A 919039-nucleotide genomic window follows, 5' to 3' on the forward strand; every position below is an offset into this window, starting at 1 on the left:
CGAGGTTGCAGACCCTCCTCGACGGCGCTTGGTATGAGGCCATGGCCGAGGTGTACGGAGGAAAGTTGAAGGCGAAGAAGGCGTACCAGGCTTTGCGAGAAACGGATCAGATCGTCATGACGGACTTCCGCAGATCGGATTTGATCGACGTCTTCGCCATCGAGGGGCTTTGCTACGAATACTGGTGGGCGTCGGCGGCGATGCGATCGATCGGCAAGGGGTCCATCGTTAAATGGGACGCTACGCTCGGTTCGCACCGCTATAAAGACAGCGATGTCAATCCGCTCTCGTTCGAACTGTACGACGAAAGGAACGCTGAGAACTTTGGCTTTCGCACTCGGCTCGGGACATGGCTTGACGAAGAGAATGCCGGCGAAGCCGAAGCCGAACGCGGCGATACGATCAAGTTTGCGCAGATGAAACCGAACCCTAAGACCGAGGAGTATCCGGCCTGGGACAGCGCCACTGGTCGATTCGCGCGCGGGTACGGCGCCACCAACTTTGAGATCGGAACGTTCTCATTGGCGCAATTCCGCAACGAAAACGCATTTATGGTCGAGCCGTTCAAGCTGAAGTACGGGATCGATTTCGACGCGGTACTGTTCGCCGTTTGGGCTGCGGCGTTCTTCGGTACGTACGTCGGCATCACGATGCATCATTCGACGTGGGCGCAAAGCCGCAACAGGACAATGAGCAACTTCACGAACTTGATGTTTCGCGGTTACACGATGGTCAACTTCGATTCTGACGAGCTCGCGAATGAAGCGGTTTGGTTCGCGAAGCAACTGGGGCACGAAAAGGCATTTGCCGTCGGAGAGGTGCGCAAAGCCGTCGAATTCATATCGTTGAGTGAAACGGCTCAAAAGAACATCGGTCTTTGGAGTGGCGGCAAGCGTCCAATCCTTATTCCCTCGATGGGCAAGCTCATGATCGATCTGGCGGCGATCCTTCCGGCACTTCAGACAATCTTCGTCGGCCTCCGCAAGGCGCCCGGCGGCGGCGTAAGCTTTGAGAATGCAGTCCGCAAGGCGATCCGAGCTCGCGGTCTCGACCTCTGCCTCGAAGGCGATCTCAAATGGAAGAGCGGGAATCCGCGCGAAGTCGATGCCGCGGTTCGGATCGGCGATCGACTCGTTTTGATCGAATGTTTCTCTTATGAAATGCCGCTCGACTTCGAAGTGGGAAAACCCAGCGTCTTCGACAAGAGAAAGAAGTTCATCGTCGAGAAGCTCGATCAGGCGCAGTCGCTTGCGGAACGGGTTGCAAAAGAACCCAAGGGCACGAACTTCGATGTGTCTTGGGCCAAATCGATCGAATGGCGGGTTGTGTCACCGTTCGTCGAATTCGCGTGGCAGATCGACGAACCGCTGTACGACGAAGCGGGAGTGCCGCGCATGCTTCAAGTTCATGAGCTTCTGGATCACCTGACTGACGGACGCGTGCCTACCGAAGCCTTGGTCCCCTTGATCAAGGAGATGCGGAAGCTCGAACTCCAGGGCATATGGTACTGAAGGGATCTCCGCCAGCGTTCGGCGCCGCTTAATCAGGTGCTAGACTAGCGACAGAATAATTTCATCGAATTGGCTGCCCCTAGGGGCATCAAAAGAAAATAAATCTCGCCGAGCGCCAACGCCCGGTAGCAGAAGGAGCCATGCACCTACCGCCCCGTTCTTAAACCGTCATCGCCCCGGTCTAAGTGTGTCGGCATATACGCGCCGGTAGCAATCCGTGGCGATCCGTCGCCACTATTCGTCGCGATAGACCTTCTCGCGCTTCTCGTGGCGTTCCTGCGCCTCCACCGACAGCGTTGCGATCGGGCGGGCTTCGAGCCGCTTCAGCGAGATCGGTTCACCGGTCTCTTCGCAATAGCCGTAGGTGTTGTCTTCGATGCGCTGGAGCGCCGCGTCGATCTTGGAGATCAGCTTGCGCTGACGGTCGCGGGCACGAAGTTCGATCGCGCGGTCGGTTTCCGAGGACGCTCGGTCCGCGAGGTCGGGATGATTGACGTTCTCTTCCTGCAACGTCTGCAACGTGACCTTCGATTCGCGGAGGATCTCATCCTTCCAGGCCAGCAGCTTGGCGCGGAAATAATCGCGCTGCCGCTCATTCATGAAAGGCTCTTTTTCAGTCGGCCGGTAGTTCTTCAGCTTTTCCAAAGGCAGCCATGTCCCTGTCAGGCGGAGGGAACACAACCCCTCCGCGCGGCGCCTTATATAGCCACGTCATGTGACAGACAATATCTGCCACCGCGAAAGGCGGGCCGCCCCCAAGGCCTTGCACAGGCAAACTTATCCGCCTTGCCCGGGGACGGCCCTGCCCCCTCAATAGCCGACCGTGAAACGCTGGCGGATATGGGCCGGGCGCTCGATTTCGTCGGCGAGTGCAACTGCGAAATCCTCGAACGAGATCGAGCTTTTGCCGTCGGCGGCGGTCAGCAGCTGGTCGGTTCCGAGGCGGAACTTGCCGGTCCGCTCGCCCGCCACGAACAGTGCCGAGGGCGACAAAAAGGTCCAGTTCAGGTCCTTTTCCTGGCGCAGCAGGTCGAGGAATTCAGCCCCCTTGGAGGCCTCGGCCTTGTATTGGGGCGGAAAATTGGGGGTGGTCACCAGGCGGACGCCCGGCGCCACCTCAAGGCTGCCGGCGCCGCCGACCACGAGATAGCGACCGATCCCGGATGCCTTGGCAGCCCCGATCAGCTTGGCGGGGTCGCTGACCAGGAAATGGATCGAACTGACCGCGGCATCGTGGCCGGCCCACAGCGCGGCCAGGGCGGCCTGGTCGTTCGCGTCACCCTTGCGGGCGGTGACATTGGGCAGGCTGGCGATCTTCTCCGGGTTGCGGGCGATGGCGGTGACGGCGTGGCCGCGGCCGGCGAGTTCCGCGGCGATGCGCGAGCCGGCCTGGCCGGACGCGCCGGCGATGGCGATCTTCATCTCAAGTCTCCGATTGATGGTTTCCAATGGTGACTAGATAGCGAAAAGGATGTAGGTGTGAAGAAGGCACTCTCGCCTCACCTGATCACGCCGGAGTAACCGCGATGAAAGCCACGAGCCTCAAGCCGGACGCCTATGCCGCCAATTGCCCGACGCGCCAGATCCTCGACCGGGTCGGCGATAAATGGGCGGTGCTGATCCTGCTGCTGCTGCGCAGCGAGCCGATGCGCTTCAACCAGCTTCGACGCGCGATCGAAGGCATCTCGCAGAAGATGCTGTCGCAGGTGCTGAAAAGCCTGGAGCGCGACGGGCTGCTGCGCCGCCGGGCGATCGCAACGGTGCCGGTGACGGTGGAGTATTCAATCACGCCGCTCGGATCGACGCTCGCCGAAGCCGTCGATCCGCTGCGCGACTGGGCCGAACGGAATCTGAAGGACGTGCTGGCCGCGCAGCGCCGCTACGACGCGCAGCGCAAGGCGCTGGCGGCCTGAGGCACTGCGGCCTGAAGGCACTGGCGGCGTGGGACAGGTGAGTTGATCGAGTGGAGCCTAGTATTGCCCGGCCTTGGCGAGCTCGACCTCGACGCGCAGTTCGATCTCGCCGAGCACGGCATCGAGGCCGGGGTCGCCGGAGGATTCCTTCAGGCTCGCCGCGGCGTCACGCAGCCGGTTCACTGTCGAGGAATCGAAATTGCCGGACAGCAGGCCGAGCTTGAGCGCATCGAGCACGTCGAGCGCGCCCTTGCCGCGGGCCACCGACCGCTTGCGGCGCTCGGTCGGGTCTTCGACGCCCTGCAGCGCGAGCAGCGCATCGAGGCTGGCGGCGGCCTTCGGCGCCGCGGTAGAGCGCACCTCCTCCTGCGCGGTCGTCGCATCCGGCAGCGAGAAGCCGCTCGACGAGGTGCGCCGCGTGGAGCTGGTGGACGTGCCAAGCGTGGTGCCGTTCGGTCCGTAGATGCGCATCGTCGTGATCCCGCAGGCCTGAATGGGCCGAGCATCGCTGTTTTATGGTTAACGGCGCGTAAACGACCCGGCAATTTCTGCCGCCGCGCGGCAGTTTCGCGCTCCCTGACGAACCGGAGCAAAATGACAGCCCGACAATTTCGATAAATATATCAACGCATTGCCCAAGCGAGGCGGAGTGGCACGCAGCTCGCATGGTTAATGGCGGATCGCCGTCATGGGAGTGTCGTGTGATCCGCGAGTTCAGTTCGAGGGGAGCATCGGGATGCCCGGCATCCGCATCGCAAATCTGTTCGGAGTGGCCTGCGCCGCGCTGCTGGCGCTGGCGGCCTCCGTCATGCCCGCGGCCGCGACGTCGCGGATCAAGGATCTCGCCAATATCGAGGGCGTGCGCCAGAACCAGCTGATCGGCTACGGCCTCGTGGTTGGCCTCAACGGCACCGGCGATACGCTCAACAACATCCCCTTCACCAAGCAATCGCTGCAAGCGATGCTCGAACGCATGGGTGTCAACATCCGCGGCGCCACCATCCGCACCGGCAACGTCGCTGCCGTGATGGTGACCGGCAATCTGCCGGCGTTCGGCACCCAGGGCACGCGCATGGACGTCACCGTCTCGGCGCTCGGCGATGCCAAGAACCTGCAGGGCGGCACCCTGCTCGTTACCCCCCTGCTCGGCGCCGACGGCAATGTCTATGCGGTGGCGCAGGGATCGGTGGCGGTCGCCGGCTTCGCGGCCGAGGGTGCCGCCGCCAGCGTCGTGCGCGGCGTGCCGACCGTCGGCCGGATCGCCAACGGCGCCATCATCGAGCGCGAGATCGAGTTCGCGCTCAACCGCCTGCCCAATGTGCGCCTCGCGCTGCGCAACGCCGACTTCACCACCGCCAAGCGGATCGCCGCCGCGGTCAACGACTATCTCGGCGTCAAGACCGCCGAGCCGATCGATCCCTCCACGGTGCAGCTTGCGATCCCGACGGAGTTCAAGGGCAACGTCGTCGCCTTCCTGACCGAGATCGAGCAGCTGCAGGTCGATCCCGATCTCGTGGCGAAGATCGTGATCGACGAGCGTTCCGGCATCATCGTGATGGGCCGCGACGTTCGCGTCGCCACCGTCGCCGTCGCGCAGGGAAATCTCACCGTATCGATCTCCGAGAGTCCGCAGGTCAGCCAGCCCAATCCGCTGTCGCGCGGCCGGACTGTCGTGACGCCGCGCACCAGCGTCGGCGTCAGCGAGGACGGCAAGAAGTTCGCCGTGGTCAAGGATGGCGTCTCGCTGCAACAGCTGGTCGACGGCCTCAACGGCCTCGGCATCGGACCGCGCGACCTCATCAGCATCCTGCAGGCGATCAAGGCCGCCGGCGCGATCGAAGCCGACATCGAGGTGATGTGATGGCGAGCCTGATCAACAGCACCACCGGCAGCATGCCGAACAAGGCGTTGATGCCGATGTTCAACGGCCGCCCCGATCCCGTGCTGCAGGACGCGCTGAAGAAGGTGACGCCGCAGCAGGCCGCCAAGGCGAAGGCGACTGCGACCGATTTCGAATCGATGTTTCTCAACTCGATGTTCTCGCAGATGACGACCGGCCTGAAGGGCGACGGCCCGTACGGCGACACCGTCGGCACCGGCGCATGGCGGTCGATGCTGACCGACGAATACTCGAAGAATTTCGCCAAGGCCGGCGGCGTCGGCATTTCCAACGAAGTGTTCCGCTCGCTGATCCTGCAGCAGGCGAACAAGAGCTAGGGTTTCAAGGAGCAGCGCGATGAACCAGCGTCCACAGCAGCCGCGGCCAGTAGCATCCGCCTCCGCCGCGCGGTCCGCGACGTCGACGCCGCCGGACGTCGCGCGTCTCGCCAACGAGCTGACCGAAGTGATGAGCGGCCTGCTTGCCGTCATCGAGCAGGAGACCGAGTTCGTCCGCGCCGGCAATATCCGCGAAGGCATGCGGCTCGAGCCGCAGAAGTCCGAGCTGTCGCGGCGCTACATGCTCGCGGTGGAGCATCTGAAATCGATGCAGAAGATGCTGTCGCAGACCGATCCCGAGCTGCTCGCGACACTGCGCCGTCATCACGAGACGTTCCGCGCCATGCTGCAGGTGAATTTGACCGTGCTTGCAACGGCGCATGCCGTCTCCGAAGGCATCGTGCGCGGCGTCAATGCCGAGGTGCAGCGCCGCAACATTCCGAACACCTATACCGCAAGCGGACAGCGCGCCACGCCGGGCCCGCGCAACATGACGCCGATCGCGATCAGCCGCACGCTCTGACGCCTACGCTTACAATTTAGCTCAATTCGACGCCGCCCCGGCAGCGCGGCATTCAGCGTGTTTTCTAACAGCCTATTGAGAGGTTCCCCGTAGAGTTGCGGATCGTGAGGGGTTGGGATTTGACTCAAGCGAACTAGTGCCTGTGCACTACGAGGCTGCCATGAGTACAGATTTCAACATCAAGCCGGTGGGGGCACCGGTCGCGGCGCCGATGGTCTCTCCCACGAGCGATACGGCGCAGAAGGCGGTGAAGACTGAACTGCCGGCGAGCCAGAGCGTCACCGCTCCGGAGCCGAGCGTGCGCGTCACCATCGATCCCAACGCCGTCAACGCATCGATTTCAAATCAGGCTCCGTCGGTCAGCGACCAGGTCATCATCGACCGCGACGCGCGCGCCGTGGTCTATCAGGTGGTCGATAATCGCACGAATTTGGTGGTGAGGCAGTTTCCCGAAGAAGCCGTGTTGCGCCGCCGCGCCTATTTCCACGCGCTCGATCTCAGCAAGGACGCGCCGACGCGGGTGCGCGCCACCGATCGCCGCGCCTAAAGCATGATCCGGAAAAGTGCGAAGCGGTTTTCCGAAAAGATCATGCTCAAACAAAGAGCTAAGGCGCGATGACGATTCAACCTAATCTCATCGCGCTCTAGGCGGAGCAACGACCGCTCAGGTCTTCTGCGTGGCATAGGCCTTGTCGAGATAGGTCGCCCCGGTGGCCGGATCGGTGACGACATTGGCGATCAACGCCGTCCCCTGCTGCACCAGCGCGAACTTGGTATCGCCGATCCGGAACCCGCCGTCCTTGATCAGCACGTCCTGATACTTGCTGGTGCCGTCGCTTTGATAGTGGACCTTGGCGCGGAAGCCATCGACGTTGGACACCGAGATGTTGAACGACTTGTTGTTGGCGTACTTGCCGCTCCAGCTTCCCTCATAGAGGTTCGGATCGACGGCCACATAGGGCGTCTTCGACGGGACCGTCAGGCCGGCGGCCTTGTAGTTGGCCGACAGGATGCTCAACACGTCGGCCATGCCGAGGGCTCCGTCAGGAATCGATCGATCAGCCGCGACCCGAAAGGCCGGCGGCGATATTGCAGTTGATATCGATCAGCGACTTCAGTTTCGCCGGATCCGGATTCATCTGGATGTCGACGGTCTGCTTCATCACGAACACGCCGATATTGGCGATGTTCTGGCGAATCTCGAGCGGCTGCGGATTGTCGTCGCCCTGCGCGGCGCTGAGAAAGATCGACCACAGCCGGCGGTTGAACAGCAACGCGTGATCGAGCGCCTTGTCGGGACCGTTCCAGTTCGTCTGGACTTCCTGCAGCTGCCGCGCGGCCTTCAACAGCGCCTGCGCTTCGATTTCACGTGGGGACGCCGTCGTCGTGGAGGTACGAGCGTAGGCCTGGGCTGCATTCGACATTCAATGACCTCGATGGGATGCGGATTTCTCGAGCCGCGAAGACGCAATTCTAGCGCCCGATATTTATGCATCCGGCGCCTTTAAATATGGTTAGCAGCCGTTACGAAATGCGTCGTTCTGACGGCATGGACAGACACCGTAATATCCCGTAGACAAAAGAAAACGGCGGGGTTTCCCCCGCCGTTCTCGAAGCACTTGCCGGCGCGCTTAGCGGAGCAGCTGCAGCACGCTCTGCTGGCTCTGGTTGGCGAGCGCCAGCGCGGAGACCGCGATCGACTGGCGGGTCGACAGCGCCTGGCTGTTGGCCGCTTCCTCGTTGGTGTCGGCCAGCGTCAGGTTGGACGAACCGGTCTGCAGCACGTTGATCAGGTTCTTCGAGAAGTCCTGACGGATCTGCACGATCGACAGGTTCGAACCGAGCGTCGAGGCTTCGCTGCGCAACGCGGAGCTCGCCGAGCTCAGCGACGAGATGACGCTGTTCGCCGAGTTGTTGTCGAGGAAGTCGGTGCCGGCGGTCAGCGCCTTCAGACCGAGGCCGCTGGCATTGAAGGTGACGCCGGTGATGCTGAGCGTCGACTTGCCGGTCTCGTTGAAAGTCAGCTTCAGGCTGTCGCCGTTCAACAGGTTGATGCCGTTGAACGAGGCGTCCTGCGCCGTGGTCGTGATCTGCGCGATGGTGTTGTTGTATTGCGTCACTAGAGCGGCGCGCGCCGACTGCGAGGCCTGGTCGGCGACCGGGGCCGTGCCGGCCGCGCTGAACGTCGCGGTGCCGCCGCCGGTGTTGGTGAAGGTCACCGCACCGATCGTCGAGGACGCCGCGTCATTGGTCGTGGTGATGACGAGCTTGTTGGAGCTGTCGAGGCTCGCCGTCAGGTTGCTGGCCGCCAGCGACGTGTTCAGCTGCGCCAGCGACGTGCTGGCCCCGAAGGTGAAGCTGAAGGCGGGTTGGCCGGCCGAAGCCGCGATCGCCAGCACGTCGCCGCTCTTGATCGTGGTGCCGTCGACGAGGTTGGCAGACGTACCGCCGAGCGCCGCGGTCGAGGTGACCTGCGACCTGGTGGTGTAGCCGGTCGGGCTCTGCAGCACCTGGTTGGCGATCGACTTCGCGGTATCGACCAGCTTCTGCAGCGAGGTGATGCCGGTGTTGGCGGCCTGCAGCACCTGCACACCGTTGCCGATGCCGTCGAGCAGGTTGTTGATGTCGCTGGCGCGGTTGTCGAGCGACTGCGCGGTGAAGAAGTTGGTCGGGTTGTCGAGCGCCGTGTTGACCTTCTTGCCGGTGGCAAGGCGGTTCTGCGTCGTGGAGAGCAGATCGGCGGTGGACTGGAGGGAGAGGAGGTTCTGACGAACGGAGGACGAGAGAATGATATCGGACATTTCATACCTTTCTGGTGTGAAACTGAGGAAAAAGCCGCTCCAATCCTTTCTGATCGGGCGGATGGCCGATCCTGCGGTCAAGCCGCGAAGGAAAAAGAAATCTCCAGCACGGCATTTGAGACAAAGGCCGAAGAATAAAATTGTCGCCATTGGGCGAGGTTCGTCCCGAAAACTACTGGGGCGACTGACAATTCCGGCCAGATAGCGACCCCTGCGCCGTCACCCCGTTCACCAAGCATTAACCATCATGGGAAAGGATCACTGTCGCATCGGCCCCGGGCCGCAACGGCGGCTGCTAAGCAGTGCCGAACAACGTCGTTCCGCGAGCGAAGACGTCGCGCGGCTGCCGGCAAAGGAGAACGGTCATGGCCCTGAAGGTCGAACTCAAACCGAACGAGCGCATCATCGTCGGCAATTGCGTGATCACCAACACCGACCAGCGCGCCCGCCTCCTGATCGACGGCGACCGGATCCCGATCCTGCGCGAGAAGGATATCCTGACGCCCGAGACCGCCGACACGCCGGCAAAGCTGATCTATCTCGCTGTGCAGCTGATGTATCTGTCGCCGGACCCGATGGCGCACCACCCGACCTATTTCAGTCTGGTGCGCGACATCATCACCGCGATGCCGAGCGCCTGGCCCTTCATCGAAAGCGTCAACAACTTCATCCTCAACGGCGACCTCTATCACGCGCTGAAGGAATCCAAGAAGCTGATCGCACACGAAGAGAAGTTGCTGGAAACCGCGCGCGACCAGCAGAACGCCGAGCGGGACGACACCCGCAAGAGCGCGTAGAGCTTCTTGTTTTGGCGCGTTTTCTTCGCGCGGCCCGGCGTCCACTTCGCTTGAAAACGCTCCAGCCCCACTCGCCTCAACGAAAAAGGCCTCCGCGCGGAGGCCTTTTTGCTGGCTGGAGATGAGGGGCGCGCGATCAGCCGATCGGCAGATATTTCAGCAGCGTCGTCTGATACAGCATCGACGTGGTCTGGTACGACGCCTGCAAGCTGGTTTGCAGCGCCAGGATCTTGGTAGCGACCTCGTCCTGATTGACGCCCTCGACCGAGTCGAGCATCGTTTCCGCCATCCCCTTGAGCTGGGTCTGCCGATCGGTGGCGGCCTTGGTCGCGGTCTGGGCACCGGCGAATTCGGCCTGCACGTCCTGGATCTGCTGCTGACCGTTTTGCGGGGCGAGGTTGGCGCTCACGCGCTGCGCGAGCGCCGTCACCTGCGCGCTCGCATTCGGGTTGCCGGCGTTGGTGGTGACGGCTGCGTACACCGCGACGTTCTGCAGCAAATAGCGGAAGGCCTGTTCGTTGGCGCGCGCGCCATACTGCACGGTGATGGACTGATCGACCTGCGCGACCGCGGTGCCGCGCGCCGACCCCGGGCCATTCTCGCCGGTGTACCAGTAGACGGTGTTATCGGGCGTGCCCGCGACCAGGTTGGTGGCGGTGTCGAACGGCGGTCCCCCTACCCTCAGCGGCGCCGGCGCGGCGGTGGTGTTGTTGGCGATGCCGAGCGCGCCAAGTGCGGCCGTGTTGGAGCTCGAGATCGACAGGCTCTCGCCATCGGCGCCGTGCAGGGCGATCGCGCCGTTGCTGATGGTCGACGGGTTCTTGGTGCCGCTGATCTGGTCGATCTTGGCCATCAGCGTCTGCACGCTGTCGGTGACGTTGACCTCGTTGCCGGTGGCGCCCGAGGCCACGAAGGTGATCGGCGTGCCGTTCACCGTGATGGTATCGCCGGCGGCAAAGCTCGTCGACAGCGAGTCGGTGCCCGCCGCCCCCGACAGCGCCGTGGCGCCGTTGATCGGCCCCGGCGGCGTGTTCCGGTTGTTGACCGCGGCGCCCGACACGGTCGCGACCGGATTGAAGAAATTGTTCGACGCCGCAACCGCGGACGCCGCGACCAGCGACGTGTCGCTCAACGTTTTGATCGACGAGGTCAGCGTCGATTGCAGGTTAGCCGTCGTCGCCGCGGTGTCGGCGCCGATCAGGAACGAGCCGGCGGGCGGCGGGTTCGTCGTGGTCGCCGTGAGTTCGATCGCTTCGGTGGTGCCGTCGGGCAGCGTGAAGTTGAACTTGATCTTGTCGCCGTCCTTCGGATTGATGGCGCCGAGATCGACCGAGGCCGATTTCGGCGTGCCGGTCGGCTGCGTCACCGTGGCGCCACCCGTCAACGACGACTGCACCGACAAAAGCTTCAGGCCGAACGGCGAGCCGTCCTCGGCGATACTCGTGACCGTCGTGGTCGCCGGCGGCGACGAGACGCTCAGGCGCCCCATCATGCCGGCGCCCTGATCGGCCTGCTTGCGCTCATTGATGAGCTGCGTGAGGCCGGCCTGGGTTGCCGTACCCTTGAGCATGGTATCGGCGGATACCGTGGCCGGCGTATCCATCGCGCGGCCGGAAAACAGATAGCGGTCGCCCGACTGGCTGTTCAGCATCGCGACCGCGTTAGCGAAGGCCGCCTGCGCCGTGATCTGGCCCGAGGTCTGGCCGCTGTCGTTGAGCGTCAGCGTCGCTGTCGTCGCGGCGTTCTTCACCTGGGCCCCGACGTCGGACAGGCCCTGCAAGGTGAGGTTCGCGACACTCAGGCGCGTGTTGAGGTTGGTGGCGGTATCGGAGAACGCGTTGATGCCGCTGATCTGCGCGCGCAGGCTGAGCGCGAAACCGCGATCGAGTCCCTGCCCCGCATAAGTTGTCGATACCTTGCCGGTCGCAAGCTGCGTGGTCAGGTCATTGAGCTGATTCCGCAGGTTGAGGATCGTGGTGCCGATATAGGAAGTTCTGCCGCTTACGCCGTCGATCGACATGTTACCCTCACGTGAGCTGCAGCAGCGCGTCGTACATCTGCTTGATCGACGACATCACGCGCGCATTGGCGGAATAGGCGTTCTGCAGCGAAAGCAGATGCGCCATCTCCTCGTCCATGTTGACGCCGGAGGTCGAGTCCATCTTGGTCTGCAGCGTGTTCAGCACGACGTCCTGGCCGTCAGCGAGTTGCTTGGCAGCGGTCGCCGACTCGCCCTGCTGGCTGATGAACTGCTTGGCAAAGTTGAGCAGCGTGCCGGTGAACGGCGCGCCGGTGGTGCCAAGGCCGGTCTGCGGCGAATAGCTGTATGAGGCATTCGACAGCTGGTTCAGAACGAGGTTGGCGCGCGTGGTGTCGCCGGCCGGCGTCTGCGGATTGGTCGAGTACACCACCATGCGCGAGGGATCGCCGATCAAGGCGGTGTTGACGCTGATGCGTGCGGCAAGGCCGGTGGTCTGCGAGCCGTTCGCGGTGATCGCGCCGGTGTAGAGCCCGCCATTGTCGGTGAACAGCGGAAGGTGCGGATCGCCCGAGGTCAGCGACGAAACCGTCGTGGTGACCGACGCCGCGGTCACATCGGCCTTGTTGGCGGCGCCGTCGTCGAGCACGCGCAGCGTCGACCCGGACGGATTGGAGAATTGCAGGCCGGTTCCACCGAGCGCGCCGTTGAGCTGCGACAGCACCGAGCTCATGCCGCCGGAGAAATCGATGCCCAGCACCTCGTCGTTGGGATCGACGGTCGCGGTATTGCTCAGCGGCAGCACGCTCGGATCGTCGACGCGGATGATCGACAGATTATGCGTGAGGCCGGTGGTGTTGTCCTTGTAGGAGACGTGGATGGTGTTGCCGTTCTGCAGCCCCGAGAGGTCGAGGTCGAAGCCGGACTGCGCTCCCGCCGTCGCCGCGGTGCCCGCGGTGGTCTTGTCCGACAGCGCGCTGGACATCGCGGCGGCGAACTGATCGATCTGGGTCTGGGCTTGCGCCAGCGTGTTGTCGCGCAACTCGAGATAGGCGGCGATCTTGCCGGAGCGAATCGAATTGGTCGACACCATGTCATAGGTGCCGCCATGCGGGAACGTGATGGTGATGGTCCCGACTGTGCTCTTGGTCGGGTCGGTATTGTACAACGTGTTGGGCGTCATCGTGCCCTGGGCGTTGAAGCTGAGCGTCGCGGCCTCGGTGCCGACCAGCTGCACGCCGGAATTGGTGAACACGCTCACCTGGTTCTGGCTGTTGGTGACGGTGCGGATGTCCATCAGCTGCGAGAGCTGCGTGACGTAGCGGTCGCGCTGATCGAGCAATGCCGCGGTCGAGGCATCGGTCGTGCCGCCATTGGCCGCCAGCTGGACATTGAGGCGCGCAATCTGCTGCAACGCATTGTTGGCGCTGTTGACGGAGTCGCTGATGCCGGCCTCGGCGTTGGCGCGCAGCGTCTGGATTCCCTGCGACGTCGCGTTGAGCTGCTGCGCCATCGATTGCGCGGCATTGATCACGCCGATGCGGGCCGACTGCGATTCCGGGCTGGTCGACAGCCCCTGCAGCGCGGTCAGGAACTTGTTGTAGGCGTCCTCGATCGTGCCGGTGGAGTCGGGATTGCCGTACACGCCCTGCAGATTGGCCATGAAATCCGAGCGGACATCGGCGTAGGCCGCGCCCGAGGTCTCGGTGCGGAGCTGGGTCTGCAGGAATTCGTCGAGCTGGCGGTTGACGCCGGTGATGAGGACGCTCGAACCGTACTGGCCGGTGGTGCCGGTGACCTGATTGAGCGTCTTCCTGACGTAGCCGGGCGTCTCTGCGTTGGCGACGTTCGACGACACGAGCGAGAGCGAGGCCTGCGTGGCGCGCAGGCCCGACATCGCGGTGGAAAGGGCTTGGCTCAAACCCATGATGTGTACTCGCCTTTACTTCTTCACACGTGCAGCAACGATGCGATCAGCGCACCACGTTCAGGAGATCCTGCACCATCGAATTGGTCGTGGTGATCACCTTGGTGTTCGCCGAATAGGCCTGCTGGGTCACGATCAGCTTGGTGAATTCGTCGGCAATATCGGTGTTCGAGCTCTCGAGCGAGGAACCGACGATGGTGCCGGCCTTGCCGAACAACGCCGCGCCGGACTCGTCGGTCGCCTCGAACGCACCGCCGTCGATGCGCTTGAGGAAGTTGGTGCCGTTGAAGGTCGCCACCGAGATTTCGGCGAGGTCGATGTTGCGGCCGTTGGTGTAGTTGCCGACGATGCGGCCGTTGGTGGAGACGCTGACCGACTGCAGCTGGCCGGCGGGGAAACCGTCCTGCTGGATCTGGTTGACCTGAACGTTGCCGTTGGCGTCGGCGAACTGGGTCACGCCACCGGAGCCGAAATTGATCACGGGGCTGCCGAGCGACACGCCGTTGACGACGGCATTGGTGAGCGCCACCGAGGAGATCGCCGGCGACATCTGGCCGTTCGAGGCGAAGGTGAAGTTGACGTTGACGTTCTGCCAGGAGACCTGCGTGCCAGTCGCATTGGGATTGACCTGATAGAACAGGTTCCAGGTGTCGGTATGTGGGCTGCCCAGCGAGGAGCTGTCGGTCTTGGCCCAGCGGAATTGCAGGTTCACCGGCGCGCCCGAGACGTCGTAGGCCGTGACGGCGCCGCCCGAGACGGATTCGTTCAGGAAGGTCGAGTTGTCGTTGCCGATAACCTGGCCGGTGCCGACCGTGCCGCCGCCGCCGCGAACCGCAACCGCCGAGCCGGTGAAGCCGAGCGCCGCGAAGGCGGTCGAGTTCGAGCTCGTCACGTTGAGATCGGCCAATTTGCCGGAGTGCAAGGTGATCTTGCCGCCGCTGATCGTCGATGGCGTCGTGGTGCCGGTAATCGCGTCGATCTTCGCGAGCAGCGTTCCGATGCTGTCGGTGACGTTGAGCTGGTTGCCGGTCGCCCCCGACGCCACGAAGGTGATGACGGTGCCGTTGACCGTGATCGTGTCAGCGGGCACGACGGGCGGGCCGGCCGAGCCGGCGCTGAAGCTGGCGTTGATCGAGTCGGTGCCTGTACCGCCCGAAAGCAAGGTCGCGATGGTATTGTCCACCGATGGCGTCGCCTTGTTCTTCTGCTCGGTGCCGGTGATAGCGGAATCGGTATACGGCGCAGCCGGCGTGCCCAGCACCAACGGATTGTTTCCACTGCTGAACGCGCCCGGCCTGATCAGCTCGGAACCGGGAACCGAAGTGTCGTGCGCGGTGGTCAAGGGATAGGACGCGAGGTTGGCGCGATAGTCTATCTTGGTGGTCTGCTGCGCCGGCAGGAAGTCGTTCTTGAATTGCAGCACCTGCGGCGATGAGCCTGCCGGGTTGCCGGTGGTCGGGTCGATCGGCACGCCCTCGAGATAGTAGCCGGCGCCGTTGACGAGATAGCCGTCCTTGTTGAGCTGGAAATCGCCGCGGCGGGTGTAGCGGTCGACGCCATCGAACACCGGCGCACCGTCGGTGAAGCTGCCGGGCTTCTGCACCGCGAAGAAACCGTTGCCGTTGATCGCCATGAAGGTCGCGACCGATGCCGACTGGACGTCGCCCTGTACCGAGTTGGTCGAACGGGACTGCGCGGTGACGCCGCCGGCAAGCTGCGCGGTCAGCGCGGTCTGCGGGACGAGGTCAAGGAACGAGGTATCGATGCGCTTGAAGGCGGTGGTCTGCGAGTTGGCGATGTTGCCGGAGATGTTTTCAAGCGCGTACGACCCCGCGCGCAAGCCACCGACAGCCGTCGTGAGAGCGCCGAAGATACCCATGACATGTTCTCCAATTCGATTCCCGGCGGCTGGCAATCACAGGAATGGCCGCATCGGCGGAGCATGTCGCAAAGGTCGTGCCACGAAACAAAACGTAACAAAATCATCCGCTTGAAAAAAATGCCCCGGTCGTTCGACCGGGGCACATTTGCCGGGAGCGGCAACAATTGCCGGGAAGGAATGTCAGGTCGCCGATGGCGCCGCCGGGTGAAACACTAGCGCGAAACCGTCCATGCAGTAGCGCAGCCCGGTCGGTTTCGGGCCGTCGTCGAAGACGTGGCCGAGATGGCCGCCGCAGCGACGGCAATGCACCTCGGTACGGACCATGCCGAAGGTGCGGTCCGACGTGGTGCCGACCGCGTTGTCCAGCGGCTTGTAGAAGCTCGGCCAGCCGGTGCCGCTCTCATACTTGGTCTCGGACGAGAACAGCGGCAGGTCGCAGCCGGCGCAGGCGAAGATGCCCTTGCGGTGCTCCTTGAGCAGCGGGCTGGATCCCGGCCGCTCGGTGCCCTGGTTGCGCAGGATCTCGTATTGCTGCGGCGTCAGCTGCGCGCGCCATTCGGCGTCGGTCTTCTCGATCTCGAATTTCTCGGCGGCCTGCGCCGGCGAGGCGCGCAGCCAGCGGAAGGCGGCGAAGCCGAACAGGCCGGCGACGGAAGCAAGCAGGATGCGGCGATCGATCATTAATCATCTCCGGTGCGGGCGGCTCGGGGGGCGTGCCCGAGGTTCGTCAACAAATACGAACCCCGCCGGCGGACGTTACATCCGTCCGTCGGAGATCCGCCCACTTTCTTGCGAGGCATCCGGATACGGCGCCTCGCCGTCCTCGATCTGCCTGGGCGCGGGCGGACGCGCCGGCCGCACTGGGGGCGGACGGCGGGGTGCCGGCCCCCTGGTTCCCGCCTTGAGATTGGCCTCGGCGAGCCGCGCCTCGCGCAGGCGCTCCTTCGCACGTGCACCCTCGCGGTAGCGCGCCAGAACACCCGCCACGGACGAGGCCCCCCTCGCCCACAGGCTGACGAAATGACCGGCGACGCGGCCGGTGGCGCCGCCGGCCCAGACCAGCTCGAACGGCGAAAACAGCCGCCAGCGATCGTCGCCCCACAGGATGCTGCGCGCGATCAGCTGCCCGGCGAGCGCCGAGGTGTTGAGTCCCTGCCGGCCGAAGCCGCTCGCCACCCACAGGCCCCGGCGCAACTGACCGATCTGCGGCATGCCATGCACGGTGACGCCGACCGCGCCGCCGAACATCTCGGCAATCGGAACCTTGCCGAGTTGCGGAAACACCGTGGCGATGCGGCGCTGCACCGCCCCGCCAAGCCGCTTCGGCCGTGCGTCCCAGGTGGTTTCGGGGCTCGCCCACAACAGCCGATCGCCATCGACGACACGGAAATGGTCGATGCCGTCGCTGTCGACGACCGAGCCGGGAAAGACGATGGTCTCGGCCAGCCGCTCCCCGAGCGGCTCGGTCAATGCCGCGTAGCGCCACACCGGCAGCAGCGTATCGGACAAGCGCTTCAGCGGCGAGCCGAGATGGATATTGCCGGCGAGGACAATATGGTTGGCGCGCAGCCGCGCCGTCGGCGTCACGATGCGTTTGCGGATGCCGGAGAAATCGATGCTGACGACCGGCGTCTCCTCGAAGATCCGCACGCCTGCCCGCATCGCCAGCGCGGCGAGGCCGTGCACATATTTGCGGCCATCGATCTGGAACGCCTTCGGATAATAGATGCCGTGGAAATAGCGGCTGGTCCTGAGCACGCTGCGCACACGATCGACCTGCCAGCCCTCGACCTCGGTCGCGAAATCCTCGCCGAGCGTCTGCAGGCGGCCGATCAGTGCCTCGCCGACATCGACATTGGAGACTTCCAGCGCGCCATCGCTCGGCTTGATGCCCGGGATCAAATCTTCGGTAGCGGTGGCGCGGACATAGTCGGCGCCCTCCTTCGACAGCGCCCACAATTCGCGGGCATCGTCGAGGCCGACGCGCTCGATCACATCTGTTATCGGCAGGCCGAATCCCGGCATTACGGTGCCGAGATGATGACCGGAGGCGTTCCAGCCGATCTGGCGGCCTTCGAGCACCGCGACGCTCGCACCGAGCCGCGCCGCCTCACGCGCCACGGTCAGGCCGGCCAGCCCGGCTCCGACCACGCAAATATCGACGTCGAGGTCGAACGCCAGACGGTCGCGGAACGGCGAGGCCGCCTGATCGGGGCCGTCTGCCGCACTTGTGGAACTCTCGCTCATGGCGTTTCTTACGAACCGCTGCGGCGCTTGTCACCTTGTCCAGGGCATGAGCCTGTAGAATTAATTCGACCTGACCGAATCGAGAATGGAAGTCCATGCGCCGTTTGCTGCTGCTGCGTCACGCCAAAACCGAACACGACGCGCCTTCGGGGCACGACCAGGACCGCCGTCTCGACGAGCGCGGCCACCGCGACGCAGCGGAGATCGGCGGCTGGATCGCCCGTCATCCGCCCCTGCCCAATCTGGCGCTGGTCTCGCCGGTGGTCCGCACCAGGCAGACCTGGGAGATCGTGCGCGAGGCGCTGAAGGGCGCCGGGCCTGCGCCGAAGGTCGAATTCGTGCCGGACCTCTACGGCGCCGACCCGGTGCAATTGCTGACCGCGATCCGGATGGCTTCGGTCAGCGATCCGAAGCGGCTGATGCTGGTCGGCCATAATCCCGGCATGCACGAGCTCGCGCTGACGCTGACCGGCAGCGGCGATGAGGCCGCGAAGCGCGCGCTCGGCGACAATCTGCCGACCTCGGGGCTCGCCGTCTTCGACTTCGCGACCGACGACTGGAACGACGTCTCGTTCCGGCGCGGCAAGCTCGTCCTGTTCGTCAGCCCTAAGCTGTTGAAGCAGGCCTCGCGCAGTTGACGCAAGCGGACAGCGCCGCGCCGCCATGCTATATTGGCCTCTGCGCGACAGGGGGACCGGTTCGCGTCGAGACCAGAACGACTTCAAGAAAAAGAAGGCGCGCGTCCCGGGCACAGGGACCAAACGGCTCCAGACCAATCGCGGACAGGAGGCGCAGATGTACAAATCCATTCTCGTTCCGATCGACCTCGCCGATACCGATCTGGCGAAGCCGGCGATCGCAACCGCTGCAACATTGTCGCAAACATGGAACGGGACGGTTCGTCTGCTCAACGTGCTGCCGATGACGCCGGTGATGCTCGCCGAATACGTGCCGGCGGATTTCGACAGCCAGCAGCGTGAAACGTCGGAAGAAGCGCTTGCGATCGTCGCGCGCGAATCCGGCATCGCGCCCTCCCGCATCTCGGGCGTGGTCCGCCAGGGCGGCATCTATCACGAGATCCTCGAGGAGGCCGCGACCATGAAGGCCGACCTGATCGTGATGACCTCGCACCGCCCGGCGATGCGCACCTACTTCCTCGGCTCAAATGCCGGACACGTGGTGCGCTACGCCAAATGCTCGGTGCTGGTGGTGCGGCACTAAAGCTGGGTGAGTCATGGGGCCGTCGCAGGCGGCGCTGCCAAAATATCGAAAACAACCCCATGCAAAGTAGCCGGCGGCGGCCGGCGTTCGACCAGGCGACTTGACACGTCGGGCAACTCAGGGATATTCTTCTAATATTCCGAAATTGCGCACGAAGATGCCGTTGAGGACGCGGCGGTCGTTCGCTCGTGGCACGCCGCGCGGCTTGTTGGGCAGCATCGGCTCGATGGCAGTCCATTCGTCGTCGGAGAGTTCGTCGCGCATGATTCGGCCCCTTCGGTCAGGCGCTGGAACCACGGCTCGGCAGTCAGCTCAATGAGGCACTGACAAACGGCGATTGGTCGCTATGCACCCGAAAGCGGACGCATTGTGCTCACGTTGAGCTCTTCACCTCTTGACCCGAAGCGGTCGTCGGCCATGCCGGACAGTGGCTCAACATACTGCTATAAGCGTTGAGCTTCCCAAGATGCTGTCAGAACGGGCAACTTGCCTGAGCGCAGCCGAGGCGCCCGCGGTCGATTGCCCGACGATGCTATCCGCGTATTCCCGTCCTTCGATGTGTTTGAGGGTTCTGGGAATTGACTTCACCAGCTCAGGATACGGAGCGACATTGACGAAGAGGGGCGGCGTTGTCGAATATTGTCAAGGAATTGCGGAAAGGTAACGCACGCAAGAGCGCCGGAAGATGCCCCTTTCCGTGCGTTCGGGATCTCCTCGCCGACCACGCGGAAACTGCGCCGGAGCGCTATGCCATTCTGGCCCCGGCGCGCCGCCCGATGACGTATGGCGCGCTATGGACGCAGGCAAATGAAGTGGTTTTCGGGTTGCGGAACGTCGGCGTGCGCCGGACTGACCGGGTCGCGGTCGTGTTGTCGGACGGACCAGAGGCTGCAGTAGCGGCGATCACGGTTGCGGCCGGCGCGGTTTGTGTACCTCTCAATCCGGGTTTCACCTGTGATGAATACCTGCGTTATTTCGGCGAATTGCAGCTGGCGGCGCTATTGACGCACGCTGACTTGAATTCGGCCAGCCGACGCGCCGCCCAAATCCAGGGCGTGCCCGTGATCCATGTGTCGATGCGGCCGAACGAGGGAGCCGGCGCGTTCAGTGTTGCCGGTCGGGCACCGCAGCTCCTGGTTGACGACGAGTTTGCGTCCAGCGCTGACGACGCGTTCATCCTGATGACATCTGGCAGCACGTCGCGGCCCAAAACGGTCCCTCTGACCCATGCGAGCGTCTGTCTGTCGGCCGACAACGTTGGCGCCGCCTTGGAGCTGGAGGCTCGCGACCGATTGCTAAGCGTACTGCCTCTCTTTCATGGGCATGGCTTGATCTCGGGACTTCTGGCTGCGCTTGCGGCAGGCTCCAGTACGGTCTGTCCGCCTGGCTTCGATGCAACAGCGTTCTTCGGCTGGCTGATGGAGTTCCGACCAACCTGGTACACGGCGGTACCAGCAATCCATCGTGCAGTATTGGCGGCGGCGGATCCCTACAGGCAGGCTGCGCAGCGGTCCTCCTTGCGGCTCGTTCGTTCGGCTTCGACGTCTCTGTCGTCGGAAGTGCTCGACGGACTAGAAGCGCTGTTTGGTGTTCCCGTCATAGACACCTACGGCATGACGGAGGCCGCGACCCAGATCGCTGCTAATCCCTTGCAGCGGCGAAAGCGCGGTTCCGTCGGCCGGCCGGCCGGCCCCGAGATCGGGATACTGGACAGGAGAGGCCGTCGCTTGCCATCCGGCAAACGTGGAGAGATCGCGCTGCGAGGTCCCACCATAACCAGAAGGTACGACAATGATGCCGCCGCTACAGCGTCCGCATTTCAGGACGGCTGGTTCCGGACCGGCGACCTCGGATACCTGGACGCCGACCGGTATCTCTTTATCGTCGGTCGCATCAAGGAGATCATCCATAAGGGCGGGCAGAAGATTGCCCCCGCCGAGGTAGAGAGCGCATTGCTGAGCCACCCGGCTGTGATCGAAGCCGCTGTTTTCCCTGTCCCCCATGAGCGACTGGGCGCGGACGTCGCCGCCGCTATTGTGCTGCGTCAGGACGCAAAGGTGAGCGTACAAAGTCTCCGAGACTTTGCCCGAGGACGCCTGGCCGGGTTTAAAGTCCCTGGCCTCATCGTGATTGTACCAGAGATTCCGAAAGGCCCCGGCGGGAAGATCAAGCGCAATGAACTTGCGGCCGGCCTTTCAAAGACTCGACCAATCCAGGACGACGGCAAAGGAGTTGCGCCCAGCTCGGAATTGGAGCGTCAACTGGCCGGTATCTGGAAGGACATCCTGGAAATTGATCGGATCAGCGTTGATCAGGATGTCTTCGCGCTCGGCGTGGATTCACTTGCCATGACCCAGTTGATCTTGCGTGTGGAAGAGTACTTCGGCGTCATGCTGTCGTTCGAGGATATCTTCAATTCGTCGACCGTTGCGGCGCTTGCGCTTCGCCTTGAATCATCAAAAGAGGGCGCCGGCTCGTTGGCGCGCCCGCACGATCCGCCATCGCAGATCTCGCGCGCTGATGCAGATGGCGCACAGTCAATCTCCATCGTGCAGGAGCGCATGCTACGCATCGAGCGAAAATTACCCGGGCTACCCCAGTTCAACCTGCCGTTCGCTTATCGATTGCAGGGCCGACTAAGCATTCCCGTGCTCGAGCGGAGCCTTGCCGAGGTCGTGCGTCGGCATGACATGCTGCGCACGGCGTTTATCTGGCAGGATGAGGTCCCCCTCGCTCGCGTCGTGCCGGACGTCGATGTCAGATCAATCCTGGCTGTGAAGGATTATGCAGTCCCGGTGCATACCGGAGATACCCGTGCCAAGGAACTTCTGCTGGTAAAGGCGAAGCTGGAAGCCGAACGGAGCTCCCTGGCGCCGATCGACATGAACAATGCGCCACTGTTCCGGGCCTATCTCTTCAGGCTCGATGCCAGGGACCATGTTTTGCTCCTGGTCATGCATGATATCATCATCGATGGCTGGTCGATGGCAATCTTCATGGAAGAACTTCTGGAGATCTATGCCGCTGCGATTTCCGGTGCGAAGGCGCAGCTGCCCAAACCATCGCTTCAGTTTTCCGATTTCGCTCGCTGGCAGCGTTTGTGGTCCAGCACCGAGGAAGCAAACAGGCAGTTCGCTTACTGGAAGCGGTGCCTCGACAAAGCCTCACCTCCATTTGCAGCCCCGAAAAGCAGCGTTGGAGGCGAATTGACTTCGCGCGCTCTCCAGGAATCATTTCAAATATCGAACAATCTGGTGACGCAGCTGAGCGCCATGAGCCGCGACCGGGGCGTAACTCTGTTCATGAGTTTACTCGCCGGTTTCAAGACCCTGCTGTTGCTCCGGAGCGAACGCAACGACATTTGTGTCGCGACTTTGATGGCCAATCGGCCTCAACTCAGGACAGAACGCGTGATCGGTCCGTTCGCGAACACAACGATCATCCGCACCCAACTTGATGCTGATCTGACCTTTAGCGAAGCGCTTGAACGCGTGCGCAGGGCTGTCTTGGAGGCTTACGCCAGACAAGAACTTCCCTTCGATATAATTGCCAGCCGACTGGCGGAAGAGACCGGCTTGTGCCCGGCATCACTCGTCCAAGTTTATTTCGTTCTCCAAGTTGCGTTCCGCCGAGCGCTCCAGCTGCCCGATCTGACGGTTCGCCCGTTCGGCTACCAGGAAGAACGGTCTGCCATGCCGATTGATCGCGCTTGGCTCTCGATTACCCTTAAGGACACCCCGTCGGGAATGACCGGCATATGCGGGCGCAAGGACGACTTGTTCGAGCCAAACACCGTCCAGAATTGGATTGCCGATTACACGGCAATCTTGGTCAATGCGGCCGCAAACCCCAACGAGCAGCTTGGCCGATTGATTGATCCCTGAAACGATCAGGTCAGTCGCACCAAGCCGGTGAAATAAAGTGCAACGCCTGTGCCGGTGTCCTGCCACGCGCAAGGTCGTCCAAAATTCGTCCGATCCGAGGTTCATCCAGCTTGATTATCCACTAGAAATTGTCGACAATTCAGGGGTGCATTGGACGAGGGATTGATCAAATCTAATTTTGCCACTTGGAGGCGGCGATGTGTAGATTTGCAGTGGATCTCATCGATTTTGAGGAATTGACCGCGGCGCAAAGGAAAGCACTGCTGAAGGACCTACAGAAGCGCAGGGATGCTCTGCAAGCGCAGCTGGAGGGGGTCAATGAATCGCTGAAGGGCGTCAATCAAGCGCTCAAGACGGTCCAGAAAGTATCAAAGCGCCGTTAGCGCCCGGGTCGTCAGCGCCCGAACAGGCTGTAGTCTGGTCTCCGCGCTTCAGCCGTGCAGGGGCTTCCGCCGAATGCGGAAAAGACAGCGGAGGGCCTGACCAAAGGGCACGTAAAATCGACGCGGCTCCGGACGGCGGGGTGTGAAGCCCCCGGTCACGTCATGGCCACCGTTGCGGCCGTGTCAGGGTTGAATTCCGAGCACCTTAAGTATCGGCGTCCACCGGGTGTAATCTTTCTCATGCATCGCTCGCGCCTCTGCACCGGATCGCCATACTTGCTTAAATCCGACATTCTGCAGTTTCTCCTGAGAACGTTGCGATGCTTGCCGAAAAATCTCGGAGAGTCGGGAGACTTCCTCCGCTGATGTTCCCGGCGGAGCGAAGATGCCGACCCATCCTTCCGTCTCAATCCCGCTGCCGGTTTGTGCAAGAACGTGAAGTGAATCTTGAAACGGGAGAAAGTCCGGAAAAGGAACAATCGCAACCGCGACATGCCCCCCAAGGACACTGAGGATCGCTGGCGCCGACCCTTGATAAGGTACGTGCACCATCGGCACTCCGTAGTCGTTGAAAAGCGTTGTACCTATGAGATGGGGAATGCTCCCGGCGCCTGCCGTGGCCACGGTGCGATATTTCTCCTCGCGCGAGGCCTCCCGCATGTATTCGGCAAGCTGCGCGGCAGCGTCTTTTCTCGCGACGGCAACGTATGAGAAGGTCGCCAAAATTCCGATGGGCACGAGCTCGCTTTGAGGAGACGTTCTGAGCGACGACGTGGAGGACATGAACAAGAGTGTCTGAGTCCCCTTTTGCCGAAGTACCCAATCTGCCGCTATTGCTCCTCCCGCGCCAGGTCGATTTTCCACGATCGTCGACGTTCGCGCGACCTGCTCTGCTGCTTCAGCAACGATTCTGGCTGCGGTTGAAGAGGTTCCCCCTGCCGCAAATCCCACAACCAATGTAATCTGTCCATCATTCGGAAGTGCGGGACTGGAGAGCATCACAAGCGCAGCAAGAAAAAGTGGCGTGAATCTCGTCATTCGCTGATGCCCTCTTCAACGAGTATCGCGATTTTCAAGGACAGCTGGACCACGTTCCCTTCGAGGGCGCAACCTCCGAAAGAACGTCATTTGGCCGGCTCGGCTCTCCGGCGCGCTGCGGGCGCGTCCATCCGTCCGTACCTCGCACGCGGTTCGCCATCGAAGCGGGCAGAATCCGATACTGAGGTCGATCTCCCCGAGCTCGTACGCGGGCTGGCACTATCTGAATGACAACGGTGTTCGGAGCCCGATAGACACCTCCTTCTTCTGACAATAGACTTTGACTAAAGATCGGATCGGATCAGGGCGAGCTTTTATGGCCGCAGACCGTGTGGAACGGCGACTGAGTGCTGTTTTCGTGGCCGATGTGGCTGGCTATAGCCGCCTAATGGGTGCTGATGAGGAGGGTACGCACGCCCGGCTGAACGAACATCTGTCTGCGCTCCTCCATCCCGAGATCGAAAAGCACGGCGGGCGGCTTATCAGGAGCGCCGGCGACGGAGTGTTGGTGGAGTTTGCCAGCGTGGTCAGCGCTATGCGATGCGCCGTTGCGATACAGCGCGGCATGATCACTCGAAACACCGATGTGCGAATTGAAAAGCGGATCGAGTTCCGCATCGGCATCAACGCCGGCGACATCATCACAGAAGGCGGCGATATCTTTGGGGACGGGGTAAATGTTGCGGCTCGGCTCGAGGCGCTTTGTGAGCCGGGCGGCATCTGTGTATCGCAACGCGTACGAGAAGATACGCAGGATAAGCTTGACATCGAATTCGAAGATAGTGGCGAGCATCAACTGAAGAACATTGCACGGCCGGTGCGGGTCTATCGCGTGTCGTTCGGCAACGCTCCGGCGCGACCGGCGCTTGCGCTTCCCGACAAGCCATCGGTCGCCGTCCTGGCTTTTGAGAATATGAGTCGCGACTCGGAACAGGAGTACTTTGCGGATGGAATTTCGGAAGACATCATCACCGAGTTGTCCCGCTTCTCGGACTTGTTCGTGATCGCACGCAATTCGAGTTTTCGATACAAGGGCAGAGCGGTTGATTTGCGTCAGGTGGGTCGAGAACTCGGCGTGCGCTATGTTCTGGAGGGTAGCGTTCGTCGGGGCAATGACCGAGTTCGGATCACGGCACAGCTGATTGATGCTGCAAGTGGCGTCCACCGCTGGGCCGAGCGCTATGACCAGAAGTTGAAGGATGTATTTGCGATCCAGGACGACGTGGCGCGTACGATCGCCGCAATTCTGGTCGCGCATGTGAACATGGCGGAAGCTGAACGCACCTTGCTCAAGCCGCCCGCGACTTGGCAGGCCTACGATCACTACATGCGCGCAGCTGCGGCGTGGATATCGTTCCAGTCCTCGTGGCAAATGGCGGAATTATTGAGGACACGAGGGCACCTCGCAGATTCGCTGGCCATCGATCCGAAATATGCCCGTTGCTATACAATGCTGGCCAGCACGCACCGGGTGGCTTGGCTCAATCCCCTGAATGATGAATATTTGAGCCCGACTATCCTTGACCTGGCCATCAAATTGGCGCGCACGGCAATTGCCCACAATCCGGGCCTGCCCGAAGCCTATGCCGAGTTGGGTTATAACATCATCCGGAAGCGTGACTTCGACGCAGCGACTGGCGCCGCCGAAAGAGCGCTGGCGCTAAACCCCAATTTCGCGGATTACCGCCTCGCGCAAATATTCTACTCGGTGGGAGACCCGACCAGAGCTATTGCCATCGCCAAGTTGCAAATGCGCCTAGATCCATTCCATCCGCATTTTGCGCCGTTGATGGTCGGCGTAGCTCACTACCACCTCAAAGAATACCACGATGCCCAACATTGGTTGACTGAAGCCATTGGCCGCGCGCCCAATCACCAGTATGGCCACGCCTTCTTGGCTGCGACGTACGCTCAGCTGGGACGAATGGAAGATGCTCGTGCAGAGGCAAACGAAGTTCTACGCTTGAATCCAAGATACAGCATCAGCGGCACCCAGCAGCAGGTATCCATTCTCAAACGCGCCGAAGATTTGGAGCACCTGGTTGACGGGCTGCGAAAGGCCGGCCTTCCAGCATAGTCTCGGCGAATGCGCGGGCAAGACAGCAGCTCGCCGTCCTGCGCGGTGGTGCTCGTCCGAAGTCCGCTTGTGGCCCTTCTCGAACCTCCGGCAAGGTCCGCTTTCTCGCGGCTGTCAGGGTGAGAACGGACATCAAGCGCCCCTCATCCAGCTCCGATTTGTGAGTACACGGTCCAGCTGATTGGTCAGCGGCCACCATCGAGGCAAAGCCGCGGGCAATGAATGCCACCAAAGCGGTGTTCGCCTAGCGCGCGCGATGAGTTTTGATAGAATCGGCTTGGCGCGATCTCGGTTCACCTCTCCCCGTTGGGGAGAGGTCGGATTGCGCCTGGCGATGCGAAGCATCGTCCAGCGCAATTCGGATGAGGGCTCTTGCTCTCTCGATAGACCGTGCCCCTCACCCGATTTGCTGCGCAAATCGACCTCTCCCAAGGGGGAGGTGAACTTTCGACGCCGTTCCAGTTCAACCTAACCTCATCAGACTCTAGAGGCGATTCCGTTGCGGCTGCATCCGGCGTGCCTCGCGCTCGATGCTGGCGGCCACCAGCGGCGCCTTGTCGGCGGCGATGGGCGGGGAAAACACGAAGCCCTGCACCAAATCGCAATCGAGCCCGCCGAGCACGTCCAGTTCGGCGGACAATTCGGCGCCCTCCGCCACGACCGTCATGCCCAACCCGTGCGACAGGGCGATGATGCCGCCCAGCAGCTTGCGCTTCTCCGGCGCGGTGGAAATGCCGTCCACGAAGGCGCGGTCCACTTTCAGGCAGTCGAAAGGCAGGCGCGTCAGGTAGCCGAGCGAGGAATAGCCCGAACCGAAATCGTCCAGCGCCAGCCGGGCGCCCAAGCCGGACAGCGCCGTCAGCGTGCGACTGATCCGCTGCTCGGTATGATCCACAAACAGGCTTTCGGTCAGCTCCAGGCAGAGCAGCTGCGCCGGAAAGCCGGTCTCGGCCAGGATGGCCGAGACCGCGGTCTCGAAATCCACGCTCCAGATCTGCGCCGGCGAGACATTGACCGAGATGGAGCGCGGCGGCAGCCCGGCATCCAGCCAGGCGCGGCCCTGCCGGCAGGCCTCGCGCAGCACCCACAGGCCGAGATCGACGATGAGGCCGGAGCTTTCGGCGATCGGGATGAACTCCGCCGGCGAGATCGGCCCGCGCTCGGGATGGGTCCAGCGCAGCAGCGCCTCGAAGCCGGTGACGCGGCCGGTCTTCAGATCCACCTGCGGCTGGTAATGCGCCTCGAGGGAACCGGCCTCCACGGCGTGGCGCAGATGGCGGCCGAGATCGAGCCTTTCATCGACCGCCTGCGCATAGACCGGCTCGAACAGTTGCGCCCGGCCGCGCCCGGCCTCCTTGGCCATGTAGAGCGCGAGGTCCGCGTTGCGCACGGCGGTCTCCGCCGTCGCGCCGTGCTCCGGCAGGCGGGCGATGCCGATGGTGGCGCCGACCGAGGCCTCGCCCTCGGCGAGATCGACGGGGCCGGACAGTTTGCCGACGAGCCGATCGGCAAGCCCGGTCAGCGCGGCGTCGGACGTGTCGCATCCATCCGCCAGCACGGCGAATTCGTCGCCGCCGAGCCGGGCGATGAAGGCGCGCGGCCCCAAGTCCTGCCGCAACGCAGTCGCCACCTTGATCAGCAATTCGTCACCGGCGGCATGGCCGAGGGAATCATTGACCTCCTTGAAGCGATCGAGGTCGATGAGCAGCAGCGCACCGGTCCGGCCTCCCCGGGAGCAGCCTTCGGTCAGGGCGGCGAGCTGGCGCGTGAACAGCGCGCGATTGGCAAGGCCGGTCAGCGGATCGCTGTAGGCGAGCTGCTCGAGCTGGCGCTCGGCCTCCTTGCGCTCGGTGACATCCTGCACGGTACCGATGATGCCGATGACCTTGTCGTGGGCAACCTCCGCCTTGCAGATCACGGCCAGATCGCGGGGCATGCCGTCCGCGTGCAGGATGCGTAGATCCGTGGCCTCGGTCCTGCGGGTGCGCAGCACCCGTTTCTGCACGTCCCGGAAGCGGTCGGCGTCGCCGTGCAGGAAATAGGGTCCCATGTTCTCATCGGTCGGCTCGAACGTGTCGGGCAAGCCGAGAAGCTGGTAGAGCTCGGGCGCCCAGATCGTGCGGCCGCTGTCCAGCCGAAAGCTCCAGGTGCCGATCTTGCCGAGGCGGTGGGCCTCCTCCAGCGCCCGCGTGCGCTGGTCGAGCAGCGCCTTGGCCGCCCTGAGCTGGGTGATGTCGCTGGAGGTGCCGCGATAGCCGAGAAAGCTGCCGTCATCGGCGAAGATCGGCTTGCCGCTGGTGCAGATACTGACGCGCGAGCCGTCCTTGCCGATCAGCGTGTAGGTGAAGTCGCGAAAAGGGCGATGGGCCTCCATATCGGCCCGGTGCCGCGCCATCGCCTCCCCGTCCTCGGGCGCATAAGTCAGTTCCCAGCGCGCCTTCCTGCCAGCGGCGACCGTCTGGAACGCAGCATTGCCGGCAAGCGATTTGGGATAGGGCAGCAGCCGATGTTCGGCGTCGCTCTCCCAGCACCAGTCCGAGGCGGTGCTGACAAAATCGGCCAGCCGTTGCTCGCTCTCCGCCAGGCGCCGCAGCGCGGAGGTCTCCTCCGTGACGTCGCGGACGATGCCGGACACGCGCCGGACCTGGCCGTCCGCGTCGAATTCCGGCTCGCCATGCACCACGCAGTCGAGCAGGCTGCCATCGGAACCGCGGAGTCTCGTCCGCACCGCATAGGGCCGCCCCTCCGCCCAGCAGGCCGCGTAATGCGCCTCCAGGAGCTTCCGGCTTTCGGGCAAATAGCGCTCGCGCACCGTGGCGATGGGGATGTAGCCGTCGGCGGTCTCGAATTCGTAGAATGCGGCGAGCTCGGGCGATATCCAGAGATCGGTCGCGCCGGCACTCTGCGACTCCCAGTAGCCCATGCGGGCCAACCGGATCGCACAGCGCAGCGATCGCTCCTCATGCCAGCGGCGACGCGCTTCCCGGGTCGGGGCCTGCCCTTGCGACAATTTGCGAGCGGCCATCGGTCCCCAACTCAACGCTAGCGTACGCAGCTAATACGCTAGCATAGAGCGTCACAACCTTGGAGCGACGACGGTGACGAGACGGGGCTCTTCCGCTTCTTTGGTGTAGTTTCGGTGAATTCTGCAACCGGCAGTCGGCGCCCGGCTCGAGCGCCGCACCGGCATCTTAACGGATCCGCACCAGCTCCAGGTCGAAGTCGCCGGTGACGGCGGTCTCGATCTGGCAGCGCGAGAGTCCGATATCACGCAGCGCCCGGTCATCGAGCTGGCGCAGCGTCTTGATCGCCTCGCGGCGCACCCAATAGGTCGCGAGCGCATCGCCCCACACTCGGAGCAATCGGAGCAATCCGCCTAATGTACCAGACCGCGCGGGCACTGCAGCGGCTGAAGATATTGCTGACATTGTCATCTCCTTCGCTGCCCATAGGCAAAGCTACGCCATTGACGCAAATACTGTTTCAGCGGCTGCGCCGTCGGGACCTCGGGTTGCTTGCGCGCTCCTCGGTGCAATCATGGGCTTGTTCCCTCTTAAATGATCCGGTACATTCCTCGGAGCAAGTAAAACATTGCTCTCGGTGCAATAATGTCGAGGTTCGAATATCTGAAGCTGGCGGATGCGGTGGCCGCCGAGATCGCCAGCGGCGCGCTGAAGGCAGGCGACCGGCTGCCGCCGCAGCGTCATTTCGCCTATGACCGCAACATCGCCGTCTCGACGGCGAGCCGGGTCTATACCGAGCTGTTGCGGCGCGGGCTGGTGGTCGGTGAAGTCGGCCGCGGCACTTTCGTGTCCGGCGAGGCACGCCGCGGCATCGCGGCCCCGACCGAGCCGCGCGGCGCCCGCATCGACCTCGAGTTCAACTATCCGCTGCTGCCGCACCAGGCGACGATGATCGCCAAGAGCCTCGAAGGACTGGAGCGGCCCGAGGTGCTCGAGGGCGCGCTGCGGCCGGCGACCAGTTTTGGCACGCGGGCGGCACGAACCATCTCCTCGGAATTTCTGGCGCGCAAGAGCTGGACGCCGAATCCCGACCAGATCGTGTTCACCGCCAACGGCCGGCAATGCATCGCCGCCGCGCTCGCCGCCGTGGTGCCGCCCGGCGGACGCTGCGGCGTCGAGGCGCTGACCTACCCGTTCGTCAAGGGCATCGCCGCGCGGCTCGGCATCTCGCTGGTGCCGCTCGCGATGGACGAACACGGCGTGCGACCGGATGCGGTGCAGAAGGCGCATCGCGAGGCGCATCTGTCCGCGATCTACGTCCAGCCGACGATCCAGAACCCGCTCAGCATCACCATGCCGCCCGAGCGCCGCGCCGAGCTGTTGCGCGTGGTGGAGAAGCTCGGCCTCGTCGTCATCGAGGACGGCGTCTACGGATTCCTCGACGATGAGGCGCCGCTCGCCGCGCTTGCGCCCGACAGCTGCATCGTGCTCGACAGCCTATCGAAGAAGGTCGCGCCCGGCCTCGCGCTCGGCTTCCTCGTGTCGCCGCCGCGGCTGCGCGAGAGCATCATGGCCGCGGTGCGCTCGGGCGGCTGGACCGCGTCGGGCTACGCCTTCGCCGCGGGGCAGCGGCTGATGGCCGACGGCACCGCTGCCGAATTGTCACGGCTGAAGCGGATCGATGCCGGCCGCCGCCAGCTGCTGGCGGCGAAGCATCTGGCCGATTTCGAAATCCAGACCAATCCGAAGTCCTATCATCTCTGGCTGACCTTGCCGCCGCATTGGCGCTCGCAGACCCTGGTCGCGGCCGCGTCGCGCCGCGACATCGCGCTGACACCGTCGACGACCTTTGCCGCCACGCCGGGGCACGCGCCCAATGCGGTGCGGCTCGCATTGGCCGCACCGCCGATGGAGCAGCTCGACCTCGGCCTGCGGACGCTGGCGGGAATGCTGAGCGCGACCGAAGAGGATTTTGACTCGACCGAGTGAGTGCGACGCCGTCGCACATCATCGGGCATGATTGCGAACCGCCTTCGGCAGCAGCGCATCGGGCAATTGATCGAAGCTGTAGCGCCGCGGCCGGTTGCGCGTGACGAAACCGCCGACCTGCCAGGTGAACAGCGCCGCAAAGCCGACCAGGAACAGCGCGCCCATCCAGTTCGACGTCAGCAGCGCCGTTAGCAGCAATCCGATCATTGCCACCGCAAGGCAGGCCAGCAGCGCCAGCGCGGCGGTGTACGTCTTCGGTCCGAGGCCTCCGACCAGCCTGGCGTTGCTGCCCGCCGCCTGCATCCGCCGATGCAGCTCGACGATGAAGTCGCGGTAGAGATGGCCCTGCGGCGCCACCAGCGTCGCGGTCTGCCAGGTGGTCGAGAGGATCGCGATCCGCCCGCCCTTGGCGTTGTCGATGTCGGCGCGAAATCGCTGCTGCTGCATCGAGACCGGGCGATAGGACAGCTTCACCGCGGAGATGTCGGCATAATCCCACACGCCGGACCGGCTGGCGATCCGCCACGACAGCCCGTCCTCGGTCAGCTCGAACTGGTGCGCCGAGCCGATCAAGGAGGCCTTGTAGGCGTAGCGCACCGCCGTGCCCTCGCCTGCCTCCGACCGGTCCTGCAACGTTGTTGGCAATTCGCCGGTCCACCTGTTCAAACGTACGCGCAAGCTTGCGCAGCCTGTCGCGCCTATCCTACAAGCGAGCCATGCCCGAGACGACCTATTTTCCGCGTTACCTCATCCTCGGCGGCGCGATGATATCCGGCGTGCTGCTGGCGCTTGCCGTGCACATGCTCGGCGCGCGTTACGGGCTCGACCTTGGCGGCCTGTGGCGCTCCGATAGCCACGAATTCATGCCGGCAGGCGCCGCGATCGCCTGGTGGCTGATCGCGACGGTCGGATTTTCGGGCGGCTACTTCACCGCCAATCTGATGCACAGCGCTGTGGCCGGCCAGATCCCGCAACGGATGCGTAACTTCCTGATCGTCGTCGGCGTGCTGATGCTGGCCGGCGCCGGCCAGGCCGCGTCGGCGCCGAGCACGGTCTCGACCATTTCCGCCGTGCTCGCGGGCCTTGCCGCCCTGTGCCTCGGCGCAGTGATGGCGTTCTGCGGTGCCTATTTTGCCCTGCGCAAGAGCTAGTGCGTTTTCGAGCGAAGTGGACGCGGTTCGCGTGAAGAAAACGCGTCCAAACCAGAATCCAGCTCGCCGGCCTTCCCTCAGGCGACCGACCGTTCCGGCACCCTGCGCAACATCTTGGCGACGTCGGCTGCCGGCCGCGGCGGACTGAACAAATAGCCCTGCGCCTGCGTGCAGCCCTCCCGACGCAGCAGGTCGAACTGGGTATCGGTCTCGACCCCTTCGGCTGTCGTGACGATGCCGAGGCTCTTGCCGAGGCCGGTGACCGCGCGCACGATCGCCATCGAGTCCTCGCGTGTCGCAAGGTCAGTGACGAAGGAACGGTCGATCTTGATCTTGTCGAACGGGAAGCTGCGCAGATAGCTCAGCGAGGAGTAGCCAGTGCCGAAATCGTCCAGCGAGATGCGGACGCCGAAGCCGCGCAGCTCATGCAGCACAGCGAGCGTCGCCTCGCTGTTCTGCAGCAGCACCGATTCGGTGATCTCGAGCTCGAGCCGGTCCGCCGACAGGCCGGATGCTTCCAGCGCCGCCTTCACCGACGACACCAGGTTGGGGTTCTTGAACTGCACCGGCGAGAGATTGACGGCAACCGCGACGGCCACGGGCCAGCCCGCGGCATCCGCGCAGGCCTTGCGCAACACGATGTCGCCAAGCGGAACGATCAGCCCGGTTTCCTCGGCGACAGGAATGAAATTGTTCGGCGCGATCAGGCCACGCAGCGAATGGTTCCAGCGCGCCAGCGCCTCGAAGGCGACGATCTGATCGCCCGCGACATCACGGATCGGCTGGTAGTAGACCTCGAACTCGTCATGCTCGAGCGCGAGCCGCAGGTCGCGCTCCAGCAGGCGGCGTGCCTGCGCACGCGCATCCATCCCGGTCTCGAAGAAGCGATAGGTGCCGCGGCCGTCGGCCTTGGCGCGGTACAGCGCGAGATCGGCCTTCTGCAGCAATTCGTCGGGATCCTTGCCATCCTCAGGCGCGAGCGAGATGCCGATGCTGACGCCGATCACGAGCTGATGGCCGCCGATCTCGTAGGGCGCGGCAATCCGCTCGACCACGAGACTTGCCAGCGACGACACCACCGACGGATCGCAGTTGCTGCAGAACTGCACGATGGCGAATTCGTCGCCGCCAAGCCGCGCCACGGTGTCGTGCTCGGTCACGCATTCGCCGAGCCGGCGCGCGACTTCGCGGAGCAGCGCGTCGCCGATCGGATGTCCGAGCGTGTCGTTGATTTCCTTGAAATGATCGAGATCGAGACAGAGCACGGCCAGCTGGTCGGAGCGCTTGGCCAGTCTCGAGGCCTTTTCGAGCTGCTCGCGGAACAGCGTCCGGTTCGGCAAATTGGTCAGCGCGTCATGCCGCGCCATGTGCGAAATCTGTTCCTGGGCCTGCTGCCATTCGGTGATGTCTTCGAAGGTCGCGACCCAGCCGCCGCCCTTCATCGGCTGGTCGACGACGCGGATCGCGCGCGCGTTGCGGCTGACGATCCGCGTCGCGCTGTGGCCGGCCTTTGCCTCGGCGACGAGAGCATTGCAGAACTCCTCGGGATCGCCGTCCCACTCGCCGATGGAATGGAGGTCCTGCAGGACGTCGATCAGCAGACGTCCCTGCAGCGGCACGCGACTGCGCCCCATCATCTCGCTGTAGCGCTCGTTGAACAGCATGATGCGGCCGTCGGCATCGAACATGCAAAGCCCCTGCGACATGTTCTCGAGCGCGGTATCGAGCACCAGCTTCTGCTTGTGAAGCTCGGTCTTGGCGCGACGGTCGAGGATCGAGGCGATCAGCGAGAGGCCGAGGATCGCGAAGGCGGCAACGGCGGTCATGAATGAGAGCACGCGCGGCGAGACCGTGAGTCCGCCGGAAACGATCGTCGGATCCGGAACCAGCGTCACCGCGCCCATTGCGGTGAAATGATGCGAGACGATCGCGACGGTCAGAAGGCCGGTCGCGGCGGCCGTGGTGCCGAAACGTTCGCCACGGGTGGCAACGACGAGCGCGAGCGCGCCGAACAGACTTCCGAACGCGATCGATGAGGCGACGATGCCGGGCGACCAGACGATGCGCGCGGGCAGCTCCAGCCCGAGCATGCCGGTGTAATGCATCGCCGCGACGCCGGCGCCGACGATCGCGCCACCGGCCGCAACCGTCCGCCAGCGTCCATCGAGCGTGGCGACGGCCAATCCGACGGCCAGGATCGCAACCGCGAGCACCAGCGACAGCAGCGTGATGGGAATGTTGTATCCGGCCTCGATGCCGGGATCGTACGCCAGCATGGCGACGAAATGGGTGGCCCAGATACCGCAACCGCCGACCGCCGCATCGAGGCCGATCCAGATCTCGCGGGCACGCCCCTGTGCGGCGCGGGCGCGGTGAAACAGGCTGATCGCGACGGCGCTGGCGAGCAGGCAGATCACCCCGCCAAGGACAACCAAACGCCAGTCATGTTCCAAAGTGAGACAGGTCAGAACGCGATACATATAGGCCCCCTTTATGGACCCATAAGAACAGACGCATTCGTGTACGAACGGTAACCGCGCTGCAGCAAGGTTCCACCCATGGTGAAGAAGCCTTGAATGCAAGCGATCGGGTCAGGGCGAGCGGAGATCCCTCGCTGCGGTTCGTCTCAACGCCGAGTCCGTGACCAAGCGCCGATCCAGATCAGCGCAGCGGCCGCAAGCAACGCGCCGGCGGAGATGACGAGGGCCGCATGCAGGCCGGCGATGAAGGCCGCGGACCGGCTGACCATCGAGCCGAACAGCGCGACACCAAGCACGCTGCCGGTCTGCCGGGTCGCGTTCAACACTCCGGCCCCGATGCCGGCATGCTGCGGCTCGGCACTGCCGAGCAACGCAGATGTCAGGGGCGGCACCAGCAGGCCGAGGCCGCCGCTCATGGCCAGCAATTGCAGGCAGATCGCGAGATAGCTCGTGCCGGGGCCGATGAACAGCAGCGCCAGACATCCGGCGGCCGAGAGCGCGGCGCCGAGCGCGATTGTCGCCGGCGCGCCGATCCGCTCCGCGACACGCGGCGCGATCAGGTTGGCGGGCAGCACGGCGCCGAGCATCGGCACGAACGCCAGGCCGGTGGCGAACGCCGACAGCCCGTTGACCTGCTGGAAGTAGAGGCTGAGCACGAAGATCAGGCCGTAGAACGCGACATTGACCAGGAGGCCGACCAGCGAGGTCAGGGCAAACATCCGGTGGCGGAACAGCGAGAGCGGCAGCATCGGCTGCGGCGCGCGCGCCTCACGCCAGACGAACAGCACGGAGAAGACGGCGGCGAGAACGAAGCCTGCGACCACGAACGGGCTGCTCCAGCCGAGCGCGCCGCCTTCGATCAGCGCGCCGGCCAGCGTGCCGAGCGCGGCGATCGCAGCGAGCTGCCCCGGCAGATCGAGCCGGTGTTGCTGATGACGCGTGGTTTCGCTGGCAAAGCGCCAGGCGAGCCACAGGCCGGCCAGGCCGATCGGCAGGTTGACCATAAAGATCGCGCGCCAGCCGACCAGCGCGATCAGTCCGCCGCCGACGAACGGACCGGCGGTGAGCGCAAGGCTCGCGCCCGCGGCCCAGACCCCGACCGCGCGTCCCCGCGCCTTCTCGTCTTCATAGGCATGGCGGAGCAGCGCCAGCGAGTTCGGCACCAGGATGGCCGCGGCCAGCCCCTGCACGCAGCGGGCGGCGATCAGCGTTGCCGCATCAGGCGCGACCGCGCAGCCAACCGATGCCGCGGTGAAGATCGCAAACTCGGCCATGAAGATGCGCTTGGCGCCGATCCGGTCGCCGAGCGCGCCCGCGGTCAGGATGAAGGCCGCAAAGGCAATCGTGTAGGCGCTGACCACCCATTGCAGTTCGGCAACGCCGCCGCCGAGCGAGGCGCCGATCGCGTTGAGCGCCGTGTTGACGATGGTGACGTCGAGCTGCACGACGCCATAGCCGAGACTCATCGCGGCGAGCGTCAACGTCGCCGCGAGCCCGCTCGTTTGCTGATGCGACGTTGCGCGGCGGTCCGGCATGTGCCGGACGTTCAGGGATGTCTGTTGCATGGTCTCGTCCTTGCTCTCGGCAACCAATGCGAGACATAGGCCTTCGTTTCGCCGCAACACTTCGGCACGGATCGAAGTGTGAAATCGCGTGCCTGGCCGATCTGTCCGACGGCGGCGCGCTTGCGCGGCGTTTTGCCTCAATAGACCTACGGACCGCCCTCGCGCGCCTCACCGGCCCGAGCGCAGGGCGGATCATGTGCACCCGCGCGTCGACTTCACACTTTGGTAAACGTCACAGCGGGCTCAGGCGTCCCCATGCTGATGCATATCGTCTATTCGCCCCGCGCCAACTAACCCGCATCGAGGCCGGGACCGCCGCAAAATCGGCAAAAAAGCCGACGAAACCGCTTGGAACGGCGGAACACGTAGCGGCCCCGTCGCGGTCGTGCGACTCACATTCCGCAGAGCGAGAACATATGTAGCCAATATGACAATGACGCTGGACGAGGGCCGAAGCTTGGCTTGTCAAGGGCTGCACAACGCATCGGTTTTGCCTTATGGGTCATCGCGTACGGTGCGTTTGCCCGTCACCCGTCGCCGTCCGTGACCGGGTCCCACTGAAATTTGCCGCCCCGCCGGGAGGATGAATGCTTCGGCTGCTGACCACGCTTGGGCGTGGTTTCAAGGAAAAGATCGGCTGGAAACGGCTCGGGATCGCCGCGAGTGTGTTGATCATCGCGTTCGCGATCACGTCGCTTGTTCACACCCTGAAGGGCGTCGATACCGGCATCATTCTCACCGCGCTCACCAACATCGCGCCGCACCGGATCGCGCTGGCGGCGCTCTGTGTGGTCGGGGCGTTCTGCACGCTGACCTTCTACGACTTCTTCGCGCTGCGCACGATCGGCAAGATCCATGTCCCCTACCGCATCGCAGCGCTGTCGAGCTTCACGAGCTACACGATCGGCCACAATATCGGCGCCACGGTTTTCACCGGCGGCGCGATCCGCTTCCGGATCTATTCCGATTATGGCCTCTCCGCGATCGACGTCGCCAAGATCTGCTTTCTGTCGGGCCTGACCTTCTGGCTCGGCAATTTGTTCGTGCTCGGCTTCGGCATGGCCTGGCACCCGGCGGCAGCGTCGGCGATGGACCTGCTGCCGCCGGCGATGAACCGGCTGATCGCGCTCGGCTGCCTTGCCGGCATCGGCGCCTATTTCGTCTGGCTCCTGACCGGCGAGAAGCGCCGCGAGCTCGGCCAGAACGGCTGGAAGGTGGTGCTGCCCTCGGCCAAGCTGACGCTGTTGCAGATCCTGATCGGCGTGGTCGATCTCGGCTTCTGCGCGCTCGCAATGTACCTGCTGATGCCGACCGAGCCGCATATCGACTTCGTCTCGCTGGCGGTCGTGTTCATCCTGGCGACGCTGCTCGGCTTCGCCAGCCACGCCCCCGGCTCGATCGGCGTGTTCGACGCCGCGATGCTGGTGGCGCTGCCGGAGTTCAGCAAGGAGCAATTGCTGGCGACGCTGGTCGTGTTCCGCATCCTCTACTTCCTGATCCCGTTCGGGATTTCGATCTCGATCATGGGCATGCGCGAGCTCTGGCTCAACGTGGTGCAGCCTTGGCAAGAGCGGAAACGACTAAGCCAAGCCTGCACGGCTTCGGCGACCGTGCGGCAACCGATCGAAAGCCGGCAGCAGCGGGTCAGGCAGCTGAAACGGTAACGGACAACGTTATCGGCCCCCGTGCGGGCCCCTCGATCCCGGATTTTCGATCCTCGCGGCCGCTTCTCTTATTTTCGCCGTACCGCTCGCGTCAAACCGCGCCATGATTGGCTTTTTGGTTCGATTTTCGTTTCGGGTGACGGTCTGCAGCGTGCTGCTCGGCAGCGCGCTTGCCGCGGTATTCGCATCGGCCGCGGACGCGCAGGACAACCAGTTGCAGATCTCCTGGGAGGTCCGCAACCGCTTTCGCCTGTTCCGCGAGGAACGGGACTTCCGCCTGCATGTCGAAAGCGGGCTTGGCCGCAGCGTGCTGGCCTCGGAACAGACGCTGGAACTGCAAAGCGACGGCCGCGGCTGGGCGCGCAACACCGTGAACCGGCTCTGCATCGACCTGCAGGGCCGCGTCAGCGAGCCCTGCACGCGCGACAACGTCAAGGAAAGCTATCTGACGCCGATCGATCATCCGATCGTCGTACGGCTCACCGGGCCGGTTCCGGTCGGCGCGACCTGTGCCTGGTCGTTCGACGACGGCGATGGGCCGCAATCCTCGACATTCGATTGCGCCGAGCCGATCAACCTGCGCGTCCGCTACGGCCGCACCACGGTCGCGACCGTCGACGTCGCAAGCGGCTCGGAGGCCAACCAGCGCGTGACGACGCAGATCGAGGTGCGCGACCTGCTGATCGCGGGCCTCGGTGACAGCATCGCATCCGGCGAGGGCAATCCCGACCGCGCGATTGCGCTCTCCGACGAGGGGTTCTGCTTCCGCTCCTATCTCGGCGGGGCGCAATATTACCGGCCGAGCCGCGCCGGCTACAAAGGCGGCCGCGCCTGCGAAGCGCCGGACACCCTGACCAACTGGCAACGCCAGAGCGCGCTCTGGCTCAACTCGGCCTGTCACCGGTCGCTGTACAGCTATCAGACCCGCACCGCGCTCGCGCTCGCCGTGCAATATCCGCACATCGCGGTGACCTATCTGCCGCTGGCCTGCACCGGCGCCACCATCGCCGACGGCCTGCTCGGCTCGCAGCAGGCGCGGGAATGCCTGCCGACGAAGACAGCCAACACCTGCTCGGGCACCGTCAACGGCCAGGTCGCGGAGCTGCGCACGGCACTCGCCGCCGCCAAGCGCCGTCAGCCCGACCGCACCCTCGACCTCGTGCTGCTCTCGATCGGCGCCAACGACATCTACTTCTCCGGCCTCGTCGCCAACGTGATCGTCGACACGCCGACCGAGCGCACGCTGTTCAGCCGCGGCGGCTCAATGGCCAGCGTCGACGATGCCCGTTCGGCGCTGGCGCGCGACCTGCCGGCCGATTTTGCCAAGCTGCGCGACGCGCTGAAGCCGCTGGTCGGCGGCGATCTCTCGCACGTGATCTACACGGCCTATGCCAATCCGGCGCTGGCCAATGGCGGCGCGCCCTGCCCCGGCGGCCGCGCCGGCTTCGAGATTCATCCCTCGTTCAACGCGGATCCCAGCCGCCTCGCGTCGGTCTCGAGCTTCGTGCAGAACGAGTTCCTGCCGCAGCTCAAGGCGATCGCGCAGTGCCAGTCCGGCATCATCTGCCGCAATCCGCAGGCCGACCGCATGACCTTCGTCGACGCGCATCAGGACGCGTTTGCGAGCCATGGCTTCTGCGCACGCGCCTCGACCGATCCGGAATTCGACCGCGACTGCTTTGCCGCCAATGGCGACAGCTTCGTGTCGGACATCGTCGCCGCCGCCAACCAGCCGCTCAAATGCGGCCGCAGCGCCGGCGAATACCGCGCCTATCTGCCGCGTGCGCGCTGGATCCGCGACGCCAATGACAGCTACTTCACCGCGATGACCTACCCGCAGGGCCTGCCGTCCTCGATGCAGCCAAGCGACATCCACGACGCGACATGGGGCATCCTGTCGGCGGTGTATGGCGGCGCGGTGCATCCGAGTGCCGAAGGCCACGCGGCGATGGCCGATGCCGCGGTCCCCGCGGCCGCCACCGTGCTGCAGCTGAACACCGCTGTGCCCGAGGTGATTACCGAGCCGGTCGCGCCACTGCCGATGCCGATTGCACCGACGGGACAGCGCTGAACGCTTACGCTGCCACGCAAGAGCGGAGCATGAGCGTGCGCAGATCGGAGCGTTAGCCGGAGAGAAGTGTTAGTGCCGCTTCGTCGCGGGCACTGGCGCCGCCGGCTTCGCCACCGCGGCTTGCGCCGGCAGATATTTGGCGACGATCGCGGGATCGAGCTGGGCCACCGCGGTGTCAGGCAGCCGGGTCCAGACCTCATCCTTGCCGAACAGCGAGATGCCGAGAAAGCCGCGCATCGTCAGCGTCTGACCATCGGCGCTCAACGTCATCTTGGCCTTGTAGACCTTGCCGTTGCGCGGATCGAGCACGTTGCCGCCTTCATAGGCGAGCCCGTTGCGCTTCATGTCGCGGATGAGGGGAATGCCGAGCCACGGCATGTCCTTGCGATCGTCGGTGCATTTCGAGCAGACCGGATTGGGCGGATCTCCGGGCGATGAGAACATCTTTGCGATCATGCCTTCGAACAGACCATTGCGCTCGATCACCAGGAACCAGCCCTCGGGCTTGCCGTCTTCGACCTTTTGCCACAGGCCGGCAGCCGACGGGTCGGCCGCCGAGGCCGCAAGCGGAGCAGCTAGCGCAAAGGCCGTGGCGATCGCGAGGATCAGCCGAAGTCTGGATAGCGTGTTCCGCATCATCATCACCTGATCAATCGACCAACTCGAGTACAAGCAGAAGACTACGGCCATTTGACGGAGTGTTCCAGTACCCGCGCCGCGCAGGCAATGGCCCATGCCCCCGGCATTGGTCGCTGCTCGAGTGGAATCAGTTCACCCCGAGCTTCTTCTGCAGACTCGATGACGAGGTTGTGTACTGGAACACCAGCCGCTTGTCCGGATACACGTAGCGGTGCGCCTTCTGCGCCATCAGCGCACCCTCGTGGAAGCCGGAGAGAATGAGCTTGAGCTTGCCCGGATAGGTGTTGATGTCGCCGATCGCGAAGATGCCTGAAACGTTGGTCTCAAACGCCGCGGTGTCGACTGGCACCAGATTGTTCTCCAGTGCCACGCCCCAGTTCGCGACCGGGCCGAGCTTCATGGTGAGTCCGAAGAACGGCAGCATCGTATCGCAGGCGATCGTCGAGACCGCATTGTCGTTGCCCTTGAGCGCGGCACCCGAGAGCTGGCCGTTGGCGCCTTCGAGCCCCGTGACCTGGCCGATCTTCAGATCCATCCTGCCGTCGGCAACGAGCGCACGCATCTGCTCGACGCTGTGCGGCGCCGCGCGGAAATCGTCTCGCCGGTGCAGCAGCGTGATGCGCTTGGCGATCGGATGCAGATTGAGCGTCCAGTCGAGCGCGGAGTCGCCGCCGCCGACGATCAGAATGTTCTTGTCGCGGAATTGCTCCATCTTGCGCACGGCATAAAACACCGACGTGCCTTCATAGGCCTCGATGCCCGGCACCGGCGGCCGCTTCGGCTGGAACGAGCCGCCGCCGGCCGAGATCACGACGACCTTGGCCTCGAACTCCTTGCCGGCATCGGTCTTCACCCGGAACAGGGGATCGCCGATCTTCTCGATGCTCTCGACCATCTCGTTGAGATGGAAGGTCGCGCCGAACGGCTTGATCTGCTCCAGCAGCTGGTCGGTGAGGCCCTGACCGGTGACCAGCGGAATGCCCGGAATGTCGTAGATCGGCTTCTCCGGATAAAGCTCGGCGCATTGCCCGCCGATCTTGTCGAGGATGTCGACCAGATGCACCTTCATGTCGAGCAGGCCCAGTTCGAACACGGCGAACAGTCCGCAGGGACCCGCGCCAATAATCAGCACATCGGTTTTGATCGCTTCGCTCATATCCGTTTCTTTTCAGTTGAAATCGACTGGACGGCTCTCGCCTGCCCAGCCAAGTATGGCCGGATCGGGACATGCATAATAGGGACAGCGGCTGGCGCGGCAACCCCTTGCCGAGCCTGCGCAACTCGGCTGTATGGGCGGGAAACCGACGGAGATCCCCCTCGTGAATGCCCCTGTTCGTGCTGACGATGCGCCGCGCCTGGAAGACTTTCCCTATCGCCTGTCCGACAATGTGCGCTTTGCCGATCTCGACCCCAACGGGCACGTCAACAACGCCGTCTATGCGAGCTATTTTGAAACCGGCCGCGTCACGCTGGTGAAGGACCTCAGCATGGGGCTGATGCCGGCAGGGCTCGGCTGGATCATGGTGCGCCTCGACATCCATTTCCGCGCCGAGCTGCACTGGCCGGGTCAGATCGAGCTCGGGCTCGGTCTCGTCAAGTTTGGACGCACATCGACCACCTTCGACCAGGTGGTGTTTTCGGAAGGCAGATGCGTGGCGTCGGCGAAGGCGGTCACGGTGATGATCGATGAGGCCACCCGCAGGCCGACGCCGCTGCCGGCGGAGGTCAAGCAGAACTTCCGCCGCTGGGTCCGTCGCGGAGTGAATCCGGACGGCGAATAAGAGATCCTAGGCCTGCCGCTCCGGCGTCGACACGACCAGTCCGTCGAGATCGTCGGTCACCTTGATCTGGCAGGACAGCCGCGAATTCGGACGCACGTCGAAGCCGAAATCCAGCATGTCCTCTTCCATCGGCGACGGCGCGCCGACCTTCTCGCGCCAGGCTTCATCGACATAGACATGGCAAGTCGCACAGGCGCAGGCGCCGCCGCATTCGGCTTCAATGCCGGGAATGGCGTTGCGGATCGCGCCTTCCATCACCGTCGCGCCGTTCTCGATGTCAACTGTGCGTTTCTCGCCGGAATGGTCGATAAAGTGGATTTTGGCCATGATTGCTCGTGCTGCCGGAATGCGCCGGACGATGGATGGAAAGGTCCCGGGCAGTCGTATAACGGGTCGATCCGCACAGCGCTAGCGCGGAGACCGAAAACCTGCCCGCCGGTTGGGAAGCCGCCCAAGCCTTCGCGGCGGGCCGCCGAGACGCCGGATGCCTAGGAGCGGCCCAGGATCAGCTCGATCGCGGTGCGCGCCTCGGCGATCGCGGCGCCGAGCGCGGCAAGCGGCTGGGCCGCATCGGAACCGCCGGTCAGCGCGGTCTCCAACTGGGCAGCAGCCTCGGCGACGCCGAACGCGCCGATCGCCCGCGCCGATCCTTTCAGGGTGTGGGCATGGGTCGCCGCCTCGGGCGGCAAGGCGGCCAGTTCACCGAGGATCCGGGCCGACTGGGTCGAGAACATGGCCAGCACTTCCCGCTCGAGGCCCGGATCGCCCAGCGTCATGCGCTGAAGATGATCGACGTCGATCGGCCCGGCGCCGGGCGCCAGCGGCGGCGATTGCGTCCATTCGACCCGTTCGAGGTGAAGCGGCATGGCCTGTCCCTGTCGTCTCCGCCGGGCCCTCGCCGGCGGATCGTTGCCCCAGCCAATCACGAAACTGGTTAACGGATTGTTGTTGGGATGATCGGCAAAACCGCCCGATTCTGGACAATTTCCGGACACAATCGACGCTCTACAGCGGGAATTTCGAGTACCCATAAGGCCTTATGGCGCAAAGCTGTTAACGATGATTAAGAAAGTATTAATCGCAAGCATTTCATTCGCGTCGCTCTCCCAATAGGATGTTTGCGGATGTAGCGGACAAGCCGCCGAGGGGGCCGGCTTGCGCTCCGCTTGTGGGCACCGGCTTCGAGCTTGCGTGGGGACGATCGCAGGCTCGCCGACGCGTAAAATAGTGAGAGGGCTCAGACTGAACATGGCGAACACTCCCAAGAAGGTCAAAGATCCCACCGAAGTCGCGCTTTCTGCCATCCAGGAAGCCCTCAACATCAGCGAACAGGGCGCGGAGAATCGCAGCCCCCTCAACGAAGGCGCCGCGCCGCCGAACCTGCCGCCCGCCGCCGATTTTTCGGCCACATCGTTCGAGTCCCGTCCGAGTAATTCCGATCGTTCGGCGTTCGAGCCGATCGAAGAACCGCGCGCGCCGCGCCGCGCCGCCAATGATGATCGCGAAACTATCGGCCAGATGCTGCAGACGCTGCAGGGAGGACGCGCGCGCAACGCCTTCACGCTGTTCTTTGTCTGCTCCGGCGCATGGCTGCTGGGCGGCGTCATCCTCACCATCGCGTTCTGGCCGGCCCTGCAGGCCTCGATGGCCCAGGGCACCGGCGTCCTGGTGCTCGCCGGCCTTGCCGCGCTGTTCGCCGTGCCGATCCTGCTGTTCTACTATCTCGCCAGCCTCGCCTCGCATGGTCAGCGCATGCAGATGATCGCGCAATCGATGGCGCAGGTCGCGATGCGATTCTCCGAGCCGGAAAACGCCGCCGCCGATTCCATGGTGACGGTCGGCCAGGCGATCCGCCGCGAGGTCGCGGCGATGGGCGACGGCGTCGAGCGCGCGATCGCGCGCGCCGGCGAACTCGAGACCCTCGTCGCCAACGAGGTCGCGGCGCTGGAACGCGCCTATTCCGACAACGAGGTGCGCATCCGCGCGCTGCTGCAGGACATCGCCCACCAGCGCGACAACCTGGTCGGCCAGGCCGAGCAGGTGCGCAGCGCGATCTCCGGCGTGCAGATCGACCTGCGCCACGACATCGCGCTGATCTCCGACGCGATCGCATCGCGCGTCGACGAGGTCGCCAAGAGCATCACCGGCGCGCTGGAAGAGCGCGGCCAGCACATCACGACCGCGCTGAGCCATGCCGGCGACAACATGATCCTCGCGCTCGGCGAGCGCGGCGGCGACCTGCTCGACCGTCTCGAGGAAGCCAGCGCCGAGACCACGCGCGCGGTGATGGACGCCTCAGAACGGCTGACCACCAGCCTCAACTTCAAGACCGGCCACGTCCATGACGAGTTCGTCGATCTGGCCGATCGCGTCCACGAGTTGCTGAACGAGCGCATCGACCGCATCACCGGCGAGTTCGAGCAGCGTTCGTCTGTCATCGTCGACGGCATCTCCGACCGCACCGAAGAGGTCCACGACTCCCTGAAGAACTCTGCGGACTCGCTGCTGCTCGAGCTCGAGCTGCGCAGCAACGACCTCGTCAGCAAGATCGACGACGCCGGCAACCGCCTCGCCGGCCAGATCATGACGTCCGGCGACAAGGCAAGCGAGGCGCTCGACGTCACCGTCAATTCGCTGGTCGCCAAGGTGGTGGGCCAGACCGAGACCGCGCACGATTCGCTGTCGCTGCAAATGAGCGCATTCGACGACCTGGTGAAGAACCATGGCAGCGAGCTCGCCGAGAAATTCGCCCGCGACTCCGGCACGCTCGGCGCGCTGATCACCCGCCACATCTCGGAATTCGACCGTACGGTGAAGACCTTCGGCGGCGACATCGTCGAACGCATGGGCCAGCGGACCCAGGACATCGCCGACAGCCTGAAGACCTATGTCGACACCTTCGACCATCGCGTCACCACCAACAGCGGCGAGATCACCGCCTCGCTCGACCAGCGCCTACTGCAGTTCGAGACCACGCTCGGCAGCCGCGTCACCAATCTCGACGCCTCGCTGACCGACAAGCTGTCGTCGTTCGATAGTTCGCTCGCCAGCAAGATCGGTTCGTTCGACGGCCGTCTGCAATCGCTCGATGACGCGATCGACGGCCGCATGAAGTCCCTCGAAGTCACCTTCGAGAGCCGCGCCAAGTCGGTCACCGAGACCATCGACGGCCATCTCGGCACGCTCGCGAGCCAGCTGACCGACGGCGCCTCCCAGGCGATCCAGTCGATCGACTCGCGGCTTGGCCTGCTCACCACCACCTTGACCGAAGGCACCGTGCAGGCGATCGCCGCGGTCGACCATCGCATCAACGGCGTCACCGAGACCATCGACGGTCACAGCATCCGCCTGGTCGACACCCTCAACGGCCACAGCACCCGTCTCGCCGACACCATCAATGGTCACAGCGCGAACCTGACCGACACCATCTCGGCACGCTTCGCCGACATCCAGCAGGGCATCGAGAGCCGCGTCGGCGTCATCGCCGGCGACATCGACACCCGCGTCGCGCAGTTCGAGGACCTGCTGGGCTCGCGCGTCGAGGCCGTCGCCGGCCGCATCGAGAGCAGCGGCCGCCAGGCAAGCGACGACCTGATGTCCCGCGCCGAGCTGCTGTCGTCGAGCATCAAGTCCCATGTCGAGGACGCCGAGCGTTCGCTGACCAACCTCGTGGTCAACACCAGCGAAACCATCCAGACCGGCGCGCGCACCGCGCAGCAGGCGCTGCTCACCGTGTCCGCGGACGTCGGCAACCAGCTCAAGCTGAGCTCGGCCGAGGTCGAGAGCGTGCTGACCGCCGTCGGCACCAGCGCCGCCAACTCGATCCTCACCAGTGCCCGCGACGCCCAGGTGTCGCTGGTCTCGGCCTCCGGCGACGTCGCCTCGCAGATCAAGGCGCTGTCCGAGGATGTCGAGCGCACGCTGCAGGCGGCCGGCAGCGCCACCGCAGCCTCCGTGCTGTCCGGCGCCCGCGACGCGCAGACCACGCTGGTCAGCGCCTCGGTCGAGGCCGCAAGCCAGGTCAAGTCGCTGGCCACCGATGTCGAGCAGTCGCTGTCGATGGCCGGCTCAGCCGCCGCAGAGGCGATCATGACCGGTGCCCGCGAGGCCCAGACCACGCTGATCTCGACGTCGACCGACGTCACCGGCCAGGTCAAGTCGCTCGCCAGCGACGTCGAGCGCTCGCTCACGATGGCCGGCACCGCGACCGCGGAAGCCGTCGTCGCCTCCGCTCGCGAGGCCCAGAGCACGCTTGCCGGTGCATCCACCGAAGCCGCCACCCTGGTCCGCACGCTCGCGGCCGACGTGCAGCACTCGCTCTCGACCGCCGGCACCGCCACCGCGGAATCCATCGTCGCCTCCGCTCGCGAGGCCCAGAGCACGCTGGCCGGCGCGTCGACCGACGCCACCAATCTGGTCCGGACACTGTCGGCCGACATCGAGCGCTCGCTGTCGATGGCGGGCTCCGCCACCGCGGAAGCCGTCGTCGCTTCGGCCCGCGAGGCCCAGAGCACGCTGGCCGGCGCATCGACCGAGGCCACCAATCTGGTCCGCACGCTGTCGGCAGACATCGAGCGCTCGCTGTCGATGGCGGGCTCCGCCACCGCGGAAGCCGTCGTCGCCTCCGCCCGCGAGGCCCAGAGCACGCTGGCCGGCGCATCCACCGAGGCCACCGATCTGGTCCGCTCGCTGGCGGCCGATATGGAGCGTTCGCTGTCGATGGCCGGCTCGGCCACCGCGGAATCGATCACATCAGGTGCGCGTGAGGCCCAGAGTACCCTGGTCAACGCGTCGACCGAGGCTGCAACCAAGGTGTCGGCGCTTGCCGCCGACATCCAGCGTGCGCTGTCGATGGCCGGCTCCGGTACCGTCGAGGTGCTGACGGCCGGCGCCCGCGAGGCGCAGAACACCCTCGTCACCGCGTCGACGGAAGCAGCCGACCACGTCAAGTCGTTGGCCGTCGATGTCGAGCGCACGCTGACCTCGGTCGGCACCAACACCGCGCAGGCGATCCTCGGCAGCGCCCGCGATGCCCAGAGCTCGTTCGTGGCGACCTCCAGCGAGGCGGCAAGCCAGATCCGCGAGATCTCCGCCGAGATCGAGCGCTCGCTGACCACGGCCAGCGCGGAGACTGCGCAAACCATCCTCGGCAGCGCCCGCGAGGCCCAGAGCTCGTTTGCGGCGACCTCCGCCGATGCCGCCGCCCAGATCCGCACGCTCTCGACCGATATCGAGCGCGCGCTGGGAGCGGTCACGGTCAAGACCACCGACAACATCCAGACCTCGGCGCAGAACGCGCAGGCCGCGCTGATCACCATGTCCAACGAGGTCTCGACCAAGGTCAAGACGACCTCCGCCGACATCGAACGTTCGGTGCTGTCGGCCTCCAGCGCCTTCGGCTCCGCGATGACCGGCAAGACCGACGAGATCGTCACCTATGTGCAGCAGCAGACCGAGCGTCTGTCGCAGATGGTCGACGGCCGCCGCGGCTCGCTGGTCGAGGCGCTGACCGCCAAGACCACGCAGCTGTCGAGCGACATGGATCGCGCCACCGCGGATGCGCTGAAGGCGATCGAAACCCGCGGCCTCGCCTTCTCGCAGTCGATGGCGGCCCATGGCAGCGATGTCGCGCGCAACATCACCTCGGCCGGCGATCAGGCGACCGGCGCGGTGGCGAAGTCGCTCAAGGAACTCGAGCAGGCCTCGCGCACGGCGATCGACCAGTCGCGCCAGGTCTCGATCTCGGCCGTCACGGAGATGCAGGAGACCAGCAAGATCCTGCGCACCGATACGGTCGCGCTGTTCGAGCGGCTGCGCGAAGGCAACATCCTCTTGCAGGAAGTGTTGACCGGCGCCCACGACAACCTCAACTCGCTGGAGCGCGCGCTGGTGACCCGAGTGGCCGACTTCGTGTCCGCCATGAACGACGTCACCTCGCGCAACGGCGTGGCAACCCAGACGCTGGAAGACCAGCTCACGGTGTTCAACAGCAAGACCGGCAAGGCGCTGGAAGATCTCGGCGCGCTGTCGAGCCAGTTCGAGACCCATGGCAAGGCGCTGATCGATGCGGCTGCCGTGGTCGAGCAGGCCAACCGCTCGACGACGGCCTCCGTCAGCGAGCGCAAGTCGGCGCTGGAAGCGCTGGTCACGACCATCGACCTGCGCACCACCGATCTCGACCAGCGGCTGTCGCGCTTCACCGGGCTGCTCGATGAATCGCTCGGAGCGGCCGAGGAACGCGCCCGCGACATCGCCCGCGTGGTGGCGGAGACCGCAGGCGCCGGTTCGGCTGCGATCAGCAAGCAGTTCGAGGCGGTGCGCCTGGCGGCCGAGAACGAGCGTCAGCAGACCGTCGACGCCATGAACGACCTCTACCAGCAGAGCAACGCCGAGACCGATGCGATGTTCAGGGAATCGACGGAGAAGTTCTCCGCGATGGTCACGGCGATGAAGCAGATGGCGAGCGAGATGCACAACGAGCTCGAGGCCACCCGCAACGAGCTGCGCCGCGGCGTGCTCGAGATGCCGCAGGAGGCCGCCGAGAACACCGCGCAGATGCGCAAGGTGATCGTCGACCAGATCGAGGCGCTGGCCGAGCTGAACCGCATCGTCGCTCATCACGGCCGCGGACTCGACGTGGTCTCGACCAGCCGCGCCAGCGTTCGCCACGAGGAGCCGGTGGTGGCTGCCGCCGGCGGCCGCGGCGATGTGCGCATGCGGGACAACGGCAACAGCGCCTCGACGCTGCCGCCGCCGGATCTCGGCATGACGAGCTCGCGCCGCACCGAGGCCCCGTCGGTCAGCCCGGCAGGCTCCGACAACAACGGCGACGGCTGGCTGTCCGACCTGCTCAACCGCAGCGACGCACCGCCGCCTGCCCCGCAGAGCCGCGACGCCCAGCAGCGCCCGCGTCCGCAGCAGCAGCCCGCCAATCCGCTGGAATCGCTGTCGCTCGACATCGGCCGGCTGATGGACCGCACACTTGCGGCCGAGATGTGGGATCGCTACCAGCGCGGCGAGAACAAGGCGTTCTCGAAGCGCCTCTACACACCGGCCGGCCAGAAGGCCTTCGACGAGGTCGCCCGCAAGTATCGCGCCGACCGCGGCTTCAAGCAGACGGTCGACCGCTACATCGCGGAGTTCGAGCGCCTGCTCGACGAAGTCGCCCGCGACGGCCGCGGCCAGCAGGAGCTGAGCAGCCACCTGACCTCGGAGACCGGGCTGGTCTACACCCTGCTCGCGCATGCCGCGGGACGGCTGGGATAAGCCGGCGAAGTAAGCGAGTAGCGAACAGCAAATGGAAACGGAGGCCGAAGGCCTCCGTTTTATTTTGGGCGGGATTGGCAAATTCGCGTCGACGAAGACTCGACAGCGTCATTCCGGGGCGATGCGAAGCATCGAACCCGGAATCTCGAGATTCCGGGTTCGGTCCTACGGACCGCCCCGGAATGACAGTGCGACCAGCGGGCAGCGAAACTGTTCGCCATTCGCCCTTTATTGCCGCCGCCGCGGCCCGGGTGCCGCTGGTGCCGGCGCGGGCTCGGGTGCGGCGTTGTTGCTGCCGCCGAAGATCACCCGGCTCGGGTTGCGGTCGAAATTGTTCACCGCGCGGCTGATGTCGGACAGCGTCCTGCGGCCGTCGTTGATCAGGAGATTGGAGCGCTTGTCGAGATCCTCGGCGAGCTCGCGGATCGACTTCACCATCAGGTTCAGCTCGCTGCCATTGTTGCCGCCCGCGATCGCATTGAGGCCCAGCATCAGGCTGTCGGCCTTGCCCATCACGCCGTCGACCTTGAGCATGACGTTGTCGATCTTCTCGGAATTGCGCGCCAGCGCCTGGGTGAAGACCTCGAGATTCTTCAGCGAATTCTTCACCGACTGCTGATTGTCGGCGACGATGCGGTTGACGTTTTGCAGGGTGGCGCGGATCGCCTCGGTGACGTCCTGCAGCGCATTCGGGTCGGCGGTCAGAACCGGGATGCCGTCCTCGTCCAGCGGCACCGGCGGGGCGGCCTCCTCGCCGCCCTTGAGCGAAATCGCGGCGACGCCGGTGAGGCCCTGGAACTCGAGACCGACCAGGGTGTCCTTGCGGAGTGGTGCGTTGTTCTCGATCATCGCCAGCGCAACCACGCGTCGCGGGTTGTCGAGCTTCACCGAGACCACCTCCCCTATCCGAATACCGTTAAAATTGACATTACCGCCGTTGCGCAGGCCTGACGCCGGCCCTTCGAAGATCACCCGCAGGGGACTGCGCTGCTTGGTGGTGTGCAGGCTCTGGAACCACAGCACGAAGCCGAATGCGGCGGCGATCACCGCCAGCGTGAAAGCCCCGATCAAGACGTAGTTCGCCCGCGTTTCCATCAATTACTCGCGTTGATCACTCTTGGGCCCTCGCGCAGCCAGCTGCGTTCGAGCCCGTCGAATTCCTGTTGGCGCATGATCTCGTCCGAAAATCGGCTCCAGGTTTCGGGATCATGGGCTAGGCCACAACGGCACGGGCGCGCTTGCCGTTGAAATATTGCTGCAGCCATGGATGCTGCGACGCCTTCATGTCGGCGATCGATCCTGCAGCAATGATCTTACCGTTCCCTAAAACGGCGATACGGTCGCACGCGGTGTAAAGACTGTCGAGATCGTGGGTTACCATGAAAACGGTCAGCCCCAAAGTGCGCTGCAGGGTGCGCACCAGCTCGTCAAACTCGCCGGCGCCGATCGGATCGAGACCCGAGGTCGGCTCGTCGAGAAACACGAGCTCGGGATCGAGCGCGAGTGCGCGCGCCAGCGCGACGCGCTTGATCATTCCGCCCGACAATTCCGACGGATAACGATCGGCGACTTCCGGCTTCAGCCCGACCATCACCAGTTTCGCCACCATGATCTCGTCGAGCAGCCGCTGCGAGACGCGCAGATACTCGCGCGCCGGAAACTGGATGTTCTGGCGCACCGTCAGCGAGGAGAACAGCGCGCCCTGCTGGAACAGGATGCCCCAGCGGCGCTCGACGGCACGGCGCTGCGAGGTGCTCGCGGCATCGAGATCGACACCGAACACCTCGATGCGGCCGGCGACTTTCGGCACGAGCCCGATGATTGTGCGCGTCAGCACCGACTTGCCGGCGCCCGAGGGCCCGACGAAGCCAAGGATCTCGCCGCGCCTGACGTCGAGGTTGAGGCCGTCGAGCACCCGCGTGTTGCCGAATTGAACCGTGATGTCGCGGACCCGGATGATGGCGTCGTTGTCCTCTTCCGCCATGATCACATCCCGATCGAGGCGAAGAAGATCGCGAACACGCCGTCCATCACGATCACGAAGAAGATCCCTTTCACCACCGACGCGGTGGTGTGCTGTCCGAGCGACTCCGCCGAACCCTGCACCGCCAGGCCTTCGACGCAGGCGACGATACCGATCACCGCCGCCATGACGGGCGCCTTGACCATGCCGACGATGAAATGGTCGATCGATATGGCGTCACGAAGGCGGAGCAGGAAGGCCTCCGGATCGACGCCGCCATAGAGCCAGGCCACCAGCCCGCCGCCATACAGCGCGGCCATCGCACCGAGGAAGGCCAGTATCGGCAGCGCCAGCACCAGCGCCAGCATGCGCGGCAGGATCAAGACCTCGATCGGATCGAAGCCCATGGTGCGCAGCGCGTCGATCTCCTCGCGCATCTTCATCGAGCCGAGCTCGGCGGTATAGGCCGAGCCGGAACGGCCCGCGACCATGATCGCGACCAGCAGCACGCCGATCTCGCGCAGCACCAAGACGCCCAGCATGTCGACCACGAAGATGTCGGCGCCGAACCTGCGGAAATGGAAGATGCCCTGCTGCGAGATGATGCAGCCGATCAGGAAGGTGATCAGCACCACGATCGGCACCGCGCGCCAGCACACCTGCTCGAGGTGATGCACGGTCGAGGTCAGACGGAAGCTGCGCGGATGGATCAGCACCTTGCCGGAGGCCACCAGCACCGCGCCGAGCATGTCGACGAGGCCGATGATGGTGCCGCCGATCCCGGCCACGGTGCGCCCGATCTGCTCGAGCATGCCTGATATCGACAACGGGTCGCTGACGACCCTGGGCGCAGGGCCGACGCGGCGGACCTCGTCGACCAAGCTGGAATAATTGGCCGAGAGGCCGGCGATCTCGGCTTCGGCGGAGGCGTCGCTGAGGCTGCGGCGCAGGCGCTCGATCAGCCAGGCGCCAAAGGTGTCGAGGCTCGCGACCTGCGAGACATCGATGAAGATGTGCGGCCGGCTGCCGCGCAGCTTCTCCGCGTCGGAGACGATCCGCTCGAGCGCAGGAGCAAAGCGGGCCGTCCAGTTGCCCGCCGCGCACAACGCCAGTCCTTCGCCTTGGGCTATCCGCTCCAGTGTCGGGTCGCCGCTCACCTCTAACTCACCCCTCAAGCCGGCTGGCTGCCGCTAACGCTGATCTCCGGCGCTGCCGGATCGGCTTGTCGAATCTGTCGCTAAACAGCCATAGTTGGTTGCGCGTCGCAAGCTACGGTTCAGGAAATAGTAGACTTTAAAATGACTTCCACCCCTCCCGGAGCGATTTCCCTGAGCAGCCGGATCGAGCGCTGGCCGATCGCGGGGACCTTCACGATCAGCCGCGGCACCAAGACCGAGGCCGTCGTCGTGGTCGCCGAGGTAAGCCAGGGCGGCCTCACCGGCCGCGGCGAATGCCTACCCTACCCGCGCTATGCCGAAACGCCCGAGGCGACGCTGCAGGCGATCCAGGCGATGCAGGCACCGCTCGCCGGCGGGATGGACCGCATCGCCTTGCAGGCCCGGATGCCCGCCGGCGCCGCCCGCAATGCGCTGGATTGCGCGCTGGCGGACCTTGAGGCCAAACGCGCCGGCAGGCGGATCTGGAACCTGCTCGGCCGACCCGCACCGGAGCCGCGCACCACCGCCTATACGATCTCGCTCGGGACGCCTGAGGCGATGTCGGAGGCCACCGCGAAGGCTGCGCATCGTCAGTTGCTCAAGATCAAGCTCGGCGGCGATGGCGACGGCGCACGGATCGCCGCCGTGCGCAAGGCGGCGCCTCGATCCGAGCTGATCGTCGACGCCAACGAAGCCTGGACCGAGGACAACCTCGCCGCCAATCTCGCGGCCTGCGCTGATGCCGGCGTCACCCTGATCGAACAGCCGCTGCCGGCGGGCAAGGACGAGGCGCTGGGCCGGATCAGGCGGCCGGTTGCGGTCTGCGCCGACGAGAGCGTGCACGACCGCGGCTCGCTTGCCGGCCTGCGCGGCCGCTATGACGCCGTCAACATCAAGCTCGACAAGACCGGCGGATTGACCGAAGCGCTGGCGATGGCGGACGCCGCTCGTGCGCTCGGCTTCGAGATCATGATCGGCTGCATGGTCGCGACCTCGCTCGCGATGGCGCCGGCGATGCTGATTGCGCAAGCCGCGCGCTTCGTCGATCTCGACGGCCCGCTGCTGCTGGCGAAGGACCGCGACCACGGCCTGCGCTACGAGGGCAGCCTGGTCTATCCGCCCGACGCCGGTCTCTGGGGCTAGTCGGTGAGACGCTTACGCGCCAGCCACATCACGAGCCCGCCCGTGGCCGCCATCGCGGCCATCATGTCGTAGACGCCGAGCCCGAAGCGCGCATAGACCATGCCGCTGACGATCGCCGTGGTGCTCGCGACAATGCCGCCGCAGGCGGTGAGATAGCCTTGCCCGCGCGCCATCACGTGAACCGGCACGTGATGCACCATCAGGCCCATGATGCCGACCTGCGTCAGGCCGAAGCTCAGCCCGTGTCCGAGTTGCACAATTGCAAGCACCGCAAGCGGCGGGTCCTGCGCGGTGATCGCCCAGCGCGCCGCGGCACTGGCGGCCGCGATCATCACCAGCACAGCCGACGGCAACGTGAAGCGAGGCGAGGCCGCAAACAGCACGATCTCGGCGATCACGCCGAGCACCCAGAGACAAGCGATCGTCAGGCCGCTGAATCCGGCCTGCTGCCAGGCAATCGATGCGAAGATGTAATAGGCGCCGTGGCTGCCCTGGATCAGCGCCGAGGAGACGATGATGGCAAGGAAGGTGGGATTGCGCAGCAGTTTTGGCGCGCCGGCTGCAGGTGTGGCGGCTGCCACCGGGCGGCCCAGCGGCCGCAGCGTCAGCCCGACCAGCGCGCCGAGCACCGTCACGGCCGTGATGATCCGGATCAGGTCGACCTCCGCGACATAGCGGAGCAGGAAGCCGCTCAGCAGCGCGCAAACCGCGAAGGCGGCCGAGCCCCAGAGCCGCAGCGGTCCGTAGCTGAGGCCGAATTGCCTGACGCCGCGCAGCGCATAGGCATCGGTCAGCGGCACTAGCGGCGTCCAGACGCAGCAGGTCAGCGCATAGATCGCGAGCAGCACGAACGGCTGGTGCTGGGTGCCGATCACGGCAAAGCCGAACGCCGTGGCGAATCCGGTGGCGATGATCGCCCCGCGTAGCATCTGACGCCGCTCCGCCGCCGCGGTGACCAGCGGCAGCACGGTGAAGCGCGTCACCGGTGGCACTGCGGTGATGATGCCGATCCAGGTGGCGTCGATGCCGACCGCCTTCAGCCACACCGTGAAAAACGGCAGGTGAACCCCGGTCATGCCGAACAGCGTGGCATAGAATGCCGCTAGGCTGCGCGCGAATCGCCGCGATGCAACCTTTGCTGCAATGGGGATTTGTGATTCGGAAGACATCAATTCAATTGCGATTCGCGCGATATCGTGGTGATCGTTAGCGTAACGCGCAGTGATTTGCGCGGAGAGATTGTGATGGCCGAAGAAGCATTCGCCCTGTCGCCGATATCCGCCCGCGCGGCCCTGCCGAGCGAGGAGGACTATGCCGCGATCAGCGCGGCCTTCATGGAGACCTCGCGGGGCCGCTGGTTCCTCGGCGAATACGCCAAGCGCAACCGCAATGCCGATACCCGCATGGTGCTCGATGCCGTGGCGCGGATCGAGGAAAGCCTCAGCGCGCAGCGGCAAGCCGCCGCAGCGGCGATCAGGGACGAGCAGCTGGCGCAGGCGCTGGCCGCCCTGCGCGGCGCGATCGAGGCCGCCCAGGCCTCCGCCATCGCCGCGCTCGACGGCATCAGCTTCGAGCAGAACCTCGCGCCGGTGCGCAAGGGCGTGCGGGTGATCAGGGAGATCTCCTGGCGGCTACGCGAGATCGGCAATGACGGCCGGATCTGCGACATCATCGATTCCCAGGTCAGCGCGATCGAGGCCGGTGCTGCCGAGGTCTCGATGGACGATGCCAAGGCCGTGCTGGATGCCGCCTTCGCTGCGCTGGCCCGCCGCCTCAGCGAGTTCGATCCGGACAAGATGGCGACGCCTGCGGCCGAGCCTGCTGTGGCCGAGGCGCCAGTTGCGGAGCCGCCGGCGGCGGCCTCCGCGCCGCCACCGATGGCCGAAAGTGCAGCCCCCGATATGGCCGCTACGCCGCCAGCGCCGCCTCAGGAGGCCGCTGCGGCGCCGAACGTCGAAGCCGCGATTCCCGCCGCTGTGCCCGGCGCTGAGGCCGCTACGGCCGTCATGCCGCAGCCGAGCGAGGCATGGCTCAAGGCTGAAGCCGCGCTGGCCGAAGCCGAAGCCGCGGAACTCGCCCGCGTCACCGACGAAGCGGCGGCCGACGCCCATGACGAAGCGGTACTCGACCTGATCGCGATGGAGATGGGCGCGCCCGATCCAATCGACGAAGAGGCGATCGCGGAGGAAATGCGCGCCGCCGAGGAGCTGCGCGTCGCCGAGGCGATGGCGGCCGAGCCAGAAATGGTTGCGCCGGCCATTCAGCACGAGCCTGCACCGGCGCCCACGCCGAAACTCGCGGTCAAGATCGCGCCGCCGCCGGTGGCTGCGGCGCCGATTGCCGAAACTCTGGTGATGCCACCGCCTCTCCCGCCCGCGGTTGAGCCTGCCCCTGCTCCCGCAGCAGAGATCTCACTCGGTTCGACCATCATCGCCAGCGGTCTGCTGAAACGGCCGAGTGTTGCGGCCAACGACCCGCTCGCGCCAATCCGCCGCATGAGCCAGGCCGAGAAGATGGCGTTCTTCTCGTAGGCGCCGGCGTTCGTACTTCGTCATTGCCGGGCATACCATCCGAAGGAAGGCGTCGCTTGAGCTCGCCTATGCCCCGGCAATCCATCGATCAAAGAGCTTTTGAGATGGATGCACAGTCCCGGCCAAGCCAAGGGCTTCGCCGAGGCTTTGTTGCGATGGCGTGCCGAAGCGTGAGTGGAGGCGGCAAGCCCGCGCGTGACGAGTGGCGCGAAGCATTCATGTCCCATGAACCGCACGCGCAACGCGAGCCAGCTCATGTACCGCGGCAGCATCTGCGCCTAACCCGATGTCAGGCGACGAGTTTCGCGAACAGGTCGGCGTCGACATTGCCGCCCGACAGCACGATGACGACGTTCTTGCCCTTGGCATCGATCCGCCCGGCCAGCAGCGCCGCGAGCCCGACCGCGCCGCCGGGCTCGACCACGAGCTTCAGCTCGCGATAGGCGAAGGCGACGGCGGCGCCGACCTCGTCGTCGGAGGCGCTGACGCCATTGGCGAGCAGCTTGCTGTTGATGGCGAAGGTCAGTTCGCCCGGCATCATCGCCATCAGCGCATCGCAGATGGTGCGCGCCGCGACCGGATGCGCCTCGCGATGCCCGACCTTGAGCGACAGGGCGTGATCGTCATAGCCCGCGGGCTCGGCGACGATCACCTGGGCCTGCGGGTATTTCGCCTTCACCGCGGTCGCAACACCCGCGATCAATCCGCCGCCCGAAGCGGGCGCGACCACGATGTCGGGCGTCAGTCCGAGCGCGGCCATGTCCTCGGCGATCTCGCGGCCGGCGGTGCCCTGGCCCGCGATCACGAAGGGATCGTCGTAGGGGCGCACCAAGGTCGCGCCGCGCTTGCCGGCAATGCCGTTGGCGATCGCCTCGCGGTCGTCGCGATCGCGGTCGTAGAGCACGACTTCGGCGCCATAGGATTTGGTGCGCTCGCGCTTGGTGATCGGCGAGTCCGCAGGCATCACGATGGTCGCCTGCATGTTGAGGATCTTGGCCGCAGCGGCGACGCCCTGGGCGTGATTGCCCGAGGAGAACGCGACGACGCCGCCGCTCCGCTTGTCCTGCGGGATCGAGGCGAGCTTGTTGAAGGCGCCGCGAAACTTGAACGATCCGGTCCGCTGCAGCATTTCGGGCTTGAGGAAAATCTGGCTGCCGACGCGTTCGTTGAGAACGGGGAAGGTCAGGAGCGGCGTGCGCACCGCGAACGGCGCGACCACCCTTGCGGCGGCATCGATGTCCGCGGCAGCGACGGGTGGATTGAGAACGGTGTCCGTCATTCGCGATTTGTATCGCGGCGCCGGGCTGGCGGGCAAGACGCTTTAGCGTGACCTGACTAGCGTGAGGTCGGCTGGGTCGCCGGCAGCGCCACAAAATGGTGCTCTTCGGCACCGAATTCGAGCGCCTCCCCCTCGCCGTCTGGCGGCGCGGGGCGGACGTTCATGCAGCGGTCGATGAACACCCGGGCTGAGGCTTGCCAGGTGTGAAGCGCGGCAAAATCGACGCAGGCCTGCCGCGGGATGCTGAGCGCCTCCAGGCAGGCATGGCGCAGATCCGCGTCGAGCACGCCGACCGGCGCCGCGCCGATCACGTCGCGGGGACCGGTGACCGGAAAAGCGGCAACCGGCAGGCCGCTGGCCAACGCTTCCAGCAGCACCAGACCAAACGTATCCGTACGGCTCGGGAAAACGAACACATCGGCCGCGGCGTAGATCTCAGCCAATTCTTCCCCATGGCGGGCGCCGAGGAACACAGCGTCCGGATATTTCCGCTCCAGCGCCGCCCGCGCCGGGCCGTCGCCGACCACGACCTTGGTTCCCGGCAAATCGAGATCGAGGAACGCCTCGAGATTCTTCTCCACCGCCACCCGGCCGACGCTGAGATAGACCGGCTGCGGCAGGCAGAGATCGACGTCGCGCGGATGGAACAATGCGGTATCGACGCCGCGCGACCACAGCACCACGTTGCGGAAGCCGCGCTGACGCAACTCGGCCGCCAGCGCCGGAGTCGCCGCCATCACCGCCCGGCTCGGCCTGTGGAACCAGCGCAGCGCCCGCCACACCCAGGCTTCCGGGACAGGCGTCCGCGCCGAGACGTATTCGGGGAAGCGGGTGTGGAAGCTCGTCGTGAACGGCAGGCCGCGCTTGCGGCAGTAGCGGCGCACCGCAAGCCCGATCGGGCCCTCGGTCGCGATATGGATGCTGTCGGGCCTCGCCGCCTCGATCAGACTTGCGACCTTGGCCCGGTACGGCAGCGCCAGCCTCAGATCGCGGTAGCTCGGCATCGCGAAGGTGCGGAATTCGTCCGGCGTCAGGAAGCTCACCTCGACGCCGAGCGATTTCGCCGCCTGTGCCATCATGGTCAGCGTGCGGACAACCCCGTTGACCTGGGGATGCCACGCATCGGTCGCGACCAGGATATGCGTCATGCAGCGCGTGCCGTCACTCGCGGAACCGGCGCGATCCGGCGCACCGGGTCGGTCCAGGTGATGATCTCGAAATGGCCGTCCTCGTGCTCGGCGAGCGCGGTGCAGCTCTCCACCCAGTCGCCGCAATTCATGTAGCGGATGCCCTGCTCGTCATGAATCGTCGCGTAGTGGATGTGGCCGCAGATCACGCCGTCGCAGCCGTGGCGCCGCGCCTCGCCGGCAAGCGTCGCCTCGAACGCGCCGATATAGTTCACCGCCTTCTTGACCTTCAGCTTGGCCCATTGCGACAGCGACCAGTACGGCACGCCGAACATCTTGCGGAAGAAGTTGACGAAGCGATTCATCTGGATCGCGAAATCGTAGGCCTTGTCGCCGAGATGGGCGAGCCAGCGCGCGTTCTGCACCACGAGATCGAAAATGTCGCCGTGGATCACGAGGTAGCGCTTGCCGTCGGCGCCGGTGTGAACGGTGTTCTCCACCACGTCGATGCCGCCGAAATGCGTGCCGTAATATTTGCGCAGGAACTCGTCGTGGTTGCCCGGGACGTAGATCACCTTGGCGCCCTTGCGCGCCTTGCGCAGCATCTTCTGCACGAAATCGTTATGGGTCTGCGGCCAGTACCAGTTTGACTTCAGCGCCCAGCCGTCGACGATATCACCAACGAGGTAGATCGTGTCGGCATCGTGAGAGCGGAGGAAGTCCAGCAGGCGGTCTGCTTGCGAACCGCGGGCTCCGAGATGGACATCGGAGATAAACAAAGTGCGAAAGTGCCGCTCGGGACTTTCTTCACTCAAGGAGTCGCTTCCCATGCCTGTGCACCTAACAGATTCCTGTGACAAGGCGATGACGATCCCCGCGACCCAAGGCCCCACAAACAGTTAACGAGAATCAGCAGTACGCCGCTTCCCTGCGGATAACAGCAGCGTGCGACAATCTGGCGACATCGGCGGTCGCGACTATGTGGAAGAGGCACTGAAATGCACAGGAACGCTGATCTACCGTCATTGCGAGCGACGCGAACCAATCCATTGCGCCGCAAGCGGGGAAATGGATTGCTTCGTCGCTATCGCTCCTCGCAATGACGGGCTCCATCTTCAGTGAACGAAGACGACGTAGCCCGGATGAAGCTAAGCGTAATCCGGGGTTCTGCGTCCGCGGATGATCTGTTCCCGGATTTCGCTGCGCTCCATCCGGGCTACGCAGCTCCGGGCTTCAATAATATTTGTGAAAGTGATGCACCGGCCCATGGCCGTGGCCGACGGCAAAACGATCGGCGGCGGCGATTGCTTCGGTGATCCAGGCCTTGGCGTTGCGCACGGAGGTCTCCATGCTCTCGCCCTTCGCGAGCCCTGCTGCGATTGCCGAGGACAGCGAGCAGCCGGTGCCATGCGTATTGGCGGTCGCAATCCGCGGCGCAGCCAGCGCGATGCTGCGCTCGGCGTCGATCAGATAGTCGATGCTGTCGGCGCCGTGGCCGTGGCCGCCTTTGACCAGCACCGCACGACACCCCATCGCCAGCAATCGCTTGCCTTGTCGCTCGACGTCGGCCTCGCTTGAGGCGACCGGCTCGTTCAAGAGCGCCGCCGCTTCCGGCAGGTTCGGCGTGATCAGCGAGGCCAGCGGAAACAGCAGGGTCTTCAGCGCATCGACCGCCTCGGCGGCAAGCAGCCGATCGCCGGAGGTAGCGACCATCACCGGATCGAGCACGACATGGCGCGGCGCCCAGCGCCTCAGCCCATCGGCGATCGCTGCAATTGTCTCGGCCTGCGCCACCATGCCGATCTTGACCGCGCCGACCTCGAGGTCAGAGAACACCGCATCGATCTGGGCGGCGACGAATGACGCGGGCACCGGATGGATGCCGCTGACCCCCGTGGTGTTCTGCGCGGTCAGCGCCGTGATCGCGGAGGCGCCATAGACCCCGAGCGCCGCAAAGCTCTTGAGGTCGGCCTGGATGCCCGCCCCGCCCGAGGAGTCCGAGCCGGCAATGGTGAGCGCGACCGGCGTCATCTTGCAGCACCAGCGGTTGATACGAATGAGACCATCACGAACAAGACCATGGCCTGTCCTAGCCCGGCCGCCGATCGGCAGCAAGTTCGCCTGACTTTACCGCAAGTTGGCCTCGCCTTGACCCCTCGCCTCGCCCCCTTGCCTTGGCCGCCCGTTTTGGGCCTATAGTCGCGGAAATCCCCGGAGACGACTTTGATGGTTCCTTTCTTCGTCCAGATCAAATGCAAGCTCGGCCAGTCCTACACCGTCGCCAATGCACTGGCGGAGGCCGAGATTGCGTCCGAGATCTATTCCACCGCGGGCAACTACGACCTCCTGGTCAAGTTCTACGTCGACCACGACACCGACATCGGCCACTTCATCAACGAGAAGGTTCAGGTGATCCCGGGCATCCAGGACACCCTCACGATCATCACCTTCAAGGCGTTCGGCGCGAAGTAGGACGCGCCCGCGAGAGCATGATGAGATCAGGTCGAGCTTGAACGGCGTCGAAAGTTCACCTCTCCCTTGGGAGAGGTGAACCGAAACCGCGGCGAGCCGATTCAACCAAAACCCATCCCGCTTTACGACTCCTTCTCCTTCTTCACCGGCTTCGGCGGCCCCTCGACCGGCAGCAGCGACTTGATGTACTCGGCGATCGCGTCGCGGTCGGACGACGACAGTTGCGAGGTGTTGCGGATCACACGCACCATCGACCCACCGGCGGAGTCGCCGTCCGGCGTCTGGCCGCTCTCGAGGAAATAGGCGATATCCTTCACACTCCAGTCCGAGATCCCCCTCGGCGTGATGTTGGGCACCCAGCCTTCGCCCTCCGGATTCGGACCACCCGCGAAGCGCTGCGCGGTGACGATGCCGCCGAGGACATTCCGCGGGCTGTGGCACTCGGCGCAATGGCCGAAGCTGTTGACGAGATAGGCGCCGCGATACCAATGCGCCGAGCGGCTTGCATCCGCGATGAACGGCTTGCCGTTCATGAACAGGAATTTCCAGACGCCGACATTGCGCCTGACGTTGAACGGAAACGGCAAATCGTGGTCGCGCACCTTGCCGGCGACCGGCGGCAAGGTCTTCAGATAGGCGAACAGGTCGCGCACATCGCTGACCTTGGCGTGCTGATAGGACGGATACGGAAACGCCGGGAAATAGTGCGCGCCCGACGGCGAGGTGCCCTTCATGACCGCGGTGACGAAATCGGCCTCGCTCCAGCGGCCGATGCCGTCGTTCGGGTCGGGCGAGATGTTCGGCGCATAGAAGGTGCCGAACGGCGAGGGGATCGCGAGCCCGCCGCCGAGCCGCGTGCGGTCGTCCTGCTTCGGCACGGCATGGCAGGAGGAACATCCCCCGGCATTGAACGTTGTGAGGCCGTTGGCCAGGTCAGGCTGATAGGCAGGCAGCGCGCCGGCGGCAACGGTCGCGGGGATCGTCAGCCACCAGAACACGCCAAAGCCGATTACGCCGGCCAGAATCGCCAGGAGGAAAATTCGTCGCAGCATTCACCGATCCGTCATTGGTCGCGTCAGTTCATGGACCAGTATGATGGCAACCAGTCGGACAAGCTCGCATCAAATTTGCCGCACCCACGATCATTTGGGGAATAAATCCGAAAAGCTGCTGTTTGCAACCATCATGTGACGTCAAAGGGGAGAGAACCATGTCGAACAAGACCTTGCTTGCCACGCTGACGCTCGGCGCCGCGATCGCCCTCGCCGGTCCGGCCTTTGCCGAGAAGTTCACGGCGAAGCTGGACAGCAAGAGCGAAGTGCCGCCGAATACCAGCACCGCCACCGGCACCGCCGACATCGACTACGATGCCGCCAGCAAGAAGCTGAGCTGGAAGCTGACCTATTCCGGCCTCTCGGGTCCGGCCACCGCCGCGCATTTCCACGGCCCCGCCGAGGCCGGCAAGAATTCCGGTGTCGCGGTCGCCATCCCGAACGCGACGTCGAGCCCGGTCGAAGGCAGCGCAACATTGACCGACGCGCAGGCCGCCGATCTGCTCGCAGGCAAGTACTATGTCAACGTCCACACCGCGGCCAATCCGGGCGGTGAGATCCGCGGCCAAGTGACCAAATAACAAGTGACGAAATAATCCGCCACCAAGCAATCCTGACCAAGCAATCGTCGCGAACGCGCTCCAACAAGAAACGGCCGACACAAAAAAGGGCGGACGCCTCAAAGCGTCCGCCCTTTTCATTGATCGAACGACGATGAGCCGAACGGCGATCAGCCCTTCTTGAGGCGATAGGTCTCGTGGCAGCCGCCGCACTGCTTGAACAGCGGCGGCATTTCCGCCTTCAGCGTGTCGAGGTCCTTGACCTTGCCTTTGGTATCGGCGACGGCCTTGGCGAAGCTCGCGATGTGCTGCTCGAAGCCGGCCTTGTCTTCCCAGATCTTCGGCGCGGCGGAATAGTCGCCATCCGGCTTGAGGCCCTTGCTGCTTGCCGGGAACAGCGTCGGCAGCTTCTTGGCGGTGTCTTCGAACTTCACCAGCGCAGCATCGACCGCCGCCTGGTCGTAGGGCTTCTCGCCCTTGATCATTGCCGCGATTGCGCCCGCGTTCTTGCCGGTCTCCTTCATCTGGGCCTGGGTCTGCTTGACCTGATTCTGGTCGGCCACGACAGCACCAGCACTCAACGCAAGCATTGCAGCAACGACGACAATCCGCTTCATCGGCAAAACCCCTCAATTCCGCTCTGTCCCGGTCCGCGATCTGCGGCCGGCCTGGTTTGCAAAACACCACAGGCGGAATCTTCATTCCGCCTGCGACAATTTATCAGAGATTATGGCGGCGCTGCGCCTCGCGGATCGCGATCCAGACCCGTTCAGGCGTGGCGGGCATGTCGATGTGGTCGATCTTGTACTCGCGATGCAGCCCCTCGACGATCGCGTTGACGACCGCCGGGCACGAGCCGATCGCGCCGGCCTCGCCCGCGCCCTTCACGCCCATTGGATTGGTCGTGCAGGGCACGTTGTGGGTCTCGAACACGAAGGACGGCCCGTCGGAGGCGCGCGGCAGCGCATAGTCCATGAAGGTGCCGGTGACGAGCTGACCGTCGGTCGGGCTGTACACCGCCTGCTCCATCAGCGCCTGCCCGATGCCCTGCATCGCGCCGCCATGAACCTGGCCCGCCAGCATCAGCGGATTGAGCGTGACGCCGAAATCGTCGACGATGAAGTAGCTGATGATCTTGATGATACCGGTGGCGGGATCGATCTCGACCTCGGCAAGATGGGTGCCGTTCGGATAGGTACCGTCGGCGCTGGCGAAGGTCGCGCTCGCATTCATCTTCGACGTATCGCCGCCGGGGCGTTTGGCGAGATCGGCAAAGCTGATCGAGCGGTCGGTGCCGGCGATGCGGATGCGGCCGTCGGCGATTTCGAGGTCGCCGGCGCCGGCCTCCAGCGCCTGCGCCGCGAGTTCCTTCAGCTTGTTGCCGAGATCATGCGTCGCCCGCTGCACGCTGACGCCGCCGGACGGAATCGATGCCGAGCCGCCGGTGCCGAGGCCGGTCGCGATCTTGTCGGTATCGCCCTGCAGCACATGGACGCGCTCGGGCGGCACGCCGAACTGCTCGGCGACGATCTGCGCATAGGCGGTCTGGTGGCCCTGCCCGCTCGACTGCGTGCCGATCAGGACCGCAATATCGCCATTGGAATCGAGCGCCACATTGGCGGTCTCCTCGCCCATCGTGCCGCAGACCTCGACATAGCTTGCCATGCCGATGCCCCGCACCAGGCCCTCTTTCCTGGCGGCCTTGGCGCGCTTCGGAAACTCCTTCCAGTTGGCAATCTCCATCGCGCGCTTCATATGCGCGACGAAGTCGCCGGAGTCGTAGACCTTGCCGGTCGCTGTCGTGTAGGGCAGCGACTTCAGAGGAATGAAGTTCTTCCGCCGGATGGCGTCCGGCGTCATGCCGAGTTTTCGCGCGGCGGCATCGACCAGGCGCTCGATGACATAGGCGGCCTCCGGGCGGCCGGCGCCGCGATAGGCGTCGACCGGCACCGTGTTGGTGAACACGGTGCGGACCCGGCAGTGGAAGGCCTGGATGTCGTAGAGGCCCGGCAGCATGCCGGCGCCGCCATGCGGGATGTAGGGCGCGAAGGTCGAGAGATAGGCGCCCATGTCGCCCATCAGGTCGACATCCATGCCGAGGAATTTGCCGTCCTCGGCGAGCGCCATCTTCGCGGTGGTGAGATTGTCGCGGCCCTGCGCGTCGCCCATGAAATGGTCGGAGCGCTCGGCCGTCCATTTGATGCTCTTCTTGAGCTTGCGCGCCGCGACCGAGATCAGCGCATATTCGCGATAGGGAAACAGCTTGGTGCCGAAGCCGCCGCCGACATCCGGGCAGATCACCCGCATGTTCTCCTTCGGCATCTTCAGGATCATGTCGCAGAGGATCTCGCGCAGGCGGTGGCTGCCCTGGCTGCCGATCGTCAGCGTCAGATGATCCTTCTTGGCGTCGTATTCGGCGACCGCGGCGCGTGTCTCCATGAAATTGGTGATGACGCGCGGGTTGACGATGGTGATCTCGGCCACCGCATGCGCCTTGGCGAACGCGGCCTCGGCGGCGCCCTTGTCGCCGATCGAGACGTCGAACAGCACGTTGCCGGGCTTGTCCGGCCAGACCTGCGGCGCGTCCTTCTTCACCGCATTGACGAGGCCGACCGCCGCCGGCAGCGGCGTCCATTTGACGTCGATCGCCTCGATCGCGTCACGGGCATGATCGACGGTATCGGCGACCACGAAGGCCACCGCGTCGCCGACATGGCGCACCTCGTCCTTGGCGAGGATCGGATAAGGCGGCGCGGTGAACGGATCGGTTTCGAGGTTGAACAGGCACGGCAGGCCGCCGAGCTCGGCGACGTCGGCGGCGGTCAGGATCAGCGCCACGCCGGGCATGCCGCGGGCCTTGCCGGCATCGATCGTGTAGGTCGCGTGCGCATGCGGCGAGCGCAGCATCAGCGCGTGCAATGCGGGAGACGGTGCGACGTCGTCGGTGTAGCGGCCCTTGCCGCGAATCAGGGCGTCGTCCTCCTTGCGCCGCACACTTTGTCCGACGCCGAATTTGATGGGAGCTGCCATCGTCTCTCCAATTGCCTTGGTGTGTTTTGCGCATATTGGCGTGGTTGTCGGCGAAGCGCAAACCGCTTTCCGCCGCTCGCGGCGCTATCACACAGCGGCCTCCTATGCTTTTGATTTGACAGGTAAAACTATACGCGCCGGAGCGCGAACAGCCAGCCGCGGCCGAACAGAGTGAGGATCGAGAGGGCATAGACGAAGACGCCGACCGCAATCAGCAGCAGCAGGATCAGCTCGTCGCGAAAGATCTGCATCGGCGCGAACCACACATAAGCGAAATGCGAGGTCAGCCACAGCGCGACCGCGAGCAGCACGCCGCATAGCGCGAAGGTGCCGAAGGAGCGGATCAGCGCGCGATCGAGCGCGAGGTAGCCGCGGCGCACGGCAAACATCAGCACCAGCAGCAGATTGACCCAGGCCCCGATTGCGGTCGCGAGCGCGAGCCCGACCTGCGCCAGCGAGCCGACCAGCGCGATCTTCAGCGCGACGTTGACCGCGACCCCGGTCAGCGCCGCTTTCACCGGCGTTGCGGTGTCCTTGCGGGCGTAGAAGGTCGCGACCGCGCTGCGGATCATCACGAAGGGAATGAGCCCCACCGCGTAGGCCGCGAGCGTGGCCCCGGCACTTGCCGCATCGGCCTTGGAGAACGCGCCGCGGGCGAACATCGCGCGCATGATCGGATCGGCCACGGTCAGGAACGCCGCCACGAACGGCACCGAGAACAGCAGCGTGAAATCGAAGGCGCGGCGCTGCGCGGCCATCGCGCCGGCGTGGTCGTCGGCGCTCAGCCGCCGCGACATCTCCGGCAGCAGCACGGTGCCGATCGCGATCCCGATCACGCCGATCGGCAATTGATTGAGGCGGTCGGCATAATACAGCGCCGACAGCGCGCCTGCGGGGAGGAAGGTCGCGATGATGGTATCGGCGAACAGCGCCACCTGCGTGCCCATCGAGCCCAACGTCGCCGGCCCCAGCGCGCGAAAGAAGCCGCGGACGTCCTCGTCGAGCTTCAGGGGCGCGAACCGCGGCAGGCCGCCATGGCGCGCGAGGTCGCCGGCGAGCAGGAAGAATTGCAGGAAGCCCGAGATCAGGACGCCCCAGGCCGCGGCGTGGCCCGCGCTCGGGAAGAACGCCGCGAGCGCCAGCGTCATCATCATGGCGAGGTTGAGGAAGATCGGCGCCGCGGCGGCGCTGGCGAAGCGATGCATCACGTTGAGCATGCCGCCGTAGAGCGTCACCAGCGTGATCAGCAGCAGATAGGGAAAGGTGATCCGCGTCAGCTCGATCGCGAGCTTGCGCTGCGCCGCGTCCTCGGTGAAGCCCGGCGCGAGGATGCTCATCGCCTGCGGCATGAACGCCATCGCCACCGCCAGCAGGATCACCTGCGAGGCGAACAGCAGCGTGAAGATGCGGTCGGCGAACAGCCGCGCCGACGCTTCGCCGCGCTCGCCATGGACGTGGGCATAGGCCGGCACGAAGGCGGCGTTGAAGGCGCCTTCGGCGAAGATCGCGCGGAAATGATTGGGCAGCCGCAGCGCCACGAAGAAGGCGTCGGCAACCGGCCCGGCACCGAGGATCGCCGCGAGCATGATGTCGCGCGCGAACCCGGTGACCCGCGATAGCAGGGTATAGCCGCCGACGGTGAAGATGCGCCCAAGCATGCGCTGCTTCTAGCGCATGATTGCGGTCTGAAAAAGTTTCCTATCAGGCCGAAAGCGCGCTGCGCACAGCCGCGATGACGCGGTCCTGCGTCGCCTCGTCGAGATAGGGGTGCATCGGCAGGGCGATGACGTCCTTCGACAGCCGCTCGCTGACCGGCAGGCCGCCGTCGGCAACCGGATAGTGGCTGTAGGCCGTCTGCTGGTGCACCGATTTGGGATAGTAGATCATGGTCGGGACGCCCTGCGCCTTCAGGGCAGCCGCGAAGGTGTCGCGATCGATGCCGTCGGACAGACGGATGGTGTATTGCGCCCACACCGAGGTACAGCCCGGGGCAAGGCGCGGCACCGCGACGAGGTTGCCGAGCGCGCGCGAATAGCGCTCCGCCACCCTGTTGCGCGCCGCGATCTCGTCGTCGAAAATCTTCAGCTTCTCGAGCAGGATCGCCGCCTGCATGGTGTCCAGCCGCGCCGTGAGGCCGAGCCGCACGTTGTCGTACTTGTCCGAGCCCTGGCCGTGCACGCGGATGCTGCGCAGCGTGCGTGCGAGCTCCTCGTCGTCGGTGAAGATCGCGCCGCCGTCGCCGAAGCAGCCGAGCGGCTTAGCCGGGAAGAAGCTGGTCCCGGTCGCGAGCCCGAAGGTGCCGAGCTTGCGGTTCTTGTAGGTTGCGCCGAAGCCCTGCGCGGCGTCATCGAGCACGAACAGGCCCTCGGCCTCGGCGACCGCGGCGATCGCATCGTGATCGGCGCTCTGGCCGAACAGGTCGACCGGGATCACGGCGACCGGCTTCAGCCCGCGCGCGCGCGCCGTCGCGATGCCGCGTTTCAGCGAATTGATGTCGATATTGAAGGTCTCCTCATCGACATCGACGAAAACCGGCGTCGCTCCGGTCAGCGTCACGACCTCGCCGGTCGCACAGAAGGTGAAGGTCGGGCACAATACCGCATCGCCCGGCCCGACATTCTTCGCCATCAGGACCATCAGCAGTGCGTCGGTGCCGCTCGCACAGCTGACCACGTGCTTTGCGCCGCTATAGTCCGCCAGCGCCTTCTCCAGCGCGGTCACTTCGGGACCGTTGATGAACTGGCAATGGTCGAGCACACGCGCGACCGCGTCATCGATCGACTTGCCGAGCCGCCGGCGCTGCGCGGCGATATCGATGAAGGGAATGGGCTCAAGCTGCATATGCTGGTTCATGGAAGCTCTTTGCACGTGTTAATGAATGACAATCAGCCGGCGATGCGGCGCGGTCCCTTGCGCATCGTCGAGGCGGCGGGCCGTGCGGGCGATTCCAGGCAGCGGATCGCGATCTCGAGGCTCGCCACACCCTCGTCGCCGGACACGGCCGGCAGCTTGCCGCCGCGTACGGCATCGAGGAAGGCAATCAGCTCGGCGCGCAGCGGCTCGTCGTGACCGACCGGCAGATGACGCATCGAATAGCTGCCGTCCGGCTTGAAGCCGAAACATTCGGTGACCTGACGCGTGAGCAGATCGCCCATCACATACTTGCCGCGGGTTGCGACCGTCACGTTGCGCGCCTTGAACGGCGTCAGCCAATTGGTGTTGATGTGGGCGAGCACGCCGGAAGCGGTACGGAATTGCAGCAGCGCGATATCCTCGCGCTCGGCGACGGCGCTCGAAAGCTGAGGCTGCACCTCGACGATGTCGGACTCAGTGAACCAGCGGATCAGGTCGATGTCGTGCACGGCAAGATCGATCACAACGCCGACATTGGACATTCGCGGCGGGAACGGGCCGACCCGGGTGATACCGATCGACAGGATGTCCTCGCCCGAGATCGCCTGCTTGATCGCGGCGACCGCAGGATTGAAGCGCTCGACATGGCCGACCATCAGCGTGACGCCGGCCCGCTCGGCGGCCGCGACGATATCGCGGCCCTCTTCGACCGTGGACGCGACCGGCTTCTCGACCAGGATGTGAATGTTGCGCGCGATGCAGGCGAGCGCGATCTCGTGATGCAGATGGGTGGGAGCTGCGATCGTCACCGCATCGATGCCCTCGGCGAACAGCTGATCGAGGCTTTCGAAGGCGCGGCAGCCGACCAGGTCGACGGCGCGCGTGCGATGTTCCGGCAGCGGATCGACGATGCCGATCAACAGCACCCCGGGCAGTCCGGCCAGCACGCGGGCATGGTTGCTGCCCATCACGCCGGCGCCGATCACGCCAACGCGCAATGCGCGGCCGATATCGGCCTTCGCGCCGGCTGCGGACACTTTTGCATTCATATCGTAGACCCCAAGTAACGTTCTGGCGGTTGTCCCGGCTTCTCAGGGAGCCATCCCGGCTCCGAGGGAATCAGCACCAAGGCCCCTCTGCCCGATCCGCGCCTTTGGCGCAAATCACGACCCGCTTCGTTGGCAGCCGCTATAGCACGGCGTCACAAATGTGGCGAATGCCAACGGCGAAATCCGGACACGTTTTGATTCAAAGAGTTACATCGCCCGCGACTCGACCTTGAGCGCGGGCCACGTTCGCCTCAGGTGCGCCGATAGTCATCCTCGATGCGGATGATGTCGTCCTCGCCGAGATAGCTGCCGGTCTGCACCTCGATCAGCTCGAGCTGGATCTTGCCCGGGTTCTCCAGCCGGTGCACGGCGCCGATCGGGATGTAGATCGATTCGTTCTCGTGCACCGTCTTGATCAGCTCGTTGACGGTGACCTGCGCGGTGCCGCGCACCACGATCCAGTGCTCGGAGCGGTGATGGTGCTTCTGCAGGGACAGCCGTCCGCCCGGCTTGACGACGATGCGCTTGACCTGGTGGCGATCGCCATTGTCGACCGACTGATAGGAGCCCCAGGGGCGATGCACCTTGATGTGGTTCTCGGTCACCTCCGGCGCCGCCACTTTCAATTTCGCGACCAGCCGCTTCAGCCCGTTTGCGTCCTTCTGGCGTGACACCAGCACGGCGTCCTGGGTCGCGACCACGACGAGATCGTCGACGCCTTCGAGCGCAACCAGCGCCCGGTCGGTCGAGACGTTGCAATTGCGAGAGTCCTCGAACACCGCCTTGCCGCGCGCCGCGTTGCCGAGGCTGTCCTTGTCGGCGAGCTCCCAGACCTGGCGCCACGAGCCGATGTCTGACCAGCCGCACGCCACCGGCACCACCGCAGCATGCGATGTCTTCTCCATCACTGCGTAATCGATCGAGATCGCCTTCGCCGCGCCGAAGGCCTGCGCATCGAGCTTGACGAAGCCGAGATCGCGTGCCGCCGACGCAACCGACAGCTCCACCGAGGCCACGCTGTCCGAATCGACATTGCGGTACTCGTCGAGCAGCACGCTTGCGCGGAACATGAAGTTGCCGCTGTTCCAGAGATAACCTGCATCGATATAGCCTGCCGCCGTCGCGGCATCCGGCTTCTCGACGAACTTCGCCACCGCGCGCACCTCGCCGGCGACCACCTCACCCGGATTGATGTAGCCGTATTCGGTGGCCGGCCGCTCGGGTTTGACGCCGAACGTCACGATGCGGCCGGCGTCCGCAGCCACCAATCCGCCGCGGCACGCGGCGACGAAGGCCGCGGTGTCCCGCACCAGATGGTCGGCGGCCAGCGCCAGCACGATCGCTTCGCTGTCGCGGCTCTGCGCGAACGCCGCACCGGCCGCAATCGCCGGCCCGGAGTCGCGGCGCATCGGCTCCAGCAGCACGTCGGCCTCGCGGCCGATTTCGGCCAGCTGCTCCAGCACCATGAAGCGATAGGCCTCGTTGGTGATCACGATCGGACGCTCGAACAGGCCGGTCTCGGAAACCCGCAGCAGCGTCTCCTGGAAGGTCGAGCGGGCCCCGAACAGCGACAGGAACTGTTTCGGATGCACCTCGCGTGACGCCGGCCACAATCGCGTGCCTGCACCGCCGCACATGATCAGGGGAATAATTCGTCGATCCATCGATGCCTCAAATCCTGTCGTGCAAGTCCTGTCGTATCCGCCTGCGGACGACACACCAAATCGGCCCGGGCCGTCGCGGCCGGCGGCCCTGTTGCCTCGGAAGCACTATCCAAGCAGTAGCACGCGCTCCCGCGCGTCTGGTCGGATTTTACCGGTAACGTAAACCCCCGGTGAGTGGCCGGCCGTCCCCCGTTCCGGCCTCTTTAGCCACCCCTTCGCGCCTGCCGCAATAGGGACCAGTACGGGTATTGCCAGATCGGCGCGGAAACCATACCAAGGCGACGAATTTGGGCGCGCGAAAGCGTTTTGCGCTGTTTTTGACACATTCTGAAACCTGGCAGCGCGAACGGAAATGCGCCGAATCCTGCTTTCGACCGTCAAGATCCTGATCTCGGCCGCGCTGCTGTATTTCTCGCTGCGCAAGGTCAATCTGTACGACCTTGCCTCCCGTATCCAGGTCGAGAGCCTGGGCTGGCTCGGCCTCGCGATCGCGGTCACGTTCCTGCAGATCTTCCTCGGGGTGTTGCGCTGGCGGGAGATCAGCGTGGAGTGCGGCGCCCCGCTGGAGACCGGCCAGGCCATGCGCTTCAACGTGATCGGCACCTTCTTCAACCAGACGCTGCCGTCTTCGATCGGTGGCGACGCAGTCCGGCTTTGGCTCGTCGCGCGCGCCGGTGCGGGCTGGCGAGCAGCCACCTATTCGATTTTCGTGGACCGCGCGATCGGACTGATCGCCCTCGCCGTCGTCATCGCCGCCACCCTGCCCTGGAGTTATCGGCTGATTTCCGATTCCCACGGCTGGATGGCGTTGCTGCTTCTCGACCTCGCCGCACTCGCGGCCGGATTTGGCTTCCTGCTGATCGGCGTGTTGCCATGGGCCTGGCTGAAGCAATGGTGGGCGACGCATCACATCCACGCCTGCGCCGTCATCGCGAACCGGGTGTTGTTCAGCCGCAAGCACGGATTGAGGGTCGCAATTCTCTCGATCGCCATTCATGTGGTGACCGTCGTGATCGCCTGGTGCGTGGTAAAGTCGATCACGGCCCCCGTCACCTTCGGCCAGATCTTCCAGTTGTTGCCGCCAGTGATGCTGATCACGATGATGCCGATCTCGATCGCGGGCTGGGGCGTGCGCGAGGCCACGATGGCGCTAGCCTTCGGCTACGCCGGATTGATCGCCAATGAGGGCGTCAACATCTCGCTGTTGTTCGGCGCGGTATCGTTCGTGGTTGGCGTGTTTGGCGGCCTGGTGTGGATCCTGAGCCCGGAAAAGGCCGCCAAGGGCACCGAACCGATCGAAGTCCCGGGATCGCAATCGCGAGTCCCGGGATCGCAATAGCCGGACCAGAATGAGCGCTTTCGAAATCCTCCTGTCATTGATCGCTGCGGTTCTGGCTGCGTCGATCTCGGCTGTCCTGATCCAGGCGACGCGGCCGCTGCTGCTGCGTGTGGCGCTGGCGAAGCCGAATGCGCGCTCGTCGCACCGTATTCCAACGCCGCAGGGTGCCGGCATCGCGGTCACGGCGGCGACGCTGCTGGCGGGCGGCATCGTCATCGTCCTGGCCGGATCGCAGGACCTGACAATTCCCTTCATCGTCTTCGCAGCCTGCCTGTTCATCGCAGTGGTGGGCTTTGCCGACGACATCCGCTCGCTGCCCGTCGTCCCGCGGCTGCTGCTGCAGGCCGCCGCCGTTGCGGCCGTGGTGTTTTCCGCGCCTGATGGTCTCAGGCTGGTTCCGGCCGGCCCGGTCTGGCTCGAACGCGGCCTGCTGCTGATCGCCGGCCTCTGGTTCGTGAACCTCGTCAACTTCATGGACGGGCTCGACCTGATGACCGCGGCCGAGGCCGTGCCGATCACCGTGGCGATCGCGCTGCTCGGCAGCTTCGGCTATCTCCCCGCAGCTCCCGCGCTGGTCGCGGCGGCGCTGTGCGGCGCGCTGCTCGGCTTCGCGCCGTTCAACCGACCGGTCGCAAGGATATTCCTGGGCGATGTCGGCAGCCTGCCGATCGGCCTGCTGCTCGGCTGGTGCCTGCTCGAGCTCGCCCTGCATCGACAGTTCGCCGCCGCGCTGCTGCTGCCGCTGTACTATTTGACGGACGCAACGGTCACGCTGTTTCGCCGCATGGCGCGGCGCGAGCCCTTCTGGGCCGCGCATCGCTCGCACTTCTACCAGCGCGCGACCGACAACGGATTCACGGTGTGGCGCGTCGTCGGCGAGGTGTTTGCGCTCAACGCAGTGCTGGCGCTGCTCGCATTCGCCTCGGTCGCGCTCAATTCGCTCACCGCAGACATCGCGCTGCTGCTGGCCGGCGCGCTCGCCGTCGCCTGGCAGCTGCGGCGGTTCTCCCGACCGCTCTGATCGCCTCAGCTGTCCGTTTGACGCAGCGCGCGCCGCAGCCCCTCGTCGAGGCTGATCGGCTGCTGCCATCCGGTGCCCGCGATCTTGGAAAGATCAAGCTCGAGCGAGGCGAACAGGCTGTCATAGGCTTCCCTGCGGCCGCTGATCCCGAGCGCCATCTTCAACAGCGGCGCCGGCAGCCAGAACAGACGCGGCGAGGTGTCCGCCGCCCGGGCCAGGCGCTCGACGAATTCACGCGTCGAGACCTGCTCGCGGTCAGCCACCAGGAACACGTCGAAATCATCTCCCGGGTGCGACAAGCGGTGCAAGATGAACGACGCGAGGTTTTCCGCCGACACGAACGCGCGGCGATTCTTCACATACGCGAGCGGTAGCGGCATGCGATTGATCACGGCGCGCTTGAGCAACGCGAAATTTCCTTTCGCGCCGGCGCCGTAGATCAGCGGCGGCCTGATGACGGTCACCCTCATGCCGCTGCCCGGCACAATTTCCTTCAAGCCAACCTCGGCGGCCGCCTTCGAGTTTCCGTAGAGGCCGCGCGGTGTCAGGACGTCGTCCTCGCGAAACGGAGGACGCCCGTAATTGCTGCGCCCATGCACCAGGATCGTGCTGACGAAAATGAAATCGCGCACGCCGGCAGCGGCCGCGGAACGCGCCAGATGCAGCGTGCCCTCGATATTGACGTTGCGGTAGAGCTCGATCGCCTGTTCGTCGGACTGCTGGTGAACGCGGGCCGCAAGATGAACAACCGCGTCCACGCCATCGAGCGCCGCGCCCCAATTGGTGACCGGGCTGAGCGAGCCGATCGTCACGTCGTTGGCATCTTGCGGCGCCGTTCGCACCGCGCGTCGCACCACCCAGCCGTTGCGCGCCAATACGGGCACCACATGGCGGCCGACAAAGCCGCTGGCGCCTGTGACCAGAACCGTCCGGCGACCATCATTCATACCGTCCGCTCCACATCACGATTGGGTAGCAGCTCCCGGGCCAGCGCAGCGTAGCTCGCCAGCGCCCGCTCGGGACTGAAGGTCCGCGCGGTCGCGACCGCGCGCTCGGCCATCGCGGCGTCCTGCGATCGCGACGCCTGGCGAATGGCATCGGCGAGTTGATCGGGCCTTCCCGGCGTGACGACCCAGCCGAGCCGGTTTTCGCTGACGGTGAGCGCGGCCTCGGCCTCGGGCTCGGAGACGAGAATGACGGGCCGGCCGGCCGCGAGCAGATTGTAGAACCGGCTCGGCACCGACACGCCGGCGACGTCCTTGCGATAGGGAATGAGCCAAACGTCCGCGCTGGAGAGCAGCGCATCGAGCTCGCTGTCCGCGACGCGCTCGACCAGCGTGACGTTGGCAAGCCGCGCGGCGGCCTGCAGCTCCTTGAGCCGCGCGAAGCCGATGCCCCATCCCGAGAGCAGGAAATGGATCTCGCCTTCGTCACGCAGCAGCCGCGCGGCCTGGAAGACGATGTCCGGATCGTGGGTGAAGCCGAGATTGCCGGACAGCCCGACGACGAAGCGGGCGGCGATGGCCTTGCGAAACGGATTGTCGGGGCTCACGGGACGGTTGCCGGGGGCGAGCGTGGCCCAGTTCGGGATGAACCTGATCTTGTCCTGTGTCATTCCGCCATATCGCAGCAGCAGCTTCTCGGCGTCGCGGCCGATCACGATGACAGCGTTCAGGGCCCGGAACATCAGCGCGTTGATCGCCCGCATCGCCCGCGCCACCAGCGAGGACGGCCGCAGCAGCCCGGCCATCACGAGCACGTCGGGAAACAGGTCGTGCAGGATCAGCGCCGACTTGGCCCCCTTCAACCTGGCCGCGGCGGCAACCGCATAGGGCAGCGCGAAGGGAGCGGTCACCGTCAGCGCCACGTCGCCCCGCTTCAGCCGCGACAACAGCGCAAAGAAGATCCGGCCGGTGAACAGCGCCTCGGCCAGCGCGCGCTTGATCAGCGCCGCCTTTCCCGGCAGCCAGTTCCTGATCTCGATGACGGCGGGCCGCCCGGGCGCCGGCGCCCGCGCCGAGCCCGGCATCCCGGAGATCACCATCACCTCCGACTCCTGCGCGATCCGTTCGGCGATCGCGGACATGATCGCGGCGGTCGTGCTGTGGTCCGGCGGATAGTGCTGGCTGACGACCACGACTTTTCGAGAACTACGCATCAATGGCTTTCGAAACGGTCCTGTCTCGGCGTCCGCAGAACGGCGCGGTCAGGCGGCATTCGATCCGAACTCGGGCACGGCGTCCTGAAGGACGGCGCGGATGGTCACACGGTCATCTCTCTCGATCGCATCCTCCAGCGCCGCGAGCCACTTGCGCAGCGTCGACATCGGAGGCTGGTTCGGCTTGGCCGCCATGACGCCGGCGACGCCGATTTCGAGCGTCGGCTCCTGGCTTGCGAACAGGATCTCGTTCAGCCGCTCGCCGGGACGGATGCCGCTGAACACGATCTCGACGTCGACGCCGGGTTGCAGGCCCGACAGACGGATCATCCGCTCGGCGAGATCGACGATCTTCACCGGTTGCCCCATTTCCAGCACATAGACCGAGACGTCGGGCCGCGCCGGCGTCACTGCGTGCGTCGCTGCGGTGATCACGAGATCGCAGGCCTCGCGGATCGTCATGAAGTAGCGAACCATGTCCGGATGGGTCACCGTGATCGGTCCGCCGGCCTCGATCTGCGCCTTGAATTTCGGCACCACCGATCCATTGGACGCCAGCACATTGCCGAACCGCACCGAGATCAGCCGCATGTGCGGCTTGCCCTTTGCCTCGGTCATCAGGTCATGGTCCAGCGCCTGGCAATACATCTCGGCGAAGCGCTTGGTCAGGCCCAGCATCGACACCGGCTCGATCGCCTTGTCGGTCGAGATCATCACCATTGCGCTCGCGCCCGCGGCATGCGCGGCGTCGGCCACGTTCACCGACCCGAAGATGTTGGTCTTGACCCCTTCGCTCCAGTCGCGCTCCAGGATCGGCACATGCTTGAGCGCCGCGGCATGGAACACGATGTCGGGCTTGAACTCGCTCATCAGCCGCGTGATGCGCTCGCGATCCCGGATATCGGCGATCCGGCCCTCGATCTCGGGCCCGGAGTCGCGCGCGGACAGCGCCTCGGTGACCGCATAGAGCGCCGGCTCCGAGTTCTCCACGACCAGGAGGCGCGCGGCGCCGAAGGTCGCGACCCGTTCGCAGATTTCGGCGCCGATCGAGCCGCCGCCGCCGGTGACGATGACGGACTTGCCCCTCACCAGCGTCTCGAGCCGCGCGTAGTCGATCTTCTGGCTTGGGCGCAGCAGCAGGTCCTCGACGGCGACATTGGTCAGTCGCGGCGCGTCGCCGCCCTCCAGCGACGGCAGGCGACTGACCATCACGCCGAGCCGCCGGGCGCGCATCAGCACGCTCTCCGGATGCGCTTCGGGTTCGAAGGCCGACGGTGTCATGACCACGCGCTTGATCGGCCGCTGGCGGGTCTCGAAATCCCGAATCACGGCCTCGATGTCGTCGACGCCGCCGACCACGGGAATGTTGCGGATCATCTGGCCGCGGTCCGCGTCCGACGGCGAGAGCACGCCGACCGGCCAGAGCCGCTTGATGGCGCCATTCTCGATGCCACGCAGCACGACTTCGGCATCGGCCGTACGTCCGACCAGCAGCGCCGGCGCGGCATTGTCGGATCGGGCATGCAGTCGCGTGCGTGAATAACGGAAATAGCGGTAGCCGAGGCGCAACGCGCTCAGCGCGAATACCTCGAGGAAGAAGAACAGGATGATCGTGACCCGGCCGAGGAACACCGGGCTTTGCGAATTCGTTCCGGTGAAGAAGTAGACGTAGTCCAGCACGACCAGTGCCAGCGTCAGCACCGCTGCGACCCGCAGGATATTCACCGCGTCCGGCAGCGAGGTGAAGCGCCATTTCGCCGTGGTCAGATTGGAGAAATAGCTGACGAAAACGCTGAACAGCACGAACCAGGGCAGGATGAGCAGCAGATGCGGGAGTCGATCGGTTAGAAGGCTGCCCTCGAAACGCAGATAGAAGCTCGCCAGCAACGCGAACGTCGTCGCGAGCGCGTCATGCACCAAAATCAGGAAATTGCGCAGGGTGAGTTGTGAAAGGCGCGTCATCTAACGGACGGGTTGCCGGCAACTGGGAGTTCGCGATGGGACATTGGCAGGCTGATAGCGTATCTGCAGAGCCCTTGCCAGCGATCATGGACGAGCAGGAGGTTCGGGTTCCATATCGGCCCGCAATTGCCCCTTCAACGCCATGCCGCCCGCAACGCCGACGCCCAGCACATACATCCAGCCCTCGTGAAAGTCGAAGATGTGTGAATTAAACAACGAACTAGAAATATTCTGTACCACGACGAGAAGCCCGATCCAGTTGACGAGACCGTCGCCGCGGAACAGCAAAAGGTGCAGGAGCCACATTGCGTACAGTATCGCTACACCCACAATGCCCCACTGCACGGCGACGTTCAACGTTTGATTGTGGGGGTTTCCGATCACTTCGCCGGAAGCCTGGGTCGCACCGCCCTTCGCGACGCGCTCGAACAGGCCCCGCGTCGCGCCGGTGCCATGGCCGATGACCGGCGCCTCGGCAAAGAAGCCAAGCGACTTGCGCCAGAATTCGAGCCGCAAGCCGAGCGAGGTCGGCTCGTTGCGCTGCATGTAGAGCTTGTAGTCGCGCTCGAACGACTCCGCCGTCGAGCGCAATTGCGGCGAGCCATACCACGCCACGACGGCTAACGCGGCGGCCGCGCAAAGGATCAGGACGATGCTGCGCCAGCGCAGATGGAGCAGCGCAAACACCGCGAACATAATCGGAACCGTCACCAATGCAGTCCGCGACACCACCACCATCGCCATGTTGGCGAACAGGCTGAGCGCAATCGCAATCAGCAACATGGCCGGCAGGATGCGTTTGGCCCGCAGCAGCGTCACGACCGGATAGGCCAGTGCGACCGCGCACAAGGTGAATTCCTGGCTCTGGTCAATGTAGTTCTTGACGAAGACTCCCTGCTCGCCCGGAGCGGGCGCCCGCAGCGCGAGGTGCGGATAGGCAAGCACCAGCCAGGACATCAGCATCAACAGCGTGCAGGAGACCAGGAAGGCGACGAACACCCAGGTCCCGCGGGCCGAGCGCTGAAAATGATAGAGCAGGACCGGCAGCACGAGAAGCTTTGCGGTCGGCCCGACCGCGTAGAATCGCAAGCCCCAGGCCGCGTCCGACCAGAGCGTGCCGACAAGCGCGAGGCAAAACAACGCGACCGGCGCCAGGCAGATCGGCCGCTTCAGCAACGCCCAGAACGCCTTCAGATCGACCGTCGGCGCAATCGCGATCAGCAGCACCACGCCGAAGATGCCGACCAGCGAGGTCGACCACGGCAGCGACAGCGCAATCAGGACCGCGACCACATCGGTCGCGGTCTGCCAGCGCGCCGGATCGCGCCAGGCCGGACACGCCGCGGCGCCTGCCGGGGATGCCATGCTGGCGCTCACGCCTTGCCCTCACGGGCCCGCGCAACGAGCGACGTCGTGCTGTGGCCGGGCAGGATCTCGACCAGCACCACCTCGCCGCCGGCGGCTTCGACGATCTCGTGGCCGACCACCTGCTCGCGGGTATAGTCGCCGCCCTTGACCAGCACGCTCGGCCGCACCTGCGTGATCAGATTGATCGGCGTGTCCTCCTCGAAGATCGCGACGAGGTCGACGGCTTCCAGCGCCGCCAGCACCTCGGCGCGGGCGCGCTCGTTCTGCACCGGACGTCCCTCGCCCTTCAGCCGCTTCACCGAGGCGTCGCTGTTCAGCCCGACGACGAGGCGATCACAGGCGCCGCGCGCGGCGGTCAGCACCTTGACGTGGCCGGGATGCAGGATGTCGAAGCAGCCATTGGTGAAGCCGATGCGCAGATCCTGCCTGCGCCACTCCTCGAGGCATGCATCGATGTCGCCGCCGGCCGGGACGATCTTCTCCTCGGCCGCCAGCGAAGCGTGCGGCAGGATCCTTCGGCGCAATTCGGCGGACTTGACGATCGCGGTACCGGTCTTGCCGACTGCTACCGCCGCCGCCGCGCTCGCGATCCGCAGCGCACCTTCCCAGTCGGCGCCGCCCGCCAGCGCCAGCGCCAGCGCCGCGGCAACGGTATCGCCGGCGCCGGAGACGTCGCGCACCTTGACCGGCAGCGCCGGCACATGGATCGACTCGCCGCCCCGCGTCACCAGCGTCATGCCGCGCTCGCCCTGCGTCACCAGCATCGCCTCGCAATCCGCGAGGTACATCGCATCGGGCGCGGCCTGCGCAATGCTGTCCTGGCTGTCGGCGCGGCTGCGGGTCGCCTCGGCGAATTCCTTTCGGTTCGGCGTCAGCACGGTCGCGCCGCGATAGATCGCGAGATTGGCGCTCTTGGGGTCGACGATGACGCGCTTTTTCGCCTGGCGCGCCGCGTCGATCACGTTGCGGATCACGCGCGCGGTGAGCACGCCCTTGGCGTAGTCCGACAGCAGCACGATGTCGGCCCGCGCAAGACGCGGCAGGATCGCATCGATCAGCTGCTGCTCGATGGCCGGTGCGGCCGGCGCGGCGAGCTCCCAGTCGGAGCGCAGCATGTGGGTCGAGAATTGCTCGGAGACGAAGCGCACCTTGCGCGTGGTCGGACGCGCGGCGTCGCGCAGCAGCACGGTCTCGATAGCGGGCTCCTTCGCCAGCGCTTCGGCCAGCACCGCGCCGGCAGCGTCCTCGCCGATCAGGCCGACGAAGATGCAGCGCCCGCCAAGCGCGGCGATGTTGCGCGCGACGTTGCCGGCGCCGCCGATATTGGTCTCGTTGCGCCTGACCGCGATCACCGGCGCCGGCGCCTCCGGCGAGATTCGCGACACCTCGCCATAGACGAACTCGTCGAGCATGAGGTCGCCGACGCAAAGCACCGTCTGGCCGGACATGGCACGCGAGATCGCTTCAAAATCGAACATCAGTCACCGTCATCCGCTCTAGCGATAGCGATCCGCGCGATCGAGAAAGCCCTTCACATAGGCCCCGACTGCGTCTTCCAGGCGAGTGAAACCGCCATTGTATCCGGCGCGTCCGAGACGATCGACGACGCTCTGGGTGAAGTACTGGTAACTGCCGCGAATCTGCTCGGGCATGTCGACATACTGGATGTTCGGCTCCAGCCCGAGCGCGCCATAGGCCGAGACGATCAGGTCCTTGAAGCTGCGCGCCTTGCCGGTACCGACATTGAACAGCCCGGAGACCCGCGGTGTCGCGATCAGCCACATCATCACCCGCACGACGTCGTCGACATAGATGAAGTCGCGGCGCTGATCCCCGTCGGCGATGCCCTCGCGATGCGACTTGAAGAGCTGCACGACGCGGCCCGCTTTGATGTCGTCGAAGCGCCGCGCGAGCACGCTCATCATCGGGCCCTTGTGATATTCATTGGGGCCGAACACGTTGAAGAATTTAAGCCCGGCCCATTGCGGCGGCAGAGGCGCGCCCTTCGCCGCGCGCTCGGCGACCGCAAGATCGAACAAGTTCTTGCTCCAGCCGTACAGGTTCATCGGCCGCAGCCGCTTCAGCGCCTCGACCGATGCGTCGTCGTCGAACCCCTGTTCGCCGTCGCCGTAGGTCGCGGCCGAGGAGGCATAGATGAACGGCGTGGCATTTACCGTGCACCAGTCGAGCAGCCGCATCGAGAGACGGAAATTGGTCTCGATCACCAGGTCGCCGTCGGTTGCCGTGGTCTCGGAAATGGCGCCGAGATGGATCACGGCGGTAAGCCGCCGCCCCTTCAGCCAGTCGCCAAGCTCGGCCGGCGGAACGACATCGGCAAGCTGGCGCTTGGCCAGGTTCCGCCACTTGCCGTCCTGCCCAAGCAGATCGCAGACCGCGACGTCGCTGCGCCCGGCGTCGTTCAACGCGGTCACGACGTTCGATCCGATAAAACCGGCGCCCCCGGTTACCAGAAACATGATGAAATCCCGCCAGATTCCTTTGCAGCCGTCAGCTTTGCCCCACTCCCGCGCCGCAGGCAACGACGGCTTTACCTCTCATCGCGAACCGGTTACCGACTTGGCCGCGCCCGATCGGCCTTGGCCTAGTTAGAAATGAATATTGATTCAATATCTGACATCGAAACACAGGATGCCGAGGATACCAGACCTATCCTCGTGGTGCCCTATGTTTGGATCGGCGATTTCGTGCGCGGCCACACCGTGGTCAGGGTGCTCCGCAAGCGTTGGCCGAACCGGCCGATCGACCTTCTGACATCCAGGCTTTGCGCCCCTTTGGTCGATTATATGCCCGATGTTCGCGCCGGGATCGTGTCCGACCTGCCGCGCAGCCGGCTGGCGCTGGCCCAGCAGCAGGCCCTCGCGGCCGAGCTTCGCCGACGGAACTACGCCACCGCGCTGGTGCTGCCGCGGACCTGGAAGGCCGCTCTCGCACCGGCGCTGGCGGGCATCCCGGAACGGGTCGGCTTCTTTGGCGAGGTGCGGTTCGGCCTCATCAACGCGATGCGATGGGGAGAAAAGCGGCAGCCCCGCTTCATCGACAAGAACGCGATCCTGGCGCTGCCAGACGGCGCCACCCGCCCGCCGGAATGGCCGGTGCCGCAGCTTCGGGTTCCCGCGGACGAAATCGAACGCTGGCGGCAAGCCAACGGCCTCGGCCGCGGTCCCGCCATCGCGCTCGGCCCCGGCTCGGTCGGCGCCTCGAAACGCTGGACCTATTATCCGGAGGCCGCGCGCCTGTTCGCCGAACGCGGCTTCGACGTCTGGGTGGTCGGCGGCCCCGGCGAGAAGGCGCTGGCGCGGGAGATCACGGCAGCCGGCGGCGCGCGGGTCCGTGACCTCACCGGCACCGATCTGCGCAACGGCATCGTTGCGATGGCCGCGGCCAGCGTCGCCGTGACCAACGACTCCGGCTTGATGCACATCGCCGCCGCAATCGGCACGCCGACCATGGGCATCTTCGGCCCGACCGATCCTTATCTCTGGGCGCCCCTCAACGGCCTCGCCGCGACCGTGCTGCAGACCAGGAGCAAGTTGTCGTGCCAGCCGTGCCAGCGCACGGTCTGCACCATGAACGATCATCGCTGCATGCGCGACATCGCCCCCGAAGAGGTCGTGGAGATTGCGCAGCGCGTGCTGGCTCAGGTCAGCGCGCGGTAGACCTTGGCGATCGCGTTCGCCTCGGCATCGAGGCTGAACTTATCCACAACTCGTTGGCGCGCCCGCGCGCCCATCGCCGCGGCCGCTGCCGGATCGCGCATCAAGGGCTCCAGCGCGGCCACCAGCGCGTCGGCGTCGCCAGGCGGCGTCAGCACGCCGGTGACGCCGTCCTCGACGACGAACTCGGCCGCGCCCGCGCGCGCCGCCACCAGCGCCGCGCCCGCCGACATCGCCTCGATCAGGGTCAGGCCGAAACCTTCATTGCGCGAGGTGAAGGCGTAGATCGTCAGCCGCTGGTACCAGCGCACGACGTCCTCGATCGGCAGTTCGCCCGTGATGATGATGCGCGATTGCAGGCCGGCGGCCTCGATCTTTCGCTTCAACTCGTTGGCAAAGGCGAGCTGCTCCGGCACCACGGCGCCGACGATGACGGCGGTGAAATCGGGATAGCGGGGCAGCAGCCTGCACATCGCCTCGACGAAGACGTCGCTGCCCTTCTGCGCGCGCACCCGCCCGAAGCAGCCGATCGCATAATGTCCCGGCAATCCGCTGTCAGCGAAGGCCGCAGTGCGATCGGCCGGCGGCGCATAACGATTGGTGTCGACGCCGTGCATCACCACGGTCGCGTCGTGCTTCAGATAGGAAGCCGACAGCGGACTGGTGGCGATGATCGCATCCATGTTGCGGATAAGCCAGCGCGTCAGCCAGGTGTGACGGCGCTGCGCGGCCGAGGTGAAGATCAGTTTCAGCGGCCAACCGAGCGCGCGCAGCACGAGCCCGACGATCATCTCGTCGTTGCGCCGCGCGTGCCAGATCAGCGGCGATGCGCGCCGCCACAGCCGCAGGAGATCGGCAAATCCCATCGCGTCGATGCCGTCGGGCCGATGCGAGCCGAGCCAGCCTGCGCGGAACATCTTTGCAAGTTTCGGCGCGACCATGCGGTTCGTCGCGGTGACACCCGAATAGCGTCGGTGCAGATTGGGCACGATGAGCTCGAGCTCGCCGGCAGGTGTGTTCTCGATCGGCACTCAAGTCTCCGTTTCGTGCCAGTTCCTATACGCAACATTAAGCATAGTGGCCAGTTCGGCCGCGGCGAAACCCCCTCTTCACCGCACTCCCGCTAGCATCACCGGTTAAAGAACATCGGGAGAGCTCTATCCATGACCGTGCTCGTGACCGGCGGCGCCGGCTATATCGGAAGTCACATGGTTCATGCGCTGGTCGATGCCGGCGAGAGCGTCGTCGTGATCGACAACCTTTCCACCGGCTTCTCCGCGTTCCTGCCCGAAGGCGTGCCGCTGTTCATCGGCGATGCCGGCGACGAGAACCTCGTCGAAGGCGTGATCGCCCAGCACGGCATCGACAGCATCATCCATTTCGCGGGCTCCGTCGTGGTGCCGGACTCGATGCGCGATCCGCTCGGCTACTACCGCAACAACACCATGACGACGCGCAGCCTGCTCAACGCGGCGGTGAAGGGCGGCGTCAGCCGCTTCATCTTCTCCTCGACCGCGGCCGTCTACGGCAATCCGGACCAGGTGCCGGTGCCGGAGATCGCACCGACCCGTCCGCTGTCGCCCTACGGCTCGTCGAAGCTGATGACCGAGATCATGCTGCACGACGTCGCGTCCGCTCATGGCATGAGCTACGTTGTGCTGCGCTACTTCAACGTCGCCGGCGCCGACCCGAAGGGCCGCGTCGGCCTTGCCACCATCGGCGCCACCCATCTGCTCAAGATCGCGGTCGAGGCCGCGACCGGCCAGCGCGCCAAGATCGACGTGTTCGGCACCGACTATCCGACCCAGGACGGCAGCTGTATCCGAGACTTCATCCATGTCAGCGACCTCGTCGAGGCGCATCGCTCGGCGCTGTCCTATCTGCGCGCCGGCGGGCAATCGGTGACGATGAATTGCGGTTATGGCCGCGGCTATTCCGTGCTCGAAACCATCGAGGCGGTGCGCCGGGTCTCGATGCGCAATTTCGCGGTCGCCTACGCCGCGCGCCGGCCCGGCGACATCATGACCATGGTGGCCGACACGACCCGGATCCGCTCGCTGCTCGACTGGACGCCGCGCTACGATGATCTCGAGACCATCGCGAGCCACGCACTGGCCTGGGAGGAGAAGCTGTTCCGGGAGCGCGCCGGCTCCGCGCGACAGGCGGAATCGGCCTAAAAAACAAACCGTTATCAAGCAGTTATTGTGCTTGAAAAAGCCCCGCCAAGCGGGCAAGGAGGTCCCGCAACCCTGACGGCCGGCGCTGCCCGCCGTCAATGGAACGCGGATGGCCCAGTTTCCAAAGAAAATTACCGACGATCCCTATGGCGCGGCGATCCTGATTCGCCGCCTGGTCATGGAACAAGGGGTTACCTATTGGCGGCGCTATCTGACCGCGTTCGCCCTGATGGCCGTGGCGGCCGGCTCGACGGCCGGCGCCACCTACGTGCTCGGCCAGGTGATCAACCAGGCCTATGTCGACAAGAACATCCCCGGCATCGCCATGTTCGCCGGGATCACGGTAGTGCTGCTGTTCATCAAAGGCGTGGCGACCTACGGCCACATGGTGATCCTGAACAAGATCTCCAACGCCATCCTCGCCAGCAACCAGCGGCAACTGTTCGCCAAGCTAATGAGCGAGAGCATCGGCTTCTTCTCGCAGCGGCACTCGTCGGAATTCCTGGCGCGGCTGACCGCCGGCGCCAAGTCGATCACCGACGTACTCAACATGCTGGTCAATGCGATCGGCCGCGACTTCCTGATGCTGATCAGCATGGTCGCCGTCATGGTCTGGCAGGACCCGCTGATGTCGTTCATCGGGCTTGTGGCGGTACCGCCGGCGATGCTGATGCTGCGCAGGTTGGTGAAGCGGATCAAGGGGCTCGCCTACAACCAGTTCACCGGCACCGCCGACATCATGGAGACGATGCAGGAATCGCTGCAGGGCATCCGCACCGTGAAGGCGTTCACGCTGGAAGGCACCATGCAGCAGCGGATCGACGAGCACATCGCAACCGTCGAGAGCAATGCCAACAAGATGGCGCGCGTCGCCAACCGCTCCAATCCGCTGATGGAAATGCTCGGCGGCTTCGCGGTCGCCGGCTGCCTGATGTATGGCGGCTACAGCGTGGTTGCGCTCGGTTCCACGCCGGGCCAGTTCTTCACGTTCCTGACCGCCTTCCTGATGGCGACCGAACCGGCCAAGCGGCTGGCGCGGCTCAACATCGACCTCAACAGCCAGCTGGTCGGCGCGCGGATGCTGCTCGAGGTCGTCGATAGCCCGGCGAGCGAGCAGACCGACGACGACAAGCCGGCCCTGAAACTCTCTGACGCGCGGATCGAACTGCGCGACGTCAGTTTCGCCTATCGGCCGGGCGAGCCGGTGCTGAACCGCATGAGCTTCGTGGCCGAGCCCGGCAAGGTGACCGCGCTGGTCGGCCCCTCCGGCGGCGGCAAATCGACCGTGCTGGCCTTGCTGCTTCGCTTCTACGAGACGCGCGAGGGCGACATCCTGATCGACGGACAGCCGATCTCGTCAGTGTCACGCAAATCGCTACGACGGCAGACCGCCTATGTCGGACAGGACGTCTATCTGTTCCGCGATACCATCCGCGCCAACATCGCCTTCGGCAAGCAGGGCGCCACCGAGCAAGAGATCGTCGACGCCGCCAAGGCCGCCTGCGCACACGACTTCATCATGAGCTTCCCGCTCGGCTACGACACGCCGGTCGGCGAGCACGGCACCCAGCTGTCCGGCGGGCAGCGCCAGCGCATCGCGGTCGCCCGCGCGCTGATCAAGAACGCGCCGATCATCCTGCTCGACGAGGCCACCGCCGCGCTCGACTCCGAGTCCGAGAAGCAGGTGCAGGAGGCGATCGAGCATCTCTGCCAGGGCCGCACCACGATCGTGATCGCGCACCGTCTGCACACCATCATGCATGCCGATGCGATCCTGGTGGTCGAGGGCGGCGAGATCGTCGAGCGCGGACGGCACGAGGAACTGCTGCGCCGCGGCGGCCGCTACGCCTCGTTCTTCCGCCTGCAGCACCACCACGACCCGTCGCCGCTGGCGCTGGCGCCGATCAGCGCCACCGGCTAGGGCCTGTCATCCCCTCGGGGCAATGCCTGCGCGCAGCACGTGCAGGACATTGCCGCCCATGACCTTGCGGATGTCGTCCTCCGAGAACCCGCGCGACATCAGCGCCTGGGTCACGGCGACGATCTCGCTGGCATCGAAGCCCGTCGTGGTCGAGCCGTCGAAATCGGAGCCGAGGCCGACATGGTCGATCCCGACCAGGTCGCGCACATGGGCGATCGCCCGCGCGACGTCCTTCGGATCGAGCGAGCAGACCGCGCCTTGCCAGAAACCGATGCCGACCACGCCGCCGGTCCGCGCGACACCCCGGACTTCGTCGTCGGTGAGGTTGCGGTTGACCTTGCACGTCGCCTGAACGCCGCCGTGGCTCGACACCACCGGGCGCGTCGCCATCGCCAGCACCTCGGCGACCGCCGCGTGGCTCGCATGCGCGAGGTCGACGATCATGCCCATCGCCTCCATCCGCTGCACCACCTGCCGGCCGAGCGGCGTCAGCCCGCCCTTTGCGACGCCGTGCATCGAGCCTGCGACATCATTGTCGAAGAAATGCGCGAGACCGGCCATTCTGAATCCGGCGGCGTAGAGCACGTCGAGATTGGCGATATTGCCCTCGATGTCCTGCAAACCCTCGATCGACAGCATGCCGCCAACCACCGTCGCACCGCTCTTGCGGTCGGCGAGCAGGCGGTCGAGGTCGGCCGGCGTTGCGATCAGGCGCAGCCGCCCGGCGGAGTGTTCGGCGAAGCTTCGCAGTTTCTCGGCATGCCACAGCGAGCGCTGCAGCAACGAGAACCACGTCCGCGGCGGCTGCAGATCGATGATGGCGAGGTTCGTGATGGTATCGGTGTCGGCACCGTTGGCATCATAGTTCTGGCCCTTGGGCGACTTGGTGACCGACGAGAACACCTGTAGCGCGTAGTGCCCCTCGATCAGGCGCGGCAGATCGATATGGCCGCGATCGGATCGCGCGATCAGGTCGCGCTTCCACAACAGGCTGTCCGCATGCATGTCCGCCACGTCGAGCGTCGCCTGCAAGTCCCTTGCGGCGGGCGTGATATCCAGCGCCACGTGCTGGACCCTGTTCTGCGCCCGGTCGATCCGCTCCGGGACGACCGTGAAAAACCAAACGGCGGCGGAGATCAGGGCCATAACGATCAGCCCCAGGCCGATCGAAAGCCATTTCCTCATGGGCAGCACCGCCTTTGTCGACCAAAGGCGGTCGCGCTCGGCGGAAAGCTGGCCTCACCTCTGCGCCGGATGCAGCCGCGGCCACTAGCCCTGAGCGGCGTAAGCGCGTAAATACCGCCCGCGCTCCCTCCTTCAACCCTCCGGGACCCGTTCATGAACGCCGCATCCACCGTCATTCCGCTTCCCCCGCAGCCCTCGCTTCCCGTCGTCGGCGAATCCGGCAGCTATCCGGTCCGCCGCATCTGGTGCGTTGGCCGCAACTACCTCGAGCATATCAGGGAGATGGGCAATGACGAGCGCGCGCCGCCGTTCTTCTTCGGCAAGCATGCCGACATGCTGGTGCCCGACGGCGCGACCATCCCTTATCCGCCGCTGACCAAGGACCTGCATCACGAGGTCGAGCTGGTGGTGGCGATGAAGAGCGGCGGGCTGAACATTCCCGCCGACAAGGCGCTCGAGCATGTCTACGGCTATGCCGTCGGCATCGACCTGACCCGCCGCGACCTGCAGATCGCCTCGCGCAAGAAGGAACGGCCCTGGGAGATCGGCAAGTCGTTCGACTATTCCGCGCCCTGCTCGGCGATCCAGCCGGCCGCGAAGATCGGCCACCCGACCGCGGGCAAGATCTGGCTCACCGTCAACGGCAAGGAAGCCCAGAAGGGCGACCTCACCGAGCTGATCTGGAACGTGCCTGAAATCATCTGGCAGCTCTCGCAGCAGGTGAAGCTCGCCGCCGGCGACATCATCATGACCGGCACGCCCGCCGGCGTCTCGCAGCTGCAGGTGGGCGACAAGCTCGAATGCGGTGTCGACGGCGTCGGCAAGCTCGCGGTGACGATCGGCAAGCCGGAATAACCGCCTCGGGACACGAGGCAAGGCCCAAAGCCCCGGATCCGGTCCGGGGCTTTTTGCTGTGCGCGGTCAGCGCATCGTGCCGGGCATGCAGGGCGGCTCGGTGAAGGGAGCGGTCGCGAACGATCCAACCTTCGGCGCGCGCACGCAATCGGTGGTCTTGCTGCTGACCGCCGTTGTCGTCATCGAAGCATTGGCGCGCCGCACCGCAGCGTTGTTGCCGGCGGCGGACACCTGGCCCGAATAGGCGGCTGCCGCAATCAGCGCAAGCGCTGCGAGGGTCAATTTGGTCATGGGATTTCTCCGTACGGTGGGTGAAGCCGACCTAGCTCGGCTCCTGTGATCAAGGACCGCGAGTGCCCGGAAATTATTTCATCACGCGCGATCACCGCGCCGCGAGCGCCCGATCACATCGGATGGAGCGAGGAATACCGGAACGACCGAGGCACTCCATGTCGTCAAGGCCGCGCGCAAACGCGGCGATGACGGCATGGAGACTTTCATGATCGATCTTCGACGACCCGGCGTACGACTGGGCTTGGCTGCGATTATGTCCGCGGCAATGGCGACCGCTTGCTTTGCACAGGCGGCGGCGGTCCAGCAGCCCCGCGCCTACGCGTCAAACGAAACCGCGAGCAGGCCGTGGTCGGCGCCGGTCGGCCATCGCCAGCCGCGCGCCGCCGATATTCCGGCGACGACATCGACATCGCAGCAGGTCATCGATCAGGAGGACGCGATCGTCGACCGCAAGATCAAGGGGATTTGCCGCGGCTGCTAGAGCATGATCCGGAAAGCGCGAAGCGGCTTTCCGGGAAGACCATGCTCAAAGACGAAGAGCCACACCTCGGTCTCTCCGGCGGCGGAGCTTACTGCCTTTCGGCGGCCTGCGGCGTGTCCGGGCCGAAATGCGTCTTCTCGTATTCGAGCCACAGCTCGAGCAGCGCCATGAACGCCACCACCGCGCCTGCGGCGATGGCAAAATGCATCGCGCGGGTATGCGCGAAGCCGAGCAGCCAGGGCGAGACGATCAGCCAGCACCCGACGACCAGGTTGATCCATTCTTCCCAGATCGAGAACGCGACGATCGCCGCCAGCGACATGATCGCGATCGCCGCGCCGCTGATCCTGAGATCGATCGCCGCGGTCGGATTGGCCTGCACGAACAGCCACGGCGCAGCAAGCAGGAAGATCGCGGCGACGAGATTATAGAGATCGAGCGCTGATTCTTTTCGCCATTTCATCATCTGCTGCTCCATTGCTGTCTCAAGCCCGACGTTCATGCGCGCCGGCCGCATTGATGTCCCTGCCGGTGTAGTCGGTCATCAGCGCAGTCGCGACCAGCGTGATGACGGCGCAGATGGCGATGTAGACCGCGATCGCGATCCACGAATGATAGGTGCCGAACAGCCACGCCGCGATCAACGGCGCCGGACCGCCGGCGATGACGGATGCGAGCTGATAGCCGAGCGAGGCGCCGCTGTAGCGCAAGCGCCCGGTAAAGCTTTCGGCGATCAGCGCGGCCTGCGGCCCGTACTGCATATCGTGCGGAATGAGCGAGAGAATGATCGCGAGGAAGATGATCGACTCCGATCCGGTATTGAGCATCGCGAAGTAGATGAAACCGAAGATGCCGGTCACCAACGCGCCGATCATGTACATGTTCTTGCGGCCGATCTGGTCCGACAGATGCCCGAACACCGGGATCGAGACAAACGACAGCACCGAGGCCGCGAGCACCGCAGTGAGCAGGAAATCGCGCGAAACGTGCAGCGTGCCGGTGCCGTAGGAGAACACGAAGGCGGTGAAGATGTAGAACGGCGCCTGCTCGGACATCCGCGCGAAGGCGGACAGCAGGATCTCCTTCGGATGGTCCCGGATCACCGTCAGCATCGGCGTGCGGTCGAGCTGACGCTCGGCCAGCAGCTTGCTGAACACAGGCGTTTCCAGAATGCCGAGCCGGATGTAGAGGCCGACGCCGACCAGGACGATGCTGAGCGCGAACGGAACGCGCCAGCCCCACGAAAGGAACTGGTCGCCCGACATCTGGCTGAAGGCCAGCACAGCGAGATTGGCGAGGAACAGCCCGCAGGGCACGCCGAATTGCGGCCATGACGCGATCAGGCCGCGGGAGCGATCGTTGCGCGCCCATTCCATCGACATCAGCACCGAGCCACCCCATTCGCCGCCGACGCCGACGCCCTGGATGAAGCGCAGCACGGTCAGGATCACCGCGCCCCAGATGCCGATGCTGGAATAGGTCGGCACCAATGCGACCGCAGCGGTGGCAAGGCCCATCAACAGCAGCGTCGCGATCAGCGTCGACTTGCGGCCGATGCGGTCGCCATAGTGCCCGAAGATCGCAGCCCCGATCGGCCGCGCGACGAAGCCGACCGCATAGATGGCGAAGGCTTCCAGCGTGCCGACCCAGGGATCGGAATGCGGAAAGAACAGTTTTGCGAAAACCAGGCCGGTGACGGTGCTGTAGAGAAAGAAGTCATACCACTCGATCGCGGTCCCGACCGTGGAGGCGATCACCGCACGGCGCATCTGCAGCTGATGCTCGGATGGTGTGAGCTGGTTGGCGTCGAGGCCGGGGGGTGGACGAAGCGTTGAACCAAATGTTGCCATGGGGGTGTCTCCCTCGCAGGCCCCCGGACGGATATTGACTGTGGTTCGTTTGAGTACGAACGATAACGCGCCCCGGAAAGTTCCACCGGAACGGACCGTCGAGGCTTGAACTTTAGTCGGCCTTCAGTCGGCCATGGCGAGCGACAGATCGCAACGCGTCGAGGGCGTCGTCCGCCACCGCTCGCCCACCGGGGGACCATGCTTCGCAGATGGCTGCCGGATGCGCCCGGCAGTCGCCGGGCGGCTCCGTCAATCTGCCGCGCTTCGTCTTATGACAACCCGAGCGCCCGTCCGTCGCTGCGCGGATCATGCGCCCCGGTGATGCTTCCGTCAGCGTCGATCCGGATCGCACCCGGATGTCCCGCGAGCGGGCTCTGGGCTGGTATCGGACTTATCTCGTGGCCGCGCTCGGCGAGCGCCTTGAAGACCGCTTCACCGGCATCCTTCTCCAGCTTCAGGCTGTCGCGCGCATCGGAGAACGTTTTGCCGAGCAGGAAGCGCGGCCGCGCCAGCGCGGTGAGCGGATCCATGTTGTAGTCGATCAGCCTGGTCAGCACCGCCGCGAGCGTCTGCGGCTGGCCGTCGGCTCCCTGCGTGCCGTACAGCAGATGCGGCCGTCCGCCCTTGAGATAGATCCCCGGATTGAGCGTGTGGAACGGCCGCTTGCCCGGCTTGAGGCAATTGGGGCTGGCCGGGTCGAGGTTGAACGACGCACCGCGGTTGTGCCAGATGATGCCGGTGTCGCCGGCCACCGTGCCGCTTCCCCAATCGTAGTAGACGGTTTGCAGCATGCTGACGCAATTGCCGTCCCGGTCGGTCGCGGCGAGATAAACCGTGTCGCCCTTCTGGAACACGTGCGGCCATGGCATCGCCTTCGCCACGTTAATCGCCTTCGCGCGCGCGTCGAGGTAGCTCGCCGAGAGCAGTTGATTGACCGGGACGTCGACGAATTCCGGATCGCCGATGTAGCGGCTGCGGTCGATGAAGGCCTGCTTCACCGCTTCGACCAGGAGGTGATAGTAGTCCACGCTTCCTTCCGGATATTTCGCGAGCTCGAAGCGGTCGAGGATGCCCATGATCTCGAGCGTCGTGAGACCTTGCGTCGGCGGCCGCAGCCCGAGCAGCTCGCCGCCGCGATAGCTGACGCGCAACGGCGTCTCGTCGCGAGCGCGGCAGCGCGCCAGATCGTCGGCGGTCAGCGGCGAGCCGATCTGCTTCAGTCCGGCCGCAATGCGCGCGGCGAGCTTTCCTTCATAGAAATCGCGCCCGCCATTCGCCGCCAGCATCTCCAGCGATTTCGCGAGCTCGGCCTGGACCAGCGGCTCGCCGATTTCAGGCATCCGGCCAGCGGGCATGAAGATGCGCTGGATGTCGGGCCAGTCCTTCAGGTTCTTCGCTTCCATGTCCTGCCAGAAGCGCTGCGACGGCGTGACCGGGAAGCCCTTGCTGGCGTATTCGATCGGGCGCTCGAACAGCGACGCCCAGCTCTGCTTTCCGGCCCAGGACTTGCGGCTGAAATCGAACGCCTGGTCCCAGACGTCGACGGTCGTGGCCGCGGTCAGCGCCGACCCCGGCCCCCGGATCGGGACCGAGCCGCTGTAGTTCGGCAGGTTGCGCGCGGCCTGACCTGCGCCGGACAGCGTCCGGACATTTCCCTTGCGGTCACTGATCACCATGAAGCTGTCGCCGCCGAGGCCGCTGAAATGCGGATAGGTCACGCACAGCGTGGCACCGATGGCGATGCCCGCCTCGATCGCATTGCCGCCCTTGCGCAGCACCTCGAGTCCCGCTTGCGTGGCGAGCTCGTGCGGGCTCGTCACCATGCCGGTCATCGATCGCGCCAGCGCGCTCGTATTGTCGAAAGCCCAGAGCGGTCGCGGCGCCGCCGCGGCGACCGCCGTGAGCATGGACCCGACCAGCAACTCCCTGCGCGACATGCCAAGATTGGCCATTCGACTTCCTCCCCGTTTCCTCGTTGTGTCGATGTTGTGCGATCGCGGGCTGCTGACACCGCGACGTCCAAATCCCCGAAGGACCGCCACTGGCATTTGGCATGCCAAGATTGAAGAAAATTCTTACTTCGGTCAAGCCTGTTGAGGAGGCGCAAGCGAGGTCGAGCCCACCCTGACCCGATCATGATGGCCATAAAAACGATGCGGGGCCGCGCGCGGCCCGGAGGATCGCGCCGCCCGACGCGCCGAGCTCTAGGCCCGATCGCTGCGGCGGTACGGCACGTAGCGCGGCGTCCAGACCTTGGCGTGAATCCGCGCCTCGACCTGGTCGATCGGAACGTCCCTCGCCAATCCCTCCTTGTGCGCCTGCAGCGCGACCGCAAGCGCCACCGTCTGCGAGACCTCGCGCAACGCGCTGACCGGCGGCAGCAGATTGTGCTTCGGGTTGTCGCGCGCCGGCGAGACGCTGGCCAGCGCCTTGGCGGCCGCCATGAACATGCCGTCGCTGACCCGGCTGGCACCGACCGCGAGCGCGCCGACGCCGACACCCGGGAAGATGTACGAGTTGTTGGTCTGGTCGACCTTGAAGCGCGCGCCGTCGCGCATGATCGGCGGGAACGGGCTGCCGACGCCGATCAGCGCCCGCCCCTCGGTCCACGCCTCGATATCGACCGGCGTCGCCTCCTCGCGCGAGGTCGGGTTGGACAGCGGGAAGATTACCGGCCGCTTGTTGCATTCGGCCATCGCGCGGACGATCGGCTCGGAGAACGCGCCGGCCTGGCCGGAAACGCCGATCAGCACGGTCGGCCTGGTATTGCGCACGACGTCGAGCAGCGCGATCTTGTCGGGATGGCTGAGCTGCCAGCCTGCGATCGCCTGCCTGTCCTGCACGAACGGAAGCTGGAACGGGGCGAGCCCGCTCATACCCTCGAGCAGCAGCCCGTCGCGGTCGACCATGAAGAAGCGCTTCGCCGCCTCGCTCTCCGACAGGCCAGCATCGACCATCGCGGCGCGGATCAGGCTGGCGATGCCGCAGCCGGCCGAGCCTGCGCCGAGCACGGCGACGCGCTGCTCGGTGAGCGGCACGCCGGTGACGTTGATCGCGGAGAGCAAGGCGCCGGTCGCCACCGCAGCGGTGCCCTGAATGTCGTCATTGAAGGTCAGGAGCCGGTCGCGATAGCGCTCGAGCATGCGCGTCGCGTTGTTCTTGGCGAAATCCTCCCACTGCAGCAGGACGCGCGGCCAGCGCTTCACCACCGCCGCGACGAAAGCCTCAATGAAGTCGTCATAGGCCTGGCCGCGGACGCGCTCGTTGCGCCAGCCGACATAGAGCGGATCGGCCAGGCAATCGGGATTGTCGGTGCCGACGTCGAGCATGATCGGCAGCGTCGTTGCCGGATGCAGGCCACCGCAGCCGGTATAGAGCGCGAGCTTGCCGATCGGGATGCCCATGCCGCCGGCGCCCTGGTCGCCGAGGCCGAGGATGCGCTCGCCGTCGGTCACCACGATCGCCTCGACGTGATCGAAGCGCGGATGGGCGAAAATGCGGTCGATCCGGTGCTGATGCGGGATGCTGAGGAATAGCCCGCGCGGCTTGCGGAACAGCCGACTGAATTTTTGGCAGCCCTCGCCGACAGTCGGCGTGTAGACGATCGGCAACAGCTCTTCCAGGTTGCCGACCAGGAGCGCGTAGAACAGCGTCTCGTTGGTGTCCTGCAGCTCGCGCAGAAAGGCATAGCGCTCGATGTCGGTCTCAAAGCCGCGCAGCGCCTCGAGGCGGCGCGAGACCTGCTCGTCCAGCGTCAGGATATTGGGCGGCAACAGGCCGTGCAGGTCGAACGCCTCGCGCTCGGCCTCGGAGAACGCCGTGCCCTTGTTCAGCTGCGGATCGGCCAGCAGCTCGTAGCCGCTCAGCGCAGTGGTCGCAAAAGCTCCTGATGACTCCGACATGGCAAGATCCCCTCAATGCGAAACGCCAGAAGGGACGTTATCACGCCCATGTAACGGATCGGAGCGCGAAGGCGCGCCGCCGCGCAAAGTTGAACGGCCCCGACGCTGCGGCTGCACCTGCGGACCGACACCAACATACCTTGGTATAGCCCGCCTGATTCCTTGTGATGGCCCGTGCTTACGCCCGTACAGTTGAGCGATGGCGAGAGATTTTTACACTCGCGTCTACTCCAATGTGATCAGGATCACTGCTCCGAGCCGTCAATCACAAGACTGTCACGCGTAGCAGGTGTCGACTGGAACGCGGGTTTCGAGGACCACTCAGATGATCGTCAACATTCAGAAGCTGAACGGCCTGTGGCACCTTATCGTCGGGTCGTGCAAGATCCGAACTCCGTTCCTGGAGACCCAGGACCGGGAGTGGGTCGTCGCCTACGCCAGGCGAATCTACCCCGGCGCCAAGGTTTTCGAGCGCGACTGACGCTGTTGCGCCTCACAGCTCTCGTCCCGGACAAAAAGCCCCGGAGCATGCTCCGGGGCTTTTGCTTTCAACGCAGCAACCCCGCTGCGATCAGTGCAGCGCCGACATCACGATCAGGCCGAGGATCAGCGCGGTCGCGGAATATTTGAGCGTGTAATACACGTTCCGATTCCACTCCTTGACTTTGCGGCTGGCGAGATGGACCTCGTAGAGCTTGCCGAACACCTTGTTCAGCGCGCCAACATGCTCGCCGTCGATGTTCTGGGTCGCCGACGCCTTGACGATGTTGTGGCTGACCCAGCGGTTCATCGCCGTCATGAAGCCGTACTTCATCGGGCGCTCGACGTCGCAGAACAGGATGATGCGGTTGACGTCGGTCTTGTTCTCGGCGCTGTGGATGAAGGTCTCGTCGAACATGAAGGCCTCGCCGTCGTGCCAGACGCATTCGACGCCGTCGACGAGGATGCGGCACTGGTTCGAGTTCGGCGTCACGAGGCCGAGGTGATAGCGCAGCGAGCCAGCGAAGGGATCGCGGTGCGCCCCGAGCTTGCCGCCCGGCGGCAGCATCGCGAACATCGCGCCATGCACGCTCGGGATCGAGTTGAGCAGCTCCACCGTCTTCGGACACAGCGTCCGCGCCGACGGCAGGAAGTCGTCGTACCATTTCAGATAGAAGCGCTTCCAGCCGCTTTTGAAGAAGGAGTAGAAGCCCCAGTCGTTGTTCTTGGCCGCGGCGCGGATGAAGCCTTCGTCGAACAGGCGCGTGGCCTCGTCGCGGATCGTCTCCCAATTGTCGGAGAGCTTCTTGAGTTCGGGAAACTGCTCAACCGGAATCACCGGCGTGTTGGGCACGGCGGAGCCGGCATACATCAGCACATTGTAGGGCGCGAGGTAGGTCGAGTGATCGCCGAGCTGGCGAGCGAAGCGCAACCGCTGCTTGCCGCGGAAGTGGATGTAGAGCGTAGAGGCCACCAGCACGTAGAGAATAGCGAGCTGCGGCGCGAAGAGCTGTCTCAACATGATCCGTCTATGATCGCTGTCCGCCGACGCTCTTCATGCCCCGCCCCGCAGGAGCCTTGCCCTTCACGGGTGGCCCAGTCCGGGCGGCGAAACGCGTCGCCGTCCGCGAAAATTCCCCTGTTTCATAGTGACTTGGCACTGCGGCGCGGTCTGGCAAATGAGCCGGAATCGTTGCCGCGGTGCCGTCCCGGACGAGCCATGTAAGCGTTCGCTCACCAAATGTGAAGCGCCGCGCCGCACGGGCGCCAACTTTGTGACACTATTCACACATCTAATTCGCCATTGACAAACTGATTATACAATTCCTAATGCTGAGTGACCCGCCGAAGAGCGCGGACGCCCAAAGGGAGGAATGATGAGACAGTTTCTGGCGGCAGCCATTGTCGCGGCGATGACCACGGCCGCTCACGCCCAGGTTTCCGATGATGTCGTGCGCATCGGCGTGCTGACCGACCTGTCGAGCTGGGGCCGCGACAATTCGGGCCCGGGCTCGGTCGAGGCGGCCAAGATGGCGGTCGAGGAATTCGGCCCCACCGTGCTCGGCAAGCCGATCGAGATCATCTCGGCCGACCACCAGATGAAGACCGACGTCGGAGTGCAGATCGTGCGCGGCTGGTTCGACAACGGCAAGGTCGACGCCGTCGTCGACATTCCGAATTCCGGCATCGCGATCGCCGTGCACAACATGGTGCGCGAGCGCAACAAGATCGCGCTCTTGTCCGGTCCTGGCGCGAGCTCGCTGACCGACGAACTGTGCAGCCCCAACACGGTGCATTTCGCCTACGACACCTACGCGCTGTCCAAGGTGACGGCCTCGGCCGTGATCAAGGAAGGCGGCAAGTCCTGGTTCTTCGTCACCGCGGATTACGCCTTCGGCCAGCAGCTCGAGAAGGACGCGACGCGCTTCATCAACGAGATGGGCGGCAAGGTGCTCGGCAGCGTCAAGCATCCGACCAACACCGCCGACTTCTCCTCCTTTGCGCTGCAGGCGCAGAGCTCGAAGGCCGACGTGGTGGCGTTCGCCAATGCCGGCCAGGACACCGACAATTCGATCAAGCAGTCCGGCGAGTTCGGCCTCGTGCAGGGCGGCCAGAAGCTGGTCGGCCTCTTGATGTTCGATACCGACGTGCATGCGATCGGCCTCAACGCCGCGCAGGGCACCTACATGACGACGGCATCGTACTGGAACATGGACGAGAAGACGCGCGCCTGGTCGAAGAAGTTCTACGCCCGCGCCAATGTGATGCCGACCATGATCCAGACCGGCGTCTACGGCTCGGTGCTGCATTATCTCAAGGCGATCCAGGCCGCCAGCACCGACGATCCGAAAGCGGTGATGGCCAAGATGCGCGAGCTGCCGATCGAGGACACCTTCGTGCATGGCGGCAAGCTGCGCGAGGACGGCCGCGTGATCCGCGACATGTATCTGGCGAAGGTGAAGAAGCCTTCGGAATCCAAGGAGCCGTGGGATTATCTCGACATCGTCAAGACGGTGAAGGGCGAGGACGCCTATCGTCCGGTCTCCGAGTCGAAGTGTCCGCTGCTCAAGAAATAGGATCGATCGCGTGGCCAACGAAGAAGCTTATGATTGCGACGCGCTGGTCGTCGGCTCCGGCTGCGCCGGGCTGTCGGCGGCGGTCACCGCCGGCCATCACGGCCTCAAGGTCCTGGTGGTCGAAAAGGAGCCGCGGTTCGGCGGCACCACCGCGCGCTCCGGCGGCTGGCTGTGGATCCCCGGCACCTCGCTGGCCAAAGCCTGGGGCATCGAGGAGAGCCCCGATCAGGCCAAGACCTATCTGCGCCACGAGGCCGGCAACAGCTTTGACGCCGCCCGCGTCGATGCGTTCCTGACCGAGGGGCCGAAGGCGGTCGACTTCTTCACCACCAGCACCGCGGTGCGCTTCGACATGCCGCTGACCTTCCCGGACTATCATGCGGAAGCGCCAGGCGGCGCGCAGGGCGGCCGCTCAATGGTGACGCGGCCGTTCGACGCCCACGAGCTCGGCGACGCCCTCAAGAATCTCGGCAATCCCCTGCCCGAGCTCACCGTGTTCGGCATGATGCTCGGCTCCGGCAAGGAGATCGTGCATTTCATGCGCGCGACCCGGTCGCTGACCTCGGCGGCCTACGTAGCCAAGCGGCTGTCGAAACACGCCATCGATGTGATCCGCAACGGCCGCGGCATGACGCTGACCAACGGCAACGCGCTCGCCGGCCGGCTGGCGAAATCCGCCTTCGACCTCGAGATCCCGCTCTGGCTCAACTCGCCGGTGCGCGAATTGATCGTCGAGAACGGCACGGTGCGCGGCGCGGTCGTCGTGCGTGAAGGGCGCACGATCCGCGTCAACGCCAAGCGTGGCGTGGTGCTCGCCTGCGGCGGTTTTCCGCATGACGTCGCGCGACGGCAGAAGATGTTCCCGCACGCCCCGACCGGAAAAGAGCATTATTCGCCGGGCCCGACCGGCAACACCGGCGACGGCTTGCGTCTTGCTGAATCCGCCGGCGGCCGCGTCGACGACTCGCTGCCGAATGCCGCGGCCTGGGTGCCGGTCTCGGTCACGACGCGCAAGGACGGCTCGAAAGGCGTGATGCCGCATTTCATCGATCGCGCCAAGCCGGGCGTGATCGCGGTGATGGCCGACGGCAGGCGCTTCGCCAACGAGGGCAATTCCTACCACGACTTCGTGCAGGCGATGATCAAGGCGGCGAAGCCCGGCGAGGAGATCGCGGCGCATCTCGTCTGCGATCACGAGACGCTGCGCAAATATGGCCTTGGCTGCGTGCCGCCGCGCCCGATGCCGCTCGGCCATCATCTGAAGACCGGCTATCTCAAGCGCGGCGCGACTCTGGCGGAGCTCGCCGCGCAGGCCGGCATCGACGCCAAGGCGCTCGAGGCGACCGTCGCGGAGTTCAACACCACCGCTGCGGAGGGCCGCGATCCCGCCTTCGGCAAGGGCTCGCGCGCCTATAACCGCTACCAGGGAGACGCGCTGCACGGACCCAATCCCTGCATCGCGCCGATCCAGCACGGGCCGTTTTACGCCATCAAGATGGTGATCGGCGACCTCGGCACCTATGCCGGCATCCGGACCGACGCCAATGCCCGCGCGCTCGACGCCGACGGCCAACCGATTGCCGGCCTCTATGCCGCCGGCAACGACATGGCGAGCATCATGGGCGGCAACTATCCCGGCGCCGGCATCACGCTCGGGCCCGCGCTGACCTTCGGCTACATCGCGGGCAAGCACATTGCCGGCGTGGCGGCGGAAAGAAGCGCGGCATGAGCGCGATGGCGAGCCTGCTCGCAGGCAAGCGCGCGCTGGTGACCGGCGCTGCCCACGGCAACGGACGCGCCATCGCGCTTGGCCTCGCGGCGCATGGCGCGGACGTTGTTGTGACCGACATCGATCGCGCCGGCGCCGAGCAGACCGCGGCCGACATTGGCCAGCGCGGCCGCGCGGCGTGGCCGTTCGAGCTCGATGTCACCGATGCGGCGGCGTGCTCCGCGCTGGCGCAGCGTGCGGCGCGCGAGGTCGGGCCGATCGCGATCCTGGTCAACAATGCCGGCATCATCATCCGTGAGGGCATCGACTCGCCCCGTGCAGGCGAGAATTGGCGGAGGGTGCTCGACGTCAACCTGACCGGCACGTTCAACGTCACCCACGCCTTCCTGCCGGCATTGCGCAAGACGCGCGGCGCGATCATCAATCTCGGCTCGATCGCGTCCTTCCTCGGCGTTGCCGATACGCTGGGCTATGCGCCGTCCAAGGGGGGCGTCAAGCTCCTCACCCAGGCGCTCGCCCGCGAGCTTGCCGCCGACGGCATTCGCGTCAATGCGATCGCGCCCGGCGTGATCGAAACGGCGATGACCGAAGCGACCCGCAACGACCCTGCCCGGCTCGCCGGATTTCTCGGCCGCACGCCGCTCGGCCGCGTCGGGCAGCCGGAGGAGCTGGTCGGCCCGGTGGTATTCCTCGCATCGGAGCTGGCATCTTATGTGAACGGCGTGACCATGCCGGTCGACGGAGGGTTTCTCGCCGTATAAGCACATTGTGGGAGCTGGCAGGGCCACATGACGAGAGAGAGCCGCGGCATACAGTCGATCGAGGTCGGCGGAGAATTGCTCCGCGCGCTGGCCCGCAGCGGCGAACCGATGATGCTGCGCGATCTCGCGCGCGAAGCCGGCATGCCGCCGGCCAAGGCGCATCCCTATCTCGTCAGCTTTTCCCGCATCGGCCTGATCGAGCAGGACGAGACCACCGGCCGTTACGAGATCGGGGCGCTGGCGCTCGAGCTCGGCCTCATCAGCCTGCGCCGGCAGTCGGCGGTACGGATCGCAACGCCGCGGATCGCAGCGCTCGCCGACAGCATCAATCACGCGGTGTCGCTGTCGGTCTGGGGCACCCACGGCGCGACGGTGGTGCGGCTCGAGGAGCCGAGCCATCCGGTGCATATCGCGATGCGCGTCGGATCGGTGGTGGCGCTGCTCGAGACCGCGACCGGCCGCGCCTTCGCCGCCTTCATGCCGCCGAACGCGATCAGGACCGCGCTCGAGAGCGGCCTCGACCGCCTCGGCGTCGGCTACAATCCGAAGCGTCCGCCGGCGGACGCGAAGACGGCCGAGATCCTCGCCGAGGTCCGCAGCCGCGGACTGGCACGGGCGATCGGCGATCCGCTGCCCGGCGTCAACGCCTTCGCCGCGCCGGTGTTCGATCACGCCGGCCACGTCGCGCTGGTCATCACCGCGATGGGGCCGGAAGGCACCTTCGACGCCGGCTGGGACAGTGCGATCGCCGCCGCGCTGCGCGATTGTGCGGGCGATATCTCACGGCAACTGGGGCACGGCACGGTGCGGGCGACCGAAAGACCGTGAGGTAAGCCCGCTCGTCCGGCTCCCTCCTCGCGCGCGCGTGCCACTGAGTTGCCCGACGGCGCAAGCCCGAAGCACAACTCGGTGGATGGTTTCCCCGTCTCACCCGATCGAGGGGCGCCTGCGCATCGTCACGGGTGTTGTGGTGAGATGCGGTGGACGCCGCGTGCGCGACCGACGAGTGCGCATGCAGCGGACGGCGAAATCGTGCAGGCTCCGTTCAGAGAGGGCGGAACGAAGAGCAAAGCTCGGACAAATCACGTCGCGAGAACGCGGATGTGTGGCTCAAGCGGCGCCACAAACTCAGTGTCGTCCCTGCGAAAGCAGGGACCCATAACCACAAATGCTGATTGTTGAACGATGCTGGGACGATGAGTCCCGCTCCCAACACCCGCTGCGGCGTATGGGTCCCTGCTTTCGCAGGGACGACGGCGGGGTATTTGGCGACGTCAGAGCGTCGTTCCGCCGGGACGACAGCCCTCTGTCACCCGCGTCACCCCAGCAAAAAGCCCCGGGCGATGCCGGGGCTCTTCACGTGATCGATCGCTGCGGGCCCGGATCAGTAGCGGTAGTGATCCGACTTGTACGGACCTTCCTGCTTGACGCCGATGTAGTCGGCCTGGTCCTTGCGCAGCTCGGTCAGCTTGACGCCGATCTTGGCGAGGTGCAGGCGGGCGACCTTCTCGTCCAGCGTCTTCGGCAACACGTAGACCTTCTTGGCGTACTTGCTGTCCTTGTTGTTGGCGAACAGCTCGATCTGCGCCAGCGTCTGGTTGGTGAAGGAGGCCGACATCACGAAGGACGGATGGCCCATCGCATTGCCGAGGTTCACCAGCCGGCCCTCCGACAGCATGATGATGCGGTGCTTGTCGGGGAATTCGATCTCGTCGACCTGCGGCTTGATGTTGGTCCACTTCAGATTGCGCAACGCGGCGATCTGAATCTCGTTGTCGAAGTGACCGATGTTGCAGACGATGGCGCGATCCTTCATCGCGCGCATGTGCTCGATGGTGATGATGTCCTTGTTGCCGGTGGCGGTGACGAAGATGTCGGCGCGCGGCGCCGCGTCTTCCATGGTCACGACCTCATAGCCTTCCATCGCCGCCTGCAGCGCGCAGATCGGATCGACCTCGGAGACCATGACGCGGCAGCCGGCCTGGCGCAGCGAGGCGGCCGAGCCCTTGCCGACATCGCCGAAGCCGGCAACCATCGCGACCTTGCCCGACAGCATCACGTCGGTGCCGCGGCGGATGCCGTCGACCAGCGACTCGCGGCAGCCATAAAGGTTGTCGAACTTCGACTTGGTGACGCTGTCGTTGACGTTGATCGCCGGGAACAGCAGCGTGCCCTTGTTGGCCATCTCGTACAGGCGATGCACGCCCGTGGTGGTCTCTTCCGAGACGCCCTTGATGTTCTTGGCGATCTCGGCGAACCAGCCCTTCGGCTTCTCCTTCAGGAGGCGCTTGACCAGCGCGTAGAAGATCTCCTCTTCCTCGGAGCCCGGCTTGTCGAGGAAGGCGGTGTCGCCCTGCTCGGCGCGGTAGCCGGCATGCACCAGCATGGTGGCGTCGCCGCCGTCATCGAGGATCATGTTCGGCGTGCCGCCGCCGTGCCAGTCGAACAGCTTTGCGGTGTAGTCCCAGTACTCGGTCAGCGTCTCGCCCTTGACGGCGAACACCGGAATGCCGGCGGCGGCGATCGCAGCCGCGGCGTGATCCTGGGTCGAATAGATGTTGCAGGAGACCCAGCGGATGTCGGCGCCGAGCGCGGCCAGCGTCTCGATCAGCACCGCGGTCTGGATCGTCATGTGCAGCGAGCCCGCGATGCGCGCGCCCTTCAGCGGCTGCTTGGGGCCGAACTCCTCGCGGGTGGCCATCAGGCCGGGCATCTCGGTCTCGGCCAGCGAGATCTCCTTGCGGCCGAAATCGGCGAGCGCAATGTCCTTGACGATGTAGTCGGTGAAGCCGGGCTTCGTGGGGGCGTTCATGTCTGTTTCCTAATCGATGAATCCAGTGTGTCAGTAACAAAGCGAGCCGAACGCCTGCGGCGCGGCCTTCTCCCTCTCCCCGTTCTTACGGGGAGAGGGTCGGGGTGAGGGGCTCCATCCGCGCGTTGAGTTCGCGGAGAGTCCCCCTCACCCGCCGCTTCGCGGCGACCTCTCCCCGCAAGCGGGGCGAGGTAAGAGTATCAGAGCGCGCGCTTCAGCTGCTCGACGAGATCGGTCTTCTCCCAGGAGAAGCCGCCCTCATTGTCGGGCGTGCGGCCGAAATGACCGTAGGCCGAGGTGCGCGCGTAGATCGGGCGGTTGAGATCGAGATGGCTGCGGATGCCGCGCGGCGTCAGATCCATCGCCTTGGCCGCCGCCTTCTCGAGCTGATCCTCCGACACCTTACCGGTGCCGTGGGTGTCGATGTAGATCGACAGCGGACGCGCCACGCCGATCGCGTAGGCGAGCTGCAGCGTGCAGCGGTCGGCGAGACCGGCTGCGACGATGTTCTTGGCGACATAGCGCGCGGCATAGGCGGCCGAGCGGTCGACCTTGGTCGGATCCTTGCCGGAGAACGCGCCGCCGCCATGCGGAGCCGCGCCGCCATAGGTGTCGACGATGATCTTGCGGCCGGTCAGGCCGGAGTCGCCGTCGGGACCGCCGATGAAGAACTTGCCGGTCGGATTGATGTGCCAGATCGTCTTGTCGCTGATCCACTCCTTCGGCAGCGCCTCGCGGACATAGGGCTCGACGACGTCGCGGATCTGCTTGGACGACAGGTCCTCGATCAGATGCTGGTGCGAGACCACGATCTCGCGGACGCCGACCGGCTTGCCGTTCTCGTACTGCACCGTGACCTGGCTCTTGGAGTCCGGACCCAGCACCTTCTCGCGGCCGGAGTGGCGCGCTTCGGAGATCAGCCGCAGGATCTTGTGGGCGTAGAAGATCGGCGCCGGCATCAGGTCCGGCGTCTCGTTGGTGGCGTAACCGAACATGATGCCCTGGTCGCCGGCACCCTCTTCCTTGACCTCGCCCGGTTGCAGCGCGTCGACGCCCTGCGCGATGTCGGCCGACTGCGGATGCAGCAGGATCTCGATGTCGCAGTTCTTCCAGTGGAAGCCGTCCTGCTCGTAACCGATGTCCTTGATTGCAGAGCGAACCACGCTCTCGATGTGGTCGTTGGTGACCGAGCTCGGGCCGCGCGTTTCGCCGGCGATCACCACCTTGTTGGTGGTCGCGAGCGTCTCGCACGCCGCGCGGATCTGCCACGGGTCGATGCCCGCTTTCGGTCCCTCGCGATAGAACAGATCGACGATCTCATCCGAGATACGATCACAGACCTTGTCCGGATGGCCTTCCGAGACCGACTCGCTGGTGAACAGGTAAGACGCGCGCATCAAGCAAACCCCTTGTTAAGTCGAAGTCCGACGTTGGTTGGTGAATATGTCCCCGGCATGTCAGTCTCGTCGCCGCGAGATGACGTAGGATTCGTCGTAGAACCACAGCCCGTTGTGTTTGCGGAGAACTTCGCGCGTGGCCTCGAGAGCTCGTCCGTTTTCGGTCGTTTCGGTCAACCGCTCATCTTCGATCTGCGCGACATACACCGCCGCATTCCACGCAGCAAAGGCCGTCGAGGTTCCGATCGAGCCGGTTACCTCATTGGGCAGCGCTTCCATATCATACCGGAAGATCGAACGGTTATCGGCGTAGGCGTTGAAGTTCAGCTCGCGGCCGGCGGAGCCCAACTCGTATTTCACCGCGCGCAGTATCTCATGACGGCTGACGGCGAAAGGATTTTCTCCGGGCCAGACCGCTTGAATCATTTCAAGCCCGGGGTCGCCGCCGTGGGAGTGGATTCCTATCAGCCGTCCGCCGCCGCGCAGTGCGCGGGCCAGCGGCGCGATGATCCGCTTGGCGCGGAAGTTCACTGAGGATTTGGCACGGTAGGGCTGCGAGGCGATCACAAGATCGAAATTGGCTTCGGTGCGGCCGGCCCGCGGAATGATGGAATCGAGCAGGAACCGGTGATCGTCCCGGTAGAGGACCAGCGCCACCGGCCGCTCATAGATCGGCATCGCATTGCCGGGGCTGAGATTGGCGCGCCAGTTCTGCTCCAGGAACGGACCGAGTTCGGCGATCTGGGCCTCGAACTCACCCGAGGACGCGCCCCGCAGCGCCACCTCGTGCCAGATCATGCTGGCGGCCGCCGCGGAGTTCTTGGGCGTCAGCCACGGCGCCTCGGCGTAATACATGTTGGTGAACACGAAGACGCTGGCCGGATGCTCGAACAGGCGGTCGGGGACCTTGTCGAGAGTCAGGCGGACGTCCTCGAGGCTCAGTTCCTTGCCGGCGACATAGAACGGCATATGTGGGAAGCGGCCATGCATGGCGCGCAAGACCCGCGCCAGCACCGTGCCGTCGCCCATCCCGGCATCGAACACCCGCAGCGCCGGCGGCCGCGGATGGATGGCGGCCAATTCCAGCGCAACCCGGTCGGCGATCACCCGCTTCTCGCTGCAGGTGTGGACGAACAGCAAATAGCGCTGGCGGTTCTCGAAGAACCGGAAATTGCCCCGTGGATCGCGCTTTTCCGGCGGCACCACGAGGCCGCGCGGCGGCGCCACGCCGCCCGGCGTCGAGGTCGCGATGAAGCCGTTGATGCGGTCGAGCGTATCGATGGTGATGCGCTTGCCCTCGCGCAGCCGGTACACCAGCTTGCCGTCATTGACGGCGCGGCGGCCGAACGTCGTCTCCGCCATGTCGGAGCGACGGCAGAAATCCGTGATCTGGCTGAGGATTTCGTCGTTCTTCATGGCGCCTTGGGTGGGCAACGGCGAGTGGGACAGGAGTGGGCAGAAATGATGACTGGCAGCGTCTTATCACCATTTTCCCACCAGTTGAACCCCCTCTGCTGCCCGATCACCAAACAGTCATGGACCACCCCCTGGACCGGTCTCTTGGACCGCCCCGCCGTCGTCGATCGCCATGACGGCCTTACCCCGGATGACCGATGCGCCGCCTGCTCCTGATCCCCGCCCTCCTTGCCGCTTTGCTCTGGTCGGCGCCCTGTTTCGCCGAGGCGCGCTCCCAGCTCGGTCCGCTCTGCACGACCGAGACCACGCCGGCCGACCAGATGATCGACGCCTGCACCAAGATCATCGCGCTGAAGGTGTTTTCCGGCGAGAAGCTCGCGACCATCTATTTCTGGCGCGCGGTCGGTTGGAACAAGAAGGGCGACTACGCCCAGGTGATATCCGACGCCACCGAGGCGCTGCGCCTCAAGCCCAGCACCGCCGTCTACAATTTGCGCGGCTCAGCCTATTTCGACAAAGGCGAGTACGACATCGCGATCACCGACTTCAACGATGCGCTGCGCATGGGGCCGCCGAGCGGCATCATCTTCCACAACCGCGGCAACGCCTATCGCAGCAAGGGCGACTATGCCAAGGCGATCGCCGACTATGACGCCGCGATCAAGGCCGGTCCGAAGTCAGCCTTCTCCTATCAGAACCGCGGCGCCTCGAAGCGGGCGCTCGGCGATCTCGACGGCGCGCTCGCCGACATCAACGAGGCGGTCAGGATCGACCCGTCGCTGCCGCAGCCGCTGATCAGCCGCGCGGTGATCTGGCGCGCCAAGGGCGAGATCGAGCGCGCGATTGCGGACACGTCGGAGGCAATCCGGCTCGCCAAGGCCAAGGCGCCCGTCAACATCATGACGCCGCCCGGCAGCGTGCTGATTTCGGCCTATACCCAGCGCGGCCTCAGCTATGAAGCGAAGGGTGATGCTGCGCATGCCAAGGAAGATTACGTCGCGGTGCTCGAAGGCGTGGCGTCCGATGCCGGCAGCAAGGCCAACCAGGCCACCGCGAAGGTGCGGCTCGCGCTGCTCAAGGAAGCCGACGCGGCACCGCGCAAGACCGTGGCGGCGCCGGCCGCCGAGAGCAGCCCGGCCGCGCCACCGGCCGCTTCCGTCAAGACACCGGCACCGGCGCCGCCCGCCGCGGCGGCCCCGGCGGCAGCAACCGGCCGGCGCCTCGCGCTGGTGATCGGCAACGGCGCCTATGCGCATGTCAAGGCGCTGCCCAATCCGTCCAACGATGCGCGCGCCATCGCCAGGAGCCTGCGCGACATCGGCTTCACCGTCTCCGAGGGGCTCGATCTCGATCGCGACACGATGCAGAAGACGATCCACGATTTCCTGCGCGAGGCGGCGCGATCGCAGATCGCCGTGGTCTACTATGCCGGTCACGGCGTGCAGGTCGATGGCCGCAACTATCTCGTGCCGGTCGACATCGAGTTCAGGGCGGGCGCGCGCATGACCGACGCGATGGTCGACATGGACACCATCATGGCCGGGCTCGACGACCAGATCCGCACCAACATCCTGATCCTCGATGCCTGCCGCAACAATCCGATGGCGCCGCAGCTGGCCTCCGCAGGTCCAAGCCGCGGCATCGAAGCGGGCTCCGGCCTTGCCGCGCCCGCCTCGCTCGGATCGGGCTCGACGCTCGGCGCCGGCACGCTGATCGCGTTTGCGACCGCGCCGGGCCAGGTCGCGCTCGACGGCGAAGGCGCCAACAGCCCGTTCTCGGCGGCGCTGTCGCGCCATGTCGGCACGCCCGGCCTCGAGGTGCAGCAGATGCTGACCCGGGTCCGCGCCGAGGTCGTCGCCGCGACCAAGGGCAAGCAGGTGCCGTGGTCGAATTCGTCGCTGCTCGGCGAGGTCTATCTGGCGGAGCGGTGATGGTGCGACGGGACAGCGTCATTCCGGGGCGACGCGCAGCGTCGAACCTCAGGGGCGCAATTGCGCCCCGGGGAATCTCGAGATCCCGGATTCGCGCTCCGGGATGACGCTAGCGCGTCACTTCCCCCACACCTCATTCGCGACCTCGACCGCGAGCCGCAGCTTGGCCCACTGCTCTTCCTCGGACAGGATGTTGCCTTCCTCGGTCGAGGCAAAGCCGCATTGCGGCGACACCGCGAGCTGCTCGATCGGGGCAAACTTGGATGCCTCTTCCAGCCGCCGCTTGATGTCGTCCTTCTTCTCGAGCTCGCCGAACTTCGAGGTGATGACGCCGACCACCACGACCTTGTTGCCCTTGGGCAGGAAGCGCAGCGGCTCGAAGCCGCCGGCACGGTCGGAATCATATTCGAGGAAATAGCCGTCGTAATTGGTGCCGGCGAGCAGAGTCTCGGCGACCGGCTCGTAGCCGCCGGAGGAGATCCAGGTCGAGCGGAAATTGCCGCGGCAGACATGGGTCGTGATCACCATGTCGGACGGACGATCGGCGATCGCGTAGTTGATGACCCGGGCGTAGATCTCCTGCAGACCGTCCGGATTGTCGCCGCGGTCGCGCGACTTCTGCAATTCCTCCTGCGAGCACAGATAGGCCCACACCGTGTCGTCGAACTGCAAATAGCGGCAGCCGGCATCGTAGAACGCCTTGACCGCCTTGCGATAGGTCTTGCCGAGGTCCTGATAGAATTCCTCGAGGTCCGGATAGACCTCCTTCGAGATCAGCTTGCGGCCGCCGCGGAAATGCAGCACCGCCGGCGAGGGAATCGTCATCTTCGGCGTGACATGCGCCTGGTCGGCGTACTTCTTCAGGAAACGAAAGTGATCGAGCATCGGGTGATGATCGGAGAAATCCAGCTTGCCGATCACCCTGATGGCGTCGTGCCGGGTCTGCACGCCCGCGAACTGGATGCCCATGTCGGGATGGAACAGCTCGCAACCGGTCAGATGGCTGAGGAAATCGAAGTGCCACCAGGAGCGGCGGAACTCGCCGTCGGTCGCAAGCTTCAGGCCGACCGAGGCCTGCTTGTGCACGACCTTCTCGATCTCCATGTCCTCGACCTTGCGCAGCTCGTCGGCCGAGATCTCGCCCTTCTCCAATCTGGCGCGGGCCTCCTTGATCTTCGGCGGCCGCAACAAGCTGCCGACCTCGTCGGCGCGGAACGGAGGCTTGGTTCGCTGCATGGTCAACTCCCGGACGTTTCTCATGTGCCTTCTAATGCGCCTTGGCCCCGGAGACGCCGAGGTGGCGCTCGAGGACGGAGGGATCGGCTTTCAGCGCGCTGCTTGCGGCATCGTGCACGATCGTGCCGCGTTCCAATATCACAACGCGGTCGGCCAGCCCCAGAATCTTTTGCGCGTTCTGCTCGACGATGATCGAGCAGATGCCGCCTGAGCGCGTGATGGTTCCGATCGCCTTTAACAATTCCTCAACGATGATCGGCGCGAGGCCTTCGGTCGGCTCGTCGAGCAGCAGCACTTTCGGATTCAGCGTCAGCGCGCGGCCGATCGCCAGCATCTGCTGCTCGCCACCGGACAGCTGGTTGCCGAAATTGCGCCGCCGCTCCTGCAACCGCGGAAACATCTCATAGACTCGCTCGACCGTCCACGGCCCGGGCTGCGCCACCGCGGTCATGTTCTCTTCCACCGTCAGCGAGCGGAAGATGTTGCGCTCCTGCGGCACCCAGCCGATCCCGGCGCGGGCGCGCTGGTCGGGCCGCATCGCCGTGATGTCGTGGCCTGCGAGCGCGACGCTGCCGCCGAAGCGCCTGACGATGCCGACGATCGAATTGATCAGCGTGGTCTTGCCGGTGCCGTTGCGGCCGAGCAGCGCGAGCACCTGGCCCTCGGCAAGCGCCAGCGACATATCGGGCAGCACCACCGCCTCGCCGTATCCGGCACGCAGGCCCTGGATGGAAAGAAGGTCAGGCATCGGCGGCCTCGCCGAGATAGACCGCCCTCACCTGCGGATCGCGCGCGACCTCGTCGGGTGCGCCCTCGGTGAGCAGGCCGCCATTGACCAGCACCGAGATGCGGTCGGCGAAGGAGAATACCAGGTCCATGTCGTGCTCGATCAGCAGCACGGTGACGTCGCGCGGCAATGCTGCGACCGCCGCGAGGATGTCGTGGCGCTCGCTCTCGGGCACGCCAGCCGCAGGCTCGTCGAGCAGCAGCACGCGCGGCTTGGCGGCGATCGCGACCGCGATCTCGAGCAGGCGCTGCTTGCCATAGGGCAAGGTCGAGGTGAACTCCGTCATCACGTCGAGCAAACGGAAGCGCGACAGGATCTCGGCGATCTCGGTGTTGACGTCGCTCCGCGTTCCCATCCGCCGCCACCAGTCGCCGCCGCGGCCCATCCGTTCGGAGACCGCAAGCCCGATGGTTTCGAGCGGGGTCAGGTCGGGATAGAGCTGATTGATCTGGAAGGTGCGCGACAACCCGCGCAGCACCCGCTTGTGGACGGAAAGGCCGGTGATGTCGCTGCCTTCGAGCAGGATGCGCCCGCTGTTCGGCGTCAGCACGCCGGTCAGCTGATTGATCACGGTGGTCTTGCCCGCCCCGTTCGGCCCGATCAGCGCGTGGCGGGCGCCCTGCATCACCTTGAGCGAAAGATCGCGGGTGACGCGAAGGGCGCCGAAGGATTTTTCGAGGCCACGTGTTTCCAGCGCGATCGTCATGACGCGTCGCTCTCCGGCACGGCAACGGCAGCCTTGCGGCCGGCGAACTGGCGGATGATCAGGTTGGGCACGAACAGCACCCAGCGATGGATGCGCGCGCGGCCGACCAGCACGATCACGACCAGCACGAGGCCGATCCAGAACAGCCAGTATTGCGGGGTGATGCTCTGAAACAGCTCCTGCAGCATCTTGAACACGACGGCGCCGATCAGGCCGCCATAGAGATAGCCGGTGCCGCCGATCACGAGCACCAGCATCAAGTCGGCGGAGCGCTCGAAGGAGAACACATCGAGCGACGCAAGCGCCGTGGTCTGGGTGAACAGCGCGCCGGCGATCCCGGCGTAGAATGCGGCCAGCGTATAGACCGCGATCAGGCGGCGGTTGACCGGCACGCCGATCGCGGCCGCGCGCAGCGGATTGTTCCGGATCGCGCGCAGCGACAGGCCGAACGGCGAATGCACAATGCGTCGGGCGAGCAGGAACAGGATGAACAGAACGATCAGCGAGTAGAAGAACCCGGTCTTGCCGAACATGTCGAACGTGAACAGACCGAGGATCGGCTGCATCTCGATGCCCTGCAGCCCATCGGTGCCGCCGGTGATGTTGGAGAAGCGCTCGGCGAGCGCTTCCAGCAGCAACGCGATGCCGAGCGTCACCATCAGCCGTGTCAGATCGACGCCGCGGATGACGAGAAAACTGGTCAGGAAGCCGAGCAGCGCCGCAACCAGACCGGCGGCGACTAGCGCGATCACAGGCTCGTTGATGATGCCGTGCAGCGCCAGCAAGCCGGCCGAATAGGCGCCGACGCCGAAGAAGGCCGCGTGGCCGAGCGAGACGATGCCGGCGTAGCCGAGGATCAAGTCGAGCGACAGCGCGAACAAACCGAGCCGGACGATGTCGGTCATGATCAAATAGCGCGACGGAAACAGGAAGGCGCAGGCGAGCGCCAGCGCCCAGAACGCGACCTCGCTGACCCGCCAGCGCGCGCCGGCCATCGCGTGAGTGGAAACGTCTGATAGCGCCGTCATGACCGCCTCACCGTGCCGCGGTACGGCCGAACAGGCCGTTCGGACGCCAGAGCAGGATCACGATCATGACAGTGTAGATCACGAACGGACCGAGCTTCGGCACGTAATACTTGCCGGCGACATCGGCGATGCCAAGCAGCAGCGATGCCAGGAACGGTCCGGTGATCGAGGAAGAGCCGCCGACGGTGACGACGATCAGGAAGTAGATCATGAACTTCAGCGGGAAATACGGATCGAGCCCGAGGATCTCCGCACTCAGCGCGCCGCCGAGGCCGGCGAGGCCGCAGCCGAACGCAAAGGTGAAGGCGAACACCTGCGGCACGTTGATGCCGAGCCCGATCGCGGCGCGCGGATCGTCGACCGCGGCGCGCAGCCGGCTGCCGAACCGCGTCTTCGCGAGGATCAGTTGCAGCGCCAGCGTGAGCAGGCCGCAGATCACCACGATCATCAGCCGGTAACGGCCGATGCCGACGCCGAACAGGTCGATCTGGCCTTCCAGCGCCGCCGGCAGCTTGATGAAGACCCGCGACGATCCCATGATGTAGTCGACCGCCGCGACCGACATGAACACCAGGCCGATCGAGAACAGCACCTGATCGAGATGGCTGCGGCTGTAGAGATGGCGGTACAGCGTGCGCTCCAGCGCGATGCCGATCACCGCGCTGCCGACAAAGGCGAGCGGCAGGCCTGCGAAGAACGACCAGCCGGAATTATTCACCAGCACGGCACAGATATAGCCGCCGGCCATCGCGAAGGCGCCATGCGCGAGGTTGACGAAATTCATCAGCCCGAGCGTCACCGCAAGCCCGCAGGCGAGCACGAACAGCAGCATGCCGTAGGCGACGCCGTCGAACAGGTTGGTGAGGATAGAGGCCATCGGGTCAGCCTAACCGAGAAGTCGCGACAGGTACCACCTCGACGGGATCGTCATGGCCGGGCTCGTCCCGGCCATCCACGTCTTCTTGCCCCCTCGCCAGCAGGAAAGACGCGGATGCCCGGCACAGGGCCGGGCATGACGGAGCGGTACGGCTCGCGCCGCGGGATGACGACAACAGCGTCACTTCTTGGTCTTGCCGGAATCCTTGACGGCCTCGAAGGTCGCGAATTCGACATTGTAGAGCTCGCCGTCGACCTTCTCGACCTTGCGGATATAGATGTTCTGCACGATGTCGCGGGTTTCCGGATCGATCGAGATCGGGCCGCGCGGGCTCTCCCACTTCATGCCCTTCATCGCCTCGATCAGCTTGTCGCCGTCGGTCGCACCATTGGTCTTCTTCAGCGCCTCGTAGATCAGATGGATGCCGTCATAGCCGCTGACCGCCATGAAGCCGGGGCGGTTGCCGAACGCCTTCTTGTAGGCGGCGACGAAGTCCTTGTTCATCGCGGACGGATGCGCGGCCGAATAGAGATGCGCCGTCACCGCGCCGAGCGCGGCATCGCCCATGTTGTTGAGCAGATCGTCGTCCATGACGTCGCCGGGTCCGATCACCCTGATGCCGCTCTTGTCGAGCCCGCGCTCGGCATATTGCTTCATGAAGTTGCCGCCCTGCCCGGCCGGCACGAACACGAACATCGCATCGGGCTTGGCATCCTTCATGCGCTGCAGGAACGGCGCGAAGTCCGGATTGGCGAGCGGGACCTTGACCTCTTCGACGATCTCGCCGCCGCCGGCGGTGAAGTGCTGCTTGAAGAAGGTCAGCGCGTCGTTGCCGGGCGCGTAGTCGGAGGTCAGCGTCGCGACCTTCTTGATGCCGTTCTTCACCGCCCAGTCGCCGATGATGGTGGAGGACTGCGCCAGCGTGAAGCTGGTACGCACGATGTAGGGCGAACGCTCGGTGATGATGGAGGTGCCGGCCGCCATCACGACTTCCGGGATTTTGGCCTGCGTCGCCAGTGGCGCCGCGGCGAGCGCCGCGGGCGTCACGCCGAAGCCGGCGATGAAATTGACCTTGTCGTTGACGATCAGTTCCTGCGCGAGCCGCTTGGTGTTGTCCGGCACCGCGGCGTCGTCCTTCAGGATGATCTCGATCTTCTTGCCGGCGACGGTGTCGCCCTTCTGCTGCATGTAGAGCTTGATGGCGTTATCGATCTGCTTGCCGGTCGACGCCTGACCGCCGGTCATCGGCAGGATCAGCCCGATCTTGACGGCGTCGTCCGCCCACGCCGGCATGCTGGTGCACAACCCGGGAAGCACGGCCGAAGCGGCGCCCCACAGCAACATTTTGCGACGATTGAACATCGACGTCCCTCCCCCTTCCGCTGTTCTGCATCGAGCCTTGGTCCCCGGCTCTTGCCTTGTTCTAACCCAAGCATGTCACGGCCAAGCCGCAACGCGACAAGGCGTCTCCCCGTGCCCTCTGTCAATCGGACGATGGACGCGTGCCGCGCGCGACGCGATCGGGATTGGCTGCAGAGACCAAGTATCAGGATACCAACATCGCTCCACAAGACTCAATCCGTGAGAAGCGGTCTCGCGCATTCAAGACCGCCGCCGGCCTCGATTCATTTGTACGATCGTACAAACGCAGCGGCAATGTCAACAAACAAGCACAATTGCAGCCGAACGGTCGCGCCCGAGATCATCATCCATAAAGACCAGGGCTGTATCCTGCTTCCCATGCCAATCGTCTCGCGTCCCATCGCTGTCCTGACTGCCCTCGCGCTCGCGGCCGGCGCGCTCGGGGGATGCAGCTCCATGAACCAGAAGCTCTCGGCCGGCATGGCCGATACCATTCCATCCTGGGCCGGCGGCCTGCCGGCGGATGCGCCGCCGCGGCCGGGCACCCCCGAATACGACAAGTTCATGCAGGATCGGGAACGCAAGCGGCTGATGCCTGCGGCCCAGCGCGGTGACGAAGCGAAGCCGGCAACCGCACCGCAGGACGCGGCCCGCTGAGCGCACGGTCGGCCGGCCGCAGAGCGCGCATCGCCTTGTGCGGGCCGAGTGAAGCGCGGATCAGTCCACGAACACCACGGTCTTGCATCCGTTGAGGATGACGCGATCGGCGAGATGGTAGCGGATCGCGCGCGCCAGCACCCGGCGCTCGATGTCGCGCCCCTTGCGCACAAGATCCTCAGGCGTGTCGCGATGGCTGATGCGCTCGACGTCCTGGTCGATGATCGGCCCCTCGTCGAGATCGCTGGTGACGTAATGCGCCGTGGCGCCGATCAGCTTGACGCCGCGCTCATGGGCCTGGTGGTAGGGCTTGGCGCCCTTGAAGCCCGGCAGGAAGGAATGATGGATGTTGATGCAGCGGCCCGACAGCCGCGCCGACATCTCGTCCGACAAGATCTGCATGTAGCGGGCCAGCACCACGAGATCGGTCCTGGTGTCCTGGGCGAGCTTCCACACCGCGTCTTCCTGTTGCCGCTTGGTCTCCTTGGTCACCGGCAGATGATGGAACGGGATATCGCCGAAATCGAGCGAGCCGTAGGTCTCGCGCGGATGATTGGAGACGATCGCGGTCGGGATCATTTCGAGCTCGCCGGTTCGCCAGCGGTAGAGGATGTCGACCAGGCAGTGATCGGACTTCGACACCAGCAGCATCACCCGGCGGCGGCTGGCGCGGTCGCGCATCTGCCAGTCCATGCCGAAACGTTCGGCGATCGCGGCAAAGCCGGTCTGCAGCGCCGCGAGCTCGACCGCGAGGTCGGCCGCGGTGAACACCACGCGCATGAAGAACTTGCCGGTCTCCACGTCATCGAACTGCTGGGCGTCCAGGATGTTCTGGCCGTTATGGGCGAGAAACGTCGAGACCGCCGAGACGATCCCCGGACGGTCCGGACAGGACAGGGTCAAAACGAATTGATGGTCGGGCATGCCAATTGACCAAAGCTTGAGCAGACTGGTGGAACGGTCATTTTCGGCCCCCGTCTACACCGCAGGCGGCCTTGCGCCAATCCCGGCGCGGGGGTCAAATCGAACAAATGACGACAATGTTTGTTAGGGACCATCATGGCTGAACGGCTGAACGGCTACCGCATCCTGATCCTCGAAACGCGCGAGGAAGCGCAGTTTTCCCGCCTGCTCGCCGAGCAGGGCGCCGACGTGCTGCAATGCCCAGCCTTCACCATCCACGATGCGCCCGATCCGGCGCCGATCGAGGCCTGGATTCGCCGCGCCATCGAGCGGCCGCTCGACGACCTCGTGCTGATGACCGGTGAAGGCCTGCGGCGGCTGATGAAGGTCGTGCGCCGGCTCGGGGTCGAGGCGGAGTTTGTCGGCAGCCTCGCCAAGGCGCGCAAATTCGCCCGCGGCCCCAAGCCCGGCCGCGCGCTGCGCGAGATCGGCCTGGAGCCGCAAATGACGACCGAGAAGCCGACGTCGGAAGGCGTCGCCGAAATGCTGTCGAAGCTCGACCTGACCGGCCATCGGCTCGGGCTGCAGCTCTATCCGGACAAAGATCACGCCACCCTGATCGGGGCGATCAAGGCACAGGGCGCCGAGGTCGATACGGTGCTGCCCTATGTCTATGATGCACAAGCCGCCGACGCCAACATCGTCACCGCGATCGAGGAAATGGCGCAGGGGCGCATCGATGCGATCGCGCTGACCAATCTCGGCCAGGTCCGCCGCCTCATCGAGGTGGCACGGGCGCGCGGTTGCGAGGACAGGTTACGCCAGGGATTCGAGCGTACACCGATCGCTTCCGTCGGACCGGCGGTGTCGGACGAGCTCAAGTCCCACGGCCTGCGCACCGACATCTACCCGGCCGAAGACGCCTTCTTCATGCGGCCGCTGATATCGGCGATGGCGGCGGCGCTTTCAAAAAATCCGCCACGAGCGGCAGCGCGAAGCTAATCAACCTTGGCGCCGGCGAACTTGACCACCTTGCCCCATTTCTCGGTCTCGTCGGCCACCAGTCTGCCGAAGTCGGCAGCCGAGCCCGGCAGCATGATCGCGCCGATCTCGGTAAAGCGCGCCTTGGCCTTGGGATCGGCGAGGATTTCATTGACGGCCTTGTTGAGCCTGTCGACGATTTCAGGCGGCGTATTCTTCGGCGCCGCAAGGCCGTACCAAGCGCTCGCCTCGTAACCCGGCAGGAAGTCGGCAACCGGCGGCAGGTCCGGAAGCACGTCCGAACGGGTCGTGCTGGTGATCGCAAGTCCGCGCAGCTTGCCGGATTTGACGTGCTCGGCGCAGGTCGGAAGATTGTCGAACATCACCTGCATCACGCCGGACAGCATGTCGGTGAGCGCCGGCGCCCCGCCCCGGTAGGGCACGTGCTGCATGTTGATGCCGGTCAGCATCTTGAACAGTTCGCCCGACATGTGGATCGTCGAGCCGTTGCCCGAGGACGCCATGTTGAGCTTGCCGGGATTGGCCTTTGCATAGGCGATCAATTCGGGAATCGACTTGATTGGCAGCGAGGGGTGCACCACCACGACGTTGGGAAAGCGAATGATGCCCGCGATCGGCTCCATCTCGCGCATGAAGTCGAACGGCAGCTTCTGGTAGAGCGTCGCGTTGATCGCATTGGCCGGCGCGACCAGCAGCAGCGTGTAGCCGTCGGGCGCCGCGCGCAGCGCCTGCTCCGTGGCGATGTTGGTCCCGCCGCCCGGCCGGTTCTCGACAATGAAGGATTGCCCGAGCTTTTCCGACAGCCACTGTCCCATCAGGCGCGCCGTCAGGTCCGCCGAACCGCCGGGCGTATAGCCGATCACGAGGCGAACCGGCCGCGCCGGATAGGTCTCGGCAATTGCATTTCCAAATGTGAGCGGAAGCGCAGCCGTAGCGGCTGCAAGTTGCAGGAACTGGCGGCGTAGAACCTTCATGATGTCTCCTCCGACGCACTGGCGGCTCTTGCGGCACGCTTGGGCACGGGCATCCTAGCCGCGTGGCGTCGCCAAGCCGACAGATATTCTCAGTCAGAGGGCGGGAGGTTCACCGCGTCACTTCGTCTCGCGCAGATAGGCCTGGTACGCGAGGGCGATGCCATCCTCGAGCGAGGTGGTGGCGCGCCAGCCGAGCCTCGCCAGCCGGCCGACGTCGAGCAGCTTGCGCGGCGTGCCGTCCGGACGCGACGTGTCGAAGCTGATCTCGCCGCCATAGCCGACGGCGGCCGCGACGACGCGCGCGAACTCGGCGATGGTGATGTCCTCGCCGGTGCCGATATTGACCAGTTCGGGCGAGGAATAGGTCTTCATCAGATAGACGCAGGCGTCGGCGAGATCGTCGACGTAGAGGAATTCGCGGCGCGGCGTGCCGGTGCCCCACACCGCGACGTTGCCGGCACCCGAAACCTTGGCCTCGTGGAAGCGGCGGATCAGCGCGGCGACGACGTGGCTGTATTCGGGGTGATAGTTGTCGCCGGGGCCGTAGAGATTGGTCGGCATCACGCTGATGAAATCGGCGCCGTACTGGCTGCGATAGGCCTCGGCCATCTTGATGCCGGCGATCTTGGCGATGGCATAGGGCTCGTTGGTCGGCTCCAGCGGGCCGGTCAGCATCGAATCCTCGCGCAGCGGCTGCGGCGCCAGGCGCGGATAGATGCAGGACGAGCCGAAGAACATCAGCTTCTCGCAGCCATTGGCGTGGGCTGCCTGGATCACGTTGCTCGAGATCGCCAGATTGTCGTAGAGAAATTCGGCCCGCAGCGTGTTGTTGGCGACGATGCCGCCGACCTTGGCGGCGGCGAGGAATACGGCCTGCGGCCGCTTCGCGGCAAACCAGGCGTTGACCGCGGTTTGGTCGCGCAAATCGACCTCGCTGCGCGACACCGTCAGGAGATCGGCCTCCTCGCGCGCCAGCCGGCGCATCAGCGCCGAGCCGACCATGCCGCGATGGCCGGCAACGAAGACCGTCTTGCCCTTCAGCTCAAACGCCGTGCTTGCCATTGGCCGCGTCCTGCCTGGCCTCGACGAGATCGCTGGCGACCATTTCCTTCACCAGCTGCGCGAACGGCGTCTTCGGCGTCCAGCCGAGCTTGGCGCGCGCCTTGCTGGCGTCGCCGATCAGAAGATCGACCTCGGTCGGGCGGAAATAGGTCGGATCGATCTGCACCAGGGTGTTGCCGGACACCTTGTCGACACCGACCTCCTCGACGCCCTTGCCGCGCCATTCGATGCTGCGGCCGACCTCGGCAAACGCCAGCTCGACGAACTCGCGGACCGACCGCGTCTCGCCGGTCGCGAGCACGAAGTCGCCGGGCTCGTCGACCTGCAGGATCCTGTGCATGCCCTCGACATAGTCGCGGGCGTGGCCCCAGTCGCGCTTGGCGTCGAGATTGCCGAGATAGAGCTTGTTCTCGAGGCCGACCTCGATGCGGGCGACGGCGCGGGTGATCTTGCGCGTCACGAAGGTCTCGCCGCGGATCGGGCTCTCATGGTTGAACAGGATGCCGTTGCTGGCGAACATGCCATAGGCCTCACGGTAGTTCACCGTGATCCAGTAGCCGTAGAGCTTGGCGACGCCATAGGGCGAGCGCGGATAGAACGGCGTGGTTTCCTTCTGCGGCACCTCCTGCACGAGCCCGTAAAGCTCCGAGGTCGAGGCCTGGTAGAACCGCGTCTCCTTTTCCATGCCGAGGATGCGGATTGCCTCCAGCAGCCGCAGCACGCCGATCGCATCGGCGTTGGCGGTGTATTCCGGGCTCTCGAAACTGACCTGGACGTGGCTCTGGGCCGCCAGGTTGTAGATCTCGGTCGGCCGGATCTGCTGCACCAGGCGGATCAGATTGGTCGAATCGGTCATGTCGCCATAGTGCATCAGGAACGGCACGTTGCCGGCGTGCGGATCCTGGTAGAGATGGTCGACGCGCGCGGTGTTGAACGAGGACGACCGGCGCTTGATCCCGTGCACGGTGTAGCCGAGACCGAGCAGATATTCGGCGAGATACGCGCCGTCCTGCCCGGTCACGCCGGTGATCAGCGCAACGCGCCGCTTTGAGTCCTGAGCCGCCGAATCCTTAACCGCCATGTCATCTCCAGAGAGCGCGAAAACCGCGCGATCCCGACGAGGCCGGTCTGTAGCATCCAGCCTGCCCCAAGTCTAATGGCTTAATCGTTTGAAATCAGGACTTTAGGTCTGCGAAAACGGCTCAATGCGCCCGGAACCCGTCACTCGCCATAGTGCCGCAGCCGGTCGAGGTTGAGGATGGTCACCCCGCCATATTCGAGCCGCAACAGCCCTTCCCGCTCGAGCCGCTTCAGGCACTGGTTGGCATTCTGCCGGGAGATTCCCGACAGCGCCCCGATCTCCTCCTGGGTGATCTCAAGGTGCAGCGTCAGGTCGGGATAGAGAATCGGATTGAACAGCGAGGCGATCGAGCGCGCCAGCCGCGCCGTGGCGTCCAGCGTGCGGCCATATTCGAGCAGCGCGATGAACTGGCCGAGCCGCTCATTGAGCGAGCCGACCAGGAATCGGTTGAAGCCGACACTGTTCTCGAACAGCCAGACGAAGGTCCGGCGATCCATCATCGCCAGTCGCGTGTCGCGCAGCGCAACCACATCGTAGCGCCGGGGCTCATTCTTGAGCACGGTCCCCTCGCCGAACCACGCGCCTGCGGTGAGGCCCGCGAAACTCGCCGCCTTGCCGCCGCGCGAGACGATGCCCATGCGCGCCAACCCGGTGACGATGCCGGTCCAATACTGGAAGTTGTCGCCGCGCATGAAGATGAATTCGTTGGCGCGATAGGATTTCTCGGAAATGCCGGCGCGCGCGATTTCGATTTCTTGCTCGCTCAGTTCGCGCGACCAGGCCGCGATGCGCCTCAGGTAATCAGCAGCAATCATTCTAGCGACGGCGTCCTACCCCAAGATACTGCAACGATATTGCACCGCAGCAACGCCGTGCGCGAAGCCAGGGACCCGAGGCCTGGAATGCCAGCGAAAATTCCTGACCAAATGTCGGGCACATGACAATTCAACCTATCGCTTTCTCGTATTCAGAGCCACCTCGCGTAACGTCGCGCAGCGCCTTGATGGATCGCTGAAGGCGGACGACGCGAGGGATGGGCTTGCAGGCGGGTGCGGCGTTACCGCGCATGACACAGGCGATCGGGTCAAGCGATGCTCCCGAACGCCGGCATCATTAGTCGGATGGTCTCCCTTCGGCGGCCCATGTAAGATCGAAGCAAGATCGAAGCGAAGATAAAGAGCGCGCCAAAGCGCCCGTATCTGGAGGGAACAGGGTGGCTAATAGTCTCGAGGTGCGCGGAGTCTCTTTGCGCTTTGGCGGCGTCCGCGCGCTGACCGAAGTGAGCTTCGGCGTCAACGAGGGCGAGCTGTTCTCCATCATCGGCCCGAACGGCGCCGGCAAGACCTCGATCGTCAACTGCATCTCCGGCCGCTACCGGCCAACCGAAGGCCAGCTGTTCTATCGCGGCCAGGACATTACCGGCCTCAACCCTAACGCGCGGCCCCGGCTCGGAATCGGCCGGACCTTCCAGAATCTCGCGCTGTTCCACCACATGAGCGTGCTCGACAACATCATGGTCGGCCGCCATCACCTCCTGAAGAACAACTTCATCACGGGATCGCTGTACTGGCTGACCGGCGCGCGCCGCGAGGAGCTGGAGCACCGCCGCAAGGTCGAGGAGATCATCGACTTCCTCGATCTGCAATCGGTGCGCAAGGCGACCGCCGGCACCCTGCCCTACGGCCTGCGCAAGCGCGTCGAGCTCGCCCGTGCGATGGCGCTCGAGCCGCAACTGATCCTGCTTGACGAGCCGATGGCCGGCATGAACTTCGAAGAGAAGGAAGACATGGCGCGCTACATCGTCGATCTCAACGAAGAGTTCGGCATGACGGTGATGATGATCGAGCATGACATGGGCGTCGTGATGGACATCTCCCACCGCGTCATGGTGCTCGACTTCGGCCGCAAGATCGCCGAGGGCGATCCGGCCACCGTGCTCGCCGATCCCCATGTCAAGCGCGCCTACCTCGGCGAAGAGGACGAGGCGCTGGTCGATCCCGACGACAAGCCGGCGGTGCGGGAGAGCGCCGCATGATGGACTATGCCGGTCGCGCCGCGCAGGCCGACACCTTTCCCAAGATGCTGCGCCTCAACGCGAAGGAGCACGGCCAGGAGATCGCGCTGCGCGAGAAGGATTTCGGGCTGTGGCGCGAATTCACCTGGAACGACTACCAGACCCGCACCCATGATTTCGCGCTCGGCATGGTCGAGCTCGGGCTTGGCCGCGGTGACGTGATCGGCATTATCGGCGACAACCGGCCGGACTGGGTCGCCGCCGAGATCGCTGCCCACGCGATCGGCGCGATGAGCCTCGGTCTTTATCGCGACGTGCTGGACGAGGAAGCCGCCTATCTCCTGACCTATGGCGAGGCCAAGCTGGTCTTCGCCGAGGACGAGGAACAGGTCGACAAGCTGCTCGGCCTTGCCGATCGCGTGCCCCGCCTCAAGCACATCGTCTATTCCGACCCGCGCGGCATGCGCAAATACGACGATCCGCGATTGATGGAGGCGAGCAAGCTCGTTGCGCTGGGCCGCGATCGCGCCGCGCGCGAGCCTGGGCTCTACGAGCGACTGGTCGATGCTACGAAGGGCGAGGACGTCGCGATCCTCTGCACCACCTCGGGCACGACGGCCAACCCGAAGCTTGCGATGCTCTCGGCCGGGCGCGTGCTGCGGCACTGCGCGACCTATCTCGCCTTCGATCCGAAGGGGCCCGACGACGAATATGTCTCGGTGCTGCCGCTGCCCTGGATCATGGAACAGATCTACGCGCTGGGCAAAGGGCTGCTCTCCCGGATGAAGGTCAACTTCGTCGAAGAGCCCGACACCATGATGCACGACTTCCGCGAGATCGCGCCGACCTTCGTGCTGTTCGCGCCGCGGGTCTGGGAATCGATCGCGGCCGACGTCCGTGCCGGGGTGATGGACGCCTCGCCGTTCAAGCAGCGGCTCTATGACCTCGGCATGAGGACCGGCCTTGCGGCGCTCGCCGAGGGCAAGCGTTCTGTGTTCGCCGACCAGCTCTTGTTCCGTGCGCTGCGCGACCGGCTCGGCTTCACGCGGCTGCGCTCGGCGGCGACCGGCGGCGCGGCGCTCGGGCCGGATACCTTCAAGTTCTTCCAGGCGATGGGCGTGCCGCTGCGCACGCTGTACGGCCAGACCGAGCTGCTCGGCGCCTACACGCTGCATCCCGAAGGCAAGGTCGATCCCGACACCACCGGCGTGCCGATGGCCGACAACATCGAGATCCGCATCGACAATGCCGACGTCAACGGCGTCGGCGAGATCGTGGTGCGGCATCCCAACATGTTCCACGGCTATTACAAGAACCCCGAAGCATCGGTCGCCGACATCAAGGACGGCTGGATGCATTCGGGCGATGCCGGCTTCTACAACGACAACCGGCAGCTTGTCGTGATCGACCGCATCAAGGATCTCGCCGAGACCTCGCGCGGCGAACGCTTCTCGCCGCAATATATCGAGAATAAGCTGAAGTTCTCGCCCTATGTCGCCGAGGCGGTGGTGCTCGGCGCCGGCCGCGACGCGCTCGCGGCGATGATCTGCATCCGCTACTCGATCATCTCGAAATGGGCGGAGAAGAACCGGATCTCGTTCACGACCTACACCGACCTGTCCTCGCGGCCCGAAGTCTATGCGCTGCTCAAGAAGGAGGTCGAGACCGTCAATGCCACCCTGCCGCCGGCGCAACGCATCTCGCGCTTCCTGCTGCTCTACAAGGAGCTCGATGCCGATGACGGCGAGCTGACCCGGACCCGAAAAGTCCGCCGCGGCGTCATCAACGAGAAATACGCCGACATCATCGATGCGATCTACCGCGGCAAGGCCAGCATCCCCGTCGACACCGTGATCCGCTTCCAGGACGGCTCGACCCAGCGCGTCCGCACCACGCTCGAGGTTGTCGATCTCGGCCGCGCCGTAATCGCGGAGGCCGCGGAATGACTGTGTTGCGCGACCAGAGCGCGGTGCTCATGAACGTGCCCTCTCCCCTTGTGGGAGAGGGCTACACCGCTAGTCGACTCGCTTGGGTGAGGGGTACCCTCTCCACGATCCCGTTGCGGAGACAACCCCTCACCCGGCTTCGCTTTGCGAAGCCACCCTCTCCCACAAGGGGAGAGGGTGCTGGCGCCGCAGTCCGGAGCGACCGCACCCCATGAACACTCAGTTCCTGATCCAGCTGATCGTCAACGGCCTCGTGGTCGGCACGCTGTATGGCGTGGTCGCGATGTCGTTCGTGCTGATCTACAAGGCGACACAGGTCGTGAACTTCGCGCAGGGCGAACTGCTGCTGGTCGGCGCCTGGGTGTGCTGGGCGCTGCTGACGAAGTATCAGGTGCCGTTCTGGGTCGGCATGCCGATCACGCTGGTCTTCATGTTCATCTTCGGCATCGCGATCCAGGTCGTGATCCTGCGTCCAATGATCGGCGAGCCGATCATCTCCGTGATCATGGTGACGATCGGCCTGTCGACGGTGTTCCAGGCCGCGCTGAAGTGGATCTTCGGCGTCAACCCGCAGCCGTTCCCGCGCGTGTTCCAGAGCCAGTCGGTCAGCCTGTTCGGGCTGCAGATCCAGACCGTCTATGTCATGAGCCTCGTGGTCTCGCTCGCCATGATGGTCGGCATGGCCTGGTTCTTCCGCGCCTCCAAATATGGCCTTGCGATGCGCGCCACCGCCTTCAACCAGCAGGTCGCGCAGTCGCTCGGCATTTCCGTCAAGAACGTGTTCGCGATGGCATGGGCGATCTCGGCCACGGTCTCGGCGGTCGCCGGTGTCGTGGTCGCCGTGGTCAACGGCGTGTCGTCCGGGCTCTCCGCCTACGGCATCAAGGTGTTTCCGGCCGCGATCCTGGGCGGGCTGGACTCGGTCGGCGGCGCCGTGCTCGGCGGCATCATCATCGGGCTGTTGGAAAACGTCGCCCAGTATGTCGACAGCCAGTACCTGCACTGGGGCAATCTCTACGAGATCGCGCCGTTCTACGTCCTGATCATCATCCTGATGATCAAGCCGTACGGCCTGTTCGGCACCAAGGATATTGAGCGGGTCTGATCAATGGCGACAAGCACACTCATCCCCTCGGGCGATTTCCGCACCAGCTATGCGGCCGACACCACGATCTTCCCGACCGCGACCAGCCGCAATTTCGCAATCATCGGCATCGTGCTCGCCTGCTTCGCGCCGATGCTGCTGTCCAACTACCTGCTCTCGATCGCGATTCAGATCGGCATCTTCGCGATTGCGGCCCTCGGCCTCAACGTCCTGGTCGGCTTCACCGGCCAAATCTCGATCGGCCACGCCGCGTTCTTCCTGTTCGGCGCGTTTACCTCGGCCTACATCTCCAACAACGCGCCGATCCCGGTGTTCTTCGCCATCCCCCTCGCCGGCGTCGTCACGGCACTGGTCGGCCTGGTCTTCGGCGTGCCGGCGGCGCGGCTGAAGGGACTCTATCTCGTGATCGCGACGCTCGCCGCGCAGTACATCCTGCTCGACTTCTTCTCGCGCGCCGAATGGTTCTCGGGCGGCTCGGTGCCGGCCAGCGCCAATCCATTCTCGATCTTCGGCTACACCCTGCGCGGCGACCGGCAGTATTTCTACGTCGTGCTCGCCTATATGGTGATCAGCTACCTGCTCGTCACCAACCTGATGCGCACCCGCGATGGCCGCGCGCTGGTCGCGATCCGCGATCACTATCTCTCCGCCGAGATCATGGGCATCAACCTCACCAAGTACCGGACGCTGTCGTTCGGGCTTGCCGCCTTCTTTGCCGGCATCGCCGGCGCGCTCTACGCGCACTATCAGCTCGTGGTCTCGCAGGAAGGTTTTGGCATCGAGCGCTCGGTGCTGTTCCTCGCCATGGTCATCATCGGCGGCACCGGCTCGGTGATGGGTACGCTGATGGGCACGGCCTTCGTGGTGCTGTTGCCGGAATCGATGGAATGGCTGAGCGCCTGGCTGAAGGGCGGCGCCATCGACAAGGCGCTGCAGCTCAACAACAACATCACCTTCCTGCGCGAGATCGCGATCGGCCTGATCATCATCGGCTTCTTGATGTTCGAGCCGGACGGCCTCGCGCATCGCTGGCGGCAGATCAAGGCTTACTGGAAGCTCTACCCGTTCTCGCATTGACGCAAGGCACGGAACGCAATTCAAAATTCGGTTCAACGAATAAGCAGGAGGAACGCAAAAATGACGATTAGATCCCTTTTGAGCTCGGTCTCCGTTGCGCTGCTGATCAGCAGCGCGGCCGCCACCGCGCAGGCGCAGATCGCCATCGGCCATCTGCAGGACCTCTCGGGCGGCACGTCCGACGTCGGCACCCCCTATGGCCAGGGCGTCGCGGACACCTTCGCCTGGGTCAACAAGAACGGCGGCATCGGCGGCAAGCAGCTCAATGTCGATAGCAACGACTATGGCTACCAGGTGCCGCGCGCCATCGCGCTGTACAAGAAGTGGTCGGCGCCCGACGGCAAGGTCGCTGCGATCATGGGCTGGGGCACGGCGGATACCGAGGCCCTCACCGGCTTCCTGGCGCAGGACAAGATCCCGGACATCTCCGGCTCCTACGCCGCCGCGCTGACCGATCCGGAAGGCACCAGCGGCAAGGCCAAGCCCGCGCCGTACAATTTCTTCTACGGCCCGAGCTATTCGGACTCGATGCGCGCGATGCTGACCTGGGCCGCCGAGGACTGGAAGGCCAAGGGCAAGCCCGGCAAGCCGAAATTCGTCCACATGGGCGCCAACCATCCGTATCCGAACGCGCCGAAGGCGGCCGGTGAAGCGCTGGCGACCGAGCTCGGCTTCGAGGTACTGCCGCCGCTGGTGTTCGCGCTCTCCCCCGGCGACTACTCGGCGCAGTGTCTCAGCCTGAAGAGCTCGGGCGCAAATTATGCCTATCTCGGCAACACGGCGGCCTCCAACATCTCGGTGCTGAAGGCCTGCAAAACCGCCGGCGTCGACGTCCAGTTCCTCGGCAATGTCTGGGGCATGGACGAGAACGCGGCCAAGACCGCCGGCGATGCAGCCGACGGCGTGATTTTCCCGCTCCGTACGGCGGTGAGCTGGGGCGGCAACGCCCCCGGCATGAAGACGGTGATGGAAATCTCCAAGATGTCCGACCCATCCGGCAAGGTCTATCGGCCCGTGCACTACATCGCCGCGGTCTGCAGCGCGCTCTATCTGAAGGAAGCGCTCGACTGGGCCGCCAAGAACGGCGGCGCCACCGGCGAGAACGTCGCCAAGGGCTTCTACCAGAAGAAGGATTGGGTGCCGGCCGGCATGGACGGCGTCTGCAATCCGTCGACCTGGACCGAGAAGGATCACCGCCCGACCACGAAGGTCGACCTGTATCGCTCGAAGGTCTCGGGCGCGACCGATGGCGACATCAACGACCTGATGGGCAAGGGCACGATCAAGCTCGAGAAGGTGAAGACCGTCGACCTGCCGCGCAAGCCGGAATGGTTTGGCTGGTGAGGCGGCAGCCGAACAGGTCCACACATCGTCATGCGCGGGCCCGGCCCGCGCATCCATCAAGCGAAGACGTATTCCGATCGATGGATTGCCGGCTCGAGCCCGGCAATGGCATCGAAGGGTAACACAGGCCATGAACGAAACCCTCGAAGCCACCCGCCCGGGGCCGACGGCAGTCCCGCCGCCGCCACTGCTCAGCATCAACAACATCGAGGTCGTCTATGACGACGTCATCCTGGTGCTGCGCGGCCTCAGCCTCGAGGTGTCGAAGGGCGCGATCGTGGCGCTGCTCGGCGCCAACGGCGCCGGCAAATCGACCACGCTGAAGGCGATCTCCGGCCTGCTCAAGACCGAGGACGGCGAAGTCACCCGCGGCGAGATCCTGTTCGAGGGCCAGCGCATCAACGGCATCGATCCGGACAAGATCGTCCGCCGCGGCATCTTCCAGGTGATGGAAGGCCGCCGTATCGTCGCCGACATGACGTCGCTTGAGAACCTGCGGCTCGGCGCCTTCACCCGGCGCGACGGCGAGGTCTCCGATGACATCGACATGGTGTTCAAGTATTTCCCGCGCCTGAAGGAGCGCACCGGCCTCGCCGGCTATCTCTCCGGCGGCGAGCAGCAGATGCTCGCGATCGGCCGCGCGCTCATGGCCCGTCCGAAGATGATCCTGATGGACGAGCCGTCGATGGGGCTGTCGCCTCTGCTCGTCAAGGAAGTGTTCGCGATCATCAAGGAGATCAACCGCGATCTCGGCGTCACGATCCTCCTGGTCGAGCAGAATGCGCGCGCCGCGCTCTCGGTTGCGAGCCATGGCTACATCATGGAACAGGGCAAGGTCGTGCTCGACGGCTCCGCCGACGAGCTGCGCGACAACGAGGACGTCAAGGAATTCTACCTCGGCGGCGCCGGCGACCAGCGCAAGAGCTTCAAGAACCTGAAGAGCTTCAAGCGGCGCAAGCGCTGGCTGTGAGGATATCGAGCGTTTTCGGGGCGGAGTTGCGTGTGCAGAAAACGCGTCAGACCAGGAAGGCGGTTCTATCCGAGCACCTGCTCGGCTTCAGTAACCGCGCAGAGCACATGATAGAACGACGACGCCGGGATCGTGTCGACCAGCGAATTGCCGTCGCGGTCGAACTGGTCGTACCAGCCGCCGGCCACGGCATGGCCGAGATAGTGCCGCTCGAGCAGCACCAGCGCCGCACGCGCCTCGTCCGCCGCGCCGGCTTCGCCCGACTCGGCCTGCGCGATCCAGGCCTTCGCCAGCTCGCTCTGCGGCCACAGCCGCCGTGTGTGGCGGCGGATGTTGCCCTCGGCGTCGCCCTCGTCGACCAGGCAGCCGGTGGCCGCGTCGCGATAGCGCAGCGCCGACGCCAGCAGCTCGCCGCGCGGGCGCCCGGTCGGGCAGCCGGTGATGCGCTCGAAGCCCTTCAGCAGCCAGACCCATTCCGCGAGGTGCCCGGGCTCGACGCTGACCGGCGGGATTTTCGACCAGTCTTCCTCGAAATATTCGCCGAGGGTGCGCGTCTGCTTGTCGTAGAGGTTGGCGAGGAACAGCGCGAAGAAATCGCCGGCACGGTTCTGGAACGACAAATCGTGGGTCGCGTCGAAGCAGGCGATCATCGCCTCGAACAGATGCATCTGCGGGTTCTGCCGGCGCGGCATCGAAGGCGGCAGGCCCTCGTGGAAGCCGCCATGGGGCGAGCGCAGCCGGGTATCGAGGAACGACAGCAGCGCGTCGATCTCGGCGCGGATCTGGGCGTCCTGGTCGAGGCCGTAGGCGGTCGCGAGCGCAAGCAACACGAAGGCGTGGCCGTAGGTGTCGCGCAGCGGGTCGTGCACGCCGCCCTCCGCGGTCAGGCTGTAGACGAAGCCCGGCCGGCCGTCCGGCGCCCTGGCCTTGGCCAGCAGGTAGTCCAGCCCCTTAAGCGCGACCGCGCGCCCCTCCGGATACCAGCCCAGCTGGGCCGCCTTGGCGTAGCAATAGATCTGGCGCGCCTGCACCATGATCCGGCGCGGGGCGGCGCGATCGGCTGTCCCATCCCGGTGCAACCGGTCGACAAAGCCGCCGGCGGTGCTGTCCCAGCCCGCGGTCGACCACAACGGCAGGGCCTGGTCGATGATGCGGCGCTTCAGCCTCGCGACGACGTCGGCGGCCCCGTCCGCCGCAACGCTCTCTGCCTCAGCCATCGTGCTCCCTGGAACCGTCCCAATGTCAGCGGTCACCGTCTGATAGCACGGGCGGACCGGCACGCAACCCGCGCACTTCCTCTCAAGGACCTGCCATGACCGACCATTACGACGCCCTTGAAACGCGCGATCCGGCCGAGCGCGAGGCCGCGTTGTTCGCCCGGCTGCCTGAGGTGCTGCGCAAGGCAATGGCGGCGCCCGCCTATGCCAACCTGTTGAGGGGCACCGATCCCGCCTCCATCACCGGCCGGGAGGCGCTGGCGGGGCTGCCAGTGCTGCGCAAGTCGGAACTGCCGGCCCTGCACAAGGCCGTCCCGCCGTTCGGCGGCTTCGTGGCCGACACGCCCGGCTCGTTCGCCCGGCTGTTCACCTCGCCCGGACCGATCTTCGAGCCCGAGGGCCGCCAGGCGGACCCCTGGCGCGGCGCCCGGGCGCTGTTTGCGGCGGGCTTTCGCGAGGGGGACGTGGTGCTGAACACCTTCAGCTATCATCTCACCCCCGGCGGCTTCATCTTCGATGCTTCCGCGCGGGCGCTCGGCTGTGCGGTGATCCCGGCAGGCCCCGGCAATACCGAGCAGCAATTCGAGCTGATCGAGGCCTATCGCCCGGTCGGCTATAGCGGCACCCCGGACTTCCTGAAGATCCTGCTCGACGCCGCCGCCACCGCCGGCCGCGACGTGTCCTCGATCAAGCGCGCGCTGGTATCAGGCGCGGCATTTCCGAAATCGCTGCAGGAGGAGATGAAGTCGCGCGGCGTCGAGGCTTACCAGGCCTTCGGCACCGCCGATCTCGGCCTGATCGCGTTCGAGACGGCGGCGCGCGAGGGGATGACGGTCAACGAGGACCTCATCCTGGAGATCGTCAAGCCCGGCACCGGCGATCCGGTTGCGCCGGGTGACGTCGGCGAGATCGTGGTGACCTCGCTCGATCCGCACCATCCCTGGATCCGCCTCGCGCTCGGCGATCTGACCGCCGCCCTGCCCGGCGCGAGCCGGTGCGGACGCACCAACATGCGAATCAAGGGCTGGATGGGCCGCGCCGACCAGACCACCAAGGTGAAGGGGATGTTCGTGCGCCCCGAGCAGATCGCGGAGATCGGCAGGCGGCATCCCGAGCTCGGACGGCTGCGCCTCGTGGTCACGCGCGCCGGCGAGGCCGACGCCATGACGCTGAGGGCCGAATGCGCCTCGGCGGCGGATGCCCTGCAGAGCGACGTCGCGGCAACGCTGCGTGCCGTGACAAAGCTCGGCGGCACCGTCGAGCTGGTCGGCACCGGCTCGCTGCCGAACGACGGCAAGGTGATTGCAGACGAGCGTTAGGCCTTGAGATCACCCGGCGTTTGATCAGTCCGCATTTGTCGCGCGCGGCGTTGTGAACTATTGAGCTAGCTCGCGCCCCGTGGAGACGGACGGATCATCACCTCATGAGCAGCGCTTCCGGAGATCAGCCGCGAAGGCCGGCCGTCTTCTTCGATCGGGACGGCGTCCTGAACCAGGACATCGGTTACCTGTTCGAAAGCCACAGGCTGGTCTGGATCGACGGCGCACGCGAGGCGGTCAAGGCCGTCAACGACAAGGGGTATTTTGCGTTCGTCGTGACCAACCAGTCAGGCGTCGCAAGGGGTCTCTACGAGGAGACACACGTCCGGCAGCTTCACGACTGGATGGCCGATGAGCTCGGCAGGATCGGCGCGCATATCGACGCCTTTGAATACTGCCCGTTCCATCCTAAAGGGACGGTTGAACGATATCGGCAGGTCAGCCACCGGCGCAAACCGTCGCCGGGCATGATCAATGATCTGCTGGAACGCTTTCCGGTCGACGTCGAACGCAGCTTTCTGGTCGGCGATCAGCCGACGGATCTCGAGGCGGCACGTGCGGCCGGGCTGAAGGGCTACCTGTTCTCAGGCTCCAATCTGGAAAAGTTCCTGAGGCCTCTGCTGCTCGGGAGCTGAAGACCCCAGCGTCAGGCGCGAGGCCGCGATCGCGATCGCGATCAGAACTTCCGGATCAGCTCGATGACCTCGTCCTGCTGCTGGCGCGTGATTTCGGCGAATATCGGCAGCGAGAGAATCCGGCCCTGATCGCGATGCGCATTGAGGAACTGCTCAGGCCGGTGATCGAACCGCGCATAGGCCGGCAGGAACGGCAGCGCGGTGGGATAGTTGATGGCGGTCTGCACGCCGTTGGCGTTGAGATGGGCGGCGAGCGCGTCACGGCGCGGATGCCTGATCGTGTAGAGGTGATAGACGTGGCTGCGCGCCGGCGCGACCTCGGGCACCACGACATCCTCGATCTGGTTGAGGCCGGCATCATAGACCTCGGCCGCCGCCTGCCGGGCCGCGGTCCAGGCGGCAAGATGCGGCAGCTTGGCGGAGAGGATCGCGGCCTGCATGCCGTCAAGCCGGCTGTTGATGCCTTCGATGTGGTGCTGGTGCTTCACCAGTCCACCGTGGCGCGCCAGCATGGCCATCTGCTCGGCGAGCGCCGCGTCGTTGGTGACGACCGCGCCGGCATCGCCCATCGCGCCGAGATTCTTGCCGGGATAGAATGAATAGGTCGCGGCCTCGCCGAAGGTGCCGACCATGCGGCCCTTGTAACGCGCGAGATGGGCCTGGGCGCAATCCTCGATCACCCACAGCTTGTGCTTCTGCGCGATCGCCATGATCGCGTCCATATCCGCGGGCTGGCCATAGAGATGCACCGGGATGATGCCGACCGTGCGCGGCGTGATCGCGGCCTCGATGGCCGCCGGATCGATCGTGAACGTCGCCTCGTCGGTGTCGCAGAAGACGACGGTGGCACCGGAATGAGTGATCATCGCCGCGGTCGAGATCCAGGAATGCGCCGTCGTGATCACCTCGTCGCCCGGCTCCACCTTCAGCGCCCGCATGGCAAGGTAAAGCGCGTCGGTGCCGTTGGCGCAGGACACGCAATGAGCGACCTCGGCCGCCGCCGCAAATTCGCGCTCGAAGGCGTCGACATAGCTGCCGCGAATGAAGGCGTTGTCGCCGATCACGCCGGCGATCGCAGCGTCGATCTCGCCCTTGATGGACTGGTATTGCAGTTGCAGGTCGGCATACGGCACCGCCATCGATATTCCCCTGTTGCCTATTGGCTCGTCAGCAGCCGGCGGGCCGGATTGCCGGCATAGGTGCCTGGCGTCGTGATGTCCTTGGTCACCACCGATCCGGCGCCGATGACGACGTCGTCGACGATCCTGACCGGCATGATCGTCGCATTGGAGCCGATCGACACCCGGTTGCCGATCACCGTCTCGCGCCACAGCTCCTTGCGTCCACGCGCCGGGCCGCCGGTGGAGAACGTGTCGTTGACGAACATCACACCGTGACCGATGAAACAGTCCTCGCCAATGGTGACGAGCTCGCAGACGAAGGCATGCGACTGCACGCGGGTGCGCGCCCCGACGATCACGCCCTTCTGGATTTCGGTGAAGGGGCCGACGAAGCAGTCGTCGCCGAGCTTGCAGCCATAGAGGTTGCAGGGCTCGACGATCTTGACGCGTTCGCCGAACGCGACATCGCGCACGCTGGCCTGATGCACCTCCGGCCGGTTCACGAAACGACGCCCAGCCGGCTCAGCCGTGGCGTGAAGCGCAGCGCGACTTCCTCGCCGGTCTCGATCGACTCATAGAGGGCCGAGATCAGTTCAAGGCTCTTGCGGCCCTCGAGCCCGTCGACCAGCGCGGCGCGCTGGTTTTCCAGGCAATCGACCACGTGGTGATAATAGGCCTGATGGCCGAAGCCGTAGACGTTGGGCGGGTTGACCGAGAACTTCTCCACGACGTCCTTGTCGGACGGCAGCTCGTCGACAAAGCGCCAGTGCCGGATCTGGTTGACCGCGAAGCCCGAAATCTCGACGGTGCCCTTTTCGCCCAGGATCGAGAGCGAACCCTCGAGATCGGTCGGGCGCGCCGCGGTGGTCGCCTCGATGATCCCGAGCGCGCCGTTGCGGAACTTCAGCGTTGCGACGGCCGTATCCTCGGTTTCGATATTGGCCAGCGCCGTTGCCGCGCGCGCATGCACGCTCACCACGTCGCCGAAGAACCACTCCAGCATGTCGACATGGTGGCTCGCCTGATTGGTCAGCACGCCGCCGTCATAGGCCCAGGTGCCGCGCCAATCGTCCTGGTCGTAATAGGCCTGGTCGCGGCACCAGCGCACCCGGACCGTCCCCAGGATGAGCTTACCGAAGCGGCCGGCGTCGAGCGCCTCGCGCGCCTTGACCACGGGCACGTTGAAGCGGTTCTGCTTGACGATGAACATCTTGACGCCGGCCTGGTCGCAGGCCCGGATCATGTCGTCGGCGTCCTGCAGCCGCAGCGCCATGGGCTTCTCGACCACGGTGTGCTTGCCGGCCTTGGCACAGGCGATCACATGCGCGGGATGCAGCCCGCTCGGCGTCAGCACGGCGACGGCATCGATGTCCTTCCGCGCCAGGAATTCGTCCATGTCGTAATGGGCAGCAACGCCGAACTTCCCGGCAACCGCATCGGCGCGTGCGCGGATCGGATCGCAGACCGCGACCAGGCTCGCTCCCTCGATGTGGTTGCCACCCAGGAGATCGGAGTGACGCTTGGCGATACGCCCGCATCCGAGCAGGCCAAATCTGATCATGCAACAGGCCCTGTCTTGTCTCGTGGCCGGCCATTGCAACCTGCCGAAGAGCCGAGGGAACAAGCGGCCTTGCGAGCCGCGCGACAACGTCCATTACCCAGAAAACTCGGGGTAAGGCAAGGCCATGCACCAGTCAGGCGGCCGCGGCCGCGGCACCACGATTTCACGCGGCCTCGGCGCGCTTGGCCTCTGTGAGCATGGCAAAAGTCCTTGCGACAAGCCTCGCCGGGTAACGGCGATCCGATCAGGGACAACCGCTCCCCAGCCCCCGGAGCAACAAGCGGCATTTGCGTTATTAACCAGGAATAATAGAATGAAGGATCAGCATAGTTCTTGTCGTCTTATCGGCGTCGTGCCATGCCCCTGGCTCAAAAGGCGGCATCGGTTGGCGATCGCGGGTTAGTCTGCCGAATACGATGACTATCCACGAGGCAGTCCAAAGGCGCAGCCCGAGACGGCGGTAGGTGAGAATGAACGATCGCGTTATTCAGCTGGAGCCGGGTTTCGGATGGCGCCAGGCCAAGCTTGCCCTGCTTGCCTATGCCCACGTCGTGGTTTGCTGCATCTCGCTGTATTGCATTACGATCATCGATTCCTTCCCGGGTGTCATCGCCTTCGACAAGGCACACCTGGCATCCGCGATCGTCAACGTATTGGCGTTCAGTCCCCTCGTCATCCTGTTCGCAATCAGTCGCTTCAGCTTTGGCTATCTCGTCGGCTTCTACTTCTACATTATGGTCCTGGGGTATCTCTGGCTGATCGAATTTTCGGTGCTCGATTACGATCATCGCCTGGCGCTCGCCTCGATCGTGCTTTCGGCGCTCGCATTCCTCGCCCCCGTGCTGTTCATCACCGCGCCGGTACGGCAGGCTATCGTCATGCCGGCACGCGCCTTTCACATGATGCCTTCCGTCATCCTGATTGCCTCAGTCGCGATCATCGGCATCGGGTCTCTCTACAACCTCAAGCTGGTCGATCTCGCCGAGATCTACAAATATCGCGCGGAGCTCGCGTTGCCGGGCGTCCTGCGATATGCGGTCTGGATCGTCTCGAACGCGCTGTTGCCTTTCGCTTTTGCCTGCTTCGTCGCCAGCAAGCGGATCTGGCAGGCAGGGGCCGCTCTGCTTCTCATGCTTATGTTCTACCCGATCATGCTGACCAAGATGGCGCTGTTTGCTCCGGTCTGGCTGCTGTTTCTAGCGCTGATCTGCAAGCTGGCTGAGGCCAGGGTCACGACGATCCTGTCGTTTTTCCTGCCGATCCTGATCGGCACTATCCTGTTCTTCCTGGTCAAGGCCGAGGTGCTGCCAATCAAGCCCGCATTGGTTTATTTCGGCACCGTCAACACCAGGATGGTTGCGATCCCGTCGCTCGCCCTTGAAGTCTACAACAACTACTTCTCGGCGCACCCGCTGACCCATTTCTGCCAGATCAACGCGTTGAAGCTCCTGGTTGCCTGCGCCTATGACGAGCCGATATGGGCCGTCATGGCCAAGGCCTACGATCTCGGCGCCTTCAACGCTTCGCTGTTCGCCACCGAAGGCGTCGCTTCGGTCGGCCTCGTGCTCGCCCCGGTATCCGCGCTGGGCTGCGGCTTGATCATTGCCCTCGGCAATCGCCTGTCGTCCGGCTTGCCGTCGCAATTCGTGCTGCTCTCCGCGGGGCTGCTCCCCCAGGTTCTCCTCAATGTGCCGCTTTCAACCGCCCTGCTGACGAACGGCACCGGTCTGCTGTTCCTGCTCTGGTACATTACGCCGCGGTCAGCGTTCGACCAGACGGCGTCGACGACTGCGGCAACCGAACGTCTGCGACATGCAAGCGCCGCCTAGCGTGCCGCTCCGAATTGTCAGCTGTCCTTTCTAGACAGGACGTACGGGCGGATGGATAGCCGGAGAGCTCTCGTGATCGCCTACGCGCGAATGATATTGTCTGCCGGCTGAGAATACTTTCCACGACAGTCGACAAGCAGCGGCGCATGCGCGCCTAGCAGCTGATAGTCGAACTTGTCGTGGTCAGTTGCAAGCAGAACGCAATCGAAGCGCTGCAGATTCTCCGCAGTGAGCGCAACGCTGGACAAGTCGAACGAATGCGCTCGCATCTTTGGGAACGCCGGAACGTGCGGATCACTATAGGCGACCTTGGCGCCGAGATCGCGGAGCCTCTCCATCAGCAGCACCGACGGCGATTCACGAACGTCGTCGACGTTCTTCTTGTAAGCGATGCCGAGAACCAAAATCGAGCTGCCGCTGATCGACTTGTGCCGCTGATTGAGGGCCAGCGAGATCTTCGATACGACGTAGTCCGGCATCGAGGAATTGATCTCTCCAGCGAGCTCGATGAAGCGCGTATGCATACCGTATTCCCGCGCCTTCCAGGTCAGATAGAACGGGTCGATCGGAATGCAGTGTCCGCCAATGCCGGGACCGGGGTAGTACGGAACAAACCCGAACGGCTTGGTTGCCGCAGCGCGGATCACCTCGTGAATGTCGATGCTCATTTTGTCGGCAACCATCTTCATCTCGTTGACGAGTCCGATGTTCACCGAGCGATGGATATTCTCGAGCAGCTTCGTCAGCTCGGCGGCCTGGGTCGAGCTTACCGGCACGACCTTGTCGATCACCTGGCGGTAGAGTGCGATGCCGGCCTCGAGACATGCCGGCGTGCAGCCACCGCAGACCTTCGGGATCGAACGCGTCGTGAAATTCTGATTGCCGGGATCTTCGCGTTCTGGCGAGAAAACAAGAAAGACGTCCTTGCCGACCGTGAAGCCGCACTTTTCGATGCGCGGCTTCAGCTCCTCCTCGGTCGTACCGGGATAGGTGGTACTTTCGAGCGACAGCACCATTCCCTGATGGAGATACGGCAGCAGCGACTCCGTCGTATTTAGCACGAAGCTGAGATCGGGTTCGCGGTACTTGTTGAGCGGCGTCGGGACGCAAAGGATCAGCGCATCGACTTCCTTCGCGCGAGAGAAATCCGTGGTCGGCTCAAACCCTAGTTCCATCGCATTTCTGATGCTGCCACTCGATATGTGCTCGATATACGAGCGGCCGGCGCGAAGTGCGTCGACCTTTGTCTGGTCAATATCAAAGCCGATCACCTTGTAACCGACCTCGCAATAGCGAAGCATCAAAGGCAGACCTACATAGCCCAAGCCGACGATGCCGATCTTGGCCGTTCTCTCGTTGAGTTTTGCGATCAATTCGGAATTCATTTCATCACTCGTACGGGGTTGTTACGGATAGTCGGCCTGAAAAGCGTCAAACTCAGCCTCTGATAGCGTCATAGCGGCAAAGCCACAACCCTGGAAGCCATGCTTGGGACCTCGTCAAGCGCCGAGGCACGAAACCAAGCGGGACTGTCATTAGCCCTCGCAACGCCCCAAACGAAGCGTCCTTGGCTACGCGCCGGACAGCCGGAACGCCCCATCTTCTGCGTCCACAGCTGGCGATAGCTTCAACGCATTGCTTGGTCAAATTCCCAAAGCAAGGCTATCGCGCGCCGCTCAACAAGCGAGCAACCTGGTAAGCAGCGCGGCCCGTCCCATACTCATCGATCTCGCGCCGCTCTGCGTGCGCCACCTGTTTCCAGAGCCGGTTCCACCCGTGGGTGATCGTCTCCGTCCACTCGGTCTCATCACGCAACGTGATGCACGGCACATGGTGGAAATACGCCTCCTTTTGCACCCCTCCCGAGTCCGTATAGACTTCAAGGGCGTTGTGCAGCAGCTTCGCCATATCGAGGTAACCCACTGGATCGATGACCTTCAGGCCGTCCAGATCGACCCCCATCGCCAGCGCAGCCTGTCGGGTGCGCGGGTGCAGCGGGAGGACAACGGGAAACTTTCGCGACTGATCCTGCAAGAACTGCACGACCGCGAGAAGCTGCTGCCGATCGCCGGTGTTCTCGGCGCGATGGATCGTCGCAAGCGCATATGCCTTGGGGGCCAGACCGAGATTGCTCAAAATCGCCGAGCTCTTCTCGGCCTTGTCGGCCACGAACAGAGTCGCATCATACATCACGTCCCCGACGTGATGTACGCCTGCCGTCACGCCTTCAGCAGCCAGATTGGTGACGGCGGTCGTCGTCGGACAAAGCTGCAGCGCGGAGAGATGGTCTGTCACGACCCGGTTGATCTCTTCCGGCATGCGGCGGTTGAACGATCGAAGGCCCGCCTCGACATGCGCGACCGGAATATGCAGCTTCGACGCCGCGAGAGCACCGGCCAGCGTCGAATTGGTGTCGCCGTAGACGACGACCCAGTCGGGCTTTTCCTCGAGCAGGATCGGCTCGATCGCCATCAGCATACGTCCCGTCATATCGCCATGGCCGCCGCCATGGATATCGAGATGATGTCGAGGCCTCGGAATGTCGAGCTCCTCGAAGAAGACGTCCGACATGTTCGGGTCGAAATGCTGACCGGTATGCACCATCACTTCCGAAAGCCCACTGGTCTCCCGGATCGCGCGGCTGACGGCCGCGGCTTTGATGAACTGCGGCCGGGCACCAACGATGGTCAGTATCTTCAGCGTCATGGACATTTACTAACGGTGTTGGGATTCAGCCAGACGACGCTCCGGTGCGTCGACAGGACCCACGGACATCGTCTTTTGAAGCCCTTCCTTGAACTGCACGAACCGCCGCAAGCTGAAACGAGATGCAAGGCGGCTAAGATCAGGAACAATGTCGACGGAAGGGGTGTTCGGGTTCACGATTTCGAACTTCGGTTCGACGCCGAGCTGCTGACCTATCGTGTTCGAGATCTGCCGGATCGAGAGCACCTCGGAGGCTGCCACGTTGAGCGTATCCGTCCATGACGAAGCAATACTCGCAAGGATGATCTCGACGATGTCGTCGATGAAGGTGGGCGCGAGGCGGATCCCCTCGGTGCCGCCGGAGAGCTGGATTGCCGCGCCGTCCTGGACCCTGCGGATCAGCAGCGGAATGAGTCGATCGCGCTGGCCCGGACCGTACGGAAAGAACAACCTCAGAATGCTCAAGGAGAAGATGCTGGAGAACGGCTTCGCAACAACTTCAGAGGCAAACTTGCTCGCGCCGAGGAAGCCGGGGGGCGCCAGACCAGCATCCTCTCTCAGCGTTCCCGCGAACGGTTCGTAGACCGCCCCCGACGAAAGCAGGCAAAAGTGTTTGACCGCCGCCCGAGCCGCCCAATCCAGCAGTCGCATTGTCATGCCGACGTTGACGTCAAACATCTCGCGCGAATCCGCAGGGAAATCGCGGTAGCGGCGCGACTGAGCGGCATGAACAACAACATCGATTGTCTTGGGGAAGCCGGACTCTTCGATCGAAGCCGCTCCATCCCAAATCACCTGCGTTCCGAAGGCGACCGACGTTCCCGGCCGGCAGACGCAGAAGAGCTCATGCCCCTCGGTCACCAACCGAGGGCCGAGAGCAGAGCCGACGAAACCGCTACAGCCCGTCAATAATATCCGCATGCCCGTATCAGACCGTTGGCTTCGTCAGCAAGACTGAAATTCCGTTCGGATTGGAGTCATTGAAGGTATAGCTCTTGACTCCGAGCTCCTTCATCCAGCCCGCAACCTCATCATCACTGTGCTGCCAGGCGTTGTGTGGATGATACCAATCGAAGTTGACCATGTTGTTTGTTTCATAGTCGAACGCCTCGTTCCAGAAGCATTTCAGGAAATTATAGTACAGCAATCGCTGAACGTTATGCGTTCCAGCGGGAATCCCCAGCACCGGAATCGACTTTTCAAGCGTGATCGAAGCGTTCAGCCGCGATAGCTCTCGGCCTAGCTCCGTGATCCCTTCGCATGCGGCGTAGCATTCCTCCGCGGAGAGCGGCATGAAATTCTGGCGGACATGATCGTCGGCGAAGACGCGCACGGCGCCCATCTTCCGGTAGACATAAAAGAAGAATTGGCCGCCAGGCCTGACCTTTCGGTACAGGGCCTCCACTGCCGATCTCGTGTTGGGCGTGTGATGCAGCACCCCGTCTGCAATGATGAAATCAAACGTGTCGTCGAGGAAAGGGGCTTCCATCAAATCGGCCTGGACGACCGAGCAGTTGTCGAGATCGCGGGTGTTCTCGAACGTCGTCAGCGCCGCATCCGACACGTCGAGCGCAAACACCTCGCCCGGACAGTTCTCGGCGATGAACCTCGTGTTAAAGCCTGAGCCTGGACCAACCTCGAGCACGCGTTGCTTGGACCGGTAGAAAGCTTTCAAGGCGTCCAGATCGGGCAACCCGAGCTTCTTGCAGTACCAACCGAACAGGAATTCCTTGTGCTCGGGCTGTAACCCATACTGCTTGAAGCGACGCCACTTGTCCGAGAAGGTCTGATTTGTCTTGGCCTGCTCATGGGCTTCCGGCCGGCTCTGCGCGGTCACCGGCTTCGGCAAGCCGTATCGTGAGCAGAAATCGGTCAAGTCAGGCTGCATCGGGCCGGTCAGGAAGCAGGGAACCCCGTGCAGAATCGGATACCATAGTGATGCATCGGGCGTCCGAAGGACTCCTTCGATGACTTGGCCATCTTGTTGCGCGAAAGCCTCAAGCTGAAGCTCCATTCCGTTCGGACGGAGACGTGAAGACGCAACGGTTCGCATAAAATTAGCTCCTACAACTGCAACTAAAGGAGAGCGCCGCCATAGGCACCATGTTGCTTGCACCAGGACTCGAAGCTGAGCATGCACCAGATCAACGCGACATGGTTTGCCTTTTGCTCGAAATGCTCGTCCAGAATCCGACGCACGAAGGCGTGTTGGAATACGGCTCGCTGCCTAATGCGAGATTCCGAAAGTTGCTCCTCGATCCATGAGCGCAGAATCCCTCTGTACCAAGACGCGTCCGGAGGGCCAAATCCCATCTTCGGCTTCCGGTAAATCGTGTCGGGGACCAGCGGCCGGACGGCTTCGCGAAACAGAATCTTGCCCGTGGTGCCGTCGGACAGCAGGCCCCAATCCACGCCAAGCAGATAGTCGACCAGCTCATTATCCAGAAGCGGCACCCTAGTCTCAAGGGAATGCGCCATGGACAGCTTGTCTTCCAGTGACAAAAGACCTGGAAGATAGGTGGTCATGTCGACGTGCATGACGGCGTCCCAGGGGTCCCGCGACGGAACCGTCTCGATCGCATCTCCGATCGCAGCTATCGGATCAAAACCTCCCGCGGCTCGCCGAAATTCCGGCGTAAAGGCATCGTCGATCCTCTCGGCCGATACCGGCACGTTAAGGCTTGCCCGGTAGAGGGCAAAGGCATCCCGTGAAGCCGCCTGATCTCCCGCCGCGGCACGAAAGCGCTTCGTGACACGCTGCATCAGGGAAGCCGGAGCCGCCCGCGGCACGATGGCGTATCTGCCGACATACCCTCCTGTGACTTCGTCACCGCCGGTACCCGACAGGACGACCTTGGCGTCCTGAGCGACGCGTTGTGCGATCAGATAGTTCACATAGGCCATTCCCATGCGAGGATATTCGATCGCTCCAACCGTCGCATCGAGATGACGGGCCAAGGCATCCTGCGGCACCATGAGCTCGACGCGTTCGATGTTGAGCTGCTTTGCAACCGCCCGGGAAAACTCGCGCTCGTCGACGAATCTGTCGACACCGACATTCTCGAGATCGAAGATGCATGAATAGGCGCGGACGACCGGATCGATCTGATGCGCACCTGCCGTGATCGCCGAACTGTCGATACCACCCGACAGATAGGCCATGACCGGCACATCCGCAGCCAACTGCCTGCGCAACGCCGCCTGCAATATTTCGCCGAATTCGCCCGAAGCCCGCGCCAGACCGGGCGAGTACTTGCGATTGTAAGAGGCACCCCAATAGGTATCGCACGAGCTCCCGCTCGCCGTCATGCGTTCGAAGGTGCCAGGCTTGAGAAGGCGGACGCCCCGGAACGGCGTGCGCCCTCCCCAATTGTTCATCAGCGTGAAGTACTCCAGCGTCGCTGACGCATCGAACTGCTTGTCCAGCAATCCGCTGGCGTACAGCGCACGCACCTCCGAACCGAAGACGAGACCCTTGCCGGGCAACTCCGCAACGTAGACCGGTTTGATCCCGTATCGGTCGCGGGCGATCACCAGCTCACGCTGGCTTTCGTCCCAGATGGCGCAGGCGAACATGCCGTTCAGCTTGTTGAACAACCTGTCCTTCCACTGTTCCCAGCCATGGACCAGAACCTCGGTGTCCGAGTGGTCTGTCGCAAAAACATGCCCAGCGGCCTCGAGCTCTTTCCTCAGCTCGCGGTGATTGTAGATCTCGCCATTGAAGACGACCCATACGGTTGCGTCCTCATTGCTCATTGGCTGGTTGCCCGTGGCCAGGTCGACGATCGCAAGCCTGCGGAAGCCCAATGCGACGTCTGCCGACACATGGAATCCACTGTCATCAGGGCCGCGGTGCTCGATACTGGCCGCCATATTCCGGATTCGGGCGTTCGCGTCCGGACAGGCGCCAAAATGCAGAATGCCAGCAATGCCACACATCTGAACTACTCGACCGCGGCGCCCGCCGGCGCCAGCACGAACTTGCTGTCGGGGCTGCGATAGGCAGCGATCATCGCCCCGGCAATATGATCAGGATCATGCCATCGCTCGACATAGCGACGAGCCCGCTTCCCGAGCTCTGTCCACTCGGCTCGACGCTCGAGAATGGCCGCAAGATCTTCCGTGAGCCGCCCGGGATCGACGTTCAGGATCGCAAGATCATCCCGCATGGCCGGCGGGACGAACTGCAAGTCGTTTTCCCTGACATAGCACACCACCGGCTTTCCCATCGCCATCATCTCGACGGCAAAGCCGCCGTACCAACCCGCAAGCACCTGGTCAATGGCAAGATCGGCGGACCGGTAAATGGCCATCGCCTCCTCATGCGTTTTCTTTTCGACAAGGATCAGCTCGAAGTCGAACCGGGACTTCAGGCGCTCCAGTGCATCAAGGATCATCTGAGTGCCCTTGATACTCGCATCGCTTGGCGCGTGGACAATTCTCGGCTTGCCTTCGGCGCGGGGATACTCGGGAGAGAAATGACTGATCTCCACATTGGCGTAAGGCAGGAACTGCCCTCCCGGAACGACGTGCCCCAGTTCCGGATTGAGATAGAACACGCGGTCAAACAGCGGAAGCACGCGATCGATCAGGCGGGACCGGCGCGCATCCAGCGACGTGACGCAGGCTTCATAGGCAGAGCAGCGCCCGCTGGCGCACATGGTCCACCCGTTTCGCCGGTTGCCCTCGCCCGCCAGCCTTGCGTCGCATCCCTGCAAGGTCATGAACCTCTTCTTGCCCAATCCCTTGGCCAGCTGGAGATCGATCGTCACGAGCCGATTGAGCAGCGGCCCCATCCGGCCTACGCCCTCGAACGCATAGCCTGGATACAGGAACGTCGTTCCAAAATAGTAGTGCAGCACGTCATAGCGCAGCAGCGCGGACAACCCGAACCACGCGCTTCGGGCCACCTTCTGAAAGTCGGTTGCCGTGTCGTCATATAAAACCTTGTCGGCCGGGTATCGAAACCAGGTTCCACTTCGAACGACCAGGTCGCTCTTGTTTCCGCGCCTGCGCTCGGCACGCGAGAGCGACCATGGCTGATTGCCGATATTGAAGGGGCCGTGAAGGATTTTCATCTTGCTGAGCGAATGTGACGATCTGTGCGCGCCGCTGTCATGCATCACTGTGGTGTATCAGGCCCGAACAGATTCGATCTGCCGTCGATACGCCGCCAACTGCAACTCGACGATTCTTTCCGCGGAGTGATATTGCCGGATCCAGGCTGCTCCAGCAGCACCGATCCCATGTCGGTCCTCCTGATCCGCGATGATCCTGCGAAGCGCGTCGGCAATCTCACTCTCGGTCGATGCCGACAAGATGGGAGGCGCTTCGGAAAAGAACTCCTTGGCCATACCTGAATCCACGTTCGTGATGACGCGCCTGCCAAGCGCCAGCGCTTCAAAGGTAATTCCACCGAATGATGGAAGAACGAACTGATCCAGCACAGCGTGGCTACGGAGATACGTCCTCCACAATTCCGGTTTGCGCATCGGCGCGAGCCACTGCACCCTATCGTCGAGACCCAGACTTCGTATGAGCTCTCGCGAGGCGTCAAGGTCGCGTCCCCAGGCGATCATGGCAAGCCGCAGCGCAGGCGCTTGCTGCGCAACACTCGCAAAGGCTCGGATCAGGCGGTCATTGCCCTTCACCAGGCTGGGGTCCGAGTCCCGCCAGTCGTGCCGGGTCGGATGGAAAACAACGACCTGGTCGTCGGGCGGCCTTATCGCGCTATTCCTGCCCCCGAATTCAACAAGCTTTGTATCGTCGAACGCATGCGGAAGCGGAGTGATCCTATCCGGCAGCACCCCAAGCCGCCGTGCAGCAGGTACGCAATCGATGTTCGTGACGAAGACGTGGTCGGCTCCGAGGAACACCGTGGCGGTAAGCCGCCCGAGGCCGTCGTCCTGAAACGGAATTGCTCGCAACGTTCCATGCTCATATCCAAAATAGGAGCGCCGAGCGAGCAGCGGCCAAGCCCCGTCGGTAGCGTAGGCCTGGATGACGTCAAACCGATCCAGCAGGTTCAAAAGCGGCGCGAGCCGCGCTCGGTAGCTGCCAAAGTCCGCGCCGCTTGGCGGAGAACCCGGCGCACTCCCTTGCCGCCAGACATCAACAAGCCGCTTCTGTTGCGGATCATCCCTTGCCAGAACGCGGTGCATGAAGACGTCGCGGGCCATTGCCGGGAATCGACGAATCCTCCGCTTTATTTTCTGGCCGAGACGGATCAGGCGGGCAGATGCACGCTGCGAACATACCGACTGCCGGGCTCGATCCAGCAAGCGACGAAATTCGTCGGCCCGATCCGGCTGACCGCCAACCTCAGCACCAATCATGGCGCAACACAAATTCAGCGGTCCAGAGGCAAACCACCTAGGTCGCTGGTAGCCTCCAAGATCGACCCTGGTCCAATCCGGAAAGAATGGATCTCCGAGGTCTCCCTCGAACGTTGCCTCCTCCCATTCCGGGGACGCCATGATGTGGTAGTTCTCGTAGGCAATGACATACGCGTCGATGCCGTGCTGGCGCTGGATCCTGGCATTATTGAACGCGTTGTTCGCGATGTTGCCGAGGTGCAGCACGCGCAGCGCGCGCCCATGCAGTTCCCGGAAACGCCGATGCCAATCAAGGCTCTGGGGCTGCGGCGAGCGCGCGATCACGCCGGACGTGTCGACCGATGTCATCGGAGCCCCCCTTGCGGTCCGATCATCAGGGCGTCGTCCCGGCGAGCGCACTGAGACCTTCCGAAGCAGGCTGCCTCGCGATCTGGAAAGGATGCTGCCAATTCCTCACGAGGGGAATGGAGTTGCGTCGGGCTTCCTCCTGCTCCTGCTGGCTCCGAATGCGATCGACGACATGAGGCGGAAAGTTTGCAGTGTCCCGATAAAGCTGTCCAAGCCGCGCCGCGATCGCCGATATGCCGTGCCAACGCTCGACATAGCGCCGGCCCTGCTCGCCGATCTTGCGAAGGCTATCCCGATTGCGGATGACCCACAGCACTGCCTGCTCAAGTTCATCCGGCGTTGCGTTGATGATTGGGCATTCCTCCGGCGCTTCGACCAGATCCGGACTTCTCACGAAGCTTAAGACCGGCTTGCCCAGCGCCATCGCCTCAAGCGCAGTGTATCCGTAAGCACCGCCGATGAACTGATCCGCCACGATGTCGGATTTGGCGAACAGCGCGAGGACCTCGCTGTTGGGAACGCCTTGTATCTTGCAGTATTCGATGTCGTATCCCTGCACCTTCAGCCTGTCTATCGTCCGCTCCAGGTATTTTGAGCCCTTGAAGTGCGTGTGATTTGGCGCGTGAGCGATGCGAAGCGGACCGGATGGCGTCTCCGGGAAAACTGCATTGAACCGATCCATATCCAACGGCCAATAGTTGATATGCTTTGCCGCAGGCATGTAGGCCAGCATGTCGCCGAGCGAGACCAGGGCCGTGACGGATTTGGACAATTCGGAAACATAGCGCTGCGCATCTGCGTCGTGACACGTGCAATATTTGGGCGGCTCCGTGCAGTCGACGCAGAAATTCCACCTGCCGAGGGCCAGGGTCGCAAGCCTGGTACGGACATCGGCACCATACGCATAAATATAAACCCGCTTGCGGGCCCGCCGCAGCGCGGCAAGCTCCTCGGAATTGATCTGCAAACGCTCCGTTGACTCAAGCAGCCCGCGGTCGGCGAAGAAGTGAAACACATCATACCGAACCAGGGCCCATGCGAGCACCAAACGCTGGAACGCGAGCCCGAGTCCAGACTTGAGCGCCAATACGTAAGGCTGTTGAAGATTTAGATCGAAGCGGGACGTTACAACGTAGGTGACGTAGACAAGAGAGATCGATCGAAAGCCAAGCGCCCGATCTGCCCTTGCCTTGAGCTGCAGGGTCAGGATCGGCGTTACGCCCCACAACGTCCTGGGCCGTCCGCACCGCAACCGCACGGCTCCAACTGCCGGAGCGATGCAAATCGCGAGCTTCAGAATGACAATCGAAAGTAACTTAGCGGCCAGGCTGAGAAGCTTTCGCGGCAGCGTCCGCAACTTGTGGCGGACGATTGCCCCTCGCCCCGGCGATCGCGCAATCGACCAGGTCGTGAGCATCCACTGTCGAACGCTCCGCGGCAACACGAGCCGCGCGAGCGATCTCAGTCGATGTCTCATTGCGTGGATCCGCGTTGCGGCGGCTGTCTTGGAGACAGGCTGTGGTAAAGCGAAACGACCTTCTGCCACTCCGACTTTGCATCCAGCCTTGCAAGAGTCTTCCGCGTGTTGGCGGTGAAACCCGCTCGGAGTTCCTTATCTCGGACCATTCGATTGATCGATTCCGCGATGGAACGCGGATCGTAAGGATCGAACGTCAACCCGACCTCGTTCTCGACGACAAGACGCTTCGCCTCGGCGTAGTGCGCAACGAGGACGGGAAGATCGGCGGCCAAATATTCAAAAATCTTGTTGGGGAGCGCAAAAGTGAAGTTGCGGCACAAGGCCGGCAACGTCCAGATCCCGGCATCCGCCCCTCGGGCGGCCGCGACAACGTCCTTCGACGGGACCGGCGGAGCAAGCACGACCCTGCCCTCCACGCCGGTGCGTCGCGCCAACGCCAGATAGTCGGGCCCGAACAGATCCAGGGAAGGACCGCGGATGACGAAAATACAATCAGGTGCGTAGGCAAGGGATTCAATGATCGGCTCGATCAGGCGCGTCGGGCCGGTCCCTCCCTGCCACAGCAGAACGAACGTCGATTCCGGCAGCCCCAGTTGCTGCCTCAGCGGCGGATACTCGCGCGACGGTGTGACCGCGATATCGGGAATGTTGCGGACCACGACGGGACGGCTACCGCCGAGTTCGGTCTCCATTGCATCGGCAATTGAGTCACATACGGTGATCGTGGCGGACGCCTCGTTTAGACAACGAACTTCCAGCTCCTGAAGCGCCCGTTTCCACTCCGCAGGATACGGCGCCCAGGCGGACTGCTTCGTGTTCCAATGAACATTTTCTGAAAACCACTCGTGGAAGTCGACCACAAGGTGCGCGCCTCGGTACTTTGCGGCCGCCATCGCAGCATAGGCCGTAGAGAGATCATGCGCATGGAACGCAAACGGCTTCCGCTTCACCGCTTCCAGGTAAAGCTGCTCCGCAAGATAGCCCGGCTGCTCGCCCATGAACGTCGCCGCCGTCCAGTCGGCGTGCTGAATATGAACGCGCGGTCCCCAATCAAGATTGAAGGTTGCCCCTGCACCCTTCGTGGGCTCGGGACAGATCACGGTCACATCATAGCCGGCGACGCCAAGCGCCCGAGCTTCTCTTTCAACTCTCGGGTCGACGCGCAGATCGGAGACGACAAGCATCACCACTTCGCGACCAGACGCAGATCTGCCAATCTGTCTATTTCGCGATGTAGCTTCACCCGCGGCGGACATCTTCGGGATTCGAGCCTGCACGAACTGCGTGCGACGGATTACAAGCTCCGAGGTGAACGCGTTCCACCGGCCGAAAGCGAAATAGAATACCGGCCGCAACGCGCGAAAAACAGGCGGATACTGCTTGATGAAAGATGAGATCTGCTTAAGCATCGTTTGTGACAACTCTAAGAAATCAGCATCGGCATCGCGGGAAACGTCGTCACCACTGCCCTTCCAGCAAATTGCTATACGCTTTGCACTGGAGAGCGACAATTCTTTCCGCGGAATGGAACGTCGACATCCATTGAGAAGCAGCCTGACCTCGGCCTCGGGTATCAAGAGGATCCTGGATGACTTCCCGCATTCGCGCAGCGCATTGAGCGACGTTACCGGCCGCGAGCAGCGGCGGCTCTCGACCGAAAAACAAGGCCGTCTGTTGCTCGTCGATGGCGGAAATCAACCGGACTCCCAACGCCATTGTCTCGAACCCGACACCGCCAAGAGCTGGGACAATGAATTGGTCAACCACTGCATGCGAGACGCAGTAGTGCCGCCACAGCTCGCGTTTGGACAGGGTCGGGATCCATTCAACCAGATCGGACAGGCCGAGTTCCTCGATCAAGTCCTTGCTGTCTGCGACCTCCTGGCCCCATTCAACGAATACGAGCTTGAAGTCTCTCGTCATGCGCGCGACTTCGGCCGCGGCGCGGATGATCACGTCGTTGCCCTTCAGCCAGGATGAATTTCCCCGCTTCCAGTGGTGACGCGAGGGGCTGAAGAAAATGACGGGCCCGCCTGTCGGGGGACTTAGTTCCGGATGCGCGTCGCGGAATGCGCGCAGCTTGTGATTATCAAACGCATGCGGGAGGTAGAACACCCTATCCTCCTTCAGTCCCAACCGCTCGACCGAGGGCAGCACGTCCGAATTGGTTACGAACACCGCGGGCGCGCGCTGAAACGAGATCCGGCAGATCAACCCCGTCAGATTGTTCTCGAACGGGATTTCACGCAGCGTTCCGTGCTCGTAGCAGCAGAAATTCTTGACGCCGTTCATCATCGGTATCAGACCGTCGATCGCATATCCCTGGATGACGTCATAGTACAGGAGGACATCTTCGAAGGGCCTTGGGTGCTTCGTTACATATTCCTCGCGATAGCTGAGCGACTGACCATCAAGCTCGGCAGGGTCGCTCCTGATCTCATCCAGCAACGTCTCGATTTCCTTTGCTCGCGTGACCGGATCGGACATCGACCGCGCCACGCAGCCGGTTTCCGAGACCGGAATGAACTTGAGCATGACGCGCTCCAGGAGCGTCAGGAAGCTGTGGGTCAGTGAACGAGCTAGCGAAGATGACCTTTCCCGAATGCCGCCGGTGCACAGCCCGCGAACATCCTCCCGTAACGCGCTGAGTGCGGAGCGAGCCTCCGCATCGGCTTGCGGACCCCGGCGCGCAATCTTCAACCATGCAGCAGCCGAGATTCTGTCCAGCCAATTCGTCTCGAACCGATCCGTGTTGGATTCACGTCCGAGCACGCCGTTTGCGACGAACGTTCCAAGCCATATTCTGTACAAGCTAAGCGGTTGCCTGTTGTCATACCATGACCGGCCCGGCCCGCTGAGCCAGAGCAGGAATCTCAGATGCCGGGGAACATATTTGGCAAGGGAGCCCTTACTGCCGCCGGAACGAGCGTCCTGAAGAGCGGTCAACTCCAGTTCTAACCATTTCAGATATGCCGTGCTTCTCCAACCGCCGTTCTTGGCGCGAAGGTATTCAATGCAAAGCACGGATGGCCCCTGAACGAACCAACGCGGCCGCTTCCATCCCTTCAGGCTTGTCGCCCACCAATCCGGCCTGAAATGATCCTGCCCAAGTGCCGAGGAGCCCTCCTGCAGCGCGCCATCCTCCCACTCGGGGCATCCCATGATGTGGTAGTAATTGTAGCATAACACGTCTGCCTGGATACCCAGCTTCCGCTGAATGCGGGCGTTATTGTAGGCGTTGTTGGCTATGTTGCCGATGTGAAGAACGCGAAGCGGTCGGCCCGTTCTTCGCTGAAAATCGTCGATCAAACGCAACGCGCGTGCGTTTTCCGCCTCGATCGCCCGCGTTGAGTCGCCCTGATTCAGGTGACTCTCGGGGCCAACTTCGACGTAGGAAATTGACACTGGCTCAGGCGTCCCGCGCACTGGTCACGAGTCCGCAAGACCGGTTCGAATTTTCGAGCAGCGATCGGTTTGACGACATCACGAATTCAGCGCCTTCGCGCGTTCGGCGAGTGTTGCTTTCAGCGGCCTCGGCAAGTCTGCGGTCGCCACGTATAGATCCGCCAAATGCGCGCCGAGCGCCTCTACCGAGTAGTTCTTCCGGACATATTCAGGGCCCGCGGCTCCGGCCTCGGAAAGCCGCGTGCGGTCCGAGATGAGCTGATGCAGGACTTCCCTGATCGTATCCGGATTTGCCTCAATGACCGGACATGCTTCGCGATCGGCGACCGCTACGCCGTCGTGCAGATAGCAGATGACAGGACAGCCCGATGCCATCGCTTCAACGGCAGTCAAGCCGAACGATCCGCTTATGAGCTGGTCGACAAGGACGTCAACCGTCTGCATCGCCTCCAGTATTTCATTGTGCGGCTTTCCGCTCAGTTGCAGGAGCTCGACTGCATGACCTTCAGCCTGCAAGGCCTGGATCGCGCTCTGGAGGTATTTCGTCCCCTTGAAGTAGCCGTGGTTCGGAAAGTGACCCACAACCAGCTTTCCATCCCTTTGAGACCAGGATCGTCGGGGGGAGAACTTTTGAACATCGACCGTCAGATACGGCACATTTCGAGCACCAGGGATCAGCTTCATAGCCAGTCCGTGCGCAACCACGGCCGTCGAGTACTCCCTGATGACGCTCAGCATGGCGGTGCCGCCGGCATCGTCGCAGACACAATAGACACCTGGATTAGGACATTCGGAGCAGAAGTTCCACTTTCCAAGCGCCAGGTTTTTCTCGCGCGTTCTGTGATCGGCACCGTATGCGTAGGTATAGAGCCGCTTCCCGGCCCGGCGATATATTTCCATCTCGCGCACCGCGATTCCAAACCGGGGACTGCCGTAGCCGCCTGCCGGTTCGATGATACCGCGATCATTGTAGAGATGAAAAAAATCGAAGTTGGCAACGGCCCAGATCAGCATGAGCCATCGAAACAGGAACCAATCCCCGCCACGTTCAGCGACGAGGCGCGCTTGAATTTCCGAGCACACGAAATCAAAGTTCGACGACGTGTGATAGGTCGTGAACACCAGCGAGCGGGCATTCACGCCCAAGGCACGATCTGCCGCAACCCACGCGCTCAGATTGACGATCGGCGTGACCCCCCAGAGCGAGTTCATCTCACCTCGCACCAATCGATCCTCAGCGATCGCGCGACAATCGGCCACCAGAGCATCCCAAAAGTCGCGCGCGTCGGCGGATTGATCGGGGTTCAGAAATGGTCGCAGCGTGTCCAGTAGAGAGGTGAGAAGTTCATAATCGCGCTCGGTAGCAACCCGGTTCACATTCTCGATAATCGCCTGATCGACGCGTCGTCGCTGCGGTACCGGAGAAAGCGCAGAGACAGCTGCGCCAAAATTATGGTTCTTTCGCGCGAACTCGGAGAGCCTGGGAAAGCGCGAGCCCCCCAGCATGGAGCGAACCGACCGAAACAGCTTCGAAGACACCGACTGCATTCCGCACTCGTCTCAAGCGCTGGCTCGATTGATGCAATCAACCACCCGGCGCTGATCCTCCTCTGTCATGTTCGGAAAAATAGGCAGCGTGATCGTCGTATCCTCTGCAAGTGTCGCGTTCGGAAACTGCTCGGGGCGCAGGCCATACTTGTTCCTGTAGTAGCCGAGCCGGTGCACCGCATGCGTGCCCGGCCGGGTCTGAATTCCCGCGGCGGCCAGCGCCGCCATCATCGCGTTGCGGCGGTCGCGATGCCCGTCGACGATACGAATGACGTACGATTGAAATGCATGCCCATCGACATCCCCGCCGAGCGGTCGCGCAATCGAATTGTTTCCAGCCAGCAACTCGGAATAGCGGCGCCCGAGACGCCTGCGTTCCGCCAGCAGCCGGTCGAGCTTGCCCATTTGCGCCACGCCGACCGCGGCCTGGATGTCGGACAGGCGCAAGTTGAAGCCGAGGTTGTCAAACGTCGCCATCGTCCACGGGCCATGAGGTTCGATCGACGCATCCGGAGCGCCGGTGGATCCGTGGTTGCGTTGCGATCGCACGCGCTCCGCAAGATCATCGCGGTTGGTGGTTACGGCGCCCCCCTCCCCCGTTGTGACAGCCTTCCGCGGGTGAAATGAGAAACAACCGATGTCGCCAATCGCGCCAACCGGTCGGCCTTTGTAGGTCGTGCCGATCGCGCATGCGGCGTCTTCTATCACCTGAATGCCTTGCGGCCGCGCAATGGCCAGGATCTCGTCCATCGGTGCGGCGAGACCGAACAGGTGAACCGCAATAATGGCCTTCGTACGTGGTGTGATCGCTGCTTCCAGCCGTTCCGGATCGATGTTGAAGGTCGACGGATCGACATCGACGAAGACAGGCTTCGCACCGACGTATTCAGCCGAGTGCGCGCTTGTTACCCACGTGAAAGCGGGAACAATCACCTCGTCTCCTGGCCCGAGTTTCAGAGCCATAGTCGCCAGATGCAGTGCGGCGGTGCAGGACGTGCATGCGAGGGCATGCTTGAGGTCATGCTTCTCTGCAATGAGCCGCTCGAATCGTTCCGTGAGCGGCCCCTGCGTAACCCATTTCGAGTCGAGGCACTCTCGCAGCAACGCAATTTCGGCTTCGTCGAAACTCGGTTCTGTGATGTTCATTGGATCGCTACTCTCGATGCCTAGAATCCGGCGGGGAGCTGAGGGACAGGTCTTTGACCTGACCTCAGGCCGAATACACTTCCACGCCGTACGGTGCCAGCTTCGCCTTCACTTGATCGAAATAGACCGGGCTAATCGCCAACGCCACGTGCCGAATCCCCAATTCCTTGATCTTGTCGAGACCGCCCACTGGACGTCCGTTCAAGCCGCTTCCCCACGTGGAACGATTTTCATCCAGATAAGCCGCGATCTTCCCGGCGTCGAAGCCAAGGTAGAACGGCGCAAACAAACCCGACGACCCCAGGCCGAAAATGGCGAACGGCTCGCCGGAAGCATCGGCTGCCTTGCGACACCGATCGATCGCATCCATCGCGCTCTTGGCCACCGTAGCATTCTGGTCGACTGTGTGCAGATTGAGCTCTGCCACGTTCACAGCATGCGGCTTCGGAGCACCAATCTTTCTCAGCAGAACAAAGATCGGCACCCCTGCCTCTTTCGAGGACACCACATCAAATCCAGCGGTGCGGGAGAGCGATTCCAATGAATGCAGGGTGAGCTTCGAAAGGTGGTCTGCGCAAAACAGATCGTTCGGATTCTTCGCAAAGTTGGGAACGCGAATGTAGAAGAGGCCCGCCTCCTTGAGGTGCCGGTGCGCCCACTTCAACATGTCGAGCGGATTCTCGACATGCTCCAGGACGCCCAAGGCGACGATCAGATCGAAGCTCGCCGCCTCGGCGTCGAAATCCTTGTAGTCGCAGCGTCGAAGCAAAGCGGATGGAAATCTCTGCTGCAGCACGTCGAATGCCGAGCTCGGCTCGAACGCCGCCGCGCGCCAGCCGTGAGATTCTTCGAGAAAATGTCCCAGGAAATCGCCCTTTCCGGCACCTATCTCCAGCACCGATCCATCGGTCGGCAGACTGGTCATTTCCCTCAGGATCTGGTGCGTGCGCTCCGCTTGAGAGATAGGAGCCGGACCCGAGAAGCTCTGGATTGCCGCGTCCGGGCTCTTCATCATCAGATTGTAGCTGTCCTTGTAGAAGGCTTCGGCCCGTCCCCTCGTCCCGCCAGCGTTGAATATGAGACCGCATTCCTTGCACAGCCGATTGTCCAAGGATGCCTCTCGAAGCACCATCATGTCGGATGTGATGCAGGTCCCGGAGAAGGACGGATAGATATCACCTAGCTGCGTCGATCCGCATACCGGACATTGCGCTTTCATAAGCCCTACTCCTTGTTGATCCGCTGCCGCCTGTCGATTTCAGAACGATACTTAGCCAACCGGATGCTCTTGCAAGCCCCGCAAGATCGTCAGTTCCCTATATGGAAACCGCACCGGGATGTTCTCGCCATAGACATCTCTTCGAATGAGAATGTCCGGCTCGTTGTATCCAGCCATTGCCCTCAGCGAGGTCGTTCCCGAAAATCGGGGATTGATCTCAAACGGAACGACGGCACCGTTCACGACACGACACTGCACGTTTATCGGAGCTCTTGGCGAAAGGGACCCGGCAATTTTCTCGCACGCGTTTCGCACGTCAGGCCAGTCGGCAACATGTCCCTGAGAAATGCCGGTCGATATCACAAGCCGCGATCCGAGATCGGCACGGCCGGACCGGTTGGGGACCTGGGTACGGATCGTCAGGGCGTTGTTGATGACCCGCCTGATGGCAATCGAATTGAGAAAGGCGCCATCCGTACCGAACAGCACGCCGACCGTATATTCATCGTCCGAGGTCCCGATGTATTCCTGGATGATGAAGGCTTCAGAGGTCGCAAGCAGGTAGCGCGAGAAGGCGAGCAGCTCTTCGCGCGATTGAACGATGAAAACATTCGCCGACCCGCCGCCGCCGACCGACGGCTTGAGGATTGCCGGCAACGTCTCCCATTGGTCGAGATCCGACAGCGCGCGCACTTCCATGAAGCTCGGCGCCGACAACCCGCACGAGGCCAGGTGAGCCATTGTCTTCGTCTTGTCCTGACAAATCTCAAGAACCTCCGGTGGATTGACAGGCACGTACAAGCCGTCAGCCTCGAGCGCGGCTCGCGCCCGGCTCAGAACGGCCATCTCGGGTTCGGAGCCGTGAAAGACGGCAACACATTTTTCCGACAGGGCCAGCGAACGAAGCTCATCCAGGTAAGCGGGGTGGCTCGCCCGCGGCAATTGCACGAATTTGTTGACGAGGTTCCGGTTGGCACACAGATCGCTCACGTCCGTGCCCACGATGTTGTACTCGAGCTCGCCCAACCGGAGAGCCTTGAGTATCTGTTCGCCGTGACCGCCTCCGCCGATTCCCGTCAGCAGAACTTTCGCACGTCTACTCTTCAAGATTGCACCTCATTCGCTTTGAAATCGGCGCACCTCTCAAGCAGGGACGCGACCGGGGGCGCAAGCGGGTAGCGCGACAAGACTCGACGGCAGGGTCCCGAGATATCGAACCGGACGATCTCTGCGGCCCGCTCGAGCGGATCGAAGACGCAGACCGATCCCCGAAGGTCACTTCCTCGCGGAAGGCCGCAACTCCCGACATTGACGAAGAGCTTGTCCGCATGCCGCCGGACGAAGGGATGATGCGTGTGTCCCATGAAGACGACATCAGCGTCGATCTCCGCTAGGTCCGACAAGCTGCTGTCCGGATATACGTAGCCTTCCAACGGGCTCTTTGGGCTGCCATGAACGAACAGGATCGTTCCACGCTCATCGCGGATGGTCAATTTCGACGGCCAGCTCCCGACAAAGTCGCGCTCCTCGTTGCTCAGCAGCGCATACGTCTCGCGATGACGATAGATCGCCTCGCGGTCCGCAGCCGTCGTCTGCCGGACGAGCATGTCATCGTGATTTCCCCTCACGACCGGGATGCCGGCGGCCTGAAGTGCGCTGACAACTCCCTTTTCCGGGATGTATCCAACTGCGTCCCCCAGGAAGTAGATCACTTCGGCTTTCGCGTCCGCCAAGATGGCCAGCGCCAGCTCGAAGGCCTCGATATTTCCGTGAGCGTCGGACAGAACGCCGAAGCGCATACTCAGCTGCTCCGTCGGCCCAAAAGCCGCGCCCAGGAGAAAGCCGGCCGCACGCCAGGTTGGCGCTGCTCGGGACGGTTCTCGAACCACGCGAGGCATTCGCTCATCGTCCATGGAACGAATCCGTCGTCGATGACCTTGCGAACGGCGTGATGCATCCCGCGGGTCTTGTCGATATTCTCCGGATGCAGATTGACGACGATCACCCCGGGGACGCCGCTCTTCCGAATATCGTCCGCAAGTCCGAAAATGCAATCCGCCGATTGATCATCATTCCAGCCGTGCACGAACACGATCCCGTCACCGATGGCGGTCAAGATACTCCAGTGATCAGTAAGCGCGTCGTCGAGCAGGAGCCTTGCGGGCAACAGCGAGCCGTTGAGCATGCGACCGTCAAGCCCTGGCAGGTTGGAGCTCCCCTTCACGCCATGCGCATTCCACGGCTTGGCATGCTCCCAATAGCCGTCGTTCAGAAATCCATGATTTCGTACGGTCCGCGTGTCCTCTCCCGTCAGCTGCTTGAACCAGGCCGCCTGTTCCGAGAAGAGCTCGGCATATTTTTGCGGCTCTTCGAGCGCATCGGGATGCAAGCCAAGTTCGACGCGCCCGCGCGACTTGAGTTGCGCCAACGTCTCCGCTGTATGCTTGGTCAGCGGATGAAGAAAATATGTAACCGGCAGCGGGCCGAGCGCTTCCAGTTGCTCAGCATACCGATCGAGCGCGGCTTGATCGTCATCGCCCGTGATGACGATCGCACCTGGCGCTCCATTCGGCAACATCGGAAGCCTGGCCTCACCACACTGGCGCGTCAGCGCGTCCGACAGGACTTCGCACCACCAGTCGGCATGCCGCTCACGCGGAGCCTCTCCGGCAAGCTGGCCTTCAAAGAGATAATTCGGCCGCTCACCAGCAAAGCCCCACATCGCATCCGTAGGCCGCTTGCTGGCGGCCACAGGATCGCCCTGGCGATACCGGACAAGGTCCGAAACGATATCGGTGCCGGCGAATATTATCGACCCGCCGGCGGAGGTGCGCAGGCCGAGCCAGGCCACCCGCCCCTCGTCATCGGTGACGACAGGTACGCCTCCCGCCGCCACAAACCGCATATACGAGTGAAGTGTCCGTAGCCTTTTCCACGGCTTCTGCCCCGCCATTTCGGCCTGCAGGACCCGCGGAGAATCAACGGCTCTTGCTTCCGACCTGACGGTGAATGCCTTCGCAAACCCAACAGCCGGCAAGACGGCAACGACGGACCCGCCGCGACCCAGAACGTCAGATGCTCGGCTCACGTCTTCGCTCTGAGGACGATACAGAACCAAGGGCCTGCCGTCCGGCGACGCCGAAGCACCAGCAAATCCGAAAATGCGCAGCAAGTGGGCAACAAATTCGCCGCCGGCACGCGCGGACACAGAAGACTCCGCGGCGCGATGGCCTACGCCTCTGAGGTTCTCTTCCAACGCCAGCAGGTCCCGACGGTATCTCTCCGGGCGACGAAACATGCTTCCCTGAATGATCGGCAGCGACGTCGAGCCGAACTTCGTCTTGAAGTACGATACTTTCGAAATCGGCCAGTCTCGCGGCACTTCCGGAAACCACGGCCCCAGACGGTACGTTCGAAATCCGGCACGCTTGGCCCACAACATCGCATTCCAATGCAGCAAATCGTTGGGACGAAGCTTCAGAGCATCAGATCGGGCAGCTCCGGCCATAAAATGCACGGCCATCTTGTCGCTGAGCACAATCAATCCGGCTAGCCGCGCAGCTCCTTCGCGTGCGAAGAGCAGATGCGCTCGGCCCTGCGCGAAAAAGCCGTCAAAGACCGCTTCGTAGTAAGACACCGGCGGCAGCGCCTCTCCCGTCCGGACGGCCGACTCTTCGGCTATTTCCAGGTAGTCCTTCAAAGACGATCGATCCGTGGCGACTTCGAACGCGAGGTCCGCCTTGAGCGCCTTCCGAACTGCCCTCCGGCACCCTTCGTCCAAATTCGAAAACAGATCGTCTTCGGACGGGTCGAGATCGACTAATTGATCGGCATTGACCGTCGACAGACCTGGGAAAGGGCTCATTCCATTTGGACCGAACGCAACTCCCAACTGGAATCCGAAATCTGTCACCCAAAAAGGAATTTCCTCACGCGAGGCCGCACGATTGCTCGGCGCGAGATTGTGCGAGTTGAGCTGGATCCGATCTACGTCGTACAGCTCGGCCAGTCGAAATATCTCGTCCATCGCCGCGGTGCGAAGCGCTTTCCTGATGCCGCGGTCGATCCGCCCGCTCGTTGCCAAGCCGGTATGACGATGGATTCCCGAATGCAGAAGGCGCTCACCAAACGGCGTACCGGTCCCATCGCTCAGGTACAACGGCTGAATACCGACGATCTCGTCGTTGTCGATCAGCGCAAACGACAGGTTCGCGTCGACAAAGAAACGCTCTTCGATCGAGACCCACGCGGTATCATGGTTCAACCAGGCCTCGGGCGAAGACGCCGCCAGCGAGTTCCAGCGACCACGATCGACGTCGCGAAATCCGACGATTTTCATTTGGCGACAAAAATCACGTTGAAGCGCGTGCCGAAATAGGGATTGCGCGGGTGGATGTCGACAATCTCTGTCTCGACCCGAAGTCGCTTTCCGAGATCGATGAAGTCTTCCTTGAGGAAGTCATACGATACGATTTCCGGTTTGACCTGCGCGGTGACCGCGTCTTTGGAAAATCCAAGATAGGTTGCAACCTTGGCCAGGGAATTGAGCTTCCGTTGCTTGACCATGGTTTCCAGCGGCGGCCGGGCCGCCAGCTGTGCGCCGAATCCAGCCGCCAGTTGAGCTGCGATCTGCTGAGACTGTTCAAGTTTGCTCCGATCAGGCACGGAGCCGACGAGAACGCGCCCGCCAGGGCGCACGATCCGAAGCATCTCTCGAATGATCCGTTCGCCGGTCCGGAACTTCGGAAAGTTCGAGAACACATCATAGCAAAAGGCGGCGTCAAACTCGCGGTCACCGAACTGCAAATTCTCCCCGGTGGCCTGGTGGAAGTCGGCATTATGGAGCTCGAGCCGTCGCGCAACGCCGAGCGGGGTCTCCGCCAGATCGACGCCGACATACTTGCCCACGTTCGGCGCAACGAGCAGCGCGAGAAGACCAGCTGCGCATCCCACCTCCAGAACCTTGCTGTTCTGGTCGAGCTGCATCAGACTCAAAATGTGCGATTTGAGATCGGAAAGCAGGTCCTCGTCGGTCCAGAGAAACGGATTTCTGCCGGCGACGTAACAGAGGTCATCCAGCGTTGGCTTCTCCGATATCTGCCGTGCACGAAGCTCGAAGAACGCCTCGAGCTTTTCCTGCCAATCACCATCTGTCATCGTCGTCATCAGCTTCGCTCGATACGGCAGGTGAATTTCGGATCATAAAGATAGTTGAAGTGCCATAGAGAGTTGCGCGACACCGAGAACTGCGCCGCCTTCTCCACATAGTGCAGGATGGCTTCCGCCCCCTTGGGCAACATGTGCCGGCATAGAGCGGCAGAAATGTAATATTGCCCTTCGCCAAGAGCGAGCTCGGGCACTTCGTAGATGACGCTTCCGCGTTCCGGCAGACCATCGTCCCCATCGAGGAACAGGCCACCGTCGTACCCCTCAATTCCGGTAACCGCCTGAAGGCGCGCGGTATCGATCCGCAAACTTGCGTAGATTTGCTTGTGCTCGGAGAAGCCCGCCCACGACACCCGGATACGGAGCGGCTGCCCATTCCTGACAACACCGATCGGCTTGCCTTCGATGTCGATCACCTCGACGGAACTGATTTGCAGGGTGCCGCCGCCGAGCTCGTATTTTCCGGTTTCGGCCGTGCTTTCGACCGACTGGCTCAGCTTCTTGGTTTCCCTGAGATTGCGCGCTTCCTCGATATCCCAAACGCTCTGCTCATAGGCCTTGCTGACGCGCTGGGCGTTTCCGTGCATCAGCACCCGCCCCTTATCGATCCAGATCGCCTCGTCGCACAGCTCACTGATCAACCCGCTCGAGTGCGAAACGAACAGGACGGTGGCACCGCTTTCGCAGATCTGACGAACTCGCTTCATGCACTTGTTGACAAATGCGGTATCGCCCGCCGCGAGCGCCTCATCGACGATGAATATCTCGGGATCGACGCTGATCGCCGTGGCAAACGTGAGCCGCGCCTGCATGCCGCTCGAGTAGGTCCGGAACGGCTGGTCGATCACCTCGGCAAGCTCGCTGAAATCAATGATCCAGGGAACCTTCGCCTCGATTTCCGCTCGCGTCATGCCCAAGCACATGCCGCCAAGGACGATGTTGTCGCGACCCGACACATCCGGATGAAAACCAGTCCCCAATTCCAGGATCGCGGACAACCGTCCCGCCACTTCGACCCGGCCGGTCGAGGCGTCCAGCAGTCCGGCGATGATCTTCAGGAGGGTGCTCTTGCCCGCTCCATTCGGCCCGATGATGCCGACCACGCGTCCGCGCAACACTTCGAAGGAAACATTTTGGATCGCCCAGTGCTCGTGGTGCCGAGGCTTTCCGGTGATGATCTCCTTCAGGAAATCCAACGGCTGCTGATAGAGCCGATAGGCCTTGCCCAGATCGGTGACCCGAATGGCGCACTGCGGCTCCGATGACCCGGCAAGCGGAATCAGTTCGCCGGCTTCCAGATCGTCAGAGAGCATTGCCATAGTACGGTTTCAGCTTTTCGAACATGCGGTATCCGAGCCCCAAACTGAGCAGCGCGAACAGGACGGTCACCGCCCAGGCGTAGGGATGTCTGAACGAACCGAAGAAGAGAACGTCCTGGTAGACCCAGACCACGTAACTGAAAGGATTCGAATAGATCAGCGGACGGAGGGCACGCGGCATCCAGTCGGGGAGGTATACTGTCGGCATCAAATACATCGCGATCGAGGTGAAGACCGTAACGATCTCGCGCAGATCGCGGAAGAACGGGGTGATTGCGGACAGGGCGAAGCTCAATCCGATCGCCAGGATTGCGTGGATGGCGAATACGACCGGCAGCAGCAGCAGCATCCAGCTGAGGCCACCCACATGAGCCTTATAGAGGATGACGAGCCCGAGGGCCGGCAGATGAGGAATCGTCGCGGCAATGGTTGCCGCGATTGGGAGCAGCTCGATCGGAAACACGACCTGCTTGACGAGGTTTGCACTCCCGATCAGCGCTCCGGGCCCGCGCACCAGCGCAGCCTGAAGCATCAGCCACGGAACCAGACTGGCGAGGATGTAGGCAGAGTAATCGCCAGGAAAATCCGCGGTGATTGACAGCTTGCTGCCTAGGACAAAGCCAAAGATGAGCAGGTACGTTCCAACGACAACGAGCGGGTGTATGAAAACCCACAAGGCGCCAAACCCGTGCCGGGCATGCGCAGCGCTCAGGTCACGATCGACCATCTCGCGCAACAGCTCGCGATATCGCGTGATCTGATTGATCGTAGTCCATAACGCCTGAGAGTTGCGGTATGGCGATAGGCCAACCCGAACCCACCTTGCCGCCGGGAAGAGACCGTTCATCTTCAGCGCGCTCCCATCTGTGCGTGCCTAAAAGCTGCTTTCCATGATCTGCTCGAGATTGAGCAAGGACCAGATCAGCAGCCGCCTGTTTTCCCGCCCTTCCAGATGTTCATCGACCAACGAGCGAACGGTCTTTCGGTCGACCAGGTCGTAGATGCGGGCAGTGTTGCTGAAGAGCCTCCGCTTGACGTACTCGATGCTCTCGCCCTTGAACCAGCTGGCATCCGGCGCGGAGAAGCCCTGCTTCTCGCGCTCCGCAACTTCGTCGGGAATATGCCGGCTCATCATCTTCCGCAAGATCAGCTTGCCGTCCTTCGTGCGCTCGTAATAGCGCTGCGCCTTTCCGCCAGGCTCGTTCTCATTCAGGCTGATGACCTCGGTCAGATTGCCGAGCTTCATCTTGGCAGGCAGCTTCATGGCGAAATCGACAAGATCATTGTCGAGAAACGGTACCCTGCTCTCGAGCCCATGCGCCATGGCCAGCTTGTCCTCGACGACAAGCAGGCCATTCAGAAACGTCTTGGCCTCGAAGTAGAGCGAGTGATTGACGTAGTCCTCGGGCCGCCGCAGCTCGGAGGCGTGCTCCTTGAACACGCCTCTGAAAATATCGATCGGCGAGGTCTGCCTGGCCTCATTCCATACAGGTCCGAGCAGGCTCGGCATCGTTCCGCTGGGAACCATGCGCTGCCAGAATCCAAAATACTTCTCGATATAATGATCAAAATCATCGTTCACGACGGCACGGTAGTAACGCCACGGGTATCCGGCGAAGAGCTCGTCTCCCCCGGTCCCGGTCAAGACCACCTTGCCAAATTTGGAAGCGAGTTTCGCCGCGTAGAAATTGGGATAGGACTGGCCGACGCGCGGTTCTTCCAGATGCCATGCAAGCCGGGGTAGTGCACGCTCCATGTCGCCGGCCTTCAGGACCATTTCGTAGTGCTCGGTCTTGAACAGGTACGACATATGCTCGGCCTTCGTCCGCTCGTCGTATCCAAGTTCGACACCCGAGGCCGAGTTGAGATCGAAGCCGACGGTAAACGTCCGCATGAACGGCAGTTGGCTCGACGCAAGCGCCGTGATTGAACCGGAATCCATGCCGCCGGAAAGATAGCTCCCTACCTCGACATCGCTCACAAGCTGCCGGTTGACCGCTTGCCTGAACAGACGATCGAGCTCGTCGGTCGCCTCATTCTCATCGACCGCGTACTCGGGTTCCTCGAAATGAAAATCCCAATATTGCACCGGCTCGACGGTCCTGCTTCCCTGCGAAATCTGCAAATAGCAGCCGGCCGGCAGCAGCTTCACGCCGGTAAAGAGTGTTCGCTCCGCGAAGAAGTTTTGAAAGCTCAGATATTCCGACAATCCGCTGATGTCGACCCGCGGCTTGTACTCCGAAAATGCCCGAAAAGCCTTGTGCTCGGAGGCGAAGACGAAGGTCTGCCCAAGTTCGGCATAGTAAAGCGGCTTTACGCCGAAGCGATCCCGGGCCAACGTGAGCTTCCGCTCATGATTGTCCCAAATCGCAAAAGCGAACATACCGTTGAACTTGAGAAGCGCTCCAAGGCCCCACTCGGCGAAGGCATGCAGCAACACCTCGCTGTCACCGGAAGAGTTGAAAACGTGGCCCCTGGCCGAAAGCTCGACCTTCAACTCCTTGAAGTTGTAGATCTCACCATTGTAGGTCAGCACAAATCGGCCGTCGCGCATCTCCATCGGCTGCCGCGATGCGTCTGTCAGATCGATGATCGACAGCCGACGATGACCGAGCCCAACGGGACCGTTGCAGTAATGGCCTTCGCCGTCGGGCCCGCGATGGGCAATGATGTCTGTCATTGCCGTCAACGTGGTGATTGAAGCGGGCCGCCCGTCGCGGTGCAGAATTCCGGCTATGCCACACATGTGATTTTGGCCGATCTATTCCATGATGTCGGATGCAAGCTCAGATCTGAACCTTTCAGATCTGAGCCTTGGCACGACGCTGATCGACCTGATCGATATGGCTTCTGCGCCAGTCGATCAGTCGCCGCAGCCCTTCGTCGAGGTCGATCGACGCGGTGAAGCCGATTTCCTCCTGCGCCCGCTTCGGCGATCCGATCCGGTTGCGCACGAGCGTGGCTTGGCTGCGCGGCGCATAGTTGATCGGCTGATTGGAGCCGGTGAGGTTCAGGAGCTTTTCGGCAATCTGCTTCAGCGAGGTCCGCTGCCCTGTACCGACATTGTAGAAGCGATCCGTCGCACTCGCACCCATTGCGCAAAGATTGGCTCGCGCGCAATCCTCCACCGCGACGAAATCGAAGGCTTCCGATCCATCGCCGAGAATCGTGGGCCCTTCTCCCTTATCGATGGCATCGAGCATCTTCATGATGACTGCGATGTAGGCGCCACGATAATCCTGACGCGGGCCGTACACGTTCATGTAGCGAAGCCCGACATAGTCGAGGCCATACCGGAAGTGGTAGGCGCGAGCCATCGCCTCGCCGCAGATCTTCGTGGCACCATAGAAATTCTTGTTGTTGAAAGGATGATCTTCCGTCATCGGCTCCTCAACGGCGTCGCCATACACCGACGCCGAAGATGACCAGACCAGCCGCTTGACACCGTTGCGCACACATCCGTCCAGGACGTTGAACATTCCGTTGACGTTGACGTCAAAGGCCGTTCGCGGGAATTCGTGACACTGTAGCAGCCAAAGCGCAGCGAACTGAAACACCCCCTCCGCTCCCTTCAGGGCCGCATCGAGGATATCGGTCTGCGTGATATCGCCGCCAGCCTCGAAAATCTTGACGCGGGGATCGCGCAGAGCGCCCGCAAGGTTTTCATGCGTGCCGCGTACAAAATTATCGTAGATGACGATCTCGCCGACATCAGTCTGCGTCAGTTGATCGACCGCATGCGACCCAATCAGCCCGGCCCCCCCGATAACGACAACCCTCTTTCCGCGAATGTCCATTTTCTTCAACCCTCGACTTCCACCAGCGCTTCATTATGAAGCTCATAACGACGATGAGTGCGTGGGCAGACCAGATCGCTGCCCAGCCGCTCGCCTGCTCTACTCATCCAGCCAATTCGTCGGGCAGGATTGCCCGCCATCAGCGCGAACGACGGAACGTCCTTCGTGACCACCGCACCGGCTCCGATGAAGCAATATTCGCCCAACGAATGCCCGCAGACGATGGTGGCATTGGCGCCGATGCTTACGCCGCGCCCGATCGGCGTCCTGCGAAACTCATCTTTCCGCGAAACGTCGGCGCGCGGATTGTTGACATTCGTGAAGACGCAGCTCGGACCGCAAAACACGTCGTCCGCAAGCTCGACGCCGTCATAGATCGAGACGTTGTTCTGGATCTTGCAGCCGTTTCCGATCCTGACATTGGGGCCGATCATCACGTTCTGGCCGATCGAGCAATTCTCGCCGATCACCGTGCGCGACAGAATATGGCAGAAATGCCAGACCTTGGTGCCGCGGCCGAGCACGGCGCCGTCGTCGACGTAGCTCGACTGATGGATCAGCGCGCCAGGAAAGCGCGGATCCTCGCGCATCTCGTTCATTTGTGCATCGCCTTCTGGGCAAAGGCGTGAACGCCATTGCTTCGAACAATCGGCGCGTTGCGAAACGTGGAAACGATATCGATCGAGGGGCGAACTTCGTCCAACCTGAATCCCCGGCCGGCGATGATTTCCTCATAGCTTCGCGTGTGCAGATCGGTGAAGCCTTCGGAAAATTCGACCTCCTCGCCGTCGACCGTGATGGAGCGATAAGTCGTCTTCTTGCCTTTCACACTTTCCGGCAGGTCGTTGCGGTCCAGAGACAGGAACCAACTGACATCGGCGCGCTCGCATTCCAGTGAGCCCGCCGCCCTCTCCGCCGCACGCAGGTGCGCCTCGTTGCGGCTGGCGGGCCCGAACACAAAGCTCAACATATCGAAGAAGTGCACGCCGATATTAGTAGCTACGCCACCAGATCTCTCCTCCGCGCCTTTCCAGGAGGTGTGATACCAGCGCCCGCGCGATGTGATGTAGGTGAGCTCGACCTTGTGACGCTTCTGTGAATTCGCGAAGCGATTCCGAAGGGCGATGATCGCCGGATGCAGGCGCAATTGCAGAATGGTGGAGATGCGCCGGCCGGTATCGCGCTCAATGGCCGCCAGCCCGTCGATGTCGCCGGGATTGAGAACCAGTGGCTTTTCGCAGATGGCATCGACCCCGGAACGAAGCGCAAATCGGCAATGCGCGTCGTGAAGGTAGTTCGGCGAGCAGATCGTCATGTAGTCGATCTTCTTGCCATCGCGCTGCAACGCACCGACGTGACGATCGAACAACTCGAATTCCGTAAAGAACTCCGCGTCGGGAAAATGGCTATCCATGATTCCCACGGAGTCATTGGGATCGTAGGCTAACGCAAGCTTTCCGCCAGTATCGGCCATCGCCCGCATATGCCGCGGCGCGATATAGCCGGCAGCGCCGATCAATGCGTAAGTCGTCATTGGGCCCTCTCGAACTTTTCGCTTGCTTCAGGCAAGCTACCGCACTCGGGGTGAATCGAATGTCACGCCCAAGCCAAACATGTCCATGACGCCTGCCGGCAGCAGACGCACTTACGCCGCAGCGATCAGTTCCGTCCCGACAAGAACACGAACCTCGCGTCCCAGTAGGTTCAAGAGAACCGCAACGCGGTGGTGATCGCTGGCGTCTTCAACGAGCGCCAGGCTGTCGACGAACGCACCTTCGACAATTCGCACCTTATCCCCTGGCGAGAAAGCCGGCCTGCGCGCAAGCGTGATGAAGCCGGCCTCGTCCTCGCGCGCCTTCAAGGCATCGACGGCGCCGTTTTGCACCACGGCGGGCCGATCTCCCACGCACACAAGATGTGACACGCCGAGCGTCGATTGAATGGCGCGCCACCGCTGAGCCGCGAGATCGATTCCGACAAAAAGATAACGCGGAAACAATGGGCGCGGCACAGTCTCCACCTTCCTGGCATGACTGCGGCGCTTCAGATACCGGGGGAAATAGATGGAAAACCCCTGTCGCCCGAGGTTGGCGGCCGCCTTTGCTTCAGCATTGACTTGCGTCTGGACGACGTACCAGCGGGTGCCGAGTTCCATGACCGTCACGTCCCTAGCGACTGCTTTGGATGCAAGCCCAGCAGATCAGGCGCAAGGACTTTCTCCGCCCCGAAGTTGCTGACTGCGTTGTCGAATACACTTCGCGCTGCGGTCAAATGCGTCACAACAACTGCATCAATCGGCTCGCCCACCAACGCATAGGACGAAACTACCTTGACCCCAACGAACCGGGTCGCGTTTGCATCAGGGTCGACAATCGCAAGGATCGAGACCGGCCCATCGACCGCGCACAGGATCGCGATTTCACAAAGGTCCGATTGTCCGGCAAGCACAACCCGCCTGAAGCCACGCGCCTGCGCACGCTCAAACAGCCTACCGTATTCCTCCTTCGCCTTGCGGAAGAGCGAAAAGGAGTCCGACAGAAATTGGACGGTTAGTCGCGATTTCTCGGAGAAGCCCTGCGGCGTGAGGTAGTAGGCATATCGCCGCGCGGGCGCCTGACCGACCTTGACGAAGCCCTTCTTGATCGCCCGCTTCAGGTAAGCGTTAACGAGGCCGAGGGCGACGCCCAATTCGGCTGCGATACGTCGCTGCGATTGCGCGCCGTCCGCCTCGAGGGACGTGAGCAGCCCAAGCACAAGCCGATCACTGTCATTCTCATCCGTCGGTAGAATGCCCGCCATTACGCCTATCCCCACTGGCGGCTGATTAGCGCGTTCACCCCATGAACGTCAAGCAAATTCGTTCACGCCATGAACACGGCAACCTACTGATTAGAAAAGGAATTCCTCTAATCGATGCGTCACGATGGTCACACTTCAAGCCCGATCATTTGGATTGTCTAGATATTGCGCCGCAAGGGCTGAATAGCTGTAGCGCCGCGCGACCGCCACCCGGTCGCCCCGCGGACGCGACGGACCGTCCAGGGCAGTGCGCAGGGACGCGGCAAGCGCATCCGGATCGTCCGGCGCGCATCGTGCGGTCACCAAATCCTCGAGTCCGGCGATCGCTCGCTCTTCGCAGGCCATGACGCTGCGCGGCGCGAAGAGGCAATAGTCGAACAGCTTGTTGGGGCTGATGCCATGGTGGTAGAGCGCGTTCTTGTGGAAGGCAACGACCGCGCAGTCGGCAGCGTGCAGCATGCCATGCACGACCGCTCGATCGACTTCATTACGAAACTCTACATTGGCAAGCGAGGCCGCGCGCTGTCTCAACGCGTCGCGCGAAGTGCCTGAACCGATCATTACGAAATAGATCTCGGAGTTTGTTTTGCCGAGAATGGCAGCCGCATCGAGAATGGCCTCCACGGCGTTCGGGGGACCCATGCCGCCAGCGTAAAGGACGACTCGCTTGCCCTGTTGCTTCAGCAGATTAATGCGGTCGATCAACGGGTGCTTCAAGTTCTCGATCGTCAACGCGCTCTGTATTTCGTCGTCGGACACTCCATTGGGAATCCACGAGAACTTGCCGGCCGGCAAGCCACGCGCCCGCATATGGGCTTCTGCCCCGGCCAGCAGACAAATCACGCGATCTGCCGCACGATAGGCGGAGCGCTCCTTCCAGCCGAGCACCTTCATCAGGGGATGCCAGGCTGGGGTCATTCCAAGCGCCACGATGCTCTCTGGCCAGAGGTCGCGAATCTCCACCCAGAACCTGGCATCGAACTGTCTCGCAATCTGATGCGCCGCCGAGATGAAGAACAGGTGTGGACTCGACGCAATCATCAGACCCGGTTTACCGAACTGCGCGGCGATTGCAGCCGCAGCTGAGCGGAAGGCAGGCCCAAAGCTCAGGTTGTTCCGAAGTCGCCCCAGGCTGCCATTGCTATAGCGCGGTGTGTCGAGAAACCAGTAGTCGACGTCATTGATCCGTTGCGGCCCAGGAACGCGCGGCTGCCTGTGCAGATGATGGAAGGCGGCGCTGACGACCACCACCTGATGCCCCATCTTTCCCCAGGCGTCCGCCAACCAGAACGGACGATAGTGGCGCCCCAAGCTCGGCCCTCCGGCAAAGGGATGCAGCAGCCAAATGTTCATAAGTCCGCCCGGAGAAAATCCGCCGACGGATCGACAACCGTCGGCAGCAACGATGACATCCAGGAACCATCAGGGCTCATGGAGCTTCGACCCGAAAGCGCTCACCCCAGAGCGCGACGCAATAAAGCCTCCAGCGCATTCCGAGGTCGAGCCGATGAAATTTCCTCTTGAGCTTCGGCATGTCGACATAGCGGGCCAAAAGCTCGCTTGCGATCACCTTGTCATACATTGTGGCCGAGTGTCGGGTGAGCCATATCTGGTCGGGGGCAGCAAAACCAATCTTGTCCCTCCGCCAGCTGATGCTGGCCGGCAGAAGATCGTTCATGGCTGCGCGGAGAGGCCATTTTGCCCAACCCTTGTTCAACTTGATGCGCGTTGGAAGAGCCAGAGCAAACTCGACGAAGCGATAGTCAATAAACGGAAGTCGCGTTTCGATACCGAACCTCATGGAGTTCTTGTCTTCGAAACGTAGCAGCATGGGTAGATTGGTTTCGGTAATCTCCAGCACTTGCATGCCCTGCGCATCCCTCGTCTTGGCCGCAAAGCGGTGAAGCGGTTCGGGCAAGTCGGGCTTCTTCAGGAAAGCATAGCGCAAGCGATAATAGGCAGCACGTATGCGCGCCGAACTGGCACCAAACAAATACATCAGCAATCGCGCACGTGAAATACCCGTGCGCGTGGCGGCGCCAAATGCGGATAAAAATCCACGGACGCCGCCGCTGCCAAGATGGTCGAGCAGCCAGGCAGCATAGTAGCGATGGTACCCCAACAAGGTTTCGTCACCGCCCTGGCCGTCGAGCAGCACGATGATACCATTCGATCGCGCGGTCTTCATTACCTCATACTGCATCATGATCGAAGGGCCTGCGAACGGCTCCTCCTGGACCTCGAGCAACGTCTCCGCCGTCGACGCGAAATCCTGGTAGGTTGGCTTGGCTCGCAGCCAGTTCAACTCCGCGCTTTCCGCGACCTCCGCCGCGTACGCCTCTTCGTTGTTGCTCGCCTGCTCACTCACGGCAGTGATGGCAAAGAAGCGCTCATTGGAGCCTGACGCATAGCGTCGCGCGGCCAGCGCCGCGACGCTCGAACTATCCAGCCCCCCCGACAAGCAGGTTCCGACACGAACATCCGAACGCAGACGCAGACGCGTCGCGTCGTCAAGCAGCTCCCGCAGCAATCTCGCTGCATTGCCCTCGTCCGCCACGGTCAAACCCGGAGCAAGCGAATAATAGCGCTCGATTTCGACTTGACCTGTCTTCACGTCGACGCGCATCCGATGCCCGGGAGCCAGCTTCTCGACGCCTTTGAAGAAAGTCCGATTGGTATGGTCGGTCATGCCGCAAACAAGGAAATCGTTGATCAGATCATCATCCGCGATCGGGCGTTCGATCAACGGAAGAAGCTGGCGGATCTCCGAGCCAAACGCGAACTGCGTCGCCGTGTTGACATAGTAGAACGGCTTTACGCCGAACCGGTCGCGGGCGCAAAATAACGTGTTGTCGCGTTCGTCGTGGATCGCAAACGACCACATGCCATTGAAATGTTCGAGGCACTCCGTGCCCCAGCAGATATAGGCTGTCAGCAGAACCTCGGTGTCCGAGGCCGAGTGGAAGTTGTATCCGAGAGCCTCGAGCTCAGTGCGGAGCTCTATATAGTTGTAGATCTCACCATTATACGTGATCCAGACGGGAAGCCGCTTGTCACGCATCGGCTGTGCGCCATCATCGGTCAGATCGATGATGGCCAGTCGCCGGTGTCCCAACCCGACATTCCCGTTGACCCTTACTCCCCGCCCATCCGGACCGCGGTGGGCAACGAGATCGGTCAGCTGGTCCACTTGGCGGGCATCGACGGGCCCGGTCTTATCTACGAGGCCAAATATGCCGCACACGAAATGCCTATCCAGATTGATTCGATGGCGGAGCCCGGTATAACCGCAGCGTCAGAATATGTGCGCATTTGGAACGAGTTGGCGCTGTCTTAGCCTGTTCATGTACTGAACGTCAACGTTCCCGGACCAACCGAAGGCTGTTTCCTGCGCTGCTGAAACTCGAGATAACGATGGTCGGCCGCCGCAGCTCCTCCATCGCCTGCGGGGGCTAGGCCGAACGGCACCCAGAATTCGTTTTCGCAGAGCGGCTGATAAGGTAAGCAGCGGGTTGGCCATGAAAATTGACCGGAAGTGCAAGCTGCATCGCACGACCAATTTCGAGTACAGCCCTCGCATAGCCGCTTCGAACTAGACCTGTGCTAAAAGCTCCTGGCTGGCGTTGAGTTGTCATCCATCGGATCCCGAGTGAACAAGATTGACCCAATCCGACCGACGTCCCTGAAGGAAGGCACCCTTCCCTCCAACGACGTCGAAGCTCTCCGGCCAAATCAATCTGCTATCGCAGGTCTCGCCACTCGCGCGCTCGTTGGCGCGGCTCGGCGCGCCACCGAGAAGCGTCTTGCGAAGGGAAAGGTGCGCACCTTGTGGGCTTCCACTCCGATCCTCACCTTGCCGCTTCTCGCGCGCTGCGATCGAATGTTGGGGTTTCGCTCGTCGTCGCTTGTATTCAACACGTACTATGTAACCAGGTCATTCGACATCAATCTCATCCTGATCGAGGGATTCCTTCGGCTGATGCGTAGCCGAAAAGGTCTTGGCCTGTTTCGCCGCCTAATTCTTGCGTGGGCTCTGCTACGCTTCGATATCTTCAATTACTTCTATGACCGTGGCCTGATGCTGAGCGACGGACGCTATGGCATCAACCCTGAAGAGCTCGATCTCCTCTTCCGGTCGGGAAAGCGATTGTATACCTATGCCTATGGTGCCGACGTCCGAGCAAGGGAATCAACGCTCGAACTCGGCCATCCAAACTTGTGCGAAGAATGCCCGGCCCCGGGCAAATTCTGCGTTTGCTCGACAGAGATGCATAGCTCGTCGATCGACCGGCTGAAGGGCCGTGCGACTGCGCAGATCGCCATGGGGGACATGGTGACGTATGTACCCGGCTGCCGAGATATGCACTACTGGCCGATTGACGCAAGCAAAATGGTCGCAAAGCCGCAAGTCTACAAACCCGGCGACGTGCTGAAAGTGGCACATGCGCCGAACCACGGGCACTTCAAGGGAACTCGGCTTCTGGTCGAGGCGATTGATCGGCTAGTGAAAGAAGGCCAGAAGATCGAGCTGATTTCCGTCCAGGGAGCTCCCAACAAGAAAGTCATCGAGCTTTTTGGTGCATCGCACATTGTTGCGGATCAGTTCGTCGCTGGCTTTCACGGCTATACAGCCCTGGAGGCGATGGCGATGGCCAAGCCGGTTCTGTGCTTTCTGCGTGGAGACCAAATGATGATCGATCCGGCAACCTGTCCGATCATCAACACGCGTCCTGACGAAATCTATGATGTGTTGAAGCGATGCTTGCGGGGTGAACTCGACTTGAATGCCATCGGCAAGGCGGGACGTCGCTATGTCGAAAGACATTACAGCTTGCAGGCGGTCGCGGCGAGGCTCGGAAGGCTCTATTGTGAAACCGCCGATCTTCCCGGGGATCTGCAGGCAAGCCTAACGAAGCAAGTCGGCGAGTTCGCTAAACATGATCATGACTCCTAGTCTCTGCAGCCGTCGCCCCCGCTCAGTTGGCCTGAATGCGCGCCTATGAAAATCCTGCACGGGCCAGTCAATGTTGGGAATCAGCCTTGGGTGTTGTCCCGCGCCGAACGGCAGCTGGGCGCGTCCAGCGACGTCGTCGTTCGAAACGACACGTGGCTCGGATACTCGGCGGATCGGGTGCTATCTGCAAAGAACACGGGATTTCTTCAGACGGCCATTCGCAGCACGTCGTTCGGTCTAACGAGCCAATGGCGCTACGATGTTCTTCATTTCTATTTTGGACAGACTTTTCTGTCGCCAGGCTTTCCGCTTTCTGCACCTGGATCGTTGCTTTCCGGGGCATCGCGACTAACGGACGTGGTCAACAGGCTGTCAGCTGTGGACCTGCATGTCGCGCGCCTGTTCAACAAGAAGCTGTTCATGACGCTGCAAGGTTGTGACGTCCGGCTGGCGGGCGAAGGCAACGTGCGGAACGAATGGACGATGTGTGCCCCGCAACATTGCGAGCTGTATCAGAGATGTACGGATGCGCTCGACCATCGACGCCACTTCCTGATCGAAAAGGTCCTGCCGCTATTCGATCGGGTCTTCTATCTTAACCCGGAGCTTGGACACATCGTACCGCATGGTCGGTTTCTGCCTTATTCGAATGTCGAGATCGAGAAGTTCGACGTTGCACTGCCTGCCAAGCAAGGGCGGCCGAAGATCGTTCATGCTCCAACTGCCGGACGGATCAAGGGAACACCGATGATCCTGAGCGCCCTCGAACAGTTGCGATCGCGGTACGACTTCGACCTCGTTCTTGTCGAAAAAACGAGTCATGAGCGAGCGCTCGAGATCTATCGGTCGGCAGATCTCGCAATCGACCAGGTGCTAGCTGGCTGGTACGGAGGATTCGCGGTCGAGATGATGGCGATGGGAAAGCCGGTCGCATGCTATATCAGAGAAGAAGACATGGCTTTCGTTCCAGACGCTATCAAGCGCGAATTGCCCGTCTACAGGTTGAACCCGGGAAACCTTGTAGAAGCCATTGCCTCCGTTCTTGATCGACGATCTGAGTGGCCGATCCGTGGCCAGGCATCGCGGCTCTATGTCGAGCGGTGGCACAACCCGAAGCTAATCGCCAAGGCTATGCTTAGTGCGTACGAAGATCCCAACAGCGCCTTCGAATTGATCTCGAACGCCAGTTAAGGCAGGCAGTTCAACTGCACCAGAACACTCCAATGGTGAAGGGCTCCTCGCCCGACACATCAGACAGCCGACATTGGCCGCGGCCGCTACCGCTCTTGCGCCAAAAGCTCCGGCATCGTTTCGCAAGCTTGTTCAGCGTTGGTGACGGTGTTGAATGGAGACAGCGACGATTTCTTCGAGAGGTGCTGGCTTTCCCCTAACTCAATGTCGAGCTCGGCCTCGTCCTTGCCGATCTCGATGCGGCGCCCCTGCCTTGGGAAGCACTGCCGCGAGCCCAGTTGAGCACGGATGCTCACGATCTTCCCATTCGGTTGACCCGGGAAGAAATAGTACCCGTCTTGATCGGTCGCGGTGGTGGTGGTGTGTCCGGATTCTGTCGCCACTCGAACTTCCACTCCCGGCGCCGGCATCCAGCCGTCCAGGGTGACGCGGCCCGCGATCAATTTGGTGCCATCCGGAGCCTGACCGTTTCCGGAGGGCCGCAAGGCCCTGAAATTTTGCACGTCGAGCATCGTGCCGGCAGGCGCGTTCGTCAGCGACACCCTCACCTCCTTGACCCTTCCGAGCGGGAGGCCTGGCCGACGCCAGTCGTCGCCCTCGTCGATGAACTTGGACCACGCCAGCTGTGTCACGTCGAGCGTATGCGATACCCACTCGTCGAGCTTCTTCAAACGCGGAACGGACCACGTGCTGGATGACATGCGCCGATCCGGCGCCTGACCTTCCAGAATGGAAACCGTGCCGCCGTCCTGCATCAGCAGTTCGATCTTGAAACGGGATTCAAGACAGCCCGCGCTATTCTTGCTCATACAATGCTTGCGCACGGCAAGCTGCAGGTGGCTCGTGTTCCAGAGGTCGAGCCTCCAGGGCTTGATAACGACGCCTGCGCCGCCGGCTTGATCGGTTCCAAGGCTGACGTGGGAATTGGCTTCCGATAGGTCAGTAAATTGACCGGATATGGCTTCGACGCGTGCGCGGTCCTTCAAAGAAACTCGGCCGATGATCGGGGTCGGCACCTGATCGTCGACCAATGTGATCGACGTCCTGCCGGTTTCATCCGGCGGGTTGCGAGTAAATGATTGCGTCTCCTTCCCACCGATCCTCACCGAGGCACGCTCGACGTCCGGAACGTAAACTGTGAGCCCGTGAAGGTCGCGCGTGCCGGCCCGCAGATCGGGCCAGGTTGTTTGCGTGACCGGATCTGTCCACGGCGTGATCGAGACCGTGGACCCGTCAACGACCAGGTGAGGGACGATGTTGGAATGCATCACCTGGTAACGAACCCATGTGCTCGCCGGAGGCGACCAGACGCGCCGGCCGGTACCGATCGAGCCATCGAAGTCATAGACATAGTTGGCGAACCGCCGCATCCATTTCCGAACGGCCGGCGTCACCGCCTCCTCCGGCGAGGCTCGAAAAACCGCGGTTCCGTCTTCGGAGCCGAAATGGGTGTAAATCAAGCCTTTCACTTTCTTGCCCCGGTTGATCGACTGAAGGTGAGAGGCAATCAGCATTGCGAGGGCATTGCCCTGCGACACGTTGCAGTTCGGCCCGCAATAGAGCTCCTTCCTCTCGCCCTCGGGGATATCCGAGAGCGAGACTCGCGCCGACGCATCAAACTTGTCTTCGCTACTGGTGTCCAATTGCGGCGGTGACGCGCGGGGCAGATTATAGAGCTGCTCGTAAGTCGACGAGAGCGGCAGGAGCCCGTGCTGGACTTCGGGTCCGTCAGGAAGAGCGAAAATGTCCTTCCCATCGGCAGGAAAATAGGACCAGACCGCGAGCACACCAAGCTTCCTCAAAAGGTCGGAATGGTAGGCATGGCTTTGCTTCTGGTCAGCCAGCGGGGCATGCGTATCGACGAGGGCGGGATTGTCGAACGCAACAAACTTCGCAACCTGTCCCGGAACGCCGAAGTCCTGAATAAGCGTGTTGCCGCCATGGGACGTCAGAATTGCAGGGCGAACGTTCCAAGCTTCCAGCCACGGCATTTCGGATAGTACCGTGTACCGGCTGAAGTGATCACGCTCTACTCTGGTGAGGGAAACGGCACATCCGGTCGCGCAGGACGGTGCGATAAACTCGATCCGGTCGATCGCCATCGGATCGACAGGCCGCGTCACGCTGTTGGATTGCAGCGGGACGATCACCTCGACGATCCAGCCGAGCGATCCGACTTCAAATTGAATCCTTTGTCCGCGAACGACGTCTCCTGGACCAAAAATGGTCGATCGACCTTGGCTGTCGTGCAACATGATCGAAAGGTCGGCGGGCGGAGCCGCGGAGAAGTAGAATCTCACGTTGCGGCTCGGCTGAGGCGGCAGGCCGGCAGAAGACATACTCAGGCTCGATCGTGCCGCGGACAGGGAAAGCGGCGGCTGGATCTCCGTTCGAAACGGTAACGGACTGTCCTCGTGCCAGCTGTGAAAATGGTCGATGTTTCCGCGATGCCACTCCCGCAGAAGCAGGGCAAAAGTGGGCTCTGAGCCGATGCCCGAGGGATATCGATTCAGCTGTCCCGGGCCGACAAAAAATGCCGAAATTTCCTCACGACCTTGCGGCCAAAGCGAATCCGATATCGTCAAACCGAGTTCTTCATTGAAGAAGCGGTGAATGGCAGCGCCGTGCCAGGGACGAAGCGCGTCGGTATCTGCGGCAAAGCTGACGATATGCGAGAACGGGTACGGCAACACGCGAACCGGAGTATCCGGTTTCCCGTCATCAGCAGCAAACGCCGATGCCGGGCCGAGCGCACCACATCCGAGCGCTACAATCAGGCGCAAGACAATCAGATAGGCGCCCGGCTTTATCATCTCGACGTATCGGAAAGGATCTTGGTCAATGGCGCCGTCAGCTCCTGTGCAAGCCACTGATGTCCGAGCTTCGAGTAATGCCCATCGTATTGGAACGTCAGCAGCCTCGGCACTTCCCCGTATTTCTCGGAGAAGTTGGGGTTCACGCAGGTGTATCCGTTCTTGGCGCAGTACTCTGTTACATTTCTGACAAAGCCCTTTGCGCCCGCGGCAACTTTGGTGCCGTCGGCCAAGGTCAGCGTGATCTCACAATTGTTTCGGCACTGCGCCTGATCAACGCCGGTATGGAATATGAAATTCTGACCGGGATGGTGCTTCTCGATATAGGAGACGATTTCAGTCCAGTACTGGAACGCCTCCTTGCCGGGTTGCGGCATGACATCGAAAGGCACGGTCAACGTCGTGCCGAATGGAATTCCCTTGACGTATTCCGGCAGCGTCGGCTTGACGGTGAAAACCGCAAAAACCGGTGAAGCGGTCCGGAAGGTCAATGCACCGCTCGCATCATGGAGAAAATTCGGAAGCGGGCTGTTCTCCGGATCGAATCCCAATCCATCGCGGAGCATCGTTGGGCTGACCTGGGAGACCAGTCCCGCAAGTACCGATACCAAAGTGCCCTGAACTCCGAACTTCGACGTATAGTCTCGAATTCTGGGATAGTTCGTACCGATGTCGCCATTGTCGGTCGCAGCGGAGATCACCTCGACACATCGATGCAAGGCGATGCCGAGACTTTCCTCGAGAAGAATATTGATCTTTTCGAAGGGGCGGACCTGAAGGGCAACCATATCGCTGCCGCCCGTGCTGGCAAGACGGACGCAGTTATCGGGATTGTCGAAAAAGCGGTCGCGATCGACGTAACCCTGATTGTTCACGAATGTGGTCGAATCGTACTCCTGGACCGTGCCGGCGCCTGGCCAGTATTGCCGGCTATGCGGTTCGTAGAATGCGGCATACGGAGACGGCTTGCGGGCGCCTATGAACTTCGCGCGCGCTGAATCAGGGGCATGGCCGTCCTCGTTGACGTAGATCGGACGCACGTCAATGACGAGATCGTTGCGATCGTAGGATGGAACAAACCATCGACCGAGTGTTGCGGAATGCTCGAACTCTTCGCGTCTTAGACGAAGGGATACCGGTTTCGTCGGATCCACCGCGGTGAAGGCGAAGGCACCGTCCGCCGCGAGCACTCCTTTTCTCGTGGCGCCGGATTCCTCCAACAATTCGATCGAAGTGTTCGGCGCAATGGCACCCCCGACGACCTTGCCCGCCAAGGCGACGCCGTTGCTGGTTGGCGCCGGCGCCGGCCGAACGAGAGCGAGCGTCTGAAAGCGCATGGTCGTTCCGGCCGCACCATCGACCTTCACGAACCATTGCGAGATCGCCTTCGTCTGACCGTTTCGGAGGTTCAGTAGCAGGTTGGGAGGTAACGGGACGGTCACCTGGCTCCCGGACAGCTTTATGTCTCCGACCACCTGCGCATTGTTGGCACGCGTGACGATGTCGTCGAGAAGAACCGGCGGAAGCAAACCTGCCGGCTCCGAGGTCTTGGCAGGCAGGTCCACCACCCAGGCAAGAGATTGTCCGTCATTGAGAATGAATCCGACCGTCAGCTTGCCTGTCGTCGGAGGGGCCGCGAACTTGATCTGTAAATGGGTAGCGTCCCTCGCCGGAGTGAAGTCGGGTGACCAGATCAGCCACGCCTGTCCATGGGTGATCTCGAAATCCGCCTCGGTGACGCTGATTGGGCCAGAGCGTCTTTCGCGAAAACTACCGCCGTATATCTCGAAGAGTCCGTTCTTGCGATAGGGCCCCACGGCATCAAGCATCGCAAAAACCGGTGCGCCTCGCCCGCGATACTCACTCGCATCCGGCGCATGCTCGACGAGCGTGCCTCCGGCGCCAGCCAGCAGCGACTCCAGCGTCGCGACGCGCGCGGACAATTGGTGAAGCTCAATCTCCGCCTTCTTGTCGAAGGCCGATTGCGTTGGAGCAGGCGGAGGGGGCGGCGGAGGCGGCGGAGGTGGGGGAATTTCCGGCTTGGGCGGGTTGCGTTCAGCCAACATGCGATCAACTCGCTGATTGATGTATCTGCGCGTCTTCTCGACTGTTGCCGCTATGCCGCCGCAAATCGCGACGACCAAGATGACACCAGCGACCGTTCTTCTAAGCTTCGAACTCGTCATGTTGAGCAGGTGATGTCCCAGGGAAAGACCTGAAGGCCTATGGGCTGAAGGAGAGCTTGTCTTCTGTTAGCACGACCTCGTCGCCCTTCTTCTCGAAGGCGATGGTGCCGTACCGCTTCATGCCGTCGAACTTGGCGCGGTTGTACTCATCCATGCTTTCGACCGAGATCAAATAAACCACGACTTTTGGGCTTGAGCTGAACTCGGGTTGCGCCAGATAATCCTTGGCGTAGCGAGCGGCGGTGGCCCTGATGAGATCCGAAGCCTCCGCACCGGATTTTTGCAGATCGCCGAGGTTCGGCTTCAAGTCCAACACGAGGATGAGGCGGGCGTCCTTAGCCGCCGCCACCCGGTGTTCTTTCTCTACTACAAGTGGCGCGGCGGCCGCGAAGGCGGAGGAAATTCCTGCCAACGACAGTGTCCCCATGATAACGGCCTGGTGCAGCAGACCAAATGCGCTTGGGAAGCGGCTTTTCATGTTGCGGCCCTTGACTTTGGGGCTATCTGGCTGAGCTTTTTGGCTCCGTCAAGCTATCAATTGGCCGACGGCATCCGAGATGCCCTCCGGCCCGGCCGTCGAGAAGAATTATCCCAATTCAAGGCCTTGCACGGACAAGCCCGGCTATGTCAGAAGGGCGATGTTTTCAACCAAAGGGTGGTCAAGTGACTGGTTCCACGGACATCGTGCGGCGGTCTAGAATCGCAGAGATCGATATTGCTGCGTATCCCTACCTTTCAGCACTGGTTGAGCGACAGATTGCCGCGTGGCCCCAGCACGAGGCCACCCTGGCGACCAGTCTCGGCAACAGGTCGGCCGAGGTCATGCGCGACACCGAGGCATCGTCGCAGCTCGTCACCAAGATCGCGCTGCATCACTTCGGGACCATCGACAAGATTTGCCACGACTACCGGTACTTCTGCGAGAACATGATCCTGGAAGCCGAATTGTTCTTCCGGCGCAATGGACGCTATGAGCGCTCCAAATTCAGCGAGGCCGTTCGCGACGTCTACTCGAAGCCCGACGTCATGGAAAAATACATGAACGGGCTGCTGCTGTCGGGCGTGTTCTGGCACAACCATGCCTGCGCGCTGACCTTCTATCGGAGCCAGTTCCTGCCGATGCTCCCGGAAGGATACCGTCATCTTGAGGTGGGGCCCGGCCATGGCGCGCTGCTCTATCTGACGGCAACGGACCCTCGGTCTGGCTCGATCGTGGGCTGGGACGTCAGCGAAGGCGCCATCGCGGCCACGCGGCGCACGCTGGAAGTGATCGGCGTCAGTGACGAGGTCGAGCTGGTCCGGCAGGACATGTTCGACGCCCCCGATCAACGCGACAGCTTCGACAGCATCGTCGTGAGCGAGTTGCTTGAGCACCTTGAGGACCCGCTCAAGGCCCTGCGGTCTCTCATCCGCTATCTGAAGCCCGGCGGAAGGATCCTCGTGAACATGCCCGCCAACAGCCCTGCTCCCGATCATCTCTACCTCATCGACAAGCCGTCGGAGATGATCGACCTCATGACGTCCGCGGGTTTTGAGATCGAGAAGAGCGAGTTGTTCCCGATGACCGGCTATCGCCTCGAGCGCTGCCTGAAGGACCGCCTGACGATCAATTGCGTGGCTGTTGGACGGCGGCCCCGCTAGGGACTCGTTGCGTCGAGAAGGGATGCCATGCTTTTCCAATCAGCGGCCGCCGTCGTTAGCGGGCCCTCCCTGAACAGCTTCGAGTTTCTGTACATATCGGCGGCCGCCATCATCATCTGCTGCGCCGTTAATCTGCAGATGGCGCGCAGTGTCGCCCTGCTGCTGCTGAGCTTCGCATTCTTCATCAGCTTCGGATTCGATCCGGCGTCGATCATCGTCCTGGCCGGCTTCCTTGCCGTTTCATACGGGATCGGCCTGTTTCGCAAGCAACGCGGCGCGCGCTTTACCATGGAAGCGCAGCTGCTCGCCGTAGCGTTGCTCTGGATCTTCCTGTTTCTCGCGCGAGACCCTCGGCTGTTGGGAGGGGCCAACCCGTTCCATTACATGCCGGTCCACATCATCGGCATTTCCTACATGGTGTTCCGTTGCGTGAGCTACCTGATGGAAGTGGAATTCATCGAAAGGCCGAGCTTCCTTCGGTTCTGCACCTACGTCCTGTTCTTTCCTGCATTGCTGGCCGGCCCGATCGAGCGTTATCGGAGCTTTGAGCAGCAGCTGGCATCTCCCGTCTTCGATTCCAAGGCAGTCATTCCTGCGCTTCATCGCATCGCCAACGGGATGATCAAGAAGTTCGTCATCGCCGACAATCTCTCGGCGTTCGGCATCTTTTCATTCGACAATGCCACGCAAATGTCGGGGCCGATGTTGTGGGTCGGGGCCCTGGCTCAGCTTGGCCTGATCTATCTCGATTTTAGCGGCTATTGCGACATCGTGATCGGCACGGCCTCGCTGATGGGCTTCCGGTTGATTGAAAACTTCAATCGTCCGTTCGATTCAACGACGATCCAGGAATTCTGGAATCGGTGGCATATTTCGCTCAGCACGCTCGTCAGGGACTATGTCTTCACGCCACTCAACTTCATTGTCATCAAGAAGGCGCCACGCCGCATTCAGTTTGCCCTGATTTCGGCCGTTTACTTCCTCTCGATGATCCTGATCGCGCTTTGGCATGGGGTGACGTGGGGCTTTCTGGCCTTCGGCACGGTTCACGGCGGAGCCCTGGTTGCGAGCCAGCTCGTCCGCAAATATGTCGGCGTCAAGAAGGGGCCGGTCGCCACCGGGCCTTCGATCTACCTCCGCCGCTTTCTCGTCTACGCATTCGTCTCGACAACGCTGATCCTTTGGCTCAAGTCCTACTCGGAGTGGGGCGCGATCTACGGCAAGATGCTGGGGCTATATCCATGACATTGGGACGCGACGACATTCTCAAGATCGTGTGGCTGGCCGCGAAGATCGCCATCATCGTGCTGCTATCGAACACCGGCCAGGCGCTGTTCGTCTACCAGAATTTCTGAGCGCTGATGGTTGAAGCTCCAAAAACAAAGGGATACCGAGGCAAAGACGTCCTCTCGCGTTTGGGAGTGACGGTTGCCGCGCTGGTCGCGATACTGGCCTGCCTGGATGTGGTCTTGCGCGTGGCCGCCCCAGCCAGCGGCATCTTTCAGACAACGATCGACGTCCAGTCACCGGCAGCTCTTTATGCCAAGCTCGAGGAGTTTCGGAAATTTGACGGAGTGAAGGTTGCCGTTCTGGGCGATTCCCTGATCTTCGGCCGGGCCATGCGGGACAAAGGCGATACCGCCTGGCAGGCGCACACCCTGTCGAGCCAGTTGCAGAATTGGCTTGCCGAAAAGCATCCCGGTCAAAAGGTACTCGTCGCCAACTTCGGCATGAACGGAACGCTTCCGACCGATCTTGAGAACCTTGTGCGCATCGTGCTGCCCTCGAAGCCGGATGCCATCGTGTTCGATCTGAGCCTGCGGTCCTTCTCCCGGGATTTCGATCGTGAAGGCGAAACCAGAACCCGTCTCTGGTTGGACACTCTGTCGGTGGATGCCAACGGTACCTATTCCACCGGCAAGGGGACTAGCGGAATTACCGGATGGAGCCACGACGCCCTCGTCAACTGGTGGTTTCTGTACCGGTCTCGCGACTTTCTCCAAGCCCTGTGGTTCGACGGCAGTCCCTTCAACTTCCTGATGGGCCTGCGCGATGCAGCGGACAAGCGACTGCAAGGCTCGACCGGGGCCACGGGCGACGAGCTTGGCGATGTCGTGCTCCTGATGCGCGCACGGGCGCGGTACGAGAAGATCGATCTGGCCCCCGATAACCCACAGCGACAAGCCCTGGATCGGATCCTGCGCCGCGTGTCGGAGGCAAAGCAGCCCACGCTGATCTTCTACGCGACCGAGAACCCCAAAGTATTGCCCGACCTGCTTCCGCAGCAAAAGTTCGCCGAACTCCAGGCTCAACTTGTGCAAATCATCTCGCCGCGTCCTCCGGATCGAGTTTACGTTGGGCCGCTCGCTACCCTTCCAGCGTCCGAATTCCTCGATCACGTCCATCTCGACAAGGCCGGCTACGCGCAACTGAGCGCGGAACTGGGCCCGCCCCTGGACGCCATGATCGGCAGGCGGTGAGGGAGCCTTGTGAATGCCGGTGCCATCTGCTAGTTCTCGCGCCGAAAAGGCGGATTTTACGGGGCTTGCTTTGCAATTTCGACGCCGCCGACTCACCCAAATCATGGGACGATTGTGATGACTGACGAGGAAATTTATTCCCGCCTTACGCCGATTTTCCGGGACGTTTTCGACGACGACACGCTAACGCCCCATCCGGAAATGACCGCGGCAGAAGTGCCGGCGTGGGACAGCCTCAGCAATATTCGGCTGGTCGTCGCTGTTGAGGTGGAGTTCAAGATCCAGTTCTCGACTGGCGAGGTTGCCGCCCTGAAGAACGTCGGCGAGTTCGTCAACGTCATTCGCCAGCGAGCCGCGCGTTGAGCGAAAAGCCACGAGTGCTGCTGTGGAACGAGCTTAAGGAAGGCATGACCGTCTCGCTTCCGTTCCGGATCGGTCAGAGCGAGATGGATACCTTCCGAAAGCTGTCGGGAGATTCGAGCCGCATTCATATCGATTCCGAATTCGCGCGGAGCCGCGGATTCGCGGGGCCCGTGGTGTACGGCGCGCTCACGGTCGCCAGACTTTCGCATCTGGTCGGAATGCACTTGCCGGGCGACCTCGGGCTGGCGACGAGCTGGCGGATCGACTTTAATCAGCCGCTCTACATTGACGAGGAAGCGACTTTCAACGGCGAGCTAACGCACGTGTCGCAATCCACCCATACCGTCAGCCTGAAGTTTCGGGTTTACGCGGGTGAGAGGTTGATAGCGAGCGGCACCGCCGGATCTAAACTGCTAGATGAATGACACCATCCCGGGGTCGACGCCATGACGCTTCAGCTTCAAGAACTGCCCTGGTTAGAGACGCCGCCGGCGGACTTCAAGTCGCTCTGTAACGCAGTTGATGCCTCCGACGACCCGAACGGAGCCGATATCGTCGCGCTCGCCACCAAGTGCCTCAATACCGATCAGCTCACCCGCCTTTCGAAGAGCATAGAGCGCGCGCGAACCAAGAAGAAGGCGCTTTCGCCGCTTCGCGAGTTTCATCTCGGATTGCTGGGTAACGGTACAACCTGTCTGTTCGCCCCTGCCCTCGCCGCAGGCGCCGCGCGTCACGGCGTCCTGCTCCGCGTGACTCAGGCTGATTACGATCAGGTTGTGCAGGAAGCGCTCGATCCATCCTCCGCGATCAACTCCTCCAAGCCCGACGCCGTTCTGCTAGCGCTCGATTTCCACGGATTGCCCCTCAGCAGCGGGGGCAACGGCCCGTCAGACCAGTCTGCCCTCGACTACGTGGGTATGATACGTGAAGGTCTCGAGCGCGGCGCCGGGGTGCCGGTCATTTTTCAGACCGTAGCCTGCCCTCCGCAACCGCTGTTCGGAAGCATGGACGCCCAAGTATCCATGTCGATGCGCCGCCAGATTCAGGATTTCAACGACGGGCTTCGCGAGCTCGCCGCGAAGCGAGGTGACTACATACTCGATGTCGCCGCGTTGGCGGAATCGATCGGAACCCAGAACTGGCACAATCCCGTCCAGTGGAATCTCTACAAGTTGCCATTCGCGCAAACGATGGTGCCGATCTACGTTGAGTATGTTGGACGCCTTCTTGGCGCGATCCGCGGCAACGCCCGCAAATGCCTCGTGCTCGACCTCGATAACACGGTCTGGGGTGGCACGATTGGCGACGACGGATTGGAAGGCATCGTTCTCGGACAGGGCGATGGGGTAGGAGAAGCCTTCTCCGAAATCCAGCGAACGGCGCTTCAGCTGCGCGATCGCGGTGTCATCCTGGCGGTATCCTCGAAGAACACGGATGAGGTCGCGCGACAGCCCTTCCTGGAGCATCCCGAGATGTTGCTGAAGCTGGACCACATTGCCGTCTTTCAGGCCAACTGGAGCGACAAGGCGACCAACATCGAGGCGATCGCCAAGACGCTGAATATCGGTCTGGATTCCCTGGTGCTGCTCGACGACAATCCCGCCGAGCGGAGCCAGGTGCGAAAGGCGTTGCCGATGGTAGCCGTGCCCGAACTGCCCGCCGATCCTTCGCTCTACGCGCGCACGCTGCTGAACGCGGGCTATTTCGAGGCCGTCACATTCTCCGAGGAGGATCGTCAGCGCGGCGCCCAATATCAGGCAAATGCCCAGCGCGCGGAGCTGTCGGCCAAGTCTCGCGACATGGAGGAATTTCTGGCGTCGCTCGGCATGACGATCGAATTCCACGCGTTCGATGCCGTCAATCTCGGGCGGATCGCACAGCTCATCAACAAGACCAATCAATTCAACCTGACGACGCGTCGCTATACGCATTCCGAAGTCGAGACGATGTCGCGTTCGCCGGATTGCTTGACTTTCCAGATCAGGCTTCGAGACCGCTTTGGCGACAACGGAGTTATCGGCGTCGTCATTGCGCGAAAGAAGGACACGACTTACGACATCGACACTTGGTTGATGAGCTGCCGGGTTCTCGGCAGACGGGTTGAGGAAGCCATCATTGCCGAGCTCGTCCGCCATTGCCGTTTGAACGGCGTCGACACGCTGGAGGGCAGCTACCTCCCCACCGCCAAGAACGGATTGGTGCGCGACCTGTACAAGAGGCTTGGATTTGCGCCGGCCGGCGGCACGGATGACCACCATATCTGGAAGCTGGACATCACCGAATATAACGTCCCCCCCCTGCCGTTCGAGGTTATTCGCAGCAGCACCGCGAATGCCTGAGAATCGGCATTCGCATTTCCGAGCGGCCAAGCCGGAACGGCGCCAAACGCGACTGAATTTTGCGCGAGCTTGCCGCACCGAGCTTTCTTAACCGAAGGCAGTCGACGCCGAACCGCGCGCGACCAAAACACAAGGCAAGTCTGGACCGCAAATTCAACAAGCTCGATCTTCATGGCAGGCCGACCTCGCTTCGTGGGTCCAGCAACAGAGTGATCTTGTCTTGCTCGATTGGAACTTCGACCGGTCGTGGCCAATTTCGATCGCCCCACATCTTGCGGTGCCTGCTGGCCTCCCTGAGCGGGATCAGAAGCGCATTTCCGCAGCAGTCAATGACCCAAGTCGGGCTCGATATCGTCGCTCCGCGATCGGATCGAGCCGCCAATCGAGGGCATTCTGCGTTCGGCCGACAAGCGTGCCATGTACTTGGTATACTTGCCCTTTTTAGTTTCTAAAATGACTACCCTTGTCTGCCGCTACAACCTTGGCATCAGCTATGCTACTGTTAGTCGTGCATACTAAACTAGGAAGAATCTGGCACCGATGCAGCCTAAGCTTTCGTTCGATACTCGGGTGTTGGTCGGTTCTACTCTGTTCGCTCTCGCATCAAGCGCATTTCTTTACTTGCTTCCCGTCTCGCCGATCGAGAGACATCTGCGCGGCGCGTTCCGCCAGTGGCATGGGAATGCATATTCTATCGTCGTCAAGTATCCGCTCAATCGACTGGACGATGCTCGCCTCTATGAAGACGGTAAGCCCTTGGGTCCACCCAATAGCGATCTTCAAGACATCTTGGCGAAAGGCCATGGGCTCTACAAACTCTACCGGATGTCCAACGAAACCTCTCCCGTCCTGATGTTTTCATCGAGTGACAATACCGATCCAAACACAAACGGCAGGAAGTATCGCCTCGAATAAAAAGGGCCCGGCGCCATTGGGCTACCGGCAAGCTGAGCGAGGCGCTGGATGGAGAAAGCTTTACGCACCACTACCGGCTGGGCCGGTCACGGACCAGCGAAGCTTGCAGCCTCGCCGAGCTTGCGAAATCATGTGAATACCCAGGCAACCAGATCTTTAGGAGTGCACCTTCGATCTGAGGCGACGTCCCAGTCCAGAACCATGAGAAGAAATGGCGCCACTTCCCGTCGATTGCCGCTCGACCTTGCCGTCTATCTTTCGATCGGTTCACCGACATCCTGACCTGCCGCCTGTCGCATTGTCGCCGCAAAACTCGCTGCGAACGCGCAAACATTGTCGTCCTGGTGCGGCACGACGTTCCGAATGATGGGCCCGTGAGCGTCCTGCGCGGCCTGCATCAGGTGGTCTGCCAACGCGACCGGATCGTCGACGCCGAAATAGCGGGCGCTACCCGCGGTCTGCTCCCGATGCACGTCGATGTCGGACAGGATCATCGGAACGCCAAACGATTTCGCCTCCTCGACGGTCGTGCTCCAGCCCTCGAAGCGCGATGGGTTGATCAGCGCCGTTGAAGCGCGCAGCAGCGCGTAGACATGCGGCAGCGGGATAACGCCTAGGTGGCGGAACTGCGCTTCAAGGCCGCGCTTCTGGATCTCGGAGTTGACCAGATCATAATAGCCCGGCTCGCGCCGGTCTTCCTTGCTGCCGGATGCACAGATCACCACGTCGATCGCCCGCCCCTTCAGGATCGTCAAGGCGTCGACGACGAGCTTGTGGTTCTTGTGGCGATAGAACTGATTGGGCAGATAGAAATAGTTCGCCGGCAGATGATATGCCCCGATCACTTCGGCCGGGTCCGTGTTCAGGAACGCGGCCGGCGGCTGGGTCGCGAAGCGAACGACGCAGACCTGGTTTCTTGCGCCTGGATAGTAGGCCCTGAAATCACGCAGCGCGCTCTCGCTGCTCAGCATGATGGTTCGGCCCGAGGCGATTTGCATGCGAAAGCCAAGCTCGCGGCGCCAGCGTGCCGTCGTTGGAAACAGTTGCGGCAGAGAGCGGTGCTGCAAATCCGGAATCCATGCCACTGCCGGATGCGCGAGCCGCCAACCAAAGAAACGTGCCGATTCGACGACGACATCGATCCCGGCGCCTCGAAACGCCGCCGCGGCTCCGCGATCCAGACCAAGCCCGAGTGCCGCGGCCAACCCTGGCTGTCCATCGAAAGTCTCCGATCGAACGACCTCGACACCCGGTATCGCGCCAAGCTCCGCGAGTTCATTCTCTTCGGCCTTATTCCCGGCAAAGACAATCGGAACAAATTCGCCGGGCAGAAACCTGGCAAGCGCCGCAAACAGATTGCGCTGATAATTATAGCCGCCGGCCCAAAGCCGTCGCGAAATGTGACTGAACGCGAACCGCAATGGGCGGGGCGTCACGAAGCCTGCCCCTTGAACCAGGCCACGTAATCGGCAAGACCCCGATCGAGCGGAATGCGCCAATCGAACCCGATCTGACGCAGCACGGCATCGTCGGCCAACAGGCTCAGGGGATCGCCGGGCCGGCTTACGCCCGAGTGCCGCACAACGGTATTGCCGCCCCACTGCCGGATGAGACCGGCTGCGATATCGGAAACGCTGGTCCCACGGCCCGACCCGCCATTGATGACCCGGAAGGCCGCCTGCGACGACGGTGTTGCGACGCTTGCGAGCAGCCTTGCGACATCACGCACGTCGGTCCAGTCGCGGATTTCGTTGCCCGTCCCGCCAAGCGTGAGCACCTGCTCCTTGGCCGCCAGCCGCGAGCAGATGTCCCAGAGCAGCTGCTTGCGCAAATTGGGTCCATAGACCGAGAACAGCCGCACGATCGTGCAGCGGATGCCAAACGACTGCGCGTAGCTCCCGCACAATTGCTCCATCATCAACTTGTGCTTCCCATAGGGCGACATCGGAGTTGCGATCGCGCTTTCAGCGATCGGGCCGACATGGTCGGCTCCATAGACGGCCGCACTTGACGCCGCGATCACGGCGCAGTTCGGCGCGGATCCGCGCAGCCATTCGAGCAGCCGCGCGGTGCTCGCCACGGTGCGCGAAAAGTCCTCGAACGGCCGCTCGATCGAGATGCCGACCGACGATCCGCCGGCCAAATGAAAGATCTGCGCCGGTAGCCCGTGCGCGGCCGCGAGCGCATTGAGATTGGCCGCGTCGATTTCACCGTTGATCCAGCTCTGCAAACCAAGCCGCCGGGATTCCGCTGCATCGAGTGCGCCGTGCCCGACGCCGTGCACCGCATGGCCCGCTCCCGCCAGCTCATGCACGAGATGACGGCCGATGAACCCATTCGCGCCTGTGACCCAGACGATCATCGATCAGGCCTTGTGACAGACAAAAGAGTAGAGCCGGCCCGGCCGATTGTCGAAACGTTCGGCCATCGACAGCAACGAGCCGAACACAAGGCGTGACGCAAACGCGGTTCGCCACAGCGGCGCCACCGGAACCTTTTGCGTCAACCTGGTCACGATCGCCGATTTCAGGGTCTCCAGCGTATAGGGAAACAGGTTGATCGGGCTTTGCAGCGGCGCCAGCGCGTCGATCGCGGAAAAGCCTGCGGCGGTCAGCGCGCCGGTGTAGCGATCGAGCAGGTAGGCATGCTCGCCCCCGTAAAGATGATGCAACGGATGCTGCGCGAGGAACTGGGGGAGGTCCGCCTCCTTGCTGATGACATGCTCGCGCGCAGCGATCAGCATGCCGCCGGGCCGCAGCACGCGAAACATCTCCCGGCATGCTCCCTCGAGATCGCGCGTGTGGTGCAGCACGGCGCGGGCAAAGACGACATCGAACGCCGCATCGGCGAACGGCAGCCGCTCGGAAAACTCTTCGACCACCCGGATCGGCTGTTGCGACTGCGCTGCCAGATCGCGGATCGCCGCCGCTCCCACGATCGCGCTGGGATCCGGCTCGAGCGCCGTCACGGCAAAGCCGGTTCGGGCGAGCGCGTAGCTCGCAATGCCGCGGCCGGCGCCGACATCGAGCGCGGCGCCGGACCGGCCGGCCAGCAGCGAAGCGACCGCCTGCCACTCGGAGCTCCGGAAATAGCGTTCGGCAGCGCCGGCCAGCGGATCGTCGTAGAATGCATCGAGCACAAGCTGGCGCTGATCCGGCTGATTGCGCAGCCAGACCACCGCGTCCTCCCAGGTGGTAAACTTGCGCTCACCGTTCATCGAGCCCAAGCTCCCTCACCAATACGGCCGGATTGCCCGCCACGATCGAAAACGCCGCGACATCCCTGGTTACGACCGCGCCGGCCGCGACGATAGCGCCCTGGCCCACCGTCACACCGCGCAAGACCATCGCGCCCGCGCCGATCCAGGCATCATCGCAGATTCTGACCGGACTCTCATCAAGCGAGATATCGTTCGGATGCCCGCGGGTAAAAATCTGCTGGACCTGTTTGTGCCGCTCGGCCGCCCGCAGCGGGTGCGTGAGATTGTCGAAGACATTCGCCGAATGCGAGATCAGGACGCGGTTGCCGATCTCGATCGATGCCGCCGACCAGATCCGGGTTCCTTCTCCGACGTAGCACCATTCGCCGATCTTGATCTCGCCACCATGCGCGAAGGTCAGGAGTTCACCCAGGATGCGGCTATTGCGGCCCACGACGATCTTGTCGGAATCGCCGCGGATGTTTCTGATCCTGGCATAGCGGCCGAGCGCCGCGTCCGGCTGCAGCCGGCAAGTCGCGCGACCGATCAGGCGCTGGATCAGGTAATCGACATTCATGCCGTCAACTGCAGGCAAGCGACGGCGCGCGACGACGCCGCAAGGTCATTGCCCTGCCCTTTGCCAGTGTGGACGTCGAAAACGGTCGCGCCGGCGAGCGCCTCGGCGCTCTGGCGTGACCAGCCCTGCCGCGAATAGCCGAAATAGTCGACATGGTGAGATGTCGCGCCGAATGCCTCGACGATCCGCTCGATCATGGCAAGATCGAACACCTGATACCAGCCGAGATTGTCGCGCTTGCCGAACGGCACTGAGATCAAGCAGGTCCCGCCGGGCTTGAGAATGCGCTTGAACTCCCGCACCGCCGGAACAAAGCCGTCGCGATCGGTCTCGGCGTCGCGCGGATCGCCCGTATACAGCATCTGATTGTCGAGGCCGATGTGCTCGATCGTCGAAATGCTGGCGACGGTGTCGAAAACCTGATCGCCGAACATCGTGTTGCGAAGATCGCCGAACACATAGGAGTAGCCGTCATGCCAATAGCATCGCTTCTCCGGCGCCAGCGTCATGATGGTGAGATCCGCGCCGCGCAGCGGCGGACGCTGCAGCAGGAAATCGTGGTTGAACGTCGATCCCGCGTCCAGCATCTTGCCGACATTGTTCAATCGGGCATAGACCCAGGGATATTCCACCACGCGCTCGTCCATGGCGACGCCGTAGCCGGGCGGAAGCTCCTTTCCTGCCTGTAGCAGGCCTGCGTCGATCGCCGCGGTGATGGTATCGCGCTTGACCGTCTGATAGCCCGGGCCGAACGGCCGCGGCCGCAGCCTGAACAGCGGCACGGCGAGCCCGTCGGCCACCCATTTCAGCTGATGGATCAAGTCACTTGCAGACATCATCTCGGCCCGATCGCCCGCCCGCTGGCCGGCCCTGTGCACCGTCTAGAGCCTTTTCCGTTCCGATGGAATCGGGACGGGGCTCCAGATTGTTGTTTTGACGCATTTTCCCTGCGCGAACCGGCGCCCACTTCGCTCGAAAACGCTCTATCACGGCTCAATCCGCGCGACGAGGTCGATAAACTGCGCCCATTGCGAGGCCTTGCTGTAGGTCTCCTGCACGCGGCTCCTGCCGGAGGCGGCGATCGCAGCCCATTGAGGCCAATCCCGCAGGCTGCGTGAGATCGCCTCGGCGGCCCGCTCGGGATCGTCGTAGGTGCGCATTGTGACGCCGTCCCGCATCGCCTCCGGATAGTTGCCGGCATCCGACACGAGCAGCGAGCCGCAACCCATCGCCTCGAAGCAGCGCATATTGCCGCGATCGTTGCCGGCCATGTCGATCGCGCCATTGAGCACGATCTTCGCCGATCCGAACAACTCGTAGAGGTCCCTGCCGAACAGCGGCAACCTCGCGATTCGCGCGATGGCGTCGGGGCGCCGGTGCTTGCGCAGCGGCAGCAATCGACCGACCGTGCTTTCGGCGAGCCGCGTCAGCCGCGACGCATCGAGGCAGAACACGATCTTGCGATCAGCTGCCAGCGCGGCGACCTGTTCGAGCGTCCTGCCCCGCGCGCTATGATGCCGCGAATACCCACCGACAAACGCCACGTCGATCGGCCGTTCGCCGTCGCCGTACTGCTCCATGACTGGATCGATCGCAGGAAAGAAGAGCTCCGCCCGGCATCCCTTGCTGCGCCACGCCTCGAGGATCGAGGGAAAGTTTCCAAGCACCGCGCCATAGGCGGTGAGATCGGCATTTCCGGAGGGCGCGGCGCGCCAGCACAGCGTCTTCTTCACGCAGCCGGGAAGCTTGGCGACGAACGCACTCGGATAGCGCACCGGATCGAGATTGTAGAACACCTCGGTTCTGTGATGCTCGATCTGCGCGAGCAGAATGGCCTCGAGCGTCGGCGCTTCCTTCATTCCCTGCTCACGTGCCCACTGGCGCTGCAGCACCTCATCGTCGCCATTCGTGAAGAAGGCTTCAGCTGCGCCGTCGAGCACGGGCTTGAGAAAATGCGCGGCGCCAAACCGATCATGCAGGAACACGTCGCGGCGCGCGTCGAAACTTGACGCCTTTGCCGCGAGCTGGTTCAGCCTCGGCAAATAGGACGGATAGAGACCGCTATTCTGGAACAGACGCATTGGTTACGCGGACCTTGCCAACATCCATTTCATGTTCAAATAAGGCCAGATCCGGCCGACACTCTTCCAATCCCAGCTCTGCGACGCCGTCAAGCGGCCGACCGCCTTTCGAAGGGGCGTTTCGTCGACGAACTCGGCGAATGCCGGAACATTCCGATCAAGCAGCTCTGCCGCCCAGCCCGCCAATGGCCCGTTCAGCCATTCCGGCATCGGCGAGTTGAAGCCTACCTTGCGGCGCGCGGTGCGGATGGTTTCGGGCATCAGGTTCGCCATCGCCTGCCGCGCCACCACCTTGGTCAGGCCATCCGCCGACTTGCTCGTTTCCGGCAGCGCCATCGTGTAGGTGACCAGCCGCCAATCCATGAACGGCATGCGGACCTCGATCCCGTGCGCCATCGAGAGTCGGTCGAAATTGCGCAGAATGGTAGGCAGCGTGGTCGAATGGAACATGCGGTAGAGGCGCCTGTTCAACGCACCCCATGTATCAGGCAATTCGTCGTCCTCGGCGACCAGCGGCAGCGGCGCAGGCGCGGCCGCAGCGCCTCCGCGCAGGAAGTAGTGCCCCTCGCGCCTGATCATCTGCGCGCGCAGGAAGTCGATGCCGCGCTGCGCCAGCTGCGATCGTGAGGTGAGCGCGGCTGCTGCGTTCCGGATCCGGAATGCGGCCGACTGTCCCTCCTGCAGGTAGGCGCCCATCAATTCGTCCGCGCCGTGGCCGTCGAGTGACACGGTGACGTTCTGGCGCCGGAGCTCGCGATAGATCAGCCAAGGCGCGCTCGGCAGCCCGATATAGACGTCGTCATTGTCGTCGAGAATGCGGTCAAGGTCGGTGAGCGCGGCGGAGCGGCCGATCTCGAGAAAGCTCGGTGCCACCTCGGCCCACGCGGCCGCTTCCTCCGCCATCGGCCGCTCGTCATTGCTGGCGCCGGGAAAGGTCGCGACAAAGGCGTGCCGCCAGGCGGTCGAGTCACGCGGCCCCATGCCGGCTTTCTCATGGGTCGCCATGGCGCAGATCACCGCGGACGAATCGAAGCCGCCGGACAGACAGGTCCCGATCGGAACGTCGCTGCGCATCCGCAGCGCGACGGAATCCTGAAACAGGTCACGAAAGCGCTCGACGCGTTCGCTCTCGGTATCCGGGATTGCCGGCAGATGGTCCACGGTTCGCCACCAGCGGCGCACCTGCACACGCCCCTGGCGCAACCACATGCAGTGGCCGCCCTGCAGGCGGCGCAGTTGCGCGAACAGCGTCCGCTCGCTGCCTTCGATCCCGAACGGGTCAAGCAACAGCCGCCGCGCCACGTCGACATCGAGCGACGCCTCAACCAGCCCGCTCCGCGCCAGCGCCCGCTGCTCGGACGCGAAAACGAACCGCTCGGACGACAGCGCATACAACATCGGTTTGATGCCGAAGCGATCGCGCGCCAGGAACAGATCATCGGTGGCCGTGTCGTAGATCGCCAGCGCCCACATGCCGTTGAAGCGCAGCAGCATGTCCTCGCCCCATGCCTGCCAGGCGGCAAGGATCACTTCGGTATCGGACTGGCTGCGGAAAACCGCGCCCTTCGCCTCGAGCTCGCGGCGCAATTCGAGGAAGTTGTAGATCTCGCCGTTGTAGACGATCACATGGCGGCCATCGCCCGATGCCATCGGCTGATAGCCGCCCTCGCCGGGGTCGATGATGGCGAGCCGACGATGGCCGAAGGCGACGTTTCGCTTGGCATTGAACCAGGTGCCCTCGCCGAACGGACCGCGATGCGCGATCAATTTGGTGAGCCGCGAGATGTCGGCCGGCTCCACGGGAGCGCCGCGCAGATTGACGATGCCTGCGATGCCGCACATGTCTAGATGGCCTTGAAGGGCAGGAAGCGACTGCTGATGACGCGGAGATCCCGCCAGCACACGGCGCGGTAGGGACCGAGCTGCGACGCGGCAACGGCGGCGACAAAGATGGCCGCCGCCGACACGCCGTAGAGCGACACCACATACCACCATGACGGCGCGTGGTCGAATGACGCGTGGCCGAGCTGCGAACGCAGCGCCAGCGCGATGGCTACTCCCGTGCCGAGCGGGATCAATACGAAATGCAACATCCGTGACCACATATCTGAAAGGCGGAAGGTTCGCTGCAGCAACAGCACGGTGATCACCATCTGGGCGGCCATCCCGACGCAAGAGCTCCAACCGGCCGCCGGCCAGCCGAAATACGGCAACGCGACGGCGCTGGTCGCCAGCGTGAAGATGCCCGTGACGAGCGAGATCAGCGCGTTGGAACTGGAGCGGCCCTGCGACAGCAGATAGAACGCAAACACATTGGCGCTGGACCCCAATATTCCGCTGATCGCGAGTACCACCAGCACCAGCTGGGCCTCGGCGGCGACCTCGGCGCCGGTCCATCGATGCAGCAACGCGCCTGCGACCGGGATCAGGCCGCCCAGCGCGCTCGCGGCAAGCACATTGAGAATCCAGGACGAGCGAAGCAGGAGGTCGACCTTGCGATCGTCATCCTCCCTCTGCAGGGTGCTGAAGAACGGGAACAAGATCTCGCCGATCTTCAGCACACCGATATAGACAGCCTCCTCCAGCCGCTGCGCGACGCTGTAGAAGCCGACGAATTGCGGCTGCAGCAGCGCGCCGAGCAGATAGCGGTCCGCCTGCCCGGCGAACAGCGCGCCGCTTTGCGCCGCGAACTGCCAACCGCCAAGCTTGACCAGCGCACGCAGCGCACCGCGATCGAGCGCCGGCCGTGCCAGCCAGTCACTGATGGCGTGGCGCGACCAGGCAAAGGCCATCACGAGATTTGTCGCAAAGCCCAAGGCCTGACAGCCGAGGAAGGTCGAGGCGCGCGGCGCGTAGGGGATCAGCAGCAGCATCGACATCGTCGTCACCACCGTGCCCGTGATGCTGATCGACGCGATCCGCCGATAGTCCTGACGCGCCGTGAACAACGAGAGGAAGACGGCGAACAGGCACTGGAACAGCCAACCGGCGCCGGCCAATGCGAAGGCGAGCCCGAGATCGTCGGCGGCCGGGCCGCCGAGGTGGAATCCCAGTCGTGCGAGCGGCGCGCCGGCAAAGGCAAGCAACGCAGCGATCAGGCCGCCAAGGACGATGGCAAGCGCGAGAGCGGTCGCGAAAAATCGCCGCGCCTGGTCGCGGTCGGACGATTCCAACCTTTGCGCGAGCTCGCGCGCCGTCGAAAGGCCGAGCGCATTGCTGAACATCAGCGCCGGCGCGACACAGGCCGTCACCAGACCCGCAACGCCGAACGCGGCGAGACCGAGCCGGAAAATCACGAACGGCAGGATCGCGAGATTGAGCAGCACCGCGACCGCGAAGGCGGTCGCGTTCCATGCCGAGTTACCGAGCAGATGGGATGGACCCTTTTTCACCGCCATGCCCGCTTTCGGTCCATCGCTCCGATACGCCTCAAGTGCCTCTTCCGTAAGGGCAAAACCCATTCGGCATGGCGACGGGCTAGCAGCCGGCGCGGTGATTGTCGAGAGTTGGCGGACGGCGGGGAGGTGTGGGGCCAGGCCAGGACCGCAAAATACAGGAGCCGATCTTCACGGAACCATGGCTGGTTGTTTCCGGCCCTGTTTGTGATCCGGGTAACAGTTGGAAAGGCCTGCCAAATTGTCTATGGCAGATGGGCTCAAGCCCCCCGGGCAGTCCGCCCAACAAGAGGTGTCTCAATGCCCTTTCCCCGCGCATCCCAAGCCTTGTCCCGTTTCACCGTGCTGGATTTGACCCGGGTCCGGTCTGGGCCGACCTGCGTGCGTCAGCTCGCCGATTGGGGCGCCAATGTCGTCAAGATCGATGCGCTTCTGGAGGATGGCGGTGGCGAGCAGCCGGGCGGCCCGCGCGGCGGCTCCGATTTCCAGAACCTGCATCGCAACAAGCGCGCCATGACGCTGAACCTCAAGGACCCCAAGGGGCTCGAGGTGTTCAAGCGGCTGGCCGAACAGGCCGATGTCGTGGTCGAAAACTTCCGGCCGGACGTCAAGGCCAAGCTCGGCATCGATTACGAGAGCATCCGCAAGATCAATCCGCGGATCGTCTATGGCAGCATCTCCGGGTTCGGCCAGGATGGCCCCTATCACAAGCGCCCGGGTTTCGATCAGATCGCCCAGGGCATGGGCGGGCTGATGTCGGTGACCGGCGCGCCCGGCGGCGGACCGATGCGGGTCGGCATTCCCGTCGCCGATCTGACCGCGGGCCTGTTCTGTGCGATCGGCATCCTCACGGCGCTGCTGGAACGCGACGTATCCGGCGAAGGCCAGTGGGTGCAGACCTCGCTGCTGCAGGCCCAGATCTTCATGCTGGATTTCCAGGCGGCGCGCTGGCTGATGGAAAAGGAAGTGGCCAAGCAGGCCGGCAACAACCATCCGACCTCGATCCCGACCGGCGTGTTCAAGACCTCCGACGGTTACATCAACATCGCCACGACAGGCGGGCGGATCTGGGAGCGTTGCGCACAGGCGATCGGCGCGCCCGAGCTGATCACCGACCCCGACTACGCGACCGCGCCGGCCCGCTCGAAGAACCGCGACGCGCTGAATGCGAGGATCGGCGCGCTGACCGAGAAGAAATCGACCGAGACCTGGGTGCAGGCGCTGAACGCCGCCGGCGTGCCGTGCGGGCCGATCTACTCGATCGACCAGATGTTCGAGGATGCCCAGGTCAAGCATCTCGGCATGGCCCAGCACGTGCCCAATGACGAGAACCGGCAGATCCAGCTGGTCAGCCAGCCGGTGACGCTGTCGCGAACGCCGAGCAGGATGGCCGCCCGCCCGCCGGAGTTCGGCGAGCAGACCGAGGAGCTGCTGGCCGAATTCGGCTTCGGCAAGGAGGAGATCGCCGAACTCCGTCAGCGCAAGGTGGTTTGACGGTATCAAACCGCCAATGCCTAGCGGTTCGAGGTCGCCAGATCCCGGACCGCGACTACGCCCGTGCAGGCCGCAACATTCGTCCGAGCCCGACGAACGCCTTGTCGATCACCGGCCAGAACAGCAGCACGATCGCCAGTGTCGTGATGGTTCCGACCAGGCCGTTTGACCAGAACACCTTCATGTCGCCGCCGGAGCCGATCATCGAGAGGCGGAACGCGTCCTCGGCGCGGTTGCCGAGCACCAATGCGAGGGTGAACGGCGCGAGCGGGATCCCGATCTTCTTGAAGACGTAGCCGACGACGCCGAAGCCCAGCATCAGCCAGATATCGAACATCGCGTTCTGGATCGCATAAGCGCCGATCGCGCAGGACACCACGATCATCGGGGCTACGGCCGCGAACGGCACGCGCAGGATCGAGGCGAAGATCGGCACCGTGGTCAGCACCAGCACGAGGCCGACGACATTGCCGAGATACATCGAGGCGATCAGGCCCCAGACGAAATCCTTGTGCTCGACGAACAGCAGCGGCCCCGGGTTGAGGCCCCACACCATCAAGCCGCCGAGCAGGATCGCAGCGGTCCCCGAGCCGGGAATGCCGAGCGCCAGCATCGGCAACAGCGCCGAGGTGCCCGAGGCATGCGCGGCGGTCTCGGGCGCGAACACGCCCTCGATCCGGCCCTTGCCAAAGCTCTCCTGATCCTTGGCGAAGCGCTTGGCGAGGTTGTAGCCCATGAAGGAGGCCGCGATCGCGCCGCCGGGCGTGATGCCGAGCCAGCAGCCGATCACCGACGAGCGCAGCAGCGTCACCCAGTATTTCGGCAGGTCCTTCCACACCGAGAGCACGACGCGCAGGCTGATGCCCGCGGCGTGTCCGCGCAGCGCAAGGCGCTCCTCCATCGTGAGCAGGATCTCGCTGATGCCGAACAGGCCGATGACCGCGACGAGGAAGTTGATGCCGCGCAAGAGCTCCGCGGAGCCGAACGTCATGCGCAGCTGCCCGGACACCGTATCCATGCCGACGCCGGCGAGCAGCAGCCCGAGCGACATCGAAATGACAGTCTTGTGCTTGGCCTCGCGGCCGAGGCCGACGAAGGAGCAGAAGGTCAGGAGATAGACGGCGAAGAATTCCGGCGGGCCGAACCTCAGCGCGAACGACGAGATCATCGGCGCCAGGAAGGTGATCAGCAGCACCGCGACCAGCGAACCGACGAAGGACGAGGTGAACGCCGCGGTGAGCGCTTCGGCCGCCCTGCCCTGCTGCGCCATCGGATAGCCGTCGAACGTGGTCGCGACCGACCAGGCTTCGCCCGGGATATTGAACAGGATCGAGGTGATGGCGCCGCCGAACAGCGCGCCCCAGTAGATGCACGAGAGCATCACGATGGCGGAGGTCGGATCCATCGTGAAGGTCAGCGGCAGCAGGATCGCGACGCCGTTGGGGCCGCCAAGCCCGGGCAGCACGCCGACGAAGATGCCGAGGACCAGCCCGACCATCATCAAGAGCAACGTCTTCCACGTCAGAAGGACGGCAAAGCCGTGCAGCAGGAGACCGAAGGCTTCCATGTTTCGAAATCCTGTCGGTTCGCTAGCGGCCGAGAGCCGCTTCGAGCGGCCCCTTCGGCATGATGACGTCGAAGACGATGTCGAAGGTCACGAACATCACGGCGGTGAAGACGAAGGCGGTGAGCAGCGACTTCCACAGCGCTATCTTGCCGACGAGGCGCATGAAGCCTGCGATCAGGAAGAAGCTCGCGACGTAGAGGCCGAGATATTGGGTGGCGAGGCAGAACAGCAATGTCGGCACGAACACCGCCATCACCCGGCGAAGCTGGGCCCGGGTGACAAAGGTCTCGGCAGCTTCCCGGCGCGAGACGAAGGCGGCTCCCAGGCCATAGAGGCTGGCGCCGCCGAGGATGACCGAGAGGTAGAACGGAAAATAGCCCGGCTGCGGCCCGGTCGAGTCCCACGACGCGCCGGTGCGCCAATTGTCCCAGCCGAGCACTACGGCGAGCGCAAGCAGAAGCAGCGACACGACGACGTCGACGACGCCGGTGCTGACGACCGCCGGCGAGTTATCTTCAGGTGCGGTCGGATCGTCGACGACGATCTCAAGTTCGGTATTGGACATGGATGAGACGGTCTGGGTTGCGAGGGCAACGATTGGGATAGCGTGCTGATGCAACCACCGTCAATGCAGCCTTCAGCTAAACGGTGGAACGTTCGGGAAAGGCGCTCGCAAGTGCAGCACGCTCCGGCTTGAGAACGCCGCGCTCAGTGATCAATCCGGTCACCAGCCGCGCCGGCGTCACGTCGAAGCCGAAATTGGCCACCGACGAGCCGTCCGGAACCACGCGCACGGTCTCGATCCGGCCATCGGCCGTGCGTCCCGTGAGGTGCGTCACCTCGGCGGCCGCCCGCTGCTCGATCGGAATCTGCCTGACGCCATCATCGATACTAAAGTCGATGGTCGGCGACGGCAGCGCCACATAGAACGGCACGCCGTTGTCGTGGGCCGCGAGCGCTTTCAGATAGGTGCCGATCTTGTTGCAGACGTCGCCGTTGGCGGCGACGCGATCGGTCCCGACGATCGCGAGATCGATCATGCGATGCTGCATCAGATGGCCGCCGGTGTTGTCGGGGATCACGGTGTGCGGCACGCCGTGGTGCCCGAGTTCCCAGGCGGTGAGCGAAGCGCCCTGATTGCGCGGGCGGGTCTCGTCGACCCAGACGTGGACCGGAATGCCGCGATCGTGCGCCTGGTAGATCGGCGATGTCGCCGTTCCCCAATCCACGGTTGCAAGCCAGCCGGCGTTGCAATGCGTCAGGACGTTCACCACCTCGCCCGGCTTCTTGGTCGCGGCAACCGTCTCGATCAGGCCGAGCCCGTGACGGCCGATCTCGCGGTTGATCTCGACATCCTCATCGGCGATCTCGCGGGCACGGGCATAGGCCGCCCCGGCCCGCGCCGAGGCCGCGAGCGGCACGAGCGCGCGCTGCATCTCGTCAACGGCCCATTTCAGATTGATCGCTGTCGGCCGGGTCGCCAGCAGCATCTTGCCGGCGCGCTCGAGTGCCGCGTCGGAGGCATCGGCGCGCATCGCGAGCGCCATGCCATAGGCCGCGGTGGCGCCGATCAGCGGCGCGCCGCGGACCAGCATCGAGCGGATCGCCTCGCCGGCCTCGTCCGCGGTGGTGAGTTTGGCGACGATGAATTCATGCGGCAGCCGGCGCTGATCGATCGCGCCGACCGACCAGCCGTCGGGCTCGAGCCAGATGCTGCGAAAATGTCGTCCATCGACTTTCATGTCCTACGCCCTTCGCGTCGCGCGCTCGCTAGAGGACTTCCTCACGACCGTAGCACCCGTCCGGCGACGGCATCGAGCTTGGCCAGCAGCCGCGGATCGCGGGCCGCGGGCGCCGTGATCAGCGCGGTATCAAGCGCCCGATCCGAACCGACCGGGCACGGCTCGTGCTCGCGCGGGAAATCCCGCGCCAGCCGCGCGACCAGCGCCTTTGCCTTCTCGGCATTCGAATTCAGCACGCGGATGATATCCTGCACCGTCACGGCATCATGGGCCGGATGCCAGCAATCGAAATCGGTCACCATCGCCACGCTGGCGTAGCAGATCTCGGCCTCGCGGGCGAGCTTGGCTTCCGGCATGTTGGTCATGCCGATCACCGAATAGCCCTGCGCCTTGTAGGTCAGGCTTTCGGCGAGCGAGGAGAACTGCGGCCCCTCCATGCAGAGGTAGGTGCCGCCGCGGGCGAACGCGATATCTTCAGCCTCGGCAGCAGCCGCCAGATGCCTCGCCAGCAACGGCGACACCGGATGCGCCATCGAGACGTGCGCGACGCAGCCCCTGCCGAAGAACGAGCTCTCGCGCTTGTGGGTGCGATCGACGAACTGGTCGACCAATACGAACGTGCCGGGCGGCAGCTCTTCCTTGAACGAGCCGCACGCGGACAGCGCGACGAGGTCGGTGACCCCCGCCCGCTTCAGCACATCGATATTGGCGCGATAGTTGATGTCGGACGGCGACAGCGCGTGTCCATGGCCGTGGCGCGGCAGGAACACGATCGGGAGTCCCGCCATCTCGCCGCGTCGGAGCGGCGCGGACGGCTCGCCCCAGGGGCTTGTGATCGCCTCCTCGCGGACATTTTCCAGGCCGGGCAGATCGTAGATGCCGGATCCGCGGATGATGCCGAGAACGGCTTTGGTCATGATCGCTCCTCACGGTCCCGCAACGGCGCCGGAGGGGTGACCCAGCCCGATCGGGCTCGCCGGACGTTCGGCCATACTGCGGCGCAGTAATCACTGCGCCGCTGCCGCTTGCAAGGCAATTCCAAGCTAACAGGCCAAGTCATTCCGGGGCACCCGAAGGGTGAACCCGGAATCTCGAGATTCCGGGTTCGATGCTTCGCATCGCCCCGGAATGACGGCGGATCCGCTATTTTGCGACGAACCCTGCCGCGTTCATCAGCGAGGCATTCTGCTTGTCGTCATCCTCGAGGAACTCGACCATGTCCTTGCCGGTGAGGAAGATCGGCTTCAGCGCCTGCTTCTCCATGTAGTCCTTGTATTCAGCCGTCTGCGTCACCTTCTGGAACAGGTCGACATAGAACGCCTGCTGCTCCTGCGTGACCTTGCCCGGCAGGAACATCGCGCGCAGCATCAGGTACTGCACGTCGAGCCCCTCTTCCTTGCAGGTCGGGATGTCGTTCCAGGATTGCGTGTCGGTGACCTTGGTCTTGTAGGAGATGCGCTCCTTGTCGAACACGCAGAGCGCGCGAACCTGTCCGGCGCGCCAGACCTCGAGGTTCTCGCTGGGATTGTTGACGTTGGACTCAGTGTGGCCGCCGACCAGCTGGGTCGCTGCCTCACCGCCGGACTTGTACGGCAGGTAGGAGAATTTTGCGCCGGTCTTCTGCTCCATGAACACGGTCAGCACGTGATCTTCGCGCTTGGAGCCGGTGCCGCCCATCTTGAACGGCGCGCTCGCCGCCTTGGCGGCCGCGATGAACTCCTTCACGGTCTTCGGACCGGAGGCATTGTCCCACAACACGAACTGATCGAGCGCGACCACCGACACCGGGGTGAGGTCGCGCCAGTTGAACGGAATCTTGGCCGACAGCGGCAGCATGTAGATCAGCGAATAGGCGATCAGCACCTTGTTGGGATCGCCCTCGCTGGACTTCATGTACATCAGCGCTTCCGCACCCGACGCGCCGCCCTTCAGCGACACCACCATCGGCTGCTTCATCAGATTGTTCTTCTGGATCGCCGCCTGCATCATGCGCGCCATCTGGTCGGAGGCGCCGCCGGCACCGGCCGCGACCACGATTTCAACCGGCTTGCTCGGCTCCCAGCCGGCGAAGGCCGGCGTGCTCAGCAAGAGGGCCGCGATTGCAGCCGTGGTTTTTACAATCTGTCCCACGTGTTTCTTCCCTATCTATTTGTTCGGCTTGACAAAACCTGCGAGGTGGCGGGCTCGCGTCATTGTGCCGAGAATGAAGGTGAGTTCAAGCCGCGAACTGCCGCATGGCCTATGACTTTGGAATGAGGTGGGCGTCGTTTGCGAGGGGAGCCAAAGGCGCGCCGCTTGTTCGCTGTCGTCCCTGCGAGAGCAGGGACCCATAACCACAGACGTTCGTTGTTGAAGCGAGCTGTGGCTCCAGCGTATGCGACAATGATCTTCGGTGGTTATGGGTCCCGGATGGCGCTTCGCTTGCCCGGGACGACACCTAGTTTGTGGAGTGATTTGCGAGTCACACATCCACGCTCTCGCGACATGATCTGTCCGAGCTTTGCATCTCATTCCGCCCTCCCTTCGAACAGAGGGCGCAGGGAAAGCCGGGTGCCGATCGCACCCATGGGCCCCGAGCAATGGGTAGAAAGCTCGGGGGTGGGACCACAGGTGTAACCGGAGCAATCCGGCTTTCCCTGCGCGATGGGTTACGGCTTATACGTGCTCTCCCCGGCGAGACTGGGCTTTTTTGTCACCGCCCTCGCAAAGACGCTTTCGGCTCTTGCAAGAGGACACCTGCCGCTAGGGCGTCAGGCCTGCACGATTTCGCCGTTCGCCTTGCGTGCTCTCGTCAGTACCACGCACAGCGTCCACCGCATCTCAACCCACGTTCGTGACGACCGCGAAGCGCCCCTCGATCGGGTGAGACGGGCAATTCATAACACTGAGTTGATCTTCCGGTAAACCGAAATATTTTTTCAAAGGGCGCTTGCGCCGTCGGGCAACTCAGTGGCACGCGCGCGAACCCCTAGCCCATCCGTCATTCCGGGGTTCGCCAACGGGTCGGCGCAGAGCGCCGCCCGATGACAGGCTCCGCGAGAGCCCGGAATGACGACGGAGACCTCGGTTCAGCGAGCCCGCGGCCTTCTGTCACCCAGCCGCCGCTACTTGCCCTTGAAGTTAGGCGCGCGCTTGTTGAGGAAGGCGTCCATGCCCTCGCGGAAATCCTCGCTCATATAGGCGCGCAGGATCAGGTCCTCGCCCTCCTCGCGCGACAGCGTGCGGCGGATGCGGCGGACCGCTTCCTTGGTCACTTCGAGCGTGATCGGCGCGTGGCCGGCGACGAGCTTTGCCGTCTCGGTGGCGCGGCGCTGCAACGTTTCCACATCGGGGACGACTTCGTTCAACAGCCCGAGCGCCAGCGCTTCCGGCGCCTCGACGAGGCGCGCCTTGAAGATCAGATCCTTGGTCCGCGCCGGACCGATCAGCGACACCAGCCGCGAGATGTTGGACATCGAGAGGCAGTTGCCGAGCGTGCGCGCGATCGGGAAGCCGATCCGCGTCGCCTCGGTGCCGATCCGGATATCGCAGCAGGCGGCGATGCCGGCGCCACCGCCGGTGCACGCGCCGGCGATCGCCGCGATCACAGGCACACGGCACTGCTCGAGCGTTCCCAGCACGCGATCGATCCGCGCCTCATAGTCGAGCGCATCCTGCGCCGTCTTGAACGCGCGGAACTGCGAGATGTCGGTGCCCGAGGCGAACGCCTTGTCGCCCGCGCCGGTCATGATCAGCGCCTTGACGGAGTGATCCTGATTGATGTTCTCGCAGATCGCGGCCATCTGCTCGTACATCGCAAAGGTCAGCGCATTGCGCGCCTGCGGCCGGTTGAACGTGATGCGCGCGATCCCGTCCTCGACGGAATAGATCAGGTCTTCGGTCGAAGTGACGGGCGCGTTCATGTCTCGCTCTTTCTGTTGTTTGCGATTCGATTTCAGGCGACAGCCTTTTTAAGCGACAGCCTTCGACTGTGCGGCGTCGCGGCCCTTCAGGACCTCCATCGCCGCCAGCACACCGCCGCCGCGATGCGGCACCTTGGCCAGATCAAGCCCCATCTCGACGCCGGACAGCGTGCCCATCAGCATCAGGTCGTTGAAGTGTCCGATATGCCCGATCCGGAACACCTTGCCCTTGACCTTGTTGAGGCCGGTGCCGAGCGACATGTCGAAATTCTCCAGCACGACCTTGCGGAAATGATCGGCATCGTGGCCGTCGGGTACCCGCACCGCGGTCAGCGCCGGCGAGTGTGCGCCCTGCTCCTGGCATTGTGTCTCGAGGCCCCAGACCTTGATCGCCGCGCGCGTCGCCTCGCTGTGGCGCTTGTGGCGGGCGAAGACGTTCTCGAGACCCTCTTCCTCCAGCATCTTCACGGCCTCGCGCAGGCCGAACAGCAGGTTGGTGGCGGGCGTATATGGCCAGGTGCCGGCCTTGTTGATGTTGATGACTTCCTGCCAATCCCAATAGGAGCGCATGCCCGGATTGGCCTTGGCCACGGCGAGCGCCTTCTCCGACACGGCGTTGAAGCCGAGGCCGGGCGGCAGCATCAGCCCCTTCTGGGAGCCGGCGATGGAGACATCGATGCCCCAGGCATCATGCTCATATTCCAGCGAGCCGAGGCCGGAGATGGTGTCGACCATCAAGAGCGCCGGATGCTTCAGCGTGTCGAGGATCTTGCGGACGTCGCGCGGATAGGTGACGCAGGCGGTCGAGGTCTCGTTGTGGACCACGCAGACCGCCTTGATCTTGTGCGCCTTGTCGGCGGACAGCCTGGCCTCGATCTGCTCGAGGTCGGCGCCGTGACGCCAGTCGCCCGCGATGAAATCAACGTCGAGCTTGAACTTGTCGGCAATGCCATGCCACAGCACGGCGAACTGCCCGGTCTCGCACATCAGGACCTTGTCGCCGGGCTGCAGCGTGTTGACGATCGCGGCCTCCCAGGCGCCGGTCCCCGACGACGGGTAGATGATCACGGGCTGCCTGGTCCGGAACACACGCTGCATCGCAGAAAGCACGGCAAAACCGATCTCGGCGAACTCGGGACCGCGATGGTCCATGGTCGGCATATCCATGGCCCGCAGCACCCGGTCCGGCACGTTGGTCGGTCCCGGAATCTGCAGAAAATGCCTTCCAGTATGCACGGTCATGAGCGTCTTTCCCGGTCTCGTCTTGGTCGTGGTGAGCCGCTCGCATATCACTATTCGCCGGGTTTGTCCTAGGCCCGGCGGGGGTCGGTCATGCATATCTGACGGCGCTCCGCCGGGCCGGCAGCGCCTCATTCGGCGGCCACCACCTTGCCCGGCACCACCGATTCGTTCGTCTCCTCGAACGGCCGCTCGGGATGCATCAGGAACGCCGAGAAGCCGCCGACCAGCAGCAGGCCCATCGACATCAGGAACGGCAGGTACCAGTTTCCGGTGGCGTCGATGACGAAGCCGGCGACCAGCGGCGAGACGATGGCCGCGAAAGCCGAGCCGGTGTTCATGATCCCCGCGGCGGTGCCGGAATATTTCGCCGCGATGTCCATCGGGATCGACCACATCGGCCCGATCACGAGTTCGGCGCAGAAGAAGCCGGCCGACAGGCAGAGCGCCACCACCGTGATGTCGTGGACGAACAGGATCGGCATCAGCGACAGCAGCGCGCCGGCGAAGCCCACGACCGTCACGCTGAGCCGCGCCAGCCGTACATTGCCGGTGCGCTCGAGAATGCGGTCGGAGATGACGCCACCGATGCTGTCGCCGACGACGCCGGCAAAGAACACGCCGGATGCGAACAGCGCCGAGTTCTTCAGATCGAGGCTGTAGTTGTTCTTGAAGAACAGCGGCAGCCAGTTGAGATAGAGCCACAGGCACCAGCCGTAGCAGAAATAGGTCAGCGTCACCGGCCACATCCGCTGCAGCAGCGGTCCCCACGGCACCTTCGGCCGCTCGCCCTGCGGACGCGGCGGCAATGTCGCAAGCTCGGCCGCCGTGATCGAGCCATGGTCCCGCGGCTCGTTGCGGAAGTACCAGACCCACGCGATGCCCCAGATCAGGCTGACGACGCCGAGCACGACGAACGCGCCGCGCCAGGTCAGCCAGAGGATCAGCAGCGCGACCACCGGCGGGGTGATGGCATTGCCGAGCCGCGCGAATGAATGCGTCAGGCCTTGCGCGAAGCCGCGGCGGTTCGCAGGCGTCCAGTACTGCATCGCGCGCGTCGCGGTCGGAAATGTCGCGCCTTCGCCGAACCCCAGCGCGAAACGCGCGACGAACAGCGCGGCAAGGCCATGGACAAAGCCGGTCATGATGGTCGCCGCGGCCCAGATCATGCCGCACCAGAACAAGGTCTGGCGCGGCCCGAAGCGATCGCCGACCCAGCCGCCGATCACCTGGAACAGCAGGTACGGATAGGCGAAGGCCGAGAACACCAGACCGAGCTCGGTGTTGGACAGGCCGAGCTCCTTCTGGATCTCGCCGGCCGCGGTGCCGATGTTCACCCGGTCCACATAGGTGATGAAGTACATCACGCAGAGCATGGCCAACACGACATGGGTGGCCTTGAACCGAAGCCTCATATCATCCCCTCCCCCGATCCGCGATTGTTCTGAGTTCGTTGCGCTGCGGATGCCGTGGCTGCTAGGTGCTGACCACCTTCAGATACGACGACGCGTTGCGCTGGTCGCGCTGCTCGAGAAGCCGCATTGCGGCCTCGACGCCGCCCGGGCGATGCGGCACGCCGGCGACCGACAGCCCCATCTCGACGCCGGTCAGTGCGCCAAGCAGCGTCAACTCGTTGCACTCGCCGAGATGCCCGATGCGGAACACCTTGCCCGCGACCTTCGACAGGCCGGCACCGAGCGACATGTTGAAATTGTCGAGCACGACCTTGCGGAACTGATCGGCATCATGGCCGGGCGGCATCATCACCGCGGTCAGCACCGGCGAGAATTCCGAGGGCTCCTGGCACAGCACCTCGAGCCCCCACTGATTGACGGCGGCGCGCGTGGCGGCGGCCAGCCGCTGATGGCGGGCGAACACGTTGTCGAGCCCCTCCTCCAGCAGCATCGCGATGGCCTCGCGCAGCCCGTAGAGCAGGTTCGTCGCCGGCGTATAGGGGAAGAAGCCCTTGGCGTTCGGCTTCAGCATTTCTTCCCAGTCGAAATAGGAGCGCGGCATCCGGTTGGTGCGCGACGCGGCGCGCGCCTTCTCCGAGATGGCGTTGAAGCCGAGGCCAGGCGGCAGCATGAAGCCCTTCTGCGAGCAGCTGACGCTGACGTCGACCTTCCACTCGTCGTGCCGGTAATCGACCGAGCCCAGCGAGGAAATGGTGTCGACCATCAGGAGCGCCGGATGCGAGGTGCGGTCGATCGCGGCACGGATGTCCGAGATCCGGCTGGTCGCGCCGGTCGAGGTCTCGTTGTGGACGACCATCACCGCCTTGATGCTGTGCGCGGTGTCGGCGGCAAGCCTGGCTTCAATCTGGATCGGGTCGGCGCCACGGCGCCAGTCGCCGGGCATGAAATCCACCTCTATGCCGAACCGGCCGGCCATCTGCCGCCACAGGGTGGCGAAGTGGCCGGTCTCGACCATCAGAACCTTGTCGCCCGGCGACAGGGTATTGACGATCGCGGCCTCCCAGGCGCCGGTCCCGGATGACGGGAAGATCACCACCGGACCCCTGGTCTGAAATACCTTCTGGCTGCCCTCGAGCACGGCGCGGCCGAGCGCGGCGAATTCGGCGCTGCGGTGGTCGATGACCGGCATGTCCATCGCCCGAAGAATGCGATCCGGGACCGGGCTCGGCCCTGGAATCTGCAGAAAATGGCGCCCTTGATGCATGAGAACCTCCCAATCGCCGGATTTCGGCTCCTCGGCGAGTTATTTTGCATTCATTTTTTGTCTTTTCAATCCAAATTTGGTATTCGATTGAAAGCATCGACGCGACCGCGCCGGCAAATTATTGTTCAGAATATGAAATCCGCGATTCCCGAAGCCGGGGTTCCGATCAGCCCGCCCGCCGCCGGCAACGGCGGCGACCGCCAGGAGGTCTCGCTTCACGGCGAGATCCTGCTGCGGCTCCGCGACTATGTGGTGGAAGGCAACATTCCCGAGGGCGCCCGCGTTCCAGAGCGGCAGCTCTGCGAGATGCTGGGCATCTCCAGGACGCCGCTGCGCGAGGCGCTCAAGGTGCTGGCCGCCGAGGGCCTGATCGAGCTCTTGCCCAACCGCGGCGCGCGGGTGCGCCGGCTCAGCCCGCGCGACCTCGAGGAATTGTTCGACGTCATGGCCGGGCTCGAGAGCCTCGCCGGACGGCTGGCATGCGAGATCATCACCGACGAGGAAATCGTCGCGATCGAGCGCCTGCACTACGAGATGTACGGCCATTATCTGCACCGCGACATGCACGGCTATTTCCAGACCAACCAGCAAATCCACGAGAGCATCGTTGCGGCCGCGCGCAACGAGGCGCTGAAGGCCACCTACGCCAACTTCGCCGGCCGGATCCGTCGCGTGCGCTATTCCGCCAATTTCGCCCGCAAGCGGCAGCGCTGGGCCGAGGCGATGCGCGAGCACGAGGCGATCCTCGATGCGCTGCGCCGGCGCGCGGCAAGCGAGCTCAGCGACATCCTGTTCCAGCACCTGCGCAACAAGCGGGCCGCCGCCATCGATCACCTCGCGGAGGGGCCGGACAGCGGCCTGGAGACGACGCCCCAGAACGACTAAAGGGGCCGGCACAAGGATGGCTGGAGGGCAACCATCCTTGCCCATTATGAATTCATAATGTAATTCTCACGTCGAAAGAATGCATAATTCATGAGCAACCCTTTGTTGCGTCATGGATCACATCGGATCTGGGATGAAGAACGCCACCTCGCTCGAACAGCGCCTGCGGTCCGAACTGGCCGGCGACGTGTTTTTCGACGCCTTCAACCGCGGCCGCTACGCGACCGACGCCTCGTTCTACCAGATCATGCCCGCCGGCGTGGTGGTGCCGCGAACCGTCGACGAGGCGCTGCGGACGCTCGCGATCGTCCGCGACGCCGGGCGGATCGTCACCCCGCGCGGCGGCGGCACCTCGCAATGCGGCCAGACCGTCAATAACGGCATCGTGGTCGACCTGTCCAAGCATCTGAACCGGATCCTCTCGCTCGACGTCGATAATCGGACCTGCGTGGTCGAGCCCGGCATCGTGCTCGACGATCTCAACCGCCAGCTCAGGAAACACGGGCTGTGGTTTCCGGTCGACGTCTCGACCGCATCGCGCGCCACGATCGGCGGTATGGCCGGCAACAACTCCTGCGGCGGCCGCTCGCTGCGCTACGGCACGATGCGCGACAACACGCTGTCGATGGATGCTGCGCTCGCCGACGGCACGCTGCTGCATTTCGGCGAGGTGCCGCGCGACCTGACGCGGGTCAATTCGTCCGATAGCGGACTGAAGCTGTTTCGCGACATGCTCGATCTCGGCGAGCGCGAGGCGCTCGAGATCGCCGACAAATTCCCCAAGGTGCAGCGCCGCGTCGGCGGCTATAACCTCGACGCGCTGGTGCCGCGCAACGCGCCGAACAACCTGGCGCATCTTCTGGTCGGCTCGGAGGGCACCCTCGCCTTCACGACGCAGGTCGAACTCAAGCTGTGGCCTGTGATCCGCAACAAGGCGCTCGGCGTCTGCCATTTCGGCAGCTTCTACGAGGCGATGGACGCGGCCCAGCATCTGGTCAAGCTGCGGCCCATTGCCGTGGAGCTGGTCGACCGCACCATGATCGCGCTCGGCCGCGAGATCGCGATGTTCCAGCCGATCATCTCGGCTGCGGTGCGCGGCGATCCGGACGCCATCCTGGTGGTCGAGTTCGCCGAAGAGGACCAGGCCGACAACCTCGCCCGTCTCAAGCAGCTCGGCGAACTGATGGCCGACCTCGGCTTCGGCTGGGACAAGCCGCAGCGCAAATGGGGCGGCGTAGTCGAGATCGTCGAGCCCGCGCTGCAGACCGGCATCGCCGATTTCCGCGCCGCCGGCCTCAACGTCATGATGTCGATGAAGCAGGAGGGCAAGCCCGTCTCGTTCGTCGAGGATTGCGCGGTGCCGCTGCCGCATCTCGCCGACTACACCGAGCGGCTCAATGCCGTGTTCGCCAGGCACGGCACCCGCGGCACGATGTATGCGCATGCCTCCGAGGGCTGCCTGCATGTGCGCCCGGTGCTCAATCTCAAGCTCGAGAAGGACGTCAAGGCAATGCGCGCCATTGCCGAGGAAGCCTTCGCGATGGTGCGCGAATACAAGGGCTCGCATTCCGGCGAGCACGGCGACGGACTGGTGCGTTCGGAATTCCACGAAGCGATGTTCGGGCAGCGCATCGTGGCCGATTTCCGCGAGGTCAAGCAGCGCTTCGACCCCGGCAACACGCTCAACCCGGGCAAGATCGTCGATCCGCCCAGGATGGACGACCGTTCGCTGTTTCGTTTTTCGCCGGATTATCGCGTCGGCGACTTGAAGACGGTGCTCGACTGGTCGGCCTATCCCGGCGCCGGCGGCGGCTTCCAGGGCGCCGTCGAGATGTGCAACAACAACGGCGCCTGCCGGAAGCTCGAAGGCGGCGTGATGTGCCCGTCCTATCGTGCCACGCGCAACGAGAAGGACGTCACCCGCGGCCGCGCCAATACGCTGCGGCTCGCGATCTCTGGCCAGTTGGGTGCGGACGCGCTCGCCTCCGACGAGATGATGGAGACGCTGAAGCTCTGCGTCTCCTGCAAGGCGTGCCGCCATGAATGCCCGACCGGCGTCGACATGGCCAAGATGAAGATCGAGGTGCTGGCCGCGCGCGCGGCGACGCACGGCCTGTCGCTGCGCGACCGCCTGGTCGGCTATCTGCCGCGCTATGTCGATCTCGCCTCGCGCTTTGCCCCGATCGCGAACTGGCGTAACCGGAGCCCGCTGCTGCGCGCGCTGTTCGAGAAACTCGCAGGGATCAGCGCCAAGCGCGCATTGCCGGAATTTCGCAGCGACACGTTCCGGCCCGACGCCACGGTGCTGGGTCCGGCGGATGGCCGCGAAGTGGTGCTGTTCTCCGATACGTTCAACCGCGGCTACGAGCGCGAGAATCTCGACGCCGCGATCGAGGTGCTTGTCGCCGGCGGCTATCGCGTGCATCTGCCGAGGCCATCGGACGGCGGACGGCCGCCGTGCTGCGGGCGGACCTTCCTGTCGGCCGGACTGGTTGAGCAGGCCCGTGCCGAGCTCGACCGGCTGGTTGCGACCTACGTCCCGTTCGCGGCCCGCGGCGTGCCGATCATCGGCTTGGAGCCGAGCTGCCTGCTGACCCTGCGCGACGAGCTGCTGTCGCTGCGTTCGGATGAGGCCGCCAAGACCGTCAGCGCGCACGCGCTGCTGTTCGAGGAATTTCTGGTGCGCGAGGCCGAGGCCGGGCGGCTCGCTTTGCCACTCGGCGCGGTCGCCGGCAAGGCCGTGGTGCATGGTCATTGCCACCAAAAATCCTTCGGTGCGTTCAAGCCGGTGGAGAAGGTGCTGCGCCTGGTGCCGGGCCTCGACGTCAAGACCATCGAGTCGAGTTGCTGCGGCATGGCCGGCGCGTTCGGTTATGGTGCCGACACCTATCAGGCCTCGATCGAGATGGCCGAGCTGTCGCTGCTGCCGGCTGTCAGAGGCGCCGATCAGGACACGCTGATCGTGGCCGACGGGACCTCATGCCGGCACCAGATCAAGGACGGCAGCGGGCGAACGCCGCTACATGTCGCCAGCGTATTGGCGATGAGCCTGAAACGTGCGAAATCGAAATCCGACCCATCATTGCCGACAAAGGAAGAGGCCCATGGCTGAGCTCAATCTCGAAACTGCCCGCAAGATTCTGGATGCCGCGCTGGCCAAGGGGGTCGAGAAGAAGTTCAAGCCGCTGGTCGTCACCATCCTCGACGCGCGCGGCGCGGTGAAGGTGACTGCGGCACAGGACGGCACCAGCCTGATGCGGGCCGAGATCGCCCATGGCAAGGCCTATGGCGCGCTGGCGCTCGGGATGGGATCGCGGGCGCTGTTTCAGCGCGCGCAGGAGCAGGCCTATTTCGTCGACGCCGTGAACACGTTGGCACAGGGCCGGATGGTACCGGTGCCTGGCGGCGTCCTGATCATGGACGGTGCTACCCTGCTCGGCGCTGTCGGCGTCAGCGGCGATACGTCAGACAATGACGAGATCTGCGCCGTGGCCGGCATCGAAGCCGCCGGTCTGAAGCCCAACGCGGGCTAGTACGCGACCGGGCGAGCGAGAGGGCATCCGATTTCGGAATATTGGAAAAATAGCCTCGATTTGCCCGACGTGTCAAGTTGCCTTGTCGACGGCCGCCGTCGGCTCCTTTGCATGGGGTTGTTTTCGATATTTTGATAGTGCGCCCCCGCGGCGGCCGCACGCGGGGAGAGGTGAATCGGCACAGTGATGCCTCAGCGGCCGGTCCAGGTCGGCTTGCGCTTCTCGCCGAAGGCCTTGAGGCCTTCCTTGGCATCCTCGGTCATCGCGAGCAGCGCGATCTGGCTTTCGGTGTAGGCGATGCTTTCATCGAACGACATCGAGGCGATCGCCCGCATCGCGTATTTGCCGCGACGGATCGCCGTCGGCGACTTGTCGACGATGCGGCCGATCAGCCAATCGACCTTGGCGTCGAGCTCGGCCGCCGGCACCACATAGTTGAGCAGACCCGCAGCCTGCGCGGCCCTGGCGTCGAACGGCTCGCCGGTTAGCGCCCATTCGTTCACGAGGCGCGGCGGCGCAATCGATTGCAGCAGGCTCAGCACCTGCATCGGGAACACGCCGACCTTCACCTCGGGCAGTCCGAAGATCACCTGATCGCCGGCGACCGCCATGTCGGTCATGCACAACAACCCCATGCCGCCGGCCATGCAGACGCCGCCGACCCGCGCGATCGCGGGCTTGGTCGCGTTCTGCGACAGCCGCAGCAGGTCGGCATAGTCGACATTTGGGCGCGAGAAATCCATCGAGAACGCCGCGCCGCTGTTCTGCAGATCGGCGCCGGCGCAGAATGCCTTGTCGCCCGCACCGGTCAGCACGATCACGCGCACGTCCTTGTCGTCATGCGCCTCGCGATAGCCCTTCGCGATGCCCGCGATCACACCGGCATTGAGCGCGTTGCGCTTGTCCGGGCGGTTGATGGTGATCCAGAACGCCTGCCCGCGCTTCTCGAGAAGAACACTGTTGTCGGTCATGTTTCCTGCCTGTTTTCTTGCCTGTGCGCTGTTGTCAGCGCACATTTGCGGCAGGATCGGCGCCGACTGCAAGCAGGATTTATGCGACGGCCGATGCCTTCCGGATCCAGACCTTGTTGTCGTGGAACGCGGCGCCGCCGAGCGGTGCGACGGCCTCCGCCCCGGTCAGCATGTTGATGCCGCGCCCGCCGATATGGGACTTGTTCGGATGGATCGACTCGGCGATCAGCACGCCGCGGCGAACGCCGTCGAACAGTTTCGCGGTCAGCGTGGTCTCGCCGCGCATGTTGCCGAGCGTCACCGCGTCGCCGTCGGCTATCGACAGGCTGGCTGCGTCGTCGGGATGGATCATCACGGTCGGCGCGCCCTCGCGGGCCTGCGACGACGGCGTTTCGTTGAAACTGGTGTTGAGGAAGCTGCGGGACGGCGAGGTCGCAAGGCGGAACGGATGCTGCGCGTCCGCCTCCTCGATGATGGTCCAGTGGTCGGGCAGCGAAGGCATCTTGTCCCATGCGCCCATCAGCCCACCGGTGCCGACCGGCACCTTGCCCCAATCGACCTTGAAGTGGAACTTCTTGTCGGCATGGGCAAAGCCGTCGAGATAATGCGAGGTGCGGAAATCCGGCTGCAGGTCGCGCCACAGCTCGGCTTCGAGCGTGTCGATGTCGCCGTGCCCGCTCTTCTTCAGCGTCGCATCGATCAGCTGGCGCGGCGTCATGTCGAAGCCGGGATGCACGGCGTTGAGCCGGCGGCCGAGCCCCTGCATCACCTCGTGATTGGAACGGCACTCGCCGGGCGGATCGATCAGCTTCGGGCCGACCGAGATGTGCTGATGACCGCCGCCGTAATAGAGGTCGTCGTGCTCCATGAACATCGTAGCCGGCAGCACGATATCGGCCATCTGCGCCGTCTCGGTCATGAACTGCTCGTGCACCGCGACGAACAGATCCTCGCGGGCAAAGCCCTGGCGCACCAGCGCCTGCTCGGGCGCCACCGTCATTGGGTTGGTGTTCTGGATCAGCATCGCCTTGACCGGCCCGCCGCCGCGCAGCGCCTCGGCATCGCCGGTCAGGATGCGGCCGATCTTGGACTGATCGAGCACCCGCGTCGAGGGATCGATCGCGTCGTGGCCTTCGATGATCGACTCGTCGAAACGCCAGATTCCGGCATTGTTGAAGAACGCGCCGCCGCCCTCATATTGCCAGGCGCCGGTCACCGCGGGAATGCACGATGCCGCGTGCATCTGGGCGGCGCCGTTGCGGCTGCGGGTGAAGCCGTAGCCGAGGCGGAAGAACGAGCGCTTGGTCTGTCCGACCAGCCGCGCAAATGCCTCGATCTCCTCGACCGGCACGCCCGAGATCGCCGAGGCCCATTCCGGCGTGCGGGTCTTCAGATGTGCTTCGAGCTCGTCCGGGCAGTCGGTATAGCGCGCAAGATAGTCGCGATCGGCAAATCCCTCGCGGAACAGCACATGCATCACAGCGCAGGCAAACGCGCCGTCGGTGCCCGGCCGCAGCAGGATCTTGATGTCGGCCTGCTTCATGGTCTCGTTGTTGTAGACGTCGACCGCCGCGATCTTCGCGCCGCGCTCCTTGCGCGCGCGGGATGCATGCGTCATCACATTGACCTGGGTGTTCACCGGATTGGTGCCCCAGATCACGACCAGGTCGGAGACGGCCATCTCGCGGGGATCGACGCCGGCGATCTTGCCGGTCCCGGCGGCAAAGCCGATGCGCGCGATGGTTGCGCAGATCGTGCCGTAGAAGCGCGAATACTTCTTCACATGCGACAGCCGGTTGAGGCCGTCGCGCATCACCAGCCCCATGGTGCCGGCGTAGTAATAGGGCCAGACCGACTCGGCGCCGAACTCCCGCTCGGCCGCGTCGAAGCGCGCCGCGATCTCGTCCAGCGCCTCGTCCCAGGAGATCCGCGCGAACTGGCCGGAGCCCTTCGGGCCGGTCCGGCGCAGCGGATACATCAGCCGTTCGGCATGGTGAATCCGCTCGGCATAACGCGCGACCTTGGCGCAGACCACGCCGGCCGTATAGGTCTGCTGCTTTGAGCCGCGCACCCTGCCGATCGAGCGTCCCTCGATCACCTCGACGTCGAGCGCACATGCCGAGGGGCAGTCGTGCGGACAGGTGGAATGGCGGATATCGACCTTGGCATGCTGGTTCATGGCCAAATTGGTAACATCAAATATCCCCCCCGCCGAGGGGCATTATCGCCTCAGCCCAGGCGAAAACCGGGCATGAACCATGCGGCAAGCCGACAATCCGGGGTTTATCGGTCCGAACCGCCGCTCAAACGCGGAAGATACGCGTGTATCGCGATTTGATCGATTCCCCTTCCCGCTCGACTGCCACCGGATCGTCCTTCATCGTCTTGATGTCCTTTAGCGGCCTGCGTCCAGCCTTCTCCTTGGCCTGCGCGTGGACCGATCTGAGGCCGCCGATCTCGACATTGAGCTGCTGGCCCTCACGCCCGAGCGCGAAGGACTGGAACAGCCTGGCGGCATTCGGATGCGGACAGTCCTTGAAGATCCCGTTGGGGCCGACAATGATCGGCGACCCCTCGGTGGCGTAGACCGGCTCGACCGGGCGGCCGGCCTCCTTCATCTGGAAGATGTTGTATTCGTTGCCGTCGGCCATCACAGCACGCTCGCCGAGATCGAGCTTCTTGGGTGGATCCGTCGAGGACTGCACCTGCATGATGTTCTGCTTGGCGAGCTTCTCGAAGAAGCTCCAGCCGAGATCGCGCTGCATCTGATAGGTCGCGGTCATGATGGTGCCGCTATAGCCGGGATGCGCCTTGACGATCTTGCCCTTCCATTTCGGATCAAGCAGATCGGCAAAGCTCTTCGGCGCCTCCTCGGCCTTCACGAGATTGGTGTTGTAGGCAATGATCGAAAGCCAGACCCGGAAGCTTGCGAATTGCCCGTCCGCGTCGCGATGCTCCTCGGGGTAGTATTTTGCGACCTCCTCCGGAACATAGGGCGCGAGAATGCCGTCGCGCTTCCACACGATGAAATGTGCGGCGTCGGAGGAATTGACGACGTCGACGGCATGAATGTTGCTGGAATATTCCTGGCCGACCCGCTGGAACACACGCTCCGCGCCGGTGCGTTCGACGCGCACGCTGATATCGGGGTATTTCGCTTCAAATGCCCTTGCCAGCTTCTCGGCAACCGGCAGATCGGTCGAGGTGTAGTAGACGACCTGCCCCTCTTTCTTCGCCGCCTCGATCAGCGTCGGCGTCACCGGTTCGGCTGGTGGCGCAGCAGCCATCACGCGCGTTGAAAGGGCGGCCCCAGCGAGCACAGCGCCCGAGCCCTTCAACATGTCGCGGCGCGATAGCCCAGGATGTTTCCTCATATGATTCCCCGCACGCGATGGCGAAGTTTGAGTACACCGTCCTCCCGCTCTTATTCCGATGCGCGAAAACGGAGTCTGTCGTCGACAGATGCTTCAGGTTGCAGCTAGACTTCTGATCAAGAAACAAGACTAAAGTTGGGGGATTCAGTCAATGGCGAGCCGGCGATACGCCTTGGTGTTTGTCGCGGCGTTGCTGACCGTGTCCATGTCAGGCTCATATGCTGACGCCGAAGACTATCCTGCGCGGCCGGTCAGGATCATCGTTCCCTTCGGTCCCGGCGGTCCGGCCGACGTCGTCGCGCGACAGATCGGCGGCATCCTGCAGGAAAGCCTCGGCCAGCCCTTCGTGGTGGAAAACCGCACCGGCGCCCGCCGGCGGCGTGATCGGCACGCTCGAGGTCGCAAAGGCACCGGCCGACGGCTACACCCTCCTGATGATGTCGAACACCCAGACCGCGAACGAATCGCTGGTACCGCAGCGCAAATATGAGCTGATGCGCGACCTGACGCCGATCGCGTCGTTGAACACTTCGGATCTCGTGATTGTGGTCCACCCCGCCGTACAGGCAAAGACCTTGCAGGAATTCATCGCCCTGGCAAAGGCCCAGCCCGGAAAGCTGAACTACGCGTCCTCTGGTCAGGGCACGCCGTACCACATGGCGGGCGAGCTGTTCAAAGCCATGGCCGGGATCGACGTCGTGCACGTGCCCTACCGCAATAGCGGCGAGGCCCGCGGCGGCGTCATCGGCGGCCAGGTCCAGATGATGATCGATGCCGTTCCCGCGATGGCGCCGAATGTCGCCGAAAACCAGGTGCGAGCGCTCGCAACGACCGGCAAGACTCGTTCGACGGTGCTGCCCAACGTTCCGACGGTGATCGAGGCGGGCGTGTCCGGCTATGAGGCGACGATCTGGCTCGGCTTGATGGTTCCGGCGGGCACGCCGAAGCCGATCGTCGACAAGCTCAACGCGGCGGTGAACGCGGCGATCAGGCGGCCGGAGGTCGAGAAGCTCTGGGCCGCGCAGGGCGCGGCGCCGATGACCATGACGCCAGAGGCGTTCGACGCATTCCTGCGCGCCGATATCGTGAAGTGGGCAGGCGTCGTCAAAAGGCTGGACAAGGCCCAGTAAGCACGCAGCGGCAGACCGCGAACGAAGGAACAGTGCGCATGAAGACGTTGAACATCCTGAGCGGCGGGGCGGCGCAGGGCCTGGTGCGCAGCCTTGCGCCCGCGTTTGAAGCCGAAACCAGCCTCGGCATTGCCGGCGATTTTGACGCGGTCGGCGCCATGGCCGACAGATTGCGCGCCGGCGTACCAACCGACATCGTTATCCTGACCGCCGCTCTGATCGCGAAGCTTGCCGGCGAAGGGCTGGTTTTGCGCAGCTCGATCACGGACCTCGGCCGCGTTGAAACCGCCCTTGCCGTTCGGGCCGGCGATCCGTCGGTCAGCGCCGACGACGCGGCTAGCCTGCGCGCGGCATTGCTCGCCGCGGACGCGATCTTCGTGCCGGATACCAAGGCATCGACCGCAGGAATTCATGTCGCCAAGGTGCTCGCGCAGCTCGACATCGCTGATGTCGTCGCCGATCGCCTGAAGATCTTTCCGAACGGTGCGACGGCCATGCGACATCTGGCGGAGTCCAGAGACCGGCGGCCGATCGGTTGCACGCAATCGACCGAGATCATCAGCACCAGGGGTGTCGTGCTGTCGGGCACTTTGCCCCCGGGATGCGGGCTCGCGACAATGTATACGGCTGCGATCCCAACGCATGCATCATCGGCATCGCAGGCACAACGCCTGATCGCACTGCTGACGTCGCCGGAAACGTCTGCGCTACGCAGCCAGGCTGGCTTTGTTTCCGACGCAACCTAGCGCGCCAATTGCGTGAGACCGGTCGGCGGTCCGTCGACCGCGGTCCAGCCGCCATCGACGAACAGCGTGCTGCCGCTGACATAGCTCGCCGCGTCCGATGCAAGGTAGGCGACGGCGGTCGCGACCTCGTCGGAGCTGCTCCATCGATTGAACACGGTATGGCCGGCATAAAGGTTGTAGATATCGGGCCGCTGCTTGAACGGGCCGGTCAATGCGGTCTCCGCGATGCTCGGCGCGATTGCATTGACGCGAACGCCGGATCGCCCGACCTCGGACGCGAAACCCTTGACCAGAAGGCCGATCGCCGCCTTGGTCGATCCATAGACTGCAAGCCCCGGCTCGATGGTGACGGCACGCACCGAGGAACATGCAATCAGGCTGCCGCCCTGTTGCTTGACCATGATCCGGCCGAACGCCTGGAAGAACCAGACCGTGCCCTTGACGTTGAGGTTGATGACGCGGTCGAGATCCTCCTCGGTGTAGTCGAGGATGGTCTTGCGGATATTCAGCCCCGGCGTCGTCACCGCGATGTCGATGCGCTGGAATTCCGCCAGCGCTTTTCCCGCCAATGCCTCGACGTCGGCACGATCGGCCGCATCGCAACTGGCTGACGTTGCCGATCCGCCCTGCTGCCGGACCGCAGCGGCCGTTGCCTCCGCGCCTTCCTGTGCTCGATCGGCGCAGAGCACGCGCGCGCCGAGCGACGCCAGCGCTTCGGCCGAGGATTTGCCGATTCCTGAGGCCGCTCCCAGCACGACGGCGGTCTTGCCGGTGAGATCGAATAGCTTGCGATAGTCGGTCACGTGAATCCTCCGTTCGGCGACGCATGCGGGAATGCAGCACTTTCCCGATTTGCTTCGGGTTCGACACCGAGGGCAAGCGCCATCTTGCACAAGCGCGGCAAACACGTCAGCATTGTGGGCAGAAGCGCGCCTGCGCCAGCTCCGTCAAGAAAGGGCACCCGTCGTGAGGATCGTCGACCTGAGCCGAGAGCTCTATCACCGCACGCCGAGCTATCCCGGCCATCCGCCCATCATGCACGGGATGTGGAAGAACCACGAGGAAGCCCTTGCGGAATCTCGAAACGTCTATGGCCTGGCATCGATGTTCATCTCGATGCCCGACCACGGTGGAACCCACATCGATGCGCCCCGGCATTTCGGCCCGAGCGGCATACCGATCAATGAATATCCGCTGGAAAAGTGCATTGTGCCGGGCATCTGTCTCGACCTTCGCCACATTACGCCGCGTGCCGAGATCACCCCTTCCGACCTCGAGACTGCCGTGACGAAGGCCCGACGGCCAATCCCGATGGGCGGCACCGTCCTGCTCTGCACCGGCCACCATGCCCGGACGTTTCCGCGCAAGGAATACGCGACCGATAATTCCGGCGTGAATGTCGCGGCGACCGAATGGCTGGCGCAACAAGGCATCGTTCATTTCGGCATCGACTCGATGCGCCCCGGTCCCGATGGCGACGAGAACCTGCTCGTTCACAAGGCCTGCCTCGATCTCGACATCACGCACATCGAAAGCCTGTGCAATCTGGAAGCGCTGCTCGGCCAGGGGCAGTTCACCTTCATCGGCCTGCCGATGAAATGGCGCGACGGGACGGCGTCGCCGATCCGCGCGGTAGCGGTATTCGACTTTTAGAAGCGTGATGCGGGGGCATATTCGATGACAGGTAGATCAGCCGGTCCCTCGCGTCGTTCGATCCTGAAAGGATGCAGCGCGCTTGCGATCGCTGGCCTCGCCGGGCAGGCCAAGGCCGCGGGCTACCCGGAGCGCCCGATCAAGGTCATCGTGCCGTTTGCGCCGGGCGGACCGACCGACATCATGGCCCGCATCCTCGGCACCCATCTTGGCGAAGCGCTCGGCGGCACCATCGTAGTTGAGAACCGCCCCGGTGGAGGTGGCAATATCGGGATCGGCATTGCGGCACATGCCGAGCCCGACGGCTATACGCTTCTGATCACGTCGAGCGCCTATGTCGTCAATCCCGGCCTCTACGCGAAAATCCCGTACGATCCGGTCAGGGACTTCGCGCCGATCGCCGAGCTTGGCACATCACCGAACGTGATCCTGGTCAATCCGAAGCTCGGGATCAATTCAGTCGCCGAGCTGATCGCACGCGCAAAGGCCCACCCGGACGAACTGAACTATGCCAGCCCAGGCCTCGGGACGACGCCACACCTTGCCGGCGAGTTGTTCAAGATCATGGGTCAGATCCAGATGACACACGTGCCGTTCTCGGGCGCCGGCCCTGCCATCCAGGCAATCCTGGGCGGAACGACCCAGGTCGCTTTTGCGGCGCTTCCGCCTGCCCATCCGCACATCGAGTCAGGGGCGTTGAAAGCATTGGCCGTCACCGGAACCCATCGATGGTTCGATTTGCCTGATGTGCCGACCATGATCGAGCTCGGCTACAGGGATTTCGTCTCCGACACCTATCAGGGCTTTCTCGCGCCTGCTAACACGCCCTCCTCCGTTGTCGCGTTGCTGTCGGCGAAATCGATCGAGATTCTGAAGACACCGAAGATCGCGGAACAGCTGCGCAACGACGGCTTCGAGGTGCTTGCGAACGGGCCCGATGGCATGCGCGGGCGTATTGCAGACGAAGTGCCGAAATGGCGCAACGTCATCGCAAAGGCGGGGATCAAGCCGGTCTGAGCAGATCAACATTGCGCGACACGCACAGCGTGTGATCTTGCGAGCACTAGCCAGCATCCCTAGGCTCCCCATCCATAACAAAACAACCAGGGAGGCGATCGTCATGACCACAAGGCGGGATTTCCTGAAAGCGGGAGCAACGGCGGCGGCAGGCATCGTGTTCTGCGGCTGCGGGCTCGTCCACAACGCAAATGCACAGCAATCGCGCCAGCAGTTGCCGGTCACGGTCAACGGCAAACGTGTCAAGACGATCGACATCCACGCGCATTGCCATTTCCGCGAGGCCGGCGCGCTGCTCGGCGCGGACGCCGGAAAATATCAACTGCCGGCGGTCAACGGCGCCGCGGAAGCCTTCATCGAGATCGACAAACGGCTGGCTGCGATGAACGCGCAGGCCGTCGACATGGAGGTGCTTTCGATCAATCCGTTCTGGTACGACCGCGATCGCGACCTTGCTGCGCAGATCGTGAAAATCCAGAATGAAAAGCTCGCCGAACTCTGTGCCTCGAAGCCTGACCGGTTCGCAGCTTTCGCCTCGCTGACGCTGCAGGCACCGGACCTTGCGGTGCAGGAGCTGGAGACGGCGGTGAAGAAGCAGGGGCTGAAGGGCGCGGCGATCGGCGGTGTCGTCGACGGCGCCGAATTCTCGAATCCGAAGTTTCATCCGGTATGGGCCAAGGCCGAGGAACTCAGCGTTCCCCTGTTCATCCATCCGCAGGGCGTGCCCGAGCTCAACAAGCGGCTCTCCGGCAATGGGTGGCTTGGCAACACGATCGGCAATCCGCTCGAGACGACGATCGCACTCTCCCATTTGATCTTCGAGGGCACGCTCGACCGCTTTCCGGGACTGAAAATCATCGCTGCACATGGCGGCGGTTATCTCGGCTCGTACGCCGACCGCTCGGACCATGCCTGTCTGGTTGGACCCAAGGGATGCAATCCGGAGATCAAGCTCCAGAAAACGCCGGCGGAGTACCTCAAACAGATTTACTTCGACTCTCTGATCTTCACGCCTGAGGCGATCAGGCACCTCGCCGCCCAGGTTGGCGCCGGCCAGATCGTGCTGGGAAGCGACTATCCCTATCCATGGGAACTGGCACCGGTCGACCACATCTTCGCCTCGTCGTCGCTAAGCGACGATGACAAGGCCAATATTCTCGGGCGGACCGCAGCAAAGCTGCTTGGAGTAGCCGCGTGAGGACGGCTTGCTGCTGGACAAGCGGCTGTCGTCGCGCCTTGCCGCGCGACGACGGCATCAACGATCAGTAGGCCTTCACTGTCCGGATCTCGCTGCCCGGCCGAACCGTTGGTGCCACCTGCGCGATATTGGGTATCGGATCGGTGTAGACGGTGTCGGTTCCGACGAACTCCGCTTGCGCCGCGTCCGATATCCATCTGACTGCCGCCGGATGACTGACCAGCATCCCGATCAAGGCAACGACGACGAGCAGCGGCAACGCGACAAGCTTGATGCTGAAGCTCTGGTAATTGTGCTGTGGGTCCTGCCGCCGCTTGTCGAAAGAGCTCTGCATGGATTCCTCCATATTGTGCTCCCCTGACGCGTCACTTACCGCAGCGCACGCAAGGCCGATGTGAATGGCTTCACAGGCCTTGTTCAGCTCACCGCTTCGTGAAATGCGCGACCGACCGGGCGGCCGACGCGACTACTCGCCGTCGTTCGCCCCGGCGTCGACCAGCTCCTGGAGGGTCTCGGGCTTCAACACGACGATCGCGCCATGCTCGAGCCTGACCCAACCGCGTATCGCCCACGCGCGAAGCTGCTTGTTGATGCTCTCGCGCGTCATCCCGACCATCTCGCTGATCTCCTGCTGGGTGATCGAGATGGTGCGCCCCTGCGGCTTGTGCTTGTCGCTCAGGCGCAGCAGCGCGCTGGCCAGACGGCCGGGCAGGTTCTGCAGGATGACCTGCTCGACCTGATCGCTGGTCCGGCGCAGTCTTTCGCAAAGCAGCTCGATGAACTTCATCGCAAGCGTCGGCTGGCTGCGCACGAACGGAATGAACTCGCGCCGGTCAATGACGAACAGCTCGCAATTGGTGTTGGCGGTGGCATCGGCCGTCCGCGACAAGCCGTCGAGCAGCGCGATCTCACCGAAGATCTCGCCGGCCTCGATCAGGTTCAAAATCGCGTTGCGACCATCCGGCGACGAGATGCTGATCTTGACCGTGCCCGAGATCACCGCAATCAGGCTAGTGCCCGGATCACCCTTGGAAAAGATCGTCGTACCCCGCTTCAGCGTGGTGTGCTTGGCGTAGCGGCAGAGCTGATCGAATGCCTCGGGCTCGAGATCGGCGAAATAGGGATGCTTGCGCAACACCGACAGCTTGTTGTTCGAAAACAACAGCGCGCCGGAAGTTCGTTCTATGGGCGACGCACCGGTCATCGTGATCCAGACTGATTGTGTTGCGTTCAATCGGCCCGCCAGCACAGCGGACGCCGACAAAGCCATCGATCAATGAAAGTAGACAGAAGTATAGCCCCCCCGGGGCCCTACAGCAACAAAGGTCCGAGCCGGCGCAGTTGGGATGGAAGGCACCAAGGTACAATTTGGAATAAATCTGCGTCGATGCAACGCTCAATTGCGGGCTGCGGGCTGCCCTTGATCTGACATGCCCGGCCCATCCGCGACAATCTCGCCTGACAAGATCCCGTCTGTGCGAGGGGTCAACGCGGCCAGCTCACAGCAGCTTGCCGTCTGGCCCAAAGAACGGATGCGGCCCGTCAAACTGACCGATCGGGACCTGGTGCGTGACCAACTGTCCAAAATCCGGCCCGGGAAACCACGTGTGCAGGTGAAATGCCGGCGGTTCCACCTTGAACGATGGTTCGCGGAGCTGTCCGAGGTCCAGGTCCACTGCATGGTTCGGCGCGGGGCACAATGTCACGGGAATCCCGGCGAAGCTGGTCAGCATGGCACGATGGACATGCCCGCAGCCGATCAAACGCACCCGCGGGTGACGCCTGACGATTGCTGCCAGCTCTGCGGCATTGAAAAGGTCCTGGCGGTCCATGTGCCAGATGCCGCCCTTGAACGGCGGGTGATGCAGGAAAAGCAGCGCGGGCCGGTCTGCTGCCGCAAGTGTCGCGTCCAGCCATTGCAGCGTCGACGGTTCGAGCATGCCATGAGGCTTCCCGGCAACGCTTGAATCAAGCAGCAGCAGATCGAGGCCATTCACCTCGATCTTCTGGTCGAGCGGGCCTGTGGCGTGAACATAGGGTGCGGCAGGAAACGCGGCACGCATCCACGCACGCGAGTCGTGATTGCCGGGAATTCCGGCAAACGGAACGCGCAGCGGCGCGAGCAGTCGTTTGAGATAGTCGTATTCCTCGACCGACGGCGTATCGACAAGGTCGCCCGAGATGACGACGAAATCGGGCGTCGGCTCGAATGCATTGATCGCCGCCACGCAGCGTTCAAGCGCCTTTGCGGTATCGACCCGACCATAGGCCAACGCTCCCGGCGGCTTGATGTGGAGGTCGGAAATCTGGGCGATGAGAACCGGTTTCGACGGCATCGATCAATCTCGTGGTTCGGAGGGAAGCAGACGGACAGCGTCGGGCGCAATCGAAAGCCCGATACGATCGCCGATCCTGGCTTGAATCGTGTTGGGAGCGTCGACATTGAGCGGCTTGCTCGATGCATCACTCACGACGAGCCGCTGCCGGTCGCCGATGAAGCTGACGGAATCGACGATTCCCGAGAGTATCCCCTCGCCCGCCTCCGTCACGCGAATGGTTTCGGGGCGGATCATAACGGTCGCGTTCGCGGTCGTCGCGCCACACTCGATCGGCAGCCGCCCGCCGGGCAGGATCAACACGCCGTTCTCGACCGGAGCCTCCACAATGTTCGCCGCTCCGATGAACTCCGCCACAAACCGGTCCTTCGGCGCGAAGTAGACCTCGCGCGGCGTGCCGATCTGGGCGATCGCGCCTTTCCGCATCACGACAATCCGGTCGCCCAATTCCATGGCTTCGGCCTGATCATGGGTAACATAGATCGTCGTGATCCCAAGCGCGCGCAACAGCCGGTTGAGCTCGCTGCGCAGCCGGTCCCGCAGCGCGGCGTCGAGCGCGGTCAAGGGCTCGTCGAGCAGCAAGATGCCGGGCCGGATCGCGACGGCGCGCGCCAGTGCGACGCGCTGACGCTGGCCGCCCGAAAGCTGGTCGATGCGGCGATTCTCCAATCCCGTGATGTTCGTCAGAGCAACCAGATCGGCGACGCGCGCGGCACGCTCGCCCCTGGCAACACCGCGGATCTTCAGCCCGTAGGCGATATTGTCCGCCACCGTCATGTTGGGGAACAGGGCGTAGGACTGGAACACCATCCCGACATTGCGCCGCTCGATCGGGACCGAGGTCATGTCCTTGCCGTCGAACAGGACCTTGCCGCCGACATCCGGCAGCTCGAGGCCTGCGATGATGCGCAGCATCGTGGTCTTGCCGCAGCCGGACGGCCCAAGCAGCACCAGCGTCTCGCCACGCGCAATGTCGAGGGTTGCGGGATCGAGCGCGCGCGTGCCGTCGGCAAAGGTCTTGCCGCACGCCTCGATCCGCACCGCTGCGCCATGCCCGGCCGTGCTCATCGCTTGTGATCCCTGTCGGCCAGCAGCTGCATCGCGACCAGCAGCGGAATGATCATCACGAAGAAGATCAACGTATAGGCCGACGCCACCTCGAGCCGCATCGAGGCGTAGCTGTCGGCGAGCCCGATCGGCAGTGTCTTCGTCAACGGCGTATGCAGCATCCAGGTCAGGTTGAATTCACCAAGCGACAGCGTGACCACCATCAATGCGCCGGCAAGAATTCCCGGCAGTGCGTTCGGCACGATGACGTCGCGGAAGCGTCGCCATGGCGACGCCCCCAGCGAAGCCGCCCCCTCATCCAGCGTCTTGATGTCCACGGTCGCGAACACCGCCATCACCGACCGCACCATGAACGGCATGGTGAAGATCACGTGCCCGACCAGGATGAACAGCCAGGAGCGGCGAAAGTCGCCGAAGCTGCCGTAGGCGAGCAGCAGTGCGAGCGCAATCGCAAGCCCGGGGATCGCCAAAGGCAACGTGATGATCTCCTCGACGATGCGCGCAAGCCGGCCTCCCCGCGCATGCAGCGCATAGGCTGCGGGAACGCCGGCAAGCAGCGTGACGGCAAGGGTCGCGAATGCGATCACGAAGGAGAGCAGGATGGTGCCGGCATAGAGCTCCCAGACCTGCGCGACCCATTGCAGGGTCACGCCGGACTGGATGCCCCGGAAGTAGTTCACGGTGACGCCGGCGGAGATCGACAACCCTGCGGGGACCACCAGGAAGGCGGCAACGAGCAGCGTGAAGATGAACTGGCCGGTGAAGATCAAGCGATCGCGCATGCGTTCACCCGGCCGCCGCGACCGCGCTGCCGCTGAACGAGCGGGCGAGCGCGAGGATGAGCCAGGTGATCAGGCCAAGTCCCACCGACAGCGCGGCCGAGGTCGCGAAATTGGCGGCCAGCGTGAACTCGGTATAGATCAGCATCGGCAGCACGTCGATATTCGTCGCCAGCGTAAACGCAGTCCCGAAGGCCCCCATCGCGGTCGCAAATGCGATCGCGCCGGACGCAACGAAGGCCGGCGCCAATGCGGGCAGCACGACGTCACGCTGGACCGCCCAGGGGCTGGCGCCGAGCGAACGCGCGGCTTCTTCCAGACCGACATCGAGCTTTTGCACGGCCGCCATGATGGTCAGGATCACGCGCGGGATCGAGAAGTAGAGATATCCGAGGAACAGCCCGTAGATCGAATAGGCGAAGACGAACTTCTCGCCGAAGATCCGGTTCGACAGATCGCCGATCAGCCCCTGCCGCCCCGCCAGCAGAATGATCATGAAGCCGACCACCACGCCGGGAAACGCCAGCGGAAAGGTCAGCATCGCGATCAGCACGGCCCGCCCTGGAAAGCGGTGCCGCTGCAGAAACATTCCGGCAATCGTCGCGACGATCAGCGTGACGACCGTTGTTGCCGCGGCCAGCAACACGGTATTGATCAGCGTCGCGCGATAACGAGCTTCGGTCAGGATGGCGAGATATCCGGCGAGCCCGTGCGGACCTTCGGCACCCGCAACCACCAGCCGTGCCATCGGCAGCAGGAAGAATGCCGTGGTCACGACCGCGAGCGGCAGCAGGCAGAACCAAACGAAGGATTTTTGCGACATCAGAAGAATGGTGCCCCGGCGAAGGGCACCATATTGCCTCAGCGAACCTCGGCGAGATAGCGGTCGACGAAGGCTTTTTGCACGTTTTCCATCTCGCCCCAGTCGACGCTCTTGGCGCGGGCATAGTCGCTGTCGGGGAGGAATTTCACCTTCACGGAAGCCGGCAGCTCGATCGGGCGGGCCGGACGCAGATAGGCATTGGTCCAGATCGCCTGCCCTTTGTCGGACAAGAGATAGTCCATCACCTTCTTGGCCTTCTCCTTGTCGGGCGCGTTCTTCACGAGACCAACGACATAGGGAAACACCACCGATCCCTCGCAGGGAATCACAAACTCGAAGTTGCCCTTCTCCGAGTACTTTGCGCGATAGGCATTGAAGTCGTAGTCGAACAGGATCGGCATCTCACCGGAGACGACGCGGGCATACGATGTCTGCTTGGGTACGATAGGATCGTTCTTGCGCAGCTCCTTGAAGAAGCTGATCGCCGGATCGAAGTTGCCTGGCGAGCCTCCGAGCGCCAGATTGACGGCGACCGCGCCGACATAGCCGACCGCCGCCGACGACGGATCGAGATAGCCGACCATCCCCTTGTAGTCGGGCTTCAGGAGGTCCTTCCAGCAGGCCGGCACCGGCTTGCCGCCAAGCGCATCCTTGTTCACGAACAGGCCGAGCGTGCCGGAGTGGATCGTGGTCCAGTAGCCTTCGGGGTCCTTGAGGCCGGCCGGGACCTGATCCCAATGCGCCGGCTTGTAGGGCTCGAGCGCATCCTGGGCCTTGGCCTTCATGCCGAAGGTCACGCCGAAATACCCGATATCGCCGACCGGATTGCTCTTCTCGGCCAGGATCTGGGCCAGCGCCTGGCCGGAATTCTTGTTGTCGTGCGGGATATCGTAGTTGAGATCCGCCTTGATCGCCTTCAGCATCGAGGCCCAATCCGCCCATTCCGGCGGACAATTGTAGCAGATCACGTCGGCCGCCCTGGCGGATTGCCACGGCGCGATCAGCGTCAGCGCCAGCAACGCAAGGACGAGACGGACGGTCTTCATGGGAGGCTCCGGTCTGGGAGAGGATGCAATGAGGATTTCAACATCAACCGGGGGACCAAGTATAGGCCGCGTATGAATGTTTTGCGACGCGCTTGCTGCCGTGCAGCAAATGCAACGGCTCCGATGCCGACCATCGGGTTCTCGCGGCAGCCAGTCGTTTCGCGCTAGGCTGTCAACCAAAAGAGGAAGCGCCCATGTACCAGCCGCCCGGCGTTAGCACATCGCCCGATCTTCCCGTTCCCGGCCTGATGCAGGCCTGGGTCCTTGGTGAGCCCGGCCAGCTCCTGCTTTGCGAAAAGCCGACGCCGGTCCCCTCGCGCGCCGAGGTGCTGGTGCGCATCGACGCGGTTGCGATCTGCGCCACCGATCTCGAAATTATCCATGCCGGGTCGCCGGCAAGCATTCAGGGCGGTCTGCCCTTCAACAAGAACTTCACGCCAGGCCACGAGTATATGGGCTCGGTCGCCGCACTCGGACCGGACGTTGACGAATTCAGGATCGGTGAGCGGGTCAGCGTCGAAATCCACGCCGGCTGTGGTCAATGCAAACGCTGCCGCCAGGGCATGTACACCTCCTGTCTCAACTATGGAAAGCCGGAGAAGGGCCACCGCGCCAACGGCTTCACGACCGACGGCGGTTTCGCGGAGTACGCAGTCAACCACATCAATACGCTGGCGCGCGTACCGGATAGCATGAGCGACGCGGAGGCGACGCTCGTGGTGACCGCGGGCACGTCGATGTACGGCTTGACGGAATTGGGAGGATTGGTGGCCGGCGAGAGCGTCGTGGTGATCGGCCCGGGGCCGATCGGACTTCTCGCAGTTGCTGTGGCCAAGGCGCTTGGCGCAAGTCCGGTGATTCTGACCGGCACGCGCAACAAGCGGCTGGCGATCGGCCAGGAACTGGGGGCCGACCGCGTCATCAACATCAACGACGAAGACGCCGTTGCGGTCGTGAAGCAACTAACAGGGGGGATCGGCGCGGACTATGTCGTCGAATGCGCCGGCACCGAAGCGACACTCAACCAGGCCATTCACATGACCAATCGTGGCGGCAAGATTTGTCTGGCCGCCTTCCCGCACGAAGCTGCGACGCTGGACATCGCGCATCTCGTGCGAAACAACATCTACGCTTACGGGATCCGCGGCGAGGGCCGCAGCGCCACGCGCCGCGCCATGGAATTGATGGCGGCGAAGCGGTTCGACGCGACAAGGATCCACACGCATACGTTTCCGCTGGCCGACCTGCCGACGGCGCTCAGATATGCGCGGGATCGCGTGGATGACGCGATCAAGGTCGTCGTCACCACTCGCAAGGCCGACGCGATCGCGCGCGCTGCGGAGTAAGGTCCGTTCGCGCCGGCGGGAGACCGGCCCGCTCACACCGAACAATATCGTTCCTTGATCTCGTCGTCGGCCAGCAGGGCCTGCGCCGACGCCTGGTGCACCACTGCCCCCTGATCAAGGACGTAGGCACGATCGGCGATGCCGAGCGCGAGCTCGACATTCTGCTCGACCAGCAACACCGTCGTTCCCTGCGCCTTCATGTTGCGGAACAGCTCGAACATCTCGTCGACCAGGACCGGCATGATGCCCTCCGACGGCTCATCCAGCATAATCAGGTCGGGCTTTGCGATCATCGCCCGCGCGATCGCCAGCATCTGCTGCTCGCCGCCGGACATCGTGACCGCCTCCTGGTCCATCCGCTCGGCCAGCCGTGGGAATATCACCGCGATCTCGTCGATCCGCTCGGCTTCCCGCTTCTTCGCCGGCGACGCCACCAGCCCGAGCCGCAAGTTTTCCCGGACCGACAATCCCTGCACAATCCGCCGCTCTTCGGGAACATAGGCAAGTCCCAGCGCGAAGCGCACATGCGCCGGCCGGCTCAGCAGCTCCTTGCCCTTGAAGGTGACCGAGCCGCGCGTTCGTCCCATCAACCCCATGATCGATTTCAGCGTCGTCGTCTTGCCGGCTCCATTGCGACCGATGAGGCAGACTATCTCGCCTTTGGTCACTTCGAGCGTTATGTCCTGCAGCGCGTGACTTGCGCCGTACCAGGCATTGAGCTTGCCGATCTGCAGCATTAGTCAATGCTCCCGCTGGCCGAGATAGACCCGCTTCACCGCCTCGTTCTGCCGGACCTCCTGCGGCGTTCCTTCGGCGAGAAGTTCTCCGTGATGCAGCACGAGGATGCGATCGCTGATCCCGAGCACCAGCTTCATCTTGTGCTCGACGAGAATGACCGTACGCTCTTTTGCGAGCTTCACGATCAGATCCATCATGGTCCGGGTTTCCTCCGGGCTCATGCCGGCCGTCGGTTCGTCCAGCAACAGCAACCGGGGTTGGCTGGCAAGCGCCATGCCGATTTCCAGCGCGCGCTGCTCGCCATGGGCCAGCGTCTTGGCGGCACGTTCGCGAGATTCCCACAATCCGACCAGGGCAAGCAGCTCGTCCGCCCGCTCGACCAGCTCGGTCAGGCGCGCGCGGGGACGCCAGATGTCGTATCTCGACACCAGCGCCTGCAGACCGACGCGGATGTTTTCACGGGTCGTGAGCTGCGGAAACACGCTGGTGATCTGAAAGGACTTTGCGATGCCCATATGCGCAAAGCGGTGCTGCGGCAGGCCGGTGACATCTTTGCCCTCGAATTCAACGCTGCCTTTGGTGGGCGCAAACGCGCCGCACAGCAAATTGAAATAGGTGCTCTTGCCGGCCCCGTTCGGACCAATAATGGAGGTGATCGCTCCTCGGGAAAACTCCGCCGAGATATCGTTCAGCGCGACAAACTTCCCGAACGTCTTGCCGACGCCCCTGGTGCGCAGAATGATTTCCTTGGTTTGGCCTTCCGCGGCGCTCATCGCCTGCCTCGCGCGATCAGCGTGCCCCAGATGCCGGCGGGGAAGAACAGCACGCAGGCAATGAAGATGGCGCCAACAATCAGTTGCCAGTGAACTGTCCACACCGAGACCACGTTCTCCAGGACCAGGAAGACGGCGGCGCCGATCATCGGTCCGAAGAACGTGCCCATACCGCCGAGCAATGCGATCATCACGACCAGGCCCGAGGTCTCGTAGTGCAGGATCTCGATCGGAACGATCGAAAGATGCAACGCCTGCAACGCTCCCGCGAGGCCGCAGAAGCCTCCTGACAAAACGAAGGTCAGCAATCGGGTCTTGGTGACGTCATAGCCTGACGCGCGGGCACGCATCTCATTCTCCCGCACGGCCTCAATGACGGCGCCGAATGGCGAGGCGAGAATGCGCGACATCACGAAAAACGCGGCAATCACAAAAGCCGCGATGACATAGTAACGGATCATCGGATTGATGAAGTCGAGCCGCAAGCCGAACAGATCGATGGTGCGGACGTTGATGCCGCGGAGGCCGTTTTCGCCACCGGTCAGGTCAACCGCCTGATAGAACAGGTAGTAGACACATTGCGACAGCGCCATCGTTACCATCGCGAAGTAGATGCCGCGGGTCCTGATCGCGAGCACGCCAATCAACGATGCCATCAACAGGCCGCCGGCGATCCCGGCCGCGATGGCCGCATACCATGGCCAGCCAAAATGCACGATGGCGATGCCACAGAGGTAGGCACCGGTTCCAAACAGCGCCGCGTGACCAAATGACAGCAGACCGAGATAACCAAACACGAGGTTGAAGCCGACGGCGTACAATCCATAGATCAGGATGTTCACCGCGAGGGCCGTGAACGGCATCACCAACGGGAAAATCAGGATCACCGCGGCCACAATGCTGGCGCGATGCCGCGTTGCGAATTCGTACCAACTGCCCGTCGTGGCACGAGGTTGTCTGACGGATTCGGTGGCTCCGGTCATCCTTGGCTCTCAGCTCATCAATCCGGCGCGGCCGAAGAAGCCTTGGGGACGAACGATCAGGACGATCGCCATCAGGGCAAAGATCGAAACCTTGGCCATCTCGGGCGCAAACAGCGACGTCATGCTGACCACCACACCAACGAGGAGGCCCGCCAGTACGGCGCCACCGATCGAGCCCATGCCTCCTACGACCGTAACCACGAAAGCCTCGGCGAGAATCGTGCCGCCCATCTCGGGAATGACGCCTTGAAGCGGGGCAGCCAACAGCCCGGCAAAGCCAGCAATCGCGGTGCCTATCCCGAACACGATCAACCAGACCCTGGAAACGTCGACCCCAAGGACGCGGACGATTTGCGGATCGCGCGCGCCGGCGCGGATAATGAGTCCGAAGCTGGTCTTCTCCAGAAACAGCCAGAGCGCCAACAAGACGACGGCCGTCGCGCCGATCACGAACAGGCGGTAGAGTGGAAAATATCCGACACCGATGTTGACGGCCCCCTGCAGAAGCTCGGGCGTGTCGAAGGGATAACCGGTCTTGCCGAAGGCAATGCGCACGCACTCGACCATGACATAACTCAACCCGAAGGTCAGCAGCAGCGGATAATCGATGCCGCGGCCGTAAAGCGGCCGGATCAGCACGCGCTCGACGGCAAGGCCGAACAGCCCGATCAGAAGCGGCACCGCCAGCAAGCAGAGCCAGAAATTGCCGCCGATCGAAATGAGGTACAGCCCGACATAGGCGCCGACCATGTAGAACGCGCCATGGGCGAAGTTGACGACGGTCAACATCCCGAAGATCAGCGAGAGGCCGATCGCAAACAGCACGTAGATGGCGCCGAGCGCCAGCCCGGCGAATAGTTGCAGTGCAATCAGGTCAAAGCTCAGGCCCGCCATTTGTCCCCCTCAGCACGACGCGCACCGCCCCGCGGTGCGAGTCGGCGCATGGCTCAGCTCTTGTGACCAAGCGCGTCGCAGGTACGCAGGTTCTTCTCGTTAGGCTCTTCGGTCGATAGAACCTCGAACACATCCGACTCGTTCTTCATGTCCTTGGACTTCGACTTGATCACGAGCACCGATTGCACCGACTGGTGATCGCATTTGCGATAGTATTGCGGCCCCTTGTAGTAGTCGTACTTCAGAGCCTCCAATGCCGCGACGACCTTGTCGGTCTCCACGCTGCCCGCGCCCTTGACCGCCTCGAGCACCGTCCGAACACCGCCATAGCCGAGCGCACCGTAGTCGGTAGGCAACTTGCCGTCATACATCTTGCGGAACGCGTCGTTGAACGCCTTGGTCGAGGCGAACTTGTCCTCGATGCCCCAGAAGAAAGAGCAGCCGCCGACAACGCCTTCGAATGCCTGGGGGCCCGCCGCAACGCGACTGGCATGCGACAGCAGCGGCGCGATGATCTGGATCGATTTCTTGATGCCGAAGTCAGTTGCCTGTTTCAGTGCGATTTGCTGGTCCCGGCCGAAATTGCTGATGCATAGAATATCGGGCTTCAGCGCCTGGAGACGCGGCAGCAGGGTCGAGAAATCAGTCGTCCCAAGCGGATGACGGATGTCACCAAGATTCTCGATGTTGAACTCCTTGCCGACCTCGAGAAAGCCGCGAACCATCTCGTGACCGTAAGCATAGTCCGCCGTGAGAAACGCCACCTTCTTGCCGAATTTGGTGAAGGCGTAGCGACCGACCGCCCCTGACGTCATGTGCGGGTTCAGCGCTTCGTGGAACGTGTATTTGCTGAAATCTGCCGCCTCGTTGATGGCGTCGGACTGGCTGATCGAATTGAAGATGACCCCGCGTTCCTTGGTGACGTTGTTGATCGCGAGCTGAACCGCCGCGGACAGACTGCCGACAACGAAATTCACCTTCTCCTTCTCGACCAATTCCAGGGTCCGCGTCGCCGCCTCACCGGGATTCAGCTTGTCGTCACGCACGACGAGCTCGGCCTTGCGGCCGTTGAGACCGCCGGCATCATTGAACTGGGCGACAGCAAGCTGACCCGCCCGCACCTGGTCCTGGGCCTCGGCGCCGTATGGACCGGTCAAAGGAACCGGGAAGCCGATCTTGATGGGCGCTTCCTGGGCCTGAAGCAGATTGATGCGAAAAGGCGAGACGGCGAGAACGGCGCCGGCGCTTGCCGTCGTCAGCAGACGACGCCGTGATATCGATCCAGCTTTGGTCACCTTCTTCGTCATGACTATTCCTCCCCAAGAACTGTCTGCGTTTTGCTTATCGTATTATCGTTGCCCGGACGTCTCCACTCAGATCCGTCCCAGGGCGGACAGGATAACCTGAGGCGTGAGCGGAATCTCGGTAATTGTTGCGTCAAGCGGCCGGAGCGCGTCATTGACCGCGTTGGCAACCGCAGCTGCCGCGCCGGCTGTCCCCGCCTCCCCAGCCCCTTTGGCTCCCAGCTCCGATTCCTGCGTCGGAGACACCACGTGGCCGACCTCGATATCGGGCATCTCGCCGGACATCGGGACCAGATAGTCCGCCATATTGGCATTGGTCAGCTGACCGCGTTCGTCGTAGATGCACTTCTCGAACAGCGCCGCGCCGAGCCCCTGCACGACCCCGCCCCGGATCTGCTCGTCGACCAGTTGCGGGTTGATGATGGTGCCGCAGTCTTCGACAACCCAATGCTTCAGCAGCTTAACGAACCCGGTCTCGGTATCGACCTCGAGCCATGAGGCCTGAACGCCGTTGGTGAATGCAAAGGGATATTGGCGCGGAACGAAATGCCGGGTCGCCATCAATTCGGGCTGGATACCGGGCGGCAGGGTGTCCGGTCGAAAATAGACGATCCGCGCAAGCTCGTTCAGTTCGATGCGCGGCGCGCCGTCGGCGGCGTTGACGATACCGTTGTCGACGATATCGAGCTCGGCCGGCGTCGATTGCAGGATGGCCGCGGCGACGTTCAGGATATTCTGGCGCAGGGCCTTGGCCGCCTGCAATGCAGCTTCGCCGCCGATGCCGGCGCCGCGCGAGGCCCAGGTGCCACCGCCATAGGGCGTGTGGTCGGTGTCGCCCAGGATGACGCGAACGCGTTCCATCGAAACGCCAAGCACGCTGCCGACGATCTGGGCCGTCAGCGATTCCGACCCTTGCCCCTGTTCCGTGATGCTGGTCTGGCAGATCACCGACCCTTGCGCGTCGAGCCGGACCGCAACGCCATCCTGCGATGAAATTTTCGCGCCGCCCACGCCATAAAAGGCAGCGCTAGGATTGGTCACCTCGATGAAGCTCGCGATTCCGATGCCTCGATGGACGTTTCTGGCGCGCAAGGCCGCTTGCTCAGCGCGCAACGCGTCGTAATCCATCATCTGAAGCAGCTTGGTCAACGAGGCGTGATGCGACAGCTGCTCGAACTTCATGCCCGAGGGTGATGCACACGGATAGGCGTCGTCGGCGATCAGATTGCGCCGCCGGATTTCGACGGGGTCCATGCCGATCTTCGCTGCCGCCAGATCGACCAGGCCTTCGGTGACCGAACAGGCGATCGGGTGTCCAACCGCCCGGTACTGGCACATCACGTTCTTGTTCTGGAAAACGACGCGCGCCCGCGCCCGATAGTTCGCCGTGGCATAGGGCCCACCGACCAGATTGACCACCTGATTTGCCTCGATGGCGCTGGTGCGCGGATACATCGAATACGGGCCGATCCCCGTCAGGTCGTCGATCTCGAAGGCTGTGATGGTGCCGTCCGGCCTGACGCCGATCCGCCCCCTGCATCGATGATCGCGGGCGTGGATGTCCGTGTTGAAACTCTCGACGCGGTCCGCCACGAACTTGACCGGCCGCCGCAGCAGCTTGGACAGCGCGTAGGTCGCCATTTCGTCGGCGTAGATATGGACCTTGATGCCGAACGAGCCGCCGACATCCTTGCAGACCACCCGGACCTGCGCTTCCCTCAACCGAAGATGCAGCGCCGCGATGTTCTGCACCATATGGGGCGCCTGCGTGCCCTGATAGATCGTGAGCCGTGCCTCGGCCGCATTCCAATCGGCAACGACGGCCCGCGGTTCAAGTGTAACGCCGGTGTGGCGCCCGAATACGAAGTCGGCCTCGACGAGTTCGGACCCCGCCAATGCATGATCGACGTCGCCGGCGTCGAGCGTCCGCTCAAAGGCAAGATTGTCGCCGAGCGCAGCATGAATGACGGGAGCTGCCGGATCGAGCGCAGCACGCATGTCCGTGACCGCCTCAAGCTCCTCGTAGTCGACCGAAATATGCTCCATGGCATCTTCGGCTGCAGCACGGCTGGTCGCCACAATCGCTGCAACGGCCTCGCCCTGCCAGCACACGCGGTCGACCGCGATCGCGTGTTGTGGCGCAGACTTCAGTCCCTTCAGGTGCGAGAGCACCCCGACCCACGGCGTGATGACCGCTTCAAGTTCACGACCCGTGACGATGGAAACGACACCGGGCATGCGCCTTGCCGCGTCGGCGTCGATCGCTGCGATTTTGGCGTGGGCATGTGGCGACCGTAGAAAAACCACATGCGCCATCCGCGGCAATTCGAGATCACTGACATATTGGCCCCGCCCCTGCAGCAACCTGTCGAGGTTCGGCCGCGGTACGGTCTTGCCGATGTAGGAATTCGGGCGATCAAGCACCGAAAGCGCGTCTGCTGGCGCCCGCGTCACCATCATGCGCCCCGCTCCGCGCGCGTCATGGCTGTCGCCTCAACCGCATCCACGATGGCCTGATAGCCTGTGCAGCGGCAATAGTTGCCGGAAAGATGCTCACGGATTGCTCGACGATCAGGCACCGACACGTGCTTCAGCAGGTCCTGCGCCGTGATCAGCATCCCAGGCGTGCAATAGCCACACTGCAATGCATTGCGCTCGCGAAATGCCGCCTGAAGATCGGCTATTTCACCGCTGTCAGACAGCCCCTCGATTGTCTCAACTGACGCGCCCTGCGCCTGGACCGTCAGCACCAGACAGGAGCGAACGATCTCGCCATCGATCCGGACCGTGCAGGCGCCGCAAACGCCGTGCTCGCACCCAATGTGGGTTCCGGTCAGCTTGAGATTTTCCCGGAGGAAATCAGCAAGATTGAGCCGCGGCAAGACGAAGGCGTCGATGGGTTCGCCGTTGACCAGAAGCGAGACCGGTACCGGAGCGTTCACTTACCGACTCCCGTTTCCAGTTCTGGCCGTGCGAGCAATGCCGCCACGCAGCGCCGGAGCAAGACCGTCGCGAGGTGTCGACGCATGGCCGCAGTCGCCTGCTGGTCCTCCTGTGGATCGAGTTCATCGGCCAATGTGGCCGCCGCCTCTGCGAGCAAGGCGGGCGTTACCGTGGCATCGATCAGTTTGCCGGCGGCCGCCGCGAGCAATGGCCGGTCGCCAACAGCAAAGAAGCCGAGCCGAAGAGCTGAGAACCTGCCGGCTGCAACATCGGCACGGGCGGCGAGACCAACGACAGCGTAGTCGCCATGCCGCCGGGCATATTCCTGAAAGAAAAATGTCGAGGCTTGGCCTGCGACCGGCACCTCGACCGCGACAAGCAACTCGTCCGGCAACAGCGCCGTTTCGTAAATTCCCCTGAAAAACTCCGTCGCAGTAATCCGGCGCTCGCCGGCCGAGCCCCGAACAACGATCGTGGCGTCAAGCGCCACAACACAGGCCGGCAGCTCCGACGCAGGATCGGCGTGAGCGAGGCTACCGCCGATCGTTCCGCGATTGCGAATTGCGGGATGGGCAACGTGGGCAACGGCATCGCGCAACAGCCGCGCGTGCAGTGCAACCTCCGGCGATCTGAGCAGATCGACGTGCCGGGTCAGCGCGCCAATGACCAGCAGGTCTCCCCTCACGGTGATGCCGCGCAACTCGGCGAGGCCGCCGATATCGACCAGAATGTCCGGAGACAGGAGCCGCAGGTTCATCGCCGGCATCAGGCTCTGACCACCCGACAGAACCTTCGCCTTGTCGCCGTGCATGGCGAGCAACTCCAGCGCGTTCACGACGCTGGTCGCGCGGGCGTAGGCGAAAGCCGCAGCTTTCATGTGGGCGTGGCCTCCCGGGCCCAATTTTGGTTTGCCCGATTAGAGGGCCGCCCTCTTCAAAGGTCAAGCTTGTTTATCGAGTGATTATTTGTGCGGCGGGGCTTGTCTTCGCCTCGGGAAGGCCGCAGGTTCCTTGCCAACTAAAGTTCAAATCGCGGGGAGGCGGATCATGAAGCTCGGTTTTTTTACGATGCCGATCCATCCTCTCGACAAGGATTGGCGGCAATCGCTCCGGGAGGATCGCGAGGCCTTTCTGCTCGCGGACGAGCTCGGCTTCACCGAGGCGTATGTCGGCGAGCACGTCACCGACAAGGCCGAGAACATCACCTCCAGCATCGCCTTCATTGCCTGGCTCGCAGCCGCAACCAAGCACATCAAGCTTGGAACCGGCACCATCAACATGCCAAACACGCATCCGGCAGCCATCGCAGCGTCTGTCGCCATGCTTGATCACATGCTTGATGGCCGTTTCATCCTTGGAATCAGCCCGGGTGGATTGCTGTCCGACGCGGAGGTTTTTGGCAATCTCGATGCCGACCGCAATGCCATGTTCCTCGAAGCCATCAATCAGGTTCTTGATATCTGGGCTGGCAAACCGCCCTATGATTTGCAGGGCAAATATTGGAATGTCTCGGTCAAACGGACCCTGATCGAGGACATTGGCCAGGGAATCGTCGCTCGCCCTTTGCAGGCTCCTCACCCGCCAATCGTGGTAACCGCGGTGGCGCCATTCTCAAAAGGCGTCACGGAGGCGGCGGCGCGCGGCTGGGATCCGATCTCGGCAAACTTCCTGATGCCGGCCTGGGTGAAGAGCCACTGGCCGAAATATGTTGAGGGTTGTGCGCGCGTGAACCGGGCACCCGAGCCCGCCAATTGGCGCGTCGCCAAGAGCGTGTTCGTGGCAAAGGATGCAGCAACCGCGAAGGCGTATACCACGTCGCCCGACAGTCCGTACGTGTACTATTATCACCAGTTGTTCACGAAGCTGAAGCGCAGTGGCCGGCTCGAGTTGTTCAAGACACGACGGGATCAACCTGACGCTGAGGTCACACTGGAATCGATCTGCGACAAATTGATCATCTACGGCACGCCCGAAAGTGTGGCTGACCAGTTGCTGGCGTTCCAGGAAGAGATTGGCACCTTCGGAACCCTGCTTTATGCCGGCAAGGACTGGAAAGATCGGGAGCTTGGCCGTCAATCGATGATCCTGATGGCCGAGAAGGTCCTGCCGCGGATCAATGCCACCGCTGCCGGATCATCGACGTGAAGGAGGTTCGACATGGCCTTTACTGATCGCATTCCGTACCAGGCGCAGGTCGACCGACCGAAACTGACACTGCCCGACGGCAAGAAGCTCGCCGTGTGGGTTATCCTCAATGTCGAGGAATGGCGCATCGAGAATGCAATGCCACGCACCGTGCTGAGCCCACCGATGGGCCAGCCCCTGCTGCCCGACGTGCCGAACTGGTCGTGGCATGAATACGGCATGCGCACCGGCTTCTGGCGGCAGTTCAAAGCTCTGACCGATCGAAAGATACCGGTGACGCTGGCTGCGAACGCCAACGTCTGCAACAGCTATCCGCGTGTGGCGTCGGCGGCGCGCGAGGCGGGCTTCGAATTCATGGGACACGGGTTTGTTCAGGGCCCGATGCACAAGGTCGAGAACCAGGCGGATGCAATCAAGCGCGCGGTCGACACGATTGCTGGATTTAGTGGCAAGCCGCCGCGATCATGGGAAAGCCCGGGCCTGACCGAAACCGAAGACACGCTCGATCTCCTGCGCCTCAACGGGATCGAATACGTGGCCGATTGGGTGATCGACGATCTCCCCCAGGACATCGCCACGCCGCACGGCACCGTGACGACGATTCCCTATTCGGTCGAGACCAACGACATCGTCATTCACGCGCTGCAACACCTTCCGTCGGAACAGTTCCTGACGCGCTGCACTGACCAATTCGATCGGCTGTACCTTGAGGGCGCAGAGAATGCGCGGATCATGGCCATCTCGGTGCATCCCTACGTCACGGGCGTGCCGCACCGTATCAAGTACCTGGAGGCCCTGCTCGATTACGTCATCGGCCATGACGGCGTCGCCCTCATGACGGCAAGCGAGATCGGGGATTGGTATCGGGGTCAGATGGCGACAATGTAGCGCGCTCAGCCGGCGACCTTGATCGGCGCCCGTCGACGATCGGTCGCGCTCTCCGCCATTCTCTCAAATCCTGCGAGGAAGATATCCAGCGCGTCACTGATCATCTGCGCCTTGTCCTCGAGGACAGGCGCTTCGTAGATGTACTTGCGTACGCCATAATAGAAAATGCCGCCGTGAAACACCCAGGCCAGCTCGAGTTCTTCTGCGCTGGGCCTGCCCTGTGTCGCGAGGCCGGCGTCGTGGCGGCATTCCCGGAGAATGCGCGTCAGGATCTTGTCCTTGACCATGCCAACATACCAGCGATTGATATCGAGGCCCTTCAGGCCGGAGTAGAGATAGATTCGGAGCCATCTTCGGTTGAAGATCGCGTCGGTATAGATTTCGTAAAACTCCTGGAGCCGCACGCGGAGCGGACGTGACCGATCCGAGAGCACCTTCTCCCAGCCTATTTCAAGTGGTTCGAGATATACCTTGCGGTAGACCTCCTTGATGAGATCGTCCTTGCTCGGAAAATAGCGGTAAAGCAGCGGCTGCGTCACGCCGAGCTTGTGAGCAAGGGCGCGCGTGCCGCCGCCAAATCCCTCCTCCGCAAATAGCTCGGTTGCCTTGGTAACGAATTCACTGCGACGATCGACAGCTGATAGTCGCCTCTGCTTGGCACGAACACGCTTGACGGGCGTCTTTCGATTCATGATGTCTTGCCACCACCGTCAGCCAAAAACCGGCCAAAACCTCCGCGCGCGAACAACAGCGGACTGTTCCGGTTATAGGCGTAGGCTTCCACCGCGCCTAGGAAAATGACGTGATCCCCGCCATAGTAGCGGTTGGCGGCACGGCATTGGAAATTCGCGACCACATCAGCAAGCACGGGAGCATTCCCGAGACCCGGCGTCCAGCTCACACCCGCGAACTTGTCCCCCGACGATCTGGCAAACTGCATCGCCAGCGCCTGTTGCGACGCGTCTAGAACGTTGACCGTAAAATGGCTGGCATTCTGGAAGATCGGCAGTCCCTGCGAAAACATGCCCAAGCTCCACAACACCAGTGGCGGGTTGAGCGACACCGATGCAAAGGAATTGCAAGTAATTCCATAGGGCCGTCCTTCAGCCGACATCGCGGTGACTATCGTCACACCTGTTGCGAACGTACCGAGCGCATTGCGGAAATCACGGGGGTCGATCGCCGAACTATCGCTTGCGAGCTCACTGGCGGGATCCAGCGGATGTTTGGGTGAGTCGGACATCCGGCTAACCTCAAAGCGTCAGGTTTTCAGACGGCAGCCCCAGAGCCACCCGCCCGTAATTGGTGCCCGCCGCGTCGAAATTGAACGCGAGATGCGAATTCACCGCATGCGCGTCGCGGAATTGGCGCTGCAACGCTCCCGAGGTGAACAGGCTGCGTGCGCCGCCCGCCGCAAATAGAAGAGACACCGCCTCGGTGCACAAATTGACCGCGAACGCACCGTCGCGCCGAAGCTTCGTCTTCGCTGCAATGCCCGGGATATCGCCACGCCGGACCTCCGCAAGTGCCTCAACGCAGTTCGTGCGCATGATCAGCCGCGCGGCATCTATCTTCGCCGACGCCTCGGCAATCTTGATCTGTGTGCTTTGCAGGTCCCCGATCTTGGCCCGGTTATATGTCGAAGCGCGGTGTCGCGCGATCTCGACATAGTCATCAAGGCAAGCCTGCGCATTTCCCAAACCAACCCCGGACAACACATAGGGAAACAACGAAAAGACCGGAAGCATGTAGAGCGCATTTGGATTGACGATACTGCCCGGCGTCGCACCTCCCGCAAGATCGCTGACGGCAACGGTCATATGCTCGGCAACGAATGCGTCGGTGACCCGCACGTCGTTCGATCCCGTTCCGCGCAAGCCAGCCGCATTCCAAGTGTCGTCGATGCTGTAGTCTCGCCTGTTCAACAGGAATAGCCGATACTCGACACCATCGGCCTCATCATCCGAGGCGACCACGCTCGCGAGCATGTTCCATCCGCAGGATTCCACCCCGGACGAAAACGGCCAATGACCACTCAGAACATATCCGCCGCCGGCCTTCCTCGCGCGACCCGCCGGGAAGACAAAGGAAGACGCGATCAACGCATCCGGATCCTCTTCCCACACCGCGCTCTGCGCTTCGGGCGCGAACATAGCCAGCATCCAGTGGTGACTTGCAAGGTTGGCAAAATTCCAGGAGACCGAGGCATCTCCCTGCCCGAGGGCATCGGCGCAGTCGACCAGCGCAACATAGTCGAGCTCGCTGCCTCCGACGCGCTTGGGCTGCAGTATCCGGAAAAGGCCGCTGTCAAGTAGATCCCGCTCGGTCTCCGACGGCAATCTGCGCAGCTCTTCGGTCCGCGATGCCCGTTCGCGCAAAGCCGGAACTAGCGCCCTGGCTCGTGCGACCATGATCGAATAACGATCCATATCCGAGCCTGACTGTGCCTTCGTATCGAGCCCGCGGCCAACCTCAACCATGGTCTCTTCCTTCGTTCGATCTCCAAGAGATTTGCGCGTGCGATCGAGCCGTCAACTCAGTTTATCGATCGATCACCAGAGATCAAGACGCGCAAGCCTGCATTCCGCCAATTCAAGGCTCAGGATCCCACGACTGCCGCCGGGCGCCCATTTTAGGAAACGCTTCCAGCGATGCTTCGTTCGCACTGCACATGCCCATTCTAGCATCCCCACGCCCAAGATTCGATGCCGGCTACGACCGCGGCTTGCCAAAGGGGGTTACCCATGGCCAGAAACGCAAAAAAGCCCGGTGACCGAAGCCACCGGGCGCTCCACGTCATCGATTGTTCGCAACGACCCGAACCACGTCGCAGGATCTAGACGAGCTCTTTCCGCCAATACAGCGTGTGCTGCCATGCCCAGGGCGAGCCAGGTTCGAAGAGCCGATACCCCTGCCGGATAAAATTATTGGCCGAGAAGATGTTGTCGGTGGTATCAGAAACGATCGCCTTCCAGCCGGCACGGCGCGCTCGTGCTTCCAACGCGCGAGTAAGCCGCACCTGCAGGCCGTGGCCGCAGTGCGGCATCACGACGCCAACGCGGCACAGATATCCAGCATTTGTAACATGGGTTGAAGGAACGACACCCGCGAATGCGATTGGCTTCGCGCCACGGAACGCAATCCACCAATATCCTTGCTCGAAGTCCGGTACACGGGTCCCGTCGCAGAATATCAGCTGATGAAGCTCGGCGAGCGAGTCCGCCACCGCTTCGTCCTGGGCTTCGACCTCGCGTATCCGATACATTTCTGCGCCTCAATAATTCTGTTGTCCGCCAAGGCGCCCAGATCTATGTCCAAGGGCATCAATCCGCTCCGCGCTCTGCGAGTCATTTTCCGAGCGTGGCCTTGATGCCCAACCAAACGGCTCCGAGAAAACCCGTGGCAAGCACAGTGATCACCGCCTTGAATGTATAGTTTTGTGCCTGCTCGACACTTCGTCGCCAGCGCCGGAGGTGCTGAAAATCGGCGCGCAGCTCGCGTCGGTCCCCCTCTTCAAAGCCGAATGAAGTCAAAACAGTCGCAATAGTTTTGACCACCACCGCGTCGATATCGCTTCGCCGTACCCTATCTTGCTCAATCAACGTTTCCATCACGATCGCTTTGACATCAGCTTCGTGCATGCGGTCACCGTCGAATGATGCGTGCGACATTCTCGAACGTGCGCTTTCCAAAATAGAAGCCCATGATCATGCCAGCCCAGGTGCTTACGTCTCCCGCGAGCTGCGGCGTCGTCCCAAGACCGAAAACCTTGTCCCACACGACGCACTTCGCGTAAAAAGTAAGAGTGACATAGAACGCCAACTTCTCTGGCTCCCAGGGATGACCGATCTCGGCGAGCTTGAGTTGATTCTGCGCCTGCGCCTCGGCCGTCTGGGCTGCGATCTCGTTTGCAGCGAGATCGGCCGCGATCCTGCTCTCAATGTTTCCAGCCTTCAGCTTGGCCTGGTACGCATCGATCAGGCCCTTGATGACGGGACCACCAAGGAATGAAAGAATAGCCATCCACATGGATCAGTTCTTTCCTACCGACCGCAGCCGCGCGACGATCGTAATCGTCGAGATTCCGATCATGGCGTAGGCCAGATATCGAGGGTTGTTCTTCAGCGCCTCCATGATCTGGGCCTTGAGATCAGGATCGCCGAAGGCAGATGCGATCGGATCAAGCCACTGGAAGACGGTCCCAAGACCGGTCAGGAAGAGGCCCCAGATCACCGTCGCAGATCGTCCGGCCAGCGCCCAGGCCTTGCCCCAGAACGTATCGGCCTCATCGTAGAAAGATTTGAGCGCTGGAATCGCGTGCAAGACCGGCCGCAGCACAATGAAATACGCGCAAAGCAGTCCGGGCAAGGTCAGGATCAGCCAGAGCATCGTCATTTCCTTCCGAAAAGAGATTTGAAGAGGTCAACAAAAAAGGCTCTGAGGGAGCCTTTGGCGGGAGCGTGGATCGATGGAGTGCCCGGAGGCGGCTTTGGCGCTGGCGAAGGCGCCGTTCCTGCCGGGGTAATCTTCGCCCCGGTGAAGGTGATGGTCGGCTCGAGTTGCATCATCGCCGCCAACAAGCCGGCGCAGCCGAGTTGCTGATCCACGACGCTCGGGTCGAAGACCCCATCCCGAACATATTTACCCGAGACATACTGATCGGTGCCGGACCAGATGTAGGGCGACGGTTTGCCCCGAGCGGCATAGCCGAGCCCGTTATATTGCTCGAGCATGGTCAGCGTGCCACCGATCGACCAGTCCCTGCTTCGGGCAGCGAAGGGCGCACAATTGACCAGCGCGTCAAAGGCGCCGTCTTCCCAGGCCTTGAACGGCCCCCTTCCCTTCGGAACATGGACAGAGACGCTTCCGAGCGGGTCGCCCTGCCCAAGCTGGGTGTTCCAGTTCTGTGAAGCCTCCCGCTCATGGGCGACCGCGATGAAGAACCAGGGCACGCCAGTCCTGGCCGACACCGTCTGATACCGAGCTTTGGCGGTCGGCGCGACGAGCCTCTTGGCGGTACCGGAGAAATTCCGGGTCAACTTGGCTTTTGTCCAGCGGGTAGCGTTCGCCGCCGTTAGGGCAACGAGGTCAGTCATAGCATCTCCAAAAGAAAAAGCCGCCCAGAGGCGGCTTACGCTGCAATGCAACATCGTTTGCAAATATTGTCTATAGTGGGGTGTGATGATAAACGCAGCGACATGCACACTGATCGAACCACACGACACTACGCGCGAGACCCGCGTATTCTTCCGTATTGGAAGGTTGTCCTGAAATCCACGTGGCTCTTCCTCAAGGCCGATATCAGGCAATGGTTCAGGCCAACTTAGGCTTTCTGGCGAGAGCATTTCTTGGACGCCCTACTTGTACGCTCGCACCAGGGGCAAGGTTAGGCTGGAGGGCCAGGATTCTCAACGCAGGCGAAAGCAGCGCACACATTAGGATCGGCGAGAATTCATTTGTAGGCGGTGAACTGTTTGTTTTTGCTCACGGTGGTGACATCGAGATAGGAAGTAACTGCTACATTGATGTTGGCGCCCGGATATGGTCTGGCGTGTCAATTAAGATAGGGAACGACGTCACAGTCGGCCCTAACGTGAATATTTTCGATAATCACACGCACCCGCTACGCGCCGCAGAACGACACACACAAATTAGAAGCATCTTCACCATCGGGCATCCCCGGCAAGTTGAGCTTGCAGATCGCCCGGTTACAATCGGCGATGGCGTTCAAATAGGAGCAGGTGCGATCATCTTGCGCGGCGTGGAGATCGGAAAAAATGTCACCGTTACGCCCGGCAGCATTGTGAGCAAAAGCATTATGCCCTCAACGGATCAAATAATCCGCATGATGTAGTTGCAGACAATGCTTGGCTGAACGTTCGAAAATGGCGTACTCGTGCCTCCTTGAGGGTTAGCCGCCAGCGTTCCGGAGAAAGTCCCGGTTACCTGAAGTGGGCTCGCAGTGCCAGTAGTCGGACTGTACACGTTTGCCTGAGTGCCAGTGGTAGTCGAGAAGAAGTTCGCGAAGGCATTGCCAGTTATACCGCCTGATACCGAACCCGTCGGGGTGTAGGGTGGCAGGTTTGCGGTAACAAGGGTTTGGGTCTCGGAACCGCCCGTTCCGTTGGGCGACAAACTGGAGAACGTGGCACCCGAGATACGGCCGGCGCCAGCATCTGCTGCAACTGAAGTACGTCCTCGCTTGTCAGGTAGATTGAACGTGGTCGAACCGTCGCCCACTCCATAGAGCGTTCCGACCAGCGCAAACAACGTCGCATAGGTCGTGCGCGAGATCGCCTGCCCGACTGGAAAAACAAACGAGCTGTTCGGGGCGGTAGGTGCCCAGTAATCCATGCCGGCCGCAAGTGGCACGTTGTATGGATTGCCAAAGAAGCCGTGCAGATACCACACTGCATCAGAGTTATTGTAAGTCGCCGCATAGGGCGTACCCTGGATGATAACTCCGGCCTGCAATTCGACGCCGGGCGCAGTTCTCAACGGACGGTTACCGAGCCCGTCGACGTTGATGACGGTTACTCCGCCGTTTGTGACGTGCGGCGTGAAGGCAATCATCGTACCGTTCATGTTCGTGAAGCTGTCGAATTGCTGATAGCTTGACAGCGCATAAGATGCGCTGGATCCGGTCGTGACAATCGCGCCAGCGATATCGTCGCGATACTTTGCTGTGGCCGCCATCATCGCGCGCGCGGAGTCATTGACACTCGAAGGCGCCTGTCCCTCCTGCCAATTGATCGAGCTGTCAGCGGTTGCATCCGAGGCCGCAACCCGGGACCATTTGTAGAGAGTCATGGTACTTTCCCTTGATGAATTTTCGCGAGGCCAGCTCTCGTCGATGAGCGGTAGCCGCTCCGTTATTCCGCGCGACCGAGCTGGAGATATTGGGCGCACGGGCAGGCAGGAGCCCGCGCGATCAGAAGGTTGCGGATCACGCCGATGGGCACGCCGGGGCTTTCCCTGGCGACAGCCTGCGCACGTGCATCTATGATGGCTTCAATTTCGGCACGAAGTTCACTGATACGGCTTTCAATTGGTGGCGTGCGGGCTGGCTTCATCTCTGGTCCTTTCTGGCTGTGCGCAGGACGTCCGCTGCAGCGCTTCAAATCGCTTCAGCGCCGCGGCCGCTTCGTTCTGGGCGCGCCGCAACGCCTTGTCGCGACGCGCCTCATGGGCTGCAATGAATATCTGCACATCGTAAGGCAGTGACCGGAAGCGCGTCTTGCGGTCGTCCGGCCAGGATCTCGGCGGTTCAATTCCTGCAATATGCGCTATTGCCGCCGCAGCCGGGCCTCCGAGCGTGGGATCGGCGAGACCCGCCGACACATGCAGTTTCGAGATATCCTGCACCGCCGGCCACAGCCGTTCGACGCCGAGGGATGCGCAGTCGACCACGAACCGAGCAACGACGGCTGGCGCGGCAGGATACGGAACCGCGCCGTGCAACTCACACCAGCGAACAAATATTGGTGCGGCACGCAAGCGAGCTTGCGCGAGCGTTGCCAACACAGGATTGACCATCGCCCGCTTCAGCGCTTCGCCCTGCGCAACGCATGATGGAGATCGGTCATCTTGCGCCGCAGCTCCTGAAGGCGCACGTGGCGCCGAAGGCTATGCGAGCCGGAATTGATCTCTCCGGCGAGCTCCGCATCGAGCCTGTCCAAGGCGGCCACGCGCTTGCTCAATCCATAAAGGGCAAAGTTGTCGGCGATCTCGCTAACGGTAGCGGGCTGGCCACAGGCCTTTTCCGTGATGGATTCGGCGTGCTCGAGAAAATCTCGATCGTCTGTCATCTGCGAACCTCAGTCTCAAGACCGGAAGAAAATCGGGAGGCCAACCGGCAACTGTCGCATCGGTTGTCCACTAACCAATCCGCTCAAAATTAACGAACGCGGGAGGCCCTTATCCGCACTTCCACCGTTCGTCGGCATCTGCGAACCAGAACTCCCTTGCGGACGCCGCCTGAGTTCGCCATCACCGCCGGGTAACCGAAACGAAACTTTGGTCTCCCTTGGATCTCGACTTGTCGATAGTGGGCTTGGCGGAGAGAATGGACCGTGGTCAGGATCGACGTAAAGCCAGTCCTTGTCCGGAGCTTGCGGGGTCAATTCCGGAGGAAGCTCGATATGGTCGATCGGCGATTCGCGGCCGATGCGCTTCTTGATTGCGTCGGCATATTTCCCAAGATCTGAGAGCAGTCCGCCCAGAATGTCCGACGGATCATCGATCTGACCGCGCAAGGCCGCGATCGAATCGATGTAGCCATCCACAGCGTCAGCGCGGGCTTGATTATCCTTCTGCACGCCATCGGGATAATAAGCCTGATCGCCGACGATAAGATCGGCCAATTGCCCGCGAACGATGTCATAGACCCGCCGCCGATCCGCCTCGTTGATCACCGTCCTCGGATTGAGTGGCGCAAGGTATTTCCTCTCAATTTCCGCCATCCTGTTTCTCCATATTGGCCCTTACAGTGCATGCGACCCCGATGCCTCGGAAGGTCAGATCTTCGGAGCCTGCGGCCAGTTGCTTGGAAGAACAATGTCGGCGGCTCAGCCGGCGATCTCTAATCCGCCTGAGCGAATCTCAGGAACAGGGTACCGATGTGGAAATTCACAACGAATTCGTTTCCCCTGCGCTGGTGCCCCTCATAAACGGTAAGGCCGACCAGAGAACCAATGTCACGCGACACCGACGTCGTGCCGCCATAGAAGAAGCAGCAACCCGGTCGCGCGCCGTGAATCGCGATCTTGACCTTCTTGTCGCGTTCAAAGAAAGACAGCTTGATCGAGATCAGCTGAGTCTTGAACTCGATATTGCAAGTCGCTTCAGTATTGCACTTGTCGACAATGCCGGTTTCCTGGCGACCTCCGACATCAAGCGCATAAGCAACTGCGTAGTCACCTGCACGTGCGGCGGGAACGAATAGCAACCAGAAGGTAGCAATGACCAGCAAGGCTGCCCATCTCGGCAACGTCGTGCTCAAATTTGAAAATTCGCCTTGCATGGCATTCCGTCAAATCCGACAATCGGAATAGAACATACAGAGAACATTGTCAAGGTTGACGAGCCTACCGCGGTCGTGCGCTTCACCGCCTGGCGCCTCTTCGCGCATGATAAAGCGCTACCGCATCTTTGATATCGCCAGTGCTCGAAAGCTTTGCATTGAGCGCTCGAAGATCCACGTTCTCGCGCTCGCCACGCGATGCCGCGGTGCCCGGTCGCTGCACGGGCGGAAGCGGTCTGGTGGTGACGGCATCCTTCGCCTTCATCATCAGGCGATATTTTCCCGCGTCGTACATCATCCGCTGAAAGGTGGCGTTGCGCATCAGCGGCTCGGTGTTGAGCAAATACGTCAACTCGGAAGCCTCGAGTCCACTCGCCTTGGCCGATGCGATGATCTCCTGCATCACGGCGCGCTGGGTTTCGACGGGCTCTCCCTTCAACATCGTATCAAACCGCGCGTCCTCTGATTTCGCGTGAGCGTGAAAGGAGTGATACGCGGCTTCGGCCTGCCGTTGGCTCTCCTGCTGATGCTGTGCAAGAAGCTGGTCCGTTGCCGCGATCGCGCTCTGAACGCGCGCAAATTTGGCCGGCTCGTGCCGCGACATCTGCTCGAGGACGCCGGGCAAGTTCTCGAGCGGAACGCCGACGAGCTCGGGAAATTGATTGATGAAGCTCGCCTGCGCGATCTGCGTGGCGCCGGTAAGGGCATCAAGATAGCCCTGGCGGACTTTGTGCGTTTCTGCGATCTCCTCATCGATCGCCTGACGCACCTGCGGATGCTCCAGCGCTCTCGCCAGAGCAGGATCGAGCCCTTCGTTGAAGTTGGCGCCCGTTTCGGCATCTTGCGTCCTCACGTCGCCGTTGCTTCGCCCGGCTTCCGCGACACCGGTTTCAGGCAGGTCGAAGCCGTAGAACTCGGCCGCCTCCGGGTCGCTTGCGAGCACCTCCATGCGCAGTGCGTCGACCCGCTCGGCCAATCGTTCGGCGTCTTCGCCGTCGGCGATCAGTTTCTCGGCCGCGACGGCAGCCGCATAATCACGGCTGGCGCGCCGTAAGGTTACCGCTTCGTTCGCCGCAGCGGGCTTCCCCTCCGCGTCCCGATACTGCCGGACAACCACGTCCTCAGACTGTTCCGAGATCCTCTCTGCGGCCTCGCGAAGCGATGCATTGTCGCTGCCGATCGGCTCCTCTTCGTCCGCTCTGCGATCTGGCATCGGCTCGTAGCCTGCCACTGCCAAATCATGGGCAGCGCCCGTAAGATCGTTGCTGGGTTCATCGGCCATTGTTCAGACCTCTCCTCCGCAGGTAAGCGCCGGGGCTTCGACCGGGTGCACCCCCCAGTGTTGGCGCCTCTTGATTGTCGGGAAACGCAGGGGCGGTTCGACCAGTCTGCTCGACCGAACGCTGGCCGGAGTTAAATCCCGTCAAGCCGTTGGCGAGAGCCGCGAATGGGTTGCCTAGCGGGGTATGAGCCCAACTCTGAAAGCCGGCATTCAATCGATCACCGAATGTAGGGACGGCGACCGGCGCGGAAGGTTCCGCGCGGCCGAACTGCGGCATCCAGTAATCTCCAATACGCATGTTGAGCGTCTGCCCATCGTCGCGCGGCCAGCTCGACGGCGTTTGAGGCACCCCAGCTGCACTCGGTCCATCTGGCGGCGTTGTGTCGCGGTTGCTTGCCGGTAGATCCGAACTCCCGGCGCCGGGGACTGCCGGGAAAGGCGAGCCCTGGCGGACTGGTCGAAACTCAACTGCGGCTGCAGGGAGACCAGCCGACCATACAATCCTCCAGCCGGATCGAAAAGCCTCGGATCAAACCTCAAATAGTCGTCAAGCAATCCCATCAGCGCGCCTCGCCGAGCTTGCGAGAGGTTTCCGTCGCGGCGTGATAATCGACAGCCTTGTAGCCATTGATGTCCAGGACGGCATGCGGCGCGGTTCGTTCCACATCCTGCGCCATCAGGCCGATGTGGTAGGCAGGCGCTCCCTTGTAACGAAAGCCATAGACGGGCGTCCCATCGAACAGCGCGCCAACGGCGGCAATGTCTTCCTTCAGCCGCATGTCGGACGGCAAGAATTTGAACAGGCTGCCGATGCCGTTAGCAATCGCCCCGAACTGCTGCGCACCGGACATCTGCTGGGTGGTGTTCGTCGTCCCATTACTCTGCTGGCCGAGTTGCGCGATCGGCACACCGATCTGTGCGAGCAGGCTCAACGCTTGCACCGGAATGCCGCGGCGCTGCGCCTCCTCGGCCAGCGTTGCGTTGGCGCCATAGTTCTGGGCATCGAGCGCGGATTGCGCGGCCGTGACGCCCTGCCCCTGGTTGGTGAGATAGTTCTGCTGCATACCGCTCAGCGTATTCGCAGTGGTGTTGCCGGCTCCGTAGAGCGCGTTCGCCGCATTAAACCGGTTGGCGACATCCTGGTTGTACTGTGCCGCGATCACGGGCGCCTCGGCCGCAGCGACCCCGCGCCCATAAGCCATCTGGTTGGCTCCGCTGAGGTCACGGCCGGCCGCGGCGAACTGCGAATTGATGCTGTTGCCGACATCGCTCTGGATTTGTGCCAGTTGCGCTGTCAGTGCCGGATTGTTTCCGATCATGCTGCCGTTAGCATAGGGCATGAGCTGCCGCTGCAACGTGGCAAGATTATCCTGCACGTTTCCGGCCTGCGCATTCGCGCCGCCGCCGTTCAAAAGCGATTGCGCGTATCCCCCGATCTGCCCCGCGTACGGATCGCCTGATGCAGCATTGCTCTGGAGCGTGTTGAGCGCGCCGGATTCTGCTGCCGTCAGCCCTGTGTTGTTCAGGCCCGTACCTAGCTGGTTGAGAATGCCTTGCAGCATCGGTTGCGCAGCTGCCCATGGGGTGGTCTGCGATTGCTGTGTTTGGGTCGAAGAGGATTGTCCACCCATCAGGTGCTCCTGAGATCAATGATTGTGTTCAGCCTATAGGTGCGAGGCGACGTGGTGCGCAACGATGTCGACGGCGGGACCAGGCCGCGAACCGTTGCCGACCAATACCCGTGAAAGCGCGGCGCCGCGAATTCCGCTATGATGGTAGTGGCTACGTCGTTCTGTCTCGCATCACGTCGTGAAGCAAACGAAGAAGACCTCCCGCGCTTTCGGTTGCCGCCATCCGCGACGACGAAGCAACGGTGCGGTCTGGAATATCCGGCAGCGAGGGTAATCTTGGCCGCGAGGGCGCAGGCGCTGGTTGAGTTGGTAACCACGGATCCATCCACCACGGATATCCCCGTATCGCGTAGATATCTGGGACCCGGTCGCCAGTGCCGGAGCATGACTCTTTCGGGATCGCACCATCAGTTCCGAAGTTGGGCACTCGATAGGCATCGTCTTTGAACCGTGCCGTCATGAACTTCCTCAATACGTAACTTCAAACAAAGATTTGCCAGATGCGCGCGTGGAGCGATGCCGACGAGCCAAAAGAGCAGAGTGCATCGAGGACACACCGCTCTTTCTCATCGACTGGATGCCGATCTCAGAGGATCGTGCTTGTTGAGGATGAACCGACTAAGGGTCGTAGATTACCGACTGCGACAGGCCGTGTCGGGCCAGGATAGCGTCGACCTCGTCCTGACTGTGTGGATATGCCTCATAGATCAGCTTCGTCTTTAGGCTCGCGGAATATCGCGGATTCCATGTCCAAGCGAGGTCTGCTGGAGGCACTCCTGTCTCGTCAAATTTCCGCTTCAGGATTCTTCTGATCGCGGTACTTTCAGGTGGCTCCTTGAACCCAGCCGGAAAGCCCCTTGAATAGTAGAACTTACTCTTGAGATCGGCCCGTGCCTGGCCTTGGGCATCGACCGAGCCAGGAACACATGGATAAGCACCAATGTGCTGTGCGTCAGAACCCGGCTTCTCCGCAAAGCCGAAACATTCGTTACTCAGCCCTGCTTTTAAATTGGTCCACGCAACAATGGCATCTCGCGGCACAAATGCCTCTGCCGATGCAAAAAGCAGATAGTTGGCGCATGCCGCGAAGCAGTAGTCACTAACGATAACGATCGCGCGCCTGCTCTTGAGTATCTCGGCGAGCGCAATCGTTGGCGAGACTTCACCGCCGAACCCGTGGATTACGGCATATCCGCCCAGCTCCCAAGCTGCCTGCAACCAAGAGCTCGCGTTCAGAAAATATCCAGTCGTTGATACACAGGACCTTCCTGTCGGATCGGAGCGTCAGCGGACTCGCCTTCTCCTGCTGAAATATCCGTGAGCTCGTCTTGATCTCTTGGCAGAACGCTAATGCCTCGGAATAGACCTTTTTCTCCGCCTCTGGCATTTGGGCATGTGAAGCCTCCGCACTCATCAGAAGTATCCAGGCGAGTGCCGCAAACGCTACATTTGCTCCGCGGAAGCCAAACACGTTTACCTGCACTTCGTTGAGTCCAAGGATGCCGCCCAATCCAGAACAAATCATGAGCAATAGTCAATCCGCTTTCAAGACCGCAATTTCCTTGTCCAGGATGACATGCTTCTCACGATAACCATCGAGCACACGCAGCCAGCCCTTGCGACCGTAAATCCGCATGCGCACGCAGCCTTCATCTCTCGCATAGGCCTCGATCCCGTCGAGCAGCGGCAGCCAACGCTTCATGCCAGTGCCGCCGCACGCAGTGATGACGCAGACCTTGCCGATTTCGGAATTGATAAGGACTGTCGCGGCCGCGGCCTGAATTGCTTGACCGCCCCAAGCAAGCCAAAGCAAACTCCGGCCGGACAAGACGTCAGCTTCGATATCCTCGAAAGCGTCCAGTTCAGTGCGGTGACAGGCCAATCGTAAAAGAGAGGCCACGTGCGGCCAGATCTTGCGGACTTGTCCGGGATCAACACAAGCAAGCATGCTCTGTGGATATGTCAATATAGGCGTGCCCGTCTACCAGTCACGAGGAGCGGTAACCGCGGAGGCGACCTGGTTTCGTGGATTTGAGAAGTGATGCGACGACTTCGCTTCAAACACTGAGCCGGATAATACGGCCGAATTCACCTACCGTTCCTAGTCGATTGGGACAGCCTCTGCAGGCTGATGATACCGAAAAACTAAAAAGGGAGTGAAGCAACGTTATCGGCGACGCTTTTTCCGGAGAGATCGTCTCTTCGCTAGCCGCCTCTCCTCCTTCTCGACTTCGATATCAACAAGGTTACACAAATGGCGATGAAAAGTGGAACCGTAACAGAAAGGAAGATACCTCGGAAATTCGACCCAATACGGGACCACGGGCGAATACACGCCTTTGACTTTATCCAAAGTCTCCCAAATGACGTTGCTCGCTATGGTTACGACCTGCAAGCCATCCGTACTGCGCGCGATCTTGATCCGATCATCTTGCAGGCCCTTCACTTGAAACGCGCACACCCATTCCCCATGATGAATATCATCGAGACGAGGAATTCCTAAGCGAACTTCAGCCGTACGTTGCTTTCTGGTCCCGAAGCGAAACTCGTAGTTAACGAGCGTCGGCTCGCTCCACTCCGGTTCGGTCGGACCGCACTCGCCTTTAGCGGAATCAAGCTTTCCACGAGCCATTACTGCTCCTCACCTTAGGGCGATCAATTGAGCAGATAGCTGCCACATAAGGGCATTGCAAAAAAATATGTCTTCTCGGGGAGGCTCTTGAAGGCTGTAATCCACTACGTGTTAATTTCCGTTCGATTCAGGACCAAATTGATTTTCACACCACAGCTTCTTTTCCGCTTCCGATTGATACGCTTTGCTCCAGCAAGCTCGATTCTGAGACTCTCCGCCGACAGTATTGTTTTGCCGCCGGGTGAGAAATCTGCAAAAATTCTCCCAATCTTCGACACTTCCCCCGGCAGCTTCGATACACCGGGCATAGGCGCCACGGCCTCGACCTTTGTCCCCGTACATCCCACGTAGGAGAAGCGGCAACATATCTGCCGTGGAGCGCCACCATTCTGGATAAGATAGAGTCGGCGCCTGGGGTTGGATCGATGGGACCGCGTCTCCTATTTTGCGTTGCGACTGATCTCCATCGGGCACCCTAGTCAACTGCCTGTAGTTTGGGTCACGCGTCGGTGTGGCCTGCGATAGCGGCGGATCAAGAGCGGTACCTAGTCTTGTACCACGCAACTCTTGATACGTGCTTGGATCCAGAGAACATGCTCGGTTCGATGCGGGAGCGACATTTCGCTCCGGATATTGCGAATTGATGTGGTCCATCGCTTGTTGCAATAAGCCATGGAGAGCTCGAATATCCACAATTGCCATTCTCTTTGATCCTAAAAGTATACTATTGTTACGTCTCGCAGATTCTTCGGATTCCTCAGGGCGCATCAAGCGCGTGGTTGCGTCTAAGGACTTTGCGGCGATCTGCAGCCTTCGTTGAAGCTCAGAAGGTGCAACTATCACTCTGAGTGAACGATTGAACTAGCCAAGCACCGCGTATAAGAACGTCCGTCCCACCGTTGCCGAGTTCGCGTGCGCGATCGTGAACGATCCATTCGCTACGGCGCTGACGTAGAGCGTGCCGTTGCCAAGCTCCGTCGCGGCGTTTGCCGAGGCTGGCGTCAGGATCGGAGTCGAGCCCGATGCAGCATTCGGCGTCGATACGATCGTCGTCGATGCGCCCGTCGCGAGCGTCACTGTCCCGACCGCGTTCGATCGTCCGGCGGCGAGGCCCTGGATGGCGAGCACGATTTTCTTCAGGTCGGTCTCGATGATGCCTGGAACGTACGCCGTCATAGCGCGCCGCTCGCGATCACATCCGGCACGACGCCGGCGCAAAACGTCCACTGGGTTGCGGCGGGAATCCGCACCTTGAACCGCGAGTAGCGCGTATCCTGCATCATGTCGCAGCGTCCGGTCCTGGCATTCACGAGCACCTCAGTGCCCGGGACTGCAGTCGCGGAAGGCGTATCGCGGGAAGAGACGGAGCCATAAAGCGTGGAGGCGTCGGTGATCGGCCTGAAGCCGCGGATGGTGATCCGGCTTTCGTCGGTCCCCTGCTCTGCGCTTTCCAGCGTCGCTTCCAGGTTCTGGCCGCGAAAGAAGCCGAGCACATGCGCATTGCTGAACTGCGCGATTTCAGGCTGCACCGCCGTGGCATAGGCATCGAGACTCAATGTCATCGCGTCGATCGAGGACGAGATGGTGTCGAGGTTTTCCAGCGTCAGACCGGTCTGCGAGACACCCAGCAGATATTCTCCGGTCATCGAGACAGGAAAGAAGCGATCAAGCAGAAAGTCGTAGCCGAGCAGCTTATCGTAGCTGTTTCCGACGGCACCGGAGACCGATTTGTAGGCCCAGTACACGCGGGTGCTGCGCGGATCGGCCGCGCCCACGAAGAGCTGCAGATTGCCCTTGTCGAGATCCGCCAGGAACGTGCGATCGACCTTCTCGCGGCCGATCTGCTCCGGTACGCCGCCCGGTTCGATCTTGTGAAAGCCCTGGCCCGCGTAGAAGAAGATGCGCTCGCCGGCCCGGATGATCGAATACGGCGCGTAAAGACCCTTGTCCTGCGTAATACGATCGATCTGGAACACGATCGGCGAACCCGGAACATAGGACATCCGCCGGATCGCCTGATCCTGAAAGATGATGCCAGCCTCACCGCCGGCGACGCCGCGAACGATGCCGCCGTCGGGAAAATCCTGAAAGTCGGACGACTTGATGCCGCTGATCCAGCTGTCGGTCGCGTTGAAGTTATTCAGCCCCGACCACTGAATCCGATAAGGGTTCGAAAGCAATCCGGACAGCACCAAGAAGCGGCCGACGACCCCGATATAGGCCGCCTGCGGCGGTGAGCCGAGCGCATTGCCGAACGTCGACGCCGACGACAAGTCAAACATCTGCAGCGCTGTGTTCGCCTGCGTGGCGAAGACGAAATTTCCGGTCTGCGCGAACTGCCACTGCGCGTTGGCGCTCAGCGCGCTATATATGCCGCCGCCTGACGACACATCGGCCCAGGTAAAATCAGTATTGTTGAGCTTGTAGAGCTTGTTGCTGGTTCCGGCGAAAGTGACCACGGTGCCGTCGGACTTCAGCGCGTAGAAGGCTCCCCTGCACGCGGCCGGTAACGGTGCCGCGTAAGCTGACAGGCTCGGAAATGGTCCGTAGCCGTCACCACGTGGAATCACGTTGAGAATGTTTCGCGTCGCCTGACCTTCATAGTCGCTGACATCGGGGCGATACTCGCCAGTGGCAAGCAAGGGCATCTTTCAATCGTCTCCAGGAGATTGGACGGCAGGCAAGGCGAACGCACGGCCGGCGGCATGTCGGGCACTTCGCGCAGAGCGGCGCTAGTGCACAACTGGATTCGGAATTTCCTGCTCGGAATCAGCGGTCCAGGCGCTCGCGGAAGCAGCCTTGGACGTCCAGGCCGAGATTGTTGGAACGTCCGTAGTCCAGGCAGGCGAGACCGTCGCGTTCGTCGTCCACTCAGGAGACGGCGCTACTCCACCAGTCCAGCTGCTTGCGGTAGGTTGGGCCGGCCACCAGTTCACAAAGTCTCGGCCCATCGCCGCGGTGCTGCCAGTGACCTGGTACGCGACCGTTCCGGCATTCAGTGCAACCGCCCCAGCCACTCCGTTACAAGCTACAATGTAGTCCCCCACGACGACGCTGAGCGTCATGGCAGTCCTCACGGAATTTCCGGTGAGGACATAGTTCGTCACGCCCGACACGAGACCAATAGAGAACAGAGCGGCGGAGCCGCCCTCATTGTAGCTTCTCGAGCTTCCATTCAGCTTTGAACTAAAGGTCACGGCATTGGCGGCTAGCGCGTAGCTTGCCGGAGCCGCCGTTTCGCGAAGACCGAGGATCGCCCCATTTCCCTCCAGGGCGTACGATGCCGATCCACAGACCAGAACATTCGATCCGCTTACCCTCGTCTGTCCCAGAGCGAGGCGGCCGATTGCGTCGAACCCGAGCAGCGACATTTGCTAGACCGCTCCCGCCAGTTGGAAAAGCACGACGCCGCACAGCGCCTCAGTGATGAACCCCATCATGTCGCCAAGACTCCGTAACGAGGATCAAGCGCGGACAGGGTGGCGCATTAGGCGCCAATCCTGAATCCTTGAAAATGCGTGCCTGACGTAGCACCGAACAATGTCGTGACGCCGTTTGGCATATAGACATATGCCTCAACGTAGTCGGTGCTTCCGTTCATCGGGACGGCACAAACAAGCAGCTTGTTGCTGTCGCCCGACATACCGCCCGAAACTGCCGTGTAGGCCCCGTTCTTGATGCGCGTGCCGTTTTTGTAAAGCGACGGCTGACAGCTCTCTGTTGGAGAAGTCCCAGTCGCGGTCGTGCAATCCAGAACAAAGAGATAGGTGCCAGCGGTCTGCGGGGTGTACTTCCCAGTCGAGGTATCGAACCAGGATTCGTTATCGACCTGCTTATTCGTCCATGTGATCTTGTTATACGTCGAGGCCGTTAGTCCGGTCAGGTCGGTGCCATTCCGGTCGACGATGAAGATTCCGTTTTCGGACAGGTTGGCTCGGATATTGGCCCGAGCCTGAGCGCGCTGCGCCGTACCGAAATTGTTAGCTTCCTCGATCGAGATCAGATCCTCTTTCAGAGCCACGATCGCTACTTGCGGCGATACGGAGAAATTGATCTTCGACGCCGTTCCAGACGAATTGAACAGGACCGTGGTTCGAGACAGAACGCCGGTCGAGGCGTTCCAGGTACCTTCGCCGAGCTCCCATTGAGAAAGGTCCGCGCTCTCCGCGCGATACTTGTATATGCGCCCATTGACGGCTCCTGCCGCCGCGGGCGCCATGTATCCTCCTACGGGCCCCGCGACCAACCAATCTGCGGTGCCTCCGGATGCCGGAGAAAATCTGCACGCGTCGAGAAATGCTGCCATATCAGGAAATCGTCAGGATGCCGTTGATCTGGTCGAGCGCGACCGTGAAGGTATTGCCATTGGTGAGCACCAGGCCTGTGCCGTAATCCCACCACCCGATCAAAGGCTTGGTTGCGGAAGTCGAGTTGTAGAGAACGGCATATTGAAACGGACCGATCGATCCGCCGGCCGCCGTCCATGCCGGGTTCGTTGAGCCAAAGAACCTGAACGTGCCCGAGGTTTGCGATCCCGCGACCGCACCGATCGATGCTCCCCCCGACAGGTAGCCGTTTCCGGCCGGGAGATCGGCGGGCACATTGTAGAAGGTGTTGGTCGCGGTGGGCAGCGCGTTGGTGAGATATACCTTGTAGACCTGTGCCGTCCCGGTCTTCATGTCGTGCAGCGCGTTAGCGACATCCTGCACGAAACAGTTGAACTTGTTGAAGGCGGCCATGCTTGTGATTCCTAGATGATCTGACCGGAAGCGCGAACCGTCATTGGCCCGGCATTGAAAGTTGAGGTCAGCCCCAGATTATTGAGACTGTTGAGCGCGGCCGAGAAGCCGAGCGCCCAGGTCTGGATCCGTCCATCGTCCTTCAGGTAAGGCGCGGCCTCCAGGAGCGCGCCATAGAGATACAGATCCGGCGCGGCCGACAGCAGCCAGTTCGGATCATTGCTGGCGAGCGGTGGGACCACCCGCCGGTACACCATTTCGATCGTGTAGGGCTTGTCGGGTTTCGGAGCGATCTCGATCTCGTTGCCGAAGATCGTGAAGTATCGGGGCTGTCCCGCGACGTCCGATATGCCGAACCGGTATTCGTCGAGCTGTGTGCCCGACCTGAACTCGAGCCAAGGCTTGCCCGCCACACTCGACAGCCGCATCCTTCGCATCGACTGGAAGTCGGTCGGCAGCGCGATAAACTCGGGCTCGTCGGAGGTGAGGTCGATGACCGCGATGGCGCGCTGCTCCATCTGGCGAACAAGGAGCTCCCGATTGAGCTTCGCCTCGGAGAGCTGGATGAAGGTCGGGATCCGCGCGATCAGGACGGCATCCTGATCGCGCGCCAGATATTCCGTCACCGCCGATTGCAGGGAGGCATAGTCCACGATTTGTGTCACGAGGCCTCCGCTGTCCATCCGGCCTGCAGCTTCGGTCGATCGGTGCGCAGGTAGGCCCATTCGGGATCGTCGAGCTTGCGCTGCACGATGGCGTCAAACTCGGGGCAGAACATCCCAATCGACGTGTTGCCCCTGGCGTGTTCTTCGTTGAGCCATTTGACGTAGATCACGTTGGGGATGCGCGCGACGTGTCGGCCCCACTCGCTGTGCTGTTGGTCGCGACGCGCCGCATGATTCCATTGCAGGATCGGCTCGACATCCTGCACGTGCTCGATCGCAAGGTCGCGACCGTTGCTGTCGAAATGCGGCCGGATCAGGATGCCGTCCATCACGACATCTCCGTAACCCAGAGCGTGCCGGCGGTTGCCGTGACCAAGCCATTGGTTGTCGCCTTGATTGCGGCGATCCGCTGCCCGGGACTGACGATGACGTATTCGACCAGGTTCGCAGGCAGATAGATATCAGCGGTCGTCGCGGTCTGGGTGCCGTCGCCAATCCGATAGCAACAGGCGGAGTTGGCGACCAGGCGCAGCTGGTAGGTCTCGGCACCGAACGCATTGGTCGCCCCGACGCTTGCGTCGTAGGCGATCGTCTGCGTCACGCCGAGGCGCGACGCCGGATGTTTGGGAAAGAATGACATCAGGCCGTCCTCACCGAGAGAGAGAAGTGCATGGGAACGGCGGCGCCGGACGCGCCTGACGGCGTCAGCACGATGACATCGTCTTCGTTGAGATATGTCGGCGAAGCCGGTACCGCCGAGAACAGCTGCCCCGCAGCCGATCCAGCCTGCGGTACCGCGAAGGTCGTCAGTGTGTTGCCGTTGGCGGCGACCGTGATGGTGCCGTCGGCCGTGGTGATCGCGCCGCCCAGAATTCCCGTCGCCTTCAGCACGCGGCAACGAAATGGAACCCGAATATAGGCAGCAACGGGAGACGCACCGCACGACGGCGTATAGACCGTCAGGTGCTCGGTATTGAGAGTGTGATTACCGGGAAGTGGCATGAAGGCCTCCTGAGGCAAGGGAAAGCGGGCAACCGAAGTTGCCCGCCAGATCGCAATGACGGAGTTAGGACGTGGTGTTGTCGAACACGCCGCCGGAGGCCTTCTCGTTACGCGCGACCAGCGCGTATTCGGCCAGCACTTGGCGCCGATCGGAATCGCCCGTCTTCGCCAGCGGGATCGAGATCATGTTGCGGCCGTTGAGATAGGCGACGGCCCATTTGTCCATCTCGAGCACCAGAACGTCGCGCGGACGCTGGAAGCGATTGGCGACCACCTTCAGTTTGCCAAAGTCGGATTCGTACGCGTCGACCGAGGCGACGATCTTCTTCGACTTGGCTTCTTCGATCGCGGTGGACCGGCCGGTGAAGGTCGAGAATACCTGCTTGTTGAAAGCGCCCGTCATGATGGTGCCGGGCTTGCCGCCATTGCTCCAGACCGACGACAGCACGGTCTTCAGCCGCACCTCCGTGAACGCCAGCTGGGTGCCGTCGGTTCGCGTGCCGATGCCGTCGGCCGCGGCCGGATCGGCTGCACCGCCGGCCGTCCCTTTCGACGTATTGCTCACGACCCACGACAACACCGACGCCGTCTTGCGCGGTACACTGGTCGAGCCGGCAACCTTGGCCTGGTTGCTACCAACCAGGATCGTCTCGATGTCGCGCTTCAGCTCGAGGCCGCGCAGCATCTCCTGGTAGGCGAGTTCGTTGTCGCGGCCGGCGTGGTCGACCGCCTGCTGCGTGCCCGACACCTGCGCCATTTTGTAGGAGATCTGGCAGAGATTGCCGAGCCGGACGGTCGGCACCAGCGCGTTGGCGGTGGGGTCATCTCCCTCGAGCTGGGCGTTGGCGTTGGAGGCTGGCGCCAGCGCCTGGGTCTGCCATTCGTGGTTGACGGCAGAGGCCTTTTCCTTATCGACGCCGCTCATGAACGGAGTGTCGGTCGGATCGATGCGATAGATCATATCGCTGAGGTCTTCACGGTTGCCGATCGCCTGGTAGGTCGTCACCGTGTTGGTAGGCAAAGCCATGTGTTGGTCCTTGTGCTGTCCGACAACGCGAGCGGACGGCCGCCCAATCGGCGGAACGTTCGGCATCGAGATGGGCGGACGTGATGGTCTTGGGTGGTTGAGCGCTCGGGCTGCACGATGGCGCGGAAGTTCGCTTCCGGTTCGGCCGGCCCTCGTCTCCGCCGTGGCGCCTGCGTGGGCAGGGTCGGCGTCATGAAAAGGCCCGCGGCGGCTTCCCGGCGCGGGCTCAAACTTTCGATGATGAGATTATGCTAGTGAGTTGCCCGACGTGTCAACATGCATGATGATATTTTTTCTGACTGACAGAAAATTCTCTCCGCACGACGGCTGCACGCGTGATCGCGTATCAGGGCCGGTCCCACCGCGACGGCAATCGTCGAACCTGGGATCGATCGCCGAAGCGATCTGCGAATGAGGCTGCATCATCATCTGGCATGTACGGCACAGCTGCCATTCCAGGCCCTGGAGGTTGAGGCACGTCGCCTCCTCGCTCGCTCCTCTGCTCCATGTATTCCGCCAGCATTCCTGGTAACCCTCGAGGCGACGTAACCTCTCCATCGGCTGATGCGGGACGCCAATTGCCGAAGCGGTCGGCGAACGGAATTCCTGGCTCGCCGGTAGCAAGTCCGAATTGATGAAGTGGGGACGCGGAGATCAACGAACCACGACGACCTCCAAAAGCCAACGCTTCGTCCGTGTCGTTCGGACCGAACATGGCTCGGCCGGCCCGGAGCGTCTCGTTCGGATAATGGATAGCGGTATCGAACGTGTCAGGATTATCTGTATGCTTCTCGTCGACGGCAAACCCGATACTCCCCGAGCCCTTATCCGTCAGTTTATCCGCTCCGTCGGCGGGCGGATGACGGAATAGTGCAGATGATTTCCCGTCGAAAACGTACCGGTGCTTCCGACCTTCCCGACAATATCGCCTGGCCAAACCCGGTCGCCGATCCGCGCTTGGGAAGGTTCATCCATATGAGCATACAACCCATAGCCGTTTGTTGTCTTGATGATGATCGTATTGCCGAACCCGGGATTGTATCCTGAAATAGACGACCTCACCAGGCGTCAAAGCGGGAATAGGTGTTCCTCGAGGTGCGCGGTAGTCGACGCCAGCATGGAATTTTTGTTCGTGGGTGACGGGGTGAATCCTCGGAGCCCAATCGGAATTCCGCACAAATGGTCGCGGAAGCCCTGGAGGAACATAGGGACGATATCGATCGCTCATTTATTCACTTTCGATAGATCAACGAGCATTCCCTGCGAACACTTATAGGAGCCGGGTTCACAACCTGGCAGACTGTCGTCATCCCATGTCAGGATCACCCATCTTCCGGAAGGCGAGATGGCGACTTCGAAATCACGTCGCCCCTTGCGGTTTGGGAATACCTGCCGCACAACAAGCTTCGAATTTGCGCTCCGGATATCGACAACGTATCCGGCCGCGTACGTTACCGTACCCACCATTCCGGCCCCACCGACCGAAACAGAATTGATTTCTGGCTGTTTGCGATCGCATCCTCCAGTAGCGGTACTGCACTTGAAGATGAATCCCGGAGGCTGATTGGGGGTAAGGAAGAGCGTCAATGCCCGCTGTCCCTTTCAAACCATCCATCGTAAGCATAACCACTCTCCGGCTTGGTCATCGAGCCGAGCTTTCCGCCGTTGGCGTCCAGGATTTCGACGGACGTCGCATAGACGACGGCGATCTTCGCGCCGTCTTCGCTCCATTTAATGAATTCGGGATCCTCCGTCTTTCCGCCCTTGCTCTTATCTTCAACCAGAACGGCCTTGAGCGAGCCCGCAGGTGACGTGAAATTCAGCGGGACACTCGTCGCGACGCTTTTGAAATCGGGCGAAAATGAAATGACCGCATTCTTCCTCTTCGGTGGTTCATAGGAAGCCACCCATTCGCTATCGCCGGATGCGATATCAACCCGCAACACACTCTTGTTGTAGACGTAGCCAAGTTGCCGGCCGTCGTTACGGCATTGCAACCCGCGACCAGGGGAAACAGCGATCGGCGTAACTTTGCCATCGGCGTCATAGGCGCTGAGCTGGCCATTCGTATCGAGGAGATATCGATCGCTCTCTCCACACCAGCTGTTGAATCTCCCCGCAGGGAGTGCCGTATGAGGCAGAGACTCCAATGTCGGGATACTCTTGGGCTGCGCCGAAGGCCTGCTCTCTTGCGCGTTCGCGCGATCCGGCAACACCAAAACCGCACACAGGGACGCGAGAAGGACAACGTGCAAAAGTTCAGCGGACCAGCGGAGCATTGATCGCAACACCACAACGAAACTCCCGGAAGATGGCATGTACAGACCGAACAAGATCCTCATATTGGAAATGCCGTCGGATCAGCATCCCATCCATCCGGATCTACTTTCGGAGCAGACCATGATTCGAAGGCGCTTGTTCACGGCATGTCGTGCACACGGGCTGGAAACGCGATGCCCGCCCTCGGGCACAACCTGCTGGTGCGCCCTCATGCGACATAGAACAAAACAAGAACATTGTCAACGATTGTCGCTACAAGATTCCGAACCGCTTCCTCCGCTCCGCCGTCTGCGCCAGCTCTTTCAGCTCGGCTTTCGCCAGCTTGCCATTGGTGACCGCGGCGGTGAGGTGATCGCGCACCTTCCCAACCACGTTGATGGCCAGGAACAGCTTTTCGCGGCCGGACGCGTCGTCGATCGTCGTCGACCGCCACGCGGTCGTATAGGCATCCTCGAGCGTCGCGAACGCCTCGACCAGCAATTCGTCGGCGAGCAGGCGTTCGGCCCTGACACCCCGGCCTACCGCCTGATCGAGTCTCGATTCATCGGCAATCGTCATCGCGAGGATTCTCCAGCAAAGGGATCGTGTTCGATAGATTGAAAGCGGCACGTGATTTGTCGTCGCCGCCAGTTCGTCTCGGCTGGCGCATGGCGATCGCGACATTGACCTATGGTCACACCGGCGCCGCCGCCGCGGTCGGCATTGTCGCCGGCGCTATCTATGCTCAGTTTGCCACACTGCTTCAATAATCTTCATCGAAGCATCTTCGGGATTGGTGCTGGCGACCGCTCAACTAAATGGCTGGCCGCGCAGTCGTCAGCAAATCATCACGGACCGACAGTTCCGGATCTGCACGAACGACCGCGAAGCGAGGGGCGTCCTTTTTCGCAAAGGTTAGCCGCACCCGCTCGTCTTCGTCGGTACCGGAAGGTTGAAAGAACTCACAGCGCAGCAGAAAGGATCCCGGCGGCAGCTCCAGCGGAACGGTTTCTGCAATGCTTCCGACCTCTATAGCCCCGTCAGCCGGAACCTCGAAGGGGACCTCAACTGCGCGAACCGCGTCGGCGTGAACGGGAGCGGCGTGGTTTACCACGTGGATTTCCACCGAGTGCCGACCGGACTCGACCATCGAGCTGAACGACACGCTGCCAGGCCGCCAGGTGAAGCCCTGCGAGACATGTTGATCAGTCCAGTCATTGTACGGATTCTTCAGCGCGCTCGCGAACACAGAGAGTTGCCCATAAGAGAGCTCAAAGCCGATCGTGACCGCCATCGTTAATCCCCAACGTTGATTTGGGCTCCATACAGATTATCGATCACCGCCTCGGCTGCAATTGCAGGCATCAATGGCATGCACATGACATTGGTCCAACGCCGCTTGCAGATCGTGCTGCATCGCAGCCAGAAGTCGAATCATCCCGTCGCCTTTGCCCAAACCTTGTCGAACTCCGCTTTTGAAATGATTTCCGGCTCGAACTCGGGGTCGCCGGCAATCTCCTCAAAGGATGGGAGTGGCTCGACGCCTAAATCCGTTCCACCGTCAGCGCTTCCGGGACCCGCATACCCCATTCTTCCGCTACGAAAGATTTCGACCTTGCGGACCTCCCAACGTTCGCGATCCAACTCACTATAAAGAAGCACGGGTTCATCAGAGAACGAATGCTTCCATTTCACCTTGAGATAGATCATTCGCTTGGCACCTTTCCGCTACTGACAACCCTACCGTTTAAATCCAACGGCACCCCGTTTGGGATAACATAAACACCGGGCCGGCCTCGAATGACATCCAGATCGCAGTGTTTGCTTTCGAGGTAGTGGGTAAATCTCCTCCCCTGGAAGGGAATTTTTAAGAAGGCTCGCGGAAAGCTTTGCTGGTTTCAGGGTACCCGGCGATATCGGAAAGATATTGGCCATTTCCATATCGAACATCATTCGGGCTTGTGGCTTTCAGAGACGGATTAGCCTTTCCTCTTTTAGGATACCATTCAGACCTGCCTCATCAATGTAATGATATAGAGTTCGGCCGGCGATCGGTACGCCATCGCCGATCACTGCTGTTTCTTCGGCACGTCTGGACGTGGCGCCGCCCATGGCGCCCAGTATCATTCCAATTGCAGCTATGACGGCTCTGGGAAAGTCGTCGCGGCGCTTTGCATCGACAAAGCCAAGGGCCGAGCGTATAGGTCGCCGCCTTCAATTCGTCGGTCGGCCGATTGAAGCCCCTGTGCGGCGACTTGGCCCGCAACTCCAGTGGCCGCGGAATCCGGCTCGTAGGACTCGCCGGGTACCACTGGCGGCATGCCGCGTAGCGACACACCGACATCCGGCGGGACAGCGCTTGTTGCACGCGGTTGAGGCTGACCTTCGGCTTGCGTTCCAGTGGCTCGAATCAGAACTTCCGCTGCGAACGGATCGTGGTCGACGGGAACAAGAGTAACGCCTGCGAAATCCGGTTGATGGTCGACGGGCACCAGAGAGAAATCAGACATGAGGAACGACCATCAGGAATTTGCCGGGCCGCTTCGGATCCTCAACGTAATGGTGGCCGTCCCTGGCCTTTCGCGCCCCCGGCACAGCGATGCGTTCTGATTTCCGCGCTTCCGTCGCAGCCTTCAGATGCGCGTCGAACACCTTGATCTGGGCATCGAGCTCGGCCTTGATCTTGGCCAGCTCGATCTCGGCCTCGGCCTTGAGCTTTTGATGGATCGCATCGGCCTGCGCTTTCTGCTGCTCGACCTGCGCACGATGGACGACGGCAAGCTGATCGGCCTGCGCCCTGGCCTGCAGCGCCAGCACGCGTGGATCCGGCGGCGGCGATGGCGGCGCCGGCGGCGGATGTAGCAACTGTCCGGTCTGCGGATTGACCGCGGTCGGATCGTTGAAGAACCGGCTCGGATTCTTGTGCCCCATGATCCGGGTCAGCTCGACGGCGGTGTTATAGAGCTCGCGGTCGCCGACCATGTTGATCTTGCCGCCGCCGATCAGCTCCTTCTGCACATTGGCAAGCGCCATCACCTGCGCGAACTGCTGCGCCTTGCCACCGGTGCCGAGGCCGACATTGATCGTCATGTCGTCGCGGGTCTTCCAGTTGCGCGGATCGACGGTGACCCAGCTGTTGCGCAGCCGCACTGTCTGCCGCTGCTGGCCGTGCTTGCGGATCGTGCCATGCAGCAGCGCAAAGATGTCGCGCACGCCTTCGGCCATGATCCTCGCGATCAGCTTGACCCGCATCTGAGAAGCCGAGAACACCTGGGCCACCGCGGTCGCCGACTGGTTCTGCAGCGCGTTGGCGTCGATGCCTTGCGATTGGCGGCTGAGGCCGGTGCGGCTCTCGAGCTCGGCATCGAGATATTGCATCATCGGATAGATAGAGGAGGTGATGTCGGGCACCACCTGCCAGTTCAGCCCTCCCGGCGTCTTGGTGCGCACCACGCCGCCCGGCCGTGAGACCAGCAAGTCATCGAGTGTATTGGGACCGGCATTGCTCTCGGCCACCTCGACGCGCGGATTGTTGTGCAGATAGAGATTGTCCAGCGCGCCGCGCTTCAGCGCCGTCTTCTCCCGCTGCAGCGGCATCACCAACTCGGCGATCGAGCGGCCGAAGAAGCGATGCGTCATCGGCACCGGCGTCGTCGCCGCGAACGGAACCGCGTCGAACGGCGTGATGCAGTCACGCCCATCCTTACGCAGGATCTCGCACTGGTCGCCTCCAGTGATCACCTGATACAGGCACGGCCGACCGTTACCCTCATAGTCCATCCGCACATAGTGCTCGGTGATCCGCACCAGCCGCGCCGCCGCGTTGATGCTGCCGGCGCCGGCACCGAAATGCTCGTCGGCGGTATCGCGCGCCAATGTCTCGATGTTGGTATTGCCGGTATAGTCGTTCAGCGAACTGATCTGCGCGGCATCGAAGCCTTCGGCAATCAGCTGGACTTCCGTCTTGGTCACCACCTCGTGGAAGCAGTAGTTGCAGTCATGGATGCTACGTGCACCACGCTCGATGCCGAATTCTTCCGGCGGAACACCCAGCACCCTCGCCTGTGCGAGCTTTCGCGTGGTGACGATGGTGACGTCATGTGTAATGGATGAGCCAAGCGGCATCGCCGCCGGCCCCGGAAGCATGGGAACAGCCATTTTCGTTGAGCTCATCTAATGGGGGTATGCGACGGCTTGTGCGCGTGACAAGCGCTCGTACATCGCGTCGGCGATCTATTTGCCCGGATAATTGGTAGGTGCGTAGCTTTGCAGAAAATCGGCCAACTCGTTCAGGGACAACTCGGGGTAACGCAGATCGGAAGTGTCAGCCTGACGTCCGGAAGGACCGAAGATCCTTTCGAGAAATCGCACAGGAGGCACCCCCTCATTGAAAGCCTTGCCTGATGATGGGGACGCGATCGCCGGCGTCCGCCAATCCACGCTGTCCGCGCCATTGTCGGTCAGGGCGACGATCCGGCCCAGAAGCCCCCCACTCGCTCCCGACCGCGCGGCCGCACCGCCTACGGGCACTTCGGGATATCCATACTCGCGCGGCGAACGGAGTCTGCCGGCGGCGCCGAAATCGCCCGCCGACGCAACTGGACGCGATCCGGCGTCGGGATAGTCGTACTCCCAAACATTGCTTCTGCTTGGGATCCCGGCGGCCGCAGCGCTATCTCGGATAAGGGGTCTGCTCCAGGGCTGCGAATAATCGTCGGACATTTCGTAGGGCCCAAACCCGTACGTCACACCGGCGCCAGGCGTCCCAAAGCCAACACCGTGCGCGCCTCCGCTGGTCCCGACATTCGCGCGAACTGGTCCGAATCCGATGCTGCCTGATGCCGACGGCCCAGTCAGCAGTCCTTCAAGGTCTGGTGTGTATCCCGCGGACAGGCCCCAGCGAGGTGTGCCCGCATACACTTGGGGATAGAGTCTGCCGTGATTGTCGATGTACGCGCCGACCCCGCCGCCCCATGGCCAGCCAAACGTTCCTCCACCGTAAGTCCCTGCTGTCATCTGTGCTCCTTACCGCGTTTGATCGACTGCCAACTCGCAGTTGGTTCGATAGGTTTTCCAGGATTTGAACGTCTGATAAGCAACCCAGAAGACTCCAATCAGCACGAAACAACCAAACACGATATTTCCCGCCGCGAAGAATCCAAGCGAGCCGCCCAAGGCAGCGGCGCACCAGCCGTACAAGGTCTTCATGTACTCGGCTTGCTGCGGCAACGACGTCGAAGGCGCGAGCGCATAGGTGTGAAGCGCGTATCGCGACATGTCGTAGTCCTGGAACTGTGGAGGAAACGAATCGACAAGCTGGCGACGAATGACCTCGGACTTGACGGCCGACCATATTGCGACAATTGCGGCGACGGCAAAGAAGGCGACAGACATGGCAATTCCCTGAACATTTCGACGACAATCGCGACTATGCACCAAACTCCGTGTGCTTCGCCATCCCGCTTGAAGCCTTCAGCGGTCCGCCGAATAGTTGTCGCGCAGATAGTCCAGCATCAAACCGTACAAGCCGCCCGCCTGCTGCGGGGTGTCGCCGTCGCCGGGCTCCATGACTCGACAGGCGCGACCGAGCCTTCCGCCCCGATCGACGACATTTTGTTTCTTGCCGACTGAGGAACACCGCTCTGATCGGGAATACTGGTGTTGACCGTGACCGATGGAAGCATCGTTGAGACGTTGGTGGTCGTTCCGTACCCCAACGAGTCGGCCGACGTCATTCCACACCTGCGAAAGACGAGTCCGTCGTTCAGGCTGACCAAGGGTGGACCGACCCGCCATACGTCGCGCCCACGCGCCATACATGCCGGTGAGGGTCAGCGATCGACCCTCACTCCTTACTGAAGCAGGCAAAACCTATCAGAATCGGGCGCGACTAAATGATCGCATCATGATCGCATGGGCGCCGGTGGCTTCATCTTGATCGGAGTCCTTTTTTCATATCTCAGGACTTGAGCAGCCAGCAATCCGAGCCGAACGGTCGACGTCGGCCCGCAGAATTCTGAGTCTGGCGCTGCTTGGGACTTCCTTCTAGGTCGCGAGCCCGAACGACGACGAGCGGTCAGCTCGTAACCTCGGTCCCCACATCGCTGGCCAGATCGCGCACGGTGTGCTCGACGATCTTCATCGCACCATTCGACTCCATCACCGCCTGCGCCAGCAGCGCAAACTGGTCGTCGGTCAGGTCGTAATAGGTTTCCCGGTTCTCTTCCTCGCGCTCCTCCCACCACACCTTCACGACGCCGACCTTCGACAGCAGTGCGTCCTTGATGAAGGAATAGAGCGTCATGAAGCCCGGATTCTGCTGCATGAAGACGTGATTGACGTAATCGGTCTCCTGCTGCGCGGCGGCCTCGTCCTCGGGGCCGAAAGGCTCGAAGCGCACGACCTCGTCGGAGCCGGCGAAGATGTCCATCAGCGAGGGCATCAGCCCCTCGATGGTGTCGGCGACATCGGTCGAGACCGCCCGCGAACGGCCGTCCTGCGCCGGCATGTCCTTGCGCATGTCGCCGAGATAATAATCCATTGCGTCCGCCCGCTCCTCGGCGAGCCGCGCTGCGGACAGCGCCGCGAGCGCATCGGCCTTTTCGGAGGCGAGCATCGCCTCGAGGTCTGAGGTGGGCATTTTTTGCGATTGCCATGACATGTTTGGCCTCCGGGGTCATTCATTCCATTGATCAACTTGGAATCGATCGAGTATCTCTCATGCAGCCTGGTGAACTCTCTGATGTCCGGCGAAGCAGGAATCGTGAGGGCGAATGACGCATTGCATCACACCCACCCCTGCTGCCGGTACTGGATCACTCGATTGAAACTGCCCGCTCTCCCCGGCGCCTCGTAGCAGATCGCCATCAGGCCGAGCGCGTCGGCAGCATGGCTGGACCAATCGTGCTCAGGACCAAGCCCGACGTTGCGCACCTCGTCCTTCCTTTCATGATAGAAGCCGATCGCGTCACGGCCGGCCTCCGTCGTCGCCTCGTTCCACCAGAGTTGCGGTCCGAGCCGGCGCAGTGCCTCGATGCGCATCATCGCTGCGCCGCGGCCCTGGTTCTTCACCGGTGGCTCGACGGCGAAACCGGCGTCGCGCAGATGGTCCTCGTAGCGCTTACCGGTGACGTTGTTGGTCGCCATGCCGTCATGCGGAAGATACAGGATCGCGTTCTGATAGTTCCGCGAGCGCAGCCAATTGACATGATACGCCAACACCTGGCCGGCGCTCTCATAGTAGTCCAGGATCCTGATTTCGCTGCCGGCCCACTGCACGATCCACATCGTGAAGGCATCGGCCGTCGCACCGGCGCCACCGATATCGATGAAGGCGCGTAGCGGCAGCAACGGATCAGCGGCCACCTTGCCGATCCGGCCGTCCTTGGACGCCTGAGTCAAGAGCTCCGCGAAGTAAGCGCCTTCGAACGCCTGCACGTAACCTCCCTCCCAGATGTGATTGTAGCGATCGGGATAAAGCGCAAGATCAGTGCGCCGCTCTTCGTCAAGCACCGCGGGAAACCACGGATTGTCGCGCCAGTTTGCTTTGACGACGATGGCTCCGGGCGGCTGGCGTATCCGGAGGAAGTCATCGACCGCGTCCGACTTCCGCCTCGGATTCCAGCTCGCCCACAATTCCGAGCCGGGCGCACGGATCGTCGGCCGCAGCAACGCGAGACTGTGCGCGCTCAGCGACTGCGCCTCGTCGATCCACGCGACCTTGAAGCCCTCGAGGCTCTTGATCGAATCCGCGGTGTGATCGCGCATGCCCCGGAAGATCATCACGCCGTCCCCGGGCGTTGTGATCCTGTCCGAATATACCTTGAACCCCTGGCCGACGCCAAGCGACGCGATCTTGCTTTCGATCAGCCGCTTTGATGATTGCGCCAGTGTCCGCTGCGCCTCGCGGATGCAAACCGCCAAGGTGCCGCGCTCGGCCTGGCACATCTCGACCAGAAGCTCGCCGAAGAAGTGAGACTTTCCCGACCCCCGGCCGCCGAATGCTCCCTTGTAACGTGCCGGCCGAAGCAGCGGCTCGAACACTTTTGCGGTTGGAATTTTCAGGATCGACAAGGCTGCTCTCGGTAAGGGAAATCGGCGTGCACGCCCGTCTGATGCCGAGCGGTGATCATCTCGCTTGAACGGTCATTGACGAGAGCGTGCTCTGAGCAAGTCGGCAAGCCAATCGTCCGGATTGGAGTATGCGGCGCGCAATCGTTGCGCACATCTCAGGTGATCGCGGGCCTAGCTCACCTGGGCTCGTACGCGAGCGCACCTGTGCTAGCGAATAAAAGCGTGAGGAAAATGCCGACCGGTGATGCAGCTCAGTGAATGAAGAACAGGATCACCATGAGCCCCGCACAAAAAGCCAGGAGTCCGATCAAGGTGGCGAAAGTCGCTTCGATTTCCATGCAGCCTTCTTCGCGATCCCGATAGCCCAGCCAGTTGAATTTGTGAGAATCGAGGATTGGGCCGACCCGGACCTTACCGAATGAGACGACCGGAAAGACCAGCCGAGCTATGGCGTAACCCAATAGCCACCAGATCGATTGAAAGGTCGAGAGGGGCACTGTCATGCTCACCGCCCCCTAGTGCACGAAAAGGCCTATTGGCCATGGCCGTCGACATCCACCGATATGAGATCAGACACTACCGACCGAGCAGGCTGCATCATCGCACAATACGACCATTCCGCTCTGACACACCATGATAGATATCATGGCGGCCAACGCGTTGGTAGACCGGTCCCGTGGATCGGGGCGCTCAATGCTGCGAGCGGTAGTGATAGCGGTCCAGGCTCTCAATGACGTGATTGAACCTGTTGGAGCGATCGTCGACGACCGGCCCAAGTGAACTGCTGAACCTGAACTGCTGAACCGGGCGGGCCGCAGCTTGGCCCTCAGGCGTCGTCGCCCTCAGCCCCCTCTGGCTCAACGATGATGCGCTCGATGCGATGCACAAGTTCGAGCGCTCCGTCTCCGTTCTCGATCGCTTGCGGCGGTTTGCCCCAGCCGCGATCAAGGATGGCATTGGCTGCGGAGACGCGGGCAGCCGGGGTTGCGCTGGTCGATCGCATCACCCCGACCAGTGCGTTGATCGCGCTTCTCGTGTGACTTCGTGCAAGCGAACGGATCTGCGTAATCGTTCTTGCCACTCACTTCTCCTGCCAATCGGACGGGAGATACTCGCTCGGAGCCGTGTCGCAATCCGGATCAGGATCAGGCAACACCGCGCGAAATGCGATCGTGGGAAAGTCCGTCTGCTCGCGTTTGGGATGCGGGCGCGGAATGAACTGGATGATCTCGGCGCTCATGCAAGCTCCCACAACGCGACGGCAACCAGACCCGCGAGCGCGAGCGATATCAGATAGGCGGTCATGCAAACCTCGTTGATCGGCCGGCAGCGCGCGATGCGGCCGTGGAATGAATGTGCGGCAGATCGCGCACGGGCGGCGATCTTTGGGGCGCGAACCTTATCCCTGACGAGCGGGGCCGCGGGCGGCGCCGGCTTGCGCCGCGCCGCAGGACCGGCGCGTTCGCGCGCGCCGGTCAATTCGTGGTCGCTTCAACGGGTTCGGACGGCGGCGCGCTTGCGACGCTCAGGCGACGGGCTGGGAGGATGTGGCGTCGTGACGGTGCGGCCGCCGTCCGATTGGTGAAACGGCAAACAAAAAGCCCGCCGCGGATTGCTCCGCGCGGGCTCAACAATTTCTGATTTTCGGATTATGCCCCTGAGTTGCCCGACGTGTCAAACCCTTTTTTCGGGCTGAATGCGATCGGTAAAATGCGATGCGTCGGCTTCGACGGTGAGAAACCGCCTTGAGCGAAAAGCTTGGGCATTGATCCGGAATCGCAACGCGAGCCGGCGCCAAGCGCCTATGCTTGCTGCGATGATGTCAGTGTGCCGTTGAGTTGCCCGACGCGTCAAGCGGACAGCTCACAATATTTGGATCACAATATTTGGATCGACATCAATACAGTTTTTGGCTTGCGTCGGTCGAACTGACCCGCGCCGCATTTGATTGCAAGGAGGAAGCGTCGATGTATTTCGTTGCTGCCGTGCTCGCGGTCCTGTCCGGCCTGTTCTACGCCGCGGGCCACCATCAGATCGGCTCTCTCGGTGCCACCATGTGCCAGTATGGCGGCATCTTCTGCGATAGTCCAGTGCTGGTTCTCGTCGGTGCGGGATTTGCAGCAGCGTGGGGCGTGCTGGTCAGCGTTCGCTGATCATCCCGCGATGTTTCCGACGATGATTTTGTGCCGCTGATTTGCCCGACGAGTCAAATTCCTCCGCCCTGCGTCGGGATGTGATCCCACGAACGCCCGCATCTATCGCGGCGTGCCCGGATTTGCCGGATGAGCGGGCTTTGGGCCGGGTGGATCAGGCTCGATCGGTGCCTTGGGCTCGGTCGGTATGACCTTTGCGCCGGCCGCGCGCGCCGCCTCGCCGGTCGTTGAGTAGTTCGCCGAAGCGGCCGACTGCACGTTCGGCTTGTTCCACGGACCGTGATCCACGATCAGCATGCCGAGCACGCCGAGGATCGCAACCACGGCCGCGACCAACAGCGGCGTGCCACCATGCCGATTTCGATGCTTGACCGAACCGCCGTCCGCAATGCCATGCGCCTGCATTGTCATCATCGCCTCCTCCACGGAAACAAGCCGCGACGCGCGCGTAAGTTTCCGGTTCCCCGATGTGAAAGCGAGGCATGTCGGTGGAACCAATCCGCCGCTGCGGAATTTCCCGGATATGTGGCCGCCACCGCCGTTCAGGACGTGCGGATAGCAAAGGCGTCTGTCACCTGGCTTTCAAGTAAAATCGCGGCACGGCACATGAGCTCCGAAACACCTAAGTTCCCGCTTCAACCCACACTCGGTGAACGAGCGATCGACACCGCGACGGACGTCTCGCGTACGATCACGGAGGTGTCGGATGGACTTCGAGCCGCCGCCGATCGCCTCAGCGATGCAATCGCGACCTCGCGCCGACCGGGCGGAGCCCTGGCCACCGTGAGTGCGGTCACGCGCGAAGCGCCGCTCGCAAGCCTGTTCGTCGCGTTTCTGCTCGGCGTTGCCGTCGCGCGCCGGCGCTAAAGCGTCGATGGGATCGCGAACGCCGTCCTAGAACTTGCCCTTCGTCGCGTCCTTGGTCGCCGACATCACGCTACCGCTGATCTGCCGCATGTGTTCGCCGGCGTTGGTGAACTGGCTGCGCAGGAATTCCGACTGGATCCGCATCGCCTCCTGCAGATCCGTTGCGTGCACGAGCTTGCGCGCATGCTCGAACGCCGCCTTCATGTTCTGCTCGGTGAACGACAGCGCTTGTTTGGAGATCTCGGTACCGGCGCCCGGCATCGACGTCATCGACTTGCTCGCGGCATCAAAGAACAGGCTGAAGGCCTGTTCGGCCTGGTCGATGGTCTTTTCCGCGAGATCGCGCAACTCGGCGGGAACTTCAAGCTTCGGCTCAATCATGATCGCGCCCCCTGAAAATAAGCGTCCGGCGACGTTAGCATAGATTGTGACGGCGTCAGCGCCGGATCGCGAGCTATGAAGACCCCACCCGCTCCGGCCGATTGAGGAAAAATTACCTAGCCGCGACCGACAGCCGATTCCAATCATGTCAGCACTGTGGCATAGTGATTCGGCTTCTTCGTCGGTCGCGTTCGCGTCTCTGGGGAATAAGGGGATCCGATGCTGCGCGCCGTTCGTCCGACACCGACCTGCACCCGGTTCAAGACCAGCATAGAGATGCCGTGCATGAAGTGCGGCACGCAAATGCGGCTTGCCTTGATCGAGCCGCGCGATCAAGTCTACGACGTGCTGACCTATCAGTGCACGCCTTGCAATTCCGGTGAAAGCTTCCTGAACGCGCGCTAGGCTGCGCGCCTGTTCAATCGCTCAGCACGGCGACTCCCGCCTCCGTCAGCCCGGGCTCGTCGTCATGCAGTTCGACCAGACCGAGCTCAGTGAGGATGTGCAGATCCTCGTCGCTGACCGGTGACAATTTGAGCCTGCCGGCCTGGATATCCCGCAAGGTCCAGCGCAAGCCGATCGCGCGCTCGAGTGAAAATTCCGCGAATGGATTATTTGCCATCCGCCTCCACTAGTGCGGCATTTGGATCAGACTTTGTCGTTGCCGCGGCGGCTTCATGGACGCCACAGATAGGTGGCCGCTGGCGCGATCGAGGCGCACAATGCCTCGACCGCGCCGACGCTCCATGCATCGCTCGCAGCGTCTCAGTAGCGGTAGGGATCGATATCGAGAAGCGGGAATGCGCTGAACACGCTCGGCAGATTGGTCGGCATCGCGGGATGCAGGTAGGATTTGTCCAGTTCGGCAAAGCTGGTGACACCGAGCAAACCGAGGCAGCGGATCACCTCGTCCTCCAGGAGTTCAAGCATCCGGACAATGCCGGCCTCGCCGGCCGCGGCGAGCGCCCAGCACTGCAGCCGGCCGATGCCGACAAGATCAGCGCCCGAAATGATAGCCTTCACAATGTCGGTGCCGCGGCAGAACGAGCCGTCGACCATGATCTTGGCACGGCCGGCGACCGCCTGAACGATTTCGGGCAGGACATGCATGGACCCACGGCCATGGTCGAGCTGTCGGCCGCCATGATTTGAGACGTAAATCCAGTCTACCCCGTGGTCGAGGGCGATCTTGGCGTCTTCGGCGGTGGCGATCCCCTTGAGGATAAGTGGAATCTTGAACTTGTCCTTGATCAACTTCACCGTCCGCCATTCCAGACCCTTCTGGAAATCGCCGCCGGTGGCGCGGATGCGGCTCTCGCGAACATAGCGCTTGGCTATGTCGCGTTCGCGCCGGCTGTAATGGGCGGTGTCGACGGTGAGGCAGAACGCGGCGTAACCATTGTCGATGCTGCGGCTGACCACATCCTCTACAAAGGCATCGTCGCCACGCACATAGAGCTGGAAGATGCGAAGCGCATCCGGTGCCGCCTTGGCGGTGTTCTCCAGACCAGGCTCGGACACCGAACTCAGCATGTGCGCCGCGCCGAACGTCCCCGCTCCGCGCGCGACGGCCGCGCCCGCATCCGGATCGAAGATCTCGAGCGCGCCGACCGGGGCGATCATCACGGGAAGCCGGAGCTTGCGTCCGAATACCTCGATGGAAGGATCGACGTTGATGACGTTGCGCAGGACGCGCGGCCGGAACGCGATCTCGTCGAGCGCCATTCTGTTGCGGCGCATCGTGGTCTCGGTCTCCGAGGCGCCGACGATGTAGTCCCAGGCGTTCTGATTCAGCTTGGCGCGGGCCTTTCGCGCGAATTCGTGCAAGTTCTGGAATTCCTCGCCGCTGGCGCCGAGTTCGACATTGCGCGCCTGTCGAATGGGGGTCCCGTCATTCATGGTGTTTCTTCTCCCGATTTGGCCGGCACATTAGCCGCAGACAAACCGGAAAAGCTACCACCTTGAGCCACGAATCCTGCCAGCGAAGGCCAGCTATTCGCTCGTGAGATAGATCGGCTTTCGACGCGAAGCGGTCCGCATCCGGACGGCCTCGCCCGAGGCGAGCTAGCTGCCCGAAAACCGGTTTCGGTACTCGGTCGGCGATACGCCGAGGTGGCGCAGGAACGCCCGCCGCATTCGCTCGTCATCGCCAAATCCCGCCCGCTTGGCGACCTCGACCACGCCGCCGATCTGGCGGCTTTCGAGCAGCAAGCGCGCTGTCTCCACGCGCAGCGCCTCGACGCCGCTTGCGGGTGTCATGCCGGTGCGGCTGACATAGGTCCGGGCAAAGGTGCGTGGCGTCATCCCCGCTTTTTCCGCGAGGGTCTCGACCTTGAGGTCGCTCGTGATGTTCTCGATGATCCAGGCGTGCAGCGCGCTGAAGCGTCCCTCGACGTCCGATGCCTGGGCGGCAAGGACGGTCGAGAACTGGCTCTGACCGCCCGGCCGCTTCAGAAACACCACAAGTCTCCGCGCAACATCGAGCGCGATGGTGTGGCCGAAATCCTCCTCGATCATGGCGAGCGCCAGATCGATGCCGGCGCTGACCCCGGCCGATGACCAGACCCGTCCGTCCTTGACGAAGATCGCGTTGGGCTCAACCCGGATATTGGGAAAGCTATCCTGCAGACGGGGACAATAACGCCAGTGCGTTGCTGCCCGCTTGCCGTCCAGAATCCCGGTCCAGGCCAACGCAAATGCGCCAAGGCAAACCGACGCGATACGGCGCGCCTTCGGCAGCGCCTCCGCGATCCAGTTCATCAACTTCGCGTCGTTGCGGATCTTCCAGATGCCGGGTCCGCCAGGGATCACCAGCGTGTCGACCTCGGCGGGCGCAATACTGTCGATCGGCGCCGTGTCGATCATCATGCCGACATCGGTCGGCACCAACCCGCCGGAGGTCGACAGATAGGACAGCGAGTAGTCCGGTCCCGGCAGTTCGATCGCTTCCAGTTCTGCAAACACCTGCGCCGGTCCCGAGATGTCGAGCAAGGTCACACCGGGAAAGGCAACGATCGCGATCTGCCGCGTTGCTTTCTTGTCGCGCGGCTCAGGCCGGGGCGCTTTGGCAGTTTTCGAGGGCATATTGTCCTTTAAGCCATTCGAGGCTGCCCTGTATAGCTCGCATTGGAATTCTGGAGTTCTGCCATGTCGCGAAATCTGGGCAGCGGATACGAGGCGATCAAATCGCCTTGGACGGATTACGCGATCTACAGTCTACCCGATGCCTCCCGGGTCGAAGCCTGCGACCGTCAGCCGCTGATGGACGCCATGAACGGCATCATTGCCGTCAACTGGCAGGCCACCGAGCCGCACTGGACAACAACCTCCTCGCCCTTCGACAAGAAGTATAGCCTGATCCTTGTCTACGATCGGTCCGGCCTCATTGCCTTCTCGGTCTACCGCATCCTGGAGATGTCGGCCGGACTTGGAATCTATCGCAGCGGCACGGAAGTGCTCCCGGCGCACCAGGGCCGCGGCTTCTACGGATTCTTCACGTCGGAAGTCCTGAAATGCTCCGGCGCCGCCGCGAGAGCCGAGGGCAACGTGCTCTACGGCTGGCGAACCCGCAACCCGATCGTCTGGGCAGCGAACGCTAAGATTTGCGAAAAAGTGGCTCCATCTTTGCTCGACGATACGCAGGATCTCGCCCTGCAGGCGGCCTGTATCGAGATGTGCACCTCGCTCTATCCGGGCAAGCCGCTCGAACTGCCCGACATGATCATGCGTGGCGCTTACGGCCACATTAAGCACCATCGGCAGGCCTATCATGGCACCGCGTCGCTGGTCGATGCCGCGATGTCGCGGAAGATTCCGAATTCTGCGGATGCCCTTTTTTCGGTGGGTTACGCGAGGGTGTGATGTCGATGCTCGGACAACAAGCTGTTTATGCCCCGACGTCGCGCTTCACGGATCGCGCCTATCTCGCGTGGACGGCGGTGGCCATCGCCTACGCCATCGCCTTCCTGCAGCGCGTATCGCCGCAGTCGGTCAGCCTCAGTTTCATGCACGACTTCAACACCGACGCGGCCGGCGTTGCGATGCTCGCCTCAAGCTACTTCTGGGGCTACACCTTGATGCAGATTCCGGCAGGCCTTCTGGTCGACCGTTACGGCGTCAAGCGCGTCGTCCTCGTCAGCATGATCGCCTCCTCGCTCGGCAGCGCCGCGTTCGCGCTGGCACCGAACCTGCTCGACGTTTTTGTCGCACGCCTGATCGTCGCCTGCGGCGATGCGCTGGTCTTCACCGCACTCCTGAAGCTCGTGGCACAGAGCTTCGCGGATGAGCGGTTCGGCATGATGTCGGGCATCTCGCAGGTCTCCGGCTATGTCGGGGGCGTGATCGCGACCACGCCCCTTGCAGCTGCGGTCTCAGGCTTCGGCTGGCGGGCCTGCTTCCTGTTCATCGCCTGCATTGGCCTCGCCAACCTCGCTTTCGCCAAGCTCGCGCTCAAGCCCGATCCGGCCTCGCACAGCAACAAGACGCTGAAGGGCGTGGTGATCGCCGCGCGGGGATCGCTGGCCCATGTCGCGAACTGGGGTTGCGCAGTGACGTTTGCGTCGCACTTCGCGGTCGTGACGACGCTGTCGGGCGTCTGGGGCATTCCGATGGTCGCGCACTTCTTCCATATCTCCCCGACGGCGGCCGGCACGCCCCTGCTCGCCTTCATGATCGGCAATGCGCTCGGCTCGATCTTCCTGGGTCACGCCGCCGATCGCGCAGCGGCGGCGCTTGACCGCGCGCTGATCGGCATTTGCGTGCTGCGCATGCTGCTGATCGCGATGCTGCTGCCGCCGATTGCCCAGACGTTTGGTCTCGCCTACGTCACCATCGTGTTCACTGCCTTGGGGCTCGTCGCCGGCGGCACCGTCCCGCTGGTGCTGAAATGCGTCAAGAAGCTCTACACCGCCGATCTGATCGGTGTGGGCGCATCCGTGAACACCACGGCCGCCGGAATTTTCGCCGGCATCTCGCAGCCCATCATCGGCTTCGCGATGCTCGCCGCCAGCAACGCCTCGGGGACCGAAGCCGTACACAACACGGCCGCGATCGGCGACGGCGGCTACAGCGCGTTGATTGTCATTCTGCTTCTCATGTCGCTGCCGGGCATTGCCGGGCCGCTCTTGATGAGAAGCAAGTTGATAGCTCGTTAGTGTTGTTATGAGTGTAGGGGGTGTTATGGAGCGCTTGTTCTTGAGAAAAGGCGAAGTCGCGTCAACCTTTCCGGTCAGCAGCTGGCAGAGCGTGATGTTCTCCGAGTTTGAAGCGCAGATGAGCAGCGAGGCAAGGCCGTTCCCTTGCGTGTTCGGCGTGACCGGACATCGCCAGGATCAGCTCCGCTACCTTTTCCTCGATCCGTATGATGTGGCGGTGCTGGGCGAGCAACTCGGGCAATATGTCTCGCAGGCGCGCTCGTTCGGTCCCAACACCTCATTGATCGTGTTCACGCGGCCCCGCCCGGTGCAGACGCTCGATGCCTATTATCGCAAGATGTGGCTGACGCTCGATCAGCTCGCGCGGCTGGACAAGAACCCGTGGCCAACAGAGATTCCGGAACAGATCGACCACCCGATGTGGGAGTTCTCGTTTGCGGGCGAACCGATCTTCGTGGTCTGCACGACGCCCGCGCATGTGATGCGGCAGAGCCGCCGGTCCAGCGCCTTCATGCTCACGTTCCAGCCGCGCTGGGTGTTCGAGAAGATCCTCGGGACTGAGAAGGCTGCGAACGCCGCGTTCGCAGAGGTGCGCAAGCGCCTGATCCCGTACGACAGCGCGAGCCCCTCTCCGCTTCTTGGCCGCTACGGCGCAACCGACGGCCGCGAGTATCTGCAGTACTTCCTGCACGACGACAACAATGCGAGCTCGGGCTGCCCCTTCGCCAAGCTCGCGCAAAACAAGGCGCAACCGATCGCGAACAAGGAGCAGGCAGCATGACCCAGATCATCGCAGGCACGAAGACTGAATTTGCCATCGACCCGGAGATCCTGAACTTGCTCCCGGCCCAGGGCTCGGTCGAGCTGCAGCATGATGCGGCCGGCAAGGTGCATCAGTTTCATACCCATCCAGTCGACGAGATCCTGATGATCATCAGCGGCCGGCTGAACTTCATCTGGGATGGCGGCGAGCGGGTGGTCGGCGCCGGCGATACCATCCTGCTGCCAGCCGGCACCCGGCATCAATCCGAAGCGCTCGAGGGCGGCGCAATCTACGTGATCGCGACGCAAACACCCGCCAAGCCGATGAACAACTGACGCACGGAAAGGATTTGCGAGCACCTCAGGACAGTGAGGGATCGCGCGGCGGCCCAACCGCCAAACGTTCGACCAGCTCGATGACCTCGGAACGCTGGTCGGGCGCAAGTCGAAGGAAAGCCTTCAACAGTCGCAGGCTTTCCAGTGTTTCGCTCGATGGAGCTCCGAGCTTCTTCTGCAGCTCCGCAACGTATGTGGGATTTTTCATCTCGCACCTTAAGTGAGGATTACGAATGGCATACCCAGGTAAACGTGAAGGCTTGGCCCAGAAGGTCGACACCGCAGCACAAGAGGCCGAACGCCTCGGCCTCACCACGGCAACCCTCATCCTCCGGATGGCACGCCTCGAGATTGATCGGGCGGAACCCGAGGAAGTTGAAAGTATGCCAAGGAACAACTTGCGCAGCAAGCCGAACTGAGTTCCCGAAACGGACCAGCTCCAAGGCCGCCGGCGACGCGCCGGGGCCTGCGACGCCTGAAAGACATCTCGCCAGGCGAGCGGCTTTCCTCTCGCCTGCTGTCAGGTTGTTTTGCGAATAGTTGATCTTTTGCGCAGGCTGAGCACGCTGAAGCGTTTTCGAGCGAAGCGGATCCTAGTTCGCGTCAAGGAAACGCGTCAAACTAGAAGCCAGAGCCCCGTTCCGATTCCATCGGAACGGAAAAGGGCCTAGCCGGTGTTGCCTGCCTTGCCGAACGCGCCGGCCTCGGCCAGCGCGGCGATGCGCCGGTCGTCGTAGCCGAGCGTCTTGCTCAACACGTCCTTGGTATCCTGACCGAGCAGCGGAGCCGCAACAGGATCAACGGTCGGCGTCAGGCTCATATTGACCGGCGACTCGATGTTCGGCACCGAGCCGGCGGTTGGATGCGCAATCCTGCTCAGGCGATGCCGGTCGCGCACCTCGGGCGCGTTGAACCCCTCCTCGACCGTCCGCAGATAGCCAACCGGAATGTTGGCCTTCTTCATCTTCGCCATCCAATTCTCGAGCGTGTCGCCCGCAAACACGCTGGCAATGATCGCGCGCAGCTTCTCCTTGTTGGCCGTGCGCGCCTTGCGGTGAGCAAACTCGGGGTCGGTGACGAGATCCGGGCGTTCCAGCACGTCGGTGACGAGCCGGCGATACAGCCGGTCATTGGCGCAGGCCATGTAGAGCGGACCATCTGAGGCCCGGTAGACGCCGACGGTCGGCGAACCGTTCGGAGAATTGCCGAAACGGCCGGGATTGTTGCCATTGATGAGATAGGCCATGCCGTAGAAGCCGGTCATTGACACCGCGGTGTCGATCAATGCGACCTCGACCTGCTGACCGCGACCGAGCCGATCGCGCGCAATCAGCGCCAGCAGAATGGCGTTGCAGGCCGACATGCCCGTCGCCATGTCGACGATCGGCGGCCCGGTGCGCACCGGCTCGCCATCCGGAAAGCCGTTGAGCGACATGAAGCCGCTTTCGGCCTGCGTGATGGGGTCGAAGCCCGGGCGCAGCGCGAAATCGCCTTTGCGGCCGTAGGCGGAGATCGAGCAATAAATCAGCCGCGGGTTGGTCGGCGCCACCGACGCATAATCGAGACCGAATTTCTTCATCACGCCGCCGGAGAAATTCTCCACCACAACGTCGGCCTTGGCAATCAACGCGCGCGCGACCTCGAGCGCCGCCGGATTGTTGAAATCGAGCGCAATGCCGCGCTTGTTGCGGTTGAGGCTCAGATACGCAGCGCTCTCCCCGCCGATTTCGGCGTGCTCATAGGCGCGCGTGTCATCACCGCCGTCCGGATTCTCGATCTTGATGACTTCGGCCCCGAAGTCGGCCAGCGTTTGCGTGCAGGCCGGGCCGGCCACGACGCGGGTGAAGTCGACGACCAGCAGGCCGTCGAGCGCCGTCGGAACTCCCTCCCCGCGCGGCGCGCGCCCCGGCAATTCTGGTCTGGTCATGATCTGGCGCTTCCTCTGTTATCTTGTCAGGCGAAATACGACGGTCCCTGCCAAGACCGGCACTGCTCGCCTTTTAGCGGAAGCTCGTCAGCAAAACCAAACCCGGATTTTGCAGAGCGGGACCTTCGTCCGACATGGCTGTCAATGGCCAAAGACGACCCGACGGCCGCCGACATGGTCGGGCGCCTCGCATACGAAGCAAGCCTGCCGGATACCGAACTGTGGGGCGCGGAGCCCATACGTAGGCGGGTGGCGACACGCCGCCGCCACCCGCTTTCGTAATGGGGAGCCTTCGAGCTATTCGGCGATCATTTCGCCGGAGCCGCCGAACTCAGCCGGAAAATCCTTCAACTTCGGCAGGCCGTCGCGTATCTGCAGCACTGCCTCGGAATAATTGACGTGAACGCCTGGGCTGAATTTCAGCGTCGGGATCGTTGCGGTGAACACGTCGACGAGCCCGAGCGTCGGGTGGTTGGTCATCAGGTGACCGCCGCACTTTGTGCAATATTTGCGCTGGCTCATCGCGGTCTTCTCGAATGTCGCGATGTGGTCGGCGCCCTTGGTAACCTCGACCGCCTCGGGCCTCCAGAGGCTGAACGCGTTCACCGGACCACCGGACCAGGAACGGCATGAACGGCAGTGGCAATAGCCCATTGCCTCAGGCTCCCCGCTGACCTTGAGTTCGACGGCGCCACAAAAGCAGTTTCCAGTGTGATTCATCGGTCGTTTCTCCCTTGGGTTATTTTGATTGGGCTCCGCGTCGGCATCGGCCCACGTTGCTCGTGGTGTTCGTGATGCAGAGAAGATGTAGACAGGTGCGTAGCCGCGGCGAACTCCCTTGCGTCGACGTACCAGACCCTTTCTTGCGCGAGAGGCCTCGAATGCAGGCAGGTCGTCGACGCGACGGAAGTTACATGAGAGTCCGCGCCGCTGTCGACCATCTTCACAGCCTTGGCCAGGCCCAATCCCGACCGCACATGAGGAAGGCGTTCAGTGTGAGGCAAGGCACAGTCATGCGATGAATTGCTGCCGTGCCGGATTCCTGCGCGGCAAACCGGCACGTCAGCAATCACGTCAGATCAGCGTGGACGGTCCTTCACCGGAACCCTGCTTGCCGTCGCAAGCCCGTACATCAGCGCCAGCCGATCAAGGCACTCCTTGAGACGCCGCGCAAAATAGTCCTGCCAGCGCTGCGTACACAGTCCGCGCCGCTGTCCAACCTGCTCCATGGTCATGCCGAGGATCAGGACATCGTGCACCAGCGCCGAACCATCGGCGCCGAGCTCATACTCAGCGCGATTGAGGCGCAGCGTCGCCTGACGCTGCCCCTCGGTGATCGGCTCGCGTCGCAGGCCGCCATCGACGAATTCGCGCGTCGTATCCACCGCGCGAGGCCCACGCTCGGCCTTTTCCCAGTCGTTTTGGAACGCCCGGCCACTCCGATATTGCGTATCGTCGATCTGGCGATGCGCATGCAACCGGCCAAGCGGATCGTTGCGGATCGAGCGAAAGGCAACGATCTTCTCACCCCGGTCGAGCGCAAGGGGATCGTCGACCTCGACGGTCGCCACTTCGGCATTAAAGGGCAGATCCTGGGCACGTCGATCGTGCGCCCCGGCGGGATCGTATGGCTTCCGGCGCTTGCCTCCCGGCATTGGTAACCTCCAAAATGTCTGATGATGGGCGCGCGGAGGCTTCCGCGCGGTCGCGGTTGCGGACCGACGTCCGTCGGTCAAAGGATGAATTGCCTCAGCCGGCCCCGATGGCTTGAAGCCAGGCGGCGCTCAATACCGGCCTCGCCGTGGCCTCAGGATCGCGACTGAGGTGAAAATGCGGGGTGCAGTAGCTCGAACCGGACCGGCACGGATGACCGCAGAAGGTCATTGTTTCGCCGTCGCTATCCCCACCATAGGGATAGCGGCAGTCTCCGGGCTTGAGGTCGAGCAGCGAAAGATGCCGCGGCACGACCGCCGCGCAACGAAGCTGCGGCATCTCCACCGTTTCAGTGAAGATCTTTGGCCCGCGAAGTAGATCCGGCGTCAGTTCGGCGCGCCCTTCACGAAGCCGCCCGATCCTTGGGAGCTCCGGCAGGGACGGTTTGGGCGGATCGAGGTGCCCCGGCAGGGACGGCTCGAGCCTTTCGAGGCCCACCAACCCCATGCGCTGCGCTCGGCTGAGCGCCGCGTTGCGCGTATAGGCCGTATTGAAGGTAGCGTTGATCGTGTCAGCGATTTCCGAATAGGACAAGCCGCGGGCGCGGAGATCCTGCAGGGCTGCCGAATGCTCCGGCAGCCAGTTCATCATTTCCATTCCAAATTCCCATTTCTGTCATTCCGCCGGCGCCTCGCATACCTTCCGATATTCCGAAGAAAAAGTCAAGCTTGTTTCTGATAATCGTAACGGATATAATGTGTCCGGGTTTGGGAAAGGATGAAACATGCTGGACGCGGCGCTGATCGAACGAGCACTGGAAAAGACTGGGAAGAGCAAAGGCGGGCTTGCCCGCGCGATGGGGGTTCGGGCCGGGGCGGTCTCCGAAATCCTGTCCGGAATAAGGTTGATCAAGGCATCCGAGATTGCCCCGATCATGGAGTATTTGGAGCTGAATTCGGTGCCGATCGTGGGCCGGGTCGGCGCCGGCGCCTCGATCCAGCCGGAGCTCGAGCAGGTCCCGCCGGAGGGTCTCGGCGAAATCGAGCTTCCGTTCCCGATGACGGAGGAGACCGTCGCTTTCGAGGTCTCGGGCGATTCGATGCTGCCGAAATACGAGAACGGCGACGTCATCGTGGTGTATCGCGAGCAGCGCTATCCGCTGTCGAGCTTCTACGGAGAGGAAGCTGCGGTCCGGCTGAAGAGCGGCGAGCGGTATCTGAAGACGATCGAACGCGGCAGTTCGTCCGGCACCGTCAACCTCAAGAGCTTTAACGCCAAGCCGATCAACGGCGTAAAGCTCGAATGGATCGGCGAAATCTGCGTCACCCTGCCCCGCGGCCAGATCGACAGGCTGCGCGGCAAATCGGCGGCGAAGGGTCGCAAATCCGCCCGGACGCAGGGCGGGCGATCGTCCGAGAAGTAACCGCGCCGCTCCAGGGACCGGCCGGACCGATTCGGACGCCTTCGGGATGAATCGGTCCGGCCATGCATGCCTGAATTTCGGTTTTCGACAATTCACCTTGACATACTTCCGATTATCGGAAATAATGGGTGACAGTCAGAACATCGAACGATCAGGCAATGCAGTATTTCGTCGTGATGATCGACTATGGTCGCCGTGGCCGCGAGGCGATCGTCGATCCCGAAATGACACGACGCGACGTCGTCTCACGAATCGCCTCGGGCGAATATACGAACATCAGCTTCATTCACGAGATTGCCGAGCGTTCGGTCGAGGATGTCACGGACGACCTGCTGGCCGAGGCCGCCTTGCCTGAGTTCCCCCTGACCGGCGCGAACCTGCAAGCCAATACGCTGGATCACGCCCGCGACCTGCGCAAACACGAGCCGGTCTGACACCGCTCACGAGTTGATTGCGAAAACGTGATCTTTCTTGAGCCGGCCACTTGGCCGGAACCCGAAACAGACTAGATAGGGTTCACGCAAAGTCTATTCGGACCAGGCGCGGGTTCCCTCTAGATTGGCGATTCGTTTCTCGGGCCGGCAAATTTCAGCTTCAGATGACTTCGACAACAAACGCCGAGATCGCGAAAGCCGATGGCGATCTCAGGATCGCGCTGCTGCTCGGCATCGCAAACTGGTTTCTGTTTCTGGACCATATTCCGCACAACGTCGTCGGCGCGCTGACCATGCGCAACTTCGGCTTCAGCGGCGCAACCGACCTTTTTGTATTCGTCGGCGGCTACGCAGTGACGCTCATCTACGCCAGGATGACGCTGGAACGTGGATTCCTGGTCGCCGCAACTCGCATCTTCAAGCGCGTATGGCAGCTCTATGCCGCCTATATCGTTCTGTTCGTGATCTATGTCGAGTTGATCAGCTATGTCGCTACCCGGACCGCGGCGCCCGAGATCATCAGCGAGTTCAACATCACCGGCTTCATCGATCACCCGATCCGGACGTTGATCTACGGCCTGTTCCTGCAAGCCAAGCCGCTCAACCTCGACGTACTGCAACTCACTATTGCCCTGATGGCGTTCCAGCCCATCATCGTGTTCGGGCTGTTGTACGTGCCGAACGCGACGGTCGTCGCATCCGTGACCCTCTATGCGGCCGGTCGGCTGCTCGACTGGAACCTGTCGTCATATCCGTATGGCGACTGGTACCTCAATCCGTTCTGCTGGCAATTGCTGTTCATGATGGGCGGCTGGCTCGCGCTGATCGGCGCGCGATATGCGCCCGCGATCCGCGCGATGCAGGCTGCTCCCGCGCTGCGCGCCATGGCGTTGCTGTATCTGCTGTTCGCCCTGACGATTGTCTCGAGCAGCGATATCCCGGCACTCGCGCAAATGATGCCGAGCGGGCTGAGCGATGTGCTGCTGCCAAACGACCGGGAGGATGTCGCGCCTCATCGCATCCTGCATTTCCTGGTCCTGACATTCCTGTTCAGCTGGCTAGTGCCTCGCGACTGGGATTACTTGCGATCGCACGCCTTGCAGCCGATCATCAAGTGTGGCGAGGAATGGCTGGCCGTGTTCTGTGCAGGCGTCTTCCTCTCCTTCGCTGCGCACCTGATCCTGATTACGGGTCCATACTCACTGGCAAGGCAGGTCGCGGTCAGCATCGCCGGCATCGCGGCGATGACGGCCGTCGCCTACTACGTCTCGTGGTCGAAGCAGCAGGACGGCAAGTCGGCCGTCGCTCATTCTTGATTCCTGCGGTTCAGTCGATCGTCAACGACCGCCGCAGCCGCGCCTCGCTATCGCGCAACATCGCGGTATCGAGCCGGCCTCCCCGATTATTTCCGGCGCGACGCCAGGATCTTCTCGGCGGCGCGCAGATGCGGCTTGTCCAGCATCTTGCCGTCCATCTTGGCGACCCCCGATGGATTATTGGCGAACGCGGCGATCACCCGCTCCGACCATGCGATTTCCTCATCCGTCGGCATGAAGGCCGCGTTGACGACGTCGACATGCTTGGGATGGATCACGGCCTTGGCGAGGAAGCCATCCTGGCGCGCGGCGACCGCCTCGGCCTTCAAAGCATCGAGATCGTTGATGTCGGTCGCGATGGTGTCGATCGCGACGACGCCGGCGGCGGCCGCGCCGATCAGGCAGAGATCGCGCGCCAGGATGAAGGGCGAGTGATAGCGGCCGTCACTGCGGTTGCGCGTTGCCCCGAGCGAGGCCGCGAGATCCTCCGCGCCCCACATCATGCCCCACAGCCGCGGGCTCATGTTCTCGAAATCGAGGATTTTCAGCACCGCCCGCGCCGTCTCGGTCGCGACCGTCACGATCCGCGTGGTGCCCTGCGCGATATCAGAGGCGGCCTCGAATGCGTCGAGATAGAGTGCGAGCCGGTTGACGTCGGCGGCACCGGCGCATTTCGGCAGCACGATTCCATCGGGTTTACCGGGCATCACGGCGGCGAGATCGCCGAGCGTCAGATCGGTGTCGAGCGCGTTGACGCGGATATAAAGCTTCTGCTCCGGATTGCGCGCATCGAGCATCTGGCGCGTGATGCCCCGCGCAACCACCTTCTGGTCCGGCGCGATGGAATCCTCGAGGTCGAGGATCAGTGCATCGGCTGCGGTCTTCTTCGCGCTTTCATACTTCCGGGTGCTGTCGCCGGGAACGAACAGGAACGATCGCATCGCTTACGCCTTCGGCTTGCAGTGCATCAGGCCGGTGCGGCGGCAGCTTGCCACCACCTCGCCGCGCTGGTTGGTCATGGTGTGCTCGAACTCGACGATGCCCTGGGTGGGCCGCGACTTGCTGGCGCGCTTGCCGATGATTCTGGTGTGCGCCTTCAGCGTGTCGCCGTGAAACACCGGCTTCGGGAACTTGACGTCGGTCATGCCGAGATTGCCGACGGTCGTTCCCAACGTCGTATCGTACACGCTCATGCCGATCATGATGCCGAGCGTATAGAGGCTGTTGAACAGCCGCTGGCCGAACTCGGTCTTCTCGGAGAAATGCGCGTCGATATGCAATGGCTGCGGGTTCATGGTCAGGAGGCTGAACATGGTGTTGTCCATCTCGGTCACGGTGCGGCTGAACTCGTGATGGAATTCCTGTCCGATCTCGAACTCCTCGAAATACAATCCAGCCATTTACCGTCCCTTGTAGTTGGGCGTCCGCTTCTCGACGAACGCATTCAGCCCTTCCTGGCAATCTTCCGTCGATGCGACCACAACGAAGCTTTCCGCCGTGTTTTCCACCGAGCGGCGGAAATCGGCATCGACCGCACGCATGAAGGCGTCGCGGCCGATCTTCATCACGATCGGCGATTTCGCCGCGAGCTTGCGTGCGATCTCGCGGGCGCGCGCGAGCGCAGTGCCCTTCGGCACCACCTCGCTGAGCAGGCCCATGCGAAAGGCGGTCGCGGCATCGAAGGGCTCGCCAAGGAACAGCGGGCCGAATGCCTGGTGCTTTCCGACCAGCCGCGGCAACTGCACGAAATGGATCGCCGGGATCAGGCCGACATCGATCTCGGGATAGCCGAAGGTCGAGCCATCGCCCGCGACGATCATGTCGCAGGAGATCGCGATCGTCATGCCGCCGGCGCGCACCGCGCCATCGATCGCCGCAATCGTCGGCTTGCCCATGCGGTACTGCGTATCGTTCAGCGCGAAATACAGCCGCTCGAGGAATGTCTTGGTCTCGATCGCGGGCTTGCCCCTGACGATGTCGAGATCGAGGCCGGCGCAAAACACCTTGTAGGCGCTGCTGATGATGACGGCGCGCACCGCGTCGTCCTCGCGCGCCTTCGCCAGCGCTGCCAGCAGCGCGTCGATCAGGGGAATGCTGAGCGCATTCACCGGCGCCCGATCCAGCACGATCTCCGCAATCTGGTCGGTGACCGAGTAACGAACGAGGTCGGTGCTCATGATGTATTGCCTCCCTAGCTCTTGGCCTGTCGCACGGCGCCCGAGAGCAGCAGGCCATCGATCTCGGCGGAACCGAAGCCAGCCTCCGTCAGCACGGCGCGGCTATCCTGCCCGACGTCAGGCGCGGGGCAAAGGTGATCCTCGGACAGGCTCGCGATCCCCGGCGTGCGCGGCGAATAGACCGCGCCGACGCCGGGTGTGTCCTGGCGCACCGATGCCCTGGTCGCCTCGACATGGACGTTGCGCAGCCATTCGCCGGGATCGAGGATCCGCTCGGCGATGATATCGGCCGCATGCAGCCGGGTCAGCCAGGCGTCCGTCGCCTGTGTCAGGAACACCTCGCGCAATTGCGGGATCAGCGCATCGGCCGCATCGGCGCGCCGGGCGAAGTCGGCAAAACGCGGGTCGCCGGCGAGGTCCTCACGGCCGATCGCACCGCACAGCCGCTTGTATTGCGGCTCGTTCACCAGGGTGACCATCATCCAGCCGTCCCGGGTCTGGTAGGTGCCGGCCGGAACGTTCAGCGCGCGCGGCGCGCCGCCCTCGAGGATGAACTCCGCCACCTTGTGGCCAAGCAGCGCCGACGTCGACTGGCAGAGATTGACGTCGATCCAGCGGCCGGTGCCGACGGTCGCACGCGCGAATAGCGTCGTGGCGATGGCCTGGAACGCATAGACGCCGGTGACGACGTCGGAAATCGTGGTACCGACCCGATGCGGCACGCCATCGGCGCCGAGATTGACCGAGACCAGCCCCGAGAACGCCTGCGCCACCGAATCCGAGCCGGGCCGCTTGGCATACGGCCCGCTCTGCCCGAAGCCGCTGACCGACAGGTAGACCAGGCCGGGATTGTCGCGCGACAGGCCTTGATAGCCGAGCCCGAGCCGCTCCGCGACGCCGGGACGAAATCCTTCGATGAGCACGTCGGCCTCGCTCGCCAACCGCTGCGCGATCGCGATCCCGTCCTTGTGCTTCATGTCGAGGCACAGGCTGCGCTTGCCGCGGTTGTAGACTGCCGACAGCGTTGTGTGATTGCCGTAGGTCGTGCCGAGATAGCGCGACCAGTCGCCCTCCGGCGGTTCGACCTTGATGACGTCGGCGCCGTAGACACCGAGCAGCATCGCGCAATAGGGCGAGGCAATCCCCTGCCCGAAATCGAGTACCTTCAGCCCGCGATACGGCGCTTCATGCGTCGGCGTCAGCTTGCCCGCCATTTGTCCTCCCATCGCTGTCGAAGAGCCCTGTCCTTTGGGCATGATCCCCGCGCAAACGCTGCGCGCTTGTCGCGAGGGAAAACCGCTGCGCGCTTTTCCCGGATCATGCCCTACAGCGCGAGATAGCGCTGCCGGATATTGTCGTTGGCCTTCAGCTCTTCGATGGAGGATGTGTAGACGATCTGTCCCTTGTCGATAACCGTCGCGTGGCTCGCAAGGCCAAGGCAAAAATGCATGTTCTGCTCGGCGATCAATACTGTGGCACCGGTGCCGCGGAGCTGCCGCAGCAGCTCGCCGATGCGCTGCACGATGATCGGCGCCAGCCCCTCGCTCGGCTCATCCAGCAGTAGCAGCACCGGATTGCCCATCAGCGTGCGGGCGATCGCCAGCATTTGCTGCTCGCCGCCGGACAGCCTTCCGGCGATCCGGTGCCGCAGCGGCTCGAGCAGCGGGAACACATCATAGACGCGGCGGATCGACCACTCGTCCTCGCCACCAGGCCCCTTCTTCTGGCCGATGACGAGATTGTCCTCGACAGTATGCTCGGGAAAGATCTGACGGTCTTCCGGCACGAAGCCGAGTCCGGCCCGCGCGATGTGATGCGGCCGCATTCCCGAGACCACCTGGCCGCGCAGGGTCACCTTGCCGCGGCGCGCCGGCGCCAGCCCCATGATGGCCTTCATGGTGGTCGACTTGCCGGCGCCGTTGCGGCCGAGCAGCGCCATGGTTTCGCCCTGCCGCACCGACAGGCCGACGCCGAACAAGATCTGGCTGGTGCCATAATAGACGTCGAGGTCCTCGACCTGCACCACCGGCTGTGCGCTCATGCCACCGCTCCCGCGTGGTCGTCGCTGCCGAGATAGGCCTCGATCACGGCATCGTTCCTGCGGATCGCGTCCGGCGTCCCTGTCGCCAGGATCCGGCCGTAGCACAGCACGACGATTTGGGGCGCGATCTTGAACACGATGTCCATGTCGTGCTCGATGAACACGACGGTGATCTTCTGCTTCTCCCAGAGCTCACGCACCTTGTCGATCATGCGCCAGCGCTCCTCGGTGCCCATGCCCGCGGTCGGCTCGTCGAGCAGCAGCACCTTGGGCTCGAGCACCAGCGCGAGCGCGATGTCGAGCAGCTTCTGGTCGCCGTGCGACAGCGTCGCCGCGGTCCGGTTGCGCTTACCGGCAAGGCCGAGCAGTTCCATCGCATGCTCGGCGCGGTCGCGGGTCTCGGCCAGCGGAAACCGGCGATGCATCACGCCGGCGCGGCGCTGATCGGCACAGACTGCAGCGAGCATCGTCTCCTCCACCGTCAGCGACGGGAAGATGCTCGCGACCTGGAAGGCGCGGCCGATGCCATGGCGCACGATCTCCGGCGGGGCCTTGCCCGCCATGTCGACGCCGTTGAGCAAAATCTGCCCGGCATCAGGTTGCAGCGCGCCCGTGATCAGGTTGAAGAATGTGCTCTTGCCGGCGCCGTTGGGACCGATCACGGCGGTGAGCGAACCGTCGACGAAGTCGAGCGAGACGTTGTCGGTCGCCTTGACGCCGCCAAAGGATTTCGAGAGTCCGCGAATCTCCAGCATGGCTAGCCACTCGCCTCCCGTAGACCGCCATAGGTGCTCCATGATGTGCCGGCAAGCCAGCCGCAATCGACCGGCACGTTGGCGCCGGTCATCGCGGAGGCCGCGTCGGAAGCCAGAAATGCGACGACGCGGCCGATCTCCGAGGGGTCGACGAGGCGGCGAAGTGCGGCGTTCGCCGCCAGCGCGGAAACGTCCCGCTCGCCGCGATCGATGGCATTCTTCAGCGCCGGCGTCAGCGTATAGCCCGGGGACACGGCATTGACGCGGATGCCGGAGGTCCCCCATTCGGCAGCGAGGCACTCGGTAATGGCGATCACCGCCGCCTTGGCGGGCGCATAGGCATGCAACGGCATCGAGCGCATGCCGGCGATCGAGGCGATGTTGACGATGCTGCCGCGCTTGCGCGCGATCATCTGCCGCGCAAAGGCAACACAGGCGACATAGGTGCCGCGCTGGTCGACGCGCACGACGTCGTCCCAGGAGGTCATCGGCAGCTCGTGCGGACGGGCCGGCACCTGGATGATGCCGGCGCTGTTGACCAGCACCGCGACCGGGCCGCAGTCGCGCTCGATCGCGGCCGCACAGGCCTCGACGCTGCGCTCGTCCGCCACGTCGGCCGCAAACGCCTTGCCACCGACTTCCGCCGCAACCGTCTGCGCCTTGGCGATGTCGCGGTCGACGACGGCGACGAGATCACCGGCCGCTGCGAGCTCACGCACGCACGCCGCGCCGATGCCGCTGGCGCCGCCGGTAACGACGCTGATCCGCATCTGTGCAGTCATGGCGCCCGCTCCCCGACTTCTCCGCGACGCTGCGCGAACCATTCGACGACAAAGTCCATCAGGCCTTTTCGCAGGCCAATGGCAAAGAACAGGATCACGATGCCGAGCACGATGCCGTGATACTCGGTCAAGCGGGTAACGGTATCGTTGAGGATCAGCAGCAGCACCGTGCCGACCATCGGTCCGAGGAAGGTTGTCACGCCGCCGAGCATGTTGATGAAGATGCCCTCGCCCGAGATCGTCCAATAGGCGAACTCGGGATAGGCGCCGGAGACGAACAGCGCCATGATGATGCCGCCGGTCGACGCGAACAGCGCAGCGAGCACAAAGATCGTCAGCTTGGCGCGCCAGACATCGATGCCGATGAAGCTCGCCCGCGTGGCGTTGTCGCGGATCATGCGCAGCGTATAACCGAACGGCGATTGCGCGATCTGGCGCATGAGCAGCAGGCCGATCACCAGCAGGGCGCAGCTCGTGATGTAGAGATGCAGATGATTCGACAGATCGATGCCGAGAAACGGCGGCCGCGGAATCCCGCCGCGCAGGCCCTGGTCGCCGCCGGTCAGCGACTGCCACGACAGGATGGTCGAGTGAATCAGCATCTGGAATGCCAGCGTGACGAAGGCGAAGTAGATCTCCTTCAGCCGCACGCAGATCGCTCCGATGACGACGGCGACGACCAGGGTCATCGCCAGCGTGGCGACGAAAGCCACCGGGATCGGCACGCCGGTCTTCTGCATCATCAGCCCGAAACCATAGGCACCGAGGCCGAAGAACATACCGTGGCCGAACGAGATCAAACCGGTATAGCCGACCAGAAGGTTGAGCGACGTCGCGAACAATCCATAGGCCGCGCAGCGGATCACGAAGTCGAGCAGCTGCTTGCTGCCGAAGATGAACGGCAGCAGCGCGAGCACGACAAAGGCCACCAGCGCGATCAGGACATCGCGGTAACGCTGCGGCCTGGCGTCGATCCGGGCAACATCGAGGGGCTGCGTGCCCTGCCCGGCCTGCAACTCGGTCATGCGACCTCCTTGCCGAACAGCCCGGTCGGACGCGAGACCAGCACGATCACCATGAAGAGATACATCAGCCCCTCGGTGAACAGCGGGAAGCCGAGCGATCCGAAGGAGCGGATCAGGCCGATCAAAAGCGCGCCGATCAACGCGCCGATAATCGAGCCCATGCCGCCGATCACGGTGACGATGAAGGACTCGATCAGCACCGAGAAGCCCATGCCCGGTGTCAGCGAGCGCACCGGCGCGGCAAGCGCTCCCGCCAGTCCCGCCAGCATGCCGCCGAGCGCGAATACGCCGCCATAGATCAGCCCGGTATTGATACCGAGCGCCGAGACCATGCCGGGATTATGCGCGGCCGCACGGATTACCTTGCCGATCCTGGAGCGCGCCAGCCCCAGGCCGAGAACCACCGCCGCGGCGAGCGCCACCCCGATCAAGAGCAGATAGTATGGCGGCACCACGCCGCCGGCGATGAACAGCGGCGGCACCTGGAATGCAGCCGGCATGCCCATCGACTTGAACTCAGGCCCCCAGATCATGCGGACGACATCGTCGAAGATCAGCACGAAGGCGTAGCAGACCAGGAGCTGCATCAGCACGTCGCGGCCGTAGACCCGGCTCATGAACACGCGCTCGAAGATCAGGCCAAGGATCGCGGTGCCGACGGCGCCGCTCAGCATCGCCAGCGCGAAGCTGCCGGTGAGCTGATAGGCCGTCATCGCGAAATAGGCGCCGAACATATAGAAGGCGCCGTGGCTGAAATTGACCACCTTGAGCACGCCGAAGATCAGCGTCAGCCCAACGGCGACAAGGAACAGCAGCATGCCGATGATCAGGCCGCTGGTGGTTTGCGTCACCAGGCAGGCAGGGCTGGCGAGGCAACTGGCAAGCGCGTCGAGGTCCACGGAAAATCATCCATCACGGCGGGCCGCAACGTCGGCGCGCGACAAACATCAGATGCGAGGCGGAGGCAGCCCGCGGCAGCCTCCGCCGCACATGCGGATCAGGTGTAGCCCTTGCTCTTCTTCCACTCGGCTTCGAGCTCGAAGATGGTCTTCCAGTCTCCGGCCTTCACATCGGGCACATAGGGCTCCTGCGGGATCGTGGTGCCCCAGCCGATGGCGTAACCGACCAGCGTGTGATCGTCGGCGCGCATGGTCACGGTGCCGTCGGCGCCGAACGGGCATTTGATGGTGAGGCCGGTGAGCGCCTCCGCGACCTTCTTGCCGTCGGTCGAGTTCGCCTTCTTGACGGCCTCGTTGAGGAACATGACCGCCGTGGCGTTCTGCCACGACCAGTTGGTCGGATACTCGTTGTACTTGGCCTTGTAGGCATCGCCCCAGGCCGCATTTTCCGGCGTTGGCGGGAAGGTCTTGATGTAGCGGTCGCCGGAGTGGATGCCCTTGGGCAGGTTCTTCACCACCGTGAGTGCGGTGTAGTCGGCCATGTTGACCGCGAACACCTCAATTTGGGTGAACATCGCGTAGATGTTGGCCTGGTCGATGTAGGAGGTGAGATCGCCGCCCCACAGGCAGGAGTAAAGCGCCTGCGGCTTGGCCTGCAGGATCTTCGTCACCACCTCGGTGTAATCGGGCTGGAACAGCTTCGGCCAGGACTCGCTGATGATCTCGACGTCGGGCGCGAACTTCTTCAGGTACAGCACGAACTCGCCGGTGGTGTCGCGGCCATAGGCATAGTCGGGCGAACAGGTCGCCCATTTCTTCAGGCCCTTGGCCTTGGCGATCCCTGCCGCGTAGCTGGCGCCGACGATCGAGTCATGAATGCCCTGCCGCACGCAGCGGAAGGCGTTCGGGATGTGCTGCTTGGGATCGGCGGTCAGCGATGACGCTTCCGAGCAGGTGTGGATGCAGAGCACGCCGAGATCGCGCGCCACTTCGTGAACCGCGAACGATCCCGACGACGCTTCGCCGTCGAGCAGCATCTCGCAGCCGTCGGTGTTGACGAGCTCGCGCGCGATACGCGCGGCTTCCTGCGGCTGTCCCTTGGAGTCGCGGATCACCATTTCGATCGGCCGTCCGGCAAGGCCGCCGGCGGCATTGACCTTCTCGACCTCCAGCAGCACGGCGTTGCGCGAGGACGTTCCGAGTTGCGCGACGCGGCCCGACAGAATGGTCGGCATGCCGATCTTGATCGTCTTGGCCTGTGCGCGCGCCACCCATGGCGCGGCAAAGCTCACCGCACTGGCGCCCATCAGCGCAAGCGTCGAGCGCCGGGTGATGCCCGGTTTCCGGGTCCTCTTCATCATTCCCCTCCCTGTCGGGTTCGCGTTCCCAAAATCCCTGCCGGAGATCGTTCCGTCTCCATGACCACGATGTTTTCAGAGCAAGGGGGGTGACGTCAAGCCAAAGATGAATTACGACTCATAATTCATCTAGGGAGAAAACGGCGCCGGAATCGGCCCCGCGGGCGGCAAATGATCAACCTTTCCAGCTTCATCGCATTTCATGCCCGGCGGACTCCGGACCGCTGTGCGCTGAAATATCGCGGCGAGGACGTCGCCTACGCCGACTTTGATCTGCGGATCCGGCAGGTCGGCGGCTGGCTCGCGGCGCGCGGGATCGCGCCCGGCGACGTCGTCGCCGTGCTGATGAAGAACAGCACGGCCTTTCTCGAGCTGGTGTTCGCGACCAGCCATATCGGCGCGGTGTTCCTGCCGATCAACTATCGGCTGTCGGCCGATGAGGTCGGCTACATCGTCGGCAATTCGGGCGCGCGCCTCTTGGTCGCCGACGAGGAGTTTGCCGCGATTGCAACCGGCGGCGCACCGGTCGTGCTGCTCGATGAGGTCGCTCAGTCCAGCGTCGCCAACCTTGCGCCCGACATCGCGCCGGCGCCGATCCACGTGCGCCGGCCGCGCGACCTGATGCGGCTGATGTACACCTCGGGCACGACGGATCGTCCCAAGGGGGTGATGCTCACTTACGAGAACGTCTACTGGAAATCCGCCGACCAGACCTTGGTGCTCGGGCTCAACGCCGACACGCGACTGCTCGTCGTCGGCCCGCTCTATCATGTCGGCGCGCTCGACCTGCCCGGCATCGCTGTGCTCTGGCATGGCGGCATGCTGTGCGTTCACCGCACCTTCGAGCCTGAACCCGCACTCGCTGCGATCGAGCGCGAGAAGCTCAACGCGGCGTGGTTCGCGCCGGTCATGACCACGGCCCTCCTCACCTGCCCGAACCGCGAGCGCTACGACGTATCCAGCCTGCAATGGGCGATCGGCGGCGGCGAGAAGACGCCGGAAGTCCGCATCCGCGCCTTCTCTGACTATTTCAAGAACGCGCGCTACATCGATGCCTACGGCCTCACCGAAAGCTGCGGCGGCGATACCTTCATGGACGCAGGCCGCGAGATCGAGAAGATCGGCTCGACCGGCCGCGCCATCGCCCATGTCGAGATCGAGATCCGTGACGATGCCGGCAAGCGCCTGCCGGTCGGCCAGAACGGCGAGATCTGCCTGCGCGGCCCGAAGGTCACGCAGGGCTACTGGAAGGATCCGGAGAAGACCGCATCCGCCTTCTTCGGCGACTGGTTCCGCACCGGCGATGTCGGCTATCTCGACGACGACGGCTTCCTGTATCTGACCGATCGCAAGAAGGACATGATCATTTCCGGCGGCGAGAACATCGCCTCCTCCGAGATCGAGCGCGTCATCTACGAAATGCCTGAAGTGCGCGAGGTCGCGGTGATCGGCCTGCCGGACGCACGCTGGGGCGAGAAGCCGGTCGCGATCGTGGTGCTGGCCGACGACGCCAAACTCGACCTGCCCAGTCTCACCGACCACTGCCGGACACGGCTCGCCGGCTTCAAGGTGCCGCGGCAGCTCGTCATCCGCGACAGCCTGCCGCGCAATCCATCCGGCAAAGTGCTCAAACGCGTGCTCCGCGCCGAACTCGAGGCCACCGCATGACGCAAGCGACAACCGCCAAGGTGACAAAGCTCAACCGGGTCGAGCGCAACGCCTGGACCAAGCAGAAGATCTTCGACGCCGCAACCAAGGTCGTCGGCAAATACGGCTATGCCGAAGCCTCGGTCGCGCGCATCACCGAGGCCGCCGGCGTCGCGCAGGGCACCTTCTACAATCATTTCGAGAACCGCCAGGAGCTGCTCGACCAGCTGCTGCCGAAGATCGGCCTCGACATGGTCCGCTTCATCCATGCGCGCACCGGCACCGCGAGCGAGGCCCGGCAGGAGGTTGAGCGCTTCAGCGCCTTCTTCGATTTCATCCGCGAGGTGCCGGAATTCCTGCGCATCCTCAACGAGGCCGAATTCTTCGCGCCGATCGGCTACCAGAAGCATTTTGACAACATCTCCAGTGCCTATGTGCGGATCCTGCAACGCGCACGGGCAGCGGGTGCGACCAACGCATTCAGCGACGAGGAATTCGATGCCATCGTCCAGGTGCTGATGGGCGCGCGCGGCTATCTCAGCCGCCGCTATTCCTATTCCGAGCGCGGCGTCACCGCGGTGCCCGACTATGTGATCACGGCTTACCAAAAGCTGGTCACCCGCGGCCTGTTCACCACCAGCGACAAGGGAAGAAAATCATGAGCGCTGAGGGCACCATCCTCGTCACCGGCGGCAGCCGCGGCATCGGCGCGGCGACCGCGACGCTGCTCGCCGATCAGGGGCATCGCGTCGTCATCGTCGACATCGCGCCCGAGCCGTTGGTTGGAACAGCCGCCGTCCTGTGGCCGGCGCCGTTCGACGTCGCGAGCGAGAGCGCCGTTGTCGCAGGCATTGCCGATATCGAGACCGCGCATGGTCCGATCAGCGGCCTCGTCAACGCCGCCGGCGTGTTCGGCAAGATGCACTCGATCGAACGGGTGCGGATGGAGCAATGGGACCGCGAGGTCAATATCGACCTGCGCGGCACTTTCCTGGTCGCGCGTAGCGTCGGCATCGCCATGGCGAAGCGTCGGCATGGCGCGATCGTCAACGTCGCCTCGGTGGCCGGCATGACGTCGGGCCCGATCCACGCCTATACCGCGGCCAAGGCCGGCGTCATCCAGATCACGCAGACGCTCGCCGCCGAATGGGGCCGTTCCGGCGTCCGCGTCAACGCAGTGTCGCCCGGCTTCACCCGCACGGCAGCGCTCGAGGCCGGCATCGCATCGGGCGCCCTGCACAAGGATCTGCTGGCGCGGCCGACCGCGATGAACCGGCTGGTCGAGCCGATGGAAGTGGCGCAGGCGATCGCCTGGCTGCTCTCCCCGCAGAGCAGCGGCGTCACCGGCATCAACCTGCCGGTCGATGCCGGCTACATCGCAGGCACCACCTGGGCCGCCTATGGCGGCCTGCCGGAAGCCCCACGCAGCTGAGGACAACGCATGAATATCGAGCTTCCGCGCAAACACCTCGATCTGTCCTCCGCCATCGCCGAGGGCGACATCCGCGTGCTGCTGATGGTGCTGGTGCACATGACCGGCGACGAGAAGTGGCTCGAGCCGCCCTACAAGCCGAAGCGCGACGTCCGCCTGATCCCGGACCCCGACGCCGGCGTGCCGAAGGAGATCCAGGACGAGATTCGCGCGGCGGTCCTGAACCTGTGCGCGAACGGCACCCCGAAGCCCGTCATCACCGATCCCGGCAATGAGCTGATGCTGCGGATGATGCGCGTGACGCTCGGCGAGAACGTCGCGCCGGAATATGCCCCGCTGATGCGCGAGGAAATGGGCTTCGTCCCGCGCGACGCGCGCTGGCGCGAGCGCCCTTCTGGCGAGAAGCTGGCGCAGCAGCATGTGCTCATCGTCGGCGCCGGGGTCTGCGCGATCGCGCTCAGCGTTACGCTCGGTCGGCTCGGCATCCCCTATACCATTGTCGAGAAGCAGGACGAGATCGGCGGCACCTGGTACGTCAACCGCTATCCCGGCTGCGGCGTCGATACGCCGAACCACTCCTATTCCTTTTCGTTCGGCGCGCGCAATCCGTGGACCCGCTATTTCGCGCAGCGCCAGGAGCTGCTCGACTATCTGCTCAAGGTCGTGCGCGAATACGACATCCGCCAGCACGTCCGCCTCAATACCGAGCTCGTCGCCTCGCGCTGGGACGAAGGCAGGCGGCGCTGGATCTCGACGCTGAAGACCGCGCGCGGCGAAGAGACCTTCGAATCCACCGCGCTGGTCAGCGCGATCGGCCAGCTCAATGACCCTCTGCCGGCCCGCTTTGAGGGAGACGAGAACTTCAGGGGTTTGAAGGTTCATTCGGCTCTGTGGTCCGACGACGTCAAGCTCGACGGCAGGCATGTCGCCGTGATCGGCACCGGCGCAACCGCGATGCAGCTGGTGCCGTCGATCGCGGGCCGTGTCGCCTCGGTCACCGTCTATCAGCGCACCGCGCAGTGGGCGCGGCCGGTGAAGGGCTATTCCGATCCGATCACCGAAGGCGCGCAGTGGCTGCTCGCCCATCTGCCGTTCTATGTGCAGTGGTATCGCTTCAACATGTTCTGGCGTTACGGCGACGGATTGCTGCCGTTCCTGCGCAAGGATCCGGCCTGGCCGCATCCGGACCGCGCCGTCAACAAGGGCAACGACCGGCATCGCCAGGAGCTCGCCGACTTCATCCTGTCCGAGCTGAAGGATCGTCCCGATCTGATCGAGAAATGCATGCCGACTTATCCGCCCTACGGCAAGCGTATCCTGCTCGACAACAACTGGTTCAAGACGCTGACCAAACCGAATGTTGAGCTGGTCACCGACAAGATCGACCATTTCGCCGCAGACGGCATCGTCACCGCCGATGGCACATCGCGGCAGCACGACGTCATCGTGATCTCGACTGGCTTCAAGGTCTCCGAGATGGCGGCGCGTCTCAACATCACCGGGCGTGACGGCAAGAACCTCAAGCAGGCGTGGCGCGACGACAATCCGACCGCCTATCTCGGCCTCAGCGTGCCCGATTTCCCCAATCTCTTTCTGATGCTCGGCCCCAATTCGGGGCCTGCACATGGCGGCAGCGTGATCTTCCAGTCGGAGTGCCAGAGCCGCTACATCTCCGCCTGCCTTGTCGAAATGATCGAGAACGACATCGCCGCGATCGACGTGCATCCCGACGCGCATGACGCGTATATCCGCGACGTCGACGCCGAGCATGAGCAACTGATCTGGACGCATCCGGGCATGACGACCTACTACCGCAACAGAAGCGGCCGGGTTTTCTCGGCGATGCCGTGGCGGTTCGTCGACTACTGGAAGATGACACACGATCCGGACTTCACCCAATATCGAAAGACCAAGTCGCGACAGGACTCCTGACCTGAATTCCCTCGCTCGTTAACTTGACAGATGGCCATAACTGCCGCAGCATTTCGCTGACTGCACCTGTTGGGGTGCTGGAGCGCTGGCTCTTCGCGTCGCAGGAATTGACGGACGATTATGGGATCGGCCGTCAGGCAGCTGAAGCGGACAGATGTCCGTCGGCCCACCCTTGGAGAGGAGCATGACGCCACCGGCGCAAGCCAGCGACCTTGCTCAGCGGCAAGGTCTCGGTGCACGTTGAGGCAAACAGCAGCTGCTAGCCGCGTGCGCCACCGACAATCTGAACATATCCGCAGGACAGGAGCGCAAAGGCCACGCGCTTTTAGGTCCCGAAACACGACTGGTCTATACCAGACATCCTTCGCTAAAACGAAGTAGCAGGGCCCCGCGATGCTTGACTGCACCGGGGCCCGTTCGTTTGCCCGCGATCTCCCCTTCGTCACGCCGCATTGCGCCACCGCACGGGATCGGGAACAATTGTCGCGACAGGGATGAGGAAAGATGATGGAAAAGCCGCGGGTCCGAATCTACACCGACTACAAGTCTCCCTATGCCTATGTCGCCAACAAGCGGCTGTTCGAACTCGAGGAGACATACGGCGTCGAGCTGGAATGGCTGCCCTACACGCTGCGCATTCCGGAATTCATGGGCACGGTCGAGGAGCGCACGCCGCACTTCTGGCGCAAGGTGCGCTACGCCTACATGGATGCGCGCCGGTTCGCCAACGCGCAGGGACTGACCATGAAGGGCCCGCGCCGGATATACGACGCCTTCTACGCCAGCGCCGGCATGCTGTTCGCGCAGCGTCACGGGCTGTTCCGGCCTTATCACGATACGGTGTTCCGGAAGTTCTGGAACCACGAGCTGGAGATCGACGAGCTTTCGGAGATTGCCGGCGTGATCACCGCGGTCGGCGGCTCCTCCGACGCCTTCGAGGCCTATGTTCGCGGCCCTGCCCGCGCCGAACATGATCGCATCATCGACGAGGCCGAAGCGCTCGGCGTGTTCGGCGTTCCCAGCATGGTGTTCAACGGCGAGCTGTTCTGGGGCGGCGACCGCATCGACATGCTGATCGAGCGGATCAAGCAGCCGGAGACGATCGCGGTCGCGCTCGGCAGCAGGCACCGGACGTAGGCGCCGGCCGTCTCGAAGCTGGTTAGCATTGCCGATCGATCAGCCTCCAACCAGGATGGCCCAGCACCCGGTGCGTTCCAACACGGGCTTCAACGCCGCACGTTCACCGGCATCGAGCGCGGCAAACTTCTCGCGCAACTGCTGCAGGCACTTGACCTGATATTTGAACGGCGCCAGTGCATAGGGCAGTCCCCAGACATTGATCTCGAGCCGCTCGAGGCCCTTCGCAAACGCATCCGCATTGGCGGCCAGGAACGGTAGATAAAGTTCGCCGGCGATCCGCAGCAGCGCCTCGGCGAACCCGCCAAGCGCCTGCTCACGCGGATACCAGTCGCCCTTGACACCTGACGCATCGTCAAGCCGCCGCACCCAGTGATCGGTGAACGGCGCGCGCTCGCGCATGATCCGCATCGGGGTCGGGTCGGTGGCCATCTCGCTGAGCTGGCCGAACCAGGCGAAATCCGCCAGCGACGGCCGGCTGCCGAACAGATAGCTCCTCATGCCGACATGCGGCTCGAACGCCGCGAGCGTGCGCCGGTAGCTCTCCTCGAGCAGCGGCCTGTTCTCATCCGTCGCGCCGAGAATGACCATGCGCGAAATCTGCCGCTGCCGGAACTCTTCGATCTCCTCGCGGCTGCCGACCTCGGCCTCCGATGTCGACCACTCCTCGCCGGCCCAGCGCGAGACATAGGCCTGATCTTCCGGATCCCACCAGCGATAGAGAAACAGCGGCTTCACCGCCCATTCGTCGGCGAGGTCCTCAAGCAGGTCGCAGACGAATGCGACCGCCTTGTCCTCCGGGATCACCGAGCGTCCCCGGTGGCGCACTTCCAGATCATAGGCCAGCGTCGTGGTCTCGCCGCGGTAGCTGCCGTCGGGATATTGCAGCACCGGGATCAGCATCGGCTTCAGATGCGCGGTCGCGTCGCGCAGCGCCTTGGTCATGATCACCCAGTCGTGCGGGATCCGGCGGTAGCGCATCAGCGCGCGCAACTTGATCGCATAGGGCGAGGCGGTCGAGCCGATCAGGCGATAGCGTTCCCCTGTCATGACGATGGCTCCAAAAACGCCGGTTTGCCGTACGGATAGAACTGCGCGAGATCGACGTTCTTGTACGGCAGCTTGTCCAGCCGCGTCGTGCCGAGGAACGGCTCGTCGGGTTCGACCAGGAGGATCGTCTTGGCAAATCCATTGTCGTCGAAGCCGCGCCGGAAATGGACCCGAGACTTGATCGCCATCACGTCGAAGGCGCCGATGTCGGGCACCAGCGCCTTCAGCGAGAACGGCTCCATAACCTGCACCAGATAGGTGGACAGGATCAGCACATTATTGCGGCCGAAGCGCACGCAGACCCAGAACTGGCCATAGCCCTCGCCCGCCGCCGAAACCGTGCCCTGAATCCGAACCGGATCGCCCGCCGACTCGTCAGCGCGGCCGCCGATCTCCATGTCGAAGGCATCGCCGGCCTTGGCGCCGGCGGCCTTCAGGCTTGCGGTCGCCCTGGCGTCGGTAATGGTCGCGATCACGGTGTTGGCGAGGTCCTGCGCGATGATCTCACACAGCAGCCAGGTCGCCGACCCCGACCGGTCGCTGTGATCGGCCAGCACCACCGGTGTGTTGCCAGCGGCGACGGCCTGCTTGGCCAGCGCAACACCCTCGGTGATGCTGTACAGCCTGGTCGATTGCAGCAAGGCTTCGCGCAGCCGCCAGATCGTGCCGGCGAGATCGCGCGCGACCTGCTCGGCGAGCTTTGGATTGTCGTTGGTCAGAACCTGCACGGTCATGCCGACATCGGGAACGTCGGCGAACGGGAAGCCGAAGAAGATGTTTACGTAGACGTCGACCTCGCGCGCCTCCCAGATCAGCGCGCGCTGCACGAGATCCATCCACGGCCGCGCTCCGGTCCATTGCAGCACGGTGGGCGAGATCACGGGAACCTTGATCGTCCTGTGCGCCGGCTTGTAGTCGCCGCGGATCGCCCGCACCAGCATGCGCGCTGCGCGTTCACCCTGCAGATGCGCGTCATAATGCGGGAAATATTTGACAGCGAACGCCATGTCCGCGTGCTCGAGGAACGCCTCATCCTCGTTGCCGTGAGGATCGAACGTCGCCGCAATGAAGGCGGAGCGGCCTACCACGTCGCGGACCTGCCGCGCCAGATCGGCTTCGGGACGCGGCACGCCGCGCAAGGCCATCGCGCCATGCAGGCACAGATAGACGCCGTTGAACGGTCCCTCCTCTTTCAATCCGGCGATCATCTTGCCGGTGAAGGTGCGATAGGCTTCCTCGGTGATCCAGCCGGATCCGGTGTAGGTCTTCGGCCAGAGCGGGGATTCGATGCCGACCAGCTCGACCTCGGAGAACTCGCGCGCCACCTGCACGAAGCCGCCCATATAGTTCTTGGGATCGAACTGCAGCAGCGCCTCGCCTTTGGCCGGCGAGCCTGGATAGATGAAGTCGTCGAGCGTGGTCTCGTTCGGCAGGAACGAGACGGTTTCGTGGGAGAAATGCAGGACGGCGATACGTATCTTGCGATCGCTCATTTGGTGCGCCTCGGCTGTTTTCCGCATTGTGGCATTGAACGCGCGGCGCGCCAATCCGCATTCGGTTTTTGCCCGACAGACCTGCAAATAAACAGGTGCAGCGCAGCTTGCCGCCGCGCGGATTCTGCTATGGTCCGCCGCAACGATCGGGCCGCGGCCCCGCAGATTTCTCAAGGAGAGAGCGCCATGAATCCCCCCGTCAGCTCGCCCGCGATCAAGGTCGTCAAATCGGTTCGCGAGCAGGTGAGCGCCGAGGAGTGGCAGGCCCGCGTCGATCTTGCCGCCTGTTATCGGCTGACGGCGATGTACGGCATGACCGAGATGATCGCGAACCACATCTCCTGCCGCGTGCCCGGCACCACCGACCAGTTCCTGATCAACGCCTACGGCATGCTGTATGAGGAGATCGACGCCTCCAGCCTGATCAAGGTCGACGTCGAGGGCAACACGCTGCTCAACGCGACCGACTACGACGTCAATGTCGCCGGCTTCGTCATTCACAGCGCCATCCACATGGCCAAGCACGACATGGATTGCGTCGCGCACACCCATACCCCGGCCGGCATGGCGGTCTCGGCGATGGAATGCGGCCTGCTGCCGCTGGCACAAACCTCGATGCGCTTCCTGCACATCGCCTATCACGACTTCGAGGGCATCGCCGACAATGTCGACGAGCGCGAACGCCTCGTCCGCGACCTCGGCGACAACGAGGCGATGATCCTGCGCAACCATGGCCTCTTGGTCGTCGGCCGCACCGTGCCCGCCGCCTTCAACGTGCTGTTCCGCCTCGAGCGCGCCTGCCAGACCCAGGTGATGGCGCTGTCCTGCAACACCAAGCTGATCTATCCGCCGCAAAATATCCTCGAAGACACCTATGAGCGGATGCTGCCGAAGCCCGGCCGCGCCGCCCGCAACGGCGAACTCGCCTGGCCCGCGCTGTTGCGCAAGCTCGACCGCGCGGATCCGTCGTATCGGGATTGAGAGCGAACGCCGGCGCAGGCGTTCTCCATTCGTCGTCCCGGCGAAGGCCGGGACCCATAACCACAGGGTAGCTTTGTCGACAAACAGGCCGTGGCCCCAGCGTCGCGCAACAATTCGCATTCGTGGTAATGGATCCCGGCCTTCGCCGGGACGACGCTGAAATTGTTGCACGATCTGTGAGTCACACATCCGCATTCTCGCGGCGTGTTTCGCCCGAGCTTTGCTCTTCGTTCCGCCCTCTCTGTTGAAGAGGGCGCAGGGAAAGCCGGGTGCCGATCGCACCCATGGGCCCCGAGCAATGGGTAGAAAGCTCGGGGGTAGGACCACAGGTGTAACCGGAAACGACCCGGCTTTCCCTGCGCGATGGGCTACGGCTTATTTCGTGCTCTCCCCGGCGAGACTGGGCTTGTTTGTCACCGCCTTCGCAACGCGCATCGCGCAATGCGAAAAGACACCTGCCGCTAGGGCGTCAGGACCACACGACTTCACCGTCCGCTTCATGCGCACTCGTCAGTTGCGCAATCGGCGTCCACCGCATCTCGACCCACGTTCGTGACGACCGCGAAGCGCCCCTCTATCGGGTGAGACGGGCGGAATTGGATCACTGATTTGCCCGACGACGGAAGCGGGATTTTGCCCGTCGGGGTGATTTGTCGCAGCCATCGTGCGGTGGGCGCGGAGCGTCGTGCCGCTCAGCTTCCGAGCTGAATGGTGCGCTCCAGCGCCGCGGCGAAGCCGTTGAGGGGGACGTTAAAGACGACAGCCTGCCCGTTGCTGATGTTCTGCGCGGCAACGGTGAGCATTTTGGCCTTGCTGATAGTGTCGGTCACGACCGCGGGAAACGATATCGGCAGCAAGCAACCTTGCGCCGTGCAGGTGGAAAAGCGCGTCTGCTCCAGATCCCTGCCGTCCAGCCTGAGGACGGCGCCGGCGTCGAACTTCAGCCCGAACGGCATCAATATGTTGCCTTCGGCCTTTCCGTCCCTGGGAATCAGTTCGATGGCGAAGATTTGCTGATTGGTCTCCTTAGCGAGTTGTGTCTGCCCGAGGGTGCACAGCTTGGCCCCGCCGTCGAGCTGGCATTTGACGATCCAGTCTCCGTAGGTTTCGCTGATCGCGGAAGCGCCCTCGGGAAGCTGGACGGCGCGGACCACGCCATCCATCGCGGACGTCTGGCTCCGCGTGTCGGTCGGCATAGAGACGGTGCTCCCACTGGCATCCGACACATCGGGAGTTCGGGCGGCTTGCGCCGAGCCGACGCCGGCCATGACGACGAGAGCGGCGATCGCCCGAAGAGCCTGTCTGCTGCGCTGACCGTCACCATTGCATTCGCTCCGCCTCGTTACGTCACGAAACCGATCTGCCTTTTCGTCGGCGTATTTGTGGGCATAATTCCCACATGAACGAGATACACCTACTTGGAGAACCGCTGATATGCAAGAGCTGATCGCCGCCGGCGTGATTGTCGCGATTGTTGCGTTCTGCGGCGGGTATTTCTGGGCGATTGCACGTGAAGCCATGTCCTCGAACAAGGCCGCGAACAAGCAACAACGCAAATCGTAGTCCGGCGCCTCGACCTTGCTCCCGTGATTTGCCCGCGGGATGCGTTTTCAATTAAGCTCGCCGGATGGACATGCTCGTCAAGCTCTACGCCCTGCCCGATTCCCGGCCCGCCTACGATCGATTGCTCAAGGCCGGAATTGTCATGCGCCGCGCGCTCGCCCCGGAAAAGCACAAGGTGGTGGCCTGGGTGCGGGAGACATTCAGCGAGGCGTGGGCCAGCGAAACCGAGGTCGCGTTCAGCCGCCAACCGGTCTCCTGCTTCATCGCGATCCAGCAAAAGAAGATCCTCGGATTCGCCTGCCACGACGCGGCCTGTCGCAATTTCTTCGGTCCGACCGGCGTCGCGCCGAAGGCGCAGCAGGGCGGAATTGGCAAGGCGCTGCTGTTCGCCTGCCTCGAGGACATGAAGCACCAGGGGTTCGGCTACGCCATCATCGGCGGCGTCGGGCCGGCGGAATTCTATACGAAAGCTGTCGGCGCGGTGGCCATCGAAGGCTCCGCGCCGGGAATCTATCGAGGATTGCTGTAGCTGTGCCGCAGGTCCATTTTCCCGGTCTTGTCGCGCTACGAGACAGACTGACAATGTCTGCGTTCACGGAGATCGGGTAACCCAAGGATGGCTGGCGGGTTGAAGATCACGACCGGCATCATCGCCGCGGTGCTGGTCATTGCGGCGGTGGCTCAGGCGCGCAGCGTGCTCGCCCCGCTTGCGGCCGCCCTGTTCATCATCGCAATCGTCTGGCCCGTTCAGCAACGGCTGCAGTCGTGGCTGCCGAAACTCCTCGCGCTCGCCATTACCGTCGTTGTTACGGTTGCCACCTGCATCGCGTTTGCCTCGCTGGCAGCATGGGGGTTCGGCCGCGTCGGGCGCTCCTTGATTGCGGATGCGGCGCGGTATCAGGCCTTCTACGATGCCGCGGTGATCTGGCTCGACGGCCATGGCGTCTCGTTCGCCGGCGTCTGGGCCGAGCATTTCAATGTCGGCTGGTTGCTGCGCACCACGCAATACGTCACGGGCCGCGTCAACACCACGTTGAGTTTCTGGCTCATCGCACTGGTCTATGTCGTGCTGGGACTTCTCGAGGTCGAGGACGCTGGTCGACGAATCCAGCGGTTGGAGAATCGCACAGCTGCGCGCGTCCTGCTCAAGGGCAGCAAAGCGACGGCCGCCAAGTTTCGTAAATATATGCTGGTGCGGACGCAGATGAGCGCGGTCACGGGCCTCCTGGTCGGCCTGTTCGCCGCTGTCACCGGGCTGCCATTCGCATTCGAATGGGGCGTGATCGCCTTTGTCCTCAACTACGTTCCTTTCATCGGCCCTTTCATCGCGACGCTGTTCCCCACGCTGCTGGCCATGACGCAGTTCGAGAGTTGGCCCGCGGTGTTTGGCGTGTTCGCCTGTCTCAACGTCATCCAGTTCGTGGTAGGCAGCTATATCGAACCGCGGGTGGCCGGCTCGACATTGTCGATCTCGCCGTTTCTGGTGCTGTTTGCAATCTTCTTCTGGAGCTCGCTTTGGGGCCTGTTCGGGACCTTCATCGGTGTGCCGATCACGCTCGCTATTCTGACCTTCTGTGCCGAGAGTCCGTCGGCCGCATGGATAGCCGATCTGTGTGGCGGATCGCACCAAGATAAGCCGGAAGCGTCCTAGCTTGCGGCAATCTCAACCCGCTCGGGCTCGGCGAGGCAGAGCTTCCGGTCCGGGCCGACCATCATTTTGTGGATATAGAAATAGCTGGCTGCATCGTCGGCCCCCATCACCGGCGACGGGGCCGAGACGATCCTCGACGCACCACATGTACCGATCCAATCGATATGCCTGTGACCGTGCATCACCACCGAGCGATCGGAAAACCTTTGCAACCTGCGTACAAACCAGCTGCCGTTGATCAAGGCTGTCCCAATGCGCTCGGCAAATGTCTTCACCGGCATGGGATACTCCATCACGTGATGATGTAGCGCGATGGTCCAGCATGTCGTCGGAAAATGACGGATCGCAGCCTCCAACCGCCGCGTTTGCGCTTCCGAAACCAAACCGAGCGCGTTGGTGAAGGAGAAGTGGGTTTCCGCGTTGGAGTTGAGAATGGCGATCCCGAGGCCGCCGTCCTGGTCCGGCGGCAGGATCATTGGGAATTGATCATCGAACAGGCCGCGGAGCGCCGCTGCGCGGCGCACGCCCCCGTGCTGCGCAAATTGTGTTATCCGATCACGATAAGGGGCCAGTGCCTGGTTCAGCGTGGCCGACGGTTTTCCGGAACCGTCGACGACGCGCACGCGATCGCCCTGGACGGCCGCGATCGCCGATAGGGTACGCATCTGCCGTAGCCGCTTGCCTGGGCTGAATGGCAGGTCGAGGCGCGCAGGATTGGCACGATCCACGACGTTAACGTCATGATTGCCCGGAAGCATGATGACGCGTGCTGCGAGCTCGGGATGACCTGCCAATGCATCGAGAAATTCCGCCCATTCGCCGGGCCGGCCAGCGTCCGTCATATCGCCGCTGATCAACACGTGATCGAGCGGATCAACGGTGTGAATTTCGGCAAGGCGAGCCAACACGCGATTGAACTGTTCGTTTCCCCGCGGACCGGCGGTCCCGCTTTCGATGCGGAAACCGTACCGCTCGCCGACCACGTGAAGATCGGACAGATGCGCAAGGCGCCAGCAGCGTCCTCCGGACGGCGGCGCGTCGAATCCGGCCAGGTCGGCCGGTTGCTCCATACTGGCATCGGCCACGCTCCAGGCCAGTGACGCGACCGCAAGATAGCAGCACACCAGCACCACGGCGTTCGCGAACGTCGGCAACACCAGACGATGGATCAGAACAAGGTCATTGATGGTCGCAGTCCATTGCGAGGCAGGCCAGACTAGGGCCGCGATCAATGCCGCACCCGCGGAGAGCAGTATGCCGGCGCCGACCGAGCAACCGCGGCGCAGCCTCGTGCGAGAGGCAGGAGTTGCGCCGGTGCGCCAAAGCAGCTCCGCCAGATGGCCCAGTGCCTCGCGCGTGAAGGCATAACTCGGTTGGACCGCGAGCGCGTTCAGTGACCAGAAGCTTGTTTCCGCGATTTGAAATAGCGGTCGCCCGCCGAGCCATCCCAACCCCGCGATCACAATCAGCGCCAGCACGGCGCCCACTTCGGACAGGGCAAGAGCGTGTTGCGAAAGGCTCGAAATCCAGGCGGATGCGACCAGTGGCGCAAGGCCGAGCAGCACGCCAGGAAGCAGAAGCGAAGCCGTCCAGGCGAACAACAGTTTCGCCGGGCTTATCTCAACCAGAAGGCTACCCAAGATCGCGAACAACGAACGCTGTTCCGGGCTTGCGGCATTGTCCTCAAAGTCGCCGAGGCGGGGATCAAGCAGCACGCCGACGTCCTCCGTTACACGGCGCATTCTGTCATAAACCGCTTCAGACCAACATACGCGTCAGGCTTAGCGCAGCTTCCCGAAGAACTCGCGCACCTCGCCGATGAACAGCTCGGGTTGCTCGAATGCCGAGAAATGTCCCCCTTTCGGCATCTCGCTCCAGTGCTGGATGTTGGTGAAGTTTGTCTCCATCCATTTGCGGACCGGCGTGACGATCTCCTTGGGGAACACGGCAACGCCGGTCGGCACGCTCACCTTGTGCGGGGTTCGCTTGCCCGGCCCAAAACTTTCCCAATAGAGCCGCGCCGACGACGCAGCCGTCGCGGTGACCCAGTACAGCATGACGTTGTCGAGCAGTTCGTCGCGGCCGAGGATGCTTTCCGGATGGCCGTCGCAATCGGTCCAGGCCCAGAATTTTTCCAGGATCCAGGCCGCCTGCCCGCTCGGGGAATCCGTCAGGCCATAGCCTAGCGTCTGCGGCCGGGTGGATTGCTGCTTGGAATAGCCGGAATCCCAGTCGGCATAATATTTGATGCCGTTGAGCGCCCTCGTCTCCTCCGGCGTCGGCTGCCCCTCGACATTGGGCCGGGTCGACATCGCAAGCGTGATGTGGATGCCGGCGCAGTGTGCAGCATCCTGTCCGCCGATCGCGGTGGTGACCGCGGAGCCCCAATCGCCGCCTTGCGCGAAGTAGCTAGCGTAGCCGAGCCGCTGCATCAGGGCGGCCCAGGCCGTCGCGATCCGGTCGACGCCCCAGCCCGTCGCTATAGGCTTGGCCGAGAAGCCGAAGCCCGGCAGTGACGGACACACCACGTGGAAGGCATCGGCCGCGCGGCCGCCATGCGCGACAGGGTCGGTCAGCGGTTCGATCACCTTGTGGAATTCGACCACCGATCCCGGCCAGCCATGGGTGATGATCAAGGGCCGCGCCTCCGGATGCTTCGAGCGGACATGAATGAAGTGGATGTCGAGCCCGTCGATTTCGGTGGTGAACTGGCTGAAGCGGTTGAGCCGCGCCTCGCGCTGCCGCCAGTCATAGGTCTCGGCCCAATAATGGCAGACGTCCTTGATCCATTGCAGCGGCGCGCCCTGGCTCCAGTCGTCGACCAGTTCGGCTTCCGGCCAGCGGGTCCGGCGCAGCCGGCTGCGCAGATCCTCGAGGACATCGTCGCTGACGGCGATGCGGAACGGAGTAATGGCGGTCATGGCGTCTCCCCGGGGATGCTGAACTTTCGGGGAAGATAGGCTCGCGATGCCTACCGATCAAATCCGGGCCGCGTCATTTGCGGCGCCTCTCTCCGTCGTCTCCACGAACCCTGCACGACAAAGCGCGAATTCTGCATGACAAAGTCCGTCACGGCCGCCGCCATCTTGTTAAGAGAGGCGGCAATGGCTCGGCGTGAATCGCGAACGATCGAGGCACGCATATCGCAACTCACGGAGATTCCTGTGGCACTCTATCTGACGAGCATCCTGAACGCGCAAGACGTTCTGTTGAAGCTGGGATTGCCGCTGATCATCATGTTCTCAGCGGGGTGGATCATCATCCGGCGATGGATGCTGATGCCCGGCATCGCTGCATCAGGATTTTCGCCGACCGCATCGGCGGCCCTGTTCGCCCCCGTTCTCCTCGTCATCTACTTCTGCTTGCTGCAATCCAGCATGCAGGACGGCATTGCCGCGCATGCGGAGCTCGTCATTTTATACGGCGCGATTTTCGCACCGACATTTCTTCTCGTTCCATTCGGGGTCGCTTCCCTGATCCGGGTGCGCCGACAAGGCAAGCCGCTCGGCAATGGGCTGCTGTGTATCGCATTTGCCGCCTGGCCGATCCTGCAGGTGGCGTGGATGTGTCTGCTGTTTGGCGAGTGGGAATAGCTTGCCGGGCTATTTGCCGATCGCCGCCTCGAGCAGTGCCTGGGCCTGCCTGGTGGCCGCGGCGAAGGCCGGCTGTTGCGGCGCGCGCTCGGTGAAGCAGCGCTTGAACGCATCCTCGCCCTGCTGGTGCAGGTCGCCGAGCTTGTCATAGGCCTGCCTGCTGATCTGCTTGCGCTCGAGCTTCTCGGCCGCCGCATCGGCCTTCTGGTTGTAGTCGGTGCGGATCGCGGTGCAGGCCGGCACTTGCACCGCCGGCTCGATCTCGCCATAGGCGACATACATCTTGCCGTCGGCGAGCGCCGACACGAACACCTCGTCGGCCTTGTCGGGGAACGAATCCTGGGTGCGGCCGGCCAGGAAGCCGTAAGCCAGAGTGGCCGACGCCGGCTTGGCGATCGGCAGGTCGTCGAAATTGACCACCGCGGCATCGGTCGAAATCGCCTGGGTGTAGAGGCCCTCGAACTTCAGGGCGGCATCGACCTGCTGCGGCACGTTCTTGCTGCCCTTGTCCCACCAGGTCTTGTGTTCGTGCAGCCAGCGCGTGAACAGAGACTCGGTGGTGACGATGATATGGGCTTTTGGCTCGACGAAGCTGCCGTCGGCACGCTTTTCTCCGATCTTTGCCCCGTCCCTGCCGGTGTCGGCATCGAAGCGCAGGCCGTCCAGCATGCCGAACCCCATATCGCCCTTGTATAGAGTGTCGAGGTTGAGCTGGGCGTGAGCAAAGCCCGGCCGGGCGGGCTGGGACAGGATGGCCGTCAGCTGCCCCTTCAGCTCGTCGCGCGCGGCCGCCTCGGCCTTGTCGACGGCCTCATTGATCTTGTTGTCGTTCGACAGCTTGGCGATCGCGGCGTCACGCGCGGCGATATAGCGGTCTTCCGGCGACGCGGCGCGAGCCGGCGAAAGCAGCAGGATCGGGGAAAGGACGAGGGCAAAGCGGAAAATAAAATGCATGCCCTGTGGTCGTCCGCAGGGCATGCAAGGTTCAAGGTCACGGGTACTACCAGCATATCCCTCGCCGGCAGACCCTCTGCCGGCGCAGGATCTCGTCAAGGCGAGTCGGTCAGGCCGCCTTTGTCACGGTGCCGTCGTCACGCCGCCTTGGACTTCGCCACGTGGGTGGCGATCGCGTCCATCAACGGCGGCGACAGGCAATCATAGGGCTCGAGCCCAAGCTCCTTGAGCCGCGACCTGATCCCGGCCATATCGGCCGGCTTGACGCCGGACTCGATCACCGACGACACGAAGGCGGCAAATCCGGGCGCTGCCGAGCCGGACTCCTGGAACAGCTCGGGATGGATGAAATCGAGGCCATAGAACGGATGGCCCTTGTTCTCGATCCGGCCGTACATGTGGGTGCCGCATCCGGTGCAGGCATGGCGCTGGATCACCGCCGCCGCATCGACGATCTTCAGCTTGTCGCCGTTCTCCAGCACGGTGACGTTCTCGCGCGGCACTACCGCGACCACCGAGAAGGTGGCGCCCGAAGGCTTCCAGCATTTGGTGCAGCCGCAGGCATGGTTGTGGGCGACGTCGCCCTTGATGCCGACCTTGACCGGCTTGTCCGCGCATTTGCAGACCAGCGTGCCGCCGGCAAAACTGCCGGAGCCTTGCTTGACGCCATTGTCGACCGACGGGTGGATATGAACAGTCATTGACCTATCCTCCTAGTGCTTGGTGTTTTGATTTCAGAATACGACGACCGAACGGATCGATTTTCCCTCGTGCATCAGGTCGAAGCCCTTGTTGATCTCGTCGAGTTTCAGCACGTGGGTGATCATTGGATCGATCTGGATCTTTCCGCCCATGTACCAGTCGACGATCTTCGGCACGTCGGTGCGGCCGCGCGCGCCGCCGAAGGCCGTGCCCTTCCAGACGCGTCCGGTGACGAGCTGGAACGGCCGGGTCGCGATCTCCTTGCCGGACTCCGCGACACCGATCACCACCGAGACGCCCCAGCCGCGATGGCAGGCTTCCAGCGCCTGCCGCATCACGTTGGTGTTGCCGGTGCAGTCGAAGGTGTAGTCGGCACCGCCGTCGGTCAGGCCCACCAGGTGCTGGACGATGTCGCCGCCCACCTTGGTCGGATTGACGAAATGCGTCATGCCGAACTGCTTGCCCCAGGCTTCCTTGGAGTCATTGATATCGACGCCGATGATCTTGTCGGCGCCGACCATCTTGGCGCCCTGGATCACGTTGAGGCCGATGCCGCCGAGGCCGAACACGACCACGTTGGAGCCCGGCGTCACCTTGGCGGTGTTGACGACCGCGCCGACACCGGTGGTGACGCCGCAGCCGATGTAGCAGCTCTTGTCGAACGGAGCGTCCTCGCGAATCTTGGCCACCGCGATCTCGGGCAGCACGGTGAAGTTCGAGAAGGTCGAGCAGCCCATATAGTGGAAGACCGTCTTGCCCTTGTAGCTGAAGCGCGAGGTGCCGTCGGGCATCACGCCCTTGCCCTGGGTGGCGCGGATCGCGGTGCAGAGATTGGTCTTCTGGCTCAGGCAGCTTTTGCACTGCCGGCATTCCGGTGTGTAGAGCGGGATCACATGATCGCCCGGCTTGACCGACGTCACGCCGGCGCCGACCTCGCGAACGATGCCCGCACCTTCGTGCCCGAGGATCGAGGGAAAGATGCCCTCGCTGTCGAAGCCGTCGAGCGTGTAGGCATCGGTGTGACAAATGCCCGTCGCCTTGATCTCGACCAGGACCTCGCCGGCCTTGGGACCCTCCAGATCGAGCTCGACGATCTCAAGCGGCTTCTTTGCTTCAAATGCGACTGCGGCGCGGGTCTTCATCTTGGTCTCCACAAAACGTCAAACAGGTTTCTCGTTCGCACCGGACGGGCTCACTTCTTGTCGTTGTGGCCCATGCAGGCGTCTTCCGCCTTTCCATAGGCTTCCGACTTGTCTTCGTGCTTGGCCGGCCGAACACGCCCAACCGCGTCATTGGCGCGGGCCCGCAGGTAGACATAGAGGTCGTCCATGTAGCAGGCAACGTTGGGGTTATCGCCGAACGCCGGCATCACGTTCTCCTGCGCCGTGGAAACGTTCTTGCGTCCGCTCGCGACCACGCCCATGAAATCCGCGTAGCTCATGGTCTTCAGCGAATTCGCCAGCGCCGGCGCATAGGTCGATCCCATGCCGTCGGGGCCGTGGCAGACATGGCACTCCGAATGATAGCGGCGGTAGCCGGAGTAGGTGTACCAGTCCGTCGTGCCGTCGGCCGTAACCTTGAACGTCGGGTTTCCATCCTTGTCGAGATACTTGCCGTCCTCGGACTTGACGGCGGTCGGGTCGCCAGCGTCCTCGGCGGAGGCAACTCCACCCATTGCCACGACAAAGATCGCAGCACTCACAAACCAGATCTTACGCAAAAGCATATCCTCGCGTGCAGATTGAAGACGGACCGGCGCATGGAGATCGCTCCATGCGCCGGAACGAGGTTGCTCAGCTCACTGCTGCGGCAGCGAGAACACGGTGAGCGTTCCGCCGAGCGCAGTGTAGTTGCTCAGCGCGGCATAGCCGCCGACTGCGCCGAGACCGGCCGTCGGATCAGTCAAACCAGCCGCGAGGCCGATGCCTGCCCAACCGCCAACACCCGACAGAATGGCGACGTACTGCTTGCCGCCATGCTCATAGGTAGTGACGTTGCCGATGATGCCGGACGGGGTCTTGAACTTGTAGAGCTCCTTGCCCGTCTTGGCGTCGACAGCCTTCAGGTAGCCTTCCAGCGTGCCGTAGAACACCACGCCGCCGGCGGTCGCGAGCGCACCCGACCAGACCGAGAACTGCTCCTTGTTCGACCACACGATCTTGCCGGTCTTGCCGTCCCAGGCGATGAAGTTGCCCATGTTGGTCTCACCGGGAGGCGGATACATCGACAGCGTCGCGCCGACATAGGGCTGACCTGCGGTGTAGCTCACCTTGAACGGCTCGTAGTCCATGCAGACGTGGTTGGTCGGCACGTAGAACAGCTGCGTGTCCGGCGAGTAGGCTGCCGGCTGCTCGTCCTTCGAGCCCAGCGCTGCCGGGCAGATGCCCTTCACGTTGACGTCCTCGCCCGCCTTGTCGGTCGACGCGGCGTCAAGAACCTTCGGGCGACCATAGGTCGGCGAGTCCTTCTTCATGTCGACGCCGGAGGTCCAGTTCACCTTCGGATCGTACTTCTCGGCGACCAGCAGTTCGCCAGTGGCGCGATCGAGCGTGTAGCCGAGGCCGTTGCGGTCGAAATGCGTCAGCAGCTTGCGCGCCTTGCCGTCGATCGTCTGATCCGAGAGGATCATCTCGTTGACGCCGTCATAGTCCCATTCGTCATGGGGCGTCATCTGGTAGACCCACTTGGCGACGCCGGTATCCGGGTTGCGCGCCCAGATCGTCATCGACCACTTGTTGTCGCCGGGACGCTGCTTCGGATTCCAGGTCGAGGGATTGCCCGACCCGTAATAGACCAGGTTCAGCTCGGGATCGTAGGAGATCCAGCCCCAGGTCGCGCCGCCGCCGATCTTCCACTGATCGCCCTGCCAGGTCTTCAAGCTCGAATCCTTGCCGATCGGCTTGCCAAGCTCGGTGGTCTTGTCGTCGACCAGGAGCTGGTCATCCGGGCCTTCCGAGAAGCCGCGCCAGACCTGCTTGCCGGTCTTGATGTCGTAAGCGGTCACATGAGCTTGGACGCCGAACTCGCCGCCGGAGATGCCGAGCAGCACCTTGTCCTTGACCACCAGCGGCGCGGAGGTGCCGGTCGAGCCCTTGCTGGGATCGCCGTTCTTCACCGTCCATTCGACCTTGCCGGTCTTGGCATCGAGCGCCACCAGCGTGGTGTCGGCCTGGTGCAGGAAGATCTTGCCGTCGCCATAGGCAACGCCGCGGTTGACCGTGTCGCAGCACATCACCGGAATGACGTTCGGATCCTGCTTCGGTTCGTACTTCCAGACGATCTTGTTGTCCTGCGAAAGGTCAAGAGCATAGACCTTGTTTGGGAACGGGGTGTGGACGTACATGATGTTGCCGATGATCAGCGGGCCACCCTCGTGGCCGCGCAGCACGCCGGTCGAAAACGTCCAGGCGACCTGCAACTTTCCGACGTTCGAGGCGTTGATCTGATTCAGCTTGGAGTAACGCTGATTGGCGTAGTCTCCGGCCGGCATCACCCAGTCTTTCGGGTTCTGCGACATCTTGTGGAGTTCGTCATTGGCGTTGGCCGCTCCGGCGGCAAATACCGCCATTGCCCCAAGACCGGTCGCGTAAAGCATCTTGCGCATCGTGGATTTCCTCCCAGGTTCAAGAGCTCAAGGGTTTCCGCCGAAACGGCCCCACTTCTTCCATTTTGGTGCCCCAGTCGTAGTCCTCTTGAAACGCGCTGACTTGCCCAAAAGAGAAGAGCCGTTTGCTCAAAAGCGAAGCTTCGTCAGATTTTTGTCGCCCGGCCCTGAATTGGCTGGAAAGCATGCTTCATGTTGCAGGGCATCAATCGCGGCCGGCGCGATCCGGATGCCAGATTGACGCGTGCTAAGGTTGCGCTTGACGAGCCCAGAACTAAGTCGGAGGATCACCCGACATTAACCGGGAAGAAATCCCGCCGCCTCCCTAAGCTATTCAGAATCAGGGAGAAGGCGCATCATCCCGGGCCAGACTTAAGCTCGGTGAGCAGTCACGTGGGGATCGAATCGGTGGCTGGAAAGATGTCCGATACAGTCCATTCTCTCAGCACGAACGGATTGACGCCCAAGCGGCAGATTCAGCGCTGGTCGGATGCGCTCACTGACCTTTGCGGCCAGTTCGACGTCGATGCGCTGGAAGGATCCTCGCTCGAAGCCCGGGTCAATTTCACGACGGTATCGCGCCTGAAGCTGTGTCAGATCGAGGCAAGCCAGCACCGGATCGCGCACACCATCTCGCGCATCAAGCTGAGCGAACACCCCTACATCAAGATCGTGTTCCAGACCCACGGCGTCTCGCATTTCGAGCAGGACGGCCTGCACTTCGACATCATGCCGGGCGACTGCTTCGCCTATGACGTGTCGTGTCCGCACACCATCATCAGCCCGTCGCTGACGCGGCACGAGGTTGTCATCGTGCCGAAGGACCTGCTCAAGGAGCGCGGCTTCCAGCTCTCCAAGATGGCACCGTGCAAGCTGTCGGCGCGCAACGGCACCGGCCGCATCGCCTATGATTTCGTCCATGCCGCCTTCGGCGAGGCACCGACGCTGACGCCGGTCAACGCCGTCGGCGTGGCTGATGCGCTGATCGACTTGCTGCTGTTGCCGCTGCGCGAGACCGGCGCGATGTTCGATCGCGGCAGCGCCGAGGCTACCTATGTACGGGCCCAGGGCTTCATCCGCGAGCATCTGCGCGATCCGGATCTCTGCATCGACCGCATTTCCGCGGCGCTCGGTTGCTCGAAGCGCTATCTGCACATGCTGTTCAGCGATCGCGGCATGACGGTCAGCGACTACATCTGGAAGGCCCGGCTGCAGAACTGCCGGCAGGAGCTGGAGTCCCAGAACGGCAAGACCATCACCGACGTTGCGTTCTCCTGGGGCTTCTCGAGCTCGTCGCATTTCAGCCGCGTCTTCCGGAAGTATTTCGGCATCGCGCCCTCCTCCGTCCACAAGGGCCTGCACGGCGGCATGCCGGCCGATGTGGTGCTGGAATAGCGGTTCCGTCCGACGTGCAGGCGTTGCGCCATGCCGTCCGCCAACAGACTTTCTCCAATCAAGTTGTCCTCAACCAGGCTGTCCTCGATCAAGGTTTGGGCACGCAACCTCAAACGGGACAGCGTTGCGCTGTATCTCGCATCGCATGATCCGCGCGTGCCCTGGTATGCCAAGGCCCTTGCCGTCGCCGTCGCGGCCTATGCGCTGTCGCCCATCGATCTGATCCCGGATTTCATTCCGGTGATCGGCTATCTCGATGATCTGATCCTGCTGCCGCTGGGCATCTGGCTTGCGATCTCGCTCGTGCCGGACGAGGTGATGGCGGAATGCCGTGCCAAGGCCGGCGCCGTCTTGCAGCGTCCGACCAGCCGGGCGGGAATGATCGCGATCGTCGTACTCTGGATTGCCGGCGCAGTGGCGCTGGCTTGGGCGGCTTTCAGATATTGGCAACAGCCAATCGTCTAGGACTGTGCGGCCTTTGGCACGAGCGCCTCGACCGTCACGCCATCATCGCTGGAATTGATGTTAAGCGTGCCGCCAAGCGCGAGGATCCGCTCCTGCATCCCGGTCAAACCGCGGCCAAGCCTGTGATCCCTCAGCAGGCCGCGGCCATTGTCGCGAACCCGCACGAGCGCGCAGTCGCGGCTGCCGCGTAGGCCGGCCTGCCGGTCCGCCGGTTCGATCGTGATATCGACCGCTGTCGCGCCGGCATGGCGGAACACGTTGGTGAGCGCCTCCTGGACGATGCGATAGATCGTGAGGTCGGCCATCTCGCCGGTATCGCCGAGCGCCGGCGAGATGTGGCTCTCGATCTCCACCTCCGGGTGCGTTTCGCTCCACAGCCGCACCAGCGCGCCGAGCGCTTCCGCAAGCCCGAGCTCGGCCAGTCCGGCTGGCCGCAATCGCTCCAGGATCCGGCGCGTGAACTGCTGGAGTGCGTTGACCTGCTCGAGGATGGCGTTGCCGTGCTTGCGCAAGGCCGCACGGTCCGGCTTTTCGACTTCCGACAGCCGGGTCAGCGCACCGGCATGCGCGCGCAAGGCAAACAGATAGGGCCCGAACTCATCGTGCAATTCGCGCGCGATCTCCTTGCGCTCGGAATCCTGCAGCGAGACCGCGCGCTCCGCGAGCTGCCGCTTACCCTCCACGGCATCGCCAAGGGTCGCCGCCAGATGGTTCAGTTTGGCACAGATCGCGGCCAATTCCGGCGATCCGCCGGGCTCGACGCGTGCGTCGTAGTCCCCGGCCTCGATGCCGGTCATGGCCTGCGACAGTGCCTCCAGCGGCGCCAGCGCGCGGCCGACCACCAGCATGGTGACCAGAAGCAGCGCCACCGCGATCGCGGAGCCGACCTCGAGCTGGGTGACGATGCCGTCCCAGATCTCGGCGATTTCGTCGTCGGGATGCGAGGTAATGACCAGCGATTGCGGCTTGCCGTGCACCGAGATCGGTACCCGCACCGAGGTCTGCTCGGGATGAACCAGCGCGACGAACCACTGCGGCGGAGCGCGCGGATCGCCGGCGCCCTCGGGGCGGTCAGGGGATTTTGCGGTTGCGCCATCCTGCCGCGTGATGCTGACATGACGCAGCCGGCTCAGGTCCTGGACGATCTGATCGAGCCGCGCATCGGGATCCGGCGCCTCGTCGAGACCGGCCACGATCGTCGCAACGAATTCACGCGCCAGACGGATCACGCTCTGGTCCTCGGCCTGGACACGCGGCCCCGCTTCCAGCACGAGCCGCGCAATATTAATGCCGAGGCCAAGCGCCAGGATCAGCGCCAGCAGCAGGTTGATCCGCGCGCGCAAAGATAGCTTTTGCCACATGACGTTGCCCCCGACCGCGATCCCTCCTCCGAGAGGATCGTTGACAGCCAAATTTGCCCGGCTATCTAATCGCACCCTATCGCAATCCCGCACGAGGTGCACAACCGGTCGGAACCGACCTGTCCTTCGCGCAAACCGACGTGATGATGAGTGAATCGAAGCAGGTCGCCGGAACAACGCCATGCGCATTTTGATCGTTGATGATCATCCCATCGTTGCCTCCGGTTGCCGCACCGTGTTCGCCGACGATCCCGAGATCACGCTGCTGGAAGCGGCGGATGCCGAAAGCGGCGAACGGGCGTTCGTCGCGGAGAAGCCCGATCTCTGCGTGATTGACATCAACCTGCCGACGGTCTCAGGCTTCGAGCTGGCGCGCCGCATCCTGACGCATGATGCATCTGCGCGCCTCATCATGTTCAGCATGAACGACGACCCGGTGTTCGCCGCCCGCGCCATCGACATCGGCGCCAAGGGTTACGTTTCGAAGACCGGCGATCCCAACGATCTGGTGGAAGCGGTGCGCGAGGTCGGCAATGGCGGCGTCTATCTGCCGCCGGCGATCGCGCGCAACGTGGCGTTTGCGCGGCCGGGCTTTGCGCAAAATCCGCTCTCCAAGCTCACCTCGCGCGAGATGGAGATCCTGCGCCTGCTCAGTTCCGGCAAGAGCCTGTCGGAGATCGCCTGGCTGGTGCATTCATCATACAAGACGGTCGCAAACACGTCATCGATCATGCGCCAGAAGCTTGGCGTGCGCACTTCGGCAGAGCTGGTGCGGCTGGCGATCGAGAGCGGCGTCGCCTGACGCAGCGCTCCAACCAAGAGGAACACGACAATGCAGACGGTTTCCCAGAACAAGTCGCATGGCGGCACGCAAGGCGTCTATCGGCACCCAAGCCGCGAGACCAAGACCGACATGACCTTCTCGGTGTTCGTCCCTGAACATGCGGCCGACACCAAGCTGCCCGTCGTCACCTATCTGTCGGGCCTGACCTGCACCCACGCCAACGTCACCGAAAAGGGCGAATTCCGCCAGGCATGCGCCGAGCTCGGCCTGATCTTCGTCGCACCCGACACCAGCCCGCGCGGCGAAGGCGTCCCCGGCGATCCCGCCAATTCATACGATTTCGGGCTCGGGGCTGGCTTCTACATCGATGCGACGGAGCAGCCGTTCGCGACCAATTACCGGATGTGGAGCTACGTCACCGAGGAATTGCCCAAGCTGATCGCCGCGCAGTTCCCGGTCGACACGACGCGGCAGTCGATCCTCGGTCATTCCATGGGCGGCCATGGTGCGCTGACGATCGCGCTGCGCCATCCCGATCGTTATCGCGCGGCGAGCGCGTTCGCGCCGATCGTGGCGCCGTCGCAGGTGCCATGGGGCAACAAGGCGCTCGGCGGGTATCTCGGCAGCAACAAGCAGGCGTGGCGCAAGCACGACGCCGTTGCCCTGATCGAGGACGGTGCCCGCTTCTCCGATCTGCTGGTCGACTACGGCGATGCCGACGGCTTCCTCACCGAGCAGTTGCGGCCCGAATTGCTGAAGGCCGCCTGTGAGAAGGCCAACATCCCCCTCACCCTGCGCCGTCAGCCGGGCTACGACCACAGCTACTACTTCATCTCGACCTTCATGGCCGATCATCTGCGCTGGCACGCCGCACGGCTAAAGGCTTGAGTGTCACGCAGTCCGTTCATCCCGTCATCCCGAGGAGGCCGCGAAGCGGCCGTCTCGAAGGATGCACGGCCCGAATTTCTACGTGTGGCTGAAACCGGGCCGATTCATCCTTCGAGGCTCGCCCAACGGCGCAAATGCGCCGCAAGGCTCGCACCTCAGGATGACGGAGGTCCATTCGTGCGCGCAGGCTACCGCGCCTGCGGCGCGCCGTAGTTCGGCGCGAGCAGGCGGTTGCGCACGAGATAGTCGGTGGCACGCGACCAGGATTCGTCGGTATTGCCGCGCATGTCGGCGCTCGCCGCTGCCAGCAATTGCCCGCTATGCACGTCGCGCAGATAGAGATTGATGTTGAGGATGAGGTTGGAGACCTTCTGCACCACGCCCGTCATCACGAGATCAGCGCCCAGTTCGCCGGCCAGCTTCACATCGCAGCCGCCGCAGGCCTGAAGATTGCTGCCATGCGCCGCAGCATTGACCGGCGCGATGTCGAGCACGCGGAACTTGCCGGAGTCCGCGAGCTCCTTGCGCACCTGATCGCCGGCCCGGAGCAGCCGCGCCTGCTCATCACTGCGTGGCCCGCTCACTTCCCCCTGCAGGCTGGTGTCGATCATCTCGAGGTCGAACACCGCGAGCTTGGGCGGCTCGGCGCGCGCTGCCGTCGCAGACACCACCAGCAAAGAAACGGCGAAGGCAAACGCTGATCTCATGATTGTGAACCAATCGTAATTTGTAACGTCGCAACGACAAAAAGCGGGGTTGCAAGCTAGGCCAATTCCGGCATCTTGCAAGTCAACGGCGTGGAAGCCGGATTTCCGAAGGTCATGCCGAGTGAAAAAAGACTGCGGGAGGAGTTATGTTGCGATGGCTGATCGGCACGATCGCGCTCAGCATGGTGGCGACCGGCGCGCTGGCGGCTGATCCCGTCGAAGTTCATATCGGCTATCTCGGCCATACCGGCGTCAGATCGACGCTCTCGCTGGTCGAGCAGCCCGCCGACAATGACGGCATCGCCGGCGCGCGTCTTGCGATCGAGGATAACAATACCACCGGAAAATTCCTCAACCAGCGCTTCGTGCTCGACGAGGTCAAGGTCAAGGACAGCGATGATGTCGCCAAGATCGCGGCCGACCTCGCCGGCCGCAACGACTATATCATCACCGACCTGCCCGCCGATGCCCTGCTCAAGATCGCCGACGTGCTGCGCGACCGCGGCACCGTGCTGCTCAACGCCGGCGCGATCGACGATCGGCTGCGCGAGCAGGACTGCCGCACCAATGTGATCCACATCGCACCGACCCGCTCGATGCTGGCGGATGCGCTTGGCCAATATCTGGTGTGGAAGCAGTGGAAGCGCTGGCTGCTGGTGGTCGGCTCGCATGATCAGGACAAGCTTTACGCCGACGCGCTGCGCCGCGCCGCCACCCGTTTCGGCGCCAAGATCGTTCAGGAGCGGACCTTCGAGGACACCGGCGGCGCGCGCCGCACCGACAGCGGCGTGACCTTGATCCAGCGCCAGATGCCGGTGTTCACCCAGCAGGCGCCGGCTTACGACGTGCTGGTCGCCGCCGACGAAAGCGAGGTATTCGCAAACTATCTGCCGTACCGCACCTGGGACCCGCGTCCGGTGGCGGGCTCGGCGGGCCTGGTGCCGACCAGCTGGGATGCGGCGCATGACCAGTGGGGCGCGGTCCAGATTCAGAACCGTTTCGTCAAGCTGAACATGCGCCGCATGACCGCGCTCGACATGCAGGCGTGGACCGCCGCGCGCATGATCGGGGAAGCCACATCCCGCACCAATTCGGGGGACCCCAAGAAGGTCATCGCCTTCCTCAAGGGCAAGGATTTCTCGATTGCCGCCTTCAAGGGCACGCGATTGACCCTGCGAGACTGGAATCTGCAGCTCCGCCAGCCGATCCTGCTGGCCGATGGTCGTATGGTCGTTTCGGTCTCGCCGCAGGAAGGTTTCCTGCATCAGGTCTCCGAACTCGACACGCTCGGAGTTGACCGGCCTGAAACGAAGTGCAAGCTGCAGTGAGGGAGATGAAACGCATGTGGCGCCGCTGTCTGTTGACCGGGATGCTCGTTTGGCTTGCCGCGACACCGGCGTCCGCCTTCGTTGCCTACGTCTCCAACGAGAAGGGCAACACCGTCACGGTGATCGACACCAACAGCTGGACCGTAACCAAAACCATCAAGGTCGGCCAGCGGCCGCGCGGCATCGAGTTCTCGCGCGACGGCAAGTTCGTGATGGTCGCGGTCGGCGACGACGACACGATCCAGGTGATCGATACCAAGACCCAGGAGATCGTCGACACCCTGCCCTCCGGTCCCGACCCTGAATTGTTCACCCAGGATGCCGCCGGCAAGACCATGTATGTCGCCAACGAGAACGACAACACGGTCACCGTGATCGATCTCGAAAAGCGCGCCCGGATCGGCGACATCCAGGTCGGCGTCGAGCCCGAGGGCATGACGATCAGCCCGGATGGCAAGATCCTGATCAACACCTCCGAGACCACCAACATGGCGCATTTCATCGACACGTCGACGCGCCAGATCGTCGCCAACGTGCTGGTCGATTCGCGGCCGCGCTTCGCCCAGTTCAAGCGCGACGGCTCCGAATTGTGGGTGTCCTCCGAGATCGGCGGCACGGTGTCGATCATCGATCCGGTCAAGCGCGAGGTGACCGGCAAGATTACCTTCGAGATTCCGGGCCTGCGCAACGAGGCGATCCAGCCGGTCGGCATCGGCATGACCAAGGATGGCAAGACCGCATTCGTTGCGCTCGGCCCCGCCAACCGCGTTGCCGTGGTCGACGGCACGAGCCACAAGGTCCTCAAATATCTCCTGGTCGGCCAGCGGGTCTGGCACATGGATTTCACTCCGGACGAAAAATATCTGCTGGTTACCAACGGTGTCTCCAACGACGTCTCGGTGATCGACGTTGCATCCCAGAAGGTGATCAAGACCATTCAGGTCGGCGAACTGCCCTGGGGGATCACGATCGCGCAGCCATGACCGCAACCGACGCCCATATCGCGAGCCAGCTCTCGCCGGATGCAGGCCCTGGAACAGCCGCGGCCGTGCAGCCGGCGCTGTCGATCGGCAATGTCAGCCACAGCTACGGTCCGCGCCGCGCCTTGATCGATGTCAGTTTCGCGGTTCAGTCTGCGAGCTTCACCGCGCTGCTGGGCCTCAATGGCGCCGGCAAGAGCACGCTGTTCTCGCTGGTGACGCGGTTGTTCGGCATCCAGAACGGCCAGATCAAGATCTTCGGCCACGACATCAGCCGGACGCCGGGTGAAGCGCTGCGGCTGATGGGCGTGGTGTTCCAACCGCGCACGCTCGATCTCGACCTCTCGCTGACGCAGAACCTGCTGTATCACGCCGCGCTGCACGGCATCTCGCGGCGCGAGGCGCGGCTGCGCAGCGCCGAGGTGCTCGGCCGCATCGGGCTTGCCGACCGCGCCGCCAGCAAGGTGCGCGATCTCTCGGGCGGTCAGATGCGCAGGCTTGAGATCGCCCGCGCGCTGCTGCACCGGCCCCGGCTGCTGCTGCTCGACGAGGCCACGGTCGGGCTCGACGTCAAGGCCCGCGCCGACATTCTCGACCATGTCCGGCAGCTCGTCACCGAACAGGGCATCGGCGTGCTCTGGGCGACGCATCTGTTCGACGAGATCATGCCAAACGACGACCTCGTCGTGCTGCATCAGGGCCGAATGCTGGCGCACGGCCCGATGTCGCGCGTGATCGCGGACGCTGGCGCCCAGGACGTCAACACCGCATTCATGCGCCTGACCGGAACGGCAACACTCGCGGGGAGACCGACGTCATGACCAGCACGACGGTTACGCCTGAGCGAAGCGGCTTCTCGCTGTCGGAATACATCGTCTGCCTGAACGGCATCGTATGGCGCGAGGCGCTGCGCTTCCTGCATCAGCGTGAGCGCTTCGTGTCGGCGCTGGTCAGGCCGCTGGTCTGGCTGTTCATCTTCGCGGCCGGCTTCCGGCAGGTGCTCGGCATCTCGATCATCCCGCCCTACGAGACTTACATCCTCTACGAGGTCTATATCGCGCCCGGCCTGATGGCGATGATCCAGCTGTTCAACGGCATGCAGTCCTCGCTGTCGATGGTCTACGACCGCGAGATGGGCAACATGCGCACGCTGCTGGTCAGCCCGCTGCCGCGCGGCTATCTCTTGTTCTGCAAGCTGCTCGCCGGCACGGCGGTGTCGCTGCTCCAGGTCTATGCTTTCCTGGTCATCGCGTGGTTCTGGGACATCGCGCCGCCGACGATCGGCTACCTCACCGTGCTTCCGGCGCTGGTGCTGTCGGGCCTGATGCTCGGCGCACTGGGCATGCTGATCTCGGCCAGCATCAAGCAGCTGGAAAATTTCGCCGGTGTGATGAACTTTGTGATCTTCCCGATGTTCTTCGCATCGTCGGCCCTCTACCCGCTGTGGCGCGTGCAGGAAGGCAGTCCGATGCTGTATTATATCTGCCAGTGCAATCCGTTCACGCATGCGGTGGAGCTGATCCGGTTTGCGCTGTACGGCAAGATGAACTGGGTTTCGCTCGCGGTGGTCGGCGGCTGCGCCGTCGTCTTCATGATCGGCGCGATCCTGGCTTACGATCCATCGCGCGGCCTGGTGCGCCGCGGACCCGGCGGAGGCGAGGCATGACAGGCTGGCGAACGGGACTGGGCGCGCTGCTCGCGATGGTTCTGTCGAACCAGGCCGCATCGGCTGCCGACCCGCGCTATCCGGACTGGCCTTGCCAACAGGCCAAGGTGCCCGAGATCTCGCTCGCGGCTGTCTGGGCCGGGCCGCCACTCGGCGATGCCGAGACCAAGTGGAAAGACGACCCGAAAGTCAGCGCGCTCGCGATCAAGCTCGCGGCGCGCCGCGTCCCGCTCGAGGAGGCGCAGAAGGAGATCACCGAATTCCTGTCAGCTGCCGCGGCCGACAAGGCCAATGCCGGAAAGCTGCTGTTTGCCGGCCTGTTCGATACGCTGAACGGACAGCGCGCCTCGGTGATGAACGGGCTCGAGCGCGTGATGCGCAAGCAGCGCGAGGCCGCGGAGAAGATCCGCGACGACACGCTCAAGCTGCAGGCGCTGCAGGACGCGACACCGCCGGACCAGGCCAAGGTCGACGAGCTCGGCAACCAGCTGGTCTGGGAGACACGCATCTTCGAGGACCGCGGGCGCGTGGTGAAATTCGTCTGCGAGGTGCCGACCGCCATCGATCAGCGCCTGTTCGCGCTCGGCCGCACCATCCAGCAGGAGCTCGATTGAGGCCTGCGACCGAACGCCCCGGGATCGTTAACGCGCCGCTTTGACGGTCTTTTGGGCAACAATCTCTTGGGCCACACCGATCCGGAACAAACTGCGCTGCCCGCTCGTTGTCCCCAACTATATCTGAAGTTGGGAGACCTCCATGAAAGCAGCCAAGATCGTCATGACCAGCCTTGCCGCCGCGAGCCTGGTCACCACAGCGGCTTTGGCCCAGCAATCCATGTCGGGAATGGTCACCAAGATTGACCGACTGAGTGGAACCATCTCGATCCAGCAGACGCAAAGCGGCACGGTGGGCGCGTCCGGCGGCGCGATCCAGGAATACAAGGTGCCCAAGGGACAGTCGCTGGAGGCATTCCACGCCGGTGACAAGGTCTCGTTCACCACGACGGACAGCGACGGCGGCAAGACCATCAACAAGCTCGACAAGCAGAAGTAACGGTCCGCATGCCGCGAGAGGACGGGCTTACTGCTCTCCCTCGCGCGGCTCGGGCTCGGCGTCCGCCAGCGGCAATTTGGCACGCTCCCATCCGTCGGTTCCCTCCGGATACCACGCCACGTTGCGGTAGCCGTAGGACAGCACGCGCTTGGCGGCGTTCCACGACATCCAGCAATTCTCCTGGCAGTAGATCACGAGCAGTCTGGTCGCGTCGCCGCCTGAGGCGCGGACGAGCCCGCGCCGCAGATAATCCTCCGTGGACGCGGCGAGCTTGCCGTAGCCGGTGTCGGGCAGCCAGATGCTGCCGGGAATGTTGAGGTGCGGCCGTTCGCGCCACACCGTGCCGGCGGGCAGATTTGGCTTCGGCGCGCGCGGCAGCACGTCGACGAAGGCGGCGGACTTGTCGCGCCATATCGCTTCCGCTTCCGCGGTCGTGAGCACCCGTGCGCCGGCAAGCGTCACCGGCACCGGCGCGCGGTAGTCCTCGGTGCGATAGCTCTCCGGCTCTGCGGGTGGGTCCTGCGCGCGGACAGGCGAAGCGGCGACGAACATCACCGCAAGCATGGCCGCGAGCCTGATCATGGTGATTTGGTCGCGGTCTCCGGCCCGATTGGACGGTCGTTTTCGTCGAGCAGCGGGACGCCGTAGTCGAGCAGGATCTTGTTGATCTCGGGCTGGTTCTCCTGGATCAGGCGATTGAGCTGGCGCTTCCAGTTCTGGTCGGACGCCCGCACGCCCATGCCGATGCGATAGACCAGCTTCGGTCCCGTGGTCTCCTTGACCAGCGGCGTGATGTGTAGCGGCGGGTTGGCCTTCTTGGCGTAAAAGCCCGCCATCGGTCCCCACAGGATGCCGGCGTCGATCTCACCCTTGGCGAGATCGTTCATCATCGCCTCGGCCGACGAATCGTAGCGCGTATCGATCATCAGCGGATAAGGCTTCGCATTGGTCATCAGGCCGTTGATGGCCATGTTGGTCGCGGGCGGCGTTCCCGCCACGATGCCGATATGCTTGCCCTTCAGCCGCTGGTCCTCGAGCGTCGTGACCTCGTCGAGCCCACTGCCCGGCTTGGCAACGATCGCATAGGCTGTGCGGTAATACGGATTGGTGCCCTGCGCGAGGTCATCGCCTTGCGGAAACCCCATGATGACGTCGCAGCGATGCGCGCCGAGCGTCATCCGCACGAAGCCGGTGGCCTGCGGAAAGAACATGTAGTCGAGCTTCTTTTGCAGCTTCCCGGCCAGCAGTTCGCCGATCTTGTTCTCAAACCCCTCGCCCTTGTCGTTCGAGAACGGCAGGTTGCGGGGATCGGCACAGATGCGCAGCACGCGGGCATCGATGAGCTCGATGGAAAGTTCGCCCTGATCATTGACCTGCGCGCGCGCAATGTCGCGGCCGGCCAGACAGGCGATGAAGCCGACAAGCGCGAGCAGAACAGGACGGCATCCGACAATTCTCATTACGCGGTCTCCTCTTGATCGGATCGATCGCCGCCATCCAGCAATTGCCCGGCGCACCATGACGTGCAACAGGAATAATGATCGCGACCACGCCGCGTTGCTTGCTGCAGCGCAAACTGGAACGCGACGACATCGATCGCGCGTCCCGGAGTAACTGAGGCGGAAACATGGCTCATGGCGGTTCGGTGCTTGCGCTGCTCCTGATGCTTTGGGCGCCGACCATAGCGCGGGCGCAGGAGGCGGAATTGCCTGTAAGCGAAGTCGCTCCCGGAATATTCGTTCACACCGGGGTCACCGCATTGATGACGCGCGAGAACGAAGGCGCCATCGCCAATGTGGGATTCGTGATCGGCGACAGTGCCGTCGCCGTCATCGACACCGGCGGCAGCGTCCGCGAAGGACGACAGCTGCTCGCCGCGGTCCGCAGTCGTACCGACAAGCCGATACGCTACGTGATCAACACCCACGCGCATCCGGACCACAGCTTCGGCAATGCGGCTTTCGTCGGCGACGGGACCAGCTTCGTCGGCCATAAGTCTCTGCCACGCGCGCTGGCCGCGCGCGGACAATTCTACCTCGACGGGTTTCGCCGGAGCATGGGCGACGCGCTGATCGATGAGGTGAAGATCATCCCCCCGACCGTGCTGGTCGCGGACACGCTGAAGCTCGACCTCGGCGGCCGCGCCCTCACCCTGAGAGCGTGGCCGCCCGCCCATAGCGACAACGACCTCACGGTCCTCGACGAGCAAACCAGGACCCTGTTCGCCGGCGATATGGTGTTTCTCATCCATATTCCCGTGGTCGACGGCAGCCTCAAGGGCTGGCTGCGTGCGCTCGACGCACTCGCGGCGATCTCCACAGAGCGCGTGGTTCCCGGTCACGGACCCGTGAGCGCGTGGCCGGCAGCGCTTGCCGATGAGCGACGTTACCTCGCGGTGCTGGCCGCGGACGTGCGCGCACTGGTCGCAAGCGGCAGGCCGATCACCGCCGCGGCCGAGCACGCCGCAGCCGCCGAGCGGCCGCGCTGGCAATTGTTCGACGATTACAACGCCCGCAACGCAACTGCAGCATTCTCGGAAATTGAATGGGAATAGCTGATCGTCCTATAATGACGCGGCTGCATAGGATTTCGCGAACATGACCGGACATCGCGCCCGCCTGCTTTGCATCGCAAGCCTGCTCACGATCGCGTTGGGCACACCGGCTGCGCCGGCGGCAGAGGCCTATGATCCCTGGCCGGGTCTCGTCCAGGACATCTTCAGCAACCGTCCGATGAATGACGGCAATGACGTCATCGGCATCGAAATGCCGATACGTGCGGAAGACGCTGCGATCGTGCCGGTGACGCTGCGCACCAAGCTGCAACCGAGCGACAGCCGCCGCGTCGTCGCGATCACGCTTGTGATCGACGAGAACCCGGCTCCGATGGCCGCGAAGTTCACGCTGGGGCCGGACGCCAACGTCACCGAGATCTCGACCCGCGTCCGCGTCAACAACTACACCAATGTGCACGCCGTCGCGGAGCTCAGCGACGGCAAGCTCTATGTGAGCAAGGTCTATGTCAAAGCATCCGGCGGCTGCTCGGCGCCGGCCGGCAAGAACGTCGAGGAAGCCAAGAACCGCCTCGGTCAGATGCGCTACCGGCAATTCACCAAGTCCGAACAGGGACCTGCCACCAGCACGCGGGAAGCCCAGATCATGATCGGGCATCCGAATAATTCAGGCCTGCAGATGGACCAGGTCACGCAGCTCTATATCCCGGCCTTCTTCGTCAACGAGCTGCACATTTGGCAGGACGACAGTCCCGTGCTGGCGATGGAGGGCGGGATCTCGATTTCCGAGGATCCCAATATCCGCTTCACCTACGTCTCGAACGGCGCCAAGCGTTTCCGTGCCGAAGCCAAGGACACCGAAGGGCATATTTTCGAGCACGAATGGAAGGTCGAGAATCCCGGCACCTGACGCCTCGCGATCTCACGACGGACGCAAAAACGCGATGAGATCAGGTTGGATCGCTATCGCACTTTAGCACGGTATTTAAGCATGATCTTTCCGGAAAACCGCTTCACACTTTTCCGGTTCAGGCTCTAGAAGCACCTGACTTCGGCTTCAGCCTGGGCGCGCCTGAGGTCGTTGAGCGCGTTCGCGGCCTGCTCGGACGAGCGGAACTGGCCGCCCAGATTGCCGCGCACCTGCGCCATGCTCAGCACGGTCTCGGCGGTGACGTACCGATCGTAGGGGATGATCGAGGCGACGACGTCGATCGAGCAGGAACATTGCTCGATCGACTGCCGGGATTCGCCATTGGCCTTCATGCAGCCGAACACATATTCGGCCCGCGCCGAGGTCGGATAGTCGTTGATCTCCTGGGCCCGCACGCTGACGGCCGTCCCGGTGAGCACCAGGATGGCGACAATCGGTCGTAGCATGCCAGCTCCTGCCATGGTCCTGCTTCCTCTTCTCTTTCCGCAAGCTATGCTATGGATGTTGATCAGAAAAGAAAACATTCGGGGAAGTGGCTCAAGAAACGATGATCATCTCTGTACGCACGGTGTTGGCTGCGGCAGTTCTGGCGGTCATGCAGTTCGGCACCTCGTGCTACGCGCAGACCATCCGCGTTGCAGCGCAGAAGACCGGAACGCTGGCCTGGGAACTGGCCGTCATTCGCTCCCATGGTCTCGACAAGAAGGCCAATCTGTCGATCGACGTCGTCGAGCTGGCCAGCCCCGAGGCCGGCAAGATCGCGCTGCGCGCTGGCACGGCCGACGTGATGGTCTCGGACTGGCCTTGGGTGTCGCGCGAGCGGTCGCTCGGCGCCAAGCTGCAATTCTATCCCTATTCGAGCGCGCTGGGCGCCGTGATGGTCCCGGCCTCCTCGCCGGTCAAGGCGCTGGCGGACCTCAAGGGGCGCAAGCTTGCCGTGGCCGGCGGCGCGATCGACAAGAACTGGCTGCTGCTTCAGGCCGCTTCGAAGCAGGACGGCGTCGACCTGAAGTCGCAAGCGACCATCGTCTATGGCGCACCGCCGCTGCTCGCCGCCAAGACGCTCGGCGGCGAGATGGACGCGACGCTCAATTACTGGAATTTCTGCGCCGCGCTCGAAGCCAAGGGCTTTCGCCGGCTCGCCGGCATGGAAGAGATCCTGCAAAAGCTCGGCAGCAAGGGCCGCATCGCCATGATTGGCTACGTGTTCGACGAAGCCTGGGCGAACGCCAACAAGGATCTGGTGGCCCGCTTCATCGCCGTGACGCGCGCCGCGAAAGAGATTCTGGCGACCTCGGATGCCGAATGGGACGCGATCGCGCCGCTGACCGGTGCGCAGGATGCCGCAACCCTGCATGCCTATCGTGAGCGCTACCGCGAAGGCATCCCGCGCCGTCCTATCGCGGACGAAGAGGCGGATGCGCGCGTGCTCTACCGCGTGCTGGCGCAGCTCGGCGGCCGCGATCTGGTCGGCTCCGCAACCGAGCTCGATCCCGGCACCTTCTATCAAGCGATTCCGGGAGACTAGCGGTGCTGCGTCTCCTGTCATTCACGCTGTTCATCGCGACCTGGTGGATCGCCTCGCTGCTGATCGGCGATGCGAAACTGCCGGCGCCGCCGGCGGTGCTGTCGGTGCTCGTCGCCGAAGCCCGATCGGGCGCGCTGTTCGTCAATCTCGGCGCAACCCTGGCCCGGGTCGCGCTGGCCTTCACCCTTGCCATGGCGCTCGGCTCGGCGATCGGCTATCTGATGGGCCGCGTCTCGCTTGCCAATCGCCTTGGCGATCCATGGCTGATCCTGCTGCTCAATTTGCCGGCGCTCGTCGTCATCGTGCTCGCCTACATCTGGGCCGGGCTGACCGAGGTCGCGGCAATCGCAGCCATCGCCATCAACAAACTGCCGACCGCCGTCGTCACCCTGCGCGAAGGCGCCCGCGCGCTCGACCCTGCGCTCGACGAAATGGCGACGGCGTTCGCCTTTCCGCGCGGCCGCGCCTTCCGCCATGTGATCCTGCCGCAGCTTGCGCCCTACATTGCGGCCGCTGCACGCTCCGGGCTCTCGCTGGTCTGGAAGATCGTGCTGGTCGCCGAATATCTCGGCCGGCCGAACGGCGTCGGCTTCGAGATCGGCGTTGCCTTCCAGCTGTTCGACATCCCCTTGCTGCTCGCCTATTCGCTGAGCTTTGCCGCAGTCGTGCTCGTCATCGAGACCCTGCTGGTGCAGCCGTTTGAAACCAGGCTAACGCGGTGGCGGCTCCGTGCAGCTTGAGGTCAATATCACCGGCAAGAGCTTTGCGAGCGCGGCCGGGAAGCGGCACGACGTGCTCGAGAACGTCACCTTCACGCTGAACGCCGGCGAGGTCGGCGTGCTGTTCGGCCCGTCAGGCTGCGGCAAGAGCACCCTGCTCCGGATCCTCGCCGGGCTCGACGCCAACTACCAGGGCCATGTCACGCGATCGCCGGGCATGCGCCTTGGCATGGTCTTCCAGGAGCCGCGGCTGTTGCCCTGGCGCACGGTCGAGGAGAATGTGCGGCTGGCCGCGCCGCATGTCGGCGACAGCACGCTCTCTGCGCTGTTCGAGGTGCTCGAACTGGGCGCGCACCGCAACCATTTTCCCGCGGAGCTGTCGCTCGGCCTCGCCCGCCGCGTCGCGCTGGCCCGCGCCTTCGCCATCGAGCCCGACTTCCTGATCCTCGATGAGCCGCTGGCCTCGCTCGACAATGCGCTCGCGGGGCGGCTGCGCGACCAGGTCGCAACGCTGGTGGCCAGCCGGAAAATGATGACCTTGCTCGTCACCCACGATCTCGACGACGCGGTTCGCCTCGGCGATCGCCTGTTCTTCCTGTCGTCGCGGCCGGCCCGAATCCTTCACGTCGAGACCATCGCCGCACCACGCGCGACGCGCGACGCGCCCGAGATCGACGAAATCAAGCGGCAACTCTCACAGTTGGACCTTGCAAATATGTGAGACGCCGTCATCCTTGGACGAAGCATAAAGGAGAGGCTGGATGTCGCGCGCGTTGATCGCTGTTGGTGTTGCGTTGCTTGTGCTGCCGGTGACAGTGTTCGCCCAAAGCAAGGGCAAAGGCATTCGGCTGTGGAATCTGACCAGCGCCACGATTTCGAGCTTTGAGTTGTCGCCGGCCGGCAAGAACGAGTGGGGTCCGAACCAGACGCTCAACGACAAGGACAAGGAAGTCGACCATGACGAGCGCCTGCGGGTCACCGGCGTCGAGCCCGGCCGCTACGACGCGAAGGTCGGCTACAGCGGCGCCAGGCAGTGCTTCGTTCGCGACATCGAGATCAAGGCCGACGCCGTGTTTTCGGTATCCGACAAGGACCTGAAGGACTGCAACAAATAGGAAGGCTAACCCGCCGGCAGCTCGCCGCCCGCGGCGGCCCGATCGTTGCTGTGCGGATATTCGCAACGCCAGCGCACCGCTGTCCATTTCGGATGTTCGCCGACCCACCGCGCGATGTAAGGCGGCGCGGCCATGGCGCATTGCTGCAGCGAGCCGTTCCAGTTGAACACCAGATGCTGCTCCTCGCAGGTGGCGGGCGACAGCACGGCACATACCGTGACGATCAGATCAATCGGGTTCATGCGCTATCCCTAAGCGTGCTCATGCAATAGATAACACGGCGAAATACGTAATCAGCCACGTCCGGGTTTCACAGCCCCGTGACAGGTTGGGGAACCCGGCCCCAGAGGCTTCACGCTCTAGGTGGTGTTGACACTTATCGCATCCATAGGACGATTGCAGCGAGCGTGACGATGGCTCGGTAATTTCGGGCGGTCTTTTCGAAGCGGGTTGCGACGCGACGGAACTGCTTGAGCTTGCTGAAGCAGCATTCCACGAGGTGGCGCTGGACATAGAGATGCTTGTCGAGCGGATGTTTGAGGGCTCGCGAGGGGTTGTTGGGGATGACGGCGATCGCGCCTTTGGCTGCGATGGCCTGGCGCAAATGATCGGCGTCATAGGCTGCATCGGCCATGACGACCTCGGCGGGCAATCCCTCGATCAACGTGGCGGCTTGCGGGGCATCGCCCTTCTGGCCTGCGGTGAGGGTGAACCGCACGGGACATCCCAAACCTCGAACGGCCATATGTATCTTGGTGCTCAAGCCGCCGCGCGAGCGCCCGATCGCTTGATCTTCAGACCCCCTTTTTTTGCCCCGGCGGCGTGCTGATGCGCCCGGACGATGGTGGAATCGACGATCAAATATTCGAAGTCCGGATCATCGGACATCGCCTCGAAGATCCGCAACCAGACACCCTTGGTGCTCCATCGACTGAAGCGCCGGAACACGCTGTTCCAATCCCCAAACGCCTCCGGAAGATCACGCCAGGGAGAGCCCGTGCGAACGATCCAGAGCACCCCTTCCACGAACATCCGGTTGTCGCGTCCGGTCGAACCTTTCTGGTCGGGCCGGCCAATGATGAGCGGCGCCATGCGCTCCCAAGCCGCGTCGCTCAACACCAAACGATCCATCACACCCAAGGCCGCCTCCCAAAAGAAGCCTTGAATCTGATTTGGCCTCAAAAGGGAATCCCTAGAGTCCACACCGCCTAGAAGTTCAAACCGTACACCAGCCGCGCCTGATGGCGCTCGAAATTGACGAGGTCGAGGGCGGCATTGCTCCCGGCCCGCTGCCCCCAAGCCTGGACGCTCCAGGTCGCGGTCAGGCGTGAACGTTCGGAGAGCTGGAAATAGGCGGTCGGCCCGATGAACAGCGCCTGCCCGGACAGTTCATCCAGGCCGATTCCCTCATACTTCCTGAAATAGCGCGCTTCGCCGCCGATCAGGATATCCGGCTTCACCCTGGCCATCAGGCCGAATGCGGCACCGATGGTGGCATCCTGATCCGCAGCGCCGGTGCGCGGCGTGCGCGTCCATTCCGGCTCATAGCTTAGGTTAAGGGCCGCGATGACAAAATTCGGGATCACCTCGCGGTCGAACGCGACCGTGAGTTCGGTGCCATAACTACGGACAGCTGCGGCCGTCGTCTCGTCGACGCGATCGGCACGCGTCTCCAGCGCGACCGTCATGCCAAAGGGCGCCGCCTCGCGATTCAGAAAGCGATAGCGGAAATCGACCGAGACGCTCTGCCACGACAGCTGGCGCCGATCGTCGAGACCCGGAACGCGGTTGACGTCGTATGCGCTGAATGACGTTCCGAGCTCGACACGAAAATTCGGCGCGGGCACGAGCTCGAGCTCCATTTCCTGATTGAGCGTGCGATACCGGCCGCCGTCCTTGGCGAAGCGCCCGGTGGTCTGGCTCTGGAATTCACGCTCGCCGACATTGCCCACGTCGGAGCCGATCATGAAGCCGAAGATGTGCTCGGTATCAAAGTCCTCGGCATAGGCGCCAGGCGGCAACACCGCCGCGATCCCGGCAATCGCCGCGCACAACGTCCCTGCCCAACGCCCGGTCCTGAGTTTTGGATTCATCGTCCCCGCACCACCGCCTCAGGCCACACTGTAGGACAAAGCAGCAAGGCCCGCCAATCGCGCAGGTGGTGTCGGTCTCAAGGTCTTGTGGGAAGGGTATGAGGGAAGCTGGCCGAGCGGCCGCATCAGCGCCCGCAAAAGACACTTTCCACAAAAGACGCCTGCCCGGCTCGATGCAGCGGGCTGCACGAGCCGGGCAGGCTGTCTCGCGTTACTTGTCTTAAGATTACTTGCGCGCTGCGCAGGCGTACATGTTGATTTCCATGCCCACCGGCACTTCGACGATCTTCGGTGTTTTCCAGGCCATTTCCTTCTCCCAAGTCATAAGTTGGCGCAAGCCTCGCGCCGCGCGGCAAGCTAGGACTGCCTTTTCCAGCGCGCAAGCCGGCCGGGTAAGGACCCGACTTCGCTGCTGGACATGCCGAAGCGGACGACGGCTCGCTAACATCTGCCCGGCATCGGGAACTCCGACACTGATCTGTCGGGCATTTTCCGGCTGCCGGGCGGCGACGCAACGGCAAGGAGACCCGATTCATCCAGCCGCGTCTTGCCCAAGAGCGAAATCGCAACTTTTTTTGTTATGCGCGGAATCCTGCGTCAATATCCGGCAATCCGCCCGGAATGCGCCCGCTAGGCAAGCTATTTGAGCAGGCGCAGCAGGGCCCGGCCGGCGCGCGAGTTCAACTCCTTCGCATCCAGCGTTCCGTCATTGTCGGGATCTGCGGCCTTGAAGCGCTGCTCGACGACCGCGAGATATTCGTCGAGCGTCAGAGTGCCGTCGTGATCCGGATCGGCAGCGGCCAGTTCTTTCGCGGTCAGCCGTCCGCGCAATTCGCGCGCGTCGAGCGTGCCGTCATGGTCGGGATCGAGCTTCGCGAACAGGTCGGCAGCAGCCTTCTTGGCTTCGGCGAGATCGACCGTACCGTCATTATCAGGATCGAGCATCTTCAGCGCGCCCTTGCGGCCGGATGCCGCCAGGACGGGCGCCGACAGGACGGCCATGGCCAAAGTCAGAGCAAGCGATCGGCGCGAAATCATCATTCATCTCCCTTGCGTGCCGCTCCGGCGACGGGGCGAAGCGCGCCACGAAAAGCGCATCATAACAGCCTTGGCGAACGTTCGACAGCTGGCGCAACCGGTGAGCCCTCGTCGGTTTTCGGGTGGAAAGAGACCTCCCGACCGGTCACCTGTGGAGCTCCGACGTATCGCACCAGGATGATCGAGGTGAACTATGAGCGACATTTGCAGGAGCGCATTGAGCTGTCTGGTTGTGCTCGGTCTGCTTACGCCTGTGTCCGCGCAGACCCGGCACCCTGCCCCATCGGCGGAGGCGGTCCAGCAGCGCGTGCTCACCGGTAAGGAGCGGCTCGGCCGCAAATGGACAGACGAGCAGCGTATCGATAATTGCAATGTGCCGCCGGACAAGCGGGGCGCGAAACCGCGGCCGAGTGTCTGTCCCCCTACGCCGTCCAGCTGACCGTTCGCTCCGCGGCATAACGACGGGCCGTGCTGGTGTAGCGTATTCCACGCGACGGCAAGCCACGAACGCATCTGCGAAAGACCTGACGCTTCCGATCGGTCTCTTGCGGTTAGCGGGCGCTCGTTCACGTTTTCGTATTGACCCGTTTTGGTTTCAGGCGGATGGTTCCGTCCGCAACGTCAGGAATAGGCGTGCGGAAAAAAGGTTCATTGGGAGGATAGGATGAGACGTATTGCGCTGGCCGCAAGCCTCGTGATTCTTGCATCGTATGGTGCAAGCGCCCAGACCAACGAGCAGTTGGTCAAGGGGGCGACTGATACTTCGAACGTTCTCAATTACGGAATGGGTTACAATCTTCAGCGCTTCTCGACGCTGAACCAGATCAACAAGGACACCGTCAAAAATCTGGTGCCGGTCTGGAATTACAGTTTGAACGACGACCGCAGCGAGGAATCGCAGCCGCTCGTCTACCAGGGCGTCATTTACGTCACCACGCACAACGCCACGATCGCGATCGACGCCAAATCCGGCAAGCAGATCTGGAAGACCAAGGTCGAGTATCCCGCCGAGACGCCGCGTATCGTCTGCTGCGGCATCATCAATCGCGGTGCCGCGCTGTATGACGGCAAGGTGTTTCGCACCACGCTCGACGCCAATGTGATCGCGCTCGATGCCAAGACCGGCAAGGAGCTGTGGCGCCAGAAGGCCGCGGATATCAAGGAAGGCTACTCGATGACGGTGGCCCCGCTGGTCGCCGATGGCGTCGTGATCACCGGCATCTCGGGCGCCGAGTTCGGCACCCGCGGCTTCATCGACGGCTGGGATCCCGCCACCGGCAAGAAGCTCTGGCGTACCTACTCGATCCCGACCCCGGACGAACCCGGTGGCGACACCTGGAAGGGCGACACCTGGAAGCTCGGCGGCGGCTCGACCTGGATCACCGGCTCCTACGATCCCGAACTGAACACGGTGTATTGGGGCATCGGCAATCCCGGACCGTTCAACTCGGCAGTGCGTCCCGGCGACAACCTCTACACCTGCTCGGTGCTGGCGCTCGATCCGAAGACCGGCAAGATCAAGTGGCACTACCAGTTCTCGCCGAACAATCCGTTCGACTATGACTCGGTGGCCGAGATGGTGCTCGCCGACATGAACGTCGAGGGCAAGCCGACCAAGGTGCTGATGGACGCCAACCGCAACGGCTTCTTCTACGTGCTCGATCGCACCAACGGGAAGCTGCTCGCGGCCAATCCCTATGTGAACGTCAACTGGGCCACCGGCATCGACATGAAGACCGGACGGCCGATCGAGACCGACATCACCAAGGATGCGCGTGAAGGCAAGAAGGTCACGGTCTACCCGTCGATCCTCGGCGGCAAGAACTGGGAGCCGATGTCGTTCAATCCGCAGACCGGCCTCGCCTACGCCAACACACTCGCGTTCGGCGGCAAGTACAAGGCCGAACCGGTGACGTTCAAGCAGGGCGAATGGTATCTCGGCATGGATCTCACCGATCCCTGGGAATGGGGCACCGGACCGCGCGGCCATCTGAAGGCGATCGATCCGATGACCGGCAAGGCGAAGTGGGAAGCGCCGAGCGATATCCCGCGCTTCTCCGGCGTGCTCTCCACCGGTGGCGGCGTGGTGTTCTCCGGTCAGCTGACCGGCGAATTCGAGGCTTTCGACGCCGATACCGGCAAGAAGCTCTGGCAGTTCCAGACCGGCTCGGGCATCGAGGGACAACCCGTCACCTGGCAACAGGACGGCGTGCAGTATGTCGCCGTCACCTCCGGCTATGGCGGCGTCTATTCGCTGTTCTCGGGCGACGAGCGGCTTGCCAAGGTCCCGCCCGGCGGATCGCTGTGGGTTTTCGCGGTCAAGAATTGAGCGCGGAGCACACGTGACTGAACGAGTAACCCTGTTGACGGCGGCGATCTTCGCCGCCGTCGCTGCGGCGGTGATTATGCTGATCCCCGCCGCCGCACAACAATCAACCGCAATCGACCTTGAGGGTCAGGCCGACCAGGGCAAGGTCACTTACGCCAAGAACTGCTCGCATTGCCATGGGCCCAACATGGTCAATTCCGGCACCATCACGCCAGACTTGCGCGCGTTTCCGGACGACAAGACGCGCTTCGTGACCACCGTGAAGCAGGGCAAGAACGGCAAGATGCCGCCCTGGGTCGACATCCTGAACGAGCAGGAGATCGCCGACGTCTGGGCCTTCGTGTCGAGCCGGAGGACCCCATGAGGGCCCTGCTCGCGGCCGCGGCGTCAGCCCTGCTTCTTGCCATGTCGATGGCCGCGCATGCCGCCGACGAACCGCTCAAGGTATGCCTCGACGAGGATCTGCCGCCGCTGTCGGCGCATCATCGCGGCAAGCCCGATGCCGGCTTCGACGTCGCGCTCGCGCAGGCCATTGCCGAGCGGCTCGGACGGCCGCTCAAGATCCAGTGGTTCGAGAGCAAGCTCGATGAAGATTCGAGCCCTGCGCTCGAAGCCAACGCGCTGCTGTCGGACGGGCGCTGCTCGCTGGTCGGCGGCTACGCGCTTACCACGGACTCGCTGAAGGCGCCCGGCGTCACGACGGCCAAGCTGCCGGACTTCGACGGCGCTACCCGCGAGGATCGCCGCCGGCGGATTCCGATCGGCGTGCTGGCGCCAAGCCAACCCTACATCTATTCGCCGATGACCGTTGTCCTCGGTCCCAAGGCCAAGGACAAGATCAAGGAGCGCAAGATCACCGATATCGGCGATCTCGCCGGCCTTCGCCTGACGATCGAAAGCGGCACGCTGGGCGACGCCATCCTGATGACCTTCGACAAGGGAAAGCTGATCGACGACATCACGCACCTCGTTCCAGGGCGCAGCGACCTGCTCGGAGAACTGGAACGCGGCGAATTCGACGCCACGCTGCTCGACCTGCGTCGCTTCGATGCCTACCGCGCTGAACATCCCGACACCAGGATCACGGCCTCGGGCTACTATTATCCGATCGGCGCCAACCGCGGCTACGTTGCGCTCGAAACCGACAAAGGACTGCTGGAATCCGTCAACAAGGTCCTCGCCGACCTGCAGGCCAAGGGCACCATCGCGGAGCTCGGCAAGGCCGCCGCCCTTACCTGGCTTCCGCCGCGCGAGCCGATCATCCTCGGCGATGTCTGGCTGAAGATCCTGAACCGGTGATGCCGGCGATAGCTATCGCAAATAGCTTGCCAGATTCATGCTCTGGATCTTGGAGATCGCCGAATAGGACGCCGTCAGCTGCGCCTGATAGGTCGAAAGCTGCGCCGTCACGGCCGCAACGTCGACACTGGTGAGGTCCGTCGACAGCGTCTTCGCAAAATTCTGATAGTCGCTCTGGTTGGTGCTGGCGGTCTCAATCTGCGACGCCACGGTCGACAGCTTTGCCTGCACGGTGGATGTGGCATCCAGCGCACTGCTCGCAAGGTCGAGCGCCTGCGAGACGTCGCTCGACGACAGCGTCGTGCTGTTGCCGACGTATTTCAGCAGCCGCATCACCTGCTCGAACGCCGGATTGTCGGCGGTGACGCCGTAGGAGATCGACTGGCTGTCCGACACGCGCACGGACGCGATCTCGCTGTCGCCCTTGTAATAGCTGGTGTCTGATGTCGTCAGCGATCCGGTGCCGGTGTCAAAGCTCGACAAATCCGCCGGCGCGGTGTCAGTGCGGGCGCCGCTGAAGACATATTCACCGTCATACTGAGTGTTGAGCAGCCCCTGCATCTGCGCCATGGCCTGCCGGGCATAGTTGATCACCGATGCCGTCGCCGTGCTGCTGCCGGTGGTGGCCGCGCTGAGCTGGGTCCGCAGCTGCGTGATGATGTCGGTCACCGAGCCGACCGCCGAATACATCACCTGCACCTTGTTATCCGCGAGTTGGCTGGCATCGATATAGGACTGCGCACGCGTCACCGAGACCTGCAAATTGATGACGCGCCCGGCGCCGGAACCATAGCCGCCGAAATCCTCGGATTGCAGCCCGGAGGACTCCTGCACCTGCTCGTTGGCCATCACCGCTTGCACCCGCAGCGCGCTTGATATCATCTGGTCCGACTGAGCAAAGGTGGCAACACGCATCATCATGACGACGGCCTCGGGCTCAGCTGGCACTCATCGCGGTCATCAGCGCCGAGAACATGGCGTTGATCGCGGTAATGATCTGGGACGCGGCGGCGTATTTGTTCTGCAACGCACTCAGATTTGCGGATTCCTCGTCAATGTTGACGCCGGACTGCGACGACAGCGAATTCGCATAAGTCGACTGCGCGGTTTGCTTGGCGGTGTAGGCCGCCGACGCCTGGGTCGCCTTGCCGGCGACGTTGGCGACGATGGCGGCCGCGTAGTCCGTGAAAGAGCCGGTGGTCGCGCCAAGACCGCCCGCCATACCGAAATTGGTCGCCCCCGTCAGCGCGCTCGAGAGCGCGTTCACCACCCTCGCCGAGCCCGGCGACAGCACCGAAGTTCCGACGGTCAGAGTGGATGACGCATCGAGCGTCGCCGTTGGCAGCCCCGCCGTGCCGTTCAGAATGTCGCTGCGCACGGCGATGTCGGACGCGCCGGTCCCGGTGATCAGGTCGTTGAACCCGAAGTAATCCGAAAAGCCTTCGCCCGAACTGCCGACCGCGCTCGTCATCTCGTTGATGGCGACGCCGTTGCCCGATCCGCTCGCCGCGATCGTCAAATGTCCATTGGCATCGATCGAGGCTGACAGCCCCAAGATACCGTTGATCGCGGTGGCGAGATCACCGACCGTAGCGTAGGACGACAGATCGAGGTCCTGGTAGGACACGAGGTTCCCGCTCTTGTCCGCAACCGCGATGCGCACCGTGCCGGTCGCCGACAGCGGCGTCGTGCTGCTCACGGTGCCGGTCCCGGTCAGGCTCGCCGGCGGCGGCACCGACGTGCCCTGGTTCGACACCGCATTGACGCTTGCGGAAAGCTGCCTGGCAAGCTCATCGAGCTGCGACTGCGCCGCCGGCAGCGTCTGGTCGCGCAGCGTGATCAGCGCGCTGACCTTGCCCGAGGAGATCTGCGAGGTGATGTCGACGCCGTTGACGGTGATGCCGCTGAAACCGCTTAACGATCCCGCGCTGTAAGTCGTCGACGCCGTGACGCTGGGCAGCGCCGTATAGCTCAGCGGATGCGCCGTGCTATCGACCAGCGCCTGTCCCGATCCGGTATAGACCTGCAGATCGCCGGTCGACGTGGTGAAATAGCTCACATTCATCATCGACGCGAGATCCTGCAGCGCGCTGTTGCGCTGGTCCTCCAGATCAGCCGTCGATTGTCCGGCCGCCGCCTGCTGCTTGATCTGCTTGTTGAGGTCGGAGATCTGCTGCAGGTCGGAGTTGATGTCGGTAACCGACGACGCGATGTCCTGGTCGGCATTGGAGCGCAGCGTCTGGATGCCGCTCGAGGTCTGTTGCAGCTGCGTCGTCACCGCCGCAAGCGCGCTGACGGCGTTCGATTGCAGCGACGCGCTGCTCGGCGTGCTCGCCAGCGACGACAACGCCGACTCAAACGCCGCGATCGTGTTGGCCAGCGAGGTTCCCGTCGTGGAGCTGTCCGAGCTCGATGTGCTGCCATAGAGCTGCTGGAGCTCGGTCAGAAAGCTGTTGGTGGTGTCGGCGGCGCCGAGATCGGAATCGGCCCCGACCAGCGACTTCAGGAGCAGCTTGTCGACCGCGCTGCTGATCCCCGTGATCGTGACGCCGGTACCGACACCGGAAGTGACGCTGCTGCTCTGATTGGCGGTCTTCGCGGTATAGCTCTTGGTGTCGGCATTGGAAATATTGGCCGAGGCTACGCTGATCTGCACCTGCGTGGCCGACAGCCCGCTGAATGCGATGCTTCGTGCAATATCGAGCGAGGACACGGCCTACTCCCTCCGGCGCCGGCCCGATCAGGCCCGCACATTGGTGCCATAGGACATCGCCGGCGTGACGCGACGGCCGCCGGCGCCATAAGGCGACACGTTGGCGATCTGCTCGCGGATCGCCTGCATGATTGCCTCGATCCTGCGATTGCTGGCATCGATCGCCGCACGCAGCCGCATCACGTTCTCATCCATCGCCATGCGCAGCTTCAGGATCCGATCCATCAGCTGCTCGCGCAGCACGCGATCCTGGACGTTGAGATTTGCCGTCTTGCCGACCGCCTCCGCCACACATTGCTCGAACAGGGTGGCAAGTCGGTGCTTCTCGTCGACCTGCTTCAGCCGCGAGGCCGGCAAGCCCTTGGCGAGCTCGACATTCTCCTCGTTCACGATCGCGATCAGATTGTCGATCAGCGCGATCAACGACCTTGCGCGCTCGTCATTGCCCGCGGGAATGATCTTGATGTTGCGTTCCGGTGTCATGTCATCGCTCCCGTTCAAGCTAGTGTCCGCGACGCAGGGCGCGAACCGATTGTGCGCTGCGTCCATACGCGGTGATTGCCGTAACCCGGACCGCGGCCCGGTTGAGTTCCTGGTCGAGCCGCGCGCATTCGCGCATCAGCTGGTCCCGCAACGTTCCGACATCGTCGAGCAACGCACGGAGCTGCGCCCGGTCGTCCGGCCGGACCGAGGCGGCCTTCGCCTGCAGCCGCTGAAGCTTGACCAGCAAGCGGTCATTCCACTTCTCGGTCATCATCGCGACACCGCCGAGATCAGCGTATCGAACATCTTATCGACGGTGGTGATCACCTGCGATGCCGCCGAATAGGCCTGCTGCGCCGAGATCATGTTGGAGAACTGACCGCTGGTGTCGGTGGTGCTCGATTCCAGTTCGCTGCCGTAGATCGTACCAGCGCCGTTGCTGCCCGACGTCTGCAGCGTGGCGTTGCCGGACGCTGCCGTCGCGGAGTACATGCCGTCGCTGGCCGCGCTCAATCCGTTGGGGTCGCTGAAGGTCGCGACCGCGATCTTGTAGATTGCGATCGTCTGCCCGTTGGAGTAGGTCGCGTCGACCACGCCGCCCTTGCCGATCGAAATGCTGCTCAGCTTGCCATAGGGCAGACCGTCCGACGTGATGCTCGTAAGGTCGACGGCCGGCGTGGTCTCGCCTGACGAATACTGCGTGAGGCCATCGGTCTTGCCAGCCGTACCGAGATTGAGCGTAATGGAGCTGTCGGCCGCGCCATCTGTCCAACCGGTCACCGAGATGGTCGGCGGGCTCGGCACCGTCGATTTGAGTGAACCATCGCTATTGAAGGTGATCGCTACCGTATCGGTGATCGCGCCGGCACTGGCCGTCGTGGAGTCCGATGCGAGCTTGGGCTGCTCGAAGCTGGCCTTCCAGGTGTTGTCACCAGTCTTTTCCCAATCGATCTGGATCGTGCTCGCCGTGCCAAGCGAATCGTAGACTGTCATCGAGCTATTGAAGGTCGCACCGACGGCGGCATCGGCCGGCAGGTTCGCAGCGATCGTGGTCTTGGTGGTGGCGCTGCCGCTGGTGGAAGCCACCTGCGTATTGATCGGACCAAGGCTCGCGGCGGAGGCATTGCCGATGATGTTGCCGTCGGCGTCGGTACGCCAGCCCTCGAGGTAATTGCCGTTGTTGACGAGGTAGCCCAGATTGTCGGTGGTGAACGCGCCGTTGCGCGTATAGGAGGTGGTGCCGCCGGACGTCGCGTTGGTGGTGACGAAGAAGCCGCTGCCCTGGATCGCGACGTCGGTGGCGTTGGTGGTCGCGGACAGCAAGCCCTGCTGGGTGATGTTGGCGCGGCCCGACACCGTGACGCCGCCGGACGTGTATGAGGTGGCGCTGTTTGACGCGGTCACCAGATCCTGGAACATCGCCGACGTGGTCTTGTAGCCCGTGGTGTCGGCGTTGGAAATGTTGTCAGAAATCATCGCCAGCGACTGGCTCTGCGCATTGAGCGCCGAGATCGCCGAGGAAAGAGCACCAGTGAGACTCATGATATTACTCCGGAAGCAATCAGGACGTGACGCCGATAATGTTGGCGGCGCTGACGGGGACGCCGTTCACGAGCAGCGAGGGCGTCGAGCCGGAGGCATCGATGCCGGTCACCGTTCCCGTCATCGTGGTGTAGCTAAGCAGCGAGTTTCCGGCGGAGTCGGTCGCAGTCACCTGAATCGAGTACTGGCCGCCGTCCTTGAGCTGGGTGCCGTCGGAGGTCTGACCGTTCCAGGTGAAGGTGTTGGAGCCGGCGGTTCCGGTCCCCTTGCCGCTCCACACCGTGTTGCCCGAGGAGTCCTGGATCGTGATCGCGACGTTGGACGCGGCCGAGGTTAGCGAGTAGCCGAACGTCGCCGAGCCGTTGGTCAGCTCCGCCGTGTTCGTCTTCGCCTCGACGGTGTGGCCGATATAGTTGACCGAGTTGAGCGTCACGAGGCTCGAGAACGAGCTCGCCAGCGACGTCATGCTGGCGTTGGTCGACTGCTGCTCGGTGAAGTTGGCGTAGGAGGTGAGCTGGTTGATGAAGTCGGTCGTGCTGGTGGCGTTCAGCGGATCCTGGTTTTGCAGCTCGCTGACGAGCAGGTTGAGGAAATCGGTCGAGCTCATCCCCATCGACGCACTCGACGACGCGCTCGACGTGGTAGAGGTTGCAGCAGAGGTTGCCGAGGAAACGGTCATGACAAGGCTCTCTTCGCCGCGGAATGCGCGACGGAACGCGGTGGAACATTGGGGTCGTGATGTCGTTCGTAGATAAAACGGATGGCGCGCCGATTTCAGGCGCGGATTCATCCACCCGGAATCACTTGATGAATCGGCAGAAATTGCCGTGTCCGTGGCGGGTTCGTAGCTCGCAGGCGTGCGCAAGCATCTCGCCGCGAAAGCACGCGCGGAGCCGCAACGGCAATGCGGAGCGTTTTAGAGCGAAAGGCTGATCGGCAGATCCGCCTCACCGAGCATCAATGCCGGCGGCGTCAATGCGGGCAACAGGCAGAGGGCCAGCAGCAGCGCAGGCAGCACCTTGCCTTGCTGTGCGGATTGGTCCGGTGCTTGGGCATCGTTCGGCTGATCGTCAGCCGAGGCAGGCCCCGAAGCGGGCTTCTGGGGCAAGTTCGCCGCCGCGGTCACGATGCGGTCGGCAAGACCCTTGGGTGCGCGAACCGGCGGCGCCGCGAGCGCGCGGCGTACCGCGCTCGCCTCCTCAAAGAGCGTCCGCGCCTCGGCCGAGGATGCCAGGAGCTGGGCGGCGCCAAGACGTTGATCGTCGGGCCAGCGGGACAGATCCTCCCCCAGCCGGTCGATCAGGTCTTCGAATGTCGCAACGTCCATCGCGCGCGCAGATCCAGCCTCGTCGCCAAGGCTGTCATAAAGCATTCGCGGGACGGCGGAAATCAATTTCCGCCGCTGTCGCATCAGGTCCAGCATGGTGCTCGCCGGGCGGCTATTTTCCCCAACCAGGGCGCCGGCCCAGGCCCCTTGCTGCGCCGGCTAACCGCCCTCGCCGGGTGATTCGCTGGTCTCTCCGGGCTCAGCGGCCGGCGGCTGATTCGAGCGTCTTGTCGAGTGCCCTAGCCTTGGCGGCTTTGCCGGCGGTCGCCTCGACGAACTTCCAGGCGTCGCGCAGTTCCGCCAGGCTCGCGATGATGCGCCGAAAATTCTCCCTGGCCTGCGGCCGGCCATAGGAGCGCAGGCACGCCATGATCAGGGCGTTATAGGTGCGGTAGAGACGATCGGCCATCGCGCCGCCACGGGTGAAGTCGAGATTGTGGCTCAGCCCGCGCAGGATCGCGGTCGCCCGCGTCAGATAGATGTGCCCTTCCTCGAAGCGCTTCGCCTCGTGCGCTTCCAGCGCCTTCTGCAACAGCGTGATCGCGCCGTCGCACAGCATCACGACCGCCTTCAGCGGCGGCACCGCCACCGCGGCGGATCGATAGGCATTGTTGGCGTGGTAGGCGGTCGCGTTCTGGGTCATTAGTTACTCGATGATGCGTCTAGGAGTGCTTTCAGGTAGCCCAGCGTGTTGTTCGCGCTTTCGATGGCCGCCTGGTAATTGGCGTACTGAACCTGCAGCTGAGCCTTGAACGTCGCCGCATTGCTCTGAATGTCGCTGACCTGGGACTGCAGGTCGGTGTCGCGCGACTGCAGGTTGGTGATCAGCGTCTGCAGCTGACCGCTGGTGCCGGAACTGGTGTGCGCGAGCTGGTAGAGCTGCGTCGCCAAACCCGACGACGATGTCACCGTGATCGACTGCGAGGTCGAGCCCGTATAGGTGAAGGCCATGCCGGCATAGATCGTGCCCGAATTGCCGATGATGGTGTTGCCGACCACCGAAAAGCCGGAGCTGTCGCCGCCGACCGAGGCTCCGGTCAGCGTACCGGTGGAGTCCACCGTGAGGTCGAGCGTGAAGGATTGCGGCGATGTGCCGGTGTTGACCACGCTGAGCTGGCTGGACGAAGTGGTGGTCTGCGCCGACAGCAGCTGAGTGACGCCGGCGAGATTTTGCGTCAGCACCGTCGACAGCGTGCCGGTAACGAGCAGGAGCTCGTTGTTCTCATTGAAGGACAGGCCGAGATCGGCCATCGTCATGCCGCCGACCGTCCCGCTGAGCACCTGCTGCAGCTGGGTCATGATATCGCGCATCGTGCTGTCGCCGAACAGCACCGCGCTTGACGCGGCCGTGCCGTCGGAATTCTGCGTCGACTGCGCGATCACCTGGTCGCGAAATGCGTTGTAGTTGGTGACGAAGGTCTGCAGCGCTGACGTGATCTGGCTGGTGTCGGTCTCGATGCTGATGTTGAGGCTGGTGCCGCTCGGCGTCGGCTGCAGCAGGTCGAACGTGACGCCGGACAGGACGTCGGAGATGTCGTTGGTGTTGCGCGTGAGCGCGATGCCGTCGAGGGTGAATTCCGCGGACTGCGACTTCTGCAGCACGTCGGTGAACGCTCCGGACGTGTCGGTTACGCCGAGCTTGTTCAGGATGTCGTCGCCCGACGTCGACGAATAGGTGATGTCAGCGGCGTCCTGTGTCCCCGTCAGCACCATCTCGTAGGACCCGCTCGACACCTGGACGATGGAGGCTTGGACGCTGGTGGTCAAGGTCTGGGCGTTGATGGTGTCGACGATATCCTGCATCGACATGCCGCTGGTGATCGAGATCGCCGTGCTGGTGCCGCCGGACAGGCCGAGCGAGAAAGTGCCGGAGAGGCCCAGCGCGGTCGAGCTGCCCGACTGCGAGGAGCCGATCACCTTCTGCGCGGTCGCGAGCTGGGTGATCTGGAGCGTGTGATCGCCGGTCGCCGAGCCGCTGTTGACGCTCATGTTGAGCGCCGACGAGGCGCTGACGTCACCGGTGGACGAGATCGTCGCCGCGCGCGTGGCGAACGCGTTGGTGGCAATCGAATTGATGATTGAGGTGCTGAGCGACGACAACCCGGTCGCCAGCGTCGAAAGCTCGGTCTGCAGCGATTGATAGGCCGTGATCTTGGCCTGGTTCGCGGTGATCGTCGTGGTGATCGAGGTCGCCGCTGCGAGCTTGGCGTTGACTTCGGCCTCGATCAGGGCATCCCAGTCGATGCTGGTCGAATTGGTCGTGCCGGTCGTTGTCACCGTGCTGGCAGAACTGGTCGACGTCGTGCCTGATGTGCTCGAGGTGGCGCTGCTAACCGTCATGTCGACACTTCCGCCGCGATAGGAATCGGGCCGGCATCATGCCGGCCCGATCGATCTTTCGAATTAGCCGAGCAGCTTCAGCAGGTACTGCGGCATCTGGTTCGCCGCGGTTTCAGCCGAGACCGCGGCCTGGGTCTTCACTTCGGCCGAAGACAGCGTCGCCTGCTCGGAGGCGATATCGACGTCCTTGATCGCCGAGTTGGCCGATTGCAGGTTCTGGGTCTGGGTCGAGATCGAGTCAGCGCTGAAGTTGAAGCGGGATTCCTGAGCACCGATCTCGGCGCGTGCGGACGAAACCTTGTCGATCGCGGTGTCGAGAGCCGTCATCGCGCTGGTGGCACTCGACAGGCTGGACACGTCGAGCGACGTCACAGACAGCGACGAGGCCGTGAGGCTCGTCAACGTGATCGTGATGGTGTCGGCCGAGGTCGAACCGACCAACACCGAGACGCCCGAGGAGAACACGCTCGAACCATCGAGCAAGCTCTGGCTGCTGTAGCGGGTGCCGCTGGCGATCGAGTCGATTTCGCCCTTGAGCTGCGTGAATTCCGAGTTGATGTAGGCGCGACTGGAATCGGCCACGGTGCCCGAGGCGGACTCGGAAGCCAGCGACTTCATGCGGGCCAGGATGTCCGAGATGTTGGAGGCGCCGCCGTCGGCGGTCTGCAGGATCGATGTCGCCTGCGCCGCGTTGGTGGCGGCCTGCTGCAGCGTCGTGATGTCGGAGGAGATGCGGGTCGAGATCGCAAGGCCCGCCGCGTCGTCAGAGGCGGAGGTGATGCGCGAGCCGCTCGACAGCTTCGACAGCGCGCTGGTTTCCTGCTGCGAGTTGATGTTGAGGTAGCGGACCGCGGAGTTCGCGGCGGTGTTGGTGGAGATTGCCGGCATGAGTAGCTCCTGTGCTGATGGGGCATGGCATGCCGCATCGTGAAGAAGAGAGGTGACGCGGATCCAGCCCCCGTCCGCCCGATCAAACGGGTCGGCCGCCGGTGGTCAGGCGCAAAATCTTCAGAAGCCGGAATTTATGGTTAGCAGTCGGTAAACGCGCCGCGCAGGTCGCGCTCGTGCCGCTTCAGCATCTCGCGCAGCTGCTGCCGTCCTCGCTTCAACAGCGACTCCACCGCGGCCACGGTCGTGTCCATGACCTCGGCGATCTCGCCGTTGCTCATGTTCTCATGGTAGGAGAGTATCACCGCGACGCGCTGCTGCTCGGGCAGCCGCTGCATCGCGACCTCCAGCAGATTGCCGATCTCGTTGCGCTCGATCACAGCGGAGGCATCGAGCTGGGTGTCGGCGACCTCGGGCACGACATCGACATTCTCGGTGCGCGGCTTACGGCGCAGATCGATGCAGCGGTTGCTGACGACGCGATAGAGCCAGGTCGAGAACTTGGCGCGGCCATGCTGCCAACGGCCGCGATGCGTCCACACCTTCAGCATCGTATCCTGCACCACGTCCTCGGCGTCGGCGGCGTTGCCGACGATGCGCAGTGCGATCGCGTAGGCGCGATCGACATGACGTTCGACCAGAGCACGAAACGCCGTCTCGTCGCCGGCGGCGAGGCGGTCGAGCAACTCCTTGTCTTCGTCGTGGATCTCGACGGTGTCGAGCGGGCCCGCATCGGCAACGGTGGGGACGTTGCTCCACGGAGCAGCCGCTTCGGTCGGCGCAACCGCGGCCGGCGTGGCCTCCACTTCGGCCGGTGCCCTCATATCAAGCGCGTAACTCATCCGCCGCTCTCCAACCAACGCCGCTGGCACACATTCCATGCGGCTTCTGAGCGTTGAACGGAGAGGTCCTGCAAACCAGGCGAACTTTTTTCGTTATTTTTCAAATGCTTAGCTGGATGTTTTTGCCGACCGCCCGGCAAAAGCTGCCGCTGCGCGGAGGCGCAGGGAAAAGTTCGACGGAGTTTGGAGCAGTCGTTCAGCATCGCCTCGCATTTCCGCGGGAGAGATCGTCGCGTCGGAAAACGCTGTTGTCACACCAACTAACGCCACGCGAACACCTGCATGCGCGGAGCATGCGAGTGATTCATCGCCGTTGGTCGCCATCTTGCATTCGACGATTGCGACTAGGCAATTTTTTCCGAATCACTGTTTCGACGTTATCGGATTTTTTGAATCTGTCAGTCGCGAAGCGCGCGTTTTCGAATCCCGCGTCAACTTTTTTGAACTGTCGCGCCTGATTTGTCTCACGCGCGCGTTCAACGCTTGAGGACTGGCGGGAATTTTGCGCATGACGATCATGACGGTCGACGCGACGCGTCGAGCGCAGAATGTTTCTGCATGTTCATTCGATGTTTTCGATACATTTCTGCTGCGCGCCTGCACGACGCCGGATGGCGTATTTGAAAGGGTTTTTCAGCGTTCCTGCATTGCTGGAAAATTTCCGAACATGTCCGCCAGTTTCGTTCAGCATCGAATCCAGGCGGAAGCGCGGGCGCGCAAAGTATCGCAGGAGCGGTGCGGCTCAACTGAAGTGCGCATCGCCGACATCTACAACTACTTTCCGTTCAGGCTGTTCGGCCTGAGCCGCGATACGTTGCAGGATCTTGCACAGCTCGAGTTCGAGACCGAACTCGAACTGTGCCGCGCCAATCCCGAAATGCTCGAGCAATATCTGGACATGAAGCGCGGCGGCTTTCGCGTCGGCTTCATTTCCGACACCTACTGGAGCACCGACCAGCTCGCGCAGCTGCTGCGTTGCTGCAGTCCCGGGCTGAGCTGGGATTTCCTCTATGCGTCCTGCGATCACGGCAGCAGCAAGAGCGAGGCGTTGTTTAAGACCTATCTCGCCGAGCAAGGCATCGATGCGGCAAGCTCGTTCCATGTCGGCGACAACCACGCCGCCGATATCAAGGGCGCGCCGTCACGGCATCCGTCCGCGCTACTACCCGCAGGCCGGCGCGGCATTGGCCTCCAAGTTTCAACGCGAGACATCGATCTTCGAATTGCTGTGCCCCAATCAGCCGTCGCGGCTCGATTGCGGCGCCCGCACGCTGCGGCGTGCGGTGACGGCGAAGAGCGAGGAGCATTCTCCCGTTTTCGATCTCGGCGTGACCGTGCTCGGCCCCGTGATGGCGGCGTTCGATGCATTCATTGCCGCGCGGCGCACCGCGCTTGCTCGCGAGGGCGCGCGCGTTGCGGTCGGATTCCTCGGCCGCGACGGCCTGCTGCCGTATCGGGTCTGGCAGGCAAACCACGGCGAGACCGGCGCCTATATCGAGATCAATCGTCGCGTCAGCCTGGTCGGGTCCGCCGATACGCTCGAACCACTGTGTGAACTGCTACGCCGGGTCGTCAGGATCGACGCGGCGACCTTTGTCGACATCGTCAAGGTGCGGCCGCCCGCCGTGATGAAGTTCTTCGCGCAGTCTCCCGACGGCATTGCGAGCGGCCGCGAACTCGCCGACGCCCTGCCCGATTTGATGGAGCCGCGCGAAATCACCGATATCGCTGCCGGCGTCCGTGGCCGTTTGCTGACCTATCTTCGCGCGCATATCCGGGATTTCGACGGCTGCACCGATCTGATCCTGGCCGACCTCGGCTATTCCGCAAGCGTGCAGAAATCGCTGCGGCGAATTTTCGATCGCGAGGGCATCCGCATCCGCCTGCACGGCGCCTATCTGCTGACGCTTGACGATGCCTTCGACGACATCGCCGATGACGACACCGCGGAGGGCCTGATCTCGGATCGCGTCGTCACGCCGCACGTCAAGCGCATGCTGATCCGCAACGTCGCTTTGCTGGAGCAGCTGTGCTGTTCTACGGAAGGATCGGCGCGGGATTATCGCGACGGCGACGTGTTGCGCGAGGGCGATCAGCGCCCGGCCGCCCAGCTGGCGCTGGCGACCGAGGTGCAATCCGGGACGCTGGCCTATGTTTCGCGCGCCCGCGAGCTGGCACCACGCTACGGATTGCAGCCCGATGCCGACCTCGCGGTCGCGGCGCGCTGGACGGCCGCCGTGCTCGGACGCCTCCTGCTGTTGCCGGACGATGATGAGCTCGCGCTGCTCGGCGGCATCAAGCATGACGTCAATCTCGGCACCCAGGCGCTGGCGCCATTGCTCGATGCCGACTTCGTCAATCATAGCATCATCGCCCGCGGCCTCATGACCGCCTGCACGGCTCCGGCGCCCCCGATGTGGCTGGCGGGCAGCTTTGCCGCCCTGTCGCCGTCGCATGCCTATCTCTACACGCTGTTCGGCGCCAATTGCCTGCCCGCGAATGTGTTCGGCGAAGCGCTGTGCGGGACGCTGCAGGTCGGTCTGTTCGATCGGAACGGCCAGGCGTCGCTGGAGGCGATCAGCGTCTATCATACCGGGCTCGGCGACCTCCGCCTGCGGATCCCGCTGTCGCGCCGGATGGCGATCGCGACCATCGCACTGCCGCTCGCCAAGCTCACCCGCGACGGGATGCTCCACGGCATCACGGTCCAATACGGCGAGAGCGCCGCGAAAGCCGCCGAGAGTTCGAACGTGACAGCGATCGCCGAGGGACGGTTCATTGATGCCGGCCTCGAACGGCGCGGCCGTCACTTCCGCGCTAGCAGTGACGACGGCATGCTGCTCATCCTTGTCGACGGCTTCGAAGACGACGTCGCCATCTACACGGTCGCGCTGACCGCCTTCGACCATGACCGCATCCTTGCGGTCGTGGACCGCGACGGCAACGGGGCCCCTCGGCCACGCTGACCTGGCGCAACGCCAAAGGGATGTCGGCAACGAGCAACGACAGCTGATTTGTCCGCCTGATCTGGCCGCCCCGCACGTAGAAGGTTAACGAGGGGTAGTGCGGGCATGATTTCGGCTGACACGGCGCAAGCGGACGGCTTGCAGACGAACTTCGACCACTTGCTGGCGGCGAACGGCATCCGGATGAGTGCTGCGCAGCGCCGGCGGCTCGCCTGGCTGTCGGAGCGGCTCGGACCCGCGATCGTCCATCAGGCCGGCTCGGTGCCGGCGAGGGACCATGGCGTCATCATCCTCGTCAAGCCGCCGAGCGGCCCCGCCGCCGAGATGCTTTACCGGTCGCTTCGCGCCGACTGCGCGGTCGTCGTCCCCTTCGGCGAGAATCCCGCCTTCGACTTCCTGAAATCCAAGCTGACCGACTTCGGAACGATCGGGCCGAGCTTCGATGGCCCGCATGAGATGTGGTGGGGCGGCCTCAATTGGCGCCCGATCGCGCCCGAGCAAGGCTCGAGGTCCGAGGCATCGCTGCGAGTGGTCTCCTGCTACCCTCGCGCGTGCGGCGACGATCATGCCCGCGCCCTCCGCGACAAGCTGGCCGAATTCCGGATCGCTTGCGATATCGCTCCGATCGACACCGCAGACGGCGCGCAGATGCGCGCAGCCGAGAAATCCGGCTTCATGCTGCGGATGTGGCAACAGCACCACGAGCCGCTGCTTTTCATCGAGGCCGACGCAGTCCTCAGCGAGCCGCCACTGCTGCCGTCATACCTTGATTGCGACATCGCGCTCCACAAATGGAACCGGTGGGAAATGTCGGCGCGCACCCTCTATCTCGGCCGTTCGCCCGCCGCCGAAGCGGTGCTGCGCAACTGGCATCACATCGCGAGTGCCTATCCCGCGGTCTGGGAAGGCTATTTGCTCGACCAGGCCTGGAGCCTGACATCGTCGCAGATGGCGCTCGACACCGTCTGGCTGCCGCGCTCATACCACGCTCCGGCCGAAGACGCCGGCACGCCCCGCCACACCACGGTCGTTCACAACCTGCCCACCGACAACAGCGATCTTGGACCGGACGCCGAATTCGGCGTCGCGATGCGGGCCGCGCGGCGCGCCAGCCGCAGCAGCGGCCGTGACGCCATGATCGTGATCCGGTCGCAGGCGGCCTCGCATGATGCGATCACAGTGATCATGCGCGATATCGCGACCAGCGACGCACGCGAAATGGCTGCCAGCATCGAGGCGGTCACCGGCGCGTTCGCAGCCGATTGCGGCGGGTTCGGCCGGCTCGAGCTCGCACTCTGCCCCTGGCAGGACGATATCCGCGCGGCGAAATCGGCCGCGAAAAGCGCGAACAACCGCATCATCGAGATCGCGCCGTGGCAGACGCTGCCGGCCGACCTGTTCCGCACCGTGGGCCAATCCGGCGATGCCGGCAGCGTCGTCGTGATGGCTGGGCAGCACGGCTGATGACGCCGGGAAGACAGAGCCAGGGAAGGACATCGACATCATGAAGACAATCATCCTTCTTACCGGCGTCGCCAATCAGCAGTTCGCGCTCACCGAACTGTTGAAGGCGCACAATCCGGCGCTGTCATTCCGCTGCGCGGTGACCGCCGAGGAGCTCGCGGCGATCGAGCCGGAGGTCTTGCGCGAGGCCCGGCTGCTGGCCTTCACCACCAGCGTCATCGTGCCGGAGCACATTCTGGCGACGCTCGGCCATGGCGCCTACAATTTCCACCCCGGCCCGCCGCAATATCCCGGCTGGGCCCCGGCGCATTTCGCGCTCTATGACGGTGCCCGCACCTTCGGCGCGACGGCCCATGTGATGGCCGCGCGCGTCGATTCCGGCCGGATCGTCGGGGTCGAGTCCTTCATCATTCCCGACAAGATCAGCGTGCGCGGGCTCGAACAGATCGCCTATGTGCGGCTTGCCCATCTGTTCTGGCGGATGTCGCGCGATCTCGCCTGCGATCCCACGCCGCTGGCGGAATTGGAGATCGCCTGGTGCGGAATCAAGAGCACCCGACAGATGTACCGCGAGATGTGCGAGCTTCCCGCCGGCATCAGCGCCGGCGAACTGGCGCGCCGGATCCGCGCCTTCCATGACGATTTCCGCGGCATCCCGCTGACCTGCTCGTTGCACGGCATCCGCTTCCAGCTCTCGACGACTGCCACGCAGCCGCCCGAGGCGCCACAGGTGGTCTCGCCGCCGCTCGCCGCGGCCTCCTGAGCAACGGCCTCAACCGCGCGTCGCACGGCCCCGGACCTCGCGGTGCCGCTGCAAGTGCGCCCTCACCGCGCGCTCCGCGGCGCGCGCGGAGCCGAAATAGCCACCGTCGAGGCCGTCAAAGGCGCGGTCAGAGGAGAAGAAGCAGAAGCCGCGGTTGTCGCTGACGACGATACCGGCAGTGCGATCCGATACTTCGATGACATAGGCTTGAGAGGTTTGGGCTTGGGACATGCGTGTTCGATCGCCGGACTACGGCGCTCCTATCTGATTGTCGGGTGCTTTGATTTACTGAAGCGATCAACAACAGACGCCGGTCGCCGCCGAGACGCAGCGATGCTGCATGCGGCTTCGCATGTCGCACATCAAGCTGCAGTGGTCGTGTCTCATTGCGGTGACCTTGGACAACACGGATATCGCGCATCAATATCCGGCCGAACCGCGCGGCGGTCAATGAAATGGCTGACCAAAGATAAGAGCCCGGCGCGACGCCTCATTCGCGGCCAGCGAGAAAACAGCACAGTTTTGGTGGTGACGGTCGTGGAGCGCTGAATTGGCCGGGTACCGTGCATCCCGATGCCCGGCCATGGTCGCTCAGGGCAGGATCGGCGGGTGATAGGCGAAGGTCGCCATCAGGATCGCGGCCAGCAGCATCACGATCGGGAAATGGATGAAGAACTGCACCGAGGTGTAGCCGATCAGATCCTTCGACTTCAGGCCGAGGATGCCGAGCAGCGGCAACATCCAGAACGGGTTGATGAAGTTCGGTAGCGTCTCGGCGATGTTGTAGACCATCACCGTCCAACCGAGATGCGCGCCGATGTCGTTGGCCGCCTTCATGATGTAGGGCGCCTCGATGATCCACTTTCCGCCGGCCGACGGCACGAAGAAGCCGAGCAGCGCCGAATAGATTCCGACCAGGAACGAGAACACGGTGGAATTGCTGGAGGCGCCGACGAACCAGTGTGCGATCGTGTCCGACAGCGTGGTGCCGCTGCTGTTCGGGACCTTGGTCAAAATCTGCGCAATGCCGGCGTAGAACGGAAACTGCAACAGCACGCCGGAGACACTCGGCATCGCCTTTGAGAACGACTCGATGAGGCTGCGCGGACGCCAGTGCAGCACGATGCCGAGAATGAGGAAGACGAAATTATAGGTGTTGAGGCCCGACAGCGTGATCAACGGATTGCCCGACTGGAACGTCTGCCACAACCAGCCGGCGGCAAGGAGCGCGATCAGGATCGTCAGCAGCGGGCTGAACTCCAGCCAGTCGCCCGGACGCGCCGGCTTCCTGGCCTCGATGCGATCATCGCCGAGCGCAACGCCGAGGTCTTCCGCCGTCTTCGCCTGCTCGGGCGCCGGCGTCGTGAAATAGCAGATCGCAGCAGAGACCACGGTCACCATCACGACGGTGACCATATTCTGCCAGGTCAGGATGGTTTCCGAGAAACCGATCACGCCGGTGATCGGCAGGAGCGATGCCGGAATGCTGCCGGCATTCGCCTGCAGCTGCGCGGCCGAGGAGGTGATACCGAGGGTGAAGCCGCAGCCGAGCCCGAGATAGCCTGCGGCGCCGGCCGCCCGGTAGTCGAGCCTGATGTCGGTGCGCCGTGCGATCTCCCGCACCAGAAGGCCGGAGAAGATCAGGCTCAGGCCCCAGTTCAGCAGCGACAGGAAGATGCTGAGCACGCCGACAAAAACCACGGCGCCGCGCCCGGTCTTCGGCACGCTGGCGAGCCGCGCCAGCACGGACGCCACCGGCGGCGACATCGCCACGACATAGCCGCCGATCGCGACCAGCGCCATCTGCATCGTGAAGGGAATCAGGTTCCAGAACCCGTCGCCAAAGGCGCGGCTGACGGCGAGCGGCGAACCGCCATGCAGGATCGCGCCGATTGCGACCGCAATCACCGCGATCAGGACGAAGACGTAGGCATCCGGAAACCAGCGCTCCGCAAACGCCACCAAGGCTTGCGAAAAGCGCGCGATGATGTTGTCCGCGACAGGTTTTCGTAAGCTCACGGTTTGATCGTGTGTTGCATTCGTCATCAATCTGATCCCCTTCCGGTAACGCGGTTACAGCCTTCAATTGTGGTTGGTCATCAAAGCGCGAGCGTGAGATCGGTCAGCGGCACGGCCTGGCAGGCGAAGCACTGTCCCTCGCTGCCATCGACAGGGCCGAGATGGGTGAACTCGCCGTCGACGACCTGAACCGCGCAGCTTTCGCATTGCCCGACACGGCAGCCGCTCGGCAGCGCGACGCCCGCCGCACCGGCCGCATCAAGCAGCGTCCCCTGCTCCGGCCGCCAGGAAAAACTCTGCCTGCTGCCCGCAAGCCGGACGGTCCGCGGCGCAAGATCGCTCGGCACCGACGGCGGCGACACGAAGCTCTCGGCAAAAATGTCGAAGCGCGGCATACCGAGCACCACCGCAGCCTCGATCTGCGCCGCGACGAAGTCCGGCGAGCCGCAGATGTAGACCAGCGGCCGGCGCGCCAACAGCGGTTTGACCTGTCCGAGATCAACCCTTCCCTTGCGCAACGAATGCGAGTCAATCGGGTCCTGCGCGAACGGCGCGGAATAGAACGTCACACGCTTCAGCCCCGGAATACCGGCTTCCAACTCCCCAAGCCGCTCGGCAAACGGATGCTCCGCGCTGCTGCGGCAGCCGTGGAGCAGCAGGATTTCGCCAACGCGATCTTGTGGGGCGATCCGTTGCAGTGTTTCAAGATGGCTGATGAACGGCGTGATGCCGATGCTGGCGGCGAGGAAGATCAGCGGCCGCGGCCCCTTCAATGGCGGCGTAAAGATGCCGCCCGGCGGCTCCAGCACGACCTCGTCGCCGAGGGCCAGGCGATGCAGACGATCCGGCATGAAGAACGGCGCGTCGCCGCTCGGTGCCTCATTGAAGAAGCGTCCCTTCACCGCAATCGACAGTGCATGCGGCAGATCACCCGATCCGGTCAGCGAATAGGCCCGCGCCTCCGTTGCGCCGGGCAGCGAGACCATCACGTGCTGGCCTGGCAGGAAGTCGGGCAGCGGACCGCCGTCAAGCGGCAGCAGGTTGAGCGCGATGACATTAGCTGCCTCGGCGCGACGCGCGCCGACCGTGAACCGCCGCTGACCGCTCCACAGGCCGCGACTGGCAACGCCGTCGCGCCTGATGTCGCAGACGATCGCGCGCAGCGGGACGGAGCCGCTGACCGGATCGCGCGCATCGTCATGCAGCACGGCATTGATGTTGCGAGTGTGGATGCCTTCCGTCGCGGAACGCTCGCGGCCGAGCGGCGGACAGTCTTCCCACCAGCCGAATTCGGCGACGACGACGCGATCGTCGAGCGCCGCATTGAGGCGCACCTTCAGGCGCACGGTGCCGCCATGCGTCTCCACCACGGCCCAGTCGTCTTCGGCAAGGCCGCGCCGCGCGGCGAGCTGAGGACTGATCTCGACGGCCGGATCGGGCGACTTGCGCCGCAGCGAGGCGACGTGCCGATAAGAGGAGTGAACGAACCAGCCGCTCTTGGCGGTGGAAAGCGCGAGCGGAAAGCGTGCGTCCGGCGCTGCCGCGAGCGGGCTGCCGACCGGCTCGACGTGGTCGGGCAAGGGATCATACCCGTGTCCTAGCATCAGCTCGGAATAAAGCTCGACGCGGCGTGTCGGCGTTGCGAATCCGGCAACCGTTCGGTCCTCGCGCGCCACGGCGTATTTTTCGTCGCGGAATATCTGCGGGAAGCGGCGGCCTTCCGGATGGTCGCGCAGATCCTCGACACCGATGCCGAGTGGCGCCAGCTGGTAGTTCCAGCCGGCCATGATGTCGCCGCCGAAGAACAAGTCGCCCATCCCGAGCTTGAGCGCGAGCGCGGCGGCGATCTCGTAATCGGCCTTCACCTCACCGACCGGCTCGACCATGCGCGGGCGAAACTGCACCGTCTCGACAGCTTCCTGCGTGATCTCGAATCCGATCTTGAGCGCATCGCGCTCCCACGGCGTGCTGGCCGGCAGCACGAAATCGGCGCTCTCCGCGGTCGGGTTCATGAACATGTCGATATGAACCTGGAATTCCAGCGCGTTCAGCGCGGCGCGGTTGCGCTCGGAGTGGCCCTGCGAGACGACGAAGTTGGTGCCGAAGGCGACCAGCGCGCGCACCCGGTAGGGCTCGCCGTCGAGCACGGCGCGGCTGAAGTCGCGCGCCGTGATCCAGCCCTTGGCCGGCGGGCCGAGCGGCAGCTCAGCAATGCCCAGCGCCTTTGCCTGCTGCTCCGGTGACAGGATGTTGTAGTCGTTGAGGGCACGGGTCGGCGGCGGCACCGGCCAGCGATTGCCACCGAGCCGATCGCAAGCGCCGGTCAGCGCATACAAGGTTGCGATCGTGCGCTCGATCGCAGTCGCGTTGGTGTGCTGGCCGACGCCGGTCCAGGAATGATAGGCGAGCCGCGGCCGGCGAGCGAGCAGCGTGTTGAATGCATCGACGTCCTCGACAGGAAGCCAGGTCAGCTCCGCGACGCGCCCCGGCGTGTAAGGCGCGGCTCGCTCGACGAGCAGTTCGAACGCGGTTGCCGTCGCTATCATCTGGCCGTCGCGTGTGCGGACCTGCAGCGTGCCACGCAGCTGGCCAGGGCTTTCCGGCGCGTAACGCGTGTCGCAAGGCACGGGCGCGCCCGACGCATCGAGACGAACGAAGGCCTCCTGCGCGCCATCCGGCCACAACGCGTCGGCGCGCAGGAAGCGTCCCGTCGCACGATCGACCAGCAGCGATCCATTGGTCCATGCGCTGACGAAATCCGCATCGAAGCTGCCGGTTGCGATGAGGTGACGGATCGCCCCCATCGCGAGCGCACCGTCGGCGCCCGGACGAATGCGCAGCCACAGATCGGCCTGCTGCCCCGAGCCGTTCGGCTTGGGATCGACCACCACGACCTTGGCGCCGCGACGCCGCGCATCGGCGATCCGCGTTGCCTGCGCGAGCCAGGTGCGCGCCGGATTGTGGCCCCACAGGATAATCGCATCCGCATTGTCGTAATCGGGAAAGCCGATGCCGCGGCCGAAGGTCAGCGCGTGCGCATAGTCCTTGTGCCAGCCGCAGATCTCGACCGCATAGATCAGGTTCGGGCTGCCGAAGCCGCGGATGAAGCGCTCGACCCACTCGAAACTGTCGACCATCGGCGTGCCGCTCGGCGTGGTGACGCCGAACGCCACCGCTTCGGCGCCGCTCTCGGCGCGGATCGTACCGAGCCGAGCGGCGATCTCGGTCAACGCCTCGTCCCACGACACCTCGATCCAACCCGGATCGGCGGCACCGCGCGGCCGGGTCCGCTTGAGCGGAACGGTCAGCCGGCGCGGGCTGGCGACGATTTCCGGCGCCGCTCTGCCCTTAGCGCAAAGCGCGCCGCCGGTCGGGTGGTTATTCAATACCTCTACACCGACAAGACGCCCGTCCTCGACCACGGTGACGGCACCGCAGCGCGAGCGACAAAGCGTGCAATAGCCGGGTAGCCGCTGTTTCACCGCCGTCTCACTTTCCGATCGCCCCATGTGACGCATTTTTGTAATGCGTTACACATTTACGTCATACGCTACCAGCCGCGTCAAGGCTAAGTAATAATCAGGGACGAATCGGAGTTCCCAACGAGAGGCGGCCACGACCACCCATGGACCAGAATTTGCGAGAACAGGTGCTGCAGCGGGTGCGGGCCGAGATCATTTCCGGGCAAAGCCTTCCGGGCACGATGTATTCGGTGCCGAGTCTCGCGGCGAGCCTCGGCGTCTCCTCGACGCCAGTGCGCGAGGCGCTGCTCGAGCTCAGCCGCGGCGGCCTGGTCGAGCCGATGCGCAACCGCGGCTTCAAGGTGGTCGAGCCGACGCTGACCGAGTTGCGCAACCTGTTCGACATGCGCGAAGTGCTCGAGCTGCACGCCGCCGTGCTGGTCGCCGCCAATCCGCCAAAGGATCTGGCAGTCGTGCGCGGCTGGGCCGACCAGATCGCCAAGGCCGTCGAGACCGACGACGTCCAGCTCTATCTGGAAGCCGACCGCAACTATCATCGCGAGTTCATCGCGGCCGCCGGCAATGACCTGCTGACCGACACGGTGATGGGCCTGCGCGACAAGATGCGGCTCTACGGCATCAGCTCCCGCGCGGGCCACGAGCGGCAGCAAGCGTCAGTGCCCGAACATTACCGGTTGATCGAGCTCGCGCTCGCCGGCGAGACCGAGGCGCTGACCGCCCTGCTCCGCACGCACATCCGCTCCTGGGAGCCGATCTTCGTCGATGCATTGCTGCGCTCGAAAGAGCATGCGCGCGAGCCCCTGCGGCAGGCCCGCGGCTGATGCGGAGCGGAGGCAGATAGCCGGTCGTGATGACCGGCTAGTCCAGAATGCTCTTGTAGTGCTCCGAGAAGACATCGCGGCCGATGATCAGCCGCATCACCTCGGAGCTTCCTGCCAGTATTCGATTGACGCGCGCGTCGGTAAACATGCGGCTGATCGGATATTCATCCATGTAACCTGCGCCGCCGTGCAACTGGACGCCAAGATCGAGCATCTTCCACTCGACCTCCGACGACATCATCTTGGCCTTGGCGCCCATGTTGCTGGTCAGGCGTCCGGCATTGTGCTCGGCCACGCAGTGATCGACATAGACCTGCACGAGATCAATTTCGGCATCCATCTCCGCCATGCGGAACTGGGTGTTCTGCTGTTCGGCGAGCGGCCGGCCGAACAATTTGCGGTCCATCACGTAAGTGCGCGTGATGTCGAACGCCTTGCGGCCATTGGCGATCGATCCGACCGCGGAGATCAGCCGCTCCTCGGCAAGGCCTTCCATGAGATAGTAAAAGCCCCTGCCGGGTTCTCCCAGCACATTGGCCTTGGGCACCTTCACATTGTTGAAGAAGAGTTCGGCAGTGTCCTGCGCCGGCATGCCCATCTTCTTGAGATTGCGGCCGCGCTCAAAACCTTCCATGCCGCGCTCGACGATCAGGAGCACCATGGCATGCTTCTTCTCGGCGCCCGCGAGCTTGGCCGCGACGATCACCACGTCGGAATTGATGCCGTTGGAAATATAGGTCTTCGAGCCATTGAGCAGGAAATGATCGCCCTTGTCTTCCGCCGTCGTCCGCATGCCGGCGAGGTCCGAGCCCGCGCCGGGCTCGGTCATCGCGATGGCCAGGATGGTCTCGCCGCTGACGCATTTGGGCAGGAACCGGTCGCGCTGCTCCTCGGTGCCGAAGCGTTTGAAGTAAGAACCGACCAAGCGGCTGTGCAGCGTGTTGAACCAGCCCTTGCAGCCCGAGCGCGCGGTCTCCTCGATGATGATCTGCTCATAGCGGAAATCCTCGTCGCCCATTCCGCCGTATTTTTCCTCGGGCCAGATCATCAGGAAGCCGAGGTCACCGGCCTTCTTGAACGCGCTGCGGTCGACGATGCCGGCTTCCCGCCACTCCTCCATGTGAGGCGTGATCTCGCTGGCGAGGAACTTGCGGTAGGAGTCGCGGAAAATGACCTGGTCTTCGGTAAAGCTGCGCATCAATCACCCAATAGCGCTCTCATGGAACCCCGCCGGCGCGCGGCGAAGCATCGGTAAAAAGTTTAGAGCGCCGGTTCTGCTGCAATCAAAACCGACGCTCCGTCATCGAAACAGGCGATGCCCTACTTGCCCTTCCAATTCGGCGCGCGTTTTTCCGCAAAGGCAGCCGCGCCCTCGCGGGCATCCTCGGATACGAAGACAGGACCGACGATCTCCTGCTGCCTCTTCCACATCTCATCTTCCGGCCAGAGCCGTGATTCGACGATCACCTGCTTGGATGCCTTGACGGCGAGCGGGCCGTTGGCACCGATCGCTGCCGCGAGCTCAAGCGCGGCGTCGAGCGCCGGGCCGTCGGTCACGCGATTGATGATGCCGAGTTGATAGGCGCGTTCGGCGCCGAAGAACTCGCCCGTCAATGCGAACTCCATCGCCACACGGAACGGCATCTGGCGCGGCATGCGGATCAGCCCGCCGGCCGCGGCGGCCAGCCCGCGCTTCACCTCGGGGATGCCGAACTTGGCGTTGCGGTTGGCGACGATCATGTCGCACGACAGCGCGATCTCCATCCCGCCGGCGAGCGCATAGCCGTCGACAGCCGCGATCAGCGGCTTCTTCGGTGGCGCCTCGGTGAGGCCGGCGAAGCCGCGGCCGGGGATCGACGGCCGCTCGCCCTTCAGGAACCCCTTGAGGTCCATGCCCGAGCAGAATGTGCCGCCGGCGCCGGTGATGATGCCGACGCTCAGGGAATCGTCGGCGTCGAGCCGGTCGATCGCCGCGGCCACACCCTTGGAGAGGGCGAGGTTGGCCGCGTTCTTCGCTTCCGGCCGGTTCAGGGTGATGATCAGGATAGGTCCACGGACTTCAGTGAGGACCGGGGTTTCTTCGGACATCGTTGGTCTCCTGTTGCCGTGCGCAATTGCCTAGCGCGGGGCCATGCGGATGGCGCCGTCGAGACGGACGTCTTCACCGTTGAAGTAGCCATTGGTGATCATGGTCAGCGCCAAATGCGCATATTCCTCGGGCATGCCGAGACGCTTCGGGAACGGCACCGACGCGCTGAGCGCGGCCTTGACGTTCTCCGGGGCGCCCTGCAGCAGCGGGGTGTTGAAGATGCCCGGCAGGATGGTGTTAACGCGGATGCCTTCGGCCATCAGGTCGCGCGCGATCGGCAGGGTCATGCCGACCACGCCGGCCTTCGAGGCAGAATAAGCCGCCTGCCCCATCTGGCCATCCTCGGCCGCGACCGACGCTGTGTTGACGACCGCACCGCGCTCGCCGTGCTCCAGCGGAGCCAGCGACAGCATGCCCTGCGCCGACTTGGCGATGCAACGGAAGGTGCCGACGAGGTTGATCTGGATGATGCGGTTGAAGGCGTCGATCGGGAAGTGGGTGGGCTCGCCGGTCTTCTTGTCGCGGCCGGCGGTCTTCACCGCGTTGCCGGTGCCGGCGCAGTTCACCAGGATGCGCTCCTGGCCATGCGCAGCGCGGGCCTTGGCGAAGCCCGCATCGACCTGCTCGTCCGAGGTGACATCGACCTTGCAGAACACACCGCCGATTTCCTTGGCGATGGCCTCACCTTTCTCTTCGTTGAAGTCGAAGATCGCGACTTTCACGCCTTGCGCAGCCAGCGCGCGCGAGGTGGCAGCACCCAGACCGGAAGCGCCGCCGGTGACGACGGCAGCGACCGATGAATCGAGTTTCATGGCAATATCCTTTCGCGATCAGATGCGTTCGATGATGATGGCCGGCGCCATGCCGCCGGCGGCACACATGGTGACCAGGCCATAGCGTCCGCCGCTGCGCTCGAGCTCGTCGAGCGCCGTGCCGATCAGGATCGATCCGGTGGCGCCGATCGGATGGCCGAGCGCGATCGAGCCGCCATTGATGTTGACCTTCTCGCGGTCCAGCTCGAGGTCGCGGATGAATTTCTCGGCGACGACCGCGAAGGCCTCGTTGATTTCCCAGACGTCGATGTCGTCCTTGGCCAGGCCGGCCTTGGCCAGAACCTTCTTGGCCGCCGGAACCGGCGCGTTGAGCATCAAGGTCGGATCGTCACCCTGATTGGCATAAGCCACGATGCGGCCGCGCGGCTTGAGGCCGTGCTTCTCGGCATATGCCTTCGACGTGATCAGCACCGCGGCGGCGCCGTCCACCACGCCCGAGCTGTTGCCGGCATGATGCACGCCCTTCCACTCGAGGTCCGGATAGCGGCGCTGGATCTGTTTCTTGAAGGTCACGCCGTTGCCGAGATCGAAATCGGCAAGCTGCTCGAAGCTCGGCTTCAGCGAAGCCAGTCCTTCGGCAGTGGTTTCCGGGCGGGGGAATTCTTCGCGATTAAGGGCAATGCTGCCGTCGTCGTTGAGGACGGGGATCACAGACTTGGCAAAGCGGCCTTCATCGATGGCCCGCTTGGCGCGCTGCTGGCTCGTCAGCGCCAGGGCATCGCAGGCCTCGCGGCTGATTCCCTCGCGCGTGGCGATGGCGTCGCCGCACACGCCCTGGTGCGACTGCGGATGAATCTCGTCGAGCGCCGGATTGCCCGACCCCATCATCCGCGCCGGCTGCCCGGCCTTGGAGCGCTCGGCTGCGAGGGTCTGTTGATAGCTCATCATCTCGGTGCCGCCGGCGATGACGCAATCTTCCATCCCCGACATCACGGACGCTGCCGCGAGATTCACCGACGTGATGCCGCCGCCGCAGAAACGATCCAGCGTCGTGCCGCTGGCGTTGATATCGTAGCCCGCCGCTAGCGCCGACATGCGTCCGAGATCGCCGCCCTGCTTGCCTTCCTGAGTCGATGTCGACCAGATGATGTCGTCGACGGTCGACGTGTCGAGCTTGTTGCGCTCCTTGAGCGCGCCGAGCACCGTCGCGGCCAGATGCTGCGGATGCAGGTGCGACAGCGCCCCCTTGCCCGGCTTGCCGATGCCGCGCGGCGTGCGAACAGCGTCAATGATGTATGCTTCAGACATGCGTTTCCCTTTGCTTCGGATGTTTCGTTAGCTTGCGCTCGTACCGATAGTCCCAACCGTTTCCGCGAGGCGTCAACGGTGTGGCGTCACTGCAAGCGGCTCGGCAATTGAGTTGCGCTGATCTTCGAAGTACCCGAAGCGCGGTACCTGCCGGAGTTGCTGCTCGTCGGCGCAGACAGGCTTGTCGCAACCCTGCGCAAACAACGGCGCGCCGGCCGCGGCGGCGTGGGGACCGAGAGCATATTTCTGCTCTTGCGGCAGATAGATCAGCTGGCCGATCTGGGTGAGGGTCAGCGTGAGACGCGAGACCGTCGATCGCGGAAGACCACAGCGATCGGCGATTTCGCGATTTCCCAGGCGTATGCTTCGACCTTCGAAGCAACGCACGATGTCGAATGCGCGCGACACCACCTGGATCACGCGCCGGTTGTCCGTGCCGGCGGTCTCTTGCGCCATCAGTACCTCAGATCGACGTCCCATCGTTTACGCCTCACTCCTCATTTTCCATACGGGTGAACGAAGCCCACTCTGCTTCGGACGGCAGACGCCGATCCGCGACATCACGGCCAGGCGCGCATGGCTCGCGCGCCCGAACTGATGTGCGGGATTTGGCGGCAGGGGTCCGCGGCGCGCACCGCGTGGGCGATTGCAGCGGTGCTGCACGGCTTGTTCCGGGATCGACGGTCTGACGCGATGGCCGGTCGTTCCGGCGTTCGGTCTGCCCGCGGTGATCACACCGACGTTGCGCTCGGCAAAGCGCGCGGCGGGCTCGGCAAGGTCATGCTCAGCCTGTTCGAGACCGCTGCGCACGGAATGCACGAACACCTGGTTTTCCAGCCAAGTGAAGCCGCGGCCGCGCGGGGCAAGCAGCTTCGGATGTCTCTGGCCGGCCAGCATCAGGCGGATTCTTTCCCTAGGGTTTTGGGCTTTAATTAATTGATTAATTAGTCAGGTGATTAAAGTGGGCGCTCTCCCCTGTCAACCGCCCTCGCCGCAGGGCGCCCCGCGCTCAGCCCGCACCTTCACCCCAACGCCTGTCAGCGCAGTGATCGCGGATCCGTCGTGGTGAACTTCGTCAAATTCAGACCGCGGCCGAGCGGCGATCGAAATTCCGCGCGAGATAGCGGACATGCCCCGACAATTCGCCAGCCGGTGCGAAGCGCACGCGCTAGCATGAGAGCATGGATCAGGGAGCGGCGTGAGGAAGCAGGCAATAGCGGTTGTCGGAACAGACGCGACCGCTGGCCGGGATGACCGTTACGAGGGCGAACCTAAGCTATGAAAGCTTGGTGGGCGCACCAGGGCTCGAACCTGGGACCCGCTGATTAAGAGTCAGCTGCTCTACCAACTGAGCTATGCGCCCGGAACTTGTCCGGAAATGACCCTCGCAAGAGAGCGGTCGTTTAGCAAAGCGATTCCCCGATGTCCAGCAAGCTCAAGCAAGTTTTCCCGACTTTCTGACAACCGAAAGGCCGCCGGAATCCGGCGGTCTTTCATAGGCTTGGCGAAGGTGCCGACGGACGGCGCTCAGAGCCGGCCGGATCGCTCCTGATCAGGGCCGTCGTCGCGGTCGAAACGGTCGTGATCGAAGCCGCGGCCGCCGCGCTCCCAGCGATCCATGCCGCGCTCGAGGCGGTGGCGGCGCCAGCCTTCGGCGCCGAAGCCGCGCCCTTCCATATGGGTCAGCATGCTCAGCCGCCGCTTCTGGTTGTCGTCGAGCGTCTTGTAGAGCGGGTCGGCGGCATCGGCGATCTTCGTTAGCGACGCCGCGGTCGCCGCCATGTTGCCGGCCCGCTCGCGCAGGCGGGCGACCGGATCATCCGGCTTCTGCGACTTGTCCGCATCGGTCTTCTCGGCGGCCATCCGCGCATTGGCGCGATCGAGCCGCATCTTGGCGAAGTCGCGTACCGCGGCCTCGACCGGCGGCCACAGCTTTTCCTGATCGGCGTTGAGCTTCAGCCCGGCGTGGACGGCGGCGATCCGCGCGTCGAGGAAGGCGGCCCGATCCTCGGGGCTCATCCGCATATGGCCGTGGAACCAGGGACGATGCTGGGCATAGACCGCGGTCGAACCGGCAATCGTGAGCGCCGCGATGCCGGCGAGCAGAACTTTCTTCATACGAACCTCCTTTGAAGGTTGCTCGAAGATGATGCCGCCCGCCCGCGCCTTCAACTTACGGATTGGACAGAGAGAGCTCTGTTACCAAGATGTAATCCGCTTTCATTGCATTGCAGAAACATCCAAGGCGCGAGGTCGCGCCTTGGATGTCTGTTGTTTGCGCTAGATCATTCCAAGCAAGCGCGGCAGCCACAGCGAGATCTCCGGCACGTAGGTGACGACGCCGAGGAAGATCAGCATCGTCAGCAGCCACGGCCACACTGCGATTGTCAGTTCGGTGATCCCCATCTTGGCAATGCCGGATGCGACGTAGAGATTGAGGCCGACCGGCGGATGGCACATGCCGACCTCCATGTTGACCACCATCAGAATGCCGAGATGCACCGGATGGATACCGAGCTTGACCGCCACCGGGAACAGGATCGGCGCCATGATCAGCACGATCGAGGACGCCTCCATCACATTGCCGGCGATCAAGAGCAGCACGTTGACGATCAGCAGGAAGACGATCCAGTCGACACCGACCGAGGTGATCCAGGTCGCGATCTGCTGCGGGATATTCTCGTTCGCCATCAGGAACGAGAACAGCACTGCATTGGTGATGATGTAGAGGATCATCGCACTCATGTTGGCCGAGCCGAGCAGCACCTTCGGCACGTCCTTCAGCGACATGTCGCGGTAGACGAACACGGCGATGACAAACGCATAGACCGCACTGACCGCAGCCGCCTCGGTCGGCGTGAACATGCCGGTATAGATGCCGCCGAGCACGATCAGGATCAGCAGCAATCCCCACATGCATTTGCGGAAAGCAGTGACCCGCTCCGCCCAGCTCGCCTTCGGCAGCCGCGGATAGTCGTTGCGCCAGGCGCGGTAGAAGGTGGTGAACCCGAGCAGCGTCGCCAGCATCAGGCCGGGTATCACGCCGGCGATGAACATCTGTCCAACCGACGCCGACGACACCCGATGGCCGGCGGGATCGAGCGCGATACTGCCGCCGGTGGCGACGCAATAGATCACCATCACGATCGACGGCGGAATCAGGATGCCGAGCGCGCCCGACGTGGTAATCACGCCGGCGCCGAAGCGTTTGGGAAATCCCTGCTTCACCATCGCCGGCATCATGATCGAGCCGATCGCGATGACGGTCGCGGGCGAGGATCCCGACACCGCGGCAAACAGCGCGCAGGCCATTACGCCGGCAAGTCCCAGCCCGCCGTACCAGTGTCCGACCATGGAGGTGGCGAAATTGATCATTCGCCGCGCCACCCCGCCATGGGTCAGGAAATTGCCCGCGAGGATGAAGAACGGGATCGCCATGATCTCGAAATTGTCGATCCCGGTGAACAGCTTCAGCGCCACCGACTCGGTCGGCACATTGGTCATCGTGTAGATGAAGGTGAGCACGGTGAGGCCGAGCGCGATCGAGATCGGCATGCCGGTCAGCATCAGCGCGATCAGGAGACCGAAGATGATGAGGCTGGTCATCGCGTCACCTCCGCGACGCCAGCACCTGGCGCATCGACCTCAACGCCCTCGACATGGGCATGGTCGTGATGCGGCAGCTCGCCGGTGCGGAAATAGGCGTACGCGACTTGCAGAAAGCGGAAGCACATCAAATAGGAGCCGAGCGGAATGCAGAGATAGACGATCCAGCTCGGGATCTCGAGATCGGGCGAAACCTGGTCGGTGTGCATCAGCCCCCACACGAACTTGGCGCCCATGGTGCCGATCACCGCCGTGAAGAACGCGCCGCAGAACAGACCGAACAGGACGACTGCGTTCTTCCACGGCGATCTAAGCTGGTTGACCACGACGTCGACGCCGACATGGATGCCGGTTCGCACGCCGTAGGCCGCGCCGAACTTGGCGACCCACACGAACATGTAGATGCAAAGCTCCTGCGCCCAGGACAGGTTGATCGGGAACAGGATCGGATAAAGGAACGGGATGCCGATCAGGTAGCGATGCATGACGGCGAGGAAGATCAGCAAGGTCGCCGCCGCCATCAATGTCGCGATCAGTATCTCTTCGAGCCGGTCAAGAATACGCAGCAGCATCAATCTCCCCTCACGGCCGGGCGGATGCGCCGCGCCGTGCCCCCTTCCAGCGGCCGCTCCGGCCGCTGGCTCCATCTCATTTGCGGTTTCTGACCTCCGCTCAGTTCATCGGGCCGCGGCCCGTTTCTTTAAGAAACTCGTCGATCAGAGGCTGACCGACGCGTGAGGCCACGTCCTTGTAGACCGGCAGCATCGCCTTGCGCATCGCCTCGTCCTGTTCCGGCGTCAGCTTGACGATTTCGCTCTTGCCGCTCTTCTTGATCTCGGCCAGCGCGTCCTCGTTCTCCTTGGCCGACTGACTGTTGCCGTAAGCGGTGGCTTCCTTCATCGCCTTGTCGAGCTGCTCGCGAATATCGGCCGGCAGTCCATCCCAGAATTTTTTGTTCACGACCACGACGTAGCCGATATAGCCGTGGTTGGTCTCGGTGATGTACTTCTGCACCTCATGCATTTTCTGGGTGTAGATGTTCGACCAGGTGTTCTCCTGGCCGTCGACCACGCCGGTCTGCAGCGCCTGATAGACTTCCGAGAACGCCATGACCTGCGGAATCGCGCCGAGTGAGCGGAATTGGGCTTCCAGCACCTTGGACGACTGGATGCGGAACTTGAGCCCCTTGTAGTCGGCGGGCGCGACCAGCTTCTTGTTCGCGCTCATCTGCTTGAAGCCGTTGTCCCAATAGGCGAGACCGGTCATGCCCTTGGAATCCAGCTTCTTGAGCAGCTGGGCGCCAAGCGGACCGTCGGTGACCTTCCGCAGCGTCTTCAGGTCGGGCAGGATGTAGGGCAGATCGAAGACCTCGAATTCCTTCACGCCGATCGGGCCGAACTTCGAGTTTGACGGCGCCAGCATCTGCACCGCGCCGAGCTGCAGCGCCTCGAGCTCTTCCTTGTCCTTGTAGAGCTGCGAGTTCGGATAGACCTCGACCTTCACCTTGCCGCCGGTGTACTTTTCGGCAAGTTCCTTGAACTTCTCGGCCGCCTGCCCCTTCGGCGTGTTGGTGGCCACTACGTGGCTGAACTTGAGAACGATCGGTGACTGCGCCGACGCCGGCCCGACAAAGGTCAAGGCTGCGATCGAAGCCGCAGCCAAAATGAGTTTACACATGTTTCCTCCCGCGTAATTGCGGAGCACGAACACCGGCCCCGAGAGATCTGTGCGCACCATTACAGACAAGCAACGAGCATTGCCATTGCCCCTTTAGCAGGGGCTAATTGCGCTATTGCTGCACTGCAAAATCCGATGCGGCGGTATTCCCTTCGGCTCTTGCGACCGTTCAATGACACCGCCCGCACGCTGTGCCCGGCCACGGTAACGAGGTCAATGCGAGGTTTGGCAATGGCGGGTTCGCCGGGCGCGAATGCTGCGCGTTTCTTGCCAGCTGTCGTCGCTGCGAAAGCAGGAACCGTATGCGGCGGCGGATCTTGCGGGCGGGACTCATCGTCGTCCTGGCGAAAGCCAGGACCCATAACCATCGCATGTGATTGTAAGAGCGATTGGGGCCCCAGCGTCGCGCAATGATTGAGATTTGGGGTAATGCGTCCTGGCTTTCTCCAGGACGACGGTGGGGATGGTTCTCGATTCAAGTTGTCAAACAGCGCGGCGTCATCACCCGCGCATGCATATGCGGGTGATCCGGTTTTCCAGAGACGCCCGTGCTTGTGCCGAGGGGGGGTGCGTCCTCCGCTGTCGTCCCGGCGAAGGCCGGGACCCATACTCCGCAGCGGGTGTTGTGAATGGGACTCGTGGTTCCGACGTCGCGCAAGACAATTCCCATTTGTGGTTATGGGTCCCGGCCTTCGCCGGGACGACGCTGAGTGTGTTGCGCTGTCAGTGCTCATAGCTTTGCATTCTCGCGACATGAATCGTCCGAGCTTTGCTCTTCGTCTCGCCCTCTTGCTTGCAGAGGGCGCAGGGAAAGCCGGGTGCCGATCGCACCCATGGGCCCCGAGCAATGGGTAGAAAGCTCGGGGGTAGGACCACAGGTGTAACCGGAAACAACCCGGCTTTCCCTGCGCGATGGGTTACGGCTTACTTCGTGCTCTCCCCGGCGAGACTGGGCTTGTTTGTCACCGCCTTCGCAAAACGCATTCGCATTTTGCGACGAGACACCTGCCGCTAGGGCGTCAGGACCACACGACTTCACCGTCCGCTTCATGCGCACTCGTCAGTTGCGCAATCGGCGTCCACCGCATCTCGACCCACGTTCGTGACGACCGCGAAGCGCCCCTCAATCGGGTGAGACGGACAAACCATACACCGAGCCGCGCTTCTGATAAAGCGAAATATTTTTGCTGCGGAGGCTTGCGCCGTCGGGCAACTCAGTGGTAGCGGCCCTTCCCGGTTCTTTCGTCATTGCGGGCGACGCATCAGAGTCCAGTGTCGTCTCGCCGCGCGGACAGGATCCGGTCGATCAGGCGTCATTCCTTCCGCAGGATTTTATCCATGGCCTTTCCACGCGCCAGCTCATCGATCAGTTTATCCAGGTAGCGAATTTCCCGCATGGTCGGCTCTTTGATTTCCTCAACCCTGACACCGCACACCACGCCCTTGATCAAGGCCCGCGAAGGATTCATTTCAGGCGCCTTTGCGAAGAACGTTTCGAAGTCGGTTTGTTTTTCCAACTGAGCTTGCAGCTCCTTCGGACCGTAGCCGGTCAACCAGGAGATCACCTGATCAACCTCCGCCTTGGTGCGTCCCTTCTTCTCCGCTTTCGCGACATAGAGCGGGTAGACGCTTGCGAAGCTCGTTACATAGATCCGATGCTTGGCCATCAATTGCTCCGAACGTTCGTATTCCGGGGTCTCGACGAGGAAATATTAGTCCTGGGTTGAACCGGTTTCGCCAATCCGAAGTGTCGCATGTGGCTGGGGGCATGGCGATGGCCTGCTGCCTCCCGTTTCGTCCCCGGCGCTCGCGTGCGGCGGCGCGCATGCGTTGGCAGCAATCGCTCTACAGCGACGGCAACCGCTCTGGGGCAGCGCCACACCTGATCCGCTAGATCATCACCATGTCCAATCCACGGGCGGAAACAAGGTGCGGCCCGCCGGGATCGAACATCAGGATCGAACGCAGGAGTTTTCAACGATGAACCAGATGATCCGCAATACTCAGGAGACAAGCATGAACCGCGACAATGCCTCGCACGCCGGTCAGCCGGGGCCAAACGAGTTGGTGCCATCGCGCTACGCGCTGAAGATCGGCGAGATCGATGTGCTGGTGGTCAGCGACGGGGTGCTGCCGCTACCAACCAAGATGCTGGCCCACAATGCCGAGCCGGCCGTCCGCGCGGCCTGGCTGGACGACATGTTCCTGCCGCCGGACGCGTTCGACTGGGCGCTGAACGTGGTCGTGGTGCGAAGCGGCGGGAAAACCATCCTCGTCGACGCCGGGCTGGGGTCGGACCCGGACCTGCACCTGCCGAAGGCCGGACAGACGGTCAAGCGACTGGAGGCCGCCGGTATCGATCTTGGGTCCGTGACCGACGTGGTGCTGACCCACATGCACATGGACCACGTGGGCGGGCTGCTCGTCGAGGGCGTGAAGGAGCGGCTGCGTCCGGACCTTCGGATCCATGTGGCGGCTGCCGAGGTCAAGTTCTGGGAGGCGCCCGATTTCTCCCGCGTCTCGATGCCGCCGGGATTCCCGGACGCGCTTCGTGCGACCGCCAAGCGGTTCAGGAAAGAGTACCAGAGCCAGCTGCGGCTGTTCGACGAGGAGCACGAGGTGGCGCCCGGAGTGGTCGTCCGTCGCAGCGGTGGCCATACCCCCGGCCACAGCGTGGTTCGTCTGGCGTCCGGCGGCGACCGGCTGACATTCGCCGGTGACCTCGTGTTCGCGGTCGGGTTCGAGCATCCCGAGTGGCACAACGGCTTCGAGCACGACCCCGAGGAGGCAGCCCGCGCCCGGATCAGCCTGTTGCGGGAGCTGGCGGCGAACCGCGAGTTGCTGGTTGCCACGCATATGCCGTTCCCGTCCGTCGGACATGTCGCGGTCGAGGGTGACGCCTTCCGTTGGGTGCCGGTGTTCTGGGACTACTGAGACCCTGTCGAGTTAGAGCCGAACCGGGGCGCGTACTCCTATCGATCATGGGTGCGCGCCCCGGCTTCCGCGAGATGAATCGCGATCCGAGCATATCCCGGTCACGGGCCGATCGTTCGGATGGGTTGCCGCGGGTGCAGCAAGGCAGCGGCCGAGCCGCGGTGGCCGCTTGGACGGCTTCGTTCCCGAAAGCGGGCATTGCAGCCTTCTGAGCAAAGGTCAGCTACGGGCCATAAGCGGTCATTCAAGCCAGCCGAGAGCGAATTAGCTTGCCTTGCCTTGAGTCCTTTTGCACTCTCAGGCAAGGAGGCCGATGCATGAAGATAATGACCGTCGCGTGCGCTCTCGGAGCGGCCCTCGTGCTGTGCAACCTCGGGACGTCCGGTGCTGAAGCCCGGGCGCGGAAGGCACAAGTCGTTCATGAACCAAGGAGGGTTATTATCCCGACGCCCGTAATAAGGCCAACTCCGTGGGATTATTATATTGTTCCACGATATCGTTATCGCCCTGAAGACGACCGGGTCGATCCATACGGCCCACCCGTGGTGTCGTTGTGGCGCCTCTATGAGGGGTGGCGGTGGCCATACTGGTGGTGAACAGCGATCACGCCAAACAGATCGCATTCCGAGTGGCGATCGTCCCCTGACGGACGGGGACTAGAGCGCGATGAGATTAGGTTGAATCGTCATCGCGCCTTAGCTCTTTGTTTGAGCATGATCTTTTCGGAAAACCGCTTCGCACTTTTCCGGATCATGCTTTAGCCGTGAAGTTGCGCGTTGAGGCCGTCCCAATTTGGCGTGCGTCTGGTTGCCTCAAGAGCACCGCTCTGGGAATTCCGACGAAAAAGAAGGCCCTTCTGGCCCGAGAGTTCTTTGGCTTTCAGCACTCGGCCATCTTCCAAAAGGATGCGCGCGCCTGCCGTGACATAACAGCCCGCTTCGACGATACAATCGTCACCCAATGAAATGCCGATACCGGCATTGGCTCCGATCAGGCAGCGCTCGCCAACTGTAATCCTCTCTTTCCCTCCTCCGGACAGAGTACCCATGATCGAGGCTCCGCCGCCAACGTCGCTGCCGCTTCCCACAACGACGCCGGCGCTGATCCGGCCTTCGACCATGCAGGGACCGAGCGTGCCTGCGTTAAAATTGCAAAAGCCTTCATGCATGACGGTCGTGCCCGGAGCCAAATGGGCTCCGAGCCTTACGCGATCCGCATCTGCAATTCTCACGTCTGCAGGCGTCACATAATCAGTCATGCGCGGAAACTTATCCACGCCTGTCACCTCGAACGCGAGGCCATGCTTTCGTGCTTCCATTCGCGCGTCCGGTACACGAGAGCACTCACAGGGACCGAGGGTCGTCCAGGCAACGTTAGGTAAAAGACCGAAAACTCCCTCGAGGTTCAGGCAATTCGGCTGGACGAGCCGGTGGCTCAGCAGATGGAGTCGAAGATACGCGTCGTGCACGTCAGTCGGCGCAGATGCAAGGGAGCCAATTTCTGTACGGATTGGAACGATGTCGACACTGCGAATGTCGTCGTGTCGTGCATATCCGTCCGCCGACTCTCCCAACGATCTGATGATCTCGTCGCTTGCCAGCCGCACCGTTGCCGTCTTGTCGGCCTCCGCGACCAGGTGTAGCCGAAGAAACCAGGAATCCAGCACGCGACCATCAGCGGCAATTGTCGCAAATCCCTCGCCTCTCGCGCCCCTCAGCTCCATCGTCATTTGAATTTCTCACACTGCGATCCTGCATGTCATGCATACGCGAGTTCTCGTAGAATTGGCAACTTCCGGACTCTCAAACCCGTCCGCTTTGGGGCAAAGGGCAACATGGGCCCACCGCAGCGACACCCGCTCTTATGCTCTGAGCGGACGTCGATCGACGGTGCTTGCGGTGCCGTGTCGGGCGAGCGAGTAGCCGGCGCGGCCGGCTCGTCCTCAACGCTTCGTCCCAGGACCGCTACTCCGCAGCGGTCCGGATATCGATCTTCTCGGCGCGGACCGCGCAGAACTTGAACTCCGGAATCTTGCCGAACGGATCGAGTGCCGGGTTGGTCAACAGGTTGGCCGCCGCCTCCGCGTAGCAGAACGGCATGAAGACCATGTTCTCGGGCACGTCGCGGTCGGCGCGCACCTTGACCTCGACCGCGCCGCGGCGCGTCTCGAGACGGATGAAGTCGCCGGGCGCGAGCCCCTTCTTGCGCATGTCCTTCGGGGTCATGAACGCGACCGCTTCGGGCTCGATCTGGTCGAGCACCTGGGCACGGCGCGTCATCGAGCCGGTGTGCCAATGTTCGAGCACGCGGCCGGTCGACAGCACCATCGGGTACTCGTCGTCGGGCAGTTCGTCCGGCGGGATCACCTTGGCCGGCACGATCTTGCCGCGGCCACTTTCGGTCGGGAAGCCGGTGGTGAAGATGATCTCGTTGCCGGGCTTGTCGGGATCGTCGACCGGATAGGTCACCGCGCCCTCGCGCACCAGGCGCTCCCAGCTGATGTTCTTCAGCGACGGCATCAATTCGGCCATCTCGGTGAAGACCTCGCCCGGCCCCGCATAATTCCAGGGCAGTCCCATCCGCTTGCCGATCTCCTGGATGATCCAGAGATCCTGCCGCGCATCGCCCGGCGGCTTGATCACCTCGCGTGCCAGCTGCACGCGGCGGTCGGTGTTGGTGAAGGAGCCGGACTTTTCGGCGAACGCCGAGGCCGGCAGGATGACGTCGGCGTGGAACGCGGTCTCGGTGACGAACAGGTCCTGCACGACGAGATGATCGAGCTTGGCGAGCGCCTCGCGCGCGTGCTGCAGGTCCGGATCGGACATCGCGGGATTCTCGCCCTCGACATACATGCCGTGGATTTCGCCGGCGTGGATCGCGTTCATGATCTCGACGACGGTCAGCCCGCGCACCGGATCGAGCTCCTGCCCCCAGAGTTTCTCGAAGGCGCCGCGCATGTCGTCGCGGCCGACCGGCTGATAGTCCGGAAGGAACATCGGGATCAGGCCGGCGTCGGAGGCGCCCTGCACGTTGTTCTGCCCGCGCAGCGGATGCAGTCCGGTGCCGGGGCGGCCGACCTGGCCGGTGATCAGGGCCAGCGCGATCAGGCAGCGCGCATTGTCGGTGCCGTGGACGTGCTGGCTGATGCCCATGCCCCAGAAGATGATCGACGATTTGGCGCGGGCATAGGCGCGCGCGACCTCGCGCAGCGTCTCCGCGGGAATGCCGCAGATCTGGGACATGCGCTCCGGCGTGAACTCCTGGATCTTCGCCTTCAGCTCGTCATAGCCCTCGGTATAGCCGGCGATGTACTGCTCGTCGGTCAGGCCTTCGGTGATGATCGTGTGGATCATCGCGTTCAGCATCGCGACGTCGCTGCCCGGCTTGAATTGCAGGTGCTTGGTGGCGTGGCGCGACAGCGTCTGCCGGCGCGGGTCCATCACATAGAGCTTGGCGCCGCGCTTGGCGGCGTTCTTGATGTAGGTGGCGGCGACCGGATGGTTGACGGTCGGATTGGCGCCGATCACCCAGATCACTTCGGCGTCGGCCGCGGCCGCGAACGGCGCCGACACCGCGCCGGAGCTCAATCCCTCGAACAGCGCCGCCACCGACGAGGCGTGACACAGCCGCGTGCAGTGATCGACATTGTTGGAGCCGAAGCCGGTGCGCACCAGCTTCTGGAACAGATAGGCTTCCTCGTTCGAGCCCTTGGCCGAGCCGAAGCCGGCCAGCGCCTTGGCGCCCTTCTCGTCGCGGATCTTGCGCAAGCCCGCAGCAGCAAGGTCGAGCGCCTCCTCCCATGTCGCCTCGCGGAAATGGGTGTAGGGATTGGCCGGATCGACCTGGTCGTTGGCATCCTTCTTGACGCCGGGCAGCCGCACCAGCGGCTTGGTCAGGCGATTGGGGTGATGGATGTAGTCGAAGCCGAAGCGGCCCTTGACGCAGAGCCGGTTGTGATTGGCGGGACCATCACGGCCTTCCGCGTAGATCACCTTCTCGTCCTTGACCTGATAGGTGACCTGGCAGCCGACGCCGCAATACGGGCACAGCGAATCCACTTTCTTGTCCGGATAGGTGACGCGGGTCTGCTTGTCGTCGAGCATGACAGCCGGCATCAGCGCGCCGGTCGGACAGGCCTGCACGCACTCGCCGCAGGCGACGCAGGTCGATTCGCCCATCGGATCGTCGAAGTCGAACACGATTTTCGAGTCGTGATTGCGATAAGCCATGCCGATGACGTCGTTGACCTGCACCTCGCGGCACGCCCGCACGCAGAGGCCGCACTGGATGCAGGCGTCGAGATTGACGCGCATCGCCGGATGGCTGGTGTCGGCGTGCCAGCGCTCGGTCGCGGGAAAGCGGCTTTCGGTCACGCCGGTCTTCTCGGCCCAGTGCCAGAATTTCGAGTCCGGATCATGCGAGGTCTCGCGCGCCGGCTGGTCCGCCACCAGCAGCTCCATCACCATCTTCTGCGCCGCGACGGCGCGCTGGCTGGCCGACTTCACCTTCATGCCGACCGTCGGCGTCCGCTTGCAGGACGCCGCCAGCACGCGCTCGCCTTCGATTTCGACCATGCAGGCACGGCAATTGCCGTCCGGCCTGTAGTCCGGCGCGGGCGAATAGCACAGATGCGGAATCTCGGTGCCCTGGCGCTTGGCGACCTGCCAGATCGTCTCGCCGGCCCGCGCCTCGACCTGCTGGCCGTCGAGCTCGAACTGAATCGTCAGGCCTGAGTTCTGATTGTTGCTCATTCAAATCCTCGTCGAAATTCGTCTGCTCGGCCTCGCCTACTCGGCGGCTTGCTGCGGACGAAAGCCGTCCGGAAAATATTTGATCACGGAGGTCAGCGGATTGGAGGCCGCCTGACCGAGGCCACAGATCGACGCATCGCGCATCGCCTGACTCAATTGGTCGAGCAGTTCCTTGTTCCAGACCGGCTGCTGCATCAACAGCGCCGCCTTCTCGGTTCCGGCGCGGCACGGCGTGCATTGCCCGCAGCTCTCGTCCTCGAAGAACTTCATCAGGTTTAGCGCGGCGTCCCTGACGTCATCGACCTGCGAGAGCACGACCACGGCGGCGGAGCCGATGAAGCAGCCATATTTCTCCAGCGTGCCGAAATCGAGCGGGATGTCGTCCATCGACGCTGGCAGGATGCCGCCGGATGCACCGCCCGGCAGATAGGCCTGCAAGGTATGGCCATCGGCCATGCCGCCGCAGAACTCGTCGATCAACTCGCGGAGCGTGATGCCGGCGGGAGCGAGCTTGACGCCAGGATCCTTGACGCGTCCCGACACCGAGAAGCTGCGCAGGCCGTGGCGCTCGTTGCGGCCGTGGCTCTTCCACCAGTCGGCGCCCTTCTCGACGATGTCGCGCACCCACCACAACGTCTCGATGTTGTTGATCAGCGTCGGCAGGCCGAACAGCCCGACCTGGAACGGATATGGCGGCTTGTGCCGCGGCAGGCCGCGCTTGCCCTCGATCGATTCCAGCAGCGAGGATTCCTCGCCGCAGATATAGGCGCCGGCGCCGCGCCGCAGATGGAGCGTCGGACCACCCGGTGGGAGCTTCGCGATCTCGCGGGCGAGGATCTCGCGGCAGGCCGGGTACTCGTCGCGGATATAGATGTAGACTTCGGGCGCCTCGACCACGTGGGCGCCGATCAGCATGCCCTCGAGGAAGCGATGCGGATCGGTCTCGAGATAATAGCGGTCCTTGAACGTACCGGGCTCGCCTTCGTCGCCGTTCACCGCCATCAAGCGCGGACCGGGCTCGCCGAGCACGGCGCGCCACTTGCGGCCGGTCGGAAATCCGGCGCCGCCGAGGCCGCGCAGCGACGCATCGTCGAGCGCCTTCAGCAAATCTTCGCGCGGCAGTTCGCCCGAACGCAGGCGCGCCAGCAGCCGGTAGCCGCCGCCGGCGACATAGGCGTCGTAGTCGACATAGGGCGGAAGGTGCACATGGGTGTCGCCGTTGTTCGCCGCCGCCAGCACATCGGTGACGGTCGCATGATCGACGAAGTTGTGGCCGACCTCGGCAGCCGGCGCGGTGTCGCAGCGGCCGACGCACGGCGCCCTCACCACGCGGATGCCGGGGCCGGCGCGGTTCTGGAGATCCTTCAACAGCTGCTCGCCGCCGAGCATCGCGCAGGTCAGCGAATCGCAGACGCGCACGGTGAGCGGCGCAATGTTCGGCTCGCCTTCCTTCACGATGTCGAAATGCGCGTAGAAGGTGGCGGTCTCGAACACTTCGGCGAATGACAGCTTCATCTCGTCGGCGAGCGCGGCAAGATGCGCCGCCGAGATCTGATGGTATTTGTCCTGGATCAGATGCAGATACTCGATCAGAAGGTCGCGCTGCCGCGGACGATCGGCGAGCAGCGTCTCGATCTCATGGGCGGCCACTGGGTCGACCTGGCGTCCCTTGGGCGTGGCCTTCGCTCGCTTCCTGCCCTGTCCGGGATGCTCGAACGCACGAACCTTGTGAACGTCGTCTCCACTCATAAAGCCTCGCCTTGGGAACCACGCTTTGCGCGAATTGCGCTGCTTCGACGAACTCTATTCTCTGGTATGCCAGAGGCAAGCAATTTTAGAACGCCTCTAGCAGCGTCGGGTTGCCGCGTAGGCCATTGTTAATGTTTGCCTATCGGGCGATCTGATTTTGCTATCACGCGCTCGTCGCGCTGCACGGCCTCGACCGCGTTTCAGCTCTCAAAGCAGGTCGGCGTAGCCGAGAAAGCCGACGACATCGCCCGGTTCAACCCGCACCACCGACTCGCCGAGTTCGACCAATCCATCGGTCTCGATCAGCGACGACAGCAGGCCGGCTCCTTCGCGAGGAAACTTGTTCGCTTCCAGCGTACCGTCCGCCGCCCGTCGCAGCGAGACCCGGACATATTCGCGCCGCCCACTCTTCTTCTTGTAGCTGAAGGCGGCCCGCACCGGCATCGGCAGCAAGGGGGACGGCGCAGCGCCCGACAGCGCCAGCACGGTCGGCCGCACGACATGGACGAAGGTGACGAAGCTCGCCACCGGATTGCCGGGCAAGCCGATCAACGGGGTGCCGTCGATGATTCCCATCGCCACCGGGCGGCCGGGCTTGATTGCCATCCGCCACAGCACCAGCGAGCCCGCCTGTTCGATGCCGGCCCTGACGTGGTCCTCTTCGCCGGTAGAGACCCCGCCGGTGGTCAGGATCAGGTCGTAGCGCCGCGCGGCCTGCTTGAGCGCCGCGGCGAGCTCGGCCCGCTCGTCGCGCAGGATGCCGAGATCGCCGACCTCGCAACCGAGCCGCCGCAACATCGCCATCAGCATGAAGCGGTTGGAATCGAACAGTTGCGCTTCGGTGCGCGCGCTGCCGGGCGCGGCCAGTTCGTCGCCGGTCGAGAACACCCCGACGCGAAGCCGACGCACCACATCGAGCGTAATGAGCCCGAAGGCGGCGGCGACCGCGATATCCTGCGGGCGCAGCCGCCGTCCCGATGCCAGCGCGACGTGGCCGCGCGGAATGTCCTCGCCGCTCGGGCGCACATTGGCGCCGACCTTCAGGCCGGACGGCAGGATCACGTTTCCCGCATCGTCGATCCGCACGTCTTCCTGCATGAACACGGTGTCGGTGCCATCGGGCATCGGCGCGCCGGTGAAGATCCGCACCGCCTGTCCGGGCTGCGCCGGCTGCGCCGACGCGCCCGCCTGCACCCGTCCGGCAACGGGGAACGCGCGCTCGCCGCTCGCCGGCAGCTCCGCGCCGGATACCGCGTAGCCGTCGACGGCGGAATTCTTGAACGGCGGCAGCGCAAGCGGCGCGACAATGTCGCTGGCCAGGATGCGTCCATCCGCATCCACCAGGGCAACGGTTTCGGTCTCGCCGACAGGCTTGACCCGCGCGGCGATGATCGCGACGGCTTCGTCGACCGACATCATCGGTCCGCCGAATGCAAAGCAGTCGTCCGAAAGCTGCGCCATGATCTCCCTCGGTCCTCGGCCATCGACAAGATTTGTTCGACCCGGATCGCGAACTGCGGCGTTATCCTCAAAGCCGGACCGATCGATGGCAGTTCCCGCGACGCGGCGGAGAGTCGCCAGTCAGTCTCCGAACGTGCTTATATCCCTAGCTGCGTTGCCATGTGAACCCATCTGGACGTCAAGCAGTGCCCGAGAAAACCACAGCTCCCGTCATTGTTCCTGATCCGGACGATCCGCGCCTGACGGAGCGCGTGGTCGGCGTCGATCAGACCGGCGTGCGGACCGAGATCAAGGTGCCGGTCGAGCGGCCGCTGACGCTGTACCTCAACGCGCAGGAGATCGTCACGATGATGACGATCAACGACTATCCCGAATACCTCGCGCTCGGCTACCTGTTGAACCAGAACATGCTCAAATACGACGACGTCGTCACCGAGGTCGAATATGACGACGATCTCGAGGTCGTCGTGGTGCGCACCGCGCACCACACCAATTTCGAGGCCAAGCTGAAGAAGCGCACGCAGACCTCGGGCTGCGCCCAGGGCACGGCGTTCGGCGACCTGCTCGAAGCCGTCGAGAAGGTGGCGCTGCCGAAAGCCGAACTGCGGACCTCCTGGCTCTACCGGATGACGCACGCCATCAACACGATGCCCTCGCTCTATCTGGAAGCCGGCGCGATTCACGGCTGCGTGCTGTGCAAGGAGGCGACGCCGGTGTGCTACACCGAGGACGTCGGCCGGCATAATGCCGTCGACAAGATCGCGGGCTGGATCTATCGCCACAACGTCGATCCGGCCGACAAGATTCTCTACACCACAGGGCGGCTGACCTCGGAGATGGTGATCAAGACGGTGCGGATGGGGATCCCGATCCTGGTCTCGCGCTCCGGATTCACGGCGTGGGGCGTCGATCTGGCGCGGCAGGTCGGCCTGACGCTGGTCGGGCGCGCCCGCGGCAAGCGCTTCATCGCGCTGTCGGGCGAGGAGCGGATCGTCTACGACCAGAACCTCGACTATGTCGAAGAGGAATCGATGCGTCACAAGCGCAAGGGCGAAACCGGCCATGACTGACATTCCGGGGACTAACATCCCGGGCGTGCTGCTCGCCGGCGGCCTCGCGCGCCGGATGGGCGGCGGCGACAAGCCGATGCGCAAGATCGCGGGCCGCACCATTCTGCAGCGGGTGATCGACCGTCTCGCTCCGCAATGCAGCGGGCTGATCATCAACGCCAATGGCGACCCGGCGCGCTTCGCCGCGTTCGGCCTTCCGGTCGTCGCCGACGATGTCGCCGACTATCCCGGCCCCCTCGCCGGCATCCTGGCCGCGCTCGACTGGGTTGCGGCCCATCGGCCGGATGCGAAATGGGTGCTGAGCGCCGCGGGCGACTGTCCGTTTCTGCCGCGCGACCTCGTCACGCGCCTCGAAGAAGCGCGTCGAGCGCAGAATGCCGAGCTCGCGGTCGCTTCATCCGGCGGGCAGACGCATCCGGTGATCGGCCTCTGGAGCGTGCGCCTGCGGAACGAATTGCGCCAGGCGCTGGTCGTCGAGGACGTGCGCAAGATCGACCGCTGGACCGCACGCTATCCACTCGCAACGGTCGAGTGGCCGACCGAGCCGCTCGATCCGTTCTTCAATGCCAACACCGTCGAGGACATCGCGGAAGCCGACCGCCTCGCCGCGCTCGACGGCGGCTGATGTCCGCCGTCCGGCTCAGCTCGGCCACGGCGTATTGCGGATCCGGGTGCAGGCATTCGGCCTGTGAAATGTGGGATCGCGCTCCGCGACGAAGTCGAAATTGACCGTGCCGAACGTGGTCTGCGGCTTCTTCAGGGCCGAGCAGGTCTGAACCTCGATGAACTCGTTCTTGAAATCGCCGCGGGGCAACGCTGCAAGGACGCCGTCGCGCTGCTCAGCCGTGTAGTCATCGTATCCGACGCCGACGGCATTGACCAATACGCCCGCATTGGTGAGCGCGATCTCCGGCCGCATGTATTGCGGAATGCCGGGCGTGGTGTGCAAGGCGATCGCCTCCCACACCAGGTCCGCTTTGGGCTCGGCGATGCCGTGGCTCCTGAGAAATTTGCGCGCCGCATCGGCGCCGTCGACCTCAAACCGTTTGGTCTCGGTATGAAAATGATCGACGAGTCCGAGATCATGAAACAGCGCGGCAACATAAAGCAGTTCGGCGTCGAACTTCAGATTTTGCCTGGCACCCTTGAGCGCGCCGAACACAAACACGCGGACCGAGTGATTGAACAACATCTCGGTCTCATATTGCCGCACCAACTCGGCGGCCTCCCGCGCGATCTTGCTGTCCGGGATTCGAATGCCGGAAATCGTGTCCGCCATCATCGCACTCCTGCCCTGTGTAGCGTCCCGGATGCATGCACTGGACGGCCAATGGCGTCACGATTCATGCGCGCCGGCACTCCGCTGCAGTGAATCGTACCCCACTACCTAACCCGCGAACCGGCAACCGGAAGGCCCCTGCTGCGTGAAGATTCTGCAGTGAGATCGTGAGGCTGGTGCAATACGGAAGGCGCGATCGGGTTCAGCCGATCGTGCCTGGCCTGATCCAGCCGAAGCCTGACCGGAAGTAGCCGGCACAGGCTCCGCCGGGTCGCGGCGATCAGTGCCCCGCAGCAATCCGGGTCGGGCCGCATACGTCGTCCTGCGCATTGTTGCCGCCGTCGTGGCCGCGGCCGTTGTCCTTCATCCGGCCGTGATCGCCATCGCAATTGACGGGAGCGAACGACACGCCGCGATAGACCATGCCGAACGCCGGCGGCACAACGACGTCAAAGGCTTCGTTCGCCGGAAGCGTCGTCGCCGCGACCTTGTCCGTGATGGTGACGACTTGATTCGGATCGGCGCCGGGCTCGACCGAGTTGCCCACGGTCGACGTCACCGCGAAAAGCGTCGCGGTGCCATCGCGGTTGATGCGGCCGGTGATGTTGCGCAGGCCGCCGGTTGCCGGATCGGTCGGATAGCCGTTGACATGATAGAGCGTGCCGAGGTTCAGGCCCTTTTGCAGCGTGTAGGCAAGGCTCCAGCTGCCGTTGGCATAGATCCATTTCTGAAGGCCTGCGGTCGGCGACGTGGCCGCGTCGGCGAGATTGCCGTCACCTTCCTGGGCGACATAAAGCGTCGTCGCATTGGCGAACCAGATGCCGAAGGGATAGAAGCCGCTCGCGCCGGAGTTCGCCGAGGGATTGTTTGGGAAACCCGGAAGAATGCTGAACGTCGTCGACGCGGCCGTACCCGTCGTCGGCAACACGCCCGGCTGGCCGACCTGATAGACGGTGTTGATGCCGTTGCTGCCGCTGCCCTTGGTGACGTAAAGCGTGTTGCCGGAGATCGCGAGGCCGCGGAAATTATCGTCCTTGCCGGACTTGTCGGCAGCAAAGCCGAGCTGGGCAACCGAGAAGCCGAACTGGAAGCCATTCTTGCTGCCGGCCGTGCCCTGCTGCACGCCGACCACGGCGTCGGAACCATCGACACCGGGCGTCGCAAGTTGAACGCCGGTGTCGTTGACAACGAGCACCGGCTGGGTGCCGCTGCCGTTGCCGGCATTGCCGACGGTGAAATACTGGTCGGCCTGGGTGCCATTGACCTTGTTTGCGCGGATCGCGCCACGGCCATTGTCGCCGCTATAGACGTTGACCTTGGTCCGATGCAGCGAGCCGTCGAAATCCAACTCCGCGACCACGCGCGCATGCACGCCGGTGTCCGGATTGGTGGGGTCGACGTGGTTCGGTGAATTGGAGTTGGAAACGTCCAGTTGGTTCACCGCCGCGTCGTAGCCCATGAAGGTCACGGCCTTGCCGTCGGGCGACAAATGCAGCGATAGTTCAGACTTGGAGCTGAAGCTCGTCACCGCCACGTCCGCCGGGACGGTCAGCGCGCCGAATTCGCGCAGCCGGCGGCCTTCCAGATGAAATTTCTTGATCACCACCGGCGCGGTCACGCCGAAATTCGAGTCCACGGCCACGTTGTTGAAGACCCCCGGATAGCTGCCGTCCGCCACAGCCGTCGCGCCGGTCGGCAGCGTCTGGCCTACGGTGACGGTCGATGGGTTGCCGGCGTAGACCGCGGTGCTGACCAGCAATTCGTGCGGATTGCCCGCGGTCTGGGACAACGCCGGATGGACCGCAAAAAGCACCGGTGAGAGCGTCGTGCCCGCGATCAGGCGCCGGACAATGGCGCGGCGAGATGTTTGCGGAGTTGTTTGCGATTTGGCGATCGATTTGAACATGCGAAGACCCCCCATTTTTTGAAAATTGGAATGGGTTCCTCATACGGGGCCGATCGCAACATTCGTGTGACAGATTGCCGCAGCTTGTGTTCACGTTCCGGAAATCTCGCCGCTCGCATGCCCGCCGATGCGGGAGACGCTAAAGGGCGATGAGATCGGGTCGGATCGTCATCGCGCCTTGGCTCATGGTTCGAGCATGATCGCCGCGCAAACGCTTCGCGTTGATCGCTTAGCTGGCCCGTCCGCCAACCCGGCCGACCCGATCCGTTTCGATCGCCCGCAGATAGTCCAGCATCAGACGGCTGGTTGCCGACAGATGCGCGGTGTCGCGGACCACGATCTTCAGCTCGCGCCGTCCCCAATCGTCGCGCAGCGGGATCGCACGAAGGCCCATGCCGGCGCCGACCACCTCGAAGGCGCGGTCGGGGATCAGCCCGAGCCCCATATTGGCCTGCACCATGCGGCAGACCGCATCGAAGCCGGGCACATTGATGCGCAGCCGCATCGCCTTGCCGGCTTGCGTCGCCGCATATTGCGAGCGCAGATAGATCGAGCTCGCGGTGTGCAAGCCGATATGGTCGAAATCGAGCGTCTCGGTGAACAGCAATGTCTCGCGGCCGGCCAGCCGATGGTCGGCGCGCATCACCACCACCAGATTGTCGTAGCGATAATGGAAGGCCTCGAGCGCGCGGCTGTCGGCCTCGGCCGAGCAGATGCCGATCTCGGCCGCGCCCTCCTCGATGCCGCGCACCACCTGCCCGCTCGGCCGCTCCTGCAGATCGACGCGGAGCAATTCATGTGCCGCGAAGAAGGCGGAGAGATCCTCGGGCAGGTATTGCACGATCGCCGAGAGGTTGGCGAGCATGCGGACATGGCCACGCACGCCTTGCGAATATTCCGATAGCTCGACCGCGATCTTCTCGACATTGAGCAGCGTCACCCGGGCGTGGTGCAGCAGCGCCTCGCCGGCCGGCGTCAGCGCCATGCCCTTGGCGAGCCGCTTGAACAGCGTGACGCCGAACGCCAGCTCGAAATCGTTCATCCGCTTCGACACCGCCGACGCCGCGATCCCCTCGCGCTGCGCGGCGCGGGTGAGGTTCTGCTCGTCGCAGACCGCGACGAACAGGCGAAGCGTTGTCAGGTCGACCCGGCGCGTCAGCGCGGTCTCCGCCGGCGTGGCGGCGCGCGGAAGGTCTGTCACGATGGAGGAGATCGGCATGGACGGCGTTCCCCGGGAAAGAACGCAGCGTAGCGCTGGAGATGGCGCGGAAGATTCCAAAGCAGTGCGGGATGGATCGGAATATTGGTAAATGATTCCAAGAATGACTGAGTTGGACGGTTTTCATCCCAAAGCGGTCACCCGCCGCTGTTGTTACGAGCGCAGTTCGTCACCGTCATCCCAGCGACAACGGCGAAGCCTTTGGGCGGGGATGACGGGGTTGGATGGGCCCCTGAAAAAAAACGCGGCTCCGAGGCGCCGCGTTTCAACCTTGTCGGTCGACCTCGCTCGTCAGCCCGCAGCCTTGGCCGGGACATCGCGCTGGCGCTTCATCACGATCTTGTTCAGCGCGCCAAGATAGGCCTTTGCGGAGGCGACCAGCGTGTCCGGATCGGCGGCGCGGGCGGTCATCGAGCGACCTTCATGGGCCAGACGCACCGAGACTTCGGCCTGCGCGTCGGTGCCTTCGGTCACCGCGTGCACCTGATAGAGCTCCAGCTTGGCCTCGTGCGGCACCAGACGCTTGATGCAGTTGAAGACAGCGTCGACCGGGCCGTTGCCCTCGGCCTCCTCGATCTTGATCTGGCCGTCGACGTCGAGCTTCATGGTCGCGCGCTGCGGGCCATGGGTGCCGGCGATCACGGTCAACGAGGTCAGCTTGATGCGGTCGTGGGCGGCCGCCATCTCCTGGTCGACCAGCGCCTCGATGTCCTCGTCGTAGATGTCCTTCTTGCGGTCGGCCAGCGCCTTCATCCGCGTAAAGGCATCCTCCAGCTGGTTGGCACCGAGCTTGTAGCCCATCTCCTCCAGCTTGTGGATGAAGGCGTGGCGGCCGGAATGCTTGCCGAGCACCAGCGAGGACTGCTTCAGGCCGACCATCTCGGGCCGCATGATCTCGTAGGTCGAGGCGTCCTTCAGCACGCCGTCCTGATGGATGCCGCTCTCATGCGCGAAGGCGTTACGGCCGACGATTGCCTTGTTGTACTGCACCGGGAACGAGGTGGCCGCGGACACCACCTTTGAGGCGCGGGTGAGCTGCGTGGTGTCGATCTTGTTCCAGTACGGAAACTTGTCGTTCCGCACATTGATCGCCATCACGATCTCTTCCAGCGCCGCATTGCCGGCGCGCTCGCCGATGCCGTTGACGGTGCACTCGACCTGCCGCGCGCCGCCGACGACGCCGGCCAGCGAGTTCGCGACCGCCATGCCGAGGTCGTTGTGGCAGTGCACCGAGAAGATCGCCTTGTCGGAGTTCGGCACCCGCTCGATCAGCGTGCGCATGAAGTTGGTGTATTCCTCCGGCACCGTGTAGCCGACGGTGTCGGGAATGTTCACCGTGGTGGCGCCGGCCTTGATCACCGCTTCGACAATCCGGCACAGATAGTCCATTTCGCTGCGGGTACCGTCCTCGGCCGACCATTCGACGTCGTCGATCTGGTTGCGGGCGCGGGCGACCATCGCGACCGAGGTCTCGATGACCTCCTCGGGGGTCTTGTTCAACTTCACCCGCATATGCAGCGGCGAGGTCGCGATCACGGTGTGGACGCGGCCGCGGCGGGCGAACTTCACGGCTTCGGCGCAGCGGTCGATGTCGGCCGGATGGGCGCGAGACAGGCCCGCGATGACCGAGTTCTTGGAGCGGCGGGCGATCTCGCTGACCGCCTGGAAATCGCCTTCCGAGGTGATCGGGAAGCCGGCCTCGATGACGTCGACCCCCATGTCGTCCAGGAGCTCGGCGACCTCGAGCTTCTCCTCGAAGGTCATGGTGGCGCCGGGGCACTGCTCGCCGTCGCGCAAGGTGGTGTCGAAAATGATGACGCGGTCCTTCTCGGACTTGTTCGCGGTGGCCATGTCAGAAATTCCTTTAAGCTTTGCGCCCGTCATGTTGCTCCTTGAGCAATCACTTGGGCGATATCAGGGTTCGGTGATCTCGTACAAACCCCTGAGTGCCCAGGCGCAAACGCCCAGCCGGCCCTCAGGGGCAGGTAAGAAGAAGGCCGCCAATAAGCAGGGTGGGCGCTGCGGCAGGGATCGTGGCGGTAGCCTCGGCCACCTCCCCCGAAATCCCATCAATTTGGCCGCGAATCAGCATTGCCAGACCCTGTCGAGCGCCAAAATCCTCGGACAAAACCATTGACGGTTGGTTGCCGGGACGCGCTGTGCGCCGTCGTTCTAGACGATTATGGCAAGCTGCCGCAATGGGTAAAGATGGTCAGGTGGGTTGACCTATCGTTGCCGCATGGCTAGGCGCGATCCACCCCTTTCTCGTCCCCTCACCTCCGCCCGCGCGAAGACGCGCGCAGGCTCGACGGCGAGCGGCCGTAGAGGTCAGCGAAGGCGGCGTTGAAACGGCGGACGCTGCCGAAGCCGGCGCGGAAGGCGATCTCGGTCATAGCGTCGTCGGTGGTGTCGATCAGGCGCTTGGCGCGCTGCACGCGACGCGTGGTCGCGACCTGTTGCGGGCTGGCGCCGACATGGCGCTCGAACAGTCGGGCGAGGTGGCGCGCGGTGATGCCGAGCCGGTCGGCCAGTGCAGCGACCGAGCCGCGCTCCAGCGCGCCGCCGTCGATCAGCTTCAGCGCGCGCGCAACCGTGGAGCGCGTGCCGTTCCAGGCCGGACAGAACGGCGCGGTTTCGGGACGGCAGCGCAGGCACGGCCGATAGCCCGCCGCCTCGGCTGCGGCGGCGGTCGGGTAATAGGTGACGTTGCGCGGCAGCGGATGCTTCACCGGGCAGACCGGGCGGCAATAGATCCGCGTGGTCCTCACCGCCGTGAAGAAGCGGCCGTCATAGCGCGCGTCGCGCCGCAGCCGCGCAGCGTTGCAGACATCGAAGCTGAGCATGGGCGGAGTCTAGCGCGTCGCGCGATCAAGGAAAGCGGCCCAAGATGATGAGGTCCGATTCCGGCCAGCGCGACCCGCAGCGCTGACCTAGATCGATCCGATCGATCAACCCGGAGACATCGCCATGACCAACCCGGCAGCCAGGGAAGCCAGCAAGCAAATTGTCCTGAACGCCTGGCAAACGTTCAGGACCCGCGACGCCAAGCTGATTGCCGCGCTGTTCGCGCCGGATGCCGAATGGATCGCGCCCGCCGGCAACGCCACCGCGGTCGCGCTCGATCACGCCGACCACATGATCGGCGCTGACGCGATCGCCCGCTTCATCTCGACCGAGATGCACCGCCTGTTCTCCGAGATCGACATCGCGTTCCGCGCCGTTCATGCCGACGGCGACAGCGTGATCGTCGAGGAGCGCATGCGCGCGACGGTGCCGGGCGGCCGACGCTATGAGAATGACTACTGCTTCGTGTTCGTGGTCGAGGCGGGCCGCATCAAGCAGGTGCGGGAATACATGGATACCCGCAAGGGCTGGCAGATGGTGTTCGGAGAAACTTCTCATTGACACTCACGCCCGGGCCACTCTTCTCCCCACCCTCCCCCGCAAGGGCAGGGCAATCGCATTTGGAATGAACCGATTCTTCCGCGCCGTCATGGCCGGGCTTGTCCCGGCCATCTACGTCTTTTCTTTGCGTGGAAACGAAGACGTGGATGCCCGGGACAAGCCTGGGCATGACGAGTTTGTGGGAACTCCGATTGCCTCAAACGGCCATATGCGATTGCCCTACCCGCTAGGGAGGAGGGAGCCTGACGAGTGCGCTTCCCTGACGTAATCAAGCGTGCGCGAGAGAAAACGCGGCCCCAGTCCTTCGCATTCTACTTGTTCTTCGCCACGGCCTTCTCGCCTGCGCCGCCCTTGCCTTCCGCCTCCAGCGCCCCACGGACGCGCTTGAATTCGCTCAGCTCCGCCTTGTCGACCTCGGGGAATTTCAGATCGAGCCCGTCGAGCGCATTGACGATGGTCGAGCCGATCACGACGCGGGCGAACCATTTGTGGTCGGCGGGCACGATTTGCCAGGGTGCCTCCTTGGTTGCGGTGTGATGGATCATGTCCTGATAGGCGGCCTGATATTTGGCCCACAGCTTGCGCTCGGCGACGTCGGCCATCGAGAACTTCCAGTTCTTGGCCGGCTCCTCGAGCCGGTCGAGGAAGCGCTGGCGCTGCTCCTCCTTGGAGACGTTGAGGAAGAATTTCAGGATCACGGTGCCGTTGCGCGCCAGATAGCGCTCGATCGCCGAAATGTCCTCGAAGCGCTCGCGCCAGATGTTCTTGGTGACGAGGCGCTTCGGGATCTTCTGCTTGCCGAGCACCTCGGGATGCACCCGCACCACCAGGCACTCCTCGTAATAGGAGCGGTTGAAGATGCCGATGCGGCCGCGTTCCGGCAGCGCGATCATCGCGCGCCACATGAAGTCGTGGTCGAGCTCCCTGGTCGAGGGCTGCTTGAAGGAGGAAACCTCGCAGCCCTGTGGATTGACGCCCTCGAACACGCTCTTGATCGCGGAATCCTTGCCGGCGGCATCCATGCCCTGGAAGATCAGCAGCAGCGACCAGCGGTCCTGGGCGTAGAGCTTCTCCTGGAAGTCGTTGAGCCGCTTGCGGTTGGCCTCGATGATCTTGCCGCCGGCGTCCTTGTCGATGCCGCCCTTCTCGGCGGTCGGATACGATTTGAGGTGAAATTCGCCCGACCCGTCGAAGCGGAACGGCGCGACGAAGGGCTTCAGTTCATCGGCGAGCGATGGGGACGGTTTGTTGCTCATGGCTTCTCGACGGCTTGCGTGGCGATTTGATCCGGTCGATCACGCTACCAAGAATGCCCTTGGGCAGGAAGATGATGAACAGTACCAGCAGCACGCCATAGACCAGATTGTCCCAGCCGACCGCTTTGGTGCCGAAAGAGATGCGCAGCACCTCGGCCAGCACGATGGTGATGACGGCGCCGACCGTCGGTCCCAGCGCGACATAGACGCCGCCGACGATCGCCGCGAACACCATCTGCAGGGAGACCGCGATGCCGCTCACCGTGTCGGGCGAGATGAACATCTGGTACTGGCAGTAGAGCGCGCCCGACAGCGCGGTCATCAGCGCGCTGATCAGGGTGATCTTGAGCTTCTCGGCGGTGACGTTGACGCCGGCCGCAGCCGCAGCGTCCTCATCCTCCGAGATCGCCTCCATCGCGTGGCGGATCATGCTGCGATCGATCGCGCGCCAGATCACGAGGCCCGCGATCCAGACAGCGAGCGCGATCAGATACCAGGTGGTCTTGTCGTCGAATTGCAGCGCGACCAGCCCCTTGCCGCTCGGGGCGCGCTGCGGCGTGTAGCCGAGCGAGCCGCCGGTGTAGTCGCGGGTCGCGGTGATGACCTGCAGCACGATGCCCGACAGCGCCAGCGTCACCAGCACGAAATAATGCCCGGTGATGCGAAAGCGAAAGCAGGGATAGGCGACGACGAGCGCGAGCACGCCGGCGGTCGCCATGCTGAGGGGAATGCCGATCCAGGGCGACACGCCGAGATGGTTCCACAGCAGCGCGGTGACATAGGCGCCGATGCCCATGAAACCGCCATGGCCGAGCGAGACCAGGCCGAAGCGCCCCATGATCGACCATGAGGTGTACGCGAACGACCAGATCAGGATCAGCACCAGCACGTGCAGATGATAGGGATCGCGATGCACGAAGGGCACCGCGACGAGCGCGATCAGCGCGATGATCCAGCCGGCGGCTTGCCTGTTCACGAGCGCCTCGCCAGCAGGCCCGCGGGCCGGATGAACATCATGACGATGAAGAATGCGAAGGCCAGCACGTAGCCCCATTCGAGATCGGAGAACAGGCCGCCGAGCGAGATGATCTCGGCGAACACGAAGGCGGCGATGAAGCCGCCGATGAAATTGCCGAGCCCGCCGAGCACGCAGATCAGGAAGGTGATCGGCCCGAACGACAGGCCGACGAACGGATGCACGTCATATTGCAGCACCAGGAGGCAGGCGGCGAGGCCGGCGAGCCCGCCGCCGATCGCCGAGGTAACGAGATAGATGCGCTTGGGGTCGACACCCATCAGCGGCATGATCTGGCGGTCCTGCGCGATGGCGCGGATCGCGGTGCCGGTGAAGGTGCGGGTCAGGAACAGATAGACGCCGATCATGCCGAGCAGCGCGGCGGCGAACGACAGCAGCCGTGCGTAGCTGAAATTCATCTCGCCGAGCGCGAGCACCGGCAGGCGGATGCCGAGATTGCGGAAGTCGATGCCGAAGGCGACGGTGGCAAAGCTCTGCAGGATGAACAGCACGCCGCCGGTGGCGAGCAGCTGGTTGATCGGCGGCGCGGTCAGGAGCGGCGCGATCACGAAGAAATGCAGCGCGCCGCCGAGCAGCGCGACGAGCAGGATCACGAGCGGCGCAGCGGCCCAGTACGGCAGGCCGTAATACTGCACGAGATAATACATGCCGTACATGCCGATCATCACGAGCTCGGCGTAGCAGATCCAGGTGACGTCGATGACGCCGAAGATCAGGTTGAGCCCGAGCGCGAGCAGCGCCAGCACGCCGCCGAGCAGGATGCCGTTGATGACGGCCTCCAGCAGGTAGATGTCGAAGATGTCGAGGAAGGATTGCATGGCTGCTGCCTTAGAGCGTGACGTGGTCTAGCTGAACTAGCTCGACCGTCATCCTGAGGTGCGCGCCCTTGCGCGCCTCGAAGGATGCACGGCCCGTATGTGGCCGATTCATCCTTCGAGGCTCGCTACGCTCGTACGTCCCGAGCGAACGCAAACGCGTTCGTCCGGGGATGACGGGGAAGTGTGTGAGCGCGTCTGCCCGATCTGTTGTCATCATCCCCTACACCCCGAGATACGCCTGCTTGATGGTGTCGCTGGCCGCGAGTTCCGCCGCTGACCCGGCGGCGCGGATGCTGCCGGCTTCCAGCAGATAGGCGCGGTCGACCACGCGCAGCACCTGCTGCACGTTCTGCTCGACGATCAGGACCGTCAGCCCGGAGGCGCGGATCCGCTTGACGAGCTCGAACACCTGCTGCACCACGACCGGCGCGAGCCCGGCCGACGGCTCGTCGAGCAGCAGCAGTTTCGGATTCGACATCAGCGCACGGCCGATCGCGCACATCTGCTGCTCGCCGCCCGACATCGTGCCGGCCATCTGCTGCTGGCGTTCCTTGAGCCGCGGGAACAGCTCGAACACGAAGTCGAGCCGCTCGGCGTAATGCGCGCGCGCGCCGGGCATGTAGGCGCCCATCTTCAGATTGTCGGCGACGGTGAGCCGCGGAAACAACCGGCGATTTTCCGGCACATGCGCGATCCCAAGGCTGACGATGCGATGCGGGGGCGTCGCGATGACGTCGGTGCCTTCCATCGCGATCGTGCCCCTGATCGGTCGGATCAACCCGGAAATCACCCGCATCAAGGTGGTCTTGCCGGCGCCGTTCGGGCCGATCACGCCGACTGCCTCGCCCGCCTTGACGTCGAGGCTGACGTCGAACAGCGCCTGGAAGCTGCCATAGCCCGCGTCGATCGATTTCAATTCCAGCATGCGCTCACGCCCCGATCCGGCGCCGCGCCTGGGCTGCGGCCGCGGCCGCGAGGCTCGCGTCCGCATCAGTGCCGAGATAGACCTCGATCACTCTTGCGTCGCCGGCGACATCGGCCGGCAGGCCCTCGGCGATCTTCTCGCCGTGATCGAGCACCATCACGCGATCGACGACCCGCATCAACACGCCCATGATGTGCTCGACCCAGATGATGGTGATGCCGAGCTCATCGCGGATCCGGCGCAGCATGTCGGCGGCCTGGTCCATCTCGGCCTCGTCGAGGCCGCCAAGGCTCTCATCCGCGAGCAACAGCTTCGGGCCGGTGGCGAGCGCCTTGGCGAGCTCGAGCTTCTTCAACCCGGCGGCGCCCAGGCCCTCGACGCTGGCGTGACGGTCGGTCGGCAGCCCGACCATCGCGAGCGCCCGCTCGGCCGCCTCCTCGGCCTTGCCGCGGCTGTGGCGGCCCTGGCCGTAGAAGCCGGCGAGCACGACGTTTTCGAAGATACTGAGGCGATGGAACGGCCGCGGGATCTGGAAGGTCCGGCCGATGCCACGGTTGATGATCCGGTGCGGGGCGAGCCCCGCGATCTCGTGGCCGTCGAACAGGATCGAGCCGGAGGTCGGTGGCAAGGTGCCCGAGAGCATGTTGAAGATCGTGCTCTTGCCCGAGCCGTTCGGGCCGATCAGGCCGAGGATCTCGCCCTGCTCGACGCGGAACGACACGTTGTTGACGGCACGAAAGCCGCCAAACCGCTTGACCAGGCCTTCGACGGCGAGCACGGCAGTTCCCTTCGCGAGCGAGCTATTTGTAGCTGTAGGTGGTGCCGGCCGGCAGCGGCAGCTCGGTCTCGCGCTGCATCTGGCTCTTCGGCCACACCACATAGGACTTGTCGTCGATATATTGCAGCACCACCGGGAACGAGCGCGCGTTCTGCCCGGCATACTGCTCTCCCTCGCCGTAGAACTTCACGCCATAGCCGAGCATGGTGCCGCCCTCGGGAATGTCGGTGTCGAGCGCAGCCTTGCGCAGCGCATCCGGATCGACGCCGCCATACTTCTTGATCGCGCGCGGCAAGACGTCGTCGAGGAAGACATAGGCGTTGGCCGCGCCAATGCCGACATGGGCGGAACGGATCGGCACGCCGGGCTTCAGCCGGTCAAACTCCTCGCCGACCATCTTGATGACCGGCGGCAGCTTGGGATCCATGTTCTTCTGGTTGGCAAGCCAGATCGAGATCGGGTCGGTGTTGAAGAGATAGTTGGCGTCGGTGCCGAGGCCTTCCTTCAGCTTCTCGTAGACGCCGTAGCCCGCGCCATGGCCGACGATGGCGCCGAACTTCAATCCCTGCTCGCGGGCCTGGCGGAACAGCAGGGTAATGTCCGGATTGTAGCCGGTATGGAAGATCACGTCGGGCTTGGCGCGCTTCAGCTTGGTCACCAGCGCCGACAAATCGGGCGCGGTCGCCGAATAGCCCTCCTTGAGCACGATGTTGAAGCCGGCCTTCTTGGCGCCGGCCTCATTGCCCTTGGAGACGTCGACGCCATAGGCGCCGTCCTCATGGATGATGGCGACGCGGAGATCCTTCGGCTCCTTGCCGAACTTGGACATGGAGTATTGCGCGATGAAGTCGGTCGTCATCATGCCGTACTGGTTGCCGGCGGCCTGCGGACGGAACACGTATTTGTAGTTCTTGCCGTCGAACACGCCGGAGGAAATGCAGGTCGTGATCCACATGAACTTCTTCATCTGCTCGACCCGCGCCGACACCGGCACGCATTGCGCCGAGGAGAAGAAGCCCATCACCATGTCGACCTTTTCCTGCTCGAGCAGCCGGACGGCCTCGTTGATCGCGATGTCGGGTTTGCTCTGCGCGTCGGCATAGACGGCCTCGACCTTGTAACCCTCGACGCCGGTCTTGGCGTAATGGTCGAGCATGATCTTGACGCCGGTGTATTGCAGCTCGGAGCCGCCGCCGGCCAGCGGGCCGGTCAAATCGAAGATCACGCCGATCTTGATCTTCTTGTCCTGCGCATGCGCTGCATTGGCCACAGCAAGCGCCGCAAGCGCGACAGATAGACCCGCAAGCCAGCGGGCAGCCCTCCTGACCGGCATGAATCCCTCCCCAGAGATTGTGCACTGCATTTTTTGTTGTCGTGCCGCCCTATCACAGGGGGAGCGGCCGATGATGTCAAGCGCGATGGCTGCGTCCGCACCGCGCAGGCTTGCGCAAAGTTTCGGCGGAGCGGTGCCGACGCGCAGCGCTCCGGCGTGCGCTTGGCGGCAGCAATTTATCCGCGGGGCCGTTCCATGCCGGCCCGTTTGATCGCCGTGAGCAAAATATCGCTGTCCAGGGAAAGAAAATCGATCAGGCGCTTGGCTGCTTCCGGCGCTAGCGCGTCGCTGACGATCGCGGCTGTGAAGGTCTGGACCAGCTGGAGATCTGGCGGCAGCAGACCGACAACTTCGATGCCGCTCTCCTGAACCAGTTCGCTGGTCGGACCGATCGAGAGATTTGCCTTGCCTGCTCTCAGCGCTTCGGCCGCCTCGGTTCCGCGCGCCTCGAGGGTGAGCCTGACCGTGTCCGGCAAGTTCAACCTGGGGAAAACCTTGTCGCGGACGTACTGTCCGCTCGTGCTGCTCGGCGCCACCACCTCGCCGGCGTCGATCAAAGCCTGCCTAAGCGCGGCATCATTGCCGATGTCCGGCCTGGATGAGCCCGCCCGAACCGCCGCGGCCAAAGGTGCCGTCGCCAGTCCGGCTTCCGATCCCCCAAGAATCCGGCCGTCTTCGTTGAGCTTGTGAAGTCCCTCACGCGAAAGGATAACCACGTCCGCTTTGGTGCCGTTCGCGAGCTGGTGCCTGATCGTCTTCGGACCGGTGCCCTCCGACGCGCCAGATCCAGTCTCCACACTGATGCCCGTTCTTCGCTCGAATTCAGGCAGCACGTCTCGGTAGACCGCGGCGAAGCCACCCGAAATGATGACCCTGATCGTTTTGGGGCCGTCGGCGATTGCCGGTGTCAATGCAGCGGCAGCGGTGGCTTGCTCGGTCATTGCGCACTCCTTTGCCTAGGCCGGCAGCTGCGTCTCGATGAACGCGGTGACGAAGCGCGGCATTGCGGGAGTGAGATCGGCTCGGCTGCGCACCAGATGGATGCCGGCAAGCTCGGGATTTGCCTGGCGCGCGAGATTGGCCTCGATCCGCGCCCGCAGCGCGTCACCAGGCATATCGACGCGCAGGATCTGCATCATTGCAAGCGCAGGCCCGGTGTAGATGCAGTGCCAGTCGGCGTCGCCGCGGCAATCCGACGGCAACAATCCCGTCTCCTCCTCGAGTTCGCGCATCACGCTGCCGGCGATATCGACCGTGTCGCCCCTGATATCGTCGAGGTCGGGTGTCCCTGACGGGAAATAGATGCGTCCGGCATTCGCGGTCTGCTCGCCCATCACCCCGCACAAGAAGGCGCCGTCGCTGGCGAGCAGCGCCCCCATGCCGAAACCGTTGAACACCTCGTGGTCCGCAAAGCCCCAGTCGCGCCAGGCGAGGAAGCTCGCGAAATCGGTTTCGAAATAGCTCGCGCTGAGCCGCTCGCCGGCGAAGACCGGATCGCGCCCGAGCAGCACGCGGCCATTCCACAGGTTCGGGTTCAGCCGCTGCTGCTCGGCGAAATGCGCGTCGATCTCGGCGCGCCGCTGGTCCGCGAACGGCCAGGGACGCCGCTGCAAGGCAAGGTCGAGCGCGGTGACACGACAAATGAGCGGAGACTGCATATCCGAACGTGTTTACTTCGCGTTTCCGGTCGTCTTCTTGACCTGGTCGACGAACTTGTTGGTGTAGGTCTTGGTGACGTCAATGCCGGCCTTCGCGACATCCGGCGAGCCCTCGCTGAACACCGCGAGCACCGCCTCTGCACCCTTGGGGTCCATCTTGCCGGTCTCGGAATACATCGGGATCGTGTTCTTCAGCGCCGCGAGATACTGCGCCTTGTCCTTACCGACGATCTCGTCGGGCATCTTGGCCATGATATCTTCGGCGCTGTGCGAGTGGATCCAGGCCAGCGTCGCCATGATCGCATTGGTCAGCGCCTGCACCTCCTTCTCGTGGCCGTTGACCCAGGCCGCGGTCGAATACAGGGCGCCGCCGGGATATTCGCCACCGAACACCGCAAGCGTGTCGTGCTGGGTGCGGGTGTCACTGAGAATCTTGAGGTCCTTGTAGCCGCCCTGCAGCACGGTAACGGCGGGATCAAGCATCACGGCAGCGTCGATCTGGCCCTGCTCCATCGCCGCGACCGCCGTCGCGCCGAGACCGACACCGATCACGGCGGTGCCGGCCGGATCGAGGCCGTTCTTCTTGAGCAGATACTTCAAGAAGAAATCGGTCGAGGAGCCCGGCGCGCTGACGCCGACCTTCTTGCCGGCGAGATCCTTGATCGAGTTGATCTCGCCGGTGTGCTTCGGCGACACCACCAGCACGAGGCCGGGATAGCGGTCATAGACCACGAAGGCCTGCAGCTCCTGCTTCTTGGCCGCGAGATTGACGCAGTGGTCGAAATAGCCGGAGACGACGTCGGCGCTGCCGCCGAGCACGGCCTTGAGCGCGTCCGAGCCGCCCTTGAGGTCGACCAGTTCGACTGCAAGCCCGGCCTTGTCGTATTCGCCGAGTTGCTTGGCCAGCACGGTGGGCAGATAGCACAGGCAAGCGCCGCCCCCGACCGCGATGGTGATCTTGCTTTGCGCCGCGGCAAGGCCCGTGGACAGGGTCAGCGCCAGCAGCATTCCGGCAAGCTTGCCAAGCAGTTTGTTCATGACGTCCTCCGTTCGATTGGTCGGCAAGATAGAGGAGCTGGAAGGCCTTGAGAAGGCGACTTTCCGACAGCTGGTCAAGCCTGCGGCGGCGGCATAGCATCGCAGCTATTAAGAAAACGCCGAAGAAGCGCAAAAACTGGAAGCACCAAGAATACTTCAAGGGAAACATCAAGGGAGGCCTTCATGAATCGTATTGCAACTGCGCTGTCGATCGCTGCCGCCTTTGCCGCGGGCTGTGGCGTCACCCATTTGCTGCGGCCGGCGCTCGCCGCCGAGAACATCACGGCGCAGGTCATCCATACCGGCGAGATGGAGGGCGACAAGCTCGGCGACGCCAACAAGGTCGGCTTCCGTTCCAAGATGTTCGTCTCCGCCGACGGCGCCACCGTCTCGATCCAGGACGGCAACGTGCCGAAGCACATGCATCCCAACACCAACGAGATGCAGTTCGTCCTCGAAGGCACCGGCACGGTCTGGCTCGGTGACAAGGAAGTGACGGTGAAGCCCGGCGACCTGATCGTGATCCCGAAGGGCACGCCGCATGGCGGCACCAAGCCGAACGGCCGCGCCATCAAGGCGATCGCGATCAAGACGCCCCCGCAGGCGCCGGATGACACCAAGCTGCTGGATTGACGGCGGCCTCCCTCAGCGTCATTGCGAGCGAAGCGAAGCAATCCATCTCTCTGGATGGGCGGACCCATGGATTGCTTCGTCGCTTCGGTCCTCGCAATGACGAAAGTCGCGCGCGCCCGCGCCGGTTCCATGACATGACACTTGACAGATAATTCACTTGCCTCAAGTTTGCTCGCTTCATAATATGACGATCGTCATTTTATAGAGAGCAAGACCCATGAGCCTGGACGATCACCCCACGGTCAGGGCTGTGCGCGCGCGCAGCAGCGAACCGGTCCGCGACGTCCCGGTTTCATCGGAACTGATCAAGGATATCGCGCGCAGATGCGGAGCCGATGATGTCGGCATCATCGAGTTCGAACGGGCCGCCATCGCGCCGCAGCGCGACTTCATTGGCAAGGTCTATGGCCGGACGCGCTCCCTGCTCGCGATCGTCTGCCACATGAACCGTGAGCCGGTGCGCTCGCCCTCGCGCTCGGTTGCCAACGAGGAATTCCACAGCACCTACGATCACGTCAACGAAACCGCGCGCGCCATCGTTCGCGCGCTCGACGAGCACGGCATCCCGGCATGCAATTCGGTTGCCGCGTTCCCGATGGAGATGGATCTGCCAAGGATCATGATGGTTCAGCACAAGCCGATCGCGGTGGAAGCCGGTCTCGGCCGCATGGGAATCCATCGCAGCATCATCCACCCGAAATTCGGCAGTTTCGTCCTGCTCGGCACCATCCTGCTCGGATGCGAGGTCGACGCCCATGACCATCCGATCGACTACAATCCCTGCCTGGAGTGCAAATTGTGCGTCGCTGCCTGCCCGGTCGGCGCCATCAAGCCGGACGGCGGCTTCGACTTCCTGTCTTGCCACACCCACAACTATCACGACTTTCTCGGCAACTTCTCGCAGTGGGTGGAGAAGGTCGCGGATTCGAAGGACGCAAGGGATTATCGCGCCCGCGTTCCCCGCACCGAGACGCTGAACATCTGGCAATCGCTGTCGTTCAAGCCGGGCTACAAGGCGGCCTACTGCATCTCGGCCTGCCCGGCCGGCGAAGACGTGATCGGCCCCTTCCTGCATGATCGTGACGGGCATTTCGCCGACGTGGTGCAGCCGCTGATCGACAAGGACGAGTTCGTCTACGTGATCCCGGATACCGACGCCGAGGACACGGTGACGCGGCGCTTTCCGCACAAGAAGGTCCAGCATGTCACCTCGGGCCGCCATACCGGCAGCCTGCAGGCCTATATCTTTTCGCTCTCGCTCGGATTCCAGCGCGGCAGGGCGCGAGGCCTGGATTTCGTGACGCATCTGCGCTTCACCGGGGCGAGCCCGCTGGATATGACCGTTGCGATCAAGGGCAAGGATCTCCAGGTCGTGCCGGGACGGCATGTCGGAGAAGCCGCTCTGACCATCACCGCTGACGCCCAGGCCTGGCTGCGCGTGCAGAACCGCGACCTCGAACTTGCCGACGCGATTGACGCAAAGCTGGTGAGCCATAACGATGAAGCATTGTTCGCCGCCTACATGCGGTGCTTCCCGCTCTGAGCCGCAGCGTAGTTGCGTCGGATGGCATGCCTTCGGCTAACCCACCCTACGCAGCCTACTGCGTTGCTTCTTACCGCGCGGAATCGACCAACCGTTCGAGATCGGCAATCAACCCCGGCCCGGTCGGCTGCCATCCAAGCTTCCTGCGCGTCTGCTCGCTGGAGGCCGCCATGTCGTATGCAGCGAACGTGCCGAGCCAGCCAAAGAAGGCCTGCGCCTCTTGCGGGGCGATGGATTTGACCGGCAGCTTCAGCCGCCGTGCGATCGTTTCGGCAATATCTCGCATCGAGACCCCCTCTTCCGCGACGGCGTGATACCTTGCGTTCGGCTCAGCCTTTTCGATGGCCAGCCGGTAGAGACGCGCGACGTCGAGAACATGCGCCGCCGGCCAGCGATTTTGCCCGTCGCCGAGATAGGCGCACGCGCCCTTTTCGCGGTACACCGCGATCAAGGGGGTGATGAGACCCTGCCGGACGGGATCGTGGACCTGGGGAAGACGCATGGCCGACGCGCGGACGCCGTTCAGCGACAGGGCCGTCTGTTCCGACACGCGAGGGAATGGGAAATCCGGCGATATCGTTTGGTCCTCAGTCGCGATCTGGCCGGGCGCGGCCAATCCCGCCAAGCCCCCGGTCACGATCAGCGGCCTGTCCGATCCAGACAGAACAGAACCCAGCGCTTCGATGGCGCAGCGGTCGATCTCGCAACTCTTCGCGAAGTTGGACCAGTCGTGAACGAAGCCCAGGTGAATGACAGCATCCGAAGCGCTTGCCCCCTTGCGCAAGCTATCAAGGTCCTCGAGCGAGCCGCGAAGAGCCTCCGCACCAACGGCAGAGATCGCGTTCGCCCCCTCGTCCGAACGGGCCATGCCAAGAACCTGATGTCCGGCGGCGATCAGGTCCTTGACGACGGGAGTGCCGATGAATCCGGTGGCACCAGTGACGAACACACGCATGAGGAAGTCTCCAGGTTTCGTTGGAGACAAATCTGGCCCTGCGCGCTATCCTGTTAAAGTAGTGATCTTATCATGGTATAATAGTTAACAGGATGAGCGAACCGCTCGCGCAAGAGAACCTGCTCGGCGCCTACCTGAAGGACCGCCGCAGCAAGCTCGATCCGGCCGTGTTCGGCTTTCCGCCGGAGCGGCGGCGCACGCCGGGCCTGCGACGCGAAGAGGTGGCGCAGCGCGCCAACATCAGCGCGACCTGGTACACCTGGCTCGAACAGGGCCGCGGCGGTGCGCCCTCGGCCGATGTACTCGACCGCATCGCGCGTGCGCTGATGCTGACCGATGTCGAGCGCGAGCATCTGTTCCTGCTCGGCCTCGGCCGCACGCCCGAGGTGCGCTACCAGAAGAGCGAAGGCGTCACCCCCCGGCTGCAGCGCGTGCTCGACGCGCTGGAGCCGCGCCCCGCCGTGATACGCACCGCAACCTGGGATATCGTCGCCTGGAACCGGGCCGCGACCGTGATGCTGACGGACTACGGATCGCTGCCGCCGCGCGAGCGCAACGTGCTTCGCTTCATGTTCCTCGATCCGCGCGTCCGTGCTGCGCAACACGACTGGGCCAGCGTGGCGCGCTTCGTGGTCGGCGCCTTCAGGGTGGATGCGGCACGCGCCGGAGCCGCGGCCGAGGTGCAACCCTTTGTCGACGAGCTCTGCCGGCTCAGCCCGGAATTCGCGGCGCTGTGGCGCGACAACGACGTGCGAACGCACGGCGAAGGCGTCAAGCAGCTCCGGCATCCGATCCTGGGCCCGGTCAAGTTCGAATATTCGGCGTTCGCGGTCGACGGACGGCCCGACCTCAGCATGATCGTCTACAATCCGATCGACCCGGAGGTGACGAACAAGATCCGCGGATTGATCGAGGCCGCGCCGGCAGTGCCCTAATCCCGCGTCACGGCTGTCGGCCGCCAAACCAGCAGCCGATTCTCGACCATCGTCACGCCCATGTCGATCAGGATGACGAAGGCCGACAGCACGAACATGCCTGCGAACACGCCGGCGACGTCGAACACGCCCTCGGCCTGCTGGATCAGGTAGCCGAGGCCGGCGGCGGAGCCGAGATATTCGCCGACCACCGCGCCGACCACCGCAAAGCCGACCGAGGTGTGCAGCGAGGAGAACATCCAGGACAGCGCCGACGGCCAGTAGACGTGGCGCATCAGCTGCCGCTCGTTCATGCCAAGCATGCGGCCATTGTCGAGCACCGTGGTCGGTACTTCCTTGACGCCCTGGTAGACGTTGAAGAACACGATGAAGAACACCAGGGTCACGCCGAGCGCGACCTTGGACCAGACGCCGAGCCCGAACCACAGCGCGAAGATCGGCGCCAGCACCACGCGCGGCAGCGCGTTGACCATCTTCACATAAGGATCGAACACCGCGGCGACGCGCGGCTGGCGCGCGAACCAGAAGCCGACCAGAATGCCGCCGGCCGAGCCGATCACGAAGGCGAGGATGGATTCCCACAGCGTGATCGCGAGATGCTTCCAGATCACTCCGGTCGAGAACCATTTGACGATTTGGCTGAAGACGTCGAGCGGATTGGAGAAGAAGAACGGCGGCAGCAGCACCTTGCCGAACACCGGCACGGTGGAGAAGAGCTGCCAGAGCGCGAGCGTGACGACGGCGACCAGCACCTGCAAGGACAACAGCGTGACGCGCGACATCAGGCAGCTCCCGCCTGCGTCGACTGGACATAGCCCTTCATCACCTCGTCTTTCAGCACGCCCCAAATCTCGCGGTGCAGGGCATGGAAATCCTTCTCCATCCGGATCTCGGCGATGTCGCGCGGCCGCGGCAGCGTGATGCGCCAGTCGCCGATGATGCGCGCGGAAGGACCGGCCGACATGATCACGACGCGATCGGCCAGCGCGATCGCCTCCTCGAGATCGTGGGTGACGAACAGCACCGCCTTGCGGTCGGCGCTCCACAATTCCAGCAGCAGATTGCCCATGATCTGCCGGGTCTGGGCGTCCAGCGGACCGAACGGCTCGTCCATCAGGAGGATCTTCGGATCGCGGATCAGGACCTGCGCCAGCGCAACACGCTTACGCTGGCCGCCCGACAGCATGTGCGGATAGCGATTGGCGAAGGCGCCGAGCCCGACCGAGGTCAGCCATTTCTGCGCGCGCGCAAGCGCCTCGGCGCGCGGCGTGCCAGTGATTTCGAGCCCGATCGCGACATTGTCGATCGCGGTCTTCCAGGGGAACAGCGCATCGGCCTGGAACAGGTAGCCGGCGTCACGGTTGAGGCCGCTCAGCGGCTTGTCGAAGATCCTTGCCGTTCCGGCCGCGGGCTTGAGCAGCCCGGCCGTGACGTTCAGCAGCGTCGACTTCCCGCATCCGGTCGGGCCGACAATGGCGACGAACTCGCCATGATCAACCGAAAGATTGGCCTGTTCGACCGCGGTATAGACGCGTCCATCCGCCAACCGAAACGCCACCGTCGCACTGTCAAGCGCGACCGCCGTCGGCTCCGTCATCGCCACGCATCCCTCCCGAACTTTCCGAGATGGCTTAGCGGTTCGGGCGGGCAAGTCAACGCAGGAAGATGGCCTAGCAAACAAGGCTGTGGTCACGCGATTTTCAGACAGGCCAGGGTTGCTCAATTGCGCAACCGGGTTGCGCATTGCGCCGACATCGTCGAGGCTGCAGCCCAAAGCGACGGACAAGGAGACAATCATGCGGATCGCAGTGGTGGGCGCCGGAGGCGTCGGGGGCGGCTTTGGTGCGGCGCTCGCGCATGCCGGCGCCGACGTCACCTTTATCGCGCGCGGCGCTCATTTGGCCGCCATGCGCAGCGAGGGGCTGAAGGTTCAGGGCGGCCGCGGCGAAACCCATCTGGTCCCGACCCAGGCGACCGACGATCCGGCAAGCGTCGGCCCGGTCGATATCGTGCTGTTCTGCGTCAAGCTGTGGGACGTCGAGAGCGCCGGCCAATACATCAGGCCGATGGTCGGCCCCGACACCGCGGTGATCCCGCTGCAGAACGGCATCGACGCGCCTGACAGGCTGGTCCCGATTCTGGGACGCAACGCCGTGATGGGCGGCGTGGCGCAGATCTCGGCCTCGATCATCAAGCCTGGCGTCATCAACCAGGTCGGCACCTTCATGCGCATGATCTTCGGTGAGCTCGACGGCCGCATCACGCCGCGCGGCAAGGCGCTGCTCGATCTCTGCCTGAAGGCCGGCTTCGACGCGACCTTGAGCGAGCAGATCAACACCGAGCTCTGGATGAAGTTCGTCGGCCTCGCCACCAATGCCGGCATGACCGCGGTCACCAGGCTGCCGATCGGCAAGCTGCGCGACGATCCCGATTTGCGCCCGCTCTTCGTTTCGGCTTGCGAGGAGATCATCGCCATCGCGCACGCCAACGGCATCAAGCTGCCGCCGGATGCGCTGACGAAAGTGCTCGACTTCATCGGACACGCGCCACCTGCGATGAAGGCCTCGATGGCGCTCGATCTCGAGCGTGGCAACCGGCTCGAACTGCCGTGGCTGAACGGCAAGGTGGTCGAGCTCGGCCGCAAGCTCGGCGTCCCGACGCCGACGCACGACATGCTCTATGCGGTATTGAAGCCCTATGCGATGGGCGCGCCGTCCTGATAGCCCAGCAGAACCGAAATCTGCCGGCCGGCCTCGCGCACCAGCTTTGAATATTCCAATAGCTTCCGCTCGTCGATGCGCGCGCTCGGCCCGTAGAGACCGACCGAACCGACCACCTCGCCGCGGTGATCGAAACACGGCGCGGAGACGGCAACCGCGCCGGCGAATATCTCGCCATGGCTGGTCGCATAGCCGTTGCGCCGCGCAAAGGTCAGCGCGTCCTCGAGCCGCGCGCGATCCGCGCTCTTTGCAATGCTGGCAACAAGCGCGGCCTGCCGCTTCGGCTCCATGAAGGCCAGCATCGCCTTGCCGGTCGATCCCTGGATCAGGCTCAGACTGTGGCCGACTCCGCGGCTGATCGAGAGCACGTGACGGCTCTCGCATTCGAGGATGCAGATGCCGCGATCGTCCTGCTCGCGGAACAACGCTGCGGTCTCGCCGGTCGTCTCGCGCAGGCCTTCGACGACCGGGCGCGCGATCGCGACCACCTCGAGACCCTTCAGCCAGACATGGGCCAGCTTCATCACGCCGTGCGACAGCCGGAAGCGCTGCGGGTCGCCTTCGGCCTGGATCAGGTCGCGCTGCGCCAACGTCTGCAGCAGGCGATAGAGCGTCGGCCGGCTCAGCCCGACCCGCTTCCGGATCTCGATCACGCTCATCGCCGGCTGATCTGGCGTGAAGCTTTCCAGGATCGCGATGGCGCGGTCGACCGCCCGCACGCCTGACGCCCCCTGCTCCGCGTCCTGAACTTCCGCCTTCGGTTTCTTTGCCATCCGTCCACATCGCAAATTCGGCAGGGCGCGCTGCATCCAGCGCGCTTGACCAATCGGCCCGCGCGAATAGTATCGCAAATTATGAGAATAATGTCCACTAGATGGACATATGAAAAATCGACGGGAGGATTGGAATTGCTGGAGACAAACGCCTCGCGCAGATGGGCCGCCGCCGCGATCGCCACGCTGATGCTCTCAACGCCGCTGGCGTACGCCGCACCCGACGGCTCAGGCATCTCGGACGGCGTGGTGCGGATTGCGGTGCTGGGTGACTACGGCAGCGGCCGCGATCTCGGCGGGCCGGGCTCGGTGACCGCCGCCAAGCTTGCCGCTGAGGATTTTCATAACAAGGTGCTAGGCAAGCCGATCGAGATCATCTCGGCGGATCACCAGAACAAGCCCGACGTCGCGGTCGGGATCGCGCGGCAATGGTTCGACGTCGAGCATGTCGACGCGGTGACCGATCTCGCGGTGAGCTCGGTCGGGCTCGCCGTCGCCGGGCTTGCAACGCAGAGCAACCGCACCGCGCTGGTCTCGGGCGCCGCGACGTCCGATTTGACCGGCGACAAATGCTCGCCCGTCGTCACGCATTGGGCCGACGACACCTACGCGCTGTCGGCCGGCCTGGTCGGCGAGCTGAGCCGCCGCGTCGGCAAGGAATGGTTCTTTGTCGCGGTCGACTATTCGTTCGGTAGCGCGATGGTGAAGGATGCCTCGCGCGCGGTGACCGATACGGGCGGCAAGGTCATCGGCGCGGTTCGCTATCCCTTCAACACCACCGACTTCTCATCCTTTTTGCTGGCCGCGCAGAGCTCCGGTGCCAAGGTGGTGGCACTGGCCGGCACCGGCGCCGACACCGTCAACGCGGTGAAGCAGACCCACGAATTCGGCCTGCAACAAGGCGGGCAGACCATCGTCGGCATGCTGACCTTCATCTCCGACGTCCATTCGATCGGCCTGCGCGACGCGCAGGGCATGTACATCGCGTCCCAATATTACTGGGATGACGACGACGGCACCCGCGCCTTCGCCAAGCGCTTCATCGAGATCGAGAAGCGCGAACCGACAAAATTGCAGGCCGCGACCTACGCCGCCGTGCGCCATTATCTGAAAGCGATCGAGGCCGGCGGCAGCGATGAGGCGAAGGCGGTCAATGCCGAGATGCGCAAGCTGCCGGTCGATTTCTTCGGCCGCCCCGCGCACATCCGCAAAGACGGCCGCGTCGTCTACGACCTCTCGCTCTACCGCGTGAAGAAGCCGGACGAGAGCAAATATCCCTGGGACTACTACCAGAAGATCGCGGCCATCCCCGGCGACAAGGCGTTCCGCCCCGAGCGAACGGGCGGCTGCAAGCTCGACAAGTAGGACGCACCATTATCGCCGCGACGCACGGTCGCGCATGCAAGATCAAGGAGGAGCCGATGCCGCTTCGCAACGATTTCGATCAGCTTGTAGACGTCAAGGGTGGCTTCATCAGCCGCGAGATCTTCGTGGATGCCGATATCTATCGGCAGGAGCTCGACAAGGTCTTCACCCGTGCGTGGCTGCTGGTCGGGCACGAAAGCCTGGTGCCCAATCCCGGCGATTTCTACACCTCGCGGATGGGCGAGGAATCCGTGATCCTCTGCCGCGACAAGAAGGGCGAGATTCACGTCTTCCTCAATTCGTGCCGGCACCGCGGCATGAAGGTGTGCCGCTACGAACAGGGCAACACGTCGCTGTTCACCTGCCCCTATCACAGCTGGACCTACACCACCGACGGCAAGCTGCAGGGCGTTCCACTGCACCGGACGCTGTACGACGGGGTGCTCGACCGCGAGGCCAACTCGCTGGTCCCGGTGGCGAAGCTCTGCAACTACAAGGGCTCGATCTGGGCGACCTGGGACAAGGACGCGCCCGACTTCATCACCTATCTCGGCGATGCCAAGATCCATCTCGACCAGGCGCTCGACTGCCGCGACGGCCGCGAAGGCGGTTCCGAGGTGATCGGCGTCCACAAATGGGTGTTCCCCGCCAACTGGAAATTCGCGGCCGAGAATTTCCTCGGCGACACCTATCACAACCCGAGCCATCGCTCGGTCGACCTGATCGGCATCGGGCCCAGCGCTGCCGCCGGCAAGAAGGGCCGCCGCGACGACGAGCTGGAGAAGGCGCAGCACGTCTGGATCAGCTTTCCGGAAGGCCATGGCGTGCACAGCGCAATCCAGCCGGAGGCCAACGAATACATCGAGTCCTTCCTCGACAACCCGATCCTCGAAAAATACTTCCGGCACTGTTTCGAGGAGCGCAAGCGGCGGCTCGGCGAAGGGGCGCGGCTGCTGCCGTTCGTCGGCACGATCTTCCCCAACACCTCCTATCACGGCCGGCAGCCGCGTGGACTGTGCGCCTGGCATCCGCACAGCCCGACCTCGACCGAAGGCTGGCGCTTCTTCCTGGTCGACAAGGATGCGCCGAAGGAAGCCAAGGAATATCTGCGCCGCTACTACATGCGCTACTCCGGCCCGGCCGGCATGACCGAACAGGACGACATGGAGAACTGGCTCTATGCCACCGCGGCGAGCACCGGCACGGTGGCGCGGCGCTATCCCTTCAACTATCAGCAGTCGATGGGCGCCTACGTCACCGATCATCCGCTCGGCGGCGACGTCTCCACGCAAGTCACCGAGCAGATCGCGCGCGGCTTCTATCGCCGCTGGACCACCTACATGCAGGGCGGCGACTGGCACGAGCTGCTCGGATCACCCGCTGGCAACCGGCAGGCCGCAGAATGACCGCGCCCGCAACAATCGTCCTCGTCAGCGGGGGCACCTTCGGCATCGGCCGCGCGATCACGCTCGGCCTCGCGCGGCGCGGCCACGCGGTGGTCGCCTTCGGTCTCGAGGCGGCGCAAGTCTCGAGTACCGCGCAGAACGCCATTCCGGCCCTGCGCGAGGAACTTGATCGCGAAGGGCTCTCCGCCGAATTGATGGAAGCCGACGTGTCGCAGGCCGGCGATGTTGCCAAGGTGGTCGCCCACGCGATGGCGCGGTTCGGGCGCATCGACGGCGTCGTGAACAACGCCGCGATCGGCCCGCTCGGCACCGTGCTCGACACCGACGAGGCGCTGTTCGACCGGATCATCGCCGTCAATCTGAAGGGACCGTATCTGACCAGCCGCGCCGCGATCCCGCACATGATCGCGCAAGGCGGCGGCTCGATCGTCAACATCGGATCCGGCGCCGGCTGGGGCAAGCCGAACATGGCGGTCTACAGCGCGAGCAAGGGCGGCGTTATCGCGCTCAGCGCAGCGATGGCCTACGACTTCTTCCACCAGCGCATCCGCGTCAACACCGTGATCCCTGGTGGTGGCGGCATCGTCAGCGGTATGAGCCTCGGCCGTGTCGGCGGCGATGCGGCGCGTTTCGGCAAGGGCGCGCCGGGCACCGCCGCGGGCCGCGTCGCCGCCGGTGACGACATCGCCAATGTGGTCGCCTTCCTGCTGTCACCGGAAGCGGAAACGCTGTCCGGCACCGTGATCGATGTCGGCTGCTTCGCCCAGCAGGGCGGACCGATCCCGCCCAAGCCGGCGCTCTGACAACCCTGCGATGCCTGATGAGGAGATAGCGATGACGACGACCGTTCAGGATCAGGACAAACAACAACACGCCGGGAACGCTGCGATCGAGCGATCGGCGACCTACTACCGGCTGAAGGCCGATGTCGAGGATTTCTACTACCACGAGGCCGATTTGCTCGACGACCGGCGCTTCCGCGACTGGCTCGAGCTACTCACCGACGACATCGGCTATTTCATGCCGATCCGCCGCAATGTGAAGTTCGGCCAGCAGGCCGCGCGCGAGAACACCAAACGCGGTGAAGGCATCAGCTGGTTCGACGAAGACAAATGGACATTGACCAAGCGGGTCGAGCAGATCCTGACCGGCGTGCACTATGCCGAGGAGCCGCTGTCGCGCATCACGCATATGGTCAGCAATGTGCAGATCAAGGGCGCGCGGCCGGATATCGAGGCTGCGCGCGAGCTGGACGTCACCAGCCGCTTCCTCGTCTACCAGAACCGCGTCGAGTACGAGACCTACATCTTCGTCGGCCGCCGCAACGACACGCTGCGCCTGACGGACACTGCCTGGAAGATCGCGCGACGCGAGATATTGCTTGAACAGAATATCCTGCTGGCCAAGAATCTCACCACGTTCTTCTAAGCGGGGCCAGGTCTGAGCAAGGTCAAGATCAGCAAGGGTAGCGATGATTGACGTGATGGCGATCAAGGTGGGGACGCGGCTGAAACTGGAGGCCGGCGTCGTCGCCGAAGTGATAGAGAACATGGACGATGGCCAGTGGCTGCAGGTGCGCTATCTGGAGTGCCCTGCCCGGCCCGCCGACGTCGGAACGGTGGAGCTGTGCCACGCCCAGGACGTCATCAAGGTGCTCAGCGAGTAATCCCAGTCAACGGACCGACGATCATGCTGCGATTTGAATACATGCCGAGCGATTTTCATCCGCTGTTCCTGTTCCTCGGCGAGGCCGCCGATCTCGCCGCGCTGGCAATGCTGCTGCGACGCTTTGCCGAGGACCCGCAGACCATTGCCGTGGCGGAGCGGATTCCCGGCGCAGTCTCGCGCGACGCGCTGGTGCTGGCGCCCGCCGACGACGAATTCGGCATGCGCGATCTCGGCGGCCGGTTTGCCTGGAAGCTGACCGATTGGCAGGCGGAGCGGATCGCCGCGCGCATCGAGCTGTTAACCCCTGAGGATAACAAGTCCGGCTCGGAGATCGTCGAGATCGGCAGTGACGGCGAGATCCCGGTCAAGCTGTCGCGCGGCGAATTCACCGACGATTTCCTGATCACGCACAGATAGCGATGTTCGCGTGAGTACACACCGCAAGCCAAAGGTCCTGATTGCCGGCGCCGGGATCGGCGGTCTCGTCGCCGGATTGTCGCTGCTGCAGCGTGGCATCGAAGTCGATATCTTCGAGCAGGCGTCCGAGCTGCGCGAGCTCGGCGCCGGTGTCCAGCTCAGCGCCAACGGCACCAGCGTCCTGATCGCGCTCGGGCTCGAGGAGGAGATGCAGGCCATCGCCTGCGAGCCCTCGGGCAAGGAGATCAGGCTGTTCAGCACCGGGCGGACCTGGAAACTGTTCGACCTCGGCGCCTCATCGCGCGCGATCTATGGCGCGCCCTACTGGATGGTGCATCGCGGCGACTTTCACCGCGTGCTGGTCGACGCATTCACGGCCCGGGCGCCGGGGCGGCTGCATCTTGGCAGCCGGTGCACCGGATTTGACCAGGACGGCGACGGCATCTGGCTGCACCTTGCCAATGGCGAGCGTCGGCGCGGCGACGTCGTGGTCGGTGCCGACGGCGTGCACTCCGAAATTCGCCGGCAGATCGGCGGCGACACCAAGCCGTTCTTCTCGGGCGTGGCCGCCTGGCGCGGGCTGGTGCCGATGGAACGGCTACCGCCACCCCTCAGGCGCGACGTCGGCACCAACTGGATCGGCCCGGGCGGCCACGTCATCACCTATCCGGTTCGCCGCGGCGAGCTGTTGAACTTCGTCGGCATCTTCGAGGGTGAGAGCTGGTCAATCGAGTCATGGACCGAACGCGGTACGCGCGAGGCCTGCAGCGGAGCCTTTGCCGGATGGAATCCGCAGATCCGCACCATCATCGCGAGCCTCGATATTCCCTACAAATGGGCGCTGCTCGGCCGCAACCCGCTCGATCGCTTCGTCGTCGGGCGCGCCTGCCTGCTCGGCGACGCCGCGCATCCAACGCTGCCGTTCCTGGCCCAGGGCGCCAACATGGCGATCGAGGACGGCATGGTGCTGGCGCGCTGTCTTGAAGGCTTCCCGCCCGAGGAAGCGCTGCGGCGGTACGAGACCGCGCGGCTGACGCGCACAAACGGGATCGTGGTGAAGTCGGCCGAGAATGCCAGGCGCTTCCATAATCCTGCGCTCGCCGACGCCGAAGGCGCCGACGCCTATGTCTCGCGCGAATGGCAGCCGGACCGGGTGCGCGAGCGCTATGACTGGCTGTTCACCTACGATGCCTTGCGTGTGCCGCCTTGACGGGACGAGTTTCGCGGGCCCGCCTCACTGAACGGGATGGCGTCCGCGGCGCACCGGACGTTCCGGGGGTGGTGGCGGAGGAGCGAAGAAGGGATTGACGATGCACATCGCAGAGAGACCCGATGCCGTTGCCTGACACTGCGGGATCGAGGTGTAGCTGCAATCGATGTGGTCTCCGGCCATCGGCCCGTTATAGAGATGCAAACAGACCGGATAGTTCGGATCATAGGCCTGTCCGGCGGCAGGTCGGGCCAGCGCGACCGCGAACGCGGCGATCGCGAAAAGTTTCAGGCGCATCGGATTCTCCTTATTGCTCGGACCGTTTCCTCACAACTGCCGGAGTTAGTCAACCGCACTGGGGACACGACGGCCATACAGTCTTGAGCGACGGCAGGCGACAAGCCTGAGCGCGCTAGTTGGCGGACTGGCGTTGTCGCTGCCCCCGTTGCTTTGGCGGCTTCTTCGGACCTTTGTAGAACGGATTGACCGAACACGTCGCGGAGCGCCCCGAGGCCGTCGCCTGACACTGCGGAAGCGACGTGTAGCTGCAATCGATATACTCGGGCGTCAGCCTCCCGCCATAGACTTCCAGGCACACCGGATAGTTCGGATCGTACATCTGTGCGGCGGCCGGCCCAGCGATGCAAACGCCGACGGCTGCGATGATGGTGAGTTTCAAACGCATCGAATTCTCCTCAAGCCTCGTCCGGAACGCAGGGCACGGCTATCGTTGCTCGTCGGCCGGCTTGCCGTCGCCCTCACCGAGGCAGCGGATCATGAAGGCCGTCGTGTCCCGCGGCAGCACTTGCGCAGCGCGCGCCTTGAGACGGCATTCGAGCTGCGCGATCTGGCGCGCCCGCTGCCGTTCGGACGGCAGCGTCGATTGCCGCAACCGGCGCAACGTCATCGGCGAACCGTCCGATTCGAAGCTCAGCTCGTATTTCTTGCCGTTCTGGTCGGTTGCGGCGCAGGTGATGGTGGACACCTGCCGCGTGATGAAGCTTCCGACCTGGCGGCACGAGCCCGTCGACATCTCGACCAGCGGCACCGGCAGACCATCCACTCGCGGGCGGTCGCTGGACTTCAGCAACATGCGGTCGACCGCGAGCTCGAACAGATTGTCCTGGGTGCGCTCGGTGCTCTCGCCGGAGAACGAGATGATGTGGCTCTTGTCGGCGGGATCGTCGAGCACCACGGTGAATTCGGAGCGGCCGCGCAGGGTGTGGAAATAGGCGACTGCCTTGCAGGTGTAGCTGCGGCCTGCGACGGAGACATTGCGGCAAGTGCCGGACATCAACGCGTACAGATCGACGTCGTAGACCGGACCGGCGGCAACGGCCAGCGCCGGCCAGCAGAGGACGGCAGCCGCAATCAATTGAGCGAAACGGGATATCATGCTGAAGCGGTCGAAAACACGGTCGCTGGAGGGGTCCATGGCGCAAGGTCGCTGATTTCCACGGACTGTGCAACGACGAAGCAGGCCTAAATGTGGACACCACGCGAACGGCTGGGGAACGCAGCACAATCCGTGCTGAAAGGCCGCGGCGTCAGATTTGCGGGCCGGACAGCGTCACCTCGCGCTCGGCGCGGAACACGTTGCTATAGAGGTTCGCGATCCACTGGCGGCCGCTTGCCGTCATGTTCAGGCAGTTGATGGCGCCCTGAATGTGCGGCGCAACCATGTTCCAGTAGAATTGCGGATAGCGGTCGACGATATCGGCTGGCGACTCATAGCCGAGCTGGCGGTTGATGCCGACCTCCTCGAACTCGTGATAGAGCGCGTTGGCCTTCCTGATGTAGTTGGGATCGCCGAGCTGACCGATGAAATCGGCCGCCCGGACGATCGACGCCTCATCGTCATATTGCTGACCTTCGGGCGCCGGAAACCGCGTGCCCTCGATGTTGCGCGCGACGCGCTCGCGATCAAGTGGAAGGACGGCCTCGAGCCTGTCGAGCACATACAGCTTCGAGCGGTCGACATGATACGGCATCAGGCCGGCATCCGACGAGCCACGCGGCAGCACCACCTTGTTGCCGGAGGCATCAATGACGTAACCATCAGGTCCATCGCCCTTCAAAAGACCGCGCACATAGCCGATGTCGTGAGTCAGGCAGGCGATGATGGTGTGGGTGTAATCCTCGGCGGTAACGTGGGTGTGCAGCGCGCGGCCGCGGATGATGTCATGCCCGGCGAGCGTGACCAGCATCGTGTGCTCGACATTGTGGTAGAGCGCGTCGCTGTTGCCGATGCATTCCAACGCGATGCGCGCGGCGGCTGGCAGGAGTTCGCCGAAGCGCGCCTGCGAAGCGCCGAAGGTGCGGCTGACATGCGTGGCGAGAAACTTCTCCAAAGCACCTGCCGCCAACTCAGGTAACGTCATCATCGATGCAGCCCCCGACCGCGCAACGTTCCTCGCTCGCCCCGATCTCACGCCGTAGTTGGGCAGCGACTATAGCGTATCTACGGGCGTGCGGCTACGCGCTGACGGGCGTGACGATTCGCTCCGGCCGTACTTTCCCAGTCTTGTCGGCTGCGACACCAAAGCTGCTGATAGTGGCATGAACCCTGCATGATTCGGGTCAGACCGGGTTAACCCCACTGATAAAGGCCGTCATGCTCGTTACGCTCGTCGCCATCCTCTGCAATGCTCAACTCTGCATGGAAAAGGTCGTAACCACGAGTGACCAATCCGGCATCACCATGGGCGCCTGCGCAGTGAATGCGCAGATCGGTATCGCCGATTGGCTCGCCAAGGGGCCGTATCACGAATGGCACCTGCAGAGCTATAAATGCATCATGGGCAAGTACGTACCCAAGAACGAAGTGTGATGTGTGCTCACAGCCCCGGACGGGGCTGATCCGCTTCGACCGGAACAGCCTGCGAAACCACCGCGCAGGCGCCCGCGCCTCGAGTCAAAGTCCAATTTATGGGCTATCACTGTCGTTAACGACGGTGAGACATGAGGTCGCCCTGGAATGCCCGCAACGCCGCTGATTGCCTATGCGCATGTCGGCAAGAATTTTGACAGTGGTCGCGTGGTGGCGGTCGACGACGTCTCGCTTGACGTAGCCGAGGGTGAATTCCTGGCGATCGTCGGCGGCTCGGGCTCCGGCAAGACGACGCTGCTGAGGCTCGCCAATCGCCTGATCGAAGCCGACCAAGGCCGGATCGCGGTCGAGGGTGAGGATGTCAGCCGCATCGACCCGATCCTGCTGCGGCGCCGCATCGGCTATGTCTTCCAGAGCGGTGGGCTGTTTCCGCATCTGTCCGTCGCCGGCAACATCGGCATCACGCCACATCTGCTCGGCTGGACGCAGACGGAGATCTCGGCGCGGGTCGATGAACTGCTCGACCTTGTGCGGCTCGACCGCTCACAATATCGCGAGCGTATGCCGCACGAACTCTCCGGCGGCCAGCGTCAACGCATAGGCGTCGCACGTGCGCTGGCTGCGAAGCCGCGCATCGTGCTGATGGACGAGCCGTTCGGCGCGCTCGATCCGCTCACCCGCGACGCGCTCGGCGACGATTATCGAACGCTGCACCGCGAGCTCGGCCTGACCACAGTCATGATCACCCACGACATGACCGAGGCGTTGCTGCTGGCCGATCGTGTCGCGGTGATGCGCGGCGGCAGGCTGCTGGCCCAGGGCACGCCGGCGGAACTCTCGGCCAGCACCGATGGCTATGTCGGTGAACTGATGCGCACGCCACGCCGGCAGGCGGAACGCCTGGGCGCTTTGCTGCCGCGGGGCGACACGGCATGACTCTATCAGCCGATCCGCGCTGGAGCGAGGCGCTTTCCCATCTGCCCGACTATCTCGGCAATCATGTGCGGGTCAGCGTCGCCGCGCTTGCGCTCGGGCTCCTGATCAGCCTGCCGCTTGCGATCATCGCTCGTAACCGGCCGGTGCTGCGCACGACGTTGCTCGGGCTTGCCAGCATCGTGCAGACCATGCCCGGTCTCGCGCTGCTCGCGTTGTTCTATCCGCTGCTGCTGGCGCTCGCCGCGTTGACGGTGGCGTGGCTCGGCTTCAGCTTCTCCGCCTTCGGCTTCCTGCCCGCCGTGCTGGCGCTCGCGCTCTATTCGATGCTGCCGGTGTTGCGCAACACCATCACCGGTCTGTCGGGGGTCGATCCGGCGGTGCTGGAAGCCGCCCAGGGCGTCGGCATGACGCCGCGGCAATCGCTCACCATGGTCGAGCTGCCGCTGGCGCTACCGGTGATGATGGCTGGAATCCGCACCGCGGCGGTATGGGTGATCGGCACCGCCACCTTGTCGACGCCCATCGGCCAGACCAGCCTCGGCAACTACATCTTCGCGGGCCTGCAGACCCAGAACTGGGTGTTCGTGCTGTTCGGCTGCTTCGCCGCAGCCGTGCTCGCGCTTGTGGTTGACCAATTGCTGGCGCTGATCGAGAACGGCCTGCGCAATCGCAGCCGCATCCGGACTGCGTTCGGCGGGCTCGGTATTGCCGCCCTGATCGCGGCGACCCTGGTGCCCGCGATCGCGCGTCCGCATGCGGGCATCGTGGTCGGCGCCAAGACGTTTACCGAGCAATATGTGCTGTCGGCGTTGATCGCGCAGCGGCTGCAAGCGGCCGGCCTTCCGGCCACGACCCGCGCCGGCCTCGGCTCCAACGTGATCTTCGACGCGCTCACGGCCGGCGATATCGATGTCTATGTCGACTATTCCGGAACGCTGTGGGTCAACCAGTTCCACCACACCGACATCAAGCCCCGCGCCGAGCTGTTGGGCGAGTTGCAGATGACGCTGGCAAAGCAAGACATCACGCTGTTCGGCGAGCTCGGTTTTGAGAATGCCTATACGCTAGTGATGCCGAGAAAGCGCGCCGAAGAGCTCGGCATCCATTCGATCGCCGACCTCGCGTCACGCGCCGCGACGATGTCGATCGCCGGCGACTATGAATTCTTCTCGCGGCCGGAATGGGCCGGCATCCAGAAGGCTTATGGGCTGACGTTCCGCGCCCAGCGTCAGATGCAGCCGGATTTCATGTATGCGGCGGTTGCCTCCGGCGAGGTCGACGTGATCGCGGGCTACACCAGCGACGGACTGATCGCGAAATACGATCTTGTCACGCTCGAGGACAACAGGCACGCCATCCCGCCCTATGACGCCATCGTCCTGCTGTCGCCAAAGCGGCGCGACGACGAGGCCCTCAAGGCGGCGCTGCGGCCGCTGCTCGGCAAGATCGATATCGCCGGGATGCGCGAGGCGAATTTGCGCGCGTCGGGCAACGACGCATCATCGTCGCCCGACGCCGTGGCGCGCTGGCTGTGGGACCAGATTGGGCCGCGTTGAACGGCCGCGCTCTCCGCCTCAGGCCCTGACCTCCTGGCGCTGGAACAGAACGTAGCCGGCGACGAACAACACGATGGTGCAGGCGATCAGGCCGACCGTCTGCGGCCAGGCGATCATCACGCTCTGGCCGAACGGCAACGGGGCACCCATCACGGCGCCGCGGATCTGATCGAGGAACACCGGGCCGAGCGTGCGCGTGGTCGGCGACAGCACCGCGAGCATCGCCTCGCCAAACAGGTCATTGGGCGAGAACCGCTGCAGCAGCTGGGTCCAGATCGCCGTGCCCGGCGTATCTAGGCCGAGCGCTGCAAAACGTGGATCGGGCGGCACGATGGCCTGCGCGATCGCCGGCGCCAGCATCGGCCACAACACGGTCAGGAACAACCAGATGCCGAGCGCCACCAATGCCGCGGTCGCCGGCGAGCGGAATACGATCGAGAGCAGCATTGCGAGCGACAGCCAGACCCCGGCATAGAAGATCGCAATCACCAGGAAGGCCAGCGAGCGGGCGATCTCCTCGCCGCCCGGCGGCACGCCGAGGAAGATCAGGCCGAGGCCGATCACCAGCAGCCACAGCGCGGTGAGGCTGATCGCGATCGTCGCGAGCCCGGCGAGATATTTGCCGAGCAGCAGCGCGTCGCGATAGATCGGCTGCGCCAGGATCCGCGACAGCGTGCGCCGGTTGTGCTCGCCGTTGATCAGGTCGAAGCCGAGCCCGATCGCCATCAGCGGGATCAGGAAGCCGAGGATGGCGACAAAGGACGGCAGCGGCGCCTGGCTCACCGTGAACAGCCGCAACAGCAGGAATGGATCCTCCGCGGTATTCTGGCGGAGCGCGGCGATCGCCTCATAGAGCGCCGCCATCGCGGTCAGCACGATCAGAAGCTCGAGCATCAGCATGCGGACGCTCGAGATGTTGTCCGACAGCTCTTTGACGAAAACGGCACCGACGCCCTGGAATGCTGAACCCTCACGCCGCATCGCGCACGCCTCCTGACGGGGTGGCCTGGAAGGTGCGAGCGTAGATCGCCTCGAGGCTCGGCTCGTCGACCGAGAGCCGTCGCAGCGCGCCGTTGGACGCGACTACCGCGCGCGCGGCATCGGCCCGGACGTCGCGGTCGGCGGTCATGCGGAAGCGGTCATCGGCGAGCGTCTCGACATTGCCGACGCCCGGGATCGCGGCGAGCCGCCGCGCAATGCCCGCGCCGTCGGCTTCGACCTCGACGACGAAGCCCGCGCCCAGCACCTGAACCGAGAGCTCGGCCACCGAACCCATCATCGCGATCTTCCCGGCTCGGAACAACGCGACGCGATCGCAGACCCGCCGCACCTGGTCGAGCATGTGCGACGACAGCAGCACGGTAACGCCCTCGGCCTTCAACTCCCTGATCAGGTCGAGGAATTCAATCGTCGCCTGCGGGTCGAGACCCGAAGTCGGCTCGTCGAGGATGGCGATCTCGGCCCGCTTGACGATGATCTCGGCGAGCCCGAGCCGCTGCCGCATGCCGCGCGAGAAGGTCGCAACGCGCTTGTCGGCGACCTCAAGCAGACGCACGCGGGTGAGCGCCGCCGCGATCCGCCGCGAGCGTTCGGCCATCGGGAGGCCCATCAGCTTGGCGACGTAAGCGAGGTTCTCCACCGCAGTCAGGTGATCGTAGAAACCGACGGCATCGGGCAGATAGCCGACCCGCCGCTTGACCTGCAACGGCTGCCGCGCCGGGTCGAAGCCGAGCACGCTGACCCGGCCGGCCGAGATTTCGGTGAGCCCGAGCATCATCAGGATGGTCGTGGTCTTGCCGGCGCCGTTCGGACCGAGCAATCCGAACACCTCGCCCTTGGCGATGTCGAAGTTGATGGCGTCGACGACGCTGGTCTTGCCGTAGCGCTTGGTGAGATCGCGTGCCGCGATGACGGTTTCGGGCCGTGTTGCAGCACTGTTGTTCTGCTGCTCGCTCATCGCCGTCCGAACCTCGCAACCGCACCCAGCATCAACAGCAGCGCGACGCCAATCACGCCGGCACCGGCCATGCCCCAGACGGTAGAAGTGCTCACCGTGACGCGGAACTGGCTCGACGCCGTCTCGCCGCGCGAGGTAGCGCGCATCGCGAGCTGGTAGTCGCCGGCGAGCGACTTGTCGCTCGGCGTCACCAGCGCCTGAACCTCAGTGTCCTTGCCGGGCACCAGCCGCTTGATCCTGGTGGGCTGGAACATGACCTTCCAGCCGCTCGGCGCCGTCGCGGCGAGCTCGATGTTGTCGGCCGGCGCGGTGCCGGTGTTGGTGACGACGACCGGAATCGTGCTCTGCTCGGCGGCGACCGCACGCGCGCTCAACAGCCCGTCGCGGCCGGAGAGCTGAAGCTGCGGCTGGCCCGCGACATCGAGCGCCACCTCGGTCTGCGCCGAGGCATCCTCGGCGTTGACGGTGACCTTGACCGGGAAATGCCCGGCATCAATCGCGCTCGGCGGCCGCACCTTGAGCTTGATGTCCTTGGACTGTCCGGCCTCGATCGGGATCGACGACAATTCCTGTGTGCCATAGGCCTCGGTAAACGAGGTCTCGAAGTTCTGCGGCGCGGCCGCGGCGAAGCTTGCGACCAGGTTGCGGCCGCTGTCGTTCTTGATGGTCAGCGCGTATTCGAAATTCGATTTTGGGCTGCCGCGCAATTCGGGCAGTTTCGACGTCACCGTCAGCTTTGCCGGCAACTCCTTGGCGAGCGCGACCACGATCGGCAACGTCGCCTCGCTGCCCTGCCCTTCGGCCTTCACCGTCAAGGTCTGCTCGGCGAGCGAAGCGTTGGCGGGCACGTCGAGCCGGAGTTGCAGCGGCACGCTGGAGTCGGGCGCCGGCATCGCGGCCGCGACCGGCTGGCCGCCGCCGAGCAGCGTCGCGGTCCAGCCGCTCGGCACGCCCTCGACCGATAGCTTGTAGCGCTGCGGGCCGAGATCGTAATTCTGCAGACGCAGCGAGATGTTGGAGGTGGTGCCGGGCCTGATGGTGACGGCCGGATAGTCCGTCATCATGTAGAGCCCCTTGATGTCGTGCGGCGGCTCCGCGGCGGAGACTGAGGGAATAGCAAGTCCGAAGGCGGCGACAAGGCGCGCAACATCGAGCGCTCGCATGGGCAAACACTCCTGCAAGAAGGGCGGGATTGGCTGACTTGACGCTGCGCGTTGATGAACACCGTGGCAGCGGCGCGACAGATCATCGCAACAATCGTGACGAAATCTCGGCGGCGTAATTACAAATGAGTAATGCGCGCGGTTTCGCGTGACGACCTTCGTCTACCGACGTTAGTCTAGTTCACGATGCGATCTCTGTGATGTGCGGAGCGGTCGTCGCAGGGAGCTCGCAGCGCAGTTGCGATTGGCGACAATGGATTGCTTCCGCCTTAGCCCGAAGGCCGCGAAGCATGCTCAAAGTCCCTTGATGATCCCCGCGTCGATCAACAGGCGGTTGAAGCGGCGCGCTTCTGCGCCGTCCTTGCAGGAATAGAATGCGCCGTTGCAGCGAAGCATGATTGCCTTCTGCTCCTCGAACGACGGATCGAGCGGAATGCCGGCAGCTTCCTGAATCACCAGCGGCAGATACGCCGCGTCGATCGTGTCCATCACCGCCGGGCTCTTCACAGGTTCGAAGTTGACGGCGTCGATCGCATAGTAGGTCGCGTAGTAACGCGGATCGTAATCCATCAGCTTCTTGCCGATGCCGGCCTCGTCGAGATCGGGATCGAGCAGCTGCGGCGAGAATTCCGGCTGATGATCGCCGTAACGCACGATCAGGAAAGGCTGCGCCGGAAACTTCTTCTTCAGCGCCGCGACGAAGCCGGCATAGTCGTTGGCGCTCATCGCCTGCCGGCGCAGATATTCGTCGACCGCGGGCGTGTTGCCCGGCCGCTTCCACGACGGCAGCAACTCGGGATGGAATTTGGTTTCCCAGGGGAAATGATTGGCGGCGAGATAGACGAAGGCGAACAGCGGCGTGCCTGACGTCTTCTGCTCGGCCATCAGCTTCAGCGCCTTGTCGTAGAAGAAGCTGTCGGGCTCGACATCCTTCGCATGCAGGTCATGCGCGTCATAAAAGCGCTGGATGCCGGTCGTGGTCTGGAAGTTGCGCGCGCTCATGAAGGCGCCGAACGCGGGATAGAGCGAGAGCGTGTCGTAGCCGCACCGACGCAGCGCCAACGGCAGGCCGCGCTCCACGCGTCCCGATGCGATGCGGGTGACGAAATAGGAGAACCGGCCGAACGAGCGCGAGGACAATCCCGCAAGCACGTTGTACTCGGTGAACCAGCTCGGTCCACCATTGCTCTCGGCGAGGAATTTGCGCTCGACGCCGTCATAGGACTTGAACTGGCTGCCATAGCCCGGCGGCACCTTGACGCCGGAGGCGGCGCGGATGTCGAAACTCGATTCATCATGGATCATGATGATGTTCGGCCGCCGCCCGGCGGGATGGCAGGCATCGACCAGGGGCATCTTGAGCTGATCGCTCGCGGTCGGATCCGACTCCATGAAGCCATAGGCGACGAAATCGGATACCGCGGTCACGCCGGAGCGCGCGAACTTCGAGAGGTAACCGTCGTCGTAATAGCCGCGCCAGGCCTCGTCCGGCCAGGCGAAGGCATAGCCCGAGAGCGCTGCGGTGCAGGCGAGGCAGGCCGCCGCAGCCGGCAGGCGGCGGATGCGGAACGGATCGAGCCACCACAGCGCGTACATCAGGGGCAGCGTGACGAGGCCGGCGCCGATGATCGACCAGCGCAGGCTCGGGAAGATCGTCAGCAGGAACGCCGCGGTGTCGCGGTCGATCACCATCAGGTCGACGAAGTTCGCGGTCATCTGCACCACGTCGTGCTTGAACCGCGACAGCAGCACCAAGACCACGACCAGCGTCAGCGACAGAGCGCCCGACAGCGCCGGCCGGCGCAGCAGCGCGACGAACAGGAAGTTCAGGATTCCCCAGGAGAGCAGGAAGCAAAGCCGCGAGCCGAAATCGGTCTCGGTGCGCAGCATCAGGATCAGCGCGCCGAAATGCGGTGCCGCGACCGCCATCAACCGCCAGATGCCAAGCGCGGCAAGACCGCCGGCCAGTGCGGCAACGGAGGAGTTTTGCTGAGGCGCGGGCGCCATGGGCGGGACGCAATACAACCCGGCGCAATGCCACCGCCTTGACTGGCAACGGCCAGGAGGCATGCGGCACAGCCGGTGTCTGGACCGCGTCACAAAACCGTAATTGAATCGTCATGAACGCGCAATGAATTTGCCTGCCCAGGCCTGGCCGCGGCAAGTAGCGCGCGTGCGTTAAACCTTGGCGGCGGGCGCGGCGTGGCTCGCGATACCGGCGATGAAGAGATCGACGATGTCGGCAGCCATCTGCTCGACCTCCGCATCGCCGACACCCCAGCGCGGCAAATGGCCGTCGATGTGCATCCGCGCGAAGCCATAGACCAGCGCGCGGCCGGCGATCTGGACCTGCCTGAGGTCGCGCGTCCCGAGTTGGCCGGCTGAAAATGCCTCCGCCAGCGTGCGCTCGGTCAGGCCGATCAACTCGGCATTGTCGCCGGAGACGGCGGCCGAGCGGTCGTGGTCGAAGAAGCGGCGGCTGGAGATGATCTCGAAATGGGTCGGGTTCTTCATCGTCCAGCGCAGATAGGCGATCCCGAGATAGCGGAAGCGGCCGAGTGGATCGCCTGACGGCGCCTCGGCCAGCGCCGCCTCGATCTCGGCGCGAAAGCGGCGTTGCGCCTCCTCCGCCACCGCATTCATCAGGGCGTCTCGGCTCGGGAAATGCCGGAACGGCGCGCCCGGCGAGACCCCAGCGCGGCGCGCGGCCTCGCGCACGCTGACCGCCTCCGGCCCGCCCTCGCCGACCAGTTGCATGGCGGCATCGATCAGGACCCGGCGGAGGTCGCCGTGGTGGTACGGCCTGGCCACCTGCGCCCGCGTCGCGACCGGACGCGGCTTGGCGGGCCGGCGGAGGGTGGGCGGGCTTTTGGCGGGGCGGCGCATGGCGATCCTCTAGCATCACCCGCTTGTGAATGTAAGCGATGATTACACAGATTGACCGCGCGCGGGCACGAAATGTAACTGGTGATTACATAAATGGGAGGCGGGATATGGCGACGCATCGCAACTGGTTCGAGGGCTGGCGGCTGTTTGGCCTGCTCACGCTCACCCTGATCGGGCTTTCGATCTGGATCGCCGCGATGCGGCAGTCCGAGGTCGAGGGCGTTCGGATGGTGATCCGTTTCACGGCGCGGACCTCGCTTTTGTTCTTCTGCCTCGCCTTCTCGGCGGCGGCGCTGGCGCGGCTGTGGCCGAACGCCTGGACGCACTGGCAGCGCCGCAACCGCCGTTATTTGGGCGTCACCTTCGCGGCCTCGCACGCCATCCATGCGGTCGCGATCGCAGCCTTCGCGACGCTCGATCCACCCGGCTTTGCGGCCGTGACCTCGATCGTCTCCTACGTCTTCGGCGGTATCGGCTATCTCGCCATCATCGCGCTGACCGCGACTTCGTTCGATCGCACGGCTGCACTGCTCGGCCCGCGCGCCTGGCGCAGGCTGCATCCGATCGGCGGCTATTATCTGCTGCTGCAGTTCATGGTCTCGTTCGGCAAGCGGATTCCCGAGATGCCACTCTACGCGCTATTCCTCGTGCCGCTCGCTGCGGTGTTCGCGCTCAGGATGATCAGCATGGCCGGCCGGCCCGCGCCGCGTCAGGCACAGGCGAGCTGAGATCAAGCCGCCTCACACCAGGTGAAACTTGCGGCCAAGCTGGCGATGAACCGACAGCACCGCACGATCGACGTCGCTGATCAGGCTGTCGCCGAGCACGACGTTCGGAATCTCCCAGTTGCGTCCGATCTGCGCATCGGGCAGCGCGGCGATCGCCGGCACGCGCGCGGTTTCGCAGCCGGGTTGGGCGCGCAGCGCCTCCTCGGCAAGCTGGGTCAATTCGTCCTGGCTTTTTCCATCAGTCATGACCTCGGTCCTGACTCCGGAAGATGGCTCACTGATGGCCAAGATTCTCCAGTTCCTTAGCGCGGGCTTCGGTCATGCTGCGCATGCATTCGCCGGCATCGAGCCGGGCGATAGTGCCCTCGCCGAGGTCGTAATACAGGCAGTTGGCATCACGATACTGGATCCATAGCCGCTGCGCGGTGCGCAGCTGTTCGCGCTGCTTGTCGTCGGCGACATCCTTCAACGCCTTCTGGTAGGCGACGTTCATCCGCTTGTCCCACTGCGCGGTCTTGGCCTTGAGGCATTCGACCATCTGGTAGGTGCCGCCGTCGCAGGATGGCTCGCCAACGCTCTGATCGCCGGCGCGGGCAACCGGCGCGGTGAAGGCGATGGAGGCGGCCGTCAGAACGGCCATGAGCCTGCACGCGCCTGTCGTGACAGCCGATGTCATGCCACTTTCCCTGTTCGATCGATCCTGTCGTCGCAGCATACATGAGTGCCGCCGCCATGCATCCCGTCCACCGCCGGCCGCGCCGCGGCTGGCCTTCCCGGTCCGCGCAGGATATTTCATTAGCATGGAGGGACCATGCGGCGCGCCGTGACGCCTGTGATCGTCTTGGCGGCGTTCGGCCTGCTTGTCGGTGGGCTGTTTCGCTACGCCTTCGATGAGTCCGACGAGGCCTCCGTCTCGAATTATGTGCGCAGCGCCCTCGACGGCGCAGCCCTCACGGTGATCGTCTGGGCGACGCATCTCTATCTGGCCGCACGTGGTGGCTGGCTGCGCCGGCAATCACTCATCGTCGAGCTGATCGGCCGCTCTGTGATCCTCGCCGTCATCGTTGCGGCCGCCGCGATCATGCTGGAAATCGTGCTTTACGGGCATGGGCTCGAAGCCAAGTGGATGCGCGAAACCTTCCTGAAGATCATTGGCGTCGGCCTGCTGCTGTCGATCCCGATCACGACGATCTACGAGTTGGTCCGGATGATCGGCGGGCATACGCTGCTCAGCATCGTGCTCGGACGCTATCGGCAGCCGGTGCGCGAGGAGCGCGTGCTGCTGTTCCTCGACCTGATCGGCTCGACGACGCTAGCGGAATCGATGGGCGAGCTGCGCGTGCAGGAATTGCTGACGCGATTCTTCTTCGACATCGACGAGCCGATCGTGTCGCACGGCGGCGAAGTCCACGCCTATGTCGGCGACGAAGTGATTGTGACATGGCCGGTCAATGCCGACGGACGTTCGCGGCGGTATCTCGATTGCGTGTTCGCGATCGAGGATCGCCTCGCCAAGCGGGCCGATCAATATCGCAAGGAGTTCGGCGTGGTGCCCGCGTTTCGGGCCGGGATGCATGCCGGTCCGGTCGTCATCGCGGAATGCGGGGACTCGCGGCGGCAGATCGCCTATTTCGGCGACACCGTGAACGTCACGGCGCGGTTGCAGGCGCATTGCAAGGAGGCCGGCCGTCCCGTGCTGGTATCGGGCAATCTGCTCCGCCTGCTGCCGCCGGACCGGGATTTAGTCGTCGAGCCGCTCGGCTCGACGCAATTGCGCGGACGTGCCGCGTCGATAGACATCTTTTCCGTCGCGCGGCGCGTATCGTCCTAAACAATCTCTTAAAATGCATCGGCATCAGCTTCCGCCGAGCCGAAAGCGCGCATTGAATCGAGTCCGGTCGCAGCCTGTTAAGGATGCGACGCACACCGTATTTGCACCGGGTTCCACCTTAACGCGGGTGTAAGACCGCGCCCCGCATGGTGCGCAAGCAGGTGTCATTCAACAAAAACAAGGTTGCCCATCGATGGCGCAACAGGCGTCACAATCGATTATTGCCGAACTCGAGGATGCGGTCCGGGACGGGACATCGGCCAAGCGCGTGCAGACGCTGCGGCAGGTCACCGATCTGTTCCTGAACGACGGCGACCGCCTCAACGATGAACAGGTCAAGGTGTTCGACGACGTGCTCTGCCTCTTGGTTGCGCGCGTCGAGACCCGTGCGCGGGCCGAGCTCAGCAAGCGGCTCGCACCGCTCGACTATGCGCCGTTTGAGGTGATTCAGCACCTCGCCTGGGACGACGATATCAGCGTCGCCGGCGACGTACTGACCCACTCCAGCCGCCTCACGAACGAGGCGCTGCGCGAGATCGCGAGCAGCAAGGGCCAGGACCACCTGTTCGCGATCTCCGCGCGGGAAAACCTGCCGCCTTCTGTCACCGACGTGATCATCGACCGCGGCGAGGACAAGGTGATCCGGCGTCTCGCCAAGAACGCCGGCGCGCAGTTCTCCGACAACGGCTATTCCAGCATCGTCGCCCGCGCCGAAGGCGACGACGAGCTGGTCGAGATCCTCGGGCTGCGCATCGACATTCCGGCCAAGCTGCTGCGCGACCTGCTGCAGCGCGCCAAGGATACGGTGCGCGCCCGCCTGCTCTCGATCGCGTCGCCCAGGGCGCGCGAAGAGATCAGCCAGGTGCTGAACGACATCGCCCAGGAAGAGGCCGCGGCGCCGCGCCGCAACTACGGCATCGCCGAAGAGCTGGTCAAGCTGATGAAGCAGCTGAACGAGCTCGACGATGCGGCCGTCTACAAGTTCGCCGAAGAGGGCAAGCTCGACGAGGTCACGGTCGCGCTCGCCGTGCTCAACGACATGCCGATCGCGATGATCGAACGCCTGATGCTCGGCCTTCGCTCCGACCTGATCCTGATCCCGTGCCGCTCGGCGCGGCTCAACTGGCCGACGGTCGAAAGCATCCTGCGCAAGCGGCCGCTGCCGCTGCCACTCGACAATGCGACGCTCGAGATCGCGCAGCGCGATTACCGCCGGCTCTCGCTTGAAACCGCGCAGCGCACGGTGCGGTTCTGGCAGCTGCACAACAGGATCGAGAAGCAGCCGATGGCGGCCGGCTAGCGGCCGCTGCGCCATTGTGAAAAAGAAAAGGGTGGGCAACGCGCCCACCCTTTTTACTTTTGGCGTGCAGGGCAAGCGAACCGCTCTCGCCCTGCAATCTCTTAGTTCTTGCTCTTGTCGACCAGCGCGCCCTTCTTGATCCAGGGCATCATGTCGCGCAGCTTGGCGCCGACTTCCTCGATCGGGTGCGCGGCGAGCTTGGCGCGGGTCGCCTTGAACGAGGTCTGGTTGACCTTGTTCTCCAGCATCCAGTCGCGGGCGAACTTGCCGCCCTGGATGTCGGCGAGCACGCGCTTCATCTCCGCCTTGGTCTCGGCCGTGACGATGCGCGGACCGGTGACATACTCGCCGTATTCGGCGGTGTTGGAGATCGAGTAGTTCATGTTGGCGATGCCGCCTTCATAGATCAGGTCGACGATCAGCTTCACTTCGTGCAGGCACTCGAAATAGGCCATCTCGGGCGCGTAGCCGGCCTCGACCAGGGTTTCGTAGCCGCCCTTGATCAGCTCGACCAGGCCGCCGCAGAGCACCACCTGCTCGCCGAACAGGTCGGTCTCGCACTCTTCCTTGAAGGTGGTCTCGATGATGCCGGCGCGGCCGCCGCCGATCGCCGAGGCATAGCTGAGGCCGAGGTCATGGGCGTTGCCCGACGAGTCCTTGGCGATCGCGATCAGGCAGGGCACGCCGCCGCCGCGCTGATATTCCGAGCGCACAGTGTGGCCGGGGCCCTTCGGCGCGATCATCAGCACGTCGAGGTCGGCGCGCGGATCGAGCAGGTTGAAGTGCACGTTGAGACCGTGAGCGAACACGAGCGCTGCGCCCTTCTTCATGTTGTCGTGCAGGTGCTCGCGATAGATGTCGCCCTGCAGTTCGTCCGGGGTCAGCATCATGACGAGGTCGGCCCACTTGGCGGCTTCGGCGACTTCCATCACCTTGAAGCCGGCGTTCTCGGCCTTCTTGGCCGAGGCCGAACCCTTGCGCAACGCAATCGCCACTTCCTTGACGCCTGAATCCTTCAGGTTCAGCGCGTGGGCGTGGCCCTGGCTGCCATAGCCGACGATGGCGACCTTTTTGCCCTTGATCAGGTTCAGGTCGGCATCGCGATCGTAGTAAACTCGCATCGTGGTTTCCTCGTTTGAAGGGGGCCAAAATCGGCCGATGAATCAGGCTTTCGGAAGGTCAGAACCGCCGGGCGCCCGCGAATTTCCGGCGTTGTCTAGAGCATTTTCCCCCTCAGGGGAAACCCTCATCTCGCATGGCGCGGTGCGGCATCATGCGTCCATGAAGACCGGGTAGAGCGAGGCCAGCAGCAGGATGGCCATCACCACATTGAAGGCGCGGATCGCCCGGGGCGAGGTCAGGATCGGCCGCAAGGCGGTCCCGAACAGCGCCCAGACGACGCAGGACACCGTGCCCAGGACAAGGCTCAGGCCGACCTGGATCGCGATGTTCCAGGGAAAAGCGGCAATCGCCGCATAGGCCGTGATGGTGCCGATCACCATCACCCAGCCCTTGGCATTGATCCACTGGAACATGGCGGCGCCCCAGAACGTCATCGGGCCGCGGCCGCCCCTGTCGTCCTTGTCCGCCGAGGGCGGCTCGGCCATGGCGATGACGGCTGCGAGATAGATCAGGTAGGCGACGCCGCCATATTTCAGAATCGTCTGCAGCGCCGGATAGGCGATGAAGACGGTCCCCAGCCCGACGCCGACCGCGCCGACCATGAAGGCGAAGCCGACCGTGATGCCGGCCATATGGGGCACCGTACGGCGGAAGCCGTAGGTCAGCCCCGACGACAGCAGCATGATGTTGTTGGGGCCCGGCGTGAAGAACATCACGACGGCGAACACGACAAAGGCAAACAGCAGCGAATTCGACATGGCGCCCTCACGCGACTTTCGGCAGAGCTTTTGGCCGCTTCGACAGCAGCATCACGGCGATGCCGGCGATCACGGTGACCATGCCGGCCAGCCGCAGCGGCCCGAATGTCTCGCCGAACACGATGCTCGACGCGGCGGAGCCGACGAACGGCACCAGCAGCGCGAACGGCACCACTTGCGCCGCCGGATAATCCCGCAGCAGCCGGCCCCACAGCCAGTAGGCGATGCTGGTCGAGATGCCGCCGAGGCAGAGCATGCAGACGAGCCCGGCCAGCGACATATGGGTCAGCGCATGCCAGGTCGGCTGAGGGCCGTTCGTGATCAAGGTCAGGACCGCAAGCGGCACCGCGGCGGATAGGCACAGCCAGGCGAACAGATCGAACATCGGCGCGCCGTTCGCCTGCCGCAGCAGAAGATTGCCGATCGCGAAGCTGATCGGGCAGATCATGATGATCGCAAATGCGGCGACGCTGAAGTCGTAGCCGACCGTCCCGCAGATCATCAGCAGGCCGAGCGCGGCGATCGCGATGCCGATCGCCTGGGTCCGCGTCGGGATTTCCCCGAAAGCCACGGCGGCGAAGGCGATGGTGAACAGCGCCTGGCTCTGCACGATCACGCTGGAAAGCCCGACCGGAACGCCATGCGCGATCGCAAAGGCCTGTGCGAGGAACTGGCCGAGGAACAGCGTGGCGCTGATCGCGATCAGAAGCGGCCAGGAAACGCGGGGTTTGCGCAGGAACAGGCACGGCAGCGCGGCGATGGCGAAGCGCAGCGTCGTCATCAGTTCCGGCGAGAACTCATCGAGAGCGATCCGGCTTGCGACGAACGCAAGCCCCCAGATCACCGCGACCATGACGGCGATGCCAACATCGGCCGGCTTCATTGTTGTTCTTCTTTTGCTTCCGTTTCGGTCGGGATCTAGATCTGTTCGTCGGGCTTCGGTTTGCGCAGCAGATAGGTGCCGTGCAGCGGCGCGTGGTAATCAACGGAGACCAGCGTGAAACCGGTCTCGGTCAGCATGCGCTCCATCACCCAGCCGAAGGTCGAGTATTCGTCGCGCATATGGGTGATCACGCTTTCGCGCTCGAAACCGTGATTCTTGATCGAGAAGTCGGCCCAACCTTCGACATCGCGATCGACACCGTCGGGCATGCCGACGAACACCATGTCGCGCAGATAGAAGTTCGCGCCGGGCTTCAACGCGTTGAAGATTCGCGACAGCGCCACTGCCTTCCAGAAGTCCGGCAGATGGTGCAGCGTGAACTCGCTGACGATGAGGTCGTAGGAATTCGGCTGGTAGGCGAACGACAGCAGGCCGGCCGGCTGGGTCCGGATCTTCGCCTTGCGGTCGCGCGCATAGATTTCGGCAAGCCCGATCATCGCCGGCGAGATGTCGATGGCGTCGACCTCGGCCCCCATCAACGCCGCCTCGGTGGCCAGCACGCCGTTGCCACAGCCGATATCGGCGATCCGCCAGCCCGGCTTGACGCCGAGCATGGTCAGCGCCTGGCGGGCACGGACATCGCTGTCCTCGCTGACGTCATAGATCGAGGCCACCGCGGTATCGAGACCGACCTGCCGCCGTTGCGTGTAGTACCAGTCGCGCGCCAACATGACTCACATCCCTTCCGGCCCACGCGTGATCGCGGCCACCCCGGTTCGTGACACCTCGACCAGGCCCAGCGGACGCATCAGGTCGATGAACTGACTGATCTTGGACGAATTGCCCGTGATCTCGAACACGAAGCTCTCGGTCGTGGCGTCGATCACCCGGGCGCGGAACGCGTCCGCCAGCCGCAGCGCCTCGACGCGGTGATCGCCACCGCCCCGCACCTTGACCATCGCAAGCTCGCGCTCGATCGAGCTGCCGGTCAGCGTCATGTCGACGACGCGGTAGACCGGGATCATGCGGTCGAGCTGATGCTTGATCTGCTGGATCACCATCGGCGTTCCGGTGGTGACGATCGTGATCCGCGAGAGATGTTTCTGGCTCTCGGTCTCCGAGACGGTGAGACTCTCGATGTTGTAGCCGCGGCCGGAGAACAGGCCGATCACGCGCGCGAGCACGCCGGGCTCGTTCTGCACGAGCACGGACAAAGTGTGCGTCTCGTTGGGATCGTGACGCTCTTCGAGGAAGTAGGCGGATGCGGGCTGGTTCATGGTCGTCCCCTTACATTCTGTTCACGCCACCGCCCGCTCGGCGGCCGGCGCAGCATCCGTTCCGATCCAGGTCCGGAACAGATCGAAATCGATATTGCCGCCGCTCAGGATCAGGCCGACCCGCTTGCCGGCGAGCCTGTTCTTTTCCTGCAGCGCGGCCGCGAGCGCCGCAGCGCCCGCGCCCTCGGCGAGATTGTGGGTGTCGGTCCAGTAGGCGCGGATCGCCTGCCCGACCTCGTCGTCGCTGACCTGCACGATGCGGGAGGCGCCCTTCTGGATCAGTGCGAACGCATCCGCGTCCGGAATCCGCGTCGCCATGCCGTCGGCAAGGGTGTTGCTGGTCTCGGTGGTGACGATCTTTCCGGCCGCAAACGACAGCGCGTAGGACGGCGCCTCGGTCGACTGTACGCCGACGATCTCGGTCTTCAGCCCAAGCAGGTCGCGCGCCATGATGCAGCCGCAGATGCCGGAGCCCTGCCCGATCGGCACATAGAGAATGTCGAGTTCGGGCGCGGTACGGAACAGCTCGAGCGCGTAGGTCGCGACACCCAGCACGAGGTCCGGGTGGAACGACGGCACCATGTGCAGGCCGGCGAATTGGGCGCGGCGCTCGGCCTCTTCCCGCGCGGCCTGGAAGTCGTCGCCGTGCTCGACGAGCTCGGCCCCGAACGCGTGCATGGCGCGGTTCTTCTCGACCGAGTTGCCGCGCGGCACGTAGATTGTCGCCGGCACACCGTGACGCCCTGCCGCGAACGCCAGGCTCTGGCCGTGATTGCCGCGCGTCGCCGAAATGATGCCGGGCACATCGGCGCGCTCGCGCTTCAGCCGCGCGAGATAGACCAGGCCGCCGCGCACCTTGAAGGCGCCGGTCGGCGTGTGGTTCTCATGCTTGACCACGACCTCGGTGCCGAGCCGCTCGGCCAGCAGCGGCCAGGCGTGCGCCGGCGTCGCCGGCACTGCGGTGCCGACGATCCGGTACGCGCGCTCGAGCTCGTTGAGGTCAAACATGGAAGCCGCCCTCACCTCACACCAGCGCCTTGCCACCGGAGAAGGCCTTCGCGGTGGCCTCATCGGTCGCCTCTTCCGGCAGCAGCATCTCGTTATGCGCCTTGCCCGACGGGATCATCGGGAAGCAATTCTCCAGCGCGGCGACGCGGCAATCGAACAGCACCGGGCGCTTGATCGAGATCATCTCCTTGATCGCGCCGTCGAGATCGGACGGCTTGGTCGCCTGCAGGCCGACGCAGCCATAGGCGTCGGCGAGCTTGACGAAGTCCGGCAGCGCCTCGGAGTAGGAATGCGACAGGCGGTTGCCGTGCAGCAGCTGCTGCCATTGCCGCACCATGCCCATGTACTGGTTGTTCAGGATGAAGATCTTGATCGGCAGCTCGAACTGGACCGCCGTCGACATCTCCTGGATCGTCATCTGCACCGAGGCGTCGCCGGCGATGTCGATCACCAGGCTGTCCGGATGCGCCACCTGCACGCCGACCGCGGCCGGCAGGCCGTAGCCCATGGTGCCGAGACCGCCCGAGGTCATCCAGCGATGCGGCTCCTCGAAGCCGAAGAACTGCGCGGCCCACATCTGGTGCTGACCGACCTCGGTCGTGATGTAGGTGTCCTTGCCGCGGGTCAGCTCGAACAGGCGCTGGATCGCGTATTGCGGCAGGATGATATCGTTGTTCTTGCGGTAGGACAGCGAGTTTCGCGCGCGCCATTGCGCGATCTGCTGCCACCACGACTTGATGTCCGGCTTCTTGGCTTCCGCCTTGAACACCTGCAGCAAATCGCCAAGCACGTTGCCGGCGTCGCCGATGATCGGCACGTCGACGCGGATGTTCTTGTTGATCGAGGACGGATCGATGTCGATGTGGATCTTCTTCGAGCCCGGCGAGAACGCGTCGGTACGGCCGGTGATGCGGTCGTCGAAGCGCGCGCCGACGCACAGCATGACGTCGCAATCATGCATCGTCATGTTGGCCTCATAGGTGCCGTGCATGCCCAGCATGCCGAGCCAGTTCGGGCCCGAGGCGGGATAGGCGCCCAGCCCCATCAGGGTCGAGGTGATCGGAAAGCCGGTCGCCTCCACCAGCTGGCGCAGCAGTCTCGAGGCCTCGGGACCCGAATTGATCACGCCGCCGCCGGAATAGATCACTGGACGCTTTGCGTTGGCGAGCAGCGCCACCGCCTTGCGGATCTGGGTCGCGTCGCCCTTGACGCGCGGCGTGTAGGAGATGTGCACGTCCGACTTGCGCGGCGGATGGTAGGTGCCGGTCGCGAACTGCACGTCCTTCGGCACGTCGACCACGACCGGGCCGGGCCGGCCGGTGGTGGCGACATAGAAGGCCTCGTGCAGCACCCTGGCGAGGTCGTTGACGTCGCGGACCAGCCAATTGTGCTTGGTGGCGGGCCGCGTGATGCCGACCGTGTCGCACTCCTGGAAGGCGTCGTTGCCGATCAGGTGGGTCGGCACCTGGCCGGTGATGCAGACCAGCGGGATCGAATCCATCAGCGCGTCGGTCAGCGGCGTCACCATGTTGGTGGCGCCGGGGCCTGACGTCACCAGCACGACGCCGGGCTTGCCGGTCGAGCGCGCATAGCCTTCTGCGGCATGGCCGGCGCCCTGCTCGTGACGGACCAGAATGTGCTCGACCTCGCTCTGCTGGAAGATCTCATCGTAGATCGGAAGCACCGCACCGCCGGGATAGCCGAAGACATGCTGCACGCCGTGATCGATGAGCGCGCGCACGATCATCGCGGCGCCGGTCATCTGATTGGGATCGTGGCTCTTGTCGGTCATGGTTCGCTCCGGATGCGCTTGTTTTTGCGCGGCTTTTGTCAGTTCTCGTCAGTTCGGCTTCGGGCAATAAAAAGGGGCCCCAGAGGCCCCATGCACACCGCCCGAATTTGGATGGCCGCTAGCCATCCCCGGCGGTGTGCCTGGGTACGACGGCGATAAGCAGTTTGGTAATAATGTTGCGCACGAGACGACCCAGTCTTCCCAAAGGTTGCGCGAACATAGCGGCCAAAGCCTGAATGTCAAGGCAAGGCAAGCATTTTCGCGATTTCCGTACTCTACCGGGGTTCCGCTCGTTCGGCGAGCGTTTTTGCGTGACGAAACGCGCATGGCAGACGGGCGTGCGGCCGGTAAGCCGTAGCCCGGATGGAGCGAAGCGAAATCCGGGGCCGATGCCCCCCGGGGAAAGGCCCCGGATTTCGCTGCGCTCCATCCGGGCTACGGGATCCGCTCCTGTAGCCACGCCTTCGCCGCGTCCGGCGCCACCCATTCGAATTCCGGGAGCTGATGGCGAAACCAGGTGAACTGGCGCTTCGCATAATGGCGGGTGTCGGCCCGGCCGATCTCAGCCGCCTGCTCGCGGCGGATCTCTCCCCTCAGGTGCCGGATCAGCGCCGGCACCCCATGGGCCTTCATCGCCGGCAGCAGCGGATCGAGCCCACGCGCCGCCAGCGCCGCGACCTCGTCGAGCGCGCCGGTATCGAGCATGACACCGAACCGGGCGTCGATCCGTGCATAGAGCGTCTCGCGCGCCGGCGCGAGAAACAGCGCATGAAAATCGCCCGGCGGCAGCAGTGGCGGCAGGCCCTCGCGATGCCAGTCCGGCAGCGGGCGGCCGGTGGCCTCGACCACCTCGAGCGCGCGCGCGATGCGGGTGCGGTCGCGCGGCTTCAGCCGCTCGGCCGACACCGGGTCGCGCGCTGCAAGCTCGGCATGCAGTGCCTCGACGCCGTGCTGCTCGAGCCGTGCGCGCACACCATCGCGCACATCAGCCGGGATCGGCGGCACCGCCGACAAGCCGCGCGTCAACGCCTTGAAATAGAGGCCCGAGCCGCCGATGAAGATCGGCAGCCGTCCCTGCTCACGCGCCTCACTAAGTCCCTTCGCCGCATCGGCCACCCAAGCGCCAGCGGAGAAATTCACGCCGGCGTCGACATGGCCATAGAGCCGGTGCGGAACCAGCGCCTCTTCGCCTGCGGTCGGCCGCGCGGTGATGATCCGGAGGTCACGATAGACCTGCATGGAGTCGGTGTTGATCACGACCCCGCCGGTCCGCTGCGCGAGTTCGAGCGCCAGCGCCGACTTGCCGCTGGCGGTCGGCCCTGCGATAAGCACTGCCTTGTTCAACAATCCCGAATGCGCCTGCATGTCCCTCGTTGCCACGCTGATCTGCAATCCTGCAAGCCCCGCGCTCGACTCCACCATCGTCGACGGTGCGCGGGCCGTGCTGCCCTCACCCGGCCCGGCGCAGTGGCTATTCAACGAAGTCGCTGCCGACATTCCGTTCGAAAGCGAGGATAGCAGCAGGGACGGTATCAAGGCGATCGAGGAACGCCTTCGCCAGGCCCGCGGCGACCTGCCGATCGACATTGTCGTGCAGCCTCGGATCGCCCGGCGCAAGAAGCTTTTTCTGGCCGACATGGATTCCACCATGATCGGCCAGGAGTGCATCGACGAGCTCGCCGACTTCGCCGGGCTCAAGGCCCATGTCGCTGCTATCACCGAGCGCGCGATGCGCGGCGAGATCGAGTTCGAGTCCGCGCTGCGCGAACGGGTGGTGCTGCTCAAGGGCCTGCCGGTCAGCGTGGTCGACGAGGTGCTCGACAAGCGCATCACGCTGACGCCGGGCGGCCGCGAACTGGTCATGACCATGCGCGCGCACGGCGCCTATACCTGCCTGATCTCGGGCGGCTTCACCTTGTTCACCAAGGTGGTTGCGGCGAAGGTCGGCTTTCAGGAGAATCGCGCCAACCAGCTGCAGGTCGCGGACGGCAAGCTGACCGGTGAGGTGGTCGAGCCGATCCTCGGCCGCGCCACCAAGCTCGCCACCTTGATCGAGCTCACCGAGTCCTTCGATCTCGACGAGATCGACACCCTGGTGGTGGGCGACGGCGCCAACGATCTCGGCATGATCCAGGCTGCGGGCCTCGGCGTAGCCTATCACGCCAAGCCGGCGGTCGCGGCCGCGGCCGCGGTCCGGATCGACCACGGCGATCTCACCGCGCTGCTGTACGCGCAGGGCTACCGGCGGCATGAGTTCGTCGGATAGGTGACGGGAAGTCATTCCGGGGCGGTCCGGAGGACCGAACCCGGAATCTCGAGGTTCCCAGGGCGCAACTGCGCCCCCGAGGTTCGATGCTTGGCATCGCCCCGGAACGACGCCTTGATCGCTACTGCACGCCGAGCGCGACGAAGCGCAGTTCGCCGTCGCCGTTCGAGACCAGCAGCAGCACCGACTTCTTGCCGTCCTTCTTAAGCTGATCGACGCGCTTCTTGATGTCAGCGGCGCTCGACACCGCCTCCTGCGCCACCTCGACGATGACATCGCCCGCCGACAGCCGCTTCTCGGCGGCATCGGAGTTGCCGTCGACGCCGGTGACGACGACGCCCTTCACGCTGTCCTTGATCTTGTACTTGGTGCGCAGGTCCTTGCTCAGCGCCGCGAGGTCGAGACCGAGCGCCTTCTGGGTCACCGGCTTCTCGGCGGTGTCGTCCTTCGACTTGGCGTTGACCTGCTGAACCTTCTCGTTGTCCTCGAGCCGGCCGAGCGTGACCTTGCGGGTCTCCTCATTGCCCTTGCGGATGACGACGACGTCGACTTCCTTGCCGACCGCGGTGTCGGCGACGATGCGCGACAGATCCTTGGGGTCCTTGACGTCCTTGCCGTCGAACTTGACGACGACGTCGCCGGGTTCGATGCCCGCCGGCTTGGCCGGCCCCTTGTCGTCGACGCCGGCAACCAGCGCGCCGCGCGCCGGCTTGATGTTGAGGCTGTCGGCGATCTCGTCGGTGACCTGCTGGATGCGCACGCCGAGCCAGCCGCGGCGCAGCTCGCCGAATTTCTGCAACTGGTCGACGACGCCGGCCACGGTCTTCGACGGCACGGCGAAGCCGAGGCCGATCGAACCGCCGGTCGGCGAGATGATCAGCGTGTTGACGCCGATCACCTCACCATCGAGGTTGAACAGCGGACCGCCGGAATTGCCGCGGTTGATGGCGGCGTCGGTCTGGATGTAGCTGTCGTACGGGCCCTGGCTGATGTCGCGGTTCTTGGCCGAGACGATGCCCGCGGTCACCGTGCCGCCGAGGCTGAACGGGTTGCCGATCGCGACCACCCAGTCGCCGAGCCGGATCTTGTCGCTGTCGCCGAATTTGACCGCGGTGAGCGGCTTCGGCGGCTTGAATTTCAGGACCGCGAGGTCGGTCTTCTTGTCGACGCCGACCAGCTCGGCCTTGATCTTGGTGCCGTCGTTGAGGATGACGTTGATCTCGTCGGCATCGGCGATGACGTGGTTGTTGGTGACGACGATGCCCGCGGTGTCGACGATGAAACCCGAGCCGAGCGAGTTGGTCTTGCGCGGCTGGAACTCACCGCTCTTGTCGCCGCCCTTGCCAGGCGGCCCGCGGCGGTTCTTGAAGAAGTCGTCGAAGAATTCCTCGAACGGCGAGCCCGGCGGCAGCTGCGGCATCGTCCGGTCCTTGGCCTCGACGGTCTGCGACGTCGAGATGTTGACGACGGCGTCGATCACCTTCTCGGCGATGTCGGCGATGCCTTCAGGACCGCGTGCGAAGGCCGGCACGGAGCTCAGCATGCTCGCAGCACCGATCGAGATCGCGGCTCCCATCATGCGGAAGCGACGGCTCAGGGCTGGTCTGGCAGCGGTCATGTCGGAGTTTCTCCAGGCAAACGGGTTCAAATGAGCTAGTTACAGAGTGCGCCCGAACGGGCACACGGCGCAAGCATCTCAGCCGGGCATTTCGGCGAAAAACCGGCTGCGAGAGGCTCACGATTATGTTCAGTCTTGCTTGTCATTCCCGCGGCAGCCCGACGGGCTGAACCCCGCGCAATTGCGCGCCTTTGGGAATCTCGTGGTTCCCCGATGCGCAATCGCGCATTGGCGGTCATGCTTCGCATGCTCCGGAACGGCGACTATCTTCGCACCACCCAGATCAGGACAAGCCCGGCGACCGCCGAGCCGATACCGACGATGCGCAGGATGTTGTCGGGTGTCGCCAGCGCGCTCTTCATCGCCCGGCGCATCCAGGCGGGGCTTGCCGCGAACAGGATGCCTTCGAGCACGAACAGGATTCCCAACCCGATGAGGAAGTCGCCGAACGCTATGGACTTCATCGGATGGCAGCCTCCCGCTCGATACTTGTTGTTTTTGGTCGGCGGCGAAGCGTCATCCGCATCGCCGCCAAGTCCTGGTGTTCAAGTCGTGACGCTACTGTTTCGGCGCGGCGGCCGCCTCGGGCAACTTGCCGTTTGCACCGCCGAAGAATCTGAAGAATTCCGAGTCCGGCCGCAACAGGAAACGCGTGTCGCTGGAACGCAGGCCGTTCTCATAGGCCGTCATCGAACGATAGAACGCGAAGAAGTCCTTGTCCTTGCCATAGGCTTCGGCGAACAGGCGGTTGCGCTCGGCGTCACCCGCACCGCGGGTCTGGTCCGCGGCCGAGTTGGCCTCGGCGACGATCACGGTCGCTTCGCGGTCGGCCTTCGAGCGGATCTCCTGCGCCTTCTGGTCGCCCTGGGCACGGAACTCGGCCGCCTCGCGCTCACGTTCGGTCTTCATGCGGTTGTAGACGGCCTGGCTGTTCTGCTCCGGCAGGTCGGCACGGCGGATGCGGACGTCGACAACCTCGATGCCGTATCCGTCCGCTTCCCTGTCGAGCTGCTCGCGAATCCGCTGCATCAGCTTCTCGCGATCGTCACGCACCACGGTGATGAAGTTGACCTCGCCGAGCACGCGGCGCAGCGCTGCGTTCAGCAGCGTGGTCAGCTGCAGATTGGCGGCCTGGATCGAGCCGACGCTGGTGTAGTAGCGCAACGCGTTCTTGATGCGATAGCGAGCGAAGGCGTCCACCACGAGCCGCTTCTGGTCGGAGGCGATCACCTCCTGCGACGGGTTTTCCAGATCGAGGATGCGTTTGTCGACGTTGATCACCGAATTCCACGGCGCCTTGAAGTGCAGACCGGGCTCGGTGACGATGTCGACCGGCTCGCCGAACCGCAAGACGATGGTCTGCTCGGTCTGCTGCACGGTGAACACCGAGCTGTAGCCGACGGCGAGCACAATGAAGAGGATGATCAGGGATACAATGCCGGTGACGGGAGACCTCATCGGGTGGCTCCCTGCTGCTGGCCGGTCGTGGCCGGTGCCGCCGGCCGCCGCGGCGTCAGTTCGCCGAGCGGAAGGTAGGGCACGATGTTCTGGCCCGGGCCGCCGTCGTAAACCAGCTTCTCGGAGCCGCCGAGCACTTTTTCCATGGTCTCCAGATAGATGCGCTCGCGCGTCACGTCGGGTGCCTTCTTGTACTCTTCATAGACTTTCAGGAAGCGTGCGCTCTGGCCCTTGGCGTCGGCGACCGCCTGCTCCTTGTAGCCTTCGGCGGCCTGCAGGATCTGCGCGGAACGACCGCGCGCCTCCGGCACGATCCGGTTGGCGTAGGTCTGTGCCTCGTTCTGCTTGCGCTCGAGGTCGGCGCGCGCCGCCTGCACGTCACGGAATGCGTCGATCACCTGCGCCGGCGGATCGACCTTCTGCATCTGCACCTGCGTGATCTGGATGCCCGCGTTGTAGGTATCGAGCGTCTTCTGCATCAGCTCCTGAACGCTCTGCTCGGTGACGTTGCGCGCCCCGGTCAGGATCGGCTGGATCTGCGAGCGACCGATCACCTCACGCATCGCGCTTTCGGCAACCGCCTTCACGGTGCCTTCGGGATTCTGGATGTTGAACAGATAGGCGCCGGCCCCGCCCGGCTTGATGCGCCACAGCACCGTGAAGTCGACGTCGACGATGTTCTCGTCACCGGTCAGCATCAGGCTCTCTTCCGGCACGTCACGCATGGTGCGGCCGCGCCGTGCGGGATCGTCGATCAGGGTCATGCCGATCGAGATCGTGTTGACGCGCAGCGCCTTCGGCAGCAGCACTGTCTCAATCGGATATGGCAGGTGGTAGCGCAGGCCGGGCTGCGCATCGCGGACATACTTGCCGAAGCGCAGCACGACGCCGAGTTCTTCGGACTGCACGCGGAAGATGCCGGTCGCGAACCAGATCGCCAGCGCGGCGACCAGCACCAGCGCGACGCCCATGCCGCTGAAATGCCCGCCGGGCAGCCACTGCTGCAGGCGGTCCTGGCCGCGCCGCAGCAGATCCTCAAGATCCGGCGGCCTTGGCCCGGCTGACTGCGGACCGGTGCCCCATGGCCCTTTCGGACCCGAGCCCCAGGGCCCCCCGCCTTGATTTTTCCACGGCATCAAACATCTCCTCGGCAAGTCCGGACGGGACGCCCGGCCTCGAATGTCCGGCCCGGTTATAGGGGACCGCTAGGGCCCTTACAACGCAAGCTTCCTGGCCGGACGAGCTATGCGCCGGGGCATAATTGTCAATGCAAACATTGGTTAACCCCGGCCGCGCCGACGATATGTCACATAGGAGAAGTCGGCACTGTCGTCCGGACCTGCCGGATTTCGCACGCGCGCCACCTCGTCCCACTGCTGCGCATCGATTTTGTCGAACCGCGTGTCGCCGTCCGGCCGGGTATGGACCTCGGTGATCTCAAGGCGATCGGCGGTGCCCATCCATTGCGCGTAGATTTCCGCGCCACCGATGACGGCAATCTCAGTGGCGAAACGCCGCAGCGCGTCGCCAAGCGCAATGGCGCGGGCGTTTTCAAACGACGTCGTGACGATGGCGCCGCGCGCGCGGTAGTTCGCATCGCGCGTCACCACGATGTTGGTGCGGCCCGGCAGCGGCCTGCGCAGGGATTCGAAGGTCTTGCGCCCCATCACGACGGGCTTGTTCAGCGTAATCGCCTTGAAACGCTGCTGGTCGGATTTCAGCCGCCACGGAATGGCGTTGTCGCTCCCGATCACGCCGTTCTCGGCGACCGCAACGACGAGCACGATCTCCATCAGCGCGCCCCTTCCGCGAGAGCCGACAGCGCCTCGCCGGAGACGCGGCAAATCGTCCATTCGTCCATCAACTCGGCGCCGAGCGACTTGTAGAACGCGATCGACGGCGCGTTCCAGTCGAGCACCGCCCATTGCAGGCGCGACCAACCATTGGCGAGGCATTGCTTCGCCAGATGCATCAAAAGCGCCTTGCCGATGCCCTTGCCGCGCAGCGCCGGACGCACGAAGAGGTCTTCGAGATAGATGCCGTGACGGCCGGCAAAGGTCGAGAAGTTGACGAACCAGACCGCGAAGCCGGCAGGCTCGCCGTTCCATTCCGCGATGTCGCAATAAAGCCGCGGATTGGCGCCGAACAGCGCGTCAGCGATGTCGGCCTCGCTGGCGTGAACCTCATGCAGAAGCTTTTCGTATTCGGCGAGTTCGCGGACCAGCGAGAACACCAGTCCGGCCTCATCGGGCCGCGCGCGGCGAATCGTCAGCGACATTCAATCCCTCGGACCGCAACTCATACCGCGACCTCGGCCTTGATGTGCGGATGCGGGTCGTAACCTTCGAGTTTGAAGTCCTCGTAGCGGAACGCGAAGATATCCTTCACGTCCGGATTGATCGCCATCGTCGGCAGCGGTCGCGTCGGCCGCGTCAACTGCAGGCGCGCCTGCTCGAGATGGTTCGAGTAGAGGTGCGCGTCGCCGAGCGAGTGCACGAAATCGCCGGGCTTCAGCCCGGTCACCTGCGCGACCATCATGGTCAGCAGCGCATAGGAGGCGATATTGAAGGGCACGCCGAGGAAGACGTCACCCGAGCGCTGATAGAGCTGACAGGACAATTTGCCGTTCGCGACATAAAACTGGAACAGGCAATGGCACGGCGGCAGCGCCATCTTGTCGACCTCGGCCGGATTCCAGGCGCTGACGATCAGCCGCCGCGAATCCGGATTGCGCTTGATCATCTCGACCACGCCAGCGATCTGGTCGATGCTGCGGCCATCCGGCGCGGGCCACGACCGCCATTGCGAGCCGTACACCGGACCGAGGTCTCCGTTGGCGTCGGCCCATTCGTCCCAGATCGTGACGCCGTTGTCGTTGAGATATTTGATGTTGGTGTCGCCGGCGAGGAACCAGAGCAGCTCGTGCACGATCGCCTTCAGCGGCAGCCGCTTGGTGGTCAGCATCGGGAAGCCGGCCGCGAGGTTGAAGCGCATCTGATGACCGAAGATCGACAGCGTCCCGGTGCCGGTGCGGTCGTGCTTCTCGGCGCCGTCGGCGAGGATGCGTTCGAGCAGGTCGTGATACTGGTTCATGGCGTCTGTTTCGGGCTTTCGAGAGAACGACCAATGTAGCGGCCAAGGCCGCCGGTCGGCACGCTGATTCGGCTGAACGTACCGATTATACCCTGAAAAATGAGCACTCCGCGCCAAACGACAAGGGGCGGAACTCGCGTCCCGCCCCTATCCTATCCACTTGATTGTACTGGATTAAGTTGCCGGCTTGAGCACCGGCGTCCACTTCGCGATCTCGTTCTTGACGAGGGTCGCAAGTGCCTCCGGCGTACGGTTGACGGGTGCCGGGATCACGCTGCCGAGGTCGAGCAGGCGCTTGCGGACATTCTCATCGTCAAGCGCCTTGATGGCCGCGGCATTCAACGTGGCGATGATGGCGGGCGAAGTTCCCTTTGGCGCGAAAATCGCGTTCCAGGCCTGGGCCTGGAAGGCCGGCAAGCCGGCTTCCGTCGTGGTCGGCACATTGGGCAGCGACGGGTTGCGCTCGGGTGTGGCGACCGCATAGGCCTTGATGGTGCCGGCGTTGATCTGCGGCACCGCGTTGACGATCTGGTCGCACATGTAGTCGACCTGGCCTGCGACCAGCGCATTCATGGCCGGGCCGGTGCCGTTGAAGGGCACGCCGACCGGCTTGACGCCGAGGATCGAGTTCAGGAGCTCGCAGGAGGCGTGCGAGACCGAGCCGATGCCGGCATGCGCGGCGTTGACCTTCTCGGCATTGGCCTTCACGTAGGCGACGAATTCCTTGAGATCCTTCGGCGGGAAGTCCTTGCGGGCAAGGATCAGGATCGGCGTGCCGGCGAGCAGCGCGACGGGCTCGAAATCCTTTTCCGGGTGATAGGCAAGCTTCGGATAGAGCGGCACAGAGGCGGCGTGCGTGCCCATATGCCCTGTGATCAACGTATAGCCGTCATTGGCGGCACGTGCGGCGCGCGTCGTCGCGGTGGTGCCGCCGGCGCCGACCACGTTCTCGATCACGATGCTCTGTCCCAGCGTCTGCGCCATGTGCGCGGTGACGATGCGCGAAACGACGTCGGTCGGGCCGCCGGCTGTGAACGGCACGATCATGGTGATGGTGCGGGTCGGATAATTTTGCGCAGACGCCGGTACGGCGAATGCGCCGAGCGCGACAAATGCCGAAAGGCATGCGCCCGCAAGCGAGCGAATGGACATCATCTCAATTTCCTCCCGGGAACGTTTGACCAATAAAAATGCCGGCCAAATCGGCCGGCATTTTCATTTCACGGGACGACATCGAGTGTCGATTCGACTTCCGCCTGCGGCGCGGCGACGCGGGGCCGGCAGCTCGCTCAGCCCTCGGACTCCACGAACACTTCGTCGCGCTTGGCACGCAAGGTCGGCAGCACGGCCAGCACCAGGAGACCCGCCGCGATCGCCAGCAGCACCGCCGACAGCGGCCGCGAGACGAACACGCTCCAGTCGCCGCGCGAGATCAACAGCGCGCGACGCAGGTTCTCCTCCATCAGCGGGCCCAGCACCATGCCGAGCAACAGCGGCGCCGGCTCGAAATCATGCTTGATCAGCCAATAGCCGACGAGGCCGAACACGCCTGCGAGCACGACGTCGACCGGCGCGTTGTTCACCGAATAGATGCCGATCGCGCAGAACACCACGATCGAGGGGAACATCAGCCGGTACGGCACGCGCAGCAGACGGACCCAGATGCCCACCAGCGGCAGGTTGATGATGATCAGCATCAGATTGCCGATCCACATCGAGGCGATCATGCCCCAGACCAGATCGGGCTGCTTCTGCATCACCTGCGGACCCGGCACGATGCCATGGATGGTCATCGCGCCGACCATCAGCGCCATCACCGCGTTCGGCGGGATGCCGAGCGTGAGCAGCGGGATGAACGAGGTCTGCGCCGCGGCGTTGTTGGCGCTTTCCGGCGCCGCCACGCCCTCGATCGCGCCGCGGCCGAACCGCGACGGATTTTTTGCCAGCTTCTTCTCCAGCGTATAGGCCGCGAACGACGCGATCACGGCGCCGCCGCCCGGCAGGATGCCGAGGATCGAGCCGAGCACGGTGCCGCGCAGGATCGCCGGCGTTGAATCCGCGATGTCCTTCCTGGTCGGCATCAGGCCGGTGATCTTTTGCTGCACCAGGTTGCGGTTCATCTCGGCGCCGTGGTCGAGGTTGCGGATGATCTCCGCGAAGCCGAACACCCCCATCGCCACGGTGGCAAAGCCGAGACCGTCGGCGAGTTCGGGGATGTTGAAGGCCATGCGCGAGGCGCCGGTCTCGATGTCGGAGCCGACCATCGACAGCAACAGCCCGAACACGATCATCGCGATCGCCTTCAGCACCGAGCCCTTGGCGAGCACCACCGCGAAGATCAGGCCGAGCACCATCAGCGAGAAATATTCGGCCGGGCCGAACGCCAGCGCGAGCTTGGTCAGCGGCGCGCCGAGCACGGCGATCAGCACGGTCGCGACGCAGCCGGCGAAGAACGAGCCGATCGCGGCGATCGCCAGTGCCGGACCGGCGCGGCCCTGCTTGGCCATCTGGTGGCCGTCAAGCGCGGTGACCACCGAGGTCGCCTCGCCCGGAATATTGACCAGGATCGAGGTGGTCGAGCCGCCATATTGCGCACCGTAATAGATTCCGGCGAGCATGATCAGCGCACCGACCGGCGGCAGGCCGAAGGTGATCGGCAGCAGCATGGCTACTGTGGCGATGGTGCCGATGCCCGGCAGCACGCCGACCAACGTGCCGACCAGCGCGCCGACCAGGCACATCAGAAGGTTGATCGGCGAGAATGCGACCGCGAAACCGTGGGCGAGATTGGCGAACAGTTCCATCACGCCCTCACTGGATCAGGAAACGCGGGAACATCGGCATCGGAAGTCCCAGCACATAGGGGAAAAGCAGCGCGCAGCCGAGGGTCAGACAGGCGCCGACAATGACGGCCTCGACCAACTTCGTCTCCTGCGAGCCCATCGCCGCGATCATGAAGGCGGCAAAGGCGGAGACCACAAGCCCGAGCGGCCGGATCGCCAATGCGAAGAACACGATTGCGGCGGATACGAACAACGGGCCGCGCCAGGAATAGGCCGCGATATGCGGGCCGGCCTGCAGAACTCCCATCAGCGCGACACCACCGCCGAGCAACAGCAGCAGCACGGCGAACATGCGCGGCGCGGTTCCGGCGCCGAACGAAAATCCGTGCATACCCTGCAAATCGCTCGAGGCCCACAAGGCAAACAGCGCAACCGCCATCATGGCGAGCCCGCCGACAAAATCCTGCGGACCGCGCACCCATTTCGGCAAGATCGATTTGACCGGCGCCTCGCTCGGCGTATCGCTCATGACTTCGCTTCCCCCGTCAGGGCTGTCCCGCCCGTTTTGATTGAATGGCTTGGTTTGTGGTGCGTTGACCGAAAGCCTTGCTAGCGATTTTCGTCAGATAACGCCAGCGAAACCCAAGAGGCCTCCGGCCAGCAACATCCACAAAGGGTTGATCCGCGTCGCAAAAGCAAGCGCGGCCGCGACAATGGTGATCAGAACCGCGATCCAACTTTGGTCTGAGGTCTGCGCCACGATCAGGCCGGACGCCGCCATCAGACCGATCGACAGCGGAACCAGTGCCGCCTGGATCATCGCCGGCCAGCGCGCGTCGCGCGAGCGATCGAGGAAACGGCTCACATAATAGGCAAGCAGCGCGGTCGGTCCGCACATCGCCACCGTCGCGGCCAACGCCCCGGCGACGCCCGCGACAGAATAGCCGATCAAGGTCACGATCAGCACGTTCGGCCCCGGCGAGAGCTGCGAGATCGCGAATACGTCGGCGAACTGCTTGTCGGTCAGCCAGTGATGCACATCGACGGCGGCACGGTGCATTTCGGGAATCGCCGAATTGGCGCCCCCGACCGCAAACAGCGACATCAGGCCGAAGGTCCAGACCAGCGCCGCGATCGGGTTGGACTCCGAGCTCATGCCCGCACCATGCGGCGCGCCAGGACCGTCGTCGCAATGCTGAGCGGGATCGCCACCAGCAGCACGATCTGGAGCGGCCAGCGGATCAGTCCGATCGCGACGAAAACCGCAGCCAGAATGACGAGGCTCGTGACGTCGCGCCGCTTCAGGAGCGGCATCATCATCTTGAAGACGACGGCGAACAGCAGCCCGACCGCGGCGCAGGCGACGCCGGCGAGCGTCCGGCGCAGCACGTCGATGTCGCCGTAACGGGCATAGAGCGCGGCAAGGATGGTCGCGATCACCATCGGCGGCCCGACCAGCCCGGCGAAGGCCGCGAGCCCGCCGGCTATGCCGCGAAAGCGCGAGCCGAATACGACCGACAGGTTGACGATGTTCGGACCTGGCAGGAAATGGCACAGCGCGAAGGTCTCGTTGAACTCCTCCGCGGTCATCCAGCGGTGCTGCTCGACGATCGAGCGCCGGGCCCAGACCAGAACCCCGCCAAAGCCGGCCAGCGACATCTTGGCAAAGGCCAGGAACAGCTCGAGCAGGCCGGGCTGATGGGGCGGCGATGGTGCGGAGGCATCCGGCGCCGGGGCGGCAACCGGCGGAGATTCCGGGGGCATGGGCAAAACCTAGAACGGCGCCGGGAAAGCGCCAAGACCCTGGCCAACCCGAAATCGGTGGGTTTCACAGCCGAAAGGGCCTGAATCGGCTCTGTTTTTCTAAGACTTTGCCGCTATATTGGGGGTGCCGGTTCGCCGGCTATGGAAATAAATGACCGTCGCAATAAACCATTCGGACCCGGGGGCGGTACCCGGCGCCTCCACCAAAACCCATCCGTCACGGTGGCTTTCGGCGGGGGCGAAATAGGATCGACGAGGGCGTAAAGGGCGTGTTTTTTCTCGGTATGGTTCCGCCGACATCGGGCCAATGCAATAGTTGCCAACGACAACTTTGCTCCGGTTGCTCAGGCTGCGTAACGCAGTTTGAAAGACCATCTTAAAGTCCTAGCGGGTTAAGCTCCGCTAGGCGGGGTTCGGAGGCACCTGGCAACAGAAGCCTCCACTTTATCCCTTGTCTCCCAATCGGGCGTCCGCCCGCATTTCAGCTGCCAGCCCTGCTGATTTCCGGCTCCCGGCGGGGTAGCATGGCAAAAGGGCGAGTCGGACGGTCCGGCGCCGCCCAGGCGGGCATTTTCGAAGCGACAGGATAACCATGGCGACCGATCACATCCGATATGACGTGCTGGCGCGCGATGCGCTGCGCGGGGTGCTGCGCCGGGTGTTGTCCGACGCCGCCGAACATGGCCTGCCGGGCGAGCATCATTTCTACATCACCTTCCTGTCGCACGGCGACGGCGTGAAGCTGTCGTCCCGGCTACTCGCGCAGTATCCGGAGGAGATGACCATCATCCTGCAGCACCAGTTCTGGGATCTGGTGGTGACGGAGGATCGCTTCGAGGTCGGCCTGTCGTTCGGCGGGATTCCCGAGCGGCTGACCGTGCCGTTCGCCGCAGTGACGCGCTTCCTCGATCCGTCCGCGCCGTTCGATTTGCGCTTCGATGTCTCGGACGCACTGTCCGAAGAAGCCCCTCCCGCCACGGCGCCGGCCTCTCCCCTGCCCGCCCCCCGGCCCACGCAGCGGCCGAGACCGAGAATGCCGAGACCGAGCAGGAGCCCACGAAGCCCAGCGAAGGCGCCGAGGTCGTGCGGCTGGACCGCTTCCGCAAGAAATAATCTAAGCGCCGATCACGCCTCGACCTTGTAGGATGCTTGTCGGGATCGGGATGACAAATCGTCGTCCCAGCCTACTTCTGCATGAACGTGCCCTTCGCGTGGACGCTGTCGCGTTGCCGCGCCGGGCCACGTTTTGATGACCCAACGGCAAGCATCCACGGAAAGCATGATGGCTCGATCGACGATCCCCTCCAAGGCAAAGACCCGCGGCGAGACCGACAGCTTCGGTCCGATCGACGTTCCCGCGGACCGCTATTGGGGCGCGCAGACCGAACGCTCGCGGCAGAATTTCAAGATCGGCCACGACCGCATGCCGATCGCGATCGTCCATGCACTCGGCATCGTGAAGCTTGCGGCTGCGGAGACCAATCGCGAGCTCGGCCAGCTCGATGCGCGCCGCGCCGGCGCCATCATCCGCGCAGCGAAGGAAGTGATCGAAGGCAAGCTCGACGACAATTTCCCCTTGGTGGTCTGGCAGACCGGCTCGGGCACGCAGAGCAACATGAACGTGAACGAGGTGATCGCCAACCGCGCCAACCAGATGCTCGGCGGCGAGCTTGGCGCCAAGAAGCCGATTCATCCGAACGATCACGTCAACATGAGTCAGTCGTCGAACGACTCGTTTCCGACCGCGATGCATATCGCCGCAGCGAGCCGCATCGTCGCCGATCTGATTCCGGCACTCACCGAACTGCATCGCGCGTTGCGCAAGAAGGAGAAGGCGTTTGCCAAGATCGTCAAGATCGGGCGCACCCACACCCAGGATGCGACGCCGTTGACGCTCGGCCAGGAATTCTCCGGCTACGCCGCGCAGGTCGAGAGCGGCATCGCGCGGCTGCGCGTCGCGGTGAAGGATCTGTTTCCGCTCGCGCAGGGCGGTACCGCCGTCGGCACCGGCCTCAACTCGAAGCCGCGATTTGCGAAAACCTTCGCGCGGCACGTCGCCAAAATCACCAAGCTGCCGTTCACCAGTGCGGCCAACAAGTTCGAGGCGCTGGCTTCCAACGACGCCTATGTGCTGGTGCACGGCGCGATCAACTCGGTGGCGACCGGCCTGTTCAAGATCGCCAACGATATCCGCTTGCTCGGCTCGGGCCCGCGCTCGGGCCTCGGCGAGTTGATCCTGCCTGAGAACGAGCCGGGCTCGTCGATCATGCCGGGCAAGGTCAATCCGACCCAGTGCGAAGCCATGACCATGGTCTGCTGCCAGGTGTTCGGCAATCAGACCACGATCACCGTCGCCGGCAGCCAGGGCCATTTCGAGTTGAATGTGTACAAGCCTGTGTTGGCATATTGTATGATAAATTCCATCCAGTTGCTGTCTGACGTTGTCCGCTCATTTACTGAGCATTGCGTTGTCGGAATACACGCCGACGAAAAGCGCATCAACGAACTGATGCAGCGCTCGCTGATGCTGGTCACCGCACTCGCGCCGAAGATCGGTTACGACAACGCAGCCAAGGTCGCCAAGTCGGCGCATGCGCGCGGAACGACGCTGAAGGAAGAGGCTTTGCGGCTCGGATTTGTTTCCGCGGATGAATTTGATCGCCTCGTGCAGCCGGACAAAATGACACACCCGGGCTAACGCGCAGCGCGCATTGTCCGGATAATTACGGTCAGCGCGCGTGATATAATTATGGATCATAACGCCTAAAGACTAAGGCGCGTTACCTATGAGCTCTGCGCTGGCGCATGGTACAGACGTCTAGTTTTCGCAGAGCGAAACGGATTCTTTGATGCTATCAGAGCATCAAACGGGGATTCGGGATGGATATCGAGCCGAGCGCGTAGCGCAATTGCTCTTGCTTTCGTCACGATGCATCACCAATTCCGCTCTGGGGACGATGAGGACGACGAGCATGGGCGACGTGGTCAACTTGAAACGATTCAAGAAGCGCGGTGAGCGCGAACAAGCAGCGAAGCAGGCCGAAGCCAATCGTGCGCTATTCGGTCGCACCAAATCCGAACGAGCGCGTGACGAATTCCTCGGCGAGCGCAACGCGCGCGTGCTCGATCAGCACCGCATCGAAAATGGAGACGCATCATGAAGTCTCCCGTCGTCAAGCGCTCGATCGTCGTCGCCGGACACAAGACCAGCGTCAGCCTCGAAGAAGCCTTCTGGAATGGCATGAAGGAGATTTCCGGTCTGCGGAACATGACGCTGTCGGAGTTGGTCGGCGAGATCGACAACAATCGTCAGCAGGGCAATTTGTCCTCCGCGATCCGGCTGTTCGTGCTCGACTACTTCCGCTCGCGAGCCACGCCGGCGGTGCCCACGGATGTCAGGCCGCAACAGGTCGACACGCGTCAGCAGGCCTGACGGCCTCTCCGACCGTCGCCACCAGTAGACGGTCGTTCCGCTGCGCGGGCTCAGCATGAAGGTCAATCGGATCGTCGCGAACGTTGCGGCACCGGACACAGCGGCAGCGAAGTCGTTCTATCGCGACGTGCTTGGCCTCGAGCCACTGATGGATTTCGGTTGGGTTGCGACTTACGGCTCATCCGAAACAATGCAGGCTCAAATCAGCTTCGCTTCCGAAGGTGGTTCCGGCACGCCGGTGCCTGATCTCTCCATTGAGGTTGACGATCTCGACGAGGCCCTGCGCCGAATGAAGGCAGCCTGCATCACGATCGAATACGGACCGGCGGACGAGCCGTGGGGCGTGCGACGTTTCTTCGTCCGCGATCCCTTCGGCAAGCTGATCAATATTCTGCAGCACCGATCATGAGCCAGAGCTTCGTTTGACGGGCTTTCTTGACGCAAACCGGTGCCCACTTCGCTTGAAAGCGCGTTTAGTTCTGCAGCGCCGGCCGCTGCGGTGGATTGGCGACCTGCGGCGTCAGCGACAGCGGCGGCCGCAGCGGCTTTGGTGGCCTGGCCGCGCCGGGCGCCGGCTTGACCTCGATCGGCGGTGGCAGCGGCGCCAGCTGCGGCTGGCTCGCAACCGACGCGGGCGGCGCAATGGCGGGTGCGGTGGCGACCGGCGGGACAGTCGGCGGCCGCGGCGCCACGATCTTCGGCTTCGCCGGCACGCGGCGCGGGTCAGGGCCAGGCCCAGGCAAGTTGGCGGAAGGCACTCCCGCCGAATTGGGGTTGGATGCATCCGGAGCCGGCTCGGCCGGATGCGGAAGCGCCGTTTGGGTCGGCGGCGGCGCCGGTTCGCCGCGCTCGATGGCGTCAAGCCGCTTGGTCTCCCGATCGATCGCGCGCACCGCAAGCCACGACGACAGCGCCGCAATGTCGATACTGCGCGACAATCCGTCGGGCGTGCCCACGGCAAGCAGCTGGATTTCCGGTCGGCTGTTGGCCGTGCCGACCTGCGTCGATGCCAGGGCAGCGCGGATGTCGGCCTGGTCGGCCGGAATGTCGTAGCCGCCGGATACGATCGCATTGGCGCCGTTCGCCGCGAGCGTGGTGGCGCCGACCCGGAGGCGGCCGTCGCGGATGTTGAAGGGAATTTGCGCCGAAGCAATCGACAGCGCGCCGCTCGCGAGCACCGGTTCGACGATCTGCCGCAGCCGCGTGTCGTCGGTCGCCTGCCCGGAATCGCTGGCGCGGATCGCAACTTCGAAGGCGCGCGGATCGAGGCCCGGAAGGCTGAGCCCCTCCAGCGTCACGGTGCCGCTGCCGGACAGCGCGCCGGTCAACGCCGAGGCACTGCGGCCCTGCGTCAACAGCGTCATCTGCATCGAGGCGCGTCCCTTGGGCATCGCGAGACTGCGGTAGTGCAAGGCTGAACTGTCGATGCCGGACAGCTGCACATTGGCGCTGAGCGCAAGTCCGTTGGCGCCCTGTCGCGCATCGATGGTGGCAGTCGCCTCGCCGCCGCCGATCTTGCCCTTGATGCCGTCGAAGGTCAGCGACTGCCCGTCCGATCTGATGGTGCCTCTGACCGGCTGCAGCTCGGCGCCACCCGGCAGCAGGCCATGCAGCGCTTCGAACGTGACCTTGCCGCGCCAGGCGCTCGTGAGGCCCTGGCCGAGCGGCTCCGTCGCATCGTGACCTGCCGCGCCGATCGCGGCCGCGAAAATCGGCGCCAGCGTGATCTGATCGAGACCGACTTCGCCGTCGACGCTTTTCTGATCGGCGAGCGTCAGCGCCAGATGGCCGCGCAGCCGTGAACCGGCGATGATGCTGTCGAGATCGTCGAAGGTCAGCCTGTCGCCCGCGAGCGTCAGTTTCGACGACAGGCGGATACTTGCGACCGGGTCGGCTGGTTTCAGATTGAGCAGCGGACTGATGTCGGCGCTGCGAACGCGGAGGCTAATGCTCGATTTGCTCTCGCTGGCCCCATCCTTGGTCCAAGGCTCCGCGGTCCCTTCGGCATCCGCGTCCAGCCCTGCGCCCCAGAGCCTTGCCTTCAGCCGCAACGGCGCGCGCCACGCGCCGATCGCCGTGCCCTCGAATTGCGTCGAACCGGCACCGGCTGCGACCGCATGGTCAAGCCCAAGCAGCGCCAGCAAAGCGTTGCCATCGCCTGCCGAGAATTTCGTCTCCGCTGCAACCTCGTTGCGGCGAAGTGCATCGAAATCCAGCGCACGGATCGCGGCCACCTGCGGCGTCGCCGAGATCACCGTGTTGCCCTTGAGCTGCGGCGTGTCGAGATCGAGCGTCGCGCGCGCGCTGACGCGATCGGCCGCCTTGCCCTTGCCGAGGTCGAGCGCGAGCCTGGCGCGAACCGGGCCGGCATCCGCGCGGAGCACGGCAAGCCGCGCGGCCAGCGCCGGCGCGAACGGCTGAACCACAGCGGTCAGCCGGCCAAGCGACGCGGCGGTCGCGTCGACCGCGAGCTTGCCGGTCGAATTAGCGCGGTCGAAATCGCCGCTGCCGTCCAGCGTGACATTGTCGGGCTGACCGATCTTGACGCGCTCGAGCACGATATTCTTTGGGCTATAGGCGATCTTCGCCAGCAGCGGCCGCAACTCCTGCCCGGAAGAGACCGCGCGCCCGACGTCGAGCGACAGCTGCGCCTCGTCGGGCCATTCGCCTTGCGGACCGGCCAGCGAGCGGATCAATGCCGCGGTCGCGTCGAGATCGAGCCGCTCCGCCTTCAACTGCGCCTCGACCTTCGAGCCGCTGGTCGCCTCGCGGTGCGTAACCGCGACGCGGCCCTCGAGCGTGCCGCCCTCGATCTCCGCCTTCATCGCGTCGATCGAAAAGCCTGATGGCGACACCATGACGTCGCCGCGCAACCGCAGCGGCTTCTGGCTGCGATAGGTGACGTCGCCGCGCCCCTGCAGCCAGGTCATCAGCGCGTCGGGATCGGACGATTCGATGTTGAGCGCGGTCTTGAAGCTGTTCGCCGCTCCAGCTTGCGCGCTGGCACCGCTCATCGAGACACGCGTGGATCCCGGCGCGCGAAATTCCAGCCGGCGCACCGTCCAGGATTTCGCATCCGATCGCAGCTCCGCCGAGATGTCCTGCAACGGACGGCCGCCGAGCATGATCTGCTCGGACGCCAGCTCCAGCTGCGCCGGTATCGGGCTTTGCGGAAGACCCGACAACACCGCGCGCATGGCCGGCAGCACGCGGACCGGCTCGACATTGCCATTGCTGCCGTCCTTGGCGCTGTCCTTGGCGGCGAACTTGTCGCCGTCGAGCTGCCGCGCCGTAAGCGAGGCGCGCAGCAGCGGCGACGCACCGAAACGCAGATCGCCGTTGCCGGCGAGCTTCAGCGCACGGTCCTCTGCGCCATAGCTCAATTCGATCTGGTCGAGCCGTGCCGTCGAATAGTCCGATTTCACCTTGGCCGCGATCCGCCATGGGGGCGCATCGCCGCCGCGCTGACCGGGCGCCCCCGCCAGCGTCAGCATGCCCTCGAACCGCGGCGCGCGAGCCTCGAAGGTCAGGATGCCGTCGAGATCGGCCGACACCGGCCGCTGCCCGGGATCGATGCTGAAGTGCAGGCGGGTGCCGCTGCCATCGGCGCTTTGCCCCGAGGAGACCCGAAACGGGTAACGGTTGCCGTCGAACATGAAATTGCCGTCACCGCGGATTGCACCGGCAAGCGAGCGGACGTCGCCGCTGAAGGCAATGTCGTTCAGCTCGAGCGTGCTGCGGCTCGCGGCATCATGCAACGCGATGCGGCCGGTCAGGTTGAGCCGGTCGATCGCCAGCGAAGCGAGGTTGAAGCTCCCGCTCGACGGCGACCAGTCGATGCGCCCTTTCGGGTCCAGCCCGAGATCGAGCGACACGCCGTTGATGGTGAGCTCGTTCGCGCGCCACTCGCCACGCATCAGCGAGCTCAGGCTGAACTCCACGTCGAGATTGGCGGCCCGAATCTTGCCGAGGTCGTTGGCGCCGCCGACAGTGACCGTCTTCAACCGCAGCGAGGGCGCCGGCAGCAGCCGCGCGTCGAGATTGCCGGCGACGCGAATCGGCACGCCGATGATCTTGGACGCCTCCGCCTCGAACTGCGGCCGGAACTGGTTCCAGTCAACGAAATATGGACCGACCAGCGCCGCGACCAGTGCAAGAATGAAGGCAATTGCCAGGCCGAGCAGCGTCGTCTGCACGGTGTCTCCCTTTGAGCCAGCTCCGGGGCAGCCTCCTCATGCTGAACCCTTTGCCAACCTCTGGCCGGAGCAACCCAAATATAGAGACAAGTACGGCGAAGTCACAGCCGGTTTACTGCCGGGACTCTGGACAGATGGTTGATTTCCCGTTCAAGCGTGCGTGTGCCGGCCCCGCCGCGGATCGCTGACCCGCGGGAACGTCACCAGCTCGCCGGCAGCCGCTTCAGCCCGCGCAGCACGAAGGTCGGCCGCCACTCCGGATTTTCCGCGTCATCGAGCCGCAGGTCGGGAATCCGGCGCAGCAGTGTCGAGATCGCGATCTCGGCCTCGATCCGCGCCAGCTGGGCGCCGAGGCAGAAATGGATGCCGCCGCCGAACGACAGCGGCTTGACGTTCGGCCGCCGGATGTCGAGCCTTTCGGGGTGATCGGGGTAGACAGCCTCGTCGTGATTGGCCGAGCCCAGGAGGCACAGCACGCTCTCGCCCTTCGGGATGCGCTTGCCACCGAGGTCGTCGATGTCCTCCAGCGCGACACGGCCGGTCAGCTGCACCGAGGAATCGTAACGCAGGAACTCCTCGATCGCATTGGTGATCAGGCCAGGATTGGCCTTCAGCAGCGCGAGTTGGTCCGGGTTGCGGAACAGCGCCAGCAGGCCGTTGCCGATCAGGTTCACAGTCGTCTCGTGGCCGGCGCCGAATAGCAGGATGATGTTGCCGGTCAGTTCCTCATTGGTGAGCTTCTGGCCGTCCTCTTCAGCCTGCACCAGCTGGGTGGTGAGGTCGTCGCCGGGCTGCTTGCGGCGCAGCTCGAACAGCTGATGGAAATACATCGCCGCCATCGCATTGGCGGCGTTGCCCTGCTTGATTTCTTCAGGCGTCAGCGGCACCGGCTCGAGGATGCGGCCGCCATCGCGCGAACCGTTGTAGAAGGCCTCGCGGTGTTCCTCGGGGATGCCGAGCATGTCGCAGATGATGGTGACCGGCAGACGGAACGCGAAATCCTCGATCAGGTCCATCTTGCCTTGCGGAATGATACGGTCGAGCGTCTCGTCGACGACGTGCTGGATGCGCGGCCGCATGTCCTCGACCCGCCGCGCGGTGAAGGCCTTGACGACAAGGCCGCGCAGGCGGGTGTGGTCGGGCGGATCCTGCTGCAGCATCCAGTGGCTCATGCTGCGGAAGACCGGCTCCTCCATGATCTTCGGACCGTAGCGGCGGATCGACCGTTCGGCAAAATCCTTGCCGAACCGCTTGTCGCGCAGCACGAGGCTCGCCTCGGCGTGCCGACTGGCAACGAAAGCGCCGTGCACATTGACATGCATCGGATCGAGGCGGCGCAGCCGCTCGTAATACGGATAGGGATTGCGAATGAATTCAGGCGCCAGCGGATTGAAAAGCGGCTCGCCGCTCGCCGGCTGAACTTGCTCGTTCATGGTGACCTCGTTCGCTCGCTACGCCGGTGCCCTAAAGCCTGGCGTGCCCTGGTGTCATCCTCAAGACCGCATCATCACGGATGCGGCTGTTCTGGTTCTGTCGAATGCAACTCGATACAGTCTTGTATCGAGTTGCATTGTGCCCTAAAATGCGCCGATGTCAAGGGTTCGAACCAGACCGACACGGGACGACACCTGCGAGAAGCTGTTCGAGGCGGCGGCGCGGGTGTTCGAGGAACAGGGCATCGGCGGCGCCAGTATCGAGGCGATCGCGGCCGCGGCGGGCTTCACCCGCGGCGCCTTCTATTCCAACTTCAAGAGCAAGGACGAGCTGATCTTCGCGATGCTCGAGGATCACGTCGAGCAATCGATCCGGCGCAATCTCGATTTGCTCGCCCGGCACAGGAACCTGGCCGACTTCCTCGAGGCGCTGCGCACCATGGATCGCAGCCGGCAGGATCCGCTCGGCCGCTCCCCGCTCCTGCACATGGAGATGATCCTGTTCGTGGCGCGCGCCGAGAAGCGCCGGCCCGAGCTCGCCAAACGCCTGCGCGCGCGACGCAAGCTGATCGCCGACATCGTCACGACTGCGCAGAAGAATAGCGGCCGGAACGGCAGACTCGATCCGGACTGGACCGGAGCGATCGTGCTGGCGCTGGAAGATGGTTTCCGCCTGCACCGCCTGATCGATCCGGAAACCACCCCCGCCGACAGCTGCCTGCGCGCGATCACCGACCTGCAGCGCGCAATCGGCGTTTCGGCGGCCTGACGCGTCAGGCCGCGCTTGCGACCTTGTGCATCTGTCCGGCGACGGCGCGGACCTTGCGGGGCGAGGCCTGCCAGATCGCAAATGCCGACAGCAGGCTGACGGCGATCCCGAGCAGGAAGGCGCTGGTATAGCTGCCCGAGAGATCATAGAGCTGGCCGGTGATCCAGGGGCCCGCAGCGCCGCCGGCGAGCGCAGCCAGCATCACGGTGCCGAAGATGCTGCCGTAATGCTTGCCCTGGAAGATCTCCAGCACCACCGGCCCCATCACCGAAGTCAGGCCATAGCCGAGCGCGCCCTGGGTGAAGACCATAAGATAGATCAACGCCATGCTCGGCCAGTATTTCAGCGCGGCGAGCGCGGCGAAGCAGATCACGAAGCCGAAGCAGGAGATCGCCCACACCCATTCCCGGCCGATGCGATCGGAAAGATGCCCGAGCCAGATCTGGCCGGGAATGCCGAGCAGGCTGACGACGCCAAGCGCCCAGACCCCGACATTGGAGCTGAAGCCGATGTCGAGCAGGAATTTGGTCTGATGCACCTGCACCGCGTACCAGATGTACAGGCCGCAGAAATAGCCGATCGCGATCCACCAGAACCGCGCGGTGCGCAGCGCACGCGACAGCGTCCAGTCTGTGCCAGCCCACACGGGGTCGACGATATTCGATGCCGGCCTGGCCGACGTCACCGTCGGCGCGGCATCGCCGTCCGGCTGCAGACCGATGTCCTCCGGCCGCTTGTGCAGCAAGAGATTGATCGGCGCCAGCACGACCAGCACCACGATCCCCATTGCGGTGCAGGCGGTGCGCCAACCGGTGTGCTCGATCATGTGCTGCACCCACGGCAGCAGCGTCACCGAGCCGATGCCGACGCCGGCAAAGGCGAGCCCGATCGCAAGTCCGCGGCGGCGGAGGAACCAGTTCGGCACGAACAGCGATTGTCCGGAATAGCCGAGGCAGACGCTGCCAGCGCCGACCAGCACGCCGATCGTGAGATAGAGGTGCCAGGGCTGCGTCGTCAGCGGCGCCAGCAGCAGTCCCGAGCCCATCAAGAGGACGCCAAGCTCCATCACCGCGCGCGGACCGCCGCGGTCCATCAACCGGCCGATCAGCGGACTTGCGATCGCCGAGGCGACAAAGCCGAACGAGAAAGCGCCCGCCGTAATGCCGCGCTCCCAGCCGAATTCCGAGATGATCGGCGGATAGAACAGCGAGAACGCCGTACGCGCGTTGACGCCGATCGCCATGGTGACGAAGGTCACCGCGACGATGATCCAGCCGTAGAAAAAGGGAAGTCGCATCGGAGGCAGCAGTCCATCCGCAACGGAACAGGCTGGACCGGCGCCGTAGCGGACTTTGGGCAGCCGGCAGCAGGCGCTGCCACCAGCCAGATTTCAGGACGACCTGGAGACAGAAGGGCCGACGCATCCGTCGGCCCTTGCCGCCACAATCAACCGCCGTGACCGCCTCGTCAACGCTTGCGCGGACGCTTGGCCGCCTTTTTGGCTGCCTTCTTCTTGCTAACGGCCTTCTTCTTGCCGGCGCGCTTCCCGCCGCCTGATTTGGTGCGCCTGAACGTTGGCCTCCGGAGCGAAAGCTCGGGCCAGGCGATCGGCTGTTCACCGTTGTCCGGGTCGCTGTCGCCGGGCGGATCTTCGGCGCTGTCATCCATCGGCCCCTGCACGACCAGATGGACAAGATAGGCGGTGCCGGCCCCATTCAGGTAGTTCGCGAGCGGCTCGTTATTGCTCGGAAACAGATGCGGATGGGTCACCACGCTGTTTTCCTCGACCGAGAACTTCACCGCCTTGATCACGGTTCGGGTCATCGCGTCGCCCAGGATCTTCTTGATCGCGTCCTGCGTCTCCTGAGGCAGCACATGGTGGAGGAAGAAGAACCATTTCCGCTTGGCATCATCCTTCCCGTAATCCTTGCTCGGATAGGCACCGATGCGGAACGCCACGCGCCGTAACCTATGGCTCGGATCAAACAGCTTTTCTTTCTTGTTGTGCTTGCGAAGAGTAGTCAGATCCTTGCCGCTGAAGAGTTCATTCAGCCGGTCCACGATTTCAGCGTCGGGACCGCTGCCGACGGGAAGTAGCGCACCCATTTGTCGTCTCCCTTTGTGCAATTTGATTCAGTCGTAAAAACTTGGACAGATAGCACCGCGGAATTGCCGGCGCGGCCTCCGGTCGAACCAGTACATGTTTGCGCCTTGGCCAATGATCGGCCCAGCACACGCTTGGACCGCGCTTGCGAGCTCCCAGGCCGCAGGCGGCAAGCGCCGTCAATTGCTCGATGCTCGATACCGCGCGCTCAATCGAGAGCGTGCGCCCGGTCTGCTTGCGCAGCCGGGCTGCGCCCTTGGCGAGAATCCAGCGGTCCGCCGCGCACTCGCAACCGAGCTCGGAATTGGCGGCGAGCCGACCGCCTTTCGACAGATGGTGTCCGACCTCGTGCAGCAGGGCGAAAACCAGGCCGTCCGCGTTCATCGCCGCGTGGTAAGCCAGTCCGCCATAGATCCGCACGACGCGATCGTCGCCACGAATGAAGGCCTGAGCATTGACGGTCGCGCTTCCTTCGTCGAGTTCGAAAAGCAGATCGGGAAACGCACGCCTGAAATCGGCCAGGATGTCGCAAAGGAGCGCGTACCTGCACGCGCGGGCGCTTCCTTTGCCGACCGGTTCGCCCGTCACATTCGCGAACAACATGAGATCATCCGAATGGGATCAGAACAATTTCACTCGCAACTCAAATATTATTGGCTTCGTTCGAACTTCGATTCGCTTTGACCGTCTTTCCCGCGCCACCGACAAAGGGCGCGAAGATCATCGCGCCGGTCTCGTGAAGCAGCGCGGTCGCGCGGTCCAGTTCCTTCGTGCCCTCCTCGGCCTCACCGCTGCGCCCGGAGCGCAGCAGCAGATCGGCGCGAACCGACCGGGCAAGGCATTCCGGAATGCGCGCGTGCCGCTTGACCGCAACCGCAATCGCCTCGTCAACGGCGGACAACGCTGCGGCCGCATCTCCCTTCCGTCGATACGCGTTCGCCAGATCGGCGAGAATCCGCGCTTCGTTTTCGAGGCCGGCCTTGCGGGTTCGCGCGAAGTCGAGCGCGGCCGTCAGATCCTCGATCGATGATGTGATCCGGCCTGCCACCATATGGGACAGGCCGCGACTGGCCTGCGCGTAGACGCGCAAATATGGATTGCCGCTTTTGACCGCGAGCGAGAAGGCGCGATCGGCGTGGTGCTGGGCCAATCCGACGTCGCCTTCGGACCAAGCGAGGTCGACATAGGCAAGGCTCGGGATGACGTAGTGAATGGCATCGACCTGGCTGCCATCCAGTTGCAGCACGCGATCGAGCAGCGGCCGGGCCTCGGACGCGCGCCCCAGCATCACGAGCGTCTGCCCGCGCATGGCAGTCAACCAGACCTCGACGTCGAATCCAAGCGTCTCCCGGTCCGACTTCACGATCTCCGACGCGCGCGCGGCCGCCTCCATGTTCATCTGCAGCGCCTCCGACATCCGCCCGGAGAGCCGGAGCGCATGGCAGAGAATGGCCTTCAGCGTGACCTGGACGCTGGTGTCGGTGCCGGTGTCGGCAAGCGCCTTGGCTTCCAGCACCCGCTCGACATATTCGTCGGCCGAGCCGCCATTCGCCAAAATCCGGCCGTAGGCAGCGTGAATCAGCGTGTTGGCGCGCAGGTCCCCCATCGCGAGCGCGAGGCCGCGGGCTTCCTCGAAATAGACCTGCGCATCGGCGGCGGAAATTCCCTCGCGCCAGCCGAAATTCACGATCTGGCCACAGGCCATCATCTTCAGGTAGTCGGTCATTTGCGACGGGGGCTGGTGCGTCAGGAGTTCACGCACCTTCTTCCAGCTTCGCAAGGCCTGACTGGGATCGTTCGCGCCGACCCAGACCGCCGCGCGCATGTGCTGCTGCGCCGCCTTCAAATGTTCGCCGGCATGCTCCCAGTGGTAGGCGAGAAGCGACGCCCGTTCCTCGGCGCGATCCTTGAACAACTTCTCGATCGCCTGCGCGACGGCGGCGTGAAGTTCGCGGCGCCGTTCGTGCAACAGCGACAGATAGGCGACTTCCTGGATCAACGGATGACGAAACGCGATCAGCCGCTGCTCAAAGGGAGGCACGTCGTAGAGCAATTCGGCGCGTCGCAAATGTCCCACGGCTTCCAGCAGCTCGGCCTTCGCCAGACCGGCAACGGCATCGAGAACCGACAACGAAATCTCGCGCCCGGCAACCGAGGCGACCTCGAGGGCCCTCTTTGCGTGTTCGTCGAGGCGATCGATGCGCGCCGCGACCACGGCCTGCACGGTCGTCGGAAGCGGAATTGTGTCGATGCCGCCCTTCAGCCGGTACGCGCCCTTCTCGCCCTCGAAGTCGCCACGCTCGACGAGGGCGCTCATGAGCTCTTCCAGGAAGAACGGATTGCCGTGCGCGCGCTCGACGATATTCCGGCTCAACAACGCCAGCGACGGGTCGGTACCAAAATGATCGCGCAAGATCGATTGCGCCTCCGCGGGCCCAAGCGGAGCCATATTGATCTGCCGGTAATGCGACCGCTGCATCAGCGGCGCGCTCAATCCGGCCCTGAAATTGACCAGCAGCATCGTCGTGGTTCCGACCACGGCGTCGGCAAGGGCCTCGACGAACTCCTCGCTCGCCGGATCGATCCAGTGCAGATCGTCGATCAGGACGACCGTCACATTGTCACGAGGTGCGGCGCGTACCAGTTCGCCGACGAAATCGAGCAATTGGGCCTTGCGGGCCTTGGGATCCAGTTTCGGCGCGGGCTGGTGCGGGTCCGCCAGTCCGAGGAATTCCAGCAGCACGGGTGCCAGATGATCGGAGACCGGCATTGCCGCCAACCGGTCGAAGACACGGCGGCGCGAAACGTCCGGCGCTTCCTCCTTGATGCGAAGCCCGAAAATATCCCGAAGCAGCGCCAGCACCGGCTGAAACGGCGTTGCGCGCCCGTGCGCGAGCACACGCGCCTCAAAGACGCGGATGCCCTTGCTGCGACAACTCTCGGCAAATTCAAAACAAAGGCGACTCTTTCCTATGCCGGCTTCGCCAACGACACCGATCGCCCGGCCATCTCCCTTGCGGGTGTTCTCGAGTTCAGCCGTCAGCGCCGCAAACTCGTCGGCGCGGCCGGTCAAGGGACTCAACCGTCGTCCGGTCCGGAACACACCGCTCGACGGCGCATGCTGAAGGCCCCTCAGCCTGAGCACCTCGACGGGCGCCGCGAGCCCCCGAATGGCCTGCTCGCCAAGCGACTCCACCTCCACGAACTGCTTCGCGACAGCGTGGGTCTCCCTCGAGACCAGAATGGTGCCCGGCTCGGCAAGGTGCTCCAGTCGACTGGCGAGGTGCACGTTCGCGCCCGCGGCATCATAGGTTTGATAGATGCCGTGCTCGATGGCCTGGAAGACGACCTCACCGGTGTGGACGCCGACGCGGATTTGCATATCGACGTCATGCAGCCGCTTGACGTCATCCTGCATCGCCAACGCCGCGAGACAGCCCCGAACGGCGTGATCCTCGTGAGGCTGCGGGGCGCCGAACATCGCCATGACGCCGTCGCCCTGGGCCTTGTTGACGACGCCGCCGTAGCGGTGAACCGCCTCGTTCATCAGGTCGAGCACCGGCTGCAAGCGCCGCATGCCCAGTTCGGGATCTCCGAGGCTATCGATGATTCCCGTCGAGTTGCTGATATCGGCGAAAAGGATCGTGAGGCGCTTCCGCTCCCCACCCTTGGCATGCAGGCTCCTCAGGGCATGCTCGTGCGACGGCTGAACCTGGGTCGCGTCAATCGCCGTCGTCAACGCAGCGCCGCACCTTCCGCAAAAGCGGCTGCTTGATCCGTTCAGGTGGCCGCAAGCTTCACACGTAATTCCGAGAGAGGCCCCGCACCCTTCGCAATACTCATTGGTCGCCCTGTTCTGACAACCGCAACGCAAACATTGCATCGTAGGCCTCTTGAAGAGAGCTGCAGACGCAGGCAACCGCAACAAGTCCTAAAAACAACGCGACAATGATCCACAATAGGGTATCGCTATGAAGCTTAGCAAAGCCGCCTGCACCTGTCGTGCCATTTTATGACGCACGTGCAGATTGCGCCACAACGGAAGCCGACGCTGCATCCGACCACAAGTTGCGGGACTGTTAGCATCAAGCAAACAGGTTGCATTGGCTAGGTCTGCAACGCGTGGCTCTCATGGCCGAAATAGGCGCGCTCGAGCCGATGTGCGAGGTCGCTCTCTCCGGTCGGCGACTCCAGCGCGATCGCACCCTGCACCAGCGCGTAGACGCGATCGGCACAGGCGAGCGCCTTCTCCAAGAGCTGCTCGACCAGCAGCACGGAGGTGCCCTGCTCGCGCAGCCGGCCGATGACGTTGAGGACGCGATCGACCAGCACCGGCGACAGTCCCGCGGACGGCTCGTCGAGCATCAACAGCCGCGGCCGACGGACCAGGCCCTGCGCGACCGTCAGCATCTGCTGCTGCCCGCCCGACAGAGCGCCGCCGCGTTCATGCCGCTTCTCGGCGATTTCGGGAAAGAACGCCAACGCCTCCTCGATGCGCACGGCGCGCTCGGCGCGCGGCAGGTCATAGCCGGCGAGCAGCAAATTGTCGGTCACGGAAATCTGCGTGAACACGCGATGTCCCTCGATCACATGCACGAGCCCGGCCCGCGCGGCATCGCGCGGCGTGGCGTTGGTCATGTCGCGGTCGCCGAACCGGACCTGTCCGGCCGTGACGGGCAACAGTCCGGACATCGCGCGCAGCAGCGTGGTCTTGCCGGCACCGTTGGGCCCGAGCAGCGCCACGACCTCGCCGGCGGCAATCGTGATGTCGATGCCGTGCAGCACAGGGATCTTGCCGTAGCCGGACTGCAGCCGATTGACCGAGAGCAACAGTTCACCCGCCGAGATAAGCACTGACGACCTCCTTGTGGACGCGAATCTCCGCCGGGGTTCCCGCCGCCAGCGTCCGGCCCAGATTGAGCACGGTGACCTGGTGGCAGATATCGAAGATCAGATCGGCATGGTGCTCGACCAGCAGCACACCGGTACCGCGGCCGCAGACCGCCTTGATCAGGCTGGCGAGCCGCTCGATCTCGTCATTGGAGAGACCCGCGGCGGGCTCGTCGAGCAGCAGGAAGTCCGGATCGAGCATCAGCGCCCGCGCGATCTCGATGAAGCGCAGTTCGCTGTGCTGCAGGCGATCGGCGCGTATGTCGGCGAGCGCCTCGAGGCCGACGACGCCGAGCAGCGCGTGCGCCTTGGCGGCTAGCAGACGCTCGTCGGCGCCGTTGCGCGGCAATGCCAACATCGCCTCGACGAAATTGGCCCGGCCCTCGATCGAGCCGCCGATCATGACGTTCTCCAGCACCGAGGCTTCGCCGATCACGCGCGGCGTCTGAAAGGTGCGTGCGATGCCGCACGCGGCGCGCTTGACCGGCTGGCCGGCGGCCAGGACTTCGCCGCCAAGCGTCATGGTGCCGGCTTTGGCGGCGTAATAGCCCGAGATCACGTTGAGCGTCGTGGTCTTGCCGCTGCCGTTCGGTCCGATCAGCCCGTGGATCGCGCCGGGCGCGATATCGAGATCGAGACCGTCGATCGCCTTCACATTGCCGAAGCTCAGCGCGATGCCGCGCAGCTGCAGCTTCTTGCCGCCGTCCCTGCGGCGCACGATGTCGGCGAGTGCGGCCGGACGCGGAACGATGGCGCGGTTGCTGGCGAGCGGCCGACGGTTGCGGAAATCGAGCAACGCCGCGATGCCACCGGGCATCACCAGCACGATCATGAGCAGCAGCACCGCGTAGAGGAAGGTCGACCACGCCGCGAGCGGCGCCGCGATCTCGGGCAGAATGGTCAGGATGATGGTGCCGAGCATGGGCCCGAGGATCGAGCCGCGGCCGCCGATCAGGATCGCGATGAAGAACAGCACCGAGAGATCGAAGGTGAACGCATCAGGCGTGATGTAGGTCTGCAGGGTCGCGAACAATCCGCCGGCGATCGCCGCCAGCGCGCCGGCGAACAGGAAGATCGCGATCAGCATTTTCGGCTTGGAGATGCCGCTGGCCTCGGCGGCGACCTCGGCGTCGCGCACCGCGATCAGCGCGCGGCCGAACCGGCTGCGCGCGACATTGGCGCTCATCCAGGTGGTCAGCGCGGCGAAGGCGATGCAGAGGGCGTAGAAGCCCCACGGCGTGTTGAACGGCGCCGGGAATTCCGGACCGGCAATGCCGATGCCGCCGCCGGTCACGCTCTGCCAGGCCAGCGCGATCTGGGTCACGATGGTCGCAAAGCCGAGCGTCGACATCGCGAAGTAGAAGGTGCGTAGGCGCAGGGCCGGCAGGCCGACGACCACGCCGAAGATCGCGCCGATGAGGCCGGCGATCGGCAAGGCTACGAATACCGGAATCGCCGGCATCACGTTGCCGGCAACCAGCACGCTCGTCGTATAGGCGCCGAGCGTCAGCAGCGCGACATAGCCGATCGCAAGGTGACCGGCGAAGCCGACCACCAGATTGAGGCCCGACACCAGCACCCAGTAGATCGCCATGCGGGTGCCGATCAGCACCCAGTAATCGTTGCTGACGAAGGGCAGCAGCATCGCCGCCACCAGAATGCCGAGGAACGGCAGGACGTGCGGGAGCGCGGCGCGCCACACGCCGCTGTCGGCTCGGGACGGAGTGGCCACGACCGACGTCATCACACCCTCCGCGCGGTCGAGGCGCCGAACAGCCCTTGCGGCGCGGCGAGCAGCACCACGATGAACAGCGTGAACACCGCGACCGAGGAGAAGATGCCGCCGACCAGGAAGTTCGCGGCCTGCTGGAACAGGCCGAGCGCCAGCCCGCCGATGATCGCGCCTCTGTTATTGCCGAGCCCGCCCAGCGCCACCGGCACGAAGCCGTAGAAATTGAGCAGCGCGCCGTTGGCGAAGAAGGCCAGCAGCAACTGCCCGCCGGAAAACCCGGCGATGCCGCCGACCACGCCGGCAAGCGCGTAGCTCGCGACCCGCAGATTGCGCTCCGGCAGGCCGAGCGCCCGCGCCGCAAAATTATCCTCCGCGATGGCCAGGAACGCGCGGCCGACCAGGGTGCGGCGGTAGAGATATTCAAGGCCGACAATGGTGACGGCGCAGGCGAGGACCGGCAGCCAGAATTTCTCGTCGAGGACGCCCTCGCCGAATCCTGCGATGCGCGGGAACGGCTGCGGCTCGGTGCCCCATTTGATCGCGGTGATTTGCTGGATCATCAGCGCGACCGCGAGGGTCGAGAGCACGTAGAGATGCTGGTCGAGGCTCTTGAGCACCGGCCGCACCGCGACGAATTCGGTGATGATTCCGATCACCGCGCAGCAGAGCAGCGTCAGCACGAAGCCGACGGCAATGGGCAGGCCGAGCTTCAGCGTGAACATCGAGCCGAACACGCCGCCCAGCATCGCCAGCTGGCCGGCGGTGAAGCTCATCACCCGCGAGGTAGAGAACATCGTGTTGTAGGTGACGCCGACGAGCGCGTAGATCGCGCCCGCTGCGAGACCGGATGCAAGGATCGAGGCCAGCATCGGCTGCGCCCTCGCCCTTCTATGTGTACCCCGGCGCCAGCGCGAAGGTGCCGTCCTTGGCTGTAGAGGCTTCCGACATCACGATCTCTTCGGTCAGGTAGCCATTGTGCTCGGTCGGCGAGAAGCGGTAGTTGCCGAAATAGCCGGGATAGGTCGACAGCGTGTTCCAGTACTTGATGATGCCGGCGCTGTCGGTCGAGCCGCTTTCGGCGACCGCCTTGGCGATCAGCTCGATGCAATCGATGCCGCCCGCGACCCACCACAACAGCGTGTCGTTCAGCGCGATGTTGGCCTTGGTCAGGCGCGCGACCAGGTCCGCGCTCTTCGGCGGCAGCTTGCCGGCGCCGTCATAGCTGCAGCTCTTGTAGCCGATCGCGTAGACCTTCTTCCAGTTCTCCGGCTTGGCGACCAGGCTCGCAAGCTCGCCCGACGCCATCGAGGGATGCCCGACGAAGGGCACGTCCCAGTTCATCGCGGCGCGGGTGTTGAACATGCGCGCCTCCATGCCGGTCGAGACACTCCACACCACGATCGCTTCCGCGCCGGCATTCTTGGCGCGCAGCATGTCCGGCGTCATGTCGGGCTGCGTGGCGTCGATATTGGCCTGATAGGCCACCTCGGCGCCGTCCTTCTTGAACGCCGCGACGGAGGCGCCGACCGCGGTGACGCCATAGCCGGTGGTGTCGCCGATCACGGCGACCTTCTTGACCTTGAGGATCTTGAGACAGTAATTGCGCACGGCGTCGTCCCATTGGTTGTTCGACGGCGCGATGCGGAACGCGTTGGGGAACTTGACCGGGTCGATCAGCGTCTCGACCACGCAGGGATGCAGGTCCGGCATCTTGGCGCGCGCCATGATCGGCGTTGTCGCCAGCGCCTCGCCCGAGTTCAGCGGCCCCCAGATCGCGTGCACCTTAGCCTGGCTAATCAGCTCCTGCGTGGCGTTCACCGCTTTGGTCGGATCGCCCTGGGTGTCGCGCATCACGAGCTCGATCTTGCGGCCCTTCACCCCGCCGGCGCCGTTGATGGCGTCGACCGCGAAGTTGACGCCGCGATTGAAGCCGACCGTCGGCGCCGAGCTCGGGCCGGTGATCGCCGCGAGACAGCCGATCTTGATCGGTTCCGACTGTGCGATGGCAGGCGCTGGGAAGGAAAATGATGCGGCGCCCAATGCACCGGCGCTGCCCAACAAAACGTCACGGCGTGAAATAGCCATGTGATGCCTCCCTGTTTCCCTCTCGGCGCCCGTCGTTTGCTGCGGGACGTCCGTTCATTGATTGTCCGCGCGCTCAGGGGCCGCGGTTATGCGGGCCAAGTCTGAGCCGGATGCGAAGCTCTTGTCCAGCCCCGCGGACGACATTGGGCTTCGCCAAACTTTCATGGCCGAGGCCGCCGCGTCCAGTAGCCGGCATTGACCGCGCCGACGGGTATCTCGCCGGCAACGATCTTCGCGACCTGGCGTACCGTCTCCGATGACTGATGCTCGATCGCCTGCGGCGTCAGGCCGCCAACATGCGGCGTTGCGATCACATTGTGCAGCCTTGCAAGCTCGGGCGTCGGCATCTGGTCCGGCGCGCGGCCGACATCCATCGCGGCACCCGCAATGCGGCCATCGCGCAGCGCGGCCGACAGCGCCGCCTCGTCGACGAGGTTTCCGCGCGAAAGGTTGATGAAGAATGCGTGCTTCGGCATCCGCGCCAGCGCGGCCTGCCCGATCAGGTTCTCGGTCTGCACGTTGGCGATCGCGAGACAGACAATGTAGTCGGCGCGCGCCAGCAGATCGTCGAGCGGCAGATGCGCGATCGCCGCATCGTCTGGCGTCACGAAGGGATCGGCGACCAGCACATTCATGCCGAGCACCTTTGCGATCCCGGCAAGATAGCGCCCGATGCTGCCATAGCCGATGATGCCGATCGTGCTTCCCGCAAGCTGGCGGCCCATCACGACCTCGGGCGCCCTGCCCGCGTGATAATCCGCGGTGGCGCGCGAGACACCGCGCGACAGATCGACCATGAAGCCGAGCGCGAGCTCAGCGACCGACTGGACGAAGCCGGCGCTCGCGTGCGTCACCAGCACGCCGGCGGCGGAGGCTGCGGCGACGTCGATATTGCGAATGTCGACCGCGCAGCGCACGAACGCGCGCAGCTTCGGCAGAAGCGGAAAGATCTCCCCTCGCCCCTGCGTCATGCGGTCGGAGACGATGATGTCGACATCGGCCGCGGCCTTGACAAGCGCCGCCGCATCAAGCGCCTCCTCACCCTCGTGCAGTTCGACGTCGGCGACCGCACGCAGGCCGTTCAGGCTGCGCTCGCCGTAATAGTCGCGGCGCATCTGCGGGGTATGGGCGAGCAGCACCTTCACGATCCCACTCGCCTAGTAGCCGAGCGCATGCGGCAAGGCCGTGCTGATCGCCGGCACGAAGGCGATCACCAGCAGGCACAGCAACAGCAGGCCGAGATAACCCGCGATCGGCTTGATGGTCTGCTCGATCGGCACGTTGCCGATCAGGCAAGCGCCGTAGAGCCCAAGGCCAAGTGGCGGAGCAAAGAGCCCAAGCCCCATCGCGATCACAAGCACGACGCCGAAATGCAGCGGATCGATGCCGAGCTTCACGGCAACCGGCAGCAGCAGCGGGCCGAAAATGATCAGAGCCGCGGCGCCTTCGAGCACCGAGCCCATCACCACCAGCACCAGGATCGACAGCAGCATGAACAGCAAGCCCCCGTGGCTGCCCGAGATCGCCAGCATGAGGTCGCCGACGGCATGCGGCACCTGCTGCAGCGTCAGGATGAAGGCCAGTGACTGCGCCGCGGCGACGATGAACAGCACCAGCCCCGAACGAACAGCCGACTGCACGAAGCAATGCGCCAAACTCCTCGCACCGAGCTCACGGAACAGCAGGCTGCCGACGGCGATGGCGTAGACCGCGGCGAAGGCGGAGATTTCGGTCGCGGTGGCAAAGCCGCTCTTGAAGCCGAAGAAGATGATGAAGATCAGCCCGAACGAGGCCATCGCACCGGCCCAGAGTCCCGATACCGCGGCGCGCGGCTCGGCTTCCACGTTCGCCGCGGGACGCTTGCCGAAAATGATCGACACCGCAATCAGCGCCAGCGCCATCAGCGCGGCCGGCAACATGCCGGCGACGAACAGTCCGCCGATCGAGAGGTTGGCGACGAAACCGAGGATGATGAGATTAATGCAGGGCGGAATGGTCTCAGCCATGACAGCGGAGGCGGCGAGCAGCGCCACGGCCCCGCCCGGGTTCTGCCGCGAGCGGCGCGCCGCCGGGATCAGCACCGAGCCGACCGCGGCAACGTCGGCCATCTTCGAGCCCGAGATGCCGGAGAACAGCACCATCGACATCACCATGACGACGTTGAGCCCGCCGCGCATCCGTCCGACCGCGCGCTGCAGCAGCTCGATCAGCCGGACCGACATGCCGTTGGCTTCCATCAGGTAGCCGACCAGAATGAAGAACGGGATCGCCAGCAGCACGAAATTGTCGATGCCGCGCGCCATCTGCTGGGCGAAAATCACGCCGGGCAGCGTGCCCTCGACCCAGATGAAGATCAGCGCCGCCAGCGCCAGCGCGAAGCCGATCGGCAGCCCGCCGAACAGCGTGAGGAAGAAGCCGATCAGCATCAATGTCTGCGACGACGGCACGGACATTGGTGCCAGCGCATCCCAGGCCAGATAAAGGCCGACGATGACGGCGGTCGCGACGATGCCTGCCGCCATGTCGCGCAGCGGCCGACCGCAGAACGTCTCGAACGCGAAGACCGTCATGAACGCCGCGCCGACGCCCATCGGATAGAACGTCCATTCCAGCGGCAGGCCGGAGCCGGAGGTCTGGCCGGTGGTCAGCCAACCCATCTTGACGGCGTTGAACGCGACATAGCCGGCAATGATCATGACGAGCAGCGCGCCGACCGCGTCGACCACCCGCCGCCCGCCCGGCGGCAGCATGTTCACGAAGAAGGCCACACCGAGATTCTCGCTGCGCGCGAGTGCGCTTGCCGCGCCGAAGAAGCTCGACCCGACCATCAGGCCGCGGGCGACGTCGTCGGACCATTCGACCGGCGCATTGAACAGGAAGCGGGCCAGCACCGAGACGCAGACCACCACGAGATCGGCGGCGAGCAGGAGCGCGGCGATCGCGTCACTGACGGCGAGTAGTGGCGCCGTGATCCGACCAGCGCTGCTTCTCGCCTCGACTGCGGCGACTGACATGCGCCAACCTCAGGACTGGGTGGCGCGGATCAGGTCGACGACGGCCTTTGCCCCGGGCCGCGCCTTGATGAAATTGTCGGTCTGCGGCAGCACGCGATTGCGGAACGCCTCCTTGTCGCATTCGACGACGGTGACGCCCTTCTCGACCAGCGCCGCCAGCGCCTCCTTCTCCACCGCAAGGCCGTGCGCGCGGGTGTCGATCGCGGCCTTGTTCGCCGCGTCGAGAAAGCCTTTGCGCAGCTTGGGAGCCATGCGGTTGAAGCTGGTGTCGCTGAAATAGACCGCGAGCGGCGAGAAGATGTGCTGGGTCAGCGCATAGTGCTTCGCCGTCTCGTAGAACTTGCTCGCCAGGATGGTCGGCGGATCGTGCTCGAGGCCGTCGAGCACGCCGGCCTGCAGCGCCGTATAGATCTCGCCGAACGCCAGCGGCGTTGCGGCGGCCCCCATCAGCCGCAGGCACTCGGTGATGATCGGATTGGGCAAGGTGCGGATTTTCAGGCCGGCGAGATCTTCCGGCGTCTTCACCGGCTTCTTCGCCAGCACGCTGCGGGCGCCGAAATTGTAGGCCCAGGCGATGATGCGGATGCCGGCGCCCTTGAGCAGCGCAGCCTCGATCGGCTTCGCCGCGCCGGCGTCGAACGCCTTGGTCTGCTGCTGGAAGCTGGTGAAGAGGTAACCGAGGTCGAAGGTGCCGACCAGCGGCACGAGATTCGCCGAAATCGACGAGCCCGACACCATCAGGTCGATCACCCCGAGCTTTACCGAGTTGATAACGTCGATCTCCTGGCCGAGTTGGTTGTCGGGGAAGAAGGTGACCTCGATCTGCTCACTGAGCCCGTTCGCCTTCAGGCTCTTGGCCAGATTGTCGTAGTAGACGCGGCCATTGGCGTATTTGGGATCGTTCGGAAGCGACGACGAGCATCGCATTTTCATCACGGCAGCCTCAGCGCGGCCGATAATGGCGGGCGCGGCGGCAAGCCACGCGGTCGCGGCGACCGACGACTGCAGCACAATGCGGCGGCTCACGCGGTTCGACGTCATGATGGTGCTCCTCCCCGGGAACGGATCTTTTGTTGTGTTGGCCGCCCGCCTGACGGCGTGAGCTTGGCAGCCGATTTGTCATAATGTATGACAAAACAGATACGGTTGTGCAAGGGCGCGGCTCGGCGGCGGCGCAGGCTGCGACCGCAGCGAGGCCCTCGATGTTCCAGACATCCAACGCGTTGCGCCGAAGCGTGCACAGCCAGGTCACCGACCGCGTCGGCAGCAGCATCGTGCGCGGCGAGATCGGCGTCGGCGAAACGCTGCCGCCGGAAATCCGGATCTGCGAGATGATGGACGTCAGCCGCACCGTGGTGCGCGAGGCGATCCGCACCTTGACCGGCAAGGGCCTGATCGAGTCGCGGCCCAAGAGCGGCACGCGGGTTCGGCCGCCCGAGCAGTGGAATCAGCTCGATCCCGACGTGCTGCGCTGGCACCTCGAGACCGCGGAGATCGACCGTTACCTCGCCAAGCTGTTCCAGCTGCGCGCCGCGGCCGAGCCGGCCGCGGCAGCGCTCGCGGCGACCCATGCCGAGGAGGTCGACGTCGCCCGCATCCGCGCCGGATGCGACGGCATGGACGCGGCGAAGACCAACGAGGAGTTCGTCGCCGCCGACATCGCGTTCCACCAGGCGATCTATTTCGCCAGCCGCAACGAGTTCTTCTGGCCGATCGCGCAGATGTTCGAGATTACGCTGCGCCAGAGTTTTACGATCGCAGCGCCGGGCTCGCACCGTCCGCGGGCGCTGCGCGAGCACCGCGCGGTGCTGGACGCGATCGCCGCCGGAGATGCGGAGACGGCACGCGCAGCCACGGTTGTGCTGCTGACGAATTCCGCCGACGACCTGGTGCGAATCCGTGGCCGGGAGTTCGAGACACCACGTCCAGCCAAGCGCCGATGATGTTGGTGACTGCGGGCGTGATGCGCTCACTGCTTCCACATGGTCGTCCTGGCGAAAGCCAGGAGGTGGATTCACATTCGAAGTGCAACACTTGAGCAAAAGCCTCGGCAGGCGTGCGGTAGTCAAGGCATTTGCGCGGGGTGTTGTTGTAGGCGGCGATGAACTGGCGGAATCTGGCGGTCGAGAGGGTTACGAGATCGGTCTTGCGGGGAATAAAGCGGCGCATCCTGCCGATGGCGTTCTCGATGCCGCCCTTCTGCCAGGGGGCGTGGGGATCGCAGAAGAAGGTCTCGATCGAGAGGCGGTGCAGCGCCAGGTGACCGGCGAACTCGGTGCCGTTGTCGAAGGTCACGGTCTGGCGCAGCTCTTGTGGCAGGGTCGCGAAGAAGCCCACGAGATGGCGGGCGACACCGCGCGCGACCTTGCTGGCAAGGCGGATGCCGAGCAGCAGACGCGAGGTGCGCTCGTGCACGGTCAGCACGGCCTGACCGTATTTCGAGAACATCATCAGGTCGGCCTCCCAGTGTCCGGGCACGCTGCGGTCGGCCACTTCGATCGGCCGATTTGCCAAGGAAACACGGCCTTCGATGAAGCTTGCGGGGCTGCCGCCCCTCTTGCCGCGGCGGCCGCGCTTGCTCTTGGCGCGCGGCAGATAGCGCCGCCAGTTGAAATCCGTGGTGCGCCTGAGTTGGGCATAGATGAAGCGGTAGATGGTCTCGTGCGAGATCACCTTGCGCCCGGACTCGCGGGCCAGCCGGCCGGCGACCTGCTCGGGCGACCAGCCCCGGCGAAGGCGTTGCAACACCGCGCGGCGCAGGCCGGGCTCCCGTTCGAGGCGTCCGCCCGTCCAGCGCCGCGCTCGCATCTGGTGCTGGGCATAGTTTGGCTTGTAGCCGACCTGGCTCCCCCGATTGCGCCTTAATTCCCGAGAGACCGTTGATGGCGAGCGATCCAGAGCTGCCGCGATTTGCCGGACCGAGCTGCCATTGGCCGATAGGCAGGCAATCTCGCATCGGTCGTCCAGAGAGAGCTGCTTGTAACTCCGCCCCATGGCAACACCTCCTCAAGGAAGTGTTGCACTTCGTTTGTGAACTCAGGGGACCCATAACCACCGCAAGTGGTTGTGACCGGGATCATGGCCCCAGCGTCGCGCAAGACCTGACATTTGGGGTAATGGGTCCTGGCTTTCGCCAGGACGACATTGAATATGGGGCGCGACCTACATCGCAATCGTCGTCCCTGCGAAAGCAGGGACCCATACGCCGCGGTCGATGTTGTCGGTCGGACTCGTCGTTCCAGCGTCGCGCAACCATGTGCAGCGGTGGTCATGGGTCCCGGCCCCCCGTGCGCAATTGCGCAACTAAGCCGGGACCGCTTGCAGGTCAAAATCTGCATCAGTGATTGACGCGTGAGCGAGGCACCGCCGGAAGGGTTCCCTCCCACCTGCGGGAGCGGGAGCCGCGCAGCGTGCTCACCTCACCGTCATTCCGCGCCCGCCACGTCAGAGCTGCCCCGCACACGACCCTGTGACCATAGTTGAAGGCTGCGACGACGAAACTTCTGGATTGTTGGCCGCGTAGACGCCAAGACAGGAGCGCTATTCTGCGAAGGTTTCATTGATGCACGACGTCTCGATCCCGGCGGCCCTGATCGCCGGCCTGGTCAGCTTCCTCTCGCCCTGCGTGCTGCCGCTGGTGCCGCCCTATCTGATCTATTTGACCGGCGCGACCATCGAGCAGGTCAACCAGGACGGCGCCACCGCGGCCTCCAAGCGCGCGGTGATGACGGCGGCGCTGATGTTCGTGCTCGGCTTCTCCACCGTGTTCGTCGCGCTCGGCGCCAGCGCGTCCTTCGTCGGCGGGCTGGTGCGCGCCTGGTCGGCCGAACTCTCGATCCTGGCGGGCATCGTCATCATCATCATGGGCCTGCACTTCCTCGGCGTGACCCGGATCGGCCTACTGATGCGCGAGGGCCGGCTGACCGCGCCGAAGCCGATCGGGCTGTGGGGCGCCTACGTCATGGGCCTGGCCTTCGCCTTCGGCTGGACGCCATGCATCGGGCCGATCCTCGCCGCGATCCTCTCGATCGCGGCCGCGGAGGCCACGGTGACAAAAGGCGCCGGCCTGCTCGCGGTCTATTCCGCCGGGCTCGGCATCCCGTTCCTGCTCGCGGCCTTCATGGTCAAGCAGTTCTCCTCGCTGTTCGCGCGGATGAAGCGCCATCTCGACACCGTCGAGCGGGTGATGGGCGTGCTGATGGTGGTCACCGGCATCGGCTTCCTGACCGGCGCAGTCTCGAGCGTCAGCGTCTGGCTGCTGGAAACCTTCCCGGCGCTGCAAAATATCGGCTAGGCCTGCGCGCCAGCCCAGGCTGCCGTCGGCTGGCTTTTGGCCGCGCGATGTCGGACTATCGGGGAATCGCCGCAATCCTCACGGGGCACCGATGGGCCAGGATCGTCAGACGCGCGCCAGCTGGCCGATCTTCCGTTCGCTCAGGGCGTTCCGGCCAAGCGACCTGCCGGGTGACCTGATCGCCGGGCTGACGCTCGCCGCGATTGCGATCCCGGAGCAGATGGCGACCGCGCGGCTCGGCGGCTTCTCGCCGCAGATCGGCTTCTTCGCCTTCATGGCCGGCTCGCTCGGCTTTGCAATGTTCGGCGCCAACCGCTTCCTGTCCTGCGGCGCCGACTCCACGATCACGCCGATCTTCGCCGGCGGCCTCGCGCTGATGGCGACCGCCGGCTCGCCGGACTATCAGGCACTGGCGATGGCGCTGGCGCTGATGGTCGGAGCGATCATGATCGCCGGCAGCCTGTTCAAGCTCGGCTGGATCGCCAATCTGCTGTCGACGCCGGTGACGGTCGGCTTCCTCGCCGGCATCTCGGTCCACATCCTGGTCTCGCAATTGCCCGGCGTGCTCGGCCTGACCACGCCGGACGGGCCGACGCTCTACAAGCTCGGAGTGCTCACCGAGGAGATCGGTCAAACCAATTTCTACACGCTGGCGATCGGCCTCGGCGTGCTGGCGCTGGTCGCCGGATCGGAGAAGATCAGCGCACGCATTCCGGGCGCGCTGATCGGCCTTGTCGTGGCCACCGTCGCCGTGATCGCCGGCCATCTCGAAAGCAAGGGCGTCAGGGTGGTCGGCACCGTGCCCGGGACGCTGCCGACGCCATCGTTTCCGGACATCGCGCCGGAGCGATGGATCAAACTGTTGTCGCTGGCGATCCTGATCGCGGTTGTCGTCATGGTGCAGACCGCGGCGACGACGCGCTCGTTCCTGTCCGATCCGGACAAGCCGGCCGACGTCGATCGCGACTTCCTCGGTGCCGGCGCCGGCAGCCTGCTGTCCGGGCTATTCGGCGCCTTTCCGGTCAACGCCAGCCCGCCGCGGACCGGTATCGTGTCGGAGACCGGCGGACGCACGCAGCTCTCGGGGCTGTTTGCCGCGGCTATCGTGCTTGCGCTGCTCGCCTTCGGCGCGACGCTGCTGCGGCACGTGCCCGACACGGCGCTCGGCGGCGTCCTGCTGTTCGTCGCGCTGCGCATCATCCGCGTGAAGCAGATCGTCGCGATCTTCCGCCAGTCGTTCTATGAATTCCTGCTGGTGGTGGCGACCGCGGCCGCGATCATCGTGCTGCCGATCGAGCAAGGCGTCGCCGTCGGCATCGCCTTGTCGCTGCTGCACGGGATCTGGACCACCACGCGCGGCCAGCTTGCCGAATTCGTCCATGTGCCCGGTACCACGATCTGGTGGCCGACGGGCCCGCACGTCACCGGCGAGCGCACGCCCGGCATTGCCGTCGTCGGCCTGCAGGCGCCGTTGTCGTTCCTCAACGCGGAGAGCTTCCACAGCGGCGTGCTCAAGACCATCGGCGGGGCGACACCCAAGCCGCGGCTGCTGGTGATCGAGGCCAGCGGCATGATCGAGATTGATTTCACAGCGGCGCAGGCGCTGCGCGATCTGTTCCGCGAATGCCGCGGCAACGGCGTGACGGTGGCGATAGCGCGGCTCGAATCCGAGCGCGCGCAGGACGCCTTCGAGCGCTTCGATCTCTACGAGGTGTTGCCGCGGGACCATGTCTTCCACAGCGTCGACGAAGCGGTCCGCACGCTCGGCGGGCAGGCGTAGAGGTTGATGAGATCACTGGCTGCGTAGCCCGGATGGAGCGAAGCGCAATCCGGGATTCTCTCGCGCGTTGATGAACCGTCCCGGATTTCGCTTACGCTCCATCCGGGCTGCCGGACGGCCTCAGGCCTGCTCGCCCTCGAGCGTCGGATGCTCCCTCAAAACTTCCGCCTTGATCGAGCCGGCGTGGATGGCGCGCAGCAGCGCTCGCCCCGTCTTGATGTTATTGGCCTTCATGCAGAGACCGACGATCTCGCGCACCGCGGAATCCCGCACCAGTTCGTCGGAGATCTTCATCGCGGTCTCCATCGCGACCTTGGCTGCACGCTCGTAGCGATCACGCTCGATCTGCTGCTTCTTCGCTGAACGCTTGTCCGGCGAGCCGACCGCCTCGGCACAGCCGGCGGCATCGCGGCAGATCGCACGGATCCGCTGCGCAGCTTCGATGTCGCCGAGCGGGTGCGCGACGGGATCGTCCCAGATATCCTTGTGCTCGTCCTTGCTGAACCACCACATCGCCGCACCTTGAAAGCACGGCAAACATAGCTGGCCTTGGCGCAACCTGTGAACCGCAGAGTCGACTCGGTGCCGAGCAAGAGGTGCACACTATGGCCCGGCAGCCACACCCGCGGCGGATCCACGCGCGAATTGATGTCGAACTCATGGAATAAAGCCCGTTTCGGTTCTGATTGCGTCAGAGCCGAGGCTGCGGGGCTTTTGCTTGCCGCGTTTTCACGCGAACCGACGAGGCTCTAAGCCGATCGTTTCGGCCCGATCGCCTCGAACTGTGCTTTTTGCTCATCGCTGAGCGTGGCGTAGAAATTCTCAAGCGCGGCGCGGACATCCTTGACCGCCTGCAGCATGACGTCGAGCCGCCTGGCAACGAAGGCAAGACGTGCGGGCGGGGTCATCGCCTCGTTGGTCTGGCACGCAGCCTTCAGCTTCCGCGCGGCGTCGGCGCTGGCATCCTGCAGTGCCTGAAGCGCACCGCGCTGGGCGTCGCTGAGCTGCAGCCGCGTCTCGATCTCGCCGGTCGGCCACTCCTGCATGGCCGGCTGTGCGGCGCCGCAGCTCTGGGCGACAGTCGCGTTCGGATCGCGCGCCGCGGCTTCCTTGCGCTGGTTCTCGGCGAGCGCGTTGAGCCGCGCTTTCTGCTCGTCATCGAGCAGGCCGTAGAACTTCTCCATCGGAGGCTTCACGATTCCGACCGCGGTGACCATCGCTTCGATCCGCTGCTGCATGGCGGCGAGCCGGTTCGGCGCCGTCAACACCACCTGCGCAGGACATGCCGCCCGAATGACCTGGGCAGCCGCAAGCGACGCGTTGCCGAGCTCGCCGAGTGCCGCCGATTGCGCTTCGGTCGGCTGCACCGTATCCGCGATCTGATCCACCGGCAGGCCGGCGACCGAACGGCTGTCATTGCCGCACATCTGCTCGATGCGCCCGCCGCCGCGGTAACGGCGGCCCGTCCGGCGCTCCGGCAGATAGCCCCTGAGATCGTCATACCCATAAGGCCCGAAGATGCCGGCATAGATGTCCGGATAGCCGTAGCCCCAGAATCCGGTGTCGTCGCCCCAGATCGCGTAGTCGTAGATGTCGTTGTACGCGAACGGCCAGAACAGCGGGCCGACCCAGCCATAGCCGCCGCCGGGATGCTGCCACCAGCCGTTGGCGACAGTCCCGCCGTGCCAGCCGGCGAGCGCCGCGGCCGCGGCGATCTGCGCACGCGCCGCCGGGTTGCTCAACAGCCGGCCGTTGCGCAATGCGCCGTTGCGCGACAGCGAGCTGAACGCATTGCGCATATGGCCTGGCGCGATCGCGGCATTGCGCATCCGGCCGAAATTGCCGCCCCCGCGCGATGCGAAGGCGCCGTGGCCGGCGAAGCCTGATCGCGAGATCGCATGCGAGCGGCCGAACCCGCCATGATGGCCGCCGCCGAAATGCATGTGGCCGAAGCCATGCCCGCCACGTCCATGGCCACCACCGTGCCCATGGCCACCGCCATGTCCATGGCCGCCGCCATGCCCTCCGCCGTGGCCGCCACCATGCCCACCGCCGCCTCGGGCGATCGCGTCGCCCGACAGCGCCATCGCAAGCACCACGACCGCAATTCCGATTGCCCGTCCGATCACGACGTCCTCCCTCCGCGCACCACACACGTCGCGGCAACACAGTGCAACACAAGAGAGACGCCGGGCGGGCGGAAAAGTTCCGCGCGTGAAACGCGCCGCCCGCGGGCTCGCGAACGCTGCGCGGCGTGACGACGCCTCAGGCGGCCGGGACGATCTTTCCGGGATTGAAGATGTTTTGCGGGTCGAGTGCCTGCTTCAGCGCCCGCATCGCGTCGAGCGCCTCCGGGCCGAGCTCGGCCTGCAAGTATTTCTGCTTGCCCTGGCCGATGCCGTGCTCGCCGGTGCAGGTGCCGCCCATAGCCTGGGCGCGCTCGACCAGGCGGTGCATGAACTCCTCGCCGCGCGCCATCTCGCCCTTGTCGTTGACGTCGCAGAGCAGCGAGCAGTGGAAATTGCCGTCGCCGACATGGCCGACGATCGGCGACAGCAGGTTGAGCCGCTGCAGATCCTCCTCGGTCTCGGTGACGCAGTCGGCGAGCCGCGAGATCGGCACGCAGACGTCGGTCGCGACCACGCCGATACTGTCGCCGGGTCGCAGCGCCTTCACCGACCAGTAGGCGTCGTGCCGGGCCTGCCACAGCTTGGTGCGGTCTTCAGGCTTGGTGGTCCAGGTGAAGTCGCCGCCGCCGCATTCGGCGGCGATGTCGCGGAAATTCTTCGACTGCTCGGCGACCTCGACCTCGCTGCCGTGGAATTCCAGCAGCAGCAGCGGCGTCTCCGGCAGCGACAGCTTCGAATAGCTGTTGCAGGCTTTCACCTGCGCGGCATTGAGCAGCTCGATCCGGGCGACCGGAATGCCGGTCTGGATCGCGAGGATTGTGGCCTGGCAGGCGCCACGCACCGTGTCGAACGAACAGGCCGCCGCCGCGATCGTGTCGGGAATGCCGCGCAGACGGATGGTCAGTTCGGAGATGATACCGAGCGTGCCTTCGGCGCCGACGAACAGATGCGTCAGGTCGTAACCGGCCGACGACTTCTTGGCGCGCGTGCCCGTCGTGATGATCTCGCCGTCGCCGCGCACCACCTTCAGCGCCAGCACGTTCTCGCGCATGGTGCCGTAGCGCACCGCGTTGGTGCCGGAGGCACGGGTCGAGGTCATGCCGCCGAGCGAGGCGTCGGCGCCGGGATCGATCGGAAAGAACAGGCCCTGGTCGCGCAGATGCTCGTTGAGCGCCTTCCGCGTCACGCCGGGCTGGATCACGCAGTCGAGGTCCTCGGCATGGACCTCAAGCACCTTGTTCATGTCGCGCAGATCGATGCAGATGCCGCCCGCGGGCGCGTTGACCTGACCCTCGAGCGAGGTTCCGGTACCGAAGGCGATGACCGGCACGCGATTGGCGGCGCAGATTCGTACCACGTCCTGGATGTCGGCGGTTTCCTGCGCCATCACGACAGCGTCCGGCGGCTGGGTCGGCAGCCATGTGGTGGTATGGGCGTGCTGTTCGCGCACCGCCTGCGACGTGACGAGCCGGTTGCCGAACCGCGCCGCCAGCGCGTCGATCGCGCGCTTCAGGGCCTGCGGATCAGGTCGCGTCACATTGCCCGAAATCGTTGTCGCCACGTCAAATTTCCTCCCACCTTTAGCCGACCGTGGCAAAGCTTGTATAAGGGGTCAAGAGAGCCTGACTTGAAAAAGTGGACGCCGGAGTCACAGAAAAGCTCATGCTCGAACGCCAACGAACCGGGGACGGATCATGACTTCAGCGACTGCCACCAGCGAGATGCCGCTTCCATCCGCCCCGTTCAGATCCTCGGTGATGCAGATCGAGCCGCAATGGATCGACTACAACGGCCATCTCAACATGGCGTACTACAATGTGATGTTCGACCGCGCCATCGACGAGATGTGGCTGCAGCTCGGCATCGGGCCGGACTACATGAAGGCGCGGCACTGCTCGACCTTCACCGCCGAGTGCCACGTCCGCTATCTCAGGGAGATTCATCTCGGCGATCCCGTGCAAGTCCAGGTCTACCTGCTCGGCGCCGACGAGAAGCGGCTGCACACATTTGAGGAGCTGCGCCATGCCACCGAAGGCTGGCTCTCCGCGACCTCGGAAAACCTCACGCTGCACATCGACATGGAGGCGCGCAAGGTGGCGCCGTTTCCGCCCGATATCCGCGCCCGCGCACAAGCGATCGTGGACAGCTATGTGGGCGTATCGCGTCCCGAGGGCATCGGCCGCAACGTGGCGATGCCCTCGGCGAAGTAGCATGGCGTTGCAAGCGAAGCGGCCGCCGGTTGGCGGCCTCCGCTAGACCCTGGTGCGACCGCGCACCAATCCGACCACCGCCGACACCAGAAACAGGATGACGGCGATGAAGAAGATCGCCTTGGCGATTTCGACGGAGGCGCCGGCGATGCCGCCAAAGCCCAAAATGCCCGCGATCAGGGCGATGACCAGGAACGTGACGACCCAGCTCAGCATGATCAAAACTCCGCTTCGTTTCCCTGCTGTTTGTTTGGCGCGGACCTCCGTCCGGCGCGCACCTGTTGAAACAATCCAACCGGGAAACACCGGTTCCTGAGCGTGAAACCGCGAAATTTTCGTCGATTTCGGGAACCGGGATTGATGATGGGCTGCCGGCGAAAGCGTTCCTGTCGACAGCGATAAAACCTGTCAAAACGGCCGATCAGGCCCTATATGGCCCTCAATCCCTGTTAAGAAGGCTCCCCTTCACCATCCTGCGGTGCCATCGTGGGGCCGAGACGATTCGCCAATGACCGAGCCGAGCAAATTGCCCCATCACGGCGTTCCCGAGCACCAGCCGGCGGCTGGCGGCATCGCCGCGCGTGCGCGGGCGGCGGCCGGTCCGCAATATCTGAACGGCCTCAATCCGGAGCAGCGCGAGGCGGTCGAGACGCTCGACGGTCCGGTGCTGGTGCTTGCCGGCGCCGGTACCGGCAAGACCCGCGTCCTGACGACGCGCATCGCGCATATCCTGAGCCAGGGCCGCGCGCGGCCGCACGAGATCCTGTCGGTGACCTTCACCAACAAGGCAGCGCGCGAGATGAAGCTGCGGCTCGGGCAGATGCTCGGCCAGGCGGTCGAGGGCATGCCGTGGCTCGGCACCTTCCACTCGATCGGCGGCCGCATCCTGCGCATCCATGCCGAGCTGGTGCAGTTGAAATCCAACTTCACGGTGCTCGACGTCGACGACCAGGTGCGGCTGTTGAAGCAATTGCTGCAGGCCGATAACATCGACGACAAGCGCTGGCCCGCGCGGATGCTGGCCGGCCTGATCGACGGCTGGAAGAACCGCGGATTGTCGCCGTCGCAGGTGCCGGCGGGCGAAGCCGCCTCGTTCGGCAACGGCAAGGGCGGCAAGATCTACGCGACCTATCAGGAGCGATTGAAGATCCTCAACGCGGCCGATTTCGGCGACCTGCTGCTCGAGAACATCCGGCTGTTCCGCGAAAATCCCGATGTGCTGCGGCAGTACCAGAACCGCTTCAGGTTCATCCTGGTCGACGAATATCAGGACACCAACGTCGCGCAGTATCTGTGGCTGCGCCTGCTGTCGCAGGCGCCGTCGCGGCCGGAGCGTCGCCTTGCCGACGTCATTCCGGGGCGCATCGAAGATGCGAACCCGGAATCCAGAGGTCATGAGGACTCAGCTCGAGATTCCGGGTCTGCCCCTACGGCGCATCCCGGAATGACGGAGAACGCGGCTGCAGCCTCCGCCTCGCCACCGAAGAACATCTGCTGCGTCGGCGACGACGACCAGTCGATCTATGGCTGGCGCGGCGCCGAGGTCGACAACATCCTGCGCTTCGAGCACGATTTCCCCGGCGCCAAGGTCATCCGCCTCGAGCGCAATTACCGCTCCACCGGCCACATCCTGGCCGCGGCCTCGCATCTGATCGCGCATAATGAAGGCCGGCTCGGCAAGACGCTGCGCACCGAGGATGTCGACGGCGAGAAGGTCACCGTCACCGGCTCCTGGGATTCGGAAGAGGAAGCGCGCGCGATCGGCGAGGAGCTCGAGGAGCTGCAGCGCACAGGTGAAAACCTCAACGACGTCGCCATCCTGGTGCGCGCCTCGTTCCAGATGCGCGAGTTCGAAGACCGCTTCGTCACGCTCGGCCTGCCCTACCGCGTGATCGGCGGCCCCCGTTTCTACGAGCGCGCCGAAATCCGCGATGCGCTGGCGTATTTGCGCACCATCAATTCGCCGGCCGACGATCTCGCCTTCGAGCGCATCGTCAACGTGCCCAAACGGGGACTCGGCGACGCCACCGTGCAGCTGCTGCACGACCATGCCCGCAAGCGCCGCATTCCGCTGTTCGAGGCGGCGCGCGCCGTGGTCGAGACCGACGAGCTGAAGCCGAAGGCGCGCGGCTCCTTGCGCGATCTCGTCATGCAGTTCGACCGCTGGCGCGCCCAGCGCGAGGTCACCTCGCATACCGAGCTCGCCGAGATCGTGCTCGACGAGAGCGGCTACACCGAGATGTGGCAGAAGGACCGCTCGGCTGATGCCGCCGGCCGGCTGGAGAACCTCAAGGAGCTGGTGCGCTCGATGGAGGAATTCGAGAACCTGCAAGGGTTTCTCGAACATATCTCGCTGGTGATGGACCGCGACGGCGATGCCGGCGACGAGGCGGTGTCGCTGATGACGCTGCATTCGGCGAAGGGGCTGGAATTCGACAACGTCTTCCTGCCGGGCTGGGAGGAAGGCCTGTTTCCGAGCCAGCGCACGCTTGACGAACAGGGCCGCGCCGGGCTCGAGGAGGAGCGCCGCCTCGCCCATGTCGGGCTGACCCGGGCGCGCCGCCGCGCAAAAATCTACTTCGCCACCAACCGCCGCATCCATGGCACCTGGTCGACCACGATTCCCTCGCGCTTCCTCGACGAGCTGCCGGCGCACAATGTCGAAATCACCGAATCCAAGGGCGGATCGGGCTGGGGCGGCAGCGGCGGTTACGGCGCCTCGCGCTTCGACAACCTCGAATCATTCGGCTCGAGCTATTCGACCCCGGGCTGGCAGCGCGCCCAGGCCAACCGCAACCGCGGCGGGGGCCGTAGCGGCAGCGGCTTCGAGGAGCGGCAATCCTCCTTTTCCTCCGAAAGCTTCAATCGCACCAAGCGCGGCCCGATGGTGATCGAGGGCGAGCTGGTGGCGAAGTCCACCGGCACAACGTCGGATTTTTCGCTGGACGACCGGGTATTTCACCAGAAATTCGGCTACGGCCATGTGGTGAAGATCGACGGCAACAAGCTGACCATCGCCTTCGAAAAGGCCGGCGAGAAGAAGGTGGTCGACAGCTTTGTGGAACGGGTGTGACATAGCGACCTTCTTTGGCGACCTTCTTTGGCGGCCTTCTCTGTTGGTAGCCCTTGACCCCAGTTGATTTCATGGGTTGAGATGGCCCCATGGTCCGGGGAGGGGTTTTCCTTTTTGTCATCGCGCTCACTGCGCCGTCGCTGGCGGTCGCGGAGACGATGAGCTTTGGCGATTCTGCAGCGCAACTGGCCAAGGCCTGCGGCGCCGACATCACCGCCAACTGCCGCGGCGTCAATCTCGACTCCAACCGCCTCAAGGAATGCCTGTCGCGCAACCGCGACGTGATATCGCCGCAGTGCAAGGAGAGCTACTTCTCCACCCTCGATGCGATCCAGAAGCGGATCGCGGCGCGCGTCACCGTTGCGAATGCCTGCACCCGCGAGATCGTCAAGGTTTGCGGCGGCTCGACCAAGGAGACCAGCAAGTCGGTGCCCTGCCTCGTCAGCGCCAAGGGCCTCAGCCGCAACTGCACCCAGGCGATCAATGACGCGGGGTATCAATGATGCGGCTGTCGAGGCGAGGCTTGCGCGATCCTGGCCTTTTGGCCCTGCTGGGCACGCTGGCTTTGCTGGTGATGCCGATTTCACTGGGGCGTGCACAGACCGCCATCACGCGCGACGACGTCATCGCCAAGCTCAATCATTACGAGACAGATGCCGAGATCGATGTCCCCGCGCTGCGCCAGCAGGTGGCCGAACGATCGAAGTCGCGATCGAAGAACGAGCCACCGCCCTCGAAGCGGCCGCCGATCGCTCCAGATCTGACCAAGCTGCCGACGTTCAACGTCGACATCGCGTTCGACGTCGACACGCCGATCGTGCTGCCGGAATCGTATCAGACGGTCGGGCGGATTGCCGATGCGCTGACGCACTCCTCGCTGCTGCCCTACACCTTCCTGATCGTCGGCCACATCGAATCGACCGGACGACGCGAGAACAATGTGCTGCTGAGCCAGCGGCGCGCCGACGCGATCCGCGACATCCTGGTCAACACCTTCAAGATCACCGCGAAGCGCCTGCAATCGGTCGGGCTTGGCGAAGAGCAGTTGCTCGACCCGACCAAACCCAACGCGCCGGTCAACAACCAGGTGCAGATCATGCTGGTCGCGAAGGTCGCCGACAGCGCGCCGCCCGCGCACCCGGCCCCGGCGGCCGCCGCCAAGAAGCCGGCGAAATCAGCCAAGAAGCACTAGCGCGGCCTTTCCGCCATACCGCAGAATGAATTTTCTGCCCCGGCGGGTGATTGCAGAACGGATCATACGTCCCTATCTGCGCTTGACCCGCATCCCGCCCGGGCCCCAATCCGCGCGCACCCCCTCCCTCACGCTCACCGACTCTTCATGTCGCCGATCATCTCCGTTTCCAATCTTTCGAAAACCTATGGCTCCGGCTTCAAGGCGCTGAAGGGCATCAATCTCGATATCGTCAAGGGCGAGATCTTCGCGCTGCTCGGGCCGAACGGCGCCGGCAAGACCACGCTGATCAGCATCATCTGCGGCATCGCCAATCCGAGCGAGGGCCGCATCACGATCGGCGGGCACGACATCATCGCCGACTATCGCGCGGCGCGGTCGATGATCGGGCTGGTTCCGCAGGAGCTGCACACCGACGCGTTCGAGTCGGTGTGGGCGACCGTCAGCTTCAGCCGCGGCCTGTTCGGCAAGCCGAAGAACCCCGCCCATATCGAGAAGGTGCTGCGCGACCTGTCGCTGTGGGACAAGAAGGACGACAAGATCATCACGCTGTCCGGCGGCATGAAGCGCCGCGTGATGATCGCCAAGGCGCTGTCGCACGAGCCGCAGATCCTGTTCCTCGACGAGCCGACCGCCGGGGTCGACGTCGAATTGCGCAAGGGCATGTGGGAAGTTGTCCGCACGCTGCAGGCGGCCGGCGTCACCATCATCCTGACCACGCACTACATCGAGGAAGCCGAGGAGATGGCCGACCGCATCGGCGTCATCAACAAGGGCGAGATCATCCTGATCGAGGACAAGGCGACCTTGATGCAGAAGCTCGGCAGGAAGGAGCTGACGCTGCAATTGCAGAACAAGCTCGAGGCCATTCCCGATGTTCTGTCTGCCTACAATCTCGAACTGTCCGACGACGGCCGCACCGTGACCTATGACTACGATACCAAGGGCGATCGCACCGGCATCACCAGCCTGCTCAACGATCTCCGCAATGCCGGCATCCGCATCTCCGATCTCGATACCAAACAAAGCTCCCTCGAAGACATCTTCGTCAGCCTCGTGAGGGCGCCATGAACTACCGCGCAATCCGGGCCATCTATCTGTTCGAAATGGCGCGCACCTGGCGCACGCTGCTGCAGAGCATCGTCTCGCCGGTGGTGTCGACCTCGCTGTATTTCGTGGTGTTCGGCGCCGCGATCGGCTCGCGCATCACCGAGGTCGAGGGCGTCAGCTACGGCACCTTCATCGTGCCGGGGCTCGTGATGCTGTCGGTGCTGACTCAGAGCATCTCCAACGCCTCGTTCGGCATCTACTTCCCGAAATTCGTCGGCACGATCTACGAGATCCTGTCGGCGCCGATCTCCTATTTCGAGATCGTCATCGGCTATGTCGGCGCCGCCGCCACCAAGTCGATCATCCTCGGCCTGATCATCCTGGCGACCGCCGGACTTTTCGTCCCCTTGCATATCCAGCATCCGGTGTGGATGCTGACGTTCCTGATGCTGACGGCGGTCACCTTTAGCCTGTTCGGCTTCATCATCGGCATCTGGGCCGACGGCTTCGAGAAGCTGCAGATGATCCCGATGCTGGTGGTGACGCCGCTGACCTTCCTCGGCGGCAGCTTCTATTCGGTGAACATGCTGCCGTCGGGCTGGCGCACCATCACGCTGCTCAATCCCGTGGTCTATCTGATCTCCGGCTTCCGCTGGAGCTTCTACGAGATCGCCGATGTCAGCGTGCCGCTGAGTCTCGGCATGACCGTGGGCTTCCTGGTCGCCTGCATGGCCATCGTGGGGTGGATCTTCAGGACCGGCTACCGGCTGAAGAACTGAATAAGCTTCAGTAGCCCGGATGGAGCGAAGCGCAATCCGGGACCTTATTGCCAAGCCTGCAGAACCCGGATTTCGCGGAGCCTGTCATCGGGCCCGCGTTCGCGCGACCCGTTGGCTCCATCCGGGCTACAGGTTCTTCAACGATCAGTAGCAGTGGAAATAGCCGTGGCGGTAATAGCCGCGGCAGCGGTGGCCACGGCGGTAACCGCGATCCGGGATGCCGAACACGCCCTTTACCGCGCCCATGGCGCCACCGACACCGGCGCCGACGGCACCGCCGACCACGCCGCCCACCGGACCGGCGACCCGGTTGCCCTCATAGGCGCCCTCATGGGCGCCGCGGACGATGCCTTGGGCATGGCCGGCATGCGGGGCTGCGACCAGCGTCAAAGCGAGGGCTGCGGCCGCAAGCAGGAGCCGCGCGGAGAGGCCGGCTGGGACGACGGCCGCGGTCTTCACCTTGGTGTTGTTCATCTGGATTCCTTGATGCGCGGCGCGAACGCGCCGCCGGGCGGGGACTGTTAAACGCCCATGCGCTCAAATGGTTGCGTGTCGGAGACCAGTCGCGGCCGTCGTCGCGGCCCGCTCGCGAAAAAGTCAGCCCGCCGTGACAGGCAGGCCCGGCTTCGGCCTTGTTTGCGCCGCGCGCGGGATTAACCATGGCGCTTGATCACGGCCTTGGCCCGCCACTGGAACCAAGTTCGGATTCCGTGCATATTGATTGCCGGGGACGGAGAGCCGCGGCTTCGCGAGCAGGCCTGGAGGCCAAAGGTAAAATGCGTTCGTTCCTCATTGCGCTCACGTCCGTGATGCTCTTCACCGCCGGCGCCGCACAGGCTAAGGTCGATATCACCATCGACAAGGACAACCAGCAGATGACCGTCGCGGTCGACGGCGTCGCGCGCTATCACTGGCCGGTCTCGACCGGCATCCCGTCGCGCGAAACGCCGAACGGCAGCTTCCGCGCCTTCCGCATGGAAGAGGATCACTACTCCAAGGAATTCGACGACGCGCCGATGCCGCACTCGATCTTCTTCACCAAGATCGGGCACGCGATTCACGGCACCGACTCGGTGAGCCGCCTCGGCACGCCGGCCTCGCATGGCTGCGTGCGGCTGTCGCGCGACAACGCAACCACGCTTTACTCGCTGGTCCAGAAGGAAGGCGTGCTCAACACCACCGTGACGCTGACCGGCTCGTCGCAGGTCGCGCTGGCGCGCAATCCGCGTGGACGCAACGGCACCGCCGTCGCCCGCCGCGCACCGCAGCAATATGACGAGCAGTACGGCACCGCCGCCGCCGGCGATCCGGTCGTGCTGACGCCGCAGCCGCGCGACTATCCGGCGCAGGCCCGCACCGACGACGGCTACATCTATCCGGCCGACGGCAGTTCGACCGATCGCCGCTATCCGGCACCGCCGTCAAGCCGCCGCGTCTACGACGCGCAGGCCTATGGCCAGCAGCCGCAATATTACGGCAATCAGGGCTACGCGCCGGCGCCGCAGGGCTACTACCAGCCGCGCCCCGCCTATCAGCCGCGCAGCTTTTACGGCAACACCTATCAGGACTAGAGCGTTTTCGAGCGAAGTGGGCGCCGGTTCGCGTCAAGAAAACGCGTCAAAAGAAATCTGCCGCGCGCTCCTCGTCCGCTGACGGCGCCGCAGGCAGGGCGCCGTCAGTTCACGCTCCCCTCACCCGCTTGTGACCGTCGCAAAGGCCGCTCGTCATCGTGCGCCGTGGCCCGTCGTCGCGTCGTCATCTGATTGTAAGACTAGCCCGATATTCGGCGGCACAAGCGCCCGCCTGGCCCCCGGAGGCCGATTCACGCGGCATGCCCGATGAAATCAGGGCGAGAAGCGCGGGTCACGTAGGTTAGATCAGGGGTCGACATGAAACGGGGCATCGTTGTCCTTTGCCTGTGCATCGTGGCGATGGCCGCTTATTTCACGACGGACAGATGGGCCATCCGTCACACGACGCTGACGTTCCACGACGTTCTGCGCGACGACCGCAACGTCACGGTCGAGGTCGCGGTGCGCCGCGACCGGCAAATGCAGGCGATGGCCGAGATGATCGAGCTGCCGGTCGCGATCCTGAGCCACGGCAACACCGTCAAGAACACCGAGTACTCGTTCCTCACCAATTTGTTCGCGTCGCGCGGTTACCTCGTGATCAGCATTCAGCATGATCTCGACACCGACGCGCCGATGGTCACCAAGGTCGGCGAGGAATATGTCGGCCGCCGCATGCAGTACAATCGCGGCGTCTTCAACATCATGTATGCGATCGACGAGCTCAAGAAGGTCTATCCGAACGCAAACTATCGCCGGCTGACATTGATCGGCCATTCCAACGGCGGCGACATCTCGATGTTCTTCGCCAAGCAGCATCCCGACCTGGTCAAGAAGGTCGTCACGCTGGACAATCTGCGCGTCCCCTTCATCACCGACGGCAGGATCAAGATCCTCTCGTTCCGCTCCAGGGATCCGGTGTTCAAGGCCGATCCGGGCGTGGTGCCCGACGACGAGACCTGCGCGAGACTCGGCATCAAGGTGGTCAGAACCGAATTCCAGCACAACGATCTCAGCGACCGCGGCCCGGACAGCGCGAAGTCGTCGATCCAGGCCGGCGTGGAGCAATTCCTCGACGAGGATGCCGGCGGGAACACGCCGACGATGCCGCTGCTCGCCGCCTCGACGCCCGCCTCCGCGGGTACAGCGCCGCCAGAGAACAAATAGCCGCGTCGCGCTGAAGGCGAGCTCGCGCTCTCCGGTGCTGCCGGACAGCTCTCCGTTCCGATTGAATCGGAACGGAGCTCTAGCTTCTTGCTTTGACCCTAAGCGCGCGCGTGGCGATAGCCGGCGGCAACGAGCCAGATTGCGGAAAGCAGGAAATAGAACGCGCCGAAGCCCGCATAGGGAGCGACGTCGAGAATGGTCGGCGCAACGGTGCCGATGGATTGGCTGATCATGTAGCCGCCGGCGAGTGCCGACTGCGCGCCGCTCAGGATCATCGCCCATTGCGCGCCATAATGACGCCAGCGCCTGACGCCGGTGTACAATTGCAGCACGCCCGCGAGGATCGCCCAAACCCCGAACACGGCCAGGACGGCATTGCTGCTGTGGCTGAGCGCCACGATGACGCCGAGCGTCGTGGTCGCGCTGACCGCGACATTCAGGGCCTGGGATGGGTTGGCCTTCAAGCCGCCATTGACCCGGGCATCAGCCAGATTGGCGATGCCGTCCCACGCCGGGTAGATCACGAACAGAAGCGCGGCAGGGCCGGCTTGTCGGCTGAACAGAACGGCGGCGGCGACCCAGGCGATCGAGAAGATGGCGCGCCCGAGATAATAGGATCGCAGCCAGGTGGATTGGGTCGAAAGGTGGCTTTGCATTGACAGGCTCCTTGTTTGGCTTCCTACTAGTAGGTAGATGAAAATTCCGAGTCAATCTGGCGCTCGAACGCCCTGTGAGGAGAGGAAAGCCTTGATTTGTCTTGTTAATTTACCTACTGGAAGGTAGGCATGACGTGAACGTGATGATTTCGACTTCTGAAAAAATTCTCGACGTCGCGCAGCCGCTCATCGTCGCGGGGGGCTATAACGGCTTCAGCTATGCCGACATCTCCGATGCCATCGGCATCCGGAAGGCGAGCATCCACCATCACTTCCCGACCAAGGCCGAGCTGGTCTCGGCGCTGGTGGATCGCTACCGGCAGCAGACCGAGCGGGGCCTGAAGTCGCTTCAGGAGCAATTCGCGAGCCCGACCGACCAACTGCAGGCTTACGTGAACTTCTGGCAGGCGTGCATCGGCGATGCCTCGCTGCCGTTCTGCGTCTGCGCGATGCTTGCCGGCGAGATGCCGATGTTGCCGGACGAGGTCGCATCTCGCGTCCGCGCCCATTTCCATCATCTTGCGGGATGGCTCAGCTCGGTGCTGCAGGCCGGCGCGGAACAGCATCTGTTCCGGCTGGACCAGCGGCCGCACGAGGAGGCCCAGATGCTGATGGCATCGGTTCATGGGGCGATGCTCTCGGCGAGGGCTTTCGCCGATCCCGGAGTGTTTGCCGCAATCGTCAAGCCCCAGCTCGCCAGACTGCTGGTAGCGGAGCGCTAGAGAGTTATCGGGCGACAGATCGCTTTACTGCTCGCCGTCGCGCAGTCGGCGGTACACCGCTCCCAGCACGTTCGAATAGTCGTCGGTCCAGACCCGCTGCTTCTCGTCGGCTTCGGTCTCGGTCCAGACATCCGATGATGCGAGCTTGCCAACGTCTTCCTCCTCGCGCGCGGAGACCACGACCGAGGTCGAGAAGATGTACTCGTTGTCGCGGCCGGAATCCTCGCTGTAGACCCAGCTCTTCATGTCGTTGGCGTCTGCGATGCCGACCACGACGCTGGCAAGCTCGAGATGGCGATTGGAGACGTGCATCACGACCGCGCCCTGCGGCGCCAGCTTCTCCTTGTAGATCGCCATCGCCTCCTCGGTCGCGAGATGGATCGGGATCGCGTCCGACGAATAGGCGTCGACGATGATCAGATCGTAGGCGCCGTCCGGCTCCTTGGCGAAGGTCAGCCGCGCGTCGCCGATGACGGGCTTGAGGTTCGGCTCGCAGTTCTGGATGTAGGTGAAGTATTTCGGATCGCGCGCGGTATCGACCATCGACTGGTCGATCTCGAAGAAGCGCCAGTCCTCGCCGGGGGCCGACGCGCAGGTCAGCGTCCCCGAACCGAGCCCGATCACCGCCACTTTCAGCGGCGCGCCCTTGCGCTCGCGGATTGCAGTGATCGCCCGCCCGATGCCGCCGTCCTTGTGATAGTAGCTGATCGGTTCGGGCTTTCCGGCGACCGGCGTGCCGTCATCGTTCTTGAACTTCTCGGCGCCATGGATCGTGGTGCCGTGCATCAGCACGTGATACTGCCCGTTCGGCGTCACCACGATCTTGTGCACGCCGAAGAAGCTGCGCACGGTTTCGACGCGGCCGTCGTCGGATGGATAGGCACGCAGCACCACCAGCGCGACCACGACGGTGGCGAAGATCTTCCAGCGATTGGCGTTCAGCGCGAGCGCCAGCAGCGCCGAGAGCACGCCGACCGCGCCGATCACCCAGACCCGGTGCACGTCGAACCAGTTGAAGATGTCGCCGGCCGAATAGCTCGGCGCGATCAGCGCCACCGCCAGCACCGCGAGGAACGGCCAGTACCAGGCGCTCCAGCGCGGCAGCCGCTCCGCGCCGCCGGGCGGACGGCATAGCGCCGCGAGCGCCAGCAGGATCGGATATTCGGCGACCCACGAGAAAGTAAAAGGCGCAACGAGCCCCGCGAACAGGCCGCCGACCATGCCGCCGAACGACAGCGCGACGTAGAAGCCGGTGAGATATTTTGCCGCCGGGCGGGTGCGCGCAAGCTCGCCATGACAGGCCATCGCGATGATGAAGAAGCAGAGCTGATGGCCGCCGAGCGTGAGCAGCAGGTTCTGCTCGCCGCCGACCGCAAGCAGGATCACGACGCCGGCAATCGCCAGCGGCTGCGCCCGCAGCATCCATTTGTGCGGCAATAGCGGCCGCGACTGGAACACCAGCACCCAGGTCAAGAGATACAGCGACAACGGCAGCACCCACAGCAAGGGCGCGGCGGCGACGTCGGTCGAGATATGCGCCGTCACCGCGATCAGGAGGCCGGACGGCACCGCGGCGAGGAAGATCCAGCGCGCCCGCAGCGGCCAGGACGGCGCCGGCGCATTGGCGTCATCGACCTGCATGTCGATTGCGGCGGCATTGGCCGGCGACCGCAACAGCAGCACGCCGCAACTCGCGATCAGAATGATCAGCAGACCATAACCGCCGGTCCAGATCAGGTTCTGGGTGCGCAACGTGAACATCGGCTCGAGCAGCACCGGATAGGACAATAGCGCGAGGAAGCTGCCGATATTCGAGGATGCGTAGAGAAAATACGGATCGGGACCATTGGGATGTCCGGTGCGCACGAACCAGGCCTGCAGCAGCGGATTGTTGGCGGCGAGCGCGAAGAACGGCAGGCCGATCGAAACCGCGAACAGGCCGAGCAGCCACACCGCATAACCGGACGTCGGCGGCTCGCCCCAGCCGCTCCTGATCGCCAGCGGCAAGGTCAGCAGCGCGACGACGAGCAGCGCCAGATGCACCACGACCGGCGCAATACGGCCGTTCAGCTTCATCAAGAGATGCGCATAGGCGTAGCCGCCGAGCAGCAGCGACTGGAAGAACACCATCGCCACCGACCACACCGCCGGCGAGCCGCCGAGCCGCGGCAGTACCATCTTGGTGAACAGCGGCTGCACCGAGAACAGCAACAGGGCACTGACGAAGATCGCGGCGGTGTAGACAACCAGCACCAGCCGGTTGCGCGAGGCGGTCGGCTCAGACGTCATGAAAGCTCCGGCATGGACCCGGCGGGCGCCGGAGGCGGACAGTCCGGTGGCACCCCACCGGAGGATTTCAGTTGAGCATACGGCACTATCACGGACAAGAAACGGCGGTCACGCGGACTTGACGACGCGGCGCTGCGGCGCCACAGCACATGCTCTAATCACTGCTTCTTGAAGCGGACATGAACGAAACAGACGTCGTTATCATCGGTGCGGGGCACAACGGCCTCACCTGCGCGGCCTATCTTGCGATGGCCGGGCTGCGCGTGAAGGTCGTGGAACGCCGCAACGTGGTCGGCGGTGCCGCGGTCACCGAAGAATTTTTTCCGGGCTTCCGCAATTCGGTCGCCGCCTACACGGTGAGCCTGCTCAATCCGCAGATCATGTCCGACCTGAAACTTGCCGATCACGGTCTCAGGATCGTCGAGCGGCGCGCACAGAACTTCCTCCCCGCGCCCGACGGCAACTATCTTTTGACCGGCGAAGGCCGAACCCGGGAGTCGGTCGAAAAGCTCAACCGCAAGGACGCCGCCACAATCGACGCGTTCTCAGGGGAACTCGAAGCCATCGCCGACGTGCTGCGGCAATTCGTGCTGCGCGCACCGCCGAACCTTGTCGAGGGCTTTGGCATCGGCGCGATCAGCGAGGCCTTCAACGCACTCGGCACCGCCAACATCCTGCGCCGGCTGTCGCTGGAACAGCAGCGCAATCTGCTCGACCTGTTCACGCGATCGGCCGGCGAGATGCTCGACGAGCGCTTCGAGAACGACCTCGTCAAGGCGCTGTTCGGCTTCGATGCCATCGTCGGCAATTATGCCAGCCCCTACGCGGCGGGCTCGGCCTATGTGATGCTGCATCATGCGTTCGGCGAGGTGAACGGCAAGAAGGGCGTCTGGGGCCACGCGATCGGTGGCATGGGCGCGATCACCCAGGCGATGGCGCGTGCCGCGCGCAGCCATGGCGTCGAGATCGAAACCGACGCGCCCGTCCGCGAGGTGATCGTCGAGAAGGAGCGCGCCGTCGGCGTCATCCTCGACAACGGCAAGACCGCGCGCGCCAAATACGTCGTCTCGAACGTCAATCCGAAGCTGCTGTACACACGCCTGGTGCCGGAAGGCGCATTGGCGCCCGAGTTTCGCGCGCGCATCTCCCGATGGCAGAACAGGTCCGGCACGTTCAGGATGAATGTGGCGCTAAATGCACTGCCCTCGTTCACCGCGCTGCCCGGCCCGGGCGATCACCTCACGGCGGGGATCATCATCGCTCCGAGCCTCGGCTACATGGATCGCGCCTGGCACGATGCGCGCGAATTCGGCTGGAGCCGCGCGCCGGTCGTCGAGGTGCTGATCCCCTCGACGCTCGACGACAGCCTGAGCCCGCCGGGCCAGCATGTCGCGAGCCTGTTCTGCCAGCACGTCGCGCCGCAACTGCCCGACGGCAGATCGTGGGACGACCATCGCGAAGAGGTCGCCGATCTGATGATCGCAACCGTCGACCACTACGCCCCCGGCTTCGCAGGCAGCGTGATCGGCCGCCAGATCCTGTCGCCGCTCGACCTCGAGCGGCAATTCGGCCTGCTCGGCGGCGACATCTTTCACGGCGCGCTGACACTGAACCAATTGTTCTCGGCGCGGCCGATGCTCGGCCATGCCGACTATCGCGGACCGCTGAAGGGTCTCTACCATTGCGGTTCCGGCGCCCATCCCGGCGGCGGCGTCACCGGCGCCCCCGGCCACAATGCCGCGCGGGCCATCCTGGCCGACCATCGCGCGCTGTTCTCGTAGACGACGCACCGCGCGCCGCGGGACAAGCTGTGGACAGGCGTGTTGAGAAGCTGTGGGTCTGCGGTGGACAGCGGCCTTGTCTCAAGACGGGATAACCGGTGGACGCCACTGTGGACCGGCTGTGCGACAGACGCTGACAATCCCGGGAGAACGCTGTTGACGTCTTGTCGACAAGCTCCGCGTGGCTCTGTGGACAAGCTGTCAAAAGAAAACACCGGGCGAAATGTCGCCCGGTGCTTCCCTGAGAACGCCGTTCGAGAGATTACTTCAGCGAGCCGCTGATCGAGTTGAAGGTCCCGCTCAGTGCCGTGCCGACGCCATTCACCGCAGCGATGATGGCGATGGCGATGCCGGTCGCGATCAGTCCGTATTCGATGGCGGTCGCGCCGGATTCATTCCGCAAAAACTTAACGATAAAAGCCTTCATTTGCAGCCCTGCCCTTGGTTGTGATGCCTTGGAACGAAGGGTGTTCCCAGTTCCGCCACCGTAATAGTACTGCAACATCTAAGGTTGTCTGAACCGGGAACCTCTCAATTCTCGCGATATTCGATTGAATCCGGCTTGAAATTTTAACAAAAACCGCGCTACCGGCCTCCGATGACCCCGTCCACACACCGCGCCAGCGTCACCCTTCCAGATGAATCGACCGCAAAGCGCGTAGTAGACGCGCTTTCGGAGGTGTTTTTCGAGGATCAGGCGGCGTTTGCGGCCTTCGAGCGGCCGGATGGCCGCTGGGACGTCACCGTCCATTTTGCCGAGCCCCCGGACCAAAATTTACTGCGCGAGCTGGTTGGCCAAGTGATGCGGCAGGATGTCGCACCTACTTTAGTCTTTGATACCGTGGAGGCCAAGGATTGGGTCAAGGCCAGCCTGGAGGACCTTGTCCCGGTCGCGGCCGGCCGCTTTATCGTCCACGGCCAGCATGACCGGCACCGGATACCCCCCAACAAGCTCGGGATCGAGATCGAGGCGGCGCTGGCCTTCGGCACCGGACATCACGGCACCACGCGCGGCTGCCTGCTGCTGCTCGACCACGTGCTGAAGGCGTACCAGCCCCGCCGCGTGCTGGATCTCGGCACCGGGACCGGCGTGCTGGCGATCGCCGCCGCCAAGGCGCTGCACGACAAGGTGCTGGCCAGCGACATCGACCCGCCGTCGGTCAGGGTCGCCGAGGAGAATGCCCGGCTGAACGGCGCAGGCGATCTAGTAGACGTGATCCGCGCCACCGGCTTTGCGGCGCCGCGCTTTGCCGAAGACGGTCCGTTCGACCTGGTGCTCGCCAACATCCTCGCCAATCCGCTGCGGCAGCTGGCCGGCCCGATGGCGCGCCACCTTGCCTCGTCGGCGCAGGTCATTCTCTCGGGCCTGCTGACGCACCAGGCGCCGGCGGTCATCGCAGCCTACCGTGCCCGCGGGCTGGTGCCGCTGCGGCATCTGAAGATCGAGGGCTGGAGCAGCCTGCTGCTGCGTTTCGTGAAGTGACCGCGACCGGCAGACAGTGCGGCGACTGCACGCTCTGCTGCAAGGTGATGGCGATCGAGGAACTGGCAAAGCCCGCCAATACGTGGTGCCCGCATTGCAAGCCGGGGCGCGGCTGCCGGACCTATCCGGGCCGGCCGGTGGAATGCCGCTCGTTCAGCTGCGTCTGGCTGGCGAACGAGCTAATCGAGGAGCACTGGAAGCCTTCCAGGTCGAAGCTCGTCCTGACCACGTCGGAAGATGGTCTTGAGGTCAGATGCGATCCGGGCTTCCCCGACGCCTGGCGCAAAGAGCCGTTTCGCAGCGAGCTCAGGGAATGGGCGATCTCCGGCGAGACGCTCGACATGACCGTCGTCGTGATCGCCGGCCAACGCATGACGCTGGTGACGCCCGAGCGCGAATTCGATCTCGGCATCGTCGGCCCCGATGAGCGGATCGTGCGCGAGCTCGAGAACGGCAAGCTCGTCAATGTGACCGTGGCGAAGGCGTCCGATCTGGAACGGTAGCCGCGATCCGCGGGTTGTTTATTCGGGCGCTGGCGAATCGCTACGGATGGTCTCGACCTTGTCCTGACCGGCCGCGCGCTTGGCGCGCGCCTCGACAAGGCGGTCCAGCATCTGGACGATGACGCCGCGCTGCTTCTGTTCGACCGGCGCGATCGGGCCGCGGCGGACCGGCGGCGAGATCTTCTCAAACGTGAATGCAGGCATCGTGCATCTCCTCACCGTTGAGTTGAGACACTCCTGGACACTCCCCGTACGCTTGGCCGTGACGTGCAGTGGACATCGTCCGGCCAATTCCACTATGCCATATTCAAGCATAAGTTATGCCAAAAATATGGTCATGCTTGACCGCGCTCGCGCGAAGGTCATGCCCCATCCGAAGAGAGTGCGACGGCGATGTTCGAAGCCCATTTCCAGACGTTCGAAGAGCCCGAAGGCGGCGTGGCGCTGACTGCCCGCTTGAGCGCGCTGCGCGAGGAGCTGGCGCGGCGCAAGCTGACCGGCTTCGTGGTTCCGCGCGCCGATGAGCAGCAGAATGAATACGTCGCGGCCTCCGAGGAGCGGCTCGCCTGGCTGACCGGCTTCACCGGATCGGCCGGGCTCGCGATCGTGCTGAGCAAGGAGGCCGCCCTGTTCGTCGACGGCCGCTACACGCTGCAGGCCGGCAAGCAGGTCGACCGCAAGGCCTGGCAGGTCGAGCCGCTGGTCGATCCGCCGCCGGAGCACTGGCTGACCCGGCATCTGGCGGCCGGCGACCGCCTAGGATTTGACCCCTGGCTGCACACTTCTGCGGCAGCCGAACGGCTGGCAGCGGCCTGCACCAAGGCCGGCGCGGAACTGGTCGCCGTCGACAGCAATCCGGTCGATGCGATCTGGCACGAGCGGCCGGCACCGCCGCTCGGCCCGGTTACGATCCACGGCGCGCAGTTTTCCGGGGAGATCGAAGCCGAGAAGCTGAAGCGCATCCGGCTCGAGATCAACAAGCTCGGCGTCGACGCGCTGGTGCTGTCCGACAGCCACGCGGTGGCCTGGACCTTCAACATCCGCGGCGCCGACGTCTCGCATACGCCGCTGCCGCTATCCTATGCGCTGGTGCCGAAGGAAGGCCGGCCGCTGGTGTTCATCGATCAGCGCAAGCTGTCCAACTCGACACGCGACCATCTCGAGCAATCCGCCGATGTCGAGCAGCCCGCGGCGCTGGCGGCAAAACTCACCGAGCTCGCCAGGCGCGGCGCCTCGATCGCGCTCGACAGCGCGACCGCAGCCGACGCCCTGAGCCGCCTGATCGCGGGTGCCGGCGGCAAGCCGGTGCGCGGCAGCGATCCCGTGAGCCTGCTGAAAGCGGTCAAGAACATCACCGAGATCGAGGGCACGCGCACGGCGCATCAGCGCGACGCGGTCGCGCTCGTGCGTTTCCTCGCCTGGATCGACCGCGAGGCGCCCTCCGGCGGCCTCACCGAGATCGACACCGTCGAGGCGCTGGAGACGTTCCGCCGCCAGACCGGCGCGCTGAAGGATGTCTCCTTCCCGACCATCGCCGGCACCGGGCCGAACGGCGCCATCGTGCACTACCGCGTGACACGCAAGAGCAACCGCCGCATCGAGCCCGGCGACCTCCTGCTGATCGATTCCGGCGCGCAATATGAGGACGGCACCACCGACGTCACCCGCACCATCGCGATCGGCAAGCCGACCGACGAGATGCGCGACCGCTTCACCCGCGTGCTGCGCGGACATATCGCGATCGCCCGTGCGATCTTCCCGGACGGCACCACCGGCGCGCAGCTCGACACGCTGGCGCGGCAATATCTCTGGCAGGCCGGGATCGATTTCGAGCACGGCACCGGCCACGGCGTCGGCAGCTATCTCAGCGTCCATGAAGGGCCGGCGCGGATTTCCAAGCTCGGCACCACGCCGCTGAAGCGCGGCATGATCCTGTCCAACGAGCCCGGCTACTACAAGACCGACGCCTACGGCATAAGGATCGAGAACCTCGAGCTCGTGATCGGCACCGACATTGCCGGCGCCGAGAAGCCGATCAATGCATTCGAGACGCTGACGCTGGCGCCGATCGATCGCCGCCTGATCGAGGTCGGCATGCTGAGTCCGGACGAACTGGCCTGGCTCAACGACTATCACGCCCGCGTCGCGCATGTGGTGCGTCCGCATCTCGACGACAGCGCGACCAAGCTGTGGCTGGACGAGGCGACGGCGGCGCTGAAATAGCGGCGCGCCCAGGCATCCGCACACTCGACGTCGTCCCCCCAACGCTCGGTGTCATCCCCCGCGCATGCGAAAGCGGGGGATCCAGTACGCCGCGGCCTATCAATTCAAACACGCCTGCTTCTGGAATACTGGGTCCCCCGCTTTCGCGGAGGACGACAGCGGAATCCGCAGCTGACGACAGTGTGTTTATTGCGCGAGACGAAACATCGTCACCGCGTCTCCCGAAATCGCATGGGCGTATGCCGAAACACCCGTATTCCGCGCGGACGGGCACGCTACAGTCTTTCCACAATGCTGGATCGGACCTGAATGCACGGCGTGATGGGCAAGCCGCCCGGCGCGGCCCAAGACAACATTAAAGACAACATCGCGACATCGAAGGTCATGCTGCTGATGCTCGTCGTGATGACGGGCGTGGCGCCGATCTCGCTCTACATGCTGGTGCCGGCGCTACCGGTGCTGGCGACCACATTCGGCCGCGACATCTCGATCGCGCAGATGACCGTGTCGCTCTACATGGTCGGCATCGCGCTTTCACAGCTGATCATGGGGCCGCTGTCCGACAAGTTCGGCCGCCGGCCGGTGCTGCTCGCGGGCCTCGGCCTGATGGTCGTGGCCGGCGTCGGCTCGGTGTTCGCCGAGACCCTCCCGCAACTGATCGCGGCGCGCTTCTTCCAGGCGCTCGGCGGCGCCAGCGGCATGGTGATCAGCCGCGCCATCATCCGCGACCTCTATCCGCGCGAGCGGGTCGGCGCCATGATCAGCCTCGTCGTCGCCGCGCTGATGATCGCGCAGATGGTGAGCCCGCTGACCGGCGGCCTGCTGGAGACCACATTCGGCTGGCGCGCGATCCTCTATCTCATCACCGCGGCGTCGCTGACCGTCACGATCTTCATCGCACTGGCGCTGCCGGAAACCCGCCGCGACCGTGCCGACAGCTCCAGCTTTCGCGGCGACCTCGGCAAGCTGATGACGAGCCGCGCCTTCGTCGGCTATCTGCTGTGCCAGGTGCTGGCGTCGCAGATCATCTTCGCCTTCGCCGGCGGCGGCCCCTACATCGTGGTGACCCAGATGGGCCGGACCAGTGCCGAGTATGGCGCGTGGTTCGCGATGACGGGGTTCGGCTACTTCGTCGGCAATCTCTTGTGCGTGCGCTTCGCGCCGCGGCACTCGCTGGAGAAACTGATCTGGTTCGGCCTCGCGCTGCAGGTCGGCGGCAGCCTGTTGAACCTGGTCTGGAGTTTTACCGGAGTAAACCAGGCCCCGATCTGGCTGTTCGGCACCCAGATGATCGTGATGATCGCCAATGCCTTCGTGATGGCCAATTCCGCCGCCGGCGCGATCAGCGTCCGCCCCGAGGCCGCCGGCACCGCCTCGGGCGCCATGGGGTTCCTGCAGCAGGGCATCGGCTCGCTGATCTCGCAATTCGGCGCCTATCTCGGCGGCCACTCCACCACGACGCTGCCGCTGACCGCGGCGATCTTCGCGATCTCGATCGCCTGCGCCTGCACCATGATCTTTGTCGTACCGCGGCGGCAGGTGGTGGTGAGCGAGGAGCTGATCGCGCAGGCCGAGGAGGATGAGCAGGGGATGATGTGAGGCGCGCGCCGCACCCTAACTCGTCATCCCACGCGTATGCGGGGGATCCAGTACGCCGCGACCTATCGGCTCAACAATGACTGTCTCTGGAATACTGGGTCCCCCGCTTTCGCGGAGGACGACAGCCGAAAGTGCGGCGGCGTTGCACCCCTACTCCCCGATCAGCTTCAGCCACTCGTCCTCGGTCAGCACCTGGACGCCGTGCTTCTGCGCTTCGGCAAGCTTCGAGCCGGCGCCCGGCCCCGCGACGACATAGTCGGTCTTCTTCGACACCGAGCCGGCCGCCTTGGCGCCCAGCCGTTCGGCCGTCGCCTTGGCCTCGTCGCGCGTCATCTTTTCGAGCGATCCGGTGAACACCACGATCTTGCCGGCCACCGCCGAATTGCTCTTCGGCTTCTCGGCGTCGATGATCTCATCGAGCTCGCCGGTCAGCCGCTCGACGATGCCGCGATTGTGGCTCTCGCCGAAATAATCCGCGATGCTCTTGATCACGGTGTCGCCGATCTGGTCGAGCGCATCCATCTCCGCCATCGCTTCCTCGTCGCCCTTGGCGACCTTGAGGCAGGCATCGTGGAACGCGTCCCAGGAGCCATAGCCGCGCGCCAGCGCCAGCGCGGTGGTCTCGCCGACATGACGCATGCCGAGCGCGTAGATGAAGCGCTCCAGGCCAATCTTGCGCCGGCTGTCGATCGCGGCGAACAGATTGCGCACCGAGGTCTCGCCGTAGCCTTCGATATCCTCCAGCTTCAGCTTCGCGTTGCGCTTTTGCAGCGTGAAGATATCAGCCGGCTCCTTGACCCATCCCTCGTCGAAGAAATATTGCAACTGCTTCACGCCGAGACCATCGATGTCGAAGGCGCGGCGCGACACGAACAGAATGAGGTGCTCGACCTTCTGGAACGGACAGGCGAACTCGCCGGTGCAGCGGGCGCGCGAGCCCTCCTCGCCGGCCGCGGTCTCCTCGCGCACCACGTCGGTGTGCAGCGGGCACGGGCATTTCTTCGGGAAGTGGAATTCCTTCGCGTTCTTCGGCCGCTTGTCGATCACGACGTCGACGACCTGCGGGATCACGTCGCCGGCGCGCTGGATCACCACGGTGTCGCCGATCCTGATGTCGCGCCCCTCGCGCAGCACCTCGCCCTTGTTGCCGATGCCCTTGATGTAGTCCTCATTGTGCAGCGTGACGTTCTGCACGATCACGCCGCCGACACCGACCGGCTCGAGCTTGCCGACCGGCGTGAATGAGCCGGTGCGCCCGACCTGGATCTCGATGTCGCGCAGCACCGTCATGGCGCGCTCGGCCGGGAATTTGTGCGCGATCGCCCAGCGCGGCGTGCGCGACACGAAGCCGAGCCGCTCCTGCCAGTCGATGCGATCGACCTTGTAGACGACGCCATCGATGTCGTAGTCGAGCTCGGCGCGCTGCTCCTCGATCTTGCGATGGAACGCGATCAGCTCCTCGACCGAGTGACACAATTTGGTCAGCGGATTGGTCTTGAAGCCGCACCGCTCGAACCAGTGGATCATGCCGGTCTGGGTATCCTCCGGCATCGCGCTCATCTCGCCCCAGGCATAGGCGAAGAAGCCGAGCGGCCGCGAGGCAGTGACTGCGGGATCCTTCTGCCGCAGCGAGCCGGCCGCCGAATTGCGCGGATTGGCGAAGATGGTGTCGCCGGCCGCCTTCTGCCGCTCGTTGAGCGCGAGGAACGCCTTCTTGGTCATGTAGACCTCGCCGCGCACCTCGCAGACGTCAGGCACGTTGCGGCCCTTCAGCTTCTGCGGCACGTCCTCGAGCGTGCGGATGTTGGCGGTGACGTCTTCGCCCTCGGCGCCGTCGCCGCGGGTTGCCGCAGTGACGAGCTCGCCGCCCTCGTAGCGCAGCGACATCGAGAGCCCGTCGATCTTCGGTTCGGCCGAGAAATCGATCTTGTCATCCGGCAGCTTGAGGAAGCGCGTGATGCGCCCGACGAAGTCGACCACGTCGGCTTCCGCGAACGCGTTGTCGAGCGACAGCATCGGCAGCGAATGCCGGACCTTCCTGAAGCGCCCCGACGGCGCGGCGCCGACCTTCTGCGACGGCGATTCCGCGGTGACGAATTCAGGGAAGCGTTTCTCGATCGCATTGTAACGCTGCCGCAACGCGTCGTATTCGGCATCGGTGACGCTCGGCGCGTCGTCCTGATAGTAGCGCTTGTCGTGACCTTCGAGCTCGAGCGCGAGCCGGGTCAGCTCGACCCTGGCCTGGGCCTTGGTGAGCTTGTCGACGTCGACCAGCGCTTTCTTGGCTTTGGTGGCCATCGGCGAACTAACTCGCCGCCCGGAGCAGCCGTTCCGCGGCCGCCCTCGCTTCCGCGGTGATCTCGGCGCCGGCCAGCATGCGCGCGATCTCCTCGCGGCGGTGGTCGGCGGCGAGCGCGTTGACGCGGGTGGCGACCCGCTTGCCCTTGTCGAGCGCGTCCTTGGAGATCAGGAGATGCTGGCTGGCGCGGGCGGCGACCTGCGGCGCGTGCGTCACCGCCATCACCTGCACCTTGCCGGCAAGGCGCGCCAGCCGCGAGCCGATCGCATCGGCCACCGCGCCGCCGACGCCGGTGTCGATTTCGTCGAACACCAAGGTCGGTGCCGAGCCGCGATCGGCCAGCACGACCTTGAGCGCCAGCAGGAAGCGCGACAGTTCGCCGCCGGAGGCGACCTTCATCATCGGCCCCGGCTTGGTGCCCGGATTGGTCTGCACCCAGAACTCGACGCGGTCGATGCCCTGCGGCCCCGGCGCGGCCGCGTTGCTCTCGACCTGGGTCATGAATTTCGCGCGCTCGAGCTTGAGCGGCGCAAGCTCGGCGTTGACTGCCTTGTTGAGCTTCTCGGCGGCCTTGGTGCGCGCTGCCGACAGTTTGGCGGCAGCCGCCGCATAGCGCTTGTCGGCTTCAGCGGCGGCCGCTTCCAGCTTCTTCAGCTGGTCGGCGCCGGCATCGATCAGCGCGACGTCGCCGGCATATTGCGCCGCCAGCGCGGCCAGCAGATCGACCGGCGTCGAATATTTACGCGAGGCGGCGCGCAGCGCGAACAGCCGCTCCTCGATGCGCTCCAGCTCGGCCGGATCGAAATCGGTCGCCGCCAGCGCGGCGTTGAGGTGCTGGTCGGCTTCTTCCAGCGCGTTGATCGCAATATCGATCGCCTTGACCGCGGGCTCGATCAGCGCAGGCGCGTTGGCGGCGCGCCGCTCCAGCCGCCGTACCGCGGCCGACAGCGACGCCACCGGCGAATGCGAGCCGCCGATCGCCTCCTGCGCCTCGCGCAGATCGGTTGCGATCTTCTCGCCCTGCATCATGGTGGTGCGGCGACCCGCGAGCTCGGTCTCCTCACCTTCCTTCGGCGCCAGCGTCTTCAATTCCTGCGAGGCATGGCGCAGATAGTCGGCCTCGCGCGCGGCGCGCTCCATGCCGGCGCGATGCTCGTCGAGATTAGCATTGGCGGTCCGCCTGATATCCCACAGCGCTTCCAGCGCCGCGATGTCCTTCTCGTGTCCGGCGAAGGCGTCGAGCAGCTGGCGATGGGTGGAGGCGTCGACCAGCGCGCGCTCGTCATGCTGGCCATGGATCTCGACCAGCGCGGCACCGACCGCCTTCAGGGTCTGCACGCTGATCGCCTGATCGTTGATGAAGGCGCGGGTGCGGCCGTCGGCGAGCTGCACGCGGCGCAGGATCATCTCGCCGGTGTCGTCGAGGCCGTTCTCGGCCAGGATCCCGGCCGCCGGATGCCCCTTCGGGACGTCGAACATGGCGGTGACCTGCCCCTGTTCGGCGCCGTGGCGCACCAGTCCGGCATCGCCGCGGCCGCCGAGCGCCAGCGCAAAGGCATCGAGCAGGATGGATTTGCCTGCGCCGGTTTCGCCGGTCAGCACCGCGAGGCCACGGGAAAATTCGATATCGAGCCGTTCGATCAGGACGATGTCACGGATCGACAGACGCGCCAGCATGCGAGGACAATTCCTAGCCGAGACCTATCTTCTTGAAGGTCCTGCTGATCCAGGAACCCTGATTCTCGCTCGGCTCGAGACCGCCGGACTTTACTAGATTATATGCGTCCTTGTACCAGCGGCTGTCTGGAAAATTGTGGCCGAGCACCGCGGCCGCGGTCTGCGCCTCGCCGGCGATGCCGATCGCCATGTAGGCCTCGGTGAGGCGATACAGCGCCTCCTCGACGTGGCGCGTGGTCTGGTACTGCGTGACCACGGTCTTGAAGCGGTTGATCGCGGCGGTGAAGTCGCGCTTGCCCATGTAATAGCGCCCGACCGCCATTTCCTTGCCGGCGAGCTGGTCACGCGCAGCCTGGATCTTGGACTTGGCCTGGGTGGCGTATTCCGAGGTCGGATATTTGCGCACCACCTCTTCGAGCGCCGCGATCGCCTTCTCGGTGCGGCTCTGGTCGCGCGAGATGTCCGGGATCTGGTCGAAATGCGATGCCGCGATCAGGTACTGGGCGTAGGACGCATCCGGGCTGCCGGGATGCAGCGTGACGTAGCGGGTGGCAGAGCCGATGCAGCTGTCGTAGTCGCCCGCCTGGTAGAACGAATAGGCCGACATCAACAGCGACTTGCGCGCCCAGTCGGAATAGGGATGCTGACGGTCGACTTCCTCGAACTTCTTCGAGGCGGCCTTCAGGTCCTTCTTCTCGTTCATCATGTACAAGCCCTCATTGTAGAGCTTGTCCGCGGGCTCATCGACGAACGTGTCGTCCTTGGCCATGAACTTGTCCCACAGCGCGCCGGTGCCGCAGCCGCTGAGCGGCATGGCCAGCACGATCAGGCCCGCCGCAAAACGCAGCGTGCGCGCGGCCTTGGTCAGGCCGGAGACGTCAGAAGAATTGCGTGATTCGAGCGCCATACGCATTGCCGACATGAATTTTAAAACCTGACGCCTTTGATGCGGTTAACGGCGACCCCACTCCACCCATGAACCGCGGTCATGGATGCAATATTTCCAGTGCCTTGACTGCCGTTACTCGCAACCGCAGGCCTGCTTAGCCGAAAAATGACCGTGGACCAACCGAATACGGAGCCATTCCGCCGGGAATAAGGCGACCCGACGAAGCTCACAGCCTGCTGTGGTTGTTACGGAAATTGGACCGGACGCCTGCGGCGATCAGGACACGTCCGGGCCATAGGCCGGGGCGACGAGACCGCCCACGGTGCCTGCACCGGCTTCGACATGGCCACGGGCCGGCCGCCGAGCCGTCTCCGATTCGACCACCCGCCAGGCGCTGCGGTCGGTGAGCAGCGCCTTCAGCACCGCGTTGTTGAGCTTGTGGCCGCCCCGTACCGACCGGTAGCTGCCGAGCAGCGGCAGGCCGGCCAGCGCCAGATCGCCGATCACGTCGAGCACCTTGTGGCGGGCGCATTCGTCGGCGTAGCGCAGGCCCTCGGCGTTGAGCAGACGGGCCTCGTCGAACACCACGGTGTTGTCGAAGGACGCGCCGAGCGCGAAGCCTGCGCCCCACAGCCGCGCCACGTCGCTCATGCAGCCGAACGTGCGGGCCCGCGCAACCTCGCGGCGGAAACCTTCCGGCGACAGATCGAAGGAGAAGGTCTGGCGGCCAATCACCTGGTTGGTGAAATCGATCTCGACTTCAGCGCGGAACCCGCCGGCGAACGGACGCAGTTCGCCAACCGATTCGCCGATCTTGACTTGCACCGGCTTCAAGACCTGGATGAAGCGGCGGACGGCGGGCTGGGTCACAATGCCCGCCTGATCGATGGCAGCAACGAATGCCGCAGCGCTGCCGTCCATGATCGGAACTTCGGCGCCGTCGACTTCGATGGTGGCGTTGTCGACGCCCATGCCGCGCAGCGCCGCGAGCACGTGCTCGGCGGTCGAAACCAGCGGCCCTTCGCGGTCACCCAGCACCGTCGCGAACTCGGTCGCGATCACCGCATCGGCGGTGGCCACGACTTCGCGGTCGGAACCGTCGAGACCGGTGCGGACAAAAATAAAACCCGCATCAACAGGTGCAGGTCCCAGGGTGAGACTAACAGGAAGACCGGAATGAACGCCTACGCCAGTCACGGTGGCTTGCGACCGAAGCGTTGTTTGACGGCTGAACTTCATTCGATAATGCCCACTACCCGACTTCACTCAATTCAAGTGGCCAAATTTCCCCAAGGCCGACTCGCTTGAGCTCCCCAAGTCACGGCAGACCATAGTCACAGCCCTAAACCGCGCCAACTCACGCTTCTTTACCGATTGTTACCCCATCTCCGCCGCATTCACGCCCAAGGTTAACCAAATTACGGCAGCGAAAACGGTCCTCGGCGACGCGCCATCTGACCACCGAAAGAATAATTAATCATTTAAAATCAGTTGCTTGTTTATCCGGCGCAATCGCTTGTGCGCGACAAGGAAAAGGCCCCGGCGGTTCCCCGCCGAGGCCTTCTTCGTAGCCAAGGTTGTAACAAACTTCAGTTTGCCTGCCGGCGCAGGAAGGCCGGGATATCAAGATGGTCGTCGCCCTGTGGCGCCGGGGCAACAGGTGCCTGGCGGCCATGAGCGTCCAGACCCTGCGGCGCAGGGCGCTTTGCATATTCGGATACCGGCGATTCGTTCGCCGAGATCTGCTGGGCGACGCTGCGGGCCGGCTTGCGCTCGGGCAGCGGCGGCATCGTCGGCATGGCCGGACCAGAGGTACGGGCCGCGATCGGCGGCTCGGTCTCCTCGTCGCGGCGGCCGAGGCCGACATTGGCCAGCCGCTGCAGCAGCGACAGGCGGGTCTTCTGCGGGTGCTCCACCTCGCCGTCACCGCTGGCCTGGCGGATTTCGGCCTGCGCCGGCATCGGCAGATCCTCGAACTTCGGCATCCGCGGAGCACGGACCGGCGACCGTTCCGCCGCCTGCGGGATGAAGGTCTCGGGCGGCATCGGCTCATGCTGCTCGGCCCGGGCGGCCTCGTGGTCCGGGAACAACGAGGGCTTCTGGGCAATCGGCCGCACGGTGACGTCACCGTAGGAGGCCGGCTGCATCGGCGCCTGGGCAGCCGGCGCGCTGTCGGGAGCAACCGCGGCGGCGATCGCCGCGAGCGCGGCGCGCTCGACAGCCGGACGCTGCTGCGGAGCGGCGGGAGCTGCAATCGGGGCGACCGTCACGCCGGTCGGCGGTTCCAGCTTCTGGGCACGCTCGGCCATGCGCTGATTGTCGGCACGCAGGCGGGCGGTCAGATCGGCCAGCCGGCTCTCCGGCGAACCGCCCGACTGCTGCGCGGCGGGAGCCTGGGCGCGGGAGGCGATCGCGGCCTGCTCGATACCGGTTGCGACCACCGAGACGCGAATGACGCCGTCGAGCGATTCGTCGAAGGTGGCGCCGACGATGATGTTGGCGTCGGCGTCGACCTCTTCGCGGATGCGGGTGGCGGCTTCGTCGACCTCGAACAGGGTGAGGTCCTTGCCGCCCGTGATCGAGATCAAGAGGCCGCGGGCGCCCTTCATCGAGCTGTCGTCGATCAGCGGGTTGGCGATCGCGGCTTCCGCGGCGGTCAGCGCGCGCTTCTCGCCGGTGGCTTCGCCGGTGCCCATCATCGCCTTGCCCATTTCACGCATCACGGCGCGGACGTCGGCGAAGTCGAGGTTGATCAGACCTTCCTTGACCATCAGGTCGGTGATGCAGGCGACGCCCGAGTACAGCACCTGGTCGGCCATCGCGAAGGCGTCGGCGAAGGTGGTCTTCTCGTTGGCGACCCGGAACAGGTTCTGGTTCGGAATGATCAGCAGCGTGTCGACCACCTTGTGCAGCTCGGCGATGCCGTGCTCGGCGGTGCGCATGCGGCGCTGACCTTCGAAGTGGAACGGCTTGGTCACCACGCCGACGGTGAGGATTCCCATCTCGCGCGCGGCCTTGGCGATCACGGGTGCAGCACCCGTGCCGGTGCCGCCGCCCATGCCGGCGGTGACGAACACCATGTTGGCGCCGGTGAGGTGATCGCGCAGCTCGTCCATGACCTCCTGCGCGGCCGCAGCGCCGACGTCGGGCTGCGAACCGGCGCCGAGGCCCTGGGTGACCTGGGTGCCCATCTGCACGATGCGCTGCGCCTTCGACATGGTCAGCGCCTGCGCGTCGGTGTTGGCGACGACGAAGTCGACGCCCTGCAACCCGGCGGTGATCATGTTGTTGACGGCATTACCACCCGCGCCGCCGACGCCGAAGACGGTGATCCGCGGTTTCAGCTCGCTGATGTCAGGGGGTGTCAGATTGAGTGCCATGGTTGCCTCTCTCGATTATGCGCGCGTTGGTTCGTCCCGGCCGCTGGCCGCCGGAGCTGGTGAAAATGCTGTGAGCCGGGGTGCGGTCATCAGAAGCCCTCGCGAAGCCATCGTCCGACCTTTCCGAAGTAACCGTCTGTCCCTGTCCTGAGCTGCCGCGTGCGCCGCGGTTCGACATGTTCAAGATGTGCGTATTGCGGATAGACCAGGAGGCCCGTGGGCACCGAGAACGAGGCGCCCTTCGCCTCGTTCGGCAGCCGGCCGAAGCCGAGCGGCCGGCCGATGCGGACCTGACGGTTCAGGATGCGGGTGGCAAGCTCGACGGTGCCGGTGAGCTGCGAGGCGCCGCCGCTCAGCACGACGCGCGCCCTCGGCTCTGCCGCAAAGGGGGAATCCGCGAGCCGGTCACGGACCATTTCGAAAATCTCCTCGGCGCGATGCCGGACAATGTTCGCAATCGTGGCGCGGGACACGATTTGCGGTGTCTCCCGATCATCGCCTGCAGTGGGAACGGACATCAGCTCGCGCGAGTCCGAACCGCCGGTCAGCACCGTGCCGTATAAAGTCTTGATTCGCTCGGCATCCGCAATGCACGCGCCGATGCCGCGCGCAAGGTCCATCGTGATGTGTTGCCCGCCCAGCGCAAATCCGGATGCGTGCACGAGACGTCCGCCGGAATATGTCGCGATCGTGGTCGATCCCGCGCCCATCTCGACGACGGCAGCGCCGAGATCGGCCTCGTCATCGGTCAGCACCGAGAGGCCCGCAACATAGGGGCTCGACGCCATGGCTTCGACGTTGAGATGGCAGCGCTCGACCACCAGCATCAGGTTCTTGGCAACAGTCGCGTCCGACGTCACCACGTTCATGTCGACGCCGAACTGGCGCGCCACCATGCCTCTGGGATCGCGGATGCCCTTGACGCCGTCGAGCGCGTAGCCGACCGGCAGCGCGTGCAGCACGGTGCGGCCCGCGCCTGCGGCGTGGCGCATGCCGGCGGACGTGACGCGGCTGATATCGTCCGAGGTGACCGAGCCGCCGCGGATATCGGCCGCGGCTTCGACCAGCTGGCCGTGCTGCCGGCCGCCGGAGACCGACAGCAGGACGGATTCGACACGGACCTTGGCCATGCGCTCGGCCAGCGCCACCGCATGGCGTACCGCCTTCTCGCATTCGGCGAGATCGACGACAGAGCCCGCCTTGACGCCGCGCGACTGGATCTGGCTGTAGCCGATCAATTCGACCGCATGGGTGCGTCCGCGCAGCGCCTCGTTCGGCGGCGACGGCCTCAGCCGCGCGATCATGCAGGCGATCTTGCTGGAGCCGACATCGAGCGAAGCCACCATCGCGGTGCGCTTCTGCATCGGGCGGGTCTTCGGGGTCAGGTTGCGATCGAGGCCGGTCATGCTGAGTCACCGGCCTTCTTCTTGGACTTCTTGTCCTTGAACAATTCGTCGCGCGCCTTGCCGGCGTCCTCGGACAATTGCACGATCAGCCGATCGGGCAGGCGCATGTCGACGGCGACAATGTCGCGCGAGAACAGCTTCTCGTCCTTGTCGAGCCTGGAGAGCGCAGCGAGCGCGTTGCCGACGTCGTTCTCCGGCAGGCGGACGTCGAGACCGTCCTTGAGGCGCAGGTTCCAGCGCCGCTCGCCGACGAAGATCGCGGCCTTGGTCACCGAGCGCACCTGCGGGTAACGGTCGAGCAGCGCCAGGAAGTCGTGGGCCCTGACGTCGGCGCCCTTCCCCACCACGAGCGGCAGATTGAGGAAGCGGCGCGAGACGTAGGGCTCGAGCACCGCGCCGTCGGAGGCGATCACCGACAGGCGGCCGTTCTGCTGCCACAGCGCGAAGGCGGTGCGCTCGACGATGTCGATCTGCAGCCGGCCCGGATAGAGCTTCAGGATCGTTGCATCCGCGATCCAGGGATTGGCCTTCAGCTTGGCGCGCACGGTGTCGGCGTCGAGGAATAGCAGCGAGGAGCGGCCATTGACGCCGCCGATCGCGAGCACCTCGTCCTGGCTCAGCTGCTTGCGGCCGTTGATGCCGACGGTGGTGATGCGGAAGCCGGCGGTGTTGGCAAGCGCGTTGCGGGTGTCGCTGAGCGCGGTGGTGAATTCCTCAACATGGCCGCCCTTGACGATGCCGAGGCCCAGGCTGCCGAACAGGATCGCGAGCGTCGCGACCAGGCCGATGCGGCGCGGCAGATAGCGTTCGACCATCAGGATGTAGCGGTTCGGCGGCTCGCGATCGATCACCTGCGGCCGCTTGGCGGGACGCCGCCTGCGGCGCGCGAGATGGGCGCCGACATACTCGCGCAACAGCACCGCCGCTCCAATAGCGGCTGCTCTCAGGTCAGCTTGAGGCCCCAGCGATCGCAGCGATCGGGTGAGGCGTCCTGCACCATCCATTGCACGAGCTCGTCACATGTTGCGCCCGCAAACCCCGCGGGTCCCGGCACAAATCACGTCTCGGCTAGACCGGTGGGATTAGAGTGGCCCCCTGTTCCCTGGTTGCGATCCTCGAAGCGGTAATCCGCGACAGCTCACGCCCCGGCAGCCAAGCGCTACATGCGCCGCCAGCGTTAACCTTCGGGCTTCCTGGTAAACAAACGGTAAATGACTTCGGCCTGGAGCGTGTTTTGATCAACGCTGTGAGTACTTTGCCGCGAACTCGTTAGCATTTTAGCAACAGCGCCCGGTTCCATCCGGCCGACCAGGGCGGGTTCCCCCCGGCCGGGCATTAACTTCGGACGCGGCGGCGGGCCAGCTCGATCTGGTCGGTGAGGAAGTCGGCAAAGGCGATGCCCTGTGCTTTCAAGGCCTTAGGGTACAGTGATGCCGCGGTGAGCCCCGGCAGGGTGTTGGTCTCGAGATAGACCGGGCCATTGGCCGAGACGATGAAATCGCTGCGCGAGTAGCCTGCGCAGGACAACGCACGATGCGCCCGCAGCGCGTGGTCCATGATCGCGGCGCTGACCTCGGGCGCGAAGCGGCCGGGACAGATCTCCTGCGTCGACTTCAAAAGGTATTTGGCTGTGTAGTCGAAGGTTCCCTCCCCCGGCACGATCTCGATCGGCGGCAGCGCGAACACGGAGCCGTCGGACTGCTCGAGCACGCCGCAGGTCGCCTCCACGCCCGACACGAACGGCTCGATCAGATATTCTTCATGCTTCGCGGCATTGCGGACCGCGACGAGATCCTGCTTCGCGTTGACGAAGATCAGCCCGTAGCTCGATCCGTCCTTGGCCGGTTTCGCAATCAGCCTGCCGTGTTTCGCGAAGGCGTCATCGATCTGTTCGACATTGATGCCCTGCGGCGCGTTGAGGCCTGCGATCGCGGCGAAGCGCTTTGCCGACGGCTTGTCGAACGCCAGATGCGATGATGCCGAACCGGAGCCGGTGAACGCAACGCCGCGCATCTCGCACATCGCCTGCAATTCGCCATTCTCGGCGCGGCCGCCGTGCAAACCGAACACCAGCACCCGCTGCTCGGCGCTCGCCTTGTCGAGCGCCTGCTCGAGTGCGATGCCGCGACCGTCGGGCTTGAAGTCGACCTCGAACGGCCGCGTGTGGCCAAGCAGTTTTTCCGACGTCACCGCGTGCACGGTGTCGTCGACGTCCCAGAACCAGAGATCCGCGTCGGGCAGCGCGCGGTGCAGCGCCTGCGTGCTCGCCACCGAGACCAGCCGCTCCTTGTTGGTGCCGCCGAACAGAATGGTCACCTGCATCTTCTTTGCCTGTCTTCGCTACTTCCGTCATTCCGGGATGGTCCGAAGGACCAGACCCAGGTGCGCAATCGCGCACCCGGGAATCTCGATTAACGACCTCTGGATTCCGGGTTCGATGCTGCGCATCGCCCCGGAATGACGACTACGATGAATTTCCGATCCGCTTGATTTCCCAGTGTAGCTCAATTCCGCTGCTTTGCTTGACCCGTTCGCGCACCGTCTCGCCGAGCGTCTCGATGTCGTGCCCGGTGGCGTTGCCGGTGTTGATCAGGAAATTGCAGTGCATCTCCGACACCTGCGCGCCGCCGACCTTGAGGCCGCGGCAGCCGGCGGCGTCGATCAGCTTCCAGGCGCTGTTGCCAGGTGGATTCTTGAAGGTCGAGCCGCCGGTCTTCTCGCGGATCGGCTGCGCGGTCTCGCGATGGCTCTGCACCTCGTTCATGCGGGCGCGGATCACCTCAGCATCGGTGATCGTGCCGCGGAAGCGCGCCGAGGTGAAGACGATGGACGGATCGACGCCGCTGTTGCGATAGACGAACTTCATGTCGGCATTGCCGAACGTATGCTTCGTTCCATCGCGGCCGATGCCGGTGGCCTCGATCAGCACGTCTTTGGTCTCGCCGCCGTTGGCGCCGGCATTCATGCGCAGCGCGCCGCCGACCGTGCCGGGAATGCCGAAGAAGAATTCCATGCCGCCGATATCAGCCGCCGCAGCCGTCTCGGCGACGCGCTTGTCGAGCGCCGCAGCGCCGGCGGTGACGACATCGCCGACCGCGCGGGTCTCGCCGAAGGCGCGCGGCGCGAGCCGGATCACGACGCCGGGCATGCCGCCATCGCGCACGATCAGATTGGAGCCGACGCCGACGACATAGACCGGCAATTCCTGCGGCAGGCGGTTCAGGAAATAGGCGAGGTCATCTTCATCTGCCGGTGTGAACAGCACCTGCGCCGGGCCGCCGACGCGAAACCAGGTCAGCTCCGCCAGCGACTGGTTCGCCAGCAGCCGCCCGCGCAGCTCCGGCATCGCGGCTTTCAGATCGGGCGTGATGTCGGGGAAGGTCACGATCACCCCAGCGCCTTCAATTCGGCAGGCAGTGCGTAGGCCCATTGCGTGATGTTGCCGGCGCCGAGGCAGACGACAAGGTCACCGGGCTTGGCGAGGCCGTGCACGATCTTTGCGAGTTCGCCCGCGTTCGGCAGCGGGACAACGTTGCGATGGCCGTGGGCGCGCAGGCCGGCGGCGAAATGGTCGCGGTCGATGCCGGCGATCGGCGCCTCGCCGGCCGGATAGACCTCCGCGACCACGACCGCATCGGCATCGTTGAAGCAGGTGCAGAATTCCTCGAACAGCGATTGCAGGCGGGTGTAGCGATGCGGCTGCACCACGGCGACGATCTTGCCGTTGACGGATTCCCGCGCCGCCTTCAGCACGGCTGCGATCTCGACCGGATGATGACCGTAATCGTCGATCACGGTGATGCCGTTGGTCTCGCCGGTCTTGGTGAAGCGCCGCTTGACGCCGCCGAAGCCGGCCATGGCCTGGCGGATGACGTCGTCGGACACGCCGAGCTCGTGCGCCACCGCGATCGCCGCCGTCGCATTCGATGCGTTGTGGCGCCCCGGCATCGGCAGCATGATATCGGCGATCTCATGGACCGCGCCGGACTTGCGATCGCGGATCGCGACCGAGAATTTCGAGCCGCCGCCCATCGGCGTCAGATCCTTGAGCTGCGCATCGGCCTGCGGGTTCTGGCCGTAGGTGATGATGCGGCGGTCTTCGATCTTGCCGACGAGAGTTTGCACCACGGGGTGATCGGTGCACATCACGGCAAAGCCGTAGAACGGGACGTTCTCGACGAAATTGCGGAACGCGTCCTGGATCGCTTCGAAGGTCTTGAAGTGATCGAGATGCTCGGGGTCGATATTGGTGACGATGACGACGTCGGACGGCAGCTTCAGGAAGGTGCCGTCGCTCTCGTCGGCCTCAACCACCATCCAGTCGCCGGCACCGAGCCGCGCGTTGGAGCCATAGGCGTTGATGATGCCGCCATTGATCACGGTCGGGTCGAGCCCGCCGGCATCGAGCAGGGTCGCCACCATCGTGGTCGTGGTGGTCTTGCCATGGGTGCCGGCGATCGCGACGCAGCTCTTCAGCCGCATCAGTTCCGCCAGCATCTCGGCGCGCCGCACCACCGGAATGCGTCGCGCGCGGGCCGCCATCAGTTCGGGATTATCGCGCTTGATCGCAGTCGAGACCACGACGACATCGGCGCCGTCGACATTCTCGGCGGCGTGGCCGACCGAGATTTTTGCGCCCTTCTTGCGCAGCCGGTCCAGGTTGTAGTTATCCGAAGCATCGGAACCCTGCACGGTGTAGCCGAGATTGATCAGCACCTCGGCGATGCCGCTCATGCCGATGCCGCCGATCCCGACGAAGTGAATGGGTCCGATCTCGCGCGGCAGTCTCATGTTGCTAACACCTTCATCGTGTCCGGGCTCACCCGGCAATCCTCCGACTTATGAAAGACTGATATGGCCAGGACAAGCCCGGCCATAGCGTCCCACGCCCGAAAATTCTTCGAAAGCGGCCTAAATTCCTGCCACTTTCGCCACCAGATCGGCCAGCCGCTCGGCGGCATCGAGCCGGCCGACGCCGCGCGCTGACGCCGCCATCGCGGTCAGTTTCGCGGGTTCGGCAGCGTAGGCCGAAATGTCAGCGGCCAGCCGCTCGGACGTGAAGTCGCTCTGCGCGATGCGCAGCGCGCCGTTCGCCTGCGACAACACGCCGGCATTGGCGAACTGGTCCTGATCGATCGCGCCCGGCAGCGGCACCAGGATCGAGGGCCGGCCGATCGCGGCGAGCTCGGCGACCGTGCCGGCGCCGGAGCGCGAGATCACGAGCTGGCTCGAGGCGAGGCGCGCCGGCAGGTCGGCGAAGAACGGCGCGAGCTCGGCGTTGATCTCGAGCCGGTCGTAGACCGCGCGCACCCGATTCATGTCCTCTTCGCGCACCTGCTGGGTGATGATCAGGCGGCTCCACAGCGCGGGCGCGAGCTGCTCGATCGCCGGCGGCACAATATCGCTCATTACCCGCGCGCCCTGGCTGCCGCCGACGACGAGCAGGCGCAGCGGCCCGTTCGCCTCGGGCGGCGTGTATTTCACCGCGGCCGCCGCGAGGATCGCCGGACGCATCGGCGTGCCGACCGTGGTGGCCTTGCCGGCAAGCGCGGGATCGCGATCGAGCACGCCGGGCAGCGAGGTCGCGATCGCGTTGACGCGGCCGGAGAGGAAACGGTTGGCGCGGCCGAGCACCGCATTGGCGTCGTGGATGATGCCGGGCACACCGAGCAGCCGCGCCGCCATCAGCGGCGGCAAGGTTGGATAGCCGCCGAAGCCGACCACGGCCGCGGGCTTCAGCCGGCGCACCAGATTGGCGGCGATCAGCGTGCCGTAGCCAAGCATCAGCGCGGTCCGCGCCAGCGAGATCGGGTTGCGGCTGCGCACGGTCGCGCTCGGCACGAGGTCGATGCTCTCCCTGCCGAACAGGCCGGAATAGCGCAGCGCGCGGCCGTCTGTGGCGAGCCGGACGCGCAGGCCACGCCTGATCAATTCCACGGCGAGCGCTTCGGCCGGGAACAGATGGCCGCCGGTGCCACCGGCCGCCAGCAGAATCAGAGGCGCGTTGTCCATGGTTTCCAGATAACCGACACGACCGTCACAGTCACCTACGCGTAGGCGCGCTGAGCGCTGGCGCCCTCCATCGATTCGATCTCGGTGCGCGGCCGCTGCCGCGTCAGCGCCAGCATCATGCCGACGCCATAGGCAAGCGACACGAACGAGGAACCGCCATAGGAAATGAACGGCAGCGTCATGCCCTTGGCCGGAATCAGTTGCAGGTTAACCGCCATGTTGATGGTCGCCTGCACGCCGAACAGGATCGCAAGCCCCGACGCCGCAAAGCGCGAGAACATGTCCTCGGTGGCATAGGCGCGGGTCAGCGTGCGGATCACGATGAAACCGAACAGCGCCACCAGCATCAAGCAGAGGATGATGCCGAACTCTTCCGCCGCGACCGCGAACACGAAGTCGGTGTGGCTGTCCGGCAGGCTGCGCTTGGCGATGCCCTCGCCCGGCCCCAAGCCGAACCAGCCGCCGTTCCAGAACGCTTCCATCGCGGTGTCGACCTGGAAGGTGTCGCCGGAGGCGGGATTCATGAAGCGCTTGATGCGGCCGGCGACGTGCGGCACCAAAAGATAGGCGCCGAACAGGCCGGCGCCCGCCGCGCCGGCGAGCCCGAACACCCAGATCATCCGCATGCCCGCGATGAAGAACAGCGCGCCCCACACCGTGAGGATCAGCATGGTCTGACCGAAGTCGGGCTCCATCACCAGCAGCGTGACCAGCGTCAGCAACAGCACCAGCGCCATCGAGGTCGCCGGCATCTCCGGCCGCTTGGTCGATTCCGCAAACAGCCAGGCCGCGACGATGACGAAGGAGGGCTTTGCGGCTTCGGAAGCCTGGATGTTGACGCCGAGCAGCGTGATCCAGCGCCGCGAGCCCTTGACCTCGGGCCCGACCAAGAGCGTCAGCACGATCAGCACGATCGAGACCGCGAACACGATCAGCGCGGTGCGCCGGATCTGCCGCGGCGTCATGAACGAGACGCCGATCAGCACCATCAGCGACGGCACCAGGAACATGACGTGGCGGTTGAAGAAGTGGAACGGATCGAGCCCGATCCGGGTCGCCACCGGTGGGCTCGCCGCCAGCGACAGAATGACGCCGGCCAGCATCAACGCGGCGATCGCCACAAGCAGCAGCTTGTCGACGGTCCACCACCAGTCCGAGAACGGGGTGCGTTGGTCACGGGCGAGCATGGGCGTCCCCAGATGGCAGAGATAACGTCCATTCGTGGCGCAGGATGGTTTCCAAGGGGTTAACGGGATGGGTAACTTTTGAGGGAGGTGGAGCGGCGCCTCAAGCACAGCTGTCTGGATGCCCGCATGGGCGGGGCATGACACCGGAGAGAATGAGAGCCCATGGCTCCTTCCGCGCGTCGTCCCTGCGAAAGCAGGGACCCATACTCCGCGGCGGATGTTGTTGAAGCGACTCGTCGTTCCAACATCGCGCAACAATCAGCGTCGGTGGTTATGGGTCCCTGCTTTCGCAGGGACGACACCGAGTGGTGGGCGCCTCTTGCGCGTCATGCGTCCCCATTCTCGCGACATGAATCGTCCGAGCTTTGCATCTCGTTTCGCCCGCTCTTGAAGAGGGCGCAGGGAAAGCCGGGTGCCGATCGCACCCATGGGCCCCGGCAATGGGTAGAAAGCTCGGGGGTAGGACCACAGGTGTAGCCGGAAACAACCCGGCTTTCCCTGCGCGATGGGTTTCGCTGCGCTCTACCATCCTACGATTCTTCGCGCGCCCCGCAATGAAGGGGAGATTGTGTCTACACCACCGGCTTGACGCCGGGCAATGCCTGGACGATGTCGCGGAAGGCGGTGCCGCGGATTTCGAAATTGCGGTACTGGTCGAACGAGGCGCAGGCCGGCGACAGCAGCACGACGGCTTCCGCGAGCCCCGATGCCTCGGCATCGCGCGCGGCGCTGGCGATCGCGACGTCGAGCGTGCCGGACATGTCGTGCGGGACGCGCTCGCCGAGCGTGCCGGAGAATTCGGCCGCCGCCTCGCCGATCAGATAGGCCTTGCGGATGCGCGGAAAATATTCGGTCAGGCTGGTGATGCCGCCGGCCTTCGGCTTGCCGCCGGCGATCCAGTAGATGTCGGCGAACGAGGATAGCGCATGCGCGGCCGCATCCGCGTTGGTACCCTTGGAGTCGTTGACGAACAGCACGTTGCCGCGGCGGCCGACCTGCTCCATGCGGTGCGCGAGACCCGGGAAGCTGCGCAGGCCGTTCTGCAGCACGTCGGTCGCGATCCCCATCGCCAGCGCGCAGGCCGAGGCGCAGGCGGCGTTCTGCGCATTGTGCAGACCGCGCAACGAGCCGATGCCGCCTAACCGCGTTATCTCGCTGCGCGCCGCGCCCGACGCACGCACGATGGTCTCGTGCTCGACATAGAGGCCGTCGGGCAGCGGGTTCTTCACCGAGATGCGCACCACGCGCTTGCCGGCGCGATCGAGCCGGTCGGCGATGTTGCGGCACCAGATGTCGTCGACGCCGACGATCGCCGTGCCGCCGGCCTGTACGCCGGCGACCAGCCGCTCCTTCACCGCCGCGTAATGCTCGAGCGTGCCGTGGCGATCGATGTGATCCTCGCTGATGTTGATCAGGATGCCGACCGACGGATCGAGCGACGGTGCGAGATCAATCTGGTAGGATGACATCTCGATCACATGGACACGCCCCATGCGCGGCGGCTCCAGCGACAGGATCGCGGTGCCGATATTGCCGCCCATCTGGGTGTCGTAGCCGGCGACCTTCATCAGATGCGCGATCAGCGCGGTGGTGGTCGATTTGCCGTTGGTGCCGGTGATGGCGACGAATGGCGCGTTCGGCGCGTGACGGCGCCGCTCGCGGCAGAACAGTTCGACGTCGCCGATCACCTCGCACCCCACCTCGCGCGCCTTCAGCACGCTCCAGTGCGGCGCCGGATGGGTCAGCGGCGCGCCGGGGGTCAGGATCAGCGCGGCGAAATTCGCCCACGACACGGTGCGCAGATCAGCGGTGGTGAAGCCGGCCTGCGCCGCCTTGACGACGTTGTCGGCATTGTCGTCGGCCGCGATCACCTCGGCGCCGCCAGCCTTCAGCGCCTGGCAGCTCGCAAGCCCGGAGCCGCCGAGCCCGAACACCGCGACCGTCTTGCCGGAGAAGGAGGTGACCGGGATCATGGCGACGCTCAGCGCAGCTTGAGGGTGGAGAGGCCGGCGAGCGCCAGCATCACCGAGATGATCCAGAACCTGATCACGATCTGCGGTTCGGTCCAGCCCTTCTGCTCGAAATGATGGTGCAGCGGCGCCATCCGGAACACGCGCTTGCCGGTGAGCTTGAACGAGGTGACCTGGACGATGACCGAGACCGCCTCCAGCACGAACAGGCCGCCGATCACGGCGAGCACGATCTCGTGCTTCACAGCAACCGCCGTCGCGCCGAGCATGCCGCCGAGCGCCAGCGAGCCGGTGTCGCCCATGAAGATCGAGGCCGGCGGCGCGTTGAACCAGAGGAAGCCGAGGCCTGCGCCAAGCACCGCGCCGCACAGCACCGCCAGTTCGCCGGTGCCGGCGACGTAATTGATCTGCAGGTAATCCGAGAACACCGCGTTGCCGGTCAGGTACGAGATCATGCCGAAGCTTGCGGCGGCAATCATCACGGGCACGATCGCAAGACCGTCGAGACCGTCGGTGAGATTCACCGCGTTGCCGGCGCCGACCATCACGAAGGCGCCGAAGATCACGAAGAACCAGCCGAAATTGATCACGAGGTCCTTGAAGAACGGAATCACGAGCGAGGTCGACGACACGTCGCGCCCGAGCCGGACCAGCGCGTAGGTGGCGGCGAGCCCGATCACCGCCTCGATCAAGAGCCGCAGCTTGCCGGCGAAGCCGCTGTGCGACTGCTTTGTGACCTTCAAATAATCGTCATAGAAGCCGACGAAGCCGAAGCCGAGCGTCACCGCCAGCACGATCCAGACATAGGGATTGAGCGGATTGGCCCAGAGCAGCGTCGACACCACGAGCCCGGACAGGATCATCAGCCCGCCCATGGTGGGCGTGCCCTTCTTGGAGATCAGATGCGACTGCGGACCGTCGGTGCGGATCGGCTGGCCCTTACCCTGCCGCAGCCGCAGATGATCGATGATCCAGGGCCCGAACAGGAACACGAACAGCGCGCCGGTCACCATCGCGCCGCCGGTGCGGAAGGTGATGTAGCGGAACACGTTCAAAGCGCTGCGGAACGCCCCAAACCCCGGAACGGTGTTGGACAGTTCGATCAACCAGTAGAACATTCGAGGGGTCCTATACCGCTTCTTCGTGCGCGGCCTTGTCGGGGAAGCGTTTTTCCAGCGCGCTGACAATGAGCTTCATCTTCGATCCCAGCGAGCCCTTCACCATGATCACGTCACCGGCACGGACCGCGGCGACCGCCTGCGCTTCGAGCGCCGCCGAGCTCTCGGCATAGCCTCCCCGCTTGCCGGTGGAAAGGGCATCCCACAGATTCCGCATCAGCGGACCACAACAATATACGAGGTCGATGCGGTTGGCGGTCACGGCCTCGTTGAGGCCGCGGTGCAAATCGGGCCCGGTCGGCCCGAGCTCGAGCATGTCACCGAGCACCGCGATGCGGCGGCCATGCGGCCCGGTCTGGGCCTGACCGAGCACGTTGAGCGCGGCGCCCATCGAGGCCGGGTTGGCGTTGTAGCTCTCGTCGATCAGTGTCGCCTCGCCATGGCCGACCTCGAGGGTGCGGCGGAGGCCGCGGCCGGTCGGCGCCGCGAGCTGCGACAGCGACAGCGCCGCGCGCGCGATATCGGCGCCGAGCAGCGAAGCGCCGGCGAGCACCGCGAGCGAGTTCATCGCCATGTGCCGGCCGGGCATGCCGATCTTGTAGGTGATGTCATGATCCAGAATATCCGCATGCACCGCCGAGCAGGTCGCATGCAGCGAGAGGTCGAGCAGCCGCGCTTCGGCGCGCTTGTCGGCGCCGAACGAGACGATGCGCGAGATGCCGGCCTGCCTGGCCCGCTGTTGCAGCCGCGCGAATTGTCCGTTGTCGCGGTTGAGCACGACGGCGCCATCGGGCTCGAGCCCTGCGAAGATCTCCGCCTTGGCGTCGGCGATCGCCTCGATGCCGGCGAAGAATTCCAGATGCACCGGCTCGATGGTGGTGATGATTGCGACGTCCGGGCGCACCATCTTCACCAGCGGCGTGATCTCGCCGGCATGGTTCATGCCGATCTCGAACACCGCAAAGCGCGTGCTGGCCGGGCAGCGCGCCAGCGACAGCGGCACGCCCCAATGATTGTTGAACGACGCCACCGAGGCATGGGTCTCGCCCTGCGCCGACAGCACGCGGCGCAGCGCCTCCTTGGTCGAGGTCTTGCCGACCGAGCCGGTCACCGCGACGATCTGCGCGTTGAGCCGCGCGCGCGAGGCATGCGCGAGCTCGACGAGGCCGGCGAGCACGTCGTCGACCACCAGCAGCGGCGCATCAGTGGGAAACTTCGCCCGTTGCGCGGTCTCGACCACCGCGAGCCCGGCACCGGCCTTCAGCGCCGCCTCGACGAAGGCATGGCCGTCATGGACGTCGCCCTTGATCGCGAAATACGCCTCGCCCGGCGCGACGGTGCGGCTGTCGATCGAGAGACCGGTGACGCCGTCCGGTAGCACGCCTTGCGTGGCGGCGCGCATCGCCGTCGCCATCGCATCCGAGGTCCACAACATCGTGCTCATGCGCCCTCCGCAGCCAATGCACTGGCGACCGCCTCGTGATCGCTGAACGGCAGCGTCGTGTTGCCGACGATCTGCCCGACCTCGTGGCCCTTGCCGGCAACGACCAGCGCATCGCCCGGCGCGAGGCCGGCAATGCCGGCGCGGATCGCCGCGGCGCGGTCGCCGATCTCGCGCGCGCCCTTCGCCGTCGCCATGATCGCGGCGCGGATCGCCTCCGGCTTCTCGCTGCGCGGATTGTCGTCGGTGACGATGACCTGATCGGCATTCTCGGCCGCGATCGCGCCCATGATCGGACGCTTGCCGGCGTCGCGGTCGCCGCCGGCGCCGAAGATCACGACCAGCTTGCGCTTGGCATAGGGCCGCAGCGCCTGCAGCGCCTTGGCGAGCGCGTCCGGCTTGTGGGCGTAGTCGACGAAGATCGGCGCGCCATTGTGCTCGCCGACGAATTCCAGCCGGCCCTTGGCGCCTTCGAGATGTTCGAGGCAGCCGAACACGTCATCGGCGGCGCTGCCGGTGCCAATCGCGAGCCCGGCCGCGACCAGCGCGTTCTCGATCTGGAATTCGCCGACCAGCGGCAGCCGGATCGCGTGCTTGCGCCCGCGGTGCTCGATCAGGAGCCGCTGGGCAAAGCCTTCGATGGCGGCATCGAGGAGCTTGATGCCATCGCCTGCATCGGCGTTGCGCCCGGCCGCGATGATGCGCAGGCCGCGCGAGCGCGCCGCATCGATCACCTCGGCCGAACAGTCATGATCGGCCGAGATCACCGCGGCGCCGCCTGGCGCGACGAGATCGCGGAACAGCCGGAGCTTTGCATTGAGGTAATGCGCGACATCAGGATGATAGTCCATGTGGTCGCGCGACAGATTGGTGAAGCCGCCGGCGGCGATGCGCACACCGTCGAGACGATACTGATCGAGGCCGTGCGAGGACGCCTCGAACGCCAGATGGGTGACGCCGTCGCTCGCGATCTCGTCGAGCTGGCGATGCAGCGCGATCGGATCCGGCGTGGTCAGCGAGCCGTAGACCGTGCGCTTGTCCGACACGAGGCCGATGGTGCCGATGCTGGCGGAGGAATGTCCGAGCCGCTGCCAGATCTGGCGTGTGAATGCTGCGACCGAGGTCTTGCCGCTGGTGCCGGTCACCGCCGCGATCGTCGCCGGCTGGCGGGAAAAGAATTTGGCCGCGGCGAGCGCCAGCGCACGGCGCGGATTAGGCGTGATGACGAAGGGGGCGCGCGCGTGACCTTGCGGCAGATGGTCGCTGGCGACCGCGACCGCGCCGGCGGCAATCGCCGCTTCGACGAAGCGCGCGCCATCGGTCCTGCTGCCGGCCAGTGCGAAGAACAGGTCGCCCGGCTTCACCGCGCGGCTGTCGACCGCAAGCCCTCCGACAATGAGCGAGGAGGCACTCGGATCGATCGTGGCATCATCGCTGAAGAGGTCGCGAAGTCTCATGATCTTCCAGTCTGGCCGGCGCCGTTCTGGCGCCGCGTGAGTATACGCCTTACTGGGTTGTTCTGGATGCCGCAAGAATAAGGCGGTCGGACGGCGGCAGATCGAATCGCGGTTCAACGCCCAAAAGCGGCGCAATTCGGGCGATCACATTGCCGCCGGTCGGCACCGCATTCCAGCCCGAGGTGATGAACCCGTAGGTCTCCTTCAGGGGCTGCGGCTCGTCGAGCATGATCAGGAGCTGGTATTTCGGATTGTCGGCGGGCAGGATCGCGGTGAAGGCGTTGAGCACGCGCTTCTTGGCGTAGCGGCCGTTGATCACCTTCTCCGCGGTGCCGGTCTTGCCGCCGATATAGTAGCCCTTGACGTCGGCCTTCTTCGCGGTGCCGATCTCGGCATTGAGCCGCATCAGATAGCGCATCTTGTCCGAGGTCTCCGGCTTGATGACGCGCTTGGCGAGCGCCATCGCCTCCTGCTCGGTGCGCTTCAGGAAGGTCGGGGGGATCAGGTAGCCGCCATTGACCAGCGCGTCGATGCCCATCACCGCCTGCAGCGGCGCCACCGCGATGCCGTGACCGAACGAGATGGTGACGGTGTTCAATTCGCCCCACTTCTTCGGCACGATCGGGGACGCGCTCTCCGGCAGTTCGGTGCGCAGCCGCTCGAGCTGGCCCATCTTGCGCAGGAAGGCCTTGTGCGCATCGACGCCCATCGCCAGCGCAATGCGCCCGGCGCCGATGTTGGAGGAATAGTAGAACACCTCCTTCATGTTGATCATGCGGCCCATGTTGTGATCGTCATGGATCGCGAACTTGCCGTAGTGCAGCGGGCCGCGCGCATCCCACATCGAGTTGAGGTCGAACCGGCCGCTATCCAGCGCCATCGCCAGCGTGAACGCCTTGAAGGTCGAGCCCATCTCGTAGACGCCGGTGGTCAGGCGGTTGATGCGATCGGGATCGTGCGCCTCCTTCGGATTGTTCGGATCGAAATCCGGCAGCGAGACCATCGCCACGATCTCGCCGGTGCGCACGTTGGAGACGAGGCCGGAGGCGGCCTTGGCCTTGAACTTCTCTTTCGCCTTGAGCAGTTCGTCGCGTAGCGCGTGCTCGACGCGCAGGTCGACCGACAGCTCCACCGGCTTCTGCAGCCGGTCGGTGGCGAAGCCCGCGCGATGCAGATCGGCCAGACCGTTGCTGTCCAGCCACTTCTCCATGCCGGCGATGCCCTGGTTGTCGATGTTGACGAGGCCGATCAGGTGGGCGACCTCGTTGCCGGTCGGATAGACGCGCTTGTTCTCGCGCAGGAAGCCGACGCCGGGAAGGCCGAGGCGATGGATGTCGCTCTGCTGCTTCGGCGTGATCTCGCGCTTCAGCCAGACGAAACCCTTGCGCGACGACAGGCGGTCGCGCACCTCGCTGGTGTCGAGATCGGGCAAGGCTCCGGTCAAAAGCTCGATCGCCTCGTCCTTGTCGATCAGCCGGCGCGGCTCGGCGAACAGGCTCGGCGCCTTGACGTCGGTGGCGAGGATTTCGCCGTTGCGGTCGGTGATGTCGGGCCTCGCGGTCGCGATGGCGTCCTGCGAGGCGGTGCGGCGCGCGCCGTGGCTGTCGGCGCCGACGGCGAACAGCACCAGCCTCCCCGCCAGCACGCAATAGACCGCGGCGAAAGCGAGGATGGCAAGACCAACGCGCGCGCGCGCCTTGGCGGCGCGGTCGACATTACTGCCGTACAGCAGCGTGCGGATCAGCCGCTGGTTCCATGGCTCGGCAGGTTTCACGGCCGGTGTGTTGGCGGGTGCCGGATCGGTCATGGCTGGTCCCGTCATTGCTGGTCTCCCCCGCCCTGCCCGGAGTCTTCGGGCGCAGGCTGGTCGGCGGCCGACTGGTCGGTCGCCGCCTTGTCGATCGATCCGGTGGTGCTGTCGGGCGCCGCGGCCGCCTCGATGGTGTCGATCATCGCGCCGATCGGATCGCGCGAACCGGGCCGCGTGAAGCTCGGCGGCCGCTCCGGCAGGTTCTTCAGGGAATCGTACTGGTTGGCGTTGATCGGCTTCAGCGGCAGATGGCGCTCGGCGAGGCCCTGCAGCCGGAGCGGCGCATCGAGCTTGGCCCATTCGGCGCGCAACGCGGCGATCGCATTGCGCTGCTCGCGGATCTCGGCGTTGAGTTGCAGCACGCGCTCGACGCGCGCGGTCGATTCCATCTTGATGCGGTAGACATAGGACGCCGCGAAGATCAGCATGCCGATGACGAGGAGATGGAGAAGGCGCATCGTCACCCTCCCCGCTTCAGGTCGGACAGCCGCGGCCATGACGGCAGGTCGTCGTCGGCGTGCACCGGCGCGGCGCTGCGCTTCGCGGCACGCAGCTTGGCCGATCGCGCGCGCGGATTGGCGGCAAGCTCGGCCTCATCGGGCGTCACCGGACGCTTGGTCAGGATCTGAAAGCTGGGCGCCGCTTGCGCAATTTCGGGCAAATGCCGCGAGCCGGCGGAGACCTTGCCGCGCAGGCTGAGGAAATTCTTGACGATGCGGTCTTCCAGCGAATGGAACGAAACCACGACGAGCCGGCCGCCCGGCTTCAGCACGCGCTCGGCCGCTGCGAGCGCCAGATGGAGCTCATCGAGCTCCTCATTGACGAAGATGCGTAGCGCCTGGAAGGTCCGCGTCGCCGGATGGATCTCGTTCGGCTTGGCGCGCACGACCTTCGCGACGATATCGGCAAGCGCGTCGGTCGTCGTGATCGGCGCGTCCTTGCGCGCGGCGACGATGGCGCGGGCGACGCCGCGCGAATGCCGCTCCTCGCCGAAGATATAGATGATGTCGGCGAGCTGTTTCTCGGAAGCGGTCGCGACCACGTCGGCCGCGGTCGGGCCGCTCTGGGCCATCCGCATGTCGAGCGGACCGCCGAGCCGGAACGAGAAGCCGCGTTCGGCCCGGTCAAGCTGCATCGAGGAGACGCCGACATCCATCACGACGCCGTCGACCGCATCCACCCCCTGCGATGCGCAGACCTCGGCGAGGTTGGAGAAGCGGTCCTCGACCAGCGTCAGCCGACCGCCTGCGCCGTCGACCAGATCGAAGCCGCCGGTTATCGCGGTGCGGTCGCGGTCGATGCCGATCACGCGGGTCTCGGCGACATCGAGGATCGCCCGGCTGTAGCCGCCTGCACCGAAGGTCGCGTCGACATAGATGCCGCCGGCGCGCGGAGCGAGATACGCGACCGCCTCGCGGCCCAGCACCGAAATGTGACGCGGCGCACGCTCGCTCATGCGCCGCTCCCGGGCGGGGCCGCGTAACTGGCATGCAAGCTGGGTGCGCGCCGACTCATTGCGCCTCGAATCCTCGCGCCCAGAGCCCTCTTCGTTCCGATTGGATCGGAACGGGGCTCTGGATTCCTGTCTTGACGCGTTTTCTTCACGCGAACCGGTATCCACTTCGCTCGAAAACACGTGAAAGAGCCGCTGCGTGACGCCAGCGCCAACTCCCGTCCTCGGCCGCAAATCCTGATATCCGACCGGAATTGGGAGGGTTTCCATGGGATTTCGCGCAAACAGCGGGGCTCAGCGTCCTTTGGCCGTCCCCCGAAACCGGTTCGGCACTTCACCTCTCAGTAACGGCACTTAACGTTAAGAAAACGTTGATGATCGGTTAGCGCAATCGCGCGGCTTTGATCCGCATTCGAGTGATACCCTCGCGACCCACTCCGGGCACAATGGCGCGGCGCATCGTGCGGATCACGGAACCCGGCACGGCCGATTGCGCGGCCCGCACGGTAAAGGAATAGTAAACGCCTATTTGTTTATCCATATGTCAAAATGCTTTCTCCTGGTTCGGGTTTGAGTGATTCGTATGGCTTCAAGTTCGTCTTCGTCCGGCAACGCTGATTCGAAGCGTCAGCGCGCCCTCCCTGTTCCAAAGGGGGTGGCGGACGCGAAGACGTTCACGCCGGATTCCTCGATCGCCTCCGACGTGATCCCGTCGGCGAACTTCGGCGATCGCGCCAATGGCCGGCAACCCGACATGATCGTGCTGCACTACACCGGCATGCCCGATGTCGAGGGTGCGATCACCCAGCTCTGCACGGCCGGCACCGAGGTCTCGGCGCACTACATCGTGCTCGAGGACGGCCGCATCGTGCAGTGCGTGCCGGAGAGCAAGCGCGCCTGGCACGCCGGCGTGTCGGCGTGGGCCGGCGATGACGATATCAACTCCTGCTCGATCGGCGTCGAGATCGTCAATCGCGGCCACGATTGGGGCTATCCGGACTTTCCGCTGCGCCAGATTGCGGCTGTCATCGCGCTGTGCCGCGGCATCATGCTTCGCCGCAAGGTGGTTCCGCATCGCGTGCTCGGCCATTCCGACGTGGCGCCGGCGCGCAAGAAGGATCCCGGCGAGAAATTCCCCTGGCACTCGTTGGCCAATTCCGGCGTCGGGCACTGGGTGCAGCCGGCGCCGATCGTGCGCGGCGACGCGCTGCAGCTCGGTGCGATCAGCGACAGCGTCTCCAACATGCAGGCCGCGTTCCGGCGCTACGGCTACAACATCCCGACCAACGGCAAGTTCGACGGCCCGACCATGGAGGTCGTCACCGCCTTCCAGCGTCACTTCCGCCCGGAGCGCATCGACGGGATCGCCGACCGCTCCACCATGGCCACACTGCACGCGCTCCTCGAGAGCCTGCCGCCGGATGCGGCGACGGTGGTCGCGTCGAGCTAGGCTCGCGTCTGTCCGTCATTGCGAAGGAGCGGTGCATTTTCCTGCCAAGTGTGCGTGCACGTTGGAACTTTTCGGCACGTGCGGTCTTTGTAACTGGGGCGGTCCGAGTGGAGATTCGTCCATGTTCAAAGCACTGATCGCAGGAGCCGCCGCCGTCGGCCTCATTGTCGCTCCGGCTGCCGCTGGCGCTATGTCGACCCAAAGCAAGACCATGTCGTCGACCCATCACAAGACCCAGAAGGTCCATCACGCGCAGAAGAAGATGGCACCCGACACCACGACCGGCATGTCGAAGGGAACGACGACCGGGCAATCGAGCACCGGCGCCAAGGCGAAGACAGGTTACTGAGCACGCTCAACGCCGCACGGCGCGCTGACCATCGCGGATGAATGGCGCGCCGTCACTGGCCACGCACGAGATGGGGCGCGTCACCCCATCTCGGCGATGCGCCGCGCATAGAGCCGCCGCAGCGGGTCGAGTTGCGTGGCTGCCGTTGCAACGAGATAAGCCTGCCGCGCTTCGTTCTTGCGGCCGAGGCGGCGCAGCAAGTCGGCGCGCACGGCGGGCAGCTGGTCATATCCCTTCAAAGTACCGCGCGCGTCCAGCGCATCGATCAGGCCGAGCGCGCGCGCCGGACCATCGACCATCGACACCGCGGCGGCGTGATTGAGCTCGATCACCGGCGACGGGCTGATGCGCAGCAGCACTTCATAGAGACCGGCGATCTGCGGCCAATCCGTGTCCTGATAACTCGGCGCCCGCGCATGCAGCGCGGCGATCGCGGCCTGCACGGCGTAGGACTGCGGCCGGCCCGGCATCCGCAGCGCTTCCTCGACCAGTTCGAGGCCTTCGGCGATCTGCTGGAAATCCCACAACGAACGGTCCTGCTCCTCGAGCAGCACGATATCGCCGCCGGCGGTTTGGCGGCCGGCGCGACGCGCATCATGCAACAGCATCAGAGCCAGCAGGCCCTTGATCTCGCCGCGCGCCGGTATCAGCGCATCGATCAGCCGCGCCAGCCGGATCGCCTCGCGCGCAAGATCGGGCCGCATCAGATCCTCGCCGGCGGTTGCCGCATAACCTTCGGTGAAGACGAGGTAGATCACCGCGAGCACGCCGGTGAGGCGCGGCTCCAGCGCCTCACGCTCCGGCACCTCATAGGGAATGCCGGCGAGTTTTATCTTTTGCTTGGCGCGCAGGAGGCGCTGCGCCATGGCGTCCTCGCTCACCAAAAAGGCGCGCGCGACCTGCACCGTCGTCAGCCCGCACACCGTGCGCAAGGTCAGCGCGACCTGGACCTCGGCGGCAAACGACGGATGGCAGCAGGTGAAGATCAGCCGCAGCATGTCGTCGTCGAGCGTTGCGTCGGCCGGCTCGGGCGAGGACTCCGCATCGAGCAGGATTTGATGCGTCAGTTCCTGCTGCTTGCCGCGAAACGTCGCCGCGCGGCGGACGCGGTCGATCGCCTTGTTGCGGCCGACATTGACCAGCCAGGCACGCGGATTGGAAGGAAAATCGCCGATCGGCCAGCGCTGCAGGGCCACCGCAAAGGCATCCTGAAGCGCGTCCTCGGCCAGATCGAAATCGCCGACGAGCCGGATCAGCGTTGCAAGCGCCCGGCCCGCCTCGTCGCGAAACACTTTTTCGATCTGGCTGGGGGTCATGAGTTTCACCGTCATTCCGGGGCGATGCGAAAGCATCGAACCCGGAATCTCGAGATTCCGGGTTCGCTTCGCGCCCCGGAATGACCGTTGGTCTTATCGCGGGTTGTCGTAGATCATCACCGGCCTGACTTCGATCGAGCCGGTCTTGGCGCCGGGAATCCGCGCCGCGAGGCCGAGCGCCGTGTCGAGATCCTTGGCATCGACGAGATAGTAGCCGCCGAGTTGTTCGCGGGTTTCCGCAAATGGCCCGTCGGTCGTCAGCGTCTTGCCGTCGCGCACCCGCACGGTGGTCGCGGTCGACACCGGCTGCAGCCCGTCACCCGCCTTGAAGTGTCCGCTCTGGATGATGGACTGGGTGTAGACGGCATATTCCGCCGACAGGGCCTTGCGGTCGTCGGCATTCATGCCGCCATATTCCGCGTCGCTCCGGTAGATCAGCAACAGGTATTGCATCTTGAGAACTCCTCTTGATCGGCTGGATCGCCGACACCCAGTCGAACGGGCGACACGCGGGACGACATCGTCAGGATAAATTATTTTGGCCGCCCGGCGTGAATGCCTCGCCGACCCCGGCGGGCCGCGGCGCCGGCTTATATCTGATATTCCGATAGTAATCGCCAGTATTATTCGTTTGTTAAATTCATGGCAGTGCGTAGCCTTGGGGTCGGGATGCCCGGAGGACTTCGCCATGACACCACTGCCGCAGACAGCAACACGCCTTTCCCGGCTCCTGCTGTCGATGCTGTACCGAATCCTGCGCAGCCGGATCGTGGCGGAACCGCGCCACCACGCCAGTCAGGTCGCCTCGAGCATCGCCGCGGGCGGCAATCCGCTCGGCGTGTGAGCAGGCAATGCAACGGGGCACCACGCGCCTGAAGGCGCTGCGTCAGCTGATCGCCGACGAAGGGCTGACCATCGCGATCCTAGCGGCGGTTGCCGCAGCGACGGTGATCGCATTTGGCTTCGGTGCGGAAGCCGACATCGTGGCCTCGATGCTGATCATCGGTCTCGTGACCGCGCTGGCGGAAACCCGCCTGCGATCGGGAAAGTAGCTCCCGCTGCCGTGACCGGCTCCCGGAGGGAATGACCGAGAACCTAGCATTTGCTTGTAGCCTTATCCGTGTCATTGCGAGCGAAGCGAAGCAATCCACCTGTTCGCATGTGCGGAGCGATGGATTGCTGCGTCGCTACCGCTCCTCGCGAAGTCGGCACGGCTTCCCAGCCCTTACGACGATGTCCCGGCCTGCTGCGCGGCGCGGCGCCGCAACTCCTTGAGCTCCTCGAAACGCTTGGTCACGTCGCGCATCACGGCGACGGTGCCGGCAACCTTGCGCGCCGCATCGTGCAGCATCACGATGGTGAATTCGACGGAGATGCGCGTCCCGTGCCTGGTCAGCGCCGGCACCGACAGCAGATCGCCCTGACCGTAGCGGCTCGTCCCGGTCGCCATCGTGTGCCGGAAGCCGGCCCAGTGACGCGCGCGCAGATTCTCCGGAATGATCAAATCGAGCGATTGTCCGATCGCCTCCTCGGCGCTGAAGCCGAACAGCCTGACCGCGCCCGGATTCCACAGCGTGATGCGGCCTTCGACATCGGTCGCAACGATCGCGTCGGAGGCACCCTTGAGCAACGCGTCTCCCACTTCTGCCGCAATATCCATCGTTTGACCTCCCGCTGATGCCGATCCTGCTGTGAACGCGGACGTTTGCGCTGACAAGCGAAGAAAGCCGATGGAACGGATCGGTGATGCCGATAGCAATCGCGGTCAGCGCCGCCGCCGCGTGGCGGGCTTGGCCCGCGGGAGGTCCGCGCTCGCATTAACCTGGGATGCGGCGAGCCGATGCATGGTCTCGACCGCGCGCGCCAGATGATCGTCCTGGCTGTCAGCCGGATAGGCGACATAGGCCGGCATCGCAAAGCCAGGTGCACCGGCAACGGCGTGCAGCCGCCGCGCCTTCAGGAGCGGCTCCACGATTCGGCGCGCAAAGAATCCGGAGCCGCCGTTCTCCAAAAGATGCTGCAATCCGAGCCAGCCGATATTCACCGTCAGCGCGGGGCCGGCGAAATTCGGAAACAGCGTGGCGTGACGCGCGTAGAATTCAGGGCCCCAATCGACATAGACGTAGCCCGGTCCCGGCTCCGGCGCGCTCTTCGGATCGGTCGACACCAGGATGAGCTGCTCCTCGAACAGCTGCTCGACCTTGAGGCCGGGGCGGCTCTGCGGCGTGTACATCACGCCGATGTCGATGCGTCCCTCGACCAGCCCCTGCATCAGCTCGGGCTCGAGCGCGCTCTCGGCACGGATCGAGATGTCGGGATGCGCCCGCGTCATCAGCGGCAGCCAGCGCAGCAGATACTCTTCCCAAAGTCCGATGCGGCCGCCGACCACCAGCGTCGCGGAAAACCCCTTGGGGATTCCGACATCATGGCGCGCCTGCTCGACGGTGCGGACCAGGACCGAGGCGTGGCGCTGAAACTGGCGGCCCGCCGGCGTCAACGTGGTGCCGGCCTTGTTGCGCACGAACAGCACGCAGCCGAGCTGCTGCTCGAGCGTGTGGATGCGGGTGCTGACGGTCGACTGGCTGACGTGCAGCCGCTCCGCCGCGGTGATGAAGTTGCCGGCGCTCACCACCGTCAGGAACGTCCGGGCCAGTTCGGTATCCATGGCGCCTCGACCTTTGGATCGATCAAATCGATATCAAAAGCCCCTCCTCTGTGAATGTCAAAATCGAGGACCGGCCCGGGCGCTGGGCCAAGGTTAACCATCGCAATCGCTTGACGCGGGCGGCCAAAGCCCGCATGCGTAAGCCGTCAGTCGGCCGGACGGCCGCTCCCGCAAGCGCCGAAAGGCCGCGGGGGAGGAAAGTCCGGGCTCCATCGACATGCGGTGCCGGATAACATCCGGCGGGGGCGACCCCAGGGAAAGTGCCACAGAGAACGAACCGCTCCCTCCTCGGAGGAAGTAAGGGTGAAAAGGTGCGGTAAGAGCGCACCGCGTTTCCGGCAACGGAGACGGCATGGCAAACCACACCGGGAGCAAAACCGAATAGGGACGGCAACGCGGTTAGTTCGCGCATGCGCGATAACACCGCAGGGCGATGTCAGGCCCGCTGTCCGGGTAGGTTGCCCGAGGCAAGGTGCAAACCTTGTCCCAGAGGAATGGCCGTCGCGCATCATTCGCAAGAATGATGCCCTACAGAACCCGGCTTACAGGCCGGCTGATATCTTGGACCATGAGGGGCTCGGCGCAACACGCCGGGCCCCTCGCCATTTTTTGATCAACGTCGTTCCAGCCATGCGCGCCGGCGAAAAGCAGAGCCAACCCGTCGTCTTGCGTCAGAACGACCCGAATGCGGTGCCGATCGCAATCACCGCTGCGAGAGCAATGACAGAACTCACGATGCCGACCATGACGATGTCGAGATAGCTTTCGCGATGCTTGAGCCCACAGATCGCAAGCAGGCTAACGACAGCGCCGTTGTGAGGTAGAATGTCCAGCGTTCCCGAACCGATCACCGCGACGCGATGCAGCAGGCCGGGGTCAATACCCGCCTCCGCGGCAAGATCCATATAGGTCCGTCCCAGCGCATCGAGCGCGATCGTCAAGCCGCCGGAAGCCGACCCGGTCAGCGCCGCAAGGATGTTCGTCGCGACTGCGAGCGACACCAATGGACCGCCTTCAATTCGCAACACCCAGTCCCGCACCACGCCGAAAGCGGGAAGCGAGGCGATAACGGCGCCGAATCCGACAAGGCTTGCGACGCTCAGCGCCGGCAGGACCGACGCGTTGGCACCGGCATCCACGGTTCGTCGCAGTGCGGGCAGTCGCGTCCAGTTGCAGAGGATGACCGTCACGATCGCTCCCGCCAGCGCCACGACAACCGACCAGACACCGGCCACGGCAGCCAGCGATGTATTTCCCCACCGTTGTTCGGCCAGGAACGAGAAATCAAGCCGGGGCAGCACAACCAGCGACATCACCAGATTGACGGCGACGACGACTATCAGGGGAAGCAAGGCGTTGAAAATCGGGACGGCGGCATCGCTGTGATATCCGTGGCGGAGTTCCGCCGGGTCGAATTCCCGCGCCGTCGTCGCCCGCTCGCGCAACAGCTCATCGTCGGCTGCATCCTCCGGAACCGGCGGTTCGTCGCCATAACCCTCCTTTGCCCGACGCGCTGCCTTCTCCGCGCGAAGCAGCCACCACAGCCCGACGCCCAGCATGATGATCGATGCGACAGCGCCGAGGCCCGGTGCGGCAAAGGGGGTCGTGCCAAAGAAAGGCATCGGTATCGCATTCTGTATCGACGGCGTGCCCGGCAGCGCCGACATGGTGAAGGTCGAAGTCCCGAGAATGACCGCCGCCGGTACCAGACGACGTGGAATTCCCGCCGTGCGAAACAGCGACTGCGCCATCGGAACGATGACAAAGAAGGCGACGAACAGGCTGACGCCGCCATAGGTGACCAGTGCGCCTGCGAGCACGACCGCAAGGATGATCCGGCGCTCGCCCAGGCACCGGGAGATGAAGCCCGCGACCGCAGCGACCGCGCCGCTGTCATCCATGAGCTTTCCGAACACGGCGCCAAGCAGAAAAATAGGAAAGAACTGCGCGAGAAACTCCGACGCACTACCCATGAAGGTCTGCGTCCAGTTCGCAAGCAGCGGCTCGCCACCGAAGGCTGCGGCCACCAGCGCACAGAGCGGCGCGAGCAGCAGCACGCTCCAACCGCGAAAAGCGAGACAGACCAGCAGTCCAAGCCCGACGAGAATGCCGAGAAGACCCATCGTCTCAGCACTCCGCCAGCAGAATATCGAGATCTGCGGTCGAACGCTCACCGAGATCGGCGCCATGCGCGTCGAGGAATTCGGCGGCGGCTCGCCGCCCTTCCTCGTGCAGCTTCGCCACGAACGCCCATTCGGCATTGAGCTTGGATGACGAACCGAACGTCGCAAGCATGTCGCTCTTGATCCGGTGCGTCTTCATCTGCGCCCAGCGGGCGCCTTCCCCCGTACCGGGGTCGGCGACCTGGCGAAGCAACGCGATCATCCGCAGCTCCTTTGCCAGCGGCGAATTGAACGAGATCTCGTTAAGCCGGTTGAGAATGTCAGCGGCCGTGCGCGGCTGCTCCGGACGCTCGGTCGGGTTGATCTGGACGACGACGGTGTCGTGCGCGTCGGTCTCGCGAACGAGCGGCGTAATCGTGGGATTACCCGCGTAGCCGCCGTCCCAATAGGGCTCGCCATCGATCTCGATCGCACGAAATATCGTCGGCAGGCAGGCCGACGCTAGCAGGACATCCGCGGTAATCTCCGCGTTGCGAAAAATCCGTCCGCGGCCCGTACGGACGCGCGTGGCGGTGATGAAGAGCTTGATCGGCGCGCGTGCAAGACGCTCGAAATCGATACTGTCGTTCAATATGTCGCGTAGCGGATTGAAGCCAAGCGGATTGAGGTCGTAGGGTGAAAGCATCCGCGACATCAAATCGGTGAAGAGATAGGCGGGGGAGCTGTCAAGCGACCAGCGTCCCATCAGTCGGTCGAGCGGCGACCGTTGCAACGGACTGAATGCGGCGGCGCGCGAGACGCTTCGCCAATATTTTTCAAGCGCTTCGCGTGCACCGGCGGCGCCGCCCGCGGTCCAACCATCCGCCAGCACGGCTGCGTTCATCGCTCCGGCCGATGTCCCGGAGATGCCCGCAATCTGAAACCATGGTTCTTCGAGAAGCCGATCCAGGACACCCCACGTGAACGCACCGTGCGATCCCCCACCTTGAAGCGCCAGGTCTACGAGCACGGGGCTGCGGTTCATGAATCCATGCTCACCAGCACGCGAGACCCTCATTATGTCGCAGTTTAGCGGAACATGCGAGACAAAGTTGCGGTCGCTGCGTAATTCCGATGGCGAACTTCGAACGATATTATTTCAACTCGAAGCGAAGCGAACCGATCGCTTAAGTGCCGCCACAGGCCCGCGTTTCTTAAAAGGCGACATGCATAGGGTGGCGGGCGTAGAGTGTGTCCCTCGCGGAGGAACACAGATGGACCTTCAGAAGATCATGGCGAAGGCAAGAGACATCGCCAGGAGCACCGGCACGATCACGACCGAGCAGCTGAACGGGATGTGCCTCAACAATATGGAGCCCGAAGATATCGCGGCTCTCTTTGCGGCTCTGCGGACCGAGGGGATTCGTCTCAAGGACGACGAAGCGGAAAAGTAGGAGAGCCACTGTGCTTTGACGCTATGGCAAGACAATCGATCACTGCGATCGAAACGCTGGCCGAGTTTGGTTAGTGGCAGATTGGCCTCCGGCGGCATTGCAGCTATGATCCGCTGGAGCTGGACGTGTCCTTCTGCCCCGAGATTCAAGAAGATCAAAAGGAGGAATCGGAATGTCGGTCGCCTGCAAGTTCGAACGCAGCATCCTCAGCCATGAAGAATATGAAGCAATCCGCCTGACGCACCATCCCGCCATTTACAGCGTCGAGGTGAGCGAGCTCGAGGCCATGCGACCCCGCTTGCGCAAGATGCGCGACAAGGAGCGAACGGTCGGCCGACAAAAGCAGCGCGAGAGCCGCGGAAAGGCCGAGGCGCGCGGCACCAGCTTTCCGGGAACCGCCAAGCATGCGTCGGAGCGTAAGCAGGTGTTCGCAGCAGCGCTGAAGCGGGTCAACACGGAGCTGAAACTTCAGCACAATCTGGCAGCCCGGACGGCAAATGTCGAAGCAGCGCGAAAGGCCCTCGCGCTGCACCGTGCGGCGAACTTCACAACGCGTCCCCCGGCTGGAGCCACCGCGGGCGACGGCATGGCGTCGAAGCCTAGCGAACGCCGACGAAAGATCATTGCGGGCGCAAAGATCGGACGCATATCGCAGGCGACAAAGGTCGCTCAAGCCGTCCGCGACGCGCGCGGTGCATGATCCATAACTCACGCCCGCGGATATCAAAAGCGGACATCAAGAAACTGCAGGCGGCGATGCAGGAAAAGGCCAGCGCCGACTGATCGCAGGGCATGCGCGGGCCGCGCCGCCTGGCGGAGGGCCCGCACCTGGTCCATCGCGCGTCTGCGGATATGACCGAACGAGAAGTTGCCTCCCATCATCAACGGCAGCTGAACAGCGCCGCCGGTGCGGAAGGCTTCGCCAATTCGCTCACCAGGAAATGATCGGGTGCATTTGCGCAATTGCGTTCGCCGTCGGTAACGCGGCGCTCGTAGATCTCGTCCGTGAAACGAGGATTTCCGTGCACGAGTACGATCTGGATCGCTAGATCTCCCCTCAGGAAACGATCTCCTGCAGGATCGCCATCAGCGCCTCCGGCGCGGTGACATTGGGCGAATGGCTGGCGTCGATCTCGAAATAGCGCCAGCCGGCTTCGTTCCTGATGCGCCGGGCGAACTGGCCGAACGTGTCGGCCTGCGTGGCGCGGGTGGCGTAGATATAGCTGCGCGGCAGGCTGGTTTCGCCGTGCTTCAACCGCAATTTCTGCTCGAAGCATTTGATCGGCATGTCGACGCGCCGCGCGCTCAGCCATGCGACGTCTGCGGGCGACGTGTCCGGCGGTACCGGCATCGGCGGAATACGCCAGCCGTCGCCGTCGCTCGCGAACTCACGCATGGTCTCGATGGCCGATTCGTTGAGATCGAACAGCGACTGGCCGTCGCGCGGCACGAAGGCGTCGATATAGATCATCTGCGCGATGCGCTCGCGCACCCGGTCGGCGACGCCGGTCGCGACCATGCCGCCATAGGAGTGCCCGATCAGCACGATGTCGCGCAGGTCCTCGCAACTGATGACGCTGAGCACATCCTGGATATGCGCCTCGAGGTCGAGTCCCTGATGCGCAAGATGCGCGCGCTCGCCAAGCCCGGTGTAGCTCGGCGTGACCAGCCGATGTCCAGCGGCCTGCATCAGGGGATGCATCTTCTTCCATGCCCAGCCTGCCGACCAGGCGCCGTGACAGACCAGAAAGGTTTTTTGCGAGTTCGCAGGCGAGCCTGAAGTCATGGGATGCTTCCGTTCCGATTATCGTTGATGAGCCGCGATTTTGAAGTGTACCCACGATGCACGTTGTGTAAACGTGCGGTCGCTCCCTCCCTTTGTCATTCTGGGATGGTCCGAAGGACCAGACCCGGAATCTCGAGATTCCGGGTTCGATGCTGCGCATCGCCCTGACGACTGAAAGGCCTCGATGATCCCGGCAAGCTACGCGATCCTGTTCTTCGGCGCGCTTGCCGGCGGTTTCGTCTCCGGCCTTGCCGGCTTCGGCACCGCGCTGATGGCGCTCGGCATCTGGCTTTATGTGCTGCCGCCGACGCTCGCGGTGCCGCTGGTGCTGGTCTGCTCGGTCATCGCGCAGCTCTCGACCTTGCCGTCGATCTGGAAGAGCATCGATTTCCGTCTGGTCTGGCCGTTCGTCATCGCAGGCCTCGCCGGCGTACCGATCGGCATCCTGCTGATCGCGCGGGCCGACCCCGAGGTTTTCAAGCTGACGATCGGCGTCTTCCTGCTGGTGTTTCCGACCGCGTTGTTCCTGCAGCGCAAGCCGATGTCGATCGCCTTCGGCGGCAAATGGGCCGATGGCGCGATCGGATTTGCCGGCGGCATCCTCGGCGGCCTCGCCGGACTGTCCGGCCCGCTGCCGATCCTGTGGGCCAGCGTGCGCGGCTGGGGCAAGCAGCAGCGCCGCGGCGTGTTCCAGATCTTCAACTTCACGATCCTGGCCGCCGCGCTTTGCGTGCAGATCGCAAGCGGCCTGGTGAAGCCCGAGCTGATCTGGCTGGTGGCGTGCGCGTTTCCGGGGACGCTGCTCGGCGCCTGGTTCGGCGCGCGGCTCTATCATGCGCTCAGCGACCGCAACTTCTCCGACGTCGTGCTGCTGCTGCTGTTCCTGTCCGGCGTCGCGCTGGTGTGGAACGGGCTGGCGCCGAAATAGCGCGGGCGCTGCGAGAGCGCCGGTTCTGATCCAATCAGATCCGACGCTCCAGCCATGCGCCATCTCACTCCGCCGCGGCCTGGCCGAACTCGGTCGCCTGACGCTCGAACAGGCCGCGATAGATGCCGCCGGGACGCGCGGCCAGCACCTCATGCGTGCCGTGCTCGACGATCTCGCCGCGGTCGAACACCAGGATGCGATCCATGCTGCGCACGGTCGACAGCCGATGTGCGATCACGATCGAGGTGCGGCCCTTCATCAGCCGTTCCATCGCCTGCTGGATCAGCGCCTCGGACTCCGAATCGAGGCTCGAGGTCGCCTCGTCCAGGATCAGGATCGGCGCATCCGCCAGGAAGGCGCGCGCCAGCGCCACGCGCTGCCGCTCGCCGCCCGACAGCTTGACGCCGCGCTCGCCCACCAGCGTGCCGTAACCCTTCGGCAGCCGCATGATGAAGTCGTGCGCATTGGCAAGCCGCGCCGCCTGTTCGATCGCCTCCATGCTGGCGCCCGGCCGGCCATAGGCGATGTTCTCCGCCAGCGTGCGGTGGAACAGGATCGGCTCCTGCTGCACGATCGCGATCTGGCTGCGCAGCGATTGCTGCGTCGCCCTGGCGATGTCCTGACCGTCGATCAGGATCCGGCCGCCGGAGACGTCGTAGAGCCGCTGCACCAGCTTGACGAAGGTCGTCTTGCCGGAGCCGGAGCGCCCGACCAGGCCGACGCGCTCGCCGGCATCAATGTCGACCGACAGCCCGTCATACAGCGGCCGGCGATGGCCGCCATAGTGAAACGTGACGTCGTCGAACACGATGCGGCCGCCCTGGATGTCGATCGTCCCGGCATCATCCGCATCGACAATGCCGAGCGGCTCGCCATGGATCTGCACCAGTTCCTCCATGTCGTTCACCGAACGCTGCAGGTTGTTGATGTGCATGCCGACATCGCGCAGATAGGCGTGGATGATGTAGTAGCTGGTCAGCACATAGGTGACGTCGCCCGGCGTGGCGCGGCCCTGCGCCCACAGCAGGATCGCACCGCCGATCACCGAGGCACGGAAACACAGCAGCACCACGAGCTGCGCCGTCGAGGTGTGGTTGTAGCGGAACCAGGTCCGCCGCACCCGTCGGCGCCAGCGGCTGATGACGCCGTCGAGCCGCATGTCCTCGCGCGTCTCCGCGCCGAACGACTTCACCACCGCGTTGCAGGTCAAGGCGTCGGCCAGCGTGCCGCCGACCTTGGTGTCCCACGCATTGGAAACGCGCGCGGCAGGCGCGACGTAGCGCACCTGGAACACCATCGTCATCGCGACATAGATCACCGAGCCGACCGCGATCACCGCGCCGAGCTGCGGCCAATGCACGCCGAGCAGGATCATCGAGCCGACCAGCACCACGACCGACGGGAGCAGCGCCATCAGGATGGTGTCGTTCAGCAAATCGAGCGCCCACATGCCGCGCGTGATCTTGCGCACGGTGGAGCCGGCGAACGAATTGGCGTGCCAGTCGGTCGAGAAGCGCTGCACCCGCATGAAGGACTGCTGCCCGACATCGGACATCGTCTTCAGCGTGAACGGCACGATGGTCTGGATCCCGACCAGCCGCAGCACCAGCGACAGCGCGCCGAGGCCGACGATGGCGCCGAACGCCAGCATTGCCGCGTGGCGCGCGGCGGCATCGGTGGCGCCCGCGGTCAGCGCGTCGACCAGATGGCCGGAAAACACCGGCATGAACAGGTCGGCCGCGGTCGCGCCGAGGAATCCCGCCGTCACCGCGGAGGCACGCAGCGGCTGTTGCAGCCAATGGCGGAACACAAAGGGAAGCACGATCCGGATCGCGGCCGGTCGCTTGGTCGTCAGAGAGGGCATGGCACGTTCCGGCCACGCCTTTGCAGCGCGTGCCGGCTCCATCTGAGGCGACGTGCGGGCGGAATCCGACCGCGAGCGCCGCTGGAAATTGTCGATAAAGTGTTGGGAAGTTTTGCTGATCGGGGATCAGGCCCGATCAGCGCCGGGAGCTAACGCCTGAACGCGTTCAGCACCGTCGAACGCGGGCGCGCGATCTGCGAAATAAGCGACTTCATGCACATCTCCCCGGTTCGAGTAAAGAAGCGCTGCTTATAAATGCATCACGCGCGGTTGGCAAGGTAACATCGGCGTGAGTGCGTCAATGTGTCGGCGACGTCAGCTATTCACGCGACCGGGCGCAGCCCCCGCGCCGATGCGATGCGCTCAGCCCCGCGACAACGGCACACGTTTGTAGTTCGTAGCCCGGATGAGCGAAGCGATATCCGGGAGCCCTGGTTGCGATCATCGGATCTGGTCAGCACGCTCCCCGCATGTCGCTTCGCTCATGCGGGCTACGAATAACGATCCACCAACTCTCGTCACTCAGGACGTTCGCCAAAACTTCCGCCTTCTCCCACGTCGCCCGCCCAATCGACTGGCAGCACACCCTCCCTCACATAGCGATGAAACGAGGAATGTGGCCAGTCGCACACGCGCCGGACCAAGGCATGCTTGACGGGATTGAAATGGATGTAATCAACGTGCCGCGCGAAATCATCTTCATCACGGATTGTGTGCTCCCAAAACCGCCGCTGCCAAAGCGCCAGATCACCATTCGATCGACGCTTCAGCTCTATCGAGGCAGCAAGCAACCGGCTGCTGAAGTGTCCTTTGATCCGACGCCAACGACCTGCAAAATCGGAATCGCCTTGCGGCAGTGTAAGGATCGCGTGGAGGTGATCGGGGAGCACCACCACTGCGTCGACTGAGAACGGACGTTCGCGACGGGCGGTACCGAACGCATCCCGCAACTCCGTGATATGATCCACGAATAAGCCGGATCTCCGATCATCGAGCGTGACCGTGAAAAAGAATGTGCCGCCTGAGATGAAGTTGCGTCGATATCTGACCATGCCCCATGTCCCGCAGCATTGCCGCATATCGATTCGCTCGTACGGGCTACGATGCTGGAATATTGCAGATTAGCAGACGCTTGCGTCAATACAGATCAGCGCCTGGGATCTCGAAGCTTCGTAGCCCGGATGAGCGAAGCGATATCCGGGGCCGGGTCACGTTCAGTGATGAACTGCTGAGATCGGTCCCGCATGTCGCTTCGCTCATGCGGGCTACCATGTCGGCATATTGCAGATTTGCACGTGGAAGCGTCAACACACATCCACGCCCACAGCGCGAAGGTCTGCACTTCGTAGCCGGATGAGCGGAGCGACATCCGGGGTCGTTGCTTATCGCTCGATATAATCACGGATCTGGATCAGCGACCGTCCCGCATGTCGCTTCGCTCATGCGGGCTACAACGGCAGTGCGCGAAGGCGGTGCGCTCAATGCGCGTCGCCGCCGCTCTCGGTCATCGACGGCGGCTTGTTGACGAACAGCACCAGAAGGCTGAGCGCGACATAGAACAGCGACAGCATGAAGAAGGCGTCGCCATAGCCCATCACCGCGGCCTGGCGATGCACGATCTGCGAGAGCTGCTTCATCGCCATGATGGCGGAATCGCCCATGCCCTGCATGCGCTGGGTGAACATGTTGAGGGTCTCGACCGCGGTCGTGTTGCCCCAGGTCACGCGGTCATGCAGCCGCGAGATGTGCAGATCGGTGCGGTCGTTGAGCACCTCGTTGATGACGGCGAGCCCGACCGCGCCGCCGAGGTTGCGCATCAGGTTGAACAGGCCGGAGGCGTTCTTGACGCGATCCTGCGGCAACGTCGCGAGCGCGATGTTGTTGGTCGGCACCATCGCGCACATCATGCCGATGCCGCGCAGGATCTGCGGCAGCAGCAGCTCGTAGAAATCATAGTCGCGGGTGATCCAGGTCATCTGCCAGGAGCCGAGCGCGAAGGTCACGAGGCCGAAGGCGATGATGTAGCGCAGATCGACCTTCTGCATCAGCCGGCCGACCACCGGCGCCATGAAGAACATGGTGACGCCGGAGACGAACATGGTCTCGCCGATCATCAGCGCGCTGTAGCCGCGGACCTCGGCGAGATAGCGCGGATAGACATAAGTCAGGCCATAGAGCCCGATGCCGATGCAGAACTGCAGCACGCAGCCGACCGCGAAGTTGCGATTGGAGAAGGCGTAGAGATCCACGATCGGCTCCTCCGCGGTCAAGACGCGCCAGAAGAACGCGACCGCCGAGACGAAGCCGACCGCGGCGCAGACCGCGACCGAGGTGTCCTGCAGCCACTCGTATTGCGGACCCTCCTCCAGCACATATTCGAGCGAGCCGAGGAAGCCGCCCATGAAGATCAGGCCCCACCAGTCGAAGCGCTCGAGCAGCGCGAAGTTCGGCTGGTCGAAATCGACCAGCGCCAGCACGCCCGCTGTGATGATGACGCCAGGTACGATGTTGATGAAGAACAGCCAGTGCCACGACATCAGGTCGGTGATGTAGCCGCCGACCGTCGGGCCAACGGTCGGCGCAAGCGTTGCGACGAGGCCGATGATCGGCGCCACGATGTGGAACTTGGTGCGCGGGAAGATCGTGTAGGCCGAGGCGAACACCGTCGGGATCATGCCGGCGCCGAGAAAACCCTGCAGCGCGCGCCACAGGATCATCTGCTCGATCGAGGAGGCGAAGCCGCAGAGCAGGCTCGAGGCGGTGAAGCCGAACGCCGAGATCGCGAACAACAGCCGCGTGCCGAGCGCGCGCGACAGGAACCCGGACAAGGGAATCGCGATCACTTCGGCGATCAGATAGGCGGTCTGCACCCACGACACTTCGGTCGAACTCGCCGACAGGCCGGCCTGGATCTCGGACAACGAGGCCGACACGATCTGGATGTCCAGGATCGACATGAACATGCCGAACACCATGATGATGAAGGCAACCAGCCGCTTCGGCTGGATGCGCTCGGACTCCGGGGCGCCGGTCATCATCGAGGGCGAAGCAGTGGTCGTATCAGCCATGGGCTCATCGGCTCCGAGCCTCGGACTCTGTCCGAAGCTTCAAGACATCACTGCGGATGGATCATCGTCGGCGCGTCGAGATCGGTTTCGGCGTCGGCATCGGCCGCGCCCTCGCGGGTGTCGACCGTGGTGTAGACCGACATGCCCGCGCGCAAGAGGCCCTGCTTGGCGACGCTGGCAGGCACGCGGATGCGGACCGGCAGGCGCTGCACGATCTTGGTGAAGTTGCCGGTGGCGTTGTCCGGCGGCAGCAAGGTGAACACCGAGCCCGCCGCCGGCGAAATGCTGTCGACGAGGCCGGTGAACTTGCGGAAGCCGTAGGCGTCGACCTTGATCGTCACCCGCTGCCCGGTGCGGATGCGCTTGAGCTGGGTCTCTTTATAGTTGGCGTCGATGTAGACGCCGTCGAGCGGCACCACATTGCCGAGCCGCTGACCGACATTGATATAGTCGCCGGTGTTCACCAGGCGGTTGGAGAAGGTGCCGTCGACCGGCGCGCGGACATTGGTGAATTCGAGATCGCGCTCGGCCTTGGCGAGCTGGGTCTGCAATTCGGCGAGCTGGGCGCGGGCCTCGGCCTGCTGCGCCTTGGTCACCTCGACATTGTCCTTGGCCGCATCATAGGCCGCCTGCGCGGACCGCACGCTGGCCGCGCCCTGATCGCGGCCGGCCTCCGAGACTTCAAACGTGGCACGCGAGGCAAAACCCTTGGTGCTGAGCGCCTGCTGCCGGTCGAAATCGAGATCGGCGCGCTTCAGTCCGGCCTGGGCGGACACCAGCTGGGCCTGCGCCTGCTCGACCGAACTCGCCGCCGCCGCAACCTGGCGGCCGATGCGCTCGATCGTCGCCTGCTGGGTCGCGATCCGTGTGCGGGCGGCGTCGACCGCGATACGGTAGTCGCCGTCATCGATCCGGAAGATCACGTCGCCTGCGCGCACCAGCGCGTTGTCGCCGGGCAGGATCGCCGCGATATGGCCCGCGACGCGCGCGCCGAGCATGGAGTTGTTGGCGCGGACATAGGCATCGTCGGTCGAGACGTAGAAGCGCCCGACCATCAGGTAATAGGCGGCATAGCCCGCGGCGGCGAGCGCGAGCAGGCCGACCACGCCCATCATCACGAATTTGCGCTTGCCGGATTTCGGCGCTGCCGCCGCAGCGGGCGAAGCCGCGGGCTGCTCCGGCGCAGACGCGGGCGGCGCCTCCGCGGGACGCCTGGCTTCATCAGCACGGCCCTGCTCGCCGAGATCGGCGGATGCATCGCGCGCGATCGCGTCCTCGGCCATCTCAGGCTCCGAACGAACAATGCGTGCAGCCTGATCCCGTGCTGCGGCCATAGCCGAGGCTCCCCACAAAAATCTTGACGCGCGCGACGGCAGAATAAGGGCCGTGCGGCGCATCGTCACTCCCAAGATACCATTGACCGAACGGTTCGGTCAATCTATATTCTCGCCTCTAGATTATAAGGCTTCGATTCTACCCTTTCCTACTTTGGGTTGAGTTCTTTCCCGAGAAGCTAAATCAATGGTTGCAGCGCCCCGAACCTCCCTCCTGTCCGTCGGCGAGGAGGAATCGTCGAAACGCCGCCAGATCCTGGACGGCGCCCGTAAGGTGTTCCTGGAGCTCGGCTTTGACGGCGCGAGCATGGGCGAGATCGCGCGCGCTGCCGGCGTCTCCAAGGGCACGCTCTACGTCTATTTCCCCGACAAGGCCGGGCTGTTCGCGGCGATCGTCGAGGAAGAGAAGCTCGAGCAGGGCAAGGTCGCCTTCAATTTCGATCCGGCGCGCGACGTCGACATCACCCTCCACGAATTCGGCCGCGCCTATGTCGCGGTGTTGTGCCGGCCCGGCGGCGGCTCGGCGATCCGCACCGTGATGGCGATCGCCGAGCGGATGCCCGAGCTCGGCAGCCGGTTCTACACCCACGTCATCGCCCACACCGTCGACCGCTTTGCCGCTTATCTCGAGGCACGCGCCGCGCTCGGCGAGCTCGTGATCGACGACTACCAGCTCGCGGCCTGGCAGTTCATGCAGATGTGCCAGGCGACGCTGTTCCAGGCGTTCATCTTCCAGGCCAGGCCGTCGCCCTCGCCAGAGCGGATCGCAACCGTCGTCGACAGCGCGACGCGCGTGTTCTTCGCGGCGTACCGGCCGAAGGCCGATCGATAAGGTCGATTGCGCGTCACTCTATCCGCGTGATTGCGAGCCACCCGGTCGGCGCGAAGCGCCGCCGGATGACAGGCTCCGCGAAGCAATCCATTTCTCCGCTTGCGGGTCGATGGATTGCTTCGCCGCTTCAGCGCAAAATTGCCTCGCAATTTCGTCGCGAACTCCTCGCAATGACGACGAGACATTGGTGCGCTATCATCGCGCTTGCGGCGACAATGCGAGAACGCTTATCCATGAATGACCTCGGCATCCGGCATATGCGACCTGACGAGATCGCGCTCGCGGTGGATTGGGCCGCGGCGGAGGGATGGAATCCCGGTCTCGCCGATGCGCCCTGCTTTGCCGCCGAGGACCCGCAGGGCTTCTTCATCGGCGAGCTCGATGGCGAGCCTGCCGCAGTGATCTCCTGCGTCAATTACGGCGCGCAGTTCGCCTTCCTCGGCTTCTACATCGTGCGTCCGGATCTGCGCGGCCGCGGCCATGGCCTGAAGATCTGGAATGCGGCCATCGCGCATGCGCGCCCACGCGTGATCGGGCTCGACGGCGTGGTGGCGCAGCAGGCGAACTACCAGAAGTCCGGCTTCGCGCTCGCTTACGCCAATGTGCGCTATGGCGGCACTGTCGCCGCACCATCCGCGCCGAGCGACGGCACCGTCGCGCTGACCGATCTGCCGATGGCGCTGATCGAGGCCGATGACGCCACGGTGTTTCCCGCACCGCGACCGGCCTTCCTGCGCGCCTGGATCAACACGTCAGGACATGTCGGGCGCGCGCTGATGCGCGACGGCAAGCTGGCCGGCTGGGGCGTGATCCGTCCCTGCCGGAGCGGCCGCAAGATCGGTCCGCTCATTGCCGATGACCGTGCCGGCGCCGAGGCCGTTCTCGCGGCATTGCTCGCGAGCGCGGGCAGCGGCGAGGTCTTCCTCGATGTCCCCGCGGTCAACCGCGACGCCGTCGCGCTGGCGCAAGGCCTCGGGCGGTCGCAGGTGTTCGAGACCGCGCGGATGTATACCGGCACGATCCCGCCATTGCGGATCGATCGCGTGTTCGGCGTCACGACGTTCGAGCTCGGTTAGCGCGAGATGTCGCCAGGTTGAAAGGTCTCGCGGCAGACTGCTGCACCTCCCCCGCTTGCGAGCAGGGGCAATCGCATTTGGGCTCGATAGCTCCACAAACTCGTCATGCCCGGCCTTGTGCCGGGCATCCACGTCTTGGTTTCCACGAAAGACGTCGATGGCCGGGACAAGCCCGGCCATGACGGCGCGGAAACACCGGTGCTAGAGCCATAGGCCCGTGGGGCGAGTCGTGCGCTTTTGCGATTTCGGAATGTTAGAAATATATCCGTGAGTTGCCCGGCGTGTCAAGTGGCTCGGTCGAACGCCCGCCACCGCCGGCTCCTTTGCATGGGGTTGTTTTCGATATTTTCGCAACGCGCCCCCCCCCGCAAGTGCCCGCAAGCGGGAGAGGGAGCGCGGCTGCAATTCGAACCCGATCTAGTTCGCCGCTGCGTTGACCTCCGGCGTAGCGACGTTGTCCTGCTCGACCTCCTCGGGCAGGCCGGCGAAGCGCCGCAGCGCCTTCGCCATCTTCACGCGGCCGGCAACGCCGGTGATGATGACGTCGACCATCACGAACGACGAGTGGAAGTGACCCTGCGCCTTGAGCTGCTCGACCTTGACGCCGGCCTTGGCGAGCGCGTCGCCATAGGCGATGCCCTCGTCGCGCAACGGATCGAACTCGCTGGTCGCGATGAATGCGGGCGGCAGGCCTTCGAGCTTGCCGCGCAGCGGCGCGACGCGCGGGTCGGTGCGATCGGCCGGCGAGCAGTACAGGTCCCAGAACCAGTACATCAGCCCGCGGGTCAGGAAATAGCCGGTCGCGTTGTCGACATAGGACGGCCGGTCGAATGTGGAATCGGTGACCGGACAGATCAGGAGCTGGCCCGCGATCTCGGGCCCGCCGCGATCGCGCGCGAGCTGGCAGGTGACGGCCGCGATGTTGCCGCCGGCACTCCAGCCCGCGACCAGCAGCGGCCCTGCCCTGCCGCCGAGTTCGGCGCTATGGGCCGCGATCCAGCGCGTCGCGGCAAAACCGTCCTCGGCCGCGGCCGGGAAGCGATGTTCGGGCGCGTGGCGATAGCCGACGCTGACGACGATCATGCCGGTGCGCCGGCACAGGTCGCGGCAGAACGGATCGTCGGACATCTCGTCGCCGAGCACCCAGCCGCCGCCGTGGAAATACACCACGATCGGATGCGGCCCCGGCGTCGCCGGCCGGTAGAGCTTGTACGGCAGCGGACCGTCCGCCCCCTGCAGCATGCCGCTGCCGACCTCGCCGACCGGGCGGCCAAAGGGACGGCCCTTGTTGAACTCGGTGAGAAAGTCGCGTGCGCCCTGCGCCCCCATCGTCTCGAGCGGCGGCAGGTTCATCTCGCCGAGCAGGTTCAGCACCAGCCGCACATCCGGCTGCAAGCGCACGATCTCGCCGTCATTGCATTGCTCGGCAACGCCGGGACCCGAGAGCTTGAAGCCGAGCATGCCGCGGCCGACCACCTCGTTGCAGATGCTGCGATACGGGCCGACGCCGCCCGTATAGGGCATCACGCCCTGCGGCTTACCGGGCACGTTGGCGCCCGTGTACCAGGTGTTGGCGAGCCGGTGCAGCGTCAGCGTCGCGCAGTCGGCCATGTGCCGTTCCCAGCCGGTCTGCGCGGTCTCGGTCGCTTCCATCGTGGTGAAGCCGGCGTCGCGCAGCGCGGCGATCCGCTCCACCACCCAATCGACATGCTGCTCGATCGAGACAGCCATGTTCGACAGCACCGACGGGCTGCCGGGACCGGTGATCATGAACAGATTGGGGAAGCCCGCGACGGTGACGCCGAGATAGGTCTGCGGTCCGTGCGCCCAGACATCCGATAGCGACTTGCCGCCGCGGCCGGAGATCGGATGCACCGCCATGATCGCGCCGGTCATCGCGTCGAAGCCGGTGGCAAACACGATGACGTCGACGTCGAACTTGCGTCCGTTGGTGAAAATGCCGCTGGCGGTGATCCCCTTGATCGGCTCCTGCCGCAGATTCACCAGCGTCACGTTCGGACGGTTGTAGGTCGCGTAGTAGTTGGTATCGAGACAGGGACGCTTGGCGCCGAACGGATGATCATGCGGGGCCAGCGCCGCCGCCGTCTCCGGATCCTTGACCACAGCGCCGATCTTCTCGCGGATCAGATCGGCAACCAGTCTGTTGCCGTCGACATCGACCGCCTGGTCGGCCCAGAGCTGGGTCAGGATGTGGACGAGGTCGCCCGCCGCCCACGCCTTCTCGAACCGCTCGCGGCGCTCGGCATCGCTCAACTGCCAGCTCACCACGGTCTGCTGCGGATAGGGCACGCCGGCCATCGACCAGCGCGCCTGCTCGCGATAGGCGGCGCGGTCGCCCTCGAAATAGGTCTTGCGATCCTCCGGCGCCGGGCCGTTGCCCGCAGGCAGCGCGAAGTTCGGGGTGCGCTGGAACACGGTGAGTTGCGCGGCCTGCTCGGCGATCAAAGGAATCGACTGAATGCCCGACGATCCGGTGCCGATCACGGCAACGCGCTTGCCCTTGAGATCGACGCCCTGATGCGGCCAGCGGCCGGTGAAATAGATCTCGCCCTTGAAGTCCTTGACGCCGTCGATCTCCGGCGGCTTCGGCGAGGACAGACAGCCGGTCGCCATGATGTAGTAGCGGCACGAGACGTCGGCGCCGTTGTTGGTCGAGATCTGCCAGCGCGAGGTCGCATCATTCCAGGTCGCCTGCGTCACCTTGGTGCCGAACCTGATGTCGCGGCGCAGATCGTAGCGGTCGGCGACGAAGCCGAGATAGCGCAGGATTTCCGGCTGGGTCGCGTATTTCTCCGACCAGGTCCAGGCCTGATCGAGCTCGGGATCGAAGGTGTAGCTGTAGTCGATGGTCTGGATGTCGCAGCGCGCGCCGGGATAACGATTCCAGTACCAGGTGCCGCCGACGTCGGCGCCCTCTTCGAGCGCGACCGCCGAGAAGCCCGCCTTGCGCAACCGATGCAGCAAGTACAGTCCGGCGAAGCCGGCGCCGACCACCGCAACGTCGACCTGTTGCGTGGTTCCGCTCTGCGTGGAGTCTGAAGCGCGTGCTGCAACTGCTGCGTCTGGCATGCCATTCCTCCCGTATGTTTTGATTTGACGGAAGGCTAGCCTCGAGCCTTCAGTTTGTCATCACGACAAACGCAATCAGAGGTCGCCGCAATTGTGACGCCCGCGGCCTGGAGCGCGCCGCGCAGCGCATAGACGCAAGTGGTGACGTAAGTTGTGGCGACGCAGCGGGTACGAACGGCGCCGCACACTTTGATGTCGTCCCGGCGAAAGCCGGGACCCATACTCCGCGGCGGATGTTGTGGACGGGACTCGTCGTTCCATCGACGCGCAACGATGACTATCGGTGGTTATGGGTCCCGGCTTTCGCCGGGACGACAGCGAACATCTGGTGCCGCTTGTGAGTCACAAGCTCACTTGCCTTGAAGATGACGGTTTACCAGTTGCCTCAAATCGACCGCGTCAGGCCGCCATCGACGCGGATGTTCTGGCCGGTGATGTAGCCCGCGCCGTCGGAGACGAGGAAGCTGATGGTGGCGGCGATTTCTTCCGCCTTGCCGTAGCGCTTCATCGGCACGCTGTCGCGGCGCTCGTCGGTTGCCGGCAGGCTGTCGATCCAGCCCGGCAGCACGTTGTTCATGCGCACATTGCTGGCGGCGTAGCTGTCGGTGAACAGTTTGGTGAACGCGGCGAGCCCGGCGCGGAACACCGCCGAGGTCGGAAACATCGCGCTCGGCTCGAACGCCCAGGCGGTGGAGATGTTGACGATCGCGCCCGACTTCTGCGCCTGCATGTGAGGCGCGACGAGACGCGTCGGGCGGATCACGTTCATCAGATAGACGTCGAGACCGGTGTGCCACTGCTCGTCGGTCAGTTCGAGCACACCCGCGCGCGGGCCGTGGCCGGCGCTGTTGACCAGCGCATCGATGCGGCCCCAGCGCGCCATCACGCCGTCGACGGCGCTTTTCAGATCATCGTTGGAACGGTTCGAGCCGGTGAAGCCGAGGCCGCCGAGCTCCTTCGCCAGCGCCTCGCCCTTGCCCGACGACGACAGGATCGCAACGCGGAAACCGTCGGCCGCGAGGCGCCGCGCCGCCGCCGCTCCCATGCCGCTGCCGCCCGCGGTGACGAGCGCGACCTTCTCCAAAGCCATGACCGATATCCCTGTTGATGACCAAGCTGACGCTATTGTTTGAGCATGATTCTTTCGGAAAACCGCTTCGCACTTTTCCGGATCATGCTCCATGTCTATCATCAGAGATTGCGCGGCGCGACACCCGGCCTGCCGCGCAGTGTCGCACTACTTCCGGAACACCTGCTTCGAGCAGGCGTCGAACCTGGCGACGGGCCGGTCCATCTGCCACAGCTCGATATCATGGCCGTCCACAAGACGGCCGGCCGAGGTAATGGCCTGATCGTCGTCGCTGCAATCCATGTTGACCACGCCGATGGATCGGCTGTGCCGTCCGACGATATAAGCGCGATAGGTCGTCATCTTTGCCTCCAGGGAGCCCTGCTGGCGAGCTTGTTCGTCGGGAAAATGGACCGGTGGACATATGAATTCGAGGGGCCATACCGCAGCATGATGTAAGGATGGAATAAGTGTCGCCAGATCATGGGCGATCGCGCGGCGCGAGATCCGGCCTGCTGCGCGGTGTCGCAGGCGCGGCGCTATCCGCCCGCTTTGCGTCACGGGATCAATTGGGGCATGGTGACCGCCGTCCTTTATCAAGTGTTGACCACATGACATCCCTCCTTCGACACCTCGTCATCGCCGCCGTGCTGCTGTTCGCCGGCCCCGCGCTCGCGCAGACCCGGTCCATCACCGTCGCCTCGACGACATCGACCGAACAGTCCGGCCTGTTCGGCTATCTGCTGCCGCGGTTCTCGGAGGCCTCGGGCATTACCGTGAAGGTGGTCGCGGTCGGCACCGGACAGGCGCTCGACATCGGACGGCGCGGCGATGCCGATGTCGTGTTCGTGCATGATCGCGTGGCCGAAGAGAAGTTCCTGGCCGAGGGCTTTGCGACCAAACGCTATGACGTGATGTACAACGATTTCGTCATCGTCGGCCCGAAGGCCGATCCGGCGCATATCGCCGGCGACAAGGATGTCGCGGATGCCCTGCGCAAGATCGCCGCGACCAGTTCGGCCTTCATCTCGCGCGGCGACCGCTCCGGCACGCACGAGGCCGAGCTACGACTCTGGAAAGCTGCCGGCGTCGATCTCGGCTCAGCGAAGGGCCAGTGGTATCGCGAGATCGGCCAGGGCATGGGTCCGGCGCTCAACATGGCATCCGCGTCGAATGCCTATGTGCTGTCCGACCGCGGCACCTGGCTGTCGTTCAAGAACCGCGGCGAGCTCGCCGTGCTGACCGAAGGCGACCGGCGGCTGTTCAACCAGTACGGCGTGATGCTGGTCAATCCGGCCAAGCACCCGACGGTGAAGGCCGCGGACGGCCAGGCCTTCATCGACTGGCTGGTCTCGCAGGCCGGGCAGTCGGCCATCGCCGGCTACAAGGTCGGCGGCGAGCAGCTATTTTTCCCCAACGCCGCGCACTAGCAGAAACGCGATCGTGCTGACGCTCACGCTCAGCGCAAGCAGGATCACGCCGAGCCCGAGGCCGAGCGCCAGCTCGCCCTTGCTGGTCTCGAGCGCAATCGCGGTCGTCATCGTTCGCGTATAGCCGCTGATATTGCCGCCCACGATGATGATGGCGCCGACCTCCGCGATGGCGCGGCCGAAGGCGGCGAGGAACGCGGTGAGCAGCGAGGCGCGGCCAAGCGAGAACACCAGCGCAAGGCTGCGCAGGCGCGACAGGCCGTCGGTGCGGATCAAGTCGGCATATTCCGCCCACAGCAGCGCGACCGGGCGATGCACCAGCGCAACCACGATCGGCGTCGCCAGGATGACCTGCGCCACCACCATCGCCGTCGGCGTGAACAACAGCCCGGCGAAGCCCAGCGGTCCGGATCGCGACAGCAGGAGATAAAGCCCGAGGCCGACCACGACCGGCGGCAGGCCGAGACAGGCATTGGCGAGCACGATCACCACCTGCCGTCCGCGAAACCTCGATATCGCAAGCCAGCCGCCGATCGGCGCGCCGATCAGAAGCGCGAGCAGGCTCGCCAGCAGGCTGACCCGCAACGACAATGCGACGATCCCAAGCAGGACCGGATCGCGACCGGCTATCAGGGAAGCTGCCGCCGTGATCGACTGTGCGAAGTCATTCATGCCGGCCTGGAAGACACGTTTGCCCCGTACAACCTCCGGATCGCCGGTTTCGCGGCGGCGATCAATCGCTGCGGCCTATGCGGCATTCTCAAGCAGCTTCGCCACGGCCGCAACCAGTTCATCGGGCGAGAACGGCTTGTTGAGCAACACACTGTCCGGCACGCCCCTGGTCGGCCACTCATCGCCGCCGCCGCCGGTGATGTAGAGCACCGGGAATGACGGATCGATCTCGCGGGCGCCGCGCGCCACACGCCAGCCGTCGAGCCGGCCGAGCAGGCGAATGTCGGTGACCAGTGCTGAGTATTTGGTGCGGAACGCCTTCAGCAGCGTCAGGGCTTCCTCGCCCGAACCTGCGATCGCCGGCTCATAGCCGCCGTCCCTCAGGGCGTCCTCCACCATCATCTGAAGATCACGATCGTCTTCGATGACGAGAATGATCGGCGCGTCTTGCAAAGCTATCCCCCAAACAATCAGCCGGGTGCGCCCGACTCAGCGAGCATATGCAACAAAAGTGGCTACCGTTTGCACGGTGTCACCCAGTAAAAATACGGGTATCAGACGCGTCCCTATTCGTCGGCGAATTCGTCTTCTTCGTTGACCCCCGCTTTACCGCGCGGGGCCGGCTTTCTGCCGCCGAGCGATCCTGTGACATAAGGTTCGCGCGTTGCATAGGGGTTACGGCCGCCGGCACGCGCCGCGACCTCTTCGCCCGAGACGGCGGCGGGCTGACAGATCAGGCGCCGGCTGGCCCGGCGCATCAGGTCCACATGGATGTGGTCGTAGTGATAGACGTTGGACCCCGGCGCCAGCACCGTGGTGAATTGCTGGCAGGCGGCGGCCTGGACATCGCGCAGAAAGCCCTGCTCTTCCGGCAGGCCCTTCCAGCCATCCTTCACGGTGATACGGCGCCCGTCGGCCAGCGTGAAGGCTGCGATGTCGAGCGCGTTGCCGAAGGCGTGCTCGGAAATATGCGCGTGCGAGTTGCCGTTCATACCGCGGCAGGAATAGGCCGAGATCTGCTTGATCTCGACGACGCGCGCGCCGAACCAGCGCTGCGCCGCCGGCTGCACGGAATCGGCGAGCCAGCGCTCGAGCACCGAGACGATCGGACACGCCAGCGTTGCCGCCGGCTTCACTGCGACGGGGCCGACCGTCACCACCGGATTGCCGCTCGAGGGACCGAGCCGCGGCGGCGGTGGCGCGCCGGGCGGCTGCTGGGAATACGGCGCCGGTGAATAGGGCGCGGCCGCGCTGTCGCGCTGCGTATTGGATGGCAGGCCCGGATAATAAGGTCGCTCGCCCCTGGCGTCGGGCGAGCCTTCCGATGGCAAATCGATCTCGTCCTGCTGTGGCGGAACGCCGGGCGCCGACAGCGAGACCGGCCCATTCTGACGGCCGCCATAGCTCGGCTCGTTGCCATAGCTCGGCTGGCCGACGGCCTGATTGGAATATGGCGCCTGCGCTTGCGGCGGAGACGGCTGGCGGTTGATCGGCCACCGCGGCTGGTTGCCGACCGATGCCGGCGGCCGCAGGCTGTCGTCGGCAAATCCGTAAGCCGAACTGGCTTCACCGAGCGCGGCGACCTTGAGCGGGAACTCGGCGCCGCAAACGCCGGGACCGGAGATCGGATCAATGCGGACGAGGTCGGCGCTCTCCTTGACCGCGCCCGACTTCAGGCATGCGGCCTCGGCCTCGGCCCGCCACGGTTCGCGCTCGGCGGTCTGAAACAGACCGCGGCCGCAACCAGCCAGCGATACAAGGACAAGGGAGCCGACGAGATACAAACGAACTCCACGCGTCATGGCGCGGAGGTTCTGCGAATTTGATTAAAGACTCTTCAACGCATTTCGATGCGTTGTTTTCAGCTGTCCTTAACCATGCGGCGGAACCCGGCAGGGCGACACGCGCCCTGCCGAGAATGATCGCCATCACCACGTGTAGCGAACGACACCCTTGCCGCCATAGGACGACGTGACGTCGGAGAACTCGCCTTCGAAGGTGAGCGCCGCCGACCAGCCGCTGGTCCAGTTCATCGCCGCGCTCGCGGTGGTGAGCACCGCATCGCTCGCCGGCGCCGCGCCGTTGACCACGAAGGACGCGCCCGGCAGCGTCTGGAATGTCGCGGCAACGCTGCGATCGGTGTTGTAGTCGTGCGCCCAGGCAAGTCGGCCGCGCAGGCTGAGGATGCCATCCTGCAACGCGATCGAGCGATCGCTGCGGACGCCGAGTTCGCTGCGCGTGGCGGTGACAGTCTTGGCGCCATAGGCCGTCGCGAACGCGCTCGATCCCGACAGCACCTGCTCGGCATAGGACGGCAGATCGTAGGTCGTGAACTGTCCGGCGACATAGGGCGTCAGCGCCAGCGACCACGGCGTGATGAAGCGATAGCCGCCTTCGATCCGGCCCGACAGCGCATTGGCGTTGAATTGCGCGCGCAGCCGGTCGATGCCGGCGATCGTCACCGTGCGATCGGTGGTGACGTCCTGCCAGCCATAGGCCAGCGCACCCAGCAGATAGGCCGGCCCGAATCCATGACGGATGAAGGCGCCGGCCTGGAACAGGTCGGAGCGTCCGCCGCCGAGTGCATTGGCCACGGTGAAATTGGTGCCGCCGCCGGCGAGTGCAAAGCCGGCAATCGTGTCGGGCGAGATCCGGTAGTCGGCGCCGACGGCCACACCGAAAATGCGGCTCGTCGTCGAATTCGATCCGACGGCGGTGCCGCCATCAGTGCTCTGCCCGCCACCGAAGCCCGCCGCCCAGACGCTCCAGCGCTGCTCGAACGTCTGCTGCAGCGGCGGCGCCTTCCGATAGATGGCGGCATAGGCGTCGCGCGCGCCATTCGCACGCGACATGCCGGTCGATGCGTAGCTCATGGTGTCACCAGCGAATAGCGGCGTGCCGCCATTTGCAGGCACGCCGCCGCGCCCTTCGGTGAAGGGATCCGTCATGACGCCGAGGAACATGTTCATGGCGTCGAACGTGGTCTGCTGCGAGCCGGTGCCGAGTTCGCCCGACGCCTGTGTCAGCCCGGCCGGCGTCAGCGCGCCGAACGCGGCGGAAATGCTGCCGCTGCTGTTGAAGGCGTTGCTGATCGCATTGCCGACAGCGGCCTGATTGCCGTTGAGCTTGGCGGTTGCAGCAAAATTCAGCGCCAGATTGAGATAGACGTTGTTGGCGTCGTAGCTCAGGCTGGAGATGAAGTTCGATGGCAAATTGCTGTTGACCGGCCCGGCAAAATGGCCGCTGACACCGCCGGCCGCGTTGAGGATGGTGTACTGCTTCTGGAACGTGGTGCCGGTGAAGGACGCGCTGACCGTGGCGCCGCCGAGCGTTGCCGCACCTGTCACGTTGGTGCGATCGGACGCCGCGGCCGACACTTCGACCAGATAGGTCGATGCTGCGGTGAAGGTCAGGCTGCCCTGCACCGTGAGCGTGCCGATCGAATTGCCCGGCGACAGCGTGCCGCCATTGACCAGGACATTGCCGACGCTGCCATTGCCGCCGAGCGTGCCGCCGGCATTGACGGTCACGGCATTGCCAAGCGAGCCATTGACCAGCAGCGTCGCGCCAGAGCCGATGTTGGCGCCGTTCTGGTAGCTCTGCGCGTCGGTCACGGTCCAGACGCCGCCCTGCACGTTGAGCACCTCGAAATTGATCACATTCGAGAGCGTGCCCGAGCCCGGCCCGAACAGGTTGAGCGTGTCGGTACCGACGCCGCCATCGATCCGGCCGGTGATGGTCGAGCCGCCATAGAGATTGAGCGTGTCGTCGCCGCCTTCCATGCTGATCGCGCGCCCGGTATTGCCGATGATGGTGCCGTAGTTCGACAGCACGTCGGCGCCCTCCCCGGTCTGGATCGCCGCGCCGTCGCCCCGGATGAAGCGGGTCGAACCGGTACCGGTGTAGGTCACGCCGTTCAGCGTACCGACCGAGCCGGTATCGGGCGTGCCGTTCTGCAGCAGCGTGACGCCGTTGGGATCGGGCATCGTGCCGTTGCCGATGATGGTGCCGTAGTTGACGATCCTGTCGTTGTCGACGGCGGCATTGCCGGTCTTGTTCTCGGAGCGGATCGCGTAGCTGTTGTTGCCGACGATGGTGGCGCCGGCATAGTTGATCAGGTCGAGCGCCGCCGATCCGCTGCGCGAATGGTCCGGATTTGAATCGTTGTTGACGACGATGCCCGCCGCGGCGCCGCTGATGGTGCCGTAGTTGCGGATGGTGCCGCCGCCGATCGCAAGGCCTTCGCTGTTGTTGAAGCGGCCGCCGTCATCGGCGCCGGTCGCGCCGGTGCCCTGCACGATGCCGTAATTGGTCAGCGTCAGGACATTGTCGATATCGATGCCGTCGCCATCGCTGCGCGTCGACACGCCGTCGATCGCCCCGGTAATGGTGCCGTAATTGGTGACGATGGCATTGCCGCCGCCGACGCCCGCACCGTTGCGGCCGATGATGGTTGCGCCGGCAAAATTGTTGACCGTGATGGTGCCGGCATCGCCCGCGGTGCCGTTCTTGGCACCCGAGATCAGGCCGCCGGCATAGTTGTTGACGGTGCCGTTGTGGCCGCCCTGAAGATCGATCGCATCGGCGCTGGGCCGGCCGGTTGCGGGATCGATCGTGCCATTGGCGATGATCTGGCCGTAATTGTCGATCGTGAAGTTTTCGCCCGGACGGATCGCGTCCGCATTGGCCGCGGTGATCAGGCCGGTCGCGCGGTTGGTGATGTGGACGCTCGCGGCGGTCGAGGTGAGATTGTCGAAGTCGATCGCCTGGCCGGTCGCCGATTTGATGGTGCCGGCATTGTCGACCGAGAACCTGGCCGCGGTCGTGCTGTTGCTGCCCGACGCGCCGTTGATCTGGATGGCGTCGTCCGCCGACTGGATCGTCGCGCCCGCATTGTTGACGACCGACAGCGAGATCACGTTGTTGAGATTGGTGGTGGCGCGGATCGCGCGAGACCCTGCCGTATTGGTCGCGTCGATCAGGCCGGAATTTGTGATCGTGGTGGTTCCGCCGCCGATCCGCATCACGTCGCTGCCTGATGACTTGATGGTGCCGCCGCTCCGGTTGGTGATCGAGAACACGGTGGTGTTCGACGTCGCGTTGACGAAGTCGAAGACGCGGCCGTTGCCCGTCGACTGGATGGTGCCGGCATTGTCGACGGTGACCGACCCGCTGCTCAGGCCGCCATTGATCCGGAATGCATCATTGGACGCGGTGAAGAGCGCGCCGGCATTGTTGATCAGCGTGAGATTGCCGTTGATGGCGCTGCTCGAGGTGTCGATGCCGCGCGACGTCGCCGAGATGGTGCCGTTGTTGGTGATGACGACGCCGGGCGACGACAGGCCGGTGATCCAGGTGATCGCGGTGCCCGTCACCGACAGGCTGCTGCCGGCGGCGACCGAGCCGGTATCATTGTTGGAGACGGTCTGCGCCGTCGTGCTGTTGGGAGGAGTGCTGAAGCTTGCGGCCAGTGCCGGACAGGAGAACCCCAAGGAAGTCGCAGAAATAGCCAGCGCAAGCCGGCTTGCGCGGCTCAGAAACTCAGATTTCACGTAACGCCCCCAGGTACTTATTACCGGGGTAGAGCCCCGGTCATTCCGGCGGCAATCTGGGTATGGTTTGTGACAGGCGCACAACAAATGACGATGCTGCCTTGCGGCGCAACGACACAGGGAGCAACCGACGGACATCCAAGCGGTACTGCTATCGGCGTCCGGAACCGGCACCGCCGCTGAATATATTTGCGGCGCGTCAACGCCTTGATTCGGCGGCCATTTGAGCCGCATCGCAACGCGGCATTGCCGCGAATCGCGAGCCTGACAACAAGCCTGACTTTTTCGGCCGGGAACCCCTTGCTAGCTTTGACGTTAATGCAGGCAGCGTTGTGAACCGAGGGAGTTTCCCCAATGGATTTCGCGAGTCCTCTGCTGAGCAAGCTGAGCATTGTGGCCGCGTACATCGCGTTAGCCTTCGTCGGCGCCATTATTCTCGGCGTGTTCTAGGACATTCGACAGGCATGAGTTCAGCGCCCGGCGGCCGCCCCCGCCGGGCGCTTTGCTGTTTTGCGTTCACTCCACCACAACTACAGTTCGACGATTGCGATGAGGGGCTCGAATGCGACGCGCGTGCAGGGGTGCGCCGTGCAACGGCGGGGTGAGTGATGCGAGTCGCCCTTCAGGCAATGGTTTGTATCTGCCCGGCGGTTGCTTCATGTGGGTCGCCGGACCCGCTATAAGAGCCGCATTGTCGAAAATGAATTGAACCGCGGGCGACTGGCAACCAATGAAGCACTTCCTCACCGCGGCCAGGCTGCTGGCGCTCGACCTGGCGTCGACCCTTGTCTTTCTTGTTCTGTTCCTGCTGACGCACAACACCGCGCTCGCGGTCGGCCTCGGCATCGCATTCGGCGTCGCGCAGATCGGCGTCCAGAAGGTGCGCGGCAAGCGGATCGACACCATGGAATGGCTCAGCCTGTTCCTGGTCGTCACTGCAGGCACCGCCACGCTGCTGACCCACGACCCGCGCTTCGTACTGTTCAAGCCGAGCGTGATCTACGCCATCGTCGGAGTCGTGATGCTCAAACCCGGCTGGCTCAACCGCTATCTGCCCGGGATCGCGCAGAAGGTCGTGCCCGATGTCGCCGTCAAGGTCGGCTACGCCTGGGCCGCCCTGATGTTCGTCTCCGCCGGTGTGAACGCCTTCGTCGCGCTGACCTGCGAGATCACGACATGGGCCGTCGTGATGCCGATCTTCGGCATCGTGAGCAAGATCGTGGTGTTCCTCGGCGGCTTTGCCGCGCTCCGCCTCACCGCGAGGCGCCGCATCCGCGCCATGCCGGAGGCCCAGCGCGAGGCTGTGCTCGCGCTCGAAGGGGCACCGGCGCCCGCGGCGCCGTAGCCCCCGACGGGGGTGTGGTCGACGAAACAGACGGCCCGCGCGACGAAACCATTTTGCCCCGGCGACGAAGAATTGCCGAAACCAAGCCTGCCTAGTGATGGCTTCGACAACGCGCTGCTTCGGCGCGATCACAAGGGGGACATGATGGCTTTCACCGCTTCCGCGCTTCGTCACGGCAAACTGCTGGCGGCAACCGCGTTCACGCTTGGTCTGCTGACCTCGGCGTCCTATGCCTACACCGACGAGCAGCAGCAGATGTGCACCAGCGACGCCATGCGGCTGTGCAGCTCGGAAATTCCCGACGTCGATCGCGTCACCGCCTGCATGGTCCGCCAGCGCGCGCTGCTCAGCGACGGCTGCAAGGCGGTGTTCCACTACGTGCCGCCGGCGGCTGCGCAACCCGCGAATTATGCGCCCGCGGCCAAGCCGGCGAAACCGCTCAATATCACTCCTCACAAGCGCGGCTAAGCAAAACCCCAACAGCGACCAGGCACCGCGCTTCCGACAACGGAGCGCGGTGCTTGATCGTTTCGGTCCGCCATGACAACAAGGCGGAATCGTTCATCCGGCATTCAGCCTGACGCGGCTCAATTGCCGTCCCCACTGCCTCCCCCGGGAATCGATGGCGATGCGCCGCAGCTTTCTCTTTGCGCTTCTGCTTGGCGCCGGCGTCACGATCGGTTGGCAACCAACGGCCAATGCCGCACCGGGCTTGACGCAGCTCGCACAGGCGCAGCCTGCACAGGCGCCCGCCCCGGCGCCGAGCGCGACGCCGGCTACGCCTGCTCCCGCAACACCCGCGCCTGCAACGCCGGCGCCGGCCGCGAGTGCGCAGCCCGCAGCGCCCGAGCCGATCGGCAACGTGGCAACACTGACAGGAACCGCGACCGTCACGCGCAACAACACCGCGACGCCGCTGCAGATCCGCGACGACATCTTCGCCAATGACGAGGTCGCGACATCAGCGACCTCCTCGCTCGGCATCACCTTCAACGACGGCACCACCTTCAACCTGCGCGCCAATGCCCGGATCACGATCGACAATTACGTCTATGAGGACGGCGGCCCGCAGAACAGCGCGCTGTTCAACGTCACCAAGGGAACGGCGGCCTTCGTTGCCGCCGCGGTCGCCAAGACCGGCGACATGAAGATCTCGACCCCGACCGCGACGCTCGGCATCCGCGGCACCACCGGCCTCGTCGAGGTGCCCGAAGGCGCCACCGCGACCAGCAGGAATGTCGGCATCAAGCTCTATCCCGACGCCGACGGACATGTCGGCCGCATCGAGGTCAACGACCGCAGCGGCGCCTCGCTCGGCGTGCTGACGCGCGGCGCGAGCGGCTTTGCGATTCGTCCGGGCACCGGCGGCGCCCGCTTCGCCGCGGTGCCGCTGACGATCTCGCCGCAACAGATCACGCGCGACCAGGGCTTTGTGCGCCAGGTCCATAGCGCGCAGACGCTGGGCCGTCAGGTCGTGACCGAGCAGCGCGACTTCCGCCGCGCCAATCCCGACTTCCGCAGGGCCAATCCGGCAGCGCCCTATCCGAACCGCGGCCAGCCGGTGCAGCCGAACCCGCAGCGCCAGAACGGCCTGCCGGGCCAGAACCGCAACGCCCCGCAGCAGCCGGGTCAGCAGAATCGTCCGGGCCAGATGCAGCAGCCCGGCCAGCCGAACCGTCCCGGGCAGCAACCGGGCACGCCTGGCCGGCAAGGTTCGCAGCAGCAACCCAGCACGCGGCAGCAAGGCGGCGCACAGCATGCGCTGCCCGGCCAACCCGGCGGCGCGACGCTACCGCACGCGCCCGGCGTCCAGACGCCAGCCGGACAACAGCCGGCGGGACAACAGCCAACGCGCCAAGCCCCCACGCAAGAGCCCGCGCGCCAAGGCGGCACGACGCAACCCGGCGGACAACAATCGCCGGCTCGGCAAGGCGGTCTGCAGCCCGGCCGCACCCAGGCCCCGGGCGGCGTGCGCCAACCAGGACAACCAGCGCCCCAGCCGGGTCAACCGGGCGCGCCGCGACAAGGCACCGCGCAGCCTGTGCCGCAGGCGCCCGGCCAGATGCGACCCGGTATCCAGCAAGCCGCACCGGGCGTGCGTCCGGGCATGCAACGGCCCGCGGTGCAGGCGCGGCCCGGCTTCCAGCAACGGCGCGCGCCGCCTCCGCCGCGCGGCGGGAAGCCTCCGCCCAGGGACAAGCGCCAGTAACCGAGCGATCGCAGCAATGTCGATCAAACGAGCGAATGGCGCCGGCGAGTTACGCCGGCGCCATACACAGATCGACCAATGGCGAGCGGCAGGTCAGCCGCGCCTGGTGATCACGGCCTCCAGATATTCGCTCGGGATCACCAGCGTGCCGTCCCTGGCGATATTGAACTGGTCCATCAGGCTGAACGTGTCGGCGGCGAGCAATTGCTGCTTGACCGGATCGATCGCTCCGAACGCCTTCAGCACCGGCCCGTAATAGGTGCGGAAGATCTCGAGGAAATGCTCGCGCGACCTGTAACGGAAATTGAAGTGCCTGCGCCTTGCATCAAGCGTCGCCTGCGGGCCGAACAAGGCGCCGAGATGCGCCTCGGTGCCCCACAGCGCGGGAGACTTCACGCCCGGCGCCGGCGGCACATACTTCCCGATGGTCTTGAACAGCTGGCCGATGAAGCCTTCCGGCGTCCAGCTTGCGAGGCCGATCTTGCCGCCGATGCGGCAGACGCGGCGCAGTTCATTCGCCGCCTGCTGCTGATCGGCGGTGAACATGACACCGAAGGTCGACAGCACGACATCGAAGCTGGCGTCGGCAAACGGCAGCTTCTCCGCGTCCGCTTCCTGGAACGTGACGGGCAGATGCTCCGCGGCCGCCCGCTCGCGGCCGCGCTCGAGCAACGCCGCGACGTAATCGGTCGAGACCACGTCGGCGAAGCGCCGCGCCGCGGCCAACGTCGCATTGCCGTTGCCAGCGGCGACGTCGAGCACCATTTGATTGCTGCGCAGGTCGACCGCCTCGCAGAGCATCTCGCCGACGATCTGGAGCGTGGTGCCGACGATCGCGTAGTCGCCCGAACTCCAGGTGGCTTGCTGGCGCGCTTTGACGGCAGCGAGATCGATGGTCGGCATTTCGGTCTGAACGTTCATGTGCATCTCCTTTGAAATGTGATGCGGCTCGCGGCGAGGCCGCCGGCTTCGCCGAGAGTCCGCGAGTTGCGCCAAAACGGCGTCGAGCGGTGCAATGACTTCAAATGTGCTGCGCACTACGTGCGGCGGTCGAGCAGGACCGGGATGGTCGATGCGGCAACTATGCTCCAGTCGGAGCGATGCCTGCAGCCGTGGCTGGCCTGCTGCGCCGGAGCTGCACGATGCTCCCGAACGACAGGTTCCTCCGCTCGGGTGAATACGGGTGAGGACAAACCCGCGATCACAAGCCCGAGCAGTGCGCTTCGCCCGATCGGCCGTGAGCAGCGGTTCCCGACGTCCTTCGACTGGCCGCCGGCCTCGCGCGGCATCAGGCGACTGGCCTGCCGCTCGCGATGGGCGAGCATGCCTGCGACCGATTGATTGACGATCCGGCGGATCCGCAAAAGCAGGAAGGAAAAATGCCTTCGTACCGGACTTGAAATGGATTCCATGAATGAAATCGACATAATTGTTTCCTTGATCGAAGTGTGATGGCGCTCCGGATCAGGTTTGGTCGGGATACGCCATGCGACGCCGCGCAGCGCAGGCGTCATTCGGCTGCAATGGGCGGTTGGACCGGATCACCGCGCACCACCACGGTTGCCGCGACCTTGTAGAATTCCTCGCCCGGCATGCCGACGCAGCGCGCATGCTCCCGGATCGAGTCACCGTCACGCGCCTCGTATATGCAGAATGTGCCGATGCGACCATCCGCCTCATGCACCACATAGCTGCGGATCCAGCGGACACGGTCCGGCATCTGCTCGTCGCCGATCCTGGCGGAGGTTGCGCCGGCGAGTTCCAGTTCGCTCATGTTCGCCCAGGCGCTCGGGCGGCGAATGACATAGAGTTCCATCGAAATCTCCTCGGTTGCGGCTGTTGAACAGCAGGCTGCGCTCATGGCGAGCCACGATGAGCTATAGGCGCTGTCGATGCCGACTGTCCTTACCGCGGACTGATCATTGCCTGATCTTTGTCTGATCCTTGCCTGAACCTTTTCCGCCGAGCCCCAACTCATACACATGGCATTCTCATTTGGACTGTTCGAGCTTGATGAAGCTGGACGCGTGTTGCTGTGCGCGCGCCAAGAGGTCCCATTGCAGCCGCGTGTGTTCGATCTGCTGATCTATCTGGTTCGACACCGCGACCGGGTCATCTCCAAGGAAGAACTCCTCGAAGCCGTCTGGCCGGATGTGACGGTCACCGACAACTCGCTGCAGCGGGCGGTGAGTGCGTTGCGCGCCGCGCTGCGCCACGGCGGCATGGACGGCGCGATCCGAAATCTGCCGGGCAAGGGCTATCGCTTCTTCCTCGAGTCCGAGATCCGGCAGCCGGAACGCATCGCCCCCAAGCAAGTCGATGGCACCGTCGGTGCAATCGGTCTCGCCCGACGCGCAGCGGCCGGACAATTGTGGTTGCAGGCAGCGACCCTGTTCGCGAGCGCGGATGAAAGCGGCCAGCTCAGCCCTGAAGATCTGCACGATTGGGCGCTTGCCCTGCAGTGCCTCGGCAGGGCCACGGCAGCAATTCCGATTCTGGTTCGCGCGGTCGGCGCACGCAGCCAGGCCGGTGACGCCGCAGGCGCCACGGTCGATGCGATAGCACTCTCGGCTTTGCATTTCGAAAGCGGCCAGGCCGCGATCGGAAAGGGCTGGCTCGCGCGGGCCGAGGATTGGGCTTCAACGCTCGACGATCCTCCGACGACGGCCCTGGTGTTATGGATGAAGTCGAAGCTGGCTGCTTTCGATGGCGAGCCGGAACAGGCACTCGCGTTGGCCGACGCTGCCTACACCGCCGTCAGATACAAGGATGCGATCAATATCGAAGCGCTGAGCCTGGCCTATCGCGGCTTCTATCGGCTGTGCCTCGGCGACACACACGGAGGACTGTCCGATCAGGACCATGCCGCCGCAGTTGCCCTGTCCAGCAACAATCTGGACCCGATCATGGGCGGCAACCTCTACTGCAACATCCTCTGGGCGGCCCGGATGTTCGGAGATTGGGCACGCGCCGACCAGTGGACGCGGAGCTACCAGAACTTCTGCTCGGGCAGCGGCATGGAATTGACGGGCTCGTGCCAGCTGCACCGTTCCGAGGTGCTCGGCATCCGAGGCTCGCTCGACGAAGCGCTGGCGCGCATTCAGGACGCGCTCGCGCGCCTGACCAGCGATGCGCCCTGGTCTCTTGGCGATGCCAACCGAGTGCTGGGCGATATTCAGGCGGCGATCGGCAATGACGACGCAGCGCTCGAAGCCTATGACAGGGCTTACACGCTGGGCTGGTGCCCGGAACCGGGCCGCGCCATGCTGCTGCTCGCGAGAGGCGAAGCGGAAGCCGCCTATGCAAGCCTCGAGCGGAGCCTGATCGGCAAGACTTGGTGGACGCTGCAGCGACGCGGAATCCTGCTCGCGCATCTGGCGCTGGTTGCCGCGCACACGCATCGGACCGTTCGAGCGAAGGCATTGATCTGCGAACTGTCGGGAAGTCCGGATCGCTGGCCGATGCCCTCGATCCGCGCGCTCACCAACGAAGCACAGGCGATCCTCGCGCTTTCCCGGCAGGATCACGAAACAGCCATGCGGCACCTTCATCTCGCCCGCCAGTTGTGGTCCAGCATCGAAGGGCGGGTTCAGATCGTGCGGCTGAGGCTTCAGATCTCCAGCCTCCAGCTGGAGCATGGAGACGTTCGCGGTGCCATGGCTGAAGTTCATGCGGCACAGCTTCTGGCGCGTGACCTGGGCTCGCCCAAGCGTCTTGCCGAGTGTCTTGCCTTGCAGCGTGACATTGACGCCTGGCAGCCAACGGCCCGACGTCAGATGTGCGGGTGATCACGCCGCGCGGCGCAGCCAGTCGCGCACGCGTTCGATCAGATTCTTGCGCGGCGTGGGCTGAGGTGCCGCGGCGGCCGGCACGACCTCGTGCACGAATGGCGGCGCTTGTTCAGGGACGACCGTCTCGGCGCCCCGCTCGGTCTCGGCAGCTGCATCGGGTGCGGCCGCCGGATCCTCTTGCGGCGCCATGCCGGGCGGATCGGGTTTGCTTTGCACCAGCGGCGGCTGATCGATGGCCGGCGTCTCCGCCGGCGTAGCCGCATCGGCAACATCAGGCGCGTCGGCGACCTCCTGCTCGTCGATGACCTGTGGCACAGCGACTCCGCGAATCCGCCGGCGCTCTGCGGCCACGGCCCTCGCCCGTGCGCGCCGCTCGCGCTCGGCGAGCGCCGCGGCCTGCAGCGCGATCGGTCCGACATTTTCCAGGAACGCGCGCTCATAGCCGCGCGACAGACGCTCGAGTGCCTCATCGAGCGGCAGCCAGTCCACCTCGCGGATGTCGCTCATCAGCGCCCGCACCGGCTTGCCGCCGGCATCCATGCGCCAGTAATGCACCACCTTGGATCGGCCGCCTGAATCATAGACCAGCGTGCCGAGGAATTCGTGCACGTCGACGTCGTGGCCGGTTTCCTCCAGCACCTCGCGCTCGGCAGCGGCGCGCGGCGTCTCGCCGTCGTCGAGCTTGCCTTTCGGCAACACCCATTCATTGCGCTTGCGCAGGCGCACGACGGCAAAGCGCGGCGGTGTCTCCCGCCGCAGCACAATGCCTCCCGCCGCCAGAACAGGCGTCCGCGCCATCTCGTGTCCATCAGGTTTGCGATTTAGGATCGTCGCACGACGATCCCTGCTATTCTACGCATGATCTCGAAAAGTGGAAGCCGGTTTTCCTGCTCAAACGATGAGCGCGATGCGCAGATCAGATCGCAGGCTTTCGCAGCAACGGTTCGCCGCATTTGATCCGCGTTCCCTCCGCGACGTTGTCGCAGAATTCGAAATTGCCGGGCGCCAGCACGATGATCGTCGAGCCGTGTTCGAACCAGCCGAGTTCGTCGCCCTTCTTCACATGCGCGTTACAGGAAAAATCCACCGGGCCTCGCGACTGCGCGTTCAGCGTGATATCGAGGAAATGCAGGCGGAGACTGGCGACAAGGATCGCCGCGACCGGAACCAGCGTCAGCGCCTCGCCGGCTGGAAGCTTGGCGCGCAGCACCGCGCGCTCATTCTTGCAGAACAGTCGCTCGATCCGCTTTAGCGCGATCGGATTGACGTTCCAGACGTCGCCATGAATGAACGTCACCTTGTCGATGGCAAGATCATAGGGCGCGTGGAAGCGGTGATACATGCTCGAGGTCAGCCGCAGCGTGACGAAGCGGCCGTTCCGGTGCTGCTCCACCAGCGCCGGATCACCGACCAGATCAAGCAGCGAATAGGGCGCGCCCTTGACCTGGAACAATTGCCCGTCCTCGATCCGCCCATGCGCGCCGATGATCGCGTCCGACGGGCTCGCGATAATGGCGGGATCGGCCGCTGCGGGGCGCAGGCCGGGCTTCAGCTCGCGGGTGAAGCAGTCATGCAGGCTCCTGAACTCGGTCTTCTTGGCCTCCGACAGATCGAGGTCGGAGAACAGCTTCCAGCAGGCGATCGAGGCGTCGCGCACCAGGGGGTTCTCGACCTTGGAGAACCAGCCCATGAAACGGGTCAGCGCGGCCCGCGGAATCCGGTTGGTGAGCAGGAAATTGAGGTCTTCCTGCTGGGTGAATGCCGAGATCAGGCCCTTGACTGTCATGAATCTGTTAGGTGCTGAGGCTAGCGCTTCTGTCATGGAAACATCCCTTCCGATTCTCTCGCTGTCCGCCGCCGCGCTTGCCGGCGCCGCCGCAGCCTTCCCCAAAATTCAGGCCCGCATCGCGCTGTCGCGCGCCAAGCACCGCTCGCTGACCGGACATTCCAAAATGTCCAAGATGGTTGCGCGGATGGTCCCGCACTACGAATTCGACATCGACGACTTCTTCCGCTCCGACGGTGCGCCGAAGGACGTCGCGATGCAGCGCCAGGACGGCTTCTTCCGCCTCGCCGGCCTCTACGGGGATCGCTACCCCAAGGGCCGCGCGCTGACCGCCGAGGTGACGGAGCGCATCTCCGATCTGCAGTTCACCGAAACCTACCGCGTGCCGTTCCAGTACAGCCGCCTGGTGCGCGAACATCTCGGCACCTCGGCGTTCGTCGAGGCCTCCAGCGGCGTCACCGTCACCGACGTCGACGGCAATGTGTTCTACGACCTGACCGGCTCCTACGGTGTCAACATCTTCGGCAACGACTTCTATAAGGAATGCATCGCCGAGGGTGAGAAGCGCGCCCACGCGCTCGGCCCCGTGCTCGGCCCCTACCACCCGATCATTGCCGACAACGTCAAACGGCTGTGCGAGCTGTCCGGCCTTGATGAGGTCTCGTTCCATATGTCCGGCACCGAGGCCGTGATGCAGGCGGTGCGGCTCGCGCGCTACCACACCAAGCGGAAGCGCCTCGTGCGTTTCGCCGGCGCCTATCACGGCTGGTGGGGCGACGTGCAGCCCGGCGTCGGCAATCCGGTGTCGCCGCACGAGACCTTCACGCTCGCCGACATGTCGGAGAAGACGCTGCACGTGCTGCGGACGCGCAACGACATCGCCTGCGTGCTGGTCAACCCGCTGCAGGCGCTGCATCCGAATTCCAACGCGCCCGGCGATTCCGCGCTGGTCGACTCCTCGCGTTCCTCCAGATACGACCGCGCGGCCTACACCGAATGGCTGAAGAAGCTGCGCGAGGTGTGCACCGAACGCGGCATCGTCCTGATCTTCGACGAGGTGTTCGTCGGCTTCCGCCTCGCCGCCGGCGGCGCCCAGGAATATTTCGGCGTCAAGGCCGACATGGCGACCTACGGCAAGAGCCTGGCCGGCGGGCTTCCGGTCGGCGTGGTGTGCGGCCGCAAGGATTTGATGCGGCGCTTCCGCGACGACCGCCCGGCCGACATCTGCTTCGCCCGCGGCACCTTCAACTCGCATCCCTATGTGATGACGGCGATGGACGAGTTCCTGAGCCGGCTTGCCAGCCCGAACTTCCGCTCGATCTACAACGGGCTGGACGAGACCTGGAACGGCCGTGCCAAGGCGCTCAACGACCGGCTCAAAGCCGCCAGCCTTCCGGTTCGGGTCGGCAACATCTCGTCGATCTGGACCGTCTATTACACCGAGCCGTCCCGCTACAACTGGATGCTGCAATACTATCTGCGGGCCGAGGGACTGGCGCTGAGCTGGGTCGGCACCGGCCGCCTGATCTTCACCCTCAACTACACCGACGCCGACTTCGCCGAGGTCAGCGACCGCTTCGTCGCGGCAGCCGAGAAGATGAAGCGCGACGGCTGGTGGTGGCACAAGGCCGGTCTCACCAACAAGTACATCAAGCGGCAGATCCTGAAGGAGATGGTCGCCGTGAGGTTCGGCGGCTGAGGGCTGGCGCTGTTCCTCCGCCCCCTCGCCCCGCTCTTGCGGGGAGAGGGCTGGGGTGAGGGGCTGCATCCACAAAATCGGAAATGGACGGACTCGCGGTGAGCCCCCCTCACCCGGATCGCTGACGCGATCCGAGCTCTTCCCGCATGCGGGGCGAGGTAAAGTGCGCGTGGGATCAAAAAGGCTCAACGAGAAAGTATCCGCTGTGGTCCTAAGAACGTAGATGCCCGGGACGAGCCCGGGCATGACGCAGTTTGAAGACGCTGGGAGCAACGATCAGGCGTGCTTGACGTGCTTCTCGAGACCCGGATCGATCAGTTCGCCCTTCATCAGAAACAGCGGCGCCTTGTGATAGAGCTTCAGGTCGTTGAAGGGGTCGGTGATGATCTTGGTCATCCAGACGAGGCCGGTCTCGACGTCGCGGATGAAGAACAAATGGATGGTGCGGAACAAGAGGCCGCCGACGCCGACCACGAGCCAGATCTTGGCCACCTGGCGGGTGAAGTCGCCCATCGTGACCCAGGGCTTGAACAGGCCGAACAGCGTCGGATCGAAGTACAGCACCATCGGCGACAGCGCCCAGATCGCCATCAGCACGACCTTGCGCTGCAGATTGTAGCCGACCTTGATGTCTTCCTTGTGCTCGTGGGTCGCCTGGTTGACGTGGTCGTAGCCCTTCGGCTCGAAGAAGAAGTGACCGGCCTGACGCGAGGTCATCGAGACCAGCCAGCCGACCAGCGCCGACACGACCGGATCGAAGAACAGCATCACATAGGCAAACAGGAAGCTCAGCGCGCTGACGAAGTGCAGGCTCTGGTTGATCCGGCTGTGATGGTAGAAGCGATGGTCATCCCAACGCTGGGTACGCAGCTCTTGCAGGAAATTCTTGATCATTGGTTCCCCCAACATCTTTCGGAACAGGATTTACAGGGATTCGATGTATCGCGTGTGACATCATCATAATGACATATGACAATGCGGAGCGACGCCTTGACGCAACCGGAGCAGGGTCTCGCCTCATCCCGACGAAATCTGCGGGGATCAGGCGAAGGAGATCGTAGCCTCCCGGCTTGGGGTGCGCTGTGCGCTACCTTACCCGGGAGGTGCGGCGGGCCGGGCCGCCCGGCCGGGCCACCTCAGGCGGCTTTGGCGACATCCGCCTTGCGGAAGCGGACCAGCGAGAAGTGGCCGAGCGGCGGAATCAGGCGACGCTCCGCGAGCTCCATGCCGCGCGCGCCCGCGAGCCATTTGGTGTAGCGCGACCAGGCGAATTCGGCGGTCCGGAACCCGAGCGGGCGCACCACCGGTTGCAGCTTCTGCTCGATGAAGCGGCGCACGCCGGCATCGGCGCTGACGCGGGTCAGGATGATCAGTTCGCCGCCCGGACGCACCACGCGGGCGAACTCGTCGAGCGCGGCTTCCGGGTTCGGCACCGCCGACAGCACGTACTGCGCCATCACCACGTCGAACGAGTTGTCGGGGAATTCCAGCTTCTCGGCGTCCATCACCGCGAGGCCCTCGACATTCTTCAGACCCCGCTCCGCGACCCGCTTCTTGGCCTTCTCCAGCATCGCTTCCGAGATGTCGGTGCCGAAGATGCGGACGTTCTGGCTATAGAGCGGCAGCGAGATGCCGGTGCCGACACCGACCTCGAGCACCCGGCCGCCGATCTTGTTGGTGGCCTGGATCGCGGCCTGCCGGCCCTTGCTGAACACACCGCCAAACACGAGGTCGTAGATCGGCGCCCAGCGGTCATAGGCCTGCTCGACCGTCTCGCGGTCGAAGTCCATGGAACGGTCGGCACCCAGCTTGATGATTTCAGCCATAGATCGTCTCTCGTCTCTCGTTCGATTGAGCTGTTAATTCGGAACCGCGCTGCGGCCGGCAACGCGACGGGCGGGCCGCGGCGCGCGGCTCGGCTGCAACGTGGCCAGATTGCCGATGAACTGACGCGCACTGTTTTCCCAGGAACGCTCCAACGCAAAATTGCGGCAGTCCGCGCGCGACATCGTCAGCGCGCGCAGGCAGGCGCTGCGCAGGTCGTTGTCGATCGCGCCGATCGGATGGTTGGCGATGACGTCCTTCGGGCCGGTGACCGGGAATGCCGCGACCGGCGTGCCGCAGGCCAGAGCCTCGAGCTGCACGACGCCGAAGGTGTCGGTCAGGCTCGGGAACACGAAGACGTCGGCGGCGGCGAGGTGCGAGGTCAAATCCTGCCCCTTCTTCTCGCCAAGGAAAATCGCGTCGGGATATTTCTGTTCCAATGCCGCCCTTTGCGGGCCGTCGCCGACCACGACCTTGGAGCCCGGCAGGTCCAGCGACAGGAAGGCGTCGAGATTCTTCTCCACCGCGACGCGGCCCATGGTCATGAAGATCGGCCGCGGCAGATCGAGCACAGCCGGCTGGTCCGGATTGAATATCCTGGTGTCGACGCCGCGGGTCCAGAAGCCCAGCCTGCGGAAGCCGCGCTCGGCGAGCTCGCTGCGCAGCGAGTCGGTCGCGACCATCGTCATCGACCCGGCGGCGTGGAAGTGGCGCAGCACCGCATAGCCGACGCTGTCGGGAATGCCGGTACGAACCGAAACATATTCCGGGAAGCGCGTTGTATAGGATGTGGTGAAGGCGAGCTTGTTGCGCTGGCAATAGCCGCGCACCGCCCAGCCGATCGGCCCTTCGGTCGCGATGTGGATCGCCTCGGGCGCAGCCTCCTCGATCCGGCGCGCGATCTCGCGGCGGTTCGGCAGCGCCACGCGCAGGCCCGGATAGGTCGGCACGCCGACCGAGCGGAAACCGTCGGGAGTGAGGAATTCGATCTCGGCGCCGAGCCCGGCTGCGCTGCGCGCAAGCGACGTCAGCGTCCGGACCACGCCGTTGACTTGCGGATGCCAGGCATCGGTCGCAACGAGTATGCGCATTGCAGGAGATCCAAATCGTTAATCTTGATTCTGCTCGCACGACGTTCTGACATGGATGTTTCAAACGTATGACGTCATCGAAATGTTAGGTTGTTTTTCACGGCAAACGGCCGGTTTTTCGTGTAACGTGACAGCTAGATGTCAGAGCAGAGTGAAAATCCCGGCGCCAAGCGCCGCAGGCTCAGGAGACGAAACTCGTCGCTGCTGATCCTTGCGGCTGGCATGCTTGTGTTCGGCCTCGCCGCCGGCTCGCTGTATTACGCGCTGCGTCCGGTGACGCTCGCGATCGCGGTCGGCCCGACCGGCAGCGAGGACGTCAAGCTGATCCAGGGCTTCGCCCAGGTCTTTACGCACGACGGCAGCTCGGTGCGGCTGAAGCCGGTCACGACGCAGGGCTCCGCCGAGAGCATCGCACTGTTCACGGCGAACAAGGTCGACCTCGCGGTGGTGCGCGGCGACCTCGATCTGCCCGCGAGCGCCGAGTCGGTTGCGATCCTGCGCAAGAATGTCGTCGTGCTGTGGGCGCCCTCGGGCGCCAAGGGCAAGCGGCGGTCCGCGAAGATCAAGAGCATCGACGACCTCGCCGGCCACAAGGTCGGCGTGGTCGGCAGCACCCAGGCCAATGTCACGCTGCTGCGCGTGATCCTGACCGAGTCCGGCGTCAACCCCGACAAGGTCGCGGTCAGCCAGTTCGCCGTCAACAAGATCGCCGACCTCGCGCGCGATCCCTCGCTCGATGCCTACATGACCGTCGGCCCGCTCGACAGCAAGGTGACGGCGGAAGCGATTACGGCAACGGCGGCGGCGCGCGGCGAGCCGGTCTTCCTCCCGATCGATGTCTCGGAGGCAATCGCGCAAAAGCATCCGCGCTATGAGTCCGAGGAGATCGCCGGCAGCATCTTCTCGTCGTCGCCGGCGCGGCCCGAGGACAAGGTTGAGACCGTCAGCGTCAATCACCTCATCATCGCGCAACATGCGCTGAGCGAGGCGACCGTCGGCGCGCTCGACCGGCAGCTGTTCACGCTGCGCCTCCAGGTCGCGCGCGATCTGCCGGCGGCGGCAAAGATCGAGAAGCCCGACACCGATAAGGACGCCGCGCTGCCGGCGCATCAGGGCGCGGCCGCCTATATCGACGGCACCGAGCGCACCTTCCTCGAAAAATACTCCGACTACATCTGGGGCGGCATCCTGCTGCTCTCCGGCCTTGGCTCCGCCGGCGCCTGGCTGCGCCACTACGTGAAGCGCGACGAGCGCGAGCACTACATCACCCATCGCGACAATCTGCTGACGCTGATCTCGCAGGTGCGCGGCGCCGAGACGCCGGAACAGCTCGCGGCCATGCAGGGCGACGCGGATGCCCTGTTGCGCGAGGCGCTCGACTGCTACGACGACGGCGCGATCGAGGAAGGCGACCTCTCGGTGATCGGGCTGACGCTCGAGCAATTCCATCACGCCGTCTCCGACCGCCGCGCCGTGATCAACGGCGACAAGCCGGGCCTGCCGCGGATGCGCGCCGGCTAGGCCGCGTGCACGCCGAATTGCACCGAGAGCAATGTGCACCGAGAGCAATGTTTGGATTGCGCGTGCAGGCGCGCGTGGCCATGTTGAGTACGACCACAACGCTTCGCACGACACCATGATCACGTCCATCGTCGCTGACCTGCCCGGGCCTTTCGTGCTCGCGGTTGCCTTCGCCGGCGTCTTCCTGATCACCTTCATGAAGGGCGCGTTCGGCGGCGGATTTGCCATCGTCGGCATCCCGCTGCTGTCGCTGGCGATGGACCCGATCGCGGCGGGCGCGCTGCTGGCACCGTTGTTCGTCGTCATGGACGTCACCGCGCTGCGATTCTGGCGCCCGAGCACGTGGTCGCGCATCGATCTCGCGATGCTGCTGCCGGCGCTCGTCGTCGGCATCGGCCTCGGCTATTTCGTGCTGCGCGATCTCGACCGGCATGCCGTCGAGATCGTGATGGGCGTGGTGACGCTGGTGTTCGCCGCGCTGTGGTTTCTCGGCGGCGGCGAGATCAAGCCGCGTCCGCGCTCGACGTTCAAGGCGACGTTCGCCGGCCTGTCCTCCGGCGTCACCACGATGGTGGCCCATTCGGGCGGGCCGCCGCTTGCGATCTATCTGCTGCCGCTCGGCATGTCGAAGGCACTCTACGCCGGCACCACCAGCCTGTTCTTCACGGTCGGCAACCTCTTGAAGGCCGGCCCGTGGCTCGTGCTCGCCACGCCGTCGCGCAGCCTATGGATGCTGATGGCGCTTTGCGTGCCGGCGGTACCGGTCGGCGTCTGGGCCGGATGGCGGCTGCACGAACGTCTCGACCAGCGCGCGCTGTACCGTGCCTGCTACGCCATTCTGGTCATCACCGCCGCCAAGCTGCTGTGGGACGGATCGGCCGGATATCTCGGCTCCTGAACAGCGAAAGTGCTGGCTCCTCGTCGAGAGGATTGCCTGCTGCGGACGGCGCTCGCGGCAACGGCAAGAGGCGCAATGTCCTGGCGCGGCGCGGCCGCATCGTCGGGCGCAAGGCGCTCGCGCGCCACGAAGGAGAAGCGGCTGCGCAGTTTCAGGATCGGCTTCTCGATCCAGTGCCAGGAGAACACGGCGAACAGCGTGATCAGCAGCAGCGCGATCGCGAACTGGACGATCACGGGCGCGTGCGGCAGCCATACCCGCACCACCTGCTGCACCGGAAAGCCGTAGAGATAGATGCCGTAGGAATAGTCGCCGCGCGAGATCAGCGGCAGCCGCGGCAGCTTCGAGACGCCGAGATAGGCGGTGATATAGACCAGCGCCGGGGCAATCAGCAGATTGAGCATCGGCTGGCTCATCCAGTCCGCCGGACCAAGCAGCGCGGCGCCCGCGCAGAGCGCGCAGCATCCGGCGAGAAGCCATCCGTTGTAGGGAATGCGGCCACGATAGAGATAGATCGCGATGCCGAGCATGAACGCGACCGGCAGCTTCGCGCCGCGTCCGAGGAACGGCGCCGTGCTGAAGATCCTGTCATGCAGCGTGCCGGCGACCCCGGCGGGAAGTTGCGACGATTGCGCACTATGACCGGTGAGTGCGAGCGCAAGGCCGATGCCGACCAGCACGAGCGCACCGAGCACGATGAGCGGCGGCTTGCGCAACAGGCCGAACAGGATGAACACCGTCATCAGCGCGTAGCAGCCATATTCGAACGGCACCGTCCACAGCGAGCTGTTGACCTCCGGCGCGGGATTGCCGCTGAACACGCCGGGCAGGACGTAGTTCACGAGGCCGATGATGTTGGTGAAATATTTGTAGGTGCCGAAATTGTTGAAGTAGTCGTGCAGCGGCAGCGCGGTGAAGATCGGCCCGAGGATCAGTGCCGACAGCACGATCTCGACCGCAAGCGCCGGAATGATCCGCATGCCGCGATTGGTGAGAAATTCCTTCAGGGAGAGCCGCAGGCCGCTCGCCGCGATCAGAAAGCCGCTCAGCGCGAAAAACATCACGAGAATGGCGTAATGCGGAAACCAGGAGATCCACGCCTGCTCGCCGTCGCCACTGCCGCTCGCGACATAGGGCGCGTGCGCGGCGACGACGGAAATCGCCAGTGCAATGCGGAGAAAATCGAACCCGGGGCCGAAACCCTTCTGCCGATCCAGCATGCTGCCGATCGTGTGCCCCAGCATCATTTCCACTCCATTCCGAAACAATGCGCTGGGACAGCAAGCACCGTGCCAGGAGGACTGTCTTGCGGCGGGCCCCCCCTTCCCGGCAACCCGGTCTTAACCGTGCGACGAAACACGCACGAAACAATTCCCTAACGGCACGAAACCATTTTGGCGATTTCGTGCAAACGTCCTGAAACGCCTCACCTGTACTTCTTTGACCCAACGACGCGCCGGAACTGGCGCGCAGGGCGCAAACAACAGGGGTCGACAATGTTCAATTCCATCAAGCTGAACTCGCGTCTCGCTGCCGCCGCCTTCGGCGCGCTGGCGATTGGTACCGTCGCTTTCGCAGATTCCGCCGCGGCCGCACCGCTGCCGATGTTCCCCTTCATCCTGACGCCGCCGACCCAGGCGGTGCAGCCCCCGGTGCAGTCGATGCCGCAGGTGCAGGAGGAGGACCGCTCGGTCGAGTTGCCCGCCCGCCTGCGCCGCCAGGTCGTCGCCTATCCGACGCGCGAGGCGCCCGGCACGATCATCATCGATACCCCGCACACCTATCTCTATCTCGTGCTCGGCAACGGCCAGGCCATGCGCTATGGCATCGGCATCGGCCGCGACGGCTTCACCTGGTCGGGCACCCAGACCATCACCAAGAAGGCGGAGTGGCCGGATTGGACGCCCCCGCCGGAAATGATCGCCCGACAGCCCTATCTGCCGCGCCACATGGCCGGCGGCCCCGGCAATCCGCTCGGCGCCCGCGCCATGTATCTCGGCGGCACCATCTACCGCATCCACGGCACCAACGCGCCGGAGACGATCGGCACCCGCGTGTCCTCCGGTTGTCTGCGCCTGACCAATGAAGATGTCTCCGACCTCTATTCGCGGGTCAGCGTCGGCACCAAGGTGATCGTGCTGCCGATGACCGACCGCCGCGCCGATCTCGGTTCGGCCGTCCGCTAAGTCCCGCCCTTCCAAGGCATCCCTAACAAAGGCGTCCTCGACAACGGCTCCGGCACCTCGCGCCGGGGCCGTTGCCGCGTTCATCAACCTTAACGCCTTCCGCCCCTGAAGCAGCTTGATCCCGCCACACTGGCGCCCTCGTCAGGGGGCCTGTACAACCCGTCAAGTTGATTTTCATCCGGGGGAATGATGCGTCTACCGATGCATCCAAGGACGATAGCGCTCGGGATCACGGTGGTGCTGATCTCGTTCGTGATCAGCCTCAAGGCAATGGACTGGCTCGCGCCGAGCGTCACCGTGCAGAAGCCGAAGCTCGCAGAGCTGCCGCCGCTGCCGCAGGCGCCGCGTTCATCGACGATCGTGGCGCAGGTCTCGGTCGCGCTGTCGGCGATCCGCGACGCCGCCGAACGCGGCGCGCCGAAGACCTTCGGCGGCAAGGCCGACAACCCGGTCCAGCAAATCCTGCAAAATGCCGACATCGGCTGGACCGCATCGCGCGGGCAGATCGCGGCCACCGGCGCGCAGGACGTGCTGACGCTGACCACCCCGATCAACGGCACGCTCAAGGTCACCGGCGCGTTGTCCGCCAAGGCAACCGGCGCGGTCAACGACGCGCTCGGCAGCCTGCTCGGCGGCAATGTCGCCAAGCAGATCGGCGCCGTGAACATCAAGAACATCAACGCCAACGCCGAGATCAAGGGCAACGTCACCCTCACCGCGCGCCCGAAGCTCGGCGCATCCTGGCGGATCGAGCCGAACCTGCAGGCACAGGTCAATCTCGGCGACACCAGCCTGTCGACGGCCGGCGTCCGCATCAGCGTGCCGGCCCAGGTCAAGCCTGTCATCGACAAGGCGGTCGCCGACCAGATTGCCGTGGTCGAGGCCCGATTGCACAACGACCCGGTGTTCCAGAACAATGCTCGCGCGCAATGGGCCAAGGCCTGCCGCTCGATCCCGCTGCAAGGCACCGGCGGCACCACCTCGATGCCGCCGATGTGGCTCGAGCTGCGACCGACCCGCGCGATCGCCGCGCAGCCGAAGGTCGATGCGTCCTCGCTGATCCTGACGATGGGGATCGAGGCCGAAACGCGGATCACGGAGGCACAGACCACCCCGAACTGCCCGTTCCCCGAAAAACTCTCGATCGTGCCGCCGATGGCGAGCCAGGTCGCGATCGGCCTGCCGGTCGACCTGTCCTTCACCACGCTGAGCCAGCTGGTCGAGGCGCAGCTCAAGGGCAAGACCTTCCCCGAGGACGGCTCCGGTCCGGTCGACGTGACCGTCAAGAGCGCGAGCATCGCCGCCTCCGGCGACCGGCTTCTGATCTCACTCCTGGTGCACGCCAAGGAAAAGGCCAGCTGGTTCGGGCTGGGCGCCGAGGCGACCGTGCACATCTGGGGCCGGCCGCGGCTCGACCAGCCGTCGCAGACGCTGCGGCTGACCGACGTCGAGCTGGCGGTGGAATCCGAGGCCGCGTTCGGCCTGCTCGGCGCCGCCGCGCGCGCGGCGATCCCGCACATGCAGCAGACCCTCAACGACCGGCTGGTGGTCGACCTGAAGCCATTCGCGACCAACGCGCAGCGCAAGGTCGCCGCCGCCATCGCCGACCTGCAGAAGAACGAGGAAGGCATCCGCATCGACGCCGAGGTCAACAGCATCCGGCTGGCCGGGATCGACTTCGATTCCAAGACGTTGCGGGTGATCGTGGAAACCGACGGCAGCATCAAGGCCGCCGTCACCGCGTTACCGGCGCTCTGACCGGCGCAGCGAGACCTGTACCCCGTGACCCGGATTGCCGCGCAATCCGACCTCTCCCCGCAAACGGGGCGAGGTAACAAGGCCCTCCGCTCGCGCGTTCCATCCGCCCCTGCCCTGCCCATGCTCAAAAAGTCGTCTTTGCGACAGCTTGCCGCAGCGGCTAGAACGCCCGGTGGAAGCAACCCTCAACGAAAAAGTCAGGGAGAAAAACACGATGAAAACACTCTTGGCCGCAGCGGCGGCCGGCCTCGCGCTCGCGGTCTCAGCGACCGCGGCGAACGCCCAGATCTCCGACGATGTCGTCAAGATCGGCGTGCTCACCGACATGTCGAGCCTCTATGCGGACGCCACCGGCAAGGGCTCGGTCGCCGCCGTCGAGATGGCGGTCGCCGATTACGGCGGCAAGGTGAAAGGCAAGCCGGTGCAGGTGATTGCAGCCGATCACCAGAACAAGCCCGACGTCGGCGTCAACATCGCGCGCAATTGGTACGACAACGACAAGGTCGACGCGATCCTCGACGTGCCGACCTCGTCGGTCGCATTGCCGATCTCGGCGCTGACGCGCGAGAAGAACAGGATCAACATCAACTCGGGCGGCGGCTCATCCGACATCACCGGCACCGCCTGCTCGCCCAACACGGTGCACTGGACCTACGACACCTATGCGCTGTCGAACGTCGCCGGCAAGGCGATGGTCAAGCGCGGCGAGGACACCTGGTTCTTCGTCACCGCCGACTACGCCTTCGGCATGGCGCTGGAGCGCGATGCCGCCAATGTCGTCAAGGAAAGCGGGGGCAAGGTGCTGGGCGACGTGCGTCATCCGCTCAACTCGTCGGATTTCTCGTCCTTCCTGCTGCAGGCGCAGGCCTCCAAGGCCAAGGTCGTGGCGCTGGCGAATGCCGGCGGCGACACCACCAACGCGCTGAAGCAGGCTTCCGAGTTCGGCCTGACCCAAGGCGGCCAGAAGATGATCGCGCTGCTGCAGGAGATCACCGACACGCATTCGCTCGGCATCAAGGCCACCCAGGGCCTGATCGTCACCGACGCCTTCTACTGGGACATGAACGACGAGACCCGCGCCTTCTCGAAGCGCTTCAACGAGAAGGTCGGCCATATGCCGACCATGATCCAGGCCGGCCTCTATTCGGCGACCATGCATTACCTGAAGGCGATCGAGGCCATCGGCACCGACGAGGCGCCGAAGGTGATGGCCCAGATGCGCGCCACGCCGGTCAACGACTTCTTCGCCAAGAACGGCCATATCCGGATTGACGGCCGCATGGTGCACGACATGTATCTGTTCGAGGTCAAGAAGCCCGAGGAATCCAAGGGCGAGTGGGACCTCTACAAGCTGATCGCCACCGTGCCCGGCGACGAGGCGTTCCGTCCGCTCGACAAGGGCGGCTGTCCGCTGGTGAAGTCGAACTGACGGCTACGCCAGACCGGATCGCATCTAGCGATGCGATCCGGTCTCTCCGCGCAAGCCGAGCTATAGCAGACGGAATCCCGCGGCTGCCAATGCCGTGCCCCGCAAGCCGGGGCGAACGTCGCTGCAAGCATTACGCCTGGAAGACCCGCAGCGTTGCGATCTGGAATGGACGCAGCGCCAGGCGGCATCCCCGATCCTCGGTCGGCAGGGCCTCGATGCGGTCTTCCAGGGTGTTGCTCATCCAAACTGACGCAATGTCGACGCCGAATTCGAGCGCCGCGGGGGTGCGAATGCCTGCGCTCTCGTAGAGCCGCACCACCCAGCCGTCTCCATCCTCAGCGGGCTTGATCGTATCGACGATCACGTTGGCCGGGGACGCGGTCAGGAGCGATCGTCGCAAGGGCGCGCGTGGTTTTCCCTTCGTCCACAGCACCGGACGCTCGAACCGCAAGGCGCGCCCGACCGTGTCCGCGCTGCGCCAGTCGCCGTGGTGGGGATAGATCGCATAGCGCATCCGGTGCCGCCCGATATCGGCCTGGGGATCAGGCAATTCGGAGCCGCGCAACAGCGTCAGCGCGAGCTGGTTGCCGAACGCCGAATAGCCGTGACGGCAGTCGCTGAACAGCGACACGCCGAAATCCGGCTCGGCGAGATCGGCCCAGCGATGCCCGGGCACCTCGTACTTGGCCGCATCGGCATCCGTGTTGGCATGGGTCGGACGCTCGGTTGCGCCGAACATGGTTTCATAGGTTGCGTTCGATGCACGGCAGGCGATGGGGAACATGACCTTCAGCGCCGTCTTGCGCTCCTGCCAATCGACCGTGGTTTCGAATTCGAGATGATCTGCGCCGGCATCGAGGCGGATCACCTGCGCGAGCCGGCTCGTGCGTCCGAGCCCGCGCTCGAAACGGACTTCGCCGCGCAGTCCGCCATCCGACAACACGGCGCAGCTCACCTCCCCTGTCACCTCGCGCGCGGTCTCGAGCGCGAACGGATCGATATCCCATGCCTCGAAATCGAGCGGCCGGTCATCGAGCAGCAGCAGCCGGGCGGCCGGTAATGCGAAGGTCTCGCGGCCGGTCGCAACATGCAGCAGCGACCGAACGAGCCCGCTGCGATCAATGCGCGCTTCGAGCCGCGCGTTCGACAGCACGAAGCCGACCGGATCGGCGGCGACCACCACACGATCGCCGGTCGTCGTCGTTTCGCCCGCCGCAAACGGCGCGGCGACGATGTGACGAAGCTCGCCGTCGGGGTCGGACGCGACCTCGGCGCGCGCGCAGCCCAGCGTGTTGACGGGTGTCCAATTGCCGTCTTCGGGATCGCACAGTGTCGCCAGCACGGCTTGCGTGCGACGCCCGGCCTCCTCCGCCACGCCGGCGAGTTCGACCTCCGCACGTTCATAGACCTCGCGGATGCTGCTGCCGGGAATGATGTCGTGGAACTGGTTGACCAGCAGCGTGCGCCACAGCACTTCGATCTCCTGTGCGGATGGTGCCGGTTGCCGGCAGACAGCCGCGACAGTGGTCACGAATTCGAGTGCCTGGAGGCCGGCCTCGCAAGCGCGGTTGAGACGCTTGGTCTCGGCCTGCGTGGTGTAGGTGCCGCGATGATATTCGAGATAGAGCTCGCCTTCGATCGTTGCCAGATCCGGCGCTGATATCGCCAGGCGGTCGAAGAACTCGTCGACGGAGCGAATCTGGATCCGCGGCAGCCCCTGCAAGTCCCTTGCGCGCTGCAACATCTCGAGCATCGTCTCGTCGGCACCGCCGCCCCCGTCGCCATAGCCGAACAGATAGAGTGCGTCGGACGAACGGTCGGCGTCCTTGTAATTGGCGGCGTGATAGCGGAGCTCCGCGACCTGCGCCGATCCGTTGTAGGTGTCCGCCGGGGGGAAATGCGCGAGCACCGTGCTGCCGTCCAGTCCGCGCCAATGGAAGCTGTGATGCGGCGGTGAGGTGAACTTGTTCCACGACAGCTTCTGGGTCAGGAAGCGCGACATCCCCGCCGACTGCATCAGCTGCGGCAGCTGGGCGTCGTAGCCGAACACGTCGGGATTCCAGAACACGCTGGAGCGCGCCCCGAACGTTTGCTCGAAATAGCGCTGACCATAGAGGAACTGCCGGCAGATCGACTCGCCCCACGGCAGATTGCAGTCCGGCTCGATCCAGCTGCCGCCGACCGGAATCCATTGGCCGGCGGCGGCCTTGGCGCGAATTCGGGCGAACAGGTCAGGGTCATTCTGCTCGATGACGGCATACTGATAGGCCTGCGAGCAGGCGAACTTGAAATCGGGATAGCGCTCCATCAGCGCCACCGCCGTGGAGAAGCTGCGTTGCGCCTTGCGCCGGGTTTCCGCCAGCGGCCACAGCCATGCCGTGTCGAGATGGGCGTGGCCGATCGCCGACATCTCGTGGGTGATGCTGCCATTTCGTGCCGCGAGCAGGCCATCGAGGATCGCCCGCGCCGCCGGCCATGTCGCGCGATCGTCAGGATCGGTGATGTTGCAGATGCGGTTGAGATCGTGCAGCAGGCGCCCCGCCCAGGTCCGATCCAGCGCCGGCTGCGCCGTCTCTCCGACAGCTCCGTATGACCTCGACTTTGTCGTGGGATCGCGGTCAGCCTCGAGCTGGCGCAGCACCTCGTAGTCGAAATAGAATGCCGTGGCCTCGGGATCGAAGCAGCGCAGCTCGCAGGCGACCAGCGCGTAGGCCTGCGGATCGCTCCAGAACGCACCGAACAGGCCGTTGCAGGCCACCTCCACATGGAAGCTGATCGTCTCCCCTCCGCTCGCCGACTGAACGAGCGGCGCGATGTGGCGGCCGGGATTGAGACCCTGCGAGGAACGTCCGTTGAGCCAAAGCAGCGCTTCCGAGCGGCTGTCCCAATAGAGATCCACGCGCGAGCCGGCCCAGTCCTGCGGCACCTCGGCCACGACCCGCACCCAATAAGTCGCCCAAAGCGGTCCCAGCGTCTCGCCCAATGGGACCGGCCGATAATCGAGCTTGAGCGCGTCCTCGAGGCTGATCCGCTCGGTGGGACCGGCAAGCGCGAGCGAGGTGACCGGCACTCGGCCGGCATGAAGCTTCTGTTGCAGCCGCTCCGCAAAGCCTGCCAACCGGCGCCGCGTGTATTGCGGGTAGCGGCCGCGAATCCGGGCTATCGCGGGATCGCCGCCATCGCGGTCCCTGTCATGCATCGGATTCTTCAGCCATTTGACGAATGATCACGTAAGGGTTGATGATGATTGCGACGCGCTGTCCGAATTGGATCGCCTAACCTACTCCCTACACTCTTCCCAAATTTTATCCATCCGGCCAGCAAAAAGCGCGCCCGGCAGCAACCGGACGCGCTCTTCTCTTGCAGGGGACGCGACGCGTTAGTCGGTCGAATACTTGAACTCCGGCATCGCCTTCAGCTCATCCTTGCTCGCATTGAACACGGCGTGATCCGGATACCAGGGATTCGGCTTCGACGTCGCCGCCGCAGGCGCGGCGCCCGTGGTGGTCGTCTTGCTGGTGCTGCCAGCGCCGGTGTTCGAGGCGCCGGTATAGGCGATCGGCTCGCTCACGAACTTCACCTTGTCGATCGGGACCGCGACCAGGTGCTCGCCGACGCCAAGGAAGCCGCCGACGCCGATCACGACCGCCTTGATTGTACCGCCCTTCTCCATCAGCAGATCATTGATCGAGCCGACGCTTTCATTGGCGTCGTTGTACACGCTGAGGCCGACGACCTTCGACGCGCGCCAGTTGCCCTTGAACGAATCCGGCGACGTGGCTGATGTGGCTGACGTCGACGCCGCAGGAGACATCTTGTCGCCCTTATCGGTTGGCGTCTGCGCAACGGCGACGGTTGCAAGCAGCGCGGTGCCGGCGAGGCCGGCGATGATGGATTTGACCAACATTGATGGCTCTCCTCTCGCAAAATCGATGCTGGGAAAACCCGTCATCTTCGCAACCGTTCCTAACGGACCTGCGCTCAAAAGCCGCTTGGATGGCCGAGGAACAGGGTGAGGACCTTCAGCGCATGGAACGCTGCGCCGCTTGACGAGAGCGATCGTGATCTCACAAGTGAGCTTGCGGTTGAGCCTCACGACTGCGCCGGACGCGCAGTCCATGATGTGACGATGTTTGGCTCACTAAGTCGTCCCGGCGAACCGCGCTGCACAAGCCGCGCGCTCGCCCCGGCGACCGCATCATCGATCGACGAGCGTCGTCATGCGCGCATGTTGGCGCGCGCTCAGAAGCCGCCCCAATAGGGCGGCACGCCGTAGAAGCGATGCAGCTCGACTTCCTGCGAGCGATCGCCCCAATCGAAATCCTTGTCGGCACGGAACGACGGCGCGCGCTTCAGCTCCTCGTCCTCGATGTCGAGCTCATAGGCCTCGAACTTCGGGTTGTAGTGCAGCCGGCCCCAGGGCAGCGGGATCAAATTGGTTCCAATGCCCAGGAAGCCACCGAAGCTCAACACCGCGTACGATACCTTGCCCGAGATCTTGTCGATCATCAGCCGCTCGATATGGCCGATCATGTCGCCATTGGCCCGGCGCACCGCCGTCCCCTCGACCCGGTCGCTTGCAATGAGCTGATGCGGCCTGGTCCCGACCTCGACAGCCATCTCACCCTCCTTGACCTGAAAGGGAAATAACGCGTCGCCGGGTAACGGGTTCCGCCCCCGGATGCGACAGCCGCCCTGCCCTTTCTCCGGCTGCCATGGCGGCCAGGGCGCTGTCCCGGGAGGGTTCTGCCCGCATTCCGGGGCATCAGGATTGATGAAAGAACGATAACTTTTCTCCCTGCCGCCGACCTGTTAACCCGGATAGCCGGGCAAGATTTCAGACACACACTGAAACAAAATTCCTGAGCCGCTTTCCCCGAATCACGGACAAAAGATCGGTATGACCCAGGCTGCGCCCAATATCCTTGTCGTCGAGGACGACCGCGAGACGCGGTCCCTTATCGCAAAATATCTCCGTACCAATTCTTGTCATGTCACGACCGCCTCCGACGGCCGCGAGATGGCCAAGGCGATGACCGACCACCGCGTGGATCTGTTGGTGCTCGACGTCATGCTGCCCGGCGAGGACGGCCTCAGCCTGTGCCGCAAGGTGCGGGCGGAATCGCAGACGCCGATCATCATGCTGACCGCGCGCGGCGAGGACGTCGACCGCATCCTCGGCCTCGAGATGGGCGCCGACGATTACCTGGCAAAGCCGTTCAACCCGCGCGAGCTGCTGGCGCGGATCAACGCGGTGCTGCGCCGGCAGGCCGCCGCGCGCAACGCCAGCGCGATCGAGGGCGCGACCACGCTGACCTTCCTCGGCTGGCGTATCGACATCCGCCTGCGCGAGCTGCGCAACCCCGAAGGCGCACGCGTCGCCATGACCAGCGCCGAGTTCGACCTGTTGCGCACCTTCTGCGAGCGGCCCGGCCGCGTGCTGTCGCGCGACAGCCTGCTCGACCTGACCCAGGGCCGCAGCGCCGGCTCGTTCGAACGTTCGATCGACGTGCTGGTCAGCCGCATCCGCCGCAAGATCGAGCCCGATCCGCAGGAAGCCACCATGATCAAGACGGTGCGTTCCGGCGGCTATGTGTTCACGCCGAGGGTGGAGGCGGTTGCCGCCACGAACAACTGACCATGAAGCTGCTGCGCGTGCTGAGTCTGCGGGGGATCGGCGCCCAGATGGCGGCGCTGGTCGTCGTTTCGATCGTCGCGCTGCATTTGATCATCACCGCCACCTTCCTGATCCATCGCCCTGATCGGGTGGAGCCTTCGGACCGCTGGCACACCCAGCTCGCCGCCGCCGCGCAGCTGCTCGGGCATGCCCCGGCGTCGGAGCGGCCGCGGCTCGTGGCCGACGTCGCCCGTGCCTTCCCGCAACTTGCGATCAGCGACCTGCCGGCCGATGCCGGCGCGCTCACCGAAACCGACACGCCGAGCCTGCACGCGCTGCGCCGGCTCGGCGCCGGCTATCGCATCTTCCTGCTGCCGCGCGAGGCTGGCGGCACGCCGCATGACGGCGAAATTCGCCGCGTCGCGATCCGCCTGCCCGACGGCGCCGTGTTCGCCGCCAACCTGACGCCGGATCAGCACATGCGGCCGTTCTGGGGTGGACCGTGGATGATGACGGTGCTGTTCGCCGTCATCAGCGTCACCCTGCTCGGCCTGTGGGCGGCATGGGCGCTGACCGCGCCGCTGTCGTCCTTCGTCAAGGCCGCCGAGACCTTCAGCCTGAACGGTGCCGCCGCGCCGCTGCCCGAGCGCGGTCCGGAGGAGATCCGTTCGCTGGCCCGGGCGCTGAACCGGATGCGCGAGCGCATCACCGCATTGATCGACGATCGCACCAAGATGCTGGCCGCGATCAGCCATGACCTGCGCACGCCGATCACGCGGATGCGGCTGCGCGCCGAATTCATCGAGGACGAGACCCATCGCCACCGCATGCTGCGCGACCTCGACCAGATGCGCTCGATGCTGGAATCGGTGCTGTCGTTCTTGCGCAACGACCGCAAGCTCGAGGAGATGACGCTGGTCGACATCGCGAGCACGCTGCACCTCGTCACCGATCAGTTCGCCGACATGGGACACAAGGTCAGCTACGCGGGCCCGCAGCACGCGATGGCGACCGCGCGACCGGCCGACCTGCATCGCTGCATCACCAATCTGGTGGAGAATGCGGTGCGGTTCGGCGGCGAAGTTGCCGTGCGCCTCGACGTCAGGCCCGACCGCCTCGTCGTCGACATCGAGGATGACGGGCCCGGCATTTCGGATGCGCACAAGGCGAGCGTGCTGGAGCCGTTCGTGCGCGGCGACCAGGCGCGCAACATGGATGAGGCCGAAGGCTTCGGCCTTGGTCTGTCGATCGCCAACGCCATCGTGCTCGCGCATGCCGGCACGCTGTCGCTGCACGATCGCAAGCCGCACGGACTCGTGGTCCGGATCGAATTGCCGGCGCGGCAACAGCAATTGCAGCGGCAGAAATCCGCGGCCTGATCAGCCGAATCTGATGCGATGAGGAAACGTCAGGCGGCAAGCGGCGTAATGAGCTCCGCTTCCTCGTAGATCGCGATGGCCTCGAAGCGGTAATTGCAGGCGCGGCAATTCCACAAGAACGAGGAGCGGCCTTCGCTGTGCTCCACCCAATCAGGGCGTGCGATCGGCTTGCCGCATTGCGCGCAGGGATTTTCGCGAGGCATATAGCCGGTGTCCTGACGGACCATGGCGCATCTCCCGAATGTTGTTTTTTTTGCGTGCTTGCAATGGACAGAGCTGCTGACTGAACGCTCGCACGCTCTGTCGTGGATGAAGTCTAGACCTTCATTGATTCGTTTGCACGACAAACTGCTGTGGATAGCGTGCGGCAAAATTAGTCAGAAAAATTAGAAGGAAATTGCAGGCCAAGACAATTTTTGGCTGAAACGGTTGAAGCAAACAATTTGAAGCATCCGTCTTGCAATCGCGTCGTCCCTTCACCCCATGACCTCACCCTATGACCGGAAAATCACGGATGCATAACGTTCGCTGATGCGAAGGTTTTGCCACATTCCTGCCCGCTCGCCGTACCAATGAGACCGCAGAACCGACGCGCATCTGAAAGCCCGAGCGATTGAGATGAAGACCGTACAAGCCCTTGGCTGCCTTGCCGCGATCGCGCTGCTGGCGTCCTGCGCGAGCGCGCAGGCGCAATCGCGCGCGCAATATGAGGCGATGGTGGCGGCCGAGGCCCAGGCCAACCTCGTGCCGGAAGAGCTGGTGCATCGCGTCATCGTGCGCGAGAGCAAGTACCATCCGCAGCTGATCGGACGCGGCGGCACCATCGGGCTGATGCAGATCAAGCTCGGCACTGCACGCGGCCTCGGCTACACCGGTACCGCCGAGGGTCTGCGCGATCCCCAGACCAACCTCAGATACGGCATCAAGTACCTCGCCGGCGCTTATCGCGCCGCCAATGGCAATCACGATCGAGCCGTGCGTTATTTCGCGGGCGGGTATTACTACGTCGCAAAGCGCCAGCGCGGCGATCACCTGAAGGAAGCGAAGCATGGCGGCGCGGGTGCACCGCCGAAGGAATTCGCCAAGTCGGAGCACAAGTCGGAGCAAATGACGGCCGATACCGCTGAGCCGAAGCCGGAACAGGCCGAAAAATAGCGCCGATCGCGCCCGCGCAGCCCCACGGCGCGTGCCGGCCATCCTCGACGCCGCCTGTCAACGCGTCTGGCATACAAGTTGACACACGAGCCCATCCGCCTACATTAGGGGCGTTCCGAGGGGTGCTCCGAAGGAGGAGCTGAGATACCGCAAGCCTGGACTAGCCAGTAGGCGAATAGTCCGGGACCGTGGTGACCCTTTGAACCTGATCCGGGTCATGCCGGCGAAGGGACAGGGATGTATCAGACGTCAAGACCGCGGGGGGATTCCCCCGTCTCCATCATCGGCGCAGGCATAGCCGGCGCCTGGCATGCGCTCTTGCTCGCAGAGGCCGGACGTGCCGTCACCCTGCATGAGCGCAGTGACGCCGCGATGACGGAATCCACAAGCCACTGGGCCGGCGGGATGCTGGCGCCGTGGTGCGAGGCCGAGGCCTCCGAGCCGGCAATCTCCCGGCTCGGCATCCGCTCGCTCGCGCTTTGGCGGCAGCATGTTCCGGAAACCCCGTTCAACGGTTCGCTGGTGGTGGCGCATCCGCGCGACCGCACCGATTTCGAGCGCTTTGCCCGCCTCACCACCGGTCATCGCCGGATCGACGCCGAGGGCGTTCGCGCGCTCGAGCCGTCGCTCGAGGGCCGTTTCCGTGACGCCCTGTTCTATCCCGACGAGGGCCATGTCGAGCCGCGCCGCGTGCTGCCGCGGCTGCATGCCGCGATCGCCAAGGCCGGCGGCGCCATCAAGTTCGGCAGCGACGCCGAGGCAGCCGATCTCGACGGCGTCGTGATCGACTGCCGCGGCCTTGCCGCGCGCGACCGCGAGCCGAGCTTGCGCGGCGTCAAGGGCGAGATGATCATCATCGAGACCTCCGAGGTCGAGCTGGCGCGCCCGGTGCGGCTGATCCATCCGCGCTGGCCGCTTTACGTGATCCCGCGCGGCGATGGCCGCTTCATGCTGGGCGCGACCTCGATCGAGGCCGAGGACAACGGCGTCAGCGTGCGCTCGGCGCTGGAGCTGCTCGGCGCCGCCTATGTCGTGCATCCGGCATTCGCCGAGGCGCGCATCGTCGAATTCGGCGCCGGCCTGCGTCCGGCCTTTCCCGACAACCTGCCGAAAATCAGGATCGAGCAGGAACGCATCACGGTGAACGGGCTCTACCGTCATGGCTTCCTGCTGGCGCCGGCGCTGGCCGAGCTGACGCTCGCCTATCTTTCGCGCGGCGAAATCGACAATGAGGTGATGCAATGCGCGTGATCGTCAACGGCGAGCAGCGGGAGATCAGTGCCGTCAGCGTCGATGCGCTGCTGGCCGAGCTCGACTATGAGGGCACGCATTTCGCGATCGCGCTGAACTACGACGTGGTGCCGAAGAGCCGCTGGGCCGAGACCGCGCTGAAAGCCGGCGACGAGATCGAGATCATCACGCCGCGGCAGGGAGGGTGATGATGGCTAGCGCACACACTCTCCCCGCGTCGTCCCGGCCGAGTGCGCGCTTGCGCACGGAGCCGGGACCCATAACCACGACCGGTTATTGGCGGAACGAACGACGCCTCGCGTACCCCATTGCGAGGCCGCGGCGTATGGGTCCCGGCCTTCGCCGGGACGACGGCACGGTTTGAGGAGACACCACGGACCATGGTCACCTTCTACGGCAAATCCTTCCCGTCCCGCCTGCTGATCGGCACGGCGCTGTATCCCTCGCCTGCGATCATGCAGAACGCGATCCGCGCCTCCGGCGCCAGCATCGTCACGGTATCGCTGCGGCGCGAGGCGGCCGGCGGCAAGACTGGCGACGCGTTCTGGTCGCTGATCCGCGAGCTCGGCGTCACCGTGCTGCCGAACACCGCGGGCTGCCGTAGCGTCAAGGAGGCGGTGACCACCGCAAAGCTCGCGCGCGAATTGTTCGGCACGCCGTGGATCAAGCTCGAGGTGATCGCCGACAATGACACGCTGCAGCCCGATGTGGTCGGCCTGGTCGAGGCGGCCGGCATCCTGATCAAGGACGGGTTTGAAGTCTTCCCCTATTGCACCGAGGATTTCTCGGTCGCCTCGCGGCTGGTCGACGCCGGCTGCAAGGTGGTGATGCCGTGGGCAGCTCCGATCGGCAGCGCCAAGGGCATCACCAACCGCGACGCGCTGAAGCTTTTGCGCGACCGCCTGCCCGACATCACGCTGGTGGTCGACGCCGGCTTAGGGGCGCCATCGCATGCCGCCGAGGCGCTCGAGCTCGGCTATGACGCCGTGCTGCTCAACACCGCCGTCGCCAAAGCTGCCGATCCCGTTGCGATGGCCAATGCCTTCCGCCTCGGCGTCGAGGCCGGCCGCACCGCTTACGAAGCCGGGCTGATGGAAGCCCGCGACTTCGCCTCCCCCTCCACCCCTGTCGTTGGGACCCCGTTCTGGCATGCCGTATCCTGATCCGTTCTATCCCGTCGTCGACAGCATCAAGTGGGTCGAACGACTGACCAAACTCGGCGTCGGCACCATCCAGCTGCGCGCCAAGGAGCTCGACGATGCCGGGGCGCTGCAGATCGTCAGCGACGCGCTCGCGGTGACCAAGGGCACGCCGACCAAGCTCGTCGTCAACGACTATTGGCGCGCGGCGATCGTCGCCGGCGCCGAGCATTTGCATCTTGGCCAGGAAGATCTCACTGAGGCCGACCTCGCCGAGATCCGCAAAGCCAGGCTGACGCTCGGCATCTCCACCCATGACGACGCCGAGCTCGCCACCGCGCTCGCGGCCAAGCCGGACTATGTCGCGCTCGGCCCGATCTTCTTCACCACGCTCAAATCGATGCGGTTCGAGCCGCAGGGCATTCCGAAGATCACCGAGTGGAAGAAACGGATCGGCTCCATCCCCCTTGTCGCGATCGGCGGCATCAAGTTCGAGCACGCGGCCGAGATCTTCGCCGCCGGCGCCGATTCGATCGCCGTCGTCAGTGACGTCACCCAGAACCCCGACCCGGACGCGCGGGTCAGACAATGGCTCGGCCTCAGCGCGGAGGCCGCGTGATGCAGAAATTTCCACCGGCGTCATTCCGGGGCACGCGTAGCGTGAACCCGGAATCTCGCGCCACAACCTCGAGATTCCGCGGTCCTAACGGACCGTCCGGAATGACGACAAGATAAGGAGGATCCCTCATGAACATCCGCTCCAACCCCGACACCACCCGTCCCGCCGTCACGACCGGCCCGCTGCCCGCCTCGCGCAAGATCTTTGCGACGCCGGAGGCCGCGCCCGACGTTCGCGTGCCGCTGCGCGAGATCATGCTGTCGGAAGGTGCCGGCGAGCCGAACCTGCCGGTCTACGACACCTCCGGCCCCTACACCGACCCGAACGTGACGATCGACGTCAATGCCGGCCTGCCGCGCAATCGGCTGGCCTGGGTCAAGGAGCGCGGCGGCGTCGAGGAATATGAGGGCCGCACCATCAAGCCGGAGGACAACGGCAATGTCGGCGCCGCGCACGCCGCCAAGGCGTTCACCGCGCACCACAGGCCGCTGCGCGGGCTCGACGGCCACAAGATCACGCAGCTCGAATTCGCCCGCGCCGGCATCATCACCAAGGAAATGATCTACGTCGCCGAGCGCGAGAATCTCGGCCGCAAGCTTAAGCTCGAGCGCGCCGAGGCCGCGCTTGCCGACGGCGAAAGCTTTGGCGCTGCGGTGCCGGCCTTCATCACGCCGGAATTCGTCCGCGACGAGATCGCGCGCGGCCGCGCCATCATTCCCTCCAACATCAACCATGCCGAGCTCGAGCCGATGATCATCGGCCGCAACTTCCTGACTAAGATCAACGCCAATATCGGCAACTCGGCGGTGACCTCGTCGGTCGAGGAAGAGGTCGACAAGATGGTGTGGGCGATCCGCTGGGGCGCCGACACCGTGATGGACCTCTCCACGGGGCGCAACATCCACACCACCCGCGAATGGATTTTGCGCAACTCGCCGGTGCCGATCGGCACCGTGCCGATCTACCAGGCGCTGGAGAAGTGCGACGGCGATCCCGTCAAGCTGACCTGGGAGCTCTACAAGGACACCCTGATCGAGCAGTGCGAACAGGGCGTCGACTATTTCACGATCCACGCCGGCGTGCGTCTCTCTTACATCCACCTCACCGCCAACCGCGTCACCGGCATCGTGTCGCGCGGTGGCTCGATCATGGCGAAGTGGTGCCTCGCGCATCACAAGGAGAGCTTCCTCTACACCCACTTCGACGAGATCTGCGACATCATGCGCAAGTATGACGTCTCGTTCTCGCTCGGCGACGGCCTGCGCCCGGGCTCGATCGCCGACGCCAACGACCGCGCGCAGTTCGCGGAGCTGGAGACGCTCGGCGAATTGACGAAGATCGCGTGGGACAAGGGCTGCCAGGTGATGATCGAGGGCCCCGGCCACGTGCCGATGCACAAGATCAAGATCAACATGGACAAGCAGCTCAAGGAATGCGGCGAGGCGCCGTTCTACACCCTCGGGCCGCTGACGACCGACATCGCGCCGGGCTACGACCACATCACATCGGGCATCGGTGCCGCGATGATCGGCTGGTTCGGCTGCGCGATGCTCTGCTACGTCACGCCGAAGGAGCATCTCGGCCTGCCCGACCGCAACGACGTCAAGACCGGCGTCATCACCTACAAGATCGCGGCCCACGCCGCCGACCTCGCCAAGGGCCACCCCGCCGCGCAGCTGCGCGACGACGCGCTGTCGCGTGCCCGGTTCGACTTCCGCTGGGAGGACCAGTTCAACCTCGGCCTCGATCCGGACACCGCGAAGAACTTCCACGACGAGACCCTGCCGAAGGAAGCCCACAAGGTTGCGCATTTCTGCTCGATGTGCGGCCCGAAATTCTGCTCGATGAAGATCACCCAGGACGTCCGCGACTACGCCGCGACGCTCAACGACAAGGAGCAGGGCATGGCGCAGATGAGCGCCAAGTTCAAGGAGATGGGTGAGAACGTGTATCTCGACGCAGACAAGGTGAAGGAGAGCAACAGGGTGTTTTAACCCTCGCGCTCGTCATGCCCGGGCAAAACCTGGGCATCCATCGAAAACGAAAGGCCGGGTGAAAGCCCGGCCTTTTTGCTTCTAGCGTTCACTAAATCCATCGCGCGTCCGGATGGCCGCGGTCACGACCGGCCCAAAGCCACCAAGAGCGCCCCAGAACCATTGACCTGGATCAACGAAAGGCCCTTCATCTCACCGCATGCTGCGATGCTCAAAAAACGGTGAAAGCCGCGCAGGGCATGTTATCATGGCTCCCCTCAAATAGACGATTGAGCGACTTTCCACATTCGTTTTGCAGAGGTCCTGCAGCTTAATGACCATTTGATTGGAGAGTTTCATGAGAACCTTCAACGCCGTGCTATTCGTATTTCTCGTTGCGCAGGCGGCCTCGACACAGGCTGCGGATTTGAGCGGAGCCTGGACGATCGACGCCTCGGCTTGCAACCAGGTCTTCACCAAGGAGAACAACAAGCTCGCGTTCAGGAAAGATGCCGATCTCAACGCGGGCGGCCTGATCGTTCAGGGCAAGCAAATCACCGGCACGTTTCAGAAATGCACCGTCAAATCGCTGCATGATGACGGGCAGAATATCCGCGTGATTGCGGCGTGCTCGGACGGCGTCGCGATTTCGGACGTGTCATTCGACATAACACTCTCCGGCGAGAACAAGATCATACTCAGCTCCAAGGCACCGGTGCCCATTGAGACGCCGTATGTTCGCTGCTCGATGTGATATTGGTGGCGATGCTTCGAGAGCAGCGCTGGTAGCCCGGATGAGCGCAGCGATATCCGGGGTTGACCTGTCACGCTCAATGACAGCGAACAGGGCATGGCGCAGATGAACGCCAAGTTCAAGGAGATGGACGAGAGTGCGTATCTTGACGCGGACAGGGCGAAGGAGCGCAGTCGGGTGTTGTGAGCTCGTCATGCCCGGGGCTTGACCCCGGCTCTGTCGGAAAAGAGAAGCCGGGCGAGAGCTCGGCTTCTTCCATTGTGGAGAAGCACAACCTGAGGCTTTCCTTAACCCAGAGTTTATTTCTAGCCCATGCATCGCTACGCTCTTGGGTGCGGATAAGGAGAACATTCGAGGTGTCGCGGAGCGCGAAGCCGGGAACAAGATCGTTCAATCGAACGAAATCACCCGGGCTGAACAAGTCTAAATTTAGGATTTACCCTAAAGGCTCGCCGTGCCCCTGCGGGAGCGGCATTCCTTACGGAGAATGCTGTAGACATAAGGAGTTTCGCTTCGAAATCGACGATCGCGGGACCGTCAGAAGGCGGGTAAAAGTCAGCTCGAAGCTGAAACCAGACCTCGACGATGCACTCATCCGCTTTAGAGCGATGCTCGGCAGAAATCCTGGCCGAGGTGATCCTGTGATATTCGATCATTATCTGAACGGACAGGGCAATTACTGGCAGCTGACTCAAACGATCTACCGGCGCGCAGGCGTACCGGACGAGCTGTTTTTCGCCCACCGTAGGACCGGACTTATTGTTGGAGAGCATTCCCGCGAGCTTATGCCGGAGTCAGACTACAAAGAGTGGACGGATGCAATCGACGAGTATTTTTTGCTACTCGACGAGGGACAGGACCCTTTTCACGTCTTTACTTATCTTAGTGGACAGGAATACGAGAGCTACAAGCGGCTTGTTAAGCTGATCGACAGTGTCATAGTCGCTCTGGGCTTCGCCTACACGAATCCCAAGAAATTCCAAAGCCCGGCAAGCTATTTTAGATACCTGCTTCTAATTCGCTCCGTAAAGTCACTACGGACAATCCACGAGATGTACAGCACAAGATACGACGACGATTGCCTTGCTATCGCACGCCCAATCTATGAAGCGTACCTCCGGATGAAACTCCTGCGACTAGACTCAGGCAGTAGCAAGCGTTTTGAAGCGATGGCTGCCCACGCGGCAGGACTATTTCCGAGCAAATCAAAAAGGAACGGCGACCCCAATTACAGCGTCTGCCTCAATCCGGCGACTGGCGAAGAATTTAACATCAACATCTCAAACAAGGAGATAATCAAAATCTCCGATTCTCCACTGGACGGCCCTCTCTACTATGAATTGTATCCGCTTCTCTCAGGGTTTGTTCATCCCGAGTTCGTGCAGGAACTTTTGAAGTCTTCAATTGGGACCGAGCCGTACCAGGACGATCCTATCCGCGCTGCCGTCCTTGTGAGTACGATTTGCGTTCTGTTACTCAGCGAGGTCAAGGAATCAATCCGAATTCTTAGTCGCTCGCACGAAGCGAGACTTGCATTACGTCTCGAATCAACTCCGCAAGACTCTATCTGATCTAGTCATGTCGGAGACATTCTTGAGACGTCGAAGCATACCGACCAGCATCTACGACTTAATCGGAGCAAAGATGCGACCTGCACTATCCGAATAAGCAAGCGCAGTCCGGATGAGCAAAGTCCGTAGGGTGGGTTAGCCGAAGGCCTCCCCCGCTGACTTGGTCGACGAGAAGTTTATCATCGGACCGCGCTTCGCGCGGACCTGTTGGCGAACCCTACGATGCCGACGCCCCGACTGCTGCCGCTTGCACACCGCTCCTCGCCCCCGCCCCAAACTCAATCTCCTCGTACCCCTTCTCCGCAACGCCGTTGATGATTCCCAAAAACTTCGGCGTGCCGCCGTTGTAGACGAAGTAGCGGACCGTGCCCTCCTCGTGGCCGGCGACGTTGGAGTTGTAGCCGGTGAACCAGCCCTTGGCTTTGCGCATCAGCATGATCTCGTACATCTTGACGACATGCGCGGTCCAGCGCTCTTGCGCTTCCAGCGTGGCGTCGGCGCGGGTCAGGCCGCGGTCCCACATGTATTGCAGCAGATTGGTGCACCAGTTGACGCCGTTCTCGATGCCGCGCGGAAAGTTCGTCGACGCGGATGCGCTTTGCGGACCCGTCGGCATCAACAGGTTCGGGAAGCCGTGCACGAGCATGCCGAGGAAGGTCGACGGCGCGTGCTTCCATTTGTCGGCGATCCGCTCGCCGCCGACGCCCCTGATATCGATCAGGTCATAGGCGCCGGTGATGGCGTCGAAGCCGGTCGCGTAGACGATGATGTCGAAGTCGTAGTCGCGCGCCGTGGTGCGCAGGCCCTTATCGGTGACGCGGACCAGCGGCGTCTCGGAGAGATCGACGAGCTGCACATTGTCGCGGTTGTACGCCTCGAAATATCGCGTCTCCAGCGGCAGGCGCTGCACGCCGAAGCCGTGATCCCGCGGGATCAGCTTTTCGGCGACATCAGGATCGTTCACGCGCCGGCGGATGCGGCCCGCAATGTATTCCGAGAGCTCCGCATTGGCGGCTTCGTCCATGAATATCTCGCGGAAGTTCGCGAGCCAGATGCCGAAGCCGGGCTCGTCGTAGAGCTTGTCCCACAGCTTGATCCGCTCCTCGCGGCTCACCTCGTAGAAGCCGCGCTTGTCGGGGCCATGGACAAAGCTGCCCGGCGTCAGCGCGCAGGCAGCAAAGATCTCGTCATAGCGGGCGCGGATGTCGGCCATCTCCGCCACGGAGATCGCAGAGTTGTTGAGCGGCGCGCTCCAGTTCGGCCGGCGTTGAAACACCGTGAGCTCGCCGACCTTGTCGGCAATCTCGCCGATCAGCTGGATGCCGGTGGCGCCGGTGCCGATCACCGCGACCTTCTTGCCGGCGAGATCGACCGGCTCGTGCGGCCAGTAATAGGTGTGGAACGAGCGGCCCTTGAAGTCCTCGATGCCCGACACGCGCGGCATGGTCGGTGCGGACAAGAGCCCGATCGCGAGCACCACGAAGCGGCAGGTCAGTTCGCGGCCGTCACTGATCCTCAATTGCCAGAGATCGCGCGTCTCGTCGAACTGCATGGTCTCGACCTTGCAATTGAACTGCATGTGCTTGCGCAGGTCGAACTTGTCGGCGACGTAGTTGAGGTAACGCAGATTCTCGGGCTGGCCGGAGAAGCGCTCCTTCCAGTGCCACTCGTCGAGCAGCTCGCGCGAGAACGAGAAGCCGTAGGTGTAGCTCTCGGAGTCGAAGCGGCAGCCCGGATAGCGGTTCCAGTACCAGGTGCCCCCGAGATCGGGCGCGGCTTCCAGCACGGTGGCATCGATGCCGAGATCGGCCAGCCGCTTGATCTGGTAGATGCCGGCGACGCCGGCGCCGACCACGATCACCTCGTAATGGGTTTTCGCCTCTCCCGTCATGTCCGCTCCAAATTCTTCTTGATCTGTTGGGCTGGATTACAGACCCTTTTGCCCGGTTAGGCAACCGCGCCGCGGCGCGCGCGACTTGCGTTGAGGCGCTGCAAGCGCCACATCGATCGTTACGACTGAAGCGTAGCCCGGATGAGCATAGCGAGATCCGGGTTCATCCGTCCCGCATATCGCTACGCTCATGCGGGCTACCTACCGCATCGTACGTTGGACCGACATGACCGACAATCTCACCGGCGTCTGGGACGGCAGCTATGTTCAGCCGAGCGGCATGGTCACGTTCCTGGCGACGCTGATCGACGCCGGCGGCGCGCTCGGCGGCAGCGTGACCGAACCGTGCGTGATGCCGGGCTGTCCGATCAGCACGCACAATGCCTCGCTCGCGGGTCACCGCTCCGGCAGCGCGGTTACGTTCGTCAAACGCTACGAGCCGCCGGGCTACGGCTATGACACCGTGCACTATGAAGGCGCGGTCAATGCCGACGCGACCGAGATCGACGGCCGCTGGAGCATTCGCGGCACAAGGTTCTCGGGAAATTTTCTGATGGTGCGTTCGACTGGGCCGGCGCAGGCGGTGACGGCCGAAGACGAGATCAAGGAGCCGGTGCGGTAGCGCGTATTGGGACGCCATATGCGCCAGCCTGGCGGGCGAGGGATGCTCATACGATTTCGGAATATTGGAAATGTATCCCTGATTTGCACGACGTGTCAAGGTACCGTATCGGACGGCGGCAGCCGCCAGCTCCTTTGCATGGGGTTGTTTTCGCTATTTTTGGTCCTGCGCATCTGCGACGAACAGCCCGACGCTGGTTTCCACATCGTCATGGCCGGTGACGAGAGCGGCGGAAATGGTAACGGTCGGGTCGGTCACGCCGGCGGCTCTTTCGCCGTAGCCCGATCAACGGTAACCAAGCGACTTCCGCCATCTCTCAAATGCCCGACAGCGACAGCCACCGCCTCCCCGACCAGCTCCTCGCCGATCTGCGGCTGGTGTTCGTCGGCACCGCAGCCAGTACGCGCTCAGCCGCCGTCGGGCATTACTACGCGCATCCCGGCAACCGGTTCTGGCGTGCGCTGCACGAGGCCGGCATCACGCCGCGGCGCTATCGGCCGGACGAGTTCGTGGCGCTGCTCGCGCTCGGCATCGGCTTCACTGACCTCTCCAAGACCGGCGCCGGGATGGATCACGAGATCAACAGGCAGTCGTTCGATGTGGTGGGCTTCCGGGCGAAGATCGAGACGTTTCGGCCGAAGGCCGTCGCCTTCACCAGCAGGAAGACGGCGAGCCTGTTTTACAACAGGCCGACCAGCGCGCTCGCGCCCGGTCGGCAGCCGCGCATGAGCGGTTTTCCCGAGGTGTTCGTGCTGCCGTCGCCATCAGGCGCGGCGTCCGGGCATTGGAGTTTGCAGCCGTGGCGTGAGCTCGCCGAGTGGATCACGGAACCGCAGGATGGGTAGAGCGAACGCTTATTCCTTCAACGTGATCGCAAGCCCGCTGAGGTCGACATTGGCCATCAGGCCGACCTGCTTGCCGCTCAATTCGAGCACCGCGCCGTTCTGGTTGGTCAACAGGATACCGCGCACGCCGGCGCCGAGCGCAACGCCCATGCCGGCCGCGGCATAGACGCCGTTGATGTCCTGCGGACGGCGGATATTGCGCACCCGCCCCTGCAACGTGGTCTGCGAGCCGCCGAACACGAGCCCATAGTCCAGCCCGCCGGCCGTGAGCCCATAGGTCTGGCCGTGGAAGGTCATGACGCCCTTGCCGGCGGAGCCGCCGAACACCCAGCCGCCCTTGAAGATCACGAGCGTCACCGCGCCCTCGTCAGCCAGGGCGGCGGACGTTCCGGTGAGCATCGCCAGCGCGAGCAGCGCGGCGCGGGCGACGGATGGCAATTTCATGGGGGATTCTCCGGACGAAGTGAGAGCGAATCGCGGCAACCCAACCGACCGGCAGCATCGCTGAAATGCCGCGAAACATGCGGGATTGCGCTTGTTCCTGATGGTGCGGAGTCTATCATCGCCTCCGCAGCCGCGCGACCACTGGCGCATGCGCGCCAACCGCTTTGCCGGATCGCTGAGGAGTTTGCGCAACAGGGATCTGCATCGATGCACGATTTCACCCCACTTTCCGGCCTCGCCGGCGGCGCGCTGATCGGGCTTGCCGCCGCGCTCTTGATGCTACTGACCGGGCGAATCGCCGGGGTCACCGGCATCGTCGGCGGCGCGCTGCAGACCGATACCGCCGACCGCAGCGCCGACCGTTCCTGGCGCATCGCGTTCATCGCGGGACTAATCGCAGCCCCCCTGATTGCGGCGCTGTTCGGCGCGCCGCTGCCGCGGCCGGCGATGAACGCGAGCCTTGTGGTGGTCGCGATTGCGGGCGCGCTGGTCGGATTCGGCACAAGGATGGGCAATGGCTGTACCTCGGGCCACGGCGTCTGCGGCTTCGCGCGGCTGTCCGGCCGCTCGATCGTGGCAACATGCATCTTCATGCTGACGGCGATCGCGACGGTCGCAATCATCAGGCACGGAATCGGAGGCTAAGCATGATCCGGAAAAGTGCGAAGCGGTTTTCCGAAAAGATCATGCTCAAACAAGGAGCGGTTTAGCGATGTCGGTGCTTGCAAGCTTTGTCTGCGGCCTGATCTTCGGCGCGGGCCTTCTGATCTCCGGTATGACCGATCCGCAGAAGGTGCTCGGCTTCCTCGATCTGTTCGGCGCTTGGGACGCGACACTCGCCTTCGTGATGGCGGGCGCGGTTGCGGTCGCAGCAACCGGCTTTGCGATCGCCCGGCGGCGCGTCGCGCCCGCGTTCTCGGCGCGCTTCCTCTGGCCCGACCGCAACGACATCGATGCGCCGCTGGTGGCCGGCGCGGTGCTGTTCGGCATCGGCTGGGGCCTCGTCGGCATCTGCCCCGGCCCCGCACTGGTCAATCTCGCCGGCCTCTCGCTGCCGGTCGTGGTCTTCGTCGCCGCGATGCTCGCAGGCATGATCGGCCAGAACCACTTCGACAGGAATCTTTGGCGCCGGCGTACAGCGGCGCCGCGCGCCATCGAAATTTCTCCCCTTCCATCTCGCGCAGACGGGTGACCCATGACCACAATCAAGCACTTCCCTCCTCCGCCCGGCGTCCAGGCGCCGCCACTCTCGTTCGGCGCCCGCGTCGGCGATTTGTTGTTCATCTCAGGCATTCCCGGCTTTGACGTCAATCGCGAGCTCCCCGACGGCTTCGAGGCGCAGTTCGCCAATGTCGTGACCAATTTCAAGCGCGTGCTGAACGAGGCCGGCGCGACGATGCGCGATCTCGTCAAGGTCAACGTGCTGCTGACCCGCGCCAGCGACGTCGCGACGATGAACGCGCTCTATGCCGGCGCGTTCGGCCCCGCCCCCTACCCCGCCCGCACCACCTGCGTGGTGGTGGCGCTGCCCAATCCGAAGATGCTGATCGAGATCGAAGGCGTGGCACACGTGAAAGGGTGACGACTCTCTCCGTCATTCCCCGGTGTGCAATTGCGCACCTGAGGGTGCGCCGCTTGCGCGAACCCCGGAATGACGAGTGGAGAGAGTGGCGAAACGAAATGCAAAGCTCGGGCAGATCATGTTGCGAGAATGTCGAAGTATGATGCACTGCCCGTGCAACATATTCAGTGTCGTCCCGGCGAAGGCCGGGACCCATAGCCACAAATCTCAATTGGTTTGCGAAGCTGGAGCTGCAGCGCGCTTCAACAATGCAGACCTGTGGTTATGGGTCCCGGCTTTCGCCGGGACGACGACTTGGAGAGCTGCGCTTCAATTCCAGCCCTAGCTGCGCAGCTGTGCAGACATGTGCTAAAATAACGACCCCTGCCCGTCGTCCTCGCGCATAGTCGCCTTTCTCGGCGCGGCCTTCTTCGGTGCCGGCGCGTCCTCCGCGGCGATTTCCTCCGCGGTCATCGGCAACAGCAATTGCGCATCGTCGTTGGCGACGGCGTTGACGCGCATCGTCACCTGGTGCCAGGCGAACTCACCGACCTCGGGGCCCTTCAGCATCGGCATCACGTCGTCGACATCGTTCGGCAGGCAGTCGAGCCAGCGCGCGAATTGCTCGGGCCTGATCGTGACCGGCACGCGGTGATGCAGCTGCGCAAGATCAGGGCTCGCGGGCGCGGTGACGATCGCGACCGTGTCCTGCTCCTCGCCGTTCGGTCCCATCCAGGTCTCGGCGAGCGCGGCAAAGGCGAGCGGGTGTCCGTCGCGGCGATGGATGAAGAACGGCCGCTTGCGGCCGCCGGCATCCTGCCATTCGTAATAGCCGTCGGCCGGGATCAGCGCGCGGCGCCGCTTGATCGCGTTCTTGAAGGCCGGCTTCTCGCGCACCGTCTCGGAGCGCGCGTTGATCAGGAGCGAGAAGGTCCTGGGGTCCTTGACCCACGACGGGATCAGGCCCCAGCGCATCAATTGAAAATGCCGGCCGCCATTCTGCAGCAGCACCACCGGGATCGGCTGGGTCGGCGCAACATTATACCGTGGCGGAAAATTCGGCTGCTCGATATAGCCGAACATCTCGCGCAAGGCCGCCGGCGGCGAGGTTATGACAAAGCGTCCGCACATTTGCCGTCCAGAGTGGTATCCGTTTATTCTGCCTTAACTTGGAACGTTAAAGACTGCGATCAATGACCTCAACGGCCGCCATAGCGGGTTCTTCCCCGCGACCGACGTACTCCGACGAGGCGCGGGCGGCGCTGTTGCGCGCCGCCAACATCAATCCCCGCACCGGGCTTGCCACCGACTACCTCAATCACTTCAACGAAGCCATCATGCTGCTGGAGATGGTCCCGGACCTGCCGGAATGCGCCAGCGATTTCCTCGAATGGCAGCCGCTGTCCTATGCCGAGCATTTCACCGCGTCGAATTTCCGGGCGCGCGATCTCGCGATCGAGGCCTATGAGACCGCGGACGCCGCAATCCGGGCCGAATTCGACCAGCTCACCGACAGCATGACGAAGATCCTGACCGAGGTCGGGGCGGCGATGCGGCGATTGCAGCAGGACAAGAGCCGGGTCGCGCTCGCCGAGCAGGCGATCGTCTGGGTCAAGCCGCTGGTGATGCAGACCGCCGGCATCATCAACGGCGCCGCAGAGGCCGATGTCGACAGCATCATGGCGGGCGCCTGAGATATCGGGCATGATGGTCTTCACAACCGGCTGCCAATCACCTTGACCTCTCCCGAACCTCCGATCCGCCCGCAGCTCGCCGTGTCAGGCGTGATTTTCCGCGACGGCAAGGTGCTGCTGGTGCGCCGCGCCCGCTCGCCCGGCAAGGGCTTCTATTCGCTGCCCGGGGGCCGGGTCGAGTTCGGCGAGTCGCTGCATACCGCCCTGCACCGGGAGATCGACGAGGAGACCGGCCTCAAGGTCGAGATCGTCGGCCTTGCCGGCTGGCGCGAGGTGCTGCCGACCGGCCCCGGCACCGGGCACTACCTGATCATGACTTTCGCCGCGCGCTGGGCATCCCGCGAGCCCGTACTGAACGACGAGCACGACGATTTCAAATGGCTGGCGCCGGAGGAGATCGGCGACCTCAAGGTCACCGGCGGCCTGCATGAGGTGATTGCGGCCGCCCGGCGGCTGGTTTGAGGCCCGTCCGGGGGCTTTGGGGGGCTCGGCCGCCTTGCCTCGGGCGCATTGAGGGGGCATACCACGGCCATTCCGGAACCCCCGATGATCAAAGCCTTTCTCGCCGTTGTGATCCTGATGTCGGCATGCCTTGCGACGCCCGCCCGGGCGCAGGACGCGGCTGCGCCGTTCGACGGAGATTTGCAGCGGCTGGCCGAGATCCTCGGCGCCCTGCACTATCTGCGCGGCATCTGCGGCTCCAACGAGGGCGCCAAATGGCGCAACGAAATGCAGGCACTGATCGATGCCGAAACCCCATCCGGCGACCGCCGCGCCCGCATGATCGCAGGCTTCAACCGCGGCTATAACGGCTTCCAGCAGACCTACCGGACCTGCACGCCCGCGGCCACGGTAGCGATCCGCCGCTACATCGAGGAGGGCTCGAAAATCTCCCGCGACCTGACGGCCCGCTATGCCAACTGAACGGGCGATCTTCTTCGACCTCGACGGCACCCTGACCGACCCGAAGCCCGGCATCACCGGCTCGATCCAGTACGCGCTGGAAAAGCTCGGCCGCCCGGTTCCCTCGCAGGATGACCTGACCTGGTGCATCGGGCCGCCCTTGCGGGCGAGCTTTGCAATGCTGCTCGGCGGCGAGGCGCTCGCCGACCGCGCGGTCGCGCTCTACCGCGAAAGATTCGGCGATGTCGGGCTGTTCGAGAACGCGGTCTATCCCGATATCGCGGACGTTCTGGCCGAGCTGCGCAGGGCGCCGGGCCGGATGTTCGTGGCGACCTCGAAGCCGCACGTGTTCGCGACGCGGATCATCGCGCATTTCGGCCTCGGCGGCTATTTCGACCATGTGTTCGGCTCGGAGTTCGACGGAACCCGGGTCAACAAGGTCGACCTGCTCGCCTATGCGCTGGCGCAGACCGGGGCCGATCCGGATAAATCCCTGATGATCGGCGATCGCAGCCACGACGTGATCGGGGCGAATCGAAACGGCATCCGGGCGGTCGGCGTCACCTATGGCTACGGCACGCCGGAGGAGCTGACCGAGGCCGGCGCCAGCCATCTATGCGCCACGCCGCGCGCGGTGCTGGACCATATCCACAGCTCATTCGGCTGATCGCGGCCCGGATATCCGGAATTCCCCTTTAAATGCCGGGGCCGCCGTTAACCTTTTCGAAAGATGTGGGCTAGGCGGTACCCGCATGCGTGATACATCTCGGACGTCGCAGTGGTTCGCTCCTCGGACCGCGCGCAGTCAATTTGCAGAGTTTCATGCGCCATCCAGCGTCCTTCCCCGATCACCAAGACCCGCGACCCGACCACGAGCAGAAGCAGGCCGCGCTGGGCTACCTGAACGAGGCCTGGGCTGAAGCGCGTCACGACGGCGTCGATGGCGACTGTCTCGCGCAGGCGAGCCTGTTTGCGGCGCTCGCCGAGCTCGTCGGTACCTATGGCGAGGACGCGGTGGCGAAATTCGCCGAGGGCCTCGCCGCGCGCGTGCGCAACGGCGAGTTCTCGCTGGCATTGGCCAGACAGTAATCCAATCCGCTACGGCTTCAGCGTCTCGAGGAACCGGACCGGCTCGCCGGTCGACGGCGTCGTGACTTCGCCCTGCCACATCACCCGCCGGCCGCGCACGAAGGTGCCGACCGGCCAGCCCTGCACCCGTACCCCGTCATAGGGCGTCCAGGCGGCGCGCGAGGCGATCCATTTGTTGGTGATGGTCTCGCTGCGCTTCAGGTCGACGATCGTGAAGTCGGCATCGTAACCCGCCGCGATGCGGCCCTTGCAGGCGATGTTGAACAGGCGCGCAGGCCCCGCGCTGGTGAGATCGACGAAGCGAGCCAGCGACAGCCGCCCGGCATTGACGTGATCGAGCATCAGCGGCACCAGCGTCTGCACACCGGTCATGCCCGACGGCGAGGCCGGATAGGTCCTGGCCTTCTCCTCCAGCGTATGCGGCGCGTGGTCCGAGCCGAGCACGTCGATAATGCCCTGCTCGATGCCGTACCAGATGCCGGCACGGTGATCGGCCGAGCGCACCGGCGGGTTCATCTGGGCCAGCGTGCCGAGCCGCTCGTAGCATTCGGGCGCGGCCATGGTGAGGTGGTGCGGCGTCGCCTCGCAGGACGCGACATCCTTGTGGTCGCGCAGATACAGAATCTCTTCCTTGGTCGAGATGTGCAGCACGTGGATGCGCTTGCCGGTCTCGCGCGCGAGATTGACCAGGCGCTCGGTCGCCATCAGCGCGGCGGTCTCGTCGCGCCACACCGGATGCGAGCGAGCATCGCCCTCGATCCGAAGCGGCTTGCGCTCGTTGAGGCGATATTCGTCCTCGGCATGGAACGCGGCGCGGCGCCGGATCACCTGGAAGATCCGCCGCAGGCTCTCGTCATCCTCGACCAGCAGCGCGCCGGTGGAGGAGCCGATGAACACCTTGACGCCGGCGCAGCCCGGGGCGCGCTCGAGCTCCGGCAGATCCTGCACGTTCTCGCGGGTGCCGCCGATGAAGAACGCGAAATCGCAATGCATGCGATGACGGCCGCGCTTGATCTTGTCGGTGAAGGCCGCTTCGGTGACCGTCAACGGATTGGTGTTCGGCATCTCGAACACGGCGGTGACTCCGCCCATCACGGCGCTGCGCGAGCCGGTCTCGAGGTCTTCCTTCTGGGTCAACCCGGGCTCGCGGAAATGCACCTGGGTGTCCATCACGCCGGGCAGGATGTGCAGGCCCTTGCAGTCGATCACCTCGCCGGCCGAGGCCTGACTGAGCGAGCCGATCGCGGCGATGCGGCCGCCCGCGATACCGATATCGCGCACGCCCTCGCCGTCCTGATTGACCACGGTGCCGGATTTTAGAATGGTGTCAAAATGCTGATTCATCGGTCCTCGACGCCCGCTTTCGGCTGTCGCGCGGGCCTTGTTCGGCGCACTCTAGCGCCTTAGCTTGGCAGGGGATATCGCGGCCTGCGCGTTTCCCAAGGAACTTGGAAAAAGAGCCAATTTTGCGAATGAAAGCAGCGTTTCTTCCAGATCGGGGCGTGGTCAAGGTCTCTGGCGAGGACGCCCGCAACTTCCTCAACGGCCTCATCACCGCCGACGTCGCCGAGTTGCGCGCGGGACAGGCCCGGTTCGGCGCGCTGCTGACGCCGCAGGGCAAGATCATCGTCGATTTCCTGATCACCGAGATACCCTCAGGCCATGGCGGCGGCTTCCTGATCGACGCGCCGCGCGCGCTCGCCAAGGGCCTTGCCGACAAGCTTGGCTTCTACAAGCTGCGCGCCAAGGTCGTGGTCGAGAACCTGTCCGACAGCCTCGGTGTCCTGGCAGCCTGGGATGGCGAGCCGGCGGCGACGCCGGATCTCGCGTTCGCCGATCCGCGCAACCCAGCGCTCGGCTGGCGCATCCTGATCCCGGAAGATTTGAAGCAGAGGCTCGCTGAGCTGATCAGCGCCGATCTCGTCGACACCAGCGCCTACGAGGCGCATCGGATCGCGGCCGGCGTGCCGCGCGGCGGGCTCGACTTCATGTATGGCGACGCCTTCCCGCACGAGACCAACATGGACCGCCTCAACGGCGTCGATTTCGACAAGGGCTGCTATGTCGGCCAGGAGGTGGTGTCGCGCATGCAGCACCGCGGCACGGCGCGCACCCGCACGGTGAAGATCGTCCTCGACGGCCCCGCGCCCGAAGCCGGCGCAACGATCCTCGCCGGCGACAAGCAGGTCGGCACCATCGGCTCGACCGCCGGCGAGAAAGGTCTCGCGCTGGTCCGCATCGACCGCGTTGCCGACGCGCTCGACGCCGGCCTGGCGCTGACCGCGGGCGGGCTGTCGCTTCACCTCGCCGAACCCGACGCCGTCCGCATCACACCCAATCAGACCGTCGCATGAGCCGTACCGCGCAACTGCATCCCGACGGCAAGACGCGTTGCCCCTGGCCGGGCGAGGATGCGTTCTACGTCGCCTATCACGACAATGAATGGGGCGTGCCGGAATATGACGACCGCGCGCTCTACGAAAAGCTGATCCTCGACGGCTTCCAGGCCGGCCTGTCCTGGATCACGATCCTGCGCAAGCGGGAGAACTTCCGCAAAGCCTTCGACGATTTCCAGCCCGAGAAGATCGCACGCTACAACGCCAAGAAGGTGCACGCGCTGATGAACGACGCCGGCATCGTCCGCAACCGCGCCAAGATCGAAGGCGCGGTCGCGAGTGCGAAGGGCTATCTGGAGATCATGGAGAAAGGCCCCGGCTTCTCGAATTTCCTTTGGGACTTCGTCGACGGCAAGCCGAAGGTCAATCAGTTCAAGACCACCGCGAGCGTGCCGGCCTCGACGCCGGTCTCGATCAAGGTCTCCAAGGAGCTCGGCGCGCGCGGCTTCAAGTTCGTCGGTCCCACCATCGTCTACGCCTTCATGCAGGCGACCGGCATGGTCAACGATCACCTCGTGACCTGCTTCTGCCACGAGAGCTGCAGCGGCAAGCTCCGCACACCGCGACTCAAGAAGAAATGACGGCGCGCAAATCGACGGAGACAACCCGCGCCTGGCAGCGGATGTTGTCGGGACGCCGGCTCGACCTGCTCGACCCGTCGCCGCTCGATATCGAAATCGTCGACATCGCGCATGGACTGGCGCGGGTTGCGCGCTGGAACGGCCAGACCAGCGGGGCGCACATCTTCTCGGTGGCCCAGCACACGCTGCTGGTCGAGGCCGTGATGCGCCAGCAGATGCCGCGCGTCGACATCCGCCATCGTCTCGCGGCGCTGCTGCATGACGCACCGGAATATGTCATCGGCGACATGATCTCACCGTTCAAGGCGGTGCTGTCAGGCGAATACAAGGCGGTGGAAAAGCGGCTGCTCGGCGCGATCCATATCCGCTTCGGCCTGCCTGCCGTGCTGGCGGACGAGATCACCCAGCAGATCAAGGCTGCCGATCGCGGCGCCGCCTATCTCGAGGCGACGCATCTGGCGGGATTTTCGCAAGCCGAGGCCAAGCGGCTGTTCGGCCGCGATCCGGAACTGCTCGAAGCGACCGAGCGCGACTATCTGACGCCATGGACCGCCGCGCGAGCCGAAAAGCAGTTTCTTGAGCGCTTCAAGGCACTGCACGCCTCGTAGGGCGGCACCGAAAACGTGCCGTCGGTTGCGCCGCAAAACGACGAATCGGCATGGCACCCCCGCCTTTGCCCGTTCGGGTGCAGCCGTTATAATCCGGCACCCCCGATAGAAGGACCATCATGCTTCACGTCTGCTCGCTTGCCGCACTCTCCGACACGGTTCGCGCCACCGGCGCCAGCCATGTGCTGACCGTGATGGCCAATGTCGACCAGGTGCAGCGGCCGCCTTCCGTGCTGCCGGCCAACCACCTGAAAGTGTCGATGGACGACATCATCGAACAGATGGACGGCTTCGTTGCGCCCAACGAGTCGCATATCGAGAAGGTGCTGAGCTTCGTGCGCGGCTGGGATCGCCAAGCACCGATGGTGGTGCATTGCTACGCCGGCATCAGCCGCTCGACCGCGAGCGCATTCGCAACGGTCTGCGCACTCAACCCACACCGCGACGAAATGTCCATCGCACGGATGATCCGTGAGGCCTCGCCGATCGCGGCCCCCAACCGGCTGATCGTCAGCCTCGCCGACAAGGCGCTGGGGCGCGAGGGCCGGATGCTGCGTGCACTCGACGCGATGGGTCCCGGCAGCATGAGCGTCGAAGGCCGGCCTTTCCGCATCGATCTGGACTAAGCGCGGCCGGTCACCCCCGATCGCTTGAACTTCCGGTCCTCCTCACGGCACTACTAGGTTGCGACGGGCCGCTGGCTGGCCAAGTCCGGCGCGTCCCGCCGGAGGCCCAATGTTCGATTCGCCGTTCGACTTCCTGACGCTCGTCCTCGCCATCGTCGCGATCATTTTCGCGCGCAAGGCGCTGGGCCGGATCGACCTGCTGCAGCGACGCCTGGATGCGATCGAGGCCGCGGGCGGCGCCGCCGTGAGGACGGCCATGCCGCCACCGCTGACCCCGCTGCAGGAGTTCGAGCAGACGCCGCCGACGGCGCCGTCCGTCGCGCCGCCACCGCTCCCGGAGGCGACTCCCGGCGGACCGGCCGCGCAGACCGAGCCAGTCGCGGACGCGCCAGGTGCCGTACCGCCGCCCCTGCCGGAGCCGCCAGCTCCGGCACAGCCTGCACCCGGCTTCGAGGAGACGCTCGGCACGCGCTGGGTGGTGTGGATTGGCGGCCTGACGCTCGCGCTCGGCGGCTTCTTCATGGTGCGCTATTCGATCGAGGCCGGCTTGCTCGGCCCCGGCGTTCGCACGATGCTCGGCGGATTGTTCGCGCTGGCGCTGCTCGGCGCCGGTGAATGGACCAGGCGCCAGGAAAGCATCTCCAACATCGCGGCGCTGCCGATCGCCAACATCCCGGCGATCCTCACCGCCGCCGGCACCGCGGTGGCATTCGCCACCGTCTACGCCGCCTACGCGCTGTATGACTTCCTCGTCCCGGCAACCGCCTTCATCCTGCTCGGCATGGTCGCGCTCGGCACGCTGGCGGCCGCGCTGCTGCACGGGCCCGCGCTGGCCGGGCTCGGCATCGTCGGCGCCTTCGTCACGCCGCTGCTGGTGTCGTCAGACAAGCCCGACTTCTGGTCGCTCTACGTCTACCTCGCCATCGTCACAGCGGCAGCGTTCGGCCTCGCCCGCATCCGGCTGTGGCGCTGGCTCGCGGTCACAACGATCGCCTTTGCGCTGCTGTGGACCTTCCCATGCCTGGCGTGCGGGCCCGAGATGATCGCGCCGCACGTCTTCCATGTCATCGCAGGCTTCGTACTGGCGGCACTGCTCGTGGTCTGCGGCTTCATGTTCGGCCCCCACGGCGATGGCGAGGAGATCGAGCCGATCTCCTCGGGCTCGCTCGCGGCCTATCTGCTCGGCGCGATGCTGATCGTGCTCAACAGCGCCCACGCCGACACCGCGATGATCGGCTTTGCGCTGGTGACAGCCGCAAGCCTGCTTGTCGCCTGGCGCGCGCCTGCTGCTACACGCGCGATCGGCGCCGCGTCGATCTTCGTGTTCATCGTGTTCGGCGAATGGGCCGTCCGCCGCAACGTCGACATGCTGGTGCTGCCGGGCGGCGCGATCCCTGGCATCGGCCCGTCCGTGACCGATGGCTCGGTCTCGCTGCATCTCGTCACCGCCGCGCTGTTCGCGGCCGCCTTCGGCATCGCCGGCTTCCTCGCGCAATTCCGTTTTGCCACCACGAACGTCACGGTGACCTGGGCCGCGGCGGCGGTGTTCACACCGGTCGCGCTGCTGGTCGCGCTGTATGCACGCATCGCGCATCTCGACCGTTCGATCCCGTTCGCGATCCTCGCCGTGCTACTCGCAGCGGCCTATGCGGCTGCGACTGAAGCACTGACCCGGCGCGGCGAACGGCCGGAGCTGTCGCCTTCGATTGCGTTGTCCGCCACCGGCGCCCTCGCCTCGCTGGTGCTGGCGCTGACCTTCGCGCTCGACAAGGGCTGGCTCACCATCGCGCTCGCGCTGGTGTCGATGGGCACGGCGTGGCTGTCGGTGCAGCGGCCGATTCCGTTCCTGCGCTGGCTTGCAGCGATTCTGGCCGGCATCGTGGTGCTGCGCATCGGCTATGAGCCGCGGATCGCGGGCGACGCCGTCGGCACCACGCCGATCTTCAACTGGCTGCTGTGGGGCTATGGCATGCCGGCGCTGTCATTCTGGGCGGCAAGCCATTTCCTGCGCCGCAGCGGCGACGACGTCCCGCTGCGGATCGTCGAATCCGCCGCGATCCTGTTCACCGTGCTGCTCGCCTTCATGGAGATCCGCCACGCGGTCAACAGCGGCGATGTCTACTACGCCAGCGCCGGACTGACCGAGGTCGCACTGCAGGTCGGCGTGACGCTCGCGATGGCGATCGGACTGGAGCGGCTGCGCCTGCGCAGCGGCAGCATCGTGCACAATGTCGGCGCGATCCTGCTGACCGCGTTCGCGGGGCTTGCCAGCCTGTTCGGGCTGCTGGCGCTGGAGAACCCGATGCTGTGGTGGCAGGACGTCGGCGGCAGCTTCATCAACCTGCTGCTGCTCGGCTACGCGCTGCCGGCGGTGCTGGCGCTGCTGCTGTCCTATGCGGTGGCGGGCCATCGTCCCGCCGGTTATGCCAACACGATCGCCGCCGGCGCGCTGGTCCTTGCGCTCGCCTACGTCACGTTCGAAATCCGCAGGCTCTACCATGGACCGGTGCTGACGCACGGCGAGACCACGGGCGCGGAGCAATACACCTATTCGATCGCCTGGCTGATGTTCGGCGTCGCGCTGCTCGGCATCGGCATCGTCGTCAACTCCCAGCGGGCACGGCTCGCGTCTGCTGCGGTGATCGGGCTGACGATCCTGAAGGCGTTCCTGATCGACATGTCGACGCTCACTGGTGTCTACCGGGCGCTGTCGTTCATGTGCCTTGGCATCGTGCTGGTCGCGATCGGCTGGCTGTATCAGCGGATCCTGTTTCGCAGGCGAACCGCTCCGCCGCTCGCGCAGGCCGAGGGTTAGGACTTGCCGTCCTGAAGGACAGCTTCAGTCGACGGACTCGGCGACCAGTCGAATCCTGAACACGGGTTTTCTGCCCTCGTCGAGCAGCTCCATGTGCCATTCGCTGTTCTGCTTCAGATTGCGCGAAATGCTGCCGAGGAAATTTCCGCAGACCTTGGTCATCTCGGCCCAGGCCACCTCGCGGCTTTCAAACTCCGTCGCGTGGTCGGATGCACCAGCGTAATCGCCGTCACTGATTCGAAAAAAATATTGCGCCATATGACTACTCAAAATCAGAGTCCCCAATGTCCCGCCTCGCGGCGAACGCCAGGTATTGAGTAGCGAGCAAGGCGTGGCGACCGCCATCCGTATGACTACGGCTTGGCGGCGCTATTCCCGCTAGCGCGCAGATGAAAGGTTAGTCGGTGGAGCGGCGCAATTCCGGCGCGCTCTCGACCTTGGCGGGCTCGGCCTTGACCGGCTCGAGCTTCGCGCTTCCGACCTGCGGCGTCTCAACGCGCGACACTTCGGTCTGCGAGGCATCCGCGGATCGGGTGCGCGGATGGAGCGAGCGCGGACGCGCCGCCGCGCGCGCCATCAGCATCTGCTGGCCGCCCTGGTGATGGAAATCGCAATAGGCAAAGCCCATGCCGGAGACCGAGCCGCGGAACGAGCGGTCGTCCTGCTTGTCGAGATTGAAGCACGGTTCGAACGGAATGCCCTTCAGCGACGCGCAAACGCTCTGACCGCGGATCTGCAGCGTGTTGCCGGGCAGGCGCAGGTGACGGATCGGCCCCGAGCCGGAGAACTGGACCGAGCCTGCCGCACCCAGATCGTCGAGGATGCGGCCGGCGCCACGGGTACCATCGAAACAGGTGAACGCGAACACCTTGCCGGCGACGAATCTGCGGGCCTCATCGGCGTTCATCATGCCCGCGAATGCCGGCACGACCATTGCTCCGGCCGTGACGGCCCCCAACACCAAACGCGCAAGCATGAGCTACTCCACTTACGAGCGCGGGCACTCGCTCCTTGTTGCGCATGACCCCCGCACCGACGCTTTTCGACGTCTGCGCGAGGAAACCCGGCCCCCCGGGATCATGCTGCAAGTCTCTTTACCCGCTGCTTACCATACCAACAGTGGCAACATTGGAGCAGCTTGGTTGGTAAAGTCTGAACGTCCTCAGACTATTTTTACCACGATGCGGCCGCGGACCTGGCCACCGAGGATTTTCGCGCCAAAGCCCATGACTTCGTCCAGGGTGATTTCGTGAGTGATATCAGCCAGTTTTGCCTTGTCGAGATCGCTGGCCAGGCGGCGCCAGGCGGTTCTCCGCAGTTCGATCGGACACATCACCGAATCGATACCGAGAAGGCACACGCCCCGCAAAATGAAGGGCGCGACCGACGACGGCAGATCCATACCGGCCGCCAGACCGCAGGCCGCGATGGCTCCGCCATACTTGGTCATCGACAGCAGGTTGGCGAGCGTGGTCGACCCGACGCTGTCGACGCCGCCGGCCCAGCGCTCCTTCGCCAGGGCCTTGGGCGCACCTGACAGTTCGGCGCGGTCGATCACCTCGTTGGCGCCGAGACCCTTGAGGTAGTCGGTCTCCGACATCCGTCCGGTAGACGCGATGACGTGGTAGCCGAGCTTCGAGAGCACGGCGATCGCCACCGAGCCGACGCCGCCGGCGGCACCCGTGACCACCACCGGGCCGCTCTTCGGGGTCAGACCATGCTTCTCCAGCGCCAGCACCGAGAGCATCGCGGTATAGCCGGCGGTACCGACCGCCATCGCATCGCGGGCCGAGATGCCGTCGGGCAGCCGCACCAGCCAGTCGCCCTTGATCCGGGCCTTTTCAGCATAGGCGCCGAGATGGGTCTCGCCCATGCCCCAGCCGTTGCAGACGACCTTGTCGCCCGCCTTCCAGTCCGGATGGCTGGATTGCTCGACCGTGCCGGCGAAATCGATGCCCGCGATCATCGGGAACCGGCGCACCACCGGCGCCTTGCCGGTCAGTGCGAGGCCGTCCTTGTAGTTCAGTGTCGACCACTCGACGCGGACGGTGACGTCGCCGTCCATGAGCTCGGCTTCGTCGAACTGGGTGAGTGCGGCGGTGGTACCCTTATCCGCCTTGTCGATCCTGATTGCCTTGAACGTTGCCACGATGTGCACTCCCCGTAATCTTGGTTTCGGGGAATGGTTTACCCCATCAGGCAGGCTGCGCAACCGGGCGGGCGACGGGCTTTTCGACGATCGGCAGGTTGATCAGCGCAGACAGCACGCCAAACAGCACCGACAGCCACCAGATCGGGGTGTAGGAACCGTACTGCTCGAACACGATGCCGCCGAGCCAGACTCCGAGGAAGCCGCCGACCTGATGGCTGACGAAGGCAAAGCCGTACAGCGTCGCAAACCAGCGCGTGCCGAACATCAGCGCCACCAGCGCCGAGGTCGGCGGCACCGTGGAGAGCCAGGTCAACCCGGAGATCGCGCCGAACGCGATCGCCGAGAAGGTCGTGATCGGGAACGAGATGAAGGCGACGATCGACAGCGCGCGGGTGAAGTAGATCACCGACAGGATGTAGCGCTTCGGGAAGACATTCTGCAGCCAGCCCACGCTGAGCGAGCCCACGATGTTGAACAGGCCGATCGCCGCGATCACCCAGCCGCCGGTCGATGCCGGAATGCCGCGGTCGGCGAGATAAGCCGGCAGATGCACGGTGATGAAGGCGAGCTGGAAGCCGCAGGTGAAGAAGCCGAGCACCAGCAGCACGTAGGAGCGATGGCCGAACGCCTCCGCCAGCGCGGTCTTGAACGACTGCTGATCGGCCGGCGCGGCGTCATTCGTCTCCGCCGGCGGCGTCGAGAGCGCCAGCGACAACGGCAGGATCAGCAGCATCAGTGCGCCGAATACGAGGAGCGCGGTCTGCCAGCCGAAATTGTCGATCATCGCGACGCCGAACGGCGCGAACAGGAACTGGCCGAACGAGCCCGCGGCGGTGCCGGCGCCGAGCGCGATGCCGCGCTGCGCGGGCGGCAACAGCTTGCTGAACGCCGACAGCACCAGGTTGAATGAGGAGCCCGACAGGCCGAAGCCGATCAGGACGCCGGCGCCGATATCGAGCGACAGCGGCGTCGTCGAATAGCGCATCAGCAATAGACCGGCGGCGTAGAGCAGCGCGCCGACGACCATGACGCGCAGCAGGCCGAAACGGTCGGCAATCGCACCGGCGATCGGCTGGCCGAGCCCCCACAGCAGGTTCTGCAGCGCCAGCGCGAGGCCGAACACGTCGCGGCCCCAGGTGAATTCATGGCTCATCGGCTGCACGAAGAAGCCGAGGCTGGAGCGCGGGCCGAAGCTCAGCAGAGCGATCGCGCAGCCGCAAACGATGATGACCAGCGGCGTGCGCCACGTGCCCGACGTCGGTCGAAGATCCCCGGTGGTAACGGCCATCTTGTCTTCCCCCCGCAATTGCTGCGCGGGGAGCAGCCCCGCCGAACGTTACGGGGAGTTAATGCAGGTGCATGAAAACCCCAAGAGGGACCGGAGAAAAATATTCGCCTGCAGGGCTGCTCTGCAGAATCGGAGAGGATGATGACCGTCATTCCGGGGCACGCCCCGCGGGCCATCCCGGAACGACGTCGTGAGGTTGCGACGCGTCTGCCCCGAATATCGCGACGGGCTCAGGCCGAATGGCGGGGAACGTTGTCTTCTCCTCCCCCCTGAAAGGGGAAAGGTCGGGATGGGGGTCAGCCACACGCATCGCTGCACGTGGAGGGACCAGATCCCCACCCGCTTTGCTCTGACGAGCAAGCGACCTCCCCTTTTCAAGGGGAGGTTAGGCTGACAGCTAGCGCCGGGCGCTGGCCTGCTCGGCCGAGCTCTGGGCGGCCTCGGCGAGCTGCGCCGAGATCTTGGCGGTCTCGGCCGGGTTGCCCCAACTCGGCGCATCGCTGCCGTCGCCCCAGGCGCGCGGGCGATAGAAGGTGTGGACGCCGAACTTGTACATCTTCTTCATCTCGCTGACCCAGGACGGCCGCACCCAATAGGCGTGGTAGTGGGTCGAGCGGTCGACTTCCGGCAGCCACAATTCGCCGTCGAGCATCGCCTTCGCGATCTTCTTGGCGCGATCCCACATGTCGGGCTCGCGGACGACGTCAGCGACGTTGTCGCAGGCGAAGGTGAACTGACAGGCATAGTGGCGGTTCTTGTTCTGGTAGACCACGCCGCACACCGTCTCCGGATATTTGCCGGAGAAGGCGCGGTTCAGCACCACCTGGGCGACCGCGATCTGGCCACGCACCGCTTCGCCGCGGGCTTCGAAATAGACCGCCTCGGCGAGGCACTTCTCCGACTTGGCGCGCGACTTCTCGTCGAACAGGCCGAGCCGCTCCGCCGGCGTCTTGGTGTGCTGGTCGTCGGCATTGACCTCGCCCTTCGGCGCGATGCTCTCGCCCATCTCGCCGGCCTTGACCGGACCGTCGGCATCGACCGGCAATGACGCCATCACCTTCATGTCGGGATCGGGCGTTGCTACCGGCATCACAACAATCGGCGCCTCGCCGGGCTGCCAGCGCTCGAGGTTCTCCGGCGTGCCGAGCGACGAGCCGAAGAACAGGCTGGCGGTCTGGAATGCGAACGGGTCGCGCTCGCGCGCCGCATCGGCGGGCGCAGCCGCAGGCTTCGCGGGCGCAGGCTTCAGATCGTCGAGCGGGCTCGCCTCGAGCGAGAGCGACACGTCGTTCTGCTGCGGCGACGGCTTGGCATATTGCGGCAAGGGCGGCGCGCGCAGCGCCTCCTGCAATTCAGGATCGAGCGGCGCGCTGTCGGCCGGTGCGGTCGCGGTCTTCATGCCCTTGACCGACGAATTCGATGTCGCGGGATCCTCGTTCGCCGGCGCCGTATTTGCAGGCTCCACAGGTTCGATCTGATCGGGCCGCCGGACGACGAGGCGATCGCCCTTCAGGGTGCGATCGACCTTGGGAAAATCGGATGCCTGATAGCGCGGCGGCGGGGCTGTGATCGGATTGCGCGTCACCGTTCCGGTGATATCGAGGTTCGAACTGTCCAGTCTCGCCAGCAGGATTTGCGGGGCTTGCGGCGCGGACGTCCCGATCGGACGGCCGAAGCTGTAGGTCGCGACCTGGATGGAGCCGACGGCGGAGGCGAAGACGCGCTTCTGCCAGCGCTCGGCGACGCCGGGCTGCCGGGCCAGGAGCGAGGCAATATCCTGATATCCGGTCTCGGTCGGCATAAGTGCGAAGATGCCAAGACCGAGACCGAAGAGCGCAAGACGTGCGCCCTTCGGCTGGTTACGCGACACAAACATCGTACGCTCACGCAACGCTTACTGAGTGCAATCGAACGCGGTACATCCGCGCAATTCGACCTTTCTCGTTGCTAAACCGTTTAGGTTGCCGCGGAGTTAATCGGCGTTGCTCGCGCGCTACACTCAAGCGATCGCGCATGTTTCGCAGGTTGCATTGCGCGCCTTGGTAAACGCGCGGCGCGTGAAAGTCGTAAACAACAGGTCAACGGAGATGGTGAATAGAGTGTTGCACGCACCGTAGGACTCCGGCGCGTAGGATGGGTGGAGCGCGGCGATACCCATCATCTCTCCACGCGGAGGCAATTGATGGGTATCGCTTTGCCCCACCCATCCTACGAACTGCGCACGCAACAAACAAAAATGGCCGGGACTTGGTCCCGGCCATTGCACTCTCTGAACGACGCAATCGCTCACGCCTGGCTGGCGATCTCCTTGCCGAGCGCGGCCTGCGCTGCGGCGAGACGCGCGATCGGCACGCGATAGGGCGAGCACGAGACGTAGTCGAGCCCGACCTCGTGGCAGAACGCGACCGATGCGGGATCGCCGCCGTGCTCGCCGCAGATGCCGACCTTGAGGCTCGGCCGCGTCTTGCGGCCGCGGGTGACGCCGATCCTGACGAGCTCGCCGACGCCGTCGCGATCGACCGAGATGAACGGATCGATCTCGAGAATGCCCTTGGCCACATAGGTGCCGAGGAAGCTCGCAGCGTCGTCGCGGCTGATGCCGTAGGTGGTCTGCGTCAGGTCGTTGGTGCCGAAGGAGAAGAACTCCGCAGTCTCGGCCACCTCGCCCGCCATCAGGCAGGCGCGCGGCAGCTCGATCATGGTGCCGACCTGGTAGCTCAGCTTGACGCCGGTTTCCTTCATCACCGCGTTGGCGGTCGCATCGATCCGCGCCTTGACCAGATCGAACTCGGCCTTGGTCGCGATCAGCGGCACCATCACCTCGAGACCGACCGGCTTGCCGGTGCGCTTGCCGGCTTCGACGGCGGCCTCGAAGATCGCACGCGCCTGCATCTCGGCGATCTCCGGGTAGGCGATCGCAAGACGGCAGCCGCGGAAACCGAGCATCGGGTTGAACTCGGAGAGTTCGCGGGCGCGGTCGGCGAGCTTGCGCGGATCAGTGTTCATGGCGCGCGCCACTTCCTCGATCTCGGCCTGGGTGTGCGGCAGGAACTCGTGCAGCGGCGGATCGAGCAAGCGGATCGTGACGGGCAGGCCCTGCATGATCTCAAACAGCTCGACGAAGTCGGCGCGCTGCATCGGCAACAGCTTCGACAGCGCGGCGCGGCGCGACTGCTCGTCCTCGGAGAGGATCATCTCGCGCACGGTGCGGATGCGGGTCTCCTCGAAGAACATGTGCTCGGTGCGGCAGAGGCCGATGCCTTCAGCGCCGAACTTCACCGCGGTGCGCGCGTCATCGGGCGTATCGCCGTTGACGCGAACACCGAGCTTGCGGACCTCGTCGGCCCAGCCCATCAGCGTGCCGAACTCGCCGGACAGCTCCGGCTCGATCATCGGCATGCGGCCGGCCAGCACCTGGCCGACCGAGCCATCGATGGTGATGACGTCGCCGGTCTTGAAGGTGCGCGAGCCCACGCTCATGGTGCCGCGGCCGTAATCGACGCGGATGGTGCCGCAGCCGGAGACGCAGGGCTTGCCCATGCCGCGCGCAACCACCGCCGCGTGCGAGGTCATGCCGCCGCGGGTGGTGAGGATGCCTTCCGCGGCGTGCATGCCGTGGATGTCTTCCGGACTGGTCTCGATGCGGACCAGGATCACCTTGCGTCCGTCGGCCTGCAGCTTGGCCGCTTCGTCCGACGAGAACACGATCTCGCCCGAGGCAGCGCCGGGCGACGCCGGCAGGCCGGTCGCAATCACGTCGCGCTTGGCGGCCGGATCGATGGTCGGGTGCAGCAGCTGGTCGAGCGAGGCCGGATCGATCCGCGTCACCGCGTCCTTGCGCGAGATCAGGCCTTCATTGGCGAGCTCGACCGCGATGCGCAGCGCCGCCTTCGCGGTGCGCTTGCCGCCGCGGGTCTGCAGCATCCACAGCTTGCCCTGCTCGACCGTGAACTCCATGTCCTGCATGTCGCGGTAGTGCTTCTCAAGCAGCGTGTAGATCCGCGTCAGCTCCTTGAACGCGGCCGGCATCGCGGCTTCCATCGACAGCTTGTCGGAGCCGGATTCCTGGCGCGCTTCCTCGGTGATGTCCTGCGGCGTGCGGATGCCGGCGACGACGTCCTCGCCCTGCGCGTTGATCAGGAACTCGCCGTAAAGCTTGCTTTCGCCGGTCGAGGGATTGCGGGTGAACGCAACGCCGGTTGCCGAGGTCTCGCCCATGTTGCCGAACACCATCGCCTGCACGTTGACGGCGGTGCCCCAGGATTCCGGAATGTCGTGCAGCTTGCGATAGGTCACCGCGCGCGCGTTCATCCAGGATGAGAACACCGCGCCGATCGCGCCCCACAGCTGGTCGTGCGGATCCTGCGGGAAGTCGTGGCCGGTCTCCTTGGCGACCGCTTCTTTGTACTTGCCGACCAACTCGACCCAGTCGTCGCCGGTGAGGTCGGTGTCGAGCGAATAGCCCTGGCCGTCCTTGAAGGTGTCGAGGATGTCCTCGAAGTGATGATGCTCGAAGCCGAGCACCACGTCCGAATACATCGTGATGAAGCGGCGATAGCTGTCATAGGCGAAGCGGCGGTCGCCGGAGAGTTCGGCCAGCGCTTCGACGGTGCGGTCGTTGAGGCCGAGGTTGAGCACGGTGTCCATCATGCCCGGCATCGAGGCGCGCGCGCCCGAGCGGACCGAGACCAGCAGCGGGTTCTTGGCATCGCCGAAGGTCTTGCCGGTCAGCTTGCCGACATAGTCGAGCGCCTTCTCAACCTGTGCCTTCAATTCCTTCGGATACGTCTTGTCGTGTTCGTAGAAATAGGTGCAGACCGAGGTCGGAATGGTGAAGCCGGGCGGCACCGGCAGGCCGAGATTGGCCATTTCCGCGAGGTTGGCGCCCTTGCCGCCGAGCAGATTGCGCAAGGTCGCCTGGCCCTCGGCCTTGCCGTCACCGAACGTATAGACCCACTTGCCTGCCTTGATCGCAGCCGGGGCCGCCTTCTTCGCAACGGCCTTCGCCGGCGCCTTGCCGGCGGGCTTTGCGGCCGGCTTTGCAGCCGATTTGGGGGCGGCCTTCGGCGCCGCCTTCGGGGCGCTCTTCTTCAGCGCCTTGCGCGCCGGGGCAGCCTTGCGGGCTGCGGCGGAGGGCTTTGATTTCGCTGCTGTTTTCTCGGCAGTTTTCTTGGACTTCGCGACGGCTTTGGCCATGTCAGACAACAATCCGAAAAGAGGGGTCGAAGATGCGCGCCTTACACCATTTTGAGGGGTTCCGCGCAAGCCGCGAAACCCCGCTTTCCCGCTAGAGGTGCAGCCAGCGCAGCAGACCCATCCCCACGAGCCCGACAAAGATCAGATAGATCGCGACGATGTAGTTCAGCAGCCGCGGCATGATGAGGATCAGGACGCCTGCGATCAGAGCTACGATAGCAGGCAGATGCCCAGCGGTGATGGTCATTGAAGTGTTCTCCGGCGTTTTTGGAGGAGCGAATCGAGCGGCAGTTTATCCGCTGAGGGGAGTTCCCACATCAAGACGCAGGTTACGCCGACGAGTTCCCGCAACTCACGAAAATTGCTCCAAATTGCCGCGTATATGGCGGCGATTTCCCGGAACATCACCACAGCACATGCATTGGCTCGGCATGCGCGCCGGCGAAGGCCGGCGTGCTGCGTGAAAAAATGGAGCGAGCCATGCGAAACAGATTACTTGCCGTTGCAGCGGTTGCTGCCGCGATCACGGTGCCGGCTGTTGCCGCACAGGCCCAGACCGTCGGCATCGTCCGCGGTGGTCCGTCCGTCGCGGTCGATGATGACGGAGGCATCGCGGTCGAACAGCGTCCGGCATTCCGCGAGTACATCGTGCGCGAGCGTGTACCGAACTACACAATTCCGGATCGCGTCGTGGTCGGCACCGTGCTGCCGGACGCCGGCGTGACCTATTACGACGTGCCGCAGCGGTTCGGCGCGACGCCCTATCGTTACACCGTCGTGAACGGTGAGACCGTTCTGGTCGAGCCGCGTTCGCGACGGATCGTTCAGGTGGTCGACTAGATCAACGTCAGCACGATCGCCTGAACGACAGTCCGGGCGCCGCGCAAGCGGATGTGCGCGAGGATCGACCGGACCAGAAAGCCCCGCCCGGTCTCCCCTCCGGGCGGGGCTCTTCCGTTCTGATGCCGTGCCGGGTTACGACTTGAGGATCGAGAGCAACGTCGAGGTCGACTTGTAGCTCTTGATCGCGGCGTCCTGGAAATCCTGCGTCCAGTTGGCAGCCTGGCGCTCCTCCGCGCTCATCGAAGAATATTGCTTGAGGATGCCGAGGCTGAACTGGCGCGGATCGCCGGCGGTCTGACTCTGCTTCAGCGCGTCGAGCACGGCGAGACGCGTCCGCGTGTTGAGTTCCTGCTTGGCCGCGAAGATCTCCTCGGCGGAGAACTTCTTGTCCTGGTTCAGCGAGATCGCCGACAGCGAGCGGTTGTCGAGCGAGGACAGGTCGGCGAGCTGTCCGGTCTTGCGTCTGACATCGTAGACCAGCTCCTTGCCGCTCTTCGCCGCCTCGCTCTTCTGCCGATCAAGGAAGGCGCGCACGTCGCTGGCGACGCTGCCGAAGTCGCGCGTGGTGCTCTTTGTCGGGGGCGCTGTCCCCGCCAGCGCGGCCGCGATCGGATCGCCGGAAATTCCCGATGGCGCCGTGTTCGGATCCTGCTGCGTCGCCTGATAGCCCTTCAGCACCGCGGCGCGCTGGCTGGCCCAGGTTGCGGTGGCCTTCTCCTCATCGCTCGCACCATCAAGATAATCGAGCGCGGCCTTGTAGCTGACGCTGTAGTCGCCGGTCAGGCGCGTGGTCGCAAGCGACGGCTCCATCGCCTTGTCGAAGCGCTGCTTCAGCTCGGTGGCGGCAACCGCCTGCTCATCCGGGGTGAACTTGCCGCCATTATTGGTCGAGATCGCAAACAGTGAGCGACGGTCCAGCGTCGACAGATCGATCGTGGTCTCGCCGTCGACGATCGGCGCCTTGACGCCGGCGACCGTGTAGAGCCGGTCGAGCGTGATGCGCGCATCGCTGGTGACGGTTGCGAAATCCGGCAGCGGCGCCTTGGCGAGCTGCGCGCGGGCGGCGTCCGACAGCGTGAGATTGGTTGCGGCGTTGGATGTCGAGGATGCCGACAGATCGCCGGCGGTGCCGTCGCCCGACAATGTCGCCGCGAGCGAGGGCGTAGCCGCCGCCCGCGCATAGGCCGAACCATATTGGGCGTAGGGATTGGGCGTGGTGCCGATCGAGGTCATCGGACGGTCCCTGCATTGGCGCGAGGGGCGATGTCTTAAGAAATCGTTGCTTCGTCAGGACCTTCGCAGGGCATGGTTAACAAATTGCAAATTGTGTCGAAATATTTCAGGAGGCCGGATCAGTCGCGCCGTCGCGCGATGAGGCGGTGAATGACCTTGCCGGACGATGCGCTGACGACCTCGGCGTCGAGCAGCAGTTCGGCCGCCGCCAGCTCGGTCCGTACCAAGGCCGCATCGAAGGCCGCGTAGAGCCGGCCGTGCGCATCGCGCGCATCGTCGCCCGCGGTGACGCGCCAGCTCAGATAGAGGACGCCGCCGGGCTTCACGAGTTCGAGCATGCGGCGCACCGACGGCGCAATCAGCGCGTGATCGAGATGCATGATCACGGTCTCGCACAAAACGTTGTCAAAGCTGCCGGAGGCCAGACCGGACAATGCCGGCAGCTCAGCGTGCGCAAAACGCAAGGCCGGATAGCGGGCGCGGGCTTCCGCGAGCAGGCCCTCGGAGGCATCATGGCCTTCAGCCGGAAAGCCGTGGGCATTCAGCCACGCCACCTCGCGGCCGCTGCCGCAGCCGATATCGGCCGTCGCGCCGCCCTTGATGAAGAATTGCGCGACGATCTCTTGCAGATCGCGAGGGGCCGGCTGGTCGTGCCAGTCCTGCGCAAACGCCGCCGCATCCTTGTCGTAAGCGGCGAGCGTCGCGCGGTCCATCGGTCAGCCTTCGATCCGGGAGAAATCCGCCACCGCGCGCGTCGCGGCGCGGATCTCGTTGAGCAGCTTCAGGCGGTTTTCGCGCACCTTGGGATCGTCGTCGTTGACCTTGACCTTGTCGAAGAACGCATCGACCGCGGGCCGCAGCTTGGCCATCGCGCTCATCGCGCCGGCGAAGTCTTCCTTGGCGACGGCGGCGGAGGCCTCGGCCTTCACCTGTTCGATCGCCTTCGCCAGCGTCTTCTCTTCGTCGAGCGTGTAGAGCGCGGCATCAGGCGCGCCATCGAAGGTCCGCTTGTCCTTCTTCTCCTCGATGGCGAGGATGTTGCTGGCGCGTTTTGTGCCCGCGAGCAGGTTCTTGCCGTCGTCGCTGTCGAGCAATTTGCCGAGCGCCTCGACGCGGCGGACGACGAGCAGCAGATCGTCCTGGCCGCCGAGCGAGAACACGGCATCGACGAGATCGTGACGCGCGCCCTGGTCGCGGAGCTGGACCTTCAGGCGGTCGGCGAAGAAGGCGAGCAGATCGTTCGGCAGCGTTTCGGCAGCGGCCTTGACCGACAATCCGAGCAACGCGGATTTGGCCGTCTTCAGGATCGGCAGGCGCAGCGTGTTCTCGACGATCAGCCGGATCGCGCCCAATGCCGCGCGACGCAGCGCGTACGGGTCCTTCGATCCGGTCGGCTTCTCATCGATCGCCCAGAATCCGGCGAGCGTATCCAGCTTGTCCGCCAGCGCGACCGCGACGCTGACCGGATCGGTCGGCACGCGATCGGTCGGCCCCTGCGGCTTCCAGTGCTCCTCGCTCGCGGCAGCGACGGACGCATCCTCGCCCTGCGCCAGCGCGTAGTACTTGCCCATCAGGCCCTGCAACTCGGGGAATTCGCCGACCACTTCGGTCAGCAGATCCGCCTTCGCGAGGCGCGCGGCGCGCCTGGTCTTCTCAACGTCGGCGCCGACCAGCGGCGCGATCTCGGCCGCAAGCCGCTCGATGCGCTTGATCCGCTCCGCCTGGGTGCCGAGCTTCTCGTGGAACACGATCTGCTCGAACTTCGGCAGCCGGTCTTCCAGCTTGGTCTTCAGATCCGTCTCGTAGAAGAACTTGGCGTCCGACAGCCGCGGGCGGATCACGCGCTCATTGCCGGCGACGATGGTCTTGCCGCCGTCCGGCGCCTCGATGTTCGCGGTCAGCACGAACTTGTTGGTCAGTTTCCCCGTCTTGGGATCCCTGACCACGAAGCACTTCTGGTTGTTGCGGATGGTGGCGCGGATCACCTCGTCCGGGATGACCAAAAACTCCCTCTCGAACGATCCCATCATCACCACCGGCCACTCGACGAGGCCGGAGACCTCATCGACCAGCACCTGGTCCTCGACCAGTTCGAGGCCCTGCGCGAACGCCAACTCCTTGGCGTCCTCGACGATGATGTCCTTGCGCGCCTGCGGATCGAGGATGACCTTGGCCGCCTTCAGCTTGGCCTCGTAATCCTCGAAGCGGCGCACGGAGATCGCACCCGGCGCCATGAAGCGGTGGCCATAGGTGGTCTGCCCGGCCTCGATGCCGTCGACCGAGAACTTGACGATGTCGGGCTCCTCGGTCTCCAGACCGAAGGTCGCGGTGATGGCGTGCAGCGGGCGCACCCAGGTGAGCGAGCCTGATTTGGCCGAGCGCGCGCCCCAGCGCATCGATTTCGGCCAGGGGAAGGTGCGGATGATCACCGGCAGCATTTCCGCGATGACGTCGATCGCGGCGCGGCCGGGCTTCTCGATCAGCGCGATGTAGAAGTCGCCCTTCTTGTCGTGCTGGATCTTTGCCTCGCTGATCGAGGCGAGACCGGTGGCCTTCAGGAAGCCCTGGATAGCGGGCTCGGGGCCACCGACGCGCGGGCCGCGGCGCTCGTCCTTAAGATCGGGCTGGCGCGCGGGAATGCCGTGCACGGTGAGCGCAAGGCGGCGCGGGGTCGCGAATGCCTTGGCACCCTCATAGACGAGGCCTTCAGCGACCAGCTTGTCGGTCACCATGCGGCGCAGATCGTCCGCGGCCTTGGCCTGCATGCGCGCGGGAATTTCTTCGGAGAACAGTTCGAGGAGAAGATCGGGCATCAGACCGCCCTGCCCGTTTCAGTGTGGATCCATGCCTCGCCGCAGCCCTTCGCCAGGTCGCGCACGCGGGCGATGTAGCTTTGCCGCTCCGTCACCGAGATGACGCCGCGGGCATCGAGCAGGTTGAACACGTGGCTCGCCTTGATGCACTGGTCGTAGGCCGGCAAGGCCATCAGATGTTCCTTTTGATTCCCACCCTCACGCCAGCCGGCGGCGAGATATTTGCGGCAGGCGTCCTCGGCCATCCTGAACTGCTCGAACAGCATCGCGGTGTCAGCAACTTCGAAATTGTGCCGCGAGTATTCCTGCTCGGCCTGCAGGAAGACGTCGCCGTAGGTGACTTTCTCGGCGCCCTCGCGGCCATTGAAGTTGAGGTCGTAGACGCGGTCGACGCCCTGCACATACATCGCGAGCCGCTCGAGCCCGTAGGTGAGCTCGCCCGCGACCGGCGCGCATTCGACGCCGGCGACCTGCTGGAAGTACGTGAACTGCGACACCTCCATGCCGTCGCACCAGCATTCCCAGCCCAAGCCCCAGGCGCCGAGCGTCGGGCTTTCCCAGTCGTCCTCGACGAAGCGGATGTCATGGACGGCGGCGTCGATCCCGATCGCGGCCAGCGACTTCAGGTACAGGTCCTGAAGGTTCGGCGGCGACGGCTTCATGATCACCTGGAACTGGTAGTAGTGCTGGAGGCGGTTGGGGTTTTCGCCGTAGCGGCCGTCCTTGGGCCGCCGCGAGGGCTGCACATAGGCCGCGTTCCAGGGCTTGGGCCCCAGCGCGCGCAACGTGGTCGCGGGATGGAACGTGCCGGCGCCCATTTCCATGTCGTAGGGCTGCAGGATGACGCAACCCTGCTCGGCCCAGAACCGCTGGAGGGCGAGGATGAAGCCCTGGAACGAACGTTCCGGGCGCATGTGGTCAGGCAGGGCGTCCATCGTTGGAATCGATCTCGCGAGGGGGTGTGAGGCGCGCGGGACCGTATCGGCGGCAGCCTGTGGAATCAAGGCGATGGAGGATTGCTGCATGTCATTCCGGGCGCCTCGGAGAGGCGAACCCAGAATCTCGAGATTCCCCGATGCGCAATTGCGCATTTGAGGTTCTATGCTTCGCATCGCCCCGGAATGACGGGGTGATATCTAGCCCGGGCGATAGGCTCCGGTCACGGGGTCGCGGCGCAGGGTCTTGATTTCGCCCGCGCGGGTGGCCTCGGCCACGCGGGACAATCGCGCCTCTTCGAGTTCCTGGTTGATCCGGACGGCCGTCCTGTACGCCCAGCGGACCACGGCCAGGCTTCCCAAGACGCCTGCGAATGCAATCAGCGGCGGCATCGGTCGATCCTTATCGTTCACGTCTGTCAGGCCCCCAATGACTGGCATTCTCGCGCAAGGCGGCCTGCGCCGCAATCGTGGTTTTGGGGCTAAATGGCGCGCTCACATCCCTGTGTTCACAGCCCGAATCTGGCCCAAATCGCACGGGTTTCCAGCGCCGAGATCACCTCGTCCGGCAGCGCGGCCAGTCCATCCAGCGCCGCCAGCGATCCCGCCCCCGGCGCCCGCCGGCCGAGCAGGCCGGAGAGCAAGCCGCTGGCCGGCGCAATCACCGGGGTCAGCACCTTGTCGCCATAGCGGGCCCGCAGCGTGGAGCGGATGTCGCCGATGCCGTCGGCGAGCCCGAGACCAATCGCGCTATCGCCGGCCCAGTATTCACCGGTGAACAGCACGTCGTCGGCGCCCTTGAGGCGGCTGCCGCGGCTCTGCTTGACCAGCGCGATGAAGATCGCATGGATCTCGCGCTGGATCGCCTTCAGCCGGGCGACGTCGTCCGGGTTCTCGGGAAGGAACGGATCGAGCATCGCCTTGTGGCTGCCCGCCGTATAAAGCCGGCGCTCGACGCCGATCTTCTTGATCAGCCCCTCCAGGCCAAAGCTGCCGCCGACCACGCCGATCGAGCCCAGGATCGAGGACGGGTCGCAATAGATCTCGTCGCCCGCGCAGGCGATCATGTAGCCGCCGGAGGCCGCGACGTCCTCCACGAACACCAGCACCGGCAGCTTCTTCTCGGCGGCGAGTTGCCGGATGCGCAGATAGATCTGCCGCGACTGCACCGGCGAGCCGCCTGGCGAATTGATCACCAGCGCTACCGCCTTGGCATTCCGCGTGCCAAAGGCGCGCTCCAGCATCTTGGCGACGCCGGAGAGTGTCATGCCGGGCCGCAGCGGCGTCACCGCGCCGATCACGCCTGCCAGCCGCACCACCGGCACGACGGCCGCGCCGCGCCTGAAGCGCGCCGGCAACATTGCCTGCACGCGTTCGAGCAGTCCCGAACGTGTAGCGTGATCACTTATTTGTTCACTCATGCCGTTACCTCGAATTAACCACTTTTTATCACGCCACTGTCATTGGAATCCGTGGAACGCGTTTTGCATTTTGTCATTGGGGCTGCAATGCGCGGGCGGAGAGGGACTCATGAAAATCTATCTGCTGATTTTGCTGATCGGTACACTCCTGGCGGCGATCCACTTCACGTCCACGCCGGACCGCCAGTCGGAAACGGCTTCGCAGTGATTTAGTGCCTGTGACGACGTGGGCAGCATGCCTGCCCGCTAAAGCGCAATGCCATCGCGCCTTGGCTTCTTGTTCGAGCATGATCTTTTTAGCGCCGCGCCAGCGGCAATTCCCCCTTCCCGGCCAGAATCTCCTGCACCCATTTCTTGGGCACGCCTGACTCTTCATTGAGCAGCAGTGCGGCATGCAGCCGCGTCGGTGCCCGGCCGCCCTTGGTGGCCCGCACCAGGATTCGGATCGCCGGCGACGTCACGTCGCCGTGAACCGGCAGGATCTCGACACTGCCGAAGCCGCGGTCCAGCGCAGCCAGCACCTCGGCAATGCCGTCAGCCCGCCAGATCAGCGCAAGCTGCCCGTTCGACTTGAGAATTCGCCGCGCCGCGTGAACCCAGCCGGCCAGCGTGGTCGCGGTCGCGACATGGGCGCGCTCGCGCACACCGTCCGGCGAGGCGCGGTGCCGCGACGGATCGTTGAACGGCGGGTTCATCAGCACGACGTCGGCGCTATCCGGCCCGAGCCCGGCATTATCGAAGGCTGCGGCGCCGGCTTCGACATCAAGCACGATCACCTCCGCCATGATCGCGTTGGTGCCGGCATTATTCCGCGCAAGCTCGGCCAGGGCCGGGTCGATTTCGACCAGAACGAGATCGATCCCCCTCACCCGCCGCGCCACCGCCAGCCCGGCCGCGCCGACGCCGGAGCCGAGATCGACGACGCGGTCGCCCGATCGAGCCGGCGTCGCCGCGGCGAGCAGGATCGCGTCATGGCCGGCGCGGTGGCCGCTGCGGGGTTGCCGCAGGCGCAATTGGCCACCGAGAAATCCGTCTTCGGTGATCCCGGCGGCCGGAGACTCGTTTTTTGACGCGTTTTCTTCACGCGAACCGGGGCCCACTTCGCTCGAAAACGCTCTAGTCATCGGCCCGCAATTCGTGGCCGAGGCCCGCATCGGTCAGGAGCTGGCGGGCCTCGTGGTTGTCGTCCTCATGCACCAGGATCCGCCGCGGCAGCACGCCGAGCGAGCCCTCGATGATGCTCATGTTCTGGTCCAGCACCAGATGATGGATGTTAGCGCTGTCGAGCAGCGCGCCAATGGCGGAGACCAGCACCATGTCATTGGTCCGTACCAATTCCCGCAAAATACGCTCTCCTGTCGCCCCGCCTGTGCGGCACTTGCGCCACATGTCAATAACTTGATGGCCTTGCCGCTGCACCGCGCAGTTTCTATTGTTATAGCTGAGCATAGTGCGTATTCGGCAAAATTGGAGACCAGCGTGGCGGTTATTGTACCCTTCGAAAGCCCGTCCAATGCTTCGATCGACGGGCTGGTGGGACTTGTCGCCGCCGACATGGAGCGCGTCAACGCGACGATTCTTTCGCGGACCGGTTCCGAGGTCACCATGATCCCCGAGGTCGCCAATCACCTGATCTCCTCCGGGGGCAAGCGGTTGCGCCCGATGCTGACGCTGGCGATGGCCCAGCTCGCCGACTATTCCGGCGACGGCCATATCAAGCTCGCCGCCGCGGTCGAGTTCATGCACACCGCGACCCTGCTGCATGACGATGTGGTCGACGAGAGCGAGCTGCGCCGCGGCAAATTGTCCGCGCGGATGCTGTGGGGCAACGAGGCCAGCGTGCTGGTCGGCGACTTCCTGCTCGGCCAGGCATTCCGGATGATGGTCGAGGTCGGCTCGCTCCGCGCACTCGACATCCTCTCCGCCGCCGCAGCCACCATCGCCGAGGGCGAGGTGATGCAGCTTGCGGCCGCCAAGAACACCGCGACCACCGAGGACGAATATCTCGCCGTGATCCGCGGCAAGACCGCGGAGCTGTTCGCCGCCGCCTGCGAGGTCGGCCCCGTGATCGCCAACCGTCCGAAGGCCGAGCAGACCGCGTGCCGCTCGGTCGGCATGAATCTCGGCATCGCCTTCCAGCTCGTCGACGACGTGCTCGACTATGGCGGCAAATCCGCAAAACTCGGCAAGAATGTCGGCGACGATTTCCGCGAGGGCAAGATCACGCTCCCGGTGGTGCTCGCCTTCCGCCGGGGCAATGATACCGAACGCAAGTTCTGGATCCGCGCGCTGGAGCGCGGCGAGATCGGATCGGCCGACCTCGATCACGCGATCGGACTGATGACCAAGCACCGCGCCCTGGAAGACACCATCAGCCGCGCCCAGCACTACGGCGCGATGGCGGTCGACGCGCTGGCGCTGTTCCCGCCCTCGCCGATGAAGACCGCGCTCGAAGAGGTCGTCGCGTTCTGCCTGGCGCGCTCTCATTGATCTAGGCACTCGCGAGCAACAAAACGATGTCGTCCCTGCGAAAGTCGGGACCCATACTCTGCGGCCGAAGTTGTGACGGGAACTCGTCGTTCCAACATCGCACAATAAGCAGCATCGGTGGTTATGGGTCCCTGCTTTCGCAGGGACGACACCCAGTTTATTGCGCCGCCCGTCGCAAAATATTTGTCGTCCTGGCGGAAGCCAGGACCCGTAGCCACCGAATTTGATTGTGAAAGAGATCACGGCCCCGGCGTCGCGCAGCAATTGCCATTTGGGGTAGTGGGTCCTGGCATTCGCCAGGACGACATCGAGTTTGTTGGCCCGGGCAACTCAGGTGTATGGCTCACCCAACAACGTCGGCACGATCGACGGTGTCGTCCCTGCGAAAGCAGGGACCCATACTCCACGGCGAGAGTTGTAGGCGGGACTCGTCATTCCAGCGTCACGCAAATAACAAGCATCGGTGGTCATGGGTCTCTGCAGGGGCGACACCAGGGTTTGCTGCACCGGCGCCCGCTACTCCTTCACCGGCACCCAGATCTCCAGCCCGCCATTGCCGGTGCTCGCATCGAACTTCTCGTCGTAGCGCTCGAAGTTCGGCGCGTCCGCGACATTCATGCCGGATTGCGGCAGCCAGCGATTCCAGATCGTGTTGACGGTGCGGCGGATGGTCGAGATGTGGTCGGCGTGTGTGAACACGACGTATTTCTGCTCGGGAATCCGGACGCGCGCGAACTCGCGCGGCAGGTCGGAGAAATCGGCGACCTCGACGCCGGCGATGTAGTCGAAATTGCCGGCATCGTCGCCGTTGCAGCAGACGCCATAGGCGACGTTGCCGACCTGGCGGGGGATGTGCGCGCATTGCTGGTGGAAGCTCTGCCACTGGTTCGGAATGCCGGCATCGCTGCCATTGCCGTGATTGTAACGCTCGCCGATGCCGGCGACGAGGAACGCCTTGCCGGTGGCAATGCGCGGCGGATCGATGTGGTCGAGAGCTGTCGAGATCATGGTGATCGGCTCCTGGAGATTGAGCGTCGTCAGGCACGTTGTCGCGCGCACCGTCTCGGGCGTGACGCCGAAATGGTCGCGAAACGCGCGGGTGAATGCTTCGTGGGAGCCGTAATCCGCATCCAGCGCGAGGCTGAGAATATCGGGCGCACCGGCCGCGAGCTCGCGCGCGGCCTCGCTGAGCCGACGGGCCCGCACATAACGCATCACCGAGAACCCGGTCGCCTCCGCGAACGCACGCACCAGATGGAAGCGCGAGACGCCAGCCACGGCGGCAATCTCGTCGAGCGTCAGGGGCGCGCCGAGATGGCTTTCGATGTACCAGAGCGCCTTCTGGGCTGGATTCATGGATGACGGCTTTCCTGCAAAGCTCGGGCATCATGCACGGCTGCCGCGCGCGGCATTTGACAGTCCTTGCTGCCCGGGCGGCGAAACTGTGGTTCCGCTCCACGGAAATTTACCCGCAAAGCCGCCGCTGGCAACAATGTTGCAATCGTGCATACTCGCCGACGCATCGATCCGACGGCTCATCAAGCTGCCCGATAATCAAGACTGCAAGAGCCGCGGCCAGCATGTCAGGGAGGACAATGATGCACCACCAACGCTTGAGCTATGCCAACTGCGTCAAATCCGCGGCGCTTGCGGGGCTTTTGACGATCGCGGTCGCCAGCGCCGCCAACGCGCAGAAGAAATACGATCCGGGCGCAACCGACACCGAGATCAAGGTCGGCAACATCATGCCCTATTCCGGTCCGGCGTCGGCCTACGCCACGATCGGCAAGACCGAAGCCGCCTATTTCAACAAGCTCAACAGCGAGGGCGGCATCAACGGCCGCAAGGTCAACTTCATTTCCTACGATGACGCCTACTCGCCGCCGAAGATGGTCGAGCAAGCCCGCAAGCTGGTCGAGAGCGACGAGGTGCTCCTGATCTTCAATCCGCTGGGCACGCCGGGCAACACCGCGATCCAGAAATACATGAACGCCAAGAAGGTGCCGCAGCTGTTCGTCTCCACCGGCGCGGCGAAGTGGAATGATCCGAAGAACTTCCCGTGGACCATGGGCTGGCAGCCGAGCTACCAGGTCGAAGCGCGCATCTATGCCAAGTACATTCTGCAGAACTATCCGGGCAAGACCATCGGCGTGCTCTATCAGAACGACGATTTCGGCAAGGACTATCTGATCGGCCTGCACGACGGGCTCGGCGACCAGGCCAAGAAGCTGATCGTCGTCGAATCCTCCTACGAGACTTCGTCACCGACGGTGGACTCGCAGATCGTGCAGATCAAGGGCGCCAATCCCGACATCTTCGTCAACATTGCAACGCCGAAATTCGCGGCGCAGGCGATCAAGAAAGCCGCCGAGCTCGACTGGCATCCGGTGCAGTTCCTGACCAACGTCTCCGGCTCGATCGGCGGCGTGATGAAGCCGGCCGGCTATGAAGCGAGCCAGGGCGTGCTGTCCACGGCGTATCTCAAGGACCCCAAGGATACCGAGTGGAAGAACGATCCGGCGATGACCGAGTGGCGCGCCTTCATGACCAAGTGGTATCCCGAAGGCGACCTCGACGACGCCGCGACCGTATTCGGCTATGGTGTCGCCAAGGGGCTCGAGCAGGTGCTGCGGCAGTGCGGCGACAATCTTACTCGCGAGAATCTGATGAAGCAGGCGGCCAGCCTCAACCTCGAGATCGGCATCTATCTGCCCGGCACCAAGATCAAGACCGGGCCGAACGACTATGCGCCGATCGAGCAGCTGCAGATGATGCGCTTCAAGGGCGAGAGCTGGGAGCGGTTCGGCCCCATCATGAGCGGCGAGAAGAGCAGTTGAGGGCTTTCCTCCACAACTTCGCGGTTCGTGATGCCCGGCCGTGCGCCGGGCATCCACGCCTTCGACACGATTCACGAGCAAGACTTGTAGCGAGCAAGACTCGTTACAAACCGGACTTGCGATGGCCGGAACCCAGACCAGCCGAAGCGACGCCGTTCTTCAGGCTCAAGTGTCCGGCCACCACGAGCTCCAGGCACATCCTGCGATCGGAAGGACAACAACAATGAAAATCACCGACGTCCGCGCCCACCATATCCGCATTCCCTATGACGCCGGGCCCGCGAGCTTCCGCCAGGGAGCTTCCGCGATCTCGGCGCTCGACATGGTGCTGGTCGAGGTTTCGACCGATGCCGGCCTCACCGGCTGGGGCGACGCCTTCGCCTATGTCTGCCCCAAGACGAGCTGCACGGCGGTGGCCGAGATGATCGCGCCGCAGGCTCGCGGCCTCGAGGTGCCCGACGCCGCCAGCATCCCCGCTGCGATGGAGCAGATCCAGCGCAACCTGCATCTGTTCGGCCGCTACGGCATCACGATGTTCGCGATCTCGGCGCTCGACATCGCGCTGTGGGATCTCGCCGGCAAGGTGAAGGGCGTGCCGCTGCATCAATTGATCGGCGGCGCGAAGCGGAGTGCGATCCCGGCCTATGCGAGCCTGATGCGGATCGGCAATCCGGCGCACATCGCCGCCGAATGCAAGAAGGCGATCAAGCTGGGCTATTCCGCGATCAAGCTGCACGAGACCACCGTGCCTGCGGTCGCCGCCGCGCGCGAGGCGATCGGCCCCGGCGTGCCGCTGATGGTCGACATGAACTGCCCGCTGGACGGGCCCGCGGCGATCCAGTTCGCGCGCGACTGCAAGCAGGCCGCGCCGCTGTTCCTGGAGGAGCCGGTCTGGCCGCCGGAGGATTTTGCGACGCTCGCCGAGGTGCGCAGAGAAGGCCGGCTCGATATCGCGGCCGGCGAGAACGCCTGCACCGTGCATCAATTCCGCCAGATGATGACCGCGGGCGCGGTCAGTCACGCGCAGCCCTCCGTGATCAAGGTCGGCGGCATCACCGAATTCCTGAGGGTGGCCGTCCTCGCCGACGAGTTCGGCGTCCAGGTGATTCCGCACTCGCCCTATTTCGGGCCGGGCTTCCTCGCCACGCTGCATCTGATGGCGATCCGCGACGCGGGGCTGATCGAGGTGTTCTTCATGAAACGTCCCGCCTGCCTGTGGGGCGACCGCATCGACGTCGACGCCAACGGCCATGTCGCCGTGCCGCAGGGCCCCGGCCTCGGCTACGAGCCGGATCGCGACGTGATGGAGCAGTATCGGGTGGCGTGAGCCGAGCGTCCTTCCTACGCGTCATTGCGAGGAACCCGCGAAGCGACGAAGCAATCCACATCTCGGCAAGCTGAGAGATAGATTGCTTCGCTGAGCCTGTCATCGGGCGCGCGGTCGCGCGACCCGTTGGCTCGCAATGACGGCTGCGGGCTACTTCGTCCCGTCCTTCGCGGCGGGCGCGGCATCCTTCGCCTGCGGCGCGTCGGCTTTCCTCTTCAGGTCCTCGGTCAGCTTGACCTGCGCTGTTTGCAGATCGGTGACGAGCTTCTGCAAGTTCGCGACCGAACTCTGCAAGCTCACGATCTGCCGGTTGGCGGCATCGAGCTTCTGCTGATGATCCGATGTGAGCTTGTTGATCGTCTTCTGCAGGAAGTCGACGTTGCTCTGCAGACAGCTGGTGCGCCGCTCCATAGTTTTCTCGACGGTGCAGATCTCGATGCCGGGAACGTCCTGCGCATGCGCGGCTCCGACGACGCCGAGTGCAAGCGGCGCCAGCAGGGCGAGAACAAAACGAGCGGTCATCGGCGTCTCCAGGCAAATGCGTCATTCACAGTTTTGTGCTCGCGACGCTGAAAGCAAGGCAGACATACCACACTGAAACCGCATTCAAGCGGTGTGCTTCACCCATTACGGGACTACTCGTGGGGACGGGGGCCTTCGGAACTTGTTTGGTTCGATCCCTTTTGGCTCGACCTTGGGCAGTGGAGACAGATCGCATGGCAACGCGCGAAAAACGGTTGGCGCAATTCGATGGCAATGGCGAACCTGCGCCGGAACAGCGCGTGGAAGTACTTTGTGAGGATCATAGCGGAACGTATCAGCTGCCGTTCGCCTGCCGCTTCGTCAATGGCCAGTGGCGCAATGACACGACCGGCGGCGCGCTGGAAGCCAATGTCATCGCCTGGCGGATGCCGCGCGAGAAGCAGGCGGGCATGGCCTGAGGCCGGCATCGGCGCGCGCTGTTTCAAAACGCGACGCGCGCGCACCGTGTCTTAAGATTTGGAACGCGGGTGGAACGAACCGCGTCCGAATCACTGATCGAGCAGCGTACTGCGTTGTTCACGGCTAGATGTGGTCATCAGCCCGAGGCTGCGCACCACATACAGAAGCATGACGATCGGCCGCAGCCAGCGGCCGATAACAAAGGTTAACTCCTCCGCAGACGACATTGCGATCCCTCCTCTCTGTCCTGCTGGCGATCATTTCCACGGCGTGATCGGCGGCACCGTTTCGGTCGCCGGCGGCACGTCCACGGTCTTGAAATCGGCGGGGCTGACGATCTCAAGGTATTCCATGTCCTTCGAGTAATCGAACAGGTAGTGGGTGATGCCGGGACGCTGATGGATAACGTCGCCGGCCTCGACCAGCGTCTCCTTGTCCTCGTACATGAAGCGCGCCCAGCCCTTGGTCATGATGACGATCTGAAAATCGCACAGATGCTTGTGCCAGCCGGTGCCCTGCTCCGGCGGCATGTCGGGATTGGCCTTGACCAGATGGCAGATCACCTGCCCGCCGGTGGCGTCGGCGATGCCGAGATCGCGATACAGGAAGAAGTCGCGCAGACCTCCGCCCTTGAACTCGGTGTCACCGGGTTTGACGTGGGAGAATTTGCTGACGACGGCGTGCTGGTTCATTTCAAGCCTCCACGGTTCTCGTGTTCGCGAGATCGCGGCGCGGCTCGGCGTCCAAATTTTCGGCAGCGTCGCATCGTCGCGGTCACAGCTCGGTCATTGCCATGCGAAATCCTTGCCAGCCGGGTTGGGCTGCGGCGAACCGTCTCGCCACGCGCTGACATCGCCGCGGAAGCATTTGGAGCGAGGCACGAATTTGCGCCTCAGTGGCTGTCGCGCGCGTCCGTCGCGCATGGCCGGTGCCCGACGCCGACGGCACGTCCATTGAGCAAGGCTTGCCTCGTGCTTGAGCCGCCGATGCAGGCAGGCCCGGGCCGGGCGCTGCCTAATATTCGACCTCGAGTTCCTCGACGTCGGCCGGCTCCGCCTTCGCGGCCTCGATCCATTCCTGCATCTCGGGCATCGTCATGATGGTGCTGGCATACACCGCAAGCGCAGGCTCGAGCTTGACGTCATAGGTCATGAAGCGGGTCACGACCGGCGCATACATCGCGTCCGCCATGGTGCGGCGTTCGCCGAACAGGAACGGCCCGCCCGATGCGCCGAGGCAATCGCGCCAGATGGTGCAGACGCGGTCGATGTCGGCCTGCGCCCGCGACCAGATCTTGAAGCCGGGGAAATGGCCCTTGAGATTGACCGGCAGCGAAGAGCGCAGCGTGGTGAAGCCGGAATGGATTTCGCCCGAGATCGAACGGCAATGCGCGCGCTGGATCCGGTCTTCCGGCAACAGCCCGGCATGCGGCATGATCTCGTTGAGATACTCGCCGATCGCGAGCGTATCCCAGACCGTCGCGCCGTCGTGGCGCAGGCACGGCACCAGGATCGAGGACGACAGCAGCAGCAGCTCGGCGCGCGCCGACGGGTCGTCGGGCGCGGTGACCACCTCCTCGAACTCGAGCCCGGCGAATTTCGCCAGCAGCCAGCCGCGCAGCGACCAGGAGGAGTAATTCTTGCTGCTGATGGTGAGTGTCGCTTTCGCCATATCTGTCCCTCACGCCTGAACGCGTCCTCAGCTCCCTGACATCGCGCGCCGATTCAGCCGCCGCGCATCCGGAGCCATCGGTTTTTGCAGCAAGCCACGTGCCAATTTGCCGGGCGGCCGGCCCGCCTCTGGCGTCGATATTGCATGGCAAGCCGGGCCACGGGTGGATGCGTATGATGTCAATGCTGTACCAGGCCTATCAGAACCACATGGACCTCACCGCGCCGTGGCGGACCGGCGCCGCGGCGGCATTGCGCTATCTCAATCTGGTGCCGCGCGGCGCGTCCGACCGGACGTTCGGCCGGCTCGCGGCCGCGCTCGAACTGATCTCGCGCTCCAGCCTGAGCTATGCCCGCCCCGACTACGGCATCGGCAGCGTGACCGTCGGCAACAGGGAGTTAGAGGTGACCGAGGAGGTCGCCTATTCCACGCCGTTCGGCTCGCTGCTGCATTTCAGGAAGGTCGACGGCCCGGAGCAGCCGCGGCTGCTCTTGGTGGCGCCGATGTCCGGGCATTTTGCCACGCTGCTGCGCGGCACCGTGAAGACGCTGCTGCAGGACCACGACGTCTACATCACCGACTGGCACAATCCGCGCGACATCCCGCGCAGCAAGGGCCGCTTCGGGCTCGAGGACTACACCGACCATCTGATCGACTTCCTCGGCCAGCTCGGCCCACGCGCGCATATGGTGGCGATCTGCCAGCCTTCGGTGTCGGCGCTGGCCGCCGCCGCGATCATGTCGGAAGACAATCATCCGGCGCGGCCGGCCTCGCTCACCCTGATGGCCGGGCCGATCGACACAAGGATCCAGCCGACCAAGGTGAACGAATTCGCCAAGAGCAAGCCGATCAAATGGTTCGAGGACAATCTGATCAACTACGTGCCGATGCAGTGCAAGGGCGCGTTGCGCCAGGTCTATCCCGGCTTCGTGCAGCTCACGGCGTTCGTATCGATGAACCTGGAACGCCACATCAAGCAGCATATCGATCTCGCCGATCATCTCGCCAAGGGCGAGACCGCCAAGGCCGCGGTGATCAAGACCTTTTATGACGAATACTTCGCGGTCATGGACCTCCCGGCGGAGTTCTACATCGAGACGGTGCGCGACGTGTTCCAGGAGCATCTGTTGCCGCAGGGCATGCTGATGCATCGCGGCCGCCCGGTGAATCCGGCGGCGATCCGGCGCATGGGGTTGATGACGGTGGAAGGCGAGAAGGACGACATCTGCTCGATCGGCCAGACGCTCGCCGCGCAAGACCTCTGCACCGGGGTCCGCACCTATCGCAAGGTGCATCACATGCAGGCCGGCGTCGGCCATTACGGCGTGTTTTCCGGCAAGCGCTGGAACAACGAGATCTACCCGCTGCTGCGCGATTTCGTGCATGTGAATTCGTGACGGGATCCCGTAGCCCGGATGGAGCGGAGCGCAATCCGGGAGAGTGTTTCCGCGGAGAAGCCGCGCCCGGATTTCGCTCCGCTCCATCCGGGCTACGAAATCTCGCCTCCCGACAATGCTCCATCTGCATCGTTGCGCGCCTCGCAAAGACGCTGCGGCTAGTCATGCCTGCCCTCAGGCAGTAGTCTCCCCGGCCACGACGACCCGCTTCCGAAGAATCGTCCAGGGAGAAACTCCATGCGCGCGCCTGCCGCCTTCCGTGCCCTCACGCTTGCCGTGATCAGCGCCCTCGCCTTCACCTCGGCCGTATCCGCCGCCGAAGTCCATGTCATGATCTCGGGCGGGCTGACGGCGGCCTATAAGGCGCTGGTGCCGGAGTTCGAACGCAAGACCGGGCACAAGGTGGTGACCGCCTTCGGGCCGTCGATGGGCACCACGACCAACGCCATTCCGGTGCGGCTGGAGCGCGGCGAGCCGGCCGACGTGCTGATCATGGTCGGCTATGCGCTCGGCGATCTCATCAAGCAGGGCAAAGTGGTGCCCGACAGCCGCGTCGACCTCGTGAAGTCGCCGATCGGCATCGCGGTGAAATCAGGCGCACCGAGGCCGGACATCGGTTCGGCCGACACCGTCAAGCAAGCGCTGCTGGCGGCGAAGTCGGTCGCCTATTCCGACAGCGCCAGCGGCGTCTATGTCTCGACCGAGATGTTCGCAAAGCTCGGCATCGCCGATCAGATGAAAGACAAGGCGCGGATGATCCCGGCGACCCCGGTCGGCGAGATCGTTGCCAAGGGCGAGGCCGAGGTCGGCCTGCAGCAGATCTCCGAGCTGAAGCCGGTCGCCGGCATCGACATCGTCGGCCCGCTGCCGGAGCCGTTGCAGAAGATCACGGTGTTTTCCGCCGGGATCGCGACGGTTGCAAAGGAGCGTGAGGCCGGCAAGGCGCTGATCAGCTTCCTCGCCTCGCCGGATGCGCACGACGCGCTGGTGAAGAGCGGCCTCGATCCGATTGCCGGGGGCGGGACGCACTGAAGTCGGCCTTCTAACCCGTCATCCCAAGGAGGCCGCAACGCGGCCGTCTCGAAGGATGCACGGCCCCGCCAGTGGCCGATTCATCCTTCGAGGCTCGCCCAGCGGCGCAAGTGCGCCGCAAGGCTCGCGCCTCCAGCGACAAAGGCGAAGCCTTTGCGCGGGGATGACGGGGATAGGCTGGCGGATTTGGCGCCGCTACCGCAAATGATGCGCGCCGTAGGCGAGCAGCAGCACCACGACCAGCGCCAGCAGCAGCGTGGTCGACTTCCAGAACAGCACCGGGTTGCGCTCGATCAGCGGGGTCGATGACGTCGTCAGATATTTTGCGTTGGGATTGCGCAGGTCGAACAGGAACTCCGAAAAGCTCTCATAGCGCTTGAGCGGGTTGGCATGCACGGCACGCTCCAGCGCGCCGTCGACCCAGCCCGGGATCTCGCGCCCGCCATGCGCGGCCGAACGATAGACCAGCCGGTTGAAGTCGGATCGTGTCCGGGCCCGCGCGATCTGCGCGCCATAGGGCAAGCGTCCCGTCAGCATCTGGTAGGTGACGACACCGAGCGAGAACAGGTCGGAGCGCGCGGTGCCACCCTCGCCGAGGAAATATTCCGGCGCGGTGTATTGCTGGGTGCCCAGGATGTCCTCGACACCCGCCGGCGCCGCCGCGGCGACGCCAGCGATCCGCGTCGAGCCAAAATCGATGATCTTCACCGTGCCGGTCCTGTCGATCATGATGTTGTCGGGCCTGACGTCCTGGTGCAGCATCTCCTTGCGGTGGAAGGCGCGCAGCCCTTTTGCAATTTGCTCGGTGATACCGCGTACCGTCTCCAGCGCCGGCGCTGGATTGTCCGTGATCCACTGCGTCAGGGTCTGGCCGTCGATATATTCCATCGCGACATAAAGGAAATTGCGCTTGCGCTCCGGCAGCCACGGCTTCAGCACATGCGGGCTGTCGATCCGCCGGGCGACCCATTCTTCCATCATGAAACGCTTCAGATAGGCTGGATCGTCGCGCAGGTCGATCGAGGGGATTTTGATCGTGACTGTGGTGACGCTGTCCTCGTCGACCGCGAGATAGATGTGGCTGCGGTGCGATGCGTGCAACTCGCGCACGATACGATAGCCGTCGAACAGCATTCTTGCGTCGAGCAGCGGCGGCAGCGGCAGCTCGGTCGGCTGGCCGAACACCTCGCCGGCATCGCCGTCAGGCAATTCGTCGATCCGGACGATCTGCACGGTGAGATTGTCCGGGCTGCCGTTCTCATAGGCCTGCTCGACGATCGATTTCGCCGCAGCATCGAGAGACGCGGCACCGTCTTTGATCGTCTTCGCGAGCTGCCGCGCCGGGACATGCTCGTAGATCCCGTCGGTCACCAGCAGGAAGATATCGCCACGCTCGAGTGGGAGATTTTGGTAGTCAATCTCGAGCTGCGGGTTCACGCCGAGCGCGCGGCCAAGATAGCTCTGCTGCGAGGAGATCACGACGCGGTGGTCGTTGGTCAGTTGTTCGAGGCTGTTGCCGGCGACGCGATAGATCCTGGAGTCGCCGACGTGGAACAGATGCGCCGTGGTCGACCGGACAACCAGGGCGCTCAGCGTGCAGACGTAACCCTTGTCCTTGTCGTAGGGATTCTGGCTGCGCCTTGTCTGCGCGTGCAGCCACGAATTGGTCGCCTCCAGCACCCGCTGCGCCGAGGTCTTCACCGACCAGGATTCCGAGGTGCAGTAGTAGTCGGTCAGGAAGCTCTTGACCGCGGATTCGGCGGCGATGCGTCCGACGCTGCTCGAGGAGATGCCGTCGGCAAGCACCACCGCGATGCCCTTCAGGCCGAGCAGCGGCTCGTCGGGGATCAAGGCGCCGTGGAAGTCCTGATTGGTGTCCTTGCGGCCCTGATCAGAGAATTGCCCGACCGATATTTTCAGCGCGCGCGGCATCGACCGTCCCAAAGCGAATGGGGCCCTCCGGGACAGGAGAGCCCAACCAAAGCGCGACGAGATTATGTTGAATCGTCATCGCGCTTTGGCTTCTTGTCTGAGCATGATCTTCTCGGAAAGCCGCTTCACACTTTTCCGGATCATGCTCCAGCCGGCCACGATCAAGCCGCGAGGCGCTGGCGCTTCGGCGCCGTCTTCACATGCGTGGTGTAGAGCGTGAGACCGGTGAAGGCGAGGCCGCCGGCGAGGTTGCCGAGCACGGTCGGGATCTCGTTCCAGATCAGGTAGTCCATGATCGAGAACTTCGCATGCAGCATCAGTCCCGACGGGAACAGGAACATGTTCACCACCGAATGCTCGAACACCATGTAGAAGAACACCAGGATCGGCATCCACATCGCGATCACCTTGCCGGGCACCGTCGTGGAGATCATCGCGCCGACGACGCCGGTCGAAACCATCCAGTTGCACAGCATGCCGCGGATGAACAGCGTGGCCATGCCCGCCGCGCCATGCGCCGCGTAGCCCAGCGTCCGGCCCTCGCCGATATTGCCGATGGTCATGCCGACCTTGTCGGGCTCCTGCGTGAAGCCGAATGTCGTGACAAAGGCCATCATGAACGCCACGGTGAGCGCGCCTCCGAAATTGCCGATGAAGACGAGAGCCCAGTTGCGCAGCACGCCGCCGAGCGTGACGCCGGGGCGCTTGTCGAGCAGCGCCAGTGGCGAAAGGACGAACACGCCGGTCAGCAGATCGAAGCCCAGCAGATAGAGCATGACGAAACCGACCGGAAACAGCAACGCGCCGATGATCGGCTGCCCGGTGTTGACGTTGATCGTCACGGCGAACCAGGCGGCCAGCGCGAGGATCGCACCGGCCATGTAGGCGCGGATCACGGTGTCGCGGGTCGACATGAAGATCTTGGATTCGCCGGCATCCACCATCTTGGTGACGAATTCGGACGGAGCGAGATAGGCCATTCGTAAAATCCCCTTGCGCAATTCGGCCGCGCCGGTTGCCTGCCGGAAGCGACGCGGGTTGGTTGAAATGCTCGTTCGTCCGGGAGATGGGGGTTCAACGATTGCTCGAGACGCCCGGGCCGGGCGCCTTGATCCCCTCGCCTCGGCCAGCATTGGCCTCGGCAATCCGGAGGACGGCAGTCGTCATTGACTGATCCAACCAAAAGCAATGCATATGCCAACCGGAGCCGCTGGCGCCGGGCCCGAAATCACCGTTAATGCAATGACTTAGCCGATCTACAGAGGAACCGGCCGGCGCGATGGCGCGGATTTATGCAGCCTGCACAGATGTCGCCCACGAAAAATGCGGAGCCCGGCCGCGGGCCCGGCGCGACCGCGTGTCAGCCTGCCGATGCGCCGCTACTTCACCTCGGTGCGGACTGGCGTGTCCTTCAGGCCGTTAGCGTCATAGGCCTTGCGCAGCGTACCGTTGGCGATCGCCTCCGTCATGAACCTGGTGGCGAAGGCCGCGGCGAGCGGATGGTTGAGCGGCACCGCGACCGCGGTGACGGTCTGCTTGAAGGTCTCGTCCAGCACGCGCGTGCCCGGGATCTTCTTCGCCATCGCGTTGAGCTGATCGCGCGACAATGCGAACGCGTCGATCTCGCCGCTCTTCAGCAGATTGAAGATCTCGTCATAGGTCTGATAGCCCGTGACCTTGGCGTGCTTGAGATGGGCGATCGCGCCGCGCATCGTCGTGGTGGCATTGACGGCAGCCACCTTGACGCCGTCCTGGTCGAGCGTGGCGAAATTCGTGATCGTCGAGCCGGGTTTGACGATATAGGTGGCGTCGGCAACCTCGTAGATCGGCCCGAACGTCATCCTGGTCTCGCGCTCGGGATCCTTGGGCAGGAAGGTGATGTCCCAGGTGTTCCTGACCGCCGCGTCGGTGATCTGGCCGGAATTCTGATGCACGACATATTCGACCGGGATGCCGAGTTGCGCCGCCATCTCGCGGCCGAGATCGACGGGAACGCCCGCATAGCCGTTCTCGGTCTTGGTCGACCAGAACGCGCCGCCGGCCGGGCTGATGGCGATCGCGACCCGGAGCTTTCCGGTCGGCGCGATCTGATCCTTCAAGGCGTCGGCATCCGCTGATGTGGCCATGACAATCACTCCCAGGACGAGGCCGGCCAGACGCAGCAGTCGAGACGACATCAGACTTCCTCCATGCCGAATCTTGCTGTCCGCAGGCGCGCAACAAACCGCACGACGCAGCCTTGCGCAAGCGCCGGTTCTCGCAAGGGAGCCATCCGTATCGGCCTATCTGACCCGGATGGTGATTTTTTCGGAGACGACCGGCGGGCTGAATGGATAGTGCTTGGCGTCGCCAAGCACCAACTGCAAGGTATGCTTGCCGGGCGCCAGATCGAGCTGCGTCTCGGTCTGGCCCGCACCGAAGTGCAGATGAGACTTGTCCGACGGAATCGGCTCATTCGGGTTCAACGGCTCATTCACGTCGATCAGAAGATGGTGATGGCCGCTGTTCGGGTAGTCGTCGCCGGCATGGGTGACGCCCATGTTGCGCAGCCCAAAGCGGCACCAGAACGGGCTTTTTAGCTTAGCGCCGTCGCGTGGCCAGATGAAATACAGCTTGGTGTCCTTGCCGGCCGGCTTGTTCTGCGCGTCGGCCGGAGCCACGAACAGCGTCAGCGCCGCGGCGAGCATGATCAAGCCTGCACTTTTCATAGCCCCTCCATGAAGCCTGGCGATCAGGGATGACCGCTCAGGGAGACAGTGCGACCCGGAAACCGTGGGTCGGATAACGGACATTGGTGTCGTAATTATCGCGATTGGCCGGACGCACATAGCGTGCGTCATTCTTCCACGAGCCGGAGCGGATGACATGGGAGGCGCAGTCGCCGCCGGACCAGACCGCACCGTCGGTCGGCGCGCCCTGGTAATTCCTGTGCCAGCAATCCTCGACCCATTGATCGACCCCGCCGCCCATGTCGTAGAGGCCGAACGGATTCGGCTTGTAGCTGCCGACCTTGACCGGCTGCTCGGCCGAACTGCCGCCGCCGCAATCCTTGCATCCGGCGTGGCCCGATTGCATCTGGTCGCCCCACCAGTACTTCGATTGCGTTCCGCCGCGCGCCGCATATTCCCACTCGGCTTCGCTCGGCAGCCGGTAGGGCTTCTTGGTGCGCTCGGCGAGCCAAGTCACATATTGCTTCGCATCGCTCCAGCTCACATTGGTGACCGGAACGTCGTCCTTGCCGCTGGCCGTGAAGCCACAGGCCTTGGCCGCCGCGCAGGCGTTCCATTCGCGGACCGTGACCGGATATTTGCCCATGGCAAAGGGCCTGACCGTCACCCGGCGGATCGGCCGCTCCGAAGGATCGTCATTGCTTCCCATCGAGAAGCTGCCAGCTTGAAGCGAGACCAGTTCGGGCTCCGGCAGATCCGGGGTGGGGCTCGCCGAGGGCGCGGGTTGAGGCGACGCTTGCTGCGTCGGTGCCGCCGGGGTTGGACTTGCGGTTTGGGTCGGAGCCGGGCTTGGTGCCGGCGGCTGGACGGCAGGCGATGCCGTCGGTGACGGAGGCGCCTGTGCCACGTCGGCCGGCTTGCCGCGCGGTTGCGCGAGCAGATACCACAGCACGCCCCCCGCGATGATCGCGATCGCCAGTCCGAGCAGCGTGAGCAGGATGGACTCACGGCGCCTGCGCGTCCGTTGGTACGCGGCTGCATCCGGCAGCACGCGATAAACCCGGACCGGATCGGTGATGTTCTTGACCTTGCGGTCGCCGAGCGATTCGTATCCGCAGACCATCTTGTGCTTGATCTGCTCGTAGATGCCGCCGGAGATAAAGACGTCACCCGGCGCCGCGATTCCTTCCAGGCGCGAGGCCACGTTGACGCCGTCGCCATAGATATCGTCGGGCTCGATGATGACGTCGCCGAGGTTGACCCCGATCCGGTACTCGATCCACTGATCTCTCGCGATCGCCGCGTTGCGGCCGATCATGTTCTGCTGGATCACGATGCTGCAACGGACGGCCTCGACCGGACTGTCGAACATCGCGATAAAGCCGTCGCCGGTGGTCTTGACCAGCTTGCCGTGGTGCTCGGCAATCGTGGGCTCGATCAGATCGCGCAGGGTCCGCTTGACGCGCGTATGCGTGCCTTCCTCATCGAGCTGCATCAACCGGCTGTAGCCGGCGATATCGCCCGCTACGATCGCCGCGAGGCGCCGCGGCATTGAATCGCCCGGAGGCTGTGTATTGTCGGGCTGTGACCGGCCTGACTTGAAGTCGCGAATTTCTCCCATGGCGCTCCGGCTGCTCCAAAGAAAATTGCGTGCTCGAGGCGCAACCGGCGCCGTCGTCCCCGAGGCCCACTTGGACCTTACCACACCTTCGAGTTGGAACAAAGTTGACGAACCGTGACCAGGTCACGGTTTGCCGGCGATGCCCGAGCGGCGCACCGCGGGTCGGCGCGCGCATCGCCTCGACGGCAGACGGCGCAAACGTCCCGTATCAGCCCGCCTGCGTGGCCGGGGTGCGGATCTCGCGCGGCAGGATGATCGCGGCCGCGATCGCCAGCAGGCAGAGTGCCGCGAACGCGCGCAGCATCATCGAGAAGCCGCCCTGGTCGTACAGCCAGGCGACCAGGCCGACGGACGCGCCGGCCGCAGTGAAGCCGACGAAATAGCGCACTGCATAGGCGCGCGAGCGCCATTCCTCGGTGGTGTACTTGCCGACCATGGCATCGTTCACCGTGACCTGGCCGAACGCGCCCATCACGATGCCGATCGAGACCACGATCAGCGGCAGGTTGGACAGGCTCGCCGCCAGATAGAGGAACGGCGCCAGCAGGAACGACAGCGGCAGCGCCACCGTCTTCAGCGAATATCTGTCGAGCAGCTTGCCGATGGTGTACTGCGTCATCGCGCCGAACACATAGACCCCGGCCGCGATCACCCCGAGCAGCGCCGGGCTCTTGGTCAGATCGGCGAGCCGTTCGGCGAACAGCTTCGGCAGCGCCACCGTCACCGCGTTGAAGGTGGTGGAGATCGCGATCACCACGATCAGGAGCGACAGCACCACGCGCCACATGTCCTCCTTGGCGACCCGCACCTGCGCCGCGGCCTGCCTGGAGCCCTTGCGGTCCTCATGCACCACCGTCATCGCAAAGGCGATGCCGATCAGCACGGTGACCGTGCCGGGCACGATGAACGCCCAGCGCCAGCCGAGATACTGGCCGATCACGCCGGTGACCAGCGCCGACGAGGCAACGCCGAGATTGCCCCAGACGCCGTTGATCCCCATCTGGGCGCCAAGCTTCTCGGCATAGGACACGATCATCGCGGTACCGACCGGATGATAGATCGAGGCGAAGATGCCGATCGCCAGCAGCGCCGCGCCGAGCTGCAGCGGCGTCTGCACGAAGCCGACCGAGATCATCGACAGGCCGATGCCGACGAAGAAGATCACCATCATGTGGCGGCGGCTCCAGCGGTCGCCGAGCCAGCCGGTGATCAGCGAGCCGGCGCCGAAGGCGATGAAGCCCGGGGTCGCATAGGGCAGGAGTTCCGAATAAGCCATGCCGAGCGCCGGGCCCATGATGATGACGGCGGCGGCGAAGATCAGCATCGCGTAGTGATCGATGAAATGGGCGGCGTTGACGAAGGTGATCACCCGGCTTGGACTGTTGCTAGGACTGTTCATCGGCACGTCTCTCACGCGATTCTTCAATTGCTCGAAAAATAGGTTATAGGTGCTTGTCCTGACGGGATGTCGCCAATGACTATCGCTGAGCCGCCAATAAGAGCCCTCCACCAGGACCGGCGCGTCACCGGGGACGGCGTGCATCTGGTGGCGCGCAGCTATCGCAAGGGCGTCCGGCTCGACCCGCACATGCACCGCGAGGCACAGCTGGTCTATGCCGCCAGCGGCACCATGCAGGTGACCACGCCGAAGGGGCGCTGGCTGGTGCCGCCGGACCGCGCCGTGTGGGTCCCTGCCCTGCTCCCGCACGCAATCGACGTGCTTGCCGACATCGAGATGCGCACGCTGTATTTCGACCAGGCCTGGCTCGCGCGCGAAAAGCGCAGCGACAGCCTCGACCACGAATTCGTGGTGCGGGTGTCGCCGCTGGTGCACCAGGCGATCCTGGCGCTGTTCGACGCCTCATGCGGACGCGAGCGCACCGATCTGTTGATCCGCCTCGTGATGCTGGAGCTGCACCAGGCCGAGGACTCCGCGACCTTCATCCCGCTGCCGCAGGAGCCGCGCTGCCGGCGCGCCGCCGACATCGTGCTGGCCGATCCGACCAAGGACCATGATATCGATGCGCTGGCGCGCACCGTCGGCACCTCGGCGCGGACGCTGTCGCGGCTGTTCTCGGCGGAGACCCAGCTCTCATTCAAGAGCTGGTGCCAGCGCGCCCGCATCGCGGCGGCGATCGAGCGCCTGTCGAGCAGCGCGAATGTTTCGGTCAAGCAGGTCGCCTCCGACCTCGGCTATGCCAGCGTGCCGGCATTTTCCCACGCGTTCCGCCAGGTTACCGGCAAGACACCGACCGCGTTCGCGGAGAAAACGTGAACGGGGTTTGTCACCGGGCGCAGCGGTGACGAATTATACCGCTGTCGCGCTGCGACATATTTCCGTACGATCCATGCGCTTGATTGCTGTGCTCCCGACCTTAAATCCCGTGTAAGGTCCGGCTTCACTTGATACGACCTGCTGGATACGACCTGCTCATGGCCAATGCCTTCTTCTCTGACCTGCTCTCGACGATTTCCGAACGCGGCCGCGTCCTGCTCGGCCGCGCCAGCCCGGCCAACGACAAGCAGGATGCGTCCGAACTGCTGGAATTGTGCGAGGCGCTGCTGTCCGGCCGCGGCGAAGCCTCCGGCACCGCGATGGCGCGCGAAGTGCTCGACCGCTACCACCATCTCGATGCAGCCGGGCGGCTGTCGTTCTTTCAGACGCTGGCCCGCGATTTCGGCCCCGATCACGCCAAGCTGGCGCAGGCGATCGAAAGCTGGCGCGCCAAAGCCAATGGCGACGACGCCAGCGACCTGCATTTCGCCTCCGAGCCGCGCCGCCAGGAATTGATCCGCCGGCTCAATCGCGCGCCGGGCGGCACTGGCGAGCTGGTGTCGATCCGCTCCGATCTGCTTTCATTGATGAAGGGCAACAAGGACCTCGCCGCGCTCGATCGCGACGTGGTGCATCTGCTCTCGTCCTGGTTCAACAGGGGATTCCTCGTGCTGCGCAGGATAGACTGGTCGTCGCCGGCCAATATTCTGGAGAAGATCATCCGTTATGAGGCCGTGCACGAGATCCGCGATTGGGACGATCTGCGCCGCCGCATCGATCCGATCGATCGCCGCTGCTACGCGTTCTTCCATCCGGCGCTGGCCGACGAGCCGCTGATCTTCGTCGAGGTCGCGCTCACGGAAACCATCCCGGGCGCGATCGCGCCGCTGCTTGCGGAAGAGCGCGAGCCGGTCCCGGTCGAGCGCGCCCGCACCGCGGTGTTCTATTCGATCTCCAACACCCAGCGCGGCCTTGGCGGCATCTCGTTCGGCAGCTTCCTGATCAAGCAGGTGGTCGAGGAGCTGCGCCGCGAATTGCCGAAGCTCGACAACTTCGTGACGCTGTCGCCGGTGCCGGGCTTCATGCAGTGGGTCAAGCAGGCCGACGACGTGCCGCTCACCGAGGAGGACCGCCAGCTGCTGGAAAGCCTCGGCAAGCCCGACTGGTTCGATAACGCCGAGCTCGCGACCCAGCTGCGCGCCGTGCTGGAGCCGCTTGCCGCCTACTATTTCCTGAAGGCGCGCACCCCGAAGGGACGGCTGATCGATTCGGTCGCGCGCTTCCATCTCGGCAACGGCGCACGCTTGGAGCGGATCAACTGGCTCGGCGATCTCTCGCCCAAGGGCCTGCGCGAATCCGCCGGCATCATGGTCAACTACCTCTACCGCCTCGACGACATCGAGAAGAACCACGAGGCCTACGCCAACAATGGCGAGGTAATCGCCTCGAGCGCGGTGAAGAAGCTGCTGAAGGGCGAAGGCCGGCGGCTGCTGGATATGCGGCTGGGCTAGGCAAGCCGAACTCCATCCCGGTCATTGCGAGCCACCCGGCCGGCGCAAAGCGCCGCCGGATGACGGCTCCGCGAAGCAATCCATCTCTCCACACATGCGGAGAAATGGATTGCTTCGTCGCTTCGCTCCTCGCAATGACCGCACGTCGTCGACGCTCTCGCCGCCTAGAACCTCGCCCGCGCCATCAGCCTTACCGTCCGACCCTGTCCCGGCGAGATATTGTTGTTGCCGTCAGCCGACGCCCAATAGCCCTTGTCGAAGATGTTCTCGACGTTGAGCTGGGCGCTCCAGGTCTCGTCGATCTTGGCATAGATCGCCGCATCGAAGCGCACGAAGCTCGGCAGCCGCACTGTGTCGTCGGACGAGGCGAAGGAATCGCCGAAATAGATCACGCCGAGCGCGGCGGCCCACATCGGCGTGAACTGATACTTGTTCCACCAGGCAAACTGATTGTACGGCACCAGCTGGACGCGGTTGCCGGGCGCCACGGTCGCCGAGGTCGCGCCGGTGATCTTCGCGTCGGTATAGGCATAGGCCAGCGACGACTGCCATTGCGCGGTGACATAGCCGGTCAGGCTGGCTTCGACGCCTCGCGTGAGCGTGCTGCCGGAGGGAAAGAAGAAGCCGGGATTGTTGCCATCGGCGATCGGCTGGTTGGTCCGGTTCAGATTGTACACCGCGGTCGAGAACAACAGCTTCGGATTGACATTCCACTTCATGCCGAGCTCGACATTCTCGAAGCGCTGCGGCTGCAGGATCAGGGTGCCGTCGTTCAGCGCGCTGAACTGGTCGCCCGAGGCCGGCAGGAAGGAGACGCTGTAGGCGGTATAGACCGACATCGAATCGATCGGCTTGATGATCAGGGCGCCCTGCGGCGAGACCAGATTGTCGACGCGATTGCGGTTGATGTTGGTGTTCATGTCGGTGGCCGACATGTCGTAGCGATCGAACCGCGCGCCGGCGATGATCTGCACGGCGCGCGAAATCTCGATCGTGTCCCTGACATAGCCGGACTGGATGTTCAGCGCGTAGCGGCTGTTCGAATCGGGCGTGGTGACGCCGTCGGTATTGGTGCCGGTGAAGTGGTGAAGGAACGTCACCGGACCGAAATAGGTCGGCGCGAACGGGTTCTGCACGATGGTGTTGGTGCCGTTCGGGAATACGCCGGTGTTGCGGATGTCGACGCCGGTCTGCCGGCCGAACTCGGTGCCGAAGCCGACCGTGTGGAACAGCGGCCCGGTCCAGGTCTTGTAGGTGAAATCGGTCTGGTTGAAGACGTTGTCGCGGTTCGTCGTGTGCTGGTAGGCGCCGAGATTGACCGCCGTGTCGGCAGGATTGACCGCGCCCGCGAGCGGGCCGCCGGTCGGATAGACGTTCTGATAGAATTTCTGGTAGTCGGCGGCGAAGGTGCCGTTGCGCACCGTCAGCCCGTTCTCGAAATCGTGCTCAATGATCGCCATGCCGGTCTGCACCGTCGCCTGCGCGGTGTTCAGGCTTGGGCTGCCGAAGAAGGTCGAGAAGTCGCCGTTCGGCGCGAACGGCGTGGTCGGGTTGAAGCGGGTCGCGCCACCCGGCAGCCCCTGCGAGGGATTGCCGCGGTCGGCGGTACGCTCGTCGTGAAAGTACTCGTAGCTCAGTTTGATTTTGGTGTTGTCGTCGGGCTTCAGCGTCACCGTCGGATTGATGCCGTAGCGCTCGAGATGGTTGAAATCGCGGAAGGCATCGGCGCCCTCGTAGAACACGTTGAGCCGCGCTGCGACGTTGTCGTTGATCGCCTGCCCGGCGTCGAGGCTGACGCGGCGATCGCCCCACGAGCCGGTCTGCGCCGTCGCCTCGTAGATGCGGTTGCCGTCGGCTTCCTTGAGGGTGCGGTTGAGCAGGCCGCCGCCGGCGCCGCGGCCGAAGGTCAGCGCGCTCGGCCCCTTCAGCACCTCGATGCTCTGGGCGTTGTACATGTCGCGGAAATACTGCACGTCGTCGCGAAAGCCGTTGACGAAGAAGTTGGCGCTGGAATCGACGCCGCGGATCACGAGCTCGTCGCGATTGCCCTCGCCCTGGTGCACGGCAACGCCTGGGACATAGCGGGTGACGTCGGTGAGGCTCTGATAGTTCTGGTCGCGGATCAGCTCCCGCGTGATCACGTTGAGCGATTGCGGGATGTTGACGATGGCGGTGTTGGTCCTGGTCGCCACCGACGTGCTGTTGGCGAAATAGCCTGACGTGCCGGTGCGGGCGTCCTGCGATTCCGCGAAGGGTTTTGCCGCGGCCGCGGGCGCGATCCGCCGTGCCGACTGGGTGCGGCGGCCTCGTGCTGCGGCGGTGTTACGCGATGTCGACGGTGCGCTGCGGCGGCGTTGCGTGGCCGGCGGGGTGACCGTCACCGGCGGCAGCGACGAGGCGCCGGCCTGCGACGGCGCCGATTGCGCCTGTGCGGCAGATGTTGCGAGCGGAACGCTCAGCGCGAGATAGCTCGCCGTGAGCAGCGCAAGCAAGACAGTGCGACGATGGGCTTGTGTTCTTGATGTCATGACGTCGTCCCCAAGCAACTCTCGCCTTCGCTGAAGGCGATGCGCCGTCCTCTAGTGAGGTGAGGCGCTGTGCGTCCAGACGACGGAGCTGAGAAAATTTTTGCGTGACGACGGAATAAAATCGCGACGAATGGACGCGGGGATACCTCGCGGCGCGCGCAGGGTTGGAAAAGTCAAGGATGCGAATGGTTTCTGTTGGCTTCCGGATTTGCGCCCGGAAAAGAAGAGCGGCGCTTGCGCGCCGCACTTCTTGTAGCGATTCCAGATTGTAGCGGTTCTAAAGCGATCAGGACGTCGCGATCACGTCGTCGCGGACCGCGGCCGCAACCCCGCCGGCAGATGCGCGTCGATCCAGCCGGTGATCGCACGCTCGTTGCGATGGTAGAAAAGGCCTGCGGCGATCACGGCAATGCCGATCAGCGACAGCGAGAACGGAAACCACAGCGAGTCCTTGAAGACGACGTCGGCGAGATGGCCGAGATAGAGGCAGATGCCGAACGCGCCGAACACCGCATAGGCGCGCCGCATCAGGATCACGGCGATCACGATCAGGCCGACATTGAGCAGGCAGTACACCGCCTTGCTCAATTCGGTTGAGCCTTCGGACGCGCTAATTCCGCCCCAGAACGCCATCAGGCCGAACAAGTGCAGCCAGAACGCAAAGTCGCCGTTGCGGCTGCGATAGTCCACGATCCACGCCACCGCGAGCACGGCGAGTCCGAACCAGATCGACACCCTGCGGCGCATCTCGAAATCGGCGTGAGCCATGCCGCTGAACCACGGCGCCAGGTCCATCGACATGAACCACAGCGCGACCGAGATGATCGCGACGATGAAGGCGAAGCGGTAGTAGCGCAACGCCACGACGCCGGCGGCGACGGTCGCGATCTCCATGAAGATCCAGCTGCCCTTCACCCAGACGTAGAAGTCCTGTACGGTTCCCGGCTTGCCGAACTTGCCCCACCAGCCAAGTTCGTCCTGGATGCCGTAGACCGCGAGCGGCGCCATCGAGACCGCGATCGCGATCAGCAGGCCGCCGGGAACCCGCAGATTCTTGTCGTGCCAGAGGTGGTGACCCGCCACGCTGAACCCGACCGCATAGGCGATCGCGCAGGCCGTGAGCGCGCGGCCGCCCATCTGGGTGAAGGCCAGGGTCGAGAACAGGCCCATCGCACCGATCACGATGAGCGCGCCGGCGTACCAGAGCACATGCGCGGCATCGAATTTGGCGGCGGGACTTGCATCGCCCGCCGGACCCTGCCCGGCGCTGCTCGCCAGGAAAGCGAGCAACCGTTCCAGATCGGCCGGGCTGATCACTCCGGCATTTGCGGCGTCCCGGAGATCCTTGGCTGAATATGGCATGCAGCTATCCTCACGGCCGGTTTTCGCGCCTGCCCCGATCATCCGGGAGAAAGACGCCCTGTCCTCATGAGTATATCCGGAAATGAGCAACGTTCAATAATTTCTTGAGCGCTGCTCACGAATTTTTGCGAACGAACTCAGGCCACCCCGCGCCCGGCGGATCGGCAGTCGCGGGCCGGACTTAGTCCGCCAGCGCCTTCATCTCCTTGTAGAGATCGGATTTGCCCTCGAAGCCGATGCCCGGAAGGTCGGGCATCACGATGTGGCCACCCTCGACGAGCACGCCGTCCGGGAAGCCGCCATAGGGCTGGAACAGGTCGGGGTAGCTCTCGTTGCCGCCGAGGCCGAGGCCGGCCGCGATGTTCAGCGACATCTGGTGGCCGCCATGCGGGATGCAGCGGCTCGGCGACCAGCCGTGGGTCTTCAGCACCTCGAGCGTGCGCTGATACTCGCAGAGCCCGTAGGACAGCGCGCAATCGAATTGCAGCCAGTCGCGGTCCGGCCGCATGCCGCCGTAGCGGATCAGGTTGCGTGCATCCTGGTGGCTGAACAGGTTCTCGCCGGTCGCCATCGGGCCGGGATAGAACTCGGCCAGCGCGGCCTGCAGCGCGTAGTCGAGCGGGTCGCCGGCCTCCTCGTACCAGAACAGCGGGTACTCGCGCAGCATCTTGGCGTAGGCGATCGCGGTCTCCAGATCGAAGCGGCCGTTGGCGTCGACCGCAAGCTGCGCCTCGCTGCCGATCTCCTTCAGCACCGCCTCGATGCGCTCGCGGTCCTCGCCGAGCGGCGCTCCGCCGATCTTCATCTTCACGACGTTGTAGCCGCGATCGAGATAGCCGCGCATCTCCTTGCGCAGCGCGCCGAGGTCCTTGCCAGGATAGTAATAGCCGCCGGCGGCGTAGACGAACACGCGCGGATTGGCGGTGCGGCCGTGGCGCTCGGCGAGCAGCCGGAACAGCGGCTTGCCCGCGATCTTCGCCACCGCGTCCCACACCGCCATGTCGATGGTGCCAACCGCGACCGAGCGCTCGCCATGGCCGCCCGGTTTCTCGTTCGACATCAGCGTCGACCAGACCTTGTCCGGATCGAGATTGCCGCCATGGGCATCGAGCAGCGATTTCGGATCGGCTTCCTTGAGGCGCGGCGCAAAGCGCTCGCGGATCAGACCGCCCTGCCCGTAACGGCCGTTGGAATTGAAGCCGTAGCCGACCACCCGCTTGCCGTCGCGCACCACGTCGGTGACCACGGCCACCAGGCTCGAGGTCATCTTGGTGAAGTCGATATAGGCGTTGCGGATCGGCGAGGAGATCGGCTTGGTCACCTCGCGGACGTCGACGATACGGACGGACATGGGGGGCTTTCTAAGTTAGGCGTCCTCTCATCGTCATTGCGAGGAGCGAAGCGACGAAGCAATCCATTTCTCAACGAGCGGAGACGTGGATTGCTTCGCTCGCAATGACGGCAGAGGAAGCAGCTTCAGGACTTCGTCTTATCCCGGAAATACGGCTCGACCGGCCCGTGCACCTTGATGGTCAGCGGATTGCCGTAACGGTCCTTGGCATTACCAGCGGTGACGCGGACCCAGCCTTCGCTGATGCAGTACTCTTCGACATTGGTCTTCTCGACACCCTTGAATCGGATGCCGACATCGCGGGCGAGAATATCCGCATTGTAGTACGGGCTGTTCGGATCGACCGAGAGGCGGTCGGGGAATTGGTCGTTGGAGTCGTTGTCGTCGCTCATAGCAGCGCCTCGATATCCTTCCTCAATCCTTCGGGCCGGGCAGTCGGCGCATGCCGCGCCACGACCTTGCCGGCGCGATCGACCAGGAACTTGGTGAAGTTCCATTTGATCGCCGGCCCGAGCAGGCCCGACTTCTCACGTTTCAGATGTTCGTACAATGGATGCGCACCTGAGCCATTGACGTCGATCTTGGCGAACATCGGAAACGTCACAGCGTAGTTGGTCTCGCAGAACGCGGCGATCTGCTTCGCATCGCCCGGCTCCTGCGCCCCGAACTGGTTGCAGGGGAAGCCGAGCACGGCAAAGCCGCGCGGCGACAGCCCCGCGTGCAGCTCCTGCAGGCCCTTATATTGCGGCGTGAACCCGCACGCGCTCGCCGTGTTCACGATCAACAGCACCTGGCCCTCGAACCGCTGCAGCGGCACGTCGTCGCCGGCGAGCGACTTGGCGGTGAAATCGTAAACGGTCGCCATCTCAACCGACCGGATCGATCGCAGCCGACGGCGTGCCGCCGGCCTCGACCGCCTCGCCCGCGGCAAGGCAGAGATCCTCGCGGTAGCGTCCGGCCACCAGTTGCACGCCGACCGGGATCCGGCCCACGAGACCGGTGGAGACCACGAGCCCGGGAAGCCCCATGAACGGGATCGCGATCTGCGGCAGCTGCGCGTGCCACACCCGTGCGAACGACGCCTCGTCCTTGCGGTCGAGATGGTCGGGGAACGGCAGCTCGCCGGAGACCGGCATCAGCAGCACCGGATATTTGTCGAAGAAGGCGAACCATTCGCGCGTCAGGGTGGCGCGGCGGGTCAGCGCCTGCGACAGGTCGAACGGATGCACCCGGGCGCGGACGCCGCGCAGACAGGCCAGTGCGCCGGGATCGCCCTCGCGCTCGGCGAAGGCGAGCTGGGCCTCGTAGCCGTCGCCGAGCCAGAGCCGGGTCTGGATCTCGGCCGCCTCGCGCAAGGACGGCGTGTTTGCAATTTCCTCGACGATCCAGCCGGCCTTCTGCAAGCGCTTGCCGGCGTCGGCCACCGCGGCGACCACTTCCGGCACCGGATCGAGACCATCCGGATTGAGGCACATCGCAACGCGCTTCTCGCGCGGCGGGCCTTCGAGCGGCACCGGCGCATACCAGGGGTCGCGATAGTCCGGCGCCGACATCGCCGCGAGCGAAATGCGCAGATCGTTGACGGTGCGCGCCAGCGGGCCCGACACCGCGCTGATCTGCGGGCCGATCGGCCGCTCCGGCAAAGCCGAATTGAAGGCCGGGATGCGGCCCATGCTTGGCCGCAGGCCGTGCACGCCGCAGGCATAGGCCGGATAGCGCACCGAGCCGGCGATATCGGTGCCGTGCGCGATGTGGCCGATGCCGGCCGCGACCGCCGAGCCCGCGCCGCCGGACGAACCGCCCGGGGTGATGCCGGGATCGCGCGGGTTCTTGGTGTCGCCGTGAATGAGGTTGGTGGTGAACCAGCGATAGGAGACCGCCGGACAATTGGTGCGGCCAAGCAGCACAGCGCCGGCCTTGCGCAGATTGGCGACCACCGGATTGTCGACCTTGGCGATGACGTCGCGCTGCGCCTTCAGCCCGTTGGTGGTGGCGTAGCCCTCCTGGTCGACATTGACCTTGATGGTGATTGGCACGCCGGCGAGCGGCCCCACCGCCTCGCCGCGCGCAATGGCCGCATCGACCTTGGCCGCCTGCGCCAGCACGTCGTCCGGCCGGTGATCGACCACCGCGTTGAGCTTCGGGTTGACCGCATCGAGCCGGGCGAGCCCGGCCTCCGCCGCCTCCTTCGCCGACACCTTCTTCGATTTGATGAGGCTGGCGAGCTCGGCCGCCGACAGACGCCAAATATCCTGCATGTGCAACTCCGTGTGACGCTGCGTTTTAGCGCCGCGCGGAGAACATGGCCAGCGGTCCGCCGCCTGATGTTTCAGCGGACATGCGCGATGTAATAGGCAAGGTCGCCGATCTGCTCCTTGGTCACCGTCTGCATCACGTCGGCCATGGTGGCATCATAGCCGTGGCGGCTGTTGTCCTTGTATTCGGCCAGCGTCTTGGCGAGGTAGTCCTCGCGCTGGTTGGCGATGCGCGGGACATTCTCCTTGCCGGAGAAATCGGTGTTGTGGCAGCTATTGCAGCGGTTCTGCTGCGCCAGCGCCTGGCCCCGCGCCATCCGCGCCGGATCGCCGGCATCAGCAGGCGGCGTGGGCTTCGGCAAGGTCGCGATGAAATCCGAGAAGCTGCGCAAATCGTCGTCGGTCAGCGGCTTCGCCATCTCGTTCATCGGCTCGAACACCCGCAGCTTCTCGCGGAACATGAAGAGCTGGATCAGCGCATAGGGCGCCGTCTGGCCGCCGAGCGACGGCGTGTTCTCGGTTTCCGACGTGCCATGCTCGCCATGGCAGGCAAAGCACGCCGCGGCGCGCTCCTGAATGGTCTCGGCATTTGCGGAGAAAACAGTGAATGCAGCCAGGAGCCCTGGAATGATCGTCTTGCGCATCGGTTGCTCCCGGCAATTCCGTCATTCCGGGCTGGTGCGCGAGCACCAGACCCGGAATCTCGAGATTCTCGGTGCGCCACTGCGCACCTGAGGGTGCGATGCTGCGCATCGCCCCGGAATGACGTTGGTGGTTGTTACTGATTGGCGACCTTCGGCTTGCCGTAGCTGACGCGATAGACCGCGCCGTTCCAGTCGTCGGAGACCAGCAGCGAGCCGTCCTTCAGCAGCATCACGTCGACCGGGCGGCCGACATACTTGTTGTCTTCGAGGAAGCCGGTCAGGAACGGCTCCATCGACTTCACGGTGCCGTCCTTGTTCAGCCTGACGGCGACCACGTCACCACCCTGCTTCTGCGACTTGTTCCAGGAGCCGTGACGCGCGACGAAGATTACGTTCCTGTAGCTCTTCGGGAACATGCTGCCGGTATAGAAGCGCATGCCGAGCGAAGCGGTATGCGGGCCCATCAGGCCGACCGGAGCGGTGTAGTTCTTGCAGTTCTTGCCCCAGCCGAGCTCCTGGTCGATGATGTTGCCCTGGTAGCAGTACGGCGCGCCGAAATCCTCGCCCGCCTTGGTGATCCGGTTAAGCTCGTCTTCCGGCACCGTCTCCGACAGCCAGTCGCGGCCGTTGTCGGTGAAGTACATCTGCTTGTTCTCGGGATTCCAGTCGAAGCCGACCGTGTTGCGCACGCCGAGCGCGTAGACCTCGGCGCCGGAGCCATCGAGATTCATGCGGCGGATCTGGCCGTGGTCGGCGTCGTGCAGCACGTTGTTGCCGGGCTGGCCGACCGGAACATAGAGCTTGCTGTCGGGACCGACGGCGATGAACTTCCAGCCATGCGCCTCGTCCTTCGGCAGCTTGTCGTAAATGACCGTGGGCTTCGGCGGGTTGTCTAGATTGTCCTCGATCTTGTCGATCTTGGAGACCTTCGAGAGCTCGGCGATGTAAAGCGTGCCGTCCTTGAAGGCGACGCCGTTCGGACGATAGAGGCCGGAGGCGATCACCTTGACCGAGCGCTTGCCGTCCTTGTTGACGATCGCATAGACCTTGTCGACGAGCCGGCTGCCGACGAACACCGTGCCCTTGTCGCCGAGCGCCAGCGAGCGCGCATTGGCCATGCCGGCCGCATAGACCTCGACATTGAAGCCGGCCGGCACCTTGAGCTTGGCGAGCGGCAGCTTGTCGGGCGCGGACGGCAGCGGCGGCGGCGCCACTGGCGCGAGCTTGGCGGCGGCTTCATTGTCCGGACGCCCGATCAAGGGCGAGCCGGGCGGCAGCGGCTGGGCGGCGGGGGCGGCACCTGCCGCCGGCGCGGCCGGCTGCTGCGCCGCAGCAGAGAGCGTGAACGCCCCGAGCATGGCCCCCGCGAGCAGCACGCTGCGCGGTGCGAACGAGTGTTTTTTCATGAAGATCTCCCCTGGGTGGAAGCCGTTGTTAATTGCGCCATTGACGTCGCCCGGCGCGGTTCGGCTTTCCGTTCATAGTCTTGTGAATTTGTCCGGACAATTGCAATCGGAAACATGCTGGCATCGGCCAACGCATGGTTGTGGCCGCGCCGCGGGCCAGCGCGCGTCAGTGCCTTGTCATCGAGCGGTCCGGGCGGTCGAGAATCGCCTCCGTGAATGGAAACTCCAGCACGACCTCGCCCTCGTCGTCGGTCACCTCGATCACGGCGCTGAGCAGCGCGCCGTCGGCGCCCTCGGTCTTGAGCAGCTCGCGAATCATCGCGCGCGCCATTTCCCACGCACGATCCGGGTCCCGCAGGATTTCGCCGTCGGGATCGGAGATCAGCTCGTCGCCGATACGGGTATTGAAGAAATAGCGTGGCATCGGCTGAACTCGGCTCGGTTAGTCACCTCCCGTCACCGGGAAGCGCAGGATCGCCACCAGGACCTTCGGAGGACCGCGGGGCTGCTGTCTACTTATTCCAACATCACCATTCACCGTGTGGCGAACAACAGGAAAAAGGTCTGATGCCACGGGCTTTTGACGGGAAACGCGCGCACAAATTTGTGAGTGGGCAGGATTTGCTTGCCGCAGTGCAGCATGCCCTTCGAGGCGGCACCTTACAGAAAATTTAACTGGCGAACTTTTCCAACCACAGTAGTTTAGCCTGCAGGGCGGAAAGTTCGTCCGGTTGCAACAAGGAGAGCCAAATGGCCTGGAAAGCACCGAAGATCGTCGAAGTGTCGGTCGGCATGGAAATCAACATGTATATGTGCGCAACCCGCAAGTAAGCGGTAGCGCCCTCTACACGTTTAGCGTTTTAGCGCAGGTGGACATCCGGGCGTAACGCGCTCCCGAACAAGGGAGTGTGTTTCAAATCCGGGGTCCACCTCGTAACGTTTCTGGGTCCAACAAACTTCTCCAGGCCAAGCTTCTCCAGGGGACGGATCATGCTTCGTGTCGTCGTCCTGGGTGCCGCAGCGGGTGGCGGCGTTCCGCAGTGGAACTGTGGCTGTGCCGTCTGCAGGACGGCGCGAAGCAACCATCCCGAACTGCAGAGCACGCAAGCCTCGATCGCCGTCAGCGGCGATGGCGTGCACTGGTTCCTGGTCAATGCCTCCCCGGATCTGCGCCAGCAGCTGATTGCCACGTCGCAGCTGCATCCGAGGCCTGGCGCACTGCGCCATAGTCCGATCGCGGGCGTCATCCTCACCAATGGCGAGATCGACGCGGTCGCAGGGCTGCTGTCGATGCGTGAGGGATCGCCGTTCACGATCTACGCGCATGAGCGGGTGCTTGCGATCCTGCGCTCGAACAGCATCTTCAACGTGCTCAGTGACAAGAACGTCGACCGCCGGCCGATCGCGGTCGACCAGGCCTTCGAACCGGCCCTGCCCGACGGATCGCCGTCCGGGCTCGAGGTGCTGCCGTTTGAGGTTCCCGGCAAGGGCGCATGGTATCTCGAGGGCAAGGCGCATCCGGCGGGCGCCGACGGCGTCGGCGATACGCTCGGCCTGCGTATTGCGGACAGGCGCAGCGGCAAATATTTCTATTTCCTGGCCGCCTGCGCACGGGTGACTGACGACCTGAAATCCCGGCTCAGGGGCGCCCCGCTGGTGTTTTTCGACGGCACGGTGTGGCGCGACGACGAACTGATCGCGGCGGGCCTTGGCAACAAGACCGGCCAGGGCATGGGCCATATCGCGATGTCGGGCGATCAGGGTGCGATCGCCAGCCTCGCCGGGCTCGACATCGGACGAAAAGTGTTTTTGCATATCAACAACTCCAACCCGGCGCTGCTTGGGACCTCGGCCGAACGCAAGGCGGCCGAACAGGCGGGCTGGCAGATTCCCTCCGACGGAACGGAGATCGTGCTGTGAATGTCGTGCCTACCACCGGAATGACCGCGCTCTCGATCGGCAAGGGCATCACGCTCGACAGTGCCGAGGAGATGGAGGCGACGCTGCGCACGATCGGTGCCACGCGCTATCACAGCCTGCACCCGTTCCACCGCCTGCTGCACGGCGGCAAGCTCAACAAGGGCCAGGTCCAGGCCTGGGCGTTGAACCGCTATTACTACCAAAGCACGATCCCGCTGAAGGACGCGATGGTGATCTCGCGCTTCCGCGACCGCAACACAAGGATCGAATGGCGCCACCGTATCGAAGATCACGACGGCGATCTCGGCAATGAAGGCGGCATCGAGCGCTGGCTGAAGCTGACCGAAGGCCTCGGCCTCGACACTGCCTATGTGGAGTCCACCGAAGGCATTCTGCCGGCGACGCGCTTCGCCGTCGAAGCCTATGTGCATTTCTGCCGCGACCGCACCCCGCTGGAGGCGATCGCCTCCTCGCTCACCGAATTGTTCGCGCCGAACCTGCACGAGGAGCGCATTTCGGGGATGCTGAAGCACTACGACTTCGTCAACCCCGACATCATGAGCTATTTCAGCCGCCGCCTGACCCAGGCGCCGCGCGACGCCGGCTTTGCGCTTGATTATGTCAAGCAGCACGCCAGGACGCCGGCGGAGCGCGAAGCGGTCTGCAACGCGCTGATCTTCAAGACCAACGTGCTGTGGGTGCAACTCGACGCGCTGTATCATGCGTATGTCGACGGCCAGATTCCGCCCGGCGCCTTCGTGCCGAAGACAGGTTAGAGACACGATCATGGCCAGCCGCAACATCAATGTCAGCGAGACCAGCCGGCCGAAACTGCCGCGCCATACCAAGCTGAAATTCGACGAGACGCGGCAGGTCTGGGTTATCCTGGCGCCGGAGCGCGTGCTGGCGCCGGACGACATCGCGGTCGAGGTACTGCAGCTGTGTGACGGCGTGCGCAGTGTCGCCGAGATGGTGGACCAACTCGCGGAAAAATACGCCGCCCCACGCGAGGCGATCGCGACCGACGTGATCGCGATGCTGCAGGATCTGGCCGACAAGGGTTTTCTCACCGAAGCGCGCGAGAGCACAGCATGAGTGACACGCTCGCCGACAACAAGACGACGACAGCAGGCCCAACCGACGGGCTCGCGGTGCTCGAACAAACGCGCTCGGCAGCCGAGACCTACGGCATCCCGCTCGCGGTGCTCCTCGAGGTCACCCACCGCTGCCCGCTGCAATGCCCCTATTGCTCCAACCCGGTCGAGCTCGACCGCGGCTCGACCGAGCTCACGTCAGACGAATGGAAGAAGGTGCTGAGCGAGCTTGCCGAGCTCGGCGTGCTGCAGATCCATTTCTCCGGCGGCGAGCCGACCGCGCGCAAGGACATCGTCGAGCTGGTGCAGCACGCGACCGATGTCGGGCTCTATTCCAACCTGATCACTTCGGCCGTGCTGTTGACCAGGGACAAGCTTTCGGCGCTGGCCGACGCCGGCCTCAGCCATGTGCAGATCAGCTTCCAGGGCAATGAACCCGGCGTCGCCGACCGCGTGGCAGGGCTGAAGGATGCGCACAAAAAGAAGCTCGAGGTCGCGAAATGGACGCGCGAGCTCGAATTGCCGCTCACGGTGAATGCGGTGATGCACCGGCAGAACCTGCATCAGCTGACCGATATCATCCAGATGGCGGTCGACCTCGACGCCGACCGGCTCGAGGTCGCCAACGTGCAGTATTACGGCTGGGCGCTGAAGAACCGCGCCGCGCTGATGCCGACGATCGAGCAGATCGAGGAGACCAGCCGCATCGTCGAGGAAGCCCAGGTGCGCCTGAAGGGCACGCTCGCGATCGACTATGTGGTGCCGGATTACTACGCGCTGCGGCCGAAGAAATGTATGGGCGGCTGGGGCCGGCAGTTCTTCAACATCTCGCCGGCCGGCAAGGTGCTGCCGTGCCACGCCGCCGAGAGCATCACCGGTCTCGAATTCGAATCGGTGCGCTCGAATCATTCGATCGCCTGGATCTGGCAGAACTCCGAGGCCTTCAACCGCTATCGCGGCACCGGCTGGATGCCGGAGCCGTGCAAGAGTTGCGAATTCCGCGAGATCGATTACGGCGGCTGCCGCTGCCAGGCCTTTGCGCTGACCGGCGATGCCGGCAACACCGACCCGGCCTGCGCGCTGTCGCCGCGACACGAGGAGATCTTCAAGCAGGCCGAGCGGGAATCCGCCGGCACGCAGAACCGCTTCCTGTATCGCAACTTCGCCGGCGGCACGCTGGAGACGGACGACCCCCGGAACGAATCCCAGGACAAGCGCAATGGCGCCTGACGCCGACGTCGGCAAGGCCGCGAGGCGTGCCGATCCCTTTGCGCCGCTGACGTCGGAATGGCTCGACGTCGGCGATGGCCACGATCTCCATGTCGAGAGCGTCGGGCGCGAGGGCGGCATCCCCGCGGTCTATCTGCATGGCGGCCCCGGCAGCGGCTGCCAGCCCGATCATCGCCGGCTGTTCGATCCCGAGCGCTTTCACGCCGTGCTGTTCGACCAGCGCGGCTGCGGTCGCAGCCGGCCGAAGGGCAGCCGCGACAACAACACGACGCAGCACCTGATCGCGGACATGGAGAAGATCCGCGAGCGCTTCGGCTTCGCGCGCTGGATGGTGGTCGGCGGCTCCTGGGGCGCGACGCTGGCGCTGGCCTATGCGCAGGCCCATCCTGACAGGGTCAGCGGGCTGGTGCTGCGCGCGACGTTTCTCGGCACAGCCGAGGAGCTGGACGACGTTTTCCTGCGCGCCCTGCCGCGCTTCTATCCCGCCCTCCACGAGGACTTCCTCAACTTCCTGCCCGAGAGCGAGCGTGCATCGCCGCTTGCGGCCTATTATCGCCGCATCCTCGATCCGGACGCCGCCGTGCATGCGCCGGCCGCGCGCGCCTGGCACGACACCGAACGCGCGTTGTCGGAGCACACGCCGAAGCAGACGCGGCTCGACCTCAAGGCCTCGGGCGCCCTGCCCTCGACGCCGTTCATGGAGGCGCATTACTTCGCCAACAATTGCTTCATGCGGCCGCGTCAATTGATGGACGAGGCCGGCCGGCTCGCCGGCATTCCCGGCATCCTGGTGCAGGGTCGCTACGATCTGTTGTGCCCGCCCGCGACATCGCACGCGCTCGCCGCGCGCTGGCCGGGCAGCGAGGTCCGCATCATCGATGGCGCGGGCCATATCCTTTACGATCCCGGCATCCGCAACGCCGTGATGAAGGCGATCGCGGATCTGGCGGCCAAGCGCTAAAGCATGATCCGGAAAAGTGCGAAGCGGTTTTCCGAAAAGATCATGCTCAAACAAAGAGCTAAGGCGCAATGACGATTCAACCTAATCTCATCGCGCTTTAGACCCGCCGCCGGAACACCCTCGACATCAAGAGCCGGTGAAGAACTCGACCGGCTCCCTTGCTTCCCTCAATGTTTGCACTTGCCGGGAGGACATGCCGGCGCTGCCCGTGGCGCGGCCGCGGGCCTTGGCGGCGCCGCCATCCGCGGTGGCGGCGCTGCGTGTTGCACCTGCATCGCCGGCCGTGGCGGCGGCGCGGCGCGCGGAGCCGGTGCCGGGGCCGGACGCGGCGGCAAAGCCGCAGCACGAGGTGGCGGGGCAACCGGCCGCGGCGGCGGAGCCGCAGCCCGGACTGGCGGAGCTACGGCATGGACCGGCGGAGCTGCCGCATGCGCCGGCGCGGGCCGCGAGACCGGCGCCGGCGACACTGCCGCGCGCGCGGGTGCCGGGCGCGCGGCCGGGGTCGGCCGTGTCGACATCGCGCGGTTCGCCGGCGACGGCGCCGTCGAGGGCTTCACGTTTGCGGTCGGAGCGGTCGCCGCATGCGGAAGCGGTCGCGCTCCTGGCTTGCCAGCGGCCGCGGGTGAGGCGGGCGCGTTTGTCGCCGGGGCGACACCGGGCTTGGCCGGAGGAGCAGGCTGCGCATTGGCAGGCGCCATGGCAGCCGCCGGCTTGCCCGGCGCCACCGCATTCTGCTTTGCCCCCGGTTGCGCGGCGCCGGGTTGTGCGGCTCCCGGCGGCACAGCGCGATGCTGCATGGCATTGGCCGGTGCGGTCGCCGACTGCGGCAGCGGCGGTCCATTTTTCGCGCCCGGCAGGGTATGCGCACCTGGTGTGCCCGGCGCGCCCATCGCATTCGGAGCGGCGGCAGTATTCGGAGTGGCAGCAGCGTTCGGTGCCGCGGCAGCATTTGGTGCCGCGCGCGGAGCTCCCATCGCCGCACCTTGCGCGGGCGTCACGCCTTGCGGAGCGCCCGGCAGATTGGCGCGCTGCATCGCCGCGGCCGGCAGTCGCGGTGCCGCCGTCACCGGCGCGCCGCCCATCGCCGCCGTCACCCCGGCCGCATGGAGCTGCGCCGGCGTCGGGTTGGGATTGTTGATGACCGTGTTGATCACTGTGGTGTTGTGGATGTTGTTGAACACGATGTTGTTCTGCGGCGGCACGACATAGGCCGGTGCGGCGACATAGGCCGGCATCGCCACGAACATCGGCGTCGGCAGCACGTACAGGCCGATCGGCGGCGGCGGTGGCGGCAGCACGACGAAGTCCGGCGGCGGCGGCGGCAGGAAGACCACCGGCGGCGGCGGAGGCGGCGCGAAGTCGAACACCGGATCGCTGTAGTACAGCACCGGACGGTCGACATAGACGACCTCGTCGGGCGGCGGCGGCGGCACGTCATAGTCGAGCGCCGTGAACTGCGGCGGCGGCTCGAGCGCGGCCGACAGATAGGCGAGCCGGCGCCGGGCGTCGTAGGCATGCGGCCCGCGCGGATAACGCCGCAGGTACGACCAGTACGCATCAGGCGTGTCGGCATTGTAGGTGCGCCGCCAAGTGATGGCCTCGCGCCGCGCCGCCACAATCGCGCGCACGCGCCTGGCCAGCGGATCGTCCGGATAGGCCTGCAGGTAATCCTCGTAGCCCTGCAGCGTGTCGCGCTCCAGCGCCGCGGCGTAGGCATCCTGCGCCGAGAAATCGCGGATCGGTTTGGTGCGCAGCCCGGCATCGACCTGCTGCGGCGGCGCGTCCGGCTTGCGCTCGAAGAACATGAAGGGCGCGTCGACCTTGTGCGCATCCCACGGGATCTCGGCGCCCTTGGTCATCTCGTTGACGCGCAGGCGGACGCGGTCGAACACCTCGGGCAGGGTCAGGCCGCCGGTGCGGATCATTTCCGCCAGCGCTTGCGCGTAAGGCCCGTAGGGCGGCGCACCGTCAGGGGCAACGGTGCCGGGCGCCGAATTGAAGCCGATCAGCATCTTCGGATCGGGATCGACCAGCGCAAGACCGCCGGCCAGCGGCTGGCCTTCCTTGGCGAAGGGATTGCTGCGCGCCGCATCGAGCACGATCACGCCGGCCTTGATCGGCAGCGCCGAGAGTTGATGGCTGTAGTCGGAGATGCGGATCGCCTCGACCGGCACGTCGGTGTCGCGGGCAATCTTGGCATCGACCGGCACGAAATAGTTCTCGCCGGTGAGCTGCACACCGTAGCCGGCGAGATAGACGAAGGCGACGGCATTGGGCCCCGCCTCCTGCACCTTCTGGATGAAATCGCGGAACGATTTGCGCAGCGTCTCGCCGTCGAGATCGCGCGCGCCGATCACGTCGAAGCCGGCGGCCTGCAAGGTCTGCGCGATCAGGCCGGCGTCGTTCGCGGCGGTCTGCAACGCGCCGGCCTCATAGGCGCCGTTGCCGACGACAAGTGCGAGACGCTTTTCCTGATCCTGCGCATGCACGGGAAGCGAGGCGAGCGACACCAGACCGACGATCAATGCCCACAGAATGCGTGCCATGGTGGTCGTCCCTTTTCTTCTCGAGAGTTGGCGTAACGAATGAAATGCTACCTCTGTGAACCGGTGCTGAACAGGATTGCAGCAATTGTGGCAATCCTTGGTCTGCGCTGCCGGGAACCGGCTTCCCTGCTCCACGCGATCGGGCGATATTGCGCGGATAAAACAGGCAAAACAAAAAAGGAGCACTCGATGCCAATCGCCGGACAAGGCATGCTGCTGACCTCGATGGATATCGACAGCTTGCACGAAGCTGAATTCAATCGCTGGTACGACCGCGAGCATCTCGAGGAACGGGTCGCCATCGACGGCTTCCTGGAAGCCCGCCGCTACGTCGCCCATGACGGCAAGCCGAAATATCTCAGCCTCTACTCGACCGCGACCTTCGATGTGCTCGAGAGCCCGGCCTATCGCAAGGCGCTCGCCAACCAGACCGACTGGTCGAAGGCCAATATCGCGCGCTTTCAGAACATGATCCGCGGGGTCGCGCGGATCACGATCAGCCGCGGCGTCGGCAGAGGTGCAGCGCTCGGTATCATCCGCCTGCGCCCGCCCGCCGAAGGCGCGGACAAACTTCGCGCTGCATTGCGGGAGCAACTCGATCCAGCTTCGCGCGACGGCATCATCTCGATGCACCTTCTGGAGAACGACCCTGACCTGTCGAAGCCGCTCACGCCGGATGCGGAGAAACCCGATCCCGGCGCGGGCGACTGGTTCGTGCTGATCGACGCCACCGACGTCGGCGCGGTCCCCGCAGCGGCCGCAGGTATCACCGGCAATGCAGCCTTGAAGCCGCTTGTGGTCACCAGCGGCGTCTACAAGCTGTTGTGGGATATCGCGAAGAGCGACCTGCCGCGCGAGTAAGCCTGATCCGGAAACGTGCGGAACGCTATCCCGAAAAACATTCTCTCAAGCAAGCGTGGCGGTGCAGATCATGCTGCACCGCCACATAACGCAATCGAGATTAACGCTACACGCGCATCAGCCGCGCGAAAGCTGATGATCGGACAATTTAGCCTTTGCCTTCTCTGGAACGGCTCTAATAAGATAAGCCTATGATCCAATTCAAAAACCAGAACAACGCCACGTGAGCGTTCGTCGTCAACGATAAGGCCGCGCGGGTCTGGCATTTTCGCGCGGGTCAAAGGTAGGAATGAAACCGACTGATATCTCGGCGCCGGATTACTTTCACAAAGTAGTCGATTGCCAATGGGCCTGTCCCGCACACACCCCTGTTCCCGAGTACATCCGGTTGATTGCTGAGGGGCGTTACAGCGACGCCTACATGATCAATTGGAAGTCCAACGTGTTCCCCGGCATTCTCGGGCGCACTTGCGACCGTCCATGCGAGCCGGCATGCCGCCGCGGCCGCGTCGAGGACAATCCGGTCGCGATCTGCCGCCTGAAGCGCGTCGCCGCGGACTTCAAGGACGACATCAAGCATCGGCTGCCGAAGCCCGGGCCGAAGAACGGCAAGCGCGTCGCGCTGGTCGGCGGCGGCCCCGCCTCGCTCGCCGTGGCGCGCGATCTCGCGCCGCTCGGCTATCACTGCACCGTGTTCGACGGCGATCCCAAGGCCGGCGGCATGATGCGCAGCCAGATTCCGAAATTCCGCCTGCCTGACAGCGTGATCGACGAGGAGACCGACTACATCCTGAACCTCGGTGTCGAGTTCAGGGGCGGCCAGCGCGTCGACAGCCTGAAGCAGCTGCTCGCCGAGAACTATGACGCGATCTTCGTCGGAAGCGGCGCGCCGCGCGGCCGCGAGCTCGACATCCCCGGCCGCAAGGAGGCCGCCGCCAACATCCATATCGGCATCGAGTGGCTGGCCAATGTGTCGTTCGGCCACGTCGACAAGATCGGCCGCCGCGTCATCGTGCTCGGCGGCGGCAACACGGCGATGGATTGCTGCCGCACCGCGCGCCGCCTCGGCGGCGAAAGCGTCAAGGTGATCGTCCGCTCCGGCTTCGAGGAAATGAAGGCCTCGCCGTGGGAGAAGGAAGACGCGCTTCACGAGGACATCCCGATCCTCAACTACATGGTGCCGGTGGCGTTCAAGCATGTGGCCGGCAAGCTGATCGGCGTCACCTTCCAGAAGGTGAAGGCGGAGTACGACGCCAAGGGCCGCCGCAATCTGGTGCCCTCGGGCGAGCCGGACGAGACCGTGCCCTGCGACGATGTGCTCGTTGCCGTCGGCCAGGAGAACGCGTTCCCCTGGATCGAAGCCGATTGCGGCATCGAATTCGACAAGTGGCACATGCCGAAGGTCGATTCCAAGACGTTCGTCTCGACCAATCCGAAGGTGTTCTTCGGCGGCGATGCGGCGTTCGGGCCGAAGAACATCATCTGGGCGGTGGCGCATGGCCACGACGCCGCGCTCTCCATTCACCGATTGCTGTCCGGCGAGGACATCAACGAGCGCCCGCTGCCCGAGGTGCACGTCTCCTCGCAGAAGATGGGCATCCACGAGTGGAGCTACGACAACGACATCTCCGCCGACAAGCGCTTCAAGGTGCCGCATCGCGACAAGGTGGTCGCGCTGAAGGACATCCGCGCCGAGGTCGAGCTCGGTTACGACCTCAAGCTCGCACTTGGCGAGGCGCAGCGCTGCCTGAATTGCGACGTGCAGACGGTGTTCTCCGCGCCGCTCTGCATCGAGTGCGACGCCTGCGTCGACATCTGTCCGATGGACTGCATCAGCTTCACCGAGAACGGCGAGGAGGATGATTTGCGGCAGCGGCTGAAAGCGCCCTCGCCGCATCACGACCAGGCGCTCTACGTCTCCGGCGACCTCAAGACCGGCCGCGTCATGGTGAAGGACGAAGACGTCTGCCTGCATTGCGGGCTGTGTGCCGAGCGCTGCCCGACCGGCGCCTGGGACATGCAGAAGTACCTCATCGATATGGTTCAAGCGGGATCAACATGTCAGTCCAAAGCCCGATCAGCCGCGTAAACGACTTCGTCGTCCGCTTCGCCAACGTCAACGGTTCGGGCTCGGCTTCCGCCAACGAGCTGTTCGCGCGCTCGATCCTGCGCCACGGTGTGCCGGTCTCGCCACGCAACATCTTCCCGTCAAACATCCAGGGCCTGCCGACCTGGTATGAGGTGCGCGTCACCGAGGACGGCCATCTCGGCGCCCGCGGCGGCGTCGACATGATGGTGGCGATGAACCCGCAGACCTGGGACAAGGACGTCGCCTCGATCGAGCCCGGCGGCTATCTGTTCTACGATTCGACCAAGCCGATGCCGTCGTCGAAATTCCGCGAGGACATCACCGTCATCGGCGTGCCGCTGACCGCGATTACCAACTCGACCTACACCGATCCCAGGCAGCGCCAGCTGTTCAAGAACATCATCTATCTCGGCGCGCTCTGCGCCCTGCTCGACCTCGATCCCAAGCTGGTCGAGCAGCTCATCGGCGAGCAGTACAAGGGCAAGGAGAAGCTGCTCTCCTCCAACGTCCATGCGCTGCATCTCGGCCGCGACTGGGCGCTGCAGAACCTGAAATGCCCGGTCGGGCTGCGGGTGAAAAAGTCCGACAAGGTCGGCGACCGCATCTTCGTCGAAGGCAACAGCGCGGCCGCGCTCGGCGCCGTCTATGGCGGCGCCACCGTGTGCGCCTGGTATCCGATCACGCCGTCATCGTCGGTGGCGGAAGCCTTCACCAGCCACTGCAAGAAGTACCGCCACGATCCCGAGACCGGCAAGGCGAAGTACGCCATCGTGCAGGGCGAGGACGAACTCGCCTCGATCGGCATCGTGATCGGCGCCTCCTGGAACGGCGCGCGCGCCTTCACCGCGACCTCGGGTCCCGGCATCTCGCTGATGACCGAGTTCATCGGCCTGTCCTATTTCGCCGAGATCCCGGCCGTGATCATGAACATCCAGCGCGCCGGCCCCTCGACGGGCATGCCGACCCGCACCCAGCAGTGCGACGTGATCGCCTGCGCCTATGCCTCGCACGGCGACACCAAGCACGTGCTGCTGTTCCCGGAAGATCCGGCGGAGGCATTCGAGTTCGCCGCGGCCGCCTTCGACCTCGCCGAGCGGCTGCAGACCACGATCTTCCTGATGCTCGATCTCGACATCGGCATGAACCACCGGCTGTGCCGGCCGCTGAAGTGGGACGACGCCAAGCAATATGACCGCGGCAAGGTGATGACCGCGGAGATGCTCGAGGAAGGCCGCGACTTCGGCCGCTATCTCGACGTCGACGGCGACGGCATCCCCTATCGCACCTATCCTGGCACGCATCCGACCAAGGGCTCCTACTTCACCCGTGGCACCTCGCGCGACCGCTACGCGCGCTATTCCGAGGAAGGCGCGGTCTACGCCGACAACATGCAGCGCCTGGTGCGCAAGTTCGAGACCGCGCAGGACATGGTGCCGCGGCCGCTGCAGGCCAATGCGGCGAAGCCGACCAAATACGGCGTGATTTATTTCGGCTCGACCTCGCCCGCGATGGACGAGGCGATCGGGATCCTGGAGGCGCGCGGCCACCAGCTCGACCGCATGCGCATCCGCGCCTTCCCGTTCCACTCCAGCGTCGCAAGCTTCATCGCCGACCACGACTTCGTCTACGTGGTCGAGCAGAACCGCGACGCGCAGCTCCGCCAGCTGATCGTCAACGAGAACGGCATCGACCCCGTCAGGCTGGTGCCGATCCTGCACTATGACGGCACGCCGATCACCGCGCGCTTCATCGCGGGCGCCATCGGCGACCACCAGGACCACCTCAAGGTGACCCCTCTCCGCAAGGCCGTGACATGATCGATCACCTGATCTGTCCGCCGTCATGCCCGGGCTCGTCCCGGGCATCCACGACATCCTTTCTCCCGGCCAAGACGTGGATGGCCGGGACAAGCCCGGCCATGACGTGGCGGGGAGCGCAGGTGCTGTCATGACCTACATTGCAAAGCCGAAGTTTCATCATCCCGGCCTGAAGAAGAACGAGCTGGGCTATACCCACCGCGACTACGAGGGGAAGATCTCGACGCTGTGCGCCGGGTGCGGCCACGATTCGATCACCGCCTCGATCATCGAGGCCTGCTACGAGCTCTCGATCGAGCCGCACCGGGTGGCGAAGATTTCCGGCATCGGCTGCTCGTCGAAGACGCCGGACTATTTCCTCGGCAATTCGCACGGCTTCAACTCGGTGCACGGCCGCATGCCGTCGGTGCTGACCGGCGCCAATCTCGCCAACCGCGACCTGATCTATCTCGGCGTCTCCGGCGACGGCGATTCCGCCTCGATTGGCTTCGGCCAGTTCGCGCATTCGATCCGGCGCGCCGTCAACATGACCTATATCGTTGAGAACAACGGCGTGTACGGCCTGACCAAGGGCCAGTTCTCCGCCACCGCCGACCGCGGCTCGAAGTCGAAAAAGGGCGTCACCAACACCGACAATGCGATCGACCTGGTCGCGATCGCGCTGCAACTCGGCGCCACCTTCGTGGCGCGCAGCTTCTCCGGCGACAAGACGCAATTGGTTCCCTTGATTGCCGCTGCGATCCGCCACAAGGGAGCGTCCTTCATCGACGTGATCAGCCCCTGCATCGCCTTCAACAACCACGCCGGCTCGACCAAGAGCTTCGACTATGTCCGCGAGCACAATGACGCGGTGAACCGCCTCGACGTGCTGGTCGGCCGCGATCCGATCAGCGTCGACTATGCGCCCGGCACCGTGCAGGTGGTCGAGCAGCATGACGGCTCGCGGCTGGCGCTGCGCAAGCTCGACGCCGACTACGATCCGCATGATCGCCTCGGCGCCATGACCTTCCTGCAGAAGCACGCGGCCAAGGGCCAGATCGTCACTGGCCTGCTCTATGTCGATCCGGACGCCGAGGATCTGCACACCCATCTCGACACCGTCGAGACGCCGCTCAACACGCTGGACGAACAGGCGCTCTGCCCCGGCTCGGCCGTGCTGGACAAGATCAACGCCAGCCTGCGCTGAGCAGTGGCAGCACACTCCATGTCGTCCCTGCGAAAGCAGGGACCCATAACCACGGATTCAGATCGTCGGGCTACGCTGGAATGACGAGTCCCGTTCACAACAGAAGCCGCGGCGTATGGGTCCCTGCTTTCGCAGGGACGACAGCGGAGTTGGTGACGGCACCTTGTTGCTCAAGACGTCGCCGACTTGCTGTTACAAATATGGCGTGAAGGACGGGCAACAAATTTTGCGTCGTCCCTGCCTAGTGCGCAATTGCGCACGGGAGCAGGGACCCATAACCACCGATATGAATTGTCGAGCTGCGCTGGAACGACGAATCCCGTTCACAACAACAGCCGCGGCGTATGGGTCCCTGCTTTCGCAGGGACGACAGCGGAGTTGGTGACGGCACCTTGTTGCTCAAGACGTCGCCGACTTGCTGTTACAAATATGGCGTGAAGGACGGGCAACAAATTTTGCGTCGTCCCTGCCTAGTGCGCAATTGCGCACGGGAGCAGGGACCCATAACCACCGATATGAATTGTCGAGCTGCGCTGGAACGACGAATCCCGTTCACAACAACAGCCGCGGCGTATGGGTCCCTGCTTTCGCAGGGACGATAGCGGAGCTGGTGACGGCTACTTGTCGCTCAAGACGTCGCCGAACAGCGCCCAGGACTTGCCGTCGAACCGCGCCATCTGGATCTGGCGGATCGGCGTCACATTGTCGGGCTCGGTCTGCACCTTGATGCCGGGCAACAGCATCGGCAGCTCGAGCGCCTTCAGATTGGTCGCCTGCTTGATGATGTTGGCACGGCTGTAGTCGCCGTTGCAGTTCTTCAGCACCGCCGTCATGACCTGCGCCACCGTGTAGCCCTGCACGTTGAAGAGGTCGCCGGGGCTCGCATTCGGCTGGTACTTCTTCATCCAGTCCGCAAACTCCTTCTGTGCGGGATCGTTGGCCCAGCGCGGATCGGTCGGATCCTTCAGATAGAGGCCGGTCACGACGCCGATGACGTTCTCGAGACCGGCCGGTTCAAGCACCGCAGAGACGGAATTGGAGACGGTCGGCAGGATGGTCAGCGGCTTCCAGCCCATGCTCGCCGCCTTGCGCAGCGCCTGGGCCGCGAATTTCGGCGTCGCCTCCGCGAAGAAGACGTCCGCACCGGACTCGCGCATCGTCACCATCTGGGAATCGATGGTGGGATCGGTCGTGAGATACGTGGTCTCGGCGACGATCTGGCCGACATGCTCGCCGAGCCCGTCCTTGAACCCCCTCAGATAGTCCTTGCCGGCGTCCTCGTTCGGCGTGATGACGGCGATCTTCGCATCCGGCTTGGTCTTCAGGATGTATTTTGCGTAGAGCCGGCCTTCGAGCTCGTAGGTCGGATTGAAACCGACCGTCCACGGGAACTGCTTTGGATCGTTCCAGCGCGTCGCGCCGGAGGACACGAACAGCTGCGGCACGCGCTTGATGTTGAGGTACTTCTGCACCGAGATGTTCGGCGCGGTGCCGACCGCGCTGAAGACCGCGAGCACCTCGTCCTGCTCGACGAGCTTGCGGGTCTGCTCGACCGTCTTCGACGGCGAATAGGCGTCGTCGAGACTCTCGAAGTCGATCTTGCGGCCGTTGATGCCGCCCTGATCGTTGAGCATCTGGAAATACGCGGCTTCGGCACGCGCGATGGTGCCGTAGGCCGACGCCGGGCCGCTATAGGGCGCGGTGTTTCCTATTTTGATCGCGGTGTCGGCTGCCACGGACGGCGAGATCAACGAGGCCGTGAGGGCGGTGAAGGCGAGAAAGCCCGCCAGGCGGGAGCGAGTTGACAAGAGCATATCCTTTTCTTGGTTTTCTTGACGCGGTGCACATTATCCATCGCGTCCGGGCAGGCAATCACCAAGAACGTCCCGCGAGATTTCCGCATGCCGGCAATCGCGTTCGCGCATAGAACGCCATGCGCTTTCAAAGTCGGAATGTTGCCGTGATGTTCATGATGTGAGCCTTCGATAGACATGAAGGTTCACCGAGCAAGACTCGCATTCCGCGCGGCGGTGCGCGCCGCGCTCATGTCAGCGAGAGCGTGATCCTCAGGCCGCGACCGCAGCCGCGCGCGGGCTGACGACGTATTCCTTCAGCACCTTGTCGGTGCCGTCGATCTCGGTCAGCGCGACGTCGTAGGACCACAGATCGGCGAGGTGTTGCAGCACGCGCCGCGCGTCGGTCTCGTTGAGCTGCGCGCCCTTCACGGTGGTGTGGCGCAGCATCAGGCGGCGATCGCCGTCGAGATCGACATCCATGACCTCGATATTGGCGTCGACGAAGCCGACGTCGTATTGCCGCGCCAGCTCGCGGCGGACCCGGCGGTAGCCGCGCTCGTCGTGGATCGCGTCGACCTTGATCCCCTGGCTTTCCGCGGGGTCGTCGTGCAAATGGAACATGCGGAAGCGCCGGATCAGCGCCGGGCTGAGGAACTGGTTGATGAAGCTCTCGTCGCGGTAGTTGCTCCAGATCTCGCGCAGCACGCCCTCGACGTCGCCCTTGCCGGCGATGTCGGGGAACCACTCGCGGTCCTCGTCCTCCGGATTTTTCACGATCCGCTCGATGTCCTGCATCATGGCGAAGCCGAGCGCGTAGGGATTGAAGCCGGAATAGCGGCGGTCGTCGAATTCGGGCTGGAACACCACATTGGTGTGCGACTGCAGGAATTCGAGGAAATTGCCGTCGGTGATCCGGCCCTGCTGATGCAGCCGGCTCATGATGCGGTAATGGACGTAGGTCGCGGTGCCCTCGTTCATCACCTTGGTCTGGCCCTGCGGGTAGAAATACTGCGCGATGTGGCGAACGATGCGGATGAGCTCGCGCTGCCAGGGCGCAAGGCGCGGCGCGGTCTTCTCAAGGAAATACAGGATGTTCTCCTGCGGCAAGCCGAGCAGCGCGCGGCGGCGCTCGGCCGTGAGCGTAGCCTTGCTCTTGGCCTTGGTGTTCGGCACCGTCCGCCATAAATCGTTGAACACGCTTTCCTCGTGCTGCCGGCGCTCGCCGGCCCGCTTCTCCTCGGCACGCAAATCGAGCGTCTTCTTTCCGGGATAGCGGTCGACGCCATGCGACATCAGCGCGTGCGCGGCATCGAGCGTCCGCTCCACCGTCTCGCGGCCATGGCGGTCCTCGCAGACCGCGATGTAGCCTTTGGCGAATTCCAGATAGTCGAGAATGCCGTCGGCGTCCGTCCACTGCTTGAACAGATAGTTGTTCTTGAAGAAGTGATTGTGCCCGAACGCCGCGTGCGCGATCACCAGCGTCTGCATCGTCGCCGTGTTCTCCTCCATCAGATAGGAGATGCACGGCGAGGAATTGATCACGATCTCATAGGCCAGGCCCATCAGGCCCTTGCGATAGGACGCTTCCTGGAACGCGAACTGCTTGCCGAATGACCAGTGCTTGTAGAACAGCGGCATGCCGACCGAGGAATAGGCGTCGAGCATCTGCTCGGCGGTGATCACCTCGATCTGGTTGGGATAGACGTCGAGCCCGAGCTCGGTGCGCGCGATTTTTTCGCAGGCGTCGTGGACCCGCTGCAAGGTCTGGAAATCCCAATCGGCGCCCTCGAACAGCCGTTCCCCGGAAGAACCCATCACGCTACACCCTTTCCTGCTTGCTGCGGCGCTTGAACAGGTCCTGGAACACCGGGAAGATCTCGCCGCGCTCGCTCACCTTGCGCATCGACAGCGGCGCGCCCTCGTTGCGCAGACGCTCATAGAGCGTCCAGAGCGAGGAGTCCGGCATGTCGAAGGTGTAGTTGGCGGCTTCGCCGACCTCGAGATAGGCGAAGAACTGGCAGACCGGCAGGATCTTGTCGGTCAGGAGGTGACCGGTCAGCGCGCTGTCCGAGGTCATGTTGTCGCCGTCCGAGGCCTGGGCGGCGTAGATGTTCCAGTCGGCCGGACGGAAGCGGGTGCGGACGATATCGTTCATCGCGACCAGCGCGCTCGACACCAGCGTGCCGCCGGAAGCCGGTCCGTGGAAGAACGTATCCTCGTCGACCTCCTCGGCGCGATCGGTGTGGCGGACGAACACGATCTCGACGTGCTTGTAGCGCCGCTTCAGGAACACGTAGAGCAGCATATAGAACCGCTTCGCCAGATCCTTCATGTGCTCGGACATCGAGCCCGATACGTCCATCAGGCAGAACATCACGGCCTGCGCCACCGGCTTCGGCACCGTCTCGAACCGGCGGTAGCGGATATCGATCGGATCGATGAACGGGATCCGCTTGGCCTTGGCCTTCAGCGTTTCGAGCAGCGCCAGCAGCTCGCGGCGCCTCGCATCGTCGTCGCATTCCGCAAGCTCCGCCTCGAGCGCCTCGATGTCGTCCTTGCGCGGCCGGCGCAGTGCCACGCGCCGCGCAAGCGCCCGGCTCACCGTGCGGCTGATCGAGATGTTGGCGGGCGAGCCGGAGGTCGCATAGCCGGCGCGTTGAATACCTTCGCTTTCGGTTTCCGCGAGCTTGCGCTTGGCAAGATCGGGCAGTTCGAGGTCGTCGAGGAAGAGATCGACGAATTCGTCGCGGCTGAGCACGAAGCGGAAGGCGTCCTCGCTGTCGCCCTCGCCTGCGCCGGAGCCCTTGGCGCCGCTTTGGTTCGGGCGCTGCAGCCAGTCGCCCTCGACGAACTTCTTGTTGCCGGGCAGCACCATGTCACGCGTGCCGCCCTCGCGCCGGAACCGCGGCTCATCCATGCCGTCCAGCGGGATTGTCACTTCGCCGCCTTCCAGGACATCCTTGATGTCCCGGTCCTGTGACGACTTCTTGACGGCCCCCTGCACCAGCGCCTTGGCGCGCCGCAGGAAGCGCTGGCGGTTCTCCAGGCTCTTGCTACCCGGATTCAACCGCCGATCGACGATATGCATGACCACGTTGCATCTGCCTCACCGGATGCGATCATGACAGTCGCATCGCATTTTATTGGACAGGACGAGACGAAACGGAAAGCCGGTGCCGGCTTTCCGGATCGCGCATTAGCCGGCCTGCTTCACCCGCATGTACCACTCGACGAGCCGGCGGACCTGGCGCTCGGTATAGCCGCGCTCCACCATCCGCTCGACGAACTCGCCGTGCTTCTTCTCGGTCTCGCCGTCCTTCTTGGAGCCGAACGAGATGACCGGAAGCAGATCCTCGACCTGTGAGAATATCCGCTTCTCGATCACGTCGCGAACCTTTTCGTAGGAGGTCCAGCTCGGGTTCTTGCCGCCGTTATGTGCCCGCGAGCGCAACGAGAACTTGACGACCTCGTTGCGGAAGTCCTTCGGGTTGGCGATGCCGGCCGGCTTCTCGATCTTGGTCAGCTCCTGGTTCAGGAGCTCGCGGTTCATCAGCTGACCGGTGTCGGGATCCTTGAAGTCCTGATCCTCGATCCAGGCGTCGGCGTAGTCGACATAGCGGTCGAACAGGTTCTGACCGTAGTCGGCGTAGGATTCCAGATAGGCCTTCTGGATCTCGTTGCCGATGAACTCGGCATAACGCGGCGCGAGGTCGGCCTTGATGAATTCGAGATAGCGCTTCTCGGTCTCATCAGGGAGCTGCTCGCGGCGGATCGCCTGCTCGAGCACATACATCAGATGCACCGCGTCGGCACCGACTTCGGTAGTGTCGTGGTTGAAGGTCGAGGCCAGCACCTTGAAGGCAAAGCGGGTTGATGCGCCATCCATGCCCTCGTCGACGCCGGCAGCGTCCTTGTACTCCTGCACGCTGCGCGCCTTGGGATCGGACTCCTTGAGGCTCTCACCGTCATAGACCCGCATCTTGGCAAACAGCGTCGAGTTCTCGTGCTTGCGCAGACGCGACATCACCGAGAAGCGGGCCAGCGTTTCCAGCGTCGCCGGCGCGCACGGCGCGGCGGCGAGCTCAGAGCCCTGGATCAGCTTCTCGTAGATCTTCTGCTCCTCGGTCACCCGCAGGCAGTACGGGACCTTGATGACGCAGATGCGGTCGATGAAGGCCTCGTTGTTCTTGTTGGTCTTGAAGCTCTGCCACTCGGCTTCGTTCGAGTGCGCGAGGATGATGCCGGTGAACGGGATCGCGCCGATATTCTCGGTGCCGATGTAGTTGCCCTCCTGCGTCGCGGTCAGCAGCGGGTGCAGCATCTTGATCGGCGCCTTGAACATCTCGACGAATTCGAGCACGCCCTGATTGGCGCGGTTGAGGCCGCCGGAATAGCTGTAGGCGTCGGGATCGTTCTGGGCGTAGGTCTCGAGCTTGCGGATGTCGACCTTGCCGACCAGCGAGGAGATGTCCTGGTTGTTCTCGTCACCCGGTTCGGTCTTGGCGACCGCGATCTGGCGTAGCCTCGAGGGCTGGATGCGCGCGACGCGGAATTGCGAGATGTCGCCGCCGAAGGCCTCGAGCCGCTTGTAGGCCCAGGGCGACATCAGCCCGCTCAGCCGGCGACGCGGGATGCCGTATTTCTCCTCGATCATCGGCCCGAGTTGCTCCGGATCGAACAGCCCGAGCGGGCTCTCGAACACCGGCGAAAGCTCGTCACCCGCCTTCAGCACGTAGATCGGATGAACCTCCATCAGCGCCTTGATGCGCTCGGCGAGCGATGACTTGCCGCCGCCGACCGGCCCGAGCAGATAGAGGATCTGCTTGCGCTCTTCGAGGCCCTGCGCGGCGTGACGGAAGAAGCCGACGAGGCGCTCGATCGTGTCCTCCATGCCGTAGAAGCCGGCGAAAGCTGGATACGACCTGATCGTACGGTTCAAAAAGATACGGCCAAGGCGTGGGTCCTTGGCCGTGTCGATCATCTGGGGCTCACCGATTGCCGCCAATAACCGCTCGGCCGCATTTGCATATCGCATCGGATCACTTCGACACGACTCCAAATACTCGGCCATCGACATGTCGGTCTGGCTTCGCGCTTCAAACGACCTTGCGAAGGCGTTGAACAAAGAATCGTTGTACATGATCCCTCTCTCCACGATATGTATCGCCGCACGACTGACACGAGTCGTAACAAGAGCGTCCTAGGATCGAATCAGCGTCGGCACGCTGGGTCCATTGGACACTCGACCGACTCAGTTCGGCAATGCACGGCGCGTGCAGCCTCTGCCTTATCAACAGGCAGGAAGCTTAATGGTTCATCAATATCCCCTTGTTTTTGGTGGCTGTAACCCCTTCGCCACATCCGTGGTTTACCGGGGCCCAGGCCTCCGAAGCGGACATCCGAGCAGGGCAACTTCCCCGTCCGGCGATGAACGTTGGCTTCCCTGAAAAAGTGTGACCGTTCAGCCGTGGCGTCAAGATGCACGCGTCACAGACTCGCATGAACAAACGTTCAGCCGCCGTTGAACGTGCCTCCGTGTCGCCGCGACTAAGGCAACGAGCCCGCGCAGTTCCGCGCGGCACCATTGCCGCGCTTTAAAGATGACACCTTGGAGGCGCTGGCTATTCCCGAGCCGGTCATGAAGCAGGCGCTCCTTGTTGTCGCACTCGCAGCCGCCGCCCGTGCCGGCGCGCCGTTAACCGTTCAGGCGCAGGAAGGCGTCGACAAGGCCGCGGCGGCCGCCTTCGACAACAGGATGTTCGCCGGCCCGCCCAGCGTGAAAGCCTATGCCTGCTTCGTGCGGCGCTACGATGCAAATCATCTGGCGCAGCATCCGAAGCAGAAGGTCAGCGCGATGACGCTTCTGGTGTCAGCGGAAGACGCTCCGGAGGACAAGGCCACCAACTATTCATTCCGGCTCGGCGTCGCGTATCGCCACCGCCCTGGCAATTTCGACTCCAGCGGCTCCTGCAATCATGCCATCGCGGCCGAATCCGGCCACGAAATACGCTTCGAATGCGGCGTGGATTGCGAGGGCGGCGGTATCACCGTGGCGTTGTCCAAGGACAATAGATCCGCGATTGCGCGCCTTGGCCGCATCATGGTGTGGAATCGCAACAAGCCCGACGACGATGCGGGCGAAGCGCTGTTCGCCGCCGCCGACGACAAGACCTTTCGCGTCGATCGCCCGGCCTTGAGCGAATACGCCGAACTTGTGACCGACCGCAAGGAACTCGCTGCGCTCCGCCACAAATGACAGGTTTGCCCAAAGGGACAACACTGGATCAACAATAATTGCGCGAGAGACGCCATGCACCGACGCAGCATCCTCTGGGGCACCGTCTCGGCGATCGGCGCCGTCTTGGCAGCGTCCCGGACCGGCGCCGCCGCCGAAGCACCGCCGCAAAAGCTGAAGGTGGTCTATCACCTCGATGACCTCGACAAGGTCAATTTCGTGATCGGCAACATCCAGAACCATCTCGACGGCGTCGGCGGCCCCGGCAATGTGACGATTGCGCTGGTGGTGCGGCCGGGCGCTGAAGGCGTTTCATTCAGCAGCCGCCAATCCGAGCTATCAAAACATGTCGCGCGGTTCACCAAGGATGGGATCGAGTTCGCCGCCTGCGGCAACACCATGAAATCGCAGAACATCGGCCTCGCCGACTTGCTCCCCGGCTTCGTCGCCGCCGAGCGCGGCGGGGTGGTCCGCCTCGCCGAGCTGCAATCCCAGGGTTACCTCTACCTGCGCCCCTGACGCGCGGTCCTGCGCCGCAACACGTCATAAAAATGTGCTGAGATGGGGGTCTGCTCGCACCTGCGTCCGAGGGGATCGAACTGTTGTGAGTGGCGTTATCCCTTGGAAATGCTGATATTCCGCCCGGGGCTCCCGCCATGTTGACAATCCCCCTCCGCCCCCGAAAGCTGCCCGGGAACCCAAAAATCGACCCTCGATCGAACGAGAACAGACACCCATGAACCCCGTCAAAGCACTCGAAAATCACCGCCAGGCCGTCTGGCTGGACTTCCTCGCCCGCGGCTTCGTCGCCGACGGCGACCTGAAGCGGCTGATCGAGACCGACGGCGTCAAAGGCGTGACATCCAACCCCTCGATCTTCGAGAAGGCGATCGGCAGCTCGGACGAATATGACGGGGCAATCGGCAAGGCCCTCAAGAACGGCGACCGCTCGGTGGCCGACCTGTTCGAACACCTCGCGGTCGAGGACATCCAGCACGCCGCCGACGTGCTGCGCCCAGTCTACGACCAGAGCCACGGCGGCGACGGCTTCGTCAGCCTCGAGGTGTCGCCCTATCTCGCGATGGACACCAAGGGCACGATCGCGGAAGCCGAACGGCTCTGGAAGGACGTCCACCGCAAGAACCTGATGGTCAAGGTACCGGCGACGCCCGAGGGCCTGCCGGCCATCGAGTACCTGATCGGCGAAGGCATCAGCATCAACATCACGCTGCTGTTCTCGCAGAAGGTCTATCGCCAGGTCGCCGAGGCCTATCTCAAGGGTCTGGAGAAATACGTCGGCAAGGGCGGCGATCCCTCCCATGTCGCGAGCGTCGCGAGCTTCTTCGTCAGCCGCATCGATACCGCCGTCGACAAGCAGCTCGACGAGAAGATCGCCAAGGCCAACGATCCGCAGGAAAAGGAGCGGCTCGCGGCCCTGAAGGGCAAGGTCGCGATCGCCAATGCAAAGCTCGCCTATCAGGACTACAAGCGGCTGTTCGCAGGCAGCCGCTGGGACAAGCTGACGGCCAAGGGCGCCAAGCCGCAGCGGCTGCTGTGGGCGTCGACCGGCACCAAGAACAAGGACTATAGCGACGTGCTCTATGTCGAGGAGCTGATTGGCCCCGACACCGTCAACACCGTGCCGCCGGCAACGCTCGATGCCTTCCGCGACCACGGCAAGGTGCGCGACAGCCTCGAGGAGAACGTCGAGGACGCCCGCCGCGTGCTGGAAGAGCTGGAGAAGTCCGGCATCTCGCTCGATGCGATCACCGAGGAGCTGGTCAAGGACGGCGTCAAGCTGTTCGCCGATGCGGCCGACAAGCTCTACGGCGCGGTCGCCCACAAGCGCGCCACCTCGCTCGGCGGCGGCATCGACCGCCAGAAGCTCGCGCTCGGCGCCACCATCGAGAAGGCGGTCGAGAAGAGCACCGAAGAATGGCGCGCCTCCGCCCGGATCCGCAGGCTCTGGCACAAGGACAAATCGGTCTGGACCGGCGACGACGAGGACAAATGGCTGGGCTGGCTCACCAGCGCGGCCACCGCTGATGTCGCCGACTACGAGGACTTCGCCCAGCGCGTGAAGGGGCAGAACTTCACCGATGCGGTCGTGCTCGGCATGGGCGGGTCGAGCCTCGGGCCGGAGGTCCTGGCCCAGACCTTCCCGCACCGGTCCGGTTTCCCGCGGCTGCACGTGCTCGACTCCACCGATCCAGCGCAGGTGCGCGCGATGGAGGAGTATGTCGACATCGCAAGGACGCTGTTCATCGTCTCCTCGAAATCCGGCGGTACCACCGAGCCGAACGTGATGAAGGATTATTTCTTCGATCGGGTGGCGAAGGCGATCGGCAAGGACAAGGCCGGCCACCGCTTCATCGCGGTGACCGATCCGGGCTCGTCGCTGCAGAAGGTCGCGATCAAGCAGGGCTTTGCCCGCATCTTCTACGGCGACCCGGCGATCGGCGGCCGCTATTCGGTGCTGTCGCCGTTCGGTCTGGTGCCGGCGGCCGCTGCCGGCATCGACGTCCGCAGCCTGCTCGGCCATGCGCTCGCGATGGTGCGCTCCTGCGGTGCCGACGTGCCGCCGCAGGAGAACCCGGGCGTGCAGCTCGGGCTCGCGATGGGCATCGCCGGGCTCGAAGGCCGCGACAAGGTGACGATCTTCGCCTCGCCGGACGTTGCCGATTTCGGCGCCTGGGCCGAGCAGCTGATCGCGGAATCGACCGGCAAGGACGGGAAGGGCCTGATCCCGATCGAGGGCGAGACGATTGGCGACGCCACGGTCTACGGCAACGACCGGTTCTTCATCGATCTACGCACCGATAGCGAGAACGACGCCGCCCATGAGGCCAAACTCGCGGCGCTCGAGGCCGCCGGCCATCCCGTGGTTCGGATCGTGATGAAGTCGATCGACCATATCGGCCAGGAGTTCTTCCGCTTCGAGATCGCGACCGCGGTGGCCGGGTCGATCCTCGGCATCAACCCATTCAACCAGCCCGACGTCGAGGCCGCCAAGATCAAGACCCGCGAACTGACGGCAGCGTTCGAGAAGACCGGGTCGCTGCCGGCCGAGGAGCCGGTGGTGTCGGCGGACGGGGTCGATCTCTACACCGACGCGCAGAACGCCGAGGAGCTGCGCCAGGCCGGTGCGAACGGCGATCTCAACTCCTGGATCAAGGCGCACCTCTCGCGCTCCGGCAGCGGCGACTATGTCGCCCTGCTCGCCTATATCGAGCGCGATGGCGACACCATCGACGCCATGCAGGCGATGCGGCTGAAGGTACGCGACGCAAGACACCTTGCGACCTGTGCCGAGTTCGGCCCGCGCTTCCTGCATTCGACCGGGCAGGCCTACAAGGGCGGCCCCGACAGCGGCGTGTTCCTGCAGGTCACGACCGACGATACAGCGGACCTGCCGGTGCCCGGCCAGAAGGCGAGCTTCGGCGTGATCAAGGCGGCGCAAGCGCGCGGTGATTTCGACGTGCTCACCGAACGCGGCCGGCGGGCGCTGCGCGTGCATCTCAAGGGCGATCTCAGCTCAGGGCTCGCGGCGCTCGATGCCGCGATCTCGGCTGCACTGAACTGACGGAGGCGAGGGATGCAACTCGGCATGATCGGCCTCGGGCGGATGGGCGGCAACATCGTCCGCCGCCTGATGACCCAGGGCCACACCACCGTGGTCTACGACAAGGATCCGAAAGCCGTCGCGGCGCTCGTCGCCGACAAAGCGACCGGGTCCTCGTCGCTGGAGGATTTCGTCCTCAAGCTGGAGGCGCCGCGCACCGCCTGGGTGATGCTGCCGGCCGGCAAGATCACCGAAGCCACCATCGAGGCGCTGTCGAAGCTGATGCAGCCGGGCGACGTCATCATCGACGGCGGCAACACGTTCTGGCAGGACGACGTCCGCCGCGGCAAGGCGCTCAGGGAGCGCGGGCTGCATTACGTCGATGTCGGCACCAGCGGCGGCATCTGGGGCATCGAGCGCGGCTACTGCATGATGATCGGCGGCGACAAGAAAGTGGTCGACCGGCTCGATCCGATCTTCAAGACGCTGGCGCCCGGGATCGGCGACATTCCGCGCACCTCCGGCCGCGAGGGCCGCGATCCGCGCATCGAACAGGGCTACATCCACGCCGGCCCGATCGGCGCCGGGCATTTCGTCAAGATGATCCATAACGGCATCGAATACGGGCTGATGCAGGCCTATGCCGAAGGCTTCGACATCCTGAAGAACGCCAATATCGAGGCGCTGCCGGCCGAGCATCGCTTCGACCTCGACATCGCCGACATCGCGGAAGTCTGGCGGCGCGGCAGCGTGATCCCGTCCTGGCTGCTCGACCTCACCGCATCGGCGCTGGCGCAGAACCACACGCTCGACAATTATTCCGGCTTTGTCGAGGACTCCGGCGAAGGCCGCTGGACCGTCAATGCCGCGGTCGACGAAGCCGTGCCGGCCGAGGTGCTGACGGCCGCGCTCTACACGCGCTTCCGCTCGCGCAAGGATCACACCTTCGCGGAGAAGATCCTCTCGGCGATGCGCGCAGGTTTCGGCGGCCACAAGGAGCCGCCGAAAAAGGCATAAAAGCTCGAAGAGAACCGCGGAAGGTCACGTGCAGAAGAAACCCGACCCTTGCTCCTTCATCATTTTCGGCGCCACCGGTGATCTGACGCACCGGCTGGTCATCCCGGCGCTCTACAATCTCGCTGCCGGCAATCTGCTGCCGGACAAATTCTGCGTCGTCGGCATCGCCCGCAAGGGCATGTCGAGCGACCAGATGAAGGACAGCCTGATGCAGGGGCTGCGCAAATTCGCGACCCGGCCGCTCGATGAGGCGGTCGTCACGCGGCTGTTCGAATGCGTCACCTCGATCGAGGCCGATCCGGGCGATCCGCCCTCCTTCGATGCCATGAACGAACGGCTTGACAAGCTCGAGACGGCGCGCGGCACCGGAGGCAACCGGCTGTTCTATCTCGCGACCCCGCCGCGAGCGTTCCTGCCGATCAGCCAGCAGCTCGGGCGCACCGGCATGCTCGAGGAGAACGGCGCCTGGCGCCGGCTGATCGTGGAGAAGCCGTTCGGCACCGATCTGGCATCGGCCAAGGCGCTGAATTCAGCGCTGCTGAAGCTGATGGACGAGCACCAGATCTACCGGATCGACCATTACCTCGGCAAGGAAACCGTCCAGAACATCCTGGTGCTGCGTTTCGCCAATGGCATGTTCGAGCCGATCTGGAATCGCAACCACATCGACCATATCCAGATCACCGTGGACGAGAAGCTCGGCGTCGGTCATCGCGGCAGCTTCTACGACGCCACCGGCGCGTTGCGCGACATGGTGCCGAACCATCTGTTCCAGCTGCTGTCGCTGGTGACGATGGAGCCGCCGGCGCGGTTCGATGCCCATGCGGTGCGCTCCGAAAAGGCCGAGGTACTGAGCGCGATCCAGACCCAGAGCGAACAGGAGGCGCTGCACAATTCGGTGCGCGGCCAGTATCGCGCCGGCCGGATCGGCGACACCGAGATCGAGGATTTTCTCAAGACGCCCGACGTCAGGCCCGACAGCTCGACCGAGACCTATGCCGCGCTGAAGCTGACCATCGACAATTGGCGCTGGGCCGGCGTGCCGTTCTACCTGCGCACCGGCAAGGCGCTGACCACCAAGCGCACCGAGATCGCGATCAAGTTCAAGCAGGCGCCGTTCGCGATGTTCCGCGACACGTCGGTCGATCGCCTGTCGCAGAACTACCTCGTCATCTCCACCGAGCCGACCGAGGGCATCGAGCTGCAGTTCAACACCAAGGTACCGGGCCCGACCATCAACATCGACGGCGTCGAGATGAAGTTCCGCTACAAGGACTACTTCAAGGCCGAGCCGTCGACCGGCTACGAGACGCTGATCTATGACTGCATGATCGGCGACAACATCCTGTTTCAGCGCGCCGACAGCGTCGAGGCCGGGTGGCAGGCGGTGCAGCCTTTCATCGACGCCTGGAAGAGCGCCGGCGGCCGCGGCCTGCAACCCTACAAGGCCGGCAGCGAAGGCCCGGAGGCCGCCAACGCGCTGCTGACCCGCGACGGCCGCAGCTGGCGGAAGCTGGGCTGACATGACCGCGAGCCGCGAGCGCCAGATCATCACGGTCGCCGATCCGGCGGCACTGGCGCAGGCGGCCGCCGAGCGGGTGATCGCCATTATCGAGCAGAACAGCGGCCGGATCGCGGTGTGCCTCACCGGCGGCTCCAGCCCCAAGGCGCTCTATCAGCTGCTGGCGACACCCGACTATCGCCAGAGGATTCCGTGGGACCGCGTCGACTGGTTCATCGGCGACGAGCGCCTGGTGCCGCGCAAGGACGAACTGCACAACATGAGCATGGCGCGCCAGGCCTTCCTCGACCGCTGCGCGCCGGCCGCCAATGTCCATCCGATCGCGACCGACACCGCCGATCTCAGGGATCCCGACGTCAGCGCGGCGCTGTACGAGAACGAGCTGATGGCATTCTACGGCGCCGAACAGCTCGATCCGAAGCGGCCGCTGTTCGACGTGGTGCTGATGGGCATCGGACCCGACGGCCATACCGCTTCGCTGTTTCCGGGTTATCCCGCGGTCGAGGAAACCCGGCGCTGGGTGGTCGGGGTGCCCAAGGCCAATGTCGAGCCGTTCGTGCCGCGCGTCTCGCTGACCCTGCCCGCGCTCGCCTCCTGCCGGGAGATGCTGTTCGAGGTGGCGGGCGAGAACAAGCGCGCGATCTTGACGCGCCTCTTCGCAGGCGAGAACCTGCCGGCAAACCGCGCGCGATCGCTGGGCGAAACCGTCTGGCTGATCGATCAGGCCGCGCTGCCGGAGGACTTTCGTGGGTGACGGACAAAACCCCTGCGCATTGGTCGTGATGGGCGTGTCGGGTTCGGGCAAGAGCACCATCGCCGACCGCCTGGCGATCAGGATCGGCTGGCGCTTCGAGGACGGCGACAGCTTTCACCCACCAAGCAATGTCGCCAAAATGCATTCCGGCCAGCCGCTTACCGACGAGGATCGCTGGCCCTGGCTGCGCGCGATCGCCGACGAGATCGACCGCACCTGCGGCGTCCGCGAACGCGCCGTCATCGCCTGCTCCGCGCTGAAGCGCGCCTATCGCGACATCCTAGTGCATGGCCGCGACGATATCCGCATCGTCTTCCTCGACGGCTCGCAGGAGCTGATCGCCACGCGGCTCGGCGGGCGCAAGGGCCATTTCATGCCGCCGGGGCTGCTCGCCAGCCAGTTCAAGACGCTGGAGCCACCGACCCCGGAGGAACGCCCGATCACGGTTGAGATCGACCGTCCGGTCGAAACCATTGTCGAAGACATCATCACTCAACTGAAGCTGGACCGCCCATGACCCGCATCGCCCTTGTCGTATCCGATGTCGACGGTACGCTGCTCACCAAGGACAAGACCTTGACCGACGGCGCCAGGGCGGCGGTGCGTAGACTGCACGAGGCCGGAATCGGCTTCACCATCGTCTCCAGCCGGCCGACGATCGGGATGGGCTTTCTGGTTGCGCCGCTCGCGATCACGCAGCCGATCGGCGCCTTCAACGGCTCTTCGATCGTCGATCCGCAGCTCAAGCCCCTCGAGCAGCATTTGATCCCGGCCGCAGTCGCAAAACGCTGCATCGACATGCTGCGCGAGCGCGACGTCGACATCTGGCTGTTCACCAATGACCGCTGGCTGACGCGGACTCCTGACGGCGAATACACCGCGCACGAGCAGCACACGATCAAGCATGATCCGACCATCGTCGACGATTTTGCGCCCTATCTCGATCAGGCCTGCAAGATCGTCGGCGCGAGCTCGGATGCGGCCCTGCTGCAACGCTGCGAGGCGGAGATGCAGCAGTTGGTCGGCCGCGATGCCACCGCGGTCCGCTCCCAGACCTACTATCTCGACGTCACCCCGCCGGGCCACGACAAGGGCACCTTCGTCGAGGGCATCGCGAAGCGCCTTGGCGTGCCGCTGGAGAACGTCGCCACGATCGGCGACATGCAGAACGATCTGCCGATGTTCGCGCGAAGCGGCGTCTCCTTCGCGATGGGCAATGCCAGCGATGACGTGAAGGCGCGCGCCACCCATGTCACCGAGACCAACGAGCAGGACGGTTTCGCACGCGCGATGGACACGGTGTTGCAGCTTCGCTGAGGCGTGCGGACGATCGCCCCACCCGTGATCGAGCGCGGACCGCATTGTGATCGTCGTTACAGTCCGCCACATCCGATCGCGTCACACTGAACAAGTTTCCTGCAAACCTGGTCCGGCCGGCATATCGTAGCCACTCCTTCCTGAATCTCTCGCCCGAACGTTTAGGGTGAGCCTTCCTATTTCCTGGCTTTCTTTGGGATTATTGGTGTCGCCATTCGGAGCTTCTGCGCGCCTTGGCGCTTTCTCAGATCAGCAAACTCTTGGCGAAGCAGGTCCAAGACGGTTCTGACCTTGGGCAGATCCGCCATGCGCTTGTGGCAGATGATCGTGAGTTCCGCGCGTAGCGAGGTTGGAAGCACGAGCTCCAGCTCTACGAGTTCGCCTGGTCGTTTGAGCCGATGGGAGGTCTTCAGAAGGATCATCGCGCCGACACCGGCTTGGCAGGCCGCGACCTGCACGCTGTAATCGTCAGACGCAAAGGCGGGACGAAAATTCGGAATCCTGGCAGCGAACTCCGGATTGGGGCTCACCATCTCGAGTGCTCCGGCCCATGAGATCCAATCGAGGTCACGCAAATCATATTTCGCAGGCAGTCTCCGTGCGTAGTCCCTGCTCGCGTAGGCGCCGATCGGAACGACAACTTCGTCGACCGTGACGAGATCGGGGTCATCCGAAGGATATCTCCTGAGCGCGATATCTGCTTCGCCGCGCGAGAGGTTCAGCCGTTCAGTGCTGGCGAGAACTTCGAGAGTGATCTGTGGATGTCCTCTCTTGAGCTTTTCCGCCATTGGAGCCAGGAAATCAAAGGCGAACGATGGAGCCGCCGTGATGCGCACGCGGCCGCTCACGGGCGAGTTCTTCGCATCGAGTGCGCGAGTAGCTTCAGTCGCCCATTGCGCCATGCCTTGGGCTGCCGGAAGCAGCCTTGCCCCGGCTTTCGTCAAGGTGATGCCCTGGTTCTTGCGGACGAAAAGCGGCTCGCCGAGCGAGTATTCCATCTCTGCAATTCGCCGACTCAAAGTGGGTTGGCTCGCCTTGAGGCGACGCGCCGCTGCGCTCAGACTCCCGGCGTCAGCTACGGCGAGAAAGATCCGCAAGTCGTCCCATTGAAGGTCCAAATTCGCTCTCCCTGGCTCGTGTCCGGCCATTCATTTCTGTATGGCCATATAGGAATTTAGACAATTGCTATTCTCACTGTCCACGGCAAAAAGCGGCAGCAGAAAGAGGAAGATCATGCTCCGTAAAATAGGACAGTGTTTCATTGGTTCGCTTGCCGTCATCGCGCTTTCCGCGTGCGCACAGACGTCCCATCCATCGACGTCTGCCAGCCTCGGTAAGCCGGTCAGATCATCGGTTATGGAGGCGTTGATCGACAAGCCGGGACCGATCGAGGTCAAGACAATCGCCAGCGCAGATTGGGTCGCCGATCTATCCGGGCTGATCAACCTGAAGGACCCCCAAGCCATTCAAGCGGGCCTCAAAGATCACGAGGAGCCGATCCAGATCTACACACATCTCGTGCGGCATCCGACGCAGGGATTCTATATGGTCGATACCGGCGTTTCGAAGCGGTTTGTCGAGGACCCCAAGAGCTTGGGAGTTGGATGGGTTGTGCGTAACTTCGCCAAGCTCGACAAGATGCAAGTCCGGGAAGACACCTTATCGGCCATCAAATCGGAAGCGGCTCCCCTCAAAGGGGTGCTCATGACCCATCTTCATCTCGATCACATCTCCGGGATGTCAGACATCCCAAAAGATGTGCCGTTTTACACAGGTCCCGGAGAAGCTGCGGAGAAGAAGATCGAGAACTTCTTTGTCGAGGGGATGGAAGATGTCTTCTTTGAAGGCAGACCCGCGATTCAAGAGTTTCAGTTCACTGGGGATCCGGATGGGAAGTTCGAAGGCGTAATCGACGTCTTCGGTGACGGTTCGTTGTTTGCAATCCTGACCCCCGGACATACTGCTGGCCATGTCTCGTATCTTGCTCGCACTCCGTCCGGTCCAGTGCTCCTCACCGGCGACGCTTGCCATACCCGCTGGGGCTGGGAGCACGGTGTCGAACCTGGCAGCTTTACATACGACCGGGAAGAGGAGCGGAAGAGTTTACTTGCGTTGAAGGCCCTGAGTGAACGTCATCCGCAGATGATTGTGAAGTTAGGTCATCAGCCTTGAGTGCTTTACATGTCGTGAGCCACGCCAATGTGCGGCGCTTGCACGATTTCGGAATATTGGAAATGTACCCCTGAGTTGCCCGACGTGTCAAGCGGCCTTGTCGCACGCCGGCAGCCGCCGGCTCCTTTGCATGGGGTTGTTTTCGATATTTTGGCCGCACGCGGCTGCGGCGGCCTGCAAGCAGGAGAGAGGGAGGCAGCATCGCCGCGGCCGCAGGTTCAATTTCACTTCATCGCGCCTTAAGTCGAACGCTGCACCGCAGGCTTCTCGGCGTCGGCCCTGGCAGCGCTGAGATTATGCGCGGTGTTGATCAACGCGATATGGGTCAGCGCCTGCGGGAAATTGCCGGTCTGCCGGCCGGCGCCGGAGTCGAACTCCTCGGCCAACAGTCCGAGATCGTTGGCGACCGCGACCACGCGGTCGAACATGGTCTGCGCCTTGTCGACATCTCCTGCCAGCACATGAGCGTCGGCTAGCCACAGGCTGCAGGCCAGGAACGCGCCCTCGATCGGCTGGACCTCATCGGACACCTCGCGCGGATCGTGCCGCAGCACGAAGCCGTCGCGCATCATGTGCCGCTCGACCGCGTCGATCGTGCCGCGGATGCGCGGATCGCCCGGCGGCAGGAAGCCGACCGACGGCAGCAGCAGCAGGCTGGCGTCGAGCAGCTTTGAGCCATAGCTCTCGACGAAACTGTTGAGGTCAGGGTCGAAGCCCCGTTGGCAGATGTCGCGATGGATGGCCTCGCGCAGCACCCGCCATTTGACCAGCGGCCCCTTGAAGCCGAACCGCTCCGCGCTCTTGATGGCGCGGTCGAAGGCGACCCAGCACATCACCTTGGAGAACACGTAGTGTCTGGGAGTGCCGCGGCGTTCCCAGATGCCGTGATCCGGCTGATCCCAGACATCGGCGAGGTGGGTGACGACGGTGCACTCGAGCGACCAGTTCTCTTCGTCGAGCTTCAGCTTGGCCATGCGGGACTGATGGAAGGCGTCGATCAACTCGCCATAGACGTCGAGCTGAAGCTGCGCATGCGCGGCGTTGCCGGCGCGTACCGGCTGCGCCCCTTCATAGCCGGACAGCCATCCGGCCTCCCATTCCAGGAGGCGCCGCTGGCCCAGGATGCCGTACATGATCTGCATGTTGGCCGGCGCGCCGGCTGCGGCCCGCAGCAGCCAGTTGTGCCAGGCCGCCGCTTCCTCGGTGTAGCCCGAATTCATCAGGGCCAGCAGCGTAAAGGTGGCGTCGCGCAGCCAACAGAACCGGTAGTCCCAATTGCGCGCGCCGCCGAGCTTTTCCGGCAACGACGTGGTGGGTGCCGCGACGATGCCGCCGGTCGGCCTGAAGGTCAGCGCCTTCAGCGTGATCAGCGAGCGCATCACGAGGGCGCGCTGATAGCTGCCGTCATAGGTCGAACGGCTGCACCATTCCCGCCAATATTCCTCGGTGTCCTTCAGCGCAGCCTCAGGGTCGATCGGCTCCGGCACCGGGTGATAGGACGGTCCATAGGTCAGGACGAACGGCACGGCGTCACCCTCGCCGACCTCGAAATCGGCGAACGTGGTCAGATCCTTGCCGCGGGTTTCGACCGGCGTGCGCAGCACGGTCATGTCCTGCCCGCTGATCGCCAGAAGCCCGTCGCCATCCGGATTCTTCCGCACCCAGGGGACATCGACGCCGAAGCCGAAGCGGATCACCAGCTCCATGTGCATCTTGACGCGGCCGCTGATGCCGCGAACGAGGCGGACCACATCGGAGGCGTTGCCGCGCGGCGGCATGAAGTCGATCAGCGCGACCGCGCCGCCTTCCGCCTCGAACCGGGTCTCCAGGATCAGCGTATCGTCCCAGTAGCGCCGCGAGGTCTGCTTGATCTCGCCAATGGGTGCCAGCAGCCAGCGGCCGTTTCTCGACGTGCCGAGCAGCGCCGCGAAGCAGGGGTCGGAATCGAACGCGGGCCAACACAGCCAGTCGATCGAGCCGTCGCGGCCGACCAGCGCGGCGGTCTCGCAATCTCCGATCAGGCCATAGTCTTCGATACGAGAGGCCACGCGCTGCGCTCCGCGTTGTCAGGTATGCGAGCGCTCGCGGGTCGCGCGCTTGAGGGCGTCGACATCGATCGCCGACGCGAGATGCTCGATCGAGACCGGGAGCCGCCGCTTCCAGTTCGGATGCTCGTAGACGGTGCCGGGAATGTTCGGTTGCTCGACAATGCCGAGCAGGTCCTCCATCGACACCGCCATCATCCGCGACCGCGTCCGCGCCAGGAAGGCCGCCACCGAATAGAAATCGTTCGCGTGAATGTCGTGCCGGCGCAGCACGTCGTCGAGCTGGCCGAGCGCGTGCCAGCGCCCCTCGTCGGTCTCGCCGGGATCGATCCCGAGCGCACGCTTGGTCTTGAGGTCGCTGAACGAGCGCCAGCCCGCATAGGTCGAGAGGTCGTGGGTGTTGAAGGTCACCAGCGCATTCGGCAGATAGTAGTCGGCGTTGCGGAAGACGCCCTGGTCGTCGGTCTCGAACATCATCACGAGATAGGACCAGATGCCCCAGCCGTTCATCTGCTCGCGGAACCCGGGAGGCACAGTGCCGAGATCCTCACCGATCACGACGCAGCGGCTCGCCACGCTCTCCTGCGCGGTCGCCGCCAGCAGCGCCTCGAACGGCATCAGCACATAGGCGCCATTGGCCGGGCCGAAGCCGCGCGGCACCAGATAGAGCCGCTTCAGCCCGAACGCGTGATCGAGCCTGATCGCGCCGGCGTGGTGCATCGAGGCGCGCAGCATCTGCCTGAACGGCTCGAACGAGCGCTGTTCAAGACCCGCGGCATTGAAGCCGGCAAGCCCCCAGTCCTGGCCCGCCGTGTTGAGCGGGTCCGGCGGCGCGCCGACGCCGAGATGGCGCGAGATCGCGATCTGCTCATTCCAGGCGTCGAACCCGTCCGACTGCACGCCGACGGCAACGTCGAGATAAAGCCCGACCCGCATGCCGAGCTTGTGCGCAAGCGCCTGACAGGCGCCGAGTTGACGGTCCGCGGTCCATTGCACGAATTCGACGAACTCGACCTCAGCGGCAGAGTCGCGCGAGCGGCGCAATCTGGCACAAGCTGCATCGCTCGGCTGCCGCCATTCGTCCGGCCATTCCCACCACGGCGTGTTGAATTTGTGCCGCATCACCTCGAAGCAGGCGAAGCGCGACAGCAGCGTGCCCTGCTCGTTGCGATAGGCCTCGAAGTCCTGCCAGCGGCCGAGGCCGGGATTGGCCTTGAAGGCCGCGAACGCCGCGCGCAGCGCGGGCCATTTCTGCGCCGCGACGCCGACATAGTCGACCATATCGTGGCTGCGGAGCGGTGCCAGCGCGGCCTTGGTCTCGGCATCGACACGGAATTCGGGAATCTGCTCGACGTCGATGTAGAGCGCATTGAGGAACAGCCGGCTGTTCGGCGAGTACGGGCTGCAATCGCCGGGCCGATCGTCGAACAGCGCATGCAGCGGATTGAGCCCGACGCCGTCGGCGCCGAGCGGGTGGGCGAATTCGAGCAGGTGCTGCAGGTCGGTGAAGTCACCGATGCCCCAGTTGCGCGCTGACCGCACGCCGTAGAGCTGCACCGCGATCACCCAGCAGCGGTCGAACTCGCCGCCGAAGGCGCCCAGCGGCGCCACCAGCAGCGGCAGCTCCTCGCTGCCAGATGCGTCGGATAGCTGCAACCGGTGCACGCCCTCGGGCAGACCCGACGGCCACGTCACACTTCGCTCACGCACCTCGCCCTGCGCGAGCACCCCGGTGCCATTCGCAAGCTTCCATTGCACCGGAAGCCGGGCAGCTTCCGAGAGCTGCGTTTGCGCAGCCTGGCCGCCTCTGACCACCACGGGATCGGCGATGATCCGACGGGGCGCCTGCGGCGGCAGCGCGTCGAGGATCGCCGTGAGCGCCTCGGGGGTTGTCACACGGCGGTGACCGCTGCCATCGATATACTCGGTCTGGATTCCCAGGGTCTGGGCTTTGGCGTAAAGGTCCATTCGGCACGCTGCCTGCTCGCAACGGTTGGTGGATCGTTGCTAAATTGTACAGATACGGGAAAGGGATAGTTGATGTTCAACGCTCTACCCTATCCGGCGTTCCCACCGGGAACCATTGCCCGGCGAGCGGCTTTCTATATGGGTCTGGCGCGCCTCCTTCCCGGCGCCGGGACGTCATTTGCATTTTTAATGGCGGCATCACCGTGAACAAAACCCTCCGGCCTGTCGAGAGTGCCCATGGCACTTTTCATATCACCGATGTCTATCCGTCGGTTGATGGCGGCCGCTTTCCGGTCAAGCGCATTGTGGGCGAACCTGTCGAGGTGTGGGCCGACATCTACCGTGCCGGACATGACGTGATATCGGCGGCATTGGTGTGGCGGCGCGAGGGCGACAGCGAATGGCAGGTGGCGCCGATGACGGCGCACAGCGATGACCGCTGGGGCGGCGCTTTCGTGCCCGACCGGCCCGGCCGCTACGCCTTCGCGATCGAGGCCTGGACCGATGAATTCGCCAGCTGGCGGCATCGCTTCGAGCAGAAGCCGCGCGACGGCAGCGATCACACGCTGGATGCGCTCGAAGGCGCGGGCATGCTGACCCAGGCGCAGGCCGGCAGCCCGGCGGCGGCGGCCGTCATCATCAGGCAGTGCGAAATCTTTCTGCAGACCGGCGAACCAGGTGCGCTGCTCGCGCCCGAATTGCGGGAGGCGATGGCCGGCAGCCAGTTTCGCCGCGATCTGATGCGATCGCAGCTCTACCCGCTGACCGCGGACCGCCCGCGGGCGCGCAGCGGCGCATGGTACCAGATGTTTCCGCGCAGCCAGGGCAAGACACCGGGCATGCATGCAACCTTCAACGACTGCATCGCGCGGCTTCCCGACATCGCCGCGATGGGCTTTGACGTCGTCCTGCTCGCGCCGATCCACCCGATCGGCCGGCAGCACCGCAAGGGCCGCAACAATGCCACGACCGCGCAGGCGGGCGATCCCGGCAGCCCCTATGCGATCGGCGCAGCCGAGGGCGGCCACGACGCCGTGCATCCGGAACTCGGCACGCTCGACGACTTCCGCGCCTTCGTGGCGGCAAGCCAGGCGCATGGCCTCGAGGTCGCGCTCGATTTCGCCGTGCAGTGCTCCCCCGATCATCCCTGGCTGACCGAGCACCCAGAGTGGTTCAAGCGGCGCCCGGACGGATCGATGCGCACCGCCGAGCATCCCCCGCAGCGCTGGGAGGATGTCGTCAACCCGGATTTCGGGTCCGAGAATGCCGCTGCGCTGTGGCGCGCGCTGCGCGACGTCGTGCTGTTCTGGGTCGAACAGGGCGTCAGGATCTTCCGGGTCGACAATCCGCACACCAAGCCGCTGGCGTTCTGGGAGTGGCTGATCCGCGAGGTGCGGGACCGCGACGCGGACGTGCTGTTCCTTGCGGAAGCCTTCGCGCGCCCGAAACTGATGAAGGGCCTCGCCAAACTCGGCTTCACACAGTCCTACAGCTATTTCACCTGGCGGACGCAGCGCTTCGAGCTCGAACAATATCTCGGCGAGTTGGCCTCCTATCCCGAGCGTGACTTCTTTCGGCCGAATTTCTTCGTCAACACACCGGACGTCCTGCCCTTCCACCTGCAAAGCGGCGAATCCTGGATGTTCAAGTCGCGTCTCGCGCTCGCCGCGACGCTTTCAAGCAGCTATGGCATTTACAGCGGCTTCGAATTGCTCGAACACACGCCGGTCCCCGGCCGCGAGGAATATCTCAACTCCGAGAAGTACGAGATCAGGGTACGCAACTGGGAGCAGCCGGGGAACATCAAGCCCTATATCGTAGCTCTCAACCGGATCAGACGCGGCAATCCGGCCCTGCAACAATTCGCCAATTTGCGCTTTATCAGTGTCGATGACGGCGGCGTGATCGGCTTCATCAAGGAGGCGGTCGATCAGGGCAATGTGATCGCGGCCGCGATTGCATTGTCAGCCGAGCTGCGTGAGGTCTGGCTGCCGCTCGGCGACGTCATGGTCGGCCGTGGCGATGCCCGCCGCCCCGTCTCGGCAGTGGAAGACCTTGTCACCGGAGAGCGCCACGCGCTCGAATGGGGAGGCATCCGTCTACGTATAGATCCTGCGCGCGATCCCGCGTTGCTGCTGCGCTGTGTCGCCTGAAGGAGCCGTCATGAACGTATTCTCCTCCGTCAATACCCAGGAGAAGGTCGCAACCGAGACTGCGGACCAGCTGTGGTACAAGGACGCGATCATTTACCAGCTGCATGTCAAGGCATTTGCCGACAGCAACAATGACGGCATCGGCGACTTCGCGGGGCTGACGGAGAAACTCGGCTATCTGCAGGAGCTCGGCGTCACCGCGCTGTGGCTGTTGCCGTTCTATCCCTCGCCCGGCCGCGACGACGGCTACGACATCGGCGACTATGGCGACATCAATCCCGATTTCGGGACGATGAAGGACTTCAAGCGCTTTATCCAGGAGGCCAAGAAGCGCGGCCTGCGCGTCATCACCGAGCTCGTCGTCAACCACACCTCGGACCAGCATGCGTGGTTCAAGCGCGCGCGCCGCAGCCCGCCGAATTCGAGCGCGCGCAGCTGGTACGTCTGGAGCGACACCGACCAGAAATACCTCGATACAAGGATCATCTTTACCGATACGGAGAAGTCGAACTGGACCTGGGATCCGGAGGCCGGCCAGTTCTACTGGCACCGCTTCTTCTCGCACCAGCCGGACCTGAATTTCGACAATCCGCGCGTGGTGCGCGCCATCGTGCAGGTGATGAAGCGCTGGCTCGACACCGGCGTCGACGGCTTTCGGCTCGACGCCATTCCCTATCTGTGCGAGCGCGACGGCACCAACAACGAGAACCTGCCGGAGACGCATGCCATCATCAAGCGGCTGCGCCAGGAGCTCGACGCCTATGCCAAGGGCAAGATCCTGCTGGCCGAAGCCAATCAATGGCCGGAGGACGTGCAGGAATATTTCGGCCATGGCGACGAATGCCACATGGCCTATCACTTCCCGCTGATGCCGCGCATCTACATGGCGATCGCCCAGGAAGACCGCTTTCCGATCACCGACATCCTGCGGCAGACGCCCGACATTCCCGCCGCTGCGCAGTGGGCGCTGTTCCTGCGCAATCACGACGAGCTGACGCTGGAAATGGTCACCGACGTCGAGCGCGACTATCTGTGGTCGACCTACGCCAACGATCCGCGCGCCCGCATCAATGTCGGCATCCGCCGCCGCCTTGCGCCGCTGATGGACAACGACCGGCGCAAGATCGAACTGATGAACTCGCTGCTGCTGTCGTTCCCGGGCACGCCGATCATCTATTACGGCGACGAGATCGGCATGGGCGACAACATCTATCTCGGCGACCGCAATGGCGTGCGGACGCCGATGCAGTGGTCGCCGGACCGCAACGGCGGCTTCTCGCGCGCCGATCCGGCACGGCTCTACGCGCCGATGATCATGGACCCGGTCTACGGCTATGAATCCGTCAATGTCGAGGCGCAGTCGCGCAGCCTGTCGTCGCTGCTGTCGGCGACCAAGCGGCTGATCGCGGTGCGCAAGTCGACGCTCGCCTTCGGGCGCGGCACCATGACCTTCATCCGCCCGGAGAACCGCTCGGTGCTGGCCTATGTGCGCCAGTACCAGGGCGAGGCGATCCTGTGCGTCGCCAATCTGTCGCGGTCGGCGCAGGCTACCGAGCTCGACCTCTCCGCCTTCAAGGACCGCATTCCGCTGGAGATGCTCGGGCGCACGCGCTTTCCCGCGATCGGCGAGCTGCCCTACATGATCACGCTCGCGCCGTACGGCTTCTACTGGTTCCAGCTGCAGGAGCGCGACAAGTCCGAGCCGGTGACGCCGCGCGCGGTGCCGGAATTCGAGACGCTGGTGGTGCCGCTGAATTCGACCTGGATGTCACTGGCGCGCACCCGCGGCGTGTTCGAGCACGACGTGCTGCCCGGCCACCTCGCCCGCACGCGCTGGTATCCGGAACGATCCGCGAGCGCGATCCAGCCGATGCTGGTCGCCGCGATCCCGTTCTGCGACATCGGCGACAACCGGCCGTGGCTCGCCTTCTTCGAGACCACGCAGCGCGGCACCACCAGCCGCTACGTGCTGCCGATGCAGATCGAGTGGGTGCGCTTCGACCGCGAGCGCTACAATCCGCGCGCATTCGCCGCCGTACGCCAGGGCGCGCGCGAGGGCACCTTGCTCGATGTCGCCACCGACCAGATCTTCACCGGCCTGTTCCTGCGCAACCTGCGGGAAAACCTCACGGTCGACGAAGGTGAGCAAGGCCTCAAGCTCGAATTCCGGCCGACCAGCCGCTTCTCCGACCGGCCGGTGCGGCAGCCCGAGCGCATCCGGGTCTTCGAGAACGACCAGCCGCATTCGACCGCGCTGGTCGACAACGAATATGTCACCAAGATCTACCGCAAGCTCGAGGTCGGCATCAATCCGGAGATCGAGATGGGCCGCTTCCTCACCGAGGTGGTCAACTTTCCGAACACCCCCGCCTTGCTCGGCACCGCCGAGCTGATCGAGGGCGACAAGCGCAGCGCCATCGCCGTCCTGCATGCGATGGTCGTCAACCAAGGCGACCTCTGGACCATCGCAGGCGCACACCTCGACCGCCTGGTCGAACGGCAGCGCCTGCTGACAGTGAGCGAGCACCCCGTGGAGAACGGCGACCAGGCCACCTATCTGCGCCACATGTCGCATAGCGGAAAGCGGCTCGCCGAGCTGCATCTGGCGCTCGCCAGCAACCGCGACCTGCCGGACTTCGCGCCCGAGCCGACCAAGCCCGACGACCTGCAGCGCTGGGCCGACGAGATCATGGCGCGGGCCGAGCGCGTGTTCGATACGCTGAAGCAGCGGCGCGGCTCCCTGAAGGAGGCCGACCGGCTGCTGGCCGATCAGTTGCAGGCCCAGCACGACACGCTGCCGGAGCGGCTCAAGGCACTGCTGCCGCGAGAAACCGACGGCTTCAACATCCGCCATCACGGCGACCTGCATCTCGGTCAGTTGCTGGTGGTCAAGGACGACGTCTTCATCATCGATTTCGACGGCGGACCGGGCCGCACCATCGCCGAGCGGCGGCGCAAGGCACCGCCGGCGCGCGACGTCGCCGGCCTGATCCGTTCGATCGACTATGCGGCGACCGCCGCGCTGGAACGCACGCTCAAGGTCTCCCCCGATGAGAGCGGCCGGTTGAGCCTCGCCTTGGCCGAATGGCGCGACCAGGCTGCGGATACCCTGCTGGCGGCCTATCGCGAGACGGTGGCCGGCCAGCGGCTGTGGCCCGCCGACGCCAAGACGGCCGATCGCCTGCTCAATTTTTTCCTGCTTGAGAAAGCCTTCTACGAGATCGAGTATGAGCTGGCCAACCGGCCGGATTGGCTGCGGGTGCCGCTCACCGGCCTGCTGAGGATCCTGGCGCAACAGCCGCATGAGGTTGCATGAGCAAACTGCCCGCCGAGGCCTATGCCATCATCGAGGGCCGCCACTCCGACCCCTTCCACTATCTCGGGCTTCACCCCGAGGGGGATCGCAACGTCGTGCGCGCCTTCCTGCCCGATGCCAGCAATGTCGAGGCGATCGGCGAGCATGGCGAGACCGCACAGCTGGCGCGGATCCATGACGCCGGCCTGTTCGCAGGCCCCCTGCCGAACGGCTCGACGCGCTACCAGCTCCGCGCCCGCTTCGGTGACAGCGTAGTCGAGCTGGAGGATGCCTACCGCTTTCCGCCGATCCTGAGCGATTTCGATCTCTATCTGCTCGGCGAAGGCACCCATCAGCGCGTCTACGACACGCTCGGCGCCCATCCGATGACGCTCGACGGCGTCGACGGCATCGGCTTCGTGGTGCTGGCGCCGAATGCGCGCCGGGTCAGCGTGGTCGGCGACTTCAACTTCTGGGATGGCCGCCGCCACCCGATGCGGGTGCGCGGTGCAGGATACTGGGAGCTGTTCATCCCGCGCGCGCGGGTCGGCGATCACTACAAGTTCGAGATCATCGGGCGCAACGGCCAGCATCTGCCGCTGAAGTCCGATCCCCTGGCGTTCGCCGCCGAGGTGCGCCCGAAGACTGCCTCGATCGTGATCGACGAGCGCAAGATCCCGCATCCGCGCCCGGCGCCGGATCGCGTCAACGCGCTGAGCTCGCCGATGTCGATCTACGAGGTCCATCTCGGATCGTGGCGGCGCAAGGGCCGCAACGAGTGGCTGACCTATCGCGAGATGGCGGAGCAGCTGCCGGCCTATGCCAGCGACATGGGCTTTACCCATGTCGAATTCCTGCCGATATCAGAGCATCCGTTCGACGGCTCCTGGGGCTACCAGCCGACGGGCATGTTTGCGCCAACCAGCCGCTTCGGCTCGCCGGACGATTTCGCCGCGCTGATCGATGCCTGCCACGGCGCAGGGCTCGCCGTGCTGCTCGACTGGGTGCCCGGGCATTTCCCCGACGATCCGCACGGGCTCGGCAATTTCGACGGCACCGCGCTCTACGAGCACGCCAATCCGCTGCAGGGCCGTCACCTCGATTGGGGTACGCTGATCTACAATTACGGGCGCACCGAGATCACCAACTTCCTGGTGTCGAATGCGCTGTTCTGGCTTGATCGCTATGGCATCGACGGGCTGCGCGTCGATGCCGTCGCCTCGATGCTCTATCTCGACTACAGCCGTCCCGCCGGCGGCTGGATCCCGAACAAATATGGCGGCCGGGAAAACATCGAGGCGATCGACTTCCTGCGCCGCTTCAACACCGAATTGTTCGCGCATTTTCCGCAGGCGACGACGGCGGCGGAGGAATCCACAGCATGGCCGCAGGTGTCGCGCCCGGTCGAATATGGCGGGCTCGGCTTCGGCTACAAGTGGAACATGGGCTGGATGCACGACACGCTGAAATATATCGGCAAGGACCCGATCCACCGCAAATACCATCACGGCGACATCCTGTTCGGCCTGCACTACGCCTTCTCGGAGAACTTCATCCTGCCGCTGTCCCACGACGAGGTCGTGCACGGCAAGCGCTCGATCCTCGGCCGCATGCCCGGCGACGACTGGCAGCGCTTTGCCAATCTGCGCGCCTATTACAGCTTCATGTTCGGCCACCCCGGCAAGAAGCTGATGTTCATGGGCTGCGAGTTCGGCCAGGAACGCGAGTGGAATCACGACTATTCGATCGATTGGCATCTGCTGCAACAACCGAAGCACAGCGGCATCCAGAACCTGGTCCGCGACCTCAACCGGCTCTATCGCGCGCTGCCAGCGCTGCACGAGCTCGACTGCGACCAGGCCGGCTTCGAGTGGGTCATCACCGACGATGCCAACAACAATGTGTTCGCCTGGATCCGCAAGGGCAATGATGCGCGCGCACGCTGCCTCGTGATCGCGAACTTCTCACCCAACGTCTACCGCAACTATCGCGTCCGGGTGCCCTTCGCGGGCAAGTGGCACGAGGTGTTCAACTCGGATTCCGCACATTACGGCGGCACCAATGTCGGCAATGTCGGCGAGGTGCGCGCATCGGAGGACGCCACGCCCGAACTGAGCCTGACCATTCCGCCGCTGGCTGCGATCTTCCTCGTACCGGAAAGCTGATTGATGCGACTGACCGGGGGTACGTCCGCACGGCTCGGTGCAAGCTGGGACGGCAGAGGCACCAATTTTGCGCTGTTCTCGGCGAATGCGGAGAAGGTGGAGTTGTGCCTGTTCGACGGCCAGGGCCGCCGCGAGCTCGAGCGGATCGAGATGCCGGAGCGCACCGAGGACGTCTGGCACTGCTATCTCAACGACGTCTCGCCGGGCCAGCTCTACGGCTATCGCGTCTACGGGCCCTACGCGCCGGAGCGCGGCCATCGCTTCAACGCCAACAAGCTGCTGCTCGATCCCTACGCCAAGCGGCTCGCCGGCCGGCTGGTATGGAGCGATGCGCATTTCGCCTACCGCACCGGCAGCGCGCGCGAGGACCTCTCGTTCGACCGGCGCGACAATGCCCGCGGCATGCCGAAGGCGGTCGTGGTCGACGAGACCTTCAACTGGGGCCGCCGCGAGATCCGGCCGCACATTCCCTGGGAAGACACCATCATCTATGAGGCTCACGTCAAGGGCCTGACGCAGAAGCGCGAGGACGTGCCGCCGAACCTGCGCGGCACTTATGGCGGATTGTCGTCGCCGGCGATGATCGCCCACCTCAAGCGGCTCGGCGTCACCACGATCGAGCTGTTGCCGATCCACGGCCTGATCGACGACCGTATCCTGGTCGAGAAGAAACTGGCGAACTACTGGGGCTACAACACCATCGCCTTCTTCGCGCCGGAGGCACGCTACGCCCAAGACAATGCACTCGATTCCTTCCGCACCACGGTGGCGCGGCTGCACGATGCCGGCATCGAGGTGCTGCTCGACGTCGTCTACAACCACACCGCCGAGGGTAACCATATGGGCCCGACGCTGTGCTTCCGCGGCATCGACAATGCCTCCTATTACTGGCTGAACCGCGAGAACCCGCGCTTCTACGACGACTTCACCGGCTGCGGCAGCTCGGTCAACCTCACCCATCCGCGCGTGCTGCAGATGGTGATGGATTCGCTGCGCTACTGGGTCGAGGTCTGCCATGTCGACGGCTTCCGCTTCGATCTGGCTACCACGCTGGCGCGCGGGCCGAACGGGTTCGATCGCAACCACCCCTTCCTCACCGCGATCCGCCAGGACCCGGTGCTGGCAACCGCCAAGATGGTCGCCGAGCCCTGGGACCTCGGTCTCGGCGGCTACCAGGTCGGTGCGTTTCCATCGCAATGGTCGGAATGGAATGATCGCTATCGCAGCGCGATGCGGCGCTACTGGAGCGGCGAAGGCAGCCTGATCGGCGACATCTCGGGCCGCATGACCGCGTCGTCGGATTTGTTTCACCACGACAACCGCGCGACCCGCGCCAGCGTCAACCACATCACGGTGCATGACGGTTTCACGCTCGCCGATCTCTTCAGCTACAACGAGAAGCACAACGAGGCCAACGGCGAGGACAATCGCGACGGCTCCAACGACAACCACAGCAACAATTGCGGCCATGAGGGCCCGACCGACGATCCCGCCATCATCGCGCTGCGCCGCCAGCTCAGGAAGAATGCGCTGGCCTGCCTGCTGCTGGCGCAAGGGACGCCGCTGATCCTCGCCGGCGACGAGGTCGCCAACACGCAAGGTGGCAACAACAACGCCTATTGCCAGGACAACGAGACCGGCTGGATCGGGTGGGAGAACCTCGGCACGGACGACGACGCCATCGATTTCATCGGCCACCTGACTGCGCTGCGCCAGCGCTTCGGCCAGATCCGCTGCCAGCGCTGGCTCGACGGCCGCCGCACAGACGGCAGCTACGGCGTGCTCTGGCTGACGCCGGCAGCGGAGGAGATGAAGGAATCCGACTGGAAATTCCCCGAGAGCCGATTCCTCGCCTATGTGCTGGGGCCGATGGAACCAGGACAGGCGCCGATCTTTATCGTGCTCAATGCCGCACCGCAGGAGATCGTGTTCAGGATGCCGAGGATGGCGGAATACAAGAGCTGGCGGCAGGTCCTGAACACGACCAAGGCCGAGCAAACGGCTGAGCAGTTCGCATCCGGCGCCGATACCAAGGCACCGCCGCGCTCGGTGCTGGCATTTGCAGGCTCCACATGAATAGACAACATTTCGGCGCTGAGCTGACATCTGATGGCACGCGCTTCCGGCTCTGGGCGCCGGCTGCCAAGCGCGTCGACCTCCTGCTCGACAAACCACATCGGCTCACGCGCGATGCGGCCGGCTGGTACGTCGCCGAGATCCCGGGCGCGCGCGCCGGCACGCGTTACAAATTCCGCATCGATGACGAAGTCGATGCGCCGGATCCCGCCTCCGCATTTCAGCCGGACGACGTGTTCGGCCCGAGCGAGGTGATCGACCACGCCGCCTTCAAGTGGCGCGCGACGGACTGGCGCGGCCGTCCCTGGCATGAGGCCGTCGTCCTCGAGGCCCATGTCGGCACCTTCACACGAGAGGGCACCTATCGCGCCATGATCGACAAGCTCGATCATCTCGTCGCGACCGGCATCACCGCGCTCGAACTGATGCCGCTGGCGGATTTCCCCGGAGGGCGCAACTGGGGTTATGACGGCGTGCTGTGGTACGCACCCGACAGCGCCTACGGCCGTCCCGAGGACCTCAAGACCCTGATCGACGAAGCGCATCTGCGCGGGCTGATGGTGATGCTCGACGTGGTCTATAACCATTTCGGGCCCGAGGGAAATTATCTCGGCCGCTATGCGCCGTCCTTTTTCAGTAACGCGCACACCCCGTGGGGCAGCGCGATCGACTATCGCGTGCCCGAGGTGCGCGCGTTTGCGATCGGCAGCGTGGTGAGCTGGCTGCGTGACTATCGCTTCGACGGGCTGCGGTTCGATGCGGTCAACACCATCGTCGAAGCCGGCGAAGTCTCCGTGCTCCATGACTTCAGCAAGGCCGCCGGCAAGCTCGCCACCGAGACCGGCCGCTATATCAACCTCGTGCTCGAAAACGGCGACAACATTGCAAGCCTGCTCGATGCCGCCGAGGATCCGCCGCATGGCAAATTCCGCGGCCAGTGGAACGACGACTATCATCACGCCTGGCACGTGCTGCTGACCGGCGAGACCCAGGGCTATTATGGCGATTACCGCGCGCCGAAGCAGGACCTCGCACGCGCGCTGTCGTCCGGCTACATCTACCAAGGTGAAGTCTCGGAGTTCTGGGGCGGCAAGGCCCGCGGCGAGCCGAGCGGCATGCTGTCGCCGACCTGCTTCATCAACTTCCTGCAGAACCACGACCAGATCGGCAACCGGCCGCTCGGCGATCGTCTCGTCAGCAGTGCCCTGCCGGAGGCGGTCGCGGCGGCGCTGGCGGTGACGCTGATCGCGCCGACCACGCCGATGCTGTTCATGGGCGAGGAATGGGGCGCGACAACGCCCTTCCCGTTCTTCTGCGATTTCAAGGGCGATCTAGCCAATGCCGTCCGCGCCGGACGGCGCAAGGAGTTCGCTTGGGCCTATGCCAAATACGGCGACGACATTCCCGACCCGCTCGCCGACGAAACGGTGCGATCGGCCGTGCTCGACTGGGCGGCGCTCGGCCATGATCCGGCGCGCGCACGGCTTGCGCTGGTGCGCGACCTGCTCGCCGTGCGCCGGCAGGAGATCATGCCCCGGCTCAGAGGGTGCCGCTTCGGCGACGCCATCGTGGCGGGCGACCTGTTGACGGCGCATTGGCAGATGGGCGACGGCGGCACGCTGCGGCTGACAGCCAATTTGTCCGATCGCGACATCCCCGATGGACCGGAGCCGAAGGGAACTGCGATCTGGGGCGGCGCGTTGTCGAACGACCTCCCCGGCTGGGCGGTGCGCTGGCACATCGGATAGCACAATGCCTCCGGCGATCCCGATCGCGACCTACCGTCTGCAACTCACCGCCGATTTCGACTTCGATGCCGCCGCCGGCGTGGCGCCGTATCTGAAGGCGCTCGGCATCAGCCATGTCTATGCGTCGCCCTTCATGAAGGCGCGCAAGGGCTCGACCCACGGCTATGACGTCGTCGATCACACCAAATTCAATCCGGAGCTCGGCGGCGAGGAGGGCTTTGCGCGGCTGAGCGACGCATTGAAGCGCCATGATCTCGGCCTGATCCTGGATTTCGTGCCGAACCATGTCGGCGTTCACTTCGCCGACAATCCGTGGTGGCTCGATGTGCTGGAATGGGGACCGGCGTCGCCGCACGCGATCTCCTTCGACATCGATTGGGACCAGCTGCCCTATCGCGCGCGCGGCGGCGTGCTGCTGCCGATCCTCGGCTCGTCCTATGGACTGGCGCTGGAGCGCGGCGACATCGAGCTGCGCTATGACGCGAACGAGGGCAGCTTCTCGGCCTGGTATTTCGAGCACCGCCTGCCGATCGCGCCGGAGCGCTATGGCGAGGTGCTGCGCACCATCGTCCGCGAGGCCGCGGCCGAAGACAGCCCGACCGGACGCGCGATGCTCGAGCTCGCCGCGCAATACCGGGGGCTGCGTCACCCCAACCGCGCCGAAGCGCCGGCGCTGAAGGCGGCGATCAAGGCGATCGAGGGCGGCGCCGACATCATCGCACGCGGCCTCGATGCCTATCGCGCCGGTGAGGACCGCCCGACCCAGACGCTGGCACTGCATCATTTGCTGGAACGCCAGCACTACAAGCTCGGCCACTGGCGGCTGGCGTCCAGCGACATCAACTATCGCCGCTTCTTCGACGTCAACACGCTGGCCGGCCTCAGGGTCGAGGACGCCGCTACCTTCGAGGCGAGCCATAGCCTCGTGAAGCGGCTGATCGCCGAAGACCGGCTGCAGGGCCTGCGGCTCGACCACATCGACGGCCTGCGCGATCCTGCGCAGTACTTCCAGCGGCTGCGCCGTCTGGTCCGCTCCGCGCAGGGCGCGAAGACCAGGCCGTTCTACATGGTGATCGAGAAGATCCTCGGCGAGGACGAGAAGCTGCCGAAATTCAGCGGCGTTCACGGCACCACCGGCTATGAATGGATGAACACGATCAGCCAGGCACTGGTCGACGGTCGCGGCCTCGATCCACTCAACGAGATCTGGCGTCAGATCAGCAACCAGTCGCCGAACCTGACGCCGGTGTTGCGCGAGGCCAAGCAGCGCGTACTGGAGACGCTGCTCACCAGCGAATTCACCGTGCTGGCGCGGCTGCTCGCGCGCATTGCCAGCGGTCACTACTCGACCCGCGACTTCTCCGGCGACAGTCTGCGGCAGGCGCTCGAGCTCTATGTGCTGCACTTTCCGGTCTATCGAACCTATCTCACCGCCTCGGGACCAGCCGCGCATGACCGCACGCTGATCAGCGAGACCATCAAGCGCGCCCGCGCCGACTGGTTCGCCGCCGACGAAGGCATCTTCGATTTCCTGCGCGATGCCTTGACCATGGACCTATTGCAGCCCGGCCGGCCGCCGCATGGCGCGCCGCGGGTCCGCCGCTTCGCGCTGAAGGTGCAGCAATTCACCGGGCCGATGATGGCGAAGTCGCTGGAGGATACCGCCTTCTATCGCTATCACCGGCTGCTGGCGCTCAACGAAGTCGGCGGCGATCCGGCGGCGAGCGCGATCGCACCCGAGACCTTCCACTCCATGATGCAGGCCCGCGCCCGCGAATGGCCGCACGGCATGACGGCGACCGCGACCCACGACACCAAGCGCGGCGAGGACGCCCGCGCCCGCATCATGGCGCTTGCGGAAATCCCTGGCGAATGGACCAGCGCGGTGGCGCGCTGGAAAGTGCTGAATGCGCCGCATCTGGTGCTCGACGGCGAGATGCGCGCGCCGTCGGCGACGTTCGAATACATGCTGTATCAGGCCCTGCTCGGCGCCTGGGATCCCGATGACGCGTCGCTCGCCGCCCGCATCCAGGCGTACGCGCTGAAGGCGGCGCGCGAGGGCAAGCAGGAAACCAGCTGGCTCAATCCGCACGAGCCTTACGAGGCCGGCGTGAAAGCCTTCATCGAGCGGATCCTCGATCGCAAGACCTCGCCGGAATTCCTCGATGCGCTGAGGACGCTGGCGCAACGGACCGCGTTGATCGGCGCGCTGAATTCGCTCAGCCAGATCACGCTGAAGGCAACCATGCCGGGCGTGCCGGATTTCTACCAGGGCACCGAAAGCTGGGATCTTTCGCTGGTCGATCCGGACAACCGCCGCCCGGTCGACTTTACCGAACGGGCAGGAATGCTCGCCGCATTGGAGATGCCGGATTGGGATGCGCTGGCGCAAAACTGGCGCGACGGCCGTCTCAAATTCGCATGGACGCGGCATCTGCTACGGCTGCGCAGCGAGATGGCCGATGTGTTCACCAGCGGCGACTACGTGCCGCTCGCCGTCAGCGGCCCGCACCGCGATCACGTCATTGCCTTCGCGCGACGCCATGGCCGCGAGGCGGCCATCGTTGCGGTGGCAAGATCATTCGCCCCGTTCACGCGGGGCGGCCGCAGCTGGCCGCGCCCCGGAGCTTTTGAGGGTGAAATCGACGCAGCTGGATATGCGCTCAGGGATGGCGCAACCAGGATTCAGCTCCCGGAACTGTTCGGCAATCTGCCGGTTGCCGTGCTCAAGACAAGGGTCGCGGGGACGAAACGCACCGCCAAGCAGGCGCGCTCGCACGCCTGACGTCCTGCGTCAGCGCTTGGTCAGCAGCAATTGCCCGCGCTTGCGGATCGCCGCCTGCGCGACCTCGGCGAACCGTTGCAGCAGCCACGGCAGCGTCACCTCGACCCGCACATGGGCATCCTCGACATCGACATGCCCGGCCGCGACCTGCCCCAGCGCCCGGACGCGAAAGCTCATCCGGTTGTCGTCCCAGCGCTCCTCCTCGACGCTCATGACCGGCAGGTTCGCCGTCGCGCGCGACAGGCCCGTTTTCAAGCGGCGCATCGCCTCGTCGCGGCCGAGGCTATGGGGTATCGAAACGATCAGCGGCGCCGACATTGCGATGCACTCCTCCGTGGATTTCGTTGATGTAGTTCTGTTCCAAGGCAAACGGAAGAACCACACAGGTTTATCGCACCGCCAGCTCCGGAACCTTCACAGTTACGGGTTGTTTTCCTTCCCGAAGGGCAGAAACGAGACGGGCCCGCGGGGCTGAGGAGACGCTAGATGTCAATTGGAACGATCATTCTCATCATCCTGGTCATTGCGCTGCTTGGCGGCTTCAGCGGCATCGGCGGCGGACCGTTTTACGGCACCGGCTATTACGGCGGCGGCGGGCTCGGCCTGGTCATCGTGATCCTGCTGATCCTGCTCCTGCTCGGACGATTGTAGCGCGTGGCGCCACTGCGCCCGATGATCCACATCAACGACTGTCATCACCCGCGCAAGCGGGTGATCCAGTATTCCAGAGACGTTTGCGATTGAACCGATAAGCCGCCGCGTACTGGATACCCCGCTTCCGCGGGGTATGACGAACCAAGCCAGCGGCGCGCTTGCCCAACAGTTTCTACTGCGCCGCGAGCTTCTTCATCGCCGATTTGATCGACGACGCTGCGTCCTCGTAGCCGTCCCAGGCCTTCGTCTTCGCGAGCAAGGCCGGCACGGTGCGCAGCGTGAATTTCTTCGGATCGAGATCACCGCGCAGCTGCGACCAGGTCAGCGGCATCGACACCGTCGCCCCCGGACGCGCCCGCGGCGACAACACCGCGACCGCCGTCGACATCCTGTCGTTGCGCAAATAGTCGAGGAAGATCTTTCCCGTGCGCTTGGCCTTGGACATGTTGATCAGATAGCGCTCGGGATCGTCCTCCGCCATCCACTGGCAGACCGCCTGCGCGAACGCCTTGGCCTCCTTCCACGTCACCTTGTCCCTGGCACCGGCGAGCAGCGGCGTGACGACGTGCAGACCTTTGCCGCCCGTGGTCTTGCAGAAGCTTTCGAGGCCGACCGCGGTCAGCCGTTGCCGCATATCCTTGGCGGCGTCGATCACGTCGGTGAACGCGACATCGGGCGCGGGATCGAGATCGAACACCAGCCGGCCCGGCGTGTCATAGGCATCCGGCGCGCAATTCCAGGGATGCAGTTCGAGGCCGCCGAGCTGCGCGACCGCCGCCAGGCCCTCGATCTGGTCGATCTGCAAATAGGGTTTGCGGTCGCCCGAGACCTTCGCAAGCTTGAGCAATTTTGATGTGCCGGCCATCGCATGGCGCTGGAAGAAGGTCTCGCCCTTGATGCCGTCGGGCGCACGCACGATCGAGCACGGCCGGCCCTTGAGATAGGAAATCATCCATTCGCCAACCGCCTCGAAATAGTTCGCGAGGTCGAGCTTGGTCACCGGTTCGCCATCGCCCGCATCAGGCCACAGCGCCTTGTCCGGGTGCGAGATGACGACACCCATCACCTCGCTGGACGCCTTCCCGGCGCCCTTCTTCGCCACGCCCTTGGCCATCGGCTTCACCACTTTGGTTACAACCGGCCGCTCGGCCTCGACCTCGTGCGCCGGCTTGTCCTGGCGCAGGCCCTTGAAGGCGGCCTGGCGGATATTGCCGGCGTCGGTCCAGCCGGCGAACTCGATCTCGGCGACCAGCTCCGGCTTGAGCCAGTGCACGTCGCGGGTCTTCTTCGGCGCGTCCTTGCCGCCGAACGGGCTCTTGTCCGCCTCCGCCGCCTTCAGCGCCGGCATGATGCGGCGGACCGTGTCCTGGCCGAAGCCGGTGCCGACGATGCCGACAAAAGCCAGATGATCGCCGCGATAGACGCCCGCCATCAGCGAGCGGAATTTGCCATTGGTGGTCTTCCAGCCGCCGAGCACCACCTCATGGCCGGCGCGGATTTTTGCCTTGGTCCAGTCGTCGGAGCGGCCGGAACGGTAGGCGCCGTCGAGCCGCTTGGAGACGATGCCTTCGAGACCGAGCTTGCGTGCGGAATCCAGCACCGCCTCGCCGCGCTGCTCGAAATGCTCGACATAGCGGATCAGGAGGTTCTTGCCCTTGCGCGCCGCGAGCAACTGCTTCAGCCGCGTCTTGCGCTCGGCGAGCGGCAGCGGGCGCAGGTCCTCGGTGCCGGCGAACAGCAGGTCGAAGGCGTAGAAGATCAGCCGATCCGTCTTGCCGTCGGAGAGCGCAGCCTGCAGCGTCGAAAAATGCGGCGTGCCGTTCTTGTCGAGCGCGACGATCTCGCCATCGATCAGCGCGTCCGGCAGCTTCGAAGCCTCCTTCACGATCGCGCCGAACTTGGCGGTCCAGTCGAGCCCCTTGCGCGTCTTCAGCACGGCCTCGCCGTCTTCGACGCGGAGCTGCACGCGGTAACCGTCGAACTTGATCTCGTGGCACCAGCCCGTGCCATTGGGTGGAGACTCCACCGCGGCGCAGAGCTGCGGCGCGACGAAATCGGGCATCTCCGATACCTGCTTCGGTTTCGCCTGCCGCGCCACTTTCAGCCGCTCCTTGGGCGCCGGCGCCTTGGTCCTGGCGCGCGCGTCCGCAGCCATGCCGTGGTTGGACTGCCAGACCGCGTCCGCCTTGGCCTTGCCGTTGCCCTTGGCCAGCATGAACGGCTTGGGCGCCCGGCCCTTGCCGGCCGCGATCTGCGCCATCGAGCGTCCGGAAGCGACCGAACGGTCCTCATCGAGGACCTCCTCGCCGTTGCCGTCAACGGCATATTCGTCGCGGTGCTTGATCAGGAGCCAGTTGGTGCGCTTGCCGCCAAAGCGGTCGCCCTTCATCCGGACCAGTACCCAGCTGCCGTGCAGCTTGTCGCCCTCAAGCGTGAACTTCAGGTCGCCCTTCTTGAAGCCGCGCTCGGGATCGTCCGATTCCCAGGTGCCGCGATCCCACAGTTGCACCGTGCCGCCGCCATACTGGCCTTCGGGAATGGTGCCTTCGAAATCGCCATAGTCGAGCGGATGATCCTCGACCTCCACCGCCAGCCGCTTGTCATGCGGATCGAGCGAAGGCCCGCGCGTCACCGCCCAGGACTTGAAGACGCCGTCGAATTCGAGCCGCAGATCGTAATGCAACCGCGTCGCGTCGTGCTTCTGGATGACGAAGCGCCGCTGCTTGCTGGGTGCGACCTTGACGTCGCCTGACGGCTCGCTGGTCTTCTCGAAGTCGCGCTTCTTGCGATAGGTGGACAGGTTTCTCAGCGACACAACAAACCTCGGCAAACCCTCGGCGCAAACGACAGCCGCCGCCTCCGTGCGGCCATCAGGAACCAAAACCCACGGTATCTGTTCAAGTTCCAAACTCAAGCTGTTTGGAGGCGATCATGGCCGCTCCCCGCGCCTACTGGAAAGGCACGCTTAAGCTCTCGCTGGTGTCATGTCCGGTGGCGCTCTACCCGGCCTCGACCGCGGTCGAGAAGACCCGCTTCCACATGATCAACCGGGAGACCGGCAACCGGCTGAAGCAGCAGATGGTCGATACCGAGACCGGCGACGTTGTCGAGGGCGACCAGAAGGGCCGCGGCTACGAGGTCAGCAAGGGCAAATATGTCGAGATCGAGAAGGACGAGCTCGAAGCGGTCCAGATCGAGAGCAACCATACCATCGACATCGACAGCTTCGTGCCCGAGGGCGAGATCGACAAGCGCTATCTCGACCACCCCTACTACATCAGGCCCGACGGCAAGGCCGGCGTCGACGCGTTCGCGGTGATCCGCGACGCCATGAAGGATCAGGACCGCGTCGCGCTGGCGCGGATCGTGCTGACCAACCGCGAGCATGTGATCGCGATCGAGCCGCTCGACAAGGGCATGCTCGGCACCACCCTGCGCTACCCCTACGAGCTGCGCGACGCCGACGATTATTTCGACGACATCAAGAGCCCGAAGGTCACGAAGGACATGATCGAGCTCGCCGGCCATATCCTCGACAGCAAGGCCGCGCATTTCGATCCGTCGAAATTCAAGGACGAGTATGAGTCCGCGCTGAAGGCCCTGGTCCGCCGCAAGGCCGCCGGCAAGCCGATCAAGGCCGCCGAGCGCGAGGAGAAGCCAAGCAACGTCGTGAGCCTGATGGACGCGCTGCAGCAGAGCCTCAAGGGCGGCAAGAGCGGCGCAAGGCGCTCGCGCTCCACCGCGCGCCGCCCGGCCTCGCATCGCCGCGCCGTCAAGAAGACGCACCGGTCAAGCGCGCGGCGACGCAAGGCGGGGTGAGGCAAATTTCACTCGTCATGCCCGGGCTTGCCCGGGCATCCATCGACTTGGTCAGAACGACGTGGATGGCCGGGTCAAGCCCGGCCGTTACGAAGCAGGCAGCCTAACCCTACTTCTTCTTCGAGCTCTTCCGCTTCTTGGCTGTCTTGCGCTTCTTCGCCGTCTTCTTCTTTGACGACTTCTTCGGCACCTTCCTGCCCTTGGCGCGGGCCTCGGACAGACCGATCGCGATCGCCTGCTTGCGGCTCTTCACCTTCTTCTTGGAGCGACCGCTGCGCAGCGTGCCGGCCTTGCGTTTCTTCATCGCGCCCTCGACATCGCGCGATGCCTTCCGCGAATATTTCCTTGCCATGGTTTCTCTCCCGGTGAGGGAAAGTAATCCTCGCCGCGAGCAATGGTTCCAGATCGCGGGTTGTGAGCCGTCTGACGCTTGTGCTAATCCGCCGCGCGCAGCCGATAGCCGATGCCGGTCTCGGTCAGCACGAATTGCGGACGCTCCGGGTCGGCCTCGATCTTCTGGCGAAGCTGGCGCACATAGACGCGCAGATATTGCGCGTCGGTCAGTTCGTCCCACAATTCCTTCAAGAGGAAGCGGTGGGTCAGCACCTTGCCGGCATGCTGCACCAGCACGCGCAACAGGTCATATTCCTTCGGCGATAGCTTGATCTCCCTGTCGCCGACCTTGACGATCCGGCGCACCAGGTCGACCGAGAGATCGCCGGAGCGAAACACCGGCCGCTCGCCCTGCACCTGCAACTGGTGGCGCAGCGCCGCGCGCAGCCGCGCCAGCAATTCGTCCATGCCGAACGGCTTGGTCAGATAGTCGTCGGCGCCGAGGTCGAGCGCCTGCACCTTGCCGGCCTCGTCGCCGCGGCTCGACAGCACCACGATCGGGACGCTCTCGTTGCGGCCGCGGATCATGCGCAGGAGGTCATGGCCCTGGATGTCGGGCAATCCGAGGTCGAGGATGATCAGCGCGGGTCCCTCACCCAGCATCTCCAGCGCCAGCTTGCCGTTGGATGCCTCGAGGATGTCATAGCCCTGCGTACTCAGCCCCATCCGCAGCAGCTTGCGGATCGGCGGCTCGTCGTCGATGACCAGGACCTTGATCGGCGTCGCGTTCATGCAGCAGTGTCCAGCGCGTTGGTGTCGGCGGGGATCGGCAGGCGGATGGTGATGACGGCGCCGCTACGGTCGGCGCGGTTGGCCGCCGCGATCGTGCCGCGCATCGCCTCGACGAAGCCGCGCGAGATCGCAAGCCCAAGGCCGGTGCCGGGACGGACATGATCGCCCTTCTCGGCTCGATAGAATTTGTCGAACACGCTTTCGAGCTCGGCCGCGGGAATCCCGTTGCCTTCGTCGAGGATCTGCAGCGCGATGGTGTCGCGATCGCGCGCCCCGCGGATCGAGATCGTGGTGTCCGACGGGGCGTATTTGGCGGCGTTGTCGAGCAGGTTGAACAGCACCTGCTCGAACAGCACGGCGTCGAGCTCCAGCATCGGCAGGTCGGCCGCGAGCTCCAGCGATACCCGGTGATGCACCAGGATCTTGCCCGCCCGGCGCAGCGCGCTGCCGACGATCTCGCCGACATCGTGCCGCGCCGTGTTCGGCACGATCGCGCCGGATTCCAGCTTGGTCATGTCGAGCAGATTGGCGATGAACCGATTCAACCGCTCGGACTCGTCGATCACGGTGGCGAGCAGATCGTGCTTCTGCGCATCGCTCAGGTTGGCGCCGAGGTCGCGCAGCGCCGAGGCCGAGCCGAGCACCGAGGCCAGCGGCGTCTTGAGATCGTGCGAGATCGAGGTCAGGAGCGCGCCGCGCAGCCGGTCGGATTCCACCGTGCGCTTGACGCGATCCATGTCCTCGACCAGCAGCACGCGCTCGATCGCCAGCGCGCCTTGGTCGACCAGCGCATCGAGCAGCCGGCGCTGGTCCGGCGTCAAGAGCGGGCCGGTGCGGTCGTCGTCGATGCCGATCACGCCGATCGGGCCGCGGCCGGTGCGCATCGGCAGGAACAGCCGTTTTCCGCCCGGCAGCGTGTCGGAGCCGCGACCGGCCGGACGGTCGTTGCCCCAGGCCCAGTTGGCGGCGGCGAGATCAGCCTGGTCGAGCTGATCCTCCGGCGGATAGCCGCTCTTGACGGTCAGCATTCCGTCCTCCGGCAGCAGCAGCACCACGCGCACCTTGAGCATCAGCGCGATCTGGTAGGCGGTCGCCCACAGCACGTCGTCCAGCGTCGCGGTGCCGGCAAGCTTGCGGCTGAAGGCGTAGAGCGACTCGGTGGTGCGGACCCGGCTGATTGCGGTGTCGGCCTGGGTGCGCACCCGCGCCGCGACGTTGGAGACCAGGAGCGCGATCAGCATGAAGAAGAAGAACGCCGCGACATTGGTCGGGTCGGTGATGGTGAAGGTATAGACCGGCGGCAGGAAGAAGAAATTGTAGCACAGCGAGGCCGCGACGCTCGCCAGCAGCGACGGCCCGAGGCCGTAGCGCGCGGCGGCGCCGACCACGGCGGTGAGGAAGACGAGGTCGACATTCTCGATGCCGAAGAACGGCTGGATCAGCTTGGCCGCGCCGAGCCCGAGCGCCGCCAGCAGCAGCGCCATCAGATAGGGCCGCGGATTGAACGGCTCCTGCCGCTGCGCGGTCTGCACCGCCGCCTTGCCGACCGGCAGCTCGTCGCCGGCGATCACGTTGACGCTGATATTGCCGGCGCGGCGCACCAGATCGTGCACCACGGACCCATGCGTCAGCTCGAACCAGCGCGAGCGCGTCGACTTGCCGATGATGATCTGGGTGACGTTGTTGGCCTGGGCGAAATTGATGACGTCGTCGGCGATGCGGCGGCCGACGCCGGGAAGCGTCAGCGCCTCGCCGCCGAGCGATTCCGCGAGCCGCATGGTGTCGGCCAGCCGGTCGCGCTGCTCGTCGGAAAGTTGCAGGCTGCGCCGCGTCTCGATGCTGACCGCGGTCCATTGCGCATGCAGCCGGTCGGCGAGGCGCTTGGTGTAGCGCACGAGGCCGGCCGCGCGCGGATCCTCGCTCAGGCAGACCAGGATGCGCTCGCCGGCGGCCCAGGGTCCGGCAATCGCATTGGCCTGCATGTGGTTGAGCAGCTGCTCGTCGACCCGCTCGGCGGTACGGCGCAGCGCCAGCTCGCGCAGCGCGGTGAGATTGCCGGGCGAGAAATAGTGCTCCAGCGCCCGTTCGGCTTGTCTCGGTACATAGACCTTGCCCTCCTTGAGCCGCTGGATCAGATCGTCGGGCGTCAGGTCGATCAGCTCGATGGCATCGGCGCGATCGACCACCGAGTCGGGCACCGTCTCGCGCACCCGCACATGGGTGATCTGCGCGACGACGTCGTTGAGGCTCTCGATGTGTTGGATGTTGATCGCGGTGTAGACGTCGATGCCGTGCGACAGCAATTCCTCGACGTCGAGGTAGCGCTTGGGATGCCGGCTGCCCGGTGCATTGGTATGGGCGAGCTCGTCGACCAGCGCGAGCTGCGGCCGCCGCGCGATCAATGCGTCGAGGTCCATCTCCTCGAGCGTCTGGTCGCGATAGGTTAGCCGCTTCCGCGGCAGCACCTCGAGGCCCTTCAGCAGCGTCTCGGTCTCGACCCGACCGTGGGTTTCGACGACGCCGACCACGACGTCGACGCCCGCCTTGAGGCGGGCGTGGGCGCTCGAGAGCATCTCGTAGGTCTTGCCGACGCCGGGGGCGGCGCCGATGAAGATCTTCAGCCGCCCCGATCGATCGGTCTCCCGACGCGCCGCCTCCAGCAGCGCATCCGGCGAGGGTCGTTTGTCAGGGTCGCGCTGATTGGCCATACCGCAATATAGTCATCCTGCGAGGGGCAGCCTACTCCCCTATTTCGGCATTGCCGCGTCGAGCGCCAGGTTGAGCGCAAGAACGTTAACACGGGGCTCGCCGATCACGCCGGCGAAGCGGCCCTGCGTGTTCTGCGTCACCAGCTCGCGCACCGCATCCTCGGACATGCTGCGCGCCCTGGCGACCCGCGGCACCTGGAACAGCGCGGCGTCCGGCGAGATGTCCGGATCGAGCCCACTGCCCGACGTTGTCACAAGATCGACCGGCACGCTGGCGGACGGGTTCTCCGCCTTCAGCTTCTCGACATCCTCCTTGACCCGGTCGTTCAGCGCCTTGCTGGTCGGGCCGAGGTTGGAGCCGCCGGAATTGGCCGCGTTGTAGGGCGCCGGCACGGTCTTGGAAGAATCATTCGGATCGGGCGCGACCGTCGCCGACGGCCGGCCGTGGAAGTATTTATCTTCCTTGAACTCCTGCCCAATCAGGGCGGAGCCGATCACCTTGCCGTCCTGCTCGATCAGGCTGCCTTGCGCCTGCCGCGGGAAGATGACGCCGGCGATCCCGGTGATGGCGAGCGGATAAGCAAGGCCGGTGATCGCGGTCAGCAGGACCAGCACGAGGATGGCGGGGCGGATTTCTTTCAACATGATTGCGGCTCCTTAAGCTAGGCCCAGAGCGGCGACGACGAGGTCGATCGCCTTGATGCCGATGAACGGGATGATGATGCCGCCGAGGCCGTAGATCATCAGGTTGCGGCCGAGCAGCGCGCCGGCACCGACCGCGCGATACTTGACGCCCTTCAACGCCAAGGGAATCAGCGCGATGATGATCAGCGCGTTGAAGATGATCGCCGACAGGATCGCGCTCTGCGGGCTCGCCAGGTGCATGACGTTCAGCACCTGGAGCTGCGGATAGAACGCGAGGAACATCGCGGGGATGATCGCAAAATATTTTGCGACGTCGTTGGCGATCGAGAACGTGGTCAGCGCGCCGCGGGTCATCAGCAGCTGCTTGCCGATCTCGACCACCTCGATCAGCTTGGTCGGGTTGGAATCGAGGTCGACCATGTTGCCGGCCTCGCGGGCGGCCTGCGTGCCGGTGTTCATGGCGACGCCGACATCGGCCTGCGCGAGCGCCGGTGCGTCGTTGGTGCCGTCGCCGCACATCGCGACCAGCTTGCCCTTGGATTGCTCGTCGCGGATCAGCTTGAGCTTGTCCTCGGGGGTTGCCTGCGCCAGGAAGTCGTCGACGCCGGCCTCTGCCGCGATCGCGGCCGCGGTCATCGGGTTGTCGCCGGTGATCATCACGGTGCGGATACCCATCCGGCGCAGCTCGGCAAAGCGCTCGCGGATGCCACCCTTGACGATGTCCTTCAGATGCACGACGCCGAGCAGCTTGCCGTCCTTCGCGACGGCCAGCGGCGTGCCGCCGGCCTTGGCGATCTCGTCGGCGATCGACTGGATCTCGCGCGCTTCGGCGCTCATCGTCGCCGCGACCGCGCGGACGGTGTTGCCCGAGGCGACGGTGCGGGGCGAGCCGCCGTCGACATAGGCGAGGATGGCGTCCACCGCGCCCTTGCGGACCGACGAGGAGCCTGCATCGATGCCGCTCATGCGGGTCTGCGCGGTGAACGGCACGAACGTCGCGGCAAGCTCATGCATGTCACGGCCGCGAATGCCGTATTTCTCCTTGGCCAGCACCACGATCGAGCGGCCTTCCGGCGTCTCGTCGGCTAGCGAGGCAAGCTGCGCCGCGTCGGCGAGGTCCTGCTCGGCGACGCCGCGGATCGGACGGAACGCGGTCGCCTGGCGGTTGCCGAGCGTGATGGTGCCAGTCTTGTCCAGCAGCAGCGTGTCGACGTCGCCGGCAGCTTCCACCGCGCGGCCGGACATCGCCAGCACGTTGAAGCGCACCAGGCGGTCCATGCCGGCGATGCCGATCGCCGACAGCAGCGCGCCGATCGTGGTCGGGATCAGCGTCACGAACAGCGCCACCAGCACCACGACCGAGATCGAGCCGCCGGCATAGGCCGCATAGCTCGGGATCGTCACCGTCGCGAACACGAAGATGATGGTGAGGCCGGCCAGCAGGATGTTGAGCGCGATCTCGTTCGGCGTCTTCTGCCGCTCGGCGCCCTCCACCAGCTTGATCATGCGGTCGATGAAGGTCGAGCCCTGGGCCGCGGTGATGCGGACGCGGATCCAGTCCGACAGCACCTGGGTGCCGCCAGTGACCGCGGAACGATCGCCGCCGGACTCGCGGATCACGGGCGCGGATTCACCCGTGATCGCGGCTTCATTGACCGAGGCCACGCCTTCGATCACCTCGCCGTCGGACGGGATGTTGTCGCCGGCCTCGACCAGCACGACGTCGCCGACCTTCAGTGAGGTGCCGGGCACCATGCGATAAGTCCGGTCGGTGCCGGTCAACAGCTTGGCCTGGCTCTCGGTCCGGGTCTTCTTCAACGATTCCGCTTGCGCCTTGCCACGGCCTTCGGCGACGGCCTCGGCGAAGTTGGCGAACAGCACCGTGAACCAGAGCCAGAGGATGATCTGGAAGGTGAAGCCGAGATTGGCGCTGCCGGTGACGAGGTCGCGGACGAAGATCACCGTGGTCAACGCGGCCACGACCTCGACCACGAACATCACGGGGTTCTTCGCCATCAGCCGGGGATCGAGCTTGACGAAGGCCGAGCGGATCGCCGGCACCAGGATCTTCGGGTCGAACATGGTCGACGCCGTCACCTGCTTTTGCAGTCTTGTGGTTTCCATGGTTGTCACTCCGGACAATTCGATCAGAACAGGGTGTTGGCGTTCATGGCGAGGTGCTCGACGATCGGCCCGAGCGCCAGCGCCGGGAAGAACGTGAGACCGCCGATGATCAGGATCACGCCGATGACGAGGCCGACGAACAGCCCGCCGGTGGTCGGGAAGGTGCCCGCCGAGGCCGGGATCGACTTCTTCTCGACCAGCGAACCCGCGATCGCCATCGCCGGCACGATCATGAAGAAGCGGCCGACGAACATCGCGGAAGCGAGCGTCAGATTGTAGAACAGGGTGTTGCCGGTGAGGCCCGCGAAGGCCGAGCCGTTATTGCCGGTGGCCGAGGTGAACGCGTACAGCACCTCGGTGAAGCCATGCGGGCCGGAGTTCGCCATCGAGGCCACCGCCGACGGCAGTACCACGCCGACCGCGGTCCAGCCGAGATACATCAGCGGCAGCACCAGGATCGCGAGCATCGCCATCTTGACCTCGCGCGCCTCGATCTTCTTGCCGACATATTCCGGAGTGCGGCCGACCATCAGGCCGGCGACGAAGATCGCAAGCACGACGAACAGCAGCATGCCGTAGAAGCCCGCGCCGACGCCGCCGATGATGACCTCGCCGAGCTGCATGTTGATCAGCGGGATCATGCCGCCGAGCGCGGTGAAGCTGTCATGCATGGCATTGACAGCGCCGCAGGAGGCGGCAGTCGTGACGACGGCGAACAGCGAGGACGCGACGATGCCGAAGCGGACCTCCTTGCCCTCCATGTTGCCGCCGGTGAGGCCGAGCGCGTGCAGCGCCGAGGTGCCGTTGGCTTCCGCCCAATAGGTGACGGTGACGCCGGCGACGAACAGGATGCCCATCACGGCGAATATCGCCCAGCCCTGGCGTTCGTTGCCGACCATGCGGCCGAACACGTTGGTCATGGCGGCGCCGAGCGCGAAGATCGAGACCATCTGCACGAGGTTCGACAGCGCGGTCGGATTCTCGAACGGATGCGCGGCGTTGGCGTTGAAGAAGCCGCCGCCATTGGTGCCGAGCATTTTGATCGCGACCTGCGAGGCCACCGGCCCGAGCGCGATGGTCTGCTTGCCGCCCTCCAGCGTGGTGGCGTCGACATAGGCGCCGAGCGTCTGCGGCATGCCCTGCCAGACCAGGAACAGCGCGTAGACGACGCAGATCGGCAGCAGCACGTAGAGCGTGCAGCGCGTGACGTCGACCCAGAAATTGCCGACGGTGCGCATCGACGAGCGGGTGAAGCCGCGGATCAGCGCCATCGCCAGCGCGATGCCGGTCGCCGCCGACAGGAAGTTCTGGTGGGTCAGGCCGACCATCTGGACCAGATAGGACAGCGTGCTCTCGCCGCCGTAGTTCTGCCAGTTGGTGTTGGTGATGAAGGAGATCGCGGTGTTGAAGGAAAGGTCCTCGGCGACCGCCGATTGCCCGGCCGGATTGAACGGCAGCACCGCCTGCAGCCGCATCAGGCCGTAGATGATGGCGAAGCCGCCGACATGGAACAGCAGCATGGCGACCGTATAGGTCAGCCAGTGTTGCTCACGGCGCTCGTCGACGCCGCCGACCCAGTAGATGCCGCGCTCGACCGGGCGCAGCACGGGCGACAGGAAGGTGCGCTCGCCGTTGAACACGCGGGTCATGTACCAGCCGAGCGGTTTGACCAGCGCGGCAACGATCGCGCAGAACAGAATAATTTGAATCCAGCCGATGACGGTCATTGCGTCAAACCTTTCGAATGGGAGCGAAGCGCAGCATCGACGCGAACAAGCCGAGCAACAGCCCGGTCAGCACCGCGTCGGCTAACAGAATTGTGCAAAGCGTTGACATCGCGGGCCGCCTAGAAGCGTTCGGGCCGCAGCAATGCGTAAGTGAGGTAGAACAGCAGGCCGAGCGAGACGAGGCCGGCGAGCGAGTAATCGAAGATCATCGCCGCCTCCCCTATAGCCGTTCGCAGGCGTAGGCGTAGCCGATGCCGGCCGCAAAGAAGCCGACCGCAAGCGCCGCCATGAGAATGTCCATCATGAGAGACTCCTATGCGTCCGAGGAGGCGCGGTGGGCGACCGTATAAGCGCTCCGCGCCGGATGGCCGTGAGGTGCCATCCGGGGCATAGGTTTTCGAGAGGTGGCGAATAAGGACGTTATAGGAATCCTATAAAGGTGGCAGGCGCTCTCCGCAGTCGTCCCGGCGAAAGCCAGGACCCATAACCACAGGGCCGAGTTTTGCGATGGCTGGGGCCCCAACCTGATCTCACAAGCAGATTCGGTGGCAATGGGTCCTCCGCCAGGACGACAGCTTGGTCTTTATGGAATCCCTATATCTCCGTCCCCCGCCTCATCTCGTTTTCAAATGGCGGTCCGGCCATTTTTGGCTTGCGGCCAATACCCCGGGCCGCGCAAGACGAGATGACGCCATGTCAGTGCTTTCCCAAAACACCTCCATCGATCTCGGCGAACGGCTGCGCGACGCCTATGCGGTCACAGCCGAATTCATGGCCGACATCATCAGCCAGACCTGCCGGCGCTTTCCCTCGGTCGGACAGAGCGGCAAGACCCGCCGGGTCGAGCGGCTGATCCAGTCAGGCGCCTGGACCGACGCCGCGATCGCGCTGCTCGATCTGGAACTGCCGCAATGGCAGATCCGCCGCCTGGTCTATGACGAGGGCGAGTGGCATTGCGCATTGTCGCGCGAACGCGAGCTGCCCGACTGGCTCGACCAGTCGATCGAGACTCACCACACCGATCTTGCGCTTGCGATCCTCAGCGCCTTCGTCGAGGCGCAGCGGATCTCCGCACCCGATAGCCGAACCAGCGTGCCGACGGTGCGTCGCGACACGCGGGCGCTGTACGAGCCGCTGTTCGTCGACAATATCGGCTGATGGCGGCGCGGCCGTGGACACCAAACAACTGCCGCGGCAGCTGCAGTCGGTCCAGGTCATGGTCCGGTTCGGCTTCCGGCTTGCCATCATGATCGGCTTTGCCGTGTTCGCCGGCGCCGGCTTCGGCAAGGGCCTCGTCACGCTGTTGTGGATGTCGGCCGTGATCTGCGCCTTTGCCGGGATCGCCCAGCGCGAAATGCCGTTTGCCGCAAACCTCAACCACTGGGACGAGATGACCGCCTATGTCGCGCTGTGCGCGCTCGGCACCGGCATCGTCCAGCGCCTCTAGACCATCCCCACAAATCCTATGCCGCTCCTATGAAGTCGGTCGTCCTTCGCGCTCGATTTCATATCCGGCAAATCAGACATTGATCGCGTGACCGTGACTGAAGCGTGTTCGAACGAACCGGATACCGGTTCGCGTGAGGAAAACGCGTCAGAAACAACAAGAAGGACCACCACCGTGAAACTCGTCGAACCTCCCTCGTGTAGCGCCGCGTCCACCGTCGTCTTCATCGGCCGCAACCATCGCGGCCAGTGGGTCGCCCAGCAACAGAACGGCCTCTATGGCGGCCTGTTCGTCAACCGCGCCCAGGCCCTCAAATACGCGCTGTTCGAGAACGGCCAGCATCCTGAAATGATCGTCGAGTTGTCGCGAGAGATCGAGCTCGATATGCGCGGCGAGACCGCGAGCTTCCCCGCAAGCCGCGTGGCATGAGCCACCCATGACCTGGCAAACGGCTGCAAAAGCCGACCTGGCCGGATGGCTGTCGGGCTTCATCCCCGATCTTCCGACCCCCTTCAACCATCGGGGCGAGATCGACGCGGACGCGTTCGGCCGGCTGTGCGAGCGCCAGATCGCGGCGGGTGCCACCGCGCTGGTGGTCGGCGAGACCGCAGGTGAAAGCGCGACGCTGGAGCCTGCGGAACGCGCGCAGCTCGTCCGCATCACGGCCGACGTCGCGCGCAAGCGGGTCCGCATCATCGCCGGCGCCGGATCGAATGCGACCGGTCATGCCGTCACGCTGGCCCGGGCCGTGGAAGCGGCCGGCGCCGACGCCGTCATGTCGGTCGTGCCCTATTACAACAAGCCGATGCCACAGGGCACGGCGGCGCATTTCCGCGCCGTCGCCGCGGCCACTACGCTGCCTGTCATCCTGCACGACATTCCGTCGCGCACGGTCAATGGCCTTGCCGACGAGACGCTGCTCGAGCTCGCCGCATCGCCGCGCTTCGTGGGTTTACGCGACGGCAGCGGTGACGTTGCCCGGCTGGCGCGCCTGCGCTCACGCCTGCCGGCGACATTCCGGATGCTGACCGGCGACGATGCCTCCTCGCTGGCCTGGCTCGCCACCGGTGGCGATGGCTGCATCTCGGTCGTGACGAACGTCGCGCCCGATCTATACGTGGCCGTTCACAGGCATTTCCGCGAGGGACGATTGTATCAGGCGCGGGAGTTGCACCAGCGCCTGGTGCCGCTTGCGACCTTGCTGGAGCGCGAGCATCCCGCCGCATTGAAGTTCGCGCTGGCGCTTCTGGGATTCATGCAGCCGGCGACGCGGCTGCCGATCGTGCAATTGAACGGGTCGGCAAAGGCCGAGGTCTCGCAGGCGATGGCTGAGCTTGCCGACGAGTACCTCGCAGCCGCGCATTGAGATTTGCCGACCCGACATATGCCATCGCAATGCACAATGCGATCAGCGCACGGTGCCCGTGACACGACGCCAACTTGAGGTTCCGAAACGGCGCCCCATATGCACGGCAAGGGAGTGCTTGCCGTGCACACCACCTTCAAGGCGGCCCTCGTTGTTGCGACCGTCCTGGTCGCGCTGATTATCTCCATCCGTCCCGGTCCGGCCGCGGACAACAGCCGTCTTGCTCTGACCATTTCAATCGACGGGGCCATCGGGCCGGCAGCAGCCAGCTACGTCAAGGACGGCCTGGCCAAGGCTGCCGAGCGTCGCGCCGAAATTGTCATCCTGCGTTTGAATACCCCAGGCGGTCTCAGCACCAGCATGCGTGAGATCATCGCCGACGTGCTGGCCTCGCCCGTTCCCGTGGTCGGCTACGTTGCGCCATCCGGCGCCCATGCCGCGAGCGCCGGGACCTATATCCTCTATGCGACCCATCTCGCGGCCATGGCGCCCGGCACCAATATCGGCGCCGCGACGCCGGTGCAGATTGGCGGCCCGATACCGGGGCTGCCGGGCGGCACCCCGGACAAGGGCGGCAAGGACCAGAAGGACGGCGGCCATCCGTCCGAAACCAAGGATGCCATGACCGCGAAGGCGACGAATGATGCCGTTGCCTTCATCCGCAGCCTCGCCGAATTGCGCGGTCGCAATGCCGACTGGGCCGAGAAGGCGGTGCGCGATGCCGCCACCCTCTCCGCCAACGCCGCGCTGCAAGCCAACGTCATCGATCTCACCGCGCGCGACCCGGCCGACCTGCTCAGGCAGGTCGATGGCCGGACGATCGAGCTCCCCGGCGGCAAGACGCAACGCCTGGCGACCAGGGACGCCGCGATCGAGGCCATCGATCCAACCTGGATCGCGCGCGCGCTTGCGGTCATCACCGACCCCAACATCGCATTCATTCTCCTGATGGTCGGCATCTATGGCCTGATCTTCGAGTTCATGTCGCCCGGTGCCGTGGCGCCGGGGGTTGTCGGGACGATCTGCCTGCTGCTCGGCCTCTACGCACTCAACATGCTGCCGATCAACTACGCCGGCTTCGCCCTGATGCTGGTCGGGATCGCGCTGCTCGCAATCGAGGCCTTCAACCCGACCGTCGTGATCGGCCTCGGAGGAATCGTCGCCTTCGTGCTTGGAGCAGCCATGCTGTTTCGGATCGAGGCGCCCGGATACCGGCTGTCATGGCCGGTCATCGGCATCGTCGCCGCGATGTTCACGGGGCTCATTCTCGTCGTGCTCGGCGCGCTGCGCCGCGCGCGCAAGGGCCCGGTGCGGATCGGTGCGCAAGCCATGCGCGGGCTATCGGCCGAGGTGCTCGACTGGTCGGAGACCACAGGTCACGTCTTCACCAACGGCGAACGCTGGCAAGCGCGCAGCACCGAGACATTCACCGCGGGAGACACGGTCGAGGTCGCCAACATCATCGATTTGACGCTGGTGGTACGGCGTGCGCCGGCCTCTCCCGGCGAAGGAGGTACAGCATGATGCTTGATTATTTCACCTATGCGGCGATCGCGCTGCTGATCATCGTATTCCTGACCCAGGCCGTGCGCGTGCTGCGCGAATACGAGCGCGGCGTCATTTTCACGCTCGGCCGCTTCACCGGGGTGAAGGGTCCGGGGCTCATCATCCTGATTCCGGTGGTGCAGCAGCTGGTGAAGGTCGATCTCAGGGTGGTGGTGCAGGTGGTGCCGCCACAGGACGTGATTTCCCGCGATAACGTCTCGGTCAAGGTCAACGCCGTGCTCTACTTCCGCATCGTCGATCCCGAGCGCGCCATCATCAAGGTCAGCGACTACATGGCTGCGACCAGCCAGCTTGCGCAGACCACGCTGCGCTCGGTGCTCGGCAAGCACGAGCTCGACGAGATGCTGGCGGAGCGCGACAAGTTGAACGCCGATATCCAGGAGACCCTCGACAGGCAAACCGACGTCTGGGGCATCAAGGTCACCGGGGTCGAGATTAAGGATATCGATCTCAATGAGACGATGGTGCGGGCGATCGCCAAGCAGGCCGAGGCCGAGCGGCTGCGACGCGCCAAGGTGATCAACGCGATGGGCGAGCAACAGGCCGCCGAGAAGCTGGTCGAGGCCGGCCGGATCCTCGCCCAGGAGCCGCAGGCGATGCAGCTGCGCTACTTCGCAGCGCTGCACGACATTGCCGGCGAGCGCTCCTCCACCGTGGTCTTCCCGCTGCCGATGAACCTGCTCGATCATCTGGCGCCGCGACGTGAAGCGACGTGAACTGGTCTGCTAAAGCGTGATGAGATTGGGCTGTGTAGCGACTACGACGGCACCGCGCTCCCTTTCCCCGCTCTTGCGGGGAGAGGGTTGGGGTGAGGGGCCGTCTCCGCTTACACGGTGATAGCTACGTTTGCGGGGGCTCCCCCTCACCCGGAACGCATCTGACGATGCGTCGTAGCCGAAGCCTTGCTTCGGCGTTCTTGAGAACGGCCGCCGAAGGCGGCCTACGCCTCTCCCCGCACGCGGGGCGAGGTGAAGCGGAGTCCGTCGCCGATTCCGGGTAAAGTCATCTCGTTCTAACGCCCGCGATGCTTGGCCCGCCACGCAGGTCCCGGACCGCGCATGTAATGCGCCTCGGGCCGGTAGCCGCTGATCGGCTCCTCGCCGATCCAGGCGAGGAATGCGAGCAGCCCTTCTGCGGCGCGGCGCGGCAGGGCAGCGATGAACGAAACTGCGCGCATCTCAGTAGTCCCACTTCTCGCCGAGCACGACCGGCGCCCGCGGATATCTCTCGGCGTCACCGCCGAGCATGCCGACGTTGAGGTTGGTCCGCGCCCAATCCTCGTGGCCGCGATGCAGCAGCAGCTCATTGCGGAGCCGATGAATCTTGGCGGCGGCGATCGCGCGGTGAACAGTCCTGAAGACGATGCCGATCCGCCTGACGGTCCGCCGCAGCATCAAGGGCATGGCGCCGGCCGAACCGTGCGGCCGGGCATCGTGGTAATGGAGCAAGGTCATGTGCCACCTTCCCGTTTGGCGGCGCGCGCGAGCGCACCGCATCACGGCAAAAGATGCTGGGAAGGCCGTAGGAATTCGAGAGGGCACGCCGCGGTGCGGCATAGGAGCCGCATAAGGACGGGTAGCCCCGCGATGGGATCGCCTGTGCCGTCCGGCGCCAGCCGGAACCCAACGCCTCTGCGTGTTGACCAGCGCCCATTCAGTGCTAGCCTTTTGGCGACAAGTAGCGTCAAGCGGGTTCGATAACCGAGGGCTGAGACCATGAACCTCGTATCGCCAAATGTCGCAACCTCCGGGCCTGTTTCCTCCGACGGCGTGATCGCGGCAAGCGTCTACGTCGAGGGACGACGCATCGCCAATATCGCAATCGATGAGGCCGCGAGCTGGCGCAACAAGCCAAATCACGTTGTGTGGATCGGCCTGCACGAACCCGACATGACGCTATTGAGCAGCCTGCAGCGGCAATTCCAGCTGCACGACCTCGCGATCGAAGACGCCGATCACGCGCATCAGCGGCCGAAGATCGAACAATATGGCGATGCGCTGTTCATCGTGGCACGCACCGCGCAGCTCGACGGCGAGAGCATCGCGTTCGGCGAAACGCATTTGTTCGTCGGCGAGGGATACATCGTCTCGGTCCGGCACGGCGCCTCGACGTCCTATACGCCGGTCAGGGAACGCTGCGAGAGCTGCCCGCGCGCTCTTGCCCGCGGCGAGGACTACATCCTCTATGCCATTCTCGATTTCATCGTCGACAACTACTCGCCGGCTCTCGAGACGATCCAGGAAGAGGTCGAGACAATGGAAGCGGAGGTGCTTGCGAGCGCGATGACGCGGGCACAGATCGAGCGGCTTTATCTGCTGCGACGCGACCTGCTGCGGCTGCGCAATGCGGTCGGGCCGCTCGTGGAGGTCTGCCGCAGACTCGAACGCGACAACCTCCCCATGGTGCGCGAGACGATGCGCCCGCTGTTCCGCGACGTCACCGACCACGTGCGCACGATCCAGGAGCGAATTGACTCGCTGCGCGAGGTGCTCGCCTTTGCATTTGAAGCAAGCCTGCTAGTCGGTCAGGCGCAGGAAACGGCGATCTCCAAGAAGCTCGCCTCATGGCTTGCGATTGTTGCCGTGCCGACCGCCGTCGCCGGCATCTACGGCATGAATTTCAAGTACATCCCGGAGCTGCAATGGGAGTACAGCTATTTCGTCGTAATGGGCCTGATGCTGGTCGCATGCGGCGCGCTGTTCTGGCGGTTCAGGCGTTCCGGCTGGCTGTAGGCAGCGATCAGAACATCGAGCTGCATCGCAGCCATGCCGCAATTCGCGAGATTTCGGACAATTTTACCCTCGATCAACGGCGCGAGGTGCCGGTTTACGGTCGGCGGCAAGACCGGTAACCTCGCCTCCCAATGCGACGTGGAGAGTGCCCATGCGGCCCAAGGATCAGATCAACTGGATGCTGTCGGATGCGATCGAGGCGCTCGCCCGCGCCGAACGGTTGCACCAGAGCTTCCTCAATTTGCACCCGCGCGCGGGAAGCACCGAGCCGAGCTGGGAACCGCCGACCGACGTGATCGAGACCGAGGATGAAATCCTGATCCTGGTCGCGTTGCCGGGGGTCGATCCCGACGAGGTCGAGGCCGCGCTCGACGGCGGCACGCTGGTGATCTCCGGCCGCCGCACCCTGCCCCCTGAACTCCGCAACGCCCGCATCCTGCGCCTCGAACTGCCGCAGGGCCGGTTCGAGCGCCGCATCGCGCTGCCGACAGGCCGCTACACCATCAGCCGCTTTGCCGCGCATGGTTGCGTCGGCCTGCGGCTCGGAAAGTCGAGCTAAAGGATTTCGACATGGCTGCCTCAGACATTTCAAGCCCAGCATCGACTTCGACGCCGATTCCGAGCGACGCGCTGATCATCGTCCCGGTGCGCAACACCGTGCTGTTTCCGGATGTCATCATTCCGATCACGATCGCCCGCGCGACCTCGATTGCCGCGGCCCAGCAGGCGGTGCGCGAGCAGCGGCCGATCGGCATCCTGCTGCAGCGCGATCCCGAGACCAACGATCCCGGCGCCGACGGGCTGTACCGCGTCGGCACAACTGCCAACATCGTGCGCTACATCACCGGTGCGGACGACACCCACCATCTGGTCTGCCAGGGCGTGCAGCGCATGCGCGTGCTCGACTATCTGCCGGGCACGCCGTTCCTCGCGGCCCGCGTGCTGCAAATCCCGGAGCCGACCACCACTTCGCCCGAGATCGAGGCGCGCTTCCTCAATCTGCAGCGCCAGGCGCTGGAGGCCGCGCAATTGCTGCCGCAAGTGCCGCAGGAGCTGATCGCCGCACTGCAGGGCACCACCTCGCCGGCAACCCTTGCCGACCTTGCGACGTCCTACATGGACATCAAGCCGTCGGAGAAGCAGGACATCCTGGAAACCATCGATCTCGTGGCGCGGATGGACAAGGTGTCGCGTCACCTCGCCGAGCGCATCGAGGTGCTGCGGCTGAGCCAGGAGATCGGGCAGAAGACCAAGGCCGTGTTCGACGAGCGGCAGCGCGAGGCGATCCTGCGCGAGCAGATGGCGACGATCCAGCGCCAGCTCGGCGAAGGCGACGGCAAGGCTGCGGAAGTCGCCGAACTGACCAAGGCGATCGCGGAGGCCAAGATGCCGCCGGAGGCCGAAAGCCAGGCGCAGAAGGAACTGCGCCGCTACGAGCGGATGCCGGAGGCCGCGGCCGAATCCGGCATGGTGCGCAGCTATCTCGACTGGCTGATCGACCTGCCCTGGAGCATTCCGGAGGAGAAGCCGATCGACATCGCGGAGGCGCGCAAGATCCTCGACCAGGACCATTATGGCCTCGAGAAGATCAAGAGCCGCATCATCGAATATCTGGCGGTGCGCAAGCTCGCGCCCGGCGGCAAGGCGCCGATCCTGTGCTTCCTCGGCCCGCCCGGCGTCGGCAAGACCTCGCTCGGCCAATCGATCGCGCGCGCGATGTCGCGGCCGTTCGTTCGTGTCAGCCTTGGCGGCGTGCACGACGAGGCCGAGATTCGCGGCCATCGCCGCACCTATATCGGCGCGCTGCCCGGCAACATCATCCAGGCGATCAAGAAGGCCGGCGCGCGCAATTGCGTCATGATGCTGGATGAGATCGACAAGATGGGGCGCGGCATCCAGGGCGATCCGTCGGCCGCGATGCTCGAAGTGCTCGACCCCGAGCAGAACAGCACCTTCCGCGACAATTATCTCGGGGTGCCGTTCGACCTCTCGCGCGTCGTGTTTATCGCCACCGCCAACATGCTCGACGGCGTCCCCGGCCCGCTGCTCGACCGCATGGAGCTGATCAGCCTCGCCGGCTACACCGAGGACGAGAAGCTCGAGATCGCCAAGCGCTATCTGGTGCGCCGCCAGCTCGAGGCCAACGGGATCAAGGCCGAGCAGGTCGAGATCGATCCGGATGCGCTGCGGCTGATCATCCGCAGCTACACCCGCGAGGCCGGCGTGCGCAACCTGGAGCGCGAGATCGGCAAGGTGCTGCGCAACGTCGCGGTACAGATCGCCGAGGGCAGCACCAGCCACGTCACCATCGCGCCGAAGGACATCGTCTCGCTGCTCGGCCAGCCGAGGTTCGAGAACGAGATCGCGATGCGCACCAGCATCCCGGGCGTTGCCACCGGACTGGCCTGGACCCCGGTCGGCGGCGACATCCTGTTCATCGAGGCGTCGCGCACGCCGGGCCGCGGCGCGCTGATCCTCACCGGCCAGCTCGGCGAGGTGATGCGCGAGAGCGTGCAGGCCGCGCTGACCCTGGTGAAGAGCCGGGCGTCCCAGCTCGGCATCGACCCCGGCGTGTTCGAGAAGAGCGACATCCACGTCCACGTTCCCGCCGGCGCGACGCCGAAGGACGGCCCGAGCGCGGGCGTTGCGATGTTCACCGCCCTCACCTCGCTGTTGACCGATCGCACGGTGCGCAGCGACACCGCGATGACCGGCGAGATCTCGCTGCGCGGCCTCGTGCTGCCGGTCGGCGGCATCAAGGAGAAGGTGGTCGCGGCCGCGGCCGCCGGCCTGACCCGTGTGATGCTGCCGGCGCGCAATAAGCGCGACTTCGACGACATCCCCGCCGGCGCCCGCGCCAAGCTGGAGTTCATCTGGCTCGAACGGGTCGACGAAGCGATCGCAGCCGCGCTGGAGGCCGCCAAGACGACGCCCGCCGCCGCGGAGTGATCGCGTCTCGAACGCAACAAGAGGGCATGACAGCGATCGCCGTCACGCCCTCTTGCGTTGCAGATAGCGGAGCGGTGCCGCTCAGCTCTTGCCCATGCATTCTTCGATGTAGAACCAGCGGTCGTCGCCGGTCAGGCCCTTCGACTTCACCTCGGCGCGGCAGACCTTCAGCTTTGGCTTGTTGGCCTTCCACTTCGCCTTCATGTCCTTCAGCTTCTGCATGGTGAGCTTGACCTTCGACGGCTTGGCCTCGGTGGTCTGGGCTGATGCGGTGTGCAGCGAGCCGGCGAGAAGCAGGGCGGCCACAAGACAGCTTGCGGTACGAAACATGACTGAAATGTCCCTTGATTATCTGTTGAATTGAACGGAGGAGAGCTTCTTGTTCGACGCGTCTTCTTCGCGCGATCCGGCACCCGCGTCGCTCGAAAACGCTTCAGGCCGCGCGCGGGATGCCAGATGTCCCGCGCGCGGCCTGAACTGCGATCAGAGGATTTTGACAGCGCTGAGCAGCGTCATGTAGACGCCCCACGCCAGTGGAATGCCGACGAACAGCCAGAACAGCGCCGCCTTGGCGTCGAGCCCGCCGAACCCGATCCCGTAGGAACCGTGCGGTCCGGCCGCCGCGGCGCTGGCGCTCGCATCCTGCAGCTTGGCGACCTCGGCGTCGCTCATATGCCATTTCGGATCGACCGGCTTGATCAGGTAGTTGCAGATCAGGCCCGCGATCAGCATGGCGCACAGGATATACATCGTGGTGTTGTAGAGCTGGTCGCGCGGCACGCCGGCGGCAAGCTGGAACTCACGGATGTAGTTCACCACGACAGGACCGATGATGCCGGCGGTCGACCATGCCGTCAGCAGACGGCCGTGGATGGCGCCGACGAACTGGGTGCCGAACATGTCGGCGAGATAGGCCGGCACGGTGGCGAAGCCGCCGCCATACATCGACAGGATGATGCCGAAGCCGAGCACGAATAACAGCTTCGATCCCATCGCTGCGAAGGTCGGCGCCAGCGCGTAGAGCGCGATGCCGAGGATGAAGAACGTGTAGTAGGTGTTCTTGCGGCCGATCTTGTCCGACAGCGACGCCCAGAAGAAGCGGCCGCCGATGTTGAACAGCGACAGCAATCCGGCAAAGCCGGCCGCGATCGCCGCGATCTGCGCCTTCTGTCCGGCATCGAGCTGGTTGAAGCCGACATTGGGTAGGCCGATCAGCTTGCCCGCGAATATCTCCTGCAACATCGGCGAGGCCATGCCGATCACGCCGATGCCCGCCGACACGTTCAGGCAGAGCACCCACCAGATCAGCCAGAATTGCGGCGTCTTGTGCGCGTTGTCGAGATGGACGTGCTTGCTCGAGATCATCGCGTTGGCCTTCGTCGGCGGCGTCCAGCCCTCGGGCTGCCAGCCGGCCGGCGGAATGCGATAGCGGAACGCGCCGATCATCATGAACACGAAGTAGATCGCGCCCATGGCGAGGAAGGTCTCCCAGACGCCGACCGAGGTCGGGGTCTTGAAGTAGTTCATCAGCCTGTCGGCGAGCGGGGCGCCGATCATCGCGCCGCCGCCGAAGCCCATGATCGCCATGCCGGTCGCCATGCCGCGCCGGTCGGGGAACCATTTCACCAGCGTCGACACCGGCGAGATGTAGCCGAGGCCGAGGCCGACGCCGCCGATCACGCCGGAGCCGAGCCACATCAGCCAGAGCTGGTGCGTGTAGACGCCGAGCGCGCCGATCACGAGACCGCCGGCCCAGCACAGCGCCGCGACGAAGCCGGCCTTGCGCGGACCGACCTTCTCGAGCCAGCCGCCCCAGATCGCGGCGGAGACGCCGAGCAGCACGAAGAACAGCGTGTACATCCACCCGAGGCTCGCGACCTTCCAGTCGCAGGTGGTGGTGAACAGCTCCTGCACCAGCGAGATGTCGGGGCACGCCTTCGGCGCGGTCAGGCCGATCGCGCGCGACAGCGGCAGCCAGAACACCGAGAAGCCGTAAGCCATGCCGATGCACAGATGGATGCAGAGCGCGGCCGGCGGCACCAGCCAGCGGTTGAAGCCGGCTGTCGCGATTGTATGTTCCTTGTCGAGGAAACCTGCACCTGACGCGGATACGCGTCCGGCGCTGCTCACTGTGGTCATTGACACCTCCCCTGCAGCCGCCATTACGACAGGCGCATCTGCGTCTTCGATCCCGTCTCAGCCCCTTGCGGCCAGCGTCAGCCGGCAGCTCCGCACATTTCCTCAATGCGTCGGGACCAACCACGCACATTCCGGAAATGCTAACCCCCAATACGACCGGATATGCCGGCCGTTCAGCCCGTGATCTGGACACAGGCCCAGTCGTTGTCCGTCGATGCGCCCACACTCGAGCACAACTCCATCACCACAACCCGGCGGACATTATCAATTCGCGCAGAATGGAAAATAGGTGTCGATAGGCAAAAGGTAGATATCAAGCTGCATCTAGCTGGTACGCGGCAACGCAGCATTCGAATTGCCTATCGCTCCATTGATCTTCTCGATCAAGAAAACGATCCGGGCGTCGCTTCGTTCGGTGATCTCGACCTTGTCGCCGGTCTCCTGGATGAGGGCCGGGATATCGATCACCGAAAGCGGATCGGTGCAGTGCACCTCGAGGAAATCTCCCGCCGTTACGCTTCGGAGGGCCTTGCGCGTCTTCAGCGCCGGCAGCGGGCATTTCAGGCCGGTGAGATCGAGCTTCGTCGTTGTCATGGTTCGACCATGGCGAAGCCGTCCTGCGTCGTCAACGCCGCCTCCTCATCCGCTTCAGCCTTCGGCCGGAGCCGACGCGAGCACGTCGTCGACGGGGATCGCGGCGCGCAGCATCAATGCGGCAACGTCCTCGATGTCGTCGAGATGCGCGACCGGCAGCGTGGTTGCAACGGCGACGTCGCTGGCAATCCCGACCACGCGCGGGTCGTCGGGAAACAGCAGCGGCTTGCCGTTGGCGGCGCGGTACACCTCGATCTTGTTGACCGGCTCGCGCTTGAAGCCTTCGACCACGACCAGGTCGACTTGCGCCATCTTGGCGAGCAGCTCCGGCAGCCGCGGCTCATCGGCGCCGCGCAGCTCGTGCATCAGCGCCCAGCGCCGCGTCGAGGACACCAGCACCTCGGTCGCACCGGACTGCCGGTGCACCCAGGAGTCCTTGCCGGGCACGTCGACATCGAATTCATGGTGGGCGTGCTTGATCACGGAGACACGCAGGCCGCGGCCCAGCAGGCAGGGGATCACCCGCGACAGCAGGGTGGTCTTGCCGGCACCGCTCCAGCCCGCGAGGCCAATCACTTTCATACGCGTCTCCGAAGACATGCCAATCGTTAGGGTATCCACGCCTGCGGTTCCGCCCGACATGGATGGCCGGGACCAGCCGTGACGATGGAAGGCCGCGACTTGCGCCCAACGCTGCTTATATCAGCCTTGAAGCAATGTCATGCCAGGCTTGCCGGCGGATGAGGATCGGCTGGCTCGCTAGAGGACCGCCCTCGGAAACTCCTGCAGCAGCTGTGCCCAAAGCACCGCGAACGCGATCAGGCCACAGACCGCAAGCGCCGCGGTGAATCTCGGCAATCGGCCGATGGCGACGAGCAGCCAGGCCGGCAGGAAGAACAGGCCGAACACCATGCCGAGCGGAAACACCGCCAGCCACTGGAAGCCGGTGCCGTCGCCAGGCGGCACATGGGCGATGGCGTAGAAGGTGTAGAGCCAGAACAAGGTGCTGGCCGCCGCGACGAGCGCGGCAATCTTGCGAAAATTGACGGTGTCGAATGCCATGATCGATTGGTCGCCGCAATCGGCGAACCAGTTCACGGGCCGCCCCGCAAGTTGCGCTCGGCTCGCTATCCCGCAGGGTCAGTCGGTTCGTTGACTGACCGGCCGCCCCGGCTTGGCCAGCCTTGCCGATCGGCTCTCTCTCGGGGGCTGGTCACGCATCCGTAGCCTCTTCCGCGGCCGCTGCGTATCGACTGCCAGCACTTCTTCCAGCGTTGTATTCCTAAAACGAAGCCTTCTTAACATCGCTCCGCTCCTCGAGCGGGTGGGAGCCCCATCGGTCGTTCAACCACCGACATCCACAACAGGGCCCATGTCGGTGATGGGAGATAACCAGCGACGGGACGGTTTGCTCCAATGCATGTTGCAGCCCCCGCTCACGTCACGCGCAATCCCGCTATCCAGCGGATTTACCTCGAAATTTCCAATACGCAGGGCGATCGGAACACGATAATGTGCACCATGGAGGACTATGTATGCCTCGCTCGCCTTCGATTGTGCCGCATTCAATCGATCACGACACCTATCTGGTGCTGAACGATTTTGGCCGACTGGGCCGTGCCTGGAGCGAAACCGACGAAGAAGGCACTGACCGGAAAACGCTGATCCGGCGTCTCCTGGATGACCAGTACAGCCGCCCGGTCCGCATCGTGGCCTTCAATACCAACGAAGGATGGTCGCGCGACGTCACGACCGACATTGCCGACGAGCTTCGGCGCCGTTTCGTCGAATACGAAGAGGTCCCGCGCTCCGTGCTGGAGTTCGTGGAGACGGCCATGCGGCACTGAGCTGGATCGGCAACGCAGAAGGCCCTCTCACAGCGCGATCGTTCGGCCCGGCAAGCATCCGCCAAACGGCAATTTTCCCAGCAATCTCAACGCGATCCGGCTGCCTCGCAGCGCCGCTCCGCCATAAGGCAATAATTAAGAGCATTTGCCTTACCTGTTCTCCCGTTCAACGGGAGACCGGTCCAGTGCACAATCGTGGTGGCGTTCGAGATGCCGTAAGCCTGAAAAGCCGGGTTCTGGTCACGGCGATCTTTTTGGCATCGGGCGCGGCATCGCTGATCCTGCAGGTCCTCTGGTTCAAGCAACTGCAATTCGTGCTGGGAAGCGCGACCGTCTCCGTCAGCGTCACGGTGGCAAGCTTCTTTTTCGGCCTCTCGCTGGGCAGCGCCCTGGGAGGTCGGATCGCCGACGTCGTCAGCCACCCCCTGAAAATCTACGGGTTGCTCGAACTCGCCCTCGCCCTCGTTTCTCTCGCGGTCACCGCGTTCCTGTCGCATTGGCCGACATGGGTGGGCTGGCTGTCACCGATGCTGGACCTGGAGTCTTCCTTCCGGCTGCCTCTCATGGTCGCCGTGTCGCTCGCCATCCTGTCGCTGCCAACGATGTTGATGGGCGCGACCCTGCCCTTCCTGGTGAAATTCCTGACCCGCACACAAACCGATCTCGCCAATCGCATCGGTCTGCTCTACGGGTTCAACACCCTGGGCGCCGCCATCGGCACCCTGGCGGCCGGCTTTGTGCTGATGGGCCTTTGGGGCATCGCGGGATCGAGCCTGGTTGCGGCAGCGTTGTATGTCTGCGTCGGCGTCGTTGCCCTGTTAGTTGCGCGCGGCGCAAGCCCGCTCTTGCCGGTCGCGGCACAGGCACCGGTGCAAACCGCCACGACCGCGAGTGACAGGACGTCGATCCTGATCTGGATTTTCGCGTGCTCCGGTTTTGTATCGATCGCCTATGAGGTCGTCTGGTTCCGATTCCTGACCAATGTCAGCACCTCGAGTGTCTACGCCTTCTCGGGCATGCTCGGCGTTTACTTGCTGGGGCTCGTGATCGGCGCCCTGATCTGCGCCAGGCTGCTCGCCCCCCGCAAGGATCAATTGCTGCGATACTTCGCCGTGACGCAGCTGCTGATCGCGGTTGCGGCCACGCTGACCGTCGGAATACTCGGCAAGGCTCGGACCATGGGAGTAGCGCTGTCTCCCGTCGTATCGGGCCTGCTTCCAGTCCCGGTGCAGGAGCTGTTGGGAGGTGACGTTTCATTCTTCCTGGTCTGCGCTGTTGCCCTGTTGCTGCCGACCACGCTGATCGGCATCAGCTTTCCGCTGGCCAGCGAATTGACCGTGATGCAGATGAGCGCGCTCGGCCGCAGGATCGGCACGCTCTACGCCCTGAACACGATTGGCGGCGTCGTGGGCTCGCTGGCGGCGGGGTTTCTGCTGATCCCGTATCTGGGTAGCCAGGGCGCGCTCACCGCGCTGATTGCCGTGAACGTCCTGCTGTTCGTCGCGACGACCATGTCGCAGCCGGATCTTCTGAGAGAACGGAGCCTGTGGCGGCAAGGGACGATCGCCGCGAGCGTCATCGCCGTAGCGCTGCTGCTCTTCACCCCGCACTATCTGGAGCGGGTCCTGACCGCGATCGAAGGCGCCAATGTGCTCGAGTTGCGGGAAACCCGGCAAGCGACGTTTGCGGTGGTCGAGTATCGCGAGAAGGCGGCGGGCACCTATCAGCAGTTGGTGGTGAATTCGAAGAGCTATGCCAACAACCGTCCCGAGGGCAGACGCTACATGGCCGCGATGGGGCACTATCCCATTCTGCTGCACCAGGGCCCGGTTGAAGCGGCTGTCGTCATTTGCATCGGGACCGGAACCACGGTGGGAGCGGTGAGCACCCACGAGGAATTGCAATCGATCGACGCGGTCGATCTGGCATCGACGGTGTTCGAATTTGCGCCCCACTTCGTGCCGATCAACAAGCAGTTCTATCAAAATCCCAAAGTCCATCAGATCGTCGCGGACGGGCGCCACTTCCTGCTGGGGACCAAGGAGACATTTGACGTCATCACGCTCGAGCCGCCACCGCCCCATGATGCCGGCGTCATCAACCTCTACACGGAGGAATTCTATGCGCTGGCAAAGCAGAAGATGCGTCCCGGCGGCGTTCTCGCGCAGTGGGTGCCGCTGGATTTCAACCGCGGCATTCTTCCGAAGATGATACTCAAGGCCATGATGGGCCAGTTCAAGCATGTCTCGCTGTGGCTGCCGTCCAGAATGGAAGGTGTGGCGATCGCCTCCGATGAACCGTTGAACATCGATCCGCGCGAGCTCGCCATGCGCATGTCGAAGCCCGCGGTGGCTGAAGACCTGACGGCAAACGGCCTCGGCTCGCCCGAGGAATTCCTGGCGACGTTCATCGCCGCCGATGAAAAACTCGCGGCCTTTGTCGGGGACGTGCCGAGCCTCACGGATGATCGGCCGCGTCTCGAATATTACAACTGGTATCCGCTGGGTTCGGTCAGCGTGGACGAACTGAAGCGCCTCCGCGAGCCGGTGGAAAACTATCTTGCCGACCGTTCCATCGACGAGGCCCGTCTCGACACCGCGCGCACGGTGGCCAATGCGATCCTGGACGAGCACAAGGCCACGGCCGACGGCGACAAGTCCGCCGCCCGAGCCGCGCTTCGCCTGGCCGTCAAACTGGACCCGGACAATTCCTATGTCGACTTCCTGGACCGCAAGCTGAGCGAGTGATGAAGTCCCCGTCATTCCGGTGGCGTCGCCCCGGAATGACGTCGATGGTTAGTTTGGTGCGGCAAGACAGCCCGACGGGCAACTCAGCAAAACCTGTCAATCCCGCGATAAGAAAATATTCCGCTTGGCATTCGACCCAACTCAGATGTTCAATATGTACGTCTCACCCGATCGAGGGGCGCTGCGCATCGTCACGGGTGTTGCGGTGAGATGCGGTGGACGCCGATTGCGCAACTGACGAGTGCGCATGAAGCGGACGGTGAAGTCGTGTGGTCCTGACGCCCTAGCGGCAGGTGTCTTTTCGCGCGATGCGCAAGCGTCGTTGCGAAGGCGGTGACAAACAAGCCCAGTCTCGCCGGGGAGAGCACGAAGTAAGCCGTAAACCATCGCGCAGGGAAAGCCGGGTTGCTCCGGTTACACCTGTGGTCCTACCCCCGTGCTTTCTACCTCTTGCACGGGGCCCATGGGTGCGATCGGCACCCGGCTTTCCCTGCGCCCTCTGTTCGAAGAGGGCGGATGAGATGCAAAACTCGGGCAGATCATGTCGCGAGAATGCGGATGCATAACCCGCCGGCCGCGCCACATATTCAGTGTCGTCCCGGCGAAGGCCGGGGGACCCATAACCACAAATGCTGCCTGTTGCGCGACGCTGGAACGACGAATTTCGTTCCCAACATCGGCCGCGGTGTATGGGTCCCGGCCTTCGCCGGGACGACAGCGATGATTGCTGCGGCACCCGCGCGTGCCATGCACACGCCAACACTCACGCTACGCCGGCCTGAACCCCGCCTTCGTCAATGCAGCCCGCCCTTCATCCGACGCCAGCACATCGAGAAAGGCCTGCACCGCGGGCCGCTGCTTGCGCGCCGTCACCAACGCGAAGTCATAATGCTCTTCAGCATGCGGTATGAAGCCGAGTCCCGACGCATCGGCGACCGGCGCGATGGTCATGCCCCAGTCGGCGCGGTGCTGCGCCACTGCGGCCGCAACCGCATTGTGCGAGCGCGGCTGATTCCAGTAACCGTCGGGCCGGCTGCCCGCTAGCAAGCGATCGATCAGGATGCGGGTGCCGGCGCCCTGGTTGCGGTTGACCATGATGCAGGCGGGATCGGCAAGCGCGGCGCGCACCGCCTGCTCTGCGCTCAAGCCGGCAAAGCGCGTGTCGTCCTTGCGGAACACGATACCCTGCATGCGCCGCCAGCCCGGCACCAGTTCGAGCCCGCCGGTCAGATACGGCGTGTTGTAGGTCTCGGTCTTGTCGTCGAACAGGTGGATCGGGGCGAGATCGCATTCGCCGCGCTTGGCGGCAGCGAGTCCGCCGAGGCTGCCGACCGCGATCGAGCGCACCACGAGACCGGCATGCGCCAGCGGCGCGGTGACGAGATCGAGCCCGGTGCAATGGCTGCCGACGATGACGAGATCGGGTACCCGCACATGCGGCGTGAACAGCGTCACCTCGGCCTCGCTGCCGGCCGGCAGCTGGTCGGCCAGCGCCTCGATCTTCAGGAAGCCGTCGGCCTGCGCGAACGACGTGATCGCGCCCGAACCCTTGCCACCGGGATAGGCGATCAGGCCGTCGGCGCCTTCGACCAGCGACACCATCACGAACTCGGTACGCCCGAGCTCGGAGGCGATGCGCACCGGCACCTTCGCCGCCGCCTTGGCATCCGAGCGCGGCGGCAGCCCGGCCATCCGCCGCAGCACCGGCACGATCATGTCGTGGAAGGTGAACATCGCCGAGGTCGGAAAGCCCGGCAGGATGACGACCGGCTTGCCGTCGCACACCGCAAGGCACAGCGGCTTGCCGGGCTTCAGCGCCACGCCATGCGCGATGATGCCGGGCTCGCCGAGCCGGGCGATGATCCGGTGCGAGACATCGCCCGCGCCCTTGGAGGTGCCGCCCGACAGCACCAGCATGTCGCTGTCCGCCAGCGCCTTGCGCATCGCGGCCTCGAGCATCGCCTCATTGTCGGCGATTGCGCCCAGAAACGACGCGTCGCCGCCGTTCTCGGCAATCGCCGCGGTGACGATCGCGCCGTTGGTGTCGTAGATCGCGGCCGGCCGCAGCTTCTCGCCCGGCTGCACCAGCTCGTCGCCGGTCGAGAGGATTGCGACCCGCGGACGGCGGACCACCTCAACGTCGGCGATGCCGCAGGCCGCGAGCATGCCGATCTCGCGCGACCCGATCATCGTTCCGGCGCGCAGCAGGGCCTCGCCGCGCGCGATGTCGGAGCCGGCATAGGACACGAACTGGCCGGGCGACGCCGCACGCCGGACCTCGATGGTGCCGTGGCCGGCGGGCTGGGTGTGCTCGACCATCACGATCGCATCAGCGCCGCGCGGCACCGGACCGCCGGTCGCAATCGCGGTCGCGGTGCCCGGAAGCACCGGCAGGGTGGGCGCGGTGCCGCACGAAATCGTCTCGCCGTTCAGCGCGAGTTGCACCGGCGCAGCCTCGCCGGCGCGCGCCAGATCGGCCGAGCGCACCGCAAAGCCGTCGACATTGGAGCGATCGAATGGCGGCACGTCGATCGGCGCCACCACGTCCTCCGCCAGCGCACGGCCAAGCGCATCGGCGAGCCGCCATCTCTCGGACGGCAATTGGAGCGGGAACAGCGCCGCCTCGAAGCGTGCGATCGCCTCCTCGCGCGACAGGATGGCCAGGAACTGGTCCTGCTCGAAGCGGGAGGTGTCATTCCGGGATGGTGCGCCAGCACCAGACCCGGAATCTCGAGATTCCGTGTTCGCGCTATCGCGCGCCCCGGAAGGACGTTGCTGCTTACTCTCGTTCGATGCGGGCATCTTGCTCATCTCGGGAACTCACTCCCGCAACATATAGGCATCGACGATCGTGCCCGCAGCGAAGCCCTCGGCAGCGCCGGGCACGATCAGCAGGGCTTCGGCGCGCGCGATGGCATCGAGCGACAGGTCGCCGGTCGAAAGCGCCGCCCAGGAATCCTGCTGGGTACCTTGCTCGCGTGTCAGCAGTACGACCTCGGCAATGCCGACGCCGGAGGCGATCTTGCGTTCCAGCGGCAGCGCCAGCGTTTTGCGCGCGCGCCGGCCCGACAGGCGGTCGAGCACCGGAAGCGCAATTGCCCACCAGGCCGCGAAAGCCTGATCCGGCGCGCCCGGCAAGGCGACGACCGGCGTTGTGTGGATACGGCCGACCGCCGTGGTGCGCCCCGGTTGCAGGGCAATGCCGTGCGCGATCAGCGTGCCGCGCGACGCCAGTGCATTCACTGTCGCATCGGTGTGACCAACGCCGGTGCCGCCGATCGTGATGATCAGATCGCAACCGTCGGTATCGAGTGCGTTTGCAATCGTCGTCACATCGGGCGCCGCCTCGATGCCGACGACCTCAGCGCCCGCGAGGCGCGCGGTGTCAGCGATCAGTTGTGCGGTCAGCTCACCATTGGCGATGTTGACGATGCGAAGCCGCGGCCAGCGCACGCGCAACATCCGCAGTCCGGCCGCGCGCGCGAGCAGCAGGCCGCGCGGCAGCAGCGGCTCCCCTGCGGCGATCACGGTGCGCCCGACGGCGATGTCGCTGCCGGCACGCCTGACGCCCTGCCCCGGGATTGCTTCGGCGAGCACCTGCGGAAGCGGACCGGAGGTATCGACAGCATCGGCATCGACGACGCAGTCGGTGCCATCAGGCATCGCGGCGCCTGCCGCCACCCAGACCGGAGGTTCGGCCAGCGGCAACGGCGCATAGGAAGACGCGCCGACCAGGTCATTGGCGCGCATCGCCCACCCGTCGCTGACCGCGATATCGTGCGGCGGGTAGGCGCGCAAGGCCGGCATCTCGGCTGCAATGCAGCGCAAGGCGTCGGCCGGCGGCAACGCGATCGGCTGGACCGACCCGACGTCGCGCAGCACGGCAGCCAGTGCCGCATCGAGCGGGGTGAGCGAAGGCGGAAGGCGCTGGGCGGTGACCATGGCCCGCTATGGACTGAATCGGCCCCGAAGGAAACTGCCTCTCGCCCGACCGGGGCTGCGTCATTAGACCGATGGCGCGTTGACGCGCTCCCCAATATAGTTGCAAAAGAAACCAATATGACCGGGTCCCCGAAGGCCCGGCACAACCAATAATGGCCAATGCGCCAATTCAGGAGGGAGACAGAATGAAGGCCACCAGACTAGCCATGTTCGGGACGCTCGCAGCCGCGCTGCTGGCTTCCCCGACCGTATCGGCGCAGGTATCCGACGACATCGTCAAGATCGGCGTGCTGACCGACATGAACGGCCCCGCCTCGACGCCGACCGGCCAGGGCTCGGTCACCGCCGCGCAGATGGCCGTCGACGATTTCGGCGGCAAGGTGCTCGGCAAGCCAATCTCGGTGATCGTCGGCGATCACCAGCTCAAGCCTGATATCGGCGCGACCATCGCGCGACGCTGGTATGACGTCGATCAGGTCGACCTCATCGTCGACGTGCCGGTGTCGGCGGTCGGGCTCGCGGTGCAGAACATCGCCAACGAGAAGAAGAAGCTGTTCATCACGCACTCGACCGGCGCGACCGATTTCCACGGAAAATTCTGCTCGCCCTACGCGATACAGTGGGTGTTCGACACCAGGGCGCTCGCGGTCGGCACCGCGCAGGAAGTGGTGAAGCGCGGCGGCGACAGCTGGTTCTTCATCACCGACGATTATGCGTTCGGCCACTCGCTGGAGAAGGACGCCTCCGCGATCGTGACCAAGAACGCCGGCAAGGTGCTCGGCGCGGTGCGGCCGCCGTTTGCGACGCCCGATCTGTCGTCCTTCATCCTGCAGGCGCAGGCCTCGAAGGCCAAGATCATCGGCATTGCCGGCGGACCGCCCAACAACACCAACGAGATCAAGACCGCCGCCGAGTTCGGCGTCTTCGCCGGCGGGCAGCAGATGGCGGCGCTGCTGGCGCTGATCACCGACATCCACTCGATCGGGCTGTCGGCCGCGCAGGGCCTGTTGTTGACCACCTCGTTCTATTGGGACATGGACGACAAGACCCGCGAGTGGTCGAAGCGCTATTTCGCCAAGATGAACCGGATGCCGACGATGTGGCAGGCCGGCGTCTACTCCTCCGTGACCGCCTATCTGAACGCGATCAAGGATGCCGGCACCGACGATCCGCTCAAGGTTGCGGCCAAGATGCGCGAGAAGCCGGTCGAGGATTTCTTCGCCCGCAACGGCAAGCTGCGCGAGGACAATCTGATGGTGCACGACCTCTGGCTCGTGCAGGTCAAGACCCCGGCCGAGTCGAAATATCCGTGGGACTATTACAAGATCCTGGCCAAGATCTCGGGCGAGGACGCGTTCGGCCCGCCGGACCCGGCCTGCGCGATGGCGAAGAAATAGGATAGACGAATGGCGGATAGAGAGTGGCGATGGCGATAGATCAGAATTTCCATTCGCCATTCGCTACTGGCTATTCGCCCTCATCATTTCGCCACCCCAATCTCGCGGAAATATCTGAGCACGCCGGGGTGGATCAGGTTGATATCAGGCGCGGCGGCGAGCGTGTTCGCCGCCGTGGTCTCGCACGCCTGGGCGAGCTTGTTGCAGAAGGTCGCCTCGATACCGTGCAGCGTCTTGGCCAGCCGATAGGCAACATCGTCGGGCAAGGTCTCGCGCACCAGGATGTAGCTCCAGGAGCCGACCGAAGAGATTGCCGCGGTCTGCTTCGGATAGACGCCGGCGGGGATCGTCAGCGGCTTGAGGAAAGTGTGCTTGGCGCGGATGCGGGCGATCTCGTCCGTGGTCGGCGCGATGAAGCGGGCGCCGGTGGCACTCTCGGCCATCTTGGTGAAGCCGGGCCAGCCGATGCCGGCGCCCCACAATGCGGCGGCGCGGCCGTCCTCGACCATCGCGGGCCCATCGCCGGCGCGATCGAGATAGATCGACTTGAAGTCCTCGTCCTGCTTCAGCCCGATGCCGTCGAGGATGTAGCGCGACAGGATCGGCAGGCCGGAGCCCTTGGCGCCGAACGCGACGGGCTGGCCGACCAGGTCCTGGATCGTCTTGTAGGGACTGTCGGCACGCACCACGAACATGCCCGGGCTCGAATACATCGCCGTGAGAATCTTCAGCTTCGTGGCCTTCGGCCGGCCGATGCCCATCAAGGCTTCATAGGACGGCTCGCCCGCCACGGTCGCGATATCGACGTTGCCGGCCTCGAGCAGCGGGATGTTCTCATTGGAGCCCTTGGTGTTGCGCGGCTCGATCGACAGCATCGGGTCTGCCGTATTCATCACCTCGGCGAGGGCATTGCCATAGAGCGGAAACCCGCCACCCGGCGTCGCCGTGGCGAAACTGATCGTGGTCTTGGAAATGGTCTTGCTCCCCTCTTGCGCCGCCGCCCCGCCCGCGAGCAGCAGCGCGCCGGCGCACATCATAACAGCGAATTTCATCCCGAGCCTCAAGCATTCCACACCAGCCCGACTATCGTCGCACGGGCGACGTCGTAGGCAAAGCCAGCGTTTTGTGAAACCATGCCGGCAACAGTCACAAGAAAATGACGGGAGAGACGATGATCCGGTTCGCGCGTGTCGCTTTGCTTGGTTTGATTTGCTGCCTCGCCTCGATTGCCCCCTCATCCGCATCCGACTATCCGAACCGCCCGGTGCGGTGGGTGATCGGGTTTGCCGCCGGCGGTCCGGTCGACATCGTCGCCCGCATCATGAGCCAGTGGCTGTCGGATCATTTCGGCCAGCAATTCATCGTCGAGAACCGCACCGGATCGGGCGGCAACATCGCCGCCGCGGCCGCGATCAACTCGCCGGCTGACGGCTATACGCTGCTGTTCGTCGCGCCCAACAACGCGATCTCGACCTCGCTCTACAAGAAGCTGCCGTTCGACTTCCTGCGCGACACCACCCCGGTCGCGAGCATCATGCAGCTCACCAACATGCTGGTGGTCTCGAACGCGATGCCGGTGAAGACCGTCCAGGAGTTCATCGACTACTGCAAGGCCAATCCCGGCAAGATCTCCTATGCCTCGTCAGGCAACGGCACCTCGGTGCACATGTCGGCCGAGCTGTTCAAGGCGATGACCAAGTGCGACATGCTGCATGTGCCGTATCGGGGATCCGCGATCGCCTTCCCCGACATCATCTCCAACAAGGTGCAGCTGATCTTCGACAATCTGCCGTCGGCGCTGGAGCAGGCCCGCGGCGGCAACGTCCGCGCGCTCGGCGTGACCTCGCCGAAGCGCTGGGCGGGCGTGCCCGACGTGCCGGCGATCGCCGAGACCGTGCCGGGATTCGAGGCGGTCGGCTTCTACGGCATCTCGGCGCCGAAGGGCACCCCGCCGGAAATCGTCGACGCGCTCAACAAGGCGGTCGGCGAAGCGCTGAAGGATCCCAAGCTCGTGGCGCGCCTCGCCGAGGTCGGCGGCATCCCGAAGCCGATGGCCCCGGCCGAATTCGGCAAGCTGGTGGCCGACGAGACCGAGAAATGGCGCAAAGTCGTCGAGTTTGCCGGCGTCTCGGTGGATTGAGGCGCCGGTCGCCAGGGAAACGGAGGGCCAGGCAAGATGGCTGCCGGCCACTGTTCCAGCGATGCCAGCCGCGAGACGTGGCTGGCCCTGCGGCGATGGCAGGGACGCGGGGGCGGCATTGCTGAAACCGCAGTCAGCCTGTAAACGGAGCCCGCACCGTTGCCGGCCGCGCCCCGCGGCCCGCAAGGCGGCGGGGCCTGTAGCTCAATGGTTAGAGCCGGCCGCTCATAACGGTCTGGTTGCAGGTTCGAGTCCTGCCGGGCCCACCAGCAAATCAACTGTAAGTTCGTTATCGCAGCTTGCCGAGCCACAGCGCGGTGAGCGCCGAGCGATTGCGCACGCCGAACTTGGCGTAGATCGACTTGACGTGGAAATGCGTGGTGTTCGGACTTTGGTCAAGCCTCTGCGCGATCTGCTTTTCCGTGTGCCCGTCGAGCAGTGCGAGCAACACCCTGCGTTCAGCAGGTGTCAGGGGTGCATTGGCGATGAGCAGGCCGTGGCTGAGCAGTTGCTGACGGTGAAACCATCTCAACCCGCGCATCACGAAGCCCAGACGCTGGCCGTCCTGCGCCGAGAAGCGAGGGGCCTCCGCATCGCGAAATACGAACAGGCGAATCCTCACGTCGTCATTGAGCGCAATGCGCACGGAAATGCTGTCGGCGAAGCCGACGTCCAAATAGTGCCGCCGATAGTGCTCGCCCTCGAACCATTCCGGCGGCAGCGCTTCGAACAGCAGGCGGACGCGGAACGGCTCATCTCCCGACATGGAAAGAATCTGAGACAGGTCGACGTTGCGGGACCAGAGCGTATCGAACTGCTTCTGCACGGATGCTGCCACCGCCGGTATCGGGTCCAGTACCCGGACGAGGCGCGGACGCCAACCGAGCAAGGGATCGGCCCGCTTCGGCGAAGGCAATCGCACGACCACACCCCATAGCACATTGCGTGCCGACAACATGGTACGCAGTGCGGCTAGCAGATGTGTCAGTGCGGCGTCGGCGTCGCCGACGGAGAACTCGGCCAGCCGATCCCAAAGTGCATAGACATCTTGATTCTGCGGATTGGTGGAATCCGTGGATAGATACATGTCCCCCCCGAAACGAGTGCGCAGGTCACCGACCTTCGAGCAAGCATAGGAGACACCGGACCACCTTTCTAGGTGGTTCCCAGACGCATCAAGTGGCGAGATATTCAGTGCGGTGTTGGGAAGACTGGCCTTCTCACCGTCACGATATTCGGAGATTAACGATGCGCACAGCAACGGGCGCGCGCCGACTTGACACACCCGACGACGACCGGACGGAGCGGCGGTGGCGTCTCGGCTTTTTCATCGCCCTATTATGCGCCGTTTTGATTGCACTCGCGGTCTTCGCGCAGGAGCAACCCGCTAAAGCGTTGATCCACCCCACTGGCCCGCTGCCGGCGATCAACATTCCCTGATCGAGGCGCTGTTGGCGCGCCACTTGCCTGGAGCCGAGATTTCATTTGCATTGGAAATTGTGTGATCCAGACCGTTAGCGATCGGGCATCTTTACCCATGCTGATTTCAGTTTGCCTTGGGGGCCTGCTTTGTCTGGGCGTTCTGGAAGATCGAAGAAACCCTCCGTCGCCGAGAGCGGAATCGCGAGCTCATGCGTGAAGCACGACGCTCGCTAACGCCCAGTCATTAGCCAACTCCTGGAGATCATCATGCGCGCCGTTGCAATTGCTGCGATTGCAAACGCTTTTGTCCGGGTATTCCCCGCATCGTCATTGCAGGCAAACGTCCTCAAGCAGACCGCGTTGTTCTGTGGAGCCGCCCTCTTGGTGTGGCTACTGTCGGTGACTTATGGGCTGGATCTCAGTGCCGGATTCTTCTAGCCGATCAGCATCTGATTTTTGCGTTTGCTTCGGTATCCAATCCCGTTGAGCCACATGTACAGGGGTCGTCGCGCTCTTCAGGGGCAAGTTCATAGAAGGATGCGGAAATGCGCTGCTCAGACGTTTTGCTCTGCAGCTCGAAGTCCTGGGTTGAAGCCGCCGGCTATCTCGCATCTCTTCTCGTCTTCGCCACGTTTTGCATGAAGACGATGCTCCAGCTCAGGATCACGGCCATCTTGAGCAATGTCGCATTCATCGCATACGCGTTCTTCGACGACTTGTATCCAATCCTCGTCCTTCACTCCGTTCTGCTGCCTCTTAACGCCGTCCGAACGGTTCAAATGCTCCGCGTCAGGCGAATTGTGGAGCAAGCATCCAAGGGCGAATTCACAACCGAACCGCTATGCCCGCTCATGGTTGCTGGTTCGAGTCCCGCCGGGCCCACCAGTAAATCAATGGCTCGGCACTCACGATCGCCGGAGGTCCTGTCTACTCCGCGCAAAAAAGATGCCGCGCCCGAAGGACACGGCAAGTTTCAGGGAGGGTGAACCGGCAGACTTCCGGTGCATGCCTGAGGACCCCGGTCCATCGTCAGTCAGGGCGCATCTGAAAATCATCGGCCGCCCACCACGGCGGTCACCATTTCAATGCGGCCGTACGCACGGGATGATCCCAGAGCGCTGTGGACTCGCTGTCGAGCAGGCTCACGGTGAGCGAACAGCCCGCCATGTCCAGCGATGTGACGTAGCTGCCGACCAGCGAACGGGCGATGCGCAGGCCCCGCTCCTCGAGCATCCGGCGCGCCGCGTTGTACATCAGATAGAGCTCGATCGTCGGCGTGCCGCCGAAGCCGTTGACGAGCAGCAGCGCCTCGGAGCCCGCGGGCGCCGCGAGATCGCCGGCGATCGCTGCCGTCATCTCCGATGCGATCGCATCGGCCTCTGCAAGCTTGACGCGGCGGCGGCCCGGCTCGCCGTGGATGCCAACGCCCATCTCCATCTCGTCCGCGCCGAGTGCGAAGGTCGGCGTGCCCGCGGCCGGAACGGTGCAGCTGGTCAGCGCCACGCCCATCGAACGTGTTCGCGCGTTGACGCGCTCGCCGAGCGCCACGCAGGTCTTGAGATCGGCGCCTCCCTCGGCGGCGGCGCCGACGATCTTCTCGACAATCAACGTGCCGGCGACACCGCGCCGCCCGATACTGTAGGTAGACTTCTCGACCGCGACATCGTCATCGGTCACGATGGTGGCGATGCGACCCTCGGCGATCTCGGCTGCCATCTCGAAGTTCATGCGGTCGCCGGCATAGTTCTTGACGATGAACAGGACGCCGGCATCGCCCGCGACCGCCTGGGCGGCCTCGACGATCTGGTCCGGCGTCGGCGAAGTGAACACCTGGCCGGGACAGGCGGCATCCAGCATGCCGTAGCCGACGAAGCCCGCATGCAGCGGCTCATGCCCGCTGCCGCCCCCCGACAACAGCGCGACTTTCTTCGAGTTCAGCTCGCGGCGACGGACGAATTTCCGCTCAGCGCCGAGCATGACGAGGTCGGCATGCGCGGCGGCAAAGCCGTCGAGGCTCTCTGCGAGCATGTTATCGACCGCATTGATGAACTTCTTCATTGTGTCCTCCCCGCTTCGTCCGTTTGGCGTTTCTCGCCTATTTTTCCCGCATGATGCCAATCAGTCGCCGCGTGAACTCCTGGAGCAACGTGTCGAGCTCGGCGTTGCGCTTGGCGCTGCCGAGGTCCGGCAGATGCAGCGTCAGCGCCCGCTCGTGCGAGCCTTCGCTCAACCGGCCGACGCGGCGCGGATGTGCGCGCGCATAGGCGCGAAGGAAGGCTGCCTTCGCCTGTGGCGGAAAGTGGCAGACATCGAAGATCGTGTTGAGATGCTGCACCGGTATCGGCACCGGATATGCGGGATTGCTGATCTGGCTGACGAAGCTGCGGTTCTTGCCCATGGCATGGGCCAGCCGAAGCCGCATGCCGGAGGGACGGCTCTCCAGCACCTCCTTGAAGATGCGCTTGTAGACTGCCACCGCGCCGGCTTCGGGCGCGTCATCGGCCGCCGTGTCAGCCAAGGCCGCCTCCGCTGCTCAGCCGGTCGATGGTCTGCTTGATCTGCGCCAGCGCCGATGCATTGACGGAGAGTTCGCGCAGGCCACAATTCAGCAGGGCGGGCAGGCAGCGCGGATCACCCGCCATGTCGCCGCACAGGCTGACGCTGATGGCGGCGCGGCGCCCATGCTCCGCAGTCCGCGCGATCAGTTCAAGTACTGCCGGATGCAGCGGATCCATGAGGGGGGCGAGAGCTCCGTTGGAACGGTCGCAGGCCAGCACATATTGCGCGAGATCGTTCGAGCCGATCGAGAAAAAGGACGTCTTGAAGCTCGCGATTGCCAGGGCCGCCGCCGGAACCTCGACCATGATTCCAAGTTCGGGCAGCATCGCGGCAATGCCGTCCGCCTGCAAGCGCTGCACGACATCTGCGAACAGCTTCCGCCCCGCCTCGAGCTCGTCCGCCGAGGTGACCATCGGGAACATGACCTTGAGATTGCCGCGCACCGCGGCCCGCGCCAGCGCGCGGAGCTGAACCGCAAAGATCTCGGGCCGGGCGAGGCACAGGCGCAGGCCGCGCACCCCGAGGAACGGATTGGCTTCGCCGTCCGCCGTGAAGCCCGGCACCGGCTTGTCGCCGCCCGCGTCAAACGTGCGAATGGTGACCGGTCGCCGGTCTGCCCAACGCAACACCGCATCGTAGGCCTGAAACTGTGTCTCCTCGTCGGGCAGGCCACCACGCTCCGTCAGCAGGAACTCGGTGCGCATCAGGCCGATGCCGTCGGCATATTGCGCGTCGGCATGCTCGAGATCCTCGACGCGCTGGATATTGATGAAGAGCTTGATCCGCTCGCCGCGCCAGGAGGCTGTCGGCCGCCGCAGGATCGCGCGCGCGGATGCCCTGCTCTTGAGATGGCTGTCGCGCCGCTTTTCGAAAGTACGGACCTGTTCGGCATTGGGATCGAGTTCCAGCGTCGCGCCTTCGCCGTCGAGCAACGCCATGGTGCCGAAGTCTGGAATTGAACCGAGCTGCACCACCATCGGGATGCCGCGCGCGCGCGCCAGCATCGCGACATGGCTGGTCGGGCTGCCGCGCAACAGCGCCAGGCCACCGCCGCCGGACCAGTCGATCTCGAGGAAGCGCGATGGCGGCAGATCGTCGGCGCAGACCACGCCCCCGCTCGGGACCTTCAGCGGCTGCCCCTGGTCGCCACGCAGAATGTGGACCACGCGGTCGCGCAAATCCGCAAGATCGGAGGAACGCGCTTTCAGATAGTCGTCCGGTGCGGAATTGTAGTCGGCGATGTGCGCGTCGAGCGTCGAACGCCATGCGATATCGGCTGGACGTCCCTCGCCGATCGACGCGAAGATCGCCTCGATCAAATCCTCGTCCTCCAGCAGCGCAACCTGGAATTCGAGAATCTGCGCAGCTTCGCCGCCGGCGCTGGCGGCAAGATCGGCGATCTGGCCACTCGCGACGTCGATCGCATTGCGCAAGGCCAGCGCCTCCTCGACCAGTGTGCCGGCCACGCGCTCGCCGGCCGCGCCCGCATCGACACGGACAAACGGGCCATGGGCAAAGCCGATCGAGGCGGTCCTGCCGCGGTAGGCCAGACCTGCAGCGCCGCCCTGCATGCTATGGTGCTCCATCCGGAAAATCGCTTGCGATCAGATCGACCAGCGCCGCGACCGCGGCCTCGGCGTCGCTACCGGAGGCCTTGATCTCGATCGTGCTGCCATGTGCCGCGCGCATTGCCATGATCTTGGCCACGCTCTTGGCATTGATCCATTCCGGCGCGCCCGCGACCCGCACGGAGATCTGAGCCTGGAACTTCTTGGCGAGCTTGGTCAGCTTGACCGCGGGGCGCGCGTGCATGCCGACTGCATGCACCAGCCGCACATTGCCGGTGAAGATCTGTCCGTCCGCTCTATCAAGCATGCTCATCATCCATTAATCGCATCGCCGACATCTCAATCGGCAGAGAGTTCCTCGGCCACGGCTCTGACCTGGGCCAGCGAGCTGCCGCCCGCAGCTTCGGTCGCCGCCATGACGGCGCCCTCGACGATCGGCGCGTTGCAGACGACAACGAGATCACGCCTCGCCGGCTCCAGCATTTCGACCGCCATTTCGCTGTTCGTCTCGGCGCCGCCGAGGTCGACAAGTACAGCAACGCCTTTCGACGACCAGGCATCGTTGATGGCGTCGATGATCAGCGGCACGCTGGTGCCGAGACCACCATCGGGATTGCCGCCGCAGAAGGCGACCTTGACCTCGCTGCCGACCATCTGCCGCACCATGTCCGCGGTTCCCTTGGCGATATCCCGGGAATGCGAGACGATCACGATCCCTACGGTATCGGTCATTGCCGCGCCTCCAGGCCAGCGCACACAGCGTGCAGCAGAACGCAGCTCGATCGCGCCCCGGGATCGACATGACCGACGCTGCGCGCACCGAGGAACGACGCCCGGCCCTTGGTGGCTTGCATCGGCACTGTGCGCTCGACCGCTTCAGCTGCGGTGATGCGCACCCGCGCGATCAGATCGGGCTGGCCGGCGCCCGCTTTCAGTGTCTCCAGCACCGGAACGAGCACATCGAGCATTGTCTTCTCGCCGGCCTGCGAGCGACCGCGCGCGCTCACCGCGTCCACTCCGCTGCCGAACACGTCGGCGAGATCGTCAGGCAGGTGTTTGTCTTGCGACAGCGCTTCGCCCGCGGCGAGAAAGAAACTGCCATAAAGCGGGCCGGAGGCGCCGCCGACCGTCATGACAAGGGTCTTGCCGATCGCCTTGAATGCCTCGTTCAGCGGCTGCGCCGAGATGGCATCGAGCTTGCCGAGCACGGCCTCGAAGCCGCGCTTCATGTTGGTCCCGTGGTCGCCGTCGCCGATCGCCTGGTCCAGGCTCGTGAGCTCCGGCGCGCTGGCGATGACCTGCTCGGCGGCCGCCTTGAGCAGCGACTTGAATGTCTCCGGTTGCACAGACATCTATCTGAACCTCTCGCTCCTCTATTGGACCATCGCGCCGATGCGTTGCCCCGCACGGTCGAAACACAGCGGACGCAGCAGCTGGAATTCAACCTCCTGGCCGGCCCGCAACGGTTGATGCGGATCCGCCAACGTCACCAGCGTTTCGCTCTTATAGTCGAGGTGAACGTGATTCTGCTCGCCCAGATGCTCGACGCGATGCACCCGACCGACCATCTGCCCGCCGTTGCGCGCGGCGATCTGGAGGTGCTCGGTGCGGATGCCGACCGTCTCCGTTTCCGGCGGTATCGCCACATCGGACAGCAGCCGTGCGGGGAGGAAATTGATCTGGGGCGTCCCGAGCCGCGACGCGACGTAGCTGCTGGATGGATTTTCGTAGATCTCCCTCGGCGTGCCGAGCTGAAGCAGCCGGCCGTCCTTGATCACGCCGATCCTTGACGCCATCGTCATGGCTTCGACCTGGTCGTGGGTCACATAAAGGATGGTCGCGCCGAGCTCGAGCTGGATCCGTTTCAGCTCGAGGCGAAGCTCGGCGCGAAGCTTTGCATCCAGCGACGACAGCGGCTCGTCCATCAGATAGATCGAGGGATCGCGCACCAGCGCGCGGCCGATCGCGACCCGCTGCATCTCACCTCCCGACAGGCGAGTGGCGCGATTATTCAGCTTGCTGGCGATATGCAGGAGCTCCGCGGTCTGCTCGACCCGCTTGCGGATCTGTGGCTCCGGCACGCGCCGCGCCGGAGAGCGCAGCGGGAACGCGAGGTTGTCATAGACCGACAGATGCGGATACAGCGAATATTGCTGGAACACGAATGCGATGTCCCGTGAACCCGGCGGATCATGCGTCACGTCGCGCCCGCCGATCATGACCGAACCGGCGTCGGGGCTCTCGAGCCCGGTGATCAGCCGCAGCGTCGTGGTCTTGCCGGCGCCGCTCGGCCCGAGCAGGACGAGGAACTCACCGTTGTTCACCGTCAGCGAGAGGTCGCGCACCGCCTCTACCGCGCCGAAGCGCTTGCTGATATTGCGCAAGCTGACGTCAACCATGGTGCCCTCCCTCCTCACCGGCGGTCCTGATTGCAAGGCCGCTGCCGGCATCGAACAGTGAGAGGCGAACGGAGTTGAATTCGAGGCCGACGGTCTCTCCGATCCGCACCGAGGCGCTCGACGGCAGCCGCGCCGCGACCCGTCCATAGGCGGTGTCGATTGTGACGATCTGCGTCGTGCCGAGATATTCCGCGCCGAACACCTCGCCACGAACGGATCCGGCGTCGCTGAAGCGAATATGCTCCGGACGAATCCCGAGGGCCAGCGCAGCGCTGGCCCGGTCCTCGCGGATCTCGGGCACCACGAGCCTGGTGTCGTGAAACTTGATCGCCCGGTCACCAGATCGCAGGCCGCCCTCGAAGCGCAGGAAGTTCATCGGTGGCGAGCCGATGAAGTCCGCGACGAACATGCTGGCAGGCCGGTCATAAACCTCCTGCGGCGTGCCGATCTGTTCCACGCGCCCCTTGTTCATGATCGCGATCTGGTCGGCCATCGACATCGCTTCGAGCTGGTCGTGGGTGACATAGACCGTGGTCGCCTTGATGCGATCGTGCAAATCGCGCAGCTCGCCGCACATCAGATGACGAAACTCGGCGTCGAGCGCGCCCAGCGGCTCGTCCATCAGGAAGGCCTTCGGGCGCCGCACCATGGCTCGGCCGAGCGCGACACGCTGGCGGTCGCCGCCCGAGAGCTTCGATGTCTTGCTCGACAGCAGATGCTCGATCCGCAGCATCCGCGCGGTCTCCTGCACCCGCTCGCGAATCTCGCGCCGCGCCATGCCCTGGCACTTCAGGGGGAAGCCGATATTCTGCCCGACATCCATATGCGGATAGAGCGCGAACAGCTGGAACACGAACGCGATATCGCGGGCGGCGGCACGGTGGAACGTGACGTCCTCCCCGTCGAGCAGGATCTTGCCCTCGGTCGGCAGCTCGAGGCCGGCGATCATGCGTAAGGTGGTGGTCTTGCCGCAGCCGGAAGGGCCGAGCAACGCAAAGAAAGTGCCATCGTCGATGGTGAAGGTCGACCCTTCCACCGCGGTGAACTGATCGAACGACTTGCGAAGATTTTCGATGCGGATCTGAGCCATGACCCTATTCCGGAAAATGGCTGACGACGACGAAGCCTACCGTGCCGGCCAGAATCGTCACGAATGAATAGCTGTAGAGATCGATCGAGAAGGGCTGCACCAGCATGAAGATGCCGCCCCCGATCAGGGTCATCGCAACGGCCTCCCAGCGCCCGCGACTGAAGAAGCAGGGCAATGCCCCCTTGGTTCCCTTGGCACCCCTAATAACAGCAGAACCGCTCATTTGCGCACCGCTCCGAAGGTGATGCCGCGCAACAGATGCTTGCGGAGCAGCACGGTGAACATGACGATCGGGACGACGAACAGCGTGGTCGCGGCGGCAACCGCCGGCCAGTCCTGCCCGCCCTCACCGATGATGAAAGGAATGAAGGGCGGCATGGTCTGCGCCTCGCCGCTGGTCAGCAGAACCGCGAAGGCGTATTCATTCCAGGAGAAGATCAGGCAGAAGATCGCGGTCGCCGCAATTCCGGTGACGGCCTGCGGCAGCACCACCTTGCGCAGCGCCTGCAGCCGCGTGTAGCCGTCGACGAGGGCCGCCTCTTCGTACTCGCGTGGGATCTCGTCGATGAACCCCTTGAGTAACCAGACTGCGAGCGAGACGTTCACGGCGGTATAGAGCAGGATCATTCCGAGCCTGGTGTCGGTCAGGTTGAGCTGCCGGTACATCAGATAGATCGGGATCGCGACCGCGACCGGCGGCATCATCCGCGTCGACAGAATGAAGAACAAGAGATCGTCGGCCAACGGAATGCGGAAGCGCGAGAATGCGTAGGCCGCGAGCGTACCGAGGAAGACGGCGAGGAAGGTCGAACCGAACCCGATGATCAGCGAGTTGACGAAGCGCGGGACGACTTTGGACGGTCCGGCAATGACCATGTCATGCTTGCGGACCAGCTTGTCATACCAGGTCTCCGGGGGCGGCAACTTGGCGATGAAATCAGGTGTCTGGCGGGTGCGCACCGTGAACAGGTTGACATAACCTTCGAGCGTCGGCTCGAAGATTACCTTGGGCGGATAGGCGATCGCATCGCTTTGCGACTTGAAGGCGGTGGCGACGATCCAGAGCAGCGGCAGGATCGTGATCAACGCATAGAGGATGACGAGAGCACCAGCGAATGCCTTGGTGCGCGGCGAGGCCTCGACGATCGAGTGTGCGCTGGATCTGGCCAGGACAGGTTTGGCTACGGCAGCGGTCATCGTTGCTTCACCTTGTTGAGCGCTTTGACGTAGATGTTGGCGGCCCCGAACACGGCCACGAACAGGATGATGGCGAGCGCGGACGAATAACCGGTGCGCCACTTCTCGAATGCCGCGCGCTTCAGTGTGATCGATACGAGCTCGGTGGTTGACCCCGGGCCTCCCGACGTCAGCAGGTTGACCATGTCGAACATCTTGAAGTTCTCGATCGCGCGAAACAGCACCGCCAGCATCAGGAACGGTACCGTCATCGGCAGCGTGATCGACCAGAACTGCCGCCAGGCCGAGGCACGATCGACTTCGGCGGCCTCGTAGATGTAATCCGGGATCGAGCGCAGCCCCGCGAGACAGATCAGCATCACGTAGGGCGCCCACATCCAGGTGTCGACGAGCACGATGGTCCATGGCGCGAGCGCGACCTGCCCTGTCATGCTGAAGGAGCTCGGCGGCACACCGGTGAACAAGCTGATCAGATAGTTGAACGGGCCGATCTGCGGCTGCAGCAGCAGCGTCCAGAAATTGCCGACAACCGCCGGCGACAGCATCATCGGCAGCAGGATGATCGTGGTCCAGAAACCGTGGCCGCGGAACTGACGGTTGATCAGAAGCGCGAGCCCAAAGCCGATCACGACCTGCACGGCGACCGAGCAGATCACGAATTGCGCGGTGGTCTGGAGCCGGAACCAGACGTCCTCGTCGTTGAGTATGTCGCTGAAATTGTCGAGCCCGACAAACCGCAGCGGCAGATAGGACATGCTGAGGTTGAGGCTGGTGAAGGACAGCCGGATCATCCAGACCAGCGGAAAGATGTTGATCGCGAGCAGCAGCGCAATCGTCGGCGCGACGAACAGCCACGCAATGGTCCGGTCGGACAGACCATGGACGCGGCGCGCGGCGCGGGATTTGGCTGGCTCGCTCACGCCCGGGATCGTAGCATGGTCGGGTTGCAGGATCGTCGTCATCTTGTCCATCGGCTGGGCTGGTTCGGCTTCCCCGAGGCTGACCTCGGGGAAGCCAGTTCAGTTGGGACGCGGCGTTCGGGCTATTGCGAGGCGACTTGCTTGCCCTGTTCCTTGAACACCTTGGTCCAGTCCTTGACCAGGAGATCGAGCGTCTGCTGCGCGGTACCCTTGTCGGCGACGACGTAGTCATGCACCCGCTTCTGCATATCAAGCAGCAGCTGGGCGTAGGACGGCTCGGCCCAGAAGTCCTTGACGATGCCCATCGACTCCAGGAATTGCGGCGCGAACGCCGCGCTCTTCGGGAAGTCCGGCGCGTCGACCACCGCCTTGAGCGCCGAGTAACCGCCGATCTGCCACCATTTCTGCTGCACGGCGGGTTGCGCGAACCACTTGATGTAGGCGAGCGCGTCGTCCTTGCGGTCGGAGGTCGCAACCACCGAGATGCCCTGTCCGCCGAGCTGGGTGAAGTGCCCGTTCGGGCCGGCCGGATTGACGAAGAAGCCGATCTTGTCGCCGCCGACATTCGGATCCTTGTAGAGGCCGGGGAAGAAGGCGAACCAGTTCATTTGCATCGCCACCTGGCCCGACTTGAAGGCATCGAGCCCTTCCTGCATGTAGGCGTTGGTCATGCCCGGCGCGGTGCAGCACTTGTAGAGTTCCTTGTAGAACTCGAGCCCCTTGGCCGCCTCGGCAGAATTGACGATGCCTTGCATCTGGTACGGCTTCTTCGGATTGTCGTAACTGAAGCCGTAATTGTAGAGCACGTTGGTCACGCCCATCGTGATGCCTTCGGAGCCGCGCTCGGTGAAGATGTAGGCGCCATAGACCTTCTTGCCGTCGATCTCGCGGCCCTGGAAGAACTCCGCGATCTGCTTCAACTCGTCATAGGTTTTCGGCGGCGCCAGATCACGACCGTACTTGGCCTTGAAAGCCGACTGAATGTCGGGCCGCGAGAACCAGTCCTTGCGATAGGTCCAGCCCACGGCGTCGGCCATCGCCGGCAGCGCCCAGTAGTTCGCCGAATTCTTTGGCCACTGCGAATAGCCGACAACGGTCGCCGGGACGAAGTCGTCCATCGAGATGTGCTCCTTGTCGAAGAAATCGTTGAGCTTGACGTACCACTTGTTCTCGGCGGCGCCGCCGATCCACTGGCTGTCGCCAATGATCAGGTCGCAGAGCTTGCCGTGGGAGTTGAGCTCGTTGAGGAAGCGATCCGCGTAGCTCGTCCAGGGGACAAACTCGTACTTCATCTCGATGCCGGATTGCTTGGTGAAATCCTTGCCGAGTTCGACCAGCGCGTTGGCCGGATCCCATGCCGCCCAGCACAGCGTGAGCTGCTTACCCTGGGCCGCAGCTTCGCCTCCGCCAAATATCCCCAGCAGCGCCGCCCCGAGAACCGTGGTGGCCGCTGAGCTTCTCAGCCAATTGAATGTCCGCATATCCGTTTCCTCTCTCGTTGAAGCGTCCAACCCGCTCAGCGCGCCCTGCCGGAGCGACGCCAAGACCCTGAAACCGAGTTTGAGGAGCGATGAGTGAAGGACGAAACGGACCGCTGCTGGAGACGGCTCCGGCATGGCTTGGGCTCCTCCTGCACATCGGCGCTCGATGCGCGATGTTTAGTTTTTTGTATTACTAAACGTAGTACTAAATTTTTTGGCCCGTCAAGCCGGTTCTCGCGACCTTGGCGAAAATATTCCCGACGCTCGCACGCGCAAGCGTCGACGTTCGCAACGCAACAAATTACCTGGAGATTGCAGCGAATGCGGCGAACAACGATTGCCGACCTGGTCCGGCGGACGCAATTCGGCGCGTCCCGATAACAGGAAAGCCAGAAGGTCAGCCACAGCCAGAATGTTTAGTATGCGACGTTACTGAACGTTCAACAAAGCGATCGAGCGCGCGAGCAGCCTCCGCGTCGGCCGAAATCCGCCCTTGCCGCGAACCGCACCGGTTTCGCGCGAGAACACGACCTCACCAAAGCGCGACGAACGCAATCGAACTCAAGCATGGTGCAGCAAGATCAACGAAGCTGATCTTGCTCCACCGCTCATAACCGGTCGGGTTGCAGGTTCGAGCCTGCCGGGCCCACCACTCGTGTTATCGACCGGACACCGGAATCCTGAGGCTTGCGGTCAAAATGCACCCCAATGCCAACACCACACCTACGCCTGCGACACAGGCGGCCCATCCGAAATGGTCGAACAATTGACCAAGCACCGCGCTGCCGACCAGGCCGCCGAAGAAATAGCAGGCAAGGTAGGTGCCGCTGGCGACCCCGCGGTTTGTTCGCGCCGCTTGCCCGACGAAGCCCGTGGCGCAGGCTTGCGCAAAGAACGTGCCGACCCCGATCAGCACCATCCCCGCGAGCACGGCCGCGAGGTGCGATGAGAGCATCAGTAGCAGGCCTAGAGCGGCGATTGCGAGGCCGCCCCAAAGTGATGGGCGCATGCCGAACAGTGCCACCGTTTTGCCAGCCAGCAGCGTCGTGACGACGGAGGGGAGAAATACGAAATAGACAAAACCCACCCCCATCATGCCGAGCGACAGTGGGGCACGGACCAGGATGAAGTTGACGTAGGTAAAGGTGCCGATGAACGCGAACAGGATGCAGAAGCCAAGGCCGAAGGCCGCGCGTAAGGCCGGATCGTGCCAATGCTCTATCATTGCCGAAAGTGGCGATTGTGCTGGGCCGATGGAGTGCATGGGCTGGACGCGCCTGATTGTGAAGTAGACCAGCAGCGCGCCTGCGAGATTGAGCACGGCAAAGAAATAGAAATTCGTCGCCAGGCCCAGATTGTCGGACACGGACGCCGAGATGAGACGCCCGATCAGATTGCTTGCGACGTTCCCGGTGATATAGGCAGCGAAGGCGCCGCCAGCATCCATCGCGCTGCACTGTTCGCCCAAATGGGCAAGGGTGAGTGTAAAGGCTGACGCCATGCAGAGGCCCTGCATGACGCGAAGAATGGTGAAGACGGTAAGGTTCGGTGCGATGGCAAGCAAGCTCGTCGGAATTGCGAGCAGAAGCAGGCTTGCCAGAATGCCGGTCCTGCGATCGATGTGCGGGCTGAAGGATCCGACCACCAGTCCTGCGACTGCCATGCCGATGGTGCTGGCATTGACGGCGAAACCCATCGCACCGGGCGTGACGCTGTAGTGCCGCGTCAGAGTTGGTAGAATTGCTTGAGTTGCGAACAGGTCGACGACGGTCAGGAATGCGGTGAGGCCGATCACCAGAGATCGCAGCGCCACGCCGGTTGAATGACCGTGCTCTTGCATCGGTTCTGCCGTGACTCCCATCGGCATGTCGGCCATCGCGGCAGCTCCTGTAATCGAAAGAGGGGATGTGACGCCGGGCGTGCGGGGCCAGCACGGGCTCCCGGGTCGTCACATCCGGTAACGAGGCGTGGGGCGGAGCACTCGTTACATGTTGTGGTCGGTCGGATCCTTGCGGACATCACCCACGTAGAGAATGACGGTCTCTTTGCCGAGGTTCTTCCACCAATGCGAGGTGCCGTAGACCTCCGGTCGCAGGTCGCCAGCCTTGTGCACAATTGGGTCGACGCAGTTGCTGGCGTATTCGACGACCTCGCCCTGCTGGACAAAGATCAGTGCCGGCCGGTCGTCATGGCTATGCCAGGGCACGATGCCGCCGGGCTCGATGGTCAGCTTGCGGAAGCGCAGTTCGCGTCCCTCGATATGCGCGGGCTGCTTGCCGAGATCGATGGAACCAAGCGTCACGTCGGTAACACCAACCGGCTTGTAGTCCACCATCGAGCGGGCATTGGCCTTCATCTTGTCGGCGGGACATTCACCGGCGAATGTCGCGGATGCTGTCGCGAGCGAAATGGCAATGGCGCTTGCGCCGCCGAGAGCTTGCCAGATCTTGCGCGCGGTTGCGATGTCATTGAACATGTTGTTGTCTCCTCGATGTCGCGGCCCCGAAAGGCTGGCCGGCGTGTCAGGAGCATCGCGCAAGGCCTTTGCTTCGGGAAATGCCCGTTGGCTGTTGAGTCGATAGCGGCGAGCTATGCGACTCAAGCGTTGCCGGGCATGTGCTTGATGTCGGACGCGAAGGTCGGACAGGCGGAAATGTGGTCACGAAGCTCGCTCGCGCGGATGCCGAGATTCATTGCAAGGCCGAACATATCTCCAAGCTTATAACCGCCATGGCCCACGAGGTGGAAATCAGGAAAGGAAAGGTAGCGAATTTGCCAAATCACAGTACGTTATAGCGGGACATAGAAAACCCCTCGGGGAACGGCCATCCTCGCTCAGGCGTCCAACATGAAATGCGGGCGCGCTCTGATATCGATAGCCCAATGCTATCGTGCTTTGTGCAATGCTCCTGGCGGAGACAAAGGCGCCTCTGGTGGGCGGTCCGCGCAGGATTGCCATCTGAAGGTCAAACATACGGGAGCAAGGGATGACATCGCTTTCCCCAGCCGACGCCGAGCGGCTCAAGGTCGCCTTTCAGCGCTGCCGGGAGATGGAAGGCACTCTCAACGAGCAGCTCCAAGCTTATGCGGCAGCAGGCCGGGAAATCTTTCCGGCCTACGGCGACGCAGTCGATCGCCTCGTTATCAGGGTCAACGAAAATGGCGGCGGCGAAAACGCGCCGCGCCCTGGCGAACTGATGCCACCCTTCGTGCTACCCGACGAAAGCGGTCGCCTAATCGCCTTGCCTTCTCTGCTCGAGCGAGGCCCGGTGGCGGTGATGTTTTTCCGCGGCCATTGGTGCCCATATTGCCGGCTCAATGTCAGGGCGGTGATCAAGGCCTATGACCGCATCAAGGCTCTGGGGGCGGACGTCGTCGCCATCATGCCCGAGACACAGGAATATGCGGCAGAATTCAAGTCCGAAGCCGGAGCACCGTTTCCAGTGCTGACCGATCTCGACAATGGCTATGCGCTGTCCCTCAACCTGGCGATCTGGCTTGGTGCAGAGATTGAGCGGCTTCTCTCTTATCTCGACATGCCGAGCTTTCACGGCAACGACGGTTGGGTGTTGCCAATTCCTGCGGCCTTTGTGATCGGATGCGATGGCATCGTCAAAACGCGTTTCGTTGATCCCGACTTCCGGCGCCGCATGGCGATCGAGGATCTACTCGGAGCTCTGAAGGACGCGAGGTAGGCACTTCCGGGCGACCCGCGTGCATTGGTACTCTCACGCGGCTCGGCTCTTCTCCAAAAACTGCCGCCAATCCGTGCCACGCAGCATGCGCATGACGGCAGATGCGACCGCAGTTCGTTCGCGACCGGCGATGCCGTAGAGATTGACCGTGCGTCGGGCATCGAGTCCCTCGACCGAGGTACGTTTGAGCGTCTGCGGTATCCGCGAGGTGTCAGGAACCACGGCGATGCCGATACCAGCCTCAAGCAACTCAATGAGATCGCGCTCGCTCGAGATCTCGTGGCAATGACCGACGTCTATGCCGTGCTCTCGCAAGACGGTGTTCAAACGCAGGCCATACTCGCAGTACTCACGCGACAAAAGCTGTTCGGAACGCAGATCATCGAGGTCGATGCTGTCCTGACCGGCGAGCCGGTGGTCAGCGTTGACGACGAGCTGAAAGTCCTCCGTAAATAGCGGCCAAGTGTCGAGCCGCTCCCAATTCGGGTCGAGCTCAGCTGCGATTCCAAGCTCCGCCTCACCTTTCCTCAGCATGTCTCCGACTTCGCGGCCATTGCCACGGAGAAAACGGAATTCCAACCGATTGAACTGGCGCTTGATCTGATCGAGGAAGGGAATCAGCAGACACAGATCGATCGAGTGGGTGAGCGCGATTCTCAGCGCGCCGATTTCGCCGCTTTTGAATGACGAGGCGAGCGAGCGCGCGCCGGCGGCGGCCTCGTAGCATTGCTTCAGCAAGGGGTGCATGCGCTGACCAAGCTCGGTCAATCCGGCCGGACGCTCGCGGCGAAACAGGTCGCCGCCAAGCTCAGCCTCGAGCTGCTTGATTGCCCGCGTCAGCGATGGCTGGGTGACATTGCACTCATCAGCAGCACGCGTGAAATTGAGCGTCCGCGCGACCGCGAGGAAGTACCGAACCTGATGCATTTCCATGGCCGAACTCCCCTGATCCGGCTCACAGTCTAGCCGATTGAGGGCCAAGGCGGCCATAGCGCGCACCTATGGTTTTGGAAGTCAAAGGGTATTTCCGTAAGTCCGTTTTGCGATGCAGATTTTGGCGACCGTCGGATATCGCCGACGATGCAAGCGGGATTCAGAAGATGAATGTCCAGATCAAATCGCATGCCGACGTTGACGCAAAATTGCTCGATGGCAGGGCCGCCGTCGTGACCGGCTCAACCAGCGGGATCGGGCTTGGCATCGCCCGCGCGCTTGCCGCGGCTGGCGCAAACGTGATGCTGAATGGCTTCGGAGCCGCGGCCGAGATCGCGGGGACAAAGGATGCCATAGAAGCCGATCATGGCGTCAAGGTCGGCTATTCAGCGGCTGATATGACCTCGCCGGATGCAATCGCCGAGATGGTCACAGTAACGCTGGCTGAATTTGGCCGCCTCGACATTCTCGTCAACAATGCCGGTATTCAGCACGTCGCACCGCTCGAACAGTTTCCGGTCGAAAAATGGGATCAGATCCTTGCGATCAATCTATCGTCCGCGTTCCACACCACGCGGCTGGCACTGCCGGCGATGCGCAAACAAGGATTCGGCCGCATCATCAATGTGGCATCTGCGCATGGGCTGGTCGCCTCGCCGTTCAAGGGGGCCTATGTCGCCGCCAAACACGGCATGGTCGGTTTGACAAAGGTAGCGGCGCTCGAAATCGCCGAGGAAGGTATTACGTGCAACGCCATCTGCCCTGGTTATGTCTATACCCCGCTGGTCGAAGCCCAGATCGATGGACAAGCCAAGGCGCATGGGATCTCCCGGGATCAGGTGATCCGCGACGTGCTGCTGGCCCAGCAACCGAATAAACGCTTTGCGACCGTCGAGGAGATCGGTGCGCTGGCGGTTTTCCTGGCGAGCGAAGCAGCCGCGTCGATTACCGGAATTGCTTTGCCGGTCGATGGCGGTTGGACAGCGCATTGAGACGACGCTCGTAACAGAGCCGGGCGCGCTTGCGAATATTAGACCAGGCCGAAATGGGAGCACAACATGCAGGACAGAGCTTCGTCGCGAAATATCAAATCGCTGGCCAAGGATCTCCCCGGCCAGGTCGTTCTGGTGTTGCAAGGCGGCGGCGCCTTGGGCTCGTACCAGGCAGGTGTCTATCAAGCCTTGCACGAAGCAGGCATAGAGCCGGACTGGATCATCGGCACATCGATCGGCGCCATCAATGCCAGCCTCATCGCCGGCAATCCGGTCGAGAACCGGCTGTCACGCCTGAAAGAGTTCTGGAAGCGGATGGAGCAAAATCCGGTCTGGAACATCCGGACGGCCTTTCCCGACTTCAATGACCGGCTATCCTACTGGGCGACCATTACCCACGGAATTCCCGGCTTTTTTCGTCCAAATGCCCTTGCGCATGCGGGTGACAGCTACCCGCTGGGTGCCGAACGGGCCGGCTATTACTCGACCGCGCCACTGGAGCAGACCCTGTGTGAACTCGTCGACGTCAAGCTGCTCAATAGCTGTTCGCCGCGTCTGACGGTCGGGGCCGCCCACGTGCGGACCAGCCAGATGCGCTATTTCGATAGCCGCGACGGCGAACTCACCATCAGGCATATTATGGCCTCCGGCGCGTTGCCACCGGCCTTTCCCGCCGTCCGCATCGACGGCGAGCTCTATTGGGACGGCGGTATTCTGTCCAACACGCCGACTGAAGTCGTGTTCGATGACGATCCCCGCAAGAACTCGCTGATCTTCGCTGTCCATCTGTGGAATCCTGCAGGCCTGGAGCCGACCACGATGGCGGAGGTGCTGAATCGACACAAGGATGTCCAATATTCCAGCCGCATCATGAGCCACATCGCACGCCAGCAGCAGGCGCATCGGTTGCGTCACATCATCAACCAATTGGCCAAACGGCTGCCCGACAGCGAACGCAACACCCCAGAGGTGCGCGAACTGGTCGGTTACGGCTGTCAGACACGCATGCACGTCGTGCGTCTGCTTGCGCCAGAGCTTGATCGCGAAACCCACACCAAGGACATCGATTTCAGCCCACGCGGCATCATGCAGCGGTGGGACGCTGGTTACTCGCACACGAGAGCAGCCCTTGAACACGCGCCGTGGGTCGGCGAGTTTGATCCGCTGTCGGGCGTGATCCTGCATGAGCAGATGGAATTGATGCCGGTGGCGGCGGAATAAGGTGCGCTCCAGGAACAGGATTGCGTGATGGGAGAATTACTCGTCCGATCCGGCTTTCTCAGCGAAGAGGTCCTTGACGGCAAGAGGGACGTCACCCAGACACGCCGATCTCATCGCCCCGTGGACGAGCGAACCGACAGCCCACGAATAGGGCCTCTACTTGACCGTGGTCGGACTTATTTTCCGCCAGAACTCAGGATTGACCAGCGGGCCGGCAACGACGTCCTTCTTCGATATCGAATGCTGCCGCTTTCGAGCATAGCCAGCATCCAGTCGTCTGCCTGGTACCGGCGGTCGGCTATTTTGATTGAAGTGTCACGACAGGTGACCACGTGTCGTCAACACCCGACTGCTCGAGGAGCTTGCAGCGGTCGAGCATCAGTTCAGTTGGCCTGTCGTGAGGACGCAGGCGCAAGACAGCCTCGAAGCAGCATATAGCGCTGGCGAAGTCGCGCTTGCGATATTGAAGTAGTCCCTGTTCGTAATCGATGATCCAGGCCGGGTAAGCGTCGCCTGTAGCCGAACCGATCAGTTCATGCACAGCGAGGCCTTCTGTCTTGCCGTAGACGGCTATGCGATCGATCTCGCGTGTGATCATGGCCCCCTCAACGAGGCGCTTGGTCTCGGCGCCGATCAGAATTTGCGTCTCATAGCGCTTGTTGGCGCCTTCGAGGCGGCTCGCCACGTTCACGGCATCGCCAATCACGGTGTAGTTCAGCCGCAGTTCGGAGCCGACATTGCCAACCAGCATGCGGCCGGAATTGATGCCGATCCGGATTTGCAGGGGATGGCCCTGGTCATCCCTGACGCCCGCGGCCTCAATGCCCTGGCGGCAGACGAGTGCTGCACGGCAACAGAGCAGGGCATGTTCGGCCTGCGCTGTCGGCGCGCCCCAGAATGCCATCACAGCGTCGCCAATGAATTTGTCGATGGTGCCGCCGTGGGCGACGATGACTTCGGAGGCGACGTCGAGATATCGCGACAACAGCGGCACAACGCGATCCCCCATGCGCTCGGAAAGCCCGGTGAAGCCGGCCACATCGATAAACATTACCGTCAGCTCCTGGATCGAGCCGCCAGGCTTCGCCTCGATGCCCTGGCGAAGGAGCGACCGGACCAGATCGGCCGGAATGAATTTGCGGAAAGCAGACAAGCCCTGCGCCATCTCGGCTATCGCGCCCGAAAGGCTCGAAATCTCGGCGAGCCGCGACGGGTGGCGGCGCACCTGGTCCAGCGTAAAACTTTCCACATGTCGGATTTCGCCGACCACACGGGCGAGCGGTGCGGCGATCACCGACCGCGCCAACATCGCAGAGAACAGGGCGGCGAGCAGCGCACCGATGGCAAGACCGATGATGAGCCGTCGCAACGTGGTTTCGACCGGGCCAAGAAACTCAGCCTCAGGGATCACGGTCGCCAGGCACCAGCCGGTAAATGGTAGGGGCGTGAGCCCAACCTCATAGGCTGCGCCATCGAGGGTAAGCCGCCGCCGCCATGCTTCCTTGCGACCGTCCTCGCCGGCCAGTGTCCGAGCCATGCGCGCCAACGGCAACAGATCGATCCGGCTGTGCGCGGGATGCAGTTCGTCGGCGTTCTTGTCGGGAGCCGCGATCAATTCGTCGCCGGCACCGAGGATGAAAGCCGTTCCGGTGCGGCCGACCTCGAGCTGGGCGAGGAAACGGGAGAGCCTGGTGTACTCGATGATGATCGCAAGGACGCCCTGACGTTCCTGATAGACATCGATCGGCCCCGCGAAGGCGATCGATGGGCGCGGGCCGATCGGATGGTCGACGACCCCGAACCACTGCGGGCCATTGGCCTCCATGCCGATCTTGAACCAGTCCTGCATAGTGACGCTAAAGTCTGTGGGTTCGAAACGGCGGGATTCAAATTCGATGTCGCCGGGGATAACCTGATATTCGTCGATGCGGCGCTGGCCGACATGGTCGATCTTCGAGATCTCCATCATCTCGAGATGGCCGTCACCGAGCTTATGTGCGGCGAAGAAGGAACCGTCGGGCCACCCGAAGGCGACCCAGGAGATCGTCGCTTGCGACTGCAATTGTGATAGGAACACGAACTCGCGCTTGTCGGCCTCGCGGGTATCGAGCACGTTCTGCAGGAACAGCGTGCGCACGGCGGTGTGGGCGGCGCGCGCTTCATTGACGATCGCGGACACCTCCTTGCGAACGGCAGCGACGATCTGTTCGTTGATCGTCGAGGCGAGCTGCCGGCTGATCGATTCGGCCGTGCGCCACCAGAGCAGGCTCGAGGCTGCGGCGGTGAGCAGGATCGCCGTAAGGACCAGCGCCGAGACGGCAAGACGAATGCTGATCGTCAGCATCCTCGCCGAAGACGGTGACCGCGGTCGTTCGAGGGCGCTTGGGCGTTCAAAAGCGTTCATGTTGGCCTTCGCCGGCGGTCGGAGGGCTTGATGGCGATACGCTTGCGGCCGGCAGATTGTTACGTCTCGGAATTATGACAGGCGGAGCGTCGCCATCGCCAATGCTCGACCCGCCCGGTTTCCATAGCGACAAGGCATTGGAGGCTCCGGTCGATGTCGGCGTATTTGATTGGTACGCAGACGGCACAAGAGCCATTTGCGTGACACCCGCAGCGAAGTCACGGATTCGTGAGCTGCCAAAACCGTAATGGCAGCAGCGAACGGAACGAACCTGTCGATGCGCGCCCGACGCCTCAGGAGGCGACGCAAAATAACGATGTGGAGAGATCTATGAAGAATGTCATCAGCTCGCTTGTCCTTGCCGGCGCCGTTTCGACCGCGCTTGCAACCCTTGCCACCGCCGCTCCCCTCACCAAGGCCGAGGCGGATGCAGCGACCGCGGCCCACAAGGAGAAGTGCTTCGGCGTCGCGCTGAAGGGCCAGAACGATTGCGCGGCCGGCCCCGGCACGACCTGCCAGGGCACCTCGACGGTCGACTTTCAGGGCAATGCGTGGAAGTTCGTGCAGGGTGGCACCTGCACCAGCATCCAGCTTCCCAACGGGAAGGCCGGATCGCTCAAGCCGGTCTAGTCGCACCGCACGGCAGTCGTTCACGATCATAGGGAAAGCGGAGAGACGACATGAACGCTACGATCTCGCCCCGGTTGCCCGCAGCCGAGCCTCCCCGCTTTCCCGCGCTTGCCACGCATGGCCTGGCTGGTACCAGCTTCAAGCCTGAGCACCTTGCTGCGATCCTTGGCTCAGGACGGCAGCGTGGCTTTTTCGAGGTGCATGCAGAGAATTACATGGGCGCGGGCGGGCCGCCGCATCGCGCGCTGGAAGCCGTGCGCCGCGATCATCCGGTATCATTGCATGGTGTGTGCATGTCGATCGGCGGTGAACGGCCACTCGACAAGGCGCATCTGAAGCGCTTCCGCGATCTCGTCGAGCGCTACGAGCCCGCGCTGGTATCGGAACATCTTGCCTGGTCGACCCACGACACCGCCTACTTCAACGACCTGTTGCCACTGCCCTATACCGAAGCGACGCTCGCACGGGTCTGCGATCATATCGATCAAGTGCAAGACGCCATCTGGCAGCCGCTGCTGCTGGAAAATCCGTCGACCTATCTCGCATTCATCGAATCGTCGATGAGCGAGACCGAGTTCATCCGCTGCGTCGCGGAGCGCACCGGATGCGGACTGCTGCTCGACATCAACAATGTGTTTGTCTCGGCAAACAATCACGGCTTCTCCGCGCTCGACTATCTCTCCGACTTTCCGTTGTCACGCGTCGGCGAAATCCATCTCGCCGGTCATGCCGAGCAGCTCGACGATGAAGGCGACCTGCTCCTGATCGATAGCCATGACGGACCGGTCACGGACTCGGTGTGGAAGCTGTTCGAGATCGTCATCTCGCGCTGTGGTCCCGTCCCGACGCTGGTCGAATGGGACAGCAAAATTCCGGGCTGGCCAGTGCTGAAGGCCGAAGCGGCCGCGGCGCAAGCAATCCTCGACCGCCACCAGCGGGAGATGCGCTATGCTGCCGCTTGAGGAGGAGCTCTCGTCTTACGCGGCGCGCTTCGCGGCTGCGCTGATCGACCCCGGGCGCGCGACGCCCTCGCTCGTCACCGGGCCGAACGGAAAGGCGGCGGTCCGGCGCTACAATGTCTATCGCAACAACGTCACGGTCAGCCTGATCGATGCGCTTGCCGCGATCTACCCTGCGGTCCAGCGCATCACGGGCGTCGAGTTCTTCCGTGCCATGGCGCGTTTCCATGTCCGGGCCTCGCCGCCAACATCGCCGCTCTTGCTCGACTATGGCCGCGACTTTCCCGCGTTCATCGAAACTTACGAATATGCCTGTGCCATGCCCTGGCTAGCTGATGTCGCGCGGATCGAGCGGGCCTGGCTCGATGCCTATCATGCCGCCGATGCCGCGCCACTGTCACGGGATGTGCTCGCTCTGGTTCCGCCGGAGCGGCTGGCGGATGTGGTGTTCACCGCACATCCCGCAGCAGGAATCGTCCGCTCGCCTTTCGCGGCAGTGACGATCTTCGCCGCCAATCGCGGCGGAGAGATGCCGGGTCGGATCGACGCGGGAACGCCGGAGGATGCTCTGATCACCCGGCCCGAGATGGACGTCGTCGTGCGCCATCTTCCCGAGGGCGGCGCGGTGTTTCTGACAAACCTGATGTCGGGACAGCCGCTTGGCGACGCCGCAGCGTCGGCACTTCAGTCCTCGCCCGGCTTCGACATCGCGGCGAACATCGCGGGCATGATCGAGGCGGGCGCTTTCACATCAATCAATTTCGGAGAAGCATGATGGTCATCGATCAGCATTTTGGCGCCAGTGAACGCTACCGGCTGAGCCACCTCGCTGACAAGGCCGAGCACCTGATCCAGACAGTGGCCTTGCCGTCGCTGGTTCAATTCGTGATGCGCGTGGCGCTGGCGGTGCCATTCTGGAAATCCGGCATCCTGAAATGGACCGGCTTCCTCAAGCTGAGCGACACCGCGGTGACGCTGTTCACCGACGAGTTCATGCTGCACCTGCCAGGCGGGCCCTATCACTATCCGCTACCTGCGGTGATGGCATTCCTGTCCGGATGCGGCGAGATCACCTTTCCGGTGCTGCTGGTGCTCGGCCTTGGCACCCGCTTTGCCGCACTCGGGCTGTTGTTCATGACCATGATTGTCGAACTCACCGTGCCCGACGGCTGGCCGATCCACCTCACTTGGGCGGCGATGGCGCTCGGGATCATGGCTTGGGGACCGGGACGCATCTCGGCGGATCATCTGATACACGGATTCCCTCGGCAAGCGAACTGAGCACATCAAGCTTACGTCCTGTACGTCTTTGACTGTGGCGCGTCCGTCGGCTGGGATCTGGCTCTGACATATCCAGACCGTGTTGCCGGAATCATCAGCCGGAAACGCCTATGTCGACGGCCTAAGGAAGGAAGCTTGAACCTTCCATTACAGCGAACCGGGTCCAGTTCACGCATCGCTTCGCTCACGTGCACACAGACCGTTTTTGTCCGGCAGAACACCTGGGATAACGGCAGTCGCAGGCTTTCCTCTGCAGGTCCGAGTCCTGGCGGGCCCACCAAGACAAGTTGAGCCGTCACCATTTCAATAGGCGCGCGCGAAGTCCCCCTCCTGCTTGATGTCAGTGAATCCCGGAAAGCGCGCTTTCCATGGCGTGCCCTTCGCCGTCGTCAGCTTGTTGAGCCGCTCAAGCACGCCGAGGCCATCCTTGCGCAGGCTCGCCGAAACCGACGCAAGGTCCGGGAAATTCTTCAGGACAGCATCGAGCCAGATGGTGCGGCCCGCCAGGAAACCGCCCGCGCCCGCGGCATAGGCGAAGTCGAGGACGCGTTCGAATTTTTCCGGCGCGGCGCCACCCGACAGCAGGACCCAGGGAATGCTCCGCTCGCGGCAGATATCGCCGATCGCATCGAATTCCTTCTGCGCGGCCTTGGCTTCGGCGCTGCCGTCACGGGCCGGCAGGCTGTTGGCCGCGAGAGGGCTCTCAAGCTTCAGGAGATCGACGCCGTATTCGGGCCTGGCAAACTCGCGCACGCTATCGATGACGAGGCCCGGGAGCTTGCCGGGCGATTCCACATAATCGGCGGTGTGATTGGCGCTGCCAAGGAACGGATAGACCAGCAGTTCAAGAACATAGGGAACATCGTGGCGGGCGCACTCCTCGCCAATCTCGCGCACGAAGCGCTTCTGATGCTCGTTTACCGCGGCGTCCGCATCCGGCCGATACCAGGCCAGCACCTTGACGGCGTCGCCGCCCATGGCGCGAATTTTCTCCACACTCCAGTTGGCGATCGCGCGCGACTTGCGACCGCCCGCGGTCTCCTCGACGCGATGCTCCTCCAGCGTCATGATCAGGCCGCAGCGCGGCGGCAACAGATCGATCGCGGCGGGCACGGCAAAATTCGGGTCGAACAGCATCGAGCTGCAATGCGGCGCAAGGTTTTCGACGAGCAGCCGCTTGGCCGCCGTGACGTCGGAATATTCGACCTGATCCCGCGTGATTCCCTTCGCCTTCGCAATGGCATCGAACAGCGGCGGCCGCTGATCCAACGCGACCATGCGAAAGTGGCCTTCCGCATCAGCAAGGCGTCCCAGCCCGCGGTTCTTTCCAATCGTTCTCATGGCTTCGTCCTCATGAATGCAAGACAATCGTTGATGGAGGGGATTCCGTTGCGGCCACCGGCGTGGCGACATTTCATCGCTGCCGTGGCTGCAGAAAACGCCATGGCATTGCGCACATCGAGACCGACGCCGATCGCCAGTGCATAGGCGCCATGGAAGACGTCGCCGGCCCCTGTGGTATCGACGACATCGACGGCATAGGCGGCGTGCCGGTGCAGCTGGCCATTCTCGTACCAACTGACACCACCCTCGCCGCGTGTGACGGCGATGACACTGCAGCCGAAGCGCGCCAGTGCTGCGAGAGATTCGTCTTTGGCAGATCCGGCGAACGAACCGAGCGCGGGCTCGGAGAAGACCGCGTGGTCGGTCAGCGGCAGCAGTCGCTCGAATACCTCGGCATCAGCCATGTCGCCGTCGAGCACCGTCGGAATGCCGCGCGCACGCGCCTCGCGAAACAGCGTCGCGGCGCCCTCCACCCAGCGCGGATCGGCCAGCACCGAGGATGCGCGAGCGACGGCCTCAAGCGGAAGCCAATCGGCCGCTTCCGGAAAGAAACCACGGTAGTTCACGATCTGCCGCTCGCCTGACCTGTCGACAATGATCCCTGAGACCGATGAGCGGCCATCGGGAAACAGCCGAAAATTCTCGACGTCGACACCTTCGGCAGCAAAAGCCGACCGCATCTCGTGCCCGGCGGCATCGTCCCCTGCCCGCCCCCAGAACGCGACGGAGGCACCAAGCCGTGCGACCGCAACCGCGGCATTGGCGGCCATTCCGCCGCCAAGGGTACCGTAGTCGATGGCCTTTATCTTCTCGCTGTTGCCCGCAAAGAGCCGATCGACGCGCCAGACCTGATCGAGCGCGGATAGCCCAAGGCAGATCACCTGGACGCCCCTGGCTCCCGTCGCCACATCCGCGAGCGCCGCAAGAGCTGCTATGTTCGCCGATGCGCTCACCGCAAGACCTGCCCGTTCGCTGCATCGAACAAATGCGTTTTGCCCGGCTGCGGCCGCAAACTGAGGCGATCGCCGAGCTTTGGTCGCAACGCTGGATCGACCCTTGCGATCGCGGAGACGCCGGCGAGATCGAAATGGATCAGCGTATCCGAGCCGAGCGGCTCAACGAGCTTGACATTGATGGCGATGCCGTCCGCCGCATCGGTCGCGACGGCAAAATGTTCAGGACGAATGCCGAGCACGGCATTTCCCGCCTGCTGGAGGCGGCTTGCGGCCTCGCCGTCCAGCGGCGCCACCGTTGCGCCTTGTGAAAGGATCGCGCGCTCCTCACGCCATTCGACCGGGAAAAAGTTCATGGCCGGCGAGCCGATGAAGCCGGCGACGAACTGGTTGGCCGGCCGCTCGTAGACCGTCTCCGGCGTGTCGTATTGCTGGATCGTACCGTTCTGGAGCACCACGATCCGGTCGGCCATCGTCATGGCCTCGATCTGGTCATGGGTCACGAAGACCATGGTGGTCTTGAGCTCCTGCGATAGCGCCTTGATCTCGGCCCGCACCTGTCCGCGCAGTTTTGCGTCGAGGTTGGACAACGGCTCGTCGAACAGGAACGCCTTGGGATTGCGCACAATCGCACGGCCCATGGCGACGCGCTGGCGCTGCCCGCCGGAGAGCTCCTTCGGCTTACGATCGAGATAGGGCTCGATGTGCAGGAGCGCGGCGGCACGCTTCACGCGCGCGTCGATCTCCGCCTTCGGCGTTCCCCGCAACTCCAATGCGAACGACATATTGTCGTAGACGCGCATGTGCGGATAGAGCGCGTAGTCCTGGAACACCATCGCGATGTCGCGCTGTGCGGCTTGCACGCCGTTGACACGCTTGTCGCCTATGTAGAGGTCACCGGACGTGATCGGCTCGAGACCCGCGATGATTCGCAGCAGGGTCGACTTGCCACAGCCGGACGGCCCCACGAAGACGACGAATTCATGGTCCGCGATCTCCAGATTGAGATCGGGGATCACGGTGAAACTGCCGTAGCGCTTGACGAGGTTGCGGATCGAGATCGAGGCCATGATCGCTAATCCAGCGCCAATACCGGCTTGATCAGCTCGCCCCTGGCAAAGCGGGCGAAATTCTCAGGCAGGGCCGGCAGGCCGAACTCGCCGTCGACGAGGACGCGGTATTCGTCCTTGAACTTGCGCAGCAGCTCGATGTTCGGCTCGAAATCCGAGACCGGAAAGTAGAAGGTCCGGATCATGTAGAAGTCCTTGCGGCGGAACACCTTGCCCTCCTCGATGGTCCAGGGCGCGGCGTTCTCGCCGACCAGCACCAGCGCGCCGCGCGGCAGGACGAGCTCGATGCCGAGATTGCGCGCCGCATGCGCGCCGGAGCATTCCATGATGAGGGCGAAGCGCTTCGAGGTGTCGCCCACGGGATGCGCCTTCGCGCCGAAGGATTGCGCGATCTTCAGCCGCGTCGCATTGGGGTCGGCGACGTGGATGTCGTTGTAGCCGAGCGCGCGGAGCGCCAGCACAACGCCGAGACCGACTGGCCCGGCGCCCATGACAAGAACAGGTCCGGCCTCACCCGGCGGCACCACGCGGCTGACGAAGCGCACAGCGTGACCCGACGTCCCGATGGTGTCGAGCAGCAGCGGCGCGAGGCTGTCCTCGATGTCATCGGGCACCGGCAACAGGCAATTTTCCGGCACCGGCACGTATTCGGCGTAGCCGCCCGGCCGGTTCCAGCCAATCAGGCTCGAGACCTCCAGGCACATCTGGGTATCGCCGCACCTGCAGGCCGCGCAATGGTCGCAGTGGAGTGGAATATAGACGGCACAGCGGCGACCATGCAGCCGGTGACCGGGCTGCTCGACCACGCCGAAAATCTCATGGCCGGCGGTGAACTCGGCGCCCTTGTGCCAGAGCTTGAAGTCCGAACCGCACAGCGCGGTGCGCGAAACGCGCACGAGCACTTCACCTGTGCCGACGTCGGGCATTGCCACGCGCTCGATGGTGATGCGGTCGCCGCCGTGGAAGACCGCGGCCTGCATGATCGAATTCGGACGGGGTGATACGTTCATCAGATACCTAGCCTTTCACCGCACCGAGCGTCAGTCCGGACACCAGCCAGCGCTGAACCAGAGCAGCCAGCACCAGCGGCGGCAGCGCGATCAGCGTCGCCGCGGCCATGAGGGCGCCCCATTGCGTCGAGCCTTCGCCGATGAAGTTGAAGGCCGCCGCGATCAGCGTCTTGGTGTCGCCGTTGGAGAGCACCAGCGCAAACAGGAAGTAGTTCCATGAGAAGACGAAGGCGAGGATCGCCGAGACGGCGACGCCGGACGCCACCAGCGGCAGCGCGATGCGCCAGAGGATGCGCGTGACGCTGCATCCGTCGACCTGCGCCGCCTCGAAGACGCTGCGCGGGATGCCGTCGAAGGATGGCAGCAGCACCCAGATCACGATCGGCAGCGTGATGACCGCGTGGCTCAGGATCAGCGCGGTGTAGGAGCCGATCATCCCGACCTGCCGGAACATGACGTACCACGGCAGCAGGAACAGCGTGCCCGGCGCCATGCGCGCTGCGAGCGTCAGGATCGCCGGCCACGAGATCCGTGTCCAGGACACGGCGAAAGCGGCGGGGATGCCGAACAGCAGCCCGAGCGCGGTCGAGCCGACGGTGACGATGAGGCTGTTGAGCGCATAGCTGAGGAACGGCGTGGTCTTGGTCAACTCGACATAATTGTCGAGCGTCGGCGTGAAGATCAGCGTCGGCGGATAGGCCGTCACCTCGAACGACGGCTTGAACGAGGACAACACCATCCAGACCGTCGGCGCCATGATGAGCACGCCGGCGAGCACGAGCTGCACGGTGTTGAGCCAGCGGATCCAGCGGTCGGTGTTGGCGGCATCCGTCATGACATCACCACGCCACGACGCCGCGCAGGCGGTTGAAGGCGAGCACGGCGCCGAACACGATCGCCGTCAGCGTCAGCATCAGGGCGCTGGCATAGCCGATGTTGAAGAATTCGAAACCGACCCGGAAGCCGTAGATGTTGAGCGTGTTCGAGGCGTTGCCGGGGCCGCCCTGGGTCGTGATGTAGATGATGTCAAAGAAACGCAGGAGATCCACGCTGCGCAGGATGGCTGCGGTCACGATGGTCGGCAAGAGCAGCGGCAGCGTGATGCGCTGAAAGGTCTTGAACGGCGAAGCCCCGTCGATCTGCGCGGCCTCGTAGACGCTCGGCGGCAGCGATTGCAGGCCGCCCAGCACGATCAAGGCGACATATGGCGTCCACTGCCAGCTGTCGATCAGAGCGACGGTCGGGATAACCCAGGTCGGCGACGCCAGCCAGTCCGACGGCGGCAGGCCGAACGACTGCAGGATATAGTTGGCCGCGCCCAGCGAGGGATCGAGGATCACCAGCCACATCATGCCCGCCACCACCGGCGGCATCATGAAGGGGGAGATGAAAAGCGAGCGCACGATTCCCGGCAGGCGCTTGGCGTGAAACAACACCAGAGCCAGCCACACGCCAAAGACGAGCTGGAGCACTAACGACAGCACATAGAGCGCTATGGTGATCCAGAGCCCGTGCCAAAACTCGTAGTCGGAGATCAGCTTTGAGTAATTGGCGAGGCCCGCAAAGGACTGCTTGCCGGTCGAGGAGAATGTCTGGAAGCCGAGCCAGATCGTATAGATGACCGGAAACGCGATCATCGCGACCGTGAAGATCACGGCCGGCGCCGAGAGCGTTGCCATTTCCAGCTTCTGCCGGTCCTGCGTGAGTGTCGCAGCCGCGTCCGACATGCGTCCGTTTCCTTGAGAGTGAGGCGCCGGCAGGCGCAAGCCTGCCGGCATCAAGCGGTTACTTCTGGGCGATCAGCGCATCGAGCGCCTTGCCGGCATCAGCACAGGCCTGGTCGATCGGCTTCTGCTTCAAGATCAGATCCTGCACAGCCTGGCCGATGAACTCGCGCGATTCCGGGTTGGCGATGATGGGATAGCCGACCTCGGAGGAGCCCTTCGTGGCCAGCACATCGAGCGCAGCCTGCCATTCCTTGCGGACGGGTTCTTCGTCGATCCACTTGCGGTACTCAGGATCCTTGGCGACCGACGGCCGCGGCGGCGCAATGCCCTGAAGCGCCATTTTCTTCTGCACCTCGGGGCTGGTCGCCCACTGCACGAAGTACCAGGCCGCGTCCGGCTGTTTGCTGTGCGAAGACACCGCCATGCCCCAGCCGATCGTGGTCGGCACCTGGCCGGCCTCGCCCGCCGGGAACGGCAACAGGCCGGTGTCCTTCAGGCGCGCGCCGCCCTCCATCACCGTGCGCAACTCATTCGAGGATTCGAACGCCATCGCGGCGCGGCCGCTGCGGTAGAGCGCCGAAATCTGCTGGAAGCTGTAGTTGACCACACCCGGCGGACCGAAGTCGCGCAGCAGCCGGCTATAGGTGTCGAGTGCTTCCTTGCCCTTGGCCGAGCAGAGGTTCGACTTGCCGCCCGCGATGTAGCTGCCTCCGATGTTGTGCAGCATGTTGCTGAAGGTGTAGGCGACGGCGGGTTTGAGGCCGCGCGAGACAAAGGGCGTGACAGCGCTGTCGCAGGTCTTGATCTTCTCGGCCGCCGCCTCGACATCCTTGATGGTCTTCGGCGCCTCGATGCCGCACTTCTTGAAGATGTCGGTGCGGTAATAGAAGATCGGACCTTCGATGTTCATCGGCATGCTGGTCAGCTTGCCGCCGAAGGTCGCGGCCTTGAGCAGAGCCTGGCTCAACCCGGCCGGGTCGTATTCCTTGGCCACCTCGTTCTTGGCCATCGCAGTGAGATCGCCGTACCAGCCCGCCGCGGCGAACTGCTCGCCCTCGCGCGAAGGTAGCGTCATGAACACGTCAACCTCGTCGCTGTTCGCATTCATGACGGTGACCAGACGCTGGCGCATCTGTTGTTCCTGATAGCCGTCGACCTTCAGGGTCATGCCGGTCAGCTTCTCGAAATCGGCCTTGTAGGTCAGCAGCGCCTGCGCGACCGGATTGTTATTGGCGAGAAAGGTGACGGTCCTGCCCTTGAACTTCATCCAGTCGAAATCGGCCGCATGAGCCTGCGCGCTGACGACGACAATCGCGAGAACGGGCAACGCGACGTGGGTCGCGAGCATCCTGACCTTCATCGAACTCTCCTCCCGGCTGGCCGCCTTAAGCTGGCGGGCCATTTTGAACGCAACTTGAAAACGGTTACAATCTAGACCTCACATCGGTTGTGTCAAGCAATGGACAAACCGGATATTCTGCGGCAAATTTACAAGGTTACCGCTGCCATGCGGTTTGCCTCATCGAATGTAACGTTACATTGATGCGATTGACCAACGCCAAATCCGTGAAACAAGGCATCCGCGCCGTAGCAGCCCGTGCCGGCGTCTCAACGGCCTCGGTGTCGCGCGCGCTGAACAATCCCGATGCGGTAAGCCCTTCCCTGCGGGCGCGCATCGAACAGGCCATCGACGCGCTCGGCTACATCCCGCATGCGCCGGCGCGCATCCTGTCGTCACGGCGCTCGCGCACTCTCGGCGCCATCGTTCCGACCATCGACAACACGATGTTCGCGCGCGGCATCGCCTCGCTCCAGCAGTATCTCTCCTCGGTCGGATACATGCTGTTTCTCACCACGAGCGGCTATGATCTCGACGTCGAATTGCAGCAAGCGCGCAATTTGATCAGCCGCGGCGTCGATGGACTTGTGCTGCGCGGTGATTGCCATCACGAGGGACTGCGCAAGTTGCTTGCGGACAACGCGGTTCCCTTCATCAATGTCGGCATCTACCAGCCTGATCGACCCCACCCTTGCGTCGGAACCAACAACGAAGCGGCGGCCCACCGCGCCGCCGCCCACGTCATCGAGCTTGGCCACCGCCGCATCGGGATCGTCTCGGCGCTCCAGCGCAACAACGACCGCGCCAGCGCTCGCGTCGCCGGCTTTCGCCGCGCGCTCACCGAGAACGGCCTGGAGCTTCCTCCGCAATGGCATGTCGAGGTGCCCTACACGCTGGACGACGCGCGCGAAGCGGCCCGCTATCTCCTCAGCCTGAAGGATCGTCCGACCGCCGTCGTCTGCGGCAACGATGTGATCGCCTACGGCGTGTTGCTCGAGGCGGAGCGCGATGGATTTTCGGTGCCGCGCGACCTGTCGGTGGTCGGCTTCGACGATCTCGACTGGAGCCGCCATTTGCGGCCGAGCCTGACCACGATCCACGTACCGACCGGAGAAACCTGGCAGCGCGCCGGGGAGTATCTGGTGCGCAGCCTCGCCGGCGAGCAGACCATCATGCATCGCGAGATCGACTTCTCCCTGGTGGTCCGTGAATCGACGGCTCCCCCACTCAAATCCTGAAGCGAGACCCTCCAATGCGCTCAAACTTTTCTCTTGCGCCCGACTTCCATGCCGTGGTGATCGGCGGCGCCGGCGACATTGGCGCCGCAATCAGCAATCAGTTTTGCGACCTCGGCGCGACGGTGACCGCAACGGCGGCCAACGAGACCGATCTGGCGCGCACTTTGCTGAAATCGCGCGCCGGACTTACACTGGCGACGCTCGACGTCACGAACGACGACGCTGTCGCTTCTTTTGCCCGACAGCAAAAACGCGTCGACGCGCTGGTCAACTGCGCGGGAATCCTCGCTCGCGACAAGGAATACGAGATCGAGACCTTCATGAAAGTGCTCGACGTCAATCTCACGGGCACTTTTCGAACCTGCATGGCGTTCCGCCCGCTTCTCGCCGAGAGCAAGGGCGCGATCGTCAATCTTGCCTCGATGAATGCGACATTGGCGCTGCCGCGAATCCCGGCGTATTGCGCCAGCAAGGGCGGTGTCGTGATGCTGACCAAGGCGCTCGCCTTGGCATGGGCCGAGCAAGGCATCCGGGTCAATGCGGTTGCGCCCGGCTATATTGAAACGGCGATCAATGCGGCCGGCCGCACCGATCGCGCGCACTATCAGCGCATCGCCGACCGCACCGCGTTCAAGCGCTGGGGTCAGCCGGACGACATTGCGGGAGCCGTCGCATTCCTCTGCATGCCGGCATCACAATATGCTACCGGCACCGTCGTCGCGGTGGATGGCGGATTTCTTGCCGGATGAGCCAGGAAACCAACGGATACGGCCTGCATAATGTCGCCGGAAATGTTTGGGAATGGTACGAGGACCGCCTCGCACCGTCGGGAGTCCCCTTGAATCGCGAGCCTGCACCGAACCGCTCGACGCGCGGCGAATCCTACCTCGAGTCCTACGCCAGCCGCCACCGCTTCGCAGCGCGAAACCCGAACGCATCGGTCGGCTCGCCGGGCAAGACCGGCTTCCCTGTCGTGCGCACCGAGCAGCTGCGGGATCCGGCATAGGATGACGCTGGCGACAAATGCCGCGAAGCCGGCACCTGCTCCCGGCACCCGTCTGTTGCCGCAGTTCTTGCGCAATTTCGTACGCAATCGCGAGACCGGCCTCGTGCTGGTCGGCATTGTCGTCGGGTTGCTGAGCGGCGTCCTCGTTGCCGCGATCTCGGGCCTCAGCCAGGCTTCGCACGCGCTGCTGTTCGACATTCCCCTCGACGCACATCTGAGCGCCACCGGCGTAATTTCCTGGCAGCGCACGCTGCTGATCCCGGCAGTTGGCGGCGTGGTCCTGGCGCTGATCGGGCTGTACTTCGCGCGGCGCGTGAAGGGACAGCAGCTCGCTGACGCGATCGAAGCCAACGCGCTCTATGGCGGCCGGGTGTCCTTCCGCGGCAGCCTGCTGATCTCGATCCAGACGCTGCTGTCCAACGGGTTCGGTGGATCGGTCGGACTGGAAGCGGGATACACGCAGATCTGCTCGATGTTTGGCTCCCATGTCGGCCAGCGCCTCGCCGCCCGTCGCAACGATATGCGGCTGTTGGTGGCCTGCGGCGCGGCGGGGGCGATCAGCGCAGCATTTTCGGCTCCGCTGGCTGGCGCCTTCTATGCCTTCGAGGTCGTGCTGGGAGCCTACACCTCGGCCGCTCTCGTGCCCGTTATCGCCAGCGCCGTCACGGCCTGGCTGGTGGCGCGGGAGTTGACGCATCAGTCCTTTCTGATGGTGCCCGGCTTCCCATCGCCCGTGTCCGTCGAGATGATCGGACAGACCGTGCTGATCGGCATCATTTGCGCATTCATCAGCATCCTGGTCATGCTCGCGGTCGCATTTTCCGAACGCTGCTTTCAACGCGTCACGCTTTTCAGCGGCTTCGTGCGTCCGATCCTCGGCGGCCTGCTGCTCGGCGGCCTCGCTTTGCTGACGCCGACCGTGCTCGGCGCCGGCCATGGCGCAATGCAGATCCTGCTGGTCAGCAATCCGACCTGGCTCCTGCTCACGACGACCATCGTGCTCAAGATCCTGGCATCGGCCATCTCGCTCGGCTCCGGCTTTCGCGGCGGCCTGTTCTTCGCCTCGCTGCTGCTCGGCGCGCTGATTGGGCAGCTCTACAGCGTCGTGCTGACCGGCCCCTTCCCCACGCTCGCACTTCAGCCCGGCACCGCCGCCATCGCGGCTCTCGCCGCGCTCGGGACCGGCGTGCTGGGCGCACCGTTCAGCATGGTTTGTCTGGCACTCGAGATCACCGGCGATTTCTCCGTGACCGTGGGAGCGGTGGTCGCATCATCGGTCTGCGCGCTCATCGTCCGCGAGTTGTTCGGCTACAGTTTTGCGACATGGCGGTTCCATCTGCGCGGCGAGGTGATCCGCGGTCCGCAGGACATCGGCTGGGTCCGTCAGATGAGCGCGGCTTCCCTGATGCGCGCCGACTTCGAGAATGCACTGACGACCATGCCGATCGGCGAGGCGCAGAAGCTGTTCTCGCCGGCCCAGGTCCGGCAGGTCGTGCTGCGCGATCCGAACGGCAGCTATGCCGGCATCGTTGCGGCGGCGACGCTGCATTCTGTCACCAATCGGGACGACGATGCGCTCGGATCGCTGGCGCAGCAGCAGGATGAGTACCTGCTTCCGACCACGTCGGTTCGCGAGATCCTGAAAGCCTTTGAACGGAGCGAAGCCGACGTCCTCGCGGTCATTGACCGTGCCGACCATCGCGTCACGATTGGCACCTTAAGCGAATCCCATGTGCTGCGCACCTATGGGGAAGAGCTCGAACGCCGGAACCAGGAGCTGTTTTCGCGGTGAACCTTGCGCGCTATGGCCTTAGATCCATATCGATCCGCACAAAATCGCCGCGATAGGTGACTTCACCGAGATAGATCACGGTGCGATCGCTCGCCGTGAAGACACGGCGGACTTCGGCAACCGGCGAGTTCAGAGGTACGCGCAGCAGCCGCGCCGCCTCGATATCCGCGGTTCCGATGGTCAATGTCTGTCGGGCGCTGGCAATCGCCGGATCCCTGAGATCGTTGAGGATCGGGATCACCGTCTCGTTGCGAAAGCGCTTGGGAGACCTGCGAAAGATCTTCTCATCGAGATAGATGGAAATGACGCAGTAAGGCTGCTTCTGGCGCGAGTGCAGACGGCGCATGAAGACATATTTCTCGGCCGGCTTGCCGTCTTCGGGAAGCAACGGCGCATCGCTCCGGCTTTCCGAGATGTTGATGATTTCCGGCGAGGTGTCGCGGTACATGTCCGCGAGGTCGGACAGGGTGGTCTCGACCTTGAGCCAGCGGTCCTGTCGTACAGTCCCGGTGACGAAGGTGCCGCGGCCCTGCTGCGCCTCGATGACACCGTCGCGGGCGAGCAGTTCGACGGCCTGCCTGATGGTGACGCGCGAGACGCCGAACTCGGCCGCCAGATCCTCGTTGGCCGGCAGGCGAAAACCTTGACTCCAGACACCGCGCGCAATCCGCTGGCGAAAGATATCGGCAATCTGCGCGTATTTGGGGACGTGACTGTCGGAACTCAATTCCATCTCGCCCTCCGGAAATCAAGCGGCCCAATCACGGCATGACAAGGGCTGCACCGCGTTCCCCGATCATCAGGCTGGTCGCGTTGGTGTTGGCCGAGGTGATCTGCGGCATCACCGAGGCGTCGATCACGCGCAGCCGCTCAACGCCGCGCACCCGCAGCTGCGGATCGAGCACTGCCCGCTCGTCGCTGCCCATGCGGCAGGTGCCGACGCAATGAAACACCGTGCCGCCGGTGTTGCGCGCGAAATCCCACAGCCCGGCATCGTTGCTTGCGGCCTCGCCCGGCACCATTTCGACGTCCCAGAGCGGGCGGAACGCCTTTTGCTGATAGATCTCGCGCAAGATCTTCAGGCCGGCAACAATGGTCTTGCGGTCGATCTCCTCGGCGAAATAATTGGGCGCGATGAGCGGCTGCTCGAACGGATCGGCCGAACGGATCGCAAGCTGTCCGCGCGACCGGCCGTGGCATTGCCAGACCGAGGCCGTGAAGCCGGAATAGCTGTGGAGGGGTTCGCCGGGCTTGTCGACGGAGAGCGGCATCACGTTGAACTGCACGTCCGGACGGCCGCCGACCGCATATTCGGTACAGGCCGCTCCGCCCACCTGTCCCGCCCCCACCGTCAACGGCCCCCGCCCGACCAGCATCCACTGCAACCCCATCTTCGCGAGCGCGACGGGATGACGGACCTGGTCATTGAGCGAGATCCGCTCCTTCAGGCGCACGATCAGCCGCGCCTGGTAGTGATCCTGCAGATTGGAGCCGACTTCGGGCGAGTCGGTGACCACGGCAATGCCGTGCTTGCGAAGCAGGTCGGCCGGACCGATCCCGGAAAGCTGGAGGATCTGCGGCGATTGCAGCGCGCCGCCGGACAGGATGACCTCGCGATCGGCTGTCGCGCGATGAACCTGCCCCCTGCTGATCCACTCGACGCCGGTCGCGACGCGGCCGTTGAAACTGACTTTGCTGACCTGCGCGTGCGTGATGATGGTGAGGTTGCGCCGGTCGGCAATCGGTCGAAGAAAGGCGGATGCCGAGCTGGTCCGCCAATGCCGCCCGATGCCAAGCTGATAGGAACCGACGCCAAGCGTCGTCGCGCCGTTGAAGTCGGGATTGCGCGGCAGGCCGAACTGCACGCCCGCCTCTACCCAGGCACTCGACGCCGGATTGTCGTTCCGGAGGTCGGAGACCTCAAACTCACCGAGGCCGCCGTGAAACTGGCTCTCGCCGCCGCGGTAGCGCTCGTAGCGCCGGAAATAGGGCAGGACGTCGCGATAGCTCCAGCCGTCGGCGCCAAGACGTTCCCAGTCGTCAAAATCCTCGTGCTGGCCGCGGATGAAGATCAGGCCGTTGATCGACGACGATCCGCCGAGCACGCGGCCGCGCGGCCAGACGATGGCGCGGCCGCCGCTTCCTTCCGACGGCTCGGTCTTGAACAGGCGCGAGAAGCGCTCGTTGTAGATGGTCCGGTAATACCCGACCGGCAGCTTGAGCCAGAAATTCCGGTCCGATCCGCCGGCTTCGAGCAGCAACACGCGGCAGGCAGGATCGGCTGACAGTCTGTTTGCGACCAAACAGCCCGCCGACCCCGCACCGACGATGATGTAATCGTAGCCAAGCCCCGACATCACGCGGTCCGGTATTGTTCGATCGAGGCAAGATCGGGCGCGATGCCGAGACCTGCCTCGTCGCCGAGCTCGATCATTCCATCGCTGACGTGAAGCACGGGGCCGCAGAATTGATCCCGCAGCGGGTTCTCATTGCTGTCGACCTCCAGCAGTCCCTCGCCGCCGACGCCCGCCAGAAGATGCGCCGACGCCAACAGGCCGATGCCGCCGCCGAGATAGTGCGGACAGAACATCTTGCCTGACGTCAGGATGTCGCGGGCGATGCCGGCGCAAGCCGAAAGCCCGCCCCACTTGGCGATGTCAGGCTGGACGACACCGAGAACCGGCTCGCTCAGCACCTCGGCAAAGCCAGCGTGGCTCGCGATGTTCTCACCGGCCGCGAGCGGAAAACGGATCGTCTCGTGTAGCTGCCTCCATTCCTGCCGCGGACGGTCCGCGCGGATGGGCTCCTCGAGCCAGGCAAGGCCGAACGGCTCGAGCTGCGGCGCACGCTCGAGCGCCTGCGCGATGGTCCAACCCTGGTTGACATCGGCCGCAAGCATGCCATCGCCGACGAGGCGGCGCAGCGCGGCGAGATTAGCCCGGTCGCCTGCCGGATCGAAGCCGATCTTCAGCTTCAAGGCGCGGTAGCCGCGGCCGAGCGCTGCTTCCGCCGCTTGCTCCGATCCGACTGGATTGATGCCGCTGGCATAGACCTTGATCCGGCTCCGCGATCCGCCGAGCAGTTTCCACAACGCTACGTTCCGGCGGCGCGCATGGAGATCCCAGACGGCGAGATCGATGCCGGCGATCGACTGCGCGAATGGGCCCGCTTCGCCGGATTGCAACGCGAGCACCGAAGTCCCCTGCGTCAGCCGCTCGAATGCGGCACCAGGTTCGCTTGCCCTGAATCCGACAAGCGCCGGTGCCAAGACCTCGTTGACCAGCCGAACACGATGCTCGGCGCCCGGCGCGGGAAAGTTGCACCAGACCTCGCCCCAGCCCACGTAACCGTCCGTGTCCTCGACCCGAACGAACACGGCAGGCCGGTCCCCCATCCGCCCGAACGAGGTGATGACCGGTATCGTCAGAGGATAGCGAAAGCCAAAGGCCTGGACGCTCCGGATGGTGAAAGGCGGCGATGTCATGCGCGGAAAAGCCTGCGGCGCCTACGACCAAAGCGGCGCTTGTATGGTCATCCTATTTATAATATGACTTGGGCAAACATCAACTGCAATCTGGGTGGACGCGTCGAATGGACGGAGCTGGCGTGAGACGCTTTGGTCTCGGGTTGATACCGTGGGTCGGTGCGATCCTGCTCTGGTATGCCGTGCGCTGGAGCGGCTTCGTCAACACATCGCTGATCCCCGCCCCGCACCAGGTCGCCGCGAAGTTCGTCGAGCTTCTCACCAAGGAAGGCCTCCTGATCGACATCTTCGCCTCGACCAGGCGCGTCTTCTTCGGCGTCTCGCTTGGAATTCTCGTCGCGGTGCCCGTCGGCTTTCTGCTCGGATGGTATCGCCCGGCCCGCACCTTCGCCGACCCCATGATCAACTTCTTCCGCGCGCTGCCGCCGATCGCGCTGATCCCGCTCGTCATCGTCTATTTCGGCGTGGACGAGCTCGCAAAGCTCGTCATCCTGTTCTACGCCTCGTTCTTCTCCGGCGTGATCGTCATGTATGAGGGGGTCTCTCAGATCACGCCGCTCTATATCCGCGTGGCGCAGACGCTCGGCGCCAATCAAACGGAAATCTTTCGCAAGGTGATCATTCCCCTCACCGTTCCGCACATCCTCACCGCGCTGCGGGTCGCGCTTGGGGTAGCCTGGGCGACGCTGGTGGCATCCGAACTGATCGCCGCCCAGCGTGGGCTTGGCGCCATGATCCAGAATGCATCGACCTATTTCCTGCTCGACGTCATCTATGTCGGCATCATCTGCATCGGCCTGATCGCGCTGATCATGGACATGATCCTGCGCAAAATCACGGCCCGGTTGCTGGTCTGGCAGGATCGGGCCATCGCATGACCACGCGCGCGCAGTTCGACAAGGTTTCGCTTGCCTTCGAGACCCCGAAGGGACGCCTCAACGTCGTCGAGGATGTCAGCTACGATATCAACGATGGCGATTTCATCGCGGTGATCGGCCCGTCAGGCTGCGGCAAGACCACGATGATGAGCATGCTCGCCGGCTTCCAGAAGCCGACGACCGGAAGCGTGTTGTTCGACGGACAGCCCGTCGCTGGTCCCGGTCCCGAGCGCGGCGTCATCTTCCAGGAATATGGCGTCTTCCCGTGGCTGACGGTGAAACAGAACATCGCTTTCGGCCTGACGCTCCGGGCCAATCACGTTGCGGCCGGTGAGCGCGATTTGATCTGCGATCACTATCTCGGCCTAATGGGGCTGTCCGACTTCGCCAACTCCTATCCGAAGCATTTGTCCGGCGGCATGCGTCAGCGGCTCGCGATCGCGCGGGCTTACGCGGTCAAGCCGCAGTTCCTGCTGATGGACGAGCCGTTCGGTGCGCTCGACGCCCAGACCCGTTCCAACATGCAGAACCTGCTGCTCAAGGTGCTCCAGACCGAAGGCAAGACGGTCATGCTGATCACCCACTCCGTGGAGGAGGCGATCTATCTCGCGTCCCGTATCGTGGTGGTAACCGCGCGGCCGGCGCGGATCAGGCAGATCATCGACGTGCCGTTCGCCTATCCGCGCGATGAATCGATCCAGGAACGGCCCGAATTCGGCGAGCTGCGAAGCTATATCAAGCATCTGGTGATGGACGAGTATCGCGCCCAGCAGGCGCAGATGCGTCCGGTCTCATTCTCGGAATAACAACACAGCGGAGGACGACCTATGGATCGGCGACAATTTCTGACCACGACGGCCGGGCTTGCCCTGGGGTCCTTCACCGCCGCAGCCCCTGCGATTGCGCAGGCAAAAACAAAAGTTCGGGTCGGCTATCTGCACACCGTTGCCGTCGACGGCCAGATCTGGACCGGCATGGACCGCGGCTCCTTCGAAAAGCAGGGACTGGATCTCGAGCTGCGGCAGTTCAATACCGGCCTCGAAATCTTCCAGGCGCTGATCGGCGGCAGCCTCGACGTGCTGGCGACGGGCGCCGTGCTCTCGAACTTCCCCGCCCGCGGCCAGGGCAAGGTCTTCCTCATCAACGACATCGAGGTCGCGACCGCACAGCTCTGGGTGCGCGGCGATCAGGGCATCAAGTCATTCGAGGATCTGAAGGGCAAGCGGATCGCAACCGCGACCGGCACCACCGCGCATGTGTTCCTGGACACCGCGCTGCGCGCGAACAAGGTCGATCCCAAACAGGTCGAACTCGTCAACCAGACCATGCCGGCCGCCGTAACCGCGTTCATTTCAGGCGCGGTGCCTGCCGTCGCGCTCTGGGTGCCTTTCAACGTGACGGTTCGCGACAAGGTGCCGGGCGCGGTCAAGCTCGCCGACGCCTCAGCCTATTATCCGAAGGCCGCGATCATCGGCGGCTGGGCGGCGGCCAACGATTATTACGAGCCCAACAAGGAAACGCTGGCGAAGCTGATCCGTGGCTGGGCCGATGCCAATGACTACATCATCGCGAACAGCACCGAAGCGATGGAAAAGCTGCAGAAGGGCCATTACAGCCAGACGCCGATGGCCGACATCGACGAATCGTTCAAGGCGCAGAAGATGTTCTCGTCGCGGGACTGGAAGCGGATGTATTCCGACGGCACGGTCACCAACTGGCTGCAGCAATCGACCGACTTCTTCATGGCCAATGCCGGCATCAAGGACTTTACGCCGGCAAGCAAATATTTCGATCCGAGCCTGTATCTGAAAACGATTGCGTGACTCACCTGGACGCGAATCGCGTCCTAAAGCATGATCCGGAAAAGTGCGAAGCGGTTTTCCGAAAAGATCATGCTCAAACAAAGAGCTAAGGCGCGACGACGATTCAACCTAATCTCATCGCGCTTTAGAGGTAGTTTTCGAACGCGACCCGCTGTGCGGGCGTCAAGTGCAAGCCGTGCTTGGTGCGCCGGTCCAGGAAGTCGGCAGGCTGCCTCGCCCACTCATTCTCGCGGAGATACACCGCTTCGCATTCATAGAACTCGCCGCCGAAATGACGGCCCAGGTCGGCGGCGCTGCGGACCGGACCCAGCAGTTGGCGCGCGCGCGTCCCATAGAGGCGGGCATAGTGATCGACGAGCGTTCGCGGCAAATCGGGATAGTCGCGCGCCAGCCGATTTGCGAATTCATCGAAGCTGCCGCCGATGTCGCCGCCCGGTAACGGCCGGTGCGCGGTCCAGGCCGACGACAACTTCGGAAACCACGGCGCGATGCGCTGCAGCGCCTGCTCCGCCAGCCGGCGGTAGGTCGTGATCTTGCCGCCGAAGATCGACAGCAGCGGCGGCTCATCCTGCGCGCCGTGAACCTCGAACACATAGTCGCGCGTCACGGCCGACGGATTGTCGGCGTTGTCGTCGTAGAGCGGCCGGACCCCGGAGAACGCGTGCACGATCTCGCTCGCCTGCGGCGGCGTCTGGAAATAGCGGCGCAAGACCTGCAACAGGTAATCGATCTCGTCCTCGCCGATCGCGACGTCCTCGGCGCGGCCGTGATAGGGAATGTCCGTTGTGCCGATCAAGGCGAGATCATCCTCGTAGGGGTTGACGAAGATCACCCGGCGATCGCTGTTCTGCAGCAGATAGGCCTGCGGCCCGTTCCAGAATTTTGGCACCACGATATGGCTGCCCTTCACCAGCCGCACGCTCTGGGCCGAATTCAGTCCGGCCACGCCCTGGATGACATCCTGAACCCACGGCCCGGCGGCGTTGACCAGCGCGCGCGCCCGCACCACCTGCGCCGCGCCGTCGTCGCCGTGCATTTCGAGCAGCCAGGTCTCGCCGTCGCGGCGCGCGCGCACCGCCCGCGTGCGCGGCAGGATGCTGGCGCCGTTCTGCGCGGCATCGATCAAATTGAGGATCACCAGCCTGCTGTCATCGACCCAGCAGTCCGAATATTCGAAACCTCGCCGGAACTCCTGACGCAGCGGTGCGCCCTCCGGAGCTCGCGACAGATCCAGGCTGCGGCTCGCCGGCAGTTGCTTGCGGCCACCGAGATGGTCGTAGAGCAACAGCCCGGTGCGGACCAGCCACGCCGGCCGCTGCTCCGGCGAATGCGGCAGCACGAAGCGCATCGGCCAGATGATGTGCGGCGCCGACGCGAGCAGCACCTCGCGCTCGATCAGCGCCTCGCGCACCAGTCGGAACTCGTAATATTCGAGATAGCGCAGCCCGCCATGGATCAGCTTGCCCGAGCGCGACGAGGTGCCCTCGGCGAAATCATCCTTCTCGCAGAGCAGCACTTTCAGTCCGCGGCCGGCTGCGTCGCGGGCGATGCCGGCACCGTTGATGCCGCCACCGATGACCGCGATATCGACCAGCCCGTGATCTGTACCTGCGACCGGCGCAGTGCCCGTCATCGCTTGCTGCTGCGCCGTTTCTCGGCGCGGCGCGGCGCCGCCTTTGCCGTCGCGCGGGCCTTGTTCGGCTTCGGCGCCTGCAGGCCGTAGGTGGAGAATCCCTTTGCGGTGTCGGCAATCTCCTCGTCGGTCAGGATGACGCGCGAATCGAGCGCGAGCGAGAGGTAGTACTGCCGCGCGATGGTCTCGAGCTCGACCGCGAGCCACATCGCCTTGTCGAGATTGGCGCCGAGCGCGATCATGCCGTGATTGGCGAGCAGGCAGCCATTGCGTCCTTCGAGCGCGGCGATCGCATGGTCGGACAATTCCTTGGTGCCGTAGCGCGCATAGCCGGCGCAGCGGATCTCGGTGCCGCCGAACGCCGCCATCATGTAATGGCAGGCCGGGATCGGCTTGCGCGCGATCGCGAGCACGGTCGCGTAGGTCGAATGGGTATGGACGATGGCGCCGACGTCGGGCCGGGCGCGCGTGATGTCGAGATGGAAGCGCCATTCGGTGGACGGCTGCAGCGGTCCCTCCCACGCGCCATAGTCGCCCTCCAGCGGCATCGAGGCGATCATCTCCGGCTTCATCGAATCGTAGGGGGTCGCCGACGGCGTGATCAGCATCCGGTCCTTGTAGCGGGCGGAGATGTTGCCCGATGTCCCCTGGTTGAGACCCGACGCATTCATCCACCGGCACTTGGCGATGATCGCCTCGCGCAATTGTCGTTCCTCACGGGTCATACCAACTGCCTTTCTCTTCAGCACGGATTGCGTGGCGGCTCGCCGGCCAGGAAGCGGCGAACCTCTTCGGCCGCCTGCACGGCGGCCACGGTGACGGTACGCACGGAGGCGCCGGCGATGTGCGGCGTCAGCGTGACGTTGGGGAGTTGCAAGAGCGGCCAGTCCGCCGGAACCGGCTCGACCGCGAAGGTGTCGAGCATAGCGCCGCCGAGATGCCCCGACGCCAGCGCATCATGCAGCGCTTCGTAGTCGAGCAGCGGACCGCGCGCGGTGTTGATCAGGAACGCGCCCGGCTTGATCCGCGCCAGCGCCTCGCGCCCGATGAAACGGGTGGTCTCCGGCGTCACCCGGGCGTGCAGCGTGACGACGTCGGCGCGGCCGAGCAATTCGCCGAGCGCGACATGCTCGACGCCGTCATTGCGGTCCTGGGCGCTGAGCTGGACATAGGGGTCGGCGACCAGGATCTTGCAGCCGAAGGCCTTCAGCAGCTTGACCACGCGGCTGCCGATCGCGCCGTAGCCGACAATGCCGACCGTCATCTCGCCGAGCTCGCGCCCGGTACGGTCGGCGCGATAGAGATCGCCGCGCCATTCCCCGCCTCGCAGCGCCTCGTGACCGCTGCGGATCAGGCGTGTCTCGGCCAGAATGGCGCCGATGGTGAACTCCGCGACCGCACCCGCATTGCGGCCGGGCGTATTGACCACCAGCACGTTGTGGTCGCGCGCCGCCTGCATGTCGATGTTGACCGGGCCGCCGCGCGACACCGCGATGAACTTCAGCTTCGGCAGCCGTTCCAGCATCGACCGCGAGATCGGCGCCAGATGGGTGACGAGCAGTTCGGCATCGCCGATGAAGCCGATGATCTCGTCGGGCTGCCCCATGAATTCCTTCAGGCCATCGAGCTTCGAGCCGGCGTAACCGTGCTCCATCGGCTCGTCCGGCCAGGGCTGCTCCAGGGTGCGGATATCGACGCCGTCGCCGCAGGCTGATCGGATGTGCTCGGCGAACACCGAGGGCAGCATGAAGCGGTCGCCGACGATGGCGATGGACTTAGACATGATCGCCTCCGGCGCGCAGCGCGGCGAGTTGCTTCCAGACCGGCCGCGACGCCAGCCTTGCCTCGAGATAGGTCGGGAAGATGCTGGCATAGCGCTTCGCCAGCGCGGCGTCCGGCGATTGCGGGCTACTGAGATGCGGCGCGACCCACTGCTCGGCACAGGCGCGCATGTCGGGGTAGGCATCGATCGCGACCGCCGCGATCATCGCACCGCCTGCGGCGCCGGCCTCGGCGCGGCTGCAGATGCGGACGTCGCAATCCAGTGCGGCCCCGAGGATGGCGCCGAGCGCACGGCTCTTCGCCGCGCCGCCTGTGATCCTGACATCGCGCGGCAACGACCCCATCGCCGCGTAACAATCCCTTGCGGCGAAGGCCAGGCCCTCCATCACGCCGCGCATCAAGTCGCCATAGCGGTGGCGCGAACGCAGGCCGAAGAATTGCGCGCTGGCCTCATGCGCGACGAACGGACCGCGCTCACCGGCATCGGAAATGAACGGATGGAACAGCACCTCGCCGGGCCTGGCCCGCAGCACCTGATCGTCGAGCCGGCGGATCAGCTCGGCGCGCGTGCGCGTCACGCCTTCCGCCGCCAGCATGTCGCAGGCGAGATCGAGCATCCAGTCGATATTCAGCGTCGCCGCCATGTTGGACTGCATCTGAGCATAATGACCCGGCACCGGGAACGGCATGGTGTAGCCGGTGGCCTCCCGGTTCAGCGTCACCGCGTCGGCGCTCGGCACCAGCCGCATATGCATGCCGGTCGAGCCTATGATGGTGCAGCCGACATCGGGTGACGGATCGTAGAGCCCGGCCCCGAGCGCATTGCAGATCACGTCCACATAGCCGAGGCACACCGGAACTCCTTCCGGCAGGCCGATCTCGATGGCGGCGGCCGCTGTCAGCGGATGCGTCATGACCGCGCCGTCAACGACCGGCGGGAACAGGCGCGTCAGGTCGGCGATACCGATCAACCGCGCGGTCTCCGCATCGAAGGCACGCTTGCGGAAATCACCGCAGGAGAACGTGGCTTCCGACGGATCGGTTGCGCGTTCACCGGTAAGCAGGAAATAGAGCCAGTCCTTGCAGTGGAAGGCCGTTGTCGCGCGAGCGATCGTGTCAGGCATATGGGCCTGCAGCCACGCCAGTTGCGGCCCCTGCTGGCAGGCATTAAGCCCCGAGCCGGTGCGGCGGTAGAGGGCCGCGTTGCGCTCGCCGGCGCGAATCTCCTCGACCAGCCGGCCGGCGCGCGAGTCGAGCCACAGGAGCGCCGGCGCAACCGGCCGGCCGTCGTCGTCGATCAGCCAGGTGCCGTCGCCCTGCCCGGTGACCGCGACGGCCGCGATCCGCGCCGACAGGTCAGGCACTGACTTCGCCAGCGCACGAATGACCGCGACCGTATCGCTCCAGGTTTGCGCCATGTCCTGCTCGACGTGGCCGCTGGCCGGGCTAACGTACGCGTTCGGCCGCGAGACATCGGCAAGCTGCTCGCCGGTCAGCGTGAACGCCACGGCCTTGATCAGGGAGGTGCCGGCGTCAATGCCGATGATGACGTCGCGGCTGGCCGAAGCGGTCATCGTCACGCTCCCTCCGCATGGCGAATGCAGGTCCCGTCGCCGCCGAAGATGTGCAGGTGACGCGGCTCCAGCGCGAACGAGACGATCTCTCCCGGCCGCGCGGCGACGCGGCCCGGCGTGACCGCGATCAGCATGCGGCCGCCGCAATCGCCGGCGACATGCGATTGATCGCCGAGCCACTGGTTGGAGACGACCTTGACCCTGACGTCACCGGTCCCGACCACGATCTTCTGCGGACGAATGCCGATCCGCACCTGCGGCGTGGCCGCGAGCGTCTTCGCCGCCTCAACGTCGAGTCCGGCGCCGGCGATATCGAAACGCATGTCGGTTCCGACCGACAGGCGGAAGCCGCTATCCGACCGCATCACCTCCGCGTCGAGCAGGTTCATCGGCGGCTCGCCAATGAAGCTTGCGACGAACAGATTGGCGGGCCGGCCCTTCAGCTCCTTCTCGCTGGCGAATTGCTGCAGCACGCCGCCTTCCATGACGGCGATGCGGTCGGCCAGCGCACTCGCTTCGGTCTGGTCGTGGGTGACGAAGATCGCGGTCATGCCGCGCTCGGCAAGCAGGCTCTTGATCCGGCCACGCAGCACCGCGCGCAGCTGCGGTTCGAGCTGTCCCATCGGCTCATCGAGCAGATAAAGATCGGCGTCGCGCACCAGCGCCCGCGCCAGCGACACGCGCTGCTGCTGGCCGCCGGAGATCGCGCGCGGATAGCTGTCAAGGATGTCCTCGATCTCGACCAGGCGGGCGATCTCGTCGACGCGGCGCGTTACCTCCGCGCGCGGCAGCTGGGCGGATTTCAGCGCGAACGCGATGTTCTCGCGGACCGTGAGCGGCGGATAGAGCGAGTAGCCCTCGAACGCCATCGCGACCTTGCGCCGCGCCGGCGGCAGCTCGTGGATCCGCCGCCCGCCGAGCGCGATCGATCCGGCGGAGACGTCCTCGAAGCCTGCGATCATGCGCAACGTCGATGTCTTGCCGCAGCCCGATGATCCCAACAGTGCGACGATCTCTCCCTTCTCGACCGCCATGTCGAGTGCGCGCACCGCATGCACCGGCTCTTTTCCGCGGCTGCGGTAGACCTTGTCGATGCCTCGAAGCTCGAGCATGTCCATGACCATCCGCTCCTATGCCGCCTTGAGCCGGTGCGACGCCCCGATCCGCAGCCCCGTCGCGCGATCGAACAGCATCGCGGCGTCGGGCGCGAAGCGAACGAAAACGGCATCGTCAGCCGCGCCTTGCGGTGCATCCGGCGGCAGCGCCGCCAGCCATTCCGTTCCGTCGGCAAGACGGAGCAGCAGCACCGCCTTCTCGTGCATCGGCGTGACCGCGAGAATGCGCGCCGGGATGGCGTCGTCGGTGGACGCGGACGAAACCGCGAGATCCTCCGGCCGGACGCCCAGCCAACATGCACCGGCCGGCGCTGCGCCATCGGCCGCCCCGAGCCGCATCCTGGCGCCGGCGACCGTGGCCAACAACATGCCGTGTTCCGCCACCGGCGATACCTCGGCGAGGTTGATGGTCGGATCGCCGAACAGGCGCGCGATCGCGACCGACGCGGGTTGGGCATAGATATCGGCAGGCGTCGCGACTTGCGCGAGCCGGCCGTCGATCAAGACCGCGATGCGGTCGGCGATCGCCATCGCCTCGCGATAGTCCTGGGTCACGTAGAGCACGGCGGCAGTGCCGCGCCGCAGCAGATTCGGCAGCTCGAGCCGCATCTCGTAGCGCAGCTTGGCGTCGACATTGCGCAGCGGATCATCCAGCAGCAGGACATCCGGATTGCCGATCAGCGCCCGCGCCAGCGCCGTGCGCTGCTTCTGTCCGTTCGACAACTCGCGCGGCGCGTGACCGAGCACGTGCTCGATTTTGAGCAGCCTGCTGATCGCGGCAACGCGGCCGGCGACATCGCCGCCGCCGGCCCTGGCGCGCAGGCCGCTTGCGATATTGTCGCGGGCGGTCATGTGCGGGAACAAGGCAAAGTTCTGGAATGCCATGCCGATCCCGCGCCGCTCCGGCGGAGCACCGACCACCGAGCGGCCGCCGACGAGGATATCGCCGTCGTCGGGCTCGAACATGCCCGCGATCATGCGCAGCAGCACCGTCTTGCCGCTGCCGGACGGTCCGAACACCGCCACGATCTCGCCGGGCTCGACGGCCAGCGACAATCCGTCGGCGGGCCGTGCCGCACCGAATGCTTTGCTCACCGAATTGATCTCGAGACGCGCCATCGGATCAGCCTTTCACCGCGCCGAGCGAGAGACCCTCGACCAGATAGCGCTGCGCATAGAGCGCGAGCAACAGGGTCGGCGTCACCGACAGCACGATCGCGGCCGCGATCTGGCCGTACTGGATTCCCGATGCGGTGACGAAGGCGAGCGCGCCGACCGTCACCGGCTGCTTGTCGGCGGAGGCCAGGATCAGAGCGAAGACGAAATTGTTCCAGCAGAAGATGAACGACAGCAGCCCCGCCGCGGCGATCCCCGGCCCAGCCAGCGGCACCGCGATTCTCGTGAAGGCCTCGCGCCAGGAATGCCCGGCCAGTCGGTAGGCATGCTCGATATCGGGGCTGATATCCTCGAAATAGCCGCGCACGATCCACAGGATCAACGGCAGCGCGATCAACTGATAGACCCAGACGATCCCGAAGTAGGTGTCGTTCAGTCCGAGTTCCTGGTAGTACAGCGACAGCGGCAGCAGCACGAGCAGCGGCGGCGCAAAGCGGAACGACAGCAGCGTGAACGCAATGCTCTCGCCGAGGCGGAATTTGAAGCGCGCAAAGGCGTAGGCGGCCGGCACGCCGAGCAGCAGCGCCAGCAGCACCGCCGCGCTCGACAACACGACGCTGTTAAACAAATTGCGCATGAAGGAGATCTGCAGATTGCCGGCCGCGGTGCGCAGCTGGCCGGAGATCAGCGCCTCGTAATTGGCAAGCGTCGGCTCGAACAGGATCCGCGGCGGGATCCGCAGGATCTGCTCGTTGGTCTGGAACGACATCAGGAAGATCCAGACGATCGGAAACATGAAGAAGATCAGGATCAGCGTGAGCGCCACGCCGCGGAAGATGCGACCGGCAAGGCTGGAATGTTCCATCGCTCCTCTCCCCGTCACGTGTGGCCGTGCGCACGCGCGCGCAGCCGCAGCCAGTTCTTGATGAAGATGTTCGACAGGATGTTGGTGATCAGCCATAGGATCATCAACAGCGCCGCCGATCTGCCGACATTGGTGTACTGGAAGAACTCCAGATAGGCCTGCACCTGGAACACCATCAGCCGGTCACCCGGCCCGCCCTGCGTCATCGCATAGATGATGTCGAACTGCTGGATCGAATCGAGCAGCCGGAACAGCGACGCCGTGATGATGTAGGGCGCCAGCATCGGCAGGGTGATGCGGAAGAACACAAAGCTCGCCGGCACGCCGTCGAGCGCCGCGGCCTCGAACGGCTGCCGCGGCAACGAGCGCAGGCCCGCCAGCAGCAGAATCATGATGAAGGGTGTGTAGACCCAGACGTCGACCAGCACGACCGTGAACAGCGCACTCGATGGATCGGAGGCCCATTTGAAATCGGTGATGCCGAACAGGCCGACCAGATAGGACAGGATGCCGAAGCTCGGATTAGTCATCAGCTTCCACATCAACGCGGCGATCGCCGGCGCCGTCATCAGCGGCAGCAGCAGCATGATCGACACCGCATTGTGGAAGCGGGTCGGCCGGCGCAGCAACAGCGCGATGCCAAGACCGAGCAGCAGCTCGAGCACGACCGTGACCACGGTATAGGTGATCGAGACGCGGAACGTATTCCAGAACGCCGGGTCGGACAGGAAGTCGATGTAGTTTCCGGCGCCGATAAAGCCGCGCAGATGAGGCAGGTTCAGCCGGTAGCGCTGCAGCGAGTAGACCGCCGCGGTCACGAACGGAACCAGGATCGCCACGCAGACGAGCAGCGCCGGCAGGCTGAGCAGATAAGGCAAGAGGCGCACGCGCGGCCTTGGTTTGGCCGGCGTTGCCTGCGCGTTCGTCTGGAGAAGTTGGACCATGCTCATGATGATAAGAGATCGCGTTCGGCTGGCAAACGCCGCCGGCTCGGATGGGACAAGGGTCCGAGCCGGCGGATGGGTGCGGTGCGGGGGATCAGGCACCGCACAGTTGGTCCGTCAGCCGAGACCGGCCTGCTTGAGCTGGCGGTTGATGCTGTCGGCGAGCTTGTCGAGCCCCTCGTCGACGCTGACCTCCTTGGCCACCATCTTCTGCAGCGAGGCGGCCCATTCCGTCGTCAGGTCGAAGAACAGCGGCTGCGCCGTGAAGTAGATCTTGGCGCCGGGCGACGACATGTCGTGCTGCTCGAGATAGCCGGGATAGGATTTCGCGATGCGGTCGCGGAATTCGCTGTCCTTCCACACCGATGCGCGAACCGGGTTGACGAAGTCCATCTTGCGCGCGCCGAACAGGTCGTGCTCGACGGATGCCGCCCACTGCATGAACAGCCAGGCCGCCTCCTTCTGCTTGGAGAAGCTCGACATCGCGAGCGACCAGATCCAGACATTCGGGGTCGGCGCCTTGGCGGCCGGATTGGCCGCGAACGGCGCATAGCCGAGATGCCCCTTCTCCTTGTTGTCGCCGCCGTTCATGAAATAGCCGAGAATGTCGGCGTCGAAGATCATGCCCGAGGCGCCGGCGCCGAGATCGGTGCCGACCTGGTACCAGGTGTAAGTCGACCAGTTCTTCGGGCCCGAGGTCTGGATCATCTTGACCCATTTGTCGTGGAAATCCTTCGAGGCCTTGGTGTTCATCGCGGCCTTCAGCTTGCCGCCCTCCATCACGAAATCCTTCTGGCCGAAGTTCGAATAGGCCGACAGGAAGCCGGGATGGATGGTCGCCCAGGAGCGCGAGCCCCGCACGCCGACGCCGTAGGGACCGCCGGCGTCCTTGGTGATCTTGGCCGCGACCTCCAGCATCTCGTCGAGGTTCTTGGGCGGCTTGACGCCCACCTTGTCGAAGACGTTGCGGTTGTAGGTGATGTTGTTGAGCTCATAGCCCCAGGGGATGCACCACTGCTTGGCCTTGCCCGAGCCGAGCTCGGAGCCGGCGACGCCGTCCCACGCGGTCGAGGCGCGCAGGCCCGGCAGCACATCGTCCCAGGCGAAGGCCGGGTTGGTCTTGGCCGGATCCTTGATGTAGGTGTTGAGGTCTTCGATCCAGCCCGCCGGACCATAGGTCCAGGTCATGTAGGCGCCGGTCATGAAGGCATCGTACTGGTCCGACTTCGACGACAGCGCCGCCGTCACCTTGTCGAAATAGACGTCCTCCGGGAAGATGTCGTAGGTGACGTTCATGCCGGTGAGCGTCTTGAACGCCTCGATGTCGCCGATCATCGCATCGACGTAGGGGTGCTTGTTGAGCAGCAGCTTGACGCTCTTGCCGCTCTGGGCCTTCCAGTTGAAGTCGGCGGCCATCGCCTTCGACATCGAGGAGGCGAAAGCGGCGTTGGCGGCGATGCCCGCGATGCCGAGCTTGGCGGCGCCGTCCAGGAGATCGCGGCGGCTGATGCGTTTGGCAGCGTAGGAGTCGAACAGATTCTTCTCGCGATCGAACATGTATTTCCTCTCCTTGTTGACGCTTGTTTTATGTGTCCTTCCGGGTCTTGCTTCTTGTCTTGCCGGATGTGGTCTCCGGCTTGTCGGTGGCGAGCGCCTTTGCGGTCGCTTCGTCGATGATGAGGCCGTGCAGAACGCCGCTGCGCAGCACGCCGCGCAGCGCGGTCACCTTGGCCGGCCCGCCGGCGATGGCGACGATCCGGTGCTTCCTGAGATCGGGCATGCTCATTGAGGTGGCGCGGGCCGACAGGTCGGTGTCCAGCACCGTTCCGTCGGCGCTGAAGAAATGCCCGAGCAGGTCGGCGCAGGCGCCGACGCGCTTCAGCTCGACGACCTCGTCGGGCTTGATCATGCCGCTCGACACCAGGAAGCCGTCGCGGCTGACCTGGCCGATGCCGACGAACAGCAGCGAGGCCTTGCGCGCCAGAGCGAACACGTCGGCGATGCCGAATTGCTGCATCAGAACGGCGCGGTCGGCGACCGAATTGGCGAACACCGGCACCGGCAGCAGATAGGCTTCCGCGCCGGTGCGCTCGGCGAGCTTGTGAATCACGTCGAACGGATTGGCGGCAAATTTCCGCGTCAGTCCGCCGAGCAGCGACACGAACTGCGCGTCGCGCGCAGGCGTCTGCGGCATCTGCTCGACGACGGCTGCAAGCGTGCGGCCATGACCGACGCCGATCACCTTGTCCTGGCCGCGCTCCAGGATCTGGCGCAGGAAGCTCGCGCCTTCCAGCGCCAGCGCCTTCAGCGGCAGATCGCCCTCGCCGAGATCAGGCGCGACGCGGCAGAACGAAAGGCCGAAGCGCTGCGCGATATCGTTCTCGAGCGCGACGCATTCGGCGACCGGTCCCTCGACGAACACGCGGATCATGCCCTCGCGGCTGGCGCGCGCGATCAGGCGATGCGCCTTGGTGCTCTGGATGTTGAGGCGATCGGCGACCTCCGACTGGGTGAGCCCCGCCGCGAAATACAGCCACGCCGCGCGCGTCGCGAGCGACGCCTCGCCGTCGATCACCGGCAACCTGTCGGGCGGGGGTGCCATATCAGGAAAAGTCCGCTTGCAAATTTCTTCACGTCCTGCAAAAAATTGCAGAGGCCGAACGGGGCGTCAATCCCCCAAACGTGCTGCAGCGCAACCAATGTCGTCGCGCACGCACCAGAGAGCGATGAGGTCGCATGGGAGGTCTGTATCTCGGCATCGATGTCGGAACCGGAGGCGTGCGCGCCTGCGCAATCGATCCGCACGGCGGCATCCGCGGCGTCGCGTCCGTCGCGCTGCCTGCACCGCGCGTCGACGGCAACGCCATCGACCAGACACCGGAGCTGTGGTGGCAAGCCGCGACGGCGGCCATCCGCAAGCTCGGCGAGACCGTCGCTCTCGGCGACGTCACACGCATCGTCGTCGACGGCACGTCGGGCACGCTGCTGCTGGTCGACGCCGCCGGCCGCCCCTGCTCGCCGGGGCTGATGTACAATGATGCCCGCGCCACGCGTGAGGCGACGCGCGTCGCGGCGGTCGCCCCGCGCGAGAGCGGCGCGCATGGCGCGAGCAGCGCGCTCGCCAAGCTGCTCTATCTGCAGAATGACGGCTATGTCGGCGATGCCCGCCACGCCGTTCACCAGGCGGACTGGATCGCCGGCCGGCTCGCGAACCATCACGGCATCAGCGACGAGAACAACGCGCTGAAGCTCGGTTACGACCCGGTCGCGCGCACCTGGCCATCCTGGCTCGAACAGCTCGGCGTGCGCGACGATCTGCTCCCCGAAGTGCTGGTGCCGGGCACGCCATTTTCCGAGATGGATCCGCAGATCGCGCGGTCGCTGGGACTGCCCCCTACAGCGCAGGTCGCCGCCGGCACCACCGATGGCGTTGCGGCCTTCATCGCAACGCGCGCCGACCAGCCTGGCGATGCCGTCACCTCGCTCGGCACCACGCTGGTGGTGAAGCAGCTTGCGACCCAGCCGATCTTCTCGGCCGATCAGGGCGTCTATTCGCACCGGCTCGGCGAACGCTGGCTCGCCGGCGGCGCCTCGAACTCGGGCGGCGCGGCGCTGCTGATGCATTTCACCGCCGCCGAGATGGAGCGGCTGACACCTCAGCTGACGCCGGACCAGCCGACGGGGCTCGACTATTATCCGCTGCCAAAACCCGGCGAACGCTTTCCGATCGCCGATCCGGCGCTGGCCGCGCGGGTCACGCCGCGTCCGGCGGAAGATTGCCGCTTCTTCCAGGGCCTGCTCGAGGGCATCGCCTCGGTGGAAGCCCTCGCCTACCGCCAGCTGGCGCAGCTCGGTGCGCCGCGCCTGCGCCGCGTCATCGGCATCGGCGGCGGCGCGAAGAACGACGCATGGACCAGAATTCGGCATCGCGTGCTCGGCGTTCCCGTTTCGGTCGCCGAGCAGACCGAAGCAAGCTACGGCGCCGCGCTGCTCGCGCTGAACGGAGGCCCGCCATGAAGGCCGACGCGACCGCGATCGCCGGCCTTCACGCCATCGCCGACCGCTTCGATCATGTGCTGCTCGACCAGTGGGGCACGCTGCATGAGGGACTGGCGGTGTTCCCCGCGGCGCTGGAGTGCGTGGCGCGGCTGCGCGAGGCCGGCAAGCGGATCCTGATCCTGTCCAATTCCGGCAAGCGCGCCGGCAGCAACCAGCGGCGGCTCGCGACGCTCGGCTTGCCGTCCGACGCCTATGACGGCGTGCTGTCCTCGGGCGAGGTCACCTGGCGCGGCCTGCATGCGCGCGAGCAGGCGCCCTTTGCCGAGCTCGGACGCGCCTGCTTCCTGATCTCGCGCGACGGTGACCGCTCGATCGTCGACGGCACCGACCTTGTGGTGGTCTCGAACATGCGCGAGGCCGATTTCATCCTGCTCGGCGGTCTCGACGATGACGCGGCCGAGCCCGAGCGATGGCGTGAGCCGCTGGCAACCGCTGCCGCACGCCAGTTGCCGATGCTGTGCGCCAATCCTGATCTCGTGATGTTCGGCGTCGCGGGCCTGATCCCCGCGCCGGGCGCGCTCGCCGCATTCTATCATTCGCTCGGCGGCACCGTGCTGTTCGTCGGCAAACCGCATCCGCCGATGTTTGCCGCCGCGCTCGATCAATTGGGGCATCCGCCGCCGGACCGGATCCTCGTCATCGGCGACTCCCTCGATCACGATATCGCCGGTGGACGCACCGCCGGCATGCTGACCCTGCTGATCGGCTCCGGCGCCCACCGCGCGACGCTTGCGCAGGCGAGCGATCTGCCGCGGGCGATCAAGACCGTAGCCGGCACAGCGGCGCGGATGCCGCACTGGACGATGGACCATCTGACCTGGTGAGAACAGCCCCGATGCGACCGCCTCAAATGCTGGATGAACTGCGCCGCATGTCGGCACGCGTCGGCAGGAATATCCTGCTGGTGCAAGGCGCCGGCGGCAATTCGTCGGTCAAGGATGGCGACGTGCTGTGGGTGAAGGCGTCAGGTACCTGGCTCGCCGATGCCGAGGACAAGGAGATTTTCGTGCCGGTCGCCTTATCGGCCGCGCGCGCGGCGCTGATGCATGGCGACGAACGCGTGCCGCTGGCGCCGAATGCCGGGACGACGCTGCGCGCCTCGATCGAGACCTCGCTGCATGCGCTGATGCCGCACCGGATCGTGCTGCACGTCCATTCCATCAACACCATCGCATGGGCGGTGCGCATCGACGCCCGCGACGAATTTGCCCGGCGCCTGGACGGACTGGCGTGGCGTTACCTCGACTATCATCACCCGGGGCTGCCGCTCGCACGCGCGGTCAACGACGCGATCGCCGATGATGCGGTCGACGTCCTGATCCTTGGCAATCACGGCCTGGTGGTCGGTGCAGACACTTGCGACGTGGCGGAGGCGTTGGTGGCCGACGTCGAGAGACGCCTCGCGCTGGAGCAGCGCAGCGCGCCGGCGGCAGATCACGACGCGCTCCGCACGATCTGCGCGGGCACCGATTATCGCCTGCCGCAGGATCCTCGCGGCCACGACATCGCCACCGACCGTTACAGCCGCGCGATCGCGACCAGCGGCTCGCTGTATCCCGATCACGTCGTCTTCCTTGGCCCCGGCCTGCCGGTCCTGGAGCATCGCGAGAAGCTGAGCGTCATGATCGCGCAGACCACCACGAACGGACTGCCGCCGCCGGTTGCGCTTCTTGTCCCTGACCTCGGCAGCCTCATCCGCGACGATGCGAGTGACGGCGCGGAAGCCATGCTGAGCTGTCTCGCATTGGTCACCTGCCGCCTGCCCCTGACCGCACGGGTCAACTATCTGACGGCAGAGAACGAGCATGCGCTGCTGAATTGGGACGCCGAGCGCTATCGCCAGCAACTGACGGCCGATCGCTGACCGCTGGCCAACAGAGACGCTCGGTGCTTCATCCCTTCTCGGCGGAAAGAAACAGGCGATAGGCCGGATTTTCGCTCTCGTTCCAGTAGGGATAGCCGAGCGCATCCAGCGCCTGAACGAACCGGGCGCGCTCGTGAGGCTTGACCTCGATCCCTGCCAGAATGCGTCCGTAGTCGGCGCCGTGATTGCGATAGTGGAACAGCGAAATATTCCAGTCCGGCGCCAGGCTCTCGAGGAATTTCAACAACGCGCCGGGACGCTCCGGAAACTCGAAGCGGTAGATGACCTCGTCCTTGAGCAGCGGAGCGCGACCGCCCACCATGTAGCGCACATGGTCCTTGGCCATCTCGTTCTCGCTCAGATCGAGGATCGGATAGCCTTCGCGCCGAAGCAGCTCCATGACTTCCCGCTTCTCGACCTCGCCGCGGCTCAGCGCGATGCCGACGAACAGTTGCGCCGGCGCGGTGGTCTCGGCAAAGCGGTAGTTGAATTCCGTGATCGCGCGCGAGCCGAGGATGCGGATGAAGTGCCGATAGCTGCCCGGCTTCTCCGGCACGGTCACGGCAAGCAGCGCCTCGCGATGTTCGCCGACCTCGGCGCGGTCGGCAATGGTGCGCAGCCGGTCGAAATTCAGATTGGCCCCGCTGTTGACCGCAATCAGGCTTCCGTCGCTGAGCGCGCCGCGCTCGGCATAGGCCTTGAGGCCGGCGAGCGCCAATGCTCCGGAGGGTTCGGCGACCGATCGCACGTCGTCGAAGATGTCCTTGATGGCGGCGCACATGGCATCGGTGTCCACCGTGACGACCTCGTCGAGCAGGTCGCGGCAGAGCCGGAAGGTCTCGGTTCCCACCTTGCGGACGGCGACGCCGTCGGCGAACAGTCCGACCTGATCCAGCGCGACGACGTTGCCCTTGGCGAGCGCGGCCGCCATCGACGCGGCGTCCGCCGGCTCGACGCCGACGACCTTGATCGACGGGTTGAGGAACTTCACGAAGGCAGCCACGCCGGCCGCCAGTCCGCCTCCGCCGATCGGCACGAAGATCGCCTCGATCGTATCGGGATGCTGGCGCAGGATCTCCATCCCGACCGTTCCCTGGCCGGCGATCACATCGGGATCGTCGAACGGATGCACAAAGGTCAAACCACGCGCGGCCTCGATCTCCCTGGCCTTGGTCTGTGCGTCGTCGAACGTATCGCCATGCAGGACAACGTCACCGCCCAAGCGCCGGACGGCCTCGACCTTGATGGCGGGCGTCGTCCTCGGCATGACGATCGTCGCCGGAATCCCAAGCTTGCGCGCCGACAGCGCCACGCCCTGCGCATGATTGCCCGCCGAAGCGCAAATGACGCCCAGCCTGCGCTGCGCGTCCGGCAGCCTGACGATCTTGTTGTAGGCGCCGCGAAGCTTGAACGAGAAGATCGGCTGGAAGTCTTCCCGCTTCAGCAAAACCGTGCGCGACAATCGTTCGGAGAGCCGCGGCATGGGATCGAGCGGCGTTTCGACCGCCACGTCGTAGACCCGTGCGGTCAGGATGCTTTGGGCGTAGTCGCGGAGCGCATTAAAGGTCATCGGGTCGCTTCTGCCGATGGGAGGCAATCCTTATCGGTTGCACCTGCCCATCGTCGGCGCCGACCTGGCGAGCAGACGGCACGGAGCCGCCGCTACATCCAGCTCGAAGCATCGCATGGCCGAAGGCTCGAGTGAAGCCAAGACCGCCGGATCAATCGCCTGGCCGAGCGCATATGAAGTCATCTGGGCCGTCGCATGGGCGCCGCCAAAATATCGAAAACAACCCCATGCAAAGTAGCCGGCGGCGGCCGGCGTCGACCGGGCAACTTGACACGTCGGGCAATTCAGGGGTATATTTCTAATATTCCGAACTTGACCCCTGCACCTGAATCGGTGCCCCAGCCCAAAATGCCGCCCTTGCGTTGACCGCTTCACGCCATGAGACGCGATGAATTCCATTCCCTGCCATGGTCACCGGGCGCTTCCCAGCCCGATTCGGAGACGATCAGGGTGTCCTCGAGCTTGATGTAGCCGCGCGTTGGATGCAGCAGCGCGGTCTCGATCGAGATCACCATCCCGTGTTCCAGCGGCCGATCAGCGTCATACGGCGAATAAGGCACCGGACCCGTTGCAGTCAGGCGCGGCGCTTCGTGGCTGACGAGCCCAATGCCGTGTGCGGTGAAGTCGAGCACGGCGCGATGCGGCGAGGCTTTGACGGCCGCCTCGCCCGCCGCGATGATGTCGCCACCCATGGCGCCCGGCCGGATCGCGCGCCGGGCCACCTGCTGGATGTCCTCGACCTGTTGCAGCAACTCGCGCAGCTCGCTGTCGGGCTCACCCAGGATGCCCATGCGGCTGAGGTCACCGATGTAGCCCCGGTAGTTTCCGCCGGAATCGATCGAGATTACGTCGCCTTGCTCGAGACGCTGGCTGGAAGGCGCGCGGTTATGGCTCTTGCCCGCGGCAATCAGGCAGTATTCGAAGACGAGATCGCGCTCCTGCTCCTCGCGGCGCAGACGGGCGACGACGTCGCTCTTGGTCATGCCCGGTGCGCAGCCCTTGAACGTGGCCATCATCGCATCGACGACCCGTTCGGAAGCCTCCCTGATCAGGTCCAGTTCGGCGGGAGATTTTACGGCACGAAGCCGTTCCAGCGTGAAATGGGCCTCGCGGAACTCGACGTCGCCAAGGCCGGTGCGCAGATGATCCCTGGCATCGGCCGGCAGGAAGGCTGCCTCGATGCCGATGCGCTTGGTGGAGCCCGCGAGCTTCCTCGCATGATCGATCGCAAGGCCGATCGCATCGATCGTTCCCCACGCCTCCGCCTTGACAACCGGCGTCCATATCCGTCCGAGCGCGTGCTCGAACTTCTCCATGCGGTTGCCGATGTAGGCGGAATTTTCCAGGTGTCCTTTCTGATAGACGAACACCGGCAGATAGCGGCCGGTGCCGATTGCCTCCATGACGTCGAAGAAGAAGAAGCGATATCCACCGAGCAGATACTGCGCATTGTGACGCGAGGTGACGATCAGGACGTCGAGCCCCGCTTCATCCATCAGCCGATCGAGCTTTGCAGTATCGAACGGCGCCGCCGTTGCGATCGTGTCGAAAGCGTTGTCCATGTATGACCTTTCGTCTTTCACTGTCCCGCGGCCGGTTTTGCGGCCAGCGATTTCGGTGCGGCGCTCGCGCCCGCGTTTTCGCCAAACAGAACCACCGGGCGCCCGTGCGGCTCGACGCCGAGGAACGTGAATGCAAGGCCGATCAGGAGGCCCGCGCCGGCAAGAAAGCAGAACGCCGGCATCACCGCCGCGGCTGTCGCACTTGGATGCACGAGGTTATCCGCGCCGGCGATCAATGCGAGACACAGGGGACCTACGATCTTGCCGATCCCGTTCGAGAGCTGGGCAAGGCCGACCGCGCGTCCCGACAGCTGAACCGGGAAGATTTCCGCCGGATAGGGTCCGATATTCGAAAATCCGCCATCGAAGAACACGGCGCCGACGATCAGGAAGACCAGGAACAGCGGCACCGAGCCGGCAAAGTCGTTGTGAAAATAGGCGGCGAGCGCCAGCGACACCGCGGTACCATAGCCCATCAACTGGCCACAGGGCTTGCGGCCGACCCGATGGGCGAGGAAGGCGAAGCCGGTCCGGCCGAACACGCCGGCGAGGCTGACATAGATGAACATCTTGGCCGCATCCTGGGGCGCGACGCCAAGCAGCAGCGCCACGATCGTCGGTCCCCACAAGAACACACCGTAATTCGCCGTGCTGGCGCCGAACCAGATCAGGACTGTCAGCCAGAAGCGCCGCTGCTCGGCAAAGAGATCGACAAATGTCGCCGGGCTCGCCGGCGGCAGCGCAGGCAGCACGAAGGACTCGCCACCGACCCGGTAGAGTTTCCGGATGCTCGCCTGCGCCTCGCGCACGCGGCCCTTGCTGATGAGCCAGCGCGGCGATTCCGGCATGACGATCATGGTCAGAATTCCGAGGAGGATCGGCAGGAAGCCGACTGCCGCCAATCCGCGCCAGCCGACCAGCGGCAGCAGGAAGCTCGCCGTCACCGACGCCGACAGCACGCCAAAGGCGACCGGGACGACCACGAGACTCGTGACCAGCGTGCGATGGCGGGTCGGTGCGAATTCGACGATAGCAGGAACCGCCGCCGCCGCGCCGGCGGCAAGGCCGAAGCCGACGAAGAAGCGCAGGATCGCAAACGCAACCCAGCCGTCTTCCGGAATGAACGCGATCGCGCCCGAGGTCAGGCCGCAGAGCAGAACACCTGATATCGCCAGCGGCTTGCGCCCGAAACGATCCGCGAGGATGCCCGCGACGAACGCTCCCAGCATCGCTCCGATGCCGGCGCTCATCAGCATGATCGACGTCTGCCCAAACGTCAGGTGCCATTTCGGCGCCAGCACCGAGACCAGGAATCCGACCACAAAGAAATCGAAGAAATCGACCACGCCGGTGACGGCGAAGATGATGATCGATAGCCAATAGCGCGTCGTTACCGGCGCTTCGTCGAACGGCACTGCGCTCGTTTGTTCCGCCATGGTCTCCCCCTGTTGTTGTCAAGCCGCCTTCTTGTTTGAATTCAGAAATGCCGTCACCGCCTCCGCCACACGTTCGGTGGCCTGGATCGACGCGACATGGCCGACGCCTGCGATGATCTTCGTCTCGACGCGCGCAAGATCGCGGGCGAGCGCAAATGTTTCCGCGTTCGGGATCAGCCGGTCATCACCGCCCGCCAGCAAGAGCGTCGGGCGATCAAAGCCGGTCAGATCGGAGGCGACAGGCTGCGCAAGCAAGGCGCCGCGGCGCGCCTTCTGGCCCTCGTCGCGGCTGGAGCCGCGGAAGATCTCGATCAGCTCAGGCCGCGTGCGCAGGTATGCTGGCGGGAAGAAGAACTCGGCAATCTTCGACGCATTGGCGATGGTATCCGCGCGCCAGGAAGCGAGCTTGCGGAAGGCATCCGCATTGACGTCGAGCGGGCTTCTGTTGACCTTCCAGGTGCTGCTCAGGATCAGGCGGTCGATGCGGTCGGGATGACGGGCCGCCAGCACCTGCGCGATCTGCCCACCCAGCGAGGTTCCGAAGACATGGGCACGATCGTAACCGAGCCCTCCGATCAAGGCCGCGGTGTCGTCGGCCAAATCGGCCAGCGAATAGGATGACGGAGGGTTTCGGGTGGCACCGGAGTCGCGCTGGTCATAGGCGATCACCGTGAAGTTCTCCGCAAGGACAGGCGCAAGGCCGTCAAACATCGCATGATCAGCCTCGCCGCCATGCAACAGGACTATCGGATCGCCGCGCCCGGTTTTCTCAAACGCCGTGACGACGCCGTTGGATTCGAACGATTGCATCGGGGTCCCCGCTAATGCAGCAGCGTTGAAAGCGCGCCGGCCAATTCCTTCGCAGGATCCGATGGCAGCCACGGCATCCGCCACGCCACATGTCCATCGGGGCGCACCAACACGGCGCCGCGCATGCCGAGCTGGAATCCATCCGCCGGATCGGCTGAGGGCAACTGCTTCAGCGACAACGGCAAGGCGGTCTTCTCGGATACCTGTTTTCCCGCTTCCAGCCACTCACTGCCGAGTGGGCCCGCGACGACGGTGAACTGCTTGTCGAACCAGTCGAGCGTCGATTTCTTGCGCGAAGGCTCCAGCCACATGTGCGGAAATCGCGCGCCGGGACGATCCGTCGGCGTGTAGTAGCGGGAGTTCAAGGCCTTCGCGACGGTGCCATCGGGGATCACCGCGCCCTCCTCGTAATTGTGGCCGAGGTTCTGCCCGATGCTGTGCAGGTGATTGTCCATGTCGTTGATCCAGAACCTGATCCGGTCCGGATTGCGCGATCGCACGGCGTCATCGGTCAGCCCGAATCTCAGCCGATTGCCGTAGCTGAAATTGGCATTGGATTGCGCGATCGGACGTCGCTCGCTGGAATAGCTGTCGAGCAGCTTTTCGTCCGCAAGGCCCTTCAGCACGAAGGCCAGCTTCCACGCGAGGTTATGCGCGTCCTGAACGCCGGAGTTCAGGCCGAAGCCGCCGGTCGGCGGAAAGCGATGCGCGCAGTCGCCGACCAGAAACACCCGGCCCTTTCGAAAGGTCTCGGCCACCTGCATGCTGACGCGCCAGATCGAGCGGTTCAAAAGCGTGACATCGAGATCAGGAATGCCGACATGGCCGCGCGCGATCTCGATGAACTCCTGGTCGGTCCAAGGCCGCTCGCGATCGTCCTTGGTCAGGCCGATTTGCGTCACCGTCAGCCAGCGATCGCGGCCATTGGTGTTCAGGATGCCGGCGCGCGGCAGATCGGGTCTGTCCGGGACGATGATGAAACCGGCGGCCTCGCGCGCGATCGGCAGCCGCGACAGATCGGCACGCCAATACTCGTTCGACATCACCGCCAGCGTCGAGGGCCCGACCATCTCGATCCCGGCGCTGCGCCGCGTCTGGCTGCCCGCGCCGTCGGCCGCGATCAAATATGTCGCCGTCCAATGGGTCACCTCGCCGGTCTTTTCGCAACGTGTCGTGACGTTGACGCCGCTGTTGGTCTCCTCGAACGATTCACAGGCCGTGTTAAACAGAACCGTGGCGTGCTTGGACTTTTCGACCACCCGCAGGATTTCCTCCTCGACGGCGTCCTGGGCGACCAGGCTCTTCCAGGCGGGGGTATGACCGACATTCGGTTCGGGGCGGGTGCGGCCGAACTCGTGGCCCGCGATGCTGTCGAGAAACACGAACATGTCGGAATTGTCCTGCAGGCCGCGGTCGCGGATCGCCTGCTCGATCCCCCACTGCCGGAAGATCTCCATGGTGCGGACCCAGCAGCCGCGCGACTTCGGATGATCCGTCGTCGTCGGACTCTTCTCGACCACCACGCAGTCGATGCCGAAGCGATCGAGCAGCAGCGACATCGCAAGGCCGACCGGCCCGCCGCCGGCGATGAATACGGACGTCTGGCGTGCCTCATCGGTGGCGATGCCCATCCTCGTCTCTCCTCCGTTTGATCGTTGCGAGGAGACTGCTCCTTTTTTGGTATCTCACAAGAATATGTTTGATATGGTATCCATCTCGATTTGAGATGGAGTGTGCCCGCCATGGACCTGCGGCAGATCCGCTATTTCGTCGCCGTCGCCGAGCGTGGCGGCTTTGCCGCTGCAGCGAGCACGCTGAACGTCGCCCAGTCGGCACTCAGCCGCCACGTCAAGGAACTCGAGGACGAATTGGGCGGCGCCTTGCTCGAACGCGGCGCGCGCGGTGTCTCGGTCACGGAATCCGGCAAGGTGCTGCTCGCGCGCGGACGCTGGCTGCTCGGCACAATCGACGACATCAAGGCCGAGGTGCGCACGGAAAATCGCGAGCCGAGCGGAACGGTGCGGATCGGCGCGCCACCGAGCCTCGGCGATATCCTCTACCCGCCGCTGGCCCAGGCCTTCGTGAAGCAATTTCCACGCGTGAGGCTCGAGCTGAGCGAGGGCCTGACTGAGAACGCGTCCGAACGCCTACTACGCGGTGAACTCGATCTGGCGATCGTGACGACGCCTTCCCCCAACGACCATCTCGACTATGAGACGCTGGTTGTCGAGCAGGTGTTCCTGATCGGGCCGTCGCGCGACCCGCTGCTGAAGCGCGGCCGGCTGACCCGCAAGGAATTCGACGCCCTGCCATCCGCGGTGGCCCCGCTCAGCCGCAACCCGTTCCCGTCGACCATGCTCTGCGCGGTGCGGGTCGATAACAGCACACCGATGAAGCGCATGGTGGCATCTGGCCTCGGCTACGCGCTGCTACCATTCTCCGGCATTCACCAGGAGGTGGCTGCCGGCGCGCTGTCGGCGGCGCTGTTGCCGTGGATGCGCGCCGAGCGCGTGCTGGCGCTGCCGCGCGGACGGCCCGTGAGCCGGGCCACGCGTGAAGCGATTGCCGCGCTGAAGAAGATCTGCGGCGTCCTGATCGACGAGGGAATCATCCTGACCTCGCCGGCGCGCAAGAGCTGAACCCGCCGCTCCACGCAAGCGGTCTGCTCATTCCTCGCTGTAGCCCGACGCACGGGCCGTATCCGTTGCGTCCGGCTCCAGGTTCTGATCGACCAATCCGTCTTGACCATAGTTGTCATGACAACTATAGAGTCATTCCAAGATTGGCGATCAAGCCGGCTGTTCCCGCAGTGAAAAGACGCGAGCCGTGACGCGGCTCTGCGGGCGACTTTTCATGGCCGGCGGTTAGTCGAAGGGAGGACGTTATGAACGCTGCTTCGCAGACCCATGCGGCAAGGCTGAGCGAGATTTCCCGGCTCATCGATGACCGCCCCGGCGAACGCATCTTTGAAGTCGATCGCCGGATCTTCACCGATCCGGCCGTGTTCGACGCCGAGCTGCGATATATCTTCGAGGCCACGTGGAATTTCATCGGCCTGGAATCCCAGGTCGCCCGGCCCAACGACTTCGTCACCACCCATATCGGCCGGCATCCCATTCTGGTGATGCGGAGCGCTGAGGGAAAAGTCGGCGCCTTCCTCAACACCTGCCGGCATCGCGGAACGATCGTCTGTCCGTTCAAGCAGGGCCGGCAGAAATTCCATGTCTGCCGCTATCACGGCTGGGCCTACGACTCGGGCGGGCGCAACATCTCCGTGACGGAGGAAGCGAGCGGACAGTATCCGCCGTCCTTCTCGAACAGCAATCACGACCTTCTTCCGGTCGCGCGGCTGGGTTCGTATCGCGGATTCCTGTTCGCGAGCCTCTCGGCCGACGTTCCGGCGCTCGAAGAATTTCTCGGCGACACCCGCGCGTTCCTCGACCTCATCATCGATCAGAGCGACAGCGGTGAGGTTGAATTCGTGCCGGGCGCCAGCACCTACGCGTTCGATGGAAACTGGAAGCTGCAGTTCGAGAACGGTCTCGACTACTATCACTTCGCGACCACGCACAGCTCCTACGTCGATATCCTGAAGAAGCGCAATGCAAGCGCCGGACCGGATGCCGGATTCACTGCGGAGCCGGAAGGCGAGCAGGAAGGGCAAGGCAGCTTCAGCTTCGATTACGGCCACGCCGTCAACTGGTCGATCAAGCGCACGCAGCTCTATGGCCGGCCGCTAGGCATGGATCCGGCGCGTCTCGATGCCGTGAGGCAGCGCGTCGGCAGCACCCGTGCCAAATGGATGCTGCGCCAGCGCAACCTCACGATTTTTCCGAACCTGCAGGTCATCGACATCCTGTCGGCGCAGGTGCGAACCTGGCGGCCACTGGCACCCGACAAGACCGAGATGGTGTCGCATTGCCTTGCTCCGGTCGGCGAAAGCGCCGCGGCGCGCACTCTTCGTATTCGCAACTACGAAGACTTCTTCAATGCCTCCGGGCTGGCGAGCTCGGACGACAACGTCATGTATGAGTTCTGCCAGACCGGCTACGACGCGACAACCGCCGCGCCCACGCAAGGTTATTTGCGCGGCGTCGCGGAAGTCAGCCATGGCGAGAGCGCGCACACGCGCGAGCTCGGCATCACCCCAACCGAATGGTCGTTTGGCCCCGCCAGCTTCGGCGGCGAGACGAATTTCCATCCCGGGTATCGCGAGTGGCGCAGGCTGTTGCAGCACGCCGCCGGGGAGACGGCGTGATGGCGGCCGACGCAATCAGGGAAGCCGATGCGCGCGCGATCGCAGCCGCGGTCATCTTTCGCGAGGCGCGCCTGCTCGACGCCGGCGAATGGGCCGATTGGGTCGCGATGTACAACGAGGATGCCGTCTATTGGGTGCCGGCATGGCTCGACGAGTACACCACCACCAATGATCCCGAGACGCAGGTCTCGTTGCTCTACCACGATGCGCGGCGCGGGCTGGAAGAGCGGATCGCGCGCATCGAGTCGCGCAAATCGATCACCGCGCTGCCGCTGCCGCGCACCGTGCACCAGATCTCGAACCTGGAAGCGTCGGAAACCGGCGCTGATCAGATCACCTGCCATTCGGTGTTCTCGGTCCACGTCTACGACCCGCGCGTGGCCAAAGAGCATCTGCGGCACGGGCGCTATGAGCATACGCTGCGGCGTGACGGCGAGACCTGGAAGATCGCGCGCAAGGTCATCACGCTGGTCAACGACCGCGTCCCGACCGTGCTCGATTTCTACAGCATTTGAGAGGGCACATGACGGACGATCAGGGAACCTGGCACGAAGCGGCCGCGCTCAGCGCGCTGAACGAAGGCGAGCCGTACGGCATCGAAATCGGCCGTCACCATGTCGCGCTCTATCGCATCGGCAATGAGTACTACGCCACGAGCAACATCTGCACGCATGCGGAGGCGCTGCTGTCCGACGGCATTCTGGAGGGCTGCGAGATCGAATGCCCGCTGCACATGGGCCGATTCGATATCCGGACCGGCGAGGCGCTGACCAGTCCGGTCGAGATCGATATCCGGACCTATCCGGTACGCGTGGCGGGCGACAGGCTCGAAGTCTGCCTGCCCGCATAACAGAACCGTCAAAAATCAAGAATCGGGGGAAACAGGGATGACCGAAGTCGTGATGGACAAGGCGGCGATAACGACCGCCGATCCGCAGATCGAACGCACCACAATCCGCAAGGTCGCGCTGCACCTGATGTGGTTCGTCATGGCGATGTATTTCCTCGCCATTCTCGACCGCGGAAACATCTCCTTTGCCGCACTGCAGATGAACAAGGAGCTCGGGCTCAATGCCGAGATGTTCGGCATCGCGGTCGGTATCATGTACTTCACCTATTCCATCTTCGAGATCCCGAGCAATCTCATCCTCAGCAAATACGGCGCGCGCGTCACGCTGACGCGGATCGCGATCCTGTGGGGCATCGCCACGATGCTGATGGCATTCACGCAGGGTCCATTGAGCCTCTATGCATTCCGCGGCTTCCTCGGATTTGCCGAGTCCGGCTTGTTTCCCGGGGTGATGCTGCTGCTGAGCCTCTGGTTTCCGTTCAAGTACCGCGCCCGCTACAACGCGATGTTCAACTATGCGGTGCCGATCTCCTATATCTTCGCCTCGCTGATCTCCGGCGCGATCCTCGAGCTGAACGGAACGTTCGGCATCTCGGGCTGGAAATGGCTGTTCATCCTCGAGGGCCTGCCGCCCGTCATTCTCGGGATCGTCGGCATCTTCTATCTGACCGACCGCCCGCAGCAGGCGAGTTGGCTGTCGACGGCGCAGCGCAACTGGCTGACCAGCGCGCTGGAGCGCGACGCCAAGGCGACCGGGGTGGTGCATGCCGAAGGCGTGCTCCGGACCATCACCAAGCCGATGGTGCTGCTGTTCGGCCTGTGCAATTTCGGCCTGTTCTGTGGCCTGGCTTCGCTGTTTCCCTGGCTGCCGCAAATCATCAAGTCGTTCGGACTGCCGAATTCCCAGGTCGGTTTCGTGACCGCGATCCCACCCGTCGCCGGCCTGATCGGCATGATCGCGTTGTCGCGGCACTCCGACCATGTCGGTGAGCGCTTCTATTATGCTGCCATGACCTTCGTGATCGCGGCGGCCGGATTCGCGATAGCGGCCTTTTCAACATCGCCGGTTTGGATCATCATCGGATTCATGGTTGCCAATGTCGGTGTCTATGGTACGCAGGCCGTGTTCTGGACTATTCCCCAGTCCTACATGTCGCGGCAGAGCGCGCCGGGCGCGATCGGCCTGGTCAGCACCATCGGCAGCATCGGAGGCGCCACCATCCCGATCGTGATCGGACGCGCCAAGGACGCCTCGGGCAGTTTCACCATCGGATTCCTCGTGGTAACAGGCGTTCTCCTGGTCGCGGCGACGTTGGTCTTGATCGCACGCACCCAACTCGTGAAAGAATGAGCAGTCGGACCGCCACAAACCGTACCAAGACCCCTGCCCCGCGCCGCGCCGCGCAAGAGGATGCGCGCTCGGAACTGGTGATCGATTTCGAGCGCTATGTGCCCACGGTGCTGTCCAGCCTGGTCGCGAGGTTGCGCGCCAATGCCAACGCCTTCTTCCCGCAGGCCTACGGCGTGTCGCTCGCGGAATGGCGGGTGCTGTCCTTTCTCAGGGAGCATGAACCGGCAAGCGCCTACGACATCTGGACCAATGCGCAACTGGACAAGGCCGTCGTCAGCCGCGAGACGACCTCGCTGAAGAAAAAGGGCCTGATCGAGCTGACGCCGGTGCGAGGCAGCGCCCGGAACCGGACCGAGATCCGGCTGACATCGCAGGGCGTGGCACTGCTCGACCGCAGTCTGGATGAAATCCTGCGCCGGCACAGCAACCTCACGGCCGGTCTCGACGCCAAGGCACTGGAGAGCTTCTTCCGGGTCGTGGCGCATATCGAGCACCGCATTCCCCACATGGCCGACCAGACCTCGAATGCCGTGCCGGCCCACGCGCCGGTCAAACGCATTGCGAAGCGGAGGCCGCCGACCGGCGCCTAGCGACACTTGTCCGGTGAGGAACCCGCGTAATTTATGTTTCAGTAAGCAAGTTGTAGCTAGGATCGACCAGTGAGTTGCGTATGGGAGACTTCCAGTGATCGACTTTGACGAACTTCGTAGTATCGCCGCGGATGTTCGTATCTTTATCGACGCGTCGGAAGACAAGGGTGGCGCCTTGAAGGCCATCATCGAGGCCTACGACGTCGTTCTCGGGATTTTTCCGGCCGGCCAGGGAATGGATCTTCACGTGGTCAAGGGCACCGAGGTCCTCAACCACATCGCGCAAACCCAGGCCTCGTCGGGCTTTACCCACACCGCCATCGCATTCCAGACCCGTGAGCAGGCTGTTGCGCTTCAGCAACTGATGGCGGCCTAGCCACCGGCGTTGCGCGCCCGCGTTGCGGGGGCGGTTGAAACGATCGCATCGGCGATCGCCCGATCCGGACCGATGACCTGACCGGCCCTGGACCGTCGAGAACTCGAGGGTCGGATCAAAATATGCCTCGGCCCGCTTCTCAGTGCGCCGGCAGATCAAGCAGCGGTTGCTGAACGGCATTGCGCAGTTGTTCAGCATGGTATTGCGCGACGCCATCCCGGGGGTACTCGACCAGGAAATCGGCAATGCGCAGCGTCGCCACGGCGGGCTCCGCGTACCGGATCGAACTATAGACGGCCTCCCAACGCGCGCAGAACGTCAGTTCCGAATCGCCGCGTTCGCCGCACAGTTCGTAGACCGTGATCGCGTCGGCAAAGCCCTTCGGCCGGATCTGGTCGACGCTGCGGAACGCGAATCTGTGTTCGGCACGCGCCTTCACGGCTGCGCTCACCAGGACCTGCGTGCCGTAGTTCTTGTTGAGGCCTTCGAGACGCGAGGCCAGATTGATGGTGGCGCCGAGCGCGGTGTAGCTCATGCGGGCGGCGGAGCCGACATTGCCGACCACGGCATCGCCGAGATGCAGTCCGAACCGCGTGCCATAGGCCGGCCAGCCTTCGCTGCGGAAGGCCCGGTTGAGCTCGGCATTGCGCTGAACGCAGTCAAGCACGGCCTCGCAGGCATGAACGACGTGATCGGGATCCTCGTCCGGCGCGTTCCATAGTGCCATCACCGCATCGCCGATGAACTTGTCGATGGTGCCATGGTGTTTCATGATCGTCTCCGACATCGCGGCGAAATAACGCGAGGTGTAGATCATGACCTGGGAGGGGTCCGCCTTCTCGGTCTTCGCGGTGAAGTCGGCGACGTCGGTGAAGAGAACCGTGACCTCGCGCCTGATGCCGCCGAGCTGCAGGGAGGCTCCGGATTCCATCAGCTGACGGACGATCGGCTGCGGAATGAAGCTTGAGAAGTTGCGTACGACGGTGCGCATCGTAAACACCGAGCGCCCCAGTTCGTCGATCTCGTCGATGGCCGATTGCATCCGCGGCCGGTCGGCGAGCTGAAAGCGCTGGATCTCGTCGGTCTGCCGCGCCAACTCGCGCAGCGATCGGGCGAGCAGCGAGCCGAGCCAGAACGCGAAGGGGAGCATCGCGATCACAAAGCCGAGCGCGATGGCGAACAGCGCGCGCCGCTCCGAGATGATCTTGGCGAAAAACTCGTCGAGCGGGGCGACCACCGCGAGGTGGATGTTGGCCGCGCCGGCCGTCTCGATGCGGTGAAAGGCCGCCACAAGGGTCCGTCCGTCGGCGTCCGTGAAGAACTGCTGGGCGAGTCCGTCGGTGCGCCAGGCCTGGATCGCCGCGGACAGGCCGGGAAGCTTGATGGCATCGATCCGGGGCAATGCGTCGCTGCGTTCCGCCATCAGACCGCGCATCTCGGGATGGCCGACGATACGGTCGGCGTCGTTGAACAGGAAGGCCAGCCCGGATTTTCCGAGCTTTTGCCGGCTCAGCATCTCCTCGAGGCGATTGAGCAGCAGGTCGGCGGCCACCACCCCGCGGCGGCCTTCCCTGAGCGGCGTGCGCAGCGTGTAGCCGGGCTCCCCGGTCGCGTAGAACACATAGGGCCCGGTGAGCAGCGTCTTGCGATCCTTTAAGGCATCGACATACCAGGGACGCCGCCGCGGGTCGTAGCTATGCGGCCCCGCCACCTCGGCGACCTGGGTCAGGTTTTCCGACAGGAACAGCGTCACCGGCGCCGCGGCGGCCGCCCCGGAGCGGGCAATCACGACGACGCGGTAGACAGCGTCAGCGGCGACATTCAGCGCCGTGCGGAATTGCGGCTTGGCGCGATCGATGACGTCCATCTCCAGGAAGGAGCCGTCTTCATATCCGACATAGAGATTGAAGATCTGCGGATTGTTGCGCAGCATCGAGGCCAGCAGGGCGTAGAGCCTGACATTATCGGCGACGTCGGCCTCCTGGATGGCCGGTATGCCTGCCAGGATCTCGAGGCTGTCGCGTACATTCTTGAACTGCGCGTCGATGCGATCGGCGCCGATTTGCCCCACCTTGTCGATGAAGGTGCTCGCAGCCATCTGGGTGATGGACGAGACCCGCCTGAAGCTGAGATAGACCAGCGTCAGTCCGACCACCAGCACCGCGGCGATGAACACCGTGATGATGGAGGCACGAAAGCCGATACGAACCGGCCCCCGGCCGGTCTCGCGCGCATCACTCATCGAGCTCGTCGTTCGCCTCCGCTAATATTTGCGCACGATCGGCTTGGTCGGTGTAGCAGCCGGCGCGGCCGGCGAGAGCTGGAACGTCACCCACGCCGTCCACCCTTCCGGCCGGTTCTCTGCGGCGAAATCCTTGTAGCCACGAAGGTTCAGATAGCCCTGGTAGCCGTCGGCGACCGGGAAGATGAAGCCTACCTGCGGGCCGATGCCGGCGACGCGTCCCTTGAAGTCACCGAGCTTCGCGCCGGCACCGCTGTCTCCGGTGAGCTGCTGGAAATAGTAGCCGGCGACACCGACATGGACATTCTTGGCGACGAACTTCGAAAGTCCCCAGTCGACGTGGAAGTCGATGCCGTTCTGGTACTGCAGATCCTTGTTCATTCCATTGTAGGTGACGCCCGCCAGCACCGAGAACTCCTGGCCGGTTTCCGGATTGAGATAGGTATAGGCGCCGCCGACATCGATCGCGGTGAATCCGAAGCTGAGATTGGCGAGCCGGCTGCTGTCATAGGTCCCGCTCGGGATGTTGCCGAAGATGTAGACCATCTCGTTGTTGACACCCTGATTCCATTTCAGCGTGCCCTGGTAGAAGACATCGGAGACCGTGTTGCGGTTGTCGGTTGCGACGCCCGAGACCGTATTGCCCCGCGGCCCGGTCAGCGTCGCGTCAACCCCGACGCCGACATTTCCCGGCGCAGCAAGGAAGGTTACCGCGGCCTGGCCCCCAAGCACGGACTGAGCCCAGGTGTAGGTAAATCCCTCCACGAGAACGTCCGCATGCGCGTTGAGACCGGCCACGACCGATCCGGGCACCCGGTTGCCGATGACGAAATTCTTGCCCGCGTTGGCGCTCTGGTCGAGGTGAATGTAGATCGTCTCATACGCCCAGCCCGGCATTGCCGGTGCTGCGGTCAGGCTCGCGAACGCGCCGGGCAGCCAGAAGCTGACCCCGCCGGCGTCGGCCAATGCCGCGCGCGGCGCTGCCGACAGTGCGAGTACACCAACTATGCCCAGTGCGGCGCGCCTGTGATTCTTGACTATCCTCATCCCGATCTCCCCACTTCGTTCAAGACACCGTATCGGATTCGCGTGCACCTCAATTCGCTTTTCTGACCGGCGGCGGCGTCCAACTGCCGTCCAGGGCCGCGCGCTGCGGCGAATAGAGCCGCATGGCGAGGTTGAATTCACCCGCCGGAGCCGGCAGCCAGTTGGACTCCCTGTCCGCGCCGGGGCTTTCGTTCTGGAGATAGATGTCGAGCGAGCCATCCGCGTTGAACTTGAGCTTGTCGCGGTCGCCGAGCGCAAAGCGGTTCAGCGCGTTCGGCGCCTGGAACCCGTCCTTGTCATAAAGCGTGACCGACCAGAAGGCGCTGGCCGGTGGCAGCTTGCCGTTGTCGAAATGCAGCACGTAGCGATTGGCGCCGCTGTAGGGCTTGCCATCGCCGTCCACGAACGATGCCGGATAGACCGCATCCTCGGGCAGATTCACGCCGAGCCCGATCAGCGTGCCCATCCCGCGGAGCTTATAGGCGGTGCCATAGGTGCCGACGGTGCTGGTCTGGTAGAACCAGCCATTGACGTGGAGGCCGATGCCGGCGCCGCTCTTGCCGGACTGCTCCAGATCCGCAAGCGCATCCTTGGCGGCAGCATTGATCGTCTTGACCAGCGCCGGGTCGAGCTTCGTGGCGTCGAACGGCTTGCCGGACTCGAGACCGATCTGCCGCATCCGGAACAGGATCGGATAATCGTTGGCGTGCGGTGGATGTTTCGCCATCAGCTCGGCCAATCGCCCGAGCACCGCGACGCCGTCCATCTTGTTGACCTGCACAAGCGGCGGTGTCTTGTTGTCGATCGCCGGATCGGTCGGCATGTTGGCCTGGGGCGGAATGGCCTTGCCCCATTGGCTGAGCGGCGTCAGCTTGTAGCTGTCCTGAACCTTGTGCACGTTATCGTAGTCGGCCGGACCGTTGGTCTGCGTGCGGCCAAGAATCCAGATGGTCGGCGTTGGCGCCACGATCTTGGTCAGGCCTTCGGGCAGCGTCCCGTTCCAGCCCGGCGCGACGATAGCGAAACTCCCCGCCCTGGTTCCGGTCGTGCGCGAGCCCACGACACTGAACACATCAGTCCACATGTCGAGCATCGGCAGCAGATAGTAGCGTCCGCCCGTATCGGGAACCGACAGGATGATCGGCTCTTGCGAAATGTCGAGCCACACGGGCGAGTAGAGCGTGTCGAAATTGTAGCGCACGACATCCCTTTCCTCGGCGCGCGGATAGGTCCGCGCATGTGCGAACTGGTTGACCGGGGCACGCAACGGAACCGTGTTCGCGTTGGGCACATTGGTCGACTGACGCATCGAGATGTCCATGGTGACGATCGGATAGGCGAAGACATAGGCATCGCGTGCGATCTCGTACGCCTGCTGGTCGGAGATGCTTTGCGCCGAAGCCGGCAGGCCCGGCATCAATCCCAGTCCCAGGACAATCAATGCAAACGCTGATCTGATCATCTACGGCATCCTTCTGCCCACTAATCCAGAGTCTCACTCCGCATCGACGATGTTTGTCGTCGAACCGTCAATTCGCCACCTGCGCCTCCGGAAACTTCCATTTGCCGTTCAGGATTTCCGCATGCGGCCGATAGAGCCGGACGGTGTAGTTCCAACCCTTGGTGATCGGCAGGCAGTTTTGGATCTTGCCGCCGCAGCCGCCGAACTGAATCGCGATGGAGCCGTCAGCACCCTTCACGCCGGTGACGTTGTTCAGCGTGTAGGCGTCATAGGGATTCTTCTCGAAGTATCCTTTTTCGTTGTAGACGCTGATCGACCAGAACGCGTCGACGGGGACGTCGCGAACGGTGAGCTTGTAAATCGTCGTGCCGTCATTTTTCATAGGCGTGATGCTCAGATAGGTCGCGTCCTTGTCGGGATTGCCGCCCCAGCCGGCGGCCGTGCCGATCAGATGCCTGACAGGATCGACGTATCCCTTGGGTCCGAACGCATGGGCGAAGCCGCCGGTGTAATCATTCAGCGCAAGCAGCGCTTCGCGAATGGCTTTCTGGCTGGCGGGGTCCCAAATCGGAAGTTCGAGCTTGCCGGTGCCTTTCTGGCTGACCTTGATGGCATCCTGCAGCGCGTGCACCTGCGCGATGTCCTTGGGATCGTTCGGATCGACCAGCGTGCGAATCCCGACCACCACATAGAGCGTGCCGACGTTCTCGCGCGTCAGCGTACGCTTGCCGGCACCGTAATAGACCGCGGGCACATAATGATCCTCGCTGATCACCTGCAGTGCCATATAGCGCTTGCCAGGGTCCGGCATCGTGATCGTCACCGGCCCGGCGTCGAGGTCGAACACCCCTGATGTATAGAGCGTATCGCGGTTGAGCCTGATGACGGTCTGGTTGTCGATGCGCGCCGGCTCGCGACGATGGTTGAGCTTTCCGAGGCCGCCCTCCTTGGACAGATTACCGATATAGAGATCGGACTCGGCACGGGTAAAAGTGTCGACCGTGACGGGGACCGGCGATTGCGCGAGCGATGCGCTCTGGCCCGCGAGGCAAAGGACACCAGTCAACAGATATCTGAATTTCACTGCTTCACTCCATTTCCAACCGTAACATTGGCATCGCCGTGGCTCTTGAGGTTGGAGCGCAGAAGCATGTAGCCGTCGGGCTTTGGGTCGTAGTGGCCCGGCGGCAGAATCAGGAACTTGCCGCCGGCACCCTTGTCGACGCCGAGCAGGCCGGCATCCTCGAGCGGCATCTGCCAGACCGTGACGATATTGCCGTTGAACGATCCGTTCGTATCGCCAGGCGGGAGATCGAGCACGATCGGACCATTCCTCGTGTCGAAGAACGTCATGAAGTACAGCGCGTCCGGATTCGGCGTCAGCGTCTGGTTGTGCCAATCAAGCGGCCGCCCCCAATAGTTCACCTGCCCCACCTTGCCCGGCGTCCTGATCAGCATCTCATGCCGCATCAGATCGGTATGGACCGCGGAAATGCCCCAGATCACGGCCTCGACAGCGCGGCGCTCGATCATGCGGCGGTTGAGATCGTCGCTAGACGGCGTTTGGGCATGCGTTGATGCGATCGCCATCAGCGCAAGTCCTCCGGCGATCAATGGCTTCATGACAATCTCCGTCATTCAAAACGGATTGACATAATTGACGATCGCGAGCTGGCGCAGGATCACGCGACGCACGATGTGGGTCGGCTTCATACGATCGGTGTAGATGGCGGCCGTACCGGTCGCGCCCGCCGGCAATCGATCGGCGAAGGCGGCATCATCGAGCTTGACGCGCACGACGAAGGGCACCGCCTCGATCGCCTTCGGCGCAACGGCTGTGCCCGAGGTCGTGGCCTGGCCGGTCGCGACCGCCTGCAGCACGCTTTCGACCTTCCCCGAATAAATCTGCCCGGGCGCGAATTTGAAGGTCACCTCGACCTCCTGCCCCGGCGCGACGTAGCGCGCATCGATCTGGTTGATCTCGACGCCGATGATCGTGTTCGAGGTATCGATGAACGCCATCACCGGAGACAACGGCAAGTTCGACACCCGCGCGCCCTTGCGCAGCGCAACGTTGGTGACGTAGCCGTCGGCCGGCGCGCGGACCACGGTCTTGTCGCTGTTCCACTGCGCGGCCTCGAGCTGGCCGCTGAGCTGGTCGACCTCGGACTGCCGCTGCTCGACGTCGAAGCCACGCCCCGCATCGCGCTCATAGAGCGTCGTCATCTGCGCAAGCCGTGTCTTCGACAGCTTGAGCTGCGCCGTGATCGCCTTGACTTGCGCGTCGTAGGGCGTCGGATCGATCTTGAACAGAACGTCGCCGGCCTTCAGCGGCGCGTTGGCGACGACGGGCACCTCGGTCACCTCGCCCGCCACGTCGGGCACGATCGACACCGCGTTGCGCACGACCAGCGCGGAACCCTGCGGCGCGCCCCAGCCCATCGGCACCATCAGGCCGAACAGTGTCAGCACAATCACCAGGAACGGCGAAAGCTTCCAGAACAGGTTGAACGGCACGATCTTGAAATGCACCAGGAGGAACAGCAGCACGAGATAACAGTTGACGATCGCGACAGCCATCACGCATCTCCCGACCGGCGCGGCGCCGGCACGTCGACATAGGCCCAGATGAAGGCGAGCGGCCAGAGCGCGAAGCCGCAGATCAACGTGATCCAGCCGGCCACCGCGACGGCCTGCGCCCAAGGATGACCACGGGTTTTGGCGATATGCCCGGGCAGCCAGCCTGCGATGCAGAACACGCCGATCGCGCTGGCAACCACGATGACGAGCACGATCCAGGCGAAGATGTCGTAGCCGCTCATGGCTTCACCTCCTTCGCGGCCGCGGTCAGGGACGGAAAGACCTCCTTCCAGTCCCGCTTCATGTCGACGACGGTCCAGCCGCTCGCGGCGGCTGCATCGAGCGCCTTGTCGAGCTTGCCGATCTTCGATTGCCGGTCGTAGGCATATTCACGAACCTCGTCCGTGTGATGAACGATGCCGGCGAAGCGCGCGCCCGACCCTGCTGTGGTCCATTGCAGCATCTGCAGATCACCATCCGAGTTGCCGAACGCGAAGATCGGACGGCGGCCGATGAACCGGTTGATGCCGACCGGCTTGCCCGGGCCGTCATCAATGAATTCGACCTTGGCTTCCTTCATCAGCACCGGCTTGCCGTCGGCGCCGATCTGGAATTTCACCACGCCGGACGAGCCGACCACCTGCTCCGGCGGGATGCCGTAGACCCGCTCCATCCATGGCCGCATGAATTCGACCCCGCCGCCGGAGACGACAAAGGTCTTGAAGCCGTTGGCCCTGAGATAGGCCAGTAGCTCCAGCATCGGCTGATAGACCAGACTGTCGTACGGCCGGTTGAAGCGCGGATGCCTGGCGGTCGCGAGCCAGTCGCGCACCAGATCTGCGAACGCATCGGTGGTCATGCCGGCATGCGTCGCCATCACGATCTGCAAGAGGCCCTTCTCGCCGCTCGCGGCCAGCGCCTTGCTGTCCTTCTCGAGAAGCGCCTTGAAGGGTTGCCGCGTCTTCCAGTCCGGATGCTCCGGCGCCATCGCCTTGACGCGGTCGAACGCGAAGGCGAGCTGGAAGTAGAACGGCTGCTCGGTCCACAGCGTGCCGTCATTGTCGAACGTCGCGATGCGCTCGGCGGGCGGCACGAAGTCCCGTCCGCCTTGCGCCGTGACGCGCGCGACGAAATCGGAGATCGCCGTTTTCGCCGCGCCGTCGTTCCAGGATGGCAGGGGATCCGCCGGCTGCGCCATCGCAACGGAGATGGATGCAAGATACGCAAGCAGCACAGCGGCGAACCGAACCATCATCGCACTTGTCCTTCCTCTTACCTGTTGCTTCGTCTCCGCCTCACTGTGGCTTCATCCGTTCCAGGTCATTGAGCCGCTTCAGCGCATCTTGTTGCCGCAGCAACGCATAGTTGATACCACCCGCATTCAGCGAGCTGCCGGTTTGATACGGGAATTGATCGAAGTCACTGAAGAACTCCTTGACCTTTCCCTGGATAGGCACGAGCAGCCAGATATTGCGCGCCAGGAACTCGATAGCGCCGCCACCTTCCTCGAGACCCTTTTCGTACGGATCCATGCGCAGATTCGCGATCAACGCCCAGGCCGACGTTTCGCGAACCCCCGTTGCGATGTTACCCTTGGTGGTCGCGAAGCTGAGCTTCCAGTCGTTCCAGCGGATGGCGTTGAGATTCCCGCCCTGGTCGAAATAGTAGATCGCGTCGCGAGGCCCCTGCTTCTCCTCGCCTTTGAAGTAGGGCAGGAAATTGTAGCCATCGAGGTGGACCTTGAAGGTCTTCCCTCCCGCACCGGCAAAGCCGGTCTTCATCTTTTCCTTGATGTCGGGCACACCTGCAGCCGCCAACAACGTCGGGAACCAATCCATCAGTGAGATGACGTCGTTGTACTGAGTGCCGGGTTTGACCACACCCGGCCATCGCACCATCATCGGGATGCGGAAGCCGCCTTCCCATGTCGTCCCTTTTTCGCCATGGAACATGGTCATCGCACCGTCGGGCCAGAGCGCGATTTCGGCGCCATTGTCCGTGGTGTAGACCACGATGGTGTTCTCGGTGATCCCGAGTTCGTCGAGCTGCTTGAGCAACTCGCCGACCATGGCGTCGTGCTCCACCATGCCGTCGGCGTGAATGCCTTTGCCGGTCTTGCCTAGCGACGATGCCTTGAGATGCGTGAAGACGTGCATGCGCGTGCTGTTGAACCAGCAGAAGAATGGTCGTTTGGCCCTGGCCTGGCGGCCGATGAAATCCTTGGCCGCCCCAAGGAACTCCTCGTCGACTGTCGGCATGCGCGCGATGTTCAAAGGACCTGTGTCCTCGATCTTTCCATCGGCCGTGGATTTGATGACCCCGCGCGGTCCGTATTGCCTCCGGAAAGCCGGATCCTTTGGATAGAAGTAACCTTCCGGCTCCTCTTCGGCATTGAGGTGATAGAGATTGCCGAAGAACTCGTCGAAGCCGTGCTTGGTCGGCAGATGTTCATCGCGATCGCCAAGGTGATTCTTGCCGAACTGTCCCGTGGCATAGCCCTGCGTTTTGAGGGCGTCGGCAATGGTCGGCATCCAATCCTGAATACCATGAGGGTCACCCGGCATGCCGATGGTCAGAAGGCCGGTGCGGAACGGCTCCTGCCCCAGGATGAACGACGCGCGTCCCGCCGTGCAGCTCTGTTGACCGTAAGCGTCAGTGAAGATGGCTCCTTCCTGGGCGATCCGGTCGATGTTGGGCGTGCGGTATCCCATCAAGCCCATGGTGTAGGCGCTGATCTGGGGAACACCGATGTCGTCGCCGAAGATGACGAGGATATTCGGCTTGCCGCCGCCGGCCGGCGCCGCGGCGGGCGCGGCTTTCTGGGCTTGCGCGAGAGCCTGTGACATCAGTGCGGCAGTGGCAGCAAGTGACGATGTGCCAAGCAGCACGGCCCGGCGATCAATGTTCGAGGCACCGCAAGTGGAATCGGCGCCGGCGTCATGTTTCTTCGTCTCACTCATTCGATACTCCTGAGTTACTCTAGGGTTGCTCGCTCCGGTGATTACGAATCATGCGTTCTGCTCGATCGGTCTCAATGTGCTTCGTTCATCTGGCGGGCTTTGGTCGACCAAAGGACGTGGTGGAGGAAAGCCCGACCGGATTCAGGTTCTGAAGTAGGCGCGTGTCTTCGCGGCGTCTCGCGCGCCGACGCAGATTGCGTCGGGCGCCGCCGACCTGGCGCAGCAGCCGGTGCGGTGACCAGCGCACCGCGCCGGCAGACGGCGCGAACAGCTCGCGCTCGACCGCGCCGATCTCGTCATCGAGCGCGGCATCATGCGCGGCGGCCTTGAACGCCTCGACCGTATGCTGCGGCGCGACCGGCTCGAACCGCTGCAGCCAGTCGAGCAGCGCGAAGTAGACCGCCTTGGCGTCGCCATGGCGCGCGGCACGCCGCAGCTCCCTGAAGGCGAACGGTTCCGAGCGCCGATAGGCCTCGCGATGCCGGCGAAGACGTGCCGCTATCGTCCGCACCATCCGCGGCGTCAGCCAGCCGAGCCCGGCAAGCGCCAGCAGTACGGCCGCGGTCGACTTCCAGTGATCGGCGACGACATCGCGCAGCGCGCCCCATGACCGGTGCGGGCCGGAGGTGCCGATTGACGACGAACCGCCGGCTGCGGGGTTCGCCTCCACCTGCAGCGTCAACGGGTCGAGATGCGCCACATCGATGCGTTGCGCGTCGATGTTCCACCAGCGCAGGTCGATCGGCGGCAGCACATAGTCACCGGCCTTCTCGAGCATGTAGACGCCGCTGTCGGTGCGCGCCGAGGACAGCACATCGGTGCGCCCATCGGTCTTGTCCTGGAGCGACGGCTGCGCAGGGTACAGCTTGAGCCCGTCGAACGCGGCGAACTTCACCGGCGGCAGCAGCATCGCCGGAATGCCTTCGGCCTTGATGATGACGGTCCGCGTCACGGCATCCCCGGTCTTGAGCTGATCCGACGATCGGTTGACGGTCTGCTCGATCGATAGATCGCGCGCGGCCAGGAACGGCTGCAGGGCGGAGGCCGCGTCCGGGATGAAGGCCTCAAATGCGATCGGCGGCAGCGCGAGCGTGGCCTCGCGCGTCGCCGGCGGCTCGGCGGCGTATTTGATGGTGATCGCCTGGCCGGCGATCGCGTAGCTGCCCGGCTCCTGCGGATGGATGGCAAATTCGAACCGGACGCCGGCATAGGTGACGCCGTCCCGCTGCTCGTTCTCGTTGATGCTCCGCAACTGACGGGTCACGGCGTTGCGGACCTGGAAGTCGGGCAGCTCGGGCGGCGCCGTCATGTAGTTCGGCGCCAGCACGTCGATCCGCAGCGCGGCCGCCTGCCCCACCACGACCCGCGGCGGATCGATCGTCACCCGCAGGATCGGCTCCGGCGCGCTTTGCTGCGTGAGTGCTGCGCAGGGTATGAGCAGTCCGAGCATCAGGGCTGCGGCGGCGAGCGGCTGCCTCATGGCTTCGCTCCCGCCGGCCGCGTCGCGTCCTGAATCGCAAATTTCAGCTTGAGGAAGTCGGCCGGCGTGGTCTGGACCTGGCGCATCCAGGCTTCGGCGGCGCCGGCGGTGGTCAGATCCTGTGGCGTCACCCGGATCTTCTTGCCGCCCTTCTGGTTCGGATCGACACGCGCCTCGTCGGCCTTCATGTCCGGCGGCGCGCTGTCATCCTGCTCCTGCTTCCTTCGCTTTTCTTCCTTCGCCTTCAGCGCCGCCACCACGATGGCACGGTTGGTCTTCGCTGCGACATGGCCGGGCGCGATCTTCAGAACCTCATCATAGGCGGCGATCGCCTTCTCATAGGCGTGGTTCTGCGCCTGGGCGTTGCCGAGCGCGAAGCGTCCCTCGAGCGTATCGACATGGGCGAATTCCTGCGCGGCCGTCAGGAAGTCGAACGCACGATAGGCGGCGATGCCGCGCCACATCGGATCGGAGAAGCGCTTGGCCGCGGCCGCATAGTCGCCGCGATCGAAGGCGATGCGTCCTTGCTGATCCGGCGTCAGCCACAGGTCGGCAAATCGGCGCGGCTCCTCCGCCCTCGCGGACGACACGTGCGACAGGCAGACGAAAGCAACAACCCAGGCCACCGTGGTGCCGCGCCGGAACCAGAGCAGGCTGAGCAGGGCAATCGGCAGCAGCAGCCAAAAGCCCTCGTCGCGCCATTGCGTACCGAACGCGTCACCCTGCGCGGCCTGATAGCGGGTTTCGATCCGGCGCTCGAGCGCCGCGATGTCGGCGTCGTCGATGCTGACCTGGACGACGTCCGAACCGAGCGCGAACCTTTCGGCCTTGCTCGGCGTGACGCTCAGCTTGACCAGACCGTTCCGTCCGGCGGCCTGACGAACCGCTCCCTCCTCGTCACCGCCGTCGTCGGCGACGAGCAGGATCGTGCCGGGCACCGTTTCGGTCGCGAGCGCCTCCGCCGCGAGCGCCACCGCCGCGACGGCGTTCTTCCCGGGCGACGGCATCAGGCCCGGGGCGAGCGCGGCGAGGAAGGGTTCGATGACGGCGCGATCGTCGGTCAGCGGCATCACCAGATGCGCGGTGCCCGCATAGGCGATCAGCCCCGTGCGCGCGCCGGCGCGCGCCGCAAGCAGATCCCTGATCTTCTGCTTGGCGCGTTCGAGCCGCGTCGGCGCGACGTCGCTCTGCCCCATCGTTGCATCGAGCGACAACGCGATCATCAGCGGCGCCTTGTCCTCGACGAAGGGCGGCAGCTCGCGCCGCCAGGTCGGCCCCGACAATGCGATGATGCCCAGCGACATCGCGGCGGCGACCAGATAAAGCGGGCTGACACCACGTCCCGCCCCCGGTTGCACGATCAGATGGTTGAGCAGATGCGGCGCGATCACCCCGCCCCATTGCGCTAGCGGGCTCTGCCGCCAACGCACCCACGCGAAGACGGCAGCGACAGGAATCAGCGCGAGCAGCCACAGCGGCCGCAGCAGATGGAACGGGATGGCGGCCGCGTCATGCATGGCCGGGCGCTCCCCTTCGTCCCAGCCCGCTTTCCAGCGAAAGGCCGAGCCACAGCAGCAGCGACAGCACCACGGCGGCGCCGAGCGGCCACTGGAACAGCGGCTGCTTCGGCCGCCATGACAGTGTATCGAGCTTGGCCGGCGCGAGACGGTCGATGTCCGCGTAGATCGCCTGCAACTGCGCACCGTCCTCGGCACGGTAGAAGTGGCCGCCCGTCGTGGCGGCGACCGACCGCAGGACGCCGAGATCGACGCGGTTCTCGCCGGTCGCGGCCGGATCACCGACGCCGATCGTGTCGATCACGACGCCATTCTGGTGCGCGATGTCGGCGGCATGCTCGGGAGGGACGCGGCTCGCCGTATCGTTGCCATCGGTGAGCAGGACGAGAAGCTTCTCGCGCGCCTTGCTTGTCTCGAAGGTCTTGATCGCAAGCCCGATGGTGTCGCCGATCGCGGTCTGCTGTCCGGCCATGCCGACCTCGGTCTGTACCAGCAGCGCGGTCGCGGTCTGCAGATCCTGCGTGAACGGCACCTGCACATAGGGCCTGGTGCCGAACAGCACGAGCGCGACGCGGTCGCCGTTCCGGTGCGCGATGAAATCCGCGACCACGCGCTTGACGCCGTCGAGCCGCGTCAGCATCGCGCCGTCGCTACCTCGGAAATCGCGCTGGTCCATCGAGCCGGAGATGTCGATCGCGAGCATGAGATCGCGCGCCGAAACCTCGCGCGTGACGGGGTCGCCGACCCATTGCGGCCGTGCCAGCGCCGCGACGACGAGCGCCCAGATCAATGCGGCCGTCACCATCTGGATGCGCCGCCGCTGCAGCACGACGGCGCCGCGCTGCGGGGTCTGTCCGGTTGCCGCCGCAAGGCGGTCGAAGAACGGCACCATCACCGAGGCCTGCCGCGCGCGATACGGCGGCAACAGCCACCACACGAGGATCGGCAGCGGCAGGAGCGCGAGCATCCAGGGCCATGCGAACTCAAACATGGTGCCCCCTGATCCAGCGCCGCACCAGATCCTGCAGCGCCGTTAGATCGCCAGCATCCGCCGTCGTCCGCCCGTACGGCGCGGTCGCGAGCAGCCGTCCCGCGCCTTGCGAGAATTCGTCCCCGCCATAGCTGCGGTCGAGGAACGCAAGCCAGCCCGCGCCGGCAAGTGGCGCGATGGTTTCGCGCGGAAAGGCATCGAGCGCAGTCTGCCGCACGAGCAGCGCGAGGCTCGCGGCCATTCCCTCCGGGGCGCCGCCTTGTGTCTGCAGCAGCCGGTCGAGCTCCGCGAGCGCCGCGCGCCGATAGCGGTTGGCGCGGAAACGCCGCAGCAGGCGCCACGCCGCAACGGCGACCCCCGCGGCGACCAGCACGATCACGATCCGCGACGCCCAGGTCGCCGGAAGCAGGCTCACCGACGGTGGCAGCGGGATATCGATCAGGCCCGCGACGGGATCCACAATAACAGGTCGGGTGTCAGCCAAGAGCCGCCTCCGCTCTGGCGTGACCGCCACCGCGTCCGTGCCGGGCCGGCAACCCGCCCAGGAGACGCCGGAGTTGCGGCGCCGTTTCCTCAGCTGTGCTCAGCGGCAGCACCGGGATGCCAAGCTCGCGCGTCCACGCGAATACGCCGCGCAGCCGCTCCTGCGAGGCCTGCGCGATACTTTTGCGGACACTCTCGCGGCCGACTTCGAGCTGGATCTGCAGCTCGCCATCGGTGACGGTCATCCGGCTCGAGGCCGGCAAATCGCTTTGCAAGGGATCGTGGACCAGCACCGCGACCACGTTGTTATGCCGGGCGATCGCCCCGATCATCCGGCGCGTTGCGGTATCCGCGCCATCGAAATCGCTGATCAGGATCACCGTGGCATCGTGCATCGTCCGCCGCTCGGCATGTTCGAGCGCCCGGTTGAGCATGCCTGACGCCGGAACGATGCCGCGGCCGACGCCGAGCGCCTGGTTCTGCGCGACGATGGTGGACAATATCTGCAACACCGTCGCGCGACTGCGCCGCGCCGCGAGCTCGACGACATCGCTGTCATTGAACACGATCGCGCCGACCCGGTCGCCGACGCCGAGCACACGCCAGGCGCCGATCGCGGCGGTCTCGGCTGCGGTGACCGACTTCATGGCGCGCCGGCTGCCGAAGAACATCGACAGCCGCTGATCGACCACGAGCAGGGCCTGACGGTCGCGCTCCTCGTTGAAGACGCGCACATGCGGCTTCTGCAGCCGCGCCGTGACCTTCCAGTCGATCTCGCGGACATCGTCGCCCGGGCGATAGTCCCTGATCTCCTCGAAGTTCAGCCCGCGGCCACGCATGCGCGAGGCGAACCGGCCCGACAGCAGACTATGCACGGGCTGGCGCGGCAGGAACGAAACCCTGCGATCCCTGAATTCGAGCGCGATCAGATCGTCGAGACTGACGTAGACACCGGGCATTCTGGCTGATGTCTCCGTCATCACGGCCCTCACGCTGCAGCGACAAGCTCGGTGATCTTGTCGATCACCTGGTCGGGGCTGATGCCCTGCGACACGGCCTCGTAGCTCAGGATCAACCGGTGCCGCAGGCAGTCGTGGATGACGGCGCGGATGTGGTCGGGCGTGACGAAGTCCTGCCCGTCGAGCCATGCCCGCGCCCGCGCGCAGCGGTCGATGGCAAGGCTGCCGCGCGGGCTGGCGCCGATCTGGATCCATTTGCCCAAGGGTTCGCCGTAACGGCCGGGAAACCGCGTCGCATAGATCAGGTCGACGATATATTTCTGTGCGAGGTCGGAGACGAAGATGCCGTCGAGCTCGCCGCGCGCATCAAGGATCGCCTGCTGCGGCACCGCCGGCGGCGGGGCGGAGCCGGCTTCCTGTTTCTGCGCATTCTCGGCGCGATTGAGCTTGATGATCTCGCCTTCCGTCGCCTCGTCGGGATAGGTGATCACGACATGCATCAGGAAGCGGTCGAGCTGCGCCTCGGGAAGCGGATAGGTGCCTTCCTGCTCGATCGGATTCTCGGTCGCGAGCACCATGAACAGGTCAGGCATCTTGTAGGTCTTGCCGGCAACGGTGACCTGACGTTCCTCCATCGCTTCCAGCAGCGCCGACTGCACCTTGGCCGGCGCGCGGTTGATCTCGTCCGCCAGCACGAGGTTGGCGAAGATCGGCCCCTTCTGGAACTGAAACTGGCCGCCCTTCTCGGTCTGCAGGTAGATTTCCGCGCCGGTCACATCCGACGGCAGCAGGTCCGGCGTGAACTGAACGCGCGACAGGTCCGCGGCAAGGTTCTTCGCCAGCGTCTTCACCGCCCGCGTCTTCGCAAGCCCCGGCAGGCTTTCGATCAGGAGATTGCCGTTGGCCAGCAAGCCGATCAGCATGCTCTCGACCAGATGATCCTGCCCGAGCACCGATCTGCCGATGCGCGCCTTGAGATCGAGCACGGCGTCGCGGGCCGCGGAGTCCTGGGCAGTTCGCCGCGCCGGGGCGGCCGCTAACGGTGTTGCGGCGTGATCTGACATTGCACTACGGCTCCTTGGACCCCGTAAACCACCTGTAATAGGGGTTTCGTCTCGCCGCTTGGCTGAGGCTCGCCATCTCGCGCGCGTAGGCTTGCCGGTTGCCCGCATAGGCGCTGAGGCCGGCACGATAGAACGCATCAAGATCTCGCCTTTCGCTCAGCAGCGAAGTGGTGAATTGCTCGTCTGCTCCTTTGAGCGGCGGTTCGCTACGGTACTGCCAGATGTGCGAAATCGTTCGGCTGAACTCGTCCGGACGAACCCATGTCGCGTATTCGATCCGCGGTCTGTCGTCCGTCACCGCCGGCGCGTCCGCCGCGTAGCGCACGAGCCCGTCGCGGTCGGTGATCCAGGTTGCGATCAGCGCCGCGACCGAGTTGACGCCGACCGCGGAAAGCGCCGCAGACGTCTCGGGCTGGTTGAATCTCGCGCTGATGCGCTCCGCATCCAACTGAATCGGACGACGCGACCCGACGAGCAACATCTCATGCAGCTCCGATGTCCACAGAGACGCGTACGGAAACACATCGGTGACGCTGCGAACCAGTGAGCGCGTGTCCTCATCGTTCTGTGTTGGCAGCGGCAACCACTGCGCGACGATCCCGTCGTCGTTCAGTCGCGACGAAGCCAGGCGATAAAAGTCGCGAGAATAGAGATTGACGACGCCCACCGCCGATGGCGGCGGCGGCTCCAGCGTGATCAGGTCGTAGGTCTGGCTCTCGCGCTGCAGGAGGCGACGGCCGTCGCCCAAGCGCTTCTCCAATCCCGGGTCGGACGCGGCGTTGAAGGTGCCGTCGAATATCGGAGCCGCACGAAGGACCGCCGGGAGCAGCTCACCCACCACCCTCCTGTCGAGAGCGGGGAATTGTGAGAGAGCGCCGGCCGTAATGCCCGTGCCGTAGCCGATCACCAGGGCGGATTTCGGCTCGCCATTGTGAATGATGAGAGGCAGGAGCGCTTGCAGCCGCATGTAGCGCAGCGACGGCATCGCGTCGCCGGAATTGGATACGCCCTGGATATAGAGCCGGCGGAAGCGGCCGGTGTTGACCACCGCGACCGTCCCACCCGGGCTCTCCTCATAGAACATGATTTTTCCCGACCGCGCTGCCGGCAACAATTGGGCAAATCGGTCGGACGGCGTGGCGACCGCGGCGACGATGCAGGCTGCGCCGACCGCGAATGCCAGTCCAAGACCGGCGCGGCTCGAGCGACCGCCCCAGCAGGCAAGGACACCCAGGAGGCCGGCGCCGATTGCGAGCAATGCAAGGGTGTGGACAAGCCCAAGCCAGGGCAGAAGCACGAAGCCGGTGAGAAGCGCGCCGCCCACACCGCCCAGCGTATTGACCGCCACGACCGCGCCAACGTCCTGCCCGATGTGCGCATCCCGCACCACCAGACGCAGCGCCACCGGAAAGGCCGCCCCGAGCAGCAAGGTCGGCAGGAATACGATACAGAACGCTGCCACCGCGAAGCGGGCGCACATGCCGGCGAACTGGTTTTCGGTAAGCCGGAGCACGAACGCTTCGGTCGCCGTCTGCGCGACCACGAGCCAATGGCCAAGTACCGCGATCTCGATCAAGGCCAGGAACCCGGCAGCGGCGATCAGAAGGCCAAAGACACTCCAGGGGTCGCGGATCCGGTCGATTGCCCGCGCAACGATCGCGGCGCCCGCCGCAAGTCCCGCGAGGTACGTCGCAAGCACCACGGAAAACGCGAAACTGCGCGTACTCATGAACTGAACGATGGACTGGGACCAGATGACCTCATAGCCGAGGGCAATTGCGCCGGCGGCGGCATAGAGGGCAACAGCCAATCCGACCCGGCGCGGTTGATGCGCCGCCGCGCCGCTGGCGGACCTGATCCTCGCCGAAACCACGGGATTCCGGGCGAGCACCGCTGCCCCCGCCGCCGCGAGGGCATTGAGTGTCGCCGCCGCGATCGAGGTCCCTTGCACCCCGAACAGCGGAATGAGGACAAACATCGGCAGCAGAGCGCCAAGAATCGCGCCGGCCGTGTTGGCGGCGTATAGCCGGCCGCCGACGGGGCCGGCATCGCGAGAGTTATGCAGCACCGCACGCACAAGGACCGGTAGCGTCCCACCCATCAGAAGCGGAGCGATGCCGACCAGAACGAACACCATGGCCCATGCGAGCAAGCCGCTCGCGCTCTCGATCGCCACGAAGACCGGCGCAATATTCGCCAAGATCAATGTGGTGGCGACGCCGGTTATGCCGATGCCGATCTCGATCGCGATGTAGACTTTCGCCGGCTGGCTGGCCCGGTCGGCCCTTCCACCGAAGATCAGGCCGCCCAACGCCAGGCCGGTAAAGAAGGCACTCACGGCGGTCGTGATGGCGTAGACATCAGCGCCGACGACGAGCGAGAGCTGCTTGATCCAGATCACCTGGTAGATCAGGCCGGCGGCACCCGAGACGAACGCCAGCGCCGCTGCGACAAGCCTCCGGCTCGCACCGGCGTCCAGTCTCTTTCGGTGTGCTCGGGTCGCGGTCGATGCAGACCCTATGCTCGATCGAGCATCCATCCGCTAGTCCCCTTGGATGCAGTGCGAGACAGGCCGATACCACTGGCCTGTCTCGCAGGGCCTCGCGACTATTCGAGACCGCGCTTCTTGAAGGATTCATCGACCTTCTTGTCGACCGCACGACGAATCTGGTCGATGCTGAAGCTCGCAATCCGCTGGCTTGGCGGATATTCAACAAGGGTCTGCAGGAACGCGGCCGCCTTGATTTGCGCCTGAGCGATCATGTACGCGTTCTCTACCCGCCATTGATCGTACATGCTGCCCGATATCTCCGCGTGTTCGTACGGATCCATGCGCAGATTGAATATCTTTGGCACGCGCAAAGGCGTGAACGGGTGAGCCCAGACGTCGAACTGGCCAGGCTGATCCTGCCGTTCAAAGGTGTGTTTCCAGTCGCCGTTTCGCATCGCAACGAGATCACCGTCGTCGTTGAAATAATAGAACTCGTTGCGCGCGCTCTTGTCGGCCTTGCCCGTCATGTAGTCGAGCTGATTGAACCCATCGAGGTGATTGCGGAAGGTGGTCGAGCTGCCCTGCGGCTGCCAGCCGGTGAGCAGGCGGTCCTTCACCCCGGGGTCGCCGGCGGCGGCAAGGAGCGTCGGGAACCAGTCGAGACCTGACACGATTCCGTTGGCAACCTCGCCTGCCTTGACATGGCCGGGCCAACGGATCATCGCCGGCACGCGGAACGCGCCTTCCCAATTTGTGTCCTTTTCTGACCGGAAAGGCGTCGTCGCTGCATCCGGCCAGGTAAACGCGTTCGGGCCGTTGTCCGTGCTGAAGACGACGATCGTGTTGTCCGCGATCTTCAGGTCGTCGAGCGTCTTGAGCAGCTTTCCGACGTTCATGTCCATCTCGACCATGCCGTCTGCGTACTCATTACCCGGCATGCCGCTTTGCCCGCGCATCGAGGCACGAACGTGGGTAAAGATGTGCATGCGAGTGAAGTTCATCCAGGTAAAGAACGGTCTGTTGGCCTTTGCCTGTCGCGTGACGAAATCGATGGCCGCGCCGGTGGTCTCGTCGTCAACGGTTTCCATCCGCTTCCTGGTGAGCGGGCCGGTATCCTCGATCTTGCCGTCGGCGGAAGCCTTGAGGACGCCACGCGGCGAATAGGCCTTGACGAAGGCTGCGTCGTCCTTCGGCCAGTACGGCCGTTCCGGCTCTTCCTCGGCGTTCAGATGATAAAGATTGCCGAAAAACTCATCGAAGCCGTGATTGGTCGGCAGGTATTCGTCCCGATCGCCGAGATGGTTCTTGCCGAACTGACCGGTGGCGTAGCCAAGGGGTTTCAGGGCCTGCGCGATTGTTATGTCTCCCTTCTGCAGGCCGACCGGTGCTCCCGGAATACCGACTTTGCAGAGGCCGGTCCGCAGGCAGGCCTGGCCGGTGATGAAGGTGGAGCGACCGGCCGTGCAGCTATTCTCGGCATAATAGTCCGTGAAGATCATGCCTTCGTTGGCGATACGATCGATGTTCGGCGTCTTGTAGCCGACCACACCGCGCGTATAGGCGCTCAGATTGGATTGGCCGACGTCGTCGCCGAAGATGACGAGGATGTTCGGCTTTGCCGCGTTCGGCTGCTGCGCTGACGCGGGAGACCCGGCAAATGGCGCCAGGCTTGTCGCGACCAACGCCGCCGCGAACAAGCCACGAAGCAACCCTCCGCGACTACCGGACGGCCTGGCAACAATATTGCTCTCATCGCTCATTCTGACGCTCCTTGCTTGTCGAACGGTTTTTGTGACGATTGAGAATCGGCTCGCCGCACCACGCAGCGAAAGCCGACATGGCTGGTCGAGGTATCGACCGGCTCGGCGTGGCGGGCGGCAGGGCGATACCGGCGGCAGTAATTCGGGGCGCACAGATGCGAGCCGCCCTTCAGCACCTTCCGCGGAATCTTGATGGCGGGCTGGACGGGGTCGTAGCTCGCCTCCTCGCGACCGCCGCGCGGATTCTGCGGGATGCAGCAGGGTTTCGCGGCGTCGGCCTCATGACGGGCGGACCACCAGTCGGCGGTCCATTCCCAGACATTGCCGATCATGTCGTGGACGCCGTAGCCGTTGGGCGGAAACGCGGTCACCGGTGAAGTCCGGTCGAAGCCGTCCTCGCAGAGGTTCTGAATCGGGAAGTTGCCCTGCCACGTGTTGGCCATGTGCTTGCCGCCGGGCGTCAAGGCATTGCCCCAGGCGAACTCCTCGGCCTCGAGCCCGCCGCGCGCCGCGAACTCCCACTCGGCTTCGGTCGGAAGGTCCTTGCCGGCCCATTTGGCGTAGGCGAGCGCATCGGCATAGGCGACGTGGACGACCGGGTGGCTGCCGAGCACGTTGATGTTGCTGCGTGGGCCGTAGGGGCGGCGCCAGTTCGCGCCCTTCATCAAGGTCCACCATTGGCTCCAGTCGCGCAGGGTGGTGACGCGGCGCGGCGGCTGAAACACCAGCGAGCCGGCATAGAGCATATGCGGCAGTGCACCCGGATATTGCGCGGGATCCGGCGGCCGTTCGGCGACCGTGATGTGCCCGGTCTCCCGCACGAATTCGCGGAATTGAGCGTTGGTCACCGGGGTGCGGTCGATCCAGAAGCCGTCGACCGACGCCCGATGCGCCGGCGCCTCCTCGGGATAGTGATGGTCGGAGCCCATGCGGAATGTGCCGCCGGGAATCCAGACCATGTCGTCGGTCTGGACGCGGTCGTCACGCTCTGTTTCGGCGGAGGTGATCTCTACCCGGGACATGGCGATGCACCCCTTCGCGCATTTACCGTGAGCAGTAGTCCCAGAAGCCCTGTGTTCGCGACGGGTCGGTGTAGTACCAGCACATGCCCGCTGCCGGCGGCGGTCCCGCCCAGGCGGCTGCGCTCGCCGCGCTGACGAAACCGATCGCTGCGCCGGCCGCAACCGCGCCCCCGATCGGCCAGCCGTACCAGCCGGGCCGCGCCCAACCTCCCGGCCGCGGTCCAACCCAGCGCGTGCCGGCGCCGTGCCAGCCGGGCCTCACTCCCGGACGCACCACCGTCCGGCTGCGATAGGCAACCGCACCGCCGCGCGGTCCGACGGCAACGCCGCCGCGGCGAGCGACAGCGCGCACCTGCACAACGTTACCGCTGCCTTCCTGCTGTTTGATGATCGGCAATGAAGCGGAAGAGCCGATGCTGACCGCCGACGCCGGGCCTGCTTGCGCGACGATCGCGGCTGCTCCAATGACTGCCAGACGGAAAATCTTGTTGAAGATCGCAGGCTTATGATCTCGGTGACCGAACGTCGTGCATGATTGCGTCGTGCCTGAGTGCATTGTCGCGCCCTTCCATTTTTCTGTGCTGCACTTTTCGGCAGCGTTGATCCGTCAGGCCTTCTTCCCTTTCTCCTCCGTCGCTAATCCGTGTGCACACTTGCGTGCACAATGTTCTCCGTCGTGACTCGTTCCACTGGACGTTGTCACGAGCGAATTCTGCTGTCAGTTCAAACGATAGCGGAACGCACTATACAAGTGATGTGCACTTTGTGCCAATCTCAACCCCGAGCCGTGCAGGCTTAACGAAAGATGCTCCAATTCGATCAATCCGGCCCGGTCGGCCTTATTGCTTTCTCGGAAAAACAAGCGAAAATCTGCAGGTTTGCAAATCCACATCACGATCTCGCCATGCGACTCAAGCTAACGTAGGAGCATTGTCGCGGGGCAAACTGTTTGTACTGACTTCAAGCATTTGGTTTTAGTAGATTAATCGCGCTGCAGTTGTGAACGTGGATATGGGCCAACACCTGACGGTTAGCACCGGCGAGCTTGACGGCTTCGAGGGTCTCCACGATGCCGTCAAAGGCTCGCATGTCGAAGTCATGCAGCTTGAGCGCGGCAAGCTGCGCGGCACATTGTCTCACGTCGGGATCGGTGATTTTTCGCTCAGCATCGGCGCATTCAATGTCGGGGTCCGTACCCAGCGCATCTCGACCGACCCCAAGCTGATCATCGGGATGCTGCTGCGCGCGACCGACCGCGTCACGCATTGGGCATTCGACATGCAGCCGGCCGATGTGCTGGTGATTCCTCCGTCGGTCGAGCATGACGGGGTCTTTCACAGCGCCTCGTCCTACGCCGCCATCCGCTTCGACCTCGCCGACCTGCCCGATATATTCGGCGGCGAGCCGCGGCTCGCCGACGCCGAAACCTGGCAGGCGAAGAACCACTTTCGCGCCGACCCCACGATCGGCATGGGCGCGGCGGACAAACTGCCGCGGATCGTCGCGCATCTCGCGCGCTATCCGGACGCCTTGACGGACGCGTCGGCCGGCTTCTGGAAGCGCGCGATCGTCGACTGCGTGACCGCGACGGTCGTGACATCGCTGCCCCCCGACGGAACGAGCTATCTGCCGTCGGCGATGCGCTTGGTGCGCCACGTCGAGGACTATCTGCACGCCGCGGGCACGCGCCCGGTCCACGTCTCGGAAATCTGCAGCGAGCTTCGGCTGTCGCGACGCAGCCTGCACCGCGCCTTCCACGAGGTGTTCGGGGTCGGCCCGGTGACGTTCCTGCGCTACAAGCGGCTCTGCATGATCCGTTCGATCCTGCGCGAAAGCACCCCGGACCAGACCACCGTCTCCAAGGTTGCGATCGAACAGGGCTTCATCGAGCTCGGGCGCTTCTCGCAATATTACCGCGCGATGTTCGGGGAATATCCGTCGCAAACGCTTGGCTACGCCGGGTAGAGCATGATGAGATCAAGTTGAATTGGAGCGGCGTCGGAGGTTCACCTCTCCCTTGGGAGAGGTCGGCGCGCAGCGCCGGGTGAGGGGCTACGGTCCCTCGTGAGAGCTGCGGCCCCTCACCCGATTTGCTCCGCAAATCGACCTCTCCCCGCTGGGGAGAGGTGAGCCGAACCCGAGGCCAAACCGATTCAACCTCACTTCATCCCGCCATAGCGCAAAACCAGCCGCTACGCGCGCAAGCTCATTTCGGTCGCCCCGGATCGCCATTGCCCGACAGCACCTGCGCGGCGCCGCCGATGCCGCGGCGGAAGGCTTCATCGAAGGTGACGCCGCGAAACTGCCATTTGTAATCCTTGCCGTGCCAGGCCATCCGCCATTGCGTGGCCCAGCCGAGATCCTTGTCGTCCCAGACCAGCCGACCGAGCAGGGTGGCCTCGCCGCCATGCGGCGCGACGATCGCACTCAGCTTCGCCGACGGCGTCTTCAACAGTTCGGCGGCGGTGAGGTTGGCGCTCGTCAACCCGGTTGTATCAGGCAGCACGAAGCCCATGCCGCGCTTGCGGGCGGCAGCCGCAAGCGCGTCGCGCTGCAGGTCGGACTGCGTCCCGTCGGATGTGACGATGTAGTCCTTCGGACCGTGCTGCATCTCGGCGAAGACGCCGAGCACCGGCCGCTGCGACCGCCACGGCTTGAGACCGAGCCTGGCGAGAATGCCGTCGATCTTCTTCTCGTCGAAATCCACCGTCAGGTCGTACGGCCGGTCGCGGGTGCCCTGCTCGTCATGATGCGGCTTGCCGGCATATTGATCGTGATAGTCGAAACTGCTGACGAACGCCTTGGCCTTCGATTTGTAGGCGGCAAGCCGGCGGTCGCCTGCCAGCATTGGCTGACCGGAAACCTTGATCAGGACGTCCTCCAGACATGCCCCGAAGCCAATGATGCGGTTCGGCTCGCCCTGGCCGGTGACGACGGTCTGGGCGCGGTAGAGACTGTCGTCTGCCGCGGCCATCGCACCACCGCAAGCGATCCATGCAGCGGCAAGCAGCACGCGGACCGCGCCGCGTGCGAGCGTTGCAATCAGATCGCCGTTGGTCTCAAGCAAGGCAGCCATCGTCACCTCCGCTCGGTCACTTCATTGACGGCACGGATTGGCGGTATTTTCGGGCACCGCCAACGCGTTCGGACATGGGCGCCATTCCATCGGTCCCGCTACGCGCTATGGCCACGCGCGGCAGGCCTGACATATGCTCGGAGCATGCGCGGCAGCGCCGCGAACGCTGCCCAACACAAGAGCACCGAGGAGGAGACGTTCCGTGAAATGCTATGAGTTGCAAGGCCCCGGCGGCGTCGACGCGCTGGCGCTGGTCGACAAGCCGGTTCCGCAAGCCGGCCAGGGCGAGGTCCTGGTGCGGCTGAAGGCGGCGACGCTGAACTATCGCGACCTGCTCACGGTCAAGGGCGGTTACGGCTCGCGCCAGAAATTTCCGCTGGTGCCGGTCTCCGACGGCGCCGGCGTGGTCGAGGCGGTCGGCGCCGGCGTCAGAAGCTTCGCACCCGGCGATCGCGTGATCGGCAGCTTCTTCGAAAGCTGGCTCGCCGGCGAGCCGAGCGAGGCGCGGATGCGCGCGGCGCTCGGCGGCAGCGTCGACGGTGTGCTGACCGAGTACCGGGTCTTCCCCGCGCATGCGCTGGTGCGCACGCCGGATCATCTGAACGACATCGAGGCCGCGGCACTGCCATGCGCCGGCCTCACGGCGTGGAGCGCGGTGGTCAAGCTCGGCGACATCAAGCCGGGGCAGACGGTGCTGACCCAGGGCACCGGCGGCGTTTCGCTGTTCGCGTTGCAATTCGCCAAGATGTGCGGCGCCCGCGTCATCGCGACATCCTCCAGCGACGCCAAGATCGCGCGGCTGAAACAACTCGGCGCCGATGTCACGCTCAACTACAAGTCCACGCCCGATTGGGGCAAGAAGGCGCGCGAGCTGACCGGGCGCGGCGTCGATCTCGTCGTCGAGGTCGGCGGCGTCGGCACGCTGAACGAATCGATCCGCGCCACCAGGATCGGCGGTACCATCGCCTTCATCGGCGTGCTCGCAGGTCCCGCCGCGTCCGACACGCGGCTGCCGCTGATGGTGATGCAGCAGCAGCGGCTGCAAGGCGTCACCGTCGGCTCGATCGAGGACCTGCAGGCGCTGTGCGACGGCATCAGCCTGCACGGCGTCAAGCCCGTGATCGACAAGGTGTTCGCCTTCGACCAGGTCAAGGCCGCGTTCGCCCACATGGCGAGCGGCGCGCATTTCGGCAAGATCGCGATTGCGATCGGCTAGCGTGCCTGCGATCAAGGATTACCTTCCCGTGAACTGGGCCTTGCGTTTCTCGACGAAGGCCTGGCGGCCTTCCCTCGCGTCGGCGCTTTCGCGGATCACCTGCTGCAGCTCGATCTCGCGGCGGAACTGATCGGCGTAGCTGGCGTGCTCGCTCTCCTCGAGCAGCTGCCGCGTCGCGACCAGCGCGCGCGTCGGTCCGTCCGCGAGACGGCCGGCGAGCGCCTTCGCCTCGTCGAGCAGTTTGGCATCGTCGACCACGTCGCGCACCAACCCCCACTCCTTGGCCCGTTCGGCCGGCAGCGGCTCGTTCAGCAGCATCAGGTCGAGCGCGCGCTGGCGGCCGATCAGGCGCGGCAACAGCCAGGTCGAGCCGAGATCCGGCACCAGGCCGATCCGGCTGAACACCTGGATGAAGCTCGCCGAGCGCGCCGCCAGGATGATGTCGCCGGACATCGCGAGGCTGAAGCCGCCGCCGGCCGCGACTCCGTTGACCGCGACCACGACCGGCACGCGGCATTCGCGCAACGCCTGCATCGCCGGCCAATAATGCCTCATCACGCCGGTGTAGATGTTGTCGCCGAGCGACTGGAACGCCTTGAGGTTCTGCCCGGAGCAGAAGCCGCGTCCCTCCCCGGTCAGGACCAGCGCGCGGATGTCCGGGTCGAGGCTCATCTCGCCGACGGCGCGCGCGAGATCGCCGAGCAGTTCCGGCGTCATGGCGTTCAGGCTCGCGGGATCGTTGAGCGTCAGGATGCCGACCTTGCCGTCCCGTTCACGCTTCACACCAGTCATTTTTCCGCTCCCTGAAATTGGTTCTTGTTGTTGCACTGACAGTGCCATGCTTGGCATGCTACGCCAACGTGCCCCACCCGCAACAAGAACAGCGAAAGCAACGCCATGTCCGACCAGTTCTCCAACTCGCAAGTGATCCGCAAGCCGGCCGTCAGCGCCAAGGGCGGCATCGTCGCCGCGCAGTCGCGCAAGGCGGCCGAGGTCGGCGCGGAGGTATTGGCGGCGGGTGGCGATTGCGTCGACGCCGTGATCGCAACCACCTTCGCGCTTGGCGTCGTGGAGCCGTGGATGAGCGGCGCCGGCGGCGGCGGCGCGATGGTGCTGTATCGCGCCAAGGAGAACCGCGTCGAGGTGATCGACTACGGCATGCGCGCGCCCGACGGCCTGCGCATCGAGGATTATCCGCTGACCGGCGGCGCGGCCTCCGACCTGTTCCCTTGGGCGCGGGTCAAGGACGACCGCAACCTGCACGGCCCCGGCTCGATCGCGGTGCCCGGCGTCGTTGCCGGCATGGAGGAAGCGCATCGCCGTCACGCCAAAATGCCGTGGAAGGACCTGCTGGCGCCGAGCGTCAAGCTCGCCGGCGACGGCCTTCTGGTCGATTGGTGGACCACCGCGATGATCGCAAGCTCCGCGGCCGATCTGCGGCGCTATCCCGCCAGCGCCGCGGCGTATCTGCAGGACGGCCTGCCGCCGAACGCGCAATGGGGCATCAGGTCGGTGGTCCGCATGCCGCAGGACAGGCTGAAAGCCACGATGGCGCAGCTCGCCGCGGCCGGTCCGCGCGATTTCTACGAGGGCGATCTGGCGCGCAGCATAGCCGACGACATCCAGGCCGCCGGCGGCGCGCTGTCGGTGCGCGACCTCGCCGCCTTCCGCGCCCATCTGCGCGAGCCGCTGAAAATTTCCTATCGCGGCGGCACGGTCTATGCGACGCCGGAGCTGACCGCGGGTCCGACCATGGCGCGCACGCTCGGCCTTTTGCAAAAGTCGCTGGCGCCCGCGCAGGGCGGTCCGGATGCGGCGGCCTACGCTGCCTATGCGGAGGCGCTGCAAGCCGCCTATCGCGAACGGCTGAAGGACATGGGCGACGTCGACGGCCGGCGCGCGCTCGGCGCCGAAGCGATCGCGCCAAGCTGCACCACGCATTTCTCCGCGGTCGACCGCGACGGCAACATGGCCGCGGTGACGCAGACCCTGCTGTCGACCTTCGGCTCCAAATTCGTGACGCCGAACACCGGGCTCACCATGAACAACGGCATCATGTGGTTCGATCCGGCGCAAGGCGCACCGAACTCGCTCGCGCCCGGCAAGCGCTGCCTGACCAACTACACGCCTGTCGTGGCGCAGGCCGCCGACGGCCGCACGCTCGCCGCGGGCGCATCGGGCGGCCGCCGCATCCTGCCGGCGGTGTCGCAACTGCTCTCGTTCGTGATGGATTTCGGCATGGATCTCGACGCCGCGATCCACCAGCCGCGGATCGACGCCAGCGAGGGCGCCGTGGTGATCGGCGACAAGCGCCTGCCCGCCAGCGTGCGCGAGGCGCTGCGCGGCCGCTTCGACTTCGAGGAGGCCCGCATCCAGACCCTGCCGATGAAGTTCGCCTGCCCGAGCGTCGTGCTGCGCGACGGCACCACCAACAGCGGCGTCACCGAGCCGTTCCAGCCCTGGGGCGACGCAGTCGCGGAGGGGTGAGTTATACGCACGACTCCTTCTCCACCGTCGTCCCGGCGCAGGCCGGGACCCATACGCCGCAGCGAGAATTGTGGATCGCGCTGGTCGTTCCAGCATCGCGAAACAACGAGCATCGGTGGTTATGGGTCCCGGCCTTCGCCGGGACGACAGTGAAGGTGTTGCGCGACCTGTGAGTCATACGCCCGCATTCCCGCGCCATGATCTGCCCGAGCTTGCTCTTCCTTCCGCCCTCTTGCTTGCAGAGGGCGCAGGAAAGCCGGGTGCCGATCGCACCCATGGGCCTCGTGCAAAAGGTCGGGCAACTCAGTGATTTGGCGCTCTTCGCGACCCGCGCCCGCGGACATTGCATGACCCGAACGGGCTGATACATTTGGACCGACAACAATTGCGGTGACCGGCTTGAGTGAAGCAAGCGCAGACGTGCCGCCCGGCGCGCAACTTCTTGGACGCGAGTGGCTGGGCTTCGACGGTGAAATCGCCACAGTCCGCTTCGAGGCGCAACCCTTGTTCACCAACCGCCACGGAACGATCCAGGGCGGTTTCCTTGCCGCGATGCTGGATTCAGCCACGGGCCTCGGCGCGCTCGCAGCGCTGCCCGCAACGCGAACCGTCGTGACCAGGACCCTCACCACGCGGTTTCTCAAACCGGCGCGCATCGGCCCGATCACGGCCAAGGCGAAGGTCATCTCGCAGACCGACCGCGACATGATCGTCGAAGCCGATCTGATCGACGCCAACGACGTGACGGTCGCCAGCGCCACGGCCGAGTTGCGGATTCTGGACAAGCGATAGCCGTGCGGCAGGCTTCGATCGCGTCACGCCTCTCGACCTGCTCTCATCTGCCTGGGCTGACGCAGGTCCGATCGATCAGCAATCCCTACATCGCGCCAGCAGGGTGACTTCGTTCATTCCGTAGCCGTCGACGGTCTCGACGGTGCAGCCAAGCTCGCGTTCGCAATAATCGATCCACGGCTCGGGGCTGGTGCAATAGAGCTGCACCGGCGATGCATCGTCGGCCGCCGTGCCTTCCGTTCCGCCGGTGACGAAGTTGACGCTGAAGCCGCGCAGGCTGGCGCGGCGCAGGTCGGCCAGCATCCCGGCGACAAATGCCTCCCAGGATCGGCGGCAGCCGCCGACATCGACATTCATGATGCCGCTCGCGACCGAATAGGTCGCGCGACGCAGGCTGCCTTTGCCGACCTTGAAGCGGCGCCCCGGCGCCGAGAAACGGCGGCGCGCGCGGCTGATCATGGCCAGCGACAGGTCGATCCCGAGATAGTCGATCTCCGCTTGCGGATGGCGCCTTGCGAGATAGGCGCACAGCGCGCCGTATCCGCAGCCGATGTCGTTCAGGCTGAACGGTGCGGAGAAGTCGCAGAGCTTCAGCAACTGGACGAAGCGGAGGTCCTGGGTGGCCTGGCAGGACCAGTCCACCCCGCGCGGGGTGGCGCCGTATTTGGCGACCCGCGCGCTGTAGTAGGATTCGACGTCGGCATAGAGATCGGAGAACCGCGCCCGATCGCCTTCGGCGCCGAAACCTGCGGTCTCCGCTGCGATGCTCACGTCTTGCTCATTTCTTGGCTTTGGCCCGCCGCTGCTTCGCCATCGCGGCAAGCTCCTTGCGGGCGACCTGGCTTGGCTTGGTCGGGATCGACAGAACCCGATACGACTGGGTCGAGTAGATCAGCGGCGTGTGGCCATCGGCTGCAAACGTCACCTTCGGATTTTCCTTCATGGCGTGAACGCTAACGAGCACCGGCAGATACGGACTCTGCGTGAGCGCCTGCCGGAACGCCTGGACCACCCGCTTGTATCCGCTCACATTGGGCTGATCGGAAGGATAGTCCTTCAGCGTGCCGAGGAAGGTATACCAGCGCTTCCGCTCGATCCGGTCGGCCGGCTCGATCCCGATCAGCCTGAACGACTGCTCGAGGGGATGATTGGGAGAGAAGATGTCGAACTCCTTTTGCAGCTCGACCATCTCCATGATCCCGCCGGGACCAAACCGCTTGTTCAGCAGATCCAGGACATCGCGCGTCGTATCGTCTTGAATCATCCGTCCCATTGAGACCCCCTCAATACCTTGTTTCCAGAAATGAAAAAATCGTCGCGTCTAGCGGCGTCGCTCAAGATGCAATCGAAGCTGATCGAGTTGTGGTGTGAAATAGACTGCCCCCGAGACATCGAGCAGACTCTGAGCGCCGCCGACAATCTCGTCAAGCTCCTCATGTGACGTGCTGCCCAAGGCGCAAACGATCAGGCCGCGCAACACGGTCGCGTGCAGCTCGGCGATGCGATCGGTCCTTCGCCGCGCGACCGTCAGCGCCTCGTCGACCGCTTGCAGGGCCGCATGGTGGTCGGCGGCGCGATAGAGCGCTTCGGCCAGATCGGCCAGCATGCGCGCCTCGAATTCGAGGCCGGCTCGCGCAGAGCGCGCAAAGTCGATCGCTTCCTGGAGCTGGGCGGCGGCAACCTTGAAGTCGCCCGCGGCGCCGCTGGCGAGGCCGGCGCTGGCGAGCGCCGCGACCCGCAGATAGGGCGTGCCGGACTGCTCGGCCAGTTCGGCGATCCTCGCCGCATGCGGCTTGGCGAGCTCCGGTCGGCCGCGGCTCCAGCCCATCTCCACCATCGCAAAATGCGGAATGAACTGCACGACGGCGGCGAAGCGCTCCGGCTCGGCCCGCAGCACCTCGGCGATCCGCCGTTCGGCTTCGTCGAACCGGCCGAGCCGCACCAGAATTCTGGTGCCAAGACACCTGATCCAGTGCTCGACGTCGAAGCCGAGAATCTGGTTCGGGTTGAGACCCAGTGTGACGTTGTTGTGAAAACCGCCCTGCTCGGCAATCGCGGCAACCGCCACCTGCCCGGCGTCGAGCGCCTCGGCAAGACGGCCCGACAGGAAGAACGCCTGGCTCAGCATGGCGTTGACCGTCGCAAACCGTCCGACGTCCCCGGTGCCGGAGGTGAGCTTCAAGGCGTCCTGCACGAGCTTGACATAGTCGTCGGCCGCCGCGGTCGCGGCCAGGATCCTGCCGTAGGCGCCGAGCAGGATCGGCTCGTGCACCGGGTCCGCCGCGCGTGCGTATTTGATCGCCTCTTCGGCGTAGGGCTTGACCTCTTCGGCGGACATCCCCTCACGCCAGCCGAAGTTGAGGATCTGGCCGCTCGACATCGCCCGCAGCCGGTCGACATATTCGGACGGGGGCTGGTCCTGCAGCAGGGCGCGAACCTTTTTCCAGCTTTTCATTGCCTCGGCGGAGTTGGTCTTGCCGATCCAGCGCGCCGCCCGCTGCAAATGGGTGACCGCCTCCAGCGGCTGGCCCGCGGCCTCGTAGTGATAGGCGAGCAGCCCGGCAAACTCGTCGAGCTTGCCCCAGTCGAAGCCCTCGATCGCCTTGGCGACGGTCGCATGCAGCGTGGTCAGGCGCGACCGCAACTGAGTTGCATAGGCGACCTCCTGGATCAATGGATGGCGAAACGCCAGCAATCCCTTGTCGTAGGGCGGCAGGTCGTACAGCAGCTCGGCCTGGCGCAGCTGCGCGACGGCGTTCTGCAAATCGTCGTTCGGCAGCGCCGCGACCGGGCGCAGCACCGACATCGCGACCAGCCGGCCGATCACCGCCGCCGTCTCGAGCACCTGCTTGGCGATATCCTCGAGGTGATCGATGCGGGCGGCCACGACGGCCTGCACCGTCGCAGGCAGCGGCACCGCATCGACGCCATGCTTGAGCCGGTAGTTGCCGCGTTCGCCCTCGACATTGCCGCGCTCCACGACGGTGTTGGCGAGCTCCTCGATGAAGAACGGATTGCCCTGCGCGCGTTCGATGACATTGCTGCTCAGCGAGGCCAGCGAGGGATGCCTGCCGAAATGCTCGCGGAGCAGCTCGTTCGAATCGGACCACGGCAGCGGCGGAATTGCGATCTGACGGTAGTGAGACCGTTGCATGAAAGGTGCCGTGAAGCCCGGCCTGAAATTGACCACCAGCAACGTCGCGGTGCCGACGATGGCATCGACCAGCGTCTCGACGAACTCTTCGCTCGCGGCGTCGATCCAGTGCAGGTCCTCGATCATGACGACCGCCGGCGCGTCCCCGGGGCGCGCGCGCACCAGCGTTCGAACCAGCTCGAGGAGTTGCAGCCGCAGCGCACGCGGATCGAGCTTCGGGGCCGGATACGCCGGATCGGCGAGCCCGAGGAATTCGAGCAGCACCAGCAGTTCCTGCTCCGATGAGGCCATCTCGGCGAAACGGTCGATGACGCGACGCCGGGATGTCTCGATCGGCTCCTTGGCGCGGATGCCGAAGATATCGCGCAACAGCTCGAGCACGGGCTGGAACGGTGTTGCGCGGCCATGCGCCAGCACGCGGGCCTCGTAGACGCGAATGCCCTTGCGGCGGCAATTTTCGGCGAACTCGAAGCAAAGCCGGCTCTTGCCGATGCCGGCGTCGCCGACCATGCCGACGACCCGGCCGTCGCCGCCAACTGCACGCGACAGCTCATGCTCCAACGCCGCCATCTGCTCGGTCCGGTTGACCATCGAGGTCAGGCGGCGGCCGCTGCGGAAAACGTCGCTGGCGGGCGCGCTGAGCAGCCCCGTCAGTCTGAAGACCTCCACCGGCATCGAGATGCCGCGAATGGTCTGCATACCGAGCGGCGTCACCTCGACGAATTGCCTGGCGCCGAGATAGGTGTCGCGCGTGATGAGGATCGCGCCCTCATCCGCCATCTGCTCCATCCGGTTGGCGATATGGACGTTGGCGCCGGCGGCGTCGTAGGTCTGGTAGATGGTGTTTTCCACCGTCTGAACGACGACTTCGCCGGTGTGCAGCCCGACCCGGATCTGCATGCCGGGATCGGCGAGCCTGGCCACCGAATCCTGCATGGCGAGCGCGGCGAGACAGCCGCGGACCGCATGATCTTCATGCGGGCGCGGCGGCGCGCCGAACAGCGCCATGACGCCGTCGCCCTGGATCTTGTTGACGATGCCGTCGTAGCGGTGGACGGCTTCCTTCATCAGGTCGAGCACCGGCTCGAGGCGCCGCATGCCGAGTTCGGGATCGCCGAGGCTGTCGATCAGATTGGTCGAGTTGCGGATATCGGCAAACAGCAGAGTGAGGTTCTTGCGTTCGCCGCCCTTGGTGCTGAGCGAACGCAGCAGGCGCTGCGAGGGCGCGTCGGGACGGACGCTGCCCGCGGCGAGCACGGTCCCGCAGCGGCCGCAGAAGCGGCTGGAGGGCCCGTTCACATGCTGACAGGAGTCACATTTGAGGCCTAATGGCGCACCGCAATCTTCACAATAATCGTTGCCAGCCCGGTTTGCGTGACCGCATCGCTCGCATTGCATGAACAGCCTTCCAGTAAAGACTGCGAATATATCCGACGCACGAGATTAGCCCAGCACATTCTGTAATTGTGTTAAATGCCTCACACACCGAGGCGGTCCCGCACCCGGCCGGTCAGCACGGCCGCGGTGACGCCGACCCGCCAGAAGGCGTGCATCGGGATCGGCTTGATGCCGGTCACGGGCATGTCGATCTCGGCCTTGGGGCCGCCGATCAGCCGGCGCGCCAGCTCTGCGCCCATCGCGGTCGAAAGCGCGACGCCGCGGCCGTTGCAGCCGAGCGAGATCAGCAAATTCTCCGCGGGCTCATGGACATGCGGGTAGTGATCGGCGGTGATGGCGAGACGGCTGTTCCAGCCGTGGGTCCAGCTGACGCCCTTGAGCTGCGGCCACAGCCGCTCGGCGTAGCTGATCAGATAGGCGACGTCGGTCGGCTTGCTGATCCAGCGCATCGGGCCGCGGCCGCCCATCAAGAGCCGATTGTGCTGGTCGATGCGGTAATAGACCGTGATGTGGCCGCTTTCGTAGAGCACCGGCCGGGTCGGCATGATCGCGCGCGCGATCGTCTCGGACAGCGGCGCGGTCGCCGCGATCGACGAGAACACCGGCACGATGCTGCGGCGGAGCGCCGGCCAGAGATCATCGGTAAAGCCGTTGGTCGCGAGCAGCACCTTGTCGGCGAGCACGACCGCGCGCGGCGTCTCGATCCGCCAGCGGCCGCCGTCGCGGCGGAGCGACAGCGCCGGGGTCTCGCCATGGACGGCAACGCCGGCCCCGATCGCAGCGCGCGCAAGACCCCGCGCATAGCTCAGCGGATGCAGGTCGCCGCCGCGCGCATCCAGCATGGCGCAGAGGTAACGGTCGCTGCCGGTCATCTGCCGCATCTCGGCGGCGTCGAGCAGCTTCACCGGCATGCCGCGCCGGATGCACTGCTTTGCGGTGGTCTCGATCGCCGCTGCGCTGGCTTCGTTGTACGCCGCGCGCAGCGTGCCGTTCTGCCTGGCCTCGCAGGGGATCTGGTAGCGGCGGATCAAATCATGCGTGAAGTTGGTGGTGCCGTAGGAGAACTCGATCATGCGGCGGCCGAGATCGGCGCCGAAATCCCGCTCGATCTGGTCGGGGTCGTTCTTCAGTCCGGGATTGGTCTGCCCGCCATTGTTGCCGGACGCGCCCCAGCCCGGCTCCTGCGCTTCGAGCACGGTCGCAAGCACGCCCTGCTCGGCGAGGTGCAGCGCCGTCGACAGGCCGGTGAAGCCGCCGCCGATGATCGCGACCGGTACGCTCCTGTCCGACGTCAGCAGAGGCGTCGGCGTCGCCTGCACCGCGGTGTCGGCGTAGAGGCTCGGTGGCAGCGGCAGGCGAATAGGCGCGTTCATTGCAGGCGACCCGATCACAGCGGATGCAGCACGCGGCGCAGGAAATCCTGGGTGCGCGGGTGCTGGGGTTGGTTGAGGACGGATTTGGCGGCGCCCTGCTCGACGATGACGCCGCCGTCGATGAACAGCACGCGATCGGCCACGTCGCGGGCAAAGCCCATTTCATGGGTGACGACGACCATGGTCATGCCGTCGTCGGCGAGCTTGCGCATCACCGACAGCACCTCGCCGACCAGTTCCGGATCGAGCGCGGAGGTCGGCTCGTCGAACAGGATCGCCTTCGGCTGCATCGCCAGCGCCCGCGCGATCGCGACGCGCTGCTGCTGGCCGCCGGAGAGTTTTGGCGGATGCACCTCGGCCTTGTCGGCGAGCCCGACCTGCGCGAGCAGCGTGCGACCACGGGCGATCGCCTGCTCGCGCGGCTCCTTCTTCACATAGAGCGGCCCCTCGATAACGTTCTCGAGCGCGGTGCGGTGCGGAAACAGGTTGAAGCGCTGGAACACCATCGAGACCTGGGTGCGGATCGCCACGATCGAGCGGTCATTGCTGTCGACGCGCGCACCCTCGACGCTGATCTCGCCGCGATCGTAGCTCTCGAGCCCGTTGATGCAGCGCAGGATGGTCGACTTGCCGGAGCCGGACGGACCGACGATGCAGACCACCTCGCTCCTGGCGACGGAGGCGGTGATGCCCTTCAGCACCTCGACCTTGCCAAAACTCTTGTGGACGTCGCGGAGCTCGATCATTTGCGGTTCGCCTTGTTCTCGAAGTGCCGAACCAGCAGGATGAGCGGGATGCTCATGGTGAGGTACATCAGCGCCACCAGCGTGAACACGCTGGTGTTCTTGAAGGTCGAAGAGGCGATCAGCTTGCCCTGCAGCGCGAGCTCGGCGACCGTGATGGTGGACGCCTGCGAGGAATCCTTCAGCATCATGATCATGATGTTGCCGTAGGGCGGCAGGATGATCCTGACCGCCTGCGGCAGCACCACGCGGCGCATGGTGAGCCACCAGCCCATCCCGATGGTTTGCGCCGCCTCGATCTGCCCCTTGTCGATCGCCTCGATGCCGGCGCGGAAATTTTCCGCCTGATAGGCCGAATAAGCAATGCCGAGCCCGATGATCGCGGCCTGCAGCGCCGACAGCGCGATGCCGAAATCGGGCATCACGAAGTAGATGTAGAACAGCAGCACGATGATCGGGATGCCGCGGATCACATTGATCAACGAGGCGCTGAGGCCGACCAGGACGCCGACGCCGGACACCCGCATCAAGGCCCACACCAGCCCGAGCACCGTCGACAGCAACAGTGAGCCGACGGTGACGACGATGGTCAGCCAGACACCCTGCAGCAGGATCGGCACGAACTCGACGGCGTCATGGAAGAATTTTTGCATCGGCCAATCGTGTCTATTCCGTCACCCGCGAGCCTTGCGGCGCGCTTGCGCCGCTGGGCGAGCCTCGAAGGATGAATCGGCCCGGCTAGTGGCCGTCGACCCTTCGAGACGCGCTGTGCGCTCCTCAGGGTCACGGGTCACTCTCGCGCAGCCCGGGCGGAGTGAAAGCAACACAGGCGCATCAGGACGCGTTGGCCTTCTGGCCCCACTTTTCTAGGATCTTTGCGATCGCCCCGTTCGCCTTCAGCTTCGCCAGCGAGGTGTTGATCTTCGCGAGCAGCTCCGTGTCGCTCTTGCGGACGCCGATCGCGACGGTGCCGACGGTGACCGGCTTGTAGCCGTCGACCAGACGGACGTCGGCGAAATTGCCCTGCTGCAGATTGTAGGCGAGGATCGGATGGTCGGCGAAGCCGGCCTTGAGGCGGCCCGCATTCACGTCGCGCAGGATGTCGGGAATGGTATCGTAGACCTTGACCTCGCTGAACAGCCCGGTCTTCTTCAGCGCGTCGACAAAGGCAGTACCGACCTGGGCGCCGACCACGGCGCCCTTCAGATCCTCCTGCGAGGCATAGGCCTTGGTGTCGGCCTTCGGCACCACGAGGCCCTCGCCATAGGTGTAAACCGGCTCGGAGAAGTCGATCACCTCCTTGCGTGCGGCGGTGGCGAACATCGCGGCGGCGATGATATCGATCTTGTTGGATGTCAGCGAGGGGATCAGCGCCGAGAACTGCATCGGCTCGATCTGCACGGTAAAGCCGGCGTCCTTGCCGATCTCGGTGGCGAGATCGACCATGATGCCCTGGATCGAGTTGGTCTTGGTGTCGAGGAAGGTGAAGGGAATGCCGGTCGGGGTTGAGCCGACCTTGAGCACCTGCTGCGCCACTGACGGCGAGGTCAAGGCAAGGGCAAGCGCCGCCACCGCGGCCTGGACGAGACGCTGAAACGACATCGCAACACCTCCCGAAGCTGGCCTTGGCGCCGCATCGCCCGCGCGTTTCGCGCTTTTGGTTGCGGTCGACGCCGTTCCGGCCTATTTTCATCAATATGAAATTGTGGTCACGAAACCGCGGCCAATGCAAGCGGTTTTCATGCACATGAAGGAAGCGGATTGACGTGAGCGGCGGCAAGAGAATGCGTAAAGGCGCGGCAGCGAAGCCCGCAACGGCACGCCGCGCCGCCAGAAAGCCGGCCAGCAAGCCGGCCGAGCCCGCGATGGATCTCGCGGTCGGACGCCGCATCCGCGACCTGCGCCGCAGCAAGGAGATGTCGCTGGAGGTGGTTGCCGCGCGCACCGACTTGTCGATCGGCTTCATCAGCCAGATCGAGCGCGGCCTGTCGTCGCCCTCGCTGCGCGTGCTGGCGACATTGGCCGACGTGCTCGGCGTCGGCATCGCCGCGCTGTTCGGCGCGACGCCCAAGGATGACGGCGCCGGCGGCGTCGTCACCCGCGAGGTGCAGCGCGCCGAGCTGAAGCTGTGGCGCACCGGAATTTCAAAGCAGCTGCTGAGCCCGGCCGGCAGCGAGAGCCGGCTCAATCTGTTCCTGGTGCATCTCGAGCCCGGCGGCAACACCGGCGACGAGTTCTATACCCATGACGGCGAAGAGGCCGGTCTGGTGCTCCAGGGCGAGATGACGCTGACGGTGGACACGGAGACCTGGACGCTGAAAGAAGGCGACAGCTTCCGCTTCGCCAGCCGGCGTCCGCACCGCTTCTCCAATCCAGCGCGCGATGCCAAGGCCGTGGTGCTCTGGGTGAACTGCGTGACGGCGGCGGGGTGACGGCCCTACTCTCTCCACTCGTCGTCCCGGCGAAAGCCGGGACGACACCTGTTATTACGGAGCCCTCACGTCAAGCCGCATCACTTCAACCCCATCACCACTTCCTCGATCTTGATCGGGAAATTCCGCACGCGGATGCCGGTGGCGTGGAAGACGGCGTTGGCGACGGCGCCAGCGCTGCCGGTGATGCCGATCTCGCCGACGCCCTTGATGCCGAGCGGGTTCACATGGGGATCGTGCTCGTCGACCGTGATCACCTCCATCGGCGGCACGTCGGCATTCACGGGCACATGATACTCGGCGAGGTTCGCATTCAGGATGCGGCCGGACCTCTTGTCCATCACCGCCTCCTCGTGCAGGGCGAAGGAAAGGCCCCAGATCATGCCGCCGCGGAGCTGGCTCTGCACCATCAACGGATTGATGATGCGCCCTGCGGCGAACGCGCCGACCAGCCGCGTGGCGCGGATCTGGCCGAGCTCCGGATCGACCTTCACCTCGGCAAAGACAGCACCATGCGCGTGCATCGCATATTGCGATTGCGCCGCCGGATCGGCCGCACCCGTGCCGGCGGCCTCGATCTCGGCAACGCCGGCGCGCGCCAGGATCTCGGCATAGCTTTCGCTGCGCGCGTCATCGTCGCGGCGATAGAGCCGCCCGGCCCGCGCCGCCACGCCGGCATTGCCGGCGCCGAACAGCGGCGAGCGCTGGTCGGAGGTCGCAAGCTCGGCGAGTTTTGCGATCACCGCCGCGCCGGCATTGTGGATCGCGGCACCGACCGTCGCAGTGTGCGCGGAGCCGCCGGCGATGCCGGCATCCGGCAGGTCCGACGTGCCGGACAGGAACGAGATCTGCTCGAGATCGAGCGCGAGCGCGTCGGCCGAGATTTGCGTGAGCGCAGTCCAGGCGCCCTGCCCCATGTCGTGCGCGCCGCTTTCCATCACGCCGCGTCCGTCGGCGCGGATCACGGCGCGCGCATTGCCCTGGAACATCAGCGCCGGGAATGTCGCGGTGCCCATGCCCCATCCGACCAGAAAGCCGTTCTCGTCGCGCATCTGCCTTGGCTGTAGCGGACGTCCCGCCCAGCCGAAACGTTCGGCGGCCTTGGCGTAGCACTGCCGCAGCGCCTTGGAGGAAAACGGCTTGCCGGTGGTCGGCTCGACCTCGGCGTAGTTCTTCAGCCGGAATTCCAGGGGATCGATGCCGCAGGCAAACGCCGCCTCGTCGATCGCGCTTTCCAGCGCGATCGATCCGGTGGCCTCGCCCGGCGCGCGCATGAACAGCGGCGTGCCGGTGTCGACGCGTACCGCCTCATGCGCGGTGCGGATTGCCGGGCTGGCATAGAGCGTGTGCGAGGCGTCCGCCGCCGGCTCGTAGAAATCGTCGAAGCTCGACGTCGTGACGCGCGCCTCGTGATCGAGCGCGGTCAGCAGGCCGTCGTCACCGGTGCCGATCCGGATGCGCTGGCGGGTCTGCGGACGATGGCCGACCGGGCCATACATCTGGCTCCGCCGCAGCACCAGCTTGACCGGACGCCCGACCAGCTTCGCCGCCATGACGCCGAGCACCTGCGGCCCGGAGACCAGGCCCTTGGAGCCGAAGCCGCCGCCGAGGAACGGGCTGTTGATGTGGATGTTGCCGGGCGGAATGCCGAACAGGCCGCCGATCCGCATCTGCGCCATCGCCATGCCCTGGCTCGGCGTGTCGAGGAACAGGCGGTCGCCGTCCCACACCGCGACGATCGCGTGCGGCTCCATCGCGTTGTGATACTGCGCGGGGGTCTCGTAAGTTGCGTCGATCCGCTTCGATGCAGCGGCAAGGCTGGCATCGATATCGCCATGGTGGACCTCGGCGGGATTGCCGATGCCGACCACCGGCGGCGCATAGACCTCCCCGGCGTCGAGGCCGACACGCGCGATCTCGACCTGATAGCGCGGCGACAACAGCGCCGCGCCTTCGGCGGCGGCCTCCAGCGTTTCCGCGATCACGACCGCGATCGCCTGGTTGGCGTAGCGCACCTCATCGCTCTGCAACAGCTCCATGCGGAAGGCGAACGGATTGCCCTTGGCGTCCGGATCCTCCGCGAGTTCCGGCTTGTGCGCCGGCGTCATCACGTCGATCACGCCGGGATGGCGCTTGGCGGCAGCGACGTCGAGTGCGGTGACGCGGCCGCGCGCGATGCAGCTGGTCGCGATCACGGCATAGACCATGCCGGGCGGATGATTGTCGGCGGCATAGCGGGCCTTGCCGGTCACCTTCAGCGCGCCGTCGGTGCGGGTCAGCGGCTGGCCGATATTCGAGCCGTGCCTCAGATGGGCGGGATCGCGGGTCAGATTGAGTTCAGCCGTCATGCGTTACGCTCCTGCAACGGATGAGAAGGGAGAGCCCGGCAGCGCGGGAATGCGATCCGGCGTGCCTGCGGCAGCAAGGGTGAGCGCGCGCACGACGATGCGTTGCGCGAGCTCGATCTTGAAGGCGTTGTCGCCGGACGGTTTTGCGACCGCGAGCCCGGCGCGCGCCGCCTCGCGGTAGATCGCCGCATCCGCCGCGGCGCCCGCGAGCACCTGTTCGGCCTCGCGCGACCGCCACGGCTTTGCCGCGACGCCGCCGAGCGCCAGCCGCGCTTCGCGGATTTTTCCATCCTCGATGCGCAGGGCCGCGGCGGCCGAGACCACGGCGAACGCATAGGACGTGCGCTCGCGCACCTTGATGTAGCGGGCATGCGCGGAGAAGCTCTGCGTTTCGGCCGGCAGCCGCAGCGCGACGATCAGGTCGCCGCGCTCCAGCGCGGTCTCGCGCTCCGGCGTCTCACCCGGCAGACGGTGCAGCGCCTCCAGCGGCAGCTCGCGCCGGCCGGTCTTGCCCTCGATCTCCACGACGGCATCGAACGCGACCAGCGGCACGCAGAAATCCGACGGATGGGTCGCAATGCAGCCCTCGCTCCAGCCAAGCACCGCGTGCAGGCGGTTCTCGCCCTTGAGCGCGTCGCAGCCGGCGCCCGGCCAGCGCCGGTTGCAGGCGCTGCCGGCGTCGTAGAAATACGCACAGCGCGTTCGCTGCATCAGATTGCCGCCGACGGTCGCGGCATTGCGCAGCTGGGCGGATGCGCCCGACAGCAAGGCCTCGGCGACCGCCGGATAGTTGCGCGCGAACTCCGCGTCATGCGCGAGATCGGCATTGCGCACCAGCGCGCCGATCCGCAGGCCGCCGTCGGCCAGATGCTCGATGCGGTCGAGCCCCGGCAGACGCGTGACGTCAACGAGAAGGCTCGGCCGGCTGACGCCGCCCTTCATCAGGTCGAGCAGATTGGTGCCGGAGGCGAGATAGCTTGCGCCCTTTTCGGATGCCGCCGCGATCGCGTCCGCGACGCTGGCCGGCCTGACATAATCGAAGTTCATCATGCGGAGCGCCTCTGCTTGGTCGCGGTGATGCTGGCCTGCGCCTCGAGCACGGCCTCGGTGATTCCTTGATAGGCCCCGCAGCGGCACAGATTGCCGCTCATGCATTCGCGCACGCGCTCCGGATCGTCGCCGGCCTGGCCCTCCTGGATCAGGCCGATGCCGCTCATGATCTGGCCCGGCGTGCAGAAGCCGCACTGGAACCCGTCATGGGCGATGAAGGCGGCCTGTACCGGATGCAACTGGTCGCCGCGCGCGACGCCTTCGATGGTTGTGATCTCGGCGCCGTCATGGCTGACGGCAAGCGCGAGGCAGGAATTGATGCGGCGACCGTCGACCAGGACGGTGCACGCGCCGCACTGGCCGCGGTCGCATCCCTTCTTGGTGCCGGTGAGGTCGAGGCGCTCGCGCAACAGGTCGAGCAGGGTAACGCGGGGGTCGTCGAGGGCAATTTCCCGGCGGACACCGTTGATGGTGAGGCTGAGTGGGAGATTCATGCAGGGCTCCGATCCGTGTATGGTCGGGTTGAATCGAGGCAACGGAAGCCCGTGGCCGCCGATGCAGGATCGGCGCGCCTTGTCAGGTCCGGTGCTGGTCGCCATATACGGAGGCATCCTCCGTTTACAAGGGAGGGTGAAAAGAAAAAGCTATGGCCGGTCGATCACCAGAAATTGCACGCAAGCCCCGCGCCGACGCCGTGCGCAATCGCGAGCGCGTGCTGGAATCGGCCAAGGCCGTGTTCTCGGCCGGCGGCAACGAGGCGAGTCTCGAGGCGGTGGCACGCCATGCCGGCGTCGGCATCGGCACGCTCTATCGCCACTTCCCGACCCGCGAAGCGCTCTACGAGGCGGTCTATCGCCGCGAGGTCGAGCAGCTCGGCGATCTGGCCGAGCAACTGCAATGCGCCCCCGAGCCGGTCGAGGCGCTGCGGCGCTGGTTGCGCGCCAACGTTGAATTCGTCGCCACCAAGAAGGGCATGGTCGCGGCACTGGCGCTGGTTGCCCACGGCTCGACCGAATTGCACGCCTATTCGTTCGACCGTCTGACCAGGGCGATCGGCACGTTGCTCGCGCGCGCAGTCGCGGCCGGCGCGATCCGCAACGATATCAGCGCCGAGGACGTGCTGCGGGCGCTGATCGGCATGTGCTACATGCACGACCAGCCCGGCTGGCAGACCACCGCGCTCAGGCTGTTGGACGTATTCGTGGACGGCCTGCGGGTGCAGCCGGCGGTCACGATGACGAAGTCGGAGAGCCCAAGGCCGGCGCGGCAGAAAGCCAAGCCGTCGCGCTGACCCGGCGAGGCCTGTTCAGGCCGCCATGTTGAAGAGAATGCCGAGCGGCAGCCGGGGTCCTGCCGGATTGACATGAAGCACCGCATCGATGGTGCGCGCGGCGGAGGATGACGGCTTCATCCAGTCAAGATGACCGGCGAGCCAGGATCGCGGCTCCGCAGCCAGCACGATCGCCGACCCCCAGCTATCCAGCGGATTGTCGCGGGCCAGCGCCTGCTCGCGGCCGGGAATGGTTGTGCCGGCAGCGCCCATCAGATGATGCAGCACCGCCTTGGCAAGCAGGTCGTCGAAACGTCCGTCATCGACCCGTTCGCTCCCGACCGCATCGATCGCGAACAGCGCGTCGGCTTCGGCGCGACTGACCGAATGCCCGGCGCGACCGGCGGCACAGAGGATGCGGGCGCATAGCGCGGCGTCGGCGGCGTCGATCGTTCGCGAGAAATGCGCCCGGCCGGCCACCGTGGGTCCCTCGCCCGCGATGATGTCGCAACATACCAGCGCGAGCGCCGCGGCGCTGCACGCCGCAGCGTCGGACGTTGACCTCGCGATTTCGGCAACAAGATCCTCCGCGTCGCGAGGCGCATGCGGGGACAGCTCTAACTCACGGACACGCATCGATTGCTCTGCTGTTGATTGCCTCCCGCCCCACGACGGTGGCGGCCACCGCTCAAGGACGTCCGGTGCGTGGCCGCAGCCACCGCATGATGATTTCATGCGGTGTTCGCCGGCTGCTGCGCGGCAGGTCGTGCCGCTGCAGCGCCGCCCTTGCAAAGGCAGCCGCCTGCTCGCTGGATTGCCGTTTCTCGCGCGCCAGCAGCATCCATTCGCGGATCACGGCGCGTCGCACCTTGGACATGGCGATTTCCCTTCGCGATAAGCCGCGTTCAGCGCGTCAGGCCGCCAGCTGCAGCGGATGGGTTTGCGACCTCCGTGCCGACAGCGCGCAGCCGCATTCATGCACGATGCCCTGCTCGACGACGAAGCCGCGCCGCTCCAGCGACGCCCGCAGGCTTTGGTTGGCCGAGGCCTTCTGGGCATCGACCCACACCACCAGCACCGCACGCGCGCTGAGGACATTCGTCAACCAGTCCAGCGTCGGCTCGAGTGCGAGAAGCGTGCGCCGCCGCCAATCGACCAGCGCAACGTCGTACTGACCGGCCGGGCGGCCGCAATTGCCCGACGCCGCCGCGCGCGCATAGCCGCGCCGCTGCAGCTCGAACATCAATTCCATGCTCCTCGTGCCGGCCACGACGATGCGCTGTTGCGTCGTGCAGCCGGCAAGCGCGATCATCGGCTCGATGATCCGGTCGCCGATAGCAATCTGAAGCGAAGACATGACATCACCTGTTTCCCGTTCGCTCACGCGCGTGCGGCCGGGCCTCGGCGGCCTGGCGTCCGCGGGAGCGCTTGCATTGGGCTCAATATCTTCAGGGCGGGATATGAATTCGAGAGCGCCGCGGGCTCCGCGGCATATGAGCCGCATAAGCCCGCGGCCGGATGCGATGGCGGCGGTCGCTAGGCATGGAGGCCGCGCAAGTGTGCTAAAGTGCACAGACGATCAGATTGCCATTCGGTTAGATCGTCGCATTGCCAAGCCTCGTACATACATATCTGTTTATATTCGCGATCCGGCCCGGCCATCGTGCCGGGCTTTTTCGTTGCCCATCGCGCCGTAACGAAAAGCCCCGCACTGAGGCGGGGCTTTCGCGATCACCGCGGATTGGTCCGCGTTCCGCTGTTGTTGCCGGGCAGGTTCGATGTCCCGGTCCCGGTCGCGGGATTGTTGTTCGGGTCGGTCGAGTAGTTCGGCGTCGAGGTGCCTGGGTTGTTCATGTTGCCGGTCGTGCTGCCGGGCGGATTGCTCATTCCCGAGCCTGTTCCCATCCCGGTGGTGCCGCCGGCGCCGGTTCCTGTGCCGGAGTTTCCGGTCCCCGCCCCTGCACTCGCGCCGCCGGCCGATCCTCCACCGGCGCCGCCGCCACCCTGCGCAAAGGCGAGCGAGGTGGCCAGCATCATGGCCGCAGCCAATCCGATCGTTGCCAGTTTCTTCATGTGAGGTCCTTTCCTGGTTCGACCGGAAGCAACGTGGACCGCAAGGCGGACGTTCCTGGACGGCAGGACACGCATCCGACGCGCGCTCGCGAGGAACATGACGCTGGCTGTCCTGTTGAGCAGGATAGCGTTCCCGGAGGTGCGCGATGAAGACACTTCAAATGCAGCACGAGATCACGGCCGAACTGGAAAGACGATCCGGTGTCACAGGCCTGAAGCTGATCCGGCTCAAGGGCTATACGCCGAGCTGGGATCTCGGCGGCACCCGCGACACCGCGCTGGATGAGGCGAAGGAAAAAGAGCTTCGCGACATCGTGACCAGGATGCAGGACGAGTTCGACATCGCCTAGGACCGCCGCACGAGCAAGTTGCACCGGACAGGCTGCGCCTGAACAATCGTGACGCTCTCTCGTGGCGTCGAGCCAACCGCGCGCGCAATTCTATGTCGTTCCACGATATATTTTGCGCCAGCGACATTTTTGACGCTTCCGAAACGGCGATAGCGGCACGAAATTCCGGCCATTGAACGAACGTCGAATGGCCGGTCCGACGTTTCCATTCGCGCGGCGCCCCCCGGAATGATTATGCTGGCAAAAAACAGGTAGACGCGGAGGCAAACTCCGCGATCTGCCGATTGGCCATGGCGAGGAAAACGCGCGTTCGCGCTCGAGCTTTCGAGCACGACTCCCGACCTTCGGGAAAAGATGCGCCTGCCGTTCATTTGGATCGCAGAAATGAACGAGAGCATCTCATCTCGGTTTATCCGCTACCCGATCGGCACCTCGCTGCTGATGGCCGGCATTCTGTTCGTTGGAATGGTCGCCTATCCCCTGCTGCCGGTCGCGCCGCTGCCGCAGGTCGACTTTCCGACCATCCAGATCTCCGCAAGTCTGCCCGGTGCCAGCCCGGAAACCATGGCCTCCTCGGTTGCGCAGCCGCTGGAGCGGCAATTCGCGCAGATTCCGGGCATTGCCCAGATGACCTCGACGAGTTCGCTCGGATCGACCGCCGTCACCATTCAATTTGATCTGAACCGCAGCATCGACGGCGCCGCCAACGATGTCCAGGCCGCGATCAATGCCGCAGGCGGCCAGTTGCCCAAGAACCTGCCGTCGCCGCCGACCTATCGCAAGGTCAACCCGGCGGACTCGCCCGTCCTCATCTTGTCGGCGACCTCGGACACACTGCCGCTGATCAAGGTGAGCGACGCGGTCGACGCCCAGCTCGGCCAGCAGATCAGTCAGATTTCGGGCGTCGCCCAAGTGTTCATCGGCGGCCAGCAGAAGCCCGCAATTCGCGTGCAGATCGATCCCGCCAAGCTGGTCGCCAAGGGATTGTCGCTGGAAGATATCCGCGGCCAGATCGCCATCACGACGACAGACAGTCCGAAGGGCAACATCGACGGCGCCAGCCGCGCCTACACGATCTACGCCAACGATCAGCTCATGGATGCCAAGGACTGGAATGACGTCATCGTCGCCTATCGCAACGGCGGCCCGTTGCGGATCCGCGACATCGGCCGGGCCGTCGCCGCGCCGGAAGACATGAAACAGGCGGCCTGGGCGGACGGCAAACGCGGCGTGTTCCTCGTCATCTTCAAGCAACCCGGCGCCAACGTCATCGGGACGGTCGACAGGATCAAGGAGCAGCTTCCAAGGCTCGTTGCCGCCATTCCGCACGCCATCAAGATCAAGATCATCAGCGACCGGACATTGACCATCCGCGCCGCCGTCGAGGACGTGCAGATCACGCTGCTGATCACCATCGTTCTGGTCGTCATGGTGATCTTCCTGTTCCTGCGCAGCTTCTGGGCGACGGTGATTCCTGCCGTGACCGTGCCGCTCGCGCTGCTCGGCGCCTGCGCGCTGATGTGGGTGTTCGGCTATACGCTCGACAACCTTTCGCTGATGGCGCTGACGATTGCGGTCGGCTTCGTGGTCGACGATGCCATCGTGATGCTGGAAAACATCACGCGATATGTCGAGCAGGGTCAGCGGCCGCTCGCAGCGGCACTGCAAGGCGCCGGCGAGATCGGATTTACCATCCTGTCGATCAGCATCTCACTGGTCGCGGTGCTGATCCCGCTGCTCCTGATGGGCGGCGTGATCGGCCGGCTATTTCGCGAGTTCGCGGTGACGCTCGCGATGGCGATCTTCGTCTCGCTGGTGGTGTCGCTGACGCTGACGCCGATGATGGCATCGCGCTTCCTGCGCGCGCATGCCGAAACCAGGCACGGCCGGCTCTACCAATGGAGCGAGGCGGCATTCGACAGGATGCTGCATGGCTATCAACGCGGCCTTGATCTGGCGCTGAGCTGGAGCCGCACCACACTCTGCATCTTCTTCGCGACGGTGGCCCTGTCGGTCTACCTGTTCGTGATCATTCCCAAGGGATTCTTCCCGCAACAGGACAACGGCTTCCTGATCGCCGTGTCGCAGATGGCGCAAGATATCTCGTTTGCCGACATGAAGCGGCATCAGGAAGAGCTCAGCAGCATCGTCCGGGCCGATCCCGCGGTCGACAGCATGGCCGAGTTCATCGGCGGCGGCGGTACCGCGCTCAATTCGGGCCGCATGTACATCACGCTGAAGCCGCGCGAGGAGCGCGACGCGAGCGCGCAGCAGATCATCGAACGGTTGCGGCCGAAGCTCGAGGCGGTCGAGGGCGCGCGGCTCTACATGCAGGCCTCCCAGGACGTCCGGCTCGGCGGCCGCGCGACGCGGACCCAATTCGAATACACGCTGCAGGATGCAAAACTCGACGAGCTGAACGAATGGGCGCCGAAGATTCTGGCCAGAATGAAGACGCTGCCCGAACTGCGCGACGTCGCCACCGACCAGCAGACCGAGGGAACGACGCTGACACTGACCATCGATCGCGACACCGCGTCGCGCTTCGGCATCCAGCCGCAGCTGATCGACGACACGCTGTACGACGCGTTCGGCCAGCGCCAGGTGACCCAATACTTCACCCAGCTCAACAGCTACCACGTCATCCTGGAGATCCTCCCGGAATTGCAGGGCAAGCTCGACACGCTCAACAAGATCTACATCAGGTCGCCGACCACGGGGGACGAGGTACCGCTCTCCGTGTTCTGCAAATGGACCACCATTCCGGTGCGCCCGCTCGCGATCGCACACCAGGGGCAGTTTCCGGCCACCACGATCAGCTTCAACCTCGCGCAAGGAGTGGCGCTCGGCCAGGCCACCGATGCGATCCAGAACGCGGTCGCCGATCTCGGTGCTCCAGCCACGCTCAGCTCGAGTTTCCAGGGTACCGCGCAGGCCTTCCAGCAGTCACTGAGCTCGGTGCCGCTGCTGATCCTGGCCGCGCTGGTCGTGGTCTACCTGATCCTCGGCGTGCTCTATGAGAGCTACATCCATCCGCTCACGATCCTGTCCACGCTGCCATCGGCCGGGGTCGGCGCGCTAGCGATCCTGATGGCGTTCGGGTTCGATTTCAGCCTGATCGCGCTGATCGGCATCATCCTCCTGATCGGAATCGTGAAGAAGAACGGCATCATGATGGTCGACTTCGCGATCGCCGCCGAACGCGAGGAGCATCTATCGCCGCGTGAATCGATCCGGAAAGCGGCCCTGCTGCGCTTCCGCCCGATCATGATGACGACGATGGCGGCCTTGCTCGGCGGCGTCCCGCTGATGCTGGGCACCGGAACGGGATCGGAAATCCGTCAGCCGCTCGGCTATGCGATGGTCGGCGGCCTGATCGTGAGCCAGGCGCTCACGCTGTTCACGACGCCGGTCGTGTATCTCTATCTCGACCGATTCTCGAATGCGCTGTCGAACTGGACGGCAACGAAGAAAGACGACGATGCCGAACCGCCCGTGAAGCACGCCGCCGAATAGTGACGAGATTGGGTCAAAATCGCAACCGCAACGGTGCTGCGCTCCCTCTCCCCGTTCTTACGGGGAGAGGGTTGGGGTGAGGGGCCGTCTCAGCATATTCGGCGACCGCCGCGTTTGCGGAGATTTCCCCCTCACCCGGAACGCATCTAACGATGCGTTCCGACCTCTCCCCACGCGCGGGGCGAGGTGAAGCGGAGCCCGTTGCTCGATTCAAAATAAACTCATCTTGCGCTAGCAGCTCGCGTGCGGCGATAGGGCCTACCCGAACCTGACATCGTAGCGCTTGATCGACAACTCCTTGGTGTCGATCTCGGGTTGCTTGCCGGAGAGCATGTCCGCCAGCACCCGGCCCGAGCCGCAGGCCATGGTCCAGCCGAGCGTGCCGTGGCCGGTGTTGAGGTGCAGATTGGCAAAGCGCGTTGCGCCGATCACCGGCGGGCCGTCCGGCGTCATCGGGCGCAGCCCGCACCAGAAGGTGGCCCTGGGAAGGTCGCCGCCGCGCGGAAACAGGTCGGTCAGCGAATGGTCCAGCGTCGCGCGCCGCGCGGCGTAGAGTTTGGTCGAATAGCCTGAGATCTCCGCGGTGCCGCCGACGCGGATGCGATCGCCGAGCCGGGTGATCGCGACCTTGTAGCTCTCGTCCATCACGGTCGATTCCGGCGCGCCGGACGCGTCCTTGATCGGAACGGTGATCGAATAGCCCTTGACCGGATAGACCGGCAGCGAGATGCCGAGCGGCCGCAGCAGGATCGGCGAATAGCTGCCGAGCGCCAGCACATAGGCGTCCGCCGTCATCATTCCAGCGCTGGTCGCGACGCCGGTGATCCGGGTGGTATCCGCATTCAGTCCGTCGATGCCGACATTGAAGTTGAAGCGCACGCCGAGCTTCTCGGCTTCCAGCGCCAGGGCCTGCGTGAACATGTGGCAGTCGCCGGTCTCGTCATGCGGCAGCCGCAGCCCGCCGGCGAATTTTTCCTTCACACCGGCCAGCGCGGGCTCGGCGGCGATGCAGCCCTCGCGGCCGAGCACTTCGAACGGCACGCCGTACTGCTTCAGCACCGCAATGTCGTCGCCGGTGTGATCGAGCTGGGCCTGCTCGCGAAACAGCTGCAGCGTGCCGCGCGCACGCTCGTCATAGCGGATGCCGATCTCGCTGCGCAGCGCCTGCAGGCAGTCGCGGCTGTATTCCGCGATCGGGATCATCCGGCTCTTGTTCACCGCGTAGCGCGACGTCGTGCAGTTGCGCAGCATCTTCAGGAGCCAGAGCCACATCACGGGATCGAGCTTGGGGCGGATCACCAGCGGGCCGTGCTTCATCAACAGCCACTTCACCGCCTTGACCGGCACGCCGGGGCCGGCCCAGGGCGATGAGTAGCCCGGCGACACTTCGCCGGCATTAGCAAAGGAGGTTTCCAGCGCGGGCTTGGGCTGACGGTCGATCACCGTCACCTCGTGACCGGCGCGCGCAAGGTAATAGGCAGAGGTGACGCCGATCACGCCACTGCCGAGAACAAGGACCTTCACTTTTCCTCACATCCTGCAGCGAAAACGCAATCGCCGCTGCGAAACCACTCTGCTTCGCAACGGCGACAGCAATTTGTAGAGCTAGCTAATATCTAGCTAGCAATTATCAGGCCACGCGCTTGATGGAGTCGCCAAGGATCGAGACGATGTCGTCGATATGCGACTTCTCGACGATCAGGGGCGGCGACAACGCCAGCGAGTCGCCGCTCATGCGGAAGTAGAGGCCGCGATTGAAGCAATCGACCATGATGTCGTAGCCGCGCGCGCCGACGGCACCATCGCGCGGCGCGACTTCGACCGCGCCCATCAGGCCCTGATTGCGGATGTCGACCACGTTCGGCAGGCCCTTCAGCGAATGCAGGGCATCGCGCCAGTAGTCGGCGAGCGAGGCGCCGCGGGTCAGCAGAGCCTCGTCCTTGTAGATGTCGAGCGTGGCAAGACCCGCCGCGCAGGCCACCGGATGCGCCGAATAGGTGTAGCCGTGGAACAGCTCCATGGCGTTGTCCGGACCAACCATCAGCCCGTCGTGGATCTGGCGGCTGGTGAACACCGCGCCGCACGGCACGGTGCCGTTGGTGATGCCCTTCGCGGTTGTCATCATGTCGGGCGTCACGCCGTAGAAGTTGGCAGCGAACGGGGTGCCAAGGCGGCCGAAGCCGGTGATGACCTCGTCGAAGATCAGGAGGATGCCGTGCTTGGTGCAGAGCTCGCGCAGGCGCTGCAGATAGCCCTTCGGCGCCGGCAGCACTGCGGTCGAGCCCGGCACCGGCTCGACGATTACCGCCGCGATGGTGTCGGCGCCATGCAGCGCCACCATCCGCTCGACGTCGTCGGCGAGCTCGGCACCGTGCTCCGGCTGGTCCTTAGCGAAGGCGTTGCGGGCGAGATCATGGGTATGACGGATGTGGTCGACGCCGGGCAGATGGGTCGCGAACTGGCGGCGGTTGGCGACCATGCCGCCGACCGACATGCCGCCGAAGCCGACGCCGTGATAGCCGCGCTCGCGGCCGATCAAACGGGTGCGGCTCGGCTGGCCGGCGGCGCGGTGATAGGCCAGCGCGATCTTCAGCGCGGTATCGACCGATTCAGAGCCCGAATTGGTGAAGAAGACGCGATCCAGCCCCTTCGGGGCGATCTCGGCGAGCCGCTCGGCGAAATCGAACGCCAGCGGGTGGCCCATGTTGAACGAGGGCGCGAAGTCCAGCGTCGACAGCTGCCGCTCGACCGCGGCCGCGATCTGCGGGCGGCCGTGGCCGGCGTTGACGCACCACAGGCCGGCTGAGCCGTCGATCACCTGCCGGCCGTCGACCGAGGTGTAGTACATGCCCTTGGCGGAGGAGAACAGCCGCGGCGCCTTCTTGAACTGCCGGTTGGCCGTGAACGGCATCCAGAACGAGTCGGTCTTGATGGTGTTCGGAATCTGATGAACGGTCACGGCGGCGCTCCATTGCTGACTGACGGTAGTCGGACCACTCTTCCAGGCGCTCAACAAGTCCTTTTCTGCTGCATCGCAAGCCATTGATCTTGTTGAGGCGGTCTGCCAAGATTTGTTCGATCCGCAACACCTGCAACAGGGATTTGCCAAGGGGACTGCCATGAGCGTCGACATCGGCGGTCGGCTTCGATTCATCCGCGCGCGGCACAAGCTGTCGCAGCGCGAGCTCGCTAAGCGTTCCGGCGTGACCAATTCGACGATTTCGCTGATCGAATCCAACCAGATGAACCCGTCGGTCGGCGCCCTCAAGCGCATCCTCGACGGGATTCCGATGGGGCTCGCCGAATTCTTCGCGATCGAGCCGGAGCGGCCGCGCAAGGCGTTCTATCGCGCCGACGAGCTGACCGAGATCGGCAAGAAGCCGATCTCCTATCTGCAAATCGGCGACAGTCTGTTCGGCCGGGCGTTGCAGATCCTGAAAGAGCGCTACGAGCCCGGCAGCGACACCGGCCGGGTGCCGCTGGTGCATGAAGGCGAGGAAGGCGGCATCGTGATCTCGGGCCGGCTCGAGGTCACGGTCGACGACGAGCGGCGGGTGCTCAACGCCGGCGACGCCTATTACTTCGAAAGCCGCCGCCCGCACCGCTTCCGCTGCATCGGCGCCAAGCCGTGCGAGGTGATCTCGGCCTGCACACCGCCGACATTTTGAACCCGGCGCGCGCAGCGGGCGACCCAAGCCGCCGGGGGCCGCATGGCGCGGCTGGGTGAAGAGCCAGACGCAGCAATATCCGGAATTCCTGCACCCGGCCTGGAACAAGCAGAGCTCCCAGGTTCACTTCACCGTCGATGCGCGCGACCACGTCGACGGATTGCAGCGCGAACGCCTGGCGCTGCTCGAAGGCTTTGACGACAAACGCGGCGGGCTTGCCGGCATCTGGCTCGCCCATAACGCCATCATCAAGATCACCACCGAGAGCAACGGCGCCGTGAAGGCGATGGGATGGAAGTGGGACCAGGGCGACTGGAAGGCCGGCTGCGACTACGAGATGACGGGCAAGATCGGCGGCGGCACGTTCCGCTCCGACGAGCAGCGCAAGAATCCCGACACGCTAGAGCGCGACCACGCCATGCTGATCGTCAACCGGCAGGACGATCTGTTCGCGACGAAGCGCTACATCAATCGGACCGGAAAGGCTCTGATCACACGACAGTATTACAGATCGCGCGTCTGCCGGTCGCCCCACGCAATAACGGCGGCAATTGTGGCGAACATCGCTGTGACCGCGATCATGACAAGGATAGTGTCGAGAGGCATGGGTCGTCTCCTGCATATCATGGAGAGACCTAGCGCGCCTGCGCGCGCATCGCCTTGTGCTGGATCAAAAAGCCGACGCCGAAGCGTCAGCTCGCGCCGCTCAGCTTGAGCCGTTCGAGGTCGAGCAGCCGCACGCCATCGGGCACGATCAACACCACCTTCTCGCGCGCAAGGCGGGTCAGCGTGCGGCTCACTGTCTCGATGGTGAGACCGAGATAGTCGGCGATGTCCTGCCGGCTCATCGGCAGCGGCACGGTGACGGACACGCTTCCGATCCGGGCGTATCGCGTCTGCATGTTGAGCAAGAATGCAGCGATCTTTTCCTCGGCACTGCGCCGTCCGAGCAGCAACATCTGGTCCTGCGCCAGGCTCAACTCGTGCCCCGCGAACTCATGCAGGCGGCGCAGCAGATGCGGCTTGCCGTCGACATAGGCGAGGAACGCCGATCGCACGAAACGGCAAACCGCGACCTCGTTGACCGCCTCCGCGGTGACGCCGTAGCGGTCCTGCAGCGCAAGTCCGAGGAAGTCGCCCGGCAGCGCGAAACCCACGATCTGGCGGCGGCCGTCGGGCAATGATTTGTAAAGCCGCACGACCCCGTCGGTGACATTGAACACGCTGCCCGCCAGCGCACTCTGCTCGAACAGCGTCGTTCGCGCCGGAACCTGCTTTGCCTGGCTGATCCGGTCGAGCTCCTCGAGCTCGGACGGCTCCAGCGCAGCGCAGACGCTGAACAGCCTGACCTTGCAGTCCTCGCAGCCATTCGTGGCGCGGCCGTGCCTGCAGTCGGAACGCGTCGCGCCTGCACACGAATCCTGCAGTGGCTCGGCAATGCTCATGGCTTTGGGTGTCCGCTTGGTTGGGTGCTTGACACTATCAACCCCGATTTGATCTGGATCAACCGCCGGCGGCATTGATGCAGATCAATGCTGCGCCGCGCTTTCCCCAGCAGTTTCGCCATCATCGGGGAATCCGGCGATGAACGAGCAATTCCAGGCACTTCCGATCGACCATCAGCATGCGATCGTGGCCTATCCGCTGGTGTTCATGCATGATGCCAGTATTACCACGGATCAGTGGCTGCGGTTCGTGCGCCGGCGCTGCCGCGGCAGCTCGCCCGAGACCGGGCTGATCGCGATCCGCGATCGCCGCGGCGTGATCCATGCCCTGTTCAGTTACCGCATCGACAACGACATGCGCGTCCGCAAGCGCCTCAGCATCGGCGACCTGATCGTCGCGCATCTGCCCGGCTCGCGGATCGACGACGCGGTGTCGAACGTCATCGCCGAGGTTTCGGCGCAATACGGTTGCCAGATCGTCACCATCGAGCAGCCATTCGCAACGCGTCATGCGCGGCACGCCGGATGCCCGACTGCTGAGGCGCTGCGCCACCATCGGCGCGTCAACTGACGTCGCGCTGCTTGGTCGTTCGGAGCCAGCCGCCGAAGGTGCCCTGCTCCGTTGCCGCCGTGGTCGTGCGGGAGTAGCCTTGCGGCGACTGGAAGGTCCGACTGTCGACGGTGCCACCGCATGCGCATCATCCTGATGTTCGTCGCTATTCTGCTTGGCTCGCTCGCTCCCGCAGCGGCCGACGACGTCGGCGCCGCGCAGGCCGTGATCCGCGCGCAGGAGCAGGCGTTCGGCCGCGACGACGCCGCGGCGGCCTATTCGCACGCCGCGCCGGCGATCCGGCAGATCTTTCCGCAGGCCGACATCTTCATGTCGATGGTGCAGAACCAATATGCGCCGGTCTATCGGCACAGAAGCTTCGAGTTCGGCGAGGCGCGCAGCGACGGCGACCGGATCGCGCAGCGCGTCAATATCGTCGACGCCAATGGCGAGGCGTGGGAGGCGCTCTACACGCTGGAGCGGCAGGCCGACGGCAGCCTGAAGATCACCGGCTGCTCATTGCTCAAGGCCGGCCAGTCGGTGTGATCGAGAATCATGCCAGCGCCACCCGCTGCCGCGCCCGCATCATGAGCAGCAGGATGATGCTGACATTGAGCAGGTTCCAGGCGAGGCCGTTGGCGAAGGCGGCGGCATAGGAGCCGGTGGCGTCGAAGATCACGCCCGAGATCCAGCCGCCAAACGACATGCCGAACACCGAGGCGAAGATCACGATGCCGATCCGCGTCGCGGCCTCCGACGCCGGCATCGCCTCGCGCACGATGATCGCGTAGCTCGGCACGATGCCGCCCTGGAACAGGCCGAACATCGCCGAGATGATGTAAAGCGAGGTCAGGCTGTCGAAGAACAGATAGAACAATAGTGCCGCGCCTTGCGCGATCGAGCCGATCAGCAGGGTGCGGATACCACCGATCCGGTCGGCGAGGAAGCCGGAGCCGATCCGGCTGATGATGCCGAAGCCGAGCATCAGCGACAGCATCTCGGCACCGCGCGCCACGCCGTAGCCGAGATCGCCGCAATAGGCGACGATGTGGACCTGCGGCATCGACATCGCCACGCAGCAGGAAATCGACGCGAGCGACAGGATCGCGGTCAGCGCGTTGGTGGAAAGCTTGAGGTCGACCCGGGGCGGTGCCGCGTTGACATGACTGCGCCTGGTCGCTGCGCCCATCAACACGCGCAGCACCATGAGCGCAAGCAGCATCGAGACCGCGGTGAAGATGCCGATCGCAACATGGGTGGTGCGCCAGCCGACACTCTGCATGCCGAAATTGACCAGCGGCGGCCACACCGTACCGCCGACGTAATTGCCGCTCGCGGCGATCGCGACCGCGAGGCCGCGGTAGCGCTCGAACCAGTGCGACGCCTCCGCCATCAACGGGCCGAAGGTCGCCGCCGACGACAGGCCGATGGCAAAATGCAGCAGGATGAAGGCCCAGATCGACGGCGCGTAGCCGGCGCCGACATAGCCGAGGCCGAGGATGCCGATCCCGGCGCCGATCGCCGCGACGATGCCGTAGCGGTCGCTGATCTTGCCGGTCACGACCTGGCCGAGGCCGAAGCCGAGCATCACCATGGTGAAGGCGAGCGAGGCCGTTCCGCGGGTCGCGCCGAAATCGGTCTGCACCACCGGCAACGCCACCACGACCGACCACATGCCGACGCTGCCGAGCGAGCCGATCACCACGGCCACGACGAGGCGCAGCCATGCCCGGCGCGAGTCGGGAATGAACGTAGCGACTTCAGGGGAATATTCAGAAGAAATTACCACGGCAGGCGGAACTTCGTCGGCATTTGCCTCCGGGTCAAGCCACATTGCCGAGAGATTAGGCATGCGCGAACAACGGGACGCGCGTCCTGCGACGAGAAAGTGAGCCGGATCAATCGCCGAAATTGGGATCCTGCGACTGGAACGGGCCGCACTTCGCGTGCTTTGCGAACCGCTGGTCGAAATCGACGGTGCCGCCAGTGACCGGTATGCGGGTGGGCGGCAGGCCCCGGAGGTATTGATCGACGGTCACGGTCTTCTGGTCGGTGCTCAACGTGACACGCACCGGCTCAAGCGGCTTGCCCTTGTTCACGTCGGTCAGATCGAGCGTGTAATAGCCGATGACGGATTGTCCGCCCCGCATATGGCGGTCGACCGAGAGTGGCAGATACACCTCCATCCGGACGCCCTCGCCGTCGCAGGTGATCATGCGGATCATCACCGCCTCGGCGCCGGGCGGCTTGGCGGCTACGGCGGTCGCACGGCAAATGCAGCAAACGGAAATAGCTGCGACGAGGCCGCGTCGCACCAACGCATATCCGTCAGGCACTGCAACGGTACGGCGCATCGGTTCTGACATCCGGCATCCCTGAGCAAAGACGTTCAATTTGCGTTTGGTCGGACGCCGGGCCGGGCAAGTTCAACTCCGGCGCGGTTCCTGGCGAACCCGGGAATAACGGCCGTCGAACTGTGATCCATGCTGACGAAGAAACTGCTACAATGCGAACCGGTTCACACTGGCGGCCCGCCATCCGGACCTATCATCCCGCTGGACGGCGCGCAGTTCGCAAGGTTGAAGGATCGAAGCGCTTAACTGTCGGAGGGTCATCATGCATTCGTCAGCAGAGTGGTTACCCGTTGCATCAGCGCCGTCGGACCGCGAGCTCGAAGTCTGTGTCCTCGATTATGATGGCATGGTCCACGCGCTCATGTTCCCGTGCCACCGCGACGGCGCCGAATGGGTCGACCATGCCGGCAGCAAGCACCTCGACATCCAGCCGACGCATTGGCGCAGATGGACGCAGTCGGCCAACTAGCGCCGCTGTGATCGGCCGAGGCGACCGGCGCCGATCTCGCGCCGGTCCTCACCTTGAGCTAGAATGGCGACGTGGGTTCAGGGTGGGCCAGGAGGCTCGTCATGGAATCACACGTGGTCCCTTTCGAAAATCGCTGGACCAACGGCAAGCATGCCTGGGAGTGGCATTGCGAGCTCGAGCGGCTGGGCGTGCCGACGGTCCGGACGATGTATTGCGAACATGAGACGCACCATCGCGACGAGCTTGCGGTGGTGTTCGACATTCCCGCCGGCTTCGTTCGCGACTGGCTGACCTTTCATGACCGGCGCGCCGCCCGGCAGCAGTTCTTGTGGCGCGCCAGTGTCATCATGCTCGGCATCATCGCCGCATCGGGCGTCGTGCTCGGTGCGCTCAAATAGAGGCCGCGAGCCATCCCCGAACGGCCGGACGGTCCAGCCTACCCGGCCGAACACCTGACGCCTCGGGCCTGCGACGTCCGCGCAACCCCCTCCGCGCGGCCCTTGGACGACACTTATTAACCCTTTGCTAACCATACACCCGGCAAGAATTGCCGAGTGAAGTCGAGTGTCGTCGAACGCGTCTAACGGGCGGAGATCCCCGTGAACGCCAGCGCGGTGCCTCACTTTCGGAACGGCGGCCCTACGGCCGTCGCGCAGACGCTTGGCGGCCGCAGCCGCCAGTCGCGGGGGAGAGCGGCTACCATGGTCGACGTCACGGCGGGTCAGGGCACGGCAGGCAAGAGCGGATTGCCGAGCCTCGGCGAGATCGGCGACATCCTGAAGCGCGGCGATATCGCGCTGGCGATCGGTGTCCTCACCATCCTGGTGGTGCTGATCCTGCCGCTGCCCTCGATCGTGCTCGACCTGTTCCTGGCGGTCTCGATCACGGTCTCGATCCTGATCCTGATGACCTCGCTGTTCATCCAGGCGCCGCTGGAATTCTCGTCGTTTCCGACCATCCTGCTGATCTCGACCATGCTGCGGCTGTCGCTGAACATGGCCTCGACCCGGCTGATCCTGAGCCACGGCCATGAGGGCACGGCGGCCGCCGGCCACGTCATCGAGGCGTTCGGCAACTTCGTGATGGGCGGCAACTTCGTGATCGGCATCATCGTGTTCGCGATCCTGGTGATCGTGAACTTCGTGGTCATCACCAAGGGTTCGGGCCGCATCGCCGAAGTCGCCGCACGCTTCCAGCTGGACTCGATGCCCGGCAAGCAGATGGCGATCGACGCCGACCTCTCCGCCGGCCTGATCGACGAGAAGGCCGCCAAGGAGCGCCGCAAGGCGCTGGAAGACGAGAGCGGTTTCTTCGGTGCCATGGACGGTGCCTCGAAATTCGTCCGCGGCGACGCCATCGCCGGCCTCTTGATCGTCGGCATCAACATCGTCGGCGGCATCATCATCGGCGTCGCCCAGCAGGGCCTCTCCTTCAGCGAAGCCGCCCGCACCTACACCGTCCTGACGGTCGGCGACGGCCTCGTCACCCAGGTGCCCGCGCTGATCGTCTCGACCGCCGCCGGCCTCCTGGTCTCCAAGGCCGGCATCACCGGTGCCGCCGACAAGGCGCTGATGCGCCAGCTCTCAGGCTATCCGCAGGCGCTCGGCATGTCGGCCGGCGTGATGCTGGTGCTGGCGCTGCTGCCGGGCATTCCGACGCTGCCGTTCCTGGCGCTCGGCTCCGGCGCCGCGGTGCTGGCCTGGAACGCACGCAAGCAGAAGCGGGCCGCGAAGGCGGCCGAAACGGCAGCAGCCGCCGCCCCTGCTGCGGCCGCGGCCGCCGCCGCTGCAGCCGCGGAGGAGCCGATCGCCGCCGCGCTGAAGATCGACGACCTCAAGATCGAGCTCGGCTACGCACTGCTGCCGCTGGTCAACGGCCCCGACGGCACCGATCGCCTGACCGAGCAGATCAAGGCGCTGCGCCGCTCGCTGGCCATCGAGATGGGTTTTGTGATGCCGGCGGTGCGCATCCTCGACAACGTCCAGCTCGAAGCCAACAGCTACGTCATCAAGATCAAGGAAGTCGACGCCGGCACCGGCAAGATCTGGCCGAGCCAGTTCATGGTCATGGACCCGGCCGGCAACCAGGTGCAACTGCCCGGCATCCACACCATCGAGCCGACCTTCGGCCTGCCGGCGACCTGGGTCGATGCCGGCCTGAAGGAAGAGGCCGCGCTGAAGGGCTACACCGTGGTCGACGCCGCGACCGTGCTGTCGACGCATCTGACCGAGCTGCTCAAGACCAACATGGCGGACCTGTTGTCCTACGGCGAGGTGCAGAAGCTCTTGAAGGACCTGCCGAAGGAGCAAGGCGAGCTGATCAAGGACATCGTGCCGGGCCAGGTCACGGTGTCGGGCATCCAGCGCGTGCTGCAATTGCTGCTCGCCGAGCGCATCTCGATCCGCGATCTCTCGACCATTCTCGAAGGCATCGCCGACGCGCTGGCGTTCTCGCGCAATCCGGCCACCATGGTCGAGCACGTCCGTGCCCGGCTGGCCCGCCAGATCTGTGCGCAAAACACCTCGCCGAACGGCTATTTGCCGCTGATCGCGCTGTCGGCGCGCTGGGAGCAGGCGTTTGCGGAGTCGATCGTAGGCACCGGCGACGACCGCAGCCTGGCGATGCAGCCCTCGAAACTATCGGAGTTCATGACCGCCGTGCGCAACGCCTTCGAGCAGGCGGCGCGCGAGGGCGAGGCGCCGGTCTTGGTGACGTCGGCCGCGATCCGGCCGTTCGTTCGTTCGCTGGTGGAACGGTTCCGCTCGCAGACCACCGTCCTGTCGCAAGCCGAGATCCATCCCAGGGCCCGGCTGAAGACGGTCGGCAGCGTTTAGAGCCTGTTGTCCGGAAGCGTTTTCTGCACGCGAGCCGGGTGTCCACTTCGCGCGAAAACGCGCTAGCGGCCGCAAATCACTTGCGTTTTCGTCTGTGTTTTCTCGCCACAGGCAACTGATTTATGGGGAATAGGCCGGAACGGCCCTATCTGGGATGCAGCATTCCAGTGCAAGTTCAAGATACTGATATTAAATAGCTTTAATTACCAAAGGGTCATTTTTGATCGCGGCCGATCACGTCTCATCACGGCTTTGTGATGACCTCTAGGGAACGGAATCGGCAAATCCTACGTTAGCGGGGCGCGAGACGTTGAACCGGACAACAGACCGAACCGACAGATTACCGAGAGCAGGAAGGCGGCAGGAGACTTCCATGAACCACTCGATCTACAGCGCCGATCGTATGACGCACCTGAAGATTGTGGTTGTGGCGTTGTTCGCCGGTATCCTGGTCGCGGGCTTCGGCATCGCGGCACATAATTCGTCGGATGAGGGATACACGCAGACGGCGCGGGTCATGAAGGCCGGCAAGCCCGTCGCGATCACCAGCTCCAGCAACTCGCTGGTCCGCTAACAGGAGAGTTTCACGAATTCACGTAGTGTTCTTTACAGCCCCCCAAAGTCGCTGCGTGGATATTTAAGACCCCCAACTACCCCCAAGTTGACTATCGAAAACGCCCGCTCCCCACGGGCGTTTTCTTTTTTTGCGGGTGGTCGACGTGACATCTTATCCATGTCATTGCGAGCGCAGCGAAGCAATGACGGACCACCACCATCGGCAACCTATGACGATGGGCGGCTGGCCTATCGCGGCGGCGAACCTGACGCGCCCGGCACGGTCTCGATCAGCTTCCCGGTAAAGATCGGCGCCGAGGTCGGCTGGCCGTTCGGCGAACCGCCGGCCTGCTCGACGGTCACCGCGTAGGTGGCGCCGTTGATCACGTCGGGATCGTAGCCCGACAGCACCGGCCGCGCGGTGAAATCATCGGCGCCGATCACGCCGAGCGAGCGCGGCTGCGGCAGCTTGTCGGAGATCAGCCAGAGTTCGAAACTCTTGCCGGGCTCCGACGGGGCGCCGACCTTGCGGACGGTGAAGTTCTTGGTGGCGCCGTCGATGGTCATGATGAAGGCCGGCCCGCCATTTGGCCCCTGCAGCAGCGCGACATATTGCGCCGACGGCGCCAATGCCGGCGCCGGCGTCTTCACTTCGACGGTCTGGATGCGCGGCTTCGGCCGGATCGCATTCGGCAGAGCGTCGGGCCGATAGATCTGCAGACCGAGCGTGACGAGCAGCGCGGCCGCGATCGCGGTCGCGGCCGACGCGATGCCGCGCCAGCGTTTCACGCGGCCCGTCAGCGCGGTCACGTTGCGCTCGTCGAAGATGACCCGCGGCGGTCGGGCCTCGGGCAGCCTCCGGGGCTCGGGCGACTGCGCAGGCTCCGGATCGAACGCCGAGCCGAATTCGGGATCGTCTGTGACCGGCGAAGGCGGCGGCGTCACCGTCGTGGCCGGCGTCTCCGGCAGCACCAGCGGCGCCTGCGGCGCGCTCGTGGGGCCGATCGCCGCCTTGATGTTGTCCCAGACCACCTGACGCGGCTCGACCAGGCCGACCATCTGGTTCAGCGGCCCGAGCCTGAACTGCCAGGCCTGCACCAGCGCGGCGAATTCGCTGTCGACGGCCATCATGGTCTCGACCTGCGCGCGCTCCTCGGCATCGAGCGTACCGAGCGCATATTCCGCGGCGAGCGCGATATGGTCTTCGCTATAGGCCATCAATCAGAGTCCAAGACACTCCCGGATATCCATCAGGCTGCGTCGCAGCCAGGTCTTCACCGTGTTCACCGGCGTCTCGAATTTTGCGGCGAGTTGCTCGCGGCTCCAGCCGTTGTAATAGGCGAGCAGCACGAGCTTCTGACGATCCGGCTCCAGACGACCGACGCACTCCAGCAATCGCTTCAACTCTTCCGTCATCTCCCGTCGCGCCAGCGGATCGGGCTGGTCGGCTGCGACCTCCATCGCCGCCGGCTCTTCCTCCAGCGAGGCCTCGCCGCGCTTGCGCACCACGTCGATGGCCCGGTTGCGCGCGATCGACGTCATCCACGTGATCGGGGACGACAGGGCTGGGTCGAACTGCCCGGCGCTGTTCCAGATCTTGACGTAAGCCTCCTGAATGACCTCCTCGGCGAGGTCCTGTCGCCGCAAGATACGGAGCACGACGCCGAAGAGTTTCGCGCGGGTCGCGGCGTACAGCCGCTCAAAGGCGGCCTCATCCCCCTTGGCGACGGCGGCGATCAGCCAGACCAGCTCAGCCGGCGTCAGCATCTTGCGCCCTCCAAGCCCCGGTCCCCCATCGCCTCATTGCCACCGTGCCGCCGATCATCCGTCCTGACCGGTGGTAGCATATTTTGGGACACCACGATCCGCCAAGGGGCTAACAAGTGGCCGGCAGGCCGGCGGCTTGTGGACAGCGTCCAGCAGAAAGCCCGGGCGATCGGCCCGGGCTCTCAATCTGGTCAGCGGAGGGAGCGAGGGTTCAGGCGATGACGCCGAGACGGGCCCGCATCAGGCCGATCGAATCCATGTCGGCTTGTTCGCGAGCGCTCTCCTCCGCGCGTTCGCGCGCCTGGTCGCGCTCGTCGAGCAGTTCGACCTTCTTCAATTCCTCGAATGCCTCCGACAGCAGCGCCTTGGCGTCGTCGAGCTGGGCGCGCAGTTCGTCGGCCGAACGGGTCAGGTTCTCGCGGCGCTGGATCGCGGCCTTGGCATAGGTCGGATAGGCGAAGTGCGTGGGGTCGTTGATCCCGGCGCGCTCCTGCTCGGTCTGGATCTCGCGCTCGAGCTCGACCGACATGCGCTGGAAGTCGGCGATCATGCCTTCGATCTGGGTAACCCGACGGCGCTTTTCGTCGACCTGAAATTTCTTCAGGCGGATCAGCGTTTCACGTGACTTCATCGACTCATACTCCCCAGAAGTCCCAAATCTGAACGCGGGACAGAGCCGGCTCCCCGCTGGGCCCCGCCGGCATAGCTATGGTGTGCCGGCGATGATGGCCTGACAAAGTTAGCGTTCCGTTTCCAAACCCGACAGGATTTGAGCCAGTTGCCGGTAGCCGTCGGGAAGGCTGGTGGACTCGTCCTTGGCCTGGCGCAGGTAGGCCTCGAGCGGCTCATGCAGCCGAATCGCCTCGTCGACCTCCGCGCTGGAACCCGGCCGGTAGGCCCCGAGACGGATCAATTCCTCCATGTCGGCATAGGTCGCCATCACCTGCCGCGCCTTGTTGATGTAGGGCAGGAAGTTGGGGTCGGCCGACCGCGGCATGGTGCGCGACACCGACTTGAGGATGTTGACCGCCGGATAGCGGCCGCGCTCCGCGATCGCCCGCTGCATCACAATATGACCGTCGAGGATGCCGCGCACCGCGTCGGCGATCGGCTCGTTGTGATCGTCGCCGTCGACCAGCACCGTGAAGATCGCGGTGATGGTGCCGTCGCCGGTGCCCGGCCCTGCCCGCTCGAGCAGCTTTGGCAGTTCAGTGAACACGGTCGGCGTGTAGCCCTTGGCGGTCGGCGGCTCGCCCGCCGAGAGGCCGATCTCGCGCTGCGCCATCGCAAAACGCGTCACCGAGTCCATCAGGCACAGCACGTCCTGGTCCTCGTCGCGGAAATATTCCGCGATGGCGAGCGTCAGATACGCCGCCTGGCGCCGCATCAGCGCCGGCTCATCCGAGGTGGCGACCACCACGACCGAGCGCGCCAGCCCCTCCTCGCCGAGATCCTCCTGGAGGAATTCCTGCACCTCGCGGCCGCGTTCGCCGATCAGCCCGATCACCGAGATCGCGGCATCGACATTGCGCGCCAGCATCGACAGCAGCACCGACTTGCCGACGCCGGAGCCGGCGAAGATGCCGAGCCGCTGGCCGCGGCAGCAGGTCAGGAAAGTATTGAGACCGCGCACGCCGAGATCGAGCGGCGGGCCGACCCGCTTGCGCGAATGCGCCGGCGGCGGCGAGTTGCGGTAGGACATCGGCGAGGCGCCCTGCACCAGCGGGCCCTTGCCGTCGATCGGCTCGCCCATCGCGTTGACGACGCGGCCGAGCCAGTCCGGCGACGGCCGCACCTGGCTCGCCGCGTTGGCGATCACCGCGCGGCAACCGCGCCTCACGCCATCTAGTCCGCCGAACGGCATCACCACCGCGTTCTCGCCGGAGAAGCCGATCACCTCGGCCGGGATGAAGCGGCCCGCGCCGACGTCGATCACGATGCGGGCGCCGACCGACATCGCGTGAATGGGGCCCGCGATCTCGACCATCAGCCCGCGGACGCCGACCACGCGGCCATAAATATTGACGCCGTCGATGTCGCCGATCTGCTCCGCGAGCGCCTTCATTGCGAAAACCTTAAGTTTCCGCTTTTTTGCTCCGGCCGCTTAACTTCGTGTTTACCCGCATCATTAATCATTGCGTCACTGTCTTTGGTGACTGAGGTCGCTTGCCCATCAGAAGAAGGGCGAGTCGCGAGAGTCGGTTAGGCCCGTCTCTTAATGTGGAAACTGAACGGACGCGGTTAGGAAAAGCTTCTTCTACGCAATATCTTAGGGCGATTCGACAAAAATTGCACGGTTAGAGCTTGCGTGGAGGAATCAGTTTTTGTTAACCATATCTCGTCAGGATCCGAATCAGTTGTTCAAAGGCGTTTTGTGAGTGCCGCAAGTGCGGCCGACCTGACGCCCGGAGCGGCGACTATAGGGGACTGGCATGCGCGTTTTGCTGATTGAAGATGACAGCGCCGTCGCGCAGTCGATCGAATTGATGCTCAAGTCCGAGAGTTTCAACGTCTACACGACGGACCTCGGCGAAGAGGGCGTCGATCTCGGCAAGCTTTACGACTACGACATCATCCTTCTCGACCTCAACCTGCCCGACATGTCCGGCTACGACGTGCTCAAGCAGCTCCGGGTGTCGAAGATCAAAACTCCCATTCTGATCCTCTCCGGTCTCGCCGGCATCGAGGACAAGGTCAAGGGTCTCGGCGTCGGCGCCGACGACTACATGACCAAACCCTTCCACAAGGACGAACTGGTCGCCCGCATCCACGCGATCGTGCGCCGCTCCAAGGGTCACGCCCAGTCGGTCATCCAGACCGGCGATCTCGTGGTCAATCTCGACACCAAGACGGTCGAGGTCGGCGGCCAGCGCGTGCACCTGACCGGCAAGGAATACCAGATGCTGGAGCTGCTCTCGCTCCGCAAGGGCACTACGCTCACCAAGGAAATGTTCCTCAACCATCTCTACGGCGGCATGGACGAGCCGGAGCTGAAGATCATCGACGTCTTCATCTGCAAGCTCCGCAAGAAGCTCGCCAACGCTTCCGAAGGCCGCAACTTCATCGAGACCGTGTGGGGCCGCGGCTACGTGCTGCGCGAGCCGCACGAGGCCGACGAGCGCATTCCCGCCTGACCTTCCGGGCGCCCGCAGAGAACCGCAAGGTTCGCTCCTTTCGACCTGAACCCCGCCGCAAATGGCGGGGTTTTTGTTTGGGATTGAACCGGCTGTCGGCATGCGCCGACCAAGGGAACGTGCAATCCTGCCTCGCGCGAATCCCGACGAACTCCCGGACCGCCCCGACATGATCCTGCAATCCCTCGCCGGCCTGCCGGCGTTCCTGGTCTATTTCTGCACGGCGCTGATCGCCGTGGTCGCCTACCTCTTCGTCTACACGCGCGTCACGCCGCATGACGAATTCCAGCTGATCCGCGACAACGATCCGGCGGCAGCGATTGCGCTGGGCTTAAGCCTGCTCGGCTTCGTGCTGCCGGTGGTCAGCGCCATCGCCCATTCCGCCAATGTGGTGGACTGCCTGATCTGGAGCCTCATCGCGCTGATCGTGCAGATCATCGTCTATTACATCGTGAAGATCCCGGTGCCGAACCTGTCGGGGCGGATCGCCTCCGGCGAAATGGCGCCGGCGATCTGGCTCGGACTGTCCTCGCTGGCCGCAGGCGCGCTGAACGCGGCCTGCATGATCTACTGAGCCGTTGAGCCACCATGGCGCGCAAACCGAACCCGGACTTCGGCAAACGGCGACCGGTCGTGCCGACGCCGCCGCGGCCGGATGCGCCATCCAAGCGCTCCAACCATGTCGCGCTGCTCTTGATGGGCACGCTCGCGGTCGGCGGCAGTGCCTACGCGCTGATGCCGCGGCCGAATTGCCAGCCGGTGCCGCCGACGCCGCCGGGCGTCACCGCACCGGGCGTCGCCACCCCGGTCCAGCCACAACCCGGCGTCGACTGCACGGCGCGCAGTTCGTCGTCCGGATCGGGCGGCAGCGGCGGCTCGTCACGCAGCAGCTTCTTCAACAGCAGCTCGTCGTCGAGCGGCACCTCCTCGTCTTCGAGCTCGTCGTCAAGCTCGTCGGTGAGCCGCGGCGGCTTCGGTTCATTCGCGCATGCGTTCGGCTTCAGCGGTGGCTGATGCATGTTGCCGTGTCATCGCCGTGTCATCGCGCTTTCGCTTGCCCGGCGAACGCAGCTGATGGAAACTCGGCATGGCTCCGCAGACGGCAAGGCAGGGATTGCGTCCATGAAACGCTCGCGCCGCGTATGGCTGAAATTGATGGGGAGTATCGCGATCGGCGCGGCGTCGATCGGCCTGACGCCAAGCCATGCCCGCAGCCACCACCATGCAGGGCACGACGCGAAGCGAAAGCCCGCCGAACGCTCGCCCTCCGGCGGCTTCGGCGGCGCGCCGCGCACCATCGCCCGCCACGGCGACGACGATCCGTCGCATGGCGGAAGCTGACACCAGGCTGACGAGCGAGCGCGGTTTCCCCTCATGCAACGCATCGCATGTCCCGAACGCGACGATTGGCGGACGACTGCCGAGAATGCCGGCTTCACCTTCCACACCATCGACGGCGAACGGTACTGGGACGAGCGCGCCTATTACGCGTTCACCCTGGACGAGATCGAGCGCTCGATCGAGGCGCCGACCGGCGAGATCGACGCGATGTGTCTCGAACTCGCCGGACGCGCGGTCAGGGATGAGCGCTATCTGCGCCGGCTGAAGATACCGGAGGCGTTCTGGGATCTGATTGCGGCAAGCTGGCGCCGCAAGAATCCGAGCCTGTACGGTCGGCTCGATCTCACCTTCGACGGCCGCGGCCCGGCCAAGCTGCTCGAATACAATGCCGACACGCCGACCTCGATCTTCGAGGCCGCGGTGTTTCAATGGACCTGGCTCGAACAGGCGATTGCGCGCAACATCATCCCGAAGCGCGCCGACCAGTTCAACTCGATCCACGACCGGCTGATCGAGGCCTGGAAGAGCATCGGCGCGACCCACCCGCTGCATCTCACCGGACTGACCGGAAATCCCGAGGACGCCGGCACGCTCGCCTATCTCGAGGACACCGCAGCGCAGGCCGGGCTGAAGACCACGCTGCTCGACATCGAGGAGATCGGACTGCGCGACGACGGTCAGTTCGTCGACCTCGACGAACGCCCGATCGCGCTCGCGTTCAAGCTCTATCCCTGGGAATGGATGTTCCACGACGCGTTCGGCAAGAACCTCTCGACCGCGCCGACGCAATGGATCGAGCCGCCGTGGAAGGCGATCCTCTCCAACAAGGGCATCCTGCCGCTGCTCTGGGAGATGTTCCCGAACCACCCCAATCTGCTGCCGGCCTATTTCGAGGACGACCCGCAAGCCGCCCGGCTCGGCACGTCGTTCGTGCGCAAGCCGATCTATTCGCGCGAGGGCGCCAATGTCGAGCTGGTCAGCGCCGGCGTCACGCTGGTCGCCGAGCAAGGCCCCTACGGCACCGAAGGTTTCATCCGCCAGGCACTGGCGCCACTGCCGAATTTTTCCGGGCAGTATCCGGTACTCGGCAGCTGGCTGGTCGATGGCACGCCCTGCGGACTCTCGATTCGGGAAGACGAGAATCCGATCACCGGCAACACCTCGCGCTTCCTGCCGCACGCGATTTTGTAGCTCATGAACGTTGAAACGAACGCGGCTCTGTCGCTGTCATCCCCGCGCAAAGGCTTCGCCTTTGTCGCTGGAGGTACGAGCCCTTGCGAGCCTCGAAGGATGCACGGCCCCCGCTGGTGGCCCTCAACCCTTCGAGACGCCGCTTCGCGGCTTCTCAGGGTGACGGAGTTAAAACGAGATGTCTCGCCTCACCGCGCAGCGGACGCAACCGCCTTCAGCACATGCAGCGCGGCGCCGGCGCGCGCGACCGGCGCAGTGTTCGGCTGATAGAGCCCGCGCCGGTCGGGATAGGGCCTGAACAGGTTGGTGATGCCGACCACGGATTCCGCCGCGCCAAGCGCCAGCACGCCGTCGGGCTCGAGCATTCGGGCCACCTTGCCGAAGATACCGGCCTTGGTCTGCTGATCGAAATAGATCAGCACGTTGCGACAGAAGATTACGTCGAAGGTGCCGAGATGCGACAGGTCCTGCAACAGATTGAGCTGGCGGTGCTGCACCATGCCGCGAACATCGGCATTGAGCTGCCAGAGCTCGCCCTTCTGCACGAAATACTTGACCAGCAGCTGGATCGGCAGGCCGCGCTGCACCTCGAACTGGCTGAACAGGCCGGCCTTCGCCTTTTCGAGCACCGCCTGCGACAGGTCGGTGGCGATGATCTCGATCCGCCAGCCGGCAAACAGCGCAGTCATCTCCTTCAGCAGCATCGCAATTGAATACGGCTCCTGCCCGGTCGACGACGCCGCGCACCAGATGCGCAAGCTGCGGCGCGCCGCGCGCGCCTGCGCGAGCGCGGGCAGCACCGCTTCCTTCAGATGGTCGAACGGGATCTTGTCGCGAAAGAAGAAGGTCTCGTTGGTGGTCATCGCTTCGACCACCTCCGATGTCAGCAGCTCCGCGCCGCCCTTCATCCGCTGCACCAGCTCGGGAATCCCGGCGAGGTTCGACCGGCGCGCCAACGGCAGCAGGCGGCTCTCGACCAGATACTGCTTGTCGGCGGAGAGATCGAGGCCGGAACGCTCCTTCAGCAGCTTACGCAGATACTCGTAGTCCAGCAGCGTCACGAACGGTCTCCCGCAAATACCCGAACAAGCTTCGGTGCGATCTGATTGAGCGGCAGCACCGCGGCGCAGATGCCGGCATTGACCGCGGCGCCGGGCATGCCCCACACCACGCTGGTCGCTTCGTCCTGGGCGATCACGCTGCCGCCGGCGGCGACGATGTCCTTGCCGCCGCGCATGCCGTCGGAGCCCATGCCGGTCAGGATCACGGACATGATGCTGCCCTGCCAGACATCGATCGCAGAGGTAAACATCGGATCCACCGCGGGCTTGCAGAAATTGACCGGCGGCCCGTCGTCGAGCGCGATCGTGGCATCGACGCCGTGGCGGGCGACGCGCATGTGGCGCCCGCCTGGCGCCAGATAGATCTGGCCCGGCCTGATGCTCTCGCCGTCAATCCCCTCATGCGCCGGCCGCTTGCTGGTGCGCGCCAGGTGCTCGGCGAGAATGGTCGTGAAGGTCGGCGGCATGTGCTGGGTGATCAACACCGGGAAGCGATCAATCACCGGGCCGATCTCGGCGACCAGCGTCATCAGCGCCTGCGGTCCGCCGGTCGACGAGCCGATCATCAGCACCTTGGGCGGCAGCAGGCCGAACGAACGGCGCGTGGCCTGGGCCGGCGCCGTGTGCGCGGCAGCGGGAATAGACGGCCGCGGTCTGTCATGACCGGGCGCAAGCGGCGGGCTTGCCGTCGTGTGCACCGGGCTGCGCCGCGCCTTGGCGCCGAGATGACGGATCTTCTGGATCAGGTCGTGGCGGAAGGTTTCCGCGGCGGTGGCCTCGCGCGTGCTTTCCGGCTTCGGAATATAGTCGGACGCACCGAGCGAGAGAGCCTTCAGGCTGATCTCCGCGTTGCGGCGGGTCAGCGTGGAGGCCATGATGACGACGAGATCGCGCTTCTTCGCCAGCAGCTGCGGCAGCGCCGAGATGCCGTCGAGGTCGGGCATCTCGATATCGAGCACCGCGACATCGGGGTTGATGCGCTCGAGCTGGTTGACGGCGTCGAGGCCGGTGCGCAGCGAGGCGACGACCTCCATGTCGGGCTCGGCGCCGATCCAGCGCGAGATCATCCCGCGGATCACCACGGAATCGTCGACCACCATCACCCGCACCTTGTCGGAACGGCTCGATGTCGGGACCGCAGTACTTGTCAACGCAACACTCATGGCTTCACCAGCGACGCAACACGACGCACAACAACCGTTGAGCCGAAGGCTTCTGCCGCCGGATCGAACGGAGAATCTAAGTCAGCATGATCTTCTCGGAAAACCGGTTCCCACTTTTCCGGATCATGCTCTAGATCAGCCCGACTTCCTGGAACTTCGCGGTGACGATGTCCCGGTCGAACGGCTTCATGATGTATTCGTTGGCGCCGGCATGCAGTGCGCGTGCGATATGCGCGACGTCATTCTCGGTGGTGCAGAACACGACCTTGGGCTGATCGCCGCCGGGCATGCGGCGGAGATTGCCGAGAAACTCGTAGCCGTCCATGACCGGCATGTTCCAGTCGAGCAGCACGGCTTCCGGCATCGCGCGCTTGCAGGCCTCGAGCGCCTTGGCGCCATCCTCAGCCTCGACGATCTGGAAGTCGAGCCCTTCCAGGATGCGGCGGGCGACCTTGCGAATGACGCTTGAGTCATCGACAACAAGACAGGTTCTCATCTGCGACCTCTACTTCCTCATCCCCGGTGGGATGTTTCAGTTCTTCAGTTCGGGCGGCCCTGTTCACGCCGCTTTGGCATCGGGCACCAGTTCGAGCACGCGATCGACGTCGAGGACGACCATGAGCTGGCCGTCGAGGCGGTGGACGCCGCCGGCGAGCTTGGCCATGCGGGGATCGAGGTTGACCGGGTTGTCCTCGCGGCTGTCGTCGGGCAGCCGCAGCACCTCGCCGATCTGGTCGATCAGCAGGCCATAGGATTCGCCGCGCTGGTCGACGCCGACCGCCATCGGCAGCTGGCCGTCATCGGCCTTCGGCAGCCCGAGCCGGGCGCGCATGTCGACCACGGTGACGATCCGGCCGCGCAGATTGAGCACGCCGGCGATCTCGCTGGAGGCCAGCGGCACCCGCGTCAGCCGCTCCGGCATGAACACGTCCTGCACCCGCGAGATCGGCAGGCCGAACAGCTGCCCGCCGATCACGGCGGTGACGTATTCGGCCATCGCGCCTTCGCTTGTCTCGGTCTTGCTGGTCATCAATCCTTGTCCTTATCCCGTGTCATGCCGCCCGGCGCAGTTCGGCGGTCTGCTCTTTCAGCGCCGCGATCAGCCCGGGACGGTCAAACTTGGCGACATAGTCGTGGAAGCCGGCCTGCCGGCCGCGCTCGATCGCCGCCGGCGACACCATCGCCGACAGCGCGATGATCGGCAGCCCGATCAGATTGTGGTCGCTTCGGATGTTCTCGGCGAACTCGAAGCCGTTCATCTCGGGCATCTCGATGTCGGTCAGCACGACGTCGAAGGCCTGTCCCGAACGCAGCGCGGCGAGCCCTTCCTGCGCGCCGCCCGCGGTCCTGACCTTGTAGCCGGCGGCCTTCAAGACCGGCGCCAGCATGTTGCGGAAGAACGCTGAGTCATCGACCAGCAGCACCGACTGCGCCGAGGCCGACGGGCGCATCTCCTTGCGCGAGAACCAGTCGGCGAACGCCATCGGCAGGAAGTGGCCGACGTCGATCACCTCGGTGGCCTGGCCCTTGATCACGGCCGAGCCCAGAATGCCGTCCTGCGAACCCGCGACCTCGATGTTGAGCCGCTCCTCGACGATGTCGATGATCTCGTCGACCACGAGCCCCATCGAGCGGCCGTCGTCAGCGAACACCAGGATCGGCTGCGAACCCTGCGACTGCACCTCGACCCCGGCCATCTGCACCAGCGGCATCAGCTGCTCGCGGTACTGCACCATGTAGCGGCCGTTCGAGAGCTCGATCTTGTCGGTTGCGATCTCCTCCAGCCGGGTGACGAGGCCGAGCGGCACCGCCTTGGGCTGCGCGGAGCCGGCGCGGAACACCAGCAGCGAGGTCAGCTGCTCGCCGCTCGCCGCATGGGCGTTCGCATTGTCGTCGGCCAGGTCATGGGCCGAGGAGCCGGACGCGCCCAGCGCTTTTGCGATGCCGTTGGGGTCGATGATCATGATCACGGCGCCATCGCCCAAAATGGTGTTGCCGGAGAACATGTCGATGTGCCGCAGTTTTGTGGACATCGGCTTGACCACGATCTCCTCGGTGTGGAACACGCCGTCGACCACGATGCCGAAGGTCTGGCTGCCCACTTGAGTGACCACGATGAAGCCGTTCTCGGCGTCGGTTGTGGTCGCGCCGTCGTCGATCTTGAGCAGCTTCTTGAGGTGGATCAGCGGCAGCAGCTTGTTGCGCAGGCGCAAGACCGCGGTGTCCTTGATGCGCTCGATGCGGTGCTCGGAGTTGGCGCGGGCGCGCACCAGCTCGACGACAGACAATTGGGGAATCGCAAAGCGGTCGCCGCCGGCTTCCACGATCAGGGCGGAGACGATCGCAAGGGTCAGCGGGATCTTGATGGTGACGGAAGCACCCTCGCCGGCCACGCTCTTGATGTCGATGGTGCCGCCGATCTGGTCGATATTGGTGCGCACCACGTCCATGCCGACGCCGCGGCCCGACACCGAGGTGACCTGGGCGGCGGTCGAGAAGCCCGGCGCGAAGATGAACTTGTGGATCTGGGCCTCGGTCATCTTCTCCAGCTCGGCCTCGGTGACGAGACCGTTCTGGAGCGCCTTGGCCTTGATCCGCTCGGTGTTGAGCCCGCGGCCATTGTCGGCAATGCAGATGATGATGTGGCCGCCCTCGTGATAGGCGGACAGGCGAATGGTGCCCTGTTCTCCCTTGCCGGCGGCGACCCGCTCGGCGGTGGTCTCGAGCCCATGATCGGCGGAGTTGCGCACCATGTGCGTCAACGGATCCTTGATCAGGTCGAGCACCTGGCGGTCGAGCTCGGTGTCGGCGCCGTGCATCTCGAGCTCGATCTGCTTGCCGAGTTCGCCGGAGAGGTCGCGGACGATGCGCGGCAGCTTCTGCCAGGCATTGCCGATCGGCTGCATGCGCGTCTTCATGACGCCTTCCTGCAGCTCGGCGGTGACGTTGGAGAGCCGCTGCAAGGGCACCTTGAACTCGGTGTCCTCGTTGCGGCGGGAGATCTCCAGCAGCTGGTTGCGGGTCAGGACCAGCTCGGAGACCATGGTCATGAGGTGTTCGAGGGTGTCGACATTGACCCGGATCGACTGGTTGGCGATCTTGTCGCCTTCCTGAACGTCCTCACCGGCGGCCTTGCGGGCCGGCTTCTTTGCAGCCTCAGCCGGCTCGGCGGCGGGAGCCGCAGCGGCAGGCTTCACGACCGGCGCCGGTGCGGCGACTTCGGTCTCGGTCTCGCGGAAGGCGCGCTCGAGCTCGTCGAGCGAGACCTCGCCCGGACGCAGCGGACGCTCCAGCGTCTGCACCACCAGCGTGCCATCGGTCATTGCCGCCTGCACGGACGGGGCTTCGACGACCGGCACGTCTTCTTCAGCAGCAACTGCCATCGCCGCCATGCCGTGCTCGACCATGGCCTCGAGCTGATCGATCAGATCGCGGTCGTTGCCTTCAGGCTCGGCCTCGGTCGCCTCGAGCCCTGCAAGGATCTCCTTGATGCGGTCGATCGAGGACAGGATCAGCGTCACGGCTTCCGCCTTCACCGGCATGCCGTCGCGGAATTTGCCCATCAGGGTCTCGCCGGCATGCGCCAGCGCCTCGAGCCGCGGCAGCCCGAGGAAGCCGCAGGTGCCCTTGATGGTGTGCACCAGCCGGAAGATGTTATCCAGGATCTTCGCGTTGTTCGGATCCTGCTCGAACTGCACCAGCTGGTTGTCGACCGTATCCAGGCTCTCGCTGCTCTCCGTCAGGAACTCGCGCAACAGATCGTCCATGAAACCAACCTTCGAAAAACGCCGAAAACGCAGCGGCGCGCAACATCGACGCGCCTGACGGAACTCAGGTCAGCTTCTCCGCAAAGCGTTTAAGTTTGGTTGAGCAAATGGAAAGGAACGGGATCAACAAAGAGATAAGGCCGCGCGATCGAATCGCGCGGCCGGTCGTAACCTTTGATTAATGATATCGGCGCGGCCGCGGTCAGGACGCGGCAATGATGACCTTGTCGCCGTCGAGCGCGAGCGTCACCTTCAGCCCGCAGGCTTCCGCCAGCAGGCGGGTGTAGTGCGGTTGCACCGCATGCGCATCGACCGTGTTCGGCGAGGTCGCATTCAGGAGATCGACGATGTTCTGCGGCACGCGCGCATTGAGGCCCGCGGCCGTGATGCGGAAGCTCATCGCCTCGCCTTCGCCGACCGGATCGATCGTCAGCGTGCCGCCACGCGGGATCGTCTGCTGCGCGATGACCAGCATGTTCAAGAGCAGCTTGACCCGGTTCTTGGGTAACAGCAGCCGCGGCAAATTCCAGGTCAGCGCCACCTTGCCGTCCTCGATATGCCCCTTCGCCATGTTCTGGGCATCGCCGAGGTCGATCTGCGCGCCGGAGGAACCGGCCGCTCCGAACGCCAGCCGGCAGAACTGCAACCGCGCCGAAGCGGTCTTGGCGCTCTTGCGAATCAGATCGAGCGCGAAGTCGCGATCTTCGGGCTTGGGATTGTCGTCAAGGACCTCAAGCCCATTGACGATCGCACCGACCGGACTGATGAGATCGTGACAGACCCGCGAGCACAAGAGCGCCGCGAGTTCGAGCGCGTCGGGAGCGGGACCGGGAGACGAAGTGCCAGACATCAATTGTTTCCTGGAAAGCCGCACGCCGACCGAGGAGTGCGAATCACGCATGCCTGTGGGCTTGATACACCGCGCAGACGGATGCTGCCAGCTTGCGACGGGGCTGATAAAGCATGATCCGGAAAAGTGGAAACCGGTTTTCCGAAAAGGTCATGCTCAAACAAGGAGATGAGATCATGATGCGATGCTCCGTCATCGCATCATGATCTCAGGGAACACAAACAGGATATGCGACCCGCTGATATGAGATCCGCACATGAATAGGGCACAGCCGTCCCTGATCGGCTGCGAGGCCGCCGCGACGCTGCTCGAATCGCTGACCGAACTGGTGGTCCGCGCCGGCGAGGCAATTCTTGCCGTCAATCGTTCCGCGATGAATGTGACCGGCAAGAGCGACGGGTCGCCGGTCACCGAGGCCGATCTCGCCGCCGACCACATCATCGTCGAAGGGCTGACGCGGCTCGCGCCGCAGGTGTCGCTGCTGTCGGAGGAGCGCGTCCATCTGGCGACGCCGCCTTACAAGGACAGTTTCTTCCTGATCGATCCGCTCGACGGCACCAAGGAATTCGTTGCCGGTCGCAATGAATTCACCGTCAATGTGGCGCTGGTCACGCAGGGCGTGCCGCTGCTCGGCATCGTCGGCGCACCGGCGCTCGGCCTGATCTGGCGCGGCATCGTCGGCAAGGGCGCGGAGCGGCTGACGCTGCAGGCCGGCGCGGTTTCGCAGGCGGTGCCGATCAAGACCCGTCGCTGCCCGCCGCGCGGCGCCCCATGGACGGTGGCAGTGAGCCGCTCGCATGGCGATGCACGCACCGAAGCCTTCATCGACGAACGCGGCGGCGCGGTCCGCGCCGTGCTGGGCTCGGCCGTCAAATTCGGCCGCGTCGCCGAGGGCGAGGTCGATATCTATCCCCGCCTGTCGCCGACATCGGAATGGGATGTGGCGGCCGGGCACGCGGTCGTCGTTGCGGCCGGCGGCAAAGTCACCGATTCGAACGGCAGCCCGTTGCATTTCGGGCTGGGCCGCGAAGACTTTCTGGTGCCGGAATTCATTGCCTGGGGCGACCCGGCCGCGGCGCCGTGATCACTGCGCGAGATTGTCTTCCAGCTCCGGCCAACGCACCGCGGCTTCCTTCAAAAAGCGCGCGGGATCGGCGGCGAACGCGTCACGGCTGCGTTCCCGGTTGAACAGGTAAAGCCTGTTCCCGACGACGGCCCAGAAGCGCGGATTGCCCGCGCAGGTGACGCCCCGCACCAGATCGGTCGGATCGTAGCCGCCGAATTGCGGGCCATAGATTTCGGGATGCGCCACGAACGAAGCGCGGTTGCCCTCGTTGCGGAAACGCCAGACCACGCCGTTCTCTGCGGCCTCGAATTCCGGCCGCCCCTGGGTGGCGGCGGCATCGGTGAAATAAGCGACGGGATCGAATCCCTCGATCGCCAGTCCGGAGTAGCGGTTCGTCACCACGCGCTCGGTTGTGGTGGCCTGAACAGGCAAAGAGGGCCAGACGGCCGCCAAAATGCCCGCCAACAGGCCGAAAAACGCCATCCCGCGGCACGATCCATATCTTTCCTGCCGTTGTGCCGTCATAGTTGATACCGATAACATCCGAGTCGAGGGGACACCGGGCGCAACCTAGAGCCGTGCCTGTTGGCATCAGGTTAAAGGGCAGCGCCCGGATTTCGATAGCAGGGGTTCTTAATGACTTTCGCATCACGCCTTGCCGCGGTCGCGTTTGCCGCGCTGATGTGCTGGAGCGCAGGGGCGTCCGCGCAGCAGGGCCCGCCACCGCAATATCCGCCGCCACAGCGTGAACCGACCCCGTATACTTACGGGCCCGACGAACTGGTCAATGCCGGACACAAGTTCTTCGGCAATGTCTCGCGCGGACTCGCCTCGGTCATCGAGCGCGCCGTCAGCCAATGGGGCCTGCCCAACGGTTATGTGCTCGGCGAGGAAGGCTCCGGCGCCTTCGTGGCCGGGCTGCGCTATGGCGAAGGCACGCTCTACACCAAGAACGCCGGCGACCTCAGGGTCTACTGGCAGGGTCCCTCGGTCGGCTTCGACTGGGGCGGCGACGGCGCGAGGACCATGACGCTGGTCTACAACCTCCCTTCGACCCAGGCGATCTATCAGCGCTTCGTCGGCATCGACGGCTCGGCCTATATCGTCGGCGGCTTCGGCATGACGGCGCTGACCGCCAACAACATCGTGCTGGTCCCGATTCGCTCGGGCATCGGCTTGCGGCTCGGCGCCAGCGTCGGCTATCTCAAATTCACCCCGCGCGCGACCTGGAACCCGTTCTAGAGCGTTTCCAGCGCATTGGACGGCGGTTCGCATCAAGAAAGCGCGTCAAGACAGAATCCAGAGCCTCGTTCCGATTCAGTCGGAACGAAGCGCGAGGTCGCAGCCCTGATCGGGTGATGAGGCCGGCGCTGCGGCACGGTTAGCAATTCAGGTTAACGCGGCAATCGGGCTGGCCTTTGGCCGGCCCGCCGTGGCATTGTGATTAACAAATTCCTTCTTTTCTTGGAGTGACCCTTCATGATCGAGCCGATCATGTACGCGGCGATCGGTTTCCTGATCTCGATGCTGTGCGGCCTGATGATCGTTCCGCTGGTGCACAACCGGGCGGTGCGGCTGACTACGCGCCGCATGGAGGCGGCCACCCCGCTGTCGATGGCCGAGATCCAGGCCGACAAGGACCAGCTCCGCGCCGAATTCGCCATGTCGGCCCGCCGGCTCGAGATGAGCGTCGACCAGCTCAAGAGCAAGACCACGAGCCAGCTCGCCGAGCTCGGCAAGAAGACCGATGCGATCAACCGCATGAAGATCGAGCTCGGCGAGAAGAACGCCGCGATCTTCGCGCTGGAGGCGCGCGAGAAGGCGATGAAGGAGCAGCTTCGCGCCACCGAGGAAGAGTTCTCAGCCAAGACCGAGCTGTTGCGCAACGCCGAGCAGGCGCTGACCGACAAGCAGGGCGAGCTTGGCAAGATCAACGCCGAGCTCAACGACCGCGCGATGACCGCCGACAGCCGCCAGATCGAACTGGTCGCGGTGCGGACCCAGGTCGAGGAGCTGAAGAACCGGGTCGGCGATGCCGCCAGGGAATTCGCGGCAACCGAAGCCCGCCTCGCCCAGGAGCGCAACCAGTCGGAAACCGCAACGCGCGATCTCACCGACGCGCGCGGCCGAGTCGAGAATCTGAGCCAGCGCGTCACCGACCTCGACCGCCAGCTCGTCGCCCAGGTCAAGGAAGCCGAGATGCTCGGCAACCGGGTCAACGACCTTGAGACGCGGCTTGCGACCCAGGGCAAGCTGCTTGCCGAGCGTGAATTCGAGAACGGCCAATTGAAGCAGGCCAACGCCGCCGCCGAGCGGACTGTGCAGGAGCTGCGCGAGGAGATCGCAGCAGTGGGCGGCGGCAAATCCTCCGCGCTCGACAAGCTGCGCCAGGAGAAGACTCAAGTCGAGGAGCAGCTGCGCACCGTCAGCGACGAGCGCGGCAAGCTGCAGCGCGACATCAACGCGATCCAGCAGCAGGCCGAGAGCTCCTGGGCGACCGAGCGGATGGAGAATGCGCTGCTGCGCGAGCGCATCAACGACATTGCCGCCGAGGTTGCCAAGCTCGCGATCCAGCTCGAGGGCCCGAATTCGGCGATCGAGGCCATGCTGGCGGCGGAGCCGACGGTGCCGGGCAAGGCGGCGGCCAAGTCCGCCAACGGCGTTTCGCCGGGCAGCGGGATGCCCGAGGGCGGCGGCACGCTCGCCGAGCGCATCCGGGCGCTGCAGTCACACGCCTCCCGCGCCCGCCAGCAAGGGGCTTAATTCCGCAGGGTTTGGCTTGACACCCCTACCCGGCACTTCGTAAATCGCACGCTCTGACGAAGCGCCACTTTTCGACCGGCCGCCGATCAGCGGCTTTTGGCACGTCACATCCCGGACGCATAGCTCAGCGGGAGAGCGTTCCCTTCACACGGGAGAGGTCCAAGGTTCGATCCCTTGTGCGTCCACCATTAAACCTTCAGAATCAACGACTTACAAACCAGACTCCCTTAGAATGTGCCCCGAGATAACTGGGGCACAGCCTGGGCATACATCAAATATTGCGGCCGCTTGCAAAAAATTACTTTGTGTTCCGTCAGATCTGCCATTGCGGCTTTTGTCATTTCAGGGTCTTCCGTGGCGGGCCGGAATAGGTCTCTCGGCGTAGATTTTTCGCGAATCGGCGCCGAAGGGTCGGTATGCCGCCAAAGCGCGGTCACCAGACCCGTGCCGCGGAGTCGGAGCTCACTTCCGATATCCGCGCCTTGTGAATGGCCGCCCGAACTATGAATACCGGTGGATCGCTGCTCTCTAAAGCGACGAGCGGCGATCCGCCGGCCACGGTCCCGCCAATGCCAAGCGCGTCTACCGGCTGATGAAGAAGGCGGCTTGTTGCCGGTCCGGCATACGGGGCGCCGCGTGCCACGGGCCATGACGGAACGGTCATGACGAGCCGCTCTAATGAGCGTTGCTGTTCGGACGCGGTGGGGTTCCCCTGCTGGAACGCCGAGATCGTGGTTTACCCTGGACAGCAGCCGTTCGCCGCCTATCGCAGCCTTGAGATGGGCCTGCAACTTGAACTGTCCTTCATGCCGGCGGTATGTCCGGCTCGGAGCTTATCCGCGATCGCGTATACGGGTAATTTATACGCGATCTCGTATACAGAAAATTTATACAGGATCGCGTATATTTACTTTTTATGCGCGATCGCGTATATTTTATTCCGCAGGAAGACCATGACCCAGCAAATCGCGAGAACAGAAAAGCAGCTCGGAGCGATCCTGCGCCGAGCTCGTAAGAAGGCCGGCCTGACACAGTCCGACCTCGGGAAAAGCATCCATCTTCGGCAGGGAACTGTATCCCGGCTGGAAGGAGGGGCACCGGCCATGCAGCTTCACACCGTGATGGAGGCTTTGGCCGCGCTCGATCTCGAGCTCGTCATTCGTCCGCGAAGCAAAGCCAGCGCTGCCGACATTGAGGATATCTTCTGATGGCCCGCTCGCGAGCTAATTCACGACTAAACGTATTCGTGAACGGCCGTCACGCGGGGATGCTCAAGCGCGAGTCCAGTGGGGCGATCGATTTCCGGTACGATGCCAACTGGCTCGCCTGGAACTCCACGTTCCCGATTTCGCTCTCCTTGCCGCTTCGCGAGGATCGGTACATTGGGGCGCCTGTGATCAATGTCTTCGACAATCTCTTGCCCGATAGTGAGACGATACGGAGGCGCGTCGCCGAGCGCGTCGGAGCAAATGGCACCGACGCCTACAGCATGCTTTCGACAGTCGGCCACGACTGTGTCGGGGCGCTCCAATTTTTGCCGGAGGGCATCAATCCAGCTCCAACGGGAAAGATCGACGGGAAACCGGTCAGCGACAAGGAAATTACGGACATCATTCAAAACCTCGCCGCTGCGCCGCTTGGCATGGGCGAAGACGACGATTTCCGCATCTCGCTGGCCGGCGCTCAGGAAAAGACAGCCCTACTGCGCCGCGATAGCAAATGGTACAAGCCGTCCGGAACAACTGCGACCACCCATATTCTGAAACCACAAATTGGGCGCTTGCCTAACGGCGTCGACCTCTCAAACAGCGTCGAGAACGAGTATTTTTGTCTCAAGCTGATTGCAGCTCTTGGCGTGCCGGCGGCTAATGCCGAAATCGCGGACTTCGGCGGCCGTCGCACGCTTGTCGTTGAGCGTTTTGACCGCCGCTGGACAAAAGACAAGCGTCTACTCCGGCTGCCACAAGAGGATTGCTGCCAAGCCCTATCGATTCCGCCTACACGAAAATATCAATCGGATGGCGGTCCCGGCATGAAAGAAATTCTCGAGCTGCTTAAGGGCAGCGATGCCCCCGCTGATGATACCGCGATCTTCATGCGATCAGGTGTCGTATTTTGGCTGATCGGTGCCACGGATGGCCATGCCAAGAACTTCAGCATCTTCCTCAACCCCGGAGGACGCTTCCGCCTCACGCCGCTTTATGATGTGCTAAGCGCGCAACCCAGTCTGGATGCAAAGCAAATTCAGCCCAAGTCGTTCAAGCTGGCTATGTCCGTCGGGAAGAGCCGCCACTACACAGTGAATGAGATCCTGCCGCGCCATTTCGTCCAGACGGCCGAGATGTCAGGCATCGGCATTCCTGTCGTGCGCTCGATCTTTGATGATCTGACCGCGACATTCGAGGCCAATTACGAGAAGGTCGCAAAAGCCTTGCCCAAAGGCTTCCCGAAAAACATCACGGAGTCGATACGGACCGCTGCTCTCCACCGCATCAAGCTGATCAACGAGTCAAATTAGGCTGGCCGACCGTGGTGGAACCAACAGTTCTATCGGATGGCGGTCGGCCAGCGCTCGCAAAGCCGAAACGAAGGACAGCGTAATGCCTATCCATCACGTGAGCTGGTGCGGCCGGCTAGTACCGCTACATGTCTTCTTCGCACGAAAGGATGAGAACATCAGCGACCGCTGCGCCGTGATGGCGCGCGTACTCAAGGCAGAACAGAAGTACATGTCGTCCAACCATTTGGTCCATCACCTTGGCCCGTCTCTGATTTCTATCAACACGTCGATCCAAAAGCGGAGCGGCCATCAAACGCTTTCGCGATGAGTCAGAGGCGTTGAGCAGGAGCGTGCGATGCTCCTCCAAACTCCGCTCACTAAGCAGTCCGCAACATTGGCGTGAGCGGCGGCGAAGAACCGTGTTGTATCTCTCCAATTACCTTGAAGCCGTGATGTTGGTAAAACAAAATGTTTTCCGGATTCGAACTTTCGAGGTAGGCAGCAAGGCCCTCTTCGTCACATCGTCGAAGAGCGCACTTCATCAGCAATGTACCAAGCCCTTGTCCGACCCAGTTCGGATCGGCGGCAATGAGAGGCAGATACCAATGCGGCTCAGGGGGACGATGTTTGGCCATTCCCTGCCGTAGATCCGCCATATCTCTGGCGATCTCCGGGCGCAGAGACTGCGCCATGATTGCATCCAGCGCCTCCTCATCTTGCTGTACGCCGGGAGGCAGCCATAGGGCCGCGGCCCGAATCCCCTCCGCGACGTATGCTGTGCCATGCTCGAATGCTCGTCCGCCACAGGCGTTAATGTACTGAGGCATGTTCCTAAGATATTGCCTTGGGGCAGGCCAACTCCAACGCATCAGTGGATCGGCGGCAAAGCCGAGCACAAGTGTCCAGACGGTGCTTGCCCGCATTTTTGCGCGCGCAGATTCGATGTCAGCCTCCGCGTCATGATGTCGTTTCTGAGTCTCTGTTTCTACGTAAGAGCCGCAAGGGTAGAGCATGCATATGCCTCTGAACGAAAGCAGAAGTGATGGCACCTACGGAGCTTCACCAGATGCGCTTGGCTTTCGTTCGGCCCTCCTCCTACCTCAGAAGGCGGCTGTCAACGAAGGCTGCTCAGCGAATGATCCTTGACCTGACCTCCTCGCGAGCTTCTGGCATCATCTGGAGCCTGCCCTTCCTAAAGGACACTTCGACTTTCTCGGCGTCGAGACCGTTCGACCGGCTGCAACAACCTCGAACGAAGTGACACAAGAACATTCTCGAGTCTTGCAGTTGTGAAGAAGTCGTAGCAGGCGCTCGAAACAACATCGTGCGATGACTGCGCTTTAAACCAGGTCCAGGCACGACCAAGTCGGCAAGCACGCGTCACACGTCGAGGTCGCAGATAGGCAACGATCTTATGAGGTATCACTTCCTCTCTCACTGAGCGGCTCCGGATAAGGTCTCTTGTTTCAAAACACGTGCCAACTACGAACCGAATGCAGTTTTGCTAGGTAGTACGGACGCCATTGTTCGGAGCCGATGGTGCCCCCCATCTTCTCGCGCCAAGCACCGCGAAACAACCTCCACGGTTCGGCGCGCCGTCCATAGATCGAGGGTGCAGTCGCTCTTCGAGAAGCAGGCGTAGAGCCCAAGACAGCTTCAGAATCATATGCTGAACGCCACTGCGCCGCTTCCACACTTGAGCTCTCGCCCACCGAGGGCCGCCATGAAGAGGCAAACTGAAGCAATACGGCAGTTGTCATCGCGGTGAGGACGACTCGCGTTATCTGGGTTGACCATATTCAATTTCTGGGCGCCGATCGCACCATCGCTTTATCCAGCGAGATTGATCGGCTGTTATCTGACATGACTTTGTCGGTCAAAGACGACTTATGTCAGGAGCCAGACACCAAATGCGCGAGGTGCCCCGGCTTGCGGCGAGGCTTGCGGATCGGTCTCTCTGTCAAAGGTTGGCACGTCCGTTGCTAAAGATCGCACGACGCGACGATTGGCAGGGCCTAATGCCTATGGAAACTCGATCCATAGAAACTCAGTTTGTAGAACGCCAGCCGATCGACGCGATCGCGGCGATCGATCGTCTTGCTCACTCGGATCCAGACAGGCTTGCGCTGAAGCACGGCGCAGCTGAACTCACCTACGGAGCGCTGCGATTAAGATCGGATGCCCTCGCAAGGACGTTGCGAGACCATGGCGCTCAGGAGGCAGTCGTTGGCTATTGGGGTGAACGAGGCCTCGACTGGGCGACGACTGTCGTTGCAATCTTGAAGGCCGGATCAACCTACCTGCCACTCGATCCATCGTTACCTTCTTCGCGCACGTCATTCATGATCGACCAAAGTCGTTGCGCTCTGATTATCGGCTCCGACAAGCTGGATCGGCTCAGCCAGTTCCAGGCGAGCAGTAAAGGCACCATGCAATTCATGACGTTAGAGGCGGCGTTGCGCGGAGGCCTGACCTCGCCTATCTCGCCATTATCGAGCGAGGACGAACTCGCCTACATTCTGTTTACTTCTGGTTCGACGGGTCAGCCTAAGGGCGTAATGATCGCGAGCGCTGCCCTAAACAATCATTTGACGGCAAAGATTGATGCCCTAAATCTCACTCGGGCCGATTGCATCGCGCAGACGGCATCGCAGTGCTTTGACATCTCGCTATGGCAGCTCCTCGCGGGGCTTAGCGTCGGAGGCTGTATCGCGATCATCGACGATGTAACACTGAAATCGCCAGCATCCCTTCTCAAAGCAATTCAAGGATCCGGCGCGACGATTATTCAATTCGTTCCGTCGATGCTTGCAGTATTCGTTGAATATCTGAAATCGATTACGGCCGCAGAGCGAGCTATGGATAGTTTGCGGTTTATTTCTACGGTCGGAGAACCTCTAACACCCGGACTGGCGCGCGAGTGGCTCACCTTATATCCCCACATCCCCATTCTTAATCATTATGGCCCAACCGAGTGTGCAGACGGTGTTACGCACTATCTGGTTTCCGAACCACCTTCGCTGGCCGACGCTTACGTGCCAATCGGCGAGCCGATTCCTAACCTTGAGGTTTATGTCGCCGACGGATCGACCCTGTGCAAACCGGGAGAAGTCGGCGAACTCTGTGTTAGCGGCGTTGGTGTCGCTGCTGGCTACGTCAATGACTATGTCCGCACCAAGGACGCCTTTCGGCCAAACCCGTTCTCAAACGACCCGTCGTTCCAGCGCCTATACAGGACGGGTGATCTGGGGCGCGTTCGTTCCGATGGCCTTTTGGAATGTCTAGGTCGGCGAGATCGTCAGGTCAAAATCCGCGGACACAGAATTGAACTCGGAGAAATCGAGGCCCGCCTCACCGCTCATCATTTGGTATGTGGCGCCGTCGCGGTCGCCTCCGTTTGCGCAGGCGTAAAGCTTACGGCGAGAGACATAACCCGGGCCGAGGGGGTAACTGGATCGAGACGCCTCATCGCGTATGTGTCAGCTCCAGTTGAAGTTACGGAAGGTGAGCTTCAGAACTTTCTTGCCGAAGCGCTTCCCACCTACATGCTCCCAGAGAGGATTATCCACATCGGCGGTATTCCACTGACCAGAAACGGAAAGGTCGATTTTGGAGCATTGCCAGACCCGACCAGTGTTCGCCCTCAACTGTCGACGCCATTCGAAGAGCCGCAAACCGAGCTCGAAGTTCAGTTGTGCAAGATTTGGTCCGGCGTTCTCCGTGTTGATAACATTGGCGTGAATGACCAGTTCATAAGCCTGGGCGGAGACTCGCTCAGGTCAATGCTCATACTGGGCCAGTTGCAGGCTCAGCTCGGAGTAAGAGCGGATTTCAGGCTGGTCCTGAATGGAACGATCCGTTCTCTTGCGGATTCGATCTCGGCCCGGCTCGACTCCAAACCCTACACGGCCCCCACGTGCGGAAGACTCACCCGGTCGCCTTTGACGCGAGTTCAGGAGCACCTATGGTTTCTCTGGCGGCTCGATCCGTCTGCCAGGAACTACATCATTCAAGGCGGCCTGCAAATAAAGGGCGTTATTGATACGGTAGCGTTCAATCGCGCCTGGACCGATGTTTTTCATTCCCATCAGGCACTATCGGCACGCTTTGTCGACGAGGACGGTCCGGTTCAGCTTTTTGATGCCCCGCAATGCGCAAGTCTTGAATTGACGGATGCATCTCATCTCACGACGCAGGAAAGTGAGGAACTGATCGCACAGTTACGGCGAACAGAGCTGAACGGCAACTTTGATCTCAGCCAAGGCCACCTGTTCCGCGCGCACATGATCCGTCTTGGCCCTGACAATCATCTCATACTGATCACCGCTCACGAGATTATCATCGATGCTTGGTCGATCTCTGTTCTGCTCAGAGACCTTCGACAACGGTACGCCGATGCCTCGACGCTTTTGCCAGAGAACCGCATGTCACTCTCGACCTACGCAGTCTGGGAAAAAGAACACGTTAATCCAGAGGCGCTGGCCAACCAACGCAGCTATTGGCGTCGTCAGATTGGTGATGATCCGCCAGTGCTTTCCCTTGGAACGAAACGAGCGCGGCCGCAGACAAACTCCTACCGCGGCGCCTCGCATGCGGTGCTGCTTGGCAGCGAGCTCTCAGATCAGCTACGGGGCTTTGCGCGCCGACATAAGTGCACCACCTCGACAACACTCCTTGCTTGCTTCAAGCTGCTGCTGCGAATGTATAGCGGTCAGGATGACATTATCGTCGGCATACCGCACGTCGTGCGGGATCAATCTGGTACCGCCGACATCGTTGGCTTTTTCCTGAATATGCTGCCAATCCGCACGGCTATCGATGTCGGCCAGTCCTTTGCGGTTCATGCCTTGCACGTCCAGGGCCTGGTCAGCGACGGCATCGCAAATTCGGCATATCCGTTCGGCTGGATGGTGAGGGATACCCGCCTCCATCGCGAAACGGGACGATCACCGATCTTCCAAGTCATGTTCAACATGTACTCCGAGGCCGCGGACCCAGTTCGGCGGCACGAGTTGGACATGACATTCCGGGAATACGACACCGGCTACGTCAAATTCGACCTGACATTGTACGCACAAGAACAGGACGATAAGATTGCCCTCCAGCTAGCATATTCGGAAGACATATTCCCCAGCGATCTGATTGTCCGCATGGCTGACAACCTGCGCTGTCTGATTGCCGCCTGCGTTGAGAACCCGCTTGCGCCCATTGAAGATCTGAGCTGCCTCAGCTCCTCAGACGTCGCTATACTGGACGCGCTAGATGGCTCAGCGCCACCATACGAGGCTGAATGTCCGCTTGTCGAAGCGTTCGAGAAAATCAGCCTCTCTAATCGGAACCAGCTGGCATACTTTGGTGATTTCGGTGAGGTGACATTCGGCCACCTGCGTGAGCGCGTAACAGCTATAAGGTCGTTGCTGCAGGCTTCTGACGTGGGCGCTGGTGATATGGTCGCCATGTTGGTCGACCGATCGCCTGATGTGACCGCTGTTATTCTTGCGGCGCGAACATTGCAGTCCATTGTTATCCCTATATCGCCGGATTATCCGCGTGATCGGATCGAACATATCCTGCGAGACAGCCAGGCAAAGCTTTTGGTTCACGCAAGTACCACTGACCTTGGCTTTGACATGCCGTCAATTTGTCTTTCGACGCTGGAAAGGCGCGGCGCCCCCTCGTACGCTGTCGAGCGGAGAAACAAACCATCAGATCGGGAAATTGCGAGCCTAATATACACGTCGTCCTCCACCGGGAAGGCGAAAGGGGTCCTCGTACCGGAATCGGCAGTTCTCAATCGGTTGAATTGGATGTGGCGAAGCTTTCCCTTCGACGGTACGGACGTGATGGTTGTTCAAAAATCCGCATCACTCGTTGCGTCCGCTTGGGAGTACTTTGGGGGCCTTCTGAGAGGTGTGCCAACCCTGATCCTTACCCAAGCGCAGTTGTTGGATCCGGATCTGTTGTTGTGCACGTTGGCGAGACATCGCGCGACACACCTATTTGGCTCGCCGCCACTCCTGTCCGGCCTCATTGCTTCGCAGCAACGGCGCCCGTTACCGACCGCATTGCGGTTGGTCACAAGCAGCGCCGAGCCGATGCCTTCCTCACTCCCTGTGCGCTGGCGTCGGTCTTTCCCGGGCGTGCCACTTTGGAATTTCTATGGTGCCACGGAATGCGCTTCCAATGCAGCAGTCCACGATGCGTCGAATACCTGCGACGACTTGTCCTTCGTCCCCGTTGGTCGGCCAATCGATAACGTCAAACTCTACGTACTCGATGCCCGGTTGAAGCGACTCCCTGTCGGGGCTGCCGGCGAACTCTGTATCGCGGGACGCTGCATGAGCGCCGGGTACTGGCGGGATCAAGATCGGACGAACCGCTGCTTCGTGGCGAATCCGTATGATGACGGAGAATACAGCGTTCTTTATCGAAGTGGCGATATCGCACGTATCTCGACGAGCGGCCTTGTCGAGATTTGCGGCCGATTGGACAACCAGGTCAAGGTGCGGGGATTTCGAATCGAACTGGAGGAGATCGAAGCGGCCCTTGACACTCATCCGGCGATCAAAAAGTCCGCGGTCGTATTAGAAGGCATAGATGACGATCGTCGCTTGATCGCTAGCGTGGTTTCGACGCGGGACGATCTAAGCTCTGAAGATATTGTCGCCCACCTGCGCCGCACATTAGTGTCTTACATGATTCCCTTCGCCTTCCATTTGGTTGACGGTATTCCCCTTACGGCGAGTGGAAAGATCGATCGTGCTCGTCTATCGTCTGTTCCCTACCGTCAGGCCGGGCCTGGTCAATCCGCTGAGCCTCGCACCAGAAAGGAGCGCATTCTTGCCGGGATCTGGCGGGATCTATTGGGAGTCAAGCGGGTCGGCATCGATCAGAGCTTCTTCGATATCGGCGGAGACTCTCTACTGAGCGTACGGTGCGTCACGTTGGCGCGCAAAGCGGGGCTGCATTTCACGGTCCGCCAAATCTATCAGACACCGACTATCAGGGACTTGGCGGCAGACGAAGCCGCGGCTCCATCCTTCTCTTCCGCGGAGGGTCGATTGCCAGTTACCCCCGCAATCTCTTCTTGGAACCGCCTTGCCGGCTTCGATGAGCATTTCAACATTGGCGATCTGTTCTTTTTGCCGGCGGGCGCCCTGAATATCGCCATACTGGAGCGCGCCCTTGCACGTGTCATGGATAGACACGAAGGCCTCCGGCTCCGTATCGCCAGAACTGATGACGGCTTACTCTTGACTATCGGACCTCCTTTAGCCGAATGCCCTGTGGAGCAGATCGACCTTGTCGGGACAAGCGACCGACGGCAGCGCCAAGCAATCGAGAGCATCTCAACAAGACGTCAACATATGTTTCGGTTTGACGGTCAGATGCCTCTTGTCAAAGTCACGGTGTTCCGCACATCAGAAAGTGGCGATTACTATCTGCTGATCTTATTACATCATTTTGTAGTCGACGGGATAGGTTATCGACTTTTCCTGGAAGCATTGGATGCGGAGTACCACTCCCTTGCTTCAGGCCAAGCCGTGAATGATGGCGAGAACAGACAAATGCTCTCTCCATGGCTGAACCGCCTTGAGCATTACGCGAACAGCGAAGCACCAGCCGAACTTAACTTTTGGGAGAGGATCAACTACCATGAACTCAATTTCAACATCAGTAACACTGCATCGAGCGCCGCGAGCTTCTCGGAAGTGACCGCGAGAGAGCTTCACTATGCACGCCTTGAAGGTCGCATGGATGAAGCCAATTGCCGATCCCTCTGGGAAGATCAGGCCAAGTACCACCTGCAGATTGACAAAGACGCGACGGCTGATCTCCTTAGTATTGCCGCTCGATGGGCGCATTGCCAGCACTTTGACGTATTTGTTGCGGCGATATCCGGCGCATTTGGACGTGTTTTCGGCAACTATTCTCTCTGGATTGATAGCCTTACCTCGACCCGAGGTCGGCTGTTTGACGATTTCGATCCATCGCAGATTCTCGGCGTTATAACCGAAATCATCCCACTTCCCTTGAGTCTCACAGAAACGGAGGCTCGTCCCGATCGAGCACGTTCGATATTCCGCCAACGCAACGCCCTACCACGCGGGGGAGTTGGCTTTCGAGCCATGAAATTTCTGAACCGAGATCCGTCCGTGCGCAGCAGGATCGATCGCCTGCCCTTACCCAGAATTGGATTGAATTATCGAGTGAGCTTGCAGCGCAATTTTCCACGCCACTTTCTAGGCAACGAACCTTCTCCGCTGTGGATTGGCAAAGACATGGATGAAGCGGGCGTGAATTACCTCTTCTGGTTCAGTGTCGGATATCAAGATGGCCACCTAGAGATCGAAACGAGGTATAATCCAACTCAGTCCGGTTATGAGATGACTCGCAATCTTTGCACGGTGTTGCAACAGGAGCTGTTGCAGACCATCAGCGAGTTCGGAAGAGCTGGCGACACTTTCATCCGTGAATGAGCCGGGTGGCGAATTCACCGGGAAGAGATCCCAATGTGATGTCCGTGAGAGAAACGCGCGTCGATCTATCGGACCCCGATCTCTTGGGCCTCATCTTGCGGCTCGCTCTTCCGTCTGTTGTTGGCTTGTCGACCAACGCGTTACAGCAGGCCGTCAATGCGATCTTTGTTGGCTCACTTGGTGCGCAGGCGATCGCAGCTGTCGGCATGACTTTGCCGATCGTGGTCCTGCTCACGGCAGTCGGACAGGGGATCGGTGTTGGAACAGCCTCGTTCATATCTCGTCATCTTGGCGCTGGTGAGTACCTGGAGGCCAGTCGAGGCGCGAGTACTGCCCTCGCGGTGGCCGCTCCGATCGGTATCATGCTTACGGTCGCTCTGCTTTTTAACCTGCGAGGGATTTTTGTTGCGCTCGGGGCAACGTCAACCATCATGCCAGTAGCACTCGACTACGCGGCGACGCTTTTATTCGGATACACTTTGATGCTTCTAAACATCGTGAACGGCTTCATCGTCAGAGCCGAGGGCAACACACGATTCAGCATGTGGACGATGATTACCGCCTTCGTACTGAACGCTGTGCTCGATCCCGCCTTCATTTTCTTGCTTGACCTCGGTGTGCGAGGCGCAGCTCTCGCAACGCTAGCATCTCAGATCGCTGCTATGAGCCTCTATATCGCGTATTTTGCAAACCTTCGCGGGATAGTCGTCCTCAGAGCGTCGCGCATCTCATTGCGAGCAGAGCGCATCAGACGGCTCGCGCTGATAGGGGCGCCGGCGACCATGAGCAGCATTCTAGCAACCATCGCCTTCATGCTCTTGTACAGAGCTGCTGCGCCGTTCGGCGACGATTTCATCGCGGCCGTGGGAATAGCTGTGCGATTGCTGACGATCGGCGCGCTGCCTATCACCGGCTTCTGTCTAGGCTCGCAAGCAGTCCTGGGTTTTGGTTGGGGCTCACGCGACTTTGCTCGCGTATTGAAGACCGCGAAGTTCATACTCTCCATGACCGTCGCTCTTTCCGTCGCCTATTCTGCGGCGGTTGTGATTTTTGCGCGGCCTTTGGTCAGGCTGTTCAGCGATAGCGAGAAGGTCACGGAAATTGCCGTCACGACCTGTATCGTATTCCATCTCTTTTTCGGACTTTTTGGTATTCAGAGTTTCGTGACGGCGATGCTTCAGTCGTTCGGAAGAGCGCGCCTCAGTGCGGTTGTATCCTTGGCGAGGCAAGGCTATCTCTTCATACCGGCCGTAATGTTATTCCCCGTCATATCGGGTTTCAATGGACTGTTGGCCAGTCAAGCAATCGCTGAGCTGGGAGCCGGCATTATCGCGCTGTTTGTCATGTTGCACCAGTTCGCCGAGCTCAGACAAGCGATCGGGCAATCTGCTTCAAGAGCGGTCGAGATCGCGGGTTGACCCGACAATCATCGGAGCCCAGAGCATCGGGCTGAATGCAATTCACGTTTGTTGTACATCTCGTGATAAAGCATTGAAGTGCAGGTAAACATTGGCGAGCAGCGGCAGATCACCGATCCTTGCCCCGCACTCGCGTCGTCCACAGTTACGACGACCGCCAGTTGGCGCCGATCGCCTCTCGTCCGAAGTCGAATGTATTTGTTCAAGGATGATGTCCGGTGGGGACCTTCGGGCCAAGACTCGGCAAGCGGACGCATTGTCATGCGTTGTGGCGAGGATACCGCCCATAGATCCGGCTGTCTAGAAGTGTGATGCAGCATCACTGCAGATTTCGCCATCGGACTCGAAACTCTACATATTTTAGTTGCGAGCGCCCCCTCCTCGACCTCGCAGCTCGCTTTGCGAAAACAGATGGTCGGCACGCAACCAAGGCTGCTCTACATGTGCCGAAATCGAGCAGCCAATGCAACAACTCCTCCGACGAAGGGAAAGTAAACTCCATTTATTGTTCGACTACCAAAGATTGCCGGTTTTTCCGAATTGATAATCTCGGCCTCGAAGGAGCTACTCTGGTCACTAATCCGGACGCAGACATCGTGAAAATCCAAGAATTCACCAGTTGCCGGCGCATATGATTTGTATACGGCTTCCTTTATTGCGAAGATTAATCCTGGTCCGGAGCGACCGCTACACCACTCGGCACGCTCCAATTCGGCAGGGGTGCATATAATCGGCGCAAGGTCCGCTCCTAGCGGTTCTTGGTCCTCAATGTCCAGCCCCAGAGCGAGCACAGTATTCGAGCGCCCGACAACAGCTCCGCCATGAGACGAAGAATGCGAAATGCTGCCGATGACGCCCGAGGGCCACAGAGGAGCCCGATCTACCTTCCTCAGAATGGGAACAGGCGCAAAACCCAGTTGACGCAAGGCCTGGCGCGCGTGATACCGCCCCCAGGCAAATTCACGCTGACGCCGAACTGAGACGCTCCCCAACATTTCAGCTTCAGCCGGGAGTGGCAGGGGAATCGGATCACGTATTGGCCCGCCCGAAAAACAGATGCCGTGGGTCAACACTGCGCCGATAGCCGCCTCTAAGATCTCGAGCATTTTCATAGCTAGGGCTCTTCATAATGAGCGTTACGCCCACAACTTTGAAATTTCAAGAAGCGGCTAGATTGGGTCATCGCCGACTTGGTCTGGATTTTATTCGCCCGCCAGTGCGGTCCCGGTCATCCAGGCGGACTAGGATGACTATGCCCACCGCCTTGGTTGCCCAGAACTCCAGTTCTTCGTGGCAATGCTCTTTCGTCGAGCGGAAGACATCGCGTGCTGCAGTTGTCGGTCAGGTTGAGCGCACAGCAGCCGCCGTTTTAAAGCTCGGAGATATGTGTGTGAGGTTCCGGCACGAAACTCGCACTGCTCAGGAAGTGCTACTGGTTCGCCGTCGCTTCACGAATTTGGCCGCGCAGCTTCGCCGACGTCAAGGGCAAGAAGTCCGCCTTGACTCTGAAAGGCTTCAACGCGTCCTCGATTGCGCTGGCTATGGCGGGCGGAGCGCCCAGCCTACCACTCTCGCCACAGCCTTTGATCCCGTATTCGGTAAAGAGTGACGGCGTTACGACGTGCCCGCCCCGGAGGTTCGGAGGCACTCCGTTGACACTAGGCAGGAGATAGTCGGCGAAGTTTGCGGTCAGTAGTTGGCCGTCGTCGGCATACTTGTACTCTTCATAGATCGCTGAACCGATTCCCTGTGCCGTGCCCCCGCCACCATTACTGTAAATCGACGTCCCCCTGGCCCGGTGCCGGTGCGGCGCGGGTCGCGATTATCACACGCTCGAACTATGACCAATGGAACGTGCCGAACCGGTTTGACCGCAATCGCCCCTTGCTCCGCGTCACCATCGACGACGCCTCTGGCACTGAGATCTATATCTCATCGCTTAGACCCCTCCAACGGTCGAATGAGGGCAATAATAGAAGCCGTTTTTCAGCTTGAAGCGCGAGGAGCCTCTTTGGATACCGACGTCCATGTGCTGACAGCGGTATAAAATGTCTGTCAGGTTTAAAACACAGCCCGCACAAAAGGCCCGATAAACTTTGAGGCAAAGCCAGAGGCTTGGCATGCCTTAGCAGCACTGGCATGGCCATTGCTTTGCCCCAGCAACAGCAGCTTAGAGCTAAGAGCATGCAGAGGCACGAAACCAGAAATGCCCAGCGCGATCCGTGCTTCGGGAAGCATACCTCGCTCGAAGCAGATCAACAGACCGAATGCAGCAGTTAAGGACCTCGAGGCTCGGAAGACCACCATGAGCGAAGAAGCTTTGATCGATAGTATCATTCCGTGTAGCGACGTCGTCAAACGCGCCGCGCGCATCGGCGCTGAAATCAGAAATATCAAACTATCGGGCGATTTGCCGAGCCACACGATTACTGCAATCAACAGCTTGCTACTCGCACACAAGGTGATCTTCTTCCGCGAACAGGATCATCTCGACGATCCGGAGCAGGAACGCTTTGCTATTCGTTTGGGAAAGCTTGTACCGCATCCGACGCTCGCTACCACCAAGGGAACGACGTCAATCATCGAGCTCGATTCAGCCCGCGGAGGTAGTCGGGCTGACGTCTGGCACGCAGATGGGACGTTCACCGCGGCCTATCCCAAAATCTCGGTGCTGCGAGCCATTGTGATCCCACCCTTTGGTGGGGATACGGTGTGGTCGAACACAGCGGCTGCTTACCTGGATCTGCCGCCGCCGCTGCAGCGGCTCGCCGATGAACTCTGGGCAGTTCATACCAACGCCTTCGATTACGCCGGAACGGCTCGTGTCCGCGAGGTCGACATGAAGCATTTTGATGAGGTCTTTACCAGAACCATCTTTGAGACCGAGCATCCCGTCGTGCGCGTCCATCCCGAAACCGGCGATCGCGCGCTGGTGCTCGGCGATGTGGTACAGCGTTTTGTTGCCATCCCCAAACGCGATGGCCAGAAGCTGTTCGACCTATTCCAGTCCCATATCACGGCACCCGAGAACACCGTGCGTTGGAACTGGAAGGTGGGCGATGTCGCGATCTGGGACA

832 protein-coding genes, 3 tRNA genes, 2 other RNA genes, 8 pseudogenes and 1 riboswitch (2 of these 846 cut by a window edge) are annotated in these 919039 nt (G+C 64.1%); of the genes and pseudogenes, 310 read left to right on the plus strand and 535 right to left on the minus strand.

The window, feature by feature from the left end:
• Nucleotides 1-1511, plus strand: partial view of a hypothetical protein gene (locus tag QA639_RS28870; protein ID WP_283087825.1) — the 3' portion only. Its footprint begins 436 nt before the window's first position; only the last 1511 of its 1947 coding nucleotides appear in the window; its start codon lies off the left edge, out of view; its stop codon occupies nt 1509-1511.
• A gap of 234 nt (nt 1512-1745) precedes the next feature.
• Here QA639_RS28870 and dksA read toward each other — a convergent pair whose 3' ends face one another.
• Entirely contained in the window at nt 1746-2111 is a 366-nt protein-coding gene (gene dksA / locus QA639_RS28875) for an RNA polymerase-binding protein DksA (RefSeq protein ID WP_170991616.1), read from the minus strand.
• Nucleotides 2112-2321: 210 nt separating this feature from the next.
• The gene (locus QA639_RS28880; RefSeq protein ID WP_157343138.1) at nt 2322-2933 is read right to left on the minus strand and encodes an NAD(P)-dependent oxidoreductase; all 612 of its coding nucleotides are present in this window, start codon (nt 2931-2933) and stop codon (nt 2322-2324) included.
• A 104-nt stretch (nt 2934-3037) separates the two neighbouring features.
• Here QA639_RS28880 and QA639_RS28885 point away from each other — a divergent pair, with 104 nt between their 5' ends.
• A complete protein-coding gene (locus QA639_RS28885) occupies nt 3038-3424 on the plus strand; it encodes a winged helix-turn-helix transcriptional regulator (protein ID WP_028337693.1) in 387 nt (128 codons plus the stop codon).
• Between the two features lie 57 nt (nt 3425-3481).
• On the opposite strand, the gene QA639_RS28890 is transcribed toward QA639_RS28885, so the two are convergent.
• On the minus strand, nt 3482-3895 hold the full coding sequence (locus tag QA639_RS28890; RefSeq protein ID WP_028337694.1) for a flagellar assembly protein FliX: 414 nt from the start codon (nt 3893-3895) through the stop codon (nt 3482-3484).
• A gap of 265 nt (nt 3896-4160) precedes the next feature.
• On the opposite strand from QA639_RS28890, the gene QA639_RS28895 reads away from it, so the two are divergent.
• The 4 genes from QA639_RS28895 (at nt 4161) to QA639_RS28910 (ending at nt 6711) form a co-directional block, all read left to right on the plus strand.
• Nucleotides 4161-5285, plus strand: a complete 1125-nt coding sequence (locus QA639_RS28895; RefSeq protein WP_038385504.1) for a flagellar basal body P-ring protein FlgI — start codon at nt 4161-4163, stop codon at nt 5283-5285.
• Nucleotides 5285-5641, plus strand: coding sequence for a flagellar assembly peptidoglycan hydrolase FlgJ (flgJ, locus tag QA639_RS28900; protein WP_028337696.1), 357 nt, complete (start codon nt 5285-5287; stop codon nt 5639-5641). Before QA639_RS28895 ends, flgJ begins: the two co-directional genes overlap by 1 nt.
• A gap of 19 nt (nt 5642-5660) precedes the next feature.
• Nucleotides 5661-6164 carry a hypothetical protein gene (locus QA639_RS28905; RefSeq protein ID WP_028337697.1) on the plus strand — a complete coding sequence of 168 codons (504 nt, stop codon included), beginning with the start codon at nt 5661-5663 and terminating at the stop codon, nt 6162-6164.
• A gap of 160 nt (nt 6165-6324) precedes the next feature.
• Complete coding sequence (locus QA639_RS28910) at nt 6325-6711, plus strand: hypothetical protein (protein WP_028337698.1); 387 nt, start codon at nt 6325-6327, stop codon at nt 6709-6711.
• Between the two features lie 117 nt (nt 6712-6828).
• On the opposite strand, the gene QA639_RS28915 is transcribed toward QA639_RS28910, so the two are convergent.
• From QA639_RS28915 to QA639_RS28925, 3 genes are all read right to left on the minus strand, one after another.
• On the minus strand, nt 6829-7194 hold the full coding sequence (locus QA639_RS28915; protein ID WP_016846761.1) for a hypothetical protein: 366 nt from the start codon (nt 7192-7194) through the stop codon (nt 6829-6831).
• 28 nt (nt 7195-7222) lie between these two features.
• The gene (flaF, locus tag QA639_RS28920) at nt 7223-7588 is read right to left on the minus strand and encodes a flagellar biosynthesis regulator FlaF (RefSeq protein WP_016846762.1); all 366 of its coding nucleotides are present in this window, start codon (nt 7586-7588) and stop codon (nt 7223-7225) included.
• 207 nt (nt 7589-7795) lie between these two features.
• On the minus strand, nt 7796-8965 hold the full coding sequence (locus tag QA639_RS28925; RefSeq protein ID WP_028337699.1) for a flagellin N-terminal helical domain-containing protein: 1170 nt from the start codon (nt 8963-8965) through the stop codon (nt 7796-7798).
• 365 nt (nt 8966-9330) lie between these two features.
• Here QA639_RS28925 and flbT point away from each other — a divergent pair, with 365 nt between their 5' ends.
• Nucleotides 9331-9762, plus strand: a complete 432-nt coding sequence (gene flbT / locus QA639_RS28930) for a flagellar biosynthesis repressor FlbT (protein WP_028337700.1) — start codon at nt 9331-9333, stop codon at nt 9760-9762.
• A 136-nt stretch (nt 9763-9898) separates the two neighbouring features.
• Here flbT and QA639_RS28935 read toward each other — a convergent pair whose 3' ends face one another.
• From QA639_RS28935 to QA639_RS28955, 5 genes are all read right to left on the minus strand, one after another.
• Nucleotides 9899-11782, minus strand: coding sequence for a flagellin family protein (locus QA639_RS28935; RefSeq protein ID WP_283087826.1), 1884 nt, complete (start codon nt 11780-11782; stop codon nt 9899-9901).
• 7 nt (nt 11783-11789) lie between these two features.
• On the minus strand, nt 11790-13667 hold the full coding sequence (flgK, locus tag QA639_RS28940; protein ID WP_198400139.1) for a flagellar hook-associated protein FlgK: 1878 nt from the start codon (nt 13665-13667) through the stop codon (nt 11790-11792).
• Nucleotides 13668-13713: 46 nt separating this feature from the next.
• Nucleotides 13714-15546, minus strand: coding sequence for a flagellar hook protein FlgE (locus tag QA639_RS28945; protein WP_028337703.1), 1833 nt, complete (start codon nt 15544-15546; stop codon nt 13714-13716).
• A gap of 183 nt (nt 15547-15729) precedes the next feature.
• Complete coding sequence (gene msrB / locus QA639_RS28950) at nt 15730-16230, minus strand: peptide-methionine (R)-S-oxide reductase MsrB (protein ID WP_028337704.1); 501 nt, start codon at nt 16228-16230, stop codon at nt 15730-15732.
• Between the two features lie 75 nt (nt 16231-16305).
• A complete protein-coding gene (locus QA639_RS28955) occupies nt 16306-17796 on the minus strand; it encodes an NAD(P)/FAD-dependent oxidoreductase (protein ID WP_283087827.1) in 1491 nt (496 codons plus the stop codon).
• Between the two features lie 95 nt (nt 17797-17891).
• Between QA639_RS28955 and QA639_RS28960 the strand changes: the two genes are divergently transcribed.
• The gene (locus QA639_RS28960; protein ID WP_283087828.1) at nt 17892-18434 is read left to right on the plus strand and encodes a SixA phosphatase family protein; all 543 of its coding nucleotides are present in this window, start codon (nt 17892-17894) and stop codon (nt 18432-18434) included.
• A gap of 157 nt (nt 18435-18591) precedes the next feature.
• Complete coding sequence (locus QA639_RS28965) at nt 18592-19017, plus strand: universal stress protein (protein ID WP_016840840.1); 426 nt, start codon at nt 18592-18594, stop codon at nt 19015-19017.
• A gap of 147 nt (nt 19018-19164) precedes the next feature.
• On the opposite strand, the pseudogene QA639_RS28970 reads toward QA639_RS28965, so the two are convergent.
• Nucleotides 19165-19281, minus strand: a pseudogene (locus QA639_RS28970) (transposase); the annotation flags it as partial.
• Between the two features lie 365 nt (nt 19282-19646).
• On the opposite strand from QA639_RS28970, the gene QA639_RS28975 reads away from it, so the two are divergent.
• Both QA639_RS28975 and QA639_RS28980 read left to right on the plus strand, forming a co-directional pair.
• On the plus strand, nt 19647-22901 hold the full coding sequence (locus QA639_RS28975; protein ID WP_283087829.1) for an AMP-binding protein: 3255 nt from the start codon (nt 19647-19649) through the stop codon (nt 22899-22901).
• 212 nt (nt 22902-23113) lie between these two features.
• Nucleotides 23114-23284, plus strand: a complete 171-nt coding sequence (locus QA639_RS28980) for a hypothetical protein (protein WP_193395257.1) — start codon at nt 23114-23116, stop codon at nt 23282-23284.
• A gap of 183 nt (nt 23285-23467) precedes the next feature.
• On the opposite strand, the gene QA639_RS28985 is transcribed toward QA639_RS28980, so the two are convergent.
• Nucleotides 23468-24322 (minus strand): Bug family tripartite tricarboxylate transporter substrate binding protein, encoded by an 855-nt coding sequence (locus tag QA639_RS28985; RefSeq protein ID WP_283087830.1) that lies wholly within the window; start codon nt 24320-24322, stop codon nt 23468-23470.
• A gap of 316 nt (nt 24323-24638) precedes the next feature.
• Between QA639_RS28985 and QA639_RS28990 the strand changes: the two genes are divergently transcribed.
• Complete coding sequence (locus QA639_RS28990; RefSeq protein ID WP_063779961.1) at nt 24639-26399, plus strand: adenylate/guanylate cyclase domain-containing protein; 1761 nt, start codon at nt 24639-24641, stop codon at nt 26397-26399.
• A gap of 484 nt (nt 26400-26883) precedes the next feature.
• On the opposite strand, the gene QA639_RS28995 is transcribed toward QA639_RS28990, so the two are convergent.
• Complete coding sequence (locus QA639_RS28995) at nt 26884-29322, minus strand: sensor domain-containing protein (RefSeq protein ID WP_157343344.1); 2439 nt, start codon at nt 29320-29322, stop codon at nt 26884-26886.
• Between the two features lie 268 nt (nt 29323-29590).
• Nucleotides 29591-29752, minus strand: coding sequence for a DUF1127 domain-containing protein (locus QA639_RS29000; protein WP_080583391.1), 162 nt, complete (start codon nt 29750-29752; stop codon nt 29591-29593).
• 255 nt (nt 29753-30007) lie between these two features.
• Between QA639_RS29000 and QA639_RS29005 the strand changes: the two genes are divergently transcribed.
• The gene (locus tag QA639_RS29005) at nt 30008-31351 is read left to right on the plus strand and encodes an aminotransferase-like domain-containing protein (RefSeq protein WP_283087831.1); all 1344 of its coding nucleotides are present in this window, start codon (nt 30008-30010) and stop codon (nt 31349-31351) included.
• An 18-nt stretch (nt 31352-31369) separates the two neighbouring features.
• Here QA639_RS29005 and QA639_RS29010 read toward each other — a convergent pair whose 3' ends face one another.
• Entirely contained in the window at nt 31370-31984 is a 615-nt protein-coding gene (locus QA639_RS29010) for a hypothetical protein (protein WP_157343342.1), read from the minus strand.
• Nucleotides 31985-32067: 83 nt separating this feature from the next.
• On the opposite strand from QA639_RS29010, the gene QA639_RS29015 reads away from it, so the two are divergent.
• The gene (locus tag QA639_RS29015; protein ID WP_016840859.1) at nt 32068-32502 is read left to right on the plus strand and encodes a hypothetical protein; all 435 of its coding nucleotides are present in this window, start codon (nt 32068-32070) and stop codon (nt 32500-32502) included.
• A gap of 77 nt (nt 32503-32579) precedes the next feature.
• On the opposite strand, the gene QA639_RS29020 is transcribed toward QA639_RS29015, so the two are convergent.
• Both QA639_RS29020 and QA639_RS29025 read right to left on the minus strand, forming a co-directional pair.
• The gene (locus tag QA639_RS29020) at nt 32580-34982 is read right to left on the minus strand and encodes an EAL domain-containing protein (protein WP_283087832.1); all 2403 of its coding nucleotides are present in this window, start codon (nt 34980-34982) and stop codon (nt 32580-32582) included.
• A gap of 146 nt (nt 34983-35128) precedes the next feature.
• Nucleotides 35129-36517, minus strand: a complete 1389-nt coding sequence (locus QA639_RS29025; RefSeq protein WP_283090642.1) for an MFS transporter — start codon at nt 36515-36517, stop codon at nt 35129-35131.
• A gap of 617 nt (nt 36518-37134) precedes the next feature.
• Here QA639_RS29025 and QA639_RS29030 point away from each other — a divergent pair.
• Together QA639_RS29030 and QA639_RS29035 are read left to right on the plus strand one after the other, a co-directional pair.
• Nucleotides 37135-38211 (plus strand): lysylphosphatidylglycerol synthase transmembrane domain-containing protein, encoded by a 1077-nt coding sequence (locus QA639_RS29030; RefSeq protein ID WP_028337716.1) that lies wholly within the window; start codon nt 37135-37137, stop codon nt 38209-38211.
• 103 nt (nt 38212-38314) lie between these two features.
• Complete coding sequence (locus QA639_RS29035; RefSeq protein ID WP_157343115.1) at nt 38315-40282, plus strand: SGNH/GDSL hydrolase family protein; 1968 nt, start codon at nt 38315-38317, stop codon at nt 40280-40282.
• Nucleotides 40283-40351: 69 nt separating this feature from the next.
• On the opposite strand, the gene QA639_RS29040 is transcribed toward QA639_RS29035, so the two are convergent.
• Nucleotides 40352-40918 (minus strand): DUF2147 domain-containing protein, encoded by a 567-nt coding sequence (locus tag QA639_RS29040; protein ID WP_026193022.1) that lies wholly within the window; start codon nt 40916-40918, stop codon nt 40352-40354.
• A gap of 130 nt (nt 40919-41048) precedes the next feature.
• The gene (locus QA639_RS29045; protein ID WP_050386419.1) at nt 41049-42077 is read right to left on the minus strand and encodes an NAD(P)/FAD-dependent oxidoreductase; all 1029 of its coding nucleotides are present in this window, start codon (nt 42075-42077) and stop codon (nt 41049-41051) included.
• Between the two features lie 163 nt (nt 42078-42240).
• Between QA639_RS29045 and QA639_RS29050 the strand changes: the two genes are divergently transcribed.
• Complete coding sequence (locus QA639_RS29050) at nt 42241-42702, plus strand: acyl-CoA thioesterase (RefSeq protein ID WP_028337718.1); 462 nt, start codon at nt 42241-42243, stop codon at nt 42700-42702.
• Between the two features lie 6 nt (nt 42703-42708).
• Here QA639_RS29050 and QA639_RS29055 read toward each other — a convergent pair whose 3' ends face one another.
• The gene (locus tag QA639_RS29055; protein WP_016841525.1) at nt 42709-43029 is read right to left on the minus strand and encodes a 2Fe-2S iron-sulfur cluster-binding protein; all 321 of its coding nucleotides are present in this window, start codon (nt 43027-43029) and stop codon (nt 42709-42711) included.
• Nucleotides 43030-43190: 161 nt separating this feature from the next.
• Complete coding sequence (locus QA639_RS29060) at nt 43191-43568, minus strand: Hpt domain-containing protein (RefSeq protein ID WP_028338273.1); 378 nt, start codon at nt 43566-43568, stop codon at nt 43191-43193.
• A gap of 382 nt (nt 43569-43950) precedes the next feature.
• Here QA639_RS29060 and QA639_RS29065 point away from each other — a divergent pair, with 382 nt between their 5' ends.
• Nucleotides 43951-49968: an apolipoprotein A-IV repeat region-like domain-containing protein gene (locus QA639_RS29065; protein ID WP_283087833.1), complete on the plus strand. Its 6018-nt coding sequence runs from the start codon at nt 43951-43953 to the stop codon at nt 49966-49968.
• 228 nt (nt 49969-50196) lie between these two features.
• On the opposite strand, the gene QA639_RS29070 is transcribed toward QA639_RS29065, so the two are convergent.
• The 3 genes from QA639_RS29070 to QA639_RS29080 all read right to left on the minus strand — a co-directional run bounded on the left by QA639_RS29070 (nt 50197) and on the right by QA639_RS29080 (nt 53088).
• Nucleotides 50197-51063, minus strand: coding sequence for an MlaD family protein (locus tag QA639_RS29070; protein ID WP_018272595.1), 867 nt, complete (start codon nt 51061-51063; stop codon nt 50197-50199).
• Between the two features lie 118 nt (nt 51064-51181).
• Nucleotides 51182-51952 (minus strand): ABC transporter ATP-binding protein, encoded by a 771-nt coding sequence (locus tag QA639_RS29075; RefSeq protein WP_028338275.1) that lies wholly within the window; start codon nt 51950-51952, stop codon nt 51182-51184.
• 2 nt (nt 51953-51954) lie between these two features.
• Nucleotides 51955-53088, minus strand: coding sequence for an MlaE family ABC transporter permease (locus QA639_RS29080; protein ID WP_283087834.1), 1134 nt, complete (start codon nt 53086-53088; stop codon nt 51955-51957).
• 141 nt (nt 53089-53229) lie between these two features.
• Here QA639_RS29080 and dgcA point away from each other — a divergent pair, with 141 nt between their 5' ends.
• Nucleotides 53230-54231, plus strand: a complete 1002-nt coding sequence (dgcA, locus tag QA639_RS29085; protein ID WP_283087835.1) for an N-acetyl-D-Glu racemase DgcA — start codon at nt 53230-53232, stop codon at nt 54229-54231.
• On the opposite strand, the gene QA639_RS29090 is transcribed toward dgcA, so the two are convergent.
• Nucleotides 54228-55400: an MFS transporter gene (locus QA639_RS29090; protein ID WP_283087836.1), complete on the minus strand. Its 1173-nt coding sequence runs from the start codon at nt 55398-55400 to the stop codon at nt 54228-54230. The genes dgcA and QA639_RS29090 overlap by 4 nt on opposite strands.
• A 75-nt stretch (nt 55401-55475) precedes the next feature.
• Here QA639_RS29090 and QA639_RS29095 point away from each other — a divergent pair, with 75 nt between their 5' ends.
• A complete protein-coding gene (locus QA639_RS29095) occupies nt 55476-56762 on the plus strand; it encodes a hypothetical protein (protein ID WP_157343107.1) in 1287 nt (428 codons plus the stop codon).
• Nucleotides 56763-57051: 289 nt separating this feature from the next.
• Here QA639_RS29095 and QA639_RS29100 read toward each other — a convergent pair whose 3' ends face one another.
• The 4 genes from QA639_RS29100 to thiD form a co-directional block, all read right to left on the minus strand.
• Nucleotides 57052-58041, minus strand: a complete 990-nt coding sequence (locus QA639_RS29100; protein WP_028338280.1) for a threonine/serine dehydratase family protein — start codon at nt 58039-58041, stop codon at nt 57052-57054.
• A 56-nt stretch (nt 58042-58097) separates the two neighbouring features.
• Nucleotides 58098-59189, minus strand: coding sequence for a glycosyltransferase family 4 protein (locus QA639_RS29105; protein ID WP_028338281.1), 1092 nt, complete (start codon nt 59187-59189; stop codon nt 58098-58100).
• Entirely contained in the window at nt 59186-59998 is an 813-nt protein-coding gene (locus tag QA639_RS29110) for a UDP-2,3-diacylglucosamine diphosphatase (protein ID WP_028338282.1), read from the minus strand. The genes QA639_RS29105 and QA639_RS29110 overlap by 4 nt, the downstream gene beginning before the upstream one ends.
• 403 nt (nt 59999-60401) lie before the next feature.
• Nucleotides 60402-61199 (minus strand): bifunctional hydroxymethylpyrimidine kinase/phosphomethylpyrimidine kinase, encoded by a 798-nt coding sequence (gene thiD, locus QA639_RS29115; protein ID WP_157343103.1) that lies wholly within the window; start codon nt 61197-61199, stop codon nt 60402-60404.
• 195 nt (nt 61200-61394) lie between these two features.
• Here thiD and QA639_RS29120 point away from each other — a divergent pair, with 195 nt between their 5' ends.
• The gene (locus QA639_RS29120; RefSeq protein ID WP_016845986.1) at nt 61395-61640 is read left to right on the plus strand and encodes an Lrp/AsnC ligand binding domain-containing protein; all 246 of its coding nucleotides are present in this window, start codon (nt 61395-61397) and stop codon (nt 61638-61640) included.
• Between the two features lie 122 nt (nt 61641-61762).
• On the opposite strand, the gene QA639_RS29125 is transcribed toward QA639_RS29120, so the two are convergent.
• Complete coding sequence (locus QA639_RS29125; RefSeq protein WP_050384637.1) at nt 61763-62692, minus strand: c-type cytochrome; 930 nt, start codon at nt 62690-62692, stop codon at nt 61763-61765.
• 158 nt (nt 62693-62850) lie between these two features.
• On the opposite strand from QA639_RS29125, the gene QA639_RS29130 reads away from it, so the two are divergent.
• Nucleotides 62851-63273, plus strand: coding sequence for a CHRD domain-containing protein (locus QA639_RS29130; protein ID WP_028338285.1), 423 nt, complete (start codon nt 62851-62853; stop codon nt 63271-63273).
• Between the two features lie 149 nt (nt 63274-63422).
• Here QA639_RS29130 and QA639_RS29135 read toward each other — a convergent pair whose 3' ends face one another.
• The 6 genes from QA639_RS29135 to QA639_RS29160 all read right to left on the minus strand — a co-directional run bounded on the left by QA639_RS29135 (nt 63423) and on the right by QA639_RS29160 (nt 71848).
• Nucleotides 63423-63869, minus strand: coding sequence for a c-type cytochrome (locus tag QA639_RS29135; protein ID WP_028338286.1), 447 nt, complete (start codon nt 63867-63869; stop codon nt 63423-63425).
• A gap of 103 nt (nt 63870-63972) precedes the next feature.
• Nucleotides 63973-66282 (minus strand): xanthine dehydrogenase family protein molybdopterin-binding subunit, encoded by a 2310-nt coding sequence (locus tag QA639_RS29140; RefSeq protein ID WP_283087837.1) that lies wholly within the window; start codon nt 66280-66282, stop codon nt 63973-63975.
• A gap of 128 nt (nt 66283-66410) precedes the next feature.
• Nucleotides 66411-67940, minus strand: coding sequence for a murein biosynthesis integral membrane protein MurJ (gene murJ, locus QA639_RS29145; protein WP_157343098.1), 1530 nt, complete (start codon nt 67938-67940; stop codon nt 66411-66413).
• A gap of 43 nt (nt 67941-67983) precedes the next feature.
• Nucleotides 67984-69135 (minus strand): DegT/DnrJ/EryC1/StrS family aminotransferase, encoded by a 1152-nt coding sequence (locus QA639_RS29150; RefSeq protein WP_283087838.1) that lies wholly within the window; start codon nt 69133-69135, stop codon nt 67984-67986.
• 32 nt (nt 69136-69167) lie between these two features.
• Nucleotides 69168-70184, minus strand: coding sequence for a Gfo/Idh/MocA family protein (locus QA639_RS29155; protein ID WP_283087839.1), 1017 nt, complete (start codon nt 70182-70184; stop codon nt 69168-69170).
• Nucleotides 70185-70435: 251 nt separating this feature from the next.
• Entirely contained in the window at nt 70436-71848 is a 1413-nt protein-coding gene (locus tag QA639_RS29160; protein WP_283087840.1) for a mannose-1-phosphate guanylyltransferase/mannose-6-phosphate isomerase, read from the minus strand.
• A 352-nt stretch (nt 71849-72200) separates the two neighbouring features.
• On the opposite strand from QA639_RS29160, the gene QA639_RS29165 reads away from it, so the two are divergent.
• Both QA639_RS29165 and QA639_RS29170 read left to right on the plus strand, forming a co-directional pair.
• Complete coding sequence (locus QA639_RS29165) at nt 72201-73187, plus strand: lysylphosphatidylglycerol synthase transmembrane domain-containing protein (RefSeq protein WP_253589835.1); 987 nt, start codon at nt 72201-72203, stop codon at nt 73185-73187.
• Nucleotides 73188-73197: 10 nt separating this feature from the next.
• On the plus strand, nt 73198-74208 hold the full coding sequence (locus QA639_RS29170) for an MraY family glycosyltransferase (RefSeq protein WP_050384632.1): 1011 nt from the start codon (nt 73198-73200) through the stop codon (nt 74206-74208).
• Nucleotides 74209-74213: 5 nt separating this feature from the next.
• Here QA639_RS29170 and QA639_RS29175 read toward each other — a convergent pair whose 3' ends face one another.
• The 6 genes from QA639_RS29175 to rfaD all read right to left on the minus strand — a co-directional run bounded on the left by QA639_RS29175 (nt 74214) and on the right by rfaD (nt 82173).
• A complete protein-coding gene (locus tag QA639_RS29175) occupies nt 74214-75155 on the minus strand; it encodes an NAD-dependent epimerase/dehydratase family protein (RefSeq protein ID WP_157343088.1) in 942 nt (313 codons plus the stop codon).
• A complete protein-coding gene (locus QA639_RS29180; RefSeq protein ID WP_157343086.1) occupies nt 75152-76366 on the minus strand; it encodes a glycosyltransferase family 4 protein in 1215 nt (404 codons plus the stop codon). Before QA639_RS29180 ends, QA639_RS29175 begins: the two co-directional genes overlap by 4 nt.
• A 48-nt stretch (nt 76367-76414) precedes the next feature.
• Nucleotides 76415-78328, minus strand: a complete 1914-nt coding sequence (locus QA639_RS29185; RefSeq protein WP_157343085.1) for a nucleoside-diphosphate sugar epimerase/dehydratase — start codon at nt 78326-78328, stop codon at nt 76415-76417.
• A gap of 84 nt (nt 78329-78412) precedes the next feature.
• On the minus strand, nt 78413-79693 hold the full coding sequence (locus tag QA639_RS29190; protein ID WP_157343084.1) for an O-antigen ligase family protein: 1281 nt from the start codon (nt 79691-79693) through the stop codon (nt 78413-78415).
• Nucleotides 79694-79701: 8 nt separating this feature from the next.
• Nucleotides 79702-81174, minus strand: coding sequence for a D-glycero-beta-D-manno-heptose-7-phosphate kinase (rfaE1, locus tag QA639_RS29195; protein WP_050384627.1), 1473 nt, complete (start codon nt 81172-81174; stop codon nt 79702-79704).
• Between the two features lie 18 nt (nt 81175-81192).
• Entirely contained in the window at nt 81193-82173 is a 981-nt protein-coding gene (gene rfaD, locus QA639_RS29200; protein ID WP_283087841.1) for an ADP-glyceromanno-heptose 6-epimerase, read from the minus strand.
• A gap of 135 nt (nt 82174-82308) precedes the next feature.
• On the opposite strand from rfaD, the gene waaF reads away from it, so the two are divergent.
• Nucleotides 82309-83373 (plus strand): lipopolysaccharide heptosyltransferase II, encoded by a 1065-nt coding sequence (waaF, locus tag QA639_RS29205; RefSeq protein ID WP_283087842.1) that lies wholly within the window; start codon nt 82309-82311, stop codon nt 83371-83373.
• Here waaF and QA639_RS29210 read toward each other — a convergent pair.
• Complete coding sequence (locus QA639_RS29210; protein WP_283090643.1) at nt 83355-84395, minus strand: glycosyltransferase family 4 protein; 1041 nt, start codon at nt 84393-84395, stop codon at nt 83355-83357. The two genes, waaF and QA639_RS29210, sit on opposite strands and share 19 nt — an antisense overlap.
• A 138-nt stretch (nt 84396-84533) precedes the next feature.
• On the opposite strand from QA639_RS29210, the gene galE reads away from it, so the two are divergent.
• Entirely contained in the window at nt 84534-85547 is a 1014-nt protein-coding gene (gene galE / locus QA639_RS29215) for a UDP-glucose 4-epimerase GalE (protein WP_028338302.1), read from the plus strand.
• A gap of 109 nt (nt 85548-85656) precedes the next feature.
• Nucleotides 85657-87468 (plus strand): ABC transporter ATP-binding protein, encoded by a 1812-nt coding sequence (locus QA639_RS29220; RefSeq protein WP_283087843.1) that lies wholly within the window; start codon nt 85657-85659, stop codon nt 87466-87468.
• 6 nt (nt 87469-87474) lie between these two features.
• On the opposite strand, the gene QA639_RS29225 is transcribed toward QA639_RS29220, so the two are convergent.
• Complete coding sequence (locus QA639_RS29225) at nt 87475-88653, minus strand: dipeptidase (RefSeq protein WP_283087844.1); 1179 nt, start codon at nt 88651-88653, stop codon at nt 87475-87477.
• A 153-nt stretch (nt 88654-88806) separates the two neighbouring features.
• On the opposite strand from QA639_RS29225, the gene QA639_RS29230 reads away from it, so the two are divergent.
• Nucleotides 88807-89508, plus strand: coding sequence for a fumarylacetoacetate hydrolase family protein (locus QA639_RS29230; RefSeq protein ID WP_028338305.1), 702 nt, complete (start codon nt 88807-88809; stop codon nt 89506-89508).
• 66 nt (nt 89509-89574) lie between these two features.
• Here the strand turns inward: QA639_RS29230 and QA639_RS29235 are convergent, their stop codons facing one another.
• Nucleotides 89575-89799 carry a hypothetical protein gene (locus QA639_RS29235; RefSeq protein WP_283087845.1) on the minus strand — a complete coding sequence of 75 codons (225 nt, stop codon included), beginning with the start codon at nt 89797-89799 and terminating at the stop codon, nt 89575-89577.
• Between the two features lie 208 nt (nt 89800-90007).
• Here QA639_RS29235 and QA639_RS29240 point away from each other — a divergent pair, with 208 nt between their 5' ends.
• Nucleotides 90008-90283 (plus strand): hypothetical protein, encoded by a 276-nt coding sequence (locus QA639_RS29240; RefSeq protein ID WP_283087846.1) that lies wholly within the window; start codon nt 90008-90010, stop codon nt 90281-90283.
• An 88-nt stretch (nt 90284-90371) separates the two neighbouring features.
• Here the strand turns inward: QA639_RS29240 and QA639_RS29245 are convergent, their stop codons facing one another.
• The 4 genes from QA639_RS29245 to QA639_RS29260 all read right to left on the minus strand — a co-directional run bounded on the left by QA639_RS29245 (nt 90372) and on the right by QA639_RS29260 (nt 96035).
• Nucleotides 90372-90749 carry an SPW repeat protein gene (locus tag QA639_RS29245; RefSeq protein WP_283087847.1) on the minus strand — a complete coding sequence of 126 codons (378 nt, stop codon included), beginning with the start codon at nt 90747-90749 and terminating at the stop codon, nt 90372-90374.
• 19 nt (nt 90750-90768) lie between these two features.
• Nucleotides 90769-92133, minus strand: a complete 1365-nt coding sequence (locus QA639_RS29250; protein ID WP_283087848.1) for an MFS transporter — start codon at nt 92131-92133, stop codon at nt 90769-90771.
• Nucleotides 92134-92402: 269 nt separating this feature from the next.
• On the minus strand, nt 92403-94085 hold the full coding sequence (gene ggt / locus QA639_RS29255) for a gamma-glutamyltransferase (protein WP_428841071.1): 1683 nt from the start codon (nt 94083-94085) through the stop codon (nt 92403-92405).
• 252 nt (nt 94086-94337) lie between these two features.
• Nucleotides 94338-96035: an NAD-dependent malic enzyme gene (locus tag QA639_RS29260; RefSeq protein ID WP_283087849.1), complete on the minus strand. Its 1698-nt coding sequence runs from the start codon at nt 96033-96035 to the stop codon at nt 94338-94340.
• A 325-nt stretch (nt 96036-96360) separates the two neighbouring features.
• On the opposite strand from QA639_RS29260, the gene QA639_RS29265 reads away from it, so the two are divergent.
• Nucleotides 96361-96516 (plus strand): hypothetical protein, encoded by a 156-nt coding sequence (locus tag QA639_RS29265; protein WP_016843659.1) that lies wholly within the window; start codon nt 96361-96363, stop codon nt 96514-96516.
• A gap of 90 nt (nt 96517-96606) precedes the next feature.
• Here QA639_RS29265 and QA639_RS29270 read toward each other — a convergent pair whose 3' ends face one another.
• Nucleotides 96607-97536 carry an aspartyl/asparaginyl beta-hydroxylase domain-containing protein gene (locus tag QA639_RS29270; protein WP_283087850.1) on the minus strand — a complete coding sequence of 310 codons (930 nt, stop codon included), beginning with the start codon at nt 97534-97536 and terminating at the stop codon, nt 96607-96609.
• A 352-nt stretch (nt 97537-97888) separates the two neighbouring features.
• On the opposite strand from QA639_RS29270, the gene QA639_RS29275 reads away from it, so the two are divergent.
• Genes QA639_RS29275 through QA639_RS29290 form a run of 4 tightly spaced genes read left to right on the plus strand, consistent with a single transcriptional unit; the run spans nt 97889 to nt 102409 of the window.
• A complete protein-coding gene (locus QA639_RS29275; protein ID WP_428841072.1) occupies nt 97889-99091 on the plus strand; it encodes an ABC transporter substrate-binding protein in 1203 nt (400 codons plus the stop codon).
• Between the two features lie 10 nt (nt 99092-99101).
• On the plus strand, nt 99102-100820 hold the full coding sequence (locus tag QA639_RS29280) for an FAD-dependent oxidoreductase (RefSeq protein WP_283087852.1): 1719 nt from the start codon (nt 99102-99104) through the stop codon (nt 100818-100820).
• Nucleotides 100817-101581, plus strand: coding sequence for an SDR family NAD(P)-dependent oxidoreductase (locus QA639_RS29285; protein WP_283087853.1), 765 nt, complete (start codon nt 100817-100819; stop codon nt 101579-101581). Before QA639_RS29280 ends, QA639_RS29285 begins: the two co-directional genes overlap by 4 nt.
• 27 nt (nt 101582-101608) lie before the next feature.
• Nucleotides 101609-102409, plus strand: a complete 801-nt coding sequence (locus QA639_RS29290; protein ID WP_283087854.1) for an IclR family transcriptional regulator — start codon at nt 101609-101611, stop codon at nt 102407-102409.
• A gap of 556 nt (nt 102410-102965) precedes the next feature.
• Here QA639_RS29290 and ahcY read toward each other — a convergent pair.
• The 3 genes from ahcY to QA639_RS29305 form a co-directional block, all read right to left on the minus strand.
• Complete coding sequence (ahcY, locus tag QA639_RS29295; protein WP_076825790.1) at nt 102966-104393, minus strand: adenosylhomocysteinase; 1428 nt, start codon at nt 104391-104393, stop codon at nt 102966-102968.
• 200 nt (nt 104394-104593) lie between these two features.
• Nucleotides 104594-105790: a methionine adenosyltransferase gene (gene metK / locus QA639_RS29300; protein ID WP_283087855.1), complete on the minus strand. Its 1197-nt coding sequence runs from the start codon at nt 105788-105790 to the stop codon at nt 104594-104596.
• Between the two features lie 60 nt (nt 105791-105850).
• On the minus strand, nt 105851-107206 hold the full coding sequence (locus QA639_RS29305) for a hypothetical protein (protein WP_157343074.1): 1356 nt from the start codon (nt 107204-107206) through the stop codon (nt 105851-105853).
• Nucleotides 107207-107403: 197 nt separating this feature from the next.
• On the opposite strand from QA639_RS29305, the gene QA639_RS29310 reads away from it, so the two are divergent.
• The gene (locus QA639_RS29310; protein WP_283087856.1) at nt 107404-109137 is read left to right on the plus strand and encodes a caspase family protein; all 1734 of its coding nucleotides are present in this window, start codon (nt 107404-107406) and stop codon (nt 109135-109137) included.
• 117 nt (nt 109138-109254) lie between these two features.
• On the opposite strand, the gene QA639_RS29315 is transcribed toward QA639_RS29310, so the two are convergent.
• From QA639_RS29315 to QA639_RS29340, 6 genes are all read right to left on the minus strand, one after another.
• Complete coding sequence (locus QA639_RS29315) at nt 109255-110373, minus strand: cobalamin-independent methionine synthase II family protein (RefSeq protein WP_016840262.1); 1119 nt, start codon at nt 110371-110373, stop codon at nt 109255-109257.
• Between the two features lie 31 nt (nt 110374-110404).
• On the minus strand, nt 110405-111121 hold the full coding sequence (locus QA639_RS29320; protein WP_283087857.1) for an ABC transporter ATP-binding protein: 717 nt from the start codon (nt 111119-111121) through the stop codon (nt 110405-110407).
• Nucleotides 111114-111866 (minus strand): ABC transporter ATP-binding protein, encoded by a 753-nt coding sequence (locus tag QA639_RS29325; protein ID WP_283087858.1) that lies wholly within the window; start codon nt 111864-111866, stop codon nt 111114-111116. Before QA639_RS29325 ends, QA639_RS29320 begins: the two co-directional genes overlap by 8 nt.
• Nucleotides 111863-112894: a branched-chain amino acid ABC transporter permease gene (locus tag QA639_RS29330; RefSeq protein ID WP_283087859.1), complete on the minus strand. Its 1032-nt coding sequence runs from the start codon at nt 112892-112894 to the stop codon at nt 111863-111865. The genes QA639_RS29325 and QA639_RS29330 overlap by 4 nt, the downstream gene beginning before the upstream one ends.
• 7 nt (nt 112895-112901) lie before the next feature.
• Nucleotides 112902-113771 (minus strand): branched-chain amino acid ABC transporter permease, encoded by an 870-nt coding sequence (locus tag QA639_RS29335; RefSeq protein ID WP_283087860.1) that lies wholly within the window; start codon nt 113769-113771, stop codon nt 112902-112904.
• A gap of 180 nt (nt 113772-113951) precedes the next feature.
• On the minus strand, nt 113952-115133 hold the full coding sequence (locus QA639_RS29340; RefSeq protein ID WP_050384606.1) for an ABC transporter substrate-binding protein: 1182 nt from the start codon (nt 115131-115133) through the stop codon (nt 113952-113954).
• A gap of 378 nt (nt 115134-115511) precedes the next feature.
• On the opposite strand from QA639_RS29340, the gene QA639_RS29345 reads away from it, so the two are divergent.
• The gene (locus QA639_RS29345) at nt 115512-115790 is read left to right on the plus strand and encodes a hypothetical protein (protein ID WP_050384639.1); all 279 of its coding nucleotides are present in this window, start codon (nt 115512-115514) and stop codon (nt 115788-115790) included.
• A gap of 60 nt (nt 115791-115850) precedes the next feature.
• On the opposite strand, the gene purU is transcribed toward QA639_RS29345, so the two are convergent.
• Nucleotides 115851-116714 carry a formyltetrahydrofolate deformylase gene (gene purU / locus QA639_RS29350; protein ID WP_050384605.1) on the minus strand — a complete coding sequence of 288 codons (864 nt, stop codon included), beginning with the start codon at nt 116712-116714 and terminating at the stop codon, nt 115851-115853.
• A 135-nt stretch (nt 116715-116849) separates the two neighbouring features.
• Between purU and QA639_RS29355 the strand changes: the two genes are divergently transcribed.
• Nucleotides 116850-117695 (plus strand): uroporphyrinogen-III synthase, encoded by an 846-nt coding sequence (locus QA639_RS29355; RefSeq protein WP_050384604.1) that lies wholly within the window; start codon nt 116850-116852, stop codon nt 117693-117695.
• Here QA639_RS29355 and QA639_RS29360 read toward each other — a convergent pair.
• From QA639_RS29360 to QA639_RS29375, 4 genes are all read right to left on the minus strand, one after another.
• Nucleotides 117692-118669 (minus strand): tripartite tricarboxylate transporter substrate binding protein, encoded by a 978-nt coding sequence (locus QA639_RS29360; RefSeq protein ID WP_050384603.1) that lies wholly within the window; start codon nt 118667-118669, stop codon nt 117692-117694. The genes QA639_RS29355 and QA639_RS29360 overlap by 4 nt on opposite strands.
• 117 nt (nt 118670-118786) lie before the next feature.
• Nucleotides 118787-119731, minus strand: a complete 945-nt coding sequence (fcl, locus tag QA639_RS29365) for a GDP-L-fucose synthase (RefSeq protein ID WP_157343069.1) — start codon at nt 119729-119731, stop codon at nt 118787-118789.
• Nucleotides 119712-120812 (minus strand): GDP-mannose 4,6-dehydratase, encoded by a 1101-nt coding sequence (gene gmd, locus QA639_RS29370; RefSeq protein ID WP_157343068.1) that lies wholly within the window; start codon nt 120810-120812, stop codon nt 119712-119714. Before gmd ends, fcl begins: the two co-directional genes overlap by 20 nt.
• A gap of 140 nt (nt 120813-120952) precedes the next feature.
• On the minus strand, nt 120953-121627 hold the full coding sequence (locus QA639_RS29375; RefSeq protein WP_028343069.1) for a Crp/Fnr family transcriptional regulator: 675 nt from the start codon (nt 121625-121627) through the stop codon (nt 120953-120955).
• Nucleotides 121628-122025: 398 nt separating this feature from the next.
• On the opposite strand from QA639_RS29375, the gene QA639_RS29380 reads away from it, so the two are divergent.
• The 6 genes from QA639_RS29380 (at nt 122026) to QA639_RS29405 (ending at nt 129268) form a co-directional block, all read left to right on the plus strand.
• Entirely contained in the window at nt 122026-122847 is an 822-nt protein-coding gene (locus QA639_RS29380) for an ABC transporter ATP-binding protein (protein WP_028338338.1), read from the plus strand.
• Nucleotides 122844-124772 carry a long-chain fatty acid--CoA ligase gene (locus tag QA639_RS29385; protein WP_050383785.1) on the plus strand — a complete coding sequence of 643 codons (1929 nt, stop codon included), beginning with the start codon at nt 122844-122846 and terminating at the stop codon, nt 124770-124772. Before QA639_RS29380 ends, QA639_RS29385 begins: the two co-directional genes overlap by 4 nt.
• A gap of 211 nt (nt 124773-124983) precedes the next feature.
• Nucleotides 124984-125877, plus strand: a complete 894-nt coding sequence (locus tag QA639_RS29390) for a branched-chain amino acid ABC transporter permease (protein WP_028343071.1) — start codon at nt 124984-124986, stop codon at nt 125875-125877.
• Between the two features lie 3 nt (nt 125878-125880).
• Entirely contained in the window at nt 125881-126954 is a 1074-nt protein-coding gene (locus tag QA639_RS29395) for a branched-chain amino acid ABC transporter permease (RefSeq protein WP_050383786.1), read from the plus strand.
• 60 nt (nt 126955-127014) lie between these two features.
• Entirely contained in the window at nt 127015-128298 is a 1284-nt protein-coding gene (locus QA639_RS29400) for an ABC transporter substrate-binding protein (RefSeq protein ID WP_050383787.1), read from the plus strand.
• 130 nt (nt 128299-128428) lie between these two features.
• The gene (locus tag QA639_RS29405; RefSeq protein WP_283087861.1) at nt 128429-129268 is read left to right on the plus strand and encodes an ABC transporter ATP-binding protein; all 840 of its coding nucleotides are present in this window, start codon (nt 128429-128431) and stop codon (nt 129266-129268) included.
• 65 nt (nt 129269-129333) lie between these two features.
• Here QA639_RS29405 and QA639_RS29410 read toward each other — a convergent pair whose 3' ends face one another.
• Nucleotides 129334-130485, minus strand: a complete 1152-nt coding sequence (locus tag QA639_RS29410; RefSeq protein WP_283087862.1) for an AGE family epimerase/isomerase — start codon at nt 130483-130485, stop codon at nt 129334-129336.
• 95 nt (nt 130486-130580) lie between these two features.
• On the opposite strand from QA639_RS29410, the gene QA639_RS29415 reads away from it, so the two are divergent.
• The gene (locus QA639_RS29415) at nt 130581-131804 is read left to right on the plus strand and encodes a phenylacetate--CoA ligase family protein (protein WP_283087863.1); all 1224 of its coding nucleotides are present in this window, start codon (nt 130581-130583) and stop codon (nt 131802-131804) included.
• Between the two features lie 104 nt (nt 131805-131908).
• Nucleotides 131909-132439, plus strand: a complete 531-nt coding sequence (locus QA639_RS29420; RefSeq protein ID WP_283087864.1) for an HAD family hydrolase — start codon at nt 131909-131911, stop codon at nt 132437-132439.
• 41 nt (nt 132440-132480) lie between these two features.
• Here the strand turns inward: QA639_RS29420 and QA639_RS29425 are convergent, their stop codons facing one another.
• From QA639_RS29425 to QA639_RS29435, 3 genes are read right to left on the minus strand one after another with little or no spacing between them, the layout of a single operon-like run.
• The gene (locus QA639_RS29425; RefSeq protein ID WP_283087865.1) at nt 132481-133578 is read right to left on the minus strand and encodes a DegT/DnrJ/EryC1/StrS family aminotransferase; all 1098 of its coding nucleotides are present in this window, start codon (nt 133576-133578) and stop codon (nt 132481-132483) included.
• 17 nt (nt 133579-133595) lie between these two features.
• Nucleotides 133596-134063 carry an acyltransferase gene (locus tag QA639_RS29430; RefSeq protein WP_283070140.1) on the minus strand — a complete coding sequence of 156 codons (468 nt, stop codon included), beginning with the start codon at nt 134061-134063 and terminating at the stop codon, nt 133596-133598.
• Nucleotides 134060-135121, minus strand: a complete 1062-nt coding sequence (locus tag QA639_RS29435; protein WP_050383792.1) for a Gfo/Idh/MocA family protein — start codon at nt 135119-135121, stop codon at nt 134060-134062. Before QA639_RS29435 ends, QA639_RS29430 begins: the two co-directional genes overlap by 4 nt.
• Nucleotides 135122-135591: 470 nt before the next feature.
• Between QA639_RS29435 and QA639_RS29440 the strand changes: the two genes are divergently transcribed.
• A complete protein-coding gene (locus tag QA639_RS29440) occupies nt 135592-136950 on the plus strand; it encodes a hypothetical protein (protein ID WP_157343060.1) in 1359 nt (452 codons plus the stop codon).
• Nucleotides 136951-137030: 80 nt separating this feature from the next.
• On the opposite strand, the gene QA639_RS29445 is transcribed toward QA639_RS29440, so the two are convergent.
• From QA639_RS29445 to asnB (QA639_RS29575), 27 genes are all read right to left on the minus strand, one after another.
• Entirely contained in the window at nt 137031-138335 is a 1305-nt protein-coding gene (locus QA639_RS29445) for a nucleotide sugar dehydrogenase (protein WP_157343058.1), read from the minus strand.
• Nucleotides 138336-138612: 277 nt separating this feature from the next.
• Nucleotides 138613-139656, minus strand: a complete 1044-nt coding sequence (gene wecB, locus QA639_RS29450; protein WP_198400135.1) for a non-hydrolyzing UDP-N-acetylglucosamine 2-epimerase — start codon at nt 139654-139656, stop codon at nt 138613-138615.
• 9 nt (nt 139657-139665) lie between these two features.
• A complete protein-coding gene (locus QA639_RS29455; protein WP_283087866.1) occupies nt 139666-140577 on the minus strand; it encodes an NAD-dependent epimerase/dehydratase family protein in 912 nt (303 codons plus the stop codon).
• Nucleotides 140578-140584: 7 nt separating this feature from the next.
• A complete protein-coding gene (locus tag QA639_RS29460; RefSeq protein ID WP_157343054.1) occupies nt 140585-141709 on the minus strand; it encodes a class I SAM-dependent methyltransferase in 1125 nt (374 codons plus the stop codon).
• A gap of 23 nt (nt 141710-141732) precedes the next feature.
• Complete coding sequence (gene asnB / locus QA639_RS29465; protein ID WP_283087867.1) at nt 141733-143595, minus strand: asparagine synthase (glutamine-hydrolyzing); 1863 nt, start codon at nt 143593-143595, stop codon at nt 141733-141735.
• Between the two features lie 5 nt (nt 143596-143600).
• Nucleotides 143601-144782, minus strand: a complete 1182-nt coding sequence (locus tag QA639_RS29470; RefSeq protein WP_157343050.1) for a glycosyltransferase family protein — start codon at nt 144780-144782, stop codon at nt 143601-143603.
• A gap of 9 nt (nt 144783-144791) precedes the next feature.
• Nucleotides 144792-146339, minus strand: a complete 1548-nt coding sequence (locus tag QA639_RS29475; protein WP_157343048.1) for a glycosyltransferase family 4 protein — start codon at nt 146337-146339, stop codon at nt 144792-144794.
• Nucleotides 146340-146364: 25 nt separating this feature from the next.
• Entirely contained in the window at nt 146365-147756 is a 1392-nt protein-coding gene (locus QA639_RS29480) for a glycosyltransferase (protein ID WP_157343046.1), read from the minus strand.
• A 56-nt stretch (nt 147757-147812) separates the two neighbouring features.
• On the minus strand, nt 147813-149330 hold the full coding sequence (locus QA639_RS29485; protein ID WP_283087868.1) for a glycosyltransferase family 4 protein: 1518 nt from the start codon (nt 149328-149330) through the stop codon (nt 147813-147815).
• Complete coding sequence (locus QA639_RS29490) at nt 149278-151224, minus strand: glycosyltransferase (RefSeq protein ID WP_157343044.1); 1947 nt, start codon at nt 151222-151224, stop codon at nt 149278-149280. Before QA639_RS29490 ends, QA639_RS29485 begins: the two co-directional genes overlap by 53 nt.
• A 78-nt stretch (nt 151225-151302) precedes the next feature.
• Complete coding sequence (locus QA639_RS29495) at nt 151303-152772, minus strand: glycosyltransferase (protein WP_157343043.1); 1470 nt, start codon at nt 152770-152772, stop codon at nt 151303-151305.
• 12 nt (nt 152773-152784) lie between these two features.
• Complete coding sequence (locus QA639_RS29500) at nt 152785-153918, minus strand: DegT/DnrJ/EryC1/StrS family aminotransferase (RefSeq protein WP_157343042.1); 1134 nt, start codon at nt 153916-153918, stop codon at nt 152785-152787.
• Between the two features lie 64 nt (nt 153919-153982).
• Nucleotides 153983-155029, minus strand: a complete 1047-nt coding sequence (locus QA639_RS29505; protein ID WP_283087869.1) for a class I SAM-dependent methyltransferase — start codon at nt 155027-155029, stop codon at nt 153983-153985.
• A 159-nt stretch (nt 155030-155188) separates the two neighbouring features.
• Entirely contained in the window at nt 155189-156244 is a 1056-nt protein-coding gene (locus QA639_RS29510) for an ATP-grasp domain-containing protein (RefSeq protein ID WP_157343040.1), read from the minus strand.
• Nucleotides 156241-156936, minus strand: coding sequence for a metallophosphoesterase family protein (locus QA639_RS29515; RefSeq protein ID WP_157343039.1), 696 nt, complete (start codon nt 156934-156936; stop codon nt 156241-156243). The genes QA639_RS29510 and QA639_RS29515 overlap by 4 nt, the downstream gene beginning before the upstream one ends.
• 2 nt (nt 156937-156938) lie before the next feature.
• A complete protein-coding gene (locus tag QA639_RS29520) occupies nt 156939-159476 on the minus strand; it encodes a GNAT family N-acetyltransferase (RefSeq protein WP_157343038.1) in 2538 nt (845 codons plus the stop codon).
• The gene (locus QA639_RS29525; protein WP_157343037.1) at nt 159473-160303 is read right to left on the minus strand and encodes a class I SAM-dependent methyltransferase; all 831 of its coding nucleotides are present in this window, start codon (nt 160301-160303) and stop codon (nt 159473-159475) included. Before QA639_RS29525 ends, QA639_RS29520 begins: the two co-directional genes overlap by 4 nt.
• On the minus strand, nt 160303-161622 hold the full coding sequence (locus QA639_RS29530; RefSeq protein ID WP_157343036.1) for an ABC transporter ATP-binding protein: 1320 nt from the start codon (nt 161620-161622) through the stop codon (nt 160303-160305). Before QA639_RS29530 ends, QA639_RS29525 begins: the two co-directional genes overlap by 1 nt.
• On the minus strand, nt 161606-162469 hold the full coding sequence (locus QA639_RS29535) for an ABC transporter permease (protein WP_157343035.1): 864 nt from the start codon (nt 162467-162469) through the stop codon (nt 161606-161608). The genes QA639_RS29530 and QA639_RS29535 overlap by 17 nt, the downstream gene beginning before the upstream one ends.
• A 27-nt stretch (nt 162470-162496) precedes the next feature.
• On the minus strand, nt 162497-164368 hold the full coding sequence (gene asnB / locus QA639_RS29540; protein WP_157343034.1) for an asparagine synthase (glutamine-hydrolyzing): 1872 nt from the start codon (nt 164366-164368) through the stop codon (nt 162497-162499).
• 55 nt (nt 164369-164423) lie between these two features.
• Nucleotides 164424-165419, minus strand: coding sequence for an NAD-dependent epimerase/dehydratase family protein (locus QA639_RS29545; protein WP_157343323.1), 996 nt, complete (start codon nt 165417-165419; stop codon nt 164424-164426).
• A 5-nt stretch (nt 165420-165424) separates the two neighbouring features.
• The gene (locus QA639_RS29550) at nt 165425-166018 is read right to left on the minus strand and encodes an acyltransferase (RefSeq protein WP_157343033.1); all 594 of its coding nucleotides are present in this window, start codon (nt 166016-166018) and stop codon (nt 165425-165427) included.
• Nucleotides 166015-166953, minus strand: a complete 939-nt coding sequence (locus tag QA639_RS29555) for a Gfo/Idh/MocA family oxidoreductase (protein ID WP_157343032.1) — start codon at nt 166951-166953, stop codon at nt 166015-166017. The genes QA639_RS29550 and QA639_RS29555 overlap by 4 nt, the downstream gene beginning before the upstream one ends.
• Before the next feature lie 111 nt (nt 166954-167064).
• Nucleotides 167065-167574: a transcription termination/antitermination protein NusG gene (nusG, locus tag QA639_RS29560; protein ID WP_157343031.1), complete on the minus strand. Its 510-nt coding sequence runs from the start codon at nt 167572-167574 to the stop codon at nt 167065-167067.
• A gap of 5 nt (nt 167575-167579) precedes the next feature.
• Nucleotides 167580-168218, minus strand: coding sequence for a winged helix-turn-helix transcriptional regulator (locus QA639_RS29565; RefSeq protein WP_157343030.1), 639 nt, complete (start codon nt 168216-168218; stop codon nt 167580-167582).
• Between the two features lie 135 nt (nt 168219-168353).
• On the minus strand, nt 168354-169571 hold the full coding sequence (locus QA639_RS29570) for a glycosyltransferase family 4 protein (RefSeq protein WP_157343028.1): 1218 nt from the start codon (nt 169569-169571) through the stop codon (nt 168354-168356).
• Between the two features lie 76 nt (nt 169572-169647).
• Complete coding sequence (gene asnB, locus QA639_RS29575; RefSeq protein ID WP_283087870.1) at nt 169648-171408, minus strand: asparagine synthase (glutamine-hydrolyzing); 1761 nt, start codon at nt 171406-171408, stop codon at nt 169648-169650.
• A gap of 459 nt (nt 171409-171867) precedes the next feature.
• On the opposite strand from asnB (QA639_RS29575), the gene QA639_RS29580 reads away from it, so the two are divergent.
• Both QA639_RS29580 and QA639_RS29585 read left to right on the plus strand, forming a co-directional pair.
• On the plus strand, nt 171868-173172 hold the full coding sequence (locus tag QA639_RS29580; protein WP_157343024.1) for a glycosyltransferase family protein: 1305 nt from the start codon (nt 171868-171870) through the stop codon (nt 173170-173172).
• A 45-nt stretch (nt 173173-173217) separates the two neighbouring features.
• Complete coding sequence (locus tag QA639_RS29585) at nt 173218-174363, plus strand: glycosyltransferase (RefSeq protein WP_283087871.1); 1146 nt, start codon at nt 173218-173220, stop codon at nt 174361-174363.
• Between the two features lie 86 nt (nt 174364-174449).
• Here the strand turns inward: QA639_RS29585 and QA639_RS29590 are convergent, their stop codons facing one another.
• From QA639_RS29590 to QA639_RS29600, 3 genes are read right to left on the minus strand one after another with little or no spacing between them, the layout of a single operon-like run.
• Nucleotides 174450-177176: a carboxypeptidase-like regulatory domain-containing protein gene (locus QA639_RS29590; RefSeq protein ID WP_283087872.1), complete on the minus strand. Its 2727-nt coding sequence runs from the start codon at nt 177174-177176 to the stop codon at nt 174450-174452.
• Nucleotides 177173-179362, minus strand: coding sequence for a hypothetical protein (locus QA639_RS29595; protein WP_283087873.1), 2190 nt, complete (start codon nt 179360-179362; stop codon nt 177173-177175). Before QA639_RS29595 ends, QA639_RS29590 begins: the two co-directional genes overlap by 4 nt.
• Nucleotides 179363-179399: 37 nt before the next feature.
• Nucleotides 179400-179840, minus strand: coding sequence for a hypothetical protein (locus tag QA639_RS29600; protein WP_157345123.1), 441 nt, complete (start codon nt 179838-179840; stop codon nt 179400-179402).
• 185 nt (nt 179841-180025) lie between these two features.
• On the opposite strand from QA639_RS29600, the gene QA639_RS29605 reads away from it, so the two are divergent.
• The 7 genes from QA639_RS29605 (at nt 180026) to QA639_RS29635 (ending at nt 187100) form a co-directional block, all read left to right on the plus strand.
• The gene (locus QA639_RS29605; protein WP_157345125.1) at nt 180026-181003 is read left to right on the plus strand and encodes a class I SAM-dependent methyltransferase; all 978 of its coding nucleotides are present in this window, start codon (nt 180026-180028) and stop codon (nt 181001-181003) included.
• A gap of 27 nt (nt 181004-181030) precedes the next feature.
• Nucleotides 181031-182248 (plus strand): MBOAT family O-acyltransferase, encoded by a 1218-nt coding sequence (locus tag QA639_RS29610; RefSeq protein WP_157345127.1) that lies wholly within the window; start codon nt 181031-181033, stop codon nt 182246-182248.
• Nucleotides 182249-182364: 116 nt separating this feature from the next.
• Nucleotides 182365-183483: an SGNH/GDSL hydrolase family protein gene (locus tag QA639_RS29615; protein WP_157345129.1), complete on the plus strand. Its 1119-nt coding sequence runs from the start codon at nt 182365-182367 to the stop codon at nt 183481-183483.
• Between the two features lie 117 nt (nt 183484-183600).
• Nucleotides 183601-183846, plus strand: coding sequence for an acyl carrier protein (locus tag QA639_RS29620; RefSeq protein WP_157345131.1), 246 nt, complete (start codon nt 183601-183603; stop codon nt 183844-183846).
• The gene (locus tag QA639_RS29625; protein ID WP_157345133.1) at nt 183843-184271 is read left to right on the plus strand and encodes a MaoC/PaaZ C-terminal domain-containing protein; all 429 of its coding nucleotides are present in this window, start codon (nt 183843-183845) and stop codon (nt 184269-184271) included. The genes QA639_RS29620 and QA639_RS29625 overlap by 4 nt, the downstream gene beginning before the upstream one ends.
• A 21-nt stretch (nt 184272-184292) precedes the next feature.
• Nucleotides 184293-186185, plus strand: a complete 1893-nt coding sequence (locus QA639_RS29630) for an HAD-IIIC family phosphatase (protein WP_157345136.1) — start codon at nt 184293-184295, stop codon at nt 186183-186185.
• Nucleotides 186186-186725: 540 nt separating this feature from the next.
• Nucleotides 186726-187100 (plus strand): hypothetical protein, encoded by a 375-nt coding sequence (locus QA639_RS29635; protein ID WP_244978607.1) that lies wholly within the window; start codon nt 186726-186728, stop codon nt 187098-187100.
• Between the two features lie 251 nt (nt 187101-187351).
• Here the strand turns inward: QA639_RS29635 and QA639_RS29640 are convergent, their stop codons facing one another.
• From QA639_RS29640 to QA639_RS29675, 8 genes are all read right to left on the minus strand, one after another.
• Nucleotides 187352-188599 (minus strand): glycosyltransferase family 4 protein, encoded by a 1248-nt coding sequence (locus QA639_RS29640; protein ID WP_244978608.1) that lies wholly within the window; start codon nt 188597-188599, stop codon nt 187352-187354.
• Nucleotides 188533-189462: an NAD-dependent epimerase/dehydratase family protein gene (locus QA639_RS29645; RefSeq protein WP_157345138.1), complete on the minus strand. Its 930-nt coding sequence runs from the start codon at nt 189460-189462 to the stop codon at nt 188533-188535. The genes QA639_RS29640 and QA639_RS29645 overlap by 67 nt, the downstream gene beginning before the upstream one ends.
• A 3-nt stretch (nt 189463-189465) precedes the next feature.
• Nucleotides 189466-190317 carry a class I SAM-dependent methyltransferase gene (locus QA639_RS29650; protein WP_157345140.1) on the minus strand — a complete coding sequence of 284 codons (852 nt, stop codon included), beginning with the start codon at nt 190315-190317 and terminating at the stop codon, nt 189466-189468.
• Nucleotides 190307-190876, minus strand: a complete 570-nt coding sequence (locus tag QA639_RS29655; protein ID WP_157345142.1) for an acyltransferase — start codon at nt 190874-190876, stop codon at nt 190307-190309. Before QA639_RS29655 ends, QA639_RS29650 begins: the two co-directional genes overlap by 11 nt.
• On the minus strand, nt 190873-191715 hold the full coding sequence (locus QA639_RS29660; RefSeq protein ID WP_210253976.1) for a methyltransferase domain-containing protein: 843 nt from the start codon (nt 191713-191715) through the stop codon (nt 190873-190875). The genes QA639_RS29655 and QA639_RS29660 overlap by 4 nt, the downstream gene beginning before the upstream one ends.
• A gap of 147 nt (nt 191716-191862) precedes the next feature.
• Nucleotides 191863-192957, minus strand: a complete 1095-nt coding sequence (locus QA639_RS29665) for a glycosyltransferase family protein (RefSeq protein ID WP_157345146.1) — start codon at nt 192955-192957, stop codon at nt 191863-191865.
• 3 nt (nt 192958-192960) lie between these two features.
• Nucleotides 192961-194799, minus strand: a complete 1839-nt coding sequence (gene asnB, locus QA639_RS29670) for an asparagine synthase (glutamine-hydrolyzing) (RefSeq protein ID WP_157345148.1) — start codon at nt 194797-194799, stop codon at nt 192961-192963.
• A 2-nt stretch (nt 194800-194801) separates the two neighbouring features.
• Nucleotides 194802-196355, minus strand: a complete 1554-nt coding sequence (locus QA639_RS29675) for a lipopolysaccharide biosynthesis protein (protein WP_157345150.1) — start codon at nt 196353-196355, stop codon at nt 194802-194804.
• Nucleotides 196356-196652: 297 nt separating this feature from the next.
• On the opposite strand from QA639_RS29675, the gene QA639_RS29680 reads away from it, so the two are divergent.
• On the plus strand, nt 196653-197846 hold the full coding sequence (locus QA639_RS29680; protein ID WP_157345152.1) for a CaiB/BaiF CoA transferase family protein: 1194 nt from the start codon (nt 196653-196655) through the stop codon (nt 197844-197846).
• A 55-nt stretch (nt 197847-197901) separates the two neighbouring features.
• Here QA639_RS29680 and QA639_RS29685 read toward each other — a convergent pair whose 3' ends face one another.
• The 9 genes from QA639_RS29685 to QA639_RS29725 all read right to left on the minus strand — a co-directional run bounded on the left by QA639_RS29685 (nt 197902) and on the right by QA639_RS29725 (nt 208975).
• Complete coding sequence (locus QA639_RS29685) at nt 197902-199413, minus strand: tripartite tricarboxylate transporter permease (RefSeq protein WP_038380818.1); 1512 nt, start codon at nt 199411-199413, stop codon at nt 197902-197904.
• Between the two features lie 22 nt (nt 199414-199435).
• Entirely contained in the window at nt 199436-199978 is a 543-nt protein-coding gene (locus QA639_RS29690) for a tripartite tricarboxylate transporter TctB family protein (RefSeq protein ID WP_157345156.1), read from the minus strand.
• Nucleotides 199979-200054: 76 nt separating this feature from the next.
• Nucleotides 200055-201155: an S-methyl-5-thioribose-1-phosphate isomerase gene (mtnA, locus tag QA639_RS29695; protein ID WP_157345158.1), complete on the minus strand. Its 1101-nt coding sequence runs from the start codon at nt 201153-201155 to the stop codon at nt 200055-200057.
• Nucleotides 201156-201196: 41 nt separating this feature from the next.
• Nucleotides 201197-202072, minus strand: coding sequence for an S-methyl-5'-thioadenosine phosphorylase (locus tag QA639_RS29700; RefSeq protein ID WP_283087874.1), 876 nt, complete (start codon nt 202070-202072; stop codon nt 201197-201199).
• 226 nt (nt 202073-202298) lie between these two features.
• Nucleotides 202299-203276, minus strand: coding sequence for a Bug family tripartite tricarboxylate transporter substrate binding protein (locus QA639_RS29705; RefSeq protein WP_428841191.1), 978 nt, complete (start codon nt 203274-203276; stop codon nt 202299-202301).
• A 983-nt stretch (nt 203277-204259) separates the two neighbouring features.
• A complete protein-coding gene (locus QA639_RS29710) occupies nt 204260-205057 on the minus strand; it encodes an enoyl-CoA hydratase/isomerase family protein (RefSeq protein ID WP_157345163.1) in 798 nt (265 codons plus the stop codon).
• A 48-nt stretch (nt 205058-205105) separates the two neighbouring features.
• Nucleotides 205106-206299: a pyridoxal-phosphate-dependent aminotransferase family protein gene (locus QA639_RS29715; RefSeq protein WP_157345165.1), complete on the minus strand. Its 1194-nt coding sequence runs from the start codon at nt 206297-206299 to the stop codon at nt 205106-205108.
• A 128-nt stretch (nt 206300-206427) separates the two neighbouring features.
• Nucleotides 206428-207711 (minus strand): MFS transporter, encoded by a 1284-nt coding sequence (locus QA639_RS29720; RefSeq protein WP_157345167.1) that lies wholly within the window; start codon nt 207709-207711, stop codon nt 206428-206430.
• 61 nt (nt 207712-207772) lie between these two features.
• On the minus strand, nt 207773-208975 hold the full coding sequence (locus QA639_RS29725; RefSeq protein ID WP_157345169.1) for a pyridoxal-phosphate-dependent aminotransferase family protein: 1203 nt from the start codon (nt 208973-208975) through the stop codon (nt 207773-207775).
• A gap of 132 nt (nt 208976-209107) precedes the next feature.
• Here QA639_RS29725 and QA639_RS29730 point away from each other — a divergent pair, with 132 nt between their 5' ends.
• The 3 genes from QA639_RS29730 (at nt 209108) to QA639_RS29740 (ending at nt 213393) form a co-directional block, all read left to right on the plus strand.
• Nucleotides 209108-209860, plus strand: a complete 753-nt coding sequence (locus QA639_RS29730) for a GntR family transcriptional regulator (protein WP_157345171.1) — start codon at nt 209108-209110, stop codon at nt 209858-209860.
• Nucleotides 209861-209993: 133 nt separating this feature from the next.
• Entirely contained in the window at nt 209994-212972 is a 2979-nt protein-coding gene (locus QA639_RS29735) for an FAD-binding and (Fe-S)-binding domain-containing protein (protein WP_283087876.1), read from the plus strand.
• A complete protein-coding gene (locus QA639_RS29740) occupies nt 212965-213393 on the plus strand; it encodes a GlcG/HbpS family heme-binding protein (protein WP_157345175.1) in 429 nt (142 codons plus the stop codon). The genes QA639_RS29735 and QA639_RS29740 overlap by 8 nt, the downstream gene beginning before the upstream one ends.
• A gap of 191 nt (nt 213394-213584) precedes the next feature.
• Here QA639_RS29740 and QA639_RS29745 read toward each other — a convergent pair whose 3' ends face one another.
• The 3 genes from QA639_RS29745 to QA639_RS29755 all read right to left on the minus strand — a co-directional run bounded on the left by QA639_RS29745 (nt 213585) and on the right by QA639_RS29755 (nt 217738).
• The gene (locus tag QA639_RS29745) at nt 213585-214364 is read right to left on the minus strand and encodes an enoyl-CoA hydratase/isomerase family protein (RefSeq protein WP_283087877.1); all 780 of its coding nucleotides are present in this window, start codon (nt 214362-214364) and stop codon (nt 213585-213587) included.
• Between the two features lie 79 nt (nt 214365-214443).
• Nucleotides 214444-216543, minus strand: a complete 2100-nt coding sequence (locus tag QA639_RS29750; RefSeq protein WP_283087878.1) for a molybdopterin oxidoreductase family protein — start codon at nt 216541-216543, stop codon at nt 214444-214446.
• 124 nt (nt 216544-216667) lie between these two features.
• A complete protein-coding gene (locus tag QA639_RS29755) occupies nt 216668-217738 on the minus strand; it encodes a substrate-binding domain-containing protein (RefSeq protein ID WP_283087879.1) in 1071 nt (356 codons plus the stop codon).
• A 151-nt stretch (nt 217739-217889) separates the two neighbouring features.
• On the opposite strand from QA639_RS29755, the pseudogene QA639_RS29760 reads away from it, so the two are divergent.
• Together QA639_RS29760 and QA639_RS29765 are read left to right on the plus strand one after the other, a co-directional pair.
• Nucleotides 217890-218868, plus strand: a pseudogene (locus tag QA639_RS29760) (Bug family tripartite tricarboxylate transporter substrate binding protein).
• Nucleotides 218869-218906: 38 nt separating this feature from the next.
• Entirely contained in the window at nt 218907-219614 is a 708-nt protein-coding gene (locus QA639_RS29765; RefSeq protein WP_283087880.1) for a molybdate ABC transporter substrate-binding protein, read from the plus strand.
• On the opposite strand, the gene QA639_RS29770 is transcribed toward QA639_RS29765, so the two are convergent.
• Nucleotides 219611-220417, minus strand: a complete 807-nt coding sequence (locus QA639_RS29770) for an SDR family NAD(P)-dependent oxidoreductase (protein ID WP_283087881.1) — start codon at nt 220415-220417, stop codon at nt 219611-219613. The two genes, QA639_RS29765 and QA639_RS29770, sit on opposite strands and share 4 nt — an antisense overlap.
• Before the next feature lie 31 nt (nt 220418-220448).
• On the opposite strand from QA639_RS29770, the gene QA639_RS29775 reads away from it, so the two are divergent.
• The 3 genes from QA639_RS29775 (at nt 220449) to QA639_RS29785 (ending at nt 223482) form a co-directional block, all read left to right on the plus strand.
• The gene (locus QA639_RS29775) at nt 220449-221267 is read left to right on the plus strand and encodes a cyclase family protein (RefSeq protein WP_283087882.1); all 819 of its coding nucleotides are present in this window, start codon (nt 220449-220451) and stop codon (nt 221265-221267) included.
• Nucleotides 221268-221291: 24 nt separating this feature from the next.
• Nucleotides 221292-222284 carry a Bug family tripartite tricarboxylate transporter substrate binding protein gene (locus QA639_RS29780; RefSeq protein ID WP_283087883.1) on the plus strand — a complete coding sequence of 331 codons (993 nt, stop codon included), beginning with the start codon at nt 221292-221294 and terminating at the stop codon, nt 222282-222284.
• A gap of 103 nt (nt 222285-222387) precedes the next feature.
• Nucleotides 222388-223482 (plus strand): amidohydrolase family protein, encoded by a 1095-nt coding sequence (locus QA639_RS29785; protein WP_283087884.1) that lies wholly within the window; start codon nt 222388-222390, stop codon nt 223480-223482.
• Nucleotides 223483-223546: 64 nt separating this feature from the next.
• Here QA639_RS29785 and QA639_RS29790 read toward each other — a convergent pair whose 3' ends face one another.
• The 7 genes from QA639_RS29790 to QA639_RS29820 all read right to left on the minus strand — a co-directional run bounded on the left by QA639_RS29790 (nt 223547) and on the right by QA639_RS29820 (nt 229534).
• Nucleotides 223547-223816, minus strand: coding sequence for a hypothetical protein (locus QA639_RS29790; RefSeq protein ID WP_028352146.1), 270 nt, complete (start codon nt 223814-223816; stop codon nt 223547-223549).
• A gap of 132 nt (nt 223817-223948) precedes the next feature.
• Nucleotides 223949-224686, minus strand: coding sequence for a Crp/Fnr family transcriptional regulator (locus QA639_RS29795; protein ID WP_050383845.1), 738 nt, complete (start codon nt 224684-224686; stop codon nt 223949-223951).
• A 295-nt stretch (nt 224687-224981) separates the two neighbouring features.
• Complete coding sequence (locus QA639_RS29800; protein ID WP_283087885.1) at nt 224982-225818, minus strand: phosphodiesterase; 837 nt, start codon at nt 225816-225818, stop codon at nt 224982-224984.
• 3 nt (nt 225819-225821) lie between these two features.
• Nucleotides 225822-226886: an ABC transporter ATP-binding protein gene (locus QA639_RS29805; RefSeq protein WP_283087886.1), complete on the minus strand. Its 1065-nt coding sequence runs from the start codon at nt 226884-226886 to the stop codon at nt 225822-225824.
• Nucleotides 226883-227668, minus strand: a complete 786-nt coding sequence (locus QA639_RS29810; RefSeq protein ID WP_028336858.1) for an ABC transporter permease — start codon at nt 227666-227668, stop codon at nt 226883-226885. The genes QA639_RS29805 and QA639_RS29810 overlap by 4 nt, the downstream gene beginning before the upstream one ends.
• Nucleotides 227669-227672: 4 nt before the next feature.
• Entirely contained in the window at nt 227673-228488 is an 816-nt protein-coding gene (locus tag QA639_RS29815; protein ID WP_050383847.1) for an ABC transporter permease, read from the minus strand.
• Nucleotides 228489-228526: 38 nt separating this feature from the next.
• Complete coding sequence (locus tag QA639_RS29820; protein WP_283087887.1) at nt 228527-229534, minus strand: ABC transporter substrate-binding protein; 1008 nt, start codon at nt 229532-229534, stop codon at nt 228527-228529.
• Nucleotides 229535-229866: 332 nt separating this feature from the next.
• On the opposite strand from QA639_RS29820, the gene QA639_RS29825 reads away from it, so the two are divergent.
• Nucleotides 229867-230880, plus strand: coding sequence for a zinc-dependent alcohol dehydrogenase (locus QA639_RS29825; protein WP_283087888.1), 1014 nt, complete (start codon nt 229867-229869; stop codon nt 230878-230880).
• 32 nt (nt 230881-230912) lie between these two features.
• Here QA639_RS29825 and QA639_RS29830 read toward each other — a convergent pair whose 3' ends face one another.
• The 8 genes from QA639_RS29830 to QA639_RS29865 all read right to left on the minus strand — a co-directional run bounded on the left by QA639_RS29830 (nt 230913) and on the right by QA639_RS29865 (nt 239392).
• The gene (locus QA639_RS29830; protein WP_050383849.1) at nt 230913-231617 is read right to left on the minus strand and encodes an ABC transporter ATP-binding protein; all 705 of its coding nucleotides are present in this window, start codon (nt 231615-231617) and stop codon (nt 230913-230915) included.
• 3 nt (nt 231618-231620) lie between these two features.
• Nucleotides 231621-232391: an ABC transporter ATP-binding protein gene (locus QA639_RS29835; RefSeq protein ID WP_050383850.1), complete on the minus strand. Its 771-nt coding sequence runs from the start codon at nt 232389-232391 to the stop codon at nt 231621-231623.
• Nucleotides 232388-233374, minus strand: coding sequence for a branched-chain amino acid ABC transporter permease (locus QA639_RS29840; protein WP_283087889.1), 987 nt, complete (start codon nt 233372-233374; stop codon nt 232388-232390). Before QA639_RS29840 ends, QA639_RS29835 begins: the two co-directional genes overlap by 4 nt.
• Before the next feature lie 9 nt (nt 233375-233383).
• A complete protein-coding gene (locus QA639_RS29845) occupies nt 233384-234268 on the minus strand; it encodes a branched-chain amino acid ABC transporter permease (protein WP_038377831.1) in 885 nt (294 codons plus the stop codon).
• Between the two features lie 53 nt (nt 234269-234321).
• On the minus strand, nt 234322-235575 hold the full coding sequence (locus tag QA639_RS29850) for an ABC transporter substrate-binding protein (protein ID WP_157345198.1): 1254 nt from the start codon (nt 235573-235575) through the stop codon (nt 234322-234324).
• Between the two features lie 66 nt (nt 235576-235641).
• Nucleotides 235642-238032, minus strand: a complete 2391-nt coding sequence (locus tag QA639_RS29855) for a xanthine dehydrogenase family protein molybdopterin-binding subunit (protein WP_283087890.1) — start codon at nt 238030-238032, stop codon at nt 235642-235644.
• A complete protein-coding gene (locus QA639_RS29860) occupies nt 238029-238514 on the minus strand; it encodes a (2Fe-2S)-binding protein (protein ID WP_028336868.1) in 486 nt (161 codons plus the stop codon). The genes QA639_RS29855 and QA639_RS29860 overlap by 4 nt, the downstream gene beginning before the upstream one ends.
• Complete coding sequence (locus tag QA639_RS29865; protein WP_283087891.1) at nt 238511-239392, minus strand: FAD binding domain-containing protein; 882 nt, start codon at nt 239390-239392, stop codon at nt 238511-238513. Before QA639_RS29865 ends, QA639_RS29860 begins: the two co-directional genes overlap by 4 nt.
• Nucleotides 239393-239561: 169 nt before the next feature.
• On the opposite strand from QA639_RS29865, the gene QA639_RS29870 reads away from it, so the two are divergent.
• Both QA639_RS29870 and QA639_RS29875 read left to right on the plus strand, forming a co-directional pair.
• On the plus strand, nt 239562-240659 hold the full coding sequence (locus QA639_RS29870) for an LLM class flavin-dependent oxidoreductase (RefSeq protein WP_050383854.1): 1098 nt from the start codon (nt 239562-239564) through the stop codon (nt 240657-240659).
• A 12-nt stretch (nt 240660-240671) separates the two neighbouring features.
• Nucleotides 240672-241547: a polysaccharide deacetylase family protein gene (locus tag QA639_RS29875; protein WP_283087892.1), complete on the plus strand. Its 876-nt coding sequence runs from the start codon at nt 240672-240674 to the stop codon at nt 241545-241547.
• 5 nt (nt 241548-241552) lie between these two features.
• Here QA639_RS29875 and QA639_RS29880 read toward each other — a convergent pair whose 3' ends face one another.
• The 8 genes from QA639_RS29880 to QA639_RS29915 form a co-directional block, all read right to left on the minus strand.
• Nucleotides 241553-242239 (minus strand): TetR/AcrR family transcriptional regulator, encoded by a 687-nt coding sequence (locus tag QA639_RS29880; RefSeq protein ID WP_028336872.1) that lies wholly within the window; start codon nt 242237-242239, stop codon nt 241553-241555.
• Nucleotides 242236-242790: a flavin reductase family protein gene (locus tag QA639_RS29885; RefSeq protein WP_050383856.1), complete on the minus strand. Its 555-nt coding sequence runs from the start codon at nt 242788-242790 to the stop codon at nt 242236-242238. Before QA639_RS29885 ends, QA639_RS29880 begins: the two co-directional genes overlap by 4 nt.
• A 10-nt stretch (nt 242791-242800) precedes the next feature.
• The gene (locus QA639_RS29890; RefSeq protein ID WP_152977491.1) at nt 242801-243976 is read right to left on the minus strand and encodes an acyl-CoA dehydrogenase family protein; all 1176 of its coding nucleotides are present in this window, start codon (nt 243974-243976) and stop codon (nt 242801-242803) included.
• 407 nt (nt 243977-244383) lie between these two features.
• Nucleotides 244384-244812, minus strand: a complete 429-nt coding sequence (locus QA639_RS29895) for a GNAT family N-acetyltransferase (RefSeq protein WP_283087893.1) — start codon at nt 244810-244812, stop codon at nt 244384-244386.
• 82 nt (nt 244813-244894) lie between these two features.
• On the minus strand, nt 244895-245188 hold the full coding sequence (locus tag QA639_RS29900; protein WP_283087894.1) for a hypothetical protein: 294 nt from the start codon (nt 245186-245188) through the stop codon (nt 244895-244897).
• A 4-nt stretch (nt 245189-245192) separates the two neighbouring features.
• On the minus strand, nt 245193-245576 hold the full coding sequence (locus QA639_RS29905; RefSeq protein WP_283087895.1) for a hypothetical protein: 384 nt from the start codon (nt 245574-245576) through the stop codon (nt 245193-245195).
• Between the two features lie 3 nt (nt 245577-245579).
• Nucleotides 245580-245936 (minus strand): hypothetical protein, encoded by a 357-nt coding sequence (locus tag QA639_RS29910; protein WP_283087896.1) that lies wholly within the window; start codon nt 245934-245936, stop codon nt 245580-245582.
• Between the two features lie 2 nt (nt 245937-245938).
• Complete coding sequence (locus QA639_RS29915) at nt 245939-246643, minus strand: hypothetical protein (RefSeq protein ID WP_283087897.1); 705 nt, start codon at nt 246641-246643, stop codon at nt 245939-245941.
• A 212-nt stretch (nt 246644-246855) separates the two neighbouring features.
• Between QA639_RS29915 and QA639_RS29920 the strand changes: the two genes are divergently transcribed.
• Entirely contained in the window at nt 246856-247401 is a 546-nt protein-coding gene (locus QA639_RS29920; protein WP_082190517.1) for an acyltransferase, read from the plus strand.
• On the opposite strand, the gene QA639_RS29925 is transcribed toward QA639_RS29920, so the two are convergent.
• From QA639_RS29925 to QA639_RS30080, 34 genes are all read right to left on the minus strand, one after another.
• A complete protein-coding gene (locus tag QA639_RS29925) occupies nt 247380-248357 on the minus strand; it encodes a phage tail protein (RefSeq protein WP_283087898.1) in 978 nt (325 codons plus the stop codon). The genes QA639_RS29920 and QA639_RS29925 overlap by 22 nt on opposite strands.
• 62 nt (nt 248358-248419) lie before the next feature.
• Nucleotides 248420-248620: a hypothetical protein gene (locus QA639_RS29930; RefSeq protein ID WP_283070018.1), complete on the minus strand. Its 201-nt coding sequence runs from the start codon at nt 248618-248620 to the stop codon at nt 248420-248422.
• Nucleotides 248592-249083: a hypothetical protein gene (locus tag QA639_RS29935; RefSeq protein WP_283087899.1), complete on the minus strand. Its 492-nt coding sequence runs from the start codon at nt 249081-249083 to the stop codon at nt 248592-248594. The genes QA639_RS29930 and QA639_RS29935 overlap by 29 nt, the downstream gene beginning before the upstream one ends.
• Before the next feature lie 8 nt (nt 249084-249091).
• On the minus strand, nt 249092-249355 hold the full coding sequence (locus QA639_RS29940; protein WP_283087900.1) for a hypothetical protein: 264 nt from the start codon (nt 249353-249355) through the stop codon (nt 249092-249094).
• A gap of 15 nt (nt 249356-249370) precedes the next feature.
• A complete protein-coding gene (locus QA639_RS29945) occupies nt 249371-250009 on the minus strand; it encodes a hypothetical protein (protein WP_283087901.1) in 639 nt (212 codons plus the stop codon).
• A gap of 119 nt (nt 250010-250128) precedes the next feature.
• Nucleotides 250129-250569, minus strand: a complete 441-nt coding sequence (locus QA639_RS29950) for a hypothetical protein (protein WP_283087902.1) — start codon at nt 250567-250569, stop codon at nt 250129-250131.
• Nucleotides 250570-250651: 82 nt separating this feature from the next.
• Nucleotides 250652-251851: a hypothetical protein gene (locus QA639_RS29955; RefSeq protein ID WP_283087903.1), complete on the minus strand. Its 1200-nt coding sequence runs from the start codon at nt 251849-251851 to the stop codon at nt 250652-250654.
• A gap of 560 nt (nt 251852-252411) precedes the next feature.
• Nucleotides 252412-253482 (minus strand): tail fiber domain-containing protein, encoded by a 1071-nt coding sequence (locus tag QA639_RS29960; protein WP_283087904.1) that lies wholly within the window; start codon nt 253480-253482, stop codon nt 252412-252414.
• A 618-nt stretch (nt 253483-254100) separates the two neighbouring features.
• Complete coding sequence (locus QA639_RS29965; protein WP_283087905.1) at nt 254101-254700, minus strand: hypothetical protein; 600 nt, start codon at nt 254698-254700, stop codon at nt 254101-254103.
• 316 nt (nt 254701-255016) lie between these two features.
• Nucleotides 255017-255448 carry a hypothetical protein gene (locus tag QA639_RS29970; protein ID WP_283087906.1) on the minus strand — a complete coding sequence of 144 codons (432 nt, stop codon included), beginning with the start codon at nt 255446-255448 and terminating at the stop codon, nt 255017-255019.
• A 201-nt stretch (nt 255449-255649) separates the two neighbouring features.
• Nucleotides 255650-256114: a hypothetical protein gene (locus QA639_RS29975; RefSeq protein WP_283087907.1), complete on the minus strand. Its 465-nt coding sequence runs from the start codon at nt 256112-256114 to the stop codon at nt 255650-255652.
• Between the two features lie 861 nt (nt 256115-256975).
• Nucleotides 256976-257290 (minus strand): hypothetical protein, encoded by a 315-nt coding sequence (locus QA639_RS29980; protein WP_283087908.1) that lies wholly within the window; start codon nt 257288-257290, stop codon nt 256976-256978.
• Nucleotides 257287-258762: a hypothetical protein gene (locus tag QA639_RS29985; protein WP_283087909.1), complete on the minus strand. Its 1476-nt coding sequence runs from the start codon at nt 258760-258762 to the stop codon at nt 257287-257289. The genes QA639_RS29980 and QA639_RS29985 overlap by 4 nt, the downstream gene beginning before the upstream one ends.
• A gap of 839 nt (nt 258763-259601) precedes the next feature.
• Nucleotides 259602-260333 (minus strand): hypothetical protein, encoded by a 732-nt coding sequence (locus QA639_RS29990; RefSeq protein ID WP_283087910.1) that lies wholly within the window; start codon nt 260331-260333, stop codon nt 259602-259604.
• Nucleotides 260334-260421: 88 nt separating this feature from the next.
• A complete protein-coding gene (locus tag QA639_RS29995; protein ID WP_283087911.1) occupies nt 260422-260853 on the minus strand; it encodes a hypothetical protein in 432 nt (143 codons plus the stop codon).
• 11 nt (nt 260854-260864) lie between these two features.
• Nucleotides 260865-261518: a phage adaptor protein gene (locus QA639_RS30000; RefSeq protein WP_283087912.1), complete on the minus strand. Its 654-nt coding sequence runs from the start codon at nt 261516-261518 to the stop codon at nt 260865-260867.
• Nucleotides 261515-261847 (minus strand): hypothetical protein, encoded by a 333-nt coding sequence (locus QA639_RS30005; protein WP_283087913.1) that lies wholly within the window; start codon nt 261845-261847, stop codon nt 261515-261517. Before QA639_RS30005 ends, QA639_RS30000 begins: the two co-directional genes overlap by 4 nt.
• The gene (locus QA639_RS30010; protein WP_050383875.1) at nt 261847-262158 is read right to left on the minus strand and encodes a hypothetical protein; all 312 of its coding nucleotides are present in this window, start codon (nt 262156-262158) and stop codon (nt 261847-261849) included. The genes QA639_RS30005 and QA639_RS30010 overlap by 1 nt, the downstream gene beginning before the upstream one ends.
• Nucleotides 262158-262520, minus strand: coding sequence for a hypothetical protein (locus QA639_RS30015; protein WP_283087914.1), 363 nt, complete (start codon nt 262518-262520; stop codon nt 262158-262160). The genes QA639_RS30010 and QA639_RS30015 overlap by 1 nt, the downstream gene beginning before the upstream one ends.
• A gap of 64 nt (nt 262521-262584) precedes the next feature.
• Nucleotides 262585-263547, minus strand: a complete 963-nt coding sequence (locus QA639_RS30020) for a DUF5309 domain-containing protein (protein ID WP_050383876.1) — start codon at nt 263545-263547, stop codon at nt 262585-262587.
• A gap of 831 nt (nt 263548-264378) precedes the next feature.
• Nucleotides 264379-264609 carry a M23 family metallopeptidase gene (locus tag QA639_RS41970; RefSeq protein WP_428841075.1) on the minus strand — a complete coding sequence of 77 codons (231 nt, stop codon included), beginning with the start codon at nt 264607-264609 and terminating at the stop codon, nt 264379-264381.
• A gap of 521 nt (nt 264610-265130) precedes the next feature.
• Nucleotides 265131-265889: a hypothetical protein gene (locus QA639_RS30025; protein WP_283087915.1), complete on the minus strand. Its 759-nt coding sequence runs from the start codon at nt 265887-265889 to the stop codon at nt 265131-265133.
• A gap of 190 nt (nt 265890-266079) precedes the next feature.
• Complete coding sequence (locus QA639_RS30030; protein ID WP_244481858.1) at nt 266080-266385, minus strand: hypothetical protein; 306 nt, start codon at nt 266383-266385, stop codon at nt 266080-266082.
• Between the two features lie 235 nt (nt 266386-266620).
• Nucleotides 266621-267100 carry a competence protein ComJ gene (gene comJ / locus QA639_RS30035; RefSeq protein WP_050383878.1) on the minus strand — a complete coding sequence of 160 codons (480 nt, stop codon included), beginning with the start codon at nt 267098-267100 and terminating at the stop codon, nt 266621-266623.
• Between the two features lie 140 nt (nt 267101-267240).
• Nucleotides 267241-267516 carry a DUF6881 domain-containing protein gene (locus QA639_RS30040; protein ID WP_050383879.1) on the minus strand — a complete coding sequence of 92 codons (276 nt, stop codon included), beginning with the start codon at nt 267514-267516 and terminating at the stop codon, nt 267241-267243.
• A complete protein-coding gene (locus QA639_RS41975) occupies nt 267513-267671 on the minus strand; it encodes an HYD1 signature containing ADP-ribosyltransferase family protein (protein WP_428841192.1) in 159 nt (52 codons plus the stop codon). Before QA639_RS41975 ends, QA639_RS30040 begins: the two co-directional genes overlap by 4 nt.
• Before the next feature lie 637 nt (nt 267672-268308).
• Complete coding sequence (locus QA639_RS30045; protein WP_283087916.1) at nt 268309-269964, minus strand: portal protein; 1656 nt, start codon at nt 269962-269964, stop codon at nt 268309-268311.
• Nucleotides 269965-270039: 75 nt separating this feature from the next.
• Nucleotides 270040-270528: a hypothetical protein gene (locus QA639_RS30050; protein ID WP_283087917.1), complete on the minus strand. Its 489-nt coding sequence runs from the start codon at nt 270526-270528 to the stop codon at nt 270040-270042.
• A gap of 303 nt (nt 270529-270831) precedes the next feature.
• On the minus strand, nt 270832-271200 hold the full coding sequence (locus tag QA639_RS30055) for a hypothetical protein (RefSeq protein WP_283087918.1): 369 nt from the start codon (nt 271198-271200) through the stop codon (nt 270832-270834).
• A gap of 682 nt (nt 271201-271882) precedes the next feature.
• Nucleotides 271883-272446: a portal protein gene (locus tag QA639_RS30060; RefSeq protein WP_283087919.1), complete on the minus strand. Its 564-nt coding sequence runs from the start codon at nt 272444-272446 to the stop codon at nt 271883-271885.
• Between the two features lie 146 nt (nt 272447-272592).
• Entirely contained in the window at nt 272593-273879 is a 1287-nt protein-coding gene (locus QA639_RS30065; RefSeq protein ID WP_050383883.1) for a PBSX family phage terminase large subunit, read from the minus strand.
• Nucleotides 273880-274130: 251 nt separating this feature from the next.
• The gene (locus QA639_RS30070; RefSeq protein WP_050383884.1) at nt 274131-274382 is read right to left on the minus strand and encodes a hypothetical protein; all 252 of its coding nucleotides are present in this window, start codon (nt 274380-274382) and stop codon (nt 274131-274133) included.
• A gap of 323 nt (nt 274383-274705) precedes the next feature.
• On the minus strand, nt 274706-274960 hold the full coding sequence (locus QA639_RS30075) for a hypothetical protein (protein ID WP_050383885.1): 255 nt from the start codon (nt 274958-274960) through the stop codon (nt 274706-274708).
• Nucleotides 274961-275119, minus strand: a complete 159-nt coding sequence (locus tag QA639_RS30080) for a hypothetical protein (RefSeq protein WP_157345204.1) — start codon at nt 275117-275119, stop codon at nt 274961-274963.
• 727 nt (nt 275120-275846) lie between these two features.
• Between QA639_RS30080 and QA639_RS30085 the strand changes: the two genes are divergently transcribed.
• The gene (locus QA639_RS30085) at nt 275847-276032 is read left to right on the plus strand and encodes a hypothetical protein (RefSeq protein WP_050383966.1); all 186 of its coding nucleotides are present in this window, start codon (nt 275847-275849) and stop codon (nt 276030-276032) included.
• Between the two features lie 102 nt (nt 276033-276134).
• On the opposite strand, the gene QA639_RS30090 is transcribed toward QA639_RS30085, so the two are convergent.
• Entirely contained in the window at nt 276135-276437 is a 303-nt protein-coding gene (locus QA639_RS30090; protein ID WP_050383967.1) for a hypothetical protein, read from the minus strand.
• A gap of 201 nt (nt 276438-276638) precedes the next feature.
• On the opposite strand from QA639_RS30090, the gene QA639_RS30095 reads away from it, so the two are divergent.
• Nucleotides 276639-276899, plus strand: coding sequence for a hypothetical protein (locus QA639_RS30095; RefSeq protein WP_283090645.1), 261 nt, complete (start codon nt 276639-276641; stop codon nt 276897-276899).
• 27 nt (nt 276900-276926) lie between these two features.
• On the opposite strand, the gene QA639_RS30100 is transcribed toward QA639_RS30095, so the two are convergent.
• Entirely contained in the window at nt 276927-277280 is a 354-nt protein-coding gene (locus QA639_RS30100; protein WP_016847366.1) for a phasin, read from the minus strand.
• Nucleotides 277281-277499: 219 nt separating this feature from the next.
• Here QA639_RS30100 and QA639_RS30105 point away from each other — a divergent pair, with 219 nt between their 5' ends.
• Nucleotides 277500-277685, plus strand: coding sequence for a hypothetical protein (locus tag QA639_RS30105; protein WP_018272817.1), 186 nt, complete (start codon nt 277500-277502; stop codon nt 277683-277685).
• Nucleotides 277686-277698: 13 nt separating this feature from the next.
• Here the strand turns inward: QA639_RS30105 and QA639_RS30110 are convergent, their stop codons facing one another.
• From QA639_RS30110 to QA639_RS30120, 3 genes are all read right to left on the minus strand, one after another.
• The gene (locus QA639_RS30110) at nt 277699-277902 is read right to left on the minus strand and encodes a hypothetical protein (protein WP_157345206.1); all 204 of its coding nucleotides are present in this window, start codon (nt 277900-277902) and stop codon (nt 277699-277701) included.
• Between the two features lie 143 nt (nt 277903-278045).
• On the minus strand, nt 278046-279179 hold the full coding sequence (locus QA639_RS30115; RefSeq protein WP_283087920.1) for an alpha-hydroxy acid oxidase: 1134 nt from the start codon (nt 279177-279179) through the stop codon (nt 278046-278048).
• 165 nt (nt 279180-279344) lie between these two features.
• Nucleotides 279345-280364: a GlxA family transcriptional regulator gene (locus QA639_RS30120; protein ID WP_283087921.1), complete on the minus strand. Its 1020-nt coding sequence runs from the start codon at nt 280362-280364 to the stop codon at nt 279345-279347.
• 42 nt (nt 280365-280406) lie between these two features.
• Here QA639_RS30120 and QA639_RS30125 point away from each other — a divergent pair, with 42 nt between their 5' ends.
• From QA639_RS30125 to QA639_RS30140, 4 genes are read left to right on the plus strand one after another with little or no spacing between them, the layout of a single operon-like run.
• Entirely contained in the window at nt 280407-281141 is a 735-nt protein-coding gene (locus QA639_RS30125; protein ID WP_283087922.1) for a hypothetical protein, read from the plus strand.
• A complete protein-coding gene (locus tag QA639_RS30130; protein ID WP_283087923.1) occupies nt 281141-282433 on the plus strand; it encodes an MFS transporter in 1293 nt (430 codons plus the stop codon). Before QA639_RS30125 ends, QA639_RS30130 begins: the two co-directional genes overlap by 1 nt.
• 40 nt (nt 282434-282473) lie before the next feature.
• A complete protein-coding gene (locus QA639_RS30135) occupies nt 282474-283214 on the plus strand; it encodes a YqcI/YcgG family protein (protein WP_244978611.1) in 741 nt (246 codons plus the stop codon).
• A complete protein-coding gene (locus QA639_RS30140) occupies nt 283211-283531 on the plus strand; it encodes a cupin domain-containing protein (protein ID WP_050383894.1) in 321 nt (106 codons plus the stop codon). The genes QA639_RS30135 and QA639_RS30140 overlap by 4 nt, the downstream gene beginning before the upstream one ends.
• A gap of 25 nt (nt 283532-283556) precedes the next feature.
• Here QA639_RS30140 and QA639_RS30145 read toward each other — a convergent pair whose 3' ends face one another.
• The gene (locus tag QA639_RS30145) at nt 283557-283739 is read right to left on the minus strand and encodes a hypothetical protein (RefSeq protein ID WP_157345216.1); all 183 of its coding nucleotides are present in this window, start codon (nt 283737-283739) and stop codon (nt 283557-283559) included.
• Nucleotides 283740-283764: 25 nt separating this feature from the next.
• Between QA639_RS30145 and QA639_RS30150 the strand changes: the two genes are divergently transcribed.
• A complete protein-coding gene (locus QA639_RS30150; RefSeq protein ID WP_016847356.1) occupies nt 283765-283950 on the plus strand; it encodes a hypothetical protein in 186 nt (61 codons plus the stop codon).
• Between the two features lie 248 nt (nt 283951-284198).
• Here QA639_RS30150 and QA639_RS30155 read toward each other — a convergent pair whose 3' ends face one another.
• The 4 genes from QA639_RS30155 to QA639_RS30170 all read right to left on the minus strand — a co-directional run bounded on the left by QA639_RS30155 (nt 284199) and on the right by QA639_RS30170 (nt 287768).
• Nucleotides 284199-285461: a CaiB/BaiF CoA transferase family protein gene (locus QA639_RS30155; RefSeq protein WP_283090646.1), complete on the minus strand. Its 1263-nt coding sequence runs from the start codon at nt 285459-285461 to the stop codon at nt 284199-284201.
• A gap of 294 nt (nt 285462-285755) precedes the next feature.
• Entirely contained in the window at nt 285756-286178 is a 423-nt protein-coding gene (locus QA639_RS30160; RefSeq protein WP_050383896.1) for a GFA family protein, read from the minus strand.
• A gap of 359 nt (nt 286179-286537) precedes the next feature.
• Complete coding sequence (locus QA639_RS30165; protein ID WP_050383897.1) at nt 286538-287113, minus strand: DUF6456 domain-containing protein; 576 nt, start codon at nt 287111-287113, stop codon at nt 286538-286540.
• A 94-nt stretch (nt 287114-287207) separates the two neighbouring features.
• The gene (locus QA639_RS30170) at nt 287208-287768 is read right to left on the minus strand and encodes a GcrA family cell cycle regulator (protein ID WP_157345221.1); all 561 of its coding nucleotides are present in this window, start codon (nt 287766-287768) and stop codon (nt 287208-287210) included.
• 127 nt (nt 287769-287895) lie between these two features.
• Here QA639_RS30170 and QA639_RS30175 point away from each other — a divergent pair, with 127 nt between their 5' ends.
• The 3 genes from QA639_RS30175 (at nt 287896) to QA639_RS30185 (ending at nt 290284) form a co-directional block, all read left to right on the plus strand.
• Nucleotides 287896-288534, plus strand: coding sequence for a LexA family transcriptional regulator (locus tag QA639_RS30175; protein WP_028336892.1), 639 nt, complete (start codon nt 287896-287898; stop codon nt 288532-288534).
• A gap of 158 nt (nt 288535-288692) precedes the next feature.
• Entirely contained in the window at nt 288693-288968 is a 276-nt protein-coding gene (locus QA639_RS30180; RefSeq protein WP_050383899.1) for a hypothetical protein, read from the plus strand.
• Nucleotides 288969-289132: 164 nt separating this feature from the next.
• A complete protein-coding gene (locus tag QA639_RS30185) occupies nt 289133-290284 on the plus strand; it encodes an OpgC domain-containing protein (RefSeq protein ID WP_028336894.1) in 1152 nt (383 codons plus the stop codon).
• 86 nt (nt 290285-290370) lie between these two features.
• On the opposite strand, the gene QA639_RS30190 is transcribed toward QA639_RS30185, so the two are convergent.
• The 10 genes from QA639_RS30190 to QA639_RS30235 all read right to left on the minus strand — a co-directional run bounded on the left by QA639_RS30190 (nt 290371) and on the right by QA639_RS30235 (nt 299321).
• Nucleotides 290371-291225 (minus strand): HpcH/HpaI aldolase/citrate lyase family protein, encoded by an 855-nt coding sequence (locus QA639_RS30190; protein WP_050383900.1) that lies wholly within the window; start codon nt 291223-291225, stop codon nt 290371-290373.
• A gap of 3 nt (nt 291226-291228) precedes the next feature.
• Nucleotides 291229-291684: a MaoC family dehydratase gene (locus QA639_RS30195; RefSeq protein WP_016847346.1), complete on the minus strand. Its 456-nt coding sequence runs from the start codon at nt 291682-291684 to the stop codon at nt 291229-291231.
• Nucleotides 291685-292461 (minus strand): enoyl-CoA hydratase/isomerase family protein, encoded by a 777-nt coding sequence (locus tag QA639_RS30200; protein WP_050383901.1) that lies wholly within the window; start codon nt 292459-292461, stop codon nt 291685-291687.
• A 14-nt stretch (nt 292462-292475) separates the two neighbouring features.
• Nucleotides 292476-293675, minus strand: a complete 1200-nt coding sequence (locus QA639_RS30205; protein WP_157345223.1) for a CaiB/BaiF CoA transferase family protein — start codon at nt 293673-293675, stop codon at nt 292476-292478.
• A gap of 110 nt (nt 293676-293785) precedes the next feature.
• Nucleotides 293786-294502: an ABC transporter ATP-binding protein gene (locus tag QA639_RS30210; protein ID WP_283087924.1), complete on the minus strand. Its 717-nt coding sequence runs from the start codon at nt 294500-294502 to the stop codon at nt 293786-293788.
• Nucleotides 294499-295257, minus strand: a complete 759-nt coding sequence (locus QA639_RS30215; protein ID WP_283087925.1) for an ABC transporter ATP-binding protein — start codon at nt 295255-295257, stop codon at nt 294499-294501. The genes QA639_RS30210 and QA639_RS30215 overlap by 4 nt, the downstream gene beginning before the upstream one ends.
• 2 nt (nt 295258-295259) lie before the next feature.
• Complete coding sequence (locus QA639_RS30220; protein WP_028336901.1) at nt 295260-296039, minus strand: SDR family NAD(P)-dependent oxidoreductase; 780 nt, start codon at nt 296037-296039, stop codon at nt 295260-295262.
• A complete protein-coding gene (locus tag QA639_RS30225; RefSeq protein ID WP_028336902.1) occupies nt 296036-297064 on the minus strand; it encodes a branched-chain amino acid ABC transporter permease in 1029 nt (342 codons plus the stop codon). The genes QA639_RS30220 and QA639_RS30225 overlap by 4 nt, the downstream gene beginning before the upstream one ends.
• Nucleotides 297061-297963, minus strand: coding sequence for a branched-chain amino acid ABC transporter permease (locus tag QA639_RS30230; protein ID WP_283087926.1), 903 nt, complete (start codon nt 297961-297963; stop codon nt 297061-297063). Before QA639_RS30230 ends, QA639_RS30225 begins: the two co-directional genes overlap by 4 nt.
• A 98-nt stretch (nt 297964-298061) precedes the next feature.
• On the minus strand, nt 298062-299321 hold the full coding sequence (locus QA639_RS30235) for an ABC transporter substrate-binding protein (protein ID WP_283087927.1): 1260 nt from the start codon (nt 299319-299321) through the stop codon (nt 298062-298064).
• A 171-nt stretch (nt 299322-299492) separates the two neighbouring features.
• Between QA639_RS30235 and QA639_RS30240 the strand changes: the two genes are divergently transcribed.
• The 5 genes from QA639_RS30240 (at nt 299493) to QA639_RS30260 (ending at nt 305469) form a co-directional block, all read left to right on the plus strand.
• The gene (locus QA639_RS30240) at nt 299493-300989 is read left to right on the plus strand and encodes an AMP-binding protein (RefSeq protein WP_028336905.1); all 1497 of its coding nucleotides are present in this window, start codon (nt 299493-299495) and stop codon (nt 300987-300989) included.
• Entirely contained in the window at nt 300986-301630 is a 645-nt protein-coding gene (locus tag QA639_RS30245) for a TetR/AcrR family transcriptional regulator (protein WP_028336906.1), read from the plus strand. Before QA639_RS30240 ends, QA639_RS30245 begins: the two co-directional genes overlap by 4 nt.
• Entirely contained in the window at nt 301627-302400 is a 774-nt protein-coding gene (locus QA639_RS30250) for an SDR family NAD(P)-dependent oxidoreductase (protein ID WP_157345233.1), read from the plus strand. Before QA639_RS30245 ends, QA639_RS30250 begins: the two co-directional genes overlap by 4 nt.
• Before the next feature lie 9 nt (nt 302401-302409).
• A complete protein-coding gene (locus tag QA639_RS30255; protein ID WP_283087928.1) occupies nt 302410-304332 on the plus strand; it encodes a flavin-containing monooxygenase in 1923 nt (640 codons plus the stop codon).
• A 507-nt stretch (nt 304333-304839) separates the two neighbouring features.
• Nucleotides 304840-305469 (plus strand): 2-hydroxychromene-2-carboxylate isomerase, encoded by a 630-nt coding sequence (locus tag QA639_RS30260; RefSeq protein ID WP_283090647.1) that lies wholly within the window; start codon nt 304840-304842, stop codon nt 305467-305469.
• A 39-nt stretch (nt 305470-305508) separates the two neighbouring features.
• On the opposite strand, the gene QA639_RS30265 is transcribed toward QA639_RS30260, so the two are convergent.
• Nucleotides 305509-306519 carry a glutathione S-transferase N-terminal domain-containing protein gene (locus QA639_RS30265; RefSeq protein ID WP_283087929.1) on the minus strand — a complete coding sequence of 337 codons (1011 nt, stop codon included), beginning with the start codon at nt 306517-306519 and terminating at the stop codon, nt 305509-305511.
• Nucleotides 306516-308012 carry a M81 family metallopeptidase gene (locus QA639_RS30270; protein WP_283087930.1) on the minus strand — a complete coding sequence of 499 codons (1497 nt, stop codon included), beginning with the start codon at nt 308010-308012 and terminating at the stop codon, nt 306516-306518. The genes QA639_RS30265 and QA639_RS30270 overlap by 4 nt, the downstream gene beginning before the upstream one ends.
• Before the next feature lie 186 nt (nt 308013-308198).
• Between QA639_RS30270 and QA639_RS30275 the strand changes: the two genes are divergently transcribed.
• Complete coding sequence (locus QA639_RS30275; RefSeq protein WP_021080321.1) at nt 308199-308993, plus strand: class II aldolase/adducin family protein; 795 nt, start codon at nt 308199-308201, stop codon at nt 308991-308993.
• 692 nt (nt 308994-309685) lie between these two features.
• On the opposite strand, the gene QA639_RS30280 is transcribed toward QA639_RS30275, so the two are convergent.
• Entirely contained in the window at nt 309686-310189 is a 504-nt protein-coding gene (locus QA639_RS30280; protein WP_244978612.1) for an invasion associated locus B family protein, read from the minus strand.
• Nucleotides 310190-310427: 238 nt separating this feature from the next.
• On the opposite strand from QA639_RS30280, the gene QA639_RS30285 reads away from it, so the two are divergent.
• The 3 genes from QA639_RS30285 (at nt 310428) to QA639_RS30295 (ending at nt 312207) form a co-directional block, all read left to right on the plus strand.
• Nucleotides 310428-310556 carry a hypothetical protein gene (locus QA639_RS30285; protein WP_283087931.1) on the plus strand — a complete coding sequence of 43 codons (129 nt, stop codon included), beginning with the start codon at nt 310428-310430 and terminating at the stop codon, nt 310554-310556.
• 64 nt (nt 310557-310620) lie between these two features.
• Nucleotides 310621-311085 carry a GNAT family N-acetyltransferase gene (locus tag QA639_RS30290; RefSeq protein WP_057020554.1) on the plus strand — a complete coding sequence of 155 codons (465 nt, stop codon included), beginning with the start codon at nt 310621-310623 and terminating at the stop codon, nt 311083-311085.
• Nucleotides 311086-311172: 87 nt separating this feature from the next.
• The gene (locus tag QA639_RS30295) at nt 311173-312207 is read left to right on the plus strand and encodes an AI-2E family transporter (RefSeq protein ID WP_157345245.1); all 1035 of its coding nucleotides are present in this window, start codon (nt 311173-311175) and stop codon (nt 312205-312207) included.
• Here the strand turns inward: QA639_RS30295 and QA639_RS30300 are convergent.
• Nucleotides 312204-313922: a metallophosphoesterase family protein gene (locus tag QA639_RS30300; RefSeq protein WP_346283705.1), complete on the minus strand. Its 1719-nt coding sequence runs from the start codon at nt 313920-313922 to the stop codon at nt 312204-312206. The genes QA639_RS30295 and QA639_RS30300 overlap by 4 nt on opposite strands.
• Before the next feature lie 66 nt (nt 313923-313988).
• Nucleotides 313989-315128 (minus strand): epoxide hydrolase family protein, encoded by a 1140-nt coding sequence (locus QA639_RS30305; protein WP_157345250.1) that lies wholly within the window; start codon nt 315126-315128, stop codon nt 313989-313991.
• 135 nt (nt 315129-315263) lie between these two features.
• Here QA639_RS30305 and QA639_RS30310 point away from each other — a divergent pair, with 135 nt between their 5' ends.
• Nucleotides 315264-315800 (plus strand): hypothetical protein, encoded by a 537-nt coding sequence (locus tag QA639_RS30310; RefSeq protein ID WP_157345252.1) that lies wholly within the window; start codon nt 315264-315266, stop codon nt 315798-315800.
• Between the two features lie 9 nt (nt 315801-315809).
• Here the strand turns inward: QA639_RS30310 and QA639_RS30315 are convergent, their stop codons facing one another.
• The 5 genes from QA639_RS30315 to xoxF5 form a co-directional block, all read right to left on the minus strand.
• Nucleotides 315810-316754 carry a hypothetical protein gene (locus QA639_RS30315; protein ID WP_157345253.1) on the minus strand — a complete coding sequence of 315 codons (945 nt, stop codon included), beginning with the start codon at nt 316752-316754 and terminating at the stop codon, nt 315810-315812.
• A gap of 137 nt (nt 316755-316891) precedes the next feature.
• Nucleotides 316892-317455, minus strand: a complete 564-nt coding sequence (gene gfa / locus QA639_RS30320; RefSeq protein WP_016847312.1) for an S-(hydroxymethyl)glutathione synthase — start codon at nt 317453-317455, stop codon at nt 316892-316894.
• Nucleotides 317456-317488: 33 nt separating this feature from the next.
• The gene (locus tag QA639_RS30325) at nt 317489-318598 is read right to left on the minus strand and encodes an S-(hydroxymethyl)glutathione dehydrogenase/class III alcohol dehydrogenase (protein WP_024580243.1); all 1110 of its coding nucleotides are present in this window, start codon (nt 318596-318598) and stop codon (nt 317489-317491) included.
• A 50-nt stretch (nt 318599-318648) separates the two neighbouring features.
• Nucleotides 318649-319131 (minus strand): c-type cytochrome, methanol metabolism-related, encoded by a 483-nt coding sequence (locus QA639_RS30330; RefSeq protein ID WP_038376554.1) that lies wholly within the window; start codon nt 319129-319131, stop codon nt 318649-318651.
• A 123-nt stretch (nt 319132-319254) separates the two neighbouring features.
• Nucleotides 319255-321060 (minus strand): lanthanide-dependent methanol dehydrogenase XoxF5, encoded by a 1806-nt coding sequence (gene xoxF5, locus QA639_RS30335; RefSeq protein ID WP_028336921.1) that lies wholly within the window; start codon nt 321058-321060, stop codon nt 319255-319257.
• A gap of 420 nt (nt 321061-321480) precedes the next feature.
• Here xoxF5 and QA639_RS30340 point away from each other — a divergent pair, with 420 nt between their 5' ends.
• The gene (locus QA639_RS30340) at nt 321481-322455 is read left to right on the plus strand and encodes a helix-turn-helix domain-containing protein (protein ID WP_016847804.1); all 975 of its coding nucleotides are present in this window, start codon (nt 321481-321483) and stop codon (nt 322453-322455) included.
• A gap of 30 nt (nt 322456-322485) precedes the next feature.
• Complete coding sequence (locus QA639_RS30345; protein WP_050383917.1) at nt 322486-322920, plus strand: YkvA family protein; 435 nt, start codon at nt 322486-322488, stop codon at nt 322918-322920.
• Here the strand turns inward: QA639_RS30345 and QA639_RS30350 are convergent.
• A complete protein-coding gene (locus QA639_RS30350; protein ID WP_157345255.1) occupies nt 322917-324281 on the minus strand; it encodes a histidine kinase in 1365 nt (454 codons plus the stop codon). The two genes, QA639_RS30345 and QA639_RS30350, sit on opposite strands and share 4 nt — an antisense overlap.
• A 181-nt stretch (nt 324282-324462) precedes the next feature.
• Between QA639_RS30350 and QA639_RS30355 the strand changes: the two genes are divergently transcribed.
• Together QA639_RS30355 and fghA are read left to right on the plus strand one after the other, a co-directional pair.
• Nucleotides 324463-325083: a response regulator transcription factor gene (locus QA639_RS30355; RefSeq protein WP_016847801.1), complete on the plus strand. Its 621-nt coding sequence runs from the start codon at nt 324463-324465 to the stop codon at nt 325081-325083.
• A gap of 30 nt (nt 325084-325113) precedes the next feature.
• Nucleotides 325114-325953: an S-formylglutathione hydrolase gene (gene fghA / locus QA639_RS30360; RefSeq protein ID WP_157345257.1), complete on the plus strand. Its 840-nt coding sequence runs from the start codon at nt 325114-325116 to the stop codon at nt 325951-325953.
• 188 nt (nt 325954-326141) lie between these two features.
• Here fghA and QA639_RS30365 read toward each other — a convergent pair whose 3' ends face one another.
• A complete protein-coding gene (locus QA639_RS30365) occupies nt 326142-326660 on the minus strand; it encodes a DUF3280 domain-containing protein (protein ID WP_157345259.1) in 519 nt (172 codons plus the stop codon).
• A gap of 146 nt (nt 326661-326806) precedes the next feature.
• On the opposite strand from QA639_RS30365, the gene QA639_RS30370 reads away from it, so the two are divergent.
• From QA639_RS30370 to QA639_RS30395, 6 genes are all read left to right on the plus strand, one after another.
• Nucleotides 326807-327988, plus strand: coding sequence for an ABC transporter substrate-binding protein (locus QA639_RS30370; RefSeq protein ID WP_157345261.1), 1182 nt, complete (start codon nt 326807-326809; stop codon nt 327986-327988).
• 5 nt (nt 327989-327993) lie between these two features.
• Nucleotides 327994-328971: a YVTN family beta-propeller repeat protein gene (locus tag QA639_RS30375; RefSeq protein ID WP_157345263.1), complete on the plus strand. Its 978-nt coding sequence runs from the start codon at nt 327994-327996 to the stop codon at nt 328969-328971.
• Nucleotides 328968-329789: an ABC transporter ATP-binding protein gene (locus QA639_RS30380; protein ID WP_283087932.1), complete on the plus strand. Its 822-nt coding sequence runs from the start codon at nt 328968-328970 to the stop codon at nt 329787-329789. Before QA639_RS30375 ends, QA639_RS30380 begins: the two co-directional genes overlap by 4 nt.
• The gene (locus QA639_RS30385; protein ID WP_157345266.1) at nt 329786-330634 is read left to right on the plus strand and encodes an ABC transporter permease; all 849 of its coding nucleotides are present in this window, start codon (nt 329786-329788) and stop codon (nt 330632-330634) included. The genes QA639_RS30380 and QA639_RS30385 overlap by 4 nt, the downstream gene beginning before the upstream one ends.
• Nucleotides 330631-331248, plus strand: a complete 618-nt coding sequence (locus QA639_RS30390; RefSeq protein ID WP_076834158.1) for a hypothetical protein — start codon at nt 330631-330633, stop codon at nt 331246-331248. The genes QA639_RS30385 and QA639_RS30390 overlap by 4 nt, the downstream gene beginning before the upstream one ends.
• A 142-nt stretch (nt 331249-331390) precedes the next feature.
• Nucleotides 331391-331687, plus strand: coding sequence for a copper-binding protein (locus tag QA639_RS30395; RefSeq protein WP_028336931.1), 297 nt, complete (start codon nt 331391-331393; stop codon nt 331685-331687).
• A 27-nt stretch (nt 331688-331714) separates the two neighbouring features.
• Here the strand turns inward: QA639_RS30395 and QA639_RS30400 are convergent, their stop codons facing one another.
• Together QA639_RS30400 and QA639_RS30405 are read right to left on the minus strand one after the other, a co-directional pair.
• Nucleotides 331715-332269: a PQQ-dependent catabolism-associated CXXCW motif protein gene (locus tag QA639_RS30400; protein WP_028336932.1), complete on the minus strand. Its 555-nt coding sequence runs from the start codon at nt 332267-332269 to the stop codon at nt 331715-331717.
• Nucleotides 332266-333147 carry a substrate-binding domain-containing protein gene (locus tag QA639_RS30405; protein WP_028336933.1) on the minus strand — a complete coding sequence of 294 codons (882 nt, stop codon included), beginning with the start codon at nt 333145-333147 and terminating at the stop codon, nt 332266-332268. Before QA639_RS30405 ends, QA639_RS30400 begins: the two co-directional genes overlap by 4 nt.
• 203 nt (nt 333148-333350) lie before the next feature.
• Here QA639_RS30405 and QA639_RS30410 point away from each other — a divergent pair, with 203 nt between their 5' ends.
• Together QA639_RS30410 and QA639_RS30415 are read left to right on the plus strand one after the other, a co-directional pair.
• Nucleotides 333351-334241, plus strand: coding sequence for a quinoprotein relay system zinc metallohydrolase 2 (locus QA639_RS30410; protein ID WP_428841193.1), 891 nt, complete (start codon nt 333351-333353; stop codon nt 334239-334241).
• A 43-nt stretch (nt 334242-334284) separates the two neighbouring features.
• Complete coding sequence (locus QA639_RS30415; RefSeq protein ID WP_028336935.1) at nt 334285-335109, plus strand: quinoprotein dehydrogenase-associated SoxYZ-like carrier; 825 nt, start codon at nt 334285-334287, stop codon at nt 335107-335109.
• A 125-nt stretch (nt 335110-335234) separates the two neighbouring features.
• Here the strand turns inward: QA639_RS30415 and QA639_RS30420 are convergent, their stop codons facing one another.
• Nucleotides 335235-335576, minus strand: a complete 342-nt coding sequence (locus QA639_RS30420; RefSeq protein WP_428841078.1) for a hypothetical protein — start codon at nt 335574-335576, stop codon at nt 335235-335237.
• A 149-nt stretch (nt 335577-335725) separates the two neighbouring features.
• Between QA639_RS30420 and QA639_RS30425 the strand changes: the two genes are divergently transcribed.
• Genes QA639_RS30425 through QA639_RS30440 form a run of 4 tightly spaced genes read left to right on the plus strand, consistent with a single transcriptional unit; the run spans nt 335726 to nt 338492 of the window.
• The gene (locus tag QA639_RS30425) at nt 335726-336658 is read left to right on the plus strand and encodes an ABC transporter substrate-binding protein (RefSeq protein WP_167350388.1); all 933 of its coding nucleotides are present in this window, start codon (nt 335726-335728) and stop codon (nt 336656-336658) included.
• A gap of 2 nt (nt 336659-336660) precedes the next feature.
• A complete protein-coding gene (locus tag QA639_RS30430; RefSeq protein ID WP_028336938.1) occupies nt 336661-337398 on the plus strand; it encodes an ABC transporter permease in 738 nt (245 codons plus the stop codon).
• The gene (locus QA639_RS30435; protein WP_283087933.1) at nt 337388-338098 is read left to right on the plus strand and encodes an ABC transporter ATP-binding protein; all 711 of its coding nucleotides are present in this window, start codon (nt 337388-337390) and stop codon (nt 338096-338098) included. Before QA639_RS30430 ends, QA639_RS30435 begins: the two co-directional genes overlap by 11 nt.
• Nucleotides 338099-338138: 40 nt before the next feature.
• Nucleotides 338139-338492 carry a hypothetical protein gene (locus QA639_RS30440; RefSeq protein ID WP_028336940.1) on the plus strand — a complete coding sequence of 118 codons (354 nt, stop codon included), beginning with the start codon at nt 338139-338141 and terminating at the stop codon, nt 338490-338492.
• A gap of 5 nt (nt 338493-338497) precedes the next feature.
• Here QA639_RS30440 and QA639_RS30445 read toward each other — a convergent pair whose 3' ends face one another.
• The 5 genes and pseudogenes from QA639_RS30445 to lanM form a co-directional block, all read right to left on the minus strand.
• A complete protein-coding gene (locus QA639_RS30445) occupies nt 338498-338734 on the minus strand; it encodes a hypothetical protein (RefSeq protein ID WP_157345270.1) in 237 nt (78 codons plus the stop codon).
• 134 nt (nt 338735-338868) lie between these two features.
• Nucleotides 338869-339632: pseudogene (locus QA639_RS41980) on the minus strand (IS5 family transposase).
• Between the two features lie 68 nt (nt 339633-339700).
• Nucleotides 339701-340585 (minus strand): DUF6662 family protein, encoded by an 885-nt coding sequence (locus QA639_RS30460; RefSeq protein WP_157345272.1) that lies wholly within the window; start codon nt 340583-340585, stop codon nt 339701-339703.
• 226 nt (nt 340586-340811) lie between these two features.
• Nucleotides 340812-340892, minus strand: coding sequence for a pyrroloquinoline quinone precursor peptide PqqA (gene pqqA / locus QA639_RS30465; RefSeq protein ID WP_009031067.1), 81 nt, complete (start codon nt 340890-340892; stop codon nt 340812-340814).
• Nucleotides 340893-341224: 332 nt separating this feature from the next.
• Nucleotides 341225-341623 carry a lanmodulin LanM gene (gene lanM, locus QA639_RS30470; protein WP_157345274.1) on the minus strand — a complete coding sequence of 133 codons (399 nt, stop codon included), beginning with the start codon at nt 341621-341623 and terminating at the stop codon, nt 341225-341227.
• Between the two features lie 664 nt (nt 341624-342287).
• Between lanM and QA639_RS30475 the strand changes: the two genes are divergently transcribed.
• The 3 genes from QA639_RS30475 (at nt 342288) to QA639_RS30485 (ending at nt 345251) form a co-directional block, all read left to right on the plus strand.
• Entirely contained in the window at nt 342288-343952 is a 1665-nt protein-coding gene (locus QA639_RS30475; RefSeq protein ID WP_018272901.1) for a methanol/ethanol family PQQ-dependent dehydrogenase, read from the plus strand.
• Nucleotides 343953-344028: 76 nt separating this feature from the next.
• The gene (locus QA639_RS30480; RefSeq protein WP_244978617.1) at nt 344029-344316 is read left to right on the plus strand and encodes a c-type cytochrome; all 288 of its coding nucleotides are present in this window, start codon (nt 344029-344031) and stop codon (nt 344314-344316) included.
• Complete coding sequence (locus QA639_RS30485; protein ID WP_283087934.1) at nt 344313-345251, plus strand: substrate-binding periplasmic protein; 939 nt, start codon at nt 344313-344315, stop codon at nt 345249-345251. Before QA639_RS30480 ends, QA639_RS30485 begins: the two co-directional genes overlap by 4 nt.
• Nucleotides 345252-345263: 12 nt before the next feature.
• Here the strand turns inward: QA639_RS30485 and QA639_RS30490 are convergent, their stop codons facing one another.
• The 12 genes from QA639_RS30490 to QA639_RS30545 form a co-directional block, all read right to left on the minus strand.
• Entirely contained in the window at nt 345264-346172 is a 909-nt protein-coding gene (locus QA639_RS30490; RefSeq protein ID WP_028336946.1) for a flagellin, read from the minus strand.
• Nucleotides 346173-346188: 16 nt separating this feature from the next.
• A complete protein-coding gene (gene flgK, locus QA639_RS30495; protein WP_283087935.1) occupies nt 346189-347964 on the minus strand; it encodes a flagellar hook-associated protein FlgK in 1776 nt (591 codons plus the stop codon).
• A 27-nt stretch (nt 347965-347991) separates the two neighbouring features.
• Entirely contained in the window at nt 347992-348447 is a 456-nt protein-coding gene (locus tag QA639_RS30500; protein WP_028336948.1) for a hypothetical protein, read from the minus strand.
• Between the two features lie 19 nt (nt 348448-348466).
• Complete coding sequence (locus QA639_RS30505; RefSeq protein WP_028336949.1) at nt 348467-348721, minus strand: hypothetical protein; 255 nt, start codon at nt 348719-348721, stop codon at nt 348467-348469.
• Nucleotides 348718-349989: a flagellar hook protein FlgE gene (flgE, locus tag QA639_RS30510; protein ID WP_157345278.1), complete on the minus strand. Its 1272-nt coding sequence runs from the start codon at nt 349987-349989 to the stop codon at nt 348718-348720. Before flgE ends, QA639_RS30505 begins: the two co-directional genes overlap by 4 nt.
• A 19-nt stretch (nt 349990-350008) precedes the next feature.
• Entirely contained in the window at nt 350009-350668 is a 660-nt protein-coding gene (locus QA639_RS30515) for a flagellar hook assembly protein FlgD (RefSeq protein ID WP_028336951.1), read from the minus strand.
• Between the two features lie 237 nt (nt 350669-350905).
• On the minus strand, nt 350906-351412 hold the full coding sequence (locus QA639_RS41985; protein WP_428841079.1) for a hypothetical protein: 507 nt from the start codon (nt 351410-351412) through the stop codon (nt 350906-350908).
• A gap of 103 nt (nt 351413-351515) precedes the next feature.
• Nucleotides 351516-351959, minus strand: a complete 444-nt coding sequence (locus tag QA639_RS30525) for a flagellar export chaperone FliS (RefSeq protein ID WP_016844632.1) — start codon at nt 351957-351959, stop codon at nt 351516-351518.
• The gene (fliD, locus tag QA639_RS30530) at nt 351959-353656 is read right to left on the minus strand and encodes a flagellar filament capping protein FliD (protein WP_283087936.1); all 1698 of its coding nucleotides are present in this window, start codon (nt 353654-353656) and stop codon (nt 351959-351961) included. Before fliD ends, QA639_RS30525 begins: the two co-directional genes overlap by 1 nt.
• Before the next feature lie 63 nt (nt 353657-353719).
• The gene (locus tag QA639_RS30535; protein ID WP_028336954.1) at nt 353720-354544 is read right to left on the minus strand and encodes a flagellin; all 825 of its coding nucleotides are present in this window, start codon (nt 354542-354544) and stop codon (nt 353720-353722) included.
• A gap of 140 nt (nt 354545-354684) precedes the next feature.
• Entirely contained in the window at nt 354685-355386 is a 702-nt protein-coding gene (locus tag QA639_RS30540; RefSeq protein ID WP_157345283.1) for an RNA polymerase sigma factor, read from the minus strand.
• A gap of 742 nt (nt 355387-356128) precedes the next feature.
• Nucleotides 356129-356413 (minus strand): hypothetical protein, encoded by a 285-nt coding sequence (locus QA639_RS30545; RefSeq protein WP_283087937.1) that lies wholly within the window; start codon nt 356411-356413, stop codon nt 356129-356131.
• On the opposite strand from QA639_RS30545, the gene QA639_RS30550 reads away from it, so the two are divergent.
• The 3 genes from QA639_RS30550 to QA639_RS30560 all read left to right on the plus strand — a co-directional run bounded on the left by QA639_RS30550 (nt 356397) and on the right by QA639_RS30560 (nt 360579).
• Entirely contained in the window at nt 356397-358352 is a 1956-nt protein-coding gene (locus tag QA639_RS30550) for a hypothetical protein (RefSeq protein ID WP_283087938.1), read from the plus strand. The genes QA639_RS30545 and QA639_RS30550 overlap by 17 nt on opposite strands.
• Nucleotides 358353-358457: 105 nt before the next feature.
• Nucleotides 358458-359816: a hypothetical protein gene (locus QA639_RS30555; protein ID WP_283087939.1), complete on the plus strand. Its 1359-nt coding sequence runs from the start codon at nt 358458-358460 to the stop codon at nt 359814-359816.
• A gap of 37 nt (nt 359817-359853) precedes the next feature.
• Nucleotides 359854-360579, plus strand: coding sequence for a formyltransferase family protein (locus QA639_RS30560; RefSeq protein ID WP_283090648.1), 726 nt, complete (start codon nt 359854-359856; stop codon nt 360577-360579).
• A 9-nt stretch (nt 360580-360588) separates the two neighbouring features.
• On the opposite strand, the gene QA639_RS30565 is transcribed toward QA639_RS30560, so the two are convergent.
• From QA639_RS30565 to QA639_RS30575, 3 genes are all read right to left on the minus strand, one after another.
• Nucleotides 360589-360810, minus strand: coding sequence for a hypothetical protein (locus tag QA639_RS30565; RefSeq protein WP_028336959.1), 222 nt, complete (start codon nt 360808-360810; stop codon nt 360589-360591).
• A gap of 360 nt (nt 360811-361170) precedes the next feature.
• Nucleotides 361171-362625 (minus strand): short-chain fatty acid transporter, encoded by a 1455-nt coding sequence (locus tag QA639_RS30570; RefSeq protein WP_051376306.1) that lies wholly within the window; start codon nt 362623-362625, stop codon nt 361171-361173.
• Between the two features lie 53 nt (nt 362626-362678).
• Nucleotides 362679-366080: a molybdopterin-dependent oxidoreductase gene (locus tag QA639_RS30575; RefSeq protein ID WP_283087940.1), complete on the minus strand. Its 3402-nt coding sequence runs from the start codon at nt 366078-366080 to the stop codon at nt 362679-362681.
• A 143-nt stretch (nt 366081-366223) separates the two neighbouring features.
• On the opposite strand from QA639_RS30575, the gene QA639_RS30580 reads away from it, so the two are divergent.
• Nucleotides 366224-366901, plus strand: a complete 678-nt coding sequence (locus tag QA639_RS30580; RefSeq protein ID WP_018272919.1) for a GntR family transcriptional regulator — start codon at nt 366224-366226, stop codon at nt 366899-366901.
• 37 nt (nt 366902-366938) lie between these two features.
• On the opposite strand, the gene QA639_RS30585 is transcribed toward QA639_RS30580, so the two are convergent.
• The 12 genes and pseudogenes from QA639_RS30585 to QA639_RS30640 form a co-directional block, all read right to left on the minus strand.
• Nucleotides 366939-368099, minus strand: a complete 1161-nt coding sequence (locus QA639_RS30585) for an acyl-CoA dehydrogenase family protein (protein ID WP_028336962.1) — start codon at nt 368097-368099, stop codon at nt 366939-366941.
• 122 nt (nt 368100-368221) lie between these two features.
• The gene (locus QA639_RS30590; protein ID WP_028336963.1) at nt 368222-368989 is read right to left on the minus strand and encodes a crotonase/enoyl-CoA hydratase family protein; all 768 of its coding nucleotides are present in this window, start codon (nt 368987-368989) and stop codon (nt 368222-368224) included.
• A gap of 30 nt (nt 368990-369019) precedes the next feature.
• Nucleotides 369020-369802 carry an SDR family NAD(P)-dependent oxidoreductase gene (locus QA639_RS30595; protein WP_028336964.1) on the minus strand — a complete coding sequence of 261 codons (783 nt, stop codon included), beginning with the start codon at nt 369800-369802 and terminating at the stop codon, nt 369020-369022.
• An 18-nt stretch (nt 369803-369820) separates the two neighbouring features.
• Nucleotides 369821-371071, minus strand: a complete 1251-nt coding sequence (locus QA639_RS30600) for an acetyl-CoA C-acetyltransferase (protein ID WP_028336965.1) — start codon at nt 371069-371071, stop codon at nt 369821-369823.
• Between the two features lie 216 nt (nt 371072-371287).
• Nucleotides 371288-371551, minus strand: a pseudogene (locus QA639_RS30605) (helix-turn-helix domain-containing protein); the annotation flags it as partial.
• Nucleotides 371552-371554: 3 nt separating this feature from the next.
• The gene (locus QA639_RS30610) at nt 371555-371968 is read right to left on the minus strand and encodes a beta/alpha barrel domain-containing protein (RefSeq protein ID WP_157345289.1); all 414 of its coding nucleotides are present in this window, start codon (nt 371966-371968) and stop codon (nt 371555-371557) included.
• Between the two features lie 390 nt (nt 371969-372358).
• Nucleotides 372359-372434, minus strand: a tRNA-Lys gene (locus tag QA639_RS30615).
• 164 nt (nt 372435-372598) lie between these two features.
• The gene (locus QA639_RS30620; protein ID WP_157348885.1) at nt 372599-373189 is read right to left on the minus strand and encodes a Spy/CpxP family protein refolding chaperone; all 591 of its coding nucleotides are present in this window, start codon (nt 373187-373189) and stop codon (nt 372599-372601) included.
• Nucleotides 373190-373351: 162 nt separating this feature from the next.
• Nucleotides 373352-374677: a TRAP transporter large permease gene (locus QA639_RS30625; protein WP_028332422.1), complete on the minus strand. Its 1326-nt coding sequence runs from the start codon at nt 374675-374677 to the stop codon at nt 373352-373354.
• A complete protein-coding gene (locus QA639_RS30630; RefSeq protein ID WP_028332423.1) occupies nt 374674-375249 on the minus strand; it encodes a TRAP transporter small permease in 576 nt (191 codons plus the stop codon). Before QA639_RS30630 ends, QA639_RS30625 begins: the two co-directional genes overlap by 4 nt.
• Before the next feature lie 100 nt (nt 375250-375349).
• Complete coding sequence (locus QA639_RS30635) at nt 375350-376354, minus strand: TRAP transporter substrate-binding protein (protein ID WP_283087941.1); 1005 nt, start codon at nt 376352-376354, stop codon at nt 375350-375352.
• 1313 nt (nt 376355-377667) lie between these two features.
• Complete coding sequence (locus QA639_RS30640; protein ID WP_157348179.1) at nt 377668-378021, minus strand: DUF2200 domain-containing protein; 354 nt, start codon at nt 378019-378021, stop codon at nt 377668-377670.
• 313 nt (nt 378022-378334) lie between these two features.
• On the opposite strand from QA639_RS30640, the gene QA639_RS30645 reads away from it, so the two are divergent.
• Nucleotides 378335-379288 carry an MBL fold metallo-hydrolase gene (locus QA639_RS30645; RefSeq protein ID WP_028332426.1) on the plus strand — a complete coding sequence of 318 codons (954 nt, stop codon included), beginning with the start codon at nt 378335-378337 and terminating at the stop codon, nt 379286-379288.
• 757 nt (nt 379289-380045) lie between these two features.
• Here QA639_RS30645 and dapD read toward each other — a convergent pair.
• From dapD to QA639_RS30665, 4 genes are all read right to left on the minus strand, one after another.
• Entirely contained in the window at nt 380046-381017 is a 972-nt protein-coding gene (gene dapD, locus QA639_RS30650) for a 2,3,4,5-tetrahydropyridine-2,6-dicarboxylate N-succinyltransferase (protein WP_050385471.1), read from the minus strand.
• Nucleotides 381018-381252: 235 nt separating this feature from the next.
• A complete protein-coding gene (gene fdhF, locus QA639_RS30655) occupies nt 381253-384039 on the minus strand; it encodes a formate dehydrogenase subunit alpha (protein WP_428841081.1) in 2787 nt (928 codons plus the stop codon).
• Nucleotides 384040-384075: 36 nt separating this feature from the next.
• Nucleotides 384076-385788: an NAD(P)H-dependent oxidoreductase subunit E gene (locus QA639_RS30660; RefSeq protein WP_028332429.1), complete on the minus strand. Its 1713-nt coding sequence runs from the start codon at nt 385786-385788 to the stop codon at nt 384076-384078.
• Between the two features lie 207 nt (nt 385789-385995).
• Complete coding sequence (locus QA639_RS30665) at nt 385996-387249, minus strand: molybdopterin molybdotransferase MoeA (protein ID WP_283087942.1); 1254 nt, start codon at nt 387247-387249, stop codon at nt 385996-385998.
• Between the two features lie 185 nt (nt 387250-387434).
• Here QA639_RS30665 and QA639_RS30670 point away from each other — a divergent pair, with 185 nt between their 5' ends.
• Together QA639_RS30670 and mobA are read left to right on the plus strand one after the other, a co-directional pair.
• Nucleotides 387435-388319, plus strand: a complete 885-nt coding sequence (locus QA639_RS30670; protein ID WP_283087943.1) for a formate dehydrogenase accessory sulfurtransferase FdhD — start codon at nt 387435-387437, stop codon at nt 388317-388319.
• Entirely contained in the window at nt 388312-388944 is a 633-nt protein-coding gene (mobA, locus tag QA639_RS30675; RefSeq protein ID WP_028332432.1) for a molybdenum cofactor guanylyltransferase MobA, read from the plus strand. The genes QA639_RS30670 and mobA overlap by 8 nt, the downstream gene beginning before the upstream one ends.
• A 15-nt stretch (nt 388945-388959) precedes the next feature.
• Here the strand turns inward: mobA and QA639_RS30680 are convergent, their stop codons facing one another.
• From QA639_RS30680 to QA639_RS30700, 5 genes are all read right to left on the minus strand, one after another.
• Nucleotides 388960-389598: an HD domain-containing protein gene (locus QA639_RS30680; protein WP_283087944.1), complete on the minus strand. Its 639-nt coding sequence runs from the start codon at nt 389596-389598 to the stop codon at nt 388960-388962.
• Nucleotides 389599-389878: 280 nt separating this feature from the next.
• Nucleotides 389879-391504: a hypothetical protein gene (locus QA639_RS30685; RefSeq protein WP_157348182.1), complete on the minus strand. Its 1626-nt coding sequence runs from the start codon at nt 391502-391504 to the stop codon at nt 389879-389881.
• A gap of 229 nt (nt 391505-391733) precedes the next feature.
• A complete protein-coding gene (locus QA639_RS30690; RefSeq protein WP_050385465.1) occupies nt 391734-392723 on the minus strand; it encodes a LysR family transcriptional regulator in 990 nt (329 codons plus the stop codon).
• A gap of 291 nt (nt 392724-393014) precedes the next feature.
• The gene (locus QA639_RS30695; RefSeq protein WP_157348183.1) at nt 393015-394574 is read right to left on the minus strand and encodes a 2-isopropylmalate synthase; all 1560 of its coding nucleotides are present in this window, start codon (nt 394572-394574) and stop codon (nt 393015-393017) included.
• A gap of 422 nt (nt 394575-394996) precedes the next feature.
• The gene (locus QA639_RS30700) at nt 394997-395566 is read right to left on the minus strand and encodes a bifunctional transcriptional activator/DNA repair enzyme AdaA (protein ID WP_157348185.1); all 570 of its coding nucleotides are present in this window, start codon (nt 395564-395566) and stop codon (nt 394997-394999) included.
• A 124-nt stretch (nt 395567-395690) separates the two neighbouring features.
• On the opposite strand from QA639_RS30700, the gene QA639_RS30705 reads away from it, so the two are divergent.
• Nucleotides 395691-396128: a nuclear transport factor 2 family protein gene (locus QA639_RS30705; RefSeq protein WP_028332437.1), complete on the plus strand. Its 438-nt coding sequence runs from the start codon at nt 395691-395693 to the stop codon at nt 396126-396128.
• Between the two features lie 311 nt (nt 396129-396439).
• Here QA639_RS30705 and QA639_RS30710 read toward each other — a convergent pair whose 3' ends face one another.
• The 9 genes from QA639_RS30710 to QA639_RS30750 all read right to left on the minus strand — a co-directional run bounded on the left by QA639_RS30710 (nt 396440) and on the right by QA639_RS30750 (nt 404970).
• Nucleotides 396440-397384, minus strand: a complete 945-nt coding sequence (locus QA639_RS30710; protein ID WP_028332438.1) for a polyphosphate kinase 2 family protein — start codon at nt 397382-397384, stop codon at nt 396440-396442.
• Nucleotides 397350-398360 carry a branched-chain amino acid ABC transporter permease gene (locus QA639_RS30715; protein ID WP_028332439.1) on the minus strand — a complete coding sequence of 337 codons (1011 nt, stop codon included), beginning with the start codon at nt 398358-398360 and terminating at the stop codon, nt 397350-397352. Before QA639_RS30715 ends, QA639_RS30710 begins: the two co-directional genes overlap by 35 nt.
• Nucleotides 398357-399238, minus strand: coding sequence for a branched-chain amino acid ABC transporter permease (locus tag QA639_RS30720; RefSeq protein ID WP_018272975.1), 882 nt, complete (start codon nt 399236-399238; stop codon nt 398357-398359). The genes QA639_RS30715 and QA639_RS30720 overlap by 4 nt, the downstream gene beginning before the upstream one ends.
• Nucleotides 399239-399458: 220 nt before the next feature.
• Nucleotides 399459-400163: an ABC transporter ATP-binding protein gene (locus tag QA639_RS30725; RefSeq protein ID WP_157348186.1), complete on the minus strand. Its 705-nt coding sequence runs from the start codon at nt 400161-400163 to the stop codon at nt 399459-399461.
• 4 nt (nt 400164-400167) lie between these two features.
• The gene (locus tag QA639_RS30730; protein ID WP_050385458.1) at nt 400168-400941 is read right to left on the minus strand and encodes an ABC transporter ATP-binding protein; all 774 of its coding nucleotides are present in this window, start codon (nt 400939-400941) and stop codon (nt 400168-400170) included.
• A 22-nt stretch (nt 400942-400963) separates the two neighbouring features.
• Entirely contained in the window at nt 400964-402274 is a 1311-nt protein-coding gene (locus QA639_RS30735; protein WP_057015073.1) for an ABC transporter substrate-binding protein, read from the minus strand.
• 176 nt (nt 402275-402450) lie between these two features.
• Nucleotides 402451-403215 carry a substrate-binding domain-containing protein gene (locus QA639_RS30740; RefSeq protein ID WP_028332443.1) on the minus strand — a complete coding sequence of 255 codons (765 nt, stop codon included), beginning with the start codon at nt 403213-403215 and terminating at the stop codon, nt 402451-402453.
• 15 nt (nt 403216-403230) lie between these two features.
• A complete protein-coding gene (locus tag QA639_RS30745) occupies nt 403231-403932 on the minus strand; it encodes a hypothetical protein (RefSeq protein ID WP_028332444.1) in 702 nt (233 codons plus the stop codon).
• 12 nt (nt 403933-403944) lie between these two features.
• On the minus strand, nt 403945-404970 hold the full coding sequence (locus QA639_RS30750; protein ID WP_028332445.1) for an ABC transporter substrate-binding protein: 1026 nt from the start codon (nt 404968-404970) through the stop codon (nt 403945-403947).
• Nucleotides 404971-405153: 183 nt separating this feature from the next.
• Here QA639_RS30750 and QA639_RS30755 point away from each other — a divergent pair, with 183 nt between their 5' ends.
• Nucleotides 405154-405603, plus strand: coding sequence for a cupin domain-containing protein (locus QA639_RS30755; RefSeq protein WP_028332446.1), 450 nt, complete (start codon nt 405154-405156; stop codon nt 405601-405603).
• Between the two features lie 217 nt (nt 405604-405820).
• Entirely contained in the window at nt 405821-407146 is a 1326-nt protein-coding gene (locus tag QA639_RS30760; protein ID WP_028332447.1) for a 4Fe-4S binding protein, read from the plus strand.
• Nucleotides 407147-407216: 70 nt separating this feature from the next.
• Here the strand turns inward: QA639_RS30760 and QA639_RS30765 are convergent, their stop codons facing one another.
• Nucleotides 407217-408101, minus strand: a complete 885-nt coding sequence (locus QA639_RS30765) for an SDR family oxidoreductase (protein WP_028332448.1) — start codon at nt 408099-408101, stop codon at nt 407217-407219.
• A gap of 92 nt (nt 408102-408193) precedes the next feature.
• On the opposite strand from QA639_RS30765, the gene QA639_RS30770 reads away from it, so the two are divergent.
• Nucleotides 408194-409036, plus strand: a complete 843-nt coding sequence (locus QA639_RS30770) for a helix-turn-helix transcriptional regulator (RefSeq protein WP_028332449.1) — start codon at nt 408194-408196, stop codon at nt 409034-409036.
• On the opposite strand, the gene QA639_RS30775 is transcribed toward QA639_RS30770, so the two are convergent.
• Both QA639_RS30775 and QA639_RS30780 read right to left on the minus strand, forming a co-directional pair.
• The gene (locus QA639_RS30775) at nt 409033-409818 is read right to left on the minus strand and encodes an ABC transporter permease (RefSeq protein ID WP_028332450.1); all 786 of its coding nucleotides are present in this window, start codon (nt 409816-409818) and stop codon (nt 409033-409035) included. The genes QA639_RS30770 and QA639_RS30775 overlap by 4 nt on opposite strands.
• A complete protein-coding gene (locus QA639_RS30780) occupies nt 409818-410633 on the minus strand; it encodes an ABC transporter ATP-binding protein (protein ID WP_283087946.1) in 816 nt (271 codons plus the stop codon). The genes QA639_RS30775 and QA639_RS30780 overlap by 1 nt, the downstream gene beginning before the upstream one ends.
• Before the next feature lie 199 nt (nt 410634-410832).
• On the opposite strand from QA639_RS30780, the gene QA639_RS30785 reads away from it, so the two are divergent.
• Entirely contained in the window at nt 410833-411756 is a 924-nt protein-coding gene (locus QA639_RS30785) for a ketopantoate reductase family protein (protein ID WP_244978795.1), read from the plus strand.
• On the opposite strand, the gene QA639_RS30790 is transcribed toward QA639_RS30785, so the two are convergent.
• Nucleotides 411732-412529 (minus strand): IclR family transcriptional regulator, encoded by a 798-nt coding sequence (locus QA639_RS30790; protein WP_283087947.1) that lies wholly within the window; start codon nt 412527-412529, stop codon nt 411732-411734. The two genes, QA639_RS30785 and QA639_RS30790, sit on opposite strands and share 25 nt — an antisense overlap.
• 129 nt (nt 412530-412658) lie before the next feature.
• Here QA639_RS30790 and QA639_RS30795 point away from each other — a divergent pair, with 129 nt between their 5' ends.
• Genes QA639_RS30795 through QA639_RS30825 form a run of 7 tightly spaced genes read left to right on the plus strand, consistent with a single transcriptional unit; the run spans nt 412659 to nt 418595 of the window.
• The gene (locus tag QA639_RS30795) at nt 412659-413894 is read left to right on the plus strand and encodes an ABC transporter substrate-binding protein (protein ID WP_028332454.1); all 1236 of its coding nucleotides are present in this window, start codon (nt 412659-412661) and stop codon (nt 413892-413894) included.
• A gap of 56 nt (nt 413895-413950) precedes the next feature.
• Nucleotides 413951-415300 (plus strand): aromatic ring-hydroxylating oxygenase subunit alpha, encoded by a 1350-nt coding sequence (locus tag QA639_RS30800; protein WP_283087949.1) that lies wholly within the window; start codon nt 413951-413953, stop codon nt 415298-415300.
• Nucleotides 415297-416103 (plus strand): SDR family NAD(P)-dependent oxidoreductase, encoded by an 807-nt coding sequence (locus tag QA639_RS30805; protein WP_028332456.1) that lies wholly within the window; start codon nt 415297-415299, stop codon nt 416101-416103. The genes QA639_RS30800 and QA639_RS30805 overlap by 4 nt, the downstream gene beginning before the upstream one ends.
• A gap of 31 nt (nt 416104-416134) precedes the next feature.
• The gene (locus QA639_RS30810) at nt 416135-416728 is read left to right on the plus strand and encodes a 3-phenylpropionate/cinnamic acid dioxygenase subunit beta (protein ID WP_028332457.1); all 594 of its coding nucleotides are present in this window, start codon (nt 416135-416137) and stop codon (nt 416726-416728) included.
• A gap of 43 nt (nt 416729-416771) precedes the next feature.
• On the plus strand, nt 416772-416966 hold the full coding sequence (locus QA639_RS30815) for an SH3 domain-containing protein (RefSeq protein WP_028332458.1): 195 nt from the start codon (nt 416772-416774) through the stop codon (nt 416964-416966).
• A 23-nt stretch (nt 416967-416989) separates the two neighbouring features.
• Complete coding sequence (locus tag QA639_RS30820; protein WP_028332459.1) at nt 416990-417385, plus strand: hypothetical protein; 396 nt, start codon at nt 416990-416992, stop codon at nt 417383-417385.
• A gap of 10 nt (nt 417386-417395) precedes the next feature.
• A complete protein-coding gene (locus QA639_RS30825; RefSeq protein ID WP_028332460.1) occupies nt 417396-418595 on the plus strand; it encodes an FAD-dependent monooxygenase in 1200 nt (399 codons plus the stop codon).
• A 24-nt stretch (nt 418596-418619) separates the two neighbouring features.
• Here QA639_RS30825 and QA639_RS30830 read toward each other — a convergent pair whose 3' ends face one another.
• The 4 genes from QA639_RS30830 to QA639_RS30845 all read right to left on the minus strand — a co-directional run bounded on the left by QA639_RS30830 (nt 418620) and on the right by QA639_RS30845 (nt 420979).
• Nucleotides 418620-418892, minus strand: coding sequence for a DUF3551 domain-containing protein (locus tag QA639_RS30830; RefSeq protein ID WP_016844297.1), 273 nt, complete (start codon nt 418890-418892; stop codon nt 418620-418622).
• A gap of 115 nt (nt 418893-419007) precedes the next feature.
• A complete protein-coding gene (locus tag QA639_RS30835) occupies nt 419008-419280 on the minus strand; it encodes a DUF3551 domain-containing protein (protein WP_028332461.1) in 273 nt (90 codons plus the stop codon).
• 39 nt (nt 419281-419319) lie between these two features.
• The gene (locus QA639_RS30840) at nt 419320-420030 is read right to left on the minus strand and encodes a hypothetical protein (RefSeq protein ID WP_244482231.1); all 711 of its coding nucleotides are present in this window, start codon (nt 420028-420030) and stop codon (nt 419320-419322) included.
• A gap of 112 nt (nt 420031-420142) precedes the next feature.
• A complete protein-coding gene (locus QA639_RS30845; protein WP_026193124.1) occupies nt 420143-420979 on the minus strand; it encodes a hypothetical protein in 837 nt (278 codons plus the stop codon).
• 230 nt (nt 420980-421209) lie between these two features.
• Here QA639_RS30845 and QA639_RS30850 point away from each other — a divergent pair, with 230 nt between their 5' ends.
• From QA639_RS30850 to QA639_RS30860, 3 genes are all read left to right on the plus strand, one after another.
• Nucleotides 421210-421425 (plus strand): hypothetical protein, encoded by a 216-nt coding sequence (locus tag QA639_RS30850; RefSeq protein ID WP_016844293.1) that lies wholly within the window; start codon nt 421210-421212, stop codon nt 421423-421425.
• Nucleotides 421426-421572: 147 nt separating this feature from the next.
• Nucleotides 421573-422361: an ATP-binding cassette domain-containing protein gene (locus tag QA639_RS30855; RefSeq protein ID WP_157348198.1), complete on the plus strand. Its 789-nt coding sequence runs from the start codon at nt 421573-421575 to the stop codon at nt 422359-422361.
• A complete protein-coding gene (locus QA639_RS30860) occupies nt 422358-423917 on the plus strand; it encodes an ABC transporter permease/substrate-binding protein (RefSeq protein WP_157348199.1) in 1560 nt (519 codons plus the stop codon). The genes QA639_RS30855 and QA639_RS30860 overlap by 4 nt, the downstream gene beginning before the upstream one ends.
• Nucleotides 423918-423935: 18 nt before the next feature.
• On the opposite strand, the gene QA639_RS30865 is transcribed toward QA639_RS30860, so the two are convergent.
• The 5 genes from QA639_RS30865 to QA639_RS30885 form a co-directional block, all read right to left on the minus strand.
• Nucleotides 423936-424898 carry an ABC transporter permease gene (locus QA639_RS30865; protein ID WP_157348200.1) on the minus strand — a complete coding sequence of 321 codons (963 nt, stop codon included), beginning with the start codon at nt 424896-424898 and terminating at the stop codon, nt 423936-423938.
• The gene (locus QA639_RS30870; protein ID WP_283087950.1) at nt 424888-425874 is read right to left on the minus strand and encodes an ABC transporter ATP-binding protein; all 987 of its coding nucleotides are present in this window, start codon (nt 425872-425874) and stop codon (nt 424888-424890) included. Before QA639_RS30870 ends, QA639_RS30865 begins: the two co-directional genes overlap by 11 nt.
• The gene (locus QA639_RS30875; RefSeq protein WP_283087951.1) at nt 425871-427037 is read right to left on the minus strand and encodes a COG1470 family protein; all 1167 of its coding nucleotides are present in this window, start codon (nt 427035-427037) and stop codon (nt 425871-425873) included. Before QA639_RS30875 ends, QA639_RS30870 begins: the two co-directional genes overlap by 4 nt.
• A 294-nt stretch (nt 427038-427331) precedes the next feature.
• Nucleotides 427332-429044, minus strand: coding sequence for a sulfatase-like hydrolase/transferase (locus tag QA639_RS30880; RefSeq protein ID WP_283087952.1), 1713 nt, complete (start codon nt 429042-429044; stop codon nt 427332-427334).
• Between the two features lie 171 nt (nt 429045-429215).
• Nucleotides 429216-429923 (minus strand): TetR/AcrR family transcriptional regulator, encoded by a 708-nt coding sequence (locus tag QA639_RS30885; RefSeq protein ID WP_283087953.1) that lies wholly within the window; start codon nt 429921-429923, stop codon nt 429216-429218.
• 107 nt (nt 429924-430030) lie between these two features.
• Here QA639_RS30885 and QA639_RS30890 point away from each other — a divergent pair, with 107 nt between their 5' ends.
• Nucleotides 430031-430651: a hypothetical protein gene (locus QA639_RS30890; protein ID WP_283087954.1), complete on the plus strand. Its 621-nt coding sequence runs from the start codon at nt 430031-430033 to the stop codon at nt 430649-430651.
• A gap of 12 nt (nt 430652-430663) precedes the next feature.
• Here QA639_RS30890 and QA639_RS30895 read toward each other — a convergent pair whose 3' ends face one another.
• Together QA639_RS30895 and QA639_RS30900 are read right to left on the minus strand one after the other, a co-directional pair.
• Entirely contained in the window at nt 430664-430897 is a 234-nt protein-coding gene (locus QA639_RS30895) for a hypothetical protein (protein WP_028332471.1), read from the minus strand.
• 28 nt (nt 430898-430925) lie between these two features.
• The gene (locus QA639_RS30900; RefSeq protein WP_283087955.1) at nt 430926-431291 is read right to left on the minus strand and encodes a lysozyme inhibitor LprI family protein; all 366 of its coding nucleotides are present in this window, start codon (nt 431289-431291) and stop codon (nt 430926-430928) included.
• A gap of 171 nt (nt 431292-431462) precedes the next feature.
• Here QA639_RS30900 and QA639_RS30905 point away from each other — a divergent pair, with 171 nt between their 5' ends.
• Nucleotides 431463-432482: an adenylate/guanylate cyclase domain-containing protein gene (locus QA639_RS30905; protein ID WP_283087956.1), complete on the plus strand. Its 1020-nt coding sequence runs from the start codon at nt 431463-431465 to the stop codon at nt 432480-432482.
• A gap of 193 nt (nt 432483-432675) precedes the next feature.
• Complete coding sequence (locus QA639_RS30910) at nt 432676-433782, plus strand: DUF2336 domain-containing protein (protein WP_283087957.1); 1107 nt, start codon at nt 432676-432678, stop codon at nt 433780-433782.
• 101 nt (nt 433783-433883) lie between these two features.
• Here QA639_RS30910 and ilvC read toward each other — a convergent pair whose 3' ends face one another.
• The 8 genes from ilvC to miaA form a co-directional block, all read right to left on the minus strand.
• Nucleotides 433884-434903: a ketol-acid reductoisomerase gene (gene ilvC, locus QA639_RS30915; protein ID WP_018272993.1), complete on the minus strand. Its 1020-nt coding sequence runs from the start codon at nt 434901-434903 to the stop codon at nt 433884-433886.
• Between the two features lie 150 nt (nt 434904-435053).
• Entirely contained in the window at nt 435054-435662 is a 609-nt protein-coding gene (locus QA639_RS30920) for a LysE family translocator (RefSeq protein WP_050385435.1), read from the minus strand.
• A 7-nt stretch (nt 435663-435669) separates the two neighbouring features.
• Nucleotides 435670-436545, minus strand: a complete 876-nt coding sequence (locus tag QA639_RS30925; RefSeq protein WP_028332476.1) for an EamA family transporter — start codon at nt 436543-436545, stop codon at nt 435670-435672.
• A 35-nt stretch (nt 436546-436580) separates the two neighbouring features.
• Nucleotides 436581-437276 carry a class I SAM-dependent methyltransferase gene (locus QA639_RS30930; RefSeq protein WP_028332477.1) on the minus strand — a complete coding sequence of 232 codons (696 nt, stop codon included), beginning with the start codon at nt 437274-437276 and terminating at the stop codon, nt 436581-436583.
• A gap of 3 nt (nt 437277-437279) precedes the next feature.
• Nucleotides 437280-437822 carry an acetolactate synthase small subunit gene (ilvN, locus tag QA639_RS30935; protein WP_016841057.1) on the minus strand — a complete coding sequence of 181 codons (543 nt, stop codon included), beginning with the start codon at nt 437820-437822 and terminating at the stop codon, nt 437280-437282.
• A 21-nt stretch (nt 437823-437843) separates the two neighbouring features.
• Complete coding sequence (locus tag QA639_RS30940) at nt 437844-438830, minus strand: threonine dehydratase (protein ID WP_283087958.1); 987 nt, start codon at nt 438828-438830, stop codon at nt 437844-437846.
• A gap of 16 nt (nt 438831-438846) precedes the next feature.
• Complete coding sequence (locus tag QA639_RS30945) at nt 438847-440622, minus strand: acetolactate synthase 3 large subunit (protein WP_028332479.1); 1776 nt, start codon at nt 440620-440622, stop codon at nt 438847-438849.
• Between the two features lie 435 nt (nt 440623-441057).
• The gene (gene miaA / locus QA639_RS30950; protein ID WP_028332480.1) at nt 441058-441987 is read right to left on the minus strand and encodes a tRNA (adenosine(37)-N6)-dimethylallyltransferase MiaA; all 930 of its coding nucleotides are present in this window, start codon (nt 441985-441987) and stop codon (nt 441058-441060) included.
• On the opposite strand from miaA, the gene serB reads away from it, so the two are divergent.
• Nucleotides 441986-442888, plus strand: a complete 903-nt coding sequence (gene serB / locus QA639_RS30955) for a phosphoserine phosphatase SerB (RefSeq protein ID WP_283087959.1) — start codon at nt 441986-441988, stop codon at nt 442886-442888. The genes miaA and serB overlap by 2 nt on opposite strands.
• Before the next feature lie 121 nt (nt 442889-443009).
• Here the strand turns inward: serB and QA639_RS30960 are convergent, their stop codons facing one another.
• From QA639_RS30960 to QA639_RS31015, 12 genes are all read right to left on the minus strand, one after another.
• Nucleotides 443010-444506 carry a Do family serine endopeptidase gene (locus tag QA639_RS30960; RefSeq protein WP_168857168.1) on the minus strand — a complete coding sequence of 499 codons (1497 nt, stop codon included), beginning with the start codon at nt 444504-444506 and terminating at the stop codon, nt 443010-443012.
• 263 nt (nt 444507-444769) lie between these two features.
• A complete protein-coding gene (locus QA639_RS30965) occupies nt 444770-444970 on the minus strand; it encodes a DUF2065 domain-containing protein (protein WP_028332483.1) in 201 nt (66 codons plus the stop codon).
• A gap of 94 nt (nt 444971-445064) precedes the next feature.
• Nucleotides 445065-445964 (minus strand): protease modulator HflC, encoded by a 900-nt coding sequence (gene hflC, locus QA639_RS30970; RefSeq protein ID WP_028332484.1) that lies wholly within the window; start codon nt 445962-445964, stop codon nt 445065-445067.
• Complete coding sequence (gene hflK / locus QA639_RS30975) at nt 445961-447100, minus strand: FtsH protease activity modulator HflK (RefSeq protein WP_028332485.1); 1140 nt, start codon at nt 447098-447100, stop codon at nt 445961-445963. The genes hflC and hflK overlap by 4 nt, the downstream gene beginning before the upstream one ends.
• Before the next feature lie 144 nt (nt 447101-447244).
• Nucleotides 447245-447757 carry a dihydrofolate reductase gene (locus QA639_RS30980; protein WP_283087960.1) on the minus strand — a complete coding sequence of 171 codons (513 nt, stop codon included), beginning with the start codon at nt 447755-447757 and terminating at the stop codon, nt 447245-447247.
• Nucleotides 447757-448242 carry a GNAT family N-acetyltransferase gene (locus QA639_RS30985; protein WP_050385430.1) on the minus strand — a complete coding sequence of 162 codons (486 nt, stop codon included), beginning with the start codon at nt 448240-448242 and terminating at the stop codon, nt 447757-447759. Before QA639_RS30985 ends, QA639_RS30980 begins: the two co-directional genes overlap by 1 nt.
• A gap of 20 nt (nt 448243-448262) precedes the next feature.
• Nucleotides 448263-449057 carry a thymidylate synthase gene (locus tag QA639_RS30990; protein ID WP_028332488.1) on the minus strand — a complete coding sequence of 265 codons (795 nt, stop codon included), beginning with the start codon at nt 449055-449057 and terminating at the stop codon, nt 448263-448265.
• A gap of 174 nt (nt 449058-449231) precedes the next feature.
• Nucleotides 449232-450212: a tripartite tricarboxylate transporter substrate binding protein BugD gene (locus QA639_RS30995; protein ID WP_283087961.1), complete on the minus strand. Its 981-nt coding sequence runs from the start codon at nt 450210-450212 to the stop codon at nt 449232-449234.
• 134 nt (nt 450213-450346) lie between these two features.
• Nucleotides 450347-451861, minus strand: a complete 1515-nt coding sequence (locus QA639_RS31000) for a tripartite tricarboxylate transporter permease (RefSeq protein ID WP_028332490.1) — start codon at nt 451859-451861, stop codon at nt 450347-450349.
• A 7-nt stretch (nt 451862-451868) separates the two neighbouring features.
• Nucleotides 451869-452369 (minus strand): tripartite tricarboxylate transporter TctB family protein, encoded by a 501-nt coding sequence (locus tag QA639_RS31005; RefSeq protein ID WP_028332491.1) that lies wholly within the window; start codon nt 452367-452369, stop codon nt 451869-451871.
• A gap of 93 nt (nt 452370-452462) precedes the next feature.
• Nucleotides 452463-452996, minus strand: coding sequence for a chromate transporter (locus QA639_RS31010; protein WP_028332492.1), 534 nt, complete (start codon nt 452994-452996; stop codon nt 452463-452465).
• Nucleotides 452993-453604 carry a chromate transporter gene (locus QA639_RS31015; protein WP_157348209.1) on the minus strand — a complete coding sequence of 204 codons (612 nt, stop codon included), beginning with the start codon at nt 453602-453604 and terminating at the stop codon, nt 452993-452995. The genes QA639_RS31010 and QA639_RS31015 overlap by 4 nt, the downstream gene beginning before the upstream one ends.
• A gap of 88 nt (nt 453605-453692) precedes the next feature.
• Here QA639_RS31015 and ssrA point away from each other — a divergent pair.
• The 6 genes and pseudogenes from ssrA to QA639_RS31045 all read left to right on the plus strand — a co-directional run bounded on the left by ssrA (nt 453693) and on the right by QA639_RS31045 (nt 457446).
• Nucleotides 453693-454048, plus strand: a transfer-messenger RNA (tmRNA) gene (gene ssrA, locus QA639_RS31020).
• A gap of 148 nt (nt 454049-454196) precedes the next feature.
• Nucleotides 454197-454717: pseudogene (locus tag QA639_RS31025) on the plus strand (SspB family protein).
• Nucleotides 454718-454883: 166 nt separating this feature from the next.
• The gene (gene fumC / locus QA639_RS31030; protein WP_167350411.1) at nt 454884-456302 is read left to right on the plus strand and encodes a class II fumarate hydratase; all 1419 of its coding nucleotides are present in this window, start codon (nt 454884-454886) and stop codon (nt 456300-456302) included.
• A gap of 274 nt (nt 456303-456576) precedes the next feature.
• A complete protein-coding gene (locus tag QA639_RS31035; protein WP_016841076.1) occupies nt 456577-456765 on the plus strand; it encodes a DUF4169 family protein in 189 nt (62 codons plus the stop codon).
• A complete protein-coding gene (locus tag QA639_RS31040) occupies nt 456762-457037 on the plus strand; it encodes a ribbon-helix-helix domain-containing protein (protein ID WP_024580116.1) in 276 nt (91 codons plus the stop codon). Before QA639_RS31035 ends, QA639_RS31040 begins: the two co-directional genes overlap by 4 nt.
• Nucleotides 457038-457092: 55 nt before the next feature.
• Nucleotides 457093-457446 (plus strand): VOC family protein, encoded by a 354-nt coding sequence (locus QA639_RS31045; protein ID WP_028332496.1) that lies wholly within the window; start codon nt 457093-457095, stop codon nt 457444-457446.
• Nucleotides 457447-457510: 64 nt separating this feature from the next.
• Here the strand turns inward: QA639_RS31045 and QA639_RS31050 are convergent, their stop codons facing one another.
• Nucleotides 457511-461233 (minus strand): AsmA family protein, encoded by a 3723-nt coding sequence (locus QA639_RS31050; RefSeq protein ID WP_283087962.1) that lies wholly within the window; start codon nt 461231-461233, stop codon nt 457511-457513.
• Between the two features lie 200 nt (nt 461234-461433).
• Nucleotides 461434-462666, minus strand: coding sequence for a cytochrome P450 (locus QA639_RS31055; RefSeq protein WP_028332498.1), 1233 nt, complete (start codon nt 462664-462666; stop codon nt 461434-461436).
• A 157-nt stretch (nt 462667-462823) separates the two neighbouring features.
• Between QA639_RS31055 and QA639_RS31060 the strand changes: the two genes are divergently transcribed.
• A complete protein-coding gene (locus QA639_RS31060; RefSeq protein WP_028332499.1) occupies nt 462824-463435 on the plus strand; it encodes a TetR/AcrR family transcriptional regulator in 612 nt (203 codons plus the stop codon).
• Between the two features lie 4 nt (nt 463436-463439).
• Here QA639_RS31060 and QA639_RS31065 read toward each other — a convergent pair whose 3' ends face one another.
• From QA639_RS31065 to QA639_RS31115, 11 genes are all read right to left on the minus strand, one after another.
• Nucleotides 463440-464732: an MFS transporter gene (locus QA639_RS31065; RefSeq protein WP_038377241.1), complete on the minus strand. Its 1293-nt coding sequence runs from the start codon at nt 464730-464732 to the stop codon at nt 463440-463442.
• Between the two features lie 170 nt (nt 464733-464902).
• Nucleotides 464903-465541, minus strand: coding sequence for a hypothetical protein (locus tag QA639_RS31070; protein WP_028332501.1), 639 nt, complete (start codon nt 465539-465541; stop codon nt 464903-464905).
• On the minus strand, nt 465501-466142 hold the full coding sequence (locus QA639_RS31075) for a hypothetical protein (protein WP_028332502.1): 642 nt from the start codon (nt 466140-466142) through the stop codon (nt 465501-465503). The genes QA639_RS31070 and QA639_RS31075 overlap by 41 nt, the downstream gene beginning before the upstream one ends.
• 40 nt (nt 466143-466182) lie before the next feature.
• Nucleotides 466183-469422, minus strand: a complete 3240-nt coding sequence (locus tag QA639_RS31080) for an AAA family ATPase (RefSeq protein WP_051376023.1) — start codon at nt 469420-469422, stop codon at nt 466183-466185.
• Nucleotides 469423-469646: 224 nt separating this feature from the next.
• Complete coding sequence (locus tag QA639_RS31085; RefSeq protein ID WP_283087963.1) at nt 469647-470393, minus strand: ABC transporter ATP-binding protein; 747 nt, start codon at nt 470391-470393, stop codon at nt 469647-469649.
• Nucleotides 470374-472173, minus strand: a complete 1800-nt coding sequence (locus tag QA639_RS31090; RefSeq protein ID WP_028332505.1) for a branched-chain amino acid ABC transporter ATP-binding protein/permease — start codon at nt 472171-472173, stop codon at nt 470374-470376. The genes QA639_RS31085 and QA639_RS31090 overlap by 20 nt, the downstream gene beginning before the upstream one ends.
• Nucleotides 472173-473030: a branched-chain amino acid ABC transporter permease gene (locus tag QA639_RS31095; RefSeq protein WP_050385417.1), complete on the minus strand. Its 858-nt coding sequence runs from the start codon at nt 473028-473030 to the stop codon at nt 472173-472175. The genes QA639_RS31090 and QA639_RS31095 overlap by 1 nt, the downstream gene beginning before the upstream one ends.
• Nucleotides 473031-473049: 19 nt before the next feature.
• On the minus strand, nt 473050-474246 hold the full coding sequence (locus QA639_RS31100; RefSeq protein WP_225164325.1) for an ABC transporter substrate-binding protein: 1197 nt from the start codon (nt 474244-474246) through the stop codon (nt 473050-473052).
• A gap of 161 nt (nt 474247-474407) precedes the next feature.
• Entirely contained in the window at nt 474408-475391 is a 984-nt protein-coding gene (locus QA639_RS31105) for an NAD(P)-dependent oxidoreductase (RefSeq protein ID WP_283087964.1), read from the minus strand.
• Nucleotides 475392-475403: 12 nt separating this feature from the next.
• On the minus strand, nt 475404-477260 hold the full coding sequence (locus QA639_RS31110) for a TRAP transporter large permease (RefSeq protein ID WP_283087965.1): 1857 nt from the start codon (nt 477258-477260) through the stop codon (nt 475404-475406).
• 9 nt (nt 477261-477269) lie between these two features.
• The gene (locus QA639_RS31115; protein WP_283087966.1) at nt 477270-478301 is read right to left on the minus strand and encodes a TRAP transporter substrate-binding protein; all 1032 of its coding nucleotides are present in this window, start codon (nt 478299-478301) and stop codon (nt 477270-477272) included.
• Between the two features lie 161 nt (nt 478302-478462).
• Between QA639_RS31115 and QA639_RS31120 the strand changes: the two genes are divergently transcribed.
• A complete protein-coding gene (locus QA639_RS31120) occupies nt 478463-479203 on the plus strand; it encodes a FadR/GntR family transcriptional regulator (protein WP_244978656.1) in 741 nt (246 codons plus the stop codon).
• A gap of 64 nt (nt 479204-479267) precedes the next feature.
• Here QA639_RS31120 and QA639_RS31125 read toward each other — a convergent pair.
• Nucleotides 479268-480254, minus strand: a pseudogene (locus QA639_RS31125) (IS30 family transposase); the annotation flags it as partial.
• Nucleotides 480255-480822: 568 nt separating this feature from the next.
• Here QA639_RS31125 and QA639_RS31130 point away from each other — a divergent pair.
• Nucleotides 480823-481554 (plus strand): cytochrome c biogenesis CcdA family protein, encoded by a 732-nt coding sequence (locus QA639_RS31130; RefSeq protein WP_152977690.1) that lies wholly within the window; start codon nt 480823-480825, stop codon nt 481552-481554.
• Nucleotides 481555-481645: 91 nt separating this feature from the next.
• On the plus strand, nt 481646-483334 hold the full coding sequence (locus QA639_RS31135; RefSeq protein ID WP_283087967.1) for a SulP family inorganic anion transporter: 1689 nt from the start codon (nt 481646-481648) through the stop codon (nt 483332-483334).
• 120 nt (nt 483335-483454) lie between these two features.
• Here the strand turns inward: QA639_RS31135 and QA639_RS31140 are convergent, their stop codons facing one another.
• The 3 genes from QA639_RS31140 to QA639_RS31150 form a co-directional block, all read right to left on the minus strand.
• The gene (locus QA639_RS31140; protein WP_028332513.1) at nt 483455-483847 is read right to left on the minus strand and encodes a hypothetical protein; all 393 of its coding nucleotides are present in this window, start codon (nt 483845-483847) and stop codon (nt 483455-483457) included.
• Between the two features lie 236 nt (nt 483848-484083).
• Nucleotides 484084-485463 carry a Spy/CpxP family protein refolding chaperone gene (locus QA639_RS31145; protein ID WP_283087968.1) on the minus strand — a complete coding sequence of 460 codons (1380 nt, stop codon included), beginning with the start codon at nt 485461-485463 and terminating at the stop codon, nt 484084-484086.
• Nucleotides 485464-485599: 136 nt separating this feature from the next.
• Nucleotides 485600-487024, minus strand: a complete 1425-nt coding sequence (locus QA639_RS31150; RefSeq protein ID WP_028332515.1) for an FAD-binding oxidoreductase — start codon at nt 487022-487024, stop codon at nt 485600-485602.
• A 160-nt stretch (nt 487025-487184) separates the two neighbouring features.
• Between QA639_RS31150 and QA639_RS31155 the strand changes: the two genes are divergently transcribed.
• Nucleotides 487185-487673 carry a thioesterase family protein gene (locus tag QA639_RS31155; RefSeq protein WP_028332516.1) on the plus strand — a complete coding sequence of 163 codons (489 nt, stop codon included), beginning with the start codon at nt 487185-487187 and terminating at the stop codon, nt 487671-487673.
• A gap of 42 nt (nt 487674-487715) precedes the next feature.
• On the opposite strand, the gene QA639_RS31160 is transcribed toward QA639_RS31155, so the two are convergent.
• Nucleotides 487716-487889, minus strand: coding sequence for a DUF1328 domain-containing protein (locus tag QA639_RS31160; protein ID WP_016846258.1), 174 nt, complete (start codon nt 487887-487889; stop codon nt 487716-487718).
• A 292-nt stretch (nt 487890-488181) separates the two neighbouring features.
• Here QA639_RS31160 and QA639_RS31165 point away from each other — a divergent pair, with 292 nt between their 5' ends.
• The 5 genes from QA639_RS31165 (at nt 488182) to QA639_RS31185 (ending at nt 493767) form a co-directional block, all read left to right on the plus strand.
• Complete coding sequence (locus QA639_RS31165; protein ID WP_283087969.1) at nt 488182-490746, plus strand: ATP-dependent helicase; 2565 nt, start codon at nt 488182-488184, stop codon at nt 490744-490746.
• Between the two features lie 89 nt (nt 490747-490835).
• The gene (locus tag QA639_RS31170; protein WP_028332518.1) at nt 490836-491249 is read left to right on the plus strand and encodes a hypothetical protein; all 414 of its coding nucleotides are present in this window, start codon (nt 490836-490838) and stop codon (nt 491247-491249) included.
• Nucleotides 491246-491938, plus strand: a complete 693-nt coding sequence (locus tag QA639_RS31175) for an OmpA family protein (protein WP_028332519.1) — start codon at nt 491246-491248, stop codon at nt 491936-491938. Before QA639_RS31170 ends, QA639_RS31175 begins: the two co-directional genes overlap by 4 nt.
• Before the next feature lie 147 nt (nt 491939-492085).
• Nucleotides 492086-493009 (plus strand): ABC transporter ATP-binding protein, encoded by a 924-nt coding sequence (locus QA639_RS31180; RefSeq protein WP_028332520.1) that lies wholly within the window; start codon nt 492086-492088, stop codon nt 493007-493009.
• Nucleotides 493006-493767 carry an ABC transporter permease gene (locus QA639_RS31185; RefSeq protein ID WP_028332521.1) on the plus strand — a complete coding sequence of 254 codons (762 nt, stop codon included), beginning with the start codon at nt 493006-493008 and terminating at the stop codon, nt 493765-493767. Before QA639_RS31180 ends, QA639_RS31185 begins: the two co-directional genes overlap by 4 nt.
• A 144-nt stretch (nt 493768-493911) precedes the next feature.
• Here QA639_RS31185 and QA639_RS31190 read toward each other — a convergent pair whose 3' ends face one another.
• Complete coding sequence (locus tag QA639_RS31190; protein ID WP_028332522.1) at nt 493912-494241, minus strand: hypothetical protein; 330 nt, start codon at nt 494239-494241, stop codon at nt 493912-493914.
• A 302-nt stretch (nt 494242-494543) separates the two neighbouring features.
• On the opposite strand from QA639_RS31190, the gene QA639_RS31195 reads away from it, so the two are divergent.
• Entirely contained in the window at nt 494544-495338 is a 795-nt protein-coding gene (locus QA639_RS31195; protein ID WP_283087970.1) for a L,D-transpeptidase, read from the plus strand.
• Between the two features lie 318 nt (nt 495339-495656).
• Nucleotides 495657-496505: an alpha/beta hydrolase gene (locus tag QA639_RS31200; RefSeq protein WP_283087971.1), complete on the plus strand. Its 849-nt coding sequence runs from the start codon at nt 495657-495659 to the stop codon at nt 496503-496505.
• 98 nt (nt 496506-496603) lie between these two features.
• On the opposite strand, the gene QA639_RS31205 is transcribed toward QA639_RS31200, so the two are convergent.
• Nucleotides 496604-497161, minus strand: a complete 558-nt coding sequence (locus QA639_RS31205; RefSeq protein ID WP_028332525.1) for a DUF308 domain-containing protein — start codon at nt 497159-497161, stop codon at nt 496604-496606.
• Nucleotides 497162-497295: 134 nt separating this feature from the next.
• Here QA639_RS31205 and QA639_RS31210 point away from each other — a divergent pair, with 134 nt between their 5' ends.
• The gene (locus QA639_RS31210) at nt 497296-497883 is read left to right on the plus strand and encodes a TetR/AcrR family transcriptional regulator (RefSeq protein ID WP_028332526.1); all 588 of its coding nucleotides are present in this window, start codon (nt 497296-497298) and stop codon (nt 497881-497883) included.
• Nucleotides 497884-497907: 24 nt separating this feature from the next.
• On the opposite strand, the gene QA639_RS31215 is transcribed toward QA639_RS31210, so the two are convergent.
• The gene (locus tag QA639_RS31215; RefSeq protein WP_157346149.1) at nt 497908-500172 is read right to left on the minus strand and encodes a spermidine synthase; all 2265 of its coding nucleotides are present in this window, start codon (nt 500170-500172) and stop codon (nt 497908-497910) included.
• Between the two features lie 179 nt (nt 500173-500351).
• Here QA639_RS31215 and QA639_RS31220 point away from each other — a divergent pair, with 179 nt between their 5' ends.
• A complete protein-coding gene (locus QA639_RS31220) occupies nt 500352-501953 on the plus strand; it encodes a phytoene desaturase family protein (RefSeq protein WP_157346151.1) in 1602 nt (533 codons plus the stop codon).
• Nucleotides 501954-502215: 262 nt separating this feature from the next.
• Here the strand turns inward: QA639_RS31220 and QA639_RS31225 are convergent, their stop codons facing one another.
• Nucleotides 502216-502380 (minus strand): Flp family type IVb pilin, encoded by a 165-nt coding sequence (locus QA639_RS31225; protein WP_016841571.1) that lies wholly within the window; start codon nt 502378-502380, stop codon nt 502216-502218.
• A gap of 171 nt (nt 502381-502551) precedes the next feature.
• On the opposite strand from QA639_RS31225, the gene QA639_RS31230 reads away from it, so the two are divergent.
• Nucleotides 502552-503436: a 50S ribosomal protein L11 methyltransferase gene (locus tag QA639_RS31230; RefSeq protein WP_157346153.1), complete on the plus strand. Its 885-nt coding sequence runs from the start codon at nt 502552-502554 to the stop codon at nt 503434-503436.
• Nucleotides 503433-503939, plus strand: a complete 507-nt coding sequence (locus tag QA639_RS31235) for a hypothetical protein (protein ID WP_283087972.1) — start codon at nt 503433-503435, stop codon at nt 503937-503939. The genes QA639_RS31230 and QA639_RS31235 overlap by 4 nt, the downstream gene beginning before the upstream one ends.
• A gap of 18 nt (nt 503940-503957) precedes the next feature.
• Here QA639_RS31235 and QA639_RS31240 read toward each other — a convergent pair whose 3' ends face one another.
• Complete coding sequence (locus QA639_RS31240) at nt 503958-504143, minus strand: hypothetical protein (protein WP_028342170.1); 186 nt, start codon at nt 504141-504143, stop codon at nt 503958-503960.
• Nucleotides 504144-504332: 189 nt separating this feature from the next.
• On the opposite strand from QA639_RS31240, the gene QA639_RS31245 reads away from it, so the two are divergent.
• Both QA639_RS31245 and QA639_RS31250 read left to right on the plus strand, forming a co-directional pair.
• Entirely contained in the window at nt 504333-506162 is a 1830-nt protein-coding gene (locus QA639_RS31245; protein WP_283087973.1) for an aminopeptidase P family protein, read from the plus strand.
• A gap of 309 nt (nt 506163-506471) precedes the next feature.
• Nucleotides 506472-507761 (plus strand): multidrug effflux MFS transporter, encoded by a 1290-nt coding sequence (locus QA639_RS31250; protein ID WP_028332536.1) that lies wholly within the window; start codon nt 506472-506474, stop codon nt 507759-507761.
• A 150-nt stretch (nt 507762-507911) separates the two neighbouring features.
• On the opposite strand, the gene ligA is transcribed toward QA639_RS31250, so the two are convergent.
• From ligA to rsmH, 20 genes and pseudogenes are all read right to left on the minus strand, one after another.
• Complete coding sequence (gene ligA / locus QA639_RS31255) at nt 507912-510059, minus strand: NAD-dependent DNA ligase LigA (protein ID WP_050385398.1); 2148 nt, start codon at nt 510057-510059, stop codon at nt 507912-507914.
• A gap of 7 nt (nt 510060-510066) precedes the next feature.
• Nucleotides 510067-511737 (minus strand): DNA repair protein RecN, encoded by a 1671-nt coding sequence (gene recN / locus QA639_RS31260; RefSeq protein WP_283087974.1) that lies wholly within the window; start codon nt 511735-511737, stop codon nt 510067-510069.
• Between the two features lie 13 nt (nt 511738-511750).
• Complete coding sequence (locus tag QA639_RS31265; RefSeq protein WP_028332540.1) at nt 511751-512659, minus strand: outer membrane protein assembly factor BamD; 909 nt, start codon at nt 512657-512659, stop codon at nt 511751-511753.
• 243 nt (nt 512660-512902) lie between these two features.
• Entirely contained in the window at nt 512903-513865 is a 963-nt protein-coding gene (lpxC, locus tag QA639_RS31270) for a UDP-3-O-acyl-N-acetylglucosamine deacetylase (RefSeq protein ID WP_283087975.1), read from the minus strand.
• Nucleotides 513866-514215: 350 nt separating this feature from the next.
• Nucleotides 514216-516006 carry a cell division protein FtsZ gene (gene ftsZ, locus QA639_RS31275; protein WP_028332542.1) on the minus strand — a complete coding sequence of 597 codons (1791 nt, stop codon included), beginning with the start codon at nt 516004-516006 and terminating at the stop codon, nt 514216-514218.
• 89 nt (nt 516007-516095) lie between these two features.
• The gene (gene ftsA / locus QA639_RS31280; RefSeq protein WP_028332543.1) at nt 516096-517412 is read right to left on the minus strand and encodes a cell division protein FtsA; all 1317 of its coding nucleotides are present in this window, start codon (nt 517410-517412) and stop codon (nt 516096-516098) included.
• Nucleotides 517409-518416 carry a cell division protein FtsQ/DivIB gene (locus QA639_RS31285; protein ID WP_283087976.1) on the minus strand — a complete coding sequence of 336 codons (1008 nt, stop codon included), beginning with the start codon at nt 518414-518416 and terminating at the stop codon, nt 517409-517411. The genes ftsA and QA639_RS31285 overlap by 4 nt, the downstream gene beginning before the upstream one ends.
• Nucleotides 518356-518650, minus strand: a pseudogene (locus tag QA639_RS31290) (D-alanine--D-alanine ligase); the annotation flags it as partial. The gene QA639_RS31285 and the pseudogene QA639_RS31290, both read right to left, overlap by 61 nt.
• 97 nt (nt 518651-518747) lie before the next feature.
• Entirely contained in the window at nt 518748-519734 is a 987-nt protein-coding gene (locus QA639_RS31295) for a D-alanine--D-alanine ligase family protein (RefSeq protein WP_157346169.1), read from the minus strand.
• A 142-nt stretch (nt 519735-519876) separates the two neighbouring features.
• Entirely contained in the window at nt 519877-520797 is a 921-nt protein-coding gene (murB, locus tag QA639_RS31300; RefSeq protein ID WP_028332546.1) for a UDP-N-acetylmuramate dehydrogenase, read from the minus strand.
• Between the two features lie 2 nt (nt 520798-520799).
• A complete protein-coding gene (gene murC, locus QA639_RS31305; RefSeq protein ID WP_050385394.1) occupies nt 520800-522203 on the minus strand; it encodes a UDP-N-acetylmuramate--L-alanine ligase in 1404 nt (467 codons plus the stop codon).
• Nucleotides 522204-522323: 120 nt separating this feature from the next.
• Complete coding sequence (gene murG, locus QA639_RS31310; protein WP_157346173.1) at nt 522324-523424, minus strand: undecaprenyldiphospho-muramoylpentapeptide beta-N-acetylglucosaminyltransferase; 1101 nt, start codon at nt 523422-523424, stop codon at nt 522324-522326.
• A 35-nt stretch (nt 523425-523459) separates the two neighbouring features.
• Nucleotides 523460-524611 (minus strand): putative lipid II flippase FtsW, encoded by a 1152-nt coding sequence (gene ftsW / locus QA639_RS31315; protein WP_050385393.1) that lies wholly within the window; start codon nt 524609-524611, stop codon nt 523460-523462.
• A 572-nt stretch (nt 524612-525183) separates the two neighbouring features.
• Entirely contained in the window at nt 525184-526584 is a 1401-nt protein-coding gene (murD, locus tag QA639_RS31320; protein ID WP_157346174.1) for a UDP-N-acetylmuramoyl-L-alanine--D-glutamate ligase, read from the minus strand.
• An 8-nt stretch (nt 526585-526592) separates the two neighbouring features.
• Nucleotides 526593-527699: a phospho-N-acetylmuramoyl-pentapeptide-transferase gene (mraY, locus tag QA639_RS31325; protein WP_028332550.1), complete on the minus strand. Its 1107-nt coding sequence runs from the start codon at nt 527697-527699 to the stop codon at nt 526593-526595.
• Between the two features lie 10 nt (nt 527700-527709).
• The gene (locus tag QA639_RS31330) at nt 527710-529143 is read right to left on the minus strand and encodes a UDP-N-acetylmuramoylalanyl-D-glutamyl-2,6-diaminopimelate--D-alanyl-D-alanine ligase (protein WP_283087977.1); all 1434 of its coding nucleotides are present in this window, start codon (nt 529141-529143) and stop codon (nt 527710-527712) included.
• Nucleotides 529140-530597, minus strand: coding sequence for a UDP-N-acetylmuramoyl-L-alanyl-D-glutamate--2,6-diaminopimelate ligase (locus QA639_RS31335; RefSeq protein WP_157346176.1), 1458 nt, complete (start codon nt 530595-530597; stop codon nt 529140-529142). The genes QA639_RS31330 and QA639_RS31335 overlap by 4 nt, the downstream gene beginning before the upstream one ends.
• A 49-nt stretch (nt 530598-530646) precedes the next feature.
• The gene (locus QA639_RS31340; protein ID WP_050385389.1) at nt 530647-532404 is read right to left on the minus strand and encodes a peptidoglycan D,D-transpeptidase FtsI family protein; all 1758 of its coding nucleotides are present in this window, start codon (nt 532402-532404) and stop codon (nt 530647-530649) included.
• An 11-nt stretch (nt 532405-532415) separates the two neighbouring features.
• Nucleotides 532416-532865 carry a cell division protein FtsL gene (ftsL, locus tag QA639_RS31345; RefSeq protein WP_038377244.1) on the minus strand — a complete coding sequence of 150 codons (450 nt, stop codon included), beginning with the start codon at nt 532863-532865 and terminating at the stop codon, nt 532416-532418.
• Nucleotides 532866-532867: 2 nt separating this feature from the next.
• Entirely contained in the window at nt 532868-533863 is a 996-nt protein-coding gene (gene rsmH / locus QA639_RS31350) for a 16S rRNA (cytosine(1402)-N(4))-methyltransferase RsmH (protein ID WP_283087978.1), read from the minus strand.
• Nucleotides 533864-534443: 580 nt separating this feature from the next.
• On the opposite strand from rsmH, the gene QA639_RS31355 reads away from it, so the two are divergent.
• Nucleotides 534444-535310, plus strand: coding sequence for an N-acetylmuramoyl-L-alanine amidase (locus tag QA639_RS31355; protein ID WP_076824121.1), 867 nt, complete (start codon nt 534444-534446; stop codon nt 535308-535310).
• 121 nt (nt 535311-535431) lie between these two features.
• A complete protein-coding gene (locus tag QA639_RS31360; protein WP_283087979.1) occupies nt 535432-535659 on the plus strand; it encodes a hypothetical protein in 228 nt (75 codons plus the stop codon).
• Nucleotides 535660-535739: 80 nt separating this feature from the next.
• On the opposite strand, the gene QA639_RS31365 is transcribed toward QA639_RS31360, so the two are convergent.
• Both QA639_RS31365 and QA639_RS31370 read right to left on the minus strand, forming a co-directional pair.
• Complete coding sequence (locus QA639_RS31365; protein WP_283087980.1) at nt 535740-536975, minus strand: RNA polymerase sigma factor; 1236 nt, start codon at nt 536973-536975, stop codon at nt 535740-535742.
• A gap of 93 nt (nt 536976-537068) precedes the next feature.
• Nucleotides 537069-537428, minus strand: a complete 360-nt coding sequence (locus tag QA639_RS31370; RefSeq protein WP_028332558.1) for a YciI family protein — start codon at nt 537426-537428, stop codon at nt 537069-537071.
• A gap of 235 nt (nt 537429-537663) precedes the next feature.
• On the opposite strand from QA639_RS31370, the gene QA639_RS31375 reads away from it, so the two are divergent.
• Both QA639_RS31375 and QA639_RS31380 read left to right on the plus strand, forming a co-directional pair.
• The gene (locus tag QA639_RS31375) at nt 537664-537819 is read left to right on the plus strand and encodes a hypothetical protein (protein ID WP_198400224.1); all 156 of its coding nucleotides are present in this window, start codon (nt 537664-537666) and stop codon (nt 537817-537819) included.
• 7 nt (nt 537820-537826) lie between these two features.
• Nucleotides 537827-538027, plus strand: a complete 201-nt coding sequence (locus QA639_RS31380) for a hypothetical protein (RefSeq protein WP_028332559.1) — start codon at nt 537827-537829, stop codon at nt 538025-538027.
• Nucleotides 538028-538200: 173 nt separating this feature from the next.
• On the opposite strand, the gene QA639_RS31385 is transcribed toward QA639_RS31380, so the two are convergent.
• A complete protein-coding gene (locus QA639_RS31385; RefSeq protein WP_157346180.1) occupies nt 538201-538635 on the minus strand; it encodes a PAS domain S-box protein in 435 nt (144 codons plus the stop codon).
• Nucleotides 538636-538740: 105 nt separating this feature from the next.
• Nucleotides 538741-539640, minus strand: coding sequence for a LysR family transcriptional regulator (locus QA639_RS31390; protein WP_157346182.1), 900 nt, complete (start codon nt 539638-539640; stop codon nt 538741-538743).
• Nucleotides 539641-539786: 146 nt separating this feature from the next.
• Between QA639_RS31390 and rnpB the strand changes: the two genes are divergently transcribed.
• Nucleotides 539787-540201: RNase P RNA component class A (gene rnpB, locus QA639_RS31395), an RNA gene on the plus strand.
• A 110-nt stretch (nt 540202-540311) separates the two neighbouring features.
• On the opposite strand, the gene QA639_RS31400 is transcribed toward rnpB, so the two are convergent.
• A complete protein-coding gene (locus QA639_RS31400) occupies nt 540312-541763 on the minus strand; it encodes a GntP family permease (RefSeq protein WP_283087981.1) in 1452 nt (483 codons plus the stop codon).
• Nucleotides 541764-541767: 4 nt separating this feature from the next.
• The gene (locus QA639_RS31405) at nt 541768-542787 is read right to left on the minus strand and encodes a patatin-like phospholipase family protein (protein WP_283087982.1); all 1020 of its coding nucleotides are present in this window, start codon (nt 542785-542787) and stop codon (nt 541768-541770) included.
• 229 nt (nt 542788-543016) lie between these two features.
• Between QA639_RS31405 and QA639_RS31410 the strand changes: the two genes are divergently transcribed.
• Both QA639_RS31410 and QA639_RS31415 read left to right on the plus strand, forming a co-directional pair.
• Nucleotides 543017-543196 (plus strand): hypothetical protein, encoded by a 180-nt coding sequence (locus QA639_RS31410; RefSeq protein WP_283087983.1) that lies wholly within the window; start codon nt 543017-543019, stop codon nt 543194-543196.
• A gap of 172 nt (nt 543197-543368) precedes the next feature.
• Nucleotides 543369-543896 (plus strand): hypothetical protein, encoded by a 528-nt coding sequence (locus QA639_RS31415; protein ID WP_157346186.1) that lies wholly within the window; start codon nt 543369-543371, stop codon nt 543894-543896.
• A 23-nt stretch (nt 543897-543919) separates the two neighbouring features.
• Here QA639_RS31415 and QA639_RS31420 read toward each other — a convergent pair whose 3' ends face one another.
• Nucleotides 543920-544159 (minus strand): hypothetical protein, encoded by a 240-nt coding sequence (locus QA639_RS31420; protein ID WP_283087984.1) that lies wholly within the window; start codon nt 544157-544159, stop codon nt 543920-543922.
• 94 nt (nt 544160-544253) lie between these two features.
• The gene (locus QA639_RS31425) at nt 544254-544982 is read right to left on the minus strand and encodes an alpha/beta fold hydrolase (RefSeq protein WP_283087985.1); all 729 of its coding nucleotides are present in this window, start codon (nt 544980-544982) and stop codon (nt 544254-544256) included.
• A gap of 184 nt (nt 544983-545166) precedes the next feature.
• On the opposite strand from QA639_RS31425, the gene QA639_RS31430 reads away from it, so the two are divergent.
• Nucleotides 545167-545910, plus strand: a complete 744-nt coding sequence (locus QA639_RS31430) for a sulfite exporter TauE/SafE family protein (RefSeq protein ID WP_283087986.1) — start codon at nt 545167-545169, stop codon at nt 545908-545910.
• Between the two features lie 64 nt (nt 545911-545974).
• On the opposite strand, the gene QA639_RS31435 is transcribed toward QA639_RS31430, so the two are convergent.
• The 4 genes from QA639_RS31435 to QA639_RS31450 form a co-directional block, all read right to left on the minus strand.
• Nucleotides 545975-547774: an ABC transporter ATP-binding protein gene (locus tag QA639_RS31435; protein WP_283087987.1), complete on the minus strand. Its 1800-nt coding sequence runs from the start codon at nt 547772-547774 to the stop codon at nt 545975-545977.
• A gap of 518 nt (nt 547775-548292) precedes the next feature.
• Nucleotides 548293-548826 (minus strand): REP-associated tyrosine transposase, encoded by a 534-nt coding sequence (locus tag QA639_RS31440; RefSeq protein WP_283087988.1) that lies wholly within the window; start codon nt 548824-548826, stop codon nt 548293-548295.
• 426 nt (nt 548827-549252) lie between these two features.
• Nucleotides 549253-550842, minus strand: coding sequence for a DHA2 family efflux MFS transporter permease subunit (locus QA639_RS31445; RefSeq protein WP_283087989.1), 1590 nt, complete (start codon nt 550840-550842; stop codon nt 549253-549255).
• Nucleotides 550843-550889: 47 nt separating this feature from the next.
• Nucleotides 550890-552176, minus strand: coding sequence for an HlyD family secretion protein (locus QA639_RS31450; RefSeq protein WP_283087990.1), 1287 nt, complete (start codon nt 552174-552176; stop codon nt 550890-550892).
• 187 nt (nt 552177-552363) lie between these two features.
• Here QA639_RS31450 and QA639_RS31455 point away from each other — a divergent pair, with 187 nt between their 5' ends.
• Both QA639_RS31455 and QA639_RS31460 read left to right on the plus strand, forming a co-directional pair.
• The gene (locus tag QA639_RS31455) at nt 552364-553008 is read left to right on the plus strand and encodes a TetR/AcrR family transcriptional regulator (protein ID WP_283087991.1); all 645 of its coding nucleotides are present in this window, start codon (nt 552364-552366) and stop codon (nt 553006-553008) included.
• A 233-nt stretch (nt 553009-553241) separates the two neighbouring features.
• Nucleotides 553242-554084 (plus strand): GNAT family N-acetyltransferase, encoded by an 843-nt coding sequence (locus tag QA639_RS31460; protein WP_283087992.1) that lies wholly within the window; start codon nt 553242-553244, stop codon nt 554082-554084.
• A 417-nt stretch (nt 554085-554501) separates the two neighbouring features.
• On the opposite strand, the gene QA639_RS31465 is transcribed toward QA639_RS31460, so the two are convergent.
• The 3 genes from QA639_RS31465 to QA639_RS31475 form a co-directional block, all read right to left on the minus strand.
• The gene (locus tag QA639_RS31465; RefSeq protein ID WP_283087993.1) at nt 554502-557174 is read right to left on the minus strand and encodes a flavin-containing monooxygenase; all 2673 of its coding nucleotides are present in this window, start codon (nt 557172-557174) and stop codon (nt 554502-554504) included.
• 385 nt (nt 557175-557559) lie between these two features.
• On the minus strand, nt 557560-558264 hold the full coding sequence (locus tag QA639_RS31470; protein WP_283087994.1) for an SDR family oxidoreductase: 705 nt from the start codon (nt 558262-558264) through the stop codon (nt 557560-557562).
• A 147-nt stretch (nt 558265-558411) separates the two neighbouring features.
• The gene (locus QA639_RS31475) at nt 558412-558606 is read right to left on the minus strand and encodes a hypothetical protein (RefSeq protein WP_038377246.1); all 195 of its coding nucleotides are present in this window, start codon (nt 558604-558606) and stop codon (nt 558412-558414) included.
• A gap of 248 nt (nt 558607-558854) precedes the next feature.
• On the opposite strand from QA639_RS31475, the gene QA639_RS31480 reads away from it, so the two are divergent.
• Entirely contained in the window at nt 558855-559673 is an 819-nt protein-coding gene (locus QA639_RS31480; protein WP_283087995.1) for an ABC transporter substrate-binding protein, read from the plus strand.
• Here the strand turns inward: QA639_RS31480 and QA639_RS31485 are convergent.
• The 4 genes from QA639_RS31485 to QA639_RS31500 form a co-directional block, all read right to left on the minus strand.
• Nucleotides 559647-560345 (minus strand): ABC transporter permease, encoded by a 699-nt coding sequence (locus QA639_RS31485; protein ID WP_016845814.1) that lies wholly within the window; start codon nt 560343-560345, stop codon nt 559647-559649. The genes QA639_RS31480 and QA639_RS31485 overlap by 27 nt on opposite strands.
• 75 nt (nt 560346-560420) lie before the next feature.
• Nucleotides 560421-560798 carry a response regulator gene (locus QA639_RS31490; RefSeq protein WP_016845813.1) on the minus strand — a complete coding sequence of 126 codons (378 nt, stop codon included), beginning with the start codon at nt 560796-560798 and terminating at the stop codon, nt 560421-560423.
• Between the two features lie 113 nt (nt 560799-560911).
• Nucleotides 560912-562147 carry an extensin-like domain-containing protein gene (locus tag QA639_RS31495; RefSeq protein WP_028332576.1) on the minus strand — a complete coding sequence of 412 codons (1236 nt, stop codon included), beginning with the start codon at nt 562145-562147 and terminating at the stop codon, nt 560912-560914.
• Between the two features lie 126 nt (nt 562148-562273).
• Nucleotides 562274-565897, minus strand: coding sequence for an autotransporter domain-containing protein (locus QA639_RS31500; RefSeq protein WP_283087996.1), 3624 nt, complete (start codon nt 565895-565897; stop codon nt 562274-562276).
• A 730-nt stretch (nt 565898-566627) separates the two neighbouring features.
• On the opposite strand from QA639_RS31500, the gene QA639_RS31505 reads away from it, so the two are divergent.
• From QA639_RS31505 to QA639_RS31515, 3 genes are all read left to right on the plus strand, one after another.
• Complete coding sequence (locus QA639_RS31505) at nt 566628-567242, plus strand: inner membrane-spanning protein YciB (RefSeq protein ID WP_157346200.1); 615 nt, start codon at nt 566628-566630, stop codon at nt 567240-567242.
• Nucleotides 567243-567383: 141 nt separating this feature from the next.
• Nucleotides 567384-567710: a hypothetical protein gene (locus QA639_RS31510; RefSeq protein ID WP_063616519.1), complete on the plus strand. Its 327-nt coding sequence runs from the start codon at nt 567384-567386 to the stop codon at nt 567708-567710.
• Between the two features lie 154 nt (nt 567711-567864).
• Nucleotides 567865-569451 carry a FecR domain-containing protein gene (locus QA639_RS31515; protein WP_283087997.1) on the plus strand — a complete coding sequence of 529 codons (1587 nt, stop codon included), beginning with the start codon at nt 567865-567867 and terminating at the stop codon, nt 569449-569451.
• A gap of 93 nt (nt 569452-569544) precedes the next feature.
• Here the strand turns inward: QA639_RS31515 and QA639_RS31520 are convergent, their stop codons facing one another.
• From QA639_RS31520 to QA639_RS31530, 3 genes are all read right to left on the minus strand, one after another.
• Complete coding sequence (locus QA639_RS31520; RefSeq protein WP_028332580.1) at nt 569545-570372, minus strand: class I SAM-dependent methyltransferase; 828 nt, start codon at nt 570370-570372, stop codon at nt 569545-569547.
• A gap of 116 nt (nt 570373-570488) precedes the next feature.
• Entirely contained in the window at nt 570489-570965 is a 477-nt protein-coding gene (locus QA639_RS31525) for a hypothetical protein (RefSeq protein ID WP_028332581.1), read from the minus strand.
• Nucleotides 570962-571267 (minus strand): nickel-binding protein, encoded by a 306-nt coding sequence (locus QA639_RS31530; RefSeq protein WP_028332582.1) that lies wholly within the window; start codon nt 571265-571267, stop codon nt 570962-570964. Before QA639_RS31530 ends, QA639_RS31525 begins: the two co-directional genes overlap by 4 nt.
• 166 nt (nt 571268-571433) lie before the next feature.
• On the opposite strand from QA639_RS31530, the gene QA639_RS31535 reads away from it, so the two are divergent.
• Complete coding sequence (locus QA639_RS31535; RefSeq protein WP_028332583.1) at nt 571434-573239, plus strand: winged helix-turn-helix domain-containing protein; 1806 nt, start codon at nt 571434-571436, stop codon at nt 573237-573239.
• Between the two features lie 384 nt (nt 573240-573623).
• Here QA639_RS31535 and QA639_RS41805 read toward each other — a convergent pair.
• Nucleotides 573624-574040, minus strand: a pseudogene (locus tag QA639_RS41805) (NUDIX hydrolase); the annotation flags it as partial.
• 118 nt (nt 574041-574158) lie between these two features.
• Nucleotides 574159-575028: an archaetidylserine decarboxylase gene (gene asd / locus QA639_RS31545; protein ID WP_028332585.1), complete on the minus strand. Its 870-nt coding sequence runs from the start codon at nt 575026-575028 to the stop codon at nt 574159-574161.
• Between the two features lie 34 nt (nt 575029-575062).
• Here asd and QA639_RS31550 point away from each other — a divergent pair, with 34 nt between their 5' ends.
• Entirely contained in the window at nt 575063-576727 is a 1665-nt protein-coding gene (locus QA639_RS31550) for an aminotransferase class III-fold pyridoxal phosphate-dependent enzyme (protein WP_157346214.1), read from the plus strand.
• A gap of 276 nt (nt 576728-577003) precedes the next feature.
• On the opposite strand, the gene QA639_RS31555 is transcribed toward QA639_RS31550, so the two are convergent.
• The 3 genes from QA639_RS31555 to QA639_RS31565 form a co-directional block, all read right to left on the minus strand.
• Complete coding sequence (locus QA639_RS31555; RefSeq protein WP_016841638.1) at nt 577004-577621, minus strand: hypothetical protein; 618 nt, start codon at nt 577619-577621, stop codon at nt 577004-577006.
• 242 nt (nt 577622-577863) lie between these two features.
• The gene (locus tag QA639_RS31560) at nt 577864-578553 is read right to left on the minus strand and encodes a class I SAM-dependent methyltransferase (protein WP_028332588.1); all 690 of its coding nucleotides are present in this window, start codon (nt 578551-578553) and stop codon (nt 577864-577866) included.
• Nucleotides 578554-578586: 33 nt separating this feature from the next.
• Nucleotides 578587-579642 carry a glycosyltransferase family 4 protein gene (locus tag QA639_RS31565; protein WP_028332589.1) on the minus strand — a complete coding sequence of 352 codons (1056 nt, stop codon included), beginning with the start codon at nt 579640-579642 and terminating at the stop codon, nt 578587-578589.
• A gap of 138 nt (nt 579643-579780) precedes the next feature.
• Between QA639_RS31565 and QA639_RS31570 the strand changes: the two genes are divergently transcribed.
• Nucleotides 579781-581163, plus strand: a complete 1383-nt coding sequence (locus tag QA639_RS31570) for a TAXI family TRAP transporter solute-binding subunit (RefSeq protein WP_157346218.1) — start codon at nt 579781-579783, stop codon at nt 581161-581163.
• Nucleotides 581164-581278: 115 nt separating this feature from the next.
• Nucleotides 581279-582061, plus strand: a complete 783-nt coding sequence (locus QA639_RS31575) for a sulfite exporter TauE/SafE family protein (protein ID WP_283087999.1) — start codon at nt 581279-581281, stop codon at nt 582059-582061.
• Here QA639_RS31575 and QA639_RS31580 read toward each other — a convergent pair.
• Complete coding sequence (locus tag QA639_RS31580; protein ID WP_244978660.1) at nt 581992-583308, minus strand: acyltransferase family protein; 1317 nt, start codon at nt 583306-583308, stop codon at nt 581992-581994. The two genes, QA639_RS31575 and QA639_RS31580, sit on opposite strands and share 70 nt — an antisense overlap.
• A 249-nt stretch (nt 583309-583557) precedes the next feature.
• On the opposite strand from QA639_RS31580, the gene QA639_RS31585 reads away from it, so the two are divergent.
• From QA639_RS31585 to QA639_RS31595, 3 genes are all read left to right on the plus strand, one after another.
• Nucleotides 583558-584247, plus strand: a complete 690-nt coding sequence (locus QA639_RS31585; RefSeq protein WP_157346222.1) for a L,D-transpeptidase — start codon at nt 583558-583560, stop codon at nt 584245-584247.
• Between the two features lie 189 nt (nt 584248-584436).
• The gene (locus QA639_RS31590; protein ID WP_198400225.1) at nt 584437-586005 is read left to right on the plus strand and encodes a DUF4403 family protein; all 1569 of its coding nucleotides are present in this window, start codon (nt 584437-584439) and stop codon (nt 586003-586005) included.
• Nucleotides 586006-586219: 214 nt separating this feature from the next.
• Nucleotides 586220-587434, plus strand: a complete 1215-nt coding sequence (locus QA639_RS31595) for an ABC transporter substrate-binding protein (protein ID WP_028332595.1) — start codon at nt 586220-586222, stop codon at nt 587432-587434.
• 130 nt (nt 587435-587564) lie between these two features.
• Here QA639_RS31595 and QA639_RS31600 read toward each other — a convergent pair whose 3' ends face one another.
• From QA639_RS31600 to QA639_RS31610, 3 genes are all read right to left on the minus strand, one after another.
• Nucleotides 587565-590633 carry an alpha-mannosidase gene (locus QA639_RS31600; RefSeq protein WP_283088000.1) on the minus strand — a complete coding sequence of 1023 codons (3069 nt, stop codon included), beginning with the start codon at nt 590631-590633 and terminating at the stop codon, nt 587565-587567.
• A 180-nt stretch (nt 590634-590813) separates the two neighbouring features.
• Nucleotides 590814-591341 carry a PRC-barrel domain-containing protein gene (locus QA639_RS31605; protein ID WP_028332597.1) on the minus strand — a complete coding sequence of 176 codons (528 nt, stop codon included), beginning with the start codon at nt 591339-591341 and terminating at the stop codon, nt 590814-590816.
• Between the two features lie 335 nt (nt 591342-591676).
• Nucleotides 591677-592054, minus strand: a complete 378-nt coding sequence (locus tag QA639_RS31610; RefSeq protein ID WP_028332598.1) for a PRC-barrel domain-containing protein — start codon at nt 592052-592054, stop codon at nt 591677-591679.
• Nucleotides 592055-592334: 280 nt separating this feature from the next.
• Between QA639_RS31610 and QA639_RS31615 the strand changes: the two genes are divergently transcribed.
• On the plus strand, nt 592335-593072 hold the full coding sequence (locus QA639_RS31615) for a response regulator (protein WP_018273044.1): 738 nt from the start codon (nt 592335-592337) through the stop codon (nt 593070-593072).
• A gap of 2 nt (nt 593073-593074) precedes the next feature.
• Entirely contained in the window at nt 593075-594430 is a 1356-nt protein-coding gene (locus QA639_RS31620; RefSeq protein ID WP_283088001.1) for an ATP-binding protein, read from the plus strand.
• 29 nt (nt 594431-594459) lie between these two features.
• Here the strand turns inward: QA639_RS31620 and QA639_RS31625 are convergent, their stop codons facing one another.
• Nucleotides 594460-594657: a hypothetical protein gene (locus QA639_RS31625; RefSeq protein ID WP_028332600.1), complete on the minus strand. Its 198-nt coding sequence runs from the start codon at nt 594655-594657 to the stop codon at nt 594460-594462.
• Between the two features lie 391 nt (nt 594658-595048).
• Here QA639_RS31625 and QA639_RS31630 point away from each other — a divergent pair, with 391 nt between their 5' ends.
• The 8 genes from QA639_RS31630 to QA639_RS31665 all read left to right on the plus strand — a co-directional run bounded on the left by QA639_RS31630 (nt 595049) and on the right by QA639_RS31665 (nt 602892).
• Nucleotides 595049-595585, plus strand: a complete 537-nt coding sequence (locus tag QA639_RS31630) for a lytic transglycosylase domain-containing protein (protein ID WP_050385003.1) — start codon at nt 595049-595051, stop codon at nt 595583-595585.
• A gap of 108 nt (nt 595586-595693) precedes the next feature.
• A riboswitch (TPP riboswitch) is annotated at nt 595694-595835 on the plus strand.
• Nucleotides 595823-596836, plus strand: a complete 1014-nt coding sequence (locus QA639_RS31635; protein WP_050385002.1) for an FAD-dependent oxidoreductase — start codon at nt 595823-595825, stop codon at nt 596834-596836. It overlaps the preceding riboswitch by 13 nt.
• Nucleotides 596827-597024, plus strand: a complete 198-nt coding sequence (gene thiS / locus QA639_RS31640; RefSeq protein ID WP_092116006.1) for a sulfur carrier protein ThiS — start codon at nt 596827-596829, stop codon at nt 597022-597024. The genes QA639_RS31635 and thiS overlap by 10 nt, the downstream gene beginning before the upstream one ends.
• A gap of 192 nt (nt 597025-597216) precedes the next feature.
• Nucleotides 597217-597999, plus strand: a complete 783-nt coding sequence (locus QA639_RS31645) for a thiazole synthase (RefSeq protein WP_028332604.1) — start codon at nt 597217-597219, stop codon at nt 597997-597999.
• Nucleotides 597986-598594, plus strand: a complete 609-nt coding sequence (locus QA639_RS31650) for a thiamine phosphate synthase (protein ID WP_283088002.1) — start codon at nt 597986-597988, stop codon at nt 598592-598594. Before QA639_RS31645 ends, QA639_RS31650 begins: the two co-directional genes overlap by 14 nt.
• Before the next feature lie 128 nt (nt 598595-598722).
• Nucleotides 598723-600588: a phosphomethylpyrimidine synthase ThiC gene (gene thiC / locus QA639_RS31655; RefSeq protein WP_283088003.1), complete on the plus strand. Its 1866-nt coding sequence runs from the start codon at nt 598723-598725 to the stop codon at nt 600586-600588.
• Between the two features lie 337 nt (nt 600589-600925).
• Entirely contained in the window at nt 600926-601321 is a 396-nt protein-coding gene (locus QA639_RS31660) for a hypothetical protein (RefSeq protein WP_028332607.1), read from the plus strand.
• A gap of 182 nt (nt 601322-601503) precedes the next feature.
• Nucleotides 601504-602892 carry an SEC-C metal-binding domain-containing protein gene (locus QA639_RS31665; RefSeq protein WP_283088004.1) on the plus strand — a complete coding sequence of 463 codons (1389 nt, stop codon included), beginning with the start codon at nt 601504-601506 and terminating at the stop codon, nt 602890-602892.
• A gap of 217 nt (nt 602893-603109) precedes the next feature.
• On the opposite strand, the gene QA639_RS31670 is transcribed toward QA639_RS31665, so the two are convergent.
• Nucleotides 603110-604783 (minus strand): flavin-containing monooxygenase, encoded by a 1674-nt coding sequence (locus QA639_RS31670; protein ID WP_283088005.1) that lies wholly within the window; start codon nt 604781-604783, stop codon nt 603110-603112.
• Nucleotides 604784-605009: 226 nt separating this feature from the next.
• Here QA639_RS31670 and QA639_RS31675 point away from each other — a divergent pair, with 226 nt between their 5' ends.
• Nucleotides 605010-605405, plus strand: a complete 396-nt coding sequence (locus QA639_RS31675) for a hypothetical protein (RefSeq protein WP_283088006.1) — start codon at nt 605010-605012, stop codon at nt 605403-605405.
• A 320-nt stretch (nt 605406-605725) separates the two neighbouring features.
• Nucleotides 605726-606250 (plus strand): mismatch-specific DNA-glycosylase, encoded by a 525-nt coding sequence (locus QA639_RS31680; RefSeq protein ID WP_283088007.1) that lies wholly within the window; start codon nt 605726-605728, stop codon nt 606248-606250.
• Nucleotides 606251-606259: 9 nt separating this feature from the next.
• On the opposite strand, the gene QA639_RS31685 is transcribed toward QA639_RS31680, so the two are convergent.
• Complete coding sequence (locus QA639_RS31685; protein ID WP_028332611.1) at nt 606260-606694, minus strand: hypothetical protein; 435 nt, start codon at nt 606692-606694, stop codon at nt 606260-606262.
• Between the two features lie 207 nt (nt 606695-606901).
• On the opposite strand from QA639_RS31685, the gene QA639_RS31690 reads away from it, so the two are divergent.
• From QA639_RS31690 to QA639_RS31700, 3 genes are all read left to right on the plus strand, one after another.
• Complete coding sequence (locus QA639_RS31690; RefSeq protein WP_283088008.1) at nt 606902-607339, plus strand: YeeE/YedE family protein; 438 nt, start codon at nt 606902-606904, stop codon at nt 607337-607339.
• Nucleotides 607340-607406: 67 nt separating this feature from the next.
• The gene (locus tag QA639_RS31695) at nt 607407-607886 is read left to right on the plus strand and encodes a DUF6691 family protein (protein ID WP_283088009.1); all 480 of its coding nucleotides are present in this window, start codon (nt 607407-607409) and stop codon (nt 607884-607886) included.
• Nucleotides 607887-607889: 3 nt separating this feature from the next.
• A complete protein-coding gene (locus QA639_RS31700; protein ID WP_050384993.1) occupies nt 607890-608276 on the plus strand; it encodes a RidA family protein in 387 nt (128 codons plus the stop codon).
• 348 nt (nt 608277-608624) lie between these two features.
• Here QA639_RS31700 and QA639_RS31705 read toward each other — a convergent pair whose 3' ends face one another.
• Nucleotides 608625-609386, minus strand: coding sequence for an SOS response-associated peptidase (locus tag QA639_RS31705; protein ID WP_028332615.1), 762 nt, complete (start codon nt 609384-609386; stop codon nt 608625-608627).
• Between the two features lie 62 nt (nt 609387-609448).
• On the opposite strand from QA639_RS31705, the gene QA639_RS31710 reads away from it, so the two are divergent.
• From QA639_RS31710 to QA639_RS31730, 5 genes are all read left to right on the plus strand, one after another.
• On the plus strand, nt 609449-609949 hold the full coding sequence (locus QA639_RS31710; protein WP_028332616.1) for a hypothetical protein: 501 nt from the start codon (nt 609449-609451) through the stop codon (nt 609947-609949).
• A gap of 42 nt (nt 609950-609991) precedes the next feature.
• Nucleotides 609992-610411 carry an NUDIX hydrolase gene (locus QA639_RS31715; protein WP_028332617.1) on the plus strand — a complete coding sequence of 140 codons (420 nt, stop codon included), beginning with the start codon at nt 609992-609994 and terminating at the stop codon, nt 610409-610411.
• An 84-nt stretch (nt 610412-610495) separates the two neighbouring features.
• Nucleotides 610496-610873, plus strand: coding sequence for a TIGR02301 family protein (locus tag QA639_RS31720; RefSeq protein WP_028332618.1), 378 nt, complete (start codon nt 610496-610498; stop codon nt 610871-610873).
• Nucleotides 610863-611519 (plus strand): HAD family hydrolase, encoded by a 657-nt coding sequence (locus tag QA639_RS31725; protein ID WP_157345371.1) that lies wholly within the window; start codon nt 610863-610865, stop codon nt 611517-611519. Before QA639_RS31720 ends, QA639_RS31725 begins: the two co-directional genes overlap by 11 nt.
• Nucleotides 611520-611674: 155 nt before the next feature.
• Nucleotides 611675-611941 carry a hypothetical protein gene (locus QA639_RS31730; RefSeq protein WP_157345373.1) on the plus strand — a complete coding sequence of 89 codons (267 nt, stop codon included), beginning with the start codon at nt 611675-611677 and terminating at the stop codon, nt 611939-611941.
• A gap of 9 nt (nt 611942-611950) precedes the next feature.
• Here QA639_RS31730 and QA639_RS31735 read toward each other — a convergent pair whose 3' ends face one another.
• Nucleotides 611951-613285 carry a dihydroorotase gene (locus tag QA639_RS31735; protein WP_028332621.1) on the minus strand — a complete coding sequence of 445 codons (1335 nt, stop codon included), beginning with the start codon at nt 613283-613285 and terminating at the stop codon, nt 611951-611953.
• A gap of 128 nt (nt 613286-613413) precedes the next feature.
• On the opposite strand from QA639_RS31735, the gene ygfZ reads away from it, so the two are divergent.
• The 5 genes from ygfZ to QA639_RS31760 all read left to right on the plus strand — a co-directional run bounded on the left by ygfZ (nt 613414) and on the right by QA639_RS31760 (nt 618967).
• The gene (gene ygfZ / locus QA639_RS31740) at nt 613414-614295 is read left to right on the plus strand and encodes a CAF17-like 4Fe-4S cluster assembly/insertion protein YgfZ (protein ID WP_487247045.1); all 882 of its coding nucleotides are present in this window, start codon (nt 613414-613416) and stop codon (nt 614293-614295) included.
• Entirely contained in the window at nt 614292-614918 is a 627-nt protein-coding gene (locus QA639_RS31745; RefSeq protein ID WP_057014934.1) for a DNA-3-methyladenine glycosylase I, read from the plus strand. The genes ygfZ and QA639_RS31745 overlap by 4 nt, the downstream gene beginning before the upstream one ends.
• On the plus strand, nt 614915-615526 hold the full coding sequence (locus tag QA639_RS31750) for a YfbR-like 5'-deoxynucleotidase (protein ID WP_157345377.1): 612 nt from the start codon (nt 614915-614917) through the stop codon (nt 615524-615526). The genes QA639_RS31745 and QA639_RS31750 overlap by 4 nt, the downstream gene beginning before the upstream one ends.
• Nucleotides 615527-615645: 119 nt before the next feature.
• The gene (locus tag QA639_RS31755) at nt 615646-616152 is read left to right on the plus strand and encodes a tyrosine phosphatase family protein (RefSeq protein WP_028332625.1); all 507 of its coding nucleotides are present in this window, start codon (nt 615646-615648) and stop codon (nt 616150-616152) included.
• 109 nt (nt 616153-616261) lie between these two features.
• On the plus strand, nt 616262-618967 hold the full coding sequence (locus QA639_RS31760) for a DUF2339 domain-containing protein (RefSeq protein ID WP_157345379.1): 2706 nt from the start codon (nt 616262-616264) through the stop codon (nt 618965-618967).
• A gap of 24 nt (nt 618968-618991) precedes the next feature.
• Here the strand turns inward: QA639_RS31760 and QA639_RS31765 are convergent, their stop codons facing one another.
• The 7 genes from QA639_RS31765 to QA639_RS31795 all read right to left on the minus strand — a co-directional run bounded on the left by QA639_RS31765 (nt 618992) and on the right by QA639_RS31795 (nt 627850).
• Nucleotides 618992-619225: a DUF6894 family protein gene (locus QA639_RS31765; protein ID WP_050384986.1), complete on the minus strand. Its 234-nt coding sequence runs from the start codon at nt 619223-619225 to the stop codon at nt 618992-618994.
• A 139-nt stretch (nt 619226-619364) separates the two neighbouring features.
• Nucleotides 619365-619943 carry a hypothetical protein gene (locus QA639_RS31770; protein ID WP_028332627.1) on the minus strand — a complete coding sequence of 193 codons (579 nt, stop codon included), beginning with the start codon at nt 619941-619943 and terminating at the stop codon, nt 619365-619367.
• Between the two features lie 186 nt (nt 619944-620129).
• Nucleotides 620130-621116: an acrylyl-CoA reductase (NADPH) gene (acuI, locus tag QA639_RS31775; RefSeq protein ID WP_283088010.1), complete on the minus strand. Its 987-nt coding sequence runs from the start codon at nt 621114-621116 to the stop codon at nt 620130-620132.
• Nucleotides 621117-621162: 46 nt separating this feature from the next.
• Complete coding sequence (locus QA639_RS31780) at nt 621163-622407, minus strand: MFS transporter (protein ID WP_028332628.1); 1245 nt, start codon at nt 622405-622407, stop codon at nt 621163-621165.
• Nucleotides 622408-622804: 397 nt separating this feature from the next.
• Nucleotides 622805-624283, minus strand: coding sequence for a cell wall hydrolase (locus tag QA639_RS31785; protein ID WP_283088011.1), 1479 nt, complete (start codon nt 624281-624283; stop codon nt 622805-622807).
• 410 nt (nt 624284-624693) lie between these two features.
• Nucleotides 624694-627603, minus strand: coding sequence for a pyruvate, phosphate dikinase (ppdK, locus tag QA639_RS31790; protein WP_028332630.1), 2910 nt, complete (start codon nt 627601-627603; stop codon nt 624694-624696).
• A 91-nt stretch (nt 627604-627694) separates the two neighbouring features.
• Complete coding sequence (locus tag QA639_RS31795; RefSeq protein ID WP_016844375.1) at nt 627695-627850, minus strand: DUF3096 domain-containing protein; 156 nt, start codon at nt 627848-627850, stop codon at nt 627695-627697.
• A 233-nt stretch (nt 627851-628083) separates the two neighbouring features.
• Here QA639_RS31795 and QA639_RS31800 point away from each other — a divergent pair, with 233 nt between their 5' ends.
• Nucleotides 628084-628443, plus strand: coding sequence for a DUF1236 domain-containing protein (locus QA639_RS31800; protein WP_028332631.1), 360 nt, complete (start codon nt 628084-628086; stop codon nt 628441-628443).
• Between the two features lie 135 nt (nt 628444-628578).
• Here QA639_RS31800 and QA639_RS31805 read toward each other — a convergent pair whose 3' ends face one another.
• The 8 genes from QA639_RS31805 to QA639_RS31840 all read right to left on the minus strand — a co-directional run bounded on the left by QA639_RS31805 (nt 628579) and on the right by QA639_RS31840 (nt 636192).
• Nucleotides 628579-629679, minus strand: a complete 1101-nt coding sequence (locus tag QA639_RS31805; protein ID WP_283088012.1) for a hypothetical protein — start codon at nt 629677-629679, stop codon at nt 628579-628581.
• A 119-nt stretch (nt 629680-629798) separates the two neighbouring features.
• On the minus strand, nt 629799-630392 hold the full coding sequence (locus tag QA639_RS31810; RefSeq protein ID WP_283088013.1) for a class I SAM-dependent methyltransferase: 594 nt from the start codon (nt 630390-630392) through the stop codon (nt 629799-629801).
• Nucleotides 630393-630395: 3 nt separating this feature from the next.
• Nucleotides 630396-632492, minus strand: coding sequence for a glycine--tRNA ligase subunit beta (gene glyS, locus QA639_RS31815; protein WP_283088014.1), 2097 nt, complete (start codon nt 632490-632492; stop codon nt 630396-630398).
• Entirely contained in the window at nt 632492-633427 is a 936-nt protein-coding gene (locus QA639_RS31820) for a glycine--tRNA ligase subunit alpha (RefSeq protein ID WP_283088015.1), read from the minus strand. The genes glyS and QA639_RS31820 overlap by 1 nt, the downstream gene beginning before the upstream one ends.
• Before the next feature lie 201 nt (nt 633428-633628).
• The gene (locus tag QA639_RS31825) at nt 633629-633820 is read right to left on the minus strand and encodes a hypothetical protein (RefSeq protein WP_157345395.1); all 192 of its coding nucleotides are present in this window, start codon (nt 633818-633820) and stop codon (nt 633629-633631) included.
• 116 nt (nt 633821-633936) lie between these two features.
• Nucleotides 633937-634848 (minus strand): S49 family peptidase, encoded by a 912-nt coding sequence (locus QA639_RS31830; RefSeq protein ID WP_157345397.1) that lies wholly within the window; start codon nt 634846-634848, stop codon nt 633937-633939.
• A gap of 296 nt (nt 634849-635144) precedes the next feature.
• Nucleotides 635145-635948 carry a tRNA1(Val) (adenine(37)-N6)-methyltransferase gene (locus QA639_RS31835; RefSeq protein WP_080666962.1) on the minus strand — a complete coding sequence of 268 codons (804 nt, stop codon included), beginning with the start codon at nt 635946-635948 and terminating at the stop codon, nt 635145-635147.
• Between the two features lie 16 nt (nt 635949-635964).
• Nucleotides 635965-636192: a putative signal transducing protein gene (locus QA639_RS31840; protein ID WP_026193157.1), complete on the minus strand. Its 228-nt coding sequence runs from the start codon at nt 636190-636192 to the stop codon at nt 635965-635967.
• 135 nt (nt 636193-636327) lie between these two features.
• Between QA639_RS31840 and QA639_RS31845 the strand changes: the two genes are divergently transcribed.
• Complete coding sequence (locus tag QA639_RS31845) at nt 636328-637338, plus strand: polyprenyl synthetase family protein (RefSeq protein WP_026193158.1); 1011 nt, start codon at nt 636328-636330, stop codon at nt 637336-637338.
• A 516-nt stretch (nt 637339-637854) separates the two neighbouring features.
• On the opposite strand, the gene QA639_RS31850 is transcribed toward QA639_RS31845, so the two are convergent.
• Complete coding sequence (locus tag QA639_RS31850; RefSeq protein WP_028332638.1) at nt 637855-638694, minus strand: AraC family transcriptional regulator; 840 nt, start codon at nt 638692-638694, stop codon at nt 637855-637857.
• 239 nt (nt 638695-638933) lie between these two features.
• Between QA639_RS31850 and QA639_RS31855 the strand changes: the two genes are divergently transcribed.
• Both QA639_RS31855 and QA639_RS31860 read left to right on the plus strand, forming a co-directional pair.
• On the plus strand, nt 638934-640175 hold the full coding sequence (locus tag QA639_RS31855; protein ID WP_283088016.1) for an ABC transporter substrate-binding protein: 1242 nt from the start codon (nt 638934-638936) through the stop codon (nt 640173-640175).
• 223 nt (nt 640176-640398) lie between these two features.
• Nucleotides 640399-641502 carry a mandelate racemase/muconate lactonizing enzyme family protein gene (locus QA639_RS31860; protein ID WP_283088017.1) on the plus strand — a complete coding sequence of 368 codons (1104 nt, stop codon included), beginning with the start codon at nt 640399-640401 and terminating at the stop codon, nt 641500-641502.
• Between the two features lie 150 nt (nt 641503-641652).
• Here QA639_RS31860 and QA639_RS31865 read toward each other — a convergent pair whose 3' ends face one another.
• Complete coding sequence (locus tag QA639_RS31865; protein ID WP_283088018.1) at nt 641653-642024, minus strand: hypothetical protein; 372 nt, start codon at nt 642022-642024, stop codon at nt 641653-641655.
• A 194-nt stretch (nt 642025-642218) separates the two neighbouring features.
• On the opposite strand from QA639_RS31865, the gene QA639_RS31870 reads away from it, so the two are divergent.
• Entirely contained in the window at nt 642219-642443 is a 225-nt protein-coding gene (locus QA639_RS31870; RefSeq protein WP_028332642.1) for a hypothetical protein, read from the plus strand.
• Between the two features lie 90 nt (nt 642444-642533).
• Here the strand turns inward: QA639_RS31870 and QA639_RS31875 are convergent, their stop codons facing one another.
• The 3 genes from QA639_RS31875 to QA639_RS31885 all read right to left on the minus strand — a co-directional run bounded on the left by QA639_RS31875 (nt 642534) and on the right by QA639_RS31885 (nt 644115).
• Complete coding sequence (locus QA639_RS31875) at nt 642534-642671, minus strand: hypothetical protein (protein WP_016848367.1); 138 nt, start codon at nt 642669-642671, stop codon at nt 642534-642536.
• 30 nt (nt 642672-642701) lie between these two features.
• Nucleotides 642702-643136, minus strand: coding sequence for a cupin domain-containing protein (locus QA639_RS31880; protein WP_021080031.1), 435 nt, complete (start codon nt 643134-643136; stop codon nt 642702-642704).
• A 322-nt stretch (nt 643137-643458) separates the two neighbouring features.
• A complete protein-coding gene (locus QA639_RS31885) occupies nt 643459-644115 on the minus strand; it encodes a glutathione S-transferase (RefSeq protein WP_028332643.1) in 657 nt (218 codons plus the stop codon).
• Between the two features lie 173 nt (nt 644116-644288).
• Here QA639_RS31885 and QA639_RS31890 point away from each other — a divergent pair, with 173 nt between their 5' ends.
• Complete coding sequence (locus tag QA639_RS31890; RefSeq protein ID WP_028332644.1) at nt 644289-645512, plus strand: polyhydroxyalkanoate depolymerase; 1224 nt, start codon at nt 644289-644291, stop codon at nt 645510-645512.
• Between the two features lie 237 nt (nt 645513-645749).
• Entirely contained in the window at nt 645750-646544 is a 795-nt protein-coding gene (locus QA639_RS31895) for a substrate-binding domain-containing protein (protein ID WP_283088019.1), read from the plus strand.
• A 195-nt stretch (nt 646545-646739) separates the two neighbouring features.
• On the opposite strand, the gene QA639_RS31900 is transcribed toward QA639_RS31895, so the two are convergent.
• The 6 genes from QA639_RS31900 to QA639_RS31925 all read right to left on the minus strand — a co-directional run bounded on the left by QA639_RS31900 (nt 646740) and on the right by QA639_RS31925 (nt 654165).
• The gene (locus QA639_RS31900) at nt 646740-648476 is read right to left on the minus strand and encodes a bifunctional protein-serine/threonine kinase/phosphatase (protein WP_283088020.1); all 1737 of its coding nucleotides are present in this window, start codon (nt 648474-648476) and stop codon (nt 646740-646742) included.
• Nucleotides 648477-648637: 161 nt separating this feature from the next.
• Nucleotides 648638-649456, minus strand: coding sequence for a formate/nitrite transporter family protein (locus QA639_RS31905; RefSeq protein ID WP_028332647.1), 819 nt, complete (start codon nt 649454-649456; stop codon nt 648638-648640).
• 399 nt (nt 649457-649855) lie between these two features.
• Nucleotides 649856-650602 (minus strand): transporter substrate-binding domain-containing protein, encoded by a 747-nt coding sequence (locus QA639_RS31910; protein ID WP_157345414.1) that lies wholly within the window; start codon nt 650600-650602, stop codon nt 649856-649858.
• A 156-nt stretch (nt 650603-650758) separates the two neighbouring features.
• Nucleotides 650759-651163 (minus strand): DUF4399 domain-containing protein, encoded by a 405-nt coding sequence (locus QA639_RS31915; RefSeq protein WP_428841194.1) that lies wholly within the window; start codon nt 651161-651163, stop codon nt 650759-650761.
• Nucleotides 651164-651221: 58 nt separating this feature from the next.
• Nucleotides 651222-652766 (minus strand): SUMF1/EgtB/PvdO family nonheme iron enzyme, encoded by a 1545-nt coding sequence (locus tag QA639_RS31920; protein WP_028332650.1) that lies wholly within the window; start codon nt 652764-652766, stop codon nt 651222-651224.
• A 208-nt stretch (nt 652767-652974) separates the two neighbouring features.
• The gene (locus tag QA639_RS31925; protein ID WP_050383228.1) at nt 652975-654165 is read right to left on the minus strand and encodes an MFS transporter; all 1191 of its coding nucleotides are present in this window, start codon (nt 654163-654165) and stop codon (nt 652975-652977) included.
• A 75-nt stretch (nt 654166-654240) separates the two neighbouring features.
• On the opposite strand from QA639_RS31925, the gene QA639_RS31930 reads away from it, so the two are divergent.
• Entirely contained in the window at nt 654241-655041 is an 801-nt protein-coding gene (locus QA639_RS31930) for an AraC family transcriptional regulator (protein WP_050383274.1), read from the plus strand.
• A 158-nt stretch (nt 655042-655199) separates the two neighbouring features.
• Entirely contained in the window at nt 655200-656552 is a 1353-nt protein-coding gene (locus tag QA639_RS31935) for a malonyl-CoA decarboxylase (protein ID WP_157345416.1), read from the plus strand.
• A gap of 164 nt (nt 656553-656716) precedes the next feature.
• Here QA639_RS31935 and QA639_RS31940 read toward each other — a convergent pair whose 3' ends face one another.
• The 9 genes from QA639_RS31940 to QA639_RS31980 form a co-directional block, all read right to left on the minus strand.
• Nucleotides 656717-659080: a TonB-dependent receptor gene (locus QA639_RS31940; protein ID WP_157345418.1), complete on the minus strand. Its 2364-nt coding sequence runs from the start codon at nt 659078-659080 to the stop codon at nt 656717-656719.
• Between the two features lie 300 nt (nt 659081-659380).
• Nucleotides 659381-660442, minus strand: a complete 1062-nt coding sequence (locus tag QA639_RS31945) for a hypothetical protein (protein ID WP_157345420.1) — start codon at nt 660440-660442, stop codon at nt 659381-659383.
• Nucleotides 660443-660623: 181 nt separating this feature from the next.
• The gene (locus tag QA639_RS31950) at nt 660624-661793 is read right to left on the minus strand and encodes a mandelate racemase/muconate lactonizing enzyme family protein (RefSeq protein ID WP_157345422.1); all 1170 of its coding nucleotides are present in this window, start codon (nt 661791-661793) and stop codon (nt 660624-660626) included.
• A 125-nt stretch (nt 661794-661918) separates the two neighbouring features.
• Entirely contained in the window at nt 661919-662185 is a 267-nt protein-coding gene (locus QA639_RS31955) for a DUF3297 family protein (protein WP_050383232.1), read from the minus strand.
• Entirely contained in the window at nt 662182-662658 is a 477-nt protein-coding gene (locus tag QA639_RS31960; RefSeq protein ID WP_028332658.1) for a glutathione peroxidase, read from the minus strand. The genes QA639_RS31955 and QA639_RS31960 overlap by 4 nt, the downstream gene beginning before the upstream one ends.
• Nucleotide 662659: 1 nt before the next feature.
• The gene (locus QA639_RS31965; protein ID WP_157345424.1) at nt 662660-664051 is read right to left on the minus strand and encodes an amidase family protein; all 1392 of its coding nucleotides are present in this window, start codon (nt 664049-664051) and stop codon (nt 662660-662662) included.
• Between the two features lie 71 nt (nt 664052-664122).
• Nucleotides 664123-664692 (minus strand): c-type cytochrome, encoded by a 570-nt coding sequence (locus QA639_RS31970; protein ID WP_157345426.1) that lies wholly within the window; start codon nt 664690-664692, stop codon nt 664123-664125.
• 134 nt (nt 664693-664826) lie between these two features.
• Nucleotides 664827-666098: a PQQ-dependent sugar dehydrogenase gene (locus QA639_RS31975; RefSeq protein ID WP_157345429.1), complete on the minus strand. Its 1272-nt coding sequence runs from the start codon at nt 666096-666098 to the stop codon at nt 664827-664829.
• 166 nt (nt 666099-666264) lie between these two features.
• On the minus strand, nt 666265-666522 hold the full coding sequence (locus tag QA639_RS31980) for a DUF6894 family protein (protein WP_028332662.1): 258 nt from the start codon (nt 666520-666522) through the stop codon (nt 666265-666267).
• A 326-nt stretch (nt 666523-666848) separates the two neighbouring features.
• Here QA639_RS31980 and pqqA (QA639_RS31985) point away from each other — a divergent pair, with 326 nt between their 5' ends.
• The 6 genes from pqqA (QA639_RS31985) to pip all read left to right on the plus strand — a co-directional run bounded on the left by pqqA (QA639_RS31985) (nt 666849) and on the right by pip (nt 671303).
• Entirely contained in the window at nt 666849-666929 is an 81-nt protein-coding gene (pqqA, locus tag QA639_RS31985; RefSeq protein ID WP_035635412.1) for a pyrroloquinoline quinone precursor peptide PqqA, read from the plus strand.
• A gap of 159 nt (nt 666930-667088) precedes the next feature.
• Complete coding sequence (pqqB, locus tag QA639_RS31990) at nt 667089-668018, plus strand: pyrroloquinoline quinone biosynthesis protein PqqB (RefSeq protein WP_050383236.1); 930 nt, start codon at nt 667089-667091, stop codon at nt 668016-668018.
• A gap of 20 nt (nt 668019-668038) precedes the next feature.
• Nucleotides 668039-668794 (plus strand): pyrroloquinoline-quinone synthase PqqC, encoded by a 756-nt coding sequence (pqqC, locus tag QA639_RS31995; RefSeq protein WP_028342422.1) that lies wholly within the window; start codon nt 668039-668041, stop codon nt 668792-668794.
• Between the two features lie 10 nt (nt 668795-668804).
• Complete coding sequence (pqqD, locus tag QA639_RS32000; protein WP_028332665.1) at nt 668805-669113, plus strand: pyrroloquinoline quinone biosynthesis peptide chaperone PqqD; 309 nt, start codon at nt 668805-668807, stop codon at nt 669111-669113.
• Nucleotides 669110-670342, plus strand: coding sequence for a pyrroloquinoline quinone biosynthesis protein PqqE (gene pqqE, locus QA639_RS32005; protein WP_050383239.1), 1233 nt, complete (start codon nt 669110-669112; stop codon nt 670340-670342). Before pqqD ends, pqqE begins: the two co-directional genes overlap by 4 nt.
• On the plus strand, nt 670332-671303 hold the full coding sequence (gene pip / locus QA639_RS32010; protein ID WP_283088021.1) for a prolyl aminopeptidase: 972 nt from the start codon (nt 670332-670334) through the stop codon (nt 671301-671303). Before pqqE ends, pip begins: the two co-directional genes overlap by 11 nt.
• A gap of 167 nt (nt 671304-671470) precedes the next feature.
• On the opposite strand, the gene QA639_RS32015 is transcribed toward pip, so the two are convergent.
• Entirely contained in the window at nt 671471-673849 is a 2379-nt protein-coding gene (locus tag QA639_RS32015) for a caspase family protein (protein WP_283088022.1), read from the minus strand.
• A 189-nt stretch (nt 673850-674038) separates the two neighbouring features.
• On the opposite strand from QA639_RS32015, the gene QA639_RS32020 reads away from it, so the two are divergent.
• From QA639_RS32020 to QA639_RS32035, 4 genes are all read left to right on the plus strand, one after another.
• The gene (locus QA639_RS32020; RefSeq protein WP_050383242.1) at nt 674039-674710 is read left to right on the plus strand and encodes a DUF4286 family protein; all 672 of its coding nucleotides are present in this window, start codon (nt 674039-674041) and stop codon (nt 674708-674710) included.
• A 289-nt stretch (nt 674711-674999) separates the two neighbouring features.
• Entirely contained in the window at nt 675000-676799 is a 1800-nt protein-coding gene (locus QA639_RS32025) for an FAD-dependent oxidoreductase (RefSeq protein WP_283088023.1), read from the plus strand.
• On the plus strand, nt 676769-678616 hold the full coding sequence (locus QA639_RS32030; RefSeq protein WP_157345439.1) for a 2-oxoacid:acceptor oxidoreductase subunit alpha: 1848 nt from the start codon (nt 676769-676771) through the stop codon (nt 678614-678616). The genes QA639_RS32025 and QA639_RS32030 overlap by 31 nt, the downstream gene beginning before the upstream one ends.
• Before the next feature lie 130 nt (nt 678617-678746).
• Nucleotides 678747-679802, plus strand: coding sequence for a 2-oxoacid:ferredoxin oxidoreductase subunit beta (locus tag QA639_RS32035; protein ID WP_028332672.1), 1056 nt, complete (start codon nt 678747-678749; stop codon nt 679800-679802).
• A 617-nt stretch (nt 679803-680419) separates the two neighbouring features.
• On the opposite strand, the gene QA639_RS32040 is transcribed toward QA639_RS32035, so the two are convergent.
• The 4 genes from QA639_RS32040 to QA639_RS32055 form a co-directional block, all read right to left on the minus strand.
• Nucleotides 680420-681616: an ABC transporter substrate-binding protein gene (locus QA639_RS32040; RefSeq protein ID WP_167350382.1), complete on the minus strand. Its 1197-nt coding sequence runs from the start codon at nt 681614-681616 to the stop codon at nt 680420-680422.
• Between the two features lie 252 nt (nt 681617-681868).
• Nucleotides 681869-683413: a SpoVR family protein gene (locus tag QA639_RS32045; protein WP_028332674.1), complete on the minus strand. Its 1545-nt coding sequence runs from the start codon at nt 683411-683413 to the stop codon at nt 681869-681871.
• A 4-nt stretch (nt 683414-683417) separates the two neighbouring features.
• The gene (locus QA639_RS32050) at nt 683418-684686 is read right to left on the minus strand and encodes a YeaH/YhbH family protein (protein WP_028332675.1); all 1269 of its coding nucleotides are present in this window, start codon (nt 684684-684686) and stop codon (nt 683418-683420) included.
• 108 nt (nt 684687-684794) lie between these two features.
• Nucleotides 684795-686738: a PrkA family serine protein kinase gene (locus QA639_RS32055; protein ID WP_028332676.1), complete on the minus strand. Its 1944-nt coding sequence runs from the start codon at nt 686736-686738 to the stop codon at nt 684795-684797.
• Between the two features lie 498 nt (nt 686739-687236).
• Between QA639_RS32055 and QA639_RS32060 the strand changes: the two genes are divergently transcribed.
• The 8 genes from QA639_RS32060 (at nt 687237) to QA639_RS32095 (ending at nt 696005) form a co-directional block, all read left to right on the plus strand.
• Nucleotides 687237-687854: a hypothetical protein gene (locus tag QA639_RS32060; RefSeq protein WP_283088024.1), complete on the plus strand. Its 618-nt coding sequence runs from the start codon at nt 687237-687239 to the stop codon at nt 687852-687854.
• 54 nt (nt 687855-687908) lie between these two features.
• Nucleotides 687909-688352, plus strand: coding sequence for a DsrE family protein (locus QA639_RS32065; RefSeq protein ID WP_283088025.1), 444 nt, complete (start codon nt 687909-687911; stop codon nt 688350-688352).
• A gap of 217 nt (nt 688353-688569) precedes the next feature.
• The gene (locus tag QA639_RS32070) at nt 688570-691416 is read left to right on the plus strand and encodes a bifunctional transaldolase/phosoglucose isomerase (RefSeq protein ID WP_283088026.1); all 2847 of its coding nucleotides are present in this window, start codon (nt 688570-688572) and stop codon (nt 691414-691416) included.
• Between the two features lie 12 nt (nt 691417-691428).
• A complete protein-coding gene (gene gnd / locus QA639_RS32075; protein ID WP_050383250.1) occupies nt 691429-692412 on the plus strand; it encodes a phosphogluconate dehydrogenase (NAD(+)-dependent, decarboxylating) in 984 nt (327 codons plus the stop codon).
• A gap of 28 nt (nt 692413-692440) precedes the next feature.
• A complete protein-coding gene (gene zwf, locus QA639_RS32080) occupies nt 692441-693934 on the plus strand; it encodes a glucose-6-phosphate dehydrogenase (protein WP_283088027.1) in 1494 nt (497 codons plus the stop codon).
• A 1-nt stretch (nt 693935) separates the two neighbouring features.
• Nucleotides 693936-694688, plus strand: a complete 753-nt coding sequence (pgl, locus tag QA639_RS32085; RefSeq protein ID WP_283088028.1) for a 6-phosphogluconolactonase — start codon at nt 693936-693938, stop codon at nt 694686-694688.
• Nucleotides 694681-695205 (plus strand): gluconokinase, encoded by a 525-nt coding sequence (locus tag QA639_RS32090; RefSeq protein ID WP_283088029.1) that lies wholly within the window; start codon nt 694681-694683, stop codon nt 695203-695205. Before pgl ends, QA639_RS32090 begins: the two co-directional genes overlap by 8 nt.
• On the plus strand, nt 695202-696005 hold the full coding sequence (locus QA639_RS32095; RefSeq protein WP_283088030.1) for an HAD family hydrolase: 804 nt from the start codon (nt 695202-695204) through the stop codon (nt 696003-696005). The genes QA639_RS32090 and QA639_RS32095 overlap by 4 nt, the downstream gene beginning before the upstream one ends.
• Nucleotides 696006-696181: 176 nt before the next feature.
• On the opposite strand, the gene QA639_RS32100 is transcribed toward QA639_RS32095, so the two are convergent.
• The gene (locus QA639_RS32100) at nt 696182-697123 is read right to left on the minus strand and encodes a LysR family transcriptional regulator (RefSeq protein WP_063779883.1); all 942 of its coding nucleotides are present in this window, start codon (nt 697121-697123) and stop codon (nt 696182-696184) included.
• 115 nt (nt 697124-697238) lie between these two features.
• On the opposite strand from QA639_RS32100, the gene QA639_RS32105 reads away from it, so the two are divergent.
• Complete coding sequence (locus QA639_RS32105; RefSeq protein ID WP_050383278.1) at nt 697239-698177, plus strand: MBL fold metallo-hydrolase; 939 nt, start codon at nt 697239-697241, stop codon at nt 698175-698177.
• A 239-nt stretch (nt 698178-698416) separates the two neighbouring features.
• Here QA639_RS32105 and QA639_RS32110 read toward each other — a convergent pair whose 3' ends face one another.
• Both QA639_RS32110 and malQ read right to left on the minus strand, forming a co-directional pair.
• Nucleotides 698417-700225 (minus strand): glycoside hydrolase family 15 protein, encoded by a 1809-nt coding sequence (locus tag QA639_RS32110; protein ID WP_283088031.1) that lies wholly within the window; start codon nt 700223-700225, stop codon nt 698417-698419.
• Between the two features lie 18 nt (nt 700226-700243).
• Nucleotides 700244-702190 carry a 4-alpha-glucanotransferase gene (malQ, locus tag QA639_RS32115; RefSeq protein ID WP_283088032.1) on the minus strand — a complete coding sequence of 649 codons (1947 nt, stop codon included), beginning with the start codon at nt 702188-702190 and terminating at the stop codon, nt 700244-700246.
• A gap of 203 nt (nt 702191-702393) precedes the next feature.
• Here malQ and QA639_RS32120 point away from each other — a divergent pair, with 203 nt between their 5' ends.
• From QA639_RS32120 to treY, 6 genes are read left to right on the plus strand one after another with little or no spacing between them, the layout of a single operon-like run.
• Complete coding sequence (locus QA639_RS32120; protein WP_283088033.1) at nt 702394-704343, plus strand: alpha-1,4-glucan--maltose-1-phosphate maltosyltransferase; 1950 nt, start codon at nt 702394-702396, stop codon at nt 704341-704343.
• A 10-nt stretch (nt 704344-704353) separates the two neighbouring features.
• On the plus strand, nt 704354-707659 hold the full coding sequence (treS, locus tag QA639_RS32125; protein WP_028332689.1) for a maltose alpha-D-glucosyltransferase: 3306 nt from the start codon (nt 704354-704356) through the stop codon (nt 707657-707659).
• Complete coding sequence (gene glgB / locus QA639_RS32130; RefSeq protein ID WP_283088034.1) at nt 707656-709803, plus strand: 1,4-alpha-glucan branching protein GlgB; 2148 nt, start codon at nt 707656-707658, stop codon at nt 709801-709803. Before treS ends, glgB begins: the two co-directional genes overlap by 4 nt.
• Nucleotides 709804-709806: 3 nt before the next feature.
• A complete protein-coding gene (gene glgX, locus QA639_RS32135) occupies nt 709807-711879 on the plus strand; it encodes a glycogen debranching protein GlgX (RefSeq protein WP_168856920.1) in 2073 nt (690 codons plus the stop codon).
• Nucleotides 711876-713627, plus strand: a complete 1752-nt coding sequence (gene treZ, locus QA639_RS32140; protein ID WP_283088035.1) for a malto-oligosyltrehalose trehalohydrolase — start codon at nt 711876-711878, stop codon at nt 713625-713627. The genes glgX and treZ overlap by 4 nt, the downstream gene beginning before the upstream one ends.
• A 4-nt stretch (nt 713628-713631) precedes the next feature.
• Nucleotides 713632-716412, plus strand: a complete 2781-nt coding sequence (gene treY, locus QA639_RS32145) for a malto-oligosyltrehalose synthase (protein ID WP_283088036.1) — start codon at nt 713632-713634, stop codon at nt 716410-716412.
• A 9-nt stretch (nt 716413-716421) separates the two neighbouring features.
• On the opposite strand, the gene QA639_RS32150 is transcribed toward treY, so the two are convergent.
• Nucleotides 716422-716730, minus strand: coding sequence for a polyhydroxyalkanoic acid system family protein (locus QA639_RS32150; RefSeq protein ID WP_028332694.1), 309 nt, complete (start codon nt 716728-716730; stop codon nt 716422-716424).
• Between the two features lie 168 nt (nt 716731-716898).
• Between QA639_RS32150 and QA639_RS32155 the strand changes: the two genes are divergently transcribed.
• Nucleotides 716899-717063 carry a DUF3309 family protein gene (locus QA639_RS32155; protein WP_021080901.1) on the plus strand — a complete coding sequence of 55 codons (165 nt, stop codon included), beginning with the start codon at nt 716899-716901 and terminating at the stop codon, nt 717061-717063.
• A 175-nt stretch (nt 717064-717238) separates the two neighbouring features.
• Here the strand turns inward: QA639_RS32155 and ligD are convergent, their stop codons facing one another.
• Complete coding sequence (ligD, locus tag QA639_RS32160; RefSeq protein ID WP_283088037.1) at nt 717239-719881, minus strand: DNA ligase D; 2643 nt, start codon at nt 719879-719881, stop codon at nt 717239-717241.
• Between the two features lie 116 nt (nt 719882-719997).
• On the opposite strand from ligD, the gene ku reads away from it, so the two are divergent.
• Entirely contained in the window at nt 719998-720885 is an 888-nt protein-coding gene (gene ku, locus QA639_RS32165; RefSeq protein WP_283088038.1) for a non-homologous end joining protein Ku, read from the plus strand.
• Nucleotides 720886-720994: 109 nt separating this feature from the next.
• Here the strand turns inward: ku and QA639_RS32170 are convergent, their stop codons facing one another.
• The 7 genes from QA639_RS32170 to QA639_RS32200 all read right to left on the minus strand — a co-directional run bounded on the left by QA639_RS32170 (nt 720995) and on the right by QA639_RS32200 (nt 729423).
• A complete protein-coding gene (locus QA639_RS32170; RefSeq protein WP_076823917.1) occupies nt 720995-721237 on the minus strand; it encodes a DUF6496 domain-containing protein in 243 nt (80 codons plus the stop codon).
• An 83-nt stretch (nt 721238-721320) separates the two neighbouring features.
• Nucleotides 721321-722010, minus strand: coding sequence for a response regulator (locus QA639_RS32175; RefSeq protein WP_028332698.1), 690 nt, complete (start codon nt 722008-722010; stop codon nt 721321-721323).
• Nucleotides 722007-724718, minus strand: coding sequence for a sensor histidine kinase (locus QA639_RS32180; protein ID WP_028332699.1), 2712 nt, complete (start codon nt 724716-724718; stop codon nt 722007-722009). Before QA639_RS32180 ends, QA639_RS32175 begins: the two co-directional genes overlap by 4 nt.
• 39 nt (nt 724719-724757) lie before the next feature.
• Nucleotides 724758-725363 carry a K(+)-transporting ATPase subunit C gene (locus tag QA639_RS32185; protein ID WP_283088039.1) on the minus strand — a complete coding sequence of 202 codons (606 nt, stop codon included), beginning with the start codon at nt 725361-725363 and terminating at the stop codon, nt 724758-724760.
• A gap of 12 nt (nt 725364-725375) precedes the next feature.
• A complete protein-coding gene (gene kdpB / locus QA639_RS32190; protein WP_028332701.1) occupies nt 725376-727487 on the minus strand; it encodes a potassium-transporting ATPase subunit KdpB in 2112 nt (703 codons plus the stop codon).
• A gap of 23 nt (nt 727488-727510) precedes the next feature.
• Nucleotides 727511-729214, minus strand: a complete 1704-nt coding sequence (gene kdpA, locus QA639_RS32195) for a potassium-transporting ATPase subunit KdpA (protein ID WP_157345482.1) — start codon at nt 729212-729214, stop codon at nt 727511-727513.
• Between the two features lie 119 nt (nt 729215-729333).
• Complete coding sequence (locus tag QA639_RS32200) at nt 729334-729423, minus strand: K(+)-transporting ATPase subunit F (protein ID WP_016846764.1); 90 nt, start codon at nt 729421-729423, stop codon at nt 729334-729336.
• A 484-nt stretch (nt 729424-729907) separates the two neighbouring features.
• Here QA639_RS32200 and QA639_RS32205 point away from each other — a divergent pair, with 484 nt between their 5' ends.
• From QA639_RS32205 to QA639_RS32230, 6 genes are all read left to right on the plus strand, one after another.
• Nucleotides 729908-730372 carry a hypothetical protein gene (locus tag QA639_RS32205; RefSeq protein ID WP_050383266.1) on the plus strand — a complete coding sequence of 155 codons (465 nt, stop codon included), beginning with the start codon at nt 729908-729910 and terminating at the stop codon, nt 730370-730372.
• Nucleotides 730373-730385: 13 nt separating this feature from the next.
• Nucleotides 730386-730661 carry a hypothetical protein gene (locus QA639_RS32210; protein ID WP_283088040.1) on the plus strand — a complete coding sequence of 92 codons (276 nt, stop codon included), beginning with the start codon at nt 730386-730388 and terminating at the stop codon, nt 730659-730661.
• A gap of 174 nt (nt 730662-730835) precedes the next feature.
• Nucleotides 730836-731090 (plus strand): hypothetical protein, encoded by a 255-nt coding sequence (locus QA639_RS32215; RefSeq protein ID WP_028352033.1) that lies wholly within the window; start codon nt 730836-730838, stop codon nt 731088-731090.
• A 7-nt stretch (nt 731091-731097) separates the two neighbouring features.
• A complete protein-coding gene (gene dapA / locus QA639_RS32220) occupies nt 731098-732027 on the plus strand; it encodes a 4-hydroxy-tetrahydrodipicolinate synthase (protein ID WP_050383267.1) in 930 nt (309 codons plus the stop codon).
• A 99-nt stretch (nt 732028-732126) separates the two neighbouring features.
• Nucleotides 732127-733551 carry an NfeD family protein gene (locus QA639_RS32225; protein WP_038377250.1) on the plus strand — a complete coding sequence of 475 codons (1425 nt, stop codon included), beginning with the start codon at nt 732127-732129 and terminating at the stop codon, nt 733549-733551.
• On the plus strand, nt 733548-734309 hold the full coding sequence (locus tag QA639_RS32230) for a slipin family protein (RefSeq protein ID WP_028332707.1): 762 nt from the start codon (nt 733548-733550) through the stop codon (nt 734307-734309). The genes QA639_RS32225 and QA639_RS32230 overlap by 4 nt, the downstream gene beginning before the upstream one ends.
• 296 nt (nt 734310-734605) lie before the next feature.
• On the opposite strand, the gene QA639_RS32235 is transcribed toward QA639_RS32230, so the two are convergent.
• Together QA639_RS32235 and QA639_RS32240 are read right to left on the minus strand one after the other, a co-directional pair.
• Nucleotides 734606-734770, minus strand: coding sequence for a hypothetical protein (locus tag QA639_RS32235; protein WP_157345484.1), 165 nt, complete (start codon nt 734768-734770; stop codon nt 734606-734608).
• A gap of 1 nt (nt 734771) precedes the next feature.
• Nucleotides 734772-735047: a hypothetical protein gene (locus QA639_RS32240; RefSeq protein ID WP_028332708.1), complete on the minus strand. Its 276-nt coding sequence runs from the start codon at nt 735045-735047 to the stop codon at nt 734772-734774.
• 261 nt (nt 735048-735308) lie between these two features.
• Between QA639_RS32240 and corA the strand changes: the two genes are divergently transcribed.
• The 3 genes from corA (at nt 735309) to lon (ending at nt 739274) form a co-directional block, all read left to right on the plus strand.
• Nucleotides 735309-736325, plus strand: a complete 1017-nt coding sequence (gene corA / locus QA639_RS32245) for a magnesium/cobalt transporter CorA (RefSeq protein ID WP_050383269.1) — start codon at nt 735309-735311, stop codon at nt 736323-736325.
• Nucleotides 736326-736476: 151 nt separating this feature from the next.
• Nucleotides 736477-736884, plus strand: coding sequence for an Hsp20/alpha crystallin family protein (locus tag QA639_RS32250; protein ID WP_028332710.1), 408 nt, complete (start codon nt 736477-736479; stop codon nt 736882-736884).
• Nucleotides 736885-736895: 11 nt separating this feature from the next.
• Nucleotides 736896-739274 (plus strand): endopeptidase La, encoded by a 2379-nt coding sequence (gene lon / locus QA639_RS32255; RefSeq protein WP_157345486.1) that lies wholly within the window; start codon nt 736896-736898, stop codon nt 739272-739274.
• A gap of 81 nt (nt 739275-739355) precedes the next feature.
• Here lon and QA639_RS32260 read toward each other — a convergent pair whose 3' ends face one another.
• The 5 genes from QA639_RS32260 to QA639_RS32280 form a co-directional block, all read right to left on the minus strand.
• Nucleotides 739356-739604: a hypothetical protein gene (locus QA639_RS32260; protein WP_028332712.1), complete on the minus strand. Its 249-nt coding sequence runs from the start codon at nt 739602-739604 to the stop codon at nt 739356-739358.
• A 153-nt stretch (nt 739605-739757) separates the two neighbouring features.
• Nucleotides 739758-741413 (minus strand): OFA family MFS transporter, encoded by a 1656-nt coding sequence (locus QA639_RS32265; protein ID WP_028332713.1) that lies wholly within the window; start codon nt 741411-741413, stop codon nt 739758-739760.
• A 324-nt stretch (nt 741414-741737) separates the two neighbouring features.
• Nucleotides 741738-742007: a sulfurtransferase TusA family protein gene (locus QA639_RS32270; RefSeq protein ID WP_028332714.1), complete on the minus strand. Its 270-nt coding sequence runs from the start codon at nt 742005-742007 to the stop codon at nt 741738-741740.
• 54 nt (nt 742008-742061) lie between these two features.
• A complete protein-coding gene (gene mobB / locus QA639_RS32275) occupies nt 742062-742589 on the minus strand; it encodes a molybdopterin-guanine dinucleotide biosynthesis protein B (RefSeq protein WP_244978623.1) in 528 nt (175 codons plus the stop codon).
• Between the two features lie 177 nt (nt 742590-742766).
• Nucleotides 742767-743105, minus strand: a complete 339-nt coding sequence (locus QA639_RS32280; protein ID WP_283088041.1) for a hypothetical protein — start codon at nt 743103-743105, stop codon at nt 742767-742769.
• A 437-nt stretch (nt 743106-743542) separates the two neighbouring features.
• Between QA639_RS32280 and QA639_RS32285 the strand changes: the two genes are divergently transcribed.
• Nucleotides 743543-743854, plus strand: a complete 312-nt coding sequence (locus tag QA639_RS32285) for a hypothetical protein (protein ID WP_016847487.1) — start codon at nt 743543-743545, stop codon at nt 743852-743854.
• A 185-nt stretch (nt 743855-744039) separates the two neighbouring features.
• Nucleotides 744040-746601 carry a fused MFS/spermidine synthase gene (locus QA639_RS32290; protein WP_157345490.1) on the plus strand — a complete coding sequence of 854 codons (2562 nt, stop codon included), beginning with the start codon at nt 744040-744042 and terminating at the stop codon, nt 746599-746601.
• A 768-nt stretch (nt 746602-747369) separates the two neighbouring features.
• Here the strand turns inward: QA639_RS32290 and QA639_RS32295 are convergent.
• Both QA639_RS32295 and QA639_RS32300 read right to left on the minus strand, forming a co-directional pair.
• A complete protein-coding gene (locus tag QA639_RS32295) occupies nt 747370-749412 on the minus strand; it encodes a molybdopterin biosynthesis protein (protein WP_244978625.1) in 2043 nt (680 codons plus the stop codon).
• 9 nt (nt 749413-749421) lie between these two features.
• Nucleotides 749422-750543 carry a molybdopterin-binding protein gene (locus QA639_RS32300; RefSeq protein ID WP_157345492.1) on the minus strand — a complete coding sequence of 374 codons (1122 nt, stop codon included), beginning with the start codon at nt 750541-750543 and terminating at the stop codon, nt 749422-749424.
• Between the two features lie 185 nt (nt 750544-750728).
• On the opposite strand from QA639_RS32300, the gene QA639_RS32305 reads away from it, so the two are divergent.
• Nucleotides 750729-751940 carry an ABC transporter substrate-binding protein gene (locus QA639_RS32305; RefSeq protein ID WP_157345494.1) on the plus strand — a complete coding sequence of 404 codons (1212 nt, stop codon included), beginning with the start codon at nt 750729-750731 and terminating at the stop codon, nt 751938-751940.
• An 83-nt stretch (nt 751941-752023) separates the two neighbouring features.
• Here QA639_RS32305 and QA639_RS32310 read toward each other — a convergent pair whose 3' ends face one another.
• Nucleotides 752024-752992 (minus strand): TAXI family TRAP transporter solute-binding subunit, encoded by a 969-nt coding sequence (locus tag QA639_RS32310; protein WP_157345496.1) that lies wholly within the window; start codon nt 752990-752992, stop codon nt 752024-752026.
• A 119-nt stretch (nt 752993-753111) separates the two neighbouring features.
• Here QA639_RS32310 and QA639_RS32315 point away from each other — a divergent pair, with 119 nt between their 5' ends.
• Nucleotides 753112-754080 (plus strand): Bug family tripartite tricarboxylate transporter substrate binding protein, encoded by a 969-nt coding sequence (locus QA639_RS32315; protein ID WP_038377251.1) that lies wholly within the window; start codon nt 753112-753114, stop codon nt 754078-754080.
• Between the two features lie 193 nt (nt 754081-754273).
• Nucleotides 754274-754349: transfer RNA gene (locus QA639_RS32320), tRNA-Ile, on the plus strand.
• A gap of 20 nt (nt 754350-754369) precedes the next feature.
• Here QA639_RS32320 and QA639_RS32325 read toward each other — a convergent pair.
• A complete protein-coding gene (locus tag QA639_RS32325) occupies nt 754370-755167 on the minus strand; it encodes a helix-turn-helix transcriptional regulator (protein ID WP_157345500.1) in 798 nt (265 codons plus the stop codon).
• A gap of 161 nt (nt 755168-755328) precedes the next feature.
• Here QA639_RS32325 and QA639_RS32330 point away from each other — a divergent pair, with 161 nt between their 5' ends.
• Nucleotides 755329-755520 (plus strand): hypothetical protein, encoded by a 192-nt coding sequence (locus tag QA639_RS32330; RefSeq protein ID WP_157345503.1) that lies wholly within the window; start codon nt 755329-755331, stop codon nt 755518-755520.
• 249 nt (nt 755521-755769) lie between these two features.
• Nucleotides 755770-755940 carry a hypothetical protein gene (locus QA639_RS32335; RefSeq protein ID WP_198400204.1) on the plus strand — a complete coding sequence of 57 codons (171 nt, stop codon included), beginning with the start codon at nt 755770-755772 and terminating at the stop codon, nt 755938-755940.
• Between the two features lie 116 nt (nt 755941-756056).
• Here the strand turns inward: QA639_RS32335 and QA639_RS32340 are convergent, their stop codons facing one another.
• The 15 genes from QA639_RS32340 to QA639_RS32410 form a co-directional block, all read right to left on the minus strand.
• Entirely contained in the window at nt 756057-756242 is a 186-nt protein-coding gene (locus QA639_RS32340) for a hypothetical protein (RefSeq protein WP_157345505.1), read from the minus strand.
• Nucleotides 756243-756576: 334 nt separating this feature from the next.
• Complete coding sequence (gene dhaK, locus QA639_RS32345; RefSeq protein WP_157345507.1) at nt 756577-757560, minus strand: dihydroxyacetone kinase subunit DhaK; 984 nt, start codon at nt 757558-757560, stop codon at nt 756577-756579.
• A gap of 37 nt (nt 757561-757597) precedes the next feature.
• Nucleotides 757598-758020: a hypothetical protein gene (locus QA639_RS32350; RefSeq protein WP_028335628.1), complete on the minus strand. Its 423-nt coding sequence runs from the start codon at nt 758018-758020 to the stop codon at nt 757598-757600.
• The gene (gene ptsP / locus QA639_RS32355; RefSeq protein WP_157345565.1) at nt 758013-759632 is read right to left on the minus strand and encodes a phosphoenolpyruvate--protein phosphotransferase; all 1620 of its coding nucleotides are present in this window, start codon (nt 759630-759632) and stop codon (nt 758013-758015) included. Before ptsP ends, QA639_RS32350 begins: the two co-directional genes overlap by 8 nt.
• Before the next feature lies 1 nt (nt 759633).
• Nucleotides 759634-759936 (minus strand): HPr family phosphocarrier protein, encoded by a 303-nt coding sequence (locus tag QA639_RS32360; protein ID WP_244481825.1) that lies wholly within the window; start codon nt 759934-759936, stop codon nt 759634-759636.
• A 32-nt stretch (nt 759937-759968) separates the two neighbouring features.
• Nucleotides 759969-760361 carry a dihydroxyacetone kinase phosphoryl donor subunit DhaM gene (dhaM, locus tag QA639_RS32365; RefSeq protein WP_028163196.1) on the minus strand — a complete coding sequence of 131 codons (393 nt, stop codon included), beginning with the start codon at nt 760359-760361 and terminating at the stop codon, nt 759969-759971.
• A complete protein-coding gene (gene dhaL, locus QA639_RS32370; RefSeq protein WP_028335630.1) occupies nt 760358-760981 on the minus strand; it encodes a dihydroxyacetone kinase subunit DhaL in 624 nt (207 codons plus the stop codon). Before dhaL ends, dhaM begins: the two co-directional genes overlap by 4 nt.
• A 21-nt stretch (nt 760982-761002) precedes the next feature.
• On the minus strand, nt 761003-762028 hold the full coding sequence (locus tag QA639_RS32375) for an ABC transporter ATP-binding protein (protein WP_157345509.1): 1026 nt from the start codon (nt 762026-762028) through the stop codon (nt 761003-761005).
• Nucleotides 762021-763118 (minus strand): ABC transporter ATP-binding protein, encoded by a 1098-nt coding sequence (locus tag QA639_RS32380; RefSeq protein ID WP_157345512.1) that lies wholly within the window; start codon nt 763116-763118, stop codon nt 762021-762023. The genes QA639_RS32375 and QA639_RS32380 overlap by 8 nt, the downstream gene beginning before the upstream one ends.
• 4 nt (nt 763119-763122) lie before the next feature.
• Nucleotides 763123-763341 (minus strand): hypothetical protein, encoded by a 219-nt coding sequence (locus QA639_RS32385; RefSeq protein ID WP_028335633.1) that lies wholly within the window; start codon nt 763339-763341, stop codon nt 763123-763125.
• The gene (locus QA639_RS32390) at nt 763338-764315 is read right to left on the minus strand and encodes a carbohydrate ABC transporter permease (RefSeq protein ID WP_038377690.1); all 978 of its coding nucleotides are present in this window, start codon (nt 764313-764315) and stop codon (nt 763338-763340) included. Before QA639_RS32390 ends, QA639_RS32385 begins: the two co-directional genes overlap by 4 nt.
• Nucleotides 764312-765286: a carbohydrate ABC transporter permease gene (locus QA639_RS32395; RefSeq protein ID WP_157345514.1), complete on the minus strand. Its 975-nt coding sequence runs from the start codon at nt 765284-765286 to the stop codon at nt 764312-764314. Before QA639_RS32395 ends, QA639_RS32390 begins: the two co-directional genes overlap by 4 nt.
• 71 nt (nt 765287-765357) lie before the next feature.
• A complete protein-coding gene (locus QA639_RS32400) occupies nt 765358-766716 on the minus strand; it encodes an ABC transporter substrate-binding protein (RefSeq protein WP_157345516.1) in 1359 nt (452 codons plus the stop codon).
• Nucleotides 766717-767374: 658 nt separating this feature from the next.
• Nucleotides 767375-768592 carry an MFS transporter gene (locus QA639_RS32405; RefSeq protein WP_428841084.1) on the minus strand — a complete coding sequence of 406 codons (1218 nt, stop codon included), beginning with the start codon at nt 768590-768592 and terminating at the stop codon, nt 767375-767377.
• Nucleotides 768593-768700: 108 nt separating this feature from the next.
• Complete coding sequence (locus tag QA639_RS32410; RefSeq protein WP_283088042.1) at nt 768701-769192, minus strand: cupin domain-containing protein; 492 nt, start codon at nt 769190-769192, stop codon at nt 768701-768703.
• A gap of 511 nt (nt 769193-769703) precedes the next feature.
• Between QA639_RS32410 and QA639_RS32415 the strand changes: the two genes are divergently transcribed.
• Complete coding sequence (locus QA639_RS32415) at nt 769704-770411, plus strand: peroxiredoxin-like family protein (RefSeq protein ID WP_283088043.1); 708 nt, start codon at nt 769704-769706, stop codon at nt 770409-770411.
• 33 nt (nt 770412-770444) lie between these two features.
• Here the strand turns inward: QA639_RS32415 and QA639_RS32420 are convergent, their stop codons facing one another.
• Nucleotides 770445-771344 carry a LysR family transcriptional regulator gene (locus QA639_RS32420; protein ID WP_283088044.1) on the minus strand — a complete coding sequence of 300 codons (900 nt, stop codon included), beginning with the start codon at nt 771342-771344 and terminating at the stop codon, nt 770445-770447.
• Between the two features lie 167 nt (nt 771345-771511).
• Here QA639_RS32420 and QA639_RS32425 point away from each other — a divergent pair, with 167 nt between their 5' ends.
• Both QA639_RS32425 and QA639_RS32430 read left to right on the plus strand, forming a co-directional pair.
• Nucleotides 771512-772336: a 3-hydroxybutyrate dehydrogenase gene (locus QA639_RS32425; protein WP_157345523.1), complete on the plus strand. Its 825-nt coding sequence runs from the start codon at nt 771512-771514 to the stop codon at nt 772334-772336.
• A gap of 66 nt (nt 772337-772402) precedes the next feature.
• The gene (locus tag QA639_RS32430) at nt 772403-773557 is read left to right on the plus strand and encodes a patatin-like phospholipase family protein (protein WP_283088045.1); all 1155 of its coding nucleotides are present in this window, start codon (nt 772403-772405) and stop codon (nt 773555-773557) included.
• 298 nt (nt 773558-773855) lie between these two features.
• On the opposite strand, the gene QA639_RS32435 is transcribed toward QA639_RS32430, so the two are convergent.
• Nucleotides 773856-775901 carry an adenylate/guanylate cyclase domain-containing protein gene (locus QA639_RS32435; RefSeq protein WP_283088046.1) on the minus strand — a complete coding sequence of 682 codons (2046 nt, stop codon included), beginning with the start codon at nt 775899-775901 and terminating at the stop codon, nt 773856-773858.
• A 390-nt stretch (nt 775902-776291) separates the two neighbouring features.
• Between QA639_RS32435 and QA639_RS32440 the strand changes: the two genes are divergently transcribed.
• From QA639_RS32440 to QA639_RS32455, 4 genes are read left to right on the plus strand one after another with little or no spacing between them, the layout of a single operon-like run.
• Nucleotides 776292-776591, plus strand: a complete 300-nt coding sequence (locus QA639_RS32440) for a BufA1 family periplasmic bufferin-type metallophore (RefSeq protein WP_283088047.1) — start codon at nt 776292-776294, stop codon at nt 776589-776591.
• Between the two features lie 50 nt (nt 776592-776641).
• The gene (gene bufB, locus QA639_RS32445) at nt 776642-777553 is read left to right on the plus strand and encodes an MNIO family bufferin maturase (RefSeq protein ID WP_283088048.1); all 912 of its coding nucleotides are present in this window, start codon (nt 776642-776644) and stop codon (nt 777551-777553) included.
• On the plus strand, nt 777540-778325 hold the full coding sequence (locus QA639_RS32450; RefSeq protein WP_283088049.1) for an HvfC/BufC N-terminal domain-containing protein: 786 nt from the start codon (nt 777540-777542) through the stop codon (nt 778323-778325). Before bufB ends, QA639_RS32450 begins: the two co-directional genes overlap by 14 nt.
• Nucleotides 778325-778831, plus strand: a complete 507-nt coding sequence (locus QA639_RS32455; protein WP_428841195.1) for a DoxX family protein — start codon at nt 778325-778327, stop codon at nt 778829-778831. Before QA639_RS32450 ends, QA639_RS32455 begins: the two co-directional genes overlap by 1 nt.
• A gap of 303 nt (nt 778832-779134) precedes the next feature.
• Here QA639_RS32455 and QA639_RS32460 read toward each other — a convergent pair whose 3' ends face one another.
• The 7 genes from QA639_RS32460 to QA639_RS32490 are packed head-to-tail and all read right to left on the minus strand — an operon-like array spanning nt 779135 to nt 786295.
• Nucleotides 779135-780172, minus strand: a complete 1038-nt coding sequence (locus tag QA639_RS32460) for a tagatose 1,6-diphosphate aldolase (protein ID WP_028335648.1) — start codon at nt 780170-780172, stop codon at nt 779135-779137.
• Nucleotides 780169-781128 (minus strand): sugar kinase, encoded by a 960-nt coding sequence (locus QA639_RS32465; RefSeq protein WP_028335649.1) that lies wholly within the window; start codon nt 781126-781128, stop codon nt 780169-780171. The genes QA639_RS32460 and QA639_RS32465 overlap by 4 nt, the downstream gene beginning before the upstream one ends.
• Complete coding sequence (locus QA639_RS32470; RefSeq protein WP_157345534.1) at nt 781125-782198, minus strand: ABC transporter ATP-binding protein; 1074 nt, start codon at nt 782196-782198, stop codon at nt 781125-781127. Before QA639_RS32470 ends, QA639_RS32465 begins: the two co-directional genes overlap by 4 nt.
• 5 nt (nt 782199-782203) lie before the next feature.
• On the minus strand, nt 782204-783208 hold the full coding sequence (locus tag QA639_RS32475; protein ID WP_157345536.1) for a zinc-dependent alcohol dehydrogenase family protein: 1005 nt from the start codon (nt 783206-783208) through the stop codon (nt 782204-782206).
• Between the two features lie 7 nt (nt 783209-783215).
• Nucleotides 783216-784043: a carbohydrate ABC transporter permease gene (locus QA639_RS32480; protein WP_028335651.1), complete on the minus strand. Its 828-nt coding sequence runs from the start codon at nt 784041-784043 to the stop codon at nt 783216-783218.
• Between the two features lie 4 nt (nt 784044-784047).
• A complete protein-coding gene (locus QA639_RS32485; protein ID WP_157345538.1) occupies nt 784048-784935 on the minus strand; it encodes a carbohydrate ABC transporter permease in 888 nt (295 codons plus the stop codon).
• 58 nt (nt 784936-784993) lie between these two features.
• Nucleotides 784994-786295: an ABC transporter substrate-binding protein gene (locus tag QA639_RS32490; protein WP_283088051.1), complete on the minus strand. Its 1302-nt coding sequence runs from the start codon at nt 786293-786295 to the stop codon at nt 784994-784996.
• Between the two features lie 182 nt (nt 786296-786477).
• Here QA639_RS32490 and QA639_RS32495 point away from each other — a divergent pair, with 182 nt between their 5' ends.
• The 4 genes from QA639_RS32495 to QA639_RS32510 are packed head-to-tail and all read left to right on the plus strand — an operon-like array spanning nt 786478 to nt 790310.
• A complete protein-coding gene (locus tag QA639_RS32495; RefSeq protein ID WP_050383687.1) occupies nt 786478-787512 on the plus strand; it encodes a LacI family DNA-binding transcriptional regulator in 1035 nt (344 codons plus the stop codon).
• 14 nt (nt 787513-787526) lie between these two features.
• Nucleotides 787527-788261 carry an SDR family NAD(P)-dependent oxidoreductase gene (locus tag QA639_RS32500; RefSeq protein WP_157345543.1) on the plus strand — a complete coding sequence of 245 codons (735 nt, stop codon included), beginning with the start codon at nt 787527-787529 and terminating at the stop codon, nt 788259-788261.
• Nucleotides 788258-788518: an SUMF1/EgtB/PvdO family nonheme iron enzyme gene (locus QA639_RS32505; protein ID WP_157345545.1), complete on the plus strand. Its 261-nt coding sequence runs from the start codon at nt 788258-788260 to the stop codon at nt 788516-788518. Before QA639_RS32500 ends, QA639_RS32505 begins: the two co-directional genes overlap by 4 nt.
• 1 nt (nt 788519) lies before the next feature.
• Nucleotides 788520-790310, plus strand: a complete 1791-nt coding sequence (locus QA639_RS32510) for a chloride channel protein (RefSeq protein WP_157345547.1) — start codon at nt 788520-788522, stop codon at nt 790308-790310.
• Between the two features lie 10 nt (nt 790311-790320).
• Here QA639_RS32510 and QA639_RS32515 read toward each other — a convergent pair whose 3' ends face one another.
• The 3 genes from QA639_RS32515 to QA639_RS32525 are packed head-to-tail and all read right to left on the minus strand — an operon-like array spanning nt 790321 to nt 793794.
• A complete protein-coding gene (locus tag QA639_RS32515; protein WP_028335658.1) occupies nt 790321-791043 on the minus strand; it encodes a GntR family transcriptional regulator in 723 nt (240 codons plus the stop codon).
• Nucleotides 791044-791071: 28 nt separating this feature from the next.
• Nucleotides 791072-792667 (minus strand): GMC family oxidoreductase, encoded by a 1596-nt coding sequence (locus QA639_RS32520; RefSeq protein WP_283088053.1) that lies wholly within the window; start codon nt 792665-792667, stop codon nt 791072-791074.
• Complete coding sequence (locus QA639_RS32525) at nt 792667-793794, minus strand: mandelate racemase/muconate lactonizing enzyme family protein (protein WP_157347714.1); 1128 nt, start codon at nt 793792-793794, stop codon at nt 792667-792669. The genes QA639_RS32520 and QA639_RS32525 overlap by 1 nt, the downstream gene beginning before the upstream one ends.
• Before the next feature lie 122 nt (nt 793795-793916).
• On the opposite strand from QA639_RS32525, the gene QA639_RS32530 reads away from it, so the two are divergent.
• The 3 genes from QA639_RS32530 to QA639_RS32540 are packed head-to-tail and all read left to right on the plus strand — an operon-like array spanning nt 793917 to nt 796495.
• Nucleotides 793917-794672, plus strand: a complete 756-nt coding sequence (locus QA639_RS32530; protein WP_410712095.1) for an ABC transporter permease — start codon at nt 793917-793919, stop codon at nt 794670-794672.
• Nucleotides 794669-795478 (plus strand): ABC transporter ATP-binding protein, encoded by an 810-nt coding sequence (locus QA639_RS32535; RefSeq protein ID WP_050383694.1) that lies wholly within the window; start codon nt 794669-794671, stop codon nt 795476-795478. The genes QA639_RS32530 and QA639_RS32535 overlap by 4 nt, the downstream gene beginning before the upstream one ends.
• 21 nt (nt 795479-795499) lie before the next feature.
• Nucleotides 795500-796495, plus strand: a complete 996-nt coding sequence (locus QA639_RS32540; RefSeq protein ID WP_028335663.1) for an ABC transporter substrate-binding protein — start codon at nt 795500-795502, stop codon at nt 796493-796495.
• 124 nt (nt 796496-796619) lie between these two features.
• On the opposite strand, the gene QA639_RS32545 is transcribed toward QA639_RS32540, so the two are convergent.
• From QA639_RS32545 to QA639_RS32590, 10 genes are all read right to left on the minus strand, one after another.
• Nucleotides 796620-798128, minus strand: a complete 1509-nt coding sequence (locus tag QA639_RS32545) for a glycerol-3-phosphate dehydrogenase (protein ID WP_157347713.1) — start codon at nt 798126-798128, stop codon at nt 796620-796622.
• A complete protein-coding gene (locus QA639_RS32550) occupies nt 798125-798853 on the minus strand; it encodes a class II aldolase/adducin family protein (protein WP_172647311.1) in 729 nt (242 codons plus the stop codon). Before QA639_RS32550 ends, QA639_RS32545 begins: the two co-directional genes overlap by 4 nt.
• A 17-nt stretch (nt 798854-798870) precedes the next feature.
• Nucleotides 798871-799911, minus strand: a complete 1041-nt coding sequence (locus QA639_RS32555; protein ID WP_283088054.1) for a 2-hydroxyacid dehydrogenase — start codon at nt 799909-799911, stop codon at nt 798871-798873.
• A complete protein-coding gene (locus QA639_RS32560; protein WP_283088055.1) occupies nt 799904-801484 on the minus strand; it encodes an FGGY-family carbohydrate kinase in 1581 nt (526 codons plus the stop codon). Before QA639_RS32560 ends, QA639_RS32555 begins: the two co-directional genes overlap by 8 nt.
• Before the next feature lie 2 nt (nt 801485-801486).
• Complete coding sequence (locus QA639_RS32565; protein WP_410712096.1) at nt 801487-802602, minus strand: ABC transporter ATP-binding protein; 1116 nt, start codon at nt 802600-802602, stop codon at nt 801487-801489.
• A gap of 12 nt (nt 802603-802614) precedes the next feature.
• Nucleotides 802615-803718 carry an ABC transporter ATP-binding protein gene (locus QA639_RS32570; RefSeq protein ID WP_283088056.1) on the minus strand — a complete coding sequence of 368 codons (1104 nt, stop codon included), beginning with the start codon at nt 803716-803718 and terminating at the stop codon, nt 802615-802617.
• Nucleotides 803719-803722: 4 nt separating this feature from the next.
• Nucleotides 803723-804580: a carbohydrate ABC transporter permease gene (locus tag QA639_RS32575; RefSeq protein ID WP_018273209.1), complete on the minus strand. Its 858-nt coding sequence runs from the start codon at nt 804578-804580 to the stop codon at nt 803723-803725.
• A gap of 14 nt (nt 804581-804594) precedes the next feature.
• Entirely contained in the window at nt 804595-805524 is a 930-nt protein-coding gene (locus QA639_RS32580; RefSeq protein WP_283088057.1) for a carbohydrate ABC transporter permease, read from the minus strand.
• Between the two features lie 117 nt (nt 805525-805641).
• Nucleotides 805642-807081, minus strand: a complete 1440-nt coding sequence (locus QA639_RS32585) for an extracellular solute-binding protein (RefSeq protein ID WP_028335671.1) — start codon at nt 807079-807081, stop codon at nt 805642-805644.
• 28 nt (nt 807082-807109) lie between these two features.
• Entirely contained in the window at nt 807110-808126 is a 1017-nt protein-coding gene (locus QA639_RS32590; protein WP_050383702.1) for a sugar-binding transcriptional regulator, read from the minus strand.
• Between the two features lie 134 nt (nt 808127-808260).
• Between QA639_RS32590 and QA639_RS32595 the strand changes: the two genes are divergently transcribed.
• The 3 genes from QA639_RS32595 to QA639_RS32605 are packed head-to-tail and all read left to right on the plus strand — an operon-like array spanning nt 808261 to nt 811447.
• On the plus strand, nt 808261-809541 hold the full coding sequence (locus QA639_RS32595; protein ID WP_283088058.1) for an FGGY-family carbohydrate kinase: 1281 nt from the start codon (nt 808261-808263) through the stop codon (nt 809539-809541).
• On the plus strand, nt 809538-810407 hold the full coding sequence (locus QA639_RS32600) for a TIGR01459 family HAD-type hydrolase (protein ID WP_283088059.1): 870 nt from the start codon (nt 809538-809540) through the stop codon (nt 810405-810407). Before QA639_RS32595 ends, QA639_RS32600 begins: the two co-directional genes overlap by 4 nt.
• Before the next feature lie 11 nt (nt 810408-810418).
• The gene (locus tag QA639_RS32605) at nt 810419-811447 is read left to right on the plus strand and encodes a class II aldolase/adducin family protein (RefSeq protein ID WP_428841086.1); all 1029 of its coding nucleotides are present in this window, start codon (nt 810419-810421) and stop codon (nt 811445-811447) included.
• Between the two features lie 28 nt (nt 811448-811475).
• On the opposite strand, the gene ilvA is transcribed toward QA639_RS32605, so the two are convergent.
• From ilvA to QA639_RS32630, 5 genes are all read right to left on the minus strand, one after another.
• Nucleotides 811476-813017, minus strand: coding sequence for a threonine ammonia-lyase, biosynthetic (ilvA, locus tag QA639_RS32610; RefSeq protein ID WP_283088061.1), 1542 nt, complete (start codon nt 813015-813017; stop codon nt 811476-811478).
• A gap of 371 nt (nt 813018-813388) precedes the next feature.
• On the minus strand, nt 813389-814579 hold the full coding sequence (locus QA639_RS32615; protein ID WP_283088062.1) for a M24 family metallopeptidase: 1191 nt from the start codon (nt 814577-814579) through the stop codon (nt 813389-813391).
• Between the two features lie 17 nt (nt 814580-814596).
• Nucleotides 814597-816015 carry an MFS transporter gene (locus QA639_RS32620; RefSeq protein WP_283088063.1) on the minus strand — a complete coding sequence of 473 codons (1419 nt, stop codon included), beginning with the start codon at nt 816013-816015 and terminating at the stop codon, nt 814597-814599.
• 18 nt (nt 816016-816033) lie between these two features.
• Nucleotides 816034-816825 carry an alpha/beta fold hydrolase gene (locus tag QA639_RS32625; RefSeq protein ID WP_050383707.1) on the minus strand — a complete coding sequence of 264 codons (792 nt, stop codon included), beginning with the start codon at nt 816823-816825 and terminating at the stop codon, nt 816034-816036.
• 11 nt (nt 816826-816836) lie between these two features.
• Entirely contained in the window at nt 816837-818456 is a 1620-nt protein-coding gene (locus QA639_RS32630) for an FAD-dependent monooxygenase (RefSeq protein WP_283088064.1), read from the minus strand.
• Between the two features lie 111 nt (nt 818457-818567).
• Between QA639_RS32630 and QA639_RS32635 the strand changes: the two genes are divergently transcribed.
• The 7 genes from QA639_RS32635 to QA639_RS32665 all read left to right on the plus strand — a co-directional run bounded on the left by QA639_RS32635 (nt 818568) and on the right by QA639_RS32665 (nt 824250).
• On the plus strand, nt 818568-819464 hold the full coding sequence (locus QA639_RS32635) for a LysR family transcriptional regulator (protein ID WP_283088065.1): 897 nt from the start codon (nt 818568-818570) through the stop codon (nt 819462-819464).
• Nucleotides 819465-819709: 245 nt separating this feature from the next.
• The gene (locus tag QA639_RS32640) at nt 819710-821083 is read left to right on the plus strand and encodes an aromatic ring-hydroxylating oxygenase subunit alpha (protein WP_283088066.1); all 1374 of its coding nucleotides are present in this window, start codon (nt 819710-819712) and stop codon (nt 821081-821083) included.
• Nucleotides 821083-821598, plus strand: a complete 516-nt coding sequence (locus tag QA639_RS32645; RefSeq protein WP_283088067.1) for an aromatic-ring-hydroxylating dioxygenase subunit beta — start codon at nt 821083-821085, stop codon at nt 821596-821598. The genes QA639_RS32640 and QA639_RS32645 overlap by 1 nt, the downstream gene beginning before the upstream one ends.
• 8 nt (nt 821599-821606) lie before the next feature.
• Nucleotides 821607-821933, plus strand: a complete 327-nt coding sequence (locus QA639_RS32650; RefSeq protein WP_283088068.1) for a non-heme iron oxygenase ferredoxin subunit — start codon at nt 821607-821609, stop codon at nt 821931-821933.
• Nucleotides 821934-821970: 37 nt separating this feature from the next.
• The gene (locus tag QA639_RS32655) at nt 821971-823284 is read left to right on the plus strand and encodes an MFS transporter (protein ID WP_283088069.1); all 1314 of its coding nucleotides are present in this window, start codon (nt 821971-821973) and stop codon (nt 823282-823284) included.
• A complete protein-coding gene (locus QA639_RS32660; RefSeq protein WP_283088070.1) occupies nt 823281-823874 on the plus strand; it encodes a MarR family winged helix-turn-helix transcriptional regulator in 594 nt (197 codons plus the stop codon). The genes QA639_RS32655 and QA639_RS32660 overlap by 4 nt, the downstream gene beginning before the upstream one ends.
• 94 nt (nt 823875-823968) lie before the next feature.
• Nucleotides 823969-824250: a hypothetical protein gene (locus tag QA639_RS32665; RefSeq protein WP_016846917.1), complete on the plus strand. Its 282-nt coding sequence runs from the start codon at nt 823969-823971 to the stop codon at nt 824248-824250.
• 139 nt (nt 824251-824389) lie between these two features.
• On the opposite strand, the gene QA639_RS32670 is transcribed toward QA639_RS32665, so the two are convergent.
• The 19 genes from QA639_RS32670 to QA639_RS32760 all read right to left on the minus strand — a co-directional run bounded on the left by QA639_RS32670 (nt 824390) and on the right by QA639_RS32760 (nt 846864).
• The gene (locus tag QA639_RS32670; RefSeq protein WP_283088071.1) at nt 824390-826492 is read right to left on the minus strand and encodes an adenylate/guanylate cyclase domain-containing protein; all 2103 of its coding nucleotides are present in this window, start codon (nt 826490-826492) and stop codon (nt 824390-824392) included.
• 21 nt (nt 826493-826513) lie between these two features.
• A complete protein-coding gene (locus QA639_RS32675) occupies nt 826514-827539 on the minus strand; it encodes a SphA family protein (RefSeq protein ID WP_157347694.1) in 1026 nt (341 codons plus the stop codon).
• Between the two features lie 49 nt (nt 827540-827588).
• Nucleotides 827589-829001 (minus strand): DUF1254 domain-containing protein, encoded by a 1413-nt coding sequence (locus QA639_RS32680; RefSeq protein WP_283088072.1) that lies wholly within the window; start codon nt 828999-829001, stop codon nt 827589-827591.
• A gap of 67 nt (nt 829002-829068) precedes the next feature.
• Entirely contained in the window at nt 829069-830085 is a 1017-nt protein-coding gene (locus QA639_RS32685) for a DUF1254 domain-containing protein (RefSeq protein ID WP_428841087.1), read from the minus strand.
• A complete protein-coding gene (locus tag QA639_RS32690; RefSeq protein ID WP_082190505.1) occupies nt 830082-830624 on the minus strand; it encodes a DUF1254 domain-containing protein in 543 nt (180 codons plus the stop codon). Before QA639_RS32690 ends, QA639_RS32685 begins: the two co-directional genes overlap by 4 nt.
• A 15-nt stretch (nt 830625-830639) precedes the next feature.
• Nucleotides 830640-831581 carry an HlyD family secretion protein gene (locus tag QA639_RS32695; RefSeq protein WP_283088073.1) on the minus strand — a complete coding sequence of 314 codons (942 nt, stop codon included), beginning with the start codon at nt 831579-831581 and terminating at the stop codon, nt 830640-830642.
• Complete coding sequence (locus QA639_RS32700; RefSeq protein WP_028335690.1) at nt 831581-831823, minus strand: DUF3302 domain-containing protein; 243 nt, start codon at nt 831821-831823, stop codon at nt 831581-831583. Before QA639_RS32700 ends, QA639_RS32695 begins: the two co-directional genes overlap by 1 nt.
• Complete coding sequence (locus tag QA639_RS32705) at nt 831820-832836, minus strand: HAD family hydrolase (protein WP_283088074.1); 1017 nt, start codon at nt 832834-832836, stop codon at nt 831820-831822. Before QA639_RS32705 ends, QA639_RS32700 begins: the two co-directional genes overlap by 4 nt.
• Before the next feature lie 40 nt (nt 832837-832876).
• Entirely contained in the window at nt 832877-834541 is a 1665-nt protein-coding gene (locus QA639_RS32710) for an arylsulfatase (RefSeq protein WP_283088075.1), read from the minus strand.
• 85 nt (nt 834542-834626) lie between these two features.
• Nucleotides 834627-836021, minus strand: coding sequence for a BatD family protein (locus QA639_RS32715; RefSeq protein ID WP_283088076.1), 1395 nt, complete (start codon nt 836019-836021; stop codon nt 834627-834629).
• Nucleotides 836018-837538: a VWA domain-containing protein gene (locus QA639_RS32720; RefSeq protein WP_283088077.1), complete on the minus strand. Its 1521-nt coding sequence runs from the start codon at nt 837536-837538 to the stop codon at nt 836018-836020. Before QA639_RS32720 ends, QA639_RS32715 begins: the two co-directional genes overlap by 4 nt.
• Nucleotides 837531-838529 carry a vWA domain-containing protein gene (locus tag QA639_RS32725; RefSeq protein ID WP_050383721.1) on the minus strand — a complete coding sequence of 333 codons (999 nt, stop codon included), beginning with the start codon at nt 838527-838529 and terminating at the stop codon, nt 837531-837533. The genes QA639_RS32720 and QA639_RS32725 overlap by 8 nt, the downstream gene beginning before the upstream one ends.
• Entirely contained in the window at nt 838522-839013 is a 492-nt protein-coding gene (locus QA639_RS32730; RefSeq protein ID WP_283088078.1) for a DUF4381 domain-containing protein, read from the minus strand. The genes QA639_RS32725 and QA639_RS32730 overlap by 8 nt, the downstream gene beginning before the upstream one ends.
• Nucleotides 839006-839992: a DUF58 domain-containing protein gene (locus tag QA639_RS32735; protein WP_028335696.1), complete on the minus strand. Its 987-nt coding sequence runs from the start codon at nt 839990-839992 to the stop codon at nt 839006-839008. The genes QA639_RS32730 and QA639_RS32735 overlap by 8 nt, the downstream gene beginning before the upstream one ends.
• A gap of 8 nt (nt 839993-840000) precedes the next feature.
• Complete coding sequence (locus QA639_RS32740) at nt 840001-841035, minus strand: AAA family ATPase (protein WP_157347683.1); 1035 nt, start codon at nt 841033-841035, stop codon at nt 840001-840003.
• A 4-nt stretch (nt 841036-841039) separates the two neighbouring features.
• Complete coding sequence (locus QA639_RS32745; protein ID WP_283088079.1) at nt 841040-843574, minus strand: fused MFS/spermidine synthase; 2535 nt, start codon at nt 843572-843574, stop codon at nt 841040-841042.
• Between the two features lie 68 nt (nt 843575-843642).
• Entirely contained in the window at nt 843643-845286 is a 1644-nt protein-coding gene (locus QA639_RS32750; protein ID WP_157347681.1) for an arylsulfatase, read from the minus strand.
• Nucleotides 845283-846308, minus strand: a complete 1026-nt coding sequence (locus tag QA639_RS32755) for a formylglycine-generating enzyme family protein (protein WP_283088080.1) — start codon at nt 846306-846308, stop codon at nt 845283-845285. Before QA639_RS32755 ends, QA639_RS32750 begins: the two co-directional genes overlap by 4 nt.
• A gap of 22 nt (nt 846309-846330) precedes the next feature.
• The gene (locus tag QA639_RS32760) at nt 846331-846864 is read right to left on the minus strand and encodes a hypothetical protein (RefSeq protein WP_157347680.1); all 534 of its coding nucleotides are present in this window, start codon (nt 846862-846864) and stop codon (nt 846331-846333) included.
• A 455-nt stretch (nt 846865-847319) separates the two neighbouring features.
• Between QA639_RS32760 and QA639_RS32765 the strand changes: the two genes are divergently transcribed.
• Entirely contained in the window at nt 847320-848273 is a 954-nt protein-coding gene (locus QA639_RS32765) for an AraC family transcriptional regulator (protein ID WP_283088081.1), read from the plus strand.
• A gap of 241 nt (nt 848274-848514) precedes the next feature.
• Here QA639_RS32765 and QA639_RS32770 read toward each other — a convergent pair whose 3' ends face one another.
• Nucleotides 848515-849384, minus strand: coding sequence for a DUF2066 domain-containing protein (locus QA639_RS32770; RefSeq protein WP_283088082.1), 870 nt, complete (start codon nt 849382-849384; stop codon nt 848515-848517).
• A 202-nt stretch (nt 849385-849586) separates the two neighbouring features.
• Between QA639_RS32770 and QA639_RS32775 the strand changes: the two genes are divergently transcribed.
• Complete coding sequence (locus QA639_RS32775; RefSeq protein WP_283088083.1) at nt 849587-850600, plus strand: zinc-dependent alcohol dehydrogenase family protein; 1014 nt, start codon at nt 849587-849589, stop codon at nt 850598-850600.
• Nucleotides 850601-850618: 18 nt separating this feature from the next.
• Here the strand turns inward: QA639_RS32775 and QA639_RS32780 are convergent, their stop codons facing one another.
• Nucleotides 850619-851392, minus strand: coding sequence for an enoyl-CoA hydratase-related protein (locus tag QA639_RS32780; RefSeq protein WP_050383728.1), 774 nt, complete (start codon nt 851390-851392; stop codon nt 850619-850621).
• Nucleotides 851393-851497: 105 nt separating this feature from the next.
• Here QA639_RS32780 and QA639_RS32785 point away from each other — a divergent pair, with 105 nt between their 5' ends.
• Both QA639_RS32785 and QA639_RS32790 read left to right on the plus strand, forming a co-directional pair.
• The gene (locus tag QA639_RS32785) at nt 851498-853087 is read left to right on the plus strand and encodes a gamma-glutamyltransferase (protein ID WP_050383729.1); all 1590 of its coding nucleotides are present in this window, start codon (nt 851498-851500) and stop codon (nt 853085-853087) included.
• 420 nt (nt 853088-853507) lie between these two features.
• Nucleotides 853508-853879, plus strand: a complete 372-nt coding sequence (locus tag QA639_RS32790) for a PaaI family thioesterase (protein WP_038377698.1) — start codon at nt 853508-853510, stop codon at nt 853877-853879.
• A 75-nt stretch (nt 853880-853954) separates the two neighbouring features.
• Here QA639_RS32790 and QA639_RS32795 read toward each other — a convergent pair whose 3' ends face one another.
• The 7 genes from QA639_RS32795 to QA639_RS32825 all read right to left on the minus strand — a co-directional run bounded on the left by QA639_RS32795 (nt 853955) and on the right by QA639_RS32825 (nt 862149).
• Nucleotides 853955-854650, minus strand: a complete 696-nt coding sequence (locus QA639_RS32795) for a class I SAM-dependent methyltransferase (RefSeq protein WP_283088084.1) — start codon at nt 854648-854650, stop codon at nt 853955-853957.
• A gap of 7 nt (nt 854651-854657) precedes the next feature.
• A complete protein-coding gene (locus QA639_RS32800) occupies nt 854658-855152 on the minus strand; it encodes a hypothetical protein (protein WP_038382850.1) in 495 nt (164 codons plus the stop codon).
• Nucleotides 855153-855200: 48 nt separating this feature from the next.
• The gene (locus QA639_RS32805; protein ID WP_283088085.1) at nt 855201-858431 is read right to left on the minus strand and encodes an adenylate/guanylate cyclase domain-containing protein; all 3231 of its coding nucleotides are present in this window, start codon (nt 858429-858431) and stop codon (nt 855201-855203) included.
• Between the two features lie 80 nt (nt 858432-858511).
• Nucleotides 858512-859804: an NAD(P)/FAD-dependent oxidoreductase gene (locus tag QA639_RS32810; protein WP_028335711.1), complete on the minus strand. Its 1293-nt coding sequence runs from the start codon at nt 859802-859804 to the stop codon at nt 858512-858514.
• A gap of 14 nt (nt 859805-859818) precedes the next feature.
• Nucleotides 859819-860550, minus strand: coding sequence for an amino acid ABC transporter ATP-binding protein (locus QA639_RS32815; protein ID WP_028335712.1), 732 nt, complete (start codon nt 860548-860550; stop codon nt 859819-859821).
• Nucleotides 860547-861200: an amino acid ABC transporter permease gene (locus QA639_RS32820; protein ID WP_283088086.1), complete on the minus strand. Its 654-nt coding sequence runs from the start codon at nt 861198-861200 to the stop codon at nt 860547-860549. Before QA639_RS32820 ends, QA639_RS32815 begins: the two co-directional genes overlap by 4 nt.
• Nucleotides 861201-861381: 181 nt before the next feature.
• Nucleotides 861382-862149, minus strand: a complete 768-nt coding sequence (locus QA639_RS32825; protein ID WP_028335714.1) for an ABC transporter substrate-binding protein — start codon at nt 862147-862149, stop codon at nt 861382-861384.
• Nucleotides 862150-862331: 182 nt separating this feature from the next.
• On the opposite strand from QA639_RS32825, the gene QA639_RS32830 reads away from it, so the two are divergent.
• Nucleotides 862332-862979 carry a cupin domain-containing protein gene (locus QA639_RS32830; protein WP_038377710.1) on the plus strand — a complete coding sequence of 216 codons (648 nt, stop codon included), beginning with the start codon at nt 862332-862334 and terminating at the stop codon, nt 862977-862979.
• Between the two features lie 80 nt (nt 862980-863059).
• Here QA639_RS32830 and QA639_RS32835 read toward each other — a convergent pair whose 3' ends face one another.
• From QA639_RS32835 to QA639_RS32845, 3 genes are read right to left on the minus strand one after another with little or no spacing between them, the layout of a single operon-like run.
• Nucleotides 863060-865327 carry a xanthine dehydrogenase family protein molybdopterin-binding subunit gene (locus QA639_RS32835; protein WP_283088087.1) on the minus strand — a complete coding sequence of 756 codons (2268 nt, stop codon included), beginning with the start codon at nt 865325-865327 and terminating at the stop codon, nt 863060-863062.
• 3 nt (nt 865328-865330) lie between these two features.
• Nucleotides 865331-866377, minus strand: coding sequence for an FAD binding domain-containing protein (locus QA639_RS32840; protein ID WP_283088088.1), 1047 nt, complete (start codon nt 866375-866377; stop codon nt 865331-865333).
• On the minus strand, nt 866374-866871 hold the full coding sequence (locus QA639_RS32845) for a (2Fe-2S)-binding protein (protein WP_283088089.1): 498 nt from the start codon (nt 866869-866871) through the stop codon (nt 866374-866376). Before QA639_RS32845 ends, QA639_RS32840 begins: the two co-directional genes overlap by 4 nt.
• A gap of 152 nt (nt 866872-867023) precedes the next feature.
• Here QA639_RS32845 and QA639_RS32850 point away from each other — a divergent pair, with 152 nt between their 5' ends.
• Nucleotides 867024-867668, plus strand: coding sequence for a TetR/AcrR family transcriptional regulator (locus tag QA639_RS32850; protein ID WP_283088090.1), 645 nt, complete (start codon nt 867024-867026; stop codon nt 867666-867668).
• A gap of 15 nt (nt 867669-867683) precedes the next feature.
• On the opposite strand, the gene QA639_RS32855 is transcribed toward QA639_RS32850, so the two are convergent.
• From QA639_RS32855 to QA639_RS32870, 4 genes are all read right to left on the minus strand, one after another.
• Nucleotides 867684-868283 carry a hypothetical protein gene (locus QA639_RS32855; RefSeq protein ID WP_283088091.1) on the minus strand — a complete coding sequence of 200 codons (600 nt, stop codon included), beginning with the start codon at nt 868281-868283 and terminating at the stop codon, nt 867684-867686.
• Between the two features lie 52 nt (nt 868284-868335).
• Complete coding sequence (locus QA639_RS32860) at nt 868336-868524, minus strand: hypothetical protein (RefSeq protein WP_028335720.1); 189 nt, start codon at nt 868522-868524, stop codon at nt 868336-868338.
• 36 nt (nt 868525-868560) lie between these two features.
• The gene (locus tag QA639_RS32865; protein WP_028335721.1) at nt 868561-869004 is read right to left on the minus strand and encodes a hypothetical protein; all 444 of its coding nucleotides are present in this window, start codon (nt 869002-869004) and stop codon (nt 868561-868563) included.
• A 374-nt stretch (nt 869005-869378) separates the two neighbouring features.
• Nucleotides 869379-869720, minus strand: coding sequence for a hypothetical protein (locus tag QA639_RS32870; protein WP_283088092.1), 342 nt, complete (start codon nt 869718-869720; stop codon nt 869379-869381).
• A 146-nt stretch (nt 869721-869866) separates the two neighbouring features.
• On the opposite strand from QA639_RS32870, the gene QA639_RS32875 reads away from it, so the two are divergent.
• Both QA639_RS32875 and QA639_RS32880 read left to right on the plus strand, forming a co-directional pair.
• Nucleotides 869867-870070, plus strand: coding sequence for a hypothetical protein (locus tag QA639_RS32875; protein ID WP_283088093.1), 204 nt, complete (start codon nt 869867-869869; stop codon nt 870068-870070).
• Between the two features lie 384 nt (nt 870071-870454).
• Nucleotides 870455-873586: a multidrug efflux RND transporter permease subunit gene (locus QA639_RS32880; protein ID WP_283088094.1), complete on the plus strand. Its 3132-nt coding sequence runs from the start codon at nt 870455-870457 to the stop codon at nt 873584-873586.
• Nucleotides 873587-873844: 258 nt separating this feature from the next.
• On the opposite strand, the gene QA639_RS32885 is transcribed toward QA639_RS32880, so the two are convergent.
• Nucleotides 873845-875110 (minus strand): D-amino acid dehydrogenase, encoded by a 1266-nt coding sequence (locus QA639_RS32885; protein ID WP_283088095.1) that lies wholly within the window; start codon nt 875108-875110, stop codon nt 873845-873847.
• Between the two features lie 106 nt (nt 875111-875216).
• Nucleotides 875217-876545, minus strand: coding sequence for an omega-aminotransferase AptA (gene aptA, locus QA639_RS32890; protein WP_038377699.1), 1329 nt, complete (start codon nt 876543-876545; stop codon nt 875217-875219).
• 160 nt (nt 876546-876705) lie between these two features.
• Here aptA and QA639_RS32895 point away from each other — a divergent pair, with 160 nt between their 5' ends.
• Together QA639_RS32895 and QA639_RS32900 are read left to right on the plus strand one after the other, a co-directional pair.
• A complete protein-coding gene (locus tag QA639_RS32895; protein ID WP_050383744.1) occupies nt 876706-877254 on the plus strand; it encodes a cupin domain-containing protein in 549 nt (182 codons plus the stop codon).
• A gap of 55 nt (nt 877255-877309) precedes the next feature.
• Entirely contained in the window at nt 877310-877969 is a 660-nt protein-coding gene (locus QA639_RS32900) for a hypothetical protein (protein ID WP_283088096.1), read from the plus strand.
• On the opposite strand, the gene QA639_RS32905 is transcribed toward QA639_RS32900, so the two are convergent.
• Nucleotides 877947-878699, minus strand: a complete 753-nt coding sequence (locus tag QA639_RS32905; protein WP_050383746.1) for a Crp/Fnr family transcriptional regulator — start codon at nt 878697-878699, stop codon at nt 877947-877949. The two genes, QA639_RS32900 and QA639_RS32905, sit on opposite strands and share 23 nt — an antisense overlap.
• A gap of 139 nt (nt 878700-878838) precedes the next feature.
• Here QA639_RS32905 and QA639_RS32910 point away from each other — a divergent pair, with 139 nt between their 5' ends.
• Together QA639_RS32910 and QA639_RS32915 are read left to right on the plus strand one after the other, a co-directional pair.
• Nucleotides 878839-879270: a hypothetical protein gene (locus QA639_RS32910; RefSeq protein ID WP_283088097.1), complete on the plus strand. Its 432-nt coding sequence runs from the start codon at nt 878839-878841 to the stop codon at nt 879268-879270.
• Nucleotides 879271-879390: 120 nt separating this feature from the next.
• Complete coding sequence (locus QA639_RS32915) at nt 879391-879795, plus strand: DUF4864 domain-containing protein (RefSeq protein ID WP_028335728.1); 405 nt, start codon at nt 879391-879393, stop codon at nt 879793-879795.
• 7 nt (nt 879796-879802) lie between these two features.
• On the opposite strand, the gene QA639_RS32920 is transcribed toward QA639_RS32915, so the two are convergent.
• Nucleotides 879803-881038, minus strand: a complete 1236-nt coding sequence (locus tag QA639_RS32920) for an MFS transporter (protein WP_050383773.1) — start codon at nt 881036-881038, stop codon at nt 879803-879805.
• A 109-nt stretch (nt 881039-881147) separates the two neighbouring features.
• On the minus strand, nt 881148-881603 hold the full coding sequence (locus QA639_RS32925) for a hypothetical protein (RefSeq protein WP_283088098.1): 456 nt from the start codon (nt 881601-881603) through the stop codon (nt 881148-881150).
• 262 nt (nt 881604-881865) lie between these two features.
• Between QA639_RS32925 and QA639_RS32930 the strand changes: the two genes are divergently transcribed.
• From QA639_RS32930 to QA639_RS32945, 4 genes are all read left to right on the plus strand, one after another.
• A complete protein-coding gene (locus QA639_RS32930; RefSeq protein WP_038377701.1) occupies nt 881866-882072 on the plus strand; it encodes a hypothetical protein in 207 nt (68 codons plus the stop codon).
• Between the two features lie 101 nt (nt 882073-882173).
• Complete coding sequence (locus tag QA639_RS32935; RefSeq protein WP_028335731.1) at nt 882174-882470, plus strand: hypothetical protein; 297 nt, start codon at nt 882174-882176, stop codon at nt 882468-882470.
• Nucleotides 882471-882773: 303 nt separating this feature from the next.
• Nucleotides 882774-884906, plus strand: a complete 2133-nt coding sequence (flhA, locus tag QA639_RS32940; protein ID WP_050383751.1) for a flagellar biosynthesis protein FlhA — start codon at nt 882774-882776, stop codon at nt 884904-884906.
• Between the two features lie 373 nt (nt 884907-885279).
• Nucleotides 885280-885480, plus strand: a complete 201-nt coding sequence (locus QA639_RS32945) for a hypothetical protein (protein WP_016848568.1) — start codon at nt 885280-885282, stop codon at nt 885478-885480.
• A 230-nt stretch (nt 885481-885710) separates the two neighbouring features.
• Here the strand turns inward: QA639_RS32945 and QA639_RS32950 are convergent, their stop codons facing one another.
• The 4 genes from QA639_RS32950 to fliI form a co-directional block, all read right to left on the minus strand.
• On the minus strand, nt 885711-886679 hold the full coding sequence (locus QA639_RS32950) for an anti-sigma factor (protein WP_028335733.1): 969 nt from the start codon (nt 886677-886679) through the stop codon (nt 885711-885713).
• Nucleotides 886680-886682: 3 nt separating this feature from the next.
• The gene (locus tag QA639_RS32955) at nt 886683-887228 is read right to left on the minus strand and encodes a sigma-70 family RNA polymerase sigma factor (RefSeq protein ID WP_283088099.1); all 546 of its coding nucleotides are present in this window, start codon (nt 887226-887228) and stop codon (nt 886683-886685) included.
• Nucleotides 887229-887439: 211 nt separating this feature from the next.
• Entirely contained in the window at nt 887440-887859 is a 420-nt protein-coding gene (fliJ, locus tag QA639_RS32960) for a flagellar export protein FliJ (RefSeq protein WP_016848565.1), read from the minus strand.
• A 108-nt stretch (nt 887860-887967) separates the two neighbouring features.
• Nucleotides 887968-889293: a flagellar protein export ATPase FliI gene (fliI, locus tag QA639_RS32965; protein ID WP_283088100.1), complete on the minus strand. Its 1326-nt coding sequence runs from the start codon at nt 889291-889293 to the stop codon at nt 887968-887970.
• Nucleotides 889294-889660: 367 nt separating this feature from the next.
• Here fliI and ctrA point away from each other — a divergent pair, with 367 nt between their 5' ends.
• The 5 genes from ctrA to QA639_RS32990 all read left to right on the plus strand — a co-directional run bounded on the left by ctrA (nt 889661) and on the right by QA639_RS32990 (nt 892894).
• Entirely contained in the window at nt 889661-890362 is a 702-nt protein-coding gene (ctrA, locus tag QA639_RS32970) for a response regulator transcription factor CtrA (RefSeq protein WP_016848562.1), read from the plus strand.
• Nucleotides 890363-890531: 169 nt separating this feature from the next.
• Nucleotides 890532-890936: a DUF350 domain-containing protein gene (locus QA639_RS32975; protein WP_050383753.1), complete on the plus strand. Its 405-nt coding sequence runs from the start codon at nt 890532-890534 to the stop codon at nt 890934-890936.
• Nucleotides 890937-890950: 14 nt separating this feature from the next.
• Nucleotides 890951-891376: a hypothetical protein gene (locus QA639_RS32980; protein ID WP_283088101.1), complete on the plus strand. Its 426-nt coding sequence runs from the start codon at nt 890951-890953 to the stop codon at nt 891374-891376.
• Between the two features lie 108 nt (nt 891377-891484).
• Nucleotides 891485-891703, plus strand: coding sequence for a hypothetical protein (locus tag QA639_RS32985; RefSeq protein WP_283088102.1), 219 nt, complete (start codon nt 891485-891487; stop codon nt 891701-891703).
• 33 nt (nt 891704-891736) lie between these two features.
• Nucleotides 891737-892894: a glutathionylspermidine synthase family protein gene (locus QA639_RS32990; protein ID WP_283088103.1), complete on the plus strand. Its 1158-nt coding sequence runs from the start codon at nt 891737-891739 to the stop codon at nt 892892-892894.
• A 188-nt stretch (nt 892895-893082) separates the two neighbouring features.
• On the opposite strand, the gene QA639_RS32995 is transcribed toward QA639_RS32990, so the two are convergent.
• The 6 genes from QA639_RS32995 to chpT all read right to left on the minus strand — a co-directional run bounded on the left by QA639_RS32995 (nt 893083) and on the right by chpT (nt 899735).
• Entirely contained in the window at nt 893083-893955 is an 873-nt protein-coding gene (locus QA639_RS32995; protein ID WP_283088104.1) for a CheR family methyltransferase, read from the minus strand.
• On the minus strand, nt 893952-895118 hold the full coding sequence (locus QA639_RS33000) for a protein-glutamate methylesterase/protein-glutamine glutaminase (protein WP_283088105.1): 1167 nt from the start codon (nt 895116-895118) through the stop codon (nt 893952-893954). Before QA639_RS33000 ends, QA639_RS32995 begins: the two co-directional genes overlap by 4 nt.
• 130 nt (nt 895119-895248) lie before the next feature.
• On the minus strand, nt 895249-895614 hold the full coding sequence (locus QA639_RS33005) for a response regulator (RefSeq protein ID WP_018273268.1): 366 nt from the start codon (nt 895612-895614) through the stop codon (nt 895249-895251).
• A gap of 63 nt (nt 895615-895677) precedes the next feature.
• Nucleotides 895678-896148: a chemotaxis protein CheW gene (locus QA639_RS33010; protein WP_038378930.1), complete on the minus strand. Its 471-nt coding sequence runs from the start codon at nt 896146-896148 to the stop codon at nt 895678-895680.
• A 22-nt stretch (nt 896149-896170) separates the two neighbouring features.
• Nucleotides 896171-898885, minus strand: a complete 2715-nt coding sequence (locus tag QA639_RS33015) for a hybrid sensor histidine kinase/response regulator (protein WP_283088106.1) — start codon at nt 898883-898885, stop codon at nt 896171-896173.
• Between the two features lie 202 nt (nt 898886-899087).
• Complete coding sequence (gene chpT / locus QA639_RS33020; RefSeq protein ID WP_283088107.1) at nt 899088-899735, minus strand: histidine phosphotransferase ChpT; 648 nt, start codon at nt 899733-899735, stop codon at nt 899088-899090.
• A gap of 256 nt (nt 899736-899991) precedes the next feature.
• Between chpT and cysQ the strand changes: the two genes are divergently transcribed.
• Nucleotides 899992-900819 carry a 3'(2'),5'-bisphosphate nucleotidase CysQ gene (cysQ, locus tag QA639_RS33025; RefSeq protein WP_283088108.1) on the plus strand — a complete coding sequence of 276 codons (828 nt, stop codon included), beginning with the start codon at nt 899992-899994 and terminating at the stop codon, nt 900817-900819.
• On the opposite strand, the gene QA639_RS33030 is transcribed toward cysQ, so the two are convergent.
• A complete protein-coding gene (locus QA639_RS33030) occupies nt 900820-901284 on the minus strand; it encodes a YHS domain-containing (seleno)protein (protein WP_283088109.1) in 465 nt (154 codons plus the stop codon).
• Between the two features lie 153 nt (nt 901285-901437).
• Between QA639_RS33030 and QA639_RS33035 the strand changes: the two genes are divergently transcribed.
• The 5 genes from QA639_RS33035 (at nt 901438) to QA639_RS33055 (ending at nt 906082) form a co-directional block, all read left to right on the plus strand.
• A complete protein-coding gene (locus tag QA639_RS33035) occupies nt 901438-902043 on the plus strand; it encodes a DUF1134 domain-containing protein (protein WP_016843676.1) in 606 nt (201 codons plus the stop codon).
• A 237-nt stretch (nt 902044-902280) separates the two neighbouring features.
• Entirely contained in the window at nt 902281-903564 is a 1284-nt protein-coding gene (locus QA639_RS33040; protein ID WP_283088110.1) for a coiled-coil domain-containing protein, read from the plus strand.
• 113 nt (nt 903565-903677) lie between these two features.
• A tRNA-Val gene (locus QA639_RS33045) sits at nt 903678-903752 on the plus strand.
• 765 nt (nt 903753-904517) lie between these two features.
• Nucleotides 904518-904772, plus strand: coding sequence for a helix-turn-helix domain-containing protein (locus QA639_RS33050; protein WP_283090652.1), 255 nt, complete (start codon nt 904518-904520; stop codon nt 904770-904772).
• Entirely contained in the window at nt 904772-906082 is a 1311-nt protein-coding gene (locus tag QA639_RS33055; protein ID WP_283088111.1) for a type II toxin-antitoxin system HipA family toxin, read from the plus strand. The genes QA639_RS33050 and QA639_RS33055 overlap by 1 nt, the downstream gene beginning before the upstream one ends.
• 359 nt (nt 906083-906441) lie before the next feature.
• Here QA639_RS33055 and QA639_RS41990 read toward each other — a convergent pair whose 3' ends face one another.
• On the minus strand, nt 906442-906987 hold the full coding sequence (locus QA639_RS41990) for a GNAT family N-acetyltransferase (protein ID WP_283090653.1): 546 nt from the start codon (nt 906985-906987) through the stop codon (nt 906442-906444).
• Nucleotides 906988-907974: 987 nt separating this feature from the next.
• Between QA639_RS41990 and QA639_RS33065 the strand changes: the two genes are divergently transcribed.
• Both QA639_RS33065 and QA639_RS33070 read left to right on the plus strand, forming a co-directional pair.
• On the plus strand, nt 907975-914544 hold the full coding sequence (locus tag QA639_RS33065; protein ID WP_283088112.1) for a non-ribosomal peptide synthetase: 6570 nt from the start codon (nt 907975-907977) through the stop codon (nt 914542-914544).
• Nucleotides 914545-914582: 38 nt separating this feature from the next.
• Nucleotides 914583-915962 (plus strand): MATE family efflux transporter, encoded by a 1380-nt coding sequence (locus QA639_RS33070; protein ID WP_283088113.1) that lies wholly within the window; start codon nt 914583-914585, stop codon nt 915960-915962.
• Between the two features lie 437 nt (nt 915963-916399).
• On the opposite strand, the gene QA639_RS41995 is transcribed toward QA639_RS33070, so the two are convergent.
• The gene (locus QA639_RS41995; protein ID WP_428841089.1) at nt 916400-917074 is read right to left on the minus strand and encodes a 4'-phosphopantetheinyl transferase family protein; all 675 of its coding nucleotides are present in this window, start codon (nt 917072-917074) and stop codon (nt 916400-916402) included.
• Nucleotides 917075-917391: 317 nt separating this feature from the next.
• Nucleotides 917392-917742 carry a molybdopterin cofactor-binding domain-containing protein gene (locus QA639_RS42000; protein WP_410712202.1) on the minus strand — a complete coding sequence of 117 codons (351 nt, stop codon included), beginning with the start codon at nt 917740-917742 and terminating at the stop codon, nt 917392-917394.
• Nucleotides 917743-918267: 525 nt separating this feature from the next.
• Between QA639_RS42000 and QA639_RS33075 the strand changes: the two genes are divergently transcribed.
• Nucleotides 918268-919039: the 5' portion of a TauD/TfdA dioxygenase family protein gene (locus QA639_RS33075; protein ID WP_283088114.1), read on the plus strand. Its footprint extends 158 nt past the window's final position; only the first 772 of its 930 coding nucleotides appear in the window; the start codon lies at nt 918268-918270; its stop codon lies off the right edge, out of view.

It is taken from the genome of Bradyrhizobium pachyrhizi (assembly GCF_029714545.1).
Taxonomy (GTDB): domain Bacteria; phylum Pseudomonadota; class Alphaproteobacteria; order Rhizobiales; family Xanthobacteraceae; genus Bradyrhizobium; species Bradyrhizobium pachyrhizi.

Coding starts and splice junctions, on each gene's coding strand:
- QA639_RS30385 (WP_157345266.1), top strand. CDS start 329,786: ATGACCAGCACGACGGTTACGCCTGAGCGAAGCGGCTTCTCGCTGTCG.
- QA639_RS29480 (WP_157343046.1), bottom strand. CDS start 147,756: ATGCTCACGACCTGGTCGATTGCGCGATCGCCGGGGCGAGGGGCAATC.
- QA639_RS30930 (WP_028332477.1), bottom strand. CDS start 437,276: ATGTTGGCGCGCGACTGGTACTACACGCAACGGCGGCAGGTCGGTCTC.
- QA639_RS30665 (WP_283087942.1), bottom strand. CDS start 387,249: ATGGCGCAGCTTTCGGACGACTGCTTTGCATTCGGCGGACCGATGATG.
- QA639_RS32335 (WP_198400204.1), top strand. CDS start 755,770: ATGCGCGCCGTTGCAATTGCTGCGATTGCAAACGCTTTTGTCCGGGTA.
- QA639_RS31415 (WP_157346186.1), top strand. CDS start 543,369: ATGTCGGTCGCCTGCAAGTTCGAACGCAGCATCCTCAGCCATGAAGAA.
- QA639_RS31915 (WP_428841194.1), bottom strand. CDS start 651,163: ATGCTCGCCGCGGCGCTGACGCTGTTCGTGGCTCCGGCCGACGCGCAG.
- QA639_RS30460 (WP_157345272.1), bottom strand. CDS start 340,585: ATGAATCCAAAACTCAGGACCGGGCGTTGGGCAGGGACGTTGTGCGCG.
- QA639_RS31685 (WP_028332611.1), bottom strand. CDS start 606,694: ATGAAATTGCCATCCGTCGCCCGCGCCGCGCTGCTCGCGCTGGCGATG.
- QA639_RS29565 (WP_157343030.1), bottom strand. CDS start 168,218: ATGGCGGGCATTCTACCGACGGATGAGAATGACAGTGATCGGCTTGTG.
- QA639_RS29095 (WP_157343107.1), top strand. CDS start 55,476: ATGGCCGAAGAAGCATTCGCCCTGTCGCCGATATCCGCCCGCGCGGCC.
- QA639_RS31920 (WP_028332650.1), bottom strand. CDS start 652,766: ATGGGAGAAATTCGCGACTTCAAGTCAGGCCGGTCACAGCCCGACAAT.
- QA639_RS29175 (WP_157343088.1), bottom strand. CDS start 75,155: ATGAATGATGGTCGCCGGACGGTTCTGGTCACAGGCGCCAGCGGCTTT.
- QA639_RS32950 (WP_028335733.1), bottom strand. CDS start 886,679: ATGGCCTATAGCGAAGACCATATCGCGCTCGCCGCGGAATATGCGCTC.
- QA639_RS30990 (WP_028332488.1), bottom strand. CDS start 449,057: ATGAACCAGTATCACGACCTGCTCGAACGCATCCTCGCCGACGGCGCC.
- QA639_RS31970 (WP_157345426.1), bottom strand. CDS start 664,692: ATGCGCAAGACGATCATTCCAGGGCTCCTGGCTGCATTCACTGTTTTC.
- QA639_RS31800 (WP_028332631.1), top strand. CDS start 628,084: ATGCGAAACAGATTACTTGCCGTTGCAGCGGTTGCTGCCGCGATCACG.
- QA639_RS31975 (WP_157345429.1), bottom strand. CDS start 666,098: ATGAAAAAACACTCGTTCGCACCGCGCAGCGTGCTGCTCGCGGGGGCC.
- QA639_RS32740 (WP_157347683.1), bottom strand. CDS start 841,035: ATGTCAGATCACGCCGCAACACCGTTAGCGGCCGCCCCGGCGCGGCGA.
- lpxC (WP_283087975.1), bottom strand. CDS start 513,865: ATGAAGTTCAGCCGTCAAACAACGCTTCGGTCGCAAGCCACCGTGACT.
- QA639_RS32515 (WP_028335658.1), bottom strand. CDS start 791,043: ATGGAATTGAGTTCCGACAGTCACGTCCCCAAATACGCGCAGATTGCC.
- QA639_RS30375 (WP_157345263.1), top strand. CDS start 327,994: ATGAAACGCATGTGGCGCCGCTGTCTGTTGACCGGGATGCTCGTTTGG.
- QA639_RS32720 (WP_283088077.1), bottom strand. CDS start 837,538: ATGCATGACGCGGCCGCCATCCCGTTCCATCTGCTGCGGCCGCTGTGG.
- QA639_RS29930 (WP_283070018.1), bottom strand. CDS start 248,620: ATGAAGCCAGCCCGCACGCCACCAATTGAAAGCCGTATCAGTGAACTT.
- QA639_RS31625 (WP_028332600.1), bottom strand. CDS start 594,657: ATGGTCCGTCAGGACACCGGCTATATGCCTCGCGAAAATCCCTGCGCG.
- QA639_RS29550 (WP_157343033.1), bottom strand. CDS start 166,018: ATGAACGAGATGCGCGAGGATCCGCGCTTTCCTGGCGCGCTGATCCAT.
- pqqE (WP_050383239.1), top strand. CDS start 669,110: ATGAGTGACACGCTCGCCGACAACAAGACGACGACAGCAGGCCCAACC.
- QA639_RS29950 (WP_283087902.1), bottom strand. CDS start 250,569: ATGCAAGGCGAATTTTCAAATTTGAGCACGACGTTGCCGAGATGGGCA.
- QA639_RS30185 (WP_028336894.1), top strand. CDS start 289,133: ATGACTTCGACAACAAACGCCGAGATCGCGAAAGCCGATGGCGATCTC.
- QA639_RS31245 (WP_283087973.1), top strand. CDS start 504,333: ATGTTCGAAGCCCATTTCCAGACGTTCGAAGAGCCCGAAGGCGGCGTG.
- QA639_RS29435 (WP_050383792.1), bottom strand. CDS start 135,121: ATGATCAGATTTGGCCTGCTCGGATGCGGGCGTATCGCCAAGCGTCAC.
- QA639_RS30080 (WP_157345204.1), bottom strand. CDS start 275,119: ATGAGCGCCGAGATCATCCAGTTCATTCCGCGCCCGCATCCCAAACGC.
- QA639_RS30835 (WP_028332461.1), bottom strand. CDS start 419,280: ATGCGTTTGAAACTCACCATCATCGCAGCCGTCGGCGTTTGCATCGCT.
- QA639_RS31505 (WP_157346200.1), top strand. CDS start 566,628: ATGAAGCACTTCCTCACCGCGGCCAGGCTGCTGGCGCTCGACCTGGCG.
- QA639_RS29675 (WP_157345150.1), bottom strand. CDS start 196,355: ATGGCGGTGAAAAAGGGTCCATCCCATCTGCTCGGTAACTCGGCATGG.
- xoxF5 (WP_028336921.1), bottom strand. CDS start 321,060: ATGCGCAAGATGCTTTACGCGACCGGTCTTGGGGCAATGGCGGTATTT.
- QA639_RS30845 (WP_026193124.1), bottom strand. CDS start 420,979: ATGATGACGTTACCTGAGTTGGCGGCAGGTGCTTTGGAGAAGTTTCTC.
- QA639_RS30190 (WP_050383900.1), bottom strand. CDS start 291,225: ATGCGATCGTTCCTGTTCGTTCCCGGCGACAGCACCCGGAAGTATGAA.
- QA639_RS30640 (WP_157348179.1), bottom strand. CDS start 378,021: ATGGCCAAGCATCGGATCTATGTAACGAGCTTCGCAAGCGTCTACCCG.
- QA639_RS29920 (WP_082190517.1), top strand. CDS start 246,856: ATGGTTCAGGCCAACTTAGGCTTTCTGGCGAGAGCATTTCTTGGACGC.
- dhaK (WP_157345507.1), bottom strand. CDS start 757,560: ATGAAGAAGTTCATCAATGCGGTCGATAACATGCTCGCAGAGAGCCTC.
- QA639_RS31645 (WP_028332604.1), top strand. CDS start 597,217: ATGGTCACCTTCTACGGCAAATCCTTCCCGTCCCGCCTGCTGATCGGC.
- QA639_RS31955 (WP_050383232.1), bottom strand. CDS start 662,185: ATGAGCGACGACAACGACTCCAACGACCAATTCCCCGACCGCCTCTCG.
- galE (WP_028338302.1), top strand. CDS start 84,534: ATGACCGTGCTCGTGACCGGCGGCGCCGGCTATATCGGAAGTCACATG.
- QA639_RS29645 (WP_157345138.1), bottom strand. CDS start 189,462: ATGATCGTCTGGGTCACAGGCGCGAATGGGTTCATCGGCCGTCATCTC.
- ku (WP_283088038.1), top strand. CDS start 719,998: ATGGCCGCTCCCCGCGCCTACTGGAAAGGCACGCTTAAGCTCTCGCTG.
- QA639_RS30695 (WP_157348183.1), bottom strand. CDS start 394,574: ATGGCCACCGCGAACAAGTCCGAGAAGGACCGCGTCATCATTTTCGAC.
- QA639_RS29250 (WP_283087848.1), bottom strand. CDS start 92,133: ATGGCAACATTTGGTTCAACGCTTCGTCCACCCCCCGGCCTCGACGCC.
- QA639_RS31755 (WP_028332625.1), top strand. CDS start 615,646: ATGCTTCACGTCTGCTCGCTTGCCGCACTCTCCGACACGGTTCGCGCC.
- QA639_RS29690 (WP_157345156.1), bottom strand. CDS start 199,978: ATGTCCAATACCGAACTTGAGATCGTCGTCGACGATCCGACCGCACCT.
- QA639_RS32035 (WP_028332672.1), top strand. CDS start 678,747: ATGACCTACATTGCAAAGCCGAAGTTTCATCATCCCGGCCTGAAGAAG.
- QA639_RS30875 (WP_283087951.1), bottom strand. CDS start 427,037: ATGCGAGCGCTCGATGTTGCGCGCCTTGTCGCCGCCTTCGGACTTGCT.
- QA639_RS30085 (WP_050383966.1), top strand. CDS start 275,847: ATGTATTTCGTTGCTGCCGTGCTCGCGGTCCTGTCCGGCCTGTTCTAC.
- gmd (WP_157343068.1), bottom strand. CDS start 120,812: ATGGCGGTTAAGGATTCGGCGGCTCAGGACTCAAAGCGGCGCGTTGCG.
- QA639_RS30910 (WP_283087957.1), top strand. CDS start 432,676: ATGGCGCAACAGGCGTCACAATCGATTATTGCCGAACTCGAGGATGCG.
- QA639_RS29890 (WP_152977491.1), bottom strand. CDS start 243,976: ATGGATCGTTATTCGATCATGGTCGCACGAGCCAGGGCGCTAGTTCCG.
- QA639_RS31440 (WP_283087988.1), bottom strand. CDS start 548,826: ATGGTCAGATATCGACGCAACTTCATCTCAGGCGGCACATTCTTTTTC.
- QA639_RS30170 (WP_157345221.1), bottom strand. CDS start 287,768: ATGGAAATGATGAACTGGCTGCCGGAGCATTCGGCAGCCCTGCAGGAT.
- QA639_RS32815 (WP_028335712.1), bottom strand. CDS start 860,550: ATGATCGAGCTCCGCGACGTCCACAAGAGTTTTGGCAAGGTCGAGGTG.
- QA639_RS29125 (WP_050384637.1), bottom strand. CDS start 62,692: ATGCTGCGACGAATTTTCCTCCTGGCGATTCTGGCCGGCGTAATCGGC.
- QA639_RS32755 (WP_283088080.1), bottom strand. CDS start 846,308: ATGTCCCGGGTAGAGATCACCTCCGCCGAAACAGAGCGTGACGACCGC.
- QA639_RS31705 (WP_028332615.1), bottom strand. CDS start 609,386: ATGTGCGGACGCTTTGTCATAACCTCGCCGCCGGCGGCCTTGCGCGAG.
- QA639_RS30145 (WP_157345216.1), bottom strand. CDS start 283,739: ATGAAAAATCCCACATACGTTGCGGAGCTGCAGAAGAAGCTCGGAGCT.
- QA639_RS30895 (WP_028332471.1), bottom strand. CDS start 430,897: ATGACTGATGGAAAAAGCCAGGACGAATTGACCCAGCTTGCCGAGGAG.
- QA639_RS41990 (WP_283090653.1), bottom strand. CDS start 906,987: ATGCGGGCAAGCACCGTCTGGACACTTGTGCTCGGCTTTGCCGCCGAT.
- QA639_RS32580 (WP_283088057.1), bottom strand. CDS start 805,524: ATGGTCCAACTTCTCCAGACGAACGCGCAGGCAACGCCGGCCAAACCA.
- QA639_RS32435 (WP_283088046.1), bottom strand. CDS start 775,901: ATGCTGACGATCAGCATTCGTCTTGCCGTCTCGGCGCTGGTCCTTACG.
- QA639_RS30370 (WP_157345261.1), top strand. CDS start 326,807: ATGTTGCGATGGCTGATCGGCACGATCGCGCTCAGCATGGTGGCGACC.
- msrB (WP_028337704.1), bottom strand. CDS start 16,230: ATGATCGATCGCCGCATCCTGCTTGCTTCCGTCGCCGGCCTGTTCGGC.
- QA639_RS30810 (WP_028332457.1), top strand. CDS start 416,135: ATGACGACGACCGTTCAGGATCAGGACAAACAACAACACGCCGGGAAC.
- QA639_RS32495 (WP_050383687.1), top strand. CDS start 786,478: ATGCGATTGACCAACGCCAAATCCGTGAAACAAGGCATCCGCGCCGTA.
- QA639_RS29720 (WP_157345167.1), bottom strand. CDS start 207,711: ATGAGGCTTCGGTTCAAGGCCACCCATGTCGTGTTGGCCATGCTCTGC.
- QA639_RS32310 (WP_157345496.1), bottom strand. CDS start 752,992: ATGAAATTCGCTGTTATGATGTGCGCCGGCGCGCTGCTGCTCGCGGGC.
- QA639_RS29400 (WP_050383787.1), top strand. CDS start 127,015: ATGACGATTAGATCCCTTTTGAGCTCGGTCTCCGTTGCGCTGCTGATC.
- QA639_RS30245 (WP_028336906.1), top strand. CDS start 300,986: ATGACGCAAGCGACAACCGCCAAGGTGACAAAGCTCAACCGGGTCGAG.
- QA639_RS31695 (WP_283088009.1), top strand. CDS start 607,407: ATGTCGGTGCTTGCAAGCTTTGTCTGCGGCCTGATCTTCGGCGCGGGC.
- QA639_RS29715 (WP_157345165.1), bottom strand. CDS start 206,299: ATGACCGTGCATACTGGAAGGCATTTTCTGCAGATTCCGGGACCGACC.
- QA639_RS29150 (WP_283087838.1), bottom strand. CDS start 69,135: ATGAACCAGCATATGCAGCTTGAGCCCATTCCCTTCATCGATATCGCC.
- QA639_RS31000 (WP_028332490.1), bottom strand. CDS start 451,861: ATGGAACTGTTCGCCAATCTCGCCCACGGTTTCGCGGTCGCATTCTCG.
- QA639_RS31425 (WP_283087985.1), bottom strand. CDS start 544,982: ATGACTTCAGGCTCGCCTGCGAACTCGCAAAAAACCTTTCTGGTCTGT.
- QA639_RS32250 (WP_028332710.1), top strand. CDS start 736,477: ATGCGGCCCAAGGATCAGATCAACTGGATGCTGTCGGATGCGATCGAG.
- QA639_RS32520 (WP_283088053.1), bottom strand. CDS start 792,667: ATGTCGGGGCTTGGCTACGATTACATCATCGTCGGTGCGGGGTCGGCG.
- QA639_RS31945 (WP_157345420.1), bottom strand. CDS start 660,442: ATGCCATATTCAGCCAAGGATCTCCGGGACGCCGCAAATGCCGGAGTG.
- thiS (WP_092116006.1), top strand. CDS start 596,827: ATGCGCGTGATCGTCAACGGCGAGCAGCGGGAGATCAGTGCCGTCAGC.
- QA639_RS31965 (WP_157345424.1), bottom strand. CDS start 664,051: ATGCAGGATATTTGGCGTCTGTCGGCGGCCGAGCTCGCCAGCCTCATC.
- ilvC (WP_018272993.1), bottom strand. CDS start 434,903: ATGCGAGTTTACTACGATCGCGATGCCGACCTGAACCTGATCAAGGGC.
- glgX (WP_168856920.1), top strand. CDS start 709,807: ATGCGACTGACCGGGGGTACGTCCGCACGGCTCGGTGCAAGCTGGGAC.
- QA639_RS30590 (WP_028336963.1), bottom strand. CDS start 368,989: ATGTCCGAAGAAACCCCGGTCCTCACTGAAGTCCGTGGACCTATCCTG.
- QA639_RS31435 (WP_283087987.1), bottom strand. CDS start 547,774: ATGCCCTCTCTGACGACCAAGCGACCGGCCGCGATCCGGATCGTGCTT.
- QA639_RS31560 (WP_028332588.1), bottom strand. CDS start 578,553: ATGGCTGAAATCATCAAGCTGGGTGCCGACCGTTCCATGGACTTCGAC.
- QA639_RS29030 (WP_028337716.1), top strand. CDS start 37,135: ATGCTTCGGCTGCTGACCACGCTTGGGCGTGGTTTCAAGGAAAAGATC.
- QA639_RS30105 (WP_018272817.1), top strand. CDS start 277,500: ATGCTGCGCGCCGTTCGTCCGACACCGACCTGCACCCGGTTCAAGACC.
- QA639_RS30630 (WP_028332423.1), bottom strand. CDS start 375,249: ATGCTGCTGCGTATTCTTGACCGGCTCGAAGAGATACTGATCGCGACA.
- QA639_RS31075 (WP_028332502.1), bottom strand. CDS start 466,142: ATGTTGTTCGCGAATGTGACGGGCGAACCGGTCGGCAAAGGAAGCGCC.
- hflK (WP_028332485.1), bottom strand. CDS start 447,100: ATGCCGTGGAAAAATCAAGGCGGGGGGCCCTGGGGCTCGGGTCCGAAA.
- QA639_RS32450 (WP_283088049.1), top strand. CDS start 777,540: ATGCTGCCGCTTGAGGAGGAGCTCTCGTCTTACGCGGCGCGCTTCGCG.
- QA639_RS32630 (WP_283088064.1), bottom strand. CDS start 818,456: ATGGGCATCGCCACCGATGAGGCACGCCAGACGTCCGTATTCATCGCC.
- QA639_RS30020 (WP_050383876.1), bottom strand. CDS start 263,547: ATGGCTTTGCCTACCAACACGGTGACGACCTACCAGGCGATCGGCAAC.
- QA639_RS30775 (WP_028332450.1), bottom strand. CDS start 409,818: ATGTCGCGCGTCACGCTGTTGTCCTTGCAGGTGCTGGTCGCCGTCGTC.
- QA639_RS31780 (WP_028332628.1), bottom strand. CDS start 622,407: ATGGCCGTTACCACCGGGGATCTTCGACCGACGTCGGGCACGTGGCGC.
- QA639_RS28965 (WP_016840840.1), top strand. CDS start 18,592: ATGTACAAATCCATTCTCGTTCCGATCGACCTCGCCGATACCGATCTG.
- QA639_RS32205 (WP_050383266.1), top strand. CDS start 729,908: ATGTCAGTGCTTTCCCAAAACACCTCCATCGATCTCGGCGAACGGCTG.
- QA639_RS29285 (WP_283087853.1), top strand. CDS start 100,817: ATGAGCGCGATGGCGAGCCTGCTCGCAGGCAAGCGCGCGCTGGTGACC.
- QA639_RS31510 (WP_063616519.1), top strand. CDS start 567,384: ATGATGGCTTTCACCGCTTCCGCGCTTCGTCACGGCAAACTGCTGGCG.
- QA639_RS29845 (WP_038377831.1), bottom strand. CDS start 234,268: ATGGCGGGCCTGAGCTTTGACCTGATTGCACTGCAACTATTCGCCGGG.
- comJ (WP_050383878.1), bottom strand. CDS start 267,100: ATGGCGGTCACGATCGGCTTTGAGCTCTCTTATGGGCAACTCTCTGTG.
- QA639_RS29555 (WP_157343032.1), bottom strand. CDS start 166,953: ATGACGACTTACGCATTGATCGGCGCTGCCGGCTATATCGCGCCGCGG.
- QA639_RS30660 (WP_028332429.1), bottom strand. CDS start 385,788: ATGAGTGGAGACGACGTTCACAAGGTTCGTGCGTTCGAGCATCCCGGA.
- QA639_RS30855 (WP_157348198.1), top strand. CDS start 421,573: ATGCCCGCAACGCCGCTGATTGCCTATGCGCATGTCGGCAAGAATTTT.
- QA639_RS30115 (WP_283087920.1), bottom strand. CDS start 279,179: ATGAATGACGGGACCCCCATTCGACAGGCGCGCAATGTCGAACTCGGC.
- QA639_RS31925 (WP_050383228.1), bottom strand. CDS start 654,165: ATGAACAGTCCTAGCAACAGTCCAAGCCGGGTGATCACCTTCGTCAAC.
- QA639_RS31875 (WP_016848367.1), bottom strand. CDS start 642,671: ATGTCGTCTGCGGAGGAGTTAACCTTTGTTATCGGCCGCTGGCTGCGG.
- miaA (WP_028332480.1), bottom strand. CDS start 441,987: ATGCAGGCGCATTCGGGATTGTTGAACAAGGCAGTGCTTATCGCAGGG.
- QA639_RS31865 (WP_283088018.1), bottom strand. CDS start 642,024: ATGACCGCTCGTTTTGTTCTCGCCCTGCTGGCGCCGCTTGCACTCGGC.
- QA639_RS31770 (WP_028332627.1), bottom strand. CDS start 619,943: ATGCTTGCGCGTTTGGTGTTGGGGGCCGTCACGGCCGGAGCAATGGTC.
- QA639_RS32570 (WP_283088056.1), bottom strand. CDS start 803,718: ATGGCGCGTCTCGAGATCAATTCGGTGAGCAAAGCATTCGGTGCGGCA.
- QA639_RS29135 (WP_028338286.1), bottom strand. CDS start 63,869: ATGAAGCGGATTGTCGTCGTTGCTGCAATGCTTGCGTTGAGTGCTGGT.
- QA639_RS32635 (WP_283088065.1), top strand. CDS start 818,568: ATGGACCTGCGGCAGATCCGCTATTTCGTCGCCGTCGCCGAGCGTGGC.
- QA639_RS31950 (WP_157345422.1), bottom strand. CDS start 661,793: ATGTCCGTCCGTATCGTCGACGTCCGCGAGGTGACCAAGCCGATCTCC.
- QA639_RS32230 (WP_028332707.1), top strand. CDS start 733,548: ATGATGCTTGATTATTTCACCTATGCGGCGATCGCGCTGCTGATCATC.
- QA639_RS30580 (WP_018272919.1), top strand. CDS start 366,224: ATGGACCAGAATTTGCGAGAACAGGTGCTGCAGCGGGTGCGGGCCGAG.
- QA639_RS28895 (WP_038385504.1), top strand. CDS start 4,161: ATGCCCGGCATCCGCATCGCAAATCTGTTCGGAGTGGCCTGCGCCGCG.
- ggt (WP_428841071.1), bottom strand. CDS start 94,085: ATGGCCAATCTTGGCATGTCGCGCAGGGAGTTGCTGGTCGGGTCCATG.
- QA639_RS29815 (WP_050383847.1), bottom strand. CDS start 228,488: ATGTCGCAAAAATCCTTCGTTTGGTTCTGCCTGCTGCCGCTCGCGGTC.
- QA639_RS30205 (WP_157345223.1), bottom strand. CDS start 293,675: ATGGCGGGCAAGCTGACGCCGACGCATGAAGCGCCGTATCGCGGGCTG.
- QA639_RS31095 (WP_050385417.1), bottom strand. CDS start 473,030: ATGCTGGCCTCGATCCTTGCATCCGGTCTCGCAGCGGGCGCGATCTAC.
- QA639_RS31680 (WP_283088007.1), top strand. CDS start 605,726: ATGCCCGACAGCGACAGCCACCGCCTCCCCGACCAGCTCCTCGCCGAT.
- QA639_RS32895 (WP_050383744.1), top strand. CDS start 876,706: ATGAGCGTCGACATCGGCGGTCGGCTTCGATTCATCCGCGCGCGGCAC.
- QA639_RS30995 (WP_283087961.1), bottom strand. CDS start 450,212: ATGATGTCCATTCGCTCGCTTGCGGGCGCATGCCTTTCGGCATTTGTC.
- QA639_RS32440 (WP_283088047.1), top strand. CDS start 776,292: ATGAAGAATGTCATCAGCTCGCTTGTCCTTGCCGGCGCCGTTTCGACC.
- chpT (WP_283088107.1), bottom strand. CDS start 899,735: ATGTCTGGCACTTCGTCTCCCGGTCCCGCTCCCGACGCGCTCGAACTC.
- QA639_RS30700 (WP_157348185.1), bottom strand. CDS start 395,566: ATGCTCAGCTTCGATGTCTGCAACGCTGCGCGGCTGCGGCGCGACGCG.
- QA639_RS29830 (WP_050383849.1), bottom strand. CDS start 231,617: ATGCTGCAGATCGGCAAGCTCAATGCCTGGTACGGCGCAAGTCACGCG.
- QA639_RS33035 (WP_016843676.1), top strand. CDS start 901,438: ATGACTTTCGCATCACGCCTTGCCGCGGTCGCGTTTGCCGCGCTGATG.
- QA639_RS31525 (WP_028332581.1), bottom strand. CDS start 570,965: ATGACGCCTGCGCTGCGCGGCGTCGCATGGCGTATCCCGACCAAACCT.
- QA639_RS32845 (WP_283088089.1), bottom strand. CDS start 866,871: ATGAATCTCCCACTCAGCCTCACCATCAACGGTGTCCGCCGGGAAATT.
- QA639_RS32810 (WP_028335711.1), bottom strand. CDS start 859,804: ATGAACGCGCCTATTCGCCTGCCGCTGCCACCGAGCCTCTACGCCGAC.
- QA639_RS32105 (WP_050383278.1), top strand. CDS start 697,239: ATGCTCCGTAAAATAGGACAGTGTTTCATTGGTTCGCTTGCCGTCATC.
- QA639_RS30540 (WP_157345283.1), bottom strand. CDS start 355,386: ATGAGTTACGCGCTTGATATGAGGGCACCGGCCGAAGTGGAGGCCACG.
- QA639_RS31375 (WP_198400224.1), top strand. CDS start 537,664: ATGACACCACTGCCGCAGACAGCAACACGCCTTTCCCGGCTCCTGCTG.
- QA639_RS30180 (WP_050383899.1), top strand. CDS start 288,693: ATGCAGTATTTCGTCGTGATGATCGACTATGGTCGCCGTGGCCGCGAG.
- QA639_RS31765 (WP_050384986.1), bottom strand. CDS start 619,225: ATGGCGCAATATTTTTTTCGAATCAGTGACGGCGATTACGCTGGTGCA.
- QA639_RS29905 (WP_283087895.1), bottom strand. CDS start 245,576: ATGTGGATGGCTATTCTTTCATTCCTTGGTGGTCCCGTCATCAAGGGC.
- treY (WP_283088036.1), top strand. CDS start 713,632: ATGCCTCCGGCGATCCCGATCGCGACCTACCGTCTGCAACTCACCGCC.
- QA639_RS30325 (WP_024580243.1), bottom strand. CDS start 318,598: ATGAAGACCCGCGCCGCAGTCGCATTTGAAGCAAAGAAGCCGCTTGAG.
- QA639_RS29780 (WP_283087883.1), top strand. CDS start 221,292: ATGACAGGTAGATCAGCCGGTCCCTCGCGTCGTTCGATCCTGAAAGGA.
- QA639_RS30535 (WP_028336954.1), bottom strand. CDS start 354,544: ATGCCGGCAATCTCCACCAACACCGCCGCGAACTCCGCGGTCCGCTAC.
- QA639_RS32975 (WP_050383753.1), top strand. CDS start 890,532: ATGATCCTGCAATCCCTCGCCGGCCTGCCGGCGTTCCTGGTCTATTTC.
- metK (WP_283087855.1), bottom strand. CDS start 105,790: ATGCGCGCGTCTTACCTGTTCACCAGCGAGTCGGTCTCGGAAGGCCAT.
- QA639_RS29330 (WP_283087859.1), bottom strand. CDS start 112,894: ATGACGGCGCTATCAGACGTTTCCACTCACGCGATGGCCGGCGCGCGC.
- QA639_RS31110 (WP_283087965.1), bottom strand. CDS start 477,260: ATGTCAGTCGCCGCAGTCGAGGCGAGAAGCAGCGCTGGTCGGATCACG.
- dapA (WP_050383267.1), top strand. CDS start 731,098: ATGACCTGGCAAACGGCTGCAAAAGCCGACCTGGCCGGATGGCTGTCG.
- QA639_RS30865 (WP_157348200.1), bottom strand. CDS start 424,898: ATGCGGCGTGAGGGTTCAGCATTCCAGGGCGTCGGTGCCGTTTTCGTC.
- QA639_RS32990 (WP_283088103.1), top strand. CDS start 891,737: ATGCAACGCATCGCATGTCCCGAACGCGACGATTGGCGGACGACTGCC.
- QA639_RS31885 (WP_028332643.1), bottom strand. CDS start 644,115: ATGGCGAAAGCGACACTCACCATCAGCAGCAAGAATTACTCCTCCTGG.
- QA639_RS31040 (WP_024580116.1), top strand. CDS start 456,762: ATGAAGTCTCCCGTCGTCAAGCGCTCGATCGTCGTCGCCGGACACAAG.
- QA639_RS31745 (WP_057014934.1), top strand. CDS start 614,292: ATGAGCCGTACCGCGCAACTGCATCCCGACGGCAAGACGCGTTGCCCC.
- QA639_RS30445 (WP_157345270.1), bottom strand. CDS start 338,734: ATGAACCCGATTGATCTGATCGTCACGGTATGTGCCGTGCTGTCGCCC.
- QA639_RS30290 (WP_057020554.1), top strand. CDS start 310,621: ATGGACATGCTCGTCAAGCTCTACGCCCTGCCCGATTCCCGGCCCGCC.
- QA639_RS32595 (WP_283088058.1), top strand. CDS start 808,261: ATGGGAGGTCTGTATCTCGGCATCGATGTCGGAACCGGAGGCGTGCGC.
- QA639_RS30860 (WP_157348199.1), top strand. CDS start 422,358: ATGACTCTATCAGCCGATCCGCGCTGGAGCGAGGCGCTTTCCCATCTG.
- QA639_RS31070 (WP_028332501.1), bottom strand. CDS start 465,541: ATGGGTGCGCTACTTCCCGTCGGCAGCGGTCCCGACGCTGAAATCGTG.
- QA639_RS32360 (WP_244481825.1), bottom strand. CDS start 759,936: ATGCTTGATAGAGCGGACGGACAGATCTTCACCGGCAATGTGCGGCTG.
- thiC (WP_283088003.1), top strand. CDS start 598,723: ATGAACATCCGCTCCAACCCCGACACCACCCGTCCCGCCGTCACGACC.
- QA639_RS31185 (WP_028332521.1), top strand. CDS start 493,006: ATGAACTACCGCGCAATCCGGGCCATCTATCTGTTCGAAATGGCGCGC.
- QA639_RS30045 (WP_283087916.1), bottom strand. CDS start 269,964: ATGGCTGTTCCCATGCTTCCGGGGCCGGCGGCGATGCCGCTTGGCTCA.
- QA639_RS32695 (WP_283088073.1), bottom strand. CDS start 831,581: ATGGCTGTCGCGATCGTCAACTGTTATCTCGTGCTGCTGTTCCTCCTG.
- murG (WP_157346173.1), bottom strand. CDS start 523,424: ATGGACAACGCGCCTCTGATTCTGCTGGCGGCCGGTGGCACCGGCGGC.
- QA639_RS29600 (WP_157345123.1), bottom strand. CDS start 179,840: ATGAAAAGCCGCTTCCCAAGCGCATTTGGTCTGCTGCACCAGGCCGTT.
- ppdK (WP_028332630.1), bottom strand. CDS start 627,603: ATGGCCAAAGCCGTCGCGAAGTCCAAGAAAACTGCCGAGAAAACAGCA.
- QA639_RS33030 (WP_283088109.1), bottom strand. CDS start 901,284: ATGGCGTTTTTCGGCCTGTTGGCGGGCATTTTGGCGGCCGTCTGGCCC.
- QA639_RS29655 (WP_157345142.1), bottom strand. CDS start 190,876: ATGAATGTCGATTACCTGATCCAGCGCCTGATCGGTCGCGCGACTTGC.
- QA639_RS30095 (WP_283090645.1), top strand. CDS start 276,639: ATGAGCTCCGAAACACCTAAGTTCCCGCTTCAACCCACACTCGGTGAA.
- QA639_RS30265 (WP_283087929.1), bottom strand. CDS start 306,519: ATGACAGGGGAACGCTATCGCCTGATCGGCTCGACCGCCTCGCCCTAT.
- QA639_RS29865 (WP_283087891.1), bottom strand. CDS start 239,392: ATGAAAGCTGCGGCTTTCGCCTACGCCCGCGCGACCAGCGTCGTGAAC.
- QA639_RS31400 (WP_283087981.1), bottom strand. CDS start 541,763: ATGGGTCTTCTCGGCATTCTCGTCGGGCTTGGACTGCTGGTCTGTCTC.
- QA639_RS32620 (WP_283088063.1), bottom strand. CDS start 816,015: ATGGCGGAACAAACGAGCGCAGTGCCGTTCGACGAAGCGCCGGTAACG.
- QA639_RS32600 (WP_283088059.1), top strand. CDS start 809,538: ATGAAGGCCGACGCGACCGCGATCGCCGGCCTTCACGCCATCGCCGAC.
- QA639_RS29230 (WP_028338305.1), top strand. CDS start 88,807: ATGAACGCCGCATCCACCGTCATTCCGCTTCCCCCGCAGCCCTCGCTT.
- QA639_RS28915 (WP_016846761.1), bottom strand. CDS start 7,194: ATGGCCGACGTGTTGAGCATCCTGTCGGCCAACTACAAGGCCGCCGGC.
- QA639_RS32820 (WP_283088086.1), bottom strand. CDS start 861,200: ATGCAAAAATTCTTCCATGACGCCGTCGAGTTCGTGCCGATCCTGCTG.
- QA639_RS32235 (WP_157345484.1), bottom strand. CDS start 734,770: ATGCGCGCAGTTTCGTTCATCGCTGCCCTGCCGCGCCGCGCCGCAGAA.
- QA639_RS29305 (WP_157343074.1), bottom strand. CDS start 107,206: ATGAAGAACGACGAAATCCTCAGCCAGATCACGGATTTCTGCCGTCGC.
- QA639_RS29475 (WP_157343048.1), bottom strand. CDS start 146,339: ATGACATCGGTCGACACGTCCGGCGTGATCGCGCGCTCGCCGCAGCCC.
- QA639_RS32525 (WP_157347714.1), bottom strand. CDS start 793,794: ATGACATCGCCGCCTTTCACCATCCGGAGCGTCCAGGCCTTTGGCTTT.
- pqqD (WP_028332665.1), top strand. CDS start 668,805: ATGGCCAGCCGCAACATCAATGTCAGCGAGACCAGCCGGCCGAAACTG.
- QA639_RS30350 (WP_157345255.1), bottom strand. CDS start 324,281: ATGTGGCAAAAGCTATCTTTGCGCGCGCGGATCAACCTGCTGCTGGCG.
- dgcA (WP_283087835.1), top strand. CDS start 53,230: ATGACTTCCACCCCTCCCGGAGCGATTTCCCTGAGCAGCCGGATCGAG.
- QA639_RS33015 (WP_283088106.1), bottom strand. CDS start 898,885: ATGGACGATCTGTTGCGCGAGTTCCTGACGGAGAGCAGCGAGAGCCTG.
- QA639_RS29320 (WP_283087857.1), bottom strand. CDS start 111,121: ATGCCTGACCTTCTTTCCATCCAGGGCCTGCGTGCCGGATACGGCGAG.
- QA639_RS32405 (WP_428841084.1), bottom strand. CDS start 768,592: ATGGCCGACATGCCGATGGGAGTCACGGCAGAACCGATGCAAGAGCAC.
- QA639_RS32540 (WP_028335663.1), top strand. CDS start 795,500: ATGGATCGGCGACAATTTCTGACCACGACGGCCGGGCTTGCCCTGGGG.
- QA639_RS30550 (WP_283087938.1), top strand. CDS start 356,397: ATGCGTCCTGCGATCACGGCAGCAGCAAGAGCGAGGCGTTGTTTAAGA.
- QA639_RS31905 (WP_028332647.1), bottom strand. CDS start 649,456: ATGGCCTATCTCGCTCCGTCCGAATTCGTCACCAAGATGGTGGATGCC.
- QA639_RS29800 (WP_283087885.1), bottom strand. CDS start 225,818: ATGCCGTCGAAACCGGTTCTCATCGCCCAGATTTCCGACCTCCACATC.
- QA639_RS31595 (WP_028332595.1), top strand. CDS start 586,220: ATGAAAACACTCTTGGCCGCAGCGGCGGCCGGCCTCGCGCTCGCGGTC.
- QA639_RS30330 (WP_038376554.1), bottom strand. CDS start 319,131: ATGGGTGGAGTTGCCTCCGCCGAGGACGCTGGCGACCCGACCGCCGTC.
- recN (WP_283087974.1), bottom strand. CDS start 511,737: ATGCTGGCGCGTCTGTCGATCCGTGACATCGTCCTGATCGAACGGCTC.
- QA639_RS29355 (WP_050384604.1), top strand. CDS start 116,850: ATGGCTGAACGGCTGAACGGCTACCGCATCCTGATCCTCGAAACGCGC.
- QA639_RS30415 (WP_028336935.1), top strand. CDS start 334,285: ATGACCGGACATCGCGCCCGCCTGCTTTGCATCGCAAGCCTGCTCACG.
- QA639_RS31265 (WP_028332540.1), bottom strand. CDS start 512,659: ATGTCGGCAATGCGTATGGCGCTCGAATCACGCAATTCTTCTGACGTC.
- QA639_RS32430 (WP_283088045.1), top strand. CDS start 772,403: ATGCAGGACAGAGCTTCGTCGCGAAATATCAAATCGCTGGCCAAGGAT.
- QA639_RS28985 (WP_283087830.1), bottom strand. CDS start 24,322: ATGACGAGATTCACGCCACTTTTTCTTGCTGCGCTTGTGATGCTCTCC.
- QA639_RS30485 (WP_283087934.1), top strand. CDS start 344,313: ATGAGGGCCCTGCTCGCGGCCGCGGCGTCAGCCCTGCTTCTTGCCATG.
- QA639_RS31055 (WP_028332498.1), bottom strand. CDS start 462,666: ATGAACGAGCAAGTTCAGCCGGCGAGCGGCGAGCCGCTTTTCAATCCG.
- mobA (WP_028332432.1), top strand. CDS start 388,312: ATGACTGACATTCCGGGGACTAACATCCCGGGCGTGCTGCTCGCCGGC.
- QA639_RS29405 (WP_283087861.1), top strand. CDS start 128,429: ATGAACGAAACCCTCGAAGCCACCCGCCCGGGGCCGACGGCAGTCCCG.
- QA639_RS31520 (WP_028332580.1), bottom strand. CDS start 570,372: ATGAACGTTCAGACCGAAATGCCGACCATCGATCTCGCTGCCGTCAAA.
- QA639_RS29165 (WP_253589835.1), top strand. CDS start 72,201: ATGCGCCGAATCCTGCTTTCGACCGTCAAGATCCTGATCTCGGCCGCG.
- QA639_RS31535 (WP_028332583.1), top strand. CDS start 571,434: ATGGCATTCTCATTTGGACTGTTCGAGCTTGATGAAGCTGGACGCGTG.
- QA639_RS30295 (WP_157345245.1), top strand. CDS start 311,173: ATGGCTGGCGGGTTGAAGATCACGACCGGCATCATCGCCGCGGTGCTG.
- QA639_RS31130 (WP_152977690.1), top strand. CDS start 480,823: ATGCACGACGTCTCGATCCCGGCGGCCCTGATCGCCGGCCTGGTCAGC.
- QA639_RS29840 (WP_283087889.1), bottom strand. CDS start 233,374: ATGACCGGAGCCACCGAATCCGTCAGACAACCTCGTGCCACGACGGGC.
- fliI (WP_283088100.1), bottom strand. CDS start 889,293: ATGAAGGCGCTCGCGGAGCAGATCGGCGACATCGACGGCGTCAATATT.
- pgl (WP_283088028.1), top strand. CDS start 693,936: ATGACCGCGAGCCGCGAGCGCCAGATCATCACGGTCGCCGATCCGGCG.
- QA639_RS32185 (WP_283088039.1), bottom strand. CDS start 725,363: ATGTTGAAAGAAATCCGCCCCGCCATCCTCGTGCTGGTCCTGCTGACC.
- QA639_RS28925 (WP_028337699.1), bottom strand. CDS start 8,965: ATGTCCGATATCATTCTCTCGTCCTCCGTTCGTCAGAACCTCCTCTCC.
- QA639_RS29020 (WP_283087832.1), bottom strand. CDS start 34,982: ATGTATCGCGTTCTGACCTGTCTCACTTTGGAACATGACTGGCGTTTG.
- QA639_RS31180 (WP_028332520.1), top strand. CDS start 492,086: ATGTCGCCGATCATCTCCGTTTCCAATCTTTCGAAAACCTATGGCTCC.
- QA639_RS31605 (WP_028332597.1), bottom strand. CDS start 591,341: ATGTTGGTCAAATCCATCATCGCCGGCCTCGCCGGCACCGCGCTGCTT.
- QA639_RS31170 (WP_028332518.1), top strand. CDS start 490,836: ATGGTCCGGGGAGGGGTTTTCCTTTTTGTCATCGCGCTCACTGCGCCG.
- QA639_RS33055 (WP_283088111.1), top strand. CDS start 904,772: ATGGCCCGCTCGCGAGCTAATTCACGACTAAACGTATTCGTGAACGGC.
- QA639_RS29820 (WP_283087887.1), bottom strand. CDS start 229,534: ATGAAGACCGTCCGTCTCGTCCTTGCGTTGCTGGCGCTGACGCTGATC.
- QA639_RS32055 (WP_028332676.1), bottom strand. CDS start 686,738: ATGTACAACGATTCTTTGTTCAACGCCTTCGCAAGGTCGTTTGAAGCG.
- QA639_RS29100 (WP_028338280.1), bottom strand. CDS start 58,041: ATGACGGACACCGTTCTCAATCCACCCGTCGCTGCCGCGGACATCGAT.
- glgB (WP_283088034.1), top strand. CDS start 707,656: ATGAGCAAACTGCCCGCCGAGGCCTATGCCATCATCGAGGGCCGCCAC.
- QA639_RS33040 (WP_283088110.1), top strand. CDS start 902,281: ATGATCGAGCCGATCATGTACGCGGCGATCGGTTTCCTGATCTCGATG.
- QA639_RS30090 (WP_050383967.1), bottom strand. CDS start 276,437: ATGCAGGCGCATGGCATTGCGGACGGCGGTTCGGTCAAGCATCGAAAT.
- fcl (WP_157343069.1), bottom strand. CDS start 119,731: ATGGCAAGCACGGCGTTTGAGCTGAAGGGCAAGACGGTCTTCGTTGCC.
- QA639_RS30475 (WP_018272901.1), top strand. CDS start 342,288: ATGAGACGTATTGCGCTGGCCGCAAGCCTCGTGATTCTTGCATCGTAT.
- QA639_RS30525 (WP_016844632.1), bottom strand. CDS start 351,959: ATGACCCAGAACGCGACCGCCTACCACGCCAACAATGCCTATCGATCC.
- QA639_RS31550 (WP_157346214.1), top strand. CDS start 575,063: ATGGAAACATCCCTTCCGATTCTCTCGCTGTCCGCCGCCGCGCTTGCC.
- QA639_RS29885 (WP_050383856.1), bottom strand. CDS start 242,790: ATGTCCGACTCACCCAAACATCCGCTGGATCCCGCCAGTGAGCTCGCA.
- QA639_RS31600 (WP_283088000.1), bottom strand. CDS start 590,633: ATGCATGACAGGGACCGCGATGGCGGCGATCCCGCGATAGCCCGGATT.
- QA639_RS31760 (WP_157345379.1), top strand. CDS start 616,262: ATGTTCGATTCGCCGTTCGACTTCCTGACGCTCGTCCTCGCCATCGTC.
- QA639_RS29075 (WP_028338275.1), bottom strand. CDS start 51,952: ATGGCGGAAGAGGACAACGACGCCATCATCCGGGTCCGCGACATCACG.
- QA639_RS30760 (WP_028332447.1), top strand. CDS start 405,821: ATGAGCCTGGACGATCACCCCACGGTCAGGGCTGTGCGCGCGCGCAGC.
- QA639_RS32765 (WP_283088081.1), top strand. CDS start 847,320: ATGGGCCAACACCTGACGGTTAGCACCGGCGAGCTTGACGGCTTCGAG.
- QA639_RS32535 (WP_050383694.1), top strand. CDS start 794,669: ATGACCACGCGCGCGCAGTTCGACAAGGTTTCGCTTGCCTTCGAGACC.
- QA639_RS32855 (WP_283088091.1), bottom strand. CDS start 868,283: ATGCGTGTCCGTGAGTTAGAGCTGTCCCCGCATGCGCCTCGCGACGCG.
- QA639_RS31700 (WP_050384993.1), top strand. CDS start 607,890: ATGACCACAATCAAGCACTTCCCTCCTCCGCCCGGCGTCCAGGCGCCG.
- QA639_RS30805 (WP_028332456.1), top strand. CDS start 415,297: ATGACCGCGCCCGCAACAATCGTCCTCGTCAGCGGGGGCACCTTCGGC.
- QA639_RS31455 (WP_283087991.1), top strand. CDS start 552,364: ATGGTTGCAGCGCCCCGAACCTCCCTCCTGTCCGTCGGCGAGGAGGAA.
- QA639_RS30285 (WP_283087931.1), top strand. CDS start 310,428: ATGCAAGAGCTGATCGCCGCCGGCGTGATTGTCGCGATTGTTGCGTTC.
- QA639_RS30150 (WP_016847356.1), top strand. CDS start 283,765: ATGGCATACCCAGGTAAACGTGAAGGCTTGGCCCAGAAGGTCGACACC.
- QA639_RS32555 (WP_283088054.1), bottom strand. CDS start 799,911: ATGTCTAAGTCCATCGCCATCGTCGGCGACCGCTTCATGCTGCCCTCG.
- QA639_RS29160 (WP_283087840.1), bottom strand. CDS start 71,848: ATGGATCGACGAATTATTCCCCTGATCATGTGCGGCGGTGCAGGCACG.
- QA639_RS33070 (WP_283088113.1), top strand. CDS start 914,583: ATGTCCGTGAGAGAAACGCGCGTCGATCTATCGGACCCCGATCTCTTG.
- QA639_RS30625 (WP_028332422.1), bottom strand. CDS start 374,677: ATGACCAGCCTCATCATCTTCGGTCTCCTGATCGCGCTGATGCTGACC.
- QA639_RS31430 (WP_283087986.1), top strand. CDS start 545,167: ATGATCCCGGCAAGCTACGCGATCCTGTTCTTCGGCGCGCTTGCCGGC.
- QA639_RS32180 (WP_028332699.1), bottom strand. CDS start 724,718: ATGGCCAATCAGCGCGACCCTGACAAACGACCCTCGCCGGATGCGCTG.
- mobB (WP_244978623.1), bottom strand. CDS start 742,589: ATGAAAGTGATTGGCCTCGCGGGCTGGAGCGGTGCCGGCAAGACCACC.
- QA639_RS28905 (WP_028337697.1), top strand. CDS start 5,661: ATGAACCAGCGTCCACAGCAGCCGCGGCCAGTAGCATCCGCCTCCGCC.
- QA639_RS31100 (WP_225164325.1), bottom strand. CDS start 474,246: ATGGCTATTTCACGCCGTGACGTTTTGTTGGGCAGCGCCGGTGCATTG.
- QA639_RS31175 (WP_028332519.1), top strand. CDS start 491,246: ATGATGCGGCTGTCGAGGCGAGGCTTGCGCGATCCTGGCCTTTTGGCC.
- QA639_RS32025 (WP_283088023.1), top strand. CDS start 675,000: ATGAAACCGACTGATATCTCGGCGCCGGATTACTTTCACAAAGTAGTC.
- QA639_RS29310 (WP_283087856.1), top strand. CDS start 107,404: ATGCGCCGCCTGCTCCTGATCCCCGCCCTCCTTGCCGCTTTGCTCTGG.
- QA639_RS30405 (WP_028336933.1), bottom strand. CDS start 333,147: ATGAGAATTGTCGGATGCCGTCCTGTTCTGCTCGCGCTTGTCGGCTTC.
- QA639_RS29440 (WP_157343060.1), top strand. CDS start 135,592: ATGAACGATCGCGTTATTCAGCTGGAGCCGGGTTTCGGATGGCGCCAG.
- QA639_RS32725 (WP_050383721.1), bottom strand. CDS start 838,529: ATGTTTGAGTTCGCATGGCCCTGGATGCTCGCGCTCCTGCCGCTGCCG.
- QA639_RS31850 (WP_028332638.1), bottom strand. CDS start 638,694: ATGAATCCAGCCCAGAAGGCGCTCTGGTACATCGAAAGCCATCTCGGC.
- pqqB (WP_050383236.1), top strand. CDS start 667,089: ATGCTTCGTGTCGTCGTCCTGGGTGCCGCAGCGGGTGGCGGCGTTCCG.
- QA639_RS31570 (WP_157346218.1), top strand. CDS start 579,781: ATGTCAGAGCAGAGTGAAAATCCCGGCGCCAAGCGCCGCAGGCTCAGG.
- QA639_RS31005 (WP_028332491.1), bottom strand. CDS start 452,369: ATGAGCGATACGCCGAGCGAGGCGCCGGTCAAATCGATCTTGCCGAAA.
- QA639_RS32640 (WP_283088066.1), top strand. CDS start 819,710: ATGAACGCTGCTTCGCAGACCCATGCGGCAAGGCTGAGCGAGATTTCC.
- QA639_RS30010 (WP_050383875.1), bottom strand. CDS start 262,158: ATGTCATTCTTTCCCAAACATCCGGCGTCGCGCCTCGGCGTGACGCAG.
- QA639_RS30750 (WP_028332445.1), bottom strand. CDS start 404,970: ATGAACAAACTGCTTGGCAAGCTTGCCGGAATGCTGCTGGCGCTGACC.
- QA639_RS31855 (WP_283088016.1), top strand. CDS start 638,934: ATGATGCACCACCAACGCTTGAGCTATGCCAACTGCGTCAAATCCGCG.
- QA639_RS32505 (WP_157345545.1), top strand. CDS start 788,258: ATGAGCCAGGAAACCAACGGATACGGCCTGCATAATGTCGCCGGAAAT.
- QA639_RS30305 (WP_157345250.1), bottom strand. CDS start 315,128: ATGACCGCCATTACTCCGTTCCGCATCGCCGTCAGCGACGATGTCCTC.
- QA639_RS30255 (WP_283087928.1), top strand. CDS start 302,410: ATGAATATCGAGCTTCCGCGCAAACACCTCGATCTGTCCTCCGCCATC.
- QA639_RS30850 (WP_016844293.1), top strand. CDS start 421,210: ATGCTCGTTACGCTCGTCGCCATCCTCTGCAATGCTCAACTCTGCATG.
- QA639_RS31250 (WP_028332536.1), top strand. CDS start 506,472: ATGCACGGCGTGATGGGCAAGCCGCCCGGCGCGGCCCAAGACAACATT.
- QA639_RS32700 (WP_028335690.1), bottom strand. CDS start 831,823: ATGAGCGGCTACGACATCTTCGCCTGGATCGTGCTCGTCATCGTGGTT.
- QA639_RS30030 (WP_244481858.1), bottom strand. CDS start 266,385: ATGACGATTGCCGATGAATCGAGACTCGATCAGGCGGTAGGCCGGGGT.
- QA639_RS30140 (WP_050383894.1), top strand. CDS start 283,211: ATGACCCAGATCATCGCAGGCACGAAGACTGAATTTGCCATCGACCCG.
- QA639_RS32935 (WP_028335731.1), top strand. CDS start 882,174: ATGGAATCACACGTGGTCCCTTTCGAAAATCGCTGGACCAACGGCAAG.
- kdpA (WP_157345482.1), bottom strand. CDS start 729,214: ATGACCGTCATCGGCTGGATTCAAATTATTCTGTTCTGCGCGATCGTT.
- QA639_RS31825 (WP_157345395.1), bottom strand. CDS start 633,820: ATGCCGCCGCTGATTGCATTCGCAGGCGTCTTGGGAAGCCTGGCCGTG.
- QA639_RS31160 (WP_016846258.1), bottom strand. CDS start 487,889: ATGCTGAGCTGGGTCGTCACGTTCCTGGTCATCGCCCTGATCGCGGGC.
- QA639_RS29535 (WP_157343035.1), bottom strand. CDS start 162,469: ATGAACGGTCTCTTCCCGGCGGCAAGGTGGGTTCGGGTTGGCCTATCG.
- QA639_RS31720 (WP_028332618.1), top strand. CDS start 610,496: ATGATCAAAGCCTTTCTCGCCGTTGTGATCCTGATGTCGGCATGCCTT.
- QA639_RS29235 (WP_283087845.1), bottom strand. CDS start 89,799: ATGACCAAATTGACCCTCGCAGCGCTTGCGCTGATTGCGGCAGCCGCC.
- QA639_RS32330 (WP_157345503.1), top strand. CDS start 755,329: ATGCGCACAGCAACGGGCGCGCGCCGACTTGACACACCCGACGACGAC.
- QA639_RS31895 (WP_283088019.1), top strand. CDS start 645,750: ATGCGCGCGCCTGCCGCCTTCCGTGCCCTCACGCTTGCCGTGATCAGC.
- QA639_RS31360 (WP_283087979.1), top strand. CDS start 535,432: ATGTTCAAAGCACTGATCGCAGGAGCCGCCGCCGTCGGCCTCATTGTC.
- QA639_RS30790 (WP_283087947.1), bottom strand. CDS start 412,529: ATGGCAAAGAAACCGAAGGCGGAAGTTCAGGACGCGGAGCAGGGGGCG.
- QA639_RS29410 (WP_283087862.1), bottom strand. CDS start 130,485: ATGGCTGAGGCAGAGAGCGTTGCGGCGGACGGGGCCGCCGACGTCGTC.
- QA639_RS31330 (WP_283087977.1), bottom strand. CDS start 529,143: ATGAGCACGATGTTGTGGACCTCGGATGCGATGGCGACGGCGATGCGC.
- QA639_RS29835 (WP_050383850.1), bottom strand. CDS start 232,391: ATGAGCGCCGCGGAAGGCCAAACCAAGGAAATCATTCTGCGCACCAGG.
- QA639_RS30025 (WP_283087915.1), bottom strand. CDS start 265,889: ATGAGGATCTTGTTCGGTCTGTACATGCCATCTTCCGGGAGTTTCGTT.
- pqqA (WP_009031067.1), bottom strand. CDS start 340,892: ATGGCCTGGAAAACACCGAAGATCGTCGAAGTGCCGGTGGGCATGGAA.
- QA639_RS30920 (WP_050385435.1), bottom strand. CDS start 435,662: ATGTCGAATTCGCTGCTGTTTGCCTTTGTCGTGTTCGCCGTCGTGATG.
- QA639_RS32455 (WP_428841195.1), top strand. CDS start 778,325: ATGGTCATCGATCAGCATTTTGGCGCCAGTGAACGCTACCGGCTGAGC.
- QA639_RS30900 (WP_283087955.1), bottom strand. CDS start 431,291: ATGGCCGTTCTGACGGCCGCCTCCATCGCCTTCACCGCGCCGGTTGCC.
- QA639_RS32380 (WP_157345512.1), bottom strand. CDS start 763,118: ATGGCTCAGATCCGCATCGAAAATCTTCGCAAGTCGTTCGATCAGTTC.
- QA639_RS30240 (WP_028336905.1), top strand. CDS start 299,493: ATGATCAACCTTTCCAGCTTCATCGCATTTCATGCCCGGCGGACTCCG.
- QA639_RS29940 (WP_283087900.1), bottom strand. CDS start 249,355: ATGACAGACGATCGAGATTTTCTCGAGCACGCCGAATCCATCACGGAA.
- QA639_RS31820 (WP_283088015.1), bottom strand. CDS start 633,427: ATGGACGCCCTGCCTGACCACATGCGCCCGGAACGTTCGTTCCAGGGC.
- QA639_RS28960 (WP_283087828.1), top strand. CDS start 17,892: ATGCGCCGTTTGCTGCTGCTGCGTCACGCCAAAACCGAACACGACGCG.
- QA639_RS31805 (WP_283088012.1), bottom strand. CDS start 629,679: ATGACCTCGATCGGCACCACGCCCAATCCCTACGCCCAATATGGTTCG.
- QA639_RS29925 (WP_283087898.1), bottom strand. CDS start 248,357: ATGACTCTCTACAAATGGTCCCGGGTTGCGGCCTCGGATGCAACCGCT.
- QA639_RS32385 (WP_028335633.1), bottom strand. CDS start 763,341: ATGAGCGGTTCTGCTGTTATTAGGGGTGCCAAGGGAACCAAGGGGGCA.
- QA639_RS31165 (WP_283087969.1), top strand. CDS start 488,182: ATGACCGAGCCGAGCAAATTGCCCCATCACGGCGTTCCCGAGCACCAG.
- QA639_RS29045 (WP_050386419.1), bottom strand. CDS start 42,077: ATGAGCGAAGCGATCAAAACCGATGTGCTGATTATTGGCGCGGGTCCC.
- QA639_RS29545 (WP_157343323.1), bottom strand. CDS start 165,419: ATGGACATTCGCGGAAAGAGGGTTGTCGTTATCGGGGGGGCCGGGCTG.
- QA639_RS29745 (WP_283087877.1), bottom strand. CDS start 214,364: ATGACCGACAACAGTGTTCTTCTCGAGAAGCGCGGGCAGGCGTTCTGG.
- QA639_RS31285 (WP_283087976.1), bottom strand. CDS start 518,416: ATGGATGGTGCAGGACGCCTCACCCGATCGCTGCGATCGCTGGGGCCT.
- QA639_RS30585 (WP_028336962.1), bottom strand. CDS start 368,099: ATGCGCAGCTTTACCGAAGACCAGGTCATTTTCCGCGACTCCTACCGC.
- QA639_RS31730 (WP_157345373.1), top strand. CDS start 611,675: ATGCGCCATCCAGCGTCCTTCCCCGATCACCAAGACCCGCGACCCGAC.
- lanM (WP_157345274.1), bottom strand. CDS start 341,623: ATGATTTCGCGCCGATCGCTTGCTCTGACTTTGGCCATGGCCGTCCTG.
- QA639_RS32690 (WP_082190505.1), bottom strand. CDS start 830,624: ATGAAGCCATTGATCGCCGGAGGACTTGCGCTGATGGCGATCGCATCA.
- QA639_RS30250 (WP_157345233.1), top strand. CDS start 301,627: ATGAGCGCTGAGGGCACCATCCTCGTCACCGGCGGCAGCCGCGGCATC.
- QA639_RS29520 (WP_157343038.1), bottom strand. CDS start 159,476: ATGAAAATCGTCGGATTTCGCGACGTCGATCGTGGTCGCTGGAACTCG.
- QA639_RS29425 (WP_283087865.1), bottom strand. CDS start 133,578: ATGGCGGTGCCGTATGCCGACCTGCAACTGCAATACCAGTCCATCAAG.
- QA639_RS30635 (WP_283087941.1), bottom strand. CDS start 376,354: ATGTGTAAACTCATTTTGGCTGCGGCTTCGATCGCAGCCTTGACCTTT.
- QA639_RS32550 (WP_172647311.1), bottom strand. CDS start 798,853: ATGACCCGTGAGGAACGACAATTGCGCGAGGCGATCATCGCCAAGTGC.
- QA639_RS30720 (WP_018272975.1), bottom strand. CDS start 399,238: ATGCAATCCTTCCTCGACATCTTCGACATCTACCTGCTGGAGGCCGTC.
- QA639_RS31750 (WP_157345377.1), top strand. CDS start 614,915: ATGACGGCGCGCAAATCGACGGAGACAACCCGCGCCTGGCAGCGGATG.
- QA639_RS32605 (WP_428841086.1), top strand. CDS start 810,419: ATGCGACCGCCTCAAATGCTGGATGAACTGCGCCGCATGTCGGCACGC.
- QA639_RS30600 (WP_028336965.1), bottom strand. CDS start 371,071: ATGTCTGAAGCATACATCATTGACGCTGTTCGCACGCCGCGCGGCATC.
- QA639_RS29755 (WP_283087879.1), bottom strand. CDS start 217,738: ATGAGGAAACATCCTGGGCTATCGCGCCGCGACATGTTGAAGGGCTCG.
- malQ (WP_283088032.1), bottom strand. CDS start 702,190: ATGGACCTTTACGCCAAAGCCCAGACCCTGGGAATCCAGACCGAGTAT.
- QA639_RS32510 (WP_157345547.1), top strand. CDS start 788,520: ATGACGCTGGCGACAAATGCCGCGAAGCCGGCACCTGCTCCCGGCACC.
- QA639_RS30440 (WP_028336940.1), top strand. CDS start 338,139: ATGTCGCGCGCGTTGATCGCTGTTGGTGTTGCGTTGCTTGTGCTGCCG.
- QA639_RS28880 (WP_157343138.1), bottom strand. CDS start 2,933: ATGAAGATCGCCATCGCCGGCGCGTCCGGCCAGGCCGGCTCGCGCATC.
- thiD (WP_157343103.1), bottom strand. CDS start 61,199: ATGACGCCGGTCGCGCTCACCATTGCCGGCTCGGACTCCTCGGGCGGG.
- QA639_RS32590 (WP_050383702.1), bottom strand. CDS start 808,126: ATGGCACCCCCGCCCGACAGGTTGCCGGTGATCGACGGCGAGGCGTCG.
- QA639_RS30765 (WP_028332448.1), bottom strand. CDS start 408,101: ATGCGTGTGTTCGTCACTGGTGCCACCGGATTCATCGGCACTCCCGTC.
- QA639_RS32705 (WP_283088074.1), bottom strand. CDS start 832,836: ATGATGGTTCGGTTCGCCGCTGTGCTGCTTGCGTATCTTGCATCCATC.
- QA639_RS32050 (WP_028332675.1), bottom strand. CDS start 684,686: ATGCATATCGTCGATCGGCGGTTGAATCCGGGTAGCAAGAGCCTGGAG.
- fliD (WP_283087936.1), bottom strand. CDS start 353,656: ATGACGGTTAGCAGCGCCACCTCGAGCACATCAGGCACGACGTCGACC.
- QA639_RS30280 (WP_244978612.1), bottom strand. CDS start 310,189: ATGCCGACCGACACGCGGAGCCAGACGTCCGCGATGGATGGCGTGGTC.
- QA639_RS31405 (WP_283087982.1), bottom strand. CDS start 542,787: ATGAACCGCAGCCCCGTGCTCGTAGACCTGGCGCTTCAAGGTGGGGGA.
- QA639_RS29105 (WP_028338281.1), bottom strand. CDS start 59,189: ATGACGCATATCCTGGTCGCGACCGATGCGTGGCATCCCCAGGTCAAC.
- QA639_RS31710 (WP_028332616.1), top strand. CDS start 609,449: ATGACCTCAACGGCCGCCATAGCGGGTTCTTCCCCGCGACCGACGTAC.
- ftsL (WP_038377244.1), bottom strand. CDS start 532,865: ATGCGCCTTCTCCATCTCCTCGTCATCGGCATGCTGATCTTCGCGGCG.
- QA639_RS32800 (WP_038382850.1), bottom strand. CDS start 855,152: ATGGGACGGATGATTCAAGACGATACGACGCGCGATGTCCTGGATCTG.
- QA639_RS31935 (WP_157345416.1), top strand. CDS start 655,200: ATGGCCAATGCCTTCTTCTCTGACCTGCTCTCGACGATTTCCGAACGC.
- QA639_RS32390 (WP_038377690.1), bottom strand. CDS start 764,315: ATGACCGCTGCCGTAGCCAAACCTGTCCTGGCCAGATCCAGCGCACAC.
- QA639_RS30195 (WP_016847346.1), bottom strand. CDS start 291,684: ATGGCTGGATTGTATTTCGAGGAGTTCGAGATCGGACAGGAATTCCAT.
- QA639_RS32265 (WP_028332713.1), bottom strand. CDS start 741,413: ATGACCACAGTGAGCAGCGCCGGACGCGTATCCGCGTCAGGTGCAGGT.
- QA639_RS31335 (WP_157346176.1), bottom strand. CDS start 530,597: ATGAGACTTCGCGACCTCTTCAGCGATGATGCCACGATCGATCCGAGT.
- QA639_RS31860 (WP_283088017.1), top strand. CDS start 640,399: ATGAAAATCACCGACGTCCGCGCCCACCATATCCGCATTCCCTATGAC.
- QA639_RS30770 (WP_028332449.1), top strand. CDS start 408,194: ATGAGCGAACCGCTCGCGCAAGAGAACCTGCTCGGCGCCTACCTGAAG.
- QA639_RS30690 (WP_050385465.1), bottom strand. CDS start 392,723: ATGCCGATCTCCTCCATCGTGACAGACCTTCCGCGCGCCGCCACGCCG.
- pqqC (WP_028342422.1), top strand. CDS start 668,039: ATGACCGCGCTCTCGATCGGCAAGGGCATCACGCTCGACAGTGCCGAG.
- QA639_RS30610 (WP_157345289.1), bottom strand. CDS start 371,968: ATGCTGGCCGGCCAGAGACATCCGAAGCTGCTTGCCCCGCGCGGCCGC.
- QA639_RS29415 (WP_283087863.1), top strand. CDS start 130,581: ATGACCGACCATTACGACGCCCTTGAAACGCGCGATCCGGCCGAGCGC.
- QA639_RS29735 (WP_283087876.1), top strand. CDS start 209,994: ATGAAGAACGCCACCTCGCTCGAACAGCGCCTGCGGTCCGAACTGGCC.
- QA639_RS29785 (WP_283087884.1), top strand. CDS start 222,388: ATGACCACAAGGCGGGATTTCCTGAAAGCGGGAGCAACGGCGGCGGCA.
- mraY (WP_028332550.1), bottom strand. CDS start 527,699: ATGTTCTACTGGTTGATCGAACTGTCCAACACCGTTCCGGGGTTTGGG.
- QA639_RS32585 (WP_028335671.1), bottom strand. CDS start 807,081: ATGTTCGATCGCGAGAAGAATCTGTTCGACTCCTACGCTGCCAAACGC.
- QA639_RS30315 (WP_157345253.1), bottom strand. CDS start 316,754: ATGCATTTTATTTTCCGCTTTGCCCTCGTCCTTTCCCCGATCCTGCTG.
- QA639_RS29495 (WP_157343043.1), bottom strand. CDS start 152,772: ATGCAGTCGGTGTCTTCGAAGCTGTTTCGGTCGGTTCGCTCCATGCTG.
- QA639_RS29985 (WP_283087909.1), bottom strand. CDS start 258,762: ATGCCCTTGCTTGCCACTGGCGAGTATCGCCCCGATGTCAGCGACTAT.
- ygfZ (WP_487247045.1), top strand. CDS start 613,414: ATGAAAGCAGCGTTTCTTCCAGATCGGGGCGTGGTCAAGGTCTCTGGC.
- QA639_RS30050 (WP_283087917.1), bottom strand. CDS start 270,528: ATGTCCGACGATTATTCGCAGCCCTGGAGCAGACCCCTTATCCGAGAT.
- ilvN (WP_016841057.1), bottom strand. CDS start 437,822: ATGAACCAGCCCGCATCCGCCTACTTCCTCGAAGAGCGTCACGATCCC.
- QA639_RS30410 (WP_428841193.1), top strand. CDS start 333,351: ATGCTTTGGGCGCCGACCATAGCGCGGGCGCAGGAGGCGGAATTGCCT.
- QA639_RS29015 (WP_016840859.1), top strand. CDS start 32,068: ATGCCCGAGACGACCTATTTTCCGCGTTACCTCATCCTCGGCGGCGCG.
- flbT (WP_028337700.1), top strand. CDS start 9,331: ATGGCCCTGAAGGTCGAACTCAAACCGAACGAGCGCATCATCGTCGGC.
- QA639_RS29775 (WP_283087882.1), top strand. CDS start 220,449: ATGCAGCACTTTCCCGATTTGCTTCGGGTTCGACACCGAGGGCAAGCG.
- QA639_RS31365 (WP_283087980.1), bottom strand. CDS start 536,975: ATGACCCCCAGCCAGATCGAAAAAGTGTTTCGCGACGAGGCGGGCCGG.
- QA639_RS32270 (WP_028332714.1), bottom strand. CDS start 742,007: ATGACAACGACGAAGCTCGATCTCACCGGCCTGAAATGCCCGCTGCCG.
- QA639_RS31240 (WP_028342170.1), bottom strand. CDS start 504,143: ATGCCTGCATTCACGTTTGAGAAGATCTCGCCGCCGGTCCGCCGCGGC.
- QA639_RS30515 (WP_028336951.1), bottom strand. CDS start 350,668: ATGACCGTTTCCTCGGCAACCTCTGCTGCAACCTCTACCACGTCGAGC.
- QA639_RS32835 (WP_283088087.1), bottom strand. CDS start 865,327: ATGACGGCTGAACTCAATCTGACCCGCGATCCCGCCCATCTGAGGCAC.
- QA639_RS32490 (WP_283088051.1), bottom strand. CDS start 786,295: ATGAAGGTCAGGATGCTCGCGACCCACGTCGCGTTGCCCGTTCTCGCG.
- QA639_RS29460 (WP_157343054.1), bottom strand. CDS start 141,709: ATGCGAACCGTTGCGTCTTCACGTCTCCGTCCGAACGGAATGGAGCTT.
- QA639_RS28945 (WP_028337703.1), bottom strand. CDS start 15,546: ATGGGTATCTTCGGCGCTCTCACGACGGCTGTCGGTGGCTTGCGCGCG.
- QA639_RS32715 (WP_283088076.1), bottom strand. CDS start 836,021: ATGAGGCAGCCGCTCGCCGCCGCAGCCCTGATGCTCGGACTGCTCATA.
- QA639_RS32150 (WP_028332694.1), bottom strand. CDS start 716,730: ATGTCGGCGCCGCTGATCGTTTCGATACCCCATAGCCTCGGCCGCGAC.
- QA639_RS31635 (WP_050385002.1), top strand. CDS start 595,823: ATGTATCAGACGTCAAGACCGCGGGGGGATTCCCCCGTCTCCATCATC.
- QA639_RS31610 (WP_028332598.1), bottom strand. CDS start 592,054: ATGGCTGTCGAGGTCGGGACCAGGCCGCATCAGCTCATTGCAAGCGAC.
- QA639_RS30685 (WP_157348182.1), bottom strand. CDS start 391,504: ATGTTCAAATCGATCGCCAAATCGCAAACAACTCCGCAAACATCTCGC.
- pqqA (WP_035635412.1), top strand. CDS start 666,849: ATGGCCTGGAAAGCACCGAAGATCGTCGAAGTGTCGGTCGGCATGGAA.
- QA639_RS32425 (WP_157345523.1), top strand. CDS start 771,512: ATGAATGTCCAGATCAAATCGCATGCCGACGTTGACGCAAAATTGCTC.
- QA639_RS29810 (WP_028336858.1), bottom strand. CDS start 227,668: ATGCGCGATCGCTTGATCTTCACCGGCCAGTTCATCTTCACGCTGCTC.
- QA639_RS30390 (WP_076834158.1), top strand. CDS start 330,631: ATGACAGGCTGGCGAACGGGACTGGGCGCGCTGCTCGCGATGGTTCTG.
- QA639_RS31785 (WP_283088011.1), bottom strand. CDS start 624,283: ATGTTTGTGTCGCGTAACCAGCCGAAGGGCGCACGTCTTGCGCTCTTC.
- QA639_RS31810 (WP_283088013.1), bottom strand. CDS start 630,392: ATGGACCGCGCGACGCTCGCCGCTTACGACAAGGATGCGGCGGCGTTT.
- QA639_RS29515 (WP_157343039.1), bottom strand. CDS start 156,936: ATGCGCTTCGGCGTTCTGTCCGACGCTCACGGAAATATCGAGGCCTTC.
- QA639_RS30340 (WP_016847804.1), top strand. CDS start 321,481: ATGTCCGATACAGTCCATTCTCTCAGCACGAACGGATTGACGCCCAAG.
- QA639_RS30735 (WP_057015073.1), bottom strand. CDS start 402,274: ATGCCGGTCAGGAGGGCTGCCCGCTGGCTTGCGGGTCTATCTGTCGCG.
- QA639_RS30885 (WP_283087953.1), bottom strand. CDS start 429,923: ATGCGCCGCCCCGCCAAAAGCCCGCCCACCCTCCGCCGGCCCGCCAAG.
- QA639_RS30070 (WP_050383884.1), bottom strand. CDS start 274,382: ATGACAGTGCCCCTCTCGACCTTTCAATCGATCTGGTGGCTATTGGGT.
- QA639_RS31795 (WP_016844375.1), bottom strand. CDS start 627,850: ATGACCATCACCGCTGGGCATCTGCCTGCTATCGTAGCTCTGATCGCA.
- ftsW (WP_050385393.1), bottom strand. CDS start 524,611: ATGCTCGCCCGTGACCAACGCACCCCGTTCTCGGACTGGTGGTGGACC.
- QA639_RS30645 (WP_028332426.1), top strand. CDS start 378,335: ATGAACCAGATGATCCGCAATACTCAGGAGACAAGCATGAACCGCGAC.
- QA639_RS31910 (WP_157345414.1), bottom strand. CDS start 650,602: ATGGCCACATCAGCGGATGCCGACGCCTTGAAGGATCAGATCGCGCCG.
- QA639_RS31135 (WP_283087967.1), top strand. CDS start 481,646: ATGGGCCAGGATCGTCAGACGCGCGCCAGCTGGCCGATCTTCCGTTCG.
- QA639_RS32860 (WP_028335720.1), bottom strand. CDS start 868,524: ATGTCCAAGGTGCGACGCGCCGTGATCCGCGAATGGATGCTGCTGGCG.
- QA639_RS29455 (WP_283087866.1), bottom strand. CDS start 140,577: ATGCGGATATTATTGACGGGCTGTAGCGGTTTCGTCGGCTCTGCTCTC.
- QA639_RS29615 (WP_157345129.1), top strand. CDS start 182,365: ATGGTTGAAGCTCCAAAAACAAAGGGATACCGAGGCAAAGACGTCCTC.
- QA639_RS30815 (WP_028332458.1), top strand. CDS start 416,772: ATGATTGACGTGATGGCGATCAAGGTGGGGACGCGGCTGAAACTGGAG.
- QA639_RS29025 (WP_283090642.1), bottom strand. CDS start 36,517: ATGCCGGACCGCCGCGCAACGTCGCATCAGCAAACGAGCGGGCTCGCG.
- QA639_RS32155 (WP_021080901.1), top strand. CDS start 716,899: ATGTCAATTGGAACGATCATTCTCATCATCCTGGTCATTGCGCTGCTT.
- QA639_RS30505 (WP_028336949.1), bottom strand. CDS start 348,721: ATGATGACCGAGAAGTGGAATGACCGCTTGCTGGTCAAGCTTCAGCGG.
- QA639_RS32410 (WP_283088042.1), bottom strand. CDS start 769,192: ATGTTCAATGACATCGCAACCGCGCGCAAGATCTGGCAAGCTCTCGGC.
- QA639_RS31630 (WP_050385003.1), top strand. CDS start 595,049: ATGAAGACCGTACAAGCCCTTGGCTGCCTTGCCGCGATCGCGCTGCTG.
- QA639_RS32020 (WP_050383242.1), top strand. CDS start 674,039: ATGCCAATCGCCGGACAAGGCATGCTGCTGACCTCGATGGATATCGAC.
- QA639_RS29850 (WP_157345198.1), bottom strand. CDS start 235,575: ATGACGAAGAAGGTGACCAAAGCTGGATCGATATCACGGCGTCGTCTG.
- fliJ (WP_016848565.1), bottom strand. CDS start 887,859: ATGAAGTCACGTGAAACGCTGATCCGCCTGAAGAAATTTCAGGTCGAC.
- QA639_RS41985 (WP_428841079.1), bottom strand. CDS start 351,412: ATGCTGGACCTGATGCGACAGCGGCGGAAATTGATTTCCGCCGTCCCG.
- fghA (WP_157345257.1), top strand. CDS start 325,114: ATGCAGACGGTTTCCCAGAACAAGTCGCATGGCGGCACGCAAGGCGTC.
- QA639_RS30960 (WP_168857168.1), bottom strand. CDS start 444,506: ATGACCGCTGCCAGACCAGCCCTGAGCCGTCGCTTCCGCATGATGGGA.
- rsmH (WP_283087978.1), bottom strand. CDS start 533,863: ATGAGCGAGCGTGCGCCGCGTCACATTTCGGTGCTGGGCCGCGAGGCG.
- wecB (WP_198400135.1), bottom strand. CDS start 139,656: ATGACGCTGAAGATACTGACCATCGTTGGTGCCCGGCCGCAGTTCATC.
- QA639_RS29170 (WP_050384632.1), top strand. CDS start 73,198: ATGAGCGCTTTCGAAATCCTCCTGTCATTGATCGCTGCGGTTCTGGCT.
- QA639_RS31620 (WP_283088001.1), top strand. CDS start 593,075: ATGAAGCTGCTGCGCGTGCTGAGTCTGCGGGGGATCGGCGCCCAGATG.
- QA639_RS29265 (WP_016843659.1), top strand. CDS start 96,361: ATGATCGTCAACATTCAGAAGCTGAACGGCCTGTGGCACCTTATCGTC.
- QA639_RS31735 (WP_028332621.1), bottom strand. CDS start 613,285: ATGAATCAGCATTTTGACACCATTCTAAAATCCGGCACCGTGGTCAAT.
- ctrA (WP_016848562.1), top strand. CDS start 889,661: ATGCGCGTTTTGCTGATTGAAGATGACAGCGCCGTCGCGCAGTCGATC.
- purU (WP_050384605.1), bottom strand. CDS start 116,714: ATGCCCGACCATCAATTCGTTTTGACCCTGTCCTGTCCGGACCGTCCG.
- glyS (WP_283088014.1), bottom strand. CDS start 632,492: ATGCCCGATCTTCTCCTCGAACTGTTCTCCGAAGAAATTCCCGCGCGC.
- QA639_RS31215 (WP_157346149.1), bottom strand. CDS start 500,172: ATGACGTCTGAGCCGACCGCCTCGCGCAACCGGCTGGTGCTGGTTGTC.
- QA639_RS30200 (WP_050383901.1), bottom strand. CDS start 292,461: ATGAGCACCGACCTCGTTCGTTACTCGGTCACCGACCAGATTGCGGAG.
- QA639_RS32260 (WP_028332712.1), bottom strand. CDS start 739,604: ATGTTTCGTACCGCAAGCTGTCTTGTGGCCGCCCTGCTTCTCGCCGGC.
- QA639_RS31220 (WP_157346151.1), top strand. CDS start 500,352: ATGAACGAAACAGACGTCGTTATCATCGGTGCGGGGCACAACGGCCTC.
- QA639_RS28935 (WP_283087826.1), bottom strand. CDS start 11,782: ATGTCGATCGACGGCGTAAGCGGCAGAACTTCCTATATCGGCACCACG.
- QA639_RS30345 (WP_050383917.1), top strand. CDS start 322,486: ATGCCGTCCGCCAACAGACTTTCTCCAATCAAGTTGTCCTCAACCAGG.
- QA639_RS32805 (WP_283088085.1), bottom strand. CDS start 858,431: ATGCAATGCGAGCGATGCGGTCACGCAAACCGGGCTGGCAACGATTAT.
- QA639_RS31940 (WP_157345418.1), bottom strand. CDS start 659,080: ATGACATCAAGAACACAAGCCCATCGTCGCACTGTCTTGCTTGCGCTG.
- QA639_RS29005 (WP_283087831.1), top strand. CDS start 30,008: ATGTCGAGGTTCGAATATCTGAAGCTGGCGGATGCGGTGGCCGCCGAG.
- QA639_RS31880 (WP_021080031.1), bottom strand. CDS start 643,136: ATGAACCAGCACGCCGTCGTCAGCAAATTCTCCCACGTCAAACCCGGT.
- QA639_RS30555 (WP_283087939.1), top strand. CDS start 358,458: ATGATTTCGGCTGACACGGCGCAAGCGGACGGCTTGCAGACGAACTTC.
- QA639_RS32615 (WP_283088062.1), bottom strand. CDS start 814,579: ATGGACAACGCTTTCGACACGATCGCAACGGCGGCGCCGTTCGATACT.
- QA639_RS30940 (WP_283087958.1), bottom strand. CDS start 438,830: ATGTTTGACCTCAACGAGCTCGAGCGCGCGTACCGGATCGTCGGCACC.
- murD (WP_157346174.1), bottom strand. CDS start 526,584: ATGATCCCGGTCACCTCCTTCTCCGGCAAGACGGTCGCGGTGTTCGGG.
- QA639_RS32675 (WP_157347694.1), bottom strand. CDS start 827,539: ATGAGGATAGTCAAGAATCACAGGCGCGCCGCACTGGGCATAGTTGGT.
- QA639_RS29090 (WP_283087836.1), bottom strand. CDS start 55,400: ATGTCTTCCGAATCACAAATCCCCATTGCAGCAAAGGTTGCATCGCGG.
- QA639_RS33010 (WP_038378930.1), bottom strand. CDS start 896,148: ATGACCAGCAAGACCGAGACAAGCGAAGGCGCGATGGCCGAATACGTC.
- QA639_RS30225 (WP_028336902.1), bottom strand. CDS start 297,064: ATGACCGAGTTGCAGGCCGGGCAGGGCACGCAGCCCCTCGATGTTGCC.
- QA639_RS32295 (WP_244978625.1), bottom strand. CDS start 749,412: ATGAGCAAGATGCCCGCATCGAACGAGAGTAAGCAGCAACGTCCTTCC.
- QA639_RS29070 (WP_018272595.1), bottom strand. CDS start 51,063: ATGGAAACGCGGGCGAACTACGTCTTGATCGGGGCTTTCACGCTGGCG.
- QA639_RS31495 (WP_028332576.1), bottom strand. CDS start 562,147: ATGACGCGTGGAGTTCGTTTGTATCTCGTCGGCTCCCTTGTCCTTGTA.
- QA639_RS28910 (WP_028337698.1), top strand. CDS start 6,325: ATGAGTACAGATTTCAACATCAAGCCGGTGGGGGCACCGGTCGCGGCG.
- QA639_RS32375 (WP_157345509.1), bottom strand. CDS start 762,028: ATGGTTGACGTCAGCTTGCGCAATATCAGCAAGCGCTTCGGCGCGGTA.
- QA639_RS31045 (WP_028332496.1), top strand. CDS start 457,093: ATGAAGGTCAATCGGATCGTCGCGAACGTTGCGGCACCGGACACAGCG.
- QA639_RS31660 (WP_028332607.1), top strand. CDS start 600,926: ATGAGAACCTTCAACGCCGTGCTATTCGTATTTCTCGTTGCGCAGGCG.
- QA639_RS32470 (WP_157345534.1), bottom strand. CDS start 782,198: ATGGCCTCGATCTCGATCCGCAACCTCGTCAAGCGCTACGGCAGTTTC.
- QA639_RS29445 (WP_157343058.1), bottom strand. CDS start 138,335: ATGAATTCCGAATTGATCGCAAAACTCAACGAGAGAACGGCCAAGATC.
- QA639_RS31675 (WP_283088006.1), top strand. CDS start 605,010: ATGACCGACAATCTCACCGGCGTCTGGGACGGCAGCTATGTTCAGCCG.
- QA639_RS30830 (WP_016844297.1), bottom strand. CDS start 418,892: ATGCGCCTGAAACTTTTCGCGATCGCCGCGTTCGCGGTCGCGCTGGCC.
- cysQ (WP_283088108.1), top strand. CDS start 899,992: ATGAATAGGGCACAGCCGTCCCTGATCGGCTGCGAGGCCGCCGCGACG.
- QA639_RS41995 (WP_428841089.1), bottom strand. CDS start 917,074: ATGAAAATGCTCGAGATCTTAGAGGCGGCTATCGGCGCAGTGTTGACC.
- QA639_RS29710 (WP_157345163.1), bottom strand. CDS start 205,057: ATGAACGCGCCCGTCACTTCGACCGAAGACCTGATCTATTCCGTCGAG.
- QA639_RS32980 (WP_283088101.1), top strand. CDS start 890,951: ATGGCGCGCAAACCGAACCCGGACTTCGGCAAACGGCGACCGGTCGTG.
- QA639_RS29375 (WP_028343069.1), bottom strand. CDS start 121,627: ATGATTGCTGCTGATTACCTGAGGCGCATCGCGGCCTGGTCGCGCGAA.
- QA639_RS31555 (WP_016841638.1), bottom strand. CDS start 577,621: ATGATCAAGAATTTCCTGCAAGAGCTGCGTACCCAGCGTTGGGATGAC.
- QA639_RS29325 (WP_283087858.1), bottom strand. CDS start 111,866: ATGACGATCGCGCTGGAAACACGTGGCCTCGAAAAATCCTTCGGCGCC.
- QA639_RS29680 (WP_157345152.1), top strand. CDS start 196,653: ATGCCCTTTCCCCGCGCATCCCAAGCCTTGTCCCGTTTCACCGTGCTG.
- QA639_RS31065 (WP_038377241.1), bottom strand. CDS start 464,732: ATGCGACTTCCCTTTTTCTACGGCTGGATCATCGTCGCGGTGACCTTC.
- QA639_RS32915 (WP_028335728.1), top strand. CDS start 879,391: ATGCGCATCATCCTGATGTTCGTCGCTATTCTGCTTGGCTCGCTCGCT.
- QA639_RS31590 (WP_198400225.1), top strand. CDS start 584,437: ATGCGTCTACCGATGCATCCAAGGACGATAGCGCTCGGGATCACGGTG.
- QA639_RS30270 (WP_283087930.1), bottom strand. CDS start 308,012: ATGAGCGATCGCAAGATACGTATCGCCGTCCTGCATTTCTCCCACGAA.
- QA639_RS33050 (WP_283090652.1), top strand. CDS start 904,518: ATGACCCAGCAAATCGCGAGAACAGAAAAGCAGCTCGGAGCGATCCTG.
- QA639_RS29875 (WP_283087892.1), top strand. CDS start 240,672: ATGGCCTTTACTGATCGCATTCCGTACCAGGCGCAGGTCGACCGACCG.
- QA639_RS30100 (WP_016847366.1), bottom strand. CDS start 277,280: ATGATTGAGCCGAAGCTTGAAGTTCCCGCCGAGTTGCGCGATCTCGCG.
- QA639_RS29945 (WP_283087901.1), bottom strand. CDS start 250,009: ATGGCGGAAATTGAGAGGAAATACCTTGCGCCACTCAATCCGAGGACG.
- QA639_RS30710 (WP_028332438.1), bottom strand. CDS start 397,384: ATGAGCAACAAACCGTCCCCATCGCTCGCCGATGAACTGAAGCCCTTC.
- QA639_RS29990 (WP_283087910.1), bottom strand. CDS start 260,333: ATGGCGCCCGCGGCGGCAGGAGCCGTCAATGGGCGCATATACAAGTAT.
- QA639_RS32045 (WP_028332674.1), bottom strand. CDS start 683,413: ATGGGTTCTTCCGGGGAACGGCTGTTCGAGGGCGCCGATTGGGATTTC.
- QA639_RS31930 (WP_050383274.1), top strand. CDS start 654,241: ATGACTATCGCTGAGCCGCCAATAAGAGCCCTCCACCAGGACCGGCGC.
- QA639_RS31450 (WP_283087990.1), bottom strand. CDS start 552,176: ATGGCCGCAGCACGGGATCAGGCTGCACGCATTGTTCGTTCGGAGCCT.
- QA639_RS32655 (WP_283088069.1), top strand. CDS start 821,971: ATGACCGAAGTCGTGATGGACAAGGCGGCGATAACGACCGCCGATCCG.
- QA639_RS32015 (WP_283088022.1), bottom strand. CDS start 673,849: ATGGCACGCATTCTGTGGGCATTGATCGTCGGTCTGGTGTCGCTCGCC.
- QA639_RS32830 (WP_038377710.1), top strand. CDS start 862,332: ATGCGTAAAGGCGCGGCAGCGAAGCCCGCAACGGCACGCCGCGCCGCC.
- QA639_RS32065 (WP_283088025.1), top strand. CDS start 687,909: ATGCACCGACGCAGCATCCTCTGGGGCACCGTCTCGGCGATCGGCGCC.
- QA639_RS30165 (WP_050383897.1), bottom strand. CDS start 287,113: ATGCCGGGAGGCAAGCGCCGGAAGCCATACGATCCCGCCGGGGCGCAC.
- QA639_RS32670 (WP_283088071.1), bottom strand. CDS start 826,492: ATGAGTGATGCGCGCGAGACCGGCCGGGGGCCGGTTCGTATCGGCTTT.
- treZ (WP_283088035.1), top strand. CDS start 711,876: ATGAATAGACAACATTTCGGCGCTGAGCTGACATCTGATGGCACGCGC.
- QA639_RS31515 (WP_283087997.1), top strand. CDS start 567,865: ATGGCGATGCGCCGCAGCTTTCTCTTTGCGCTTCTGCTTGGCGCCGGC.
- flgE (WP_157345278.1), bottom strand. CDS start 349,989: ATGAGTCTCACTGGTGCTCTTTCCTCGGCGATCTCGGCGCTCAATGCG.
- QA639_RS29980 (WP_283087908.1), bottom strand. CDS start 257,290: ATGACGGCGTACGTTCCAGGCATCATCGAGACCGACCTGAAGAAAATC.
- QA639_RS29345 (WP_050384639.1), top strand. CDS start 115,512: ATGCCAATCGTCTCGCGTCCCATCGCTGTCCTGACTGCCCTCGCGCTC.
- QA639_RS32750 (WP_157347681.1), bottom strand. CDS start 845,286: ATGAGCGATGAGAGCAATATTGTTGCCAGGCCGTCCGGTAGTCGCGGA.
- QA639_RS30870 (WP_283087950.1), bottom strand. CDS start 425,874: ATGAGCGAGCAGCAGAACAACAGTGCTGCAACACGGCCCGAAACCGTC.
- QA639_RS29385 (WP_050383785.1), top strand. CDS start 122,844: ATGATGGACTATGCCGGTCGCGCCGCGCAGGCCGACACCTTTCCCAAG.
- QA639_RS32875 (WP_283088093.1), top strand. CDS start 869,867: ATGAAGACACTTCAAATGCAGCACGAGATCACGGCCGAACTGGAAAGA.
- QA639_RS30745 (WP_028332444.1), bottom strand. CDS start 403,932: ATGCAGTCTCCGCTCATTTGTCGTGTCACCGCGCTCGACCTTGCCTTG.
- QA639_RS30120 (WP_283087921.1), bottom strand. CDS start 280,364: ATGCCCTCGAAAACTGCCAAAGCGCCCCGGCCTGAGCCGCGCGACAAG.
- QA639_RS29665 (WP_157345146.1), bottom strand. CDS start 192,957: ATGCGTCTGTTCCAGAATAGCGGTCTCTATCCGTCCTATTTGCCGAGG.
- QA639_RS32660 (WP_283088070.1), top strand. CDS start 823,281: ATGAGCAGTCGGACCGCCACAAACCGTACCAAGACCCCTGCCCCGCGC.
- QA639_RS32925 (WP_283088098.1), bottom strand. CDS start 881,603: ATGCGCCGTACCGTTGCAGTGCCTGACGGATATGCGTTGGTGCGACGC.
- QA639_RS32225 (WP_038377250.1), top strand. CDS start 732,127: ATGCACGGCAAGGGAGTGCTTGCCGTGCACACCACCTTCAAGGCGGCC.
- QA639_RS30705 (WP_028332437.1), top strand. CDS start 395,691: ATGACCAACCCGGCAGCCAGGGAAGCCAGCAAGCAAATTGTCCTGAAC.
- QA639_RS30425 (WP_167350388.1), top strand. CDS start 335,726: ATGCAGTTCGGCACCTCGTGCTACGCGCAGACCATCCGCGTTGCAGCG.
- QA639_RS30355 (WP_016847801.1), top strand. CDS start 324,463: ATGCGCATTTTGATCGTTGATGATCATCCCATCGTTGCCTCCGGTTGC.
- QA639_RS30480 (WP_244978617.1), top strand. CDS start 344,029: ATGCTGATCCCCGCCGCCGCACAACAATCAACCGCAATCGACCTTGAG.
- QA639_RS30680 (WP_283087944.1), bottom strand. CDS start 389,598: ATGGCGGACACGATTTCCGGCATTCGAATCCCGGACAGCAAGATCGCG.
- QA639_RS32880 (WP_283088094.1), top strand. CDS start 870,455: ATGAACGAGAGCATCTCATCTCGGTTTATCCGCTACCCGATCGGCACC.
- QA639_RS29040 (WP_026193022.1), bottom strand. CDS start 40,918: ATGCGGAACACGCTATCCAGACTTCGGCTGATCCTCGCGATCGCCACG.
- QA639_RS28995 (WP_157343344.1), bottom strand. CDS start 29,322: ATGGGCTACTGGGAGTCGCAGAGTGCCGGCGCGACCGATCTCTGGATA.
- QA639_RS32680 (WP_283088072.1), bottom strand. CDS start 829,001: ATGATCAGATCAGCGTTTGCATTGATTGTCCTGGGACTGGGATTGATG.
- QA639_RS32300 (WP_157345492.1), bottom strand. CDS start 750,543: ATGGTCACCGCCCAGCGCCTTCCGCCTTCGCTCACCCCGCTCGATGCG.
- QA639_RS30800 (WP_283087949.1), top strand. CDS start 413,951: ATGCCGCTTCGCAACGATTTCGATCAGCTTGTAGACGTCAAGGGTGGC.
- QA639_RS29790 (WP_028352146.1), bottom strand. CDS start 223,816: ATGCAGAGCTCTTTCGACAAGCGGCGGCAGGACCCACAGCACAATTAC.
- QA639_RS30365 (WP_157345259.1), bottom strand. CDS start 326,660: ATGAGATCAGCGTTTGCCTTCGCCGTTTCTTTGCTGGTGGTGTCTGCG.
- QA639_RS32840 (WP_283088088.1), bottom strand. CDS start 866,377: ATGATGAACTTCGATTATGTCAGGCCGGCCAGCGTCGCGGACGCGATC.
- fdhF (WP_428841081.1), bottom strand. CDS start 384,039: ATGAGCAACAATCAGAACTCAGGCCTGACGATTCAGTTCGAGCTCGAC.
- QA639_RS29855 (WP_283087890.1), bottom strand. CDS start 238,032: ATGATGGTGACGCGGGCGCCAGCAGACGCGCTTTCGGTGCTTGATCGC.
- QA639_RS30040 (WP_050383879.1), bottom strand. CDS start 267,516: ATGATCTATCTCAAGGTGAAATGGAAGCATTCGTTCTCTGATGAACCC.
- QA639_RS31870 (WP_028332642.1), top strand. CDS start 642,219: ATGGCAACGCGCGAAAAACGGTTGGCGCAATTCGATGGCAATGGCGAA.
- QA639_RS31155 (WP_028332516.1), top strand. CDS start 487,185: ATGCCGCTTCCATCCGCCCCGTTCAGATCCTCGGTGATGCAGATCGAG.
- gfa (WP_016847312.1), bottom strand. CDS start 317,455: ATGACTGTTCATATCCACCCGTCGGTCGACAATGGCGTCAAGCAAGGC.
- QA639_RS32985 (WP_283088102.1), top strand. CDS start 891,485: ATGAAACGCTCGCGCCGCGTATGGCTGAAATTGATGGGGAGTATCGCG.
- QA639_RS31690 (WP_283088008.1), top strand. CDS start 606,902: ATGCACGATTTCACCCCACTTTCCGGCCTCGCCGGCGGCGCGCTGATC.
- QA639_RS29035 (WP_157343115.1), top strand. CDS start 38,315: ATGATTGGCTTTTTGGTTCGATTTTCGTTTCGGGTGACGGTCTGCAGC.
- fumC (WP_167350411.1), top strand. CDS start 454,884: ATGATGGCTCGATCGACGATCCCCTCCAAGGCAAAGACCCGCGGCGAG.
- QA639_RS30780 (WP_283087946.1), bottom strand. CDS start 410,633: ATGACGGAGCCGACGGCGGTCGCGCTTGACAGTGCGACGGTGGCGTTT.
- waaF (WP_283087842.1), top strand. CDS start 82,309: ATGAATATTGATTCAATATCTGACATCGAAACACAGGATGCCGAGGAT.
- QA639_RS29275 (WP_428841072.1), top strand. CDS start 97,889: ATGATGAGACAGTTTCTGGCGGCAGCCATTGTCGCGGCGATGACCACG.
- QA639_RS32200 (WP_016846764.1), bottom strand. CDS start 729,423: ATGATCTTCGATTACTCGCTCGCCGGCCTCGTCTCGCTCGGCCTGCTG.
- QA639_RS31830 (WP_157345397.1), bottom strand. CDS start 634,848: ATGAGTGAACAAATAAGTGATCACGCTACACGTTCGGGACTGCTCGAA.
- QA639_RS32565 (WP_410712096.1), bottom strand. CDS start 802,602: ATGGACATGCTCGAGCTTCGAGGCATCGACAAGGTCTACCGCAGCCGC.
- QA639_RS29220 (WP_283087843.1), top strand. CDS start 85,657: ATGGCCCAGTTTCCAAAGAAAATTACCGACGATCCCTATGGCGCGGCG.
- asnB (WP_283087867.1), bottom strand. CDS start 143,595: ATGTGTGGCATTGCTGGCATTCTGCATTTTGGCGCCTGTCCGGACGCG.
- QA639_RS29585 (WP_283087871.1), top strand. CDS start 173,218: ATGAAAATCCTGCACGGGCCAGTCAATGTTGGGAATCAGCCTTGGGTG.
- QA639_RS32735 (WP_028335696.1), bottom strand. CDS start 839,992: ATGACGGAGACATCAGCCAGAATGCCCGGTGTCTACGTCAGTCTCGAC.
- QA639_RS30275 (WP_021080321.1), top strand. CDS start 308,199: ATGAATCCCCCCGTCAGCTCGCCCGCGATCAAGGTCGTCAAATCGGTT.
- QA639_RS32240 (WP_028332708.1), bottom strand. CDS start 735,047: ATGACCTTGCTCCATTACCACGATGCCCGGCCGCACGGTTCGGCCGGC.
- QA639_RS31390 (WP_157346182.1), bottom strand. CDS start 539,640: ATGGATACCGAACTGGCCCGGACGTTCCTGACGGTGGTGAGCGCCGGC.
- QA639_RS30980 (WP_283087960.1), bottom strand. CDS start 447,757: ATGGAGATCGTGCTCGTCGTTGCGGTCGCCGAGAACGGCGTGATCGGG.
- QA639_RS31200 (WP_283087971.1), top strand. CDS start 495,657: ATGAAACGGGGCATCGTTGTCCTTTGCCTGTGCATCGTGGCGATGGCC.
- corA (WP_050383269.1), top strand. CDS start 735,309: ATGAACCTCGTATCGCCAAATGTCGCAACCTCCGGGCCTGTTTCCTCC.
- QA639_RS32905 (WP_050383746.1), bottom strand. CDS start 878,699: ATGAGCATTGCCGAGCCACTGCAGGATTCGTGTGCAGGCGCGACGCGT.
- QA639_RS30945 (WP_028332479.1), bottom strand. CDS start 440,622: ATGACCGACAAGAGCCACGATCCCAATCAGATGACCGGCGCCGCGATG.
- QA639_RS29725 (WP_157345169.1), bottom strand. CDS start 208,975: ATGCATCAAGGGCGCCATTTTCTGCAGATTCCAGGGCCGAGCCCGGTC.
- QA639_RS29660 (WP_210253976.1), bottom strand. CDS start 191,715: ATGATGTCTGCAAGTGACTTGATCCATCAGCTGAAATGGGTGGCCGAC.
- QA639_RS30055 (WP_283087918.1), bottom strand. CDS start 271,200: ATGTCTGTCGCCTTCTTTGCCGTCGCCGCAATTGTCGCAATATGGTCG.
- QA639_RS31190 (WP_028332522.1), bottom strand. CDS start 494,241: ATGAACAACACCAAGGTGAAGACCGCGGCCGTCGTCCCAGCCGGCCTC.
- QA639_RS30395 (WP_028336931.1), top strand. CDS start 331,391: ATGAAAGCAGCCAAGATCGTCATGACCAGCCTTGCCGCCGCGAGCCTG.
- QA639_RS32625 (WP_050383707.1), bottom strand. CDS start 816,825: ATGCAATCGTTCGAATCCAACGGCGTCGTCACGGCGTTTGAGAAAACC.
- QA639_RS30570 (WP_051376306.1), bottom strand. CDS start 362,625: ATGACGAATGCAACACACGATCAAACCGTGAGCTTACGAAAACCTGTC.
- ilvA (WP_283088061.1), bottom strand. CDS start 813,017: ATGACCTTTAATGCGCTCCGCGACTACGCCCAAAGCATCCTGACCGCA.
- QA639_RS30005 (WP_283087913.1), bottom strand. CDS start 261,847: ATGGACGGCATCCTGATCCGGCCGCATTTCGACAGCAACGGTCGCGAC.
- QA639_RS29570 (WP_157343028.1), bottom strand. CDS start 169,571: ATGAACATTTGGCTGCTGCATCCCTTTGCCGGAGGGCCGAGCTTGGGG.
- QA639_RS30160 (WP_050383896.1), bottom strand. CDS start 286,178: ATGAATCACACTGGAAACTGCTTTTGTGGCGCCGTCGAACTCAAGGTC.
- QA639_RS32475 (WP_157345536.1), bottom strand. CDS start 783,208: ATGAACGTATCACCCCGTCCGAATTCGATCATGCAGGCCGCGGTCTTC.
- dhaM (WP_028163196.1), bottom strand. CDS start 760,361: ATGACCGATACCGTAGGGATCGTGATCGTCTCGCATTCCCGGGATATC.
- QA639_RS32760 (WP_157347680.1), bottom strand. CDS start 846,864: ATGCACTCAGGCACGACGCAATCATGCACGACGTTCGGTCACCGAGAT.
- QA639_RS31205 (WP_028332525.1), bottom strand. CDS start 497,161: ATGCAAAGCCACCTTTCGACCCAATCCACCTGGCTGCGATCCTATTAT.
- QA639_RS30890 (WP_283087954.1), top strand. CDS start 430,031: ATGGCGACGCATCGCAACTGGTTCGAGGGCTGGCGGCTGTTTGGCCTG.
- QA639_RS32060 (WP_283088024.1), top strand. CDS start 687,237: ATGAAGCAGGCGCTCCTTGTTGTCGCACTCGCAGCCGCCGCCCGTGCC.
- QA639_RS30490 (WP_028336946.1), bottom strand. CDS start 346,172: ATGATGATGCGTGTTGCCACCTTTGCTCAGTCGGACCAGATGATATCA.
- QA639_RS31960 (WP_028332658.1), bottom strand. CDS start 662,658: ATGGCGACCGTTTACGATTTCACCGCCAAGTCGCTCGCCGGCGACGAC.
- QA639_RS30725 (WP_157348186.1), bottom strand. CDS start 400,163: ATGCTGGAATTGAAATCGATCGACGCGGGCTATGGCAGCTTCCAGGCG.
- QA639_RS29975 (WP_283087907.1), bottom strand. CDS start 256,114: ATGGCTCGTGGAAAGCTTGATTCCGCTAAAGGCGAGTGCGGTCCGACC.
- QA639_RS29870 (WP_050383854.1), top strand. CDS start 239,562: ATGAAGCTCGGTTTTTTTACGATGCCGATCCATCCTCTCGACAAGGAT.
- QA639_RS32850 (WP_283088090.1), top strand. CDS start 867,024: ATGGCCGGTCGATCACCAGAAATTGCACGCAAGCCCCGCGCCGACGCC.
- kdpB (WP_028332701.1), bottom strand. CDS start 727,487: ATGGAAACCACAAGACTGCAAAAGCAGGTGACGGCGTCGACCATGTTC.
- QA639_RS29880 (WP_028336872.1), bottom strand. CDS start 242,239: ATGAATCGAAAGACGCCCGTCAAGCGTGTTCGTGCCAAGCAGAGGCGA.
- QA639_RS29630 (WP_157345136.1), top strand. CDS start 184,293: ATGACGCTTCAGCTTCAAGAACTGCCCTGGTTAGAGACGCCGCCGGCG.
- QA639_RS29500 (WP_157343042.1), bottom strand. CDS start 153,918: ATGAACATCACAGAACCGAGTTTCGACGAAGCCGAAATTGCGTTGCTG.
- QA639_RS29270 (WP_283087850.1), bottom strand. CDS start 97,536: ATGTTGAGACAGCTCTTCGCGCCGCAGCTCGCTATTCTCTACGTGCTG.
- QA639_RS29245 (WP_283087847.1), bottom strand. CDS start 90,749: ATGATGAAATGGCGAAAAGAATCAGCGCTCGATCTCTATAATCTCGTC.
- ligA (WP_050385398.1), bottom strand. CDS start 510,059: ATGGCCACCAAAGCCAAGAAAGCGCTGGTCGACGTCGACAAGCTCACC.
- QA639_RS31465 (WP_283087993.1), bottom strand. CDS start 557,174: ATGCCAGACGCAGCAGTTGCAGCACGCGCTTCAGACTCCACGCAGAGC.
- treS (WP_028332689.1), top strand. CDS start 704,354: ATGAACGTATTCTCCTCCGTCAATACCCAGGAGAAGGTCGCAACCGAG.
- QA639_RS29730 (WP_157345171.1), top strand. CDS start 209,108: ATGAAATCCGCGATTCCCGAAGCCGGGGTTCCGATCAGCCCGCCCGCC.
- QA639_RS31230 (WP_157346153.1), top strand. CDS start 502,552: ATGACCCCGTCCACACACCGCGCCAGCGTCACCCTTCCAGATGAATCG.
- QA639_RS31080 (WP_051376023.1), bottom strand. CDS start 469,422: ATGCAATGTTTGCGTTGCGGTTGTCAGAACAGGGCGACCAATGAGTAT.
- QA639_RS29130 (WP_028338285.1), top strand. CDS start 62,851: ATGTCGAACAAGACCTTGCTTGCCACGCTGACGCTCGGCGCCGCGATC.
- QA639_RS29180 (WP_157343086.1), bottom strand. CDS start 76,366: ATGCGTAGTTCTCGAAAAGTCGTGGTCGTCAGCCAGCACTATCCGCCG.
- QA639_RS32945 (WP_016848568.1), top strand. CDS start 885,280: ATGAACCACTCGATCTACAGCGCCGATCGTATGACGCACCTGAAGATT.
- QA639_RS29335 (WP_283087860.1), bottom strand. CDS start 113,771: ATGGCCTCTATCCTCACCAACCTGTTCGACGGCGTCGCCTACGGCATG.
- lon (WP_157345486.1), top strand. CDS start 736,896: ATGGCTGCCTCAGACATTTCAAGCCCAGCATCGACTTCGACGCCGATT.
- QA639_RS30380 (WP_283087932.1), top strand. CDS start 328,968: ATGACCGCAACCGACGCCCATATCGCGAGCCAGCTCTCGCCGGATGCA.
- flhA (WP_050383751.1), top strand. CDS start 882,774: ATGGTCGACGTCACGGCGGGTCAGGGCACGGCAGGCAAGAGCGGATTG.
- QA639_RS32030 (WP_157345439.1), top strand. CDS start 676,769: ATGTCAGTCCAAAGCCCGATCAGCCGCGTAAACGACTTCGTCGTCCGC.
- mtnA (WP_157345158.1), bottom strand. CDS start 201,155: ATGAAAGTCGATGGACGACATTTTCGCAGCATCTGGCTCGAGCCCGAC.
- QA639_RS31485 (WP_016845814.1), bottom strand. CDS start 560,345: ATGAATGACTTCGCACAGTCGATCACGGCGGCAGCTTCCCTGATAGCC.
- QA639_RS29315 (WP_016840262.1), bottom strand. CDS start 110,373: ATGCAGCGAACCAAGCCTCCGTTCCGCGCCGACGAGGTCGGCAGCTTG.
- QA639_RS31385 (WP_157346180.1), bottom strand. CDS start 538,635: ATGGATATTGCGGCAGAAGTGGGAGACGCGTTGCTCAAGGGTGCCTCC.
- QA639_RS32040 (WP_167350382.1), bottom strand. CDS start 681,616: ATGCTCTTGTCAACTCGCTCCCGCCTGGCGGGCTTTCTCGCCTTCACC.
- QA639_RS32650 (WP_283088068.1), top strand. CDS start 821,607: ATGACGGACGATCAGGGAACCTGGCACGAAGCGGCCGCGCTCAGCGCG.
- QA639_RS31725 (WP_157345371.1), top strand. CDS start 610,863: ATGCCAACTGAACGGGCGATCTTCTTCGACCTCGACGGCACCCTGACC.
- serB (WP_283087959.1), top strand. CDS start 441,986: ATGTCCCTCGTTGCCACGCTGATCTGCAATCCTGCAAGCCCCGCGCTC.
- QA639_RS29190 (WP_157343084.1), bottom strand. CDS start 79,693: ATGGCATCCCCGGCAGGCGCCGCGGCGTGTCCGGCCTGGCGCGATCCG.
- QA639_RS32780 (WP_050383728.1), bottom strand. CDS start 851,392: ATGACTGGTGTGAAGCGTGAACGGGACGGCAAGGTCGGCATCCTGACG.
- flgK (WP_198400139.1), bottom strand. CDS start 13,667: ATGGGTTTGAGCCAAGCCCTTTCCACCGCGATGTCGGGCCTGCGCGCC.
- QA639_RS29765 (WP_283087880.1), top strand. CDS start 218,907: ATGAAGACGTTGAACATCCTGAGCGGCGGGGCGGCGCAGGGCCTGGTG.
- QA639_RS29390 (WP_028343071.1), top strand. CDS start 124,984: ATGAACACTCAGTTCCTGATCCAGCTGATCGTCAACGGCCTCGTGGTC.
- QA639_RS30840 (WP_244482231.1), bottom strand. CDS start 420,030: ATGGACCCCTCCAGCGACCGTGTTTTCGACCGCTTCAGCATGATATCC.
- QA639_RS32420 (WP_283088044.1), bottom strand. CDS start 771,344: ATGGAAATGCATCAGGTTCGGTACTTCCTCGCGGTCGCGCGGACGCTC.
- QA639_RS32955 (WP_283088099.1), bottom strand. CDS start 887,228: ATGCTGACGCCGGCTGAGCTGGTCTGGCTGATCGCCGCCGTCGCCAAG.
- QA639_RS31295 (WP_157346169.1), bottom strand. CDS start 519,734: ATGCAGGTGACCATTCTGTTCGGCGGCACCAACAAGGAGCGGCTGGTC.
- QA639_RS29240 (WP_283087846.1), top strand. CDS start 90,008: ATGATCGATCTTCGACGACCCGGCGTACGACTGGGCTTGGCTGCGATT.
- QA639_RS30215 (WP_283087925.1), bottom strand. CDS start 295,257: ATGCTGGAGATTCGCGGACTCTCGAAATCCTTTGGCGGCGTCAAGGCG.
- QA639_RS31060 (WP_028332499.1), top strand. CDS start 462,824: ATGTCAAGGGTTCGAACCAGACCGACACGGGACGACACCTGCGAGAAG.
- QA639_RS30235 (WP_283087927.1), bottom strand. CDS start 299,321: ATGAAGAGGACCCGGAAACCGGGCATCACCCGGCGCTCGACGCTTGCG.
- QA639_RS29610 (WP_157345127.1), top strand. CDS start 181,031: ATGCTTTTCCAATCAGCGGCCGCCGTCGTTAGCGGGCCCTCCCTGAAC.
- QA639_RS31470 (WP_283087994.1), bottom strand. CDS start 558,264: ATGGCTTTGGAGAAGGTCGCGCTCGTCACCGCGGGCGGCAGCGGCATG.
- QA639_RS32770 (WP_283088082.1), bottom strand. CDS start 849,384: ATGGCTGCCTTGCTTGAGACCAACGGCGATCTGATTGCAACGCTCGCA.
- hflC (WP_028332484.1), bottom strand. CDS start 445,964: ATGAGGTCTCCCGTCACCGGCATTGTATCCCTGATCATCCTCTTCATT.
- QA639_RS30925 (WP_028332476.1), bottom strand. CDS start 436,545: ATGAAGCCGGCCGATGTTGGCATCGCCGTCATGGTCGCGGTGATCTGG.
- QA639_RS31410 (WP_283087983.1), top strand. CDS start 543,017: ATGGACCTTCAGAAGATCATGGCGAAGGCAAGAGACATCGCCAGGAGC.
- QA639_RS32785 (WP_050383729.1), top strand. CDS start 851,498: ATGTCCGACCAGTTCTCCAACTCGCAAGTGATCCGCAAGCCGGCCGTC.
- QA639_RS32400 (WP_157345516.1), bottom strand. CDS start 766,716: ATGCGGACATTCAATTGGCTGAGAAGCTCAGCGGCCACCACGGTTCTC.
- gnd (WP_050383250.1), top strand. CDS start 691,429: ATGCAACTCGGCATGATCGGCCTCGGGCGGATGGGCGGCAACATCGTC.
- QA639_RS32710 (WP_283088075.1), bottom strand. CDS start 834,541: ATGAGTGAGACGAAGAAACATGACGCCGGCGCCGATTCCACTTGCGGT.
- QA639_RS32395 (WP_157345514.1), bottom strand. CDS start 765,286: ATGGACAAGATGACGACGATCCTGCAACCCGACCATGCTACGATCCCG.
- QA639_RS31480 (WP_283087995.1), top strand. CDS start 558,855: ATGACATCCCTCCTTCGACACCTCGTCATCGCCGCCGTGCTGCTGTTC.
- QA639_RS29260 (WP_283087849.1), bottom strand. CDS start 96,035: ATGTCGGAGTCATCAGGAGCTTTTGCGACCACTGCGCTGAGCGGCTAC.
- QA639_RS30595 (WP_028336964.1), bottom strand. CDS start 369,802: ATGAAACTCGATTCATCGGTCGCTGCCGTCGTCACCGGCGGCGCTTCC.
- QA639_RS29935 (WP_283087899.1), bottom strand. CDS start 249,083: ATGGTCAATCCTGTGTTGGCAACGCTCGCGCAAGCTCGCTTGCGTGCC.
- QA639_RS31010 (WP_028332492.1), bottom strand. CDS start 452,996: ATGAGCTCGGAGTCCAACCCGATCGCGGCGCTGGTCTGGACCTTCGGC.
- QA639_RS32745 (WP_283088079.1), bottom strand. CDS start 843,574: ATGGATGCTCGATCGAGCATAGGGTCTGCATCGACCGCGACCCGAGCA.
- QA639_RS31015 (WP_157348209.1), bottom strand. CDS start 453,604: ATGCCCCCGGAATCTCCGCCGGTTGCCGCCCCGGCGCCGGATGCCTCC.
- QA639_RS32865 (WP_028335721.1), bottom strand. CDS start 869,004: ATGTCTTCGCTTCAGATTGCTATCGGCGACCGGATCATCGAGCCGATG.
- QA639_RS30565 (WP_028336959.1), bottom strand. CDS start 360,810: ATGTCCCAAGCCCAAACCTCTCAAGCCTATGTCATCGAAGTATCGGAT.
- QA639_RS29795 (WP_050383845.1), bottom strand. CDS start 224,686: ATGACCGGTGCGTCGCCCATAGAACGAACTTCCGGCGCGCTGTTGTTT.
- QA639_RS32070 (WP_283088026.1), top strand. CDS start 688,570: ATGAACCCCGTCAAAGCACTCGAAAATCACCGCCAGGCCGTCTGGCTG.
- QA639_RS31115 (WP_283087966.1), bottom strand. CDS start 478,301: ATGACGTCGAACCGCGTGAGCCGCCGCATTGTGCTGCAGTCGTCGGTC.
- ptsP (WP_157345565.1), bottom strand. CDS start 759,632: ATGCAGGGCGGCGCTGCAGGTCTGGCCTACCGCGGCAGGACCGCCTCG.
- QA639_RS31475 (WP_038377246.1), bottom strand. CDS start 558,606: ATGACGACCTATCGCGCTTATATCGTCGGACGGCACAGCCGATCCATC.
- QA639_RS32175 (WP_028332698.1), bottom strand. CDS start 722,010: ATGAACGCGACGCCGATCAAGGTCCTGGTCATCGACGACGAGCCGCCG.
- QA639_RS31575 (WP_283087999.1), top strand. CDS start 581,279: ATGATCACGTCCATCGTCGCTGACCTGCCCGGGCCTTTCGTGCTCGCG.
- QA639_RS30500 (WP_028336948.1), bottom strand. CDS start 348,447: ATGACACCGGAACGCAACATCAAGATCATTCCCGCGGGCAATGACGAG.
- QA639_RS29065 (WP_283087833.1), top strand. CDS start 43,951: ATGGCGAACACTCCCAAGAAGGTCAAAGATCCCACCGAAGTCGCGCTT.
- flaF (WP_016846762.1), bottom strand. CDS start 7,588: ATGTCGAATGCAGCCCAGGCCTACGCTCGTACCTCCACGACGACGGCG.
- QA639_RS30310 (WP_157345252.1), top strand. CDS start 315,264: ATGACAAAGTCCGTCACGGCCGCCGCCATCTTGTTAAGAGAGGCGGCA.
- QA639_RS32305 (WP_157345494.1), top strand. CDS start 750,729: ATGAAGGCCACCAGACTAGCCATGTTCGGGACGCTCGCAGCCGCGCTG.
- QA639_RS30175 (WP_028336892.1), top strand. CDS start 287,896: ATGCTGGACGCGGCGCTGATCGAACGAGCACTGGAAAAGACTGGGAAG.
- QA639_RS29420 (WP_283087864.1), top strand. CDS start 131,909: ATGAGCAGCGCTTCCGGAGATCAGCCGCGAAGGCCGGCCGTCTTCTTC.
- QA639_RS31090 (WP_028332505.1), bottom strand. CDS start 472,173: ATGACGTCGGTCGTGGCCACTCCGTCCCGAGCCGACAGCGGCGTGTGG.
- QA639_RS31380 (WP_028332559.1), top strand. CDS start 537,827: ATGCAACGGGGCACCACGCGCCTGAAGGCGCTGCGTCAGCTGATCGCC.
- QA639_RS29620 (WP_157345131.1), top strand. CDS start 183,601: ATGACTGACGAGGAAATTTATTCCCGCCTTACGCCGATTTTCCGGGAC.
- QA639_RS31445 (WP_283087989.1), bottom strand. CDS start 550,842: ATGGCTGATACGACCACTGCTTCGCCCTCGATGATGACCGGCGCCCCG.
- QA639_RS31650 (WP_283088002.1), top strand. CDS start 597,986: ATGCCGTATCCTGATCCGTTCTATCCCGTCGTCGACAGCATCAAGTGG.
- QA639_RS31140 (WP_028332513.1), bottom strand. CDS start 483,847: ATGTGGTGGTTCAGCAAGGACGAGCACAAGGATATCTGGGACGATCCC.
- QA639_RS29635 (WP_244978607.1), top strand. CDS start 186,726: ATGCAGCCTAAGCTTTCGTTCGATACTCGGGTGTTGGTCGGTTCTACT.
- nusG (WP_157343031.1), bottom strand. CDS start 167,574: ATGGAACTCGGCACCCGCTGGTACGTCGTCCAGACGCAAGTCAATGCT.
- flgJ (WP_028337696.1), top strand. CDS start 5,285: ATGGCGAGCCTGATCAACAGCACCACCGGCAGCATGCCGAACAAGGCG.
- QA639_RS32545 (WP_157347713.1), bottom strand. CDS start 798,128: ATGACGGGCACTGCGCCGGTCGCAGGTACAGATCACGGGCTGGTCGAT.
- QA639_RS33000 (WP_283088105.1), bottom strand. CDS start 895,118: ATGAGTGTTGCGTTGACAAGTACTGCGGTCCCGACATCGAGCCGTTCC.
- dhaL (WP_028335630.1), bottom strand. CDS start 760,981: ATGTCTGTGCAACCGGAGACATTCAAGTCGCTGCTCAAGGCGGCCGCC.
- QA639_RS31195 (WP_283087970.1), top strand. CDS start 494,544: ATGCGTTCGTTCCTCATTGCGCTCACGTCCGTGATGCTCTTCACCGCC.
- QA639_RS31580 (WP_244978660.1), bottom strand. CDS start 583,308: ATGATGCTGGGGCACACGATCGGCAGCATGCTGGATCGGCAGAAGGGT.
- QA639_RS29590 (WP_283087872.1), bottom strand. CDS start 177,176: ATGATAAAGCCGGGCGCCTATCTGATTGTCTTGCGCCTGATTGTAGCG.
- asd (WP_028332585.1), bottom strand. CDS start 575,028: ATGACAGTCAAGGGCCTGATCTCGGCATTCACCCAGCAGGAAGACCTC.
- QA639_RS28990 (WP_063779961.1), top strand. CDS start 24,639: ATGGCCGCAGACCGTGTGGAACGGCGACTGAGTGCTGTTTTCGTGGCC.
- dksA (WP_170991616.1), bottom strand. CDS start 2,111: ATGAATGAGCGGCAGCGCGATTATTTCCGCGCCAAGCTGCTGGCCTGG.
- QA639_RS29740 (WP_157345175.1), top strand. CDS start 212,965: ATGGCTGAGCTCAATCTCGAAACTGCCCGCAAGATTCTGGATGCCGCG.
- QA639_RS32315 (WP_038377251.1), top strand. CDS start 753,112: ATGATCCGGTTCGCGCGTGTCGCTTTGCTTGGTTTGATTTGCTGCCTC.
- QA639_RS28890 (WP_028337694.1), bottom strand. CDS start 3,895: ATGCGCATCTACGGACCGAACGGCACCACGCTTGGCACGTCCACCAGC.
- QA639_RS31530 (WP_028332582.1), bottom strand. CDS start 571,267: ATGGAACTCTATGTCATTCGCCGCCCGAGCGCCTGGGCGAACATGAGC.
- ftsA (WP_028332543.1), bottom strand. CDS start 517,412: ATGACCGGCCTCGATCGCAACCTGACCCCGAAGACCCGCCCGATGCAG.
- QA639_RS32930 (WP_038377701.1), top strand. CDS start 881,866: ATGCATTCGTCAGCAGAGTGGTTACCCGTTGCATCAGCGCCGTCGGAC.
- asnB (WP_157345148.1), bottom strand. CDS start 194,799: ATGTGCGGCATCGCAGGCATCGTCAATCTGCGCGGCGCTCCCGTGGAG.
- QA639_RS32285 (WP_016847487.1), top strand. CDS start 743,543: ATGCCTCGCTCGCCTTCGATTGTGCCGCATTCAATCGATCACGACACC.
- QA639_RS31340 (WP_050385389.1), bottom strand. CDS start 532,404: ATGACCGATCCGGCACCCGCCAACACACCGGCCGTGAAACCTGCCGAG.
- QA639_RS32825 (WP_028335714.1), bottom strand. CDS start 862,149: ATGTCGTTTCAGCGTCTCGTCCAGGCCGCGGTGGCGGCGCTTGCCCTT.
- QA639_RS29960 (WP_283087904.1), bottom strand. CDS start 253,482: ATGGGTGGACAATCCTCTTCGACCCAAACACAGCAATCGCAGACCACC.
- QA639_RS31670 (WP_283088005.1), bottom strand. CDS start 604,783: ATGACGGGAGAGGCGAAAACCCATTACGAGGTGATCGTGGTCGGCGCC.
- QA639_RS32415 (WP_283088043.1), top strand. CDS start 769,704: ATGACATCGCTTTCCCCAGCCGACGCCGAGCGGCTCAAGGTCGCCTTT.
- QA639_RS29805 (WP_283087886.1), bottom strand. CDS start 226,886: ATGAGCACGGCCGGGCATGGCGCAGCGGTGCGGATCGAGGCGTGCGGC.
- QA639_RS29185 (WP_157343085.1), bottom strand. CDS start 78,328: ATGACGCGCCTTTCACAACTCACCCTGCGCAATTTCCTGATTTTGGTG.
- QA639_RS29650 (WP_157345140.1), bottom strand. CDS start 190,317: ATGAACGGTGAGCGCAAGTTTACCACCTGGGAGGACGCGGTGGTCTGG.
- QA639_RS32500 (WP_157345543.1), top strand. CDS start 787,527: ATGCGCTCAAACTTTTCTCTTGCGCCCGACTTCCATGCCGTGGTGATC.
- QA639_RS30400 (WP_028336932.1), bottom strand. CDS start 332,269: ATGATCAGGCTCGCGGCCATGCTTGCGGTGATGTTCGTCGCCGCTTCG.
- QA639_RS30110 (WP_157345206.1), bottom strand. CDS start 277,902: ATGGCAAATAATCCATTCGCGGAATTTTCACTCGAGCGCGCGATCGGC.
- QA639_RS29120 (WP_016845986.1), top strand. CDS start 61,395: ATGGTTCCTTTCTTCGTCCAGATCAAATGCAAGCTCGGCCAGTCCTAC.
- QA639_RS29900 (WP_283087894.1), bottom strand. CDS start 245,188: ATGCACGAAGCTGATGTCAAAGCGATCGTGATGGAAACGTTGATTGAG.
- QA639_RS30260 (WP_283090647.1), top strand. CDS start 304,840: ATGGAAAAGCCGCGGGTCCGAATCTACACCGACTACAAGTCTCCCTAT.
- QA639_RS30985 (WP_050385430.1), bottom strand. CDS start 448,242: ATGTCGCTGACGATTCGCCGCGCGCGGCCCGATGAGGCCGGACTGGTG.
- QA639_RS32645 (WP_283088067.1), top strand. CDS start 821,083: ATGGCGGCCGACGCAATCAGGGAAGCCGATGCGCGCGCGATCGCAGCC.
- QA639_RS29525 (WP_157343037.1), bottom strand. CDS start 160,303: ATGACGACGATGACAGATGGTGATTGGCAGGAAAAGCTCGAGGCGTTC.
- QA639_RS31565 (WP_028332589.1), bottom strand. CDS start 579,642: ATGCGCATACTCGTTGCGACCGATGCCTGGCATCCGCAAGTCAACGGC.
- QA639_RS32910 (WP_283088097.1), top strand. CDS start 878,839: ATGAACGAGCAATTCCAGGCACTTCCGATCGACCATCAGCATGCGATC.
- QA639_RS30210 (WP_283087924.1), bottom strand. CDS start 294,502: ATGAGCGCACAGCCGGTGGTGCAGGTCGAGGACCTCGACGTCTATTAT.
- QA639_RS31035 (WP_016841076.1), top strand. CDS start 456,577: ATGGGCGACGTGGTCAACTTGAAACGATTCAAGAAGCGCGGTGAGCGC.
- QA639_RS29910 (WP_283087896.1), bottom strand. CDS start 245,936: ATGCTCTGGCTGATCCTGACCTTGCCCGGACTGCTTTGCGCGTATTTC.
- QA639_RS32870 (WP_283088092.1), bottom strand. CDS start 869,720: ATGAAGAAACTGGCAACGATCGGATTGGCTGCGGCCATGATGCTGGCC.
- QA639_RS30880 (WP_283087952.1), bottom strand. CDS start 429,044: ATGGCGCCCGCGCCTCAGCAAAACTCCTCCGTTGCCGCACTGGCCGGC.
- QA639_RS29595 (WP_283087873.1), bottom strand. CDS start 179,362: ATGACGAGTTCGAAGCTTAGAAGAACGGTCGCTGGTGTCATCTTGGTC.
- QA639_RS31370 (WP_028332558.1), bottom strand. CDS start 537,428: ATGCAATACCTGTTGCTGATCTACCGGAGCGACGCGGAATATGGCGGC.
- QA639_RS32325 (WP_157345500.1), bottom strand. CDS start 755,167: ATGTATCTATCCACGGATTCCACCAATCCGCAGAATCAAGATGTCTAT.
- murJ (WP_157343098.1), bottom strand. CDS start 67,940: ATGCTTGGGCGCATCTTCACCGTCGGCGGCTATACCCTGCTATCGCGG.
- QA639_RS32560 (WP_283088055.1), bottom strand. CDS start 801,484: ATGACCGCTTCGGCCAGCCGCGACGTCATCATCGGCATTGACGCCGGC.
- QA639_RS29290 (WP_283087854.1), top strand. CDS start 101,609: ATGACGAGAGAGAGCCGCGGCATACAGTCGATCGAGGTCGGCGGAGAA.
- rfaD (WP_283087841.1), bottom strand. CDS start 82,173: ATGTTTCTGGTAACCGGGGGCGCCGGTTTTATCGGATCGAACGTCGTG.
- QA639_RS31980 (WP_028332662.1), bottom strand. CDS start 666,522: ATGCCACGCTATTTCTTCAATACCCGTATCGGCGACGAGCTGATCTCC.
- QA639_RS30785 (WP_244978795.1), top strand. CDS start 410,833: ATGCGGATCGCAGTGGTGGGCGCCGGAGGCGTCGGGGGCGGCTTTGGT.
- QA639_RS29395 (WP_050383786.1), top strand. CDS start 125,881: ATGGCGACAAGCACACTCATCCCCTCGGGCGATTTCCGCACCAGCTAT.
- QA639_RS29360 (WP_050384603.1), bottom strand. CDS start 118,669: ATGAAGGTTCTACGCCGCCAGTTCCTGCAACTTGCAGCCGCTACGGCT.
- QA639_RS30905 (WP_283087956.1), top strand. CDS start 431,463: ATGCGGCGCGCCGTGACGCCTGTGATCGTCTTGGCGGCGTTCGGCCTG.
- bufB (WP_283088048.1), top strand. CDS start 776,642: ATGAACGCTACGATCTCGCCCCGGTTGCCCGCAGCCGAGCCTCCCCGC.
- QA639_RS32460 (WP_028335648.1), bottom strand. CDS start 780,172: ATGAGAACGATTGGAAAGAACCGCGGGCTGGGACGCCTTGCTGATGCG.
- QA639_RS31890 (WP_028332644.1), top strand. CDS start 644,289: ATGATGTCAATGCTGTACCAGGCCTATCAGAACCACATGGACCTCACC.
- QA639_RS30060 (WP_283087919.1), bottom strand. CDS start 272,446: ATGCCCACCTCAGACCTCGAGGCGATGCTCGCCTCCGAAAAGGCCGAT.
- QA639_RS29955 (WP_283087903.1), bottom strand. CDS start 251,851: ATGGCCGATGAACCCAGCAACGATCTTACGGGCGCTGCCCATGATTTG.
- QA639_RS30755 (WP_028332446.1), top strand. CDS start 405,154: ATGAATCGTATTGCAACTGCGCTGTCGATCGCTGCCGCCTTTGCCGCG.
- QA639_RS29915 (WP_283087897.1), bottom strand. CDS start 246,643: ATGACTGACCTCGTTGCCCTAACGGCGGCGAACGCTACCCGCTGGACA.
- dapD (WP_050385471.1), bottom strand. CDS start 381,017: ATGACGATGGAGCTGAGGGGCGCGAGAGGCGAGGGATTTGCGACAATT.
- QA639_RS29340 (WP_050384606.1), bottom strand. CDS start 115,133: ATGTTCAATCGTCGCAAAATGTTGCTGTGGGGCGCCGCTTCGGCCGTG.
- pip (WP_283088021.1), top strand. CDS start 670,332: ATGGCGCCTGACGCCGACGTCGGCAAGGCCGCGAGGCGTGCCGATCCC.
- QA639_RS31585 (WP_157346222.1), top strand. CDS start 583,558: ATGTTCAATTCCATCAAGCTGAACTCGCGTCTCGCTGCCGCCGCCTTC.
- QA639_RS33005 (WP_018273268.1), bottom strand. CDS start 895,614: ATGAGAACCTGTCTTGTTGTCGATGACTCAAGCGTCATTCGCAAGGTC.
- QA639_RS31225 (WP_016841571.1), bottom strand. CDS start 502,380: ATGAAGGCTTTTATCGTTAAGTTTTTGCGGAATGAATCCGGCGCGACC.
- QA639_RS30820 (WP_028332459.1), top strand. CDS start 416,990: ATGCTGCGATTTGAATACATGCCGAGCGATTTTCATCCGCTGTTCCTG.
- ftsZ (WP_028332542.1), bottom strand. CDS start 516,006: ATGGCACTCAATCTGACACCCCCTGACATCAGCGAGCTGAAACCGCGG.
- ahcY (WP_076825790.1), bottom strand. CDS start 104,393: ATGAACGCCCCCACGAAGCCCGGCTTCACCGACTACATCGTCAAGGAC.
- QA639_RS32485 (WP_157345538.1), bottom strand. CDS start 784,935: ATGTCGGACGCGGCTGCGACACTCACGCAGGACCGGCAGAAGCTGGAA.
- QA639_RS32575 (WP_018273209.1), bottom strand. CDS start 804,580: ATGGAACATTCCAGCCTTGCCGGTCGCATCTTCCGCGGCGTGGCGCTC.
- QA639_RS30015 (WP_283087914.1), bottom strand. CDS start 262,520: ATGCCACTTCCCGGTAATCACACTCTCAATACCGAGCACCTGACGGTC.
- QA639_RS30965 (WP_028332483.1), bottom strand. CDS start 444,970: ATGAAGTCCATAGCGTTCGGCGACTTCCTCATCGGGTTGGGAATCCTG.
- QA639_RS30620 (WP_157348885.1), bottom strand. CDS start 373,189: ATGAAGAAAGTTCTGCTCGCCGGCATCGCGGCGCTCACGATTGCCGGT.
- QA639_RS32480 (WP_028335651.1), bottom strand. CDS start 784,043: ATGACGGATGCCGCCAACACCGACCGCTGGATCCGCTGGCTCAACACC.
- QA639_RS29995 (WP_283087911.1), bottom strand. CDS start 260,853: ATGGCCGCCTTCAACAAGTTCAACTGTTTCGTGCAGGATGTCGCTAAC.
- QA639_RS29155 (WP_283087839.1), bottom strand. CDS start 70,184: ATGAATGCAAAAGTGTCCGCAGCCGGCGCGAAGGCCGATATCGGCCGC.
- QA639_RS29060 (WP_028338273.1), bottom strand. CDS start 43,568: ATGCCGCTTCACCTCGAACGGGTCGAATGGACGCAATCGCCGCCGCTG.
- QA639_RS31120 (WP_244978656.1), top strand. CDS start 478,463: ATGTTCCAGACATCCAACGCGTTGCGCCGAAGCGTGCACAGCCAGGTC.
- QA639_RS31460 (WP_283087992.1), top strand. CDS start 553,242: ATGAATGACCTCGGCATCCGGCATATGCGACCTGACGAGATCGCGCTC.
- QA639_RS33065 (WP_283088112.1), top strand. CDS start 907,975: ATGCGCGAGGTGCCCCGGCTTGCGGCGAGGCTTGCGGATCGGTCTCTC.
- QA639_RS29530 (WP_157343036.1), bottom strand. CDS start 161,622: ATGGCAATGCTCTCTGACGATCTGGAAGCCGGCGAACTGATTCCGCTT.
- QA639_RS32095 (WP_283088030.1), top strand. CDS start 695,202: ATGACCCGCATCGCCCTTGTCGTATCCGATGTCGACGGTACGCTGCTC.
- QA639_RS29895 (WP_283087893.1), bottom strand. CDS start 244,812: ATGTATCGGATACGCGAGGTCGAAGCCCAGGACGAAGCGGTGGCGGAC.
- murC (WP_050385394.1), bottom strand. CDS start 522,203: ATGAGACTGCCGCGCGAGATCGGACCCATTCACTTCGTCGGGATCGGC.
- asnB (WP_157343034.1), bottom strand. CDS start 164,368: ATGTGTGGCATAGCCGGAATTCTGCACCGCGACGGGCGGCCCGCTTCA.
- QA639_RS31900 (WP_283088020.1), bottom strand. CDS start 648,476: ATGCCGCGCGCGCTGAAAATATCGGTCGGGCAATTCTCTGATCAGGGC.
- QA639_RS29225 (WP_283087844.1), bottom strand. CDS start 88,653: ATGAGGAAATGGCTTTCGATCGGCCTGGGGCTGATCGTTATGGCCCTG.
- QA639_RS32170 (WP_076823917.1), bottom strand. CDS start 721,237: ATGGCAAGGAAATATTCGCGGAAGGCATCGCGCGATGTCGAGGGCGCG.
- QA639_RS29700 (WP_283087874.1), bottom strand. CDS start 202,072: ATGACCAAAGCCGTTCTCGGCATCATCCGCGGATCCGGCATCTACGAT.
- QA639_RS29750 (WP_283087878.1), bottom strand. CDS start 216,543: ATGAACCAGCATGCCAAGGTCGATATCCGCCATTCCACCTGTCCGCAC.
- QA639_RS30420 (WP_428841078.1), bottom strand. CDS start 335,576: ATGCTACGACCGATTGTCGCCATCCTGGTGCTCACCGGGACGGCCGTC.
- QA639_RS28955 (WP_283087827.1), bottom strand. CDS start 17,796: ATGAGCGAGAGTTCCACAAGTGCGGCAGACGGCCCCGATCAGGCGGCC.
- QA639_RS29110 (WP_028338282.1), bottom strand. CDS start 59,998: ATGGGAAGCGACTCCTTGAGTGAAGAAAGTCCCGAGCGGCACTTTCGC.
- QA639_RS28885 (WP_028337693.1), top strand. CDS start 3,038: ATGAAAGCCACGAGCCTCAAGCCGGACGCCTATGCCGCCAATTGCCCG.
- QA639_RS29055 (WP_016841525.1), bottom strand. CDS start 43,029: ATGGCCAAAATCCACTTTATCGACCATTCCGGCGAGAAACGCACAGTT.
- QA639_RS30220 (WP_028336901.1), bottom strand. CDS start 296,039: ATGACTGCACAGATGCGGATCAGCGTCGTTACCGGCGGCGCCAGCGGC.
- QA639_RS30740 (WP_028332443.1), bottom strand. CDS start 403,215: ATGACCGAGCAAGCCACCGCTGCCGCTGCATTGACACCGGCAATCGCC.
- QA639_RS31615 (WP_018273044.1), top strand. CDS start 592,335: ATGACCCAGGCTGCGCCCAATATCCTTGTCGTCGAGGACGACCGCGAG.
- QA639_RS29685 (WP_038380818.1), bottom strand. CDS start 199,413: ATGGAAGCCTTCGGTCTCCTGCTGCACGGCTTTGCCGTCCTTCTGACG.
- QA639_RS31355 (WP_076824121.1), top strand. CDS start 534,444: ATGGCTTCAAGTTCGTCTTCGTCCGGCAACGCTGATTCGAAGCGTCAG.
- QA639_RS29140 (WP_283087837.1), bottom strand. CDS start 66,282: ATGGCAGCTCCCATCAAATTCGGCGTCGGACAAAGTGTGCGGCGCAAG.
- QA639_RS30130 (WP_283087923.1), top strand. CDS start 281,141: ATGTCGATGCTCGGACAACAAGCTGTTTATGCCCCGACGTCGCGCTTC.
- rfaE1 (WP_050384627.1), bottom strand. CDS start 81,174: ATGTTCGATTTTGAAGCGATCTCGCGTGCCATGTCCGGCCAGACGGTG.